Below are 922,746 nucleotides of genomic sequence, written 5' to 3'. Positions count from 1 at the left end.
TGGTTATCGTATTGAGCGCTTGGCTGAAATCACGACCAAAAGCCGTCAGCCACCACAGAATGATCGTATCGCCAGTTTTAACAATATTGAGTAGCTTCTGAAAGGCTTCTCGTTCTTCAGGTGCTACGCAGCCATGTAATTGATCTTCAAAATGTTGAGCGTCTGGATCTATTACTTGCAACGCGTTTAGTTGTTCTTGATAAGCTCTATTTTTGGGAGAGTGCCGAGTGTAGAGGTAAGTGGTCATTTTTGGAGACTTCTATGGCGATGGTTCATTTGAAGTTATAGCTCATAAATATACAGTGATTAATGAGTAACCACAATGGCGATGGATAAATAAACTGATTGAGGGCATGGAATCAATGTGATGTGTGGGGCGAGGACGATGGATTACGATAGTTGCTGAGGGAGCAGGTGAGTGGGAGATAGTGGGAAAGATTAGGAAAGCGGTGAGTAGGCAAAAGAAAGGGCCAGATTGCTGTTCATTCTGGCCCGAGATTTGAGTTTTAAATTGGTGTGGAACGTTGAGGCTACTCAGCGCAACAAACGCGATTTTTTCCGAGTCGTTTTGCCTGCATCATGGCTTTATCTATTTGAGCAACAGTATGATGATAATTGTTTTCTAAGCCCGTCACACCGATGCTGACTGTGAATTTGATGTTGCCATCTCCCATCGAAATCCAGTCATTTTTTAGCTCATCTTTAAAGTGTTCGAGTTGCTTTTGAGCTTCACTAAGGCTGCCTGCTTTAAAGAGTAAGGTAAACTCATCACCTCCGGTTCGGGCAACGCAAATTCCCATTGGTTTAGGGAAGCTATCTCGCAGTACATTCGCGGTTTGCTTAATGATGAGATCACCCACAGGATAGCCATAAATTTCGTTAATACGGCTAAAGTTGTCGATATCAACGGTTGCGACAAAACGTTCATTCTCCCCGAGTTCACGAGCGATATGTGTTGCCAAGCCGGTTTTGTTTTCAAGTTGGGTAACGGGATCTTGGTGACGTAAGCGCTCGCGAAGACGAAGATTCACTAAGGTCGTTTGAGCATAACTCTGGATCAGGTTTAATACATATTTGTTTGGCGGTGTTTGATAGCTAATGTAAAGCACGGCCATCAGATCGCTACCATCAAACAATGGCATACTGTAGTTTTTGCGGCTGATTTTGAGCTTTTGAACGAGGTCATCTTGACTCAAAACTTGGCTTTTAGCAGGGTTACTCGGATCAAAGCGAGACGGATAGGATTTATCAACCAGAGCCAGTCGTCGATTGCCATGATAGTCGAGTGTGTAAATCCCGTGATTCATGCCATCGTATAAGCAAAGTTGAATGCCATTGTGGTAGCAAAAGCGGTTGAGGATACGTTTAATTTGATCTCTAAATTCACCCACGTTGTTGACATTATTAAGCCTCGATAGTGATCGATGCAGTTGGTCCGTCAGGTAATGTACACCAGAAGAAAGCGCGAGCAGTGACATAATTAAAGCGGCAATTAAACCAAGAGGATAATTATTGTTAATGATATCCGCTCGGTCTGTGCCCGAAACATAGACCCAATGCATTCTATTTTCAGCGTCGAATACGGAAACTTTGTAATCACCTTGGTAATAGTACTCGTGTTTACCCACTTGTTGCCCGTTCGTCACTTTGTCACTGATACCACCGTGATAGCTGACCGAGGTATCCCCTACTCGGCTAGGATCCGGATGGAAAACTAAGCGTCCGGTATCTCTGTCGACGACAAATATGTAGCCATCATTGAGTGTTTTCAAATCACGAAGTTGCTGTGTGGTATGAAGAAGATCAAATTCCAACCATAGGTGTGTTGAGACAGATGGGTCAACATACTTTAAGGCAAATACCCAGCGTTTATCGGTATTTTGATACAAAGAAGAAAGGTAAAAACGTTCGCTAATAGTATTGAGCTTATGCCAATGCAACTTCGACGTATCTTGAAGCGCAATGCCGCCATCAGGAAAGTATGCTTTCTCTTGGTTATCCGTTGAGTAGAGCACTGCAGAATATTGAGGGGAGAATTCGACGATACTATCACTGACTTCGGTAAAGGCTTTTGTATTTGGATTTTCGTTACTGGATTTTAGTGCTGCTTCCAATAAAAAAAGCTTGGCGTATGCGGCTTCAACTTGTGATTTAACAAGCCGCTTTGCGGTAATAATATTGGTTTGAGATTGTCGGTAAACCACCGCTTCTGAGTCGCCAATTTGCTCATAAGAAGAGTAGAGAATGAAGCCACCGAGAAGTAATAGGTAAGGTCGCGTATAGCGGATTAAGAATCTAGGGAAAGCCATGTACCAATTCGTTTTTTAGATATTATATTTTTAGCGGGCAATAGTAGATGAGTTTCATTGTTACATCAATGCGAATGGTGTGCTACACAAGTGAGCTATCTCACCTTGTTGCACAAGCCTTTGAGCTAGCTAGGCTTGTGCAACAAATTTTCAGAGGAACATGTTTTCAGGTAAATATGTTTTCAAAGTTCCATATTCCAACATTATGCAATTGTGAGATTAGCCCAAGGCAATCAATGTATGGTCACGGTTGGTAGTGAAGGATGGCCATGGATGTCGGTGACAGCAACACTTCCCCTTTGGCATGGCCTGGGTTTAAGTTGCGTACATTGGTATCACATATCGTTACCCATTGCTGTTCTCGGTCATTTGGTAATTTGAAGCGTGCAGGTGCGTTTGTTTGGTTAATCAAGTAAACCAGTTCTTGTCCGTCTTTACCAATACCGAGATGCAGTGCAACGGAACTTAAACGGTTCCAATCGTCATGTTCAATGAGTGTGCCATCGATACGATGCCAAAATATGCGGTTATTGTTCCGATATTCCCCACTGAATGCACGAATGAATGGCACCATGTATTGATTACGATTGGCGACCATCTGTGACATCCACGTTCTAAAGTGCTGCTTACGCTCGGTATCAGACCAGTTTAGCCAGCTGGTTTCGTTATCTTGGCAGTAAGCATTGTTATTGCCACCTTGGCTATGAGAAAGAATATCAGCCGTAAGGATGTGCGGAATTCCGAAAGCAAATAATAGACTCGCCATTAAGTTGCGTTTCTGCTTTTCTCGCGTGGCGATGACCATCAAATTCTCTGTTTCGCCCTCTACGCCATAGTTTTCAGAGCGATTGTCACCGTGACCATCGCGATTTTGTTCGCCATTGGCTTCATTGTGTTTGTTTTTGTAAGACACTAAGTCTTGCAGTGTGAAACCATCATGATAGGTAATGTAATTGACGGTCAGCTTGTAAGGCCAATTTGCAGCGCTGTAGATGTCACGAGAGCCCATGAGTCGGGTCGCGAACTCTTTTAGATACCCTTGGTCTCCTCGCCAAAAACTGCGTGAAATATCGCGTAATTTGTCATTACATTCATTCCAACCAAAAGGGAAGTTTCCGACTTGATAGCCATTCGGTCCAATGTCCCAAGGTTCAGCAATCAGCTTGGTTTCTTTTAGAACTGGATCTTGTGCGACAGCTTTGAAAAACGCCGCTTCAGGGTTGTAATCATCACCTTGGCGGCCAAGTGTTGCGGCTAAATCAAAGCGGAAACCATCGACTTTAAACTCACTCACCCAATAGCGTAGTGTATCCATCACGAGATTGAGCGCTGGTTGATAGGTAAGGTCCACTGTATTGCCACAGCCGGTAAAGTTCGCAAAATGCTGCCCATGCATGATGTAGTAGCGGGGATCGAGCGCTTTTAAGTTGAATGTTGTTGGGCCATCTCCCCCCTCCGCAGTGTGGTTGTACACCACATCGAGAATAACTTCGATACCATTTCTGTGCAGTTCTCGAATCGTCGTTTTCAGCTCAGTAACTGCGTCATTTTCTGCATAACGAGGGTCCGGTACCATAAACAAGTATGGGTTATAGCCCCAGTAATTGACCTTATCCATTTTTAGGAGATGAGGCTCATGCATACACGCTGCGACAGGCAATAATTGAAGTGTGTTGATGTTCTGCTGTTTGTAAAAGGCCAGCATTTGAGAGGACACAAGGCCAAGGTAGCGTCCTTTGATGGCTTCTTCAACTTCAGGGTTCTGCTGAGTCAAGCCTTTAACATGGGTTTCAAAAAGCACCATTTCTTCGCGTGGGATACGAGGGTGTTCCGTTTCTTGCCAGTCGAAGCTGCCGTTTATCACAACACATTTTGGCATGTCGAAGCTTTTAGTTGGAGAGAAAGGAGGATGATAATGGAGTGCTTTGTTGATGGATTTGGCGTAAGGGTCAGAGATGAGAAGTGGTTCGTCATGATGGCTGATCACATAGCCATATTCTTGTCCCGGTTGGATGTCTGGGATAAACGTGTGACGGATACCTGCATCGTCTCCTGGCAAGTCGTGCAGCGAATAACTGCCATTGTCAGAAAACAGTGCAAGCTGAATATCTTTCGTGCTCGGCGCGTGGATAGCGAAATTGCAGCCATCCTTAGTTAATGTGGCCCCGAGAGGATATGGGCGAGAGCCGTGTCGTGTCATCAGAGTACTTTTTTAATATTTATTGTTCGAATTAAGAAACTATAAGTAAAAAACTTTGTCTTACTAAGGTCAACCACCTTAATTCAAAAAATGTGAATGTAATTTAATTTCTTTAAGTGACCATTTTGAGTCAGAAATATGAAATATATATCACTTTGTAGCGATTGAAACTTGAATAAACTTACTAATTCCTCCCCTTATTAGTGATCTGACTCGAAAAAACGCCATGCGGTAATTTTTCTCATCCCTTCTCATCCCCCTTAAATTAGTTTAGGGCGGAGGAAGTCATACTTATACGCCTCGGGTAATCTCAAAACCGTTGAAACAAACGGGGACTTGTTCCCATCTTACCTCTCTTTCTTTAGGCGCGTTTTTACTGCCTATATTCGCCTAAAGCAGCGAGCAGGGAAGACAGAATTATAAATACCCTTAATGGAGTTAAGAATGAAAAAAGTAAGTGTAATTGCTGCTGCTGTTGCTGCAACTTTGGCTGCTGGTTCTGCTTTCGCAGTGGACTTTAATGGTTACTTCCGTGCTGGTACTGGTATTAGTGGTAACGGCAATGGCGATATGTCGGTTAATAAAAATGGTGTTGGTCGTCTAGGTAACGAAAACGACAACTACTACGAGATCGGTCTGGCTGAAGATCTAAAAACGGGCGACCAGACTTGGCGCATCGAATCAATGATTGCTCAAGGCAACAATGGTTCTGTGGGTTGGGAAGATGGTGACTTCAACGTTGCTCAATTTGCAGTGAAAGCAAAAGGCCTGATTGCTTCTGACAAAGATGCAACAATGTGGGCAGGTAAAACCTACTACCAACGTAAAGATATTCACATTTCAGACTTTTACTTCCTAAACACTTCTGGTACTGGTGGTGGTATCGAAAACCTATCAATTGGTGACCAAAAACTGTCTCTTGCTCTTATCCAAGATGGTGACTACAAAGTTCAAGATGCTGACGGTAAAGATACAAAAGTCGATTCTTCAACAGGTTACATCTTTGATGCGCGTCTGGCGAATATTGGTCTTTGGGAAGATGCAGCGTTAGAATTAGCTCTTGCGTACAACTTTGCGACTGAGTCGAATGATCAAAAAGAAAAAGCTGATGATGGTGTGTTGGTAACAGCGATCGTTCAGCAAGGCTTAAGCAACGGCTTTAACCAAACTGTACTTCAGTACGGTACAAAGGGTTACGGTGTACAAGCGGCGAACTTCTGGGGCGCTGGTGCATACTACGCACGTGGTACAGAAGCGTTTAACGATGCATCGGGTTTCCGTTTACTAAACTGGGGTGTTGTTAATCTAGCTCAAGATTGGGAAATGGGTCACCAATTGGCTTACCTATCTGGTAGCGACATCGGTGGTCAAAAATCAGGTTCTTCGCTATACACAGGTAAGCAATTTGATATCGACCAATACTCTGTAGTTGTTCGTCCAATGTACAAGTGGAACGACACAATGCGCACAGTATTTGAAGCGGGTTACAACGCAGGTGAGCGCATTGCTGACGGCGGTGTAGCGAAAGAAGATTTCGGTAATGCTAAATTTACAGTTGCTCAAGCATGGGCGATGGGTGACAGCTGGTGGGCTCGTCCTGAACTACGTGTGTACGGTACATACCACTTAGACACTGAAAATGACAAAGTGTTTGACGGTGACGATACTGAATTTGTATTCGGTATTCAAGCAGAAGCTTGGTGGTAATAGGTTAAGTCCAAAATCATTAGCTGTCCTGTATTAATAGCCGACATCTGTCGGCTATTTTTCTAAGAGTTTTCGAAAAGTTAGACGTTTAGTAAAACTCAAACTAATATGCTTCAATGCCTCAAAACCTTTAGAAAAATAATTAGAAGGAAAAAGAATGTATTTTCGTGCCCTCATGTTAAGTGGATGTGTTGCATTAGCTGGCTGCCAATCTACAGAAATAATTGAACAAGTTCCCGTTGCTCAGCATGCACAGCAAGTGAGCGTGATTTCAGATCTACAAGCGGTAAAAATGAAGCTGCCTAGTTCAGTGATCGTGGATATTACCTCTCAAAGCCAAGTTCTTAGTTTTGGCAATATTGATAGCCCGGTGGCGGTATTTGAATTGCCTGCCGATCGTGGTGAGTTTGCCCTTACTATCACAAGCATGATTGATGATACAGCTTTTGTTCCACGAGCCATCATTGTTGATAAAAATGGTAAAGAAATAGAAAACTACGGCAAAGAAAACTTCGAATACACCAAGCCTCGCTTAAACTTAGGCAACCGCTTAGTTGCGGAAAATGACTTCTTCCCACCAGTCGGTTTAGACTCGGTTTATTTGATTGTTTACACTGATAAATCAGAGTTGGGCGGTTTTACGGATGTGATTCACCCTGCACGTCTTGACGCTGAGGGAAGAGGAAACTACCTACCTGAAGTGAAAGACATTCCTATTCCAAACGGTATGACCGGAAAAATCGAAGTTTCGATTGACCGTGTAGGCTTCTTCTCTATTGGTGCTTCAAACAGTGAGCCAGCAGCAGTGCCTGCGGCAGCTAAAGCTGTGGAGTCAGTACAGCCAGAGACACAAACTTACTATCACAATGCCATTAAAGCTGCGGTAAAAGCTGACGATATACCAAAGGCCTTGAGTTTGCTTGATGAAGCGAAAGCACTTGGTATCAAAGGCGCACAAGAAGTGTTTGTTAAAGCGGTGAATAGTAAGTAGAACAAAGTTTCTAAATTTAGCCGGCCATTTAGCGCCGGCTTTTTCGTATCCATATCTACCAATCTCAATTCGTTCCTCATCTCAATGCTTTTTCCACCTCAGACGTCCCCCATCTTAAGGTATTTCCCATAGGGCTTGATACGCCGCTTCTCTTAACCGTAAGGTGTAATAAGAATGTGGGATAACTCATATAGAGCACTGTGACCTCGACTTATGCATCGTTTTAGCTGTGCAGGCTGGATTTACGTACTTAACCTCAATTTAGTGTCAGGGGTTATTAAACCACGACAGAAAATCCACATTGCTTAATTTGTCAGTGATTTAAGCCAATATAGACGTCAGTAAGGCTGTTTTAGATGAATAACAAGACAAAATGACAACTCAATAGTTAGCCTATTGTGGTTATTTTAAGGACGTTAGGCGCTAAAAGTGCGGCACTGAATGGTGAAGGGTAATGGATGGCTTAGAGTATTGGGAGTTAAGGTTATTTGCGGTACTTACGGATAAAAAAGGATGACTTACCGAAGTAAATCATCCTGTAAATTTAAACAATCGCCTTGTCTTAAGTAATCGCCTTGTCTTAAACAACGACACGTTGATGTAAGAGGGAATTTAGCGTTTGATTAATATTTGGACTTTGATTGGTGCTAATTCACCTTCGTCACGGAAACCACGGGTTTTTGATTATCCCCATCCAACTCGTGACTTGCATTGAACATAAAGGAAAACTTCCCTTTTTCAGTCACAGTTAGCTTACAGTTTTCGTCGTTGCCAATATCTAAAGATCCATTTGCAAGTTCTACGCTATTGCATCCAAAGTTTGGCGTTCCCCAACTATCATCTGCGAACTTGAAGCCGTACTCACCAGCATCCAGTTCACCCGTCACGGAGTAGATGCCTTTGGTCATAAATGTCATTTCCCATTCTTCGTTCGGACTCCAACCATTCATGTCACCTCGGACATAAACTTTGGTTTTTCCGTAAGGAGGAATGTTTGAAATATCCTTGCTCTCGGTATCGACTGGCAGCCCCATACCTTGTGCTCCATTTTGAGGTTGGACAAATACAGCGGTAGTGAGTGCTGGTACGGTGAATGTTGAACCAGAGAACGTTGCTTCTTTTACAATATTGTCGACGGAGTTTTGTTGCACACTATGCAGCTCAAAGCCCGTTGCGCCATCAATCTTGAACGATTGTGATGTTGCGGTGGAGTTGATGATTACTACGATCGCGTCAAAGTGCTTATCGAGGTCGCCACCCGCTAATGTACCATCGTCGATTGACATTACGATCAAGCTTTCCACTTGGTCTTGACCGACGTTGTGGAAGTCAACACGGTTTATTACTTCTTGCGCGGTGTCTAAACGGAACAGTTCGCTGGAACTACGGATAGTCAATAGATCGAGGAATTGCTGCTTAGTGAGTTCGATATCACTCATGTTTGGTTTTGCGGTGCCATCCGCCACGATAGTTTTGATTAACTCCCAGTTTGCGCCGTCTTTATCTTCACGAGGTAGACCAACATTCCAGTTGTTGTCGCTACCATTGAAGTAAACGCGGTTGAACCAGTCACCAGAATCATAAGAGTCGCGCTGCATAGACTTAGAGCGCAGCAGCTCAGAACCCATGTGGATGAACGGAATACCTTGGCCTAACATGACGGTTGATAACGATACGGTTTGCATACGTGCGCGTTCAGCAGAAGAAATGCCCGTTGCGATTTTGTAAGCGTTGTTGTCCCAAAGCGTTTGGTTATCGTGCTTAGAAACGTAAGAGATGTTCTCAGACGGCATCTTAGTGTAGCCTGCAGGAGCACCATTGTAGTCTACTTTTTTACCGAGTTTAGGTTCTCCGGTGTAATCAACAATAATGTATTCAGCAAGGTTTCCGGCCATGCCAAGGCGAACAAGATCTTGGTTATGTAAACGCCCGTTTATTGCGTCTGCATCTGTCTTTGTTTCTTCATTGGCATAAGCTGCGTTACCAAAACCTTGGTTGAATCGAAGTGGGTGCTTACCTTCCGTATCTTTGCCACCATCGAATGGGCTACCCCCACGAACGGCATCACGCAGACGATCAGAGAAAGTCCCAATTTCTGTACCTGCCATGTTTAGCTGTGTTGCTTGATCGAAGCGTGCGTTGTTCGCCACTTCTCCAAAGTCCCACCCCTCTCCATAAAACAATGTATTCGGGTCAACTTTACGAACTTGCTCTAGCGCGTAAACCATCACGTCTTTTGGCTGGTGGCCCATCAAGTCAAAGCGGAAACCATCGACTTTGTAGTCGTCTGCCCACACAAGCAATGAGTCAACCATCAGTTTACCCATCATCAAGTTCTCAGTTGCGGTGTTGTCACAGCAGGTTGAGTTTTCTACGCCACCCGTATTGACGTTCAGACGGTGGTAGTATCCTGGGACGATCTTATCCAGAACCGATTTGTCATTTACGCCTGATGCGTTGGTGTGGTTGTACACCACGTCCATGACAAGTTTCAGCTCCATTTTGTGCGTTGCTTGAACCATTTCTCGGAATTCAAGAATTCGCTTAGAGCCGTTTGGATCGGTTGCGTAACTGCCCTCAGGTACGGTGTAGTGGAATGGGTCGTAACCCCAGTTAAAGCTGTCTAGCATGCGCAGATCGTTCATCAGTGCTTGAGCAGCACCAGTGGCTGGATCGTAGCTGTTTAGGACCTCTTCGATCACTTTCGCATCGTCTTCGGTATCACAAACGGATGCATCAGGTTTGATGCCACATAGCTTACCGACGGTGTCTGTGATATCGACGCGTTTGTCTGTATTTTCATCCACAGTTGCGATATCGAAAGCTGGCAGAATGTGAAGCGTTGTTAGACCTGCGTCTTTCAATGCTTGAAGGTGAGAGACAGACTCACGCCCAGCTTCTGTTAATGCGAGGTATTTGCCGTTTAATGATTCTGTACCTTTGGTGTCACTAAAGCTGAAATCACGTAGGTGTGATTCATAAAGGACATGGTCTTCGTCTTTTTTTACCGTTGGACGATCGTAATCATTCCAACCTTGTGGTTGCAGACTTGGGCTGTCTAGATCCACAACTTGGGAGTACATTGAGTTTTCAGAAAGGCTTAATGAATATGGGTCCGTCACAAGACGCGTTTCTACAACACCAGTGGTTGGATGATAAACGGTGACTTTGTAGTGGTAGTATTGGTTAAGAACATTGCCCTGCGCCTCTGATGCCCAAATACCGGTTTCGGGATTTTCCGTCATCTCAATTGTCGAGACTTCTTTTAAATTCTCATCGTAGATGATCAGATCGACGTTTTGTGCAGTTGGCGCCCAAAGTTTAAATGTTGCTGCATTACCTTCAACAATCGCCCCAAGTTCTTGACCGATTGCGTTACCAGCATCCGCATCTGCAAATACTGCATCAAGCACACCTGGTTTTTGGACTTCAGTCGCAGAGATAACGTCGCCATTCGCGTTGTAAGCCACCATCACGATTTGCGACTTCAGGATAGAACGTAATGTGTTGACATCCACATCAATCCCAGCAGTTTGTAGGCTAGCAAGGTGGCGGAAACGAGATTTCAATTCTTCAGACAGGTCACCCTTTTTAGTCAACTCAACCGCTGTACCGCCAGTGATTTGCTTGTCGTCATCCATCTTGATGTCGTTGGTTAAGCTGTAGAAAAGCTTCATAGAATCGGCACTTGCCGCCGCTTCCCAAGCGATAGTATCTGCATCTAACCAATGCGCTTTTTGACCATCAATGTCGACAGGGCGATCTGCAATTGGCTCGTAGTAAAGCTCGCTGCTGCCATGGAAGCCGAATAGACCTTGTGATTCACCTAGCTTGGTCAGTTCCACTTTAGAGTTTGCGCTGCCGAAGGCTTTTTCGTCGCCTTTATGCAGGATAAAGTTCATACAGTTATGTGGGTCAGACGCATCTGGATCTACTTTAAGCACGTAGTACGCACCGTAAGTGTCGCTGATGCCATCAAATGGGAGTGGTGCTGCCCAATCCGTGCCGCCGTCAGCGATTCCCATAGCTTCTAGGTCAGTACTGGTACAGCCTTCACCATTCCAAAGGTGCAGGCCCCAACCGTCGTAATCACTGGTTGTTGAAGCCGAAGCAACATCACGTTTGTAATAGATGACAACTTCGTTCTCACCCGCTGGGTGTAGGCCTGAGCCCGGCGCGATGCCATCATCATTAGAGCTGTCACTACCACAACCATTGATTGCTGCAATAGAAAGAATTGGCAATATGGTTTTGGCGATTGTCGATAATTTAAATGTTTTATTGTCCACGTTTACACATCCATTGTTATTGAATATAGAGGTAGATACCAAAAGAAGATGTTCAACTAGATGCTAATACACAGCGTCATCAGCAAAGTGTGAGGCAGGATGGTTTAGTTTTTTGCAAACGATAATTTTCTATTTGAATTGATTTTGTTCACAAATAAATCGGATAAATGTGTACATAGTGAGATATTCAGCCCAGTAAATGGTGTGAGATTTTATTAGGAGTAGAGAGAGGGGAGGATGCTCGGGGTGGAAAGCTCATCCTATAAACTGTGATACGTATCTATAAAATTTTCCTGCATAATTATCATGAAAAATTAAGTTGGCCATAAACACAATAATCTTTGATTCGAAACGTCAACCTTTGGTTCGAAACTTCAGATTTTATAGTATTGGTCGTTATATAATAGAGCGTTGGCTTTGGGTGTTATCGAACAATTAACAAAGCAAAGCATTGATTAGAATTTTAAGGCTTCCTCACAAGGGAAGCTTTTATGGGCCCTGACCTAAAAAGAGGAAATTTATGAGTAGTATGGGCATTGCCATTGCGGCAACTGGCCTTTCACTCGTCCTGATATTTGTTTGGATGATCTCGTTATCGATGCGTAAGCAACGTATTGAGGCTGAGAGGAAAGCTCGAGAACAGGCGTATCGCAGAGCGATGCAAAAAGCGCGAGAGCAGGAGAGACAGGATCGTTTGTTTAAAGCAGAAACAGGACATATTCCGACCATTTTGTTTTTGGCGAAAGAGGCGGAGCGAGAGAATGCTAAACAAGCGCTGTACTGGTATGACAAAGCGGCGAAACTGGACAATGTGACTGGTATGTATGGTGTTGTCCGAATGAGTGAGCGAATGCGAGAAGACGTCGTGTTAAAAGAGCAGGCAAACTTTTGGCGGACAGCGATTTCTGGCATGGAGGGGGATGTTGAAGCCAAATTTGCCACCGGAAAAGCGCTTGTGTTTGGTCGAGGTACAGAGCAAAACTTAACGAAAGGAATACAGCTGATTGAATCGGCAGCCAACGAGGGGTGTATCGCTGCTATGTTGTATATGGGCGAATGGCAATTGTCACCTGACAACATGTCAGGCCATAGTGCCGATGCTTTGTATTGGTTTATGAAAGCGGCAGAGCAAGACAGTGCTGATGGTAAAATCCAAGTTGGTCTATGTCATTTAAATGGTGTAGGGACTGAGATGAGCATGGTGAAAGGCTGTTACTGGTTAGAGCGAGCAGCAGAAAGTGGAAACGCAGAAGCGATGTGCCGTGCTGGAGAAGCTTGGAAAGATACCAGCAAAACAGGAAATGCTATTGCTTATATTTGGCTATTTTTGTCTGCAAATCTAGGCTATGAACCAGCCCGAGCGTTACGAGATGAAGTAGCTGGAAACATTGGTGTTGATGTGGTTGTCGGTTTGCAATCTATCGCGAAGCCATTGCAAAGGAAGCTGGCGTCCGGAATGGTAAAGAAACACTCTATCATCCGAGCGCTCAACAAAGTCTATAAGCGTGATTCTTACTTTCCTAGTACAGAAGAGTTGAGTGAGTTTTCGCTGGATGCCCACCCTCAAGGTGAAAACACCTTAGAGTTTGAGCCGGAATCAAATATGATGGACTCATTCGAGCAAACAGATTCGCCGAGGCAGCCATCAAAAGAAGCGCTCGATTTTACTCAGAACTTTTTATCGCCCCAACACACGCCTAAATAACGTAAAGCCTCATTCGTTTACATACCGTAAAGAATGGGGCTTTTTGCTATCGAGTTGCGCTAATTCTAGCGTATCTCACCTGAGCTTCCTTTTTTTAAGGTATCCATGTTCATTCTCACTGGACCAAACAGTTTGAGGTTGGTGGGAATCATTTACTACGCAAGAAGAGCGGGGCCATTTTGTCGGGAAGTTAGGCGGGAAATGATAACGTAATGGATGAATTTTATAAAAAAGTGATCTTGACTCGGTTTTCAACATAAGTAAGAACGAATTGAATTCTATATGATTGAATGATACTAAAAGGAGGGAAATCTCCCCTTGGCGTTGAATGAAAAATATGTTCAAGAAAAAATATTTATTTCACTATTTTGATTATTAAGTCAAATATTATGATTTGAGTGTTAATTGTATCTTCTAGCAATACAATATCTAATGAATTGGATTAACTATAATATTGTTAAATCTTATTTTCTATTTTTGAAACGAAAAATCTCAGTTGATTTATATTCTATTTAATTGCAGTATTGCCAAAAATTAAAGTTAGATGAATTTTTAAATATGGTCTAAAAGCCGGTTTATCTTTTTGAACATAAATTTTCGAATTAGTGCAAAATTTATGTCTATTAGAGATTTGTGTATGTTGAGAATCATTAGTGCAGATAAGTTCATCTCTTCAAGGTTTATCTTGGAATACAGCAAAGTGGAATTTGCATCGTTGTTGGGTGTTTCCGTTGCTAAGATAACCAATATAGAGAATGGAAAAACATCGATTCCCCCGGTGTACGATTACGCCATTAACCATTTGCTCAGTGAACATCCCTTTAAAGACAGTGCAGTAGAGGCTTTGAGCTCTCACGAGACGCTGAATTTTGCTCGCCGTGTTGATGTTAACAGTAAGGTTCAACGCTTGTCCTGTAAGCGCTGTGATAGTAGGCACTTACATGTCATGGCAGGAATGAGTGGTCTCTACTTTGTGGAATGTATGGATTGTAAACACACCATGTATTCATCCGGCATTGCGGTAAAACGGTATCAGCAATGGTCGAACAATGGCGTTAAGCTCGACAGTCACCAATTTGACTAGTGAGTATTACTTTATATTTACGTAAAAGCCATCAGCAGAAATGTTGATGGCTTTTTGTTTGTGGTTGATAAGTTATTAGCTGAGGTTTATATATTGTTAAGTCAGGTTTGTATATTGTTAATTTCAGTCTCCATAAAACAAGGTGGATAAATATTGAGTGATTGAAATCACAAAATCTTACTTCACAATAATTTAAATATAAATAACCAATAGTGTCGTCACATAATTTCTTTGTGTTTTAAATGTTAATCTAGTTCGATATCATCGGATTGTTGAAAGGAAAGTGATGAAGATCGCGAAATTTTATTTCGAGAAAATTCAGTTTTAAATTGTGAACGTATAGTCACGAAATTTGTTTTATGAATTTAAATTAAAAATCCAGTTTGTAATATCTGTCCCTGTCGTTTTTATGGAACAAATAAGAGATATTCAAATGAAACGTTTAATTATTGGTGTTAGTAATTATATGCCAGAAGATTTCAGTTTATTATCTGAATCTTTAGATGAACAATTTAACCGCACTCTAAAGCCACTAGAACACGTAGAATTAACGGACGTTGGTGCTGCAATTATTACCTCTGCAGATATTAAAGTTGGTCTGCATAAAATGATTTCAGAAACGGGTTACGGCATTCCAGTTTTTCTCGTGACCGACGAAAATCCGGTATCAGCAGAAGACTATGTCTGGTTAACCGGCGTTATTGATTTGGAAAGACAGTCGATTGAGTATTACGGTCGCCAAATCAATGAAGCTGCAACCAAATACGAGTGCCGCTTACTTCCTCCTTTCTTCAAGCAATTAACGCATTATGTGGAGATGGGTAACTCTGCGTTCGACTGTCCAGGGCACCAAGGTGGTCAATTCTTCAAAAAACACCCTGCAGGTAAACAGTTCTACGATTTCTTCGGTGAAAACCTATTCCGTAGTGACTTGTGTAACGCGGACGTTGATTTAGGTGACTTACTGATCCACGAAGGTTCTGCACACCAAGCTCAAGCGCACGCAGCAAAAGTGTTCAACTCAGACAAAACCTACTTCGTACTAAACGGCACTTCTGCTTCAAACAAAGTGGTTTGTAACGCGTTAGTGACCGAGGGTGACTTGGTGATGTTTGACCGTAACAACCACAAATCAAATCACCACGGCGCATTGATCCAAGCCGGCGGTATGCCCGTTTACCTAGAAACGGCACGTAACCCTTGGGGCTTTATCGGTGGTATGGATGAGCACTGTTTTGATGAAGAATACATCCGTGCTCAAATCGCGAAAGTGTCACCAGAGCGCGCACGTGATGAACGTCCATTCCGTCTTGCGATCATCCAATTAGGTACTTACGACGGTACGATCTACAACGCACGTTATGTGATGGATAAGATTGGCCACCTTTGTGACTACATCCTATTTGACTCGGCATGGGTGGGCTACGAACAGTTCATTCCTATGATGAAAGATTGCTCTCCACTCTTGTTGGATCTGAAACCAGAAGATGCAGGTGTGATCGTGACGCAGTCTGTTCACAAGCAACAAGCTGGCTTCTCTCAAACTTCGCAAATCCACAAAAAAGACCACCATATCAAAGGTCAGGCTCGTTACTGTAACCACAAACGCTTTAATAACGCGTTTATGATGCACGCATCTACATCGCCATTCTACGCGTTGTTCTCAGCATTGGATGTGAACGCGAAGATCCACGATGGCGAAGCAGGTCTGCGCTTATGGCGTGATGCGGTTAAGACGGGTATTGAAGCACGTAAAGAAATCCTGAAAAGCTGTGAGTTGATCCGTCCGTTCATTCCAGATCAAGTCGATGGTCAACCATGGGGCAGCTACGACACCGATCTTATCGCAAGTAACAAGAAGTTCTTCATGTTTGAGCCGAACGCAAGCTGGCACAAATTCGAAGGTTACGGGGAAGGCCAGTACTTTGTTGACCCTTGTAAATTGCTACTCACCACAGCAGGTATTGCTGAAGATGGCAGCTATGCAGACTTCGGCATTCCTGCAACGTTGTTGGCTAACTTCCTACGTGAAAACGGCATCATCCCAGAGAAGTGTGACTTGAACTCTATCTTGTTCTTGCTCACGCCAGCAGAGGACATGGGTAAGATCCGTCACCTTGTCGCGCAAATTAACCGCTTCGAGAAGTTCATTCGTGATGATGCGCCGTTAAACATCGTGCTACCTCGCGTTTATGAAGCGAATAAAGAACGCTACCGCGGCTACACCATTCGTCAGCTATGTCAGGAAATGCATGACATGTACAAAGAGCTGAACGTGAAACAGCTACAAAAAGCGATGTTCCGAAGCGAATACTTCCCAACGATGGTCCATAAGCCAGACGTTGCGACACGCAAATACTTCCGCGGTGAGTGTGATTACTTACCACTTAAAGAAGCGGTAGGCCGTGTCGCAGCAGAAGGCGCACTTCCTTACCCTCCAGGCATCATCTGTGTGATCACTGGTGAAGTATGGACACAACATGTTGTCGATTACTTCTTGTCGTTAGAAGAGGGTATCAACCGATTCCCAGGCTTTGCACCAGAGATCCAAGGTGTGTACCTAGAAGACGTCAATGGCCGCACCACAGCCCATTGTTATGCCCTAAAAGATTAATCTACCCGTTCGCGCTGTGACTGATTGTTGCAGTGCGAACCGTTTATTCGTGGAGAATAATTTATGAGTACTGAAACCAAAAAAATGTCGGTGGTGCAGCTAACTATTTTGACATTCATTAACATGGCTGGCTCGGGCATCATCATGCTGCCAAGTAAGTTAGCGCAAGTGGGCACAATTTCGATTTTGTCTTGGCTGATTACCGCGATGGGGTCGTTGGCTCTTGCCTATGTATTCGCAAAGTGTGGTCGCTTTAGTAAACGTGACGGTGGTATGAATGGTTATGCGTCATACGCGTTTGGTAACTCGGGTGCATTTATGGCGGGTTGGACGTATGGTTTGTCATTGTTGATAGCCAACATTGCGATTGCGATTACCTGTGTTGGCTATGGCTCGGCTTTCTTTGAAGTGACCTTAACGCCAGTAGAAACCTGTTTGTACACCATCGCTATCCTTTGGATTTGTACATTCGCTAACTTTGGTGGTGCGAAGATCACAGGTCAAATCGGTTCGTTCACGGTTTGGGGCGTCATCCTACCGGTCTGTTCTTTGGGTATTGTTGGTTGGTTCTACTTTAGCCCAACGATGTACATCGACGCTTGGAACCCACACCACTTACCATTTGGTGAAGCGGTGAGTGCATCTATCGCGATGACGCTATGGGCATTCCTAGGTTTAGAGTCGGCATGTGCGAACTCAGAAGCCGTAGAAAACCCAGAGAAAAACGTACCAATCGCCGTTTTGGGTGGTACGTTGATTGCGGCAGTGGTTTACATTGTTTCAACCAATATCTGTTCTGGTATCGTAGCGAACTCTGAACTTGCTGCATCGACAGCGCCATTCTCAACCGTATGGACAGTGATGCTAGGTTCTACCGCTGGTAAAGTCGTTGCGGGTATGGCAGTTCTTGCTTGTGCAGGCTCACTACTGGGTTGGCAGTTCACTATCGCATCCGTATTCAAATCATCTTCAGATGCAGGCTTCTTCCCTAAATTGTTCTCACAAGTTGATAAACGTGGCACGCCAATCAAGGGTATGGTCGCCATTACCGTTATCCAGTCGGTGCTGTCTTTGATGACCATCTCACCAACATTGAATGAGCAATTTGAATCACTGGTTAACCTAGCGGTTGTGACGAACGTGATTCCTTACATCCTATGTATGGGGGCAATCTTTATCATGCAGCAAGTGGCGCACGTGCCTGAGCGCGAAATGAAAACGACGAACATCATCGCTCTGGTTGGCTCTCTTTACAGCTTCTATGCACTGTATGGTTCAGGCTATGAAGCCATGATGTGGGGATCGATCGTGACGTTCCTAGGATGGAGTGCTTATGGTCTTATCGCTTCCAAGCATGAGCCTTTAGCAAACTAGTAATAATAAATGAGCCTTCCCATACGCAGTGCGGAAGGCTTTTTTGTTTAACCTTTGATGCCAAAAGGAGAAAAACACGTAACCCACAACGTGAAAACTCATTTTCGATAATTGGAGGACAAAGATGATAAGCCAACCTGTTAAAATCGGTGACGATACCGTCGTAGTCATTCCAAGCGTGATTTTGAATGAACTAGGGATAAAAGATGGAGACTCCTTAGAAATTGCGCTTAATAAAGACAAAATGGAAGTAAAAAAAATGGTGCTGAAAACCAGTGAACCGGACGATTCGAGTAAAGAAAGCTAGAATTGAGTTAGAGAATCTTGGTTTGTCAGATACACTACTGGTTTCGCAAATCTGGCGCTCGCCGCTGTCTTTGAACTATTGATAACAACAAGAAGAGGTCTGGTACTATGCAAGGTATCCTCTCTATACAATCGCATGTTTCTTTTGGTCACGCTGGTAACAGTAGTGCCGTTTTCCCAATGCAACGCATGGGCTTCGAAGTGTGGCCAATTCACACCGTTCAATTTTCTAACCACACTCAGTACCAAGAGGGATGGACCGGACGTGCGTTCTCTGCTGATGACATCAGCGATCTCGTTTGTGGTTTAAATAACATTGGTGCGTTAGAAAAGTGCCAAGCTGTGTTGACGGGTTATCAAGGCAGCGCAGAACAATGCCTTGCTGTTGTTGATACGGTCACCAAGGTAAAACAAGCGAATCCAGAAGCGCTTTACGTGTGTGATCCTGTGATGGGTGCGCCAGATAAAGGTTGTATCGTGGCTCCGGGCATTGCAGAAAATTTGCTAACGCGTTTGATGCCAATGGCTGATGTTATTGTGCCGAACCAGTTTGAGTTGAGCCAATTTGCTGAGATGGAAATTCATACGTTAGACGATGCAATTACAGCATGTCAGCGTGCATTAGCAAAAGGTCCGAAAGTGGTGCTTGTTAAACACCTTTACTGCCTATCTGATACCAGTTTTAACATGTTATTGGCAACGCAAGAAGGTACGTATTTAGCGAAACGTCCTCATTTTGAATTTGCCAAAGCACCTGTGGGCGTTGGTGATTTGATCTCGGCGATCTTTACCGCCGGTCTATTGAAAGGCTGGTCAGCAAAAGAAGCATTCCAGCACTGTCATGATGCTTGTTACGGTGTGTTAAACACGACTTATCAAGCTGGCGAGTGGGAGCTGCAAACCATTAAGGCTCAGCAAGAGTTTGTTGAACCAAGTGAGCATTTCCCGTTGGAAGAAGTGACACTCAGCCAAGCCTAGTTTTTTCCGTGCAATGCTCGGATGACTGTTAATCTGGCTATCACAACAAATTGCATAAAAAAGGGGGAGCCGATGATTGGCTCCCCCTTTTTGTTTAATCGCTGTTAGCGTCTAATGCTGTTAGTGACTAATTCTATAATTATTAGTTTATGCCTGTGTTTTTTGCTGTTCTGCTTGGCATACCGCTGCAGTAAAGATAACGTCAGTGGAACTGTTCAGAGCCGTTTCTGCAGAATCTTGAATTACGCCGATAATAAAGCCAACCGCTACCACTTGCATTGCTACGTCATTTGAAATACCAAATAGACCACATGCAAGAGGAATAAGCAGCAAAGAGCCACCTGCCACACCTGATGCACCACATGCCGATACCGCGGCTACAATGCTGAGTAGCAATGCGGTCATTAGGTCAACTTCGATGCCCATCGTATGCACAGCCGCAAGTGTTAGAGTAGTAATTGTGATTGCTGCACCAGCCATGTTGATTGTTGCACCAAGTGGAATCGATACAGAGTACGTATCTTCATCAAGGTTCAGTTTTTCACATAGCGTCATGTTTACTGGGATATTTGCTGCACTTGAGCGTGTGAAAAATGCCGTTACACCACTTTCACGTAGGCATTGGAAAACCAGTGGGTAAGGGTTTTGTTTCGTTTTGTAGAAGACAATCGCTGGGTTGACAACTAGCGCAATAATCGCCATTGCACCGAGCAGTACGGCTAACAGGTGAGCGTAGCTTGCTAGTGCACCAAAACCCGTTGTTGCAAATGTAGAGGCAACAAGGCCAAAAATACCAAATGGTGCCAAGCGAATAATAAAGCGAACAATGTGTGACACACTGTGGCTCAAATCTTCGAATACCGCTTTTGTTGTTGCAGACGCGTGGTGCAGTGCTAAGCCTAGACCAACACCCCAAGCAAGAATACCAATGTAGTTAGCTTGTACTAGAGCATTAACCGGGTTATCAACCAGTTGGAATAACAAGGTATGAATGACTTCAGCAATGCCTTGTGGTGGCGTTGCACCCTCTGCACCGGTGACTAGCGTTAAATGGGTCGGGAAAAGGAAACTTAGTACTACTGCGGTTAGTGCCGCGAAGAAAGTACCCGCTAGGTATAGCACCACGATTGGACGCATGTAGGTGTGTTGGTTTTTCTTTTGATTCGCGATAGACGCTGCGACCAAGATAAAAACTAGGATAGGAGCGATCGCTTTCAGTGCGCCAACAAATAGGCTACCAAGCATACCAACGCTTTCTGCATGGCTTGGTGAGACCGTGGCAAGTAAGATACCTAAAGCGATACCGACGAGGATTTGGATAACGAGGTTGCCACGAGCATATCGGGCAACGAGACTGTTGTGTTGCATACTTCATTCCTGCAATTTATGTCTAAGCAACGGCACATCGTCAGTTATTACCGGGAGGTAATGTTCCTTGAACGAAAAGGATCTGAATATGGGTTCTGCGTTGCCAAGAGAACGGACTATCAATTTCCTATTTATACTTAAGTGACTCGCCAATGAGGCTCAACTTTATAACATTAGGTTTTGGTTTACGGACCCTATCAATGATAACCGAGTGAGTGCCACTGGTTAACTAAGTGGTTGTTGTCTCTTAAACCAAATTATTTTCGCTGAGCTAAGCATTTCACGACAACTTGGGTATATTTATCCAGCAGATTCACCTGTTGAATATCACACATCTTAGCTTGGTAATATTTTGTGTCTAGTTTTTGTTTGTTCTAAGGACGATTGTTTACAGAATGTTGTTTTGGGTAAGGGTGGTGTTGTTATGTGTAACTAGGTATTAATGAGCAGCAATTTAGAGTGAAAAAAGGAGACTTTCGCCTCCTTCGTTTTATCGATAATTGAAAGACAACAGGCTAGAAACCTTGCTGGCGCTTACGTTTTCCATCAATCGTACTGCGCACCATCTTGCCAAACTGTTTGTTCTGCGCTCTCTGCTCTGCGAGACTGGCTCCATTGTGGGCTTGTTCACGCAATAACTTTTGATAGTTAGTAAAGCGGCGCATTTCTAAAGAGCCATCTTCAATTGCAATTTGAACTGCGCAACCCGGCTCCGTTTGATGCTGACAATCACTGAATCGACAGTTTTCCGCTAGTGCTTCAATATCCGCAAAGGTCTCACTCACGCCTGCTTCGCAATCCGCCAATTGGATCTCTCGCATTCCAGGGGTATCCATCAAGATCCCACCAGAAGCTAGAAGATGGATTGAGCGTGAAGTGGTTGTGTGCCGACCCTTGCTGTCATCTTCACGAATACCACCAGTAGCTTGCTCTTGCTCGCCAAGTAGAGTGTTCACTAAAGTGGATTTCCCAACCCCAGAAGAGCCGATAAACGCGACGGTTTGACCTTCACCACACCAACTCATTAACTTGGCGACGTCTGACTCATTGAGACCATTAACGCTTTCTACCATAAGCAGTGGGTCGAGCTTTTGTACCTGAGCTTTGAGTTCGTCAGCATCATCACATAAGTCAGCTTTTGTTAGCACAATAACGGGCTCGACGTCGGCGTCATTAACGAGTGTTAAGTAACGCTCAATGCGGCTGAGGTTAAAGTCGTGATTTAGTGAACAAACGATGAAGACAGTATCCACGTTGGCGGCGATAAGTTGCTCGGCGACTTTACTGCCTGCTGCTTTACGACTGAATAAGCTGCGGCGCTCGAGTAAACGAGAAAACTGTTGTTGGTGGTCTAGTATCACCCAGTCGCCAACCGTCATGCTAGGTAACGAAGCATGAATAGGCAAATGGGTTTCACCTTGTTCACTTACCACAACATAGCCACTGCGATGGTGAGCAATCACTCGCGCGAAAAGCGTGTCTTCGTAATCGTCTAACGTCAGTTGTTGTTGAAAAAAGGGTTTCCAACCTAATAGCTTTAATGGGTTAGGTTGAGTAAGTAGTGTTTCACAAAAAGAATGTGTTTTATTCATTATTGAATTATCCCAGACGCAACAAAGCGCCTTAATACTAATCGCATAAGGGTCTAATTCGCATAGAGCTGACCCCGGTGAAAACCGGGCAAAGAAAGGAGGGGTGTGGCTTAACCACGAGAAAAAGTTGGACGTTTACCCTTTCACTGCCCAGTTAGTGTTATTTAATACAATCATCATATTTCCTCTTGGTTGGGTGATTAACGAGCGGAGTATAACGGCTGTTATTTGATTGATACAACTCATTTGCGTTTTGATATGTGTTTTATTCGACGTTCTTCCATCTCTTGTGAGTAGGTATTGGCTTTTACGCCGTAAATGATTTGGATATGGCGATCATCGATGGCTACCACTCCATACGCTCCATGCTGTTTCAACGCGCTTCTATCCACGATTGCAGTATCTTTTAGTGTTAGGCGTAACCTTGTGGCGCAAGCCCCTGTTTCGACCAAATTTTGCAAACCACCAATGGCTTGTATGATGGTGTCGACATCTTGCTCAAGATTGGGATTTACTTGGGTCAGCATTTTAAAAAGACGAGAAAGGGCTTTTAACATGGTGAGAAGCTCGTTTGGCAACAGGGCTTTGTTTATAGCGTAGGCGCAGCGCTTTAGCTCTGATTTAGAACAAAAAACTCCTCACGTTTGAGGAGCTTTGAATTGATTTGTCGAGCAAGCATTAATGGTGGTGTTCGTGCTTTTTCATTCCGGCCATGACTTTCTTCACGGGCGCGGTAAAGCTTTGTTTTTGGCCGTTATCATAAGTGACTGTAACATCGATTTCATCCCCATCATTAAGCGGCTTTTTAAGGTCGAATAGCATAATGTGGAGGCTACCTGGTTTTAGCTCTGTGGTTTCTTTTGCGGTTAGTGTGATGCGTTCAATTTGGCGCATTTTCATCACGTCACCATCGGTAATGACATCATGCAATTCCACTTTACCTGCCGCCGGTGTTTCTGCTGCGATAATATTGATGTCTTCTGGGCTACGATTGGCAAACGTGACAAATACGGCGCTGGTGGTTGCGCCAGGCGCCATTGCACGAGCATAGGGTTCATGTGGCATGACTTTTAAGTCCGCTTGAGCAAATGGGCTTAGAAGAATGGCACTAAGAGCCAGAGTTTTGAGTGCATTATTTGCTTTCATTATTCGTTCCTTCGGCAGTCAATTGCGAGATCGCATTTACGATCGGCGCAGGCGTTAATGTATGTGGCACTTTTGTTATGAGCGTGCCATCGGGCTTCAAAAAGTAGAAATAAGAACTGTGGTCCAGTGTGTACTTAAGTTCTGAACCTTCAAGTTCTGTTTTACGAAAAATAACGCCGTACTTATGAGCGAGAGGTGTCGTCACGTCGAGTGGGGCAGAGAGCCCCTCAATCATTGGGTGAAAGTAGTGGGCGTATTTGGCTGAGGAATCGGCTTCGTCACGCTCTGGGTCAAGAGAAACAAACATTGGTCGAAGCTGCGCTTTTTGCGAGTCGTCAATTTGGTTGAGTGCGCCTGCAAGCATGGCTAATGATGTTGGACAGACATCAGGGCAACGCGTAAAGCCAAAATAGACAATGCGAATGCGGTCATCGTTGGTATCGAAAATATCGACAGGTTTATTGCCCTCACCGAACAACACACTTTGCGTAGCAGCGGTTTCTTGTCGGTTTTCTACTTCCTTTCGGCTATCGAGGTAAGTTTTGGTTCCGAAGCCGAATACAAATGCGACGACCAAAAACAGAGACCAGTTGCGGCTCATATTGACTCCTTATCTTTGCATTTTTATGGCTGGGTTAAGGGTGTTGGTGCCATCAGAAAGTTCACCTAACCACGTCATTGAGCCATGTGTACAAACGGGAAGCGTGATGTCGCCAACGAATTTACCCGAAGATACTCTTTTTAGTATGAATGTGGGTTTTCCCATGTCCATTTCACGGCCCACTAAACTGAGAACCAGTTGGTCGGCACCATTGTCTTTCCAGCTGACTTCGATTTGGGCTGGAATGAGAGGTTGAGCGGTGTCCACGCTTAGCGTCATTGAGACATCATCTTGCACACATGCTTGTGTTGAAAGGAGGCAATATCCATCTAGTGAGGTCAATTCTGATGGTGAAGAAAAATGTTTGATAAGGGTAGGCGCATAAAAACCCGCTACGAGCGCGACTGCGACCCCTGCAATTTTTAACACTTTCATTAAGATTCAGTACGTAACACTTAACATTGCTGCATCCTAGCACAGATACAATGGGTGAAAACTTTCCATATTGATAAATTGTGCGCTGAATCCTGCCTAGTGTGATTATTTGGACATAAAAAAAGCGGAGCTCTTGGCTCCGCTTTAGATTGAATATCATCGTATCTATTTGTTTGAATCTGCGAACTTTTCTAGGCCAAGCACTAACGCAATGGCAGCAAACATCATAATAACGGCGATCACTAATTGTGATGGTTGAGAGGTGATGTGTTCAAATTCAAACGGCGACAGGTTTTGTTGCAGCAACGGTACTTGCTCACCTTTCGAGTTTGTACGCCATGTTAATGTTTCTTTCCAAGGCCAGATCTTCGGCAGAGTGCCAATCATCAATCCCGTAAGGAACATTAATGTGAGATCACGAAACTTACGGAGTAACCAGGATAACAGATGAGAGAATGACAATAAGCCACCGACACAGCCAATTAAAAACAGCGCAAGGATATCAATTTCAAAGCCTTTTACGGCGCCTAAAACAGGCGTGTACATGCCAATAAGCAGCAAAATAAAGCTGCCTGAGATACCCGGTAGAATCATTGCACAAATTGCGATAGCACCAGCAAGAACCGTGTTAATTGCTGTTGGCTCCATGTGCAGTGGCTTTAGTACCGTGATGCTGTAGGCAAAACCAATACCAATTAATAATGCGATAAAGCGAACGGCATCGCGCTTTTCTACTTGGCGAATGATGTGGTACACAGAGACCAAAATCAGACCAAAGAAGAATGACCAAATTGGAATTGGGTGGGTGTCTAGAAGCCAGGTAATTAACTTGGCTAATGTCGCGATACTGGTAAAAATGCCAGCAAACAGTGAAATTAGAAAGAAACCATTAATGTGGTTAAACGCCGCTTTAAAGCCGTCCTTTCTCCAGATTCCGAAAAGAGAGGGGTTAATGCGTCGAATACTCTCTAGCAGTGTATCGTAAATACCTGTGATGAATGCGATGGTGCCGCCAGATACACCAGGGACAACATCGGCTGCTCCCATGGCTATCCCTTTTAAAAAAGTGGTTAGATAGTTCATTTCTTAGTTACTAAGTCATATGGATGGGAGTGAGTATACAAACATTGCTGTCAAAAAAGTATGAAATCGTTATTTCTAAATCAAAGAGCAAGGCCTTTGCGAGTAAAGTCATTCTCGTGGCTCATAAATTACTCATAATGAAATTATTTCATTATGAGTAATTTATCATTTACCAAGTTAATTTTCGTATTGCAATTGCGATTTGCATTCTGTTTTTGCATATTGCAATTTTTGCCTTGTGCAGCGTCACTGATATGAGATCTAGTGCCCAAAAATAATACTTCCAATATTGGCATGGTTAATGCATAATTCTTGTCGACCCTTCTTAAGCCGAGGGTCACCTAGCCAACTGACGTTGTTAGTGAATATACATTGTTCACATCATACATAAGCCAATCGCGATTGTTGCGATTGGCTATTTTTTTGCCTTTTGTATATTCATGTTAGATTAAAATAGTGCTTTCAAAGCGTATTTAGGCTTTTGGCACACAGTTATGATTTGAATAATGACGTGTCGAAAATAAAAGTGAAACATATGTAAAATGTTTTTTACCAGTTTTGCAATTTGCACTCTTTTATAAAAAAGGGCCGACGCATAACGCCAACCCTTATCTAAAGGCCATATTACAAGTAAGGCTACTTGCTTAAGTTAATGATGATTTCATCGCGTTTAATAACCCATTAATTGCAATAAATTCTCCGCTGTAACGATCGCTTCTTTACGATTTGCGATATTCAGTTTTTGATACAGATTGCGAATATGCGTTTTGATCGTGGTTCCCGCGACATCAAGCTCTTGAGCTATCTGCTCGTTGCTAAAGCCAGAGTAAATCAATCCAAGGACTTGCCATTCACGTTGAGTCAATGGGCTCGTGCGCACGAGCTCTGGCACATTCGGGTGGTTAACCAATTTCTCGATGAAGTCTTCATCAAAGTGAATAGAGCGGCTGCGTTGGTTCGATGAGATGTCTTTCATCAATTGCTGTGCACGGTGACGTTCAAGATCGCCGAGCTCATGACGCAGGCTGAGTTTTTCTAATAAGCTACCAATCGTTGCTCCATCAATTAAGAAGTTGCCGACCATTCCGGTTTGGTTCGTCATCACTAATGCTTCTTTTAGTAGCGCTTTGGCTTGCTCTTCATCTTTTTGACGGGCTGCAAATACCGCTTCTACGACAAGGTTTCGGTTGGTATCGGTAATCAAACTGGTTCGGTGCGCTTCACTTTTCAAGAATGTAAGTGCTTGACGAGCTTCATCGTACTGACCCAAGTTGATGTGAGCGCGCACAATATTGCGCCATTGCAATTGTTGAAAGTGGTTGCAAGCGGATTCGGGGCGAACAGCAGTGTCTAACCATTCTTGAATGGCTTCAGTATTTCCGCGTGCTTGCCAGAACAATATCAATGAAAGGGATGCGTTTGCTGTCCAATCGACGTGGTAAATGGACTGCTTCATCAAATGTTGGATATGTTCGATAAACTTACCCGCTTTGTCCAACTCTCCTCGACCAATTGCAATGCGTGCAAGCATTGAGTAACTGTGTAAATGCTTACTAGGAGAGTGGTTTTCAAGAATTTGTAACCCTTTGTATGCACATTCTTCCGCTTCATCCAAACGATTCCAGCACCAGAGCACTTGTGCACGAATACGCAGTAAGAACTCATGAAGAGGAACATGTTGTAATTGCTGATCTTCGATAAGGCGGAATGCAGAATCTTGCAGTTCGTATGCTGCTTGAACGTAACCTTGTGCAATCATGATTTCGCTTTGTTGCAGAATTGCCCACAGAGCTTGATGGTAAACTTGGTATTGACGAGCAAGTTTTTCTGTTTGCTGCATCATTGGCAGGGCGCGATCGAGTTTTCCGAGTACGTGGTTTACTTCTCCCACAACAGAGGTCGCGACAATGCGGCTACGATATACGGTGGGATCCAATTGGCTGAGTGCCAGTTCGGCCAATTCCAACGCGCGCTCTGGTTGGTTACTGTTGATAGCAACCTGAGCGAGTAGCGCATTCGCTTGACCTTGATAACCTGAATCGAGTTCAATATTACGTTTTTGATGCTCTTCTTCTGCCTCCGCTAGTAGCTCTCCAACTTGATTGTAGCGGTGTTGGCTTTGCGCCAACCATGCACGTAACATGGACAGCTTAGGGTGGCTGAATAACAGTTCTCTATCCAGTTGATTGATCGCTTCTTCGAGGGTGGTTAGCTCACCTTGGTTAAACATCTTCCAACCAAATTCGTTTAGAATTTCCACGATCAAATCGGTATCGCTCGACTTTTGCGCATGGTGAATAGCTTGGTGGGGTGATTTTTGTTTTAGCCAAGCGACCGCAGCATTGCGGTGTAAATCTTTTTCTTGTTGTGGAATGCGGGCTAAACGTTCGTGTGATAAGAACTCACCAAACAAATTGTGGAAGCGGAACCAGTTCTGCTCTCCCTCTAGAGGATAGATAAACAAACCATAACGGTTTAGCGACTCAATCATTCCTAGCGCATCTTCGCGTTGAGTCAAAGCGAATACGAGTTCGTCATTAAAGTGATCGAGAACAGACACTTGCATTAAAAAGTGGCGCGTTTCGTTGTCGAGTAAATCAAAGACTTCTTCGACCAAGTAATCCCATAAATGCGCGTGATTAAATTGAGAAACTGATTCGACGGTTTGCGCTAAGGTGCGATTTTGATGTTGTGCTTGAAGTGCTATCAACTGTAACGCAGACGGCCAACCCTCGACATAGGTGCGTAGATTGTTTGCCATGTCTTCATCGATACCATCGGCGATGCGCTGATTAAAAAAGCGCGTCGTTTCTTCTGTATCGAATGCCAACATTTCATTGCCGATTTCGATCATTAAATCACGGACACGCAAGTTTGCAGTGCCAAGTGGTGGCGCCGCACGACTTGTTACTACCACCGTTAGGTTATCGGGCATGTGCTTTAAGAAAAATCGCATGGACTCATGAATTTCGTCGTTGGTGACCAAATGGTAATCATCCAATACAACATAACACTCGTGTTGAAAGTCGGACATTTCAGCGAAAACTTCGCTAAATAATGATCGTAATGAAGAGAACTGACGCTTTTCAGCAAGCTTTTGCGCATTTGAGCAGTTGTAGTTTGTGGCTTTATTCAATGCTTGCAGTAGGTAGTTTACGAAGCGAAAACCGTCGTTATCACTGTCGTCAATGCTATACCAGCCCACATTGGGCTTATCTGATAACCACTGAGCTGCCATGGTGGTTTTTCCGTAACCAGCAGGCGAGCGGAATAGTACTAATTTGTAGTAAGGCGCTTGTTGTAGTAAGTCCAATACTCGCGGTCGTACGATTGCATTATGTAGGCGACCTGGACGAGTCAGTTTAGATGGAATCCACATTATTTATTCTGTCCTTAATTTTTTGAGCTAGCGAAACTTAAAAGAGACTCACAAGATTAAATTTGTTCTGTGTGAAAATTGTACAGCGTCTTGAGTCGCTTTGGATGTTACGACATCAGAATTGCCTCTGACTTTGATCCACTTCCTAATTCTCAAGAGTTGCTGAAAATGCCACCAACTACGCCCTGTATTTGTGATATTGGTCACTTTAACATCGCAAGTATTGATTTGATGTAGAATGAGTTGCACATCTATGACGAAAAATTTATGGATGTTAGAAATTGAAATGTGATCAATGAGACACTTTTTACACAAGATTAAAAAAGGAAAATAAAAAACGTCATGAACAAAATTTAGTCTTTCTCTGAGTTCACTGTGATCCGAATCACTAAGAAATGTGCTCAGAGGAGTCTTGTTGAGATTTGGATCACTAACTTTACAGGCTTTTCCCCTCTACGCCCTCCGTCCTCCTCCCACAAAGGATGAGAAATAGGAGGATGTTTATTCACAGTGGGAAATGCACGATGTATGGCAGATGAATTACTAAATGACGTGAGAATTTCTTAATGAAACCTACTCAACAAAAACAATTTGATAAGAAGTCGTTCCAAGAGAGTGTGAAGAAGCATCTATCGGTAACTTATGCACACACGATTGAAAATGCAGACAGCCGCGCATGGTACCTAGCAATGGGTCGCGCACTGGCAGAATTCACGACTTGTGACTTGCTTGCTACAGAAGAAGATCCTCGCATCAAGAATGCGAAAAGTGTTAACTACCTTTCTCTAGAATTCCTAATCGGTCGTTTGACGGGTAACAACCTAATCAGCATGGGTCTTTATGAAGAGATCACTGAAGCAATGGCTGAACTTGGCTACAACCTAACAGACCTTCTAGAAGAAGAGCGTGACCCATCATTGGGTAACGGTGGTCTAGGTCGTCTAGCGGCGTGTTTCATGGATTCATGTGCAGCGCAAGAATTCCCAACAGTCGGTTACGGCCTGCATTACGAATACGGTCTATTTAAGCAGTCTTTCAAAGATGGTCGCCAACAAGAAGCACCAGACGCGTGGCGCGGTGTTGAGGGTTACCCTTGGGAAATTGCTCGTCCAGAACTAGCACAAGAAATCGGTTTCTACGGTCACGTTGAAGTGGTCAACGAGAACGGTAAAGAAGTTCGTAAATGGGTTCCTGGCATGTCTGTAAAAGCAATGCCTTGGGATCTACCTATCGTCGGTTACGAATCAGATACGGTTTACCCTCTGCGTCTTTGGGAATGTCAGGCAATTGCACCATTCTCACTAGCGAGCTTTAACAATGGTGATTACTTCGAAGCGCAACACGCGTTGATCGATGCAGGTAACATCACGAAAGTGCTTTACCCGAACGATAACCACGAAAAAGGTAAAACACTGCGTCTAATGCAACAGTACTTCCACTCAGCAGCATCGGTACGCGATATCCTACGTCGCCACGAAGCGGCAGGCTACTCGCTAGCGGATCTACCGAAGCAAGAGACTATCCAGCTTAACGATACGCACCCAACAATTGCTATCCCTGAGCTAATGCGCATCCTAATGGATGAAAAAGGTCTGACTTGGGAAGCAGCATGGGAAATCAGCTCTCAGACATTTGCGTACACCAACCACACGCTACTTCCAGAAGCACTAGAGACATGGCCAGAGTCGCTAATCCAGCGTCTACTTCCACGTCACATGGAAATCATCTTTGAAATCAACCACCGCTTCCTACAAGATGTTCGTAAGATGTGGCCTGGTGACGGCGAGAAGCAAGCGAAGCTTTCTATCATCCAAGAAGGTTTCAACCGCATGGTTCGCATGGCAAACCTATGTGTAATCGGCTCTTACGCAGTAAACGGCGTAGCAGCACTTCACTCTGAATTGGTTAAGAAAGACCTATTCCCAGAGTTCCACGAAATGTACCCAACTCGTCTACACAACGTAACGAACGGTATCACGCCACGTCGTTGGTTGAAGTTCTGTAACCCAGGTCTTTCTCAGCTAATCACTGACAAGATCGGTTCTGAGTGGCCAGCAAAACTTGAGCAATTAGAGGGCATTGCTAAATACGCAACAGACGCGAAATTCCAAAAAGAATTCATGGCTGTTAAGAAAGAAAACAAACAGCGTCTTGCTGATTGGGTTCTAGATAACATGGGTATCGAGCTAGATACTAATGCTATCTTCGATGTTCAAATCAAGCGTCTGCACGAGTACAAGCGTCAGCACCTAGATCTGCTGCACATTCTGTCTCTATACCACCGCATCCTGAACGAACCTGGTTTCGAGTGTGAGCCACGCGTATGTTTCTTCGCAGCGAAAGCTGCGCCGGGTTACCACCTAGCGAAAGAAATTATGTTCGCAGTAAACAAGGTTGCAGAGAAGATCAACAACGATCCTCGCATCGGTAACAAACTGAAAGTGGTATTCATCCCTGACTACCGCGTGAGCATGGCTGAGATCATCATCCCAGCGGCAGACGTTTCACAGCAAATCTCGCTAGCGGGTAAAGAAGCATCGGGTACAGGTAACATGAAGATGGCGCTGAACGGTGCTCTTACTATCGGCACGATGGATGGTGCGAACGTTGAGATTCGTGAAGAAGTGGGCGACGAGAACATCTACATCTTCGGTCTTGATGTAGAGGGTGTGAAAGCGGTTAAAGCAGCTGGCTACAACCCTTACGACTACTACAACGCCGATCACCTACTGAAAGCGTCTCTAGACCTACTAACAGGTGACGAGTTTACGCCAGGTCAACCAGGTCTACTGCGCGCAACATTCGATAGCTTACTAGATGGCGGTGACCCATACCTATGTCTTGCTGACTTCGCATCTTATGTGAAAGCGCATGAAGAAATGGGCAAACAATACAAAGACCAAGCAGGCTGGGCTAAGAAAGCAATTCTTAACACTGCCCTAGTTGGTAAGTTCACATCAGACCGCTCGATTCGAGACTATGTGAACAACATCTGGAAACTTGAAGCGGTGAAACGCTAAAACCAGAGTTAAGACCAAGGTAGCCGAGCGCTACCTTTGGTCATTTCAAAGATCAGTTATTGATAACAATAAAACCCTACATGGAAGGTGTTGGTATTACCTTCGGAGAAAGCGATGAAACAACAAACAGCATTAAAGAAAGTCGCAGACATGGCACGTTTAGCTGATAGCTACGTCAGCGCGTGGGGAGACGAGGCAAAAGTTTCAGAAGAGACACTGCGCCGCTTGCTCACTTCACTTGGCTACGATACGAGCAGCGATGAGAAGCTATTGGCTTCAGCAGAGAAAAAGCATAAAAAAGATGTACTAGCCCCTGTTCTTGTTTTGCGCGATGGCGATGCTATTGAAGTAGAACTAAACCTAGGCATGAGTGCTCGTGAGAGCGAATTTAACTGGCGTTTAGAAACAGAACAAGGAGAGGTACTTGAAGGCTACCTTCAGTCTCAAATTGTTCGTGATGAGCGAGCAGAGGGTGGCCCTCTAGTGTTTGAATTGCCAAAGAACTTGGCATGGGGTTACCACAAACTGATCATCAGCCGTAAGCGCCGCAAAACGCCGTACGAAATGTCATTGATCATCACACCGAAAGCGTGTTTCAAACAAGATGCGCTAGAGAACCATAAAAAACTATGGGGTCCTAGTATTCAGCTTTATACGCTGCGCACTCAGCACAACTGGGGTATCGGTGACTTTGGCGACCTTAAACAGTTGGTAAGCGACATCGCATCTCGTGGTGGTGACTTCATCGGTTTGAACCCAATTCACTCATTGTTCCCTGCGAATCCAGAAGGTGCGAGCCCATACAGCCCGTCTTCTCGTCGTTGGTTGAATATCATGTACATCGACGTCAGTTCTGTGCCTGAATTCGCACTAAGTGCGGAAGCTCAGCAACGTGTTGGCAGCGCTGAGTTCCAACAACGTCTACAAAAAGCTCGTGAATCACACTGGGTAAATTACACCGAAGTGTCTGAGCTCAAGATGAGCATTCTGCCACTGCTATTTAGTGAGTTTAAAGCGCGTCATCTAGACAAGAACACGGATCGTGCTCGTGCATTCCTAGAATTCGTTGAGCTCGGCGGTGATAGCCTACTTCACCAAGCAGCATTTGATGCGCTGCATGGTGAGTTGCATGCTGAAGACTCAAGCATGTGGGGTTGGCCAGTATTCCCAGAGAAATTCCGTACATTCGACTCTTCGGCTACTCAGAAATACATCAAAGATAATCAAGAGCGTGTGCACCTGTACATGTACTTGCAGTGGATTGCTGACGATCAAATCAAAGAAGCGCAAGCGCTAGCGGAAGAAAAAGGCATGTCGGTTGGTTTATACCGTGACCTTGCCGTTGGTGTCGCCGATTCGGGCAGTGAAACGTGGGCCGATGAGGGTAACCTTGTGATGGATGCAAGCATTGGTGCGCCACCAGATGTTCTTGGTCCACTTGGTCAAAACTGGGGTTTACCTCCGCTTAACCCACAAGTGCTGCAAGCTACGGGTTACGATGCATACGTTAAGCTACTTCGCGCTAACATGAAGCATTGCGGTGCGCTGCGTATTGACCACGTGCTTGGCCTTTTACGCCTATGGTGGATTCCAAAAGGTGAGAAAGCGACAGAAGGCGCATACCTGTACTACCCAGTAGAGGACATGCTAGCGATCCTTGCTCTTGAATCGCACCGTCATCAGTGTTCTGTTATCGGCGAAGATTTGGGGACGGTGCCAGATGAGATCGTAGATATCCTACGTGATGCTGGCGTGCATTCTTACAAGGTATTCTTCTTCGAAACATCGAAAGACGACGGCGGTTTTATTTCTCCGAAGCATTACGCTGAGCAGTCTATGTCGGCACTGTGTACACATGACATGCCGACCCTACGTGGCTTCTGGCACTGTGATGACTTAAAAATGGGGCGAGAGATCGGTCTGTACCCAGATGAGCAGCAACTGGAAGGTCTGTTTAATGACCGCCTTAAGTGCAAGCAAGGCATACTAGACAGCGTTCGTTGGCACGGTTACCTGCCAGAGAATATTGGTCATGACGCTCAATATGTTCCGATGGACTCTTTCTTGAGTGAAGCACTTCAACTGCACGTTGCTGCTGGCGATTCTGCTCTGCTTAGCGTTCAGTTAGAAGACTGGCTAGAAATGGAGCAACCAGTCAACATTCCAGGTACTGTTGATGAGTATCCAAACTGGCGTCGTAAACTGTCGATGAACCTAGATGAAATCTTCAGCCGTGAAGACGTCAATCGTATTTCAAAACGTTTAACGGAAGTGCGAGCGCAAGCGAGCAAATAAGATGGATTGAGTGACTGAGTATTGGTAAAAATAATGATACCGAGGTGGCAAAGTACAGCCTAGGTCACTCAAAAAATCGGCACAATCCGTTAGGATGGAGTACCGTTATTATGCCCGCAACAATAGCGGGCATTTTTGTTTTTTGACGCGGTTTTATTTATAGAAAGAATAAAACTCAGTCTTTTATGTGAGTTCACAACGTTTGGCTGTGGAAATCCGATGTTCAAAATCCATAAGGAGAATATCGGTGCTAGGGAGAAAGATTTGAAAACTAAGGTAAAGAAGAACCACAAACGCGCCTATGAACTACTCGCTGAGGCGGCTTACTCAGATCCGTTCGCAACATTAGGTCCTTTTGCAAATGATGACACTGGCTCATTGAGAGTTTGGATGCCAGGTGCGGATAAAGTTGAGTTGGTTATTGATGGAGAGCCTCGCGTCGAATTAAATTGCGATGGTGACAGTAGTTTTGTTTTAAAAGAAAAGCGTGATTTACACCTCACCCATTACCAATTAGCGGTGGATTGGAATGGCGTAGAACAGCTTGTTGATGACCCTTATCAATACCACAATATTTATCAAGAATACGAGCACCTGCATACGCCAAAAGATATGTACCGCTACATGGGTTCGCAATTTGTGACCCTAGAGCGTGGTGGTGAAAACATCTCTGGTATTCGTTTCCTTGTTTACGCCCCTCATGCATCTGCTATCAGCCTAGTGGGTAGCTTTAACCAGTGGGATGGTCGTCGCCATCCAATGCAGCGTCTAGATTACGGTATCTGGGGCTTGTTTATTCCTGGTTTGGAAGAGGGCGTACAATACAAATTCGAACTTAAAGGTCCGAATGGGGAAGGGCTTCCTCACAAACAAGATCCTTGGGGCTTCTATTCTGAGCAATACCCGTCATTTGCGTCGATCACCTACGATCACAATCGTTACCAATGGCAAGATGCGAAATGGCAAAACCGTCCAGTGACACAAAAGCGTGATGAAGCTTTGTCTTTCTACGAACTGCACGCCGGCTCTTGGAAGCGCAATCAAGATGGCGATTTCCTAAACTACCGAGAATTGGCCGCTGAGTTAGTCCCTTACCTTGTAGACATGGGCTACACCCACGTTGAGCTTATGCCCGTTTCAGAACATCCGTTCTTTGGCTCTTGGGGTTACCAACCGGTAGGCTTGTTTGCGCCGACGAGTCGTTATGGCTCACCTGATGATTTTAAATTCTTCGTTGATGCGTGTCACCAAGCTGGCTTGGGTGTGGTGTTGGATTGGGTACCTGCGCACTTCCCGTCGGATGATCATGGCTTAGCGAACTTTGATGGTACGCCTCTGTTCCACGATCCAGATCCTCGTCGCGGTTGGCACCAAGACTGGAACTCTTACATCTACGATCTAGGTCGTGAACATGTCCGCCGTTTCCTAGTGTCTAACGCACTGTATTGGTTCGAGCAATTCCATATTGATGGCATCCGCGTTGATGCTGTGGCTTCGATGCTTTACCTTGATTACTCGCGTAGCCACGATCAATGGATCCCGAACGTGGACGGCGGTAACGAGAACTATGATGCGATCGCAACACTGAAGTGGATGAACGAAGAAGTGTATAAGCACTTCCCGAATGCGATGACGATTGCAGAAGAATCGACGGCATTCCCGGGTGTCTCTGCCCCGACATTTATGGGTGGTTTAGGATTTGGCTTTAAGTGGAATATGGGTTGGATGCACGACAGTCTTTCTTACATCCAAGAAGATCCTGTTCACCGCAAATACCACCACAATACCATCACTTTCCCGCTTGTTTACGCACACAGCGAAAACTACGTATTGTCGCTATCACATGATGAAGTGGTGTACGGCAAAGGCTCTATCCATAATAAAATGCCGGGTGATGAGTGGCAGCAAACGGCGAACCTGCGTGCTTACTTCGGTTACATGTACGGCCAACCGGGTAAGAAGCTGAACTTTATGGGTGCAGAGCTAGGGCAAACTGCTGAATGGAACCATGATGACCAGCTACAATGGTTCTTGTTGGAGTTCGGTCGTCATAACGGTGTGCAAACATTAATTCGTGACTTGAACCATTTGTACCGTGATGAAGCGGCGATGCACGATCAAGATTGCTTACCAGCTGGCTTTGAGTGGCGTCTACAGGATGAAGCGGATGCGAGCATTCTAGCGCATGAACGTATTAGCCAAAACGGTGAACGTGTACTGGTGATAAGCAACTTCACACCGGTACCGCATGAGCATTTCCGTTTGGGTGTTCCAATGGAAGGCGAGTATGAACTTCTTCTGAACACCGATGATGCAAAATACGGCGGAAGTGATTTTGAAGTGCTGACTACCGTAGCAACGGAAGAAGTGGAGAGTGAATCTCTGCCTCAATCTATTGAATTACGCCTACCGCCACTTTCTACAGTTTTTTATAAATTACTGAAATAAAAATACTTAGTGCAGTTTTAGTTAATATCGAGCCCGCTTTACATTGTAAATCGGGCTTTTTTTGACCAATATATCCTAACTATTAACAAGCGGCATACTCTATACTGCACATATTACTTTATGACATCAGGTTAGTTCGGACTTTGAGAAAGATAAAATCCCTTTTATTCAATGTTTTATTAGTGCTACTACTCTTGCCCGTCATGCTCGTCGGCGTCGTCAAATTCATTGACCCGCCTATTTGGGGTTGGAAGATCAGTCGATGGATTTCACCTCCTGAAAGTTACCCTGAAAGTAGTCAGCACGAATGGGTACCGTTGAGCAATATTTCTAAAAACATGCAACTTGCCGTCATTGCGACGGAAGATCAGACATTCCCGACGCATTATGGTGTTGATTTTGATTCTTTATTTAAGGTGATCTCCGAAGCTGGAGACAACGGCCCATCAAGAGGTGCAAGCACCATTACGCAGCAAACGGCGAAGAATGTGTTCCTATTCCCATCTCATTCCTATATTCGTAAAGCTTATGAACTCTACTTTGCGTTGCTAATGGAAGCGATGTGGGGGAAAGAACGTATTTTAGAAGTGTATTTAAACGTAGTGGAGTTTGGACCAGGAATTTATGGGGCAGAAGCAGCGGCCCAAAATTACTTCGGTATTCCGGCTAAGCGATTATCTGCTCGTCAAGCGGCGCGTTTAGCGGTGGTGTTGCCAAACCCCTATCGAATCAAGGTGTACCCACAAACCTCTTACACGGTAAATCGTGTCAATTGGGCGATGAAACAGATGCGTAACCTCGGTCCTGTACAACTTTAAGTTTCTAAGTCTCTAAGTTTCTAAGTCTCTAAGTTTCTAAGTTACTAAGTTTCTAGGTTACTAAGCTTCTAAGTTTTGAGCTTTAAACTTTAAAAATCAGATTTTTGTAAATAGAACTACGCCCCAATAAACGCAAATTGTGAAGCATCACAAGCTTTAGGGCGTAGCCTTTCAGAATGATGTGCTCAGTTTTTAATCCATTTAGTATTAGCGTGAATAAAACTAATAATTTAGCGCAGTAAACATGCGCAACCAATGGACTGAATGATGAAACTGAATCTGATAACTACGACTTTATTGCTTGCATCGGCAAGTGCCATCGCTGAGCCAAATATCACCATATCTACCACGACCAACAGCCGTGATTTTCCTTTAAGTGCAGAGCAACCTCTGGTTGTGCCTTTAACCAAAGACGGTTATACACTCAAAATTACGGGTGTTAAGGGTGACTGTATTGCGCCCGATGGCCAGAAAGTCAAATTCAACAAACCCATCGAACTGAACTGCGGTAAACCCACTGAGCTGCCGTTAAAAATCCGCTTTACCGGCGATTACTCCTTTGCTTTTGATGCGGAAGCGAAAACACTGCGTTTTAAGCGTGAACCGAAGAAAGCTGCCAAGACAGAATTCAGACGCCCAATTCCACAGGTGCAATGTGAGGTGTACCAAGGCGGCGAAGTCACTATTGTGCTAGGTACTAGTTTCCCTGATGGCACTAAGTTGCGTGATGCTTATTCTGGGCAAATGGTCGAAGTAAAAGACCAGCAAGTAACGTTGACACCAAGTAAAGAATCCGGCGGTTTAGTGCTGCTAGAGCCAATGAAGAAAACCAAAGAAGCGGTACCGTTCGATTACCGCAATGCCAACATCTATTTTGTGATGGTCGATCGTTTCAATAATGCAGATACCAGTAACGATAACAGCTACGGTCGTAAAAAAGACGGTAAAGAGGAAATCGGTACGTTCCATGGTGGTGACCTAAAAGGTGTGATCGAGAAATTGGATTACATCAAAAGTTTAGGCACAGACGCCATTTGGCTATCGCCAATCGTCGAGCAAGTGCACGGTTTTGTGGGTGGCGGCGATAGCGGTTCATTCCCATTTTACGCTTACCACGGTTACTGGACGCGTGATTTCACCAAGATTGATGAAAACTTCGGCAACGAAAACGATCTAAAAATGCTGGTGGAAGAGGCGCACAAACGTGGTCTTAAAGTCCTGATGGATGCGGTTGTTAACCACACCGGTTACGCAACCTTGGCGGATTTACAGTTTGACGGCATTGAAGTATTAAAGCCAAGCGCTGACTTGCCTAAGCAATGGCGCGACTGGCAACCCAAAACAGGTGAGAACTGGCATAGCTACCACCAGAATATCGATTACCAAAGTCCAAACTGGGTCAAATGGTGGGGCGGTGACTGGGTAAGAACCGGTTTACCGGGCTACCCTGCACCTGGCAGCAGCGACATCACCACGTCATTGGCGGGTTTACCTGACTTTATCACTGAATCAGACAAAGCCGTAAAACCAGCGCAATGGCTCTTGGATAACCCGGGCACTCGCGTAGAAGCCCGTGACAATTACACCGTCTCCGATTACTTAATTGAGTGGCAAACAGACTGGGTAAAACGCTTTGGTATTGATGGCTATCGTGTTGATACAGTGAAGCACGTTGAAAGTGATGTCTGGAAGCGTTTAAAAGAAGAGGCATCAAACAGTCTTGAGCAGTGGCGTAAAGAGAACGGCAAATCGGGTCAGCCATTCTGGATGATGGGCGAAGTATGGGGACATACCGCTTATCGTAGCCCATATTTTGACGACGGCTTTGACGCCTTGATTAACTTCGACATGCAGAAAAAGTTAGACAAAGGCGCGGCGTGTTTCAGCCAAATGGCAGACACCTATGAAAGCTACGCAAACACAATTGCTAACGAGAAAGACTTTAACCCAGTGAGTTACATGTCTTCCCACGACACTGAGCTGTTCTTCTCTCGTTTCAAAGATTACGGCATGCAGCGTAACGCCGCTAACGCACTGCTTCTAAGCCCTGGTGCTGTTCAGGTTTACTACGGTGATGAGGTGGGACGTAATATTGGTCCTTACGCGGATGATTTTCACCAAGGCACGCGATCTGACATGGTTTGGACTTTGTCCGATGAGAAGCAAGCATTGCTCAAGCATTGGCAGACATTAGGTCAATTCCGCCAAGCGCACCCAGCGATCGGTGCAGGGACACATCAAGTCATTGAACAAGAGAATGCGTATGTGTTCTCACGTTCGTTAGGGAACGACAAAGTGGTGATCGCGTTTGTAGGGCGGGACAAATAACGCCGCGTAAGCGTTTATATTTTGATTAAAAACCGCTCATGAGCCTTTCTTTGGTCCTCCCTGGAAAGGCTCTTTTATTTTTAGGCTATTTCACGAAATAAACGATGTTCACTAAATAAACGATGGTGGTGAGGTTTTGAGCAAAATACAGTCGTTTAAAAATTTTCATTCATCCATTAAAAGAGCGTTTAAACAATAAGATATACGTATATGTTTTGTTTTTATCTTGGAGTAAATAATGTGCTTCAGTTATATTTTACCAACAATTGATGGTGTAATTTAACGTATTGAATGGTGCATTCGTTTTAGATAAATGCGCTTTGTTGTCGTAATAAATATTTATTATCTTTTAAATGTGATTCAAATCATAAAATAAAACTTCATAACTGAGTAAGGGAGTTGTTCGGCAAACGGATTGATTTCGATCATCTCTCTAGCACGTACTTCAAGGGATCATCTATGTGTTCTGTTCCACATATATAGGTGAATTTATGACAAATCCTGTTCAATCTGAACGCAAGGTGACGATCGGGTGCTACATTGCACTTGCGTTTGCTGTTGTGTTCTTCTCTGGTCTTATGCAATCGAACGAATGGTACGGTGTATTTGACTTTACGACTCTTAATGGCTCTTTTGGTAAAGTTGCGTACGGCGTAACGGAAGGTGCGGATGGTGCAGTACAAGCGGCGACGACGTCATTCCGTGGTACTGGTGGTAGCGGTGCTCGTGACGGTTTCATTTTTGCGCTTACTTTGATCCCAACCGTTATGTTCGCGCTAGGTATGATCAACGTTCTTGAGCACTACGGTGCGCTTGAAGCGGCTCGTAAGCTTCTTACTCCTCTTCTACGTCCTCTAATGGGTATCCCTGGTAACTCTGGTCTGGCTCTGATTGCTTCTCTACAAAGTACCGATGCAGGTGCGGCAATGACGCGTCAGCTAAAAGATGAAGGTCACCTAACTAAGCGTGAAACGGACGTATTTACCATGTTCCAGTTCACTGCAGGTGCAACTATCGTGAACTTCTTCTCATCGGGTGCTGTGTTGTTCACATTGACGATGGCAGACGGCTCTCTAGCGGTAACGTCTTCTATTGGTTTGGCGGTTGTGGTGATGTTCGCATTTAAGATCATCGGTGCGAACCTATTCCGTATCTACCTAAACATCACAGAAGGTAAAGAAGATAAACAAGACCAAAACAAATCTGAGAACCTAAAAGAGGAGACGGCATAATGGGTGACGTAAAAGCGAAAAAACCAATGGTGACGGATATCTTCGTCGAGGGTGCTAAGAAAGGTTGGGTGATTGCGACTACCTCTACGGTTCCTAACGTATTGATGGCGTTCGTTATCATCAAAGCGCTGCAAATCACAGGCGCGTTGGATCTGATGGGCACGGTGTTTTCTCCAATCATGGCGGTGTTTGGTCTTCCGGGTGAAGCAGCTGCGGTATTGATCGGTGCTTGGATGTCGATGGGCGGCGCGGTGGGCGTAGTGATCACGCTATTTGACCAAGGTATCCTAAACGGCACGCACATTGCGATTTTAGCGCCTGCTATCTACCTAATGGGTTCTCAAGTTCAGTACATGGGCCGGATCATGGGTCCTATCGGAACGGAAGGTCGTTACATCCCAATCATGATTGCAATCTCAGTATTGAACGCGTTTGGTGCAATGCTAGTCATGAACCTGTTTGTCTAGGAGTGAGCCATGCAATTCTCTCTAAATGACTATCTTGAAGAGCTGCGCCCACTCATTAACGTTGATTGTGGTACTTACACAACGGACGGTATTGAGTTTATTGCTTCTCAATTTGAAGAGAAGTATGAAGCGATGTCTGGTTGGAGCGTAAAGCGCATCGACTGTGGCAAAGCGGGTGTCGGTCTTGAAGTTCGTAACAAGCCGGAAGCCGAGCACATCGACGTAATGCTGATCGGTCACATGGATACGGTCTTCCCTGTCGGTACCGCTGAGCTGCGTCCAATGTCTCAAGACGCTGAGAAAGCGTACGGTCCGGGTGTATCGGATATGAAGTCTGGCTTGCTTAACATCGTGTATGCGATGCGCAATCTAGACCAATCGGTGTTAGATAAGCTGTCTATTGCTGTCTGTATGAACCCAGATGAAGAGACAGGATCTTTGGATTCTGTTGACTGGATTCAATCGGTAGCAAAAGACGCGAAGAACGTGTTGGTTTGTGAAGCGGCGCGCGCGGACGGCGGTCTAGTGAAAGCACGCAAAGGCATGGCGTGTTACAAAATCACTTTTAATGGTGTTGCTGCACACGCAGGTAACGAACCAGAGAATGGTCGCAGTGCGATCACAGAGATGGCGAACTGGATTTTGGCAATCAATGCGATGACCAATTTTGAATCTGGTACAACACTCAATGTTGGTGTCGTTTCTGGCGGCAATGGCGCAAATATTGTTCCTGAACAGGCGGAAGCGATTGTTGATGTGCGCTTTTGGAGCAATGAAGAGTACGATGATGTCGACAGTAAGCTAAATGGTTTGGTTACTACGCCGTTTGTTGATGGTGTCAGTATCAGTTTGACTCGCGAAGCGTATAAGCCATCTATGATCCCTAGCTCAAAAACAGACAGTTTGATGGCTTTGGTAGAAGAAACCGCTCAAGAGCTTGCGATTGACATCAAATGGCATGAAGTTGGCGGTGGTTCAGATGCAAACAACACGGCGATTCTAGGCGTACCAACGCTAGATGGTTTAGGTCCAATTGGCGCAGGTTTCCACAGTGACCAAGAGTACTTGTTGCTTGAATCCATTGAACCGCGCATCAAAATGCTGATGCGTGTGCTAGAGAAGATGGCTCAATAAGCTTATTAGTTAAAACTATAGATTATTAGTCAAAACTAGATAAGCGGTTTAGCTCAAAACTAGGCTCTCTAAAAGGTAATCCCCAGACTTCGGTTTGGGGATTTTTCTTTTTAGCCTATTAAATTTTTTTCGTTATCAGCGTTCATTATTAATCTTACGTTCAGATTTACTTATATAATATGTGTGCCACAGTCATAAATTTCGGAGACAACAATGACAACCAATGTGTCTTTACCGTCGACGCCTAATGACGCCATTGACCAAACAATGAAAGCGCCAGATGAGAAGATGTTCTGGCGTAAAATGAAAAATTCCGTTAAGAAAGCCGGTGAAGAAATTGCCGTGATGGGTATTAAATCTTGGCTTGCAATGACGGACTCTAAAACGGCGACGCGACACAAAGCCATTCTCGGTGGAGCTTTGGCTTACTTTGTGTTACCAACCGATATGGTTCCAGATATGCTAGCGGGCGTTGGCTTTACCGATGATATGGCCGCCCTGACTTTAGCTGCGAATTCGGTTGGAAATGCGATCACTGAAGAGCATGAAGAACAAGCGAGAGAAAAGCTGACTTCGATGACGGAGTAGGGTTGTTATCTATTTTAAAGCGTCCCCAACCCCCAATGTTTCAAATAACTAATGTCTCCAAACACTAATGTATCCAAACACCAATGTTTCAAAAAACACGGTCTCAAAAACCAAGGTGTCAAAAAATCAAAGTGTACCGAGACACAAAAACAACAAAAGCCCCGATGTTTCCATTGGGGCTTTCATTTAGACAGGATATTTGAGTCGCTTAACTTTGAGCTTGAGCCCGTTTCCAGTGCACCTCTTCTTCAGCGACACCTGCCGCAGGGTCGTTAAAGCGCGCTTCATCCAATGCGCCCTCCGATTTAGCAACAATGATGGTCACCGCGCTATCACCTGTGATGTTCACCGCAGTACGAATCATATCAAGTAGACGGTCCACACCCATGATAAGGGCAATGCCTTCAAGCGGTAGGCCTACTTGGTTCAATACCATTGCTAACATGACGAGACCAACACCAGGAACACCTGCGGTACCGATAGACGCCAATGTTGCCGTCATGATAACCATTAGGTAGTCACCCATAGTTAGGTCGATGTTGAATGCCTGTGCGATGAACGCTGTCGCCACACCTTGCATGATCGCCGTGCCGTCCATGTTCACCGTTGCACCTAGGGGGATGGTGAACGATGATACGCGGTTCTCAACACCCATGCGGTATTTTGCTGTTTCCATGGTCACTGGAATGGTTGCGTTCGATGATGCGGTAGAGAAAGCAAACATAATAGCGTCTTCCATCTTGCGTAGGAATTTCATCGGACTGAGCCCAGTAAACCCTTTTAGCATCAAGCTATAAGTGACGAGACCATGCAGCAATAGTGTGCCTGCTAACACCACGAAGTATTCAGCGAGGTTCAAAATTGCGCCAAGTCCCAAGCCCGTGAAGAGTTTTGCCATTAGGAAAAACACGCCGTATGGAGCAAGGTGCATTAAGATGGCAACCAGTTTCATGATCACTTCATTTAGATCGGCAAAGAACGCTGCGATACGCTCGCCAGGTTTTCCGGCAGCACTGATCGCGATACCGAATAGAACGGCGAACACAATAACTTGCAGGGTTTTACCTTCTGCCATTGCGCTGATTGGGTTAGTTGGGAACATATTAATGATCACTTGACCCAAAGACGGCGCTTCTGCTGATTTGAATGAGCTTGCAGCGGTTAGATCGGCACCAGCACCTGGCTGGAACAACGTACCCATGGTTAGAGCAAGAGTGATTGCGATAGCGGTAGTCGCTACGTAGAAAGCGAGGGTTTTACCACCCATACGACCCAATGTAGACAGGTCTTTTAGAGAGCTAGTACCACAAACAAGCGAAACAAACACTAGCGGTACAACAAGCATTTTTAAGCTGGCAACGAAGATCTGTCCACCAACTTCGAATAATCCATTAACAATGTATGCGTCGACAAATCCGTTGTCGGCGAAAAGTGTGCGTATTGCAAATCCTGTCAAGATACCCGCGACCATACCCAAAATTACGCGGCTGGTGAGCGACATCGGTTTCTTGGTATTCATGAGAACACTCCTTATAGTTATGCACCTTAAGTTCACTTCAAGGCGGCGAGCAGGTTAGCAGCGGAGTGAAAAAATACGAAAGAATAATCCTCTGAATGATCTTTAGATGTGAGAGCGGTCACTTTTTGACTTGGTAATTTAACGGCCTGTTAACGTATTTGGCGGAATTAATGTCTAGGTGATAACAATTTGGTGGAATATACAACTAGTAGAAATGTTTTCTTACATTTGTGATGAATAGCCAATGTATTGCATAGCTCAACAAATGACGATGCCTAGTGCATAAATAGGCATCGTTTATTCAATGTTGAAGCTGGTTATTTTAGCGTTGGGCGTGCTTTATCATCCATTGAACGGGCGAAATCAGCCAATGTTTGAAAATCATCTGGAGTCCAAATGGTTTGAGATCTCATTGGTTTAGGTAATGAAGAAAACGCCTTTTCTTGTCGATTGGCAACAAACTCTACGTTCATCCACTGATCAATGAGTTGCTGATCATCAAAGTACGCTGATAATGACAACGTATGATCGGCACCTGGGTAATTCGGGGTTAAGTTGAGCGCTAAATGATAATCACGGAATCGTACCACCCATTTATCAGGTAAACGCCTAGAACTGTCCCACCATGTTCCATCGAGCTGCTGGATTTTTTCTTTGGTCGTGCTTCTCGGTTGTGCTTTTAGATCGTTAAGCGCACGCTGAAATGCCGTATCCATCGCTTTAGAAAATGCTTTTTGATTAAGGTCTGGATTCTTTATTAAAACTTGCTTTGCGAGTGTCGCGCCTAGCATGTTTGAATAGAGATCTTCCGAAGAGAACGCCGATGCCAGTTCTTTAAAACCACTAACAGAAACCATACCAAACCACTGGGCAATCTCATGCCATTGTGCCAAACGAAACGCAGTCAGCGCCGCAGCTTGAGCGCTGCGCTTAATTTGTTCTTGCTCTGGCAATTTGACGTTTTGTTGATACCAATGAATTCTGCGCACGCGCAATTCTGCGGGTAAATCTAAGTGTGCAGCGCGACCTAAATAATGTCGATTCAACTGAAACAGGTAGTAGGTGTAATCGGCCGTATCACGCACATGTGCGGTATCAATAAAACCACCGAGCTCGGTAAAGATAATACCATTGGCCTCTTCGTTAAAGCCAAGAAAGCTACCAGATACGGAGGCGCTACCATCGTTGTAGTGGTGAGTGCCCACTTCATTGCTTGATAATACATTCTCAAGTGAGAAAAATGGGACAGGCACGCTTCCTAGTTGGGCTTTGAGATCAACACCGAAAGCACAACATGGCCTAACACCGATAGGCGCTTTTAATTCTTGTGCTTGGACGAATCCACTACAAAGGCTTAGTAGTAATAGTGCTGTTTTTTTCAAACCCTACTCCTAGAATGCTTCATTAATTTGAAAATAAAAACCAGTGCTGTCTTTGCCGACACCTAAATCTACGCGTACGTTAATGCGCGCTTTAAAGGCAAAGCGATAACCCACGCCTACGGTTGGCAGCCAGCCACTCTCGAATAAATCGTGATAGGTTGGGGCAATGTTGCCTGCACCAACCCAAGCGACAATGCCGTGCCTACCAGACAGGGTATGGCGCAGCTCGACTTGAGTAGAAAGTTGATGTTTATCGCGATATTGTCCTTGGTAGTAGCCACGCATGCGTTGGTCATCACCGAGTTGGGCATAGTCAAACCAAGGCGCATCGCCAAAAATCGATTGCGAATATACCTCCATTGCGATGATGGTAGTGTCAGACCACTGTTGGTATAGACGGTAGTTGGCGACGAGGTTATCGTAGCTTTCATCACTGCCAAGTGAATCGCGATTGGCTATCCATTCAATATCAAGAAATTGGCCGCGCATTGGATTTGGTTCAAAGTCGCGCGTGTCGTATTCCATTCCAAGTAACACACCGCTGCTGGTGGCATTGGTCACCTCGGATGGAAGAATATCGCCATCAACCCCCTCGACTTTGCTAAACGACTGCCATTGCCAGCCAAGTTTTGCATAGGTATTTGGGGCAATTTCTACCGCGATTTTGGGGCTCAGATGCAAACGCTGGCCTTCGTATTGCACTTTATTACTATTATTTTCTGCTGCTTGACTGCCAAGGCCCCAATAGTATCCGGGTGTATGGCTGATCCACGCCTCCCCAAGAAGACGAATCTTGTCGCCTTTTAAGTAAGTGCGATTGTTTATCCCTAAGCCATAAGAGCCTGAGCTCGAACCGTAAGATGATACAGTGACCGTGGAATAAGGATCGCCTTTTTGCCAATCATAAGGGGTGTACAAGCCAACGGCTGCCACGCCAATACCAAAGCCTTGCTCTGGATTCACGAATGGTCCTGGCAATACGCCCCAGTCAATCAGCTTAGATTCGTCTACGCTTTCGCTAGAGCCTAGCTTAGTCAAGATATCGTCCATTAAGCTTGGCTCAGCTTGCTCTGCAAGTGCATACGGAGTACAGAGTAGCGCTGTAATCGCGATGTGGTGCGATGCTTTCATCTTGTCTTTGCCTTAGAATCGACGATCAATAGAGAAGAAAATACTTTTACGATCGCCAAAGCCAGCTTCACCCAAGAGATACCAATCTTCATTGAATTGGTATTGCATACCCGCGATGGTATTCCACTCTGAGGTCAGTTGTTGTTTGACTTCAAATCGACCGGGTAGATTAATACCCGCTTGCTTGAGCGTTCCTGCTAGCTCTTGCTCGACATTTTGGTACATCGCACCGACCCAAAAACGCACCGGTACACCATGGTTATTGAAGTCATAACCAATTCGAGGAGATACCACAATAGCGTCAATTGCGCCATCGATGACATTCAGGTTGGTTTGGGTATAACTTGCATCGACAAGTGCAAATAGCTGTTTGTAACCGCCAGCAAGAACAAAGCCGCCGCCATAGGTATAGCCATCCAGATCTAGGCGGAAAGGCGTTTCAAGTAACGTATGACCAAAAGCTTTTAGTTTAACGGTGGTTTCAGAGTAGCCGTCTAACGTTCCAACTAATCCATAAAGGTTTAAAAAAGGGAATAGCCACACATCAGCACGCAGGGTCATAACATCTGTTGCTTGTTTACCGGCCCCTGCCTCTAAAGGAAGTCCGTCTAAGTTTAAAGACCCCCACTTGACGTTTTTCAATGCGATGGAATTGACATTGATACCTTGCTCCATACTCATGTAGCTAAGGTTTAGACCAAAGGGTTTTGGCAGGTTGTAGCCGAGTGCTTCTGCTTCTTCTTTCCAGATAGGCAGAGAGATGGAGTCGGCATTGGCTATTCCGGTGAATAGACACGAGCAAGCTAAGAATAAGGAACGTAATTTCATAGTGAACTTCATTGAGCGTGACAAGCAAAAAAACGCCGTAGGTAAAAAATTACCTGCGGTATTGGTATCACAGAAAATTATTACTTCGTCAGGAAGACAAAGCGCCAAAGCTTGAGTTAAGCGTTATGAATTTTATAAGGTGCTTTAACATCGGCGAGCGCATGTTACTTGAAAAAATACAAAAGTAAACTTTAAAGTGTACATTTTATTTGTGTGCGTTATACTCCTGCCCCACTTTTAGCGGGCAGTAAATCGAGAAAAATGAAACTTTCAGAAAAAAAACGCCTAGCGCTTATCGAAGCTGCTCAACGAGAGTTTATCGAGCATGGCTTTAGTTGCGCTAACATGGATAAAGTATGCGAGCGTGCGGCCACATCGAAACGGACTTTATATCGCCACTTTGAGAGTAAAGATCAGCTGTTTATTGAATCGATACAAGCGGTCCTAGACAAACAGAGAGCAAAGTTACAATTGCAGTATTGTCCAATGGTAGATCTGGATGCTCAGCTCAGGAAATACTTGCATGCTAAGCTCGATTCGATGTATGAAGATTTTGGGCTGCCATTAGCAAGAATGGTCATCAGCGAGTTTATTCGCACCCCTGAGTTTGCTGGCAGCTATTTACATCAACTTCAACGGCAAGATCAGCAGTTAGAATTATGGTTTGCCCAAGCGATTGATGATAAAAGGATCAAGCCCCACGACCCTGTCATAATGAGTAATATGCTGATGTGTCTGTTGAAAGGAAACTTCTTGTGGCCACAGTTGGTTACCAATCAAGATGAACCGACTTTAGAACAACGCAAGAAAACGGTTGATGATATTCTGACGCTATTTTTGGATGGCTATCGAGGATCATCGCCAACCGGTTAGGCATCGCAGACTTGCTCGTATTGAGTGAAGAGCACTGGAAATCATAATCTTTTTGAGTGTTAAAACCGGTAAGCGATTCAAGCTCATTCAACCGAGTGCCCTGTGACTTTTCACGGGGCACTTGTCTTTTAACGCTTAGTTAAGCCTTTGCTATTTAAGTAAGGTAAAATGTGTGGGCGTGACTCACCAGAGAGTTTAGTGCATACATCTTGAGACCAAGTGCTCTGTTTTTGGTTACTCGTACGATTTGCGTAATAACTCTGCATCGCTTGGTCGTAGTGCTGAATATCATCTAAGTTAAGCGGTTCATATTGATTTTCATGTACGATGACATGAGTTGGTAAACGGGGTTTGATTTCAGGGCTTTGATCAGGATGGCCTAAACACATGCCAAATAGCACGGCAGAGCCTTGAGGCAATTTGAGCAGCTCATCCACTTTTTCTGCGTTATTTCTTAAACCGCCGATGTAGACGCCCCCCAATCCCATAGACTCCGCGGCAAGCAAACAGTTTTGCGCCATAATGCCTGAATCAACCGCACCAATGAGCGTCAATTCAGTAAAGTCTGCTTGGACATTTGGGTTGATGCTGATGTGGCGTTGGTAGTCGATACAAAACACCAAAAACTCCGCGGCACTTTCGACATAAGCCTGATTGCCTGCGTATTGTGCGAGCCGTTTACGCTTTTCAAGATCGGTGACTCGAACAATAGACACGACTTGCAACATACTTGATGACGATGCGGCTAATCCGGCTTGGATAATGGTTTGTAGTTGTTCACTCGAAATTGCTTCAGAGCGGAACTTTCGAATTGAACGGTGGTTTAAGATGGTTTGAATGGTACTGTTCACGAGGTAGCGTCCTTGTTTTTCTAATGCGTTTTTTTACCTTTGTTTGTACAACATAAACATTTTTATCGTCATGGTAAATAATCAGAATAGTAAAGCGAGAGTAGAGAGCTAGACTTGCGCTTTTTCTTTGAAACGGCGATTCATCATGCGATGTGAATTCTTTGCTCAGCAGCGTTGTGCTTCTTGTAAAAACAGCGACATCCCATACTCACTTCAAGTAGAGCAGAAAGACGCTCGACTGAGGGCGATGTTTGCCCCATTTTCTCCAAAAGAGTGGTTACCGCCAGTGCTGAGTGAGAAAACACAGTTTCGCAATAAGGCAAAGATGATCGCACTTGGGGCGGCGCATCAACCCACGCTAGGCATTGAAAACGTGCAAGATGGTTCACCATTATCGTTAGTTAATTGTCCTCTTTATCCTGATGAGACGCAGCAGTTCTTAAGCTATTTGCAAGACTGGATTCGCGTAGCTGGTATACCGCCTTACAACAAAGTTAAAAAGAAAGGTGAATTGAAATTCGTGTTGCTGACGCGAGCGCAAAATAGTGGTGAATTCATGCTGCGATTTGTGATGCGCAGTGACTTGGCTTTGGAACGGGTACGAGCGAATTTACCTCGCTTGCAGCAAGCCTTTCCTAATGTAACGGTTGTGACGGTGAATATTCAGCCTGTCCATATGGCGCGTCTTGAAGGGGAAGAAGAAATATTTCTCACTCAGCAGCAGAGTTTACTTGAGCGCTTTAATCATGTTCCTTTGGTGATAAGACCTAAGAGCTTTTTTCAAACCAATCCACAGGTGGCCGAAAAACTCTATGCCACTGCACAGCAATGGGTGGCAGAGATTAAACCTAAGACCATGTGGGATCTTTTCTGTGGTGTTGGCGGTTTTGGTTTGCATTGTGCATCAGAGCATACCTCAGTCACGGGAATTGAAATTGAAGCCGAGGCGATCGCAAGTGCAAAGCGTTCAGCCGCAATGATGGGTATTGATAATCTCGACTTTGCCGCATTGGATTCGGGAAGTTTCTCCCAATCACAAGAGAAAATGCCAGAGTTGATATTGGTGAATCCTCCTCGAAGAGGATTGGGGGTGTCATTGGCTGAACAATTGGAACTGTCTGGGCCGAAATACGTGATTTACTCAAGCTGCAATCCAGAGACGATGGTCAAAGATCTGTTGGTGATGTCGAGCTACAAGATATTACGCTGTCAGTGGTTTGACATGTTTCCTCATACGGATCACACAGAAGCAATGATGCTGCTAGAAAGACGCTAGTCGATAGTATTTTTGCTTGTGATGTGTACGATTAGATTGAAATTTAGTCCGTGAGTGAGTGGGGAATTTGGTTATACTGGGTATCAGAATCAATAGTTTATAGAAGTGACCTGCATGAAAGAACTGATCCTGCATACCGTTACGGTGTTTATGGGCTTTTTTGCCATTATGAATCCGATAGCCAATATTCCCATTTTTTTGAGCTTGACGGCGGATGAAGAGAAAGAGACGGTGCGTTCGATCGCGCTTCGCTCGGTGTTTTTTGCTTTTTTGATTGTGACGGTATTTGCAGTCGCCGGAAAACTCATTTTTGATCTGTTTGGTATTACTTTATATGCCTTACGTATTACTGGAGGCATCTTAGTTTTCATGATCGGTTTCCGCATGTTACAAGGTGAATCGACACATCAAAAAACCAAAGAAAAGGCCTATTCTCCTGCTCAACAACAAGCCGCTTTGAGTATTGCAGTTTCGCCTCTAGCAATGCCTATTTTGGCTGGGCCAGGAACGATAGCGACCGCCATGAACTTTGCCACGGCGGGCGGGTTTGATCAGACGATCATCACCATAGTGTCGTTTGCGGTCTTATGTTTGATCACCTATGTATTGTTTTTATTTGGTGACCGTTTAGTCAAAGCGGTCGGCCCAAGCGCTCTAAACGTGATTACTAAGATGATGGGCTTGATCCTTGCGGTGATTGGTACTCAGATGTTTATCGACGGAGCAGCAGAAGCGTACAAGACCGTATTTTCATAATTGACTGTGTTATTTAAATGATGCCCGAACTTGACCGTTTGGGCTTTTTTTTGACTTGAATTCGCCTTTCGTGCCCGTTTCTCACATCAAATGCCCGTTTTTTTGTGTGGGTATTCACCTTTTCGGTCAAAAGTGGGCAGGCAGAAGTTGCTTGTGATGAGCATCGCAGTATTTACCTCCATTTAAATTAATATCGCAGTCATTGAAAGTTATCGAGTTCGTTATTAATGCAAGCAGCCACAAGAGCAAGTTATATACTCAAAATTATCGCGAAAGTGGGACAAGTATCTGTTGTTGACTTATCGGAAGAGTTAAAAGTATCCGTCGAGACAATAAGAAGGGATCTAAAGTTACTTGATAAGAAAGGCGAACTTGTTCGAGTTCATGGCGGAGCGGTTGGAAAACAGTATCAAGATGAGGGAACCTCATTTAATAACCGTGCTTGCAGTAACATTGATGATAAAAAGTACTTGGTCGATCAAGTGATATCGAATATATACGAGGGCTCAGTTATTGGCTTAGATGCAAGTTCATCAAGTTGGTTAGTTGCTCAATCAATGCCAAATATAAGATGTACCGTAGTCACGAATTCGATTAATAACATCAATGTGTTATGTGGAAAACAAAATATTAGTATTATTAGTTTAGGTGGGTATTTTTCTGAAAAATATAAAGCATTCTATGGAATGATTGCGAGGAATACCTTGTCTGAAATGGCGCTAGACTTATGTGTAATCTCTTGTGTTGGCTTCGATGAGCACTCAGGAGTATGGGACTCGAACGAATACAACTATGAGATAAAGAAAACGTTTATAGACGTTTCTGATAAAGTAATTTTGTTAGCCGATAAAAGCAAATATAAAAAGAAAGGCTTACTAAGAATTTGTGGCTTAGATGAAATAAATTTAGTGATATCTAATGCCTCAATAAGTAAATAAAAAGTAAATATAAATATAATCCAATAACGTGAAACTCATTCCTATAAAAATAATGAGGGGAATGACTGTACCTAAAGGAATTTAAAATGACTGACATTTTATCATCCGCACCACAACCAGAAATAAAGAAAGGGAATGACGAAGTTATTCCAAAGTCTGTACTAATACCTTTTATTTTGCTTACCTCTTGCTTTGCTTTATGGGGGTTGGCAAATAATATGACTGATGTATTGATTGCACAGTTTAGAAAGGTATTTACGTTAACCGACATGCAATCTGGCTTAGTACAGACGGCATTCTACGGAGCTTATTTTGTTCTAGCATTACCAGCTGCTCTGTTTATTCAGCGCTACAGCTATAAAGCGGGCGTGTTACTTGGTTTAGGCCTCTTCGCATCTGGTGCATTGCTGTTCTATCCAGCGGCTCAAGCGATGGAATACTTACCGTTTCTAATGGCTTTGTTTGTTTTGGCTGGTGGTCTCTCTATTCTCGAGACCAGTGCTAACCCTTACATTATTGCAATGGGGCCGCAAGAAACCGCTACTCGCCGACTAAATATTGCGCAAGCATTTAACCCTGTGGGTTCAATTACCGGTGTCTTGATTGGTAAGTTCTACATTCTTTCTCAACTTCATCCCGCTTCTGATGCAGAACGTGCCGCAATGTCTCCAGAGCAGTTAAGTACGATTCAAACCGCAGAACTTGACGCAGTAATGATGCCATATCTTGCGGTTGCTGCTGTCATCGTAGTCGTTTGGTTAGCCATTGCGTTCACGAAAATGCCAAAAGCGAAAGAAGTCATGGTGAGTGATGGTGCCGATCACTCAATGAGAGCGACATTTGCCCGTCTAGCACAAAAGAAACATTTTGTACGCGGTGTCATTGGGCAGTTTTTCTACGTGGGTTGTCAGATAGGCTGTTGGTCTTGGACCATTCGCTATGTAATGACACAAGTGGGTGGAACAGAGGCCGACGCATCAAACTTCTTACTTGCTTCTATCGTTGTGTTTAGCGCATTCCGCTTTATCTGTGTGGGCCTGATGAAGTACATCGCGCCTGAAAAATTACTTGCGGCACTTGCTTTGGTTGCTTCTCTACTTGTGCTTGTGTTGATGACCGTCGGTGGTGTTACAGGCGCCTATGCATTGGTTGGTATCTCTGCATGTATGTCTCTGATGTTCCCAACAATTTTTGGTCTATCTCTACAAGACCTAGGTGGTGACTCCAAATTCGGAGGTAGCTGCTTAATCATGGCAATCCTTGGTGGTGCTGTACTAACAGCAATCATGGGACAACTTTCAGACTCAATGGGTATTCAAGCCGCTTTCGTTATCCCACTTATAGGCTTTGCTTACCTCGTTTACTTTGGCCTTAAAGGCTACCAAATCGAAAAATAATTAGATTAATGTGAAATAAGAGAATTTAAAAATGAACAACTTAGTCAAAATCGGTATCCGCCCTACAATTGATGGTCGTCGTCTTGGTGTACGTGAATCGCTAGAAGAGCAAACGATGAACATGGCAAAGAACCTTGCCAACTTCATTGCAGAAAATGTTCGTCATGTAAGTGGTGAAGTCGTTGAGTGTGTTATTGCAGATTCTACGATTGGTGGTGTAGCGGAAGCCGCAGCTTGTGCAGATAAATTTAGACGCGAAAACGTTGGCTTAAGTATTACTGTGACGCCTTGCTGGTGTTATGGCACGGAAACCATCGATATGGATCCGCATATGCCTAAAGCGATTTGGGGCTTTAATGGTACAGAGCGTCCTGGGGCAGTATATCTTGCAGCAGCAATGGCAGGACATTCTCAAGTTGGTTTGCCAGCGTTCTCAATCTATGGTGAAGAAGTTCAAGACAAAGACGACACCTCTATTCCATCGGATGTACAAGACAAAATCTTACGCTTCTGTCGCGCGGGTTTAACGGTGGCAAGTATTCGCGGTAAGTCTTACCTGTCGATGGGTTCTGTTTCGATGGGTATTGCAGGTTCAATTGTCGACCAGCCATTCTTCCAGCACTACTTGGGTATGCGTAATGAGTATGTCGACATGACAGAAATTAAACGCCGCCTAGACCGTGAAATCTTTGATAAAGAAGAGTTTGAACTTGCATTGGCGTGGACCAAAGAGCACTGCCAAGAGGGCAAAGATTACAACCGCATTGCAATGGATGAAGAGCGTAAGAAAGAAGACTGGGAAACTGTGGTTAAGATGACCATGATTATGCGTGACCTAATGGAAGGCAACCCAAAATTGGCCAAAATGGGCTTTGGCGAAGAAGCGCTTGGTCACAATGCCGTGGTTGGTGGTTTCCAAGGTCAGCGTCACTGGACCGATCATTTGCCGAATGGTGACTTTAGTGAAGCTATCCTCAACTCATCCTTTGACTGGAATGGCATCCGTGAACCGTTTGTTATCGCCACAGAGAATGACAGTCTAAATGGTGTCAACATGTTGTTTGGCAAAATGCTAACTGGTCAAGCACAAGTGTTCTGTGATGTGCGTACATACTGGTCTCAGGATTCTGTTGAACGTGTCAGCGGCTATCGACCTGAAGCAGGTTTCATTCACTTAGTTAACTCAGGTTCTGCTGCGCTAGATGGTTCTGGTGAAGCAAAAGATCAACACGGTGAAGCGGTCATTAAGCCTCATTGGGATATGAGCGCAGAAGACGCAGAGGCATGTTTGAGTGCAACTCGTTGGCCACCAGCAGATGTTGAATACTTCCGTGGAGGCGGTTTCTCGTCAAACTTCCTAACTCATGGTGGCATGCCATTTACGATGCACCGAATTAACATCATTAAAGGCATTGGTCCTGTGTTGCAAATCGCAGAAGGTCATTCCATCACATTACCGAAAGAAGTGCATGAAACATTGAATGAACGCACGAACCCAACTTGGCCAACAACTTGGTTTGTACCACGCATCAATGGTGAGGGCGCATTTAAAGATGTTTACTCGGTCATGGCAAACTGGGGCGCAAACCACTGTGTGATCACGTATGGACATGTTGGTGCAGACTTAATTACGTTGGCGTCCATGTTGCGTATTCCGGTTGCGATGCACAACGTCGAAGACAAAGATGTATTCCGACCACATACATGGAGTGCATTTGGCCAGGATAAAGAAGGTCAAGACTACCGTGCTTGTGCCAACTTCGGTCCTCTTTACAAGTAACTACGGTGGGCGGGGGAAACTCCGCCCCAATAGGAGTTTCTATGTCAGTAGTGGTTGTTTTGGACTGTGGTGCAACGAACTTACGTGCAATCGCCATTGATCCAAAAGGCAATATTGTTGCTTCACACTTCATTAAAAATTCGACGAAAAACGATGCGAATAACTCAGACTTTCATGTTTGGGATTTTGAAGACATTTGGCAGAAATTAGTTGAGTGCGGCCGCCATGTTGTCTCTCAAGTTGGCGCTGACAATGTTCTGGCTTTCACGGTGACCACATTTGGTGTTGATGGTGCGCCATTCGATAGCCAAGGAAAACAGATTTACCCGATTATTTCTTGGAAATGCCCACGTACTTTAACGGCCATGAAGCAGGTTGAATCTGAATTGGACCGTCTTGAACTCTATCAGAACAATGGTATCGGGGACTACAGTTTTAACACTTTGTACAAGCTGCGTTGGTTAAAAGAGCATGAGCCACAAGTTTTCAGTGATATGGATAAATTTGTGTTCATTTCGTCGATGATTACGCACCGATTGACAGGTGTTATGACAACCGATTACACCATGGCTGGCACATCGATGATGACGGATCTAGACCGTTGTGGGTGGAGTAGCTCAGTTCTGAATTACTTAGGTTTATCAGAGGCGAACTTCCCTCCTTTAGTGATGGCGGGAGATGTGGTTGGTAAGGTTAATCAGAGTGTTGCAGAGAGCTTTGGTATTAAGAGTGACATTCCGGTTATCTCTGCCGGTCACGATACTCAATTTGCATTAATTGGTTCTGGCGCCGAAGAGAATCAGGCATTTTTAAGTTCCGGTACATGGGAAATATTGATGGCTCGTAGCCAACGACCTCAACTTGATTCCATGGCATTAAAAAATGGCGTGACCGTCGAACTTGATTCCGTTCAAGGTTTCTACAACCCAGCAACACAATGGTTATCCAGTGCGGTTGTTGAGTGGGTTGCCAATCAGTTTTTTACTGCGGAGCAAAGCACGGGCGAGCTATACACCACCATGATCCAAGAGGCGAATGAGGCGGGAGCCGGGGCTGGAGGCGTGATCTTTACTCCGAACTTTACAACCAGCGTTGATGGGGTAGGGCAAGGTTCTATTGAGGGACTCTCTATTCATACCTCGCGAGGCCAGATCGTTCGAGCCGTTTTTGAGGGATTAAGTCATCAGCTTAAGCAGCGTTTTGATTATCTCAATCAGCTTTGCAATCTGAATGATGGTCCCGTGGTTGTTGTCGGTGGTGGAACCAAGAACGCACTGTGGAACCAATTGAGAGCTAATGCATTGCAAAGGCCACTACATATTGTTGAGCAAGCTGAAGCAACGGTAATTGGTGCGGCGATGTTTGCGTTTTCTGGCGCAGGTTATTACCCAAATATTCAAACAGCCCAATGCAAAATGAAACCGAGTTTACGAGTAGTGAATCCGATTTTAATAACGGACACAGACAAGGAGTATAGCCATGCTTAAAGGTATTCATCCAGCGATTTCACCAAAGCTTTTAGCGACCCTATCTGAAATGGGGCATGGCGATGAAATCCTTTTCGCTGACGCGCACTTTCCTGCTCATACCTTCGGCCAACATGTGATCCGTTGTGACGGTGTTGGCGTGGATACCTTGTTAACCGGGGTCGTGGCGTTATTTGAGCTCGATCAGTATGTGGATCAACCCGTTGTGATGATGCAAGCCGTACCTGGGGATGAGCTCGATCCTAATGTGGAAAAAAAATACCTAGAGGCAATGACGGTTGCCAACGTGAAACAAGAACAAATTGAAAGAGTAGAGCGCTTTGCTTTTTATGAGCGAGTTAAACAGTGCTACGCAGTGGTGCTGACTGGGGAGACGGCCAAATATGGCAACATCATCCTCAAAAAAGGCGTGACAACTTTTTAAGAATAAAAAAGATTAAGGAATATAGAAATGAACCGAGTAGAACTGTCCCAACAAATTATTGATACCTGCTTAGAAATGACGCGTCTAGGATTAAACCAAGGCACAGCAGGCAATGTGAGTGTGCGCTTTGATAATGGTATGTTGATTACCCCAACTGGCATTCCTTATGACAAGTTGACGCCAGACCATATTGTGTATGTTGCCGAGGATGGTAGCTTTGAAGATGGGAAATTGCCATCTTCTGAGTGGTTATTCCACCTGACTTGCTATCAACAGCGTGATGATGTGAATGCGGTTGTGCACAACCATGCGATTAACTGTGCCGCTGTCTCTATTTTGAATAAGCCTATCCCAGCGATTCATTACATGGTGGCTGCATCAGGCACAACAGAAATTCCTTGTGTTCCGTATGCCACATTTGGTAGCGCAAAATTGGCGCAATATGTTGAAGAGGGGATTTCGAAGAGCAAGGCGATTTTGCTTCAACATCATGGCTTAATTGCGGGTGAAGCGAATTTAGAAAAAGCGTTGTGGTTAGCACATGAAGTAGAAGTCTTGGCCGATCTGTATTTGAAAACACTTGCGGTGACGCCAGATGTTCCAGTTTTAGATGATGTTTCGATGCAAGTGGTGCTTGAGAAGTTCAAGTCTTACGGTTTACGTATTGAGAAATAAAGGAGCATTCAGTCATGGCATTTGCATTAAATCTTCCTAAGTTAAGTTATTCAGGCGTTGGCGCAGTTGATGATGCTATTGCGACATTGAGTCAGCAACCAGTGAAGCGCGCAATGGTCGTTACGGATAAAAACTTAGTCGAGTTGGGTATTCTCGATCATCTGCTTGAGTTACTTGATCAAGCCTCAATTGATTATGAATTGTTTGATAAAGTCACCCCGAACCCAACCGCGACGTTGGTACGAGAAGGTCGTTCGGTGTACGTTGAGAATGAATGTGATTGTTTTATTGCTGTAGGCGGTGGCAGTCCTGTGGATTGTGCCAAAGCGATTCGAATTGTTGCGGCTAACCCTGGGGATATTGTGGATTACGATGGTGTTGGCAAGGTGTCAAACGCTGGGGATTTTTTCATCGCGATCAATACGACAGCGGGTACGGCGGCAGAAATGACATCGAATTCGGTGATTACTGATGAAGCTCGCCAAGTTAAAATGGTGATTATTGATGCCAAGCAGATCCCGGATATTGCGGTCAACGATCCAATGTTGATGATCAATCTGCCTGCTCATGTTACGGCGGCAACGGGAATGGATGCTCTGACACATGCAGTTGAAGCTTATGTAACACCGGGCGCGCATACGTTAACCAAACCAACAGCGCTAGAGGCGATCAAACTCATCGCACAGTGGCTTCCTGTTGCAGTTGAAGATGGCAAGAACATTGAAGCTCGTGAGCAGTTAGCTAACGCGCAGTTCTTAGCAGGAATGGCATTTAATAGTGCGGGGTTAGGTTTAGTTCATGCAATGGCTCACCAACCTGGAGCAACGCATAACCTGCCTCATGGTGTATGCAACGCGATTTTGCTGCCACAAGTTTGTGCATTTAATGCTGAGCGTTGTCCTGAGCGATTCCGTGATATCGCTCAAGTGATGGGAGGAGACATTACAGGCTTAACGAATGAGCAAGGTGCCGAGTTAGCGATTACGTTGATTCGTAATTTATCGAAGCGAGTCGATATACCAACAGGATTCAAGGCATTGGGTATTAGCAAAGACGATTGCCACAATTGGATAGATAAAGTGCTTGCTGACCCTTGTTTGGGAGGAAACCCAAGACAGCCTACGCCGAAAGAAATTGAAGATTTGTATCTTGCTTGTTTGTAATTCTTTCAGATAAACAGCATCCACTATCAAGCCTCGTGCAAACTATGTTCGAGGCTTTTGCACATTTAGTTTTCATTTTAAACGTCAGATATAAATAGACATCATCTATCTCAATAATAAGAATAACCGATTGTTGCTGTAGCACGAATTTCAGTAATCTTTGAAGCGTATTTATTGGGGGGAAACATGGCAACAAAAGCAATCGTCGTCGAGGGTGGCGCAATGCGTGGCGTTTTTGCTAGCGGCGTTTTAGATGCCTTTTTAGAACAAGACTACAAACCGTTTGATTTTGCGATTGGCGTATCAGCAGGCGCATCAAATCTCATTGGATATTTGACCGATTATCCGCACCGCAGTATCAATGTGATCACAAAATTAGCAACCAGTAAGCGTTTTTTTGATCCTCGTCGATTTTTAAAAGGCGGCGACTTAATTGATGTTAAATGGTTATTTGAAGAATCCAATCGTTTGTATCCGGTCGATGAAGCGAAGCTTTTTGATGGCATTCCTTTTTTAGCAGCAACGACGAATGTAGATACGGGCAAAGCGGATTACTATCGCGTAAATAGAGCGAATTTTGGTAACGCGATTGAGGCGACAACGGCATTGCCGATTGCATATAAACGAACTCCTTGCTTTTCAGGTGGTTGTTATACGGATGGTGGTGTGGCCGATTCGATTCCGGTTCGTGAAGCCTACCGCAGAGGTGCAAGAGACATTACCGTGGTGTTGTCACACCCACTAAATTACGAGAAAAAACCAGTAAAAACGCCGTGGTTGATGAAAAAACTCTTTGCAGAGCACCCACAAATGGCAGAGGCCATGCTGCATCGCTCAGAGAACTATAACGAATCATTGGCGTTTATTCGTAACCCTCCAGAGGGGACTCGGATTCGGGTGATCGCGCCGCCAGATGAATTTCATGTCCAGCGTCTTTCTATGCGTCAATCTGTTTTGTTAGAGGGATATGAAATGGGACTGGCAGCGGGCCGTGATCACCTAATCAATTTGTCTGGTGTTCATGGTTTAGATCGAGAAAACTGCCACTTTTGCGTGTAATGAAATTGGCTGTATCGGTCTGATACAGCCATAAAGCGGTGTTAAGATAACTGAAACTTAGTCATGTGCGTATTGATGTCATCTCTACACTGGGAAAGCTGACGTGCTGTTTTTTCAAGTACGTTAGCAGTATTTGAAGAGGTTCTCGTGATATCAACAATAACATGCATACTATCGTTGAATGATTCTGCGGTTACATTTTGTTCAATTGAAGCAGAGGACAAGTTAATCGCCTGATCGGCAACATTTTGTACTAAGTGCTGGACATCGTTAAGATTTACGCCGATATCATTAACTTGCTGTTGTGAAGTTAACATTGCTTTTCTACTTTGCCCCATGACACTGACGGCTTGTGATGCATCATGACGCAGAGAATCGATAATGGTATTGATTTCTTTCGTCGAGTCTTGCGTTCTGTGCGCTAACATACGAACCTCATCCGCTACCACTGCGAATCCTCTACCTTGTTCTCCGGCTCGTGCCGCTTCAATCGCAGCATTAAGCGCAAGAAGGTTGGTCTGATCTGAAATGCTGTTGATCACTTCGAGCATCGAGCTGATGTTCTCTGTCCCTTGTGCCAGCTTTTCAACGACAGTTGATGCGCCCATGATCTCCGAATCAAGCTTAGAAAAATCGTCAATCGCTTTATCCGTAATTTCGTTACAATGCGCGATCAGCTGTTGGCTTTGCTTGGCACTGTCAGCAACATCAGAGACACTATTCGTGATTTCTCCCATGGTCGTGGTCAATTGAGTCATTGCTGTTGCGACCGACTCGGACTCCATGAGTTGTTTTTTCGAACCTTCATTGTTGTCTTTAGCCATAGATGCGACTTCGGTCGTCATATTGTTAAGAAGCGCAAGATTGTGGCTGATATCGCTAACCATGTGATGAAGTGAATTTGTCATGTGATTGATAGCAATCGCTAGGCTTGCCATTTCGTCTTTGCCTTGTTCTGGTAGACGATGATGCAGCTCACCATCTGCGAGTCGCTTGACGATTTCGATCGTGGCTTTGATTGGGTTTACAACCGAGCGTGTAAGCACTAACCCGATAAAGAAACTGATCACAAGAGCCAATAAACACACGACGATGCTTACAATCGCACTAAAGCGCTTTTCTTTGAGCATTGCTGCTTCAATATTTGCAGCTAGAGCTTTTGCGCTGTCTCGAACTTCTGTAGCGTCTTTTATCATAGCTTCACGTGTCGCTATGGACTTTTCTACCAATCCCGTTAGCTTATTTAACCCACGTTGGTAATTCGTTACATCACTTTTCTCGATGCTAGGTTGGACAGCCAGTTGTTCAAGTTGGTGTTGCCATTGTTTTGTCAGCGTTGGATCTAGTGTGAGCTCGATTTCAGTACGAGCTTGACGGAGTTTCACCAGCATGAGTTGAGCAGCATCGGAAGAAAACTGAGTGCTCCATTTTTGTTCAAGGCTTTCTAATGACGAGGCCAATGTTTGAATAGAGAGCATTTGTTGATGAAAGCGTTCGAACTCTTGTCCATATAAGGTTCCCGCGTTTGCAAAGGTATCAACAAGAAGGCGGTCGGATTGGTTGGTAAATAACTCACGGTTGGCAATAAAGTTGTTTAGGTTAATACCGTGCCATTTTTTGAATCGTTCAGCATAAATAGGATCACGAGTATTTAGGTAACTGTTCTCAAGAACTTGTAGGCCAAATACTTCACGTACACCAACGTTGGCAGCGTTGAGCTGGTCTATTTGATTTTCTGTTACCCAACGGGCACGAAGTCCCTCTCCGAAAACAATGAGTAACATCAAAATAATAAACGCAAACCCAGCCCCGAGCCGTTTACCAAAACTAAACTGGTCCAAGTGAAACATCTTGTCTCCTAATCAATCACAAAAGTCCATGGAGAAAGTAGCCAACCTAGAAAATGAATTTATAAAATGCGGATGACTTCCTTTCGTTTTGTTTTATTTTAGTGTTGGTTGATAAAATTGCTGTGAGTAAACACACGGTTTGAAAGTTATCGAAAGTGTATATTGGAATTTATGTCGCTTTACTGAAATGCGATGCTGCTCAAATGTTACTTGGAATAGTTAATGCTGAAACAAGTATCGGTGTGGCAAATGTAATGCATTTCATTGATATGGAAAGCAACGCTAGCCACTAGAATTGGTCAAGAAACTTCTAGAGGCTAACCATGAAAATCAATTAACCCGAATTGAGCGCATTACATGGAAATGGTTATGCAATATTATCCAAATCAACACATCATATCTGAACAGCGGTTTGGTTTTGGGCCGCTTTATGGCCAACAGACGTTGTCGTTAGAGAGGCAGCTTAGCAGCGAAACGTATTGGCATGAATCCGTGACTAAGTTGCTAAGTTCTGATGATGTGCTTTTGGAACTCAGCGTGTTTAACGAAACTAAGCGAAAGCTTAAGCAGTCACCTAAAAAGAAACGGGAAGTTCAGCAACGACTTGGTTCGTTTTTCAAACAACAGTATTTGCTTCAGGCAGAGGCCAGAAATTTACAAACGCTGAATACACCACATGGCTTTCAAGAGCGATTGATTCAGTTTTGGAGCAATCACTTTGCCATCTCCGCTGATACGAGAAAAGTTCAGCCAATAGTGGCAAGTGTAGAAAACGAAGTCGTTCGTAAACATTGGAATGGCAATTTTGTTGATATGCTTTTAGCCGTCAGTCAGCACCCTGCGATGTTGATGTTTCTTGATAATAATTTGTCGGTCGGTCCTAATTCAAAGCAAGGTACTCTGAGGGGCAAAGGCTTAAATGAGAACCTTGCCCGAGAGATCATGGAGTTACACACGCTTGGTGTTGATAGCCAATATACACAACAAGATGTGATTGAACTTTCTAAAGCGATCACAGGATGGAGTGTCGGGTTTAAAGCCCCGAGAATTGGGTTTCAGTTTAACGCCGCTGCTCATGAACCAGGTAGCATCACATTACTTGGGAAGCGCTATTCGCAAAAGGGGATTGAGCAGGGGAAAGCGTGTTTGCAGGATTTAGCTCTGCACCCAGATACTGCAAACCATTTGGCCAGAAAATTAGCTCGACATTTCTGTGGTTCGTCCGGTGAATCACTTATTGAACCGTTGAGTCAGACTTACTTAAAGTCGAAAGGTGATTTACTTCCGGTTTATCGTCAACTGATTCAAAGTGCACAAAGCCTCTCAGCACAACCGCTTCGTTTTCGTACTTCTCAAGAGTGGTTATTTGCGGTGTTACGCAGTACCGATATGGTGCATTTGGAGCGAGAGGAAAAGCGTGGTGATAACGTTGAAAATCGGATCTTAGGTGCTTTAAGAAACTTAGGACAACCGCCTTTTTTATCAGGATCTCCTGCTGGGTGGCCTGATAACGACGCGGATTACAACAGTCCATCTGCCCTTACTCAGCGGTGGCAACTATCTAATCAAATAGCTCAACTAGTCATGAACAATGCGAAAGAGCGAGGTGTTAGCGCCGATGAGCTAGTAGAAAAAATCGGTGAACATTTGTATGGCGATGCGCTAAATGAACATACAAATTTAGTCATGCAAAAAGCACCGAGTGCAGAGATGAAACTATCACTGCTTTGGCTTAGCCCCCAGTTTCAATATCGTTGAGGTCAGTGATGAAGTCTACGCAAGAAAACCGCATGAACTGTAATCGTCGTCAGTTTTTAAAATCCGCTTTGGCGGTTGGGGCAAGTAGCTTATTTCCTAGCGTCACTTTTGCACAAACATCGTCGCCGAATATCTTGGTGTGGGTAACACTACGAGGAGCAATGGATGGGCTAAACGCCGTTGTTCCGTATGGCGATCAACAGTATTTGAGTTTACGTCCTAATATTGGGATTAAGACTGAAAAACTATACAAGCTCGACCATTTTTATGGTTTGCACCCAGCGATGAAAACCTGTTTTGAGTGGTATCAGCACAAAGAGTTCGCCATGGTGCATGCTTGTGCGACGTCATATCGTGATAGATCGCATTTTGATGGCCAAAAAATATTGGAAAATGGCACAACCAACCCGCACCATCGTGATGGTTGGTTGAATCGACTACTCCAATTAGACACGAAGTCAAAAGGGTTAGCGATCGATTTTGGATTGCCTCTGATTGTTCAAGGCGATAAGGCGGTAAGTAGTTGGTATCCAAATAAATTGCATACTCGAGATCGTCAAATTGAGCTATTAGAAGAGTTGTTTCAATGTGATGATAGACTTGCGAGCAACTTCGAAGAGGCCCTTAATATTGAAATGATGTCTGACCGAAATCAATCAGGTAAACAATTCTCTGTTCTGGCATCTCAAGCTGGGATGTTTCTTTCTTCCAGAGGTGGTCCTAATATTGCCGCATTAGAACTGGGAGGCTGGGATACTCATGCAGGACAAGGGGCAGAAACGGGGAGACTTGCCGCACAATTGCGTAAACTTGATTTAGGATTAGCGAGCCTGAAACAATCACTGCGCAATGAATGGTCAAGAACGGTCGTTATTGCAGCCAGTGAGTTTGGCCGGACAGCGGCGGAGAATGGCACGAAAGGTACGGACCATGGAACGGCGAACGTCATGTTTATCGCTGGAGGTGCGGTCAATGGTGGCAAAGTGCTTGGGGAGTTCCCTGGCTTGTCAAAAGCGCAGTTATACCAAGGGCGAGACTTGGCGCCAGTTAATGATATGCGCGCAGTTATTAAATCGGTTTTGACACAACATATGGGAATACAAACAAGCGCTCTTGAAACGATTTTTCCTAGCAGTGGAATGGAACAAGATTTTGCGGACTTGATAAAACGAGTGTAACTGTTCTCCTACCCGGTTTGAGAAAGCATTATCGGCATGACTGATATAGAAAACCCCGCATCATGCGGGGTTTTGTTTATTAACTAGATGATTAGTTAAGCTTATCCCAAGCCATTTCCCAGTGAGAACCCGTCGCAGGCTGGTACTGTGTCGCAGTTTCTTTCCATTGCGCACAGTAGCCTGAGTATGGGAAAGGTTTACATTGGTAAACTTGACCATCGCTTGCGAGTACTTTGGTACCAGCAGTGTAGGTTGATAGACCCTCAGGGAATACGAAATCGTAATCACCGGCTGGTGGTGTTACGGTTTCTTCAGCCAGATGGAAATCGAGCGTTTGCTGATCAACGAGGTTGCCGTCTTTGTCTTTAATGCGAGTCACTAACATGTGGTGACCAGCTTCTGCTTTATTTAGTGTGAGTGAAACAGCTTCATTTTCACCATCTACCATGTTACCAGTCCAGCTTGCTAGAGGTTCACGGTGGTGGTTGTAAACCGTCAGCTCAGCGGATACATCACCTTGTGCAGTAAGAGTAAGATCTAACGTCGTAGGCTCGTTGGTAATGGTATATTCTGTTTCTAAACCATCAACGGTTAGTGAGTACTCAGGCTCAGTCGTTTCGATATTGTAACCAACCTCCACACGCTCTAGGCCGCTACCGGCCTTTAGGTACACTGGGTTTGTACCATATACTGGTGTGAACTTATCCTGAGCAAACTGGCCAGCCTTTAGCTTGCTTTGTTCTTGGTTGATTTTATTTGCTAAAGCGTAAGACCAGTTTTTTGCCTGGCCCATTGTCGCATCAGTGATCACAAGTTCAGTTTGGTATGATTCGTTTTCACCTGATTTGTCAAACACGCGAGTGTAAACCGAATCACCAACATTTAAATCCATTGTTGGAATGATTTGGCCACCTTGAGCCCAGTCAGGAACAACAGGACCTTCACCGTTAAATTTTACGTCGATAACGTTGTAGAATGACGCAGCAGTATCACCCACATCCCAAACGGCAAGGATAACGTGGTAACCCTCACGTGCAGGGACGTTACACTTATGGCTGACTTGTTTAGGTGGTTGAACCATATTGCCCTCAACCACACAGAAAGGCGTTAGATCGAATGAATCACGAGACAGTGATGCATTTGCGTTCCAATTTGGCTTAGTGATGTAGTATTTCCAATCGTGCGTGACGTGGTTTGCCGTGAATGTCCACTCAAACGTTTGAGCGCCAGCTTGGATTGGGCGTTTTACCCAACGATCCGCAGTTTGTTCGTCTAGTGCGGTTGCTAACGCTGATTGCGCGCTCGCAATTTTACCATCTCGTGGGCCGGTTTCTGGGAAGCCATCTGGACCTTCAACACTTTGTGGTTCGTATTGGATGGCACCACAGTTGGTGTTTTTCTCGTTTGTGTCTGACGTAGGGAATTTACACAACGCTACACGACTGGCAGCCACGCCATCGTTGTATGCCGATACGTAACCATGCGCCATAACGCCTGAACTGATGCTTGCTAGAGCCAAAGCTACTAGAGATTTATTTGGGAATGATTTCATCACATGTCCTTTATACGGGCTAACAATAAAAGCCACACCTCGGCGCACGTGTATCACTTCGTCGTTGGACAAGTTTGCGGCGATGCAAACCCTCAGCATGCGCTGATGACTAAGTGGCAACCCCGCTATCATAGGTACGTTTATTATTGAGTTATGGACGTACCGACAGACCGGAAGCTTTGCGTCCCATTTTTTCAAATGGTTTGCCGAAATGTGATTGAGCAAGCGGAATTTACCCTAAGAATTTGTTTATGAAAAGAAGTTAATTCGTGGAGGGAATTATTTTGCTCAGTTTGTGTATGCCCAAGGCAACGTGCACTCTGGAAATGTCACTTTTACGTCACCGGGGAACCCGTTAACGAAATAAAGTCGGTGAGTGCAACAAATGTGGGAGGGCGAGTAAACCATGATGACTTTTAGTCAATGTCTACTTTTAATGCGCCCCAAGAGGAGGGCTCTCCCTCGCGGGTTAACGGAAACAGTGTTTTGTCCGTTTTTGCATAGCTTAAGCGATGCAGTCGTTGAGTGACGTGATAACTGTCTAATCCCGAAATGGTCACTAGATCCAGCAGTTCTATATCTAAGTATCCATCTGGCATCATAGCAGGTTCTGGGATGCGAACCACGATGACCTCGCCAATGAGCATTTCGGTCTGGTTACTTTCAATGTGAATGTGTTCTTTTAATGCTAAGCCAATCGTCAAACTGCTTTCCATGACGAATGGCGCGGGAAAATCCTTTTCATAGTAAGCGGTGAGTCCAACTGCTTCGAACTCCGATTTTTCTTTAGGGTAACGAGCTGAAGTTTGATGTGCCTTTTGGACGAAATCCATACCAACTGCATTGATAGTAAAGTGCTTGGTATTGAGAATATTCTCCAAAGTGTGACGTCTACCTTTGCGTGGACGAACAATGAAAGCTAAAAGAGGAGGGTGAGACCCTAGGTGAATAACAGAGCTTACAATCGCAAGGTTCTCGCGTCCCTCTTTGTCGATAGAGCCGATAAGATTTGCACTCTTAAATCCAACGATTGAATTTATCAAACGAGTTCTCTTACGCTTGTCCATTGTCGTGAGGTCGTGATTTGAAAATTTAAGGTTATCCATAGTTAAAGCGGGCGGAATGACACCGCCCTCCCTTAGTCCATTGTTTGTCGAAATTAAACGATGTATCGACGTTAAATTGATATTTCAACTTCAAACGGCTGTTTCATCTTCAAACGGTTATTTCGGCATTAAAACAGTATCAATCACATGAATGACGCCATTTTTGGCTTTCACATCGACAGAAGTGACAGTCGCATTGTTAACCATGACTCTGTCATCTTCTGTTGTTATTAACACATCTTGACCGTTGACCGTCGTTGCTTTGTCTAATTTTACGACATCCTGTGCCATCACTTTTCCTGGAACAACATGATATGTGAGTATCGCGATAAGCTTGTCTTTGTTTTCCGGTAATAGTAGCGACTCAACCGTACCCTTTGGAAGCTTAGCAAACGCGTCATCAGTAGGTGCAAAAACGGTAAATGGTCCCTCACCTTTCAAAGTACCAACAAGGTCGGCTGCTTTAATGGCCGCCACCAACGTGTTAAAAGATCCATTTGAAGCGGCAACATCAACAATGTCACCTTTCATCATGCCGTGCTCATGTGAGTTCACGGGCAGGGCGAGTGATAAGGTGGCAAGAAAGACAGAAGTCATCGTTAGCATTCGTTTTAGCATAGTGCATTCCTTTTAATTTGGGGACCGCTTACTCCCTGATTGATTTCCACGATCGTACGCATTGAGCCAAAGTATCGATCAGCGGGGATTGGTTGTCTTAGCACTAGAGTCAGCTGTGACTTGACGGTTTGTCGCTTGGCGTTTTGTACCTTGGTTGCAGGAGCGCCAAATAGCTAGAGATTAGGTCAACATGCTGTGGTAGTTAGTTGTAGCTAGTAGCTCGTTGTTAGTTGGTAATGGGTTGGTAATCAGCAATGAGTTGTTAGTAATAAGTCGTCAGAAATAGGTTTGCTGGTAGAGGCTTAAACGTTGTTGGCGTTCAAATTATCAACAAAAATTTTAAGGAATAAGGGAAATTGCCTCGACATAACTGTTTGAAATTCGTACTTTGTTGCGCATTTAATATTCGTTTTTAACACAGTGCAGTAATGCCCCGATGTTACATTGCAGCGATATTTCGCTGAGGAGCGTTGGTAAAGGAATAGACCATCATGCAGCAATTTCACATTAGACGACTACGAGAAGAGGATGTTCCTCTATTAGAAAAACTGTTAGTTGAGCTTGATACCTCTCATTATGAAGCGGAGCCAAACCATTACCGTTCTCCGCAGGACATGGTAAAAATCCGCGAAGAACGTAGTGTGTTCGATAAATATTTCGATGGCACAATGATCGCCTATATTGCGTGCTCTAATCGCCAAGTCGTTGGCTTTATCTCTGGTATTGTTCGTGATGTTGGCTCGATCATTTCACCTGAAAAGCGAATCGGCTTTATCAATGAGCTTGTGGTTTCTGAAAGTCATCGCAACTTAGGCATTGGCTTGTCGTTGATGGATAAAATAGAAAGCGAGTTGTGTAGCCAAGGTATTGAAGAGATTGGATTGACCGTCGCTTCATTTAATCATGAGGGCGAAGATTTCTATCATAAAATGGGTTATCGAGTCGTCACTAAGGCGATGATAAAGCAAGTGAAAGATTGATGTTTCACTAAAAACAAAAAATGCCTTATCAGCCAGTCGCTTTCTTATTTGAGACGCAACCATTGAAAAGGCATTTTATGTTTCTACTTGCGGACAATTGAACGTTTATTGCAACGTGACGGCGGTTTGTTTACCCATTTCAATCAGTTTATTGAGAATGCGTTCACCATCAGCACGAAGACCATTGTGCTCGTATTCATTGGTGATCCATGCTTTCGAGTTGGGCATTGCGGCGAGCGTTTCGCGGCTGATGTCCATTTCTACAAACATATCGTCTGCGTAGACAGCGCAACTCACAGGTACTTTGTTATTTGCTAGTTGCTCAGCATTATAAAGTGGCGTCCAATCGGATTTTTCTGCTAACAGCTCTGCCGCTGCTTTGAGCGGTTTAAGATTTACATATTGGTCGAACATCCACGGGAAGACCATCTCACCAGTAAAGTAGAATGGCTTACCTTGTTCATAATTAAATGCCGTGTGCGTCTGACGGACTCGATGCGCGCTCCAGTTAGAAGCAAAACCCTGACAGTAAATCGATTCATGCAAGATGGCGTAAATTGGATTGGTCTGGAAGTTTTGTTGCGCCAGCATGTCATTTAAAAACTCATAACGAAGTTGAGGCTTGCCGCTCACTTCAATTAAGGCGCTTTCTAACCAGTAGTAGGTTGGTAAGAACGTATCACTGACGCCAAAATTAATCCCAATCTGTTGGAACTGCTCAACGGTGAAACGTTGTCCATTAGGCAAATATTCTTCATTTTCTAACAAGTGATTCGCAATGTTTTGGCATAACTGCTGAGCTTGTGGAAACTGTTGGAAGAATGCTTGGTTTTTTTCCATCGTGCGTTTGAATGTGGCTTGGTAAACATCATCAGCATGACGAGAGATCGATGGAACACCGCCGGTGATATAACTTTGAAGTAAACTATTTGGAAACAGTGATAAATACGTTAATGAGCAGAACCCACCAAAGCTTTGACCTAAAATTGCCCATTTCTCAACGCCAAATTGTGTACGAATAAACTCGGCATCACGCACAATGTTGTCTGCGCGGAAATAGCTTAAGTAGTCGACCTGTTGCTCTGGCGTTAGATTCGCTAACGTTTGATGATTCACTACGCTGCTGTTGCCAGTACCGCGTTGGTCGAGCAGCAACACGCGGTATTCATTGAGTGCACGTTTGATCCAACCATTATTGCCATTTGGGCGAGGAGACGGAAATCCTGGTCCACCTTGGAAATACACAAGCCAAGGCTTGTTCGATTCTAGCTCTCCCACGAGACAAACCGAGCGAGCGAAAACCTCAAGTGTGCCTTTACTGGCATCTTGGTAGTCAAGCGGAACAGTGAAAGTATGGGGAGTGTATTGCAATCCAGCATCGATAAATGATTGAGCGTTCATTGTTATTGTCTTTCCTTGTGATTTGTCGCGTAACGATATCGGATTCTGCTTTAGAAATATACCCAAGTAATTGGGCGGTAACAGGTGACTTGGGTATATGCACTGAGTGAACTATGATCTGATAAGCAAAGCTTGGATATTGCTACCAAAGTACGATTTAGTTTATCCCGACGGAAACAAAACATTTGGCGGTCGTTGACCATGGAGGATGCTTAATGAAACCATCTCTAATTCGAATCACGCTCGCTTGTTTGTTGCTTCAGGCGATTAGCGCACCGGCGGTGTTCGCTGTTGTCACTCCCAACCCGCCGCAGTTGCAAGCCAAAGGTTACGTGTTGATGGATTTTCAGTCCGGAGCCATTATTGCCGAACAAAATGCACGGATGGGTTTAGCCCCAGCAAGTTTGACCAAGTTAATGACCGCTTATGTGGTGGGGCAAGAGATTAAATCGGGGCGATTGGGTTGGGAAGATACCGTTACAATTAGTGAGAATGCATGGTCAGCGAAGTTTCCAGACTCTTCAAAAATGTTTATCCAACCAAAAGATGAAATTACCATTTCGAACTTAATGCGTGGTGTCATTGTACAGTCAGGCAATGATGCGTGTGTTGCGCTCGCTGAACATGTCGCTGGGAGTGAAAGTGCCTTTGTTGCCTTGATGAATGGTTGGGCAGAAAAGCTGAATTTGCAAGATACCTATTTTGTGAACTCACATGGGCTAGACAGTGATGGCATTCAAACGTCCCCAACGGACATGGCGGTACTGATGCAATCGATCATCAATGATGTACCAGATGTCTACGCCATATACAGTGAAAAAGTATTTAAATGGAATAAGATCACCCAGTACAACCGCAACAAGCTACTGTGGGACAATTCAATTGATGTCGATGGTGGGAAAACGGGATATACCAGCAAGGCAGGTTATAGTTTAGTGAGTTCTGCTAAAGAGGGACAAATGCGGCTGATTTCGGTGGTGATGGGCGCACCAAGTAAGCGCTCTCGTATCAGCCAATCTAAGAATCTGCTGAGTTATGGCTTCCGTTTTTATGATACTAAACAAGTTGCGACACAGGGGGAGGTGGAATCAACCGCTAAAGTCTGGAAAGGCGACGTGAGCGAGATTGAGTTGGGGTTTGCAGAAGATGCGTATTTAACGTTACCGCGTTCACTCAGTGCAGGGTTGGATAAAACCATTGTGGTTAATGAGCCGATAATTGCTCCCATCGAGAAAGGACAAGTAGTCGGTAAAGTCGTATGGAAGCACGATGACAAAACCGTAGCAAGTTACCCTTTGGTGAGCAATCAAGCGGTAGCAGAGGGTTCGTGGATTGGAAAATTATGGGACAGTTTAGTGCTTTGGGTTAAGTCTTTGCTTGCTTAATTTAGTGAGTGAAATCGTACAACAAAGCCACTCTAGATGAGCGGCTTTGTTGCTTTAAGGGTTCGATAAGCTCTGTTACTGTAGATGTGATGACTTTTATTTTTACCTATCTATGTCGGTTTGTTTTTTGTGCCAGTTTGTTTTATTTGGCGATTGAACTCACGATCGGCAAGTTCTTGTTCATCGTACAGTTCTTCTAGCACCACTTGCTCCATTGCCATTACATCATAGAACTGATCTTTACAGTAATCGTCATTCCATTTAGGCAACATACTGTCATCTTGCGCGATGCTATTTACATGCTCAGCGGCAAAGTGCACGTAGTGTTCAAATAGTTCCTCATCGGTACCGTTTGCAGCCCATGCTAATTTTTTGAACCATATTGCCGACTGCTCTTCGCTAATGTGGTTATTCACTTTACAAACCGACATCGCGACTAAAGACTCCGTGTAGTTTTCATAGTGTGGCAGAGTGTTATGAACGTGTGCTCCGCAGGCTATCACAAACCCAGGGAAAAGCACCGCGGCAGTCAGTATGATTTTTTTCATAGAGTTTTCTCCTGTTGTGGTTGAGTGCAAATTTTATCGAGGTGACCATTTTGCTCCGCATCAGAGATCAGTTGTTTTCCCATGGAGACACCCTCCTGATATAAGGCATTATCTTCACTGAATTGGAATGCTTCTCCCAATACTTCTAAAGAGAGCCCTTCGATGGTTTGGCGTATGACGAGTGATTGCTTTTGGCTATATTCATGTGTCATGACTCCCAATTCGACGCAGTAGTCGTTGACCGTTTCTACTGCTGCTGCCGCCATGATGGCGTTATCTTTACTAAATAGCGTGTCGTGGTCATGCTGTGCTGCAATCGCACTTTGAGGTGCAATAATCATGAAAACAAGAGATAGAAATAGAGACTTTTTCATGTTGAATTCCTGAATTAGGTTTGGAATATGAGGGGCATCAAAGTTTGCCCCTAACGGATGCTGCTATTGCTCTAGGTTACCCTCGCGACTGTCACGGTATGGATCAGAAGATCGTTTGCGATGTACCGATCTTGGCTCCAAACCATGGGCTTCTCGCATCTCATCAACCATGCGTTGTTTTTCTCCCATGCCTTTTTTCATGCTCTCAGGTAGTGCCTCTGTAGGAATGATTAAATCTCTATCAAGTGGCCACTCTTTTAGAAGCTGCGGATGATACCCCTCTGGGTAGTAAAGTGACTCATCAATTTCTAGGTCTCGAATCTCTTGCTCTTGAATATCGGCACGAGAGTTTTTTGGCATTGGAACTCGGAAAACTTCACCATCATTTAAGTTAAACTGAGGTGCACGGTTGTTTGGGAAGTCAGGAATAACACCCTCACGCACCCATGCTTTGTCAGGAGTAATGTTTGCCACAATCATATCTGGTGCACCGAAATGATAAGGGCCTTTCCAATGCTCACGGACTTGTGCAACGGTTTCGTTGTTGTAATACGGGTCAAACTCCATGTGGGTCGTCATAAATAGGCGTGGTTTAACTTGGTCTGCTAACCAACCGGCGGCATAGCCAGAAGTATGATGCGTATCGATGGTGTAGCGCGTTAAGAAGGCGGGAACACCTTGGACGATGGAAGCAATGCCGACCAGTTCAGTCTGTACTTCTGTGACGAAAAGGTCACACCCTGAACCATATTGGATGTCTAGCTCTGTCGGTCTGCCATCACCAGTCCAGATGAAACATAAATTTTCATCATCATTGATTTGCCAATCTAAGCGATAAGCCGATGCACCATCTTTAGCATGCGAGCGCCGCCAGTGTGATACTTGTACACCATCAACGTCGTAGATCACCCCTCCGTCGTCTTTAAAGTCAAATTCAATGACTTCTATGTCGTTTCCGGAAGGGAAGACATCAAATGCATCTTGGTGCCATGAAAGCATCTGTAACATTCCCTCAACCATGTGACGGGTGCCGTCTTCAGGGTTGCGACCGGATGGGCCATAAATCGTCAGTGGTTTTTCCCAGCGACCATTCCACCCCCCAAATTGATAGAGATATGGTAACGAACCGAAGTGATCAACATGCAGGTGAGTGATAAACACTTTATCAAGCTCATTGAGTGCAACACCTGCTCCAATGTAGTTCGCGATAGAGGCTTCACCTAGGTCGAAGACAAAATTATCGCCATTGCCTAGCTCAACATATATCGAGGTGTTTGCTTGTCCAGGACGAATCATTGGCGATGTGCCCATGAATGTGACACGCATTTCGTTATGTAATAGTTCTTCTGTTCTTGGAAACCAGTTTGCAGCCGTGACCATGTGATCCATTGGTTCTATCCCGTCGAACATTAACCCCTCTTTCCAAAGCTCCTCACCTGTTTGAATGTCGTGTTTTAAACCGCCTTGTAAAATGGCGTGGATCTCTTCTGGTGATGAGTAAATTTTTCCGCCTTGTTTGAGCAATTCTTCAGTGCTGACATTTTGTTCATAATTAAAGTGTTTATAGCCACTGAAACTTGCAGAATTCTCTGATTGATAGTGCTCAAATGGGTTGTTAGCTATTGCTGAAGTCGACAGTAACGCTGCGCCAGCAATAACAGTCAATTTGCTATATTTTTTCATGTGTTCTCCTCCCCCTTTTTGTTAGGGGCCGAATAAAAAGTTGCTGGTATAAATACCGTAACTGGATGTCAGGGTCGGTTTGCCCCTAGAAATGAGTTGCTGCTAGTATCGCGACCGTTGAAAGGGTCAAGATTGAAATGATTCGTGTCGTTGTCATATGTGAGTCCCAGTGTTTTTGAAAAGGAATTCACATCCTTGTGGTACGTGCTGTTTTGCGTTTTAAGCGATGGGTTGAGTCCGTGTTTCGCTTGATGGAAGTATTATGCTGAACAAAGGGATAACAATGGAGAATGCTTACTTTGGTTGAAACATAAATAAAATTTATGTATTCGTAAAAATGCGCAAAGGTACTGGCTATGTTGGGAAAGGTAGCAATTGGTCGCTCTCTTTTGTTCGATTTTTGTAGTAAAAAGCTCGTCTATGTTTGGTGGGCGAGAGACATCTATGTAGAGGGTGCCAATAGTCAGTAATAATAAGAGTAAAGACGAGGACGTGATCACGTGAAGCACGCATAGGCGAGAGGGAATGGCTGAAAAAGATGAGTTTCCCTAGTGGTACTTATATTTATCTATCTATCGATGTTTGGAGTGCGATGAGTCAGAGATAGGAAATGGGCAAATCCGTCTGCCAAAAGTTGGAGTGGTTAGTTGTAAAAATTAGAAATCGTAGGACAAGCCAATAGTCCAAATACTGTCATTTTCAACGATGTTGCTCATGGCGCTGGACGTCGATAATTCACCCTCATTGGTATTGAAATAGGTGTACTTAACGTAAGGTGTCCAGTTATCGATTTGTGTCGACAACACGAGCTCGTGCTCATTGGTACGATAGGCATCTTGGCTGAAGTAAAAGTCACCTCCCACGTGTGTAAAGCCTCCGTTAGAACCATCTCGATTTTCATGGGTGTATTGATAATCTAATGCCCAGTTCCCCATAGTGAGCCCTGTACCTAGAATGAGTTGGTTGGTGTTAATGGCGGTATCACTAAGTTGCTCGAGTGTTTGACCAGATCGATTATATCCGTAACCAGCAAAAAGATTGAAGTTGTCGGTTACTTGATAATCGATGGTCGCTTCTAACAGCATCTCTTCACCAGTTTCCCATTTCCCCAATTCACCGTATAAGTTAAGAGTGAGTGATTCACTAAGTGGAAAATCATGTCCATAACCTGCAGCGAGCCAACCTTGATCATCAAAGCCAATGTATACCTGACCGTTTTCTGATGTGCTGATCGTGGCTCCAGCTTCTGTTGTGTAAGTGCCTTGGTCGGCTGCGTTAGAAGCGATGTTTTGTTCAATATAGACTTGTGCATTACTAGCGAAAACAGAAGTGCTCAAACACGCTAAAGTGAGGGGTAACAGACGAAGTTTATTCATGGATATCTCCAGTACATTTATAGGATAAACAAGTGCTGGAGATTATTTCTGAAACTGTTTTGCCGAAAAATAAAGTGAACTTAGGTTAAGGAATAAATTTGGTTAATCAATTCTGTTTCGGGACTGAACTTCTGATCGATTCTCGAATTTTGATGTGTTGCTGATCATCTTTGTAGCGACGATGGTAGAGCATACGGAAGCGGATAGGTCGTAATTCAAGGGGAAATGGATGAATATTGAGGTCAAGCTTAGGGGCAAGTTTTTCGGCTAATGAACGGGTTGAAGAGGCGATGTAATCCGTTGTGCTGGCGAGCATCAACATACTAGAAATTGAGCTGGTCTCAATAATCACATTCCGTGGTTCAATGGGCTTATCTGATAAGAAATCAATCGTATTCATCTGTGAACGTCTGACTTTTAATGCGATGTGTGCTTCAGAAAAATATTGATCGTAGCTAATGGTGTCTTTGATTCTCGGATGTCCTAGTCTCGTCAAACAAACGGCTTCGTCTTCGAACAATACTTCTTCAATTAATGAATGGCGTTTGTTGGATATTACATCGATAACCAGATCGACTTTTTGTGTGGTCAGTGCGTCAAACAGTTGCTCCTCATCTAAAGGAGCCTCAATAAAACGCACGTCAGGTGTCTCTGCCATGAAAGGAATTAGGCTCTCCGTACAATAGACATTGAGCGTTTGCTTTTTTTGTTCGATGCCGCTTAATACGGTAAGTGGGTCCTCGATCTTATGTGCAAGTGATACAGCGGCTCCTGTCGGTGCAATGCCTCGGCCTTCACGTACAAATAAGTTCTTTCCAATAACGCTCTCTAGCCTTTTAATGGCGGAGCTTACAGCAGGCTGGGTGAGGTCTAGCTCCTCAGAAGCAATCGTAATTGAGCGGTGCTTGTAGACCGCTAGGAATGTCGTTAGTAGATTCAAATCCATATGTTTTCCTACTTTAAATCACCGCAGCGCGAAATCACATCTGTCTTGTATATGTCAATGTACCTTAATTATGGCAGGGGATTTTTGAACGATTCTAGCTTTGGGAATGTGGTCACAATCGAGAGGAGACTCAAAGTGTTTGAATCTCTATTTTCAAATTTATTTTGAAGATGTTTTTAACTAAGGGCGATTTTTCTCTATCCCCTGAGGGTTTAAATTGTTGTGATACCAAAACCTTGTAGATAGAGAGTGAGCGATGATCCATTTAGTTGCAGAAATTAAAGCGTACCCAAATAACATTGAGCAAGTGACGGCTTTATTGACCGGTTTATTAGAGCCAACACGTGAAGAAGAGGGGTGCTGCCAGTATGAGTTGTTCTTGGATGAACAAATCGAAGGCTTGTTCATGTTTCAAGAAATTTGGGCATCTCAAGAGGCACTGGAGAAACACTTACAAAGCCCACATATCGTTCATTTTATCTCTGCTTTAGAAGAAAATGATTGGGTCGAATATTCTCATATTCGCCCAATCAAGTTTGTCGGTTAGTGCTGTTAATGACGTATGCTTTGAAAAACTATAGCTAAATCGTTCTTTTAAGGGTTAGCCATTTCAAATGGTTAGCCTTTTGAGCGGAACGTTTTCAGGACTTTTTCTCTCTGCTGGCAACACTTGTCATGAATGAATTCTCGGAAAGTGCGAATGGTGGGTGTTAACAGGCGACGGTCTGCACATACCATATAAAGAGGCACAGGGCCGCAATCCCATTCAGGCAAAACTCGCACAAGCCTACCGTCAATTAAGTCCTGGCTGATGTCCATCAATGACTTGTTGGCAATTCCTTTTCCTTTGATTGCTAAGCGGTGTGACAAATCACTGTCATTACTTAACAGGTTACCACTTACGACGACTTGCTCAGTTTCCCCGTCACGAGTTAGCGTCCATTTGTTGTATGCCGAATCTGCCACCATGTAACACAAGCAGTTGTGTTGATTGAGATCGTCAGGTCTGGATAGTGGTGGACGTTCCGCGACGTATTCGGGTGAGGCACATAAGATCCGCTCGTTTGCGCCACATAGAGCCAAGATGACAAGGTTAGAGTCGGCCGGCTCTCCGTAGCGAATCGCAATGTCGACGGGTTGGGTATACATATCGGTGAGGCTGTCAGAAAGTTCAAGTTTGATCGTCACGTTAGGGTAGATATCGATGAATTCATCGACCCAATCAAGCAACATATTACGCCCAAAGTCTGATGGGGCTGTGATGTGCAACTGACCAGAGAGCTCGCCTCGTGCACTCGAGATTTGGTCTAACCCCTCTTGGAGCATAGCAAGCGCTTGAGTGGTTTTGTCTAAAAACAGCTCGCCCTCCGATGTTAATCGTAGACTGCGTGTGGAGCGAACAAACAGCGGAAACCCAATTTGACTTTCAAGGCGTTTAATTGACGCACTGATGGCTGCAGGCGTCATATCCATACTGTTTGCGGCTTTAGAAAAACTGCCTTGGCGTGCGGTTTCGACAAATATATTCAGATCATTGAGCGCTTTCATGATGAAAAGGGTTTTTAGGAAATTTGAGCTACTATAGGGGAGATAAGAGAGGAAGTTCAAGGCTAAAACATTAGGTTGTAGCACCAGTTTGAGTTAGATTAGCCGCCATTAATTTTACTACCGGATCAAAATCATGAGCCACGACCAACCGAACAATCCACTGCATGGGTTGAGTTTAGAGAAAATCCTTACCCGCTTAGTTGAGCATTTTGGCTGGCGAGAATTGCATGAACGCGTTCGTGTTAACTGTTTTCAAAAAGATCCATCTATCAAATCTTCATTAAAGTTTTTGCGTAAAACTCAATGGGCACGAGACAAAGTAGAAGCGCTTTACGTCGAGACATTTTGCTAATTGGTTTTGGTGGACGTCTAAATGAGACATTCCGGATGGCTAGCTTTGGCTCGTCCGGAATGACTTCTGAGCTCTTTTGTAGGGCCGAGTACCCAAACGAGAACCGTCATTCTGAACGGCGAGGGACGAGCGTGATTCAGAATCTACTCTCAGAATATATTGAGGTAATTCATCGCTCTACGGTTTGCAGCGAGCGGTAAGTAGATTCTTAGTCTCGCCTTGGCTCGCTAGAATGACACAACTTTTCTCATTGTATAGGTTGGAAGAATTCCTCTGCGTCATTCCCGATAGCGACGAAGGAGCACAGTCGGGAATCTCGATTCTAATCTCTCGCTTCCCGTCTCTTTTTTATTCCAAATGATGCGTACTGCCCACGGTGTTTTCTAAGTCTAAAATTGACTGGCGAACGTGGTCAGGAATTGCGGTTTTCACGTTGTTCTTGAAATCAAACATTACGCCAGTTGCTGTTGCGATCGTTGCAATTTTACCCCATTTTTTACTAAGCAACTGATATTCCATCGTAATACGATCTTCCTGCATATCGATCACGCGGGAGCCGATCAAAAGTGTATCTGGGTATGTAACCGGCAGTTTATAACGGCATTGTGTTTCACTGAGAACGGGGCCTATCTGTGAGGTTTGTATATCAACCAATAGGTTAATTTTTTTGAAGTACTCCAATCTCGCGGTTTCGAAATAACGAAAGTACACCGCGTTGTTCACGTGTTGCAGCGCATCCATTTCTCCCCAAGCAACGTTAATCTCGGTAATGACCGGGAAGTCTCTTAATAATGTATCCACTGTTTAGTCCCTCTTTTATTTCGGAATCCACTTCTCATGTCGAGTATTTATTCTAGTCTGAAAGATTTTAAATGTAACTAAGTTGTGATTTATTTGTGAAACAAGTGCGAGTGTGATTTCGTAAGCATAAAACTTTACATAATGGTTAGTGAGGCGTAGGTTTAAGTCATCGCAACCAAAAGGAGATGTCGATGACAGAACTGAAAGGTTTCAATCTTGCTAGAGTTGAAAAGCGAGTGGATTGGACGGGAGAGTTATTTAGTTTGCGGCTTTCAGGCGCGCCGCTCTCGTTTAAAGCCGGACAATTTACCAAGCTTGCCTTGCTAGATGATGATGGTACAACCATTAGCCGTGCTTACTCTGTTGTCAATGCACCAAGTGAGCAATTTGGCTGGCTAGAGTTTTTGATAGTGGCCAATCCACAAGGTCAACTGACGCCAAAACTACAAAAACTCAATACCGGTGATGCGGTTTATGTAGGCCAAAGTGCACACGGCGACTTGACTCACGATACCATTCCCAAACAAGCCAATGATCTGTGGTTGCTTTCCACTGGTACGGGTATTGGTCCATTCCTTTCTCTATTAGATGACATTAATTTACTGCCACATAGTGATAATATCGTGCTGGCACACGGGGTTCGATATGAAAAAGACCTAGTGTATCAATATTTGATTGAACAGCTTCAAAACCGTTATGAAGGGCGTTTACGTTATTTGCCTATTGTGAGTCGTGAAACCTTAAACGGGAAATTGAATGGACGCATTCCTGCGTTAATTTCTTCCGGAGAGTTAGTGGAGCGCGCTGGTTTGCCATTCTCCCAAGACAGCAGTTTTGTCATGATGTGTGGGAATCCAGAAATGATCAAAGACACCTCACCAGTTCTTCAGCAACTTGGGTTGGAAAAGTACCGAGCACGAACCGGTGGGAACATCATTTACGAGCGATATTGGTAATCGGTATCAGCCAGTTGTGTTTCTGAAGAGGGGGAGGAAAGTTTTGACGTTATGCGTTAGGCTTTTCTTCTGTTCACACAGTGTGTCATTCATACAAGTAGCATTTCACATAAGTAGCAATTGACACAAGTGGTAATTAGGCATGCTTCGGCTTTGATTTCGATATTCATGCGGTTTCTGCAAGAGTTGCGATCCATTTCCATTCCCTTATGTCATTGCAATAGATACACTTCTTAAGTCATAAATTCAATAGTTTAGGATTAAGGATGATGAATAAATCTCATTGGATGGCGTGTTTTGCAGTCGTATTTTCATGTTCTTCTTTTGCCGGCGCATGGGAAATTGAAGTAGGCGGATTTTTTTCTCGTACGGACACCAAATTGAACGCTTATGATCCCTACCTTGATAAGATTCGCACCATTGATTTTGAATCCGATTTGGATTTAAAAGAGTTTACCGTGTTGCCGTATGTCGAGTTAGAGTATTACTTTAACCAAAAGCACAGCCTCTATGCGGATTGGCGTAGTCTGCATCGAGAAGCGACGAGAACAACGGTCACAAAGCCATTTGAAATTACGAATGATGGTGTGACGTATGTGGTCCAAGCGGGTTCTAAGCTCACTACAGATTTAGATATCGACATCGCGCGTGTGGGGTATGGCTACCAGTTTTATACGAGCGAGAAATGGGCGGTTGATGTATTGGCTGGGCTGCATGTGATGTGGTTATCTTTAGGGTTAGAGGGCAAGCTAGGAGCGAAAGCGAGCGGTGTCGATGAGTTTCCCGTAATGTTTGTGGATGACGCGGTTATTAATGATGTGACGGCTCCGTTGCCTGATATCGGCATTCGAGCTGAGTACGCACTGACACCAGATTGGATAATTAAAAGTCACGCTCAAGTTTTTTATCTTTCCGTTGATGATATCGATGGCTATTTATTAGAAATGGACATTGGCGCAAAGTATCTCTTCACCGATCAATTCAGTATGGCAGGCTCATTCAATTATTATGAAGTGGGTGTGGATTATGAAAGTGATCGTTCGTCATTGGATGTGACCTATCGTTTTTATGGTCCAATGCTGACGTTAGCTTATCAGTTCTAACTAAAAAGCCACACAGATGTGTGGCTTAGTGAACGAGTCTTTATATTGACCAAAAGCAAACAAGCCGATGTAAACAGGTTAATGTTTATCGCGAGTTAGAGTTTATTGCGATCTCAAGTCTGTCAGGAGCTCAAGTCTGTCACGCGCTTATGTTTACTGCTGACTGATATATTCTTTAAAGCGTGCTTTCGTTTCTGCGTCCGCTTTTTGGTACCAAAAGTGTAGCATCTCTTCTGCGGTTGAATCCGCTTTCATGCTTGCAGGTTTGGTTTGCTTCATGTCTGCAGGAATTTTAGCTGGAAGCGTGACGGGTTGAACGGCAACCGCACTTGCGATACCAATTGCAGCCGCGCCACCTGCTCGGTTGTAATCTTCTACTTCACGGATGTAGTCTCGACCGATCTGCATACCTGGCTTGATCAACTTGTCTTGTTCAACGGCAATCGCTTTGCCAGATTCGTCAATCAGTTTCCAATTCATGTCTTTGATTTTTGCTTCAGCTTCGCGAAGATCACGGTATTTAGGCAATTCAAAAGTCAGCGCGGCATCTTCTGCATTGAATCGAGTCACGATTACGTCACTTTCAACGTTAATACGGTCGTTACCTTGGCTGAAAAACGGAGAATAGCGGAAGACCACCTGATTGACGCCATCAGGTAGGGTTAGTGATTTTTCCGAAGCGAAGAAGCTACCAGAAAGTTTCACTTTCTCACCATTTGCAGCCAAAATCGAAACGTCGTCAGGAACCGTCACCGTTACGTCGGCAAACGCCATGCCACTCATAGCAAGAGCGAGAGCACAAGTTAAAGGCTTGATCAATTTCATTGTTTTTATCCTAAGCACTGTAGTAGTGGTCAAAGAGAGTGCATCGTTAAGTGCTTGATTGCAACTCTCGAATGTAAGAAGTATGAAAAATTAACAAGAACGTCATATTTAGATGGTTACTATCAGAAAAAGTGTGAGCTAACACAAGCACTCTTAAAGAACCTAAGCTGAAACCGCTACGAGTGCAGCGGTTTGCTTGAAATAACGTTTGAGTAAGAAAAATAACGCTTAAGCACGACAAAAAGTAGGCTTAGATCCCAGCGCCGTGACCAGAATCTGTTTGTGATTCCTCCTCGTGCTCTACCTGCGCTTCTTCTTGTTGCTGTGCTTTCTCGATGCTGATCCACCACAGGAATAGTTCATACCAAATCGCTAGAATCACCGCACCCAAGAATAAACCAACAATACCGTAGAACAACATACCACCAATGGCACCAAGCAAAATGATAGGCATAGGCACGTCGACGCCACGGCCCATTAGCATTGGTTTAAATAAGTTCTCAGACAGCGCTGCAACCACCACCCAAACAGTAAACATGGTTGCCGTTGTGGTGTCATTGGTCATGTACATGTAGCCAATGACGGGTAACACCGCGAGTAGTGCAGGAAGCTGAGCAATACAAAGAATTAATAAGATCAGAGTGAGCAGACCTGCTGCTGGTACCCCAAAGATGAAAAAGCCGGCACCAATGAGTAAGGCTTGAATTGCGGCTACACCGACCACCCCAAGTAGAACGCTCTTAATCGTCGCGGCGATAAGCGTAGTCCAACTTTTGGCATTGTCACCCGCTGTGCGTATTGCGACGGTTTTTAAACCAGAGGCGATAGACTCTGAATACGTCATAAAGCCTGCTGCGATCGCAAGAGAAAGAATAGACAAGAGTAAGCTACCTAAAGCTCCCCCAACCATGCCAAGCAAAGAGGTGAGGCCTGCTTTAATTTGTGGCATAAAGGTTTGAATGGCTTTTTCTAAGTTTGTAGCAAAGAGCGTCCATACTTCGTACAGTTTGTCACCGACAAGTGGCCAATCGGCTACCGATGGATTTGGACCAGGGATTTTGATTTCACCGTTTTGTAAAACCTCTAGAGCATGCGTTGCACCATCAACAATGGAACCCGAAACCATCACTAATGGCGTAACCAGAAGCGCGATACCTAAAATGGCAATGGTTGTTGCAGCAAGGCCACGTTTGCCGCCGTATACTTTTTCGAGCTTTTTACACAGTGGCATCAAGGCGACAGCAATGATAGCCCCCCAGATAACGGGAAGAATGAATGGTTTGATGATGTCATACGTAAACATTAGCAAGATTAATATCAAGCCGATACGTATGGCGGATTCCACCATGTTACTGATGAAAATCTTACTTTCGATTTTTACCGATTGTTTATCCATTTTTATTTTCCTGATGTTCAATGTTGGAACTGACGAGACTTGAAACAACAATCGCCATATAAAACACACCTACAATGGCCTCTAGATACACGATGACCTGCGCTAAAGGCGTCACTGGGCTGATGTCGCCATAACCAAGTGTGGTTAGGGTGACGAAACTAAAATACGCGGCATTGGAGAAGTTCTGTCCCCAAGAAATAGCCTCCATTCCGGTAAAAGAGTTTGGAGAAAACTCCAGTAGAATGAGATAGGCAATGGCCCACATAAGTCCGAGCAACAAGAAAAGCGCAACGGAACCAATTACCTTGTTGGTGTTGACGTGGCCAGTGAAGAGAATTTGTCTTGCAATAGATTTAAACGTTCCGAAGAAAAAGGCAAACGTGAGGACCAGCATTACCACATCCATCTCTTTGATATTGAGAATGGCTTTGATCACTATGACGGCGATCCAAGTCCCAAGTAAGCTATAAAGAAATCGTGACCAGTTCTTGTCAAAGCGCAGACTCGCCATACAAACAATGAAAGTGAGAATCGTAAATCCTTGGAGAAGATGCTCCATGGTTCCCTCTCCAACCACTTGGACAAAAGCGCCACCAATTAGCAATCCGATGAGTGCGAGCGTCAAATAGAAGAAATTATTTTCTTCATTGATTTTTTTGAGTTTTTTCCCTATTACCATGATTAATTCCGTATCTATTCGTTCTCGGATGAGTTGTCTTGCATCACCATGATCGATGCCGAAAGGCCGAATCTAAGGTGCACCCCCTCTGGTAGTTCCTCTAATGACACGCGTACAGGAATACGCTGTGCCAAGCGTATCCATTGGAATACTGGGTTTACGTTCGGTAGGAGGTTGTAACCAACGGTGCCGTCTTTGGGGGCGATACCCCAACCAATAGAGTCCACTGTTGCATCGATTGGCGTATCTGGGTGTGACATCAAGGTCACGCGCGCATCGCTACCCGGAGCAATTTGCGCCAATTGGTTTTCACGGAAGAAACCAAAGACCCAAAAGCTGTGTTTGTCGATCAATGCAACTAATGGTTGGTTGGCAACCGCTTGAGTACCGTCTCGGATATCTAGGTTGGAAACAAAACCGTCAACAGAAGCATATACTTTGGTAAAACCAAGGTTCAATTGGGCAGACTTGAGTTGCTCTTCCGCGGACTTAATTTGAAGAAGTGATTCTTGATAAGTGATTTCACGGCGGATCAGATCTTTGTGCGAGACCGCTCCTTTGTCTTTTGCTCGAATATCTTTTAATCGATCGTATTCAATCTTTTTACCGCGAGAGCTGACTACGGCTTTTTCTAATGCCACCTCGGCCTGCGAAAGAGCGACTTGATAAGTGGTTGGGTCGATTTCGAACAGCAGATCGCCTTTTTTCACTTCTTGGTTGTCTTGAATCGCAACGTGAACTATTGGGCCAGAAACACGAGGTGCGACCTTAATGACGTTAGCTCGAACTTGTCCATCGCGAGTCCAAGGGTTATTAAAATACTCTTCAAACTTTTGATAGCCCAGCCATGCTGCGCCGCCAAGAATGACAATATTGAGTGCGATAACGAGGAGTTTTTTCATCTTGTTTGGCACCTAAAACGGAATATAAAAATTGTCGATGGCCACCACGTAAAAGATCATGATGGCAATGAATGTCAAAGACGGAAACGCAATGAAACGAGACAAGCGAGTCTTGTTCAAAATGATCACCGTGACCCATGTGGCGGTGACCGCGAAAATCAGCACCAGCAAGAATGGTGAGAAGTACACATCACCCCAAGAGAGTTCGTGTGGCATCACGGTTCCTCCTTGTTTTTCTGAGCGTCATCTACTTGCATGTTGTCTGATGGATAATCGATACGAAGTGGTGGTAGGACGCGTTCTTTCTCGTTGAGTAAATCATCCCAATCGCTGCGTTCTTGCATCTGTTTTGCGATGGTTTCTGATAAGAAAGGTTTACCCGTTTGGGTTTCCCAACCGCCACCGAGTGCTTTGTAGAGGGCGACCACTTGGTTCGCGACGTTACCTTTGATGGTGGCGTAGCTGTCTTCAGCGCGTGTCATCTTTTCAACGGAGTTCAACAGTCGCTCAAAGGATATTTGACCGTTTTCGTACTGGGTCATGGAGATATTGAATGCGCGAATTGACGAATTCACGGATTGAAGACGCAGCGTTTTTTGTTCCAAGTAAAGGTCATAAGCTTCGAGTGCATTGGTGACTTCGTTAACGGCTTGTAGCACTTTCTTGTTGTAGTTGGTGAGTGTTTCTTGAAAGCGGGCATCTTCGAAGCGAATGTTATTCTTCACCCGACCGTATTGAAAAATGTTCCAGCTAAAGCTAGGCCCAATAACCATGGTTAGTGAATCACTGAAGCTAAAGCTGCTGCCATCTGGTACAGTGCTGTTTATGCCAATGGAGCCAAAGAGAGAAAAACTAGGGTAAAGCGCAGTCTCTGCAACGCCAATTTGGGCACTTTGGGCTCGGGCCTGCATTTCCGATACTTGTAGATCTGGGCGTCGCATTACTAAGTTTGCATCGACCTTATTATCTACGAACGGCGGGCGAGGTACGATTGAACGTTCGTCCTGACCAGATAATGCGGGTTTTCTTCCCGTCGATTTAAATTGCTGTTCATAAGCGATGATTTGTTGATTAAAACCATCCGATTTTAACAAGGCTTCGACTTCTTGTGGCAATACACCCAGCAATAGCGCTAACGCCGTGCGGGATTGTTTCATCGCAATTTCTAAGGCTGGCTGGGCGGCCTTGGTGTTGAATAGCTGGTTCTTGGCTTGTTGAACATCAAGCTCGGTCACATTGCCGGAATCAAACTGTACCTGTGTGATACGGACAACGCGCTCTTGAATTTCGATATTTCGACGAGACAACAAGATACGTTCTTGAAATGTTCGGTAGTTGATGTAATTACGAGCGACCTCTGCCGTAATGGTGACCATGATATCGTGATAAGAGGCGATGGATGCGTAGTAGCCCGCTTCGGCTGATTCAATTCCGCGTGCATATTTGCCCCAGATGTCCATTTCCCAACCCGCATCAAACGACAGCGCTGCGTTATTGACACCTTGGTCGTTCACATAAGCTCGAGCCACATTGCCCGATACGCTTTGCACTTGTGGATATTGCAGTCCTGTTGAAATACCCAATAGCGAACGTGCTTGAATGATACGCAAACCTGCCGCCTCAAGATCGAGGTTTTGTTGGCTCGCCATCTCAACCAGTTGGTTCAGTGTGGGATCGTTGAACTGCTGCCACCACTGCTGCAGTTTTTGCTCGGATTGTTGTGTGTCTTGTACCGCTTTTTCTACCGACCAATCACTTGGCAAGGCGGTTTGCTCTGGGTGGACGTAATCCGGACCCAAAGTCGTACACGCACTCAATCCGAGTACAGAGAGTATGGCGAGGCTTGGTTTAGTTAGTTTTAGAAGCATCATTCCCTCACCTTTAAAACCGCTTCTGACGTAAGTTCACCCAATCGATATCCTCATAGGTTTGCTTGCATTGATTGATGGCTTCGAACACGTTCCGTTTTAAATTCAGTAAGATATAAAAACCCGCTATCTCTGAATAAGCGTAGTCAGATAACTCCAACTCGCGAAAGAAATCTTCCAGTTTATTTTCAAAGGATTGGTAATCGAGGCTGTACTGTTCGAACACGGAATCGAGTTCATGAGTGCCCTGATGGTTGGCAAGTGCTCCTGCCATCAGAGGTAATATGGAATCAGTGTGTTTTGCTCGTAGCTGTTTAATTAGGGGATTGCTGAGTAACTTTTGTTCAGTGGCCATTAAAATATTAATGTGGTTGCTCAGTGCATCACACGATTTGGTGAATGCCCCAATGGCTTCCGGAGGCGTCTTGTCAAACAGCTTATGATTGATCTTTGAACCCCAAACCATGATTTTTTTGGACGAGACATTGAGCGTCACAAGGTGCAATGAGCGCTTCACTTTTCGAAAACTTGATTCCGATTGTTCTTGGTAGCTGGTAAACAACGCCCCAACATGCCGGAAATAGCGCTCTTTTAAAGTTAAGAATAAGTGTTCTGGGCGAGAACTAAACGGGAAGTAATGAGCAAAAATGATCATGAATACCACCATATAAAACAGAGTCATGATGGTCATGAGAATGCCAAAGTGATAGGTCATGTCGTTATTGAGCCCAAGAACGAACAAGCCAATCATATAGAAAATGGTCACAGGGCCTTTGAACAGATAAAAGCCCACAAAAGTATAGATAAAAATGAATAACCCGAGTTCTGCCCCTAACTCTAGCCCCGGTAATATGAAGACGTAAGATGGCACCGCAAATAGAAAGCCAAACGTAAACAGAATGAGCAGAACAAAGGGGTGAACGGGCACAAATGACAGTAATGACATGAATATGGTTGAGAAAGTGACGAATGAGTAACCGCCTGGAGGGTTAAAGTAGATCCAAATAAGCCCTGCAATCCAATAGGTGGTGAACGTTTTTATGGCCGTCTTGAAGTTTTCTGCATCCCACCATAGAAATTTACTCTTTTGTTGCGGGAGTGCTTGCTCGAATGACACGTTGTTCGTCACAGAATCGATGCAGCTGATACTCTCTGCTAGCCGAGATAAGCTTTGGTGCATCAACTTTAGTAGGTGGCCAAGTGTCAGCGCTGAGCCTTTTACTAGATGCGTTGCATCCGATAGAGCTTGCTGGCTGTAATCGACGTTAAATTCTTGAGCACGGTAAGCCGGCCCGTTGTTGTCCCACATATCTTGACAGGTTTTGAAGAGAGTTTGGATTTCTTCGATGGCTTGTTCGAAGTTGTTGATGCAGCTTCGGTCTTGCTGGTGGCTAAAGTGACTGTGTGCAGCAACACTGAGCTCTTGAGTGATTTGCTTATTAAAGTGGACTGTTAACTGCCACTCTTTGATGTAAGCAGAAACATCGCTGCATTCGGCACTGACCATGGCAAAACGTTGTTCAAGCGCATTTTGTGCAGCAAATACGTTCGCGAGTAAGGTATCGATGGATGGTGATGCCTTGTCGTCTTGGTCGATGCTTTCCTCATCATCATTTGTGCTTTCTTTTGTCTCCGAATGAGGGGAGATAGCCACAGGGTCCGTTCTTTGGTCAAAGGTTAGCAATATGGCATTGAATAATGCGTGTTGCGCTTGGTTAAGTTGCTCAACCATTTGACGAAGGTTTTGCTCTGTTTTTGTCGGCCACAGAAATGTACCCACCAAGGTATAAAGCACCACCCCAAAGATGGTCATATATGCTCGATCGACACCGTAAAGAAATGCGCCCTCTGCATCGCCGCCGTTGGACATCATTAAAACCATGACGCCTGTTAATGCAAGTAACGTAGGGTCTTTTTGGTAAGCATTGCGAAAATAAAAGATAAATGAAATGACAATAGAAACGCTGAGCATGTACAACAGGCGGTCTTGCGCAAACATCCCAACCAACAATAATCCAATGACCGCGCCAACGACGGTGCCAAGTACACGCAATGTCCCCTTAGCGAGTGACTCTCGGCGACTGCCAGTGGATGCAATCAACATGACAGTTGTTGCTGCGGTAGATGCTTGAGGCCAACCCAGAGCAAAAGGGATCAAATATGCCAGAGTTAGGCTAAGCGCTACTTTTATGGCGAATTTGACTTTGTCGTTCATAGTATCAACGTTTGCTCTGTTTTATGGTGGTAAGTGGATGAATTTACGTAATCAATAATCAGAAATTCATTCTGAAAGAATTTCGGAGGCGGAATATAACGGCCAAAAAACAGTGATTTGTGAATCCTTTGTCAAAATCAAGTTGGGTCAAAATACTCAAATCACTGTTCAACCCCCATAGCCTTTAGCGTGAGGGAGAAATGACCAAGAAAAAGTTGCACTATAAGTCTCATTACTGATACAGATTTACAGGCATAACCAAACCGATTTTTATTCAAAGCCCATCGCCAGCGTGTTAGTTATTACTCGTCCTCAAAGTACTGCGCAAACAAGTGCCTAACAAAAAGCATAGATGATGGGAGATAAGTTGAGAGGAAAGTTTTTATTTTTTATTGGCTTGCTGGTATTTTTGTTAGTTTTTGGGATCGAGATAAAAATACTAAAGCGATACCCCCAAGGATGATGGCACTGGTTATGATTGAATGGATGGTGAGCGACTCACTTAACAACACTCTTCCTAAGACTAACGCAATTACAGGGACAGAAAGTTGAGTCACTCTTGTTTGTTGCGAGGTTGAACTCATGCATGATCATTTATAGCAGAGCCATACAGCGATTTGATGGTGTTTCTCAACCACACCAGTTTGGGATTGTACGCATTACGTTTGTGCCAAATCATGGTGAATGGGATCAGCAGCTTCTCTTGCTGTGGCTGTTCTAAAGGAATGGGTAAGCACACCAAATCTGGATGCAGCTTCTTGGTGTAACTTTTACAGTATTGCGGCGCAGTGGTCAGCATATTGTGGTGTGGTTGCGCGGCCATAAACAGAGACTGTTCGAAGCTCGACATGGTTAAGCCAATAGAGCGCTGTAAACCAAGTTCACTCAATACTTCGTCCAGTGCCCACGTCTCACTCTTTTCCCAAACTATATTGATGTGTTGGTAACTCAAAAAGGTTTCAAGGTTCCATTCCTGCTCCAAAGCGGGGTGATCTTTGTGTAGGTACACCATAGGTAAATCTGAGAACAGTACTTCGAAATCAAGAAAGTAAGGAAGCAGGTCGAGTGACTCTTTTGAGCGGGGATGACTCTCTCTGCCAGTAAAGCCGATGTCTGCCTCGCCCCGCACAATCGCATCGAGTGAATCGTAATCCCAGTTACTGGTTTTGACTTTCGCATCTGGGTAGCGTTGGTGGATTGCGATAAGAAGCTCATCAAGAATCGTCAGTACTAACGGGGATTCAATGGTCAGATCAAAGCGCACGCCTTTTGGTGCTATATCGCTGCGTTTCTCCGCAATTTGGCTGCCAATTTGTAGCCATTCCGCCAGATCTTGCTCCATGCTTTGCGCTAATGGAGTGGGTGCTAATCCTTTTGGTGTTTTCACAAACAGAGGATCATCAAACCAGTCACGAAGCTTATTAAGCGATTTACTTACCGTTGACGGCGTGACGTTTAACTTCTTCGACGCTTTGGAAACACTCTGCTCTTGCAGCAGCAATTGCAGAGTGAACAGCAGGTTGAGATCAAGACGGGCTAGTGATTTCTTCATAGTGGCTTTCATGAGCAGGCTTAGGAATAAATAGTATTAGAGCCAAGCTGATTGCGCCACCTATAGCTAACACAAACACCAACATATTCAGCGCATTAATGCCGATTAACCCCATAAACCAGATGTAGAGGGCAGAGCAACACACTTGAGCGATGCCCAACAGTGAGCTTGCTACACCAGCACGCAGAGAGAAAGGGCTGAGCGCTTGACTCATGGCCACGCCAAAGCCAATCGAGAAGCCAGCGCAAATCAGCCCAAATCCGAATAAGTAAAATGGGATTCCCCATTGGTTTAGATGAGCAAAACCAATCACCATCGCCGCACTGACAAGCAAGGTTTGCGAAGTCAGCATCAGAGTACGTTGCTTAAAGTAAGACAAAGCCAATGGCGCAGAGAAAGAAGTGATCATACTGACTAATGCAGTGCCTGCCATGACAGAAGAATATCCACCACGATCAAAACCAAGTTCGCCCATCACCAGCATTGGAGAGACATTCACGTAGGTAAGAATGGTGGTCACGCCGATGGCCGTAATGATGAGTCGGCTGATGAAAAAGCGCTCCGCGAACGTTTCTTGGGTAGAAGCTGAAGTGGTGTTTTGTTGTGGCAATGCACTAGGCTTTGATTCTTTCAGCACCAAGGTCGAAAGCAAACAAACCACCACACCCATGCCAGCCATTGTGGTGAATAGGCTTGGCCAAGGGAATTTGAGCATAATGAGATGGCCAACAACGGGGGCGATGACAGGAATGATGCAGGTAATGCCGTTAAGCATCGACAGCACCTTAGCGCGGCGTTTGTCATCCAATGTGTCGCGTAAAATAGCAAAAGCAACCACATAGCAAGATCCAGCCCCAATACCTTGTGCAAAACGTGCGATTAAAAACGTATTGGATTGTTCTGCCATTCCGCCAAGCAATGATGCTGCAATAAAAATGGCTGCACCTACTATCGCTACGGGTTTACGGCCAACGGAGTCGGCGATTTTTCCTGCAAACAGCATGGTGGTTGCCATACCTGCAAGATAAATAGAAAACGCGATGTGTAATTGTGATTCACTGGCGTTTAAATCCGCGGCAATTTGAGGCAAACCTACAAGATAAAGATCAATGGCGGTAGGATAGAGTAAAACAAGAGAGAAACTACAAAGCAGAAAACGAAACATGACAACCTCACTAACAGTTGATGAGGATAATAGTTTGCTAAACGTTTGCCTGCGAGTGGGAATTGCGACCGTAGGTATTTCCATTTACGACATACCCTGTATAAATCGAACGTAATTCAAACAAAGATGACGATGATTACTATTGAAGTCGATAACCTAGAAAAGGCCGAATCGTTTGGGGATGATGAATTTGTATTGAATGTGCATAGGCTGGGGTAATTTTTCGCCCAGTTACCATTTGCTTCTGAATAAGTACTAAAGCTCAAACGCCATTTTGATTGCCAATCTGTCAGCTTTTGCACAAACTCATCCGTTTCAGAAGTCAGGTGAATATCAACCAAATCTCGTGGAAGATGCGTCGCCTCAGCTAAACCTTTGATCGTAAACGACTGAGTGCCATCAACACTTGCGTATTTCACGCCATCTTTAAACGCGTGTAACGTTGTGTAACTAGCAAACGGTTCTAGCTGATCAATGGAACCTAATTTGATCCATTGCCCTTCATCACCAAAGCGCGCTTCTACGGTAAGATCGTAAGCGGTTGGAGCCGCATAACTGATAATGTCCAACTCATCAAGACGCTGTATGCCCGACAATAGGCGATCGATACGCACTTCGTGGTTAGACGTTAAGCTCTCCCCGCTTTCACCATCAAACAATAGCGGCGTCTTCGCCACTTCAGACGCAAGCAAACCAAATACTTGATCGTTTGTCGCTGGAGTGTTGTCTTGGTGAACACGCAGTTCATCCATATTGGCAACCACTACCGTATACAGTCTTGCAGCATCGCTAGAGATTTATCTTCAACCAACTCATCACCAGCTTGTACTGATGCAAGGTCTAATACGTAGGTTAAGGTGTTATCAAAGCTCACCACCAATTCATTGTTCACTACTTCCATCTTCACATTACGGTAGATAAGTATGGTTACAGCCAGTGCGATATTGCATTCGTCCACAACGATCCAGAAATGTATTTGGAGATAAAATTCTGAAGCATTCTTAATGTGACCTATATCACCTTAACGGTGAATCATATAGAATGGCGGCCACATTCAATATGACCTTTTTTAACAGTATCTCGTAAGTAAATTAAGAGCTTGTTATTAAAAGAAATTTACTGCGAGGACGCCGCTATCATAAGTACAAATAACATCACCATGCAATTTGGTGCTGAACCTCTATTTGAAAACATTTCAGCTAAGTTTGGTAACGGTAACCGTTACGGCCTAATTGGTGCAAACGGCTGTGGTAAGTCAACGTTCATGAAAATTCTGAGTGGTGCGTTAATGCCAAGCTCAGGTAACGTATCGATTACTCCAGGGTTAAAACTGGGCGTATTGAGCCAAGATCAGTTTGCGTTTGAGCAATACACCGTGATTGATGCCGTGATTATGGGTGACCGTAAATTGTGGGAAGTGAAGCAAGAACGTGATCGTATCTATTCATTACCTGAAATGAGCGAAGAAGACGGCATGAAAGTCGCTGAGCTTGAAAGCGAATTTGCTGAAATGGATGGTTACACCGCAGAAAGCCGTGCTGGTGATATTTTGCTTCAAGCGGGTATCGAGGAAGAGTTGCACTTTGGTTTGATGCAACAAGTTGCCCCGGGCTGGAAACTGCGCGTGCTGTTGGCGCAAGCCTTGTTCGCTAACCCAGATATTCTGCTACTTGACGAACCAACCAACAACTTGGACATCCACACCATCAACTGGTTGGCGGAAGAGTTAAACCAACGTAAGTGCACGATGATCATCATCTCGCACGACCGCCATTTTCTAAACTCTGTGTGTACGCACATGGCAGATATCGATTACGGTGAGTTACGCATTTACCCTGGCAACTACGAGTACTTCCTCGAAGCCTCGGGTCTACGTCGTGAACAGCTATTGGCTTCTAACGCGAAGAAAACAGCTGAAATCAACGAACTGCAAGATTTCGTAAACCGCTTTGGTGCAAATGCATCTAAGGCGAAACAAGCCAGCTCTCGCGCTAAAAAGATGGATAAAATCCAACTCGACGAAGTGAAAGCAAGTAGCCGTGTGAGCCCATCGATTGATTTCGGTGAGGGTAAAAAACTGCATCGTTTAGCATTGGAACTGCAAGACCTTGGTCACTCGTTTGGTGATGAGCTGTTGTTTGAAAAAGGCAACTTGTTACTTGAAGCGGGCACTCGCCTTGCGATCATCGGTGAAAACGGTGTGGGTAAAACAACCTTGCTACGTTGTCTAGTGAACGAACTAGAGCAAACTCAGGGTGTAGTAAAGTGGTCTGAAAACGCTTCGATCGGTTACTGCCCTCAAGACAGCACCGCAGATTTTGACAATGACCTTACGATCTTTGAGTGGATCTCCCAGTGGCGTACCGTTAAACACAATGACTTAATGGTGCGTGGCATCTTAGGACGTCTATTATTCACGGCTGACGACGCGAATAAAAAGGCGAAAAATTGCTCAGGTGGTGAGAAGAACCGCCTACTATTTGGTAAGCTAATGATGCAAGACATCAATGTGCTGGTTATGGATGAGCCAACCAACCACATGGATATGGAAGCGATTGAAGCACTCAACAGCGCACTAAAAGTGTATACAGGCACGTTGATCTTTGTGAGCCACGACCGCGAGTTTGTATCATCGCTTGCGACATCAATTATTGATGTAAGAGACAAAAAATTGGTGAGTTTCCAAGGTACGTTTGAAGAGTACATGGCGCATCAAGAAAAAGTACTAAGCGCTGCGTAACGAAACTATTTAATCAGTAGTTATTAACCTGTAGATAGTTATTAGCCTGTAGATAGCGAATAGCCTTAAACCTTGAATAAACGAAAATAGGCGCAGGTTATTCGCCGCTATGATTTTATTTTACCCTTATTAAAAGGGCACGGTGGTAAGCCAATAAGCGCCACTCATCAGCAAGGAGTCGTTCATGAGCCATGAATTTATGACCGAAGAAGAACGTATTGAACTGCAGAAGAACAACCCATTGCATGGTCTTAAAATTGAAGACATGTTGCAGCAGCTTGTAGATTTTTATGGTTGGGAAATTCTTGATACTGCAATGCGTATGAACTGTTTCAATACTAAACCAAGCATTGCAAGCAGCGTGAAATACCTGAAGAAAACGGAATGGGCTCGCGAGCGAGTAGAGAACTTTTACCTATACCGCTACAAGCGCATGCCAAAGGCGTCTGAATACGAGTACAACTTGCCACCACGTGCACGTACTTTCCGTCATGGATTGGAACCACGTGAGCCAATGGAATTAACCGTAGAATCGATTCTGGCTTCACAAGCAAAGGCTGCGTCTGCGCACAAAGAGCGTTCAGCAAAGCAACGCTCAGACCGTGCTCGCTTTAATAATCGTCGCCGATAAACTTTCAATTCTCTTGTTCTTGTAGGCTTGATCTCTAAGAGCAGGATGATTTTGATGAAAAGCCAAACTACCCAGTTTGGCTTTTTTATTATCTTTTCTTCAGCTAAACCTTGTTATCAAGACCCTAGCTTAATAATCGAAGCGTACATCTGCTGCGGATCTGACTGACGGCTGAATCGCGCTTGGAAGCTCTCCACCACATAATCAATAAAGGCTCGTAACTTTTGCGATTGCTCTTTGTGGTAAGGGTAGACGATATACAGCGCGTGCTTTTCCATCTGCCATTCAGGAGTAATCTCAACCAATTCACCTGAAGCTAATTGAGGCTCAACAAAGAAGTCTGGCAACAACGCAACCCCATGTCCGGCACATGCCGCTTGGGTGAGCGCCAAACCACTGTTGACAGTGTAAACACTCGCAGGCAGATCAACTTCCAGTACCTCGCTGCCATTTTGAAATGTCCAGCGGCGAGACGTTGAAGAGAGGCTATAGCTAAGTAGGCGATGGTTTATAACGTCACGTGGAGATTTAAACGGCTGCGACTCTTCAAGGTATTGAGGGGAAGCGCAAAGTACACGGCGGATATCCAATAGTTTACGCGAGCGTAGGCTAGAGTTACCCAATTCGCCTCCCCCACGAATGGCAATATCGACCCCTTGCTCAATCAAATCAATATGTTCATCACTCATCACCACTTCGATGGAAAGCTCTGGATGCAATTTCATAAACTCGCAGATGATGGGGTTTAGCTCAATCAACCCTAATGACATAGGCATGCTGATTTTTAGCGTGCCCTTTAATGTGTGGGAAGACTCAATCACCGAGCGGTCTGCGTTGTTGAGTGCATCGAGAACCTGACACACTTGCTGATAATAGAGCTGACCATTATCGGTAATGTGCAAGTTACGCGTCGTGCGGTTAATTAGAGGACTTTTTAAATAGCTCTCTAACTCATTGATGTTTTTACTGATGGCGGCTTTTGAGAGATTTAAATCTTCTGCTGCCGCGACGAAGCTACCTAGCTCCACCACTCGACGAAATACGGTTAATGCTCTGATCTTATCCACGCATTAGTTTCCTCATGTTTTTATTGTTCACTGTTGGTGAACTATATGGCCACTATTATAGTGTTTATTCACTGTTGGGAGTTAATTAATATCACCTCATTCACTGAGTGCCCGACATAAGTAGGGGCAAACGTAATTAGGATTCCACTATGAAAAAGATCGTCGCATTTACTGGTAGCAACAACAGCCAATCAATCCACAGCCTTTTAGTTCAAGCGTTGGCAAACCAGGCTAAACAAACAGAAGTAAACACCATCGACCTAAACGACTTTGAACTACCAATGTACGGCTTGGACGTTGAAGGTCAGGGCATCCCAGAAAACGCACACAAACTGCGTGCAACGTTAAACGAATACGATGCGATCATCATTGCATCACCAGAGCACAACGGCTCAATGCCAGCATTCCTGAAAAATGCGATTGATTGGCTATCGCGTGTTGCACCCCAAGGTACGTCTTTCTTTGGTGACACTAAGAAACCAGTTCTGCTAGTGAGCACATCTCCGGGTGCAAACGGCGGCGCAACTAACATCAAAACCATGGCTGAGTTGATGCCTTGGTGGGGTGGCGATGTAAAAGGCACATACAGCCTAGGCGGCTTCTACGACAAATTCCAAGATGGCGAATTTGATGTTGCGACCTTAGCGGAACTGAGTGAGCTAATGGTGTCTTTCGAGAAGTCTCTTTAAGTTATCTATACTCGCATGAGTAGTGATTCATCAGGGTAGCGAATCAAGAAAGGTAGGTAAGATATGGCGGTATTAGAACAAGGCGTTTGGTATCCAAACAAAGACGCAAGTGAGCTGACAGCAGAAGATCAATTCGCGTTACCAAGTCAGATCGAAGCGGGTCGCCATCACTTGTACATGTCGTTGGCTTGTCCATTTGCCCATCGCCCTTACTTAGTGATCAAGTATCTTGGTTTGGATGAGGTTATTTCCGTCTCTTCCGTTGCTGCAAAGCGTTACAGCAATGGTTGGGAGTTTGATAGTGCACATCCTGATCCTCTATACCGCGCGGATAATCTAGCGGAGTTGTATGTAAAAGCGAAAAGCGACTACACCGGACGCGTAACCGTCCCTTTACTGTGGGATAAGCAAAACCATGCGATTGTGGGTAATGATTCCGCAGCAATGGCAATGGACCTCGCTACGCGTTGGCTACCTTTGGCAAAACATCCGGTGGAGTTGGTACCAGCCGCATTGCGTGAAGAGATCGAAAGCCTAAATCGATGGCTTCACAGCAATGTGAATGGCAAGGTGTATCAAGTCGGCTTTGCAACCACGCAAGCGCAATATGACCAAGCGAGCGAAACCTTGTTTGATGCGTTAGCGCAACTGGATCAGCGTTTGGGTCAGTCGCGCTACTTGCATGGCGAAGACGTTACCTTATCAGACGTGTTCTTGCTGCCAACATTGGTCCGTTTCGAGGCGGTGTACGAAGTGCACTTCAAAGCCAACAAAAAGCCCCTAAGGGCGCACCAAAACTTGTATCGTTACATGCTGGATTTGGTTGCCGATGAGCGCATTCGCAGCACCATCAATATTGATTACATGAAGCTGCATTATTTCTTCTCGCACAAGCACATCAACCCAAATGGGATTGTGCCCGCAGGCCCTAAGATTGAGTGGCTGTAAACAAGATAAAAATGAAGCGTGGACCGAGAATAGGCTTGGTTCACCAATCACCATCGATTAATAATGAGCACAATGTCATCAGAAACGTATCGAGATACGGCTGATGACGTTTAAATGCACTCGCAATATTGAGCAGTTAACTCTCCGTTCTCCGGGCTATTACTCGGGCTGCACGCTAGGATAAAAATCCAAACAACGCTCAGTAAGCCACTGCAGCACAGGACCTGCTTCCTTTGCTTTGCTCGTCACACGGTCAATTTGTAAAAGCCAATCTTTCTCTTCCCCTTGTAGCTTAAGAGGAACGATATCTGAGTGCTTTTGAAACAGGTGGTCAGGTATCAAGCTCCAGTTATTATTCAGTTTAATCAACTCTACTAAGGTTTCTAAATCATTCACTTTGGTCAGTGAATTAGATAAGTTTGCGTTGTAGTGAGCAGGGTAGTCTTTTAATACGATTTGTCGATACGCCTTAAGCGCTTCAAAAGAAACGGAGTCTTCAGTCAATAGTGGATGTGATTGATGTATAGCGATAGAAAACGGCACATAGCCAATCGAACCTAAAAGCACGTTCTTAGGCTGTGTGCTGCCCCACAACATAAAACCGATATCCACTTCATTACTCGCGACAGCATCAGCAATGTCATTGTTTTTCAAGACATTGAGATTGAGCTCGGTGTGCGGGAATTGCTGATAAAACTCATCAATGACGCCAAAAAACTGCGGTGTTAGTAAAAGCGCATTGATTCCTATCGAGATCCTATCTTCTACTCCCACATTGAACGTTTGCAGCATATTTTGTACGTGTTGCGCATGTTCTAACAAAGAGATGGCTTGAGCATGCAGTCGCTCGCCTTGTGCCGTTAAGGTAGGCAATCGAGAAGTACGATCAAAGATGGTCAGTCCTGTGTCTATTTCCAAGTTTGAAATCGTAGTACTGACCGCAGACTGTACTTTCCCAAGCTTTCTTGCCGCCGCAGAAAACGAACCACACTCCACGCACATGACTAACGTTTCAAGTTGTTGAAGATTGAACATAACGATGTATCTAATTTTTAGATGGTAGCTAACTATATCTTATAAAAATTTTAGATGACAATCGCTCTATTAATCGTTAAGTACAAGTAGAGAATAAGATGAGTAACCACCAATCTGTGGAATTATCGGATACACAAAAGGAACTTGAAGCATTGCGTGAGCGTCTGCGCCAAAATTCACAGGTTATGCAGAGCTCTTCGAAGAAAGTTGACGCTAATGCCATGATGGCGGGCGTGATTAAGACCGTTGCGACGTTCGAAAAAGACTAATAAGCTCCTTGCTAGAAAGTAGAAAGGCACCAATTAATGGTAATGCCAGTCAGCTTAACTGGCTGGCATTACCGACATCGCGGTGCTTTTGTTTGAGTGCGAAATGGCACTCAGTATTTTGTCCGTGACTAGAACTTCGCCATAAATGACTTAGTCAGTGGCAGGCGGAAATCTTTGCCCATCATTTCATAAACGTTGAATTTCACCGTGTTCCAGTTTTCTTCAAAGTTGTACTCGAACACGCTATCACCAGTATCCAAGCTTTGTGTCATGGTCCATTCTGTCGCGTAGCTAGACATACCATTGCCGTTGCCAAAGTCTTTGTATGGCGCGTCCGCAGGTACACGGTAAGGAACTGTCGACAGCTTCATCATACCGTTGGTGATGCTGGTCGGCTCAGTGAGTTTGTTCATAAAGTAGCTAGCATGAACAAAGCGGCTGTGTGAGTTGCCGTTACCAATAGAGCCAAAGTCGGTATCACGGCTCGCGGCTTCCCACGTTGGTTGAACCTTGTTGCGCATTTCGATGTGTTCTTTCATCGAAGGGTCGTTAGTCATTACCATCGCTTCTTCGCCACGGTAGGTCTTCAAGCCATCATCATCCATTTCAATCACTAGGCGGTCACCGCTCTTATCCGTGACAGACCAGTGCAGTTTGATTTCAACGGGCATACCTTCCATAGGAATTGATGCGAAGTCTAGTGTTGGCAGAGCTTTAACAACCTCATCGACATTCGCATAATTCGCAAGTAAGTATTCAGCGATAGTAAATTGCGTGACTTCTGACCCCGTTTCTGACTTTTTCATGGTCATGCCTGGATAGAACAGAGCGTTGACTTGCATGCCTTCGTTGTTTACGCCGTCGGCCACCAACTCACCATAAGCCAATACAGCAACCATGTCATATTTCACCGTGTAGGTATTGCCTAGACCATTACCTTGAAGTGAACGAACGTCACCTTTGTTAATGGTACCTAGCACAGGTGAGGTTGATTCCATCCAATCCATCGTTCTAGAAGTGAAAGTGCCCAAGTCGGTATTCCATGCGACTGAGGTACAAGCGTGCGCTACACCAGTAGTAAGAGTGCCAGCAAGAAGAGCTAGGGTGATTGCTTTCAATTTCATAGTAACTCCGATTCATGTTTAGGAACGATTTGGAGTGTACGGTGGAAAACTAAAAAGCTTAAATCACATCATGAGCATTCAATCCTCACTTTGAATGCTATGAGCATGACTGTGTTCTTTAAACAGTCGAATCATTTCTCGCGTGACAGGACCGGCTAAGCGGTTGTGTTGCCAAAGGTTGATGGGGAACTGAAGTACGGCATGTAGTTCGTCTATCTCAATGGTCTGTAATTGCTGGGTGGCTAAAAGCTCCTCCACGCAATGGGTCGGGATAATTGCCCAACCATCACCTGCGACTAACAGGTTTTTGAGCACATTCACACTTTCGATTTGTTGTGCGAGATTCGATATCGTCAGTGTCTGCGCGATGCCAGTATGGTGAAAATCCGCCATCAACAGTTGCCTTGCTCGCTTTAGAGAAGTGAGGTCAACAATCTGATGTTGCTTAATAAATTCGCTGGTGGCACATACAACAAAAGGAAGATTGAGTAGATAGGTGTAGCTGAATGCTGTCGTGGCATTGCCCGTCGGAACAAGCATGACACCAAGGTCTGCAGCATCTTGCTCGAACAAAGCTTTTGTTTCGTTATTGTTTTTATGAAGCCAGTTCACTTTGACCAACGGGAATTTTTTGCGAATCCCAATCATCACATCTTGAATCAGTTTTCCTGGCACCAATTCACTATGGCAGATCGTAATTTGGCTCTCGTTCCCTTGTTCGGTGCTCTGGCAAAGACGCTCAAAAGACTTGGTCGTTTCCGCGAGGTTTTTAGCATGTTGATACAGTGCTAAGCCTTCTTCCGTCAATTGAGGATAGCGCGTCGAACGATCAAACAAGGTCATGTTGATCTCAATTTCGAGGTTGGTGATCACCTGCCCAAGTGTAGTGCGATGCTTATTTAATTGTTTTGCTGCGGCGCTAAAGGAGCCACATTCCGCAACAGCGACAAAGGAGGTGACTTGCTCATAACTTATGTGCATGATGGTTTGGTCCTACAAAAGTGTCTTATTCAAACCTAATGTAAGACCCAAACAGAGTCCAGACAGAGAAGAGCAAGTTGTGATGAGTTGAGAGTTCTATGCGATTCAACGATTTAGAATCTGAATGTTGAGTGCTTTGTTTTTTCTTTAAAATCAATTTATTAATTGATTTCTGTGATGATTTATAAGTTTGTGTCATTCGTTGTGTCATCACTTTTGCTCGAGCTAGGTTTTAACAAAGGACTGCTTAGGTTGTTTTTTGCCCATGATTGAAGTGGTGTTCTCAAATAATCCGTACCATTCGGGTTATGGCGAGACCAAAGCACCAGCATTAATGCGCTCTGTTGCCAAGTTATTGGCTGACAACAAATAGATGATGAGGATACAAAAAGCACACGTGAGGTGTGCTTTTTCATTCGATTAGCTCGGTCACTGGCATTACTTAACTTGCAGTATCTCAGCCAATCCGCCGGCGTTATGAATGTTTGTGAAGCCTTGTGACTGCAAGTATTGATAGGCTTGCCCTGAGCGATTGCCGCTGCGGCAGTAAAGGACGATATGTACGTCTTTATCAACGTTGGCTAAATATGTGTCTAACTCTGACAGTGGGTAATTGACCGCGTTGTCTAAATGACCATCCGCAAACTCTTGTGGCGTACGAACATCAACTATCATTGCGCCTTGTTCAATAAGCTGCCAACCCTGCTCCGCCCGCTCGGAAGCCAGTGCAGTTGAGTGAAGTAATCCAGTACACATTAGCATTAAAGCAAGAGTAAATAGTCGCATTAAAAATTGCCCTCGAACGACATAGTTATGTAGCTGTTTTATATAGCATAATGTTGAGTATTAAGACGAACTACTTTTCTTGAGCGTGCTGAGATATCACCGATTCATTTTCGCCGTCGTGTTCGTCGTCACGTTTTTGTTTCTCGTGCATAGCCTCAATCAATTGGCGATCCAGTTCAGCAAAGAATCTGTCTTCTTCTGCCTTACCTCGAAGACGGAGTTTTTCAGTAAAATCCATGAGTAGGTCTCCTACTTGGTATACCACTTTAAGTATAGACACTGAGTTTTTTAAGGCAGGCTGAATCAAATAAAAAGAGCCCTCTAGGGGGAGAGGGCTCAGGGGAGGAGCTTAATCAGGTTTAAGCTCGAATTAGATTGGTTGCATTTTTCATTGCTTCTTTCGTTGAGCATTCCACAACATTCGCATTTGCAAATCGGTGTGCGTCTTTCACTTGAATATCGTGAGCAAGAATCACCAATTTCGCGTTTGCTACATCTAGGTCCGTGATGCGATTCTGGATGCCGTTTTGACCTTGCGTTTCCACTTTGATCTTGATGCCAGCCGCTGCGCCTGCTTTTTCAAGTGCTTTTGCCGCCATGAATGTGTGTGCTACGCCTGATGGGCAACAGGTTACTGCTACGATGTCGTACTCGCCTTCGCCTGCTGTTGGAGCCGCTTGAGTTTGTACAGGTGCTGCTTCTGCGATTTCGTCTTCTGCTTCTTCTTCAGCGACTGGTTTCCAGAAGCCAACGATAACTGCTGTGGTGAGTGAGCCTAGCGCGATACCAACTACGTACATCGGAATGTTGCTTGATACTGGTGCCGTGATCAGGCCACCCCATGGTGCGTGTAGCAGGATGTCCGTTAGGAAACCAAACACACAGCCAACAATACCACCAGCAACGATTGATGGAAGAACGCGCATTGGGTCGTTTGCTGCGAATGGGATAGCGCCTTCAGAGATACCGATAGAACCCATGATTGCAGCTGCTTTACCAGCTTCTTGCTCTTGCTTAGTGAATTTCTTCTTGAATAGGAATGTGGCTAGTGCCATGCCTAGAGGAGGCGTACAGATAGCGATACCAACACCACCCATTAGCCATGGTTGAGTGTCAACTTGAGTTTGAGCGAATAGCGTCGCTACTTTGTTGATTGGACCACCCATGTCGAACGCTGTCATACCGCCAAGAATAGCACCTAGAACCACTTTAGAAGCGCCAGCCATAGAAGCTAGGAATTCGTTCATAGAAGCCATGAAGATCTTGATTGGCTCACCGATACCCCAAAGCACGATACCTGCAGAAATGAGAGTACCAATTAGTGGGTAAATGAAGTACGCGCCAAGAGCCGTCATGTTGGTAGAAAGAGGGATCTTCTTAAGTTGGAATACCACACCACCGGCGATGAAACCTGCAACGATACAGCCAAGGAAGCCACCGCCCATGTCTGCCATGATGCCAGAAGAAATCATGGCTGGAGCAAGTGCTGGTTTGTCTGCAATTGAGTAACCGATAAAGCCACCCAGAATAATTGGAAACAGTACCAGACCTTTAATACCGATATTAGAAATATCAGCCAATAAACCATCGGCAGGTACCGCACCTTTACCAGATGCCATTACCGCTAAAGCCAATAGAACACCACCGGCAACGATAAACGGCAACATGTGAGAAGTACCAAATAAAAGGTGACCTTTCATGGTGCTTAAGAGTTTTTTAAAATCGCTATTATTAGTAGCTTGAGCTGTTAGGGTACTCATAATTCTACGCCTTATGAATTAATTAAAATATTTAGTATTTGATGTTCGTCTTTTGCGTTATGGATATCTTCAATAAACTCTTCGCTAAATTTTCCGAATAATTCTTGAAGAACATAAATATGGTGATCCGCGCCATTGTCTGGAGACGCAATCATGAAAAATACGGTTGGTTTGATGCCGTCTTCATCGTTGTATTCGATCCCATCACGCTTTACGCCAACAGCGATGGCAGGCTCTGTGACCGCTTTGCTTTTTGCGTGTGGGTAAGCGATACCGTCCATTGACGTGACGCTTAGCGCTTCACGGATTTCAATGTCGTTTAAAAATGCTTCTTTGCTATTGATGCGATTATTCTCAAATAGCATTTGTGCTAGTTCTTCAAACACTTCTTTTTTATTTGTTGCTTGAAGGTTGTTATTAATTAGGCTGACGTTTGTTAGTTCGGTAATCATTTTTAACTCGTTGGTACTGAAGTAATGAGTTAAATTTAGTGAATATGGTTAATTTCGGAAATAGTAAAAAAAATCCAATAACTATATTTTTGTATCACTCGATATTAAGTGTGATAGACGTCATCAATATCCCTAACCAGCTAAGAGAGATGTTATGTGATGAATATCTCGGATAGTTAAAGATTTAGGATAAAGGGTACAAATTTAATTGGCTTAGAAAACCAGAAGTCTGAAAACAAGAAAACAAGAAAACAAAAGACAGATAGAGATATCAGTAAAGTGATGATGGTCTGTTTGGATACCGTTCCCCTGTGCCTAGTCGTATTTGAAGAGGTACCGACAAAGGGAAACCTGTAGTCAGAAGTGCGAAGAGTTGAGACGAATGAGACTGTTAGGGTTTATTTGGGTTTTTATACTTGTGCAACAAATCGAGTGGGATATGACAGTAGTCACCCGGAAAGCGCGTCAGTCGATCTTGATGTTCATTGTCACTCGGTACATAGTTTTTCAGTGGCAGTACCTCTACGACAATTTTATCGGCATCTTGTCTTTCGGCAATGAACGCCTTGGCAAACGCGAGATGTTGTTGATTTTGGCTGTAAACGCCTGTTCGGTATTTTTCACCGATGTCATCACCTTGCTTATTGATGCTGTAAGGATCAATGATTTCAAAAAAGTAGCTCATTAATGTACTTACGGATACCTGATTTGGGTCAAAGCAAGTCAGTACACACTCAGCGTAACCATCATATGCTGAGGACGTTGAGCTTGTTGTACCATTTGCCCGTCCGGCTTCAGTTTTCATTACCCCCGGTAGATGACGCATAAACTCTTGAACTCCCCAAAGGCAACCGCCCGCAAAGTAAATTTTTTCCATCGAACTGTCCTGTTAATATTTTTCTCATTATGTCAATTGTAGCGACCTCAACACAACTCCAACCATAAAACCGGAACAACTCATGAGCAATCTGCTCTCTGTTTTACCCCGCTTTTTCTCGGTACATTGAGTGCCATACGAAACAAAGGATACTGATATGAAAATTGAACATATAGCGATTTGGACAGAGCGGTTAGAAGAACTCAAAGCATTTTATGTAAACTATTTTAATGCTGTGTCTAATGACAAATACCATAATCCAACAAAGCAGTTCTCTTCTTATTTTCTTTCGTTTGAAAGTGGATGTCGGCTTGAACTTATGTCAATGGACAGTGTAAAGGCTTGTGAGAAATCTCATGCAATGCAAGTGACGGGACTCGCTCATTTTGCTTTTTCGTTAGGTTCAGAACAAGCGGTTGATCAGCTGACGAAAACTCTGATTGAAGATGGCTACCAGTGGGTAGATGGCCCAAGAAAAACCGGGGATGGGTACTATGAAAGCTGCATCTTAGATCCAGATGGAAATCGGATTGAATTGACGGTTTAGGGGACTTTCTGCTCGGACTTTGTTAGTAATCGTGAGGGTGAAAATCCGGTGACTAACATTGTCCCTGTAAGCACGAGTATCGTACCTAGTATCGTATTTAACCCGACAGGTTCATCTAAAATTAAGTTACCCCACAAAATTCCAAACACAGGAACCAAAAACGTAACGGATAAGGCCGATGCAGGCCCTACTTCAGAAACCAGCTTAAAATACAGTAAGTATGCCAACCCAGTACAGACAACGCCAAGCAGGACAACCGTGCTCCATTCAAAGGCAGAAGGTTCTGCACGCATAGGAATGAGTGGTAACAGCGGAAGCACCCAAATGGTTGCAGCCCACATACTGCCATGTGCGTTATTGAAAGCGGGGACTTGAGGGGCATTCTTTGTGTAGTTGGTCGCAATGCCATAACTGCACGCCGCCATTAAACTCGCGGTAATCGGCAGGATAGATTCTTTGCCTATTTTCGCAGCATCCCAACCAACTAAGACGGCAACGCCAAGAATTCCTAAGATCATGCCGAGTATGGCATGTGAATTGAGTGGGCTGCGATACCAAATAAATCCAATGAGAGCCCCCCAAATCGGAGCGGTTGAGTTAAGAATCGATAAAGTTGATGCATTTAAAGTTTGAGCTGCATAAGCAAAAAACAGAAATGGGATTGCTGAATTGAACAATCCAATGATGAGATAGTGTTTGGCGTGGCGAAGAAAAGAGAGTCTCTTTTTTAGATAAAAAGCGATCAGTAACAATGCTATTGCTGCAAAACCAACTCGAAATTCTATGAGGTAGGCTGGACCAAAAGTGTTGGCAGCGACACGCATAAACAAAAAAGACCCACCCCAAATGGCAGCAAGGCAAAGTAAGCGAACGAAACTGGCGGCGGTCATGATATATCCTTGTTTGAAGTCTCTAGCATTAATTATTTTTTTGATGTGTTTAGCGTGAAGCAAACAGAGGGAATGAGCAATATCAAATATAGCACCAGTTCCGAAAGTGACTGATGGTTTACGAGGTTGAATAGAAAGAATAGATGTAGAGTAATTACTCTAGTAAGAGTAAAGTGCTAATCACTCAAATTGTTGAACTCAGAGGAAAGACTCGATGAGGGTTAGATTGACGTCTCAACTTAGTAGACTTGCTTTGTTGATAGTGACTGCTTTTCAAGCACATGCTGCTGTTGTTTTACCGCTTTCTCCAGAACAAAATGCACATCCTTACCCAGTGGAACGAGTTACGCAGCTAAGATCAGCAGACCAGTTGATTCAAACATTTGAACAAGATGATTATTGCTTAAAGACCGTATTGAAAGATAACACGTTACCTCGCTACTTTGTCGAAAACTTACCGAGAGACCTTAATCACCTTCCGGTTGAACAAAAAGTATCCGGTTTTATTCGTTTGCTGTTACCGACTATTGTTGCAGTTAATGAGCAGTTACTTGAGGTACGAAAAGAACTCAATCAATTATCCCAAAAGCCCTCTACGAACTGGTCGGTCGAAGAGCAGCACTGGGTGGATAATATGAGAGCTTCTTATGGAATCAAGTCTCAAGATATGGAACAGTTATTGTTGCAAGTGGATGTGGTTCCAATAGGAATGGTACTGGCTCAGGCCATCGATGAAAGTGGTTGGGGTACGAGTTATTTTGCGACAATCGGGAATAATTTATACGGTGAGCATCTTTCATCCCGCGGTGGTAAGTACCTGACAACACCAGGGGGACATGTAAAAGTGTCTGCTTTTGATAATCTTTACGCGGGTACAGCCAGCTACATGCACAACTTAAATAGTACGAGAGCTTATAAGAAGCTTTGGGAAATGCGTAGAGCTTTGCGCCAAAAGCATGAATTAACGGGATATCAACTCGTGGGTAGCTTGGTTGATTACTCAACTCGTGGAGAGGCTTATGTGGAAAATTTAAGAGCCTTAATTAAACATCACGACTTAGACCGATTTGATCACGTCGTCTTAGATGAACGTCGATCCAAACTATTTCACTTTGCTTCGAAGTAATATTTAGTTCCCGTCACATTAATAAAGGCTATGCGTAGGAAGCTAAAGTTAAGGTAGGGAACTAAAGTTATGTGTGGAAAATTAAAAGCAAGTAATATCAAAAATTTGGTTTTAATGCATGTGTCGAATAATTTGTTGGATAACGTGCATATCAAAATGTACCCACTGATTAAATAAGTGCATTGTGTTGGTTATGAGGCGCAAGATTTTAAACTCAAGCTAAACTCAAAACTAACACAAACAACAGGGACTTATTTTATGAAGCTAGGTACATTAATTGCTACTTGTGTTGTTTTCTCAGGCGGAGCCATCGCGGACGAATTAACGGTCGAAATGATGGATTTGGGAACAGACCAATCAACGGGTACCGTCACGATTGCTTCCAGTGAGTATGGCACGGTATTTACGCCGAATCTCAAAGGCTTACCTGCGGGTGCTCATGGTTTTCATATACACGCCAATGGGTCTTGTGAAAGCAGTGAGAAAGCGGGAAAAACGGTGTTAGGTGGCGCAGCGGGTGGTCATTACGATCCGGAAAATACGGGTAAACATGGTTTTCCTTGGACAAATGACAACCACTTAGGCGATCTACCAGCGCTGTATGTCAATGCCGAAGGAATGGCCCAGCAACCCGTGTTAGCACCAAGAGTGGCATTGGACGATGTCAAAGGACGAGCTTTGATGATTCATGCTGGTGGCGATAATCATTCTGACCATCCAGCAAAACTTGGTGGTGGTGGGGCACGCATTGTGTGCGGTGTGATTAAGTAAATCAGCCTCTAATTTTTATAGATTAAAAAACGGTCCACATAAGTTGGACCGTTTTTGTTAGCAATAGAGCAAATGACAATAAGCCACACTACGCGAGATTTTCTACGACGATTTCGTCTGCATTGTCGACAAATATTGCCCCTTTGCTTTTTAACTCAGTAATGACGGCATCGACATTGTTTGGCAATACCGCACGACTTGAAGCAAGGTTTACGATAACGTCAAAGCCAAGATCAAGAGCCTGTTCAACGGATTTCTTTACGCAAAAATCTAGAGCTAGGCCACCAATAACAAGAGTGTCGATTTGGTTGATCTTAAGGAACTCATTGGCACCAGTGGTTTTGGTATCTGCCACATCATGAAAGAAGATTCCGTAAGGGTGTGCGTCTGGGTCCATTCCTTTATTTACTTGAAAGTCGTATTCCAGTACTGGAGGTAAACCATCGAGTAATTCAGAACCGGTTGTGCCGAGTACGCAGTGTCGATTCCATTTGATATCAACATTTGGCAACCCAACCGGTTCGAGCATGTTTGCAGGCGTTTCAGCATCCCACGCGGCTTTAGGCGGGTGTAAATCGCGACTCACCAGCTTTAAACGACCCTTTGTATGGTTATTTAGCAGTTCTGGCACGATGTCTAGTGCGCCGGCAACTGGCAACTCATTTGGGCACAACTCGGTAAAGCCTTTTTCAGGGTCTACATCAATAACGGCGGTGGTTTGGTAGTTAACTTGAACTGTCATGGCAGGTTCCTTATCTGTCGTTTAGCTTGCGTTAACCACGCAAACAGTTTTGGAAAAAGGTCACTTCATTATTCGTCAATGTGTACACCATAGCGGGTTTGCCGCCTTTTCCTTTGTTGGTGGACGCGACTTTGTTGGTGGCTTTAAGCACGCCTGAATCAACCAGACGACGCTTGATCGTCATACGGCTAATATCGATACCAAATTCTTGATATGCAGAGATGATGTCCGCGACTAAGAATTCTTTATCTAAAGCAAACAGCAAAACCGAAGTGTACTCAATGGAGGCTCGCAGCTTTTGCCAAGCCTTTTCAATGGTGTTTTGGTGATCAAACGCGAGGGTTTCTTTCCCCTCTAGTACGTCTTGTAACTTAAACCATTTGAGCTGAGACTCTGAGACGCCTGCATTGTTGATTTGTTCGACGTTGTTACGGTCAACTAAAGCGTAATGGGTGATATTTAAGCTCCAGTCTTCCGGGTCTCGTTTTGGATCGCCGTCGATAAAGGCTTCACTAAAATGTCGAGGATAGGTGTGGATTTTTTCGCGGCAAATACGACGTCTAGCGGCCTCAAAGTTTTCATCGGCAGGGCGTCCACCCTCGTGGGTCATGTCTTTATCAAATACGAATCCCCCCGGTAATGCCCATACTCCATGATAAGGGCGTTCAGGGTTGGAACGTTTGATCAGCAACACTTCCAAACCTGTATCGGCGTTGCCTGATAGTCTGAATGGAATAATGTCGACAGTCACGATCATGATGAGGTCCTGAGAATAATTTGTAAGTAATCTAGCGCATAACAACGGAGGGTTCAATGGGTAAGTAACTAATAGTTAGAAACGTCACCGAAACAAAAAACAGATCTACCGGTAGATTGACCATTAGTCTCTGATTATCTTATCCACAATGTCTGTGGAAAAAGTGAACGAAAAAACCTTATAAAAATGAGTGGTTAGTAACAAAAGTTGACAAACTGTCTGCACGTGTTTATTGTTTACGCAATTAAGTTAGTAACAATAAGTTATATACCAAAGTTAGCCTTGTGAAGAACCATTCTTAATCAGGAGTGGAAAAACAATAAGATACGGTTTGATTCGTACAGAGGGCATTGGGGTATAAACGAAAAAGGGCGTGTAGAAGGGCTCCGAATGAACACCAATTTATTTTCGTCTCGCATCATTCAAAGTGCGTTAGATTTCGACGTATACAAAGTGAACATGATGAGCGCTGTTGCGGCGTTGTATCCCGATGCGATGGTGTCATACAAATTTATCGTACGTAGTGAAGAGGATCTTTCTGAATTGCTACCAGAGGTAAAAGCGGAAGTTCTGAAACTGCAAGATATTCGGTTTTCTGCTGACGAAATTGAGTACATGAAAGGCGTCGCGCCTTATTTAAACTCGGCATTTGTTGATGGTCTGCGCGCATTTCGGTTTAACCCTCAACGTGATGTTTCTTTCAACATTAAAACGATGGCGGATGGTTCTAGCCAGTTGCGCATCACTATCAATGGCCTGTGGAAAGAAACCATTCTTTACGAAACCATCATCATGAGCATTGTATCGGAAGTTCGTAGCCGCTCTCGTTGGTCAGATATCCCTGTAGAACAGTTCCAGTCGGTACTAGAAGACAAAGTTCGTCATTTAAAAGCAGAATTGAAACGTCGTAACATCACTAACTTTAAGTTTGCCGATATGTCGACTCGTCGTCGCTTTTCCTTCCAAGCGCAGCGGTCAATGCTCGAATTTTTAAGCCAAGCCTTACCGAATAACCTAACTGGCACGAGTAACTACCACTTAGCCCGTGAACTCGGACTAACGCCAATTGGTACGGTGGCTCATGAATGGTTCATGGGGCATCAGGCGCTCGTTAATGTGCGTGATTCACAGAAAGTCGCATTACAACGTTGGCAGAAGATGTTTAATGGTGCGTTAGGTATAGCGCTGACGGATACCATAGGTATTGATGCATTTCTTAAAGACTTTGATGAAGAGTTGAGCCATGCGTATGCAGGTGTGCGCCATGACAGCGGATGCCCTTATGCATGGGGTGAGAAGATGATTGAGCACTATCAGTCGCTTGGTATTGACCCGATGACGAAGACTTTAGTCTTTACCGATGGTTTGAACTTTGAGCAAGCATTGGATATTTGTGAGCATTTCCAAGATCGCGTGCAAGTGAGCTTTGGTATTGGCACGTCTCTGGCGAACGACATGGGTGAGTACACGAATGCGAATGGCACGAAATATAAGCCTTTATCTATCGTGATTAAAATGGTGACGTGCAATGGCTCTCCAGTGGCAAAAATCAGCGATGAACCTGAAAAAGCCATGTGTGAAGATATCTTTTTCTTGATGAATCTAAAGCGACGTTTTGAGCAACCTTTAGATCTAGAAGAATGTCGACAGTTGATAGATCGCCTTGAAAATGAGGGTGATAATTACCTGATTGACGCATAAATTAAGCCGAATTAATGCACAGACTGAGCTGGATTAATGGATAGACAAAAGCATCTATCTCAGTACGAACTTAATCATCACCCTCTATGGTTTCGATAAATTTATATCGGCAATCTTAGAGGGTGATTTGGTTATAGTACAACCAAAGACAAATCAGGAATGAATGATGAATTTGGTTGTCCACTTGCAGAAAAAAACGATAAGAAAGCACGGATACGAGCTCGCAACGCGTCAAGCGTGGAAATGTGGCATCAAAGCGAATCTTGTTAAGCGTGTAATTGGTATTTATAAAGGCCAGATCGTCTGTACGGTGGAGGGATGCCGTGCTGAACTTTCCTCACCACTCAACAATCCATTGCACGATGATGAAAAGCAGGGGCGATACGTCTTTGTCGGGGGAATTTTCTGGGAGCCAAATAACATCATCGCACCGGGATTTCCTGATTTTATGTTTATGCATTTGCGAAATTTAACGCATCGTCATAAATACTTGACCGATGATGAACTGTTTTTGAGTTTGGCATAATTCGATGACCAGTCTGTTTCTTAAATCATTGCTCGGCGCCGCTGCAGTGATGATCATTGCACTGCTTTCAAAGTCGAAGAGTTTCTATATTGCGGGTTTAATTCCGTTGTTTCCGACGTTTTCATTGATCGCCCACTTTATCGTCGGAACAGAACGAGATATGCAAGCCCTGCGTGATACCGCATTGTTTGGTATTTATTCCTTGATTCCCTATAGTGCTTATCTGATTTCCGTTTTCTATTTTAGCTATCGCTTAAGTCTAGTGGGCACCTTAACTGCCGCAACACTCGTTTGGGTTGTCTGTGCTTCGATCCTGCTTGTCTTTTGGACGCGTTGGATGGTTCCTGCTTAGTTTTCTTCAGCCTAACTTTCTTTTTAAGCCTAACGCCAATTTGGCTTTCTCAGTCGGCGTTGTGTCAATTGACGTCGCTCCTATCGAGAATTGACTTATTTCTTATAATACATCGTTTTTTAACCTCAGAATGACATAAGATTTATGATTCGCTGATGTTTGTTTTTTCTCTCGATTTACCATTGGTCCAAGCAAAGTAAAATTTACTGGAACTAAATTATGAATATAAAATCGATTGCAATAGCAACGGCAGTGGTAGCAGTATTAGCGGGTTGTAAAGATAAGACGCCGCCACCACCAACAGAAGCAAACATCACTTTGGTCGAGGCGGTAACAGAAACGGTGAAAAACCCTCACCAAGTCTGTAAAGACGTCGTCGTGACTCACCGTGTGCAACCAAAAGACGAGAATAAATTGCTTGGTACGGTTGGCGGTGCAGCAGCAGGAGCGGCATTAGGAAACCAAATTGGTGGCGGGTCAGGAAAAGTGATCGCTACTGCGGCGGGGACGATTGCAGGCGCATTAGCGGGCCGAGAGATCCAAGATAATGTGCAAAAAGGCGACGTAGTAACAACGACGGAAAAGCAGTGTCACACAGAATACACCACATCAGAAAAAGTAACAGGTTACAACGTAACGTACAATGTGGCTGGCGTGCCATCAACCGTTCGTTTAAAAAGTAAACCTGTAGGTACTACATTCCCTATTCAAGATGGAAAAGTCATACTACCACAATAATCAGCCGTGATTTTTCAATGGATTAACACAGAGCAAAGCGCCCTTTAGCCTGACTTTCGAACTAAAGGGTGCCTATTTAGGGTGAGAACGCTCTGATTTGTTATTTATCAGCAAAATAGTCGACCAGTGTTTTTCGCCATTTTCGCGACTCTCTGATCTGGAGAAGTGCTCGATTTATCTCTTCTTCATAAGTATTGTTTTCAGTGAGAATAAACCCGTAGTTTTGTTTCTCAAGTTGGTAGGGTAGCACTTCTAAATCAAGGTATTGGCCAGAAGTTCTACCATTCCCGATCATATACTTTAGCACCACATCATCTGCCACAATGGCTTCCACTTCGCCTCGATCCAATGCCTCAAGTAAAGATGACATATCGGTATAGTTTTCATGACGAATACCAAAACTGGTGAGCAGTATTGAAGAAGTCGTTGCGGTTTTGGTTCCGACCTTTACATTGGCAAGATCGTTAATGCCTCTGATCTGGGAATGTCCCTGACTGAGCGTAAGCTTACTTGCTAGAACTGCAGTGATACTGGCAATAAACAATGTACTAAAAACGGCAATGAAAACCGTAATGACTCGGCCAGTCAGTGTTTTGAACTCGAAATAATTGAAGGGGCCGCGAGTGATGAACAGTAGCCCTAAGATAAAGCTCTCAACCCAACGTCCTAATCGACTTTGCATTGAGTAGAGCTTGTCATTATTCCCTTGCTCTAAGTTGTAAAAGAAAGCGCCAAGTAACCCTGCTATTAGTAATATTCCGCCGACAAGTAACCATAATCCCCCGTTAGAAAATATTGAAAGGAAAGTATGGAGATAGCCTTGATTTTTAATGGCAATAGCAAGGTGTGTCTCGTAAAACGAGTGTGAAAAGTCTGCGAAAAGTTCTCTATCAGGGGTGATCGAAATACAAGATACGCCGATGTCAATTTGTTCTTTTTCGATAGCGTCGAGCAGTTCATTGAGCGGGTAATGCTGGACTGAAAACTCAACATTCATTTCGTCAGCGATGTGTTCCCAAAGTTCAATGCTTAAGCCATTTAACTTGTTGTCGAGTGAACTAATCACAAAAGGTGGACAAGGGTAGGTGCCAACTTTTATCGAAGAGGCAAAAGTGGTGGTACTCACAAAGCTAAAGAGAAAGAGTAATAGGCAAATCCAGACTTGGCGCATCGACTGTAATACGTTTGGCATGCACAGTACCTCTCTGATAAGAGGCAGCGAAGAATCGTGTTGAGGGAAACGAGTCTCCCAAAGTTTAAAGACGTTCAGTTGTTAGGAAATGATAACGAATTCAATACTGCCCTAGTGTTGTTATTTACTTTCTTAACTATAGCAGTTGATAGGGGCAGTCATTGCCCCCTCGCTTTTCTATCTCTATTTCTATTCCCGGTGCTTTGGTCTTGCTGCTTATGCCACAGGGGCATGATTGTGTTTGTGCTCTTTTGCTGCTTGTTCTCGTTTCTGCTTTTTGCGTTCCCGTTTGGATAGCCAAATAAGCGGCACAACAATCATTACGGTCCCAATTGCCATAAACACATCTGGCACTTCTCCAAACCAAAGAAACCCAACGATCACTGCACCTATTAGCCCGCTGTACTCAGCACTTGCAATTTTATTGCTTTCGATAGAACGATAAGCGAGTACACACGTAGCAGCATACATCATAATAAATAAGCTCGATCCTGCGGCAACGGGGAATGAGCTCCAGTCCCACGTTTCACCCTCTATAAAAACCAGCAAGAGTGAGACAGGAATACCGGCTAGGTTGGTCATCAACAGTGTGTGTGTTACGGATTGATTCTTTGGGAGCTTGCGGATCAACAAGTTGTTGATAGCGAGTGTGATAGCAACCACTAACGCAGACAACGCAGCCCAATCAATCTGATTCGGGCGAATAATGACAAGTACGCCAGCGAAGCCCATAACAGCCGCGATAATTGATTGTGCGGAGAGTTTTTCCCCAAAGAAGATTGCAGCCAGTGGCAACATAAGCAAAGGGGCGGCATAGAAAATTGCGTTGGCAGTCGCAAGCGGCAAAGATGAAATGGCGATCACCATGAAAGTCGCACCAGTTAACCATACATGTGCGCGGACAGCATGCCACTTAAAGCCCTCCATTAAAGGACTCTGTTTTGTTAACAGGTATACGGGCAGTAGTATCATGACGGCAGAAAGCTGTCGGTAAAAGACAAACTGAAAAATAGGTACTTCGTTGCCCACACTTTTGATCAAAGCGTCTGAGAGTACCGCAATAAGATTACCAACAATTAATAGCAGCATAGCTGCGCCGACAGATGTGACTTTCACTTTTTCTTCTCCTGTAACTTTGCCAAAGAGTAGGTGATGACATAGGATGAAGTGAAGTGATATTTATTAGTTAAAGTATGAGATTTTTAGATAATGAAGTTGCCGCCATTAAGATCCGTGCATTGCTTTGAATCGGTTGCTCGTAATTTGAGCTTTTCCCTCGCGGCACAAGAGCTCAATGTGACCCAAAGTGCAGTCAGTCATCAGATTCGTTTGTTGGAAGATTACCTTGGCGAGGCGCTGTTTATCCGTCAGGGGCGGAAACTGTCTTTGTCGGATGTTGGTACTCGTTATCTAGAGGATATTAGCCCTGCCATCAGTGCAATTGCGATCGCGAGCCAGAAAGTACGAGAGGGTGAGAAAGGCAGTCTACGACTCGCTATTTATAGCTCTTTGGCTGTAAAGTGGCTGATCCCGAGGTTGGCGGACTTCAAACGTTTGCACCCTGATATTGACCTCACGCTGAACATGGTCGCCGGTGACCCTGACCAAACAGACAGTGTTGGGGATTGTTTTATAACCGTGCAAAAGCCAAAGCGCAATTACATGGCAGTGCGTCTGTACGATGAAACGCTTTATCCTGTTTGCAGCCTTAACCTTTGGAAAGAGATACAAGAGCAACCCATACCAGACGTATTTTGGCGATACCCGATTTTGTCTACCGATTCAATTTATAGAGAACGAGGAAAAGACTGGTCCCAGTGGTGCAAAGTAGGTGGCTATGAATTACCAAAGGATGTGGACATGCAGCATTTTAGTCATATGTTATTGGCAATCGAGGCTGCGAGATACGATCAGGGTATTACGTTTGCAAATGACTTTATGTTGAATGAGCGCGATAAAGCGCAAGACTTGGTTTACATTCCATCTCACGGTTTAGAAACCGGAGATAGCTTTTACTTTGTTCATAAAAAGAATCGAGTAAGGCAACCCGAGATCATCAAGTTGACTAACTGGCTGAAGCAGCAGTGCTTGTAAGCAAAAGGCTTAGAATCTCATTTATATCTTTAAGTAAGGATTTTTATAAGACAAGCTGGGTTGCAAATAAAATCCGAGCTAGGGGATGCTCGGATTTTTCGTTACCAGAAGACGGGGGCTTATTAGTTATTAGCTGTTAGTTATTACTTATTGGCTATTGGCTATTGCTGTTTGCTCAAGTTATAGAACGATGCTAAATCACCCGTGGCCTTTTCTCCATTCATATCAAGTTTCATCAGAATGTTTTCGCCAACAAAGTACTGGTTGGGTGCCGACTCATCAACAAGCGTAATGGTGCTTCCTGCCGCGTTCCAAGTAAATTGGCCGTTTGATGAAAATTCACCATCTTCTTTGCCTTTATAAACTTGTTTAAGTGTGTAACTGCCATCTGTGTTTAATGTCAGGGTCGTTTCAATTCCCTCACAATCAGCACAAGGTAACAGGCCTTGATAAGTGCCATTCCAATCGAGAGCATTCTTTGAATTATGTGCCGTATCCACAAACGTTTCTGTTGTGATCACTTGCTCATCTTCTATCGGAGTGACATCCACACTTTCTTGTGTTTCAGTAGCTTGAGGAGCATCAATTACAGTGGTGTCAGTTGGTTTTTCGTCCTGACAGCCAGCCAAAATAAATACAGCACTGGTCAATGCTAACAATGTCTTTTTCATTTCAGTCCTCTTTGAATAAACGGTGTACATGCTCTGCCACCTAGGGATGCTTGGTTTAGCAAATATTATTAAAATAATAGATCGCTATTACGAAACTGAGTCAATATTACGTAAGTCATTATCGCTTTTTTGTCAGAGATTTGCGTGAACCGTCAGTAAGCGGCAAAGTCATGGATGCGCATTTGTTTCTCAGAGCTAGAATCGCAGGGAGGGGCGGACATAAGAAAGGCTCATCCCTATGAGCCTTTTCGGTACATCCGGAGAGGTTATGAAGCCTTATCCATTATCGGGGGCTTTTTTGTTGCTTTCTCAGCGGCGCTATCTACTGAATCATCAGAGAAGATTTCAGCAACAGCACTTCGCTCGAGTTCCCCTTGTAAGTTGCCATCATCGTCTACGACTGGTAATGAGTAATCACAAGACATGGTGTCAGGAAGTACATGCTCAATCACTGAATCAGGCGAAATCACCGGCACCTCTTCATAGATCTCTTTGTCGAAAGTTTGCGTAGAGCTGTCTTTGGCTGCGTCAAGGAGGCTTTCTCGTGTTAGTACGCCTTGGAAGCCATCATCGGTGACATGATAAGCGTAGTCTTGTTTCACTCGCTTCATTTCTACCAACGCTTCTTCAATCGTGGTGGCTGTTATTCGATATGCCGGTGGCTTCATCACAGTTTCAACGGTTAATGCTCGCGCACGATTGACGTCTTTAACAAAGGCTTCCACGTAGTCATCAGCAGGGTGGAGCAAGATTTCATCAGGTGTCCCTTGCTGTACTAATTCTCCATCTTTCAAAATTGCAATTTGATCGCCCAAGCGCAGCGCTTCATCTAAATCGTGAGTAATGAAGATAATGGTTTTATGCAGCTTTTCTTGTAGCTCAATCAGTTGATCTTGCATTTCACTGCGTATCAGTGGATCAAGAGCTGAAAACGCTTCGTCCATAAGCAGAATTTCCGCATCAGTAGCGAGTGCTCGAGCAAGGCCGACACGTTGTTGTTGCCCTCCAGAAAGCTGCGCTGGATATTGATTTCCGTAACCAGTTAGGCCAACAGTATCCAACCATTCATTCGCTTTGATTAAGCGGTCTTCTTTCTTGATTCCCTGAATTTCTAAACCATAAGCCACGTTGTCTATCACCGTACGATGAGGCAATAGACCAAAGCGCTGAAACACCATTGACATTTTATGACGACGGAATTGTTCTAGCTCATTGGTCGAAAGTTTCATGACATCAATGCCCTCGACCAAAATCTGGCCCATTGTAGGGTCGATGAGGCGGTTGAAGTGTCGGATCATTGTGGACTTTCCTGAACCGGACAACCCCATGATGACGAAAATCTCCCCTTTATTTATCTTAAGGTTGATGTCTTTTAAACCGACGGTGTGCCCTGTTTCAGCCAAGATTTCATCTTTGCTCTGACCTGATTTTACTTTGTCTATCACTGAGGTTGGTTTAGGACCGAAGATCTTGTATAGGCCACTGATTTCAATAAGAGGCTTAGTCATGCTTTAGATCTCCTAAGTGAGCTTGAGTGCGTTTTGCGTAGGCTTGCGATGCTCGATCAAACAAAATCGCAAGGGCGACAATAGCCAAACCATTTAATAGGCCAAGAGTGAAGTATTGATTGGTGATGGATTTGAGAACCGGTTGGCCTAAGCCTTTTACACCAATCATGGAGGCGATAACGACCATAGAAAGAGCCATCATAATGGTTTGGTTAATACCGGCCATAATGGTTGGCATCGCCAAAGGTAATTGTACTCCTAGTAGACGTTGTTTTTTGCTCGCACCAAAAGCGGTTGCCGCTTCCAGCACTTCTTTATCAACTAGGCGAATACCAAGGTTGGTGAGACGAATGACGGGTGGAATGGCGTAGATTACAACGGCGATCAAGCCTGGAATTTTACCAATGCCAAGCAACATAACGACGGGAATAAGATAAACAAACGCAGGCATGGTTTGCATCACGTCGAGCAGCGGCGTAACAATCGACTGAATGCGATTAGAGCGAGCCATGGCGATGCCAATCGGGATACCGAGTACGATGGCCAGCATGGTACAAACAGTAATAATACTGAGAGTCCGCATCGTATCTTCCCACATGCCAAAGTAGCCGATTAATATCAACGATCCGAAACAGGCGACAGCAAGCTTCCAAGAACGACTCGCTGCGTAGACTAAAGCGGTACAAACGCCGAGAATAATGACCCAAGGAGTGGAAATGAGGAGCTTTTCGAACCAAACAAGAAAGGTGAGAAGAGGGTCGAAGAATGATTCAATTAAGTCGCCATACTCACGAGAGAAATCGCGGTAGGCACCATCAAGAGTTTTACGGATGGTTCTGAGGTCTGAGCGATCCATTTCTGGGAATTCGCTGAGCCAAGTCGAGTCAGACATGTTTACTTCCTTTTTTTACCGAGGCTGAGATCAGCCTCGGCATACTGCAAATAAGGCATTCCTATGCCATTGATGTGTCTTTGCTATTACAGTGCACCTTGCACTTTTGTCGCGACATCTTGTGGAACCCATGTCGTCCAGATTTGCGGGTAGTTTTCTAAGAAGTGGAACATGGTTTCTTCACCATCCGCTTGGTTGTCTTCCATCCAAGCTAATAATTGGTTCATATCCGCGTTTGTGAAACCACGTTTCGTGAAGTAGTCGTATGCTGCTGGGGAGCGTGATGCAAATTCTTCAGTGGTGATGGTGTGTACTGGTGATGGTGGATACATAGTGACTTTAGGGGCATCACACTCGGCTTGAGTGGTACAATTGACGAATTCATCGACATTAACGCCACTACCAAAATCGACTTTTACCATGTCGTATTTACCAAGTACCGCCGTTGGAGCCCAGTAGTAACCAAACCAAGCTTGTTCACGCTCATACGCTTTTGCGATAGAGCCTGATAAACCTGCGCTAGAACCTGGGTCGATGACGTCAAAGCCCGCAGCTTCAAGATTCATTGCTCTGAAAAGGTTACCTGCACTGATTTGACAGTTCCAACCCGCAGGGCAGCTGTAGAATGCCGATTTGCTGTCATCTTCAGGGTGAGAAAACAGCTTCGCGTGCTTTTTAATGCCCTCAATGGTTTTGATTTCTGGGTATTGTTTCACGAGGTAAGCCGGAACCCAAAAGCCCTCTTCACCACCGTCTACTAATGCTTTGCCTGCGTAGCGTAGGCGTTTTTCCTCAACCCCTTTGTCTAACGCATCCTTAAGGCTATTACTCCAAAGCTCTGGTGCAACATCAGGTTGGCCTTTTTCGATCATTGATGTACCTGTCGGCATGGTGTCACCCGGTATAAGCTCGGCGTCACATCCATAACCGTGCTCAAGAATAAAGCGGTCCACGTTAGCAATCAGCGTGGCTGAGTTCCAGTTCATATCTGCAATTGTGACCGATCCACACTCGCTTGCATTTGCATTGGTCGCCAGCGCACCAATCGCGAATAGTAACGGTGTTTTGTAATTCATGTTGAGTTTCCTTTCTCTAATTGTCTCAATAATGTTAACCAAATAATCATTAGTGTTCAAACTAATAAGGTAACCATACGGTGAAATTATTTGTTAATTTTTATTATTGCTAGTTGAAAAGCTCTACGTTAATCGCTTAATAAACAAAGTTTTTTATTTGATGATAGTTTTGTATTGGTATGGAATTTGGTTTATCTGCCAATGCTTTTGTTAGATGTCTAATCAACATTTGCACTCTGTCATTGGTCAAAAAAGTAGCGTTCGATTGGATGCCATTTTGCAAACTAGGTTATTTGTACAAACTAAGTAATTTTGCAAACTAAGTTATTGGCATATGACAGAAACCTTTATTGGCATATGCCAATTATGAGCGTACTCTGAACAAGTTAGCCAAAGGAGGAGTTGTGGCGAGACCAAAAATAGAACGACGTATTTGTGGACGGGCGGCACATCATTGTTTTAAGCCCAACGGGATTCCATTTAACCAGCTGGATAAAATAGACATATTACCTGAAGAGCTAGAAGCGTTGCGTTTGGCTGATTTAGATCGATTGAGTCAACAAGAAGCTGCGGATCAAATGGGGATTTCTCGCCAAACTTTTGGTAATACGGTGAAGAGGGCGCGGTACAAAGTCGCAAAGAGTCTAGTTGAGGGTTGTGCATTGGTTTTTCCAGACGAGGAGTCAAACTCATGATTTATGCTATTCCAAATGATGGTGAGCGAGTCGCTAACCATTTTGTTAAAGCGCCATACATTGCTATTTTTTCCGATACCAAAGGTATGCTCAAGAACTTAGCGAACATTGCGGCGATGCCTCAAGCTGGCTGTAATGCGAAATCACAGCTAATTCAGTCGCTAAAAGAGTATCAAGTGGATGCAGTTTTAGTGAGAAACATTGGCGAGCGAGCATTAAATAAACTGTTGAAAAGCGGTAAACAGGTATTCAAACTATCAACGCGCAGTTCATTGGATGACGTGCTTGCTGTTCCCCGTATTGCTCTTGTTGAAGCGAGTCAAGGTCGGCCCTCTACTCATCACATGAAGAAAGGTGGTTGTGGTGGCTGTGGTAGTAAATCCTCGGCACCATCATTACTGCTTAATCCAAGAGCGAATAAGGAAAAGGCTTCTGGTTCCATTCGGCCAACTATACTGATAAAACACATCTCTAAGTAAGGAATGACGATGGTTTGGTTATTTACGTTCTTAGGCTTTTTAGCGGTGATATTGTTGATGTCTCTTGGTGTCATCTTCCATAACAAACGAATTCAGGGCAGCTGTGGTGGATTGAACAATGTAGGCGTTGATAAGGTCTGCAATTGTGAAACAACGTGTGCGGAAAGTGAACGTCGACTTTATCAAATTCAGGAGCCTAACTCAGGCAATTTATCGTCTTCTTAAGTGTTGTAGATAGTTTGTCAAACTGTCGATTCCGTCTGATTTCTTTATAAGTACTTTTGCATATTGGTGGTTGAGTTCTACGCTTATGATTCGTCTTTACATAGGAGAATCAAGATGGCTTTGATGAAACAGGATATTCCAAATCGAGTAACGGTTTATCATGATAATGCTGAGCAAGAAGTTGAGCTAAAAAACGCGATGCTTCCAGAGAAACCGCGTTACTTTAATGGCTCACCAACGTATAAAGCCGAGAGTATTGCTGCCTTTGAAGACAAACTCGATCAGATTGGACTTTCGTTAGACAAATAATTTGTATGCCAATAAAAACGCCCTCTTGTTTGAGGGCGTTTTGGTTGATATTTATCAGAAAGTGAGTGCTAATTTTGTTGGGCGTCGCTTTGGCAAACTTGCTTTTGTACCGCTGGAGGAGCGGGCTCGTAATGGCTTAGAGTCATATTAAAACTGCCCTCACCACCAGTGATTGAGCGCAGACGCCGTGAGTAATCTTGAAGTTCATTCACTGGGGATTTTGCTCTTAATATGGTGAAGTGACTGTCAATGGGTTCTGTGCCCTCGATTAATCCTCGATTGCCTGAAAGATCTCCTGATACGTCACCGACGTTGGCTGTAGGGATGTGCAACTCCATCTGTACAATCGGTTCTAACACGATTGGATCGGCATTGTTAATGGCATCTAAGAACGCTTTTTTGCCCGCAATGACGAACGCAATTTCTTTCGAGTCTACCGAGTGATATTTACCATCGTATACGGTGACTTCGACATCTTTAATTGGGTTCCCAGAAATCGCGCCTTCTTCTAAGGCTTGAACAATTCCTTTTTCTACCGCAGGAATCAGCGCGGTAGGAATGGACCCGCCAACAACTTTGTTGATGAACTGAAAGCCAGCGCCACGCTCAAGAGGCCGAACTCTTAGTTGAACTTCACCAAATTGACCTGCACCACCACTTTGTTTCTTATGACGATAGTGCCCCTCAGCAGGCTTAGTAATGGTTTCGAAGTATTCGACGCTTGGCTGACAGGTTTCAACATCGAGTTTGTAAACACTCGACATTTTCTCAAGTGCGACTTTTAGATGAAATTCTCCCTGGCCACTGATAATGGTTTCATTGGTTCTGGCACGATGTTCTACCCGGAGTGATGGATCTTCGCTTGAAATTTTATTGAGGACGTCGCCAAGTTTTTGTTCATCTCCTCGTTTTACCGGCTTCAAGCATAAAGAATACATAGAGTCAGGGAAATTGAGTGTTTTAAGTTGCACACCATCTTCTTGATGCGAATCATGCACGATCGAGTCGAATACGAGATCATCTACTTTCGCTAGTACACAGAAATCTCCCGCCAGTGCTCGTGGTATTTCTGTTCGATCTTTACCCTGTAGTTGATACAAATGACCCACTTTAAATGCTTTATTATTTTCTCCGACAAAGAGTTGGCTACCGGCAGTAATTTCACCTTGATAGACACGTAAATAGGCGAGTTTTCCCATGTAGGGATCGACGCTCACTTTATATACGTGTGCCACGGTATGCTCTAACGTTTCACAGTTGACTTTAACCCTCTTACCGTTCTTTTCAAGCATTGGAGGGTTGCCCTCATTCGGCATTGGCATGATTTCCGCTAGGGTTCTTAATAGCAGCTCTATACCTGCACCGGTTTCCGATGATACGAAACAGATAGGGATAACATGGCCCGTCCGTAATGCTTCTTCAAAGGGATCATGAAGTTGTTCTGCCGTGAGCTCTGAGCCTTGCTCTAAGTAGAGCTCCATCAGTTCTTCATCGACTTCGATGACTTGGTCTATCAAGGTTTCGTGCGTATCTTCAACATTAGATATGAGGGTTTCGATAGACGTATTCGGCTCAAAATAACAATCGACGACAGATTTTCCATCGGAAGACGGTAAGTTGATTGGCAAGCAGTTGTCGCCAAAATGCTCAAAAATGTTATCAAGAACGGCTTCGAGTTGATTGCCGTGATCATCCAATTTATTGATGATGATCATTTGGCACTTTTTCTGCTCTTTCGCAAAAGCAAAGAGTCGGTCTGAGGTTTGGTTGATTGGTGCCTGAGGATCAATGACGAGCGCGGATGTTTCGACAGCAGGAAAGATGCTGATGGTTCGCCCAAGCAACTCGCTTTGTCCTGGGGTGTCAATGATATTCAGTCGATGGTTATTCCAACTCAAACTGACGGGTGTCGCCTCAATGCTGTGCTGATATTGGATGGATTGGGAATCGAAATCGGTAACGGTATCGCCTTTTTCTACACACCCGAGATGGCTGGTGGCTTGGCAGGTATAAAGCAGTTTTTCAATCAACGTAGTTTTGCCAGTCCCCGTTTGGCCGACAAAGGCGATGTTGCGGATCTTGTTGATAGGCATAGAGCCTCCTTGCAAATGACGTGAAGAACCGTGAAGTCCTTGGACTAACCTGAAGTTAGGTTATGAACTGCATTAGAGTCGGCGGGTTTACCGCCACCTCGTCTTCCACGTCATTTTTCGGATGACTCGAAACATATAATCACCTTGCATAGAGGTCATAGTCATAAGCATGGCCCAATATCCACAAAAAATATGTGATTTATTTCATGATGAAAGCGATTGAATTTTAATCTAGGTCATGAATTCATAATCAATGAACGTGAGTGCTCCAATGCTGGACATACCTAAGTGTGTAAAACCGTACCTTTACTCTATGCTCGTTATCGTGTTAAACCTCAAGTATTCTTGAGGTTAAGTAGGAAACAAGAAACAAGGAGTAAGTAATGGAAATTAGCGTTGGGGAGGTCGCAAGACGCTCTGGAGTAAAAGTGTCAGCGCTACACTTTTATGAGCAAAAAGGATTGATATCGAGTTGGCGCAATACAGGCAATCAACGCCGTTATCACCGCAGTGTATTACGTCGTGTGGCGGTGATAAAAGCCGCGCAGCAAGTCGGACTATCTTTGGAAGAAATCAAGCAAGCATTGGATGAACTGCCACAACATGGGGCTCCCAATAAAGCGCAGTGGGAAAGTATGGCTAGCCATTGGCATCAGCAACTCGATCTGAAAATCCAAAAGCTTAAAGCATTACAAAATGACTTGGGCGGTTGCATTGGCTGTGGGTGTCTTTCTCTTGAAAGTTGCGCATTGAGAAATCCTGATGATGTACTAGGTAAAGAGCACGCAGGGTCCAACTTATCACAGGATGAAAAGGGCTAGATTGCCCTTTTCGTAATGTGTATCTTGTGTTTTTATTGATCGGCGGCGGAATAAAGTAAGCGCTCAAATCGCTCATGACCGTGTAGAAGTTCAAGATCTTGTTCATCAGCCAACAAATCTCGAATGGACGGACTGGTGTCGATTGCACGTTCTAAATCTTCGATAGCTTGTTCTTCGATACCCAATCGAGAATAAGCACAGGCTCGCTGATACAGTGCAGGGCCATTTGTATCGTCCACTTCCAGGACACGATTACATAGACTGAGTGCCCAGTGGTACTCTTTTATCTCCATCGCGGCATCGGCTTTGTAGGTGAGCGCTTCTAAATCACCCGGACGAACCAGCAAAATCTCATCGTAAATATCAATGCGCTGCTCTGGGGTTTGAGAGCTTTGCGCGCGTAACCACAAGTTATGGATTTCGTTGATCTTTTCGATTTCTTTGTTGTTTTCACTAATGATGCGTGTCTTGCGTTTTAAATCACGCTCAAGCGCCACGAATTTTTTCTCGTATTCTTGTGCGATTTTTTCTAGGCGTTTGTCGGCCATCTCTGTCGTGTTGTTTTTGAATTCTCTCAATGACTGCCAGCCGACGAACGCAATCAAAGATGCAACACCGGCGATGATGTAAAAGAAATACGTCACGGTGACGTTCGCATAGTTCAAGGATTTATCGGCGACGGTTAACTCGCGGTCAGTGATTTCGACAATCATTCTGCGTTCTAAATCTTGCTGCTCTTGTCGCAGTGATTTTAACTCATCGAGTATGTAACGCTCCATGAGTGGGCGGTCTAATAATTCAGATTCGGAGTATTTCTCTTCTGACGCGAAAGTTTGGAAAGAGAGGAGGGCGGCGAAAAAAATGGCGATAGCTGTGCGCATAAAACGTCCTTTTGCGTCGATTTTTGGGATGGATCCATGAAACCATAGCAAATAGAGATGTGGTTTAGCAAAAATAGTACGAAAAATGGTTGTTTTATAAAGTGTTTAACGACAAAACCGTACTGGTATTTTTATAATGAATGGAAGTCGCGAGGGAGGGCTTTACTGGTTTATCTATAGGTTGGTTTTGATTATTGATTTTAACGATTAGGTGTTAATACAACTAAGCCCTTTCCATATATAGGGATAGGATAAAGGGCTTAGCGAGCACTTAAATTGGTGAACCTATGGCACACCAAACTCTGTTAAATTGGTGGTGAAAAATAAGGTATTGACTACCCGTAGCGTTGATTCATCTGGCTTCATTGAATATGCGCGCTTGTATGACGTTGCCGCTTGATAATCCTTTCCCTCAGCTTGAGATATTTTCCCGGCAAGGATATTACTGGTCCATGACTCTCTCACTGAAAGCGCTCGAGATAGGTGCTCTTTTGCTTGCTTTGGATCATCGAGTGAAAAAGAGTGAATCGCTAGCGCTTCATAATAAATTGGGGCGTGAAGCTCATCATCGATATCCATTAAGCTATTGAACAAGACGTCCATTTCCGTTGTTGAAATGGTGTTTGGCTGAATGGAGTTGAGAATGGACGCTGAAATAAAACGTTCGGCAGCCGCAATCTCTAATGTTGGGTCAATGGCTAACACCTGATCATAAAGTTTAATGGCCGAATAGAGTGAGCGCACGGTGATAATATTGGACGCATAATGCGCTTTATGTATTAAGTTAAAGGTAGCGGCATCTTTCGGGTATTGTCGGTCTAGTTTACTGATAATTTCATGGTCAAAAGGCGCTTCTAGTGCTGCTTCTATATCAGAAAGAATGATTTTAGGGACGGTTGAAATCACATTGTCGTCTAACGAGTATTGTTTTTCGAACACTTTGTTATTCGACAAGTTGTCATAGATGTAGAAAGTTAAAACGGGTAGGTTGTCTTGTTCTTCAATAAATCCTGACATGACGAGAGCGGCGCGTTCCGAAAGCTCACTACTTTGTTCATATAATAATGATGAACGGTAGCGACCTTGTTGGTTGACTCGATAATTGATGAGATCACTTAGACTGAACGCAAAGTGTTGATATTTAGGTTCGGACTCAAAAGTGACAAAAACCATATTGTAGGGGTCGATCGTGACATTTGGCGTTGAAAGGCCTTTGGGTAGTGACCAAACCGCGATAGAAATGGCGGAGATTAACGTCATCACTAAGAGGCCAAGCATGATTTTTGACTGTTTGAGGATGTGCGTTTTTGCCGTTGGTAAGTCATTACTTACTGATGAGGTAACGTCACATAATTCGACATCGGCCTCTAATACATAACCTGCTTTTGGCCGGGTGATGATGACTTTTTTGTGTTCAGAGCTGAGTTCCGATAAGGCTTTTCTTAAGTCGCTTACCGCTTGTGTTAGTGAGTGATCGCTTACAAAATCACGGCTCCAAACCGAGGTTAAAATTTCTTCTCTTGAGAGTGTTTTGTTTGGGTTTTGCGCCATAAACAGTAATAACTGATTGGCTTTAGGATTCAGTAGAATACTTTTTTCATTAAAGCTGATTGTCTGTTCTGCACTGTTAAAACAGATGCCATTAATCATGTACACGTGCTATTCCTTACTGCAACTCGTGTATTGCTTGAATGTCTAGCTTCCCCCTAGAACCAGCTAAATCCCTTTTTCAAACAATGTGCCGAATGCGTATTCTTTTCCTAGATCAAATACAAAGAAAACTTGGTGCTCATTTTTCTTTACTAACGTTGCAGAGAGAAAATGCCCAATGACGGGGATATCCAATTTTTCTTGCGAACGAATTTGCTCTAGCCAAGTTGTTGTGCGATCTCTGACGGTAAACAGATACTCACTTCCTGTGTGTTCCACGTATTTGAGATCCAGTCGAAATGCAAATTTGGCGTTATCCTGTGCCTGCGCTACGAGCGATAGGGTGATAGATTCTGCCTGAATAAGAGCATTGACTTCGTAATTTATCGGACCTGTTTTTGTTTCTAATTTTGAATGTCCGGTCCAAACACCAGCGATACTTCGCAATGGTGAATTCATTTTATTATGTAGCTCATACCCAGCCCAGAAAAATACGAATGCAATGATAAATAATGTGATGCTCGTAATTACATGATGTTTTTGCATAACATTACTCCCTGATTTATTTCACAAAGTCTATATCCCAGCTCGGTTCTTTCAATAAATGCTTCTTTATCTGAATGGGTTGAATTAAATCGAGCAAGTTCTATGTTGTCGGGCTCAAAAAGGTAATGAGTTTGATTGTTATTTGCTGTAATTCCGACGACTTCAGGTGTGCCAAATTGATAACCAACAACAAGAAAAAATAAACCTAAGATCAGTCCAAAAATAAAAGTGGGCAAATATTGGGTATGAGTCCCCTTTTGTTTAGAGATGGCCCCCATTTGGTATCGAACAAATTTAGGACTAGCACCCAATATGTATCCTGTTTTGGGAATAGTTCTTATTAACGTGCGATCGCTGTCGATGAGATCGTCTCTTAATGTTTTTATGGCTTGGTTAATGGTTGAGTCGGTTGCATAGGAGTTGCTCCATAGTGCTTGTTGAATGGCATCCCGTGTTGCTGGTAATGGGTGTTGTTTAATTAAAATGTGCAGCAATTCGTTTTCACGAGCTTTTAAGATGATTCTTTTGTCTTTGGTTACTATCACGCCCTCTGTCGGAGAATAACAAAAGCCGTCAAATTGATAATGATCGCTGTGCAGAACTAAACTCATTCGTTGCCCAACCTATCTAATTTACGTATCCCGCCATTCTAAGAGCTAACGGATTTGGTTATGTTGTTAAACTTCACAATAACTTTTGGCTTGAGGTATTTTTGATAAAAAACAGAATTTATACCTTTCTCATCTAGATATATTCACCAATATGATGGCATTTGAAAGAATAAAAACATCAAATTGAGGTTTTTTTGAGGTCTATTATTCACTGAAATCGCATTCTATCTCCATCGGCTTGATGCCATTTACATCGTTGAGTTGCTGCATGTACCCAACGACCTTGTTGTTTTCGGAGATAGAAAATGAAAACAAATCGCTTTTTGCTTACTGCTAGTGCTTTCTTGTTAGCTTCTCCTGCGATAGCTATTGAGATAGCCAAACATGATACGGCAACACTGGAATTTGGTGGCTGGATTGCTGCTGAATACAGTCACAATTTTGATGATAGTCCTTATGATTTAGGTTTTAACTCTAATGCCTCTCGCTTGTTCTTTGCGGGTGAGAACAAAATCAATGACGACATCACCGCATTTGGCAAATTGGAATATGCCTTAGCGTTTAGTGATGTGACCGATAACGAGTTTAATACGCGTCTTGGTTACATCGGCATGCGAACAAAATATGGTTCGATTGAAGCGGGTAAAGTCTGGTCTCCTTTTTATGACATCGCTATGTATTCAGACACCGTATTCAGCAATAAAGATACCGCCACGGGAGCATTCTTTGCCCCAGCATCAGAAGTAGGCGGCTTTGGTCGAGCTGACAATTCGGTTAAGTACTATAACCAATTTGGCGTTGGCGACGGCAAGATACTCGTTGGTTTGATTGCGGGCGATCAAAGTGACCAAGCGATTACTGATACGGTCACCGTCGGTACGACTTATGGTGGTTCTCTACGTTATGCGCAAGGTGGTTTTCAATTTGGTGTCGCTCACCAAGTCGCGAATGCGGATGGGTTAGCAAAGGGCGAAGATGCCATCAGTGCGACCATTGTTGGAGCATTCTACAACAATGAAAAATGGATGCTTGGTGGAAACTATACATTTGGCAATAACAATCAAAAGGAATTTGGTGCTGCACCAGTGGCTTCAGAACTGGTTGATTCTGATGGCATCGAATTTTTCGGACACTACCGCTTCTCTGATAGCTGGAAAGCCTTTGTTGGCTATAACCGTTTAACGACTGAAACGGACGCATACACGACAGAATTCTCTAATGTTGGCGTAGTGAAAAACTTTGATAAAAAACTCGCCCTCTACTCTGAATATCGAATTGATCATGACTCAACAAAGAACAGCCTGTTCCATGGCGATGCTTGGTCGATCGGCATTATCTACTTCTTCTCTGAATACCCTCAATATTTCTAGATTGCTAGAAGGAAAAAATTATGGATGTAGCAATTAAAAACCAAAATAAATCGGGAATGGCCATGTGGTTCCCTTTGCTTGTGGTCTGTGTCGCACAGGTCGGAACATCGGGTGATAACTCGGTGCTTTCAATGTCAACCAATGAGTTTATCTCGCAACTGAATGCAACGATGAACCAAGTTCAGTTGGCGAATATCGTGTACAGCCTGCTTGCTGGTGCGTTGATGGTATTTGGTGGCATGCTTGGTATAGCTAAAGGTTTTAAACAAGTGTTTATGGCAGGCGCAGCGTTGTGTGCGGCTGGTGAAGCGCTAGCGGTTGTTTCACCAAATATGGATGTACTTATTTGGGGTGCACGCTCTCTAACGGGCTTTGGTGCTGCGTTAATGATTCCATCGGTATTGGGCATCATTGTCTCTCTCTATGAGGGTAAAGAACGAGCAGTGGCGTTTGGCGGTGTAGGTGCTGCAACGGGTGTCGCTGCGGTTGTCATGCCAATTGGTGCTGGCATCATCATGGATGCGTCGGGTTATCAAGCTGCGTTTTCTACCATGTCCGGTTGGTTTGTGTTGGTATTCTTAGCCGCTTGGAAAATTATCCCAGACATCAAGCCTGCTCAAATGCGTGTTGACTATGTGGGCACGGTAATGGCGTCGTTAGGTTTGCTTGCTTTCATCATTGGTTGTTCAAAAGTGTCTGAATGGGGCCTAATTGAACCAATGTCGGCACCGTTTACGGTCATGGGTATTTCTCCAGCATTACCACTTGCTATCTTGGGTATCGCGATCATGATTGTGACCATGATGGTAGAAAAACAAATTGAGCAAAAACATGGCGCAGCGCTTATTCCAGAATCGTTTATCAAAACTCGCCAAGTTCGTAATGGTTTGTATGTAACGGGCCTTATCTTTGCGGTGTTTGGCGCAGCATTTTTCGTGACGCTGTCGTGGATCATGGTGGTTGCAGGCCTTGGTGGCGCCGCAACGGGTGTCGCAATGGCAACCATGGCTGCACCAATGATTATTTTCTCTCTTGGTATTCCTAAAAAATACAGCCATTGGTCTCCTCGTATGGTGGTACTGGCGTCATCAGCAGCGGTTTGCCTTGGCGCACTTTCAATGGCGTACTCGCTTCAAGCAGATGGTTTCAACCCAATGTTTATGTATGCCGGCTTGCTACTGCTTGGCTGTGGTCAAGGTGGTTACGCTTCTCAATCAGCAATGATCGTGGCTTCAGCACTTAACCCACGTGATGCTGCGCAGTCGGGTGGTATTCAGTGTTCAACTCGTAACGTTTGGCAGGCTGCGGGTGTTGCGATTATTGGTGCAGTGCTGTTATTCAGCTCGACGTCACTATACAAATCCGACATTGAACAAAGTGACGTTGCACCAGTGGTGAAAGCCTATGTTGCAGAGACTCCGGTTCATGGCTTTATGTCCAACCAAGTGCTTCTCGATAAGCTAACACAAGCTGGTGCAGATATGCCTCAAGCAGAAGCTGCACTATCCATCTACAAAGAAGTACGTATCGAATCGGCACAGTATGCGTTCTGGGCTCTAACACTATTCGTTCTGCTCCACATTCCAGGTTTTATGGGTATCCCGACCCAAGGTTGGACCCAAAAACCATAAAACGAAATTCAAATGAAATGTCCTGCACTTACTTGCTATTCCACTTCTCAAAGTGAGCGCAGGACGCACCCTACAAATTAATAAGAAGAGACATTTTTATGAATTATCAAGCTCTATGCATGCGCCTAATTGATGCTAAACAACCAGTGACCGTATTTACAGCACAGAAAGTGATTACGATGAACCCTGAACAACCAGAAGCAGAAGCAGTTGCGGTTCAAAATGGTGTGATTGTCGGTGTCGGTGAAATTGAAACGATTCGTTCATTGCTAACTGCCCATCGTATCGAAGCAAAATCCAACGATACGTTTGAGCAAAACTACATTTATGCAGGCTTTGCAGAACATCATATGCATCCACATGTATTAGGTGCATACCTCAAAGATTCGCACTACGTGGGTTATGTGGATCGTAAAGCGGCAGATGGCTCAGTCATGAAAGGTATTCAATCGGTTGAGCAGCTGACAGAACACCTAAAAACGTTGATTGAAAAAGACCGTGCCCGTTTGGAATCAGATAGTGAACAGTGGTTAAACTGTTGGGGCTTTGACCCATTGTTGCTTGCTGGCGCTGACGTGACTCGCAATGTGTTGGATGAAGTGAGCAAAGAGTTTCCAATCTGTTTAGGGCATGCGTCTGGTCATGTCATCAATATTAACTCTGTCGCGATTGAACTATGTGGCTACGAGAATATGGAAGAAGATCCAAACCTATTCCGTTATGAAAATGGCCAAGTGAACGGCACGGTTGCAGAGCCTGCGATGATGCAGTTTGCGTTTGCCAAAGGCGCAGCAAGAATGGACTTCTCTGAAGAGGGCATCATTCATGCGGGTGAGTTAGCAACTAAAGTCGCGCGCATCAACGGTTGCACCAGCGTGACAGATAAAGGCACGAACTTCCCGTTGACTCCAGGCAATGTGGCAGCCGAGGGGTGGCTAAAAGCACAAGAGCAAGGCCGTTTGTATACTCGCGTCAATATGGAACCTTGGTTTGCTTCAATTGATCGCTGGGTTTACGGTGACAAACAAGGCTGGGATGCGGTGCATGCAATCCGTGATGAGAAAAACCCGTACCTATCCGTTGGCAACTTTAAAATGTTAACCGATGGCTCAATCCAAGGGTTTACCGCGCACTTACTTCCTGGACAAAATTACGTCACAGAGGGTAAGCCAAATGGCCACCTATTGATGTCCAAAGAGAAGTTAATTGAACAGATTTCTATTGGTGAATCACATGGTATGTCTTGTTCTATTCATACCAACGGTAACGGTGCCACGGAAGTTGCGATTCAAGCCATTGAAGAAATTCGTAAAACCAAGCCAAATCTTGGATTCCGTCACTCATTAGAGCACTGCCAGCTAGCGACAGAAAATCAGTTTTACCGCATGAAGCAAGTGGGTATTACACCAAACCTATTTACTAACCACTTGTACTACTGGGGTGATGTGCACGCGAAATACACTGTCGGTGAACATGGCGTGAGACGTATGGATGCATGCCGTTCTGCAACCAATCATGGCTTAATGCATGGTGTGCATTCGGATGACATGGTGACGGAAGTGAGCCCATTGTTCTCGGCTTGGTGTGCGGTCAACCGTCGCTCTCTTAGCGGCAAAGTATACGGCGAAGATCAATGTTTGACAGTTGCGGAAGCAATGCGAGTTATCACCTACAACCACGCGTGGCTTGCACACCAAGAGGACGTTCGTGGCTCAATCGAAGTAGGTAAGTGGGCCGATTTCACCGTCTTGGCAGAAGAAGCAACAGAAGAGAAACGTGAAACCCTGAAAGATATTCGTATTGTCGGAACCGTCATTGGTGGTGATGACATTTTCTTGAACTAATGTAGGGGGCGGGAAGGCGAAATGCCTTCCCGTTTTACGTTATGGATACATTACGAGCATCATGGCGACAGATTGAACCTTGGTATCTTTTTATGGTGGTTCTTGGCGCATTTAACGTCGGGTTCTGCATTATGTTGGTTCCACAATTTGTTGTGGCCTCTTTCGACTCTGGGCTGGCTAAGATTGGTTTGATCATGTCCGCTTGGACTGCTGGGCCTTTGATTGGTCCTTGGTTTTCAAAATACATTGATAAATGGGGCACGCCTAAAATTTGGCTGTCGGGTTTATTTCTTATTAATGCCTGCTTAGCGTTTGTTGTTCAGTACTCACAAAGTGTCATGAGCTTGTTCATCAATATGTTCGTGCAGGGGCTTATCTATGCGATAGGGTACTCTATTCTCAATTTGCTGATTGTTCGACGCTATGAAGAAAAGGAATGGCATGGACGAACAGGCATGTTGATTGCTGCTTTTATCATTGGAGAAGTGATCGGTTTTGGTATCGCCGGAAGAATCGATGCTCCTGCGGTCGGTTTTGTGGGGGCAAGCGTGGTGATGATCGTCACCAGTCTACTTGCCTTGGTATTGGTACCAGACTTTAACAAATGTTTTATTCGAAAACGCAGTCCGGAGCAGCAATCGCAACAAGTGAGAAAGCTGGTGTTATCTCCTTTTGGCATCATGGCACTTGGCTGGGGGCTGCTCTGTTTTGCTGCCCAAATTTTATTTTTGCCGTTCCCTGTGTTGATGCGAGAAGTATTTCAAATTGCCCCAGAGCACTCAAGTTCCGTGGTCAGTATCAGCGGCATTATCGCGCTTAGCTTCTATCCTATAGTAGGAAAGCTCACTGAGCGATTTGGTGCGGACAACGTGCTCATTTCTTCGAGCGCAGTCAAAGCGATGGTGTTCATTGTACTAGCATATTGTGCGTTTTATTACCAACCAGAGTTGATGTTTGTTGTGCTCTGCATGGTTTTCGTTAATCGCTGTACTTGGCCGTTTATGATGGCCAGCTCTCAAATTCAAGCAGCGCAACTTTCTGGTGAGTGCTCCAAATCAATGGCGCTGACGATTTTTATGGCTATTGCTGGAATCGGTAACTTTCTCTCAGGCGTGGTTAACTCGTTAGTAACGGCGTCTCTAGGCATGAATCATATCCCTTTAGTGGCGGCGATGACGGCTTCGGTAGGTGTTGTTTTACTGTTTGGCAACAAGTACCGCGAGCTTAGGCATGACCAACACATTGACCAACCTAAACATTACCCTTAAGGAAACATTATGAAGACTATGGATAAAGCAGTCCTTTTAGGAGTGCTGGCTTTTCTTAGCCCATTTTTTATTTTTGACTCTGTTTATCAGGCTTTTATTACCATTACCGATCAGCATGGTTTTGCGATGTCGGGGGTTAAATTTGCCATTTTAGCAACCTTTGGCGAGGTGCTAGGGCAGCGAATTCGCACTGGTTCATGGTCAATAAAAGGCTTTGGCGTAATCCCGAAGATGATCGTCTGGTACGTATTAGGTGTTGTAATCAAAGCGGCGTTTGTCGTGTTTGCGGTTGGCGATCCTGTTGTGTTGAACAAATTCTTACCTGAGGCAGGTCCTGTGCTGACCGCGCTGTCTATCAGCCTTGGTCTTAACTTAATTTTTGCACCAATTTTTATGACCTTGCATAAAATCACGGACTTACACATTGCTGATTATAACGGTTCCATTTCAGCACTGATTAAACCCATCAATATGGCTCAAAAGTTCAGCCAAATTGATTGGAATGTGCAATATGGTTTTGTGTTTAAAAAGACCATTCCGCTATTTTGGATTCCGGCTCATACGATTACTTTCTTATTGCCGCCTGCATTTCAAGTTGTGTTTGCGGCCAGTCTAGGTGTTGCGCTAGGGGTTATTTTAGCGCTCGCAAGTGGAAAACCTAAAGTAACGCCGACGGAGCAAGCTGCATAAAAACAAGGCCTCACTTAACGAGGCCTTATCATCAATGGCTATTTAGCAACACTCAATGGACGAGTGTCATCATGCTGACAGGTTATAGCTGATCTTCGATGGGTAGGATTCCGGAAAACCATGCGCCAAGTCGTCGCCAAATACTGGCTTCGGGCTCTGAATCGAAGGTTTCGCCCGTTGTAGCATCAATCCAGGCTATATCACCATCACGAATAACAACTTGGTAAGCGTTTTGTTTGAGTTGTGCTGGTAATCTCGCCAAAGATTCTTGTACGTATTCTGGTTGCTCTATCACAACGGCCATTTCAGTATTGAGTTCGGCAGAGCGAGGATCCCAGTTCATCGAACCAACAAATAAGGTCGTACCATCAATCATCATTGCTTTGGCGTGTAAACTAGAGCGACTGCTGCCTGTTAAACTCCATTTGCTTTTTACCTCAGCGCTGGCTTTTATTTCCCAAAGCTTGATTCCCGCTTTCACTAAGTCCTGACGATATTTTGCGTACCAACCGTGCACGGCAAACACATCGTTGGATGCTAGGCTGTTGGTAATAATCGTGATATCCACGCCACGTTTGGTTGCGTCGACTAACGCTTGAGTACCGGACTCCGTCGGAACAAAATACGGTGAAATCAAAACAAAGGAAGACTCTACGCTTGCAAGTAGCTCACTTAAGTTGTGGATCAATTGGCTCTCTTGCGTGGCGATTTTATCCGGAAGGTCAAACCAAACTTGGGCTGGGCCCCAATAGAGGTTGAGTGTGCCTTGCTCCAGATCTTCATATAGGTCGAGTTTTCGAAAGTTATAATTACCGGTAGAGAACTTTTCCTCCAAGCGTAGTTTTTTCACTTCAGTTTGAATAACTTCATCAGCGACTTTGTCTGATTCAGGGATGATCCATTCCATTGGCACGGAATAGAGGCTGTTCCAATAGAGATCAAATTGATCCGCCGTTTGAGTGACGGCTTCACCAAAAAGTATGACATCGAAGTCACCAAATTCGACATTGGATTCAAAAGAGAAATACTCATTTCCGATGTTTCTACCGCCAACGATCGCCGAAACACTGTCAGCAATAAGGGACTTATTGTGCATTCGTCGATTTAGGCGGGTGAAGTCACTCGCCAATGCTAAGACGCGAGCATCACGATATTGATGAGGGTTGAACAGACGTATTTCGATATTAGGGTGTGCATTGAGCTCTGCCATACCTAAATCATTGCGTTTTTGCATATCATCGAGCAAAAGGCGAACTCGAACGCCCCGTTGTGCCGCTTCATACAAACGCCATGTCATCAGTTGACTGGTCTCATCACTTCGATAGATGTAGTACTGTAAATCGAGGCTTTTTTCGGCAGATTCGATTAAGGCAATTCTTGCTAACAGGGCGTCATCACCTTGGTGTAAAGGAACAAAAGCGGTGGTCGAATCTTGTTCATAGTCTTCGAAAAGTACCGCTAAAGGCGAGCCTTCTTGGTAACCAAAGTGAAAACTGGTCGACTTTTCACTTGGGTCTCGAGGCTGAATAGATGAGCAAGCTGCAAGCAATATTAGAATCGAACTCAAAAGTATTTTAGAGAGAGAATGGGGCAATGCACACTTCCTTGTTTGCAATAACGTTATCTTTTTTGAATGATTATCAAACACAACGCTGTGAATTCCATTTACTGAGATTACTTCGATTATATATCAAGGAGTAACAGCAGGTAATCTGTCGAAGTGTCATTGAGTCGCAGTTTTGCTTTTTCCTCTCTACTTTCCAGGCGGACAATATTATGTTTTTTCATTATGTTTCGTACTCAAATGGTTAATATCACTAATAATTGGCGGTAATTGCCAATACTGCGCTAATGAAAATCCCCCAAACAATCTAAGTTATTGAATATTAATAAGTAAACTTTTGGCATATGGATTGCGTATAAAGAGTAGGCGTAATGGAGCATGACTTGCACAAGTGGTTAACTTTTTGTTAATTTTATTAACTTTCTATGGAAAGTGATTTTGTGGCGGAAGAACATAACCTATGTGCTCGCTACCTCATTACAAAGTTGTCTATTTCAGATGCGAATATCTCACCATTTACCCTTGGGGAGTGAAAACCTAAGTTATTGATCAATATGATTTTAACATAGTGGAAAGACGAGAGTCTTAGGGGTGAATCGGTGATTACTACAATAAAAAAGGATTTTTGATGTTAGCAAAACCAATCTTCCGTTGGCTACTGCCGTTCGTTGTCGTGGGTGGCTCTTATGCGGGCTATGCCGCTATTGCCGCAACGGCCCCCGAAAAAGAACCAACAAAGACAGCGGTCGGTGATCCGACCGTCCATACCTCTTCCCTGTTCCCTACAGACCATAAAGTGGTGATCACAAGTCACGGCGAAATGGTTCCGTTTGAGAAAACCCACTTAGCGGCTCAAGTGAGTGGTGAGGTGGTCAGTTGGCACCCTAATTTTGTCACAGGAGGCATAGTAAAACGCGGAGAAGTGCTGTTTACGATAGAAAGCGATAACTATGAAGCGGCCGTTTTACAAGCAGAAGCCGGGTTAGCAAGTGCGCGCGCCACCTTGATTGAAGAAGAAGCAAAAGCCGAAGTGGCGAAGCGACAAGCAAGAAAGCTCAGCGATAAGCAAGTCACGGATTTGTACTTGCGTAAGCCTCATGTGTTGAGCGCCCAAGCTCAAGTTAAATCGGCGCAAGCGGCGTTGAAGCGTGCTAAGCGTGATCTGGAAAACTGCAAAGTTGTTGCACCATACGATGCGCTAGTGGTTGAACGTGAAATTGGCGTAGGTCAGTTTGTATCGTCAGGGTCACGAGTGGCAACATTAAACAATATTGAAGTTGCAGAAATTCATGTCCCAATTGCTGGGTTTGACAGTGCATTTCTTCCTGAGTCTGTTTCTGAGTTAAGAGCAACCGTCACGCAGCAAGGTATCTTGTCTACGACTCGAGAGGGGGTCGTGGTTCGCGATCTTGGTATGATCGATAGTGCAACTCGCATGATCAACATGGTTATACAGGTCCGAGACCCATATGGCTTAGATAATAAACAGCCACCAATCAAATTTGGTTCTTACGTGGAAGTGAGCTTCACCGGTAAAGAGTTGAAGCATATTTATCGTCTTCCTCAAGAATTGGTAAAAAACCGCACAGTTTGGGTGGTGAATGAAGAAAATGAACTGCAGCCACGTACCGTGAATGTTTTGCGTGCCGAAGGTGAATTTTTGCTTGTGGGTGAGGGCTTAGAGCAATCAGATAAGCTGGTGTTAACACTGCCAGAATATCCGCAAAAAGGCATGGCAGTCCAAGTGGCAAAAAAGAATAACGACTCCGAAACCGTCGTGCAGTAAGTAGGAGTCCATCATGGAAGAGAAACAACAAAAAGGCTTAATTGCCTATTTTGCCAATAATTCTGTCGCCGCGAATCTAATGATGATGTTTATTATCATTATGGGGATCGTGAGCTTCATGTTTATCCAACGCCAGATGTTCCCGAACGTTGAAGTGAACTACATCAATATTCGTGCGGCTTACCCTGGGGCCTCTCCACAAGAAATTGAAGAGAGTATCCTTGTTAAAATTGAGGAGTCGGTCAAGGACGTTACTGGCATCAAGAAAACCGTTGCGCGGGCGTCTAGAGGCAGTGCGCATGTCTCGATTGAAGTGGATGTAAACGCAGATATTAAGCGCGTTTTGGATGATGTAAAGCAGCGGACTGATACTTTATCTAATCTACCGGCAGGCATGGAACCCATCAACGTTTATCAGGTTGAATGGCGGCAAGAAGTGATAGAAATGGGCTTGGTAGGGGACCGTCCTCTTGAAGAGCTTAAACCTATTGCAAAGCAAGTTGAAGATGAACTTCTACAACTGAAAAACATCATGTTGGTTGATCTCAGTGCTCCAGAAGAAGAGATCGCCATTGAAGTTGACCCTCTGGTTCTACGCAAATATGACCTCACCTTGAATGATGTGAGTAACGCGATTCGTCGTTATTCCGCTAACTTTTCGGCCGGTGAAGTAAAGACAAACGCAGGCATGATCGCGGTACGTATTGAAAACCAATACTATCATGGCGATGAGTTTCGCAATATTCCGGTAAAATTAGGCGCAAATGGTGCAAAAGTGTTGCTGCAAGATATTGCGACCATTAAAGATGGCTTTACCGAAGAAGACCGTTATTTCGAATATTCTGGTCAAAATGCCGTTTATATGGCGGTGCAAGCGACTCGTGACCAAAACATCATTCCTGTAGCGGAGTCGGTTCGTAAGTACATAGAGGCTAAGAATAAAACGTTGCCTGATGATGTTCAGTTAAAAGTGCTTGTCGATATGACGTACTATCTGAATGGTCGATTAGACATGATGTTGAAAAACCTACTTCAAGGTGCCGCTTTGGTCGCCATCATGTTGTCGATTTTCTTACGTTTCCGGCTCGCGATGTGGGTTATGGTTGGCTTACCCGTTTGTTTCTTAGGGGCGGTAATGCTGATGCCGATGTTTGGTATCACGGTAAACGTCATTTCATTGTTTGCTTTTATTATGGTACTCGGGATTGTCGTTGATGATGCCATAGTCACTGGAGAAAGCGCCTATAGTGAAATTGAAGAAAAAGGTGGGGGTGTAGATAACGTTGTTCGTGGCGTTAAACGTGTGGCAACGCCTGCGACGTTTGGGGTTCTGACGACAATTGCCGTCTTCGCTCCATTCTTATTATCAAGCGGAATAGACAGTGCTTTCTTCTACGGTATCGCCGGTGTCGTAATCTTGTGTTTGATTTTTAGTTTGATTGAATCAAAGCTCATCCTGCCAGCGCACTTAGCACATACCAATTTCACTCCGATTAAGCCAGGGAGTTGGCGAGATCGCTTTAACCAACGCTTTTTCGGTTTCGTGAACGGGCCTTATCGACGCTTTGTTTCTACTTGTACACATTGGCGTTGGACGGTGTTTGCAGTTTTCTGTGGTTTACTTGTTATCAGCGCAGCGCTCGTCAATTCAAATTATGTTCGAGTGATTCCAAACCCTAAAGTACCGACAGATTACCCTGCAGTGACGATCGAAATGAATGATACCGTTTCGAGTGAACAAACCATCAATGCGCTGAAAACCATTGAAGGGGTGATGCAGAAAATTGAGAATCAAACCATTGATGAATACGGACAAGGGATGATTCGAGACGTACTGTCTTACAATCGAAGTCGCACCGAGGGGCGTATTTTAGTGCCGCTTGTGGATGAAGAACTGCGTCCTTTCAATACGTTTGAATTAGCACGACGTTGGCGAGAAGCTATGCCAACAATTCCTGGTATGAAGAGCTTTAAGATTCGTGAGCAAAGTGCTGGTGGTGGTGATCGTGATGAATTCGGCTATTTGCTGTTTGGTTCAGATATCAATGAGCTTAACGAAGCGGGCCGTTATCTGATTGGTCGTCTACAGCAAGAAGAGGGGCTGTACGATGTATCATCATCCATTGATTCAGGCAGTAAAGAAGTCCTGCTGTCTTTAGCGCCGGTGGCTTATGACCTTGGGTTAGATCTGACAATGGTTGCTGAGCAAGTTGGTGGGAGCTTCTATGGTGGTGAAGCACAGCGCATCATTCGTGATGGTGAAGAGATCAAAGTCATGGTCCGTTACCCTCAGTTGACTCGTGAAGCATTCTCATCATTGCGTTATGCTGTGATCACAACACCAGCAGGTAAAAAAGTGATGTTGGGTGACGTGGTGAATATCAGTGAGCAACCAGGTGTGAGTACGATTCGACGTGAGGGCGGATACCAAACGGTTTATGTCTACGGCTCAATCGATGAAGAGCTGGTGGAGCCACAAGAAGTGGTGAAGATCATTGACGACACCATTTTGCCAGACTTACAGAGTGAGTTTCCAAGTGTTAAAACTGAGCTTGGTGGTGACATCGAAGAGCAAGCCGCGCAACGTAATGAACAGATCATGTTCTTTATCGCTGGTATGATCATTGTTTACATCCTGCTTGCTGTGCCATTAAAGAGTTATACCCAACCACTGATTGTGATGTCAGTGATTCCGTTTAGCTTAACAGGGGCTATCTGGGGACATTTCTGGTTGGATATGGACATAAGCATGATGTCTACCTTTGGATTGATTGCGGCGGCTGGTGTTGTAATCAATGATTCTCTGGTGATGACCGATTACGTCAACCAAGTGCGTGAGAAAGGGATGAGCATTAAGCAAGCGGTTGTTGAAGCGGGGTGCGCGCGTTTTCGTGCTATTACACTGACGTCTATCACGACCTTTGCGGGTGTACTGCCAATTATGTTTGAAACGAGCCTACAGGCACGCTTTGTCATCCCAATGGCGGTCGCGCTTGGCTTTGCCGTTCTATTTGCAACCGTTCTGACGCTCATTTTGGTGCCGTGTTTGTACCTCATGTTAGAGGATATTAAAGATATCTTCCGAGCGGTTAAGCGATTTTTTGGGCGCATATTTGGTCGATTTAGAAAAGATAAGCAACCCCCACTCGGCGATCAAAGTACGCAAAGTTAATTCATCGTCCGCAAACTCTAACTAAAGCAGCTCTCGAGCTGCTTTTTTTGTGCATCGCTTTTTTGGATGTAACCGCATCTTAACTCGACTATGCCTATAATATAGATTGTGTGAATGGTTAGTTATTCAAAAATACTGTTGGTTAATTTAACCCTCTGTGTGTGAATTTCGCCATTCAGTAAAAGTGGAAATTATTTCATTTAATCTAAGTTGTTGATATTAAGGCTTTAAAAAGTTGGCATCCTATGTGCAATGTATAAATTGCAAACCAATGAACTGCTAATCCTAAAGGAGCTTATTATGCAAAGCGTATTTCTTTCTACTCTAGGTCTTATTGCTGTAATGTCATCGCCAATCACTGCTGCTAACACTTTAGATAAAGAAGAGTGGAGTGCAGATTTACGTCAAGAATTTACAACGATGAAGCATGAAGCCGTCGCCGACATCGAACAAATGAATATGGACGCCATTGATGAACGCGACGAGCGTATCGTTAAACATATCAAAGAACAACAAGCCCAATTGGTTAAAATCAAATGCCAGAAAACGGAAGCGAGTAAGTCTTAGTTTCTGACCGACGGCTTGTCACAGAATGAGTGATAGCCAAGAGTGATTCTCATACGAGCTCAATGTTAGTTAGCAGTCGACATTGAACTTGTTGCTCTGTTTGCCAAGCTTTATCGCTTGGCTTTTTTGTGTGTACACCTAAGCCCTCTCGAGTCAATAATAAAGCTGTGGATTCAGTGCCTTGAAGTCACTTAGGTATAGGGATGCAATAGATAGAAAAAAGCCCGCAAAGAAAACTTTCACGGGCGAAAAAGGGCACCAACTTAGGTGTCTATTCATTTTGGAGATGGTCGAACGTCCATATCAAACTGATAATAGGCTTGGTGAGGGGCATACCACCAGTGCGACCAATGAGGCTAAAGTTAACATTGTTGAAATCATTGTTGAAATGTTAATTATCGAATCAATGATTTCATTTTCGTTGGGTGTGATTAAAAATGTGTTGATTAGGTGTGTTTTTACTGCTCAAAAACAGGCATTTAATTCGATAGGTTGAATGATTTCTATCCTGGCATCCAGTTTGATTATAAAATCCTCCATGGTGCCATTAATAAAATTTCATACTTAAGTTTAATTTGACGCGAGTTGCTATTAAATGTTGCTGGTTTGTGTGTTTTTATGAGTGAAAACTAAATAACCTCAACTTGGGATAAGCAAGTCTAGATTATCCCTAGCTGAGACTAACGAAAAAGAGAGTGACGTTTGCAACTCTCTTCACATTTCGATTATCCAATTATTTAAGGCAGAATTCTGCGGATAAATTAAATGGTTTCATGTTTATGAACTAAGCCAAAATCTGCCAAAATGGCATAGGCTGCTGGGATCATAAATAACACGAGCAATGTTGATGCAAAAATACCGAACACAATGGAAATAACCAGCGGCTGAATAACTTGAGCTTGTAAGCTTGTTTCCGTCAGCAGAGGCAACAAGCCAGCTGCAGTCGTCATGGAAGTAAGGAATACTGCTCTAAAGCGCTCGCGGCTGGCTTTAACTACCGAGTTATGAACGCTGTCTCCCTCATCTACGTGATGACGAATATATTGTACTAAGAGAATGGAGTCATTCACGACGATTCCCGCCAATGAAACAAAGCCCATCATGCTTGGCATACTGAGTGAGTGACCAAGCAAAATATGCCCCCATACCACCCCAATAAAAGCAAGTGGGATAGCAAGCATGACCACAAAGGGTTCCAGATAACTGCGGAATTGATAACTTAAAATGGCAAATACACCAAACAATCCAAGTAAGAATCCTTTACCCATCGATGCCCCTGTTTCTGCGGTATCTTTGGCTTCACCTTCAAAGTCAAAACGCAGCCCAGGATATTTCTGGATAAGTTTTGGCGCCTCATCTTTTTGAAATTGACGAATGATGGAAGTGGAGTTCGCTTTGGTATTATCGATATCCCCAAATACACTGATTGTGCGGAGTCCATCAATGCGTTGAATACGAACGTAGTTACGTTGGAAGTCGAGAGTCGCAACCGTTGCAAGGGGAATTTGGCTCCCATCGGACAAAATGATTGGGAAATTTGCCAATTGTTGTAAATCCCCGGCTTGTACTTTGTTGAGACGCACTTCAATTGAAATGTTCTCTACCCCGACTTGAATTTCATCAGCTGTTTGACCAAAGAACGCCGCGCGAAGTTGGTTAGCGATCAGTTGGCCGTTGATACCATAGGCTTCTGCTCCGGGACGTAGTTTGACCAACACTTCTTCTTTACCCATGCGCATGTCATCTAATACGCCGTGAACGCCATCAAATTCATTAAGATATTGTTGAATATCGATGGATGCGGCTTTCAGTGCATCAAGATCGTCATGTTTAGCACGGATCTCAATTGCTCGGCCTCCTGGCCCCATGGTTGGTTGTTTAAAGACTAAGGATATAGGGTCCGCCAATTCCCCAACATCATCACGCCATGCTGCAATAAAATCATCAATTAGCGTATTACGGCTTTCAGCGCCTAATAAATCTAGGCGAACTGTGGCAATGTGTGGGCCTGATTCATTCGCATCTGCATTCGCGTTAAACTGGCTGGTGATGTGGTGTATGAGTGGCTGCCCATTTTCTTCACTCTCAGACCATGCTTTATCAAGCTTTTGCGCTGAAGCAACAATTTTGTCGACCACGGCTTCGGTTTGAGACAAAGAAGAACCGGGTGGAAGAATGATCCTCGCCTCGGCAATGTCGCCATCTAATTCAGGGAAAGGCTGGAATTTGAGCACTCCCCCAACAAGCGTTGCCGCTGAAATGAGCAGTAGCGCGATCACTCCACCGATAAACGCGTAACGATATTCTACAACTTTGTCGACCGCATTCACCAACGTGGTATTGCGAAAGTTCTCGAATGAATCTAATAATTTTTGTTTAAATTTGGCGGTCGGTTTATCTTGTTTTTGCTTGTGTAAAGAGTGCGAGAGGTGGTTGGGTAAGATCAAAAACGCCTCGACCAAACTTAGGGTAAGCACCAAAATCAGTACTTGGGGTACCGCTTTAAGCACCGCGCCCATTTCACCTTGTAGAAATAGTAAACTACCAAAAATACAGACGGTGGTAAGAAAGGAAGAAATGACCCCCGGCAGCACTTTCTTCACGCCTTTAACGACGGCATCATCGATTTCTTCGCCGCGGTCTAGATGTGAAGCGATGGATTCTGCAATCACGATCGCGTCGTCCATCATAATACCGATAGCCATGAGCAAGCCAACGAGTGACATAATGTTGATCGAAAGCCCTAGTTGAGCCATCAGAAATAAGCCGCCTAAAAATGCGACAGGGAGGCCAGCTGCAACCCAGAATGAATACCGAAAACTGAAGAATAGCCACATGGTTGCAAAGACGAGAATGATACCTTGCCAACCATTTTTAACCATCATGGTGAGGCGATCCCAGAGAACGGAGGATAGGTCATTTGTCATTTGCAGCATCACACCATCTGGAGCGATGGCTTGCTGATCTTGCACAAATTGGCTGACACGTTCTTTTATACGTAGGGCATCATCTTCTTTGTTTTTGCTCACTTTCAATAAAGCGGATGGGTGACCGTCGAATAAGACTTTTTGCTCGTCGAGTTCAAAGCGGTCGGTAATAGTTGCAATGTCACGCAACCGAATAATCGAGCCATTCGGGCCAGAACCGACAACAATGGTCTCCAATTCTTCTGGTGTGATTCGACGCTCATCAAATCGAATTAAGAAGTTTTTATCCGGTGTTTCTACGTTACCGCTCGGCAGTTTTACGTTTTGACGCCCAATTTGCTCTGCGATATCACCAACGCTAAGCCCTAATTGCCGAATAGCTTGGGTATCCAGTTCTACGCGGTATTGGTGATCAGAAAAACCAGCAACGTCGACCAATGACACGCCGTAATCTAACTTTAACGTTCGCTTAAGCTGCTCTGCATATGCTTTGAGTTCTGGCCAAGTGGTATCAGCGGTAATGGCGACATCAACCACGGGTTCGTTCCAATCAAGCTCTTGCACCATTGGTGATTCGATTTCTTGAGGAAAGTCGTTGATGGCATTAATTTGGGTTTGAACATCGACCAACATCCGGCCAATATCGGCGTCTTCATTGAGTTTTAGTATTAGTCGGGCTGACCCCTCGATTGCCTCACATTGTGTTTCCACGATGTTTGCTAGACCATCGACAGCATCTTCCATGCGCACACAAATGCTTTCTTCAACTTCTTGTGGTGAGGCGCCCGGATAAACGACCCCCGCTAAAATATAAGGAGGATCAAATTCGGGAAATGTCTCACGCTTAATCGTCGACAGCGACGATATGCCTAAAATAAGCAAAGTCAGCATGAGCAAATTGGCTGCAGTAGGGTGCTTTGCAAAGAATCGAATCATGATTCAGACCCCTCGTCAGATTTGTCCATGTCTGGAGACGCTTCTTTTAATAACATGCCATTGATTGCGGGCAGTAAATCGTTAAGGATCAACTTTTGCCCTTGCTCGAGTTCGCCATCAACGACCACTTGGTTATCACGTCGATAGAGTACTTCAACCTTGATCACGCTGAGTCGATTATCTTCTCCCATTAAGTAGATCTTGTCACCATGCAACGCGCGCTCAGGGATAACCCAACTTGGATTCGCTTGGCCCTCAATGCGTGCACGAACAAACATGCCATTAACCAATGGGGGGTTAGAGGTTGGGTTTAACATTCGATAGTCTTGTTCTATTTCTAGAATGACCCCTGCGGTAGCTTGGCTAGGGTCGACAGTTTCACTGATGCGCGCTAATTTGGCAGGCCAGCGAGCAGATAAATTACCACTGTTTAGCTCGATGCTAGCGTGAATAGCGTTCATATCTGGCTGTGGGATGCCTGATTCATCCCGAGCAAACTCACCAATGCTTGCCGCGAGAGTTTGCATGTCGTGGATAGACAATTGTGCTTCAACTTCCATGACATCGATGCCATGTGCGGTGATCATGGTTTGCTGTAGATTGACCACTTGGTTTTGCTCAATATCGACCTCGGATATGCGCAAGTCATACGGCAATGTGATGATGGTTTTGGCGAGTGAACGCTTAGCTTCATCGACTTTAGATGCGTTGACTTTGACGAGAGCTTCCGCAACGCGTTTTTCATCGGGCATTAAACCAATTTGGTTTTCGATATCCAGTACCAACTTTTGCTGAGAAAGGGCACTTTGTTCTTGTTGATCCACATCGGATTGGGAAGTTAAGCCTTTTTTACGTAGATTCTGTTTACGCGCCAACTCTTTATTGGCAATCACCAAGCGGTTAGCTTCAATCTTGAGAGTACTTTTTAAGTTGGTTTCTTCTTGGGTTAGCTTAGCCAAAGAGGTTTGAGCAGATTTTAAGTCGGCTTGCGCTTGCACCAGTTTCAGTTCGTAATCGAGAGGATCAATTCGTAAGATTTCACTCCCTGCTTGAAGCACTTGACCTTTTTCTAGTTGAGGGTGACGAAAGACGACTTTACCAGTGACTTCGGCAATGGCTTTCCATTCTACTTTTGGCGTGATTTTTCCAAATCCGATCGCTTCAGGTGCAATGGCTTTTAGTTCTAACGGAATGGTTTCGACTAAACGCGCACGATCGCCTGCGGGTTTGGTCGGCAAGTCGGGCTTTAGCGTTATTGCTAAGAATAGAGTGACGACCCCGACCGCGAGGGCAGGGAAGAACAGCAGTTTTTTATTCATTTTCATATTGATTGCCCGAGTCTAGAAATCCATGTTTCATCAGTTGTATGTTGTGTTCGAATAAGCGGTTTAAAAAATCTTCATTGAGCTCAATACCATGCATCGAAAGTAGAGCAGGTGGTGCCATAAATGGAAATACCATCAAGCTGATATATGAAACTCGGCAAAGTTTAGGGTCTGCCCCTTTTCGTAATACACCGCTATCAACCAACTTATCGAAAATAATGCCTTGCATTGGTTTGCTGATATCGGCAAAGACTTTTTCTAGCAGCTTGCGTTGAGTTTTGGATGGGGGCATATGCATGACTTGAGAAATCAAGCGCGGGAATTGGGGGACTTTGATCATCTCACGATAGTAGGTTCGCATTAGATCGAGAAAATTTTTCTCTGAGCTGTCTGCAACCAATGCTTGCATCTGCTTTTGCATGGGAGAGAGTGTTTCTCTCAACATGGTTTCAAATAGTCCCTCTTTATTGCCAAAGTAGTAGCGAATCATCGCGACATTAACGCCGGCTTTTTGTGCGACCAAACGTGTCGAGACCTTGTCATAAGCCAGAATGGTGAAAAGTTCTCGTGCTTGGAAAATTAGGCTTTCTCGCGCATCGATTTTTTGGGTTGGCCTGCCTGCTCGCCGATTCACTTCCGTCACTACAGCCTCACTAAATATTAAACATTTGATTAATTATAAGGCGCTGATTTCTTATGCGACATGTGAAAAATTAATCAATATTTAATCAAGTGATTAATTTGTGATGAAGAGAAGAAAAAGAGCAGCAAGCGCCGCTCTATAAAGAAGTGAATGTTCGCAACCAATAAGCGGTTTTAACCCCAGCTTAATACTGTCCAATTGGGTTTGTTCGCGTGTGCTTTCAAGCGAGGGCAAGGATTAACCAGATACGCATAATCTGCGAATTCACAAAGAGGTAAATCATTGATGGAATCAGAATAAAAATGGATTTCTGAGTATGTATCAGTCTGAGCATCTAACCAATGCTTTAAGCGTGTGACTTTACCTTCTCGATAGCTTGGTATACCCGAAATTTTAGCGGTATAGCGGTTATCAGTTTCAATCAAATCTATGCCCAATGCAGTCGAAATGCCAAGGCGACGCCCAACGGCTTCAACCAAAAAAGTCACGCTAGCAGAGATGATCACCATATCGATGCCATCTTGAGACAGTTGCTCAATTAAGATTTTTGCTTGGGTAAACTGTTTCGGCAGGATGTGTGTTTCGGCACACTCCTCAACCAGTTTATTCACCTGCACCATAGATAGGTTCGCGAGTGGTGCCATGGAAAATTGCAGATAATCTTCCATGTTCATCTCTCCCTTAGCGTATAACGCCATTAAACGTTGGTCTTCTTCAATGAAGTTAGGTTGGGTAGCGATGCCTTTCTCGACCATAAATGCATTCCAAATCATTGCACAATCCCCATTGATTAGGGTTTCATCCATATCAAATACATACAAGGGTTTAGGCATGTTTGGCTCTCACAGGTTGAATTTCGTTTAGGTTAAATAAGCAGATCTAGTTGACTGTTATTTACTAACAATCGCTCAGATGAGCGGTTAAGTAAATAGACGGTCAGTTCGTTTGTATCCTAGGGGCGAAATGTGACGATTTGGCGTAACTAACTTGACAGTTTGAATGAAATTCGATGGCAGTTATGTTTCAGGTATTCCCTATCTAATCCGCTCGAACAAAAGTGTAAGATGAATCAATAGAATTACCGAATAAGAGCCCAATCAAGGGCTCTTATGGATATTGAAAAGGGCCTTAAATCAACCCTTGCTCTTTCGCCATGTGGTTAGCGATGCTTGGCGCTTTCCAAATGCTTGGCAATAGAATAAATGAGACAGGAACCGCCGTGATCACAATGAAAGATTGTAAGGCTGAAATTCCGCCGGACCCCATTGATATCAATGTGATTGCGACCGCCCCCATGATCACACCCCAAAAGGCACGAATAATCGCTTTTGGCTCGGTTGAACCCGTCATCACGACGCTGATGGTGTAGGTCATGGAATCACCAGTAGTGACAATAAATGTCGTGGTAAGGATCAAGAACAGAATTGAGATCACCATGGGGAATGGCAACTCTGATGTAATCGCTAACAAAACGGCGGGTAAATTGAAGCCCTCAAAAGCCGAAGAAATTAAGCCTGGGTTCTCTAATTCGAACGCAAGGCCACTGCCGCCAACGATGCTAAACCAGAAGCAGGTGATCAGTGGCGCGGCAACGCTAATAGAGAGAATCAATTGACGAATAGTGCGACCACGTGAGATACGCGCAATGAAAATCGCCATCATTGGACCATAGCCGATAAACCATCCCCAGAAGAAGACGGTCCACCAACTTAGCCATTCGGTGTCACCACGATATAAGGCCATCGGGAAAAAGTTGTCCACCATTCGTCCAACGCCTTGTACGTAACCATCAACAATAAAGCTCGTTGGGCCAAAGAGCAAAATGTAGCCAATAAGCGCCGCAGATAGCACGATGTTATAGCGGCTAATAATTTGAATCCCTTTGCTCACGCCACTTAGCGCAGATAAGGTATACATGAGAATAGCGGCAACAATCACCAACGTTTGTGTCACAAAGGTATCGGGTAAACCAAACAGTGAATTCAACGCATAACTGATTTGAAGACCTAAGAAGCCAATAGGGCCAATTGTGCCTGCAGCAACCGCAATAATGCTACAAGCATCGGCGACATCGCCAATCCAACCATTGATGGCTTTGTCGCCAAATACAGGATAGAGCAGAGTGCGCGGTTTAAGAGGTAACCCTTTATCGTAATGCAGGTGCATTAAAACCACAGAAGAAAGGCAACCTAGAATTGCCCAAGCAAGAAAACCCCAATGCATAAAAGACTGAGAGAGCGCATTAATGGCAGAAGCTTTAGGAGAGGCTTCGCCATACAGAGGCGGAGCAGAAACAAAGTGGGCGATAGGTTCAGCGGCAGCCCAGAAAACGCCGCCCCCAGCAAGTAGGGTACAAAGAACAATCGACAGCCATTTGAATGTGTCGATTTCAGGCCTCGCGATGCCACCTAAGCGTACGTAACCAGTACGGCCAAGAGCAATGGCCAAGCCAATAAGAAAATTGAGGAGCAGCAATACTTGCCAAAAGGCTCCGAAGTATTGAGTGGCAAGGCCAAAGCCTGCATTGACCATGTGAGTCAGTGATTTTGCATCTGTCAGAGCAAGTAGAACGAAAACAGAAAGGAAGCTTCCACTTAACCAAAAGACTGGGTTAGTGAGTTCAAGACGCTTGATCAGGGACGGGGGATGGATGGCGGAATAGTCTGCCTCCTGAATGGGTGCATGGGAGGCGGCATTCGTCATATTCGACATAATTACTTCGCTTTTTAGGGCTCGGAAGCCGTGTATTTCCCTCAACACAATTGAGTATAAAAGTGTGAGGATGATCAAAAAGCCGCTAATACTAGCACGTTGAGCCGAGCAATATAACCGCAGATCGGGATTAATTGTGATGACTTAAAATGACGCGTTGATTCTAAATGTGAAAACTATTGCGTGAAGTACGCCGCATTTATTGTGTAAATTACATTCCCCTTATTCTTGTAGGGACACCTCAAGATTACATTGAGCCAACCTGTTCTAATAAAAACTAAAGGTCTTACCCTATGGCTCATTTTGAACTCAATGGATTGTGGCAACTTACCTCGCCGCAACGCCCAGACATCGATATTGTAATGACACTGCCCGGTGATAACGTTTCCGCGTTATTGCAGGCAGAGCTCATTCCCAACCCATACTTTGCGGATAATGAAGCGAAAGTTCGTTGGATTGAACAATGTGATTGGCACATTTCTCGCCAATTTGAAGTGGAAGCCTCGGTGTTGTCCGCCAAGCAAGTGTGGATGACATTAACGCGCGTCGACACTCTTGCCACTTTCTTCATTAACGATGAGCAAGTACTGACTTGCAGTAACATGTTTGCCCAGCAACGAGTCGACATTAAACCGTATTTAACACAAGGGACGAATACAATTCGTGTTGAATTCACAAGGGTTGATTTGGAGGGTGAGGAGCGTGCGAAAAATCTACCGTTTCCGATACCATCCGCGATGGGGAACAACCAAATTCCTCATATGAACTTGATTCGTAAAACGCAATGTCACTCTGGTTGGGATTGGGGTATTTGTTTGATGGTGTCGGGTATTTATGACCCAATCCAAATCGATGTCGTCAATGAGTTGTGGCTAAAAGACTTTTCAACGGAGCAAAACTGGCAAGCAGATGGCAGTGTTATTGTCGATGTGCTGGTGGAGGTAGAAACCGATAACCAGAGCCATGAAGTCTTCGTTGATCTAGATGGTATGACTCAATCGATTCATACAGAGGGAAGTGGTCACTATCACTTTCAATGCCATGTCCTCGAGCCTCTGCGTTGGTGGCCTGCAGGCTATGGTGAAGCTAACCTGTACAAGATATCGGTTTCATGTGGTGAACAGAAACTGTCTCGTAAGCTTGGTTTGCGTCAATTGAGTTTGAATAATCAGGCCGATGAGCACGGCTCTGCGATGGAATTTGTTGTGAATGGCGTTCCCATTAATGCCAAAGGGGCGAACTGGATCCCGGTTGATGCGATGCCAGGACGTGAGTGTGATGGTCGTTATCGTAACCTGTTACAAAGTGCTGTCGATGCCAACATGAACATGATCCGTGTTTGGGGTGGTGGTCAATATGAAAGCGAAACTTTCTATAACCTGTGTGACGAGTTAGGTCTGCTTGTGTGGCAGGACATGATGTTCGCGTGTTCGCTCTACCCATCCGATGACGCGTTTCTCAAAGATGTGGAGCAAGAACTGCGTTTTCAGATCCCTCGCTTGAAAGAGCACCCGTCGATTGCCTTGTGGTGTGGTGATAATGAGGTCATTGGTGCGATTGGTTGGTATGACGAATCTAAACACAACAAAGTAAAATACACGGTGAACTACGATCGCTTGAATCGGATGGTAGAACAAGTGATTGGTCAGCAAGATGATTCACGTCGTTTTTGGCCGAGTTCTCCTTGTAATGGCGAGCTAGACTTTGGCGACGCATGGCATGACGATAGCAAAGGTGACATGCATTTTTGGGATGTGTGGCACTCAGGAAAGTCCTTTAATGCTTATTTAAACATTAATCCGCGTTTTTGTTCCGAATTCGGTTTTCAATCCTGGCCTTCATTTGCAGAGACGAAACAGTTTGTGCCAGAGCAAGATTGGAACGTTACCTCTCCAACGTTTGAACAGCATCAGAAGAACCCACGAGGTAATAGTATTATCACCGAGATGTTCACTCGTTACTTCCGTTTCCCATCTGGTTTTGAACAGATGCTATACCTCAGCCAAGTGCAGCAGGCTGTGGCCATAAAAACGGCTTGTGATCATTGGCGTGCAATCTCTCCGGTATGCAGAGGCATGCTGTATTGGCAACTCAACGATAACTGGCCAGTAAGTTCTTGGTCGAGTCTCGAATACAGCGGTCGTTGGAAGCAATTGCATTACCATGCTAAGCGCTTCTTTGCGCCTCAGTACTTGGTGTTCTCGGAGCATACTGGCAAGCTGAGCCTGCATTTACTTAATGACGCCAGAGATTCAGTTGATGTAAGCGCACAATTGCATTGGGTGAATTGGCAGGGTGAAGTGAAGCAGACTTGGTCACTAGAACACTCGGTTTCTAGTGACAGTAATACCGTCATCTGGCAGTTGGATGAATCATTTGATTCTTCTGAATTGAAATCGGGGTTCTTCTATGTAGAAGCGCAAGTGGCTCAAGATAAAATCACTAACACTTGGTTTAGTTCTCATGAACTAAAAACGTTGCCAATGGAAAGAACGAAGATTGAAGTAACAATTGAAGCCAACAAAGTCACGCTCGTTGCAGATAAGCCTGCGTTCTTTGTTCACTTGGAGTGCGATACAGATGGTAAGTTTAGTGATTCTAGTTTGACGTTGTTGGCCAATAAACCGGTAACAATTGAGTTTTTAGGTAGTGATTTGAACGCGATGGCAACGTCGTTGAGAGTCTACCATTTGATGCAGTCATAATATGCCCAGTAACCTCGATATGCTAGGTTCAGCCCGCCCTTTGGGAGCGTGTCATTAACTTGATTACTGCGTTAAACAACTTGGAAAGAGCTAGCTATTACGCTGCGTTGTTTTCCTTGACCTCGAATCAATGACAACGCTCTGAATCCGGCACCTTGAAGTCTCTTGGGTATATGGTTTTAAATCCATAAAAAAGGAGCGAACCATCGCTCCTTTTTTGCTTTCAATAATTTAAGCTTGTTTTAGCGCCTAAGCTTATGATGGATTCGATACCCAAAAACATAACCGAGGTAGAACAACGCAATTAATGTAACAAACGCAGCGACATAAGCAAGAATGTGATTTAGACCAAGACCAAAAGCGAGCGTAAAAGCAATACCATTTACGGCTTCAAGTGGAATCTTGTACCAAGCAGAATGAACGGTAGAACCAAATAGAACTAACGTACTAATTAAAAAGATTGTGCCGACGAACATACCTGCCCATCTGCTGTTATTCATGCTTCTTCTCAAAGGTTACCAACTACGTAACAAAATATTTCAGGAAGCACATTATACTACTGAGAGTGGTACAAAGTGTTAGCACTATTTTAATAAATTATAGAGAGGCTAACATATGGCCTCTCTATCTATGAGCATCAGTAAAGTCACGGTATTCGCCGTTTCTGGCAAACCGTATTTTTCTGAGTAAGGCTAACTTATCCAGCCAATAAAATATGGAATGATCAACGCGTTAGCTAAATCGATAAAGAAAGCGCACACTAACGGCACAATGATAAATGCTTGGTGTGAATTCCCGTATTTTTGTGCAACGGCAGACATGTTTGCCATCGCGGTTGGGGTTGAGCCCAATGAGATACCACCAAAACCAGAACACACCACCGCAGCGTCATAGTTTTTGCCCATGAGTGGAAATACAACAAAGACCGCGATACACACTGCCACCAAAAATTGTGCCCCAAGGATGATGAAGATAGGGCCAGCTAAATCGACTAACGCCCATAACTGCATACTCATCAAAGACATGGCGAGAAAAGCACCTAATGCCATGTCAGCAATCAGCGCGATCGCGGGTTTTCTTGCAGGCCAGCGTGTCCCTGTTAAACGAGGATAAGACGCAGGAATCAGGTTTGAAATGAGAATACCCGCAAAAAGACATGTCACAAATAGAGGCAGTTCTAGACCAAGGCTACTGACTCCCTCGTTTAGCACTGCACCAAGAATGATACAAACATGAATAGCCAACATCGCATCCAAGAAATCATAAGCGTTGATAGAGGGTTGCGGTTCATCTTGGGCTGTACCGACGTCCATTTCTTCCACTGTCGCTGGCTTGAGGTTGTGCTTGTTGATCAGGTATTTCGCGATTGGCCCCCCCATTAGACTGGCGAGAATTAAACCAAACGTCGCACTGGCGATTCCGATTTCCATTGCGGTATCGAGATCAAATATTTCAGCGATTCTTGGCGACCAAGCAATTGCGGTTCCATGACCACCAATTAAAGAGACGGTGCCACTAAGTAAGCCTACCGCTTCTGGTTGACCAAGCATGGTCGCAATGCCAATTCCGGTTAGGTTTTGTATCAGCATGTAGCCGATGGTGATCGAGAGTAGAATGATGAGAGGTTTCCCTCCTTTGAATAGATCTTGCAGGCTGGCATTGATACCAATTGTGGTAAAAAAATACACCAACAGTAGATCGCGAGTCGCGAGATTAAACTGAACATCAATGTGGGTCACATAGTGAATCACAGCAAAAAGAATAGACACTAATATGCCACCTGAAACCGGTTCGGGAATGCTGAACTCTCTCAAAAAGTGACTGGCCTGGGTAAGGCGTTTTCCTAAAAACAGCACGACGATGCCTAGGGTGACGGCCAAAAATGATTCGATGTGCAATACACCGTCAATGAAATCCATAACTACTCCTGTTGTGTCTTGTTCTGCCTACTTGTGTTCATCTGTGTCCTGTTGAAGTAATGTGAGGCAATGTCCTTTGTAATGCGCATAAACCGTATGCTGAATGAGTAACCATACTGACTTGTCTAAATAACATCCAGTTTCATATTGGTGAATTTGAACTAAGTCCGGTTGTTGTTCAAAGGTTAGGCGTAATTGAAAATGAGCCGCTAGATTCGTGTACCCATGAATATAACGGCTCGAATACCAAGATATCTCGTTATCAATATCTTGAGCTTATATGGTTATATGGTTATATGGCTTTAGGTATAGGTAACAAGCTCATATGTTTTCTATTTTGGGATTTACTTCTTGCGCCCAATTTCCACCAAGTGATTTGTACAATGCCACCGTAACTTGGGCCGTTTGTAATTTGGCTGCAAGCTGACGGTCTTGCATCATGCGTTGTTGACGTTGTGCGTCCAGGACTGATAAGTGGTCGATCAAGCCTGCCCGATAGAGTGACTTCGCTTTACTGACGGCTTCGTCCGTTGCCAAAAGTGCTTCTTCAATCCTACGCTGATTCTCTTGGCTTCTGCCATAAGCAAATAAGGTGGAATCTACTTCAGCAAAAGCCGAATCTACGGCGTGTTGGTAAGTCAGCGTTGCTGCGTCAAAACGAGCTTGGTTGATGTCCTCTAAAGCATCGCCACGACCACCATCGAAGACATTCCAACTGATGCCAGCCGCGCCAACCCAGCCGAAAGAGTCACTGCTAAACAGATCATCAAAGCTAGAAGCGGATACGCCCGGAGCGCCGGTTAAGAAGAACTTCGGATATTGATTGGCGATACTTGCCGCAAGTTCTTCATTGATGGCTGCCATTTCTCGCTCTGCTAAGCGGATATCAGGGCGACGTTGCAGTAATTCTGAAGGTAATCCGATTGGCACGACATTTTGCATTGCTGGTACACCTTGAGTCTCTGCAAGTCGCACTTCGACTTTCGACAAAGGCTCACCAAGCAGTACCGCGATACGATGTTTGTGTACTTGCTGCGCGATTTCCAACTGAGGAATGATTGACTCCATCGCTGCAAGCGTCGCTTTGGCTTGCGCTAAATCGAGATCCGAGCCATAACCGCTACGAACCACTTTCTCAACCAAGTCCATGGTTTTGCGTTGGTCTTCAAGGTTTGATTTGGCTAAGTCGAGACGCTCGCTTGCCCCTTGATACTGCAAGTAGTTATGAATCAAATCTGCAGTAAGCAAAGTCGTCAGCCCGCTTTGATAAATTTCTGCTTGCTCAACACGTATTTGCGCCGCATTGGATTGACGATCAATGCGACCAAACAAATCCAATTCCCAAGCAATACTTGCGCCGGCAAATACACCATCATGCTGGTTGTCCAACAAGGTTGTATTGCCAATTTGTGGTGGCAGGCCTGCGGCGGAATCACCAATCGGGTTCAGCGCCGGGCCAAGCAGTGAGTCGTTCTTACTCAGCTGATAATTGACGTATCCGGCACCAACATTGATGGTCGGCACTTTGAATGACTCAACAACGGTCTTATAGCTGTCTGCCATTTTGATGCGTTCTGCCGCGACCTTAAGAGGGATGTTTTGGCTTTGCATATCAAGCACCAAATCGTTCAACATAGGGTCGTTAAACTCTGTCCACCAAAACGCTTCTCTCTCAGCATTGCGGCTGACGCCATTTTGGTCGGCATACAAATAAGTCTCTGCCATGCTGGTGGTTGGTGTTTGATAGTCTGGCCCAACGGCACAACCGGATAGGCTCATTGCCAATACCAGTGGCGCGATAACGAACTTTCTCATGATTACGCCTCCTTCAATTCAGCGTCAGTTTGCGTGGTTGGTGATGTTTCTTTGTATGCCAAGCGATACAGTGCCGGCATGATGAACAGTGACAACACGGTCGCCGCTGCCAGACCACCGATGATGGTGGCTGCCATTTGGTCGAACAAAAGATCCGAAAGCAGCGGGATCATGCCGAGTGCGGTTGTCAGTGCACCCATTGAAATCGCCATGGTGCGGTTAACGGTGGCTTCTTTGATGGCATCCGATAATGGGCGGCCGTTCGCACGTTCCAACTCAATTTGGTCCATCAGTACAATGCCGTTTTTAATGATCATGCCCGTCAGGGTGATGGCACCAATCAACGCCATAAAACCGAATGGTTTGTCAAAACCAAGCAGAGCAAAGGTGGCACCAGTAGCCGCCAAAGGCAGTGTGGCTAGAATGATGATTGGTTGCTTAAAGCCGTTAAACATCGCGACCAGAATGATCACCATGATCAGCATGGCTTTTGGTAGCTGTTTAAAGATGTCAGTAACCGCTTTGTGTTCATCGTAGTATTCGCCGCCCCATTCCAAGCTGTAGCCGGCTGGCAGAGGAATCGCTTCGATTTGATCTTTCACCGCGTTGCGCACTCTTGCTGGTGTGGTTGAACGCTCAACACCTGCTTGTGCTGTGATGGTTTTGACGCGATTGCGACGCCAGATCATGCTCTCTTCTGGTACTAGCTCAAAGCCATCAACCACTTGACCTAGAGGCACACTGTGCATGCCAAGTAGCGAACGCACGGGCAATGTTTCTAGTGACGCCATGTTTTGCGAAGTGCCACGCAGCTGAATTGGAATCAACTCGTCATTAAGGTTCATCTGACCTAAAGGCATGCCATCAGAAGCGCGTTTCAGAGCAAAGGCGATGTCTGCTCGGTTGATGCCAGCTTGGCGCATCTTGTCTTGATTGATGATGGGTTTCAGCACCTTGCTTTCTTGACGCCAGTCATCACGAACGTATTTGGCATCCGGGTGAGTAGCAAAGATGGCTTTTGCTTGATCCGCCAGTTGGTGCAACACTGCTTCATCAGGGCCAGAGAAGCGCGCTTCTACCGCATACTTGTCTGAAGTCGCCAGTTTTAGTGCTCTAAAGCGAGGTTCTGCGTCTGGGAAAGTGTTCTGCAACCATTTATCACCTCGTTCAACAAGTTGGCTGATGCTTTCGTAATCCTTGGTGTTAATCAATATCTGTCCGTATGCAGGATCAAGCGGCTCTGGTTCTACGGTCACCGAGAAGCGCGGTGCACTTGCGCCCATGTAGCTAGAGATGCTTTCGACTTCTGGCTGTTTGAGTAGCCACTGTTCGACTTTGCGCATGTCTGCTGAGGTTTGCTCGATCTTGGCGCCATTCGGTAGCCAGTAATCAAGGAACACGATAGGGCGATCCGATTGCGGGATAAAGTTCACCGCCACGTAAGGCACAGCAACAGCAGTCACTAAAAGTAGGGGAATCAATGCTGTCAGTGCTTTCATTGGGTTATCAACCGTCCAAAACACCAACTGCTTGTAGCGGCTTGGCTTTGCGTCTTCATCGACAGGTGTTGGTTTGATGAACATCCAACACATCAGCACGGTAAAGGTCATCGCGACCAACCAAGACAGAAGAAGCGAAGATGCTACGATGTAGAACACTGAACCCGCAAACTCGGCTGAGTCAGTGTTGGAGAACAGAACTGGACTTGCCCCCATGATGGCAATGACGGTCGCACCAAGAAGAGGGACTGCGGTTTCCTTAACTGAATCAATAGCAGCACGTGTGCGTTCGATACCTTTGCCCAGTTTTACGATCATCATGTCAGTGATTACGATGGCGTTGTCTACCAACATACCTAGAGCAAGAATGAAGGTACCTAACGAGACTCGATGCAAATCAATGCCTGCAATGTTCATGTAGATCAGCGTGAGCAGGATAGTCAGCAACAAGCTCGAACCAACAATTGTCGCGCTCTTAAAGCCCATGAAGACTAACAGCACCACAAACACAATGCCGACACTTTCGAGCAGGTTACCGACGAAGTCATCAATCGCTTTTTGCACTTCTTCAGGTTGGTAAGCCACAGTAGAAATATCAACGCCAAGCGGCAGTGTTTGTTGGTAGTTTTGGATGATGTCGCGAATCGTGTCGCCGAGCGAGACCACATTAATACCTTCAACAGGGCTGACTGCTAGCGTCACCGCAGGCTCACCATTAAATCGGCTTTCTGTTAGCGCTGGTGTTTGGTAGTCCATGGATACATCGGCGATGTCACCTAAGCGAATCAAGCCTGTACCTAGCTCACTCACGCCACCTTTGATGACCAAGTTACGAATATCATCTAATGATTGAAATTCACTGGTTTGAGTGATGCGAATGCGCTCGGTGCCAGCATCGAACTTGCCTGCTTCAAAGGTCATGTTCTGTGTGCTGAGTTGATTCCACACCTGCGCGACAGATAAGCCATATTGAGCCAGACGTTCGTCAGGCATATCAATGTAAACCACTCGCGGTTGCACGCCGTGTAGCTCAATCTTTTTGATGCCTTTTACCGCTTTGATTTGGCGTTGTAATTCTTCTGCATAGCGGCGTAACTCTTCTGGTGCGGCGTCTTGGCTATGGATAGAGAAAAGCATGCCATACACTTCAGAGAACTCATCCTGAACAATGCTGATTTGCGCGGTAGACGGTAGTTGCAGTTTTACGTCGTCGACTTTGCGGCGCAGTAAATCCCATTGCTGCGGAAGTGCTTTGGAATTGAGGCTCTCTTTCAAATCGACAAATACCATCGACATGCCCGGACGAGACAAAGAACGCAGGCGATTCAACTCAGCCATTTCTTGCAGCTTGGTCTCAATGGTATCGGTGACTTGTTGTTCCACTTCTTGTGCTGAGGCGCCCGGATACAAGGTGACAACGACGGCGGTTTTCACCGTGAAGCTTGGGTCTTCTAACTTGCCTAAATCGAAGTAAGAATACAGCCCCGCCACTACACTCAAGGCGATAAAGAACAACACGAAAGTGCGCTGTCTTATCGCAAATTCAGCTAAATTGATCATGATTCGAGCCTATAGCGTTTTGATGGTTAAATTCGGCGTGTTGTCGCCAGCTTGAAGATAATGAGTGCCGCTGATGACCACATAGTCGCCTTGGTGGAAAGCGCCAGAGACACAAGCTTGATGAGAGTCGATGGATTGCAAGCTCACTGGCTCGGTGTGCACGATAGCGTCACGAACGACATTGACGTGTAGTGTTTTCTTTTCACCTAAAATCGCAGAATAGGGGAAGCAATGACTGGATTGATCTGGCTGAAATGAGGTTGTTACCGTAACGGCTTTGCCATTGAACAGCTCGCTAGAAATCGAATCGATAGTTAGAGTGACAGGGTAAGTTTGTTTGATGAGATGCTTTTTAGGCGCGATTTCAGCGACGTTCGCACGATATGTTTGCTCTGAACCATACCAAGACAGTGCCGCTGTTTGCCCAAGATTAAACTGACGAATCATGTTCTCAGGCACGTCGATATCCACTTCCCACTGACCGTCTTGTTGAAGAGTGGCGACACTAACGCCCGGCAATGTCTGCTCGAATGCGTCGATTCGTACTTCACCAATGCTGCCGGAAAATGGCGCACGCAGCGTAGTGTAAGCCAAGGCATCTTCCGCGCGTTGGATATTCTTCTCTACCACTTTAACCGCAGACAAACTACGCTCATAACCGCTGATGGCTCGATCCAAATTCACACTAGCAATCGCGTCATCATCGGTGGCTTGCTTAACGCGTTTTAGCTCAGCCTTTGCCAGTTTATGTGCCGACTTTGCTTCTAGCATGCGCGCTTGAAGTTCTTCCAAAGAAACTTGGTAATCGTGAGGATCAAGCGTAGCAATGATCTGTCCTTTCTCGACATGATCGCCTTTCTTCACCAAAACGCGGTCAACGGTGCCTGGAACGCGAAAAGAAAGGGATGCGGTCTCTTTTGCTTGAACAATGCCACTAAACGATTTGTTCAATGCCGTGTTTTCACCCGTGACTTCAACAACTTGAATTGGGCGAGGGGACTCTGGTTCGGTGAACGTGGTTTGGCTTTGATTACAGCCAAACAGTGCCAATGTCGCGGCACCTAATGCAGTAGTTTTGAATAGACGATTCATACGATGGCTCCATGATTTTGGTGCCATCATACAATTGCACAGTGTTCAGATAATCACTCGTGCTTGTGACTCACTGTCTCAAAAAATGAGACAATGTTTTAAACTCAAACGAGCTTTGGGATTTCCCTGATCAAATGGTCAATAAGTAAACGACTCGCCTGACTCAATGTTTTGGGTTGAGGGTAAAGCAACCACCCCGATTCTTCAGTGACTGAATACTGTGACAATAGTTGTACCAAACTACCCGATTCCAATTCACGCTTTACGAGTAGCTTGGGCATAAAGGTGATACCGCGATCTAAAATGGTCGCGTTCTTAATAAAGCCAATGTTATTGGAGATAAGCTTGGGGCTGAGTTGCACGCTTTGTTCTTGGAAGTGCCATACGTTATCCACATCGCCATTGGGCCAGCGAAAACAGACACACTGATGGGCGTTGAGTTGTTCGAGAGTCTCTGGCGTACCGTGGGCTTGCAGGTAACTTGGAGAGGCGACTAAACAACGATCGAGGGTTAACAACCTGCGCGCTACGATATCTGAATCGAATAAAGCGCCACCATGAAACGCGATGTCCAAACCTTGTTGGAACATGTCACTAAAGCCGTTGTTTATGTTACGGATATCTAGTTCAACATGAGGGTATTGATCGTGAAAATCGAACAGTATCGGACGCACTAACTCATCGGTTTCTGGTAATAAACCAAGCTTGATTCGCCCACGTACTTCGTTGGTATCATTGCTGACTTGTTCATTGGCGGTATCAAGCATAGTGAGTGCTTTTTTTAGGTTCTCGTAGTACATTTCGCCGCTATTAGTGAGTGATAAACTGCGCGTTGTGCGGTGGAACAGTTGCGCTCCTAGAGAGTGTTCTAACTCTCCAATTCGTCGACTCACATTTGCGCGAGGTAAATCTAATGCGTTTGCTGCTGCGGTAAAACTACCAAGTTCTACCACTTTCATAAACAGTTTGAGATCGTCGATTTTCACTCTGGTGCCCCATGCTTATTGAACACTGTACTAAACCGTGACACTCTAAAGCATCACACCGTTATGCACAAAACATAACGTCACTTTTGATAACAGACACTTTTCAAGAAAGATAAGTAGGGAATGAATGTGCTGAGAGTTATCCAACGTCGTCGAGTCAAAAAGGTTATTAAGTTACTTTCTGCAAGGCTAATAAGAGGATATGGAAGCCGTGAATTTTTCTCTGTCGGGCAAGTGCAAAGTAGTACAAGTGGGCTGAGCAAGCGTCAGCAACAAATTGCCTTGGCACTTTATGCCAACCCTCAGGATCTGAACTTAGAAAAACATACTCAACTTGACTCTCTGCGCGCTGATGTCTCGAATGACTTCTTTGGTGGCAATGAGTACACCGCACAAGATGTGCTAAATCTATTAGGTTCTGGTGGTTGGAAAGGCGGACGAATGGATGATGATATGTCGCATCGACTTGGTATGAATAGTCGATATTAGCGGTACTTTAATTATGAAAGTTATAAACAAGCAAAAAGCGAGGTCTTTGATGGCCTCGCTTTTTCGTTAGGTTTCTTTACGCTATTTTTCCAGACGCTTGACTAAGCAGAAGTGCTTTTTACCGCGTTGCAATAACCAGTATTGGTCGAACAGTGGGAAGTTCAAACTCGGATTTTCGGCATCAACTTTTTCACCGTTTACGCTAATGGCATTGTTGCCAATCAGTTCGCGGGCAATGCGTTTTGAGTTTGCCAAGTTTGATTCAATCAGCAGTTCAACCAAATCTTGCTCAGCACTTTGCATGCTTGGCAAGCCATCGAGCTCTAACTGTTTTAGTTCGCTCAAACTGAGTTGCTGCACATTGCCACTAAATACTGCTTGAGTGATTCGCTCTGCACTTGCTAAGCCCTCGTCACCGTGTACAAAACGCGTCATTTGCTCTGCTAGGATACGCTGTGCTTGCGGTTTGCCTTTGCTCTCTTTGTCTTGTGCCTCAATGGTTGAGATCTCATCACAGCTCAAGAACGTGTAGTAGCGTAGAAAGTGGTAAACATCCGCATCTTCTGCTGATAACCAGAATTGGTAGAACGCATAAGGCGAAGTTTTTGTTGGGTCAAGCCACACTGCACCGCCTTCCGTTTTACCAAATTTGGTGCCGTCGGATTTCGTGATCAAAGGCAGTGTTAGACCAAATACTTGCTCACCGTTTTGGCGGCGAGTGAGATCAATACCACTGACGATGTTGCCCCATTGGTCGTTACCACCGATTTGCAAACGACAGCCGTATTGGCGGTTCAGTTCAGCAAAGTCGTAAGATTGAAGTAATGCGTAACTGAACTCGGTAAACGAGATGCCTTGGTCTGGGCGTTGCAAGCGTTGCTTTACTGATTCACGGCTGATCATGGTATTCACAGAGAAATGCTTACCTACGTCACGGAAGAAGTCGATCACGTTAATCTGTTTCACCCAATCTGCGTTGTTCACCATGATCATTGGCTTGCTGACTTGGTTATTCATCAGATGTTGGATTTGATTGGAAAGGTCTTGCACCCAACCTGTGACAACGTCTTCTGAGTTTAAGCTGCGCTCCGTCGCTTTAAAGCTTGGATCACCAATCATGCCGGTTGCGCCGCCAATCAAAGCGATGGCTTGGTGCCCTGCATCTTGAAAGCGTTTTAGCATAATAAGTGGTACAAGGTGACCAATATGCAGGCTGCCAGCCGTTGGATCGAAGCCACAGTAAAGCGTTTGTGGCTCGGATAGCAGTTGTTGAACTTGTTCTAAATCACTCGCTTGAGCAATTAGACCGCGAGCTTGTAAATCTTCAATCAGTGTCATCGCTTTATCTTCAATGTCATTTCAATGCATTTAGAGTAAGGGCCGATGCACAATCTAGATATATCCCTAAAGGGATGGTTTGTTATCTTGATTGTGTGATGAGGTGATTGAGAAACAGTTGGAAAAGTTCACTCAGTGATGCGACTTTTAATTGAGCGTAGATCCGTTTTCGGTGGTTTTTGACGGTGCCTTCCGTGACTTTGAGCTTTATTGCTATCTCTTTACTATCAAAACCTTGGGTGATTAAAGAGGCAATTTCTTGTTCTCGTTTGGTCAATATGGTTTGACCGAATGAGGCCAATGCTTTCTCAATGGCGTCACGCATTTGCCCGGAGTGCAAGGTTGGGTTGAAGACCGGCTCAGAAAGTGTGAATTCGGTTTGCTTCCAGTGTTGTTGGCACAAGGACTGAATGATGGAAAAATAAGACGTTAGCTTTGCAATTTGCGGTTTGGTGAAGCGTTTGTCGTCTTGCATAAAGCCGAAATAGAGCATGACCCAACGTGTAGGTTCTATTTCAATGAGTATGCTCAGTTCGTCTTTCCAACCCGTTTGATTATAAAACTGTTCGCAATAGGCTTGGTAGTCGAGATCTTTGCTTGCAACGTTTTTACCTACCATGTCTTTAAGCGTGAAGATACCTTGCTCTTTGTTTGCGTTAAGTTTTTGATAAAACGGGTCATTTTGGAATGACGTGGTCAGATAACGCTGGAACAAAAGTTCACGTTCATTCTCAAGCGAATCATAAAGATAGATGGGGTGCTTGCCCTCGCGATAGCCAAGGATCACCGCGCAATCAAAACTCAATAATGAACTAATTACACGCATCAGTTTGGGCGTGAAACTTGGAGAGTTTAGTGCAGAAATTGTTTCTGCAAGTTGTGTATTGAATGCGTCGTTTGGCATGTTGATTAGACAGTTTGATATGAATAGAAACAAGCATAACGCAATAGGGTGTTATCCCAAAGTCATCAGCGAAACCCTGACTCTTAACCGTGAGGGGTTAACTCTTTTCCATCAGTGTGATTGCGCCAATATAACAGCTAGATAGGCACTCACCACAACCATTGCAGTTCTCATTTAGGGCAGGTGTAGCGTCATCGGGCAGCGTTAGAGCTTGCTTAGGACAATCATCGACACACTCTTGGCAGTTACCAAACAGACGAGCGTTGCAGCTCTGGCTGAATGTTGGTCGCCAACCGGTATCTGTCGTATTGAGTATGTTTAGAGCTTGCGTTGGGCAAACTGTAATACACTGATGGCAGAAGTTACAGTGGTTGAGGCTGAGATCCATGCAAGGCCCATTAGCTTGCATGCTTAATACACTTTGCGGGCAAGCAGTGACGCAGTCACCACATTGAGTACATAAGCGATTAAACAACTCTTCCTCAACAGCACCGAGAGGTCGAGAAGCGTTAATGACCGCCACTGGTTCTTCAATAGACTGGGTCACGCCTCTTGAGACAGCACGAAAGAAGCCACGACGACTGCTGTTCATTTCATTAAGCTCAATCGCTAATTCGATACTGTCTGGTTTCATTACTCTGCCTCTTGCCAGTAGTTACGGCGCGCAACGATTTGCAATTGATGCTCTTCGCAGTAGAAGTTAAGCCAAGCAAGGACAAAAGCGGCAAGTTGGCGATAGAACTCGGTTTCAGCGTGTTGCTGCATGCTTTCAAGCATGATTGGGGCGAATGGCATTAAATGTTGGCTGATAAGTTGCTTGGCTTGCTCGACGTTGTCTTGCTCAAGCAGTAATGAAACCAACATCAGCATTAAGCCAATATGATCTTCCGGTTCACGCAGTCCGGTATCGCATTCCATTCCAAGTTGGCGCGTAAATTCACGATATTCAATCGTAGAAGATCCGAATAGAGCATTTTCTCTGTCTAAATAAACCGAGCCCCAAGGTGGGCATGGCATATCTCCGCTGCCTTGCAGTAAATTGAAGTAGTCGGCTTCGAGAATATCACTTTCGATGCTTTGCGCCAGAGTCGAGAGGTTTGTTAACAATTCGTCATCTTGTGTCGCAAATGCACTTAAGATCTGTTGACCACTTTCAGAATTTGGAGAGTAGTAGCATAGGCCGCCCAATAGGCGAAACAGCGTAATTTCGTATTGCATAAGTAAAACTGCGTTATGTTTTTGCCGAGCATACCCGCTTCAAGGGTTGAAATAAATGCGTTTGGTCAAAAATTAAATGCAATAGTGCACACTCAATAATGCGAACTATTTCGATTAATTATTTTAAATTATGTTAACTAGTTCAAAAATATGAACGAGATCTCATTTATGAAATTTGATAGGTGAGTTCTTGAGTAGCACGGAAAAAACATTGATTAAGCGCAATATTAACCTTACTCCTAAAGGGGTAAAAGGAGGGCTGCAAAGACCACAGAGTCTTTTCTCACAACCATTGAGAAGTTGTCCTATGAAAAAAACACTGAAAGCATTAATGACCGGTGGCTTTACGAGACGAGATTTTATCAAGTCTTCAAGTGCCGTCGGTGGACTGGCTGCCACTGCCAGCGCAATTTCACTCCCTTTTAAGTCAAGCCCTGTTGCTGCTGCCACTAATGAAGCGATTGAAGAAAAAGTAGTGTGGAGTGCGTGTACCGTAAACTGCGGTAGCCGTTGTCCGCTGCGCATGCATGTTGTTGATGGTGAGATCAAATGGGTCGAAACTGATAACACCGGCGATGACGTATACGGTAATCACCAAGTGCGCGCTTGTTTGCGTGGTCGCTCTATGCGCCGTCGCGTTTACAACCCAGATCGTTTGAAGTACCCAATGAAGCGCGTAGGTAAGCGTGGTGAAGGTAAATTCAAGCGCATTACTTGGGAAGAAGCGTACGATGAAATCGCGAACAATATGAAGCGAATCATCAAAGATCATGGTAACGAAGCGATTTACCTAAACTACGGTACAGGTACGCTAGGCGGTACAGTAACCAAATCTTGGCCTCCAGGCAGTTCATTGATCGCCCGTATGATGAACCTAAGTGGCGGTTACCTAAATCACTACGGTGACTACTCAACGGCACAAATTACAGTAGGCCTGGATTACACCTACGGTGGTGGTTGGGCTTACGGTAACTCATTCTCTGATTTAGAGAACACTAAGCTTATCGTTCAGTTTGGTAATAACCCAGCAGAAACGCGTATGTCGGGTGGTGGTCTTATTCACCATTTGATGGAGTCTAAAGAGCGTTCAAAAGCTCGCATGATCATGATTGACCCACGTTACACCGATACTGCGGGTGGTCGTGAAGATGAGTGGATTCCAATTCGTCCGGGTACCGATGCGGCATTTATTGCGGCGATGGCTTACGTGATGATCACGGAAGACTTAGTCGATCAGCCTTTCCTAGATAAATACTGTGTTGGTTACGATGAGAAAACGCTACCAGCGTCAGCACCAGCGAAAAGCGATTACAAGTCGTACATCTTAGGTGAAGGTCCTGATGGTACTGCTAAGACACCGGAGTGGGCGGCGAAAATCACAGGTATCCCAGTTGATACAATCATTAAGACTGCACGTGAAATTGGTTCAACCAAGCCTTGTGCGGTACTTCAAGGTTGGGGCCTACAGCGTACTGCTAACGGCGAAATCGCGGCACGTGCGATCGCTATGCTCGCACTACTGACCGGTAACGTAGGTATCAACGGTGGTGGTACCGGTGCTCGTGAATCGGATTACAACATCCCATTTGTGCGTTTCCCAACGCTTAAGAACCCAGTGAAAGCGTCGATTCCAATGTTCCTTTGGACAGACGCTATCGTTCGCGGTCCTGAAATGACGGCAACTCGCGATGGTATTCGTGGCGTCGAACAATTAAGCGTACCAATCAAGATGATTTGGAACTACGCAGGCAACTGCATCATCAACCAGCACTCAGATATCAACAAGACGCATGAGATCCTGCAAGATGATAAAGCGTGTGAGTTGATTGTGGTGATTGATAACCATATGACGTCATCGGCGAAATACGCTGACATTGTACTGCCTGACTTAACCACATCAGAGCAAGCTGACTTCTGTATGGATACGAAAGCTGCGAACATGCCTTACTTTATCTTTGCTGATAAAGCGATTGAGCCTCAGTTTGAAGCGAAAGGTATCTACGAGATCTGTTCTGAGATTTCAAAACGCATGGGTGTCGGCGAGCAGTTTACCGAAGGTCGTGACCAAGAAGGTTGGCTACGTCATCTTTACGCGTTAACTCGTGAGCAAGACCCAACACTGCCTGATTTTGAAACCATGCGTAAGCTTGGCATCTACAAACGTCGCGATCCAAATGGTCACTTTGTTGCTTACAAAGCGTTCCGTGAAGATCCAGAAAATAACCCATTGGGTACACCATCAGGCAAGATTGAGATCTATTCAGAGCGTCTAGCGAACATCGCGTCGACTTGGGAATTACAAGAAGACGAAGTGATCCACCCACTGCCAATCTATGTATCGACTTTTGATGGTTGGGACTCGAAGAAGCGTGATCAATTCCCGCTGCAGTTGACAGGTTTCCACTACAAGGCACGTTGTCACTCAACCTACGGTAACGTTGACATCATCAAGGAAGCGGCGCGCCAAGAAATGTGGATCAATCCACTAGATGCGCAGCAGCGTGGCATCGAAAACGGCGATTTGATCCGTATCTTCAATGACCGTGGTGAAGTGCATATTCCAGCGAAAGTGACACCACGTATGATGCCAGGCGTGGTAGCGCTAGGCGAGGGTGCATGGTACGCACCAGATAAGAACAAAGTGGATAAAGGCGGCTGTATTAACGTGTTGACGACTCATCGTCCAAGTCCGCTGGCTAAGGGTAACCCTCAGCATACCAACTTAGTAGAAGTTCAACTGGTGAAGAAGGCATAAGGTTAAACCATGAAACAATACGGCTTTTATATTGATTCAAGTAAGTGCACCGGTTGTAAAACGTGTCAGCTTTCTTGCAAAGACAACAAAGACCTAGATGTGGGTCGTAACTACCGTCGTGTTTACGAATACGCAGGCGGTAATTGGGTAGAAGACAACGGCACGTGGCGTCAAGACGTGTTTGCCTACTACGTATCAATGGCTTGTAACCACTGTAGCAACCCTGCGTGTACCAAGGTATGCCCAAGCGGTGCGATGCATAAGCGTGAAGATGGCTTTGTAGTCGTGGATACTGATAAGTGTATCGGTTGTCAGTACTGTTCTATGGCGTGTCCTTACGGCGCACCTCAGTACAACAAAGAAAAAGGTCACATGACGAAGTGTGACGGCTGTTATGAACGCGTGGCTGAAGGTCTTAACCCTGTGTGTGTGGACTCTTGTCCACTGCGTGCGCTGGAGTTTGGTCCTATCGATGAGTTACGTGTGAAATATGGCACAAATGCCGAGGTTGCGCCGCTGCCACCTGCATCATTGACGCTACCAAATATTGTTATCAAACCGAACCGCCATGCGCGCCCTTGTGGAGACACCACGGGCTACTTGGCTAATCCGAAGGAGGTCTAATATGGCATGGCATGAATGGCCGCTTATCGTTTTTACGGTATTGGCACAAACGTCAGTAGGTGCGTTCTTGGTCTTAGCGACAATGCTTTTGACTAAGCAGCTTTCATCGGGTGCTGAAGAACGTCTGCACAAAGTGATGTTCGGTCTTTGGGCGGTGATGGGGCTGGGTTTCCTTGCTTCAATCATGCACCTAGGTAGTCCACTGCGCGCAATGAATGCACTGAATATGGTTGGCAGTTCTTGGCTATCGAATGAGATTGCGTCAGGCAGCGTATTCTTTGCTCTAGGTGGGCTGTTTTGGCTACTATCTGTGTTGGATAAAGGCAGTGAAGCGATTCGTAAAGCGCTAATGATTGGTGCAATGGTGGTTGGCATTGTGTTTATGTACGCAATGGCGATGGTATACATGATTGATACCGTACCAACTTGGTATACGTCACTAACACCAGCAGCATTTGTGGTAACCATGCTAGTTAGCGGTACCGCACTGGCCCAGTTACTGTTATCTCTTGCGAACCATGACAACGCAGCAGCGGATAAAGTGCTACCAGTGATGGGCTTAGTCGGTTTGTTTGCGGTTGCTATCGTAGTGATGCAATTGACTGCTCACCTAGGCTCTATTGAAACCAGCGTGACGGCTGCACTGTCTGTTGTTCCTGATTTCAGTTCGCTACAGACAACACGCTTAGTGCTATTGTCTGCGGGTATTGCTTTGTGGCTAATGCCAGTCATTCGACGCACGCCAGTAACAGCGGCACCGATGGCAATCGCGTTTGCATTGATCGTTGTATCTGAACTGATTGGTCGTGGCGTGTTTTACGGCATGCACATGACAGCCGGCATGTAGAAATGTGTTGTTGAGCGATCAAAGAGCTTAGCGACTGAATTTGTTTCGATTGTAAATTGTTTAGCGAGCAAATTGCTTCACTAACCAATATTTTTGCAATCAAGGCTAATATGATATCAAGCCCCGCTACAGTGAGTGGGGCTTTTTCATATAGGCTATTGTCGTGTCGTTATTTGAGCGACATTACTGTGAATTGGTCAGCTCTTTGTTGACCCAGTATTTTGAGCCAGAGACGTTTGCATCAACCAATAAACCAGTGGTGTTGAGTTGATACACTGCCACGCCGCTGTTGAACTGTGCGCTCATCTCTTCACCGTCTTCACCCGCAACGAAAGAGGCTTCACTTGAGGCTTCCCACCCCTCTTCGACAAAGGTGTTGAAGTCTTTTTCCTGTTCAAACAATACGACTTGCTGATAGAACTTACCCCCTACGCCAAGTGCGACGCCCGCACCGAACATGTTCATGTAAGTGTGTTTGTCTGTCGACTTGTTGACCGCGACGCCGGAGCCTGAGTTGGTATGAAACATTAAAGAGAGCTTGCGTGAATCAAACACCGCATAACCATAAGCGTTGTCGTAAAGATCCTTGGCTTCAGGCTTTTCGTTGAATAGCTTGAGGAGAGTACTGTCTGCCATCAAATCAATGGCTTGTCGCGCTTCTTCTGGGGTATCACCTTCCATCAGTTCATCAATTTTCTTGTCTGCCGTGTCTATCCATTCTTTGCTGGTTTCGATGCTAGCATCGGTCCATTCACCTGCGGTATTAATCGCTTCTTCAGACCAATTGGTGAAATCTTGCCAAGCTTGTTTTGAGAATTCCTTGGTGCTATCCCAAGTTTCTTTGGCGGTTTCAGAGACGGCGTCTCCTAGATCTGAAAGGCTGTTTGAAATATCGTCCCAATCGGCATAAGCAGGAGAGGCGAGTAAAGTTAAAGTAGTGATGAGAGCAAGAGGCTTTTTCATTGGTCCATTCTTTTATGAAATCATATTGTTTTATTCTAGGTGAAAATTTAGGCAGGGAGAATTGATGCCCTTGTTGGGCTGGGATGACTGTCACGAACCCATGTAGATATAACCTGATTGAGAAACAAAAAGCCCTCAAATTCCAAAACTTGAGGGCTAATTTCGTGAGAGTTATATTCTTGGGACAATATGGTGACTAGGGTAGCGTCGTCTACTTACTCACTTTACCTAGCTTTAACCAAGTATCGATAACCGTGTCTGGGTTAAGTGAAACGGAGCTGATGCCTTGTTCCATTAGCCATTCTGCAAGGTCATCGTGATCGGATGGACCTTGACCACAGATACCAACGTATTTGCCCGCTTTGGTGGCAGCATCAATCGCCATTTTCAGCATGGCTTTCACCGCTGGGTTGCGCTCGTCGAATAGGTGAGCGACATCACCGGAATCGCGGTCAAGACCAAGAGTTAGCTGAGTCATGTCGTTTGAGCCAATCGAGAAGCCATCGAAGTACTTCAAGAATTCTTCTGCAAGTACTGCGTTGGACGGCAGTTCACACATCATGATCACTTTCAGGCCCTGATCGCCACGGCGCAGATCAAATTTCGCAAGCAAGTCGATAACGGATGCCGCTTCGCTTGGAGTGCGCACGAATGGGATCATGATTTCAACGTTCTTCAGCCCCATCTCATTACGAACGCGTTTGATCGCTTGGGTTTCTAGTTCAAAACAGTCTTCAAACACTGGAGAAATGTAACGAGAAGCCCCACGGAAGCCCAGCATTGGGTTCTCTTCATGTGGCTCATAACCTTGACCGCCAACCAAGTTACTGTATTCGTTCGATTTAAAATCAGACATACGTACGATCACACGCTTTGGCCAGAATGCAGACGCAATGGTTGCGATGCCTTCTGTTAGCTTGCTGACGTAAAAATCAATCGGGTTTTTGTAACCACGGATGCGCTCAGTGATTTCTGCTTTTAGTTCGTCGCTTTGTGCATCGAAGTTCAGCAGAGCTTTCGGGTGAATACCTATCATCTTGTTAATGATAAATTCAAGGCGCGCTAAGCCGACGCCTTCGTTTGGAATCTGAGCAAAGTCGAATGCACGATCTGGGTTACCTACGTTCATCATTACTTTAGTTGGCAGCAACGGCAGCTCATCAACAGCAGAGCGTTTGATCTCAAAGTCTAGATCGCCTTGGTAAACATAGCCCGTTTCCCCTTCAGCACAAGACACAGTCACCGTCTCTCCATCAGTTAACTTGCTGGTGGCGTCACCACAACCAACGATAGCTGGAATACCAAGTTCACGTGCGATGATCGCGGCGTGGCAAGTGCGGCCACCGCGGTTGGTAACGATGGCAGAGGCTTTCTTCATCACAGGTTCCCAATCTGGGTCAGTCATATCTGTGACGAGCACATCGCCATTTTGCACCAGTGACATTTGGTCTAGCGAATCAACCAAGCGAACAGGACCTTTTCCAATGCGTTGGCCAATAGCGCGCCCCTCAACCAATACCTCTGCTTTATTGTTGAGTTCATAACGTTCAATCACGCTTTGTTCAGTTTGAGAGCACACGGTTTCTGGGCGGGCTTGCACTATGTATAGTTTGCCATCGATACCATCTTTCGCCCACTCAATATCCATCGGACGTTGATAGTGCTTTTCGATGATCATCGCTTGCTTTGCTAGCTCGTTGATCTCATCGTCGTTTAAAGAAAAAGTATTGCGTTCTTCCGCCGACGTATCGATGATCTCAACTTGTTTACCAATTTCTTGACTGTTGGCGTAGATCATTTTGATCTGTTTCGATCCAAAAGTTTTCTTTACGATAGGGTGCTGACCCGCTTCAAGCATTGGCTTGTGAACATAAAACTCATCTGGGTTTACTGCGCCTTGCACCACCATTTCACCCAAGCCCCAAGAAGAGGTGATGAACACAACTTGATCGAAGCCAGATTCGGTATCTAGGGTGAACATGACGCCGGAAGAGGCTTTGTCTGAGCGCACCATACGCTGAATACCCGCTGATAACGAAATACCACGGTGATTAAAGCCTTGGTGAACACGGTAAGAAATAGCGCGATCGTTGAACAGCGATGCGTATACATGCTTGGTTGCTTCTAAAACAGCATTAATGCCTTTTACGTTTAGGAATGTCTCTTGCTGACCGGCAAAAGAGGCATCAGGGAGATCCTCTGCCGTTGCTGAGGAGCGAACCGCAACCGAAATCTCCGGGTGATTGTCTGTGAGTTCTTGATAGTTCTCGCGAATTTCTTGTTCTAATTCCGCAGGGAAAGGGGCGTCTAATACCCATTGACGGATGGTAGCACCAGTCTTGCGCAGGGCTTCAACATCTTCAACATTCAGTTCATCGAGTAGTTGGTGGATCCGTTCATCCAAACCATCATGATCAAGGAATTGGTTAAACGCGAACGAGGTAGTCGCAAAACCGTTGGGAACAGAAACACCGACATTAGCTAGGTTAGAAACCATTTCGCCAAGTGACGCGTTTTTACCGCCGACTTTGTCGACATCATCCATGGATAGACCATTGAACCAGAGGGTGTTCTTTTGCATGTTTTTTCTCCAGAAACATTGCAGCTTTTGTAGGGGGACTTAAAGGCAATCGTTTACGCTCGGATTGAAAAAAAAGCGAAATAAATTTCAACCTTGTGGTGAACATAACTGAAAGCCAAACTTATTTGTTAGTATTATGTTGCTAATCCTAATCAAATGATTTTGAAAATCTAAACAGAAATGCAAATTAATAACCAAAGTCGTGATGTGTTCTATGTTTCTGACGGTACGGCGATCACATGCGAAACATTAGGGCACGTTGTTTTAGGGCAATTTCCATTCATCCCTAATGAAAAAGCCTTTCCTTTTGTCGAAACGCCAGACAAAGTGGCCGACGTTGTCAAAGAAATTGAAACTTCCTACCAGCGTAACGGTGTCAAACCACTCGTGTTTTTTTCCATCGTTCTGCCCGATGTTCGTGAGTTACTGCTTAAAGCCCCCGCATTTTCTTATGATGTATTGGCAAGCATCGTACAGAGAGTTAAAGACGATACTCAAATGGAGCCCCAACCCAAACTGCAACGCTCACGTAGCGTTGGGAAAGATTCTGATACCTACTTTGATCGTATTGCTGCAATTGAATATACCTTGGCTCACGATGATGGGATTACTCTAAAAGGATTAGAAGAGGCCGATATTATTTTGCTTGGGGTGTCACGCAGCGGGAAGACGCCTACTAGTTTGTACATGGCAATGCAGTTTGGTTTACGTGTGGTGAACTACCCATTTATTGCTGAAGACATTAGCTTAATGCGCTTACTACCTGAGTTTGAAATCCACCGTCATAAGTTGTTTGGTTTGACGATTAACCCAGAGCGTTTAACGGAAATACGAGAGAACCGTTTATCGGGCAGTGAATATGCAAGTACTGAGCAATGCAAATTAGAGCTTGATACGGTAGAAGCGTTGTTTAGAAGAGAGGCGATTCCTTATATCAATACATCATCTTTATCGGTAGAAGAAATTACCACTCGCATTATGGAAAAAGCCGGTATGAAGCGCCGTTTGTTTTAGAGTCTTGGATAGTTTGCGTCTACGTTATTGTTTAGCGGGGTATAGCGGAGCAGAGCAGAGTATCGAAAAGCCAAGGTGCCACATTTTGATTTGTTCAAATGAGGCACCTTGATGTATCGGCCAAGCTAATAAGCAGTCGTCACTTGGATTAGAGTGTTGCTTTGAACTGTTCTAGCAGGTCTTTTTGTTTGTCAGTGAGGTTTGTCGGGGTATCAACATGCAGCGTGACGATAAGATCTCCAGTGACACCTTTACGGTTTTTCACGCCTTTGCCCGTCATTTTAAATTTACGACCACTTTGAGAACCGGCGGGGACTTTGAGTTTGTAGCGGCTATCTAAAACTTGGACTTCTACCTCTCCACCTAGTGCAGCATTGGCAATGTCAATATGAGCGGTGTACAGCAGGTTGTCTTGCTCCCGTTTTAGAAAAGCATGAGCACGAGTATTGATCACCAATAGTAGGTCACCATTTGGACCGCCATTGATACCAGGGGCTCCTTTGTTCGAGAAACGGATTTTTTCACCGTCTCGAATGCCTGGTGGGATCTTCACATTGATTTTTTTCTGTTCGCCATTGACTGGTAGCTCAACGACTTTCTCTGCACCTTGAATGGCATCGACAAAATCAACGGTTAAGGTGAATTCATGATCTTGGCCTTTGCTTGGCTGAGATCGCCCACCTCTGGCTTGAGAGAAAATATCATCAAACCCACCAAAGCCACCACTTGAGCTTCTTCCAAAACCACCAAACCCTTGACGGCCAAACGCGCCACCAAAGATATCTTCAAATCCACCAGACTGATAATGCCCACGACCATCGTGGTGACCATTGCCACTCGCCCCTTGAAAAGCAGCATGGCCAAATCGATCATATTGCTGACGTTTTTCGTCATCAGTTAAGATTTCGTAGGCTTCTTTTATCTCTTTGAATTTTTCTTCTGCAGTTTTATCTCCCGGATTTCTATCGGGATGGTATTTCATTGCGAGTTTTTTATAGGCTTTCTTGATGTCTTTGGTTGACGTATCTTTAGGAATACCCAAAACCTCGTAGTAATCTCGTTTGGACATATTCACCGCTTATTTTTATTTTGTTTTAATCGAAAAGAGGGCGTAAGAGTCACCCCAAACGCCCGCGCACAAAAGTTTTTAGACACTAGGCGACCATAAATCGCCTAGTTAGAAATATTATTTCTTGTCGTCTTTAACTTCTTCGAATTCCGCATCAACTACGTCGTCTTCTTTAGACTGTTGAGCATCAGCGTCAGCACCTTGTGCTTGTTGCGCTTGAGCTTGTTGTTGAGCGATTTCCATTAGCTTTTGAGCTGCCGTCATTAGCGCTTGAACTTTAGCGTCGATCGCTTCTTTGTCATCGCCTTTACGTGCAGTTTCTAGCTCAGAGATAGCTGCTTCAATCTTCTCTTTCTCTTCAGCAGGTAGTGCTTCACCCGCTTCTTCTACTTGCTTACGAGTACCGTGAATCATTTGGTCAGCTTGGTTACGTGCAGCAGCTAGCTCTTCGAACTTCTTGTCCGCTTCTTTGTTCGCTTCTGCTTCTTGAACCATTTTCTCGATGTCTTCGTCGCTTAGACCGCCAGAAGCTTGGATAGTGATCTTCTGCTCTTTGCCAGTCTGCTTGTCTTTCGCTGAAACGTGTAGGATACCATCCGCATCTAGGTCGAAAGTCACTTCGATTTGTGGCATACCACGTGGTGCAGCTTGGATACCTTCTAGGTTGAATTGACCTAGAGATTTGTTGAAAGACGCTTGCTTACGCTCACCTTGAAGAACGTGGATAGTTACCGCGCTCTGGTTGTCTTCTGCTGTAGAGAAAACTTGGTTCGCTTTCGTTGGGATAGTCGTATTTTTCTCAACTAACTTAGTCATTACGCCGCCCATTGTCTCGATACCTAGAGACAGTGGAGTAACGTCTAGTAGAAGTACGTCTTTCACGTCACCCGCAAGAACACCACCTTGAACTGCAGCACCCATTGCTACTGCTTCATCAGGGTTTACGTCGCGGCGAGCTTCTTTACCAAAGAACTCAGCAACCTTCGCCTGAACCATAGGCATACGAGTCTGACCACCCACTAGGATTACGTCAGTGATGTCGTTTACAGATAGGTCAGCGTCAGCTAGAGCAACTTTTAGTGGCTCAAGAGAACGTTGTACTAGGTCTTCAACTAGAGATTCTAGTTTCGCACGCGTCACTTTCACGTTCATGTGCTTAGGGCCCGTCGCGTCTGCAGTCACGTAAGGTAGGTTTACGTCAGTTTGAGAAGTAGAAGAAAGCTCGATTTTCGCTTTTTCTGCTGCTTCTTTAACACGTTGCATTGCGAGTGGATCGTTCTTAAGGTTGATGCCTTGCTCTTTTTGGAACTCGTCTACTAGGTAGTTGATTAGACGTGTATCAAAGTCTTCACCACCAAGGTGAGTGTCACCGTTCGTTGCTAGAACTTCGAATGTTTTCTCGCCTTCAACTTCATCGATTTCGATGATAGAGATATCGAATGTACCACCACCGAGGTCGTATACCGCGATAGTGCGGTCGCCGCCTTTCTTGTCTAGACCGTATGCTAGAGCAGCCGCTGTTGGTTCGTTGATGATACGTTTAACTTCTAGACCTGCGATACGGCCAGCGTCTTTTGTTGCTTGACGCTGTGCATCGTTAAAGTAAGCAGGAACGGTGATAACAGCACCAGTTACTTCCTCACCTAGGAAGTCTTCAGCCGTTTTCTTCATTTTTTTCAGGATTTCAGCTGAAACTTGAGGAGCCGCCATTTTTTGGCCTTGTGCTTCTACCCAAGCGTCACCATTGTCAGCCTTAACGATTTTGTAAGGCATGATTTCGATATCACGCTGAACTTCTTCGTCTTCAAAACGACGACCAATAAGACGCTTAATTGCAAATAGCGTGTTCGTTGGGTTAGTTACTGCTTGGCGTTTTGCAGGTTGACCTACTAGCGTTTCACCGTCGGTGTATGCAACAACCGATGCAGTGGTGCGCTCACCCTCTGCGTTTTCAATGACACGTGGTTTGTCGCCGTCTAGCACTGCTACACAAGAGTTAGTTGTACCTAAGTCGATACCAATGATTTTACCCATAATAATTACCTCTGTACTTTGCATTAGTTATTTTAATGCAAAGTCTTTAAAATTCGATGTTGTTTTCTAAGAACATAACATGCATTTTTGTCGCTGTTATGCTTTGCCTCAATCAAATAAATGAGTTCAGTGTTTGCCGCTAAACAGGTGATGTTATGGTTTTGCACCGTAGTGTGAACTTTAACCATCTTATTTTTATCTGGGTTAAAGTCGCATCTCTTTACCACATCGTGTGGTTAGCTAGGTTTAACGGCAAATTGAAACTATTTGCTTCTTGAAACTAACGGTTACTTGAAACTAATAGTTACTTGAAGCTATTTGCTGATGGAAATCTTACGCGCTTGCATTGCTTCCGGAACTTCTCGGATGAGATCAATGTGCAGCAATCCATTTTCCAAACTTGCTGCAGTGACAGTCACGTAATCAGCCAGTTGGAACTTGCGTTCAAAGTTGCGCTCAGCAATACCTTGATAAACGTAAGTTGGTTTGGTTTCAGAGGCTTGAATTTCGCCTGAAACGATCAGCATGTTTTCATTTTGAGTGAGCGTTAGTGCATCTTCAGAAAAGCCGGCAACTGCCATAGTGATTCGGTAGTTGTTCTCGTCTTTTTGTTCGATGTTGTATGGTGGGTAACCATTTGTTGATGATTTTTTTGCGTTGCTTTCTACAAGATTTAGCAGACGATCAAAACCAATGGCATGACGGTATAGGGGAGAAATATCTACATTACGCATAATACTATCCTTTCAATAAGCAATAGTTCTCAACACATAAGATGCTGAGATCGAACTCATACTCTTTAAACCCCCTAGGGTTAGATTAGACATACGGTTCAACGGTTAATAATCGGAATGAAAAGCACAAAACATCATAGAGATGAGGTTGTGAGGCATTCCTGTTTGATCACTGTGATATTCCCTATATAAGGCGAATACAGTCATCAACGAACTCCATTTGGCAGTTCGTGTAATCAATATATTCTTCCGAAATTTCCTTGTCAATAGCTCCATTAGAAAAAATAACATGAAATTACGTTTAATGATCGCTGAACAGGACCAATTTTTTCATCGAAGTTGTGGTTCCTTTTTGAGTTATCGGCGTATTAGGGACCACAAAACATCTTAATGACTCCACTAGGTATCATGAATCCAAAACGGTAGGCGAAATCAGCGGAACGGACAGTCGCTTCTAATGAAACTAAGCAACGTTCCGATTTCTTTTCGCAAACAAGTGTGACGATTATCCCTATTTTCAACTCATAGGTATCGAATTAGAGAAAAATGAAGTTTGAAATTAGTCACGATAAATATGGCGTCAATGGCCTTAATGTGATCAAGATTTCATTTTTAGTATTTATGAAAATGTCCGATTAGGTGCTGACGTTCAAGTTATACCTATTGACATGTTGCTGAAAGAAAATTTGTTGCTAACTTTCTTTGTCTATTTTTGAGCTACGTTCATTAAAACAAATTGACAGCCATTTAATTGTGATTTGTTGCACAAAAGAGGCGTGCTTGCGCGGTTCTACGACTCTTATTGATAATTAACCCATCGATACCGAACTGTTGATAGGGTTTAAAAATGCTGTATGAATTAATCGACCACGAACTAGTAGATGTTATTAATGACCGCGCTTACCAATGGCAAGACGCAGTTAAAAAGACAACGCAATACCTAGAAGACAAAGGTTACGTTTCTCAGCAATACGCGGATGCCATCATCCAATCGACCGAAGAAAATGGTCCTTACTATGTGTTGTGCCCTGGACTGGCGATGCCACATGCTCGCCCTGAAACCGGTGTCCTAAAAACGGGCTTGGGCATTCATATTTTCCCTTCACCAGTTGATTTTGGTTCGGACCTTGGTCCTGCCAACATTCTAATTACCCTAGCTGCAAAAGACTCTGATACCCACATTGAGGTGATTCAAGCGCTGAGCGAGATGTTTGTGGACGAAGAGAACATTGGAAAACTGGCACAAGCTTCATCTAAGGAACAAGTGCTAGACATAATAAAAGCATACTAAAAGGAACATAACGTGAAAGCAAACATGCGAGCCAATGTGCAAGCCTTCGGGGGTCATTTGACCGCCATGGTGCTGCCAAATATCGGAGCCTTCATCGCTTGGGGCTTTATTACTGCACTCTTTATCCCAACAGGTTGGATGCCAAACGAAGCGTTTGGAGAACTCGTTGGCCCAATGATCACTTACTTATTACCACTGTTGATCGGTTATACCGGCGGTCAGATTGTTGGTGATAAACGCGGCGCGGTAGCCGGTGCCATCGGTACCATGGGTGTTATCGTTGGTGCGGACATCCCAATGTTCGTCGGCGCGATGATCATGGGCCCACTCAGCGCTTGGGTTGTGGTGCAAATGGATAAGCGAATCCAACACCGTATTCCTTCTGGTTTTGAGATGGTGGTGAACAACTTCTCACTGGGTATTGTGGGCATGATTCTGTGTCTGTTCGCCTACGAGATTGTTGGTCCTGCGGTAACGGCGGCAAACTTGTTTGTTAAATCAGGCATCGAAGCTTTGGTTGCAACGGGATTCCTTCCTCTACTTGCGATCATCAACGAACCTGCGAAAGTGCTGTTCCTCAACAACGCCATCGACCAAGGGATTTATTACCCATTAGGTCTGCAGGCGGCCGCTGAAACAGGCAAATCCATCTTCTTTATGGTGGCATCTAACCCAGGTCCAGGTCTTGGTATGCTGCTGGCTTACGCGAAGTTTGGTCAAGGTCTGTCTAAACGCTCTGCACCAAGTGCCATCATTATTCACTTCTTCGGCGGTATTCATGAACTGTACTTCCCGTACGTGTTAATGAAACCAATCATGATCGTGGCAATGATTGCAGGCGCGGCGACAGGTATCGCAACGTTCAACCTATTAGATGCTGGTTTGGTGGCAGGTCCAAGTCCTGGCTCAATCTTCTCTTACCTAGCACTCACACCGAAAGGCAGTTTCCTAGCGACCATCGCAGGTGTCACAACAGCAACGATTGTCTCTTTCCTTGTCGCAAGTGCGATTCTGAAGATGAGCAAAACAGAGGACAAAGAAGACGAGTTTGAACAATCTGTTTCTGATATGAAAGACATGAAAGCAGAAGGTGTAATCAAACCAGTTGCTGCTGCAACGCAAGAAGTCAACAAACCAATTGCATTTATCGCATTCGCTTGTGATGCGGGTATGGGCTCAAGTGCGATGGGGGCTTCAACTTTCAAACGCAAGTTAGTTCAAGCCGGAATTGATATTGAAGTGAAGAACTTTGCTATCGAAAAAGTCCCAAGTGACGCCGACATTGTCGTGACACACGAAAGCTTAGAAAGTCGAGCCATTAAAGCAACAGGCTTGCCAGTGGTAACGATTAAGAACTTCCTCAATGACCCAGCGCTCAATGAGCTAATGGATACGATTAAGCAACAAGCGGTCGCGACTGAGCAACCAGCCTAACAATGCAGTATGGGGTGGTACTCACCACCCCATTTAGGAGAGAAATCATGGTACAAACAACGGCAGCGGTTATCTGTGGCGAGAAAGACGTTCAACTAAGAACTTTCGATTTGCCTAGCATTTCAGCCGATGAACTTCTGGTTAAAAACATTTCAAACAGCATTTGCCTGTCCACTTACAAAGCGGCATTGTTAGGTAGCAAACACAAACGCGTGCCTGAGAACATTGATGAAGTGCCAGTGATGACGGGTCATGAATATGCAGGTGTGATTGTTGAAGTCGGTGAGAACCTAAAAGATCAATACAAAGTAGGTGATTACTTTGTATTGCAACCTGCAATGGGTTTATCCACTGGTTACTCGGCGGGTTACAGCTACGAAACCTTTGGCGGTAACGCAACGTATTCCATCATTCCGAAAATCGCTATCGACTTAGGCTGTGTGCTGCCTTACCACGGTGATTACTTTGCCGATGCGTCTTTGGCTGAACCAATGTCATGCATCATCGGAGCTTACCATGCTAGTTACCACACTACGCAATACGTGTACGAGCACGATATGGGCATCAAAGAGGGCGGAGCGTTAGCGCTGCTAGCTTGTGCTGGCCCAATGGGGATTGGGGCGATTGACTACGCGATTAACGGCCCGGTGAAGCCAAAACTGATTGTGGTCACAGACATTGACGCTGCACGCTTAGACCGAGCAGAGTGTTTAATTCCGGTTGAGAAAGCAAAAGAGCAGGGCGTTGAACTGCACTACGTGAATACCGCTCAAGTGGATGATCCTGTGACTTACCTGAAAGCGCTGAATGATGGCAAAGGCTACGACGATGTGATGGTGTATGCAGCAGTATCGCAAGTGCTAGAACAAGCCGATGAATTGCTAGGTAATGATGGTTGCCTAAACTTCTTCGCAGGCCCTACCGATAAGAACTTCAAAGTACCGTTTAACTTTTACAACGTGCATTATGAATCAACGCACATTGTGGGCACGTCTGGCGGCTCGACCGGTGACATGGTGGAATCCATCGACTTGTCTTCACAAGGTAAGATCAACCCATCTTTCATGATCACCCACGTTGGTGGTCTACAAGCTGCGCCCCATACGATTTTGAATCAGTTGGATATTCCGGGGGGTAAGAAGTTGATTTACCCACACATTGACCTGCCATTGACCGCGATTGATGATTTCTTATCGTTGGCAGACCAAGACCCGTTCTTCGCCGAATTAGACGCAATTTTGAACGCTAATAACTATGTGTGGAACGCACATGCAGAAAAAGCGTTACTTGAGTTTTATGACGTGAGCTTAACGGTTTAGTTGCAACGAATTTGTGTGGTAGCCTTTGCGCTGCCACATAATGGAGAGGTCATAATACGTTGTCACGTGAAGACGAATTACTGGAGAAACTGGACGAGTGCGAAAATGCCACTGCGTTTCTTCAGGTTTCTAACAAAATAATTAACCTCAAGTTAAAAGCATTACTTCCGAGCGTGTTCGTCCAAGACGATCTAGTGAAGGAGTATGCTGTGGATCCTTTATTGAAAGACGATGGTCCGTTGGTGACGACCGATGTGGTATCAAAGCTGATGTTTGCGATGGGCAAAATCTCTTTGGAAACATATGCCGATATCGGATTGTACGATCAGGTGTTGGAGTACGTGGTTACTCAGCCGGAGAAAGTTGAATTCGTGGATGACGTGATCTACGACTTCATCAAGAACCAAGCGGCACTCTCTTCTCAGCAAGACTGCTTTTATCTTGAGTCGATCAATCAGCTTAAATTCTCTTCGTTTGAGTCCTTTTCGCAGATGAGATACGAATCTCTTATCAAAACAGTGTTGAAGCTGTCGTGTGAAATGTTGCTAGAAAGAATCGAAGGGGAGATCAATCAATAAGGGTTCACCATGAAAGTGAATTTAAACGTCAGTGGTTTTGAAACCGAAGCTACCTTTCCTGAAGCCGACGTAAAACGTATCCATCAACCTCTTATCGAAAAATTTACCCGTCTGTATCATGAGAAACAGGAGCGCATTGTGGTGTTCTTGTGTGCCCCTCCAGGCAGCGGAAAGTCTACGCTAGCAGCCTTTTGGGAATATTTATCAGAACAAGATGAAAACCAAGAGCCACTTCAGGTTCTGCCTTTTGATGGTTTCCACTATCCGAACGAAATCCTCGACAGCAACACCATTGAACGTAATGGCGAAATTGTCCCGCTGCGCAGCATTAAAGGCTCATACGAGACGTTCAATCTCACTGAGCTTATCGACAAGCTGAAACAACTTAAAGTGAAAGATAGCAAATGGCCTTACTACGATCGCAATTTGCATGATCCGGTTGATGATGCCATTCAAGTGAACCGCAACATTGTCGTCGTCGAGGGCAACTGGTTGTTACTTGATGAACCGGTATGGAAAGAACTGCATCGCTTGGCCGATTTTACGGTGTTTATTGATACCCAAGCGGAGTATCTACAAGAGCGCTTGGTTAATCGAAAAATCCGTGGCGGTACAGATCCAGATGCCGCATTGGAGTTCTACTTGCGCTCTGATGCCGTCAATGTTGATAAAGTGCTGAATCATTCGATTCCCGCTGACTTATCCCTGTTTCTCAATCAAAACGGTTCGTTCGAAATTCGATAGTTCGTCCACAATCCCAGGAGGCCACCATGGATATCGTGATTGATAGCCACACCCATACTATTGCCAGTGGACACGCTTACAGCACCATTGTTGAAAATGCATTAGCAGCGAAGAATAAGGGGCTAAAACTTCTTTGTACTACCGATCATGCTCCCGAGATGCCAGGAGCCCCTCACTACTGGTATTTCAACAATCAAAGAATTTTGCCCCGCTTTTTACACGATGTAGGTATTCTCCGTGGCGTCGAAGCCAATACGCTGAATGTAAGAGGAGAGATTGACTTACCGCCATCTTCGGATCAACACCTTGACTGGGTTATTGCGAGCTTTCACGAGCCAGTTTTCAAGCCTGCAACCGAAGCTGAGCATACTGCTGCCCTGATAAATGCGATTAAAAGCGGCAGAGTGGATGTTCTGGGCCACTTGGGCAATCCGAACTATCCATTCGATATGGAGCAGGTGTTGCGCTGTGCAAAAGATCACAATGTTGCAATTGAAGTTAACAATACATCTTTGACAGGCAAAAGCCGCAAGGGCAGTGATTCCCGTTGTGATCGCATTATCGAGCTCGGCAAAGAGATTGGCGTTTACTTCAGTACAGGGTCGGATGCTCACTTCTGTGAAGAGATCTCCAAGTTAGATTTGGCGATTGCTTTGCTGGAAAAACATGGTGTTGAAGAAGAGAAGATACTCACTACGTCGACGAGCCGATTCTTGAACTTCTTATTGCTGAGAGGTAAGGGGAGAATCTCGGAGTTTGACGCTCTCTACTGAGAGATGGGAGGGGGAGTTTACGTTTTCTTGATTAAAATACAAAAAAAGCGGCTTTACCCCGGAAAAGATAAAAGCCGCTTGCTAATATAACCAAGCACTTACTGTAACTTGGATATAGACGTGTTACTCCACGTCTTAGCGCATAATCATTTGTTCACGACCAGGACCAACCGATACCATTTTCACTGGTACACCCATTAGTTCTTCAATACGCAGAACGTATTTTTGTGCCGCAACTGGTAGCTCTTCGAATTTACGACAACCAGTAATGTCTTCGCTCCAGCTTTCCATCTTCTCGTAGATTGGTGCTAGTGCAGCCGTTTGAGGCCAAATTGGGTTTTCGCTGTGCTCGCCTTCGTAACCAACACAGATTTTTAGATCTTTAAGACCCGTTAGACAGTCCACTTTGGTCAGTGCGATTTCAGTCGCTGCTTGAAGCTCTACGCCGTTCTTCGTTGCTACTGCATCAAAGTAACCCATGTCACGTGGGCGACCTGTTGTTGCGCCGAATTCACCTGCTAGTTCACGGAATGCATCTTGCTCTTCCATTGCAGTGATTAGCGTACCAGTACCTACTGATGAGCTGAACGCTTTTGCTACTGCAATAACACGCTCTGGACGCAGAGCAGGAAGACCACTACCGATACCAGCGTACATAGACACAACGTTTGAAGAGGTTGTCCATGGGTACTCACCGTAAACAAGGTCACGGCCCGCACCTAACTGTGCTTCGAACAGTAGAGTTTGGTCTTTTGCTTGCAGCTCTTTTAGTGGAAGCGTTACGTTGCAGATAGCATCACGCCAAGGTGCAGATACTTCTAGCAACCAGTTCGCCATTTCTTCAGCGGTTTGTTCGAATTCGAACGTTGGGTAAAGGGCACGTAGCTGTGGAAGTTTCCAGTCCATCCAGAACTTGATGCGTTCTACTAGAACTTCTGGTTGTTTCAACCAACCAACTAGGATGCCTTTTTTCATCACACGGTCGCCGTATGCAGGTGCAATACCTTGACGAGTTGAACCGTATGCTTTGTCGCCTAAGCGTTGTTCTTCTAGCGTATCTTCTAGTGCGTGTAGAGGTAGACACAGTGTTGCGCGATCAGAGATGCACATCTTCACTTTAACGCCCGCTTCTTCAACTTCCGCAATCTCCTGAGACAGCGACGCAGGGCTGATAACCATACCCGGACCTAAAACTGCCAAACAGTCAGGGTTGAAAACGCCACTTGGTAGCTGGTGTAGCTTAAACGTACCTAGGTCGTTAACTACGGTGTGACCCGCGTTGTTACCACCTTGGAAACGAATGCTTGCAGAAGCTTGCTCTGCCAAAAAGTCAACGATGCGGCCTTTGCCTTCATCACCCCAGTTTGCACCCACAACAACGATAGACGACATAATTCATTCTCCAATAACAGACCGGAAAATCTTAGGATGCTCGCATTAATAAGAGAAATTAATTATACTCATTAACTTGATAAGAAAGTCATATCGGGTAATTTTCTATGTTGGATTTGAACTGGTTACGTACGTTTGTCACCTTGGCAGAGGTAAAACATTTCGGAAAAACAGCGATTGAACTGCACATGACACAGCCAAATGTCAGTCTTCACATCAAGCAGTTAGAACAAGCCACTCGTACCAAGTTGATTGAAAGGAACCCAGTACAATTGACTCAGGCCGGTAAGCGATTATTAGACACTGCCGAGCACATGCTGAATGAGCTGCAAATCTGCCAATCTGATCTCAATGCGATTAATGAACTGACGCAAGGTACGCTCTCGATTGCGGCGAGCGATATTGTGTCACGCCTACTACTTATCAAACCTTTTCAGCATTTTAAAAGTGAATATCCAGGCATTGACTTAGCACTGTTCAACACCACTTCATCGCAAGCGGTGGATTTGGTAAAAAGTGCTCGTGCTGACATCGGCTTTGTGATTGCGCAGAAAGAGAGTCAACCGTTGCACTTTACGTCGCTAACCCAAATTCATTGGTGTGCTTTCGGTGATAACATCTTCGATTGGCGAGATAACAGCAAGGAGAACCAAACACTGATCTTGCTCGGTCACGATACCCGAACGCGTGAGTTGATTGACGCGTCTCTGCCAGAGCTCAATCTTCCTAAATATAGAGTGATGGAAGTCGGAAGTGTGGAAGCACAAATTGACTGGGCGGAGGCCGGTTTTGGAACCGCGATTGTGCCTGACTTCTCCCTCGACCCAAGGCTCAAACTCTCACGAGAAGTGACGCCATTACCCAGCTTCCCCAACACCGATTTTGGCTACATCGTGCGCCAAAATCAGGTGTTGTCTAAAGCGGCCAAACAGCTTTTAAAATGGGTTGCAGAGAACGTGTCGGTGGTAGAGGTTTAACTTATGGGCGATACGTTTATCACCATCCCATTGCCATCTTTGATTCACCGAATCGGTGGTGAACAGGCTAAGCGAGCCAAAACAATCGCCGCTGAAAAAAAGTGCGGACTGAAGCGCATTCGACGTTCGCGAAACTGGCAAATTGCAGGTGAGGCATTGGATTTGAAAGCATTTCTCGATCATATCAAAGCTCAAGAGTCAGAGCCGATGCGTTTTATGATCACCAAACTAGAAAGTGGTCTCGCCAAACACAGCGATAAGCTTGAACCTTTGGAGGCTAAGCTTATTCGATTAGTCATGGAGAATCCTAACATTACTTTGGCGGAGTTGATGTCGGAAACAAACTGCACTATTTCACAAGCGCGAACCGCACGCTTTGAGGCAGAGATGTTTTAGTCTGAAAGTTTCTTTTAAATTTACCTTTCTATACTGGTAGCGATTGATTATTCGAATCAAGTGACACTGAGAGGGAAACGTTATGAAGTTGATATTGAAACTGTGTAGTGCATTTTTCATTTGGGGAAGTTTGATGCTTCCTGCTTTTGCCCTTGACCCGGTGTACAGTGATTTTTTCGGCAAAGCGATTCGTGGTTACGACCCTGTTGCTTACTTCACTCAATCAAAACCAGTCAAAGGTGATAGCGATTTCACTTACCGTTGGAATGATGCCAAATGGTACTTTTCATCGGTTGAAAACCGAGATGCGTTTGAGAAAAATCCTGAAAAATTCGCACCTCAATATGGAGGTTATTGTGCTTGGGCGGTCAGTAAAGGTTACACGGCGAAGATCGATCCTAACGCTTGGTCAATTGAGGGCGGTAAACTCTATCTCAACTACAGCAAATCTGTGCAAGCAACGTGGGAGGAAGACATTCCTGGTAATATTGCTAGCGCTGATAAAAATTGGCCGAACTTGCTGATTGAATAGTTCGGTTTACTGCTAACAAAAAAACCGCGATGTTGCGGTTTTTTCAATTCGTTTTTTCCTAAGTGGATCCTTACCACATCAAATCGTCTGGTACGACGAAATCTGCGTATGGGTCATCTTCAGCTGGAATGTCTGCTTCTGGTTCTTTTTGATCAATGATCATTGATTCGTCACGCTGCGCAATTTTGCTCGCGACAGGGCGTGGAATCACAACGTAGCTCTCGCCCATAATAGCAATCGCTAAGATACCTTTGATCAACTGCTCACGAGTCATTGAATCGACATATAGCGACTTAACTAACGTACCGTGTGTAAAGTTGTATTTAATGTCGCCATCTTTCAAATCGATCTTATTGTTTTCAATCAATTGAATGATCTGTGCTTTGATCTCTTTATTCAAGCGCTCAGCGTTTTGCTGCTCACTTAACTGCTTGTCACGCTCCAACTGCTGGCGTTTGTTTTCTTCTACCGCCGCTTTTACTTCGCGTGCTTGAACACGTGATTTCTTAGAGCCTTTCTTGGCTTTCTTTAGTTTCTTCTCGTTAACCAAGCCAGCTTTTAGCATCTGTTCTTGAAGGGTTAGTTTTGCCATGATTTATCCAGTTTATGCGCAATTTCCTGCATTTTAACCAGTCACACGCGGCAAAGAAAGAGGCATCGCGTATCCCGGTGCTAGACTTATACTCATATACACCCAACGAACCTTAAGATGCTTGGTTCAGTTGGGCAGATTTGAGCAAAGACATAACGTAGGAACAATCAAAGTCGGTGAACAAAACAAAGGAGAGCGCAATGAGTTACAAACACATTTTGGTGGCGGTTGACTTGTCACAGTCTAGCCGACAGGTGATTGATAGAGCAATTGCCATTGCCAAAGGAACAGACTGCACGATGTCGTTGGCCTTTGTTGACGTTGATCGAGTGATATTAGAGCCAAAAGAAGAACGGACATTGAATACACAGCTCACAACCTTAGCCGAGCAGAGCGATTACCCAATTACTAATGCGATGGTTATGGTGGGCGATCTTCACATAAAGCTCGCTGGCATCGTCAAAGAGAAAGGCATTGATCTTGTTGTTTGTGGGCATCATCACAAAGTGTTTAGTCGGATGTTTTCTCCCGTGCCGAAACTCGCTAATGCAATAGAGGCCGATTTACTCGTGGTATATTTGCCTTGAAGTGAGTTACCTTGAAGCGAGTTACTTTGAAGCGAGTTACTTTGAAGCAAATAACCTTGAGGCAATTTACTTTCGAGCCATTTACCTAAAAGCCATTTACCTTGGAGTCATTTAGAAATTATTCCGGAATAAAAATAAATTTCGTCGTCTTTTGGAAAGTTCGTTCGTCTGATGTAGATTACAGCAAACTTTAAAGTAGTTAACGTATGAAAACTTCAGAAAATCGAATCATTCCTCAACAGGTTGTAGAAGACATTTGTGAATGGGCCATCATGCACGGCGTCGCATTCCGTCAACCTGATAATACGGCGAAGCACTGCCCTTTTAGCATTGCACCGATGAGCATTGAACGCTCTGTGTTTGAACATCTAAAAAACGTCACACCGCTCATCGCTAAACTGATTAGTCATGTCTCTGAAGACCATGATTTCTTGCAGCAGTCATTAGCGCATATGGAAAAGTCCGAACCTCTATTCGAGCGCTTGATGGCATTGCACAGAGAGGTGCACGGCGATTCAAAAAACCGAGTGACTCCGGCGAGACAGCCTTTGTTATTAATGCGAACAGACTTTATGGACGATCGTGAACTTGGTGCAAAAGTGATCGAGTTCAATGGTATCGCGGCGGGTATGGCTCCGTTTGGTCAGCGTGCGGCAGAGTTGCATCAGTTCATGCAAACTCAATGGAATCATGTGTACCAAGCTTGGTTAGAAGACAAAACCGCGACGCCTTTAGAAAACGCCGGTATGGAACAACTGGCGTTGGGCATTGCGACGGCGGCGAAAAGCGTTAAGGCCCATTTTAATGACGGTGGAAAACCGACGTTCTTGATGGTCGTTCAGAAAAATGAAGATAACGTGTATGACCAACATCTGCTAGAAGTCGAACTGCAAAAGCTTGGTGTCCGCACAGTAAGACGTACCTTTGAGCAACTGAGCACGCAGCTCTATTCTGGTGAGCATCAACGTTTAATGCTCGATAATATCGGTGGACTTGATGTGGTGTATTTACGTGCCGGTTATCAGTTCATGGACTACTTCTCTCCAGAATTGAACGAGCCGATTTGCTGTCATACCTTAAGTCAAACTCGATTATTTATGGAGCAGCATTATGTTGCGATGAATGCGACCATCAGTCAGCAATTGGCGACCAGTAAATCGATGCAGATGTTGTTGACTATGATGCCCGCAGAGGAATATGAGCGTTGGGGCTTGAACCTTGAAGAAGCGTTAGCCGTGAAAAGCGTACTTGCCGAGATGAAGCCTGTAAATGCAGATACAATTGCGTGGTTTGGGACATCAGCAAATATTGATCATTGGGTGCTAAAAAACCAAGGTGAGGGCGGTGGCCATTGTGTGTTTGGTAAGGACATTAGCAAACAACTGAGTCAGTTGTCCGAAGAGGAGTACAATGCGTGGGCACTTATGCAGCGTCTCTATCCTCATGAGCGCGATGTTCCAACCATTGCAATTCGAGATGCACAGCAAACGCTAGTGTCAGATTTAGTGAGTGAAATAGGCTTATTTACGGCGCACTATCAAGGAAAACCCGTCACAGAATTGGATGGGTATGCTGGCTATCTAATTCGCAGTAAGCCTGCAAGTGAAAATGAGGGCGGGATCCACAGCGGAAAAGGGATTTTAGACTCCTTAGTGTTGGTGGATGGGTAGTACAAAGCGCCGAGTTTTAGTTTGGGTTCGGAATCTATACCCGAATAACATCAGTGTATAGAAGTTGGCGCGGCGAGAGCTCTATTATCGCCGCGTTGCAAGCTAAGTCACTTTCCCTGTCATAGCTTAGGTTATCCCAAGTGGACGTTATTTATCGCTTGGGTTCTAATTCGATATCAATGCCCAACTCTTGCCGTTTACGCTTACTGAGTCCAAGAGCAACCAATCGGTAAGATTCTGATAAATAGTATTTTAAATCGTCATCTAACTTGCCCGTTGTGTCTGTTTGCTGAATCCATTTCATCCCGCGACTCGCAAAATAGGGGGCTGGAATATATCCCTCATGGTCACTGAGAAAATCAAAATTCAAAGGTGACGTTTTAAAAGTAAAAGCAGGCTGTTTATCTTTACTCCAACCCCCAATCGCAAAGACCTTACCGCCAACTTTCCATACGTGTGCATCTCCCCATTGCACGACATGGGAGGTCGCAGCAAACGAACCACAAAATTGATTAAACTCTTCATATCTCATAGATGACCCTCGGCGATGGCTCATTGTTAAAGTGATTATTGTTAAACTCAAAAGGCGAATCTGGTTATACACACGTTTGCCAACGATACTCCATTTGATGAGCGACCCGCTCTGCGAGGTTTTGGCTATGCAGCTGTGATACCAAAAACAAACTCATATCTATACCAGCAGAGATGCCTCCAGATGTAGTGTACTTTCCGGAGGTGACCCAGCGTTCGTTATCAACGACATGTAAGTCACGAAAACACTCTGTTAAATCAGGAATATCCTCCCAATGGGTTGTGACCGTCAACCCTTTGAGTAAGCCCGCACTGGCTAGGATAAAAGCTCCAGTACACACAGATGCAACACGTGCTGCTGTCGGTTCAACGGACTGTATCCAGTTTAGTACTCTTGTATTGTGCATTTGTTCAGTGTGTACTCCTCCAACAATGATCAGGAGATCAATGTGAGGGTGATTGAAGATGGAGTAGTGAGGTAGAACACGAAAGTCCCCCCTCGCTGTAACGGGGTTTAACGTTTCTGATACAAAAAACACATTCCAGTCGTTTTGACTGATACGTTTTGCCGTGCTGAAAACTTCAAAGGGGCCAGAAAAATCGAGCACTTCCGCCTGATCATAGATATAGATTCCAATGTTCATAACACTTCCTTGTTGTCATTCACTGCTGGCATAACAATATTCACAGCTGCCAAAGCAATACTCACCGATCATATAGACATGAGACGTCCAATCATCTTGAAGTGAACCAAGTGTAGTATCAAGCTGTAAAGATGGCCTTAATGTCACTGCTCGCATTTTTGTGAGCGGCTGAACGGTTGGGTGAGTCTTTGAGTTTTTAGTCTCTAGGTATTTAAGCATTTAAGTATTTGAGAGTGCTTAGAGCATAAAAAAACCGCCGAAGCTGTCGGCGGTTCTATTTAACGATTTAGCTTAGCCAACGTTGGCTAATTAGTTTGCAGCTTGTGGACGTGGCTTACGACGCTGTCCTGACGGCTTATTACCTGCTGGCTTACCGCTATTAGGTTTACGGTTGCCAGACGGCTTCCCGTTAGCGGCTGGCTTGCCGCTATTTGGTTTATTACCGTTACTTGGCTTACTGCCATTAGTCGGCCTATTGCCGCTAGGTTTGCCATTTGAGCGAGCTTGACCATCGCGGCTTGCTTTTGGTTTGCTTGCGCCACCTTGATTCGCACCCGCTTTATTGCCTTTGTTTTCACCGTTGAAGCGGCGTTTAGGTTTGTTTGAATCGTTAGACGCTTTTTTCTCTGAGTGCTGAGCGTTATCACCTTGCGCTTTTGGCTTCTTAGGTTTTTTGGGTTTCTTCGGCTTGATAGGGCGAGTATCTAGCTTCGATTCAGGCAATACGTTTGTTGGTAGGTATCCTGCTAGTTCTTTACGAGGCAGTACTTGTTGAATCAAACGTTCGATCGCAAACAACTCTGATGCTTCAAGTGCACACACTAATGAAATTGCTTGGCCTACTTCGCCAGCACGACCAGTACGACCGATACGGTGAACGTAGTCTTCTGCGACTTTTGGCAGTTCATAGTTTACAACCTGTGGAAGTTGAGGAATATCGATACCACGAGCCGCAATGTCTGTCGCAACTAGAACGCGGATTTCACCTGATTTGAAATCCGCCAATGCTTTGGTACGTGCGCCTTGGCTCTTGTTGCCATGAATCGCAGCTGCGGTGATTTTCTCATCAATCAGGAACTTCGCTAAGCGGTTTGCGCCATGCTTAGTTTTGGTGAATACCAGAACTTGCTTCCAGTCACCGTCTTTGATCAGTTTTACTAACATCGGCGCTTTTTTCTTCACGTCTGATGGATAGATCGACTGTTCAACCGTTCTTGCTGTTGAGTTGGCAGGGTTAACCGAAATCTCTACCGGGTTGTTCACTAAGCCTTTCGCAAGGTCACGGATCTCGTTTGAGAATGTCGCTGAGAACAGTAGGTTTTGACGTTGCTTTGGCAGCAAATCTAAGATTTTACGAATGTCACGGATAAAGCCCATATCTAGCATACGGTCCGCTTCATCAAGAACCAGCACTTCCAGTTGGTCAAATTTAACCGCGTTCTGGTTATAAAGGTCCATCAAACGGCCTGGTGTCGCAACCAGTACGTCAGCACCTTTGCGAAGACGCAACATCTGTGGGTTGATTTTCACACCACCAAACACAACAGCACTGTTTATGTCTAGGTGACGGCTGTACATGAATACGTTCTCTTGAACCTGCGCAGCAAGCTCACGAGTTGGAGTTAGGATCAATGCACGAATGTGATTGCTACGAACGCGAGGGCCATTTGACAGGCGTTCAAGAATCGGTAGCGTGAAGCCCGCAGTTTTACCCGTACCCGTCTGCGCTGCTGCCATGACGTCTTTCCCTTCCAATACTGCTGGAATCGCTTGAGCCTGAATTGGCGAAGGGGTGTCGTAGCCTTTTTCCTGAATAGCTTTAAGGATTGGAGCAGATAGACCTAACGAGGTAAAACCCATATGTTTGATTCTCAATTGTCGAGTTAGATAACAAAGGCGTCGATTTTATGAACGACGCGAAAAGTGCGACATTCTGAGGCTTTTGGCCGTCGGCTTCAACTATTTCTGTCACTGATGAATATTTGATGTGGATCTCATTTCTTATCAACGTAAAAAAATTGGCTCTTTACCTCAAGTTAACTTGAGGTTTTAGAATGTTTAGCAAGCAAAAGGAAAAACACAACGAACAGTGAAATTAACAAGGAATACCGTTATGAAAAATTATGTTGAACACGCCAATATTTCCGTCGTCGATGCACGCAAAACCATTGAATTCTTAGTGACAGCAATCCCTGATTGGAAAGTGAGAGGCGAGGGCAAAGTGGATGACTGGTTTGGACGCCCAATTGAATGGTTCCATGTGGGTGATGAACATTCCTATATTGCTATTTCGGATGGTGGCGAGGGCAATGCAAACCATTGGACAACACATTTTACCGGGGTGAAACACTTGGGTATTGTCGTTCCAGATGTCGAAAGAGTGATATCACGCTTGGCGGAGATTGGCTACCATTTGGATCATCGAGGACCAGAGCACCCACATCGCAAGAATGTATACTATCTCGAAGATCATGGGATGCAGTTCGAATTCATTGAGTATTTCTCAGAAGATAACCGTAAGCGTAACGATTACACCCAGTAGTTGAGCGTGATAGTGAAGAGCAAAAAGACATCTTGCTCTTCATTATCAAGTTATCATGTTACGTGATCTAAAAATGCTTGGGTTAATTGCTGGAACAAGGCGTCCACAGTTGGCCTTTCTTTTATATGATCAAATAAGGGCGTATGAACCTCGCCACGGATGTCAGTATCATGGTTAGACAGGCGATTGCAGAGTTGAACCGGCTGGACGATTTCTTCCACATTGGCATCTATCAAAATACAAGCTTGTGCAAGAATCACTTTCTCTCCACCTTTTTTGAGCAATACACGCTGGGCTGTACCGACCACCTTTTGCCCATTGATGTTAAGGTTATAGTCACCGTCACAGTAAGAGTTTGCTGTGGCATGCACATCAACATCGACACCAAGCTGTTTAAAAAATGTGGTTAATACAGAACACAAACTCAGATAGGCTTTTTTAATGTCATACGCTTGGCCCTCTGGCCAAAGGTAAATGTGTGAAAGATTTACAATCCCCGGTACTTGAGGCACCGGTGCGCCGCCTGTTTTACGAGAAAATAATTTCCAATTTGCACGTTCAAGCGCTTGTTTTAGTTCTTCGCTTTCCGGCCATTTTTTCCCTGCTGGAAGAACCAGTGTCGGACTTTTTACTTGCCATAATAATAGGGCCTGAGAAAGTTGATCAGTTTGGACAAGCTTGATCAGTTCGTCTTCTTTATTAAATACATCAGCCACTTCTGTTGCTTGATAGCGAATCAGTTTGTTTTTAGAAACCAAATTCCGTCCCTCTTTTCAGCGTACTGTTTAGTTTTACCCTAATTCGCAAACAAATACCTATCTAAACAATTAAAATAATTTGTTGGTCATTGCCGGTGCGATAAATAGAATCCGCAAACACTTTAATTCTAAGGCGATGAAATTATGAAAAAGTTAATGACTGGTGCAGCATTAGCAATGTTATTAACTGGCTGTGTGACGTTCCCAACACAAGAATCTGAACAAGTAAAAGTGATTTGGGATGACGTAAACACTATCGCAAACTGTCAGCATTTAGGTACCGTAATGGGATCAGAGGGTCACTTTTATGATTACTGGTTACACGCAGACAAAGATATGGTTTGGGGTACATTAAACCAAATGCGTATTAAAGCGGCAGATTTAGGTGCAGATACTTTGTACTTGTATGAGCCTCTAGGGTTCTCTAGTTCAGTGACTATGTTCGCAAACGCGTATAAGTGTCAGAACTAACTAATAACTAATAAAAAAGCAGACGATAAAAAGTCTGCTTTTTTATGTCCAAAGCGCCGACACCGCAGTTCAAGCTTCTAGTTTACGCTAGCGGTGGCCATTGCGACGTTATCGGTAAATGAAAGTGTAAATGCATCGTCAGTGCTCAACGCTTTTGCTGGAAATTTTAAGCTAAGCTCTGATTCTGGTGAAACTTCAGATCGGATGCTGGTGATGAATTGACGAGATTCTCCAGGTGCAATGGTCAATGTAGATCCATTGCCAGAACCAATTTCAGCAATGCCTACAGTGATCAAATCATTTCCTTTATCATCGACTAAGTTCAATAGTGACTCCGATTTATAGACCAGTTTCCCTTGTTGAGTCTGATAGGCTCTAAAGGTATTAAAATTGGGCTGAAGTTCTCCCTCTGTACCTAGATTCGTTACTGAGAATGTGACGTTAGCGCCGTCGAATTTTTCGATTTTAACTAGCACATTTGGATCTTGATATCGTGCCGCAGCGGCAGCAACAGCCAGCTCCTCTTGCCTTTGTTGTTCGCGTATTGCTTCCTCTTCTTTTACTTTTTCTTCCGCTGCACGAGTTTTCGCCATGTTGTAAGATTCATCAGCCATAGCGAGTAGGGCTGGAATAGAGAAAGCAGCGAGCCCCTCTAAGTGGTCAAAGTCGATTTTGGCATGGGTCGTTAAGGTATTGGTAGAAAATTGGCAATGACCGTCGATTAAACTGACAAATGCAATTTCAAATGTGCCTTGCAGTTTACTCACCTCAAGCCCAGCTTTTTCAAGGTTAGCGCGTACCTGTGCTATTTCCTCGGGTGTTTTATTGGGTAATGGACCATTGGGTGATACGTCGTTTGCGACAGAGACCAGAGCTTCGGTCACAAATGGATTGTCTTCGGTTGGGACAACGGTGGTGACCAAATTGGATATTGTAATGTCTTCACCTAGAAGAACCGTCATTTTTTGAGACACCGCCGTTTTGTTACCAGCGAGGACATCGCTACAATTGGGCGTCTTGCCTGCATGGGCAGAAGTGACAGCAACGAGTGAAAGAATGGAGGACAAGCCAGAGATGACGAGTCCTTTCGATGTGCGGTTGTTCATCTTGATAACCCCTCTGTAAAAGTTTGCGTGTCAGCCAACGTCTAGTCATAAACCAAAGATTGGATCAATAGCATTCAGAATGGTTGTATCTGTCCTCGCAACGTTCATCTCTTCAAAACCGTTTGCCAATATTCCACTTTCTACTTTCATTCGTGTTAAGCCCTCACGAGCAAAAGTATTTGAATTCACAGATGAAGCGTCAAGGTTGATGCCTTTTTCTGAAAGATAGTCATAACTTTTCTAAGCTTCAAATTTGTGATTGAGATCTATTTTTCATGAAAGGCGAAGGTTTAAGAAAAAACAGTGACTTAACCTAGAGAGTTGATTTAGAGAGAAAAAAATAAATTTTTGGGGAACTTTTTTGACACGCTGCCTTTGATACTTAATTTGTGTCTCAAAGGCAGGTTATTGGAAAGACTGAACTTTATTATAGTGCGTTTAATACATCGGCTAAGCGAGTAACCGCGGTGGTGAGTTCTTCGGTGGTGGCATTAGTGAAGTTTAAACGCAAGGCGGCTTTTGCTTTCGAACCCTCAGGGTAGAAAACGGGACTTGGGACCACCGCAACGCCATTGGCTAACAGTGATTTGGCCAATTCGAACGTGTCGCACTCTGGGATCTCGACCCAAACGAACATGCCACCATTCACGGGCTTTAATAGGCAGCTTGCTGGTAGCTGTTTTTGAAGCTCTGTGAACATCACATCATAGCGCGACTTGTACAGTTCACAAATGGTCGTGATGTGAGTAGAAAAGTTATCGTGCTGAAGCAGACCGAACAACAGCGCTTGCATCGGTACGCTAGAGTGTAAATCCGCGCCTTGTTTAATTTTGATGAGTGGTTCTAGGTAGCTGCATTTCCCTGTGACCACCCCAATACGTAAACCTGGTGAGGCAATCTTAGAAAAAGAGCGCAATACTATCGAGTGTTGTGGGCAGAAATCAGAGACCAACGGCAGCGCTTTACCTGAAAATCGCAGTTCACGGTAAGGTGCATCTTCAATCAGTGCCACATCATATTGAATGCAAAGCTCTGCGACTTTCTGACGCGTTTCTAGTGCCCAACAGACGCCCGTAGGATTATGGAAATCAGGCACAGCGTAGAACATTTTAGGTTTCTGTGTTGCAAAGCATTGCTCTAGCTCTTCAAGGTTTGGGCCGAACTCGGTTTGAGATACGGTCACAATCTCTGCTTGAACCAATCCAAAGACTTGCATTGCACCTAGATAGCTTGGCGCCTCCATGACGACTTTATCACCCGGGTTCACATAGGCGCGGGCAATTAAGTCCAGACCTTGTTGTGAGCCTGTTGTGATCATCGCGATATGCGAATCTGGCAGTTGATAGTATTGGCCGAGAAACTCAAGAAGTGGGGCATACCCCGCCGTTGAGCCGTATTGGAAAACCTCTGGCATGTTGGCAAGGTTTTCTAGCGTTGGCTTCATCAGTTCGATTGGGAAGGTTTTTTCGTCCGGTAAGCCGCCAGCAAGCGAGATGACATTCTTATCGCTCGCGGCCGCAAGGATTTCTCGGATATAAGAGGATTTTACTTGCTGTAGTGACTTTGCAATTTCCATGTGCTGTGTTTCTCGTATTTTATCATTTTGATTTTTATTCGTTTGATAGTACATGGTGATTGCTTAGTTTTGTGTGTCCATTTATGCTGTTAAATATGTCCATTTATGCTATTTAGGTGTCATATCACGCCATGAGCCAGCAGCAAGTATCCAGAATTAATGATGTTTTGTTTTATATTCACCAAGATATTAGTCGTGAATTGTCGGCAAAAGAGTTAGCTGAGGTCGCCGCGTATTCTGAACAGCACTTCCATCGGATATTTAAGGAAGTCGTGGGAGAGTCGATTCATCAATATATTCGTCGAACTCGCATGGAGTATGCTGCGAACCAGCTAATGTTTGATACTAAATCGTCGGTGCTAGATATCGCGAATAAGTGTGGCTTTAGTTCGGTGTCTTCATTCAGTCGAGCTTTTAAAGCCACTTTTGAACTCTCACCGGGGGCATGGCGAAAACACGATTTACATGTGGCGGAAAAACCCTATCTGAAAGACCCAGAAGTGGCCGCTGGGTATCATCGAGTTGCAAAGCGAACGTTACCAGAACCTAAAATTATCGAAGTCCCTCAGCGATTTGCGGCATATGTAAGGCATGAGGGTTATAACCGTTCAATTCGAAATGCGTGGCTGGTACTGAAAGCCTGGGCCAGTGCTGAAAACCGCGATTTTTCTGTGCAATTTGGGCTTCATCATTCCAATCCGGCATGGGTAGAGCTCGATAAATGCAGATACGTTGCTTGTATGGCGATCGATAAACCTCTCAAATATCGAGGTGTGGTGAATCAAATGACCATTCCTGGAGGGCTTCATGCCGTGTTCCATTTAACAGGTGTGTATGGAGAACTGCTGCCACAGATCAGCATGGTGCTTGAAAAGTGGTTACCGAATTCGGGTTTTAAGCAGCGTTCAACGCCAGCATACGTTCATTACCAACAAAATCACTTTTTAAATCATGAAGAAAGGTTTGAATTAGACTTTTACCTGCCTATCAGTTTCTTTTAAATCATTTTGCTTTGGTGGTGATTATTTACTATGTTCTCAGATTAAAATGCCCAGCAATGGCGTGATATTTTATAGATTGAGTTGAAAATAAATGAACATAGAACATCTAAAGCTTTTCGTCCGCTTGGCATCGACCCACAACATTAGTATGGCAGGGCAAGAGCTAGGTTTATCTCCTGCTGTTGCCAGTGCACACATTAATAAACTCGAAGAGGGGTTAGGTGTACGTTTAGTTCATCGAACCACGCGTAAAGTGTCATTGACGGAAGAGGGGCAGGCATTCTTGCCGCATGCTGAAGAAGTATTAGCGACTGTAGAGGCAGCTCGAGGTGCTGTCGGCGTTGGCCACAATTCACCAACAGGAACACTCAGAGTGACGGCTCCTGCTTCATTTGGTCGTCTTCATCTTGTTCCGGCATTGAAAGGGTTTATGGAAGCTTACCCAGAGTTGACAGTGGATTTTCGTTTTTCTGATTCGATCATTGATATGGTGGAAGGCGGCTTTGATGTCGCAATTCGCTTAGCGGAATTAAAGGACTCAACCTTGGTAGCACGGAAACTTGCTCCAGATCGCCGTATTATGGTGGCTTCACCGAAATATTTGGAAGAACATGGCACGCCGCAGACACCTCAAGATCTCGCCAAGCATAAATGTGTGACACTCATGGGGTTAGATAATTGGGTGTTTGAAACGCCGGAGGGACAATATGCGCTCCGAGCTTCAGGGCGTTTTCGAACGGATAACGGTGATGCTATGCGTGATGCTTGTATTGATGGGCTTGGTGTCACGATCAACTCGATTTGGAGCGTCTATAAACAGTTGCAAAAAGGGGAGTTGGTCGAAATATTAGAAGATTACCCATTGGTGATGAATGCCAGTATTTGGGCGGTGTACCCGAGTTCACGCTTAATCGCCCCTAAAGTTCGTGCTTTTATCGATTACTTTGCGGAGTATTACGGCCAACCGCCTTATTGGGAAAGAGAGCTAGCAGCATCTGGAAAATAAACAAGAGCGCTTTCCAAACAGAAAGGGCTCTTAAGTTAGTGTGTTTATCTTAGTGACCAGGTATGCCTACCAAGAGAAAGTCTGAATGACGTTATCTTTTGCCATTGGGTTTGACGCTATCGCATGATTGATATTTTTCAAGAAATCTTCTCGCGAATCTAATAACCAACCTTTCTGTGGGACGAGGTTGTTGCCATGATCACCCCAATAGAACGTATCTATATTCAGATTTTCGAGTAGGTATTTTTCTTCCTCAAGAACCTGCAATTGTGTTGGCATGATGAACTCTCCATTTTTCACTTCTTGCTCCATCACGGTTCCAGGCTGAATGGCCAATGCCATCGGGGCAATTTGCTCTGGATTGATTTGGTTTAAGATGTCCGTTGTAGCAATGATGTGTTCACGCGAACGCTCTCGGCCACCTAAACCAAATATGAAAGACAACAAAACTTCAATGCCAGCTTCTTTTGCCATCGCCATTCCCTCAATCGCTTGCTCAGGAGACATACGCTTTTTGATGCGCTCTAATACAAGACGATCACCGGATTCAAGACCAGAGTAGGCCATATCGAGACCCGCATGTTTCAACTCTTTTAGTTCGGTAACGGTTTTACGGCGAAAATCGTTCAACCCACTGTAAAGGGAGATTTTTTTGCACTCTGGAAAAGTGGAGCGCAATTTGTCGAAGATCTTAAGCAAATAGTCAGTGCGCGCTGCCATTACATTCCCATCAATCAGGAAAATGGATTCGACATGCGGATAGATAACACGTGCTTCTTCAATATCCTTAATTACATCTTCAATTGGGCGCACTTTAAATCGTTTATCATCAAACATACTGCAAAATGTGCAGGTGTTAATGCTACAACCTAATGTGGTTTGGATAAGAATGCTACGGTATTCCGGCCATGGTCGGTAAACTTTGCCTTCAAAGTTCATAAATGGATCTCCAGTTGGATGCGGGATGAGTCGTTGTCATCATTCGCGAAAATTGGATAGGAAGTGGCCGCTCAATTTGCAGAACTTTCCGGTTACTGAAGAATATCAAGAGAACTATTTGTTGATAATTAGGCTCAATATCGAATGAGTTTTTAGTTTTTGTTGATAATTGATGTTGGTGAGGGTTACGAAAGGGAACAAACAAAAACACCCAGCCGAAGCTAGGTGTTTAAGGTGAGTCTATGATGGGGGTTAAGCCAGTCTGTTAATGATGGCCTCAATCGCATCAACGACTTGCTGTGATTTTGTGTCATTCATTGCATCACGATGAGGCTCAGCAAAGGCTTCAATGTCATTGTCAAAGTAAGCGCCGTGAGCTTGAGAGAATTCCTCGGATAATGCGGCTCGAATAAGAATGTCTGCACCTAAACCAATATCGTTTCCTGCAATGCCGTATGCATCTTTGACCATTTTGCTGCCAAGGAAAGATTTAGGGTTTACCGAGACGATCATTGGGCCAACATTCTTCAGTTGTAGCCCTAATAAGCGAGACCACATTGTGAGTGCCAATTTGCTTTGCGCATAGGCTTCACCATCGTTAAGGGATTTATTCCCCATTAATGCGTCAAGATTCACCGGAGCTTGTGCTGCTGAAGACAAGTTTACAATGCGTCCAGTATTATCTAACAATGGCAACAGTTCTTTAGTTAGCATATATGGTGCAATCGTGTTTACCGCGAAACGAACATCTAAACCGTCCTCTGTATCTGCATGTTCGGTGGAAAAGATGCCTGCGTTATTAATGATGACATCGAGTTTGCCAAAACGCTCCGCTACTTCAACGACCATTTGCTTAACCGCGCTCAGTGAAGACAGATCCGCGACAATGCTCTCCACTTTACCGCTGTTCATTTCGACTAAACGTTGCTCAACATTGTGAACTTTCGTTGGGTTACGACCATGTATAATTACATGATGCCCATCAGCAACCAAAGCCTTTGCTGTTTCTAAGCCAATACCGTCAGTCGAGCCCGTAATCAGAATGATTTTTTGCATGGTTAAGATTCCTCGTGAAGTTGTTACGAACAATCATAGTTGGGTAAGAGCCTCTAGACTATTGAGCGGCTTAGGAAAACACTTTATAGAAAAAATTGAAAATCAGTGAGTTGGTTTTTTTGTGGGCAATTCCACGAATTAGTCTTAGATGAAATGCTACAGTTATTGCAGTGTTGCTCATAATTTGAGCGGCGATACATCGATATAACTCAAGTAAAGAGGTCTTTATGTTAGGCGAAAATCACTCATTAACTCATGAATTCCCAGAACACTTAGACACCATTAATCAATTAACCGCAAATGACACATCATTCGCAGAGACAGCAAAAAATTATAACTCGTTAGATAAGGAGATTCGAGAACTTGAACTGCGCGGAAACCCTATTGATGACAATGAAATGAATGCCCTAAAACACAATCGAGCAGAACTTAAAGATTGGCTGTACTCCAAAATAATGAGTGCGTAGCAGAGCCCTAAATATCGGATTAGCGGCTCGGCCATCGAGCCGTTTGCCTCAGATCTGTGTCATTTTTTCTGCTTGTCTATCTTCTCAATCTTTCCTGAAATCGGCCCATCTTAGATATTGAATTTTTCTAGCTCGTTTCAACGGTAAGTCTATCCCTATCACTGGTCCGTGTTTGTATTTGTTTTTGGTGAGGTATTTAATCCATGAATAGGTGCCCCGTCTTCACCCAGATGATGGTGTCTGTAGTGACAAATGGAAAGTGTTCGCTATTGTGAGGGTTACGCATCCATGTATGTTTCGGGTAATGACCGAATTCATCTTTAAACTCACCAGATAAGACAAAGATCTCTTCACCACCGAAATGACGATGTGGCTGGAAGCGTTCTCCTTTTGGCCATTTCACCAATGCAACGTGCTCATGTTCAAATTCATGTAATGGCATGACTTGCAACCCGCCAATACCAGGTAACCACTTGGCGGTAGTTGTATCGATTCGAATTGTGGCGTGATCGTTGAGATTAAATTGATTCAGCTTCACTAAAATGACACACCCTTCTTTACTGTAGGGGGCATGGTGACTGCCTGGGGGATTACGTAAATAAGTACCAGCAGGGTAATGGCCATTTTCATCTGAAAACACGCCCTCAAGTACAAATATTTCTTCACCGATGGGGTGATTGTGTGTCGCAAAAGCGGAATTTGGCTCGTATTTTACGATGCTGGTGGTATGGCCTGATTCTTTTGCTTCTCTCTCTAAAGGCTTGCGCCAAACACCTTTCGCGGGGCTACTTTGCCAAGATGCATTTGCAGTGTGAATGACCAGTCGCTGAGAGAAATCCATGTTTAGCATACTCAAAACTCCCTATTTTATCGCTTATGTTATTACCCCTTCCGCCTTAATTGATATGAGTAATGCGTTCAAGGTTTAGGTGTCAAATGCTAGTGCTGGTACCAATTACTAAAGTATGACACCTAAATTTAATAATCAGGGGGTAACGTGATAACAGTAACATATCAAGAATATTTGCAGAAATATCATTGGGCCAACTTGATTAGTTGTACTGAGACTTCCAGACTGTTTTCTATATTGATATGAAAACCCATACGTATGTGAATAAAAACTCACTCAATGTCGCATTTTAATTCTCAAAGTAACCAAAGCAGTATGGGGCACACGAATTTGTAATCTCAACATTTAAGGAAGACCAAAATGAAACCTGAAAAAGTAGCAGTCGTAACTGGTGCCGCTCGTGGTATTGGGCAGGCTATTTGTGAGCAATTACTTGAAGATGGATTCCATGTTGTCGGGTTGGATATCTCTTCTGTCGACTGGACACAGTCAGAGCGGTTATCGAGTTATCAATTGAACCTCTGTGATGCGAAAGCCGTCAGTGAAGTGGTGAATACGATCGCGAATCAACATGGGCGAATTGATGTTTTGGTGAACAATGCTGGTATTACGCGAGATGCTTTGCTCCAAGATATGCTGGAACAAGATTGGGACAGTGTTATTGATGTCAATCTGAAAGCGGTGTTTTTGTTGACGCAATGCGTAGCGCCGACAATGCTGGAACAAGGTACAGGCAGTGTAATCAACATTGCATCCATAGTGGGGACTGATGGCAACATTGGTCAAAGTAATTACGGCGCAAGCAAAGGCGGAGTAATAGCGATGAGTAAAGGTTGGGCCAAGGAGTTAGCCCGCAAAGGCGATCAAATCCGAGTCAATTGTGTTGCTCCCGGATTTATCGCGACGGACATGACCAAAAATTTGCCGGAAAAGGTGATCCAGATGATGGAGAGCAAAACCCCGTTAGGTCGAATGGGTTCCGTGCAGGACATTGCCAATGGCGTGTCGTTTTTAGCTTCAGACAAGAGTGCCTATATCACAGGGCAAGTGATCAAGATTGATGGTGGTTTGGTGCTTTAAACCGCAAGCGACCCTAAAAACAGCAAATGCCCTTTACTTATGTTTAGGGCGTTTGTTGGATTCCTAGGATACTTTTCCTCTAAAGCCCCCCTGATTTCCTGTTATGTTCATGTTTAATCTTTTTGGTTTACAGTAAAATGTTCGCTTTTGGATAGGAAAAACCAATGAGCGAAAGTCATTTTCAAGGAAAATACGAGGTAGAGTTGAAGTATGCTATTGAATCAAAGACTAATTTTTTAGCTACGTTGAAGAGCATCCCTCATGAAATCATGCTTGAGAATAATATTGAATCTGACCGCTTCTTTGATACTCCCACTAAATTATTATCCGCACAGAATAAGAGTCTCTGTATTCGTACTATGGAGCCATCTGGCATTAAACTCTGGATTGTGAAAGGACCAGAGGAAGACCGATGTCAAGCAACGAATATCGCGGATGATCTTAGTGCGATGAGTATGTTAGAAACGATGGGTTATGAAATTACATTAAAAACAATGAAAATCAGAAGCATTTATTTTGTCGGAAAATTTCATATCACTGTCGATTCTTTAGAGGGTATTGGTGATTTTGCTGAATTTGCCATAATGACAGATGACGAATCAATGCTTGCAACATATCGGCTAGAACTTGAGGCCCTAGCAAGGAAATTCGGCCTAACCAGATCAGAACTGCAAAATAAATCTTATAAGCAAATGTTTGCTGAGAAATACGCATAGGCTTAGTTTTTCAGAGCATGTTTGACTAACCTAGTTTAAAGGCTATTCAGCTTTCACTAAAACTTAAGTCCTCAAGCAATAGACCAAGCTACCTTTCACGCACATAAGTCGTTTGTACTAACGTATCCAAAACAACTTCGCTCTTGGTCACTTTAAAATTGAGTGGTTGCTCCAAATCACCAAACAGAGGCGCGCCTCCACCAAGAAGGATAGGGAAACAAGTGATCACCATTTCATCAATAAGATCCTCTTTGAGGAAGTTTTGAATGGTCACGCCGCCGTCGATGTAAAGCTCGTTAAAGCCTTTTGCATTCAGGTCAGTAAGCACATCTTTTAGCTCGCCTTTTACTAAAAAGATTTTGTCTTCGTAGCCTTGTGGCACTTTCTTCATGGTATTGCTGAGTACGAACACGGGTTTACTGTAGGGCCAATCGCAATCAAAACTCAGCACAACATCTAAGGTATTACGCCCCATCACTAAGCCATCAATACGCTCCATCAGTGAGAAGAAGCCAGTATCAATGTTGTCTGGATTTGGTACGGATTGTAGCCAGTCGAGTTTGCCTTGTTTATCTGCGATGTAACCGTCCAGACTGGTTGCAATAAATACGATATTTGCCATGAGTACCTCATCAAAATGGTGATGCTTGAGCCAAGCTAAAGTATGGTTTAAAATTAATTCTACAATGTAGAATAATTATGATTTTATCGGGAATAACAAATGTCTGTCAACGAAAAGAAACGCGGGAGACCAGCCGCCAAGCAGTCGCAGTTAAGCGCAGAAAACATCCTAGATACAGCTAAGTCATTGATGAAAAAGGATGGCAAGGTACCAAGCATTCGCTCGTTAGCGACGCAATTAAATATCGATCCTATGGCGATCTATCACTACTTCAAAAACAAGAATGCCTTGCTTGAAGCGTTGACCACATCGCTGGTGGAGGAAATTTATCAACCGAAAGTGAATGACGATTGGCAAGGCGAACTCAAAAACTTGTGTGTTAGCTACATTGAACTGCTGCATGAGTACAACGGGTTATTGCAAACCATGCTGAACATGACATCTCATGGCCCTGCTCAAGTGTTTACCGAGCGTTATCAAATCATTGTTCAGCCTTTGGCATTGTCTCCGCAAGTGGAGAAAGACAGTTTGGATCTATTGGCAGATTACCTACACGGGTTCGCGTTCTCGATCAGTTGTTGCCACGATGCGAGCTTGATTAAGACGGAGATGATGGATGGGCCGTTGAATCTCATCTGTTCTTCGTTACTAGCATCTCGAACCTAGTTCACATTAACGTGTACTTTTTACTTATAGCATGAAAGAAATTCCCATAACCAAAGGTTCTAACTAAAAGAGATTGCAGGACTTTTATTTGGCGAATTCGACCTAATATCTTGAGTATGCCCAATCGCAGTTGGCGAAGTGGTGATTTTAATAATACTTGCTGGCGCGCAAAAGCCGTCAGTTTGAAGATGCATTCAAACACAATAAGGGATAACAATGACTAACGAATACATTCCACCAAAAGTTTGGACAAACGATAATGAAAACGGCGGTCAGTGGGCGAGCATCAACCGTCCGGATTCTGGCGCACGTCATGAGCAAGCGCTTCCAATTGGTGAGCACCCATTCCAACTTTACTCAATGGGTACACCAAACGGTCAGAAAGTGACGATCATGTTTGAAGAGCTTTTGGCGGCAGGCGTAACAGCAGCAGAATACGATGCGTACCTAATTAAGATTGGCGATGGCGACCAGTTTGGTTCTGGCTTTGTATCAGTTAACCCGAACTCAAAGATTCCTGCGTTGGTAGACCGTTCAGGTGCTGAGCCAGTGAACGTGTTTGAATCTGGTAACATCTTGTTTTACCTAGCAGAGAAGTTTGGTCACTTCCTACCAACAGAAGGTGCGAAACGTGCTGAGGTAATGAACTGGTTGTTCTGGCTACAAGGTTCTGCGCCATACCTAGGCGGTGGTTTTGGTCACTTCTACGCGTACGCACCAGAGAAGTTCGAATACCCAATCAACCGCTTCACGATGGAAACAAAACGTCAGCTAGACGTACTCGATAAGCGTCTTGCGAACAATGAATTCCTAGGTGGCGATGAGTACAGCATTGCTGATATTGCAACTTGGCCTTGGTACGGCAACCTTGTATTGGGTCGTGCTTACGATGCAGCTGAATTTTTAGACGTAGCAAGCTACAAAAACGTTGTGCGTTGGGCGAAAGCGATTGATGATCGAGAAGCAGTGAAACGTGGCCGCATTGTTAACCGCGCATGGGGCGAAGAGTGGGATCAATTGGCAGAGCGACATAGTGCAGCTGACATTGATGCGGTATTGGCACAGAAACCTGAGTAGTTCCTCCTCCCGAATAAACAAAAAAGGAATGCATCGTCGCATTCCTTTTTTGTTGTATTAAAGCTCAGCTTTCTCGAGTAAGAAATCAATGAGTACACGAACGCGTTTGGCTTTTTGCGTGTTTTTGTGGAAATAAACATACAAACCTGAATAAGGCTGCCAGAACTCTTCTAGCACTGGCACAATCAAACCTTGCGCAAAGTCGTCTTCAACGATTGGAGTTACGATGCGACCAATCCCCAAGCCATTAATTGCAGCGTCGACCATGAGGTCAGTGTCATTTACAATCAGCGCAATTGGCATATTGACGGTCACTGTCTCACTTTTTTGGTTTAGGGTAAGCGGTGCGATTTGGTTAGAAGAGATAAAACGATACTGGATCAGTTTGTGTTGCTGTAGATCTTTAGGTGTTTTTGGTACCCCATACTGCTCAAGATAAGAGGGTGATGCGAACAACGCTTCTTTTACCGGTGGGGTAAGTTGCCGTGCGATCATGCCATCTTCCACTTTGTCGCCAAAGCGAATACCCATATCAAACCCTTCTCGAATAATATCGACGGCTTTGTCTGACACCGAGATTTCCAATTGAATATCTGGATAGCGTTGGCAAAACTCTATGTAGATGGGTTTGAGAAGCGATTGGTATACAAAGCGGGGTAAGGTGATACGAACTTTGCCAGATGGTACTCGCCTTAAGTCGCTGATGCTTTCTATTGCAAGACTCAAATCAGACATTGAAGGACGAGTACGCTCGTAGAGCTGCTGGCCGGCTTCTGTCAGCTCAATCCGACGAGTTGTACGTGTAAATAAGGGTAAACCGAGTTGTTCTTCCAACATCTTGAGAGCTTGGCTTACTGAGGGGGGCGCGATTTCCAACTTACGTGCCGCAGCGGTGATACTGCCTTCTTGCGCTATCGTATGGAACATCATTAACTGGTTGTAGGTACTGCCGTTCATATGTCATTCCTAAATCAAAGATATTATTAGTTTCTGCCTAATAATGATTTAAGTAAAGAGCGTCTAAAACTAAGGATTGTTTCAGCGTATTCTCTATGCATCGGTTAACGTTTTGAAGCAGAGGAATTACGATGAGTAAAGTACTGGTTATTTCAGGTCACCCAAACTTAGATGCGTCATATACAAACACAGTTATTCTAGACGAGATAAAAGCAGGGCTTAATGATGTGGAAGTTCGCCGTCTAGATACTCTGTACCCGAATTATCAAATTGACGTGGAAGCAGAGCAAGCGGCGCTTTTAAGTGCGGATGTCGTGGTGCTTCAATTCCCATTTTATTGGTACTCATCACCAGCGCTATTGAAGAAGTGGGTTGATGATGTATTCAGCTTTAACTTCGCGTATGGTCCAGAGGGCGACAAGCTCAAAGGCAAGGATTTCATGTTGTCATTTACGATTGGTGGTCCTGCGGAGTCTTACGACCCTCTAGGCTACAACCACTTTACGATTGAGCAGTTTGTTTACCCATTTCAGCAAACGGCTTACTTGGCTGGCATGAACTACCAAAAACCCGTATATACACATCGTATGGTTTACATTCCAAACGTGTACAACAAGTTAGAGGAAGTACAAGCACGCGCAAAAGATCATGCGAATCGTTTGATAGCGCAAATTGAAGCGTTAACGTCTTCGCCAGAAAGCCGTATTCAAAAGTTTGTAGGTCAATGGTTTGCGAAGTTTGATTTGCTAGACGGGGAGACTGACTTTTTTACTGAGAAGTTAGCTGAAGATGTCAAATGGCTGATGCCTGAGGGGGAGTTTTTCGGTCATGATGGTTTCCGCGATTGGTATGCGATCGTACGCAACACCTTTAAACCTAATTGCGATCACGATGTTCAGCAGATTGAAGTGACGCCGAATGACGACGGCTTCCAAGTAGAACTGCGTATTTTGTTGTCAGCTGAAAGCGTTGAAAATAATACGATGAACGGTGAAGCTGTTCATTTAACGGTGAATGAAACGTGGCAGGTCACTATCCAAGAGTCGGGTGATATTACTGTTCATGAATACAGAGTAGTACCTGTAAATCACTAAGTGTTACACAAACACAAATGGCAAAAATGAGCGCGAATATGCGCTCATTTTTATTGTTTTTCTTATTTTTGGCTTTTCTGATTTTGTTATCGTTTCTATAGCCTTACAAGCCTCACATACTTATCGAGCGGTTGCTGGCAAGATAGCGTCACCTTTGTAGGCTGGTAACTCAGAGCGCAGACCTTTAATTAAGCTGACACACATAACAAGCAACACTAAGGTAAAGGGTAATCCGGTTGCAACAACACCGGACTGCAAGGCTTGCAGCGCTTCTTTACCGCCAATCCAAAGCATAACCGCTGCAATAGATCCTTCAATACATGCCCAAAAAATACGTTGAGGTACAGGAGCATCAATCTTACCGCCAGCCGTAATGCTATCGATAACCAATGAACCAGAGTCTGATGAGGTAATGAAGAACACCAAAATCAGAACAATAGACAGTACTGAAATGATTGAACTAAATGGCATCGCATCGTAAACGTGGAACAGAGTTAGCGAGATATCAGTCAGTCCATTTGCGCCTAGTTCACCGACGTTGTTCACCACTTGATCAAGTGCAATACCGCCGAATACAGCCATCCAAATGAGTGTTACTGTGGTTGGAATGACGATAACCGCGAACAGGAACTCACGAACGGTACGGCCTTTCGATACGCGTGCGATAAACATGCCGACAAATGGGGACCAAGATACCCACCAAGCCCAATAAAAGACCGTCCAACCATGCATCCAGCCGGAGTCTTCTCGACCATGAGGGTTACTAAGGGCGAAGATGTTTTGGGCATAAGCGACGGCACTATCCCAAATAGAGCTGCTCGCTATATCAAAGCTAATAAACATGACAAACGCCAACAATGCAAAGGCAACCGCCATGTTGATGTTGCTGAGTAGTTTCACGCCTCCGTCGATACCACGGATGACCGACAACACAGCAATAAAAGTGACGAACGCAATCACGATCATTTGCATGCCGATGCCTCCATCAAGGCCAAACACATGATTGATGCCGCTGGTTGCTTGTTGTGCACCGAGGCCGAGAGAGGTTGCCAAGCCGAATAATGTCGATAGAACGGCAAGAATGTCGATAACGTGACCCAACCAACCCCAAGCTCTGTCACCAACCAAAGGGTAAAACGCCGAACGTAAAGACAGCGGTAGGCCTTTGTTAAACGCGAAGAAAGCGAGAGAGAGTGCAACGATGGCGTAGATTGCCCAACCATGAATACCCCAGTGGAACATGGTTGCACCCATGGCAAGAGATTTGGCTTCTTCAGAATAGGCTTCGACGTTTAATGGTGTGCCATACCAGTCTGTGAAGTAAGCCGTTGGCTCTGATACGCTCCAGAACAATAGGCCGATCCCCATCCCCGCAGCAAAAAGCATAGACAGCCATGAAATTGTCGAGTGTTCTGTTCGAGCATCTTTGCCGCCAATTCGGATCTTGCCAAGTGGTGATAGCAGCAGAGCAATCGCAAATAAGATAAAGAAGTTTGTTGACCACATAAAGAACAGGTCAAAATCGGAAATGATGCTGTTTTTTAGTCCGTTTAGAGCATCCCGAGCGGTGGCGGGTTCAACAATGAGAAGAGAAGCGAGGCAAAGAATGACAAGGCCGGCGCTAATTCCAAAAACAGGATTGTGTATATCAAAGCCCCATTTTTGAACGTTGTCTTGACCCACCTGATAATCGGTCGTTTCGATACTATATTTTTTTAGTGCGTTATCCATAAATACAACATATACGCTTTTTAATGTGCTTATCTTTATCTAAGAAAAGCACTAAAACCGCCCTCCATTTATTTTGAGTTCAAATTAAAAATTGCGACGAGATGATAATGTTTTGTGTAAAACTATGCAAATTTAACTTTGTTTGTGTGATTTTATGAGAACTTAAGCCGGTTTTGATTGGGTTGGTAAGTGATTTTGTAAGAGGTGTAATATTTTGAAGTGTAATCTTTTTATCATTGAGTATGGCTAGCAATTAGAGGCCTATAGAGTCGTATAAGCGATAAGCTAACGAGCTAAATACACGGGCATAGGACATTGGCGACATTCATTGATAGACCAGCCTTATCAATGTGGTCGGTATTAGTCAGAACATTCTCTTATTGCTGTGATACATAGTCTGAGTGAATGCCTAGGGTCTATAAGCCTTATAAGATTTGAATTATTTTTGTACAAATTCCAACTGGCATCGCATTCTTTTCGACAAATATCGAGTAAACGTAACCAATCGTAACAGAGTTGCTGTAACTGAACAGCGTTTCAATATACTCGACTAAGTTTGTAAGCCCAAAGAATGCTGATATGAAAAATAACACTTTATTCACTGCTACGTTAGCAACCACACTGACGGCAGTCTCCTCCTTTAGTTTTGCTGCGCCGACCGTTGTACCTAATGCTCCAGAATTGAGCTCTCGCGGTTATGTTTTGATGGACTACCACACAGGAACGGTATTGGTAGAACGTGATGCGGATAAACGTTTGAATCCTGCAAGCCTGACAAAGCTAATGACAGCCTATGTGGCAGGTCAAGAAGTGAAATCTGGCAATATTAGCCTTGATGATGATGTGGTGATTAGCCGCAATGCTTGGGCCAAGAACTTTCCTGATTCTTCTAAGATGTTTATCGAGGTCGGAACTTCGGTTTCTTTATCGGACCTTTACCGTGGCTTGATTGTTCAATCAGGCAATGATGCGAGCGTTGCGATTGCTGAGCATGTGGCGGGCAGTGAAGCTGGTTTTGTTGGCTTGATGAATAGCTGGGCAAACCAACTTGGTTTAGATAACTCGGCGTTTACCAACCCACATGGTTTAGACAGTGACGGCTTGTATTCAACGCCTCGAGATATCGCCACTCTCGGTCGCGCGATTATTCGAGACTTGCCAGATATTTACCCACTCTATAGTGAAACCTCATTCACTTACAACGGCATCACACAATACAACCGTAACGGTTTGCTGCGTGATCGCAGCATGAACGTGGATGGGATGAAAACAGGTTACACTAGCGGCGCGGGTTATAGCCTTGCCACTTCTGCCACAAGTGGCGACATGCGTTTGGTCGCGGTTGTGATGGGGGCGAAAAGTCCGAGTATCCGCGAGTCGGAAAGTAAACAGTTGTTGAGCTACGGTTTCCGTTTCTTTGATACTGTGGTGCCAACAGCGGCAGGTAAAGACATGGCCTCTGCTCGTGTGTGGATGGGGGATAAAGATGAGATTCGTGTAGGTGTTGAACACGATGTTTACCTCACTTTACCGAAAGGGGATGTCAATAAGCTGGAAGCTGACTTGGTTTACCATGGTGATTTGATGGCACCAATTCAAAAAGATCAAGTGGTCGGAAAAGTACTGTATAAAGTGGATGGCGATATCGTGAAAGAAACCAACCTTGTCGCGCTAGAGCCTGTCGATGAAGGTGGTATCTTTAAACGTCTCATGGATTGGTTCAAACGTTTGGTGTCGAGCTGGTTTTAATTCCAAGCAGATTTAATTTACTTAGGCGGCCAAGTTGGTCGCCTTTTTGTTGGGAGAAATCATCAGAGATACAATAACGGAGTGACAAGTGCATAAGACGCTACCTTTGATATTCACCTTTCTAGTTACTGGCTGTACCGTTCCATCCTATACAACAGGCACGCCTGAGCAGTGTGTGGGGGTGATGTCAACGCAAGATGCCTATGGCTACCTCAATCCAAACCATTACACCATGCAGGTACTTGCGCTTAAGCAGGAGAGGGACGTAAAAGAATACATTCGCTATATTGATCCTCAATACCCGGTATGGGTTAACTGGAAGAATAGTCGAGGTACGCGTTGGTATACAGTGACGGTTGGGGACTTCAAAACGAAGCAAGATGCTTACAATGCGCGTTCGTCTTTGCCAAGCCGCGTGAAACAGTCTGCTCCTTTTGTTTTGACGTTTGCAGAAATGCAGCGTAAACAAGAAACGAACGTAGTCAGAATGCGTTAGAAATGTGATGACACAAAACGGAATCGAATGCCTTTCCGTTTTGTGTATTACGGTAAATTGATTATAGCAGGCTGAGAATAGTTTCTGCTTTGCTGGCTTCAAACGTTTTTGGCTCTTCGATGTTGAGTGTAGTGACCACGCCATTTTCAACGATCATTGCATAGCGTTGAGAGCGTACACCACCAAAACCGCCAGTATCCATTTCGAGCCCTAATGATTTAGTAAAGCTTCCGTCCCCATCGCCAAGCATTGTTAGCTCTGAAGCGTTTTGTGCTTCGCCCCAAGCTTGCATAACAAATGCATCATTCACCGACACACATGCAATCAGATCGACGCCTTTCGCTTTAATTTGGTCAGCGAGAACAACGTATCCAGGTAAATGCGCTTCTGAACAGGTTGGTGTAAATGCACCAGGAACCGCAAATAAGACTACTTTCTTGTTGGCAAAAAGTTCGGACACTTGGTGGTTTACCATTCCATCAGCTGTCAGTTCACTGAGTGTTGCACTCGGGAGCGTTTGGCCTTGTTGAATCATGATTCTCTTCCTTTTGTGTATGCTTTGCTTAGTTTACTCAGTCTAGCGCCAAAACAGTCGTCTAACCACAGATGGATAGTAAGGTCTTAGTGGGATCTTATTAAGATTGTTAGTGACAGATAGAGCTCGTCTAAAGGAATAAGAGTGTAGAGATTAAGAGTTCGGAGAATGAAAACTGGAATAATAGAGTTAGCAAGTCACTCATATAGGATTGATTTCAACGTATGATGTTTTATTTCTAGCACACACCGGCTAAAAATCGAATACTCAGAGGCTAAACCTGAGTGACACCATACGAGAAAATGGGGATTACCGACTATTACGTGCTCTTCTCATTGTGAACTGAGGAGGGGTGGCGATACCTTGCACTTCGATATGGAATAGAGAGGAATAATATAGAAAGGAAATAAGCGTAAGTGTTATAGATCAAACAATTTATCAAATTCTCTTTGCGCCATGATGTCTTCAATACGGCGGCGAGTTTGTTGCTTCAATGCTGTAGCATTTAGCTCCGCTTCTTTCTTTTCTTTCTCAATTTGCTTTTTGTTCTTCTTGCTCATTATATATTTCCTGCTCGTTGTTATATCTTATTAATGCACAGAATGGATTTATTTAATAATAAAACTTCCTAGCTTTGAACCTGAGTCACACAGTATGTCACCTGAGCTGCTCTTTTCACAGTATTTAAAATCAATGAGATAACAAGTTGATTTAAGTTTCGGCAATATGTGACGTCGTAGAACATCACCATTTAGTTGATGTATGTTAGCACGCCAAGAAATGTCGGGTTGTTTTAAATGAAATTCAATTTCTATCATTTATTCTCCTGTTTGTTAGTGATCTTTTCTTTGCTTGATAATTGGTACCAGTGTCGTTGGCGACCTGTTCTTTTAGACATAGATTTTTCCTAATTTAATTAATAATATCTGCATGATAAATTTTGGCCGCAGAAAGCCAGGCAATAAAAAATTGCTGAAAGAGATTTGTAAATGAATGGAGAGAAATTGGCGCAGCAAGGACTTACCGCACCAAGAAAAGCTATCTTATAGAGGAGTAACTTCAGTCGCTTGAGGACCTTTTTTACCATCTTCTACATTGAAGCTTACTTTCTGACCTTCAGTCAAAGTTTTGAAACCATCTGCAACGATAGCGTTGAAGTGTACAAACACATCTTGGCCGCCGTTGTCTTGAGATAAGAAACCGAAACCTTTAGTTTCGTTAAACCATTTTACTGAACCAGTTACTTTACCAGACATAAAAACCTCTGAATTATAGACAAATTTTAGATGGATCTTTTTTAAGCTATTGAATGTGCAATGAAGAGGAAGTTTTACGCAGGTGTCTGAATTGAGGGATTCAAGAAATTACTGAGAGGGAACTTAAACTAAATGTAGCATTAACAGCTCTATTTTAGAGCCAGCCGCCACTATACAGAGTGTTTAAAAAATAGCTAGATAAATTTTCAATTAAATTTTGTTCAAAAAATCTGATGAAGTAGAGCAAATCCATCCACTCATGATTCTACAAGGGTTCCCTAGAATGGAGTTATACCCAAAAGGAGAAAAGATTATGAGTACAGTTCGAGATATTCGTCAGATCATTCCATCACATGCCACCGCCGATGGTGACGGTGTTAAAATTCGCCGTGTTGCTGGGTTTAACAATGCGCACTTTTCGCCATTTTTAATGGTGGATGAGATGAAATCTGACCGACGTTCAGATTACGTTGGTGGTTTTCCTCCACACCCACACCGTGGTATTGAAACCTTGACTTATATGTTAACAGGGCACTTTCAACATCGTGATCACATGGATAATGTTGGTGAACTTCGTTCTGGTGGTGCTCAATGGATGGCAGCAGGACGAGGTGTTATACACAGTGAAATGCCAATAATGGAAGAGGGTGAGTTGCACGGATTCCAGATTTGGATCAATCAACCTGCACGCAATAAAATGCTCCCAGCGCAGTATCAAGATTTTCAACCTGAAACTATTACAGAGTATCAAGCCAGTGAGTTTGGCTTAGTTCGGGTGATCTCGGGACAATTAAATGTTAATGGTGACGTGGTTCAAGGCCCATTGAATAAAACAGGTGTGTCAGTGACGGTTGCTGATTGGCGCACTCATCCAGATGCATTACTTAAACTCGATACGCCTAAAGAACAAAATATGATGATTTATGTGTATAAGGGCAGTATCAGCATAGGAAGTAGAGAGATAAAGCAAAATGAACTGGCATTATTAACAAACGCTGAGACAGTTGAGCTAACAAGCTCAGATGAAAGTGGTATGTTATTGTTTATGGGACAGCCGATTGATGAACCCGTAGTGCATTATGGACCATTTGTGATGAACAGCATCGAAGAAATTGAACAGGCGATTCAAGATTATAATTCAGGTGTGTTTGATACCTATTAATTGAATCTGTTTAAGTTTTTCTTGGCTACAGATAGACAGATAGACAGATAGACAGATAGATAGACACAAGGTTAGCCCGTTTATTACTGATAAACTCACGATAGTCACACTGGCTATTTACTTTCCCAGCGTTTGATCGCTTGTTTTCCACACTCAAGCCCAAGGTCGTAGGCTTTGCGAAGAGGTTCCGGTGAGCGACTTAGTCGCTTTAATTTGAAGTTATTGGGAGGGCAAACCTGAATAATCTCAACATTAGCCGGAGGGTTTTCGATCAGATGTAATGCTTGGTTATATCGTTCATGACGAGTCAGCATGGGTTGGATTAAGGCGGGTGTATCTTTTAATAAATGAGCCGTAAGCGAATTGAGTGTAGGGGTGGATTTGCGGTAATGGGCTGGACGACTGCGAAGAACCATGATTTTGCGTGCTCCACGCTTTATTGCTTCGGCTACTGGAATGGCATCGGCTACGCCACCGTCAACATATGTCACGCCATTTAAGCGAACACCGCGACGGTACAAAATCGGTAATGCACTGCTGGCTTTCATTGTTTCGGCTAGCATCTCAACCGATGGTGTTAAGTACTCGGGCTGTCCATTGTCTTGCCTTGTAACACCAAGGAAGAAAGGGCGTTCATCCGCTCGTAGTACATTCTTATCTATACCTAACTCTTTGAGCGTAATATTCCACATCCAGTCAAGGTTCATGATATCGCCACCTCGTACGATTTGGCTCGGTGAGATGAATTCTTGACGCAAACTGTAATCGAGGTAAATCTTTCGATTTCTTCCTGGCATTTTGGCAAGGTATGCTGCCAAATTGCTTGCACCTGCAGATACCCCCCAAAAACTATCAAAAGGGGAGAAGTTTTCGGCTAAAAAGTGGTCAAGTATCCCGCAGGAAAATATTCCACGCATTGCGCCACCCTCTACAATCAATGCACGAGATCCAACTTGTTCCATCCTAGTTCCCATTTCTGTCACGCTCTATCCAGCAGTCTAGAGTAACGGATCTAATTGCGGTTGGGGAATAATTTATTAAAAGATTGAAGCTACAAGATGTTAGCGATAAGGGATACATTGCTAGATGCGTGCCACCCGATGATCAGCATAAAAAGTTATGTAGATAATAGATAGAAAAAAAGCAGAGCACCAAGATGCTCTGCTTTTGTTAAAATCTGCTTTGCTTAGACTGCCTTTGTTTAAATAAACGTGGCTATAGGCTAGACAAAATTTGCTCGATTGGTAGCTTGGTAAATGCGTAGGTCACGCCTACACAAAATGCCGAACCGGTGATACCGATAGCAACCGTCGTTGCTAATAAAAGAAGTGTAATTTTAGGCATTAGATCTCGACCCATGTTTGAAAGATTGGCGCAGGATGCCGAATCGCTTCGTGTTGGTGTTTTGGCAAACGTATGTCGATATCTTGATGACAATTGCCGCGACAGGTGTATCTTTCATCCCAAACTCTCACTTGTTTTGATGCTACCAATTCCATGAGATTCTTATTCAATTAATTTAGTAAAAAATCTAATAGAGTTGGTATTCGACAACATGTTCATTTTTTGCTAATAACATTATTTGTCAACTTGTTATCGCAGCAATCTGACTATTGTGTAAAGCACACAAATAGTACCCACATGGTTGTTAAAGCAAGCAGTGGAGTGAACACTTTTTGGATTGATGCGCCATCAGTCAAGTCATAGATTTTGATCGACTCGTTATAGAACGCACGTTTGAATGCACCGAAGCTGATTTCATTTTTTACATTTGACTGTTCGTAACGCTGATGAGCAGAATCTGCCATTTGAGATTCAAGATCTTGGATATCGTATTCTTTGTTAAAAAATGCATCCCACGCAGAAATACGAGCAACGTTTTTTGGCGATTGCTTGCTTTTAAGTTTTTCTAGACGTTTTGCGTATGCAGCTTGATATTTATCCACGGTAAGTTCCTACATGAATAGATTATTATGCAGAACACAAATTAAAGTGCTCTACTGTTTGGTGTTTGGTTGTAAAAAGCAAAAAACTGGGGAAAAAAGGAGTGCTTTTACAGCTGCAAGGATTGAACTGCTTGGGTGAGCGGCATTGTTTTTTAAAGAGCAAATAGAGAGGGTGTTCTCTTTGGTTGCGGATAATATTGGCTGCTCTTGGATGCGACAAACAAAATAAATTAGTCAAATTAATAACGAATACGAATCGTCTTGCTAGGAGGTTTGTGTTAGCAGTAGTGACTGTGATGATGCGACTTAAGTGCTTTTTGGTAGTTTAACGTATTGATTTTAATTGTTAAATTTTGTTTTTCTTTCCTGGGTTAACAAAAAATCTTTATTAGTGTTAGTAAGCAATGAAGATTAGAATGAGCGTTTTTTGAATCGGATATTTCAATGAAAAATAAGCTACTTACAATAATAAACAGTGGTAAAAAATCGGATAAAGAGTTGATTACTTTGTATCAGCGCGTCCAAAAGAGTTCAGATAAGCTCTCTGGGGAAGAGATTAAAGAGCTGATTTGGGCTATCGAGTTTCAATTGCGAGATCGGTTTCCTCGGGCAGCAAACCGCATTTTTGGGGCAAGAGATCGCGAGGCTATTGCACTGTTGGAGCAAATTGTCGGTGATACAACCGCTTATCTAGCGAATAATAAAGTGGGTAGTCATGTAAAAACTGGTGGTGGACGAATTCGTGGTGATGTTTATATCCAGACGTATATTTCCTACAAAAATGCCGTCGGACAGAAAGCAGAGTTGTGTCTGGAGCAGCAGACGTTTGATAGCGAATTGGTGGCAATCGTATATGACAAGCCTTCAAAGGTAGAACAACGAACGGATACCATGTTTGACTTTGGTCAGTTTGAAAACGCGAAACAGGCGTATATCACATTACTTCAGCAGTACTCATCTTAATGGGTTGTGCTGTCGTGATTTTTTAAACGCATGATAAATGCCTAGGTCTTTCCGCTATTCATTGAGGGGGCGCATTTTAGCCAAAACGCCGGCGCTACTGGCTCATCACAATACTGCTTAGGGTGTGTTTGGACAGCTGTGCGTCATGGAAAGGCAAGCGATGTTTCATGCGAAAGCGTGATAATTAAATCAACGCCCATGAAGACAGAAAGTCGCCTTATTGTTAGGTGACTTTCTGTTGATATTTAGTTGAATGCAAGATCGTGATTGTCAATGCTGACCGGAATGTACTGAGACAGCATTTTTACCAGCATGATTGAACGTTTTTCACCATCCCATTCTTGGAATATGGCTTCAACATCGGCAAATTTTCCGGACTTAACGTAAATTCGATCACCTTTGGATGGCAAAGATGAACGCCCCACATTGCTCATATCAAGTGATCTCATCTCATCGATTAAGCTACTGGGCACTTCTTTTGGTTGTGCGCCAACACGGACGAAATCAACCACGCCTCGAGTGGAACGAATACTCGTGAAACTAGGACCTTGTAGATAGTCAAAGTTGACAAACATGTACGAAGGAAACACTGGCTCTTCAATATTTTGTAACTTGGAACGCACTACTTTCTCCACTTTAATGGTTGGATAAAAGCACTCAAGGTTTTGGTTCGTCAGGTGCTGGTGGGCGCGTTTTTGTTCATTTCGCTTGCAGTAGAGTAGGTACCAAGCTTTCATTTTGAATCTTGGCTAGCCTTAGGTGTTGATAAATGAGAAGGCACTGTTCCTTTTTGCTGTGAGCAATCAGCAATGCTCATCCAACCGAGAAAGGTGTCATTTTTATCGAAACAGACCACTTTAGGTGAAAATGTCTCTGCAAGCAGGGATGGTGAAAAAACAAGAATAGTTGAAAGTAAAATAGACCTAGCCATTATTTATAATTCCCTATGGGTATAATTTTGGCGCGCATTATATGCGTCAAGTGTCTATTAATCCACGCTTATATGTTCTCTCAAGAGGAAATGAACCGATAGTTATATAAAAAGAGATAAGAATACCAATGGGAAGTAACGTTGTAATGAGTAAAAGTTCTTTATTAACATTATGTTGCGCTGCTGAGTTGGAATGGGGGGATACACGGTGATCAAGAATTATATAAAATATAAGCCGCCATTTATAAGACAATGGCGGCCCAAAAGTTTGCTATTCGTCAGAGATTAGTCCCGAATCGGTACCACTAAGATGTCCACGGGACACTTATTGATTAGATGTCTTGAATAAGAAATGATTTTGCTCCAGAAGTCTTGATGGTGACCACAGATCAATAAATCGACTTCTTCCTCTTTGATGGTGACATCGAGTTTGTCAGCAAGATCACCCGTACCAACGAAAAATCGTTTGAGTGGATGATCGATATAGTCACCAAAACTTCTCAAGCTCTCCATGGAATGTTCATTCAATGGCCGGCTGCTTGGTTCTTTGACTAGGTCAACGAGCTCAGGATAGATTTCGCCATGAGTGCCGTCGATGTGTATAAAAGAAATCTCCGAACCGAGATAATTTGCCATTGAAACCGCTCTATCGATTAGCACTGTGCTTTCATCAGATAGTTCTAGTGCGACAAGGATATGTTTGTATTTCATAACCACGCTCTCATGTCTGTTATTGTTACTGTAAGCATAGTATGAGAGCTCTAAAAAAGTTGCCGATAAGATCCCGAAACCGTTCAAAGTTTTGGCAATTTTCTATCTGAACTTATGCAGAAAGGCAGATGCAGTAGCTAAAAAACGCCCTAGTACCAGCTCAATTCAATCTCTAAGGGCATGTCACAACGTATTCTTTCGCCACACATTTCATCGGTAGCATTGAGGTGAACTAACTTAGCCGAAGAATAACCCTCTCCACGGAAATGGTCTCTTGCTTCACAAAGGCTAGCGAATGTCAGCGGACTTTTATGTTCATTCAATATCAGTGATTTTGCTTGATTTTCTACATTGTACGCGAGGTAGATACCACCCTCGACCGATTCAATCAAAAGATTCATAGCCATTTCCCATTAGTGTTTTCATTATTTGGCTATTACGGCGAGCGATGGATTTTAGTTCACTTTCAAAACAACATTGTGCGGAGCGAAATGAGATAATTAGATTCACGGAGCGGATATAGGTAAGATACTTGGTGCATTACATAACATAAAAGCAGATAAGGAAGTCTATGAAAAAGAAAACCTTAGCATTGGTAACTGCGTTTGCAATGACAGGTGCGTTACCGGGTGCTTATGCCGAAAGCTCAACACAGGAGTTGGTTGAACACGTACACAAAATGGCGTTGAAGTACCCAACGACAAAGAAAGTCGATGTGGTGGACGAGTATTTCGGTACTAAAGTCAGTGATCCATATCGCTGGTTAGAAGACGACCGCAGTAAAGAAACCGCAGATTGGGTGAAAGCGCAGAACCAAGTGACGTTCGATTACTTGGCGCAAATTCCATATCGTCACCAGATTGAAGAACGCTTAACTCAGTTGATGGATTACGAGAAGTTAGGGCGTCCGTTCAAAGAAGGCAAATACACCTATTTCTACAAGAACGACGGTTTGCAAAATCAAGATGTGCTTTATCGCCAACTTGACGATGGCGAGCCTGAAGTCTTCCTCGATCCAAATACCTTTAGCGAAGATGGCACAACCTCGTTGGCGAATGTGAGCTTCACCAAAGATGGTGCTTTAGTCGCTTACAGCATTTCAGAGGGCGGTAGCGACTGGCGCAAAGTGATTGTGCTTGATGCCGAAACCAAAAAGCCTGTTGGTGAGACGCTAGTGGATATTAAGTTCAGCGGCGTAAATTGGCTGGGGAACAAAGGTTTCTACTACTCAAGTTACGACAAGCCAGAAGGCAGCGAGCTTTCGGCAAAAACCGACCAACACAAGCTTTACTACCACGAGCTAGGCACTAAGCAGAGTGAAGACAAGCTTATCTTCGGTGGTACAGAGGCAGAGAAGCACCGATACGTTCGTGGTTACACTTCCGATGACCAACGTTATCTGTTTATTTCGGCAAGCACTTCAACGTCTGGCAATAAGCTGTTCTTCAAAGATTTGACCAAGCCAGACAGTCCACTGCAAACCATTTTGGATGATACCAATTCTGATACTTGGGTGATTGATAGCAAAGGCACCAAGCTGTATTTGGTCACTAACTTAGATGCACCAAATAAACGAGTGGTGACGGTGGATGCGAGCAACCCTGAGCCGAAGAATTGGAAAGATTTAGTTCCTGAAACTGACAACGTGCTTAGTCCATCAACCGCGGGCGGCTACCTGTTCGCAAGCTACATTGTTGATGCCCTTTCGATGGTCAAACAATACGACATGGACGGTAAGTTCATTCGTGAAATCAAGCTGCCAGACATCGGCAGTGCTTACGGCTTTTGGGGTAAGAAAGAAGATGTTGAAGTCTACTACTCTTTCACCAACTACAAGACGCCAAGCACGACCTATCGCCTAGACATCAAAGAGGGTGACAGCGAGGTTTACCACAAATCGAACGCACCATTCGATCCAGAATTATTTGAATCTCGTCAGGTATTCTACAAGTCGAAAGACGGCACTAAGATTCCAATGATCATTACCTACAAAAAAGGCACGCCGATGGACGGCACAGCGCCAACGATCTTGTATGGTTATGGTGGTTTCAATATCAGCCTAACGCCTTACTTCAGTCCAAGTCGAGCGGCATGGTTGGAAATGGGCGGTATCTACGCTGTCGCGAACATCCGTGGTGGTGGTGAATACGGCAAAGAGTGGCACAATGCTGGCACCAAGTTAGAGAAGCAAAATTCGTTTGATGACTTTATTGCCGGAGCTGAGTTCCTTATCGATAAAGACTACACCTCGTCAGATAAGCTTGCGATTAACGGTGGCTCTAACGGTGGTTTACTTGTTGGTGCAGTGATGACGCAGCGCCCAGAGCTGTTCAAAGTGGCACTGCCAGCAGTGGGTGTATTGGATATGCTTCGCTACCACACCTTTACGGCAGGAGCGGGCTGGGCTTATGACTATGGTACAGCAGAGCAAAGTAAAGAGATGTTCAATTACCTCAAAGGTTACTCGCCAGTACACAACGTCAAAGCCGGCGTTAAGTATCCAGCAACTATGGTCACAACCGGGGATCATGATGACCGCGTGGTACCAGCGCACTCTTACAAATTTGCGGCTGAGTTACAGTCTAAACAAGCGGGTACAAACCCAACTTTGATTCGAATCGAAACCAACGCTGGCCATGGTGCTGGCACACCAACCAGCAAGGTCATCGAGAAAAACGCGGATATTTACAGCTTTACCCTCTTTAATATGGGTATTGAAAAACTATAAATCGTGAATTTTCCTTTAATTGAATGCAGCTTATCGGGCTGCGTTCTTATTTTGAAATGTCAGGAATTTGAGAGATTGGTTCGCAGAGTTATTTCGCGACATTTTTAGCCTTGATAGTAGCAAGATGGATCTGGCGGCAAATAGATAGTTTCTAGCTTCTAGTTTTTTGATCACTTACTGATCAAACGAGCTAATAGGGGATTGGTTTTCCTGTTTTTCAGGATCATAATCGCGATCTGAAATTGAGCTCAATAAAAAGAATGAAAAATGAAGATCGTTGTTAGAAATGCACAAAAACAAGATGGTAAAGGTATCACTGAAGTTCTCAACCCGATTATTGAAGAGGGGTTGTATACAGTCTTAGATATGACGTTTACGCCAAAAGAAGAAGAGGTGTTCATTGAGCAATTCCCTATAGGAGGTGTGTTTAATGTGGCTCTTGATAATGAAAATAATACGATTCTCGGTTTTCAAAACGTGGAGCCATTTGCCAGTTACACCAAAGCGTTTGCTCATGTAGGTATTATTGGTACGTTTGTTGATTCAAAATATCGTCGTAGGGGGATCGCTTCTGCTTTGTTTACCGCGACGTTTAAAGATGCAAAAGCAAAAGGTTATGAAAAACTTTTTGCTTATGTTCGTGAGGATAACCCTAATGCACTTAAGACATACGTGAACCAAGGTTTTGAAGTCGTTGGTATTGCAAAGAATCATGCCAAAGTGAATGGCCGATACATTAATGAAGTCTTAATTGAAAAATTTTTATAACCATGAACGAGATCGTAAAGATGCATAAATCAGCGGGAATTATTGTTAAAGATGGCGCGCTATTAGTATTGCGCTCGAAAGGCAAAGACACATTCTACGCACCAGGAGGGAAGTTGGACAGTGTCGAAACTCCTGAGCAAGCGTTATGCCGCGAGTTATTGGAAGAAGTGGGTATTCAAGTAACGCTCAATGATCTTACGTTATTTGGCCGATTTGAAGCACCCGCTCACGACAAAGTTGATGTAACTCTGATCATGGACGTATTTTTTGTCAACGCTTATGCCGGCGAGGTGGTTGCCAGCAATGAAATCGAAGAGTGTCAATGGGTGGATTCTTCAAACGTAGACAACATCTCGATTAGCACGATTTTCCGTAATAATGTGTTCCCTCAGTTGGTTAAACAAGGTCTAGTGAATTAGTTCTTTTCTAAATCGCTGACAAAATATAAAACGCCCGTAATACGTAAGTATTGTGGGCGTTTTGTTTTGAACCTTTTTCAAATTAAAGTTGACCTGTCTATAGCTCTACAGTTTAAGATGCTTTCATCAGCGCTGAGGAAACAAACATGTATCGGATATCGGAACTGGCAGAGATGCTAGGCTTGTCTCGCACTACACTGCTCTATTACGAGAAGATTGAACTCATTAAAGGGCAGCGGTTAAGCAATGGTTACCGCGCTTATAGCGATGCAGACTTACAACGCTTACGCTTGATCCAGCAATTGCAGGGCGGCGGACTGACACTCAAGGAGTGTAAAGCTTGCCTAGAAGCTAAAGTAGACCGTGAATTGATGTTGGAACGGCTCAAGCAACTTGACGAAGAGATTGAACAAAAGCAGAAGTCTCGTCAGTTGTTGGCTGCGTTGTTGGGTGAAACTCCATTAACCGAATGGCATGAATCATTGGATGAAGTCGCACCGGATGCGCACTTAAATTGGCTGATGACGCAAGGTTTTAGCGAGAAAGAAGCCCTTCACTTACGTTGGTTATCAAAAGACATGAATACTCACGACGACTACATGGCGGATTTCTTCCGCGTATTTGAAGCCCTAGAGTTTTGGGGCCCAGGTTCAGAGCAAGATACGTTGAAAGCGTTGAGCCTATTACCAACTCAACCTGATGAAATATTGGAAATCGGTTGCGGGCAGGGCATTGCGACTCGCTCCCTAGCTAAACATGCACACGTGATTGCTGTGGATAATGATGAGCCATCTTTGCAGCGTTTAAAAGACAAAGCTCAAGTGCTTGGGGTAAGTGACAATATCACCACCGTTTGCACGAGTATGACCGAATTGCCGTTTGAAGTAGGAGCGAGCAAGTTGATTTGGGCAGAGGGCAGCGCTTACATCATGGGCGTTGAGAATGCATTCAAAGCGTGGCGACCATTACTGGCAGACGACGGTATTTTGGTTGTCAGTGATTTGATTTGGAACACTGACGCACCAAACGAAGATACGGTGGCATTTTGGCAGAAAGAGTACCCAGATATTGGCAGTGTCGAGAAGCGGATTGCGCAGGCAAAAGCGGCGGGTTACCGAGTTCTAGAGACGTTTCCAATTAGCCAACAGGCATGGGATAACTACTACGTCCCGCTAGATGAACGTGTGCAAAGCTTGAAAGCTGAGATGCCAGAATCACAAGCATTAAAAGACATACAAGTAGAATTAGATATCGTTAAACGTCGTGGTAATGAAGTGGCGTATCAGATGTATATATTACAAAAAGATTAATAGAAAAATGAACGAAACAACCAATCAAAATATTCAAAAATCGAATTACACACTTTCTCAATATGAGAGAGGCATGAGTAGCGAGATGATCGCTTTGTTTACTCAAACCTTTTCTGATTCTGAAGGCGAAGCAGAAGGCAAAACCATTGGCGCACTGGTCGGTGATTTGTTGAGCACGACACCCGAGCAAGAACTGAAAGGCTTTGTTGCGAAACAAGGTGAACGCTTGATTGCAGGCGTGTTGTTTACGCCGTTACGCTTCGAAAATGGTGAATTAGGCTACCTATTGTCACCGATGGCAACGCTAACAGAGTGTCAAGGCAAAGGCGTAGGCCAAGCCCTGATCCACTTTGGCCTTGAACATTTGAAACAACAAGGCATCGAGTTGGTGTTTACCTACGGCGATCCTAACTTCTACTCGCGCGTTGGTTTCCAACAAGTGACGGAGGCGCAGTTCAAAGCCCCTCATACTCTAAGCTATCCACATGGTTGGTTAGCACAACCACTGACGGGTGAATTGACGTCAATCCAAGGTTCATCCTCTTGCGTACAAGGTTTGGATAATCCTGCTTATTGGTAACGCAGGAATATCCGGTCATTGGTTGGTCTAACATGAACGAAAAGCCCCGCTGCGATGAACTTGCAGAGGGGCTTTTTAATACGTTCTATAAGGGTCAACAGACCCTAATGTAGAGATAGGAATTACTTCACGGTAAGGACCATTTTGCCTACGTGCCCCTTCTCTTGGAATGCCGCTTGCGCTTGGTTGATGTCTTCAAGTGGGAACGTCTGTGCGACCAATGGCTTGATGTTGCCTTGTTCAATATGATGAACCAAGTTTCCGAACACTTCTGGTTCCAGAACCGTACAGCCAAAGAAGCTGAGATCTTTGAGGTACAGAGTGCGGACGTCCAACTCAACCATTGCGCCGCCAATCGCCCCCGATACTGCGTAACGGCCTTTCGGGCGTAATACCTCAAGAAACTGTGGCCACTGGTCGCCAGCGACCAAATCAATCACCACATCAACGCTGTTCTCACCTAGTGTTTCGATAAGATTGGCATTTCGTGGCACTACTTCATCTGCGCCCAACTTCAGTACTTGTCCATTTTTGCTAGGACTTGTGATCGCAATAACCGTAGCACCGCGTGCTTTGGCAAGTTGAATTGCTGCGGAGCCGACACCGCCAGAAGCACCAGAGATCAATACACGATCGCCTGTAGTAACGCGAGAGCGAGTCAGCATGTTTTCTGCCGTTGAGTACGAACATGGGAAAGACGCCAGTTCAACGTCAGTCAAATCCGTATTTAGCGAATATGCGTGTTTAGCTGAGACCACGGTGTATTCAGCAAAGCCACCATCGCATTCTGAGCCGTAGTACCAAGGTGGATTGATGGTCTCGCCATTCACATTGCTTAGACATGGTTCAATCAGCACGCGCTCGCCAATGCGGTTTTCATCCACCATACGACCGACAGCGACAATTTCTCCACAGACGTCAGCGCCTTGAATTCGTGGAAGTTTTAAAGCGTTACCACCCCAACTTGCATCTTCGCTGTTGTTGTTGCCTTTTGAGTACCAACCAATACGAGTGTTGATGTCGGTGTTGTTCACGCCGGCTGCAGATACTCGAATCAGCACTTCATGGTTTCTTGGGGTAGGGACGGGAATATCTTGGCGATACTCTAACATCTCAGGCCCGCCGTGCCCCATCAAAAGAACACCTTTCATTGTAGTAGGTAGCGTTGTCATGATTAATCTTCCTTTAGCAATCTTAAAACCGCTTGTTGTGCAGAGCTAAGAGCCTCTTTGCCAAGTACAGGCCATGCACTGGACACACCTTCGTGTAGTAAAAACAGTTGCGTGGCTAGGTCTTCACGTAGGCTCTGTTTGCCCAAAAATTGTCGAACATCTTCTTTGTGTGCTTTCACGGTTTTGTTAATGATGTCGTGTTCAGGAAACGCGGCAACGGCGTTCATCGACATACAACCATGCGGAGCATAATCCTCCATCCATTGCTTAAGCTTGTTGAAGATGTGTAGAGTCGCGTCCAATCCGGCTTTAGGTGAATTATCCAAAAGGAAATTTAGGTAGCGCTGGTGGCGATGCTCCAGTGCAGCCACGATCATATCTTCCTTAGATGGATAATGCTTGTATAAGGTGCGCAGGCTAACACCACAGACTGTTTTTAGCTGTGCGACACTCGGCTCTGCAAAGCCGAGCTCACTAAAGGCTTGCTCTAAACTGGCGGCGATCTGCTCTTTCAACATAGCGTCTTCTCAAGTGTAGAATGAATGTTCTACCTCTAGGGTAGAGCGTTCGTTCTACTTGTGTCAATCAAGATCGCAGACATAAAAAAACGGAGCGAGAAAGCTCCTTTTAAAATCATGAGGTTAGCATTACATGTTTTTGTATTCGTCTAGCACCAACTGACTAATATGTGCAATCGCTTGATCACGAGCCTGTAGCGACAAGTCGGTCTCAGTGATGTAAATACTTATATAGATTGGTTTGTAATTGTCTTTCCAAATTATTGCCGTAATACCACGCGAACCGAACCCTCCGGCACCTGAACGATCTGCGATCGACCAACCATTCGGTAACACTGAACGCATCAATGGGTCGGAGACTTTGTTGTCTTGCATCCAAATTTTTAGTTGAACTCGTGATTCATAAGACAGCGCATCGGTTTCTAGCAGAGCATGTAAGGTGTTTACCATGGCGTTAGGTGTTGTGGTGTCTTGACTATCGCCTGGTTTGGCTTCATTTACTCGTGGCTCAAAACGGTCCAGTCGCGTTGCTTTGTCACCGATAGAACGCAAGAAAAGCGTGACATTTTTAGGTCCGCCAACACTTCTTAAAACAATATTGGCCGCCGTATTATCACTCATCAACATGGTTGCTTCACATGCATGCTCGATACGCGTTGTTTGTCCCACCATTCGATCCATCACTGGAGACCACACCACCACATTGCGCTCTTCAACTTTGGCGGTAGCGTTTCTATCTAATTTGTCGTTATCCATGGCATGTAACATCGTCGCACAAGCGAGAGTTTTAAAGGTGCTCATCATCGGAAAACGTTCGTCACCACGGTAATCCCAACGTTGGTCCGTCTGCGTATCCCAAACTGATACTCCAATGCGGCCAGAGATATGTTGTTCAATTGAGGCGAGGTCTTCATTCAACTTTGTGGCATAAGTTGCGCTTGAGCACACGATGAGCCCGATCATCAGCAATAGCTTTTTCATGCTTATTATTCTTAGTGTTATTTAATCAGCTCGCACTTTGGCGAATTTAGCCAGAACTATAACGAGTTAATACTCTAACGACTGTTAGTTTTTTGTCTTTTTTCTGTAGGAATCCATGTATATGCCCAGCTTTACTTGGTTTTACTGATCTTGACGTTGCTTTACGTATGGAAAGCTAAACTAAACTTGTCGATTAACCGAGTAACCAATCATGAAAACAATCCGCAATAGCATTTGGGCAATAATTGCCGTGATGTCCATATTATGGTTTGCGATGGAACCGCAGCTTTTATCTTCTACTAATGTGTTTGAATGGCGATCTGCCATGATCCAATATTCAGGCATTCTGTCTTTGATGATGATGTCTATCACCATGGTATTGGCAATGCGTCTTCCAGTGGTTGAAAACTGGCTGCACGGCATGGACAAAGCGTATCGAGTGCACAAATGGCTCGGTATTGGTGGCGTTGCATTAGGTTTAACACACTGGCTTTGGTATCAAGTACCGAAATGGCTAGTCATGTCTGGTGTACTAGCAAGACCGGAGAAACACACTGGTGCAGGGCCGGAGGGTAACCTCTCTGGAATCGAAGCTTGGATTCATGGCTTGCGTGACTTTGCTCAAGGCATGGGTGAGTGGGGCTTTTACATGCTATTGGTTTTGCTGGTGGTTTCTCTATGGGGCGCAGTGAAATACAAACCCTTTAAACTATCGCACCGCTTTATGTCGGTGGCGTATCTACTGATTGCGATTCACTCCGTACTGCTGCTCAAACGCGCGTATTGGGGCGAGCCTGTTTACTATCTTACTGTTGGGTTTGCAGTCGTCGGTTCGATTGCCGCACTTTACAGTTTGTTTGGCTTCGTTGGTCGTCGTAATAAACATTCTGCGGTTGTGGCGTCGACACGTTACTTTCCACAAGCTGAAGTGATGGAATTGGTTTTAGCTCCGGAAGCTTCTTGGCAAGGCCACAAAGCGGGTCAATTTGCCTATTTGCGCTTTGGAGACGAAGATGCTCATCCGTTCACTATTGTATCTGGCAGTGAAAGTGATGAATTGCGCTTCTTAATCAAAGAGCTAGGCGATTTTACTACCGGCTTGTATGAGCGCGTAAAAGCGGGCGATGCTGTGATGGTCGAGGGGCCTTACGGACGTTTGGAATTTGATTTAGAGAAACCTCAAATCTGGATTGCTGGTGGGGTAGGGATTGCTTCTTTCTTTGCCGCTTTGGAAGCATTGAAAGTGCAAGCGCAACCTAGCGATGTTCATCTGTTTTACTGCAGTCGTGGTATCGACGGTCAGTTGGTCGACGAACTTTGGCACTTAGCGCACCAAGCAAGCGTCAAATTACACATAATTGATACGCTGAAATCGCCGCGTTTAAATGCTGAACGTATTGCCGCTCAGTGTGGTGATTTGAACCAGTATGAAATGTATTTCTGTGGACCAGAAATGTTTTCAAAAACACTGAAAAAAGAGCTAGATGCATTTCAATTTGATATTGAGAAGAGTTATCACGAAGAGCTGTTTGTGATGAGATAATGCGAAATAGAATCAAATAGGAGCTGAATTTTTAGCTCCTATTTTTTTGTGTCTTAAATCGATATTTTACAGGGTCATAGCCTTGGTCATTCCGGCTTCTGCGTGACCTTTAAAGTTGCACGCAAACTCGATCTTATTGTCGCCATGGAAATGCCATAGGAACTGACGTGCTTTCTTCGGTTCAACAATGATTGAGTTGACTGTGTCGTGTTCCATACCAGCCATAGCAGCCATCATTTTACGGTGTTCAAGTTGTTCTTTAGCCGACCCAATGGAAAACTCATGTGCTTGTTCTCCGGTATTCATCACAACAAACTGCACCACCTCGTTTGGTTCAATCTTAACGTCTTTCTTGAACTTGATCGTCATGTCATCAGCTAAGATAACGTGTACCACCTTGTCTGGCTTTGCGCCTTTTGCTGGCATACCTACTGCCGACATGCCCGGCATATCCATCATGTTTGAATGGTCCATTTTACTGTGATCCATCTTCATGCTGCCGTGGTCCATGTTTTCATGCTTCATGTTGCTATGATCCATGTTCGAATGATCCATTTGTGCAAAAGCGGTCGTTGTTGTTAGAGCCAGAGCAAGAGTGATTAGTGTCTTTTTCATCATTTATATCCTTGTTTTAATTCATTAATAATTTGGTTGCTTCCCCTCAAAACTGAGGGGTTGGGGGAAGATAGGGCTTAAGCGTTGTGGTTTACATCACTAGCTTGTGTGCTAGCTTGGTGATTAGTCGCATTGCTTTGGCGCAACTCGCGTTGTTTCCACAGCTTGAAGATGGCTGGAAGCACCAACAGCGTCAGCAGCAGTGCCGATGCCATGCCACCAATCATTGGTGCAGCGATACGTTGCATCACTTCTGACCCTGTACCTTCGCCGTACATGATCGGAATCAGACCAATAATGACCGTTAGTACCGTCATCATTACTGGGCGAACACGCAGGCCTGCACCTTCACGAATGGCATCGGTTAGGTCTTTCACCTCAAGCTTCTGTTGGCTCTCTTCCGCATCCAGCTTTTTGTAGTGCCACGCTTGGTTGAGGTAGACGAGCATGATGACCCCAATTTCAACCGCGACGCCTGCTAGGGCAATAAAGCCGACCCCAACGGCAATCGAGAAGTTGTAGTTGAGGATATGCATGAGCCATAAACCACCGACCATAGCGAGTGGTAGCGTAAGCATGATGATCATCACTTCACCGACACGACGAAAGCTGAGGTAAAGCAGTAGCATAATGATGGCGATGGTGATTGGTACCACGACGCTCAAGCGGTCTTTTGCGCGCTCCATGTATTCGTATTGACCAGACCAAGCCAGCGAGTAACCCGCAGGAAGCTCCAGTTGATCGGCCACGACCTGTTGCGCTTCTACGACGTAAGAGCCAAGGTCACGACTATCGATATCGACAAACACCCAGCCGTTTGGACGCGCGTTTTCCGTCTTGATCATCGGAGGGCCGTCTTCGTAACGAATGTCCGCCACGTCAGCCAATGCAATACGAGCGCCATTTGGTGTCACTAACGGTAAGTTTTGCAGTTTTACCACCGAGTCACGGTAGTCTTGTGGGTAACGAACATTGATTGGGTAACGCTCCAAGCCTTCAATGGTTTCACCGACATTCATGCCGCCCACCGCAGTCGAGATCACCTGTTGAACGTCTTTGATGCTCAAGCCATAACGCGCTGCGGCACGACGTTTAATGTCGATCGTGACATAACGACCACCTGCTACACGTTCTGCGTAAACCGATGCGGTGCCTTGTACGCCATTAAGAATTGGCTCCAGCTGGGAACCGATCTTCTCAATCACTTTCAGATCAGGACCCGCGATTTTAATGCCGATAGGGGTTTTGATGCCCGTTGCCAGCATGTCGATACGCGTTTTGATCGGCATTACCCAAGCATTAGTAAGACCAGGGAACTGAACCAGTTTGTCGAACTCTTTGCGTAGTGACTCGGTTGTTACCCCCTCACGCCATTGGTCGCGTGGCTTCAACTGAATCACGGTTTCAATCATGGTGAGTGGCGCTGGATCGGTTGCGGTCTCAGCTCGGCCAATCTTGCCCCATACGGTTTTCACTTCAGGAATGGTTTTGATCAGCTTGTTGGTTTGTTGTAGCAGCTCGCGCGCTTTACCAATCGAGATACCCGGATAGGTCGTTGGCATGTACATCAAGTCGCCTTCATCCAGCGGAGGGATGAACTCGCTACCCAGTTTACTGGTTGGGTAGTAAGCCGATGCCATTAGACCTAATGCAATAACAATCATGGTCTTAGGGTATTTTAAGCTGGTGTTCAACAGCGGACGGTACAACGCGACCAACCCACGGTTAACTGGGTTTTTGTGCTCCGGTAACACCTTACCTCGAATGAAGTAGCCCATAAGCACAGGCACGAGCGTGATTGCCAAACCTGCTGCCGCTGCCATGGCGTAAGTCTTAGTGAACGCAAGTGGCGAGAACATCTTGCCTTCTTGACCTTCCAAGGCGAACACAGGTACGAAGCTAAGAGTGATGATCAGCAACGAGAAGAACAGCGGTGCGCCGACCTCTTCTGCGGCTTTGCCAATTACTTGCCAGCGGTTTTTATCGGTCAGTGGCGTTCGTTCAATGTGCTTATGAACATTTTCAATCATCACGATTGCACCATCCACCATGGCACCGATGGCAATCGCAATACCACCCAAGGACATGATGTTGGCGTTGATGCCTTGCCAATGCATTACGATAAACGCAGTGAGAATGCCAACCGGTAGACTCAGAGCGATAACCAATGAAGAACGAATGTGGAACAGGAACAACGCACATACAATCGCAACGACGATGAACTCTTCTGCAAGCTTCTTCCATAGGTTTTCTACCGCTGAATCGATAAGGGTAGAGCGGTCGTAGGTTGCCACAATTTCTACGCCTTCTGGTAGGCTGCGTTGTAGGTCTGCAAGTTTGTCTTTGACTTTCGCAATCACTTCACTGGCGTTTTCACCAAAACGCATCACGATAACCCCACCCACAGCTTCACCTTCGCCATTTAGTTCTGAGATTCCACGACGCATCTGTGGACCAAGGTTAATGTCTGCGATGTCGCCTAGTAGCAAAGGCGTGCCTTTCTCAGTGACTTTTAGAGGCAGTGATTTGATGTCTTCAATGCTGGTTAGGTAACCCGTAGTACGAACCATGTGTTCGGCTTCCGCCACTTCGATAACGGACGCGCCGGTTTCTTGGTTACCGTTTTGGATTGCCATGTTCACTTGTTGCAGAGTGAGGTTGTAAGCACGCAGCTTGGCAGGATCAATCTGCACTTGATACTGCTTCACCATACCGCCCACGGTAGCGACTTCAGAAACGCCATCAACGGTTTGTAATTCGTACTTCAAGAACCAGTCTTGCAGGCTGCGAAGATCCGCCAAATCATGCTTGCCGGTTTTGTCTTGTAATACGTAGCTGTAAACCCAGCCCACACCCGTTGCATCAGGACCTAGGGTTGGTTTTGCGTTTGGTGGTAGCTTTGGTGCTACTTGGCTTAAGTACTCCAATACGCGTGAACGTGCCCAGTACATGTCGGTATCATCGTTGAAAATGATATAAACGTAAGAGTCACCAAAGAATGAGTAGCCACGAACTGTCTCAGCACCCGGCACGGCAAGCATGGCGGTGGTGAGTGGGTAAGTAACTTGATCCTCAACGACTTGAGGAGCTTGACCCGGATAGCTTGTCTTGATGATCACTTGCACATCAGAAAGATCCGGAATCGCATCAACAGGCGTATTCTTTACACTGTAAAGTCCGCCTAATACAAGGGCTAAGGTCGCGACCAACACTAGGAATCGGTTGCTCAGTGACCAACGAATAATAGCATTGATCATAATTAACCCTCGACGGCTGTTGTTGCAGGAACTAGCTGTTTAAGAACGTAGTCAGATCCTTGTTTTTCAACTAGAAACCGAACTTTTTGCCCTTCTTCAAAACCCGATAGATCAACGTCTTCACCCACAGAGAAGTTCATCTCGCCAGCATCCCAGTTCCATTCTGCAACCGGTAGGTGGTTTAAGGTGATCATGCCAAAGTCGGCCATTAGCATGGTGATGTCGCCAGTCAGCCAAACTTCTGCGGCAATGACGCTGTTGTCTGCCTTATAGTTGACGATTTGGTACTGACCGGACTCCGTCTTTTGCATCTCAAATTCGATAGCCTGACCTTTTTTCAAGTCACCCATCTCAACGCCATCTGCGAAAGTGAAGTTCATTACCATGCCCGGCCAATCCCATTCAGGTACGGGCTGGTGGTTGATGGTCAGCATACGGTGATCTTTCATCACATCCGTGATCTCACCTTTGGCCCACGCCGTTTCTGCCGTAGGCTCTACGCCGTTGATGCGAGACAGATCCGCCGATTGACTGGATTCAGAGTCGAGCATGAAGTGTGCTGAGGTAACGATCTTATTTCCTTGTTTAAGTCCTTGTAATACTTCAATTTGTTCGCCCGCTTCACGACCAACTTCAATTCGAGCTGAGCGATATTTACCCTCGCCTTCAGCCAGAACGACGCGAGTCATACCTCCTGAACGGATAACAGATGATTTAGGAACCGTTAATACTGCGTCGTCAGTGACAGGCTGAAGGGCAATGTTGGCAAACATGTTTGGCTTCAATGTGCCATCCGGGTTAGGAAATTTAAGACGTACACGCAACGTACGTGTTTTCGGATCGAGAATTGGGTACACGTAATCCACCACGCCTTGCCATTCGTTGCCTGGAATCGCATCAAGGGTCATTGTGGCTTTTGTTTGTGAAGCGTGGCCGGCTTTCATCCAATGTGCTTGACGCTCAAAGACTTCCGCATCAACCCAAACATTGTCCAAAGGACCTGCACTGATCACCGCTTGAGCTGGAGACAAATAGCCACCTTCACGCACGTTTAAGCTCGCGATAACACCATCAGCAGGTGCTTTAATTTCAATGGTTTGCGATGCTTTACCACGACGAGTAATGGATTTGATTTGAGCACGGTCAACACCAAGCGTTACCAAGCGTTCGGTCGCGCCTTTTACAAGACCTTTGCGGCCAGTGCGGTACGCATTCAGCAATTCTTCTTGTGCTTTAACCAGTTCTGGAGAGTAGAGCGTGAACAGCACATCGCCTTTCTTCACTTTCTCACCTACGGCATTGATGTAGAGTTTTTCTACCCAACCCGCCACACGAACGTTGGTTTGCCATAACAGACTTTCATCAAAGGCAATATAACCAACGGTTTCGATACGTGGTGATAACTGCTGTAGTGTCGCGTTTGCAGTTTTAACCCCGAGGTTATTTTCTACGGAAGGGTCAATAGTCACCGTACCGGGCGCATCTTGTTCACCGGATAGGTCTTCTGCGTAAACCGGGATCAAATCCATGCCCATTGGGGATTTACCCGGCTTGTCGCGTTTGTAATTCGGATCCATTGGGGCAACCCAGTAAAGCGGGTCATTAGAGCTTGCAGCAGATTCGCCACCCATCGCACTCATGTCGTGAGCCGATCCCGCAAGAAAATGATTAGCACCAAACCCTAAAGCACCACCAATAATCAGCGCGATGGTTGCAACTTGTAATGTTTTCATTCTTATACCTTATTTTCCCGTTTGCGCATGACGCTACAACGTTGTTGACTGCTCTATATCCGTCACATACCTGTAGCCCCAACGCTTTTGGGGAATCACAAATTAATATGTCGAGATAGAGCGAGCTTCTGGAGAAGCTACTTGATAATCGAAACCACCGAGTAGGGTGGCTAAATTGCTGTTTGCGATGTTGAGATCGGTCAACAGACGTTGTTGCTCTAATTGCAGAGCTAATTCGTCAGTCGTGGCAGAAATCACATCGTTAAACTGCGCTGTATTATTTTGATAACCTCGTTCAACGGCTTGAATGCGCGCTTTCGCTTGAGGCAATAAGGTGGATTGATAACGTTCTAAACGCAGGGTTAAGTTATCGCGATCAACCAGCAAAGTGTTCACCTTGGCATTCATCTGCGTTAGTAAGGTGTCTTTTTGCGATTGTGCCGCGCCAACTTGGTATTGAGCGGCCGCGAGATTGCGATCTTGGCGGTCACCAGTGAACAGTGGAATGTCCATGGTGAGGTAAGCGCTGACCAAATCGGAGGCGGGCTCACCCATCATGTTGTCGGCTTGTCGGTAGGCATACATCACTTCAACGCCAAATTGTGGGTTGTAGGCTTGCTCAGCAATTTCGACCTGAGTTTTATTGGCAGAAATGCTGACGTCGGCCATCTTAACCATCGGGTGTTGGCTGAGTTGCTGATAATGCTTGATGGAACCCTGACTGGCAGCCAGTTTGCTGTTTAGAGTGCTCCAGTTAAGTTGATTGCTTGCGTGCAGAGCCTGCTCGTTCCTTTGCAAATAAGAGTTGAGCCAATCAGAACCTAACCACTCCGATAGCTGAGAGATAAGGCGTTGCTGCATTTGCGCATTGGCTTGCAATTTCTCGTCTAGCTTGCTGACTTGAAGTTGGGCGTTGAGTAGGTCTTGCGCTTCACTCTTACCAATCGAATAGTTGGTTTGAATAAAGCTTTCCATCTCCTTCATCAACTTGCGATTCTCAAGCATGATTTGTTCAGCTTTTTGTTGGTAACCAAGCTCTAACCAAAGTTGAGTCATGCTATTGGCCACCTCAAGCTCACGAGCATGAACTTGAAGCCCAAGGCCATCGGCTTGTTGATTGGCTTTCTTCTGTTGCAAATCGAGCGTGGAGCCACGCTCAAACTGCTGCATTAAACCAACAGAGATGTTGGTCATTGGGTCTTCATCGAACTTGAAGCTGTCGACAGGCAAGCCACCAAAACCGACTTTCAGTTTTGGGTCCATTAAGGTCGCACTCGCGATGCCTGTTTCACGCATGGCAGCAGATTGCGCTGAGTATTGCTTACGATTGCCATCATTACTCAAAGCGATATTGATCAGTTGGGCAAGCTTATTGGTTGAAGCTCGCTCACTTGATGCGGAATGTTGCGCTGCGTGCGTCTCTTTATCTGCGGCGTTAACCAAGGTTGGTGCAGCGACCAGAGCCACCATAAAAATAGGTGCAGCTAAGCGGTATGGTTTGATATCCATAATCTAAATCCAGTGTTCGCCGGATCGATGGAGGTGCGGATTTTATTGCGGGAACAGCAAAGCCTTGTTACCTCATCGTTCAGGCGCATTAAAACAACCTGCGATACACACGCAGGGTCGAATGCTAGGAAGGATTTAGGCTATTGGTGGTCGGTACAGGTCGCGGCTGACGTGTACGACAGGGGAAGCAACTTCAGGAGTAATGGTTGCGCGATAAGCGACAGGCATTGGGCTATTGATAGGAATCGGCAGGGGGATGAAAACTATCGTACATGCGGCGGTGCAACAGGTATGAACCATGCCGGAGCCACCATTGCAGTTCATTTTTGAACTATTTTTATCGGCAGGGGACGGCATGATGTGGTTTTTCATTTCTGGCATGTCGCAATCTTGTTCATCATTCATTGATGGATGGTGATTCATCTGATTGTTCGACATCATTTGCATGTTCATCATTGGGGCGCTATTCACCACACTCGATACTAACAGTACCAGTGATGTGAAAAGGGTTAACCAAATTGTATGCATCGTTTTTAGGCGCACACTTGTTCCCATGGATGATGAAAAATGAAATTAGAACAATTTTAAACGTTACCCTAAGGGGAAGGTCAATATTTAATTTTCTCGGTTGACCATCGAGTAAAGTGAACACGTTTTGCCACTTTGAGAGCAGTTAAACGTTTGTTGAATACTGACTCTGGATACTTCGTGAAAAATTGGATTTGTTTTTATAACACGAAAAAAATGTGGTTTATAAGTTTTGCATCACACCTCCTTGTCTTAGAAATGATTATCCTTATAGAATGCATGGTTTTGTTTGTGCAAATGTGGATTTGCTTTGCTGCGGAGGTTGTATGATAGAGATTGTCATCGATGGAAAATATAGAATAGTAGAAGAGGGATTAACCCTTTTAGAAGCAGCAAAAGTGTGTGGGGTAGAGATCCCATCACTGTGCGGAATGAACAAAAGTAATGAAAAAGTACCGTGTGACTTATGCGTTGTCGAAATCGAAAGCGGCGGTACTAAACGCGCGTGTGAGCTGGAGGTTTATCGCGGCCTGAATGTGGTTACGCAATCAGAACAATTAAGCGAGCACCGCAGAAAAGCACTTAACCGCATCATGACGGACCATTACGCCGATTGTGAAGCGCCATGTAAAACCGCGTGTCCAGCGGGCGTAGACATCCAATCGTACCTTTATCACATCGCACAGAACGATCATCAAAAAGCGATTGAAGTGATTAAGCGTACGCTCCCTATGCCCCTATCGATTGGCCGTGTGTGCCCAGCATTTTGTGAGAGTGAATGTCGCCGCTCGCTAGTCGATGAACCAATCGCAATTCGTCAGCTCAAACGTCACGCCGCAGATGCAGATTTGTCCGCGCATGAAGCTTACGTGCCGGAAAAGAAACCAAGCAAAGGTTTGAACATTGCGGTAGTCGGCAGTGGTCCTGGTGGTCTTACGGCTGGTTACTACCTATCCAACGAAGGCTACGACGTTACCGTATATGAATCCATGCCCAAAGCGGGCGGTTGGTTGCGTTATGGCATTCCAGAATACCGTTTGCCAAAAGACATTCTTGATAAAGAAATCGAACTGATGTGCCGCAACGGTATGCAAGTTCACACCAATCAAAAGCTGGGCGTGGATTTCAAGCTTTCTCAATTGAGCGAAGAATACGACGCAGTATGTTTGGCGGTCGGCGCGTCTCAAGCGGTCGAAATGCATTACACAGGCAGCGATCTTGAAGGTTGCTACTTAGGCGTTGATTACCTAAAAGATTACGTGACAGATCAAAACTACGTCACGGGTCAGAAAGTCGCGGTAATCGGTGGCGGTAACACGGCAATTGACTGTGCGCGTACTGCGCGTCGTGCTGGTGCAGACACTACATTGATTTACCGTCGTACTCGTGACGAAATGCCGGCAGAAGACTATGAGATTGTCGAAGCGGAGCATGAGGGGGTGAAATTCCACTTCTTGACCAACCCTGCAGAAAATCTTGCCGATGAAACCGGACGCGTGAATGCGATTCGTCTAGAGCGCATGGCGTTGGGTGAGCCGGATGCATCTGGTCGTCGAAGCCCTAAACCAACCGGTGAGTTCTTTACCGAAGAGTTCGACACCGTGATTGCGGCAGTCTCGCAAAAGCCAGATCTGAGCTTCCTCGAAGGTGAAGATTTGTCGATTCCACTTACGCGCTGGAACACCTCTGATGCAGATGAAAAGACCATGCACACCGGCACGGGCAACATCTTCAGTATTGGTGATTTCCGCCGTGGTCCGGCAACGGCAGTTGAAGCCGTGGGTGATGGTCGCGTTGCGGCAAAAGCCATTGATCTGTTTTTGAATGGCGATATGGCAGACATGCCAAAGGCGGCGTTCAACTCACGCAAAGAGAAGAAACTCTCGCAAGTCGATCCGCTTCACTTCGAGAACATCCAGAAAGTCGCTCGCTCTATCATGCCTGAACTGACTCCAACACAACGCGAGCAAAGCTTCGCTGAAGTGGAGTTGGGCTTTGATAACGAAGAAGCGATGAAGGAAGCGGCGCGCTGTCTTGAATGTGGCTGTCAGGCAAATACCGATTGTGCGCTGCGTGATTACTCCACCGAATATGAAGCTGAGCAAAGTTTTGACTTTTCTTTGCAGATTAAATCGCATCAAGATTGGTTAGATCTTCGTGCGAAAGACTTGCGTCATAAATACGAAGTTGACCGCAGTTCTGAGTTTATTGAGTTTGATGCTAACCGCTGTATTAGCTGTGGTCAGTGCATCCAAGCGTGTCGCGACAGAGCCGTGCACGGTGTACTGAATTTTGTGTGCGATAAACAAGGTCGTCCGGCATTACGTCCTGACGATCGCCCACATTTTGGAAGTAACAAGAATGGTTTAACTCTGATGGGCGATTCGAACTGCGTGCAATGTGGTGCGTGTGTTCAAGTGTGTCCAACGGGCGCGATGGTCGATAGTCGTGACCGTTCGCAAGGTCGTACTGAAGCTCTGAAAGCGGTCGACACTATTTGTACATACTGTGGTGTGGGTTGTAAGTTGACCATGTTCGTGGACGAGACAACCAATACGATTCGTTACGTGAAAGGCGGTGACTCGCCGGTGAACCAAGGCATGCTGTGTGTGAAAGGTCGCTTTGGTTTTGACTTCATTGGCAGTGAAGAGCGTCTTACCACGCCATTGATTCGTAAAGACGGTTGGTTGCAGCCTGCAAGTTGGGAAGAGGCGATTCAACTCGTCGCGCGCAAGTTCTCTGGCATCAAGCAAGATTTTGGCAGCAACGCATTGGCGGGCTTCTCTTCAGCGAAAACCACCAATGAAGACAACTACGCATTCCAAAAATTTGTCCGCCGTGAACTGGGCACCAATAACGTCGATCACTGTGCGCGCTTGTGTCACGCATCGAGTGTAACGGGTCTTGAGGCGTCACTGGGTAGTGGTGCAATGACCAATGACATTCCAAGCATTAAGCACTCTGATGTGATCTTTATTATTGGCTCAGATACCACCTCTGCACACCCGATCATCGCTTCACACATCAAGCAGGCGATTCGTCACCACGGCGCACGTTTGATTGTGGCTGACCCGAAACGTGTCGATATGGCAGATCATGCAGAGCTTTACATGGCGCACCGTCCGGGTACGGATGTGATGTTCCTAAACGGTGTCATGCAGCAGATCATCAAGAACGGTTGGTACGATCAAGAGTATATCGAAGAGCGTGTCGACGGCTTTGATACCTTGCTGCAAGAAGTGATGTCGCCAGCCTACAACCTCGATAAAGTGGAACTGGTCACAGGCGTTAAAGCCGAAGATATTCAAGCAATGGCGCGCATGATCGGTACGGCAGATCGTACGGCGGTGTACTACTCGATGGGTATCACTCAGCACACAACAGGTCACGATAACGTACGCTCGATCGCTAACCTGCAATTGCTGTGTGGCAACATCGGTATTGAAGGTGGTGGTATTAACCCGCTGCGTGGTCAATCAAACGTGCAAGGCGCGTGCGATATGGGGGCTTTACCAAATTGCTACCCGGGCTATCAAAAGGTGTACAACCCTATTGTGCGTCAGAAGTTCGCGATTGAATGGAATGCGCCAAATCTGCCGTCTGAGCATGGGTTAACGTTGACTGAAATTATCGATGCCGCTTGCCATCGTGACGTTCGCGGTCTTTACATCATGGGGGAAAACCCAGTGTTGAGTGATCCGAACCAAGCACACGTCATTGAAGGTTTGGAAACGCTCGATTTCTTGGTGGTTCAAGACATCTTCTTAACCGAAACTGCGCAATACGCGGATGTGGTTCTGCCTTCATGCTCTTTTGCTGAGAAAGCGGGTCACTTCACTAACACAGAACGACGTGTTCAGCGTGTGAACCCTGTGGTTAGCGCACCAGGTGAAGCGAAAGAAGATTGGTGGATTATCCAAGAGATCGCCAATGCCATGGGCAGTGATTGGGACTACCATTGCGTGTCTGATATCACTAACGAAATCGCACGAGTGACACCTCAATACGCAGGCCTTCGTTGGGAGGCGATCACGCCAAATGGCGTGCAATGGCCGAGCAACAAGAACAACCCTGCGGGTACTCGTATCATGCACCAAACCCAGTTTACTCGTGGTAAAGGGCAAATGGTGGGGGTACCGTTCCGTTATGCGGCTGAGCTGCCAGATGAAGAGTTCCCGCTTGTGTTAACGACGGGTCGTGTACTTGAACAGTTCCACACAGGAACCATGACGCGCAAAACCAAAGGGTTGGATAACTTAGCTGGCCCTCGTGCGATGGTGAGTGTGGAAGACGCCGAGGCGCTAGGCATCAGTAATGGTCAGCGCCTTAAAGTGTCAACACGTCGTGGTAGCATCGAAATTGATGCGTTTGTGACTAAGCGTATTCAAAAAGGGGTGGTGTTTATACCATTCCACTTTGTTGAATCGCCAGTCAACCGTTTAACCACCACCGCTACGGATCCGCATGCAAAGATCCCTGAGTTCAAAGTCGCTGCGGTGAAATTGGAAGTGCTTTCAGCGGTGGAAACGAATGGTTTTGTAGCGGACTGTTTGCCCGTTAATTAGGCTGGCTGTTAATGTGATTCTTGCGCATAACATGGCGTTCTCGTATTTTGCTTAGTGCTTAGTGCTTAGTGCTTAGTGCTTAGTGCTTAGTGCTTAGTGCTTAGTATTAAAGGCTAAAGGCGAAAATCTTATTTAGGTTTTCGCCTTTTTTTATGTTTCATAGTTAAGACTGTGAGATAAATCCGCCCGTCTCTGACAAAAGCGATCTTTACTTTATTGAATATGCCTACAGGAACATAGGCATGTTTTTCATGTAATTCAAAAATATAATCAAACAGGTAAAGAAATGAATCCATTTAAACGAACGTTATTGGCAGGAGCTGTGCTTGGCTTAGTTGGAACTATCACAGCGTGTGGTCCTGCAGAAGAGGCGGCATCCACGCAAGCAGAAGTGAAAGCAGAACAGAGTCAATCTGGCTCAGTATCACAGGAAAGTGCTGCGACAGAATCATCGAAAGCGATCGAGCAAGCCGCGAGTGGAGAAACAATCTACCTTGCCAATACCATTATTACCATGGATGAAAATCAACCTCGCGTCGAAGCGGTGGTCGCCGATGATGATGGCACTATTGTTTTTGTCGGAAAAGAGAACCAAGCGCTTAAGCAGTTCCCAAGTGCAGAAAAGGTCGATTTACAAGATAAGGTGATCATGCCCGGCTTTATTGAGCAACATCTTCATCCAATTCTTGGCGCGCTTACGCTCAGCATGCCCGTCATTGCGCCAGAAGAGTGGCAACTTCCTGGACGTACATGGCCAGCGGTTAATGGTCATGAAGCCTATATTCAAGCGCTCACTGCTATAGAAAAAGAGATGCAAGACCCAAATGAGGTGCTTTGGACGTGGGGTTACAACAACTTCTTTCATGGAGAGTTAACGCGAGCAGATTTGGATAAAATATCTAAAACACGTCCGATTGGTGTGTGGCACCGTTCTGCTCATGAGTTCTTTGTGAACTCTGCGTTTATCGATAAATTTGGCCTCAACCAATCCGACATTGATAAATTGGGTAAAGATGTAGCGGCACAATCGGATTTGGAAAATGGTCATTTTTGGGAAGGTGGGGCAATTATTTATTTGTCACCGAGGATCTATAGCGATCTCGTTAGTGAGCAGCGATTACGCTTTGGCTTGGAACAGATGGTAGAAATGTTGCACGAAAAGGGAGTGACCGCCTATAACGAACCTGGCGCATTTGTGCCTGAAACGATGGTTGGCTTGTACCAAGAAATTTTGGGCTCAGATGAGACGCCAATGTACTCATTTTTTACGCCGGAAAGTAAAACACCATACTTTGCAAAAGGTAAAGAGGGGGTCGTCCAAGCCGTTGAAGACATTACTAAGACATTTCCGGATGAGGGTAAGCTTCGCTTCTTCAAGAAGCAAGTTAAGCTACTGTTTGACGGCGCGATCATTTCGCAATTGATGATGATGAAAGACGGTTACTTGGATGGTCATCATGGCGAGTGGATTCAAACGCCACAAGAAGTGGAAGAAATCACCAAATTGTTCTGGGAAAGAGATTATCAAATTCTAGTGCATGTCAACGGTGATGAGGGTGTTGAGCAACTGATTGAAATCCTCACACGTCGCCAAGCAGAATATCCACGCGAAGATCATCGTTTTACCATTGTTCATTTTGCCAACTCTACGGATAAGCAAGTGAAACAACTTAAAGAGCTTGGCGCGATTATCAGTGTTAACCCATATTATGTTACCGGTTTTGGCGAACGCTTCGGAGAGGTAGGTTTAGGCGAGGAGCGCGCACATGCCATGGTACGTTTGGCTACGATAGAGAAAGAAAACATTCCAGTATCATTGCATTCAGATATGCCAATGGCGCCAGCCGATCCACTATTTTTAGCTTGGAGTGCTGCGACCCGTCAGACCAACTCTGGCAAAGTTTTGCGTGAGGATCTTGCGTTATCTCGAGAGGCAGCACTTAAAGGTATCACCATTGAGGCGGCGTACTCTTGGGGGATGGAAGACACGTTAGGCAGTATTGAAGTGGGTAAAATTGCGAACTTTACGGTTTTAGAACAAGACCCTTATCAAGTTGATATCAACAAACTCAAAGATATTCCAATTTATGCGACGGTGTTTGAAAGTAAGCTCTTTCCTATCGATCAGTAGTGGCATCAAAAGCACTGATTAAATTTAGGTGAGATCAAGCGGCGGATTGTCATGGAATTGACGGACGCTGACCGTCGCTTGTTATTTGTGTTAACTCTATAACCTAAACTTCACTACTTTGATGCCATTGATGGTCTTTGAGCGATTTTCTTTGATAAAGCATTAAAGCGTTAAAGCATTAAAGCAGAGCAATACATTCATAACGATAAGAGGCGACTTGCATGACAAGAACTACCTCAGCAGTGTTAATCCTTATTTTAATCAGTGCCTATTTTTCCTATAACCACTTTTATGTTTATCCACATAAGCTCGAAACTCAGGCTGAATCTATGTTGATTCAAATGGCGAACCGAGAAGAGTGGCTTAATGTGCCAGAAATGATGGTCTTGGTTGAGGCGCACAAGGCTCATTTGGAACTGAACGCGGACATAAAGTCGACCGACGGGCAACGAGCTTATAGCGAGGGCTATATTACGTTTAGTAATCGTGGGCGTAATGTGTGTAAAGAAGTGATATTTAATTTCCAAATCAACTCATTACGCAATTATCGAATCTCTGACTTGCACGACTGCTCGTTAGGTGAATATTACTAGGTTTGCAGACCTTAAAACTCAACGATTCAAACTGGATTGTGAGTCCGCAGTAGGTACTCAATCAAGAACGCCTCCCATTTTGGAGGCGTTTTGCTATCGAGTAGTCACTTAATCAAGTGATTTTTTAAAGCGTAGAAACGCCACCACTAAACCGAACAACCATTACATAATTCAATTTCACGCAGTAAGTTTGGTGACATTGTCACGTTTCGGGCTTAAGAGGTTTAGGAATCGTGTTTTGAATATAACGCGCACCTTAACACCTTGAGGTTACCTATCTATTCGGTTCTTTACTGTGATTTAGACAGCTTCGTATAAAAAAGCTCGATGCATAACATCGAGCTTACGAAATAGAGTATGGAAAGATGATAGGATAAATAAGTTACACGACTTGTTTACCTTGCACCCAAACACGTTTGATGTTTTCTTTCTGCGCCAAACAGATGATTTTTTCAAGAATGTCTTTTGGTGTGTCAAAGTCTGGCCATATACGTAGGTTACCAACGTCTTTATTGGCTTCTAGGACAATGGCATCAAAGTGAAAATGCTTAGCAAATACCCCTGTTTTCGAATCCAATACTTGTGCTCCACCAGTGGTCGCCATCCAAAATGCCTCAACGAAGCTAACTCGTGAACCCGCCGTACCACGGTCACTTGCACTTAATTTTACATCCACACCTTCTTCGCGCACACGAGAGTGGCTGACTGCATCAAAAGCCGCACGGAAAATTGATGGCGATGGTGCTCCCGCGATATCGCTTCCTAGTCCAATTTGAACGCCGTAATCAAGCAATTCACGAGTCTGCATGGCGGCATTAGCAAAAAACATATTTGATAATGGGCAATGACCAATACCTGCGTTGTAGCGCTTGATCATCTCGACGTCTTTCTCCGTTAGGAAGATCGAATGTGCAAGAACGGTTTTGTTATTGAGAAGTCCAGCATCGGCATAGATTTCAATGTCTGTTTTACCGAATTGGGCTTGGCTATAGTCTCTCGCCCAGTCGCTTTCAGAGCAGTGCGTTTGCATGTGTAAATCGTATTTTTGTACCAGTTCACCTAACTTGTTCAGCATGGTTGGTGTACAAGACGGTACAAAACGAGGGGTGATGACAGGTGATACAAGACCAGAATCGTTGCCTTTCAAACGGAACACATTGTTGACGAACAATTCGGTTTCATAGAGCGCTTGTTCAATACTGGCTTCACGGTAGTAGTCTGGACACTGTTCTGCGTTGTCCATGTTCACTTTGCCCACAAACGCACGTTGACCAACGTCTAAACAGGTCTGTGCAAGTAACTCGGTTGGCTCACGATGGATGGACGCAAAATACACCGCACTGGTGGTGCCATTTGCTAATAGCGTCTTAGTCACATCGCTATAAACGTCTTTCGCAAAGTCTAAATCGATGTAGCGGTTTTCTAACGGAAAGGTGTAGTTTTGTAGCCAATCATACAGTGGTAAATCTAATCCTTTTCCAGCTTGAGGCCATTGTGGTGCATGACAATGCAAGTCAACCAGTCCAGGTAATAGATATTGGCCTTTTGTCAGCTCAGTAAGTTTACCTGCCAGTTTTAACTCGTCGCGCGCGAGGGCGTATTCGGCATCGCACGGTTGGTAAGTTGCTGAAATATTGCCATTATGATCAATTAGGATCAGTGCATCTGATAAGTACTCAAACTCCCCTTTGATTGGGCAGTGAAACATATCCCCTTGAAGCGCAAATTGAATAGCGTTGGTTGCGATCATGATTGCATTGCCTTTTCTTGGTTTGGTTGTCCGTTCTGTTGACCAGTTTCTACGCTGTTTGACGTTGCATTATTTAGCTCAGTATTGTTTAACGTTGTATTGTCATTGGCCTGTGACACGTTTTGAGGTGCTTTATCCATAGGCAGAATAAAGTTCAAGACAACCGCTGCTAGGGCGCCAATTGCGATGCCTGAGTTAACGAGATACCCCACTAGTTCTGGTAATCCGTACACGAGCTCTCTTGGCATCAGAACCGCGCCAAGTGACAGCATAATAGGAAGACCAACAACCAACATATTACGCTCTGAAAGCTGAATGTGCTGGATAACACGGAAGCCGTTCATGGCAATGACCACACAGATAACCGTAAAGATGCCAGAGATAACCGCATGTGGAATGGAAGCAATGATGCTAGTCAATTTTGGCATTAAACCAAGTAAAAGCAGGATAAAACCACCGGCAATAATTGCACGACGTGATGCAACACCTGTTACCGCGATGATGCCTGCATTGGTTGAGTAACCAGTAACAGGGCTGCCACCAAGTAAGGAACAGATAAAATGCCCCGCTGCTTCGCCAGTAGCCCCTCGGTTTAAACGCTCGTCTTCCAGTTTTACACCCGTCACTGCGCTTACCGCACACCAAGTTCCCGTGGTTTCGACGAGCACAATCACAGAGATGAATAGCATGGTGAGAATTGCCACAGGGTCGAACACAAGTTCACCGAATGGTAAGAGGCTTGGTAATTGAACCCATGCCGCTTGTGCTACCGAAGAGAAGTCTGTCATGCCATAAAAAGAAGCGGCAATCGTGCCCAGAACGATAGCACCCAAAACAGACGTTAAGCGTAACCAGTGCAGTTTATGACACATGCAGCCCAGCAGAATAAAACTACATAATGAAACAATACTGACGAGCGCAATCACAATGTTTTGGCTTGCATTTTCACTGCTATAAATCCCATTAAAAGCAATCGGCAATAGAGAGATACCAACCACAATAATAACCGTGCCACCCACGATTGGCGGTACGAATTTCTTCACGACTTTGCTGAATAAGTTAAGCGGCTTACCCAAGAGAGCAACAAACAATGCGACCGGAATAAGCGCACCATAAACGGCACCCATTCCCATCGTTTTACCGATGGCGGCGATGGCACCAATCGGAATGTAGGAAGGGCCTTGCATTACTGGCAGTTTTAACATGAAGCGAGATTGGAATATGGTCGCTAGGCCTGCAACAACAAATGTCATTTGGATAAGAGAAGAAGTATCCGCGACCGTTAAAGACAGCAAACTCGCCAGTATAATCGGCACGATATACAGGTCCATTGCGAGAACGTGTTGAGCGCCCAAAGAGAGCGAGCGAGGGATTGAAATCGGTTCATCAATGTTGTGTGTTTGGTTTGTATTCATTAGACAATCAGCAAATAGTCTTGCCGCTATTGGGTTGGAATAGCGGTTTTTAGGTTGCAAAAAGCCTGCGCTGATTTTCAGGGAATCAGTGCATAGCAAACGTTAACTTGTCGAAATTGATGACGAAATAGCCGTTGTAGAATAACGGTGTTTTGTCATCGAGTAGAAAGTGCGGGAATTCTACATTAACAACTACGAAAAGCAAACGTTTGCTTTTGCGGTTTTTCTGTTTGCCTTTTTGATATGCAAGTGAATTAATTTGCTGATTTATATTGGTTAATTTAGCGGGCAGAGTCTTTGGCTTGTGTTCAATAAAAACTTTCTATGCTTTTGACAATAAATTCTGTGTCTAATTGGTTATTCATTCAAAGTGATTTGTGTGGGAGAATCCCGCGCCCTGGTGACCCAGAGCAGGTAAACAGTCCAATTGCACCATTCGTGTGAGTGGAATTTTTAAACTTTTGACCTGACACCAAACAAGAGGGACTTTTGTCCTCTCGTTCTGATTGAGTCAACGTTATGCTTGGCTCAAATTCTTAATAAACAAAAGAGATGTGCTTTTCTTTTCTGTCTTCCCTTAACGGAAAGTTCGCTTTCGGAACAGGGGATGGTGAAATGTAAGAAAGAGGTAAAAGCGCAATCGATAAAGGTTAATACCATGAACGTACTTGTTATCAATGGTCATCCAAACTTGGATAAATCTTTTGCTAATGCGGAGATCCTTCGTCTGCTTGGACAACACACGGATTGGCAAATTACCCATGCGGCAGATTTTACCAACGATATTAAAGCAGAGCAGGCGCGGCTCCTAAAAGCAGACGTCGTTGTTGTGCAGTTCCCTCTTTACTGGAGTACTTTTCCATCGGTCATGAAAGAATGGATCGATCAAGTCTTCACTTACGGTTTCGCTTTTGGTCCCGACGGTAGTCAATTAAAAGGCAAAAAGTTGCTGTTTTCAATTACAGCGGGAGCGACGGCTGAGTCTTACTCAGAAACAGGCTTCAACTTTATGCCTTTAGAAAACTACCAACGCTCTTTTGAGCACGCTTTTAAAGCGGCAGAGATGGATATTCTCGATACGATTGTCACGTTCGAGATGAATGCCATTCCTGAAGAGGGTGGGGATGTAGAAAAGACCATTAAATTGGCTCATGAGCACACTGTAAAAGTCATTATTGCTGTAAACGATAACATCGGATAATCATTATGTTTCAATCTTTAATTGGTATCGCCGTTCTTCTTGGCGTTGGCTTCCTATGCTCTGAAAACAGAAGCAAAATTAGCTGGCGTGCAGTTGCAGGTGCGTTTGGCATTATTCTTATTGTCGCAGGTTTCGTGTTGGCGACCGATATCGGTGCTGACGTTCTGCTCGCGATTTCTAACGGTGTAGGTAAAGTCTTTAGCTACGGTACTGAGGGTATTAAGTTTGCTTTCGGTAGCCTGGTAAACTTTAGTGTAGATGGCATTGGATTTATCTGGGCATTGCAAGTTTTGCCACAAATCATCTTTACCGCGTCACTGACGTCATTGCTGTACTACTTGGGTATCATGCAATGGTTTGTGCGCATTATCGGTGGCGGTTTGCAGCGCGTATTGGGCACCTCTCGTGCGGAATCAATGAACGCAGCGGGCAACATTGTTTTGGGTCAGACAGAAGCGCCTTTACTTGTTAAGCCATACCACCGAGTACTTACTCGTGCACAAATCTTTGCCATTATGGTGGGTGGTTTGTCTTCGATCGCAGGTTCAATTCTAGCGGGTCTTGCTGGCATGGGGGTGGATCTAAACTACCTTATCATGGCGTGTTTCATGTCAGCGCCTGCTGGATTGATGTTTGCAAAACTGATCATTCCAGAAACGGAAGAGACTATCGACGAAGTGCCAGAACTTCCAGATAACGAAAAACCAACGAGCTTTATTGATGCAGTTGCGAAAGGTGCTATTGCTGGTACTTCTATTGCGGCTATCGTGGGCGCGGTTATCATTTCATGTATTGGTTTGATGGCGATGCTTAATGGTGCTCTTGGCGCTATTGGCGGCTATTTTGGCTTTGAGGGTATCACGGTAGACGTGATTTTAGGCTTCTTCTTTGCACCTGTTGCATGGCTAATTGGTGTGCCTTGGAATGAAGCGATGAATGCAGGTGCGTTCCTAGGCCAGAAAATTGCGCTAAACGAGTTTGTGGCTTTTGCGAGCATGGGTGCAGTTGAACTAAGCGATCGCACTACGGCGATCATGACGATTGCGCTATGTGGCTTTGCGAACATTGGTTCTGTAGCGATGGTGTGTGGTGCTCTAAGTAGCATGATCCCTGAACGCGCTGGAGTGATCGGTAAACTCGGTATGAAAGTACTGCTTGCGGCAACATTAGCGAACCTAATGAACGCTGCTATCGTAGGCCTGTTCGTTTAATTAAAAGGTTAGACAAGACGGCTCTAGTCTAATCCTGATAATAAAAACGCCACCTTGCTTTTGCTGGTGGCGTTTTGCTTTTAAGTGGCTTTGGTAGCCTTAGCCCTTAGCCCTTACTTTGTTATTCGTAAGTATCAAGAAATAGCTTGAGCGCTTGCTCATCGACGATTTCTAATCCCAGTTCTCCTTTTCGGATCAGATCTTTTTCCATCAATGTTTTCACTGCGCGGCGGTAAACTCGGCCAGACGTTCCAAAACGTTCCGCTTCTTGGTTTACCTTGTCGAACCCACTGAGCGAGGGGGTAGCTTGCTGCCTCTCCAATAGATCATACGCAATGTTATACGCGATTGGATGTAACAAGCGGTTGGTATAAATATCTAAAGAGTCTTGATAATCATCCGCTAATGCAGAAGCAAAGAAAAACAGCATTTCAGGCTGAGCGTGAAGCAACTCCGTAAGCTTTTTAATGCAAATGATGTCAACTTGCATATGTTCATCTGCCACCACACTCCATTGGCAAGGTGTTTCTGTGAAATACTCCATCTCACCAAAAATATGATCATCACAGTTGGCTTCACCTAACTGAAAGCGTCGACCATTGGCGGCCAAAATACTCATCGAAACCCGTCCGGCAGGCACCACATAAATGTAATCTAAAGGTTCCCCTTGCTTTAGGATCGCATCACCTGAATTGAAGTAGCGGCTGCCTATTTGGCATTGATAAATGAATGCCCGAAAGTCCGCTGCCTTTTGGGCCAATAAGGTGCTGAAGCGACCTTTCGGATACGGTTTGATTCTCATAGTGTTCTCGAATGAATGAAACGGTGATTTTTCTTTATGTCACGGTTTATGGGAGGTCAAAGGACAAATGTCCTCTCGTTTTAGTCTGAGTCCCATTAAGATTGGCGTAGTTTAAACACATTGCTGACGGACTTCGAACTTTCTTGAACGAAATTGGATACCTATTTATGCGTTCAATATTTGAGAAAGAACCCAAGTCTATGAAAAAAATAAGAATTAGAGGATTATCCCATGCTTAAACAGCCTCATATTGGTGTTGATGAAACGCAAGTCGCACCCCTTGTGATTGTTTGTGGTGAACCTGATCGAGCAAATCGTATTGCGACCCTATTAGATAGCGCAGAGATGGTTTCAGAAAACCGTGAATACCGTTTATTTTCTGGACAATACAAAGGGGTACCCGTATCAGTGTGTAGTACAGGTATTGGTGCTCCATCCATGATCATTGCAGTAGAAGAGCTTAAACAATGTGGCGTCACTCATATTGTTCGTGTGGGATCGGCTGGGGCCATGCAAAGTGGCATCCAACTTGGCGATCTCATTGTTGCTGAGGGGGCAGTGCGTGATGAGGGGGGCTCGAAAGCGTATGTGGAAGCCTCTTACCCTGCGTATGCGAGTTTTTCATTATTGAAATCATTGGAGCATTTCTTATCTGGTCAAGCAACGCCGTATTATTTTGGTGTTGTTCGCTCTCACGATAGTTTCTACACAGATGATGAAGATAGCATCTGTGAATATTGGAATAAGAAAGGCATTCTTGGTGCGGATATGGAAACGTCAGCCCTTTTTGCTGTTGGACGTTTACGTGGCCTGAACGTTGCCGCTATTTTGAATAATGTGGTGCTTTACCAACAAGATGTAAAAGAGGGTGTCGATCAATACGTCAATGAAGCCGAAGTGATGATGCAGGGTGAAAAGACTGCGTCGTTAGCGGCACTTGAAGCGCTAATTAACGTCGATTAAGTCGGTTTTTATCTGTATAACAACGCCACAATCGATTGGTTACACGGTTTTTGGCGTTGATGCTCCCTCTTTGGCTTGTTTTTTATCTAGCGATGTTGTGCACTCTCGACTAGAATTCCCCGCTTCGCTTCCACTCCAACCTAAACAAGTAGAACACAAGCAATGACAACACAGTCAACGGTGATTATTGGCCTGCACAATCCTAAAAATCCAACCAATGTTGGGGCAGTAATGCGTGCAGCAGGCTGTTATGACGCAACACAAGTACGTTACAACGGTACGCGTTATAATCGTGCGGCAAAATTTCAAACAGACACTAAGAATATGCATGAACGCATTGGTTTGGTTGAGATGGATGATCTTACTGCTGAGCTTGAAAGTGATGTAGAAATTGTGTGCGTTGAACTGGCGGTGGGTGCTACGGCACTTCCTCACTTTTCCCATCCAAAGAAAGCGGTGTATGTGTTTGGTCCTGAAGATGGATCCTTACCGCAAGAGGTTGTCGATAAAGCGCACCATGTGGTTTATGTTCCGACAACCGGATGCATGAACCTTGCTGCGACGGTAAATGTGGTTTTGTATGATCGTTTAGCAAAAACGTTAGATGCTATTGATGATCACCAACAAGTCATTGCAAATCGTGACAATAAAAACCGCCTTAAAGTGAAAACTTGCGCTTAAACGCTGCATCCAGCGTCATCGAAATCATTTCATAGCAGCCAGAGGATGTTTTCCATCACTGGCTCCTGCCACCTTACATTCATATTCATCGTTATTGGACTTTGAACGCGCCATCTCTGCTCGTGCGAGCTTGCGATACTTTTGGGGAGAAACCCCAACATACCGTTGAAACGTATCGTAAAAACGGCTATTCGAGTTAAAGCCCACCGTTAGCGAAATGTCTAGTGTGCTTTTGTCTGTATCCGACAGTAGCGCTCTTGCATGGTTAATACGCATCGTTGTTACATACTGTTTGATAGTCATTTGCATCACGCGTTGAAAAATTTCCGATGCGTAGTTCTGATTAAGCGTGACTTGCTCGGCGACTTGCTTGACGGTGAGCTGGGAGTCGTAATTTCGCGCGATGAACTCTAGCATCTGGCTGACGTACTGTTGAGCGTGTTTTGATACGCCTGCTTGATGAGCTGTCTTGATTTGACCGACGTTGATCTTCTCCCACCCGACTAATCCTAATCGTTTGAGCATCATGCTTATCTCATCGGTAGCAAGCTGTTGGACATTAGAGGCTGGATGAACAAGTTCAGCACACCATCGCTTGAGCTCAAACTCACAGACTAAATCCCGATGATCCGATTGTAAGACCAGACCATGGGTAATTTGATTCACCATCTCTTTATTTAATGGCCATGTAAGAAACAGATGAATTGGGATATTTAGAATACCCATATTATGCGCTTGGTTTGGGTTGAGTAACCGATGAGGTACCGTCGCCCAAAATAGGCCAACATGTCCCGCTTTAATCGTAACAAGCTCGCCATTGATAACGTAATCCACGTCATCACCAAAGGGAATATTGATTTCTACCTGCCCATGCCAATGGTTACTCGACATCGCATGAGGCGCTCTCAGTTCGGCATCGACTTGCTGAGATTGCGAATAAAGGGATAGGGGACTGACGCATTGCGTTGCATCGCCATAATGATCAAGCGTGGCGAGTGTATAGCTGCTGTTTTCTGCTCTGGTCACGATGATCTCCTTTTAGACGGCATGTACATCAACCTAACAAAGTAGGAATTGCAGTAATGATAGCTGGTGCATGATTTCCAAAAATTCATCGCTTAATTAGTGCAGAAATGTGCATTGGAGCAAACAGTCGTTGGGATTCCTATAAAGGCGTGAATTATTCCCATTTTCTCAGATCAATGATGTTAGGTGTTTATATCTGTGAAAATGGGATTTTTACTCGCAGATATGGGACGCAAAAACCGTTGTACAAATGACATTCTGTATTCAACAAATCGCAAAGCAAAGGATACAGAAATGAATTCGCCAAAAATTACCTTTATCGGTGCAGGGTCCACCATCTTTGTAAAAAATATCCTCGGTGATGTTTTTCACAGAGAAGCACTAAAAGATGCACATATTGCCTTGATGGATATTGATGAAGTGCGTTTAGAAGAATCACACTTTGTGATCTCAAAATTGATGGAGAGCGCAGGCGCAACAGGACAAATTACCTGTCATTTAGATCAGAAAGAAGCACTCGAAAATGCAGACTTTGTTGTGGTGGCATTTCAAATTGGTGGATATGAACCTTGTACTGTCATCGATTTTGATGTGTGTAAACGTTATGGGTTAGAGCAAACCATCGCGGATACGTTAGGCGTGGGTGGAATCATGCGTTCTTTGCGTACTATTCCTCATCTTTGGAAGTTGTGTGAAGACATGACGGAAGTGTGTCCAGAAGCAACCATGCTGAACTACGTGAACCCAATGGCCATGAATACGTGGGCGATGTATGAAAAATTCCCGCATATTAAACAGGTGGGGTTGTGCCACTCGGTACAAGGTACCGCTGAGGAGTTGGCTCGAGATCTCGACATTGATTACGCAGATTTGCGTTATACCTGCGCGGGCATCAACCATATGGCTTACTACCTCACACTAGAAAAAAGGGACGAGCAAGGCGGATATCACAGTATCTATCCCGATTTATTGGCGGCGTATGAGGCCGGCTCTGTACCTAAGCCAAATATTCATGGTAATCCTCGTTGTGAAAACATTGTTCGCTATGAAATGTTTAAGAAGCTTGGCTATTTCGTCACAGAATCTTCGGAACATTTCGCCGAATATACGCCTTACTTCATTAAACCGAATCGTCCCGACTTGATTGAGCGTTATAAAGTGCCGTTGGATGAATACCCAAAACGTTGTGTAGAACAAATTGCGAACTGGAAGAAAGATCTTGAGGCTTTCAAACAAGCCGACAAGATCGAGATAAAAGAATCTCATGAGTATGCCAGTACGATCATGAATTCTATTTGGACAGGCACACCAAGTGTTATTTATGGCAACGTGAAAAACGAGGGCGTCATTACTAACTTGCCTCAAGACTGTTGTGTCGAGGTCGCATGTTTAGTTGACAGAAATGGTATTCAGCCAACCAAAGTCGGGGCAATTCCTAATCATTTAGCCGCGCTTATGCAAACCAATATAAATGTGCAAACACTGCTCACAGAGGCCATTTTGACCGAAAACCGAGAGCGCATTTACCATGCTGCATTGCTCGACCCTCATACAGCAGCAGTACTAGGCATTGAGGAAATTTATGCTCTGGTCGATGAACTGATAGAAGCCCATGGTGATTGGTTACCAACGTGGGTACATCAAAATCAGTAAAACAAAATAGCGAATACAAAGAATAACTAAAACAGGGTGTTATATCGCCTTAAGTAACACCCTCCAATAACGAATGAATAAACGCAGCATTACGCTGTAAGGAATGCACATGAGCGTCTCTTTTAAAACCAAGCTCAGTTATGGATTGGGCGCATACGGTAAAGATTTTGCTATCGGCATCGTTTATATGTATCTAATGTACTATTACACAGACGTCGTTGGGATATCGGCGGGTATAGTCGGAACTATTTTCCTCGTGGCTCGAATTTGGGATGCGGTGAATGACCCGATCATGGGGTGGATTGTGAATAACACCCGTTCACGGTGGGGTAAGTTTAAACCGTGGATCTTTATTGGCACGATTGCTAACTCAATAGCGCTTGTGTTGGTATTTAGTGCTCATCATATTGAAGGACCATGGCTGATCCCCTACATTGCGGTCACTTACATTTTATGGGGTATGACTTACACCCTAATGGATATCCCTTTTTGGTCATTGGTGCCGACGTTAACGCTAGATAAGCGCGAACGTGAAGAACTAGTGCCTTTTCCTCGCTTCTTTGCGAGCCTTGCGTGGATTGTAACGGCTGCTGTCGTCATGCCGTTTGTGGATTATGTTGGCGGGGATGACAAAGGTTTTGGCTTCCAAATGTTTACTTGGGTGTTAGTGGCATTCTTTGTAATTTCGACCGCTATTACGCTCACCAATGTGCATGAGCGTTACTCTTCGGCTCAAAGTGATGAACAAGCTAACGAAAGAATGTCGATTAAGCAATTGCTCGGCATGATCTATAAAAATGATCAGTTATCCAGCTTGCTTTGTATGTCACTGTGCTACAACTTAGCGACCAATATCATTACTGGTTTTGCCGTTTACTACTTCACTTATGTTTTGGGCCGAGAGGACTTGTTCCCTTACTACATGGCATACGCGGGTATTGCTAATCTGATTACTTTGGCTATCTTCCCTAAATTGGCTCGATTTGTTTCGCGTCGTGTGCTTTGGGCGGGCGCATCCATCATGCCGCTATTGGGCAGTGTCGTCTTAATGTTTATTGGTATTACCGGTTCTGTTACGGTGCCGCTGATTGTTCTAGCGGGTGTATGTTTGAATATTGGCACGGCATTCTTCTGGGTGCTTCAAGTCATCATGGTTGCTGATACGGTGGATTACGGTGAATGTAAACTAGGAGTGCGTTGTGAAAGTGTGGCTTACTCAGTGCAAACATTGGTGGTGAAAGGGGGCTCTGCCTTTGCAGCATTCTTTATTGGTTTAAGTTTATCCTTAGTCAATTATGTGCCAAATGTTGTGCAATCGGCTGAGACGATTCAAGGTATGCAGTATGTGATGGTCGCGCTACCAAGTATCTTCTTTGCGATTACTCTGTTCATTTACTTTAAGTTCTACAAGTTAAATGGTGAGTTCCAGCAAAAGATCCAAGATCAATTGATGGACAAATACGGTGATAGAACAGAAGAGACCATTCCCGCGGTCACTACACCCATCGCATCAAGCAACGGTTAAACGTTAAATCACGACAGACTTAATAGTCTCTATCACGTTAAAAACAATGCCTCGCAGTTGCGGGGCATTGTTTTATCAAAAAGACTAAGAATCAACGACTAACTGTAAGCGCGAGCAACTCGGCCTTGGCAGTCTAAGGTGTAGCGTTTGCTGTATGCGGGAATAAAAACTGACTGGCCTTTTTCGACGATACAAGTTTCGCCATTTTCGTGAGTGAGCACTAACGTACTGTCTAATGGTAACAAGATCTCAGCAGTGAGAACCTCAAGGTCCCGTTTATCTGATTTCGGAATAATCGCAAATTTAAAATCATCAACAGGGATTGGGTATTCTAACATGCCGTTGTTTACGTTTGGTTCTAGCAACAAACGGTCAAATGGCATTTCATTAAAGCGTGTACATGCCACCAGTTCTTCCACGTCCATGTACTTTGGTGTTAAGCCTGCTCGTAGTACGTTGTCGGAGTTTGCCATGATCTCCAACCCCGTTCCGTGAATGTATGCGTGAGGTGTTTCTGCATCTAAGTACATCGCCTGTCCAGGTTCCAACGTGATCACATTCAGTAGCAGGGGACCAAATAAACCGATGTCATCAGGGTATTGTTTTTCTAGCTCTAAGATCAGATTAAACAAAGGTAGGTCAGTGATCCGCGCTTGCGCGAGAAGTACCGTCAGGGCCATTTCTTTTTGTTCACCCTCAAGAGAGAGTAATCCAGAGAAGAAGTGAGCTAAACCTGTAGGCGTTTGCTCGGCAATAAGATCGTCAACCAAACCTTGCAGTTCCGGAATTGCCATTTCAGAGAAGAAACTGATGATCTCAGAAATTGGGCGAAAGCCATTCATTGCTTTGTATTGCGTCAGTGCGTAAACCAACTCAGGTTTGTGGTTTGGATCTTTGTAGTTACGATTGGCAGCGGTTAGAGGAATGCTGCTTTGCTCCTCTCGTGCAAAACCTGCTTCCGCTTGCTGTTTGTTAGGGTGAACTTGAATAGACAGCGCGTTTTCTGCGGCCAGTATTTTAAATAGGTATGGAAGCTCTCCAAAACGCGTTGCGATTGGTTCACTGAGAATCGCACTCATGTCTTGATTGATTAAGGTAGAGAGTTTGGTTTCCTCTCCGTTTAGCATCACGGTTGAACAACCATTGCAGTGCGCTCCCATCCAAACTTCAGCTTGTGGTTCGCCAGTTGGGTTTTCAATACCAAACAGTTGGTTGACCGAGGTTTTGCTGCCCCATGCGTAATTTTGAATAGCATTGTTCATAAGGTAGAACATTGAGCGAGCAGTATGCGGTTGATGGGTTTCAGTTTCAAATATCGTTAATGCAGACATCTTTGGTCACCATAAAAGAATCATGACTTGGGCTGAATAGCCCAAGTCATGGCAGTTATTGAGAGGAGGATTAAGCGGCCGCTTGGACCATTTTTGCTTTGCGAACTTTTTTCAGCGTGACGCACGTAACGGCAGTGACCGTTGCACCCGTTGCCATACAAAGTAGTGCCAGTACTGGGAAATTCATTGCACCAAGGAGTGCGACCACAGGGCCACCGTGTGCGACGCTATTTGTGATGCCGAATGAGAATGCCATGACGGCAGCGACCATTGAGCCAAGAACGTTGGCAGGGATAACTGACATTGGATCTTGTGCCGCAAACGGGATTGCGCCCTCAGAGATACCAACCAGACCCATTGCACCGGCTGCTTTACCTGCTTCGGTTTCTGAAGCCTCGAACAAATCGAACTTACGACCCAGCGCCGTTGCCAGAGCCATACCTAGAGGTGCAACTGGAATGGCACACGCCATCGCACCCATAAACTGAGTTTGACCGCTTGCAATCATGCCCACAGAGAATAGGAACGCGACTTTGTTGAATGGGCCACCCATATCGAAGCCAGCCATACCGCCGAGTACGATGCCAAGAAGTACAACGTTACCGGTACTCATGCTGGTTAGAAGAGCTGTTAGACCGTCCATTAGGCTTGCGATTGGCGCGCCAATAACGAAGATGAACAGACCTGCGATAAACAACGAACCAGTGATTGGTGCAATCATGATAGGCACCAAAGGTTGGATGAATTTGTGGTAGTTAATCGACGTAATCCACTTCACGAAGTAACCCACAAGCAGACCAGCGATGATGGCACCGATAAAGCCTGTTCCTGCTTCTGCGCCGTAGAACGAGCCGTTGTTTGCAATCCAACCACCAATCAAGCCAGGAGCTAGAGCAGGGCGGTCAGCAATCGCGTAAGCAATGTAACCCGCGAGAATTGGGATCATTAGCGTAAAGGCAACCACACCAACGTTGAGGATCTGGTTCCACATACTGCCGTCTGGAATCGCCATGCCCGCTTCTGTGGGTTGGCCACCAACCGCTAATGCGAGGGCGATCAATAAACCACCCGTCACGACGAATGGGATCATGTGGGATACGCCATTCATCAGGTATCGATACAGATCAGAGCGTGCTTGTGATGCTTTATCTGCCACAGAAGCTTGTGAAGTGCTGTTTGCATCGCCTTGAAATTCTGGTGCAGTTAACGCTTGATTAATCAGTCCTTGCGCATCGCGGATTGGGGCTTTGACGTTGGTTTTTACCACACGTTTTCCCGCAAAGCGGTTCATGTCGACTTGTTTGTCACATGCGACGATGATTGCGTCAGCACGCTCGATTTCTTCTGCGGTTGGGCTGTTTTTCACGCCAATGGAACCGTTGGTTTCGACTTTGATTTGGTAACCCATAGCCGCTGCGCCTTTCTCCAAGGCTTCTGCCGCGAGGTAAGTGTGTGCAACGCCAGCCGGACAACCCGTAACACCAATGATGAAACCTTGGTTTGCTGGTGCATCTGCCACTGGGTTAGGCTCGTCTTTCGCAAGAAGAAGTGCCAGCGCATCTTTGTTGTCTGTGGTGCTTAGGAATGCGTCAATAAAGCCGTCTTCGATCAGCTTTGAAGACAATTCTGCAAGCACTTCAATGTGGTGGTTATCGCCGCCATCAGGGGACGCGATCATGAAGAAAAGTTTTGATGGCAGACCATCTTCTGCACCATATTCGATGCCTGATTTGCTTACACCGATCACAACCGCAGGTTCAATGACGGCAGAACTTTTGGCGTGTGGGATCGCCACACCCTCTTCAAAGCCAGTATTTCCTAGTTCTTCGCGTGCTTTAATATCCGCAAGGAATTGCTCTTGATCAGAAATACGACCTTGAGCGTGAAGAACCGCTACCAATTCTTTAAATACGTCTTCTTTTGATGTTGCTTGAAGATCAAGCTTAATTAAATTTTCGTTTATTAGTTTGGTGATCATTGTAGAACCCCTATAAATATATTTTTTATTTCAGAGGTATTGTGAAATTAGACGTGAATAGACTGTAGTGAATAAAAAATGCATTCACTGGAGGATTGTAACTGTCTAGCTAGAGTGTGATTTAGATCGTCAACTGGACAAAATTGACTGAATATCTGTAGCAATCTGATGGATGGTTGTAATTTGTTCGTTTGTGCCTTTTGGCTATGTTATATATGGCTTTATGCTTGTGCTAATCTTGTTTGTAACTGGAAAAATGATTCGTTAACTGGATTTTTGTAACATTAAATTTGAACTGTGATTTCGCTCAATAGCACAAAAATCCAGTTCAGTGTATATCTATGGTCATAGCATCATGGTTGCGTAATTAAGAGTTCGTATAATGGTTTTTCATGATTTGATTTCATCAGTATTAAGTGAGCGAGAACCCTTTCATAATATTTGGTTTGCTGGTGATTTTCATACGCCACCTGAATTTAGCTATCAGGTTAATTTCCCTAGATTGGAATTGGTGCTCTCTGGTGAATATATCAATGAAATGGAAAGTCATGACCGTAAAGTATCGCATATTGTCGCTAAAGCAGGAGATGCGATATTTATACCACCAAACTGTTGGAATAAGCCGGACTGGGATTCTGACTGCTCAGTATTAAGCATTCTGTTTGGCCGCCGTCAGTTGGGGTTAAGTTTTGTCAGTAAACGCAAAGGCGAAGCGAGCTTTTACGATATTCAAAAGCACAGTATTCAAACACGCTCTGGATTTGCTATCGACAACATTTTGGAAGCGTTGAGTTCATTGGCGCGTGAATGCAATAAAAATCCAATGGATGAGTTGTTGTTGCAAGCTTTATTGCAATACGCGAATTCGATGCTTGAAGCGCCGATTGAGCAGCAGTCGAACAACCGTGTGCAAGATCTTTATCAAGGTATCTGTATATACATTCAAGAGAACTTTCATCGTCCAATTACTCGCGACAGCATTGCGTCCCGATTTAGTATTTCTGCCAATCATTTGTCTCGCTTGTTCCGCCAACAAGGGCATATGACGCTAGCAGATTACATTACTTGGGTGCGAGTAGACCGCGCGAAGTTCATGCTCAAAAAGTATAACTTCAAGTTGAATGACGTTTCGTTACGTTGTGGATTTAAGGATGTGAATTACTTCTGTCGCGTATTTAAGAACCGTACAGGCCGAACGCCAACAGAGTATCGAGGTTCAATTTAAAACGGAAAAACGGTAAAGGTTAAGCGAGCAGTCTCGACATGGCGTACATAAGGAGAGCCTGTAAGTCGACGCTGCTTTTGGTTGATAGTAGCCGAGTTGCCATTTGGTCCGTCAGCAAGTTGCGGGTTAAGTTCGTTGCGGTGATGATTTGCTCTCGAGTGGGCTTTGCCGGTATTACCAGTGCTATAGCCAGATGAACGTTACCCATTTTTGAAGCCCAATCCATAGGTTTTTCGTTCGCAATTACGGCGACAGAAATATGCTCCACACCATCGAACATGACATGTGGCAGCGCAATGCCTGGTGTGACACAAGTCGACGATCGCTCTTCTCGTTTCACAAAAGCGAGAATCAATTCATCTGGGTGAATGGGATGGATCAGTTGAGCAAGCCCTTTTAAACACTCAAATTTGGTTAATTCTGTATGTGCTTTGGCATAGTGCCACTGAATCTCACTGGGTGGGCAAATTTGTGGCAGGCGGGTGGCGAGTTGGCTGGAAAATTCATAATTAATCTGAGAGCCCACAACGGTAAAGTGCTCCGCGACGATGTCTTTAATGACAAAGCAAGCCAGTTCCGCATCGATGCCAATCGCGGTAATTTGACAAAGATCGCCTTGTTGCAAACCAACTTGAAGCACCGCGAGAGAGCGAGTCAGTTCTGCGGTGCGATTTTGCGTGATATTAATGATGCGTAAGGTGCTTTTGAATTTTTTTGCCACGCGATAAAGCGGCTGTGCTACATGGGCACTGGCGTTTGTATCATCAACAAAGAAAGTAATTTGATATTCGTTCATCAGCGTGAATTATCGACAGTGTACAAGAAACACTTTATCGACGTTGAGCAACACATCTTCAATCGGGATTTGAATTTTGTTTGTGCCCTCAAAGCGGCCTGGCTGTTCGATCTCAATATCGGATACGATAAGCACACGATCGGCTTGGGCAATATCATGCGGCGTGAGTTGGTTCTCGATCCCCATTGCGCCTTGTGTTTCGACTTTAATTTGTAGGTTATGCTTTGGCGCCGCTTTCATCAATGCATCTGCTGCCATATAAGTATGAGCGATGCCGGTAGGGCATGCTGTCACCGCTACGATTTTCATGTTCTATCCGTATTATTTTTTTGTGGATATTAGCACAGAGGTCCACGAAAGAACGGATTTAAAGCGGGTAAACGCAAGAGCTCTATCACAATTTAAATTTCATGTTACATTAATCCAGTTAATGCACTTTTTGTCCTGTATCTCAGGGAGTGCTAGGTGGTTAATCTATGTTCGAGCGTGAACATTGCAAGGTACAAACAATGGACATTACAAACCTTATTGAGCCGGAAACGATTTGCTTAAACTTGAAGGCTCAAACGAAAGATGAAGCGCTCAAAGAGCTCGTCGACATGTTGGACGCGGCGGGCAAGCTCACTAGCAAAAGTCAGTTCTTGGCGGATATTTGGAAGCGAGAAGAGATTGGCAATACCGGCTTTGATGAGGGTATTGCCATTCCTCATGCCAAGAGTTATGCCGTCGCGAAACCTGCTGTAGCGGTTGGGATCAGTCGTGATGGCATTGACTATGGTGCTGACGATGGTGAGTTATCCCATGTTTTTTTTATGCTGGCCTCGCCTGATGGTCATGATCATCACCACATCGAGGTGTTGGCACAAATCTCCACCAAAATCATTGAAGACGGTTTTGTTTGTCAGTTAAAACAAGCTGAAACGGTCGAGCAAGCTCGCGCCTTACTTACCGACATTCAGACGAATACTCCTGAATCAGACATCCATTCTTTAGCGTTTGACCCCGAGCCGCTAAGTCCTTGGGCGCAAAGTCTGGGCCGCATGAAAGAACATCTTCTGTATGGCACATCACACATGATCCCATTTATTGTGGCTGGTGGCGTTTTGTTATCGTTGTCGGTCATGATCACCGGACAAGGCGCGGTTCCAGAAAACGGTATTTTGGCCGATATTGCTCAAATGGGCATCGCAGGTTTAACGCTATTTACGCTCGTCCTTGGTGGGTATATTGCCTATTCCATAGCAGATAAACCCGGTCTCGCACCTGGCATGATAGGAACCTGGATTGCAGTCAGTCATTATAATACGGGCTTTTTAGGGGCGATAGTTGTCGGTTTTTTCGCCGGCTACGTCGTCTGGTTGCTGAAGAAGATACAATTACCAGACAGCATGAGCTCCCTCGGTTCTATCTTCATTTACCCATTGGTAGGTACGTTCTTAACCTGTGGCGCTGTGATGTGGGTGATAGGTGCGCCAATCGCGAATGCCATGACAACGATGAACGAAGTCCTCACTGGCATGGCAGGCTCAGGAAAAATCATGCTAGGTACTGTACTTGGTGCGATGACGGCATTTGATATGGGTGGGCCAATCAACAAAGTGGCGACCTTATTTGCCCAAACACAAGTCAATACACAGCCTTGGCTTATGGGTGGCGTCGGCATCGCAATTTGTACGCCACCACTTGGTATGGCGTTAGCGACGTTTCTATCGCCGAAGAAATTTAAACGTGATGAACGTGAAGCGGGTAAAGCGGCGGGCATCATGGGAATGATAGGTATCAGCGAGGGTGCGATTCCATTTGCGGCTGGTGACCCTGCTCGAGTGCTGCCTGCGATTGTTGCGGGTGGTATTGTTGGTAATGTGATCGGGTTTATGTTCCATGTGATTAACCACGCACCATGGGGTGGTTGGATTGTGCTTCCCGTCGTTGATGGAAAGCTCGGTTACATCATCGGCACGATGGTTGGCTCACTGACGACCGCGCTGATTGTGATCGCATTGAAGAAAACCGTGACAGAAGATGACAACATGCTGGGAGGTCGCCAAACCTCGACGTCGGTAACGGGAGAGGGAGAAGCGGATATTCTTGCCGTAACATCTTGTCCATCAGGTGTGGCGCACACTTTCTTGGCGGCGAAGTCTCTTGAAAAGGCGGCTTGTGCTCTGGGTATTAAGATTAAAGTCGAAACGCAAGGTGCAAACGGCATTATCAATCGAATTACTGAAAAAGATATCGTAAGAGCAAAGTTCGTTATTTTTGCCCATGACGTCGCGATTAAAAAACCAGAGCGTTTTCGCAATATGAAAGTGATCGACGTCAGTACTAAGGACGCAATGCTTAATGCCACGGCACTGTTACAAGCGAGGAGAACCTCTTAAATGCTAAGCGTGTTTGTCTGACTATTGAACATGAGATGAGATTGCTCCATCAACACGATGGAGCATTTTTATTTTTGAACAAAGTATTGAACTAAGAAATCGATAAAAGCACGAATGCGCTGTGGTTGATGCTCACTATCTTTATACACGAGATACATAGGTAACTTAATGGTTTGATAGTGCTCTAGAATTTGCGTTAACTTGCCGTCTTTGATTTCTTTCTCCACCATCCATTTTGGCATCGCCGCAATCCCTTGTCCTAACTTGGCCATTTGAACCAACATTTCAGGACTGTCACTCTTTACCTGCTCTTTTACTTTGACTTTTATTGAGTCGGTACCATTGTGAAAACGCCATAGATTTGATGGCGTTGATAGTGAGTAGGTTAGGCAAGAATGCTCAGTTAAATCTCTTGCTGATAATATTGGGTCATGACGCTCGAGATAGTCTGGTGATGCAAAATACACCAATTCATTATCCATTAACCAGCGTGCCTTTAACCCCGAGTCTTTTAAAGAGGCGGCGCGAATTGCAATGTCGACATTTCCCTCAACTAAATCGACGAACTTATCGGATACGGAAACATCCACCGACACATCAGGGTGCTGACCAAGAAAGTTGCTTAAAGGTTCAGACAGTAGACGCACACTGAACGCACTTGGAACCGAGAGCTTTAATTCACCAGAGACGGATGCTTGTTCCTGTCTGAGTTGAGATTCAAAGGAATCGATTCGTTCGGTGAGTTCTTGTGCAATAGCGAGGTATTGCTTGCCGTTTGGCGTTAGGCTGATAGCACGTGCATGCCGATGAAAAAGGGTAATCCCGACCTCTTTCTCAAGCCAAGCGATCTTCTTGCTAATGGCACTTTGGGTTGTATTAAGTTCATTCGCTGCTGCTGTAAATGAGCCGAGTTGAGACACGCGACAAAAGACTTTCAAACACGCAAATTTATCCATAATGCATTCCTATTTGGAATGGTAATAAGCTGAATACTAGCCTAGTTAAGTTATAAGTGGAATGCTTTAATGCTTCCATCATTTGCTTGGAGTTAAAATTATGTCTTTTGTTCAAGGGTTGTTAATCGCGTTTTTCTTGTTTGCTAGTTCGATCAAAGTTATCGGTTGGGTAAAGCCTATTTTTGAAACTCAACTTGCTTTTTTCCATAAGTATGGCCTCAATCGAGCAGCCATGTTTTTGGTGGGATTAGTCGAAGCAACAGGTGCGATTTTGATGTTAATCGGATTGATATTTGCCAATAACGAGCTCAGTGCAATGGGTGCGGGGTTGATCGCATTTACATCTATTGGTGCTATGTTCTTCCATTTTCGCTTTGATACATGGAAAGATGCCATACCATCATTAGTTACATTGGCCCTCTCAGTGAGCGTTGTTTTACCTGTGCTAATGCCATTTATTATGCATATCTAGTTGATACTTATTACAAGTAATGTTCTGACTAATTTAGTAAGATGCGGGAATAGTAACATGCAGAAAACACAATGAGTTTGAATTCAAGGAGGCTTGCAATGGAAAAACAAAAAGTCGCATTTATTGGTTTGGGTGTAATGGGATACCCAATGGCGGGTTACTTAAGCAAGGCTGGCTTTGAAACCAAAGTTTATAACCGTACCAAAGTGAAAGCTGAAAAGTGGGCGTCAGAGTATCAAGGAGTGGTGTGTGAGACGCCACGTGAAGCCGCAGAGGGCTGTGATATCGTTTTCATGTGTGTAGGCAATGATGATGACGTGCGCAGCGTTGTATACGGTGAAGAGGGCATTTTGGTTGGCTTAAAAGCGGACGCAGTGTTGGTTGATCACACGACGACATCGGCAGATCTCGCGGTCGAGCTTGCTGATGCATGTGCGAAATACGGTAATCATTTTGTCGATGCCCCTGTTTCCGGCGGCCAGGCTGGCGCAGAAAATGGCGTGTTGACCATCATGTGTGGTGGCGAGCAGAGTGCTTTTGACCGCGTTTCTCCGGTAATGGATGTGTACGCGAAGCAAATGACGCTACTAGGAGAAAATGGCCAAGGTCAACGCTGTAAAATGGTAAACCAAATCTGTATCGGTGGTGTACTGCAAGGTTTGAGTGAGGCACTGCTGCTGGCGCAAAAATCAGGCCTAGACATTGCTCAAGTCGTGGAGACGCTAAAGCACGGCGCGGCAGGTTCATGGCAGATGGAAAATCGCGCAAATACCATGGCGCAAGATAAGTTTGATTTTGGTTTTGCTATCGATTGGATGCGTAAAGATTTAGGCTTTTGTCTGCAAGAAGCAGAGCGAGTGGGCTTAGAGTTACCGCTGACAAAGAAAGTGGATGAGCAATACGCTGATCTCCAGCGTGATGGTTTGGGTCGTATGGATACGTCAGTATTGATTAAAGCCGTCGCTAAAAATCAGTAATAATTTGAAAATCAGTATCAGTAATAGATAAACAGTTCTTTGGTATCAAAGAGCTTAAAGAAACGTAAGTTGATCATAATGAATCTCCTTGAGCATTGCTTGTGATTAGTGATTTGAAATAAGGAGGTGCATTCGAGCTCCTCCTTTTTTATGTCTATTCGTCACGCAGTGTGATGATTACAGCGTTAGCTTACTTGTTTAAGCCTAGTGCAACCTCAAGGCCTTTACCGTAGGCTTCGTCCGCTTGGTAAGCGTGTTGAACGTGACGCTCTTTGATGAACTCTGGCACACCATCCATTGCACGAGCAGTGTTATCGAACAGAACTTGACGTTGCTCTTCGCTCATTAGGCGGAATAGGTCACCCGCTTGGCTGAAGTAGTCTTCATCTACACGGTGATCAAAGTGGTCAGCGTTGCCGTTGATGCGCAGTGGTGGCTCAGAGTAATCTGGTTGCTCAGCCCATTCTTGCTTGTAGTTTGGCTCGTAACCAATAGTAGAACCAAAGTTGTTATCGACACGCATTGCACCGTCGCGGTGGTAGCTATGTACAGGGCAACGAGGTGCGTTCACTGGGATTTGGTGATGGTTCACACCCAGACGGTAACGCTGAGCATCGCCGTATGCGAACAAACGACCTTGTAGCATCTTGTCTGGAGAGAAACCGATGCCTGGTACGACTGCTGCTGGGTTGAACGCTGATTGTTCAACTTCTGCGTAGAAGTTTTCTGGGTTACGGTTCAGTTCGAACTCACCAACAGGGATCAGTGGGTAATCTTTTTGAGACCATACTTTTGTTAGGTCGAATGGGTTGAAGTTGACTTCATCCGCTTCTAGTTCAGGCATGATCTGTACGTACATCTTCCATTTAGGGAAGTCTTGACGCTCAATTGCCTCGTAAAGGTCACGGTGGTGGCTTTCGCGGTCTTTACCTACGATCGCTTCAGCTTCTTGGTCAGTTAGGTTTTTGATGCCTTGTTGAGTTTTGAAGTGGAATTTCACCCAGTAACGCTCGTTTTCTGCGTTGATGAAGCTGAATGTGTGGCTACCAAAACCATGCATATGACGGTAAGAAGCAGGGATACCACGATCACTCATTACGATGGTCACTTGGTGGAACGCTTCTGGTAGTGATGTCCAGAAATCCCAGTTATTTGTTGAGCTGCGCATGTTAGTGCGAGGGTCGCGTTTTACCGCGTGGTTTAGATCTGGGAATTTTAGAGGATCACGTAGAAAGAATACTGGTGTGTTGTTACCAACTAAATCCCAGTTACCCTCTTCAGTGTAAAATTTCAATGCAAAACCACGAATGTCGCGCTCTGCATCAGCCGCACCACGTTCACCCGCTACTGTCGTAAAACGAGCGAATAGGTCAGTTTTTTTGCCGATCTCTGAGAAGATTTTTGCACGAGAGTATTGAGTGATGTCGTGAGTCACAGTAAATGTACCGTAAGCTCCAGAACCTTTTGCGTGCATACGACGCTCTGGGATCACTTCACGATCAAAATGTGCTAGTTTTTCAAGGAACCAAACATCTTGTAGTAGTTGAGGGCCACGAGGGCCTGCAGTCATAACATTTTGGTTATGGGCAACAGGGCAGCCAGCTGCAGTGGTCAGTTTCTTGCTCATTCGAGTTTCCTTGCAATAGTGATATTAAATCTGAGTTTTCAGTGGTTGCTGAAATTTATGCGAGGAGAATAACGCCATAAATGAGAATAAAAAAACAGTTATTAACAATCAATGTGATAGGTATCACCTATCCTTTAACGTGTTGTTAAATATCATGTTTTGCTTAATTAACAATATTAATCGTGTGGATTAATTTGTCATTTCAATCATCTGTCGTGGAAATGATTTCTGCCCAATTCAGTGATCACAAAAATAGACAGAAATCAGTTATCTACTGAGTTAGAGATTACCCATATTTAACTTCAAGCGCTTCGGCTTTGAGTAAACTTGGATGTGATGCGAGTTGAGCGCCGTAGCGTTGAATGTTTGGGAAGCGTTCGATAACACCAAATTTATTTAACACATCGACAATAAATGACATCATAAAGTCCGCGCCAGTGAGGCGATCTTCAACAAGGTATTGTTTACCCTCGAGGCACTCATCAACGTAACCCATTACTTTCATGGTTTCGGCATCTGCATAGTCTGCAAGAAAGTTGGTCGGTGTACCGTCTTTAGCGACAAACATTTTTAGTAACAGTGGCACCATTGCCGAGCTTTCTGCAAAGTGCATCCACTGAAGGTACTGGGTGTAAGCTTTTGTGCCTCGTTGTGGTACAAAACGACCATCGCCGTATTTGTCTATTAGGTATTCAGTGATCGCACCGGATTCTATTACGACCTCATCGTCATCCTCTAAAACAGGTGACTTACCCAAAGGATGGATACTCTTTAGCTCTGGTGGGGCTAAAAAGCTGACATTATCACGGAGGTAAGGGACCACTTCATAATCGACGCCGAGTTCTTCCAGTAGCCATATGATTCGCTTTGAACGAGATTGGTTTAAATGATGTAACTTGATCATTGAAAATTCCTTTTATTTACAGTGGTTGATTGGTTTGGATAACCAACTTGCCAAAATTTTTGCCTTCCAGAAGACCAATGAAAGCTTCTGGCGCATTTTCCAACCCTTGAACTAAGTGCTCACGGTAGTGAATTTTTCCCTCTGCGAGCCATTGGCTCACGTCTTTAACAAAATTGGTGTAGCTGTGCTCATCGTGATCGAAAATGATGAATCCTTGCATCTTGATGCGTTTTACCAGAATGTTACCCATCAGCATCGACATACGATCTGGGCCGTCAGGTAGAGACGTGGCATTGTATTGAGAGATCAAGCCACATAGCGGTACACGAGCGCCGACATTAAGAAGAGGTAGTACCGCATCAAAGACTTTTCCGCCTACGTTTTCAAAGTAGATATCGATGCCTTTGTCGCATATTGCTGCGAGCTGCTCTGCAAAGTCTTCTGCGGTGTGATCAAGACAATCATCGAACCCTAAGGTGTCTTTTGCGTACTGGCACTTCTCTGCGCCGCCTGCAACACCAATCACTCGGCAGCCTTTTAGTTTACCGATTTGACCCACCATAGAGCCAACCGCGCCTGTTGCCGCTGCGACAACGAGCGTATCACCAACCTTAGGTTGTCCGATTTCCAGTAGACCCACATAAGCGGTAAAGCCGGGCATGCCTAAAACACCTAACGCGTAAGACGGGTGAGTTGGCTCGCTGCCTAACTTGAACAAGCCATCGCCGTTAGATAGGGCGTAATCTTGCCAACCGGTATAAGCGACCACCCACTCACCTTCTTCATAATCAGAACGGCGAGAAGCTACAACCTGACACACTGTCCCTCCAACCATTACATCGTTGATTTCAACGGGATCAGCGTAAGATTTCGCGTCACTCATACGTCCACGCATGTAGGGATCTAGTGATAGATACACGCTGCGCAGAAGCACTTCGCCCTCGTTTGGTGTAGGGATAGCCGTTTGCTCTAATCGAAAGTTACTTTGAACTGGAGAGCCCACTGGGCGATTGGCGAGAACGATTTGACGGTTATGTGTTGGAGTCATGTTGTTTCCTTATTTATTATTAGACCAGTCGTCTAGTTATGGTTCCTAAAAAATCCGCCGTACTTTTTATGAAAAGATTAAGGCGGATTAAGTGTAGCTGTTTAGTGAGAGGCGTCTTTGCTTCGTTTGGTTGTTTTCAGTTCATGATCAGAATGTTTTCTAAGCATGCTCTGAGTGCTTTCAAAGCTGCGCATTAAACCAGAACGATCTTGATAGAGCTTATTAAGTAAACTTGCACCGATCCATTGGTGATAGACTAAATGGGCCGTTTGTTCGGCAGAGGTAACTTGAATCGAGCCATCTTCAATACCCATTTGAATACACTCTTCAATGGCTTTCACAACCTGACTCGCGCCGCTGGCGAGTTTGATTCGCATCGCATCAGACAGATCGGATACTTCAGCACTCAGCTTGACGACTAGGCATTTGTTGGCGTTGCATTGGCCATTTTCGATAGCCATCCAACGTTCAAAGTAACTGAGGATGCGATCACAACCAGATCCATCACTTTCTGAAAAGTGAGCCTTTATCATTTTAAGATAACGCGTGAAGTAATCTTCAATTAAAGCCTCACCAAATTGTTCTTTTGACTTAAAGTAGTGATAGAAAGATCCCTTGGGTACATCCGCTACTTTGAGCAATTCGGATAACCCTACGCTAGTAAAGCCTTTGGCGACGACCAATTGGTAGCCGACATCTAAGATGTGTTGACGAGTATCGTTCGTTTTTGCGTTCATGAATCTACCATAAACAAAATTAGACCAGTCGTCTAGTGGTTCCTGGGTGTTATTTGATCAACTCGTATTCAATCACATAGAGCTCATCGATATTTGGGTAAATTTCACGAATAAGTTCTTTTAGTTTTGGCAGTTCAATGGCTTCTTGCTCGGCGTGAAATTCATTGATGTCCTCAAATTTGAGCGGAGCGACTGATAAGATTTTGATGTTACAAACTTTGCGGTCTGTCTCTAGAGTAAACACTTCCACTTCGGTATTGGGTACATAGTGGCTTTCTGATTCGTCACGGATGGTGATGGTCTTTTTGCCCGCCGTGATAAGCGGAGTTAGGAATTCAAAAAAAGTAATTTTCGTTGGATGAGATGACATGATGGATGCTCTTAATTGGGGGGATAAGCAGACATTATACGGTTCAGTTTGCCGCGTTCATAACGAAATTGCATGGATAAATACTTATCGAGTTTTAGATAAAAAAAATCCCTCTCGATTGAGAGGGATTGGCAGCATGCAAAGGTGTATATTAAGCTTCTACGCCCATTTCTTGGAATAGACGACGGCAAGCACGGCCATCACTATGGAATAAGTGGCAGCGGTGAGCTGGAATGCCGATTTCTAGTTTATCGCCAGTATCAACATCTAATGTGTCTGGTTGACGGAAAATAACGTCAGCGTCAGCGCCTTCTAGGTTCAAGTAAACTTGTGTTTCATTACCAAGTTTCTCAACAATCATCACTTCACCGTGGATCGATGCCTCTGCCTCTGACGCAGAAAGTAGGTGCTCAGGGCGAACACCTAGAGACATGCGGTCGCCGCGGTTAACTGTCGTTCCATCCACAGGGATCCAGAAAGAAGTGCCGTTTGATAGCTGAACTTTCACGCGTTCTGCTTCGACTTCATCAATGAATACGCTCATGAAGTTCATTTTTGGAGAACCAATGAAGCCTGCAACGAAACGGTTTTGTGGGTAGTGGTATAGCTCCAATGGCTTACCTACTTGTGATACAAAACCGCCGTCTAGAACCACAATTTTATCTGCCATCGTCATCGCTTCTACCTGATCGTGCGTTACGTAGATCATGGTACAGCCTAGCTGGCGTTGTAGCTTAGTGATCTGAGCGCGCATGTTTACACGTAAAGCCGCATCAAGGTTTGATAATGGCTCATCCAGTAGGAAAACATTCGGCTGTGAAACAAGAGTACGACCGATAGCAACACGTTGACGTTGACCACCTGACAGCGCTTTAGGCTGACGTTCCAGCAAGTGACCTAATTGAAGAATTTCAGCGGCGTGTTCAACGCGCTTGTCGATTTCTGCTTTGTCTGCTTTAGCCAGTTTCAGACCAAATGACATGTTGTCGTATAAATTTAGGTGAGGGTAAAGCGCGTAAGACTGGAACACCATACCAACACCACGTTTGGATGGTTCTACGTCGTTCATGCGCTCGTCACCAATATACAAATCACCAGAAGTAATGTCTTCAAGACCGGCAATACAACGTAGAAGAGTAGATTTACCACAGCCTGATGGGCCAACGAAAACAACGAATTCACCTTCGTTAATTTCTAGATCTACGTTTTTAGAAATCAGTACGTCGCCATACGCTTTACAAACATTTTTTAACGTGACACTCGCCATGTAGCTCGTCCTCGATCAATTTTTATTTTTCACCGCTCATCATTATATGAATTTTATCGCGAGCAGTAACAGTAGGAATTGGTAAGTTATCGGTTGGTAAGAAAAACTGGGTAGTGCTCCAAATGTCCTGAAATAGGAGCACTACCCATCATAGCCAAATACGAGTTTCTCTCCCCCACATTATTCGCATCGTCTCCCCCGTGAATCATTTACCACTAACAATACAAACAATGACATTCCACTCGTATGGCAATGTAAAACCAGCAAACAATGACCTATAGGGTAGGTACTGCTGGAAAAGGGTTCTTACCATCCACTCTTGGATGACTGCAGTTTCTAAGATTGTGTTCACTGCTACATCCTCCTAATAGAAATTATTGTGGGGGGAGTAGGTAGGGAGGAGTCCAAAAGGAGGAGGAATCACGCAGTTGGGCGGAAATCACATAATTGCGTGGCGTAAAGTTGAAATCGATCACAGCTCGTATCCATTTTGTGATTTGAGTCGCTAACCCTGGGAGATGAAGATCACGAAAATACGTCATAATTGCAAGGGCGTAGGGATTAGGAGGATGAGACATAGTGGATTATTACAGATGATATATGTCGAAATATGGCTGAACCTCAATGGACTAGCCCTACATCAAAAATATAAAAAGGATACGAACATGAAAAAATTAAGCGCTGTAGCACTGGGTACTCTGGTTGCTTTAGGTTCTTTTGGTGCAAATGCTGCTATCGAGGAAGGACAACTCACTATCTGGATCAACGGTGATAAAGGTTACAACGGCCTTGCGGAAGTTGGTAAGAAGTTTGAGGAAGACACGGGTATCAAAGTAACAGTTGCTCACCCAGATGGCCTACAAGACAAGTTCCCACAAACAGCGGCAACGGGTGATGGTCCTGATATCGTATTCTGGGCTCACGACCGTTTCGGTGGTTACGCAGAAGCGGGTCTTCTAGCAGAAATCAAACCATCTAAAGAAGTAAAAGATGGCATCGTTGATTTCGCATGGGATGCAGTGAGCTACAACGGCAAACTGATTGGCTACCCAGTTGCGGTTGAATCTCTATCTCTAATCTACAACAAAGACTTGGTTCCAAACCCACCAAAAACATGGGAAGAAGTTGCAGAGCTAGACGCAAAACTTAAGAAAGACGGCAAATCTGCAATTATGTGGAACCTAAAAGAACCGTACTTCACATGGCCACTAATGGCGGCTGATGGTGGCTACGCGTTTAAATACACAGGCAACGGCTACAATGTAGAAGATGCTGGTATCGCGAACGAGGGCGTGAAAGACGCAATGAACTTCGTGAAAGGTCTTGTTGATAAGGGCGTTATCTCAGCAGATATGGACTACTCAGTATCTGAGTCTGCGTTTAACCAAGGCAACACGGCGATGACGATCAACGGTCCATGGTCTTGGGGCAACATCGAGAAGTCTGGTATCAACTACGGTGTGGCAACACTACCTAAATTCCAAGGTCAATCTTCTAAGCCATTCGTAGGCGTACTGACTGCGGGTATCAGCACTGCATCACCTAACAAAGATCTAGCTGTCGAGTTCATTGAGAACTACCTATTGACTAACGATGGTCTACGTATGGTTAACAATGACAAGCCACTAGGTGCGGTTGCGCTTAACTCGTTCCAAAAAGAGCTAGATGCGGATACTCGTATCGCTGCGACAATGGACAACGCAATGAACGGCGAAATCATGCCAAACATCCCACAAATGAACGCATTCTGGGGTGCAGCTAAGAACGCAATCATCAACGTTGTAGATGGTCGTCAAACTGTAGATGCAGCACTTGCTGACGCAGAAAAACAAATGACTAAATAATTCAGCAACACCTTTTAAGGAGGGGGCAACTCCTCCTTACTTTTCTATATTTATTCAATATTCGCTAGCAGGTTCCCTATGCAGTCAGTTCAAGGTACAAATGCTATGACAGCACCAGAAGCCAACCTTCCGAGCAGCAAAAAAGTGTTTATCAAATGGGCACTATTAGGCACAGTCGGCATTATCAATGGCTACGCTACTATCCTAATGTATTCTCGCGGTGAGATCGCTTTTGCGTTACTGACGCTTATTCTTACCGGTTTAGCGCTGTATATTTTCGGTAGTAAAAAGACTTACGCACATCGTTATATTTACCCAGGTATCGCCGGGATGATTCTGTTCATCCTTTTCCCATTGGCGTACACCATAGGATTGGCGTTTACTAACTACAGTGCAAAAAACCAATTATCGTTCGATCGTGCACAAACCGTACTGCTGGATAGAACCTATCAAAGTGGTGAAAGTTACCCGTTTACCTTGTACAAAACTGAACAAGGCCACCAAATTGTGGTGAAGAAAAACGGTGAGCTTCTTGCGACACCAAACTTCACACTTAACGGACTTTCAGCGACCGATTTCGATTTAACGCCAATCACTCAAGAGCCAACAGGCGAAAAAGAGCCGATCAAAACGATTGTTAAAAATCGTAGTGCGTTGAGTGGGGTCGATCTTCACCTGCCAAACGGTGATGATATTCGTATGAGCGGTCTGCGTAAGTTTGCAGCGGTTGTACCATTGTATACATTACAAGAAGACGGTGAGTCACTTTACAACAACCGCACGGAAGAACTGCTGCGCCCTAATATGGAAGTCGGTTACTACCAACCAGTTGATGCAAATGGTCAATTTGTTGGTGACACAGTTTCACCTGGTTTTGTGGTTAGCATTGGTACTCACAACTTTGAACGTGTGTGGAAAGACGACGGCATCAAAGAACCATTTATTAGTATTTTCATTTGGACCATTGTGTTCTCAGCATTGACGGTACTGTTTACGTTAGTGATTGGCCTTGTATTGGCAAGTGTTGTGCAATGGGAAGCGTTGAAAGGACGTTCTGTCTACCGTTTATTGCTTATCTTACCTTATGCGGTACCAGCGTTTATCTCTATCTTGATTTTTAAAGGTCTATTTAACCAAAGCTTTGGTGAGATCAATATGTTGTTAGAGGGGCTGTTTGGTATAAGCCCTGCGTGGTTCTCTGACCCGTTCCTAGCGAAGACAATGATCCTGATTGTGAACACTTGGTTAGGCTTCCCTTACATGATGATTCTGTGTATGGGCTTGTTGAAGGCGATTCCAGAAGACTTATATGAAGCGTCTGCGATTGATGGTGCGAACTTTATTACCAACTTCACACGTATCACGCTACCAATGATGCTTAAGCCATTAACGCCACTATTGATTGCGAGCTTTGCTTTTAACTTCAACAACTTTGTTTTAATTCAATTGTTGACAGGTGGTGGCCCGAACATGATCGGCACGTCAGAGCCTGCAGGTTACACAGACCTATTGGTTAGCTACACGTACCGTATCGCGTTTGAGGGTGCTGGTGGCCAAGACTTTGGTCTAGCAAGTGCAGTAGCAACACTGATCTTCCTGTTGGTTGGCGCGTTAGCTCTACTCAACCTACGTGTAACGAAAGTAGCTCAAGATTAAGGAGACATCATAATGGCAATGGTACAAGGCAAGTCATTAAAATATCGAGTTTGGGCTACGCATGCAGCAATGTGGGCATTCTTAGCTCTGATTATCTTCCCACTGTTGATGATCATCGCAATTTCATTCCGTGAGGGTAACTTCGCGACGGGTAGCTTGATTCCGGATAACCCAACATTGGATCACTGGAAACTGGCTCTGGGTATGTCTGTTACGAATGCTGATGGTTCGGTGACACCACCGCCATTCCCAGTAATGACATGGCTGTGGAACTCAGTAAAAGTAGGCGGTATTTCTGCAATTTTGATTGTGGCACTGTCAACAACATCTGCTTATGCGTTTGCTCGTATGAAGTTCAAAGGCAAGAACACCATCCTTAAAGCGATGATGATCTTCCAGATGTTCCCTGCAGTATTGGCACTGGTTGCGCTTTACGCTCTGTTTGATAAGTTGGGTCAGTACATTCCGTTCTTAGGATTGAATACCCACGGTGGTTTGATCTTCGCTTACTTGGGTGGTATTGCACTGCACGTATGGACGATTAAAGGTTACTTCGAGAGTATCGACTCTTCTCTAGAAGAAGCGGCAGCGCTAGATGGTGCAACACCATGGCAAGCATTCCGTTTGGTACTGTTGCCACTTTCTGTGCCAATCCTAGCAGTAGTGTTTATTCTGTCATTTATCATGGTGATCGGTGAAGTTCCTGTAGCGTCACTGCTGCTATCTGATGTAAACTCGTACACGTTAGCAGTTGGTATGCAACAGTATCTTTACCCACAAAACTACCTATGGGGTGACTTTGCAGCGGCTGCGGTACTTTCAGCAGTACCAATTACAGCGGTATTCTTACTTGCTCAACGCTGGCTTGTTGGTGGTCTAACAGCTGGTGGTGTGAAAGGTTAATTCTTAATTGGTCATTAAGTCTTAACGTAAACCGAATAATAAGAAATAGGGCGACCAACAGGTCGCCCTTTTAAATAGCGTTGATATTACAATTTTGGTTTGGCCGCCGATCAGTAATATCCGCTTTTTGTTGGCGTTACGCATAGCTGGCTGTTAGCTTAGTTCCTTACGCTTTAATCACTAACAGTTTTTGTAACCATAACCTGAGTCTAGACTCAGGTTTTTTTATGTCTGTCTTTTAAACAGATATATGTTGTTATGTTTTGATTAGAGATTAGCGATTTTGTAATGGATTACACAGATGCTCAAAACTGCGTTGCGTAGCACATCACATAAATATCTTAAAAAGTAGGGGCATACGAAAGGGTAAGCGGGCGTAAGTTAAAACTCTCGGCTTGAGGGAGCACAGCCAACGTATTGCAGTAAGGTATAGAGGCTTTCTTGTTGCAGAGCGACCCGACGAAACAAGTTCGCGAACGTGGAATCACCACCAAAGCACGCTTGAATGTAGTGGTTAATTTCAGCTTCGTTATAACCCTCGACATACATGGTGCGTACCCATTGGTATTCCACTGCTTTCAAGTTGGTTAGTGTGCTCTCACTTAAAGTTGTGCTTTGTAATTTCAAGATCCTAACTCTATACAACGCCGAACAAGTCAGAGAATTTAAGCAGATCTTGGTGAAATATTTATGACAATACGAAGCAAATGATGACAACAACCTTGAAAAACGTCGTAATCATGATATTGCTTCGTACTGTGATTTTGCATGATGGGGTTGGAGAGAGTAGAAACCCGCAGTTGTCAGTTGTCAGTTGTCAGTTGTCAGTTACTAATAGGGCGATTTCAAATACTTGACGTGAGCTTCCATTTCTTCGCCAATCTCTTTACGCATGTTCATAAGGCGGATAGCCGATTGCTCTAACGCTTTATCTTCGTCTGATTCCGGAACCCACTTTGGCACATCTGTTGGTTTGCCATTCTCATCCACCGCGACCATGATAACAATGCAGTGCGTTGTCAGACGATTTTTTAGCACTTTTGGGTCGCTTGCTTGGACATCAATCGCAATGTGCATTGAAGTGCGTCCGGTGTAGATGACTTTTGCACTGACTTCGACCAAGTTACCCACATGAATGGGAGCAACAAAACGAATGCCGCCAGCATACGCGGTGATACAGTATTTGCCACTCCACGCAGCGCTACAAGCATAAGCGGCTAAATCGATCCACTTCATTACCGCACCACCATGGACTTTCCCGCCGAAGTTCACATCCCCCGGTTCAGCGAGAAAACGGAGGGTAATATCTCTTTGACCACTGCTCATCTGTCATTCCTTTTTGATTTATCGCACTTGTTAAATTTAATGTAACAGCATGCGCTTGGTTCGGGAATAGCAGGTGCAACAAATTGTTAACTTTGCTTTGTCTTAAAGTTTGATAGTCAAGAGTCAAGAGTCAAGACTTAAGGTGTTGCTGGTGGTAAATCTGCATTGGCAATGGGTGGTTTACGACGTAGTTTGATTTGCGAAAGGATAACGCCAGAGATCACCAACATACCGCCGATGATATGGTAGGTATGAATCTTCTCGCCAAGTAATGTGGATGCAAGTGCCACGGACACAACAGGCATTAAGTTCATAAACATCGCGCTTGAGTCGGCCCCAATTAAATCGATCGCTTTTACCCACATCAGCGGGGCAAAAATGGATGCAGCGATGCCCGCGTAAGCGATCAGAGGTAGTGCGCTTTGGCTTGGTAGCAAGTGTTCGCTACGAAGCCATAAAGGCATTAGCATGATCAGAGTGAATGCGCCTTGCATGTAAACTAGAGTCATGCTGTTGAACGGCATTTTCCAACGCTTAAGCAGCACGCAGTAAACCGCGTAGCAAAGGGATGCCAAAATCATCAAGCTGTCCCCTTGAGTCATGTCTTGATGAAAAAAGTAGCGAATATCGCCATGGCCAAGCATGAACGCAAGCCCTGACAATGAGAGTACCCCACCGACAATACTCAGCATGGAAATGGATTTACCTAAAAGAGGCACACTTAAGAACACACTCATCAGTGGCACAAGGGAGGTGATCAGCGCCATATTGGAAGCAGATGTCGTTAGACCCGCGTAGTAACCAAGTGATTGGTTAAGAACCATGCCCAAAAGTGCGAGTACCGCTAACTTGGTCAGGTGAGGCTTTATGATATGACGTTGTCTGAGCACAGCTGGAAGACAAAATGGGGTTAAAATTACCATCGCCAATAGCCATCGGTAAAAACTCATCGCGCTCGGCTCTATTGTGCTTGAGGCCATTTTATTCACAATGGCATTACCGCCCCAAATCATAACAGTGAAAAACGGAAGCAAGTAAACCATGAGAACCTCATCGCACAATAATTAATGGCGCTAGTCTGACAGGTCTTTATAATGGAAAGTATCTCTAGAAAGACATCGTAAGCGATAGGAAGACAATTTTGAGAAAGAGTACAAGGAATCTTCACCCATCATTATCAATTGATATAGCGCCATCCGATGTATTTATGAATTTCGAGGCTTTCCTTTCGAACACTGAAACGCGAATTCATAGCCACCCTTGGGGGCAAGTTCAGTTGATAAGCGGCGGCATTTTAGAAATGGATGCCGAAGATACCCGTTTTTTAGCTCCGCCTCACCTTGCTATTTGGGTCCCTGCTGGAGTCCGGCACACAAGCTATAACCGAAAACCTTTGGAATATTGTTCTCTCAATATTGCCCCAGAATTAACCCCACATTTTCCAACCAAAACCAGCTTGATCAAGGTAACGCCAATTGTGTCGGCGATTGTGGAAGACTTTCGCCAGCGAAAAATCAACGTTGCGCAGAGTGATGAAGACAAGCGTATTGTTCAAGTTTTGCTAGATCAGCTTGCGAAGCAAGAAGTCGAGCATCACTTTTTACCAACGACTAATAATAAGTACCTTGAACCCATTTTGAAAGCTGTTGAAGAGGCGCCGACAGACGATGTTAGCCTAGGAGAATGGGCAGAAAAAGTGCACACAACGGAGCGCACTTTGGCGCGCCACTGCCAGAGTGAATTAGGGATGAGCTTTACAGAATGGCGATTGAGAGTGCGCTATTTGCATTCAATGGAGCTGTTAAGAAAAGGGCAAACCGTGAAAGAAGTGGCGCTCACTTTAGGTTACAACCAAGCCAGTCCATTCATTGCTATGTTTAAGAAATACTCCGGCATTACACCGGAGCAATATAAGAATCGCTTGTTATAGTTGAGTTGGTTATCAACCTAAGCAGCTTCTGAATTAGAAGCTGCAGTCATCTAACACTTAAACCCAAAATCAGCGTAATACAACGCCAGTTTTTACCATAAACTCGCGTGATTCTTTCGGCGCTAAGTAGAGTAGGGTTCCGCTGTTCTTAGCCGCCGAGAATCCTTCAGGCCGGCATGTAGCAGGTAATACATACGCTCCTACAGATTGGTCGGCATTGTACAAAATCCAACGAGTTGCGTAGTTAAACTGTGCAGTATTGAACTCAGTGACTAGCTTATGGTGTTCTGACACTGCCATTTCGAACTTAGCTTGTTGTGTATGCTCGGAGAGCTTGTCCATAAAGTAGACGATTTCAGGATCGTACATCTCTGGATGTTCAAGAACTTCAATGGCAGGGGAGGCTTTTAATGTCTCATTGTAGTCAAGCCATTGCGGTGTTGGTTTAACGTGATTTGGAATGGATTCGCGTAGTTTAATCACCTCGTTAGGAATGTTTTGAGCGAATGTAGCATTATCAAAGTAGGCGGCATTCATATGGCACATGTATTGTAGTGGCATAGGTTGCGCACCTAGGTTAGTGACATTCATTTTAATTTCAAACGTGCTTTCATTTGCCTTTAGGCTGAGGCTAGGTTTCGCTAGATAATGATCGCCAAAGCCCATCACGTATTCGTAGCTTCCCCATAGAGTGATACCATCTTCACTAACGTCAAGCCACGCGCTATCCATTTTTGCGCACGCCATTTCCCCATGCAGAGGGTGATCATCTTCTGGTCCTGGGCAGCCATTGCGAAGCAATCCTGAATGGAAAGAAAAACATCCGTAAGTTTCAACAATACTTTTAGCAAATTTTGGTTCAGAGAACATGTTCTTCATACACATGTCGACGCCTAAAAACTCTGCATCCCAAATCATTTGGCCCATAAATGGCAACACCACAAGTTTGCCTTTGTTGTTTTTTATTTCTAGTGCTTGTACACCAGAGTTATAAGTAAAGCTGGCAACTTCAAATTGCTCAGAATGGAGAATGGTGGTTTTAGAAGACTTAAATTGTTCTTTGTATAATGGAATAGTGAACATAGCTTTATCTCGCAAAAGACCGCCCAATTGGGCGGCCGAATAATTTAGACAGTGGCAGTAACAACAGGTTTGTCTTGTGCTTTGAATTTCATTTCACTTACGAAGTAGTACGCTACGACGCCAAAACAAACGAAGTTAACCATGAACGACATTTGTAAGCCGACCATATCCGCAACTAAACCTTGAATTGCAGGTACACATGCAGCACCCACGATTGCCATTACAATCACAGCGCCAGCCGTTTCTGTGTATTTGTTGTCGACGGTTTGAAGCGTTGCTGCGTAAATCGTTGCCCAGCAAGGACCAAACAGCAGTGATACAACGATTGCCATCCATACCGCAGAGAAGTTTGGTACAAACGATACGTACACTAGGCAGATCATGCCAAGTAGTGAATATGCAATCAGTACTTTTTCTTGGGCAAACTTGGTCATCAATACGTTGGCAATAAATTTACCGATAAAGAAGCCGATAAATGAGAAGACCAAGTAAGTTGAGGCATCACGTTCGTTGAGGTTACCCATTTCTAGCGCAAGACGAATAGTGAAGCTCCATACCGCCACTTGCATGCCGACGTAGAACCATTGTGCAATAATGCCTTTTTTGAAGCGTGCATTAGTTGATAGGTACTTTAGCGTTTCGCCAACCGATGGTGCTTGTTTGGTATTCTCGGTTTTTACCTTACATTTCGGGAATGCAGTCAGTGCAAAGAGTGATGCAACACCAAGCAAAACAAAGATCATGTATTTGTACGGCTTAAGTGTATGTTGAAGCATTTCTAGTTTGAAAACATGCAATTGTTCAGCATTCATCATTGCCATTTGCTCTTCCAAACTGGCGCCATCTTGGAAGACCAAGTATTTACCTAGAAGAATGCCTGCAATAGCACCAATAGGGTAGAAAGTTTGTGAAATGTTAAGGCGCAGAGTGGCTTTAGAAGGCTCGCCAATCATTGAAGAATAGGTATTTGCCGCCGTTTCTAGGAATGACAGACCTATTGCAATTGAGAATATTGCAGCCAAGAACATGGTGTAGGTAGCCATGGTGGAAGCAGGGTAGAATAATGAACAACCGACAATATACAACGATAGACCGGCTAAAATGGTCATCTTGTATGACGTCTTCTTAATCACGAGTGACGCAGGGATCGCGATCAAGAAGTAACCACCGTAAAAGGCAGACTGCACTAGTGCACTGGCAAAGTTAGATAGTTCAAACACCGATTTGAACTGGGTAATTAGGATATCGTTTAGGGATGCCGCAGCCCCCCATAAAGGAAATAAACACGATAAAAGGATAAATTGGAAATAAGGAGTTTTATCTAAATATCCATCATCGCGCTGTGTAGTATTATGTTTTATCAGCATTTTAGATCACTCTTGTAGGGTCGAGGTTTGAATTAATTTGCGAGTTTCTCAGCAAATTCGTTAAATTGCTCAATGCTTGGGTATGAGAATTGCGTTCCTTTCTCGGTTACGCTCATCGCAGCAAACATAGAGGCTTTTTTCATAGAGAATTCGACATCACCGCTTTGTACAAAGTAGTGAGAGAAGCAACCAATGAAAGCATCACCCGCACCAGATGTGTCCACGGCATCTACTTTGATTGGATCAACGAGCAGCTCAAAGCCATCCTTGGTTAGCCATAGAGAACCACGACTGCCTAGAGTCACGATGATGTTGCTTAGGCCTTTATCAAGCAGCACTTTTGCAGCACTTCGAATGTCATCGATAGTCTCAACAGGCTTACCAACTAGAATTTCTAATTCGGTTTCGTTTGGAATGAAGAAATCACAGCGACATGCGTATTCGATATCTAGCTCAGGTACAGCAGGGGCTGGGTTTAGGAGAACTTTGATATTGTGTTTGTTGGCAAACTCAATTGCGTAGTAAACGGTTTCTAGTGGTACTTCAAGTTGCAATACGATGAGTTCAACTTTCTTAAGCGTTTCTGCAGCTTTATCGATATCGACAGGTTTTAGGAACTCATTGGCACCTTTAATGATTAAAATAGAGTTCTGAGAAGATGGGTTAACAAAAATCGGCGCAACACCGCTTGAGGTGTGCAGTACTTTTTGTACGTATTTTGTATCAATACCGTAAGACTGGAAGTTACGAATAGTGTTGTCGGCAAACATGTCATCCCCGACTTTACTTACCATCACAACGCTGGAGCCAAGTTTGGCTGCTGCCACTGCTTGGTTAGCACCTTTACCTCCACATCCCATACGAAATGATGGTGCTTCGAGCGTTTCCCCTTCCTTTGGCATGCGATGAGTGTAAGAGATTAGATCGACCATGTTTGAGCCGATAACAGCAATAGATTTCATAATGCACCTTGTTATAATCACAACATCAAGTGTTTCCTTGATGTCTTTTCGTTAGCTTGTGAACATATAATACCCACAATTAGCGAATTTGGTGCGATGAAAATCACATATCAATGTTATTATAATCACAAAATTGGTGAATTATTGTTTTGATCACAAATATTGATGTTAGGATTATAACAAATGTAATCACTTGAACTTGAGGTATAACAACATGATTCACTCATTAATTGACCACACTTTGCTAATGCCGACAGCAACTGAAAAGCAAATTACCACCTTGTGCAATGAGGCGATCGAGCATTCATTTTTCTCAGTATGTGTAAACCCAACTTATATTGCGACTTGTGCGGCACTGCTAAAGAATAGTGGCGTTAAAGTGTGCACCGTGATTGGCTTTCCACTGGGGGCAAATACAACGGCAGTTAAAGTTTTTGAAACAGAAAATGCGGTTGAAAATGGTGCTGACGAGATTGATATGGTTATCAATATTGGTCATGCATTGGATGGAAAGTGGAGTGAGATCGAAAAAGAAATCGCTGCAATTAAAACAGCTTGCCAAGGGCGCTTACTAAAAGTTATTTTTGAAACATGTTTGTTAGCTGATGAACAAATTGCTAAGTTATGTGAGATCAGCAAACAGGCTGGCGCAGATTTTGTGAAAACATCGACAGGTTTTAGTACTGGCGGTGCAACAGAAGAACACATTCGTCTAATGCGTACTTGTGTGGGGAACGAGATGGGGGTGAAAGCCTCAGGAGGGGTAAGAACCCAAGTTATCGCGCAAACGATGATTGATGCAGGAGCATCTCGTATAGGTACTAGTGCAGGAGTTTCGATTGTAAACGGCACTGAAGCGAAAAGTGGTTACTAACGAATAAGGAATGCCCGTCAGTCGGGCATTATTAATATGGTCTCAAAACAATTAGAGCGTTTACGACGCATTTCATCTTGCCTTGATCATGTGGATAAAATTCATCTTCGAGAAATTGCTCGATTGCTTGAAGTCTCAGAGATGACAATTCGCAGGGATATTAACTCAACCGCCGCTGCTAAATTCAATCTTGAGTCTTATGGTGGCTTTGTGCGCAAATCGATTGAAGAGACCTGTTCTGATGTGGTTTTAAAACCGGTTAAACAAAACAATGAGCCTGAAGAAATCTCGTTGTGTCATATCGCTGCGAAGCAGGTAAATTCAGATGATATGGTATTCTTTGATAACAGTGATTATAGTAACGAGATTATTTCCTCTATAGATAAAAGCGTGACATTTACTGGTGTTACCTTTTCACTGACCACTTTCCTCGAACTAAAAACCAAACCTAATTGCAACGCAGTGCTGCTCGGCGGTAACTATGATCCAACCGCTGATATATTTAAATCAGAGACTCTGCCAAGTTGGTTTGAATCAATGGTCTTTACCAAATTATTCATTACTCCTGATGGTGTGCATCAAGACTTAGGTGTAACGTTTAAAGATAGTTATTGCTCTTCGATGTTTAATGAAGTGATGAAGCGTTCAATTGCTAAATACCTAATATGCCCTAAGACAATCGTGGGGAATGTTGCTTCTTATAGCATTAGCTTCACACATTTTGACTACGTGATTACATCAGAATCGCCATCACAACTTGTTGATGCTCTCGCATTAAATAAGGTTGCATTGATCTTGGAACAGGATTGATCTGCACTAACGAAAATTAGAGAGCTAACATCAGATGGTTTGATTTTTATAACCGCTAAAAATGCTTGGTTTATGCTCTATGCTTAGCTCTAACTAATAGTAAACTGGTTAACATCAAGCCGAAAAGTATTGCCATATGGGGTTCAGAAACTTTTACCTTTGAAACCGCCACGTTTGTGAATGTACCAAGTTCAATAATGTTGTTTCTGTTATCGAAAATAACTTGATTGATGATAACGCTTTGCAAGCCTCCCGTTTGAAAGCCTAGGAACAAAAGGCCGTCACTGTTTTCAAAAACAATCGACATATCTTGGAAAGTATCATCAATCGGTGACGTTAACCAAAGCTCTGATGTTAGACCACCAAAGCTTAATGCAGGTTCGTTAAAATCTGCTCTAATGTCAGACTCTGACCAAACTAAGCTCCCCAGAGGGGCAACATCAATAGACACATCGGCAGATAAAACATCGTAGCTGTACCAAGGGCCATCAACTAAGCCTGTTGGAAGATTTGGATGTGCGCCAAACAACTCGAGCTGTAAATCATCAGAATCAACCATGATGCTAAATGAGCCAGTGAAAGAGTTGTTCACATCGGGTGTAATATCGCCAGATATTTCATAAATCATTCCTGCACCAGCTTTGAATGTGACACTGGCAGAAACAATTAAAAACAGCATTAAGCCCTTAATATTCATATTCTTCATGACGTCCTGTTAGCAATAGTTTTCTGCTTTAAAGCAATTATCACTCCAAAATTAATTTCTCTATATAACAATTGGTTAGGTGTTGGGCGTGAGCTGGTTGTAAATATTTCTGACAGTTGGGCTCGAAGTTTACTGTCAATTTAGCTAAAGAAAGATGGGCAATAAATACCGAGTTTAGTTCTCTTCAGTTTAAAATAATCAGCAACTGGAAGGAACATAGCGTTTTTGATAGGTGCTTTAGTAGCATTTGTTGGCATCGAGAAGAGTTGGGTTTTCTCTTGTTTGATCATTCCACTGATAACGAGCGGTATAGCAAATCGAGTTCCCTTTGTCTTCCACTTTGCCATCGGAGATGTAATCTGCTCCTACCTTGTCAATGATTACGGAAGTAACAGTAAACTGGCCTCGGTTGATGGCTCTTAGCTGGTCGGTTTGTTCAATCCATTTTTGATTGTGCGCCAAGTAACTGAGCGCCATATCCGAGTTTACCGTTTTCTGTTTTTCACTACTGATGTAACTCGAGTAGGTGAAGTAGCTGGCAGCAAAGGTGATGCATATAAAACCGATGGTTACTTTGCTCATGATTAGCCAAAGATGTAAGCGACTGTTAGAACCGACTGGTTGTTTTGATTGATTAAGTAAACAAGAGTTGGGTTTAGAACTTCTTCATCACCGGCTTGCTCGAGCTTCCATTCTTCAATCGCTACTGGTACAGCAACTTCTTTAATCCAGCGGAACATACTCAGTGGCCCACCTTTAATTGCATAGCCTGCCGATTTCTCTACGAAGGTAGTCCACAGTGTTAACAGCTTCGAACCTTCCAAAGCGTTGTCATACATGTAGTAGTAGGTATTTGAAACCTCTTCATTATACTGATAGCCAGATGGTGGAGTGAACACTGTACAGTTATTACCGTAGATGTTGCGATTGCCGACTAAACGGAATCGAGCCATGAGCTCCAAGAACGACTCTTCGGTTTCGACAGGAGTAGGTTCTTCTGAGCGGCCAAGTTCGTTGTATTTGTTTGCAACCAAGTCAAAAATTTCTCCTTCACCGCAGCTCATCACCTCTTCAATTGTGAGATTCGTTAAACCAAATGCTTTTGTCATATGGTCAAAGGATTGTTGTTTAAGTTTGGCTTCCATAGCTTCTAAAATTTCCGAAGTAACCAGAGCTTTATCACGAATATGTACGATATTCATAAATCACCTTTGTATCATTTATTAAGTCAGTAGTTACTTTGTGATTATAAGTATGATTGATGAGCAACTAAGTGATATGCATCATGAATGACAATCAAACCGATCTGTCATCTATCGAAATTGTATTCTTAATCGTTGGCGCTTTCTTTTTTTACTGCGACAATACCGCTTGTGTCCTTGCCTCAAGTATCTATATAGCTTACAACCTAAGCGCTGGTCTGTACGAGTGAAGTTGAACACTTCATTAAGTGACTTTCCCATACCAAAAGTTACCCGTAACTTTCTAATTTAAGTTATTGCTCTAAGAAGCTTATGTCCAACTCCGTGCGACGGGGTAGATCATCGTAACGCAGATCTGCCCCAAAGTTTGCTACGCTTCGAAATACGTTACAGATAGCCAGCTAGTTTTGATATATAAAAAGTAATGCGTGACAAAACACAAGACCTGACCCCGCCACTACCTCTTTCATAGCCAGTCCCGTTAGTAACCTCTCAATCAATATGTGACCGAAATCAAGCTAAACATCATGTCATATGTGATAAATTTCATAAAAATTATTAGTTTAGTGGAAATTGAATGCGCTTGTACGAACACGGTTCAGAATGGAGGCGATGGGACCTTCACGTTCACACCCCAGATTCAGTATTAGAAACACAATTTAAAGGCGACTGGGACGGTTACATTTCAGCTATAGAGCAGTCAGATTCTGGTGTTGCTGTAATTGGTATCACGGATTATTGCTCTATATCTGGTTATGAAAAGGTTGTGGAGTATCGCCGCCAAGGGCGAATGAAAAATATCGAAACAGTTATCCCCAATATTGAGTTTAGGGTTACCCCCAATACCGAAAAAAATAAAGGGATAAATATCCACATACTCGTTAATCCTGATTCCACACATCATATAGCTGAAATCAAGAACGCTCTTAGTCGTTTGTGCATAGACCATCATGGTCAAAACTATGCCTGCTCTGAAGACCAGTTAATGAGCTATGGTCGAGCATTGTATCCAGAGACAGCCAATTGTAATAAAACGTCATTAAAAGAAGGTATTAATAACTTTAAACCGTCTTACGATGTGCTCAAAAAATGGTACAGCGGAGAGAAGTGGTTAAAAGAAAACTCCATCGTTGTTGCGGCAAATGGTTCTAATGATGGTGTATCTGGTATTAAAGATGGTGGGTTTGCAGGCTTAAAGAAAGACATCTACCAGTTTATTGATATGGTATTTTCAGCCACACCAAGCGACATTAAATACTTTACTGGTCAAGGAACTAAAAGCAGAGAAGATATTGTAAGTGAACTTGGTCGTCTCGTGCCTTGTGTTCATGGCTCGGATGCACATTCTATCGAAAAGCTGTTTAAACCAGACCATGAGAGATACTGTTGGATTAAGGCTGACCCTACGTTCAATGGTCTAAAACAGGTTGTTTTTGAGCCTGACCGTGCATTTATTGGTGAACTTTCCCCAGAAACGAAAGCTGAATATCAGACCATTAAACGGGTGAGATACATTGATAATTCAGGTTCGAATAAATTTTCGAAGAAGTGGATACCGCTTAACAAAGACCTGAACACAATCATTGGTGGTAAGTCGTCCGGTAAATCAATGCTTCTATACCATATAGCGAAGGCTATCAACCCTAGCGAAGTCTCAACCAGAGTAGAGCTATCAAAGTCATCAACCTACAGCGACATTCCTAATTTAGATTTCGAGGTTGAATGGTCGAATAATGAAGTGTCTAGGCTGTCTGATGCTGACAACCAAGCAAAGGCTATCACCTATATACCTCAACTTTACATCAACCAATTGGCTGATAAAGATGGTCGAGAAGATTTAAACGAGTTGGTATCTAAAACTCTACTTCAAGATGATCAATACAAAGACTTCGTTAATGCCCTTGAGAATAGAGTACGCACAGTCAACTCATCCATTAATGACAAGATTGATACTCGATTCTTACTGATTAGTGAATACCAAAAGCTGTTCAATGAGCTGAACGAAATTGGTAACGAAAAGTCTGTTAAGAATGAGATTGCAGCACTTGAAGCTAGAGCAAAAGAGGTTCGAGAAAAGTCTAAATGGACAGAAGAACAAGAGAAGCATTACGCCTACCTAGTTCATAGAAGACAGTGCGTTATCAGGGCAAAAGATAGGCTCACGTATATTCAGTCGGGCTTACAAAGATTTACTGAGAGTATTGATAACAGGCAAGACCAATGGATTGATACGATTCGAGGTCAACTACAGCAAGACTCAGGACTAATTGCACTATCAACTGTCCTCAAAGGCTTACTAAATTCGATGCAAGAAGACTTGGTAGTAGGGTTTAGTACAACCAAGGATACGGCGAATAAAAAGCTACAGTCGATCCCCGATAGATTGACAGCTTTAAACGAGAAGCTAGAGGGAATAGAGCGTGAGCTGAAACCCCTTGAAGAAGACGTGAAAGACAAAGCTGCACTTGAACAACTGAACAAGCAACTCAAGGCTGAGCGAGAGAAGCTAGCAAGAATCAATGTCAAAATAAAAGAGCTTGAGGCAATCACTAAGAAAGGTGAAGAGTGTATCAAGGAACTAAATGAGCAGTTTAGTTCACTAATCAATCTATACAAGTCTCACTGCTCCATAGTCAGCGATCATCAAATGGATGACGACATAAAGATTGAGGCAAAGGTTGTTGTCGATGCTCCCAAGTTTGATTCGTTCGTTAGTTGCTACCACAAATCAGGGGCAATTCGCACAGTCGTTAACGATGTTCTGGACGATAACGGTGATTACCATTTTGACGTGGATACTCACGCAGCCTTTGTAGAGAAGACCGCCAATACAATTAGAGGCAGTCAATCGCCTACCTTGCGTAAGAATCACAGCCTGAAAGATGCATACAAACTACTTTACGCTGACTACTTTGGGATCGACTTCCTTGTTACTTACAAGAACGACAGCATTGTACATATGTCGCCGGGCAAACGTGGTTTGGTCTTACTCAGTTTGATGCTTGAGCTTAGTAACTCAACGCACCCAATATTGATTGACCAGCCAGAAGATAACTTGGATAACAGAACGATTTACTCAGAGCTTAAAGATTTTGTTCGTAAGTGTAAGAGTAAGCGCCAGATTATTATGGTGACACACAACGCTAACTTAGTGGTGGCAGCCGATGCAGAGTGTGTTGTTGTGGCAGACCAGCGAGGGCAATCAGGTACAGCAGGAGCACACCAGTTTGAATATCTTGGTGGTAGCTTAGAGCATAGCTTGAAGTCTGATAATAGCTACGACTATCAATCACTTGATGAGCTAGGTATTCGACAGCATGTATGTCATATCCTTGAGGGGGGTATTAGTGCCTTTAAGGAGCGAGAGCAGAAATATAATCTTCTTTGATTCTACAGTCACAGGTAATCATTTGAAGTAAGAATTGAAAATCGACATATTGGTTAGAATTTCATGACTTATTGCAGTTTAAATAGCGTTATATCTAATAGAGGAAGTTATGGCACAAGAAGCAGCAGATATAGAGAATAGACCAGAAGAGTTATTCAAGCTTCCTAACTATGGTTGTTTGCCATCTGGTCGTTTCCAAATAGATTTAAATGGTGCTCTCGGTGATTTTTTGGGTCACGACCTATTTGATCTTGACGGTAATCAGCCGATAGAAGGCAATATCCTGAAACTGACTGGCGGTCTGATTAATGTAAATCCATCTGATGAAGCCATTGAGTTTTATCGTGAGCGCGGTGATGATTTTCAAATGATCAATGTAGTAGTTTGTTGCTATGCATTTGAAGAAAGAGATGGTCAACTTTTTGGACTTCCATACCATGTATCGTTAAGACCTGCGCAAAAAAGAGGACTACCATCATCCGTCGGAGTTGATTGGATCGATAAAATCGACTTGGAGCGCATTTTAGATGGCAACCCACATTATATGGGGTTCAATCCGTTTTCAAATGCGTTTGGTTTGTATTGTGTTGGTGACGGAATGCCAGTTAACGAGCAAATGTGTTCAGATGTAATAGGGTTTGTTTATAACACCTATTTTCTTGCATCAAAATACGATAAGTCAGACGTTTTAGATCCCGGTTTGTGCACATCATTACTCGGTGAAAGTAAGGCTTTGCTCAATGATTACCGAAAATTTAGGTTCTCTCGATACTTTAAACCATTTGATAACATCGAACCGGTAAAAATCTGGGGGTGCGACTCTCCTATAGAGCTTTTCTTGCTTCAAGCTATGCACAGTTTCGGGCTAAAGCCTACAATTCAAACCCACATCCTAACAGACGGAACTATTTTCCCAACTTTGCAAACAATGTGGGAAGGTGGTGTTAGAACTAAAGCTTTGAGCAAGACAATCACAGAGGCTGATTTTTACTTTGCTAAACAGCGTGTGGCGATTTTTGTTGATTCTGTAGCTCATCACTCTTCTGAAGAAGCCATTGCTAAAGATAAAGCAATAGATGAAAAGCTAGAAGCTATAGGAATACGCAGTATTAGAATTTCGGGCCCCGATATCATGAACTCGCCAATAGCTTGTGCTCAGCATGTTTTCGATATCATCGAAAATTAGGTGTAACAAACGTCTAAAGCATCAACATACTTTTCCTAATCTGACAGAAACGCAATAGAGCACCAGTTCTAACGCGTTTCTGTCCAATTCTGAGTTAGCGCGTTCTGCGCTAACTCAACAGTACCAAATCACATCAATGGTGGCTGACTGCTTACTTAAATCATGCGCGCTTGGCTAGCAAGAAATCCAACCCACCTACAACCGCTGCCACTTGAGCATCATTGCACTCTTCGTCCGTCACTTTAGGGCTGTCTGGGTAAACTTCCGTCGTGGTGCCGTAAATACAGTTGGTGACACCGCCACACAGACCTAGCTTCACCATCGGGTAGTTGATCACACCAAATTGAACCACAGGAGAGCCGATGATTTCACCTTTATCATCAGCAGGGGCGATGTGAGTGACTTTAGCGACAGATTCAATAATGGCTTTTTGAAACTCTGGTTGAGGGTTTTCTGTATCACCTACTGTGTAGAAACCATCTGGAATCATACCCTCTATGTACTCAATGCCATCACGGGCAGCGAGCGCTGGTCGAAATTCGGTTTCGTCAGAATCCGTCGTTTCATGGAGGTCAATGTGCATTAACACATCACCTAATGTTGCTACTAATTTAATGAGGTTCGCCGATTCTTCTGCTGGGCTGTCTGCGTAGAAAGAGCGGTTTGGATCAATCGCATTTGGATTCCAGCGGTTAATCACTTCGTAACCCCAAGGACTAACGCAAGGTGCGACGACAATGTTGAAGTGCTCAGCGTAACGTTCTGCTTGCGTATCAACAAACTTAAGTGCGCCATGCACGCCGCTCGTTTCGTAACCATGAACCCCACCTGTTACTAAAACAACAGGTTTGTTTGCATCCCAGTTGCGAGTTTTGATGCAAAATAGTGGGAAGCGAGATTCGTCGTAAGAAAGGGCACCGTATTGCTCCACATCGAAACGGTCACGAAGCGCGTCAATCTTAGACACCACTTCTTGCTGGTAGCTGCGTTTTACGTCACGTTGCTCAAACCATGCTTTGCGTTCTGCTTCACCCCAAGGTTCGCCTTGGGTACCGATTGGGTAAGTGTATCCGCTTTTCATCTATACTTTTTCTTTTGTGTGCTTGAAAGGTAAGACAAGACTAGTCCTGTCTCCAAGCCACGGCAACAGAAAACACAATTTGTGACCTTATTCTTTGCAGAATCATCACTTTGCTGAGTGAATCAATGGTGTTACATTTTGTTACTTATTCAATTCCATATAAGAGAAAATAAAATGGCTGGAGCAAGTTTACTCACACTTTTGGATGACATTGCCGCTGTATTGGATGATGTCGCGTTAATGTCGAAAGTGGCGGCAAAAAAAACAGCCGGGGTTTTGGGCGATGATCTGGCTCTAAATGCACAACAAGTATCCGGTGTTGCTGCTGAACGCGAAATCCCAGTGGTATGGGCGGTCGCGAAAGGCTCATTTAAAAATAAGCTGATACTGGTGCCAGCTGCGCTGCTCATTAGTGCGTTTATTCCGTGGCTTATCATGCCATTACTCTTAATTGGTGGTTTGTTTCTCTGTTTTGAAGGTGCAGAGAAGATTTTAGAAAAACTCTTTCCTCATGCTCATCAACATGAAGATAAAGCGGAGGAGTCCTCTGATACGGGTGAGTCTGTGGAAGAGTACGAGAAAAGAAAAGTGGCGGGGGCGATTCGTACGGACTTTATTTTGTCTGCTGAAATCATCGTGATTGCGTTAGGTACGGTAACTGGGACAAGTATCGTGACGCAGATCCTCGTGGTAAGCCTAATTGCGGTCTTGATGACTATTGGTGTGTACGGTTTGGTTGCTGGCATCGTTAAGCTTGATGATTTGGGTTTCTACCTAGAACGCACTTCTAACGGTGAGGGTTTTAAGGCCAAACTCGGTGGTGCTTTAGTGGCGTTCGCGCCAAAATTGATGAAGATGCTTGCGATTGTTGGTACGGCGGCGATGTTCTTGGTTGGTGGTGGTATTGTTGTTCATAACGTACCTGCGATACATCACTTGATTGAACCTATCATCATGGATTTTCGCGGTCATACTATTGCAACGGCCATTGTGCCTACACTGCTTAACGGTTTGATTGGTGTGTTAGCGGGGTTAGCGGTTGTCGCAGTTTGGACGGTGGTTGAGAAAGTTCGAGGCAAATAAGCACTAAATATATTACTTAGCAGCAAAAAGAAAAAGGTCATGCTTTTCCATATCGAATATGGCGGCATGACCTTTTTTATTTAATGGGGTTGATTACTTCACTTCCCACTCAATATTTTCGTTTGCACGAATTGGCACCACGATGTCGTTACCAAACGGCATGGTTTCTGGTACCGCCCATGCTGATTTCTCTAGTGTAACGGTATCGGTATTACGAGGCATACCGTAGAAATCTGGGCCATTCAAACTAGCGAATGCTTCTAGGTTTTCCAGCTTACCCTCTTTATCAAACACTTCTGCGTAAAGCTCTAACGCTGCGTGTGCGGTGTATGAACCTGCACAACCACATGCCGACTCTTTTGCGCCTTTTGCGTGTGGTGCTGAGTCTGTGCCTAGGAAGAACTTCTTGCTGCCACTGGTTGCTGCTTCGATAAGCGCTTGTTGGTGGGTATTGCGCTTAAGAATTGGTAGACAGTAGAAGTGTGGTTTAATGCCGCCCACAAGCATGTGGTTACGGTTAAAGAGCAGGTGGTGAGCGGTAATCGTTGCTGCAACATTGTCAGAAGCGTTGTTGACGAAGTTCGCTGCGTCAGCTGTGGTGATGTGCTCAAGAACGATTTTTAGGTTAGGGAAGTCGTTGACGATAGGAGCAAGAACCGTGTCTAGGAATTCTTTTTCACGGTCGAAAATATCAACGTGGTTATGAGTCACTTCACCATGAACCAAAAGTAGCATGCCCACTTCTTCCATCGCCTCTAATACGTGGTAGATGTTCTTTGCATCGGTTACGCCAGAATCAGAGTTGGTGGTTGCGCCTGCTGGGTAGAGTTTCGCCGCAACAACGTGGCCACTCGCTTTTGCTTTACGGATTTCGTCAGGCGTTGTGTTGTCTGTCAGGTAAAGCGTCATAAGCGGTACGAATTGCTCGCCGTGTTGCTCAGCAAGGATTCGGTCACGGTAGGCTAGCGCCATTTCAGTATCGGTAACAGGTGGGACGGTGTTTGGCATGATCAGCGCACGGCCGTTGTAACGGCTAATATCGCGAACGGTATCTTTTAATACCTCTCCATCGCGTAAGTGAACGTGCCAATCGTCAGGACGAGTAATAGTCAGTGTTGTCATTAATTGCTCCCACCATTTAAAAGTTATGTTTGGAGCCTAAAACGCTGCATTTACCTCAAGAGCAAACGCTTGCGCTTAGGCGACAGGATGATAGTGGAATTACACTAGTATTGCATCCCATTTTTCATATTTCTTAAAGGTGAGAGCCGAACTGGTTATTTCATCGTCAACCAAAGCGCATGAATTGTACCTGGAAGAAAGAAGAAAAACGTTAAAATCAAGTTGATGAAGAAGTCTTTCTCTAATCCTTTTTCCATGTAAACCGCGACAGGTGGAAGGAAAATACAAAGAAGAATTAGGATCAGTTTATTAGTATCCATGAATTATGCTCCGGATAGGTGGAATTATCGTCAAAAAACTGACGCAGTATGTGTCTAATGTCACATTTTGGCAATAGTCACTCGGTCAGAATGATGCAAATTTTAAAAGGATTTCACTCTTAAATGGTGGAGAGCATCTTATCTTGGGCGTTGTTTCTCTTTTGCTGCTGTCGCTTCCTTGTGCTATGTAGAATCTAGCAAAAATAACGGCTTGTGTTTACTTGGGCAAGGATGAAGATAAGGATATGATAGTCGCACAATTAAAATACACCAGCAGGTAGAAGCTATGTCGCATTCCGTTTTATCTCAGATTAATGTTTTCCCCGTAAAATCCGTTGGCGGTGTGGCATTGTCTTCAGCGTGGGTAGAAAAGCAAGGCTTGAGTTTTGACCGTCGTTTTATGATTGCGACCTCAGATGGCTCAATGGTGACAGCTCGAAAATTTCCGCAAATGGTGACCATAAAGTCGGCATTGTTGCCTGATGGTGTGGTGTTTACCAGCCTTGGTGAAGCGCCTTTAAAGATCCGCTATCAAGATTTCAAAATGCAGGAAGCACCTGCAACGGTTTGGAAAGACAGTTTTACGGCATATACGACCACCGATGAAGCGGATGATTGGTTTAGTAAAGTCGTGGGTCTGCGAGTCGAGTTGCTTTTTACCGGCGAACAATCCAATCGTATCAGAGAGAAATTGGGTCACAATGTGAGCTTTGCCGATGGTTACCCAGTACTTGTGATCAGCGAAGCGTCGCTAGAAGAGTTGAATCGCAGAAGCTCTGAACAGCACTCAATGGATCAGTTTCGCACCAACCTTGTCGTTGCAGACGCGAAACCATTTGAAGAAGATTCATGGAAACGCATTCGCATTGGCGAAGTTGAATTTGAATCAGTCAAACCTTGCGAACGATGCATTCTAACGACCGTGAACACTCAACGCGGCACATTCCGTGAAAGTAAAGAGCCGCTAAGAACATTGCAAGAATTCCGAGCGAATGAGCGTGGTGGCGTTTTCTTTGGACAAAATCTGGTTGCACGCAATGAAGGCATTATCCGACAAGGCGATAAAGTTGAGGTTTTGGAATATAAAGAGCCAGAGTTTTATCCAGATAATTCCCCTAATCGAATGACGCTGACCTGTGTCGAACGAGAAGAAATCGCCCGTGATTTTGTGACATTCTGGCTAGAGCCAAGCAAAGGTTCACTGCCTGTGTATCTACCAGGTCAACACCTACCTATTGATGTGGACATTGATGGCAAGAAAGTGGGGCGTCGTTACACGCTTTCTTCGAGTCCATCACGATTAGGTCGTTATGCCATTTCAGTTAAGCGCGTTTCTGGTGGACGCGTGTCCAATGCACTGCTTGATAACTTGCAAGTGGGCGATGTGCTTGAAGCTGAAACACCAGATGGTCAATTTCATCTCAAAGAGCATCAAGCTCAGCCATTATTATTGCTTTCTGCAGGCAGTGGTGTAACGCCAATGTTGTCTATGGTTCGCTACCTAGCAGATCATAACCAACTCGATGATGTGGTGTTCTACCATCAATGCAGCAGTGAGATTGATATTCCATGTAAAGATGAGCTCGATGAACTAAAACGCCAACACCCAGGTTTGGATGTGAAGATTTGCTTAACCCAGCCTGCGATAGATTGGTTTGGTCTGAAAGGACGCATCAGTTTATCTCATATCAAACAGATTAAAGATGTTGAACAGCGTCAAGTGTTCGTCTGTGGACCAGATGGCTTTATGCAAAAAGCGAAAAATCTATTGCTTAAGAAAGGGCTGCCGGAAGAACACTACCACCAAGAAGCGTTTGGTGTCGCTGTAGCAACAACGAAGCCTGAAAAGAGTGTAGAAATCGAGTTCAACGGATTTAAGCTCATTGGTAATAACCAACAAACGTTGTTAGAACAAGTTGAAAATGCAGGGCGGAGTATTGCCAATAGCTGCCGTGCGGGCTTGTGCGGAGCGTGTAAGGTTCAATTGGAGTCAGGGCAGGTTGACCACCCAGAGGTTCCTGCAATCACTGAAGAAGAGCGCAGTATGGGCAAGGTGTTGGCGTGTTGCGCTATTCCACAAACAGACGTGACTTTGACAGACTAACGCTCTTATATAATAAATGTTGCTTATAATTAGTAACGAAAACGCCGCTAACTGAACTTAGCGGCGTTTTTTTATTTACTTTAGAGCGACTTGAAAAGCGGGTCTCTCATGAGCACCATCGATGCTAATCGTAGATTGTTGGGATCGGTTGACGCTTGTGTTGAGTCGCTTTGTAGATTGCAACGAGACGATCACTGACTTCTTGGGATACTGGCTTACCCTCAAGGAAATCATCGATTTGTTCGTAAGTAAGGCTCAAAGCATCTTCGTCTGCTTTTTGCGGAGCAAGTTCTTCTAGGTCCGCCGTTGGGACTTTCTTCACGAGTAATTCTGGTGCGCCTAGTATTGCCGCAACTTCACGCACTTGACGTTTGTTGAGACCAAACAGCGGTGCCATATCACATGCCCCATCCCCAAATTTGGTGTAGAAACCCGTAATGTTCTCTGCGGAATGATCCGTACCAATCACTAAGCCGCCTACATAACCAGCGATTTCATATTGGGCAATCATGCGAGCGCGTGCTTTAACGTTGCCTTTCACGAAGTCTACTTTTGCCGCGTCCGTTGGTAGAAGACCTGTACCCTCCAATGCCACGTGCGACGCCGTATGAAGCCCATCTACACCGTCTTTAATATTCACAGACACGGAGTGGGTCGGTTGAATGAAAGAAAGGGCAAGTTGCGCTTCATCTTCGTCTTTTTGCTCGCCATATGGTAGGCGAACCGCGATAAATTGATAGCTATTGTTGCCCGATTCTTCGTTGAGTTGGTTGACAGCGAGTTGAGCCAAACGGCCACACGTTGTCGAGTCCACACCGCCGCTAATACCCAGCACAAGGGATTTGCATCCAGAGTCTTGTAACTTACGTTTAATGAAAGCGATGCGGCGTTCAATTTCGAAATGCGGATCAATCGATGGGAGTACTCGCATTTCATCGCGGATGGATTGTTCCATTTAAGGTTCCTTTTCCTGCAAATAGGTTTGACACAAAACGAGGGTGAAGTGATTCATCCATGCGCCGACGTATATGACATTGCTGGTGGTGATAAACTACTCAGTTGATGTTCATAAATGTCGCTTTAGTGTCAAAAAGCTTTAAAGATTAGTAGTATCATACCGAATTCATCGGATTAGAAAACTCCTTCAACCAGGTAATTACCGGATATGAAAAAAATCGCCGTTTTTGGTAGTGCATTTAACCCACCTAGTTTAGGTCACAAGAGTGTGATCGAATCACTAAGTCACTTTGATCTTGTGCTTCTAGAACCAAGCATTGCACATGCTTGGGGAAAAAATATGCTGGATTACCCAATACGGTGCAAATTGGTCGATGCCTTTATCACGGATCTCGGGCTTTCTAATGTCCAACGCTCAGAGCAAGAGCAAGCTTTATACCAACCTGAACAAAGTGTGACGACTTTTGCGTTATTAGAAAAAATTCAAGAAATTTACCCCCAAGCCGATATAACGTTTGTTATTGGCCCGGATAATTTCTTTAATTTTGCTAAATTTTATAAGGCACAAGAGATTACTCAGCGATGGACGGTCATGGCGTGCCCTGAAAGAGTGAAAGTGAGAAGCACGGACATTCGAGAAGCATTGGTGAAAGGCCAAGATATCAGTACTTTCACGACACCAAGCGTTAATGAAATATTGGTAAGCGAGGGTTTATACCAAGATTCATTTTCTGGTAACTAATTCTGGTAACTTAAGAGGTTAAATTTTAAATGGTCAGAGTCGCCGTATTTAGTACATGTGCATTGCTTGTCGCAACACAAGCGAGTTTTGCATGTAACTATTTATCTGATCGTTCGGTCGTTTTTGCAGATAACATCGTTCCTCTATGTGAAGATGTGATGGACAGCATCGGAGTGCTGAGCACGGAAACACTAAATTGGTACCAGTCCGAAAAAACCTATGATGAGCCACCAGAAAATTATTGGGATGAGTGGGCGATCAAACAAGAAGATACGCCATTCTTAACGCAAAACCTTGAGAATAATTATTTTGGCTTAGGGGTTTGGATGCCGGAAGAGCTCAAAGACGAAGAGAACAAAATGAGCACAGAAGAGTGGCTACGTAGCCATGGCCTGATGTTTAGTATTGGTCTTGGAGAGAAAAACGGTGATCAACCAAGAATGCGATTTGATTATCGATGGCATGACTACTACGACGCCGATTGGATGATGCAAATTGAAGTGCCTTTTTAATGAGGCGCCTTGCATCGTGTTAGGCTTCCATCGCTCACGATCTGTCGTCAACTCCCAACGCGAAATCCGCACTAAGGGTCAGTCTTCCCTCATTTAGATACTCAGGCGTCCGAAGACAAACATGTCGATCGGACGTTTTTTCCCCGTTACCTTTTTACGGTGTTTGTTCCCTTTTCATGTTCTGTTTTTGCCCGCTTTTCCGAACACAAAAAGTCGATGTGTGACAGAAAACTGTCTGACAATCGGCGTTATACTGATTAACAGTAAACGAAAAATGACTTTAGTCACAATTTTGTGAGACAATTGTCGCTAAGAACGAAGCATAACCGTTAATGAGTCGGGAAATGAAAATAAATAAGCAAAGCTTGGAAGAGCAAGCGACAGAATACATCAGGGAAATGATCACTGACGGTCAGTTGGAACAAGGTACAAAAATTGTTGAAAGTACATTGTCGAAAGAGTTAGAGCTTTCGCGCAGTACTGTTCGTATGGCTCTGAACTCATTATCACATGAGGGACTCGTTGTTCAAAAACCTTATGTCGGTTGGCATGTTTTTACGCTCGATGATGAAGAGCTGTGGGAACTGTACAATATGAGGGTTGCAATTGAGAGCCAAGCCGCTGCAATGGCAGCTGAACGCGCAACGGAACAAGACAAAGAAGAGTTAATTGAGCTTCTTAATGAATTTTGTCGTGTGTGTGATAACGGCGAAGACTCGTTAGCGATTTATAAGATGGATTTTGACTTCCACCAAAAAGTGGTCGAACTCAGTCACAGTCCACGATTTGCTAAGATATACGCTCAAATCGCCAATCAACTGAAAAGCTATATCGAGATGACTCATATCGAGTACGATTTGTCTCAAAGTGGTTTAAGCCACAAGCCGTTGGTTGATGCAATTTGTGCTGGTGATGCGGAAAAAGCTTGGAAAGAAGCGAAAGAGAATATTACCAGTTTTGCTGAACTTGCCGGAAAGAGTGCCAAATAAACTCGATTCCAACTCAACAATAGAAAAGGCAGCCTCAAATGGCTGCCTTTTCTATTTGAATTTGACGCTCTGTGACGGAATCACGTACGGAGAGGCGTAATGCGCGGTCTTATCCAGTGATAAGATTAGAGTGCATCGCCAAAGACTAAAAAGCACAGTTGCTCAAATTCTTCTGAATTTCCCGCAAATAGTCGCTCTACGATATCTTGCTGTTTTTTGCCGGATAGCTTCATTTTTCTTGCTTCTCTTAAGGTGAGAACTAGGCACAATTCACGAGAAATGCGCTCTTCACAGCCTGGCTGCCATTGATTGATCGAGTTTGTGAGAGGCGAGTTGTTTAAGCTTGGTCTCAGAGCTAATACTTCATGTTTCACAACCGCAAGTAAATCCAATTGGTATTGGTCACGTTGTTGTGTGATAGATAGCTTTTGAACCAGTGCTTTAAGCAAATTTGATGGTTTAAAGAATCCCGCTTGCTGGGGAAACTCGTCAGTCAGGCGGACTGAAAAGTCGCAACGATTCAATCTGGTATTAGGTAAAAAAGTGAGGGAACTCAAACAATCTTGCGGAATCCAAAAGTATTGACCTGGTTCAATGGCATACTCTTGCTTACCCAATTTGATGATCACGAGCCCTTCTACGACAGACAGTAAACTGTGCTTAAGCGCTTTTTTGCGCGCTGTGACATGCAGAAATGGGAAATGTGTATCGTGAAATTCAATTGCGTAGTTCATTATGATTACCGGAGTTTTTGGGCCGATAAGGTTACCGCTAAAGCTTTTGAATGCCAACCGGTTAACCGAGTTTTTTGCCAAGATTGTAATGCTACTGGTATGACCATGTTAAAAGTATGGTTTGAGTTGCTGCGAGTTGGCAAAACTATGCGTAAAATGTGCCAGCTTTTTAAAGAATGAATTGAAAGATGACAACCAATAACGATCCTTATATTGAAATTCGTCCATATAACGACGATGAAATTCCTGCTGCTTTGGATCGATTGATCCAAGATGATGAGTTCATTAGTGCAATTATAAACCATCGCTTTAATAACAGAGCGAGCTGGTTTAAAGCATTGATGGCCCCAGTGCTTCGTATTTACTTGAAAGCGAAGTGGAGCAAATTGAACTCTGTTGAGGCGATTCAACTGGAGGTAAAGAAATACCTTCGAGATACGCTAAACTCGACGACAGACGGCGTCACATTTTCTGGTTTAGATAAGCTAGATAAGAATACTTCATATCTCTTTGTCTCCAATCACCGCGACATCGCTATGGATCCCGCTTTAGTGAATTTTGGTTTGCACCAAAGTGGACACCGAACGGTGCGCATTGCGATTGGCGATAACTTATTGAAAAAACCATGTGCAACAGAGCTTATGAAGCTCAACAAAAGCTTTATCGTTAAGCGCTCAGTAAAAGCGCCTCGTGAAATGATGAAAGCGCTAGGGCAATTGTCAGGCTACATTAAGCACTCATTAGAGACGGGCAATTCTATCTGGATTGCACAGAAAGAGGGCCGAGCGAAAGATGGCAATGATTTTACCGACCCTGCCATTTTGAAAATGTTCCACGTAGAGGGACGTAAGCAAAAGGTCAGTTTTGGTGAGTACACGCGTTCATTAAAAATCGTACCGGTATCAATTTCATATCAAAATGATCCGTGTGACATTGCGAAAGCAAAAGAACTGTATGAAAAAGCAGAAAATGGTCGCTATGAAAAAGGTGAATTTGAGGATATCGAGAGCATCATTCAAGGCATTATCGGTTACAAAGGTAAAGTTCATGTCGCGTTTGGCGAAGTGATTGACCAAGAGTTTGAAACTCCAGACGCGTTAGCTAATGAAATCGACCGCCAAATTCATAACAACTACCGAGTGTTCCCGATCAATCTGCTTGCGGCGGGACGAGAGGATGAAAGCATCACGGATTCTGTAAAGTCTCAACTAGCAGAGAAATTGCAGCAGCTGCCAACGGGGGCTCAAACTTATTTAGTTGCAAGTTATGCCAACCCGGTTAATAACCAAGAGGTTTAATTCCGGTCTTATTGGCCAACACATAATGTGAGGAATGCGGGCTTTGCTGCCTCATTCCTCACTTAGTCTAGTCGTTATTTACGTGCTTATAGCTTACGTGCTCATAGCTTACGTACTCATAGCTTAAGCGCTCATTTATTCAGTAACGGGTTAGAGGCTTGTAAGGTCATTACTCAGTAGATCGAATGAGCTTATGCGGTACTCGCTGATATAGTAGGGCGGTGGCAAATTCGTTATGGTACTGCAACCATTATGCTGTCGCCTCTATGGTGCAACCGCTCCTCCCAAAGTGAGCTGGCTTGGCCATTTGGAAATCTGGTTTCCCCCCAAAAAGATATTGCCTCGTACCGTCATTGTTTCAGGAAACGTTGTAATAGCAGATCCGCCAATGTAAAGGTTACCATCGACGACTAATCCCTCTGGTAGTTGAGTTAATGGCGTTCTAATGACGCTTAAGTCTCCTTTCACATTAAGCCTTGCTGGCAAGCTTACGAGTGGCGTATCGGCTAAGTTTAAGTACCCACCAAGTTTCACACCTCTTGGCCAACGTTCGACTTGGCTTCCTAATAGGTTTGCATAACCTTTTATTTTGATTCTTGGTCTAATCGTTTTCAGTGCGCTGTTTTTGGCAGTGAGGCTTCCTCCGACATCCAACCCTCTAGGGAGTTTAGTGATAGGGGATTGTGATAGGTCTAAATTACCTTTTACGATGAGGCCGTCAGGAAGCGACGTGTAAGGCTTGTTGCGTAGGTCAAGATTGCCGTAGTTGTCGGTATGGTTCAGTTTTGTGTAGTAGTCTAGGTCATGAGCCATCGACGTGCCGGACAAAGCCACAAAGCTAACTAGTAAAGTGAATAAATGACGTAGCAAAGAGAAAAAGCGAGACACAAAAGGGAAAAAGCACATAACGAGAATACTGGTGATTAGGAGTCAGAAAAAGCATAACGTAAAGTCTAATGAGCTTCTAGCATCAAGAACATGAGATGCTGCCAAGAACGTGAAATCCATCCCTGATAGTATGATTACCTTATAAAGGGGGGAGTTATGAACCTAAAATCGAGATCTTTCATCGTCGCGAGTATGGTAAGCGCACTGTTTTCAAGTGCTGCGATGGCTAAATCTTATAGCACGCCAGATGCCAAGGCCCTTATCGTGGCTGATAGCAAGTTAGGACAACGAGTTTGTTACTACGATGACAAAGCTTATACAGCAGGGGCGATATTAAACGTTGAGGGCGTATTGCTACTGTGTAGCGATGAGAATGAGTTTGAAACCAATGGGGCATTGAAGTGGGTGGTGTTTCAACAAGACAAGAGTTAGACAGGTTGACAAACGATCAAAAAAGCGAGCTGATTGCTCGCTTTTACGTCTCTATCGATTAAATATCGATGATTAACGCATTAGAGAGCGAGTTTTTAGTTCGAAGATTAGCTTTTCTGCACTTACTTCAAATTTAAAGCGTGCCTTTAGTTCTTTAGACTCTTCAGTTAGGGCAGAGACATTGTATTCAACGTTTGCACATACTGTTTTTGCTAATTCAACGTATTTTGCTAATTCTGCTTCTAGTGTGGCTTTAGAGTCTGCGAAAATCGTTACTTCAGCAACGTCGTCGCCTTCTTTGATGATAAAGCCCATTTCACCAGCACAACCGCAAGCTTCACAAACTTGGTTCTGTTCTAATTCGATACTCATAACGAATCCTCTTGTAAATACTGCGGGTATTCTATCAGGTATTTGATCTGTATCTACAAAAATGAATGATTTCGGACAAAAAAGAGCCGGTATGTTATGTTGTTAACGATAGGTTACGTACATCTTTTGCGTCAGTTGTAGAAAATTATTGTGATATCTGTCAATGTTTTGCGCCAATCGAGCGAGATCTCTATGAGATTTTCGTCAGGTGAGTTGAACTAGGAATCAATTTATAAGACTATTTCTCGATTGACCATTTTCACAAAGTTATCATTCTTGGCTTTAGGATAATTTTTATGAATGTTATCGGCATAAATTTATAATGGAATGGATTTTTTGCCGATTTTTGAGTCACATGTATTGATGGAAGTATCACTGTAAAGTGCACGTTACGCTGCGTTTTGTACAAGTGATTTGATACCTAATATAAATTTGGGTAACGACAGTACATAATATTGAGGATGAATTTCATTTTAAACTCATAAGATAATGGGTTAGATGGATTTAAGAAGAGAAGAGCTTAGAATATGCCAAAGCGTAGTAAAGAAGATACTGAAATCACGATCCAAAAGATTATGGATGCCGTTGTCGATCAACTTCTAAGACTTGGTTACGACAAAATGTCTTATACCACATTAAGCCAACAGACAGGGGTATCGCGTACGGGCATTAGCCACCATTTCCCGAAGAAAACAGATTTTACTGCTGCATTAGATGGTCGTATTTTCAAGATGTTCGTAGAGCATTTGGAATTTGATAATGGATTAGATGCATTCTCTGATAGTTGGATTAAAGCGCTTGAGGACCCTGAGTTCTTAGCGATTTTACGTTTGTTATTCCACCACATTGTGACTTCTGAAAGTGCTCATGAATTTGCTGCAAACGGTATAGACCGTCTTTACAAAGTCGTTGAAAGCCAATTTGGGGAAAACAGTGCAAAAGAGCTAGAGTGGCTGATTGGACGCTCCTTAATCCAGATGAGCAAATAGGCTCTATATTTATAGTATTACAAAGAAGCCCTGCTAACTATTTAGTTAGCAGGGCTTCTTTTGTTTGAGCGGGGTATAAGTTCTACGTTAGTGCAGTGGCATTCGTACAAGACAAGACGTGAGTTAGTTTATCCAGCCTTAAACAAATACTAAGCCGCTGCGTGGACTTGTGGAAAGTTAAGCGTAGGATGTTTCGTGACAATGGAGCGATAGCCATAAACGTGTTCAATGCGTTCAGGCGTTAGCGCATTCCATGGGGTATCATCACAAACCAATTTTCCATTATGAAGCAGCACAAGGCGGTCTGAGTACTGTGAGGCTAAATTGAGATCGTGTAACACGACGACCACGGCAGCGTTGTGTTGTTTTGCCGCTTCGCGAGCGATCTTTAATGTGTTGTGCTGGTGGGCAAGATCCAAAGCCGACGTTGGTTCATCCAGCATGAGTATTTTCCTTTCTCCTGATTGATGAAGTTGGGTGAGCACTCGAGCAAGATGTAAGCGTTGTTTCTCCCCTCCAGAAAGGGCGGGGTAAAGGCGATCTGCAAGGTGTAACACATCCGTCTGTTCCATATAGTGCAGAGCCAGTTGTGTTGTTTCTTTATTGGTGATTGAAAGTGGAATAGCACCTAACTCGACCACTTCTTTGGCTAAAAATGGAAATGTTAATGTGCTGTGTTGTGGCAGCATCGCAATGTGTTTAGCACTTTCAGACGGGGCCCAGTCACTCTTCTGTTTACCAAAATATTCGATGTCATTCTGCGATGGTATTTCGCCACACAGAAGCTTGAGAAGCGTACTTTTCCCTGCACCATTTGGTCCCAATAAGGCAGTGACCTCACCAGCGCGAATATCAATACTGATGTCATCGAGAACAATTCGATTGCCGTACTGCATAGAGATATTTTTGCCTGATAAAGCGGTGTGATTCATTACAGGATCTTTCCTTTTTGTTGGAACAGTAGATAGATAAAGAATGGCGCACCAATCAACGCAGTAACGATACCAACGGGTAGCTCGGCTGGTGCAACCGCGACACGGGCAAACATATCAGCAGCGGTTAATAGCAAAGCTCCCATTAACGCCGAGATAGGCAAAAGCGTTCGGTGGTCTGGCCCCGAGATCATGCGGCCAAGGTGAGGGATAACAAGCCCAATAAAACCGATCGCACCGCATATACTAACCGTCACACCGACACCTACCGCAGAGAGCAAAATCAGCTGGCGTTTAAGTTTTTGTACCGGTACTCCTAAGTGACGGGCTTCAGATTCCCCTAACAAAAGCGCATTTAATGCCATTGACTTCTTCTGGAACCAATAGAAAAGAATCAATAGTGTAACAGCCGCTAGGCCAATACCAGACCAGTTTGCACCAGCTAATGACCCCATTGACCAAAGCGCTAAATCTCTTAGCATTTGGTCATCGGCCACAAAATTCATAAAGCCGATAGCTGCCCCTGAGAGCGCACTGATAGCAACACCAGCAAGTAGCATGATGGTAACGGATGTGCCAAATTTATTGGTGCCTAACCAATAGACTAAAATCGTGGTGATTGCGCCGCCAAGAAAGGCAAAAAGTGGCAGAGCGGCTAAGTTCATTAGTTGTGGGTAGTGCTGGCTAAAGTCGGCAAAAACCACAATTGCAAACGCACCACCAAGTGCGGCACCAGCAGAAACCCCAATGATGCCTGGCTCCGCAAGCGGGTTGCGAAATAACCCCTGCATCACCACGCCACAAATTGCAAGAATGGCACCGATAAATATACACAAGATCGTTCGTGGTAAGCGGATTTCATTAATGACAAGTTGAATATGTGGCGCAAGATCAGAGCTTGCGCCAATCAAGCTTCGCAGACTGTCTGCAAAACTAATATTCATTGGACCAACAGTAATCGAAGCCACTGCAATAAAAGCGAGAAACCCCGAGAGCGTAACTAGAGTCGTTGAGAGTGGAAGTCGTTTTAACAGCATTGGGGTTCTCTATGGGTACAACAAGCGATTAAGACGCTTAGCTTCAGTAAGGCTCTTAAGGCCTAAACCTCCCACCAGAGCATGGCCATCGATTGTCACGAACTTCTTGTTCATACCAGCAGGCGTTGCCGCCAATAGAGGCATTGCTTTCAAAATCGCGTCCGCCCCCCCCATTGTTTGGTAGCTACGACCACTGACGAGAATAACGTCGGGCTGCATTTCTACCATTGCTTCTGTCGAAAGCGGTTTGTATGACGTGAGCTTATCCGCGGCAGGGTTTTCACCGCCTGCTAGTTTGATGATGGCGTCTGGTGTGGTATCTAAGCCTGCAACATTCGCTGCACGTCCTTCATGAATAAGAAGAAACAGAACTTTTTTCTTATCGGCTTTTTCTGGTTGATTATGCTCAAGAGCCGAAACTTGTTGTGATACCTTTTGCTTCAGTTTTACTGCTTGAGGCTGACGATCCACAAGGTTGGCGATTTGATCAATACGCTGTAATAAGCCATCAACGTCGGCTTTTGTATTGACGATTTCGATGTCAACGCCAGCAGATTGCAGTTGTTCCAAGGTTGTACTTGGCCCCATTTCATCTGAGCCGATCACTTTGGTTGGGGCGAGAGCTAGCAGCCCCTCAGCAGAGAGTCGACGATGGTATCCGACTTTAGGAAGCGCCATTTCTTGAGGGAGTTCACTGGTGACATCTACGGCAACAAGGTTTTCTTTGGCATCAAGAGCAAACAAAAGCTCAGTGACCGCACTGCCAGCACTGACGATACGCTCCGAAGTTGGAGCTTCGTTGGCAAAAAGATTCGAGCTGGTTATTAGCGTTATTGCGGTTGTGAATGTTGCCACTGCGGCAGTTAATTTTTTACGAACTGGCAGTACTAAATTTTTCATGGATGAGTTCTCTATTGTATGTTCTTTTACTGCGACTCTTCAGTAAGAAGTTGCGTCGCCTGAATTCCGTTTTCTTGTAAAAAGCCAAGTAACTTAACGAGGTATTGAATGTCTGCGGTTTTTTCTGCGCCAATGACAATGGGTTTATCACTTGATTTGCTTTCTTCTAAAAGAGCAAGCGTGAAGTTTTCCCAGTCAATATAGGTTTTGCCATTGATCGCCCAGTACGGCGCCTCATTTAAGATATTTACGGTGATTGATTGTTTATCAACCTCTGCCACGGCTTTTGAATCCGTACTTGGCAAATTAACATCGAGCGAGTCGAGTTTTACAGCAGCAGTCAGCATTAAGAACACCATGACGATGAATATGATGTCGAGTAACGGCGTTAAATCTGGTGTTAGGCTATGGTTATTTTCACGGGGCGCTTTGATCATGACACGCTCGCTTCAACATGGCTGGCCACCGTCACGATGGTTTTCTTGTTATCTGGAGACACATGTTGAAGTGAAATCCCCTCTAGCCAAAGGTTGACGTAGTTGAGTGTATGTTCCAGCTTGGCAATAACACGATCTGCCCAAAGTCCAATTAGCTGTGCGCCTGAAATTGCAGGTAAGGCGATAAGAAGACCCGCAGCGGTTGTGTACATTGCAACACCTAAACCATCCGCGAGATCACTAGGTTTTACATTTCCAGTTGAAAGAGCAATGCTATCAAACATATCGATCAAGCCTAATACGGTACCTAAAAGACCAATTAGCGGACTAATGACACCAATCAACGTGAGTAGACGCAGGCCAGAGTGCAATTGATGGCGTTTCTCTTGTAACCAAATCCCAGCCGCATCTTCACGAAGTGATTTGGAGAATGAGTGATGCGCAAGTAACATCGCCACGCCGCGGTACAGTAGTGGGCGTTTTCCGGATAGCTCATTAGCCAGTGCTTCGATGTCTTTGCCATTTGTTGGGTCAAGCGAGGTCAATTTTTTTCGTATTGCTTTTTTACCTATGCCGAGGCTTATCAACACATGAAATAAGCGTTCTGCGATGATCATCACCGTTATTGCAGAACAAATGATTAAAGGCCATGTCATAAGACCTAACTGGGTTTGCAATTGTTGTAGCTGTTCCATTATCCATCCAACTTAAAACGAACTGGGATTTGAACTCGATGAGCGACTTGCTGCCCACCAGAAATATGTGGAGAAAAGTGCCATTGTTTAATGGCTCGCAGTGCTGATGTGTCGAGCATTTCTGCTCCTGATGATTCAATCAACACTTGTCTAATTTGATGACCATTTTCATCTAACCAAACTTCATAAATGGCCACGCCCTCGATCCCACGTTTTCGAGCTGAACGGGGGTAGCGTGGTTGTACTGGTTGAGAGACAAATGTGGGTTGATCAACTAAAACTGGTTCAGATGCAGCTCCTTTTGATTGCACTGTCGGTGCCGATTTTTGCTGTGAAATTTCTTCCTTTGCCGCATTCTTTTGTTCTTGCTTAGTCTGCTGTTTGGTTACTGGCTTTGACTGCGGCGCTTTGTTTACCTGAGCCGTCTTTTTTGTTTTCTTAACGGGTGTAGGTTTCTTTTCTATTGGTTTTTTTTCTATCCGTTTCTGTTTTACCGCTTCTTTTTTGACAATCGGTTTTTCAACGTTCTTTTTGTGCGGCGGAGCTTCAGGTGTTTTCGGCTCTGGCTGTTTTTGAGGTTCTGGTTCAGTTTGGTGAATTACCTCTTGTGGTGTAGGCACAGGTTTAGGGGCTGACACGAGATTCAGACTAACAGTACTAGCAGGATTACCAGCAGGCATGGCAAATACCTTTGTCTCTTGAGAGGCAAAAAGTAGAGTTGCATGAATGGCGAGTGATGCGCCTCCGGCGATCGCATATCGTTTTAGGTTCACAATAAATCTCGGTGTTACACGTTGTGCTTAAGTTGGAATTGATTATCACTTACATTCGAAATAAGATCAATTATCAATTGCATTATCATTACGCCCAAATTATGATCGCTTCAGTTTTTTTGAAATTAGTCTCAACCTTTTGTTTGTTGGGCTTTAAGTGAGTATCTATGAGCGTCGATATTTATAAATTTGACGAATCTATTCTTGGGAGTGATAGTCCTGATCCCTTGCGTTTTGCATTTGTGAAAAAGCATTCTGCACATGCAGGGGGGAGCAGCATGCCCGTTCCTCCACCACAACAAAGTGCCATTTTATCGAGGATTACGTCTGAAGCGGCGACGAGTAATAAGCGTTGTCTTTACATTCACGTCCCTTTTTGTCGTGTGCGTTGTACATTCTGTAACTTCTTCCAAAATGCAGCCAGTCGAACACTCGTTGATGAGTACTTTTCAGCGTTGATGAAAGAGCTAAAAGAAAAAGCCGCACTGCCTTGGACACAAAGTGGGATTTTTCATGCGGTTTACATTGGTGGTGGTACGCCAACTGATCTGTCACCAGAACAGGTTAGGGCGTTAGGGCAAGCTATTCACGATTATTTCCCGTTGGCTGCTGATTGCGAAATTACCCTTGAAGGTCGGATCAATCGATTTTCTGATGAGTTGTATTTAGGTGCATTAGATGGCGGCTTTAACCGTTTTTCGTTTGGTGTGCAAAGTTTTAATACTCAAGTTCGCCGTAGTGCAAAGCGTCTTGATGGCCGTGAAGATGTATTAAGGCGTGTATCAGAACTGGCGAAAGAAGACAAAATTCCAGTCATCATCGATTTGCTTTATGGCTTACCGTATCAAACTAAAGACGTACTACAGCAAGATCTCACCGATTTCATGTCTACCGGTGCTCACGGATTAGACCTCTATCAGCTTGTGGTTGGCGGTAGTGCTCCGATGTTGAATTTGGTTGAAAAAGGCAAGATACCTCCACCAGCGACAACCCCTGAAAAAGCAGGAATGTACGAGCTAGGGGTTAAGTTCATGGCTGATCATCATATGAAACAGCTTAGCGTTAATCATTGGGCAATCGATAACCGAGAACGCAGTCTATATAACAGCTTGGCGAAAACCTATGCGGAAGTTTTACCTGTAGGGTGTGGTGCAGGAGGCAACATCGGCGGTTACGGCATGATGCAACACAGAACCTTAGCAACCTATATGAGTGCAGTGAATGAGGGGCAAAGCACCATTGCAATGATGATGAAGCAAAGCCCACTAGAACCGCTTTTTGCATCACTCAAATCTGGTTTTGATCGAGGCATTATTCAAGCAAGTAAACTGCCAGTATTTATGGGGGAGGATACGTTTAACTTCCTTATGCCTCTGTTTAAAGTTTGGCATGACAAGGACTTAGTGGAACTGCAAGAGCGTAGCGTTGTGTTGACGCTAGCGGGTAGTTTCTGGTCTGTGTCTTTGGCTCAAGCTTGTATTCAAGTACTGACATCAGAAATGAACATTGCGGTGCCTCAGGCATCTAATCACTAGCCGAAAAGAAATAGTCATTAATTAAAAAGAAATGGAAACAATAATGGAATCAATTAAACAACAGGTTGAAACCCTACTAGAACAAGAGCCGCAACTACTTCCAGCAGCAATGGCTGAGCGTTTTGGTGTTTCAGAATTTGATGTCGTGGCTGCGCTACCAAAAGACATGGTGGCTGTTGCTTCAGGTGAGCATGCTCAAAGTATTCTTGAAGGATTGGTTGGTTTTGGCCCTGTCACTACCATTGTTCATTCTTTTGGCTCAATTTTTGAAGTTAAGGCCCCATTTCCAAAAGGCAAGATGGCACGTGGTTACTACAATTTAATGGGGAAAGAGGGCGAACTTCATGGGCATCTTAAGTTAGACAATATTACGAATATCGCTTTAGTCAGTAAGCCGTTTATGGGTCGTGAGAGCCATTACTTTGGTTTCTTCTCTGAGTGCGGCAGTAACATATTTAAGATTTACCTAGGTCGCAACGAGAAGCGTGAGCTAATCGAAGATCAAGTAACGGCATTCCTTGCAATGCAAGCAGAGTTTAACAAGTAGTCTCGAATGAGCATGACACTGCGACTAGCGCTAATACGTTAGGGCAGTGTCGTTTTATTAAAGAATAACCGAGTTAAAACTCGGAACAACAAACAAGTAAAGTTAGGTATCAAAATGGATCAGCAAGTTAAACAAGAGCGTTTACAAGGTCGTCTAGGACCAGAGATTAAGGAATTTCGTCAGGAGCGTCGTACCATTCAATTGGCAACCGTTGATGCGGAAGGCCGTCCAAACGTAAGTTACGCACCATATGTTCAAAACCAGGAAGGTTACTTCGTTCTTATTTCTCAGATTGCTCGTCACGCACGCAACTTACTAGAGAATCCAAACGTATCTTTGATGATGATTGAAGACGAGGATTCGTCGAAGCAGTTGTTCGCTCGTAAACGTTTGACGTTTGATGCGGTTGCAACCGTTGTTGAGCGTGATACTGAAATGTGGCAACAAGTTGTTGGTCAAATGAAAGACCGTTTTGGTGAGATCATTGATGGTCTGAGCCAACTAGAAGACTTCGTTCTGTTCAACCTAAAAGCAGAACAAGGTCTATTCGTGAAAGGATTTGGTCAAGCTTACCAAGTATCAGGTGATGATCTGGTTGATTTCGTTCACCTTCAAGAAGGTCACAAGAAAATCGAAAACGCTTAATCGTGAATTGATTTCTAAAATGACGGAAGGGAGTTAGGTTATACTGACTCCCTTTTTTATTAGAACAAAAAGCACAGAGAATCAGCATGAGACCAGTAAGTAAGGAACTAGGCGAAATTTGTTATCCATTCATTTATGAAGACAGCCCTGTGTGTGATTTTGAGATCACCGCTGATGAGCTATGCAGCCGAATTGGCCTTGTGCTATCGATGGAGTTGGATGATTTTAGCCGTGATATCCTCACTCGAATGCAGCCGAATGTGTATCACGTGAATGGCTCTATACGAGGTAAGTTAGCCATTACAGAAACGGAAGTGGATGAGCTTAAAGCTGACTACGAAGTCATTAAGGCGAAACTGGACGGCGGTTTTAAAGGCTTCGTGTTGCCGGGAGGGCACCCAACGTCGAGTCAATTGCATTTATGTCGCTGCCAAGCAAAAAAGGTAGTACGTGCCCTTGTTGCGGTTGAGCACTCAGGCAAAAAACAACCGGATCCGATATTGTTCCGATACGCAAACTTGCTTGCAAATGTGCTCTACAGCTTAGCTTCTTACCTTAATCACATTTATCAAGTTGAAGAAACCGAATTTGTATCTCGCAGCTATTCTATGCCAAGCAAGATTGAGACTAAGTAGGATTGGTTGATGCTAGGCAAGATTGATACCGACTAAGTGATCAATCACATCACTAAGACGGCAGATCACTAAGAGGCTATTGCGTTAGCTTCGAGCTCTTTAGCGCCGCGGAGCATGGCTTCAATCAGTTCTCCGGCGTTAAACTTTTCTAATGCTTCATGAGCGCCTACTTGGTGCGCGCGATCGACACATATTTCACTAGAGAGAGAGGTGTGAAGAATACGATAGGAATGGTTTAGCGCTGCGTCGTTTTGCACTTCAAATGCCAGTTCGTATCCATCCAATCCCGGCATTTCTATATCGCTGACAAGCAAATCTACTGGGCGATGTTCTTCGGCATTTTGCTTCATTAGGTCCAAAGCATCTGAGCCATTCTTACAAATTTGATATGGGATATTAATGCTGTCGAGCGCATCACAAAGTTGTTTTCGGGCAATAGAAGAATCGTCCACTAAAAGAATATTCAGTGCTTTTAGACGCTCGCGTTCAATGTCTGTCAGCATCGGTATTTTGGTGTTTTCATATTGCGGATAGATTTTGGAAAGCAGTAATTCGACATCCAGCATTTGAACAATCTTTTCTTCATAGCGAGTAATGCCCGTGACAAAGATGTTATGTCCAGCGCTTGCTGGTGGTGTCTCAATAGATTTCCAGTCACATTCGATGATTTTTTCAATATTTCGTACCATGAATGCTACTACCGTGCGCAGACAATCTGTCACGATCAAATAGCAATTCTTATATTCACTTTCTTGAATAGGACGAAATCCAATCGCAGCTGCCATATCAATGACGGGAACAGTGAGGTCACGAATGGTGACAGTACCAATAACATGATGATGAGAATAAGGAATCTTAGTGGTTGGTAAGTAAGGCACAATCTCACGGACTTTGAGCGTTCCAATAGCAAAATTCTGTTGTAAGGTGAGTTTAAAGGCCAACATACCCTGCGATTGGTTTGCCTTGCTTGCGACTTTTACCATGAAGATAACCTTATCAATATCACTGATTTATGCCACTAATCTAATCTTATAAGACGAGCGCTTCAACCGTTGCGCTTGGAAAAGTGAGCTTTTTAATAAATATTGCGGCTTAGGATCGTCAAGGTGTTGTGTTATATCCCAAGGTGCTGTGTTATATCCAAGTAACTTCAAGATGCTAGGTTCTTCGGGAATGACTTGGTTTGAAAGCAAGGCTACCATTTGAAGATCACGTCATGTGCAAGAAAATACTGGCGATATTAGGTTGTTTCGGTACACTTGCGCTACCAGAATAGTGAGAGACAAACACATGGCAAATACCGCAGCCGCTTTGCATATTCTTGTAAAGCATAAAGAACAAGCTGAAGACATCATTTCGCAACTTAAGAAAGGCGCGAAGTTCCAGACATTGGCAAAGAAATATTCAACTTGTCCATCTGGTAAACGTGGGGGTGACCTAGGTGAGTTTCGCCGCGGTCAAATGGTGCCACAGTTCGATAAAGTTTGTTTTTCTGGCGAAGTACTTACTCCGCATTTAGTGAAAACCAAGTTTGGTTGGCACGTAGTAAAAGTGCTGTACCGTACTTAGTCTTGTGGTACTGAATTGATACCGAATTAGGCCCAAATAGCGCGTTCATCGCGCTATTTTTGTATCTTGTTTCCTTTCTTTTTTCCATTCTCATCATACTTTACCCACCGTCCTGATATTTCTAGCTTGTCCGCTGTGTACCAAATGTGATTTGCACGGCAATTTTATTTTCTTAAATATTTGTTACATATCGATTTAATACGGTCAATCCATTAATAGGTGTGCCTGTTCGAAAACAAACCGTTTGCTTAGGGATGACGTTCTATTTTTGAATATTTATATTAATAACAAAGGCTTGAATGCGATTGATGGGTTAATGTATCGGCAATATGATAAAGGAATATCGCTATTTCTTGGCATCCACCAATGAGATGACTGAGCTACGCCTTGGCGTTCCCCCTAGTAGAAAAGTACAAAGGGGTGAGGGCGATACGCCAATAGTTCTTATAATTCGAAGTATTGAATTTACTCACCTTAGAGACAAGAAATAGTGAGTGAACGCGACTAGGAGAGAAACATGAGTGGTCTACAGGAATTGCAATCAACGGGTGCAAACGTGATTTTGCATGCCTTTGATTGGAAGTATGCTGACATTGCTCAACGCGCAGCGGAGATTAGCGAGCTCGGTTATGGCTCGGTTTTGGTTTCACCACCTATGAAAAGCGCGCAAGATGAACGCTGGTGGCAACGCTATCAGCCACAAGATTATCGAGTCATTGAAAACGCGCTCGGTAATACCATCGATTTTAGGAACATGGTCGAAGCCCTCGCCCAAGTTGGCGTATTGGTTTATGCCGATGTGGTATTCAACCATATGGCGAATGAAGCGCACCTTAGACGAGATTTACAATACCCACGTCAAGACGTCATGGACGCATACCAAGAACAAGCTGCAAAGTATCAAGATCTTCTTTTATTCGGTGATTTATCAAAGCCTCTATTTGATGAAACTGATTTCGTCGAGCCGTTTGGTATTAAAGATTGGAAAGACAAATGGGAAGTGCAAAATGGTCGAATTACTGGAGGACCTAAAGATCCTGGTTTGCCGACTTTACGAGTTTGCCCCAATGTGATTGAGCAGCAACGAGCGTACCTAAATGCACTAAAAGCACTGGGCGTAAAAGGATTTCGAATTGATGCAGCAAAGCACATGACGCTTGAGCATTTAAAGCAAGTATGGACGGATGAAATTACTCGAGATGTGCATATATTCGGAGAGATTATTACCGATGGCGGCGCAACGGTAGAAGAGTATGAACTTTTTCTTGAGCCATATCTGAAAGAGACGCGCTTGGGAGCTTACGATTTCCCACTGTTCTCAACCATATTCAAAGCGTTCTCAAAGAGAGGCAGCTTTAAATCGTTGATTGACCCTTATTGTTTTGGTCAGGCGCTGTCTAATGGTCGTGCAATCACATTCGCTATTACTCATGATATTCCCAATAACGATGTGTTTCTCGATTTGGTCATGGATGAGGAAAGTGAGTGGTTGGCTTACGCATATATTCTTGGTCGTGACGGTGGGGTACCATTAATTTATACCGACCTAGATACAAGTGGTATAAAAGGCAAAGAGGGTAAGCCAAGATGGAAAAATGCGTGGAAAGACGAGCGCATGGCGAAGATGATTGCTTTCCATAATTTGGTGCATGGTGAGCCAATGACGGTGCTTGAGGGTAACGATGATATGCTGGCACTTCAACGAGGCGATAAAGGGATTTTAGTATTGAATAAATCGTCCCGTGCTCAATCGTTATCGTTGAAACTCGCTCAGACCTATGTTGACTTGATATCTGGCATTGAAATGTCCTCAGATGAGGAGGTGAAAATTCCCGCCAAGTCAGCGATGCTGCTTGTCACTCAATAAATATTTACCACCGGTAATTTAGGTCTACTTAATATTCTATAGAAGTGCGTGTTCAACGTTGTGCCCGCGCTTCTCTTTCTGCTTTTCTATTCCATTCGCTGAGATTCCAGTAAATCTATCACTTGCATCGAGGGAAAATACTAAGCCGTTTGGAGGGAACAGGGGGGGAGTGAGCTCATAGATAGGCGACTTTTCTTCGCATCTTGTGTTAACGTTAGTCGCCTGATTCTACAGAAGCGGGGCATTTTTTCAGAGATTTAGCATCTATCGCAACCCGCGTCCTTTTGGTGATAATCCGTCACCCGCCCTTGCTGATCAAAAGAAAAGTGACAGCATTCTTCAAACAGCTTTTTCAATTCGACACGTCCTTTTTGTACGCGTGATTTGAGGGTTGAGTAACTGATGCCTCGTTCTTCCGCCAGTGTCTTTTGACTCATGCCCTCAAGTTCAATATAAGCGAGCAGTTGGGATTGTTCTTCAGGCAGAACTTGAATAAAAGGTGCAATGCATTTTGACAGTTCTTGTTTCAGGTTCGCTTCTTGGCTTTCAAACCAAAGATCGTCAGCAATGAGGTGATTATCTCGTTGGTTTCGTGCACGCTTGCGGTAGAAATCGATAATGGTGTTATTGGCGATCTGGAACAGCCAAGACTTAACACTTGAATCATCTCGAATCGCCTTAAGATTCTGATATGTCTTAAGTAAGATTTCTTGTTTCAAGTCTTCAACGTCATCTTCATTATTCACTTTAGAGCGTAAGAACGCGTGGATTGTGTGCTCGTATTCGTTCCAAATAGTTTCTAAATTAGCATTTTTCATCGATGCAGCACTCATCGCGCAGAAACCCAATAACAGTATCGAGGCATTCAAATTCCGCAACGCAGAACAGAGTGCGCCCTTCACGACGTTGGCTAATTAAGCCAGCAGAGGCAAGGCTAGATATATGATGAGAAAGCGTTGAACCAGGAATACCGAGCTTGTCTTGGACGCCGCCGACAGCGATGCCTTGGTAACCAGCTTTAACCACTTCTTTATAGATACATAAGCGAGTAGGGTGCCCTAGCTCTTTCAGCGCTTTTGCTACTGCTTCGAGTTCCATGTTGACCTCTGAGATGAATGATAATACGTTTATTTCGATATTAGTGAAAATATTGCTGAATAGCAAATAACATAATATTTATATCTAACTTACTGATAAAGATTGCTTTTAAAAATATTTCGACAAATATCGAAATATAATGGTTGACGCGATGCTTTTTACTTCTATAATTCGAGAAAAATAGAAATGAAGAAAAGCTTCGTTTTGCAAATTTACAGTTACTGATGAGAGATCAGTAGGAGAAATAATATGAACCCAGAAATTATGACCATGGCGAAAGAAGCGCTTGATATGTTTGCGTTTCTAGCAGCAGAGCTAATCATTCTGTTCTTAGCTATTAGCTATATTGTTGGTGTGTTACAAGACTTCCTTACACCAGAAAAAATTCAATCGATTCTAAGTTCGAAGAAAGGTAAAGGTTACTTTATCGCGGCACTACTAGGTTCGATTACACCATTCTGTTCTTGTTCTACCATTCCTTTCCTAAAAGGTTTGCTTCGTGCGAGAGCCGGTTTTGGCCCGATGATGGTGTTCCTATTTGCAAGTCCACTGCTTAACCCAGTGATCATTGGTTTGTTTGTGGTGACTTTTGGTTGGAAAGTGGCAGTGTTCTACTTTGCTATCGCAATGACGGTGTCAGTAGTAGCAGGCTATGTACTTGAAAAACTGGGTTTTGAGCGTTATGTAAAACCAGAGGCATATGAAGCGGCTGGCGCATCATCATGTGGTACCTCTTGTGGTGACTCAAGTAATAAAAAAGCTGAAGAAAAGCCAGCGTCGAGCTGTGGCACTAGCTCTTGTGGTGAACCAGTAGTAGCGAAAACATCTTGTTGTGAGCCTGCGCCACTAGTTGCGAAAACCTCAGCGGCCAAAACCTCTTGTTGTGGTGATAGCGCAGCAAAAGCAGAGCCTAAAGTGGAAGTGTCTTGTTGTTCATCTGACGGTGCAGCAACGGCGACAATCGTAGAAGAAAAACAACCAAGCCGTTGGATGCGTATTTGGCACTCAACGTGGAAAGACTTTAAACAAGTGTTCCCTTATCTAATGATGGGTATTGCGATTGGTTCATTCATCTACGGCTTTATCCCTACTGACTTGATTGCAGAGTACGCAGGTGAAGCGAAGTGGTACGCGATTCCAGTTGCAGCAATCATTGGTATTCCATTGTACATTCGTGCTGAAGCTGTAATTCCACTAAGTGCGGCACTAGTACAAAAAGGGATGGCGCTAGGCTCAGTAATGGCGTTGATCATTGGTAGTGCGGGTGCAAGTCTTACAGAAGTGATTTTGCTTAAATCTATCTTTAAGAACCAAATGATTGCAGCGTTTCTATTCGTGATTCTAAGTATGGCGATGGCAGCGGGTTACCTATACACCTTTATCTTCGCTTAATAAAATTAAGTAATTATTGAAACAGAGATACCCAAGCCAAGGCTTGGGTATTTTTTTATTGGTATTATTTGAGCAACTTAGCGCTCACCAAGCACTTCAAATTCGTCGTAAGTTAAGCGCGATAGACCGTCTTTTTGGATTTCCCACAGCTCTTTGTGTACAACACCGAACGCTTTGTTCATTGTCCACTCAGCCGTCAGAATATAACCTTGTTCGCTATCTTGCTCCCATTGGATGTTGGTGTAATCCACACTATGGAAACCTTGATTCATGATGTTCTGCCAAAACGCTTGAATGGCTTCTCGGCCTTCAAACGTACCAAATGGCTTAGCCACCATGATTGCATCTTCTGCATATTGAGCGGCACAGCCAGCCGCATCTTGACTGTTGAAAGCCACTTGCCATGCTGAGATACCGGCTTGAGCACGTTCTAAAGCTGATTGAGTCATTTTGATTTTCCATCGTTAATGTTTGTTTACGGACTAATCATAGAGGTATTATTAGTTTTAAAAAATAAAGCAAACGGAAAGTAATGTTCTGTTTGGTCGAACAATTGAGGTGAGATTAAATGAACAAGTTACGCTTAATGTCCTTGTTTGTTCATGTCGTAGAGTGCGGTTCGATCTCTAGAGCGGCCGATAAACTTGAGTTGTCAAAATCGGTTGTCAGCTCAGCGCTGAAGCAATTGGAACAGGAGCTCGAAACCTGTTTGCTGAAACGAACAACAAGAAAGCAGACGTTAACCTCGGCAGGAGAGCGTTTTTATCTCCAATGCGCCAAGATGACTAAGCAAGCAGAAATGGCGTGGTTGGAGGCTTCCGAATTTAAACAGGTTCCAGCGGGCCTCCTAACGGTGACCGCTCCCCATGCATTAATGCGAACAATCATTTTGCCAGCATTAACGACAGCGTTTTCTGACTTCCCGGATGTGCATTTAAATCTGATTAGTGATGATAAGCATGTTGATATTGTTCAGCAGGATATTGATGTTGCAGTGCGAGTCGGAGCTTCGAGAGATTCGAATCTCAAGCAGCGTAAAGTGGGGCAATTTTGTGACCTCCTGTGCCGCGCACGAAATCTATCTTCGGATTTGACCTCAACACCTTATATTGCTCAACATTGGCAAACTGGGCCTATCCATCACTTGGTTTCTCATGGTCAAGATATGGTGGAAGTCCCATTTGTTGTAAAGCATCGCTCTAATACGGTTTTTGACGTGGTATCACTATTAGAAATGGGGATGGGGGTCGGTGTCGTCCCTGATTTCATCTTGAAAGAAAACAGCAAGCTTGAAGCCGTGCCAGATGCGGAACCATCAAAAGTGAATCCTATTTATATTTTGCATCCATACCATACACATTTACCAGTGGCTGCAAAAATCGCGATTGAGGCAATTGAGAAGTGTATTCATGACACCATGTTGTGCTCTGTTGAATGAGCGTATCAATAGGTAAGAGCAGTTTTATTAGCGGTTGAATTAATCAAGATCAATCTTCATCGTAATTTAATCTAAGTGTCAAAATGCCTCATCTACACTTTCAAAAGATAGTGAGTGAATGGAGCAAGAGGATTGAGGAGGCCGCCATGATTACCGTGCATCGAGAATACAGTTTACAAAATTGTTTGGGACTACACGCGAATGTAGAGATTAACCCTATTGGTAAGCTAGACGTTAATATTGTGGAATTAGACGAGCATCATTCTACCGACTTTTGTGACTTATCTTTTGAAAGCCATGGTGGTGAAACTAGTGTTTGCGGCAAAGAGGGAACCGCACCATGGCAAGTAAACTTAGCCAGAAAAGACGCTTTAGAATTGTCACATCTTGTTGATGAGGCAAATGAGGAATATGAGATTCTAATGAGCGACTTAATGTAATAACTGGCTTAATGAAATTAGAGTCTGCGCTTGGTTTGAATAGTAAAAACCTCCCGAGTGGGAGGTTTTAGGCTTTTATTGTGGTTTTTCTTTACATGGATGTAGCTCTTGAACGTTTTCCTCGTTGAAGTCATCCGCGTAACCTTTTGGCGGTGGCGTCCAACCACGTTCTGAGCGAGAGAGCTTGTCGTGACGATCTTTTTGCATTTCTTCGGCCATTTTCTCTTCGAGATGGATAAAGAGCTGACGGAAATTATTGTCGTATCGTTCTCCCTCAGAGTCGTCTTCCCACGCCTCATAGAGCATGTCCGACTTACGAGCTTCAACTCGCTTGTAAGTGCCTTTTTGTTGTTCCACAAAGAATGGGTGAATACCCAATGACTTCATCACGTGTCCGCCCATTTCGAGTGCAGAATGATAGGTTTCGGATTCGATAATGTCTGCACCTGCTTGACGCAGTAAATAGCCATGGCCGCGGTCGAAAGCCCTAGCAATGATGGTGACTTGCGGATAGGTGTGCTTAACATATTTCACAAGTTCGACACTGGCTTCTTGGTTGTCGATTGCCACAACAATTGCAGCGGCATGCTCTATACCTGCGGTGTGGAGCATATCAGGACGAGTTGCATCACCAAAATAAGCACGTGTACCAATTTGGCGCATATTATCAACTTGGGTGGTTTGGTGGTCTAATACAACGGTTTTGACGCCGTTAGACACCAACAGACGATTGACGATTTGTCCGAACCGGCCGATACCGGCAATGATAACCGTTCCTTGTTCTTCAATGGTGTCACTTTCACGTTCATTCGACTCACTCTCATAGCGAGGGAGAATCACCTTATCGAATAGAATGAATAACCCTGGTGTTAGGAACATTGATATCGCTACAACCAGTGCAAGCGTTTGTGATATTTCAAATGGAATGACGTGGTTTTGCACAGAGAAGCTTAATAGTACGAAGCCAAATTCCCCTGCTTGAGCCAAACTGAGTGTGAACAACCAACGATTACTGCCTTTCACTCGGAAAATGAACGCAAGGATGAACAAAATAGTGGCTTTTAGCAGCATTACACCCAGTGTAAGGCCAATAATTAAGAAGAAATCATTGAACAGAACTGTGAAGTCGATACCCGCACCAACGGTGATAAAAAACAGACCAAGCAGTAAGCCTTTGAATGGCTCAATGTTCGATTCTAACTCATGACGAAACTCACTGTTCGCTAATACGACGCCCGCTAAGAAGGTTCCTAACGCAGGAGACAAGCCCACTAAGCTCATTAGTGCAGCGATGCCGATCACGAGCATTAAGGCCGTTGCAGTAAAAATTTCACGTAAGCCAGAACTTGCCACATAACGGAATAGAGGTCGGCTTAGGAAGTGACCACCGACAACGACAATGGCAATGGAAGCCGTTATGACAATTCCGTACGCCCAGCCGGGTAGACCTGCTACTAAGCTTAATTCCTCGTGGTGTTCTGCTGCGGATTGAGCCGCAGACTGCGCTTGTGCAACGAGTTCAGGTAGCGCTAGCAAGGGTATAAACGCGAGCATTGGAATGACGGCAATGTCTTGAAATAGCAGCACTGAAAAGGCATTTTGACCGCCCTCAGTTTTGGTTAACCCTTTTTCGCTAAAGGTTTGGAGAACAATTGCCGTTGATGACAATGCGAAGATCAAACCAATGGCCAGAGCAATGGTCCATGGTTGTCCGAAGTAAAGCGCAATGCCCATTATTAGAGCTGCCGTTCCTCCAACTTGGAGACCGCCAAGGCCCATTAAGCGGTTACGCATTGCCCATAGCATTTTGGGTTCTAGTTCTAAACCGACGAGGAACAACATCATTACTACGCCAAACTCGGCAAAGTGCTGAATCGTCGTTGTCTCTTCACCGACTAAACCGATGATTGGCCCAATAACTACCCCCGCGATCAGATAGCCAAGTACCGAACCTAGCCCTAGACGTTTGGCTAACGGAACTGCAATTACGGCTGCAATCAGGTAAATAAAGGCTTGCAAGAATATTCCGGTCATGACACATCCTTGATCAGTTGTGGCAATGCACTGTTTAGCTTAATTAAAGAAGCAGCGGCATTCAGGTCGAGTTTATCTTCCACTAATGCAGTGAGTAGATTTTTATAGCGCTCAATATGGTGTGAAATCCGGTCTTCCTCCAGTGCGGTACGAGAACCAAATAAGGCAAATGGTGCAATGTAATGCATTCCTGTTAGGGCTGACATTTGTTCTATTGGGGCGAGCAGCTCTCGAATGGTGAAGTGATTGTAACCCTCGGCTTTATACGCTTCTTCTTTGCCACCTGCCGAGAGCACGCATAACAAGGTTTTGCCATGCAGTTCAGTTCCGTCAGAGCCGTAGGCAAAGCCGTACTCCAACACCAGATCTTGCCACTCTTTTAAAATCGCGGGCGTTGAATACCAGTACAACGGAAATTGGAAAATGATGACATCATGGTCGCGCAGACGTTGTTGTTCTTGATCGATGTTAATGCTGAAGTTTGGATACTCAGCATAGAGGTCAACACACGTGACACCCTCAATGGCTTGGGCGGCTTTAAAAAGAGGAGCATTGACTTCAGATCGATGCTGTGAAGGATGAGCAAAGAGAATCAGTACTTTTTTATTTATCATAGGAATCCTTGCTAAGCGTCAAAATCACTTTTTAGTATAAGAATGAAAGACTTCTGGTATCTGTAACAAACTGTAACCCAAAAGAGACGTCCTATCTACTCTATCGGCGATATGATCAAGCCAATATAGATGAATCTAGCGCAAAGATTTGAAATAGAAAGATTGAAATGTATACACATCTATTCTTATGCTGACTAATAACCTCTAGTTATTAGCGAGTGAGCATGGCAAAAGATCTCTTCTCTACCCTCGATTTAAACTTGTTAAGGACATTTATTATTCTTCATCAAGAACGAAACATGCGCCGTGCCTCTGAGCGTTTGTTTGTGTCGCAACCTGCGGTAAGTAAAGCGCTGCAAAGGCTGCGGGATCACTTCGAAGATGAGCTGTTCGTGAAAACGCATCATGGTTTGCGAGCGACGGAATATGCCAATGAGTTGGCGGAGGGCTTAGCCCCTTTACTTAATGAAATATCAATTGCAATTAATGGCTCTAAAGACTTTGACCCCAAAGAGTTAGATGGGACGCTAAAAGTGGCTTTGGCTCCTTTTATTCTTAGCTCTTACGCGAGCGAGATATTTCAAGCGATCAGATCGCAAGCGCCAAACGTTCAAATACACCTTTTAAACTGGTCGCGTTCTACGATGGAGGAGATCATTAAAGGTGAAGTCACGTTAGGTGTGAACTACGAAATTGCTCACGGACCAAAAGAGTTGTTAACCAAATTAATTGCTCAAGATACGTTCTGTGCGTATGTAAGAAAAGATCATCCATTAAAAGGTAATCGTCTGAGAATTAATGACTGTCACGATCTTGAATTCGCTACCATCATTGCTTCGGACTGGAACTCCAACATTTCTTTCTCAGAAAAACTGATGAAAATTAAAGGTGTTGAACCAAAAATTGGGTTTCGATCTGAGCTTCCATCTGCAATTGTGGATGTCGTTGCGAATTCAGACATGGTTTTTCCTGCATCAAAAACGGTTAATGAAAAGAAACTGTCGCAACTACGTCGGCTTGATATTGAGTATGATGGTTTGGTCGTCGAGCCTTGTTTGCATGCTTATTATCACCATAAGAATCGACGTAACGAAACCGTACATTGGTTACGTAAAATTATTACCGACATCATTGTCTCAAATTTAGAGAAAAGAGATTTACCGGAGTGAGTTTCAAAGGTTGCAATGCTTACAAGGTAAGTCATTCCCCAAGACGTCGGGTATAAGGTGATTTAGTTGTATTCGATGTTTGGTCATATTCGACACTAACGCTTGGGTTCAATAATAACCCCTGGTTATCGAGCCAAATACCGTGATTCATTAATAACCCGCCGTTAATGGCGGGTTTCTTATAGGCGATTAGAGCCAGAACGCACCATTCCATATACTTCTCTTCATCGGGCAGGGAGTCCTCCGAATCTGCAAGAAGCAGCCCTGAATTTCGACAAATTAAGAGAGTAAATCATGAAAGCTAAATTATTGAGCACCATCATCGCCGCGTCTTTTCTTGCAGGTTGTTCATCATCAGGTTCCTCTGACTCCCCAAGTGAACCTGCGGGTGTTGCATCTGTTCAAACTTTCCAAGGCGAAAACTTCGATGGTATGGCGATTCAAGGTGATAACGGTGAGTACAACACCGTAGCTATTCGTGGCTCAGAAGGTCGAACGGTATTCAATGTCGGTGGTGAGTTATATTACACCGATGGTGACGTTGTCTTTAACAGCAAAAATGAGCCTGTTGGTAATATTGAAGTAAGAAATAACGAACTCGTTTTTGTTTATGATAAAGGTATTGTTCATCTTTCTGTTCAAGATGGACGCTTGATTGTTGAAGACATTCACCCTGCTGAAAAACCAGACCACCCTATTATGGAAGATCCTGAATATGATGGTGGTGTCGTTCCTACTTATGGTGATGTCATTGACCTTGGTGGTGCTCTACTGATTGTGGGTGACAACGGGACTAAAATGATCGTGAGTAAAGACTCCGATGATGTTGTACATGTTGCCGTTGGGGATTCTGGAAATATGTACACAGTTACGGATGGTGCGATTCGAAATTCGGATGGCGAGGTCATTGGCCACGCATCCAAAGAGGGTGACAACTACATTGTTCGTCTAGACAACGGAACAGAAGTGGTATTTCGTAATGAAGATGGTCGTTTGTTCGCTGGTGTAACGAACCGTCCGGATATTGCTCATCCTATAATGGGAGTACCAACATTACCAATTGAGGGGCAACCAGCAAATCCAATCGAGGGAGAGCCTGTCAATCCAATTGAACAGCCAGTGAACTTACCAGAAAATGGATTAACAAAAGAACAACGTGCGGAGCTAAAACAAAAAGTCCAATCTTTATCGCAAGAGCAACGTCAGCAAATAAAAAGAGCGATTCGCGACCGAGTAGAGCGCTCGTAAGTTATTCGCATCGCGTAAAACCCGTCTTATAAAGTGAGTTTTATAAAATAAGAGTTACAAAGCAATTCTTATAAAGCGAGTGTTATAAGACAAATGTTCTAACCCTAAGTAGCAAGGAGCCGCTTGATTCAAGCGGCTCTTTTTTATTTTTACGTTCTCTCTATTAGGTCCTCACCATGAATAAATCCATGATGCTGTTGTGCGCGCTGTTTGCTGCTCCGTGCTTTTCTGCTAACGAAAAGGTGCCAGAGTTTGGATTAGACGCATCTCGCACCGATGATGAATGGATTGTTACTGCAAGTGGTTATTTACAAGCAACGGAAGAATGGAATATTTCTGCGGAAATTGACTCCACAGGCTACCTTGAACTGGGGGCTGGATACGGCATTATGCTCGGGCAGTTTTACACAGAAGCATTTGTGAGTTACGGACGTGCTGACTTATTCGATGTTTATGATGCGGGTGTATTTACGGGAACGGCATTAGGTGACGATTGGATGATTTACGCCAACAGTTCTCATGAATGGCGAAAGAGTGCGGTTGGTAAAGTGTTTCCTGCACTTGAAAATACGGCAAGAGAGTGGAAAAACACAGTCGGGACGACGTACACACCGATAGATCTTATCAGTCTTGGCTATGCTTATAACTACGATAAAAAACTGACCGAGGGAGGGCATCGTACTAACCATGAGGTGCGCATTACATTCAAACCTAAGTGGGTAGAACCTTATGTGAAATACACCTTTGGTGAACATAGAGTATCGCCGGGTTCGACCAAGGTCAGTGAAGAAAACAGCGTCGAGCTAGGCATTAACTTTAATTTTTAAGATGAAAGCATGAACACACAACCAACGATGATTGAATATGTAATGGCGATTGTCGGCTTACTTATGACTGGAATTACCCTCTAAGGTAGTTCCTTAGAGGGTATAGAGAATTAACGATTGATATTATAGCGAGCCATTGTTGCTTCTTCTGTGGTGACAACCGTTTTACCGATTGGCGCGAGGGAGATAACCGCCAGTTTCAGGTGTTGAAGTGCAAACGGAATACCGATGATGGTGACAAAACATGCCACGGCAGAAAGTACATGACCGATTGCTAACCAAATACCTGCAAACACAAACCAAATGACGTTACCAATCACACCTAATGGACTGGTGCCTATGTCCATCTCATTGGTTAATTCATCTCTAGAAATGGCTTCTTTACCGAATGGGAAGAACGAGAAGTTACCCATCACGAAACAAGCACGTCCCCATGGAATGCCGATGATACTGATGAACGCCAACAGTCCGAAAAACCACCATAACAATCCCATGAATACGCCACCGAATACAAACCAGATGATGTTGCCAAGTGTTCTCATTTAAAAACCTTTTTGATTTATAGCTTGTGTTAAGTATGTCACATCAATCTTAACAGAGGATGAATGGATGCGGTTTATCTTAAATAAGAAATTATGTTTCATGAAAAGAGACAGGGGCTCATAAACAAAAAGGCTCCCAATGAAAAACATTGAGAGCCAATACAGATTGAAATAGCGCGCGGAAGTTATGCTGTCGCCGTGCTTAAGCGAGGCACGGGTTTATCGTTGATTGGTAAGTGGATCAGGGCTGCAATGAACGCTAATGCAACAGTCGACCACCAGATTGGCTCATATGAACCATAGTAATCGTAGATTCGACCACCAACCCATGCGCCTAGGAAGCTACCTACTTGGTGCGTAAAGAACACCAGTCCGTAAAGTGTTGATAAGTAACGTGCACCAAAGATCTGGCGAACCAAGCCGGATGTGAGAGGGACGGTCCCTAACCAACAAAATCCGATTGCACCGCCGAAGATGGCTGCAGTGTGCTCTGTAACGGGTAACGTCACAAAAGCACCGATCACGACCGTACGCATTAAATACAGAGCAGACATGACATGACGTTTGTTAAAGCGATCCCCCATTACACCCCAGAAATACGATCCGAAGATATTGAAAATGCCTACGTATGCCAGTGCCATCGCCGCAGTTGAAGCGGGTAAGTGCTTATCTGCCAAATAACTCGGTAAATGCGTGGCGATGAACATGACATGGAAACCACACACGAAAAAACCAGCATGAATGAGCCAATAACCTTTGTGTGAAAATGCTTCTTTTAGGGCTTCTTTTAGCGTCTGGTTATCTTCTTGAGTGCCCCCTGATGCGCCTGATTTTGGCTTAGCGGTTTTCATGAAGAGCGCAAACACGACCATGAAGCTACATAACAAAGCAAATGCTTGCATCGCCCCTTGCCAGCCAAAATCGTTCAATAATGTTTGTGCACCCGGGATCATTGCGAACATACCGAATGAACCCGCGGCCGTGGTTAAACCAAAGGCTTTTGCTGCGTGTTGTGCTGGCACGACTTTCGCGACCGCCCCCAGTACGATGACATAACTGGTGGCGCTAAGACCAAGGCCAACCAATACACCTAATGACAAGTACAGCGTGCTTGGTTCAACTGCGATCGAGGTGAGGTATAACCCTAAAGCGTAAGAAATGGCACCTAAAATGATAATACGCTTCGCACCCCAGCGGTCAGCAGCCATACCAATAAATGGCTGGAACACGCCAAACAATAAGTTTTGTAATGCGATAGCAAAACTGAAAAACTCGCGACCAGTATGAAAGTAATCTGAAATGGGCATCATAAAAATGCCGAACGATTGTCTTATCCCTAGACAGATAATCAAAATCCCTATTCCCAGCCAAACGAGAACAGGAAATCGGAAAATACTCATAAATTGCTCTTATTAATGATGGTGGTGATGAGAATGATCTTGCTGTTCGCCGTCGCCCGTCGTTTGATGACAGCCACTATTCATGGCTTGTTCTGCCAACATTTCCAATAAGTTAGGTGAGTTGTGAACAATAACTAATGACAAAATTAGCATGACAGACATTCTCAGCACCTGAGCGAAAATGGATTGAGAAAAAAGCATACATTGTGCGCTCAAGTAGAAAAAAGAGCGCGAAGTGTAGAGAGAAGTACGCCATGAGGCAAATGATAAAATGTGAATCAAGGTATGCACATCATGCATACCTCGTTCAAAGATGAAAAAGCGAACGACCGATTTAAAACGTAGGGGATAGCACGGAAAGAATGCGACAATCGCCTCTTGAATCGAATACAACCATGATCGCGCGTTCTTGTGTAGATATATTGCACGAGGCAATCACAGTATTGGTTCCCGTCTCTATAAGCTCTACGGGAATATCTGAGGAGTTAACGTTTAAAATAATTTGATCGGAAAGTGTTCGTTTACTCAGGTTGAATGAACGTTGTGAACCGTCAACCCAAACATCAATATTACTACCTCCAGTTAATTGCCTTGCATCCATGACGAAAACAGAGACTTGTTGGCTGATAGGATTGATGGTGTCAGGCGTGTCTTGAAATACGAGCTGATAAATGTCACGACGAGCATCTCCCAACGCAAAAATGATTTGTGGATTCGATGGAGTAATCGTTTTGGTTTTAGTTGAAAGTACCTGTTGAGAGTTAGTTTCAATCAAATCAAAAGTAACATCAAAGCTATTGGCTTTTTCTTGAATGAGCATGACACCGCTTTCTGATGAACCATATAGGGGAAGATTAGAATACAGAACTTCTTGTTTTTCTTTATATTTTGCGTTGACGCTTATATCGGACACGCCACTACTGCCTTGATCAACCAAATTAACCGTTTGAAAATTGAGGGCTCTCACTGAAACGCCTGAATCGGAAGAATCTCCACCACAACCAACGACTATTGCGGATAGGGAAAGCAGTGAGACTATCGACATCCACTTCATGTTCTTATCCTTATTGAATTAACTGAGCTCGTTTTCACAATATGGCCTGAAACGATGAGTTCAGGTCACGTATGAGAACAGTATAGTGGATGTGAGGTAACTATCTTGGGTACAAATTTTCTATGTATTGCTAAAGTACCTCAGTAAGCTGGTGGCTAGTGATATTTCATGCTTTCGATAAAGAAAAATGCCCGACTTGGACAGGCAAGTCAGGCATTTTAGGGTGGTTACACTAAGATGTGCGACACGTTTTAAAGATGTCTAGTGCACCATCGTAGGCACTGGTTTCTACATCCATAATGCCCAATAGAGAGTGGAACACATTGTCGTGTGAATGCGTCGCACGCTTTTGTGCTTCTTGATTCAAGCAGTCGGTATTGATGTGTTTTGCTTGCTTGAAGCCCGGTGACATCCAAAGTATTAATGGCACACGTTTTTGGTAGTCTGGGGCTAGGCTATAAGGCATGCCGTGTAGAAACATACCGTTTCCACCCAATGACTCGCCATGGTCTGAAATGTAAATGAGGGCGGTGTTGTAACGATCTTCTAGTGATTTTAATTTCGCAATCGTTTCAGCCAGTACGAAGTCCGTGTAGCGAATGGTATTGTCATAAGTATTGACGATTTGTTCTACACTGCAGTTTTCTATGTCGGCTTGTTGGCAATCTGGTTGGAAATAGGCTTTATCTTTCGGGTAACGCTGGAAATATGTCGGTCCGTGGCTACCAATAAGGTGCATGGCAATCACTCGATTTCCTTGCATGTCTGAAACTTGCTGGTCAAAGTTCTTTAGCAAGGCCATATCGTAACAAGTTTGCCCGTCGCAAAGTGCATTGTGCTGCGCTCTGTCTATCACTATTTTCTTCACGTTGTGCGCGACATGTTTGTCGCCGCCGTCATTGTCTTCCCAAACAATATCAACACCAGCGCGTTGCATGATATCAAGCGCGTTATCTTGGTTATCGGCCTGCTGGCGATCAAAGTTGCTGTGGGTAAGTTGGGAAAACATGCAAGGCACAGAAACGGCCGTAGCAGTGCCACAAGAGGCAACGTCTTGGAATGAAATGACGTCCAATTTGCTTGTGTACGGATTGGTTTCTCGGTTGTAACCGTTTAGCTGATAGTTTTGACTGCGTGCGGTTTCACCAACAACGAATACTAAGAGTGTCGGTTTCTCGGCAGCCTGTACTTGTGCACCTTCGGATTGCTTAGCATCTACACCAATTTCACGGTAGGGCTCTGGTGTGGTTAGGTAGTTCTCTTTTACATAACTTGCTGAGCTGTATACATATTGAGTGGGAATGATGATCTTTTTAAGGTAGCTGTTGTTTCGTCCAACTGACGCGTAGTCTTGGTAGTAAAGCGCCGCGATGACCGCAATCACAATCAAAGAAATTAACATTGAGACTATTTTCGTCAGGATGAAGCGGATCCAGTGTCCTTTTTGTGGTTGTAATTTCACTTTAAACACAAGCAGGGCAGGAATCACGCCCATAATCGCCGTCCACAAAAAGGAATAGGTGCTAAGGTATGAACTAGCCTCGCTGGTGTCCGTTTCGATGATGTTGGCAATCATGTTGGTGTCAAACAAAGTGCCATAGTTATAGCTCGCATAGCTAACCATACTTGATGTGATGAGCAGTAGAATAAAGAAAGGCTTACTGAATAAGGGCCAGCTGAACAAGTTGAATAGAAAATTGAGCGCAGCAAAAAAGAAGATTGGAATGGTAATGATGAAACCAATTTTTACTTGTTCGAGAGATGAGAGAATGTGAACCAGTTCTTTATAGATAGGAACGTTTACTACAATCGCAAAATAAAGCGCTAAAAGAAGAGTAAAAGTAACGTATGAGATACCTTTAGATGGAGAGTTTATTATTTTCATAAATGGCAGTCTGAAATAGTACTAAAACACAACGTACAAACAGATAGAACGAGGATCCTTACCGGCTCTTATCTGACAACAACGTAACACCAGAGTAGCTTCATGCCTGAGGTGACACGCTCACGTTATAAATCAAGCGAAAGCCTGTTTATCTTGGTTTTCAAATATGGCGTTATATCGCCAAAAGAAATGGGGAAGTTGATATTGATACTTCCCCGAAAAGAAAAGGCATTAAATTCAGAGACAGAATAAGGACTAGAGCGTGAAACAATTGTGAAATTTCCCCAGTCTTGAACAAAAATCTCGCTCTGCATGAATCGGTTATGGTTAAGAGTCGAGGTCGTAAACGGTGTAACCTTTTTTTGCAAGACATTGACGCAGAACTAAAGATTGGGTTTTCGTGGAATCTGTCGCACCACCAAGCGCGCCAGCCCCTGCACCTACTGCGGTTCCGGCAACAGCACCAACCGCTGCACCTCCGAGTCCATTTTCTAAAGCGCCGGCGACAGCACCCACGAGCGCCCCAGTGACCGCGTTGTTTTATGCGCCTACTTTTGCGGCTTCACCTTTATTGACTTTTTCTGCGTAGCCTTGGCAGTAGGCAAAGTCTTGTTCGTATTTTGCTTGGTCAACATTGGTCATATCTACAACGGGTTCTTGATTGTAGGCACAGGCTGCAAGTGTAGAAGAGAGGGCGATAAGAATAAGAGGTTTGTACATTTGAGCGTTCCATTGTTGCTGTGAAATTGTGCTTTAAATGTACGCTGTTTTATTGTTAACCTCTGTCACTCAATTGTATTGAATTGTCGGTTTATGTAATGGCTTAGATTTCCCCGATATAAGATGACTGAGAATTGAAATATTTTACGCTTACTGCGTTACTAGTTAGGGTAATGACAAATCAGTTTTCGGTAGGCAGATGGTAAAACATGCCCCGCCTAAATGGCTATGTGCAACGGACACTGAACCTTTTTGTAATTCTACAATTTGCTTCACGATAGCGAGTCCTAGGCCGAAGCCGCTGCTGTTTTTATTGCGAGATTTATGCGCACTATAGAAAGCATCGAACAAATGAGGCCAATCTGTTTCATCAATGCCACAGCCATCATCATGAACGTCGATGCACAATGATTCATGATGATCGCGTATTTTTAAAGTGATTTCGCGTTGAGCATAACGCATGGCATTGCGCAGTAGATTATCTAGCGCTCTCTGTAGAAGTTTAGGGTCGATGAGAATTGTCGTGTCGCTGATTTCCGACTCAAGCAAAGAAATGGTGATAGGGGTTTCTCGTTGCCACCTTGGTAGTAAAGACTGGATGAACGAATTTATACTGATCTGTGAGGACTGAATTTCAGCATCCGGTTGCTCCATTTTTGCGTAATACAGCAGTTCATCCACCATATTTTCCATTTCATCAATATCTTCAACAATGCTCGTCACATACTTGTTCTGCTCTTTGCTGAGGGAGGTGTCGGCTAACAAATCAGCTTGCCATTGTAAGCGAAATATTGGCGTACGAAGTTCATGGGCAACTGCATTGGTCAACATTTTGTTACTGGTGATTAAACGAGATACTTTTTCGGCCATTTCGTTAAAACGTCGATTCAATGAACCGACCGATTTGGCACTTGTCGTTTCAGCGCGTGCTTGGAAGTTGCCAGAGGCGAAATCAATGGTCACTTTTTCGAGATCGCGAATACGTCTACTCAAAAACCAAATCAATAGGACACAGTAGAGGGCGAAGCCTGCGATAAAAAATACCCAGACAACGTTATCATCAAAGTGAATGGCTTGAATAATTGGGCTGTTAGGGTTCTCACTCAGTTTAAAAACCGGTGAGTCCGGTTCAAAACGAAACCATAAGTTTCGGTCTTGGTCAAAAGCGGTGTTTAGGGTAGGGGCTCTTTCAAATACCATTCGTACCTCAGGAGGGAGATGCGTCATCTCCTGAGCAACCAATAGCATATGACTAGACGTAGCTAATTTTTCAAGTTGTTTAACGGTATATTCTTCCCCTTTCTCTTGATAGATAGGGTAAATAAATTCGTGGAATGCTTGGGCTTCGTGCTCTTCTAGTAGATAGTCGTAATCGGTATTTAATTGGTAAACGATCACTTCGTAACCAATTAAGCTAGCAACAAATAGAATGATGAGGCCCAAAAAGCTTTCCAGATAGATGCGCTTCATTTTTACTCCCACGCATCAGGGATAAACAAGTACCCTTTGCCGCGTATGGTGACGATTTTCTGTGGAGGCGTGGATGTATCATTAAGCTTTTTACGTAGCGTTACAATTCGATTGTCGATGGTTCTATCCGTGCCGTCGTAATCAATACCACGTAAGGTTTTTGTTAGCCACTCGCGAGAAAGGGGGTGTTCAGGATGGCTTGCGAGTACCCACAGAAGATCAAATTCGCCGTCAGTAAGTAAAACGGGCTTTTCATGCAATGTGCAGACTTTCCGCAGACGGTTGAGCTCGAGTTCACCGACTTTGAGCATATTTTCGGTCTCAGCCTCTATTGGTTGGCGACGCAGTAACATTCGAATTCTCGCCAGTAGCACTCTTGGTTTGATTGGTTTAGTGACAAAATCATCCGCCCCAATTTCTAGCGCAGCAACGTGGTCAAAATCGTCATCACTTGCGGTAAGCATCAGGACTTTGCCTTTATAACCCTCTCTAATCTGTCGACAGACGCTGAGTCCATCTTGGCCCGGTAGCATTAAATCCAGTAACACAAGATCGGGTTGTGAAATGAGAATTGCGTCAGGTGCGTCGGTCCCATTATCAATACATGTGACTTGAAACCCTTGAGTGACAAAGTAATCACAGAGCATGCTGCGAAGTTTGAAGTCATCCTCAATGATAAAAAGAGAGGGCTTAGCATGATGAGTATTCATAGTAGTGACAGGACAGCTGAAAAGGTCACTGAAACTTATACAACTTTGTTTGGAATTTCAATCGACAGAAATAAGCACTTAGATTGAGCGTGAGAGGGGCTGCGATAAGAATAATTGCGATAGAACACTTGTGCTAAAAACAAATGTGCTAAAAACGCTGACGATAAAACAATAGATAGAAAAAAACCGATCACAGGATCGGTTTTTTGTTATTCGGTAAAAATTAAGGCTGCTGTTTTGTTGGAGCAAGTGCAATTTCACGAATACAAACGTTTTGAGGCTGTTGGTAAGCAAATACGACAGCGCGAGCGATATCATCTGCGGCAAGTACGCCACCCATATCCACTTTCCAAGCGTCATAACCATCTTTGATATCTTGAGAAGTGGTATGAGACAATAATTCAGTTTCAACGGCGCCCGGAGCTATGGTTGTTACGCGTACATTAGACGCAGCAACTTCTTCGCGCACGTTTTCTGAGATAGCGTGTACGGCGAATTTAGTACCACAGTATGCGGCATGGTCAGGGAATGTTTTCTTACCTGCAATTGAGCTGATGTTAATAATGGTACCGCTGTTGCGTGCTTTCATTGGCGCTAGAACCGATTGCATACCGTTTAGTAGACCAAGAACATTCACATCAAACATGCGTTTCCACTCAGAAGCATCTTGAACGTCAATTTGACCAAGCAACATCACACCGGCGTTGTTCACTAGCGCATCTGCTGGACCAAACTTCTCTTCTGCTTTTGCGATAGCGGCTTCAAAAGAAGATTTGTCTGTAACGTCTACTTTCTCACATAGTGTGTTTGGTAAGTTTAATGCTTCCAAACGTTCTACGCGGCGAGCCAGAAGAAGAAGAGGGTGACCTTCATCGCTTAAGCGACGAGCGATGGCTTCACCAATACCTGAGCTTGCACCAGTAATTACGATCAGTTTTTTCATCTTTTGTTTCCTTTTTATTCTTGCTTGAAAATAGCGTTGTTTGAGAGCAGTTGTCTCACTGCGATGGCGATATATTAAGGAAATGCCTTTTGTTGATATATATCACTTTAGGTAAAACACTGTTGTCACATGACAACAATGGCGTATCTAGTCGTGATACCTATCTGGTAATAACATGTTACTTGGCAATAATGTGTGAGTGATCACTGTTCATAATCGTAGATGAAAAAAGGCGCATGAGTGCGCCTTGAGTTAAATCGATACTCTAAAAGAGGAGTAGAGATATTTACGCGGATTGGGTTTGTGTACTTACTACACTATTGTCGCTACCGAAATCATTTGGCACGTAAGCGTCTGCTTGTGGGTCGTTTTCCCATTCAACATCATCGAATAGGTAGCGAAACTGAATATTTTTTTCCTTTGGCAAGCGCGTTTTAAATTTAAACTGGCCACTTTTTTTAACGAGCTTCATTGGTTCTGGTTGCCAGTTGTTAAAATCGCCTGCAATTTGAATCGATTCCCACTGGTTTTTATCTAGCTCGAACGTGACTTCAACTTCATCTTTGGTTTTAAAAAATCTCTTTTTAAGCATTAAGGTTTCCTTGTTTGTACAAAAACTGATCTAACTATTACTCAGGTTTCATAGCAATTTCAAGTGTTATCGGGATTGTAGTCGGTATCGTATATTGAATTTTCTTTTTTGTGGGGGTAACGGGGCTGACTGGCTTGTGTGCAAAGCGGGATTATGTATGATGAGGGTTCACCATATTTTGAAGATGTTTTATGTTGAGTTTTAACCGTACATGGATGACGACGATGCTCTGCTTGTTAGCAATGTTGCTGACGAGTATGGCTTCAAGTGCGCGTGCCGCCGCCGTTCCAATTGAAAGTGGGTTAAATTACGATCTTCAATTCGCATTTCAAAAGCAGATGTCTGTAGAGAATACAGACTGTGATGAATCCCATCACGTTGCTCATCAAGTTGATAAAGGGCAACAAGCCCATACAAGTTGTAGCTCCTCATGCATTGTCAAAATGCCAACGAATTTATCACAAGACGATTTGATGTTATTGCCACATCGGCTTGCCTTGATTGACAAGCTACCAACGCCAAAAGCGGTAGTGGTGATTTATCAGCCGTACCGTCCTCCAATTGTTTGACCTTTATATTCATCATCTGCCAGTTGTCTGGCAGCGTATTAACAAACTTCAACTCGGAATCATCTACGCCTTTCACAAATGAGCAATGTAGATTTTCTGATTCATCGTTGAGGCTTAACGAATTAATTTTGGCTATCAAATGCCTAAAAGGATCAAACATGAAAAAATTATTCGCATTTTGCAGCACACTGTTATTCGCATTTACCGCGCATGCGGCACAATTTGAGCAAGGTAAGCACTACAAAGTACTGGATGTAGAGAAAGCCACTAAACCAACAGTGACTGAATACTTTTCTTTCTATTGCCCACATTGTTATAAGTTTGAAGCCGTCATTGACAACTTGAAACCGGCGTTACCGAAGAATGCAAATTTTGAGAAAGTGCATGTTGCGTTTATGGGGAGTGATATGGCGGTGCCAATGGCGAAGTCTTATGCGACCATGGTGTCTTTGGGCGTAGAGGAAAAAATGGTGCCTGCAATGTTCGCTCAAATTCATCAGAAACATCAAGCGCCTAAGAATGAAGCTGAATTAAAACAGATTTTTGTCGATAACGGCGTAGACGGGAAGAAGTTTGATGCGGCTTACAACAGTTTTGCTGTGAACTCGATGCAAAAGGGTTTTGATAAGCAGTTTAAACAAAGCACCTTAACTGGCGTTCCAGGTGTGGTTGTCAACAATAAGTACATCGTCCTACCAAATGAAATCCGTAGCTACGATGAATACAACGATCTTGTGAACTACTTGCTTACGCTTTAATTTTTAAAGTAAAAGTGGCGGCGATTTACGTCGCCACTTTTAAGCAATGAGGCATGAAAGGTGGGTTAGTTCATACGAGTAATTTTATGCAAATACCTTGATGCAAATACCTTTATGCAAGTAGCACAAGCCCATGCATGAATACGACACCTGAGGTGAGCTTACCACGCATTAACTGATAGCCTTTTGGTTCCGCTTCTTTTTCAACTTTCCTGATAATTTTCTCTGCATACCATACCGCGATGTAGCCCGCCGCGAGAAGAACCGTAGCTATGGCATAGTGTTTGTTCCCTTGAAGCAATGCTCCCCAAGCGAGCAAGACAAACAAGTTACTCAAAATAAGCGCATTTCGGCTAAGGCGGTGATAGTAGTGGTCAATGGCATTTCCCCAAAGTACCCCGGATAGAAAGCTCAGAATCACGGCGCTATAAGCGATAAAGAACTGTTGACCTGTTAGGTTGAATAAAGTCCTTTCAGAGAGAATTAGGATCAAACTAAATAAAAAAGGTAGCAGTCCTAAGTACCCCAATTGCAGCATGGTAGATCGTGTTGTTGTCATTTTGATTTCCCTAAAGCTGTTGTTCAATGATAGAGGTAAGCGTAGTACTCATTGGCGAGGTTGAACTAGGGAAAGTAGCAATGACCTTACCGTTTTTATCGATTAAGAACTTATAGAAATTCCATTTTGGTGTAATACCAGCTTGCGAACTGATCGTGGCGAAAATTGGGTTTGCGTTATCACCAAGTACCGATGTTCGAGCCATCATTGGAAAAGTGACGCCATAGTCTAGGTAGCATATTTTTGCGGTGTTTTCTTCACTTCCTCTGTCTTGGCGAAAGTCATTACTTGGAAAGCCAATCACTGAAAAGTTGTTATCTTTGTAGGTTTGATGCAGGGTTTCTAGTTGTTCAAGTTGAGGTGTGAAGCCGCATTGACTGGCTGTGTTGACGACAAGGAGCGTTTTTCCTTTGAATTCTTCACATAGGTCGACTTCATCTGTTGAGTTGAGTAGTCGTTGTTTGCCTTGAAGTATCTCTGGACAGCTTGCACTTAATGCCCAAGAACTAAATAGAAGCAAAGTAACGCATAATGCATGGCCTAAAATTGGTTTCATTTTGATCATTCCATTCAATTTGTAGGTAAGTTAATCCAAGTATAACTACTCATCTCGGAACGAAATCGATCAAAAAAGCCGCTTGAATCAGCGGCTTTATCATAAGTATGTTCGTATTGATTACGCGAGTTTTAAATCAAACTGCATGCGGTAGGCGACCATATCTTCAATAGTCAGTACAGGCATGTTGTGAAGGCGGCCAAATGCCACGATCTCCGGTGCCTTTGCCATGGTACCGTCTGGGTTGGTCACTTCACACAGAACACCAGCAGGTTGCAGCCCAGCCATTTGCATTAAGTCGATTGTTCCCTCAGTATGACCGCGACGAGTCATTACGCCACCAGGTCGAGCACGAAGAGGGAAGACGTGACCAGGTCGAGCAAGGTCATCTGCTTTTGCATTTGGGTTTGCTGCTGTTTTGATTGTAGTCACACGATCTGCAGCAGAGACACCTGTGGTGACACCTTGCTTAGCTTCAATAGATACTGTAAATGCGGTTTGGTTTGCACTGTTGTTGTTGACGACCATTGGTGGTAGTTCAAGTTTGTCTGCTTGTGCATCTGTTAGACAAAGGCAAACAATACCACTGCATTCACGGATCATCAGGGCCATCTGTTCATTGGTAAGATGCTCAACTGAATAAATGATGTCGCCTTCGTTCTCGCGATCTTCATCATCAAGCAGCAGCACACCACGGCCTTCTTTAAGTGCAATAAGTGCGTTTTCAACGCGAGTAATTGGATTACCGAATTCGGCAAGTAGTGATGACTGATTCATGGTTAACTCCTAAATATCACCAGAATCAGGGCGGTATGAGGGATCGCTGTTTATAACACGCAATCACGAGCTGTTATCCAACAGGTGGAATAACTACTCGCGACAGATAAACGCGATCCAAAAAGAAGCGCACTGAGCTTATCCACATAACAGCGTATAAAACTAACAAGGTGTTAAGTAAATACGATGTCGAAGAAGTACTCGAATGCTTTCTTATTCTCTTTCATCCGGACTATAACCGTCGGCTCTGGCATCTCACCAGATCTGCTGACCTCGACGAATCGAGCGCTCGCGGGCTCACTCTAAAGAGTATACCGCCGGTGGGGAATTTCGCCCCGCCCTGAGAACATAAAACCTGACCTTTAAGATCAGACATAATGACTCCGACACTTCCCAATGAGGTGTCGGAGTAACGATATTACTGTTTAGATTAGAAATTTAAAAGCCGTATACGACTAAATGGTGGAAATTTGTGCTATCGGTTGAAACGATCAGTGCGGATAAAATGATCAATTTGAGCAGGAACGAACGTGTTGTAGATCAAACTGGTATGCGTTTGTTTGGTTTCAATGTGATCTTGCATGCCATCCAAACGTGTTTCCTCGACGGTGACTGTGCCATCAGAAAGAGTATGGTCTCGATGCATTAGAATCGGCCTTGCTCCAATCGCCATTGTCCCTGCGATGCTGCCAAGCTTTTGCGGGAAGCGCCATACGTCTTCATGTTTATTGAGGCCATGGTAGGGTGAGTTTCCCAAAATTGCACCTAAGCCTAGATCTTGAATGCGTGACACGATGGATGCCCCTTTTAGTGGTGAACCTATCGCAATCACATGGGAGACTAGGCTGGTAGTAGGCTGTCGACTTGCAAGATAACGCTTGATCATTAAGCCCCCTAAACTGTGTCCAACTAATACATTCGCCGTCAAAGGATTGAGCGCCTGATCGATCGAATCGAACAATGATGGTTCGTGGATCGATACCGTGTTGTAGCTAATAACCCGAGTTTCATACCCAAGTTTTTTGAGTTTTTGACTAAGAGGCTGCATGACCAGCCCATGCATATAAAGACCATGTAAGATAATGATTCGCATAATACCTCCTAGATTTATGACGTTATTATACCCAAGACGCTAAGTCTAGATAACACGGCTCGGATATAGAGATAGCCTACTAAATTAGATACTTAACGTATGTCAGTAAATTCGCAAATCAAGCACTCTTTTTGTAACAAGTGGCGTTTCTATTCAACTCACGGACAGTTCATTGATGATTTATATCCTGGCGTTTTGTCTGATCAACTTTGTGTTTCATCACGCGATTCGATTTCATCCGCTAATTGTTCTAAATAGGTAAGCATGAATGTTTTGCGCTTTAGCGCCTCTTCATGAGCGGATCGTGTATTCATGGTATCGACAATTTTAAACAGCTTGGTTTGAAAATGGTCGATAGTAAATTGCTTGTCGTTTAATGCTCGCTGCTTGGCAAACATGTCTTCGTCGCAATAAAGTTTGGCATTAAACAGAGTGCTAACTTGAATGCAGCGTGTGACCCCAATTGCGCCAAGTGCATCAAGTCGGTCTGCGTCTTGCACTATCTGAGCTTCTAATGTGGTTGGTGTTATATTGGCGCTAAAACTGTGTGCTTCGATCGCATGAGCAATCGCGTCGTAATATTGGGTTGGATAACCAATGCTTTTTAAAAACGATAGGGCTTTTTTGGCCGCGAGAGAAGCGCTTTGTTTACGATTGGGATGATCTTTAGGGTACGTGAAGCAATCATGTAGATACGCGGCTGGTAATACAATCGCAAGGTTCGCCGACTCTTGGCTTGTAAGTTGCTTTGCTGTTTTGACGACACGAAGGACATGGCTAAGATCGTGCGCCGCATCGGTTTGCATTTCTTGCTTCATGAACTGCAACAACAGCGGTTCAAATTTATTGAGATCTAATGGGGCAGATTGGGTCATAAATTGGCCAGAAAAATAAAGGCTTAGACAATGTGGAGTACAGGGTACTCAGTATGCCTAAGCCTTTCTAAAATTGCCAAAAGAGACGTTGTTATTGTGAGGTTGTGATACGACGAAAAATGAATTATTGAGTTCGGGTAAAACGGAACGTTTGCACTTTTTGCTCTGAACCATCTAAGTAAGCATAACTGTCGATAGTCCAAACATTAGGACCAGCAAAACCAAGCTCAACACGGACATCGCCTGTTGGGATGCCTTGATAAATGACATCGTTAATATTCACAGGGTAGAAGTTGTAACGACTGGTCTGCGTTTGTTGCTCACCCGCGAATGCGACAGAGACGTTCTTTGCTTCATTGGTCAGTGTTAGTTGGTAGCCTGACTGCGAATCGAATGTGAATGCGGCATTTAAGTCGACACCTTGTGTATTCGTCACTTTGACATTTGCTTCGGTTGTTTTTGCGAGCGAGCCCTGTGCAGACAAACCAGTTAAGCCTTTAAAATCTCGGTTGTGGTTTTGAATGTTCACATTCCAATTGCCGACAAAATTGTCGATTTCTTGCCATTGTTGAGGTGTATTCGTGGTGTTTTGCGTACCGCCAATTGCACCAATCGCGTCATTACGGCTATCGTGACGAATGTTGTCGCGGTTGTTATGGATATCAGCACTCGCACCAGCGACACCACCAGTAACGCCACCCGCAATAGCACCTTTTACAGCGAGATCGGCATCACCCGTTAGTGCACCCATCGTTAACCCCAATAGTGCGCCACCCGCAGCCCCCTGTTTGGTTAATGCATTTGGATCGTCTTCTCCCGGAGTCACGCATCCTGCAAGTAGGGGAAGAGATAACGCAGCGACCAAAGTAGTTTTGTTAAAAGTGTTCATGTATTTACTCCGAGATGTTTGGTTCGGGGGTATTATTGAACAGTGTTTGATTGTAATCCACTTATCTCGCTGATAACCGCTAGTTATCAGCTTGAGTCCTTGTGAGGTGGGAAGATAAAAATGGTTGGTAGAACTTACATTTACACGATGATTGGTTCTTGACCAACTTGGGTGCGTTCGAGTCAACAATCGATGAATTTAAAAGTAAAGGATAAAAATTTTATGATCTCTATCAAGATTTATACCTCATTAGAGGGATAGCATGCGCACGTAAAGAAAAATTATAAAATGAGTCCAAATTATGCAGGATTTATATGAACTAGAGCGTAAGTTGGTAGAGGGTGGCGCAGATATGAAAGGCTTAAAAGTTGTACCTGCGATCATTGATAAACAAGGCAACGTTGTTTACCTCGGAAGTACAACGTCTATGTTGAGAAACGTATTGAGTTGTCTTGGGCAACTTACGCAAAAAATCAAAAAATAAAAAAAGGGTCTGATTAGTCGGACCCTTTTTTCGTTTTAAGTGTGAGCCATTGAAACGTTGGTTCAATTAACGTTTGTAAGTCACTTGCTCTTGTTCATCAAGGTGGATATGCGTGGTTGCTGGCTGTGTTTCTGCAATGACTTTACCGTGACGTACTGAGTAACGCACTGGTACTTGGCGACGCACTGCATCAAAGCCATTTTCAGCCGGAAGAATCAACAGGCTACCAGGTTTACCCGCTTCAATACCGTGTTTGTCTTGAATATTCAGTGTGCGCGCTGAGTTTGTACTGATCAGATCAAGCGAATTGTTGATTTGGTCGTAACCCATTACTTGGCACACATGTAGGCCCATATGCAACACTTGAAGCATGTTTGCTGTGCCGAGTGGGTACCAAGGGTCAAATACATCATCGTGACCGAAACACACGTTGATGTTTGCATTCAGCATTTCTTTCACACGAGTCACACCACGACGTTTCGGGTAATCATCGAAGCGCCCTTGTAGGTGAATGTTCACTAGCGGGTTTGCAACGAAGTTGATCCCTGACATGCGAAGCAAGCGGAATAGGCGAGATGCGTATGCACCGTTGTATGAGCCCATTGCCGTTGTGTGACTAGCGGTTACTTTGTGACCCATGTTGAACTTGTGCGCTAGCGCAGCCAGTGTTTCAACAAAGCGCGATTGCTCATCATCGATTTCGTCACAGTGAACATCAATCAGGCGATCGTATTTCTGTGCCAATTCGAACACATAATGCAGAGATTCGATGCCGTACTCGCGAGTGAATTCGAAGTGAGGAATTGCACCGATAACATCTGCACCAAGCTGAACGGCTTCTTCTAGTAGCTCTTTACCGTTTGGATAAGAGAGAATGCCCTCTTGCGGGAAAGCAACGATTTGAATGTCTACCCACTCTTTCATCTCTTCACGCACTTCAACCATCGCTTTTAGCGCGATAAGAGTCGGGTCAGAAACGTCAACGTGAGTGCGAACGTGTTGCACACCGTTAGCAATTTGCCATTTTAGGGTTTGCTTTGCGCGTGTTTTTACGTCTTCAATCGACAGCATTTCTTTGCGCTCAGCCCAACGTTCGATGCCCTCAAAAAGGGTACCTGAAATGTTCCAGCTTGGTTCACCTGCTGTTTGTGTTGTATCTAGGTGAATATGCGGTTCACAGAAAGGGGCAACAGCCATGCCGCCCTCTGCATCAAGAACGTCACCTGTGTAATTAAGCTCTACATTATTGTCTTCAATACGCTTGAATTGACCATCCTCAATCAGAATTTGCTGGAGACCTTCCTGTCCCTTTAGCGTTACGTTCTTGATCAATAGTGTTGTCATGATGGTTCCTTACGCTGGCTGCTGTGCCAGTGTTTTTTTATTTAGAATAGGATTGAGAATCAGGTAGCTGATTGCGCCGCCTAGTACAGCGTTAACCGGAACCACTCCAGGTAGGAAGTGACCCGCTGCGACACCAATTGCTACTGCGATAATGCCAGCCCAGTTCACGGTTTGGAACTGCGCAGCTTCGAAATTTTTGTATTGTTTACGGTTCATGAAGAAATCCGCAATGATAACCCCGCCGATTGGTGGAATAGCAACCGATAGGAATGTTAACCAGCCAACAAAGTTATTATAAAGCCAGAGTGCACACAAAGTACCGACTAAGCCATTCACCATTGAGATGTATTTGCTAGGTAGACCAGTAATGTTTGAGAAACCAAGGCCAGATGCGTATAGCGCGTTGTCATTGGTTGTCCAAATGTTCAAGCCAAGAACGATGATAGCTGGAATAAGAAGACCTTGTGCGATCATCACTTCTGAAATATCAGATTGACCAGTCACTGAAGCGCCTGCCGCGCCAAAGATGAACATGAGTGAGTTGCCGATAAAGAATGCCACCATTGTCACGATTACGGCACCTTTTGGCTTTTTACCAAATCGCACGAAATCGGCGGTCAACGTACCTGCGCTAACGAATGAACCTACTACCATCGCTAATGCAACAGAGAAGTCGATTGGTTCAGCAGGTTGTACTTTTTGTAGCTCTGCTACGCCACCGATGCTGTTTATCGCTTCTACTACTGAGTAACCACCTAGCAATGCAATGGCTGGAACGGCGATAGCAGACAAAACCATAAGCGCAGAGATGCCAAAGTAAACCGTCGCGGTCATTAGCAGACCCGAGATAATGATGAGTGTATTGGTGTCAATGCCTGTTGCTTTGTGTACTGGAATGGCAAACATGGCGACGCCGACACCAAACCAACCAACTTGCGTTCCACCAAGAAGTGCGGAAGGAAGCCAAGAGCCTTTAGAGCCAAAAGAGAAACGAGCGAGGAGGTGAGTAGAAAGACCAGTAGAAGCGCCGATGTAACCGAGGAAAGAAGTGTAAATGCCGAGGATGAGGTTACCAATGAGAACAGCGAGGAAGAAATCATTAAAAGAGAGGCCAGTACCGAGCGAGCCACCCGTCCACATACTTGCGGAGAAAAACGTGAGTCCCAACATAACCATGGTTAATGAAGCAACACCCTTTCTAGCGGTGTTAGGAACCGGTCCAAGACTGTAGTTATTGTCTGCAGCCATTTTTACCTCCACAAAAATAAAAAAATAAGTTATTGCCCACAAAATCTGGGTAAACGGCGCGTATTATCGTGATGTAAATCTCATAGTCAATGAGTTTTTTGTCATTAAACCGTTTGCTTTGAAGTTTTTGTTTTTAAAGTTTAATTAAAACAACGGTTTATTTTTTAATTTTTGATTTAAAAAAGTTTCATATAATTGTTCCAGCTGCTAGAAACTTTAAATCAGAGGTTCAATTTTCTTATTTTGTTTGGAAACTGATTTAATCATCATGTTTGTATTTCTATATGTAATTTTTTCTATTCTATGCGCATGAGGCAAACGGTTACTTTGGGTGTTAGTTTGGTTTGGTTGTCTTTTGAACAAAAAAAACGAAATTTACTTGTTCTTATGAGTGTTATCTACTGCTTTTTGCATTAAGTGGCTATTTGCTGTGGTTTTATTTGGGGAAATTATCTTGTAATCGGTTGCAAAGTGTTGCCAGAGAAGCTGGCTATCCTTAGTTGGTGCAAAACAGTTAAGGAGGAAAGTAGGTCGTAAAGTGCTCTGAGGAACTGAGCGCAAAAAAAAAGTGCCAATCGAATGAGCGCGATTGGCACAGAGGTTCGTTCAATGTTGTATCGTATTTTTACAGCATGACGAGGCTTGCGGTACCTAAAAATGCGAAAAAGCCGACCACATCTGTGACCGTTGTTAAGATAACCGAGCCCGCTAGTGCAGGATCCAGATCCAGTTTGTCCAGTACGATAGGAATTAACACACCAAACAACGCGGCTGTAATAATATTAACAATGATCGCCAGCGCTATTGTCCCGCCCAATATTGGCGATTGGAACCAAAGCCCAGCTAAACCACCAATGATCAGTGCCCAAAGTAGGCCGTTAAGTGAACCAATACCAAGTTCATTTTTGAGTAATGCAAATCGGTTACCCGGCGTGATCTGATTGAGAGCCATTGCTCGGACCATCAGTGTCAGTGTTTGGCTGCCTGCAATGCCCCCCATTGAGGCAACAATTGGCATCAATACGGCAAGCGCAACGACTTGCGTAATCACATCCTCAAACATGCCAATGGTAACGGATGCGAGTATTGCGGTGAGCAAATTGATGCCGAGCCATACGCCACGTTTTTGTGAGCTTTTTAGTACGGGAGCGAATAAGTCATCGCCTTCATCCATACCGGTACCCGCCATTAAGCGTGCTTCGTAAATTTCGCGTTGTGTACTTAAAGCAAACTGCCAATCTACTTCTCCGATCAAAGTTTGATCGGCATCGGTAACGGGTAAGGCGGGTAACGAGCTGTGCTCAAGTGCCTCGACTGCTTCAGGTAGCTCCATTTTACTATCGAGAGTGGTGACATTTTCGATGGCGAGAGCTTTTAGACGAGTATCAGACTCACTACGCAAGATTTCGTAATAGTTCACAGCTCCGCGAAACTGTTTCTTACGGTTGATTAAGTAAACCTGTTGTGGCGTATCGTAACTGTAACGTTCCATCAAACGGCGCGCTTTATCTACGGTGATGTTAAATGGAAGTGTGATGATTTTACGTTCAGCCCAGCGGCCTAACTCTTCGTCTTCGTATTCGTTTGCTTGATCGTAGAGCTCAAGTTCATCTTTTTCGATAAGCTCTAAGGCTTCATTGATGAACTCTTCTGGTAGCGAATCTGCCCATTCGATCAACGACAAGTTGTCGAGTTTTGCTAATGTGAGTTTCAGCTCAACTTCTGATAGTGCATCAATGATGGAAAGGCGCACTTCTGCACGCATTTCTGTTAAAACATCAATATGAAGCTCAAGAGGTAGGGCACGCCATAAACGCACACGCTCTTCAATTGGGAACGCTTCTAGAATCAATGCGACCGAACCTGGCTCTAGGCCGAATTCGATAGAATCGTTTAAAGCGGTAACTCGATCTGCTTCTTCTGCTTTTACAATTTGTTCAATTAGAGTGGAGAGGTCTTGAAACTTACTCACCGAGTACCCCGACAGTCTGGTTATTCTTTTGACAGTTGTCCAAGGTACTTGAAAGCCACAGAAAAACAATAGCCTGCCCGTCAGAATGTACGGAATTTAGGTGGAAGTGATGCTTTTATACCCAACCTTTAATTGACGGGTAAATTCTTGTGCATAGCGTTGACGCTCTTGTGCACATTCCTGCAATTAGGGAGTGCTTAAAGGCCATTTTTTGAAGCATCTAAATCAAGGTAAGGCATAACCAATTGTTGAATGTTGACTCTAGCGCCAATACGGGCAGCCAGCAAATACATGCCGCCAATTTTCCTGTGAAGAAAGAGTGCGTCGACGGGCGGAGTATGCCAGTAGTCCTGCTCCATGCTCAATATGGTGCCAGCTTCACGTAACTTCTGCGCTAGACCACTGGCTTTGAAGTCATAAGGTTCATCAACCAGCATTGGTTCACATGCCATATTCACTAAATCAAGAATTGCCTTTCGTTGTGCAGGCATGATGGTTTGACTAAAGAATCCAATTTGTTCCAATGCATCATTCAAGCCTTGTTCGTCATGGTTTACGACCGATAAAAACACGTGGCGGTATCCCGTACTAAATCGCTCACTGTATTCACGCGTTGCTCCAAAATCTAATAAACCTATTTGGCGAGTATTTTCATTAAACACATAGTTGGCGAAATTCGGATCGGTTTGTACCATCTTGAACTCGAACAATTCTCTAAACAGCAACTCAAGCAAGCTGTACATGACAAAATCACGCGTGCTTTGGTCATAGTGCTCGATTCTTTCGATAGGGCAACCGTCTATAAACGCCATGGCCAGCACGGAATCTGAGCAACTTTCGGTATGGATCTTTGGCACAACAAAGTGAGGGTGATCTTTCAATACATCATAATAGCGAGTGGCAAATTGCGCTTCGCGCACATAATCGGCTTCATCGTGAAGTTGTTTTTTTGCTTCTTCAAGCAGGCCTTTGTAATCGACAGACTCAGGGATTAATCCTACGATCTTGAGCAGTGTGCCGACATTGTCAACGTCACTGTCAATACTCTTGCGGATGCCTGGATACTGTACCTTGACGGCGAGATTGTCGCCAGCATCGCTGTAGGCTTGATGTACTTGTCCGATCGATGCACTCGCAATGGGCTTGAAGTTAAATGAGAGAAACTCCGCTTTCCAATTTGAACCTAAAGCGTTTTCCATGACGTTGTTCAATTGTTTTGCTGGCATAGGATCAGCATCAGAGCGAAGACGGGAGAGAATATCAGCGAGTTCTGGCTCAAGCATGTCACCCGCATCCATGGAAAGCATTTGTCCCAGTTTCATGGCTGCGCCACGCAGGTGGGCGAGTTGTTCGGTTAAGCGGGTGATATTTTTCGGTGTCAGCAACAGATCTTTTGTATTGGGTTTGTTGCCTTTGGCGATTTGTTTTGTACCCTCAGCAATCACATTACCAGCCACACGCGTCGCTAACGATGCGAACTTTCCAAATCTTGAAATTCGATGGGTAGGTAGGCTTCTTTCCTTTGCCGACATGAATCTTCTCCGTTGTATACTCACGACTGGTTATACGTTACTTACGACTGGTTATACGTTACTTACGACTAGTTGTACGTTACTTAATATCAGTTATACATTACTTGCTATCAGTTATACGGAAAAATACGTGCACGGATACAAATCAAAAGAAAACCGCCAGCATAACTGGCGGTTAGTGAAGTTAGATAGAGTAGAAGAAGTACAGTTGGGACTTCATTCGAATGATGATACCTCGGATTGCATCTAAGAAGGATAAGAAACCAATAGGCTTTTCACCGCTTACCCATGCAAGGCCGACCGAGCCCACGGGAATGTCGTAGTCTTCTGGCTCATCAATTTTTAAACGTACAAAGTGATGTTTGTTCTGCAAGTTCTTGCCAGTTGTCATGCGTACTGAATCGTCTAAGCCAAGCAGGTTTCCTTGTGACTCACCTGTTGCTTCGACAATGCCTTCAACGGTCGCTGAGAATATTTTCCCTGGGTAAACTGACGATGCGAACTCGGCAGGCTGACCTGGTTTGATGTTGCGAATCGCTTGGTGGTTGACGCGCATCAGGACATACTTTTCGTTGGTGTACATGTTAATACGAGGCATTGTTGAAACGCGTTGTCCCTCACGCAGGATAAAGTTCGTAACAAAACCATCGCTCGGCGCGTACACTTTGGTGCTGTTCAAATCCCATTGCGCTTTTGCGATCTGCTCTTTCGCTTGACGCAGTTCGGCTTGTTTTGTCTCCACGGCGAGCTCTGCTTTGTGAATGGACAGTTTTGCACGTGAGATATCCACTTGTTTCTTTTTCATTTGAGATTCAAGTGTCAGAACATGATGGTGAGCCATATCCACCGCACTGGTTTGTTTGTCGATATCACTTTCTGTAATGGTATTTTGTACTACACGGTTTTGCTCTACGTAGCGGTCCAACATCTTTTTCTGCAATGTGTAGTCAATTTTGGCTGCTTCTAATTGGCTCTTTGACGTTTCTAGATCTTGTACAAGCGCTTCGTGATTGGCTTCTTCAATTTCGATATCGCCACGAGCGGTTTCTAATGCCACTTGCGCAGCATCCGCTGAAACTGTTGCCTGATTTAATGCAATTTCATATTGGGTTGGGTCAAGTTCATAAATTAACTGACCTTTTTCTACTTGTTGATTTGGCTCAATATGAATATGGTCGACTTTACCTCTTACGGTGGTGGAGTCGGGACGTAATTGAATATGCGGTGACTGCACAACGGAACCACCTGATAAGTCCATTGGCGTAAAGTTGATCAAACCAACCCAAACGAACATTAACCAACCGACACCACCAAGGTAAGAGAATGCCTTAGTGCCTTTGTTCCAAGGCATGCCGACTAAACGAAGCAAATAAATAAAGAGTGCCCAAACCGCTAAACCTTCTAACATTACGCCTCCTCTTGTGGTTGTGCGTCTGCTTGCGGCTTACTTTTCCATGTATCACGCAGGTTGATGATGGCTTTTTCCATATCAACGAATGCAAAAATCACGGCTAACACCCATACCCAGTGCCAGACAAAACCTATCCATGTGAGGGCGGTGATGAGTCCAATTTGGTGGTGATCTTTGCTGTGTGCCTTATTGATTGGTAGTTCATGGATTTTCCAAAAGCCGTAACATGCGCCAGCGACACTAGCAATTAAAACAACAGCCGCAACCACATGCAAAGCGGTGTCTGCGCCTGTTCCGACAAATGGGACACTCAGTAAACTCATTTAATGCTCCTCTATAAAACTGAATGTGTATTGTGTTTTGTAATTGAAATAAGTGATGTTTTGTGACAAATTCAGTCATAATTAAGTTCTATTTGATGTAATTGGTCATGAAAACAGTTCGATTTATTCGCGCAATGGGAGTGCTTAATCTGCATACTCACGCGCTATCAGAGTACAAATTGACGCCTAAAGAGCTTGGTATTCCAGATACGGTCTTCCACAATCCGATGACGTTGATTCCCCTCAAGGTGATCAATGAGTGGTATCGGCGCATCGAGCAATTGAGTGGTGATCCTGATTTGGTGCTGAACTTGTTACGTGACGTCGACATATTAAAACTTGGGCCAGTTGGGCGTTGGTTGTTTTCTGGCAATGACCTTGCAAGTGCGATTCGTCGTGTCAATTATGGTGTGAGCAATTTGCAGTCAGGAGCATTTTTTGCCGGGGCTCAGTCAGGAAATATCTTAAAATGGACGTATCACAACCCTTTTATTGATGCTGATATCAAGGTACATGAAAGCGTTCGTAGTGCTGTTTTTATGGTGAAGATCCTAAGAGAATTTTTAGGAAAAGATTACAAGCCATTGCGAGTGAAACTGTCGGGTTCTAGGCAGAATAATGAACTCTACAAAGCGTATTTTGGTTGTGATGTGGAGTGGAATCAGCCGAAAACGGAGGTGTGGTTGCAGAGCCACGATAGGCTTGCCACTAGACAAGTTCTTTACCGTGAAGAACGCAGACTTGCCATGAGCTTTTCGGACTTGGATGATTTGCTTAATATGCCTGATCCGGAAGATGAGTTGAAAGTTATATACGAAGTCGTGAATTACAGCCGACATTATGGGCTGCCAACCCTAGAACGAGTCTCGCACATTCTCGGGTTGTCTGAGCAGCAATTTCAGCGCCGTTTACAAAAGTTGGGACTTAATTTTTCGACCATTTCAGGGTATGTGCTTAGCAATGTTGCCGTAGAGTGGTTAAACAAAGGAGTGGCGGTAAGCGACGTTGCCACTCGTTTGGGGTATACCAATGTCACCAGCTTTAATAGGATGTTTAAAAAGCACCGAGGGGTTACCCCTAAACAGTTTTTGCTGAGGGCTGAAAACTGACAGATGTTTGTAGGCAACTAAAGGTTTTTTATGTATTTTTTAAAAGCTTGTTCTCGTAGCATACTCACTCTTGCCAGCGGTTAAAGTAAGCGCTGCGATAGTCTGGTTGCTCAATACCATCGTATAAATCTTCGCATGCTTGTAGAGGGCCGACTACGGTCCTGTAGGGCAGCACCCCTGCCCAAATTGGCTTGTCTACGTCTTCCGCATCATCATTCACGCCAAAGTTACTTATTTTTACCGAGGCTTCCGTTAGTGGCATGCGCAGGAGCATAGTGGCTGCAAGTTCTTTTTCATTGCTCAAACGTATGTCTTGTGTTCGTCCTGGCGCGATTTGTTCAATAAAGTGATTGAGTAATCGGTTTTTCTCATGATTGTCTTCGACTTTTTCAAACTGCCCAAAAACAACAGCGCTGCGATAATGAGCACTGTGATGAAAAGCGCTTCTAGCCAGTACCCAACCATCGAATAGGGTGAATGTTAAGCAAGTTTGCATGCCATCTTTAAGTGAGCGTAATAAGCGGCTGTTGTTGGCGCCGTGGATGTAGATATGCTCTTTGACGCGCCAAGCTAACATTGGAATCACGATAGGGCCCGATTCGTTAATAATCGCAATGTGAGCGATAAGACTCTCATCAATGATGGCATGCAAATGCTCCATATCCAATACCGCTTTGTGGGCGGCTTTTTTAACTTCTGTCCGACTTGTATTTGATAGCATTTTTTCTCCTTACGCGTTTGAGTCGAGGTTGATGTGCCTCAATCTTTGATTGCAATGTATCGCGTAACTGGTAGCGTAAGGAGTGCCACTTTTAACTCATGGATGGATCCAGTTTTGCATTTGATTGATATCGGTGATCTGTGCTTAAAACACGATGATGGTACACGTCAGCAGGCATTATTTTCTGCGATACGAGAGAAAATTGTAAAAGGTTTGTGGGCGAAAAACGGCAAGTTGCCCTCAACACGTAAACTCTCACAAGAATTAAATATAAGCCGGAATACGGTGATAGCCGCTTATGAGCAGTTAGTGGCAGAGGGTTATCTAATCAGTAAGAAAGGATCCGGCTTTTATGTAGCGGTAGAGCTGCCAGACTTATACTTGTCAGACCGACGTTCGCTAGAACCTCAGCAAACTCAATCGGTATTCGCACTCAAGCTTGATCCTGATGTTAATCGAGCATTCGCGCCAGGTGTGCCTGATCTGGCCATGTCCCCTAGCTCTCTGTGGCAGAAGTACCTTTCGCGGCATTTATCCCGGCCTTGCTTATTAGGGAATCAAGATATCCAAGGTAGCAAGGCGCTTCGACGTGCGTTGGCAGACTATCTTGCGTCAAGTCGTTCCGTTAATTGTACGCCAGAGCGTATTATTATTACTTCTGGTGCGCAGCAGGCGCTGTCTATTGCGAGTATGGTTGTGCTCAAACAAGGTGATAAAGTGCTGATGGAGCAGCCGGGTTACGCGCAAATGCGAAAGCTAATCCAGTTTCAGAATTATCAATTTGAGCCATTGCTCGTGCAAGAAAAAGTGGGTTTTGATGTCGATGATGTGACTTCTAGTGATGCGGATGCTTTATACATCACCCCTAGTAATCAATACCCGATGGGAACCACACTCAACACAGAGCAAAGAGGGTGTATTATCAATTGGGCAGTTAAGCAATCGCGTTGGATCATTGAAGATGATTACGATAGTGAGTTTCAATTTGCGCATCGGCCCCACACCAGTTTACAAGGCTTGGCGGCTCAGATGGGACGAGATGACCGAGTACTATATGTGGGTTCGTTTAGCAAGATTATGTTTAATGGGTTGAGGCTAGGTTATCTCGTCGTTCCAGAAAGTTTAGTGAACGATTGTTTGGTGGTTAAGGATGCATTAAGTGGTGATTCTCCAACTCATACCCAAGAAGCATTGGCGGATTTCATTGTTGAAGGAGCGTTGCTTCGTCATATTCGCAAGATGCGTCGGTTATATAAGATGAAACATGAACAAATGTGCAAATCCATTGAAAAGCACTTTGCCGGCAAAGTAAGAGTGATTAGCCAAGCTGCAGGATTGCATATTACGTTGAAATGGCAAAGTGGGCTCGACGAACATGAATGGGCGCTACGTGCTAAGGCTGAGGGTATCATTCTCAGACCAATAAGCTACTATGAACATGCTGATTTTCGTACACGAGATTGGCAAGGTGCTGTGTTGGGTTATGGCAATGTCGCGTTAGAGGATATAGATAGCCTAATTAAGCGGCTATCTAATTTATTTCGTTGATGCCAATTTGTTTCGATGATCCCAAAGCACTTATTCATTGTACGTCAGATTTGGGTTAGTGTTGGCCGCTTCGCAAGTGCTGGTAATAACGAACACCAAATGTTCCACTTTTTGTTCAATCTCGGTTTCGGTTGGCAGCTCTTGCATATTGAAGACTGATGGCCACAAGAACAACCCATTGAAAATGCTTGAATAGGTGTCAGAAAGCAAACTGATATTGATGTGCTTAATTGCCCCTGATTGCTGAGCCTGTTCAAACCATACCGTCAACGCTTTAGAGCGGTAAAGCTTAGCGATTATTTGTTGCGCCAATTCTGGTTGGCGTAAAAATTCGAACATGATGACACGTGTGAAAGGAATACCATAAGTATGGTAAAGAATTTCAACTTCATTGCGTGTGATGCTAACGAGTTGATCGTAAATACTTATTTGACGATCAAACGGGTAGCTCTGTCTTTCATTAATCGATGATTTAATGATGCCAAGTATGGACTCAAATAACACGTCTTTACTTTTAAAATGGCGGTACAGAGTGCGTTTCGAAACTTCGGCTGATGTACAAACTCGATCCATGTTTGCCCCAGTAAAACCGTGCTCAATAAACTCTTCTTTTGCCGCTGCGATGATCGCTAGCCGCTTTTCTTCTAATAGTGCCACGGGTTCCCTCCTGAGTATTTATATGAAATCTAACGGTTCTATGCGCAATCTAACAAATTGACACAAATTGGTAAACTTATAAGTTTACCCGTCCAAAAAGAGACTCTAGAATAAACTCATAAGTTTACCCTCAAGTATCATTGTTAATTATCTGTGCGCCACAAAAACAAGTGGTCACGTATTTGGAGTGAAATTCCTATGGTCGTTATTGAAGTTGGCCAAAAAGCTCTTAAATTGAGTGCGATATCAGCACTTTTAATATCCTCTCTTAGCCTTAGCGGGTGTGGTAATGAAGCACAACAAGCTCCCATTTTACCAGTGGTTAAACCGGCGCTTGTCGAAGTTGTTACAACGCAACGAACGGCGGATTTAAGCTTTAATGGTATCGTGCGCGCAGCGGAACGTGCCGACTTAGCGTTTCAGGTGTCAGGAAAACTGACCAATATTCCAGTTAAGGAAGGGGATGAGGTAACCAAAGGCCAGCTGTTGGCTTCTTTAGATGCTCGTGATGCGAAAAATTCGCTGATTTCTGCGCAGCTAGAGTTTGAGAATGTTTCGCTTGAATACGAACGCGCACAAGCGGTGTATAAGAAAAGCCAAGCCATTTCTAAAGCTGATCTTGATGCAATTACAACACGTTACAACCTTGCTCGTACCCGCGTTGAAGATGCGACTCGCCGTTTAGAATATACCCAGATTTTTGCACCTTTTGACGGTATTGTTGGTCGCAAACTCGTTGATAACTATGTGCAAGTACAAGCGAATGCACCGATATTGACCGTGCATGATCTTAATGATCTAGAGGTTGTCATTCATATCCCTCACAAAGTCATGCTTTCGGGTAAGGATGAGACTCGTGCTATTGCTGAGATATCGTCCATTCCGGGGCAATCTTTTCCTTTGAGTTTGCGTACCTTTGCAACTGTCGCGGATCCGATTTCTCAAGCGTATCCAGTCGTACTTGGCTTTGAGAATCTAAATGGCTTCCATGTATTGCCGGGAATGGCGGTAAAAGTATTACCCGTTACCAGTGCTAACACCGAACAAGATCAGCAAATTACGCTGCCGTTGACTTCGATTGTGCCGGACAACCAAGGCAAGCAATTTGTTTGGGTGGTGGGCAGTGACAACAAAGCACAAAAACGTTACGTCGAGATTGGTGCATTGAACAAAGATCGCATCATTGTGACCGATCATCTATTGGCCGGAGAAAAGGTGATCATTGCTGGTGTATCCAGTGTGAAAGAGGGCATGGAAGTGCGCCCTTACACCGATGACCGCACTGGAGCGTAATGATGGACATTGCACGTTATACCATTGCTAAGCGCACCAGTGTTTGGGTGCTGATCGCGCTTACCTTGTTAGGTGGCTATATCAGCTACCTGAAACTTGGTCGCTTTGAAGACCCTGAGTTTGTGATCCGTCAGGCCGTTATTGTGACACCGTACTCAGGTGCAACCGCACAGGAAGTGTCCGATGAAGTGACGGATGTTATTGAGGGTGCGGTTCAGGCTTTGCAAGAAGTCAAAGAAGTGAAATCGGTCTCGATGCAGGGAATGTCTGAGGTCACCGTAGAGATCAAACTCGAGTTTGCTGGCAGCGCTGCTGAACTTCAACAGGTTTGGGACAAACTTCGCCGGAAAGTCGCCGATGCGCAACGTATGCTTCCGCCAGGTTCTGGGCCGTCTATCGTGAATGATGACTTTGCTGATGTATATGCACTGTTCTTTGCTGTCACGGGGGAGGGATTCAGCGATAAGCAACTGCAAGATTATGTCGATACACTGCGCCGCGAGATTGTTTTGGTGCCAGGTGTTGCAAAAACCGCGACACTGGCAGAGCAGCAAGAAACGATTTTTGTTGAAATATCGAGTGAGCGTTTAGCTAAGTTCGGTGTATCGGCGGAAAAAGTGTTTCAGGTATTGCAAAAGCAAAACGTAGTGACAGTCGCTGGAAGTATTGAAACCAATGAAATGCGTATTCCAGTGATCCCAAGTTCGAATATTGATTCTGTTGCGGATCTGAAAAACCTACAAATTGGTTTAGGGAATAACAACACCGTTCTTCGTTTAGGTGATATTGCTGAAATTACTCGCGGCTATAAAACACCCGCAACCATGCTGATGCGTTACAACGGCGAGCGAGCAGTGGGCTTTGGTATTTCCAATGTCTCTGGCGGCAACGTGGTTGATATGGGTGATGCAGTAAAGGCACGCTTGGCTGAATTAGACAACCAACGTCCTTTAGGTATGGAGTTGAACATTATCTCTATGCAGTCGGATTCTGTTCGGGCATCGGTGGCGAACTTTATCGACAACTTGATTGCCGCGGTTGGGATTGTGTTTGTCGTATTGCTACTGTTCATGGGAGTTCGATCTGGCGTCATTATCGGTTTTGTACTTCTGCTAACGGTGGCAGGGACGCTGTGCATCATGCTGATAGAAGACATCGCCATGCAGCGCATTTCATTAGGGGCCCTGATCATTGCGCTGGGTATGCTAGTGGATAACGCGATTGTGGTAACTGACGGTATCTTAGTTCGTTTGCAGCAAGATCCTGAGGCCGACCGTAAAGCGGTGGTGTCTGAAGTCGTCGATGCAACTAAATGGCCGCTTTTGGGTGGAACCATTGTCGGTATTTGTGCGTTTAGTGCCATTGGTTTATCGCCATCGGACATGGGGGAGTACGCAGGTTCGCTATTTTGGGTAATTTTATACTCGATGCTATTGAGTTGGGTATTTGCCGTGACGATTACGCCAATGCTTTGCCATGATTTCCTTAAAGTGAAAGCAATAAGTGGAGATAAAAAGCCGAGCCGAATCGTGAGCGGCTATAAAGCGTTGCTAGCATGGGTTTTGAAATACCGCATTATTAGCTGCGTATTATTGTTAGGAATGATGGTTGCCGCTATTTGGGGCGTAAAGTTTGTACCGCCAGGTTTTATGCCTGAGTCTCAACGCCCTCAGTTTGTGGTCGATGTGTACTTACCACAAGGGTCAGACATTAAACGCACTGAATCTGTGATAGCAAGTATTGAACAAGACGTTAAAGCTAAAGAGGGCATCACGAATATTACCAGCTTCATCGGTGGTGGTGGTTTACGTTTTATGTTGACCTACGCACCAGAAGCTCGTAACCCTAGTTATGGCCAGTTGCTCATTGATATCGACGACTACACCAAAATCGCGCCTTTATTAGGTGAGCTACAAAGCGAGCTTGAAGCGAAATATCCAGACGCATCAATTAAAGTTTGGAAATTCATGCTAGGTCGTGGCGGCGGTAAAAAAATAGAAGCGGGATTCAAAGGCCCAGACAGTGCGGTATTACGTCAGCTGGCAGAGCAAGCGAAAGCAATTATGCTCGCGGACTCAAATTTGATCGCGGTTCAGGATGACTGGCGTCAACAAGTTCCGGTGCTTCAACCAGAATACTCTGCAGAGGAAGCGCAGCGCTATGGTCTGACAACGATGGAAATTAACCAAGCGATTGCTCAAACGTTGACGGGGCGTAATGTTGGTGTGTATCGCGAGGGTGACGATCTCATTCCTATTGTGGTCCGAGCTCCAGAAAGCGAGCGTAATCATCAACGTGCAATCGAAAACACGGAAGTTTTCAGCCCAACAGTAGGCGCTTTCATTCCGGTTAGCCAAGTGGTCGGCTCTGTTGATGTCGTTTACCAAGATGCTATTCTCCGTCGAATTGACCGAATGCCGACTATTCTCGTGCAAGCGGATCCTGCGCCAGGCGTATTGACAGCAGATGCATTCAATCAAGTTCGAAGCCAAATTGAAGCGATTGATCTGCCATCTGGCTATGAACTGAAATGGTATGGGGAATATAAAGCCTCAAAAGATGCTAATGAGGGCCTTGTTATTTCTGCACCATACGGGTTCGCAGCGATGATTTTGTCGGTTATCTTTATGTTTAACGCCATTCGTCAGCCGTTGGTGATTTGGTTGACTGCACCATTAGCCATTGTCGGCGTGACAGTCGGCTTGGTGATTTTCCAGACGCCGTTTGAGTTTATGGCGATTCTCGGATTTTTGAGCCTAATCGGCATGATGGTGAAGAACGCGATTGTATTGGTGGATCAGGCTGATGTGGAGATTCGCGATGGGAAAATACCTTATCAGGCAATCATCGACGCAGCGCTGAGTCGTGCTCGTCCAGTGTTGCTTGGTGCGTTTACCACGATTCTTGGTGTCGCCCCATTGTTGATTGATCCATTTTTCAAGAGCATGGCGGTGACAATCATGTTTGGTTTATTGTTTGCAACGATTCTGACGCTGGTGGTCATCCCACTGTTTTATGCGATGTTCTTCCGCGTAAAAGTACAAACAGCGTAAGTAGGCATGGTTAATCAAATAATAATCGTGTAAGCAATAAGCAATAAGTAATAAGTAATAAGCAATAAGTAATAAGCAATAAGTAATGCCAGTCCGTTGATCTGACTGGCATTATTTTTACTCAAATTTTCTTAGGATTGAAAATCTACGTTATGCTCCCTTTCATAGGCTAGAGAGAAAAGACGGAGTTATACCTAAGTGGCCGCTGATGTCACTTACAGCGTTTGAAGTATCAAGGAGAGAGTGATCTCAATGACAGAGAAAGAAGTTGTCTTAAATTTTTGGAAAGCGATGGAAAGTAATAACTTCTATGCAGCAGCGGAGTACCTTACCCCAGATTGTGATGTGATTTGGCCGCTCACGAAAGAAGTGATACGCGGCAGAAAGAACTTTGCTGAATTGAACTCTGCTTATCCCTCAAATGGGAAGTGGTGCTTTAAGGTAGAGCGTATTGTCGGTGAGGGGGAGCAAGTGGTCACCGATGTGATTGTGAGTGATGGTGTTCGTTCAGATCGTGCGATTACATTTCATACAGTTCGAAATGGACTGATTTGTAAACAAGTTGAGTACTGGCCAGACGAGTATCAAGCGGCAGATTGGCGTACAAAATGGGTAGAACGTGCTGAATAATATTAACCTAAATTTGTTACGCTCTTTGCATGTGTTGCTTGAAGAGTGTCACGTGAGTAAAACGGCCGAGCGACTACACATAACACAATCCGCAGTAAGTCGTCAGTTAGCTCAGTTACGTGTATTATGTGGTGATCCTTTATTGGTTCGGCACGGAAACCAATTGATTCCGACGCCAAGAGCTTTGCTTTTAAAACAAAAGCTGGATGCACTGCTTTCTGAGTTCGATCATCTATTGGATGACAAGTCGTTTGAACCCTCTGATTGGCAAGGAGAGTTGGTGTTTGCGTCGAGTGACTATGTGGCTCAATACGTATTGCCCGATATCGCCTTTCACTTGAGCGATCTTACTCCTCAATTGGATATGGCTTATCGACTGTGGCAACCCGATTTTTTGGATAAATTGCATGAGACCGGCATCCATATTGCGTCTTCCATGTATCCAGAAAAACCACAAGGCGTATCAAGCATTCATATTGGTTCCGACTCATCGGTGTGTCTTATGAAAGCTACTCATCCTTTGGCTGCTAAATGCATGATGAGCCTTGAGGATCTTACGGCTTACTCGCACATTAAGGTGACTGGCGGTGGGGATAAAGACTCCAGTACGGACTTAGCGTTAAAAGCACGTGGTTATGCGCGTCATATTACTTTCAAGGTGCCTTTCTTTTCAGTTGCAGTTCAACGCTTGGTATCGAGTGAGCATTTGATGGTGGTGCCCGAGCATATTGCGGTTAATCTCGCGAAACATTGGGATTTAGTTCATAAGGCATTGCCTATAGAGACACCTGTACATCAATATTGGTTGATGTGGCATCCTAAATATGACAACGATCCTGCACATAGATGGGTACGAGAAGAGATTCGTGCCGTTATGCAAATTTCTGAGTATTCGATTCACTAAGCTATGTTCATTAAGCTATGTCCATTAAGCTATGTTCACTAAAGCATGTTCGTTCAGCCATGTTCGTTCAACCATGTTCACTAAAGATATGATTTTAAATCATGGCAATTATGAATAACTTTGATTTCTATTTATACCGTCTTTGTTGTTAGATTAGCGCAAAGAGGGAGAGATTATTATGACACTGACCGTTTGGTTATCACTTTTTACTGTGTGTTTATTAGGCGCAATGTCGCCGGGACCTAGTTTAGCGATTGTTGCCAAGCATTCACTTGCTGGTGGGCGTATTAATGGTTTAGCCACGGCTTGGGCGCACGCTTTCGGTATTGGTATATATGCGTTCATCACTTTGGTTGGTTTAGCGGTTGTGCTTCAACAAAGTCCACTGCTTTTTAAAGGCATTAGCCTAGCAGGTGCGACTTATTTGGCATACTTGGGGTTCAATGCGTTACGTTCAAAAGGTGGTGTAGCCGCTAAGTTGGCATCGGGTGAGGAAACAACGGTGCTCCAATCTGCGCGAGAGGGATTTTTAATTTCCATTTTAAGTCCGAAAATCGCACTGTTTTTTATTGCACTATTTAGTCAATTTGTCGCGCTTGGCAATGATTTAAGCAATCAGATGATCATTGTCGCTACACCTTTTGTTGTTGATGGCTTATGGTATACGTTCATAACGTTGATACTCTCTAATTCACGAGTCGTTGAACGCATTCGCTCTAAAGCGGTATTGATTGATCGACTTTCGGGAGTTGTGCTTATGTTACTAGCGGTTCGCGTTGTCGTGACGATTTAGTGATTCTCAAAGAGAATACCAATTCCAATAACTGCATTACTCAAAAGGCGACCGCATTGGTCGCCTTTTGAGTATGAGTGATAACTTGTTGACTGACGGATAGCTTACTGTGCTTGATAAAAAAACACCCTATCTGGAATCATAAGATAGGGCGTTAGCAAGGATTTGTGCTCAGGAACATAGGGAGTGGTTTACGATCAGCGACGCACTTCTTCAAACTCGCCTTCAATCGCATCGGCTTTTCCTGTATTGAATTCATATTCTTGATGCACTTCTTGTTGCATCTGTTTCATGCGTTTTTCAATACGTTTGCCAGTAATTAGTGCAGCGATGGTCAATGGAATCGCCATGATTAGGCTAAATACCAAGGTAAAAAAGCCAGTAACCAATGCTAATGCTGTAACAATAATTCGATTCATATCTATATGACCTCTCTTTCAATCTATGTGCTTAGATTAGCGTCTCGAACATGAACGAAACATGAATATATCGTTCAATTTAGTTGGTTAATGTCGAACTAATGTCAGGTTCTGGTGAAAACATTTGTACGCGGATTAATCACATTGCTGAGATTTGAATCCATCATTGAGACTAAAAGTTGAGTTAGGATGTCCAACCTGCTTTAAAAACAGTGTTTTAAACTACAAATGAATCAAAAATGAAATTCCAAGCTCAAATTAATTTCAAAAAAGGTATTGCATTAATCATAATTGATTGCTAACATCGCTTTTGTGGTTTCAAGAGTGGTGAGTTAAGTTTTAGTTGTGACTCGATGTTCACTGATTGATACCAGTAGCGAACTTAAATTTACTTAAAGGTAATCAAACATGAAAAAATTAATCATCGCATCAATTCTAGCTACTTCTGCAATCGCTGGCACTGTACAAGCTAATCCGGGTATTGGTCATATTGCTGCAAGCGTTGATAGTTTCGTCACTTCTTCTGCATTTGATATGTCGGAAAGAGTTGAACATAAAGCTTCAAACGGACTTGAAATCAACATCCATGCATCCCGTGATAACGATAACCGTGTTTTAGTAATGGACACTGCGTGGTCACCATTTGCATTTCTTACAACGAATATTACTGAAGAAAATGCAGAAGAAGCAGCGATGGAGTATGCCCAAAAAGAAGGGATAAACGTTAAGCTGACTGACGCAAAAAGCTATTACTACGACGGGTCTTATGGTTATGCATTTAATGTAGAGCAAGTTAAGTGAGCGAGCTTTATTGCTAACGATAGGCCGTTACGAGTTTAGGGAGGCTCTGTGAGAGTTTTGGTGTCAGTTTCATTAATGATAATAATGCTAGCGATCTGGGGAATGACAGATAAGAGCAACTATGTTGAGAGCTCTTGTCCAAATGTGAAACAAAGCAACGTCCAGACCGGAGTGATTTCTATCCATAATGATTGAGCGACATAGAGAGCGTGAGCCTTTGCCTAATCTGTTACGTTATGATTTAGATTTGTCATATAAATCATTGGTTTAATTTGTGATTATTCGTATTGTAGAGAGAGAACATGATTTTTGATATTTGGGGAAAGCTAAACGATTTAGAACGCTCAGAAAAGACAGTGCTTGGTTGGCTTGCGAGCAATGCGAGTTCAGGTTCTTGGTTGTGCAGCTTTAAACAAAAACAAGTCATGGAAGAGCTCGGTTATACACAAGCAACGGTAAGCCGAGCAGTAACTAAGTTACGTGAACTTGGATACGTACAAGGTAAAACTCGTATAAGTACTTTGTTTGTCGATTTTGATAGGTTGGAGGCATTGCGCAATGATGAATAATCACTTTATGTCACGCATTGTATGGTGGTGTTATTGCGGGCCATACGGCTTAGGAAATTTATATAAAGCCCATTAATTCAATATTTTAATTGACTGTTTATGAGTAAATCAACTTGATGACGATAACATGATTGGCCGCCTTGTGCGGCTTTTTTTTTGCTTAAATCTAGCTAAGTAAACTTCTCGCTATTAAGCGAAGAGAGCACGGGCACTCATTATCGTCATTTAAAGTGAGAAGACCGTTAATGATGGTGATAAAGCTTATACCAACACTTGCTGTTTTGTATCACAAGTGACCATGTTCTCGCCTAACGTTTCAAATGTGAAACCACATATCACTAAAATACCATCTAATTAAGGTTTTAAGTTTTGAATTTGATATTGGAGGTTTTAATTGTGATTCTTAATTGGTATGATTTACACCATAATGATTCAACGTTGAATTTTTGATTATTTTCAGTTTCAAAGTTAAGGGGTGTACCCATGAAAAGTACCATTATTGCAACCACAATTGCTCTTTCGACTACATTTGGAGCGCAGGCAGCGACGCTAGTGAAACCAGATAGAGACTTCATCGATACAGCCGCAACAGTGGGTGTTACATTGGATAATTGGGATTCAGGCAAAGCAGCAAAACTCACCATGAAAAATGCTTATCGTTTTACGCATAGTATGAAAATGGAAAAAGGCACGTTTGTTCATGACCTTGGCGATGCGAAAGGGTTTGACTTAGATAGTTTTTCGGCTCGTGATGTTGATGGTGTTCATCCTTTATCTGTGATTATCCGAGATCGCTTAAATCAAGAATCTCTGGTCATTTTAAAAAACGGGCAATTAGTTGATGAGTACTATTGGTCAGGTATGGATAAAGATCAAACACACCTAATGATGAGCATTACTAAGTCGTTTACATCGATGACACTTTCAATTTTGGTTGAAAAAGGACTAGTCGATATGAACGCTCCAATCACTCGCTACTTGCCAGAATTAAAGTCATCACCGGCTTATGCAAAGGCATCTGTTCAAGAAGTTGCTGATATGCGTTCGGGAATCAAAATTGAGTTTTCTGAGGGCAAGCTTTGGGATGATCGAATGACAAATGTCCAAGAATGGAATGGGCCTAATAAGTACCCTCAATTAAAGTCAGTTGTCGATTTTGGAGCACTGGTAGGCTCTCGTGATGATGTAACAACAGGACAGGCTTATGACTATCAGTGCATTAATACCGAAATGCTAGGCATGGTAGTGCAGTCGGTCACGGGTAAGAAACTTGCTGATGTGATGGAGGAGCTGATTTGGAAGCGTGCTGGTTTTGCTAGCGATGCATATCTACAGTCTAACTCTAATGGTGAAGCGGTTGGCTCTGGAGGTCTGAATGCAACGACGCGAGATGTAGCCGTGATGATGGATATACTTGTCAATGATGGTAAGAATCGTAATGGTGAACAGATCATTCCTCAGAAATTTGTCAATAGCTTGATTGAGGGGAATGAAGAAGTCCGCAGTGCATGGAAGTACAGCAAGGAATCAAAGTTGGCACCAGATGCCTGGTACAAAGACCAAATCAGAACATTCAATGTAGGTAGCCATAAGTTTTTAGCGTTTATTGGCATTCATGGACAAGTTGTTGTTGGGGAGCCTGCTACAGGCATCGTGCTGGCATTTAATGGCGCCCAGGATGAAATGGAGTCCCCTCGAACGGTCGTAATGACATTTCTAGAAGTGATACCAACGCTTTTAACTCAAGTTAATGGCTAGTTAAACAGTGCGCATCGGTTATTAAGTAGCGCTCTTTACTTACGTATTTATGTTGAGTGTATCTCTACACTCCCTTTCCTTGATTTCTTTAGAGGTAAACAGATGAAACCATCAATCTTAGCGGCATTAATATCAGCATCTACTGCATTTGGAGCGCAAGCGGTAACCTACCACGAGCCAGTTCAAGAAGTAGAGGCTGGCCTAAATACGTTTGGTGCAGGTATTGATAACTGGGAGGAGCAGCACTTAGGCGCATTCACATACCCTGATGCACACCTCTATCATAAACACGCTTACATTATGAACGATACCAGCAGCATTGCGCCAATGAAGAAATCACCAGAACAACTCGATATCAAAAAGGTGAGTGTTTTTAATGGTACAAAGATGATGGATTTATACTCGTTTATGCGTGATCGTGCCAATATCCATAATTTTGTACTGATGGATAAGCATGGGCGTATTATGGCTGAAGATTATTGGAACGGTACGGATGAGAAAACGGCAAATCACGCAATGAGCGCAGGAAAATCGTTTACTTCGATGACTTCTTCTATAGCTGTGGAAAAAGGTTACTTCAAAATGAGTGACCCAATAGAGAAATGGATTCCGGAATTTAAGAGCACGCCATTGGAAGGGGCTTCTGTTCAAGAATTTGCCGATATGAGAGCAGGCGTGCGTACTATTGATGCGAATTACGATGATGAGAACGGCTATCACTGGTCAATGGGGGAGTGGTCAACTTGGGATTGGGCTATGCCTTTAGCTGCGGGCTATAACGGGTTTGATAAAGATGAAAATGGCAATTTAATAAATAAACAAGGGGCTCATGGCCGCCTTGATGGTATTGATGATTTTCTTAAGGTTCTGGGACAGAACGTAAAGCTAGGTAACAGCCATGGAGAGGGCTACAACTATAAGTGTGTTAACACGGAGATTCTTGGCGTTGTTACGGAGCGTGCTGTTAAAGCGGCGACGGGACTTTCTTTTAACGAATTTATGGAAAAAGAACTGTGGTCAAGAGGTGGTTTTCAGATGCCGCTTGCGGTTTATTCGGATCTTAATCATGGTCGAATGCCGTACAGTGGAGGAGTGAACCCAACCGTGCGCGATTTTGCCCTCATGGCTCAACTTATGGCAAACGATGGTGTTAGCTACAAAGGAGAACAGCTGATTCCTAAATGGTTTGTAGAACAAGTACGTAACGGAAATGAAGATGTTAGAGCTGCGTGGAAATACAAAGATAATCAAGAACAAATTGCAGATGCAGATGGATTTTACATTAATCAGTTTCGAACGGTGCATATCAACGGACGAAAGATTTCCGCCATGGTCGGTGTAAATGGCCAATTTAACGTTATTGATTGGAAAACAGGTAATACATTATCAATCTTTTCTAGTTTTGGTAAGCCGAGTGGCCCGTCCATGATCGCCACTTTCTTCAACGTTATTGATGGCGTTTTTAGTGCAGCGGAAGAAGCACAATCTAAGTAATGCTATCGGATTAAACATACTTTAAGGCAAGGAGAAAACCTTGCCTTTTTAGTGGTCTATAAGCAGAAGTCATGAACAGAATGTTGAGGTTTAAGCTCAATATTGTTCCTGTAGGTAGGCTCACATTATATGAACTAAAAATCATCCTTACTTAAAGTCCTAAAGGTCGCTATATGCGACCTTTTTTGGTGTTGTGAAATCAAAACTGGGCGTTCGGTTTGTTTTTATCATCATAATTGAAATTATTTTTAGTCATTTTTGATTAAAAATAGTTTCAATTATGATTTTTTGATGTTACCTTTAGTCTCAAGTTGGTTCACAAGTGAGCCTTTCAGATTTAGTTAGTTTTATTTTAGAGGGTAAAGTTATGAAAAAATCATTTTTGGCAGTATCAATTTCAATGATGGCGACATTTGGTGTACAGGCTGACCTGATTCAACACACTGACCAAATTGCAGAGATTAAATTCACAGGTTCTACTTATGAGCTTGGTAAGCACGTTGGTGAAGTGGGTAAGGAGCAAATCCTAGATGGTATTCAACGCTTCGACGATACATTGGGTGTAATGCTACCGGGTTTGAACGTTAAAGGTCTTTCTGCAACATTCGCTAAAAATGACGTGTTCAATAAGCTAGTTAAGAGCTCACCAGACGCAGGGCGTTACATTCAAGGCCTATCTGAGTCGCTAGATCTAGACCCTAACTATCTACTGGCTGTCGGTATGTCTGACGAGGCAATCCTAGAATCACAGCGTAATGGTGGCGTTGGCTTCCTACAAGCTGAGAAACCAGCTCATGATCCAAGCGCACCGGCTAAATGTACGGCTATGGCAGTTAAGAGCAAAGATGGTAAATCGTGGGTTGCACATAACTTTGATTACATGGGTGTGAACTACGATGGTTTGATGATGCTTAACCATACTGACGTAGACGGTAAGACTCGTATTATCCAAACGTGGATTGGTCTTATTCCTTACGGTGGTGTAACAAAAGGCGCTCAAGCATTTTCTGTAAACACAATGGCCGATTCTGGCTTGTTACGTCAAAACGCCGGTGGTGAAATTCTTGATAAGAATGCTATCCCATCTTTCTATCTATCGTGGGACGCTTATAACGCACAAAGCTATGACGATGTGGTGGATGTATTTACGAAATACCCTAAGTACACGGCGTTCTTTACTTACACATTAGCAGCAGCAGATCAGCCGGCAATGAACATTGAAAACGTCTACGGCGGTAAAGTGAACGTTACTAAAGGCGATTGGGTAGCTCACTCTAATCACACTATCAAAGGTGAGGCAGAAGATTTTGTTGATGAAAACTTTGCCGCTAACTCAATGGCGCGTCTTGCTAAGGCTCAAGAGTTCGTTAGTCAGGCAGATGCCAACACACCAAAAAATGAAATCCGTCAGGTCTTAGAAAGCAAACCTCTTTGGAAAGGTCGCGGTGAAATGATGGGTACAGTGACTTCGACTGTATTCAAAATCAATGGTGAGCAAGTCGATATGTTCATCAAGACTGATGAAGCCCATCCAGAAGTTCACATCAAAAACTACTAATCACCAATTCATTTAAGGCTAGGGGAAGCTCTGGCCTTTTAATTCTTAGAGGTAAGTAAAACATGAACAAAGCAGTATTAGCGTTAGCGTTAGCCGCAACATTTGGCGCACAAGCCGCATATTTAGCTGAAGAAACAAATGAAGTCGTTATTACGGCAGAAGAGGGACTTCTTGGCAGTGCGGATAGCGCGCCAAACCCAAGTGACCTAACTCAGGTTAATTCATTTGTGTTTGGCACCATTGATAACGATGGGACACTAAAAGGAATGGTAGGGCTTGCCGGTCAATACAGTGAGGGCAATAACTTTATGGGCCTTATCGAGCATGGCACCGCTACCAAGAACAATTCCGTTGGTAAAAAGGACCAGAACTCACGTCTTCGTTACTTCCAAGTATTAGATACGGATATGTCAGGCGTTCCTCAAGTTGGTTTTTCAGTGGATTACATGAAAGGTTGGGAGAAAACAAATGGATTCGGTTCGGACCTCGTGGCACTTGGCGGTATTGCTAAGGTTACGACTCCTTGGGATGCGCTTTCTATTTTCCCTAATGTAGCCTACGTAACCGGTGAGGGTAAAACCAAGGAAAGCGGCAGCAAAGGCAAGATTGACGTATCAGGGTACCAGTTAAATATCTTCGGTTCCCTGGCGCTTGGTGAATCTGGCGAATACATAGTCGTACAACCTCAATTTATGCACCTTGACGGTAAGAGCAAGGTCAACGGCCAGAAGCTAGACGGCAAGCTCGATGCAAACGTGTTTAAAGTCAAAACCGGCTACGGTCAGCCAATCTCTACAGACGGTAAGTGGTGGGTGGAAGTCTCTCACACTTACACACGCACCAATATGGAAGTGAAACAGACGCAATTCTCTGAAAAAGATAACGACCATAAATTCGAATTTGGGGTTTCATATTATTTTTGATGATATTTCCCAAGAAAAAAGACCGCACTCGCGGTCTTTTTTTTTAATGTTTTCTGTAAGTTCCAGGATGCATCCTTGCATTTCATTATTGTATATACCAGTCATCATAAGATATCGATAAATGAAATTCATCCTGTTAACAATGGTTTTTTAATCATATATGATTACCGCACTAATCGAATGTGATTTAAATATGGCGCTTCAATGAGTCGCTATGGAAATTGTTTATCTAAATTATTCGGAGTTAACTTGTGAAAAAGACAATTCTTTCAGTATTCGTTCTTTCTGCTGTTTCTGCTAGCGCAGCGGCTGATCTTAAAGTTGATCTTTATAACGAATCAGAGACTTCTGGCGATCGCTCTTCAAAACAAGGCGTTATTATCGGCTATGGCCAGGATACCCTCATTGGTTCGGTATTTGGTGAAGTTGAGGTGACGACAAATACAGATATAGAACTAACAGGCGGTATGAAATTTGACCTTACAGATAACTTTTATTTAAAGCCTAATATTGCGTATGTCTTTAATGGCGAAAATAACAAGAAGAGTTCGGCTTGGAATACAAGTGATAGTTTTGAAGATCAAAAATTAGAAGCTGGCTATAAGTTAGAAGCAACAGGGTTAGCATCGGATATTGTGAAAGTTGCTCTAGAAGCTGGTATGCAGTTCGAAAGTGGATTCTATGCATCAGCGAGATATCGTATCGAACAACAAATAGAGTCTACAAAAGTTAAAGAAAGCGGCTTTGTTCGTTATACCTCTGGAGGAATGGACCCTGAGTTTAATGATGTAAACGAGTCTTTTTCTAAAACAGTTTTTAAAGGTGAAAAATCACGTACTGGCCGAACGGATCTAACCGCTGGCTTTGCTTTTGATTATGTCACAATCCAAGGAAAAGCGATTCATAAGTACGAACTTAATAAACATCATTTCAATAGAAAAGTGTACGGTACTAGTGGTCGTTGGGGATCGGAACTTAAAGCAACGCTTACTACATTCGATGGCATCGCACCCTACCTACAATTGTCATCAGACCACACATATCGAAAGGGTTTTGATGATAACAAGGTCAAATTAGGTATGGAATTCGTGTTCTAAAACCATTTATCCAAATGTTTTAATTAATTCTTAGAGAGTGAATGATTCATTCTCCCCTATTTAGAAAAGGATTTCGATTACTTATCTAATATATTAAATTTAAGATAATACAAAATGAAAAAAACGTTTATAGCTTTATCAATAACATCAATTTTTTCTGCAACTGCTAGTGGAGCTTCAAATGATGCTATTAATGATTTAAAGGAAAGAGTTAATGTTCATCAAGAAACCATTAATGGGATTATTGATGTTTCTTCTGAAAACACAAATGATATAACAAAAGCAAAAATTGATATCAAATCTAATACGCAAGCAGTTAACAAAGTAAAAGAAGATATTGTGAATAGTCGTAATGAAATTATGCACAATACTAATGATATTACTAAAAACATGAATGATATTATCAAGGTGAACGAGCGTGTTGATCTCCATCAAGAAACCATTGATGGAATTATCGATGTCTCTGCTGGCAATACACAAGATATAACCAAAAACAAATTTGAAATTAAAGCTAATACACAATCAATAAAGCAAGCGGAAGAAACTGGCGCCCGTGAAGTGGCAAAACTGGAATCTTCGCTTGAGGGTGTAAACAAAGGTATCCGTCTTGATGGTGAGAAAGCGTACAACAGTCTGCGAGCGGAAGGTGGCCGTGAAGTAGCGAAGCTTGAATCGGTAACAAATGCGTTAGATAAAAAGATGAATCTAATGGAAAAAGATGGAACCAAATACGTTGAAGAAAAAGCGGATGCCGCAGTCGCCAAATCAGCAACACAACTTTATGACGCAGGCGCCCGTGAAGTGGCAAAACTGGAATCTTCGCTTGAGGGTGTAAACAAAGGTATCCGTCTTGATGGTGAGAAAGCGTACAACAGTCTGCGAGCGGAAGGTGGCCGTGAAGTAGCGAAGCTTGAATCGGTAACAAATGCGTTAGATAAAAAGATGAATCTAATGGAAAAAGATGGAACTAAATACGTTGAAGAAAAAGCGGATGCCGCAGTCGCCAAATCAGCAACACAACTTTATGACGCAGGCGCCCGTGAAGTGGCAAAACTGGAATCTTCGCTTGAGGGTGTAAACAAAGGTATCCGTCTTGATGGTGAGAAAGCGTACAACAGTCTGCGAGCGGAAGGTGGCCGTGAAGTAGCGAAGCTTGAATCGGTAACAAATGCGTTAGATAAAAAGATGAATCTAATGGAAAAAGATGGAACCAAATACGTTGAAGAAAAAGCGGATGCCGCAGTCGCCAAATCAGCAACACAACTTTATGACGCAGGCGCCCGTGAAGTGGCAAAACTGGAATCTTCGCTTGAGGGTGTAAACAAAGGTATCCGTCTTGATGGTGAGAAAGCGTACAACAGTCTGCGAGCGGAAGGTGGCCGTGAAGTATCGAAGCTTGAATCGGTAACAAATGCGTTAGATAAAAAGATGAATCTAATGGAAAAAGATGGAACTAAATATGTTGAAGAAAAAGCGGATGCCGCAGTCGCCAAATCAGCAACACAACTTTATGACGCAGGCGCCCGTGAAGTGGCAAAACTGGAATCTTCGCTTGAGGGTGTAAACAAAGGTATCCGTCTTGATGGTGAGAAAGCGTACAACAGTCTGCGAGCGGAAGGTGGCCGTGAAGTATCGAAGCTTGAATCGGTAACAAATGCGTTAGATAAAAAGATGAATCTAATGGAAAAAGATGGAACTAAATATGTTGAAGAAAAAGCGGATGCCGCAGTCGCCAAATCAGCAACACAACTTTATGACGCAGGCGCCCGTGAAGTGGCAAAACTGGAATCTTCGCTTGAGGGTGTAAACAAAGGTATCCGTCTTGATGGTGAGAAAGCGTACAACAGTCTGCGAGCGGAAGGTGGCCGTGAAGTAGCGAAGCTTGAATCGGTAACAAATGCGTTAGATAAAAAGATGAATCTAATGGAAAAAGATGGAACCAAATACGTTGAAGAAAAAGCGGATGCCGCAGTCGCCAAATCAGCAACACAACTTTATGACGCAGGCGCCCGTGAAGTGGCAAAACTGGAATCTTCGCTTGAGGGTGTAAACAAAGGTATCCGCCTTGATGCTGAGAAAGCGTATAACGATGCAAGCAAGAATATCGTTACGGAAGCCACCAAGGCTGAATCTGCGATAAAGAGCGAATTTGCCAAAGTTCGTGACGAAATTAAGCAATCAAGTGCCGATGGTGGTATCGCCGCAGATTCGATCAAGAAAGAACTACGTGCAGAAGCAACTAAAGAATATAGCAAGGTTGAGAAATCTGTAACTGCAGCGGCCAATGATATTGAAAAGACTTATAACCAAGATAAAGCTGATATGTCTTCTCAAATTGCTAGTTTACAAGCCCAAATTGATGATCTGCGCAACAATGGTGGTGACAGCAATAGCCGTACTAGTGAAGAAAGCGATCGAAACAAAGCGAAGATTGACGACGTTCATAATCGTATTGACCACGAAATTGCAAACATCGATAAAGCTAGCCGTGAAGCAATTAACGAATTTTACAAAGATGGTAAAGAATACATCGATGGCCGCATGGACAAGCAAGACGAAAGAATTTCTGGTCTTGAAGAAAGCATGAAGAAGATGGGCAATAAAATGCTACAGCTAGAAGAGCGCATGGATGGTGTTGTTGCGACTTCTCATGCAGTCACTAACGCTCGTCCGGTTCTATCTGCTGTAGGTGAATACGGTGTGGGTGTTGGTATCGGGGCTGCAGGCTCTAAGCAAGCTCTAGCATTTGGTGGTGCAATGCAGATGACTGAGAACTGGTCAGCATCAACCACAGTGAACTACGAAACAAAGGGCAAACACAGCAAGGGACAATTCTCTGCAGGTGTTGGTGCTCAATACAAATTCTAATTAGTGGTTAGTTAGGAATCGGACCTTAGGTCCAACAATACACTTCAACATTATCGACCAAAGGACTATGGACGAGAACATAGTCCTTTTTCTTGAGCGTAAAAAATGATTCGTAAGAAACTCCAAAAATGTTATCAGGTTAGTGCTGGTGGTTTAGGCATCTGCATCGATTTTGATTTAGCCAAATTAATGGAAGAAGTCGGGGATCTCGCGGTTGAAGTTCAAGTTATGAACGGTCGGATCCCAAAACATAAAGGCAGCACTGACGGAGTCGTAGGTGAAGCCGTCGATGTTGCACTAACGGCTTTGGGCATTGCTTATTCAGCAATGCTAGCAAGCGGAACAATGAACCTAGACGACATGGAAAGGTGCATTAACTCAGTCGCGATGAGAAAGATGAAGGCATCGGATGCCCAAGATAAGAAAATATTTTAAGAGGCATCCTAAATGAAAAAAGCAATCCTATTACTCGCAACATTAGTTATGAGTTTTTCAATTCAAGCAAAATCAAAAACGGAATCGGCAGGTGATTACCTCCAGTTTGCGGTACCTCTAGCGGGTTTTGGTGTTGCGTGGCACAAGAATGACACAGAAGGGATGTGGCAGTTGGGTAAAGGAATGTTGATCACTGCGGCAATTACCCATGCGACCAAATGGGCGGTAGAAGCTGAAAGACCAAACGGTAAAAGTTTTAATTCTTTTCCAAGTGGTCACACATCAGCGGCCTTTAGTGGCGCTTCGTTTCTTCATCATCGCTACGGTATTGAGTATGGACTCCCTGCTTATTTGGCAGCAACGTATGTTGGTTACTCTCGTGTTTATGCTTCTAAGCACTGGGATATCGATGTGTTAGCAGGAGCAGCATTAGCCTATACCGTCAGTCATTTCGTCACAACTGAATTTAATGACCCAAATTTGAGTGTCGCCCCTGCACGATTTGGAAAAACAGATGCACAAGGAATCATACTCAATTATTCATTTTGATAAAGAGATGATGGGTTATTACTCCTTTATTTCGGAAATAATGGTAACGCCAACAGTGTGCGGGGCTATTACGACAATAACGTTATTAATTACTGTTTACTGGGTTTTATTGATGAAAACTAAGAAGAATGAACAGAACGGGTACTATACAGGTAGCCAGAAAATTTTTAGTCCTTTGGTGATCACATACTTTGTCGCGATTACATTTTTTTGGTCTGTGGTGATCACAAATGTCTAATCGTCCAAAACTAACAGTGAGACTTGTTGCTGTTGCACTGATGCTTAGTGCTATGCTTGGTGGTCTTATCGTCGGATTGCTCTTCATAGGCGGATATAATCAAAATATTCGTGAGCATTCATTAGAACTTCAAGAACAGATTGATGAGATTCGAAAAGACGTTGACAACATGCATCCGCACTATTTTCGACGTGATTCATCAGTTGGGCAACAAAGTTATCACTTAGAATTATGTTGAGCTGTAGAAGTAAGCAAAGTCCGTTTTTTGTAGAAATAATACCAATGGCAATATTATCTTTTGGATAGCTTAGTTTATGTTAGGTCGATCTGATTCATTACAGTATGGCGCCAAATGTTAGCCACTTAAGCTCATCACAATCATAGTTTTTGGTTACTTTAAGCGATAGGGTTATATCTTATATGATTGTTTGTGCATTCATATTTGGAGCTTTTTCTTTTCAAGGGGTTTCATTTCAAATACACTTGATCTCATATTTGAATGTTGTGGTATGTGTTTTAGGGTATATAAGAATATGAATGACCAAAATTATCAAGAACGAATCATGATGGTTATGCGAGAAAAGCACCTGACTAAGCAAAGTCTCGCAGAACTATCAGGCAAAGGTAAAGCGACGATCAGTCGTTACCTATCTAATGGTGACAATCGAACTACCCCAAACCTAGATGACATGGAAAGTTTAGCGAAAGCACTTGGCGTATCTGCGCATTGGTTGTGTTTTGGTATTGGTGAAAGAACTGGTAGCGCTGAGCAACTCAACAAGATGAGTGACGTCGGTGGGGCTCGTATTAAGGTATATTCTCGAGCTGAGGCTGGTCATTATATTGCAGGCGAGGAGGCAAAAGCGATTGATGAAATTTTAGTGGATAGCCAATATGCACAATGCTTTGGTGTGGAGTATCCGGTTCATCAAAGCCATGGTTCTCGATGGGATTGTTACGCCGTTGTGGAAAGTGGGCAGTATTGGTACAACGAAGATATGGTACTAGCGAGATTGGGCTCGAGTCCAACACCTGATTTTTATACGCTCATTCGAGCGGCAGATAGAATCATCGTCTATTACCAAGAAGATACAGCAAGAGACCCTATTCACCAAGGCAAAGAAGAAGACCTAGATATTATCGGTGTTGTTCGTTGGGGTACTTGGAAACGTCGCTAGGAAAAAACGCCTGAGTGAATCAGGCGTATAAGCGGGGGAAATTATATTAGTACTGCGCGAAGCGCTTATTATCTTAAATGATGTTGTTGTGCTCGTTACCCGTGGTGGTTAACGTTGTGGAGCAAAGTCACCTACTTTTTTGGGAAAGTTTGGTAACGAACACCCATCATTTGTTCCATACAGTGTACAACTTGGCAGCTGTAACCGAATTCGTTGTCATACCAGATGTACAGCACGCAGCGCTTCTCTTGAGCGATAGTCGCTTGTCCATCAACGACACCTGCATGACGTGAACCGACCAAGTCACTTGATACGATTTCAGTGGAATCCGTGTAATCAATTTGTGCAGACAATTCTGAATTCAGAGCTATGTCACGTAGGTATTCGTTGAGTGAATCACGATCCACATCCTCACCTAGGTTTAGGTTTGCAACTGCCATTGATACGTTCGGTGTAGGGACACGTATTGCATTACCAGTCAGCTTTCCTGCTAGTTCTGGTAGTGCTTTTGCTACTGCTTTTGCCGCACCCGTTGAGGTCAGCACCATGTTCAATGATGCGCTTCGACCACGACGATCACCAGAGTGGAAGTTATCGATTAGGTTTTGATCGTTTGTGTACGAATGAACCGTTTCGATATGCCCAGAAAGCACGCCGTATTTGTCGTTCAATGCTTTTAGCACTGGCGTGATTGCGTTCGTGGTGCAACTTGCCGCAGAAATGATGGTGTCACTGTCTTGAATGACGGATTCATTAACGCCAAACACGACGTTCTTGATATCACCTTTACCTGGGGCAGTCAGAAGTACTTTCTCTGCGCCATTACATGCCACGTGTTGACTTAAGCCCTCGGCATCACGCCAAACTCCCGTGTTATCGACTACCAGTGCGTTATTAATGCCGTACATTGTGTAATCAACGTCACTTGGGTTATTAGCATAGATGATCTGAATGTAGTTACCATTAATGATCAGGGCTTTACGCTCTTCATCAATGATGATGCTGCCGTTGAACTGCCCATGAACGGAGTCGCGTCGTAGCAAACTAGCACGTTTTTCCAAATCGCCTTTTTTGCCACCACGAACGACGATTGCTCGCAGGCGCAGTGGATAACCAGGCCCACTTTTTTCAATTAACAAGCGCGTAAGTAGGCGACCAATGCGACCAAATCCATAAAGAACGACATCACGTGCGGCAATGGAAGAGTCAGCATCACGAGCGCCGTGCAGAGCGGTGTGTAAGAAATCATTTAACGCAGAAGCATCATCGTGATCTTTCCAGTACATACCCGCAAGTTGACCAACATCAACACGGCAAGAAGAGATACTCATTTCGCAAAGCGCTTCGACAAACGGCATGGTTTGCTCAAGAGAAAGAGGGCTTCCAGTGTAACGTCTTGCGATACGGTGAGTTTTGAGAATGTCGATGGTGGTTGCGTTAATAAGTGTTTTACCAAATAGGACGACTTCGATTCCTTTTTGACGGTATAGCTTACCAATAAGAGGGGAGATAGATTCAGCAATTGTTTGGCTTGTTTGCCAGTCTTGGAGATATTTCTCTGGACTCATTGTTGTATTGGACCTTTCACGTTTGGGGGGCTGACCTTAATTTCGACCGATACCGTAACGTATAATTTCACCACAGCAGTAGAGTACGAAATAAGGATTGTAATTGGTTTGTAATAATTATGTGTGCGGATTGTACGGGTGGGACGCTTATTCTGCTAGGAAAAATAAATACAGCACTAGCTGATGCTTTTATCGTGATTGAGTTCGATTTACGTGATTAGTGTAACACCTTTATCCTATTGACTTTAAAAATTCTAATAACTTAATTTTTGATGATAATGTTTGAGTTCAATTAATTAGGTGCAAATATGAGATGTCGAATTGGCATATTTTAGTTCTGATCACAAAATGAGAGAGGTTGATGCAGAATTGCCCGCTATGGTGTCAATCATCTTACGTCTAAGCCCATTGAGGGCGTAATGGGCCTAATTTAAAAATGATTCAAATACAAAATTTTGTAACATGTCACAGTTTAAAACAGGGTTGAGGTTTGCTTTGCATCTGCGCGTAGGTGTTCAATTGGTCATCTTGACTGAGAAAAGATGAATTATGAGCAACTCGAACTATGATTGGTTGAGTTCATAAGCAAAGCTTGTTTTAATTTCGCTACAAAACCACATTATCTGTGGCTTACAGAGTGAGAATAAAAAGGATGTAAGATGTTCAAACTTGCTGTGATTGGAACAAACTGGATTTCCCAACAATTTGTTGAGGCCGCGATTCAAACCAAAGAATTCACTCTTCAGGCGGTCTATTCCCGAGAGTTAGAAAAAGCACGCACATTCGGCGAACCCTATAAAGCAAAATCTTATTACGATAATCTTGAAGCGCTAGGAAAAGATGCGGACATTGATGCTGTTTATATCGCGAGTCCTAACTCATTTCATGCTCCTCAAGCAATCCAGATGCTAAATGCAGGAAAACATGTCATTTGCGAAAAGCCCATGGCGTCAAATTACTCATTGGCAAAAGCGATGTTTAAGTGTGCAGAAGAAAACAACGTCGTACTCTTTGAGGCGTTTATGTCACCTTACACGTTGAATTTCCAAGTATTGCGAGACAGCTTGCCAAGCATTGCACCTTTGCGCCATGCGACCATCAGTTATTGTCAGTATTCGTCACGATATCAAAAATACCTAAATGGTGAGAACCCAAATACGTTTAACCCTGAGTTTTCAAATGGGTCAATCATGGATATTGGTTACTACTGCGTGGGTGCCGCGATTGAACTTTTTGGGGAACCAAATAGCGTTCAAGCAAGTGCTCATGTTTTACCATCGGGCGTAGATGGTTGTGGCAGTGTTACGTTGGCATACGATGGCTTTAACGTGAATTTACTCCACTCAAAAGTGAGCGACTCTCTTATTCCGAGTGAGTTTCAAGGAGAGCAGGGCAGTGTGTTGGTGGATATGATTGCCACAGGACGTGGCGTAGAACGTGTTTTGCGGGGTAGAGAAAAAGAAGTACTCACGTTACCTCAAACAGACAACCACATGTTTTATGAAGCGCAAGCATTTGCGCATCAGCTAAAACTGGGCTTGATTGATGAACAAACAAAGCAACGATCTTTGACGGTAGCGAAAGTACTGTCTGAAATTCGAATGCAAACCGGCGTTCTTTTTCCTACAGATAATGGTTTTTCCTGCGGATAAATGTCTCCTAGTAGATAAATGTTTCCCAGCAGATAAAACAGTGCTTGCTTTGTGCGACAATGCCGTGGTGGAGCAATCAACCTTAGTCGTTATGAATGCCATTCAGCCCTCGGAAGTTGGGCTGAATGGGAAGTTGGGTTGAATGGTTTAACGTTTATATACGTGCTAACACTGATTTAGGTGTTAACGAAATGACTTACTGTGATTGGCACAAGGTTAACTTATTAATCGTCTTACGATACGTCAGGTAAGCGGCAATCCCCGCGAATAGATTACCGATACAGGCTCCCATGAGCAGGCCTTGAATACCACCTAGCTGCGCGCCAATCCACAAGCAAGGTAGGAAGAATAAGAACAGACGCAACGCAGAAATGGTCAACGCTGTATAGGATTTGCCAAGAGCATTGCAAATGGACACCATCAACATGCACACGCCGAGAGAACCTAAACTGATTGGGACAATCATTAAGTGCATGTCGAGTACGTGTTTGACTTGATCGTCACTGGTCATCAACAAAGAGAGCGGGTCTGCCGCAACAAAAGTAACAACTGCAATAAGAAACTGGAATCCGAGGATGAATTTTACTGCAATGGTGACGAGCGCTTGAATGTCGGTATAGTTTTTTGCGCCTAATAGACGGCCAACCATTGGCGGCATCGACATGGTTAGAGCCAGCACGGAAACAATTGCAAAAAACTCATAGCGTGAACCGAGTGCCCAAGCTGCAACAGCTGCGGTACCAAAGCTGGCCAAGAGCTTAGTGGCTAGCATCGACGATAAAGGTGGCAATAATTGGCTTATCATTGCTGGCCCCATAATGTTTCCAATTGAAGCGACGCTCTTCATAATGTTTAAATCGTGCCATTGGAATGTTGCCCAATGATTCCGTTGTACACGAGGTGCAACGACTAAAATACCAAACCCAAATGCGAGAATGGTTGCAATTGCAGCGCCATTGATACCGAGATCAAAGGTAAAAATAAACAGTGGATCGAGGATCAAATTCACCACACTGGTTACCATCATCATGGTCCCTGGCAACATCGTGTTTCCGTTCGCGCGACAAATACTGTAATAGAAGTATAGTACGGCACCTACCCATGAACTGACTAACCACCAAGGCCAATAAGTGTCGATGATTGGCATCACGGTTTCCGGTGCACTCAGTAGCGAGAGTATTGGGTAGCGAAGTAACCAGATAATTACTCCAAATATCGCAACACCAATAGAACCGATCATAAGAACCAAACCACCAAGCTGTTTAGCATAGCGAGAATCGTTGGCCCCTAGCGCTTTCGAAATAACTGCCGTTGTCGCGATGCCTAAGCCTACTTGGATGCCAATGATCACCATCTGAAGAGGAAGGGTAAAGCCTTGCGCGGCTAGTGGTAAAATACCAAGTTGTCCAATGAAAGCACTGTCGACAAGCTGAAAACTCATCAAAGACAACACCCCAAATAGCATGGGCCATGTCATAGTAAACAGTTGTTTTGCAAGAGAGGGCTGTGCAGGTTCAGAAAGAGAAGACATAGCGTCCTAGGGTATTGTATGAGTAGATAGTATTCGTATTGTACATGCCGTATGGCGAAGAAACAAAAAGAAACCCCGAGCAAGTCGTCCTTGCTCGGGGTTGAATACTTAAACTATTCGGGCTTACTTTTTGCCGCTAGTTTGCTTGTCTTCTTCAGTCAATTCGCGGATACGGCGGCTGATGTCACGACGTGCTTTAGAGATTTCTGCACTCTTGATGATGTGATCATCCACGCGATCTTCGTAGTCAGCTTTCATATTCTTGATGATTGCTAGAATTTCATCGTGCGTCATTTCTGGCTTGATGTAGTCTAGTAGGTTTTCTAATAGGTCTACACGTTTGCGGTTGTCACGAACTTTTTTCTCGTTATCAAGTAGCTCACGTTTTAGTTTGTTTTTACGGCGAGCTTGGTTAACGATTTCAAATACGCTACTCATGGTTCCCTTTCCTAATTTGTGAAATATCTGACTCGATTAAAGCACAACATGTCCTTTCATAACAGTCTTTAGATCAAACCAAATGTCGAGTTGAGCATTTATCCATCAATTCTATTTGGCTGAAAATGTTCGTTACTTAAAAGCGTGTGCAATCTGAGATTCAAGCACTGTGACTCATTGTCATAGGCGTTTCTTCACTATATTATCGGTCTCATTCAATACAGAAAAATGAAGCTCGAAATGAACGCTGAGATTATTGCGGAGCAAATCGAAAGCCAAGAAAACGAGAACAGCAGAGACTCTTTGGCTGATAGACTCAAGGCAGCATACGTTGCAGCGAGAACGCAACTTGAAATCATCGAAGTTGAACTGAACCGTTCAAAGATCATGATGATAGATGAGAACGGAAAGATGACCAAAGTGTCCATTCTGTCAGAGCACTAAGACTTACCCCGATTCGCAAAGGGTGTCAGGTCTATGCGCTATGCTTTAGCCTGATACCCAAATTCAAATGCAAAAATAATAAGGAAATGCATTATGAAAGTTGAGCTAACGGCAATTGAAGCGCGCGTTATTGGTTGCTTAATTGAAAAAGAAGTGACTACCCCTGACCAATACCCTTTAAGCCTTAACGCACTGACGAATGCGTGTAATCAAAAAAGTAACCGCGAACCGGTTATGTCATTGTCTGAAGCGGATGTCCTTGATGCTATCGACGCCTTGATTGAGCGTCGACTTGTCAGTGATGAAAGCAGTTTTAATAGCCGTGTAAGCAAATATCAACATCGTTTCTGCAATACGGAATTTGGTGACTTACAACTGACAGAACAAGAGAAAGGCATCGTTTGCTGTATGTTACTTCGTGGTGCGCAAACACCCGGTGAAATCCGCACACGTACCAATCGTCTAGCGACATTCAGTGACGTAAAAGAAGTCGAAAATGTCCTTGAGCATTTAGCAAGCGATGAGAGAGGTCCACTAGTGGTTAAGTTGCCACGTGAGGCTGGCAAGCGTGAATCTCGTTACATGCACCTGTTTTGTGGCGAAGTGGACATGAGCGAACTTGCTGCTGCGGTCACGGCACCATCTTCTGCAAGCGCTGAGCGTATTACACAGCTTGAACAAGAAGTGGCACAATTAAAAGAAGAATTAGAAGCGTTAAAAGAGCAGGTTGAATCGCTACTTTCATGAGCGAACTCATCGAACACCGTTGGAGTGTGTATTTGATTCGTAATAACCGCAATGCATTGTATTGCGGTGTTACCAATGATGTAGAGCGTCGCTTCAAACAGCATCAATGTGGCAAAGGTGCAAAAGCATTGAAAGGGAAAGGGCCTCTGACATTAGAATGGTTCTCGCCTTTTGAAAGCAAAAGCACTGCGATGAAAGTCGAATATTTCATTAAACAACTATCTAAAAATAACAAAGAAGCACTGGTTTCATTGGGGACCAAGATAGTTGTCGATGATGAGCAGAAAATCAGAGTTGTGGACTGTTAAGAACCACAGCTTCTTGTTTTAAATAAACCGCTTTAAATGGCGGTTTAATTTTGTTTGCCTTTCATTAAACAAATGCGGTTTGGATATATCATTTTTTAACGCGCTAACAGATAATATTGAATGTGCCAACTAGGCTTATATACATATACCCAAGCATCTTGAAGTTACTTGGGAATAATAATGGCACATGAAATGAGTGAATCGAGTACAGGGATGACTCGGCTAGGTAGTAGAAGAGAGCGAGAATCGCTCAATATAAAGAGAAAAGAGCAACAAATGAGAAAATCGTTACTACTTTCCCTGATGTCGATAGCAGGCTTTTCGCCAGTAGCACAAGCCACTCAAGTATTGAATGGTTACTGGGCCTATCAAGATTTTTTAGAACAATTTCCGGAACAAAAACAGTTAACCGAACAGTTGTCTAAAGCCGTTAGAGATCGCCCAACACCGCTATCGGTTTCACAAAAGCGTCCTCTTCGAATTTCAGTCGTTTATCCCGGTCAGCAGGTATCGGATTATTGGGTAAGAAATATTGATGCTTTTGAGCAACGTCTCGACAAGCTTAATATTAATTATCAAATCAATCAGGTATTTACGCGTCCAAACTCAGATGTTAAGCAACAAAGCTTATCACTAATGGAAGCACTTAAGAATAAAACGGATTATTTGGTTTTTACACTCGATACAACAAGGCATCGCAAATTCATTGAGCACGTCCTTGATTCATCAAAAACAAAACTCATTTTGCAAAATATCACCACGCCAGTAAGAGACTGGGATGAACACCAACCTTTTTTGTATGTAGGTTTTGACCATGCAGAGGGAAGCCGAAAGCTCGCTGAGGAATTTGGTAAGCGTTTTCCTAGGCACAGCAATTACAGCGTGCTCTATTTTTCTGAGGGGTACATCAGTGATATTCGCGGTGACACGTTCATAGAGCAAGTCACTCGCAACAATCAGTTTGAGTTACAGTCAGCCTATTATACCAAAGCGACGAAAGCTTCGGGATATGATGCCACTAAAGCGAGTTTATCGAAGTACCCAGATGTGGAGTTTATCTACGCTTGTTCAACCGATGTGGCTTTGGGGGCTGTGGATGCATTGAAAGAGCTTGGTCGTGATGATGTGATGATTAATGGCTGGGGAGGCGGTTCTGCTGAGCTAAAAGCGATTGAAAACGGTGACTTGGATATTACTGTAATGCGAATGAATGACGACACCGGTATCGCAATGGCAGAAGCAATAAAGTGGGACCTAGAGGGCAAGTCGGTTCCGACCGTATACTCTGGGGACTTTGAAGTTGTGACTCAATCAGACTCGGCAGAGCGAATCAATGCTCTGAAAAAACGAGCATTTCGATACTCAGATAACTGATGACGAATATCCTAAACTCAAAAAAGCGTCGGTCACTCGCGACGCTTATTACCAAGATAATTATTCTTGTTCTTGCTCCTATCATTCTTGGGATATTTGTTCAAAGTTACTATTTTTCTAAACAAATCATCGGGCAGGAAGTCGCACGCACCAAACAACAGACCTCTGCGTTGGTTCATAGCATCTTTGATAGTCAGTTTGCTGCACTTCAAATTCATCACGACAGTAACTCTAAGAGTGAAGTAGTTCGCCAGTTTTATGCCGATAGAAATGAAGAAATCCTCAATTATTACTATTTGAGCGTGGATCAAAGTGACCCATCGCATACCCCAGAATTTCGCTTTTTAACCAATCATCAGGGAATCATTTGGGATGATGGGAATGCACAGTTCTATGGCATTAATGACCTTGCACTGGACAACCTTGCTGGCGAGATCGCCTTTAGTAACAATTGGTACTACATCAACGTAATGACATCGTTAGGCTCTAGGCACATGTTGGTTCGCCGAGTGCCAGTATTAGCAGCTTTAAATGGTGAAGTGCTTGGGTTCTCATACAATGCCGTTGTGTTGGATAACAACTTTGCTCTGATGGAGAAGCTCAAACGTGAGGGAAACGTCGACAATGTTGTGCTTGTTGCCAATGAGATTCCACTTGCAAGTTCAACGACCGGAAATGAAAGTTATACATTAGGCGATGTCGTTAAAAATAAAGGTAAGCAACGAACACTCGAAAATCTGCTGATCATTGATACGCCAATCAAAGTAAATTCGGTTGAGACAGATCTGTGTTTGCTTTCGGTTCAAGATAATCAAAGTGTTGTGACGTTGCAGATCCAGCACATATTGGCAATGTTTGCATCGATCATCGGTATGATCATGATTGCATTGCTTACGAAAGAGTGGATAGAGAGTAAAGTTTCTGAACAGCTTGAATCGCTAATGTCATACACGCGGTCTGCCAGAGAGGAAAAAGGGTTCGAACGTTTTAATGGTTCAGATATCGAGGAATTTGATGATATTGGTTCGACTCTCGAAAATACATTTGAAGAGCTAGAAGCTCAGAAAAAATCATTTCGAGACCTGTTTAAATTTGCGTTATCCCCGATTATGGTTTGGTCTGCTGACGGTGTACTTATTCAAATTAACCCAGCGGCGGGAAAAGAGCTATCGATTGATGATCATCAGCGAGTCATTCTTCCAGTCTTCACCGAGTTTAAGGAGAAGTTAGCTCCGCACCTTCGAATGGCGGCTCAAGGGGCGACTCTAACCGGGGTTAACGTGCCGATTGACGATAAAGTGTATCGTTGGAATTTGTCTCCAATCCGCGTGGAAGATGACATCAGCGGGATTATCGTACAAGGACTGGATATCACGACGCTGATTGAAGCAGAAAAACAGAGTAATTTAGCGCGTCGAGAAGCCGAAAAGTCAGCACAATCTCGGGCAGACTTTTTAGCTAAAATGAGTCATGAAATCCGTACTCCAATCAACGGCATACTTGGTGCTGCGCAGTTGATGCGAGATTCACTGGAAACGCCAGAACAGAAAAGCCAAATTGATGTTTTAAGTCACAGTGGTGAACACCTTCTTGCGGTACTGAATGATATTTTAGATTTCTCAAAAATTGAGCAAGGGAAATTCAATATTCAAAAGCACACTTTTGCCTTTGCTGACACGGTACGAACCTTAGAAAATATTTATCGCCCGATTTGTGTTAACAAGGGGGTCGAGTTTGTGATTGAGAATCAACTTGATCCAAGCGTTGAGATTTTTACTGACCAAATTCGGTTGAATCAGATTTTGTTTAATCTGGTGAGTAACGCCGTTAAATTTACCCCTTCAGGGCAAATACGCTTAACGGCCAAGTTAGGACAGTATTACGCCAAAGAAAGCGGAGCCTTAGTCGTTGAAGTGGAAGATACCGGAATCGGCATCGAGGCGAGTAAGCTTGAGCAAATGTTTGAACCTTTTGTTCAGGAAGAAGCCTCGACAACAAGAGAATATGGCGGCAGTGGTTTGGGACTAACCATAGTGAAAAACTTGGTTGATATGCTGGATGGTGATGTTCAGGTTCGCAGTCGCAAAGGATACGGCACAACATTCCTCGTGAAGTTACCGGTCAAGGAGCGAGAGAGAGTATTTGATGCACAAGACGCTGATCATAGAATGCCTGCAGGCCAGTTATTTGATGAATCTCTGAAAGTGTTATTAGTTGAAGATAACCATACTAACGCCTTCATTTTAAAAGCCTTTTGCCAAAAGTATAAGATGAATGTCGATTGGGCCAAAGATGGCTTAGAAGCGATCGAAAACTTACAAGAATACAGCTATGATCTGATTCTGATGGATAATCAGTTGCCTCATTTAGGGGGGATTGAGACAACCAAGGAAATCAGACTCAATTTACGGTTAGGTACCCCTATTTATGCATGTACTGCCGATACCGCAAAAGAAACCGGAGATGCATTTATGGCTGCTGGCGCAAATTATGTGTTATTAAAGCCGATTAAAGAAAAAGCTCTTCATGAAGCTTTTGTCGACTTCAAGCAGCGATTTTTTATGGAAAAAGCTTAGTTTCATGAAAAAAGATTAGTCTCATGAAAACAACATAACAATGCTTGTTTACCTGCTTGTATTTAGTCAACGGTGTTTGTTTAGTTAACGACTTGTGTTCAGTTAGCTATGTTCAGTTAACTATGTTCAGTTAGCTACTTGTGTTTAGGTGGGCAATATTGTTGGTTAATAGGTTCTCTATTAAAGAGGTTACTGGCGGCAATGCCCCCAAAAGTAATGAAAGTGAGCGCTATCCATGTTGAAGTGTTTGGAGTCTCATTAAAAATGGGAATCGCAAGTAATGTGGCAACCATTGGCGTGAGAGAACCAAATGCGGCACTTGCTTCCGCCCCAATTGTTCGAACCGCATAAAGAAAAGTATAAGAAGCGATTAATCCCGCTCCAATCCCTTGGAGTAGTATATGTCCGAGTAATGTTTCCCACGGCCATTCGCTCAAAGGGATTTGTGCGAGGTAACTCTCTAGCCACCCCATACTGACGCTAATGATGAGTAAGCCCAAGGAAATCAGTGCGACGAATCCAGCGGCCACATGGGCGCTAAGATTCGCCACCCGTGCACTGATGGTGAATAGTGCCCACATTAAACTGCCTAGTAATAGCAAAGAGTGCCCATAGAGTTGCTTCCAATGGTATTGAGAACCAAGATTCGATAGTAAAAAAACGATAATGCCAATCAATAACATAGTTAGCCCCAATTTTCTGATTGTACTCAAGGGTTGCTGATAACAAACAATGGCAATACAAGAGACAAACAACGGTAAGGTTCCTGGGATTAGCGCACTGCCGTGTGAGACTGGTGCATACTGCATTGCAGTGCTCGCAATTAAGAGGTAGGGAAAGCCGCTCCCCACGACCATGCCGAACAAGTAACGTAGAGGAATGACCGTGATACGGCATTTATGCTTGATGACGAAAGGCAGCATGACGAGAGCTGGCAATAAGAAACGTGTCAGTGCAATATCTGCGGGTTGTAAGGCTGATATTGCACCACCTTTGAGCGACAGAAAAAAACCTGACCACAGCAGTACTGTCGTGATGATTGCAGCGTATCCCATTGCCATTTTCCTATTCATGCTTTTGGTGTAAACGATATGTTAATTATGACGTGAATGTTCGGCTCATTGGTGGCAAAATAGCGCTCAATATCAAGGTCTTTTAGTTAACTCTAGCGCGAGATGGTGAAATTTTGATGAAATTTGGCAGGAGGCCGAATGGATAAGATAGATAAGATGCTGCTTCATTTAGTTCAAAACAATGCAACATTAACGACTTCAGAGTTGGCCGATATGGTCGGACTGTCAGCCTCTCCTTGTGCTAGACGTATCAAACGTTTAGAGCAAACAGGGGTCATCTCTGGCTACCAAGCTGTACTTTCACGGAGTAAGATTGGCATCTCAATGACGGTATTTGTTGAAGTCAGTTTGAACAATCACCAAGCATCATCCATTGATGATTTTGAGTCAGAGATCACTCAAATTGAAGAGATCATATCGTGTCATGTCGTATCCGGTGCATACGACTATTTACTTGAAGTGGTGACTAACGATCTGAAAGGCTATGAAGCGTTTATGCGAAAAATTCAGCGACTTAGCAATGTCAAAGATATCCATTCACATCTTGCAATACGGCAAGTAAAAGGAAACGGAAGTTTACCTATTTACTGATCAGCTTATCCATTTAGTCATCAGTTTATCCGTTTGTTGAGCCCGGAAAGTTATCGGGTCGAGGGATATTCTGAGCACGGCTTCACTGTTGTAGTGCTGAAATCTATAGAGATATAGAAGAAAAACAATAAAAAACGGAGCCAGTTTCCTGTCTCCGTTTAAAGAATTTGTTTTAAGCCTTATTGGTATTTGTATTTTGAAATTTCACAGTTACCTGTGTTTCTATCAACCTTAAACGAGAAAGCGGCTGAATGGTATTCCCGTCCATCATTCCAAATAGTTTCTCCAAAGATTTTACACAACTCCAAATCACTGATGGAACCGAACTGTTTAACGTGCCTAACTACTGACAAGAACTTGGCTTTAGTAGCATTAGGACATTCCCTGTTACTTAATCGATTGATAACCATATGAGTATCATCATCTCCGGCCAAATATGACTTTTTATTAAATTTTGTTAATGAGTAAAGTATCCAAATTCTGGTCGAAAGTAAAGCATTATTGTGACGCACGTCTCTTAAATGGTGGTTATTTGAACGTTTTGACATCGGGTAAAATCGCAGATGTTGTAATTGTTAACAGATTCAGTGAGATGCGTTTTTTGCTTTTTGAAGAGTACTGGCTTCTGAATAGTATAATTCGGCTAACTTACGCAATTGTGTGGAAAGTTGCATATAGTCATTCCCAAGTTGTTTGGCATGCCGATGATAGTGCGTAGAGTTCGTCGCGTTTTCAGACGAGCCAGATGTTTCGCAAGTGTCGCTGAGGCGTTGCCATTGCGTTGCTATACGTTGTGATTGAATAGACAGGCTTTGCAAATGATTGGAACGTACTATGAGTTCATCACCGAATTTAATGGCGGCGTCTATTTGCCCAAGTAATATTTCTCGATTTGACGGTGTTTGCCAAAATAGGTTTAGCTCAGACAATGAGAAGTGATGAGATATCAGTTTACGTTGTTGGTGCTGCTTGAGTAGAAGATTGTACGAGTCAACATGTATATTGTAGATGGACTCTAATTGATTGAATTGGGTAAGATTGTGATGCCACGATATGTGGTTGCATTCGATCGCAGAGTTGACCGAACTTGAGAGCAACGTTATTACCAATATCCATTTGGGTTTAATCATAGGTTCGAAAACTCCCTTACTTCTCATGAGTATAGTTACATAAGGATCAAAAGAACATGAAGAAAGCACTCGTCGCATTAGGAATATTGCTCCTGTTTGGAGGCATCGGCGCTGGCTACTATTTCTTTGTGATGCAGCAAGACCAATCAGAAGACACGAGTGAGACAGTAGCATCAACGCCGGTGCTTGACTTAAAAGAAAGTGAGCAGGTGCCAACCTTGGCCGAGCCCGTGTTACAAGAGCCAAGTGAATACTATGTGATAGAGCGTCGGATTGATGTTTACAATCACCCCAAAGAGACCGCATTGGTTGTCGATACCCTTTACAAAGGTGAAAAGGTTGCCGTACTAGAACAAAACGATGGTTGGTTTCGTCTATCTGATTATATTGTGTATGAAGAGGGTGGAGAAGAGACCGCTGAATGGGTCAATTCAAAAGGTCTGTCTGATGCACAACCGGTGATCAAAGAGCAAGAACGTCTGGAAATATTAGACGGTTACTTGCACAAATCAGACGACTTGAAAGTACATTTGGACGTGTTCCGAAATAAGACGCAGCTGTTATTAGACGATGAAACATGCAGACCGAGTGATTTTGATGAGTTAGGAGGGTGGGTTCGTTCGGTGACATACAAGCCTCGTAACGTGTATTTCATCTACTGTGGCGGTCTTGAGCAAGAGAACAAAATTTATTTGGATGTCGATAAAGGTGAGATATTCTATCGCTAACCGATTTTGCTGTTCTTTTTCCGAAGTGTTTAGGACAGATAGGTAAACGCATATTGATACCCATGCACTTAGGATAATCAGCCACTTAACTTAGAAGTAAGAGTAGAATTAGTACAATTGATAACTGAGCATCGAGAGATTGCTTGGGTATTGCGACACTGAAATAGTATTTGATAATTTTTTAGTTGTGAACAATAACCATTAGGAATACTATCAGTAGGCTGAGTGTAAGTACTCGGCTTGTTTTGTTTTAAGTGAGCTTTTATGCCTTGGATTTACGTTAGAAAACTGTTTTTGCTGCTTCTTGCAATGGCGTTGTCGCCAATGCAGGCGACGGCTGCGCAAACAGAACAGAAATCCTATTTGCCTCACTTTTCTAAGCTGCAGCCTTTTACTGTCAGTCACGTTGCAGCGAACGCGTTGGTTGACTTCACTGAGTTTAGTGAAGAAAGCACACAAGCTCCGGTTTCGGAAAGTCACGCGTTTCAAGATTCACTCGCCATTTTTAATTCTCAACGTTGGGTTACCCATTTACGCGAGAACGTCGATGACGAACATATAGAGTTCATTGGCGACTTAACCACCCCTTTCTATGCTGATGCGGGCTATGCCTATAGCTTAATGGACATCAGTTGGCGTCAAAACCAATCCGTTTTTAACCACTTTACAAGTGATCACCGACTGTCTGGTTGGAAAGAAACCAATGCCATGTACGTTGCGCTCAACAGTCAATACTCTGCGTAAACACCATCAATCTGCACGTCTAGTGCTTTCTTAACACGACGATTTTCTACAGAGCAAATAAAGATCTCTGTGCATTCAATGCCTGTTTATTCTGCAGGTGGGTACTTTGTCGTGTCTTGAATCAATTAATTGAAACTTCACTGATGAGTGAAGGGATGATGTTTACATGAAGAAAACACCAAAACCTCAAAAGAATCGAAAAGTGCTGAATCATTATTCAGCATGGAAGTATGTCGTGCTCATTACGACAATCATTGTTTTAACGCTGAGTGCTATCCCAACATGGTTTGGTGAGCAGCCATCCATTCAGGTATCGTTTGCTGATAATAGCAATAGCGCGATGTCTGTCGTTCAGCTTGACCAGTTACTAAAGACGCACCACATTCCAGCCTCTAAGATCATTGAGAAAGATGGCAAAACGACCATCGTTTTTGATGGTGAAGATGCGCAAAGTAAAGCTCGTGCATTGTTAAACGACCAGTTGGACGATGATGACAGCATCACATTTTCTTATGTGTCAGTGGCCCCTGAATGGCTCAATGAGATGGGTTTTAGCCCAATTAAGCTTGGTCTTGACCTTCGCGGCGGCGTGCAATTCTTACTGAACGTCGATGTAAACAAAGCTTTTGAAGAGCAACGCGATGCTTTAGTCGATGAAATTAAAGCGAGTTTGCGAGAGCAGCGTATTCGTGGTGTTCAAGTTCGAGCAGAAGCGCACAATCATATTGCCGTAAACAGTGATAACGAAGATGGCTTGAAAGCCGCAAGTCAGTTCATTCGTCAAAACTACCCAGGTTGGCAAATGACAAGCTCTGACCGTGGTTTTGAACTTCAACCTAGCGAACAGAATATTCAAGAGTTCCAAACGACGACACTTCAACAAAACTTGAAGATCATGCGCGGCCGTATCGAAGAGTTGGGTATTACAGAAGCATTGGTTCAGCGCCAAGGTAAAGAGAGCATTCGTATCGAATTACCGGGCGTTCAGGATCCAGCGCAAGCGAAAAACGTGATAGGCGCAACCGCAAGCCTTGCGTTCTATGAAGTAAAAGATGCGGGTCAAGCACGCAGTAGCCAAGATCTTGTTCTTCAAGATAATGATGGCCGCACCGTCATTCTAGCGAAACGACCTGTATTGACTGGTGAGCACATTGTGAATGCGCGTGCTGGTATCGATCAGATGGGAATGTCCGAAGTTAACATTTCTCTTGACCACGCTGGTGGTAAGAAAATGAGCGACTTCTCTGCGACACACATTGGCAAGCCAATGGCGACGGTTTACCGCGAATACAAAACAAATGAACGTGGTATGACGGAACGCAGCGAACGAGTGATCAGTGTTGCTACGATTCAATCTCAATTAGGCAGTCAGTTCCGCATTACTGGTGCGGGTAGCATGGATGAAGCGCAAGAGCTTGCTCTATTGCTTCGTGCTGGCTCATTAACTGCGCCAGTCACTATTGTTGAAGAAAGAACGATTGGTGCTTCATTAGGCGCAGAAAACATTCAAAATGGTTTCGCTGCTCTAGCGCTTGGTATGGGCCTGACTCTATTGTTTATGGCGGTTTGGTACCGACGCCTAGGTTGGGTTGCAAACGTAGCACTATGTGCAAACATGCTTTGCTTACTTGGTCTAATCGCCTTGCTTCCTGGCGCGGTTTTAACGCTTCCTGGTATTGCTGGTTTGGTACTGACCGTAGGTATGGCGGTTGATACAAACGTCATTATTTTTGAACGTATTAAGGACAAGATGCGTGAAGGTCGTAGCTTCGCACAGGCGATTGATCTCGGCTTTGACAGCGCATTTGCGACCATCCTTGATGCCAACATCACAACCATGATCACGGCCGTGATTCTTTATGCCATTGGTAACGGCCCAATTCAGGGTTTTGCACTCACACTGGGCTTGGGTCTGATGACCAGTATGTTCACTGGTGTGTTTGCTTCTCGTGCAATGATCAATTTAGTTTGGGGCCGCGATGGCCGTCGTGATGTGAGGGTTTAATCATGGTCGAAATGTTAAAGCATAATATTCGTAAAATTCGTTATTTCACTACTTTTGTCTCAGTAGTACTGACAATCATTGCTTTGGTTGCTTTAGGAGTAAAAGGGCTGAACCTTGGTCTAGACTTTACCGGTGGTATGGTTACCGAAGTAAAAGTCGATAAGCAATTGACCAATCATGATTTATTGAATGCTTTGCAACCAAAGCTAGGTGAGTCTACGTCGGTGACGCGTTCAGGAGAAGATGGCCGTTGGTTGATCCGTTACTCTGCTCCAACGGATGGTCAGTCAGTACCCAATGTTGCAGACGTTCTAAAGCCAATTTCTCATCAAGTTGAGGTGGTGAGCAACAGTATTGTTGGGGCACAAGTAGGGCAAGATCTGTTTGAACAAGGTGGTTTAGCACTGCTTGTTTCAGTCCTGACAATTCTGGGTTATTTGTGTTTCCGTTTTGAATGGCGCTTAGCGAGCGGTTCACTGTTTGCATTGGCTCACGATGTGATCCTTGTACTTGGCTTCTTCGCAATAACGCAGATGGAGTTTAACTTAACCGTATTCGCGGCAATTCTGGCTATCCTTGGTTACTCATTGAATGACTCAATCATCATTGCAGACCGAATTCGTGAGTTGTTAGTCGCTAAACAGAATTGGAAAACCGAGCAGATTAATGATGAAGCGGTCCTAGCAACGTTTTCTCGTACTATGGTGACATCTGGTACAACGTTAATCACCGTCGGCGCGTTATGGATTATGGGTGGCTCTGCGTTAGCGGGCTTTTCTACTGCGATGTTTATCGGTGTGCTTTCGGGTACGTGGTCATCAATATCAATTGGTACGGTTTTACCTGAATGGCTAAAATTAGAACCAAAGCATTACTTGCCGGTGGAAATTGATACCGCACCATAGCGGTGAAAGTATAAGGTAAAAGTGCATGCGCCACTCATCTGAGTGGCGTTTTTTTTGCCTTATTGCTGTGCGTTATGCACTAAATTAAAGCAAAACAAAAAGCTATATTTCATGGATATAGTCCAAATGGAAGATGCAAATAAGGATGTATGAATTTAATTTTAAATATAATTGAGCTAACTTTTATTAGGAATTTATTCCAAGTTTTGCATCATAAACATTGCACTGAAAAATGGATATTAAAGTAGTTATAACCCGGAGGAGAATAGAGCAAACAGCCAAATAATCATCGACAAAGATCCTTAATCAATAATGAATGTAACAGCGATGGTTTTCTACGTAACTGCATGATTAATAGGTTTTTTTACAAACGGATGTAGACATGGTTCGTTTTTGTTTTTTGTTATTAAACAATATCTTATGCTGAATTAACATGAATATAACATTTCAGTGTTAGTGAGATCTAAATCAATCTTATGCAAATGAATTAGATTTTTATTTGAAATGTAATAATTCTTCGTTAATTTAAAATAAAGGCAGCAATGGAATTGTTGTTGAAATAATAAATAACACGTTAGTTGGCAAAAAAATTGCCTTAGTCTTAGTTCGCTATCATTAAAGCCGTAAAGAATGGAGTCTTCTATGAAGAAAGTTGCGTTGATCACGGGATCAAAAGGTGGAATTGGCTCAGCCATTACTTCTCAATTAGTCGATGATGGTTTCCGAGTAGTCGCTACATACTCGACAGGAAATTATGAATCAGCACAAAAATGGTTTCACGAAAAAGCATTTGATAAAGATCAGGTTCGTTTATTTGAGTTAGATGTGACGGATACTGAGGAATGTGCAGATAAATTAATTCAACTACTTCAGGAAGAAGGGACGATTGATGTCGTTGTAAATAACGCAGGTATCACACGTGATGGTGTGTTTAAAAAAATGACGGCACAAGCATGGAATGATGTCATAAACACCAACCTAAACAGCTTGTTTAATGTGACCCAACCAGTCTTCTCTGCGATGTGTGAGAAAGGTGGTGGTCGTATCATTAATATATCGTCAGTGAATGGATTGAAAGGGCAGTTTGGTCAAACCAATTACTCTGCGGCAAAAGCGGGGATGATCGGCTTCTCGAAAGCTCTGGCTTATGAGGGAGCGCGTTCGGGGGTGACCGTAAATGTGATTGCACCGGGTTACACAGGTACGCCGATGGTTGAAAAAATGAACCCAGAAGTGTTGGAGTCGATTACCAGTCAAATACCTATGAAGCGACTGGCTTCGCCTGAAGAAATTGCAGCATCGGTTAGCTTCTTAGTAAGTGATGCGGGCGCTTATATCACTGGCGAGACATTGTCAGTGAACGGCGGCCTACACATGAACTAAGGAGAAATAACATGGAAAAAGTGTATATCGTTTCGGCAAAACGCACGCCAATTGGTGCATTTGGTGGCAGTTTAAAAAAGAAATCCGCAGGTGAACTAGCTGCGGTTGCGATTAAAGGCGCATTAGAGGCAGGTGCGGTCCCTGTGAATCACGTAGATGAAGTTATTGTCGGTAATGTGATTGGTGCAGGACAAGGAATGGGAATCGGACGTCAAGCGGCATTGCTTGCAGGCGTCCCAGAATCTGTACCTGCTTATGGTGTCAATATGGTTTGCGGAAGTGGCATGAAAACCGTTATGGATGCGGTGACTCACATTCGAAGTGGCGATGCGCAAGTGGTCGTGGCAGCAGGCGTTGAAGTCATGTCGCAAATTCCATTCATTGTGCCAAGCAATATCCGAGATGGTAACCGTATGGGTAATATGGAGCTTAAAGATCTTCTTATTAGCGACGGATTGACAGACGTATATAACCAATACCACATGGGGGTTACCGCTGAAAATGTAGCGAAAGAGGTCGGTTTATCGCGTCAGAAACAAGATGAGTTTGCGCTTTCTAGTCAACAAAAAGCGGTAGCGGCTATTGAAGCAGGCAAATTTAAAGATGAAATTGTTCCCGTCGAAGTAAAGCAGCGCCGAGAAACCGTGTTGTTTGATACCGATGAGTACCCTAAAGCAAACGCCACGTTAGAGGGCTTAAGTAAGCTTCGTCCCGCTTTCGATAAAGAGGGGACGGTGACGGCGGGAAATGCGTCTGGCATCAATGACGGCGCAAGTGCGATGGTTGTTGCCTCTGAAAGTGCAGTACAAGCGTTAGGTTTAACCCCAATTGCAGAGATTGTGAGTTATGCACAATCGGGTTTGGATCCAAAAGTGATGGGGTTAGGGCCTGTCGAATCGGTCAATAAGGCACTCAACAAAGCAGAACTCACGACGGCAGATATTGATATCTACGAATTAAATGAAGCGTTCGCAGCTCAGGCGCTTGGCGTGATTCATCAACTTGCAGCAACGAATAACGTTTCAGTGAACTCTATTCAAGACAAAGCAAATCCTAATGGTGGCGCGATTGCTTTAGGCCATCCTTTAGGTGCATCGGGTAATCGCATTTTGGTTACGTTAGTACACGAACTTCAAAAACAGAACGGTCAGTACGGTGTTGCCTCACTTTGTGTAGGTGGCGGTATGGGCACTGCAATGATTGTAAGAGCAGTTAAGTAATTATTTAAACGGACATTTAAATTTTATTAGGAGATAAACTATGTACACTGATTTCTTCAAGACATTTAGCGATCAAACAGAAAAAAATCTAGAACCATACCTAAAGTTCAATAAGTTGGTGACTAAGAACGTCGAAGTGTTGACAGAGCTTCAATTGAACGCCATTCGTACCTACAGTGAGGTAGGCTTAAACCAGATGAAAGCGGCATCTGAAATCAAAGATGTCACTTCATTGACGGCATTCAATAGCCAGCAGTTGGGTGTGCTAACAAAGCTCTCTCAACAAATGATGGACGATAGCAACAAGCTGCAAGCGATCGCAAAAGAGTTTAAAGATGATGTTGAAAAAATGACTTCGGACAATCTAAAGACGGTTACTCCTGCGTAATTGTTCATTTTACGCCGCCCGAGTATGAGGCGGCGTTTTTTTATCCGAATATAGGAGTAAGACTATGTTTCAACACTTCTTTTCGGACTATCTTGTTAAGCTTCAAGAAACCAATCAACAGTGGTGGCATGATCTCGAAGTCAACAAGGCAGTCGTGAATTCTCCTTTGAACAAGGCAATGCAAGAAGTGAATCTCGAGGACACTGCTAAACTGTTTGAACAGATCGCAAATCAGCCAGCTGCTATCTTGAAGTTACAAGCACAATGGTGGGAGCAGCAACTTCAAATCTGGCAAAATGTGGCTTTAGCAGGTAATCAATCACAAATTATCGAAGCTGAAAAAGGCGACAAACGTTTTTCAAATGAAGCTTGGCAAAATGAGATCATGTATAGCTTCATCAAGCAATCTTACCTTTTGTTTAGCAAGACTTATCTAGAAACGATAGAGTCTTTAGATGGGTTGGATGAAAAAACCAAAGAACGTATCGTTTTCTTCTCTCGTCAGGCCATTAATGCGCTTTCCCCATCCAATTTTATCGCCACTAACCCTGAGCTGCTTAAGTTGACGTTAGAGCAAAATGGTGAAAATTTATTGAGTGGTTTAGAGCAGTTGCGTGAAGACATTGAATCAAGCGCAGATATTTTGAAAGTGCGCATGACAAACAACAACGCGTTTCGACTTGGTGAAGATGTTGCGACCACTGAGGGCGACATTGTCTTCCAAAATGATTTGTTTGAGCTCATTCAGTACCGTCCTCTCACCGAAAAAGTGAATGCGACGCCACTTCTTATCGTTCCTCCATTTATCAACAAATACTACATCCTTGATCTAACGGCTAAGAACTCTATGGTTCGCTGGTTGCTAGAGCAAGGACACAGTGTATTCATGATGTCTTGGCGAAACCCGGGCAAAATGCAGGCAAACGTAGAGTTTGGTGATTATGTCACAGAGGGGGTTGTAAAGGCTGTTACAGCAATTGAAGACATCACAGGGCAAGAACAAATCAATGCTGCGGGATACTGCATAGGTGGTACAGTGCTTGCGAGCACAGTGGCATACTACGCAGCTAAACGAATGAAGAAGCGGATTAAGTCAGCAACTTTCTTTACCACGCTACTGGATTTCTCACAGCCAGGGGAAGTGGGGGCGTATATCAATGACACCATTATCAGTGCTATTGAAGCGCAAAATAATGCCAAAGGATATATGGATGGACGTTCGTTGAGTGTCACCTTTAGCTTGCTGCGAGAAAACAGCTTGTATTGGAACTATTACGTTGATAACTACCTGAAAGGCAGCAGCCCAGTCGATTTTGACTTATTGTACTGGAATAGTGATAGCACCAACGTGAGTGCTGCCAGCCACAACTTTTTGCTAAGAGAGTTGTATCTTGAAAACAAACTGGTTCAAGAAAAAGGGGTTAAAATTGGTGGGGTGTGGATTGATCTAAACAAGATCAAGATCCCAAGCTACTTTATTTCAACGAAAGAAGACCATATTGCCCTTTGGCAAGGAACATATCGAGGCGCATTAAACACCGGAGGCAACAAGACGTTTGTGCTTGGTCAATCTGGGCACATCGCAGGTATCGTTAATCCACCAGCTAAGAATAAGTATGGTTACTGGCTAAATGATACTCTTGATGACTCTGCCGATGAATGGTTTGGTAATGCTGAATATCAAGAGGGCTCTTGGTGGACACATTGGAACGAGTGGCTTCAGCAATTTAATCCGAAAGAGCAGGTTGAGCAATTTCCCGTGGGATCAGAGAACAACCCTGTTATTGGTCAAGCGCCAGGCAATTACGTCAAACAGACGTTACCACTGGAAGATTCGTAACCTGTTTTATAGTGAAAGTTCCCTACACCTTAAGTAGTTATTGCGGTCTATAAATGGCCGCTTTTTTATTGTCTGCGCTAGCGTTTATCTCTTATCTTGTTTACTGTGTAATGGGTATGATTAGGCTTTGTCGCTAAAGAAATAAAGAAATAAAGAAATAAAGAAACAAAAAAAACGCCGAGCGAGTGCTCGGCGTTGTTCGTCAACAAAATAGGCAAAAGTGTTGACTGAGTTGAGGTGTTTAGACCTCTTTATCCTTACCTAGAGAGAGTAGCCATAGAGAGATTGCTGCTACTCCCACAAAGCCGGAAAGAATAATGAAAGGCATTGCACTGTAACCAAGGAAATGCCAGATAAAGGATTCAAGATTGCTCATTGTCTGTATTTCTCCTTATTGCCAACCTTCAACGCCGTGCATGTCTGGCAGTTTGTGTGCGATACCTTTATGGCAATCTACACACGTTTTATCACCTGAAGCCAAAGCGGTTGAGTGTTGAGCCGCAGCTCGTTTACCTTGTTGTGAATAGTCCATGTAATCAAACTGGTGACAGTTACGACATTCAAGAGAGTCGTTTTTCTTCATACGTGCCCATTCACGTTCTGCTAAGTGCTCACGACGCGCTTGGAATTTCTCTGGCGTATCAATGGTCTTTGTTACGTAATGTGCAAACAACTCTTTAGATGCTTGAACTTTTCGAACGATTTTATCTGTCCATTCATGTGGTACGTGGCAATCTGAACAAATGGCACGAACACCAGAACGGTTCGAGTAGTGAATCGTTTCTTGAATTTCAGCGACGATCGGAGCATGACAGCCAGAACAGAATTCTTCTGTGTTGGTTGCTTCCATACCCGTGTTGAATGCGCCCCAAAATAGAAGACCACCAGCAAAGCCTAAGAATAAAACCACACCAGCGGCAGCTTTACTCGGGCTCGACAGTCTCTTCCAAAACGCTTTAAGTATTTTCATAAGTAACCTCTTAGTACTCGCGTTTCAATTACTGAAGCGAATCGACTGCCTTAAACTCGTTTTCTACTAGCGGCGTAGCACTTGTTTGTGGAACGTGGCATTGCAAACAGAAGTAACGACGTGGTGACATATCTGCCAGTACCGCGTCTTCACGGTTAACGTAGTGCGTAACACTGATCTTAGTCGCGCCTGCGTCTTTAGCATTTTTCCAGCTATGACACGCTAGACATTTGTTTGCGTTTAAAGACACTTCGTAGTTACGGATGCTATGTGGGATCAGTGGCGGCTGATATACAAAGCTGTCTGCAACGATTTGGTCTTTTGGAAAGTCTTTGAAATCATCGGCAGGACGCGTGTCTTCAAGTTGCGTCGCGCCTCGCAGTGAATCCAGACCACCAGTGCCTCCTGGATTATCCAGTTCAGCCTGTGCAACGCCGGTCAATAAAGCACCTACAGATAAAAGTGCGATAAGGTATTTTTTCATCATTTCATCTCCGCCTTATGGCTTTAATTCTTTTTAGGCCGTCGAGCAGACGGCCTTTGCGTTCGTTATTTGACGGTTAAGCGACTTTGGTGATTTTGACTGGACACTTCTTAAAGTCTGTCTGTTTAGACAGAGGGTCCGTCGCATCAAGGATCAACTTGTTAATCAAAATACGGGCATCAAAGAATGGTACGAATACCAAGCCTTCAGGTGGGCGGTTACGGCCGCGAGTTTCAACGCGAACACGTACTTCACCACGCTTGTTAGCAAGCAGAACTTCTTCACCACGACGTACATTACGTTTTTTCGCGTCAGCAGGGTGCATGTATACCACGGCATCCGGTACGGCTTTGTAAAGTTCTGGTACACGACGAGTCATCGTGCCAGTGTGCCAGTGCTCTAGAACACGGCCTGTACATAACCACATATCGAATTCTTCGTTTGGCACTTCTGGTGGCGCTTCGTATGGGGCAGAGATGATCTTCGCTTTACCATCAGCATTGCCGTAGAAGTCCCAGCCAGAACCAGCTTTCGCGTACGGGTCTGAGCCTTCTTTAAATCGCCACTGCGTTTCTTTACCATCAACCACTGGCCAACGTAGGCCACGTACAGTGTGGTAAACATCGTAAGGTGCCAAATCGTGACCGTGACCACGACCAAACGTCGCGTATTCTTCGAATAGGCCTTTCTGTACGTAGTAGCCGAAGTGGTGAGCGTCATCGTTCATCTCACGCGCTTCTTCGATAGGGAACTTGTCGACTTGACCGTTTTTGAACAGCATGTCGTACATAGTCTTACCACGGTACTCTGGCGCTTTAGCAAGTAGTTCTTCTGGCCACACTTCTTCCATCTTGAAGCGTTTCGAGAACTCCATTACCTGCCATAGATCTGACTTTGCATCACCAATAGTGCCAACTTGTTGGTACCAAGCTTGAGTACGGCGTTCAGCGTTACCGTAAGCACCTTCTTTCTCAATCCACATTGCGGTAGGGAGGATAAGGTCAGCCGCTTGAGCGGTTGCGGTTGGGTATGGGTCAGACACAACAATGAAGTTTTCTGGGTTACGGTAACCAGGAAGACGTTCAGCGTTGATGTTCGGACCAGCTTGCATGTTGTTGTTACATTGAACCCAGTAACAGTTCAGCACGCCGTCATGCAGCATACGGTCTTGCAGTACCGCGTGGAAACCAGGTTTTGGTGGGATAGTCCCCTCCGGTAGCTTCCAGATGTCTTCTGCGATCTTACGGTGTTTAGGATTAGCAACTACCATGTCTGCTGGTAAACGGTGAGCAAACGTACCAACCTCACGAGCCGTACCACACGCTGATGGCTGACCAGTTAGTGAGAATGGGCTGTTGCCCGGAGTTGCAATTTTACCGGTTAGTAGGTGGATGTTGTAAACCAAGTTGTTCATCCATACACCACGAGTATGTTGGTTCATACCCATCGTCCATAGAGACATCACTTTCGTATTTGGATCGGCATATTGCTTCGCAAGCTCAATTAGCTTCTCTTTTTCAACACCGGAGATTTCAGATGCTTTCTCCACTGTGTATGGCGCAACTGACTTTTTGTATTCTTCGAATGAAATAGAAGTCAGCTTGCCAGAGTTCGGGTTCTTCGCCGCTTTTTGTAGCGGGTCATCGTCACGTAGCCCGTAGCCGATGTCAGTGTCTGCTTGAGTGAAGTTGGTGTGCTTGTTCACGAAATCCCAGTTCACGGCATCGTTTTCGATGATGTAGTTCGCGATGAAGTTAGCAATCGCAAGGTCAGACTGAGGGGTGAAAATGTAGCCGTGATCTGCCAACTCAAATGAACGATGGTAATAAGTAGAAAGCACATTTACTTTAACGTGAGGGTGGCTTAAACGGCGGTCAGTAATACGAGTCCAAAGCACAGGGTGCATTTCTGCCATGTTTGAACCCCAAAGAACAAATGCATCTGCGTTCTCGAAGTCGTCGTAACAGCCCATTGGCTCATCGATACCAAATGCACGCATGAAGCCAACAACCGCAGACGCCATGCAGTGACGCGCGTTCGGGTCAATGTTGTTAGAACGGAAACCTGCTTTCATCATTTTAGCCGCAGCGTAACCTTCCATTACTGTCCATTGACCAGAACCAAACATACCAATGCTTGTTGGGCCTTTTTTCTCTAGAGAAGCTTTCCATTTTTCAGCCATGATGTCGAAAGCGGCATCCCAAGATACAGGAGCGAAGTCGCCATCTTTGTTGTATTTGCCATCTTTCATTCGTAGAAGAGGCTGAGTCAGACGGTCTTGACCGTACATGATCTTAGAAAGGAAGTAACCTTTGATACAGTTTAGGCCTTTGTTTACTGGTGCTTCAGGGTCACCCTGAGTCGCAACCACTTTGCCGTTTTGTGTACCAACAAGAACAGAACAGCCTGTACCACAGAAACGACAAGGCGCTTTGTCCCACGTGATTTTGGTTTGATCAGAGCTTGCAATCAGATTGGTTGCAGAAGCTGGTAGTGTAATACCTGCGACAGCAGCAGCTGATGCAGCCGCGTTTGCTTTCACAAACGCACGTCTTGTCATTTTCATACTTCACCCTCGATTTGGGAATGTTGTGTTCCAGTGTCTTTTTCGTCCGTTTCTTCTAGCCCAGTTTCGATTTGGTGATAAACCAGTACTGTGCTCAAGACATTCGGTAAATTATTAATCGCATCGATAGTGTCGGTGATGAAACCTTGGTTCTCGGTTTCTAGCACCACCACAATTTTGCCTTCTGGGCTGTCACCGTAGATTTCTGCGTTTTCGTACGCTTCAATCTGGGTTTTGACCTCGGCCAGATGTTCAGGCAGAACATGGACTACCAGACTTGAAATGTGCACTTCGTTTAGTGACATACATCTCTCTCGTTTTATTGCCTTTTGCGCCGACCACTGACGACTAGGCTGTTATATTGCTCACATTGATGGATGAAGTAGGGCACACTGAAACACAGGCGCCGCAGCCGTTACACTCATCAAGGTCTAAATTTGGTTGTGCAACTTTGCCAAGTTCTAACTTGAACTGGATTGCCATCGGGTCGCACATATCCCCACAACTTCGGCATTCGACATTTTGTTTTGCTAAACAGCTATCATTGATGTTCGCTTTTGCTTGCCAAGGTTGCTCAGCCTCTGCAAGAAATAGTGGCTCTGGACAAGCTTCTGCACATTGGTAACAAAAGGTGCATTCATCAATAGAAAAATCGACAGCAGGAAACCCACCATCGCTTTTGGTTATAATCTTAGTTTCACAAGCCTCAATGCATTTACCACACCGCGTGCAGTCATCAGTGAATTGAGAAGATTTTGCTAACCAAGGAAGACGAACGGGATTCTCGGTTCGCAATTTTCGTGCAAAGAGTCTTCGTCTAGAAAGGTCTACCACTTACACACCTCAACAATTGAAACCCAAACTAAGCATAGACCACAATATCATTAACAATCTGTCATTTACGCTCATGAAATTGTAGTTTTTGACATATATCTATAAATACCTCTTAGGAGGTAATTAGGATGCTATCTTGTTTTGGATCAATAAATTCCGACGCAGGTGATCACATATTGATAAAGTTGAAAGATAATGTGTTCGGGATATCCCCCAAACATGGTTATCAAAAGAGCGGAGTTCAGAGTTGTTTAAAAATGTGAAAAAGTCAGTAACGCGTACGATCGCGTCAGCCATGATGTTAATTTTGCTTCTTTCCGTGGCAACAACTGGCTTTGCAATTTTTACCCTAGCCTCGAGTTTGAATGACGCAGAAGCGGTGAATGTCTCAGGATCGATGCGCATGCAGAGTTATCGTTTAGCGCATGATATTCAGAGTGAGTCTGTTGATTATTCTGGACATATTGACTTATTTGAAGAATCTATCTATTCACACTCGATGCGTGCACTTCAACATTGGTCTGTACCTGATGACATAACCCAAGACTATTACCGACTGATTCTTCGTTGGCATGAACTTAAGTCGGTACTTAAGAGTCAAGACAGGGAGCAATATTTGGTACTTGTTGCTGGCTTTGTAAAGCAAATCGATGGGTTTGTATTTAAGCTGCAGAATTATTCTGAGCAAAAGCTGATCAATTTGGCGTGGATTGGCGGCCTAGGTCTTGGGGGGATTTTGTGTGCAAGCATCTTTGTCGTACATTTTGTGAGATTAGAAGTTGTAAGGCCACTACGTGCTTTAGTCTTCGCCAGTGAGCAGATAAAGAATCGTTCATTTGATGTGTCGCTGAATGTGTCTAGTGATAATGAGATGGGGATATTGACCCGAACGTTTAACCGAATGGCCAGTGATTTAGGAAAGTTGTACCGGGGTTTAGAGCAAGCGGTTGATGAGAAAACGCGAAAATTGCAGCATGCGAATCAATCACTTCAAGTGCTTTATGACTCATCGAAAGAACTGACGGCGTCACGAATAAATCAAGACAACTTTCAAGCAATATTGCAACATATTGCCAGTATTGAAGGCATTCGTGCAGTTAAGCTCGAAATTGACCAAATCGACGAACCGAACTGGATTTTGACTGAAGGGGACAGTTGCTGTCACGAATGTGATAGTGAATGCCACAGTAAAGTGCTCACGCTTGACGGCCAACATCTTGGTTATCTGCATTGGAAAGCAGGGTTACCTTGCCCCAATGAATCGCTTATTGATAATTTTGTTCAAATCTTATCTCGTGCGGTATATTACAATCGAGCTCAACGACAAGCCGAGCAGTTATTGTTGATGGAAGAGCGCGCAACCATTGCCCGCGAGTTGCATGACTCATTGGCACAAGCTTTATCTTACCTGAAGATACAAGTGTCTTTACTTAAGCGGAGCGTGAGAAATATTCCCGATGAAAAAGCGATCGAACAAACCAATCAAGTGATCGCTGAACTCGATACGGGCCTTTCGGCTGCGTACACTCAATTGCGTGAGCTTTTGACGACGTTCCGACTTACAATCAAAGAAGGCAGTTTTGGCCAAGCGTTAAAAGAAATGGTTTCTACGTTAGATGACCAAACAGAAGCGAATATTTCGCTGAACAACAAGCTCTCTTCAACAGAGTTAGACGCTCATCAACAGGTGCACTTGCTACAGCTGATCAGAGAAGCGACAATTAATGCGATCAAGCACGCTAAAGCGAAGAATATTGAGATTCAATGTCTTGATTTTGATGGGAAAGTGACAGTGACCGTTGTAGACGATGGCATAGGCTTTGATCAGCAAGACGAAAAATTAAATCATTATGGTATGAGCATTATGCAAGAGCGAGCAGCAAGGCTGCACGCTAACCTCCAAATTGAGGCTGCAACAAATAGTGGTTGTACGGTAAGACTAGAATTCCAACATAGTAAGGAAGTAAACATTGACAGTGTGTAAAGTTATGCTGGTGGATGATCACCCACTCATGAGACGTGGTATTCAGCAGCTTCTCAGTTTTGAGCCAGAATTTGAAGTTATCGCAGAAGCAAGCAGCGGTGCAGATGCGGTCGCAAAAGCGCACGAACTTGAGCTGGATTTGGTGCTTCTTGATCTTAATATGAAAGGCATGTCTGGTTTAGACACGCTTAAAGCTTTGCGCGCAGATGGCTGTGAGGCTCGAATTGTGATTTTAACGGTATCTGATAGCCCGTCAGATATCGAAGCTATTGTGCGCAGCGGGGCGGATGGTTATCTGTTAAAAGATACCGAGCCAGATGAACTCGTTGAGTTGCTTAAGCAAGCGCATGAGGGAGATAAAGCGTATAGCCGAGCCGTGGCAAAGTATTTGGATGAACGAACTGGACAAGAGGATGTGTTTGATACGTTGACTGATCGTGAAACACAGATTCTCCAAGAAGTGGCGCGTGGTTTCCGCAATAAACAGATTGCCGATCGTCTGTTTATCTCCGAGTCGACGGTGAAAGTACATATGAAAAGCTTGCTTAAGAAACTAAAAGTACCGTCACGCACAGCGGCGACTGTGCTCTATTTAGAGCGATTTGGTGAGTTGAAATAGTATAAGAATAAAAAAACCGCCAATCGGCGGTTTTTTTAATTGTCAGGGCGGATTGAATACAAATCACTGTTGTATTTGCCACACGCCAAATAGTATTGATGTGCCGCTTTTTTGTTTTCCGCGACGACTTTCATACTGTGCATTTTTCCCTGTTCGAAATAGAGAATCTCGTATTCCACACTGGTATCTAGTTGCTCAGCAGCAGCCATGCTACGCCTCCATAAACTATCCTGATGTCAAATATGCAATTTTCATACCATTTATGGAATGGTGTTTTGTTCGATTTGTCGTCAAAAAATGCGTTGTTACTCACTTTTTTGCGAATAGTTGTGATCAAAAAGTTAATTTAAGACTCTATATACTATAAGGGCGGCAACCGGACATTGCCAGCTAGGCGTAAGTTTGCCGCAATAATTGGGTAATGAGTTGAGTAAAGTGGCAAATCAACCTATCTAAAGCAATCAAAGCAATAAGTGTGAGTCATTGTTAGTAAGGCGAATGAATGGTTAGCCTTGCAAATTGTTAGCCAGGTAAATTGTCAGTAAGCCAAATTGCGGGCAGGCAATGAGAGTAAAGTGAAATCTGTAACATGGAGTATGACGAGTCATGAAGTTTAAAATGGGCACAAACAGAGTATTTCGTCTCAGTTTTTTGGTTCTGATACTCATACTTCTTGGCGGTTGCGCGAAGAAGCTGCTTTACAGCAATATTGATTGGGTTGTGATTGAGTATTTGGATAATTATGTATCTCTTGATGGTGAGCAAGAGTCGCTATTAGAAGAGCGTGTGTTGCTGTTGGCGGATTGGCACAAAAGCGAAGAGCTACCTAACTACATCAGCCACTTGAAAGAGCTAGAAAACTTACAAGAGAAAGACATCACGTTAGAAGCACTCGAACAAAATCGGGAAAAGATGAGAGCGCATTATGAGCGGCTAGTTGCTAAAGCGGCTCCGGAGTTGTTTTCGTTAAGTATGTTGCTTACGGAAAAGCAGGAGAAAGAGTTCCTCGATAATGTACAGGAGCGCTACCAAGAACGTAATGAGAAATACTTAGGTAAGTCTGACGAAGAAATTAGAGGGATGATCTTCGAAAACACCGAAGAATGGATGGAAGATTGGATTGGCAGCATTACAAAAGAGCAAAAAGCACGGGCAAAATTGCTAGCGGGGCAAGTGGTTATCAATAGTGAGTATTGGCGAGACTATCGCTCTACCATTCATCAAGAATTGGTCGTCCTTTTTGACAATAAGTCAAATAATATGCTGTACCAACAATCATTTATGCAGCTTCTTTTTGAGCCGGACAGCTATTATAGCGACCAACTTAGTAAAAATATTGAGCAGAATATGCGACTTACCGATCAATTTACCGTCGAGATAGCACAATCTATGTCTGATAAACAGTGGCGTCACTTCCGACATAAAGTGAGAGAGTGGCGAGTGTTGGCGGAAGAGCTCGCAAATTGAAAGGGAGATCATCCTTTCTTTGCTTTTCAATGAAAAAATGATTCAAAGCAAATTCTTATTGCTCTAGGAGCGTAACATGATTCGTCGAACCATGTTGGATAGGCGACTCGCGATCTAAACTAAGAGGCGCGTTTACGCTTTCACCCAAAGCAATGAGAATAATTATGAAGCATTTAGTAGAACGATTTCTTCGCTATGTCACGTTCGACACTCAATCTAATCCCCATGAAATGGCATGTCCTAGTAGCAAAGGACAGCGTGTATTTGCAGAGTTCTTAAAAAAGGAAATGATTGAACTAGGCTTAAGCCAGGTAACGTTGAGCGACAATGGATACCTGATGGCGAAATTACCGTCTAATGTCGATAATGCGGTGCCTGCTATTGGCTTTATTGCGCACATGGATACCGCACCAGATGCCTCCGGCAAGGATGTAAACCCGCAGTTTATTGAAGACTATCAAGGTGGTGATATCGCCTTAGGGTTAGGTGATGAAGTGCTATCTCCTGTTCAATACCCAGATTTGCATGAGCTTCACGGGCACAACCTTATCACTACAGATGGCACAACACTTCTTGGTGCGGATAACAAGGCCGGCATTGCTGAGATTCTCTCTGCTGTAGCGATGTTAATTGAAAACCCAGAGATACCGCATGGAGATATTTGCATTGGGTTTACGCCAGATGAAGAGATTGGCCGTGGTGCAGATCTGTTCGATGTAGAGAAATTTGGTGCGCAGTGGGCCTATACCGTTGACGGTGGTCCGCAGGGTGAACTTGAGTACGAAAACTTCAATGCGGCAAGCGCTGATGTTATTTTCCATGGCGTTAGTGTTCATCCAGGAACGGCGAAAGGGAAGCTCGTAAATGCGATGAATTTAGCAGCAAAATTCCAAGTACAAATGCCTCAAGACCAAACACCAGAAACCACAGAGGGCTACGAGGGCTTTTTCCATCTCAAATCTGGTGAGTTAGGCGTGGCTTACAGTGAGCTTGGTTACATCATTCGTGACTTTGACCGCGAGGGTTTAGAGAGTCGTAAAGCATTCATGCAGAAGTTGGTTGATGAGATGAATGCAGATCTTAAGCACGGCTCGGTAGAGTTGAAGCTGAGTGACAGTTACTACAATATGCGCGAAATGGTCGAGCCATATCCCCATATTATCGACTTGGCGAAATGTGCGATGGAGCAGTGTGATGTTGAGCCGATTATCAAGCCAATTCGCGGAGGTACGGATGGGGCTCGATTGTCGTTTATGGGCTTACCTTGCCCTAATATCTTTACTGGTGGCTACAATTTCCATGGGATTCATGAATTTATCTCTGTTGAAATGATGGAAAAGTCAGTCCAAGTTATTGTTAAAATTGCAGAGTTGACGGCACATAAATACCGTTAATCCATCATTCAATCTAAACATAAATAGCCCTTTTTAGGGCTATTTTCTTACTTGCTGTTATCGGCTTGTGAAGACCACAAAGCGAATGCTAGCGAGCGTTTTGATCTTTCAATTCATCAATTGGTAGCCAATCGACTTCAACGCCTGCTTGATCAAACATATCTTGGCTCACTTGAATTTTGTCACCCCAACGAGATAAAAAATCCTCACTTTGCTCTGGGCAATGGACTCTTGATATTCCCGTTTGAATGATTTTGGCTGCACAGTTTGGGCATGGAAAATGTGTTACCCAAATATCACATCCATCTAAATCACGTTTCGAGAACAAAATCGCGTTCTCTTCCGCATGCAGTGTTTTTAGGTACTTGAGTTCGCGCTCATCTGTATCGACACTGTCTGATACGCCATGTGGATAACCGTTAAAACCAACAGATACAATACGGTTTTGCTTGGTAATTACCGCGCCAACTTGAGTTGATGGGTCCTTGCTCCAAGACGCAACCAATTCTGCCATTTGGTTAAAACGTTTCGCCCATTTAGAAGTCATATTTTCCTCTCGGTCGAAAGCTGTAAATGATCTGCATCATAACGTATTTTTTTTAAAAGAATAGGCAAATTGTTTATTCACGTGTTTGAGCGAGAGTTTTAATCTGTTTTAGCTAAATTAACGCAGAATAATTACAGAGATAAAAGAGTTTTTATTGACCAATATCGGTTCCATCAATCTCTTAAAAAAGCATTCACAGTAATGATGATTTTTATGTTTTCATTATTAATTTTTCGGTCAATCATCATTAATTCATCTGTATTTACGTCATATTTGCGAGTGGTTTCATCATATTACACTTTGAAACACTTTCCTTTGTTTACCTTGAAGTTTTCGGACAAAGCACACGGTAAGGTTAGGGTATTTTTTAATAAATCCTGTTCTATAAAGACGGTATATACATGCAAAAGAAACCACTTGTCGCATTCATGGCGGCTACGGCTATCCTCGCAGGATGCGGAGAAGCAACCAATGCTAAAAAGGGAGGCCAAGCGCCTCTTGTTGTGACTCAGGACGTCGCAATTATCGATTATCAACCTAGTAAGTCATACATTGGTCGTATTGGCGCAGTAGAAGACACCAATATTACTGCACAAATCTCTGGCTATCTTGAAGCTCGCCATTTTGAAGAGGGGCAAATGGTTGAAGAGGGACAACTATTGTACTCAATAGAGCCCTCGTCTTTTCAAGCGCAAGTGGCAAGTGCTAAAGCAGCGTTAGCCCAAGCAAAAGCCGCATTGAAGAAAGCAGAACTTGACCATGAGCGAGGGAAGAATCTATTACCACGTGGTAGTATTTCTCAATCTGAATTTGACGCACTTACCGCAACGCTATTAGGTGGACGCGCGGAGCTCGAGGCTGCAAATGCTCAATTGAAACTTGCCGAAGTCAACCTTTCTTATACGCAAATTCGAGCGCCATTTAGTGGGCGAATTAGTGATAGTAAAGTGAGTACTGGTGATCTTGTTTCACCGTCTTCTGGTGTGTTAACCACATTGGTGAGTTTGGACCCTGTTCATACATCATTTAGTGTCAGTGAACGCGAACGCCTTTCACTCGGAATGGATCGCATAAAGGGCGATGGAAGTACCGAGTCCAATGGTGTCGAAGTTCAGTTAGAGCTTGAAAATGGTGAATATTACCAACATCTTGGCAAGTTGGATTTTTTAGGAAATCGAATCAATACCCAAACCGGTACGATAGCGATGCGTGCATTGGTGCCTAATCCTGAGCAGCAGCTTTTACCGGGTCAGCATATCAAAGTCAATCTGCGTGATAAAAATGCACAAGATGTGACAGTGGTTCCCCGCCGTGCAGTACAAACCGACCTTGAGGGTAACTTTGTTATGATCATGACGGAGGGTAATATCGCAGAGCGAAGAAATGTGTCACTTGGTGCACAAGTAGAGCAGGGCATCATTATCACGGAAGGTTTAGAGCCGGGTGATACCGTTATTACACAAGGTTTGCAACGTGTAAGAAATGGTGTAGAAGTGCGTGTTCAAGCGCCTGCTGAAGATAAACAGTAGGGGGCGGAATGTTAAGTCGTTTCTTTATCCAAAGACCAAAGTTTGCTCTGGTTATCTCGATCATTTTGACGTTGGCTGGTGCCATCTCTCTCGCGATCTTGCCAGTGGCAGAATATCCAAAAATCAGTCCTCCATCAGTGAGTGTGACGGCGTTCTATACGGGCGCAAGTGCAGAGGTCGTTGAGCAGGCGATAGCGGACCCCATCGAAACTTCTGTGAACGGCGTAGAAAACATGATCTACATGTCTTCTAAAAGTGCTAATGACGGCTCTTACAGCCTAAATGTGACCTTTGATGTTGGTACAGATCCTGATATGGCTCAGGTGAACGTACAAAACCGAGTATCGCAGATTGAGTCAAAACTGCCTCAAGAAGTGCGCATGGTCGGTGTCACGGTGAAAAAGCGCTCGCCAGATTTGTTGATGGTACTGAACTTTTATTCGCCAGATGGCAAATACGATGACAAGTTCTTGATTAACTACATCAACTTGAATGTGAAAGATCAGCTTGCGCGTGTTAAAGGCATCAGTGAAGTTAACGTTATCGGCGGTGGTGAATACGCAATGCGTGTTTGGTTGGACCCAGAAAAAATGGCCAACTTAAACTTAACGACAACAGATGTCTATGCGGCATTGGCTGAGCAAAACGTTCAGGTTGCGGCGGGCCGTGTTGGTGCGGCACCATACAATAATCCACAAGAAGTTCAGTTCAACTTGGTGACTAAAGGTCGTCTAGAGAGTGTCAGTGAGTTCGAAGATGTCGTTCTTCGTGCGAATTCAGATGGCTCCACGGTGTACCTGAAAGATGTGGCTCGTGTCGAGCTTGGTAAGAAGTTCTACGACGGCAACGGTAAGTTCCGTGGTCAAGATGCTTCAATTGTAGCGCTCTCACTTCAATCTGATGCGAACGCACTAGAAAGTGGCCAAGCGGTGATGGATTTACTTGATCGCTTGAGCGTCAACTTCCCTGAGGGAATGGCCTACGAAACCAGTTACGATACAACGGTCTTCGTTGCTGAGTCGATTAAGGGGGTTGTGAAGACGCTTATTGAGGCGATTTTACTGGTTATTGCCGTGACGTATCTGTTCCTTGGTAGCGCGCGTGCCACCTTGATCCCAGTGGTTGCGATTCCGGTGTCTTTGATTGGTACGTTTGCGATCATGCAGGCAACCGGATTTACCATAAACACGGTGACTTTGTTTGGCTTGATCCTGGCCATCGGTATTGTCGTAGATGATGCAATTTTGGTTATCGAAAACGTCGATACCACAATGGCAAAAGATCCGACGATTTCACCGCGAAAAGCGACGTTGTTGGCGATGAAGGAAGTAACCGGTCCAATCATTACGTCGACCTTGGTTCTCCTCGCGGTATTCTTGCCAGTTGCCATGCTTCCGGGTATTACGGGGATTATGTATCGTCAGTTCGCATTGACGATCTGTATCTCGGTCGTGATCTCGTCGATTAACGCGTTAACGCTTTCTCCTGCCTTATGTTCACTGGTGTTGAAGCAAGGTGGTGGTAATACTGCGAACTGGTTCCAAGCGTTTAACCGTGGCCTTGAGCGTGTGACAACTCGCTATGGTCAAATCGCGGGTTTCTTGGTGAAGAAGTCGTTACTGCTGATCACGTTCTTCTTTGTTGCGGTGGCAGCCGTTGCGTTTTTTGCAAAGACCACGTCAACGGCATTTGTACCTCAAGAAGATAAAGGCATTCTGTTAGTTAACGTTCAACTTCCAGACTCTGCATCGCTTTCTCGTACAGAGGAAGTGACGAATGACTTGATGAAGATGGTTGAGCAAGAGCCGGGTGTCGATGGCGTTACAGTTGCGAATGGTTACTCATTCATGACAGGTGCAGCGGCATCCAATGGCGCGTCTTTGTTTATTAAGCTTCATGACTGGGACACGCGTAATGGTTTATCGGGGGAGCACTCTGCTAACTCAATTGCGAACCGTATCAATGGTCGTGCTGCAATGGAGTTGCCACAAGCAATCGTCTTTGCGATGGGACCACCTGCAGTTCCGGGTATGGGGGCAGCATCTGGCTTTGAATTTGTATTAGAAGATACGCTAGGTCGCAGCCGTACTGATCTGTCTATGGTGATGGGCGAGATGATTCAGGCTGCCAACCAAGCACCGGAAATCGCCTATACATTCAGTACGTTCCGTGCAAATGTGCCTCACTACTATGTCGACATCGATCGTGAAAAAGCACAACAACTTGGTATTCCATTGTCGTCGATCTTCCAAACGCTACAGGGTAACCTTGGTTCACTGTATGTGAATGACTTCACTATGTTTGGTAAGAACTTCCGCGTAACGATGCAAGCAGACAGTGAGCACCGTAGTAGCATGGAAGACCTTGAGCGTTTCCACGTTCGTTCTTCAAGCGGTGATATGGTGCCCCTAAGCACGCTTGTGAGTTATGAACAAGTATTCGAACCGGATGTCGCGTGGCGTTACAACATGTACCGCAGCGCAATCATCCAAGGTCAGCCAGCTCCGGGATATTCAAGTGGTGATGCGATTGCTGCAATGGAACGCGTTGCCGCAGAAGTGCTACCACAGGGTTACACCTATGAGTGGACAGGCATGGCTTATCAAGAAGTGTTAGCAGGTAACCAAGCCATTTATGCGTTTGCATTAGCGCTGATCTTCATCTACCTGTTTATGGTCGCGCAGTATGAGAGTTGGAGTATTCCTCTCGCGATTATTCTTGTTGTACCAGTGGCAACGTTAGGCTCATTCCTCGCACTGAACCTAACAGGTACTCCGCTTAACTTGTATGCGCAGATAGGTCTCGTGCTGCTCATAGCGCTCGCGGCGAAAAACGCAATCCTAATTGTGGAATTCGCCAAACAAGAGCGTGAAGAGAAAGAGGTTGATATTGATAGTGCGGCAGTGCAGGGCGGTAGACTTCGTTTCCGTGCAGTGAACATGACTTCTTGGTCATTCATATTGGGTATCTTCCCATTGATTTTTGCTGCCGGTGCTGGTCACGTAAGTCAAAACTCATTAGGTATCTCTTTGATTGGCGGCTTATTGTGTGTGCTTTTAGCGGGTACTTTCTTGATACCAGGCTTCTATGCATTGGTTCAAAGACAGCGTGAAAAAATTCATGGTGGAAGTACGAAACTGATTCCTCTCGATGACGAATAACTGCCAGTCTACTGGTGTTATATCGCTTTTTAGATAGGTACTGTTTTTTAGAGATAAATACTGCTTGTTAGTGATAAATATTGGTTAAGCAAAGGTATTGCCTAAGATAAAGGAAAGCCCGAAGCATAATAGCTTCGGGCTTTTTATTTACTTGGGCTCAGAAATCTGTATTTAGCGTTGAATGGCAGTGAAAGTTTGCGTTAAACGTCGCGCGTTTTGAACTCCGCGACCGCATCATCCATTTGATGAGCCTGCGCAGAGACCGCATTCACCTCTTGCAAACACTCTTGAGCAGAGTGCATGTTGCTTTCTGAAATGACGTTCAACTCAGTAATAGAATCGCTCACTTGATTCATCACAATGCCTTGTTCTTCAATTGCAGAGGCGATGCGTTCAGAATTGCCTTGAATGGTCTGCATGTCAGCTATGATTTGTTGCAAGCTCGCATCTAACTTTTCAGACGCGTCTAACGTCTGTTGGCCTTGATCGTTGCACTGGTCGATATCAGACACGACCATCGACATTTGTGATTGAATGTCGGACACCACGCGAGTGATCTCTTCTGTTGATTGGTGGGTTCTGCTTGCGAGTGCGCGAACTTCATCAGCCACTACGGCAAAACCTCGACCTTGCTCACCAGCCCGAGCGGCTTCGATGGCCGCATTTAAAGCAAGTAGGTTGGTTTGTTCAGCAATCTCTTGGATGATGTTTACCGCACCACCAATCTTGTCGACATGCTCGTTCAAAGAACCAATGGATTGCTGGCTGTTTGATAGAATGCCAGTTAACTGACTCACATTACTTACCGTGGTTTCTACAACCGCACGGCCTTGTTCTGCATTATTCGCCGCTTGGTGTACCCCCTCAACTGCGACGGAGGTACTTTCAGATATCTCGCCAATGGTGGCCACCATTTGTTGAACGGCTGTCGCCATTGATGACGTGTGATCCGCTTGCGTGTGAAATTGCACCATCACACCTTCAAGTTCGCGATGCATGTTATCTGTACTAGTGGAAAGTTGTGCTGATTTCTCTTGAGTATCGTGAATAAGGTGTTCAAGCTTATCCAATAGGTCATTTAAGTGGTGACCGATATCGACCAGTTCATCTTTACCCTCAAGCTCCGCACGTAGCCCCATATTGTTACTCACGCTGATCGTCTTAATGGTGATCAGCAAACTCGTCACTCTTTGGTTAATTGAACGAGAGATCTGTGTGATGAGAGCAAAGATAATGAGCAATACGGCTCCGGTAATGCCTTGCTTAATAAGTGTGTTTTGACTGTCGCGCGCGGCAGTAGCGGTGCCTAGTGCATCAGAAAACGACTTAAACTGTTGTTCAACCGTGTGAGAAAGTGAACGAGTCTCACCTAATAACCCTTTTTTGTATGAAGTGCCAATCAGTTGTTTCTGCGCAGCAAGCTGTTTACTATGCGCTATCAAAGCGGGTGCATTCACGCTCTCAATTAAACTCTCATCCGCATAACCCGCTTTTGTTTGCTCATCAAACTGATCCAATGCCAGTAGTTGCTGCTGGTTGGCATTGTCTATCGCATCCGATAGGGCTTGCTCATAATCTCGTTGAAGGCCACTTTTACTATCGAGGCCATAATGCTGATAGGCCGCCACAAGGTTTTGAAAACCTACTTGGTAGGTAATGAGGTCTTGCTTGAATTGACGGCTAGAAGGAAGTTCATAATGATCGAGTATGCCGGCTAGTTCATTTTCAATGGTGAGAAACTTGTCGACATTGTCATCAAATTTTCCAAGGTATTTATCGTCACCGCGCAACAAAAAGTCTTTTTCATTGCGGCGTAAATTTAAGAGACGAATTTCTAAATCACCAACGAGCTTGATGGCATGGTTTAGCTCTTGGCTTTGATTGGCAAAATGTGAGGATGTACCCAACAGGGCGACGATGCCAAAGATAGCGATCGCTCCCAAGAAGTAGAGCTTTTTCCTAATAGTCATAAGTGCGTCCTGAATAATTGACTAAAATGAGATCCCAATAAAGAATCCAATGGCTAGCTCTGACGTTTGCTAATACAACGGCTTTTGGCGTTGCTGTTTTTTTGTCGCGTGCTTAGTTTTACTATCAAGTCTGCGACGTTGTGAAGCGCGCGTTGGTTTTGTTTTTATGCGTGCTTTTTCTTGTCGGATGGCAAATTGGATTAGCGCTTGTAAGCGAATGAGCGCGTCTTCCTTGTTTTGCTCTTGTGTCCTGAACTGTTGTGCTTTAATGATGATCACGCCATCTTTGGTAATTCTGCTATCAGAAAGCGCAAGTAGACGCTCTTTATAGAATTCCGGCAGTGTGGAATGATGTATGTCAAAGCGCAAATGTATCGCAGACGATACCTTATTAACGTTTTGTCCACCATTTCCTTGAGCTCGGATAGGCGTTAATTGTATTTCCCAATCTTGAATTGTGACGGAGTTCGAGATTTTGAGCATAGGTACTAAGTGCCAATAAGGATTGTTGCGATGGCTGCTAAATTACCATCAGAACTGAATAAATAGAAGAATAGACATGAATACGATAGATTTTAGTCCCTATAAAGGCCTGATTTTTGATATGGATGGGACGTTAATTGATACCATGCCTGCACATTTGGCTGCATGGCATGCAACAGCAGAGCGTTTCAATTTTCCTTTTAATCAAAATTGGCTGCATAGTCTTGGCGGTATGCCAAGCTTTAGAATTGTTACCGAAGTCAATCGTGAACATGGACTGTCTCTTGATCCGAAAACGGTGTCACGTTACAAAATGGACACGTTCTCTGAAATGGAGCACCACGGAGAGATCATTCCTTGTACTGGCAATGTGTTAAATGAGTTTCTTGGCAGTAAAAAGATTGCAGTAGGTACGGGAAGCCAAAGAGATACGGCATTGCGTTTACTTGCTAAGGCTGGACTTTTACGTAAATTAGATGCTCTAGTGACAGCCAGTGATGTAGAAAACCATAAACCATCTCCTGATACCTTTTTAATGGCTGCTGAACAAATAGGCTTGAGTGCAGAGCAATGCGTCGTATTTGAAGATACTGAATTAGGTAAACAAGCGGCTCATGCAGCGGGTATGGACTGTATTATGGTTGAAGATGGAAAATTAGTTCACTATCCACTATAAAAGTGCTCATTATAATATCGTGAATTTTAAAATTATCAATAAAGTGCTGTGTGAATAATACGGCACTTTTTTTAATTTTATATTTACCGGTTGTTATATGTTCTTAAGAGGAAAGAAAGGCATATAAAAAGGTAAAGAACCTGATATAAGAAGTTGACTTAATTTCAGTCTAGGATGGTTCTCTTTACGCGTAAGACAATCTTGATCACACTATTGTAAATAAATTTAAAAAAATCCGATAGTAGTAAAGTATTAATAACTTTGGTTCGTTATAGTCTGTATTCCTTTGTTCTTTCAAATTACAAGGAAGGTTGATGGTTACGAATAAAGTTTATGTTGTATCCACAGACACGGAGTGGTCGAATCTTGTTATTGCGGGTTTATCGCATTCATTTAAGCAGTACTCATTTGTTATTAATAATAACGTAAATAGCTTATGGAGTCTTCATAGTGATGACATCGTTATCTATGATAGACAAACGCTTGGAAATCCATCTATTCATTTAGTGTCACCCATGTCTCGCAACGGTGGGTGGATTCTCGCTAATGCAACGAAAATCGATTCTGAAGGTGCTCAGGCCTTGATATCTCTAGGCTGGTGCGGAATTCTGGAATCAGATTTTACTTTGGAACGATTACACAAAGCGGTAAGAATGGTTGCTTCCGGTCAGTTGTGGTTTAGTCGAGAAGACATGTCTCACTCTTTGAGAAATATTGTTCGTAATCAAATTCAAGGTTCATGCTCGATGGAAGTATTAGGCTTGAAGTACGAACTTTCTAGTAAAGAACAAAAAGTCTTTATGTACTTAGTACAGGGATTTTCTAATAAAGAAATTGCTGAGCAGCTTAATGTTAGCCTCAGTACAGTAAAAACACATGTATCACATATTTTATCAAAAACAGGAAAACAGAGTCGGGCACAACTTAGTTCACTCATGATTGAGTAATATTTTTGATCTAGTTCAAACTTACTATTTAGATGTTCTTTCCTCATCCTTTTTTCCTCGCTTCTTTAGTCACCTGACTGATGGGCAAAAATGAAAATTCGCTTAAATTTAAAGCGTAGATTTTATTTAAGCTTTGGCTGAAGCCGATGGAACGAATGTAAAGGAGAACAATTATGAAACGTTTAGCAAGTATCGCAGCAATGGCAGTGCTATTTTCAGCAGGTGCAGTAGCAGATAATTGGGATGCTAATCCTGGAGAAGGTCGCGCAGATTTTTTAGTAAAATTCAAAGGTGAAGTACCAAAACGCTGTGAAATGGTTGCAGATAGTAGCCTAAAAGAGATTGACTTTGATTTGACTCAAAAGTCAGATAAGAAGACGTTTGCTTTCAAGACTTGGTGCAATTCTTACGGTACGAAAGGCATCGTTTTGATTGACCCATATGGTTTTAAAAATAGCAATGGCAATGAGATTCCAATGCATTATTCTTTTGCAGATGGCTCATCAGTGAAAGATGGTAATACCCCTGTAATGGAAGCACGTATTGTTCAAAAAGTTGACATTAGTAACGATATTGATAAAAAAATGTCAGCTAAACACAAGTTAACAATCCAGTCTAAACCACAAAAAGGCGCAGCTTGGGGCGAGTACAGCGGTTCAATGTATGTATCGCTTTTCCATATGTAATACAAAATATGTTGGGGGGAACACTCCCCCCAACCGAGGTGCAGTATGAAAACGCTCGGATTACTATTATCGTTTATTTTGATGCCAATCCAAGTGTTGGCTTTTGAACTTTTTCCAATGGTCCAATCGCTAGAAGATCTTGGAAAAGGTACAACCGCTTTTTTCAAAGTGACCAATACCTCTTTAGTGCCTTTACCTGTAGAAATCACAACGGGTAAACGTAGTGTAAAGCTTAATAATCAAGAGATGCTCTTAGATACAGAGGATCTGATGGTATTTCCACCACAAATTATGATTCCTCCAGGCAAGTCTCAAACGGTCAAGGTACAGTATATTGGTGCGCCAAAGCAATCTGCTGAATCTTACCGCATCATCGTTAGCCAATTGCCGCTCAAATCTGAAGCCGAAAAAGATGCGATTCAAATGCTGTTTCGTATCGGAGCTTTGGTGTTTGTCTCACCTCAAAGTGCAAAAGATGACTATACCAGTGCGGTAAACACGAATAGCGACAATACGCCAGAATTAGTAATCAGCAATACCGGAACAAGTATTCTTGAGTTGAGCAGACACAGTTACTCGGTTGAATGGAATGGTCAAAAGAAAGTTTGGAATTGGGAACAATTAGAATCTTTGCTTCCAATGCAGTATCTGGTTCCAAACCAGCAAGTGAAAGTCAACGCAGAGTCTCTTTTTACTCAATAACGTCACACCTTTCAATAACGTAGGTCGATTATGTGGCGGTCAGTATTTATTGTCATTACGATTTTATTCTCCATTTCGGCTTGGGGGAGTGTTTATAGACTCTCTCTTCCTTTGGTCTATGGAGAGACACAACTTGGAGACTTGCCAGTTGAAATTAATGGCATGTCACTGGTTGGCGTTTCTATCTCTGGATTGAATAGCGTATTAGGTGAACGAATCACCGCGAAGTGGTGGCAGGAAAATACGCCAAAAAATGGGGCGGACTTTGTCACTGTTGAAGCATTGAAGACGAAAGGGGTAGATATATCACTTAACCCTGAGTTATTGATCCTGCAAGCGATCTTAGACTCTGAAATTATCAATGAAAGAAATATCAATTTATCATCAGGTTACCCGCTTTTTAAACCAACTGAAAGTGGCTATGTAAGTTGGTTAAATAGCTTTAATCTCACCTACAATCACTATTGGGAAGATGACAGTGAAAGTTGGAACTCCTCTTTAGATTGGCTATCTCAAGCAAATATCGGCGGAGCCGAGGGCGTAAATTTCCTTTTAGCGAATTACCTTGAAGCAACAGAAGAAAGTACAGAGTTTTATCGAGGTGAGTGGGTCGCTTTTCATGATCGACCAAATGTCCCGGTGCGTTTCTCAGCAGGTGATGTGCAGAGTGGTGAATCCGGTCACTTGTATAGTTTGTCACTTGGCGGGATCTCAATAGGTAGTCACTATTCTGACTTGCAACCCGATAGAGAGATTAGTCCTCAAAGTAGCCAACAATTGGTATTACTCGAGTCTGCGGAAGTTGAACTGTATGTCAACGGTGAAAGAGTTTCGGGAGGACGCTTAGATCCAGGGCGTTATAACTTACAAAACTTAATTTTAGACAATGGTGCCAATGACATTACTGTCGTGATCAACTATGTCTCTGGTAAACAAGAAGTATTGCAGTTTACCCAATTTTATAACGCCACACTGTTAGCAAAAGGGCTTGTTGACTATTCTATCTCATTCGGTCGCCCTATTGAATACGGTGATCGAGCGGTTGGTTATGAAGATGCTTGGGTTGGAACAGGGTATCTTGAGTACGGCTTGACGGACTGGTTAACCATTGGCAGCAACGGATTGGCTGCGGATGATGGTGCGGTGCTAGGCGTGTTGTCAACCGTTAGAACGCCAATCGGAAACGTGACCGGCAGGTACTCGTGGAGTGGTGGTTCTGATTATGGCGATGGATGGATTGCCTCACTAGATTATGAGAATAGTGTGATAGGCAGTGGTGACAGTCAGGCCCCTAATTTGAGACTTGCCATCGAGCGATCTGACAATTTTAATAGTAAGCCTTGGGGGGATTCCTTACCCAACAGTGATTCTACACAGTTTCTTGTCAACTATTTTTGGCAAATGACCAGTGAACTCGACTTGTCTTTATCAGGGCGTTATGGGGTAACAGAAGAAGACAGTAGCGAAAAGCGTGGAACGGGACTATTCAATTGGCGTCGTGGGGGAATCACTATCGGTGTGGGTTCTGAATATGAAGAGTCTCCTCAATATGAGGATGGCGACACGCGGTTTTTGTTTACGTTTGAATATAACTGGTACTCAACAGACAGTTCAAATCGCTTAGGTTTATCTTACAACAGCAAGGATGAACGTAGTCGAGCTTATTTCAGCAATGAGGCAAATAACTACGTTGGGGATGTCGGTGTTCGAGTCGATGCAGAAAGGGACAAGAACATTGATAATCAACAAGCGCAAATGAGTTATACCGCGAGCCGATTGAGAACCGAAGTCGAAGTTTCTCGAAACAAACTCCGCTCGAGTGATGATGAACAGTATCAAGGGTCGGTACGATTAGCGACAGCCGTTGGAATGGTTGATGGCCAATGGGGATGGGGAAGAGTGACTTCGGGCCCATTTGTTTTGGCAAATGTGCACCCAAGCTTGGAGGGAGGCACTGCGAACCTTGACGTAAACTCGGAGGGTAAAGCAACAGCTAATGCCACATCGCAGTTCAATGGTATTGTTTCCGTCTCTCAACCGTTTGTTCGTAACGCGATGGATTATAACGTTGACGATGCGCCTTTGGGGTACGACTGGGGTAACGGTAAGATTGAGGTGTCACCAGGATCAGCGACAGGGCATATCCTAAATATTGGTTCTGATGCCTTTTATACTGCAACAGGATTTATTGAAGATGGCGATGGCGAGCCTTTGGCTTATGTTCAAGGTCGAATGATTCTTGAAGAATTGGACGTTGCTTTCTTTACGAATAAGCAAGGACGTTTCTATATTCAAGGTGTTCGTCCTGGCACGTATCGAATGGAAATTTCTCAGAGTGGAATACCAGCAATCAGCGTGACGATTCCTGCTTCCAAAGAGAGTTTGATTAATCTCGGAAAGTTATCTGTATTCGCTAAATAGCAAGGTGAAAGTTCGAGCTTTGTTTAGGAATATAGATGGGGGAGATATGATGAAAAGTAGAATGAACACTTATGCTATTGCTACGGCGATTTCAGCAATTGCATTGAGCTTTTCTGGCATTGTGAATGCCGAACCAAATCATGATGCGAGTTGTGATGGAACGTATAGCGTTGAGATCGACAATATGCCTCAAAAGCCACTAGCGAGTAAGCCTAATGCTCTTTGGTTCCAAGGACATGTAACGTTAGATAGAGATCTCATCACGTGTGTTCGTCATGTTGAGATCAGTGCGAAAAGCGGCTGGCAGCATGTACTCAATGGGCCAAACGGAAAAGTCACTTCGACCGTGCTTAATGAACAAAAGAAAAGCTTAAATCGAAATGCGAGCGGTAACTTTGTTTTACCAGTAGGTGGTTCGCAAAGAGTGCCATTTTGGATTCATGTGCCGCAAGGAAAAGTTATGGATCCAGGTTTCTACAAAGGCGATTTTGAATTCATTGCTAATGGTGACCTCACCTCTGAACGAAATCATTTTCAATCGTTAGATTACACTTTACCTGCATTTGTTCGAGCGCGTATCGAAGCGCCAAATAATGCTTGGATTTCGGTCGCGGGAACAAGCGTGTCGGTTGATATGGGCAATCTAACAAAACAAAATACACGTAAATTAGACGTTTATGTGCTGAGTAACGCGACAGTGCGATTGGAAGTGGAATCAATAAACAATGGGCACTTGGTGAACACTCAAAAAGCAAGTCATAAAATTCCGTACACCACGTTCTTGCAAGGCCGAAAACTAGAGCTAGATACACCGACGATATTAAATACACGAAAAGGTAAACAGACTCGATTCAATATGGCCTTTCAAAACCAAGCAGTACCTGGTGCTGCTGCTGGTCAGTATGAAGATGAGATGACGATAAGTTTGATCGCCTACTAGGACCTGTACAACGGCAGTAAATCATTGCGCTATATAAGCTGACAACAAAAAACGCCGCAATTGAAGCGGCGTTTTTTTAGACTTCTCAAAGTTTATTGGATATCCAATAATTCCACATCAAAGATCAGTACACTTGCTGGTGGGATAGGGCCCGTACCGTTTTTACCGTAACCAAGTGTGCTTGGTACGAACAGGCGGATTTTCTCACCCACAACCATGTACTGCAGGCCTTCTTGCCAACCTTTAATCACTTGGTTTAAGCCAAAAGTGATTGGTTCACCGCGATTGACAGAGCTATCGAAAACCGTGCCATCGATCAGTGTGCCGTGGTAATGAACTTTTACTTTGCTTGTCGCAGTAGGGTGCACGTCACCTGTGCCTTTTTCTAACACTAGGTATTGGAGACCGCTTTCTGTCGTTACAACGCCCTCATTTTTACCGTTTTCTAGTAAGAATTGTTGGCCTTTTGAAAAGTTTTCATCTGCGACTTTATGATTTGTCCAAGTACGGTAAATGAAAAAGCCCGCAAGAATAAAAATAATGATAGGAAACAAAAATTTAGACACAATTACTCCTTGTCTTATTTTGGTTGTGTTAGCAGATAATTAATAGTGTCTGCCATTGCTTCTACAGTCTCATGGCCACCTGTAATCACTTGGTATTTACCGTTTACGATGAAAGCAGGTACCGAGTTGATCTGGCCTTTAGTCGTGATTTGTTCCGCTTTGTCGAGGTAATCGAATAACTTCGCTTGTTGATCTTTCTCTAACTGGTATGGGCTTTTAAGATTACGTGAACTAAATGCGTTGTTCACTGCGGCCAAACGCTCTTCTTCTGTTGCATCAGCCCCCATTTGAACTGCGGCAAATAAGTCGGCCATAAATGCTTTATCTGGTGTGCCATCAAGCTGCATGACTGCCGTGTAAAAAATAATCGCGCTAACTTGAGCGCTTTCATTGAAGGTTACGTGCAGTTTCTCTACTTTTTGGTCAGTTAAAGATTCGATTTTAGGTACAAATTCTTCCATTGAACGACAATGGCCACAATTAAGTGAGAAAGCTTCTGTTAGGGGAGCAACGTTGTACTCTTGAAGAGAAACAGGCAATACCTCGTATTGTTTACCTTGTTGTGGCTGAGAATTGCCGTTGTCACAGGCAGACAGGGCGATTGTAGCGGCAACAATTGCACAACCTTTTAAAATGGATTTGAACATAAATAACGCTCTGAATATAAAGTTTATGCCTAGTTTATCGGTTAACGAACCTAACGAAAACCTTTAAAAAGGCTTGTTACATTTAAGTAAGTAAATAGAAGAAAGTTTAGACAACATATTAAGACTTTAGATTGATATTTCACCTAAGCTGACTTAGCGATGCTTAACTCACAGGCAGTATGCTTTACATTAATTGGCATGATTAGTGCTAAATCAGTACTTAAGTGACATTGTGTTGGCCGTTAGATCTAAAGTAATCACATCAGCGGCCGATACTTGTTTAGAGATTTAAGTAGTAGTTTGGCTTACGTTGGTATTCTTATGAAGCATTGGTTATTGGTGATATGTGGTATTTTAGCGGGCTGTAGCAGCGTTCCCTCAGATATGGTTCCAGTAGGGGATATGTTAGACACCGCGCCACGTTCTAGCTCAGAGTTGAGACACCCTGAATGGGGTTACGTAACCACGCCATATGTTCCATCGACAAAGCGAGTCGTAAATAGGCAAACCGCATCATCGGAGTCGACTCAAGGCATCACTTCGCTAGAAATGTTTTTAAGCAGAAATAACATTGCTTATGAATCGGTAAGTGGTGAGCATTTAATGGTTCGCTTAAAAGAACAAATGCACTTTCAAACGGGATCGGCTCAATTGTCTCCTCAATCTCAAGGTTGGCTAAGAAGCCTTGGCCATTATCTAGCTGGGCGAACCGATGTTGATGTGGTTATTGATGGGCATGCAGATAATACGGGTGATGCTAATTTTAACGATAACCTCTCAGAATATCGGGCAAAAGAGGTTGAAAAACAGCTTTTAGCAACGAACCTGCCGAAACAACGAATTTTTTCTCGAGGATTTGGTGAGCATATGCCGCAGTGCACGAATGCAACATCCACGGGTAAAGCCTGCAACCGCCGGGTGGAACTAACCTTGATAGTGGGTCAATAAGATTTAAAAAGAGGCACATTATGTGCCTCTTTACGTTTCATTGCTTTAATTGACAAGCGAATAGAGTAATGAACAAGCAACTAGAGTGGTGAAAAAATAAACATAGCGATGGATTAAGCAAATTCTTTTTCGATGTAACCAATGATATCTGCTGATTCATACATCCACTGAACTTCACCGTCTTTTTCAATACGTAAACAAGGGACTTTGATCCGACCACCGCCTTGTTCTAGTGCTTCACGGTGGGTTGGGTCATTCTTAGCGTCTCGCAGCTCAATATTTACAGATTGTCGTTTCATAGCACGACGTACTTTGACACAGAAAGGGCAGGCTTCGAATTGGTAAAGTGAATAGTGCTCAGCTTTTTTATCAATAAATCTTTGCGCTTCTTCGGTGCGTTTGATGCCACGAGGTGAAAAAATGGCGTTGAGAAGTAATATAATCTTTCCCAAAGTCCAACGGATAAACTTCATAATGATCCCTTGATGTACTGTATGTTTTCAGTGTGTCCTCAACTTGTAACGACTAGTGCTAGTCGCTACCTTATTGCTTCAGTCTATCAGTAGTTGTGTGTGAACAAAACCCTGGTTTTTATAAGGAAAATAAGCGTTTAAACCAGCCAAATAGGCTGACTTTCTTTGTTGGGTTTGCTTCTTTGCCCATATAAAAACTTTGCATCAATTCAGTTCTGAATGCATCGACATCCATGCGCTTAATGATGAGCTCATGATTCAATGTGGATTGAGTTTGCTCTGCATGATCATGCGCCAAACTATAATCCATGTGCAGGTAGCCCTGCGTGAACAACCATAAGTGTGTAATGAAAATTAAATCTTCAGCAGACTGGTTAGTAAACTTATCGGCATGTTCATTACCCAACGTTTCATTCAAGACTTGCTGCATCTGCTGAGTAGAAGATGCACTCTGCTCGTAGTTCGCGGTTGCTTCAATATGAGATTTGGTCAGTAAGCCCAATAAATGTAGAGCAGGGGCTTTGTCTGGCTTGTTTTCACACACACGGACAAATAACGGAGCATGTTCTTTTGTCCAACGACGCCTTGCTGCTTGATGTTTCTTAACAAAAGCAATGTCCTTAACCCCCATTTGTTGGATAAGTTCACTAAGCGAGGTCATGACTTTTAAGCTCCTTAACGTTGATTTCAATATGTTGATCGTTAACATCAACAAACAGTGATGTCCCGGTTATCATCACGGACAAACTCGTGCCGCGATCGATGTGGTTTGAAATTTCATCAATCGCATCATAGTCAAAGCTTGAAACCGAAACAGGAAGTCCCGCGAATTTGGTCGAAAATTTATCCCACCAAACGGTTGCTTTGCTGTTGTATGCGTACACATGAACGTTTTTCGCAAGACGTGTGGCTTTTTTTACTCGCTCCGGGTCTGGTTCACCAATTTCAATCCAATCGCGAATGCTCTGATCGTGTTCGATGTGCCAAAGGTCAGGTTCTTCTATCGTCGAGAGACCTTTAGTGAATTCCAAATCACGTTGAGCATTAAGGCAAAATGCAAAAATACGCGCCAGCATACGTTGCAGTTTTTCGGATGGATGCTGAGCGATGGTTAGATTTTTAGAATCGTAGTAATCGTTGTTCATATCGGATATAGCAATCCGAAACTTATATATTGTTGGTTTAAGGGCCATAGAAATATCAGTAAATTGTAGGCAAAAAAATAGCCAGCTAGTAAGCCGGCTATCATATCAAATTCTTTAAAAATTAAAGTACTTTGATTTGCTCTGCTTGAGGACCTTTTTGGCCTTGAGAGATCACGAATTCTACTTTCTGACCTTCAACAAGCGTACGGAAGCCGTCACCAGTGATTGCAGAGAAGTGAGCGAATACGTCAGGACCGTTTTCTTGTTGGATGAAACCGAAGCCTTTAGTTTCGTTGAACCACTTAACTGTACCAGTAGCTGTGTTAGACATGTCTAATATCCTAAATATCTAATGTTTGTGTAATCTTTCGCCTTTATCGGCGCTTATAGCGTGGAAAAATAAATTGCTATTGCGTACCACAGGACGGCGGAATCACAAGTAATCCAACGAAATGTGCAAACAAAGAACTTTCTTTCTAGCCGAGATTGAGTCTAGGTTAAATACTGTCAGAGTCAACAGATATTGCCAGCCAAAGAACAAATATTTGTATATTGTCACTTTTTAAGCAGCGTGCTTTAGATGAAATTGCAATTAAATGACGAGTTTGTGAATTATTAAAGTAAAAACTGTCGGTTTTTCAATGATTTTGACTAGCGTTTTCAGTTTAGTAGCTTGCTGGTAAGACCATTGTATAGAGCGAGAGAATAAGTAGATATCGTCTCTTTATTTACGTGAACTAAGTAAATGTTGAATGGATTTACTTTTAGTGAAACGCAGAATTTAGTGACTATTAAACGCCCAGTTTTAATTCTTATGACATAAATATACGAGAGGAATTATTATTTTTTGATGTATCAACAAGTCGCATCATAAATGTGAATTAATACAATTAAGAATGAATAATTCAATTTTGGTTTTAAGAAAATGGAAAGTTCCCTAAGGGCAAGTAGTCTTTCTTCGCATGCATTGTTGGCGATTATTTGACTTAGAATCGCTAGAACTTCAAATCGCTGCCGCATCTTGTAAATCAAAATACTCTTGCAGAGCCAAGCTGAGGTTGCTTGGGTGTTCAATTTTAACTTGGTCAAAAGTTGACCGAGCCCCCATCGCTTTGTTGCTCTATTGCTATACTCACATGAACTTGATGTTTTTGTTGTTGTTTTCACGAGTCAATGGCGCCAAGCCTAAGGAAAACCATGCGAAATCCAATGGTATTTTTACTGTGTGCACTGTTCTCCTGTTCGTCAATTGCAGAGAGTGCATTCGATATTGTGAAAAAATCGGACCTCGCGATGAGAGGCGAATCCAGTTATAGCGAATCAACCATGGAGATTGTGCGACCTAGTTGGACGCGTTCAATGAGCATGAAAAGTTGGACCAAAGGGACAGAATTGTCGTTAGTTTTGGTTACTGCACCGGCCAAAGATAAAGGGTCGGCTTCACTGAAACGCCACAGAGAAATGTGGAATTGGGTGCCTAGCATCGAGCGGGTGATAAAAATTGCACCATCCATGCTCAGCCAATCTTGGATGGGCTCTGACTTCACCAATGATGACTTGATCAATCAGTCCTCTATTGTTGTGGATTATCAGCACTCGCTTATCGGTGAAGAGCCGTTTGATGGAAGTAGTATGTGGGTAATTGAAGCCGTAGCGAAGCCAGATGCCCCTGTTGTTTGGAGTAAGGTGACGCTTTGGATTTCGAAGTCTAATTATCTGCAAAGGAAAGTGCATTTTTATGATGAGTTCGATGAGCTCGTTAATGAACTGACGACATACGACGTAAAAATACTGGGTGGCAGGGCATTGGCAACTCGGATGGAGATGCACCCAGTGGATGAGCCAGGAAATAAAACGGTACTAACAACGCATGAGGCAGAGTTTGATTTTGATATTGAGGACCGTTTTTTTTCGCAGCAGCAAATGCAGGCACTACGCGATTAAACTCAGTTTTTCAGTTTGCCAACAGCAGGGCTGATAGGAGGAATAACGATGCTGATGACATTGGCTTGGCGGAATTTATGGCGTCAGAAACGTCGTACGTTGCTGACCGCTTCTGCTTTGGCATTGGTCTTGTTCCTCTCTTTGGTTACTCGCTCTTTTCAAGAGGGCAGTTATACGGCCAACATAAAAAACGCAGCCAAGTTTTATAGTGGACTAATCCAACTTCAGCATCCTGATTTTGATGAATCTTCAAGTATTGATGACGTATTACCGCAAAGTGATGCGTTTATATCCCATGCGCGAAGTAACGCCAATATTGATAATGTTCTGCCGCGGATAGAGTCATTCGCGTTGGCGGCAAAAAGTGAGCGTTCAAAAGGCGTCATGGTGCTGGGTGTCGATCCTAGCGCAGAAGACCATTACTCCCAAATCAGCAGTAAAATCATTAAAGGCAACTTTATTGTTAGGGGAAAGCCATCCGTAGTCATAGGAAGTGGTTTAGCTCAATATTTGCAACTCGATGTGGGTGATGAACTGATACTTTATGGGGTTGGATATCGCGGGCAAACTGCGGCAGGCTTGTATCGTGTCGCAGGCGTTATGAAATTTCCATTGCAGCAGCTCGATGCTCAACTGGTGTACATGCCAATTGATATCGCCCAACAGCTATACTCTCTCGATAATCAAGTGACCGCGTGGGTACTCAATGCGGAGAGTTTACGAGCACTGCCAGAAACGGTATATCAATTGCAGCGCAGTTATGGGGAGGGTGTTGCGGTTAGAGATTGGCAAGATTTGTCTCCGGAAATGGCGCAGCAAATCGCCTTAGATAAAGCGGGCGGTATTTTCCTAATATATATTTTGTATGGCATGGTCGGTTTTGGTTTGTTTGCGACCATTCTTATGACGACGCTGGAGCGCCAAAGAGAATTTGCCGTTATGTTGGCAACAGGCATGTTGAGATCGAAATTGGTCACGTTATTGGCGATTGAATCTCTGTTGATATCCATCATTGGAATCGTGTTAGGCGTCGCATTAAGTATTCCTGTCTTAAGTTACTTCTATTTCCATCCTATCGAGATCACGGGGGATGCGGCAAAATTGATGCTGGAGAGTGGTTTTGATCCTATCGTTCCGGTCTCTGTTGACCCAGTGCTATTGTTGGATCAAATACTCGTCGTTTTATTCATTATGATGCTGTGTCTGCTTTACCCTATTTCACGGCTGCTTCGTTTGCCTATCGTTGATGGGTTAAAAGGAGGAATGCATGCTGGTTAAACTCGCTTGGCGAAACTTATGGCGAAATAAATTGCGCACGTCAATCATGCTTGGGGCGATGGTCTTTGGTTTGGTTGGGGTGGTTGTAATGATGGGTTTCATGAACGGCCTAGTTGACAGCATGATTAAAAATGCCATTGCATGGCAAACCAGTCATTTACAAGTTCATCAAAAAACGTTTTTGGTTAACCCGGAGATAAAAGCGGTGATTCCAAACGCAAGTGAATTATCTGATGATCTTATTGCTCAGCCAGGCGTCGCCTCGGTGTCGGCACGGTTTTTAGCTGACGGAATGATTGCATCGGCGCGAAGTTCGAGGGGGGTACGAATTAATGGTATTAACCTTTCTCAAGAGCAACAAATTACACCGTTAGTTGATCATATTACGGATGGTGAATGGCTAGATGAAGAGGGGCGCAATCCCATTTTAGTCTCTCAAAAAATCATGGACCGCCTTAAGCTAAAAGTAGGGTCAAAAGTGGTGATCACCTTATCTGATATTCATGGTGACGTAACGGGCGCAGCATTTCGAGTTCGCGGTGTATTCAGTACCCCATCAACGGTTTTTGATGAGGGAAATGTGTATGTTCGAAAAGGAGATTTGGAAAAACTTGCGGGTATCAAAGGGGCACATGAAATCGCGATACTTCTCACTACAAACGATAGTGATTCCCTAGATATAGCGAAAGTCTTTGTTGAAGACGCGCTCCCATCTCAGCACTCCAATACTCTTATTGTAAGAACATGGCCAGAAATACAACCCTTGCTATCCACCATGATGGATGCCATGAAAGTGTCAAACCAGATCACGCTAGTGGTTTTTGTCCTCGCGATGACGTTGGGCATCATCAATATTATGTTGATGTCAGTGTTCGAGCGTACTCGTGAATTTGGCGTTTTAATGGCTGTCGGAATGCAAAAGCACAAAATAAGGATGTTGATTGTTTTAGAAACGTTGCTGCTGGGACTCACCGGTTGTGCGTTAGGGTTACTTTGCAGTGTTGTGTTACTCAACGTGTTAGGCGTTACGGGGCTGTCATTAGGTGGTCTTGCTGATGGTCTTGGTATGTATGGTGTGGATACGTTACTTTACCCCCGAGTCTCTCTTTCAGAATATCAGATGATTTTTCTGGCGATCATCGTGGCGAGCCTGCTCGCGGCATTGTACCCAGCGCAACAAATATTAAAGCATCAACCCGTAGACGCCATGGCGGAGAAAATCTGATGACAATAAAGTTAGAAAAATTAACCAAAACCTATAATCCAGACAGTGATTTTCCCGTTCATGCTGTTAAGTCCGTCGATCTAGAAATCAAACAAGGGGAATTTGTCGCTATTATGGGACCATCAGGTTCAGGCAAAACGACCTTACTCAATATGATTGGTGGCATTGATGTTCCAAGCTCTGGAAGTGTAGAGATAGATGGCTGCCTTGTTTCTGATATGTCAGAGAAAGAACTCATAGCCTACCGGCGTGACAACATCGGCTTTATCTTTCAAGACTACAGCTTGTTGCCTGTATTGACGGCATTAGAGAACGTTGAGTTTGTCATGCAGTTACAGGGCAAAACGGAAAGAGAGTGTTACGATCGTGCTAGTTCATTATTGGAGCAAGTTGGCCTTTCTGCGCAGATGAATAAAGTGCCAGGAAAAATGTCCGGAGGGCAACAACAAAGAGTCGCTGTTGCTCGGGCTCTTGCACCAAAGCCTCGCTTTGTCATGGCGGATGAGCCGACGGCAAACTTGGATGCTAAAAGTACGACAGAGCTACTCGATATTATGGAGCGCCTCAGTGAACAAGAGGGGACGACTTTCATTTTCTCTACTCATGATACGAGAGTGATAAAGCGCGCTCATCGCATTATCGTTTTCGAGGATGGACGATTAGTGAGGGACTTCGCGAATATCGACAGCACTTTTGAGAAAAACCATGCCTAGCCCAACGGGTACGTACAATATGTTGAGAATACTTAGGCTGTTTAGGACAGCGTTAGTGTTGTTATTTTTCGTGATTCTCTCTTTAAATGTACGTTCTGCTGTGCCGGGATTAGAGCCTAAAAAAAGTTGGCAACTCGATGGATACGTTAAATACATGGCGACGTATGCGATGCCAAAAACTCAGTCCAATACGCTTGATCATCTGCTTCACAATCGCATGAATTTTGAATATCGCTTTTCTGATGAATGGCGAGTCAATGTAGGAATGCGCAATCGAGCACTATGGGGAGATGCTTTAGATTTGCCGGGGTATGCAGAGCTTGTAGCGTTGGATAATGGATATTTCGACTTGAGCAAAAATTGGCGAGAAGGTGATGTGATTTTCAACACGCAACTCGATCGATTGAATGTGACGTGGAACAAAGATACATGGAGGGTGAGAGCAGGGCGCTTTCGTGTCAATTGGTCCATGAATACGATTTGGAACCCCAACGATATTTATAACGCTTATTCCATATATGATTTCGATTATGAAGAGCGAGCAGGGACAGATGCCGTTTCCATCTCGAAATCGCTTGGTTTTGCCGATGGAGTTGATGTGATTTTTGCTCCTGCTAAGGATTCCGGACAAGACAGTACAGCACTGCGTTATTTGGCGAATCAGGCAGGATGGGATTATCAATTGCTAGTAGGGCGTTCACGCTTGGATTACGTAATTGGAGCGGGATTTTCGACGGATTTATATGAAGCTGGTGTTCGAGGGGAAGTGAGTTGGTTTGACCCTGTTAACGCAACTTATCAAGGAAAAAGCGTTATGCAGACTAAAAGTACTATTCAAAACCAAAGCACCCTGCAAACCAGAAGCCTCCCGCAAACTAGAAGCTCCCCACAAACCAAAAGCACCAAGCAAACGACAGTGGCAAGTCTTGAAATGGATTACAGCTTTGGTGGAGAGCGGAATTGGTTAGGCAGAACGGCATGGTTGTATATTTCTGCACCTCAAGATGTGAATAGTGCGTTGGCATATTTAAATCTCCCATTAGATGCAAAAACCTTAAGCTTCACACGTCATACTTGGTATGGTGATGTGAGTTTTGACCTTACTTCATTAAATCGGCTAACGTTATCCGCGAGCTATTATGATGATCATTCTTACTTTTTAGGCGCATCGAGTACGTACTCTTTGGCGAATGACTGGCAACTCCTTACGGTTATTCAAGCGTTTGGTGGCGGTGACGATAGCTTATTTGGTGAGGATCCAACCACTTTAGTTTTTGCCAATATTAAATACAGCTTCTAACTCAACATGACTTTCATACCAATCGAAGCAAAGTTTTCAAGCTTTTCTCTGTCTTAAGTCTGTTCGCTTAGTGACTGTGACTGTGACTGTGACTGTGATTGGGATCAGGCATTACGAGGTCGAGCATTACACAAAAGAGCGCTGACTAAGTGAGTAATTCGTTGTTTTTAAACATTACATGCTACATACCCTTAACATTTGTTCAGATGTCGTTATATTAGAAGCTCATCGTTGTTAGGAGTTTATGGATGAACCTTACGATATCAGGGAAGTTGCAGCTCAGTTTTGTGCTGCTAGCCGTACTTTTTATGGCATCAGCGGTATTCACGTATCGCAACGTCGCGTCCGTTGAGCAATACGCCTCTTCGTTACTTAAATCTGATCTACCGACAGTGGATACCAGTCGAGGTATTCAACAGTCCGTTCAAGCCTCGCTTTCTTCTATTCGAGCCTACATGCTGTTAGGAGGCGATGAAGAGGCAAATGCTCGTCTAAGTGAAGATGTACGTAATATTATGGCATCAACGGACGAATCTCTTCCTACGTTAAAGACTTTGATCTCAGAACAGGATTTTCAAACGACTCAAAGCCAATGGAATGCGGTGAAAGAGTCGTTAAATCAGTTGCTTGAGTTTAGCCACAGTGACGAGAATTTACCCGCGCACAATTTATTCATAAACGAAGCGGCTCCGATTGCTGAGGTGGCGTTGGATCAGCTGCAAAGTTTGATCAATGAGGAGTCAGGGAACCCATTTGGTGGTGACAGAAAGCGACTTTTTAAAGTTTATGCTGACAGCTATACCTCGCTAGCAAATGCGCTTTCTGCATTGCGCGATTTTTTACTGTATGGGCAGCAAGAGCATTTAGAAAAGTACCAAGACTTTATCAAATACCATAATCAATCTGTAGCGGAAATCGACAGTAAACTGGATAGGCTTTCGGACAACGATAAATCGTTGTGGTCACTGTTTAAAGAGATGCAACAGCTATACTTTCCCCTCGCTGAGCAGGTGATTGCATTGCGACAGTCACCAGAATGGAACACATCGAACGTGTTAATGGCCAATGAGTTGCTGCCAGCAGCAAGTTTGCTGGAGCAGAGTTTAGAAACCATAGTCGTGACGCAGCAACATCGCGCGGACCTAAGCGGTCAGGGGATCAATCAGTCGATTAAGAACGTGCTCACAACCATGTTGATTGCAGCAGGCTTGGTACTTTTATCTGCGATTGTGATTTCAAAATACATGGGTAATACCATTGGTCGACGTGTGAAGAATTTATCTGAGCGAGCAAGCACGATCGCTTCAGGTGATGTATCTCAATCGCCTTTAGCTGTCGTTGGAACTGATGAATTGGCCGATCTGACCGATTCTATTAATCGCATGAACGAGTCATTGGCAAACATTGTCTCCGGAGTAAGCGATAAAGCACACCAAGTGGATGCCAGCATGGGTGAGTTGCTCGACTCTGCCCAAGCGACTACAGCGAACGTTGAACACCAACAAGCGCGCATCGTGCAAATGGGTGAGCAGTTGGATGAGATTGCTATGGCTGCACGAAACACATTGGATCAAGCGCATCAATCGGTCAAGAAGTTGTCGGACTCTAAAGAGGAACTTGAACACGGAAGAAATGCGCTGGAGCAAAACAAAGTTACGATGGAAGATTTGCATGGACGAATAGAATCAGCCAATACACAAGTTTCACAGTTAAGTCGGGAAAGCGAAGCCATCGGCCGAGTAACAGAGGTCATTGAGGGGCTTGCAGAACAAACGAATCTATTGGCTTTGAATGCGGCCATAGAAGCTGCAAGGGCTGGAGAGCAAGGTCGTGGTTTCTCTGTTGTGGCTGACGAAGTACGTATGCTTGCGACCAGAACGACAGAATCAACCACTGAGATTAACGGTATTGTTCATGCCATTCAGCGTTCAACAAACTCTGTGGTTCAAGAAATAGAGCAGAGCCAATTATTGGCTGAGCAAGGCTCGGATCACATTGAGAAAGCCGTAACACGTTTGGTGTCTACCACAGAAGAGATCGGCTCACTGAATGGGCAAATGTCTGAACTTGCCGCCGCCGCCGAGCAGCAATCTCATGCCACAAACTCGATCACAGATTTGATGTCTGACATTACTCAATCCGTTGATGAAGTGTCTAACAACAGTCAACATGCCTCTGATACATCGTTACAGGTGAAGCAACAAGTGACAGAACTCAATCAACAAATGGCGACGTTTAAAACCACATAAATGCACGAATAATAGCAAAAGCCCAGCACAGTTGAGACAAAGTGCTGGGCTTTTTGCTGGATTGTACTCCTATATTCTACATTTTGCTCATTGTATTTAGCTATTTTAATCATAGATAAAACCAAATTTTCATCATTCTCGCTGAGTCGTAATATCACTTCATCGGCAGCAAACACTGCAAAAGAATTCTAACTTTATTCTCTTAGGAGCAAGATCATGAGTAAACAAGCAAGCCTAATTGGTTTAGACAGCCAACAATCAGAACAACTTGTACAACAACTGAATCAACTTCTTGCGCATTACCAAGTGTTTTATATGAATACACGCGGTTATCACTGGAACATTAAAGGCAAACAGTTCTTTGAACTTCATGTGAAATTTGAAGAAATTTATACCGATCTACAATTAAAAATTGATGAACTTGCTGAACGTATTTTGACGCTGGGTTACACCCCTGCGCATGCATTCAGTCATTACTTAGAATCGAGTGAAATCAAAGAACATCAAAATGCAACTTCCGGTCAGGAATGTGTGCAAGGCTTAGTCGATGGCTTTAGCGTACTGCTCATTAAGCAGCGTGACATTTTACAAAATGCGGGTGATGCGGGTGATGAGGGTACGGCGGCATTGATGAGTGATTACATCCGTGAGCAAGAAAAACTAATGTGGATGCTGAACGCTTACCTACAGAGTTAAGTTGAAAGTAAGAGGCGCGTTTGGGAAAGCGCGAATCAATCGGGAATAAGTCAGAGGGGCACGTTGGTGCCCCTTTTAGTATGTCTGCTATGTGCGCTCTAACGAGAGAAAATAACCGAGCAAATCGCTTAACTCCCCAAGCGATAAAGAAGCTGAGTTGTTGAATGCCAAATCGTGACCATGATGAATGAGACAAGAGGGCATTTGTGCGTTATACGCGGTCTGCAAGTCGTATAAGTAGTCTCCCACATAAAGAACCTCATGTGGTAGTAAGCGCCACTCTTTAGCCAGTACTTGTAGCGATAATGGGTTGGGCTTTGGAGGGAAACATTCTCGAGTGATAACTCGCTCTACGGTGATTTGGTTGTGTTCAAGTTTTCGTTGCGTTGCGATTTGACAATTACGGGTAACGATGGCGGTCTTGAACGCTTTTTGATGTAAATGCGCCAAGAGTTCATGGCATCCAATCATAGGGGAGGAGTGTTCGGCATCAGAGATTTCATGGTCAAAAATGACGTTATGTGCATGCTCCCTGAGATGTGGATGATCGAGTGCATCGACAAAATTCAATAAGTCTTCGCTTGGGGGGCAACCGAGTTGGCGGCGTAAATCGGTGAAGTTCATATCAGAGCTCACCAAGGTGTTGTCTAAATCAAACACGACAGCTTTAATTTTTTTGAGCTGCAAACGGAATGGAACCATAATGACCTCGTACAACATAATCGGAACGGTAATCAATTTAGCTTCTAACCTAACTGAACTATCTTTTTAAAAACAAAAAGTTAATTAAATTTAGTTTAGAACTCCTTGGTTGCTTTGTACGAAAATAAATCAATCACGTATCACAAAGTTTGAAAGCGGTTTAAGTCACGATGTTTTGTCAGGAGTGCTTTCAATGACCTCAAGCTGAAAGATCTTTCCGCTATCTGTGGAAAAATAAATGTAACCATCAGGACTCACCGTAATATCTCTGACACGCTCCCCGAGGTTTTCCATCAAGCGTTTCGATTCAGTGAGTTTTCCATTCTTAATCGAGACCACATTAATGTGCGCAAGCTTCAGTGCGCCAGCCAAGATCTTCCCATCCAGTTCTGGGTATTTATCACCTCGGTATAAAATCATGTTACTAGGTGCGATAGAGGGGATATACACCAGTTTTGGATCGATCATTCCTGGTAAAGATTTTGCTTCTCCTACATCAAGTGGCCCCCAGTATTCTTTGCCGTGGGAGGCTTTTGCCCAGCCGTAGTTTGCGCCTTTCTTAATCAGGTTAATCTCATCGCCACCGCGCGGTCCATGCTCAATAGACCAAAGTTGGTTGGTTGTTTGATCATAGAACATCCCTTGTGGATTTCGATGCCCATAGCTCCAAATTTCAGGGCGGGCTTGCGAGTCTTTGAATGGGTTATCTGTTGGTACAGAGCCATCAAGGTTAAGACGAAGAATGCTACCGGCATGGGTTTGGGTGTCTTGGCCATTGTCGCGCTCTCCGCGATCACCAATAGAGAAGTAGACTTTGTCGTCAACAAATGCAATACGGCTGCCGTAGTGACGACCTGTGTCCGTGATCGCGTCTGCAACAAATAAGTCTTTCCAACCCACGAGCTGATTGTTTTGTAATTGCGCCGTCGCTAACACAACAGTGTTGCCTTTATTGGTGCGCTTACTGTAGGTAAAGAAGAGTTGTGGTTTTTGCTTGTCGGAATTGGGAGCGAGCGCAACATCCAATAAGCCCGCTTGACCGCTGGTGTTTACATCGGGGACGTTAAACAGCTTTTGAGGTTTGCCGGATGTGATATCAAGTAACGAAACCGTACCGTTCTTTTCATTGACGATAATGCGTTGGTTATCTAAGAACTCGATTCCCCAAGGTATTTGAAATCCGTTTGCCACTTCATTTGCTCGGTATTCGGCGGCATTAGCAGAAAGGGACAAACAAGTGAGTAGGGCACTAGCAATCGTTCTCATGGATCCTTCCAATATGAATCGTGTCAATGCTTAAAAACTAACACTAAAAGAGGACGTTTGGCAGAGCATTACTTGTATAACAATGTAAAAAATCCCCGATACGAGATCGGGGATTGAATTTAAGCAATAGAGAAGTATTGGCTCAGTGAGCTTACATCGCTTCTTCGAAGATCTTAGAGATTTCTTCGTGCGTTGCTTGTTTAGGGTTAGTGAAACCACAAGCATCTTTTAGTGCGTTGTCTGCAAGTGTTGGGATGTCTTCTAGCTTCGCACCAAGCTCTTTGATGCCTGATGGGATACCTACATCTTTTGCTAGTGCAACAATAGCGTCGATAGCCGCAGCTGCGCCTTCTTCCGCTGACATACCCTCAACGTTTACGCCCATCGCTTTCGCTACGTCGCGTAGACGCTCAGGACATACTTGTGCGTTGTAACGTTGCACGTGAGGTAGAAGAATCGCGTTACAAACACCGTGTGGCAGGTCGTAGAAACCGCCTAGTTGGTGCGCCATTGCGTGTACGTAACCTAGAGATGCGTTGTTGAACGCCATACCTGCCATGAACTGCGCGTATGCCATTTGCTCACGAGCTTCTAGATCTTCACCGTTTTTCACTGCTGTGCGCAGGTATGCTTGAATCAACTCGATCGCTTTTATTGCTACAGCGTCAGTGATTGGCGTTGCCGCGATAGATACGTAAGCTTCCACAGCGTGCGTCAGTGCATCCATACCTGTTGCCGCGGTTAGCGAAGCAGGTTTCGCAAGCATTAGCTCAGGGTCATTTACAGAGATAAGTGGCGTTGTGTGCTTATCAACGATAGCCATCTTAATGTGACGCTCTTCGTCAGTGATGATGCAGAAACGAGTCATTTCAGATGCTGTACCTGCAGTCGTGTTGATTGCAATAAGTGGCATCATTGGTTTTGCAGACTGATCTACGCCCTCGTAATCACCGATTTTACCGCCGTTAGAAGCAACAAGCGCGATGCCTTTTGCACAGTCGTGTGGAGAGCCGCCACCTAGCGAGATCACGAAGTCACAGTCGTTATCTTTAAGCAGTGCTAAACCGTCATTTACGTTACTGATCGTTGGGTTTGGTTGAGTGCCATCGAACACAACGGTTGCTACGCCGCGTTCTGTGAGTAGATCTTGAACCTGTTTTACTACGCCGATTTGGTTAAGAATCTTATCCGTAACAATCAAACCTTTTTTAAAGCCTTGAGATTGGATGCTGTCTGTTGCGTCTTTCAAACAACCAGCGCCCATTAGGTTTACAGTAGGGATAAAAAATGCACTTGTCATATTGGATTGCTCCGTCGTTATTTTTAATAATCTTTCTTAATCTGTCATTAACTCTCGCATACCCTGTTCTTGATTTAGTTTGATCTAGAACAAGTTTACCCCCTAAGGAGTATCTTTAAGCCGGAAAGTGTGATGGCAGTCTTGTTGCACAATGAGTTGGTGCAACACCTAATTAACTTAGCGCAAATAATTTATTTAACACGTAAACGATTGCAGAAATTGGCGGAACTTGTGAGGTTTTTGTCTCAGTTATACTAAAGTATAAAAAATCCCCATTAATATGTTATCTATCAATGGGGATGGGTATAATGTGTTGTAAGCAAACGTTTCCTTTTTATGCTATTTCGACCAACTTATTGACCAATTTATCGATGCCTGACGCTGCTTGTGAGATATTTTCCGCTAACATATAAGCTGGAGTGGAAAGGACCTTATGATTCTCATCAAAATGGACTTCATCAACTTGGCAATCAATGTGTTCACCACCCATTCGATCAAATGCCGCGGCCGTGGCTTCATCGTTGCCTATGGTGCCTTTTACGCCTTGGTCATAAATCATAGGGATAATGGTCGGTGCAATACACAAATAGCCAGCCGGTTTGTTTGCTTTTGCAAATGCGCGGCATGCCTGGGCCACGTGAGTATTGATTGAACACTCTGCGCCTGCGATGGCAAAGTCGGTAAGGTTTTTGGCTACCCCAAAGCCGCCAGGAAGAAGCAGAGCATCGTATTCGTCGACATTCAATTTCGCAACATCGTCAATGTTACCGCGAGCAATACGTGCCGATTCGACTAAAACGTTACGTGTTTCATCCATTTCTTCGCCGGTTTTATGGTTGATAACGTGGAGTTGGTTTATGTTAGGAGCAAAGCAGTGCCATGTTGCTCCTGCTCTTTCAATGGCATATAGGGCGAGTACGGCTTCGTGAATTTCAGTGCCGTCATAAACGCCAGAGCCACTTAGTATAACTGCGATTTTTTTCATGATTGAATCCCTTACTCAGAGCTGCCCTTAGATTGACCATCATTATCTAAGTCTTGTTTTTCCGAATGTGTTTCAACGTTTTCACTTTCGTTGTCTTCATCATAGTAGCGTACAACAAAAGGTGTCAGCATGACGCTCGATGGTAGAAAATGCTTCATATTCAACTCCAACCGCTCAATAGAATCTTCTTTATACCGAATTTGGAAAAACACTTCGTTGAAGCTGATCATTTTTGAGGTAAGCTTGCTCTTTCGATCGTATCCCTGAGTAGTAGGTCACATAGATAAAATGCAATCCGTACAGTTTCGTTTCACTCTTTATGGCTGTGTAGCCATCCTTTTCTGGAGCTGTTTACTTGGTATCGCAAGGCTCGTTACAGAAAGTTTAGGGCCTGTTGGTGGGGCCGCTTTACTTTACTCGCTTAGCGCTCTGTTCTTGTTGATTGTTGTGGGTATTCCAAAGCTCTCTTATTTTTCGCCTAAGTACTTATTACTTGGTGGAGCGATGTTTGCCTGTTACGAAATTTTTCTCGCACTTGCATTAGGCTATTCCCACTCGCGATCTCAAGCGATAGAAGTTTCAATCGTCAATTATCTGTGGCCTGCCTTGACGGTATTGTTTGCCGTGTTAGGAAGTAACAAGAAACCTCATTGGTTACTTTATCCAGCCGTTACGCTCGCGTTCGTCGGGGTCGCTTGGACAGTGAGTGGCGATAGTGGTTTATCACCTAGCCAGTTAATAGATAACGTTAGCAGCAATCCTTTGGTGTACTTTATGGCTTTTTCTGGTGCAGTCATTTGGGCCGTATATTGTAATTTGACGCAAAGGCAACAATCCAAACACAACGCGATTACTTTGTTCTTTATTGCTACCGCGGTTTCTCTATGGGTCAAGTATGCATTTGCCGATGAGCCTCCGATGACGTTTAGTTGGGCTGCAATGGGTTACTTGTTTTCTGCTGCAGTATTAATGGCAGGCGGCTATGGCTTGTGGAATATCGCGATTGTCGGGGGGAATATGGTGTTTCTTGCCACCTTGTCGTACTTCACACCTATTTTTTCTGCGCTGTTTTCTTCAATCATTCTTGGTGTGACGTTAAGCCACAGTTTTTGGCAAGGGGTGGTCATGGTGACGCTTGGCTCTCTTATATGTTGGTTAGTCACGAGAGAAAAACGTCAACCATCGAAGTAATGATTTTATGGCTTTCTGATATAAAAAAGCGCCAAGCTGAAGTGATGCTTGGCGCTTTTTTGAGTTCTCATTTATGCTCGTTGTTTCTTTGTTGTTTGCGGAGCTTGTAGATTCTCGCTGAGCGTGAGGTTTTCGTTGATCTTGAGGTTTTTCTGAGCTTCGGGTTCTTACTGTTCTTGTGGTTCTTACTGCTTTTGAGCTTCTTACGGCTCTTAAACATCCCACTGCGCTTGATGGTACTCTAGTAAGCGACGTTTAAGTTTAGTTGAAGTTTGAACCTGTGCTTCGATAGACGTTTAGTTAGCTGTTTACGAGTTTGTTCGAGTGTATCTAATTGAAGCGTATCGTCATCCACATGAACATCGACATTCACTCGAAGCTCTTGACCAACTTTAGTGACACCTGCCAACTTTAATTGGTGTTCTGTCACTTTTTCTATTTCAAGTACATCGTTACCTACGCTCTGACAAAGCTCTTTGCTTGGCGTCATCATCAGTAGCTCACGTAGCGCACTCACAAGCATATCAAACGGTACTTTTAGAAAGTAGAAGCCCATCAATAGCATCATCATTGGGTCAGCGTAAACTGCGTAGTGCGCATAAGGCGTAAGTGATATTAACCATGCAGCGACAAAACCTACGGTAACCGCAACACTAAGCAGCGTATCCATTAGCCATTGTTTTTTCTCAGCTTCAATAAGACCAGATGAAAAACGACGGCTTTTCTGGGCCATAAACCACCAAGCATAACCACAACCAACGACGTTTACGATACCAAAAATGGTTGCGATAGAAGCATTCACCTCTCGGCCACCGGACATCAATGCCGTTACTGCTGAATACAATGAAAAGCTCACAACAACTAAAATCACAGCGGCTTTAATTGCAATCACAACAGGTTCTAGTACAGCTTTACCGAAAGGAAAAATAGATTTTGATGGTTTGCTGATGTAGTACGACGCGGCCAGTGACAATAAAGTTAACAGCAGACTGACGAGAGAATAAACACCATCAAACACAATGACAATAGAGCCAACAAGCAAGCCTAGCACCATGCCTCCAATCGCAAACCCAGAAGCTAAAAGGGCTGAGAAAGTTAAGATGCGGTTTTCGTTTTTGCTTGTCCTGTCACACATAAAAATTGCCTTCGTTTATTACGTCCTTACATTCTTCTCTTGCAGACGAATTTAAGCAAATAGAAACTGTGTAACTTTTAAACGAAGCAATAGGGAGTTATAAGTAATATGTTTTAATACAATGACTTATTGTGATAACTTACTGTCAATAATATTGACGCTCACTGATGGATGACTCGATACACGATGTATTCAGAAGTCGAATAGATACTTAGAAGTCAAATAAATAGTCACTTAACTTATCGGCTAGCCAACTCATTGCTGGGTGTTCGGTTTGGCCATTTGGAATGAACATGCAGTAATCTTCTTGTGTTAAACCATAGGTGTGTTTGATGACTGCGAGCTTTTGATGGCGCAAGTAGTGTCTGATCAAAGGTTCTGGCAGTACACCCCAAGCGTCTTCTTCTAAAATGGTATTAAGCATGTAATCGAAGCTGGAGAAACCGATATATCGTGTTGAGAATGGTTGAAGCTCTGGATTATCTTTTTCGTTAAGGTAAACCATCAAAGCTTGCATTTGATTTCTTAAATCTTCATCGGTAACACGGCGCATTTTTCTTAATGGATGCTCGTAGCTACAAACCGACATCATGCGGATTTTACCCAAAGGGTTGTAAACAATGTGTGGATCGTCGACGCGTTCGTAATCGACCCCAAAAGCAAAATCGACTTGTTGCGTACTGACAAGGTTTGCTAAATCACCACTTGACGCCAAAATCAGGTTAAACGTCGTAGAGGGGAAGCGATTGTTGAGCGTATGGGATAATTCTTGCCATAACTCATCTGGCAGCGAATCATCTCGAGCGACCCATATTTCGGCGTTGAAACCATCAGAGACTTGGGCGCAGGTCTTTTTTATGCGTTGCGCGGTAACTAACAAGCTTTCGCAATCTTTGTAAATCGCTTTACCCGCTTCAGAAAGAGTGAGCTGATTACCGGTACGGTTGAATAGCTCGACGCTCAAGTCTTTCTCAAGTGCCTTGATAGACATACTGAGTTTGGTTCGGTTGCAGTCGAGCAGTCGAGCGGCCTCAGAAACCGATCCACTATCCGCAATTGTACAAAACGCTTCAACTTGAGCTAAGTTCATGATTCAGCAAGACCTAAACAGAAATGATGGTAAAACAGCAATGGGAAAACAACACGTGTTGGAATGGATGCCCAATGCTTAGAGAGATTAACGAAAAAAACGCGCTTCTGCCAGATAACTCTATGGTGTTTTGATGTTTTTGCGGTACTCTATGAGGGTTACAAGAAGTGAACATGGAGGCCAAGATGGCACAAGATTGGGACGGCTTAGCAAAGAACTGGGAATCAAACCCAGCAACAGAACAATTTGCTCAGTCGGTGTTTGCACAGTTACAACAGCTTACTCAGCTTGATGGCATTAAAATATTGGATTTTGGATGTGGGACCGGGCAACTAAGCCAATTGTTGTCTCCACTTGCGAAAGACATCGTTGCACTGGATGCATCAGAAGCGATGATTGAAGAGCTAGATAAAAAAGAGTTGCTCAATGTTGAACCCGTTGTCGATGCGTTGTCACGTGGTTTAGCTGCCCAGCACCCAGCTTTTCGTGGTCAGTTTGACCTTGTTGTTGCTTCCTCTGTATTGGCGTTTGTCGAAGATGCTGACGCATCGTTAGAAATATCGCGCTCGTTACTTAATAAAGATGGCTATTTTGTTCACTTTGATTGGATTGCAGAATCCGAAAAAGAGGGCTTTACACTAGCAAAATCAGAGGCTGCATTAGTGAATGCGGGCTTTAAAGATGTGGAATCAAAGAAAGTATTTGAAATCACGTCAGATGGACAAACGATGTCTGTTTTAATGGGTATTGGACGTCGTTAAACGAGATAAAGATTTTGATAAAAGCGAGCGGTGTTGCTCGCTTTTTTGTTCGGTTTTTTTGTTCGTAAGTAGCTAACTTTGGTTGCCAGTCATATCGTTTTCTAGTGAGTCACTAGGGTTAGCATTTGCTCATCGTCATCTTTTTGATCTCTTGCAAGATGTCAGGGTTAGCAATGGCCCCCATGTTCTCGACGGGCTTACCATTAATGATTTGTTTCACCGCAAGCTCGACCAGTTTTCCCGATCGAGTTTTGGGAATATCACTGATTGCAAAAATTTCGCTAGGCACATGTCGCGGTGAACAAGCCGCCCGCAAGGTAGTGTTGATTTCTGCGATTAGGCTTTCAGTCAGTTCGTCACCTTGCTTGAGTTGCACAAATAACCAAATTTGCTCATTACGCTCAATTTCTTTTCCGACAGCTATTGAATCGACAACGCTTTCAAGCGCGTTAACTTGCTGATAAATCTCCGCAGTGCCGATTCGGACACCACCAGGATTGAGTGTCGTGTCGCTGCGACCAAAGAAGATAAAACCACCCGTTTTCGTTCGCATGACATCATCACCATGATGCCAAATGTTCTCAAACTTATCCCAATACGCATGGTGGTAACGCGCTCCCGAGTCGTGCCAGAATCCTGCGGGGAAATTGGGGATAGAATTACCACAAACGAGTTCACCACGTTCTTCTGTTACCGTCACACCGTTCTCGTCAACTGCTCTAGCATCGATGCCGAGCCCCGCATTTTGACATTCTCCCCTATAGACGGGCGAAATGGGGTTTCCTAATACAAAGCAGCCGCAAATATCCGTCCCACCAGAGATTGAAGCTAAATGCACATCGTGCTTGATGTGTTGGTATACATAATCAAACTGTTCGGGATAAAGGACAGAGCCGGTTGAGCATAGTGTTTTAAGTGACGGTAGTTCAAAATGATCAATGGGCGAGAGGCCTGTTTTCTCTATGGCTTCTAAATATTTAGCAGATGTTCCGAATAGACAGATCTCTGCGCGCTGTGCGAGACTCCACAGCACGTCGGTGTGTGGGAAAACTGGGCTACCTTCGTAGATCACTAGACACGCACCACTAGCCAGTGCTGAAACATGCCAGTTCCACATCATCCACCCGCAAGTTGTATAATAAAAAACACGATCTTTTGGCTGAATATCGCAGTGAAGTTGATGTTCTTTGAGGTGATTGAGCATGGTGCCACCTACGGAGTGAACAATGCACTTCGGTTTTCCTGTGGTTCCAGAAGAATACAGAACAAACAAAGGATCATTAAACTTAACGCGATGGAAGCTCAATGACTGGGGAGCGTATTGACTTAACAGGCTGTCCCAATCTTGGGTGCAAACGTCGCACTCAAAAACATGAGGCTTGAGGTAGCCAATTTGACAGACTTGTTTAATGCCGGGTAATTGGTCTGCAATTTCTTGGTTCTTTTCCGCCATATCAAACATTTTGCCATTAAACGTATAACCGTCGCAGGTGAACAGCACTTTGGGCTTTACTTGGCCGAAGCGTTCAATCACACTCTCAACCCCGAAATCGGGTGAGGTCGATGTCCATATTGCGCCTAAGCTTGTGGCTGCGAGCATCGCAATGATCGTTTGTGGAATATGCGGTAAATAGCCGGCCACGACATCACCGCTTTCGACACCACATTCTTGCAACCATTGCTGCACACTAGAGACTTCATCGCAGAGCGCTTGCCATGTGTAAGTTTCACGATGTTCCCGTTCGTTCTCAAACCAGATCGCGAGTTCATTTGGGTTTTGAAATGCTAAACTCAGTAAGTTTTCCGCATAATTCACTTGTGCATCGGGAAACCATAACCGATCTCTATTTGTGATCGGAGCTTGCCAATGGCTTGTTCCCAACACACTGACATCATCGCCTTGGCTACCGATTAAGTCACAAAACAACCAGACTTCTTGCCAGAATTTTTCATCTTGCTCAATCGACCATTGATGGAGGTCATCGTAGTTTTTAAGCGCATGCCCTTGACGATTAATGTGGTCAATAAACTGGGTAATGTTCGCCTGGTGAATTCGATCATCCGTTGGCTGCCAAACTTTGCTGTCCTTATGCATTTGCGTCCCCAATAACAAACTTTTAACAGGTTTAGTCTGGAGTGAAGCAGGGGTATTGTCAAACCTGTTTAAAAATCAATCAGCTCATATAAATCATATTGTTACGAGTGAATGTAAATAAAACGTTACACGCCGAATAAGTGAACAAAACCAAGCAGATATTGGAAGCGTAAATCAGAATGGATAGGCTTGATGTAAAGGGATTGTTAACGGAGGCGTGTGATGACTCAATACCATTCTAAGCCCGTCAGTGAAGATGGCATAGTAAATTGGAGTACTGAAGAGAACGCAATTTGGCATGATTTGGTGGCGAGGCAAATGAGCGTGATTCAAGGGAGAGCTTGCGATGCTTACTTACATGGTTTGAAGTTGCTCGATCTACCGAGAGATCGTGTTCCACAGTTACCAGAGATCAATCGCGTTTTGATGGAAACCACCGGTTGGCAAGTGGAGCCAGTTCCAGCGTTGATTGATTTTGATCGATTTTTTAATTTGTTGGGAAATAAGCGTTTTCCTGTCGCCACGTTCCTGCGATCACGTGATGAGTTTGATTACCTACAAGAGCCTGATTTTTTCCATGAAATTTTTGGGCATTGCGCAATGTTGACCAATCCAGATTTCGCCGCTTATACCGAACATTACGGTCAGTTAGGTCAGGCCGCGACGCCAAAACAGCGAGCATACTTGGCACGTTTGTATTGGTTTACGGTTGAGTTTGGGTTGGTTAGAGAGGGGAAACAAACCAAAATCTATGGGGGTGGGATTCTTTCATCGCCAGGCGAGACGCTCTATTCATTGGAAAGTGATGTGCCGATTCGTGATGATTTTGATCTGCAAACCGTGTTAAGAACGCCTTATCGTATTGACATCATGCAGCCTAAATATTTTGTGATAGATGATCTGTCGCAGCTTTTCCAAATCAGCCAACTGAATTTATTGAAACAAGCGGATCTGGCGATTGAAGCCGGATTGCTTCCGCCACTATTTGAACCAAAGGAACCTGCTCATGTTGAATGAACAAAAATGCGAAGCTTGCAGTATCGATGCAATTGCCCTGAGTAAAGAGGAGCAACAATCTTTGCTGCTTCAATTGTCCGATTGGCAGATCATGGAGAGAGAGGAGATTCCACAATTAGAAAAGGTCTATAAATTTAAGAACTTCAAACAAGCGTGGGCATTCAGTAACAAGATTGCGGAGCTCGCAGAAGAGGAATTCCACCACCCATCTATTTTGCTAGAGTGGGGAAAAGTGACCGTTACGTGGTGGAGCCACTCAATCAAAGGGTTACATAAGAATGATTTCATCTGTGCGTCGAAGTGCGATGCGTTAGCTGTGGTAGATCAATAGATGAAGAACAGAGACTCGAGATTTGACATCGCGTGGAATTAAACTTTACAAAAAGCGCCCGAATTTAGATTCGGGTGCTTTGCTTTCAAATGTCTCGTCGTGAAAGATGAGCACTAAAGCTCAATTCGGAATACGGACGTGGTACCTGATACTTCGTTACCGACAGCAATAAAATGTTGCCCATTGCGTGTAAAGTAATTGATTGACTCTGGCCCTAAATCTCCCGCTTTAGGGTTGTAGATATCAGTCTTACAGTCTCCGTCTTCCACTTGGGTACAAACAGGTTGATGGTAATCACGACGATTAACGTAATGAACAAACGTGGCTTGCATTGGATTTGAGATGTCGTAGACCATAATGCCGCCTTGGCGCTCTAGACCAATAAATGCGTAATGGCGGCCGTTGATGTACGCGACTTCAATGGCTTCTGGTTCAATGCCTTTATCGTCACTACGGTCGTCTCCGCTTTCGTTGTTATCATTGGTGCTGTTGAAGTTTTGGCCCTGGTTCATAAACGCAATCTTCGCGAAATCATCCCCACTGTCGAAAATGAGCTTGGCATTTTCATCCCAAATCGAGAATGAACGCGCGCCAAACGCTTGCACGTTCTCTTGTGCTGTCAGCGTTTGCTCAGGCTTGATCACTTTTAGGCGCGCGAGTTGTTTGTTGTCTTTTAGTGTTTCTGCCAGTGGGTGGTCTGACGCCACTTTCAGTTTCTTTCCGCGTACTTCGTCTACATGACTAAGGCAAGCCCCTTGCTCTGAAGTGTACTTATCAGTTCCGAGGTAATTGTCTTCATCCCATTTAAAGCCAGCTTGGTCACAAAGTGCTTGGGTTGTTGTGAAACCATACTCGCGACCATCCCCCTCGTTAGCTGAAACAATGTAGGTTTTGCCATTAACGGAGTAACTGTCGAGTGTATCGGGCATGTATAAGCCGACAAGCTGAGGGTAGTGCTTGAAGTTGCCAATGATCTTGTCTTTGTTGGAGGCATCCAGTGTCGAGTCAGACCAAGATTTCTCGCCTAGACCTACAATCTTCTCTACAGATTTGCTTGCAGGGTCCACGATTGCCATGGCGTTGTTTTCCTGCAGTGCTACGTAAATTTTGCCGTTGTCTGCAAAGGTGAGGTATTCCGGCTCTAGATCTTGTGCGACAGCCGCATTGGGGGCGGATATACGTACGCCAGCAGGCAGTTCAGATTTACGCTCGCCATCAAATTCGTTGAACCCAATTTGCGTGACTTCGGCATTGTTCACGCCTTGGCTTAAGTCGATTAGCGTTATGCTGCCCTCAGGATCAACACTGTAATCACCATTTGGTTCGCCTTCGTTGGCAGTCGCAATGTATCGACCGTCTTTGGAGAATCCAACCATATCCGGAAGTGCGCCAGTTGGGTAGATGGCGATCAATGACAAATCGTCAGAGCGATATAAACTCACAATACCGTTTGCTTGTTTGTCGCTATTTTCTATTGCAACCGCGACCAACCCATTAAATACCGCAACGCTGTTTGCCGCGCCTATGGCGATCCCTGCCGCTTTTCCGGCACTTTCTAAATCCATGGTTGCGGTCTGAGAGGGTGTGCCAGCGTCATTCATTGACAAAACATCGATACGCTTGGCTTGCGCGTTAACAACATACAGTTTGTCAGTACATGCATCGTATTGGACAATCTCTGCTGCTGAGGTATCGAAAGGTGCATTGGCAATGGACGTCCCCATGAAAGTTAAGCCTTGAATTGCGGTATCACCAACGCTAGGTGCCTGAGTGGTTTTGCATTGCTCGCTGAAAGAAGAAAGCGAGCTTACTGGCTGTGATGCGCATGCAATGGCGAGCGATGATAATGTCAAAACACCTATTGCCTTAAATGGGGTGGTCATGTTATTTCCTTATAAATGGTCTATGTGATCAGTCAACGCCAGTGCTCTGAGGACCAATGTTTGGGCATCAATTCAGAGTGTTGAGTATTAATTGGCGTGTCATTTAATAAGGTTATGAATATATGTATGATTTATGACTCTTATATTGGCTTTTTATGAAACAAATATGTCATTACGCAATGACTTTAGGATTTGGGAATAATGGAATTAAAACAATTTTTGGATGCGCTAATGGCATCACCGGAGACCGTCGAGTTTGAAACAACAATGGCGGCGATTGAGGCAAACTACGAGTTTACGCCCACCGCTTTTGCGAATGGTGAAACATACAATAACGCAGATGAAAACAATGGATCGTGTAAGATCTTCGCATTCGGTTTACTGAATCACTTAGATAAAGACGCGACACTTGCGTGTTTTGGACGTTTTTATCGCGAAGATGTATTGGCGAACCCAGAGAACAATGACCACCAAAACATACGTAACTTTATGGTGACAGGTTGGAATGGCGTGAAGTTTGAATCCGACGCGTTAGTTCTGAAATAGATCGCAAACAACCGTAATTTCGATGGCAAGTCAGTTCGCTAGGTAATATGAACAATTTATATAAACAATCAATATAAACAAGTATTACGAACTAGGCGACTGGCTTTTTCTCCAAACATTGACGACACAAACAAAGTTGTCCCGCCTCTGGCTTGGGTAAATCTCTAGTCTCAATATCAAAGCACCAGCACGTTTCTTTCCCAGCTGTAATATCGCAGTGTGCATTCGTACCGCATTCAGGACACGAGTGAGTTGAATCATTGCCAAGCAGTTGCTCGATGATGGCATCTCTCTGCATGTCGGATTTGTCTTTCCACTGTACTATTTCTTCCATGGTTCGGTGACAGCCAGAACAGATTCCGCCATTGTTTTTACAGGCCGCGCGGCAAGGTGACTTCATTATTTCTCTCGTTATGCTTTCCAGTAAACGGCGTACTTTAACACGAAACGATGCTTCGGGAATCTCTATCCTCCACTCAATAAAATATCTGTTTAGTGAATAAATACTGGTCAATATTATATGGAATGATAGACTGTATTTTTCAGATAAGGAGTAGATATGTTGAAGTTATTGATCAAATGTGTGTCTGTTGGTTTGTTGGGGGCAGTGTTAACCGGTTGTGCTGGTGGTCCTATTGTCAGTGGCACTACATTCACTTCTTATGAGGATTTTCGTGCGGGACCAGAGGGTGGTGTGGATCTCGTTTGGGCGCGAGTTGGGTTGCGTGATGCGACTCGATTGAAAACCAAACTCGATGAATACGATAGCGTAGTTATCGACCGAGTCATGGTTGTAGTGAAAGAGTCCGAACTGGATGATGATGAAATTAGTGAGTTAACTACCTACATGGTTGATAAGCTAAAAATGCGCATCTCGCCAGTAAAAAAGATGGTTGAACAGCCCGGAGAGAAAACACTTCGCTTGAGTATCGCAATCAGTAACGTTGAAACGCCAAATCCAGTACTGGCTGTCACATCAAGCATTCTTCCTGTCGGCTTAGGGATTTCTACCATCTCGAAAATCACAACAGGCGAGCACACCAATGTAGGCTCGGCAACGGTAGAGTTACTGGTTAGCGATTCCCAAACCGATACACCTCTTTTTGCCGCAATAGACCGTCAAGCGGGAAATAAAGACTTCTCGACCATGATTGATTCTTTGGATGATGCTAAAGATGCAATTAACTGGTGGGTCGATCGCTTGGGTGTTACCCTTAGCCAAGACTTATCACAAACCACGCTGTAATCCATGTTAGAAAAAGAAAACCTATTAAAGCTCGCTCGTATGCAAATGCCATTTGGTAAGTACGCAGGACGTGTGCTGATTGATTTACCAGAAGAATACTTACTCTGGTTCGACAAAAAAGGTTTCCCAGATGGGGAGCTAGGTGATTTGTTGAAGCTTTGCCTTGCACTGAAAATTGAAGGTTTAGACAGTGTGGTAAAACCTTTAAAGCGCATGTAACCTGCCACAGAAATCCTCATTTTAATTAAAAGACTTATTATGAATTTTGATATCGATGCTCTGAAACACCACCAATTGGTCGAAGATGGTCAACTAGAAGGGTGTTATATTCATCAGCCTGCTCAAGGTAGTCAGCAAGGTGATAAAGCGGTTTTGGCTGAACGCCAAGCGTTAGAAAAGATGGGATATAAGGTAATACAGGTTAAAGCTAAAGGCAGGACAACAACGTTTGCTGAGGCGATGCAACAGTTTGCGAACAAGACGGGTTACCTGCTCAAGGAGTAAGCGAGTGTAACCTGCCACAGGCCCTAAGTTTTTCCACGATGCCATGTGTTTTCATTCAAAAGAGTCCGTCTTCACAAAGAGCCAACCGTTAGGCCGACTCTTTTTTGCCCCATTCATTGCCAGTAACGTTTAACTTCGCCAGTTAGTTCGAATAGGCCGTCTTATTTCCATTTTTTAACCTACCGAAGAAACGTGTTCTCTGTTAGAGTCACCGTCAACTACGCTATTGAATAAAGACACCCACAGATCGCATGTAATTGATGGATTTTTATTCACCCTTAGAACTCATTTTAGGAATCCCTAGTGACTAACAACGAAATTTTACGTCGTATCCAACACGCGTTAAACCTTAAAAACGCACAGATAATGAAAGCTTTCGAGCAGGCCGAAGTCACTGTGGCTCACGATAAAGTCGCAAACTGGTTAAAAGATGAAAGCGACAAATCTTGCGTTAAGATGAAGGATCAAGAGTTGGCGGTATTCTTAAATGGCTTTATTAACCTCAAGCGAGGCAAAAAAGACGGCGAGCAACCTAAGCCAGAAGTCGCGTTGACCAACAACATGATTCTCATGAAGCTGCGCATTGCGCTAGACATGAAAGCAGAAGATGTGTTGGACGTATTAGAAGTGGTTGGCATTAGTTTAAGTAAATACGAAATTGGTGCATATTTCCGCAAGCCAAACAACAAAAACTACAAACAGTGTGAAGACCAACTGCTTTGCGACTTCTTAAATGGTGTGCAGTTTACCAATCGTCCAGATTCTGAAGAGTTTACTGGGTAGTTTTTATCTCGAATCAAACGTGGTAATTGATTAAAAAGCGAGAACCATTTCATTTGGTTACTCGTTTTTATCATGTTAAAGACCGATATTAGAGCTTCATAATCACGTCAACTCTTTGTCTTTCTTCAGTAGATTCCTATCAGACCACGCTGAAATTTGGTCGGCTTTTAGAATCAAGCCCCCCTCGATGACCCCACCAAGATAAACCTAAGCTAAAACCTTAAGCCAGTTAGGGGCCTCATCACTGAGAATGATGAATGGTACACTCCACGCCAGCGTAGTTAAGATCATTTGTACGATCATAGAACGTCCCCCCTTTTTTGTTCGCTCTTTACTACGCTATCACCACTTCAAAACTTGGCTCGCAGGCATTGTCCAAATGTGATTTACAGCGCCTAGTAAAATACTATTGCTAGCTCTAAAAATTGAAGGTTAGACTCATTTGTGAAGCCACTTAAGTACGGCCATTATCCTAAGTAGGAGAGATTGTCGTAGTGATCCCAAGCTTTGGGTATAAATATAAGAGAATGTAAATTTGCAATATAAGTTTGTCTTGCGATCAACGTAGGGGAATCGGCGTATTGTGCGGCTATCTAATTCCTATTTCTCGTCACTAAGCGAGGATATTTATGACCCCACAAGAACAAGAACTTATCCAGAAGTTAGCCGAAAAAATGCGTGTTAATCAAAACAACGTAAAAGATACAGCCGCCGCTCAGCTCATCCAAGAACAGATCACCTCTCAACCCGACATTGTTTATCGTCTGACACAAGTTGCTCTTGCTCAGGAAGTCGCGCTCAAAGAGTTAAAAGAACGAAACGAGTATTTGCAACGCAATGCCGAGTTTTATAAACAAGAATCGAGCAGAAGTAGTCTAAATCGAATGTTTGGTGGGGATAAAACGCCGCCGCCACCACCTCAGCCAGCTTACCGACCAAGTGCTTTTAGCGGATTTATGCAAACGGCAGCTGGGGTTGCGGCTGGTATGGTCGCAGGAAATGCACTGAGCCATTTATTTTTCGGAGGTGAGCATACTTCACCAATGGTTGACGATATCACCAATAACACCATCATAGAACAGTCTGAAGAGAGCGCGAATGACCACGTTGATCCCGCGCAGGATGCCAATAATCAATCAACAGATACGACTGACAGCAGCAGTGGTTTTCTAGATGGTACTGATAATTATACGCAAGATTATACTGGCGGAGGCTGGAGCCAAAACTCAGGCTTTGATGATAATTCAGGCTTTCAATCGTCAGGGTTCGATGATGGGAATACGTTTAACGATGACTCATTTACGAGCAATGATGCCGATAGCTTTGGTGGAGGCGATGGCTTCTTTAGCGGCGATGACCAAGACTTTGGTGGTTTTGGCGATGATGACAGCTTGTTTTGAGATACGTCATTAATATCAGACGCTAAGTAACACAACCCAACATAAAAAAGCTCGCAAATTCGCGAGCTTATCAAATGAGACGGTTTTTAGTGTTTACGTTGAGGGCCGTTACGAACGATCTCTTTACCATTGTCGTAAACATGTTGGGATACCCAACGGCCTAAAAGTAGCTGATGTTTGTCGCCAAGCACAGCGACAAAAGGGCGACCATCGGTATTGGATGTTGCCAGTGCCACACCTGTTACACCATCAAGACCCAATGCACCGCTTTCAATTAGGTGAAGAAACGCCTCTAACTCTTCTAATGTTTCGATAACTTGATTATCAATATTCATCGTATTCAATCTCTTGAAGATACTTCATCGCTGCGTACTCTAACGAAGTTAGGCGAATAAACCAAGATCTCACTGGTAAATTCCAGCTTATCAAAATTAATAGACTATGACGGAATTGGTCTCTCTAGCATAAATCTAGTCTCAAGAGCTCCGATCTCTATCGTAAACATGAAAATAATCTTGTTGGACATCACAAAAATGTTTGATTGAAGCACGTCTTTTTTGGCACTTATACTCGTGTGGTCATCGCAGAAATACAAAGCGTTGAAAAATAAAGTTAAGTAATGGGTATGAAGTCATATTGGTGTGAACCATGGGTTAATGTCTGTCGGTGCATCAGTTGCCAATAGATTTCAAACCCCTTGTTTAAGTTTAACAATAATAAATAAACCTAGATGGCGATGAGATGTTCAGAGCTGAACATGCGCAAAACGTTTAGGAATACAGGCAGTGCAGAGTGATTTTATGATTGATTTATGGCCATTGATTGGCATTGTGATTATTACAGTGGGGCTAGCGTTAAAGCAGAACACATTGCTAGTTATTTTGGTTGCAGGTGTAGCAACAGGCTTGGTTGCTGATATTGCGGTGATGGATATTTTATCTACTTTGGGGCAATCTTTTACTCAAAACCGCTATATGTCTTTGTTTATTCTTATCCTCCCTATGATTGGCATTCTTGAGCGTTATGGTCTGCGTCAACGTGCAGAAGACCTGATCGGTTCAATGAAAAAAGCATCGGTCGGTAAAATCTTGATGACTTACTTGCTTCTGCGCAAAGTGACCAATGGTATGGGGCTAAACATCGGTGGCCACCCATCAATGATTCGTCCATTGATTGCGCCAATGTCAGAGGCCGCAGCGGAAAAGTCTTCTCCAAATCTAGCTGAAGAAAAACGTCAAACCATTCGTGCTTTGTCTGCCGCGAGTGAGAACTTTGGTAACTTCTTTAGCCAATTACTTTTCATTGGTACGGGCGGTTTGCTGCTTATTAAAGGCGTAATGAGTGATAACCAACTGGATGTTGCGTTGGAAACGATGGCGTTGTGGGCATTGCCTACTGCGATTGTGTCGTTCGTGATATTTGGCATTTACACCAAGTTTATCAGTGCGCGACTGAATACATCGCCATCGATAGAGCAAGTTACTGCGCAAGAAGAGGGGAAATAAGCCATGCTTGAGTACGTATATCAGGCCACGGGCCTATTGTTGTTGGCATTTTCTCTACAAACGTTTTTAGATAAGAACAATCCAAAAAGGGTAGGAACAGGCCTATTTTGGTTGATCTACGGTATTACCTTTATCTTTGGTGCGATGATCCCTCATTGGGTAACGGGTGCAATGGTTCTGGCTTTGACAGCGCTTGCCGCTGGTGGCTTCATGGGGACAGGTAATTACGGCACGACCACTGATGAAGAGCGTAAAGAGACGGCCTCTGTACTTAAGAACAAGTTGTTCATCCCTGCGATCGTTGTGCCAGTTGGTACCGTACTGATTAGTCAATTCACCTCATTGGGCGCATTGGTTGGTCTTGGATTCAGCTCTATTGCTGCCATTGTGGTTGCATTAATGATTACTCGCAGCCAACCGATGCACAGTCTGAACGAGGGTCGACGTCTGATTGACTCTATTGGGTGGGCGGCAATTTTATCTCAGTTCCTTGCCGCATTGGGTTATCTATTTAACCAAGCTGGCGTGGGTGATACGGTGGCTGCCATCGTTAAGATGATGATCCCAGAAAACATGTTACTGGTTAAGGTGATTGCGTACTGTGTTGGTATGATGCTGTTTACCGTTGTTATGGGTAATGCATTTGCCGCTTTTGCGGTGATCACGACCGGTATCGGCATTCCATTGCTGATTGTAGAGAACGGCGGAAATGCAGCCATTATTGGTGTATTAGGGATGCTATCAGGCTATTGCGGTACATTGATGACTCCGATGGCGGCAAACTTCAACATTGTGCCAGCAGCACTGCTTGAACTAAAAAATAAACACCATGTCATTTTGATGCAGGTTGTGCCAGGTTTGGCGATTCTTGTCTTCAATATCTTTGTTATGTATACCTTTGCGTTTTGAGAATAACTATGAAAAAAGTACTAATTACCGGTTTTGAACCATTTGGTGGTGCGTCTATCAACCCGGCACTAGAAGCGGTTAAGCAGTTAGCGAACGCAAAACTGGATGGTGGCGAGATCGTTACGTGTGAAGTGCCCGTTACGCGTTATGAAGCGTTAGATGCGATCATCACCGCAATTGAAGTACATCAACCGGATTATGTGATCACGGTAGGCCAAGCCGCCGGTCGTGCAGGCATTACTCCAGAGCGTGTGGCTATTAATGTGGATGATTTCCGTATTCCAGATAATGGTGGTAATCAACCTATTGATGAGCCAGTTATCGTTGATGGCCCTGATGCGTATTTCACGACGTTACCGATTAAAGCGATCACTCGTACTCTGCAAGAGAAAGGCATTCCTTGTCAGGTTTCTAATACTGCGGGAACGTTTGTTTGTAACCATGTGTTCTATGGCATTCAACATTACCTACGCGATAAAGAAGTAGGGCATGGCTTTGTTCATATTCCACTACTGCCAGAACAAGATACGTCGGGGAACCAACCGACGATGTCTCTAGAGGTGATTGTAGAAGGGCTGCGTTTGGTTGCCCAAGCAACACTCGATAACGAGAGTGATGTAGCGATCACCGCAGGGCAAATTTGCTAACGTTTATTGCATTTTAGATATTGCAATTTGAGTTTACACCGAGCCTTTGCTCGGTGTTTTTATATCTGTTAAGTCGCTCAAAAACTCGATTTCATGAAAGGAGTAGCATCAATAGCGTCCATTTCAAAAGGTGAACAATCATGAAAGACAATAGAAGTAAGTTCCTTGCGCTTTCTTCTGCCGTTGTTTTTGCTTTGGCGATTGCAGCGCTTAAGTTTGAAAGTACCTTAGGCTTAATGCCAATACTCGTCGCCATCGCGGCATTTTTCGTTTGTGTGATAAACACCAGCATGCATTTATCTGGCGTGAAGAGAGATGAGTCTTAGCGCATTTTACTTTCTTAATCTTGCACAATGCAGCGCCGATAAGTTACTCGGGTATAAAAGCGTTGAAGCAGTCGACATTCTCCGTATACTTCGCAGTAGCATTAAAGCGCGTATGTGTCGGAGAAAAGCATGTCAAATCGAGTACCTACCAATATACTGACCGGATTCCTTGGCGTTGGTAAAACCACGACTATCCTTAATTTACTAAAAAATAAGCCAGAAAATGAAAATTGGGCAGTGTTGGTCAATGAGTTTGGTGAAATTGGTATCGACGGCGCATTGATGAGCGATCAAGGTGCGATGATCAAAGAAGTGCCAGGCGGTTGTATGTGCTGTACTGCCGGTGTTCCAATGTCGGTCGGGATTACTGCATTATTGCGTCAAAAGCCGGATCGCTTGTTGATTGAACCGACAGGATTGGGTCATCCAAAAGAAGTGATTGCCACTTTGACGTCTGAGCAATATCAACCTTATGTCGATTTAAAGGCGACGATTGCACTTGTGGATCCGCGCAATCTAAGTGATGAAAAGTACCTATCCAATAAAAACTTTGTAGATCAACTGGATAGTGCCGATGTCGTCATTGGTAGCAAAGTGGACTTGTGTTCAAGTCACGATATTGATGTGTTTAATGATTGGGTAACAGACCAAACACCAGCGAAAGTCTTCAGCAAGCTGATTCACGATGGTGACTTAGCGATCGAAGTATTAGATATTCAACGTGTACATGGCAGTGCGTCATCCCACATCGAATCGCATCATCATGATCATGCGCATCAAGAGCCTCAGTTCCAACTGCCACCAGGCGAAGCGTTTATCCGTAAAGAGAACAAGGGCCAAGGTTACTTTAGCTGTGGTTGGTTATTTGGTGCGGAATACACGTTCAACTTTGATTTGTTGTTTTCCATGCTCTCAGACCTGACTGCCGAGCGTGTAAAGGCGGTCGTCAATACGGATCAAGGTTGTTACGCCTTTAACGTGGCGAATGGTATTGTGTCAGTGAACCAAATGAGTTTAGAGGGTTTTGAATCTCGTCTTGAAGTGATCGACTCTCAATTAATGCCGTGGGATCAGTTAGAAAGCATCCTTTTGCATCTATGCGGATTAGATCAATAGTGATTTCAGGACTTACGCAAGAAAAGTGAGATAAATCACTCAAATTCGGGTATAGTTCACGGCTAAAATTTTTATAGCTATCTATGTGGTTTGTTTAAGGAATACGCTCAATGTCATTTTCATCTCAAGGTTTTGCGCCAGAAGTGGTTAAAGCACTGGCAGAATGTGGTTATGAAAAGTTAACACCAATTCAACAGAAAGCGATTCCAATGGCTCGCAAAGGCCATGACATCTTCGCTACAGCGCAAACGGGTACCGGTAAAACGGCGGCGTTTTCATTGCCAATGATTCAACGTTTATTGGACAGTGGTCGCAGTGCTTCTCGTAAAACAGCGCGCGCGCTGATCATGGCTCCAACTCGCGAGCTAGCAGAACAAATTGCTGACAATATTAAGACCTACACCAAATATACGGATCTCTCTGTTGTGGCCATTTTTGGTGGTCGTAAAATGTCTTCTCAGGTTACGGCACTAGAAAGTGGCGTAGACATCCTAGTGGCAACGCCGGGTCGTCTAGAAGAGCACATCGAGCAGGGCAACGTGTCAGTCGCTAACCTTGAGTTTCTTGTGTTTGATGAAGCCGACCGCATTTTGGATATGGGCTTCATCCACGCTGTGCGCAAAATCATGCTAGATGTCGACACTGACCCTCAAATCATGATGTTCTCAGCAACAACATCAAGCCAGCTGAATTTGTTAGCTAACGATATTCTGCGTAAGCCAAAGCGTATTGAAGTAGAACGTGCGAACACCACAGCACAGACCGTTGCTCACGTGTTGTACCCAGTTGATCAAGAACGTAAGACAGAGCTTCTTTCTGAACTGATTGGTCGCAAAAACTGGAAACAGGTGCTGGTCTTTGTGAACTACAAAGAAACGGCAAATGATGTCGTTAAAGAACTTAAGCTTGATGGCATTAAAGCCGTAGTTTGTCATGGTGACCGTGCACAGAGTGCTCGTCGTCGTGCGCTAGAAGAGTTTAAAACAGGCAAAGCGCGTGTCATGGTCGCAACGGATGTTGCTGCTCGTGGTCTGGATATTGAAGACCTACCGCACGTTGTAAACTACGACATGCCATTCTTAGCAGAAGACTACGTTCATCGTATTGGCCGTACAGGTCGCGCGGGCAAGCAAGGTCATGCGGTGTCTTTCGTTAACCGCGAAGAAGAGTTGACGGTAGTACAAGTTGAAAATTTGATTCAACAACATATTCGCCGTATTGAACTTGCGGGTTATGAACCAAAACAACGCGAGTCGTACATTGAGAAATTAAACTCAAAGCCTGCGTTTAAAAATCGCCAAGGTCGCCGTAATAACCCGAATCAATCGGCAACAGACCAAGGTTCAGCTGAACGCCGTTTAGCTATGGTGAAGCGCCTTAAAGAGCGTCGCTCGACCAAGTAATCTGAACGTCAGTTTTAATTATCAGTATTTGCTTTTAACTAGCTGACACTAAAGAATCGCTTTCAAATAAAACGCCCCTTATCGAAAGGGGCGTTTTTCTATATCGCTAGTTTATGCCTATCATATTGGCCTCTCCGCGGTAAATAACGCGATCGTTGCCTCGATGAATACCAAACGTGACCACTGCTGGTGGGTTTTCTTCATCGGAATCCGCTTTATCCCAGTTGTATTGGAGCCAAGGCAAATTGTTCCCAGCCTTGCTCAAATCGAGTTGGAATCGTACTTGTTCTCGAGCAGAATCCTTTTGGCTTGCAACAATGGCTGTAGAACGCCCAGCTAACATTTTCCCACTTCCTGATAACTGAGTATTGTCAGGCGCTGAATTGGACCAGACTGCAGCCCTGTCATGATGTTCGCCATCGGTGGTGGTTGAACTGTCACTAAAATGGGTGACAAATCGACCGCCCTCCCAAACTTCAACATCCAGCGGGACTCGAATCGTCATTCCTTGATTACCACCGACGTCTTTGAAGTTCAGTCGGCCGAAGCGCACGTCAGGTTGCGTTGAAAAAATATGCGTAGCATCGAGAAAGTGTACCTCATCAACAACATTACCCAGCTCATAAGTTAAGCCGATTTTACTGGTAGCGGCGCTGTTGGTTTTGTTAAACGGACCGTCTGGATATTGTCCATCGGTTTCGTCTTTTTCCCAGCATGGGCTGTTTAAGCACGTCGCTCCAGATGCCGCTTTAATAATGGTGAATCTACCAACGCTGGCATTGCCGATTTTGCTCCATTCACCTTGTGAAGAGCGTGGTGGAATAAATCGGTCGCTGTAACTACTCAGCTCACCCAGATTAAAGTGCTGTCTATAGTTAGGCGCAAAATGAACATAGTTAAGAACGTTCTGTTTATCCGCATTTAATGCAATGACGTCGTAAGTGATGCTATCCATCGGTTGATTCATGTAGACAAAGCTCTGCCCAGACGGGTATGCCCACTCGACATCTCGTGCTTTAAAATATTTCGGATAGAAACGACCGATGTTGCGAAACCCCTCGTTTACAGTTTGGTCAAGATAATCTCCACTCAGGTTAGTTTTCACGCGTAAACTGCCCACTTCCTGCCAAGATAACTGTGAAAATACGTACCCATCGCCAGAATGTTCTTTATTCGCTTTGGTTAATCCCAAAGGGCTCTCTAATAGTTTAGTTTGACCAGAAGAGGTAGTTTCTGGCGTCGCTTGTGTACTTGACAGAACAACGCTTGCAGCAGGGGCATCATCAAGCATGAAGTTACGAGTGACGGCAGCATTACAGTAATTTCGCGTATTCACGGGGTTTGATAGTGAACCGCCAGATTGCCAAACAATGGGTTTGACGGTAACGGAAAAGTCTTCGCCAGAAGCGATGAATCCATTACCAGATGAGGATGTGCCAGATCGCAGAGGTTGCCCTGCATCACAAATCGCCAGTGTCCATGGGCGAGATTTCACATCAAAGCTACCACGTACCGTGACAGTCCCATTCGTAGGGCAGTTCTCATACCCTTTACAATCAAACGAGTCGTTCAATCTGACGTTAAATAGTCCTGACTCATTGGTGATAAGTCCATGACTAGAAAGACCATCGGTAAAATCTGCAGAGTATGCGAAATTCCCTTTGCTGCCTTGCGCTGGTTTTATGATGCTGTGGTTCACTTTAGGTAAACCATCATAATTGGTTGCAACAATTTGCTCTCCGGTTGCCGAGCAAGCCAGAAGACGTGTGTTAACGATCTGAGATTTGCCGGCCACAACGCTGATTTCATCAACTGAAGTACCTGGATCTTTTGAATAGGCTTCAAACATGAATGGTTCAAACATGAACTTAACGGCTTGAGCTTTGTCGGCATCGTCAGCAACTGTGAATGTCAGCCGATAGTTTACTCCAAGTTCGAGTTGGTCAATGTCCTTTGGTATGATTTCCAACTCCAATTGCCCCTCATCGGTAGAGAGGTAGTCGCTACCATTTTTTGCGCCCTTTATTACTTTTAGGGTGAAGAGGCTAGGGTGGGACAGAGTTACAGTGACTTTTGTACTTGTTGGTTCACCATTGTTGGTTGTCGTCGCTAAAAACTGCGGAAGAGATTCGCCACACATTAAGGCAATGTCGTCATGTGGGGTGACGACAAGCTCAAAATCGTCTTCTGATGGCGGCTTTATTTCACATTGAGGAATAGATTCTGGCATCGGACAAACAGAAGGTTGCTGATTACTATAATCGCAATTAGGGTCATCAAAGCCACAGTAGTTATTTACATAATCGGTAATGGCTACTGCTGATTTTATAGAACCGCAAACATTGGCGTTTAGAACATTCGCTTTTTGGAACGAGTCGATAGCCAATTTAGCCGCAAACATTTGAGTATTCGCATCAATAGAAACTTGGTTTCCTTTCACACTAGGTGTTGATACGAGTTGATTAAATAATGCAGTGTTTTTGATGCCGATTTTTTGAAACGCTTTAACGTGACCAACAATGAGGTTGTTGGTCCCCTCGGTGAAAATATGCTGACCCGTTGAATCAAGATTGCCACAAACTTGAGACTGATTTAAACGTATTGTGCCTAAGCTATCGAGATTGCCATCAATAACACTATTTACTGCCAGTAGCGCAGAATCACTCGTACCAGAACTTGATGATCCAGCATACACATCCCCCTTAATTTGCGCGTTCTCTAGCTCTACTTTACGCAGTGCTTCGACCGAGCCAAACACATAGTTTTGGTTGCCTTTTAAATGAACGCTTCCTCCTTTGCTTTCAATATTGCCAAGGACATGAGTATTTCTCATTGTTAAGAGACCATGAGATTGAAGGTTACCGTAAATGGTACTTATCCTTTCATTTTCTTGGACATGAATCTCTAGCCCGGAACCTTGAGTTTTAATATTGATGGGGTTGCTTGGTTCTCCAACAGTATTATTGCCAAGTAGCGTAATATCTCCGTAAGCGACGATAGTAGGACCTGGGATAGAGTTTGCCCCATTTTTTATCGTTGCCCCAGTTGGGATAGAGACCGTACTCGCACATATGTAGTCATTTCCTTGTACGGTAAATACGCTGTCATCACAAATTTGATTGAGCGTAGATAGGTCGTCAAGATTGTAGTCTTTTGCAAATGCCGCACCATGAAGAAGCGACAAACTAACAAGTAAAATCCGTTTTAGCATTACCAAATGTCCTTATCAAAAGGTACTAAATGGCAACAAGCATTTGAGCAATGGCTCGAAGAAAGTAACATCAGCGGGTTAATTATTGTGTTGGCTCCGCTTACTTCGTCTTGAACTCAATTTATCTATATTGGTATCAAGTACTTATTGGAAAGTATTAGAGCTTAAATGTGACATTAGTTCAATAGTTTATGTTGAACCATGTCGCACTTATTGTTAAGAATCTTTTGGTTAAGATTTATTGTTAGAACACTTGTTGTCGGTAATTCAGTCTCTATGGGGAGCTGAATTACCGAGGTTGAGTAGTTTGCAAGGTTCTTTAAGCTGCGTGATCAACCAGTGGGGACATTTGGTACAACTCTTCGAGAATGGCTTTTGTCTGTTTAGAATAAATGAGCCTATCACGGTCACCCACCAATTGAATGGCTTTGACTTTTCCGGATACGAGCCCATGACGGATTGTGCGCAGCACCATTTGAATATCGAGAGATGATGCGGAATCCAGATTGTTTTTCACAAGCAGAGAAGACAAATCAATAGAGATGATAACTTGGTCGCAATGGTCTAAATAGTTACCAATCTGCTGTTTTAAATGTTTGCGATAGCGAAACGTGAATTCACGATCAGTGACCCAGTCACAGCCTTGATCTTCAGCGTATTCCCAAATTTCTGGCTTTGTCTCTTCTTGACTGGCTCCGGCAAAAAACAAACGCACGTTTCTATAGCGAGAAAGAGCAAAGTGAAACGCTGAACCTATGCGCGGTTCTAGTGTTGGTTTTAGATTCATTTTATGGCTAAGGTGAATAATACCCACTTCATCGCTATCACGCACGACCACAGGCAGAATCGACAAAACGGCTTCTGTGCAGTTAGACAAAATCACGGGAATGGAGTGTCGAGATAAAGCCAAACTCAATGACTCTTGAAATTCACCGCTCTGGATTTGCTCGTGAGAAAAATGGCCAAGATTCGCGGCAGAGTTTTTATTGTGTTGCTGATATAACCAGTCACTTGCGTTTTCTAGGCTCTGGTTAGCTAGTTCAAACGTCCCTGATGTCATCGGAGCTAAATGTTCACATACCGTCATAAATGAAAATGGGTAATGATGAACGTGTTTCTTATCTCGATGAAGTCTGTAACGTTTGAAAAAGCTTAACATTGTGAATTACCTTTCTGGTGGCAACGCCCTTGCTGCCTGCAACACATGCAAAATGATACGCTGCTTGTCTTTCTCCACGCGGTGAGCCGGAGCCATGACCGATACCGCGCCAATCAATTTACTTCCTTTCATGACTGGCGCACTGATACCGGAGACTCCAGGATCAATTTCTGATGTACTGACAGCGTATCCGTTTTTACGGATGGTGCTGAGCTCTTGTTCCCATTCATTGAGACGATGATCTTCGCCAAAATGACGTAAGATTTTCTCACAACGATTCTGAGGCATAAAAGCCAGCATCACTTTAGATGAGGCACCACGAAGCAGTGGTTGACTTTGACCCTGGACGTAGCTGCATCGAAGCGCCTGCATACTTTCTTTTTGTCTGACACAAAGCGCACGATAACCAGCTGGTACCATGTATGCGGCCATTTCGCCGGTTTGCTGAACTAAGCGAGCCAATATGGTTTCCACCATATCCAAACCATGTTGCGAGGTTTCATAGCTGTGCATAAGCAGCAGAGCGGCTGGGCCTACGACGAATGTCTTGTCATGAACACTTTCTTCTATCAAGTTCCATTCTTTTAGCAGCTTCAAATGTCGATAGAGGCTACTCAATGGAACGTGTAATTGTTCACTGAGAGTTTTCGCAGATACTGGGAATGGGCTAACCGCAACTTGCATTAGTAATTGCAGCGCTTTTTCGTTTACCTGATTCGCGTTGGCTTTGTTTGTCGTCATGAGTCTGTTGTAACGTGTTAGTGGCAGTGCAACAACTATAATTCTTAGTTGCTGAGAAAAGGAAAATAATTAGAATGAGATATTCTCACAAAATGAGAAAGTGGCATATTAATACAAATCCTACTCAGGATCTAAGAACTCGTTTGCTCAAAAAGACGAGCTAAAGCGATTTCTCGATTTCGGCCCTATAACAATCGTTACTGTCGCAATAGACGAATTCCAAGTAGTTTTGAATGCTCTCTAAGCCATCTTCTTGATAATGTGAAACATACAGCAATTGGCTTAAATTCTCTTTTGCGATTAACTCTAGCGTGTTCTTAACCAAAATGCGGCCAAGATAATCAAGGCCTTGATAAGGCTCATCGAGAATCAACAATGTTGGCTGTTTTACAATGGCTCGTGCAATCAATAACAGGCGTTGCTGGCCGTATTCAAGTTGCTTGAAAGGCGTTTTCTCGTATTGCTCCATGTGTAAGATAGCCAACCACTCTTTTGCTACTGTGATTTCCTTTTTTGTCGGTTGTGAGTAGAGGCCGATTGAGTCATAGAACCCGGAGATTATCACTTCCAAAGCGCTGCAATTGACACGATATTGTAGATGTAATGCCGATGACACCATGCCGATGTGTTGTTTGATTTCCCATATTGACTCACCTGTACCGCGTTTTTTACCAAAGATGTGAATGTCATTGCTATAACACTGGGGATGATCGCCAAATATCAAGCCGAGTAGGGTGCTCTTACCGCAGCCATTTGGGCCCTTTACTTGCCAATGGTGCCCCTTGTCTATGCGCCAGTTTAAATCGGTGAAAATGGTTTTGTCGGTGTATTCGACACGACCATTTTTGATTTCGAAAATCGGATTGTCGAAGTGAGTCGAATGCTGATGTTGGCGAATCAACGTCATTACTTCTTCCGTTTGCTTGTTCGATTGAGATTGGATTTGAGCAATAATAGGGTGAGTATCCCAACGTTTTCTATCCATTACGCTTTCTAACTTACCCGTACTGAATAATGCGATGTTTTCAATCCAATCTGGCATGTCAGTTTCGCGTGAAAAAGTCACGAGCATTTGCACTGATTTGGATAATTTGTGCAGATAGGCCGCGAGTGATGCTCGATGATGAATATCGAGCCCGGTAAAAGGGTTGTCTAACAGTATCAAGTCTGGCTTTAAAGCAAGGGCGCGAGCCAGCATAACTCGGCGCGTTTCTCCGGTAGATAATACGCGAAATCCACTGTTCACAAGATGAGAGAGGTTGAGATCATGAATCAATTCGTCAGTTAAGGTGTCATCTTGGCATACTTCCATGATCAGTTTATGAACACTGCTTCCTTGATCGATACGATCTAAAAAATCTGTCTCATCATTTTCGATTTCTCTTTCTAAAAGACGCTGCTGCTCAGAAAGCGATACCTGGGCTACTTGATAACCACTCAGTTTGATTTCACCTGAAATAGGCTTTAGTTCACCACAAAGTAGATCGCCGAGTATAGAACCGATCTCTCCATCAGCGCTGAATATGGCCCAAGATTGTTCAGGCTCGATATCCCAGTTGTCTATAGAAAGGGTCGCGGTATTTTGTGTTGCTGCAAGCTGCTGAAATTGAATAAGCATTCAGAGTATCGTCCTTGATTTTATTCTAATTTGAGTGAAATTGGATAAAGTTTAACCGTGTTAGGGCGAAAGGCTCAAGAGAAAGGTCAAAAGTCCATTATCGAATTGTATATTTGGCGCACATCAAGTTGGCACCATTTTAAATTCATTTGAGAAGCAAAAGGCGACCGTTTGCGCAAACGATAAAATTATTTGTTTTCGAGGTGAGAAAAGAGTATTGTCACGCCCCAATTGAAGTAACGGTTAGCGCGCATCGTTTTACGCGACGTTACTTACGCTATTCACGAAGGATATGTGATCCTCAAATCTGTCAATTTAGGGCAATTTAGAGCGACAATTTAGGAATTCAGTTGCTCATAAACTTAAGCATGTAAATAGGTAAAACAATGTCCGAGAACATTTCAACTCCTCAACAACAGACCGAAAATGGTTCAACTCAAACCGTAGATAAAGGTTGGATTGACCGTTACTTTTTGATTTCTGAACGTGGTAGTACGATTCGCAGAGAATTATTAGCGGGCGCAACAACGTTCTTAGCGATGGTTTATTCGGTCATTGTTGTGCCAAACATGCTTGGTGCCGCAGGTTTTGACCAAAGCGCTGTCTTTATTGCAACCTGTTTGGTAGCCGCATTTGGTTCGCTTCTTATGGGTATGTGGGCAAAGCTACCAATGGCGATTGGCTGTGCGATTTCGCTGACCGCATTTACCGCGTTTAGTTTGGTGCTAGGCCAAGGTGTTTCGATTCCAGTCGCGCTGGGTGCGGTGTTCTTGATGGGTGTTGTCTTTACGGCAATTACCGTCACAGGCCTGCGTCAGTGGATCCTAACGAACTTACCATCAGGCATCGCACATGGTACCGGCATTGGTATCGGTTTGTTCTTACTGCTGATTGCCGCAAATGGCGTAGGCCTTGTTGTACAAAACCCTCACGCAGGTCTTCCAGTTGCACTTGGTGACTTTACTTCTTTCCCTGTGATGATGTCTGTCCTAGGTTTGGCTGCGATCATTGGTCTTGAGAAGAAACAAGTGACTGGTGGTATCTTGCTTGTGATTATCGCGATTTCTATCCTTGGTTTGATCTTTGATCCAGCAGTGACTTACCACGGCTTGTTTGCAGTGCCGAGCTTCGGTGGTGAAAACTCGCTCATTGCATCAATGGATATTATGGGGGCGATGAGCCCACTGGTATTGCCGAGTGTTTTAGCATTGGTGATGACGGCAATTTTTGATGCAACAGGTACAATACGCGCAGTTGCAGGACAGGCCAACTTACTGGATGACAAAGGCAATATTATCAATGGCGGCAAAGCGCTAACAGCCGATTCAGTGAGTAGTATTTTTTCTGGTTTTGTTGGTGGTTCTCCTGCTGCGGTTTACATCGAATCAGCAACGGGTACGGCAGCAGGTGGTAAAACAGGCTTAACGGCGGTTGTCGTTGGTTTGGCATTCCTACTGTTGTTGTTCCTTTCACCAATCAGCTACTTGGTGCCAAGTTATGCTACAGCGCCTGCATTGATGTACGTTGGTCTACTTATGCTAAGCAACGTAAGCAAATTGGATTTTAGCGACTTGGTCGGTGCGCTAGCTGGATTAGTCTGTGCGGTGTTTATCGTTCTTACTTCGAATATCGTAACGGGTATTATGTTGGGCTTTGTTTGCCTTGTTGGTGGTCGTGTGATTGCTGGTGAATGGAAACAGCTGAACATGGGTACTGTGATTATTACCATCGCGCTTGTTGCGTTTTACGCAGGCGGTTGGGCAATCTAACGATTTTACCCAAGACATTGTTCACCCAAGACAGTGTTCTAAATATTTATACAAAAAGAGTCAGTGATGTTGTCACTGACTCTTTTTTTTGGCTAACGCTGGGCCGGTAGGATGGTACTTTGATTCCGACCATTTTGCTTAGATTCGTACAGCGCCTTGTCCGCAAGTTTAAACGCTTTTGTAAAGTTACTGCGTTGTAGATGTACACCACCGATAGAGATGGTCACATCAAGGCCTGCAATTGGGTCGTTAGCAATGTGTCGACGGATTGTTTCTGCTTTTTCTTTGAGCTTAGACTCATCCATGTTTCGCATGACTAACAAAAATTCCTCACCACCCCAACGAATAGCAACATCGCTTGCTCGAATTTGGCTCGAGATGCGTTTTGTCACTTCGGTAATGACATCGTCACCTTTTTTATGCCCATGCGTGTCATTGATGGATTTAAAAGAGTCGATATCAATGAGAAGAAGAGAAAACGTGTTTAGACGTTTTAATCTCTTTTCATAAAAGTCTCTACGATAGAAGCCTGTCATTCGGTCTTGGTGTAATAGCTTCTGGTAACGTTTGAAAGCGGTACGTAAAAACTGGATAAATAACGCCATTAATATTGACGGGATCAGAATACGCTCAAAGATCTCCCACGCGCCAAAGCCAATATAAACTGGCTCCGCATCAGTACAGGCAATCTGCACGGGAACACGGAGTGAGAACCAATGAGTTTCTGTATCTATTGCCGTCAAAAAGTCATCGTTGAACTCGGTTACTTTGTCATCCACGAGGCTGTTATTTATATCGATGACTAGCAGCGCATCCAACTCTCGATGGTTGTATACAGGGTAATAGAGTGTACGGAGTAACGCATTTGAGCCATCTTCAACATAGGGCTCGGAAAGCTTGATATTGCAGCCATAGAACTGATCGAACGTATTTTCAAGCCGTTCAAGTTCTAGGATACGAGTCATAATTTCGTTAGCCTTATAAATGCTATAACGTTTTGAGTACTCTTCTCTAAGAGGATCAAAGTGGCCGTAAGTCGACGGGTTTTCAAAGATTGCTACGGTCCAAATATGATCAGGTGCGATGGTTTCAAGTTGGTTTCGAAGCTTATTCACACCCTCAGACAGAATTTTTGCGTTGGTATCTTCCCAAACCATGATACTGACATCGTTTCGGACGTGGGTACCTTTAGTCAAAAAAGTGGTCCCTGTATTGTTGTAATACTGAGCAAATCGACGGCTAATTGAATATACTTGATTAAAATCCGTAACAATGGATTTAGAAAGCTTAGTTAACAGCGCCGCGTTGTATAACGTATATGATGATCCAACGACAATGACCATTAGCGTAGCCAGTTTCATTACTGGCAATAAATGACGGGCAAATGTCCGAGATAAATTTGGGGTCATGGTGTTCCATCGGTAAAGGGCGAGGCCGTAGTGTAGTGATCGAGGATATTTACTCAATTAACACTATTTATCGTGACGGAAAATAATTTAATAACTTATACCGCGGAACGTATAACACCCTTATAACTAAAAACGAGAATAGGTACATGGCGTGCTTTGAGGGAATGTCGAGAGGTCATTCATAAAGCTAACGAAGAGCACGAGATGCTTACGCTAAGCGCTTTTGAAATACATTGGATGGCGAATTAACGAACACTAGCGTTTATCAAGCACACCTCGCTTAACGCAGCAAAGAATGATGATGCTAAACAGAACAGGCGCAATCGCAATTCCAATCCATAGATACATACTATTCATGAAGTCTCCTTAGCAAGTACGATTAGTAATCAGTATGTCGGATTGACCAAAGATTGCAAGGAGGTTGGTTTTTGAACGGACATAAACGGTCTTGCTAGTGTTGCTGTGGGGTATAGGATATAAGAACGTTAAGATTAAAACGTTGTTCAACCACCTGATGAGAAACCATGATGAAAATTGTGAAAGTCGATGACAGTAATGCGCACGTGTATGCCAATCTCTATCAAGGATATGCGGCAGAGTTTTCGAGAATTATTGACGATAAACCGGATGAAAACGGCGTGTTTGAAATTTACCCGAAGCTAGAGGGTAACGTGACTGGTTACTTACTATACATCGATGATGTACCTGCTGCTCTCGCGGCAATTGAAGACAAATCTCTCAAAGAATACGAAATCTGTGATTTTTACGTCGTGCCATATTTTCGTAAAAATAAAGTTGGTAAGCGATTCATCACAAATCTGTTCGAAAAGCTAGGCGGCTCATGGGAAATTAAACAGGTCGCAGGTGCTGACCATGCCATTAACTTTTGGAGAGAGGTGGTAGGTGATTACACATCAAACCACTTTGTCGAAGATAAGTACGAAGACAAAAAGTGGGGACTCGTGACACGGCAACGATTTGGTCATAGTGATTAGACGACTGAATAATAAATCAATCGAGCAAGCACTAGAATACGAAAAAGGCCGCTAATTTCTTAGCGGCCTTTTTACTGAATGTGGCGGAGTGCCGGGGTTGCGCTCAACTAGGGATTTGAACACCATCCCCAGCTCATAAACCTACATTAAGCTGATTTATATCAATGAGTTAAAACTACAGCATTGAGAGATCTTTGTCCAATTGAAAATGCTGATTGGAAACTTGAGAGTCAAGCGGCTTTGGATCAAGGTTATCGAGCCAGATATGCGCCAGTGAGGCTCTTCAGTACCGTTCAGGAGTGAGTATCTTAAATAAATTAACTAAACCATTGAAAAAAATTAAAAAAATTGCATTGACATTAACTTATTGCCGTTGTAAAACTAGTTACATGAGCTGATTCAGTGAACTCATTCGGGAGCACGTCAGCATTCTTAACAAGCTTTAGCAACAAAGTGTCTGCTTTGTGTATAGCTGGAAGCCTTAATTAATTAATAAATAAATTGTAAACACGAAGGTGTCTGAGTTTTCTCAGGCAATGATTTTATTTATTTGATTAGTTGAGGTTCTTCATGAAGAAATATTACTCCTGTTTTAAACGAAAACACTCCAAAGAAACACTGTATTCTCTGGTGACCCCCTTATTTTCGGCTAGCGAAAAGTCTGTTTCCAATACCGCAAAAATTACCTTTAATGCACTTTTTCAACAGCATGAAGTAAGAGTCTTATTACTCAGCAGAGTATCGTTTAGGACACTATTTGCATATTAGCATTCCGTTATCAACTTTCGTAACGGGTGCTCAAACCAACATTCGTTACGATAATTCAACTCATAAACCTACATTTAAGGTGATAGATATGAATGTATTGTATTTTCCTAACAATAACCGTCTACCAAGTTACCATGACTTCAAAGATGTAAAATCAATCGCATTTTCTGAGATAATAAAAACAACCATACAGATTCATGGTCAGATTCCGAATGAAGATGCTGTATTAAAACAAGTCAATACTCAAGCTGAAGCTTTCAAAAATGATTTTCTTAACAGTCAACTTGATAAAGCAGAGTTCATCGAAAGAATCATTCAAAGCGTTATGAACAGGATCAACTCCGAAGCGCTTGGGTTGAGTGATTTTTAGCGATCCCCCCCTTACAACCTAAGCAATTAGGGCTTTCAAAGCTTCTAATGTCATGCCATGCTCTCGATGAATCATGGCATGACAATTAGCACAAAGTGGTAGTAAATTTGCAACAGGATCTACCACATATTCAACACATATTTGGTGAATTGGCTTTAAATGATGTACTTCAATAAACCCTTCCCCAAGTGCTCCATATTTCTTACCAAAGTCAAACCCGCACGCTTGGCAAGTATGACCATAGTGTTTAATGCATGCACTCCTTGCTTTTCGATCCCTTTCATACTTATTGACCGTAATTGTAGTCACGGAACCTTATAAAAAACTTACTTCGTTTTCTTCCTTCGCATTCAATGAATGTGTTACAAACTCTGAATTTTGTCAAAGGTAAGTAATTTTGATGGTTTGTTGTGGTGATGTTAGTTTTAAGTTCGTGTATTGAGTGATTGACAGAAGGTTGATTTTGCCATATAAACGCCATCCTTTTTATTTATATCATTTAGATTATGAACGATTCTCGCAATTTAAACACTAGTAAAACACATTTAAAGAAAGTGCTAGGATGGCTTGCTATTGGTACATTTTGTGTAGTCATTACTTCAATTTATGGTGGCGGCTTAAAAAATAACATCAGTTTATTTTTACTCATCGGTGTTTCAACAGTAATTTCGTTATTATTACCACTCCCAATAATTATAATATCTTGGCTATTTCAATCGAAACGAAACATCATAAGCACTGCAAAGACTTTTTGCAGAGTACAAATGGTAATTCTTACGTTGGTGACCGTTGGTTCAAGTTCTATTATGATTAACAAATATAACAGATCTCAAGCCGAAAGCTTACTGCTGCAAACACATAAAACTCAGTCAACTCCTGAAGCCAAAAAAGCTATCGAGAATGATGTAACGGTAATTCATTCAAAAGAACTAGACGAAGAACTACATGGAGTTGAAGTCGATATGAATATTGTGGATGCGTTGGAGAAATCCTATCATGATAGCGTTAACAAAATACTTGAGGCACAATTCAAGAATGATGGCTATTCTACAAAAGCACTTCCTCAATTAACTGGTCGCAAAGTGTCAATGTTCAATCTATATGAAATTCCAGTTGGTGCGGTTACTGTGACTGAAAAGTCTTTAAGTTCTGACGGATATGTTCATACAAAAAGGATTTATGCTGTAGGAATTATTGATAGTGCATTACATACTGTTGTATGCCAAACTACAGGTGACATAGAAATATCTTTATTTCAGAATCCGAAGTGTAGAGAAAAACTAGACTCGGTTTTTGGGGCTCTGTAGTATATACCAGGCTGACTTAAAGATTGCTTTTATCTTCATTAAATCCTATATAGTTAGCCCCTCCTATATCTGAGGGGCTTTTAGTTATTTACTTTTAAATTCAATCCAGGCTTGATTAAAGTTCTTGGTTGAAATCAACTTATTATTAATAAGCAAATCATTTTCTTTTTCTAGTAACTCATATACACTTTTATTAGTTTCATCATTATTAGGCTTAATGATTTTTAAATTGGTTTTAGGATCGCAATATATAAAAGAACTGTATAACGACCCATTAATAGGAACCATACCAATAACAGGAGCATCTTGTTCACTCTCGCAAGATTGTCTAAATACAAATATAACATCATCATACCCAGTAACAACCGCAGAATAGTTACTTTCCTTATCTAGAATAGCAATACCATCTTTCGTTGATTGCCACTCTGCAGCAAGTGCAGAATTGGAAAATAAAATCAAAAAAGCTAGAAAATAATTATTCACATTTAAACCTTATATTGTCTAATTACCAAACCTTTCTTTTACACAAAATAGTTCCTGACAGTGTAGCAGCATGGTAAAAATCGTTCACTAAATAAAACACAAAACACTAATAATACTTTTTTCAAAGATATATTAAGTAGACTAACCTTTCTATCAACAAAATTACATAAATATAATTTTGGGAAGTTGACACTCCTTATCACGATTTTCAGGATAGCTAAATTATATTCTTCCTTTAATTACATGTAAATTACTGTTTTTTTCTAATTAAAAGTAATGCTATTTAGAAAGTTATTGCTGTTTAATTTTTTAATGATGAACTATGGATGATTTTAGACTAGCGAGTATTAGGTCGCTAAACCAGAGTGTGAGCATGCTAACTTTTTTGATCTAATAATGAGCAAAATGCTCTATTTTTAGTCTGGAAACATTGCGTTTCTAGATATCTGACTTAGATTTCGAATATACTCATCTGTTGAGTGAATTTTAGACAAAGTATACTTCCATCTTGGATAGTTAAACTGCAAATTAATGAACGGTACATATTAAATGGGTATGTCAAAAATTAGATTTCTGATGTTATTTTTAGAAAATTGGTGTAAAGTTAACGGGAAAGATATTTTCAATATAGAGTATTAGTAATGATGTATGCAGCAGCAACATTCGGCGCATTTGGTATTATTTGGGTAATTATTGCAGTATGTGTCGCAGACACCAATGCAATTACTCGTTTACCTCTAACATTAACTATTTTAACGATCATGATTCCACTAATGGTTGTTATGTATCCTGTGGCTTTATTATCTCGTTACTACGGTGACAATGAGAAAGCTAATACAACATTCATTAGGTGGACTACTGAATATTTTGTTGGTATTGGTGAGTTAGCAGGTATGGCTAAAGATGCTCAATCTAAAGGTTGGTTTAAGTAACCCATAAGTATGAAAGGGAACTAATAACTGGTTCCTCAGGTAACGTGTCGACCACGAGGAAACTAGTGGATACGGGACCAACTATGCATAGTTTTGAATTGAGAAGTGAAAGATTGTATCCTGACTTATCCAAACAAACATCAAAGAGTGCGCACGCTATTTTGCAAACTTGCTACCATTCACTCTTAACAACATCATGCTCGTAATACTCTTCCATTTTGAGCATTGGTAGAAGGTGTAACTCCAACTTATAAGCTTGAGCCAAGAGCAGTACAGAGTTGATTGAACAGTTAGTTGGGTTATTCTCTATTTTTGAGATTGTAGCCTGTCTCAAGCCACTCAACTCTGATGCTTGCTTCTGGGTTAAACCTAAAGTCTCGCGAGCCTCTCGCATACAATTGGCTAACGCCCTTGGATAATTAGCTAGCATACATATTTCCCTCAAAGTGATACTTAGAGGTTAAGCTACAACCTCATCTTGTTTCAACGGCTTTTCTAAATGACTGATCCTTTCAGACAGAACGGCAGCCAACGTTTGTGATTCTGTTAACTGCGCTGCTAGTGTATTTAGTTGCGCCAGTGATTTGCTTTCTGCCTGAACAGCACTTTCATATTTTGTTGATAAGATCGTGAGTTGCTGTCTCACGAGGTCTAAATCAGCCTGTAGTAGACCGTTTGCTTCGCATTGTTTTACTGCTTCCGTTCGACAGTTGTCTAACTGCGTTTCAAGCACCGTATTTTGTCTAGTAAGCGCCTGTATCTGTTCGTTTTGCAGTGATTCATTTTGTTGATAGGTTTCTAAATCGCTCAGTAAAGAAGCATTCTCGTTCGTCATTGACTCTAACGCAGCAAGATGTTCATCACCGTGGAGTCTTGCTATAGCTAGTTGTTCCTCTAACGCAGTACAATCTTGTTCAAATTGCTCATTTAGTTCAACCTGAAGTCTGACACGCTCCTCTGTAACAGCAAGTTTCTCCTCGGCGCATTGCTGTTTGTTGAGCGCTTCATCTACCAGTGCTTTTGATTCAAGTAGCCGAGTACGAGTTAGATGTTCGTAGTGAGCATCTGTCAACGCATTGAGTTGAGTGACAAGACTCGTAAGTGATGATGATAGCTGGCCTTCAATAAGTTTAAGCGCTTCTTGTATCTCAACAGGCAGCGGTAAGATTACCGTTGGTTCAGCTTGTATGACTGACTGTTGAGATTCTACGCTAGATTTATCCTCTATAGTTATTTGACCTTGTTCAATCAATTGCCTTAAATCTCGATCCAAAGTTTCACGTCGTCCACGCCCAATGAGTTCGCGCAGTCTCCAGCCAACAGGTTCAACTCCTTGCTCAATCAACTGATTCGCCGCTCTAATAACATCTTCGTTTGTATAAGATTTTGGTCTCGCCATTTTTTCACCGTTATTGCTTTTATGATTTCAGTATGGGGATTTGTTTGTTCATAAGATTTGTTCCGAACAAACCTTATGAACAAACAAATAAACGCTACTCGTATACCCTGTAGCGTATATTCTGGTTTTATACGCTTGAGCGTATATGGCGGGACATTAACGCTCGTTTGTATTCTGTTGAGAGCGTTCATGGCGACCATCTATACTTTGAGACGATAAGTGGTTAACTAACGCTTTAGCCTTTAGTCTCAGCGGCTCAGGAAGACTCCAGAGGGTATTGATGGTCTGTTCAAGAAAACGTCTTGCTTTATCTTGATAACCTAAGTCATTCGTATGCACAGCCATAAAGAAATTGCTACAGAATGCGGTTAGTTTTGAGAGCAATTCATCGTTGAAAGTGCGCAGCGTCATCAAGAGCGTTTGTTTTTCAGCGCGCAATTCCTGCACCTGATTAGATAAAACGACATGTTCCTTTTTGGCTTCACGTTGCTTATCTTCCAACATCATTAACTCACCAAGCATAATGTTGAGCTTCAAGCTGCTCTCTACTAATTTTTGCTCCGAATTCATAACTTGATGCTCTAACTCAACCAATTGCTCTTGTTGCTTTTTGAGCCTCAGATTATGGAAATTGAACTCTCGCTGAGATTTGGGCAGTTTGGCTTCTTGGTTCATTTTTTGTCGTTGCTTTGAGCGACGTTCTGTCTCGGGTGCTAATTCAGCAATCAACCCCTTGTGTTTAAAAAGATGCTGGTTAGCGAACTCAAACACCATTTTCTGAAACATCTCACCAAAGAGCTTTCGCTGCTCTACGGACAGATTTTCGTCGACAGGGATAACCTTATCTTTTAAGCCTAGTTTTTCTATGTATTGATTAACGACGATCTTCTGGCTTCTTAATAGGTCAAATTCACCAGTAATCTTATTCCTAGCTGATAAAAAGTAATGAGTATGCGCTCCAGTGTTCTCTTCGGCATCGCGCTCGTCATCATGTCCAATCACCATTTTGATCGGATAGTCAGGAAAGTGGTGAGTTAAAAACTTAACAGTAAAGTCCATATACTCATGCAATGAGATCTGTTTATTGCTCACTTTCCATTGGTGGGGGATCTTAAAGATACCCTCCTGGATAAATGTGCAGTTAAGATTAGGTCGACTCTGAGTCTGGTTATGTGCATTAAGATAAGTCTCTAGCATTTTGACTCGTTGGTTTTTCCGCGACATTTCCATCGTTTTGAACTTTTCAATTTTGCTGTAGGAGACATGACCTGATGAATCAAGTATCTCTTCTAGAAACTTCGCCGCAGCATCATTACCATTTTTGTATTCAGCGGTGATCGTTGTTTTCATTTTCTTACGGTATTGCCGATGACGGGTTTGTAGCCTAGTATGATCACGGACTAACGGAGCGGGTGCGGCGGTAAAAAGTAGCTGTTCTTTATGTTCATCACTAAGCGAGTTTAATGGCAAAGTTTCATCATTTCGCCATATGAGATTTGAGTCTGATAAATTCTCATCCCATTCAAATTGCTTAGCCGCATTTGCCTCTGTTACGATACGTAGAGAGTGCATCAGAGACCGCTCACAACGCGAGCGGTCTTTCTGATTTGAAGTGAAATTGTATCGGCGGTGGAAGAATCGAATCGATTTCATGCTAGCTCCCATGGGGAGCTAGTTAGGGAGTCAAGAGGTACTCCTCTTGCCCGCAGCTTGCGTGCATCTTTTTGGAACAAAAAGTGTGACGCAAGCGCAGCGGGTTGCGTTGTCGTCACATTAACCAAATGCACGACTCTTGAGTTGTTCTCAAGCGAGAAGACTCCCATCATGCATCCTCCAGCATCGCTTGTATCAACTGCATTAGTTGCGGCTTTTTAGTCAGCTTGCCGAGCATATTGGAAGCTGCATCAGGCACCGCTGGTAGAGAAACAGTGCGCTTTACTTCAGGCATTCCAAATGCATCTTGTAGATGCTGAGAGGCAAGTAAAGCACAATCTGGTGCATCTTCACGAAGCCACTTTCCATAATGCATGTCGATCATGTGAGTGCCAGTGTGCCCCATTTGCTGGCTGATCCACTCTTTGCTGATACCAGCGGTCAAACATTGCGAAGCAAACGTATGGCGCAGTTGACCAACACCTCGATGTGCGATACCAGCAGTTTCTAAAAATGGAGTGAAAAAGGCTTTACCGAACTGCTTGGCGTTGAGAAAAGGTTGACGTGTTTTGCTATTGATAAAAATAAATGCAATCGACTCTTTCTGAATGGTCTTATTGTCTCGCTGTAAAACAACAATAGTCTTGCGACGACGCTTACCTGTGATGGCTACCTGTTTTTTTAGGATATCCACAGCTAACGGATTCAAATCAACCGCACGCACAGAACCTGGTGTTTTAGGCACTTTATAATCGTTCAGTACACGAGCACGACGAACGTAAAGTACATTGCGTTGCCAGTCGACATCATCCCAAGAAGCTGCAATCAGTTCGCTAATCCTCAGCCCTGTTAGTGCGTCAAACAACGCTGCATTCTTCCCTTGTTCACATACGTTCTTGCACTCAAACATGAGTGTTAAATCTGATTTAATAAATGGATTCGGTTCATTTTTCGCGTTTTTAGATTTTCTAGACCTGTCATCGGATTACGTTTAATGATGCCGTCTAGCGTCGCACGCTTAAAAATGGCACGCAGAATAGTTAAGTGCCCATTGATGGTTTTATTCGAAAAGCGTTTATGCCACTTGAAGATAAGCTCGTGAAGGTCGCTATGCAGTACAGAGTCGATCGCACGTTTGCCGATTGCTTTTCTAATGTTGTTCGCCTTACTTGCTTCAGAGCGTTGTGTTGAAGGAGAAACACTGAATCGCCTTTCAGCAAGGTAAGAATCTAGATAATCGTTGATTGTTTTTATTTTCATAATTCACTCATTTCGCAGCCCAAATGCTGCGTTTCGAATGGAAATTACGATGAAGATGAAAATACGTCAAACGCCTAAGCTTATGATAATTAACACATAAATCATGACTAGTAATCGTGAGTTATGTATAACAGAACAAAAAATAAATGAAATTCCCCCTAATTTATCAACCGAGTTCATTTTAGAGTTTTTGGCTCATTGGTGGGTAATCTGAACGGGAAAAAGAATTTTTGAGAGTTTTACGTTTTGGAATCTTGATCACACTTGCGTACAGTGGAAACTGCCGTGAAATCAGAAAAATGATGCAGAGCCAAAACTCTACAGAGAGTGCGCTGAATTAGCTAAGTGGACAGTTATACTAACTATATGGCGTATTAATGATGACTTGGAATGAAACAGAGCGAAGCAATCAAAAGATTACATGAGTGGGATATAAAGGGACGGTATGTTTATCAGCATCGTGATCTAAGAAAAGTGTTCCATGAAGATGCAGATAGAGTATTCAATGAAAGCCTTTAACACTTCAGTGTATAATTACATCTGTTTAGAATCCACTCTATCCTAGTGCAGGATTGAGAGTGTTTATTAAGAAAGTACATGACAATTATCCACCTTTGGTTACCTTAGAACTACGTACTACCGCCATTTAAGAAGACCTAAGAGAGTATCATGTACTTTTAGATTGGAAATTATTTTGTTACGAATGCACTAGTGAAAAACGCATTCAACTGTTTAGTTACTGGATCCAAATATTTGGGGTTGTCGTAAAGGTCAAAGTGCGTTGCTCCTTCAACCTTGAAGAGATTTTTCTTACCCTCTGCACGCTCTACTGCCGCAACACTAAATGGGTAAGTAAACGCCTCTGTTCCTGCAACCGCCAGGAAAGGTGTTCCGAGATCATTTAGTTGAGGCAACATAAATGATGTGTTTACCGATAGTCTTGCTTCAATTGAAATTGCTGAACGCTTATTTTCCCAGCCATCAATAAAACCTCGTTCAGTACGATAATAGTCATAGCCCTGCTTCCAGAAATCGCTTGTACTTGAAGTTAAATCTGGAACTAATTGCGTATAATCCATAATACCAGTTTCAACATATTTCTGACGTGCCTCTGCTGACTTATTCATCAATGTTTGAAAACGCTCTTTCTGCATTTCGCTAGGGGGATTTATACCATCTAGACCAGCCTCTCGCTCTCTAAAGTCAAATACACCGCTTACTGTCGCAAATGCATCAATTCTAGAATCATTCACCGCAGCTAATACACCGTAACCAGCGCCTGAGCAAAGAGCTAGAAGACCCACTTTGCTATCAGCTAGATTGGGAAGTGTTAACAAATAGTCTACAGCACCTTTGATATCTTCAGCTTTCCAGTACGGATTTTCTGTTTGCCTAGGTTCTCCGCCACTTTGACCATAAGTCCTGTGATCAAAGGCAATAGCAATGAACCCTTGTTCTGCAAGCTTTTTAGCATATATACCTGCGGTTTGTTCTTTTAGACCTCCCTGTGGAGCAACCACTACAACAGCAGAATAGCGTTTCCTGCTATCATAACTTGCTGGTAGGTAAAGATTAGCTGCTATTTTTTCCCCATGAACATTAAAGCTAACTGATTGACCCCCAAGTGATTTTTTAGCTGCTGGACTAGACGCTGGGTTAGGCATGACAAAATCTACCGCGACCGCTTTTGAGATAAAGCCTGTAGGTAAAATTGTGGACATGGTAATAGCCATGGTAACCGCCATAGCTAAACTTTTTTTGGTTGTGCGCATTATGCAATCTCCTAAACTAAGTATTCCAAAGTAACTTCAAGGTGATTGCTTCAGAAACAGTTCTTTAGTTTGTTGATCAGACAACGACTTGAAGCTCGTAGTTCTAAATCAACATCCATTGACGAAATATGTTTGCCAATGACGACGTTCTAAACGCCTGGCTCTTGAAGTTACTTGGTATAGTGTGAGTTTAAAGACTTGAATTCCCCGTTACCATCGTATTAATTTATTAGGCATTATAGAAAAAAATTATACTCAAGAAATGATTTGGTATAATGTTCAATGATAGTTTTCCTCTATCAGGGTTCACAATGAAAACTCGTTTGCTAAAGACTTTTGTTGCAGTGTATGAAGAAAAGCATATAACTCTTGCGGCAGAGCGGTGTCATGTGACACAACCATCAATCTCCTCAAATCTAAAAATGCTGGAAGAACAGTTAGGTTACAAGCTGTTTACACGAGGCAGCAAGGGCGTAGAACCGACACCTGCCGCAGAACAATTGTATCCCCGAGCTGTAAAGCTTTTAGCGGAGATAAATGATCTATCTTCTTTGTTGGATAAGCAAAAAACAACATTAACGCTTGGACTACCATTGGATTTAAGTCCTTCAAGAACAAGCTTATTATTAAAAGAGATAAAGCTAAAATTACCAAATATTTCTCTGCACCTAAAAGCTTGGAATGACCAGTGTGATGCACGAATTACACTAGATTTTCATAAAAAAGACAGTGAAGTATTTATTCCGTTATGGGAGGAGGATTACTTACTCTGTCTACCTAAGGAGCACGAGTTAACTAAATTTGACATCGTGCCACCAATCGCTCTTGAAGAGCAGGTTTTTATGGAATGCCCGACTTGTGAATCTCATGCTCAGATGGCAAAGATGAAAACAGGTAATCGCCGCTCAATTGTTATAGAAGCAAAAGCTGATACAAAATTGCAAGTTTTACAATTGGTAAAAGCTGGATATGGCATCTCATTTTTACCAGAAGGTTTGATGGAAAATGAGACTAAAGTCGTGTCAAGAGCGTTGAAAGCACCGAGAGTCTTTCGACGCATAGGAATGGCTGTCGAGGCAAAAAATATCGAGGACGATGTTATATCTCAATTGATCGATGTTATATCTGCTATTGAATTTTAATTCAAAAGTTCAAGTCTGAAATATTGTAATCCTTGTTTGAGCAACCTATCACTTCATTCTTATTTTCGTGTAATGGCGGGTTGCTTAAAGGATAAATATTGAGATTCAATCCCTTTGAATCACGATCTTTTAAATGAGGAGGGCGGTAATAAGTTGAGTAACGATATCTTCTATTACCAAAGACAACTTCTGAATGGGATATTTCTTCCCATAGCGACCAAATGTCATACTTGAATGAGTATGACCGACTAGTTGTGCAACCATCGACTCTTCAACACCAGCCTGTTTCAACTCATCTATAAATGTATGGCGGAAACTATACGCCGTTGGGCGGGCTTTTGCTGGCATGCCGATTTCTGTTTGTAAGCGGTCAAACTGGCGACAATAGCGTTTTGATCAGTCTCACTATTCACTTACTGATTTGTATCTAAGTAACTGAATAAATTGCAGATTTTAGATTGTCGAGAGAGTTAATAAAACAATGTATTAGTTTATAAAGTCGATAAGGTTACTTGTACTGCGTGGTAATTGTCTCATCTTAGTCAGGCACAATCATTGGCGTATATCAAAGCTTAGATGAACATGAGGTCACGGTTGGGAATCTTCAGACTTAGCAAGTGAAAAACTACCATCGTCGTTTTGAGTCCAAACAACGATGTCGCCAGCACTCCAGCCTAGTTCCTCTAAATATTGGTCTGGAATTTCAAAGTAATGCTCGCCTTCATCAGTGATCTTAATTGGGACTATCATCAGTTTGACCTCATTGGTAAACAATAAATCGATAATCAGCAATATAGTCCCATTATGAAAATGTAGTCAAACAAAGTCTTTTTGCTAGCAGTATTCTTACCTTACAGCTTATGAAACTGCACATTTTCTATCACTGATGCCAACATCCGAACAGGATATTTTTTACCATAACGACCAAATGTCATGCTTTGATGAGTATGACCGACTAGCTGTGCAACCAGCGACTCTTCAACACCAGCCTGTTTTAACTCATCAACAAATGTGTGGCGGAAACTATACGCCGTCGGGCGAGCTTTTGCTGGCATGCCGATTTCCGTTTGTAAGCGTCCAAATTGCTGACAATAGCGTTTAGACCAGTCTTCCCACTTACCGTCAGGTTTATAGCTAAAAAGCTGAATACATCGCGCTGATTTACGCTTAGCCACGTAGTCAAGAAAACCACTATCAATTAGATTGCTATGGATAGGTACATACCGAACACTGCTCGCTGTCTTCACATGTTGATTTTCACCATCCTCAGACACTACAAAGCAATGATAACCATCTTTAGTCCTAACATCAGCTACTCGTAACTGACAAGCTTCAGTAGGCCTTAAGCCATGATAAAGCATGATGTTAGTGACCCACTTGAACTCTTCTGGTTTTGACTGATATTCAGAAGACTTAAAGAGCTTGGTTAAGTCCTTAATTGACCAACGTTCACGTTCTTCATCTTGAGTTCTCTTCTTCATTTGGTCTTGAACAGCAATTTCTTGAAATGGATTTTCCGAGATGTAATTCATTTGCTTACACCATTTGAAGAACTGACGGCAGGATGCTATGTAATCTTTATTGGTTTTGTAGCTTCTTCCTTCCTTGTACAAACGGTCACGAAAGCGCACTGCATCAGCACTTGTTATTCTGGATACACAAGCAATTGCCAAAGGAGTCAGAAAATGAGCAGTACGTTGATTTAGTTGCTCGATGGTAAGGGGGCGTACTTTGCCGTGCTGCTTAGAAACGATAAATTCTTCTAACGCATTTTCAGGGGTGATGACGATATTTGGTTTTATAGTTGTTGGTTCTACAACGTTCACTGCTGCCAGTGAAGGAAGCGAACTTGCAGTTCGCACTTGTCGAATTGGTAGACGCACCGTATCACGCAATGGAAATCCATCTCGCACATTGTTAACGAGTTCGTCTACTTTAAGACGAAAAGAAGCAGCATCGAATTCTTGGAAAGCTTCGTCTATGAGCTTTTTAAGTGGGGGAGCAAGGATAAAATTACGCTCTACAGCTTCATCACGTCGCTTGGTAAGTAGCGAAATTTTTAAGTCAAAAGGAAAGCCATTATCTTTTAAAGGTTTAGGCAAACAGATGCGAGTGTAGTAGGTCGAGTTTGGGGCGCGAAAAAGGTACATTGTCTCAGTCAATCCTAAGTGGTGACTTAATGCAGTGCCAAAAACGCGAAAAGCCCCTGATAAATCAGGGGCTTGAATGTGGCGGAGAGATAGGGATTTGAACCCTAGGTACGCTATTAACGTACGCCGGTTTTCAAGACCGGTGCTTTCAACCACTCAGCCATCTCTCCGTTGTTGCGGCGCATGATAGGGGGTGTTCGGTTCGTTGTAAAGTACTGATTTGCACAAAAAGTTTCGTTTGCTTGTTTTATGCGCAAGCTCAGCGTGCTTGTAATGCTATAAGTTACGAAGTTAATAGGTAGAGAGTACAAATTGGTAGAGTTTTTACTTTATATTGTACATAGTTAATAAAATGGCGTTTTATTTCTATGTGTTTGAAAATATAAAGTTTATACCCTTTGAGGATACACATGTACGCCCGAAAGTGTTTGCAACATAGTGTGAACTAATTCAAAATTAACTGGTATAGCCAGTTGTGCTTAATTCTTTTAAGGGTACATATGAAAGTCACGAATCTATTTAAAGACAAAGTTGGTGCGATCTCAACACATCAATCAGAGTTTATGAATTGGATGTCTCCAACGTTACGCGACTATTGGAGTGATTTTCTAGGTAAAGCTCAAGGTAGCTTTCTGTTCTCTAAAGTGCGTGATCACCAACAGCCAGCTGTTAATGAAGAAGTGATCCCACAACCTGAACCTATTGTCCTAAAGCCAGAAGCTCAAGTGCTTTTCGATGAGTTAAACGAAAAAATTGGTGAAGTCATTCACGTAGGTGAGTGGGTACACGTATCTCAGGAACGTATCAACCAGTTTGGTGCCGTTACGGAAGATATGCAGTGGATCCATACTGATCCTGAGCGAGCGGCGACAGAATCCCCATTTAAAACAACGATTGCTCATGGCTTCTTGACGCTAGCATTGTTGCCTAAATTGACGGATTCAGTGGATGCAGAAAAGCCAATGTTCCCAACGGCTAAGCTTGTGGTGAACTTAGGATTGAACCAAGTGCGTTTTCCATACCCAGTAAAAGCGGGTAACAACGTTCGTGCATCAAGTACGCTAACTAAAATTACTCCAATTAAGAAAGGGTTGGAGATTGAGCGTGAAATCAAAGTGGAAATCGAAGGCATTCGTCGCCCAGGCGCGGTAGTTGTATCGGTGATTCAATTACACTTTTAAGTAAAAGTTTCGATAAAAAAGAGAGCCTAATTTGGCTCTCTTTTTTATGCGTTCTATTTACTGGTTAAAATTTTTGGCGGGAGTATAACCGTAATCCGCAATGGCTTTTTGACCACTTTCCGATTTAAGGAATTTAACGAAGTCTTTGCCTGCCGCATCGAGCCCATCAACTTTGTATAAAATGAGGAAAGGTCTTGCCAACTTGTATTTGTGGTTTGCGATATTATTAGCAGATGGCTCAATACCTTCAAACTGAACGGCTTTTACTGAACGATCCACTGAACCCACAGAAATAAAGCCAATGGCATGAGGGTTATGGTTTACGATGGTTTTCACCATACTGTTGCTATTCACCACTAGATTGTTCGGGTTAATGTCAGAAACTAATCGATCATTAACGATGGTAGTCAGGCCAAGCAAGCTTTCAAAACTGTAGCGTGAGCCCGAAGAGGCTTCTCGAGTCACAACGGCGATAGGTTGCTCATCTCCACCAACTTGTTTCCAGTTAGTGACTTTGCCTTTATAAATATCATAAAGTTGTTGTTCTGTTAGGTTTGTTACCACATTCGTACGATTAACCACAACGGCAAGGCCATCAAAAGCGATAGGGAAGACATTCAAATTCTCGCCTTTTTCACTTTCTGTCAAATATCGTGAGCTCATGCCCAACTCGACGATGCCTTTGTTTACCATCATGATACCTGCACTGGAGCCAATACCTTGTACGGCAATGTAATCATCAGGATGGGACTTGTTGTACTCTTCTGCCAATACATCCATCACACGTGCAACGGAAGTCGAGCCAGAGATATTGACTTCTTTTGCTACTGCGGTTGGGAGAGTGAGGGCCATGGCTAAGATTGATGCCATAGTAATGCGTAACATATTGAACTCCATATACGGTAATTTGCAGCGCTCATCATATTTCGTTCAAGTTACACTTTTGTGAATGTTTGCAATGCGATTTTAAATTGGTACATCTAACAAGCGATGAGCAAATGTAAAGAGGTGACGCAGTTAGCTTTTCGGCTACAAATGGAATGGTATTCTACGAAAGAGTGACAAGATACAGTGATTTTCTCTCACAAGGTTGGGTGTATTGCTTTATATGCTTTTAGGTTTTAGTGATTTGATATCAATAAATTATAAATCGCTTACGTAGTACGGAAGCTAAGCTGCTTTTGCGGAAACACACACGCTGAGGTGACTTGGGTATATACTAAGAACAGTATAGGAGTAGGTAAATGTCGGTATCACAAATGGCAATGAGCCGTCTGCATAAGTTGGTCGAGTCGCTATGTTCGAGACGTAATGTTAACTTACCCATCGAGCAGGGGAAGTGCTTATACACTCCTATTGAGGGAGGGGTTGAGCTGTTCCATGCTCATTTTCTTCTTGATTCCCAGCACAGTGAATACACATCTCCCATTGCTAAGATTTTATTCGATATAGAAAAGCAGATTTGGTGCTTCTATGTACCCACAGAGTTTGGTGAAGAAATTCACTGGATACCTTATAAAACCCTTCCATTTAGCTCATCATTAGAGACGCTTTTAAATGAGTTAGAAAGCGATCCACACGCCTGTTTTTGGCAATAGTGCGCTTTATTGTTTGCTAATCTGACTCCGAAATTCTTTTGGAGTGATGCTATAGATGGATTTAAATGCAGTACTAAAATGTGCAGCGCTCTTAAATCCGGATTCAAATGCAATTTGTGTAATGGATTTTGGTGAAACCCGAAGTTGCGTAGCGGCGTGATTGATGCGTTTCACTTTTAGTATGTGGGAAAAAGAGAGGTTTTCTGCAGCAAGCCTACGTTTTAGTGTCGCAATCGACATGGTCATGTACGTCGCTAAACTTTCCAACGTGATGTCTTTTTCTATGTTCGCTTCTATGTATTGTATTGCTTTTTGGGAAGCGGTCAGAGTGCAGGCATCACTGATGATCGATAGTATGTTTGGTTCTACCCTTACCATTAGTGACAGTAAAGCGAGTGCGATGTGTGCCTGAGCATATTGAGGGTCTTGATTGTCAGAAAGTGCAATGAGCGTATCTTTCAACTCTGCAATTTGACTATGTTCAGAGGCTGAAAATGGATAGAAGCGTCGCTCAGTCGATTCGAGTACGAGATCGGGGTGGGCTGCTTTAAATTGGCTAAAAAGATTGATATCAAACACGATGGCGAGCGCTTTGAATGGACCAGGTTGAGCTTCTGCGCTATTGAGATCGGATGAGTTATAAAGCGTGAAATCGCCAGATGTTAGTTCAAACTGTTCGCCGTTAGGTTGGTTTACGGTGAGTGCACCAGTTTCGACCACGTAAATTCCGTAATGAGTGGATGGGTAGCGCTCACTTTTACGAGCGGAGAAATGATTAAAGTGAATGATCTCAATGTTCAGCATAGTTATTCTTATTTCTGATTACGTATAAAAAAGGCGCTCATTTGAGCGCCTTTTCACCTTAATCGGTATTATTCACTAACAGGTTCTTCTGTTTGTGTTGCTGCTACATCAGCAAATACCTCGGTAGGCTTTGCAACTAAACTGCGGTTTTCTTGGTTCACATCTGTTAAAACGATCTCCAGCGTGTCACCCAGTTTGTATACCACTTCTTTATCGATAGAGATGGTACCGTTGTCGCCGTTACACTCAATTCTTTCTTTATTATCAAGGATTAGGCTGCCCGGAATAAAGGCTGCAGCACCATTTTCGAGAAGTCGAACACGTGCACCTGCTCGATTAATATCAAAAATCTCACCTGTGAAACAAGTTTGCTTTGCTGGTTCCTCGGCTAATGTGCGAGCGTATAGCCAATCAGACACGTTTCGTTCGGCAATTTTGTGGTGCTTACGGTGTAGAGCAAGTTCTTCACCCACTTGGTCATCGGGTTTTTGAATTGGCTCTTTGCCAAGAATGACCGCTTTTAGCATACGGTGGTTGATCATATCGCCGTATTTACGAATTGGCGAAGTCCAGGTAGCGTAAATATCTAAGCCCATAGCATAGTGAGGTAGAGGTTGATTTCCAACTTCACTGTACGTTTGGAATTTGCGAATGCGGTTGTCTAGGTAAGCCGTTTCTTGTTCGCCTAACCAACGACGCAATGCTGCAAAACCCTCTAATGTAGAGATCGACTCAACTGTAAAGTCAGTTGCACCCGATTGAGTTACGAGCTCTACGACTTCTTCAAGTTTTTCTGCTTTGATGCCTGCATGGGTGTTAAACACGCCAGTGTCGAAATTGTCACGCAGAGTGCGGCCTGCACAGATGTTAGCGGTGATCATTGATTCTTCAACCAGACGGTTTGCACAACGACGCATGTCCGCGTGAATAGCAACAACATCGTTGTCTTCGCTTAGTTCAAAACGGTAGTCTGGTCGATCTGGGAATACCACTGCGTTCTTTTCACGCCAATCTGCGCGCGCAAGAGAGAAGTCGTATAGATCACGAACAATCACCGCGATTTCTTCGCTTGGTTGCCATGCATCACAATGGCCATTTTCAAGCCAATCTGAAACATTGTTGTACGCAAGACGCGCATGTGACTTAATGTTTGCCGCAAAGAATTTGATATCGTCACCAATGACGCCATCTTTGCTCACCGTTACGGTACAACAGATAGCTGGTCGAATCTCACCTTCAATCAGCGAACACAGGTTATCGGCAAGGTCACGCGGTAGCATAGGGATGTTGCGGCCAGGAAGATAAATCGTGTAGCCACGTTCACGCGCCACTTTATCCATCTCATCTTCTGGTGTGATGTATGCGGTTGGATCCGCAATCGCAATGGTAAGTTCAAAGTCACCAGATTCTGTTTTCTTCGCGAAAAGCGCATCGTCCATGTCTTTGGTTGATTCACCATCGATGGTCACGAAAGGCACGTGAGTCATGTCAACACGTTCTAAATCTGCATCGTCTTTCAGTTCCCAGTTCTCTAGGCCAGCAGGTTCAGAGTTAGGAAGATCATTTTGCGCAAGTGTCACCCACCAAGGTGCGATTTTGTCGTTCGCATCGGTGATTTTTTCAGAGATCTCAACAAAGAATCCGTTATCATCTTTTAATGGATGGCGAATAAGATGTGCAACAACCCAATCACCCTCAGCAAAATTGTCAGGTTTGAGGCCTTTCTTTAGTTTTGCTTTTAAAGAGAGCTTTTTAAGCTGCGGATGGTCAGGAGCAACATTTAGTTTGCCTTTGAACATTTTTACTCGACCAATGAAGCGAGTAATAGATTGTTCTAGTAGTTCTTGAGGTTCAGCAACTTCGCGTTCTTTTTCTGTACGGATAATGGCAACCACTTTATCTCCGTGCATGCATTTTTTCATGTACGCAGGCGGAATGAAGAAGCTAGTTTTGCTGTCTACTTCCAGAAAGCCAAAGCCTTTGTCTGTTGCTTTGATCGAACCTTCTTTTTTAGGCAGGTTTTCTTGAATTTGTTGCTTAAGCTGAGCTAATAGTGGGTTATCTTGAAACATCTTTTTTAACTTACCAATGGAATTGCGCCCACTATAATCATTGCGAGCTATTATTACTACCTATAGCGCACAATTTCGATGTGAATTATTGATGAATTGATATCCTGTTAAGGTGCGTTTCTCTCTGAGAATGGGGGGAGAGGTGGAAAATTATGCATTTTATACCGTTTATGAAATAAATTGTGATGTAATTCAATTTTTTCTGGCTTTTTTTATGCATTTAGGGAATAATCCGCCTCCCTTAGTCGTCCCTAATGGCTTATCGCGGTTGTGTACTGTGCTAATTCCTATCTGAATGGATTTAGTATCTGGATGGATCAGTATCGAATTAGAAGAGCATATGGGACTGTTTTTTTGTTAATTAAGTAGGATCCCAATGCAAGATTCTGTTATTCAATTCAGCGATTTATCTCTGAATGATTCTATCCTTTCTGCTCTAGACGGAATGGGTTTCGTGTCACCAACTCCAATTCAGGCTGCGGCAATCCCACACCTATTGGAAGGTGCTGACGCGCTGGGCAAGGCACAAACGGGTACAGGTAAAACGGCAGCGTTCTCACTGCCTCTTCTAAACAAACTAGATCTTGATCAACGTAAACCTCAAGCTATCGTTCTTGCTCCAACTCGTGAGCTAGCGATTCAGGTTGCGGCTGAAATGAAAAACCTTGGTAAGAATATCAATGGTCTTAAAGTTCTAGAAATCTACGGTGGTGCATCTATCGTAGACCAAATGCGTGCACTTAAAAATGGTGCTCACGTTATTGTTGGTACGCCTGGCCGTGTTCAAGACCTTATCAACCGTGAACGTCTACACCTAGACGAAGTACACACATTCGTACTAGATGAAGCTGACGAAATGCTAAACATGGGTTTCGTTGACGACGTAACTAATATCATGGAACACGCTCCATCTTCAGCACAACGTGTATTGTTCTCTGCAACAATGCCACCGATGCTGAAAAACATTGTAGAGCGCTTCCTACGCGATCCTGTGACTGTTGACGTAGCTGGTAAGAACCACACTGTAGACAAAGTTCAACAGCAGTTCTGGGTAGTAAAAGGTGTAGAGAAAGATGAAGCAATGTCTCGTCTTCTTGAAACTGAAGAAACTGACGCGTCAATCGTATTCGTACGTACTCGTCAAGATACTGAGCGCCTAGCTGATTGGCTATCTGCACGTGGCTTTAAAGCTGCTGCACTTCACGGTGATATTCCTCAGTCTCTACGTGAGCGTACTGTTGATCACATCAAACAAGGTGTTATCGATATCCTAGTTGCAACTGACGTTGTTGCACGTGGTCTTGACGTTCCACGTATTACTCACGTATTTAACTACGATATCCCATTCGATGTTGAGTCATACATCCACCGTATTGGTCGTACTGGCCGTGCTGGACGTAAAGGTAAAGCGATTCTTCTAGTTCGCACTAACCAAATCCGCATGCTACGTACAATCGAGCGTGTAACTAAGTCATCTATGGAAGAAATCCAACTTCCTCTACGTGACCAAGTTGCTGAATCGCGTCTAAGCAAACTAGCGGCTGAGCTAGAAGCTGAGAAAGAGCACAAAGCACTAGACAAGTTTGCTGAGCTTGTAGAGAAACTACAAACTTCTCTAGAAATCGAACCAGCAATGCTAGCAGCTATGCTTCTTAAGCGTCAGCAAGGCAAGCGCCCACTATTCTACATTGGCGAAGACCCAATGGTAGAAGCGATTGAACGCGACAAGCAACGTCGTAAAGATCGCCGTGAGGGTGGTCGTGAAGGCGGCCGCGAGGGTGGTCGTAGCTTCAACAACCAAGAGTGGGATACATACCAACTACAAGTTGGCCGTGAGCAAGGTGTTCAAGTTAAAGACATCGTTGGTGCTCTAGCGAACGAACTAGGTCTTGGTAAAGGCTCTATCGGTGCAATCAAGCTAGCACAGGGTCACACTTTTGTTCAGCTACCAAAAGCAATGACTTCTGATGCAGCGAGCAAACTAAGCAAGCTACGCATTCGTCAACAAGATGTTGGTGCTGTAGTGTGTGACTTCGATGATTTCCGCGAGTCTCGTGGTGGTCGCCGTGACGGTGGTCGTCGTGATGGCGGTCGTCGTGAAGGTGGCTTCCGTGGTAACCGCGAAGGTGGCAACCGTGAAGGCGGCGGTTACCGTGGTAATCGTGAGGGTGGCAACCGTGAAGGTGGCGCTCGTCGTGAAGGTGGCTTCCGTGGCAACCGTGACGGTAATCGCGATGCTAATCGTGAGGGCAACCGCGAAGGTGGCGAACGTCGTTTCGATCGTAACCGTGGTGGTGATCACCGTGGCGCACATCGTGGTGAACGTGGTCACGGCCGTACTCGTCGCCCTCAAGACGCATAATATTTGCGCACTAAAAAATAGTTGAATTTGAAAGCCGAGCGAACAGCTCGGCTTTTTTGTCTCTGGTCTTCTATACTTTATCCATTCAAAAATATTTGTAATTTCTCAGCATTCTTAGTCATAAATTGATGATTTTATGTACTTGATTCTACTTGAGTTGAATTTATGACATATATTTCATGCTTCAAATAAATTTTAAACTTGTCGTAGATCAACAAAGTTCGCGCAAACGAGTAACTAATACTAAAAGATAGTTGAAAGATTAAAAAATTATTGAATAATAGAGTACACAAACAAGAAGTACTCGGCGCGTCAGCGCAATTACAACCTTTGCTCCACAACAGGAAATTATTTCATGTCTAATTCGTTTGTACTGGTGATCAACTCTGGTAGCTCATCACTAAAATTTGCAGTTATCGATTCAACTTCTGGCGATGCTGTATTAAGTGGTTTGGGCGAATGCTTTGGTCTGTCAGACGCTCGCATGAGCTGGAAATTCAACGGCGAGAAAACGGAAATCGCAATCGAAGGTGACGATAGCCATCACAAAATCGCTATCGGCAAACTGGTAGGTTTAACCGAAGAATATGGTCTAGCTAAAGACATCGTAGCGGTAGGTCACCGTATCGTACACGGCGGTGAAAAATTCACGAAAACAGTACGCATTACTGAAGAAGTAACGGCAGAAATCGAAAAGCTTGCAGATCTTGCTCCACTACATAACCCTGCAGGTGCTATCGGTATTCGTGCTGCAATCGAAGCATTCCCAACGCTTCCTCAGTTTGCTGTATTCGATACTGCATTCCACCAATCTATGCCTCAGCGCGCATACACAGGTGCGATTGCAAAAGAACTTTACACTGATTTCGGTATTCGTCGTTACGGTTTCCACGGTACTAGCCACTACTTCGTTAGCCGCGAAGCTGCGAAAATGTTGAACAAGCCAGTTGAAGAATCAAGCTTCATTTCAGTTCACTTAGGCAACGGTGCTTCTGTTTGTGCTATTAACAATGGTGAGTCTGTAGACACTTCTATGGGCTTTACACCGCTATCAGGTCTGATGATGGGCACACGCTGTGGTGACCTTGACCCAGGTATCATTGAGTACCTACTTAAGAAAGGTTGGTCTCAAGAGCAAGTGTTTACATCTTTGAATAAGGCTTCTGGCTTCTTAGGTGTATCCGGCCTGACAAGTGATGCTCGCGGTATTTTGGATGCGATGGAGCAAGGCCATGAAGGCGCTAAGCTTGCATTTGAAGTCTTTACATACCGTGTATCAAAATACATTGCGTCTTACCTTGCTGCTCTGGATTCATTTGACGGCATTATCTTTACAGGCGGCATTGGCGAGAACTCTCTACCAATCCGACGTCAGATTCTTAAAAACCTAAAACTACTAGGTTTTGTTGAAGATGAGAAAGGTAACGAAGACGCACGATTCGGTAACGCAGGTGTGGTTGCTACATCTGAGTTGCTTGGTGCGAAAGCACTGGTTATTCCTACCAATGAAGAGTGGGTTATCGCTCAACAGTCGGTGGAACTGCTGTAATACAGCAAAAATTTTTGGGAACTAAGTCAAAGGCCCTCTCCAATTGGAGAGGGCTTTTTTTATGTTTAAAGGGAACAATGGCAAAGGTAACGAGCATTAAACATACTTGATATTGAGCTACTTAATGTTGATGTTGTTATCTCGTCGGTCATACATGTCTGGTGTGGTATGTAGCCCTCCTGCGTAACCCGCTTCTTCGAGCGTTTCCCTTACTGCACGAACATCGGTAGCGGTGACAGGCTCCTGCTGATCACCAAGGTGTTTGCGCACAAATGTGATTAACTCGGCTAAGCGTGCATCAGACAATATATCCTCGAAGCTTGCCATCGGCATGAAGTTCTTCTCTGGATCGATGTAAGTTGGCTGCAACCCACGCACAGTAACGGCAATGGTATTGAAAGGGTCGCTGTGCATGATAATGCCGTTATTAAGCAACGTGGGTGCGATAGGGTCACGACCTTTACCGTCGTTTCCATGACAAGCCCCACAGGTTTGTTTGTAGGTCGCATATATTGGGTCTTGGTATGCGCTTTCATCAAACCCTTTTGGATCGAGCGGTACAGCATCAGAGGCAATGAAATTGTTCACATCACCATTGAGTAGGTAGTACGACATGGATGAAACATCGTCACGCGTCATTTGACTCAAGCTATTTTTCACTACATCTGCCATCCCAGCGAACGCGGTGCCTTTGTCAGAATGACCAGTGTGCAAAAAGTCGGTCAGTGATTTTTCATCCCATCCGCCGACATACAGTTCGGTCGCGGTGATGTCAGGTGCATTCCAACCATCAATCAAATTACCTTGGAAGATTCGCTCCGGGATTAATGCCTGAGCAATGTTACGCGGTGTGTGACACTCAGAGCAGTGGCCGAGACCTGCAACCCAATATTTTCCTTTTTGCCACTTTTCGATGTCATCTACGGTATTTTCTAACTCGGATGGTAAGTCGTAATTAATGGGATCGGTATCCATGAATACGATATTCCAACCGAGCAAACCAAGTCGGATGTTGGATGGGAACATCATACTGTTCTCATCATTTCGCCTTGCGACAGCGGGAATGGATTGCATGTACTCCCACAAGTCTTTCATATCTTTTTCCGTCAGGTATTGATATGAAGTGTACGGCATGGCGGGGTATAGATAGCCGTGTTTACCTTTGCCGTTGACCAAAGCATTACGGAAGTCTTCGTAGTTGTACTCACCAATGCCTTCGCTGGCATGTGGCGTAATGTTAGTCGAATAAACCGTACCAAATGGCGTAACAAATGGTAGGCCGCCAGCGAATGGCTCACCACCCTCTGCACTATGGCAAGCGATACAATCACCGGCGTGGGCAATATATTCGCCCCGTGTTACAGATTGAGCATTTAACGCGGCGAGTTTTTCCATTTGCACGTTACCCGCGTGTCGAATATACGCTCCAATTGCGAGGATCTCGTTGTGGGTTAGCTGGTTTTCAAATGCAGGCATGAGGTTATTGAGCCCATAGTTGATGGTGTGTTGTATCTCTTCAATACTGCCACCATGTAGCCAGGTGCTATCTGATAAGCTAGGGACTCCGGTTTGCTGGTTCGCGATTGAACCATCGCCATGACAAGATGCACAATATTGAACAAATAAATCTTTTCCTAATTGGATTTTGACTTCTGGCACATCACTGTGGCGTTGGTTGAGTGAGGCAAGGTAGTAAGAAATTTTGTCGACTTCATCTTTTCTGAGAACTTCTACCCAGCCAGGCATGGCTCCGTTTCGCCCTTTGGCGATGGAGTGGATAACGGAATCGTCGTCTCCACCATACAACCACTCATTGTCGATAAGGTTTGGAAAGTGTTTTTGACCTTGTGCGTTGTCACGATGGCATGCTGCACAGTGAGTTTGAAATAGCATACTGCCAGTACGAACGATGTCACCATTTTGCGCGAGTACTGCCAGAGACGTGTCACTCACTTGGTTAAATTGATCATCGAGAGTCATGGTGGGATTACTCAATTTGTCATCGCTTTGCTGCCAGTCGACGAGGCCTTTCCATTCTCCTAATCCGGGGTACAAGACGAGGTAGCCTAATGAAAGCAAAAACGCGACCGCGTAACTTATAAACAGTAATTTTGGTGGTGGGGCATCTTTTTCGTCGATACCATCAAAACTTGCGATAGTATGGTTCTGGTCCGCTTTATGATTGCTGCGCCAGTATTTGACAATCACACTCACCATTAATGCAAAAAAAACAAGGGTAAAGACAACTGCCCACCCATTCCAGAATGTGCTCATGGTGACACCTCCTGTGCAGTATCTTGACCAAGGCTTTGAAGATAACGAATCAGAGCTTCTCCTTTGGTTCGCCCCCTCACTTGTAAACGTGCATCGGAAATCTCTTGATCGGTATAGGGAACGCCCAAAAAGCGCAGTGTTTCCATTTTATCCCCGATGGCGTCACCAGAAAGGGTTTGCTCGAATAGCCAAGGGTAGGCTGGCATAATGGAAGTCGGAATCACCTGTCTTGGGTCGACAAGATGCAAGACATGCCATTGGTCAGAATACTTACGCCCCAGATTGGTGAGATCTGGTCCGGTACGTTTAGAACCCCACAAATTTGGAAATTCATAAATATCATCAGATTCTAAGTTGGGGCGACCATTACGTTTTACCTCTGGATCGAGAGGCCGTACCATTTGCGTATGGCAAACATGACACCCCTCACTGATGTATATGTCACGGCCAGCAAGCTCGATAGCCGTTAGCGGTTTGGCTAAGCTGCCTTTGGCGATGTCATCAGTGCGTAGGATATTGGGAACAACCCACACTGCCAGCGAGAACGACGCAACAGCCACCGTTGTGATGATCAAAATGACGACGGAATGTGTGAAGTCTTTACTCATGATGACACCTCCTTAGCGACTAATACTGAAGGAGAGCGGACGGTTTTGTACAAGTTGAACGCCATTAAAAATAAGCCAAGTACAAACAGTGCGCCGCCAAAGAAGCGCATGAACAACCAAGGTGCCTTGAAGTTCATCGCCTCGATAAAGCTGTAAACTAACTCGCCATTTTCATTTTGTGTTAGCCACATGTAGCCCTCACCAATTCCCGCAACCCAAAGTGCAATGGCATAGAGTGCCACGCCTGCGTGAGCAAGCCAGAAATGCCACTTAATTAATCGAGGTGACCACAACTCGGTCTTATTCCAAAGACGAGGTATAAAGTAATAGAAAACCGCGATCCCCGACATCCCAACCCATCCAAGGGCACCCGAGTGAACATGGCCGATTACCCACTCGGTGTTATGGGCCACCATATTAAACCAACGAATGGCAAGCAAAGGTCCCTCAAAAGTGGCTAAGCAGTAGTAAAGAATGGCGGAAAAAAAGAACAGGCAGATATAGTCAGATTTGAGTTTTTGCTTGTTCTGCAACAGTGTCATGGCGCTGTTGAATGCCCCAGCCCAAGAGGGAAGCCAAAGGATCAGCGACATCACGATACCAATGTTTTGCACCCATGTTGGAACGGAAGAGTAGATTAAGTGGTGTGTTCCAGCCCAAGTATAAAACCCGACGAGCCCCCAAAAGTGAATCACGGATAAGCGGTAAGAATATATAGGGCGGTCGGCCGCTTTCGGAATGAAGTAGTAGTTCATCCCAATCACGCCGGCAGTGAGTAAGAAGCCCACAGCATTGTGCCCCCACCACCATTGAACGATGGCATCTTGAGCCCCTGCAAATACGGAATAGGATTTCATCAAAGAAACTGGCATGGCCAAATTATTCACGATGAAGATCATCGCGATGACGATAATGAAGGCCGTGAAAAACCAGTTGGCGACGAAGATGTGTTCAACTGTGCGCTTGGCTAATGTGCCGAAGAAGAGTACCGCATAAAGGACCCAAACTAACACGATCAGAAGATCGATCGGCCATTCGAGTTCCGCATACTCTTTTGATGTTGTGTAACCTGCGGGAAGAGTCAGCAAAGCAAGGAACAGTACCAATTGCCAACCCCAGAAAACCATCCAAGATAGACTTTGATTAAACAGCTCGCAGCGCCCCGTGCGTTGAGCAATGTAGAGCGACGTTCCCATGAGAATATTGACCACAAAACCATATATGACTCCAGACGTGTGCAACGGTCTGAGTCGACCAAATTGGAAGTATTGAGAATCAAAATTAAGCACTGGCCAATACAGTTGAGCGGCTAAAATGACGCCAATAATCATACCCGCAATAGCCCAAACCAAAGAGGCGAGTACGAAAAACTTCACAACCTTAATGTTGTACTGTGTCGTTACTTGTTCCATTAGAACGCTCCTCGATTAAGGCTGAGAGCCAGCACCTAGTGTGGATTCAGCATCTAGCTGAGGCTCAGTACCAAGACTGGAGTAATAGTGGGCAATGTCTTCCATGTCTTGTTCAGAAAGCGCATCGGCTTGCTGTTGCATCAATACCGCGAGGCCACTCGTTCTTTCCCGTGCCTTATAGTCTTTAAGCGAAGATATTAGGTAACTTTTTTTCTGACCGCGTAGATTAGGATAGGCATCGATAGTGGAAATACCATCAGCACCATGGCAGGTCATGCATACTTTTGCTTTCTCGCGACCGATTTTGAACTGTTCATCCTCTTGAGAGGCGAAAGTTTGTGGGGTAATGCATACCGCGGCGCTGAGTGCGATTTTCAAGGCGGTTTGCTTCCAATAGTTGTCTTTTATTCTCATCACTGGTTCCCTAGTAATATGAACGTGCTCTTAAACTAAGCGTCAGAAACTCGGGCGTTAAATGACCAACGATTCACGGTTATCTGTCGGGTGAATGAGTTGGTTTAAAAGTGTTATTGTCGTTTTAAAGCGTATTGTTGTCGGTTTAAAACCTATTGTTATCAGTTCAAAACGTATTGCTATAGCTTAAAGAGTAAGCAGGTACTGGCGTTCTCGCTATGTACAGGCGTATTTTGTTGTCATTTTTATGGTTAGTACGTAGTGAACTGGCGAAAAGAGCAAAAATAGGAGAGACAAAATGATCGAAAAATGAGGTGGTTACTCTGTGGTTTAGATGAGCTTTAACCGGGCTGTTATGTGCTATTCAAACGAGAAAAATAATCGGCACAATTGCAGGGAATTGTCTCGATGAGAGCTACGTCTCAATGTATACTTGCCGCGATCTGCACTTATTTCATGACATGTTCTGTCAGCATTTGCGATCTAAATGTAATCCGCTATCACGCATTCCAATTAATAATATATAACGCCCTGATTAACCTCTGGCAGGGTACTTTTGTGAGTCATTATGCTTAACTCAGAACGCAAAGCTGCACTCGTGCTCGTCGCGACAACCATGATCGCTGCACTTGGGTGGATTTTCTCGAAAGAAACGATCCAAGGGATGCCACCTTTTGGTTTTATCGGACTCAGATTCACCATCGCCTCTGTTTGTTTACTACCTTTGTGTTTTCGACCTTTACTTGCTGCAAACTTGAAAGATGTGCTGTCTGCTGGTGGTGTGGGCTTGTTGCTTGGAAGCGCAGTCATGACTTGGATATCTGCGATTTCGATCAGTGACACATTGGGCGAGGGCGCATTCATCATGAGCTTGTCGATGTTATTCGTACCGATCGTTGCTTGGGTGATGTTTCGTCAGCGACCTCAACGGATTTTCTGGGTATCGTTGCCAATTGCCGTTGCTGGCCTAGCGTGTTTGTCTCTTGTGGGTGGCTGGAAACAATCAGCGAGCCAATTATGGTTTCTTATCGCGGCTTTGATATTAGCGCTGCATTTCAACGTTAACAGTAAGTACTCCAAAAAATTACCAGTGCTGGTATTGACCTGTGTTCAGCTGTTTACTGCAGGATGTTTAGGCCTGATCGTTTCTTTCTTTGTGGAATCTCGACCAACAGAGATTGATTCGACCATTTGGATGTGGTTCGCGTTAAGTACATTGCTTGCTACGAGTTTGCGGTACGTTATGCAAACCATGGGGCAAAAGTTTGTTCAAGCAGGCAATGCGGCACTGATTATGATCTTAGAACCGGTTTGGACTGTGGTACTCAGTGTGCTTTGGTATGGCGAAATACTTACAGCTAACAAATTGATAGGCTGTACATTGATTTTGTTTTCACTGGTGATATACCGAACAGGTGGTAAGTTCTGTCTTCCCAAGCGGGGATAACGAGAGTAGAGCCAACATCACTTGATATGTTGGTTCTATATTTCTGAGCGATGTTTTAGCGCGAGAGAGACTTTTGAAGTCGGTTGACGATTGAGTTCTTCACTGATCATCCATCCGGCTTTCGCTAACAATTCTAAATCGACCCCAGTTTCTATACCGAGCCCTTGGCAGAGGTAAAGAACATCTTCTGTCGCAACATTGCCCGATGCCCCGGGAGCATAAGGGCAACCTCCAAGTCCTGCGACACTGCTATCAATGGTTTTGATGCCCATCGTGAGCGCTTGGTAGATATTGGCCAAAGCTTGGCCCCATGTATCATGAAAGTGAACCGCGAGTTTGTCGGTCGGTACTTTTTGTTGCACCGCTTCTAGCATGTTTGCAATACGAATGGGAGTGCCAGTTCCAATGGTGTCACCAAGAGAAACTTCATAGCAACCAAGTTCCATTAACAAATGCGCGATTCTCCCAACTTGGGTGGGGTTTATTGCGCCGTCGTAAGGGCAGTCTGCAACGCAAGAAAGATAGCCGCGTACGGGGATGTTGTGCTCATTCGCTAATGCCATTACCGGTTCAAACCGAGTTAAACTCTCTGCAATAGAGCAATTGATGTTGTGTTGGCAAAAACGCTCCGATGAAGAGGTAAATATCGACACTTGAGTGGCTCCGGCATCCAGAGCTTGTTCCAAACCTTGCAAGTTAGGTGTGAGAGCGGAATAAGTAATGTTTTTTCGGCGAGTAATACGGCGCATTACTTCTCGTGAGTCCGCCATTTGAGGTACCCACTTGGGAGAAACAAATGCTCCGGTTTCGATATGAGTAAGTCCAGTATCTGAGAGTAAATCGATCAATCGGACTTTGGCTTCCGTCGAGACGCGGGATTCATTTTGCAAGCCATCACGCGCCCCCACTTCTACAATGTTCACATGGTTTGGTAATGTCATTTTTTATCCTTATCGGATTTGTTGATCCAGCATGGCGATCGCTTTTCGAGAAAAGCTTGCAAACCATCTTGTCCTTGAGGCGAGACTCGAATATCGGCAATTAATTGGCTAGTGTACTGAATGAGTTGCTCATCAATGGGGTTTTGATGGCATTGCTGACACAGTGCTTTGGCTTTTCGCATCGCATCTGGACTATTGAGTAGTAAGGTGTCGATTAAGTTTTCAAGCACATGATCAATGTGTTTGTGAGGGTGAACCTCATGCACAATGCCATAGTTTTTGGCGTCGGCGGCATCGATAACTTCTGCACTTAGGATAAATCGGCGTGCCTGACGGTTACCCATAGCACGCATTACATAAGGAGAAATGGTTGCAGGCACTAAACCCAACTTGACCTCACTTAAACAGAACTTGGCATCGTTGGCAGCAATAGCGATGTCACAACAGCAAACCAATCCTAAAGCACCGCCGAATGCTGAGCCTTGTACAATACCTATTGTCGGTTGAGGGAAAGCATCCAAGGTACGCATAAGTCGAGCTAAATTCTGTGCATCTTCTAAGTTCTGCTTACGGGTGCTATTGGCCATGGATTTCATCCAGTTTAAATCGGCACCAGAAGAAAAATGTTTGCCATTGCCCCTTAAAATTAAACATCGCACATCGGTTCTCAATGCCAAGTAGTCAAGCCGATGAATCAGCAAGTCAATCATGCAGGCATCGAATGCGTTGTGCTTTTCTGTACGATTTAAAGTGAGAGTCGCAACACCAAACTCGTTGACGCTCCAAAGAACCTCATCTTGTCGATTTGGATTCGGGGTTATGCTCGGTTGATGATCCTGCATATGACATCCTTTTACTTTTTTGTTTTTACATTCTGAAAACACCAAAGTTGCTGTCAGAAATTGGCGCATTAAGGGCGGCAGCTAAGGCTTGAGCCAATATCTGCCTCGTCTCTTTTGGGTCGATGATGCCGTCATCCCACAAGCGCGCACTGGCATAGTAGGGATGCCCCTGAGACTCATACAAGTCTAAGATAGATTCTCGAAATGTCCTTTCTTCTTGCTCGGGCCACGGCTCACCTTGACGTTTTTTGACTTCTCGGCGCACTTGAGTGAGCACGCCTGCCGCTTGTTCGCCCCCCATGACGGAGATTCGAGCATTAGGCCACATCCACATCATAGTTGGATCGTAAGCACGCCCACACATGCCATAGTTCCCTGCGCCATATGAACCACCAATGATTACCGTAAACTTGGGTACATCCGCACAGGCGACTGCCATCACCAGTTTTGCACCATGTTTGGCGATACCCTCAGCTTCTAGCTTTTTGCCGACCATAAAACCGGTGATGTTTTGCAAAAACAGTAGGGGGATTTTTCGTTTGGCACACAATTGAATAAACTGTGCCCCTTTTTGTGATGATTCTGAAAACAAAATGCCGTTGTTAGCCACAATGCCAATCAAATTATCGTGAAGTCGAGCAAATCCACATACCAGTGTTTTGCCATAAAGTGCTTTGAATTCATCAAAATCCGAGTCGTCTACAAGACGGGCAATGATTTCTCGAACGTCAAAAGAGAGACGCAGATTCGCGTTGACGATGCCGTATATCTCCTCAGCCTCGTAACGCGGGGGTAACACGGTTTTTTCTGTATCAGTCGGCATTGATTGGTTTGTGTTGGCAATGGCTTCACGAGCCAATTGGAGGGCATGTTTGTCACTCTCGGCATAATAATCGGCCACGCCTGATTTTCGACAGTGTACGTCTGCACCACCGAGTTCTTCATCGGTGACAACTTCACCTGTCGCGGCTTTGACTAATGGAGGCCCAGCAAGAAAAATGGTGCCTTGCTCTTTTACCATAATCGAGACATCTGCCATCGCAGGTACATAAGCGCCACCGGCAGTACATAACCCCATTACGACTGCGACCTGAGCGATGCCCTGTGCAGACATGCGCGCTTGATTGAAGAAGATTCGGCCGAAGTGTTCTTTATCAGGGAAGACTTCGGCTTGATGAGGAAGGTTTGCACCGCCAGAGTCAACCAGATAGACACAAGGTAAGCGACAGCGTTGGGCGATCTCTTGGGCTCGCAGGTGCTTTTTCACCGTGAGCGGATAATAGGTACCGCCTTTTACCGATGGATCATTGGCGATGACCATGCATTGAATCCTGCTTATTGTGCCTATTCCTGCTACGACGCCTGCACACGGGATAGCTTCATCGTACACATTCCATGCGGCAAATTGCCCAACTTCAAGAAACGCACTGTCTTCATCGAGCAAATGTAATACGCGTTCTCGTACCGAAAGTTTACCTTTGAGCCTTTGACGATCAATAGCTTTTGGACCGCCACCTTGCTTTATCACTTTGATGTTAGCCTCGAGGTTGTGTACTAAATCCGTCATGACGGCTTTGTTATTTTGAAATAGCTCGTCAGTTGGCTTAATTTTACTTTTAATGATGGCCATGATGACTTCCTTGTCAGTGGGTTAGCGGGATTCTTCAAACAGTTCTCGCCCAATCAACATGCGACGAATTTCCGAGGTACCCGCACCAATCTCGTATAGCTTTGCGTCACGCAATAAACGCCCTGTAGCATATTCATTGATGTAACCATTGCCGCCCAGTAATTGAATCGCATCTAAGGCCATTTTTGTTGCCAATTCGGCGCTGTAGAGGATCACGCCAGCGGCGTCTTTACGAGTACATTCACCTCGGTCACACGCCGCCGCAACCGTATAAACGTAGGCTTTCGCGGCATTCATTCGAGAATACATGTCTGCAAGTTTGCCTTGTACTAATTGGAATTCACCAATTGATTTCCCAAACTGTTTTCGGTCGTGTACATAAGGAACGACTTCATCCATACAAGCTTGCATAATTCCCAGCGGACCTGCGGCGAGTACGACACGCTCGTAGTCGAGTCCACTCATTAATACTTCGATGCCATGATTAAGCTTGCCTAATACGCTTTCTTTCGGGACGAGGCAGTTTTTGAATACCAATTCACAGGTGTTGGAACCTCGCATGCCCAGTTTGTCGAGTTTCTGTGCGTGGCTAAACCCCTCAAAATCTCGTTCGATAATAAATGCGGTGATGCCATGGGAAGCGGCGCTTGGATCGGTTTTGGCGTAGACCACGAGCGTGTCAGCGTCGGGGCCGTTGGTGATCCACATTTTGTTGCCATTGAGTTCAAAGTGGTCGCCTTTGTCCTCAGCTCGTAATTGCATACTGACCACGTCAGAGCCGGAGTTGGGCTCACTCATGGCAAGTGCGCCAACGTGAGAACCATCAATCAGTTTAGGGAGGTACTTTTCACGTTGGCTTTGGGTGCCATTTCGAAAAATTTGGTTTACACAAAGATTGGAATGCGCGCCATAACTGAGTGCCACAGACGCAGAAGCACGGCTGATCTCTTCCATCGCGATAACGTGGGCGAGATACCCCATACCCGCACCGCCATACTCTTCGTCGACGGTTACACCAAGCAACCCCATTTCACCAAATAGAGGCCAAAGGTGATTTGGAAACTGATTGTTGTGGTCTATTTCTGCGGCAATAGGAGCGATGTGCTTAGTGGCGAATGCATTGACGTGTTCTCGGAGCATATCAAGGGTTTCACCAAGCCCAAAATTAAGTGGGGTATAACTCGTTTTCATAACGTTTCCTTGTAAAAGTTCAGTCGTGAAAAAGCCGGTTTACACTGCTTGGGCTAAACGTGTGTTGCTATTGTTTGTGGTGATTTTTATATGTTTATTTAGAAACTGACTACTGACTACTGACTACTGACCGCTGCGGAGCGCCTGCTCACAACGTATTTTTGCCGCATCCAATTCGCCCATAACGGCGCCAATGTCGTCCAACTGTTGTTGTAATTGGGCTTGTTTTTCGTCAATGATAGTGAGCATCTTAATTAACTGACCATCGGTTTGTTGAGTATCATAAAGCTCAAAGAGCTCGCGGATCTCTGCGAGAGAAAACCCCAAACGTTTACCCCTTAAAATCAGCTTTAAGCGAATTTTATCTCTGCGTTGATAGACACGAATGTTGCCTTTTCGCTCCGGCTCAATCAGACCTACGTCCTCATAAAACCGAATGCTTCGCGTGGTAATGTCGAACTCCTTAGCGAGTTCACTAATCTTAAATCTTTCCACTTGGCGATTCCCTTTCACTAAAATTTTGGCTTCATAACGGTTTTCATTCCCTTTGGACGACTTTCTAAACGATGTCGACACAAGGCAAGAGAGTAGATTTGTTTTGTTATTAATGTGTTTCTTTACGTTAACGTAAATGTTAGTGCTATGCTTACGTAAACGTCAAGAAATCACAGTGCGAAAATTCGTCGCTTTATTAGAGGCTGGTGGTTGTGCATTGAACATGTTCAACCTCCGTGGTAGCAGGTGTGAGGAATGGATTAGTGAGCTGTGATTCATCGTCAGTAAGGACGACATCATGGAAAACGACATCTGGATTGTCAGTGCGAAAAGAACGCCAATAGGTGCATTTCAAGGTCTGCTTGAAAGCTATTCTGCACCTCAGTTAGGGGGGGTGGCGATTGATGCTGCTTTGGACTCGGTCGGCATTGCTCAAGTCGATGAGGTCTTTATGGGTTGCGTGTTACCTGCAGGATGCGGTCAAGCACCGGCTAGACAAGCAGCATTAGCCGCAAACTTACCCTTTACGACAGGTTGCACGACCATTAATAAAGTCTGTGGTTCCGGCATGAAGAGCGTAATGCTGGCACATGATTTGATCAAAGCGGGGACGATTCGCTCTGCCGTCGCCGGGGGGATGGAAAGTATGACCAATGCCCCGTATTTGCTTACAAACGCACGAAATGGCATGCGCATAGGGCATCACTCCACTTACGACCATATGTTCCTTGACGGTTTGCAGGATGCTTATGATGGACACTTAATGGGTGTGTATGCACAAAAGACCGCAGATAGCTCGAAATTTACTCGCGAGGAAATGGACGAGTGGGCAACAATGTCTGCGACCCGAGCGCTAGAAGCGCAGCAAAAAAGCCTCTTTTCCGATGAAATCACCCCAATAGACGTTGATACGCGTCGCCACAAATTAACACTGGATTACGATGAACATCCTCGTTCAATTCAGCTAGAAAAAATCCCGAAACTCAAACCCGCATTTGATAAACAAGGCTCTATAACGGCGGCGAATTCAAGTGCGATCTCTGATGGTGCTGCGGCATTGGTATTAATGGATTCGGAAACGGCTCGTCATCAAGGTTTAACACCACTGGCGGTCATTAAAGGCCACACCACTCATGCTCGAAAACCGCCAGAATTTACGCTTGCCCCCGTGTTTGCTATTGAGCAATTGTTGTCTCAATTGGACTGGTCCGTGGATGAAGTCGATCTTTGGGAGATCAACGAGGCATTCGCCGTTGTCACCCAAATCGCAGTACAGCATTTAGGGTTAGATAAAGACAGCGTCAATATTAAAGGCGGCGCATGTGCGCTAGGCCATCCGATTGGAGCAAGCGGAGCGCGTATATTAGTCACGCTCATTTACGGTTTACGTCAGCTACAAGCTTTGGGTGTGGATGGCAATTCGGAGAATAAAAGAGTGATGCGAGGTGTTGCATCACTGTGTATTGGCGGCGGTGAAGCCACCGCGATTGGTATCGAAATACCGCTAAACTAAAAGGACTTGATTATGACTCGTTTGGTTCCCTCATTTATTGATGGTGAATTTGTTGAATCGCTCAGTTCGGAGTGGTTAGAAGTCACCAATCCAGCCTCGAATGAGGTCATTGCATACGTACCGTGCTCAACGAATGCGGAGATGCATGCGGCTATTGAGAGTGCGAAAACGGCGTTTAATGATTGGAAAAATGTTGCGGTGTCTGAACGGGCAAGATTAATGCTTCGCTATCAGCACTTGCTTAAAGAACATCATGATGAGCTTGCCAATCTGTTGTCCCATGAGACAGGAAAAATATTTGCTGACGCAAAAGGCGATGTTTGGCGGGGAATCGAAGTCGTAGAGCAGGCTGCAAATATCGCCAGTAATTTGATGGGAGAAACCGTAGAAAATGTCGCAACAGACATCGACAGTTACTCGTTGATTCAACCCCTAGGTGTGTGCTGCGGGATCACGCCATTTAACTTCCCCGCGATGATTCCACTTTGGATGTTTCCAATTGCGATTGCAAGTGGCAATGCCTTTGTTCTTAAACCATCAGAACAAGTGCCATTAACGTCAATTCGACTGGCAGAATTATTTGAGCAAGCAGGCGCGCCAAAAGGCATTCTTCAAATTGTCCACGGTCGTAAAGAGCAGGTCGATTTTTTACTGAAACATCAAGACATTCAGACGGTCTCTTTCGTTGGTTCTGTGCCAGTCGCGCAATATATCTATACGACAGCTACACAACACTTTAAACGAGTGCAAGCGTTTGCTGGAGCAAAAAATCATATGGTTGTGATGCCAGACGCGAACAAAGAGCAAGTGGTGAATAATCTTGTAGGGTCATCTGTTGGGGCCGCTGGACAGCGTTGCATGGCCATTTCTGTTGCAGTGTTCGTTGGTAGTTCAAAAGCGTGGGTCGCAGATTTAAAGCAAGAAATGGCGAAAGTGCACCCTGGTGCGTGGGATGATGACGCTGCCGCTTATGGCCCGCTTATTAGTGCACAAGCCAAGCAACGTGTATTGAGTTTGATTGAAGAGGGGAAAAAACAGGGTGCTGCATGTGAACTCGACGGCAGTCAATGTCAAGTCGAGGGCTTTCCTGATGGTAACTGGGTTGGTCCGACGCTATTTAGTGGAGTGACGACGGATATGTCGATCTACACGCAAGAAATTTTTGGTCCGGTGCTTGTGTGTATTGAGGTAGAGACGTTGCAAGAAGCCATTGATCTTGTTAATCGAAATCCTTATGGCAATGGCACTTCCATCTTTACGGCGAATGGTGCTGCGGCAAGAAAGTATCAGCATGAGATCCTTGTAGGACAAGTGGGGATCAATGTTCCAATTCCTGTGCCCTTGCCATTTTTCTCGTTTACGGGGTGGCGAGGCAGTTTTTATGGCGATCTTCACGCCTATGGGAAACAAGCGGTGCGTTTTTATACCGAGACAAAAACCGTGATGGCTCGATGGTTTGATGACGACATTCCAACCGGCCCGAATCTCACTATCAATTTACGCTAGCAGTTCGCAACGAGCAGCCAGTAAATCTTTAGGAGGGCGAATGGATTTCGAACTTAATGAAGAGCAGCGTATGTTTGCAGACACGGCTCGGCAATTTGCGCTTGAACGTTTATCCCCTATGGCGGCTAAGTGGGATGAAAATCAGATTTTCCCTAAGGCGATCTTACGTGAAGCGGGGGATCTGGGTTTCCTGAGCCTTTACACGCCAGAAGATCAAGGGGGCCTCGGTTTAAGTCGCTTAGATGCTTCTATTGTGTTTGAGCAACTTGCAATGGGGTGTACATCCACGACAGCATTCATGACCATTCACAATATGGTGACTTGGATGATTGCCACTTTCGCAACGGATACGGTGAAAAATCAATTTTGCTCAAAACTAATGACGGGTGAATACCTTGGTTCATACTGTTTGACTGAGCCAAATGCAGGCTCGGATGCGGCTTCTCTCACCACATCGGCCACAAAACGAGGCGACCATTACGTGTTGAATGGAGGCAAAGCCTTTATCTCTGGTGCGGGAGATACAGACGTGTTGGTCGTGATGGCAAGAACGGGGCAATCCGGCGCAAAAGGTGTGTCTGCGTTTATAGTGCCCGCCGACTTGGATGGGATCAGTTATGGCCGCAAAGAGCCGAAAATGGGATGGAATAGCCAACCGACACGAGCAGTGACATTCGATAATGTTTCGATTCCTGAAGTCTTTTTACTGGGTATAGAAGGGCAAGGGTTTACCTTTGCAATGAAAGGGCTCGATGGTGGCCGTATTAATATTGCGACTTGCTCTATTGGCACGGCTCAGCAAGCCTTGAACCAAGCGACTCAATATATGCAAGAGCGAAAACAGTTCGGTCAACCTCTTGCTCAATTCCAAGCGTTGCAATTCAAACTTGCAGATATGGCGACAGAGCTGATTGCTGCTCGTCAGTTGGTGCGTTATGCCGCGAGTAAGCTCGATCGTGAGGATCCAGATGCCAGTACGTATTGTGCGATGGCAAAACGTTTCGCGACGGATGTGGGCTTTCAGGTATGTGACCAAGCGCTGCAACTCTATGGTGGTTATGGTTATATCAAAGAATACCCAATGGAGCGCTATTTCCGAGATGTTCGAGTACACCAAATTTTAGAGGGCACGAATGAAATTATGCGTGTCATTATCGCTCGGCGATTACTTGCTCAAGAATCGGCGTTACTTTAATTCCCACTTGGATGAAAAGGACTTAGAACTATGTCATTGACAGATCAGCAAGCGATTCAGCACTCAATTCAAAATCATGTTGCGGTAGTGACGATGAATAATCCACCTGCTAATACATGGACAGCAGAGAGCTTAACTGCACTAAAAGAGTTGGTGCTCATGCTTAACGAGGATAAAGAAGTATACGCGCTTGTTTTAACCGGAAGCGGTGACAAGTTTTTTTCTGCTGGAGCGGATCTCAAACTCTTTGCTAGCGGTGATAAAGCGGTTGCACTAGAAATGGCGCGAGTATTTGGAGAGGCCTTTGAAACGCTCTCGGCATTTCGTGGCGTATCGATTGCCGCTATCAATGGCTATGCGATGGGAGGAGGGTTAGAGGTCGCATTGGCGTGTGATATTCGAGTCGTAGAAGCGCAGGCCACTCTAGCTTTACCGGAAGCAAAAGTAGGGTTGCTCCCCTGTGCTGGTGGGACTCAGAATCTTACGGCTTTGGTTGGTGAGGGATGGGCAAAACGCATGATTTTATGTGGGGAACAAGTTGGTGCAGCGAAAGCTTTGGAACTCGGCCTAGTGGAAGAGGTTGTCGCAACGGGTGATGCATTGAGTAAAGCCATTGAACTTGCGGAGTCGGTAGCCAACCAATCGCCATCTTCCGTTTCCGCATGTAAAACACTGATTCAAAACATGCGCTCTGCGCCACTTAAGCATGGGCTGATCAAAGAGCGCGAGCTGTTCCTGAATTTGTTTGATACCGAAGACCAAACGGAAGGCGTTCAGGCATTCTTAGAAAAACGCAAACCGAATTGGAAAAATCAATAGGAGGCCTCATGGCAGGGATGGTTACCATAAGTGAGTTGCAATGTTTGGATGGTATTCATCGCATTGGCATTGCGACATTGGACAATACCTCATCACTCAATGCGCTTACATTTGACATGCTTGTACAACTTAATGACCAGTTACTGAAATGGCAAGATGATCCCCATTTGGTTTGCGTGGTTCTAAGCGGAGCCGGAGAAAAAGCCTTTTGCGCCGGCGGGGATGTACGCACCATGTATCACGTTATGCATGACAAGAGCAAAGAAGAAACCGCAACGTTTTGTACCGACTATTTTTCACTCGAATATGAATGTGATTATCTCATCCACACCTACAAAAAACCGATTATTGGCTGGGGTGAGGGCATTGTGATGGGCGGTGGGATGGGACTCTTTATGGGCACCAGTCATCGAGTCGTCACCCCGACATCACGCCTTGCCATGCCAGAAATAAATATCGGCTTATACCCTGATGTTGGTGGTACTTGGTTTCTCAGTGAAATTGATCCTGAAGTGGGTTTGTTTCTCGGTTTAACAGGCGCAATGGTGAATTCGAGTGACGCTGTCACTATTGGTTTGGCCGAGTGGCTGCTGCTTGAACAGCAGTACCCAACGTTACTGGAAGAACTCAAACAAATTGATTGGCAATCTGCGAATGCTCAGTCCATTGTCAGTGCTTTATTGCAACTACTTGAAGAGCAGGTTATTGATAGCAAGCCTACCACACAAATTGTTCCTTACCTTGACCAAATTAAAGCAGCGTGCAAAGGGCAGGACATCAATCAAATTGCACAACGCATCATGGCGATAGAGGGGCATAGTCAGTGGTTAGATAATGCTAAGCACACCTTTGTTACTGGCAGTCCCATTACGGCCCATATCTGTTATCGCCAAGTAAAGCAGTACCATAACCTTTCGCTAGAGGATTGTTTTCGCCTAGAGCTGACCTTATCGGTAAAAAGTGCGTTGCTCGGTGAATTTAAAGAGGGGGTTCGGTCTCGCCTGATTGACAAAGACAATGCGCCAAAATGGCAGTTTGATAGCGTTAGCAGTGTTGACGAAAAGATGATTGATGATTTGTTTACCTCACTTTGGAGCGATGACGCACACCCACTCGCACAGTTAGGAAAATAAGGAGAACAACATGAGTACCATAGCATTTATTGGCTTAGGGAACATGGGCAGTCCGATGGCACAAAACTTACTTGCATCGGGGTTTAATGTGCAAGTGTTCGATCTTGATATTGAAGCGGCAAAACAACTTCAAACCTTTGGTGCCCAAGTTGCGAGCTCATTGGAAGAAGCGATAGATGGTGCCAATATCGTCATCACTATGTTACCCGCTGGCGAACATGTCCGTGCCGTATATTTAGGGGACTTACATGGCAGCGTTGGGTTGATTCACCTTGTGGCTGAAAATACCTTGCTCATTGATTGCTCTACGATTGACCCAGAATCGGCACGGTTAGTCGCAAATGAAGCCAATAATCGAGGCCTGATGTTCGTTGATTCTCCGGTGTCGGGGGGCGTAGCTGGTGCTAAAGCCGCCACTTTGACTTTTATCGTAGGAGGAACGGATCAAGCGTTCTCTAAAGCGAACGCTATCTTGCGTTACATGGGTAAAAATGTGTTTCATGCGGGCAGAGCCGGTGATGGTCAAATGGCAAAAATCTGCAATAACCTTATGTTAGGCATTCTGATGTCTGGGACGTGTGAGGCGTTAAATCTAGGAATTGATCACGGTCTTGATCCTAAAGTGCTTTCAAACATCATGTTGCAAAGTTCAGGTCGAAACTGGGCCTTGGAGCTCTACAATCCTTGCCCAGGCGTCATGGATTCCTCACCGGCAAGTAATCAGTATCAACCGGGTTTTATGAGCAAATTGATGCTAAAAGATCTTGGTCTTGGTTTGGATGCGGCATTGCAAACGCATTCTGCTACACCAATGGGAGCACTTGCTCGTAATTTGTATGCATTTCATAACGCAAACGGTAATGAAGAGCTCGATTTCTCTAGCTTGTTTGAGTTCTATAAACATCAACGTTAGGGGGTCGCATGGAGCTTAAAGAGAGTGTTATTGCGATTACAGGGGCAGGTCAGGGCCTTGGACAAATGATGGCTATTCGGCTTGCTCAAGCGGGGGCTGATCTTGCTCTGCTGGATGTGAATGAAACCGGATTGCTTAAGACACAAGAACAGTGCCGAATGCTCAGTGCGAAAGCGCTTATTTATCGTTTAGATGTGACAAATGAATCCGAAGTTGAAAGCACCTTTGACGAAATACTCCAAGATTTTGGTCAATTAAATGGCTTAATTAATAACGCAGGAGTATTGCGTGACGGATTATTGGTTAAATCAAAAGAGGGCGTGATCACTAAGATGTCTCTAGAGCAGTTTAACTTAGTGATGAACGTAAACGTCACTGGTACGTTTCTATGCGGGCGAGAAGCAGCGGTCAAAATGATAGAAAGTGGTAGCCAAGGTGTGATTATCAATATTTCCAGTGTTGCAAGAGCCGGAAATATTGGACAAACCAACTATTCAGCATCAAAAGCCGCGGTTGCGACGATGGCGACAACGTGGGCCCGGGAACTGGCTCGATATGGTATTCGCGCGGCAGCCATTGCGCCAGGCGTTGTCAAAACTGCCATGGCTGAGCAAATGAAACCGGAAGCCATTGAACGCTTACATCAAATGATCCCATTAGGACGAATGGGTGACGCCAGTGAGATTGCCCATGCAGTCAGATACATTCTTGAAAATGACTATTTTACTGGGAGGGTACTGGAAATCGATGGCGGAATTCGGATGTAAAAATAACAAACGCACGAAAGCTTAATCCAGATTAAGGAAACGCACTCTTTTCAGCGCTATGTTGCGCGAAGCTTATTGGACGTAACGCGAATTCAGAAAAGGAACAGTCACACATACACCTTATATCAAGGTGGTGTGTGACTGTTCCTTTTTCGTTACGCCGCTAAAACAAAAAACAGTATATGAGGACTCGATTTGAGCATTTTGTTTTCACAAGCCCGCATTGGCAATATGACATTAAAAAACCGCTTCGTGCGCAGCGCTACGTGGGAAAATATGGCAACAGAAGACGGCCATATGACAGACAAGTTGTATGATGTCTACGAAGAACTTGCCAAAGGTGACGTTGGTCTAATCGTAACCGGTTACGCTAATATCGTTGAAGAAGAAAAGCCTAATGCCGGTATGATGGGGATCTACAATGATTCATTTATTGATGAATACAAAAAGCTGACTGATCTTGTTCACCAACATGATTCTAAAATCATCATGCAAATTGCTTATGGCGGCACAAAAACGACTTACAACGTCGGTGAGCGAGTGATCTTTGCTCCAAGTAATGTACCTGAACGAGGTACAAAAACGGAAGGCAAGGCGATGAGCCAAGATGAGATTGATTACATCGTTAAGGCGTTCGCATTAGCAAGCAAGCGCGCACAAGAATCTGGCTTTGATGGTGTTGAGATCCATGCCGCGCATACTTACCTGATCAACCAATTCTTGAGCCCATATTACAACCGTCGAGATGATGAATACGGCGGTAGCTTAGAAAATCGTATGCGTTTCTTAATGGAAATTTATTCGGAAACCCGTAAGTTGGTGGGGGATGACTTCCCAATTTTAGTGAAACTTACCGCGACTGAATTCTTCGAGGGTGGTTTAACATTTGATGAAACTCGCATCGTATGTAAGAAGCTTGAAGAAGTGGGTGTGGATGCGATCATCGTGTCGGGTAACATTCACGGCAACGCAAGTACGATGGTTGGTGAGTCTTTTGATGGCTACACACTGCAACAAGAGGGTTACTTTCACGAGTACGGCCAAGTAATCAGTCAAGATATTAATATTCCAGTGATTACTGTTGGCGGTTTGAACGATTTTGCCGCGATTGAAGACTTGGCAGAAAACACTAACATTCAGTTTTTTGCATTGTCTCGTCCATTATTAGCAGAACCACAACTTATCACTCGCTGGAAAGAGGGTAATCGAGCCGAAGTGGACTGCGAGCGTTGTTCTAAATGCCGAACGAAACGAGGCAACTTCTGTGTGGTCTATAAGCGCAGAAAGTAGTAATGCCGTTACTATGAACATTTGATTCAAGTGTCAGTATAAAAATTGAACCTCCGTTGACTTATCGCTGCGGAGGTTTTTTTATATTCAATATACTCAAGAGCCTCGAGGTTACTTGGGTATAGTCATAAAATTGAGACAATACACACAGCGTCGACCAACTAGGATAGGTTCTAAGCTCTAAGCTCTAAGCTCTAAGTTCTAAGCTCTAGGTTTAGATTTCATAAGGAAATGAGGAATCACCATGTTATTTATCACTAACCGCACACCCAAGCAGTCAGCACGTTCGAAACGCGGGCGTCATATCAGTTTTGACTCTAATAATGTCTCTGTTTCCCAAAATCTCTATTTCTGTGAGCGAAATGGGCAAGATGATTACGTTGAAATCATGAGTGAGCACTTTTTTGGCAGGTTAAAGTCCTTACCGGATGACACTCAGCTTCTGTTTTATATCCATGGTTTTAATAACAACATGGAGGGGGACATATTTGAGAATGCGGAAAAACTGCAACAGCTCATGGATGATGAATCACCCTCTCTTGTACAGGTCATTCCTTTAATTTGGCCGTGTGATGATGACCATGCTGTCGCCATCATTGATGACTATTGGGACGATCAAGAAGCCGCCGATTTTAGTGGTCCTGCCTTTGCTCGCTTATTGGGTAAGTTTGATACATGGCGCAGAGATGAGTTGCAGCAAAAGGAGCCATGTTATAAGCGCATTAATGTATTAGCACATTCTATGGGCAATCGAGTGATGAAAAACGCGTTGCAAGAATGGGCGAGAAAGTATGCGGCAGGGAATATGCCACAGCTTTTTCGTAACGTGTTTATGATTGCGGCTGATGTGGAAAATGAAGTTCTAGAAAAAAAAGAAGACGGGCGATTTATTGTTGATTCGGGACGGAACATACTGGTTTATTTCGCGAACGATGATTTTGCAATGCCTGCATCCAAGATTGCTAATATTAAGAATAAAACCTTATCCCGTCGATTGGGCATGACAGGGCCGGAAGATCTGTCTAAGTTACCCAGTAAAGTGTATGAAGTAGACTGTGATGATTTCAATAATCAGTTTGATATCAAGGGCCACACATACTTTTTGGAAAACAGTAAAGGTGAAGTAAGCCCAATCATTAAGCACATGGCGAGTGCAATGAAAACCGGTCGAGTAACACCTAAGGACAGGAGTACCGTTCTGAAATAACCGTCTCGCCATTTTAGCCTGAGTTGATGTATTCGACTTGGGCTGCCTTAGCAGGGACCGATACAGGAGAGAACAATGAACACGATGCAAATAGACACGGAAGAGAACAAACGTAACGCTATCGCATTTTATGAGATGGCTTACCGAGGTAATCCCCGTAAAGCCGTTGAGCTGTTTGTTGGTGATGAGTATATTCAACACAATCCGCTGGTGGGTAATGGCACTGAGCCATTCATTGATTACTTTGAGCGAATGCAAGAAGAGTATCCCGAGAAAGATATCACGTTTGTTCGGTCTGTTGCTGAGGGCAACTTAGTGGCATTGCACACCCATCAAACGTGGCCTGATAATGTGGAATACGTAACGATGGATTTTTTCCGTTTCGATCTCAATGGCAAAATTGTCGAGCACTGGGATTCACTTCAAGAAATCCCGAAAGAAACGCTAAACGGCAATACGATGTATTGATTGACTCTCGCTATTCTCTGAAGGGAATAACATTAAAAATGGACACGAATTTACCGTGTCCATTTTTTATACTCAGCATCGTCAGGCTGTTAAATATAGGTTGGTCATAGCGGTTCAGAAAGAGGTCTTTTTTCCGCTCGATACGTTTTGTTTTCTTGATCTCAAAATATAAATACCACTTAACCCCATCAACAGCATGCCCAAGTTTTCTGGTTCAGGAACTTGTCCTATGATCTCTTGTGTAAGCTTATCGTTGAGTGTGTTACCGAATTCATTAAATGTGGATGCTGTTAAATAGAAACCAGTGGGGGAATCATTAGTGTAAAGGTCGAGGTTATTTAAGCCGACTAAATCAGTCAAAAAATCAGTGCCGATATTGTTGCCAACACCAATGGTATTAGTGGTGATACCGAGTGAACGAGATGTATCAGCAGCACTGACAGCACCATTTTGTCCTCCCCCTCGGTTTGGGCGACCATCAGTTGAAATATCGATGATCATGTTGTCATCTATCCCCCCACCAAACCCATTGCCGAGCATAGAAGTGCTTGCGGCATTAATTGCAGCACTGGTGTTTGTAAAGCCCCCAAGTTGGGGCATGTCAATGACGTTAAACTGGTTACCAAAAGTGTTTGCAATACTATTAGAAGTGATGTTTGTCCAACCGATTTCGGATGTCACGCCAGTCGCAAATTGCCATGCGGCCAAGTGAACTTCATCATAAATGCTGTTGGATATGAAATCGTCAAAAAAACTGCCGCTTGCAATAATATCTCTATAACCTTGCAGCTGAAGGTTGTATTCGCTTGAAGATATGCTCCCTGAACCATCAAGAACTAAAGCAAGCTCCAAAATGGCGGCTTGCGACTGCATTGTCATTGAAAGGCCAAGTGCTGCAACTGTTAATTTCAGTTTAAACATTCTTTAGTCTCCTTTCTGTCGTGAGTTCGACAAAGGGGCGCTGCAAATTAGGTGCCAGAGGATTTGCACGAACAATCATGCTGTGTAGGAATGGCGTTGAACGTTAATATTGAATTTCGACGTAGTGTCATCGATGTGTATTGCAAATAGCAAATAGCAAATAGCAAATAGCAAGTCAAAGTGACAATCGTTCACTTTAATACTCGCTAGAGGATAGCGTCATATACCAAAAATAGTCGGTACATACGGGTTTATAGTTAAACCATTTTTTATTTTATTAAACTAAGGCGAATCACGCTCTTCACACCAGTCATAAACTCTGTTCGACTGATTGTTTTTCATACAATAAATTAACAATTCAAATTTTTATACATTTTTATTGCATAAAATTTCTTTCTTGCTAGTATAAGCTCAAAGTGACAATTAATGCAGTATGTCAGCATGAGTATTCAAGTTAAAAGCATCAATAAATCCTACGGAAACACACAAGTTCTTCACGATGTTAGTTTTAATTGTGAAAGTGGTGAAACGCTTGTGTTACTCGGCCCTAGTGGTGCAGGGAAGAGCTCTCTTCTTCGTGTTCTAAACCTATTAGAGAACGCCGATAGCGGCTGTTTAAACATCGCAAGTGATGAGTTCGACTTTTCGAAAGAAATTAAAGAAAAGCAAGGGTTAGTACTTCGCCGTAAAGTCGGCATGGTATTTCAACAGTATAATTTATGGCCTCACATGACCGTGATTGAGAACCTTATTGAGGCGCCAGTAAAAGTCTCGGGTATGGGCAAAGACGAAGCCAAAAAGCAGGCGATGCAAATTCTAGCAACGTTACATTTGGCAGATAAGGCAGATGCATGGCCAATGCAGCTTTCTGGTGGTCAACAGCAACGTGTTGCCATCGCACGCGCATTGATGATGAAGCCAGAGGTGTTGTTGTTTGATGAGCCAACCGCAGCACTTGATCCTGAGATTACCAATCAAGTCGTTAAAATAATTAAAGATTTAAGCGAAACTGGCATTACACAAGTTGTGGTCACTCACGAAGTCGATTTTGCTAAGAAGATTGCCAGTCATGTCCTCTACCTTGAAAAAGGACATATTGTGGAACACGGCACACATGACGCATTTACCCATCCACAAACGACTCAGTTTGCGGATTATCTAAACCACTAAAAATAAATAAAACTCAGTTCAGTCAATTTATACAGATAAGCTCGGCTGTCATTGCGAGTGTCAGCCCAAGATGTACACACGGAGTATTGCAATGAAAAAGATTTTACTAGCTTCACTAATCGGCCTTTCTTCTGCAACCATGGCAGCAAACGCAGCAGCACAAGAAGAGATTAAATTCGCGATGGAAGCGACATACGCACCATTTGAATACATGGATGAAAACAACCAAATCCAAGGCTTCGATGTGGATCTGGCAAACGCATTATGTAAAGAAATGGATGCAAAATGCAGTTTCCATAACCAAGCATTTGATAGCTTGATTCCTGCATTAAAATTCAAACGCTACGATGCGGCTATCTCTGCAATGGATATTACGGAAGCGCGTCTTGAGCAAGTCAACTTCTCAAATGCGTATTATGACAACTCTGCGGCATTTGTTTCTATCCAAGATAAAGTGGCCGACCAAAAAGCATTAGAGGGCAAGCGCGTGGGTGTGCAAAACGGCTCGACTCACCAAAGTTACTTGATTGATCAAATGCCGGGTGTAACGCCAGTGCCATACTCGAGCTACCAAGATGCATTCATCGATATGAAGAATGGGCGTATTGATTCTGTATTCGGTGACACAGCCGTTGTCGCAGAATGGTTCAAGAAAGAAGACAACCTAGCGTATGTTGGTGAGCACGTAACCAACCCTAAATACTTCGGTAATGGTTTCGGTATTGCAGTAAACAAAGGTAACGACGAGCTAGTGAATAAGCTAAACACTGCGTTGAAAACAGTGAAAGCGAACGGCGAATACGACGTAATCTACAACAAGTACTTCGGTAAGTAATATGGCACTAACGGGTTACTCTCTATCACTTGTGCAAGCTAGCTGGATGACTGTCCAGCTAGCATTTACAAGCCTTTTAGTCGGTTTGATTCTGGCAGTGGTTTTCGCCAGCGGTGAAATGTCTCGTCGTGTAATCGTAAAATGGCCAATGACGGCGTTTGTGACGATTGTACGTGGCTTGCCAGAAATCCTTGTCGTGTTGTTCATTTATTTTGGTTCGACGCAGGTTCTGTTTTTAATCACCGGAGACTTTATAGAGGTTAGCCCGTTCTTGTCTGGTGTTGTGGCGTTGTCGTTGATCTTCGCTTCTTACGCTTCTCAAACCTTACGTGGCGCGTTGAAAGCCGTTGGGAGAGGGCAGAGAGAAGCGGCAAGTGCTCTTGGTATCAACCAATCTCACGCTTTTATTCGTATTGTTTTGCCACAAGCGGTAAGACATGCGTTACCAGGTTTAACTAACCAATGGTTGGTTCTGTTGAAAGACACTGCGCTAGTATCGCTGATCGGCGTAACGGACTTATTGAAACAAGCGCAGCTCACGTCAGCCGCTACGCACGAAGCGTTCACTTGGTACGCGACCGCAGCAGCGATTTATTTAATGATCACGATCGTAACGCAACGTGCAGTAAAAGTGATTGATAAGAAGTTTTCGATTCAAGGCATGAGCATGGGACAGGAGGCAACCGCATGAACGAACAGCACGTTTGGCAAATGCTGGATGGTTTAGGCACCAGTTTGCAATTAACAGCGGCTTCTTTGGTGGTGGGTTGTATTCTTGCTCTTTTGATGACGTTGACCTTGATTCTGCGAACACCGGGTTTGAATTGGATTAGCCGTGGAATCATCACCTTGTTCACCGGTACGCCTTTGTTGGTTCAGATCTTTTTGGTGTACTACGGTCCTGGTCAGTTTGATGCAGTAAGAGAAAGCGTTTTTTGGACGTGGCTAAGCCAGCCTTGGTTTTGTGCCATGTTAGCTTTGGCGCTTAATACGGCTGCATACAGTACGCAATTGTTTAAAGGGGCGTTCAATGCGATCCCATCGGGTCAGTGGCATGCGTGTCGAGCACTCGGAATGGACAAGGTTGCCACGCTAAAAGTATTGCTGCCTTATGCGATTCGCCGAGCAGTGCCAGCGTATTCAAACGAAGTCATCTTGGTGTTCAAAGGGACTTCACTCGCGAGCACTATCACGATTATGGATTTGATGGGTTATGCACAACGCATCAACGCACAAACCTATGATACGTTGACGGTATTCGGTATTGCAGGCGCGTTCTATTTAACGGTGAATGGCCTGCTTACTTTGATATTCCGTCAGGTAGAGAAGAAAGCGTTGGCGTTTGAAGTCGTGTAATCTCCAACTCAAAACTCAATTTACGATGCCTCTGCTTACTGACTCTCAAGCTGGGGCATTTTTATTTTGGAATAAGGTTCAAGAAATTGCTTCTTTAAGCAATTTAGCAGTCGATTGTAAGGGCTTTCTGAATTGATAAGCGCTAGTACAACTTTATAATGGCGCACCTTTTTTTCGATAGATTCACTTCTGATGACAAACAAAGTTATCATTGCATTGCTCATTTCTGCCGCACTGACAGGGTGTAACGAAGACAACAGCAATCAGTCCTCTTTAAATCAAGTGCCGAATTGGCTTCCTAAAGATGCGCCCGTTTCTTTAAACGAACAGCAATTGGTGAGCTTTTCCACTCGAGCTGCTTCTGGTTTGACTCCGGCTCAAATTGACGAGATCAACCGTATTGGTTATGTCAAATGGCTAGATAACCAATTTGAATCACCGGTTAGACTTCATCTACAGAAGTTTGAGGTCGCGAAAGATACAATTGGAAATAGAGTGCCAGTTGATGGCTGTAAGCATGTTCACTATGGCACACACGATATTCGTGAGGGAATCTGGTGGGATGCTCTGCTTTACGGTAATGATCAACTGCGCCACCGTGCAGCATTTGCATTGAGCCAAATTCTCGTGGTCAGCCAAAAAGATAACCCGATAAATGGTAGGAATCCGCAGTCACTTGTTGCGTTCTACGATATTTTGCAAAAGCATGCATTTGGCAACTATCGAGATTTACTGGAAGAAGTGACACTTAGTCCATCGATGGGCGCGTTTCTGAGCATGGCAAACAGTAAGAAGCACGATCCTAAAAGAGGGACGTACCCAGACGAGAACTATGCCCGTGAAGTAATGCAACTGTTTACGATTGGTTTATATGAACTGAACCAAGATGGTACAGCCAAGGCGGATAAGGATGGCAACCCAATCAGTTCTTATACTCAAGATGATGTACAGGAAGTGGCTCGAGCATTCAGTGGTTGGACGTATTCAGACAAAATGACGAACCCTGATGGTTCTGCGCTACATGGAGAGGGCTACATTAAGCCAATGATTCCACTAGAAGATAAACGTGGAACGTATCATGATGAGGGTGAAAAGCGCGTTATAAACAACGTGATTGCAGCTGGGCAAACGCCACTAGAAGACATCCAATCCGTGCTCGATATTTTGTTTGCGCATTCTAATACTGCGCCATTTGTATCGCGTCAACTGATTCAACGCATGGTTACGTCAAACCCATCACCTGAATATGTTGAACGTGTTGCGGCAGTTTTTACTGATAACGGCAATGGTGTTCGTGGGGATCTCAAGAGCGTATTTGCCGCCATTCTTCTTGACCCAGAAGCTCTTAACCCAGAAGTACGAAATGGTGTGTCTGAGCCTGAATCTTACCCTGTTGCCAAGATGAAAGAGCCGATTTTGGCGGTAGCAGAAGTGCTGCGCATACTGGGTGCGAAAACTCAGGGTAATTATGAACAAGATGCGTACAGCATCATTAACAACGTAAATCAAGGTTTGCATTCGGCAAACTCTGTGTTCAACTTCTATTCTCCTGACTTTATGCCAAGCGGCCCCTTAATGGACAGCCAGCTTTATGCTCCGGAATTTGAAATTTTACCGTGGGCTGGATTCATCGGATATCAAAATACCATTCGTACTTATATCGTTCGTTCAATGCAAGAAAATCGATGTGACAACGCGGTTTACATTGATGTAAGTGAGTATCAAGCTGCAGCAAAGTCAGACGATGTGGACGCGTTGCCTGATTTGATTAACCAGAGGTTTTTAGCAGGAAAAATGAGTGCAGAACTGCAGGCCTCAATTGCTAATGCAGCCGCAGTTGAAAGACACCCAAATAATAAAGTAATGGTTAGTTTGCTTCTCGTCACAGCAAGTCCAGAGTTTTTGATTCAGAGATAACATCATGGTTTCACGTCGTAATTTCTTAAAAGGCGCAGCAATAGGTTCAATTGCAATGCCGACACTGCTTGCGTCACCACTGAGTTTTGCAAGCAATAATAGTCAGTTTAAAGCCTTGGTGTATGTTTTGCTCGATGGCGGTAACGATGCGGCTCAGATGGTGGTTCCTACCTCAACAGCGAACTATCAAGAGTATCAATCAATCCGCCCTGAAATTGCGTTGGCGCAAGATGCTTTACTTACGATTCCGACAACAGGTTTGGATCGTGAAGGCCGCCAGGTAACGCTAGGCTTACACCCTAAAATGACGGCACTTGCACAAGTGTTTAATCACTTGGAAGCAACCGTTGTTGTAAACAGTGGTATTTTGCGTGAGCCTGTGACCAAGGAGCAAGCAGAAACGGAAGGATTTCGTCTTCCACCATTTCTCTTTTCACATAACTCACAGCGAAGCGAGTGGGCAAAAGGTGCCGTCGGACACAGTTTGACGACGGGTTGGGCAGGCCGAATGATGGACGTAATGGGGGCGAAATCAGGAACCACGATTAGTCCGCTGTTTAGTCATTCCGGTGATGCGCATTTGCTGCGAGCAAAAGAGCATAACCAAAACATCATTCGTGGCGAGAATATTGCTAAGCTCAATGCCAGTCCAACGATGCAAGCGTCAATGGATGAATACTTTGATACAGTAACGGATGATCCTTTTGACAATACCCTACTTGGCATAGGAAAAGACTCGATCCATGTTGCGAGCAGTTTGATCGACACAATCAACAGTATTGATGACGCGGAAGATGTCTCGCTCTACCCAGAAACAGCATTGGGTACTCAGTTCCGTATTACCTCTCGTTTACTCCGTAAAAGTGCGGATCTTGGGCATGGTAAGCAAGTGTTCTTCTTACGCTTAGGTGGGTTTGATACGCATGCGAATCAAGAAGAAGTACTGGATGAAAAGTATTTGGAGTTGAGTGAGGCTATGGCTGCGTTTAATGATCATTTGAAAGCACTTGGCTTGCACGATGATGTCATTACGGTGACCATGTCCGACTTTGGGCGTTGTTTGCACTCAAATGGCACCGGAACCGATCATGGTTGGGGCGGACACCAGATTTTAATGGGTGGGGCGATCGATGGCGGGAAGTTTATCGGTACATTCCCAGAATACAAAATTGATGGTAAAGATGTCTATCAACGAGGACGTTTACTACCGACAACAGCAGCAGATCAAGTCAATATCAGTCTAGCTAAATGGTTTGGTATGACAAGCGAATCTGCGCTTCGTTATGTGTTCCCAAATTATGATAACTTTACTCCGTTATCTGTCACTAAAACCGCTTAACTTGCTGGATCTGACTCTTAAAGCGTATTGGATGTAGAAATTTAAGTTTGTAAAAAAGCACCAAAGGACGTTTATTCTTAGGTGCTTTCTTTATATTGCTAAGTACAGATAGAGAGACACAGGTAGAGAGGGGGCTATCGGTTTATTAACGCTGTATTTGGCATGAGTTCAACCAACTTTGTTAAGCAATCTCTATCTAGAATGGGATGTGGATTTATGCCTGTTAGTAGCACAATATCAACGCTAGGTAAGGGAGGCATGTTATCGAGGATCTTAAGATCGTCGGTCACACTGACTTTACCCATCGCACCGATGGCGAGTTTTGAACGCACAATTGCGCGTTGCGCAGAAGCGGTGTTGCAACAAGCGAGCAACTGATAAGCCGTGCCTTGTTTGGTTAAACCATCAATGGCTGCAGCGTGGTATTTGCAATCGGTTTGAAACAAGGCAAGGGGCAGAGGTTGAGTCTTATCGATTTTAAAATCTGGATGGGCGATCCACACTCCTTTATCGCTTGCGAGCCAATAACCCTCTTCGCTATCAGGGGCTCGAGTGACAATCGCCGCGTCCAGTTTCCCGCTATCAAGTAGTGCTCTTAACCGAATGCTTGGTTCACTAAATACTTGTATCGAACAAGTTGGTTGGGTTTGCTGCAATACACGAATGACTTTAGGCAGGATATTGTCGTTGTAATCTTCGGGGCAACCTAAGTGAAGAGGGCGCTTGTTTTCATAACGTTTCACTTGTTTCAGCGCTTGATTGTGCAAGCTGACCAATTGCTCGGCGTGAGAGCGTAGTGCTAATCCTGCTTCACTCAATACTAGGTTGCGACCTTCTTTTTCAAACAAGCTGACGCTGAGTTCGTCTTCTAACTTACGCATTTGTGCACTGAACGCTGATTGGGTGCGATTGATCTGCTTGGCCGCACGAGTGAAACTGCCCGTTTCGACAAAAGCTAGAAAGCTGCGTAACGCATCGATATCCATATCTAAAACTCATCCATCGTTTTTGTTGAAGTGTTCCATCAAAACTATCCGTTAGTCCCCTTAAATACAATCAGATATTGTGAATGGGTAATCAAAACACGAACCGCATGGAGGCGTCATGAAACTGTTTATTGCTAATCAAAACTACTCAAGCTGGTCACTGCGCGCATGGCTGATCTTTTCTCAATTCAAATTGGATGTGGAAGTCACCAAGCTCAAATTATTCACGGAAGATTTTTACAAGGCCTTGGAAGGCATTACACCAACGGCGAAAGTACCTACCTTGGTGGATGGTGACGTAACTGTGTGGGATTCATTGGCGATCTTAGAGTACGTCAACGAACAATATCTGCAGGGTAAAGCTTGGCCAAGTAGCACTGTGGAAAAAGCTAAAGCACGAGCCATCGCAGCAGAAATGCATTCGGGATTCTTTGACTTAAGAAATGAGCTACCCATGAACATTCGCGCTCTCAGAAAGGTGGAACTTAGTGATGGTGCACGAAAGGATATCGCACGCATTGATGCGATTTGGTCTGAACAGGCAGAACAATTCCCACAAGGATGGTTGTTCGGTGAATGGTCAATTGCCGACGCCATGTATGCGCCCGTTGCGCTGCGCTTTAAAACCTACGGGATTGAATTATCCGACGATGCAGCGGCCTATCAAAAGAAGGTGCTAGCAAGTACATCACTTCAACAGTGGTTAGAAGACGCTAGTAAAGAGACCGATATTGTTGAAGAAGATGAAGCTGGAGATGAAATAGGCTGAATGTCCAATCCTAAGTCATTATATTCTATTTAAAAAATGAAGCTGACTTTGATTTTTGTGGAGTTGGCTTTTTTATTACACCTTACCATCCTTTTATCTGTTTAATCAGCTTGCATTTCTTAATGGTAATTCTTGCTACATCAAGATGTTAATGCAGAAAAGTCATATTTAAAATGCAAACCATTCATTTTACTCATGAGCATAAATCAATAATATTCCTGTGGTTATCAACGGGATGTTGGTTTTCATATCAAAAACACTTGTGGTGCGTTGGTCGAACTGGAGGTGCCTTTGATATGAGAATTAATCTGTTAAAGGAAACTATTTATGGCTCAGTTAGTCGATGAAATTGCATTTCAATCAGGGGTCAAACTGCATAATCGTATCGTGATGGCACCGATGACGATTCAGTCTGCATTCTTTGATGGCGGCGTAACGCAAGAGATGATCAACTACTACGCGGCTCGCTCTGGTGATGCAGGGGCGATCATTGTCGAGAGTGCGTTTGTAGAGAATTACGGTCGTGCTTTCCCGGGTGCGCTCGGTATTGATACCGACAGCAAAATTGCTGGTTTAACTAAGCTTGCCGATGCGATTAAAGCAAAAGGCTCTAAAGCCATTCTGCAGATCTACCATGCGGGTCGTATGGCAAACCCTGAGTTCAATGGTGGGCACCAACCGATTTCTGCAAGCCCTGTCGCTGCGCTACGTGACAATGCTGAAACGCCACTTGAGATGACCAAAGAGCAGATTGAAGACATGATCGAGCGCTTTGGTGATGCAGTAAACCGTGCAATTCTTGCTGGCTTCGATGGCGTTGAAATTCACGGCGCAAACACATACCTGATTCAGCAATTCTTTTCACCACACTCAAACCGTCGTAACGACAAATGGGGTGGCAACATTGAAAGACGTACTTCTTTCCCACTGGCTGTACTTGCTAAAACTAAGCAAGTGGCTGAGCAGCACAGCAAATCTGATTTCATCATCGGTTACCGCTTCTCTCCTGAAGAGATTGAACAGCCGGGCATCCGTTTTGATGACACCATGTTCCTGCTAGATAAGCTTGCGACTCAGGGCTTGGATTATTTCCATTTCTCAATGGGTAGCTGGTTACGTAACTCAATCGTCACGCCCGAGGATCAAGAGCCGCTAATCAATAAATACCGTAAGCTTCAATCTGAAAGTGTGGCGAAAGTACCAGTGATTGGTGTTGGTGGTATTGCTCAGCGCAAAGATGCAGAAAACGCACTTGAGCAAGGTTACGACATGGTTAGTGTCGGTAAAGGTTATTTAGTTGAACCTACTTGGGCAAACAAAGCGCTTAACGATGAAACTTGTGCCGAGTTCGCGGACATCGCGCAACAAGAAGCGCTGCAAATTCCAACGCCACTTTGGGAAATCATGGATTACATGATTGTGGACAGCGCAGCTGAAGCATTGAAGCACCAGCGCATCAAAGAGCTACAGAACGTTCCAATCAAATTTAACTCCGGTGAATACACGGCGTATGGTCGTGGTCACAATGGTGATTTGCCGGTTACGGTAACGTTCTCTGAAGATAAAATCCTCGACATTATGGTGGACTCTTCAAAAGAATCCGACGGCATCGCAAACCCAGCATTTGAACGTATTCCTCAACAAATTCTTGATGGTCAAACACTGAACATCGACGTAATTTCAGGTGCGACAGTCAGCAGCCAAGCAGTACTGGACGGGGTATCGAACGCGGTTGATCTGGCGGGCGGTAACTCAGAAGCACTGCGCTGCAAAGCCAAAGAAGCGGTGGCATGGTCATCGAAAACCATTGAAGAAACCGTGGATATCGTGGTGGTTGGTGGCGGCGGTGCTGGTTTGAGTGCAACCTTGACGGCGCTAGATAAAGGCAAGTCGGTTATTTTGCTTGAGAAGTTCCCTGCAATCGGTGGTAACACGGTGCGTACTGGCGGTTGGGTGAACGCGGCAGAACCAAAATGGCAAGGTGATTTCCCAGCACTTCCTGGCGAAAAAGAAACCTTGATGCTGCTAGCGAAAACAGCGGAATCCGAGTTTGCGGGTGAGTACCTTGAAGACTTTAAAGTACTTAAAGCGCAACTGGACGGTTACTTTACAGACCTTGAGAACGGCAAGCAGTACTTGTTTGATTCTGTCGAATTACACCGCATTCAAACCTACCTTGGCGGTAAACGTACCGACCTGAACGGTGAATCGATTTATGGTCAATACGATTTGGTTGAAACCCTAACGTCTCGCTCTATGGAATCCATTGATTGGCTGAGTGAAAAGGGCATTGATTTTGACCGTAGCGTCGTTGAGATCCCTGTTGGTGCCTTGTGGCGTCGTGCACACAAACCTAAACGTCCAAAAGGCGTGGAGTTTGTCGACAAACTATCAAAACGCATCCAAGAGCAAAATGGTCGTATCATTACAGATACACGCGCAACGGACTTGATGGTTGATAACGGTAAAGTGGTCGGGATCAAAGCGGTTCAAGCGGACGGTACTGAGCTTATTCTTCATGTGAATCATGGTGTGGTGATGGCTTCGGGTGGTTTTGGCGCAAACACTCAGATGATCAAAAAGTACAACACATACTGGAAAGAAATCGCGGATGATATCAAGACCACAAACTCACCAGCACTGGTTGGTGACGGCATTGAAATTGGTGAAAAAGCGGGCGCAGAATTAGTTGGCATGGGCTTTGTGCAATTAATGCCAGTTGGTGACCCTAAATCGGGTGCGTTGCTAACCGGTCTGATTGTGCCACCAGAGAACTTTGTCTTCGTGAACAAGCAAGGTAAGCGCTTTATAGATGAGTGTGGTAGCCGTGATGTGCTTTCTGATGCGTTTTTCGATAATGGTGGTCTGATTTACATGATCGCGGATGAAAATATTCGTCAAACCGCAGCGAATACGTCAGTTGAAACCATCGAGCGCGAAATTAAAGAAGGCATCATTATTCAAGCTGACACGCTAGAAGAGTTAGCTGAGAAAATTGGCGTTCCGACGCAAGAGCTAACTAATACCATCGCACAATACAACGCTTGTGTGGATGCAGGACACGATCCTGAGTTCCATAAGAGCGCGTTCGGTTTGAAAGTGGAAAAAGCACCGTTCTACGCGACGCCACGTCAACCTTCGGTTCACCACACAATGGGCGGTTTGAAGATTGATACTAAAGCACGAGTAATCGGTAAAGATGGCGAAGTTATTCAAGGTCTGTACGCAGCAGGCGAAGTAACGGGTGGTATCCATGCTGGTAATCGCCTCGGTGGTAACGCACTGATCGATATCTTCACTTATGGTCGCATCGCCGGTGAGAGTGCGTCTGATCTTGTTTAAGCACTCATTCAAGAGCGAAACAGAGCAAGATAAGTAATCAATAAGAGGGGAGTGATGCTTCCCTCTTTTTCCGTATTTAGTGTTTGGAGAAATCGATGAGCACCAATAAATACAGCGCCAGATTTCAGATGATGGGCACCTTTATCGATGTGGTGGTGTATCACTCGAATGGTGAGCAACTGATCAGAGAAGCCTACGCACAACTCGCTGATTACGCAGAGCGATTTACGGTCAATCAATCCGATTCTGAGTTGATGCGTGTAAACCAAAATGCGGGTATTGCACCTGTTGGGGTAGCGCAGGACCTATTTGAACTGATTAAGCTTGCTAAACAGCACAGTGAAGGCACAAGAAACCCTTTTAACGTTGCAGTCGGTCCACTTGTAAAAGCTTGGCGCATCGGTTTTAAGGATGCCAAAGTGCCGTCTCATGATGTGATTACCGACAAGTTATCTTTGGTCGATCCTACTAAGATCATTTTGAACGAAGATGACTATTCGGTGTTCTTAAGTCAAAAGGGGATGGAGATTGATTTGGGGGCGATTGCTAAAGGTTACTTCGCCGATCAGGTAAAGTACAAACTGGTTGAAGCAGGCGTGCAAAGCGGGTTTATCAGTTTGGGTGGGAACGTACTGACCATCGGTCATTCGCCGGATAACAGCAACAAAGCATGGAATGTGGGCATTCAGAACCCATTATCAGAGCGTGGTGATGTTGTTCGTATTGTGCCTTTGCAAGGGCAATCAATGGTGACATCTGGCATCAACGAGCGATTTTTTGAGTTAAACGGACAGCGTTATCATCACTTGTTGGATGCAAACACAGGTAAGCCGATTTCGACAGATATAGCCAGTTTGACCATCATTTCAGAGCACTCCGTTGATGGTGAAATTTGGAGCACAGCGGGTTTTCTTTCTTCCGTTGCAGAATCCATTACCTATTTAAATAGTCAGAGCGGTATTGAGGCGGTAATAGTGTCAAAGCGAGGGAATGTGCACTGCACGAATGGTCTCGTTGACTATCGCGGATGTATATTACCAATAACATCTCTTTAAAGCCCACAGCTAATAACCAAAAAGCCCTTACATATTCTGATAATTTGGGCCATCGCCACCCTCCGGTGTACGCCAGCTGATATTTTGAGATGGGTCTTTAATATCGCAGGTCTTACAGTGTAAGCAGTTTGCAGCATTGATTTGGAATGTGAGCTTTCCATCGGTTTTAATTACTTCATATACCCCAGCTGGGCAGTAGCGTTGACTCGGCTCATCGAATTTTTCGAGATGTATGTCAATGGGTATATGTGGGTATTCTAGGTGGAGGTGACAAGGTTGGTTTTCCTCATGTTGGGTGCCTGATAGAAAAACAGAAGAGGGCTTGTCAAAGCTAAGAATGCCGTCTGGTTTTAGATAGGCGATAGGTGAACACTCGCGAGCTGGCTTTAATTGTTCATGATCCACTGATGAGTCTTTGATTGTCCATGGCAATGGCTTTTTAATCAGCGGTAACCATATGTTGTGTTCGAACGTTGAAAGTGCTCCGCCAAGTAAACTACCAAATTTATGAATATTTGCCCCAAAATTGCGCGTTTCACAGAGTTCTTCATAAAGCCATGAGCTTTTAAAATGGCTGTGATAATCGGGCTCCGATCTTTCTAGAGTCATTGCTTCGACAATCGCCTCGGCTGCTAATAAACCTGATTTCATCGCGGTATGGCTGCCTTTAATTTTAGCGACATTCAGTGTGCCAGCATCACAGCCAATGAGCAGGCCTCCTGAGAATTGTTGTTTTGGTAGTGAAGAGAGTCCTCCTTTGGCAATGGCTCTTGCTCCGTAGGCGATCCGATGCGCGCCAGTTAAGTGTTTTGCAATGGCTGGGTGATGTTTAAAGCGTTGAAACTCGTCAAAAGGGCTGAGATAGGGATTGCTGTAATTTAGATCAATGATCAAACCTACGGCGACCTGATTGTTTTCCATGTGATAAAGAAAGCCGCCACCCGTCGTATCGGATTGGTTTAATGGCCATCCGGTCGAGTGAATGACATTGCCGGTCTGATTTTCAGCATCTTGTGGTAATTCCCAAATTTCTTTCAAGCCGAGGGCATAATGTTGTGGTTGTTTATCATGATCCAAACTGAATTGGTAGATAAGTTCTTTCCCTAGGTGACCTCTACACCCCTCTGCAAAGACGGTATACCTGGCTTTGAGCTCGATACCCGATTCGTAATTCGTTTTTTTCGCACTTTGTTTGTCTAATCCCATATCACAGGTATTAACACCCGTAACTGAGCCGTAAGAATCATAGTTAATGCTTGATGCCGCAAACCCAGGGTAAACCTCAACGCCAAGAGATTCTGCTTGTTTAGCTAACCAGCGACACAAATTCCCTAAGCTAATGACATAGTTATTATCATCGTTGTGCATTGGGTTGGGTGTTAGAAAATGCGGTACTTGAATGTGGTTAAGGTCAGTGGTTAAGTATAACAACGCATCTTGTTGTACAGAGGCAGAAAGTGGCGCATTCATGTTTTGCCAATCAGGAAAAAGTTCATCGAGCGCACGTGTTTCAAATACCGCACCAGACAAAATGTGTGCACCCACCTCAGAGCCTTTTTCGATGACACAGATGGAGAGAGGGCCTTGCTCTCGCTCTTGGCTTAATTGCGCTAGTCGACACGCGGCACTAAGGCCGGCGGGACCCGCTCCAACGATGACCACGTCAAACTCCATGCATTCTCGTTCCATGTTCTGCTTCCTATAGGTTCAGCGCTTTACCTTTACTTATACCTTTACTTATACCTTTAGATAAAACGTTCATTCTCATGTGCACGACCTGTATAGATAACTATAGTCCAGTTGACGTAAACGTAAACTAAACTAAGCTCAATGGTAGAAAGCCGTTTTGCGTTTTCTGGCACTCTTTTTTGATGCTATCTATTGATATTGATGCCGCTTGCTTATTTTTAGTGACAATGTCACATCTATGAGTGCCATTAGCTAGTTGTCAAAAATCATCAATATCGAAAACCATTAATATCCAACGAATGGATTCGTTTTGGTGAACAGTTTGGAGGGAACATGAAAGTACTGGTTGCGATTAAACGTGTCATTGATCCCTACGTGAAAGTTCGGGTGAAATCGGACGGTTCTGGCGTAGAAACGAATAACGTTAAAATGGCGATGAATCCGTTTTGTGAAATCGCAGTGGAAGAATCGGTTCGGCTCAAAGAAGCGGGCGTCGCTGATGAGGTCATTGCCGTTTCAATAGGGGAATCAAGTTGTCAGGAGCAGCTACGGTCGGCGTTAGCTTTAGGTGCTGACCGTGCGATTCATATTGATGTAGAACATGTTCCTGAACCGCTTGCCGTCGCGAAGTTGCTTAAAGCAGTGATGGAACAAGAGCAAGCAAAACTGGTGCTGCTAGGTAAACAGTCTATTGATACGGACAACAACCAAGTCGCCCAAATGCTGGCGGCGCTAACACAGCGTCCGCAAGGAACATTTGCGTCAGAAATCCGCGTTGAAGGAGATACAGTACTTGTCACTCGAGAAATTGATGGAGGCCTTGAAACCTTAAAACTCGATCTTCCGGCGATTGTCAGTACCGACTTACGATTAAATGTTCCACGCTATGCTTCACTTCCAAATATCATGAAAGCCAAGAAAAAAACGCTGTTAGTTGTCACTCCCGATCATTTTGGTGTGAAGTTAGAAAATCGCCAACAAGTATTAGAAGTGATGCCACCGCCTGAGCGTAAAGCCGGAGAAATGGTCGCAAATGTCAATGAGCTGGTGGATAAACTTAAGAACGAAGCGAAAGTGATATAAGGGGACGACGATGGATAACATACAGCGAGCGACCTTAGTGATTGCTGAGCACGACAATCAGTCTGTGTCGGTGGACACATTACGTACCGTAAACGCGGCGTCTCAAATCCAACATGAGGGTACATCACTACCCGTCACCGTGTTATTGGTTGGCTATCAAAGCGGCGCGGTGTTAGAGCAGATAAAATGCGCGCACGGCGTCTCGAATATCATCGCGATCGATGCCAAAGAATACCAACACGCATTAGCAGAAAACCTAGCGGAACTCATTGCAGAAATCGGCAAAAACTATTCGCACATACTGACCCCATCTACGACGTTTGGCAAAAACCTTATGCCTCGTGTCGCCGCACTTTTGGATGTCGGTCAACTGTCTGATGTTATTGCCATAGAGTCTTTAGATACGGTAGTACGACCAATTTACGCGGGAAACGCGTTAGCCAGAGTGCGCTCCAACGATACGATCAAAGTAATGACGATTCGGAGTTCTGCTTTCGATGCGGTAGCGGTGTCTGATGCACCTATCGTCGAGCATGTTACGATGGCTGAGAAGATTATTGCAGCAGCGCACAGTATGTTTGTATCACAGCAAAAAGTAGAGAGCGAGCGCCCAGAACTGCCAGCCGCGAGTGTCGTGGTATCGGGTGGTCGAGGGTTAGGTAGCAAAGAGAATTTTGCGTTAGTGGAGCAATTGGCGGATAAACTGGGTGGTGCCATTGGGGCATCGCGTGCGGCGGTAGATGCGGGCTTTGTTTCAAATGACTTACAAGTTGGACAGACGGGTAAAATCGTAGCACCACAGTTATACATTGCCGTTGGGATCTCCGGTGCAATTCAACATTTAGCAGGGATGAAAGATTCAAAAGTCATCGTTGCGATAAATAACGATCCTGACGCACCGATTTTTCAAGTAGCAGACTATGGGCTAGTCGGCGACTTGTTTGAAATCATGCCAGAGTTACTAGACAAGATTTGAAGACTGTTCTAGTAAAGCTGTAATACTAAATAGGGCTTCCAATCGGAAGCCCTGATTTTATAAGTTAATTGTTGCGATTTCAGGCAACGCTTGGCTTTCTTAAGTGTTCTGCCAAGAGCTTGGTGAATCGTGCTGCCTCCCCGCCAGTACAGGCTCGATGGTCGAATGTGATAGACAGAGGCATTGCTTTGACCGTCATCGCTTGTCCGTCACGAATCACCACTTTCTCAATGATGCGACCAGCCCCAACGATTGCAACTTGAGGTGGTGTGACAACCGGTGTGGCATAAATGCCTGCAATTGCCCCAAAATTAGAAAGCGTTATGGTTGCGTGCTGAAGTTGCTCTCGACCTATCTTTCGTTCCCTGATCCCTTTTACCGTTTGATCTAACCATTGGCGAACTTCTTGCGGTTCATATTCGTCAGCATGACGTAGGACTGGCACATAAAGTCCGTGACGACTGTCCACCGCAACCCCAATGTTGACGGTACTGTGGACGCAACGTGTCATGGTTTCAGCATCGAACCATGCGTTCATTGCGGGTTCTTCTAAACACGCGTGAACAATCGCTTGTACGAGACGAATACTGATGTCTTCGTTGGGTTTCCATCCGTCTAATACCGCTTCTTCTGTAATAGTGACGGCCGCCACATTGTGATGGGACTCGGCCATCGTGGTCACCATAATACGGCGAGCACCTTTCAGCACTTCTGTTCCGGGCCGCTGCTTGCCCGCTTCGTCGTAGATATCGGCATCAACAATGAGCCCGCTTGGGCCACTGCCTTTGACAAGGGTTAGATCAACACCGAGCTTTTTCGCTAATAACCGAGCGGATGGTAGAGCAGTGATCAGGTTGTTCGATGAAAGATTATGTTCACCACCAATCCAAAAATCATCGACATTCACACTATGTGCATGTTGAGAGACATTGCCGACAACGGTCGCCGCATCTGCATTTTTTTTGCTTTCAGATGCTATCTGCTCACCTGTTTCATCAATTTCAAGCAACAGCGCACCGATGTTAATGACATCACCTTCCTCACCGTGGCGACTGACAATTCGACCGCTATACGGCGCAGGCACGTCGACGGTGGCTTTTGCGGTTTCGACCGTGAGTACAATTTGGTCTAGCTTAACGCTATCGCCAACATTAATATGCCATTTTACTATTTCGGACTCAGCGAGGCCCTCTCCAAGATCGGGTAAGTTAAAGGTTTTCATTTCCAATCCTCCATGAGCTCTCGGGCTGCGATGACGATGTCTTCTTCCTGAATCATGTAATAGTCCTCATTGCGGTAATAAGGCATGATGGTATCCATACCGGTAACGCGTTTGGGTGGAGCCTTGAGTAGACACATCGCATGTTCCGCAGTGCGGGCCAGTAATTCGGCGCCGACACCACAGGTTTTGCTTGCTTCATGAACCACAAGTAAACGTCCGGTTTTTTCCAATGAACGGAAGATAGTCGCGGTATCAATGGGTTTGATGCTCGCTAAATCAATAACCTCAACTTCAATACCTTGGCGGGACAAGGATTGGGCTGCTTGAAGAGATTCCACAACGCACGCGCCCCAGGTAACCAACGTCACGTCACGGCCCTTGCGTAGTGTAAAACACGTATCTAAAGGCAGCGCTTCACCGTTATCGATCACGTCCGACTTCACAGTGCGGTAGATTCGCTTGGGTTCAAAAAACATGACCGGATCGTTACTTCGGATTGCGGCAAGCAACAACCCATAAGCGCGCTGTGGGGAAGAGGGAATCACCACTTTAAAACCTGCGGTATGAGCGAACAGCGCTTCAACACTCTCGGAATGGTGTTCAGGAGCGTGGATTCCGCCACCGAAAGGTGCACGAAAGACAGCAGGGCAGGTGAGGCGACCACGAGTACGGTTGCGCATTCGAGCAGCATGACACATGAGATGCTCTAACGCAGGGAAGACGAAACCTTGAAACTGGAATTCAGCAATAGGGCGCAAGCCTTGCGTTGCCATTCCGACCGTAACGCCGCCAATTAACGCTTCCGCGAGTGGCGTATCGATCACTCGTCTTAAGCCAAACTTCTGTTTTAGACCAACGGTTGCACGAAATACCCCACCGTTATCACCGACGTCTTCACCCAACAAAACCACACTTGGGTCACGTTCCATTTCGTGGTGCAGTGCGAGGTTTATTGCTTCAACTAACGTGAGTTCAGCCATGTTTTCCTCCCTGCATGCGCATTGCTTTATTGATCAGTGCGTCTCTTTGAGCATGAAGCTCCTGAGGTAAAGACTCGTAAAGGAAATCAAAGCCAGTTTCTGGCGATTGATGTTGCATGTTGAGGTAGTTTTGGACGGCCTCTTCAACTCGTTGTTTACAATGTTCTTGCCATGCTTGCTCTTTTTCATTACTCCAAAGGCCTTGCAGAGTTAGGAACTTTTTCAAGCGATGAATCGGCTCATATCGCCATGCGGTTTGGACTTCATCTTCATTTCGGTAACGACTCGCGTCGTCAGCGGTAGTGTGGTCACTCAAGCGGTAACTGATTGCTTCTATGAGCGTGGCACCTTTGCCTTTTCTGGCTCTTTCTAGTGCGCTTTGGGTTGCGTCATACACCGCGACGATATCATTTCCATCCACGGTTATTCCGGGAATACCGGCACCGTTTGCTTTCTCGGATAAAAATTCCGCCGCGCATTGGAGGCGACGAGGAACCGAGATCGCCCACTGGTTATTGTTAACAACAAACACTAACGGGATATTCCAAGCGCCAGCGCAGTTGATGGATTCAAGAAAATCGCCTTTAGAGGTTGCACCATCACCACACATCACGAGTGCTGCTTCATGATTCCCTTGTATTTTTAAAGCAGATGCAACGCCCACAGCGTGTGTACATTGAGTAGCAATGGGGACACAGAATGGTAAATCACGACTAGGAATAGGGCTATTTTCAGGTGAAAAATCACTGCCGCGTTCATCGCCACCCCAATATTGCAGGTTTTTTTCCATTCCAATCCCCCGACACCACATTGCGGGCATGTCTCTATAATAGGGTATGAATACATCACGGGATTTCAACGCTCGACCAACCGCAATGCCGATGGCTTCAGCGCCTAGGTGTGAGGGGTAGGTGCCCAATTTACCAGTCCGTTGCAGAGCAACGGCTTTATTGTCGTAAGTTCGAGTGAGTACCATATCGCGGTAAAACCCAACTAACGTTTCTAAGTCAGCCCAATAGGGCAGTTGGCTGACAAGGTTTCCATCATGGTCGATAAACCGATGCATGGATAATGCCTGAACGTTCATCTCAAGCTCCTTTTGACACTGCAGATCTTATGGACCGCAGCTGATCATTGTTAATGCAAAGCCTGCGTGGTAATCAGGCTTTGATATCAGCGCAAAAGGTCATACCTAGGATTGCCGTTATATTGAAAGTCACCTCTCATTCGTCTTTCTAGCAAAACTGTGTTCTGGTAAAACGCCAGGCGTTGTTCGTAATGACTGTCTACACCGCCCAATCCAGTGATGAATCTTGGTATAACCAGATACATTAAGTGTAAACAAAATGTTAAATCATGCTGCAAGTAGTGTTTTAATATGTAGTAAAGTTTTGCTTACACCCTAACTTTGCAGGATAAACGTCTACTTATAGCCGTTCTTAGTTTTTAAAGTTGAATGGTTTCACTGGGTTTGACAAGAAATTTGCAACAAAATCAGGTGAAAAATTCATCGTATCAATGTGAATTCTATTCATATTGCGGTGTCAGGTTCCTTGAAGTTAGCAAGGTATGCAGGTAGTGTGGCGACATAGTGATACTCATGGAGAAATTATGTACCACGTTCACGTTTATTTTCCTCTTCAGCAGAAAGAAAAAGCACAGTCTTTAAATGATCTGATTCGCCAACAACGTCAAGATGTGACTCAAGTATTCCCATTGGTGTGTAAGTTGGTAGGCCCACACAAGATGCCAATGTTTGAACTGCATGTGCAATCCGTCGGTGATGAATTGGTCGCATGGCTTGATTCCGTTCGCGGCGAATTTTCCGTACTTATCCATCCTGTCACAGAGCAAGAACTTCGTGATCATACTGAGAGCGCGATTTGGCTAGGTCGTGAATTGGGCGTTTTCGAAGAAAAGCTTGATGTGTAATATCATCCAAACGGTTCTAAATCCTGCCATATCGCTTTAGCTAAAGTCATGTCACTTGAACTAAAGTCATATCACTCGAACTAAAGTCAAATAGCTTCAACCCAAGTGACGTAACTGCGCATAAACGCTCTTTTATATATCATATTTCACATATATAGAGGCTACAGTAGAAAGAAATCTATATTGTGAGCGTATAGGTCACTTGGGTGTGCGCTCTTTTCTTTAAAGCCGTTTAGATACGCAACTTTTCCCATCCTGTGCTAAAACTTAATGGTACTTATTCGAGATAAATGAGTTGAATATTCGTTGTAAAAATGAGTGTTCAACTATGCATTACAGTGATTCAGCCTAGGTGGAAAGGGCTTAATGATATCGGGTATAACATAACAACGAGCAGTAAAAACGAATAAGTCTATCAGGGAAGTGCAGTTTACGACCCCTAACACGGTTGGCAGTGGAAACGTAAATTTTGAGGGGGAGAGTATGTTAACACTACTCTTAGTCGCACTGTCTTTGTACATATTTTGGTTGCTGTTTCGTAATGGCCCCGCTTTTTCCGAGCGTGCGCCAAATAAGAAACGTAACTGGGTGGGCCCTACGGCGAATCAAGAAGAGTGGCAAGGCTATTGTTCTGAGGTCTTTCAGCCATTCAGTTCTCAAACCACTTTTTATGCTATCGCGTATTTTGCCAACTTTGTTGCTGCCGCTAATGCGATTTCTTGGTCGATTGTTTATGAGGGTGATTACCCCATTATTATGAGTCGTTTTGGGAGTTATTTTATTTTAAATACCCATGATGCCTTGTTGATTGCCGGTTTTGTTGCCTTGGCTTGCTTTATTATTAATTGGCAACTGGCGGTACACTGTGCCGGTATTTTAAGCCAATATTTGGTACGAGTTCTTATCATCAGCCGGACTCGATTCGTCGCGATCAGTTTGGTGTTTTGTAGCTATTTTGCCTATTTGTTGACGGTCGGGATTTTTTGGCTTTTCCACGATGGCTATTCCATTTGGCAGGGCTTAAAGTTCACGCCAGTCTTCTTGCTATTGGCTTTGCTGCTCGCGTTTGTGCTCCCATCTATGAAGAAAGAATCTACCGATAAAGGCTAAAGTAAATATGCGGTCAAGGCTTATTTATGAGAGGCTTTCTTATGAAGAGACTTGCTTATTAAGAGGCTTACTTATAAATAAGGCGCCCTGACACAATAAAGGTGCACTGCCGTTGTAGTAATTCCTCTGAGGTTGAGGTAGCATTGCCGACCTTTTTTGTCAGTGGGAGGACTTATGTATATTGGCTTTGACTACGGCACCGCAAACTGTTCGGTGGCGAAAATGGAACAAGGTGAGCCACAACTGCTCAACCTAGAGGGTAAAAGCCCTTACATACCTTCCACCTTAGCGGCACCAACGCGCGAATCTGTTTCCGAGCACTTATTTCGTCACCGCAGCATCAAGCCTTTTGATCAGGTGGGTGAGCAAGTGTTGCGCCGTGCAATTAACTTTAACCAAGAAGAGAGCATAGAACTCGAACCTGAAGACATCGCCTTTGGGCAAGCGGCTTTGAATCAATACTTGGCTGACCCGCGTGATATTTATTACGTGAAATCGCCAAAATCATTCTTAGGGGCCTCAGGTTTACGTGATGTTCAGCTGAGTTTCTTTGAAGATCTGGTCTGTGCGATGATGGACAACATCAAATCGCAAGCTGAAAATCATGCGCAACAAGTAATTTCTGATGCGGTGATTGGGCGTCCAATTAACTTTCATGGTCGTGGTGGTGATGCAGCCAATATTCAAGCGGAAAATATTCTGTTAAGAGCGGCAAAGCGTGCTGGCTTTAAGAATATCGAATTCCAATTCGAGCCCGTTGCAGCGGGTCTTGAGTACGAAGCTACGCTTTTAGAAGATAAAACCATTCTGGTCGTGGATATCGGCGGTGGTACAACAGACTGTTCGTTGATTCAAATGGGGCCCTCTTGGCGTGGGAAAGCGGATCGTACGGCAAGTTTGCTAGCGCATAGCGGTCAACGTGTTGGTGGTAACGATCTGGATATCGCACTGGCATTTAAACAGCTCATGTTTCCATTTGGTATGGAGAGCAAAATGGAGTCGGGCATTATGATGCCAACGACTCAATTTTGGAATCCAATAGCCATCAATAACGTTGAAGCGCAGAGTGATTTCTATTCTCGTGAAAACTTAGCTGCCTTGAAGCTTTTACAAAAACAAGCGCAGGAACCTGAAAAGCTCACTCGTTTGCTTGAGGTCTATCACGAATCATTGGGTTACAACATTGTTCGTCGTGCTGAAGAGGCGAAGGTTGCCCTGTCTGATCAAGCGTCATACCGAGCTGGCATCAATTTGTTATCAGAGTTGATTGAAGTCGATGTTCAGCGTGATGAAATGATTGAAGCGATTGAAGCACCAAAAAACAAGATGACGGCATTGGTGACAGAAGCCGTTGAGCAAGCAGGAATAAAACCTGATGCCATCTTTATGACCGGCGGTTCTGCGCGTTCTCCTATTTTGCGTGATGCAGTACAAACGGTATTGCCAAATATTCCCGTTGTCAGTGGAAACTACTTTGGCTCAGTAACGGCAGGATTGGCTCGTTGGGCTGAAGTGTGTTTTAAATAATTCAAGCGTGCGATTTGCAAAGCCCTGTTCTTAAACGAGCAGGGCTTTTTTGTCGGTGATTTTACGTGCTACTTTTGTGGGTTATTGCCACAAAGTGATTATCTATTCCGCATTCGTTTTAGGTTAACGCAATTATGACAGTAATCTTAGCAAGGATACGGTATTCTCTCGCACCTTTATCATTGCCTGAAGTGCCGAATTGACGGGGCTTTAAGGAAAATCAAGAAATTCCAAGAATGAAATACGAACAACAAGTCGGATATCGATACCCGAAAGGTCGATTCGCTATGGTGAGTGTCTATGCATTCACTGGCGCTGCAATTTTAGCATCGACGATTTTTTCTCTTTTACTGTTTTTGTCGATTGATGACAACCCAATGATGCAAACGCTATTTGGTGGTTTGGCTATCATTTTCGAAGCCGGTAAGTTTTACGCGTGGTATGAATACGGAGAGCGTCGTGCTCATCGAAATTATACTGGTGCCATCACTGCACTCGTGTTCTATTTGGTTCTTGCGGCTATCTCCATCGGTGGCAGTATTGGTGGTATCAATAGTGCAACGAATACGGCCCAAAGCCACATTTCGGTAGAGCAGGCGAAAGTCGAATCGTATAACCGTCAAATAGCTGCGATCGACAATCAAATCGAGCTAAACAACATGGCGGCGCAAAAGTACATTGAAATGGAGCGTATTGCGACGGGTGTAACGCGAATTCAAGAGCAAAACAAAACGCTACGTGAAGAGCAGCAACGTCTTGCAATGGAACGCGACAGTTTGCCTCCCGTGGCTCAAGGTTCGGTCATTGGCTTGATTGATAGCTTAGCAAAAGCATTCGGCACAACCTCATCTCAAGCTCAATTGGGGTTGGTTGTGTTCCTTTCAATATTACTGGACTTCTTTGCCGCTTTCTTTGTTGGTTTGATTGGTGAAGAGCAACGTTTCCGTCATTATTACCGTCGTCACGGTGGCATTACGTTAGCAACGGTACGTGATATTGAGATGGAGCCAGCAGGTTATTTGCCCCACATTAAAGAGGACGAAACCTCTGACTTGCAACACGAAAGCGTTGAGCCAGAAGCGCCCAAAACCTTGTTCGAACAAGTGAGCGATGCACTAAAAAACCACCAAGTGACGTGCACCAAAAAAGCGGTAGCCAAACAGTTCCGACTTTCTTCAGAAGAGGTCGATAAGATATTTGAAGAGTTAACCGAACTGGGTTTAGTTGGTAAGAAAGCGAATAATCATTATCACTGGATTGGTCAAGCGGAAGCAGCTTAACGGCAAGATATTAAAAAGAGCATCACTTCATAAAGTGGTGCTCTTTTTTTATCTTAAATATGTTCGATCTTAAGTCGCTTAGTCGTCAGATAGTTCTATTTCTTTTGCAAGATTTTTACCACCACTCACTACGCCTTCAACTTCGACCGTCGCACCATCTAAGTTTGATTCTTGAATGCCGGTGATTTGTGTATCGTCATCGATCATTACGGTTTTTGTTTGAAAATCTGGTACATGCTCTGCTTGGCATGAAAGCACAAAGCTGCGAGTATCGGCATCATAACTGTTTACTAGACCAGCGCACTCAAAAGATTCAAGTTGTTCTGGAGTAGTATCCGTTTGAGTTGCCGCAAAGCTAGTTGAAGAAACACAAGCGCCGAAAAGTAAGAATAGTGGCAGTGTGATTTTACGCATCATTTAATCCTTCATTTGGTTGTACGTATTTAAAATAAGGTAGTTGAGAAAGTGTTAATGCGCACAAATGAAAAAAGCACCACGCGTGTGGTGCTTTGATGGGGATATTAATCGTCAGCTTCCCAAGCTTCTACTTCAAGGGCAATTTTGCTTTTGTTGATGATGTGGCCTTCCACTTCAACTAGTGAACCGTCAATGTTCATCTTATCGATATTTTCGAAGCGAGTTTGTGCATCGATGAAGACTTTATTGTCTGCAAGAATTTGTTCTGCGTCATTTTCACAACGAGATACTATAAACGATACTAGTTCATTAGTATCTGCGCTGTAAATGGCGTTAGAAACTCGACCTTCACACTCGAATTCTTTGCCTTGCCAGTTACCTTGGTTGTCATCCCAATCTGGTTGTTCAAATTCGATGATAGACGCAATACGTTGACCTGCTACGTACTTAGACGTCACTTCAACTTCCACACCTTGTTTTAGGTTTTTCATCAGGTTTAAATCACAGCGGTAGCTATCATCTAAGCGGTAACACGTTGATGAATCGGTCGCGAATGAGCCACGGTAGTTTAGGCTGAAACTTGGTTCACCTGTATGTAAGTTCTCAACTGAAGTGACAATACCTTCGATATCACTGTCTTCAAATGCATCATCAATGTCATAACCGTCTAGCTCAACTTCTGTCGCAGCAAAATGATCCACCGCGTTACGGCCTTCAACTTCTACCCATTGGCCTACTTTCAAGCCTTTAGCCGGTAGAGAAACTGCATCTCCGTAGTAAACGTCAATGTTTGAGCCTAGGACAAACATTTGAGTACCTTGTTCTATGCTTGCAATTCGACCCTCAATTTCATAGTGATCTTCTAATTCCGGATACTCATGCTCTACATCGATCTCCACAACAGAAAGCACTTTGTAACCCGCATTTGCTGTTGGTAGCGAAGACACAAACACCCAATCACCAACGTCGATATCATCTGAAAGCGCTGCAAAATCAAGCGTAATGCCGTTTACCGCAAATGAAGTGCCTTTGCGGTAAGTAACGAGACCTGCCATTGTTGGCTCTAGTGTCACAGTTGCTGAGCTTGCTTTTTCTGCAGTATTCACTTGAACCATCATATTGGTCATATTTTGTTTGAAAGTGAAGTTAGGAAGAGTAGTGTTATTGAACTTCACACTTTCAACGGTGAATGAACGGCCGTTTACCGTGATTTCGTTTCCGTTAATCTTTTCAATCGACCCCGTCACTGACGCAACCGCTGGTTCAGTTACAGGAGGCGTCACTGAACCACCATTGTTGTCATTATTGCCACCACCAGAACCGCCGCCACAACCAGACAACGCAAGACCTACAGCAGAGACAAGTAACAGTTTTTTCATGATATCGACCTAAATTTGAAAGCTTATTTATTAATTTGGATGTATCTTATGTTTCATATCGTGAAGTGTTCGTGAAGAAACGTGAGCCCTATGAAAATTTTAATTGTTGATGATAACCACAATGTTTCCGAAACCATTGCGGATTATCTAGAGCTCGAAGGAATGACAATTGATTGCGCTTATCATGGAGAGGCTGCGCTAAATTTAGTTAAAGAAAACCATTACGATGTCATTATTATGGACATCATGATGCCAAAACTCGATGGCATCAGTACTGTACAAAAACTACGCCAAGAGCAGCTGTGCGGTACGCCGATTCTATTCTTAACCGCTAAAGATACGTTGGATGACAAAATTGCTGCTTTTCATGCGGGTGGTGATGATTACCTAATGAAACCATTTGCGATGCAAGAGCTCAGTTTACGAGTGCATGCACTGGCGAACCGTGGTCCAAGACAGGATATCGGAACACTGAAGTTTGCGGATATTCAGTTAGATGCTCGCACCGACCAAGTGACCAGAATGGGGCAGATGATTAAATTGAGCCGCATTCAAACTAAAATTCTCAAGTTACTCATCAAGCGAGCGCCTGCAACCGTTTCTCGTAATGAAGTGATTGATAATGTTTGGGGTGATGAACCTCCTGGTAGCGATGCTCTACGTAGTCACATTTATGGCTTGAGAACCGCCTTAGACAAAGGCTTTGATGAATCCCGATTAGAGACTATTCATGGACAAGGTTACCGACTCAAAGCATGACGAATACCCAAGTATTTATCGCAAAATACGTTGGGGTTTTGGTCTGATGACTTTTGTCATGTTCACGCTATTTTGGTCGTTGATCTACGTAGCAGAAAACAAGTTAGAAATTCTGAGTTTGCATCACTGGCTGGATACCGAAGCAGCGCTCTATCAAGAAAATTACAAAGAACTTGGTTGGGATGCGCCATTGCCGAATGTGCTGGAGTTTGACTCGTACTGGAGTGAGGCTCCAACGCCAAGTTGGATGTTATCATTTAAGAAACCAGGGTTTTATGAATACCTCTTAGGTTCTGAGGATAAGCATTTCGTTGTATTTGATCACCCTTCAGGTGAGGGGGTGATGTACATCGTTTTCCAAGATGACTCCGATGATTATTTGGATGAATACGAGAGCTCGTTGCACCAAGTGACGTTTGTGTTAGGTGGCATGTTTTTGCTCATTATTATGGCGTACAGTATTTATATGGTGCGCAGTTTGTCTCGTCCATTATCCCAAATTGAAGATAAGATTGGCAAAATGCCGCCAGATCAGCCAGTGTTCCAAATTGATACCAAATTCAGTGAAACGCGCCATATCGAACAAACGCTATTGAGTAGCAAAGTTGATATCGCGGCTTTCTTTCGTCGCGAACAAGAATTTAGTCGATTTGCCTCTCATGAACTGCGCACGCCAATTATGATCATTCAAGGCTCTACTGACATCTTAGCCAAAGTGCCAGATCAGCCAAGAGTCGCGCAAAAAGCGATTGCTCGTATGCAAAGTGCATGTGAAGACATGCGTATACTGACAGAAGCGTTCTTATTACTTGGTAAAGAGAAAGTTGAGCCACAACATTATGGTGAGCATGCTTTGATCCATTGTTTACGTCACCAATTGAATGAACTGGCGCCATTGTTTGCAAGGCAAGATTCCTCCTATGTATTGTCGGAAGTGCAGAGTGGCGTTGTGTATGCACCAGAGAGTTTCGTGACGATAGTCATTAATAACCTGATAAAGAATGCATTTAGCTATAGTATCGGGGATATAGAAATTGACTTGAATGGTACACGACTAACCATCGCAAACCGACACGATGGCAATGAAACTTACAATGCAGGTTATGGTTGTGGGTTGGTGATTGTGCAGCGCATATGTGAAAGAATGAATTGGTCATTTTTACTGGAAGACGATGGCATCAAATTTACTGCGATTGTGGATTTTACTAAACAGTCATAACGGTATCTCGACTAACTATCTCTCGACTAACTATCCGTTTTAAACTAAGCCAGAGCATCGTCTCTGGCTTTTTCGTCGAGTGCTCGCGTTGAGGTATGTTTTCATATTGAGGATTTACGGAAAGATACTCTAGGAATGATGTGCGTTGTAAAATTATGAGCGAACACCAAGTTTCATCTTAACTGCATGATAATATTCGTTAATGCGCTACATGGATTAATTTTTCGTTAGCGCCACGCGACGAATGTATAAAAAGCAATATCATGGACGAGAAATGAAACTGAAATACTCTTTAATTACAGCATGCTTGTTTTCAAGCTCTGCGTTTTCTAGTGACGGGCCCAAAAATATCATCTATATGATTGGTGATGGAATGGGACCTGCTTTTACTACTGCCTATCGTTATTATCATGATAATCCAGATACCAAAGAAATTGAGTCGACGATTTTTGATTCTATTTTAGTGGGTATGGCAAAAACCTATCCAGAAGACGATACCGTAGTCACAGATAGTGCAGCAAGTGCAACGGCGCTAAGCAGCGGCATCAAAAGCTATAATGGAGCGGTCGCCGTCGATGTGGAGAAAAAACCTGTCAAAACCATGCTAGAAATGGCAAAAGAGCAAGGAATGGTGACCGGCTTAGTAGCAACGTCACAAATTAACCATGCAACGCCAGCAAGTTTTGCCGCACATAATGAGTCGAGAAAGAACTACGATGAAATTGCGGATGACTATATTGATAATAAAGTGAGCGACCAACTTCCGGTTGATCTTCTACTTGGTGGCGGCGTGCGTTATTTTGAACGTGAAGACCGGAATCTAGTGGAAGAATTTCAACTGCAAGGGTATCAGTATGTTTCTGATTTTGATGCATTGCCATCTTTGCAAACGCTTCCGGCTATAGGGTTGTTTGCAGATAAAGCATTTCCTTTTGCGTTGGATGAAAACCCCAATCGCCTAGAGGTCATGACTAATAAGGCACTTTCACTGTTGCAGCGCCAAGATGCTGGATTTTTCGTGATGATTGAGGGCAGCCAAATCGATTGGTGTGGGCATGCAAACGACATTGCATGTGCGATGGCTGAAATGGATGATTTTGCTAAGTCAATTGCACTGGCGAAAGCTTACGTAGATGCCCATCCAGATACATTGCTCGTCGTTACCGCTGATCATTCGACGGGGGGCTTAACGATTGGTGCAAACGGAAAATATAAATGGAATACGGACGTCATTAAAGGTGTTCGCCAAACCGCATGGCCCCTAGCAATGTCTCTTGCTAAAGCGAATGATATGCAAAAAACATGGCGTGAGTCCGTAGATTGGGCGTTGACCGAGGAACAAATTCAGCAGTTGGTGACCGCTAAAAAAAGTGAAGAGCCAGCTGTCGCGCTTTACCGCCAAGTTAAAGCGATCATCAACCAACAGAGCTATACAGGTTGGACAACGAAAGGGCATACGGCGGTAGATGTGCAAGTGTTTAGCTATGGTAAAGGTGCTGACGTTTTTGTTGGTTCGCAAAATAATACCGATATCGCTAAGAAGTTAATCGGATTCATTCAATAGGGGGAAAGAAGAGAGTTATCATCTTGTTAGTTGATAGGAAAATCTCGTCTTTCAATCAGCGTCAGTGGTCAAGTTGAACAAAAAAAGCGCCTCAGCAATGACTGAGGCGCTCTTATTTGGTGGATTAGCCAACGTCTTTTGTTAGAGACTTATTGAGCACGGAATTTCCCGCTATTAAGTTCAATTTTCGACGCTTTTACTCGGCTGTCTGCGTTTAAGTAATCGCTGATAGCAAGAAGATCTTGGCCGTCAGAGGCGCGGAACACCGCGGATTCACCTTGTGCGAAAACCACTTCGAGTTTAAGTGCTTTGGCGACTGATTTAGCGTCTGTAGGGTTACTAACGGTCACAAAGATAAGGCCAGTGGCTTTAGATACGTTACTAAACGCATTCTTAAACACCTCATCTCCGGCGTGCAGTTCTGCCGCTTCAGACAAATTGTTTACTGATAATTTGCGATAGTCTTGTCCATTGATCTCAACGGCATCAGAGGCAACAAACAGATCTGGTGACGGCTGCTGTGCTAATTGCTGCTCGGCGCTTGCTGTTGCCGCAACCGTAGACAGAGCCAGAATAGAAAATGTCATAAATTTCATGCGAATGACTCCTTAGTGACCAAAGATACGCATTGACCAGTTTTTGATAACACCCGGTTTTGCGTTGTTTGCCATCGGTACATCGTAGATAGCAGAAGAGTTAAAGTAGGCAATGAATGAGAATACTTCATCACCGTTGGTGTCGATAGCACGCAGTGTCCATTCACCTTTTGCATTCTCACCATAAAATTGGTTGGAGAGCATCAGTTGATCTTCATAGCCTCCGATGCTCGGATCGAGTGATTGACCGACTAAGCCGTTGCGTGGCGTTTGCAAGACCGAGCGTGTCCCTGATGGAGAAATCAACTCGATCGCAAGATCAGGTAAGCGTGAATGCTCAAGAGTGAGCTTAACTTGCACAGATTCAACCGTAAGATCATCGGTCAGCGAAATAGAAGAAGAACCTCCCTCTAGACTCGCATCAGGAACACTGACTTGAGCAGTATTGCTTGCCCAAGGTGTGATAATTTGTGCAGGTAGAACGTTATTTGTCATTCGAGCACGTTTCATTGCCTCGTCTAGATTCACCGCACCAAAGCCATAGAATGCGTGGAAGTCGACACCAGCCGCGTTCTTCTGCCATGGAGAGATGGCTTCATAGCTAACTAATTCGCCTTGGTTATTCACGAACTCTAGTTGGACACCAGGGTGCTCTGCATCCGTTACGCTCGCGGTTTCAGCTAACAAGGCACGGACATCGCGTGCCGTTAGCGCGTGGTTTGTTGACATAATGGCTGCAATCGCACCAGAGGTATTCGGTGCCGCGGATGAGGTTCCGTTCATGGTACTGGTGTAATTACAGTTTGGATCTTGTTCGGTACCACCATGAAGCCCATTTATACCGAGACCTGCGCTCGTATTTTGCCCCTCGTCACAACCCATTAGGTCAGTCGTAACCATTGCGGGGAAATCTTGGCCATATTCTCCCGCTGGAGCGGCCACCCAAACATTAGATCCAACCGATGAGTAGCTTGCACGCGTACCATCTGCACGCAGTGCGCTCGTAACAAGGTTGTAGTAACTCGAGTTGTCATAAGACTGAGCAGAGTTGTGCATTGGTAGCCCTTGGTTAGCGCCACCAGCAAAAAAGTCCCCAGGCAATACAAAATATCGACCCGTATTGAAATAACGATAGCCGTTGCCTGCAGACTTAACAAAGAGTGCACCACGGCCCCAAGCATTGCCTTCGCTGACGTTTTTCATCACGTCCATTTCAAGTTTGAACTGAGGATCATTCTCGTCGAATGAAATGGGATTTATTGGGCTGAAGCCATAACTCTGGTTGAAGACGCGAACATCGTTAGTTGATGGATCTGCGCCATGGGAAATCAACCACCCTTCAAGTGTTTGACTAGATAACCAGTTGAAGCCCATCAGTGAAGAACGTGAAGCAACACCACGTCCACCTTCACCGTTATTCCCAACGGCGCTAATCAAACCCGCAACAGCAGTACCATGCCCATTAGTATCAACAGGGTAGTGATCAGGGAATGGGGAGTCTTCAATAAAGTTTCGACTCCCAGGGACGACGTTACCGGCAAGATCTGGGTGATCAATTTGAACACCAGAGTCAATGACAGCGACTTTGATCCCTACACCGGCGATACCCATTGCTTGAGTTAGCTGAGTGTTTAAATCGTTACCAGCTAAGCCTGGGTTAGCTGCAAAGGCGGTCTGTCCGATGTTGTTTAGATGCCATTGCTCAGAATAGAGCGGATCGTATGCCGAAACGGCAGGAGAAAGGCCTATCGCTAGCATTGCTGCAAATAGGCGATTTATACGTGTTTCCATTTGTGACCTCATGTCTTTGTTTGGAATTTTTATTCCTGTTTGATACTCCTTTAAACAGGCCTAAACAAAGCTAGTGGGTAACGATAAAGATGAAAACCGCTTACATTCTGTTTACGTCTAATTTTCGACGCATGGCATTAAACTAACGATAACTGCTTGAATAGAAGTTGGAATCTAGATAACTGAGAAAATTGTTAATCTGAAAAAACACAGCAAACTTAGCGAGATTTGCTGTTTCTTATGATAAGAGGGCTCTTATATGGCAGGTTGTATAGTTGCCTCAGAGTTTGTAGGGACTTGTTCTTTTTTTCTGAAAACACTGTTTACGACTTTTTCTACATAGAGTTGCTTATATTCTGAATCACACCAACGCTTGTTAAGTCCACGGCGATTGAACTCCGCACCAATGGCAACACGAGTTTGGTTTGATGGTCGCTTGTAATAAAGGGTTTCACACAATTGCATGTTGCTCATTTGCTGCGCATAGACATTAACACTGCTGCCTCTCATACCAAGTTGAGCGGCCTGTTGGTTACTACAGGCGGTAGAAAACAGTGATGCAATGGCCACAACAATGAGAGATTTATTCATGGTTTTTCCAAGGCTTTGTTAGGACTTAATGTATATGTTTTTCAAGGATACATTTTGAGATATGGGCGGTGCAACTAACAAAATGCAATTAGGAAGATGGCACGACGTTAGTTGTTGCTAATGTGATGTGTCGCAAAGAGAGTGGTTATCAGCAGAGAATCTTACTCTTAAGGGTGTTTAGAAAGGGGAGATGCATTGGGAAATTTTCAGTGTTCTGCAAAAGATCATCTTACTGTCATAAAAGTTTCATTTTATTGTGGTTGTGAAAAAATGCGTTTTTATACATAGTGATAGTAAGCCAAAATAAATTGGCTGTTTTCATAAGAATGGAGTTTGCCTATGCACAATGAAATGATTCAACCATCCCACTTCGGTATTATTGGCCGCACTTGTATTGCTTCAATCATAATGATGGCGGGTACTTTCATCTTATTCTAACCGAGTTACCCACTGAGTTAGAACAGTCTAAAAATAACAAGAAAAATTCAGGGAATTACCAATAAATGTTAAGGTATTCCCCTGAAAATCCATCTTACGTTATCACAACTAGCTCAATAAGCTAAAAATTAGCGCACTTACCGCAACAACGCCCGTTAGCATTACAAAGTAGGTGGATACTTTTCCACGGTATTGATGCAACGCTTTCACTTTGTATACAGCCAGCATTGGCATAATGAACAGAATCATGGCAATCACGGGGCCAGATAATGCTTCCATCATACCTAAAATGCTTGGGTTCATAATTGCCGCCACCCAAATCGACACAAAAAGTATCACCACACTGATTTTATCAATGCGCACTGTTGGCATAGACGAATGTTTGCTGATCAGGCCGTTTAGGCTCTCTCGAGCACCTAGAAAGTGACCGAGAAATGATGAAGTGATCGCGACAAACGCAACCAACGGCCCAAGTGTTGCAATAAACGGATTCTCGGTTGCGTTAGCTAAGTACGACAATACTGAAACATTTTGCGCTTTTGCTTCTGCTAGTTGCTCTGGTGACAGTGCAAGTACGCATGAGAAGACGAACAGCAAAACAAAGGCGATAAGCATGACGCTTGTACGACGTAGGATTAGCTCGGATTTCGCATCGGCATCTGCACCATAATGACGGCGTTGAACATTCGAAAAGCTTGAAATCGCTGCTGCATGACTAAAAGAAAAAATAACAACTGGAATGGCAAGCCACATCGTGCTCGCAAATGAAGACCATTCTGGTGCATCAAGAACCGGTGCTTGCCAGTTTGGAATAAGATAGAGAGAAAGAAATGCGAGGATCGCGACCAGCGGATAAACCATCATGGCAAAAGCACGCAGCATGACTTTTTCGCCAGCCATCATGATTGAGATTAAGCTAAAAACCAACACACCAGATAGTAGTGCGCGTGGTAAAGGCTCAATTCCTGCCTGATTGACCATAAAGCTATCGACAGTGTTGGTGATGCCTACGCCATAGATAAGAAGAATTGGAAAGATCGATAGGAAGTACAGCAGTGAAATCATACGACCTGCTTTCGCACCAAAGTGCTCTTCTACCACATCAGTAAAATCGGCATTTTGAATTTTTGAAGACAATACAAAACGTGCCAATCCACGGTGTGCCCAGTAGGTCATTGGATAAGCAAGAATTGCCATAACGACTAATGGCCAAAAACCACCAATTCCCAAGTTAATCGGTAAGAATAAAATGCCAGCACCAACGGCTGTGCCAAATAAGCTCAATAACCAGTGTGTATCGTGCTTAGTCCATGTGTTTGTTGTGTTTACGTCACTAACAGATAGTGTTTCTTGAGATTCTTTCACTTAAGAGTCGCTTGTATAGAAATAATAATCGCGCGGATGTTATCTCCTTTAGTGATTGATATCACATGCGTTAGGTGGTGAATCGTGCTAGTGAATCGCTACGGATGTAAACTATCGAACCATGAATTTTTAATAAATGCGATATTTAACTCCAAGACTTCCCTTTTAAATTGAAGTTATATCATGAATTTTTACTATTTTTTAGTAGTTGATGTTGTGGCTAATGTTTGCTCAGCTTGGTGTTTATTAACATCGTAAGGCGATGTTCTTAATATCAAACTTGGCGCAGTGTGTATGCTCTTTATACTCGAACGCGCTTTGGGTATATTGTCGAAAATTATGATTCAGGAAGTTTAACATGAAAATATCATGTGCAGAGAAAACGGATCTCGATGCAGTATACCAATTGGAACACCAGCTTTTTGGTGATCATTCATACCCACAGTTTTTCATTCGACAAGCTTATGACTGTTGGAGTCGTGGCTTGATGGTGGCAAAACAGGCGCAAGATGTAGCAGGTTATGTTCTTTTAACGCCAAGTTTAGAACAACGTACTTACTGGATTTTGTCGTTAGCGGTAGCAACGAAATATCGCGGCCAAGGGATCGCTCGTTTACTGGTTGAGGATGCGATCAGTCAAGTCGAAGTTGGGTCTTCAGTGAAACTCACGGTTGATCCGAACAATGCTCCTGCTTATCAACTCTATTGCTCTATGGGCTTTTCGGTCATTGAAGAAGAAGACAATTACTTCGGCGATGGAGAACCTAGGCTTGTGATGCAACTGACCCGTTAACGCTGCACTTCTGTGATTCAACCTCGCACCTTATCAGTGCATACCTAAAAGCTTAATCAAAGATAATTAATTTTAAATTATTGATATAATTGATTATTTTATTTTGGCATCGGGTTTGCAACTTAGAATGTGTTCATCGTTAACTCGATGCGCCGCTTTTCCTTAGCAGGCGGTTAAGCGGATAGGGTATTACTTGTTAAGCTTTATTGGCAATGCAGCCTCTCTCATTTCGAGAGAGGTTTTTTTGTCGCTTAAAGCCCGTCATTCTAAGAAAAGAGTCAGGGGGCGTAATGTCGAAAGGATGCAAGAAAACCACTTGTCCCTATTGTGGAGTTGGATGTGGTGTCGAGGTCAATACTAAAGGAATTGTTGGGGATGCACATCATCCGGCAAATCAAGGGTCACTGTGCGTAAAAGGTGTGGCGCTTGCAGAGAGTCTCAATATGCCATCGCGGTTGTTGTATCCAAAACTCGTCAGCGAGGAGCGTCCGAAAGGTAAAGAAGTGCAATGGCAACAGGCTACGGATCTGATTGCAAACAAGATCCATCAAGCCAAAGCGGAGTTTGGACCAGATTCCGTCGCGATGTATGTGTCAGGTCAGTTATTAACCGAAGACTATTACGTCGCCAACAAATTCATGAAAGGCTATGTTGGCAGCGCTAACATCGATACCAACTCTCGCTTATGCATGTCTTCGGCGGTTGCAGCTCACATGCGTGCTTTTGGTGAAGATGTGGTGCCTGTCAATTACGATGACATTGATAATTCCGAGCTGTTGATCATTTGCGGAGCCAATACCGCATGGACACATCCAGTGTTATTCCGCCGAATCCAACAAGCGAGAGAAAAGAACCCTAATTTAAAGTTGGTGGTTATTGATCCGCGCGAAACGGTTACAGCACAGCAAGCGGATTTGCATTTACCGATTAAAAGCGATGGGGATGTGTCACTCTTCAATGGGCTGCTCAAGTTTCTCATAGAGCAGCAATGCCTTGATTCTCAATACATTCAAACTCATACCGAGGGTTTTGATGAATTAGCTAAAGAGGTATCGGATTTACGTTACGATGTCACTAATTTAACTGCATCTATTGGTATTTCTGAAGAAAAACTCACTACATTCTTCCAATGGTTTGCGCAAAGCCCAACGGCAATCACTCTGTTTTGCCAAGGGGTTAACCAAGCCGAAAATGGTGTCGATAAAGGCAATGCCATTATTAATGCACATTTGGCGTCAGGCAAGATTGGTAAAACAGGTTGCGGGCCGTTTTCTATCACAGGTCAGCCGAATGCGATGGGCGGGCGAGAAGTCGGAGGGTTGGCAAATCAATTAGCGGTTCATCGTACTTTTGATGCTAAATCTACCAAACAAGTGCAAACATTTTGGGACTCTCCAGAGATTGCCACTAAGCCCGGATTTAAAGCTGTTGAATTGTTTGAGGCGGTAGAGCGTGGTGAGATTAAAGTTCTGTGGATCATGGCAACCAATCCTGTTGTTTCTTTGCCAGATAACCAACTGGTAAAGCGTGCACTAGAGATTTGCCCGTTTGTGATTGTTTCAGATATTACTGCTGATTCGGATGTGGCGCATTACGCTGACTTGTTATTGCCCGCCGCTGGTTGGGGAGAAAAGCAGGGCATGGTGACGAACTCGGAGCGTCGGATCTCAAGACAACGTCAGTTTCAAAACCCTCCCGGTGAAGCAAAATCAGATTGGTGGGCGATCAGTCAAGTTGGACAAGCATTTTGTGCTTTGGAAAGTGCGCAGAATGGCTTTGCGTTTACTTCTGAACGAGCCGTGTTTAATGAATATGCAGCGATGACGGGCATAAATGCGAAGTCACCTTTGAAGTTAGACCTGTCTCACTACGCTAATTTAACAGAGCAAGAATACGAAGAGTGGATGCCGACCCAATGGGGAGGAGAGCGTCCTTTTGCTGATGGAATCTATTCGCACTCAGATGGTAAAGCGCGTTTTGTCGTGACCAGTGAATCTCCAACGCGTTTAGAGAGAACAAAAGGCTGGTGGCTCAATACGGGCAGACAACGTGACCAATGGCACACCATGACGCGAACAGGGCACATCGCACACCTTGCTGCCTCTGAGTTAGAACCAACCGTGTACATGAATACACTTTCCGCCACTCAAAATCGTTTAAAAGCAGGGCAACTCGCCAAACTGTTCCAGCCTGCTTCAAACACCAGTATTTATGCCAAAGTTGCTATTGATGACGGTTTAGGTTTTCAGGAGCTATTTATGTCAATGCATTGGGCAGGTCGATATGGCGGAAAAAGCAGCGTTAACGCAATAGTAAACAGCGCGAAAGACCCTATTTCTGGTCAACCTGCGTTTAAGTCGTCTTATGTTGAAGTGCAAGACGCAGCGGTAAAAACCTACGGTATGTTCATCGGTACACAGTTTGATTCCGGCAAATTTCTCTACAGCGCATTTCAAGCAGAAAACAATTTGGGCATTTGGCGCTTTGCACACGATAAGCGACCAAAGAAGCAGAGTTTTTGTCGAACGGAAAAGAGCCGGAGAATTACGATAGATATTGCCCAAGGTTGGCTAGCGGTGGATTACGACCTTGTTGGAGACGTTCGTATCATTCGTTCTGTTTTGGTGGTGTCTAGCGAACCGATTCAAACTGACTACACCAACTTTATCGGCTTGATTGGCAAACCGATGGAGCTATCGCAACTGCTTACCATCACTCAATCGCAAAGCAGTGCCAAGCTGGTTTGTAGTTGTTTCCGCGTCACCGATAAACAAATACATGACGCGATGGAGAAACAAGATTGCACTTCATTGACCCAACTACAAAACAAACTCAAATGCGGTACTAATTGTGGTTCGTGCGTCTCTCAAATCAAACAAATGGTCGACAGCCATCAGCATCAAAAGGGCAAACAGCACGCGAGCCAGCAAAGTCTGGCGATTCAAATAAAGTAAGTCATTAAAGAGGATAAGCACATGGAAGCGCCTTATCAAAAGTCTTGGTTTAAGAAAGGACAAGCGAGTCAGAAACAAGAACGCTCGTCTCGCTTTTATAAGCATGATCAAGCAAGCAAACTGAACCAACTTTTAGAAAATAACTCCGCAGATCTAGATGCAAACCACCAAGGTTTTGTCTCGATTGTTGGAGCTGGGCCGCACGATCCTGACTTGTTAACGGTAAAGGCTGTGAAAGCGATTATGGGGGCAGAGGTGTTGCTTTACGACCGTCTGGTTGACAAAGATATTTTGGAGTTGGCTTCGCCACAAGCCGATTGGATTTACGTGGGCAAACGATGCGGACAACCTAGTATTGGTCAGGAAGAAATTTGTGATTTGATGGTGTCGCTCGCCCTGCAAGGAAAGCGAGTTGTACGCTTAAAAGGGGGAGATCCTTTCGTATTTGGCCGTGGAGGGGAAGAAGCATTAGCACTCGTCAAACACTCAATCGCTTATGAAGTCATCCCCGGTATTACTGCTGCGATTGGGTGTTCAGCAAACAGCTTGATTCCGCTTACTCATCGAGGTGTTGCTCGCAGCGTTACCTTTGTTACGGGGCAAGTGGTGACAGGCGCATTTGAGGCATGGAGCCAACTGATGCAAAGCGGACAAACGTTGGTCTTTTATATGGGGTTAGAAAAGTCATCGCAAATACAAACAGGTTTAATTAGCTCAGGTTTGAGAGAAGATTTCCCTGTCGCGGTCATCACTCATGGTTGCAGCCCTCAACAACAAGTGCACGTTACCCAACTCAATCAGCTCAATGATTTATCGATTACACTTAAAGGCATGAGCCCAGCATTGATTGTGATGGGAGAAGTTGTCAAACTGCGCGAACAACTAATAGAAACCGTACAGTCAGTGACGGAATACGAGGGAATATGAGCAGCATTTTGGAATGTATTAGAACAGTCGGTCGCGGTGAACGTGGTAGAAAACCACTGAACTTTGACCAAGCGTTTCGAGTTATGGATGAATACCTAAACGGTGAGTGCGACGACGATCAGATGGCAATGTTATTGATGCTGATCCGCGTACAGAACGAGACTCAACAAGAAATCGCTGGCTTTGTGAAAGCATTCCAATCCCGCATGCCAGCCATTGGTGCAGACATTGATTGGCCATGTTATGCAGGCAAACGTGAAGCGGCAGGTCAGCCTTGGCACCTGTTGGCGGCGAAGATCCTTGCCGACAATGGTCATAAAGTGCTGATGCACGGCTATCACGATCGTCAATCTGGTCGTTTACACGCCGAAGACTATCTCGACGAGTTTGCTATCAAGAAAGCGGAATCAGCAGAAGAAGCAAAGCGTGTCTTAGAAACACAAAACATCGTGTATCTACCGTTGAGTGCGTTTGCTCCTCAAGCAGAAACCATGATCGGTTGGAAGAATCGTTATGGGCTTAGAACGCCGATTAATACCGTGGTTCGAGCATTGAATCCAGGGCAAGCAACGGTTGGTATTCGTGGTAGCTTCCATCCTGGATTCCAACAACTTCATGCTGAAGTCGAATATGAAATTGGTCAAACCGCTCACGCTGTTGTGTCATTCAAAGGGCAATCGGGTGAGTCCGAATACAATCCGAAAGTAAGCCAAACGGTATGGCTAAGCCAAACAACTGGCGTGACATCGCACTACTGGACGGAGCAGATGCTGTCTGAGGTGCCAACGCCTGCGAACTGCCCGTTTGGAACATCAGAAGATGACATGAACCAAATGGCGAATACGGTTTTGGCTACGATGACAGTGGTCTTGTTTGCGCAAATGCACGACAGAGAAAAAGCATTCGAACGTGCCTTTTCTTACTGGCAAGGATATTGCCGCCTACAATAACGCACTACTGTCAATTAATGTAAAACCAACAACGCAAAGTTGTTGAATCTGAATCCATTATCTATTGTTTGAAGAAAGGAAAAGATCCTAGCTCACCAATGATATATTTCACCACTCTGTTTCGTATGAGAGTGGTGAAATTGCAGTTCTAGCCTCAATCGCCTTGGTTTTTATGTTCGATTGAGAATTTGAAATCCGCTTATGGTAAGACACAGAGGACATGGATAATGGTTCTAAAGCATACCACTACGAGTAAAAAGGCTTCTCATCCCATCCCGCAAGAAGCCTTCGATTGGTACGATGAATATGCACACGGAAAGATCTCTCGCCGTGAGTTTATTAATAGGCTGGGTGGCCTAGCGGTGCTTGGGTTTAGCATGACAGCGCTTGTCGATGCTTTAACTCCGAATTATGCACTGGCAGAACAAGTTTCCTTTAATGATCCGGAAATCAAAGCAACTTACGAAACCTTTTCATCCCCAAATGGGCATGGAGAAGGGCGTGGTTATTTGGTCATGCCGCAAAAGAAAACTCTCAAATCACCAACCGTATTGGTTATTCATGAAAACCGAGGCTTAAACCCTTACATTAAAGATGTCGCAAGACGACTCGCGAAAGACGGCTTTATTGCTTTCGCTCCAGATGCGCTTTATCCACTTGGTGGCTATCCGGGGAACGATGATGAAGGTCGCGCCATGCAGAAAGATATGGACAGAGCCAAGATAGAGCAAGATTTTATTGCGGCGGCTAATTTCATCAAACAGCATGAGGATGGGAACGGTAAGTTGGGGGCGGTCGGGTTCTGCTTCGGTGGCTACATTGTCAATATGCTTGCGGCGGTAATGCCAGAAGAGTTAGACGCTGGTGTGCCTTTCTACGGAACGCCAGCGGCGCAAGAAATTCAAAAGCAGGTCAAAGGCCCCTTGATGATTCACTTTGCAGGGCTCGATAAGCGTGTTAATGACACTTGGCCTGCTTATGAACAGCAATTGATCGCGACCGACGCGCAATACCAAGCTTTGATGTATGAAAATGTAAACCATGGCTTCCATAACGATTCAACAGCACGCTACGCACCAGAAGAAGCGGCACTCGCTTGGGAACGTACACTCGGCTTCTTCAAAGAACATCTCGCCTCTAGTTAAAACGCTTCAACTTTAGTTGGCACAGTCCTTGTTATGTCTTTCTTAGTGAGAGAGATATAAACAAGGAATGTGCATGACTCGATTAACATCAAAAACACCCATCATTGTGTGCTGTGATAGTCTCCAAGAGCAGGCTAGACTTTCTGGCTTATTGAGTAAAGATTACGACAACATTATCGGTTGCCAATTGGCACAACTTGAAACGCTTATGCCGCGAGAACCGTCAGCAAGCGTTGTGGTTGGTTGGCAGCAACCTACGGCGGAACTGCGTTTGATCGTCGATTTCTGCCGCAGAAAATCGGCACCACTTCTTATCGTCTTAAAACAGTTATCATCGAATGATATCAATCGGTTACCTGAGAAAATTGACTATGTTCTCATGCCGCACGATAGTGAGTTTTCACTTCAACCTTGGATTGAACATGCGACATTAGTGAGAACGAAATTCGAAAGTATGCAATCGGAAATTGAATCGCTGACCCACAAGATTGAAGAGCGCAAGCTGGTGGAAAAAGCCAAAGGTCTGCTGATGAAGATGCACAGCGTTGATGAAGAACAGGCTTACAAAGCGTTAAGAAACTCCGCCATGCAATCGAGCCAAACGCTCGCACAAGTTGCCAAGAACTTGATAACCACCTTGGAGGTGCTGGATTAGTTTTCTACCACTTTGGGGTTAGGGTGCATTTTCTAACGTGGTGCGTGTTGCACTATCAGCAAGCAATAACGGGGAATAGTTAATAGTAGCATTCCGTAAGTCATTGTATTTAACATAAAAATAAGTTGGCACAGTAATTGGATTGCCATAAATGTAATAGATAGTTTGGGTTTATTGTTGAATCGCTTATCTCAATTATCAACGGCGGTAATTGTAGACTTAGCAACGGCGCTACTGCTCTTCGGAGTAGTGGCGCTTTTTTTATGGGAGCAAACCAATGAAATGGAGTTCGATGCTGAAAGTGTCAGCGATTTCGTTATCGGTATTCACCACGGTCAGCGTAAAGGCAGAGTTGGGTGAGCCAGAAATTGAAGACCTGAAGTTTGGTTTTATTAAGTTGACCGATATGGCACCGCTGGCGGTCGCGTATGAGAAAGGATTTTTTGAAGATGAGGGTTTGTACGTCACATTAGAGGCGCAAGCAAACTGGAAAGTGCTGTTAGACCGAGTCATCGATGGTGAGCTTGCCGGTGCGCACATGCTTGCTGGTCAGCCATTGGGCGCGACGATTGGTGTCGGCACAAAAGCAGAAGTGATTACCGCGTTCAGCATGGATTTGAACGGCAACGCAATCACGGTTTCCAATGATACTTGGGAGCAGATGAAGCAATACATTCCAAAGCAACCGGATGGCAAACCTGTTCACCCAATCAAAGCGGATGCACTAAAGCCCGTCGTTGAGAGTTATCTGGATAAAGGTAAGCCGTTCAACATGGGCATGGTGTTCCCTGTATCGACGCACAACTATGAGTTGCGTTACTGGTTAGCGGCAGGGGGGATTCATCCAGGTTTTTACGCACCAGACTCAGGCGATAACAGTGGTCAATTGGATGCTGACGTTCTCTTGAGTGTTACACCGCCACCACAAATGCCAGCCACAATGGAAGCGGGTACGATCAAAGGCTACTGCGTAGGCGAACCATGGAACCAACAAGCCGTATTCAAAGGCATTGGTACGCCAGTCGTGACCGATTACGAGATTTGGAAGAACAACCCAGAGAAAGTATTTGGTGTTTCTAAAGCTTGGGCAAAAAAGTATCCAAACACGCACATTCGCGTAGTGAAAGCTTTGATTCGAGCGGCACATTGGCTGGATGAAAATGACAATGCCAACCGCCAAGAAGCAGTGAAGATGCTATCAAAAAGCGAGTATGTGGGAGCCGATGCCGAAGTTATCGCGAACTCAATGACCGGGACGTTTGAATACGAGAAAGGCGACAAGCGAGACGTGCCAGACTTCAACGTGTTCTTCCGTCATAACGCCACTTATCCGTATTACAGCGATGCGATTTGGTACCTGACTCAAATGCGTCGCTGGGGACAGATCTCAAGCGAGAAATCCGATGATTGGTACATGGATGTCGCAAAAGAGGTTTACCGTCCGGACATTTACCAACAAGCGGCTCAAGCACTGATTGACGATGGTGTGTTGAGCAAAAAAGACTTCCCAGATTTTAGTGCTGAAGATGGTTTCCGTGCGCCACAAACACACTTTATCGACAACATCGTTTATGACGGTCGCGAGCCAAATAAATATCTAGAGAAATTCTCTATCGGGCTTAAAGGAAAAGACAAAGTTTAGGATGAGCTGTCCTACAAAAAATACAGCGGGCAAGTGAGTCTGCCCGCAATAACAAGGATGTAAATTTCTTAGGAGTGAGTATGTCTAGTAATGTCATTTCCCTTTTTCCTGCTAAGCAGGTAGTGAACCGAAGTCGGTTGGTGCTTTTGCCCGTCATTGGTTTGCTGATCTTTTTGGCAATGTGGCACTTAACGGCGAGAGAAGTGCAAACCTCATTAGGTACGCTACCGGGACCAGTGCAAACTTTTCAGCAGTTCAGCAACCTTGTCGATGACCATTGGCAAGAGCGAGAAAAGGAACAAGCGTTTATCGAGCGTCAGGAAAAACGTAATGCTGCGAAGTTAGCCAAGAATCCGGACGCGGAGGTGAAGATTCGTCCCTACACAGGTAAGCCGACGTTCTTCGATCAAATCGTAACAAGCTTAGTTACTGTGACTGCGGGTTTTTTGCTGGCGACGGTTATTGCGATTCCGCTTGGCATCGTGCTTGGTCTGAATCAAGGGCTGTATCAAGCGTTCAACCCAATCATTCAATTGCTCAAGCCTGTATCACCTTTGGCTTGGCTGCCTATCGTTACTATGGTGGTGAGTGCTACTTATGTGAGTGATGACCCGATGTTTGCTAAGTCGTTCATTAACTCTCTGATCACTGTGGCGCTGTGTAGCTTATGGCCGACGCTGATTAACACCGCTGTGGGTGTAACAAGCGTTGATAAAGACTTAATCAACGTGAGTAAAGTGCTTCAACTTTCGTGGTGGCAGCACATCCGCACCATCGTATTACCTTCTGCCATTCCAATGATCTTCACAGGTTTACGTCTCTCTTTAGGTATCGCTTGGATGGTGTTGATTGCGGCAGAAATGCTCGCGCAGAACCCTGGGTTAGGAAAGTTCGTTTGGGATGAATTCCAGAACGGCAGTTCAGCGTCATTGGGTCGCATCATGGTGGCAGTCATTACCATTGGTTTTATCGGTTTGATGCTCGATAGAGGCATGCTGCAACTTCAAAAGTGGCTGTCTTGGAATAAACAACAAGCGTTGAGATAAGGGAAACGATCATGGAAAAAGCATTATTAGATCTAACGCGTTTAGGGATGCGATTCCCAACGCCAAATGGCGAGTTCATCGCGCTTAAGAACGTCGATTTACAAATCAATAAAGGTGAGTTTGTATCCCTGATTGGCCACTCTGGCTGCGGTAAATCAACGGTATTGAACTTAGTTGCGGGTCTGCACATGCCAACAGACGGCGGCGTGATCGTCGATGGACGAGAAGTAGCAGGACCGGGACCCGACCGCGCAGTGGTGTTCCAAAACCATTCATTATTGCCATGGCTCACCGTATATCAAAACGTTGAGCTCGCAGTAAAGCAAATTGCCGGTAAAAAGGGCAAAGCGTGGATTCAGGAACAAGTGAATCACTATTTGGAGTTGATTCAAATGCAGCATGCTGCGCACAAAAAGCCCGATGAAATCTCGGGCGGTATGAAGCAGCGAGTCGGCATTGCCAGAGCACTGGCACTTCAACCGAAGGTTCTACTGATGGATGAACCATTTGGCGCGTTGGATGCGTTAACACGTGCACACCTACAGGATGCGTTGATGAAGATCCAAGCCGAGTTAAACAACACCGTCATCATGATTACCCACGATGTGGATGAAGCGGTGTTGCTATCTGACAAAATCGTGATGATGACCAACGGACCGGCAGCGACCATTGGTGAAGTGTTGGAAGTAAATCTACCGCGTCCTCGCGAGCGTGTCGCACTGGCGGATGATGCGCAGTATCAGAAGTGTCGACAAGCGGTGCTGAAGTTCCTTTACGAGAAGCAATCCAAAGTCGAGATTCCCGCTTCGAAAGAAGAAAAAAACAAAACCGCAGCACAAACGGCGTAAGGAGGCAGCGATGAACAGTCCTTTAACGATTCCAGTAAAGAATGCATTGAGCCACATCGTTGTGGTAGGTAACGGTATGGTCGGGCAGCACCTTGTCGAGCAATTAGTGCAGAAAAACGCGCATATGGAGCACGGAATTACCGTGATTGGTGCAGAGCGTTTTATCGCGTATGACCGTGTACAACTCTCTTCTTTGTTTGCAGGTAAGTCTCATGATGATTTGATGTTGAGTAACCAAGAATGGTACGACATGCATGGCATCCAACTCGTACTTGGCAGCCAAGTAACAGGCATCGACAGAGAACAAAAGCGTATTCAGCTTGATGGTGAAGATGTGCTGGGTTACGACCAACTCGTGCTCGCGACTGGCTCGTCCCCAGTTGTGCCGCCAATTGAAGGTAAAGACCGCGACAACGTGTTTGTCTACCGCACGCTTGATGATCTTTCACAAATCAAAAAGGCATGTGAAGGCGCAAGAACAGGCGCAGTGATTGGCGGTGGCTTGTTGGGTTTAGAAGCAGCAAATGCACTCAAACTATTGGGGCTAGAAACTCACGTCATTGAATTTGCGCCTCGCCTGATGCCCGTGCAGTTAGACGATGGTGCTGGCTTAGTGCTAAAAGAGAAGATTGAAGCGCTAGGGCTAACAGTACATACCTCAACGGGTACGGAACGAATCTGCGATGGTGAAACGGCTAAGCATCGTATGGTGTTTAAAGACAAAGATCCTCTCGAAGTGGATGTGATTGTCTTTTCCGCAGGCATTCGTCCTCAAGATGAGTTGGCAAGGCTGGCAGAGCTAGAAGTAGGCGAGCGAGGCGGTATTGTGATTAACAACCAATGCCAAACCAGCGATGAGAACATTTATGCGATTGGTGAATGTGCCCTTTGGGAGCAGAAGATCTTTGGTTTAGTCGCACCCGGTTACACCATGGCGAGAACCACCGCCGATGTCTTGACTGGTATGCCGAGCGAGGGTTTTAAAGGTGCAGACATGAGCACCAAACTCAAGCTACTTGGGGTGGATGTGGCGTCTATCGGCGATGCACAAATGCAAACCGAAGGCGCACAGGAAATGGTGTTGCAAGATGCGGTTGCAGGCATCTACAAAAAGCTGGTGGTTGATGCGAGTGGTACCCAATTGCTTGGTGCAATTCTCGTTGGTGACAACAGTGACTACGATGCACTCTTACAGTGTTATTTGAACAAAACGGTTCTGCCAGACCACGCGGCGAACCTGCTGTTTGATACCGGAATGCTGGATGGAGAGATGCCAGACAGCGCCATCATCTGTTCTTGTCACAACGTCACAAAAGGCGACTTAGTTGCCGAGATTCAAGCTGGCACCACCAACCTGACGGACCTTAAAGCCAACACCAAAGCCGGTACTGGCTGTGGTGGGTGTAGCAATATGGTCAAATCGGTATTGGATACTCAACTGGCAGCTATGGGGGTAGAGGTTAACAACCACCTTTGTGAGCACTTTGAGCTTAGTCGCCAAGAGATGTTCCATATTTGCCAAGTGGAACAAATCAAAGACTTCGACACCTTAATTGCACTGCATGGCAAAGGGCATGGGTGTGATATCTGTAAGCCGACAGCGGCATCTGTGTTTGCTTCTTTGTGGAATGAACACATCATGGAGCCGCAGCATCAGTCTCTGCAAGATTCTAACGATGCCTTTATGGCAAACCTACAAAAAGATGGCTCTTACTCGATTGTGCCTCGTGTTCCGGGTGGCGAAATCACACCAGATAAACTCATCGTGCTAGGCGAAGTCGCTCAGCAATACGATCTATATACCAAGATCACTGGCGGTCAGCGCGTGGATTTATTTGGTGCGCAGTTAGAGCAACTTCCTGAAATTTGGCAAACCTTAATTAATGCCGGTTTTGAAACAGGGCACGCCTACGGCAAATCGGTACGCACTGTGAAATCTTGCGTGGGTTCTACTTGGTGTCGTTATGGTGTTGATGATTCGGTTGGATTAGCCATTGAGTTGGAGAACCGTTACAAAGGATTGCGAGCGCCCCATAAGCTTAAGTTTGCCGTATCGGGATGTACTCGCGAGTGTGCAGAAGCGCAAAGTAAAGACATTGGGGTGATCGCCACTGAAAACGGCTGGAACTTATATGTGTGTGGTAATGGTGGCATGAGACCACGACACGCTGATTTGTTTGCCTCCGACTTATCCAAAACAGAGTTGATCACCATGATCGACCGAGTATTGATGTTCTACGTCAGCACCGCTGATCGCTTGCAGCGTACGTCAGTGTGGATGGAGAACATGGACGGGGGCTTAGATTACCTTAAGCAAGTGATTTTGGATGACTCTCTGAATCTATGTGACTCTTTGGATGAACAAATGGCACGAGTCGTAGATACCTATCAATGTGAGTGGAAGAGTACGTTGGATAATCCGCAAAAATTGCAACGCTTCCGTCCTTTCTTGAACAGCACGTCGGGCAGCAAAGCCTTACCGTACCAACGTGTGCGCGGTCAGCGTATTCCCGTGAAACAGGAGGTGTAAATGGCAGCTTTAACCAAAGTGAAATTGTGTCAGCTTGATGACTTAATGCCGTTTATCGGTGCCACTGTATTGATTGAAGGCGAGCACGTTGCGTTATTCTACATTCCTGATAACGGTGTTTACGCTGTTCAGGATTGGGACCCAATAGGTAAGGCTTATGTAATGAGTCGAGGGATTGTCGGTGATATCGATGGTGAGATGTGTGTTGCGTCACCACTGTACAAACAGCATTTCAGCTTAAAGAGCGGGCATTGTTTGGAAGACGATGCGCACTGTCTAAAAACGTGGCAAGTAACGGTCGACGATAATCAGGTTTGTCATATAGTCGAAGAATGATCCTCGAAATTAGCTTGCTCGATATGAGTAAATTCTTAGCGTAAGAGGCAAGCGAATAAAGCTCCAGAGACAGCACAGTATGGCTCTGGAGCTTTACTATTTGGAAGGATTCACTTGAAGTTCGGTATAGCCAGTCGAGTCGTCCATCGCTCTGGTAAACTCAAGATCTGAGTAGGAGTGAATGATCAACTCAGCCGTAGTATCTATGATGGTGCCATCCAGTAAATGTCCACCCCAGACTCGTCCCTCACGATCAGACACCGAGATATGAACGTGTTGATGCTCAGGCGTTAGGGTTCCCATTACAGAGACGATTTCAAATGCTTCTTGCTTAATTAATGTACTCTGCGCACCAGCCAAGCGAAGTGTGAGGTCAGACACACAGCCAACGCATGAAGCAATCGAGCCAGCTTTGATACCGTGCTGCTCGACCAATTTCGCTAAGCTCAGTTTTAAGTCCATGCCTTTGGTAAGACGTACTGCTATCACTTCAATCGACATGTTATTTCCGGATCAAGACAAGCAAGCAAGATAATGCGATATCCAAATCTTCAAAGCGCTTTGCTTTGCCTAGCACACGCATGCCTTGCATGTTTGTAAGGATAAATCTCGCCAGTTGCTCAGGCTTGAGCGTTTTTGGAATCAGTGTTTCTTTTTGAGCGGTTTTGACGGCTTCAGTGATGATGCCTATCAGGTGATCAAACAAGAAGTGTCCTTTGCGTAACACATCATCATCTTCGCCAGCATGTTCAACCAACGCATTTTGGATGAAACAACCGTAACTGCGTTTACGTTGAAGTGTCGCGAACGATCGCAAAAAACGCTCAAGTTGTGGCAGTGAAGCTCCGTCTTTATCAAGCGCATCAATTGCCGGAAGCGACACTGTTTTTAAATAGGCGTTGAGCGCTTCGTAATAAAGTTGCTGCTTATCACCGTAAGTATTGTAAAGACTGAAACGGTTGATGTTCATTGCATCAGTGAGATCCGAGATGGAAGTATTAGAAAACCCTTTGCGCCAGAATAGATCCATAGCAACAAGAAGTTTTTCATCACGATCGAAGTTGGCTTTTCTCGCCATAAATTACCTGCCTGGATCTGTTTTGTATTGATTGAGTATATGGAAGTGCTAGCAGCGTCAATTCCCAAATGGTCAATATGCGCTAAAACAATTCCAAGTTCATATGAACCCACAGACGACATCTAAATATTGGTACGGCAAACAGACCCAAAGCCGATAAAAATTTAGCAGTGAAGTTCTTGACTGATCGTTTATAAACTTACTACAGTATAACCTAACCATTCAGTTAGAAAAAGACAAAAGGATGTGTAATGAAGCTCTATGAAACAGCAATAACGCCAAGTTGTAAGCGAGTTGGCATTTTTCTTAAGGAAATAGGTGGCGATGTCGATCGAATTTCGTTAAATGTGCGAGAGGGCGACAATCTATTGGAAGCGTTTAAAGCAAAAAGTGTGAACGGAAAAGTACCGGTATTGGAACTCGAGGATGGAACCACACTGTGTGAAAGTGTCGCCATTTGTCGATATTTAGATGATGTGTTTGAAAATGACCTTGCTCTGTTTGGTAACGGAGCACTGGAAATAGCTCAAGTAGAAATGTGGCATCGCATCGTAGAGTTTCAAGGGCTGTATACGGCATTTCAAGCACTAAGAAATATCACTGCCATTTATCAAGATCGTGAAAATTGCGTCTCTGCGTGGGGTGAAGAATCCAAGGCGCGTGTCGAGATGTTTTTGCCTACTTTGGATAAGCGTTTAGGTGAGAGTGACTATATTGCAGTAGACCGCTTTACCATTGTTGATATCACTGGGCACATCTTTGTCGCTTTTGCTATTAACGGCCTGAAATTGGATGTGCTAGAGAACTACCCAAATATCGCTCGTTGGTTCAAATTGGTCTCGGCGAGAGAATCATTTAACCTTTGAGAATACGCAAGTAGCCAATGCTAAATCGTTGGTTGCTTGCATTCTTTAGTACAGTTTAACTTATGTATTGAAATCCGATAACGCATGACACTTTCTCTTTTTTTTGTTTATTAACCTATAATTAGGTTTACAAGTTAATCAACCTCAAGCGACTTTAAAGACGTTTTAGAGTGCTGCACTCTTAGTCGGTAAACGTCCCAATCATCGTTGGCTTTGATAGAAATGAAAGCCACCCAATGACAAGGAGAGGTTATGCGAGTGAAAAGTCATACCATTAATGGCGTACTATCTGTGTTGCTCTTTGCTGCTGTGTGCGGTTTGATAGCCATGTATCAGAGCTACAGCCAGCAGCATCAACAAATTGAAACGCTTCGTGGGCAGTTAATAGAAAAAGAAAGCCAGATTGTTGTATCGAATGAGGCACTCTCTTACCGACGTTATCAGCATCAATTATTAGTTGAAGATTATGATCGATTTAGAAGTCAGCAGTCATCAAACAGCATGATTCGATAGCTTTGGTGTCGTTAACAATGCGCTCCGTAATCATTGTCTGGATAGGTGAAAGGAACACGAATCAAAGATGAATACGATAGATATCAAACTTGAACGCCCTCGCGTTGAATTTCTGTTTGCCAAATATAAAGAGCAGATAGGGGATGATTTCCCTGGTTATCGTAATCATGTTTATCGCGCCATTACCTATGCGATGCATTTTCTTGATAACGATGAGCAATTTGAACAGCTTGTCGAGACCGCGTTTGTCTATCATGACATTGGACTATGGACTGACCATCAACTGGCGTACCTTGAACCATCAGAAGCAACCGCGCTTGCTGATAACGACCATTTCCAATGGGGGCTTGATCAAGACGCACTTCGTGGAGCGATACATTGGCATCATAAAATTACGCCTTATAAAGGACCTCACCAAAAAGTGATTGAAGCTTGTCGAAAAGCCGACTGGATTGATGCATCTAAAGGAAAAGTACGTAAGGGGCTAAGTAAGGAAATGATTAAGCAAGTAGAGGCGGCATTTCCAAATTTAGGTTTTCATGACACCTTACTGCGGCTCGCGAAAGATTACGGTGGGTCAACCCTTGTTGGTGGGGTAAAAGTGACGCTTGGAATCGTCAAATGGTGAAATAAAAATGAAAGCGGCCAACGTTACAATATGTTGGCCATTGTCTTGTGAACCATGTTGTGAATCATCTACCCAAGCATCTTAAGGTTACTTGGGTATAGAGTGAAAAATGGCTTAGAGTGAAAGCATTAAGGCGTGATGTGGCTATAGGTGACAGATTCAATCACTCCTGTTTCAGTTTTATTTACGTCATTGATCTGCCCTTGGAAGTAATACGGAGTCAGCGTTGGTTGGTTAGCGTCCTTGATCGCGTAATACAGAGTGACCGGTGTTTTATTGAGTGAGCCAGATGCAATCGTTCCGACCAGAGCATGCTCAAATTGGTGGTAACCATTTCCCCAGTGAAATGCTTTGGTTGTTTTCGGGTTAAGCCCAACTCCGCCATATTGATGGTCGACCCAAACATCCATAAAAGTACGAGTCGTATAGGGCAATATGTTCCCAGCTACACCAGTATTCATCGCTAAAGTCATCGCCGCTTGGTCTAGCTCTGCCCATTCCCAAGAGGAGCTTCTATTCTTATTTGGTCTGCTCTGCCATCCTGGGATCGTGCCCCTTGCCATTGAGTCTGTAATGTTGAACTGAAAAATGGGCTTACTTGTGCAAATGGGACTTCATATTTCGCACGTTTCAAGGTGATCTTCATGCCTTGTTCTGCAAACGACTGCCAGTCTTGATTGTTAAGTAATTTGGCTGTCAGGTAGGTCATCCAATAAGCTTTGATCGTGTGTCCGAAATCATTATGCTTCGCATCGGGCTGCATCACCGCTTTATGGTGAATGGCGCCGTAGAATCGTTGCTCCGACTCCGAATGATAATGCTCAACTAATACCTTTGTTAACCAATTTAAATCCGCTAACCATTGCGCTTTGTGTGGTTCCGGTAATAAAGGGGCGACTAACAATAAGTACCCGTTGATTTGGTCTAACTGGGCGACGAGTTCGTGTTGCTTGGCACTTTGTTCATCACCATCCTGAAGCACCCATGCAAGTCCTACTTTGTCATCAATTTTGTAATGTTCAAAAATAAAGCGCTGTTGTTCAATCAGCGCATTTTCAACAACTGGATCGCGAGTGAGGTAGTAGTACATCGCCAAGCCTACTAGTGCGTAAGCTTGGTCCTGTGATGTACGTTGTGTCCATTTAAGTCCGGGATTGCCCTGTTTTGTGAATGAGACAAATCCCCCGTGTTCAGTATCACGCAGGTGTTCGATAAGGTAATACGCGCCTTGCTTAGCCAGTGCTAATGCTTTGGTATCGCCGGTTAAATGAAACAGCACACCATAGGCGTAGGTTTGGCGAGACTTCATGCGTGTATATTCACGGTCGAAGTGTGGCGTAATCCAACTGTGATTAAGTTCAGGACAAACATTATTTACGTCAAGCAAACTGCCATCATCACATCGAAAAGTCGGAAAGTTCCCAATAGGTACACCAAGGGCTTGTGTTTGCATCCAGTAGGGTGCCAATCCGCTTGAAGCATGAGTTAGCCAATCCTCAGTGATAGGAAAGCGAGCCTCTTGCTCAGCGAATGATGGAGAGGCAAAACACACAGACAAAGAACAAGCCAGCAGTAATGAACGAGCGGACAGGTGCATATGATAATCCATAAAAATTAAAGGGTTACTATATCGCGTTGTTATATGTACATACTGTGGATTCGGTTGGCTTTTTGTTGAGAGGGTAAGCAAAATCACGTGAAATTTAAAACTAGGTTCGTGAGCTAGAATGGAACATAGGTACAAAATGGGTGTGATTGCAAGCATCATTGTGAAGTTTGTCAGCACGCGACCAAGTATTCAAATAAAGTGATAGAAAAGTTAAGTAACTTATTGAATATATGCCGATATGTACTATTTTTAATATCGTGATTTGATAAAGGTTATGTTTAGTTACCGCGTGTCGTGGTACATCGTCTAATACTGTGTTGGATATAAACCAAAAGGATAAGCAGTTGAATAATTCAAATGAACATTTAGAGAAAATACTGTCAAAAGCGTTTACGGCTTCTCTGATCCGATTCTCGGTTATTACGTTTATTGTGATTGTCTGTTGTTGGGCGTTTTTACCATTTCTTCCAATCTTACTTTGGGCCTTGGTGCTAGCCATTGCGCTTTATCCTCTTAGTGAATTTATTCAAGCTAAATTGGGATGGACATCGGCGCGTTCAGCAACCGTGATTGCGCTTGTAGGGGTATTAATATTAGGTACACCAACCGCAATGGTCGGTAACTCTTTAGCTTCTAAAACACTTGGTGCATTCGATGCGTATAAAGAGGGGACATTGGTTATCAAGTCTCCAACTCAGGGCGTTAAAGAGTGGCCCGTCGTAGGAGAGAAACTGCATGCGGTATGGTTTGAAGCATCGAATGATTTGCCGCAGTTTATTGAAAAACGTCAACCACAGATGAAAGGCGCGTTGAGCTGGTTTGTGGATGCGGCAAGTGGCGCTGCAAAGAATGTATTCTTGCTGATTGGAGCAATAATTATCGCCGGTATCATGTTGGCGTGGGCAGAACCAGCGGCCAAATCCATTCGCAAAATCTTTATCAGCTTCTCGGATGAAGCCAAGGGCCCTGAGCTACACGAGCTGACCACCGCTACCATCAGACAAGTCGCAGTGGGCATTATTGGTATCGCATTTTTAACCGCGATGATATTTGGTGCTGTTGTTGCCTTGTCTGGTGTGCCAGCCGCTGCGTTATTTACCGTTGTAGCATTGGTATTCGCGATTGTTCAATTACCCGTCACTATCATTGCGCTAGTTGCAGTTGGCTTATTATGGTCTGGTGATGGTGGTACAGTGCACAATGCGATTTTTTCCATATTATTGATTGTTGCGAGTTTAGTGGACAACTTTTTAAAACCAATGATCTTAGGCCGAGGATTGGAAGTGCCGATGCCAATTGTTCTTATCGGTGCTATTGGCGGTATGATGTCGGGCGGTATTTTGGGTATGTTTATTGGTGCTGCGTTCTTGGCAGCGGGATACCAAGTATTCATGAAATGGGTAGACGCAGAGACGCAAGAAGTCGCTGACGTTATTGAACGTGAGAAGTTAGAAGCCGATAAAAACCAACGTAAGCAATGATGCCATTTAACGTCCAAAAGACGGCCATAACTCGCCGTCTTTTGGTTTTTCTTCGATGATTGTGTTTGCAACCGCCCCTAACCATTAGATTCCAAGAGAAATAAACGCATTGATGATCAGCGCGTTGGCGATATCAATAAAGAAACCACAAACGAGAGGCACAATGATAAAGGCTTTATGTGCGGCACCATATTGCTGCGTCACGGCGGTCATATTGACGATAGCTGTCGCGGTTGAGCCGAGAGTAATGCCACCAAAGCCTGAGCCTATCACTGCTGCTTCGTAGTCTTTCCCCATAAAACGGAATACCACCCAAATCGTAAATACGATGGAGAGCATGACCTGGAAAAACATCACTGTCGCCAAAAATACAATCGTACTCTGGAGTTGCCATAACTGCAGTCCCATCAACGCCATGGTTAAGAACATACCTAAACATATGTCTGAGATAAGCGCATGACCCTGCTGGGCATTTTTACTTTTTTCTTTACGTAATAGGAGTGACTTACCATTCCCAATGATGATACCCGCAACTAAACATGCGACGAACATTGGTAGCTGTAAACCAACGGCTTCAAATCCAATATTGATGAAATAGCCAAATATTAAACTCAGGTTGAGCATTAACCACGCGTACAAGTATCCAAAGTGGTCGAGCTTCGTGGTTTCGGTGTGGCACACACCAATATCTAAGTTGTGATCGTCGTTAGGTGTCAGTTTATGTCGTTTTATTAAGTAGTTTGCAATTGGGCCCCCAACCAAACATGCAGAAATTAGCCCTAGCGTATTTGCGGCAAGGCCGACTTCAGCAGCACTATCTAGACCCATTTCAGCAAAGGTTGGTGACCAAGCCATGGTGGTGCCGACGCCCCCAATTAATGAGATGGAACCAGCCATTAATCCTAATAAAGGCTCTAAACCAAAGAGTGATGCGACGCTAATACCAATCACGTTTTGCAGTACGATATAGATAATAGCCAGTAGGGTGAGAATAAGCAGCGGTTTGCCACCAGAAATAAGTGTTTTGAAGCTCGCACTTAAGCCGATACCAGCGAAGAAATAGAGTAACAATGTATCTCGAATCGCGAGGTCGAATTCTATAGTGACATCAAACAGTGAATAGGCAACGGCAACAACCGCAGCACAAATAAAGCCACCAATAACAGGCTCTGGAATACTGTATTTTTGTAAAACCTTGTATCGCATCGTTGCGAACTTACCAATGAACAACAATACGATAGCAAGCGTGAAAGATATAAAACTGTCAATTTGTATTGCTTGCATGATTTATTTACCGAGTCGGAAGTGAATGGAATAAGAGAATTATGCTAACTGGCGTATGAGTGCGATAAAGAACATTAAGTAGGTGATAAATATTATGAGGGCAGGGAAATAACCTTTCATGTTGTTCTCCAGTTGTTATGCTGGAGATAGTTTGTCGTAAGTATGGGTGAATTTATACGAATAGGAGTTATTCAAATTTGATGGATAACGAGTCGGATGCGCCAAATATGAATATCTCTAACCCATAGTCATACCGTAAGTTATTCATTTATTGTAGACCTGACCTTAGATTTATTAACGAAAAGGAGTGGCACATGAAATACATAAAGAACCTTGTCTCCACTTTAGCATCATTGAATTATTACAGTAGCAGCAGTGATTTACTCGATGATCATTCAACACCCAGCTATCTAAAATACGTTTCCGAACATGCCTCAATACCACCTATACTTGATGATGACTTATTAAAAGACGGTGTCGACAACCATTTATGTAATGAATTGAAGGTGCAGAATTCTGATAGTGCAAAAATGAATAACTCTTACCCGTCGAGATAAATTTTGAGTTCGGTAGACTAATTAGTAGAAGGAAAATCAATAGGGATGGATAGCGTGGAACAACACGCAATATATCGATGATTCAGTTAATTTGGAGATGGTTGTGAAAAACTCGAACACTTTAAACTTGCAGAAATTACGCCCAATGGCAATGGCGCTAGCAATGTCAGCATCAGTCTTGTTAGCAGGGTGTAAATCTGAAGATGTAAAGATGGTTTCTGAGCCCGTTATTCGTCCTGTGTTGGTTGAAGTTACTTCCGATAACGGAGTGGCTGATTTGTCATTCAATGGTACGGTTTATTCGTCAAACCGTGTTGATCTTTCTTTTCGAACCAGTGGCCGTATTGTAGAGATGTTGGTGAAAGAGGGCGATGTTGTTGAACAGGATCAATTGATCGCTCGATTAGATTCAGTGGATGCAGAGCTTGCACTTACCGCTGCAAAAGTGGAGCGAGACAATGCGAGATCAGAATATCAACGCGGCAAGACACTGTTTGAAAATCGCCAGTCAATTTCTAAAAGCCAATTTGAAGAACTGACTTTACGCTTCAATCTTGCGCAGAATCGATATGAAGAAGCCATTCGACGTTTAGAAGATACCCATTTAAAGGCCCCTTTTTCTGGGGTGGTGAGCCGTACTTTTATTGACAATCATGTATTGGTTCAGAGTAACGAAGTCGTTTTATCTATGCATGATCTGAACCAATTGGAAGCGGTTATTCACGTTCCAGACAGTTTGATGACGCGCGATAGTGAAGAGAGTGAGGTGCTCGCTCAGTCAACCGTTGCACCGTATGAAACATTTACACTGACACTTAAAAAATACGAAACTGAGCCTGATGCTGTGACTGGTACTTACGCAGTGACCTTTGCTATTCACACGACAGAGGGGAGCCGTTTATTGCCGGGCATGAATGTGCATGTTTACTCTAACGGTGTGCAAAGTGGATCAAAATCCATACAGATCCCCCTGTCAGCTGTGAACCCTGACAACATGGGCAATCAATACGTTTGGGTGGTCGATCAGCAAAATAAGCTCCACAAACGTATCGTCGCGACAGGCAGTCTCAACGGTGAGCGTGTTCAAATAACATCGAACTTAAAACTAGGGGAGAAAGTGGTGGTTTCTGGGACGCAAAGTTTGAAAGAGGGTCTCGAAGTACGCCCTGAACTAGCAGAGGGTTACTAATATGAATATTGCGAAGTACACCATTGCAAAGAGAACCAGTGTTTGGGTGATGGTCGCACTAATGCTTATTGGCGGATACATTAGTTATCTAAAACTGGGACGATTTGAAGATCCAGAGTTTGTCATTCGCCAATCAGTGATAGTAACCCCTTATCCGGGAGCAACCGCTCAAGAAGTCGCGGATGAAGTGACTGATGTCATTGAGGGAGCGGCTCAATCATTACAAGAAGTGCTCGAAATTACCTCTGTTTCTAAGCAAGGCATTTCAGAAGTTACCGTTGAGATTAAGCGTGAGTTTTCTAAGACAGAAGCTGAGTTGCAACAGGTGTGGGATAAATTAAGAAGAAAGATAAGCGATGCTCAACGCTCGTTACCCCCGGGAGCCTCTTCTTCTATTGTTAACGATGATTTTGCCGACGTTTATGCCCAATTTTATGCGGTAACAGGTGATGGTTATACTGACAAGCAACTGCAAGACTATGTAGACACCTTGAGAAGAGAGCTTGTCCTTGTACCTGGCGTTGCGAAGACAGCAACATTTGCAGAGAAACAAGAAACCATTTTTGTTGAAATTTCAAATGAGCGTTTAGCTCAATTTGGAATGTCAGCACAACACGTTTATCAAGTACTTGAAAAGCAAAATGTTGTGACCGTTGCGGGGGCATTAGATACTGATGGTATGCGAGTTTCTGTAACACCAAGTGCAAACATCAGCTCTTTTGAACAGTTAAAATCACTTCAAATTGGCCTTGGCGACAATAACACCGTAATGCGTCTGCAAGACATCGCCAATGTCACTCGAGGTTACGAAGAGCCAGCATCGACATTGATGCGTTACAACGGCATGCGAGCGGTCGGTTTGGGTATTTCAAATGTGGCTGGTGGTAACGTTGTTGAAATGGGCGATGCAGTGAAAGCGCGTATTGCTGAACTGGAAGGGCAACGTCCACATGGGATTGAATTGCACGAAATCTCGATTCAATCAGATTCCGTTCGTGATTCCGTTTCTGACTTCATTAATAATCTAATCGCCGCAATTGTGATTGTTTTTGTGGTTCTACTTCTTTTCATGGGCGTAAGATCGGGTATTGTCATTGGTTTCGTACTTGCACTGACAGTGGCTGGTACTCTGATTGTCATGCTCATTGATGATATAGCCATGCAGCGGATTTCACTCGGCGCACTCATCATTGCTCTGGGCATGTTAGTGGATAACGCAATAGTCGTGACAGATGGCGTTATTACAAGGCTTCAAAAAAATCCAAATGCTGATAAGCAAACCGTAGTTAATGATATTGTCAACGAAACCAAGTGGCCTTTGCTTGGTGGCACGATTGTTGGTATCTGCGCTTTCAGTGCGATTGGTTTGTCACCATCAAATATGGGGGAATATGCGGGCTCGTTATTTTGGGTAATTTTGTATTCAATGTTTCTAAGTTGGGTGCTTGCCATTACCGTAACACCGTTACTTTGCCACGATTTTCTAAAAGTAAGCCAACACAAGAAAGATGAAGCACCAAGCAAACTGAGCCTAGGGTATAAATCGACGCTAGAGTGGGTATTGAATAACCAAAAGAAAGGTCTGGTGATAGTGGTCGTCGTCTTTATTGCTGGCGTGAAAATGTTCAGTTATGTTCCTCCTGGATTTATGCCAGAATCTCAAAGAGAACAGTTTGCGATTGATGTGTTTTTGCCGCAAGGAACGGACATTCGTACTACCGAACAAGTAATGCTCGAAATCGAACAAGACGTAAAAGCAAAGCAGGGCGTGAAAGACACGGTCAGCTTTATTGGCTCAGGTGGGCTGCGCTTTATGCTAACGTACTCCCCACAAGCGCAAAATACCAGCTATGCACAAATGTTGGTGGATGTAGATGATTTTAATCAGATTGAACCTTTGGTTGCAGAGTTACAAGAAGAACTCAGTGCTCAATATGAGCAAGCATCTATTAATGTTTGGAAGTTTATGTTGGGCCCTGGAGGGGGGAAAAAAATTGAAGTCGCGTTTAGCGGCCCAGACAGTGCGGTATTAAGACAGTTGGCTGAGCAAGCGAAACAATTGATGATAGAAACGCCGGAGTTGGTGGCTATTCAAGATGACTGGAGACAGCAAGTTCCGGTAGTAAAACCGATTTACGCATCTGAGAGAGCACAGCAATTTGGTTTAACAACACAAGAGCTTAATCAGGCGCTAGAACAATCCCTAGTAGGACAACGAGTAGGAATGTACCGTGAGGGCAATGATCTGGTTCCTATTGTTGTTAGAGCCCCAGAAAACGAGCGTACACATCAAAGAACGATTGAAAATACGCAAGTTTTTAGTTCGACTGCAGGACAATACTTACAAATAGCTCAGTTCGTTGACCGTGTTGATTTGGAGTGGCAAGACTCGATGCTTCGCCGTATTGACCGAGTGCCTACGATTATGGCACAAGCTGATCCGCGTTCTGGAATATTAACATCGGAAGCATTAGAGGCGGTGAAAGAAAAAATCGAAAGTATGCCTTTGCCTGTCGGTTACCAACTAGAATGGCACGGAGAATATAAAGATGCCAAAGAGGCGGATGAGGGCTTAATGATATCTGCACCTTATGGCTTTGCTGCAATGGTGTTGGCGGTTGTGTTCATGTTTAATGGTATCCGCCAAGCGCTCGTGATTTGGTGTACCGTACCTCTTGCTGTTCTTGGTGTTGCAATTGGTTTGGTGGTTTTCCAGACACCATTTGAGTTTATGGCAACCTTAGGGTTTCTGAGCTTAATCGGCATGATGGTCAAAAATGCCATTGTTCTGGTAGATCAGGCGGAGAAAGAAGTTCACAACGGGAAAATGCCTTATGATGCCATCATTGATGCCGCGATGAGTCGAGCTCGCCCTGTGATTTTGGGAGCAACAACGACGATTTTAGGTGTAGCGCCACTGCTAATTGACCCATTCTTTAAGAGTATGGCGGTGACAATTATGTTTGGTTTGCTCTTTGCTACGGTATTGACCTTGGTCGTCATTCCACTTAACTATGCGCTGTTTTTTAGAGTGAAACCTAAAGCGGTTGGAAGTACGCAAGCGGCATAATTATTTAACCACCGCGCTTGTTAAGCCTAAATAAACGAAAATGAAGCTCATCATTGATGGGCTTTTTTCGTATTTGCTTCTTTTTAAAAACACCTTATATACCCAAGCATCTTTAGGCGACTGGGTATTGTATTCTTACTAAAGGTGGATTGGTTATATAAATAGCGAGTACGTACATTTCGAGAAATAGAACAATGAATATTGGGATGAATTTTCAGAATTGAATATCTGTAATACATGTTGATAAGTTGGAGTGATGAATACAATAGAATGCGAAAGGACACAATAAGCCATGTCAGTGACATCGGCGGACATGTCAGGAGGGTAGAGGATTATCAATCGTGGTAAATAACTGGTCATTTTAGCTTGTGATAACGCTAATTCTGATCGCTTAACCGCTGTGATTGCACAATTGAAAAGAATGAAAGATGAAGCAAAAGTTAATATTACCTTTACTGTTTATTATGCCGTTATCTGTAGCGAGTGAGTTTGATTATTACGGTACTGAGCGAGAGGCGAATTGGGGTGTTGGTATTGGTGTGAGAAGTACTAACATGCCTTATAAAACCGATGGTCATACCGTTAATGATGTCATGCCTTTGCTTTTCTATAGCGGTGAGAATTTCTATCTTGATGGTGTAGCAGGGGGGTATCATCTCTTTCAAAGTGATCAATTCAGTTTCGATCTTGCTGCGCAGCTTCGTTTATTTGATATTCCACGTTACGCTCAAAACGCTATTCAAGCTTCACAGATTGACTTTGGTGGAAAGGCCACATGGCACTACTCTCCAGACATTGATATTAGTTTAGCGGCACTCAGCGATAATGATGGGCGTTGGTACTCCACCCTGACTGGGGATTACAAATTAGAAGGCAACAGCTGGGATGGTTCACTGTATGCGTCTTTACGAGCCAAATCTTCTCGATTTAATGATACGTACTATGGGCTGCAAATCGAAGACATCGGCTCCGGGTTTGATAGCCAAATCGGTGTTAAAGGTCGAGTTCAACTGTATCAAAACCTCTATGCTGTTGGTCATTTCGGTGCTACGTTTTTTGACCATGACACATACTCTAGTCAAACGATCGATTCTCATACTCAGTGGGAGGGGTATCTAGGGTTAGCGATGTTTGGCCGTGCATCTTCTTCACAGCCTAGTCTGCCTGATGGTGCGTATCTAAGGTTGGCGAGCGGGTTAGCTACGCAGTCCGGCCCTACCGACATCATTATGCTAGATAATGAAACGGATCCAGATAGGAACACGATGACATCGCTATTTTATGGTCATCCGTTGGCGGGAAGTGTGTTTGGTTTACCGTTGGATTTTTATCTAACGCCGGGTTATGTCTACCATCACAATTCAGATACACAGAATGCCTTTGATGAATACGTTCTTGCAATTAAAGCGTATTACACATTCGATTGGGCGGTGAGAACGCGACTAGGTTTTGCAGAGGGCATTTCTTACAGCACCAAGATCAGTCATATTGAAAGCAAAAATTTAACTGAAAAAGGCTATGAACCAAGTAAGTTGATGAACTATCTCGACTTTAGTGTTGATGTAAACATGGGTGACTTGCTGAGCAGAAATTCATTAAATAACTTGTGGTTAGGCTACAGCTTGCACCACCGATCCGGAATTTTTACCAGCAGCTCGGCTTTTGGCCGCATCAAGGGAGGGAGTGATTACAATTCTCTATACCTGCAATGGCATTTCTAATTTACCACTACGGTCATTGATATATAAATTTGTAGCCGCCAATCGGCGGCTTTCTTGTATGTTCTATTTGAGTTTGTATGTTTCCCATACAGTTCAGCATTGTTTTTTATGTTATGTTTATAAAAGAAGATGTTATGGAAAATGGGTAAAGTCATTTATGGAAAAAAATCTCGAGAGCTTGGATTTAAACTTGCTACGGTTATTGAAAATTGTTGTTGAAACACGCAATACGTCACTAGCTGCAGAAAAATTGGGCATTTCTCAAACCAGTGTGAGTCGAGGTATGGCCAAGCTTCGAGAAACATTTGGCGATCAATTGTTTATTCGCAAAGCGCATGGGGTAGAGCCGTCAGAGTTGGCTGAAAAACTCGCAGAAGCGGCAGAGCATATGTTAACCCCCTTCAATCAAGTTCTTGAGGCATACCAAGAATTCGACTCCCAAGAGTACACTGGCACGATAGTCATTGCGGTTGAACTGACATTGCTTGATGTATTTGGTAAAGGCCTGTTTAACGTATTGTCTGAGGCCCTGCCCAAAGCGAAGTTCAAAATAACCTATTGGCAGCATAACTCGTTACAAGAATTGTTAGACCGAGAGATTGACTACATTATTCATTATACTCTTTTCCCACTACCTCAAGATGTCTACACTCACCACCTGTCTGATATTGTTGTTAATCTTGTCGCGAGAAAAGATCATCCTATTCTGAGCAGAACTTCCGATTGGGATGAAGTGAAACACATTCCACGAGTAAAATATGCGACGGATTCGTCGCTCGCTAAGCACGATATGTATGATGAGCAAATTCTGGCAAGAGGCGTGGAGCCTAACATCGCTTTGGTCAGTCACAGTGTTCCTATTATGGTCGACAAATTGGTGCGGTCGGATGCTATGGCTTTTAGCAGCAGTTATCTATTGAAACATGATGATCGGTTGGCATGTTATCCATTGCCAGAGATGCCAGAACGAATTAAAACCATTGGTGTATCGGGAGGGTACTTGCAATCTAAGCGCGGTTATCCATTGAACCAGTGCTTGCATCAAGCGGTACAGAACTTTTTTAACTCAATTGTTCAGCCGGAACATTAAGTTTCTAAATCGACGAATCAAAAAAGCCTCTTTGCATCGGGGGAATACAAAAGAGGCTTTAAAAAGTGAATGAATTTTAAATTGCGGAATATATTTATTTGAACACGACTAATTAAAATTTGTAACTCACACCTACGGTTGCTAAATATTCTTCGTTTTTATAGAAGTTAATATTGGAATCGTTATAGTTCACACCAGCAAAGGAGACAAGGTTCCAGTTATCAAAACCAGCGATGTTCGCATATTCATACGCAACAAATAATTTGTGTCGATTATCTGAACGCGTTTTTCCATAAAGGGTGTTATAACCATCGTAATCACGATACGCATAGCTGCCCGTCACTGCCAAGGTATGAGCCTGATGCGTTAAGAAGTAAGTCATCTCAACTTCGTATTGGTCATAAGTTTCTGCTTTACCATCAGCATCATTGTGTAAGTAACCGATGCTAGTGCTTAATCCCATGTTCGGTGCAAAGTGAGTCAAATAACTGCCTTTTACATAATACATATCGCTATCACGTAGAAGCTCAGAGGCTTGAATACGCTCTTGGTCAACCTCTGTTGTTGCGTAAGCTGTATCGATTGAAAATCCAGAACCCGCGATGTTACTCACTTTTAGACGGTATGCATGGCCGTCAATATCGGTTTTGCTACGGCGCCCCTCTAAGTATGGGTTCTGCCATACTTCACCAGATAAGATGGTTGGTAAGTAAGCGACGTCAATTTGTGTGCCGTTACGCATGTCATATTGATAGCCGAGTTCAAAGGCAAGATCGCCAACCGCTAAATCGTCACGAGAAGTACCAATGTAAACACGGTGGTTACGGTCTTCACCTAAATCATAAGCAAGACTGCCGAGTGGGATGGCGACAACATCATCATTATGTGAGCCTTTCTTTGTGCGGTCTTTAAGTAGCGCATCACTCTCGGTACTTAAGTTGGAATTTGTCGACATGTATCCAGTTGCAAAAATAATTTCACCACTAAAGCGTGACGCGTCTAAAGCGAAAGCGCTTGCTGTGAATGAAGATAGGATTGCTGCGGTTAAAATGCTTTTCTTGTTCATGTTCGTATATCTCTCTGAATAATCATTATCCTTGTGTTTGACTTCATCCCTTTGACGAAAACTATATTAAATTTATTTTTAGATAATTATATGGGTAACAGTTATGCAGAATTGATTGCTGTGTTTTTTATTAAATGAATATCTCTTATTCATATCCATTTTTATGACGACAATATAACGTGAGTTCATGAGGCGTATATTGGAGAAAATCATGAATATTAGTGTAATGTTGACCGAAGAAAGATATCAAAGAACCATTTACCTTAATGATAGGCCGTACGATGTGCTCGATATTGGAGAGGGTAAGTGCTCAATCGTGATTGTTTTAGATTTACCGGAATACGTTGCAAATAATGAAGCGCCACATGTAAATCAAAGAACGATCATTGTCGATGTCTCTAAAATTCAGAATCATGAATCGTTAAAAAAATGGACAACGGAAGAGATACTGATGGAAGATTTACGTTTGTTGTTTGACGTATTTTGGTTAGATGATGTGGAGGTGAGATCTGAAGTTGATAGCATCAATATCAGTAAGGTTCAAAATGTAGTGAAAGCCCGAAATCATTTTCGAACCCTATTGAATTTTGAACACAAAGCTTAGACTGAAAATGTATATCATTCGCTCAAGCTCTGGTCATAGAATCGATGGCTTTTGCGTTGCATGTTTAATCTTAACGATAAGTAATGGCAATGGTGCTGCGAGAACCTCAAACGCTTGCTATAGTTGGTTTTTACATTCATAAACCAAGGATGGCATAGAATGAAGCTGGCGCAGTTAAACATCGCCCTTGCAAAATACCCTTTAGATGCACCAGAAATTAAAGAGTTTGTTGATAATCTGGAGCTGGTAAATGGCATTGCTGAAAACAGTGAGGGTTTTATCTGGCGGTTACAGGATGAATCGGGCGATGCAACCAGTATTCAGTTGTTTGATGACCCAAACATGATCGTTAATATGTCGGTTTGGGAGTCTGTTGATTCACTGAAAAACTTCATGTTTCGAACTCACCATCGCGACTTTATGCGAAGAAAAGGCGAGTGGTTCCATCGTCTTGCAGAAGATACTTACGTGCTTTGGTGGATTGAAGATGATCATACCCCAACATCGGAGGAAGCCTTAGCACGCCTCAATCACTTGAAACAACATGGTGATACACCTTACGCATTCACCTTTAAAACCAATTTCACGGCATCAGAAGTGCAAGAGCTAAAAGAGTTGTAGTGATGCTATTAAAAAACGCCGCCTTAAACATAAGGCGGCATATTTGCGGTAAGTCTATATAAGATAAGACAATCAGGTGAACAGATGATCAGCTTACAGGTGCAATCTGCGAAGCTCTTTTTTATCCACTTTACCAACACTGGTTTTCGCAATTTCGTCAACTAACATTACTTTCAGTAGTAGGGCTTCTCTGGCAAGAATGCCTTTGTTAATAAACTCTTTAGCGAAGCTGACCAGTTCTTTTTCGGTCACTTGCGTATCGGCTTTTAGCGTCACTAATGCAAGTGGAACTTCACCCCATTTGTTATGAGGCATGCCAATCACTGCGACTTCTGATACGGCTTGATGTTGGTGAAGAATATCTTCAAGTTCTAGTGAGCTGACCCATTCGCCGGATATCTTGATCATATCTTTCACGCGATCTGTGATTTTAATAAAGCCCTCGTTATCAATCGTGGCTACATCGCCAGTATGTAAATAACCGCCGCGCCAAAGCGCTTTTGAGTTCTTATTGTCTTTGTAGTAGCTCGGCGTTAGCCATGGCGCACGAACCACAATCTCACCGCTTGTTTCGCCATCGTGTGCGAGTTTTTGCATCTCTTCGTCGACAATGTGAGCTTCAACCAGTGCGACTTTTTTACCTGTTTTAGAGCGGTATTCCGCTTGTTGGTCGATATCGAGCTCCAACTGTTCTGGAGAGAGTTGAACGATAGAAAGAATTGGCCCACTTTCACTCATACCGTAACCAGCAAACACATCGATATTGCGTTCAAGTGCCGATTTACACAATGCTTTTGGCAGGGCAGCGCCGCCGATCACCACTTTCCAACCGGAAAAGTCGATGCTTTGAGATTTTGGTGAGCTTAGTAGCAAATGCAAAATAGTTGGTACGCAGTGAGAGAACGTTACCTTTTCTTGCTCAATCAAATTAAGCAGAACATCTGGTATGTACTTACCTGGGTAAACTTGTTTTACACCAAGCATCGTTGCCATATACGGAAGTCCCCAAGCATGAACGTGGAACATCGGGGTGATTGGCATGTAGATATCGCCTTGGTGCAAACGTCCTTGAACTGAGTTTGTCCCGATAGTGCTTAGGATGCCCAGCGTGTGAAGAACTAACTGACGGTGAGTGAAGTAAACGCCTTTCGGTAGGCCCGTTGTACCCGTGGTGTAAAAGGTCGTTGCAACGGTGTTTTCATCAAAGTCTGGAAAATTGAACTGCGCTTCTTCCTGCTCAAGAAGACGTTCGTACTCACATTCTTCGTTGTCACGCAGCACAACATAACGAGTCACCGTATCAATGCGGCCTTTAATTTGGTCCAGAATCGGCAAAAACTCTTCGTGGATCAATACAATGTCGTCTTCTGCATGATCAATAGTATAGAGGATCTGCTCAGGAGAAAGACGCACGTTAATCATGTGAAGCTTTGCGCCAATCATCGGGATCGCAAAGTAACATTCCAAATAACGGTGTGAGTCATAATCCATCACCGCGACAGTGTCACCTTTCTTAACGCCCATTTTTGTCAGAGCATTCGCAAACTGCTTCACACGGTCATGAAACGTTTTGTAGCTGTGGCGTCGATGATTGGCGTAGACAATTTCTTGTTCAGGGTTAAAAGCAACAGGTGAGAAAAGCAGATTCTTTATCAGTAGCTGATAGTTGGATGGATCATTAACGTATTGGTTCATGTTGGTTATTCGTTTATTTTGTGAATCTTCAAGCGCGCGTGACGTTAGGCGAGCTTATTAAAAGAACAGACGCGAGGCATCACGTGTTCTGATTGTTACAAATAGGATAGTGCTCAACCTGTACGTGGGTAAAGCTTTTCATCATAAAAGTGATAAGAAAGCAGTACATCTGAGATTGATTCTCGTGACTCAAATGGGCTTGCAAAGCGAAATGAAACATAATCTTTTACACTAGTAGATAGGCGCTTGTTTTTAATCGAGTTACCAAATGGCCTTTCTTAACCCAAATACGGATGATTTGAGGTAGAGAGTGTTCCGGTTTTTACTTTTAGCGTCTGGTAAGTGCCACTCATTGTTCTGAGAGCGTAAATTATGGATCCAATCACGCAAGGCTTAGTCGGTGCAACGCTGCCACAAGCGGTAGGGAAAAAACAGCATGTGCTGGTTGCTGGCGTTTTAGGCCTGCTTGCTGGCATGGCTCCAGATTTGGATGTATTCATCCGCTCATCGACGGATCCATTGCTTTTTTTAGAGTTCCATCGGCAATTTAGCCATTCACTCTTTTTCATTCCTATCGGTAGCCTCATTTGTGCGTTGGTCTTGCATCTCTTGTTCGCAAAAAAACGGGGACTGTCTTTCAAACAAACCTGGTTTTATTGCGCGCTTGGTTATAGCACACATGGCTTGTTGGATGCGTGTACCAGTTATGGGACTCAACTGTTTTGGCCATTAAACGATGTTCGTTATGCATGGAATACAGTCTCAGTGGTTGATCCTGCATTCTCTCTGCCAATTTTGGTGCTTATCATCGGAGGAACGTTGATGCGAAACCCTTGGCTGCCTCGGGTTGCATTAATGTGGGCATTGATCTACCTGGTGTTGGGAGCAAGCCAGAGAGACAAGGGTGAATCTGTAGGTTGGCAGTTAGCGAAAGCTCGTCAGCACTCGCCGGTTCGGTTAGAGGCAAAGCCCACGTTTGGTAATATCTTAGTTTGGAAAGTCATCTATGAAACGCCGGAGAATTACTATGTGGATGCAGTAAGAGTAGGGGCCTCCATCAAAACTTATTCAGGTGATACCATTCCAAAATTGGCGGTTGGAAGAGATTTTCCGTGGCTTGACCCTACATCCCAACAAGCGAAAGATATCGAACGGTTTCGTCACTTCTCAAACGACTATCTAGCCCAAGATCCTAACCACAAACTTCGCATTATCGACGTCCGTTACTCGATGATCCCAAATCGGATTGATGCATTATGGAGCATCCAACTTTCTCCGAATGTGACGGAAGACACCCACGTGAAGTATGCCACGCATCGAGATAACCGTGCAGAGTCCAGACAGATCTTCATCGATATGATTTTCGATTCTGATTGAGAAGCGTAATATCAAGCCGATTGAAAGTGCTTTATCAATGTTGGTTTCTTGGAAAAGAAGCGTTTGCTAAACCATGATTTGTATTGCCAACCGCGAGAAATAAGTCGTTTGGCCAAGTGTGCATTTTCGATAATTGCTACCTCAACACCTTGGTAATGGTGGGGATGAGCGTTAACGTAATCTATAAACGCTGTCAGAACGCCTTGTCCACGTACCGAGGGATCAAAGTGAACGGATACAATTGAAAAGCGTTGGCTACCAACAGGGCAACGGACATAGCAATACCCTAATGGGTGAGTGATGGTTTGCGAAAACTCCGGAAAAGGTCGACACTCGAAATCTTTTGAGAGCTCGTCATATTGGCAGCACAGATGACGAAGAAGATGTTTCGCTTTGTTGTTCATTCGAGCACCACCTCATATTCGATAACGTCTTTGATTTACCGAATATTTTAACCATAGGTAATCGCATAAAACGTGGTGAACTTAGGCAGCAGATATTTCCCTATTTAATGGCACAAATATATGTAACGTAAGAGTGTGAACTGAGGAGGGTTTTGATAGATAAGTAGTGTTAGCGTTCAGAAAAGTCCGCCACTATTGGTGTAGTCTTAATGTGAACGTTAATGTTTGATGGAGTTTAGATGGAAGACCATTTGTTGCCCATTCTATATTCACTGCACAATTGCCCTTATGCCATCCGAGCGAGATTTGCTGTGCTTAAGGGGCATCAAAAAGTTCGGATCCGCTCAATCAAGCTCGACAACAAGCCAAAAGAGATGTTAGACGCCTCGCCAAAGGGCAGTGTCCCGGTTTTAGTTTTCACTTCACAGGAGCAGCAAAACAGCCAAGACGAAAAGGAAACTCACGTCCTGGGAGAAAGTCTCGAGATCATGATTTGGGCATTGTCGATAAGTGACCCTGACAACCTATTGAGAGCGGATACCCCGCAAGCGCTGCCAACCATGCTTACGATAATAGAAGAGTTTGAGAATCACTTTGTTCCAGCACTCAATGCCTTTGGGTGTGCCAAACGCTATCATGAAAAAAACGCTTGTGAACTTCGCAATGCGTGCGAAATTGAACTTGCCAAGCTCGAAGTAAAGCTAAATGAGCACACGTTCTTGTTTTCGGCAGAAGAGAGTTTAGTCGACATCGCGCTGCTGCCATTTTTGCGTAAGTACGCTCGAATTGACAAACAGTGGTTTCGCAATAGCCCTTATCCTAAGTTAAAAGCGTGGTTGAACCGATATATCCAAAGCCCTCAGTTTTCCAAAGTAATGAAAAACTACAACTTGTGGTTAGATGAAAGAAAAGATCAATACTTTGGGGTGTGAGTTATTTTCGTCTTCGTAAGGCTTAGCGCCCGTTTATCCCAAATGTGCAACATTAGCTTACGGTCCTCTGGCGTCTGGTCGTATTGACCCTCACGCTTATCAAGCGCATCCTTTAACACTCACTCAGGGCATTATTTGCTTGTATTAAAGGCCGCGATTGATAACGGTAAGTTTTGTCAGCGCGTAAAGTTGAATGGTAGGTCGTATGAATAAAATTGTTATGTTGGTGATGGGGCTACTATTTACTAGCCGATTGTTTGCCAGCATTGTCCCACATGCTAGTCAACTTGAGCACGATGCACCAATTCTCATTCGTTCTATTCTGATCGTTGGTGTTGCAGGGGTTGTTATCTGGAAAGTGTGCCAGTATTTTCAGAAAAACAAATCCTCTGATTAAGGTAGCGTTAAGTTGACACACTGCTATTGATTAGAAGCTCAAACCCAACAACTTGAGCGCTTGTTCACATTGTTCTGAGTCACTGAACTGGATGGCAGACATTCCGACAGATTGTGCGCCCTCAACGTTGTAGGGCATGTCGTCAATAAACACAGTTTCTGAAGCCAAAAGATCAAAGCTGTTTAACAAGGTTTGATATATTTCTGGCTGAGGTTTTAATAGTCCAACTTCCGCAGATACGGTTACACCATCAAATAATGGCCAAAATTCATAAGTTGACTTCAAATAGGATACGATTTCATGAACGTTGTCTGTTAGCGCGTAAACATTGTAGCCAGCAGCTTTAATACGTTGAATCAACTCAATGGTACCGAAAATCAAAATTTGCGATTGTTTGACATAATAAAACAGCTTTTCGCATTCTAACTCTGATAATCCTAGCTCTTTTTGGTATTGAGATTTCGCTTCGTACTCCGTGATAAAGCCTTTGTTAAGCGCGAGCCAAGTTTCAGAATGAAAAATTGCTTTAGCCCGTTGTTCAGGTGACTCGCTATCCCCAAAGCTTAGTTTGATGATTTCTAGTGGAGCCCATCGAACGATAACGTTACCTACATCGAAAACGACATTTTTAATTTTATTTTTTTCCATTTCGTTATACCTGAGTTTTGTTTATCTATACCGTATTTAGCAGAATTCTAGGTCAATTAAAACTTACCGCTTCTGTCTATCAACAAATACTAATTCAGTGCCGTTGTAAAACCGGTTTTTGAGTTGTTGTGCTCAATCACATACACAGAAATACGCGATGTGAGATAAAAATGAAAGACGTTCGGTGGGAGTTTCGCAAAACGAATCACAATAAACAGTGGTAATTGAAGCCCCAATGCTTAGAATGCGCACACAGAAACTTATAACAGATGTAGAGTGATTTTATGCTTCGTGATTACACTTTCGATTGCCTTGTAACCATGCCTCGCCATGAGCTGGAAGAGTTTAGCGCTCGTATGATCAGTAAAATGGTTCCAGAAGATGTCATGAATGAGCTGTTTACTTTTGAACAAGAAGAAGTCGATAGCGAAGAACGTATGTTGACAGCACGACTTGATGCGATGCTGCGTATGACGGCAATCGCACTGAGTGAAATTCAGCAAGCGTTTGATGACTCAGAAAACGCAAAACAAAACAGCGAGAGAATGACCCGTCTAGTGCTTTGGCATTTCTATGCGATTTCATTCAATTTAGAAGAAGCAATCACGCTTGAAACCCACTGTGCGCAAGTAGAAAAGCTATTAGAAAACACACCAACAGACGTATTTTCTTGGGTGAAAACGTTGACAGAACTTCTGCACACTTACGCAGACATCAACGCAAAACAAAACCCATAAGACTCATCGTTTTCATGGGTGATTTAGTTTTGAGCGCTTAACTGCTGGTCAAAACGTGATAAAAAATAGAGGCGAGCCCATTGGGTTCGCCTTTGTTTGTTTGGTTATAACAACTTTGTTTTTTTGGTTATAACAATCTAGAAAGATCGGTTATTCATAGCACATTAGCCAAGGTGTTTAAATTGCAACGCGACCAGTCGCTGATACAGCTCACAGCTTTGCATTAAAGATTGATGGTTTCCGATATCGACAAGCTCGCCACCGTCTAATACCGCGATTTTATCCGCATGCTGAATGGTGGATAAGCGATGCGCAATGATCAAAGTTGTGCGTCCTTTCATTAAGGTTTCAAGTGCTTGTTGAACATGGTACTCACTTTCACTGTCTAGTGCGCTGGTGGCCTCATCAAGTAATAGAATTTTCGGATCTTTTAAGATCGCACGAGCGATCGCGATTCGTTGTTTTTGACCGCCGGAAAGCCTCACACCGCGCTCACCTAAAAAGCTGTGATAACCCTCAGGCAGTTTTTCGATAAACTCATGGGCATGGGCTTTTTTCGCCGCTTCAATCACTTGCTCGTCGGTGGCATCTGGATTGCCGTAACGGATATTGTGGAATACATCGTGGCTGAATAGAGCAGGTTGCTGTGGCACTAATGCCATTTGGCGACGAAGATCGTTAGGATCGAACTGACGAATATCTTCTCCTCCAAATAGTACTTGCCCTTGCTGCGGGTCGTAAAAACGTTGCAGCAATTCGAATAGTGTCGTTTTCCCCGCACCTGACGGGCCAACCAATGCCAACACTTTTCCTTGCTCTGCTGTAAGATTTAACCCTTTGATGGCAGGTTGGTCAGGGCGAGAGGGGTAGTTGAAGTTTACCGAGTCAAATCTCACTTCAGCAGGCATATCTTCGCTGATTGGCAAGAAATTGTCTGGTGCGCTGATATCGCTTTCTACTTGTAGAATTTCAATCAATCTTTCGGTTGCGCCTGCTGCTCTTTGTAATTCACCCAGCACTTCTGAAATGGTCGCAGTAGAAGAGGCAACCATAATGGCGTAAAACACAAACGCCGCCAGATCGCCCGCCGACATCTTACCTTGAATGACGTCACTGCCACCTACCCAAAGCATGCCTGCAATGGCGCTGAATACAATAACAATCACACCGGAAATCAGAATCGCACGTTGTTTCACTCGCTGCCTACCGACCTCGTAGGCCTTTTCTACCTCGATAGCAAACGCTGCTCTTTCATGTTGTTCTGAGCTAAAACTTTGTACGGTTTTAATGTGTTCAATGGCTTCGCCTGCGTAGCTGCCGACATCGGCCATGGTGTCTTGGCTTTGGCGAGATAGGGCACGTACGCGTCGACCGTAAACCAAAATAGGCACCAAAACAAAAGGCACAGAGGTAAGCACGATTAAGGTGAGCTTAAAATTGGTGGCGAATAACATAATGATGGCACCAATACACATTAACGCGCTGCGCATCGCCATAGAAAACGATGAACCAATGATGCTTTGCAGCAAGGTCGTGTCGGTGGTGAGGCGAGACATAATATCGCCGCTGCTGTTGGTCTCAAAGTAGCTAGGATGCAGGGTAATCACATGGTTAAACACCGCAAGACGAATGTCTGCGCTGACACGTTCGCCAACCGATGAAACAAGATAAAACCGAAAGAAAGTCCCGACGGCAATACACAGTGTCACACCGACAATAAACTGAATGGCACTAGTGAGTTCTTGCAACGATTGCTGAGCAAACCCTTGGTCAATCAGAATACGAACGCCATAACCCACCGACAACGTTAAGCTCGCTGTCGCAACCAGAGCCACTAAGGCGGCCGTTACTCGCCATTTATAAGGCGCAACAAAGGTGCTGAGTTTAAGGAGAATACCAAGGTTTTTGTTATTTTTACTGCTCATGAGCTACTCACCAAGCTTTTCAGATACTTAGCATAGTAAGCGAGTTTGGAGGGGGAGGCCAGTAACGGGGGATGATTGAGAGTGTGGGAAGTGGGACTTCTATGAAATCTAAGAATTAGGCCACTTATGCAGTGGCCTAATTGATACGGTTTAGAAAAGAGTCAAGAACCCGACTGGTGTAATGTGGCCGTGATGTTTCTTGGTGTAATAGTTAGCCTGTTTTACGTTAATGTAATGCTCTGTGATGTTACCATTATCGTTGATGTAGAACATAACTTCTTCATTGGATACTGGAATCACACCATAGTTTGCGCCACTAGGTGGTAGCTGGATGCCAGTATCGAACTCAAACGCTTCTTTCGTTTCAGTATTAAAAGCGAATGCGGTTATAGTCTTCCCACCAGAGAAAGCGATTTGGTAATCAACACAATACATCGTTTCTTGTGCCGTCACTACCTGGCCGTTGTAAGGTCTATACCCTGAATCAGCAAGGGAGTCACTAGTGACAAAAACCCATTCATTATTTTCGTTTAGCTTGTTTACGATGCAGCTATCATTCATCTCGTAACCGCTACGAATTGGCGCTGTCGTATTTGTAGCAGTCAGAGCTAAATAACCACCATTAGTGTATTCGGAAGGCTCTTGAATAAATTTTGAGCCATTCCAATTCATATAATTGTATGGTTTGTCACTACTGCCTTGATTATCAAATGCAAGCAAGCGGCCATCTTGGAGGTGCCAATGAGAATAGTAAGAGTAGTACTCTCGGCCAACTTTAACTTCATTCCCGTTGGCTTCGATAACCGAATACATTGAAGTTTCAGTTTCTTCACCTCGTCTATCTTCATAACCTACATATATAAGGCCTTCAGCATTTACGTGTAGATCACTCTCATAAACACTGACGCTGTTTGGCAGAAGCTGCTTACCTACAAATGCACTGCCATCGAAATCAAATTGGTACAAACCTTCGCCTAAACTGAAGCGATTGTTTAGAGGATCTTGAATTGAATATAGGCTGTCTTGCGGTGCCACTTTTGGAGACGTAGCGCTACCAACAAAAGGTCTTTGATGGTTTAGATTCGAATCATATTCAACAGGCTTGTCTGCGTAGACGATAGGATAAAGTTCCCCATCTATTTTATTTAAGATCATTGGATAGTTGCCAGTATAAATCTGGTCTCTCCATTTGACCGTAGAATTAGACATGTTGATCATGGCGTAGCGATCATTAATATCAAAGATGCGTGTTATAGACGGTGTGATTGGCTGTTCAATCTGTGGGTCATCGCAGTTGTGGCACTCATACAAAAAACTAATATCAATATAGTCGCCAGTAATTTTGTCTTTGTAGATAAAACCGCTGTTACTGGCACTTTTATTAGAAGCCTCTGATTGTTGCATTGTTTGATAATTAACAACAGGATTCGTCATTGTGGATAGAACCTGTTTGGATGATGAAGCTTGCTTGGAATCAGAGCCACTATTGCAGGCAGTGAGCAAGATTGCCATTGATAAAACTGCGAATTTATTCAAGGGAATGTCCGTACTATTGGATTATTGGCGCGGATAGTACGGCGACTTTATTAATTTATCTCACAGTTAGTTGTAACAATATGTAAATTGATATTACCCAACCTTTAAGTAGCATGTAAGAGAAGAACCGTTCAGTATAGAAAGTGAATGATTAAGTTCATTTTTCAATCAGTTAACGGATTGTGGGGCGTAATATCATCAATATGAGAGCTGACTAACACGCCATTTGTGACACTTACTGTATGCTTAGCCAAAGCGAAGAAGAGGATTTTATCAATGTCAAAAAGTTCCAAGCTTCATAATGAAGATAAACTGGTAAAAAAGGCACTTGAGATTGCCGGGAAGATGGCAAAGATGCAAGGTTTTGACCTCCCTCAATCACCGCAGCCTTTGAGAGTAAAAGCGATTTATCTATTCTTGGTTGATGCTAAACAGATCACGCCATTACCTGATAGCAAACTTGACGGCGCAAACATCAAACACAGACTGGCACTATGGATTCATAGTGCGTTGCCAGACAATGACCCGCTAAAGTAAAAATCATCGTGAGTAATAACAAGGCGAATCGAACGGTTCGCCTTGTTTGATCTTGGCGTAATACGATGCCGTTGTTCTAGAGCATTAGTGACACAAAGAATCTCAGAAAGCTCTTGTCCTAGCGTTTTCGGTATTATTGATTTACAAAACAGAATCAAAAATACTAAAGATCAGCCCTGAGAAGCGATATAATACTCGCGTTGCAAGCGTGCAACTAAGAATACTCATTCACAGAAACCTTAAAGTAACCGTACATGTCTAAAGATTTCGATTTCACCACAGAATACACGCTCGACAAGCCTTTCTTTGCGGAGTGTTATGATCAAACGAGCCTGCCGGTTAAGTTCCCACAAGCTTATTGGAAAGGGATACTCTTTCTAATCTTTGGTGTGGTTTTATTAGAGTTTGAGCTGTTACCTAACGGTTATGTCGGTTGGTTCTTTATTGTATTGAGTGTGATTGAAGCGTTCAGTGTTTATTGCAAACGTACCTGGTGGCTATGGCGACAAAACATCAGCTCGAGCCGTGGAAGTAAAGTAGTGTTTGAAGTTAACGCAAACGGTGTGAGATACAAAAGCGGTAAAATCGATCGTAGTATCGCTTGGAATGAAATCGACCAACTTGAGCAAACCGATTTAGGCTTCATCATTCATCTTGGTAAACAACGTCAATACGTCAGTAAATCTTGCTTAAATGCAGAAGTCATCGCGTTCATGGTAGAGCAGCACGCGGCATCAAAAGCGAATTAATATTGCTGAACGCAACAAGACTTAGGCCAAAACTGAGTCATCAAATTTCATTAAACAAGGCGAGCCAATTGGTTCGCCTTGTTTTTTGGGTCATTCCGGCGAGTCTAAGCGAGATTAGGAATCTTAAAAGATGCGCTTCTAAGCTAATGGCTAAACTGACCGATACTCAGCAATTAAGGTATGACAGAATCGCTTGGTGCTCACAGACAATGTTTGTACTTACAGCTCATTTTTGGACAAAACTGAGTCAGTGACTTCACTAAATTAGTAATTCATAAATTAATTTAAGTGAGCAAAACCCTTACACGAAAAAGGTTAGACCTGTCCCCGTCGGTTTTTAGAACCGACTGTTCTTTAATCTTCACTCTGTTCATTGCTTTCCAATAAATCATTAATAACGGAAGCCACGACATCATTAAGCCACTGAGTATAAGGAGAATTGCGCGTTCGGTGAGAATAAAAACAACCAATGGAATACTCTGGAATACCGTCCAAATGAGATAAAGGTAAAATGGTAAGATCGCTGGGTAAAATATGTTCAACAATTTCAGTTACGGGAAGAAGCCCATTATGATTTCTCACCGCATCAAAACACAACTCCATCTTATCGGAGCGCAACAATATTTTGGGTGTTAACCCTCTGCTTTTTAAATAGATGGCGGCGTAATTTTCTCCAGGATTATAATCTGGCATGAGCATTAAAACGAGGGGATGCTGAACAACGTCTTCTGCAGTAAATTTAGCTTGAGTAGTCAGTATGTGGTCCTTACGGCAACACATCCTAATTCTAGAGATACGCACTGGCTTTTGAATGATTTCTTTCGATAGAGCAATGGGTTCAAAGTTGATCCCTAAATCGACTTGGTTGTTTTTGATCTTGTGCTCAGTCTCGCCTGACCAGTTTTCAAATCGAATCGTGGCATTGGGGGCAAGCGTTGTAAGTTGATTGAATAGAGCACCCATAAGAGGATGATAAAGCACCGTATTAAGGTGAATACTGATTTCTCCCGTATAGGTGAATGGATCAAAGCTCTTTCCTTGCTCGAACAAAAACTCTAGCCTAGAGAGAATATCAGGAAGTTGAGCAAGCAGTTCTTCACACTTTTGGGTGGGCTCCAATCCATGTAGTCGACGCGTAAACAAGGGATCATTAAATTGCTCTCGTAACTTCTTGAGTGACTTACTCACCGCTGGCTGGCTAATAAAAAGCCGCTCTGCCGCGCGCTTGGTGTTTTTTTCTTCACCAAGAATTTTTAGTAACTTCAAGCTATTAAAATCAAGCCTCAGCATTTCAATATCTTTCATGAGTGATTCCTATTGCGCAAGTTCGAATAGGTTATCACAGTTCGATTCGGAGTGAATAACAAAGGTAAACTCACGGCTTACCAGTCGAAAATAAAGAAGCCATCACCATTGGAATGCAAAAAATGGCACTACTGGTGATGGCTTAATCGCAGTCAGTTTATTTTAAAATGAAGCCTTTGGCGCAAAGATAGCTTCTAGCGGCGTGCCTTCGTACATAATACTTGCTGCTGTTTTTCCCTGTAGACCTTCACGTGGCCCGTAGTAACGTGCGACAAAGTAATACTGCTCTCCTTCGATCACTGGCATCCAGTAAGTACCATTTTGTGGGTCATCTGCACTGAAGGTGATGGTTACCATACCGTTCTCGTCTGGCATCGTATTGTGCAGTGCAAATGCCTGACGGTTACTGCCATCAATAGTGGCTGGATCTAACGGTAAGCGTGTAGCCGAGCTGTAGCGAGTGACAGACCAGAAGTAATCAAGATCTAAGTTGTGCTCCATCGTCAACACAAACGGCTCAGATCCGTTCAAAGGCTTACCCTCTGGAGACATTGGAATGTTTTCATAGTAAGCATGGTATGCAGGGAAACCTAGGTGACCGATATGCGTAATGGCGGCGCGAGTTATGTTGTCACCATTAGCGTCAGGGTGCGTTGGTGGCTCAAATCCGTGTTCATTATTGACTAATACACCGTTGGCAATTTGTGACGTAATGTAGTCTACGGTTTTCTCATAACGCTCATACGTGTAAGCAGTAGATGCATTCAGCATGTAAGGTTCTGTTTCTTCCCAGCCATCGTTTAATGACATCGCAAAATTGATCACTTCGCGTGGATCTTGTGTGCTAGGGAGTGTTATAGGCTCTGCTGCAACCACTGGAGTTAGTTTAAGTTGACGGCGATTTTGGTCTGCGTAGCCGTCGTCGCGATACATTTTAGTTTCAGTACGGATGAACAAAAATGGCAGATCGTCATTCACTTCGATGATTTCAGTGAAGTCCCCTTCTGGTATGCCGTAATCTGCACCTTGACGAGTAATCAGGTATTTGCCGCCCTCTTGAGGTGACGCCTCAGCGTATAGAGTAAAATGCTCTGAATCGATAATTTGAACCGAAGCGTAACGGTTGTCGCGTGGCGGGGTTTCTAAGATGACAGGGCCATTGCGTACATCTAGCACAGCCTTTGAGTACAAATGATCAAGCGCAGGGGTGATAACAAAGAATGTATGGTCCGCTATGTCTGGGTGCTCAAACTCATTAATGCCGTTAGCCTTAATATGTTCAACCATGTTTTCCATATGATGGTATACGCGTAATCCAGTAAAATCTGTATCGTCTAGAGTAGTGCTAGCATTAGTAACCGTTGTTGTTAGTAGTGCTAGAGATGCCGCTAGTAAAGTCTTTTTCATAATTTGCCTCTGTTGTTTAGAAGGAGTTAATCAACTGGGGCAATAATAGGGAAGTCAGTGAGCCTAACTGAAATGATTTAGTGCACATTAAAATATTCCAAATAGTTATATTTAGGCTTTCTGTTCTAGGTAACAATGCGATCAAGTCATGGTCATCAACTACAATTCAATGGATTGCCTGGCTATGTGATAGCTAGCATTTATGTTTTGGTATTCCATTACGAAAAACACAAAGGTATAAAATAACCAACAGTAATTTATTAACGCTAATCTAGTTATTTCATTCCTCGCCTGAGACTCATTAACATTTGTAACCAGTTTGATGTTTTGGATAAGCATCACAAATAGAAAATGTGTTGACCGCTCAATGACGAGTAGTAAACATAAAAAGGCATAGAAATGAAATCACAATTGCTCATGGCATTAATTGCTGTACTACCCAATACTATTGCTCTTGCTTCTGATTCAACTGGTTCAGACGGCCTTCAAGACATGAGTGATCCTATGGCCGTTTACACGCAAGTAGGCAGCGGGATCACCAACAAAGGGCTCAATTTAAAACTTGGTAGCGCATACGACACCATGGACCCAGAAACAATCGCAATGCATGTTCTAGAGCTTAAAGGGGCGTTGGGTGATTCTTTAAGTTTAGAGGGCAATGATTCCATTAACGAAGGGCGGTACCGTCACTTTAAAGTCAACACCTCAAATGGTATGGGTAGTCAAATTGATTTTAACTGGAACTTTGAGCAGCAAAGTGGGCTCGCATCATACTCTTTTCTCCAAGCGCTTCCCGCATTTGGACCACTAGAGCTATACCCTTTAGCGGGAGCAGGCATTGTTCTTCAAGACAATGAAGGTTATGAAATACCAGCCAGCTATGCCACTGTTGGGCTCTATTCTAAGCTTGCCATCAGTGATGATGTCTGGATGAACTACAACCCTACCTATTCTTCCCAATTAGGGGGAGATAATCAGCTGAAATCAATGTTTGGTTTTTTACATGAAGCTACAGTCAGTTATCAAATTGACTCTAAGCAAAACGTGCGTTTTTTTGTTAACTGGGGAAAATCATTAGATAGTACAAATGTTCGCTTGGAATACAATTACCAGCTATAAATATAATTTTTACAATGACTTAGTTACGATTCCAGGCGGGAGAAAGCGGTGACTTCAGCAATCAAAAATCAAACGGGTAAATGGATCCATCATGCATTTACCGCCACAAGTATGGCATTTTATTTTGCGATTGTCGGGGATGCCGCCCTAATCCAAGACTCATTGGCCCTCAAAGTCGCGTCGATTGGCTTTACTCTTTCAATCATTTTTAATGGGATTTGGGCATTTTCATATTTTGAATCAGAAGCAAGGTCTAACCTCATTCATCGACTCTTACAAATAAGTATCTTCGCCAAACTAAGTCATTGGATTGCGATTCTTTCGTTCATAATCTCTGCGGCTTGTATCATAATTTATGTGTTACAGACTGGGCACGTTTTGGTTCAACCGTATTGTATCTAATAACTCTTAACGTTGGCAGAGTAGGACTTCCGTTCTTTTGAACCGCAGTATTACATGTAATCTACTTTGTAAAATAATGAGGTAAACCTTAATCCACTCTATGTTAGCTGATTACACCGCCTTTGAAATCATGTGAACTTACCACTCTATGAGCTTTATTAGTGTTCACATGGACAGCTTGAGCTAGCAGTCCGTGAAAGAGTGCTTGCACTAACAAGGAAAGGGGCAGAAACGAGTTAGGCAGTAAGTGCTTTGAATTGAAATCTTAGTCACTAACGTTAAGACAGAATTTTATAATAAGGTTCGATGTTTCATAAAACTCAGTGGTGTTTGTCCAGTTTGTTTTTTAAAGAACGCAATGAATGCGCTGTCGGATGAAAACATCAAACAATGGGCCACATCACTGACTTGTCGTTCTTCACACAACAGTTCTATCGCTTTGAATAAACGCCATTGCTGGCGCCAATCCTGATAGGACATGCCGGTTTCTGCTTTAAATAATCGGGTAATAGTTTTGCTGCTTGCTCCAATCGTGAGTGACAATTGGATTAATTCTGGGGCGATAAACTCATCTTTCATGACAGACTTGCGAAATGAAGATAAGCGTCTGTCTGAGGGCAATGGTAAGTTAAACTCAAATTGCTTAGCTTGCTGGAACTCCTCCCAAAAAAGTGCGGTTGTTGCCTGCGTTTTTGTTGCTTCAATATCCCAATCCCACAATGCCATTTTATCTATAAGCGCTTTAAGCAGATCGTTCACTTCAATCGTTACAAACTCAGTAGGGCACGGATACTCAGAACAATTGAAATAGATCGAACGATACGCGACTACATTCGTCATGATAGCTCTATGGAAAGTATGAGGCGGAATCCACACCGCTTTAGTCGGCGGCAAAATAGAAATTGAATTATCAAGCGCAAGCGTCATGCATCCTTGAGGTGCATAGAGTAGCTGTCCTTTTTTGTGGTCATGCATGCCTGAGTCGTGCTTACCAACATCGGCGGCAATACCAACCACGTTTGCCACCAACGTATCTGCGTTGAACTGAGTATTGTCGTCAATAATGGCCATTTGTCCGAATCTTGATGTTTTTGGTCTTAATGTTGTTAATAGGTAAAGCATAACCTTATCTATACTGCTCGCCAAGTTAAGTTTGTTATCCACAAAAGCCGTGTTTAAACGGTGGAGCGTGGAGTAAAGAGGTAAAAATGAAAACGAAACCGTCTATTGGTTTGATGGTGGTTATGCTGATGTTTCCGCAAATTGTAGAAACCATCTATAGCCCAACACTTGGTGATATCGCACAATCATTTTCAGTGACGTATTCACAAGCAGCACAAACCTTGTCTATCTATTTTTCGGCGTTCGCCATTGGTGTCGTGATATGGGGAATATTGGCGGACAAGTGGGGCAGACGGCCAACCATGCTGTCAGGGTTATTGGTTTACGGTGTATCAACATTGATTGCGATGCAAACGCAGCGCTTTGAGGTGGTTATGCTTGCTCGAGCGATGAGTGCATTTGGTATCGCTGTTGGCTCTGTGATTACTCAAACCATACTGCGTGATTGCTTTTCTGGTGAGGAGCTAGGAAAAGTCTTTAGTATTATGGGGGTGGGGATTTCAGTTAGTCCTGTTGTTGGTATGTTGCTTGGTGGTCAACTAACGGCATTTGGTGGTTATCAAACGGTGTTTTTGGCGTTGTGTATCATGGCAATAGTCTTGCTGAGTTATAACGCAATCAATCTGCCAGAAACACAAACACAAACGCAAAAGCAGCCTTTAAATATCGGTTTGCTGTTTGCAAGAATGGTAAAAGATGGGCAAATATGGCGTTCAGCGATGCTGGTGGCTTTATACAACATTGCTCTGTTCTCATACTACCAATTAGGGGCATTTGCGTTTGAACAGTTGGGGTTTAGCTCACAACAATTTGGGTACAGCGGCGTTGTACTTGGTGTTGGGACATTAATCGGCAGTTTGATGAATAAAGCGCTGCTTGCTAAAGGGCGCTCACAATCAAATCTTCTTTGGTTTGCTTCTGCACTTTTATTCGTCGGCAGTTTTGGTGTGTTTCTGATGCAAGAAGCTATTTGGTTCTTAGTTCCAATGTTGTTCGTTGTGATGGCATTTGGCATTGCAATCCCAAACGTGTTGAGCTCTGCCTTAGTGGGCTATAAACAACAAGCGGGTAGTGCAGGCGCGCTATTAGGGTTGATGTATTATCTCATGATTGGCACAGGGTTAGGTTTGGCAGGAATGCTACAAAATCTTGGGATCGTTTTGTTGGTGTGTGCATTGCTTGTGTGTTTGGTGACGATGTCACACAAAATGAAATAAACCAGAAATAAAAAGCCCTACCAAATTGGTAGGGCTAAAAAATATTCACCGCAAAAATAACTATTTAATTAGTCGAACCACTAAAGAGCCTGGCGCACGAATCGATTCGATGTTGTGACTTAATACAGTACCACTTGTTGGTGCGGTATAGCGTTGGATCTCATCGCCAAAGCTGTCGTATTGAATAGCAAGCAATTGGTCTTGTTCAACCACATCCATCATTTTAACCTGAGGGAGAACAAAGCCACCCAGTTCCGCTCGGATGCTCACAACGTCTTGACCCTCAATGCATGGAATAAGTTCGTTCGGTTGCCCAGAAATGACATCGTGGCGTTTTAGTACGTTAAAGATACCAACAACGGTGCGATCAATCAGTTCTTGTTCCGTGTAACGACCCATGCCCACTTCAATGGTGATGCTTGGAATGCCGCTGTTGTTCCATACGGTTTCAAGTACACCTGCATCACCTGGATCATTCAAGATAGCGTCAGGGTTGATCAGGCGAGCCATTTCTAATGATTGCTCAATACGGAAATCAGCAAACACGTAGAGTGGGTAAACCGTGCCGCTCGTTTGAGTGTGTAAGTCGATCGCAAGCTCTGCGTTCGGCTTGAGTAAATGGTTCCAAAGCGCATGCAGAAAACGGTTTGCTTCGTTGCCGTTCGCATCACCAGGGAAGAAACGGTTTAAGTTCGCTGGAGAGGCATCAGGATCGGCAGAGAAGAAATCACGACTATGATTCAACATACCCGTTAAGTTGATCATCGGGACAATGGTCACTGTACCCGCTAAATCCGCACCGATCAGTTCACGTGCCGTTTGTTGTGCAGCGAGAACACCATTGTATTCGTCACCATGAACACCGGCTGTGATCATGATTTTCTTGCCAGGCTTGTTGCCTTTGAAAACTGACACAGGCAAATGCTGCCACTGAGAAATTGCATTGGTCGCGACGCGGAACCAAAACTTATGCTCACCCGCAGGTAAGTCTGTTACATCAAGAGATTGAATGACTTGATGACCTTGAATTACGTCATCCAAAAATTGTGTTGCCATTAAAGCGGATACTCCAAAAAACATCGATGTTGATGTCTATACCCAAGTAACGTCAAACGACAAAATACGGAGCATTCTCGTAGAACGGCACATTTTGTAGCTACTTCGGTACATACCAATTGGCTTGAAATAAAAAAGGCGAGAACCCGTCTCGCCTTTTGACTAAATAGTATTCAGTTTACGCAAAACCCATCATGTGAGCTACGATAACGACGATGCTCGATAGGGTAAAGAGTAATAGCATAAAGCGCCAGCAGAATTTCGCCCAGTCACCCCAGTCAATACGACACACACCTAGCGTTGCCATTAGAGATGCTGAAGTCGGTACGATGATGTTTGTTAAACCATCGCCAAGCTGGAATGCAAGTACCGCAACTTGACGAGTAATACCTGCGATGTCTGCCAGAGGAGAAAGCAGTGGCATGGTTAGCGCTGCTTGGCCTGAGCCTGACGTCACAAAGAAGTTAAATACCGATTGGAATACGTACATCAACCATGCTGCTGCCACATCAGGAAGACCACTGATTGCGCTACCCGCACTGTTTAGAATCGAGTTAAGTACGCTTGCTTCGTCTGTTGTGCCACCACCAAGGATCAATAGTACGCCTTTTGCACAGCCCACAAGTAGAGCAGGGGCAAGCATGATCGCAGCGCCTTCTTTAAATGCATCAGCAGCGCCGTTTAAAGTCATGCCGTTAAGGCGGAAGATAGTACCAATGATTGCAACCACAAAGCCCATCGTAAAGAACTGAGAGGCGATTTCAGGAATGTACCATGCGTTTGCGACTACGCCCCATACAACCCAAATCGTGGTTGCGGTTACCGTTAGGATCACAAGTGTGTCGCCAAGGTTCCAACGAGAATCGTGGTTACTTAGCTCTTGTTGACGGAAGTATTTGTCTGTACGGCGGCTGTAAGAAAACTCAGGGTTTGCCTTAATGCGCGCAGCGTAAAGCATAGTGAAAGCGATACCGATCAGAGTAAAGCCAGCCCATAGAGCCATACGAACCGTCATACCAGATAAAACAGGGATACCGGCAATACCTTGTGCAATTGCGACAGAGAATGGGTTCATCCAAGAGGTCGCAAAACCAATTTGCGTTGCAACGTACGTCACCATCACAGTGGTGATACCATCGTAACCAAGGCGAACCATTAGCGGAGCAATGATGATTGCGAATGCCACCGCTTCTTCACCCATACCAAATACAGCACCACCTAGAGAAAATAGGAGGAACAATACAGGAATGAATAGTGCTTCGTTGCCTTTAGTTTTGTCGATAAGACGTAGGATACCGTTGTCGATAGTACCAGTGCGCATAACCACACCGAATGCACCACCGATAACCAGCATGAACATAATAACGCCAACTGCGCTACCCCATTTAGAGCCAGATACAAGCCCCTCGAATGGGAAGTTCATCAAACCGATGCCACCGCCAGAAGCGAAAAGGCTAACCGTGTTGTATACCAACTCGCCGTTTTCATCGGTTGCATAAGCGAAAGACGTTGGGTCGATAACAGTACGTGTTTTTTCTGCACCGTCGACCATGTAAGTCACTTGTTGGCTATCGAAATGGCCAGCAGGGATTAAGTAGGTAAGAATCGCAGCAAGAATACCAACAATGAAAATCAAAATGAGGGTATCAGGCATCTGCCATGATTTTGGGGTTGCCGCCGATTCCGATGGCTGAGCGTGTGTGTGAGACATAACCTATTTCACGTCGAAATTTAGAAAGCATGAAATATCGATAAAACGGAATAAAAAGTCAATATTAAGTGAATTGGCGAACTATAAATTCATCAATAATTTGATCTGAGGTGGGCTGAGTTATATATCAATGTTTTATTGGTTAAAAATATTGGTGGAATGTTGTTTTTTAGTGCGGATAACTAAGCTCACCTTTGCGAGCCTAGTTGGGCCACTATCTTTCAATGTTCAGTCTTTTGCTTGCGGTGACTGCTGTGCATAAAAAGCAGCGACATCGCGTAGATCATCATCGTTTAACATTCTTAGCTGTGCCGCCATCATGTCCGCTAATGGACCACGACGTAAACCGTCTTTATACGCTTTCATTGAATCATACAGGTATTTCGCATTTTGACCGGCAAGGTGCGGGTATGAATCATTATTCGAAATCCCGGTTGCACCGTGACAATAAATGCAGCTAGGTGATTTATGTTTGCCTTTATCTGCATCACCAAAAGGTGTTGCGATTACGGCCGAAGAAGAAAGAAGAACAGACGCAAATAGCGCGTGTTTAAGCATGGAATGCATGGAAGTTCTCGAAATAAATAATAACGATTTGGCCAAGTACTGTTTAGTTTTTGGAAGTGCTATCTAGCTTACCAATGTGAGTATCTAGCTTCCCAATGTGAGAAGCTAGATACTCAAACTATGTTGGCAAAACCAAGCAGGCCAAGATAAAAATATCAAAACGCTAAAACATCAAACCGCTTAAAGCACAAAATTTAAACTAAGGCTTTTAGGCTTAAGAGAAGCGTATCGATGTCTTGCACGGAAATGTCTTTATGCGTCACAAAGCGAACCGGATTTCCTGGTGTGATGGTGATGCCTTGCTGTTTCAATTTTTCAGCAATGCCAGCAATATCGACTTGCGAATCCAGTTTGGCAAAGACGATGTTGGTTTGCACTAAATCAGGATTTACCGAAAATCCAGGAAGTTGCGCTAAGCCTACGGCTAATGTTTTCGCGTTGATGTGGTCTTGTTTTAATTGTTCGACTTGCTCTGTCAGTGCCAGTTTACCTGCTGCCGCAAGAATGCCGGCTTGACGCATCCCACCACCGACCATTTTTCTTAGACGGCGTGCTTTTGCAATGTACTCTTTGCTACCAAGCAATAGTGAACCAACCGGTGCTGCTAGACCTTTTGATAAACAGATCGTCATAGAGTCAAAGTACTGACCAATTTCTTTTACAGGTACATCTAATGCAACGGCTGCGTTAAACACACGAGCGCCATCGAGGTGCATTTGTAAGTTGTGTTTGTTTACGAACTCGCGAGCTTGTGCAAGGTAAGAAAGAGGAAGCACTTTACCGTTGATGGTGTTTTCAAGGCTCAGTAGGCGGGTGCGAGCAAAGTGCGCATCATCTGGTTTGATTGCCGCTTCTAATTTATCAAACGGCAATGTACCGTCAGGGTTGTTTTCAATAGGCTGAGGTTGAATTGACCCCAAAACTGCGGCGCCGCCAGCTTCATACTTATAGTTGTGAGCCTGTTGCCCACACAGGTACTCATCGCCGCGCTCACAATGCGCCATTAAACCGAGTAGGTTAGCTTGTGTGCCTGATGTGGTGAACATCGCCGCTTCAAATCCGGCAAGCTCTGCGGCAAATTGCTCTAAGTCGTTTACCGTTGGGTCATCGCCGTAAACATCATCGCCAACCGGAGCGGTAAACATGGCTTCACGCATGGCTTGTGTTGGTTGGGTAACGGTATCTGATCGAAAGTCCATAATTCTCTCCTCGGTCGAAATGACCTAAATATAACCACAAAGACGAGCTTTGCTTAGGCAAGCAATAGTTTTGGCATCAGTAATAATGCCTTGAATAATTTGTTGTTCGAGTGCTTCTAGTGACAGCGTCACTACTTCAATCACTTCGTCATCGTCACATTCATATCGATTGGTTTTGTTAAGCTGTTCAGCAACAAATAAATACTGAATCTCATCACAAAATCCAGCTAATGGCGTGACTTGACCAAGCGAGGTAAATTTTTCTGCGCTGTACCCAGTTTCTTCCTCTAACTCTCTTTGGGCGCAATGCAAAGGCTCTTCATCGCCTTCACGCGTACCGGCCGGTAATTCGAGCAGCCATTTGTTTAGAGAGGGACGAAACTGATTCACCAGCACAATTTCCCCGTCCGAAGTAATGGGTAAGATAACGGCAGCACCGGGGTGTTGGATAGTGGTGTGGGTAATTGTCCGACCAGTTGGAAGTTTGATTTGTTCTTCAACTAAAGAAATTTGCTTCCATGTATGAATAGTATTGCTCATTGCAGTTCAAACCTTGACTGTCACTGCGTATCGATGTGTTTTGAACATTAACCATAAACACACAGAAACAAAAGAGAAAAGTGTCCTCATACCCTAATAAGCCCCCGGCTTTCAGTGATTTATCTCCCATAAATGAAAACTTTGGTTGCTCGTGCACTCGCGCGAAGCGCATCTGGTATAAACGAGACTCACTAAAAAATACACTTGTAACAAAGTTATAACAAATGTATAAAATTATATATACAGCATCAGTTCAACAGCCGGAGCCGTTATGATACAACCATCTTTCGCATCAAATGCCGAAAAAGCGCTTCTCTCAGAGCGTATCAATAAGCTGGCTAAAGCCTTAACTGATGGCGTTTATGAGCGTGAACACACGATCAAACTTTGTTTACTTGCCGCTTTATCGGGTGAAAGTGTGTTTCTTTTGGGGCCTCCTGGTATTGCCAAAAGCTTAATCGCTAAACGTCTGATCCAAGCATTCGATAACAGCAGTTATTTTGAGTACTTGATGACGCGATTTTCAACCCCTGAAGAAGTTTTTGGCCCATTAAGCATTCAAGAATTAAAAGACAACGGGCGCTACGTTCGTCTTACAAAAGGTTACCTGCCAACCGCACAAGTGGTCTTCTTAGATGAAATATGGAAAGCCGGACCTGCGATTCTTAATACATTGTTAACGGTAGTGAACGAAAAGACGTTTAAAAATGGCAGTGATATTGAACGCGTTCCTATGCGCTTATTGGTATCTGCATCGAATGAACTGCCAGATGAAGATAGCGGCTTAGACGCGCTCTATGACCGGATGCTTGTGCGCGTGTTTGTAAATCGCATTCAAGATAAACAGAATTTTAAATCGATGCTGACGGTGGGGACGGCTCAGGAAGCGCAAATACCAGAGGGGTTGGCAATCACTGATGAAGAGTATCATCGTTGGCAGCAGCAGCTGGATAAACTGACGCTCACTGATAATGCTTTCGAAAAACTGTACCAGTTAAAATCCATGCTAGAGAGTAAAGTTGAAGCTGAGTTTGGCGATGCTTCTCTTACCGAGATGTATGTGTCAGATCGCCGTTGGAAGAAAGCCGTAAAACTGCTCAAGGCAAGCGCATTCTTTAATGGCCGTGATGAAATCAACCCGCTCGACCTCTTGCTTCTTCAAGACTGTCTTTGGAATAGCCCAGAATCGCGTGACGTTGTGCGCGCTGTTATTCAGGACTTTGCATTAAAATTTGCCTTTGATCAGCAAGAGGCAGAGCAAGAGATTGAATACTGTCGAGAATCTTTAGTGGACGTTCAGCATGAACTAGAAGATGCCTACCGCATGACATTGAATACCGAAACGGCGACTGGGTTACTGCGCAAAGAGACCATGAGTTTTGATACGTCAAAAGCAAAATCGTACAAAGTGGGTGCGGCGGTTAATCTTGTGAAGCTTGTGATCTTGCAAAGCAACATGTCGGTTTCTGAAGCTGAAAAAGGCGATAGTCGTTGGGTTTACGTGCCAAAAGATGAATTAGATCGTGTCATTAAAGAGGGGCACGGTGATGTTTATGGTTACGTTAACCAAAATACCAAAATGTGTCGTATTCGATTTGATATCGATGCTGCGAACAACTTGGTGATCCGAGATATCGCTAATCGCGGCGTTTTAGTGAGCTTAGTGACTCAGCAAGGGTTAGATGTTGAGCTTTATCAAAAATGGTTGTCGCAGAGTGAAAAAGCGGTCAGCCAACTCGCGGACGCTGAGCATCATATGCGTAAAGTTAAAGCCAACTTTCATGGCGCATTACCACATAGTTTCGTGGATCCAGAATTACCACGTCTTATGGAGTCGAGTCTGCAGCAGGTCACTCAACGACTTGAGTCTATCCAAGGTGAAAGCGAGAAGATCATTCAACGCTTTAAGAACTTACATCAGTTTTTCTCTTAAGGAGACAACATGTTAGGTGCAGACGGACTCAATTTAGCGCTCATGGTAGCGGATTCTGGCATTATCGATGGGGCAGTGAACGATCTCATGGCGCGCTCTCAAGTCATAATGATGTCCGAGAACCGAGGAATGAAATCTTCGGTCAAAAACCATCTTCTCAAGTGGCGTGGCAACGTTAAAAAGCGCATGACGAAAGTCTGTGAAACCGAGCGTTTTCAGCAAGAACTTGCACTGTATCAAGAAGTCATCTACTGGGACGAAGAAGAATTCTTTGAACGTATTGATGATGTGATCAAAAAGCTGGAGTGGCACTCTGCGTTTTACATGCAGGCTCGTCGAATGTTGGAGAAGAACAAGGGTGTTGATAATCCTATGTTCCCACATTATTTTTGTGACCAGTGGTATCAGAGCCTTGCCGATGCGATAAAACAAGCGCAGTTGACTGAGCTCGAGGCCAACAAAGAGAAAGTCCTTGAGGATTTGTACCAGCGTATGGAAACGATGCGCAGTATGGACAAAGTGACAGAATCTGGTGATGAGCAAAGCGTTGGGCGTCTTTGGGACATGGCATCGGCCAAGCTGAGTAAAACGGACTTAACGGTCATGAAGCGTCATGCGGAGTTTTTGAAAAAGCACAAAGGCTTACAAGACATCGCTGAACAGCTTGGACGTATGGCGGGCCAAGTGAATGATCCTGATCTTAACCGTGCTCCCGCTGAAGAGTTGCAAATGGTCGAGGAAAAGAGCGACGAAGCAACGGATGATATCGTCGGTATCCATGAGAGTGACGATCTTAACAAGCTGCTGCCTAATGAGACCATGTTTCTGGCTTATCCAGAGCTAGAAGTCGTGTTTTACAAACATCTCGTTGATAAACGCTTGATGAACTATCGTACGCAAGGTAAGTCTCGCACTTTGCGTAAAGTAAAAGCCCATAAACCAGATCACAAAGCCGTTGATGTAGAGAAAGGGCCATTTATTGTCTGTGTGGACGCGTCGGGGTCTATGAGTGGTTTCCCGGAACAATGTGCGAAAGGGATGGCTTATGCATTGATGCAAATAGCGTTAGCAGAGCAACGTGATTGTTACGTTATCATCTTTTCAACAGAACACATTACTTATGAGCTTACTCGCCAAGATGGATTACGCGAAGCGGCGGACTTTCTGACGTACAGCTTTCATGGTGGTACAGATTTAGAGCCCACACTGATCAAATCAATAGACCTCATGAGCAGTGATAAATATAAAAATGCAGATTTAGTGGTCATTTCTGACTTTATTGCGCCGAAGCAGCAGGATGAGTTGATTGCCAAAGTTGACGCATTAAAAGCCAAGAAAAACCGTTTCCATGCGATCAGCTTGTCCAAATATGGAAATCCTGCATTGATGTCGATGTTTGATCATACTTGGTCTTATCATCCCAATGTGGTGGGGCGTTTGTTTCAACGAGTGTCAAATGGCTAAACAAGAAATGTGCAATTAGATCGAATAATGATCCATTTGATTTAAAACGAAGCAAACAAACTTAAAAAGATAGGTTTTTGTTTGACTCTATTTTCGGAATCCGTAAAGTAGCAACCAACGCAGCGGGGCACAGTCTTCAAAGCGTTGAAAATAAAGGCGCCTTGGCAGAGTGGCTATGCAGCGGATTGCAAATCCGTGGACCTCGGTTCGACTCCGGGAGGCGCCTCCATTTTACGACACGAGTTCAGTCGTGACATTACGATGTATAAACATCGAACAGTAGCCAGCGAAAGCTGGTTTTTTTGTGTCTGTTTTTTGCGGCTGTTGTTTTGCGCCTGTTGTTTTGCGTGAGCAACCTGACAGTCCAGTTATACCCACTTTCTCACTTTCTCACTTTCCCTTTTCCCTATATTTTCTTTTCTTTCCTACGATCCCTTTTGAGCAATCTTTCTCACATTTGTTTTGAAACAGAACAGCGGCATACACCTTTTGGTTTCCTCGATTTGGCGCACATTTGTTAACAAAAAGCTTTGCTATTGTTTCACGAATGAAATGAATTGAATCGTTAATAAACAACGTCAGCCTGACAGCGATACAAGATTTGGGGATTAGAGCGAAGGATATGAAACAAGAGCAGTTAATTGAGACACTGAAAGCCGTTGTCGGAGAAGAAAACGTTCTGACTGATCAGATTAAAACAAAGTACTACCGTACAGGCTTTCGCTCAGGTGGCGGTAAAGCACTTGCCGTGGTATTCCCCAATACGCTTTTAGAGCAATGGAATGTAATAAAGCAATGTGTGGAAAACAATTGCATCGTGATCATGCAAGCAGCCAAAACAGGGTTAACCGAGGGGTCTGCGCCAAGTGGTAGTGATTATGATCGTGATGTAGTGGTGATTAATATCACCAAGATGAAGCAAATATATTTGCTAGATGGGGGTAAGCAAGCGGTATGTTTACCTGGTGCAAGCTTACATTCTCTAGAGAAAGCACTAAAAGCGGTTAACCGTGCGCCGCATTCTGTGATCGGTTCATCCACATTAGGTGCGACTGTGGTTGGTGGTATTGCTAATAACTCTGGTGGGGCGCTAGTGAAACGTGGCCCCGCTTATACAGAACTTGCCGTATTTGCTCAGGTGGATAAACAAGGCAAATTGAATCTGGTTAATCATTTAGGTATTGAGGGGCTAGGCTCTTCACCAGAAGAAATTTTGCAAAACATCCAAGACGGCAATTTTGACCCAGATAAGGTACTTCATGATTCGCGCATGGCATCAGATAAAGAATATGATGACCGTGTCCGTGACGTCACCTCTGATATTCCGTCCCGCTTCAATGCTGATGAACGTCGATTATTTGAGGCGAGTGGTTGTGCTGGCAAATTGGGGGTGTTTGCAGTTCGTGTCGACAGTTATCCAATCCCAGACAAAGAACAGGTTTTTTATCTCGGAACCAATGACCCAAATAAACTAACTCAGTTAAGAAAAGACTTTCTGACTCAATTTAATCACTTGCCAGAAATGGGGGAGTATCTTCACCGTGATATTTTCAACATGGCAGAAAATTACGGCAAAGACGTGTTTTTATCGATTGATCGTTTGGGAACGGATAATTTGCCAACGTTGTTTTCACTCAAAGCAAAAGTTGAGAATATTTTAGATCGCTTGCCCCTCGTGAACAAATATCTTCCCGATACCATGCTGTACTACGTGAGTAAGTTGTTTCCCCAACATTTGCCACCACGTATGTTGGCGTTTCGTGACAAATATGAACACCATCTTGTACTTAAAATGAGTGATGGGGGCATCGAAGAAGCGCAGAAGTATTTAAGAACCGTGTGGAATGCTCATGACGACTGTGACTATTTTGAATGTACGCCGGAAGAGGGTAAAAAAGCTTACTTACATCGTTTTGCCGCAGCGGGGGCCGCTATTCGTTATGAAACTATCCATCGTAAAGAGGTTGAGGACATTGTCGCGCTAGACATTGCGTTACGTCGTAACGATGATGAATGGCTAGAGACGTTACCAGAAGAAGTGAGTAAGAATCTGGTTAAGTCGCTCTATTACGGACACTTTATGTGTTACGTCTTCCATCAAGACTACATATTTAAGAAAGGCACCGACACCAAGTTAATGAAGAAGCTTATGTTGGAGCACTTAAACCGCCGCGGTGCGAAATACCCAGCCGAACACAATGTTGGTCATCTGTATGAAGCAGAAAGTAGTTTGCAGAAGTTTTACCATGAGTTGGACCCAACGAATACGTTCAACCCAGGAATAGGGATGATGGACCGCTACAAGCGCAATTGTAATTGTTGCGCTTAATATTGTGATTTTTTTCCTGTGTGGTGATACTCAAGTTATATATCCATATGATGAAATTTGAGTTTGATATTTATATCATAAATGCTTAACTTGTAATGACTTGGATGCAGATAACATAAAAGGAATGAGACGTTATGGAAGACGTATTGATAGTATTTATAGTATTTGGGGCAATATTTGGTGGTGGTATCGTCAATATGGTCTTAAAGCATCGTAAAGATGTGAAAGCGTTAGAGGTATCTGAACGTAATCAGCTTTCAACGCAAGAGCGTGATGCGCTTAAAAAACAGGTAGCCGCTCTAACTGAAAGAGTCGAAGTACTGGAGCGCATTGTTACTGATCGTAAGTATCAACTGGATCGAGAAATAGCCTCTTTATAACGCCTTTGCAAATTACAGTGAGAAATTGATTCCATTGTGTGACTTTCATAAAGCCGAAACGCTTGCTGCTTTTCGGCTTTTTTCGTTTCATTAATTCAGGTTTGACTCGTATTTTGAGCTATCAGGTGTTTATATCTCTGGATTATCGCTCGTCGAAAAAATCTTTATTGCGGATGTATTTGCTCATTAAGTGATAAGAAAAAGGGCGAATAAGCCAACTCACAATAGAGCGAGCTAAGCGGATCAAAGTAGGGGTGTTTTCGTAAATCCTGCCGTTATATAACCACAGCATTTTTCCAACATGCCAGTAGAGAAAGGGTAGCGGAGGCATAAAGGTCACGATGTCGATATCGCAACAGATGCGATAGGTTTTATGACCCAGTCGATAGTGCTTTTTGAACGCCCAGTCTCCAATTGCAGGTTGACCAAAAGTGACAACACGCTTGATACATTTGGGGTATTTCTTTTCAAGGTAATCAGCAAACACGCAACCAATCGCCCCGCCTGACGAATGCCCAGTGACAGTAATGCGTTTCCCTTGCAAGATCAGTGGAACAACAGTGGCTTCGAGCCTTTCTAGAACGCTCAGGCCCAAACGGTCTTGATTTCTGCTCGGTGTACTTTCTTGGAATAGTAGATGATAGAAGCCACTATGGATTCGGTAACGCAGGCCTAAGTGGTGACAACGACGTGGCCAGATGAAAAAATTCAGTAACCAATCCGAGAGATTGTGGGAGCCTTTTATCACGACCACCACTTCTGTGCGTTTCTTGCTCCAAAGTACACGGATCATGGTTTTGCCGAACTGGTTTTTGATGACCCGCTGTCCATCTGGATCAAACCCATATCGAGTCTGCTTAAAGATTCTAGGGTAGGCTAAGCTACAGAGAACTGCGTAACGTTCGTATTGGTATCGTTTTAATGGTTTCACATAACGGTAAGGTGAGTTGCCCAAGTTTTAACCTTAAGATGGGATTATTAAGGAAAAATGAAAAGCAGACCTTTAATATGTCGTCATTTAATTGGTGTAAAATGCAGGTTCGGAAGAAAAACGTTTTCTGGTAACACGTATTTTCCAGAATGAAATGGTGTGAGTTTGAGCAAAGTGATTGAGTTGTAATCTCTGGTGTTTCTGTTTTAACCACTTGAATAAAAAAGCTAAAAATTTTGTTGACCCAGAATCTAAATGCGTTAAAGTACGCCTCGTTCTCACGGCGAAAGTCGTTGGAGCAGATGGTGTTACCATCGCATGATTGCGTTGCCCTGGTGGTGAAATTGGTAGACACAAGGGATTTAAAATCCCTCGACTTTCGAGTCGTGCCGGTTCAAGTCCGGCCCGGGGCACCATCAATCATTATGTCAGTAGACATGAATGCGACACTAGCTCAGTTGGTAGAGCGCAACCTTGCCAAGGTTGAGGTCACGAGTTCGAACCTCGTGTGTCGCTCCAATATTCATCTTAGGGTATTGGTATCATTAAGGCGCCTTGGCAGAGTGGCTATGCAGCGGATTGCAAATCCGTGGACCTCGGTTCGACTCCGGGAGGCGCCTCCATTCGATAACGATTATCGAGAAAGAACATTGAAAACCTCGTCCGTGTGACGGGGTTTTTTCGTTTCTAGATCAGTCCGTTTATGCCCCTTCTAGTCCGCTTATAGCGATCAAAGTCGTTTCTAGCGATCATAGCCGCTTATACCAATCAGTAGTTTGGTTTCTATATCAACCAGTAGTAACTGAGGCCAATCGTAGTATATAACTCGGCATGTTTCTCATGATAACGGACTATCAATAATTTTCGTTCCTTATCGGGCGAGGTCTTATGTGAACTTTGAGCTATTACTTGGATCACCGACTTTGCTTACTTGTTCTGATTGGGTTTTACCTAGCTGAATCTTAACGTGCCTTGAATACGTGATTACCGTTGTTAAAACTTAACCAAATTGCATGTTTTATAATTGATTTGTCTGTATGTTAAGCGATTGAATGCTCAAAACTAATTTTTTTGTTGACCGAAAATTTAATTGGGTTAAAGTACGCCTCGTTCTCACGGCGAAAGTCGTTGAAACAGATGGTGTTACCATCGCATGATTGCGTTGCCCTGGTGGTGAAATTGGTAGACACAAGGGATTTAAAATCCCTCGACTTTCGAGTCGTGCCGGTTCAAGTCCGGCCCGGGGCACCATCTACTTCAAATACAAGTTTATTAGAGAACACTATCGGTAAGGCGCCTTGGCAGAGTGGCTATGCAGCGGATTGCAAATCCGTGGACCTCGGTTCGACTCCGGGAGGCGCCTCCATTCGATAACGATTATCGCGAAAGAATTTTGAAAGCCCCGTCCATGTGACGGGGCTTTTCCGTTTCAGAGTTTTAAAGAATGAATTTTTAAAGAATGGAAGTAGGGCGTTTGTTTATTTTCGGCTTATATTCTAGTGCTTAGTGCTTAGTAAGGTAGCCGATAACTCTATTTGGTTTTGAACTGAATACGCGTAAACTTACAATATTCGGTGCCAATAAAAGCTAAGAATAATAGGCGATAGGGCAGTATTAGGATGTTAAGTCGGCAATGTGTTGCTTTTTTTATCGAACAAACCAAAAGAGTGTTTTTTTCTTTGACTCTTTAGAATAAATCATTAAAGTACGCCCCATCGGAACGGCAGTTGTCGTGCTGATACTTCAAACAGCTTCATTCAGAAGCAACAAGATGGCGCCTTGGCAGAGTGGCTATGCAGCGGATTGCAAATCCGTGGACCTCGGTTCGACTCCGGGAGGCGCCTCCATCTCATAAATATGTCTCAATACTACCCCTTTAGTCTTTCCTGATTGTCATCCTAATCCCTTAGTCATCCATTCGTTACATCCAATTATCGTTCGCCTGCTAATTTATTACTTTCGTATTTTCAATTGTTTGATTTTTTGTACCCATCATTCGTTCAATAATAAACACGAGCTTCTGAACTATTGGATTGAATCTAAGTATGTTTGTGTTCGCACACTCTTCTTAACGTTTTTGCTTGAGCTGGTAGAAAATGTTTACACGTATTAGATTTTGTTGCAGGGAAACTAGATGCATTTAATGCGTCTAATTGATACCATCATCTATTCAAGCGGTTGTTCATATTATGGATATATGAGAATTCGCGCCTAATATTGCCGATCACGTCCAAGGAGGGTAACAGATGCTAGATCGTAGGCGAGCTGGAGTTACAGCTTTATTGCTAAGTGTTGTATCGATGGGGGCATTCGCGGCATCTATGGCGAGCTATCCGGATGGGTGGCAAGATTGGCCAGTCGTGAAAGAATCACAAAACCTACCTGCTGATACGGTTCTTCCGCCTGATACTTCCTTGTTTATACAAGAATCTGTCCGAGCTTACAGCTGGATAAACAATGGGCAAGGTTCGCCACTGACTATTCGCGTCAATCCATCTAAATTGGAACAATATAAAACGCATGGCCCTTATACGGATGGACCAACAGCCGTTGCAATCTCAGAAGTGGATGGCATTGTTTGGGTAACGGAACATATTGGTGGGTTAGCGATTTACGGCAGTTACGATCGCGAGGGTAAAGACGTCAGTCATACACACCCAAGTTTAGAGCCAAGTTTTTGTCAAAGTTGCCATACCACTTATCAAGATATCTGTATCAATGGCACTTGCGCTGAACCGGTGCTTGGTGTTTACAAAGATAAGTAATCACTCCGTTGAGTAAGCGTTTATTTGGCTTATTAACGATAAATCAGATGCTTTTTGTATCGCATCTGTTTTTAGTCCTGTCTATCATTTTGGGCATGTCATTTGCTCGCTATCAAAGCGAGTGGGAAATGCGAATCGAGCACGCTGCTGCCATTACGAAATCTCACCTCTCTGCTCAAATGACGTTCTTTTCTTCTTCTATCGCCGGCCGTAATTACGCCAATTTAATGATGCCGTCTACTAAAGAAGATCTCCGTGCGATTGATAAGTTGCTATTTCTCGAAATTTCGGGCGTTTCTGATTACACCAAGCAACCTGTTTCCGTACGTTATTTGTCTCAAGATCATCAAGTCTGGCGAACGGATGTGTCTGACCAAGAAGTCAATGAACTCAAGCAGCGCAAGGCACTGTTAGAGCAAATGTTATCGAAAACAGGCGCAGAAGATACGCTTAAGCAGAAAAAGTTGGGCTACCTCGTCAATAAAACCAGCATTGACCTTGATGCTTTGATTTCAAGTCAGAAACTTAGTGCGACTATTGAACTACCTTGGAGCAAAGCATCTTTAGGACAGTTGGACTATTTCTACGATTCACTCCATTCGGTATTACATGTGTGTGTTCCATTGCGCAATATCAATGGGGGATACATTTGGGTAGTTTTGGATGCAAGTGATTTGGATGCATTCAAGTTGCAGCTTATTACAGAGCTTGTTTATGAGGCGATTATTGCCGCGCTTATATCGATGGTGCTTATCTATATGGTGACGATATGGATTGTCAGTCCACTAACTCGCTTGTCGCTGTCAATGAAAAAGGACATTGAAACGATCGATCAAACACATATTCCAGAAATTACACGCTCAGATGAAATTGGTGATTTGGCACGAGCGTATTCAAGCCTTATTACCAAAATTAAAAATCAGTTACGAGTACTGCGTATGCAGACGGATACGGACACTTTAACTGGGATAGGCTCTCGCTTTCGATACAACCGTATGGGACCGACGCTTGTACTTAACGGGCTTCAGCAGCATAAATACGTGTGTTTTGTGTTGTGTGATATCGACAATTTCAAGAAGTTTAATGATACCTACGGGCATACCGAGGGGGACAATGCGCTATGTGAGGTCGCCAAGGTGTTTAATGAGCATTTAGGGGAGTCTCAACCAGCGTTTCGCTTAGGTGGTGAAGAATTCGCCTTACTTATTTATGGCGATACCATAGATGAAATACATACCAAAGTACAAGGCGTCAGACGTGCTGTAGAACAGATGGCTATTCCTCATGTTAAAAATGAACCGTCCGGTGTTGTGACCATTTCTGTGGGTGCCGTTCCTATAACTACATCAGATAACGCAATAACTCTAGAAGCTTGCCAAACTGGCTTAGAACAAGCTTTTGAAGATGCTGATAAGAACCTGTATGCAGCAAAAGACAAAGGCCGAAACATCGTAATTATGGCGGATACGCTCAATATCAATTAACGATGTTTCTATGTGTAAAAATGTGGCAAAAGTGCCGTTAGGATAGTTTGACTTTCTTTGATTTTGTTTAAATTACGAAAGAATAGATAAAATTATACGAAGTTAGTCACACCTACCCCTTTAGGGTAGTTTTATTTCGTAATTGATTTACATCATGTATTAATTTTCTTTCACAATTAACAATGCGCTCAGTAATAAGAACCTAACCCTTAGGAATTAGAATGAGCAAGTTGAAGCTAGTTGTCATCGGTAACGGCATGGTAGGCCACCGTTACATCGAAGACTTAGTCGATAAAACCGATGTTTCTAATATGGACATTACGGTTTTCTGTGAAGAACCTCGTGTCGCATATGATCGTGTACACCTTTCCTCTTACTTTTCTCACCATACTGCAGACGAGCTTTCCTTAGTAAAAGAAGGTTTCTACGACAAGCACGGAATCAAGATGCTGATCGGCGAACGCGCGATCAACATTAACCGTGAAAATCGCATTGTGTATTCAAGCACTGGACGCGAAGTTCGATACGATAAGCTGATTCTTGCTACTGGCTCATTCCCATTTGTCCCACCAATTAAAGGTCACGAAAGCAAAGACTGTTTTGTTTACCGTACTATCGAAGATCTAAAGGCGATCGAAGCATGTGCGAAAAAGAGCAAATCCGGCGTTGTTATCGGTGGTGGTCTGCTCGGTCTTGAAGCAGCTGGCGCACTGAAAGCACTAGGTGTAGAAACTCACGTTGTTGAATTTGCACCAAAGCTGATGGCAGAACAACTTGACCTTGCTGGTGGTAACCAACTGCGTCAAAAGATCGAGCGTATGGGCGTGAACGTTCACACCAGCAAAAACACGCTTGAGATTGCTGCAGAGGGCACTAACGCTCGCAACGTTATGCGCTTCGCAGACGGCACTGAGCTAGAAACAGACTTCATCGTATTTTCTGCAGGCATTCGTCCACAAGACAAGCTAGCTCGCCAGATGGAGCTAGAAGTGGCCCCTCGTGGTGGTGTTGTAATCAACGACCATTGTCAGACTTCTGATGAGAACATCTATGCGATCGGTGAATGTGCGTCTTGGAATGAAATGTTCTACGGTCTTGTTGCTCCTGGTTACAAGATGGCGACCGTTGCGGTTGATCACTTGCTAGGTAATACAGAAAGCAAATTTGAAGGCGCAGACATGTCTGCGAAGCTGAAATTGCTTGGCGTGAAAGTCGGTTCTATCGGTGACGCAAATGGCCGAACTGAGGGTTGTAAGAGTTACGTTTACCAAAACGAAGAGCAAGAAGTTTACAAGCGTCTTATCGTTTCAGCAGACAACAAGAAATTGCTTGGCGCGGTAATGGTTGGCGATACGTCTGACTACGGCGATCTGCTTCAACTTATGTTGAACGAAATCGACCTACCTGAACACCCAGATGCGTTGATTCTTCCTGCACACGCAGGCGCAGAGAAACCATCACTCGGTGTAGACGCTCTGCCAGAAAGCGCAGTGATCTGTTCATGTTTTGACGTGACAAAAGGCAAGATCGCGCAAGCGGTGGCTGATGGTCATCACACATTGGGTGATATCAAAGCCGTGACAGGCGCAGGTACGGGCTGTGGTGGCTGTATTCCTCTAGTGACGTCAGTACTGAACGCAGAACTTGCGAAATCGGGTATTGAAGTGAAGAGCGACGTGTGTGAGCACTTTGCTTACTCGCGCCAAGAGTTGTTCCACCTTATTCGTATCGAAGAGATCAAAACGTTTGATGAACTTCTAGCAAAATACGGCAAGGGTTACGGCTGCGAAGTGTGTAAACCACTGGCTGGTTCTATCTTGGCATCTTGCTGGGGTGAGCACATTCTTAAGCCACAACTGGTTAAGCTGCACGACACCAACGATAACTTCCTTGGTAACATCCAAAAAGACGGTACGTATTCTGTTATCCCACGTATGGCGGGCGGTGAAGTAACACCTCAAGCACTTGGTGCGCTAGCTAACGTTGCAGCAGAATACAACCTATATACCAAAGTAACCGGTGCTCAGCGTATTGGTCTGTTTGGTGCTCAAAAAGACGATCTTCCAGAGATCTGGCGCAAGCTTATCGACGCTGGTTTCGAAACGGGTCAAGCGTACGCAAAAGCACTTCGTATGGCGAAGACATGTGTGGGCTCAACGTGGTGTCGTTACGGTGTTCAAGATTCTGTTGGTTTGGGCTCTTACATCGAGAACCGTTACAAAGGCATCCGTACTCCACATAAGATGAAGTTTGGCGTCTCTGGCTGTACTCGTGAGTGTGCGGAAGCACAAGGTAAAGACCTTGGCATCATCGCGACTGATGCGGGTTGGAACATGTACGTATGTGGTAACGGCGGCATGAAACCTCGTCACGCAGACCTACTAGCAAGTGATCTAGATAAAGAAACGCTAATTAAGTACATCGACCGCTTCATGATGTTCTACATCCGTACGGCTGCGCCACTACAGCGCACATCGGTTTGGATGGAAAACATGGAAGGTGGCGTGGACTACCTACGCGAAGTGATCGTCAACGATAAACTTGGCATTAACGCTCAGCTTGAAGCCGATGTAGCGAAGCTCGTCGATGAGTTTGAGTGTGAGTGGACGGCGACCGTCAACGATGAATCACAATTGAAACGTTTTGCACACTTCATCAACTCAGACAAGCGCGATGACAACGTTGTGTTTGTTCAAGAGCGTGAGCAACACCGCCCAGCAACGTTCACGGAGAAACACCCTGAAGCGAAAGGCGACATCCTACACGTAGCGATTACAGAAGCATAAGGAAGAGTTGATATGTCATTTGAAAAGATTTGCCAAATCAGCGACATCGTACCGGGCACAGGTGTTTGTGCACTGATTGATGGGAAGCAAGTTGCCGTATTTCGTCCGACGGAAGCAGAAGAAGTCATGGCGATCAGCAACACAGACCCGTTTTTCCAATCAAACGTGCTTTCTCGCGGCTTGATCTGTGAGCACCAAGGTGAGCTTTGGGTGGCAAGTCCACTCAAGAAGCAACGCTTTAACCTGACAACAGGTGCGTGTATGGAAGATGAGCGTTTTAGCGTGAAAGCGTACAAAGCGCGCGTGACCAACGGCGAAGTAGAAATTTCTGCATAAGCTCGATTTGAATTCCCTCCTCTCAGGGGGAGGGAATGCAAAGAACATTAGATTCAATAGACAAAGGCTTTCCCTTGGTCATCTGCGGGGGACAAGGAAGCGAGATGTTACTGAGTTAACGGGAAGCCTTTCTCTATTCAATCTTTAATTTTTAACTTTCACATTTTTGAATAAGGACACATTCATGTCTACTGACTTTAAACCTGCAGAATTCGTGCAAACCATGATCAACGTGGGTGAAGCGAAAACCAACACCAGTACTCGCGATCTTCTTCTTCGCGGCACGATGGCTGGTATTATTCTTTCTCTGGCGGTTGTGGTAGCAATTACGGCGATGGTACAAACAGGCATTGGCCTTGTAGGGGCACTTGTATTCCCTGTTGGCTTTGTGATTCTCAGCGTCATGGGCTATGACTTAGTGACCGGCGTTTTCGGCCTTGCACCATTAGCGAAGTTCGCCAATCGTCCTGGCATCACGTGGAATCGCATCTTCCGTTGTTGGGGACTTGTTGGTTTGGGTAACCTAATCGGTTCTCTGATCGTTGCTTACCTAGTGGCTATCTCTTTGACTGGTAACTTCTCTCTAGAATTAAATGCAGTAGCGAAGAAATTTGTCGCGGTTTCTACCGCACGTAGCCTTGGTTTCGAGAATATGGGTATGGACGGATGGATCACGTGTTTCGTACGCGGCATCTTCTGTAACCTAATGGTGTGTCTAGGCGTTATTGGCAACATGACCGCTCGTTCAGTGTCTGGTCGTGTGGCAATGATGTGGTTCCCAATCTTCATCTTCTTCGCGTTAGTATTTGAGCACACAGTCGTAAACATGTTCCTATTCCCACTAGGTATGATTCTAGGTGCGGATTTTGGCATTGCGACATGGTTGAACTTCAATCTAATCCCAACCATTTTGGGTAACATTGTTGGTGGTCTAGTGATGACATGTATTCCACTGTACCTAACTCACGCAAAAACTGCGCCTTCTATCAATGCGCAGGACGAAGTAAAAGCAGATCCTGCAATGGCTAAATAACCATTAACTGGTAATTCGCTTAAGGGTAATTCGCTTAATATGGTCCCGCTTCTGGATGGGCGGGACTGTTCTCTAACTTGGATTTCAATTTTTAACTTTCACTTTCGCGACATATTTTATTGGTTTAGCTATAAAAAGTAATAACTCCTTAGAGTGGTTTTAGCCCTAAGTGAATAATGCGAGTGTTACTCTTTATATCTAAATTTTTCGATAGGCGTTGATATGACTACTGCTCACTCATCTTTAAACAGCGGCTTTGTTTCTCTTGTTGGTGCAGGTCCAGGTGATCCTGATTTGCTCACAGTAAAAGGCTTAAAAGCAATTCAAGCGGCTGAAGTGGTTGTGTATGACCGTTTAGTGTCGAAAGACATTCTCGAACTAGCGCACGCATCAGCAGAGATGATTTATGTAGGTAAGAAGTTAGACTTTCATTGCGTACCACAAGATCAAATCAATCAAATATTGGTACAAAAAGCACAAGAGGGTAAGCGTGTAGTACGCCTAAAAGGTGGCGATTCGTTTATTTTTGGTCGTGGTGGTGAAGAGCTAGAACAGTTAGCCGAGTTTGGCATCAAATACGAAGTGGTTCCGGGTATTACGGCCGCTGCTGGCGCGACAGCTTATGCAGGTATTCCTTTGACGCATCGCGATCACGCACAGAGCGTTCAATTTATTACAGGACATGTACAAAAAGATGGCCGTGAGATTGAATGGCACTCATTAGCACAGTCAAATAACACGCTTGTGTTCTATATGGGACTCAAACAAAGTGGTCATATCATGGATAAACTGATCACGCATGGGTTAGCCCCTGAAATGTCGTGCGCTATTATCGAAAATGGTACGCGACCAGAGCAACGAGTGTTTCAAGGAAAGTTGAGTGAATTGGCGAATATGGCTGAGAAAGCAGTAAGCCCGGCATTGATTGTAGTTGGTAGCGTTACTCAGCTGCACAACAAACTGGATTGGTTTGGCAAACGCTAACTTTCCAAAAGCAAATTTCCTAACAGCTAGGTCTCATAATAGCCAAGTTTCATAATAGCTAATCCTCATAAAAACTAATTCTCATAATAAATAAGCGTCATAGCAGCTAAGTTTCATCATAACTTGGCTGCACATGGCTAAACGTTAGATAGCACAAGGGCTGCGTTTCTGTTGCATTTCTCTTTTTCGCATTGGCATTTGATCAATGAGGTTATTGATGAATTGCCAATCGGTTTTTGCGCCCCAGCGGTGTTTTTCTTCACCGTCTTTGCCTAGTAGAATTGCAGTGTGTTGACCTTGCTTTACTTGGTAGAGCTTGGCAAGCATCTTCAAATCGAATTCTTCTTTTAACCACGCCGGCTGGGTAAACCCATCTTCAGCAATCACCAGTGTGACAATGTCACGGTCTTCGAGTTCGCATTCGTTCATCAAGGCTTCGAGCAAAAACTGCTTAACGTGGTCATCATTAGTCGGTGCAAAATACAGCACACTTCTATGTGGCCAGTATTGACCATGTGACGGATAGCCAAAAGCAGCAGTGGACACGAGGCACGAAACCAACAGAGCGAGTACTTTGTGTATCATGACATTACTCCTTTAAACGCGAACAACAAGTCTGGTCACGCTTGTAAACCAAGTCACTCTTGCTGAACTAAGTCTTTGACAAAGGCACCTTGAGATTACTTGTCTATATACGTAAGTTTAGTGGAAATCGCTCATTGTGCTTTTGGACAAAGTCGCTTAGGGTATGCAGCAAAAGATAAGGCGTATGAAATAGATGAGTTCGGAAAATAAACAAACAGTCGCAATTCTTGCTGATGTGCAGAATGTGTATTACACCTGCCGAGAAGCGTATCGCGCTAATTTTGACTACAACCAATTCTGGTATGTGGCGACACAGGACAAACATGTGGTCAGTGCTCGCGCTTATGCTATTGCTAGTAACGATCCTAAACAGCGTCAATTCCATCATATTTTACGTGGTGTAGGCTTTGAAGTGATGCTAAAACCTTTTATTCAGCGCAGAGATGGTAGCGCTAAAGGGGATTGGGATGTTGGCATCACGCTCGATGCGATAGAGATTGCTCCAGAGGTAGACGAAGTGATTCTGGTTTCTGGTGATGGTGATTTTACGATGTTAGTTGAGCGTATCCAGCAACGTTTTAATAAGAAAGTCACTGTTTATGGCGTACCGAAGCTCACGTCTCAGACTCTTATAGACGCGGCGGACAGTTTTATTGCAATAGAAGATGATTTTTTGCTGTAGAAAGTGATTTTTTGCTGCAGACGGTGATTGGCTGTAAAGAGTTATTCGTTGTAATTTCTTTTTTTTGTAATCGCTTATTTGTGGTGATGAATGTTAAGAACAGAGGTGAATTGATCGCACGATCAATTCACCGTTGTGATGCCGTAGAACTGATGAACGTCGACACTTGTTCAACTCTACGGATTAGCGAAAGTTATTAACTTTGCTCACCAACCTCACTTTCTACCGCGTTATCAGCACCTTGCTCAACTGCTTGGTTTTGCTCTTCTGCTTCCATTTTTGCACGTTCAGCTTTAGAGATGTAACGAGGCTTGTTGCTTTTGTGCAGTTTTGAATTCTGCTTCTTTAGCTTTGATTTTAAAATTTGGTTGATTTTCTTCTTGCGGTTCATGGTGTTGGTCCTTTAATTTAGCGGGGCAGAATAGTGATTTTTCCGCTAAGTTACAAGCCTAATGGATACCCTATGAGAACACTTTATACAGAGCGCCTAATACTACGTCTTGTTAGTGTAGAAGATGCGCCGTTTATTTTAGAGCTCTACAACCAACCAGACTTTTATCGTTTTGTTGGAGATAAGCAAATTCGCTCCCTTGAAGAAGCGGAACGTTATATTCAAGATAACATGCTACGCATGCAAGAACGGAAAGGTGTGAGTTTGTTGGTCGTTGAAACCAAAGCGAATAACCAGCCAATTGGGATTTGTGGTTTGGTGAAGCGTGATACTTTAACCGCGTTTGACATTGGTTACGGCTATTTGCCAGCTGCTTATGGTAAAGGCTATGCCATTGAGGCTGCGCAAGCGGTAATGCGTCATGCGCGAGATGGAATGCAAATAGAAAACTTGGTTGCCATCACCAATAATGACAATCTTCGTAGTATTTCGTTGTTAGGTAAGCTCGGCTTCCAGTTTGAACGTGTCGAGCAAACTTACGACAATGTTAGAACGTTACAGCTTTACACTATGGCATTGTAGTTCAACGTTGTAGTTTGACGTTGACTTAGATTTCGGTCGAGGCTGATTTAGTGTAAGGTTTATTTAGTTTAAGGCTGATGTATGAGCGACATTTTAATCGGTAAACTTGCCACTGAATTTAAAACCGTCAAGGCGATGGTAGAGGTTTATTGCAAAGATCACCATGGTACTCGTCATCATGACGGTGGTGGGCTTTGTGTAGAGTGTCGTGAATTATTGGAATACGCAGAAGTGCGACTAGATCGTTGCCCGTATGGGGAAGATAAGCCGACGTGCAATAAATGTCCAATTCACTGCTATAAACCAGAGCCAAAAGAGCAAATGCGGTTGGTTATGCGTTATTCGGGGCCAAGAATGTTACTCAAACATCCTATTTTGGCCATTCGTCACTTAGTGCATGAGAAACGGCGCGTTCCGGAAAAACCGATTGCCAATGCATCTAACCGACATCGAAGAATGAACAAATAAAAACGAGGACACTAGGTCCTCGTTTTTATTATCATGATTTGGTTAGGATTATAAGCCGGCAGCCATTTGGTGCTTTGATTTGGTCGCGGCAAGTAACATGTAGATGCACGTAGCAAGTAAAGCCGCGAACAAGTAACCCAACAAGCCGTGCATTTGACCCATGAATTTATCCGCAACGACAGGGCCAGCAACAGAACCAATGCTGTAGCTGAACAACATCACTTGAGCGGCTGATACGATAAAGCGCTCGTCTAAACCCTCACAACCTAAGTTAATCGCGATTGGGTAAAGGGCAAAAGTTGCCATGCCTAATAGGAACAGTGATGCCGCAAGCACTACCGCTGACGAAGAGATGAACGTCAGACCGATAGAGAAAATACCGAGAATACAGAAAAACGCCATTAGTACGGTGCGGCTCATGTACTTGTTTAATGCGGTAACCATAGGTTGAACTAACATACCGCCAAGAATGACAAGTGCCATCAGCGTACCAATGTCTTGGTGACTGATCTTGCGGTTCGCAAGTTCTACCGGCATTAGACCATAGATTGCACCAAGCGTTAGACCCGAAACCACACAACCAATAATAGCAGCATGGTTGAGTTTAGAAATTTGCTTAAACGATAGCGCCATTGATTCTTGGCTGTTTGGTTGTTCACAATCGATGAACATCAGCACAAGCATTGCGATTAAGATTAATGTCGTGATCGCAATGAAAGGTACGCCACCACTCACGCCAAGAATGCCAATACCAAATTGGCCTAGTGCTGAACCACCGTAAAGTGACAGCATGTAAAGACTTAAACGTTTTGCGCGAGAGGATTCGTCACCAGACATTAACCAAGATTCAACAATGACAAATACCCCCGCAACTGCAATACCAGCAATGAAACGTGCAAGTAGCCAAACCATACCATTCGGTATAAGTGGTAAGATTACGATAGTTAGCGAGAATGCCGCTAAACAGCCGATGAACGCTTTGCGATGGCCAACACTATGCACGATGCGCTCAAAGAAAATTGCACCGAACAGTAGGCCACCATAGAACACACTCGCCAACCAACTCGCGTAATCAGCAGAGATGTTGTATTCACCAAGCATAAGAGGGATCAAGCTCATCAAATAGCCTGATGCCACTGCATAAAGAGACAGTGCTACGACAGGAACTGTGACTCGTGGTGATGCTGAAGGAATGGCTGTGTTTTCCAATGTTTTGCGCCTATAAATTAAGTAAAAATCAGGGGTTATGCGGCGCGAATATGAGGCTAATTAATAGGCAAGTAAAACGATTATTTTCATCCGTGTCGATAAAATAAATTTATCGATATTCTATGAGGAATTCATGCATAAAAACGCCAGCTTGAGGGCCAAGCTGGCGTGTGAAATTACTTATTAAGTGCTTGATTTAACCATTGTTCAAATTGGTTTTTTGGCAGCGCTCCGTTGATCATGTCGACACGTTGTCCATCCTTGAAAACCATAATAGTCGGGATACTACGAATACCAAACTGTGCGGCGAGTTGTTGTTCTGTTTCTGTATCAATCTTGACAAAACGAACGTTTCCGGCCTGATCTTGTGCCACATCAGCGAAAACAGGGGCAAAACCGACGCAGGGATTACACCATGGCGCCCAAAAATCGACCACTACTGGTGTGTTACTTTGCAACAGTGCTGAAAAGTTATCGACAGTACCCTCAATCGGCGTACCGTCAAATAAAGCGCTCTTGCATTTGCCGCAGTTTGCTGACTCAGCAACACGTTCATTGGGAACACGATTTAAACCGCCGCAAGACGGGCAACGAGTTTTAAACGATGACATGACTTCTTCCTTTATGACAACTTGATGAAAACATGACTTATCAGCCTGCTTCATTATTTGTATACTTAATTTTTAGCCTGCTACAAAATAAAAGTAGCAAGTCTTTATTTGGACCTAAACAGGTTCTAAGAAATTTCATTAAAATACAACAATAAATAGGTCTGCGATGACAAATTACTATGCTGAAATTACTGGTTGGGGAAAATGCCTCCCGCCAGCTACGCTCTCAAACGATGACCTTAGTACTTTCCTTGAGACCTCTGACGAATGGATTCGGACTCGAACAGGCATTGAAAACCGTCGCATTAGCCATGTAAATACCTCGGATATGGCCACCGTAGCTGCGCAGCATGCAATGGCTCGGGCAGGGGTAGAAGCGAGCGATATAGATTTGATCATTGTGGCGACATGCTCGCCAGATTCACTCATTCCCAATATTGCTTCTAAGGTGCAACAAAACCTTGGTATCCGCTCTGCTGCGGCATTCGATTTAAACGCGGCATGTACAGGTTTTGTGTATGGCCTTGAAACCGGAACGCGTTTGATTCAGTCCGGCAATTACCGTAACGCAATCATCATTGGTGCAGAACGCCTTTCTTTTTACATTGATTGGGCAATGCGTGATACCGCTGTGTTGTTTGGTGATGGTGCCGGTGCTGTTGTACTGACACGCACAGAGCAAGAAACGGGCTTACTGCAATCACAAATTGGCTGTGATGCAAAAGGGCGCGATATTCTTTCTGTACCAAAGTTTGGTACTTGCATGGACCGTTTTGCTGAAGACAACGGTTACTGGGACTTCAATTTTGTTGGTCAAGAGATCTTTAAGCGTGCAGTAAAAGGCATGGGACTTGCTGCAAAAACGGTGTTGAAAGCATCTCAACTCTCTACGGACCAAATAGATGTGGTGATTCCGCACCAAGCAAACATTCGTATTATTCAAACCTTGTGTGATTTATCGGGTATCCCACAAGAAAAAGCGTTTGTGAACATCCAGAACTATGGCAATACATCGGCTGCCACAGTGCCAATCGCATTATGTGAAGCATTAGAGCAAGGTCGAGTAAAACCTGGCGACAACATGCTTCTTGCTGCATTTGGTGCAGGTCTTACTTGGGGCGCGGCTGTTTTAAAATGGGGTGACCGCGTAACGCCAATTTCAGAAAGTGACGCAGCTCTAGCAGAATCGGATAAGTCTGCGCTTGAGTTACTTGAGCGAGCGATCAAACTGTGCAACGAACGTCAGCGATAAATGCAGCTACTTATTAGCCTCAACTCATGATGGCCTAAAGCTGATACCAAGTTGAGATTAAATATAGAGAGGGAGCGATGACGCTCCCTTTTTGTATGGCACAAAATCGGAACTACTTTTTTCGTGCGAGCTTATGATGTGCTCGTGAGAAGTGGTCAGCACAGAATGCGCCGACAATAGAAAGTTCGCCTGCCAAGCATAACCCTGCGGCAACTTCTGCTAATGCTTTGGCTTTTCCGTTGCCGTGCAATCCAAGGATATCAAGACAGGCTTTTTGAGTTGGAAGTCCGGTACCACCGCCAACAGTTCCGACCATAATATTGGGAAGTGTCACTGAAGCGTAGAGATTCCCATGGGTATCGACGTCCATTCGAGTGATACCAACGGCAGACTCCGCGACACACGCCGCATCTTGACCGCAAGCGATGTATAACGCGGTAAGGGCATTAGCATAATGAGCATTAATGCCAATTGAGCCACTCAACAACCCACCAACCGTGTTCATTTCCCCAAACTTGACCATGCTTTCTGGCGTGGTATGTAAATACTTTTCCACCAAGTTGGCTGGAATGGTCACTTCGGCGGAGACTTTTTTCCCGCGTACAGAACGCAACGTGTGTGAGTTTGCTTTTTTATCGCCAGATAGATTGCCATCTAAGAATGCGTCAGTAGGAGTGACAGGGCTGTTCTGCAGAATGTAGTGGAACACTTTATGCGTGGCAATCGTGACCATGTTTTGTCCCGACGCATCACCAGTAACGTATTCGAATACCAAGTAAACATGATTTCCCTCAATACTCACATTGATGTCTTTTAATTTTCCGTGCGTAGTCGTGGATTCCGCTTCTTTACGAAATGCATCATATTGCGTCACGACCCAACTTACGAACTGGGCCGCTTCAGCGAGCGTTTGAAAACCAAATACTGGAGTACGGCTGACGCCCTCACTGATTAACAATGCACTCGCACCACCAGCGGCGGTGATTAGGTTTGCTCCACGATTGTAGGACGCCACTAAAGCCGCTTCCGTTGTCGCAAGTGGAACGAGGAAATCATCGTTGGCAAATGACCCATTGATGCGTAATGGCCCAGCTATGCCAACTGGCACGTTGACGGTTCCAATAAAGTGCTCAATATTATTGGCGTATGCTTGGCTGTGGGACTGAGTGAAAGGATCCAGCAAAAGATCTTTGTTCGTCAACGATTCAAGAACATGCCAACGACGCTTAAGATGTTTATCTGTGAGACCTGCACTTAGGCACAACTTTTTCGCTGCTGGGTGATATTTCGGTTCTAATGCCGATTGTAGTTTTTGACTGCTTTCCATATCAGAGAGTGCAGAGCGGTTCCTTGCGCTGTCTAAGTTTAGTTTCGGCATACAAACATTTCTTTATGAGTTTGGCTTGAAATTGTAGTGATACGAAGCTTGATTACAATGCTCTATATACGTTTTGCAACAAAACCATCCGGTGTCATGGGTTTGCGTGCTTTAGGAAAAACACTGGAGTGGTGGATTGGTCGTATTTGTCGATAATTATCGAGCTTACTATGGTCGTTAACTCTCTGAAATACGGTTACAAATTAGTTTCCTCATTGTAAGAGTTACTTTTGTGAGCGTGATAAATTGAGAAAATTTCATCATGTCAAATTTGTGTAAAGTGTTTGAGCTACTTTAATTCCGGTCAGAATTTCATGAGCTGAACGTCAACAGTGGCGTAAAATGGTAAATAACTTGGTGCGGACGACGGCATAATAGCCACACGTTTTCAATTGAGGGCAAGACATGATTGTTTATTTTCGAGTAAAAGATGTAGAAGTGCTTTGTGATGAAATCGACCTAGCAACGCTAATGCAAGCAAAACTCAAACAATTACCAAAAATGAAGCCTCAAGCGGACTGAGCATAGATAAACACTTAGCATAGATAAGCACTGAGCATAGATTAGCAATATCATGCACCTGAAGCATTCAGTGCGATGGATTGTTTATATACTTTAGGAGATAGCCCGGACACTCTTTTAAATGCACGTGAGAAGTGCGAAATACTCGTATAGCCAAGTTGATTGGAAATATATGTGAGAGAGTGTCCTTCTTCCATTAATTCACAAGAAACGGAAAACATTAAAGACTCTTTTACGTGACGAAAAGAGGTACTTTCATTCTGTAACTTCCTCTGAAAAGTGCGGACAGAATAATTGAGTATGTGGGCGGCATCGTCGATAGATAAATTTCGTTCTCGTACGTATGGTCGTAAAAGTTCAAACACACTATCGGTAAAACTGGTATGCCATTGGATTTTCCTAGGCTCCTCACTCAGTTGTGATTCGGTTATTTGAATTGGGGTATTTAGTACACTTTTGGGTAGCAGTACGCCTGTTTTTTCTTGACCGATGAAGATCTGGCATGAATTCGGGAGTGCACTTTTTACAACATCCCCACAATGACTCTGCAAGCGTATTTTTGTTGGTGTCCATGAAGAGTTTGTGAGTATGCGAATTAACTCAATAATGTAAATAACGGCAAAAGTTTCCGACCAATCTGAGACTTGAGTGTCTCTCTCTTCAGAGAATCGGCAAAACCAGGAATGATCATGAATGGTTTCAAAAGTAACGAGACTACCAGGAGAATCCAAACTAAAGATGTCATTGATATGCTGCATGGCATCGTTAATGGTCGGGAATTGCGTAAACTGATGCAAGACATTGGGTATGATTCTTCGGCGAAAAACAAACCCTAACAAATCTGTGAATTTGGTAACACCGAATTGCGTTGAGGTGAGATGTATTAATCGTTTGATGGATTTAGATGGGATGAAGTCACTGTCAGTTTGAAACAAGTCAGCAGGTAACCCCGAATCGTGAAGCAGTTTGTGTTTGTCTAAGCCGTAATCTGCAAATACCTCGACGAGAATTCGTGCGTAGTTAGTTTGGACAACGGGTAAATGAAACGTTTGATTCGGCATTAATGGGAACTCCTTTTCCATCCGAATAACTTTGAAGAACTCCGGTATATCAAGTTTTTATGTTAGTTCAAAATGAACCATTTTAGATATAGCTCTCTAATTTCATTTGAAAATATTGAACCTTCATCAGGACGGTATATTCTTAAAATTGTTCGATCTATTCAATGGCAGAGGAAAGTATGTCCGAGAACGAAAAAGATAACAAGCCAACGGAAGTGGCAGAAGATACAAATACGAATAAGAAAGATAAAGTCAAAACGATCACCAATTATCTGATTCTATTTATTGTCTTTATGTTGGGGTTTAGCATTATATCAGATCGCATTATCCCGATTACGGACAATGCACGAGTAAAAGGCTATATCGTTCCCATCAAACCTCAGGTTTCCGGCAATGTGCAGGATATTCGAGTTCAGCCTAACCAACTTGTTGAAGAGGGCGATGAGTTGGCCATTATCGACAAATCTGACTATGAGATAGCGGTTCAGCAAGCGGAAGAAAACTTAGAAATTGCTGGGCAAAATGTCGGAGCACAGACGGCGAATATTGCCTCTGCGCAAGCTCGATTGACTTCTGCAATAGTAGAACGTCAAAACACGGAAGCCCAAGCAAATCGAATCTTAGCTATGGCTGAAAAGGGCGTGGTATCAAAGTCTGATGCTGATGAAGCAAGAGCCGCTTTAGCAACAGCGAGAGCTAACGTGGTGAATGCGCAAGCTGATTTAGAAAAAGCAAAACAGCAGCTAGGTGAAGAGGGTGAAGAAAACAGCCAAGTGAAAGCGGCATTACTGGCTTTAGAGCAAGCGCAGTTGAACTTAGAGCGCACGGTTATTCGAGCTCCGACGCAAGGTGGTGTTTCTAACTTTAGTTTGACAGAGGGATTTTACGCTTCTGTTGGTCAGCCGATTATGACGTTTGTTTCTACCGAAGATATTTGGATAGAAGCCTACTTCCGTGAGAATAGCCTAGGGAACATCACGATTGGTGATGAAGTAGAAATCGCACTTGATTTTGTTCCAGGAAAAGTCATCAAAGGCAAAGTGAGCAGTATCGATTGGGGTGTTGATTGGGGGCAGAATCAGCAAGCAGGTAAATTGGCACAAGCGAATCAACAAACGGGTTGGTTACGTCAAACACAAATGTTGCCTATTGCGATTGAGTTTGATCGTGAGGAAGTCAGTGGAATGCTGCGCGTCGGCGGTCAAGCGGATGTGATTGTCTATAGTGGGAACAACTTTGTTTTCAACGCAATAGGCAAGCTATGGATTCGCATAAAGAGTGTGTTGTCTTATGTCCGATAAAGATCGCATAGATAATGCCACTCAGCGTCGCATATTGCGCTTTACGATAGGGGTGAGTCTGGCCGTGTTTCTTGCGGCATGGATTAATTGGTCACTGGCGTTTGTTGCGCCAGTGTTCACCGCAAAGTTTTTGGTCGATAAACCTAAGGCGCATAAAGAAACCGTCTATGAATTGTTATTGGCAATGATTGCAACAATGGGGCTAGGGTTGCTTCTTTCAGGAGGCATTACGCAATACCCCATCATATTGTTGCTGGCTGTCGGCTTGATGATGATTTGGGGCTACTACCTATTCACAGATCCTAAGTGGAACTTATTTGCGACTATCTTATTGATAGCGGTATTGATGCTGCCGTTTATGGCAATCGGAAACCCAGCGATGTCGGTGATTCTCGCGGGAGGGTTGGCCACATCGGGTGCGGTTGCCGTTTTGATTTTTACTCTAATGCACATCTACTTACCGGAACCAGAAAGTCAGTTTGAGGGATATGCAAAGCCACCAATTGGTGCTCAGCAGCGCTGGCATGCTTCTTTTAGAGCGATGTTGATTTCGTTTCCACTGGTTTGCTTCTTTTTTATCTTTCAGATATCGGAAGCTTTACTCACGATGATGTTCGTTGCGTTGCTCTCTTTAATGATTACCGCCGAAAAATCGGTCAAGTTGAGTGCGTTTTTGATCATCAGTAACGGTATTGGTGGATTACTAGCAATTGCCGCGTTCTCGATACTGGCGATTGTACCCAATATCTGGTTTTACACCGCGTTTATTGCGTTGTTAGCAATAATCATTGGCAAAAAAATATACACAATACCGGAAAAAGCCCCCGTATATGCGACGGCATTCAGTACATTACTTGTTCTTATTGGCAGTACGTTAATGAGTTCCGGCGATATCGACAGCAATACATTTGTCCGAATCTTCCAATTAGTGATGGTCGGGACATACATGATTGTCGCATCGCTATTTTTGGAAACCCGACAATGGAAGTTCTTGCAAACATAACCGTTTAAAGAGTTAAAAGGTAACGCTATGAAAGCTTCAAATGATTTCTCGAAACAGGCGATAGACGCTGCAATTAAGATCGGAGCCGTAGCGTTACTGATCTGGTGGTGTTTTTCGATCTTGAGCCCTTTCATTATGCTGGTGGTTTGGGGGGGAATTATTGCGATTGCTCTTTATCCTGTCGCGATGTCATTGCATAAACGTTTAGGCGTTTCAAAAGGCAAGGCGAGCGCATTAATTAGTACGGTAGGGGTGTTACTACTTTTGATCCCACTTATTGCACTCTCATCAGGGATTTACACGAGCGCAACTGAAGTGGTGACTGGTCTTCAAGACGGCACGCTTGTCGTTCCTAAACCACAAGACAATTTGAAACAAATCCCATTTGTTGGGGATCAGGTATATGCTGCGGTTAACTATGCTTCGACCAATATGGAAGGATTTCTCGTTAAGTACGGTGAGCAAGTGAAAGGCTTCTTGTCACAAACAGCCTCAATCGTTGGATCTGTCAGTGGTGGTTTTGTCCAATTTATCATTTCAACCATGATTGCGGGAGCATTCATGAGTAACGCTGACGTTTGCCAAAAAGGTTTTACCAAATTGGCAGACCGCCTTACCAACAAGAAAGGTGAAAGGCTAGTCAATCTCTCAAAATCAACGGTTCGCAGTGTTGTACAAGGTGTTATCGGCGTTGCATTGATTCAATCGGTCATGGCAGGTGTGGGCATGGTCGTTGTTGGCGTACCCGCTGCGGCATTATGGATGGTTGCCGTGATTTTAGTTGCCATTGTTCAATTGCCGCCAATCTTGGCTCTAATTCCTGCCATTATCTATGTATTCAGCGTCGAATCTGCGTTAGTTGCAGGGCTATTTTTAGTGTGGTGTATTTTAGTCAGCGCGAGTGACGCTGTACTTAAGCCTGTACTTTTAAGCCGTGGTTCAGATACGCCGATGCTTGTAACACTGTTGGGGGCACTTGGTGGTATGGCGATGTCTGGTATCGTAGGTCTGTTCGTCGGTGCGGTTGTGTTGAGCCTGACTTATCAGTTAATGGTGAATTGGTTGGATGAAGATACTAGTGATGTAAATCATGGTATCGAGCGCAAGGAGGAAATAATCGATGAGGAGGCATCGTGAAACCAGTAACGGGACAAGATAATTTCTATTTTCTATTTTTTGCTTTGATAGCACTGTTCTTTGGCTGTGCTGCGATGCATCAATTCTATCCGGACGGGCAAGAAACCGTCCTTGCATTGCTTATTGTGACATTGGGCGCATCAATCGCTGGCGTTAATCGCGCTCACAAGGGCAATCGTACATGGTATGGTGTATTGCTCATTGTTACCGTGATTTCGTATGGGATGTCCTTTTTAGAGCATTTGGATTTATCCATTTTGACATTGGGTGCATTGCTCATATTTCTGTTCTCCCACATATACTCTGCGTTAAAGCAAGTCGTCCTGACTACATCGGTAACAACGAACCACATTATTGGCTCTATCTGTATCTACTTATTGTTGGGGTTGGCGTGGGCGGTGATTTATCTCTTAGTATTGGAGCTCTTCCCAAGTTCATTTACAGGGTTAGAAGCAAAGCCTTGGTTATCAAATCTGTTTAATGCGTTGTACTTCAGCTTTATAACGTTAACGACAGTCGGGTACGGGGACATATCACCGACGGTGCCAGTTGCTCAGTTTTTTGTATTCTTTGAGGCAATAGTCGGCAGTTTTTATTTGGCTATTATGGTTGCGAGTTTGGTGAGCATTCGGTTAACTCAGAATCAGAATCAGAATCAGAATCAGAGTTAGCGGTTATCGGCCAGCCGTAGATCATCATTTATAACAATACATTGAGAGAGCAGCCAGTTGGCTGCTTTTTTGTTGTGGATTTTTGCTATAGGAAAAGCAATGGGAATTATTTTATGGCGTAAAATGGTAAGAACTAGGCGTGTAAGCACAATAATATAAGTGAAACATTTCCTAAAGGTAACAATAATGATACGCAAAGCCATAATATTGACGATGCTAATATCTAGCAGTTCATCTGCAAATTTACATATATGGAATAAAAGGGATTATAAATCTTACACTGATATGTCAGATGTTGAGTTTGTTTTAAAAAATAAATATCACAAGAAAGCTGATTATTATTTGAGAATTGATGATAAAAGATTTGATAATAAAATCACATTAGAACCGGAACAAGAAATCGCTCTTAATGTTCGTGTCAAAACTCCACCCGGCGAAACAACGAAAAAGAAAATTTGTACGCGTATGGTTACTGGCACTCCACATAGCTATGAGGTCTGCTCAAATATTACTTTAATAAGGTATTAAATAATGAACTTACAAGCGTTATTACGTAACGCTGTTCTTGGTTTTATATTGTTAATAAGTAGTTTTGTTAACGCAAATCCGATTCCTAGTGTATCGAATCCCTCAGGGACAGACCGTATTCGAACCTCAGAGGGGGCAACGTGTGAACAAGCGGTATCAACGGGTAGAACATTTCAGATTGGTACTTATGGGGCGTCAGGCCAAGAAGACAGCGATAACTATTATGACAATTACTATGAACAGAACCAGGATGAGGCGGGAGTATACGCCGCACTGACTTTTCAGTTTGGTGGTGAGGACCGGGTAGATTGTACTCGTCTTTATGAGTTTGAATTGAGAGAACGTAAGCGACAGGAAGAGCTCGCACAGGCAGAGCATGAATTAAAACTGATGCAGATTGAAGCTGAGAAGCAGAGATTGATGCAAATGAAACAAACCCAAACTACTTTTTCGGAGTAATTATGAATATCAAAAACGCTAAGTTATCTAAAGCTGTCTTACTGGCTTTATTCGTAACCGCAGGCGTACACGCGCAACCACCAGGACATGAAGACGCAACGAGTGAAGATGTCACGTTTAGCGCGACGGTTGAAGAACAATGCGGTATTGATGTGACGGTAGCAAATGCTAATCTTGCATTTGGAGATGCCTATAATGATTCTAAAGCGCAGGTGAAGCTTATTAATAATGAGGAGGATGGTTCAATTAAGTTAAAGCTTGAACCTATAAAACCCCATGAAATAGGAGATGACATTAAAAAAGAGGATGTTTGGTTTCAATCAGGCGGTGTGCATCAAGCAAATATGAATGCGAGTGATTGGGAAGATGGAATAGATTATTCTAGAGATGATATAAGAAGTAATAATCTCGTTGATCTATCTGCAAGAATTAATATCGATGAAAGCAATATGGATGCTGATGACTATGCCTTGGTTACAAATTGGGTCATTGAGTGCGATTAGTGAATCTTAGTTTAATTTTGGCCCTTTAATTAGGGCTTATTTATTATGAAAAAACACCTTTTTACTTTATTTATATTATCAATAAGTAGTGTCAGTTTTGATACTGAATCTGCAAATGTTCGTTTTCATAAACGAATAGACGAATCGTGCGGGATTGAAGTTATTAAAGATCATGGCGAGATAAGCTTTGGGCATCGTTACGGGCATGATTCTCTATCTTTAAAGTTACTGGCTAATCAGCGAGATAAACGCCTTGTCTTTCGTTTGTCATACATCAATGTAGAGATGGGGGCGGAAACGATCAGTCATGACAAAATTCATTTTAAAGTAGAAACACCGGATCGATTTGTCGGTAATGTCGATTATTGGCGACAAGGCATTGAAATCAATCAAGAACAACTCGACTCTAGTAAGCAAATTCGGATCAGTGCGCGAGTAGACCTTAACGAATATCAAATGCCTGCAGGAGAGGTTACTCTCAATATGGAATGGCATTTAGATTGCTATTGATGACAATCAACAGACTAATGCTTAAACTTGAAAAATTATCGGTAATTTGAAAATGATAGATCGTATGGCAAATCCTGACATTCCTTTAGTGCATTCAGAAGAAGTGAAACTATTTGCGACCTTGCTCAAACAGCTAGATGGCGACCTTCACTTGCTGCTTGAATCTGCCAGAATGCCGCAGGACATTTTATCTAACCACTCTTTGGATGCATTTGTACCAGAAAGTGCATTAAAGTCGGTGTTTCAGATCTTAGGTGAGCAAGCCTCGCAAGATAAATTTTCTCTGCTGACATGGACACTGTGCCACGATATCTATGTTCCACGTTTTGCCAATCAAATTACTCAAACGCAATCGCTACGAGCTGCACTGACAGAAGTTGCTGAGTTACTCAATAGTGTTTCGGATAATGTAAAATTAACCATCGAATCACATGGTGGAAAATTTTGGCTCGTTCGAGAAAAAGAACATGTAGAAAAAGATTGGTTTCGTTATGCAGAAATGTTTTCCGCAATGTTTATGAATGAGCTGATTAAAAAACTGGTTGGGCACCAATGTAAATTGAATGAAGTGGGGGTTCAAGACCTTGAATCTGAGCCATTTCGTCAGTTACCAGGATTTAAACATGCACAATTTTATACAGGTAGATCGGTTACCGCTATCTCATTGCCTAGCGACAGGCTTGATAAGCCGATCAATTTTATACCGAATCGAGAGCAATTTTTATCACATAAAGAAATTTTTAAACCCAATCAAACGAGCTGTAATCAATTTAGTGCTGCATTGGCAAAAGCACTAACCCCATATCTATCGATGGGTAAGGTCTCAATACAGTTTGCAGCAGAACTTCTAGATATGAATGCTCGGACAATACAACGTCGTTTAGCGAACGATAAGACAACATATCGCGAAGTGATAGAGCGTTTAGTATTGAATCAGACTTTAGAACTGCTCGCAGACAACGATCTAAGTATTACACATATTGCACTGAAAACGGGCTATTCTGATTCTGCTCATTTTACTCGTGCGTTTAAACGTATGATGAACACCACACCAAAAGCGTATCGCCAATCTTTGATATAAGCGATCTTAGTAAACAACTTGTGGTGGTTATATTTATTTTACAATTAATCCAAGCGCTTAACCTATGTCGCATTTTATACGAAACTGGTTTGACCTACCTTATACCTTTACCTATCTTTGATGTGAACAATTTGTTTCATATGTAATTTTTTAAATTTTCATTGAGACGTTTGCTCCATAGTACTTACATCATAACAAGTGTCGTTATGGGGAATGGACTCTAAATTAAGATAGGTGTGATAATGGAAATCTCAAAGGCGAAACTCTCTCTCGTTGCGTTGTCATGTTCGCTTGCTTTTAATGTGAATGCGGCTTCAACCTTGTTCACAAATGTCGATGTGTTCAATGGCACTGAGGACAAAATACATAAAAATCAGAATGTACTTGTTGTTGACAACCTGATCAAAGAAATCTCATCAAAACCGATTAAAGCTGATAAACAAACCACAACGATCAATGGAGAGGGAATGACAATGATTCCTGGCCTGATCGATATGCACTCTCATATGTGTATTCAAGAGGGGATGCTAGTTGGCCGTGATGGTTATGATCAAATGGCAATGGGTGCGCGCGCACACGTATCGATGATGCAGTATCTCGATCAAGGCTTTACTACTGCCCGAGATGCAGGGTGTAACATTCTAGGAATGGCAAAAGCGGTCAACAATGGTTTGATTGATGGACCGCGACTATTCCCTGCTGGTGGATTTTTAAGTCAAACTGGTGGTCATGCTGATACCGGTAGTTTTAATGATGTCCCGGGACGTGTTGATGATCTAGAGCGTCATGGCTTTGGCTACATCGTTGATGGTGTTACTGAGGCTCGTCGTGCGGCCCGTCAAAATCTACGCTCTGGTGCCACACAAATTAAAATCATGGCTGGTGGTGGTGTCGCGAGTGAATTTGATCCGATCCACATGACTCAGTTCTCGAAAGAAGAGATGGAAGCCATTGTTGGTGTGGCAGAAGATTATGGCACTTACGTTATGGCCCATGCCTATCATGATCGCTCCGTAAACCGAGCAATTGATGCTGGCGTTAAAGTGATTGAGCACAATTTCTTGGTATCTGAAGATACGATCAAACGAATGAAAGAAGAGGGCGTCGCGCTTTCTGCTCAAGCGGTGATGTCTTTAGAAGCATTTGCTGAACCAGAAAAAATTACGTTCTTTAGTCCTGATCAAAAATCCAAAGCGGCCAAAGTTAATGCTGGTGCTAAACAGATGTTTGAATGGGCTCGCAAGCATGATGTACTTGTTGTGACTGGCGGAGATATGTTTGGTCCGGCGTACAATACACGCCAAGCAGATAACATGGTTTGGATGGAAAAAGTAGGCTTTACCCCTTATCAAATTATGAAAATGGGTACGTCAAATGCGGCTGAGGTATTAAGTTGGTCTGGCGGTATGAATCCATACAAATACGGTAAACTAGGCGTTGTAGAGCCGGGCGCTTATGCCGATGTTGTGCTAGTGGATGGTAACCCTCTGGAAGATATCTCTATTCTTAATGATTACCAAGACAAGTTTAAAGTCATTATGAAAGACGGCAAGATTCATAAGAATACCCTGTAATAAATAATGGGGGGCGCAAAAGTCCCCCAATTTTTAAATTTCCATTGTTTAGTATTTGGGTAAAGTATGAAGAAGTATGTATTAGCAGGTTTATTATTCGCTGCCTCATCGATTGCCGTTGCAGAGCAAATCAGCTGGGAACAATTACGTCCAGCGATCACACCAATTGAAGATCCGTTTCTTGCGTTAAGTGATGAGCAACTATTTGAGTTAGGTACACTCGCTAAGTATCGCCAATCCAAAGCGTTGAACGAATCACAGCTTCAAACGAAAAAAGAGATTGAATCGAAACTTCATGAAGAAGGGGTTGATGTTGATTGGTTGTTTTCGAAGAGACAAGAGATCACCGATTATCGCCGACAGATTGCGACACAACCTAATACTGATCTCACCGCCGACAGTTATGAAATTCCAGGCTTTATTACGCCCGTAGAATTTAATGATGACGTTGTCACAAAATTCTTTCTTGTTCCTACCTCTGGAGCTTGTGTCCACACGCCACCGCCACCTGCCAATCAAATCGTGTTAGTCAGTTACCCGAAAGGTTTGAAGCTCACGTCTCTTTATGAGCCTGTTTGGGTAAAAGGCGAACTAGAAATTGAAAAAGTGAAAGCCGACGTTACCTACGTAGACGGAGCTATGGATGTTGAGACGGTATACCAAATGGATGCCGATTCTATTCGAGCTTATCAATAAACCGCTTAATCAATTCATGACAGTTAAAATGATCGAAATGTACAATTGTCGTTTAATGGCAATTATCAGCTTCGTGAATCGTTAAGATTGTTATCTATCAACTTAATGAGGCCCTTTAATGAACGCATCAATCCCTAGGCTCAGTTTACTTGCACTTTCCATTGTCACTTCATCGTCTCTGTATGCTGCCAATTTTGGTAGTCCCAATACGGTTGGTAATACTTTGGCAGAGACAAAACATGAAAAAGAAAGCTGGCGCGAGTCATTGGAACAAGAGCATAACCTTACGTTTGGCCTCGATTATCAAGCATTAGGTTTATCAGCTACAGATCCTGTGACAGGAGGCAATGACTCAGCCAGTTCTGGGGTTGCTCGATTTTACGGTACTTGGAACTTGGTTGGCTTAGAGTCGGGCAACGTAGGCGGATTAGTTTGGAAAGTTGAACATCGTCATTCATACAGTGAGTTAGCCCCAAAAGAATTTGCTTTTATTGGTGATGGCTTAGGTTATGCCGGCATGATCGGTTCGGCGTACAGTGATCAAGGGATGCGTTTAACTAACTTGTATTGGAAGCAGAGTCTCAACGGTGGTAAGACAACGTTTATTGCTGGTTTTTTAGATACCTCGGATTATGTTGATGCTTATGCACTAGCAAGTCCTTGGACGGGTTTTACAAATTTGGCATTCAGTACGGGTGGTGGATCCATTGGTTTGCCGGATGATGGAATTTTAGGATTGGCTGTTGGTCATATGCTAACGGACAACATCTACATGATTGCGGGTGTCGCCGATGGTAAGGGACGCTCTGATAAGCCATTTGATGGTTTTGATACTTTGTTTAATGATCATAAGCTATTTACTTCGTTTGAACTTGGTTGGGCAGCATCACAGGATCAGATCTATACCGATAATGTACATATCACTGCGTGGCACCTTGATGGTGGAACTCAACACAACTTAACCAACCAAGAAAGCGGACAAGGGATTAATTTCTCAGCAAGCTATTTTGCGACAGAGCAATTGATGCCATTCGTTCGTGGTGGTTTCTCTGAGGGGGATGTCGCACTTTATGATCGTTCGTTAACGATGGGGATTGGCTACTTTGGTTTGGGTAAACCAACCAACAATCTTGGCTTTGCAGTGAACTGGAGTCATGTAAACGACAACCTAGAGCAAGCTTATGGCGTTGGAGACTCTGAACAGTTTACGGCTGAACTTTATTACAACATGCAGTTGAATGAATATATTCAGATCACTCCGGATATTCAGTACATCAAAGACCCTGCATTCTCCAATAAAAGCAGTACTTGGGTGATGGGCTTACGCGCAAGAATATTCATCTAGTTGATTATTGTTTTTCGCTGCCTTATTAATTGCTGTATATATAAACAGTATTTGTGTTTCTGGCTATTTTTGCCACAAAAAAGATAACACTGGTCTATTGAGGAAAGCGGCGACTTGGTGGATTTAAACTCAACAGCATGAGTACTTTGAAAGTCAGCCAAGATCATCAATGGATTGAATCTAATATATAAAAAGGGGGACGTAATGTGCCCCTTTTTCGATTAAGAATCAGAGATTAGGCTTTTGCGAACTTGTAAGTACGGTAACCACCAAGCAGGTTACGAGCTTTAAAGCCTGAATTCACTAATTGACGGTATGCAACGTTTCCGCGTAAACCCACCTGACAGTAAATCACGATCTCTTTGTCTTTAGGCAGTTCATCCATACGTTGACGGAGTTGGTCTACAGGAATGTTAATCGCGCCTTCAATAAACCCAACAGACTCCAATTCACCAGGATTGCGTACATCAAGCAACACCTGATCTTCTGACAAGTTATCAATTTCATCAAAATGGATCGCTGTAGCATCGCCTTTGATGATGTTGTTGGCAACGAAAGCTGCTTGGTTAATGACGTCTTTTGCAGAGCCATACGGTGGTGCATAAGTCAATTCAAGGTGTTGAAGCTGTTCAACCGTCATACCTGCACGCTGAGCTACTGCCATTACGTCAATGCGTTTGTCGACACCATCTTTACCTACCGCTTGCGCACCTAAAATCTGACCGGTTTTTGGATCAAACAACATTTTGAACGACACGGTTTCAGAGCCAGGGTAGTAACTTGCATGGCTCGCCGCATGAACATACACTTTTTCATAAGTGATGTTGTCACGTTTAAGCTGCTTCTCGTTCTTGCCTGTAGAAGCGACTGCCAAATCAAAGATCTTACAGATAGCAGTACCTTGCGTACCTCGGTAAGTTTCTTGACGACCTAGCATGTTGTCTGCCGCCATGCGACCTTGACGGTTAGCAGGGCCTGCTAATGGAACAAGTGTTTGTTCGCCCGTAATAAAGTCTTTTTCCTCAACGGCATCCCCAACGGCATAAATTGAAGGATCGCTAGTTTGCATGTATTCATTGGTATAAATACCACCCAGAGCACCAATTTGAAGCCCTGCTTCTTGCGCAAGTTTTGTCTCAGGACGAACACCAATCGCCATGATCAGAATATCGGTGTCCAACACATCGCCATTATTGAGTGACAGAGTTAGCTTACCTTGAAAGTGTTGATGTTCATCATTTTCACCTGCTTCTGTGTTGGCGATAGATTGATTGGCAACGTATTCAACAGAAGAGAGGGCGACACCTAAACGTAAATCGATGCCTTTCTCGCGGATCTCTGCATGTGCAAAGCCTGCCATTTCACGATCGACAGGTGTCATTACTTGATCGGCCATTTCTATTAATGTGGTTTTCACTCCTAGCTGGTGGAATGCTTCCATCATTTCTAAGCCAATAAAACCGCCACCAACAACCGTTGCATGTTCAACCTTGTTTGTCTCCATCGTTTTGATGATGCGATCCATATCTGGAATGTTACGCAGAGAATGGGTAAGCGGGTTATCAATGCCCGGAATAGGTGGTACAACAGGCCCAGCGCCAGGACTCAATAGAAGAAAATCGTAGCTTTCTTGGTATTCAGAGCCGTCAATTAGGTTTTTTACCGTGACAGTTTTGTCCTGACGGTTAATAGAAACGACTTCGTTCATGACACGAACGTCGACATTAAAACGCGCTAAAAAGCTTTCTGGGGTTTGAAGTAGCAGTTTGCTGCGTTCTTGAATATCGCCACCAATGTGATAAGGCAAGCCACAGTTGGCAAAAGAAACAAAAGGACCTCGTTCAAACATAATAATTTGTGCGTCTTCACTGAGACGACGAGCGCGAGCTGCTGCAGATGCACCGCCAGCAACACCACCAATAATCACGATTTTGCTCATGGATTTCTCCTACTGAATGATCGAAAACGCTTACACCTTACTTAATAATATTAGCATTGTCTAATTTTATTTTATCTATATTAGGGTTGACTTAATAATGTTAATTAGTAATATCTAATAAAAGTTAACGTATTGAAGAAGAGGCATAAGAATGGGCGACAGTATGCTACAAAGCGCGACTGAAGCGAGTGAGCTACTTAAAATTATGGCTCATCCAGAACGATTAATTGTGATGTGCAAGTTGATAGAGGGCGAAAAAGGGGTGGGTGAACTGTTCGAAGGGTCATCATTAAGTCAGTCGGCTTTTTCGCAACACCTCACCGTATTGAGAAAACATGACATCATCAAAGCACGTAAGGTTTCTCAGCAAGTGTTTTATTCCATTTCTGATAAAAGAGTGGGGCCGCTCATCGAAGCGTTTAATCACGTTTTTTGTAAACAGTAATTCAAACTTTTATTTTGGGGGTACTTATGTTCGAAGTTCCTTGGATGTCGCTCATTGGCGGCGTAATGGTTGGCGCATCAGCCGTGATATTGATGCTATTCACTGGTAAGACTGCAGGGATAAGCGGGATCTTAAATGGCGCGGTAGAAAATACTGATCGCATTTGGCGAATCGTGTTTTTGCTTGCCATGGCATTGGGTGGACTTTTCGCATTCTATGTTATGCGTGGCCATGTTCCAGAACAATACAGTGATTCGTTGCTTCTGGTCGTACTGGCGGGTCTATTTGTTGGTGTCGGTACGCGCATCGGTAATGGTTGTACAAGTGGTCATGGTATTTGTGGGATGGGGCGTTTCTCTGTCCGATCTTTGGTCGCAACATGTACTTTTATGGCGACAGCCATGCTAACAGTTTTGGTGGTGTCGTAATGAAAAATGCAAAACAAATCGCAATCGTCATGTTCTCTGGTGTGCTGTTTGGCATCGGAATGGTGATTTCTGGCATGGCGGATCCTGAAAAAGTGATTGGCTTTCTTGATATCACAGGTGCATGGGACCCAAGTTTGGCATTTGTCATGGGGGGAGCGCTCGCCGTTTTCATTCCTGCTTATGTTTTATTAATAAAACCAAGAAGCAAATCAGTGTTTGGTGACGAGATCATTTGCCCAACGTCAAAAGTCATCGATAAAAGATTAGTTGGTGGTGCGGCGTTGTTTGGTATTGGTTGGGGCTTGTTAGGCGTGTGTCCTGGTCCTGCAGTTGCCAGCATTTTAACTGGCAACGCACAGGTCTTGCTATTTATCGCAGCGATGTTAGTTGGTTCGTTTACTGCGAAGAAAGTGTTGCAGCGTTAGAAAGTCGTGCTCGCTAAAAAGAAAGTATCGTTGATACTGGGCAATGGTCACTCAGTTTATAGTCGAGCACATCCTGTGGTTTGAAAACAGTCTGAATACCAGGCGACGTTTTTAGATCGCCGCTTGCGATGATATGATCAATCACCGAGCGGAATTGGTGAGTTTTATTCGGATTCCGGTTAGAGCGCACTTTACATTCTGCTTTGGTGTTTTTGGTCACCAGTCTTGCATCAGTATTGTTCGATAGCACTTCCCATAGCCAATCCCCTCGATAACCTAAGTTATGGTTAAAGTCACCGAGAACCACATAGTGTTGTTTGTTATCCTCGCGCGCTTTTATCCACTTCGCCAGCACCTGACCTTGTTGTTTCACTATCTTACAGTCACGATTATTGCGATACGCACCGCTGCATCCTGCTTTTAGGTGTACAGAGAGTAGGTGAGTTTCGTTATCTTTATTAGGATTTAATACGATGTAGCTAGCGAAGCGTAATTTACTATTACCTTGGGTGATTGAGAAATCGGGTCTGTCATCCACATCTATTCCTTTACGAACCGCGAAACCAGTATATTGATTTGTGTCGTTGAACTGCAGATGACGATGAGAGGGCTGAGCGCGGTCTGATAAGTAAATGGTGTATTCACTTCCTACGACTTTGCTTATCGCCCCATGGCTTTCTACTTCTTGAAATGCTAGAACGTCAATGTCAGTTTTATCCACATAGTGGTTCAATTTTATAAAGTCTTGCGGAGTACGAGATACCTTTCCGCCATTTATGGATAGCCACTCAATATTCCAACTGGTGAGTTTGATTGAATCCTGAGCAAACGAAAAAGAACTAAATAATAATATTGCCGTAACAAAAAGTGATCGCATACTGGTCCATTGCACTCCCAAATTTAGGTGAAATCCTTTGCAACCTTTATCCTACAAGACCTCTCTAAAAAGCAAGTGAAATCACCTCCAATTTTGCAATTTTCACAGTTTTATTTTCATCTGAGATCAGCTGCAATAAGATCGATTTGTTCTTATCCTCTAGCTATGTTTTGTTGATCAAGATCAATGTTTTCAAATGGTGCTTCTCGTTAAATACGCCACAATATATTGTGTCAGCAGAATAATAAATCGCCCTATATAGTGTATTTGTGGATAACTCTGTGAGTATTCTTGGGTAAGGAGAAAAAGTGAAACCAATCGTAATCAAACGTGACGGCTCAAGGGCTCCGTTTAATAGGGATCGAATCCAAGCAGCAGTGGAAGCAGCAGCGGATAACCATGAAAAAGAAGTCGCCATTTATGCACTAAATGTGGCGCTTTCTGTTGAGTTGCAACTACAAGATCACGATGAAGTTCACATCCATGAGATTCAAGACTTAGTTGAAAATGAACTCATGCAAGGTCCTTACAAATCACTTGCGCGTTCTTACATCGAATACCGCCATGATCGTGACATTGCACGTGAAAAGCAAAGCACACTAACGCGTGAAATCGAGGGCTTGATTGAAGAAAGCAACCTTGATCTAATCAACGAAAATGCGAACAAAGACGGTAAAGTGATTCCGACTCAGCGTGATTTATTGGCGGGTATTGTTGCTAAGCACTACGCAAAAACTCACATTCTTCCGCGTGATGTGGTTCAAGCGCACGATGTCGGTGACATTCACTACCACGATTTAGATTACGCACCGTTCTTCCCGATGTTTAACTGTATGCTGATTGATTTAAAAGGCATGCTGACACACGGTTTTAAAATGGGTAATGCGGAAATTGATACACCGAAATCAATTTCAACGGCTACCGCGGTTACGGCGCAGATCATCGCACAAGTTGCTAGCCACATTTACGGTGGTACAACGATCAACCGTATTGATGAAGTGCTAGAGCCTTATGTCAATACGAGTTACGAGAAACATCTAGCTATCGCTAAAGAGTGGGATATTGCAGAGCCTGAAGCGTTTGCTAAATCACGCACTGAAAAAGAGTGTTATGACGCATTCCAATCTCTCGAATACGAAGTAAACACGCTGCATACTGCCAATGGTCAAACACCATTCGTGACGTTTGGTTTCGGCCTTGGTACAAGCTGGGCATCACGCCTGATTCAGAAGTCGATTCTGAAAAACCGTATCGCGGGTCTTGGTAAAAACCGTAAAACAGCCGTGTTCCCTAAACTGGTTTTCGGTATTAAAGATGGCTTGAACCACAAAGCAGAAGATCCAAACTACGACATTAAGAAACTGGCGCTAGAATGTGCTTCTAAACGCATGTACCCAGATATTCTTAACTACGACAAAGTTGTGGAAATTACGGGTTCATTTAAAACGCCGATGGGCTGTCGCAGCTTCTTAGGTACTTATGAAGAGAACGGTGAGCTTATTCACGAGGGTCGTAACAACCTTGGTGTCGTGAGCTTAAACTTGCCACGTATCGCTATTCGTGCAAACGGCAGTGAAGCTAAATTCTACGAATTGCTTGATGATCGTCTACGTCTTGCTCGTAAAGCACTGGAAACTCGAATTTCACGTTTAGAGAACGTAAAAGCACGCGTTGCACCGATTCTATACATGGAAGGGGCTTGTGGTGTTCGACTAAAAGCGGACGACTCCGTTGCTGAAATCTTCAAAAATGGCCGTGCTTCGATTTCTCTAGGCTACATTGGTGTTCACGAGACAATTAACGCGCTGTTTGGTACGGAAGCACACTTGTATGACGATGCCGTATTGCGCGAAAAAGCAGTCGCGATCATCAAACACATGAAAGACGCGGTAAACCAATGGACAGACGAAACTGGCTATGGTTTCAGCCTTTACGGCACACCAAGCGAAAACCTTTGTAGCCGTTTCTGCCGTATTGATGCGAAAGAATTCGGTGTTATCGAAGGCGTGACTGATAAAGGTTACTACACCAACAGCTTCCACTTAGATGTTGAGAAAACGGTAAACCCTTACGATAAGATCGATTTTGAGATGCCTTATCCAGAAATCTCAAGTGGTGGCTTTATTTGTTATGGCGAGTTCCCGAACATGCAACGTAACATTGAAGCGCTAGAAAACGTGTGGGACTACAGTTACACGCGCGTGCCTTACTACGGTACGAATACACCAATCGATGAGTGTTACGAGTGTGGTTACAACGGTGAGTTTGACTGTACAAGTAAAGGCTTTACGTGCCCAAGTTGTGGCAACCATGACTCAACAAAAGTATCAGTAACACGCCGCGTTTGTGGCTACCTAGGCAGTCCAGATGCTCGCCCGTTTAACTTCGGTAAGCAAGAAGAAGTTAAGCGTCGAGTGAAGCACCTTTAAGGTTGACTTAAGCTCAAACCCAATAATGAAAATCAACCTGTCATGGGTTGATTTTCTTTTCTAGCCAGAACAAAAGGCATGACTATGAATTACCACCAATATTATCCGATCGATGTTGTAAACGGACCAGGTACACGCTGCACGTTATTTGTGTCGGGCTGTGTACACCAGTGTCGTGGCTGTTATAACCAGTCGACGCAACGTTTGGATTCTGGTGTGTTTTTCACTCAAGAAGCTGAAGATAAAATCATCGCAGATTTGAACGACACACGCATTAAACGCCGTGGTTTATCTCTGTCTGGTGGTGATCCTCTGCATCCGGCGAACGTGCCGCACATTCTCAAGCTAGTAAAGCGTGTAAGAGAAGAGTGCCCAGGTAAAGATATTTGGGTTTGGACGGGGTACACACTGGAAGAACTCGATGATGCCCAACGAGAAGTGACGCAATACATCGATACATTGATCGATGGGAAATTTGAGCAAGACAAGAAAGATCTGAATCTAGAATGGCGGGGAAGTTCGAACCAAATCATTCATCGTTTCACAGACATCTAATCGTCTTTGCCTCGAATAAGATAAGAATATGAAAAGGGCACATTCGTACATTTCGGATGTGCCCTTTTGGTGTGAGTTCTTTAATGAGAGCGCTCTTTAACGAGAGTCTCTTGAGTGCCTGTCAATTTACAATGAACGTTAGTTTACTATGTAATTTTGAGATCACATGTTACGCCGTCACTCTATGTTCATCATCGACCATGTTATTGATCCATCGTTTGGATTGAATGCGATGTGTCGTCAAAATACCTTTTACTAACTCTTCGGCTAACAGTGACATCAATACCCAATGTAAAGGTAAGCCTAGCACCATCCCAGTGTAGTAGGTTAATGGGATACCAATAGCCCATTGGCCAAATGTATCAATGAAAATGCTATAGCGAATATCCGCACCGCTTTTTAGTACACCACCAATTCCTACCATATTAAACACGCGTAGAATCATTCCTAACGCAAGCACGAGACATACATTTAGTGCCATATGTGCATCTGTCAGTGGGCTAAATTCGAGAAGCTTTAGGATAATAGGCGAACACAACCAAACCATGATGAACAGCACTGTAGCAAGTACGGCACTTGTTAATACATACCACCATGCCGTTTTTTCAACACGGTCATATTGTTCTGCTCCAATCTCGTTACCAAGTAATACAGAAGCAGCGACGGCAAAACCCATAAAGGTCGATATCAATACGCCCTCTATTGGCGAAAGGAAAGAGATGATCGCAAGCTCCGTAACACCGAGTTGTCCGTAGATGATGCTGTAAACGATCAAGCCTCCAGTCCATAACGAGTCATGAATAAGCATCGGCATCGAAACTTTAAAATACTTGTTTCTATGTTGCTTTACTGCGCCCTCATGCCAGTCTGAACGAGTAGGGAGCAGATACGAATAGCGACGACAAAAGAAATATACCAGCACAGCAGTTTGGAAAAAACGCGAGATAAACGTCCCCACTGCCGCGCCAAATACCCCCCACTGTGGGAAGCCAAATAAACCAAAGATCAACACCGCATTGAGGAAGATATTTACAACTATGGCGGCCATACTGACGTAAGTCGGCATCTTCGCTTCACCGACGGATCTGAGTACGGATTCAATAGGCACGACAATGGCAGTGCCCACGAGACTTAATCCCGTTACCACCAAATACTCGCGAGCATAGCTGACGTATTGTGGGTCGTCTGCCATAAATGAGACGATCTCTTTGTCGAATATCGTATAGAGCACAATAAACGGCAGCGTGACAATTATTGAAATAAACCAAGATTGAGCAAGTGTTCGCCGAATGCCTGCAACATTACCAGAGCCGAAATATTGCGAAGCCAGAACGGTGACAGCCCCGCATAAACCGAATACAACAGCAAGGTTAAAGAAAAAGATACGGTTACCGACACCAACAGCTGCAGTCGCCGATTCCCCTAATTGGCTTACCATGAAAATATCGATGGCACCAAGTAATGAAAATAACATTGATTGAAGAGATACGGGGACGCCGATCGCGATCAATCGTTGCCAGAATGTCTTGTCTATGTATTGACGTGTTAAGAGCATCGCATTTCTCCGCTAAGATTTATGCGAGTAGTTTATCCTCATGATTGTCCAGTGTATTTTTCAGATACATCTAAAAGTTTTGCCAAACTATCCATTCTTAGACGTCGTTCGATTAAATCGTCCAATGACATTGTTGTGAGCTACAAAATCGTGGAAGAAAAACAAGAACGCTACGCCATTTCAGACAAAACCTATCAAGAGTTTATTGACCATACCAAGGTTATCGCTTTAGAAGAGCGTGGGATTGTGCAATGTGGCATTGCAACGTGTCGCGATTTCTTTTCTGTGTATCGAAAAAACCAGAAAAAGCATATGTTACTTTATACGGTAAGGGGTAAAGGGTGGCTTGAGAGTGGTCCTTGTCGTTATTCGTTAGAACAAGGGTCATTAGTGATTGTCCCTGCTGGTATTGAAAACGGCTTCGGTATGGAAGATCAAACCTGGCAAATTGCGTGGGTCTTTCTTGCCCAAGGAAAAGAGTGGCCTATGGTGGGAGATGAGATTGAATATCAACTGACGACTGCACCAGAAGTGATGTATTCCTGTATTCAAACACTACTTAGAAGCATTAACCTCCCGATTGACTATGGCGGTGAAGTGGGGGCACACAGTGTTGCACAACTCGAACTGATGCTTAATATGCCGCATTCCGATTCCCTTTCTCGGAATCAACTTAGGTTACATCGAGTGTTCGATCTTGTTCAAAGGCAATTACATAAAGAATGGACAGTAGAACAACTTGCTGCACTCTATCCTTGTTCAGAGCCTCATCTACATAGACTCTCGCAACAATACTTTGGGCGCAGTCCTATGGCTCATTTAACGCGGATGAGAATGGAATATGCGGCAAGGCTGCTACGTTCGACCGAGTGGTCAATTCAGCACATCGGTGAGATTGTAGGCTATCCCACAGGCGCGAATTTCAGTACCCGCTTTAAGGTGTGGTCGACAATGACGCCGCGAGAATTTAGACGAAATGGTCGTTTAGATCGCCATCACGGTGAGTGAATCGTTCTTTTTATGAACAATGGCGTTCATGAAACGCAGTACTTGCTAGAATTTTGTCCTCAAATTGGTGAAATCGACAAAAAACACTTTCGCCATTGTTAATGAAAGTGTTACCGTGAGGTTCGATACTTGAATTTCAAAGGGTTATGACTTTCATGTTTTCTAATCTACCAACGCCTGTATTAGATCCTATTTTATCTCTTTCCGTCGCATACCGCGGCGATGCACGCCCAAACAAGGTTGACCTTGGTATTGGCGTTTATAAAAACAGCTTAGGTGAAACTCCGATCATGAAAGCCATTCAAATGGCACAAGACGTGGTCGTGGAAAACCAAAAAACCAAATCTTACGTTGGCTTAGCAGGTTGCGAAGAATTCAATCAAAGTATGATTGATCTACTTTTGACCGGAACGTCAGCCATGGATCGTGTCTCGGCTATTCAAACGCCAGGGGCGAGTGGTGCACTGCGTATGCTGGGTGACTTAATGAAAGTTGCCCAACCTGACACAACCGTTTGGATTTCTAATCCAAGCTACGTGAACCACAAGCCAGTAATGGAAGCCGCAGGCCTTAAGGTTCGTTTTTATCATTACTTCTCTCCTCAAACTAAACAAGTTGATACCGAAAAAATGCTAGAGGACTTGTCAAAAGCAGGCCCTTCTGACGTGGTTCTTCTTCATGGTTGTTGTCACAATCCAACTGGCGCAGATATTGACTTTTCGGCTTGGCAGGCCATCACTGAACTGTCTCAGAAGAATGGTTTTACACCATTTGTTGACGTCGCTTACCAAGGCTTTGGTGACGGATTAGAACAAGACGTGAAAGGTCTTCGTTTTATGGCCAATAATGTCGACGAAATGCTGATCACCACCTCATGCTCAAAGAACTTTGGTTTATACCGTGAGCGTACAGGTGCTGCGATTGTCGTGGGTAAGAACCTGCAAGATGTTTCCAATGCAAAAGGTAAACTGCTGACGCTTGCTCGTGCGACTTATACTATGCCACCCGATCATGGTGCTGCACTTGTGAAAACAATTTTGCAAGATGCCAATCTGACGGCGATCTGGAAGCAAGAGCTGAGTGAAATGCAACAGCGCTTGGTCAGCTTGCGTCATAGTTTGTGTAACGAGTTGAGAACTAACCATAATACAGATCAATTTGATTTCATACTAAATCACAAAGGCATGTTTACTGTGCTAGGCTTTAGTGAAAATCAGATGGCGCAACTGCGTGAAGATTATGGCATTTATGGCGTAGGTGATGGACGAATCAACATCGCTGGCCTAACGGAAACGCATATTCCTTATGTAGCGGACGCCATTCAAAAAGTATCTCAACGTTAATTGGGAGAGTTGATGAAGAATTGGAAACTGATTCTGCCGCTAATGATGAGCGGTGGTCTTATTGCATGTACGTCGACACCAACGACCACACAACCTGCGGAACCAGAAACTCCGGCGATAGAGCAACCAATTGAAGTGCCGGAAGTTAAACCAGAGGTAGAACCACAGCCGTATGTCAAACCAGCAGAAAAACCGGAAACGAAACCTGAGAAAAAACCTCAGCCAAAGCCAGAACAGCCACCGAAAGTACAGAAAACACCAGACGGTATGTTAATTCTGGGATCGGAGGAATGGGTTTATGTTCCTGCGATCAAACAAACGTTTAAAGCTCGGATTGATACTGGTGCGACAACGTCTTCTATCAGTGCGACAGAAGTGGTTCCTTTTGAGCGTGATGGTAAAGATTGGGTTCAATTTAAAATTGATATTAATGGCAAAGCGAGTAAAGAGTTCAAGTTGCCAGTAGAGCGTTGGGCAAAAGTGCGTCAATCTTCTTCGGAAGAAGTGGACAAACGCGCGGTGGTTGTCGCTTATATCCAAGTGGGTGACTTAAAAGAGCAAACGGAGTTTACGTTAGCCGAACGTGGTCATATGAAGTTCCCGATCCTGCTTGGACGTAGCTTCTTCCGTGATATTGCTGTTATTGATGTCTCTAAAAAATACGTTCAGAACAAACCTAAAGTGGGAAAATAGTTACGTAGTTAACGTGCACTTTAGACGTTAATTGAACCACAAACCAAAAGCCTCTCCATCGAGAGGCTTTTATTATGGTCTACCGAACACTCTCAGTAAAACTCTCAGTTTCGTGGATAAATCACTTTCGTAGATATTAGCCACGTCTAAGGGGATTACATGATACGAAATGCCCTAGATTAAAATGCGAAGCGCGCAGACATTACCAATTGTGTTCCATACACACCGGTATTTTTAAAATCCGCACCAAGAGACAATTGTTGAGTTGAGTGGAAGCGTGCACCTACGTTGTATACGGAGTTGTTCCCCTCATTATCAATCAATTGCCCAATGCGCCCGTGAATCTCCATGTTTTGCATTAACCAAATACGAGTGCCGATGTTGACTTCGGTTTTCCATACATCGCCAATTTTGTCGCCGCCGCTTTCTTTAATGTTGTGGACGAGCATTTGGCCAAAAATATCAGCAAACTGGCCTGCAGGACCGTTAAAACCGATACCACCAGCGATGTCCCAGTCACCACTGAATTCACTGTCTGCACGGGCAATAAAGTGCGTGTTTTCTGTAAAGTATGTCGTCACTTCGCCACCGAATGTACCTGGGCTTGTACCCATACGAAATTCCATCACGTTGTAGTTGAAATTGTTAGCGTGTGCAGAAAGTGGCAAAACAGCGCATAAACCAAAGGCTGCAACCTTTAGAGCTTTACCTAGCATGGGTATCTCCGGGCAAGAATAAAATACGAATTAAAAAAATGGCCTGCAAGAAGCAGACCAAAATGTAAAACGCATGGTATTTAAGGTGTTCCGTTATACCTAGCACACTAGGACAAGGCGCTGATGCGTGTAGTTATATTGCCTAAAGAAGAGGCAAAATAGCAGTTAGATGACAACCAAAGCTGCTAGGTAGTAATCGTTACAGAACAACAATTTGTTCAACTTCGATTTCTGGTTTACTCCCGCCCTCAAACTCTCCAAATAGACGAACTTTTGTCGTGTGATCGATAGGTGATGCTAAGTGAATATCATCATCTAGCTCTACAACAATCTCGCCAGAACCGTCACTAAAGATGAATTTATCAGCGCGAGTTTGTCGGAGTAAATTCCCCTCAACCACAACGTTCTTTTCAGTAAACATATTGGAGTCTTTGATCAGGGCATCTACTTTCTCTACGGTTACTGGTCCGTTAAATTGAACGCTTGATTGAGCATGATGGTGGTCTTTAGCCATAGCGAAAGTAGGAGCGATAGCCAGTGCAGCGATTGTAGCGATAACCGTTTTGTTCATGATTTGATTCTCTAAATAGGTGTTCGTTTTTGATGGTGTTATTAAAACAAACCATATTTGAACCTTTGCTGATATGTGCATTCATATTCGATTCATTTTCTTGAGTCTCATGCAAAGATAACGTTATGATTGCACAACTTCTTTTTCTCATTAAAAGCGCTCATGAAATCAGCAATCCCTTCGTTAATGGTTCAAGGCACCACTTCAGATGCCGGAAAAAGTGTCCTTGTGGCAGGTTTATGCCGGGTTCTCGCTCGGAGAGGGATAAAGGTTGCCCCATTTAAACCACAAAATATGGCATTGAATAGCGCGGTGACCAAAGATGGTGGCGAGATAGGTAGAGCACAGGCGGTACAGGCACAAGCGAGCAATATAGAGCCAACGGTTCATATGAATCCTGTGTTGATTAAACCCAATAGTGACACCGGGGCTCAAATCATCCTTCAAGGTAAAGCGTTATCAAATATGGATGCAGTTGGTTTCCATGATTACAAGAAAGTCGCCATGGGGACGGTTCTTGATTCATTTGAACGTCTGACTGAAGAATTTGACTCTGTGATGATTGAAGGGGCAGGTAGCCCCGCTGAAATTAATTTAAGAGAAAACGATATCGCTAACATGGGGTTTGCTGAAGAAGCGGATGTGCCCGTGATTATCATTGCCGATATTGACCGAGGCGGCGTTTTTGCGCACCTATATGGCACGTTGGCGTTGTTATCGGAGTCTGAACAGGCACGGGTAAAAGGTTTTGTTATTAATCGATTCCGCGGTGACATTAGCTTACTTCAATCTGGTCTAGATTGGCTTGAAGAAAAAACAGGTAAGCCAGTGCTCGGCGTGTTGCCATATTTGCATGGATTGAATCTAGAAGCAGAAGACGCCATTACTTCACAACAAGAATTGGCGAATGAAGTAAAACTTAACGTTGTTGTTCCTGTGGTTACTCGAATCAGTAATCATACGGATTTTGATGCGTTGCGCTTAAATCCAGATATTAATCTACGATATGTCGGCAAAGGCGAAAAAATTGATAAGGCCGATCTTGTCATACTCCCAGGCTCTAAATCGGTAAGAGATGATTTAGATTATCTACGTAGCCAAGGGTGGGACAAAGATATCCAACGCCATATCCGCTTAGGTGGTAAAGTGATTGGGATATGCGGTGGCTATCAAATGCTAGGCAAGATCATCGATGATCCGCTCGGTGTAGAGGGTGAGCCAGGGCAAAGCCAAGGTCTTGGTTTACTGAATGTGAATACAGTACTCACCGATAGCAAGAAGCTCACTCATACCGAAGCTCAATTAAACCTCGATGGTCAAGTTGCGGTGGTGAAAGGATATGAAATTCATGTTGGGAAGACGATAGTACAAGAGAAACAACCTTTCATTCTTTCATCAGGAGAGTTCGAGGGCGCGATAAGTGAGTGTGGGCAGGTCATGGGCACCTATTTACATGGTCTCTTTGATGAGGCTGAAGCTTTGAGCTTGATAAGTGGTTGGGTAAACGGTAGTCAAATAAAACAACAAAACTTCGAACAACTTAAAGAACAAGGCATCAATCGTATTGCGGATGCGATAGAACAACATATGACGCTTGATTTCTTGTTTAAATAAACCATTTATTACCATTTGAAGCCTAAACAAAAGGGGATTTATCCCAATTTTCTGTTTACCACTTGTTTAGCAGCGGAGTCATTTTATGAAAGCATGGACAGTTCATGCTTGCTTAACGGCAATATTGAGTGTTTCATCATCAGCGTACGCGGCGACTGATCTCAAAATATACGCAGCGTCTTCTATGACCAATGCCATTGATGAGATTGTGCAAAAATTTGAACATAAATACGATGTATCCGTCACCTCTGTTTATGGTGGTTCATCGTCGATTGCCCGACAAATTACCAATGGTGCACCTGCGGATATTTTTATATCGGCAAACACTCAATGGATGGATTACTTGGTGGATTCAGGGGTAACTCCTCGTGACGGCGTCACTAATTTGGTTCACAATCGCCTTGTCGTGATTGCACCTAAGTCTTCCGACACTGTCAGTTTTAACTTTTCAGATTCGAATGCTTGGCATCAAGTATTAGAGGGACAGCGTCTTGCGTTAGGGAATCCAATGTCTGTCCCTGCGGGTATGTATGCCAAAGAGTCATTAACCCATCTTGGAATATGGAAAGCCTTAGAAAGACAGATTGCACCCGCCAAGAATGTACGTATGGCACTCGCACTGGTTGAAAGGGGGAAGCACCCTTAGGGATTGTTTATCAAACGGATGCTCAACTGTCGAACAAGGTGAAAATTGTCGGAGAATTAGCCGATGACTCTCATACCGCTATTATTTATCCAGCAGCTATTGTTAAAGATTCAACTGAGTCCAAACAGCTTTTTGAATATTTGCAGTCATCCGATGCGCAACAAGTATTTGCTCAGTATGGTTTCGAGTAATCAAAGTCAATGATAAGTAATCTAAGTCGGTTCTAAGTAGCCTTGCATGGTTATCAGTAATAAGGGGATAGAGTGACAGAACTTGAATACCAAGCCTTGATGTTGAGCCTTAAAGTCGGTGGATATGCGGTTATCTGGTTGATACCGCTTGGCGTAGCACTAGCTTGGATCCTTTCACGTAAATCGTTTGTTGGAAAATCAGTTTTAGACAGCTTGATTCATTTACCATTAGTCTTACCGCCAGTGGTGATTGGCTATTTGCTCTTGATTGCGCTCGGTCGACAAGGATTTCTGGGTAGTTGGCTTTATGAGCACTTTGGGCTGGTGTTTAGCTTTAATTGGAAAGGGGCTGTTGTCGCCTGTATTGTCGTCGCATTGCCATTGATGGTTCGCTCAGTACGATTGAGCCTAGATAATGTCGATCCGAAGCTAGAGCATGCAGCCTCGACGTTAGGGGCATCACCAATCAAAGTTTTTTTTACGATCACATTACCGTTAACGATACCGGGTATTATCACAGGAACAATGCTTTCGTTTGCACGCAGCCTCGGTGAGTTCGGCGCGACGATCAGCTTTGTCTCTAATATCCCGGGCGAGACTCAAACCATTCCGTTAGCGATGTACAACTTTATTGAAACGCCAGGAGCCGAAATGGAAGCGGCGCGCTTGTGTATTATTTCAATTGCACTGGCATTATCGACTTTGATGATTTCGGAATGGTTACATCGTAAAGCGACGGTAAGATTGGGAACCAAGTAATGAGTATAAAAATTGAATTTAAACAAATGCTTGGCGACACCCATTTTGATGTTGACTTGTCGTTACCGGGTAACGAAATTAGTGCGCTATTTGGCCGTTCAGGAGCAGGAAAGACGACGCTGATCAACGTTATCAGTGGTTTAGTTACCCCACACTATGGCAAAGTTATCGTTGGAGACCATGTACTTTTCGATAGCGAGAAAGGCATCAATTTACCAACCCATCAACGTAAAATTGGGTATGTGTTTCAAGAGTCTCGGTTGTTCCCACATTATTCCGTGCAGGGGAATTTACTGTACGGTGTGACAGAAAAAGACGATTCGTATTTCGATAAAGTCACAGAATTACTGGCTATTAAACCGTTGTTAAAGCGTTTTCCAATCTCGCTATCTGGCGGTGAGAAACAACGCGTTGCTATTGCAAGAGCACTTCTCTCAAAACCCAATCTACTGTTGATGGATGAACCGCTCGCTTCACTGGATATGCCACGTAAGCGAGAGGTCATGCCATTTTTGGAAGAACTCTCTGAACAAGTGAACATTCCCATTATTTATGTTACCCACAGCTTACAAGAGATCTTGCGGCTTGCGCAGCATCTAGCGATTCTTGATAGAGGTAGAATCATGACGTCTGGCAAATTGGAAGAGGTGTGGGCATCACACGCTATGCGCCCATGGCAGTCATTTTCTGACCACAGTAGCTTGTTTGAGGGTAAGATCGCTCATCATCACGATAAATATGCATTGACGTGTGTGAAGCTCGCATCGAGCGTTTGCTTATGGGTGCAGAAAATCGATGGTGAAGCTGAACAACCGATACGCCTTCAAGTTCGTGCAAATGATGTATCTATTGCATTAGAAAAACCGGTATCGACCTCAATTCGAAATGTTCTACCCGCAACGGTCGCATCCATTGAAGAGTTTAATGCAGGTGACGACAAGCAAAGTATTACAGTTTCACTTAAACTCGCTGACGAGTGCCATTTGTGGGCAACGATCACGCCATGGGCTCTCGATGATCTTAATTTAAATGTTGGTGATTCTGTTTACGCGCAAGTTAAGGGTGTTAGTGTTACGCAACGAGATATGGCTCTAGCGCATCATTAACTCAATCTTAATGATAATAAAAAGGCTGCAACTGCAGCCTTTTCGTTTTTGAGTAGTGTAAAAGTATTCCGCGAACGAATTACTTCACAAATACCTCTTTGAATTCACGCTTAAGAATAGGATCGCGACGTGCTTTCTTCATTTGCTTAACCATGTCTTTCACACAGTTGTGAAGAACATTGTCAAGAAGTTGAGAGCGGTACTCTTCCTTGTCTTGATCTGTCATGCTTTCTGGCAGATTTAGCGTAGGGAACTCTTCCATTACATTTAGACCTGCGAATGCTTGGCCTACTGATACTAAAGCGTGGAATTGCTCAAAGTTGTCCAGAATGTTTTGTGCACTTGCTGGCATTTCGTCCCAAGACGCACGAACTGCTTCTTCAGACACTTCATGGATAGAGGTAACCATCTCGAACATTTCTTCTGGAACTCCGTCAAATTCGATAACTTTACGTAGTTCAGGAGAAATGGTTTCTAGATCGATTTTTTTGATTTCGTTGTTAGTTGCTTCTGACATGGTGTGTCTCTCGTTACAAAAGGCGGGAATATTAATACCAAATGCATCAAATAGCTACCATAAGAACCATTTGAATACGTGACCATTAAACAAAAAATATAGCACGAAAATTGATATCTTCGATTTAAGGTTATTTGTTAGACATGAAAGGCACTTGTTAATGGTAAGAATAGAGCAATAACAATAGAGCAATTGTTCTTTATCGGTTTAGAGTTCACGAGTACAAGTCATTGTTCCTTGCTGGACATTAGAGAAATGATATATCTTTGAAAGATACCGATAAGAAGAAAGGATTCTTTATGCAACTGACCGGAACATCAATGCGCATTCTATTGGTGGATGACATTCAGATTGAACGCATGCAGCTAGCGATACGTCTGAAACAGCAGGGACATGAAGTTAAAGCCGTTGGCAGCGGTATTGAAGCGCTTGGTGTCTATAAAGACTTTGACCCTGAGTTAGTCTTGTTGGACATATCAATGCCCGATATGGATGGCTTTGAGTTAGCATTTCATATTCGTGAGTCATTCCCAGAATGGATACCTATAATCTTTCTTAGCGGACACGAAGAGCCTGAGATGATTGCTAAGGCCATTGATGTTGGTGGGGACGATTATCTAATAAAGCCAGTCGATAAGTTGGTTTTAACGTCAAAGTTGATGGCGATGCAGCGTATTGCACAAATGAGGCGAGAGCTAAAACAAGCAACCGCTCAACTAGAAAAAGTGAACCAATGGCTAAAAAATCAAGCCAATGAAGATGGCCTTACCGGATTGTACAACCGGCGCTACATGGATAAAAAACTCCAATCTATGCTTGCCTGGCATGGTCGTCAAAATGCGCCAATGACGGTGATATTATTAGATGTTGATTACTTCAAACCGTTCAATGACAACTATGGACACTTAGAGGGAGACCGATGTCTACAAGCTCTAGCAGATCAGCTAAGAACGACCTTTAATCGAGCAGAAGAATACGTGGGCCGTTATGGCGGTGAAGAATTCGTTGTTTTATTGAGCAACACTAATGAAATTCAAGCAGAACAAGAAGCGAAGCGTGTAAAACAAGCGGTTGATAATCTTAACTACCCACATGAGTATTCTTATACATCAACAAGAGTGACGGTGTCACAAGGTGTATTTTCGTTTGTTCCTTTTGGTAAGGAAAAGCTCGAAGATATTTATTCGGAAGCGGATATTGCCATGTACCAATCGAAATCAGATGGCAGAAATACATACACCTTGAGAAGTTCAATAAAATCTGAAAGTTAACGCGACTTAATGTTGAACAATATTAAAGCATATTGATTGGTATTTCTGTTTATGCTTAGTATTTTTGTTTATTCCTAGCACTGTCAGTTACATTGTCACATGCAGGCCGTTGTTTGTGCAAATTTGAAGCACCTTTCACGAGTGGTGCATACTGGTGACAACGTGCTTGTTCTGTCGCAAACGTTTCACTTGTGATAGTCATCCTTTCTCTAGTTTTATATCGGTTAAATGACCAATAAAGCGTTTGCAATTCTTCTATATTGGCGCCAAAATCGCGCGCCCTTGGTTCATAGGAAGATGAACACATAACCTAGGTCATGGAACGACGTTTACTCGTTTAAATGAGATATGCGTAAGTTGGTTTGTTTGGCGATGTGCTTCGCCTCTTCAGCATCGTATGCCGGTACGGTCGGAAAACAATTAGAAAAAGAATTCGATTATAATTTTGCATCCAGCATTGTTCTTTCCGATAGCGATGTGTTTACTGTCGGTTTCTCCGACTTTGATCCGAATGAATATTTGAATTTAGATGATGAGTCACTTGGCGATGAGGAATCGGTAGATCTAAGGAAAAAGATCACTGTCATGTCACTTCCTTTTAGTGTTCCCGTAAGAAATTATCGTTATTCGCCTTACCAAACAAAGGTCAATGGGCGAGGCTATTTGTTGTCTAGCCAACAGAAAGTGCATGCTTTAGATTCTGCGATGGCAGATGACTTAGATGAATTGATCTTGGGTGGATACCTAGAGATGGAGCATGAGGCCTATTTGTCGCGCAGTGTATCGCTAAGCGGTGCTGCAGGTACGCATCTTATGTATTATCAGAATGATTACGCTTACCGAAGTGATGCACTTCTTGATTACAAAGATCAGATCGATGGTGTCTATGTAAATACCAATTCACTTGCGATGGTAGGGGAAATTAACGCGACACTTAAGTACTCACAAAACGGCCATTTCGGAAATTGGTATTTCTGGTCCTCACCACACTACTTTAATGGCGTAGGCGTCAATTTAGGGGACGGAAATAACACGGTTAATCCAGAGGGTTGGTATTGGGTAAACGGCATAAAAGTCTTTTATCGGCTTGCGATTTGGCAAAACATGGTTCAGTCGTTTTACACCAGCTTTAACCGCGTTGACGTTGGCGGCGATACAGAAAAGCCACTCAACACGGACCATTACTACGAGGCAAGCATGGGGTGGTTAATGACACCGCCATTCAATATTCCATTGGTGACAAACGTTGGGGTTGGATTAAGTTTAAATTACGGAAGTGCATTTAAAGGTGGCAGCCTAGTATTCTTCTTTAACCAAATGTAATGATACCAATCGTCGAAAGTAACACGTTATTCTCGCTGGGAACGGCATTATTAGGCTTCGAGTAAAGATCAAGCACGGCTGAACTTCACGCAGTTTCGGCCGGCTTTTTTGGCTTTATATAAAGCATCATCTGCTAATTTAATTGTCTCAAGCGGGTTTCGTGCACTGCGACTGTCTGCCACACCAAAGCTAGCGGTGACAGATACCGTTTTGTTCTTAGAACTGGCAGTACCACGTTGTTTTTTACCTTGCTTATTGTCATCTGGGCGAGAATCTTGATCTCTGAGCGTCATTTTATACTGGGCAATGGCTTCACGTGTTTCTTCTAAATATTCTTCACACTCTTCGGAGTGTTTCCCTTTAAACACAATGGTAAATTCTTCACCACCAAATCGATAAACTTTTGCTCCTCCTTGAGTTTTCATAATACGTGCGGCTACCATTCTCAGGACATCGTCACCGGTATCATGCCCATAAGTGTCATTAAATTTTTTAAAGTGATCGACGTCGAGCATGGCGATCGTAAACTTTCTGCCCATATGTTTAAGATCGAGGTCCAAAGCGCGTCGACTAGGGATTAAAGTGAGGCTATCGGTGAAAGCAAGTTGGTGACTCGCTGACGTTGAATAAACGATGATCAATAGACCCGTTAAGGTAAACATTGTACTTGAGATATATTGAACGTCGAAGAAGATGAAAGTCGCGCTTGCTAAGACCATCGCAGAGTAAGTCATCGCATGGATAATCTTGTTTTTCTTAAGAACAAGTATGCCAAGAAAACAAACAATACCAATGCAATAGAGCACAAGCACCAGCGGCAATTTGGACACGGCGGGTACAATAAAAAGAATACTGTCAGTCCATTCATCAAATCCACCAACCACGTAATATGTTAAGGTCACGTAAGACCAAAAAATAAACATAAGCAGTAAAGCAACGTAGGTCAGTGTGGCTTTTGAATCGAAGCCTTCTTTGTTGAATAAGAATACCGCGAGAAAGGAGACGGGTAATAGCGTTGCTAATATAGTGAGTTCGAGGAGTGTTGTGCCCGTTTGCAAGGGTGTCTGAAGTCGATTTTGGATGACGAAGTATGCAAACAACATGGCGATACACACCATCGATTCTCGCCCTTGCTTAAAGGAGTAGCATAGAATTAATGCACAACCGAGCAAAATATACGGCATATTCGCAGCGATGCCCCAGTTAGACTGGGTCATTTGAACAATGTGGTCCATTCCTAGGCCGATTGCTCCCATTAATACAATGGGGAAAGCAAACCTAAAGCCGGGTGAGGTCATTAAAGATGATGCCATCTACAACAAATTACCTACTTAATTTATCGACAGTTCCTGTATGAAGCGAATAAATGAGTTGTAGCCAAATGCACATTATTAACACTTCCGAAACTAACAAGAATACGTGTATTTACGAAATTGCCAAGTATTTTGCAGTAAGTGAGGATAAAAAGAGAGAGGTTGATTAAATTTAAATCAATCAACAAGTTGCACTGTGTTATTGACTGCTATACTTTCGTTGTAATCAAAAGCTAGGGTAAGACAAAGGAGAGAGAACGATGCAAATTAGTTCAGATGTTCACAATTATATGGAAACCTTAGTCGGGCAAGTACTGAGTACAGATACTTACATTCAACAGTTCACGAATGAGCAACTCGCAGATATTGCTTGTTTGGCCTTAACCCAACTCAAACCGATTTACATTCGCCATGATATCGATTTTCTTTCTGCCCTTCCGGAAGATAAGTTAACACGGTTTAAAAATAGCGTTGATATTGCTCTAGAAAACGCAACGAATATGATTCAACAAGATAGAAGAACGAATCGTAACAATGATGTGCCTGTAATTTTCTCTCATAAAAGTTATGATGAGGACAAAGAACTGGAGTGGTTTGAACAACCAATCTTAAACATCAATTCAAAGTAGTTTGTGCATTTTTTTGCTAAATTGCACACCCCTAGGAGGAACCGTGGGATTTTTTTCGCGCTTGTTTGGTGGCGGTAAAAGTACTGCCGAAGTAAAAAACATCGAGCCTATCGAGTATAAAGGCTTTTTGATCTACCAAGATAGCATTTCTGAAAATGGGCAATATCGTATTGCTGGTCGAATTGAAAAAGAATTTGATGGAGAGGTGAAAAGTCACCGCTTCATTCGATCTGACCTGCTTGGTTCAGAACAAGATGCGAATGAACTGATGTTAAAAAAATCGCAGATGTTCATTGATCAAATGGGTGAAAAAATCTTCGATTGAGATCTGACGGTAACTTGATTCCAATCATCTATGAAAGAGCCATTAGTGTATATGCTGATGGCTCTTTTTGTTTTTAAGCTCAAATTATTTGTAAATTAAGCACTTAGTTAGCTTCTGGTTGGACCACACTGTAGTCCGAATGGTCGTGGTTATTTTTCAATCCTGAGAGGAAGATTCACCATGACTAGGCGTTATATGTAATGAATTTTTGTATTTTTGTTACAAAATGCTTGAAGTCACTGTGTACGTTAGATACAAAAGAATGAGTGACGCTTTGCTTTTCTCAAACGACTTATGGGCAGTTTTGTCAAAGTTTGTTTGGCATGGGGAATAGAAATTACTAATAGATATGTATACAAGGAGTATGCGTTTTGCAAATCGGTGTACCTAGAGAAATACTCGCAGGAGAATCGCGAGTAGCTGCATCACCTAATTCGGTTGCGCAGTTAATTAAATTGGGATTCGATGTTGTGATCGAATCACAAGCGGGGGTGCTAGCCAGTTTCGACGATGCGGCTTATGAAGCGGCAGGAGCGACAATTGTATCTAGTGAAGAAGTTTGGAATTCTGGTCTCATTCTAAAAGTGAATGCGCCTATTGTTGATGCCGAAAAAGGCCTTGATGAAATCGCTTTACTTCAAGATGGGGCAACACTTGTTAGCTTCATTTGGCCGGCTCAAAATGCGAAGTTAATGGAACAACTCTCTAGCAAGAACATTAACGTTCTCGCTATGGATGCTGTTCCTCGTATTTCACGTGCTCAAGCGCTCGATGCACTCTCTTCTATGGCTAATATCGCTGGTTATCGTGCCGTCGTTGAAGCTGCTCATGAGTTTGGTCGTTTCTTCACTGGTCAAATCACTGCCGCAGGTAAAGTTCCGCCGGCTAAAGTATTGGTTGCGGGCGCTGGTGTTGCAGGTCTTGCTGCAATCGGTGCTGCAGGTAGCCTTGGTGCTATCGTTCGCTCTTTTGACGTTCGTCCTGAAGTAAAAGAGCAAGTTGAATCGATGGGTGCAGAGTTCCTAACCGTAGACTTCAAAGAAGATTCCGGTTCAGGTGACGGCTACGCAAAAGAAATGTCGGATGAATTCAACAAGAAAGCAGCGGAGCTATACGCAGAACAAGCAAAAGACGTTGATATCATTATCACCACCGCTCTAATTCCAGGCAAACCTGCGCCTACGCTCATCACCAAAGAAATGGTCGATAGCATGAAAGCCGGTAGCGTGATCGTTGATCTTGCTGCCGCAAATGGTGGTAACTGTGAATACACAGTAAAAGATCAAGTGATTACAACGGCGAACGGCGTGAAGATCGTTGGTTACACCGATATGGTAGGTCGCCTGCCAACGCAATCTTCTCAGCTTTATGCAACCAACCTTGTAAACCTTATAAAACTGCTGTGCAAAGAGAAAGACGGCAACATCAACATTGATTTTGAAGATGTTGTACTTCGCGGCGTCACAGTGGTGAAAGCGGGCGAGATCACTTGGCCAGCGCCACCGATTCAGGTTTCTGCGCAGCCACAAGTTAAACCGCAAGAGCCGATTAAAAGAGAACCTAAAGTTGAAGAGCCAACGTCACCAGTTAAGAAGTTTGGTGCATTAGCCGTTGGTTTGGGCGCATTTGCTTGGGTTGCTTCTGTAGCGCCGGCAGCGTTCCTATCTCACTTCACCGTATTCGTTCTGGCCTGTGTGGTTGGTTACTACGTAGTTTGGAACGTAACACACGCACTGCATACACCGCTTATGTCTGTAACCAACGCGATTTCAGGTATCATCGTAGTAGGTGCGTTGCTACAAATTGGTCAGGGTAATGGTGTCGTTACCTTCCTATCATTCATTGCTGTACTCATTGCAAGCATAAACATCTTTGGTGGCTTTACTGTGACCAAACGTATGCTCGAAATGTTCCGCAAAGATAAATAATAGGAGTAACCAATGTCTGCAGGATTAGTACAAGCGGCATATATAATTGCTGCGTTATTTTTCATTTTAAGTCTCGCGGGACTGTCTAAACAAGAATCGGCAAGAAAGGGGAACTACTACGGTATTGCGGGTATGGCGATTGCGCTTATTGCGACAATCTTTAGCCCGAATGCGGAGGGGTTTGTTTGGGTCATCATCGCTATGGTTATTGGTGGTAGCATCGGTATCCACTATGCAAAAAAAGTAGAAATGACTCAAATGCCAGAACTGGTTGCTATTCTACACAGCTTTGTAGGTATGGCAGCAGTATTGGTAGGTTACAACAGCTACTTAGAGCCGCCTGCGCCAGTATCAACGGACCTCGCTGGTATGCACGCTGAGCACGTGATCCACCTTGTGGAAGTCTTCCTTGGTGTGTTCATCGGTGCGGTAACCTTTACTGGTTCAGTGGTTGCGTTTGGTAAGCTACGCGGAACGATTTCTTCTTCGCCACTTAACTTGCCTCACAAGCACAAAATGAACCTAGCGGCGATCGTCGTTTCTACGCTTCTTATGATTTACTTCGTAAAAGCGGATGGCAGTATGTTCGCACTGATCGTAATGACGCTGATCGCATTCGCATTCGGTTACCACTTAGTGGCGTCTATCGGTGGTGCAGATATGCCAGTTGTGGTTTCAATGTTGAACTCATACTCAGGTTGGGCAGCGGCAGCAGCAGGTTTTATGCTTGCAAACGACCTACTGATCGTAACGGGTGCACTAGTTGGTTCTTCGGGTGCGATCCTTTCTTACATCATGTGTAAAGCTATGAACCGTTCGTTTGTTAGTGTTATTGCAGGAGGCTTTGGACAAGAAGTTGTGATTTCAAGTGATGAAGAGCAGGGCGAACACCGCGAAACTTCTGCTGAAGAAGTCGCAGAAATGCTGAAGAACTCAAAATCAGTGATCATCACTCCGGGATACGGTATGGCAGTAGCTCAAGCACAATACCCAGTGCATGAGATCACAGAGAAGCTTCGAGCTCAAGGCATTGACGTTCGCTTTGGTATTCACCCTGTAGCGGGCCGTCTACCTGGCCACATGAACGTTCTACTGGCAGAAGCAAAAGTCCCTTACGATATCGTACTAGAGATGGACGAGATCAACGATGACTTCCCACAAACAGATACCGTTTTGGTTATCGGCGCGAACGACACAGTAAACCCAGCTGCACTTGAAGATCCAAACAGCCCAATTGCAGGTATGCCAGTATTGGAAGTTTGGAATGCGCAAAATGTGGTTGTATTCAAACGTTCAATGAATACGGGCTATGCTGGCGTTCAGAACCCATTGTTCTTCAAAGAAAACACATCAATGTTGTTCGGTGATGCAAAAGAAAGCGTAGAGGCAATCTTTAAAGCGTTATAGCGACAAACGAATAAAAAAACATTGTTAATTGTTGGGTCAGCAATATGCTGGCCCTTTTTTTATCGATTCGTTTGTATTTTTACCTATTCGTTTCTTTTTTATCCAATTGTTATAGTACTGCAAATCCTTGATCCTCCTAATGTCTTTTGTTTGATGATTGATGTATAGTTCTGGTTAATGTGAATAGTAACGGTAACAGTTTGATTAAAAAGTTTTTGCTCCGTTCTGCCTTAATGCTACCTCTTATATCGGTAAGTGCATTTGCAGATTCATTACCAGAACGAATAGATACGTTTACAGAGCTTTTTAATTATGAACAAGCCCTTAAATCGTACGATATACGCATACTTCAATCTAACTACCCAACCAAACTTCTTTCACCGGATTCAATGCTCCCTCAAACAGCTGATTATCCGTTGAAAGACATACAGCAGTTGTACCGATTGGCAAATACTTGTCGCGGGAAATTGCCACTCAGCCCTTTAATTACCGAACCTCTCGTTTTTACGCGTGCCTTATGCAAAGGAACGAAATTAACACCTAGATGGTTCTCACGTAGTGGGTTGATTCATCCAGGAGGCGGGAGTTACGCAGCCAGATATGCAGAAAAATACCCGGAGCTCCGCAGTGTGCTCGCTCAGTATATGCATATCAAAGAGCGTAATAACGAAGAGGGTGATGAACTGCTTGCTAGCCTTCAGCATATGGATGATGATGCCATAAATGCGCTTATTGGTGGTGCAAGTATGTTTATTGAAGACCAAGAGTTATGGCTGAGAAGAGGCGATCACTACTTTGTATTCAGTAAAGATGTTTGGAAAGAAAACGTAGATATCGCAGGCTTGTCGTTTGGATTAGCCTCGGAGAGCAGAAGTTGTTTCGTAAAACGCGGCAACGTTTGCTGGGATGTGGAAGATCACTCCCAAGTGTTGAGGATCAGCATGATCGTCCTTGTTATTGCGAACATATTGCTCGTGATTGGCTGGGCGGTCTACCGTTGGAACAGTAAGCGAGAAGAAATGCGCAGCCGGATGCTGGTTCTTCAGATTCTGACCCATGAGTTAAGAACACCAATTGCGTCTTTGTCTCTAACGGTAGAAGGATTTCGGCGTGAGTTTGAACACTTACCTGAGAGTGTATACGATGAGTTTCGTCGCTTATGTGAAGACACTCGTCGTTTAAGACAGCTTGCTGAAGCAAGTAAAGATTACCTTCAGTCAGATAATCAAATGCTTGCCACAGATTGGGTTCCATCTGTAGCAGAGTGGCTTGAATATAAGATTGAAGAAGAGTTTGAAAACGCGGTACAGTTCAGTATTAATGAAGATATCGCGGCCAAACTTAACGTATACTGGCTAGGCACCTGTATCGATAATTTATTACGCAATGCACTCAAGTATGGCGTAGCACCGGTCGAATTAAATGTAATGACCAGTGAAGAAAAAATAGTTATCCAAGTCCAAGATGCTGGCGATTTGACGGCTAAAGATTGGTCAAACTTAAGAAAGCCATTCGTAAGTAAGAGTGGGTTAGGGCTTGGATTAACAATTGTTGAATCTATGGTAGGCCGCATGGGCGGAAAAATGTCCTTAATGGGACCACCTACAACCTTTATATTGGAGATACCTTGTGAAACAGACACTGCTACTCGTTGAGGACGATAAAAACTTGGCTGACGGCCTGTTAGTAAGCCTGGAACAAGCAGGATACGAGTGTTTGCATGTGGAGCGTATTTCAGACGTAGAACCACAGTGGAAAAAGGCTGATTTAGTCATTTTAGACCGCCAGTTACCAGATGGTGACTCTGTAAATCATCTTCCTGAATGGAAAAAAACCAAGGATATTCCAGTTATTTTGCTTACTGCACTTGTAACGGTTAAAGACAAAGTAGCAGGCTTAGACTCGGGTGCAAACGACTACCTAACGAAACCATTTGCTGAAGCAGAACTGTTTGCGCGTATCCGTGCTCAACTTCGTGCTCCAGATTCTGCCGATCAAGACAATGCAGATAAAGTAACAGCAAAAGATCTTGAAATTGATCGTGCGACTCGCGAAGTAGTATTCAAAGGTGACATGATCACGCTAACTCGCACAGAATTTGATCTTCTGCTGTTTTTAGCATCAAATCTTGGTCGTGTATTTACACGAGATGAGTTACTTGACCACGTTTGGGGTTATAACCATTTCCCAACGACTCGTACTGTGGATACGCATGTCCTTCAGCTACGTCAAAAGCTCCCAGGTCTTGAGATCGAAACGCTTCGTGGCGTTGGTTACAAAATGAAAGCGTAATATCGATAATGAAAACACTACTTCCTGTAGTCCTATCATTAATGATCATAAAACCAGTCCAAGCAATGGACTGGTTTCAATCTAATACTCCTTTAACCCAAGCGCACCAACATCTTCTTGAAGATGACCTCGGTGCAATGTTCAACTCACTGGTTGAGCTTTGGCAAAGTGAACCCAACAAACGCGTTACGCCTTATCTCAATGACCTATTAGGGCAATCGTTGTCCAAAGACTGTGGTAAATCTTTAAGTAGTATTGCTTTGCCTGAGTGGATAAGCGGTGTTAACGTCATCCGACAAACCATTCAAAGTCCCGGTCGTGACACTTATCGATTGGTTGTAAAGCTTCGCTCAACAACGGATATCGATGAAATTTCATTTCGACGCTGGGTCGACACGACCATTTCCGCAGACAGCTCTTTCAGTCACGAGCAACCAATACCAGGTACGGAGTTACTTAATGAGCGCAATTATTTAAAGCGATATAACTTAACAGGCAAAGTTGAAGCCGGTTTATATCATTTATCTATTGTAGCTAAAGATGGACGTTCCTACCGTACGTGGGTAATTCTTGGCGATTCCAGCTCTTCACAATATGTTCGTTGGACATCAAAAGAAAACTGGAAAGTAGAGAAAAGTGCGTTAAGAAACCCACACTGCCCATTGCCTCAATTAGAAGTAGGACTCTTTGACTATGTTGATGGACAGTACGATCAAGTCTGGAATAAAACCTATGAATCTAACTACCCAAACGCGTTGGAGTTAGATGGGATCCCAAATGATCGTTATGTTTTAGCGGTAAGTATCAATAGTCGACGTTGGCAAGGGGAGATAATTGTTGAGCAAGCTCAAACTATTAGTCGAACTTATGATGTTTCTCAAGAAGAATAGTTAAAGAAACTGCACTTGTGCCGATATAAGTTCAGGACGAACTAAAGTACAAGTGTAGTATGAAAACCCAATTAAAAATTTTAGCTGCCATGATATCTTCCGCTGCTTTTAGCGGCGTTGCTTTTGCTGGAACTTATGCCGTCGAAGCAAGGAGTGATGCGATGGGTGGTGTCGGCACAGTGGCTGCTTCTTATCTTACCGCGCCATTTTTCAATCCAGCTCTCACTGCAATTTATCGACGTAATGATGATGCAGGTATGATCGTACCAAGCTTTGGTATTAACTATAATGACCAAGATAACATCATCGATACCATTGATAGAATTGGGAAAATGAACCCGAGTGATCCTAACTTGGGCACAGAATTAAAAAATCTGGGCAATAGTACGATGAATTTCGATCTTGGGGGCGTGGTGGCTGTCGGGATTCCAAACCGGTTTTTATCTGCCACGGCTTACGGAAAGCTTTATACCGAATCTTTTGTCCAACCAGAAATCACGGACCTTACCGATATAAATAAAAACTACGTGCGTGGGGTATCAATCGGTGTAGCAGAAGCGGGGATCTCGCTGGCGAAGTACACCAACTTCATGAACCAGCACATGTCATTCGGTATTACTCCTAAGCTTCAGCGAATTTATACTTATTCATACGCAACAAGCTTTGCGGCCTTTGATACCAAAAACCTCCGTGAGAATGAAACTGCAGAGACAATGTTTAATCTCGATGCTGGTGCTCTGTGGTTTTTCGGTCCATATCGCTTAGGTATTTCAGCCAAAAACCTAATGGGTCGAGACATTAGCACTAAAGCATTCATCTATAATGGAACCACAACAATCGCATCTGAAGATTACAGTATGCGCCCGGTCTATACCGTGGGGGCGGGTTACGTTGCGGATTACTTTTCAGCAAGTGTTGATTATGATTTGAATGAAGAGAAAAAATTCTCGTCGTTTGATGATAACACTCAGATGTTAAGAGTAGGTGTGGAAGTAGACTTGCTTCGTCAACTTGCCCTTCGTGCAGGCTATAAGAAAAATCTTGCTTACTCAGACAACGAGGGGACCATTACGGCGGGTATAGGGCTCACACCACTGAATCTCATTGAGTTAGACATTGCAGCGCAATATACAAATGAAAATGCAATGGGTGCATCGATTAATTTCCTTGCGACGTATTAAGCGAATCGTTATAGTCAGCTCCTTATATTGAGGAGCTTTTTTATGTTTGACGATTTACCACCTCTGTCTCATCAAGAACAACAACGAGCTGTAGAGCAAATTCAAGAATTGATGGCAAAGGGCACCAGCACCGCAGAAGCCATTAAAATAGTTGCTCAGCAAATCCGAGCGGAATACGCCGCCAAACAGCAAGACTGATCAATCACAAAGAGCAGGGTACAGACCCTGCTTTTTTACGCCTGCCTTATACCTTACTTACCCAAGCTCATTCTCTAAACTTTAACGATCGTCCGCGATAAACAACGGATTACGTTACAGTGTATCGTTTGTTCCTTTCAGGCCTATAAATATCTGAGCAGGTAAAGTTAATAAAATTTTACTTATCGACTTTTACCCACCAAAGGTTAACTAAGTAACCAGGCTTAGATATTTCATGCTTACTGGTTATAAGCCATATAAAACAGTAAGTTACAGTAGAACTTTAATCTTATGAGTAAATAGGGTGAATAGTTAGATGTAATTAAATTACAAAAAGAAAACCTGACGAACTGTTAGCTAGTGAATTGTTCTGCGAGCAGCAAAAAGAGACATTGTCACGTATATCTCACTAAAAATATCTAATGATAATGGTAGCTGTGCAAACAGTGAGTACTTGCAGTCTCTTACTTTGCTAAATATGAATTGAGACTAAGGAATGTTGAAATCAGCAACAAAGCCGATAAATGGGATAGGTAAGAGGCGATTTATAACACCACATTTTGATCAGTTTCAAACGCAAGTTTTTACGATCTCTAAGGTACGGATTTGTTTTTGCGTGACACTGTAGCGTATCAGCTAAGCAAATTCTCTTGCCGTGATTTAGCGTTACCGCTTGGCAGTTGCCACGCTAAGTCTTCATTATAGGTATAGCTTCAAGTTACGCTGTCACTATAGTTTGGCTGGTGAGTATTGTGAAAGTAATGGGGAAATAGGTAGGTTTTTGTGGAATGGTAAATAGTTAAAAACCGAGTACACATGGTGTACTCGGCTTGTATTTTTTGATGATATTACTTGTCCGCGAGGTCGAGTTTCAGCTCGCCGTGCTCTGAGTAATGGGATATGACTTCTTGACTACACTTGGTCCCTTCACATGTGTTAATGGCGATCAGTTGATTCTTTTTATTGTAGTATCGCGTAATGTGTTTTTGACCTTGAATCTCACGAACGCCTGTCCAATCATTGCCGTTTTTATCGACGCCATCAAGAAACGACTTCCCATCGACAACAATTGTTTTCTTTTTCCAAATTGCATCACCATTTTGACTTTGACAGTACTCATAGTGCGCGTTCCCAGAAGCTGTATCTTGGCAGTTTTTTGCATGAGAAACAGTGGGTAACATTAAAGACAGAATCGGTAATATTATTCGAAATGTGTTGTTCATTTTTCTAGCTTTTTGACGCAGATATTTCAACGCGAATTATCAACATTTTGAAATATAAAAACGTGATCTCGTTCAATTGTTTGCACGAAAGAACGTCGCACCTATGAATTTAGCGTCTCATATGCAAAGAAATTATAGCTCTCGAGACGCGCTATTCACGGATTTTTGCTCTTTAGGATAGGTCGTTCAGTAATTGTTATTCTTTGCCTGTTTTAACCTTAAACTCTTTGCTGTGTCCTGGCTAAGTCCCTAACACAAACTGAGACTCGAGCATCATTTTTGAATGCTGGATATGCCACGATGCGCACTTGTAAAGTGTATGTCGAGTATTCAAAAATGATTGAAATAATTGCAATGTAATTCGTTCTGCGACACAGTTCTGCTAATGCCAAAAATCAAAGTGATTTAACAATTTACAAATGAGGCTCGATAATTTTGTTGTCGCTGCAGCGTCGACTTGTCGTAAGCATTTTTCACAAACATCTGGGATACTGGGATAGTACCAAGTTTTAAAATCTCTTTGTCATTCATAGTTACTAACATACCAAATACCTCCAAGCAAACATAGGACAGATTCACTTGTAAATATTAGGATATTATCGCTTTGGGCTTACAGATTCAGTGCGCATTATGTATATTATGTTAAATATAGCATGGTTGTATTCGTAATCTACAATACTTTGGGCTCCTATTCCTCTCAGATTTTAAAATCCGACGGATTTTATCAGCATCATTAAACATAATCGTTATTTACCATCTCTATGATGAGTACCTTGTACATGGTTGGTTATACTCTACAAAATGGCTTTAAATCAATTGGTTAATATCATTTTGCTTCCTATGCCTCAACCACCTGTACATGTACATGCCTCATTTCGCACTATATTGATGCTATTTTACCAACGGTGTACATGTACATATCGCCACTCATGTACAATTAAACATAATGGCTATTGAACATAAATACCTTAATATCGATTTAAATCATCTAGCGATTATTTAAATCGATATTAAGGTCAGAACACGGTGTTTTTAGGCGCCCAAGGGATTGAACAAAAATGGTAAACGCTGCGTCAGTTTTTAACGGCGAAGTCACTACACGCTGGGCGGATTTGCACACAGCTCAGTGTGAGGGATTTTTGTTAGCATAGGATGGAAATTACAACGAGACAACTGAGAATGCTTCAATTACTCGTTGTTTAAAGGTTCTTAGTATAATTTCATCGTACGTGTTCGGCGAATCGTGTGAATTAGGATAATGGAGTGATGACTGGCTCCACTTCAACTTATGCTCTTTCACCGCTTGTTCTTCATTGAGATCTGTTTTATTTGAACTACTGAAGCGGCAGTCTGATTCAAAGTCTTCTTTACTATTCATTTTGGCTAGCATGCACGACTCAGGAATGTCTTGCTCAACCCTTTCTGAAAAGTTAATCAGACTCTGTTCTGCAAACGTATACAACCAAGCTTATTGGTTTTTCGATTCATTTACTCGAAGAATACGCCCCAGAACCTGCCTAAAATACAATTCTGTTTTTATCGAGCTCATATGGCAACACACTTGTAAGCGCGGAATATCTGTTCCCTCACTAATCATTCCTACGCTAACAATCCACTGTGAATCATTCTGACGGTAACGTTCAATTTCAGCCAAGGGCTCTTCGTGGCGGTAAGTGACAATTGATACTGTTTGAGCATATGTTTGGGAGAGTATCTTTTTTATGGCCTGAGCATGCTGAACTGAAGCTGCGACAACCAAGCCTCCTGCATTTGGAGAATCAATTCGAATCTCTGAAAGCTTTTTGCAGCCGAGTCTAAGCAGATACTCCATAGCTTCTTGATTATGAATAACGCTTTGATACGAAGTATTGGTCTGCTTTATCATTTCTAGAATCGAAGAAAATGTCTCGACTTTCTTTTCACTAGTGATAGATAATTCTTCACTATCAACCAATACAATTTTTGGTGCTCTACAGACTTTATCTGATATCTGAATAGCCACCAAATCAGTAGACACTCTTTAACTTGATTTCATATTGCTTTTCATACTCTACTGGCGACAACTGATTATTGGAACCATGTCGGCGTTTAATGTTGTAGAACATCTCAATATATTCGAAGATGTCCATACGAGCTTCTTCTCTAGTGGTGTAGCACTTCCGCTTAATTCTTTCTCTTTTGAGTAACTGGAAAAAACTCTCGGCAACCGCATTGTCGTGACAATTACCACGGCGACTCATACTTGATTCAAGACCATGCTGTTTCAAAAAACAGTCCCAGTCGTGACTGGTATACTGGCTACCTTGATCTGAGTGGACGAGCACTTTTCCTATAGGCGAACGGCGCCAAACCGCCATTAGCAAAGCATCTAGGACAAGTTCTTTAGTTATTCTACTTTTCATTGACCAACCAATTACTCGCCGAGAGAATAGATCTACAACTACCGCCAAATACAGCCAACCTTCGTGCGTTTTGATATAGGTAATATCAGTTACCCACGATTGATTGGGCGCGATCGGGTTGAACTCTCTTGAGAGTTTGTTAGGAACAATGATGTTTTCGGCACCACCCTTGGGGCGTGGCTTTCGATAGCCTCTTTGCGACTGAATACCTTCTCGCTTCATTAGGCTATGAACTTGGTTAATTCCACAGATTTCCCCTTCATCTCGCAGGTCACTGTAGATTTTTCGATAACCATACACACAGCCTGACTCCAGCCAAAATTGCTTTATCAGTCCGAGAAGGTATTTTCGCCGCTTTTCTTGTCTACTATCTGGATTTTTTAGCCAAGAATAATAACCACTTGGGTGAATTCCAAAGACTTTACACATGCGTCGAACAGACCAGATGGTCTGATTCGCTTTAATAAAGGCATACCTCAGTCGGACTGGCTTGCGAAGTACACCGCGGCTTTTTTTAGTATGTCTCGCTCTTCTGTTACCCGCTGCAATTCCTTTTTAAGTCGACGAATTTCAGCACTTTCATCAGATTGAGCTTGGTATTGTGAAGAGTTGGGGCCGTAGCGTTTAACCCACGCATACAAACTATGGCTCGTTGTTCCTAGTCGCGCAGCAACATCAGCCACGCTATGACCTTTTTCAGTTACTTGTTTGACTGCTTCAATTTTAAATTCTTCTGGATATCTTTTGCTGCTCATAAGCACCTCTCTATTAGTCATTTTGTCTAACTAAAAGGTGTCTATCAAGTCGGTGGCTATTCATTATTCAGGATCCTAGGGTCATCTGGTGATACAGATGGTTCACTCTTATCGTGGTGAACAACGCTTCATACGACTTCAGGTCGCACGGACATTTCCGAGTTACGATTCTTAGCACACTCTAGCCTTTCTGATTACTTTTCATCTTGCAACCATGGTGCTAGCTAAACTCCCTCATCAGCTACAACTGGACGCTTTTGCGAAATCAGGTGGGTACTTCCAACAACGCAGTTAACAAGGAACAGGGCTATGTATACAAGTACCGAAATAAGCAGTTTCAAAATTTATAATTGATTCATAAACATTACTAAACACTTATCTTGGCGTAAAAAATAGACAAACTTCAGTTTGTCTATTTTTTAAGGTAATGCATTGGTCTAGTACTATCTGATCAAAGGCAAAATTTCGACACAATCACCAACTAACTCTTGATTCCAAGCATTTGGAAGGAAGTATGACTTCACTTTATTGAACGGATTACCCAAATCTAGAAATGTAGCTTGGGATGTATTTTGTCCAACAACTACAATTAAAGACCATGTAGGGTCAATTAGCGCTAGTTCAACTTGAGTTCTACTTAACTTCACACCTCGCTCTCCCCAACCAGCAGGAAGAGTTTTTACTTCAATTTTTCTGACAGCAGCATCATTCACATCAATCTCTAGCAAATCATACCCGGGGTTGTTTTTCGGCGCTTTTACTATTTTATGGCCCGAAGGTAAGCTCTTCTCGATAGCATTCAACACATTGTTCTCTCCATCATCACCTAGAAGTGTTGTTTGATTACCTGTGAATGCTGTCCCCATACCACTTTTCCTGTTGTGACTTACATAGTCTCGATGTCCAACATCTAGTTTACGTATCTCTAATTTCTCAGCTGGACTTCGTGATTTAGAACGAGAAGCACTTGGCGCATTGTAAGTTAAGTCGCCCAAATTACCCTTTTCTATTTGCTCACTAGATGTTCGCACCTTAGATGAGTCTTGCGTTTTCCCTTGGTTGCTAGAAATACCAGATTTAACGGTTCTCTCTTTGTGCTCACTTTTATAAAGATGGGCATCTAACCTTCGAGTTTGCTCCCATGGGTCTTGAACTTCGTCCTTTATTTTTGAGGGTTTTAGCCCAACATCTCCAATTTCACCGACATTGTTATTAACGCCTACAGGAATCGTACGCGGCTCATCTGATACGGCACTATCTTCCGTGTGATAATCCTCTTCATCTAAATCTGCTTCAATCAAATCTACAACATCAGACTCGACAGTAGCGAAGTCATGAGAAAATACTCGTTGATTGAACTTCGTTTCATTAGGGAGCTCAGGTATTCCCTTCTCCTCCCCTAGATATTCGTTTGCTTCTTCTTCAGACTCGATATCCTTTACCAAAGTCGCAATCATGATGGATGATTCAGTGTTTAGAGAAAACTCGTTACTTACATAACTAGCCAAAGCTTCACAAAGTACCCTCGTTGAGCCAAGGACAACATACAATTCACCGTCTCTATTAAACACTTTCTGTCTGTTTGTATCATAGATCCATTGAAGACCGATGTTGCAAGATAAAGTGAGAGATTTACACATGGTAATTCGGTCTGGTATCAATCGATCTTTATAGCTCTGTTCAACTTCGCTACGTGGTGATTTTAAGTTATGAAAGGCTAACCTTCGTACTGCATTTTCAAACCAATTCGTTTTCAACTTCCTACTAAATTTTGCAATATCATCTGGAACCTGTCTCGGCGATAGAAACTCAGTCTCGTCATTCTTAATACTCATCTCAGAGTCATACTTGATAGACTTAGCGTTCGTTTTCGCTGCTAACTTCGTAAATTCACCGACACAAACTCGAAGGTATTCATTCTTAGAGCTAGCTGAAACAAGATCATCTCCCTCATCTAAAAAGACTTTGGAACTTATGCAAAGTTTGCCATTCGTTGTCAAAAGAGGCACTTCATCCCATTTGTTTATCACTTGTAAATGTTCTTTTTGTAGCAAAGAAAGGGCAGATTTAGCTACGAGAACCTGATCAGAATTTAACACCCGATCTAGCCCTAAATTTAACGTTAAGTAATCGATAAGAAACTCTTTGCTCGGTCCAGTCCTGACCCCTAATTTTTCAAGCCCTTTTGTTACATCAGTTTGATCGTGTTTCAAGACTCCAAGAAAATCTTCGACAGAATGTAAGCCAGGTAAGCCAGATACTCTCCTAAAGAATACGTTTTTGGGTTGAACCCATTCCCTATTAATCAGTATTTTTTCTGGCTTATCTTCATACCTGAGTTCCTTTTCCCTTCCGCACACAGCATAAAAACGTGTCGATGCATTAAACAAAAACCGTTCGTTACTGTGGTTAATTGGCGTCCCAATTAGTTTCTGATAATTCCTAATTTGATCTCTTGTCTGGGCAAAAGTTTCCAAACCTAAGAACTTGTAGAGAGAGCTTAAAGAGTCTCGACCAGATGTCCTTTCTTTTTGATTTTCATGCTCAATTTTTGGTGCAAGAAGATTAAAGCTCGGGCACAGTTTGTATTTGTGTGTTTGCAGCGTGATTGACTTAGGACTACCTAATTGCAAATCAGCATTTTCTTTTCCATCAACGACATTTTTACCCTGTACACATGGGATCCATGGAATCCCTGAGAAATCTTTGTGAACAGTCGCGCATTGTTTAGCTGCATTTTCAAACTCAGGAAGGTGGCGCTTAATAAAGCTTACTAGATTAAAGGCCTCTTCCACGTCCCTCCTTTGTGAGATGTATATCGCACCTTGATGTAGAGCTTTAATAGAAACCGTCTTTTGTGCCCCACACAACTCAAGTAACTTATTCCAATTCTCATTCTGGAATGGGCGTAACTTTTTTGCAGTCGCTTTAATCGATTCAGGTAGTGTCCCGAAGAAGTTTGGAGCGTAAACCTCAGTTGCTCTTAGAAAAGAACCATTCGCGGCAGGTACAAAACTAGCGGATGTTAGTAATTTTATGACGTTTGGATCGTTTCGAACGGATTCAAGTTCGTTACACAGCCATTCCAAAAGTCGGATCTTTGACTCAATATCACTAGACCCATTCAAATGCTTCACAACAACATTTTCGATGTAGTCAGAAAACGACATCGAAGAAACATCCAGTTTTTCGAATACATCAAAGAACTTTTGCTCCCCAGAATGTACAAGGTCATATAGGTCACTAATCTGCGCTAACGACTTATCGACTTTAAACCCACCAGGTAGATATAAACTCGCTTTTCTCCCGTTAATGCTTGTTAGAGAACCATTCTGCGTTAATGCTAAGGGGATATGATTTTTGATTTTATGTATCAGAGATTTATAATCACTATGGGATTTATTCGCCCTGCCAATTGACTTCAAGACAAAATGTCTAAAGTCCTGATCTTCCAAAGATAGCCTGACCGACTGATTCATGTTAGCAATCTCAACCAAAATCACTTCGTTAGTAATAATACTTAGAGGGCTTACACTAGGTCCTAAAAGGTCGTGTAATCTTTGATAACTTTGCACCCAGTGTTTATCGAAGAGACAGACACCAAGCATTTCATAATATTCCCTATTTTCCGATTTTAACTCAAGATAAGTACTTTTCCCCACAGACCTCAACTCATTAAGCGTAGTTGGTTTAGATGCACTATTTTTATAAACTGGAAGCGACACCAAAAGTCGTCTAACCCTGTCGGTTTGCCTCTCTGATTCACCAGATCTGCGTATTAACTCAACCAGCTCATCGAACCAATCTAAATCAACAAGCACTAATGACATCATTTGTGATAAGATCTTTAGCTTGTTTTCTAACGTTGGACTTAACCACGTTATAGGCATTTCTCTTAGATCAAGGTCATAAATGCTTTGGTCAACAAACTTAGATTTGTCATTTTTGAAAAGTGATAGGTCGTGCCCAGTAGAAAACAATGAGAGATCTTGAATTCTATGTAATTTTCCATCGAGGCAATACTGTAACGGGAGGCCATCAACACCTGATACCCCTAACGTCCCTAGCAACGAATATTTAAGAACATGAGAAACACTTTGTTTACTAGCGAAAAAAAGATCAGAAAGTAAGTACTCTTCCTGAGGGAAAATTAAATCTCGGGATCTTTCTAAAACTGCATCAATCAAAACATCAGGCGTGAACTCTGAAATAATTCCACCAAATGCTCTCAAATTTGATATAACGAAACTAGGCGGCTCTGGGAAGATTAATTTTAGTTCATTCTGAACTATTTTTTTGAGCTCTTTGGTGGGAGCCGCAACTTTACCCTGACGCGAACAATAGAAGTGTTCAATAGAGGGCTTAGCCCAATAGTAACTATCTTTATGCCAAACTTTCAAACATTCAGCTTTCGCCATTCGTGTGTAAAAGCCTTTCTGTATATATGATGTAATTTCATCTGAATCTTTTGAAAAATTCGGCCAAAACTCATAGTAATCAGTCTCTGAAAGGTTGTGTTTATACTCAAGCAATAATTCTGCCCACGCTTTGCCTATTGCGTGTTCAGCTAACATGAGATTCCATTTTACCAAAGGCGTTTGATCGTCATTCCCCGCTTTCAATACTATTGAAGTTCGTTTATCATCAAGTTCAAACCACCCTTGCATGTGAGCTTTGCTTTTGGTTCTAATACCTAATGGTAAGAAGGTAAAGAACTGCCCCATATCATCGTTCTTAGGAATCTGTTGACCTATAGGTATAGCTACTCCAGCCCAAGGTAAAACTTTTCTGAAGTTTGGTCCCAACCCCAAAAACTTTAGAGCCTGTTTTAGAAGTAAACTATCTGTTCCTTTGAATAGCCCATTGACTACAGCCCATTTATAGTTAACAGACTCCGTACGCGACGCACTACGATCAAAATAATTGCACTGAAATTCATGTTCGTAGGTCACAGTTGGAAGATCAATATTATTCGATAGCCAAGATTGACAAATCTCTTGGGGAGACATCGTTGTTGGTATAGTTTTGTTAAGCTTTTGCTTTACTGATTTAATCTCTTCTATGTTTTTAGTTTCGATTTTCAATAGTTCTTGCGTCTTTCCATTCTCATGAACTATGCACAAAATTAACGTGTGGACATTCCTTAGAAAAAGTAAATTATCTGAGCTTTTTCTCCATTCATCACACCAATTGTAGAAGCGCTGCTCGGTGAAAATTTGACGTGATATCTCGCTAGTTTTCGCTGTTTCGGAAGTCCTCAAAGGTAAGCGAAAAACTGTTCGGCCAACAGTATCTTCCTCACCAGGTAAAAGAAAAGTCCGCAACCATGGCTCTAAACGTTCATAGGTACTACTGTTTACCTCATCATGCTTCCAGGTTGCAACTTCGTCATCTAGTTCCTTACAAACGGCCGATTTATGTGCATCGAACCATTTAGAAGTACCATGCCTCATACCACCAGAAATTAAGCTAGGATGATCGCTGATACTAAAACTAGATGTAAAACCTTGTCCAAACCTACCAGTGGATTGAGCTTTGTCGACCTTACCACCATCCATAATCTGATCAATTGCCTTGAAGTCCTGATCATTGAAAAGCGCGTCATTCGAAATGACTAGAGCAGGTCCAGTAGCAATATTTAGCGCTTGTTGTTTAAAGGAGCCATGGTTTCTGAGATCAAGTGCGACTGTGAGTCGCGAAGCTTTCGCATCATCTGCATTTTGTAAAAACTCTTTGAGTAAGGAGTCCGCATTGTACTTTTCGATCATTTGCCGAATTTGCTTCGTAACAGATGAGCGATAACTACTTGTAGAAGAAACTTCGAATTCCATTGTATAACACCTTAATTAACAGATTTAATAGCACTTTATGCGGTATTAATTTTGGCGCATATAATAACGTTGAAGTGAACCGGTGTGAACTCAATTCTATGCAAGACGATCTAAACAAAAATAGGAAACAAAGAAGTTGGAACCCCACAATCTAACTATCGAAACAGGACTTATAGGCTCCAAATCGAGAATGGTACTAATGACCTCTTACCCTATCTATCTCATGGTTGTAGTGCCATTGTTGTGGCATAGTATATTCGCAGCCTTTGACGCAACTCTTAGATTGAAGCTAAGTACATAGGAATTTTGCTCACATTTCTACTAAAAACTCCACGAAACCACCCATTAGCCATCCGCTGTCAATTGGGTATAAAAAATCCTGCCGCTTAGTAGTGTCAAATTATAGGGTCAGGTCTTGCCTTTTGCCCCCATGCATCAGTTGTACTTATGCAATTATGATGCGAGAGCAGTTTTGGCTCTGTCGAACTCAGGTCATATATTGGGGCAAAACCGAGCTAGAGTAAATTTGTTAGATCTGATTGCATCTTATCTTTGTTAGATAAATGGCGGATCACTTCCTGACTAATCCTCTATATCTAGTGACTAAAAGGACTAAGAGGACTCATAGCCAAAATATTCAGCTCCATGCATGAACAAACAACCATTCATAGATTTGGCTTTTATGAACAATATTAGATAGCGAGATTTATAATTATCAAACTATTTTTTATTAAGGTAAGTAATTGATTTAAGAGTGCTGTATAAGATAGGTGTACAAGTAAGAGATCCAAAAAACTTTACCATAAAATAGCTAATATCGATCTATCAATCTGCGATTGCTTGATCTTCCATTAGCCAATGTCTATTCAGAGATTGGCTTGTGCGTTTATAAATATGGCTCTTTAAGTTATCTCGGTTCGTTTTTTTGCTTTGTAGTCACAAATGCACTTTTTTCTATGTCGCACTCAGTTCATCAACTCGCGTGAAGAAAAGATTAAGACGTAAAAAAGCGCCAAACTATGGCGCTCTTATAAACGTTGGTCATCTTGCTTGGTTTAACCGCCGGCAAGTTTTACCGTCATTCCTTTTTTCTCTAAGTGTGCTTTGATCTTGTCACGAGCATCACCTTGAATCTCGATAGTGCCATCTTTAACTGAACCACCACAACCACAAACTTTCTTAAGCTCGGCGGCCAGTAATTTTAAAGGCGCATCATCAAGATCTAATCCAGTGACAATACAAACCCCTTTACCTTTACGGCCTTTGGTTTGGCGTTGGATTCGGACAATGCCGTCGCCTTTAGGACGTTCGACTTTCTCTTCTTCTGGTTTGATTCGACCAGTTTCTGTTGAATATACGAGTGTCATAGATTTACTTCTTTTGCTGCTGTGCTTGAGCTTGCATCGCTTTTTGCTTTGCAATCAAATAAGCTTCGATATGGCGTTGAATAGCAGTTTTCCCACCTTTTATCAACTTGCCATTGAACATGCAGTACCAAGCGTTTGGTTCGCCAGTATCGTTCTTTATCGTGTAGCCATTAAAAACTTCAGACAGTGGATTTGCGGCACTTTGCTTTCGTTGCCCTAAAGATGAAAACTCTTTTGGATCAATAATCGATGCCGTGTCACACCACCAATCTATACTCTTTTTTACCGCCGCTAAACTACCTTGTAAAACGTGGTTTTTGATTTTAACTCTCCAAACGCTGCCGTCGGAACCGCTAGATTGGAGGTTATAGCCTCTATAATTAGAAATTGCCATACCACTGAACTTTCTTTCAATACGTTGTTTAAATAATAATCGTAGCTAAGCATTATTCAAATCGCGCATTCGATGTAAGCGAAAGAATAATGCTCAGTTGAGTTTATATTTACCACAAAATGTATGAAGCTAACGTTAGCTAGATTGCACTCTTAATACAACTTTCCAAGAACTCATGGAATTTGTGGCCATTGTTTTGAAGCATCTTAGGAAACATCGAGATTGGCGTCATTCCTGGGAATGTGTTCACCTCATTTAAATAGATTTCACCATCTTCAGTCAGGAAGAAATCAATTCGTGAAAGATGACGCAGATTCATCTGAGTAAATACAGTTTTTGATGCGTTCAAAATTGCTTGAGATTGAGCCTCAGTGAGGTCTTTTGCTTCAACTTCCGTTAATGAATGGCTTGAACTACTGTATTTTTCATCGTATGAGTAAAATGCTCCGTCTGGCGCGATGACTTCACCAGGCTTGGTAATGTGAAGTTGGCCATCCATTTCATAGGCTGCGACTTCTAGTTCACGTGGTTTTACTGCTTTTTCTACAAGCACTTGCTCTGAATAACCAAATGCATCGTTCACCGCACGAGAAATATCGCTCTTTTCAGTTACACTGTAACACCCAACGGATGAACCTTGTCTTGCCGCTTTGATGAACACTTTACCCCATTTATCAAATGCTGCTAATGCTTGTTGATGTGATTGGTCATCATTACGAGTTAAGAAGAGATATGGTGTATTGGGAATACCGATTGCATCATACCAAAGCTTAGAGGTGATTTTGTTGAAACTATTACTGCTTGCTTCAGGCCCACAGCCTAGGTAAGGAATACCTGCAATCTCAAACATCGATTGGATATCACCAGTCTCACCAGGAAAACCGTGAATGCACGGTACGATGAAATCAATCGTCAGATTTAAGTTGTCAGAGCACAATTGCTTGGAGTTTAAATCTAGGTAAACCAATTCACCTTGGTTAGTCACCCAACCTTCATTTTTGATTTCGACGCGTGTAACATTGATATTCTCAATGAGGTTTAATTGCTGCTCTACAAAGTTCGCTGATAGCAGTGAGATCTCGTGTTCTGATGAGCCGCCGCCACAAAGTAGAAGAATATTTTTAATCATGAATCAATCTTTCCGTGATTTCCAAAAGATACTGTTCAGTATGATAAACTTTTGCGTGATAACGTACAGTAATTTTACTGTTAGAAACACTGTTCGGGTAGGAAGTGAACAAAAAATAAGGGAGCCATTTCAGCTCCCTTTTTTGAATTCTAATTCAGTTTGTTAAGTGTTGGATACGCTGAATTTTTAATGGCATCGATGCTCTTCACAAATGGCTTGAGCTGTTGGAATTGCTCTGGTAAACGCATGATTGCCTGTTTTGCTTCTGCGCTCGTAGCGTAGTCTCCATAAAGAACAGAGAACCATTTAGTCCCATTAACAATTTTGTAGTTTTCCCAAATTGGTTGGTCATTTTGTGGCAACTGACGTGCAAATTGGTCAACTTTTGCTTGGCTACCCACGGCAACAACTTGGATTGTATAACCAAAACGTTGGACTGCTGCTTGCTGTTCGCTTGGTGGCACAATCTGTACTGGTTTTGCTTGCTCTTTTGGAGGCTGTACCGCTGCATTACTTTGTTCAGGCTTTGGCGTCGTCTCAACATAAGTTGGCTTGACGTCTTCTTCTACTACATTATCGGTCGACATGACTGGTTTTGAGATGGCTTGAGATTGGTAATCTTCTCGGTAGCTTTCTGTGCTAACGTCTGTGATGTAAGTTTCCGATGCACAAGCCGAAAGCAGTACCGTTAAACCAATGATTGAGATTTTTTTCATGAAGTAACAAAAGCTCTGAGTAAATATTACAATAAATCATGCCGATAGCCGGCTATTTTATCAAGCACCAAAGACAATAATCTTCAATTTTGATGTGATGAGTGGCACAAACTCCACATGGTTGGTTTAGATTTGCGCAATTGTCTGAGCCAACCATATTTAAAGAGCAACATATTCCGTTATCATGGCGTAAACGACAGTCCAAAAAATGAGCATTTCGTCGGCAAGGAGTCACTATGAATAAACTGCAAAAACTGTTCAAACCTAACTCTGTTGCCGTTATTGGCGCCTCACCTAAAGCGCTCCGTGCCGGTCATATCGTCATGCGGAATTTACTTCAATCCGGGTTTGGTGGCGCGATTATGCCAGTGACACCAAAATATAAAACCGTATCTGGCGTTATCGCCTATCCGAGCATTGATGCTCTGCCCTACACGCCTGATATTGCGATTCTCTGTACAAATGTTTCTCGAAATCAACAATTACTAAAAGAGTTAGATGAAAGAGGCACTGAATTTGCAATCGTAATATCCGATGATGTTGAGCATCTTGATCTCTCTTCCCTATCAATTCGTGTTTTGGGGCCTAATAGTTTAGGCATTATTTTACCGTGGCAACAATTCAATTGCTCTTTTTCTCCTGTGGCGGCTAAACCAGGCAAAATTGCGTTCGTTTCACAATCCTCTTCTGTATGTACAACGGTTCTCGATTGGGCTAACGATAAAAATATCGGATTTTCTGCTTTTATCTCTATTGGACAAGGGCAAGATATTGATTTCGCCGAACTGCTTGATTACTTGAGCATGGATGGAAAAACAGAATCAATCTTGTTGTATGTTGAATCGATAAAAGACGCACGTAGATTTATGTCTGCTGCTCGTGCTGCATCTCGTAATCGCCGGATTTTAGTATTAAAAGCGGGTCGCTCGCCTGAAGCTCAAGTACTTGGAAGCCCAGAGATAGATACGCTTGATATCATCTATGATTCCGCCATTCGTCGAACTGGCATGTTAAGAGTAAAAAATACTCATGAACTGTTTGCCGCCGTTGAAACACTCACTCACTCTGTCCCACTTCGGGGAGAGCGTCTTGCCATTGTGACAAATGGTGGCGGACCTGCTCTCATGGCGATAGACGCTCTACTAGAACGAGGCGGAAAGTTGGCTGTTTTGGATGACGAAGCGATTGAACAATTAAAAGCAGCCCTACCAGCTAATTGGCAAGGTGTAAATCCGATTGACTTAGGCGGAGATGCAACAAAAGAACGCTATGTTCGAGCCATTACCACCTTGATGAATAATGACTGTGCGGATGCCATTTTGATTATGCATAGTCCATCAGCAGTATCCGATTCAACGGACACTGCAAACGCCGTGATTGAAGCCATCAAAGCTCATCCGAGACACAAGCATTTTAACATTCTGAGTAATTGGTCTGGTGAACAAACATCGCGGGATGCTCGACTCGCGTTTACTCTGTCTGGTATACCAACTTATCGAACCCCTGAAAGCGCTGCGGTTGCCTACATGCACTTAGTTGAGTACCGGAGAAACCAAAAGCAATTAATGCAGACTCCAACCACGGCAGAACCGCTTCATACCGCAAGTGTTGATAGCGCTAAAAATTGGATTAAAGAACAATTACTGGATAAAAAAACAGTGTCGTTAGATACCCATCAAAATAGTCCGTTATTTGAACAGTTTGGCTTTAATATCCTCCCTACTTGGATTGCTTCAGAAGTATCCGAAGTTGTTCATATGGCTGAAAACATTGGTTATCCTGTCGCTGTTAAATTGCGTTCACCTGACATTCCACATAAATCGGATGTTCATGGTGTTGCGCTTAACCTACGCAATAGCCAAGAGGTCTCGAGTGCCGCTCAAGCCATTCTTGATACGGCGAAGCTAAGCTACCCCCAGGCCAATTTGCAAGGCCTACTCGTTCAAGGTATGGCTAAGCTAGGCAGTGCCGAAGAACTGCGAGTTAGTATTAAAGTCGACAAGGTGTTTGGCCCAGTCATACTAATAGGACAAGGCGGTTCCGATTGGAATATCATGCAAGATGCCGTTGCGGCATTACCGCCTTTAAACATGGCACTTGCACGTTATTTGATTGTGATTGCACTTAAGTCTGGAAAGATCCGTCTACAAAGAAACAAAGAGACGTTTAATATTGATGAGTTTTCTAAGTTTCTTGTACGTATTTCACAAATGGCGGTAGAGTTACCAGAAATACAGAGACTGGATATCCATCCAGTGCTTGTGTCAGGCAGTGATTTAAGTATTGTCGATGCAGATATTACCTTGTCTGAGTATGATGGTGATGCACAACAGCGCCTTGCGATACGTCCATTTCCGGCAGAGTTTGTTGAAACGGTTACCTTACGTGATGGCCAGCCTATTCTACTGCGACCGATTCTCCCAGAAGATGAGCCTATTCACGCTCAATTTATCAATAGCGTATCAAAAGAAGATCTGTATAACCGATTTTTTTCGGATGTTGGCGAGTTTAATCATGAAGCCTTGGCCAACTTAACACAGATTGATTATGACCGCGAAATGGCATTTGTTGCGGTGGCCTTTGATGATAATGGCCCATCCATTATTGGTGTTTCGCGTGCATTAATTACTCCGGATAACAGCGACGCGGAATTTGCGATATTGGTTCGTTCGGATCTAAAAGGTAAAGGCCTGGGTAAAGTTCTGATGCAAAAAATCATCAGCTACTGCAAAATTAAAGGTACTGCGCAGATGTCCGGGATGACGATGCCAACGAATCGGGGGATGCTGTCATTAGCTCAAAGTTTGGGTTTTGAACTGGATGTACAATTTAGTGACGGGACCGCAGATATGGTGTTACCACTGAATTAAACGTCATCGCCCTGCCTCTTATGAACGAATATTGGCAAGCGAGCTGAAGTTGATAAGTTGATAGTTTCCTATCTTTTAAGTCTTTGAATGCTCAGCAATGGACGCCTTAGAAGCGTCCATTGGTTTAGCTTGGCGCGTGCTTTTAGCTTATGGCGTGGCTAATGCGTGTTGAGAAAGTGACGCCGTCACTTTAGTGCCCAGTTTTTCTTTAAATACTGTACACACCAAGATTTCGCCTCACCCATGGTGTTTCTTCGCCAAGCCATAATAATATCCAATGAATGCTCTTCTGTACCATCAATTCGCTTTAATTCTCCCCGCTCAATGAATTCCTGTGCCACTTGGCTAGGTAAAGTGCCAATACCAAGGCCTGATACCAGCGCTTCGACCTTTGCATGGAAGTTCGTTACAGTAAGCCTCGGCTGTTTTTGAGTGATGTTCATGGTGAGTGCAGGTTGTTCCCTCGCAGTATCAGCGATAGCGATCACACGGTATTTCTCTCGTGCCGCTTCATCGAACTCACCGTTGCGTTTGTGAACATAATGATTGTTGGCCGCAACCCAAATCATGGACATTTTTCCAATTCGTTCTGCTTTTACATCCTGCGGTAACGCATCTAAAGCAGGACAAATGAGTAAATCTGCACGTCCACTATTTAGCGACTCCCAACTCCCCGCTAGGATTTCTTCTTGTAATCGAACCCGCGTTGTACTGACGTCTGATAAGGCTTCTACCATAGGAAAGAAGTTATTAATTGGAATGATGCCATCAAACGCAACGGTAAGATCTAGCTCCCAGCCATTAGCAAGCAATGTCGCATCGGCGACCAGTTTTTCACTTGCTTGCAATATGGCTCTACCGCGTTCAAGAATGAGTTTTCCTGCTTTTGTAAAATGCGCCTTGTGCCCTGAACGATCGAAAATCATGATATCCAGATCTTGCTCGAGCTTTTGAATTTGATAGCTAAGAGAAGATGGGGCTCTATCTAACTCATTGGCGGCGGAGGCAAAACTGCCCCGTCGATCAATCGCATCTAAGATATGAAGTGCTTCTAAAGTAATCGGGCTCTGCATGTAACCCCCTCCATGCTGTGATGTATGTCACGATACAAAATTTTTGTGAACATATGAAAAAATCATTAAAAACAATATAACAGATTGATAAATAAAGACTACCACATCATTTAGGTTACATTGCCAATGATAATTTGAGTGATAATGATAGCAATTATCATTCAACTAAATTAAACTCACCGCGTTTGTGTTTACCTACCATGGATCTAAGGTATTGAAATCAATGTATAATAAATCCGTATTAACCACTTCTATTTTGTTAGCCATCTCACAAGGCGCATACGCAGAGGAACATTCCACGTTTAACGAAGTGGTCGTCTCTGCCACTCGTACTAATCAAACAATGGATACTGTTGCTGCATCTGTTGCTGTTATCTCAGAAAAAGACCTTGAAGATAACATGGCTAAAGATCTTAATGATGTATTTGAATACACACCCGGCGTGACAGTTAATGGTACTCAACGACAAGGTGTTCAGAGTATCAATATTCGAGGCATGGAAGGAAAACGCGTCAAGATTCTCGTGGACGGCGCTTCCCAACCTGGTGTTTTTGACGGTGGTCCCTACTCTTTCATTAATTCAAGTGCCGTTACGGTAGATCCTGACATGCTAAAAAGTGTTGAGATCGTAAAAGGTGCTGCATCCAGTCTTCACGGAAGCGATGCTATCGGCGGTGTCGTAGCATTTGAAACCAAAGACCCTAGCGACTTTTTGAAAGACGGTAAAGACTTTGGCGGCCAAGCAAAACTTTCCTACTCTTCTGAAGACAATTCTTTTAGTGAACATATTGCTGTCGCAAAGCGCTTTGACAGTCTAGAAGCGCTTGTAGCGTATACCCGCCGTGATGGCTCTGAACTGCAAAACTTTTCAAAAGCACCGTACGACAACTATTCGGTTGAGTCACAAGATTATTACAAGAACGACCTTTTGATTAAACTGCAATCCCAGTTAAATGAGGATCACCGCCTAGAGTTCCTGGGTGAAGTCATTTATAACCAAACTGATTCAGACATAGCGAGTACATCATACAAAAACTTTAATGCTGAAGATTCAACCAAGCAAAATCGTCTTGGTCTTAAACACATTTGGTTTGCGGATCAGGTTTTTGCCGACAGCATCTCGTCTAATTTAACGTGGACGAGTAAAGAAGAAAATGGGGTAACTCATCGATTCAAAGAAGCAAGCCCAGGTTTCCCTCCTTATGTTCCGCCTAGTGGTGATAACCAACAGAAGAAAGACTACGAATATACTGAAGATAAAATCGAATTTGAAACTCAGCTTGATAAAGAGATTCAAAATCATTACTTAGTCTATGGTCTGTCTTACAAACACAGTGACATCAGCAATACGAATCGCGAGTTTAACTCAGATCCTAGTACGCCAGATAGAGTTTACGTATACACACCAGACGCAAATGAAGAAAGCTTTGGGCTATTCTTGCAAGACGAGATAGCCTTGCTTGACGATAAGCTAATTTTGACTCCGGGGATTCGTTACGATTACTTCTCTACTGATCCATCAGATACATCTGACGAAGCATTTGAAAAGTTCAGTGATTCCGCTTTTACTGGTCGACTAGGGGCGACGTATAAGCTGTCTCAACCTGGTACAATATTTGCTCAAGTTAGCCAAGGTTTTCGTGCGCCATCATTTGATGAACTTTACTATACCTATGATAACCCGGGACACGGTTACACTAACCGACCTAACCCAGACTTGGAGTCTGAGAAGAGTTTATCGTATGAGTTAGGTTACCGCCATAATACGGCAGTATCTGCAACGGAAGTGGCGTTCTACTACAGTGATTACACGGATTTTATTGAGCAAACGTCTTCGGATAATGGTGGTTTAACAGAATACACATTCATCAACATTAGCGAAGCAACAATTAAAGGTGTTGAGCTTTCCAATAGCCTAGATTTGCATGCTATTGCTAGTTTGCCTAAAGGTATGACTACGCGCCTAGCGGCAGCATATACTGAAGGTGAAGATGGCGATGGTAACCCACTAAACAGTGTTAATCCTTGGAATGCCGTTGCCGCTGTCAACTACGACTCACCAAATGATCTGTGGGGAACGAGCCTAAAAGTAAACTACACGGCGAAGAAGTCGAGCAGCGACATTAATTCGGATAGTGATAACGGCGGTATCAAGGATCAAGCAGCATTGCCATCGGCAACCGTTGTTGATTTAACGGCGTATTACAAACCAATGAAAGATTTGACCGTTCGTGCAGGTGTGATGAACGTAACCAACGAAGAATACCATTTGTGGAACGATGTTCGTGGTGAGACTGAGCTAAGCCGAGATAAAACGCAGGCAGAGCGCAACTACAACATTAGTGTCAAATACGAATTTTAAGTGTTACAAATACTAAAAAGCCAGCTTAATGCTGGCTTTTTTTGTGCGCTTTCATTTCAAAAATGTTAAGAAAAGTATGGAAAATGAAAGTTTATTGTTTTGCCATCTCTTTTTTCACCATAACTGCTGCTGCAACGATGAAAGCGATGATTAAACCAAGCTCCATGAACGACCCCAATAGCTGAAAGTAAATTTACGACTCGAATTATAAGTCGCCTGTAGTCTAGCAGTTCTATTGATAGACGCTACCTTTTAACCAGAACTTTACTTATTTTTCCGATTTAGATCAAAAAAGGCGCTAATACGCGCCTTTTGTAATGATTTTGTAAAACCTAAAGTTTTAAGCGTTTGGATAGCCTTGAGGGTTATTTGACTGCCAGCGCCAAGTATCACTTGTCATTTCTTCCAGCGTACGTGTCGCTTTCCACTCCAGCTCATTCATCGCTTTCGATGGATCCGCCCAACATTCAGCGATATCACCAGGGCGACGTTCCACCAGCTGATAAGGCACAGGTTGGCCGCATGCTTGCTCAAACGCTTTAACCATTTCTAATACGCTGTAGCCGTTACCAGTCCCTAGATTGAAGATGTGTAGACCTGTTTTCGTTCCAACTTTGTCTAGTGCGGCAACATGACCATCAGATAAATCCATGACATGAATGTAATCACGTACACCAGTTCCATCTTTGGTTGCATAATCACTGCCGAACACCGATAAAAACTCACGACGTCCCACCGCAACTTGAGAGATAAATGGCATCAAGTTATTTGGAATACCTTGCGGGTCTTCACCTAATTCACCCGTTGGATGTGAACCTACAGGGTTAAAATAGCGAAGTAATGTAATACTCCAGTCAGGATTTGCTTTTTGGAAATCCGTTAGACACTCTTCCACCATAAGTTTACTGCGACCATAAGGATTGGTTGCACTCGTCGGAAAATCCTCAGTAATTGGCACTGACGCGGGATCGCCATAAACGGTTGCTGAAGAACTAAATACCATTGATTTAACCCCAGCCTCTCGCATAGCATCGACTAATACAAGCGTACCGTTTACGTTATTATCATAGTATTCAAGAGGCTTAGCGACTGACTCTCCTACCGCTTTTAGACCAGCAAAGTGGATAACAGCGTCAATGCCGTGTGTTTTCATCGCTTCAACGAGTGCCGCTTTATCACGAATGTCTGCCTGAATAAACTCTGGCTTGGTGCCACACACTTTTTTTATACGTTCTAGGACGGTCGGTTTACTGTTATACAGGTTATCTAAAATCACTGGCGTCATTCCAGCTTCAATCATTTGAATGCATGTATGGCTGCCGATATAGCCCATACCACCTGTAACAAGTACTTTCATTTATTTATTCCTTTTGATCGAATCAAAATAGTGTATCGGTTTAACGTCGATTTTTAAACTGTCTGATCGGATTCACATCCGATCACGATAATTTGGCCTTTTCCGGCTTTCTTTGCTTGATACATCGCGGTATCGGCGTTTTTTAATATTGCCGTTGGGTCTCTTTCATCAATGCTGACAAGTTTTGCTCCAATACTCACACCAACAGCCATTGAAGCACCTCGATATGAGATAGGTTGGCAAATGACATCAAGCAAACGTTTAGCGATGCGAGTGACTTCTTCCGAATTGATGGATTTTACGATCATCACAAATTCATCACCTGCCAACCTTGCGCTTAAATCACCGTAGCGTGACACGTCATTCATACGACTTGCGACCTGCTTTAACACTTCATCGCCAGCATCATGACCGTAACTGTCATTGATTCCTTTAAAACCATCAAGATCTAAATAAAGAACTGCAAACTCATCTCGCAAGTAAGACGACATCGTTACCAACTTATCAAGTTCCAAGTGAAATTTGGTTCGATTAGCAAGTCCAGTTAACTCATCATGATGAGTGAGATATTCTAATCGTTCCATTTCTTTCGCATTCGATAAGTCGGTAAGAATAATCACAAGATCGTATGCATGCTTATCTTCACTTCTTGCGATACGGTTTACTTTGACAAACATGGGGATTAGCACGCCATTGTGATTTTTTTCAATCATTTCGCCTTGCCACATACCGTAATTATCGATGGATTCCACAATGGTCGGCATGATGAATTCGAGTCGTTTCCATGGAATCATTTTCATGAAAGATCGACCAACCAGCTGGTCCGCTTCTCCAATAAACTTGGTGACGGCCGGATTTGCCATTGTAATAATGCCTTTATTATTAAGCACAATGAGTCCATCTTGGCTGTGCTCAAAAACACGCCCAGCAACACGTTGACGATTAATGGCTTCTTCGACCTCTGTGATGTCTTGAATAGTAAACAGCAAATACCCCTGTTTTGTTAAACGTCGACTCGAGAGGCTAAGTTGCTGTTCTGTATTCTCACTTTCAATATGAATGTCATCGTATTCCAACCCTCTAGATAAAAGAAGGCTCATCTGAATCGGCGGCTTTAATTTGATGAAGTGACAGATATTCTGCTCGCCTAGATTATTTCTATCAATATCAAACAATTTCTGTGCTAACCAGTTACAACGAATGATACGGCCACTATTATCAGTGATGACCAGTGCGTTAGGAATAGTGTCAAACAAATCGAGTGCAAATAGGCTTTGCTGCTCTAATGTTTCTAATCGTGCTTGTAAGTGTTTTTCTTTGTTTTGTCGTTTACCAGCCGTCAAATTAAACAGCGATAAAGTACGACTGAGCTCATCGCTGCCCTTAGGTTCCGGCTTATTTTTAATGTCGAAACCATCAGAAAAATCTTGTAATGACCGATCCAACCGAGCAATTGGTCGCATGATTTTTCTTTCAATACAAAAACATAGCGTCACACTAACTGTAATTAACAAGATCGCAAAGAGCGGTATTTTAGACCCGATATCAATTATCGCGTGCATTACTAGATCTTTAGATAAAGTGAGATGAACTGTGCCTAGTCGTTCTTCTTGGTAAATAATCGGTTCAAATATGGACCAGTACTGCTGTGTGACTTTGTCAATGTATTGGTGAATTCTTGTCGAGGTTTCGTTGAATGTATCAGACGACTCAACGCTCTCATGTGCCAAAGAGACAATGGGATGATTTCCCTTGTTATACAGTTTAACGCTCGATACATTAGGCTGTGTAAGGAAAGGCTTAAACAGACGATGAACTTCTTGCTTGTCGTTAGATACGAGTGCCGATGTGATAGATTGCGCGTGTTCATTTATGTGTGATTGAACGTGCGCAGACAATGAGTTTTTGATTGACTCATTGTTAGCGTGGAATGTGTAAGCTTGATTAGCAACAAAGACGAACGCCATTGAAACGAAGATTGGCCATATTAGCTTTGCTCTTAAAGACATATGTTTCCTTGTTGCACAGTGACCATACAAAAAGTATTGCTATGCAAGCTATCTCATTGGTAAGGGGTTAGATTAACATGAGACAGAGTGAAATGAAGCTTAAATTCTCATTAATGGGAATGTAATTGCATGATTTTGTATAATTTTCGTCACATATCAAACTTGCAAATGCGTATTCATTTTGATGGAGGCGACATACACCAGTTAGCCAGTACAAATAATGAGCTTTGTCACTGAAATGCATCTCCTTTTCTTGCATGTTAATTATGGGATCAACAGCAGAACTAATTTATGCCACTGAATAAACAACAACTAACATTGAATTGCGATATGGGCGAAAGCTTTGGTGCTTGGAAAATGGGCGCGGACGACAAGGTCATACCATATATCGACATGGCCAACATTGCATGTGGATTTCATGCATCCGATCCTCGTGTTATGCACGATACGATTGCGTTAGCAAACCAAAATGACGTCGAAATTGGTGCTCACCCTAGCTACCCTGATTTACAAGGATTCGGGCGTCGAAGCATTAAGATGAACAACGATGACATAACCAATATGATCATCTATCAAGTTGGGGCTTTACAGGCACTTTGTCGCGCTCAATATACCGATATTGGCTATGTAAAACCTCATGGTGCGTTGTACAACGACATGATGATGAATGACTCGGTTTTTCGTGCGGTGGTTAAAGCGGTTGCTCTGTTTAAAGTTCCGTTAATGATTCTTGCTTCTCAAGAAAACGATAAATATTTAGAAATCGCAGATGACTTTGATGTCCCTCTGTTATTTGAAGCATTCGCAGATCGTCTGTATCAGGATAATGGCTTATTAACGCCTAGAAGCCAGCCTAATGCTGTACTAAGCAGTGAACATGCTATTTTGGAGCAAGTAAAAATGCTTGCTGAATCTGGGCGAGTCAAAACAGCCTCTGGTAAGTACATTCTTCTAGAAGCTGATACTATTTGTGTGCACGGAGATAATGATGACGCAATTGCGCTAATTCAAAGTATTCGTAGGAACTTATATACCGGGGGAAGTTAATGAAACAAGGGCAGTTTTCTATCTCACTTATCTCTGAATGCAGTATTTTCGTTCGGTTTGATGAAAGTGTATCGATTGAGCATGTTGGTGAGCTTGCGCATCAGATAAACGACACGTTCAATACGTGCATCATGAATGTAACCCCTGCTTATCGGACCGTATTAATAGATTACCTGCCTTTCAGAGTTTCTGAACATCAACTTCTTACCCAACTGCAACAATTACTCCAAGCGTTTGATGTTCAGTCTTTAGACAACAAACAACCTAATTATGTCTCAATTCCTGTTTACTATTCGGAAGAAACGGCTCTAGACATCAAGCGCTATATCGATAAAGGGATAACTCTCGATTTACTTATTGAAGCTCATACCAAGCCAGTTTACACCGTTTCCGCGATTGGGTTCTCACCTGGTTTTGCTTTTCTTTCTAACGTCGAGGCTGAGCTACAAATGCCTCGACGTAAAACGCCCAGAACACATGTCCCCGCTGGCAGCGTTGGCATAGCTGATGCCAAAACCGCAGTCTACCCATCAGAAAGTCCTGGGGGGTGGAATATCATTGGCCGAAGCCCAATTCATTTTTTTTCTGATAGCCCTCCTTTTATCCCCTTCGAGGTAGGTGACAAGGTCACGTTTGGTGCAATATCCAAACAAGAATTTATCAATCTGGGGGGAGAGTTATGAAGCGAGGCACATTGTTGGTTAAAAAGCCCGGCCCTCTGTCGTTAGTTCAGGACTTTGGGCGGTTTGGTTTGTCTCATATTGGCGTCACACAAGGTGGCCCCGTTGACGATTACGCTTACAGTTGGTCGAATCATTTACTTTCAAACCCTGTAGGCAGTGCCGTGATTGAAATAACATTCGGTAATACGAGCTTTCAGGCATTGGAAGATTGCCATTTAGCAGTTTGTGGTGGTGACTTAAACGCATCAGTGAATGGCAAGGTGATACCAAATTGGTCTGATTTTACCTTGTTACGGGGCCAAACATTGCAATTTGGTTCACCAAAGAACGGATTACGAGCGTACCTCGCGGTCAAAGGTGGCTTTATTGTTCATTCCCATTTAGGTAGCGTTTCTACCGTGGTACGTGAATCATTAGGTGGTTTAACTCAAAATGGCCAGCCTCTACAAACTGGAGATAGGCTTTCTTTTCCGGCCCATTCTTTGCCGCGGTCGAAATCGCGGCAAATGACATTTCGTTTTAAGCCTGACTATAATTTACCGATCACGTTACGTGTTATTGAAAGTTACCAATGTGATGACTTTGACGACGCCGCGAAACACACCTTTTACTCCTCTTGTTTTGATGTTTCAGTAAATTCTGATCGAATGGGATATCGACTAGAGGGAACGCCTATTGCAGTCCCCTACACTCGCATGTTATCTGAGGGGGTCGCATTAGGTGCTATTCAACTTCCAAGCGATGGTAATCCGATCATTTTACTCAATGATCATCAAACCATTGGAGGCTACCCTAAATTGGGCTGCGTTGCGCGTATCGATTTACCAAGGCTAGCACAAGCAAAACCCGGTCAAAAGGTGCGTTTTGTGAAAGGTGATCGAAAAGGCTTACAAGATGTGTGGTGCCAGTGGGCTCAGTTTTTTGGCTATTGAGCCCATTTAGGTAAACCACATCATCGTGGTTTACACGGCTATTGGTTCGGTTCGCTTATGGTGAAGTCATTACATACCGTAACGTATCGCAAGGGCGCTAGGATAGCCGCGCTCGTGCGCTAATGACTTAGCGTACTCCTCAATTTGTGCATCACTCCAATGAACAGTGATAGGATGCTGGTCTTCAACGTTGTGGTTTGGTTCAATATTAAACCAACACTTTGCCATCTTCTGAGCGGCTAACAAGGTCGATGAGGCTTTAACGACTTCAATACGAGCGTAATGATTATCTTCAAACGTAACATCAGCCGCACGTAACACGGGATCGATCCCTGGTATTTGCTGCGCCCCAAACAGTGCTTTGCCGCCTTTCACGGCAGTGTGGTAATTAGGAACAAACTGTGACATATGATGAATGGCGTTGTAGGTGCGTTCTTCTAAGATTTCTTCTCGCCAGCCTTGACGAATTTTAGCGAGTAATCTTGTTGGCAACTGTGGCTGAGCAGAGACCTTAGTGCTACCGACTAAACCATCATCAAACAGCGTAATACCCTTAGTCATCCCGTGTAGCTGGAAATAGCCATCACCATAAGGCGTTAACTGTGCCATTCCTTTATCCGTACCACGAGGGCCATGGAAAATCACTTCAGGCCATTTTTGATGACACTCTTGCCAGCGAGTAACGTAAGCCGCTTTAAATTCTACAAGGCGATCACGCGAAACCCCTACGGAGTCATCCATATAGCCCGTTTCAAAACCACATGCGTTCACTAGGTAATCACAAGCTAACTTGCACTCCTGATCATCATGTTGATAACTCAGCTGCCAAGAAGAACCATCCCAAAATGCTTTTTTAAGCTCAGCTTGTGTGATGACTTCGACATTCGGGAGTGATGCTAAGGTCATGTTTGCGATGGCGGCTAAACGAAAAACACTCCATCCATATTCTTGAACGGCTACCACCGGGTACTTCAGCGTGTTTAGATCCGCATGCTGAGCGAAAGGAATGCACCACTCATCGATGCTCTGCGGAAACTCAGGTTGGGTTTTTGTCGCTAACTCTTCAAGCTCCTCTTGCGAATACAACTTAAAGTAGTGTTCTGGTTCGCCAAGAACTTTGTTTCGCTCGTCACTCTTTACCAGTGATTGATAAGCAGATTTGATCACCTCAAGGCGTGGTAATAACGCCATTGGGTCTCCTCCATCAGAATGAGGAACGGCAATAATAGTCGGACGAATATTCAATGAATTTGGATACAAACGAATTGTATCAATCGATTGAGTAAGTAAATCTAAGCATTGTTGCTCAGAAATTTCACGATATAGGTTGCCACCCGCATGCAAATGACAAATTGGCGGCCCATTAACCAACGAAACGCCTTTCTCAATAACAGACACGCTAAAGCCTAGCTCTGCAAAGTGAATAGCGGCGGTTGAACCTGCAACACCCCCACCTATGATGGCAATGTGTTTATCTTTACGATTTTGAAACTCAGACTTCATGGCTTCACTGAAAGTTTTATAAGGGAAAATCTTTATATTTCCGAATTCTACTCGGGTTTTATCATGATTAAAATCACAAAAAGTTCATGGGATTACATGAGGTACACTCCAGCCCTAATATTCTCAATTTGGAACTCAAATTTTCGAAAAAAATGCTTGACGAGGCTATTGGTGAGACGCGTTTTTTAACTTGTGTGAATAACATCTTTCCGCTATCACCCACGGCACAAAGCCTGCGGAAATCCCCCTCATTTGAACCCATCCAGTTATCCATAAAGTTATCCACCGTTTTTGTGGATAACTGGAATAAAACTGTCATGAGGGGGTGTGCTACGTGCTGAATAGCTTTTCGTTTAAGTGCTTACTGGCGTTAACAATCTTTTCAGAAGACTCATTACAACGAGTGCAAGTACCGCAAACGTTGCCGTTGGTAAAGCTATCCACAATTCCGGATGAATTTGCGGTTTAAGATCGAAGCCATACGTCATCACCGCGGCCACACACAACTCAGCGGCCAATGCAGCAACGCCACTGGCAACAAACGCCATAATGCCGTATTCCGCCCACAATGTGGTATTGATTCGTTTTTTGCTCGAACCTAATGTTCGATATAGACGAATTTCTTGCTGACGTTGAGAAAGGCTTAAACGTAGCAGTGTGAATATTAATAAAAGCCCTGCTACCACCCCCAACAGAGCAAGAATGGTAATGGCAGACACAATCTGTTGGATAAGCGCTTGGATTTTGTCACCCATTGTGCGGATATCGAGCACTGAAACGGTCGGATGCGCGCGCGACATTGAGGTAAGTAATGCTTCATTATCTTCATTGATTCGATAACTGATCAAATAAGACCCCGGTAGACTTGCCATGACATCGGATGAAAAGATGAAATAGAAGTTCGGTTTCATATCACGCCATTCCACATGGCGAATACTGTCAACGATAGCATCAAAGTTTTGGCTATTAATAACAAATCGCAGCGTGTCGCCGAGTTGGATATCTAAATCAGAGGCAACTTGCGCTTCCACGGAAACACTCACCTTATTGGTCCAATCCCCCTCGAGTATGTCATTGTACTCGGGTAACGTATCACCCCAAGTGAGGTTCAGTTCTCTTCGAATGGCATCTGATCCATCACCAGCAAACTCCATCTCTTTGACGTTTTGACCGTTAATTTCCGCGAGTCGACCTCTAATGATTGGAAATGCTTGTGACCTTGTCACGCCATTAGCATCAAGTGTTTCTAAATAGCTTGCCAATTCATAGTCAGCAATGTTTAACGCAAAAACATTAGGCGCATCGGCAGGAAGTGTTCTTGACCAATCCGCCAAGATATCGCTACGAACCAACCAGATGATTGACAGTAACATAAGTGAAAGTGACAGAGCACCAAACTGCAATCCACTGGTTACCGGTGTTCTATTTATTCGACTGAGCGCCAATTTCATAGCTGGACGAGTTGAGATATTTGCGAGAAACTTGGTTATCAACACACTGACAACAGCAAGCAAAACAAATAATGCAGCAATCGCAGCAAGGACAATCCAGACCAAGGTGTTGTTCGCGTATAACACGAGAAGTGGTATCAACGGAACCAACACCAATACCATGTGCTTCCAAGAGCGATGACTACTACCTTGTTGCAGTACTTCCAATGCTGGCGTCTTGATAAGACCGAGTAATGGAATCCCTAGCGCTGGCACAGTAATTAACAATGCTGAAACCACCGACGTTAAAAATGGAGTGACGCCGTAACTAGGTAGCGGATTAGGTAATAAATCTGATAAAGGAATCCTCAACAAATACTCAAGCCCGCTACCTAACAGAAGCCCAACTGCACTGGCACTAACTAGAAGAATAGACACTTGAATTACAAGCCATTTTTCTATCCAACGACGACTGGCTCCGAGACTTTTTAACATAGCAATGGTTTGTGTACGGCTGTTCACATAATTCTGACAAGTCAAAACCAGTGTCGTTGCAGCCATAATAATCACAATCGCGACCGTTAAAGACAGATATTGAGTCGTACGCTCAAATACTTCATTGCTACGGCTTGCTGTATCTTGAGTTCTCCAACGATCACTGGGTGATAGCTCTGTACTTTCTTGAAGTTGGCTTATCGCCCCATCGTCCCCTTTAAGAAAAAGGCGATATTGTACTCGGCTACCAACTTGAATCGCGCCGGTTTTTGCCACGTCGCTTTGGTGAATATATGCCGATGGCATTTGTTGGAAAGGATTAAAGCTTAGGCCTGGTTCCATCAGAACCGCCCCCGACACAGTAAAGTCAGCATCACCAATGGTGACAACGTCACCCCTTTCCACATCAAGTTGAGCCATGATGCGCTCATCCAACCAAAGTTGAGACGCTTGAATTGGTCCGGATTCACTGTTTTCTAATACCAATTCCCCCATCAATGGATATTGTTCATCCACTGCTCGAACGGAAATCAGTTGCATCCCCGTATCGCTAAATGCCATCGTAGCAAAGCGCGTCATGGTCGCACGCTCTAATTTGTCTGTTGCTGACAACAACGACTCTGGAATTGGATTCGCGGAGACAAACACCGCGTCGGCCGTCAGTGCATCTTTACCTTGCTTAACGATGACTTGCTCCATGCGCTCTGCGAGTGCTGATAGCGCAAAGATACTGGCAATCACCAAGATCAAAGCAACACTGATAGGCCAAAGGTTTCCTTGACGTATTTCACCAAAGCTCCAACGGACCAAGCTCTTATTTGGTGAGTGATTCTGTGTAGGGTCGGCTGAGCGGGAATTCGTTTCACTTGAAGAGATCACGGACATGTTACCTCCTCATGGATCTCCCCTGCTTCCATCCGATATACCCGATCACAGCGACTGGCTAAGTGGCGGTCATGTGTTACTAAGATCAAGGTTGTTCCGTGTTCTTCATTTAGCTCGAACAACAATTCTATGACCTTGTCAGCCGTCTGGTGATCTAAGTTGCCTGTTGGCTCATCTGCAAAAAGCAGTTCTGGTTGCGTCATAAATGCTCGGGCAAGTGCTACTCGCTGCTGTTCTCCCCCAGAGAGCTGGCTGGGTAAGTGATCCAACCGGTTTTCTAACCCTACGGCCGTCAATAATTGTGTCGCTCTTGCATCATTTTCAGCTTCCCCCCTTAATAGGCAAGGAAGAGTGACATTTCGTAAAGCGCTTAAACTCGGGATAAGGAGGAAGCTTTGAAAAACAAATCCAAGAGATTCAGCTCGAATCTTTGCTCTCGCTTCGTCGTCCAATTTAGAAAGCTCATGGCCTAGCAACGTAATTTCGCCGGAGGTCGGTACGTCTAAACCTGCGAGCAAGGTCATTAATGTTGATTTACCGGCACCTGACGTGCCAACAATGGCAATTTTTTCACCCTTTCTTATGTCAACATTTACATTTTTTAGGATTGTTAATTGCTCTTGATTAGTAGAGACTTGTTTTGAAACCACATTAGCTTGAACAATGGGTGCATTAAGTACAGGTGTTTGCATGATTCGTTTACTTTCCTTAGTTCTTTTTCTTTGTCTTTCCGTTACCGCGCATGCGAACGAAAAGTTACTTGTTTTAGGCGACAGCTTAAGCGCTGGTTATCAAATGCCAATTGAGGAGAGTTGGCCTAGCTTACTCCCTGATGCGTTATTAGAACATGGCCAAGATGTAAAAGTTGTAAACGGAAGCATCTCTGGCGACACAACAGGAAATGGGCTAGCTCGTCTTCCACAACTGCTAGAGCAACATACGCCTGATATGGTTTTAATCGAGCTCGGTGCAAATGACGGCTTGCGAGGCTTCCCTCCAACACTTATTACGTCGAATCTTTCAAAAATGATTACTATGATCAAAGATTCTGGTGCCGAAGTCGTCATGATGCAAATTCGTGTTCCACCCAATTACGGCAAACGCTATAGCGACATGTTCTATGATATTTATCCTAAACTGGCTGAGCATCAACAAGTCGCGCTGATGCCATTCTTTCTTGAACATATCATCATAAAACCGGAATGGATGATGGATGATGGCCTACATCCAAAGCCAGAAGCCCAACCATACATCGCTGACTTTATTGCTCAAGAATTGCTTAAACATCTCTAATTTTACTGGTCTAGCTCAATAAGTTTTACCAAACTTTACGTTAACCTTATCTGAATCTTATTCACCAAGGTTAGATAATAAAAATGCAAATAGAACCGTTAATTCAAGGTGTTGTCGCTCGTTCAGCACATCCGTATGGGTGCCGAGCTTCCATTAAAGAGCAAATTGACTACGTTAAACAGGCGCCACAGATTAAACAAGGCCCAAAACGAGTGTTGATTATTGGAGCTTCCTCCGGTTTTGGCTTAGCCGCTCGTATTGCCCTTACATTTGGTGGAGCAGAAGCTGACACAATTGGTGTTTCGTTTGAAAGAGGGCCATCAGATAAAGGCGTTGGCAGTGCTGGTTGGTACAACAACATTTATTTTAAGGATGAAGCGACTCACCACGGACGAACCGCGATTAATATCGTCGGCGATGCTTTTTCGAATACTGTACGTACCCAAGTTATCGAAGCCATTGAAACCTACTTTGAGGGTGAAGTAGATTTAGTGATTTATAGCTTAGCGACGGGCGTTCGTCCTAATCCTGATTCTGAAGAGCTTTGGCGTAGTGTTATCAAACCGATTGGTGAATCCGTTACCGGTGCATCCATCATGCTTGAAAACGACCAATGGGTTGAATCAACGCTTGAGCCTGCCAATGAAAACGAAGCCGATGCGACAATTAAAGTAATGGGCGGCGGTGATTGGGAAAGTTGGATTGATACCTTAATTAACGCTGAGTCTTTAGCTGAGGGATGTAAGACGATTGCTTTTTCTTATATGGGACCAGAAGTCACCCATCCTATCTACCTAGATGGCACTCTTGGTCGTGCTAAGGTTGATTTGCACCAAACCAGCCATGCGCTTAACCTCAAACTAGCAAACTTTAATGGTGGTGCTTACGCTACCGTTTGTAAGGCGCTAGTCACCAAAGCAAGTGTGTTTATCCCTACATTGAGCCCATACTTAATCGCTCTCTATCGCGTTATGAAAGAGAAAGGTACTCATGAGCGATGCATCGAACAAATGCAGCGTTTGTTTACGACTAAACTATACGGCCAAAGCAAAGTCCCCGTGGATGGTGAACGCCTGATTCGTATTGACGACTTAGAATTAGATCCTGAAGCACAACAAAAGGTCTCTGAATTACTAGAGCAAATGAACGCGGGTAACTTTAAAGAACTGGGTGACTACGCTGGTTTTAAAGATGAGTTTATGAAACTAAACGGTTTCAACTTTGCAGATGTCGATTACGCACAAGACATCTCGTTAAAAGCACTAAAAAGACTGAAACCTTAATAAAAGTAAACTGTGCTAAACATGATTCGAAGTTATATAGTGTGAAGTGTGGCGTCTCATCTTAGAGAACATGTTAAATAAATGTAAGTCCAGAGCGGTTTTCTGGGCTTTTTTTTTATCTCAGAATTCCCTAACTCTATAATTACTTAAGTTACGTACAAGTAATGGTGAGCATTTATCGTCCCTGTTTTTATGTCTTCACCAGGGTGAATCACAGGATGTGAAATGAAGGGAAAGGAAAATTTAAAATGGCAGCGTTTCAAACATTAGACTATGAGATACCCGCATCTATGCAGAAGAATTGGCAGAACATCGTCAATTTGATTGCACAAATCGCCGATGTCCCTACCAGTTTAATTATGCGCGTACATCAAAATCATATTGAAGTTAGCACATCCAGTGAAACAAATAACAACCCCTATCACGTTGGAGACAAAGAAGCACTCGGTCACGGGTTGTATTGTGAGCACGTCATTGAAAACAAACGCGAACTCATCGTAGTGAATGCACTGCCTGACAAAGTTTGGTGCAAGAATCCAGACATCAAATATGGCATGATTTCTTATTGTGGGTTGCCGCTTTATTGGCCGAATGGTGAAACATTTGGCACAATCTGCATGCTTGACTCTAAAGAAAATCATTATACGGATACCTATCGCCAATTGCTCAATACATTTAAAGATGCGATTGAGGCACAACTAGCCGTAGTCTTTCAACAACATAAACTCCTTCGGCTCAATAGCGAGCTTAAAAACCGGGTAGAAACTCGTACAACAGATCTCGCCCAGTTAAGCTATTCGTTAGATAAAGAAATTGATCGAAGAAAAGCGGCAGAACGCCAAGTCAGCTATCAAAAAACGCACGACCAAGGAACAGGGTTCTTGAATCGAGCAGCGTTAGAAAACGTCTTAGATGAAACGCTTGAATCGTTTGATCACAACACAGAAACGTTAGTCGTTATTGATGTAGGTTTTACTAATGCACGCAGCATTCAAACCAAATATGGTTTTGAGGCATTTGACCAAGTATTAAAAGAGTTTCGTTTTCGCTTAGGCCATAACGAATCGAATTATTTCGTAACGGGAAGACCGAGTTCTAACGATCTCGTTATTCTTATGTGGGGAGAAGAATTAGAATTAAAAGTCCAACATCTGATTGACGATATCTCACATGTGAGCCTTGGCAGCTTCCCGATAGATAATACCGAAGTACATTTGCATTCGTATATTGGGGTCGTGCAAGCCAAGCAAGGCTATCATGCAAAACAGCTGCTCCAAAATGCCTGTCATGCCATGCTACTTTGTAAAGAATCAGGTGAAACGAGCTGCTTTTTTAGTGACAACCATATTCACGATCTACATCATCACAATCAATTAGAAAGCTACCTGCTCCAAGCCGTTCGCAATGATGACTTAATGCTTTATTTCCAACCCAAGGTGTTACCTCACACGCACAAATGGATTGGCGCTGAAGCACTATTACGTTGGCGTCACCCAGTGCTCGGTGATATTTCTAATGAAGCTCTCATTCATATGGCGGAACAAAATGGATTGATTTTCGAAGTCGGTTCATTTGTTTTACGTACTGCGATAGATAAAGCAAAACAATGGTCTGAGATCATTGATAACTTTAGAATTGCCGTCAACGTATCTCCGATTCAATTACAAAACGTAAACTTTGCAGAACAAATTGAGCATCTGCTCGATAGCTTCCATTTACCCGCTAAGTTTCTTGAGTTGGAAGTCACGGAGAGCGCACTGATAGCAGACGAAGTTGTTGCTCGAAATACTTTGAATAAATTACACGACCTTGGCGTGACGTTGTCACTTGATGATTTTGGAACTGGCTATGCGTCATTTAGCTACTTGAAAAAGTACCCTTTTGACGCCATCAAAATTGATAAGAGTTTTGTGCATCAAATGGAAAAGTCTGACGATGACCGAGCTATCATCTGTTCCATTATTCACATCGCTAAGAAGTTGGACTTGCAAGTTGTTATAGAGGGCATTGAATCAACCCAACAAGAGCAATTTTTAATTGGTGAGGGATGTGACATTGGACAAGGTTTCTTATATGGAAAACCGATGTCCAGCAATGAATTTGAACAAAGTTTGTATAATCAAAACCTCTTAGGTGGTCAATACACCTATTCTTCATAAGCAATTTCTTTACTCTGCTTGCGGTGGTTTCTATAATCGCGACCCGCTTCTAATAAAAAGGCCAATATCTTCATGGATCAGTTGACTGCCACGCTAAAAAAAATCGAAAAGCAGAACTATCGTGCTTACCAACAAATCAAAGGTCAGTTCGACTTCGGTGATTTCAACCTGCATATCGATCACGTTCAAGGTGACCCGTACGCTTCACCTTCTCGTTTGCGTGCCACTCGAGCATGGTCATTAACCGGCCTTGAATGGTTAAAAGATGAATCTCCAGCATATCAACGTGCTGCGCGTGACTTTATTGCACGTAGTTTTGAACAGTTTGCGAAACAAGAAAACTCTGTATCTATCGCACTGAGCGGTCAAACGGTATTGGATAATACTGCGGTCGTATTTACTGAAGAAGGTATCGAACTGCGTTTTCGTGTGAATTTGCCAGCAGATGGTCGATCTGTTCTTGGTAAAAAGACCATCAATATCCTTACTTTCCATTTACCAAAGTTCATTCGCCGCGCGACACTTGAGCGTGAGTTGGATAAACAAGCAATGATTGAACACTGTCAGGTAATCGAAGACCAAGCGGCACTTCGAGAACAGTTAGAAGTGAATGGTTTAGTTGCGTTTGTAGCAAATGGCTGTGTTTTACCACGTATCGCAGGTAACTGTGATCTACCAATGAAAGATGCCGTTGAATTCAAGGCACCAGAGGCACTACAAGTAACACTGCACGCACCAAACAAAGGCCACATTACGGGTTTAGGCATTCCTAAAGGTATCACGTTGATTGTTGGCGGCGGTTTCCATGGTAAATCGACGCTTTTAAATGCCATTGAACGTTCGATTTATGACCACATTCCTGGTGATGGCCGTGAGTACATCGTTACAGACCATAATGCGATGAAGATCCGTGCGGAAGATGGTCGCTGCGTACACCATTTGAATCTGTCTAATTACATCAACCACTTACCAATGGGTAAAGATACGGCAGATTTCTCGACTCAAGACGCGTCGGGTTCTACCTCTCAGGCCGCATGGCTGCAAGAGTCTATCGAGGCAGGAGCAAGCTCTCTGCTGATCGATGAAGATACATCGGCAACCAACTTTATGATTCGCGATGAACGCATGCAAGCATTGGTTGCAAAAGGAGATGAGCCAATCACCCCGCTGGTTGATCGCATTGGACAATTACGAGACGAACTGGAGATTTCAACCATTATCGTTATGGGCGGCTCAGGTGATTACCTGGACGTTGCAAATACCGTTATCCAAATGCATGATTACCAAGCGGTTGATGTAACAGAAAAGGCAAAACAGGTCATTGCACAGCACCCTACTCAACGTCACAATGAATCGGAAGAAAGCCTAAAAACGTTCCGTCCACGCGCTCTAAACCGAGTTGCTCTGATGAACATTTTACTTGATGGAAAATTCCGAGTTAGCGCCAAAGGCAAAGATTCTCTACGTTTTGGTAAGGAGTTCGCTGATTTAAGTGCACTTGAGCAATTAGAGTCTGCGAGTGAAGTGAATACCATTGGCTGGTTATGGTTCCAATTAGCGCAGCTACCAGGATGGTGTGACAACCCAGCGAAAGAGATTGAGGAAATGCTGACGGGCGAATGGTACGCAAATCTACCTAAACAAGGTGATCTTGCGAAACCTCGTACGTTGGATGTGATGGCGGCACTAAACCGTATGCGTAAATCTCAGTTTAAACCAACCAACTGATTCCATCGTTCAAGAACCTAGACAATAAAGTAAGGCAGCGTTTCAGCGCTGCCTTTTTATTTTCAATCGCTTTCTACTTGAATTGTTTTCTACTTAGCTACCCGTTTCTTAATACGTTCCACGCATCACACAGCACACGAAAGCGTTCTGCATTGCCGTTTTCTCTATCTGGATGCCAACGTAGCGCTAATTTTCGCCATTGCTTACGAACCTCCACTCTTGTGGCATCACGCCCTAACTCAAACAAACTCAACGCTTTGGCTCTATCAAGACGAGAACTGGATGAGCCACCAATGAAGTTCTGATAGCGATTCCAAAAATCATTAAGCAATCGGCGTACTTCTGATTCATTGGCTTCATAATTACGCCAATCGAGGTAGTATTCTCGTAAAGGGTTTATCGTATCGATAGTATCGCAAGTAGCTTCCAATGAAGACATTAACACGATGTCCATTGCTTTAACTTGTAACCAACCGTCTGGATATAGAGTTTCTTGTAGTTGATAGAGCGCATTCATCAACAAGAAGTTACGCTTGAAGAGATCTTTATCCGGAGATGGATCTAATGGAGTAATGTAACCATGCTCACTCAATTCATGGGCCAGAGTATGCACCTTCCAACCTGAGGGTTTCTTTTTGAGAATGTCGAGAATCGGCCATAACAATGGGTTTTCCATATCATGATTACCGCGTTGGCAAATGTCATGTTGTTCGTCCATGCATCCTCTTTGTTTTCACGGTGTATTCTCTCTAGGCTGCCAATTTGTACAATAAACTAAATTTATACGATACACCTAAAAGACTGACAGTCATAAACCATCAGCTTTTCCTGTTTAAACTCGTTCCGTCAAATAACGCCTAGCTCTCTCAAACGTTCCATCAGATAACTGTGTGCGGTATAACGTTCAGAAAGTACGGTATCGGGTTTTGGATGTAGGAAGAGAGGGAGAGAAATGCGTGAATTTTCCTGACGACCACCGGTTGGGTTGATAACTCGATGTGTCGTAGATGGGAAGTAACCCCCAGAGGCTTCTTGCAACATATCACCAATATTAATGATTAAATTACCAAAATCACACGGTACGTCTAACCAATCCCCCTCTTTACTCTTAACTTGTAAGCCGGGCTCATTAGCTGCTGGAAGAACCGTCAGCAAATTGATGTCTTCATGAGCCGCAGCTCGAATCGCGCCTGGCTCTTCTTCTCCGGTCATTGGTGGGTAATGAAGAACACGAAGTAGCGTTTTATCGCTGTTATTGATCATTTCCGATAACGCCACTGAGAATTTTTCTTGAACCTCTTTGGGCGCATACGCCTCAACCCAGCCTAAGAGTTCTTGAGCAAAAGTATTTGCACGCTCGTAATATTCGAAGATCTCCGCTTCTAAATGATTAGGGATCTGCCCCCATGGGTATACATGAAAATACTCTTTGATGTCTTTAACCGTATGCCCCTTTGCGACCTCGGAAACTGATGGTGGAAAGTAACCGTCTTGAGTTTCAACATTAAATTGGAAATCATGCTTTTGCTCGGAGCAGAAAAATGCATACCAGTTTTTGTAAATGGATTCGACAAGCTCTTGAGGGATTGGATGGTTCTTTAACACACCAAATCCGGTTTCGCGCAATGAGGTGACGAACTGTTGAGCAGCATCGTCAGCAAGATAATCGACAGTTTCCAGTTTCATGACTTTACTTCTTATTTATTCTACTGAGTCAAAAATTCTATGGATAGCCAAGTTGTAAATCAAACTTTAATGAAATGTTTGTGTTCAAACGTTTTATTGTTGAGCTATTCGACGACATATCAACATAAATAGTAATCATCACTTTTGCGAAACAAACAATTGCACAGCGTTCAATTAAGTGTAATATATCGTCAGGATTTAATTGAAGGATCAAAAACTCTATGAGAAGTGTTTCTACTTTATTGGGTTTAACCATTTTCTACGCTGTCATATTTCTATTTTCAGCACTCGATCCAAGCTCACGTGCAGTATGGTTTGCAGAAATAGTCCCAGCCATTGGTATTCTTATCGTTATTTGGGCGATATCCTTACGTTATCAGTTTAGCAATACCGCATACGTTTTGATGTTTATTTGGCTCTGCTTGCACACCATCGGAGCGAAATACACGTTTGCAGATGTGCCATTTGATTGGTTTAACAATTTGATTGGTTCTGAACGTAACAATTTTGACCGAGTTGCTCATTTCTCCATCGGATTATATGCCTATCCGATTGCTGAATTCTTAATCAACAAAAAGAAAGTCAGTGCGAGCTTCGCCTCGTGGTTCGCTTTGTTTGCGATTATGTCTTTGGCCGCCGGTTATGAGATCATCGAGTGGTGGTATGCTGCACTCGCGGGTGGCGATGAGGGAATTGCCTTTCTAGGCTCACAAGGTGATATTTGGGACGCCCAGAAAGACATGCTATGCGACACCATGGGAGCTATTGTGTCGTTGATTCTATTGACAACTCAACGTCGATTGGCGAAGCCATTCTAAATAAGGGTTAAATCCCTCTACAATTGGAACCTGTACGATTTGAGCTACTTCGTATTCGTGCAGGTTTTTGATTTTATCTTCCACTAATGCGTATAGATCACGCCGAGTCTTTATCACCATTAACCATTCGTTATCACTGCAAATTTCCCCTTTCCACACATAGTGGCTCTCTATTGGCATGGTTTGGATACAAGCGGCCAACTTTGACTCGAGCAGACCTTTTACAATCTCATCACGGTTCTGTTGTGTACCTGCCGTGCTCAGTACAATGCAGTATTCATGTTGTTCACTCATCATGACCTCTTATTTCATCGTCACTTTGCCGCCAATCATTTTATAGGCCGGCGTTCCACGAACTAGTGTGTCTCTAGCAAACTCTTGTCCACAATTAGGGCAAAGACAAGGTAACTGGGTAAAATCTTCTACAATACGTTCTTTGAAGCACTTTACCAACGTCCCCTTGCCTCCTTTTCGATACTTGAATAACTGAGCTTTGCACTTAGCGCAGTATATTTCGACCGTTTTTGTCGGCTGTTTTTTATTCGGTTTTGCCATTTTTCTCTATTTCTGGTTTTACCCATACGTTACTAAAGTCAAACCAACCAAGTGCATTACACTTCGCGTTTTGAAGGGCGCCACTATGGTCTTTGTTCACACCAAGCCAACAATGGAACATAGGGATCACTTGGCAGCTTTTTACTAACTGCTTACCCAATTCTCGAGCCGGAAAATCGTTATGTTGTCCTGCTCTCCATTGGTCCACCAGCGTTGACCAACCTGAAAAATCGTAGCCCGCACTAAACTTATCAATGTCACTGTAGTCAAGTAGCCAACCAGCCAATGCGTCATTACGGTTAGTCGCTATGCCCATCGCTTTGATCCAAACGTCCACCTCTTCTGGCTCTGGTGGTTGCGTGTCATAACGAATAAACACAACGTCAATTCCATGAGGTTTAAGTAGTGTTTTGATTGCTTTGGCTATTACCGGAAACATTGGATGTTTCTTTTGGTAAGCAACCCTGATGCTTTTATCCGATTGGGGTGCCTCGCTTGTCATTGATGGTCTGAGATCAATCCATCCTGGTTTCAAACCAAAAGCTTGGAGTACACCTAACTCAATGACAGTATCTTGTGGGACATGAGAATAAACTTGATAGCTGTTCAATGTTTGACTTAAAAACTCCGCCCAACGAGGATCTTTGGCGATCCCGTTGTTTTTGTTGAGCAGCAAAAAGGTACAGCCCGGATCAAGTTCGACTTCATCTGTAGAGGCTTGCTTGTCCATTTGAGGCTTAGATAAGCTGGGATAAACCATTGAAGAGTAGGCTTCATCGATAACCCACACTTCTACTTGATCAAGTAAAGATCGATAACCAAAATAACCATCAAACGCGGTCAGAATTAGGCGTTTCTCATCATTAACTTTAACTTGGAAAGGCCCTGTACCGATTGGTCTTCTATCAAACTCCTCAGAACGAAGTGCTTTAGGCAAAAGAACTTTCGCTTGAGATTCACTAAGTGCGAGTGGTAAATATTTATCTGGACGCACGAGGTGGATATCGACAGTCCATGGCTCTAAAGAAACGACTTTTTCGATATGAGAGAACAGGTTCAAGCCACTTAAAGCGACGATGCTTTCAATAACGCAATTCGTCGTCAGAAGCTCCCCGTTATGGAAACGAACCCCACGGCGTAAATAGAATCGCCAATGATTGTCAGACAGCGCTTCCCAATAGTGAGCGAGATCCGGTTGAAGTTGTTCGTTTTCATCAAGCTTAGTCAAACCGCTAAAAACCTGACGAGCAATATGTTGTTCCGATCGGCGCATTGGCTTTTGAGGGTTCAACATCGCCAATGGACGATAGTAAGGCAATCGAACAACTTGCTCACCTTGACGGTGTTGTAAGCCTAAATACCCTTGAATAACCTGAGTAAGTTTTGCGGCGTCGTTATCAAGCGCGTCTAATGCTTGCCCAATTTTACCTTCATCAAGATAGCGACGAGCAAGATTTTCACTAACATCGTTGCGGTTACGTTTAAAAACAAGCGTTGATAATTTGCCTCGTCCTGCAGCAGGATGCCATTCAATCCATCCCTCCTCTTCAAGTTTATTTAAAACAATCCGAGCGTTACGGCGAGTACAAAAGAGTGCATCGGTAATGTCTTCAAGTTGAACTTCTGAGTCATTACCAGAGAATTTTTCAAACAGTGTTTCAAATTGAACACGTAAACGAGGGCTGCTCATAAAGAGGAAATTTTAGTTTTCATAACGATAAACTTAGTTTCCTCATTTTTTGCAAAAAGTGCAAATACCGACGTACCATTTATTGGACGTCGATACCAATTTCTTGTGCCAATTGACGAATTTGCTCATCATTATCAAGTTTTATCGACCACTTTGTCTCAGCGCCATGGGCCAATACGACATTTGCTCCTCGACCTAGTAACTGAATCGCGTCCGTCTGTGCTTGTAAAGTGACCATGCTAGCCCCCGTTAGTTTGATAACCACTTCTCTTTGAGTTGCAATGATCTTGCCTAATGAAAATTCAATAACCATCAAATCTTTTTCCTATTCACTTTCTTTTCTATGAACGCTCTTCCCTATTCAATTTCTTCCCTGTCAATTTGTTAGTCGCGGGCCGACTTTTCTTTGTGATGTTTTACCGCAATAGTTAAACGACTCGTACAAACCAAACGCTCGCGTTCATCGGTAATATTGATTTGCCACACCTGAGTTGATACACCTAGGTGGACAGGTTCTGCGGTTCCAATTACATGGCCACTGCGCACTGCTCGCACATGATTCGCGTTAATATCAAGCCCGACACAATAGCTTCCCTCGCCTACACAAAAGTTTGCCGCTAGCGAACCTAACGTCTCAGCAAGTACGACGGATGCACCACCATGAAGCATCCCCAATGGTTGATGAGTAAAATTGCACACAGGCATAGAGGCGCTAAGAGAATTATCAGTAAAGTCGGTATAGACAATTTGTAAGTGCTCCATCATGGTATTTTTGGAGGTCTCATTAAGAATGTCTAAATTGATTGGCTTTTTCCAGATGCTCATTTGGGGGCTCTTTTTCAATGAATTCTGGCCGTGAAACGGCGAAAAGTGTCGCCTAGGATAGTCTCTTATCCATGTTAACTTCAAGCAGCAAGAATACATTTATCACAACTATGAAAAGCCCTTAACTTCTTCATTGATGGCGCTATACTATTGGCACATAACAAAAAACAGATGGAGTTTATAATGAGGACATGGATTAAAGCCTCGATGCTTTTCACAATCGCAGGTTTAACTGCTTGTAGCTCTTCTCCTACCGGTCGAAATCAAATTCTGATGTTTTCTGATTCTGAGATGTCATCGCTTGGAGCAAAATCATTCGAGCAGATGAAGAAAGAAATTCCCATCAGTAAAAATAAAAAAACCAATGCCTATGTCCAATGTGTAGCGAAACATATTACCGACACGATTCCACCTCAACCTGGTTTTACAAAGTGGGAAGTTGTCGTATTTGATAGCGACCAAGTCAACGCGTTTGCCTTACCGGGCGGTAAAATCGGCGTATATACTGGTTTATTGAAAGTGGCTAAAAACCAAGATCAACTCGCGACGGTTATCGGTCATGAAGTGGCCCACGTCCTGGCCGATCACAGTAATGAGAGGCTATCTCAAAGCCAATTAGCCAATGCTGGGTTGTCGCTCGCAAACGTCGCGCTTGGGGCTTCGGAATATAAAGAATATCAGCAAGTCACCATGTCTGCGCTTGGCCTTGGCGTTCAGTATGGCGTGATCTTACCTTATGGTCGTACTCAAGAATCAGAGGCGGATATTGTTGGTCTTGAGTACATGGCGAAAGCGGGCTTTAACCCAAATCAAAGCGTCGACCTTTGGAAAAACATGGGCAAAGCATCTGGCGGTTCTCAACCACCGGAGTTTTTCTCCACTCACCCATCGCATAGTACTCGAATTAAAGACCTTCAAGCTACGATCAATACACTCCCAGCTTACAATGTGAAAGCACCAAAGTGTGGATAAAAAATATAGATGCAGAAAGTGTGATAATCCCCGCGACACACCCAAACCATCAAAAGAGATAAAGCTCCAAAATCGGAGCTTTTTCTTTGCCTGTTACTTCTGAAATCAAGCTAAATTGAATGAATATGAATAAGATTTCATCCGATTGGCTACAGCCTATCACGTGCCGAGAATTTGTAACGGTAAACCAAGTAGACTGTCCCCAAGGCCAGCAAAATACCAAATAATGGCGATAAAGCCACCGACTGAGACAAGATACCAAACCAAAGAGAATGCTTGACCATAACGTGTTAATGGCAATAAGTGACTATGATGCCTTGTTCGCCATTCCATGACCACTTCCAACATACCCATCATCAGCAAGAATCCCAACAAGGTTAAGCCAAAGGTATAACTGATATAAATTCCCAGAAACGCCGCTAGAATACTCCCGACTAGACCAATCCAACTGTTCATTGAAAAAGTGATACTCTTCAATACATGTCCACCATCCAAAGGCAAGATCGGTAGAAGATTGAAAAGGTTTAACAAGGCATTAAACACAGCCAGACCAGCGAACACTACCTCACCAGTCATCCAGTAAACTATTGTTAATACGATACTCAACACCAGACCAAAGAATGGCCCCATGATTGAAATCACCACATCTTGCCAACGAGTGTTAATTTTCTCATCACTAAGCGCTAAACCACCAAGAAAAGGAATGAGATAAATACCTTTGGTTTTCATTCCAAAGTATTTCATGGCTCGAATATGACCGTATTCGTGAAAAACCAAACAAGCTACCAGCGCTAGTGCAAATTCAATAGAAAATAACCACGAATACGCGGCTAAACTAGCAGAAGCCAACGCGACCTTAATCACTTTGGCACTTTTTAGGGCTTTCATTCCTAGCGAAACCAAGCCAATAATACTAAAACGCTTCTCTGCTGGTGGTGCTTCAACAGGTACTTGTCGTTCAATGTCTTTTTCGGTTCTGACGCCTTCGGCCACTAGATCATCATTCACCAACGCTTGATAGGTAAAATGGAATGGTTGCCAATTAAGCTCACATTTAACCTGACAATGCAGAACATCTTCACCAGATGTTAATTTAAAATGATGGCTAGATCTTCCTGAATCATCATCGCTGGCATCAATTTGCGATACCAATGTATTGTCCCAAAATAGTTGTTGCCATCCGGCCATAGAACCTTCAACTCTAAGTGGTTTCCCTAAAAATTCAATGTGTAGTAATTCCAACGCAAACTCTACTGACAAAACATGAAACCGCGATTATGCCTGCTATTGGGATTAACGGAAAGTGTCTATCCAATGGGATTAGATTCATATTTAACGTGAAATAAGCAAAATATTTCTGGTCTTACCATTCTTGTTAAAAATACAACGCTAATACAAGGCATTACCGCACCGTGTTTGACCTATGCATCAAATTTAAAACGTAATTTGGTCTCAAACTTTGACAAGATGACCAACATGCAATTAACATAATTGTTACATTAGAGTTATAGGTCTATCTCATAACAACGGATGTAAACGCTACATAACAATTACAAAGACTTCGGTCTAGCATAATGACACCCTAGGAGGGTCAAGGATGAACAAGAAGCACTGCTCTCTGCTTACGATTTCGATATTGTTTGCGTGTAATGCCCAATCTGCGGGCTTTCAGGTTGCTGAGCACTCAGCATCTGGTCTTGGTAGAGCATTCTCAGGTGAAGGTGCGGTTGCCGACAATGCCAGCGTATTGGCTCGCAACCCTGCCGCTATGACACTTTTCAAAGAAGCTCAATTCTCAGGCGCACTGTCTATTATTGACCCGGAAGTCAACGTCTATGACACGCTCCATAAAGAGCACGCCGATGATGTTGCCCCTCTTCAGGTTGTTCCAGCAGGCTATTACATCAGCCCAATTAATGACCAATGGGCATGGGGTATTGGCATGTTTACGACGTATGGTGTTGCGACAGACTACCCAGATGATATCTCTGCAGGTGACATGGCCGGTGACACCTCTCTACTCTCTGTAAACATCAACCCTAACATTGCGTACCGAATCAATGAACAATTCAGTGTCGGTGGTGGTATTAACTTGGTCTACGCTCAAGCTGAGCTGACGCGACACAAAGGTGTGCTTGCGGGTGTCCTAGGCGGAAATAAGTCAGACAAACTTATTGGTATGGAGGGCGATACATTCGCTTGGGGTTGGAATATTGGTGGCCTATTCGAACTTAATGAGAACAACCGATTTGGCTTTGGTTATCGTTCAAAAGTAGACCTTGATTTCGATAATGGTGAGTTCAGTAGCTATGACTCTGGGATCGCCTCTGCACCAAAAGTTGATGGTCGACTACAAATTTCTCTTCCGTCGATTATCGAACTTTCAGCATTCCATCAACTGAATGACCAATGGGCAATTCACTACGGTTGGCAACAGACCGATTGGAGCACATTCAAAGAGCTAAAAGCGACAAGCCCAGATTGTGCGGGTGGCGTTTGCTTCTACAAACCGGAGAAGTACGAAGATAACAACCGTTACTCATTTGGTGGCACCTATACATTGAACAGCGAATGGACGCTTCGTGCTGGTATCGCGTTCGATGAACAAGCCGGTAAAGCAACCCTAAGTATTCCAGACAGCGATCGTTTCTGGTACAGCGCAGGTGTGACTTATGCCATGCGTGAAAACCTAACCTTTGACGCAGGCTTTGCATTCGTTAAAAGTAAATCAGGCTCATTTACCGAGACTAACGCTCTAGATCAAGAGATTACTTTTGACTCAGAGGGTTCAGCATACATCAGTGCTGTACAAATGAACTACACATTCAAGTAATGGGATTAACGGAGTAAACCAATGAAACATACGTTCAAACTATCGCTGCTTTGTTCTGCAATCCTACTTGCTGGTTGTGGAGATAATACATCGAGCTCTGGGACTTCTGATTCGCCACAATTTGAAGAGAGTATCCAAACATTACTAGAGCGAAATACAAATATCGATTTCACGCTACAAGGTACGAATGCTAACGTACCACTGCCCTCGTTTCTTTTAATGGATTCATCCGATGGCACATTAGGTTTGCCGACAGGTGGAGATGAGTCATTAATGAACCCTCTGGCTGCGATGAATACCATGGACGGTTGGTCCACCTCTATGCCAATCGTGCTTAATTTTAAAGGCAATGGCTTCAAAGATGGTTTGGTCACTTCTGGCGTTAGTGTCATTAAACTGACTCAACCTTTGACAAGTATCGACGGAACAACTGAACCGATTGAAAAAGTGTTAACGATGCAAGATGGGATGACACCCGACGCCGATTTCCAAGTCGTCTCAAGTGGCAACAGCTTGTACATTCAATTTGCTGATGCGCTTGATGAGTCCAGTGAATATATTTTTGCTGTTTCGGGCGAAATTCTAGACAAAAATGATGAGAAAATTGGCACGTCAAGCAGCTATGCAACGGTTAAGCAGTCTGACACTATTTACACTGTGGGCGATTTAGCTTCAGTTCAAGGTGCAACCCACGCCATAGAGCAATTATTTACGGCTGCAGCGCCACTTACTGGTGTTGACCCAACCAACATCGTGTATTCATCTTGGTTTAGCACCCAATCCGTCGGAGATACATTGACAGCCGTGAAAGGCATCACGGGCTTATCAATGGCGGATCCTGATAAAACTCTGAACGATTATTACAAGATTCCAGAAGATTCTACTCTTGATTTGACCACGGCTTATCTTGCAATGCTTGGTGAACCTCAAGATTTTGTCCTTTCCTTAAACGAGAATGACGCGTTTTCCAAATACATTAGTGATGACCAAAACGTGAAAAATGCCATCATTGGTGGATACAGTCAACGCATTGCCCAAGGAGCACCGCATGTCGAGGTGACGAAAGGCAAGATTGATCTCCCGCATTACTTAGAGACAGGTGAAAACTGGAACCAGACACCGATGCAATCAGCAATGCCTAGTCTTGCAAAAGTTGTCGCGGCTCTCAACGACCCAGCAGAAGCTGAGGGAATTATCGCTCAACTTGTCGGGTTTGGTATTGATCCATCGAAATTGGCTACCGATATTCGAGAGCAAATGAAACTTGTTGGTACAACGTTGTCCCTTTCCAATGGTTCGCAACTTGATACCGAGCGTGTCATCACTCGTTATGCGCCTGTACCACAAGTTAAATCGCTAGAGTCGGTTAACATCTTGGTGTTCACGCCTAAGGACATCAAACCAACCAATGCCGTGATTTATCAACACGGTATTACGTCTGCAAAAGAAAATGCTTACGCGTTTGCTTATAACCTTGCACAAGCTGGGGTTGCCGTTATCGCCATTGATTTACCTTTGCACGGTGAACGAAGCCTTGATGAACAACGTTCAGCTAACGCCAACATTTTGGCCTACCTAAATCTTGAATATTTGCCAGTTGCACGAGACAACGTCCGTCAGAGTGAACTTGATATGATGGGGTTAAGAGCTGGGTTATCAGTGTCTTTAGGCGCCGGACTATTTAATGAAAAGCCATTAGCAAGTATGGCACAAGTGAAAGCCCTCGGTCATTCGCTTGGTGGTATCGTAGCAACCACAGCGGTTGCCGCCGCTAACAAGCCAATCCCTGGACTAACCGAACAAGAACAGGCAGCATTGACTGGCCTTTACGGTATTAGTGGGATGTCGATTCACAACTCCGGTGGACAGATTGCTCATCTATTGTTGAATTCGCCGTCTTACGGGAACATGATTAAGCACAGTATCGCCTACTCTGGATCAAGTGAATATCAGCAAACATTTGAATCTTTGGTCGCTCAAGGACAATGCTCAGCCGATATTTCAATGGTCGGCGCTTGTTTTGCAGCAATATATGCCGGTATGTCCGAGTCTCAGCAAGCAAGTGTTGATGGTGCTGTATCTCAATTCGGTTATGCGACTCAAACGGTGTTAGATACGATTGACCCATTTACGAATGCAGCCGACGTTAGTGCCGAATTACCAGTATTTATGTCTCAGGTTCAAAATGACCAAACCGTTCCAAATAGTGCACCCAATACATTTGCTGGAACCGAACCACTAGCGGCGAAACTTGGCCTGGCGTCAATTAATGGCTCAACCTCTGCACCAGCTACAGGTGGTAATCTCTTCAAATACCAAGGCAATACCATTGACGAAAGTGGCATGGTGGTTAATACCGTGGCTACTCACTCAACTTTTGTCGCGCCACAGCTTGAAGCGAGCTCAGATTTGCCATATCACGCCGATATGCAGGCACGTAACATTGAGTTCCTAACGACGAACGCACTAAATGCCCCTGTGAATACCAATTTAATGGAGATCGCTGAGTAAACAAAAGCGAATAATCAGTGTCAATTCAAAGCCCATACCGCGATAGTAATATCATTGCCGTATGGGCTTTTTGTCTTTGCGCATGTTCCTCCTCCTATTCTCATCGTCTGCTATATTTAAATCGTTACTCTCACGTAACTCATTTTTTTAAAAGGAAATACTTATGAGACTATTGATTGTTCTAGGGACGGTATTACTACTCACCGCATGTGGAAGTAGCCAATATTTGATGTCGACTAACGAGGGGAAAATCATCACCTCTTACGGAAAGCCAGATTTAAATGAAGATACAGGTATGTATGAGTATGAAGATGTCGATGGCAAAGATATGAGCATATCTAAGGATGAAATCGTCCAAATCATCGAACGTTAACAAGTAATACCAATCTGGATGTGTGTTCATGTTTGTTCACTCATACAACAGGAAGAGTAGAAAACGTGTAAATTCAGATTGGTATTATTAACGGTATTGTTAGCGGTGGTGTTAAACGGCATTGATGATTTCTCAGTTCTCAAAAATGATCGAGCTGCGCAACTGATTCATCACTCAAAACAATCAACCCCTCCATTTATATTCTAGATATTATTTGTTTAGCCAATATTTTACATCTTACCCCTTTTCAGGTTGGAATATTGTAAAATCTGGCCTTAAATTCTCTAACACCCTTTTATTTATCAAGATAAAGTGGATAATACCGCCACGAAATAACATTACTAAGGTGAGTCCTTATGTCTATCGAATCTACTCTACTTGCACGCTGCGAGTCAAAATGTGAACTGTGTGCTTCTGAATCTCAATTGTCTGCTTACGCTGTACCACCACACAGCCACGTAACGGTTGATACGGCTATCATGGTTTGTGATAAGTGTCATGGTGAGATCGAAGATCCTAAAGACATTAACCACTGGCGCTGTTTAAGCGACAGCATGTGGAGTCAGGTTCCTGCAGTACAAGTAACTGCATGGCGCCAACTTACTCGCCTAAACACAGAAAGCTGGGCTCAAGATGCTCTTGACATGATGTACATGGAAGAAGAGCAAATGAACTGGGCAATGAAAGGTATGTCTGCTGACGATAAAACTGTTGACTGCAACGGCACTGAACTTAAGAAAGGTGACGACGTAACAGTAATCAAAGACCTACCAGTTAAAGGTACAAACCAAGTAATCAAGCAAGGTACGGTTATTCGCGGTATCAGCCTTGGTGATGATCCTAAGCTTGTTTCAGGCAAGGCAAACGGTGGTCAGTCAATGTACGTGATCGCTGAATACTGCCGTAAGAAGTAATTTATAGTTACTTTCGATACTAAGCGGGGCTCCAGTTTTGGAGCCCCGTTTTTGTTGATGCTCGTTATTATTTGTCTAAACACCGCGTCTTAGTATAAACACCGAGTCACAAAAAATTTATAATGGTCTTATCAGATACAAAAATGCCGACATAACGTCGGCATTTTTAATTCTTTTGCTTCAAGCTTAGCGGTACATACCGATATCTTTTTGCATGTGAGCTGACAAATCTTCTGCGTAGTAACTACGTGGCGTGTTATCTACGAACAAAATGTCTAGTAGGTGAGCAATCAATCCTTTGAAGTTAACCGTATAGGTTTTCTTATCCATAGAGGTTGGTAAAGCTACATTTGTCATTTGCATTGCTTGTTCCATGATTGCCTCTCTTGTAAGCGCTAAATTATGTTGTTGGTTGTATATTAGTCATATTTTTAGGGTGTAAAAAATGACTAAATTTTCCCATTCGAATTACTTTTTCTAATGAAACATGTTATTTACAACCAGCTAGAATATCAACTCACAATAGAAGAATAACTATTCACTTAAGCGGGTTTTGTATTGAATAACTTGAGGTTACTAATGTAATCCCAAGTTGGTTTGCAACAGTTTATTAACTAAATTTCTTTTTTGATTTTGTCATTTCTAAACAAGAGCAAAACGTTTTAATTAGTAATTTTAACGCTAACCTTATCGTTCGCTCTGTTTTTATAAATCGACGCAATAACAGCTAATGTCATCACTGTGATCAGAAAAGTCAAAGACCACACCGTTGGGATAGCATATTCAGTACCAACAAGCAGCATCTTCACACCGATAAACATCATGATGACTGACAACGCAGGTTTTAGGTAAACAAACTTGTCTAGCATTGCTTGAAGTACAAAATACAACGAACGAAGACCCAACAGTGCAAACACGTTAGCAGCTAAGACTAAGAATGGCTCACGAGTAACCGCAAAAATCGCAGGGATAGAATCCAAAGCGAACATCACGTCCATTACCGCGATAACACCAACAACAATCAGCATAGGTGTTGCAACCCATTTGCCTGCTTGTTTCAAGATCAGGTGGTTACCTTGATATTCATCTGTCACTGGCAAAAATTTGCGGATGAATTGTTCTGGGTATGGGTTAACTTCTTCCTCTTCACCTTTGTCACGAGCAAGTTTGATGCCCGTCCAAATTAGGAACGCTGCAAACACATACAGTACCCAATGGTATTGAGCTAACAATTGAGCACCAACTGCGATCATGATTGCACGAAGTACTAGAGCACCAATTACCCCCCACAGCAGAGCGCGTGGACGTAAATGTTCTGGAACCTTGTACTGAGTAAAGATAATCGCAAACACAAACAAGTTATCAACACTTAACGACTTCTCGAGTAAGTAACCGGTTAAGAATGACACGGTTGCTTTGTCGTGCGTGTATGAACTGTGTGGTGCGTAATAATCCCAAAAGAAATAGATAGAGCCTGCAAAAACAAACGCTAAAAGGAACCAAAACACGCTCCAAGTGATCGCCTTTTTCATGGTAATAACGCCGCCACGAGTTTGATAAATATCAAGGGCAACTAAAACCAATGTCAATAGACCGAATACACCGTACATTGTCAGTGATTCTTGTAGTGGAACGGATTGGCTTAATTGGGTGGTATTTTCGATAAGAGACATGCTTCCTCCCGCGCGGAAGGTCATGGTATGGCCGACCTTCCGCATACAATACAAACCAGTGGTCACATTACCCATGTGTCCACTGATCAATGAATGCGTTGGTCTCGTTGAAGTGATCACTTGATGAATCAGGTGACACCTTTATTTACCGGATAAGCTGTTGCTTAACGAGATGACGATAAATAAACTTGCGCTAACTACTCCCCAAACGCGGCAATCATACGCCTGAGTGCCTCGATCTCCAACAAAAATTATTTATCGTCATCTGGAGTTATTACTAATGGCGACAAATATTTAGCTCGCTTATTTATTCTGAGTAATTAGCGATAAAAAAATTACTGGTTTGGCTATCATTTATTAACCAGCCTAATACAACAAAAGAGCACGGCTGTGCTCTTCCATTTATATCGCTATGTAGCGTATCACTTTAAAAACCGTTGATAGGCACAAAATAAACTAACGTAGACCAAACCGCGATCCAGGCAAGTACAACGACCGCATCTGCCCAATCTGATTTCCACATATCCAATCCCTTATATTCGCTCATCACCCTATTCACGATACCGAAGCATCTGAGTATGCTAAGGGCTCGCTATGTCGATGAAAGCAAAAAAGATACCAGCTATGACTAATTATGATTCTGGTCTAATTGTGGTCTAGACTAATTGTGGATTTGGCTATATACAGTGTTGGCTTGATTCAGGCACTCGGGTTCATCTGTAAGAAGTTCAACGAAACAATCCGCCATCGACAAATTACTCACGAACCCCTCACCTTTCATCGATAAAATCGCCTCATACCCCTCTTTACCTTTCATGGTATAAGCAGATGAAGCGCCTCTGTACCATTGTTTGTCTTGTACGCTATGCCAGCATTGACCATCGAACATTTCTAAGTTCGTAATTCGCTTTCCTTTTGGCGCGTTTGCATCATAACCAAAATTTAAATTGTGCGTATATGGGTAACTGCCTGAGCCAGTCCCCTCAACGCCATTGTTAAATGCATTGTTTATTGCGCCCTCAAGCGTAAGTCTAATAACCTCGCCTTGAACATCGTAACACCCAATTGGCACGGCAAAAGGCAACAATTTTCCGGCAACGTCTGCCACAGTAATATTTCCAGGATTTAGGGATGCTCTTACCCCTCCCGCGTTGTGGATCGCAAATTGAACCCCATGCCCCCTTTTATTTAAACAGTGCAAAAATGAACGAGCAACGGCCGGAGCAAGTTCACTCCCTCCAAATTCATCTGGAATTCTCACGTGACGCTTTTTCGTTGCCACATTTGCGATAACCTGAGATTGAAGCTTACGGACGCGAGGAATGTATTTGTCGTTTAATATCGCCTGCGTGTCTGGGTGTTTTTTACATACCACAACATTAGGCTGCCCATGGATAAAATCACATGCGGTTTCAAATACACCTTGATCCAACTGCTCATTCAATGATGAGTCCCAGAATATTCGTCGACCAAGTAACAGTTCATTTTGACCACTTAACATCGTTACTTTACCGTGTTCGTCAAACTCAAGAACGCAGTGCCCCATGGTCAAAGCATGGAAACCCGCTTGTACGATGTAGGTGTCATTCACCTTTCTTCCATATGGATCATCATTGCCGAGTCCAACTTGAGTAAAGTCACCCTGTAACCTATGACTGTGTCCACCAACAATGATACCGATACCATCCACTTTCGCAGCCAATTCTAAATCATTGTCATAACCTAAGTGACTCAAAAGGATGATGTTATTGATACCTGCTCGATGAATTTGTTCTACTGTCGCCTTGGCAGTATCCACAGCAGACACAAATGGAGTGTCGACGTCGGGGTTTGCAATGTCACTCATCTTATCGATAGACAAACCAAAGATAGCAAACTTCTCGCCATGGAACTCTTTGACTAAGTACTGAGCACTTTTTGTGTTTACATCAAAGCTCAATACATTATCGCAATCACTGACACGATGCGCTTTTTGACTCAGTTCATTAGATAAATCCCAGTTGCCGGCTAACAACGGGAAATGTGTTCGTTGGCAAAACATAGCAACGGGCTCGTTACCCATATCTAATTCGTGATTACCGAGCGCCATCGCATCAATGTGTAATGCGTTAAGCAGATCGGCATTTGCTTTGCCCTTAAATAATGAAAAATAAAGTGTACCTTGAAAGCAATCGCCAGCGTGAAGGAACAACATACCTTGACCTTGACGCAACGCATCGTCTCTCAGTTGTTCTACACGTGTTGCAATACGTGAAAAGCCGCCAGCACTTACATAAGGCTCTAGAGGCTGTGTGCTGTCGACATTTAGTTTTAGCTGTAATGACGTAGGCTCAAAATAGGAATGAGTGTCATTGATGTGTGCCAGTTTAATGCGTACTGGCTTATGATTTTTATTCATCGTCATCTTCTCTCGTTTCATTCCCTTTAATTATTAGAGTTGAATCATGACAGAATCATGAATGTTATGAAACAGAGAAATCTTAATTTCATATTAACGTGATCACGGTAGCTAATGATCTGACTGAAATGCACGCTGCTGTAAAACGGTCTTTATTGCTAATGCTGTGAGTACGTAGAGCGTTTGGATATGAATTTGTGAGCCGCAGTAAACTCAACCATGCCAAATTCGTATATGCTTAAAAAACAATGGAAATAACGATAACTCAAGCCATTACATAGGAGAACAGTGATGAGATTGGAACGTATCGAAATCTCAGGTTTCCGTGGAATCAAGCGTCTTGCCCTCTCTTTTGATGAGCTCACAACACTCATTGGTGAGAACACTTGGGGCAAATCATCATTACTTGATGCACTGTCTCTTGTTTTGCCAGCAGACGGCTCTCTGTATCAATTTCAAATGACAGACTTTCATGTAGATTACTCTGTATCACACCCCCAAACACAACATTTACAAATCATTTTGTGTTTTAAGGCACAAGACAAACAAGAAGCAAATGCAGGACGTTATCGACGCCTAAAACCAACTTGGTGCATCAACGACAATAACGACCACGTCATCTACTATCGCATCAGTGCGTCCCGTGATGGCGTAAACATCAAAACAAGCTATGATTTTCTTGATTGTGAGGGTGAACCAAAACGTCTTCATCATACAGAAAAATTGGCGATAGAATTGATGACATTACATCCCGTTATTCGTTTACGAGATGCCCGCCAATTTACTCACCCAAACCATGTTAATGGCGAGGGTAAAAATTCACGAATTGAAAAACGCATTAGTAACACATGCCGACGCCTGCTTGCGATGCCTGGTCATGTAAATAAAGGAGAAATCAGAAGCAGTCTTGATTCAATGCAGACGCTTGTCGACCACTATTTCTCTTTTCGTTCTACGTATCGTGGCGACCCAAGGAAACCTCGTGACGGCATGTTCTACGCTAGTCCATCATCAGAGATCGGCTTGCAGCAGTTTCTGAAAGCCACCAATAATAAGCAAACTCGACTATTGCTAATGGGGTTGCTCAATGCCTATTTACAGGCCAAAGGACCGACGGATTTACGAAGATGCGCTCGACCAATACTGATCGTCGAAGATCCTGAGGGCAGACTTCATCCTACCCATTTATCTCGCGCGTGGGGATTACTACAGCTATTACCAATGCAAAAGATACTCACAACAAACAGTGCACGTCTGCTTGGTTCCGTTCCTTTATCCTCAATACGAAGACTCGTCCGTTTATCAGAAAAAACCATTGCCACTTCACTAAATCCATCAAAGTTCAGTGTTGACCAACTTCGCCGTATTGGATTCCACATCCGATTCCATCGTGCGGGTGCCCTATTTGCTCGCTGTTGGTTATTGGTTGAGGGTGAAACCGAGGTTTGGCTATTTAATGAACTTGCGCGTCAATGTGGTTACGATCTCGCCGCTGAAGGGGTACAAATCGTTGAGTTTGCCCAATCAGGATTGAAATCATTAATTAAAGTCGCTAAAGAATTTGGCATCGATTGGCATGTAGTGACGGACGGCGACCCAGCAGGAAAAAAATACGCACATACTGTCAGAGCGCATTTAGGTAATGACCAAGAACGTCATCGATTAACCGAACTCCCGGATAGGGACATTGAGCACTTTTTGTATAACCATGGTTTTGAGATGTTCTTTAAGGACATCGTTAAGATTCCCCATGATCATCCAATACCGGCAAAAAAAGTTGTTAATCGTGTTCTGAAAAAGCAAGCAAAACCGGATCTAGCATTAGCAATCGTCTCGCATTGTGAAGAGAAAGGCATAGATTGCATCCCTGTTCTCTTACGTTGGACACTGAAACGGGTCGTTACGATGGCGAATGGTAATACTTGATGGTCTGTAGTAATAACTAGAGGTCTATCGCAATGACGAGGGGCCAGATAAAAAAAGCACACCAAATAGGTGTGCTCGTATCAAGCATCAATATTTTTGATTATTCGTATTAAGCGGGATAAGTCTTAATACCAAAAAGATACCAATAAGATCGGGGGAATATACTACTGTACTTGCTCTGCAAGCGAAGTAGTGGTCGCTGATTTCGCATGTAACCAAAGTCCGGTTGCTTTCATTAGATAGCCGAATACGCCACCTAAAATAAGGGACGGTACCACCAACTGCCAATTTCCATCAGCGGCAAATGTTGCGCATGAGCCAATAAAAGTACCTGGGATATAGGCTAACCAAGCTTGCTTAGCTTGAATACACATAAAAAATGCCACTACAGCCGTAATTACATAGCCGATAATCTCTAAACCGACATAAGTAGAGCCATATATAATTACCATTGCCCAAAATACGCCTGTCATATTAGTGAGTAAACTTTCTGCAAGGCCTTTCAAACCACTGGTTGGGGATGCAAAGTAACTCGTACAGCCAAGAAAGCCTGCCCAAGATAGTAAGCCAAGGGAAATAGCAATCCAGCCCCAAACGCCAGAGAGAATACCAGTTGTAATAGAAATCGCTAAAAGTGTCGTCATGGAATTCTTACCTGCTTTGCCTGCTTCGCACCATTTTGGTTTGAAAGCTGCTTTCATACATTGAAATCAGGCTTCTAATACTAGAGGTATCCCCTACGTAATTCGGTGATCGGCATCACATGAAAAACTGCAACATCACAATAATTTCACCCAAAACTTGACGCAAACGATAAATCAACAGATTTAGAAAATAACTAGAGGACGAAGATAGGACAAGAAAAATGACAACTATTCAAGTTTTGGAGTGGTAACTGAACAATAAAAGGCTCTGCAACGCAGAGCCTTGTAATCATCGTGACTATAAAACCGAGCGCTTACCTTTCATCATTCGCAAGCCCTCTCGTTTAATACAGTCGACAAGCGGGTTCTCAGCCATGTCTGCTCGCCAAATAAAGGACAACGTACGATCCATTTTTAAATCTGGCACGTTCAAAGCGACAAGCTCACCTGCTTCGATATACCTCTCTACGTCTAAATATGGCAAACACGTCAAGTACTGGCCGTTGGCAACAAGGCTACGCAAAACTGGCACGTGTTCGTATTCACGCCAAACGTCCAAATCTTCAATAAGATGATGAATAGAGCTATCAAAAATTTTGCGTGTGCCAGAGCCATGCTCACGTAGAACCCATTTAGCGTGTTCAAGTTGCGCCAAACTTACGGAATCATTCTTAGCAAATGGGTGGTGAGACGCTGCAACTACAGTAAGGTGGTCACGACACCAAATTTCTTGGTGTAAACGGTTATCGTCACAACGTCCTTCAATCACGCCCAAATCGTATTTGTAATCTAAAACACCATCAATAACGGCTTGCGTACTTTGCACGCCAAGTGAAATTCGCATTTCTGGAAAATCATTATCAATGATACTGATAAGGTCTGGAACTAAGTGTTCTGCTGGGGTTTGACTTGCTCCCAGTCGAATATGTCCACTCAACAAATGCTGCTCGTAAAAACCCATTTCAATTTGCAAGGCATCTTGTAATAGACGTTTCGCTTTTGGCCTTAACCACATCCCCCAATGCGTTAATGCCATTTGCTTACCCTGCCTTTCAAACAAAGGCCTTCCAAGCATTTTTTCCAATTGCGCAAGCGACATACTCGTCGCTGATTGTGTCAGAGCCAGTTTATCTGCGGCCTGGCTTACACTGCCGGTGTCGGCAACTGCGTCAAATACCGCTAATTGCTTAAGTGAGTAGCGCAAAGTGTCCTCCCAAATCGGTGAGTATTCCAAATACTCTGGAGCCCAGAAATTTATGCGTCGATACGCAATAAAGTTCATTTTACCTACCCTGAAAAACTTATCAAATAATTTGATGAGGATTCTAAATATTATCAATTTTACCTGTACGTCCCAGACGCCTAATCTGGATATGCGGTTCGGGAACACCGCAATACAAAAACAAGTAACACATTCATTTTCGGGCACTAACTGTTTCGATTTATTCACTAAGGAGTTTCTATGGAACCACAAACTAAGGAGTCAATATGGCGGTGACCAACTCTCAAAATCACCAGTATTTCTCACCAAAAGAAATGATGGCTGAAGCTGAGAAGTTTGCCCTTAGCAAAGCAAACAAAACCAGTGGTATGACGCTAGGTTTAGCAATAATGGCAGGCGCATTTATCGGTTTGGCATTCTTGTTTTACATCACAGTGACAACAGGCAGCGCTGACGCAGGTTGGGGCCTTAGCCGACTTGCAGGTGGTTTGGCATTCAGTATGGGTTTGATACTCATCGTTATTTGCGGTGGTGAGTTGTTTACCAGTTCAGTGCTCTCAAGCATCTCATGGGCAAACAAACAAATCTCTTTTGGCAAGATGCTGTCGATTTGGGGCAAGGTTTATGTCGGTAACTTTATCGGTGCGATGTTCTTACTTGCATTGGTAAGCGCTGCAGGCTTGTACCAAATGGATGCCGGTCAATGGGGTTTAAACGCACTGAACATTGCGCAACACAAGCTTCACCACACGTTAGTACAAGCGTTTGCACTGGGCATTCTATGTAACTTGTTGGTTTGTCTTGCAATCTGGTTAACGTTTAGTTCAGCAAACGCAATGACAAAAGCAGCGATGACCATCCTACCCGTTGCAATGTTCGTAAGCAGTGGCTTTGAGCACTGTGTAGCAAACATGTTTATGGTACCGCTTGGCATCGTAATCGCGAACTTCGCACCAGAGTCATTCTGGACTTCAGTCGGCGTATCGGCTTCTCAATACGCAGATCTAAGTGTTGGCCACTTTATCACAGCAAACTTGATTCCAGTGACACTTGGCAACATTGTCGGCGGCGCAGTATTGGTTGGCTTGGCCAACTGGTGTATCTATCGCCGACCAGAACTTAAAGCAGCAAACGTTTCATCAATCACAAACACTACAAAACTCACGTCAGTTAAGGAAAGCATTATGAAAAACGCATCAATTGTAAAAGAGATCATGAACCCGAGCCCAGTTACTCTGAGCGTAGAAATGCCAGTTTCAACTGCACTAGATACCCTATTGGACAACAATCTAATCAGTGCTCCTGTTGTTGACATCGAAAACCGTTTGGTTGGTTTCTTATCTGCTCATGACGTAATGGTTGAATTGTGGTGCCAAGATTACATCCCAGCACAAGAACAAAAAGTGGTCGACTTGATGAGCCGTGACGTTGTAGCTATTGACGCTAGTGACCGTTTAGTGGACGTGGTTGAGTTTCTATGTATCGATAAAGAGCAACTATACCCAACAACAAGCATGGGCATGGCAACTCGCTTTACTTCTCTTTCATTAGAAGAGCGTGCAAAAAGCATGAAAGTAAGCAAGCCTCAAGTATTACCAGTCCTCGAGAACGGCATCATGGTTGGTGTGGTAACGCGTAACGAAGTTCTAAAAGCATTACGCCCTGTTTACGGTGAGCGTCTAAATCTTGTGGAAGATAAAGTTCTAGAAACAGCATAAAACAATTACAACGAATAACTATCAACTAACAAGAAAAGTTGGCACCAATAAAAAAGCGCTCTTATTTCAGAGCGCTTTCTTCATTTATGTTGTTAAGAACGAGGTATATCGTTAGGAAGTAGAAGTTACTTCTTCACACCTTCAATGTGCAGTTCCATATCAACGTAGCTAGAAGAGCCCATCACAGGAATTTCAAAATCAGCAAGTTCTAGACGTGTTTGGCCAATGAAACCAGCACGCTCACCGCCCCAAGGATCATTACCTGCACCAACAAACTCCGCTTCAATCGTGATTGGTTTCGTTACACCATGAAGAGTAAGGTCACCCGTTACGTCTAGTTTACCGTCACCTTTATCTACAACTTTTGTACTCTTGAACGTCGCTTCGCTGTATTTGCTTGCATCAATAAAATCGCCGCTGCGGATGTGCTTGTCACGTTCAGCATGGTTTGAGTCAAGGCTTGTGGTATCTACCACTACGTTTACTTTAGAGTCAGCGATGTTGTTTTCATCAAAAGAAAAGTCACCAGAAAATGTATTGAAACGGCCTTTGATGAAACTGTAACCTAGGTGACTTACTTTAAAGTTGATCGATGCGTGTGCACCTTTGGTGTCGATAACGTAATCTGCAGCGTTTGCGCCGAAAGGCAGTGCCATTGCGATTGCTAATCCTGTAGCGAAAAGTGACTTTTTCATTTTGAAGCTCCTAACATTTTTCTTAATGTGTTGTCTTTATCGATAAAGTGATGTTTGAGTGCGGCAGCAGCATGCAAGCCTGCCATAAGGATCACAGCCCAGGCTGCATAAAAGTGAACTTCACCGGCAATATCGGATTGATTCGGGAACAATTCCCCTGCACCAGGTACCGTAAACCAGTTGAAAACTTCGATTCCTCGACCATCCGAAGTAGAGATTAAGTATCCAGAAATAAAGATAGTGATAAGTAACAAATACATCATGCTGTGTGCCGCTTTTGCCGCAAGCACTTCAAAAGGCTTACCCTCTACGCTTGGTGAAGTCGTAACCTGCTTCCATATGATACGAAGCAAAGTGAGAGCTGCTAATAACAGACCAACTGAACGATGGTAATGCGGTGCTGTACGATACCATTCGCTGTAGTAACCAAGATCAACCATCCACAACCCAACAGCAAACAAACCAATGATGCATAACGCGGAAAGCCAGTGCATGACTCTAGCGAATAAGTTGTAGTTCTTTACTTGTGTATCCATCTCACGATCCTAGATTTCTTCCTAAGTATATGTTGTGCAAGAAACACAACATTAACCGATTTACTTTGTGTGAAACAGATTATTTACCATCATTTACATCTAACCAACAACACTCATTCAAACAACATGTTCGAAATTTTAGAATGAGCCACAAAATGTGTGCCTATAATTGGACTTCTTGCTCTATTTCATACAACTCATCCGTCATTTCTAACATCCGCTTTTCAATCACAGACTTGGCATCTTCAATACCTTTGTTGTAATAAAGAGGTCCAAGTTTTTCAGTGACAAAGTCAATTAAGAACTCACTATCAAACTGACCAATCTCTATACTCAGTTCATCTTGCATGTAATCTTGAATCGCGTTTGCTAATGCCTCTTTTTGAGAACGCTCTAATTTAATCATTTCATTCCTCTCACTTTGCCATTCATAAATTTGATGTTTAGATCAAGAAGTTGCTTATCTTCGTTAGTCTATCTTTAAAAGACTATGCTAACCTTTCTCCGCCTAATTTGTTAACCGTTAAGGGATATTCTTTGCTACTCGACTTAGTCATTCAAAGTGTCAATGATTTTCAGGACGACTGTCTCAAGCTCTGTGAAAAGCATTACCCTGCGGTGCACAACCAAGGCATGAGTGAACACCACCTCGGACTCGCATTTGCAAGACGAATGGAACACACTTTCCGTCACTTTGGATACAGCAGTATTATCAAACCCATTGAAGTACTCGAATCACCAGACCTCCCTCATCACTATCGTATTTCTTCAGAAATTGGCACGGTATGGGTATTAAGCCATCATCTGGTAAGTGCTGGACACTCTTGTCGTGAAAATTTGTTGGCGACGATCACCGAATGGCAATGTGAGTATGGTTACGCACTGCAACCCAATGATCTGTTGTTTTTAGTGAGTGACCATTGGATGAGCCGAAGTAAAACGAGTCGCGAATTGTTGCACTGGTGGATGGGTGCATTGCCTGACCCAATCAATGAATACACAGAGCAAGGTATTACCTTGTACACCAGTGAATCGCAGCTGACGCAATCGTTAGAAAAACGATTTAATATTAGCCCATGCTACATCAAATTTGGTCACCCGTTACGTCGTTCTAATAAGCAACAGTTGGTAAGGAAATATTTGCAACTGTACGCGGTCTTACAATGGTAATACGCTTAACGAGCTAACACCGTCATTACTGAGCCAGCACCCTTGTACAGAAGCGAACATTCAAAGACGCAGTATTTGACAAACTGAAACCCAATATCAGCAACATTGAATGAGCCGAAACCCTCTTTCATTAAGGTCGTTGAATGCAACCATCTTGAATGTAACCATAGGCATTATGTCAACTTGCGCGGTTCCGAAATTTATAAAACGACTGGCATTAATGCTGCTTGTCATTCGCCAAGTATCTCAAAGCGCTTGTCTCAGCGAGAGTAACTTGGCTTTTAAAGGCATCGCCGATTAGAAAAGAATAAAAAAATACCCAAGTGACATGACGTGACTTGGGTATCTCTAAATAAGGTCTGAATTAGTACAGGTAATTGAATCAATCAAAGCATTTGATAACGAACATCACCTTTTATTTTCGGCTTTTTCCGCGGTTTTTGTGAATCGCTAATTTTGCTTTCATCTTACGCTTTTCAGCAGAACGGCTCTTACTGCGTCCACCATGATTACGCTCTGGTTCAACCTCTTCAATCAGACTCGGCTCAAAGCCCGCTAACCATTCTTGAGGAAGACGCTTGTCCAACAGATTCTCGATCGCATGAAGCAAGTATTCTTCGTCACGACTCATTAAAGAGACCGCTAAGCCCGATTTACCCGCACGGCCAGTACGGCCAATTCGATGCACATAATCTTCCGCTTTGAATGGCATATCAAAATTAACCACTTGCTCAAGCTCTTGAATATCAAGACCGCGAGCAGCAACATCAGTGGCAATCAAAGCGCGAACTTTACCGCTCTTAAACTCATCTAACGCACGTTGACGAGCTCCTTGAGATTTGTCTCCGTTAATCGAAACCGCTTTAATACCATCCAATTTGAGCTCTTTAGCCAGTTCGTCACTGCCCTGCTTGGTTTTGGTAAACACCAACACCTGCTGCCAGTTACGAGAGCCAATTAAGTAAGCAAGTAACTCGCGCTTACGCTTTTTATCAACGGGATAGACCATTTGCTTCACGGTTTCTGCCGTGGTATTCGCTGGAGAAACTTCGACTTCAACCGGCGAGTCCATGAGCTTGTAAGCGATGGTTTTAATGCGTTTTTCAAATGTCGCAGAGAACAACATAATTTGACGAGTTTGCGGTAGACGACGCAAGATTCTTTGTAAATCTGGCCAAAACCCCATATCAAGCATTCGATCTGCTTCATCCAATACAAGCGTTGTTGTTTTTGAGATGTTTACATTGCCGTTAAATAGATGATCAAGTAAACGACCAGGTGTCGCAATCAATATATCTGCGCCGTCATTTAACTTACTCTTCTGAACCCCAATGCTAGTGCCACCATACACACACACAATTTTAAGATCGGTGTTGGCTGCGTATTGGGTTAGATTATCAAACACCTGTTGAGCAAGCTCACGAGTCGGAACCAAAATCAAAGCTTGAGGCGTGCCATTTCGCTGTTTTTGCTGAACCGACTGAATAATTGGTAAACCAAAGGCTGCCGTCTTACCCGTACCGGTTTGCGCTGCAGCTAGCAGATCTTTCCCTGCCAATACATGAGGAATTGACATTTCCTGTACTGGTGTTGGTGACACGATATTCAAACCGCTTAGGGTATCAACAAGCTGTTGTTCAATGCCAAGATCAGCGAAATTAACGGACATGATAAACCTCATAATTTTTGGAGCGCAGAGTTTACCAGAGCGATATTGTTCATACTACCTTTAGCGTTATCCAAGCTAAGAATTCATCAGTTGTTGATGATATTGATAAGCTTGCGCTAATACGTCTTGATAAAGTGGTGAAAACTTGGACTCTAATTCTGTATATTCGTTATCTAACACTTCAAAGGTTGTGGTCAGGTCTGCCATTCTTGGGCTTCGTTGAGACATTCTGTGAAGCGCAAATTCAATGTTTTGCAACTCGCGGTAGGATTGAAGCCAACCTCCCTGCCACATTCGGCTATGAAGCAATAAAAATCGCGATGGTAGGTCTTCAGATATTTGTTCGTTCACTTGCGAATAAGCATAACGAACAAAAGTATCTAAAGGTTGATCGCTAAACGATTGCCAATGCTTGGCCAAGCAGTGATCCCAAAACATATCTAGAGCAATGGGCGCGAATCTTCGAGCCACTCCGGTAAAGAGTGGCTTGCATTCGTTAACGATGGAATGATGATCGGTGATGCGATCAACAAAGCGATGCAATTTGATGCCATTGGAAATCTCTGTTCGATATTGCTTGCTTGGATCTCCTTTTACGAAGTCTCCAAGCAAGTTTCCCATCAAATGGCTATGACATTGTTCTGCGATATGCAGGTGGGCTAAAAAGTTCATTAGACGCGGTAAATGGCCTTTGGGCTCGTCTTACATGAACTTAGTATAACGTCTGTAGTGACGCGGTGAGAGTACTAATTGTACTTATTCGGCTTCATCATCTGAGCCAAGGTAATCCGACAGGTTAATACCAATTTCAAGTGCATCAAGCATCTCTAGGCATTCGTCGTTATGGTATTGGTCGCTCATGTGACCTCCTTATTTACAACTCATGAAGCAAACTTGCTTCGATATTACTGCCATCCAATTTTATTCGATGACAGTTACTCCTTTTATAGCCTTTATATGACACATTCATGACAGCGAGAAGTAAAGATTTAGAAAGCTATGACAGAAATCATAAGTAAACGATTGCAATTGGTCGAATAACGAGTTTGAGTGGTAATAAAAATACGCTGCTAGAAGCGTTCTATTTATAAAAATTGGAGATAACATAGAGAAAAAAGGCATTAAATTTGAAGTGTATCGAATTATCACCTCGTATTTCATGAAAGCGTGTTTTACCACCCTAACATTCGGCTATTCTTATTCTCGCCAAACATTTTTGCTGCTGGTGATAAAAAATATGAATAACTACAAAGACCCTACAAATAATACTGAAAACATTCAGTGCCCACTTTGCCAATGTGATGAATATATGATTTCGTCCGATGGTGAAAAATTTACTTGTGCCTCTTGCGGGTTCCACACGAAAAACTTCTCATCGATAAGGTGCTTACACTACACACCTTACTTACAGACTAAATTTAAACATATCCATGCTTTAAGTAAGGTGTGCCACTAAACAAAATAGTAAGTGAATAAAGTGAATCAGTAAATGCAAAGGGCGTCTCTGCAATGAGCTAGCCCTCGAAATGAACTAGCCCCGCGCTAAACAGAGCAGCCTACTAGCTGCTCTTTTAGTTCGCTTAAATGTCCTATTTGGGACACACGACTATCTTGCACTAAGGTGATCGGCATGCCATTGTAAAGCTGAACGGTTCTTACTCCAGCATTTAACCCCGCCTCTACGCCCTTTGGGGTGTCATCTACATATAAGCAGTCACTCGGCAAAAAACCCATGCTCATTGCGCTATACATAATTAGATCGGGTTCTGGTTTCCAGCTATTGGTGTCAAATGCTGAGAAGATCTTACCTTTGAAAAACCTCAAGAGCCCAGTCAATTCCAGAGAATATTCAATTTTATCTTTAGGGCCGTTTGACGCGACGCAATACTCAATTTGATGAAAATCTAAAAACTTAATCAATTCATGCGCGCCATCCATTGGCATTAGGTGACGCACGAAAAGGGCTTGCAGCACATCTCGATATTGAGGTTCTAAAACATCAATTGAAACATCAATATTCATCAATTCTTTAGCATCTGACAAAATATCCGCGAGTTTACCTCCCTTAAAATGAGCCACACACTCATCTAAAGGAATATCAGCCCCATACTGACTAAATACATCAACTAAGGCTTGGCAACACAACCGCTCGCTATCAACCAACGTACCGTCACAATCAAATATGACACATTTTATATTGTCCATAGCATGCCCCTCTGACGTCTAACAATGCTTCATTCTTCTAATTATTCCATCATATTAAACTTTAAAGCGCTTTAAACGTGAGAGTTGGCATTTCACAAAAGTAACATCGTAGAATTCGTATTTTTTCACACAAGATCACCTATTAGAGCGTAAAGTGCCGAAAATCTGTGACATAAAACACAGCACAATTCGCGTCCTTAGTTGTTATCCGGAAATGCAACACGAACTTCCATAAAATCATCAAGGTTATCAAGTACTAATTGACACAGCTCAGGGTCAAAATGATGGCCTTTTTCTGAATCAAGATATTCAGACACCTTCGCGATAGACCAAGCAGGCTTGTAACAGCGTTCATTGAGCAATGCATCAAATACATCCACAATAGACACAATTCGTGCAAAAATATGGATGTCATTGCCAGCTAAACCACTCGGGTAACCCGTCCCATCCCAGCGTTCATGGTGCTGGTGTGCAACAATGGCAGCAAGTTGAGTGACATCACCAGAGCGCAAATTCAAAAGTTCATACCCTTTTACAGTATGCTGCTTCATTATTTCCCACTCTTCTGCTGTCAATTTTCCCGGTTTCTCAAGAATTGACTCTGGAATAGATATCTTACCAACATCATGCATTGGACTAATAATCTCGATAAGCTCAATTTCGCGGTGGCTCAATCCGTAGAGTTTCGCAAGTAAAGAAGACAGTCTTGCAACACGTTTAACATGCTGCCCCGTCTCTCCGGATCGCGACTCTATAGCCTCACCTAATACGGTAATCATTTCTTTTTGGACCGTTAATGTTCGTTTTTGTAGCGAAACAATTTTGCGATTTTTTCTATCAATTTCTTTTCGATGACGAATAACAGCAAACTGGGCAACAATAATCAGTGACAAAATCACGATCATGGCACAAGCCGCCAGTAACAACTTTAAGTTAACTTTCATCGTTGGAGGGGGCGTATTGATAATATGAGCCGACTCCGGAATATCATATCGATTGATGTCATAACGCTGTAACGCCGCATAGTCGAGTACCGCTTCTGACATCTTCTCATCAGTCGGGAGCTGCATGGTAACGCCAAGCTTAAACGACATTAATTCGGCTGCTTTCTGGCCAATCTCTTTAGACCGATTAACAAAGCCCCCTAAAATGCCCTCTTCATTCAAATACATTTCCCAAAGTACAAATACAGGCGCTGCACTATTTAATCCAATATCGTGGGCAATATCTTGATAGGAGTGATAGATCCCTTTATCTAGTTCAGTATTGAAGTGTGTTAATAAAACGGCATCATTGGCGTCGATTTGCGATAACTTAGACGATGCTTGTGCTAATGTTTCATCTCTTAACGCGATCAAGTTGATTCTTGGGTATTTAGCCATTTCGGCCTTGACCCTTTGATAAATTAATTCGGAAGTTAAACTTCGGTCGGCAAGGTAATAAAGATTCTTTATTTTTGGTCGCAGACGATTAATTAGCGTCACATTTTCTTTGACACGATCATACTCGTAAAGAATGTCACCATTGGTGCTTAAACTATCAAGAGAAGCTTTGGTATTGTTTATGCCCACCGCCACCAAAGGTGTTTCACGTCTTGAGTTTGGCAGGTAATGTTCAGCAAACAACAGCGCAGCATCATCAGAAATGATAATGCCATCAAATTGATAATCTTGGTATTTTGCTTCTAGATAATTGGCCATCTTTTGGAAATAGCCATCCGAATGCACTCGTTTCGCATCCAGATATTCAATGGATAATTTTACATGACTATTTGTGTATTGAAATCCGTCTTCAATACCACTTTGAATATCACTCGTCCATTGATAGGATGGCTCATAAGAATGCAGAACCAGAATTTTTTTGATTTCCCAATCAGAATCATGTGCATTGACTGCGGCCGTCCCTAGGCACAAAGATAGAGCCAATAAACGCGTCAAACGCTTGTGCATGTTTTACCTAGCCGAAAGATTAAATTGTAGAGTTCGGGTCGAGTCCAAAAGGACTCTCCGCTACCCTTAACAATCACCAAGTATTTGATTTGTTAAAGCCAAGAGAGAATATTATGAACTCAATCACATTTCGAGCACGATTGTCTCACACAATTTTTTCTCATCATGAAGTTTTTTTGCTAAATCCACGGCAAACTGGCGCTTGTCTAAACTTTGAGACGATGCAATATCTGAAATAAGTGTGTTTCCCTCGTAGTGGCTCACAATAGCAGCACCCACTGGTTCTCCATCATTAAAACCAACATACAATTCAAAGTCTGGGTCTAAGATAATCTGGCTCAAGTATTCCACAATCATATCTTGATCATGTTGAGTCGACCAACGTTGGGACTGAAGCACTGAGAACATCACCGTCAAACGATGGAAATCAACCAAGAAAATGTCGTCGTTTTGTAATGCACGAGCACTTTCAATGAATAGTTCATCAGGAAGCACATCGTATTCCGCTTCTTCCAATGAAAGGAAGTATGCTTGACGCCCCTCAAGACTCTCTTTGGTAGGGAACTCCACTTCGACAAGTTCATGAAGCCATGCGTTTTTGCGTTTGATGATTTCTAATTGCTGTTCGTTCATTTTATTACCTTAACTGCCACATGATTGGAGGTCTGCAGCGAGTATAGACGGGATGTTGGCTACGATAATGAGCGCTCCCCGATATGCGACGGTACATTATCATGAAGACTCTTACAAACCTAGCTAAACTCTTGAGTGAACGCCAAATTTTGTTTTAACTGCATCTGTCTGATAAATTGTTCCAATATATTTGCCTATTTAAGGGATGAAAACATGAAAAAACGCTTGCTTGCTTTAAGTCTGCTTACTGTTCTTGCCGGGTGTGGCAACAATGAAGTCGGTGACGTATCGCTTGGTATGTTTACGATGAAAGACATCAAAATCGGACACCTACAAGATGAAGTTGTCACTGGCGTCACTTGTCACATTGCATCTATTGAGGCGAACTTAAGCCTTTCCGATCCGAGCGACAGTTCTATCTCCTGCCGCCAAACTGGTGATATTACGCCTGAAATGATTGCTAAGATCGACAAAAGTAAGTCTGGTGAAGTGGTCTTCAAAAAATCTAAAAGTATCTTCTTCAAAACAATGAAAGTAAGACGCATCTATGATCCAGAGAGCCAAACTCTACTGTATTTGTCCTACACAACCAAAGAAACCGAAGGTAGCTTTAAACACAGTTTGTCTACTGTGCCACTTTGGGGAACGAAAGCTTACACCCAACCGGCTGAATTAACATCAAACTAGGTCTTATTTGTTCATAAAAGCATCAGCTCGCTGAAAATTTCAGCGAGCAAATTTCTTTGCAAATAGGACAACGAATTTCATTTTTTTGTGATACAATCCCGCCTCTTTTTTTTCTCAATCAAGAACAAGCATGAAGTTTCCTGGACAGCGTAAATCAAAACACTACTTCCCAACTCACGCTCGAGATCCATTAGTTAACCAAATTCGACAAACGCCTAAACTGTATCGTCCAACGATTGTCGGTGTTGGCCAAACCATCGTAGATATTGAAGCGCGCGTAGACGACGACTTTCTAGCGAAATACAACCTAAGCAAAGGTCATTCTCTTGTTCTTGAAGAGAGCAAAGCAGATGCACTGTACGAAGAGTTAGTTGAAAAAGGGCTGATTACACATCAATACCCTGGTGACACTATCGGAAACACATTACACAACTATTCAGTACTAGCAGACAGCAAATCTGTGCTGCTGGGTGTCATGTCGAAAAACATTCAAGTCGGCTCGTTTGCATACCGCTACCTATGCCGCACCTCTTCTCGCATGAACCTAAACCACCTACAAACAGTAGACGGCCCTATTGGTCGCTGTTACACGCTCATCACTCAAGACGGTGAACGTACTTTCGCGATTAACGAAGGTCACATGAACAAACTGTCTCCTGAAAGTATTCCTGAAGAAGTCTTCCAGAAAGCGTCTGCGCTTGTTGTATCGTCTTACTTAATGCGTGGCAAAGAAGAAGATCAGATGCCTCAAGCAGTGCAGCGTGCGATTGAGTTTGCTAAAAAGCATGACGTGCCAGTTGTCCTTACTCTAGGCACCAAATACGTTATCGAAGGTAACGCTAAGTGGTGGCAAGAGTACATTCGAGACAATGTATCCGTTGTTGCAATGAATGAAGAAGAAGGCGCTGCGCTTACTGGTGAAACGGATCCACTCGCGGCGGCAGACAAAGCACTTGAATGGGTTGATCTTGTATTGTGTACCGCTGGACCAAATGGTCTTTACATGGCAGGTTACACTGATGAAAAAGTGAAACGTGAAACCATGCACGACATTCTTGAGGGCTCAATCGACGAATTTAACAAATTCGAATTTAGCCGTGCGATGCGTAAAGACGATTGCCAAGATCCAATGAAAGTATATTCACACATTGGTCCTTACCTTGGCGGTCCACTAGAAATCAAAAACACGAACGGTGCTGGTGATGCCGCACTCTCTGCGCTTTTGCATGATATGGCTGCCAATTCTTTCCACCAGAAAGAAGTACCAAACTCAGAAAAACACGAAGTTCGTTGTTTGACGTATTCATCTCTTTCTCAAATTTGTAAATACGCAAACCGTGTAAGCTATGAAGTACTCACTCAGCACTCTCCTCGCCTATCACGTGCCTTACCAGAAAGAGAAGACAGTCTTGAAGAGACTTATTGGGATCGCTGATATTTAAGCATTTCTAGGTATATCTGTTTGAAGGTCACCATTTGGTGGCCTTTTTGTTTTGATCTAGCGCAGTGTTTGGTGTTTTTTGTTATCATGTAGCACGCTAAGGCGCATGAACTGCTTTACAGCTCACATTTTACCAGTATTATTCTCGCGCAAACGTTTGCGCAACAGCTTGCCATCAAATTTTTTCTCTTCCGGTGGCGATTGTTGATTGCTACGTGTTAGCCATTTTTTTGGAGTATCCATGCTGTCTGATATTGAAATTTGCCGAAACACACCGTTGTCTTCGATTGAAACTGTTGCCGCAAATGCCGGCCTTTTACCACACGAATTCGATACACACGGAAAACACAAAGCTAAAGTTCATCCCCAATGCCTTGAGCGCCTTAATGACAATCAAGATGGGAAATTAGTACTGGTCACTGCCATTACCCCTACCCCACTAGGTGAGGGAAAAACGGTAACAACCATTGGTCTTTCGCAAGGCCTCGCTAAAATCAATCAATCGGTCATGGCCTGCATACGCCAACCTTCAATGGGACCTGTATTCGGTGTCAAAGGAGGCGCCGCTGGCGGTGGTTATTCTCAAGTCGCGCCAATGGATGAATTGAATCTGCATCTAACTGGCGACATTCATGCTGTCACTGCGGCCCATAACCTTGCTTCTGCAGCAATAGATGCACGCGTCTATCATGAGCTGCGTGAGGGGTTTGAAGCATTTGAAGCAAGAACAGGGCTGAAAGCGCTAAAAATCGATGTAGAGCGTATTACATGGAAACGTGTAATGGACCACAATGATCGTGCACTCCGTATGGTTAAAATCGGTTTGAACGAAGATGGTAAAACCATTAACGGCTTTGAACGCGAAGAAGGGTTTGATATCTCGGCGGCATCCGAGTTAATGGCAATCCTTGCCTTAGCAAAAGATTTAAAAGATCTTCGTCAACGAATTGGACGCATTGTTGTCGCTTACAACCTTGATGGCATTCCAGTAACCACAGAAGATCTCCAAGTTGCAGGTGCAATGGCGGTAACGTTGAAAGAAACCATCGCCCCAACACTCATGCAAACACTCGAGGGCGTTCCGACCCTGATCCATGCTGGACCATTTGCGAACATTGCTCATGGAAACTCATCCATCATTGCTGACGAAATTGCACTAAAACTTTCCAGTTACGTTGTCACTGAGGGTGGTTTTGGTTCAGATATGGGGTTTGAAAAGGCATGTAACATTAAAGCTGCAGCTGCAAAAAGAGCACCAGATTGCGTAGTTATTGTTGCGACGCTACGAGGACTAAAAGCAAACTCAGGCCTCTATGACCTCCGCCCAGGAATGGCAATTCCAGATTCAATCTTTGCGTCGAATCATGAGGCCTTAAAAGCGGGATTTGAAAACCTAAAATGGCATATCAATAATGTTCATAAGTATGGTCTTCCTGCTGTCGTCGCGATTAACCAGTTCCCACAAGACTCTGTCGATGAATTACTCGAATTGAAATCGCTTATTCACACTTTCAATCCCGATGTTAAAGTGGCTGTAAGTACCGCTTTTGCTAATGGCGGAGAAGGTGCTGTTGAGCTTGCGCAGTACGTGGTAGAGACATGTGAGACATCATCAAATTTCCTTCCGCTTTATCAAAAAGAGCAATCTTTAATAGAGAAACTCATGGCGGTGTGTGAAGTCGGCTATGGTGCATCAAATATTGAAATGAGTGAATTAGCCAAAGCTCAACTGGCTCATTTTGAACAACTTGGATTTGATGATCTCGCGGTTTGTATCGCTAAAACACCACTCTCGATTACCACCGATTCCGCTGTAAAAGGCGCTCCGACAGGTTTTAGTGTTCCAATTCGTGAATTACGTTTGTGTGCAGGAGCCGGTTTCGTTTATGCACTATCTGGCAGTGTCATGACCATGCCAGGCTTACCGGACAAACCGGCATTCATGAATTTAGACCTTGATGATTTCGGAAATATCATTGGCTTATCGTAGATTGCGCCGATAGTGGTCATTTGAGACGAGTTCACCATTCAATACCACCCTTTTTCCGACACCTCCATTCAAAAAAATAGGAGCCATCAGCTCCTATTTCTCCCAAAAAAGTCAAAACCTATATTTAATAATTCATTGTTTATAAAACACTTTACATTGTAAATTTAAGAGCGCTTATGTTGCGCTCCTCTGATCTCCCCAACATGGTGCATCAAAATTGCACTCTCGCTCTAACATAGTGCAAAAGAACAATCCATAAACCTTAAAACTATTGAATTTATTGACTAAATTCGCTGGCTCGATTCTTGTACTAATGTTTATAAACGTCATGGACATTTAACAGCGTCAGTCGTAGGCAGGCAGTTGGCTACTCCTCAAGCTATTTAGCTTCTTAGAAAGGCGCACGAAAAATAAAAGGGAATATTATGCAAGATGCACTCGCTGTAATTTTAGCAGGAGGGATGGGCTCGAGACTTAGCCCTCTGACTGATGACCGCGCAAAACCTGCAGTACCGTTTGGCGGGAAGTATCGTATTATTGATTTCACACTAACGAATTGTCTTCATTCAGGTTTAAGGAAAATCTTAGTTCTTACTCAATACAAGTCACATTCGTTGCAAAAACACCTAAGAGACGGTTGGTCAATTTTCAATCCCGAACTTGGTGAATACATTACCGCTGTCCCACCCCAAATGCGCAAAGGTGGTGCATGGTACGAAGGCACGGCAGATGCGATTTATCACAACATGTGGCTACTCACTCGCAATGAAGCAAAGTACGTTGTTGTTCTTTCTGGCGATCATATCTATCGAATGGATTATGCGGCGATGCTTGAAGAGCATAAAGAAAATGGTGCCAAGCTCACCGTCGCCTGCATGGATGTGCCTGTTGAAGACGCTTCTGCATTCGGTGTTATGGGTGCTCACGAAAATGGATTAGTTTATTCATTCATCGAAAAGCCTAGCCAACCACCAACGCTTGCTGATGACCCATCAAAGAGTTTGGCTTCAATGGGTATCTACATTTTTGATATGGAAGCACTAAAACAAGCACTTGAAGAAGATTCGAAATTAGAAGATTCTAGCCACGACTTTGGTAAAGACATTATTCCGAAACTCATCGACACGGAATCCGTGTACGCATACAAGTTTTGCGGCAGCAAAGGACGAGTTGATAAAGACTGTTATTGGCGAGATGTGGGAACCATTGATTCTTTTTATGAAGCAAATATGGATTTGTTAGAGCCGGTCCCCCCTATGAATCTTTATCAACCAAATTGGGGCATTAGAACATATGAAGCGCAATTTCCACCAGCGAGAACCGTATCATCCGCAACCGGAAATGAGGGCATATTCATTAACTCTATCATCGCGAATGGCGTCATCAATTCCGGAGGTTCCGTACAACACTCTATCATCGCAGCAAATGTGCGTATTCAAGACAGTGCGACAATAGTCAACAGTATCTTGTTTGACAATGTTGAGGTTGGTGAAAACTGTCAACTGGTCGATTGTATCATCGACAAGCATGTACGGATTCCACCACATACTAAAATTGGTCTCAATAAAGTTGACGATGCGAAACGATTTCATGTGTCAGAAAAAGGAATTGTTGTTATCCCTGAGGGGTATGAGTTTTGATCCTCGCTTCCAGATAACGGCTTAACGTCATCAGCAATCCACAAGAAACTAAATCGCGCGATTTCGATTGCGCGCTTTCATGCGCAATTGTGGCAACGGGCTCTCTACCTCCCTTTCGCCACAAACACAAAATACACGCTTTACAGTCTACGGTTCATAACTTTGCAGCGCGCGGCGTCTCATTAAAATGTCGTTTATATTCGCGACTAAATTGAGAAGGGCTGCTATAACCAACAAGACGCGCGGCATCGTTAACTCTTCTACCCTCGATCTGAATCAGTTCTCGCGCTTTGTTTAATCTTACTTTTTTTATGTACTGCAAAGGAGATTCAAGTGTGACATTGCGAAAAGCTTGATGGAAAGCGGAAATACTCATATTGGCTTCTTCGGCAAGTTCTTGCACGTTTAGTTGCTCATGATATTCCTGATGAACTCGGTTTAATGCTTTCGCAACTCTAGCATAAGCGCCCTCTTGATACGCCAACTCAAACAATACATGACCTGAGTCACTGACAAGCGCTCGATAGACGATCTCTTCGAGTAATAGTTCACCAAGCATTACAACATCAAGCTCATTACACAATGCGATCATTAAGCGCTTACAGGCATCAAGCATGGCATCATTCATTTTCACCGACTTCAAACCACATTGAGAGGCCTCCTCACACACGTTTTTAAATCGGCTTGCTTCTAATTTTTTTACGAGTTTGTGTAACAATGCTGGGGAAATATCAATCGAAATACCAAGCAATGGCTCATTATTCGTCGCGATGGCTTCGCACTCTAGAGGCATTGGGACACCAACCACTAAATAGTCATCTGGCCCATAACGAACGGGCGTTTGCCCTATATGAATATTCTTGTTGCCCTGGCCTAACACAATGATGCCGGATTGATAAACAAATGGCTGTCTACGATTCCCTTGGCTGCTGCGGTAAAACCAAACCCCTTCAATGGCCGTTTCTCTTATTCCCTCTAAATCGTTCATCTTCGCTTTTATCGCGTATTGCTGCATCAATTCTGCAAGTGTCATCGGTGTCGCTCTCTTTTTATCAATACGATTTATCAATGCGTCCTTGCGCACTATACTTCTATATTCGGCTACTGTTCCAGCACCTCCACCCCAAACTTGTAGAAATAGGCAATAAAATTACAGAAATCGACCTACTAAAGGCCATAAATGCATACTAATATGCATGTATTCACAATCCTCACAACGGAAGCAAGAGGTCTAATAATGAACTTTTCATACGTCAACCCAACTCAAATTTTCTTCGGCCAAGGCCAAATCGCGGCAATTAAAGACGCAATCCCAGCCGATCAAAAAGTCCTAGTCATCTATGGCGGTGGTTCTATCAAGAGCAACGGTGTTTATGATCAAGTGACTCAAGCGCTCGAAGGTCGTGACTGGCTTGAGTTTTCAGGTGTAGAGCCAAACCCAACAAAAGAGACACTAGATAAAGCGGTTGCTATCGTAAAAGAGCAAAACGTTGACTTTATCCTAGCTGTTGGTGGTGGTTCAGTTATCGATGGTTCTAAGTACGTTGCAGCATCTGCAAAATACGACGGTGACGGTTGGGATATCATGGTAGGCAAACATCAAGTAACAGTAGCAACGCCGCTTGCTGCGATTCTTACTTTGCCTGCCACAGGTTCTGAATCCAACATGGGCGCAGTTATCACTAAGAAAGAAACCCAAGACAAATTGGCATTTCTAGCGCCTGCTGTTCAGCCGAAATTTGCCGTACTTGATCCAGACGTAATGAAAACGCTACCTGAGCGTCAGCTTATCAACGGTCTGGTTGATGCGTGGGTACACGTATGTGAGCAATACCTAACGCTGCCAACTGGCGCAATGGTTCAAGACGGTTACGCAGAAGCGCTACTTAAAAACCTAAAAGTATTGGGTGATCAGTTCGCGGAGCGCGATAATGACCAATGGCGTGCGAACCTAATGTGGACAGCAAACCAAGCATTGAACGGTCTAATCGGTAGCGGCGTTCCTCAAGACTGGGCGACGCACATGATTGGCCACGAACTGACTGCACTATGGCACGTAGACCACGCACGTTCACTAGCCATCATTCAACCATCACTACTTCGTAATCAAATGCAGTTCAAGCGACCAAAACTTGAACAAATGGGCCGCAACGTATTTGGCTTAGCCGAGGGAGAAGATTTGGCGGAACGCACAATTGAAGCGATTGAAGCGTTCTACCATCAACTTGGGGTTGCAACACAACTTGAGAACTACGGCGATGATCGTGAAACTGCGATCAATGCAGTGATTGACCAATTAAATAAACATGGCATGACGGTTCTGGGTGAAAATCAAGCGATCGATCTGGATAACAGCCGTAAGATTTTGGACTTAGCGGTCGCTTAATACTGACAAGCTTTGTACCAGCAGCATCGTGTATCATTTATACGGTGCTGCCTTATACCGATAGCGTTCAAATCCACGTATTTGGTTAACTTATTATCAATAAACGCTTTTTTTAAGCCACTCGCTATATTAGAGGTGCAATACGGTAATTTAGTTGTTATTGTTAGAAGAAAGTTATTATAAAAGTTGTCAGTTTTGAAAGAAAAAAATACGGTTGTAGAATTTAGCAACGTGAACAAGTGGTACGGTGAATACCACGCTCTAAAAGACATCAATTTTTCCGTACACGCTGGTGAAATCGTGGTGGTTTGTGGCCCATCGGGTTCTGGGAAGTCCACTCTAATTCGTTGTATCAACCACCTTGAATCTATCCAAGAGGGTGAACTCTGCGTCTTCGAACAACCGGCCAATGCTAAAGCTCAAAAACCAGGTAAGATTGGCATGGTGTTTCAACACTTTCATTTGTTTCCACACCTCACTGTATTAGAGAACCTCACTCTCGCTCCCATACGCACATTAAAACTTTCGAAAGCAGAAGCCGAAAAAAGAGCAATGCATTATCTCAAACGCGTCAATATTGAGGAGCAAGCTAACAAGTACCCTATTCAACTTTCAGGTGGTCAGCAGCAACGTGTCGCGATTGCTCGTTCACTTTGTATGGAACCCGACCTCCTGCTGTTCGATGAGCCAACTTCAGCACTTGACCCAGAAATGATCAACGAAGTGCTCGATGTCATGGTTGAGCTTGCACAAAGTGGAATGACGATGATTTGTGTCACACACGAGATGGGATTTGCAAAAAAAGTCGCAAACCGAGTCGTGTTTATGGATGAGGGGGAAATCATTGAAATGAACTCGCCAATCGCGCTGTTTGAGACACCACAACATCCGCGGACACAAGCATTTCTTAACCAAATTTTGAGTTACTAACCTATGGTAATTCGAATCATCAAACCCGTCCTACAAGCAATGTTACAAATTGCCATCCTCTTGGTTGCTATTGTGTGGGTGCTCGATTCTGGTGCTCAAGCTATGGGGTATCAATGGCAATGGGAGCGAGTACCAGACTACATTGCTTTTTATGAAGATGGCGAATGGTGGCCCGCTGAATTGATTGACGGATTAATCGTCACCTTAAAAATCTCTGCGATAAGCCTCTTGTTCACCTTAGTCATCGGTCTAGTGACGGCGCTTTTACGACTAAGCGACTCAAAAGTAGGTAACGCAATTGGCACCGCCTATGTTGAACTCATTCGTAATACCCCACTGCTTGTACAAATCTATTTGCTTTATTTTGTATTTGGCCCTGTGATCGGTTTAGACCGCTTCAGCACCGCCGTGTTGGCGCTATCATTATTTCAAGGCGCATATACGGCCGAAATTTTACGCGCGGGTTTAAATAGCATCCCTAAAGGTCAGCTCGAAGCAGCAAAGACTTTGGGATTATCTCCTTTTTATGCCTACAAAGATGTGATTCTTCCTCAAGTGTTGCAACGCACCTTGCCACCACTGACAAACGAAGTCGTGTCACTAATTAAAAACTCTTCTATCGTCAGCGTGATGGCAATTTTCGACCTGACGACAGAAGCGAGAAACATTGTATCTGAGACGGCGATGCCGTTTGAAATTTGGTTTAGCGTGGCAGCAATCTATCTTGCTCTCACATTATCACTATCTGGTTTATCCGCTTGGCTGGAACATAAACTAGGAGCCAGTTGGCGCAAATTATAAGGAGATAACATGAAGTTATTCAAAGCGACCATCACCGCATTATTAGGGTTAGCGATTGCGTTACCCTCGCTTGCACAAGAAGACGCAACAACCCCAAATGTGGACCAAATTAAAGAGCGCGGCACGCTTCGCGTTGGTATGTCGACATTCGTACCTTGGGCCATGCGTAACAAACAAGGTGAATTGATTGGATTTGAAATCGATGTAGCAAAACGTCTCGCTGCGGATACGGGCTTAAAGGTCGAGTTCGTACCAACTGCATGGGACGGTATCATCCCTGCGCTACTTGCTAAGAAGTTTGATGTCATCATCGGTGGTATGTCAATCACACCTGAGCGTTCCAAAAGCGTGCTGTTTACAGAGCCGTATTCACACTCCGGTGTTCAAGTAGCAGCAAACAAAGAACTGGCAGCTGGCTTTAGCGAGTTTTCAGACTTTGATTCTCGCCGTGTGAAAATTGCCGCTCGCCGCGGTGCGTTCACAGTGCAAGTCGCACGTGAGACATTCCCTAAAGCGAAAATCCTTCAATTTGATGACGACGCTCAAGCATTCCAAGAAGTTCTGAACGGCAATGCTCACGCGGTCATTGCATCCAGCCCTAAACCAGAACATGAGGCGATCAAGCACGCAGACAAACTGTTTATTCCGTTCACTGAGCGCCTATCAAAAGGCAACGAAGCGTTTGCAGTTCGCTTAGGAGAGGAAGACAAAAAAGCCTTCTTTAATAAGTGGATTGAAGCTCGCACCCAAGACGGTTGGCTAGATGAGCGTTACGAGTACTGGTTCTCAACACTCGATTGGCAAGACCAAGTTGCACAAGGTCAATAACCTTTACAGTCACACTAGCTAACGGTGTCGTAATAATTAAAACATCCGACTCGTATTGCGGGTCGGCTATCTTTTTTATAAGTCGCCATAATTAAAATTCCGGAGTTAAACCTTGAGCGGACAAACCACCACTCGCGTTGCACCAACCAAAGCAAAATCAGGCTTTTTCTTAAGTCGTTTTAACCTACTCGATTGGGTATTGCTCGCCATCTGTGCGTTAGTTGGGGTTTGGCTCTATCATCGTTCTACCGTTGGCGTAAACTACATCTGGCACTGGAAAGACGCCATCGATTTGCTGTTTACACCAAGAGCGGACGGCGGGTTACCTTACTTTTTCCAAGGCTTGATATCGACATTACGCTTAAGCCTTTGGGGCATCACCTTTGCTTTGGTATTGGGTACGTTGCTTGGGTTAGCGCGTTTTTCTGATTCTGCTTGGTTACGCACACCAGCTAACGCATTTATCCAATTGGTGAGAAACATCCCACCGTTGGTGTTTGTGTTCATTTTCTATTTCTTTATTTCCAACCAATTAATACCCCTGCTTGGATTAGAAGATCTGTTACGTAACTATCGTGGCGAGCCTAACACCGTTCAACTGTTCTTATTTGGTCCTGCTAACCTTTGGGAAAACCTCGCATCCGGCGTGTTATGTGTCGGTTTACTCTCTTCTGCTTACATTGCAGAAGTTGTGCGTGCGGGCTTGCAGAGTATCGACAAAGGTCAGTGGGAAGCGGCAGACTCGTTAGGTTTATCACGTTGGGTTAAATACCGCTTTGTCATTGCGCCACAAGTCCTAAAAGCGATCACTCCGGCACTCGCAGGTCAAACCATCTCGTTAGTCAAAGATACCTCTATCGTATCGCTAATATCTATTCAAGAGATGACTTTTGTTGGCACAGAAATGGCGAACTCATCAGGTTACATTTTCGAGATCTGGTTGATTGTCGGCTTTATTTACTTCTTGATTTGCTTTGGTTTATCCATGTTTTTCAGGTTGATAGAGAAAAAGTCCGCATCCTATTCTAATTAGCCATTATTACGCATTTAAACTGCTTAGTTTTCGAAAATAAAACTTATTGAACAGGCTGTTATTTAGGTATTCATTGTTGTTTTCAGTAACTACTTTTACCTCATCAAGCCAATAAACATCGGCGAGTAATTGAATATCTTTGGCCAATAATTCACATTCTGCCGTAGTCAGTTCTTCTAGCCTCTTGCCCCAACAGTATGAAACATCCACCACCAGTACTCGCTCCAAATCTAAGTACAAATGGCTATAGCTATAAAACAATGATTCGACATCATCAGAATAGGTAACGATCAAAGTGCATTCCCCTTCCCCGATATCACAAATTCGGTATTTTCTATCATTTAAGTAAATGGCACGTTCCATGGTTATTTCCTCAGTAAGTGTTGTTTTACCCCTTTATTATTGAGTTTTTGTGTTTCAATGATACGAATTTGAGAAATTCATAATTGTTGATGCAGATATGAATTTCTCTAAACCATTTCAACATAATTTCATAGCCTTTATCGTTACCACATTGTTTTACCGCAGAGGAATTGCAGTATTCATCCGATACTTCCTCGTTAAAGGAATATAACGAGCCTTCGGCAACGTAATAAAGGCTCTATATGCTCAACTTACTCAAACAAGAATACAAATTGCCTTTGGGTATCCTCGCCGTATTGTTTTTTAAGCTCATTGGCGACAACCTACTGACTGGTGGTTTAGCGCCAATTTCCTACGTCCTGACAACCGGTGTTCTGTTCTACGTGGTGATGGTCGCAATCTTCTCTGTTGTGCGCCACTCTGATGCTCTTGCCATCAAACTAGGGGACCCTTACGGAACACTCATTCTTACGCTCTCCGTTGTATTGCTGGAAGTTATTATGGTTTCATCCGTTATGCTGACCGGTGATTCAAACCCTTACCTCGCTAGAGACACAATGTTTGCGGTTGTCATGGCGGTCCTCAATGGCTTTGTAGGTATCACATTATTGATTGGTGGATTGAAGTATCACACTCAAACCTACAATTTAGATGGCATCAAGGCCTACTTGGTGGCAATTATTCCATTGGCTCTACTTTGTTTGGTGCTGCCTAACTTCACCAGTACAGATGCTTTCGGAAACATGTCGACTAGCTTAACGTGGACATTGGTGCTCGCTTCGATTGCGCTCTATGCCGTGTTCCTCTTTGTGCAGACACGAAGCCATACCAGTTACTTTATCGATGCGGATAACGAGGACAGTCACGATCACCATGGACCACTTCATAGCAATGCGTTCCACACCATCATGCTGGTCAGCTATCTCGTCGTGGTCATATTACTTGCAAAAAGCCTTGCGATTCCAATCAATGATGGCATCACTGTCATGGGCGCTCCAGCGGCATTAGGTGGACTTGTCGTAGCGTTAATCATTCTTGCTCCAGAGGCCGTGGGCGCAGTTAAAGCAGCCGTAACCAATCAACTTCAGCGAGCAATGAACCTCTTTTTTGGTTCGGTACTTGCGACGATCGCACTGACTGTTCCAGCGGTTCTCTTAATATCTGGTGTAATGAACGAGCCAATTCGTTTAGGCCTTGCTCCTGCCGAAATGGTTTTGCTTGGCGCGACACTTCTCATGACCAGTGTGAGTTTCAGTAACGGCAGAACCAACTCACTGAATGGCGCAACGCACCTAATTCTATTCTTCGCTTACATCATTTTAATGTTTGATTAAGCATCAAAAAGGGCTTTGGCGCTCGCACGCCAAGGCCCAGATAAATTGGAGAACGTTATGCAAGATATTCTTAGCGCAATTTGGTCACAGGATTTCGATGCACTTCTGGAAATCAATTCCCTGTACATTTTACTGCTGCTACTCGGCGTAGTTCTATTCTTGGAGTCAAGCTTTGTCTTTTTGCCGTTGCCGGGAGACGGCTTGGTGCTGTTTGTTGGTGGTCTTGTAGGGTTAGGTGCACTCGAGTTTTCAAGTGCATTGGCAGTCCTCTCCCTTTGCGCATTTGTAGGTAGCGTGATTGCGTATCTCCAAGGGCGTTGGCTACACAATTCAAAATTCATGCACAAAGCCGAACAGACACTGCCAAAAGATGCACTTCCGAAAACACGTTTACTACTGAATAAATACGGTTTCTTGTCGCTGTTTATCTCGAGATTCGTTCCTTTCGTTCGGGTACTCACACCAATGTTGATGGGCGTCGCTCAACTCAGCTTTTGGCGAACGGTAGTGATCAGCTTTACAAGCTCTCTAACCTGGGTAATCACGTTGCTCTTCGTTGGTAGATGGGTAATGAGACATCCTGTTGTCGAACAGTATCAAGAATTACTAACAAAATGGTTTTTAGTGGGGAGTTTGCTTTTGATGATCACCGCGACGATCGCTCTCTTTATCCGTTTAGCCATAAATAAAAGTGACTTAAATACTCAAGAATAACACTCTGGTATCAAGCCATAACTGAATTGTAAGGCCAATATTATGACCTTTATAAGCGTACCTTTTCCGGATCACATGACTCAAAGCTTGTATTTCCAAATTTGTGAAAGTCTTTCAAACGATAGTTCAAAGAAACTACACAAGCTGATTAGTCAGGCTGAGTCTCAACAACTTGCCTCCATTTTCCACAAACTCACAAATGAAGAACGTATTACACTGTGGGAAATGCTGACGGATATAGACTCAAGTTTGGCGGCGAACTTACTCGACCATTTTTCCAACTCAGAGCTGGTCAGTTTGATGAGCCAACTCGCGACGAATACAACCGTCTGCTTGTTTCAATACATACATTCGGCAGACCGTCGATTGCTTATCAAAGAGTTACCAAACGATTTACAAGCACAGTTAAGATTATCACTACCCGAAGCATGGGAGAACGAAGAACGGGCCGCACTGAACTACGCCGCTTACTCAGCTGGAGGGATTTGTAAAAATGAAGTACTGAAAGTCGGTGCTAATGCAACGATCGATACGTTGTGTACGATGCTAAACACTGAAGAAAGAAATCTAGACAGAATAGAATGGCGTTACGTTTATGTTCAGGATGATAACGGCCACCTGATCGGTGGATTAAAGATCCGTGACGTCCTGACTCTGCCAACTGCCGTCCCTCTCATTGACCATATTGATAAGAGCATACCGACTATCTTGGCGAATTCCGATCTAAACACGGTGAAAAGTGCGCTGGATACAACATTGCACTCGGTTATACCAGTAATCGATAAACTTGGGTTTCAGATTGGCGTCGTCGGTTTTAAGCATCTTAATGAAGCATTGTATCAACGATCAAAACAGCAGCTATTAGAACAGGCAGGCGTGTTCGGTGGAGATGAATTTCGGTCCATGGCAACCATTAAACGTAATCTGCGCAGACTTGCATTCCTGTTGCCATCTGTTGCGTTAAGCTATGCCGCTGTATCGATTATTGCCGTCTATGAGCCGATCATCGAGCAGATTGCCGTCCTAGCTGCCATATTACCCTTAGTCGCAAACCTATCCGGAGCAGCAGGCAATCAGGCTGTCGCAGTTTCTATTCGAGAGCTATCTACTGGCCAGATATCAGCGAAGAATCTCGTTTATGTCGTGTTGAAAGAGTTACCGATTGGCGCTATCAACGGCCTGCTAATAGGTGCTGTGCTTGCGCTTCTCATATTCCTTACGCATGGCAATGAATATACACAACTGCCGATATACATCGGGTTAGCTTACGCGTTGTCATCGACACTTGCCGTGATGATTGGTGGCGCTTTACCGTTGCTTTTAAAGCGATACAAGCTTGATCCTGCCATGCTCTCTAGCCCGGTGTTAACCACATTAACCGATGCTATTTCGTTCTTTTGCGTTCTTTATCTTGCTCAAACATTTCTCTTATAACCTTAACAACAGGTGACACTATGCATATAGAAACTTTCGTGACTTACATGACGCTGACTGTGTTAGGTTTGTTACCCATTATGAACCCACCCTCCGCTGCCACGATTTTATTGGGGCTGAGTAAAGGTCGGGACAGAAGTTACATGATATCGCAGGCAAAGTCCGCCGGTGTCTACTTGTTTATCGCCCTTTGTATCACCTTTTTTATTGGCGCGTCTGTCTTAGAGTTATTCAGTATCTCTATACCGAGCTTACGTTTGGGCGGCGGCATTATTATTTTGGTGATTGGCTTTAACATGCTATTTCCGAAAACACAAAGTGAGTCAAACAGCCCAGGGCAAGATTCAATCGCCTTAGTCCCTCTTACTATTCCCTCGCTTTGTGGTCCAGGTTCCATGGCAATGATCATCAGTTTGGCCGCTCAAATCGCAACCTACGAAAGTCATGATAGTATCATGAGCGTTTATGGTGGCGTCGTTGCTGGGCTTGCTGTGGTTACATTAATTGCGACCTTTACATTAACCATGGCTTACCCTTTGCTCAAAGCACTCGGCCAAAACGGAATCGACGCATTTACACGTATCATGGGTTTTCTTCTTATTTGTATGGGCGTACAGTTCTTCACTTTGGGCATTGAAGAAATTGTCCTAGAAATAAATCAGCTACTATAAGTCAGCAAACTAGGTAATTTAAATAAACCCTGACGATAAGAACAACCCAATCCTAATTTTAATACCTCACCGAACCGTCGTTGAGGTATTTTTTTAATATTATAAAAATTACGAAACAACTTCATGATTAATGCAAATTTGAATCACTGCAATTCATAGATTATCAAGTTACATACAAATAAAATAACCCCATCATAAAACGAAAGATGAGGTTTTATTTATGAGATTAAATAAATCAACCATATTACTAGTATCACTTATTACCACACCTGTTGTTTTTGCTAACAGCAATATTGATTTCTCTGATTCATCACAACATTACACCGGTTTTAACTTGGGGTATGGCAGCAATGATTTCGATGTTGGTGTCCAATACGCTAAACCTATTAATGCAGATTGGAGTTTTATGGGGAGCTATGGCGGCAGTAATAATTTTGACACTCATGAACTAGGCATTGACCTGAAACACAACAACCAGCTTGGTTTCAGCTTTGAATACCTGTACGACACGGCCTATGATTCTACAGACTTACGCGCTAATGACTTTGCATTCAGCGCTTATAAAGTCAAAGAGATGAATAAACATGTCACGTTTACTCCTAAACTGTCGGTCGGTAACTTTAAACATCAACAAATGAGCAGTAGCGTTTATTACACCACCGCAGAACTTGATATGACTTATAAAGTTAACAACAATATTTGGCTTGGTGTTACCCCTGAATACACTTATAGCTTTAGCCACATAAATGAGAAAAATGGCGATCGTTCTAAATGGAGAGACTGGGATTACAGTGCTGAAGTTGGATATCAAATTGATAATTCGAGCGCGTTTGTCTACAGTTACCATTACGACGATGGCGATAACTTATCCTTGTTTTCATTTAAACATACTTTCTAACTATTTCGAGCTGCCTTATTGGCAGCTCGATTAATTTTATCACTATCCATTTGTCATCATTTAATCCAAACAAATAGCCCCTCACTCCTTACATAGTGCTCCCAATCTAGTTTCAGTGACTACCTTATCGATATATCACCAACTTTTATTATTCATTGCTTACAAAATGAATCATTGAGTTTGTCTACGATTCGCATATGCTAATAAGCACGATTTCTATTTATTGCAGTGAGGGGTTATGCTTGATTTAAAAGATTTGGATCTCAATCTTCTTAAAATACTGAAAGCTGTCGTCGAAACTCAAAATACTCATGCTGCGGCAGATATGCTCGGCATCTCTCAAACAAGCGTGAGTCGTGGATTAGCAAAACTAAGAGAAACATTTGGGGACCAGCTTTTTATCCGTAAAGCGCATGGTGTTGAACCATCAGAACTGGCAGAGAAGCTTGCCGAAGCATCTGATGAAATGCTCAATCCCCTTATGAAAGTCGTCGAATCTTACCATCACTTTGAGCCATTAGAATTTACAGGCGAAGTGACCATTGCAATGAACGTTTTTTTACTCGAACAATTTGGTGACGGGGTATTTAGCGCACTTAGAGAAGCGCTTCCTAAAGCAAACTTTAAGATGCTGTACTGGCAAGAACAAAGTTTACTAGACATCCTTAGTGGAAATATTGATTACCTCATTCATTTTGAAGGTATGCCAATGCCACAAGATATCTATCTACATAAACTTCAAGACATCAAAGTTAGCCTTGTCGCACGCAAAGACCACCCAATATTAAGCCACGGTCAAGACTGGGAAGATATTCATGATATCCCTGTCGCTCGAATACTCCTAGATGGTATTAATACCAAGCGTTCACCAATTGAAGACCTATATCTCTCTAAAGGATACCAAGCAAAAGTCACACTAGCGACACACAGTGTTTCTGTCTTAATTGATAAAATCAAAAGCTCTGATGCCTTGTGTTTTGGTAGCACCTTTATGACCGTGAATGAACCTGAATTGCAATGCTACCCTCTTCCAACGCTCCCCAAAGAAATGCACCAAGTTCAACTTAACGGCGGTTACTTGCAATCTAAGCGCGGCTTTCCGCTTAACCAGCACCTACACCAAACAATACAAAGCTATTTTGATTCCATTGAGCAACCTGATTGCCGCCATGGGTAATATAGTAAATATAGCTAACAAGGCTAACAAGGCTAACAAGGCTAACAAGGCTAACAAGGCCATTTGGCATTAAGATTTATCTAAACAAAAAAAAGAGTAGCGAAACACAATCACTACTCTTTTTAAGATAACAAGCCAGAAGCTTATCGAACTGAAGAGGTTTTTGAGGGGTATAAGATAGTGTCTTTGATTTCATGTTTGTATTCATAGCTGAAATCAGGAAACGGAAACGCCCTTTCTTCATGCCATTTTTCTACAACCTGAGAGGCTTTTTTCTTTTGCTCCTCATCATCAGAGTCCTGCTTCGTCACCAACTGGTATTGGGTGGAGTGTGCGATTTTCGCCCCAACACTTTCTACCTGCGCTAATGCGGCAAACAGAATGTCTTCCTGAACCGCCATAAACTCTTCGTTATCTCGACATCGAATATACGCCATGATGTTAATATTTATTGAGTACTCCCCAATACCAATTAACCTCACACGAATAGGTTCTGCTTCGGTCATTGGATGTTGGAGTAATAAACGACGAATATTTACGATCAATACTCGTAACTGCTCTAAGCTGATTTCAGAACGTAACCTAAGTACGTGGTCCATACGGCGTTTATCGCGTCTTTCTAAGTTATCAATTTCCATATTGGCGAACTCTGAGTTCGGTATCGTAATTAAAGACCGCTCTAAAGTTCGGATACGTGTCGACCTCAACCCGATACTTTCGATTGTTCCAAGCTTTTCACCATAACGACAAAGCTCACCAATTTTGATCCCTCCATCAGCGTACAACGTCAATCCGTTAATTACATTCTCCAACACAGGACGAATTGCAAGCGCTACAGCCAAACCACCAACACCTAAACCTGCAAGTATTGGCGAAATCGAGAATCCCATGTATTCAATGACGTATATGCCTAAAACCGCAATCGTCAATCCACCAACTATCCGAGCAAGAACAGTAATGAGAGAAGAGTCAACGTGCTTCCCATTGTGTTTATTAAATACGTATATCTCGGCAAAATAGTTAAAAATCGCCATGATTAACCAAGATACGGAAACAAACTGTGCGACTAAGAAAGAGGTAGCAAAGAACTGATAAATGCCCCCTGTTAACCAAACACCGTCATCAATAACTTTCCGGGTAACTAACAATAGAATCACAACCGACACTAACGACACCAATCTGCCTATTCGCCACTTTAATCCTTTGCTTTCCCACTTTTCGTTCCAACGATCGCCAAACAGAAAACTAAGCCTGATCATTACCTTACATAAAGAGAGAACGGCCACCAGCGCTAGCCATTGCCACAATGGCAACGCCCCATACATCTGATTAAATGAAGATGGCAATGCCTGTATGTACTGCTTAGATATTAATGGACCTGGGCTCACCAAAAACTCTTGATAGTAATCACTTCTCGGTTCCACAGTGTAATCATTCGAAGATAAAGTACGATACCAACGTGGTAAGCTCTGAACTGTCGCAGCTGAAAACAAAAACTGATCGACACTATCCCCAGTCAACTGCTTTGAAATAACAATATCTGAGTTACCAAGACGCCAGTAAGACAAATCATTCTCTCTGACTTGAGTGATGCTTGGGGCAGATTCAAGAGCCTCTAAACTAAATCGATCGATAAGTTCCCGTAATAAAATGATTCTTTCCATTGTCACGACGGTACGACTTCGGTTAGGTAACAAAGAAAGATCCATCGTTCTCAGAGCTTGTGCATAAGCGTATTGTGCATCAGGTTGTTGCAGCGTTTCATCTTGCCAATGTTTAATGACAAGGTCAGACGCAACCATAAAACTCGTTATGGTATCAAAAGGGCTTGATGTGTCCGCTAATTTGATCGAATCGTTCGCGCTCAGAGTCGGTGCGCCTAAAAATAGCAAGGAAATTAACACAGTGTTGATAAAACGATGTAGCACGAATTATTTCTCCTCACATACTGAATACCGTTGCTCGTCACTTAGAGCATCGTCATTTTTTATTAGTGATTGGGTTACCGGTAAGTGAGCATCTACCTGTTCTATCGGTGTAATTGAATAACCATGGTCATTCAAAGATTGGTGCGCGGAATAATGGCTGACTGCTTTTATTAAAGTCGATGTACAAAAGGAAAATAGTTTACGTACTTGTTTCATGGCTGCCTCCATCAAACGAGTCACGTCCTTGTGATATTAAAATCTTTTAGTCCGAACTGAAAACTGGAGCTATCGCGAGTTAATGTGCTGATCGAAGAATATACCAAGTTCTTTTAGTGCATCATCTGACTCTGGCATATCGACAAGAAGGCCATTCATATAGTCACCATGTGCTTGACCATCGTAAACATGCAAGTGAGTCTCGACGTCTGCGCTACGTAATAATCGGTGCATACGAACGGTGTCGCTAAGCAGTAGGTCACGAGTGCCTGAGATAAAAATAGTTGGTGGGAAAGACTCGATCTCTGCATTAATTGGTGACAAAAGTGGATTATCCAAAGGCTCCCCATTTGCGTACAGTTCAAATGTCCCTTGAATCAACCCTTCACGTTGCCCGAGAGGATCAAGCCCTTTCAATGTGTGCCATGTGTCTGACGTCTCTTTTAAGTCAACTGCTGGCGTTCCTGCAAACAGTGCCCCCGGCGTAGGCAAGCCAAGCTGTTGGAGTTTCAGCGTCGAAGCCAAGGTTAAATTGCCTCCAGCAGATGTGCCAAACATGGCCGTTGCCTCTGGGGCTTGGGTCTTAATTAGCTCTTTCCATACCGCGACGACATCATCGATTGCAGCCGGGAATGCATGCAACGGCGGTTGACGGTAATCAATTGAAATAACTTGAGCTCCTAAACCGTTTGCAACCCAAATCGCCTCGCGCATTGCAGACTCACCACCGCCAAAGACAAATGCACCACCGTGGATGTGGACAAGCCACTTATCCTTATATTCCGGTGCGATCTCTTTTGGCGTAACAAGGAATGTATCGACACCTGCAATCTGCTTCGTTTCAAAAGTTGCACCGCTACGTTCTAACGCTTGTTGAGAGATTTCGACACCGGCTTGATCAAACATCGTTTGAAATTTAAGCCACTCTTCGTTTGTTGTAGGTACTGCAGCGTCTAAAGGAAATTGAGTTCCTCGTTGTTCAATTAAGCTAGAGAACTCAACTGATACTCCGACTGGCAAAGGGATTGTGCGTTTATCTAGAACGGTGTTGGCAAAAACGGTTGAACTCGATAATCCGATCAAAAGAGTTGGGATGATGGCTGCTAGTTTAGATTTCATGGTCGCTCCAGTTGTTTTGGTTAACTGGGGCTATTATTTATTCAACAAACCATAAAACCTATGAATTAGAGAAATTCAAATTTGTTCATTAAATAACAGCAATAATGAATTTGTCTAATTCATTAAATTTAGGAAAACCTTGTGAGATAACTAACACATCACTTATGAGGAGGCCCTATGAGAAAATATCTACCCGTTATCACCATCTTTTCTGCCTACTTAGTGTTTTTCTTTTTACTTGTGATGAGGCTAAGTAGTTAGCGCTATAGATTAAATAACTAAATCTTAAAAATAGATAATTTCGTAACATAACGATTAATTACCCTTTACCATTGATTTCTTGGTAGCAATTCCATTCAAAAAAAAGCGCCGAACTCATGTCGGCGCTTTAACATCATTCATGTCATTAATTCGTTTATCCAACGCGACTTAGAAGAAGTCGATGGAGTTACGTCCGCTGTTTGGATCGCGCGTCGCTTGTGGCTTGTCGGCTTTTTTGCCTTTTTTTGCAGATTGAGACAGCGCCTCTTTCTGAGCTTTACGTTCTTTATGCGCCGCTTTACGACCTGTCGATTTCGGGCCAGTACCTTTTACATTAGGTTGTTTTTCGTTACGTGGCTTCTCTTTGCGTGGCTTTTGTTTACGAGCGGTTTGCGCTTCTTTCTTCGCTTTCTTTTCCGCTTTTTGTTCCGCTGTTTCTGGCTCAGTTACTGGTGCATCACACACCACTACGTAATATTCTTGGTTGAATTCAAAGAAGTCGCCATCGTACATCTTGCGGCGCTTGCGTGTTTCTAACTCACCATTCACCGCAACATAGCCCTCTTCGATGATGTGCTTTGCTTCACCACCGCCACTGACCAAGTTTGCGATTTTGAAAAGCTTGTACAGCTCAATTGGGTGTGCGTCGACATCGATACCAATCGCTTCGATCTCAATCTCTTCGCCGTCTAAATACTCTTCTTGTTCGTAATCTTGGGTCATGTTCGTTACTCATTTTTAGCAATTCACGGAGTTTAAACGGAATACGATCAAATAGGAACGTGATATTGACTGAAACTCGCACCTCTTCGTTAGTTGGGTATATACTGACCCAATAACTGTTTGAAAGAGCGTAAATTTTGTCCAAAAGCCATCGTATTACTTTTGTTACCGCAAATCTTTTCAATTTCATTGCGCCTCCTGACGCATTCTATGACTTTGAGAACATCTACTCTCAGGATCAGTGGCAAGACAAACTTGCGTGGACAAAATCACAATTGGCACAACTCAATCCGGACATCGTCGGGCTACAAGAAGTCTTTAGCATCGAAGAGACCAAGACGTTTTTCAATCAAATCGGTTATGAACACTTTGCCACCGTAGACACTCCCCACGTTGAGGGTGACTACATATATTCGCGCCCCGTCGTTGCGGTTGCTTCACGCTTTCCAATTGATCACATTGAAGCGGTGAGTTTTGACCGTCAATCACTACAAGCATTTGGCGATATTCAAGCACCAGACTTCAGTCGTAAACCAATTTGCGCCCATGTCATCCACCCAATTGTTGGGCACATCGCCATTTTTGTGACCCACCTGAAATCGCAACGACCGGCAGACAGTGACAGTACCGATGAAACCAGTCGCCCCATTGCTCGCTGGTTATCGACTCAGCAACGCGGTTGGGAAGCGGCCATGCTGCGCGATGCGATGAATAAGCAGTATGCTAATAAGCCCATGCCGATGGTCCTTATGGGAGACATGAATCAGCCGATAACGGATACGAGCGTAAACAGTGCGCTGGTTGAGAAATATCGAGATGATGTATCTGGTTTAAGGCTAACGGATGGGTGGGATTTACAAATCGTCCCCCCCCTGACCTCAAGACCAGCAACCCACTATCATTTCGCCAAGGGGAACGTGCTGGATTACATTTTATTGTCGCAAGAATTTGACGCACACGAAGATGTGTCGATTGCAGAAGTGACGGATTATCAAGTTCTTGATCAGCACTTAATTAATCCGTCCTTTGAAAGGGACAAAAACGCCAGCGACCACGCATTTGTGGCGCTGACGGTAGAGATTAAGCTTTAAATCGTTGCTTTGTGTCGCTTATACATTTGAGTCGTTTAAACATTTACGATGTATAAACATTTGCGTTGTATAAACAAAAGAGGTCGCGCTTTATCCTAGTAGCGTTTGTTGATTTTACGAGGGATCAATTCTATCCCAGCTTTATAACGTTTTGCTGATGCGTTAAGGGCTAGCTCCATCGCACTATCCGCAATCAGTTCAAACTGCTGGGGTAATGAATTAATTTTGATGGGTAAGAAATCCAACAAACGGTTGTCACCAAACGTCGCCAAACGCACTTTTCCCATTAACTCAGGTTTTTCTAGCATGACATCTAGCACCCCCTCTAACAGGGTGTAAGACATAGTGACGACCGCATCCGGCAACTTACCCTCAGCGATCCAACCATCTAGGATAGTCTTGCCCTCTTCACGAGAGAAGTGTTGACCATAACCAACCTGAGCGCGCTTGCCTTGTTGTTGGCAAGCCGATTGAAAACCTAGCTCTCGCTCTTTAGAAACTTGCAGTTCTTCTAGTGCGCCTATCAAACCGATGGTGTCAATTTCTGATGATAAAACAGATTCTGTCAATTCAAATGCCGCATCAAAATCTTCACTAATGACACAGCAAAAGTGTTCATCATCCATAGGTCGGTCAAGCGCGATGACTGGCGTACCCGAATTTTGTAGTTTCAAATAGTATTCGCTTGCTGATTGCATACTGCTCGCGACAAACAGCGCATCAATGCGTCGACTCACTAACGCTTCCGCCACCTTTTCTTCGGTTTGAGGATCGTCATCAGAGCAACCAATCAAGATTTGATACCCTGCTTTACGGGAGTTTTGCTCAATCAGTTTCGCTAGGCGTGCATAACTGGTGTTTTCTAAGTCCGGAATAATCAAACCAAACGAACGCGAGTTACCGGCGCGTAAAGAAGAAGCCGCATGATCGGGTTTAAAATTATATTGCTCAACGACCGCCATCACTTTCTTTTGCGTTTTTTCGCTGATGCGGTATTTCTGCGCTTTTCCATTAATCACATAGCTTGCGGTAGTCTTAGAAACCCCTGCCAGCTTTGCTATTTCATCCAGTGTCATATCCTAAACCTTATTCTGTGCGCCGGATCATATTAATACAACAATGATCCTACGATAAGTTGAATTATATGCTGAACCGATTCAGTATTAAAGCTGAAAGGATTCAGCAAAACTTAAAAATTGACGAAAGTCACTAAATTCGAAGTGTTACTCGCCCCATTTGCTAAGCTGGAAAGCACACATTAAGCAATTGGCCGTCACTGTGTTATCCGGTTACGGGATATCGAAAGTTTTGCTGAGTGTTTTTTATATTTAAACTCTTGCTGAATCGATTCAGTTGTTAGCAAGTAACCATACTGCAAAACTGATACAACGACGATTAGACAAAAACACGAACGTTACGCCCCACGATCACTCAACGGCGTAACGAGTATGAACTAAAAGAATAGACACCTTAAGGCTGGAGAAGCACCATGCTTAAGCTAAGTAAGAACGACATTACTCTTTCACAATCTGCAACAGACAAGTTTGCCGCGATCAAAAGCATCGCCCAGAGCCTGACAGACAAGGGCCTCGTAGAACAAGGTTACGTTGAGGGTATGATCAATCGCGAAAACCAAAACTCCACATTTTTGGGTAACGGTATCGCCATCCCTCATGGCACCACGGATACTCGTGAGATGGTGAAAACCACTGGCGTAGCCGTTCACCACTTTCCTGAGGGTGTTGAATGGGGTGACGGAAACAAAGTCTTCGTTGCGATCGGCATTGCCGCGAAATCAGACGAGCACTTGGGCATTCTAAAGCAACTGACCAAAGTGTTGGGTGCTGATGGTGTTGAAGAACGCCTACGTAACGCAAAAAACGAAGACGAAATCATCGCCCTACTTCACGGTGACGTGCAGCTAGAAGCCGATTTTGATGCATCTTTGATCCAACTGCTATTTCCTGCAAGCGATATGGTTCAAATGAGCGCAGTCGCTGGCGGCCTATTGAAAAACACCGGTTGTGCAGACAAAGAGTTCGTTGCAGATCTGGTTACAAAAACACCGACTCACCTAGGCCAAGGTTTATGGTTAGTGGGTAGCGACAAGCAAGTGAGCCGCACAGCAGTATCGTTCGTTTCTACCGCGAACGATTGTGAATTAGAAGGCGAGAAAGTACGTGCGCTGATTGCATTTGCCGCTTGTAACAATGCTCACCTATCTATTCTTAAAACCATCTCTAACCTTGTGTTCAACAACGAACACAACAAACTATTGGATGCGACTGCAGAACAAGTTTTGTCGCTATTCAAAGGTGAAGAGATTGCAGCTCCGGCTGAAGACGGCAACACCGCAACATTCAAGATCAAAAACGCACACGGCTTGCATGCTCGTCCAGGCGCAATGTTAGTAGCAGAAGCGAAGAAATTCGAATCGAATATCCGCGTAGCTAACCTTGATGGTGATGGTAAAGCAGTCAACGCAAAAAGCTTGATGAAAGTGATTGCACTTGGTGTAAAACACGGCCACCAACTGCAATTCTCTGCGGAAGGTCCGGATGCATCACAAGCACTTGAAGCTATCGGTAAAGCGATCGCATCTGGTCTTGGTGAAGGTTAAGGAGTGAAGTCATGACAGCATCAATTTCATCTTTAATGGCAACAAACAAAGTTGTAACCATCACGCTTAATCCTGCTCTTGACCTGACGGGTTCGCTAGAAGCACTTAAAGTGGGTTCAGTAAGCTTAGTCCAAAATAGCGATCTTCACGCAGCGGGTAAAGGCGTCAACGTAGCAAAAGTTCTGAGCGATCTGGGCGCGGATGTCACGGTAACGGGCTTCTTAGGTAAAGATAACCCTGAACTGTTTCAGCAACTATTCGCAGAGATTGGCGTTCACAACGAATTCGTTGAAGTCGACGGCGCAACACGCATCAACGTGAAATTGGTAGAAGCAGACGGCCAAGTAAGCGACATCAATTTCCCAGGTGTACAAGTTTCCGCTGAAGATATTGCTCGATTTGAAGAAACACTATTCCGCTTGGCAGAAACACACGATTACTTTGTGCTTGCAGGCAGTCTACCTGGCGGCGTAACAGCAGAACAGTGTGCCGCGTGGATTGAGAAGCTACACCAGCAAGGTAAAAAAGTACTTTTCGATAGCAGTAAGGCTGCTCTACGTGCTGGTATCGACGCGCATCCTTGGCTCATTAAACCCAATGATGAAGAGCTCAGTGATTTTGTCGGTGAGCACCTAACCACGCCGGAACAGTGCCAACAAGCTGCACAGACACTGAGCGACAAAGGCATTGAGAACATCGTCGTTTCCATGGGCGCTGATGGCGTAATGTGGTTAAACCAGGGCGAATGGCTACGAGCACAACCACCGCGCATGAACGTGGTAAGCACCGTTGGTGCGGGTGATACGCTGGTTGCTGGCCTATGTTGGGGTCACATGCAAGTCATGCCAAAACAAGATCTATTACGCTTCGCAACCGCGCTCTCTGCACTTGCTGTGAGCCAAGTTGGTGTGGGCCTAACCAGTCATGAAGAACTGGAAAACATTAAGCGACAAACTCAAGTTGCTGAGCTTAACGCAAATACAAACCTAGAAAATAACGACTTAGAAAATAACTAAGGAAGAGAAGGTTATCATTATGAATATTGCCATTATTACAGCTTGTCCAAGCGGTGTTGCAAACAGCATCATTGCAGCTGGGCTACTAGAACAAGCAGCGGCGAAGCTAAACTGGAATGCAAAAATTGAATGTCAATCAAGTGTGGTAGAAGCAACGCCACTTTCTAGTGCTGACATCGAACAAGCAGACGCTATTATCATCGCAGCGAATACCACGGTTGATACTTCTCGTTTCTTAGGTAAAAAAGTTTATCAAGCAGAAATCAGCAATGTAGCAAAAGATGCGACCGCGTTTCTTCAAACCGCTATTGAAAATGCAACGACGCTTGAGCAAATAACCACGCTAGTGCAAGCAACATCTGCTCCGGTTGATAGTGCTGCTACGATCAAAAAGATTGTTGCAATTACAGCTTGCCCTACTGGCGTGGCGCATACATTTATGGCAGCAGAAGCGCTAGAAGACGAAGGTAAACGTCGTGGTCACCAAATCAAAGTGGAAACTCGCGGCTCGGTTGGTGCGAAAAACCAACTAACAGACCAAGAAATTGCAGACGCAGATTTAGTCATCATCGCCGCGGATATCGAAGTACCACTTGATCGCTTCAACGGCAAAAAGATGTACCGCACCAAGACGGGGCCTGCGCTAAAGAAAACCGCAGAAGAAATGGATAAAGCGTTTGAACAAGCGACGGTTTACCAGCACTCTGGTTCTGCAAGTGCATCATCTGCTTCAGACGAGAAAAAAGGCGCATACAAACACCTAATGACTGGTGTGTCTCACATGCTTCCTGTCGTGGTTGCTGGTGGTTTGATCATCGCCCTGTCGTTTGTATTTGGTATCGAAGCGTTTAAAGAAGAAGGCACACTTGCTGCTGCTCTGATGAACATCGGTGGTGGTTCGGCATTTGCGCTTATGATTCCTGTCCTTGCAGGTTACATCGCATTCTCGATTGCTGACCGTCCGGGTCTGGCTCCGGGTCTTGTGGGTGGTATGCTAGCAAGCTCAACGGGTGCGGGTTTCCTTGGTGGTATCGCGGCAGGTTTCATTGCGGGTTATGCGGCTAAGTTCCTTGCAGACAAAGTGAAACTTCCACAATCAATGGAAGCACTTAAACCAATTCTGATCATCCCATTTGTTGCCACGCTATTTACAGGCCTCGTGATGATCTACATCGTGGGTGGTCCAGTTTCTGGCATCATGAATGGTCTGACTGACTTCCTAAACAACATGGGTTCAGACAGTGCGGTTCTGCTTGGCATTATCCTAGGCGCAATGATGTGTTTCGACTTGGGTGGTCCGGTAAACAAGGCAGCTTACGCATTCGGTGTTGGTCTATTAGCATCACACACTTACGCACCGATGGCAGCAATCATGGCAGCAGGTATGGTTCCAGCACTTGGTATGGGTCTGGCAACATTCATTGCTAAAAACAAATTTGAGCAAAGCGAGCGTGAAGCTGGTAAAGCATCATTCGTTCTTGGTCTGTGCTTTATCTCTGAGGGTGCTATCCCATTCGCGGCGAAAGACCCAATGCGCGTAATCCCATCATGTATGGCGGGTGGCGCACTAACAGGTGCGCTATCAATGCTGTTTGGTGCAAAACTGATGGCACCACACGGTGGTTTGTTCGTACTGCTTATCCCTAACGCAATCTCACCAGTGCTAATGTACTTGGTAGCAATCGCAGCAGGTACAGCGGTAACGGGTTTCACTTACGCATTCTTAAAGAATAAAGCGGATGCGAAACAACAAGCTGCTGCATAATCGAGTGTAATCGCTAATACAAAAACACCTCCCTATAACGCAAGTTAAGGGAGGTGTTTTGCTTTCTATTCTTTCTATTCTTTCTATTCTTTCAATTCTTTCAAAACAGTCTAGCTAGGCGGATTACTGTGCCATCGGCACAGATTCAATGTCTACTTCCCCAGTGTTGATATCCACTGTTGCTTGGTAAAGACGATGCGGATCACCATAATGCTTGAATGTTAGGTGATAAACATTCGCAGGCGTCCACAACTGTTGCGCTTCTCCTGGCATAATGTCATACCCATCTTGTTGATAAAGCTCTGACGCCATCACATTCGCGATCGCGGTTTGCATTCCTGCATCACGATCAATCTTAGGCTCTAATGATGGATTACTTGGGTAGGCTTGCCCGTTATAGCTCATCAAACGATAGGCACCATTACTCCATACGATGAAATCTTGCCAGCCATTGCTGTAACTGTCTGCCAGTACAATTGGCGTTCGCGTTACCGTCATTCGATTAATGACTTTTCCTCCGTCATTAAGCATATACGCCGTACAACCACCACTGCCACAAAAATAGCGATCTTGAACGAGAACAATATATTCTGACTTACCATCGCTGTTGAGATCCGCCGAGCCCGTGAGGTATTGGATGTTGTCATTCTGAAGCGATAAACCTTCCGGCGCGAGGATACTGGTATCCACCCATTGCGCTATCATTTGGACATCAACCGTTTTACTTGGTACTGGCTGCTCTGCTTCTGACTTAGCGCTGGATTGTTTGGTAAAACTTGGTTCGTCCCCTATTGATGAAACATCATCGGTGCTACTACAACCAATAAGAGAAATAGACCCAAGAAGAAAAAGCCCTTGTAATACCCGATTGTTCATGTTCGCTCACTCAACTCATCGTTGTTATTCATTACTATTCATAGTATACGCACGAATTCACTTTGGTTTCTTAGAAGATGATTAAAATCAGACAAGTGCAATCAAATCGGTTTGTGTACCCAATAGGTTGGCGTACCCAATAGGTTGATGTACTAAATCTGTTGGCGTACCGAATCTATTAACGTAAAAGTAAAAAAAGCCCCGAGGAAAAACCTCAGGGCTTGGCAGGAATGGAACAATTGTCCCCTATGCAGTGGTCGGTTTAATTTTAAACAGAATTGCAAACATCACTGGCACAACGATCAGCGTCAGTACTGTAGCAAATCCAAGGCCTGCCATAATTGTTATTGCCATTGAGCCGAAGAAAGCATCGAATACCAGCGGTATCATCCCCAGTATTGTCGTTAATGCAGCCATACTTACCGGACGAACGCGACTGATTGCACTGTCGATGATCGCAAGGTAAGGATCTTTACCAGAGTCCAGCTCAAGGTTAATTTGGTCTAGCAAAACAATGCCGTTTTTCAAAATCATGCCGCTCAAACTTAATAAGCCAAGAAACGCGGTGAAGCTGAAAGGCATGTTTGTAGTTAACAAACCAAACGCGACACCGATGATCGAAAGTGGCACCGTAAACCAAATTACCAATGGTTTTTTAAGCGAGTTAAACAACAACATCGTGATGATGAACATCAACAAGTAACCCATCGGTAATGAACCAAACAGCCCCTCTTGTGCATCTTTCGAAGATTCGTACTCACCACCCCAGGTGATTTCATACCCTTCAGGAATATGCAGCGCCATCACTTTTGGTTGTACTCGTGCGAACAAGCTTGCTGCGGTGTCATCACTCAATACATCATGGTCTGCTAAGACAGTTAACGTACGTTTACGGTCACGACGCTGAATAAGTGGCTCTTCCCAATCAAGCTTCACACCATCAATCACCTGATCAACAGGAATATATGACTGTAAAGAAGGGCTCCAAATGTTCACGTTTTGCAGTGATTCAAAATCTACACGCTCTGCTTCTGGCAAACGCGTCATGATAGGAAGAATATGCGTGCCATCACGTAAGAACCCTAGAGTGCTACCACCAAAGGCCATCTGTAACGTGCTCGATAAGTCTTCTTTCGAGATCCCTAAGCGACGAGCTTTAGATTCATTAAATACCGGAACAAGCTCTTTAGTACGCTCACGCCAATCATGACGAATATTACGCGCACCTGGATCGGTATGCAGAATGTCTTCAACTTGGACAGCCAATTCACGCAACACTTGAGGATCTGGGCCAGTAATACGCGCTTCAATCTTAGATGCAGGTGACGGGCCAAACTCCATCAGTTTGAATTGGAATGTCGGCTTATCAAACGTCTTCGCCAAATCCGCATCGAGTTTGTTAAGCAATACAAACATGTTCTCACGATCGGTCGTACGTACTTGGAACTGCGCGTACGCTTCGTAGCTCTTTTCTGGTTGGTAAGTCAGTGAAAAACGCTGCAATCCTTGACCAATAGACGCCGATACAAAGTCGATGTCATCTTGCGTGCGAATATAGCTTTCTACTTGTTCCGCTTTCTTAATGGTCTCACGAATATCGGTCCCCTCAGGCATCCACATATCAACGTAGAACATTGGCGTATTTGATGGTGGGAAGAACTGTTGCTTCACTTGACCGAATGCGACAACCGCCCCTACGAGCATCGCTATCATTGCAGCAACCGTTAACCAACGAAAACGTAGCGCTAATTTTAGTGATGCGCCAAACGCAACAAACAACCAACCTTTGTATGGGTCTTCGTCTTCTGCATTCTCACCTTTCTCTTCTTCTTTTAAGAGAAGATCAGCAAGGAATGGGGTCAGAGTAATTGCCGTAACCCAACTCAAGAAGAGAGAGAAACACAATACCCAGAATAATGAGCCCATAAACTCACCCGTCGCATCTTGTGAAAGACCGATAGGAGCGAATGCCGTAATAGCAATAACCGTGGCACCAAGCAAAGGCCATTGAGTCTGTTTTACAATATCCGTTGCGGCTTGCACTTTGGTGCGCCCTTTTTTAAGGCCAACCAATATGCCCTCTACCACCACAATGGCATTATCTACGAGCATACCGAGGGCGATAATCAAGGCACCCAGCGAGATACGGTGCAATTCGATATTGTTGTAGTTCATCAAAATGAACGTACCAAACACCGTCAATAACAGCACCAAACCGATGATCACACCACTGCGAAGACCCATGGTGAACAGTAGTACGATAATCACGATCGCAACGGCTTCCGCCAAACTAATAACGAACGCTTTTACTGAGTCATCCACTTCTTGCGACTGGTTGTAGAAGTAGCTCATATCAAGACCTGCAGGCTTGATCGTCTCAAGGCTTGCTAGCTCTGCTTGGATACGCTGACCGACTTCCACTACGTTTACACCTGAAGCAAACGAGATACCGATGTTGATCGCTTTTTTGCCATTAAACAAAATCACGTTGCCCGGCTTTTCTTGAATACCACGGCTGATCGTCGCGACATCTTTCAAACGGATAAGATTCCCCGTATCTCGCCCATGAATGATCAGATTTTCCAATGCTTCTACGGTGTTTAAGGTGCCACTAGGTCGAATAACCAGGCTTTCCCCGTTAACCATTACCTCACCTGCAGAGACCACATTGTTCTGCTGGTTGAGTAATCCAGAAATCACATTCATGTCTAGGTTGAGCGCAGCAAGGCGATCGAGCGAGATTTCAACAAATAGCATCTCTTGCTGGTCGCCAGCAATGTCGACTTTGCCCACGCCATCAATAAGTTCTAGCTCGCGTGTCAGTTGATCGGCGTAACGCTTGAGTTCGATGTAATCGTAATCATCGCCCGTTAGCATCAACATCACACCGTAAACATCACCGAAATCATCAATGATTTGCAAAGATTGAACGCCTTGCGGCAAAGTTGGCTGCAGATCATTAATTTTACGACGCATTTCATCCCAGATTTTCGGCAATTCATCCGGACCGTAATCCATCTTCATGCTCACCATTATCTGTGACATACCACTGGATGACGTCGACGTAATCTTATCAATATAAGGTAGCTTACGAATTTCTTTCTCTAACGGATAGGTCAGTTCCTCTTCAACCTCTTTCGACGTTGCACCCGGATAGGTCGCAATCACCATCGCATCTTTGATCGTAAATGCAGGGTCTTCCAAGCGCCCCAACTCTAGGAACGACGTTACCCCACCAACAGCAAGGATAACGATGAACAGCCAGCTGATGACTTTGTTCTTAATTGAGTATTCAGCAATGCTCATTATTGTTCTTTCTCCACCACATCTACATGCTTCCCTTCACGCAATTTGCGTAAGCTGGAATTGACTAATACATCGTCTTGAGCAACACCTGATGACACAATCGCGCCCCCACCGTTGATCTGGTCGATAGTGACCGCAACTTTAGTTACCACGTCACCGTTGAGTTTCCACACGAAAAACTCACCCTCTTGATTGCCTGCTTGCAGCGCCGTCATTGGAATGCTGTAACCATCAATTGATGTAATGCCCGCCGCAACCATATCGACAGAAACACTCACACTGGTACCCGGAAGAATCTCATTCTTAGGCTGAGGCATGGTCAAGTACATCTGATAGGTTTGCGTCTGTGCATTCGGTTCACTGGTGTGCTCCAAATATTGCAGTGCGTATTTTTTATCGACACCAGAAAACGTTGCTTGTGGTTGATAACTCATACTTTGCGTATTTGGATTCACCATGGCTAATACGTTATCTGACAGCTCAATACGAACGTACACTTTGTCACTTTGATAAAGGTTTAAGACCGGTTCACCAATGGCGACACGCTCAAAGCGCTCTTTAAACACGTCCGATACCTTGCCAGTAAATGGGGCAAACAAACGGGTGTAGTTCAATTGGTTTGTTGCGTTGTAGAAGTTCGCTTCCGCAAGCTCTTTATTCGCCGTGAGTTCATCAAGTTCCGCTTTCGAGATCATCGCTCGGCTATGGAGTTCTTCCCCACGTTTGAGCTGGCGAATCGCAAGGCTATACTGAGCTTCTGCATCATTCATCGCTTGCTTTTCTTTGCTGTCATCAAGCTTGGCAATCATCTGCCCTGCTTTGACCATATCGCCAGCTTTAACAAGAACGTGTTGAACTTCACCAGCGCGACGAAATGCAATCGGCGTTTGCTCTGCTGGCACAACTTGACCTTTAAAGGTGCGGTACTGGCTTTTCACCGGCACATCAACAGAAACCGTAGAGACATACAACGGTTGCTCGCTAATCACTTCATCGGTGCTATTACACCCCGTCAAAACGGCTAGTGCGATAGCAGACATTACAAATAATGAACGTTTCATTAAATACCATCCTCGCGAACCCACGCTTTCACAACTTGCCCCTCGACAAGACGTTCCACGCCAGCGGTGACGACATAATCATTTCGATCAAGGCCAGATTCGACCGCGCCGCTTTCGTTAAGTGATACTGTCACTTTATTCACTTGTTGCGTATCGCTGTCCATTACCCAAACTTGCCCTGCGGTCGAATCTTTGGTAACCCATGCGCTACTAGGCAGTTGCATTGCGGTAGACACATCCTGCTTCGCGATGTGAACTTGTCCTGTCATACCCGTCAGCAAATTACGATCGGATGGGCGTGTGATAGTGACGATTGCTTCATAGCTGTTCGTATCGGAGTTCGGCTGCGTTGAGATTTCTTTGAATGTGCCCTGAATACGTTTATTCGGCTCACTGTCCATCGTTACCCACATTTCCGCATTTTTAAGCCCAGAAAGTGATACTTCTTCCGCGAACTTAACTGGTAGCGTAAAAGAAACATCCAGCGCGGAATTATCAATCAGGTTTAAAATTTCTTGTTTAGCACCCACCACTTGATAAGGTTTCACATAGGTGTAGGACACCACACCATCAAACGGAGCATGAATTTCTGTGTAGCTTAAATCCGTTTTGGCCTGTTCGAGATTCGCCAGAGCGGCTTTGTATTGGGTCTCTTGGCGATCGTAACTGTCTGTACTGATCAGCTTTTTGCTAAATAGACTTTTCGAACGTTCCCATTGCGTTTTTGCCAATGCGTATTGCGCTTGGGCTGCATCTAATGCCAGTTGCAAATCTTTCGGATCAAGCGTCGCTAACACATCACCTTTACTGACTTCTTGGCCCATACGCACATTAAGGGTTTCCACTTCGCCCCCAACTTGGAATGAAAGCTGCGCACGATAAGTTGCATCAATTCTGGCAAGAAAGGCATCAGAATCCGCGACAGCGAGATCGTTCACCGCAAGTAATTTGACTGGCTTAATCAACGGAGCAGATGGTTCTGACACGGCTTGATTACACCCAGTCAGCATGGTTGAAAGGCTCAACGCCACTGCAACTCCGATAAATGTGCGCTTTAGGTATTGTTTTCGCACTAGGTTTCTCCATAGACTTTTAACTTACTACACAGTCGTGCAGTATATTGATTATGATGAAATGATCAACATATTTTACGGGTGGACAATAAAATAATTAGTCAAAGCGTCCGGTTTCTGGTAAAAATAAGCGCGTTGATTGATATTCGGGAAAAATCGAGTGATGACAGTGAGAAAGCAAGGCCGAAGAAGCGCCGAAGCCGCAGAGCAAACGAAATGTCTGATCCTTAAAGTGGCAGCCGATATGTTCTGTGAACTGGGCTATGAACGAGTCTCGCTGCGTAACATCAGTGAAAAAGCGGGTGTATCACATAGTTTGATTCGTCATCATTTCGGTAGCAAAGAAAAGATATGGCAGGCTGTCAGTGATGCCTTGGATGAGTTCATGAAAAATTACATGGCAGAACTCATTGAAGAAATGCCAAGCGATATGCCCTACAATCACAAAATCTACCGATTTATGGTACGGATGCTCGCGTTTGCACTCCGTAATCCTCACCCAGTCCAAATGATCGCAGACGCGATTCGTCAAAATGACGATGCTTTATTGCAATACTTCTTGCGTTCAAAAGATGAGTTTGAAGCGATATTCATCAATTTATTTGGTGATTATAACGATGCCCACCCTGATGCAAAAATTGACCCTTGGGAATCGAAATGGCAAATGTTGGTATTTGCACACGGTGCGATTAGCCTCGCGCCAATGATGCAAGAGACATGGCCTGAAGATGCTGAGAACCGCGACAAGCTTTTGATCAACCACTGGCGCATTTTTAATAACGTGATGGCGACGCAGTTCAATATTGATAAAAAAGATATGCTCCAACCAGATAGCATAAGCGAGATCGTCATTGATATTTGCTGTCCGATTGAAGATCTGACCGCATAATCACCGCCTTTCAAAAGAACATAAAAAATGCCGAGCACTGAGCTCGGCATTTTGTTTGTAATTGTTGTTTCAGAGAGAAAACTAATTGGAACCTAGGTTCTGATGGTTAGATTGCTAGTCTCACTTGGGCTAGCTTGGGACGGAAATGACGAGCCTTATTTAACCATCCACATCAATAAATTAACTATCTAAATCAATAGCTTTAACCATCCACGTCAATAACTCTAACTATCTAAATCAATAAACTTAACTGTCTAAATCAATAAATTAAGCTAATTAACCACGGTAGTAGCGTTGCGGTACAAATGGCATTTTCTCTACCGTCATTGGAAGCATTTTGCCACGCACTTCTGCAAATAGTTCTGTGCCAATAGCCGCGAGATCGGCACGAACATAACCCATAGAAACTGGCTTACCTGCGTTTGGTCCCGCTGTACCACTGGTTACGATACCAATCTTGTTACCATCAGCATCGAACAACTCTGCGCCCTCACGAACTGGCGCTTTCGTTTGACCAACCAATCCAATACGCTTACGAGCCACGTCTTTCGTTTCAATCTGCTTAAGAATGATATCTGCGCCAGGGAAGCCCCCCGCACGCTCACCATCTGTGCGGCGCACTTTTTGAATGCCCCATAGCAAACTTGCTTCAACAGGGGTTGTTGTCGTGTCTAAGTCATGACCATATAAACACAGCCCACACTCTAGGCGGAGTGAATCACGTGCGCCAAGGCCGATCCACTCGACTTCTTCTTCGCCCGTCAGTTTACGTGCAAGTTCTTCTGCTTTATCTGCTGGTACAGAGATTTCGTAACCATCTTCACCTGTGTAACCGCTACGAGAGACAATGCACTCTGTGCCAAGCAGTTCAACTTTACGCACATCCATGAACAGCATCTCTGCTACTTCTGGTGCAAAACGCGCCAGCACTTGTGCCGCTTTAGGGCCTTGAATTGCGAGTAGAGCGCGGTCATCAATGATTTCCAGCTCAATATCTGACGGGAGGTGTGCTTTAAGATGCGCGATATCTTGTTCTTTACATGCTGCATTTACAACAACAAACAGATGATCACCAAGATTAGCCACCATCAAGTCGTCCATGATGCCGCCCTTTTCATTGGTAAAGAACGCGTAACGTTGTTTACCCGCACCTAGGTCAACGATATCCACAGGAACCAAGGTTTCTAGGAATGCCGCTGCACCATCACCAATCAAACGAAGTTGACCCATGTGAGAAACATCGAACAGACCTGCCGCGTCACGCGTGTGTAAGTGCTCTTTCTTTACGCCCAGTGGGTATTGAACCGGCATGTCGTAACCCGCGAACGGGACCATCTTTGCGCCTACTTCAACGTGAAGGGTATGCAGTGGTGTTTTCAGAAGTTCTTGAGTCATTTTCGTCTCCATTTAGATAGACCCGATGATGCTGTCGGCATTCGTTGTGTTTCCAATAATAAACACGGCTGATTCCATTTTGCACGAACAAGGCATCACTCGACTTTCAAAAGTGTGACTTTTAACATTTTAATCACATCAAAACGCATAAAAAAGACGCTACGTATTAAGTCATGAGATCCACATAGCGCCATAAATCAAGTTAAAATCAATATGCAAACGTTTGCTTTCACTATAGGAAATTTACATATCGTTATCACTACTTAGCCGTCACCCATAAAATTTGAGCATCTTCTTCACTCAAACTGGTGAGCATATGGCCCATGTTTGCATCATAGTAAACACTGTCGCCTTCGCTGAGTGCGACTGGTTCATAAAACTCAGAATAGAACATGACCTCACCCGACAAGATAAGCAGAAACTCTTCACCATCGTGACGAACCCAATCTTTATATTCATCAAAACTGCGTGCTCGAATCTGACTTTTAAACGGCATCATTTTCTTATTGGAAAGTTGAGTCGCCAGAAGTTCATGCTCGTAGGTTTGCGTCGGGTGCGGTTTACCCTCGTTGTTTTTTGTCACATCCCTACGGCCTGTTGCCACTTTTTTTCTTGGTGGTTCAAAGAGTTGTGGCATATCTATTTGTAACCCAAGCGCCAGTTTTTGCATGGCTTGGAACGTTGGCGAAATCTGTTCATTCTCTATTTTGCTCAACGTAGAACGCGCAAGGCCAGTACGTTGGCTTGCCTCTTCTAACGTAATACCGAGTTTTGAACGAACATCTTTTATGCGCTGACCAAGCTTAAGTGGCTCAATATTCTGCTCATTTTTGTCTTTTGCCAACGTCATTGATGGGTATTCGTCGTAAATGCTTTCTGCCATAAAATCCCTCTACAAAACCCGTATATTCTTCCCTATTTCCATTGTGCATGAAGCCTATAGTGGATAAAAGTCCACCAGGTTAATTAAAGCGTGCTCTTGTTAACAAAACCAGAAATCTAGTTTCCTATAGGAAATTTTTGGTTGATTGTTCATCTCTCAAGCGCTATGTTACCAACTTGTTAGATGTAGAGATGCACATTTCCGTGAGTGATTGAGAAGAGAAAACACAATCCGACGGCGTTTTGCCCACTTGTTTAGGGCTAATAGTTCGCTCTGTTCTGCTATGCAGTTCAGCTGTTTTGAAGACAAATGAACCACCATCGCACTCCAACAACTATTTCTACTGCGGGTTCATTTTCAGATTTGGAAGGTCAACTACCATGAACAAGAGTTACCCTAACCACAGCCTAGAAAACTTTTTCTCTACCAACCTTTCTGCGACAGATGACGCTGTCTTTGCCGGTATTCAGGCAGAATTCGCTCGCCAAAATGAACAAATCGAGCTTATCGCTTCTGAGAACATCGTTTCTAAAGCGGTCATGCAAGCACAAGGCACATGCCTAACCAATAAATACGCTGAGGGTTACCCGGGTCGCCGTTACTATGGTGGTTGTGAACACGTCGATACTGTGGAAGCCATTGCTATCGAACGTGCGAAGAAACTTTTTAATTGCGAATACGCAAACGTTCAACCTCACTCTGGGGCGCAAGCGAACGGCGCGGTAAAACTGGCGCTACTTCAGCCAGGCGATACCATTATGGGTATGTCTCTTGACGCTGGCGGTCACCTCACCCACGGTGCTCGCCCTGCGCTTTCTGGTAAGTGGTTTAATGCGGTTCAATACGGCGTTGACCGTGAAACACTAGAAATCGACTACGACGCGGTGCGTCAAATCGCCATTGAGCACCAACCAAAAATGATCATCGCTGGGGGGAGTGCGATTCCACGTACTATCGATTTCGCAAAATTCCGTGCCATCGCAGATGAAGTTAACGCCATTCTTATGGTCGACATGGCGCACATCGCCGGCCTTATCGCTACAGGCGCGCACCCTAGCCCGCTTCCTCACGCACACGTTGTCACGACTACAACGCATAAAACACTGCGTGGCCCTCGCGGCGGCATGATTTTGACCAATCACGAAGACATCATTAAGAAAATCAACTCAGCAGTATTCCCTGGCCTTCAAGGTGGCCCTCTGATGCACGTGATTGCTTCTAAAGCAGTGGCGTTCGGCGAGGCGCTTGGTCCTGAATTTAAAACTTATATTGATTCAGTGATCAATAACGCAAAAGTTCTAGCTGAAGTATTGCAAACTCGCGGGTGCGACATCGTAACTGGTGGTACTGACACGCACCTCATGCTGGTTGATCTTCGCCCTAAAGGCTTGAAAGGCAACAAAGCAGAAGAGGCGCTAGAGCGTGCCGGCATCACATGTAACAAAAATGGCATCCCTTTTGATACAGAGAAGCCTATGATTACATCGGGCATCCGTTTAGGAACGCCTGCGGGGACAAGCCGCGGCTTTGGCGCTGAAGAATTCAAACTCATTGGTAACTGGATTGGTGACGTACTGGATGGTTTGGTTGACAACCCTGAAGGTGACGCAACCGTTGAAAAACGCGTTCGCAAACAAGTAAAAGAACTTTGCAACCGTTACCCTCTTTACCAATAAAACGATTTATTAGATCAGATTAATTCCTGACAAGTTATTTGGAGATTAAGCAATGGACAAAACACTGAAGTTTACAGATAGCCACGAGTGGGTACGTGACAACGGTGACGGCACAGTAACTATCGGTATTTCTGAGCACGCTCAAGAGATGCTTGGTGATGTGGTATTCGTTGACCTACCTGACGTGGAAGATGAAGTCGAAGCAGGCGAAAGCTTTTCTTTGGTGGAATCTGTAAAAGCCGCTTCAGACATCTACTCGCCAATCACTGGTGAAGTAGTTGAAATCAACGAAGAACTAGAAGACAGCCCAGAGCTAATCAACGAAGAACCATACGAAGGTGGTTGGATTGTGAAAGTGAAACTTTCAGACCCATCTGAGTTGGATGACTTAAAAGATGCGGAAGAATACCTAAGCTCTATCGAAGAAGAGTAATTAGGACAATACGAAAGCTGTCCCCTAACACCAAGTGGGCAGTTTTTTTTCTAGGTTCGGACGTATAATTAAATGTGTCATATGACCATTTCCGTTACCCGAACCAAGGAGTAGGTAAAGGACAATGACTGAATTACTTCAAAGCCTCAGCACACAAAATGAGTTCGTTGCTCGCCACAATGGACCAAACAAATCTGACCAACAAAAAATGTTGGAAGCAATCAACGCCGTTAGCCTAGATTCGCTTATCGACGAAACGGTACCAGCACAAATTCGCCTAGAGCAGCCAATGAGCTTAGCAGAAGCAAAAAGCGAAGCCGATATGCTGGTAGCGATGCGCAAATTTGCTGATCAGAACCAAGTTAAACGTACATTCATCGGTCAGGGTTATTACAACACTTTCACACCGAACGTGATCCTACGTAACGTGATGGAAAACCCGGGCTGGTACACCGCTTATACCCCTTACCAACCAGAGATCTCCCAAGGTCGTTTAGAAGCGCTTCTAAACTACCAACAAATGGTGATGGACCTTACTGGTATGGAAATCGCGAACGCGTCTTTGCTAGATGAAGCAACGGCAGCCGCAGAAGCGATGACACTGTGTAAGCGCGCGGGTAAGAGCAAGAGTAACGTGTTCTTCGTTGCTGACGACGTTCACCCACAAACCATCGAAGTAGTAAAAACTCGTGCGAAATTCATCGGCTTTGAAGTGCTAGTCGGTTCTTTAGAATCACTACCAGAGCAAGACGTATTCGGCGCACTCGTTCAATACCCTGGCACAACGGGTGAAGTTCGTGACCTAACGGACATCATTGCCAAAGCGCAAGCGAACAAAACGCTGGTAACGGTAGCGACTGACCTATTGGCTTCTGCCCTACTGAAACCCGCGGGTGAAATGGGCGCAGACGTCGCAATCGGCTCTGCACAACGTTTCGGCGTTCCTATGGGTTACGGTGGTCCACACGCAGCATTCATGGCAACGCGTGACAAGCACAAACGTACCATGCCGGGTCGTGTTATCGGTGTTTCTATCGATACTAACGGTAACCCAGCGCTACGCATGGCAATGCAAACGCGTGAACAGCACATCCGCCGCGAAAAAGCGACATCAAACATTTGTACCGCTCAAGCACTACTCGCGAATATGGCGTCTTTCTACGCGGTTTACCACGGCGCAGAAGGTCTACGCACCATTGCACGTCGTACACACCACATGACAGCCATCCTCGCTGCTGGCCTAACAAAAGGCGGCTTCGAGCTTGCTCACAACAGCTTCTTCGACACCATCACAATCAACACAGGTGCACAGACTGAAGACCTATACGCAAAAGCACTAGCCGCAGACATCAACCTGCGTAAGTTGGGTGCTCAGCTAGGTGTAAGCTTCGACGAAACCACAACCGTGGCAGACGTAGAAGCCCTATTCACTGTATTCGGTGTGAAAGAAGAAGTCGCAGCACTATCAACGGAAATCGCAGGCAACGAGTTTGCAGCGATACCAGAAGCACTGCGCCGCACAACAGAATACCTAACGCACCCTGTGTTTAACACGCACCATAGCGAAACACAGATGATGCGTTACCTAAAACAGCTTGAGAACAAAGACTTCTCACTCACGCACGGCATGATCCCACTGGGCAGCTGTACGATGAAGCTGAACGCAGCCGCAGAGATGATTCCGGTAACTTGGCCTGAGTTTGGTTCGATCCACCCGTTCGCACCAGCAGAGCAAGCCGCCGGTTACGCTGCACTCGCAAAAGATCTGAAAGAGAAGCTATGTGAAATCACAGGCTACGACGCATTCTCACTGCAACCAAACTCTGGTGCATCGGGTGAGTACGCAGGTCTTATCGCGATTCAACGCTACCACGAAAGCCGTGGTGAGGGTCACCGCAACGTATGTTTGATCCCAAGCTCTGCGCACGGTACTAACCCTGCGACAGCGTCTATGGTGTCAATGAAGGTGGTGGTGGTTAAGTGTGATGAAGAAGGCAACATCGACATCGACGATCTCGCAGCGAAAATCGAGAAACACAAAGACAACCTATCCAGCATCATGATCACTTACCCATCGACACACGGCGTGTACGAAGAGCAAGTGAAAGAAGTGTGTGAAATGGTTCATGCTGCGGGCGGTCAAGTTTACCTAGACGGCGCAAACATGAATGCACAGGTTGGGTTAACCACGCCGGGCTTCATCGGCTCAGACGTTTCTCACCTAAACCTACACAAAACGTTCTGTATCCCACACGGTGGTGGCGGTCCGGGTATGGGCCCTATCGGTGTGAAATCGCACCTAGCGCCGTTCCTACCGGGTCACATTGAAAACGGTGCAGACGGTGAAAACTTTGCCGTATCCGCAGCGGATATGGGCAGTGCTTCTATCCTACCAATCTCTTGGGCATACATTGCGATGATGGGTGAAGCTGGCCTTACTGATGCAACGAAAGTCGCGATTCTGAACGCGAACTACGTAATGGAGCAACTTCGTACCCACTACCCTGTTCTTTACCGTGGTTCAAACGGGCGCGTGGCGCACGAATGTATCATCGACATTCGTCCACTAAAAGAAGAAACGGGCATCAGTGAGGAAGACATCGCCAAGCGTCTAATGGACTACGGTTTCCATGCTCCAACAATGTCGTTCCCTGTTGCAGGTACGCTAATGGTTGAGCCAACAGAATCTGAAGATTTAGAAGAGCTAGACCGCTTCTGTGATGCGATGATCGCAATCCGTGAAGAAATGGCAATGGTGAAAAACGGTGAATGGCCGCTCGATAATAACCCACTTGTAAATGCACCACACACTCAAGTGGACTTAGCATCGGATAATTGGGATCGCCCGTACTCTCGTGAACTTGGCTGCTTCCCATCAAAAGCAACCAAAACTTGGAAGTACTGGCCAACCGTTAACCGCGTAGATAACGTCTACGGTGACCGTAACCTTATTTGCTCGTGCCCTACGATTGATGTCTACGAAGACTGATTTTGTAGTTGATGAGGATGGCTAATTAAGTTGGTTAACTCCTAATAATTCAAAAGCGAACCCCTACAAGGTTCGCTTTTTTCTTTGTGGACTAAGCTATCTAGCGTTAATCAAATTAGAGGCTCACTAAATCGAAAATTTACGGTTAGCCCATAACACACAAACTCATTAGCACAAATATATCTAAAGCGAACTAACACTGTGCTTTCGAGCAAAAAAATGGACATCAAACAGATGTTCAATGTCCACTCCTATAGCTATCCTGCTAAATTAGCTCTTACTTGATCTGGTATTCAATATCAAGTTCGGTCTCATTAATACAGGCTTCATCAAACTTAGGATCTTCACCCTGCTTGTAATATTGACAAAAATCAACTTGTCCTAAATCATCAAAGTATTTTCGCTTCAAGATATCACCTGTTTCAGCGTACCAATAGATATCTTTTTGTTGGTATTCACCATTTGAACCGTAATCATAGTTAATGATGTCAGGGCCAGCATCACGTCCGTATACCCACTCACCTTGAGCGTTGGTCTTCATCCAAGACTGATACTGTATATCACCATTAATGTAGTATTTAATTATTGATGGTTGGTCATCAACAATAACGTAAAGCCCATCTTCAATTTTGGATTCCATCTCAAGCAAGGGCTCATCATTGCTATCTAAACGGTCATAATAAGCAAATGAAGTATAGCCATCAGGGTTGGTATTCAAACCTTGGCGGAATGTCCATGCATGCTCTGGGTTACCTGAAGCATAAAAACGCGTCATAGCTGGCTTACATTGGTTATGGTAGGTATATTGCCCATCCTTATAATAACCAGTAGTAGCATACCCTGAACTGCTAATCTGTGACTGAATAGGGTAAACCGCACCATCAGCATCGATAAAATGAGTACATTCATTAACAGGTTCAATGATTGGATCGTCGTTAGTATCAATACCGTACTGTCTATCTAAATCAGCTTCGGTTTTAACTACTTGACCATGCTCATCGGTGATTTGGCAATTGGTGTAATGCATTTCTGCATTAGTTAACGGATCAATATATTTACACCATTGAACGGTGCCATCATCGTTAAATACAGACTGTTTTTCACGATTTTGCTCAGCATCGTGCCATATCATACTGCTGTAGTGGCCATTATTGTCATAACCTATAGAATCAGGACCAAACTTGCGAGCATAAATTCCATTTTCACCTTCATTCCAAATTTTATATTTGATTCTACCATTAGGGTAGTATTCATATACTGATGGCTCATCATTTTGGATGACATAATTCCCTTTCTGATCATGTCTGTATTCTAAGCTCTTAATTGGATTTCCTAAATCATTTACAGCATCAAGATAATGAACAGAGGAGATCTCACCATTATTATGATTTACGCCATGTAAATAGTGACTTTCAAGTTCAAGTCTACCTGATGGGTAGTATTGAACATAAGCCGCTTGACAGTCGTGGTGACGAGTAAATTGTCTATCTTTTGTGTAACCCCAAACATGAAGAATCGTTCCATCACTATCGGCGCTTTCTCTTTTCGTTATCGGATAAATATTGCCCTTATCATCCACATAGTTTTCACAACGGTCTATTGGCACTGTAACAATGTTTTCAGGCTCTACTGCTTGTTGCTGTATTGCGAGAGGTTTTGTTTCACCCTCAGCTAAAAGTAGCTCTTGAGATTGCTGATAGATTTCTTGACCCGCAAAATCTAAACTATGCGTCGTTAAGTTAATTGGAATGCCTGCGGGTATTTGTTGCAGTGTTCCTTTCCAAACTCCATCAACTTTATTTAACTCCGCAATGCGCTCTTCATCACCAAAAATAGCTCTAGCATAAGTAGTAAAGCTCGTGTCTTTATCTTCACTCATTGTTGGAATATCAAAGCGAGAGTAAGTGCTAGCTTTGTTAGTTACTTCAACAGGAATATCAAGATACACGGTCGTATCTTCAGCATCTCCAATAACCAGAGAAATCTCATCACTTAATGCTGGTAGTAAACCTAGCGCGGCCTGCGTGACCTGAATTGTTACTTGACCTGGGCTTAAGGGTGTAAGTACCCCATTAGCGTCAATTGTTGCGATCTCGCTGTCTGAGCTACTAAAGTGCAGGGCATTGTCGTTACCTCCTGAAATCATTATCTGAACTTGATCACCAAGTGCAGTTATTGGCATATCGATTGGAGTGATGGTAAGAGGTGAATAAACAGCAATCTTAGTCGTCTCAGAGCGTTCACTATGTTCAGAGGTTAGTGCTAAATGAAAGACCAATTCTTGTGCCTCGACAATATTGACTGGCACTACGAAATTGACCTCTTGTAAATCAGGGGCTTGAATTGATACAGGTATGCCTGAAACTTGAGTCCACAAGTAGGAAATCGAGTGTGCATCTTCTTCACCATAACTAACCTTCAACGTCACTGGTGAATTAGCCACATAGGCCTTGTCTGCGCCAATAATGGTAAAGTCTGGAATTGTAGGTAGGTTTGGGTTGGTAAATCCATCATCGTCTAAACAACTACCATCTGGACAACTTGTTGTTGGCGGTGTAGTTGGCGGTTCAACCGGAATCATAGGCAAACTAGGATTGGTAAACCCATCATCTTCTAGACAACTACCGTCTGGACAACTTGTTGTGGGCGGAATTGAGGGTAGTTGCGATGAACTATCGGAGTCACCACCGCCACAACCTGAAAGTAGAATCGACAGAGTTACCACTAGACAAGAACGTTGAAAAATCATTTTTTATTTTCTTTGCTTTTGTTAAAGCAGAAATTATAAAAGTCACAGTACTACATACGATATCAACTTTTTTTTATCGATACGATAGTAAGTATCATTTTAATATAACCAAAAGACATGTGTTGATTCTTTCCCGAAAACGCTCAGGCTCATTTAGGCAACTACTTGCCCAAATGAATTTTATTCTGCATTTCTGATATCTAAGCTCATTTCGGGGCAACTTCCGAGTTACGAAGTGCCAACTATGAATGTGATCACCAAGCGATTCTGTCGTATCTTAACTACCAACTGATTTTGTCGGTGAACTAATTACCAAGTGTTGATTGGGTTTGATCAACCAGAATTAGCTCGTCTAGTTTAAAGCCTTTTGACTTCGCCACTTGTTTAAAGCGTTCGATGGTGTCTGCGTCTATCGTTGGCGTTCTTGAAAGTAGCCACAGGTAATCATGATTCAAGCCAGAAACAAATGCGTAGTCATAGTTTTGCCCTAGTTCGAACACAATATAAGATGAGTAAAATGGACCAAAGAACGAGACTTTTAAGTGTCCGGTGTTCTCATCTCCAACGAAATACGCTTTGCCATCGGCTTGATTCCACGCTTGTTCTTCGTCCGAATATCCACGGTTTATCACCGTAACACCACCGTCTTTTCGCAACTCGTACTCTGCGGTTACGTTTGAGAGACCACGCTCAAAAGAATGGTCTAGCCGTGCCACTTCATACCATTTACCTAAATACGGTTTCAGCTCGAAATTATTGACAGGCTCTACGCCATCCGGTTTAGAAGTACAACCAAATAGCGTAGTAAGAGATACAAGGAAAAGTAATTTAAGAGATTTCATACAACAACCCAACATTTAATTAGCATTTGATTTTACTATAGAAAGCAAAAAATCGATCACCAATAAATTACCCTGAACTCCCCGCAAGACAGAGCCTCGTGTTGAAAGCCTTGCAGGGCTTCAAACACATTAAAATGACTCACCACAATCACTTTCTTATACTGTTTAAATTGAGTCAGTACTGCCTCTACGCGCGCTTTTAGTTCATCGACATGCTCATAGCGTTCATCCGTCATCGGCAACTCCGCTTTCAATAACGCTCGATATTCATGCCAACGTTGGTCGCGTTCTTTTAATGGAATATAACCGCCATGCCGATCCGCCCGCCACTCCCTTAAGTCATGTTCAACGAAAAGCTCTAACCCGCGATGACGATTAATCAATTCCGCCGTTTGCAGTGCTCGTGTATAAGGGGAACTGACAATGATATCCGCATCGTCAAAAATAGGATGCATGAGCTGCTCTTTGAGTGTCGAGACGTGCTCTCGACTTAGTGGTGCATAATCTTTTTCAAGCTGCGTCATTTCACGCGCATCCGCTAACGAAAAATCGGGCACACCATGACGAACAAAAACGATTTCCATATCGAGTGTTCTTCCTACAATCAATATTTATTGGGAAATGGCCGCAAATTTTAGGTAAGAATGAACCTGGCCATTTTTGTATTCTATCGCCGAATGAATCGCAGGATTTCTATTGCCAACAATCGACATTTGGTAAGTATTTTCGCCTTTGTGTATTGTAAGGTGGAGTACACCCTCTACGAGGTCCCAAACGCCATTGGTATGCAGGCGATCAAACAAAGTGTACTCGTCTAACGTTCCATCGGCGTGCATATAAACTTCAGTGATGTAGCCAGCGGTACACGTTTTGATCCAACAGCGGTCGACGACTTCATCCAATCTAATCTCTCGCTTAGACGCTTTCCAATCATTAAACTGCGTGCTTTGTTTCAAGGCAGGATCAAGATCGCTGAGTTCTTGAATCGGTGCTCCATCTGATTCACGAAGATAGAGCTGAAGCCAATTTGCTATTTGCATGTGCATCCTTTGGTCATTGGTGTGCTAATCATAATACTGAATAACCTGATTGCTTTTGTTGGAGCACCTCGCAAATGTCGTGCGAAAAGGCAGAAACTGTCACTGATAGAGCTTAGCCAATGAGAGAAACTCATCCGCCATTTTAGGCGATGTGATGTGTATGAATTTGATCGGTGAATCCTTTAACTGAACTTTTAACCTCAGATACCTTTCTCGTCGACTTTTATAGTTCTGTATTGACCAGAGAATCACCGAGTCTTTATTTAAAAACGCCTTACGAAAACTTTCTCGATTCCCTGTACCACTCCAAAGTTCTTGCTTAGTCCAAGCTCGCTTTATCGAACGAGTGATAGAACGATACATGGTCAATGATCTGGAGTAATCAAGCCAAATGATCGTATCAACTCGCTCCCATTTGTACGCCTGCGTTCGGGTATAATTGCCATCCAGCACCCAACTGTCTCGTTGCGTTTCGTTTTTTAATTGCTCAAAAAACGATTCATCATCACGTTGTTCCCAGTTAGGTAGCCAAAATAGCTCATCCATTTCAATGTAAGTCACATCTAACGTGTCTGCGAGTTTTTGAGAGAATGTCGATTTACCACTGCCACTACTGCCTACAACATTAATGCGTCTCATATAAAATCCTTTTCGATGGAATGAAGTGGATGCTATTGTTCTAGAGTAATCAGATAGTCTTTAAAGCAATCCTTTAGTCTTTAAATAATCAAATAGTTAACTCAAACAATCAAATAGTTAACTAAATCACGGGATGTTAACAAATGAACATTTAACGTCGAGTGGAGGAGCGGCAATATGCGAAACTGTACGCATAAAAAAGCCTCCAGATAACTGAAGGCTATGATCATCTTTTCTAAATAAATCACGCGGAATGACTACGTTAACCTCAACTCGGGATAACCTAAGCCATTCAACACGGCACTTTTAGCGCCTAACGTCATCAAGACATCCGCAATAGGTTTTACAGCTTGTCCCATGCATCTGACCAATAAACCGTTTCACCTGGTGCATAAGAAGGGTTTGAACACCACCCTGTGTATGGCCAAGGTTTACACTGATAAATCTGACCATCTACGCCTGTTACAATGTCACCCTCTGCGTAGTTTTTGCCGGCTTCGTATTGTGGGTAGTTACCCGGTGGTGGTGTAACCGCACTTTCAACAACACTAAATTGACGAGTAACAGTTTCCGCTTCACCATCATCTGGCGTCGCAATCGCTTCAAATGTAAAGAGACCGGCTTCGATGTTGTTAAGAGCAATACGAAGTGGCGAATCACCATTCACTTGTACGACTTTATCAAATACGACAACATTGACACTATTTTCTACGGTTACTGCAACTGAAGAGGCATCAGAGGAAGCCAGTGTCACAACGAGCTCAACACCCGAATTATTCAATGTATATTCGTTATTAATGCCCGAAACCGAGAAATCAAAGTCAGGAGACGGCGTACCACATCCCTCATCATTGACTTTACGCCAAACACCCCACTCTCCCGTTGTGCCTGGTTCTTCACCGCGAGTCCACCACTCTGCACGCCAAGTCGCACCTTGATGAGAAACCTGATCGCCACCGTTGTAAACGGTATCTTTATCCCATGCATTTGCACATGAAGTGCCATCACTTACCGTAACTTTGCGCACTTTTGTGCTCGTTTGGTTTGCACTGTCAGTCACTTGGTATGTCAGGGTATATTGGCCAACCGCATTTACATCAACACGGCCATCCACACGCACTTGTGAAGTAAGATCTCCGTCTTCTGCATCAATCGCTTTTACACCCATCATTGGATCAAATGCACTACCAAGTTTGATGGTAACGTCCATGACTCCCTCGAATTCTGGTGCGAGACTGTACACTTCAACGTTACGGCTTTGCTTGGTTTCATTGTTGTCGCTGTCTTTTACACTGTAAACCAAAATATATTTTCCGATGGTGTTCGTATCAACAGAACCATCAACCACAATGCTGCTTGTTACATCACCGTCTTCTTTGTCCGATGCTTTCACGCCCGCGTAAGGATCAAACGCATTGCCATGGCGCACTCGTACATCGTTCAAGCCACTGAACACCGGTTCCCCCTCGCTTGGTGGCGGTGGCGTTTGACCATGGATGAATGGGCCGTAATCTCTGATGAACTGTTCACCATACGACTGGCCAGATGCGTTCGTGCCCATATCCCAGTTCACTGACCAAGTCATCACACCACGTAACGGCTGACCTTGCGCTTTAAGTTGATTGAATGCTCCGTAGAGCTTTTGAGGATCTTTAACAAAACCCGTTGCAGCCGCATCGATGTTGGTTGGAATGCCGAACACTAATTTGTCATGCGGGATCTTATGAAAACCGCGCGTACCATTCACCAACGAGTCAGAGATGTAATAGATAAATTCTTGTTTAAGTGCGTCATTGTTTTGTGCAATCCAACCCTCACCTTCAACCCAAATACCATCACCACCTTGGTTGTAGAATTGCGGGTTAATCCAATCGTAATATCCCTCTAAAGCCGTAATGTATGGTACGTATTTTCCCCCCTCAGTTAAGTATGGAAACTCAGGGGCCATTGTGATCAGGAAGTTTTTACCCTGCTGCTGGTAATGATCTTTTACTATACGAAGTGCCGCAGGAATGACCGTTTGGTTATCTGATGCCGTAACCGCCGCCTGCTCTAAGTCTATATCTAGACCGTCAAAGCCATACTTATCTGTCACGCGAATGATTTCTTGTGCGAATGCGTGTTCGTCGCCAGCTTTCAGTTCTACGTGTGCATCTGCACCACCAAGCGCAATGAGAACCGAACGGCCTTGCTGGTTCAATGTCTCGATTTGGTCAATGAATTGCTGTTCCGAAAGGCCAATAGTAGGATCGAGCTTAAAAGTTGGAATGCGGCCCTCATTGGTGTTAAACACTTTCATGAATGAAACATTGACCACGTTATACATTGGGTCAACCTCTTCCAATGTTACACAGGGAGCATTACCACCTTTGTAGCCGCTGCCGTCGCACCAGTTATGCCAATATCCAACAACAACGCCCGCGTCTGGGTTGACCATTTCATTCGCAGAAACCACATTTGTTAGACCACTTAACCCTAATGCAACCGCAAGATACAGCGTATTTTTATTCATTATTATTCCTATTTGTTTCACCGTATGAATCAATCCAACCGCCCTACATGGGAGCGATGAATTTTTCCGGATTATATTGCTCGCTTTAGAGAATAAGCACGCGTTTAAATGTCATGGTTTTGTAATGCTGTATATAACTGTGATCTTAATTCACGGAACGAATCAATTACTCAAGTGGTTTCAAATTATCTTGGGATAATCTCTCACCCAAATCATGGGTTTTAACTCGCTTCATATCAAAAGTTTGCATAAATCAGACATTGGTGGAGATAGGCAGGTTTTATAATGCACGCATGCAAAATAGAGGTTCTTTTATGAAATTGAAAACAGTGTCAGCTTGTACACTCCTAGTTCTACTGGTTGGATGCCACCAACAACAGGATGCAGCGACACAACAAACAACCTCGGCAGATGTATGTAATACACAAGGAAATATGCCAGGTGGGTGGAACAAATTTGATGCTACCCCTGACGTTCAAAAGGCAATGGCCTTCGTCCTTAACAAAATGGAAAATCCCTCTTCATTCAAGCAGATCCTCTCGGTTCATGCTCAGATCGTAAGTGGTGTGAATTACGCAATCGAGTTTGAATTAACGGATGGTTCCGCTTGGAATACGGTTGTTTATAGAAACCTTGATGGTGACTATGCTATTACGCAATCGCCAAAACAAGGACGCTTTTGCGAGCAATAATACTCATAGACTCGTATTTCCATATACTCATCGCTGCAACCAAGCATTTTGAGGCTGAATAACAAAAAAAACCGCTAATTTACATGCCGTAATCTAGCGGTTTTTTTGTTTACCTACTTTACCGGTACCAATTAAAAATCCAATACCATCTGAGACTTCACTGAAACGGTAGAACCTAAACGTGATGGTGCTACATCAATGCGTTGCGCCATCTGTTCTTTAAGTTCTGACACATGGGATATGACGCCTATCATTCGACCACTTTGCTGCAAATCAACCAACGTTTGAATCGCAAGATCCAACGATTCCGGATCTAGGCTGCCGAAGCCCTCATCAATAAACAGGGTATCTAAACGAATACCGCCGCTGTATGACTGAACCACATCGGACAGACCAAGGGCCAAGGCTAGCGCGGCCATGAATGATTCACCGCCAGACAATGTAGCAACATCACGTGTTTTCCCGGTATATCCGTCTTCAACCACCAGATCCAAACCTCGACCTGCTGCCCCCTTAAAACCATCGGTTTTACGAGCTAAGATATAACGACCTTTACTCATCAGGCTTAATCGCTGCGAGGCTTGTATCAAAACATCGTCTAATAAAACACCAAGAACAAATCGGTGTAGGCTGACGCGGCTTCCCGTCTTACCACTGGCGACATCATACAGGGTACCAAACACTTTATACTCATCTTCAAGCTTGGCATTTTTTTCATGCAAGCTGGTAATGTCTTTTCTTACTTTCTCTAAACGCTCAAAGAGCGAGCGATGATTATCAAGCTGATTTCTTGCTACAAGGTACGCCCCAGAAATCGTGGTTAAGTTAGCGTTAAGCGCCTCCATATCAGGCTTTTCAGCATCTTTTAAGGCTTGCTCGAGGTCGGAAAGCGTTTGTTCCAGCTTGATTTTTGATTGTATGAATGCATCGATTTCTTGTTGCCAAGTCAGCAACACCTGTTCATCTGCCTTATTTTGAAGGAACTGCGCTTCATCCGAAAAAGGACTCGTCTTTAACGCGGTTTCCCAATCAGTTTTCGCTGCATCCAATTGTTCTGTGGCTTCTTTGAGCCATTGTTGATGCGTGGTCAATTGACTTTCGATGTTCGCCTTGGCCAATATCGCCTGCTGCAATTGGTTTTGTGCGTCTTCTAAACCACGGTTCAACTCGATTATTTGTGCCTTAACCATCGCAATGTCTTGTTCTAGAACTTCAAGAGACGCGTATTTCTCATCGAATGTAGAGACAAGCTTCGTAAGTTGTTCTTGATTCGCTTTAACCGTCGATTCATTCGCAGCCATTTGGTTTTGAAGATCATTGATCTTACTTTCACCGACTACACAACGCTGATTTAGCTCATTAACGTTCTGCTCAAGCTGAACCAAGTTGATCGACGACAACTGCTGTAAACGCGCATTGAGCGGTTGCATTGAAGCTTGTAAACCGCCCAAATCCATTGTTGCATGTGGTCCAAGTTCTTCTGTTATTTGTTCTATTTGCTGCTTGTATTGCGCGATCGCAATATTGTGCTGATCCAATTGATTACTCAGTTGGTTAAGAGCAACTTGCCCCTCTCGTTCTCGATTTCGCGCCTGTTGCACTTGCTCTTTTGTCACTTCCTCACCAACAAACTGTGCGGGGTGAGGGTGATCGAGACTGCCGCACACTGGGCACATTTCACCAGCTTGTAGGCGCTGAGCCAATACGGCGGCTTGAGCATTGTGCCAGTTCAATTCAAGCGAGTCTGCCGAACGCTGAAGCGCCTCGTATCGAGATTTGGCTTCATTAACGGATGCCTGTTTATTTGGAGTAAAGGCCTCCAACTTTGTGAGCTCTTGGTTCAAACCACTCAACTTCTGGAGATCTTGCATCAAACGTTGCTGCTGCTTTATCTCTGCTTCAACACTGCCGATACTCGCCACATCCACTCGAGCTTGATCCAGCGCTTGCTGACCTTGAAGCGCTTCTTGCGAGAGCTTTTCTTTTAACGCGACATATTTCTTCAGTGTTTCTTCAAACTCTGACTTTTGCACAATGCCAGTTGCTATTGCTTTGTCCAGCGCCTCTTTTTCAACCAACTTTCCTTTTAGACTTTCGAGTTGGTATTGATGCTCTGTTAGCTTGGGTAATTGATTCGCTTGTTCTTTTGCGGTTTTAAGTGCTGCATCTTTTGCTTTGGCAGCGTCATCTGCCAAAGTCACGTCTTGAGAAAGCTTCGCCACCTTTTGCTGTAACTCATGTACTTGTTTGTTCGAGTTTTGCAGCGTGACGTAAGGCAACTCGATCTTGCTCGCTTTCTTCGCATTGTCTAACTGTAACTGACGAGTTGAAATCGCTTCACTTTGCTGAGCGTGTTGTTTCAAAGCAAGTTCAGCTTGCTCTCGTTTTTTGAACTCACTATTGAGCGTTTCTGCTTTCTGAATGTCAGACTTGACCGTATTAAGCTGAGCTAATGATTCTTGCTCTTGACGTTGAGCTTTCTCTAACTCTGAAAACGTTTCTTCTTGTCGTTCGAACAACTCTTGCTCTGTGCTGACTTCCGCCACTTGTAACGCACCACGAATTTGGTTATCAAACTCGCCTTTCGCTTTACTAATTGAGCTTGCCTTATCCTTAAGCGCGTATTCAATCTTTTTGTAGATATCCGTTTGGAACAGTTGACCAAAGATCTCTTCTCGCTCTTTCGATGTCGCTAATAGCAACTCTCGAAACTTACCCTGAGGGAGCACCATCACTTGGCGGAACTGAGTTTCGTTCAAACCGATAATGTTGGTAATCTCTGTTTTTACTTGAGTTGTTTTGCTGGTGATGAGCTTTTCTTCACTCGTTATTTCATACAATGCAGCCGTATGTTTGCGCGTTGTCATGCCCTCCCCGCGGGCTTTTGGTGCTTCCTGTTCTGGAGAACGAATGACACGATAACCTTTGCCATTCAGGGAAAATTCAAGCGTCACTTCTGTCGGCAACGTTGGGGATGCCATATCACAACGCATTTGAATGCCTTGGCGTTCGTTGCCTGTCGTTTCGCCGTAAAGCGCAAAGCAGATTGCATCAAGAATCGACGTTTTTCCCGATCCAGTAGGCCCATTAATCAAAAACAACGGGTTAGTGCCAAGCTTATCGAACTCGATGGTCTCCGTTTGAGCAAACGGACCAAAAGCCTGCATCGTCAGTTTAATTGGTTTCATCTTTGGTCCTTACTGAGATTGCTGGGAAAGTTGCTTGATGATGTCGCTGATCGCCTGATCTTGCTCTTGCGACAAATGACTGTCTTGCGCTTCAATAAAGAAGTCTCGGAACATATCAATTTCACTTCTCGCCAGTTTCGCTTGAGCCATCTCTTGCTCTACGCCAATCAGCATTCCTGGCTTTTCCAGATGCAAAACATTGGGGTACACCGCACGTAGCTTTTCCATTGGATTTAAAATCGCGTGCTTATCCATTAAACGCACCAGCAAGTAATCCTCGTGCTTAGGATCCGTCTTGCCTTGCTCAATGACTTGCTCAAGCTCGCCTTCGATGATTCGCATTTCATGAGGCGCAATGAGATCAATATGTTCAGCAGAAACAAACCCATTCTGATCGAGCTCCACCAGCGTGAAACCTTTCTTCTGGTTTTGCTCACCAAAGCTGTATTTCATCAATGAACCAGAATAACGAATGTACTCTTCACCTTTTTTCTGTGGCTGATGCAAATGCCCTAGTGCCACATAATCGAAGTTAAGGAAGTGCTCGTGGCTGACACGATCAGAACCACCGATCGATAGCGGACGCTCAGATTCGGATTCAATCGCGCCATCAACAAAGCAGTGACTGACTAATACATTTCTCTGCCCTGCTTGGAACTGTTCGGTAATTTTCCCGGCCAATAGTTTGTGCGCTTCATCGTGCGTTGAAACCGCCTCTTTGTAAGCGAAGCGAACTTGTTCAGGATCGTTATAAGGCATGCCATAAAAAGCAACAAGCCCTGCTGTTTTGGTTTGGATAACGACAGGATTAAGCATGTCTTCGAAGTTGCTAATGATGTGTAGACCCGCATTTTTCATCTGTTCAGAGCCAAACCCCAAACGCTCTGCACCGTCGTGGTTACCAGAAATCAAAATCATTGGGGTATTTAATTCACCGCAAATGCGCTTAACTACACGGTTAAGCAGTTCGATAGCCACTGTCGGCGGCACGGAGCGATCGTAGATATCACCCGCAACAACAACTGCATCAACGGGGTTGTTTTGAATATATTGAATTAACTGTTCTAGAACCGCTTGCTGATCTTCCAGCAATGAGACGTTATGAAATTGGCGGCCAAGGTGCCAATCAGAGGTATGGATAAACTTCATTCGAATTCACTTTCTACCATAAACATGGCGTTATCTTATTATTTCGCTAGGATATCCTGACTTCATAAGCTTTTCATGTGGTTTGTTAAGCTTGAACTAAAAAGACGATTCTAAGCCACAAACTCATCAACATTTCCTCATAAGCAAACTCACGAAAGTTCACTAAATATTCATGTTTCTCGCTTGCTTTTATGCAATCGGATTACTATCTTTATTCTGATATAGGTTCTTTAATTGTTAATCGTTAGATTGCTGCTGTCTTAAATTGCTATTTTATAGAGGTACAAGAGTGTGAGAAACCATCGATTTAAACACTTGTTGGGCGCGCTCAAAGAGTTAACTCCCGAACAAAAGAGGCAGTTGATTGATCAGGCTCGACAATCCCTTGCTCATAGCCCTCATTCATCCACTATCCATGATATTCTAACCAAGGAAGAGCTCGACGCACTTTTACAGCCAATGCCAGTGCTCAACGAAAAATGATCACAAACGCCAATCTATTGCTCTGATTTCTTGGTCTTGTTTACCAGGAAAATGCTCACATTCGTCACGCAGACTATTAGCCTCTCTGTTATTGCTTCGCTTTTCATCACCCAGAACCGTTTCCATAAAGAACTGTTGCCATAAAGAACAGTTACCATAAAGTTAGCAAGAAGAAATTACCTGCCTCTTCATAACATAAAATTATAATAAGCATAACTATTGATAATTTCATGTTTCCCTGAATTTTATTTATCTTACGTTCAACCCGCAGAATATTGGACTTAGCTTTGTTTAAGGTAAGCCCGCATTTGTGAAATAAGGATAAATATGAAATTTCTTCACACTATGGTCCGTGTCGCCGACCTTGATAAGTCCATTGAGTTCTACACCAACGTTCTTGGCATGAGCGTGCTTGAACGATTCGAAAACACAGAATATCGTTATACTCTGGTGTTTGTTGGTAATGCCGATCAACCTGATAGCGCGACAATCGAACTCACTTACAACTGGGACACTCACAGCTATGACCTAGGTAACGCATTTGGTCATTTTGCTCTGGGCTGTGAAGACATTTATGCCGCATGCGACAAGATCAAAGCACTGGGCGGCAACGTAACCCGCGAACCAGGCCCAATGAAAGGTGGTGAGACGCACATCGCTTTCATCAAAGACCCTGACGGTTACCAAATCGAATTGATCCAAACAAGCAAATAACGAGGTTTATCATGACAAATGCATTGTTCCAACCTATCCAACTAGGTTCTCTCACGCTTGAAAACCGTATCGTTATGCCACCAATGACTCGCTCTCGCGCAAGCCAACCTGGTAACGTTGCAAACGATATGATGGCGGAATACTACGCACAGCGTGCATCTGCTGGTTTAATTGTTGCAGAAGGCACTCAGATTTCACCTATGGGTCAAGGTTACGCTTGGACACCGGGTATTTACAGCCAAGAGCAAATCGCAGGCTGGAAAAAAACAACCGATGCGGTACATGCAAAAGGCGGCGCTATCTTTGCTCAGCTTTGGCATGTTGGTCGTGTGACTCATCCTGATAACATTGGCGGCGAACAGCCTATTTCGTCTTCAGCATTAAAAGCTGAAAACGTGAAAGTGTTTATCGATAACGGCACAGATGAACCAGGTTTTGTTGAGGTGGTTGAGCCACGAGAAATGACCAAAGAAGACATCAAAATGGTTATCGAACAATACCGACAAGCTGCGCTAAATGCGATTGAAGCTGGGTTTGACGGCATCGAACTTCACGCAGCGAACGGTTACCTTGTTAACCAATTCATTGATTCTGAAGCAAACAATCGTACAGATGAATACGGCGGCTCGATTGAAAACCGCTTACGCTTCCTTGGCGAAGTAGTTGAAGCAATGACTCAAGCGATTGGTGCTGAGCGTGTTGGTGTTCGTCTTGCTCCGTTTACGTCGCTAAACGGCACTGTAGATAAAACACCAGTAGAAACTTATACCGCTGCTGCTGCGCTTCTTGACAAGCTGAACGTCGTTTACATGCACATTGCAGAAGTAGACTGGGATGACGCGCCAGACACACCAGCTGAATTCAAAACAGCCGTTCGCGAAGCATACAAAGGCACGATCATCTATGCTGGTCGCTACAACACAGAGAAAGCTGCTCAAGCACTAGAAAGCGGCTTGGCAGATATGGTTGGCTTTGGTCGCCCATTCATCGCGAACCCTGATCTACCTAACCGAATCAGAAATGATTACCCATTAACAGCGCACGATCCTGCCACACTATTTGGTGGCAATGAAAAAGGCCTATTGGACTACCCTGCTTACCAAGCAAATTAAGCGTCCAAGCTGATAATCGTATCGGCAAGATTTAAGCGATTAACAAGAGACCCTGCTACGTTCATTTACAGAGTAACGCAGCGGGGTTTTGTTTTTTGAAATTAACAATTACAAACTAGAAACTAGAAACTAGAAACTAGAAACTAGAAACTAGAAAATTAAATACAGAGCCTAGCGACGCTGGCAAGAAGTGCAGCCGCGGCATGCTGAGCGTGTGGTTTTATCCAACAAACTACGCTGAACTTTGCAATAAGCGTTCTTCAATGCACGTCGACCAGAAAACCAATCATCAGGTTTAGTGAGATTCAAATAGCCATTAAAGCGTTTTACGAGTTCCACTCTGTTCGTGTCTATAAAGCGGCGGTCAAAGCTTATCTCAAAGTAATCCAGAGCTTCTTCAATACAAGTAAAGCTGGCAATTTTGGCTTGAATATCGTTTTGACTCATAGCTTTCTTTTCTGGATGCATCAACGGAGCGGTAAGTATACATTCTCCCACAAACCTGATCTTTGATTTAACTCCATTAGCATCCAATCTCCGTTAGGGCCTATCTACACCTGCGTATTTCACACCAGAGAGTACCGCCATTTCACGATTCAAAGTAACAAGATCGCCTTAGTTTAACTGACTAAGATCATCATCCCGCACGCTCTTGCCATTACTTGTACTCATTCAAACAAGCTTTACAGACAAATGATTTGCTCATTTCCTTAAATTTATCATGGCCATACTGTGTGGTTGATTTTCTGTAAGCGTAGAACCGCTCAAGTACTGCATCAGGGGATTAAAGTTTTCCTATACTTTATGTGGGTCTTAACGCTGTGGAGGCTAACATGACCATTTCAACCCGGCTCGACCACTATTTGACTGAACATAATATCCACTTTCAAACCGTGGATCACAGTCATAGTAATAGTTCGCTGCAAAGCGGTGTTTCAGCGGGCATTCCTCTCCATAATTTGGCAAAAGGTGTTATTTTAGAAGATCACCAAGGCCATCATATGATGGCGGTATTGCCAGCAAATAATAAGATCAGCTTGTCAAGATTGAATGACGAGCTCAATGCTTCTTTTCATTTGATCAAAGAACGCGAAGTCTATCGATTATTTACCGATTGCGACAACGGGGCAATACCTCCCGTAGGCGGTGCCTATCACATGACGACCATCTGTGACGAAGTTCTCGCCAACTTAGATCATGTGTATTTAGAAGCGGGCGACCATAAAACACTGATTAAGCTAGATAAAGAAGCTTTTCGTGAGCTAATGGGTACAAGTCGTTTTATACGATTTAGTAGCGAAGTGTTCCACTAGTTTATATTGAAACGCTTAGACGCCCAGAGCAGACTTATCCGAAGCTTATTCAACCTAAGCTTATCCAACTTAATTCGGCGGGTCATTTCAAAAATGTCGCATTCTTTGCCCTCTACTGGCTAGAATCGACGAGCATATGCACTGAGATGACTCGTTTTTTTGTAGAGCTCCACAAACCCCACCACACGCATGAATTCTATTTCGCCCATCGGCACGCAACGTACACTGAATTGAACTGAGTTTATTCCGCCTGGTGTTTGTTCCGACTGATGTGTTTAGTTCGATCGATGTGTTTAGTCCGACCGAAAAAACGAACAAATGCGTGCCTAGCACCTTACGTAAAAGCTCTAATTCCAAAATAATTTTAATATTCGTTCTCCAATCAAACACGCCATTCCGGCCTAACGCCAGTATAAAGCCCGTCCAACATTCAAACGATCGTTTAAAACTGCCGTCCCAAATGTATAGCTATAAGAAACACTTTTACTGTTAGAACTACGGTAAGTGATTTTCCAAGTTCTCAAACAACATCGCTATTTTTCTGAATCTGAACTTCAAACTAGAAAAGCGATAAACATAATATTTACATATGGTTGCGACTTAAAAATAAACATTTTTGCATATGAGATGGGCGTAACATTTTAAAAAAGTCAGTGTTACAGATTTGTTAAACTAAATTATGTTTTGATTGATGATTTACTCATTATTTAGTTTCAACCACCTAGATTCGTTGATTTTAAATCTAGGTAGCATGCCCAAGCAATCTCGACTAAGTAACCAAAAATACTAAGTTCAGCGAGAATCGCTTGGGTATCTCAGTAAAATACATGGAGTTTTAGAGTGATATGAAGACAAGGAATGTAAACATCGCTCTTGCGATATCGATAACCCTAGGATCGCCTAATCTATTTGCCGCTGGATTTCAGCTATCTGAACACTCTGCCGCTGGGTTGGGTCGAGCCAATGCCGGAGAAGCTGCCATTGCTGATGGCGCCTCTGTGGTCGCTCATAACCCTGCCGCCATTACCATGTTTGGTTCTTATGAACTTTCCATTGGTGCAGCATACATCATGCCAGAAGTCCGTGTAACGGGTAATGGTGTATCAGACTCATTTAATAACCGGCTCACCAACAATGATGTTGTCGATAACGTGATTGTCCCCTCTTTTTATCTTGCTGCCCCTATTAATGACCAATGGTCATGGGGCCTAGGTATATTCACTGATTTCGGGCTTGCCACTGAATACCCAGATGACTATCTCGCGGGGCCGATAGGCGGCGAAACCAGTCTAGAAACCGTCAACTTTAACCCAACGATCGCCTACCGAATCAACGAAGCGTTCAGCGTGGGGGCTGGTGCAAGTATTGTTTATGGTCAAGCGACCCTAACAAGAACACTTGGCATTCTTGCCGATGCAATAAACGCGGGTAACGGTACGGACTTTGCGCGAAGCGATATCGCAAAGTCACTGGATGGTGATGGTTGGGGCTATGGCTTCAATATTGGCGGGCTATGGGAAATCAATCCGAACCACCGCTTGGGTTTAAGTTACCGTTCAAAAGTCGATGTGGAATTCGAGGGCGACTATTATTCCGATATTCCAAGCAACACCACGATGCCCGGACAACAAGTAACGGGAGACCTCACTCTTAATCTTCCGAGTATTACTGAGTTCTCAGGGTATCATCAAATCTCGACGCCTTTTGCCGTTCACTACAGCATCATGATGACAGGTTGGGATGTATTTGAAGAAATTCGAGCCACAGTAGATGGTCAAGAAGTACTGCAGAAAGACGAGAATTTTGAAAATTCGTTCAAGTACGCACTGGGGGCCACCTATCAATTTAGCCCTGCTTTCACCTTTCGTGCAGGTATTGCTTATGACGAAACACCAAACGTTAACGACAGAAGCATTAGTTTGCCTGATTCCGACCGAATCAACTACAGCTTAGGTGCGACGTACGCATTCAACCAGCACAGCCGGATCGACGTTGGCTTCACCTTTATCGATGCAGAAGAAGTTACGTTTAAAGAGCCGCTAGAACCGGATGCTTTACCAGGTGTCGATCTCGCATATCGTTCTGAGGGGGATGCTTACGTTTATGGCATTCAATACAACCACTCTTTCTAGTGACTGAATCACAACAATAAATTACAGGGAAGCAAACCATGTACGGAATCAACAAAACGGTTGTCGCTACGCTGATAAGTACCACTCTTTTGATTGGTTGTAACAGTGAAGATTATGACGAACCACAAACCACCAGTGGGTATACACTGTCTGAATATGGCACACCTGAGCTGTGTGGAAATGGACAAGAATGGGCCAGTGCAGAACAAGTCACAGCAATAGAGAACTTGGTTGAATTAGCCGAGGATAACAGCATTGTTACTCTGCCCGCCGGTTGTTTCAAGATGAACAACCAATTGACGGTCGATTCAAAAAATAACTTAATATTGCGTGGCGCTGGTATTGACCAAACCTATCTCGATTTTAGCGACGTTGATGGTAAAGACGGCATCGCAATCAGTGGCGGCTCTAATATTACTGTCTCCGACCTACAAATTGCCGAAGCCTCAAAAAATGGTCTAAAAGCCGACGGTGTCGAGGGAATTATTATTCGCGACGTTGCGGCGGTATGGTTAGAAGTGCCCCGAGCCCGCGATGAAGACGGTAACTTACGTGGTACTTACGGGATCTACCCTGTTAAATCACAAAACGTACTCATCGAAGATACATGGAGTTACGGCAGTGCAGATGCGGGGATTTATGTCGGCCAAACCATCGGTGCGGTCATTCGTGATAATGTAGCGGAGAAGAACATTGCCGGTATTGAAATCGAGAACAGTTCAAACGTCGATGTCTACAACAACCTCGCACTAGGCAATACTGGTGGCGTTCTGCTGTTTGATCTACCTGGTGCAACAAGCATTGGTCGTTTGATCGACGATGTGCGTATCTTTGACAATGTCATTCGTGACAACAATCTTGTGAATTACGTTGATACCACCTGTCAAAATGGACCAGGCGGCTGTGGCGTTGTTGGGATTGTCCCTCCTGGTACAGGTGTGGTCATTCTATCTGGCCGAAATAGTGAATTCTTCAATAACACCATTACCAACCACGATTCAATGGCCTTAGCGATGACCAGTTACTTATTAGTCAATGGCGATCCTAACGCATACAGCCTACTGAATGGCACCTCTGAGGGCAACGCTATCATGCAAGGTTGGAATCCGGTTCCAACAGGGATGTATTTTCATGACAACGCCATTACCAATACGGGCGCTAACCCAAATGGCTCGCTGATTGAAGAAATGGTGTTAGCCTATAACTTGAATCATCAAGCTTTCCCTGCTCTCTTCTATGATGGCGCGGGAGAATCGTTGATCCGTTCCCAAATGTTCACACCGATCCGCGATGCATTGAACGGCATGACGGGAACAACAAATTGGAACTATCTTACTGAGTTTCCAGAATCAGCGAACAACTGTCTGATAAATAACGGTGCGAGTGTCGGTGTATTAGTCGATAATACGGATCCAACCGCAATTGCACGTTATGCCGAAGACCCTGCCAATGCAGACTTTCTGTTCGAAAATGAGCAAGCGACATTGCTCACTGCTGGCTGTGATTCCAAACAACCATTAGATATCAACACCGTGACCATCGACGGTGTGGTATATGGGTACAACCAAACAGAAGACGGCGCGACTGACCCAGATAATCCTGATACACCAAACGGTATCGTAGGCAATGCCACTTGTTCGATTGAGAATTTAGCGGGCATCAACTGGGATGCTATCACTCGGGAAAGTGACGCCTATGGTGAAAACTGCATGAGTTTGTCTCAATACAATCTCTTTGAAGATGCCAAAGACCCAACCCAAAACCTCAACTTGGCGACTTCTGCAAAAGGTACATTGTATGAAATGAACGTTGAACTCTTTACCGATTACGCACGCAAATACCGCTTTGTTGTCATGCCGAATGAAGTCGCAGCAAGCTATCGTGAGCAGGAGGTATTCGATTTCCCAGTGGGTACCGTATTGATTAAAACGTTCGCACTTCCTTCGAGCACAGAAAATGCGCGTGGAGAAAACGAAGAACTGATTGAAACTCGCCTACTTATTCGTCGTGACAGTGGTTGGATTGCACTTCCATACGTATGGAATGAAGACAAAACCGATGCATACCTAACTGCCGTATCGGTGCCATTCGAACGCAGCCTAATGCACAACGGTAAAACATTAGATTTCACCTATGAAGTCCCAAGTCGAAACGAATGTACGCTTTGTCATAAGGTCGAGGATGATGTTGCAGACCCAACGGGCAACACACAACCAAAAGGCTTCTCTCCAATTGGCCCTAAGGCTCGCAATTTGAATAGCGTGAAAGATGTCACTAACGGCTCACCAGTGAACCAACTTGTGCATTGGGAAACGCTTGGCCTATTCTCTCAACCGTTGCCTGATACGCCAGAAAACTTGCCGAAGACACCAATCTTCGATTCAGAACTGGGCGCAGCTAACCTCACTGATGCCGAGCTATTAGATTACGCAAAAGCCTATCTCGACGTTAACTGTGCACACTGTCACCGAACTGAAGGTAAAGCAGCAAGTAATCCATTTAAATTTGAATACTGGCGTGAAGGTATTGGTGAAATGGGCATTTGTGCACGAGGCATTACGTTCCACAAAGGGCCATCTCCTTATGTAATTGTACCGGGTGATCCTGCTAATTCTGTGCTTCACTATCGCATCAATGTGGACAATGGCAATATGATGCCTGAATTAGGTCGTCACGTTGTGCATGATGAGGGCGTACAACTCATTGCCGATTGGATAAATTCGATTGATACAACTGGCTGGAGCTGCGTAGAGTAACTCTACTTAACGCAAAAGTGTCAATGGCCACAGACCGTTTAAGTGGCCATTAAGAATCAATTATTATTCTTAAAACCAGAAAATAAAAAGAGCGATGGATAGATACCAATCGCTCTTTTTATTTGGCTGTTTAACTTGTTGGACTATCGCACTGCTTTGCCTATTGCAATACTTGTTAGCTATCGCAGTACGCTGATTGTCAGTGTAGCTCGCTAGCGTAGAAACAGTCTTTTCAATGCCTTAATAGCTGTACCACGTCGCTCTAGCAATAAACTGACACGAGGCAGCCATGTTGGTGTGTGTAGGACGGTTTTAGCATGACTAAAGGTTCTAAAGCCCTCTTCGCCATGATAATGCCCAATACCAGACTCACCGATACCACCAAATGGTGCATCTTCTGCGCCTACATGCAAAATCGTATCGTTGATACCTACGCCACCACTGTGCGTATTTCTTGTTATGTGTTCGATCATGCTTTTGTCGTTAGACATAATGTACAGCGCTAGTGGTCGTTGATTCTGATTAATGTAAGCAAGCACCTCTTCAATGTTCGAATAAGGTTTGATTGGCATAAGAGGGCCAAAAATTTCTTCTTTCATGATGGTCATGTCTTCTGAAACATGAGTGACCAAATGTGGGTACAAGCATCGCCCGTCTGTTTGAGCGTTGGCTACGGTATGGACCTCTGCGCCTTTTGCTTTTGCATCTTCAAGCACCGCTTTTAAGCGTTCAAACTGACGCTGGTTGATAATATGAGTAAGCCCCTGCTCTTGTTTGCCATTAACATACAAGCTTTCAAAACGTTTGAGAAAGAGAGCGATAAATTCGTCGACTTTACGCTCTGGGACAAAGGCGTAGTCAGGCGCAACACATATTTGTCCGGCATTAATGCACTTACCAAACAGAATGGTATCCACCGCTTTATTCAAATCCGCATCATCAGCCACAATAACCGGAGATTTGCCACCAAGCTCCAACGTAACGGGGGTTAAATTTTCGGCCGCGGCTTTCGCCACCGCACGCCCTACATTGGTTGATCCTGTAAAAAGCAAATGATCAAATGGCAATTTACTGAACGCCTGCGCCACATCCGCCTCTCCCTCTACAACCACCACATCCTCTGGCAATGCACGGCAGATATCAGTAATCACTTTATTGGTCTGGGGCGTAAACTCACTCAACTTGATCATGACTCGGTTGCCAGCAGCCAGCGCTGTCACTAGCGGTGACAAACTCAAAATGACAGGAAAGTTCCAAGGAGAAATGATACCAACGACACCGACTGGTTGATATTCAACAGATACTGATGATGGGGTCAGTAATAAACCGGCATGACGTCGACTCGGCTTACACCACTTATTAAGGCGCTTCACGGTATAATTGATTTGTGCGACCGTCGGCAATACATCCGTCATCGCGCTATCAAATTCAGAACGATAGCCAAAATCTGTACTTAACGCCGTAACAAGCGCCTGTTGATGCTCCAAAATCGTTTTCTTAAGGAGGTTTAGTTTCTGCTTTCTGACTTCTAAACTTGGATAAGGCTCTGAAAGGTAAGACGCTTTCAGTCGATCTAATGTTTGTGGTAATGCGTGACCAACTTCAATATCTACAATGGCATTCATGGGTTTTCTCCTTAAGCACTCGGATATTCTCCTAATGCGGCCTGATCTCAGGTTATTCTCGTTTCCAAATTAACAGCCTTTCCAGATTAACATATGAGCAACATTGTGACGAATGTAAGGCAAGAGAACTTAGAGTTTGAACTCAGATTTTATGGCTTTTACACATCTGCAATATTGATACGCGTAAACTGACTCGGAGCCTGTTCTATATAATGAGCCCATACATGCTCGTACAGTCGATGTTGATTAGCAAAAGGGGCTAAGTGTTTGGCTTCCTCTAACGAACACCATCGGAAATCGGTATGTTCATGGTTAAGAATGACATTCTGATTCGGCTTACAAAAAATCACAAAACAAGGGACCACCATTATTCGATTTTTCTTGGCTTCATAAAACTGTTCTAAGAAATCCGCACTATGAAGCGCTAACGCGTCAATTTGAGTTTCCTCTTTCAGCTCTCTTAGAATGGTTTGCCATCCCTCTTCACCAGATTCAACGCCACCTGCAACATGACACCAATATCCACCTTTTACCCTATTGAGTAATAGCATTTTATAAGTACCATCAAATTCAGAGAGCACCACGGCAGATACATGCGTCGCTTGAATTGGAATCATATTCCCTCCTTTTTACTCTGTTTTTTAACCATTCTGCATAATAACCCTTTACCTACAACCATAAGCCCCTGCGCTGACATACTGAAGCACAAAGCTTTGATTCATTGCGCCATTTAGTATGCTAAAGTGCGATCTCCAACAAAAAAAGAGCCACAAGATGCCTAATACTCTCAATTCTATGATTCCTATCGGCGTACGCTTCATGGTGCTGTCTGCCTTCGGCTTCGCACTCATGTCTGCGACGGTGAAACACGTTAGTTTGTATGGTATTCCAGTGTTTGAAATTGTGGCTGCAAGGGCTCTCGTTTCTTTAATCATCAGCTATGCCGATGTAAAGCGTAAAGGCATTTCCGTATGGGGGAACAACAAACCATTGCTGTTTGCGCGCGGGGCGGTTGGAACCATGGCATTAATGTGCGTGTACTACTCTGTCACAACCTTACCTTTAGCTGAAGCAACCATTTTTCAGTACATCCACCCTGTTTTTACTGCACTGCTCGCTGTATTTTTTCTTAAAGAACGCATTCATTTTTCTACGCTCCTTTGCATCGTACTCTGCTTACTTGGCGTCTACGTGATGGTAAGCGGTGATACGGGTCCAAATGCTCAGCAAACATTACCCATGTTCAGCGTTATGATCGCAATATTAGGCGCGTTTGGAAGCTCCATCGCGTATGTCATTGTCAGAAAGCTGAGTCAAACAGAAGACAGTTCGGTGATCATTTTTTACTTCCCTTTAGTCGCACTTCCTGCCTCGATCTTGCTGATTGGCGATCAATTCGTTATGCCTGATGCGTACCTTACTATGATGCTCGTCTTGGTTGGCGTGTTCACTCAGATTGGGCAACTCGGTTTAACCAAAGCCATGCAAACTCAAGAAGCAGGAAAAGCCTCCGCATACTCTTATGTGCAGATTATCTTCTCGGTTATTCTTGGGATTATTTTCTTCGGTGAACTGCCATCCATCTGGACTTACTTAGGCGGAGCATTGATCGTCACAGGGGCGTTAATCAATGTCTTTGGACAGCATTTAAAACTGCCGTTATTGAAACGTTAAATGTCTATTAAAAAGCAAAATAAAAGCCAACGGTGGTGACCGTTGGCTTCAAACGAGATATTTAAACTTAACAAACTTATTTCAGTTAATTGAGTTAACGTGAGGCTCTTAGTCTAAACGCTCTAATCGATAGAAAAGTTCAGGGAAAAAGTTGGTTTCCTTGATGGTGTAAACATAGCCACGATCTGAAAGGAAGACAAAAATTGGCTCTTCATCAAATTCATGCTCACTGCCCCCTGCGTCACCATTCATATTACGCGTCGTTTTAGGGTAGGTTTTATCAACCGACATGGTATCGTTGTTGAGTTTTCGAATCGTATAACTTGGGTACGAATCGGCCAGTAACGTGATGCTTTCATTTTGAGCGACTGAGCTGATATTGCTTTCAACAGGCGCCAACGGTAATGCACCTGCATAAACCATATCTGCGTCTGGATTATTAGACGTGGTAAAAATGTTACCGCTTGATGTATAGAGTTGAGTTCCATCGTAAGAGAACCAAAAATCCTCTCCTATCGCATAGTCTCCGTGATATGGAGAACCCACGTCATAATCTAACTCAAGTGCCTCATTGATGTTTGTTCGCCCTATATCCTGTGGAGAAAAAGCATTAGATGTGAAATAAATACCATGTCCGCTTGGGTGGACTTCAAACACTGACATCTGACGCAAAGATGGGCCTTGCATAAAGATTTCTTGCGAACGAGGTAAGTTTAAACGTGTATATTCACTAAACCCATCAAATCGTTCAACCAAATAAACCCAATCATTTTTTACAATCGTCATCGGGTTTTCAACACTGGTTTCGTGGGTTATTTGCAGCGGAGTTTCTGGATAGTCGGGATTATAGTCAATTTGCGTCACTTTATATTCATGACCCACCACAATTCGCCCTTGGGTTGATGAGAGATCAACGCTCAAGCTTTCAGGCCTATCTGAAAGCGGATAAGTATATGTCTTATTCGACGCGATATCGTAGACATAAACAGCGTTGATTGGAGAATCCGACGACATCACGATAATATCCAACCCTGGCAGGTGTTTCGCATCATTCACATGAAACGGCAGTTCTTGGGACTCATTCACCGCAGCGGGCGTATCTGCCTCAAACATCGCGGCCGTCACCTGATAGTTCATCGGGATAACAAGCGGGCTGCCTTTAATTGGATAGCGACATTCAGTATCGTAGCAAGCGTCAATTTTCAAACTGCTTGAATGTTCTCCGACTTTCAATGACGTTGGTAAGCGAACATCAGCCGTTAATTGATAAATGCTATTGCCCCGATCTTCAAAAGCGACATGGCTTGCGACTTTATAATCATGCTGGTGGCGCACTGTAATTCTGTCAGCATTATTTCCCGCCACATAAGCCGTAAAGACAATGGGGTCATTATCTAATCCTGCTTCATTAAGCGCTGCCGTTTTATTTATGTTTTGAGGAGAGGTAGAGCCCAGTGCAATTTCTTCTCGCAAATCATTTGAATAATCAACATTTACATTGATTGGGGAGCCGTCTACGTGCTGTTTGCAGTATTCGTCATAGCAGAAAGCTAAACTCACCAAGCTATTATTTTTGCCATCTTGCAATAAATACCCTGGCTTAAACTCTAAGATATAATCACCAGATTGCTCTGTTATGAATCGCATTTCAGCTCCGTTCAACAGCTTTCCTGTATCCTCGAGCACACCGATATAAACACTAGCATCGTCCGCAACACCACCTGTCGAATCAATATCTACTGTTGCGTAGGTATAATCCATGCTGTTTCCGGTAACGTTTAGCGATGACGTCGTCGAATAAACGCGTAATGTACTGCCACCTCCAGAGTCGGAACCACCTCCGCCCCCACCACCACAACCTACAAGCGTTAAAGCAACCGCTGCCGCCCATGTCATTCTATACATAACCTGCTGATCCTTTTGCATTTAATTGATTGACATTCTATTTACACACTTACGCTAAGTGGAAAATCATCTTACAAAATACGATCAGCTTAAAAATAATTGCATATAAAATATGACTAACGAATGGTGCGCTTTATTTTTACATTTTTCTTAATCTCAACTCGGGATAAGAAAGTCTACATTGCTTAATTGATGCGCCACTGAAGCCAATATGAAAGTTCAGTGCGGTTATTTTAACGACGTTAAGCGCTAAACGTGCCGCTAAATAGCTTAGATTATCTCGAGTTGAGGTTATTTAATATGAAACTTGATCCATCTAATACCAAGAAAAATGTGAATTAATGAAAATTTGGTAGCCATGAGAAAATAAAACGACCCATGCCATACATATTTCCTGAAAATGGGATCGTCCCCAAAAATACTCAGAGCGGTAAGGTCGTCCTTACTTCTGTAACGGGTACCAATTATACGCAAGCGGATATAAAGTTCTTAGACCTAATTTACCAACGATAGGTGATCGATACACCAACGTCTTCACTCGTCACCCATGGTACAAGCTGGACATTTTCATCATACGCATCCGTAAATACATAAGCACTTAACGTCCCTAATGCGGCTCCCGCTAACACATCACGCCAATAATGCTTCTTGGCTTCTACTCGCCCAACACCAACTAACGCTGCGACACCATAAGCAGGTAACCCCGCTTCCCAGCCATAACGCAAATACAAGTTTGTCGCAGACGCAAAAGCGTTTGCTGTATGGTTCGATGGGAAACTGTCGTTACCGCTTTTGTCTGGTCTCTCTGCATCAATGGTGACTTTTCCGAGTAAACCGATTCCCGATGCGGTACCAATACTAAAACCCGCTTGCCAAAAGCCCTCCCAATCCCCTTTATATACAGGAACTGCAGCGGCCGTTGCAACCAATCCATAAGCGCCAATATCGGTTAAAACATCCCAATCTTTTTCACTCATCGCATAGACAGATTGTGAACAGGTGACAGAAGCTATCCCTAGCAAACTTAGTGTTTTCTTCATCAATACAACCAATTAGAAAATAAATACACGCGAAAGCTACCACAGCCTCCAGCTTTATTCGAATGGGAACTGTAACAATTTGAATGTGAAATGAGCGTGAATAGGTTCTATTCTCAAGCACATTGCGATGCTCAGTCGTAGATTGAAAGGTTAAGGTTTTCTCGCTAAATCACGCGCCAGAATAAGCGCCAACCCAAAGACTTGAAGGAACAATGCGATGCTTTTATACCATGACATCTTATCTGCCAAACGAAGCATTTCTTCCGCAAGATCAAGATTGTTCAGATAGTGGTTGTCAATTTGCTCTCGCAGCGTCGACTGAGCTTGGTTGATTTGCCCCATTAGCTCTGGCAACTGCTCTGGTGTTATTGGGCCAATCTCTTGCCCAGTCCAGGATGACAAGTGACCTCGCATTGCGTCTTCAATTAAGAGAGGTAACGAACTGGATTGATTTAAGTGAACATGTAAGAGCAACATTTCTCGCTTTCGCTCTAACACTTCGACGCTATCCCAAGCGCGTTGAATAGAATATAAATTGTCGGCTTTTTGTTCTGCAATACTCGCGTTTGCTTGACTAAGTTTATCCAACACAACGCTGGTTAACAAAATAGCGGCAATATTGAGTACGAGTCCAATGAGTACAAGGAGCCAAGGCGGGGGTAAATAACTGCGCGTTTTCACCATAAGTTTCCATATGGCAAATAAAACAGATTCAAAATAACGAGCATAAACATACTAGCAAACGTCAGCTTCATGCCCGTCACGCGCCCTTTCAATTGATTAGACAATATAGCTCGTGCATGAAGCACCCGCCCAACCACGAATAACAATCCCGTTATATGTACCCACCAAACTGACGCGCCGTTATACTCTAAAAGGCACATCAAAATAAGCGTGATAGGAATGTATTCTGCGGCATTACTTTGGGCACTTCTTGCAATCTGTAAGGGCTCTACCCCGCCATCCGCATAGGCTACTTTGTTAATTCGTCGTTGTTTGATGACTTGAAAGGCAAGCCAAATGAGGAGCAGTGCTAAGAAACAAGCATAGAGTGCGGTAATCATAAACGAGCCTTCTTTAGGACCTACTGTTATTCAGTATACCCAAACACCCTAAAGATGCTTGGGTAGTTCCTAGAGGTCGTTTATTTTATACTGGATGCGCTGGCATTTTTCCACGCTTGGCACGTGAAAAAATTCCCTCAACAACCGTAAGCAGTAGGCCTACCCAGATAAATGCAAATGTCACTGCCTTTACGCTATCAAACAATTCTCCGAAGAACAGAACGGCAAGAATGAATTGTAGGCTAGGCTCAATGTATTGCATGAGACCGACAGATGATAAGCTCGTGATGCGAATTGCTATTGAGTAGAAAATCAAAGGCAGAATAGTCACTGGTGCACTGCCGAGGTACAACAAAAAGGTACCCAGATCGACGGTTGACGATAAGTTTCCGACGGTGACTTGCTTAAACAATAAATACCCACACGCGATCGGTGTCAGTAATAATGCCTCAACAAATAGTGTGGTACTCCAATTGTAATTTATCTTTTTCTTAAACAGGCCATAAAGAGAAAAGAACAATCCCATCGTAAGCGCTACCATTGGCAACTGCCCATATTGAACGACTTGGTATATAACACCTATCGCCGCTAAAAGGATGGCAACGAACTTGCCTTTGGATAATTTGTCACCCAAAACAAACACGCCAAGCGCAACTGAAATCAGCGGACCAATAAAAAAGCCTAGGCTTGCATCAATCACACGGTTGTTAGTTAGAGCCCAAATAAAAGCAACCCATGAGATACACATTAAACTGCTGGCTAAAAATGCATAACCTAGGGACTTTTGATCTTGCCAAATTTCTGCCCAGTTTGGCCAACGACGCGTCATTGCAAAGACCAATAGAATCCCTACCGGTACTGAACCGATAATTCTTAAGGCTAACAGCTCATCCATTGCCGCATTAGGTAAATAACGATAGTAAATTGGCAACAATCCCCAAATAACAAAAGAGAGTGCGGCCATAACGTTTCCGTAACGACTGTTGTTCATATCTAACTCAACATACAAAAAGTGACGCGATTTTATAGAGCGATTTAGTTTTGTAAAGCGCTTTTCATCAAAGTAAAAGCACGCGGCTCTCAGCAAAATTCCCTATAACGCAACGCCTTGAATTACGGCCGTTAAACCACTGACAAAACACAGTGTTAACGCACCAAAACGAATTTTTTCTTTTGGTAAAGACTGTGTTGTTTTGATCGCTAGCCAATAGCCAAGTGCTGCGCTCGGCAACAGAGGAATAGTGATCATCAAGTGATGCAAAGTAAAAAAACCTGCCGGAATTTGGATCACTAACGATATGAGTGAACTGAAGACAAAAAAGGCCGACAGGTTACCGCGTAACTTATTCGCATCTTGATGCTGAAGCAGTAGCGCCATTGGAGGGCCACCGATGGCTGAACTGGTCCCAAATAGCCCAGAGAAAAAGCCAGCAACAGACATTCGACCTGGTGTCGGCTCTATACGAAACGGCAGTGCGCTCACCACGACAGCAAACAACACCAACAGTCCGATCCAAAGTGTCAGCGCTTCTGTGGAAACAAAAAACAACAAGGCCCCACCAGCTATCGAACCCGGCACTCGGCCAATTAAGGCCATTTTTAATCCACCAATTTCAACACTGCTTCTGTGTTTCATGGCATTCATCAATGAGATAAACAATGCAACTAAACAGATCGGTGCAGGCACGTATTCCGGTGCTAGAATGATAAGAAGCGGCGCCGCCACAATTGCTAGGCCAAAACCGATAGCTGTTTGAACATAAGAGCCGAGAAAGATCAGCCCCATCGCAAGCAAATTAGTAGAATCGAATTCCATCGATGTGATTCTTATTGTTAATGTAAAAAAGAAGTGCCCCAATCAGCAAGCATTGAGAGGTAGGCCCTACGTGTGAAATACTCGTAAAATAGAACCACTCACGACAATTGGGAATTTAGTCGATAAGACAAGAGGATATCAGGTCTTTAATCGGCGCATAGGATCAACCAAGCTCACAAAAAACACAATCAAAATGTACTAATAAATGAACCCATCGAGTTCATATTATGAAACTTTCAATTTTAGTTAACATTAGATTGGAAAATTTAACGCACGACCACTACCCCAACCTAGATCTCCGTATTATAATTCTAGTTAAATGTAGAAATTCGCGATGAATAACTCATTAAAAACCACACAATCAGTTTGACAAACCAAAAACAAGAAATATGTCAGACTAAAACACTAGAAAACTAAGAGATTGTATGAAAAAAGAATCTGGTTTTACTTTAATTGAGCTTGTTGTTGTTATTGTCATACTCGGTATTTTAGCGGTGACCGCAGCACCTCGTTTTTTGAACATTCAAGATGACGCCCGCGAAGCCCGCCTAGAGGGCATGAAAGCCGCCATTCAATCAGGCCTTGCGTTGGGTTACAGTAAAATGGCGATAGCGGGGTTGGAAGATCTTCCTTACGTATCAAACAAAAATAGCTACCCTGATAGCGATGGCAGTATCATTGTTCCAAAACAATCGTTACCATTTGATGACTGTGAAAAAGATAGCCCTAAGCAAGAGTGTGTTTTCCGTTGGGGTTACCCGGATACCTATGAGCAAGGGCTGGGAATTCTGATCCCTGACCTAGAACATCAATACTCTGATAGTACTTGGCAAATCAAACTAACAACAGATAAAAAGTACATGGCAATAACCGCCCGCGAAGACAATAATCAAGATGAGAACAAATGCAGCATTTTTTATGCCGCCCCAGAAGACGAAGACTCAAGCTACACCTTAATACTCAATCCATGTAATTAAACAAAAATGGCTGCCAATTGGCAGCCATTTTTGTATCTAATTTTGGATAAAGTGTTAAGTAAAATTAAACACGTACTTGTCCATCATGTTCACCATTCGACCAATCTCTGGCTTAGTAATGGTGTCATTCGCCCCTAATGCCAACGCTTTCGCTCGGTTATCTTCACTCATCAGTGATGAGAACATCAAAATCGGCATCTGACTGTAGGCTTCTGTATCTCGCAATCGCTTAACAAGGTGCATGCCATCCATACGAGGCATTTCTACGTCTGTAACCACAGCATCAAGCAGTTCCTTAATCGGGAGATTCTCTTCCTTGGCAACGTCTATCAAGTTCATTAACTTCTCGTACGCTTCCCCACCATCTTTACAAGTGATCACGTTGTAACCTGCTGATGCCAACGTATCTTGAATCAAAGAGCGGATAAATGCCGAGTCATCCACAACCATGACGGTTTTTGCATTACGCTTACTGACCATACGTTGGTTTAGGTCTACCGATTTATCCCCTTTCACATCGTATTTTTCCATGCTCAACTCAGGGTTGATGTCAGCAATGATCTTTTCAAAGTCGAGGATCATGATTAAGTTGCCATCCTTACGAACCACCGCCACCACACAGTCTTGTTCTCCCGCTTCTAGAAACTGGCTTGGCGATTCCACATCATTCCAAGAAATACGGTGAATACGTGAAATGCTATCGATCAAGAAACCATTGGTCATCTTGTTAAAGTCCGTGACGATAACAAACTTTCGATCTAGATCGCGTCGCGTCGGTACACCTAACCAACCCGCAAGATCCACCAAAGGAGTTAAGACTTCACGAGAAGAAAATACACCAATCATGTGCGGTTGAGCATTGGGATAATCAGTAGTTTCTGGTACACGGATCACCTCGCGGACTTTAGCCACGTTAATGCCGTAATAACATGTTTTTGTACTACCATCTGGTAGTTGTTTTTCTAAATGGAACTCAATGATTTCTAACTCATTTGTGCCACTTTCAGTCAAAATACTACTGGTTACGTTGTTCATAAACCCAATTATCCAAAATACGCATCAATAACGACTGATGCACGCCCGCGGTAAGCAATCCAAAGGCAAAAAATCTAAGTGTCTTGTTGTAATGGCTGTAATGAAATTTGTAAATAAACCAATCGATACGTATCTCACATTTTTATAACAAACGCTAAATTCTTCTGATTTATGAACAAATAATATTCACCAATCCACTAATACTATTCGTCGTGCCTAGGTTAGCGACCACAAGAACAAAAAGTTTAGGAGAATTTAATGGCTTTTAATCACCGTCTCTTGCTGCACACGATGACGCTCTCCATACACGCCCTCTTCTGTTCTCACGCCACAACTGATAATCATCGTTATTTGGTCGCTGTCTCGCAGATCTAATAGTGCTTTTACGCGTTTAGAGTCAAAGCCCTCCATAGGGCATGTGTCGTAGCCTTTATCTCGCATCGCGTACATAAATGTCATCGCCGCCAGTGAAACGCTTTTATGTAGGCACACTCGTACATCCGATTTGCTCACCTCACGTACCATAGGTTTATTGCGCCCTAGCCACTCACTGTAGGCTTTTCGAAACAACCCACGCAAACCAAACTTATCGTTGTTGTAAACCAACGGGATAAGTTTCTCGTAATACTTTAGAGCGCGTTTCGCCGCAGCGTCGTCACGGCCCTCAAAAGCCTGACGCACAGTCTCTGCGTTGCGCTTAGCGCGCTCTTTCCAGTTATGCGTTGTTGCCACAAATACGACCAGCTCATTGGCTGTTTTTGCCGCATTCTGACCCATGCAATATTCTGCAAGCTTGCTTCGCTTCTCAGGTGAAATCACACGATGAAATTCCCACATTTGCATGTTACTGCTGTTTGGGCTGAGCGTCGTTAACTCAAGAGCGTGAGCGACATCATCATGATTAAAATCCGCATTCTCATCATATTTGCGAATGGAGCGACGAGACTGAACGATAGACTCAAAAGAAGACATCATAACTTACCTAAACTATTCAAATAGGCACGATCTTTACTTATTGAAAAGCGTGGCGCAAGCGGTTCCAGCCACGTAGAGCCATTATCGACCGCTATTTCTGCCCAGAATCATTTAATTTGAACACCGTCACTTATAGAAAAGTGATAAACTAATGACAATACACAGTTTCACTCTTTGGGCACACCATCTAGAACAACCCAAAGATCACAGATTGAAGCGAGTCAATGTGTGCAACAGCACAGGCAAGTATAAGCACTTCAATCAATGAATTAAGGTAAACACGTAAAAATGATTAACAACTCAATCCAGTGGTTCCCTGGTCACATGCATAAAGCACAAAAGGAGATTGCCGAAGCGATCCCGCAAATCGATGTGATCATCGAGGTACTTGATGCACGTATTCCATTCAGTAGCGAAAACCCTATGATTTCGAAACTACGTGGTGATAAACCCGTCGTAAAAGTACTGAATAAACGAGACCTAGCTGATCCTGAGCTCACCCAAGTATGGATTGAGCACCTTGAAAAAGAGCAGAATGTAAAAGCAATGGCGATCACAACGTCAGAAACGAGTGAAGTTCACAAAATTATGGAGCTTTGCCGTAAACTCGCACCCCACCGTGAAGAAGTTGGTAAAAACATTCGCACCATGATCATGGGTATTCCAAACGTAGGTAAATCCACGATCATCAATACACTTGCGGGTCGCACTATCGCAGTTACGGGTAACCAACCTGCGGTGACACGTCGTCAGCAACGTATCAATCTACAAAACGGCATTGTTTTATCTGATACTCCAGGGATTTTGTGGCCAAAAGTTGAAAACCCGCACAGTGGCTTCCGCTTGGCAGCGACAGGGGCAGTAAAAGACACGGCAATGGAATACGACGAAGTTGCGTTTTATACAATTGAATACTTAGCGGCTCATTACCCTGAGAAGCTAAAAGCACGCTACCAAATGGAAGAACTTCCTGAATCAGACATCGAAATTATGGAAGAGATCGGTCGTCGTCGTGGCGCATTGCGTGCTGGTGGCCGCGTGGACTTGCACAAAGTATCAGAAATTCTTCTACACGAACTGCGTCAAGGTACGCTTGGTCAAATCACACTAGAATTACCTGATATGGTTTCTCAAGAACTCATTGAAGTAGAGCTCGAAACCGCTCGTAAAGAAGAAGAAAAAGCAAAACGTAAAGAAGAACGTCGTAAGCGTTACCTACGTAATAAACGATAAATTTTGTTTTCTATCTTCCCTGAAGGCGCAGACTATGCGCCTTTTTTATATGCTTAATCCTCATAAATCTTACCTCAACATTTTATAAAAACGCGTGATTATTAGTGGTTTCCTGAAAAATTCGTTTGAGTTTCGCATCACATAGACCTACACATGGTAAGACTCTAAAGACGATATCCAACTCACAAATTCTGAGTTTGCAGGCACGTGCAAAGTTATGCAACGTGACTAATGAAAGCTCTCTCATATCCGGCAATATATACCTGTCAGCGCTGGCGTTTTTCTATATTAACGAAGAGAGTTTATTATGAGTCAACAATTGAAATCGAAACCCCTTCCTTCCTTTATCGAGGAACGCCTAGAATTTTACTTTCAAGATTTAATCGAACCAAATACAAACCAGAAGCACTTGGTTTTAGGACAGCGACCTCAGGCTGACGCAATAGTCATGCAGAGTAATGACTACCTGTCTCTATCTCATAACCAAGATATTCAGCGAGCGCATCGTGATGCCATTTCAAGCCATGATGACAATGTTGTTATGTCCGCAATTTTCCTTCAAGACGAAACCACTAAACCCGCATTTGAACATCAACTTGCCGAGTATGTTGGTATGGAAAGTTGCCTACTTTCTCAATCAGGTTGGGCCGCAAATATTGGTTTGCTACAGACTATCTGCGCTCCTAACAGCCCAGTCTATATTGATTTTTTTGCTCATATGTCTTTATGGGAAGGTATCCGAGCTGCAGGCGCACAAGCCTTTCCTTTCATGCATAACAATATGAACCACTTACGCAAGCAAGTTGAGCGCCATGGACCGGGCGTCATTGTTGTCGACTCGGTATACAGCACAATAGGCACCATCGCCCCTCTTCGCGACATCTACGAAATGGCGCAAGCGTACGATTGTGCAGTCGTTGTTGATGAATCGCATTCTTTAGGGACTCACGGGCCAAATGGGGAGGGATTGGTAAAAGCATTAGGGCTGACAGAGCACGTGGATTTCATTACTGTCAGTTTAGCGAAGACATTTGCTTATCGCGCCGGAGCGATCCTCGGGCCAAAAAAGTTGGCACAAACACTCCCTTTTGTCGCATACCCAGCAATATTCAGTTCAACTGTACTTCCTCAAGAAATCGTACGTCTTGAGAAAACTCTCGAAGTTATTAAAAAATCTGACGATAAACGAAATCAATTGTTTAACCATGCTAAAGCACTTACGACAGGCTTAAAGCAGATAGGTTTTCATATTCGTAGTGAATCCCAGATAGTTGCGTTGGAATGTGGTAATGAACGAAATACAGAGCGTGTTCGAGATTTTCTTGAAGATAATAACGTATTTGGAGCAGTATTCTGCAGACCAGCCACGGGGCGTAATAAAAATATTATCCGTTTTTCACTGAATGCAGACATGACTCCACAAGATATTGATCATGTTCTAACGGTGTGTCAAAAAGCATTTGATCATCCAGAACTCGAATTCGTTTAAGTCATTCTGAACGTATAAATAGAATCAAAAGAACAAAAGAGCTCCGCAAAATGCAGAGCTCTTTAATGATTGTACTCATTCAGACCTGATCTTACGGTTAGATCCAGTTTGCTATCTTGTCGAAGAGCCTATTCTTATCGGCAGGTTTAACGATAAAGTCTGACATGCCGGATGAACCAATTTTGTCTAATGTAATAGATGAACTGTCTCCCGTATGAGCAATAATCGGGATAGTAGAGTAAGCCTTATTGGCACTTCTAATTCGCCTTGACGTTTCGACTCCATCCATAACGGGCATCTCAATATCCATTAAAATCAGGTCTATTTCATTATTGTCGAGAGCATTTAGTGCCTGTTGACCGTCTTCTTTTTGAATAACCTCAAACCCCTGTTTTTCTAACAAAATTGAAGTGAATTTACGTAGGGATTCATTATCATCAACCACCATAATCGTTCTTTTATTTAGAACGTCTAGAGGTTTCGCTGACATTGCCGGTACAACATAATGCGCGTCAAATAGAAGGCGTTCCAGCGTTGTTCGTGTGTTTAATAACCATGCCTGTGTTTCCATCCAAATTGGCTGAAATTCCGTGTTTTGAGAACGTCGTATTGGATGCCTCTCAAATAAAAACGTTAACCTTGCTTCTGTAAACGACAAAAGCGATTCAATCTTATCAAATTGATTTGCTCTAAAGTCGAGACTTTCCATATCAACAAGGACTAAATCAAATTCAAACTCATACTCTTTTTTCTTGAGAACTGAGTTTACGTCGAGAACCTCCAATCCAAAGCCCATTAAACGAGCAGTTTCAGACACTTTGTTTATCAGTATGTCTTGGTCACTGACAAACAACACGGATTTTAACTTCATCAACTCACGTTTAATTTCTTTCACTTCTATCGAAGCGATCGCTGGAAACGTCATGGTAAATTGTGACCATTCTCCAAGCTCAGAAACACATTTGATGTCTCCGCCAAATGAGCGCATCACTTTTTTACAAAAAGGTAGCCCTAATCCGTAGCTGCCCGATTTACCGGTCGTATAAAAGTCTTGGAATATGCTTTGTAATACATCACGAGCGATTCCCGCGCCGTTATCTGTGACCACAATTTGGTTAGTTTCATCATCACTATACATCGAAACATGAATATGAAAATCTTCCGAATTACGGTGATAAAACGCATTTTTGAACAAATTGTAAATCACGTATTTCAATAAAGTATCACTACCAAAAAAATTGAAATCACTGCGTACATCTAATGAAATAGCTAAGCGATCGTTACTCCGTTTGTAACTGAAGCTCTCTATGGCACTTTCCACCACAGCTTGTGCAGAATGCTTTTGAAAAGTGGAACGAGAAACTCTGTTTTCATCAATCGATGTAAGAAGCAAATCAATGGTTTCATTTCCAGAATGAATAATGGCCATTGCGTCATCACTCACTTCTCGCAATAACCGGACATCCTCTTCACTCAGTGTATATTGTTCTTTTCTCTCTTCTTTTAGACTTGGTAAAATCGAACGAATTACGTCAATTGACGTTAATAAACCACTTAGCGGATTTCGCATTTCATGTGCGATTCCAGCACCAAATGACTTCGCGAGTGACACTTTCGCTTCGTGCTCTACCTGATTGCGGAAATAGAATAAATTGCCAAAAAGATAGATGAACAAAAAGATAGGTACGTGCGTCCAATCCATCGTGAGTTCAAGATGGAATCCTTGTGCTATCCAAGCGAAGAATGTTGCAAGTCCAATACCTGCAAACGTCTGAGCGAACATAACCCAAGTAATATGAACGAGCAGAATGTGAAGGAAAATCGCAGACATAAACGACATCACCCATACATTCGACCAGTTGTTCATCAACAACATATAGAAGAAGAAACAAGGCAAGCAGAGCGTGATGGCAACTTGATAATAAGCAGGCAAAAACTTGCGCCATTCAAACGGCACACGGCTACGATAAATAATACCAAAAAACAACATCGAGCAGAGCAAGCGAAGTGGTAGATTTTCGTAGGGTTGAGGGAACATGAATGCCCAAACCACATAGTAAATCGGAAAACCTACAAAGCCCATCCACCCCACGAGAGAGAGGTTCGGTTCTGCATACTGATAAACCTTACGAATCGCTTCCATATATTTGATCTACTAAGCCTAGCTTTAACTGAACGGGTACTTTCTGTACTTATGCTATTTAAATAATTTTTGCTATTTAAATAATTTTGCCATCTAAGTAACCTTAAGTTAGATGGGGTTTTCTAATTATATATTACTAAAAGCGTTTAAGAGTGAGAAAAAAATGAAAACAACTTCGTTATCATTAACATAAAACCAACCAATGCCTTTACGATACCGTTCACCATCGCTGCACGTTCATATACTGACATCACACGCCTCAACTTTTCGTACTGCGACTACGGTTTCTTTTTACAACTTATCAGACGATAGCACATATGCAAACAATAGCATTGCATAATGTCGTGTTTGAGAGATAACGGAAAACTGGTAGGAGGTATGAGCAGATTCTTTAGCTTGTAACTGGCCTAAGGAGAGCACAGATAAAGAGCAACAAACAAGCTGCTCTTTTTGAAAGGGACTATTTGAGACTTTGTTTATGTGTACTAATACAGTTTATGAATAGATAGTGCTTTCTTCAATGCCACTAACCAGTGACTGCGCATTTGACCAACGAAAAACCTTTTCTATTGCTTCTCGACCTTCAGGGGTTTTCCAATGTCGTTCAATGCATTCCTGTCCGCCAATGTGTTTATAGAACTCAATCGCTTGATCGTTCTTTGCCACGACTTCCAGATAAAGTCCCAAATCTTTAAAATACTGTTGTTGCCACTCAGCGACCGCGAGTAATAGCTGCTTACCTATGCCTCGGCCACGATAACTGTCATCGACATGCAGCGCTTCGATGAAGCTCCCTCGCTCAAAATCATGATTGCCAAATACACAAACAAAACCGAGAAGAAGCCCGCCCTCTTCCGCTAATACGATATTTTGATTAAATGGCGGATTGGTCAAACGCGTCTGCCAAATAAGTAGTTTGTCATCGAACGCCTCACTTTCGAGATAAGCATCGCTTAGAATTTCTCGGTAATGACGCTTCCAACTTTCTGCATGTAGGCATGCAATGCGTTCATAATCCTTATATTCCGCTTGTCGTAATTCCATTACGTATTCCTATATTCTTCTATTTATCCTTTTCGCAAGCAACAGCAACATTAATCTCTATATTTAATCAAATTAATGGTAGATATCTTACACATCAAACTGCACTTCACCGTTTAATACTACTCACTTATCAATTAAAAGCAAAATATCCGTCTCACATTCCTTATCTGAAAATGCCTAAATTGTAACAGTTTGCCAACTCGAGTTTGACTTACACGTGTGCGCTGATATTCTGGCGAACAGTTGTTAGCTCAAATTTGGATGCATATTGTGAATCAAACGAAACCACCTCTCATCTGGTTGAATATCTTTATCTTTTCATCCAGTTTTATCCTTACTTTTGTTGTCTTACCTTGGTATGCCTATCACTATGGGTTGGGCTGGGAACACCTAATTTGGGGTGTCATCGCTTTTAGCTTTACCAATCTCTGTATCACTGCGGGGTATCACCGTCTTTGGAGCCATAAAACCTATGAAGCTCATCCTGCTTTACGTCTTATTTTTGCTATCGGCGGGGCATTCTCTCTACAAAACAGCGCAATACACTGGTCGTCTGATCACCGCGTTCACCATAAGCATGTTGATGATAATGACAAAGACCCTTATTCAGCCAAACGTGGGTTCTGGTATTCTCATATTGGTTGGATGCTTCGTGATTACAACAAATCAAGCGAGAATGAATACACCAACTGCCGAGACTTAAAGCGTGACAACATTGCCATGTGGCAGCACAAATATTATGTACCTTTGGCGATCGTAACCAATATTGGTTTTCCTCTTGGGCTTGGCCTGATTTACGGGGATATATTGGGTATGTTCCTTATTGTTGGTGCTGCACGCCTATTCTTAAGCCACCACACAACTTTCTTCATTAACTCACTGGCACATGTTTGGGGTAAGCAAACCTTTACTGACAAAAATACAGCACGTGATAATGGCATTCTGGCTTTCTTTACGTTTGGTGAGGGCTATCATAACTTCCATCACATTTTTGAGAATGACTACCGCAACGGTGTCTATTGGTGGCATTACGATCCAACCAAATGGTTGATCAAAGGTTGTTCATGGTTTGGCTTGACCTCAAAACTGCGCACCACCTCAACGTTTCGTATAGAAAAAGCCCGTGCGACACAACTATTGAAAAAAGCAAAAGAAAAGCTGGAAACCAAGCCAAATAGTCAATCTATCCGTGACCAGTTACAGAGTGAGTTTGATGCGCTCGTGCACCATATGCAAGAGTATTACGAAGCTCGAAAAGAGATCCTAGGGGTGAAAACAGCGACCGTCGTGAAAAAATACGAAAAGTCCATCTCTACGATTAGGTATCAACAAATCAAAGAAGAGTTTGAGCGACAACAACGTAGTTGGAATCTTTTAGTACGCCGCTACGCGTAACGCATAACTTGCGCTTCAATACAAGTTGATCAAAACAAAGGCTCCGTAATTCGGAGCTTTTTTGTACAACAACACCTCTTTAGCGTGATCCAGCTCGAACTATTATTTTTCTCACTTTTTAATCATTTTGCATGATTTTTATTCAGTCAATTGTTCGTATTTTCGTTTCTTTAAACTCAATAAAACCAATACTTAACAGCTAAAAAACGTAATTTACACAATATAATTCAGCACATTTATTTATTAATCTATTATTTGTTTTAGATCATGCTAGTCCTAATTTAGTCTCGTGCCACAGGCAATAATTATGTAAATTCCATGAAACAAACTGACACAGTTTATTTCATTTTTTCATAATTTCGGAGACAACCCTATGTTAGAGCTCTTAATTGGCTTGGTCGTAACCATTGCTGTGGGTTATTTCATCGTCAAAGGCTACAAAGCTGCTGGCGTGTTATTAACCGCAGGTATTGGCTTACTTCTTATGACTGGTATTCTTGGCCATGACGTTCTGCCATCAAAAATAACCTCAACGGGTAATATGGTGACGGACGCGCTAGAGTACGTAAAATACATGCTTCAATACCGCGGCGGTGGTCTAGGTATGCAAATCATGCTGCTTTGTGGCTTTGCGTCTTATATGACACACATTGGCGCAAACAACGTGGTAGTAAAACAGTTCTCTAAACCGCTTTCTGTTATCAAGTCTCCTTATGTCCTTTTGGTAGCGGCTTACATTGTGGCATGTTTGATGTCTCTTGCAGTGAGTTCAGCAACGGGTCTGGGTGTGTTATTGATGGCAACCCTATTCCCTATGATGACCGCGATGGGTATCTCTCGCCCTGCAGCGGTAGCAGTATGTGCATCACCAGCAGCAATCATTCTTTCACCAACTTCTGGCGACGTGGTTATCGCCGCAGAAAAATCAGGCCTTGCATTAGATGTATTCGCAGTTCAAACCGTACTACCAGTTTCCATCAGTGCAATCATCGTGATGGCAGCAGCGGCTTTCTTTTGGAACAAATACCTAGATAAGAAAGACAACACGCCAATGGAAAAAATTGATGTCTCTGAAATCAAAGCCGATGCGCCTGCGTTTTACGCGGTTCTTCCTTTTCTACCAATCATCGGTGTATTCCTATTCAACGGTCGTACCATTCCGGGCCTAACTCTGGATATCTACACGATTGTAGTTGGCTCTATTTTCTTAGGCGCGTTAATTAACTATGTCGTACACAAATTCGACGGTAAGAAAGCGCTTGAGGATCTCGACTCTTGTTATGCAGGTATGGCAGATGCTTTTAAAGGCGTAGTAATGCTACTGGTTGCGGCTGGTGTGTTTGCACAAGGCTTAATGTCTATTGGTGCTATCGACAACCTACTTCACCTAGCGGATAACGCAGGTGCGGGTGGTGTAGCTCTTATGCTTATTCTCACTGGCCTAACTGTTGCAGCGGCTATCGCGACGGGTTCTGGTAACGCACCATTCTATGCGTTCGTAGAACTCGCACCTTCATTAGCAGCTAAGATGGGCCTCAACCCTGCATTTCTTATCATCCCAATGCTACAAGCATCTAACCTAGGTCGTACTATCTCACCAGTATCTGGCGTAATCGTCGCGACTTCTGGTATGGCAAATATCAGCCCGTTTGAAGTAGTGAAACGTACGTCAGTACCAGTACTAGCCGGTCTGATTACCGTGATCGTCGGGACGATGATTCTTGTGCCTATGTCTGCTTAGGGCTTATGTCAGATTAGTTCCTGTGGCAGCTTAGTACACAGATGAAACTCAAAAAAAACGCCAGCGATCATCGCTGGCGTTTCTGTATCCGCTCAAAAACAAACTGTATTAATAACTACGCAGCCGCAGTTTTAAAACGCTCTGGAACTTTGGTAATACTTTGACGGTATGTGAACCACAAGTAGGTTACGGCTAGTGAGAAGAACATGTAAGACAAAGCAAACACAATTGGAGATGTAATCAACTCCGCAGACATTCCCCACATAACGCCCACAACCGTAATCGTCAGTTTAGACAACATGCCACAAATCAATAAAAACAAAGCAAGTTGTGGAAAACGCGAACTACGGAATGCGAAGAAGTAGCAACTACCTACTGCAAGTGAGGCAATAGAAAGGCCGAGCATGAATGAATGGATGTGATCTGCTGACGCGACACCTGCAGAAACAGAAGCCATAAGTAATAGGAACAATTTCATAAATCACCTCACTAGAACTAAAGAAAAGCATCCTTTCATTAATGAAAACTCATTTTGCGCCCTATTTTGCTTATCTATTTAGCAAATACAAGCACAATTTTTGCTCGTTCCCTGTCTGTTTTTCATTTCTGATTTGAGTTATTACAAGCGGTTAACATTATCAAATTTATAAACCCTTTATATCCTGCACTTACAAAAAACGAACTCTATTTCCGTTAGTTTCGTTACAAGAAATTAACACTCAAACATTTTGAAACTTTTTATTTAAACTGTGAACCAGACACTCACATCAATCTATCCACCTTGTTTCGTTTAGATTCTCATTACCAAACCAACGCTTCTTTACGTCAGATCAACATTTTGCGCACACCAAACACAAGACGATTACAATTGTTTTTAATATTTCAAATTAATTTTGGATTTAGGGGTAAAAAGAGATTCCAATCACACATTTATTGGTTATAATCCGCGCTCATTACGTTATGTGTTGAAAAACGCAAACTTATTTTGAGCAAACCCTATCTTTAAACCGAACCCTCTTTGCTAATCGCCAAGAGGTATTACTGAGAACAAAAATGAGCAAGATTGATAAAGCTATGCGCATCCTGCTAGCAGGATTCTGTATCAACCTTTGTCTTGGCATCCTGTATGCTTGGAGTGTATTCAACAAAGCACTAGTGACTGAATCAGGCTGGAGCGCGGCAGAAGCATCTGCACCTTACGCGACTGCAACGATTACTTTCTCTATCTGTCTTCTTGTTGCGGGTATCCTTCAAGACCGTATGGGTCCACGTTTGATCCTTATCCTAGGTACCGTTCTAACTGGTCTAGGCATGATCGCGTCTGGTTTTGTTAACTCACCACTAATGCTGAACATCACTTTCGGTGTGATCACTGGTGCAGGTATCGGTTTTGGTTACGCGTGTCTTTCTCCATCAGCAATGAAGTGGTTCCACGCATCTAAGAAAGGTATGGTTAACGGCATTATCGCAGCGGGTTTTGGTCTAGCAGCGATCTACCTAGCTCCGGTAACTTCTGCTCTTATTAACAGCATGGGCATCCAAACTAGCTTCATGATTCTTGGTGTTGGTATCCTTGTAATCGCTGTACCGCTAGCGGCAACGATTAACAACCCACCTGCGGGTTACACGCCGGAAGAACCTAAAGTTAAAGAAGGCCAAGCACCTAAAGTTGTTAAAAAGTCTGACGACCTTTCTTGGAAAGCAATGCTAAAAACGCCACAGTTCTACTCACTATGGATCATGTACGCGTTCGCTGCTTCTGTTGGTCTAATGATCATCGGTAACATCACAACTATCGCAAGTGTTCAAGCGAACCTACCAAACGCAGTTTACCTAGCGTCTCTACTTGCGATCTTCAACTCAGGTGGTCGTGTTGCTGCAGGTATGCTTGCTGACAAAATCGGTGGTGTACGTACTCTTCTTCTAGCGTTTGTTCTTCAGGGCATCAACATGGTTCTGTTCGCAACGTTCAACACTGAGTTCACGCTAATCATCGGTACAGCAATCGCAGCTGTAGGTTACGGTACGCTTCTAGCGGTATTCCCTACTCTAACGGCTGAATTCTACGGTCTTAAGAACTACGGTACAAACTACGGCGTGCTTTACACGGCATGGGGTATCGGTGGCGCAATCGGCGCGGCAGTGGTTGGTTTCTCAATGACAAACGGTGAAGGCTACACACTAGCTTACACTATCTCTGCAGCAATGATGGCAGTGTGTATCGTACTAGCGTTCATCACTAAGCCGCTAACTGAAGCGAAAGTAGCGCAACTGAAAAACGCTTAATCGCCAGTCCAGTTCTATTTCTCTAATAGATCTGCAGAAATTGATTCGAAAAAGGCTTAACCTATGGGTTAAGCCTTTTTTATTGTTAGTTGGTTATGGAAAACACCGTCGAACTCGCGCCTGATTACTATCTCGATAACTTCGTTAAGCTCACACAGCACGCTACCCTGTGGTACAGCGATTTACTTAGCCCAGATGAACACCAATGGCTGTCCGTGTTTGAGAGCTTAAGTAAACCTGCACAGTGCCTTCTTGTGCGTCTATACAGCCGTAAAGGGTGCTGGTTTCGCAGCGACAAACTCAACTATCAAGAAATCGAGAACATCCAGTCTGCGTTAGATGAATTAGCAGTTCATGGCTTTGTCTCGCTCTCCCCTAACCTAACAGTACAAGAATTAGCAGTAAACTTACTGACAAAACCGGAGATCTTAACGCTCTACCCTCAGCACCCTAAATCTCTCAAGAAAGAGGCATTAGTAGCATGCCTGATTGAAGAGAGCTTTGAGCTATTTGAGGCTCTGGATTTCACGGTGATTAAGCTTAACTCCGCACACATGATTGATGTTTTGCTGACGCTGTTTTTCGCCAATACCCATCAAGATCTCAGCCAGTTCGTGCTCGACGATTTAGGCTTACACCAATTCGAACAATACCAGTTAAGTAAAGCCCGTCGATTCTTTGAGTGCAGAGAACAAATCGATCGCCTTATTGAACTCAGCCAACTCTCCAACCTCTATTGGCAGTGCGACAGAAAGCAAAAGGCCAACCTCGATATGCTAATCAAAGCGATGCCCGATCGCGTCGAGCATGATTACGTCGACCGTAAACGCGAACACATGATTAACGACATTGCCCGTGATTACGAACGCATAAACGAACTTGAGATGGCAATTGCGCTGTTTGAGACGACCACACTCGCGCCAAGCCGAGAGCGTCGTGCTCGCATATACGACAAGCTAGAACAAAACGATTCATTTGGTGACATTGTCACGGAGATGCTCACCCACCCTATTGATGTCTCTGAGTTTGAGGTGGCACAGAAGCTCGAACAACGCGTTAAACGTAAACAAGGCTTGAAAGTCCCGAGAGCCACCAAGCCCGAGTGCAACGAATACCACATCGAATTGGATCTATCCCAGCAACGTGTTGAGCTGGTAACCAAAGCGCATTTCGAAAGTTTAGGTTGGACCGTTTTCTATTCCGAAAATACCCTGCTCAATAACTTATTAGGTTTAGCCTTGTGGGATGCGATATTTGCACCAATAGAAGGCGCATTCATTAACGCTTATCAGCATCGACCATTGGATTTGTATCACGCCGATTTTGCCGATAAAAGAAAGCAGCTTATCGACAATGCGCTTGAGCAGATTCGACAAGGAAATACGCAAGCACTGCTTGATACATACAGAGATAAAGTTGGGATCAGTAATCCCTTCGTCAGTTGGACATACGTAAACGAAGAGTTATTAACCCTAGCACTTAAACTCATCCCTAATAAACTACTGGTAGAGCTGTTTAATGTGCAGTTAAATGACCTAAAGCTCTACCGGAACGGCATGCCGGATTTGATCGCATTTAAAGATGAGAAGTTTGAATGGATAGAAGTGAAAGGCCCAGGCGATAAAATCCAAGATAACCAATGGCGTTGGATCAAGGAGTTCAATCGCCTCAATATTCCATTTTCGGTGTGTTACGTTAAAGCAAAAGATTCAAAATAAGGTTAGCGATTTACTTTGGCGTTCTTCTGCCCTTTTTTCTCTCTCAATTGTTCAATTACGTAACTTGGGGCGACTTTCTCTAGTTCGCCCAAGCACTCATCTGTTTTCGGATTGTCGTAACGAACATAAATGTCGCAAACCGCATAAAGCTGTTCCGGCGCACCAGAGATTAGATACGCTTGCTCAAAAGACTTCACCGACTTGTCTAAGTTGTGGTCTTCTTGCAGTACACCATTAAGATACCAGTAATAGCTGTTATCTTTCGCTATGTTGGCTGCTTTTTCGATTTCTGTTGCGGCATTCTTTTTATCATCTAAACGCACCAACGTCAGCGCTTTCGAATAATACAGAGACGCATTATCAGGATGAAGTTGAAGTGCAGAATCCAATGTATTCACTGCATCTGCATCGCGTTGCTGCGCGCGGTAGTTGTCTGCCAAGCTTAACCAGATTTGTGGATTTTCAGGTTGATTGGTCACCAACGTTTGATAGATTTTATCCGCTTTATCCCATTCATGATGCCAACGATACACATCTGCCAATAGCAGTTTAGAGCCGTTACCCTTCTTGTTGTCTAGATAGCTGATCAGTTCAGCAACCGGGGCTTCAAGCGTTTGTTGTTGATTGCTGCTGATATTAGAAAAATCACGCACTAAGTTGGTTGCTGCGGTAAAGCGAACCATGGCTTCTGGGTCACTCAATAATGGTTCAATCATGCGCCAGCGATGCTCAATCGTGTAAGGTTCTGCACCAACAATGGCCGCTTCACGAATCGCGGGGTCTTGATCTTGTAGACTGCGCGCAACCGCCACCAATGCGTTTTGACTTGGGTAATTCGTCAGTTCACGTAGTGCTTCAATGCGCTTTTCTACTGGCAGTTTCACATCTTGGGCTTGATAAGACCATTTTGCCACCAGTTGCTGTGGCGTCATTTGTGCAGTGTTAACTTCTTGACCACTCGTTACGCTCGCTGAAGAGACTTGGTCTGGTGCAAGCAAAGTTTCATCCTGTGCAACAACAGATTGGCTTGCAGTTACGCTTAATGCGATGGCTAACAGTGTTTTTGAGAATGCCATATCAACCCCTTTAAAATTTGGTTTCGAATACAGAACGCTTCGTCGCTTGTTGGCGTAACACTGCATCACTGTATTTGCCATGTGCGACAGGGTTACCCGTTGCACGAAGAATGTATGCCATTGCCTTATCAGCATGAGAGAAGAACTTTTTCCAACCTGCGCAAAGGTAGTTCAAACCTGGTTCACCATCTTTGGTGCGAATGAAACGATTTTTCGGACACTCACCGTAACAAGCAAATTGGTAATCACACTGTTGGCATTGCTTGGTTAACGAACGGGTCTTGGCAAAGCCAAACTTTTGCTGCTCAGGACCATAGGCCAATGTACCCAATTTTTCGTGGTGAATATTGCCAATTTTGTATTCTGGGTAAACGTAGTGATCACACGTGAAGACATCACCGTTTGGTTCCATTGCCAAGCCTTTGCCGCAAATCTCGCCTAGTGTGCAAAGTGGGTTTTTACGCCCCATCCAAGTCTCAACACTCGCTTCGAAGTACTGAACAAACACCTTGCCAATGTCATGCTGAATCCACTCATCAAAAATCGCAATAAGGAAGTTACCCCACGCCTCGTCTGCCACACACCATGGCTCAACTACTGAGTCCTTGTGACCAGGAATAAGGCGCTTGTCGCCTTGTTTTAGCTGCTCTTGCGGCTCCCATGTTTGAGGTGCGGTAGTACGGAACGTTTTCTGTTCCACGATGGGAATAAACTGCATTTGTGGAGAACGCACTTCATCGCGCAGGAATCGGTAGACCTCAAGAGGATTGCGGCTGGTTAAGTTGTTTACACAAGTCAGCGTTGCGAACTTCACTTCGTGTTTGTGCAGCAGTTCAACAGCCTTCATCACCTGATTAAACGTACCACGACCTGCGCGGTTGGTTCGGTAACCGTTGTGCATCATTTCTGGCCCGTCGATACTCAAACCGACCAAGAAATTGTTGGCTTTCAGAAACGTACACCAATCATCGTTCAGCAACGTACCATTGGTTTGTAAATCGTTAGAAATAACCACGCCTTCGGGTTTGTACTTAGATTGGAACTCGACGATCTGTTTAAAGTAATCCAAGCCCAACATCGTTGGTTCCCCCCCCTGCCAAGAGAAGATGATTTCCGGCGTGTTCTGTCCTTCAATGTATTGACGAATGTAGGTCTCTAAGGTCTCTTCATCCATCACTGGCGTGCAGCCTTTTTTGTACTCAAGTAAGTCCTGTTTGCTGAGATAGTAACAGTAAGTGCAATCGATATTACAGGCCGCCCCAATAGGCTTTGCCATGACATGTAAACGCTTAGAGGCTTTACCGTTGAACTGAGGACCTTGAGTAATGTGCATACGTCACCTTTTTCGTTATGAAATGCAGATGAGAACACGAACAAGCACGGTATTCTCACTTTGATGACTTAATCATAAATCTCATTAATACAAGAGGCTTGTTATACCGTGTATAACCTTTTTTCATAGCGTTTATTGCTAATCTTTATCGTGAATTTTTTGGCGAGAAACCATCGATGAAATCATTTAAAAGCAAATCGTTATCCGTACTTTCCATTCTATCATTCAGCGTATTAATGAGTGGTTGTGCGACTCAAGCTCCTCATCCAATCGCGCTGAATATTGACCAAGATATGGTGTTGGTTGAAGGCGGTTCATTTGTCATGGGATCAGACAGCCCCTCCGCCAAGAAAGCTGAAACTCCAGCACGCAAAGTGACTGTCGATGGCTTTTACATTTCTAAATTCGAAGTCACTCAAGCGTTGTTTGAATCGGTTATGGGATCATCAATGAGCTACTTCCAAGGCGCAGAGATTCCGGTTAATAACTTGAGTTGGCAACAGGCGAATTACTTCATCGAGAAGCTAAACGAGCTGACAAGTGAACAATATCGCCTGCCAACTGAAGCTGAATGGGAGTTTGCAGCCAAAGGCGGTAACAAGAGCCAAGGCTTTACTTACGCAGGCTCAGACGATATTGCAGACGTTGCTTGGTTCGCCGATAACTCAAAAAATCGCGCACATCCAGTGGGACAAAAGCAACCTAACGAGCTTGGCCTTTATGATATGACAGGCAACGTTGGCGAGTTTGTGATTGATTCGTTCGATGACACTTTCTATCGCTATGGGCCAACTGATAACCCAAACAACGCAAAAAATGAACAATCTGGCTTAGCACATAAGGCCGTTCGCGGTGGCAGTTTTGCCTATGATTCTGATGAATCAGAGAATTTCCGTCGAGACTTTGCAAGCCAGTCTATAATTATGTCGGACATGGGTCTTCGCCTTGCGAAAGATGCGGATTAAACGACATTTACGCATGAGAAGCGACATTAACGTTATTGCCCCTTTGCGTATTCTTAACAAATAACACGTCTCTGGCTAGGAGAATGGTTAGGGAAAGAGGCCTAAACTGCGTTGTTCTCATTAATATTTAACCTCACATGCATTCAAGTAATGCATACATGCTAAGGTAAATAACAACATGAAAAAACACATCTGTGCCATTGCAGTCTTATCAGGTCTATCGTTTTCAGCGATGGCTTTAGATTGCGACCCTAATTTGCTGCCATCTTGGAAAGACGGCACGAGTAAAACCGCAATAATGAATTATGTCGAGCAGTCAACGGACACGTCAAAAAATACGTTTATACCTGAACCCGACCGTATCGCCGTATTTGATAATGACGGCACCTTATGGTCTGAAAAGCCTTATTACTACCAGCTTGCCTACGCGCTAGATGAAATCAAAGTCTTAGCAAAAGATCATCCTGAATGGAAAACCACCGAACCGTTTAAATCTGTTCTAAACGATGATATAGAGAATATATTTAAAGGCGGTGACGAAGCGCTGCTAGAAATTGTAACAGCAACGCATAGCGGCATGACCGTTGAAGAATACCAAAACATGGTTGCAGAATGGCTAAAAGCCGCAAAAGACCCACGCTTTGGAAAAGCTTATACAGAGCTGACCTACAAACCAATGCGTGAAATGCTTAGCTATCTACAAGCTCACGGGTTCAAAACTTACATTGTCTCTGGTGGTGGTGTGGACTTTATGCGTGTATGGGCTCCTGATGTCTACAACATTCCTGAAGAGCAAATCATAGGTAGCGCACTAAAGTACAAATACTACTATAACGATGGCAAGCCAACAGTCACCAAACTTGGTGAAATCCTAACCATTGATGATAAAGCAGGTAAAGTTGAGAACATTCAACACATCATTGGCAAGAAGCCAGTGTTAGCGGTGGGTAACTCCGATGGGGACCACGCAATGATGCAATGGGCCACAAGCCAACCTAACTCGATGGCGATGATTGTTCATCATACTGACGCAGAGCGTGAATGGAAATATGACCGAGAATCCAGCGTCGGCCGCTTAGACAAAGCGATGGATGAAGCCAAACAACGCGATAATTGGCACCTGATTGACATGAAAGACGAGTGGTGCACCATTTACTAGTCGGTATTCATTCGATCTTTATCTTCATGAATTTACGCCTCATCTAATAAACTCCCCTCTTTTGGGGAGTTTTTCCTATACTCACCAATTTCTTCACGATCACTTCACACCTCTTCACACACAATGCCCACATCAAAACGAAGAGGTAAAAACAAAAATGAAAAAAACACTCCTAACGATTATTGCTGCTACTTCATTTTCTGCTGCGGCTGCGCCATATGTTGGCTTGGAATACGGTTTCGGCACTACTGACCACGATTTTGAAACAACCTTTAAATCGGATGGTGTCAATCTTAATCCAGAATTGGAAGACGGTATTTTTGGCGGTTTCATTGGCTATCAACTGAATGATGTTTGGGGCATTGAATTGGGTTACAGCCAATTTGATCTAGATGACAGTCGTTCACGATTTGAAAGCTTTGACCCTGCAACCGGAATCAAAAAAGAAATGGAGTGGGATTCATCAATCAAGGCAAAACAAATTACTCTAGCGCCAGTGTTTAACTACGCACTAAACCAAAAATGGTCTGCAAAAGTAAAAGCTGGTTTGACTTACACACAATACGAAGCTCATGCAGGTAAATACTTAGAAACAGAAAATGAGCTAACCGACCATGAAAGCTCAGTTGCACAAGGCCCTGCAATCAAACATGACTCTAACGAACTGGGCGCGATGGTTTCTGTAGGTGCAGAGTACCGAATTTTCCCACAACTCACCATTGGTGCAAATGCAAAATACCAATTGGATAGTTACGCAAATACTGCTTCTATCAATCTAGGTTCTACCTACTACTTCTAAATTAGGAAACCATTGAAATGAAAAAACTGATCGTTATGTCAATGCTAGCACTTGTTTCAGGTTCAGCGCTGGCAGCCTTTAACGGCCCTGACACTGCTGCAATTAGCACAGTTAAAGATGCACAAAATGCCGCAGATGACAGTTACGTATTGCTAACGGGTAACATTGTGCAAGCCTTAGGTGATGAGACATACCTATTCAAAGACGAAACAGGCCAAATTGAAGTCGAGATCGATAATGAAGACTGGCGTGGCCAAGATGTTTCCCCACAAGACAAAGTCGCAATACGTGGTGAAGTCGATTCTGAGTGGACGACAACCCAGATTGATGTGGACACCATTCAAAAACTGTAATGTATGATTTAAGAATGCATTAAGCATCTCTTGATACAGATAGAGCGCCCAAAACTTGAGCGCTCTGTCTGTGTACTCTATCTAAAACTCACTGAGAGTTAACTCACAACTTCCGTAGTGGGTCAGTTTATTCTTTGCGTCACTAGAGCGCTTTCCCTGCTTGCTTGAGTTGAGTTCTCAACCATTGGTGTGCACTTTCATTATGGCGGCTGGAGTGCCAAATAGCGCAAAGGTCATGAACTTTGTCATTAAAAGGCAGTGGAACCGCTTTGATGTTATACGTGTTAGAAAAATGCTGAATGGTCGATAACGGCAACATACCAATGTATTCACTACCATCAATAACCGGCAGCATTTCCATTGCACCAGAGGCACGATACACAATTTTCCGCTGCGCTAAGTCTGCAATATCTTCTTCATTCATCAAGCTTTTACGTGCATGCCAGCGTGACACCACGACATGCTCTTCTTCCAAGAACTGCTCTACCGAACAAGAATCATGAATACGCGGATGATCCATACTGCACACCACCATCAAACGCTCAGAAAACACAGGTTCTAATTTTAAGACTGTTCGACCACGCGGTGGCATATCGATAATCAAATCATATCGTTGTAAGCGCAGGTCACTTTCATAATCTTCCGTAAACAAAGGGTGTACTTCCAGACCTACATTCGGCGCATTTTTTCGGATTTGACGCATCAGTTGAGGCATCAACTCGTAGCTAGCAACCGAGACGCAAGCAATCGAAAAAATACGGTTAGAAACTTTAGGATCGAAACTGCTTGAGGCAGAGAGCGTCGACGTAAAGTTTTTCAGCGCGGCTCCCATGGCTGGATAAATGTCCATCGCGAAACTGGTTGGTTCAACCCCTGAAGTGCTGCGATGAAATAGTGGCTCATCGTCGATATCACGTAGACGTGCCAAAGCTTTGCTGACAGCTGGTTGGCTTATATCTAATCGAGCAGCGGCTTTTGATAAGTTTTGCTCTTCATAGATTGCCACAAAAATAGGAATAAGATTTAAATCGGTGCTCTTCATCTTGTACACATCAAACAGGACATTAGTTTCATTTTAGCTAACAGTTTGATCTTTAACGACTCGGAGCACCGGATTTGAGCGCCGATGCATGTTTTAAGTATTTTTGACCTCGCACTGACGGCGTATTGGACTGATATCTCAGGATTTACCTAAATAAGGTGTCAAAAAGGCGCTGACTTCTTGACCACACAAGCCCACCTCCACTTCAACGCCACCCGCTTTAAGGATATCGATACCGGTACCCGCATTACGTGGGTCTGGATCAAGCATAGCAACCACGACTTTTTTGATGCCGCTCGCCACTAGAGTTTTGGCACAAGCCGGCGTGCGTCCCACAAAAGAACATGGTTCTAACGTAACGTAAGCCGTCACATCAGATACGTCACCTTGATAAGCATTGAGCGCTTCTACTTCAGCATGATTGCCACCAATCGCTTGGGTAAATCCCTCTGATACAATTTGGCCATCTTTCACTAAAACACAACCCACTGGCGGATTTGGTTGGCAATCAGGAAGCGCATTGCGCGACACTTCTAAGGCGCGCTGCATAAATTGTTGGCTCATTAAAAATCCACTACATCAATAAACTGAGCGTCCATATTAACGCTGACGTCTTTGCATTAGCAAATGAACCCACATAAATATGGTGGACCTGAACATATTGACGTTATTTGCTCAACTCTTTCGTTTGGTCAACGTCATCCAGTTTAGGTAATGCTTTAGGGAGCCTAAACTGAAAACGTTTCGACTTCATATTTTTAATGGTTCTCCAAACCGAGTGCATTAATCCTCGATTTTCTTCACCACTCTGTAACTGTCTCGAGCGTTGCTGCCAATCTTTTGAATCATTGGCTTTATTCATTTCTAATAGCCCCGTATTCGCTCTGAGTTGTTGATACAAAATGGCTCTGACTGCTCCCCATTGCTGCGCTTTTATCATTCGATGGAACATCAACCACGGTGGGGTTGGTCGAGTTTGATAATATCGATGAGCGATAAATACAGCGCCGACTATGACAAACAAAGTAACAAACGAACCCACAAGCCATCCAGAATACATTCGGATAAATGAATTCAACGTGTGCTTAGCTTTGAACGTTTTACCTTCCACAATGACCGTTTCAAGTTGCTGATTCTTGCTATTCCACCACTGAAACTGATACTCAGGTAATGCAAACTCACCACCTTGTTGGATAACATACACACTTTCCTCAATACGACTTGATTGATAGTCGCCACGCGTTTGTGTGTCATCCAAACGATTAGGCTGCGGGTACGCTTGATAACTGGCTGTCGATTCACTTGACAAAAGATCTGGCAATAATACCGAAAGACTGTCTTGTGCATTAATCGTGATAGTACGTGTGATGGCATCTCCTACTTTTAAATCATCATTTGACGTTTGCCATTTCTGGTCCACTTCCACGTTAGTTGCAGCAAACCACTGAGATTCCTGATTAAGTAAACCCGACGGCATTGACGCTTCAAACTTGATCGGTTGTGTATAAAGCGTTCCCGATGCCTTTGAGCCATCGGGTGCGGAGACTTCCACGCTCACCGCAATTGGAGGAACGACATACTCGCCAGAAGCTTGAGGATACAACGTAATTTCCCACCGTTGATGCGACCAGGTTTGACCGTCCTTTCGCTCGGTATAATTGGTCGCTAATTGATTGCGCTGCTTCGCAATCACGTTAGGAATTTCTACGCTACCAATACGTGTGCCGCGAGTAAACCAGCGTGGAGTGGCCACATCAATGTACAAGATCACCTGCTCATTCACGCTGAACTTAGCCGCTTCTTTATTATCAGATGTTACGCCTGCTTTCCCAACCCAAGCCAATAATTCAACATCGTTTTCTTGCTTCAAAAACGCTTGGGGATCTTGAGCATTAGCCACACCCCAAAATACCAGCGTACAAACCACTAGAATTGGACTAATAAACTTAGCCAAAGCGTGCTTGCCAAGTTTTATTGCATTCATCATTGTGCTTGGCCCTCTTGTTTTTGATGCGATTCGGTTTGAACAGGCTCTCGCAGCTGTATTTGAAACTTGGCACGTAAGAAATACTTAGGATCGGCTTCGACACGTTTTAGCCATTTATCCGCCAATTCCTGACTACCTAATATTTCATTTGCGTTTAACGTTTCTTTAAGCATTAGCTCTGCAACGGTTTTTTCATCCGCACCATCTGCCGTCCGTGGTTTATCTTGATCCAGTTCAAACGACTCTTCTGGGCCATCCGTCGATCCTGCTTGACTCTCACTGGTACGATTGATCTCTTCAACGATTCCGCCGATCACTTTAAGGTTATGTTCCACATCTGGTCGCAACTTGTCACTTAATGCGTCCTTGTTCGCTAGAGATTGCAATAAGTCACGAGCAGCCAGATATTCGCGTTGGCGAGCAAGTGCACTCGCTGCATTATACAAACCAAAATCTTTTGCCTCTGGCGAAGCGTCGTTTTGCAACGCCAAAAATGCGCCATGCGCTAATTTGTACTCGCCCGCATAATAGTAAGCCACCCCTTTTCTTAGCGGATCGGTATAGTGCTTGGCTGCCTCTAAGTATTCATTTTTATTAAATAGACGTTGCCCCTGCTGGTTGGGAGTTAGCCAAAGATCCCACCACCATTGTGCGGCTTTGTCCCAAGCGGTGACTTCTTGTATTACTTCCGGCTTTTCTGCTTTAAGAGAAATGTTCTCAGCCATTGCTTTTGGCGTCATAAACATCGACGTAGATACCATTACGACCACACACCATTGCACTAACCAACCTTTACGGAACCAAAGCAGCATAATGATGGCAATAGGCAGCAACAGTAGGTATCCCATATCTTTCCATGGCATGGACGACTCTCCGTTTAATTGCATATTGCGTTCAACTAAACGATTCAGTGTTTCAATATCACGATTATCGACGGTCACCTCAACAAGACGTCCCCCCGTTGCGCTGGCTAGATTGTTCAACGAATCCAAATCCACGGGGTTATTAGAAACCATGTCCGAGTTGCCCGCTGCAAGTATCAAAAGCTGATACGGTTTATTTTCAAAGTAACCTTTATACGCCGTGATGGTTGCAGGGTTAACGCCATCTGTGACTAAAAGTACGGTTGAACCTGGCAGACCTTGCAATTGCTGATCAATCAGTGGTAATGCTTTTTCAGCCAACTTACCTTCGACGGGCATAATTTCCGGCGTTATTGCCGCAAGGAAAGGTTCGAATACTTTACTATCTTGCGTGATTGGCATCGCAACGTGCGCTGACCCCGCATAAACCACTAACCCTGTGCTGCCGCCTTTTCTTGCGTCTAACAAATCACGAATTTTCTGCTTAGAGCGTTCAAGTCGGCTAGGTGGTAAATCTTTTTGCAGCATCGAATCATTATTATCCAGAATAACTAACATCGATGCTTTGTCTTCACCAAATGGTGATGCTTGACGTTGCCAGGTTGGCCCTGCACAGATAATGATGGCAATCGACACAATCACCATCAGCAGTTTAAGTGGCAATTGCTTACGCCAGCCGTACTCACCGATCGTCAGTGCTTGGCGTAAATGCTCTGGAAGAATGTCTTTCCAACTTGGTTTGCTTTCTTCTCGCCATCTTAACCACAATAAAAGGAGCATAGGAATAAAAGCGATGAGCCACAGCGGGCGAATAAAGTGGAACTGAGTAAAAAACTGCTCTGCTCCAACCCCAAATAAAGGAGAATCAAACATGGCGCCCTCCTTTTACACTTTCCGTTTGAGCAGAATTACCACTGTTTACCGAAAGGCGACGACGCTTAAATGTCGCCAAGGTGAACGCAGTTAAATACATCGCAACCACCAAAGCCATGAGGTAATGATGCAAACTCTGTTTTGGTCGATATGTTGTGCTTTCATATAACTGCGGCTCTAACTGACCAATTTCATCATAGGCTTTCGCTAATTCATCACGATTGAGGGCTTGAAACGCTTCACCTCCTGATTCTTTTGCTATTCGTTTGATGGTCTCCATATCTAACGCGGTTTCACCCACGGTTTGTGGATCACCCATGGCAATCACGTGGATACGTACGTCTTTGGCTTTCGCTACTTTTGCTGCATCAATCGGCTCGACGAAGCTTCCTGTATCATTTCCATCAGTCAGAACAATCGCGACTTTCTCTTTGCTCTTTTCAACATCAGTACGTGACTTTTCGCTTTGTTCAAACACCTTAATAGCCAAACCTATGGCATCGCCTAAATGAGTGCTCTGCCCTGCCATTGCCACATCCGTTTGGTTAAGGAGCTCTAACCACACTTTTTGATCGGGTGTGAACGGAGTTTGCACAAATGCTGCGTCGCCGAACAAAATCAGACCTAAACGGTCGCCTTTACGCGTTTTGGCAAAGTCGCTCAACACCTCTTTGGCGGCATCAAGACGAGTGATTTTTTCTCCGGTTTTTGATGTGAAATCTTGCTCTGCCATTGAACCTGACAAATCGACCACAACCATGACATCACGCCCCAAACTTTCACGCACCTGTGGCTCGCCAAGTACCGTCGGCTTTGCCATTGCGGTCACAACTAAGAGCCAAGAAATGATAAGCGTCGCGCGTTGCCACCAGCTTGGGGTGAGTTGGCTTGCCCCTTCTGAGGGTGTTTCACCAATGGCATCCACAAGCTGGCGAAAAAACGGCACTTTAATCGCCATTTGTTTGGTTCGATACGCAGGGACAACGTAATACACCACCAAAGGTAACGGTAGAATAATGAACCAAAGTGGATGCTCAAATTCAAAACTGCTCATGCCCAGCCATGAAGTAAGAAGATCACCCATGGCGACCTCCTTTTAATGCACGCGCTTTGTAAGCAAGCGTACGCTTTTCAATATTGTGAGCGTTCTCATCGTGCTCTTTCACCCACTCAGTTGCGTGTTCAAGAAGTTGTAAACGCTCTGTTTTTCCCAGTTCAATACTTGGGTCAACGATACTTTGCAGCCATCGTTTGGAGAGCTCGTCATCAAACATTTTATGCTTGGGGTTAAGCTCATCTAACTGGCGCAGAAACGCGGTATCAAACAAACGAGCATGACGGCTATCGAGATGAATCAATACAATTTTCAAAATCGAGAACAGCGCTTTGGGCATACTCGCGTCATCTGGATTCACGCGAGAAATGGCTTCAATAGCTTCTTTACGATAACGGTTATCCCACCAATGGTGCGCAAGTCGGTAGCCCAGATACATAAGTACAATCGCACCAACGACGGCAAGGATTTTCCAACCTATGGTTTGTGGCACCCAACTGACACTTTCCGGCACGGTAACATCATGAAGTTCGCGCAAAATATAAGTACTTGGAGGCGTATGCAGTTCCGTCATTTATCGACCTCCAATTCGCTTCTGAAATTGAGTAATGTGCTCACCTGTTGTATCGAGTTCAATATGCGGGAGATTTTTGATTGCCATTAGCTGTGCGAGTGACTGACGTTGTAATTGCGCTTTCTCATTAAGGCTTGCGCTCGCCGCGTCAACTTTTGCTTTGCTGTCTAAATTGAGTTGATAACGGCCGTCACCAATCACCCATTTCACTTTCGCCAAATCTTGAGGGAGCGACTGCTCTAGTGGATCGCTCACCATCACCGCGAGAACGTCATTGTGTTGTTGAAGCTGCTTAAGCTGATCAAGGTGGTGCTCTTCGCAATCGCGCCAATCACTGATGAAAATCAGCGTTGATTGTTTTAACTTCATGCGTTTGATTAACTCAATCCATTTGCTGAACGTCACTCTATCTGAATCTAACGAATCCACATTCAAGCGCTGGTTGGCTTGAGAGAGTCGTTTCAGTTGAGCGAGTAGATCGTTTTGCGAACGCTGGGCTTTACTGTGATATAAAGCTGAATCAGATGCGATAACGAAACCCACGCGATCGCCATCTTTTAATACTCGCCAACCACACATAGCAGCGACTTCAGCAGCGACCACAGATTTCATGACCTCGGTCGAGGCAAAAAACATTGCACTGCGTTGGTCTACACAGACAAGCACATTGCGATCTTTTTCTTCGGTGTAACTGCGAACATGAGGTTTGCCGGTACGCATGGTGACTTTCCAATCTAGGTTTCGGATGTCGTCCCCTAGCTGGTAGTGACGCAGTTCTTCAAAGTTCAAACCTCGTCCGCGGAATAATGAGTTATGACGACCTGAAAGCACACTCCCCGCTTTTAAGTGTGGCAGTAGGCTGAACGATTCGGCTTGCGCTTGTAAACGTACTAAGCGGGAGTAGTCACAATACAAACGAGGGTCGAGCCCTTGGGATTGAGGAGCAAGCGTTGGCTTTGCCATAGTCCCTCCTGCTTATCCAATTTCTACGCAATCAAGTAGCTCTTGCACCACACGTTGATGATCAACACCATCTGCAAGTGCATCATATGAGAGTGAAAAGCGGTGACCGAGTACAGATGGCACCATCGCACGGACGTCATCCGGTATGACGTAGTCACGACCTTGTAACCAAGCATAAGCACGTGCGCATTTGTCTAAAGAGATTGAAGCACGAGGGCTTGAACCAATTTCAATCCATTGCTGCAATTGTGAATCTGGGTAACGCTCCGGTTTGCGAGTCGCCATGACTAAAGCCACAATATAGCGTTCAACAAGATCAGAAACCGCGATTGATGGCAACTGACGGCGGGCTTCAAGAACCAGATCGGAAGAAATGTGTTTCGGTGTCACCAATTCACTGCTGATTTCCGACCCCAACTCCTCGCTACGTACAAGACGAATAATGTCTCGCTCTGCATCATCCTCAGGATAATCGACGGTCACTTTCATGATGAAACGGTCCATCTGCGCTTCAGGTAATGGGTAGGTCCCCTCTTGCTCGACTGGATTTTGCGTTGCTAGCACCATAAAAAGATCTGGTAGCACGTGCGTTTTATCACCAACTGTAATCGTTCCCTCTGCCATCGCTTCTAACAGTGCTGCTTGAACTTTCGCTGGCGCACGGTTGACCTCATCAGCCAAAACAATGCTGTTAAAAATAGGGCCTGGTTGAAAATGCAGTTGCGGCTTTCCATCCAGTTCTTGATACACCTCCGTGCCAGTCACATCCGATGGCAACAAATCTGGCGTAAACTGAATTCGACCAAAACTGGTATCAAGCAGATTCGCTAAAGATTTCACTGATCGTGTTTTTGCTGTTCCCGGCAGACCCTCCAGTAACACATGGCCGTTGGTTAATAGTCCAATCACCAAAGCCTGAACCACATGACTTTGTCCGATAACGCTTTTTTCTGTTTGTTCGATTAATTCAATAATAGCTTGTTGTGCGTGGTTCATAACTTTTCCTCGAATATTCAATCTTTTGCTGTATACATCCTACTCACAAGCGTCATAACTATTGGTTATAAACTTCATACCTACTTATTTTGTAACTAGCCAGTTCTTTTCCTTGCCAAGTTCTTTATCTTGCGTTCGTTATTACTGCCCTTAACTGCTCAATAACTTCTGGCGGTGCAAACTCACTAAGCTGCTTAACACATTGCTCAAACGCAAAAGCAATTGAGCCCTGCTTATAATTCCTCGCTAGCACTTCACACTCAGCATAAAGATGTTGTGGATTGCCTCCGACTCGATACGCCGTATTCAAAGCTTTACTTGCCGCCAGTGCATCACTCTTTTCTAACGCGAGTCCATAGACATACCAGTATTGTGGGTTTTCTTGGGCGGTTTCAGCTGCTTGTTTCAAGTATTGGTTTGCTTGAACGCCATCTCCAATACGAAGCCAAGCCAAGCCAGCACTATAAGGTAACGCGCTCGATTTAGGCTGCGCTTCAATCCCTGCTATCAAGGTTTCCAATGCTTTTTTGTCGTTACCTTGTGCACGGTACAAATCCGCTAAGTTAGCGTAGCTGTTTTCAAAATAAGGCTCTATTTCAATGGCTTTGCGGTAAGACATGATGGCTTTGTCTATCTCACCAAGATCTCGATATACATTGGCAAGATTCGTTCGTCCGAAACCGCGATCGGCATTAAAACGTTGGATTTCTATATAATCTTCTAACGGTTCTCTCAGCTTATCGCGTTGAAGTGGATTCATTTCTGAATAATGACGGACTAACGCGCCTGCGGTTTCTGCCCGTACAGATAGCACTGGGTCATCCAAGAGCGATTCAAGGATTTGCCAACGATCGCTAAACTCGTAACCAGACGATCCCTCTATTGCGCCTAAACGAATCATATCGTTTTCATGCTTTACCGCTCTTGCCAACGCGACCAAGGTGTTTTTACCATTATTCCCCCCCATACGTTCCAATGCAGAGGCGCGAATAATGTCACTCAATGAGGCATCTTGTGCTGAATAAGCTAATGCATCCGGCGCGCCACGGTGCCCTATCGAATCCGCGTAAAAGGCAACAGAAAAGTGCTGCTGATTACGGTAGTTGGAATTTGGAAACCACTCGCTGAGTTTTTGGCTCGCCCACTGATTGGTTTCATCTTCGTGGCATGACGTACACACATTGGGAGTATTAATATGCTGACTCAAATCCGGGCGCGGAACATGCCAACTGTGGTCTCGACGGGGATCCACCTGCATATACGTTGTTTCTGGCATGTGGCACGTTGTGCATTTAGATGCTTCGGTATTCGCCTCATGGAAAGTGTGATTCTCGGGCATATACTCAGATCCAATATGACACTGCAGACACACTGCCTCTTCTGGAATCTTCAGTTCTGCTGTATGTGGTTCATGGCAGTTAGTGCAAGTGACCCCTTTCTTTGCCATAGATGATTGTAAGAACGACCCAAAAACGTAATCCTCATCGTAAATTTGCCCGTCGTGATGATAGAGTTCTGGCGTGATTAAGCTCAGGCGATACTTATCAAAAAAAGAACCTTTGATATGATTAGCCGTCTCGTTTAATTGCGTTCGACGACTATGACATTGAGCACATGTATTAACCTGATGGGTTATAGCGATTTCTTTTGGCTGCAGAGTATTATGCCCCTCCTTGTACACCCACTCTTTTACTGCTGTACCTAAATCACGATCAAACCCATAGTGGTTGGTAGAAGCGATCGATTTGCCAGACTGTTCTGCAAGTTTTGCTAACGCTACGTGTTCACTGGCAGGCCCATGGCACGCTTCGCAGCCGACATTAATCTCTGACCAAGTCGTCGAATAGGTATTCGTTTGCGCATCGTAGTTCTTTTCTAAGTTGGTAGAGTGACAATCGGCACACATGAAGTTCCAGTTTTGTCCAGTATTCGTCCAATAGAATTCATCTTGAGGGGTTGTGTCGGGGTATAGATGGAACCAACGCTGACCGCCCTCTTCTTTGCTTCTCGAGTCCCATGCAAAAGGGATCAATTGAACCCGCCCATCGTCGAATTCAACCATATATTGTTGAAGAGGATCCCACCCAAAGGTGTAGCTGATTTTATAGTCATGCCTCTTACCATCTGGGCCTTGAATGTTTACCCAATACTCTTGTCCTTTTCGGTAAAACCGATTCGGTCGGTTTTCAAACGCAAAAGTATGATCATCAAAGTCACCAAGCACTGATTCTGAGTCAGCATGCCTCATTGCCATGTCATGATGGGAACCTTTCCATGCTTCCACTTCTTTTTGGTGACAATCAATACACCCCTCGCTACCGACATAACGCTGGGTTGATACTTCGCCATTGTTTGAGGTGCTTAACGTAGCTTCCTGTGCAAACAGAGAAAAACTGACGAGCGCAGCAAGGCCGATTACCGCCTGCTTCCAACTTGCCCACTGAGTCATAACTGTCCTTGTTTCGTGATCGTGTTATCTCTAATAAAAGGTAGAAGTATTTCTTCTTATTAGACAAGCAATTACATGCCTTTTAAGGAAAACTAAAACAGAGCGCAAAAAAAGAGGCTCCGAAGAGCCCCACGTTTAGTTGCAATCAATCTATTTATTATGGCTTTCCTGAAGTTTCTCCATCACTTGATCCAGTGAGAAGCTCGCCGCTTTCTGTCTTGGCGGGAATTCTTCAAACGTCGCTAGGAACTTACCAACATAAGCCTGTGCAGGTACTAGCATGTATGCATGATCAATCAGCCAATCATAGTACGTGTTCGATGTAATATCTGCGACTTCATAAGGGTCCATACGTAGGTTAAAGATCTTAGGTACACGCAGCGGGGTGAATGGTTCTGCCCATATACGCAGTGTTCCTTGTGCGCGCTGCTCTAAGAACACGATTTTCCAATTGCGGAAACGAAGAGAACTCAAATCACCGTCATCCGTGAAATAGAAAATTTCTTCACGTGGGCCTTTCTCTTCTTCACCCGTTAAGTAAGGTAAGAAGTTATAACCATCAAGATGATTTTTGAAAGTCTTATCGCCCGCTTTATAGCCTTTTAACAGTTTTTCTTTAATTTGATCATCACCAGCGGCGGCAACTAACGTTGGCATCCAATCCATATGGTGCATGATTTCATTAGAGACACTGCCCGGTTCAATTTTACCCGGCCAGCGAACCATCGCTGGCACGCGGAAAGCCCCTTCCCAGTTTGTGTTCTTCTCTCCACGGAAAGGCGTTGTACCCGCATCCGGCCACGAGTTCATATGTGGTCCGTTGTCGGTAGAATAAAATACGATCGTATTATCTTTAATGCCAAGATCATCCACTTTTTTTAGCAACTCGCCAACTTGGTTATCATGCTCTACCATACCATCCGCATAGAAGCTAATGCCCGTTTTACCCAAGTTTTCTTCTTTCACGTGGGTGCGGAAGTGCATACGCGTTGCATTCCACCAAACAAAGAAAGGCTTATCAGCTTTAACTGCTCGATCCATAAAATCAAGCGCCGCATCTAACGTTTCTTCATCGACGGTCTCCATACGCTTACGAGTAAGTGGACCCGTATCTTCGATTTTTCCATCGGCATAAGATTTAATGACGCCTCGAGGGCCAAATTTCTTACGAAACTCTGGGTCTTTCGGGTAATCTACATTCTCAGGCTCTTCCTCGGCGTTCAAATGATAAAGGTTGCCAAAAAATTCGTCGAAGCCGTGGTTAGTCGGAAGATGTTCATCTTTATCACCAAGGTGGTTCTTACCAAACTGTCCTGTCATATATCCAAGCGGTTTAAGCATTTCAGCAATAGTGGCATCTTCTGCTTGCAGACCTAAATCCGCTCCAGGAAGTCCAACTTTACTTAGTCCTGTTCTTAATACTGATTGCCCTGTAATGAAAGTAGAGCGCCCCGCAGTACATGACTGTTCACCATAATAATCAGTAAACATCATGCCTTCTTTTGCAATGCTATCAATATTTGGCGTTTTATATCCCATTAGTCCAAATGTGTAGGCACTGATATTTGACTGACCAATATCATCCCCCCAAATGACCAGAATATTCGGTTTCTCTGCTGCGATACTGCTACTTGTCGCGCCAATTAAAGCAGCGGCAAGAATCGCTAATCGGCGTTTAACGCCATATTTCGCTGTCATATAAACCTCTGTCTGTATTAAAAATGTGCTTCCTGCACACAAACATATAGCTCACAAAACGAACGAATGCGAATCGTGTAGCATAGAAATTATTCATTTAAGACTAAGGTCGTTGTCATGTTTTCAGAAGCCATCAACGTGACCAAAGTCTCGCTTCAATTTTCGTCACGACAGCCCATAAATCAACAATACATATAATATTCAATACCTTACATAAAGGCATAACCTATAGTTATAACCACTATAAAGCGACATTCTTCAACAACATCATTAACTTAAATGCCAACGAATTAAGAGCTTATTCTTTCTTCTTTTCCAACTTTCAACCGATTTGGAGTTATTATGGCTAACCAAATGAGCAAGCTAGCTGTCGGTATCGGCGTACTGGCAACCTCTAGCGCAGCAATTGCAGCAGACAAACCGAACATCCTGGCGATATTTGGTGATGATGTGGGTTACTGGAATATCAGTGCATATAACCAAGGTATGATGGGATACGAAACCCCAAACATCGACCGTATTGCTAATGAGGGTGCCTTATTTACCGATCACTATGGTCAGCAATCTTGTACTGCCGGACGTGCTGCATTTATTACTGGCCAAGAGCCATTCCGCACTGGTTTGCTTACCATTGGTATGCCGGGATCAACGCATGGTATCCCTGATTGGGCGCCAACAATTGCTGACTTGCTAAAAGAACAAGGTTACATGACCGCCCAGTTTGGTAAGAATCACTTAGGCGACCAAGACCAACATTTACCAACCAACCACGGTTTCGATGAATTTTTTGGTAACCTTTACCACCTCAATGCAGAAGAAGAACCAGAAACCTACTACTATCCGAAAGATCCAGAATTCCGTAAAAACTACGGTCCTCGCGGAGTCATTAAGTCGTTTGCTGACGGTAAGATTGAAGATACCGGCCCTATGACGCGTAAACGTATGGAGCACGCAGACGAAGAGTTCCTAGAAACGTCACTGGCCTTTATGGAAAAAGCGGTGAAAGCAGATAAGCCATTCTTTATTTGGCACAACACCACTCGAATGCACGTCTGGACACGCTTACAAGAAAAATACCAAGGCGCATCTGGCATCAGTATCTACGCCGATGGCATGCTGGAGCATGATGACCACGTTGGCGTTTTGCTAGATAAACTTGACGAGCTAGGTGTTGCTGATAACACCATCGTTATCTACTCAACCGATAACGGCGCGGAGACAGCAACATGGCCTGATGGCGGCGCAACGCCATTCCACGGAGAGAAAGGCACCACTTGGGAAGGCGGTATGCGCGTTCCTCAATTAGTTCGTTGGCCTGCTGTGATCGAACCAGGAACCAAAATCAATGAGATGATGGCACACCAAGATTGGCTACCAACACTGATGTCGGCGGCTGGCGTTCCAGATGTAAAAGAGAAACTGGCTGAGGGCTATAAAGCAAACGGTAAAGATTGGCGCGTTCACATTGATGGTTACAACTTTATGCCTTACTTCCAAGGTAAAGAAGAAAAAGCCCCACGCGAGTCACTCCTTTACTTCACTGCAAATGGGGAGCTAAATGCGGTACGCTGGCATGATTGGAAACTGAACTTTGCGGTTCTTGAGGGTGATATCTCTAACGCGATTCGCTTCTCACCAAACTGGCCGCAGATCATTCATCTACGCGCAGACCCATTTGAAAAAGCACCACATGAGTCTGGCATGTATCTACGCTGGATGGCGGACAACATGTGGTTATTCGTACCAATTCAAGACGTACTTGGTGAATTCTTCCAGACTCTACCTGACTACCCAATGCAGCAGGGCCAGTTGATGAATCCAGCCGCTATCGACTATCAGTCTCTTGGTCTACAAGGGAAGATGAAGCAACTTGACCAACTTCAGCAAGAAGTTCAGAAAATGAAATAATTTCTTTTGCTACTACCGAAAAAACCCACCAGCCTTGGTGGGTTTCAGATTGATGACGAACCCCGCTTTTTAAGCGGGGTTCTTTTTTGGAAGCGACCGTAGGTCGCGATCGCGATATTTTTTGTTATATCGTGCGCAGAAGTTTCCATTCATTACATAGGCATACAGAAGCAAGTATTTGCCTTATTTCTGCCATGTTTAAGCCCATTTTTCGTAGATAACTCATCACCAACGCTATCTTCTTGATGTTTTGAGCTGCTGCTGCCAACCAACATTGCATTTGCACATTGGCTAGACCTCGAAAGCGAGCATAACGATGACCATGATGTTGCTTGGCGTCTGCGAAGCTCCGTTCTACGGTTTCACTTCGACGTCGATAAGTCTTTTTTCCGTAGGAAGAGAGCCGCATTTGATTTGCTCTCTCTACTGCATCGCTATAGATATGCCGAGCAATCACTTTCTTCATGTTTTTGCTTTGAGTGCAGTCATTCCTCATTGGACAGAACGCACACTCTTTGGGGTCTGAATGGTATTCTCGGTAGGCATCACGTGATGTGGTTTTATAAAGCAACTCCTGACCATTCGGGCATTGGTAGCTGTCTCTTTGTGCGTCGTAAGTAAAGTGTTTCTTTTTGAATGTATTTTTCGTTCTCGATGGGCGTCGATAACCGAACACGCCAAGAATACCTCGACGTTCAAGTGACTCCGCCACTGGGGCGGTAAAGTAGCCTGCATCCAGTCCAACAGCTATCGGGTTCAATTGGAATGTGGCAAGCGTGTAATCTAAGCGTTGAACGTAAGGTTGTGAGTCATTGATGTTACCTGCAGTGGTATAGGTATCGAGGATAATTCCGTGTTGACCATCAACGGTTCTATGGTCGAGATAGAAGAAGCCTTGTGGCTTATTATCACGAGTCATGAAGCCACTCTCTGGGTCAGTAGTACTGGTTTTAGTATTCTTTGTTTTTGACTCTGATCCGCGAGCCTTAAGCGGCTTCTTGCCCGCTATTTCTCGGTCTAACGTGACGTCTTCATCCAGCATATCAAGATAGGCACTCGCGCGAACCGCCGTGACTTTATTGGTGTGTTTATTCTTGTTGGCGTTCGCTTTGAGATGAGTACTGTCCGTAAAGAGCTCTTGACCCGCGACCAAACCTTTCGATATGGCTTGCTCTACGATATTAATAAAAATACGTTCGAATACATCCGTGCCATTAAAGCGACGAATGCGGTTTTGGCTGAGAGTAGATGCGTGAATGACTTTCTCTGTTAATGACATCCGTAAGAACCAACGGTAAGCGACATTCACTTCAATTTCTTTAACGAGCTGACGCTCACTTTTTATGCCAAAGATGTAGCCAAGTAAGATGATTTTGAAGAGACGAACAGGGTCAACAGGTGGACGCCCATTATCTTTACAATAAAGATGAGCGACTTCATCACGAATGAATTCAAAGTCGATAGCATTATCGATTTTACGCACTAAATGGTCTTTAGGAACCAACTGTTCCATCGTTACCATTTCCAGTTCGTATTGTTGCGGAGTCGGTTCTTGAAGCATGTCGGAGTATCCATATTTCGATACCCCTATTAGATCAAAGGTCTAGCTTGAAAGCTAGACCTTTGTCAGCAGTCTGAAACCCACCAGCCTTGGTGGGTTTTCTTTTAGTTTTCGTGCTTAATCTGGTTGTTTTTTGGTATTTAGCGGCGTAATTTGCTTTAATTAACGGAAATTCAATTAACTCAAAATAAATCAATGAATTTGCGCTTAATTTTTACATTATTGTTCGCCACTCTATTCGCTGGTTGTGCCACCTATGCAGGATTAAACTACGATCACTTGTTTGGTCCCGAACAAGTTCGTGAGCGTACTGTTGCTCTTAATACGCCCCCTGCCGACTTCTTTCAACATGACGTTAAACCCATCATCGACAATCGCTGCGTCGTGTGTCACGCCTGTTATGATGCACCATGCCAACTCAAACTTTCATCAGTAGAAGGCATTGATCGTGGAGCGAGTAAAGCGCTGGTTTACGAAGGAACTCGACTGACTGCGGCGGCACCAACACGTTTATTTGAAGATGCGCAAACCACACAAGAATGGCGAGATGCTGGCTTTCACCCGGTGCTTAATGAACGAGAGCAAAGTATGGCTGCCAATATGGATGCTGGTTTAATCGCGCGTATGCTGCTACAGAAAGAGCGCCACTCCTTACCTGACCAAGTACAACTCGAAGGGTTTGATTTTTCTATTGACCGTGAACAAACCTGTCCAACCATTGAAGAGTACGATCAATACGAACACGACAACCCAACTTGGGGTATGCCTTTTGGGATGCCTAACCTCACTAGCAAAGAACATCAAACATTAATGAATTGGTTAGAGAACGGTGCAGTAATGAATGCACATGTTCCGCTTACTGATCAACAGAAAGCCGAAATTGAAAAGTACGAAACATTATTGAATAAGAGTTCACGCAAAAACCAACTTGCCGCTCGTTATATTTACGAACACTTATTCCTATCCCACCTATATTTTTCAGACCTTAACGACGAGCCTCGATTTTTCGTACTCGTGCGCTCTGCTACGCCACCGGGAGAGCCAGTAAAACGTATTACGACGCGTCGTCCCTACGACAATCCAGGCGTTGAGCGCGTTTACTACCGCATCATTCCAGAACAAGGGACGATTGTGGATAAAACCCACATGCCATTTGCGTTAAACACGCAACGCATCGAAAACTGGAAAGCGTGGTTCATAGATACTGATTACGACGTCGCAAAACTTCCTAGCTACGACCCTGACATTGCGGCAAACCCAATGACTGCGTTTATTGATCTTCCGGTAAAATCACGCTTTAAGTTCATGCTAGACAATGCGCAAAATACCATCATGGCATACATAAAAGGCCCGGTGTGTCGTGGGCAACTTGCGCTCAATGTCATTAACGATCGTTTTTGGGTCTTCTTCCTTGACCCGGATAAGGCGGATATTCCTGAGGTCAATGAATTTTATCGTTCTCAAGCTGAGAACCTTAAGCTACCAAGCGAACTGGAAAGCAATACTCTACCGGTCACAAACTGGGTTAAATACTCGCGTCAGCAAGCGCGCTATCTTCAAGCCAAATCCGACTTTTTAAACCAATGGTTCAAGAACGGAGAGCATCTTTCTACAGATGTCATTTGGAATGGGGGCGGTACAAACCCAAATGCAGCGCTCACAGTATTTCGTCATTTTGACAGTGCATCTGTAGTTCAAGGCTTAGTCGGTGAACAGCCTAAAACGGCTTGGGTACTGGACTACGCTTTATTGGAGCGCATACACTACCTCCTAGTTGCTGGATTTGATGTATATGGTAACTTCGGCCACCAGCTCATCACGCGAATGTTCATGGATTTTCTCCGTCTTGAGGGCGAAAGTAACTTCATCACTTTGCTGCCTGCTGATATGCGCCATCAAGAGCATTCAAGTTGGTATAAAAACCAACCTCGTCAGCTGAGTGATTTTCTACAACGCAACGTAGCGCCATTTAGCCAACCAACCAGTGTTGTTTATCATACTGACGATCCTAAATCCGAACTGTTGGATATTTTGCGCAAACAAGTCTCGCCTATTCTCTTACCCCGCTACGATATTGTAGACACAGCTTTGACTGTTGAAAGCGAGCAACAACTCGCTAGCATCAATCAGGTTCGAGGTGAGGGACTAAAAAATGTTCCGCAAATTACGATGTTGATGATACGCAGCAAATCCGGTGAAGATGAACTCTTCACTCTTCTGCACAATAACGCCCATATCAACATTTCTAGCTTGTTTGATGAAGAAAGCAATCGTGATTTCGAAAACGACGACATGACGATTGTTCGTGGTGTCGTCGGTAGCTATCCTGCCGCATTTTTTGCCATCGAAGAAGATCAGGTAAAAGAATTTGTCGATCAATTTAGCTCACTAAAATCCGAGTCAGATTACGTTAAGTTACTGGATAATTTTGCGATTCGCCGAAGCTCTGAAAAGTTCTGGCCATTTAGCGATCGTATCCACGATTGGTATCGTACAAAACAACCGATCGAATTTGGATTACTTGACTATAATCGTTTTGAGAATCGATGAAGATTTAAAGGGGGTTCTCATGGGTATCCGAGACAACATTGCCGCTCTTGAACAGCAAATCTATGTTGCTTGCTCAGAGGGAGACTACGATACGGTTAATATGCTTGAGCACCAACTCGAATACTTACGTGGCAGAGTGGAACATCCATTAGACGATGACCCTTATGCTCTAGACACTCGGTTTGAGTGGGATGATGATATGACCCGTTAGAAAAAACCTCCGGCTTTCACCGGAGGTTTTTTGTTTGATCTGTTTATGATTTGAACAACTTTTATTTAAACAGTTTCTATTTAAACAACAAGATAGAACCTCGCCCTATACCGCCGCTATAGGGCACAGCAAATTTACTGCGACATCAGTTGGTCTAGTGCATTCACCGAGTCATTAACCTGCTTTCGAATTACGCTTTGTTGTTGGGTATAAACGTTTAACGAGTCTGATGCTATTTCAATTTGTTGGCATGTGTCCATCAGTGCATTTAAACCTAAACTACCTGCGCTACCTTTCAGCTTATGAGCCAGGTTTTTGATATCTCGATTCTCGCCCTGTTCGGCAGAAGTTTCCATCTGTTGAAGCACATCAGCACTGGTTTGTCTAAACAAATCAATAATGTGCAGCATTTTTTCTCTGCCCAATATTTTCATGTCTGACTGAATCACATTTGGATTGATGATAACCATTGCTGGCTCCTCTGTTAATTGGTCGCTATTGACCGGTGTTTTTATAGTATTTGTTGTAACATCAGTATTTGTCGTAACATCAGTTTTCTTTGTCACATCCCCGTCCTGGGTACACGACTTATCAACCTGTGGTAACAACAGCTGTTTACCATCCAACATTTCTCGAATGATCGCCGCTAATGCCTCTTTTTCCATTGGTTTTGGCAAATATCCATCAAAACCAGCGGCAAGATAGCTTTCCACTTCCTCTGCAAATACATGCGCAGAGACGGCCACCATTGGTGTTGCAATCGGTGCTTTATGTGTCGATTTATTTTGCTCGATCTGTTTAAGTCGATGGATCAAGTCGGTGCCATTGCAATCCGGTAAGTTGATGTCGACCAGCGCGATATCAAAATCTTGCGCCCTAAACATCGCCTCAGCTTGTTGACCATCTTCGGCCATAACAACTTCATGCCCCATGCTTTGCAAGAAGCCCTCTGCAACAACACGGTTTACTGGATTATCCTCAACCAAAAGGGCGCGCACTCGAATTTTACATCTTGAACTCGCGATCGAAACCGTTTCAACGGGGTCACTCACTTCAAGAGGAATGGAGAACCAAAAGCGGCTGCCAAGTCCCTCTTCAGAATCGACGTCCAATTGACCACCCATTGCATGAATGATTCGGCGGCTGATCGCTAACCCTAACCCTGTGCCACCCATTTGGTTCAATCCACCCTCCGCTTGAGTAAAGGCATCAAATAAAGTTTTTAGATCTTTTTTCGCGATACCGATACCACTGTCTGTAACTTCAAACAACACTTGAGACTCATCTTCGGGGTTCAAACTCACGTATATGTCTACTTCACCTTGATCCGTAAACTTAATCGCGTTGCCAACTAAGTTATTTAGCACTTGGCTGATACGAATAACATCGCCTTTCCAGTAACGACCCACATCGCTTTCAATGTGGTATGAGAACATCAATTTTTTCTCTTGTGCTTTGCCATTCATCAATTGGAATGTATCTTCAATCATTTGGTGAATATCAAAACCTAGACTTCGAATCTCTAAATGCCCTGCTTCAATTTTCGAATAATCCAATACATCGTTCAAAATCGCGAGCAATGTTTTACCACTGCGATTGATGATCTCAGCATAACGCTTTTGCATTGGGTTTAAGCCAGAATCAATCAATAAACGAGCCGTTCCTAATACACCGTTCATAGGCGTACGAATTTCGTGACTCATCGTCGCAAGAAATGCAGATTTAGCACGACTCGCCTGCTCCGCTTGTTTTCTCGCCTCGGTATGATTGAGCACTTCTTCATTTAAGCGGCGGTTTGCCTGTTTCAACTGAGACGTTCTCTCTTCGATCAGCTCCTCTAAGTGCTCTTTATGCTCTTCGAGATCTTGTTTGGCTTTGGCTTCCCCCTCGGCAACCACTTTTAACGCTTGGGCCGTATTTCTTGCGGTGATAATCGCTTGCCCCATATGAGCAAGTTCATCTTTTCCTTTCACCTCAAGCTCTACCGCTAAATTACCCTGAGCGACAGACAATAGCGCGGCGGAATACTCGCCTAAGCGTTTGACAACGGACACATAGACCACTCGCCATAGAATGATCACGACCACCGCTAAACCCACGATTGAAATAAGCGCAAGCGACCACTGAGCAAACTTCAGCGTGCTTGTAAGTTCATCCACTGCGACTCGTGTGGTTTGATTTGAGTCATCCACCAGCCGATTCACGGTATTGTTAAGCTCTGAGAACATTTCCAATGTTTTGTGCATCAACTGCTGCGATTGTTGATTGTTCTCATATTGTTGAATCAATATGGAGAACACAACTTGTCGTTTTCCAAGATCTTGCAACAACTGGCTCATCTGCGCGGAACGTGTCGGGTCTTCTACCGCCAAGACGCGACGTTTCATTATTTTAAGGTTTTCGTCAAATGCATCATGGACTTGATGAATCCTCTCAAGGTTAGTTAATGTTCTTGCTTCCTCAATTTGATTAAGCATTTTAAACGCTAATAAATGCAGCTCATGAAGGCGCTCATTTAGGTCAAGATCTACTTCTACCAACGCATCCAAAGCTTGAAATGCCTGTTCCTTTTTATTTGATTCAAGAAGATCATAAATATGAGTCACGTTCGCTACTGCAATCGTACTGGTATTCTGTACTTGAGTACGAGTCAACTGCTCCAACTCTTCACTCAACAATCGCATCTCTTCAGCACGCGTAGTGATCTCTTTAGCAAGCCATAGTTTCCGCTCCACGGTCACACCAAGCTCTGCTAGATTGTCGATCACATTCTGAACGTTGTTTTCTAGCGTATCTAGAAGTTCTGAATCAAATGAATCCCCACCTAAGTCTTTAATGTGCGTGAGCAGCGATTCCAGTTGATCAAATAACACCTTACCAGCGTCTTTGCGCTCGCCCTCATTTTGCGCGTTTGTCAGCATTTGCACGGATGAAATAATACGCGTGCTTAATTCTGAAACTTGGCGAGCTTCAATCATTGCTGGAATAGCAGCATTAACAACATTTCGCTCCGTTTTTGCTACCAGAGAGAAACCTGATACACCAATCAACGTCGATAACATGACCAACATTGCCATGGCGATGAAAGACAATAGAAGTTTACGTCCGATGCTTGCGGTAGCTAGCAACATATTTTCCTAACCTTAATGTTCGTGTTCCGCGACATATTACGTTATATTTTGCAGTGTTTACTTAATCTATGCCAACGAACTTCATTTCATGGTTAAAAATCAGCACTCACTTCGTACAGTTTTTACACACTCAGCGCTAGCTTTGGCTTTTTTCGCATCAATGCCGTCAAACGCAGCGGAAAAAATCTGTGCTATCTACCCTCACTTAAAAGATTCATACTGGCTGTCAGTAAACTATGGAATGGTTTCCGAAGCGGAAAAATTGGGCGTCGAACTGCGAGTATTAGAAGCAGGTGGATACCCAAACAAAGCCCGCCAAGAACAGCAACTCGCTCTGTGTACCCAATGGGGAGCCGATGCTATCGTACTCGGTACTGTTGACCCACAAGCCTACGAGCACAACCTGAACAACTGGGTTGGCCGCACACCGGTTTTTGCCACCGTGAACGAGCTTGTACTTGATAAAAGTCAATCAAGTATACTCAAAGGTACGGTGGGTGTTGACTGGTACTGGATGGGTTACGAAGCAGGTAAATACCTTGCAGAAAAACACCCAAAAGGCTCAGGACAAACCAATATCGCACTGTTATTAGGCCCTAGAACTCGTGGTGGAACAAAACCCGTCACAACCGGCTTTTACGATGCTATCAAAAACAGTGATATAAAGATCGTTGATGCTTATTGGGCAGACAACGACAAGGAGTTACAGCGTAACCTTGTTCAACGCGTTATTGATAAAGGGAATGTAGATTACATTGTAGGGAGTGCCGTAGCGATAGAGGCCGCCATCAGTGAATTACGCAGCGCACACAAAACCGATGATATTGGCCTAGTTTCTATCTACCTAAGTCATGGGGTTTACCGAGGCCTTTTGCGCAATAAAGTTCTGTTTGCACCGACGGACAAAATGGTCGAGCAAGGCCGCCTATCTATCGAGCAAGCAACGCGCTACTTACGCAATCAACCGTACGAAAAGCAAGCAACGCCCGTTATCAAACCTCTGACACCGGAGACGCTTCATAACGACACGATTGAAGAATCGTTATCTCCGTCAGAGTATCGACCAACATTCCGTGTAAAACCTATTGATTGAAACATAAAAAACGTATTCTATGCCCAAATCACGCTCGCTAAATCAAGTCTCTTAACGTGACTTGGGTATAACTAAACAGCAATAAACTTAGAATCATAAAAACGGAAATAACTTGATGCAAAAAACCACTCGTACCATGCCAGCACATAAACACATCGCGTTGGTTGCCCACGACCATTACAAGCCAGAACTGCTCCGTTGGGTAACAGAGAACAAAGAAAAGTTGCAAAGCCATTTCTTGTACGCAACAGGCACCACAGGCCACATGTTAAGTAAAGAAACAGGATTGGCAATTAAGAGTATGATCAGCGGCCCAATGGGTGGCGACCAACAACTAGGTGCATTGATTTCAGAGGGTAAAATCGACGTATTAGTCTTCTTTTGGGATCCTCTTAACGCCGTACCACATGATCCAGATGTAAAAGCATTACTTCGCATTGCAAGCGTGTGGAATATTCCTGTTGCGACAAACCGAGCAACTGCTAACTTCTTGTTTAACTCACCATTATTGAGTCAAGAAGTCGACATCGAAATACCTGATTACGATGCCTACCTTGCAGAACGCACTTAATCACGTCGTTTAACGATTTGATTGCTGAATAAGCAAAAACGATAAAGGCGATACTGAATATCGCCTTTAACTTTATCTTGAGTTAGAGATAGGATAGTCACCGTTTACCAATTCTTGCACAAAAGCTGATCCCGCACCGGTATGTGTGACCCACACTTTTTCTTTTGCACGCGTCAAAGCAACATAAAATAAGCGACGTTCTTCCGCATAAGGGAATTTGTCAGAAGAATCTGTTAACGCACCGTCTAAGTGCGCTTGTTTTTTCTTGCTCGGAAATTGCCCCTCGTCAACAGATAAAACAATAACGAAGTCCGCTTCCCTCCCCTTACTTGCATGACAAGTCATAAAACGAATGTCCAGATTTGGAAAACGTTTCAGCCAATCATCATACAGATCCGGCTTGTGATAATGGTTGCGACCTAACAACAGTACGGACTTAGTTTTCTTCGCCTGTTGGTTCAATTGATCTAGGATCTTCTCAACTTGGTTACTCGGCACCGCATGAACACATTTCTGTTTGCGTTGTTTGTGGCTGTTTAGGGTCTTAGGTAGTTGCGTCGGATTCTGTTGGATAAAGGTATTTGCAACATCACCTATCTGATTGTTGAAACGGTACGTCGTATCAAGTTGGTGTACAGTCGAATACTTAAAACGCTCTTTAAAACCCGTCGTTAAATCAACGTTTGCTCCGGCAAATTGATAGATCGCTTGCCAATCATCCCCTACAGCAAACAAGGTTGCGCCAGTTTGCTTATCATTCTGTTCGCAAAGCGCCTCAATTAACGCTAATCGATCCGGAGAAATGTCTTGATACTCATCGACCATAATAAAACGCCAAGGAGAGGTAAATTTTCCTTTAGCGACATGGTCTGTTGCACGGCTGATCATCGTCGGAAAATCAACTTGATTCGATTCTTTCAGCATTTTTTGCCAAGCACTAAAACATGGCCAACATAGAGAAAGCTCACTGTTTAAACGCGTGTAATCTTGGTGATTGACCAATTTTTCTTGAACTTGTTTTTTCGATAATCCAACGGCCGCCAACTGGGCAAGTTGTGAATCTAGCCAAGCAATCAGTTTCGGGTTTTCTGAATGACTGCCAAGTTCATCGTCCCCTTTTAGATAGGCAATTGGCCATTTATCAAGATGTTTCTGCCAACGCTTGAAATTGGTGGGTGTCATCCAGTGTTTCTTCAACCAATCAATGCACCACGCCGCTCTTTGCTTTTCATCAATCGCAAGTGGGGATATTTCTACCGATTGAGGTTCCACTTGGTTAAGAATATACAAACCCAGTTGATGAAATGTATTAACTCGCACATTTTCTGCCGCCAAGCCTACTTTATCAACCAAACGCTCTTTCATTTCTTTCGCAGCGTCTCGGCCAAAAGCCAGCATGAGTATTTCTTCTGCTTGCGCCTGATGACTTTGCATCAGGTAGGCAACTCGAGCAGTAAGAACACTGGTTTTTCCTGAGCCTGCACCCGCCAACACAAGGTTGTGGTCATCATTGATCAACACAGCATGTTGCTGAGACAGGTTTAATGGTGAAGACTCAATGCTATTAAATAGCACCTCCCAATTTTGGCGCTCATTTTCCAGCCACTCATGATTACGGTCACTTAATGTTTGTGATGTGCCGATTAGCCACGGTTCAATTTCTGCGATGCGATTTGGCATACGCATCTTTGCTTCAGACAAACTGGTTTTGATTTCTGCCAAATCGTCATTTAATTGATCAACCCAACGTTGAGTCTGAGAGTGTGAAAGATAAGCGGGTAAATGCTTAAGCTGATATAACTCATCTTCCCATTTCGGCAAATAATCCGCGAGTTTACGACACTGATTGTTGTGCCAATCTTGATATTGTCTAACGGCTTCTTGCGCAAACTTTCGACACTGAGGCCAAGGCAAACCTTGTACTAGCCAACTCTGCTGCATTCCGTCTTGCTCATGCGCAAAAAACTGTAGTGAGCTCCATAAAAGGCCTCTTTTTACACCTATTTTGCCATTCCAAAATGTAAATGGGATGTGCTCTTCACTTCCCACGGAACTTAATAAAACACTGTTTTCTTTAATTTCGACTTGGTAATATTCATTTTGGATAAAAAACTGAGCTTTATTGGAGGCAGTAAGCTGCATGTAAAGATTGCCTTTTAGTTATAGATGCTTTGATTATCAGTGCAACCGCACTCAACACTCCGAATTTATATCATTTTAAAAGCTCAAGTTGTAGCGGAGGATAGGTTTGAAATCCTCTTCTTTCCCTATTCTTTATAAAACCTCACATAACTGTAGAATTAGTGTACAAGGTTTAACGCACTCCACCTCATCATTAAATCGTAAGTCAATGACATGTCTGTTGATTTAGTGTGCAAATGACAGTTTTTATTAAATTAAGTCATAAACGCGCTATAGTGTGTTTGTTACTATATACCCAAGTAACCTCAAGCTGCAGATTTCTACCTTGAGGCTAATTGGAAATCCCGTTTTTCATCAGCAACGAAAGGCGCAACGTGCAAGCTGCTTCAAAACTTCGCCTCTATTGGGCAAACAAAACGATTAACTATAGTATTCTGATTTTGATCACTTTATTAGGCGTCGTGATTCCTGCTTGGTATTTCAATCAAAATACATTGATCACCCCACTTATCTTGGGCGTCATTGCAGCAGCTTTGGCCGAGAGTGATGACAGTTTCACAGGCCGAATAAAAGCACTCATTCTCACATTTATCTGTTTTGCCGTTGCGGCATTTTCTATAGAAATTCTATTTGATACGCCATGGGTATTCGCCATTGGTTTGTTCGTTTCTACCTTTGGATTTATCATGCTCGGAGCCATTGGCCCGAAGTACGCAAGTATCGCGTTCGGGTCACTGCTTATTGCTATATATGCGATGCTCGGTGCCCATGAAAGTATCAATCTTTGGTTCCAGCCATTATTACTGCTCACTGGCGCGGCTTGGTTTTACTTTATGTCTATGCTCTGGCAGATTTTTTGGCCAATGCAGCCCGTACAACAAAGCCTCTCCAATGTCTTTCTGCAAATCGCAAACTACCTCGATGCCAAAGCAAGACTGTTTCATCCCGTGACCAACTTGACACCACAACCGATGAGAATTGAAGCAGCCAAGTTAAATGCCGCTACCGTTAATGCCCTAAACGCATGTAAAGCTACACTGCTAAGCCGCTCTAAACGAGGCCATATTGATGGGCCTAGCGACCGCTTTCTGAATATCTATTTTATTGCGCAAGATATCCACGAACGTGTCAGCTCAAGCCATTACCGATATCAAGATCTGGCCACTGAGTTTGAACGTTCTGATGTCCTATTTCGCTTTAAATATTTGTTAGAATCCCAAGCACAAGCTTGCCGTGATATTGGGCATGCCATCCGTTTGGGTAATGAATATACGCATACCGACCAGTCCATTTTGGCGTTAGCAGAGCTGCAAAACTCATTAGGCTATTTGGAAGAACAACAACAAGGCCATTGGAAACGTCTGCTCGCCCAACTTAATTACCTATTTAATAACTTAGCGACCGTAGAAAAACAGCTAAGTAATATTAATAATCCAGATGCAGAACGATTGGAAGAAGACATCCTTGACGATACTAACCCTCATACGCTCAAAGCGATGTGGCAACGAATCTCAGCGAACTTCAATCAAGACTCAATGCTATTTCGCCATGCATTTCGAATGTCTATCGCCTTAACCGCCGGATATGGCATCATTCAAGCGTTTGATATTGATCGCGGTTATTGGATTCTTCTCACCACACTCTTTGTATGTCAACCAAACTACAGTGCAACCCGACAAAAACTGACGGCTCGCGTTATTGGCACATTAGCTGGCCTATTGATTGGCGTGCCATTACTGACTTTCTTCCCATCTCAGGAAAGTCAGTTGGTATTTATTGTGTTGTCCGGAGTCATGTTCTTTGCATTCCGTATTAACAACTATGGCTATGCAACAGGCTTTATAACGCTACTAGTGTTGTTTTTATTCAACCAACTTGGAGAGGGTTATGCTGTCGTACTGCCTCGCTTAGCAGATACCTTGATAGGCTGTGCTCTTGCCGTTGGTGCAGTCATGGTGATACTACCGGATTGGCAATCAAAACGACTTCATAAAGTCATGTCTGACGCCATTGATGCAAACAAACAGTATCTCGGGCAGATCATTGGTCAATACCGAATTGGTAAGAAAGACAATTTGAGCTATCGTGTTGCTCGCCGCCAAGCGCACAACAATGATGCTAACCTTTCTTCCGCAATCAGTACGATGCTTGCAGAACCCGGTAAGTATCGAACGGCCGTCGATGAAAGTTTTCGTTTTCTCACCTTAAACCATGCGATGCTGAGCTACATCTCTGCATTAGGTGCACATCGAACTCGAATTGAAGATGAAACCATTCACCAATTGGTGTTAGATGCCCATCGCTGCATTCATCAGCATTTGGATGTTCTTCACCAACAGTTGCATCATCATAGTGAAGATTGTGACCTTTCTTCAATCCAAGATGCCAACTTAGAACAGAGATTAAATGAATGGCGTGAAGAGGATGACAGCTCTGCTCGTTTAGTACTTCAGCAGCTGCATCTTATCTATCGAATGCTGCCTGAACTGCACTCTTTGGCTTCAAAATTTGCTGTAAGGGTCAACTAATCATCTCAACAGTTCCAACTATCACGGCAATTCTAATCATCGCAGCAATTGAGAAACTAAACTGATGACTGCTTAGCGATACAATGACGACGATGATTAGAGCCATAAACACACATTGTCTTTGATAGGAACTGACATTACTCGGACAAAAAAGCACCAATCAAAATCTATTCTAGCATTATAGCGTTTCAGCCATGACGGCTGTTTTGGTGGGTTGATAAAGGATAAACCCAATCAACATGCGGAGGTAGACATGACTGCTCAGCAATTTAACGAGTTAAAGAAAAAAATTAACGACATGACTGCTAGTCAACTTCGTTCTCTACAAGGCGAGATTAACAACACGTTAAACAAAAAGACTGCGCCTGTGTTATCAAATGAAGAACGAGAGATGTTATCCAAACTGTTTGCATGATCAAACCGTTAGACATTCATTGTGCAAGAATGTTTATCACTATTGCATAGCATCCAGCTAAGATACATAGCGTTTAACACACGTAAGTCATTATGCCAACCGTTGTAAAAACAAAAACATTGATAGCCCCAAGCATCTTTCGTTGCTTGGGGCTAAATTTTATTGTTGGCTATATATTATTGTTGCCCAAAAATTAATGTGAGTTAAGTGACTGTTGATGGAGAAATTGCTAGTGATGGATTTCACCATCACTAGTGCTATTTCTATTTCTATTTCTATTTCTATTACTTAGCCATTATTAATCACGTTATTGTTCAATAGTGATTCAACAATATCACTTGAGCTCATCCCGCTGAAATCCAAAGAATCACCAAGGTGTTCAATCACTATGGTTTGCTGAACGTTAGCATCCGTGGTGATATTTAGTGATACAGCTTGAGTCGATGAGTCATAATCAGCATGAATATGGTCAAGCAGATCTTCCATTTGGATGTCTGTGTTATTTAACTCCGAAATCACATCACGCAGATCGACGGTATCTTCATTGACGGTAAAATCTGTGATGGTATCTACCGCGCCCGAATCTACGGAGTCCTGAGTCCATTTAAAGGTGTCATTCCCATCACCGCCAGTGAGAATATCTGAACCCAAACCGCCAATAAGAATATCATCACCATCACCACCAGTGATGACATCATCCCCTGCTCCTCCCAGCAAACTGATACCAGAATCGTCACCAAGTAAGTAACTGTCTTCTGACTCACTAGATTGATCGATGTTATCCCCATCTAGCGTCACCTCTAGGCTAATATTCAGTGGCGTGGATTCGGCTTCATCTCCGTTTGATTCTGTGGATACTGCAGTAAGAGTGATATCGTGCGTTCCGACATCTGCACCCTCGATACGCAGTGAATCAATTTCATCCGCAGGCACGATCCATTTAGTCCCATCAAAACTAATATTGGATGTTGGTTCACTGCTCGTCACCGTAGCGCCATCCGGAACCCCTGTTAACTCTAAAGACAATACTTCACTACTATCGGTTAGTGCCGCCATGATGCCAACGATCGCTAAACCTTGGTTGCTTGCAGTTTGGCTTGCCGTGATTTGGCGAATAAAATTAAACTTAGGATCAATCATCAACGTAGGTGCATCCGCAACTGGCGTAACATTGATAACAAAGTCTTGATCAGCCTCTAGTTTTGTTCCAGAAGCGTTCTCATAATACACACCATTGTCTTCTGCTCTGACAGATAGCGTAATCGAGTCACTACCGACATCTCCTGCGTCTATAAACAGCCCTTGAGCGCTATCTGTAGCATTTAACACGCTATTAATCGCATCAGGTGTACCCATTAAAATAACTTGTCCCGGTACTCCTGGTCCAACCGTTACGCCAATACCTGTTGGTATTTCAACTCGAATATCACCATCACTCACACTTAAGCTAACCGTCATGCTGTCATTCGCTTGTGCCCCTGAAAAATCAACGTCACTGACACTAATACCAGTAATCTTTTGTCCGTCACTTTCATCAATGACATCCGTCACCGAATTTGCGGAAATCTCTGGTGCATCATTCGTTGCTTCAACAACAAAAGACGCACTTCCACTAACACTTTTAGGATCAGATGACCCGTCCGTCTCACCGTCATCAGTAATGACGTACGTTAGTTCAACCGGACCAAAATAGTTTTCTGCCGGTGTAAACTCCCACAAGCCGGTTGCACTATTGAAGTCTAAACTACCGATTGTTGGATCCGCTAACTTAACGTCACTCACCACAAGATTGTCGCTTTCCACATCCGTTGCATTCTTCAACAAATCGGATTGAGATATTTCTAAAACACCACGATCTTCTTCAATACTAGGCAGTGTAACTGGTGTTGTTTCTGGTGCATCATTTTCTGAAGTGACTTCAACGATAAAGCGTCCATTGTTCGTATTTAACGTATCATCAACGCCTGTAATCACGAGTCCTTTGTTTCCTTGGTCGTCGACGGATATATCGACAGGCACATCACCAAAGAAATTAGCTTCCGGCTTAAACTCAATGACACCATTGGCAATCGCGTCATTCAGATTAGTCAATGTACCTTCCAATTGCACAGAGTCCGTGCCATTACCTTGAACAGTCAAACCATAAGTGGAAAGTACCGTCGCGTCGACATTCAAAATCCCATGAGTCACACTCACATCAATTGTGTATTCTGCCGTTGGGTCGTCTAACTCTGCATCAACGTCCGCGATTTTGAAATTATTAAGAACGACTGATTCATCTTCTTTCGTTTTAATATCAATAATATCAGTGAACTCAGGTCGGTCATTCACCGCCGCTACATCAACATTGACCGTAAACTTCTGTTCTGGGCCCACACTTTGCGAACCATCCAGGCCCGTGTCAATGGTATGAACTTTAAACTCTAAGTTACCACTCCAAGAGTTGTCATTTCGGTCACCAGAGTTAAACACCACTTTATCAATATCTTGAGCCGCAATGTCTAAAACAAAAATGCCGTTACCTTGATCGACAAATGCGGTTCCATCCGTCAGAGATAACCCCGCACCTTCTGGCACATTAGAGACTTCTATTCTCAGCGTTTCAGGTTCGTTTTCTTGATAATCTGCACCATCACCAATGGACTCACGGTTATCCACCACTACGCCATTGATGTTAATGTCGATATTGTCACCCTCGTTACCAGAAACCTGTGTATCAGGATTCACATCCACGATATCGCCAATAGGATTGACAACGATCGTCAGGTCACTTGTATGCATGGTAGGGACTTTCAACAATTCTTCTTGTGTAAAGACCGTAATACCAATTTTGGCTTCGCCACTAAAGTTTTTCGGTGGTTGAATTTCAATCGCACTGAGGTCAATCGAAGTTTGGCTAGGATCTTTTAGCTGTATACTCCACTCCCCACCGCCATTATTTTTAACCGTATAATCGGATGAGTTCGATTGCACGATAAAATCCGGTGGAATATCAGTCAGTTTAAGAGAGACAAATTCTTCAGAGCCGTCATTGTCATTTAAGCTAATGGTCACACCTTTACCCGACTCAACCAAGGAAATCAGGCTATCCTCATCACCTGTTACGACAATAGGTTTGGTAATATCTGCGCCACTTACAGTAATAGAATCCACTACTGGCGTTATTTCAAACGTGACGTCATCGGTAAATGTACGTACATCTTTATTATCAACACCCGGAGCCAATGTCGTTTGATTAATAACCGCAGTATCGGTAATTTCACCCTCGACATTAATCGTGACCGTGTTTTGCCCGCCCCCTATCGGATAGTTTTCTTTTGGCTTAAACAGCACATTATCAAGCGCACCCGCGGCAATTTCGGCTGCCGTAAACTCGATACTTGTGCCAATTGTCGTGCCGTCTGGATGAACAAATTCTCCTAATGCGGTATCTGCAAGCGTCAGTTTAATGCTGGTTAACGTCTCACGCCCTGCTCCTGAACTGTTTCGCACATCAGCAAAATCGACACTTAAATCTAATTGAATGAGTCCATCTTCGTAACCAATACCATCGTCAGTAGGAACATCATTGTTGAGATCATTCACAGGTTGTTTATCTGAATCGAGACCAAGTGTTCCTTTAATATCAAGCGTGACATTTGGCGTAACGTTATTATCAAGAGGCTGATCCGGTGAGGAATCAGGAACGTCCGCTACCGGTAGAATTTGGACAGGGATATTCTCTTTAAAAGACTTCTCATCACCCGATAAAGTATCTGTCGTTACAAATAAAACGGGAAGTTCGAAATCGCCCGCCCAATCTTGCGCGACTTTTAGTGTCAATCCATCCAGCCCGGTAATGTTTCCGCTTGCGTCTATTTTCGCCTGAAAAACGTAAACACCATCGACGAAATCAACGTTTGCACCACTAATAGTCAGGCCTGGAGGCAATCCCGCGTCACTTGGTTTAATGACAACCGTCAGTACATCTTCTACACCATCCGAATTGAATGTTGATGCCTTAGAAGCAAGTTGAGAACCAAAACTGATCGCATTATCTTCATGCCCATCAATTTGGACATCAGGATCAATTTTAATTTCGGCCGCAACGCTGTCTTTGGGTTCGATTTTTGTTGGGAATTCGAGCGTAATTTCGGTTTCTCGCCTTTGTGTGGCGTCTTTCTCAACAGTATCTTCACCAAGATCATTTACTTGCGCGTAAATTGTTAAACCAATCTGAGAATACCCCGTATCGTCAGTGTCAACGTCAGGAGTGAGATCAAGCCCCGCAGGAGCGAGAATCGTAAAATTATTCTCATCAGTTATCGTCCAACGCCCATTCCCCTCATTCGATGCTCCAATTATGATCAACTGATCTAAAATATCAGGATCTACATTGTTAAATTGAACCACCAATTGGGTGACAACCTCTTTTGAAGACAAATCAAACTCTTGATATTTAATGATATTAGCACCAGTATGCCCACCGTCAGACGTATTAATGGTAAAATCAATGTTACCTAAGTCCGTCGATCGAATGACATTCGTTACAGTACCATCGGCCTCTTCAACCAGAAGTCGAGTTTGGGTAGAAACATCACCACTAAGATTCTCATTTTCTACAACTGGATTAACTTGGACTTTAACCGTTCCATTAATAACGCTTGAAACTATCCCCTCTCCAGGATTCAGTGCATCAACATATTCTGCATCGACTTCTTTTACCGTTACCTGCGTGAATAAATCAAAATCAGTACTAGAGTTTTCTTCTAGTTGGACTTGAATGTAACCAGTTTGAGTAACACGTGCAGAGAAATCTTGCTCCGATTCATTTGGCAAAGGTGTCAAAGTAAGGCTAGTTCCGGTAAGAACCTGGGCACTACCATCAACATAAACCGTGCTGCCTGGAGGAAAGCCAGAAATCGTTAACGCAGCATAAAACTCATCCGCATCCGGACTTTGTGTCGCAGAAGGTTCCCAATCGATGTTGATTCGAGTGTCTTCATTACCCTCTGAAGTAACCACATAGTTGTCTTGTGCATCTATCACTGGTTCTACTTTAATGCGAATTTCTCTATCCACAATTCGCGTATGGCCATCATTTTCAGTGACAATCAGCGTACCCGTGATATGAATATTCTCAGTGGATGATTCCGTCGGAATGATCTGAATCCCTGAATTAAAGTTGCGCCCTGTGATGTTTGCCTCATAGATGGGTTCACCTTTGCTATCGTAACCAACAAAAGTTAAATCGACGCTATCTCCATCTGCATCTACTACATTCACACCATTAGGAATGTTCGATAAAATAACCGTTAATGATTCCGAACCATCAAGTGGAGCATCTTTAAACTCGCCGGAAACAACGGAGAAGCTTAATGTGGCCGCACCATTTTCAGGAATGGTAGTTTCGATGCCAGCACCTGTTGCATCAGAAAAAATTTGCCAATCATTATTTTGATCAATGAGGATGATATCCGGAATATCCGCTACCCCTTTCACCGCAACATTCACAGTTTTAGTGCCTAGAGAAAGCACATCTTGGTCAGGCCCAGATGAAAGCATGGCATTGTCTTTTATGATTCCCTCTACGTCGAACGTAAAGTCCTCATTACTATGTAACGAAGGGAGTACCTCTACATCGGCTAAATGGGATTCTGGAATTTCATAATATAGAACATTACCGCTACTATCAGTTACGGTGTTAATTTGACTTGGATTCGCGGTATCTAACCAAACTAAAGTCACGCCATCATCTGAAAAATTAGAGATTCGAACAAACAAAGTTTCGGAACCATCCACATCGGATGATGGCTTCATGTTAATCACTTCATTGAGCAACAACGGGTCATGATCACTTACTGGATCTATCGTGTTTTGGGTTCGTGCGTTATCTTCAAAGATGTTAATACGATTGACGCTAAATGCGCCCTTATCCGCGACAGGTTGGACATCAATGACTATCTCTTGGGTCTCAGAACGAGCCGTTTGCTTACCAGAAAGCGCATTTTCTCGCTCAGTTGTGATAGCCGTAATATTGAGAGTAATTGAACCTGAAAAGTTATCTATCGGATCCACCTCTACATCACCAATACGGTTTGCATCAACGAAGTACTTTCCATTTTCTTGCTGCAGTGGTGTCCCATCAGAATAAACTAACGAGGCATTCGATTCGCCTCCGGTAAACACCAACTCATAAACTATAGTTTCTGGATCACTTGTGTCTTGAGTTTCAGCTTCAATGCTCAAAGAAACATTCTGATCATCTTCGTCCACAACGTAATCAAATGTGCTCGTTGTTTTCCATGTTGCAATATCAGCAATGCTGTCTACTTGAATGTTCAGTCGACCGCCAATAACATGATCCACTGTGCCATTGTTCAGGATTTCAACTTGTATTCTTGGGCTAAACCCGTCTTCGTCGGTAGAGAAGTGTCGATCTGGAATGAAAAACAAATTGTTTAATGTGACGAGCTCACCATTTACAGTTTGGTCCACATTGCTCGCATCCAATACGATCTTATTATTTGTCGGTACGAGTTCGACAAATTTCCCATCGCCATCACGATAATAGAACGTACCATTATGAGTATTGGCTTTTAGAATAGTGATGTCGCCCAGCGTTTCATTACGATCAACGTCGTTTAAGTCCACAACTAAATTGACGTTTGAAGGCCTCACATCCAGCGTTGAAAGATTATCTTCTGGATTCGCAGCATCTATACCAGCAATAACACCATCTCGACCTCGGTCTTCAAACGTCAAGACATTCGCCGTTTGAATTTTCCCATCGCGGTCAGTAATCGAAATATCGACATCTGAAGAACTGGTGTCTTGATCCCCATCTATCGCGGTCACTTTAAGCGTAAAGTTGATCGGATCAGCTTCGCTATGGTCAAGATCATCGTTCGCACGAAAACGAACACTACCATCTGTGTTTACGGTTAAACGGCCAATCTCAGTATCGACACCGTCGAGAGTTTTATGAACCGACACCACTTTGTCTGAACCATTAAGCTCGACTTCAGCAACGTTAACGCCATTGACAACGAAGTACACATCCGAAGGTTCGGCAGTGAACGAGGTAATTTCTGCACCATCTGCTCCATAGTCCAGATCGTTGTCTGTCGGATCAAGGAAGAGTTGAATGGTGGAACTCCCCTTACCCTCAACAACGTTGATGGCGTGGTTATGAATCGTTGGAACATCATCGGTGATGACCACTGGAAGCGTAATAGTTGAAACATCGCCATCAACGTCCGTCGCAAATACTGGTAAATTAACCGTTAACTCATCTTCTCCTTGGGTACCGTGATCAAGTACGCCGTTAAGCGTAAATTTGTAGGAACCGTCCGAGTTGAGCAACACGGTAAATACGGCTTTACCATCAGGGGTTTTGCCCTGATAGGTATAATTGTTGTTGGTAACATCCGTTTGAACCAAAGTGACAGACTGGCCCTCAGAGGTAATACCTGGCATTGGCTGAGAAGATAAAGTCAGCTGATAAGATGCGACGGTATCTGCCCCTTGTTCTGTATCGAAGTTTCCTGTCGCTTCAAGACTGTCTTTGAGCACTTCAGAACCATTGGGAAGATCATCTTCATCCAGAAATAACGTATCTGCGCTTTTTATCTCAGGAACATCATCCACAATGGTTATCGGCAAATCAACGGATGTGGTTGTATCACCGTCATAATCGGTGGCTGAAATTGGGATATCGATCGTCAAACGATTTTGTTCACCGCCAGATGCGTGATCAACCGGGCGTATCAAATCAAATCGATAGGTGTCGTTATTGGCATCGAGCGTTAGAGTAAATACCTGCGTTGAAGTACCGACAATAACCGCCTCGTAAATGGTCACTCCGCCATTCGACGAAACTTCTTTTAATTCAATATCTTGTTTGTTTGATTGCAAGCCAGCAACCGCGGCATCAAGATCTGCAACTTGATAATGGGTAATTTGGTCTGCACCATCAATGACGTCAAATGAGCCAGAAATAAAACGAGGACCGGTCGTATCTGAACCTACTTTGAGATCATCTTCATCAATAATGGTTGTACTGCTGTCATCCACTTTTATTAAGGCAGGCAAATCATCCACCACCGTGATCGGCAGTGTTTGAACGTTTGACACATCACCATCATAGTCAGTTGCTTGGATTGGCAAATTAATGACGAGTTCATTTTCACCATCGGCTATAGCATGATCTAGTGGCGCGAATAAATCAAATTGATAGCTGTCGTCAGAAGCATCCAACGTAATGCGGAAAACGGGCGTGGTGGTGCCATCAATTCTCGCTTCATAAACTGATACGCCATTAGAATTTGATACTTCAACGAGCACCAAATCTTGCCCACCTGACGTGAGATCTTTCACTGGTGAATCTAAATCGGTGACTTGATACTCAACAATGCCATCAGAGCCATCTATCGCATTGAAGTTGCCTTTTATGCTGTTGAGTTGACTACTGCCCTCGGAGCCAATAGTTTGAATATCGTCTTCATCAATCTTGGTCACGCTGCCGTCAATCAAACCATCAAGAGCAGGTTTATCATCGGCGATCTTCACCGGTAAGGTTGCGGTGATCGCATCTTTATCGCCGTCTGTGATGATGATTGGCAAGTTTAGGAGTATTTCATCGGAGCCAGCCGCATGGTCAAGAGGACCTGACAGTTCAAAATCATAACGGCCATCTTGGTGTAAGGTGAGCGTAAAGATGGTTTCTCCGCCCGCGGTTTCGCCAACGTACACCAAGGATGTTGCACTCGAGGCACTGGTATCAAGCGTAATCGACACCTCGTCCCCACCGGACGTAAGCGTTGGAATTTTACCTGGCGTTAAGTCCAATTCGAACGAATCAATGCCATCGGCACTGGTGACGTCAAATTGTCCCGAGTCTACACGTGGCTCTTTAGACGGATCAGAACCTTGGGATAGGTCATCTTCGTTCACTTCTAAAGTATCAATTGACGTAACGACCGGAATGTCGTCTACCACCTTAATGGCGAGTGAATATTCTGGCGACTCATCCCCGTCTTTATCCGTTGCTGTCACTGGCAATTCGAGAGTGATTTGATTCTCAGTATCACCATCGGGATGATCGAGCGGCTCTTTAAGGTCAAATTGATAAGAGTTATCTCTGGCATCGAACGTAAGTTCAAAAACGACTTGTTGTGGGGTTCCTGCGACACCTTGATAAACGTTCACGCCACCTGAACTCGAAGTTAAGATAAGCGCTATCGCATCCCCACCAGAAGTCAGTCCTTTCACTGGGGATTCAAGGTTATTAAGTTGGATAGAGACTACTTGGTCTGCCCCTTCGGTGATGTCTAAGGTGCCACCAATGAGAGTATCTTGAGGGCTGGCCTCGTCCGACCCTTTTGGTAAATCATCTTCATCCACCGTCAGCTCACTGCTTGGTGTCACGCCGCCTATGGTTGGAACGTCATCCACTACGGTGATAGGCAGCGTTTGAACGTTTGACACATCGCCATCAAAGTCGGTTGCTTGGATTGGCAAATTAATGACGAGTTCGTTTTCACCATCGGCTATTGCATGGTCTAGTGGCGCTAATAAATCAAATTGATAGCTGTCGTCAGAAGCATCCAATGTAATGCGGAAAACGGGCGTGGTGGTGCCATCAATTATCGCTTCATAAACAGCAACACCGTTTGAATTTGATACTTCAACGAGCACCAAATCTTGCCCACCTGACGTGAGATCTTTCACTGGTGAATCTAAATCAGTGACTTGATACTCAACAATGCCATCAGAGCCATCTATTGCGTTGAAGTTGCCTTTTACGCTGTTGAGCTGGCTACTGCCCTCAGAGCCAATAGTTTGAATGTCGTCTTCATCAATCTTGGTCACGCTGCCGTCAATCAAACCATCAAGAGCAGGTTTATCATCGGCGATCTTCACCGGTAAGGTTGCGGTGATCGCGTCTTTATCGCCGTCTGTGATGATGATTGGCAAGTTTAGGAGTATTTCATCGGAGCCAGCCGCATGGTCAAGAGGACCTGACAGTTCAAAATCATAACGGCCATCTTGGTGTAAGGTGAGCGTAAAGATAGTTTCTCCGCCCGCGGTTTCACCAACGTACACCAAGGATGTTGCACTCGAGGCACTGGTATCAAGCGTAATCGACACCTCGTCCCCACCGGACGTAAGCGTTGGAATTTTACCTGGCGTTAAGTCCAATTCGAACGAATCAATGCCATCAGCACTGGTGACTTCAAATTGTCCCGAGTCTACACGCGGCTCTTTAGACGGATCAGAACCTTGGGATAGGTCATCTTCATTCACTTCTAAAGTATCAACTGCCGTAACGACCGGAACGTCATCAACCACGGTGATCGGCAGCGTTTGAACGTTTGACACATCACCATCATAGTCGGTTGCTTGGATTGGCAAATTAATAACGAGTTCATTTTCACCATCGGCTATTGCATGATCTAATGGAGCTAATAAATCAAATTGATAGCTGTCGTCAGAAGCATCCAACGTAATGCGGAAAACGGGCGTGGTAGTGCCATCAATTCTCGCTTCATAAACAGCAACACCGTTTGAATTTGACACTTCAACGAGCACCAAATCTTGCCCACCTGATGTGAGATCTTTCACTGGCGAATCTAAATCGGTGACTTGATACTCAACAATGCCATCAGAGCCATCTATCGCGTTGAAATTGCCTTTGACGCTGTTGAGCTGACTACTGCCCTCGGAGCCAATGGTTTGAATATCGTCTTCATCAATCTTGGTCACGCTGCCGTCAATCAAACCATCAAGAGCAGGTTTATCATCGGCGATCTTCACCGGTAAGGTTGCGGTGATCGCATCTTTATCGCCGTCTGTGATGATGATTGGCAAGTTTAGAAGTATTTCATCGGAGCCAACCGCATGGTCAAGAGGACCTGACAGTTCAAAATCATAACGGCCATCTTGGTGTAAGGTGAGCGTAAAGATAGTTTCTCCGCCCGCGGTTTCACCAACGTACACCAAGGATGTTGCACTCGAGGCACTGGTATCAAGCGTAATCGACACCTCGTCCCCACCGGACGTAAGCGTTGGAATTTTACCTGGCGTTAAGTCCAATTCGAACGAATCAATGCCATCAGCACTGGTGACGTCAAATTGTCCCGAGTCTACACGCGGCTCTTTAGACGGATCAGAACCTTGGGATAGGTCATCTTCATTCACTTCTAAAGTATCAATTGACGTAACGACCGGAATGTCGTCTACCACCTTAATGGCGAGTGAATATTCTGGCGACTCATCCCCGTCTTTATCCGTTGCTGTCACTGGCAATTCGAGGATGATTTGATTTTCAGTATCACCATCAGGATGATCGAGCGGTTTTTTAAGATCAAATTGATAAGAGTTATCTCGAGCATCGAGCGTAAGTTCAAAAACGACTTGTTGTTGGGTTCCTGCGACACCTTGATAAACGTTCACGCCACCTGAACTCGAAGCTAAAATCAGCGTTATCGCGTCCCCGCCAGAAGTCAGTCCTTTCACTGGGGATTCAAGGTTATTAAGTTGGATAGAGACTACTTGGTCTGCCCCTTCGGTGATGTCTAAGGTGCCACCAATGAGCGTATCTTGAGGGCTGGCCTCGTCCGACCCTTTTGGTAAATCATCTTCATCCACCGTCACCTCACTGCTTGGTGTCACGCCGCTTATGGTTGGAACATCATCCACCACCGTGATCGGCAGCGTTTGAACGTTTGACACATCACCATCATAGTCAGTCGCTTGGATTGGCAAATTAATAACGAGTTCGTTTTCACCATCGGCCGTGGCATGGTCTAGTGGCGCTAATAAATCAAATTGATAGCTGTCGTCAGAAGCATCCAACGTAATGCGAAAAACGGGCGTGGTAGTGCCATCAATTCTCGCTTCATAAACTGATACGCCATTAGAATTTGACACTTCAACGAGCACCAAATCTTGCCCACCTGATGTGAGATCGTTCACTGGTGAATCTAAATCGGTGACCTGATATTCAACGATGCCATCAGAGCCATCTATCGCGTTGAAGTTACCTTTAACGCTGTTGATTTGGCTACTGCCCTCAGAGCCGATAGTTTGGATATCATCTTCATCAATCTTGGTCACGCTACCGTCGATCAAGCCATCAAGAGCGGGTTTATCATCGGCAATCTTCACCGGTAAAGTTGCAGTGATGGCATCTTTATCGCCGTCTGTGATGATGATGGGCAAGTTTAGAAGTATTTCATCGGAGCCAACCGCATGGTCCAGAGGACCTGACAGTTCAAAATCATAACGGCCATTTTGATGTAAGGTGAGCGTAAAGATGGTTTCTCCACCTGCAGTTTCACCAACGTACACCAAGGAGGTGGTACTCGAGGCACTGGTATCAAGCGTAATCGACACCTCGTCCCCACCAGACGTCAGCGTTGGAATTTTACCTGGCGTTAAGTCTAATTCGAACGAATCAATGCCATCAGCACTGGTGACATCAAATTGGCCCGAGTCTACACGCGGCTCTTTAGACGGATCAGAACCTTGGGATAGGTCATCTTCATTCACTTCTAAAGTATCGACTGCCGTAACGACCGGAATGTCGTCTACCACCTTAATGGCGAGTGAATATTCTGGCGACTCATCCCCGTCTTTATCCGTTGCTGTTACTGGCAATTCGAGGATGATTTGATTTTCAGTGTCACCATCGGGATGATCGAGCGGCTTTTTAAGATCAAATTGATAAGAGTTATCTCGGGCATCGAACGTAAGTTCAAAAACGACTTGTTGTGGGGTTCCTGCAACACCTTGATAAACGTTCACGCCACCTGAACTCGACGTTAAAATAAGCGCTATCACGTCACCGCCAGAAGTCAGCCCGTTCACTGGCGATTCAAGATTATTCAGTTGGATAGAGACAACTTGGTCTGCCCCTTCGGTGATGTCTAAGGTGCCACCAATGAGCGTATCTTGAGGGCTGGCCTCGTCCGACCCTTTTGGTAAATCATCTTCATCCACCGTCAGCGCACTGTTTGGTGTCACGCCGCTTATGGTTGGAACATCATCCACCACGGTGATAGGCAATGTCTGAACATTTGACTCATCACCATCATAGTCAGTCGCTTGGATTGGCAAATTAATAACGAGTTCGTTTTCACCATCGGCCGTGGCATGGTCTAGTGGCGCTAATAAATCAAATTGATAGCTGTCGTCAGAAGCATCCAACGTAATGCGAAAAACGGGCATGGGGGTGCCATCAATTCTCGCTTCATAAACAGCAACACCGTTTGAATTTGATACTTCAACGAGCACCAAATCTTGCCCACCTGACGTGAGATCGTTCACTGGTGAATCTAAATCGGTGACTTGATACTCAACAATGCCATCAGAACCATCTATCGCATTGAAGTTGCCTTTGACGCTGTTGAGTTGGCTACTGCCCTCGGAGCCAATGGCTTGAATGTCGTCTTCATCAACCTTGGTCACGCTACCGTCAATCAAACCATCAAGAGCAGGTTTATCGTCAGAAATTGTGACCGGAATGGTTGCCGTTGTTGTATCACCATCAAAATCGGTTGCAATGATAGAGAAGTCTAACGTAAGGCTATCGCTGCCTGATGGATGATCAATCGGACCTTCAAGCTTAAAATCATACGAGCCGTCTACATTGACGTTCATAGTGAAGACTGGATTTCCATCTGCAGTTGCAATATAGGTGAAGCTACCATCTTGGTTTTCACTTTCTTGCAGTGTTACCACATTTCCTTGAGAGGTAAGACCATCAACAGGATTCGTTGATGAATCAAGCTGATAACTGACCACCTGATCGGCCCCTTGGTCAGTCGTAAAGCGTCCCTCAACATAAACACTCTCATTTTCATCTGAGCCAATATTAGGAAGGTCATCCTCATTAACATTGAGTGGAATCACGTCATCTATGATTGGGGCATCATCAATAATTTGAACAGGAATTATTGCTGTTGTTGTATCACCATCAAAGTCCATTGCGACAATAGGGAACTCAATCGTCAAACGCCCGCTGTTCGGCTCATGATCAATTTGGCTTTCCAGTTTGAAGTTATAAGAACCATCAGGACTGACATTTAGCGTAAACACCTGATTGCCATTCGCCGTTGCGATATAAGTGAAGCTACCGTCACTGTTGGAAACTTCAGTCAACGTGATCGGTTGGCCTTGTGATGTTAACCCACTTACCGGATCAGAACCGACTTCTAGTTGGTAACTGATCACCTTATCGGAACCTTGAGTGGTGGTAAATTTTCCCTCTGCGATTAGCGTATTAGAAGAGGCAGTATTTAACCCATCTTCATCCACTTCTAATGCAACTACACTCGTAATTGAGGGTTTATCATCCACTATGGTGACAGGAATCGTTGAAGTTGTGGTATCCCCATCGAAATCCGTCGCTACAATTGGAAAATTGAGCTGCAAACTATCACTACCTTCGGCATGGTCAATTGGCCCTTGCAAAGTGAATGTGTATTCGCCGTTCACCTGTAGTGTTAATTCAAAAACGGAGGCTCCATTTGCGGTTGCCGAATAGGTATAGCTTCCGTCTGCGTTAAGCGAACCCTCCAATGTGACAGCGTCACCTTGAGAAGTTAGCCCTTGTACTGGACTCACCGCATCCGATAACTCATAACTAGCAACTCCATCTGAGCCCGCTACAGTGGTAAACTTACCTTGAACCGTCGCACTGTCATTCTGTTCAGAGCCAATAAGTGAAATATCATCTTCATCGACTAGCAGTGCTTCTACGCCGCTAATGGTTGGGGCATCGTCATCAATAGTAACAGGTATCGTCGCAACCGCCGTATCACCATCAAAATCAGTCACAACAACGGGAAAGTTGATCGTCAATTCATCGCTGTTAATGGCATGATCAATGGGACCTTGCAAAGTGAAATTGTAAGTGCCATCTCGGTTGACGACGAACGTGAAGACAGTTTCACCGTTCGCCGTTGCGCTATACGTAAAGCCACCATCAGGATTATCACTTTCCAGTAGAGCAATAACCGCCCCATGAGAAGTAAGACCATCGACAGGATTACTAGAACCATCTAAGCGATACTGAGCAGCGCCATCGCTATCTTGTGAGGTCGTAATTTGCCCCATAGCGAAAGCTGGTGCATCTTGTTCTGAACCAACGTTTGCGATGTCATTTTCATCAACACGGAGAGCATCGACATCCACGATGTCTAACTGGTCATCAATAATCTTAATCGTAAACGTGCTGGTTTCGGCGTCCTGGTCAAAATCGACAGTCGTGGTTGGTAAAGTCAGTAAGATTTCTTCCGTTTGCCCATCATGCTGTAACGGCTTAAATTGCTCGAATTGGTACGTTCCATCGGTGTTCAAACTGATGGTCAACACAACGTCATTCGTATCTGCGATTGAAAGAGTAATGCGGCTTCCATCGTCTGATAACGATGCAATCGTCGTTAAGCTGTCACTAAGCAACCCATCGAATTGCGCTAGGCTCTCTTGGTCAAACGTTGCAGTGGCAATCTGATCGCTACCGATGTCGATGAATCGTCCTTCGATAAGGGCACTTGATGATTCAACATTCTCTATCGTGATGTTTTGAACAGAGGGATTATCTCCATCGGCAATCGTTGTCACTATATCAATAGGAGACAAAATACTATTGCCGCCAATATCTGAACCGGTAATATCAAAGGCAATTTGTATTTGATCGTTATCAAAAGACACTAAACCATCAGCGACAGACGGGACATGATCAATGCCTTGACTGATCGTCGTCACCACTTCTAATTGAACATCACGACCAGCTGATATTGCCTCAATGTCGATTCTAATTACATCCTGACCGTCTTGAGTACCGATAATGGCATTTTGTTCTGCGTTGAAGACAAATGAGACGGATTCTCCACCGGAGGTGATGTCAGTGTTTAGCTCTTCAAGTAACAAGGCTAATGATGTGGGCTCAGGTACAAAACTGTTCGGTTCGAGAGGCAAATCGGCAGCATCAACGATGACTTGAGAAGTAATGGACTTTGGATAGCTAGAAAGTGAGATCGAGCCTTCTGTAAGCTCTGAAGAGAGAGACTGGCCACCATCAGCCAGAATAGTGATATCAAACCCGTTTAGATCATCATTAAGATCAGTATTATCAAACGAAGCCGTGGTCTCAAAAAAGGTGGAAGCCAAAACCTCAGGGTTATTATATTCAATAGTAACAAAACCTGCGTTAGCCGATCCTGACGCACCACCAGCCGCTGCGGGGCCAGCAGCTGTTGCTTCAAGTATGGCAGTTGGGTCAGCGCCTTCTAAAATGGCTTGTTGAATAGCGGCAACATCGTCAGCATCAAAGTTCGTTGCGACAGTAGGGTCTACTGACACCTTGCCTTCAATCTCAGCCGTGACGACGTCAAGGTCCTCTTGGCCTAATTTGGGCTCGGGAATACAGGCAAAGCAATTCTCATCCACCAAGAATAGTGAGCCGTTCGCAATAACATCTATCGATGCACCATTAATCGTTATTATTACTTCTCCCGGCAGCAATGTTTCGCCGCGATCAACGATTCTGACATTACCATCTTGGTCTATTGCGTAAACTTCTCCTTTGACAGCATCTACGACCACTTCTTGCGGCAAAGTTTGTGTACTCATCTGACCCCCAGCTAAAACAGTCTATGTTCTCGACTTTATCAATGATTCTAGTTTGCTCTTCTGCAACCCCGAATCTGTGCAATCCTTAGCTAGCGAAAACAATAATTCAGCGATCATGGCTGAAAATTATAAATTTCAGCCACATTAATAAAAAATGTTTGTCGTCACAACATTCCATTGCTAATTTTTGCACCGGTGGGTGTACATTAAATAAGAATGTTCACCGTTATTATGGTCTTATGATTAGAGATAACCTCCAAACACTCAACTACCTATTACTTAAAGCTTAGTCTTTATAATTGGAAATAGTCAGAATCAGTCCACTCATCGCGTTAATGCAAACCCAATAATCGCCACGAAACATGGTAACGTAGCAAACAATACGCCGTATGCCTTTCGATGCTTCGTGCACCGGATCTGAACTGGAGACGAAAAAAACATCACTATCAAGTAATGAATGACATAGTCAGGTTGCAAAAGAGCCATCATTATCAAATGCAATAACACGTGAACGCTTAATGCGACTATATTTGGCTTGGTACGATATATCATCGCAAACAAAAAGATGAAACTAACAACAACAGGCATAACACTTTAAATGGTAATGATTATTATTTAATAATATGCTTTCATGAACATTTACTCAACGTTGTTTCACCTATCTCTTTAATCGTTACTATCCATCAAACTTATCAATGATTTTAAATGAATTCCTTTACAAAACGTTTGCGTAATCGCTAACCTTCTCTTAACCTTGATTTGAGGCTTTCATCACGATTTTCGCATTGCTATAGTTCACCCATCAAAACAAAAAAGACCATTCGAGGCATGGAGCTTCCTCGTTAATCTCAAGATGAGAAGAATAGGTACCGACAAAATTCGGCAGATTTAAGAGGGTCAAATAATGGAAATGAATATGGTTGAAATTCTAGGCTATGCTGCATCTATCATGGTCGCGATTTCATTAACTATGAAAGACATCGTTAAACTTCGCATTCTGAACTTTATCGGTTGTGCACTTTTTACCGCATACGGTTTGATGATTGACTCATGGCCAGTAGTGCTAACCAATGGCTTCATCGCCTGTGTAAACGTGTATTTCCTCGCGAAAATGCAGCGTGAAAAAAAAAGCCTAGCGCCTGAAAATGCCTAACAAAAAATAATGCGCCCGTAAGTTCATATACTTGCGGGCTTTTTGTTTTGACATTGTGCAAGTAACATCCATTTAGCATCCATTCACAATCATTTTTGCATGTTATCCCATTTTTGTCTTAATCCTAAATACCACATAAAATCAAATAGATAAGAAACCACAACACTTCACAATAACGACTCCTGCTTTACCACATAACCATCTCAGTTTAGCGACATCGCCACTGAGCAATCAGCAATCAGCAATCAGCAATCAGCAATATAATAATTCGATCAGCTTTTATGTGCTTCGAGTATATACTCGTGATAAACACAACATTGAACACAAAGGCTTACCATGAACATTGGTGCAATTGCTAAACTGACTGGGCTATCTTCTAAATCTATTCGCATGTATGAAGAGAAAGGCATTATTTCTCCGCCCAACCGAAGTGAATCCGGCTATCGGGAGTACTCTGACAAACATATTCAAGAACTTAATCTGGTATCACGAGCCAAAAATGCCGGTTTTTCTCTTCAAGAATGCAAAGAGTTCGTTCATTTGGCAGGAAATCCAAACAGGAAAAGTAGTGAAGTTAAAGCGCGTGCAATGGATAAACTGGAAGAGGTAGAGCAAAAGATTGCCCACCTTTTGGAAATCAAAAAACAGCTTGAAAGCTGGGTTTCCGCGTGCCCGGGAAATGCAAAAAGTCACTGCCCTATTATTGATGATTTAACCAAGTAAGTGGTACTGCGTTTAAGAAGATCATCTCTGAACATGACTTACGCCTCAAAATTGACATTTACAATAACAATCATAAACTTAGTACTTATACTCTCACTTTAAGCATTCATCAAAAGGATTGAGTAATGAAAAAGCTAGCTCTTATTGTTTTTGTCTCAGCGCAACTAATGGCTTGTACAGAAGTCGGCAGTGAAGCGTGGTGTAAAGATATGAAAGAAAAACCAAAAGGCGAATGGACAGCAAACGAAGCTTCTGACTTTGCAAAACACTGTGTATTCTAGACGACTTGAACTCGGGGGAATCTAAGCCCGAGATAAACTCGCACCTTACAACAGCAAAGATACCGAATAAAAATGAGACTGGCTTACCAAACAAAGCCAGTTTCTGTTACAAACATTCCCCTAAAGATACACGTTGGGGGTTCGTAATGATCACGCTTTATAACGATTTGACGCTCTTACGTTCGACCAGTGTTGGCTCTAATTGCACAACTTGAGTTTCTTGCGTTTTCTCATTCAATTTGCGTAAAAGTGTTTCTACAGCCGCTTGGCCTAGGCTGTGTTTTGGTTGGTGGATAGTCGTTAAAGACGGTGACATGTATTTCGCGATGTGAATATCATCGTATCCGATGATTGAGAGTCGTTCAGGTACTTCAATGCCCAATTCATTGGCAGCGTTAAGCACACCCATCGCCATCATATCATTCGAGACAAAAATTGAACTTGGTAATGGTCCTCGTTCAACCATTTTCTTAAATGCCTGATACCCACCCTCACATTCGAAATTAGATTCAACGATCCAATTCGCATTAAAACTTAAGCCTGCTTCAACCACCGCTCGTTTGTAACCTTCATAACGCATTTGTGCTTGGTGCTTGATTAGTGGGCCGGTAATACACCCTACTTCTTTGTGACCACAATCTATCAAATACTTCGCAGCTAAATAGCCACCGCGTAGTGAGTTATCTTGGATCTTATCACTCGCAAATAGCATTGGGCCCCAATCCATCACAACCACCGGGATATCAGGGTAGCGTTCGAATACCTCTATCCGCTCCCCCTCTAATGACGAGCACATTAAAATTAAGCCATCAACACGCTTTTGCAATAGCGTATTAATAGAATCTCGCATGCGCTCATTATCGCCCTCGGTATTGCAGAGGATCAGGCTATAACCTTTCTGGTAACAACAGCGTTCTACCCCTTTCACCACTTCACCGAAAAATGGGTTAGTTGATGTGGTTACCAGCATACCAAATGTTTTGGTTCGATTGACCTTAAGACTACGCGCCAAAGCTGATGGCGCGTAATAGTTCAGTTCTCTTGCTGCGTTATTTACTCGTTCTGATATTTCTTCACTGACAAAACGAGTTTTGTTAATAACATGGCTTACGGTTGAGGTAGAAACCCCTGCGAGTTTCGCGATGTCTTTCATCGTTGCCATGTCATTACTCCTTTTAACTAACGGTTGTTTAGCAAGTACTCGTTTTTAGCAAGAAATGCTTCAACCTCATCACGGCTTGGAATAGAAGTTTGCGCACCAAAGCGCGTAACAGAAATTGCCGCGGCTGCATGTGCAAACTTAATCGCTGATTCTAAAGGTAATGACTCCAATAAACCAGTCACGAATGCGCCATTAAAGGTGTCACCAGCAGCAGTGGTATCTGTCGCTTCCACTCTGAATCCAGGAATAATTTTACCTTGATCTTTCTGGCTCAACCAAACACCACGAGCACCTAGGGTGATCATCACCGTTTTGATGCCTTTCTCATGCAAAATCTTTGCGGCTTTGTGTGCGCTTTCATCGTCCGTCACCGTGACGCCAGTTAACACTTCTGCTTCGGTTTCATTTGGCGTAATCACATCAACACAAGACAACAAGCTATCCGGCAATTCACGCGCTGGCGCTGGGTTTAGAATTACCGTTGTACCCGCTGATTTAGCAACAATCGCTGCTTTTTCAATGCCACACATTGGTGTTTCAAGTTGCATCAGTAAGTAATCTGCCTGACGGATTCGTTCTAAATCTGATTCAATGGCTTCAGCCGTTAATTTCGCATTTGCCTCCGCTGATAGACAAATACTGTTCTCACCACTGTCAGAAACTTGGATCATCGCGATACCCGTTGGACAGTTCGGCTGCATTTTTACACCTGTGATATCAATGCCATCCATTTTGAAATTTTCACGAATGTTAATACCAAAAGAGTCGTCACCAACACAGGCGATAAAACCGATATCCGCGTTTAAACGCGCTGCTGCTACCGCTTGGTTTGCCCCCTTACCACCAGGGATAACTTGGTAGTTACGTCCATGCAACGTCTCGCCCGGGCGAGGGAAAGAAGGCACTTGAAGAACATGGTCGGCATTCACACTACCCAATACAACTAACTTATTCATACGGTTATCCTCGGTTCAAAGTGAACCTATTTAATTAGAACAGAAGAAAAATAGATGGCTTTTACTTTTCTGCTTATCAGCTTTGTTCATGTAAAAAGCCAAAGGCATCTATTTTTTGCTCTCTCATCACTAATTTATCTGTAACAAGAGAGCAAATAAGCACTTAATCACTTAGCTTTAGCTTTAGCTTTAGCCTAAGGTCTCAATGCCAGTTCGAACAGAGAAACAACGTTCTTCCCCTGACTCTAAATAGATCAGCGTTTCATTACGCTTAGCGGCAAGAAATCCTTCAGGTCGACATGTTGCGGGAATCGCATAAGCCGCTACCTGCTGATCACCGTTACACAAAATCCATCGAGTCGTACTGTTAAATTCACGGGTGCTAAATTCAGTGATAAGACGTTTGCCACCAATCTCCATTCTGAACTCTGCACGATCAGTGAACGTCGAAATATCATCTAGAAAATAAACAATTTCAGGATCATGCATTTCCGGTTTATCCAATGCAGCAAAAGGCGGCGAATTTTTTAAACTTTCATTATATGCGAGCCATTGCTCTGTCGGCTGGACATGCGCCGGAATACTTTCACGCAATGTAAATGCTTCATCCGGCAAGTTTTGAGTCATGTTCGCATTCTCAAAATACGCCGCATTGATATGGCACATATACTGCAAAGGCATGTCAACAGACGCAAGATTCTTAACTGCCATGTTGATGTCAAATACACTTGCGTCTTTCTCTAAATGTACAGATGGCGTAGCTAGGTAATGATCACCAAAGCCCATCACATACTCATACGTACCTTTAATCACGATTTTATCTTCACAGACCTCTAACCAAGCACTGTCCATCGATGCACAAGGCATTTCACCATGGAGAGTATGATCATCTTGAGGTGTTGGGCAGCCCATGCGAATCATGCCAGCATGGAAAGCAAAACAGCCGTAGGTTTCTACAATAGTTTTTGCTGGTTTTGGCTCAGAAAACATATTCTTCATACATAAATCAGTATCAAGAAACTTAGCATCCCAAATCATTTGTCCCATAAAAGGCAAAACCACCAAGTGCCCTTTGCTATTTTTAATCTCTACCGCTTCTACGCCTGAGTTATATTTGAATGTATTCACCTCAAAGTCTTCAGACTTCAGGATAAGCATTCTTTCTTTTGCAAATTGTTCTTTGTATAGAGGAATCGTAAACATCATCAATCTCTCACTAGAAATGGCTGCCCTATATTGAGCAGCCATCTATTAAAATTAAGCTTCAGCAACCTTGTAGCTAAATGCTTGCTTGTATTTTTTCTCACTCATGAAGTAGAAGAATACAATCGCGAAACAAAGTGCACTTACTAAGAAAGAAGCTTGCATGCCTACTGAATCCGCTAGCAAACCTTGGATAACTGGAATCGCAGCGCCACCAATGATAGACATAACGACAAAACCACCCGCAGTTTCTGTGTAACGAGTATCAACAGATTGAAGCGTTGATGCGAAAATTGTCGCCCAGCAAGGCGCGAACAATGCTGATGTACCTACAGCGACCCAAACCGCACTGAAGTTAGGAACAAACGTCACGTAAATCAAACATACGAAACCTATCGCTGAATAACCCATCAATACATTTTCTTGAGAGGTTTTAGTAAACAAGTAGTTCGCTAATAGTTTGCCTAAGAAGTACATGATAAATGCATACAGCAAGTAGTTTGCAGCGTCATGTTCTACCATGGTTGAGTCCATTTCTAATGCTAGACGAATCGTAAATGACCACACCGCTACTTGCATACCTACGTAAGCAAATTGGGTCACGATACCTTTGAAGAAACGAGCATTGCCAGCTAGGTAAGATAGCGTTTCACCAAAAGAAGGCTGTTCTTCTTTCTTGTCGGCAACCGCTTTACAATTTGGATACTCAGTAATCGCAATAAGCGTAGCAACCGTCGCAATAATACCCACTAGCCATTTATATGGTTCTAGCGTTTGCTGCAGAACTTGTTCTTTAAACATGGCAAGTTCCGCACCTGTCAGCGTAGACATCATATGTTCCACGTCAACACCCTCTTGGAAAATCAAATGCTTACCAAGCAGCAAACCAATAATGTAACCCATCGCATTGATTGTATGAGAGACGTTGAGGCGCAAAGTCGCACGTTCAGGCTCACCGATCATCGCAGAGTAAGTATTACAAGAGGTCTCAAGGAATGATAAACCAATCGCAATACAGAAAATCGCGGCTAAGAACATGGTGTAGGTGCCCGCATGCGATGCAGGGAAGAACATCAAACAACCGAAGATGTACAAAGCAAGACCAAGTAAAATCGCCAGCTTGTAAGAAGTTTTCTTCACAACCATAGACGCAGGAATCGCGACTAGAAAGTATGCTCCGTAGAATGCTGATTGAACTAATGCCGAAGCGAAGTTTGAAAGATCAAAGATCGATTTAAACTGAGTGATCAGAACGTCATTTAGTGCCGCGGCTGCTGACCAAAGCGCAAACACAGAAGAAAGTAGTAAGAACTGGAACAACGGCGTTTTGTTTAAGTAACCATCCGCGTGCTGAACTGTTGTATTTTTTATAAACATAAATTACCTTCCATTTCAGGAAAACTTGGAATCGACAACGTTATTTAGAACGTGACACCCGCTTGAAAAATGACATTTGCGTATGGTGTACACTCTCCTGTTCTTACAACCGCACGGCTTTGCTCTGTACGAGATTTAAAAGCTTCGTGGGACATGTAAACAACATCAATTGTCTTGCCGCTTTGTTCACTGTCTCTTTGTAACTCAGCAATCAGGGCATCATGGTGAGTAGGACTAACCTGAGCAAACTCTTCCGCGATAATTGCGCGCTCTACTTGAGATTCAGACAAAATCACGCGAACAGTTTCTATAAAACTAGGAACCCCATGCGTCAGTGCTAAGTCAATGCGCTGCACATGTTCAGGGATCGGCAAACCTGCATCACAAATCGTGATCTCATCGGTATGGCCTAGCGTCGAGACCAAGTAAGAAATTTCGGAATTTAATAGGGTACTTTTTTTCATTTCATCGACCTTTCGGTTACACGTTTAAACAACTGTGAGCGCCAGTTTTTAATACTTCTTATTGACATAAAACTCATCGAAACGTTTCGATGACAATAATAGAGCGGCCATAAAATTTGACTAGTAGAGGATTCGCAAGGTGTGAGAATGATCGGGAAATTTCAGGTGCAGTCCGAACAAAAGTCTACTTATGTCACACCGAAACCATCGAAACGTTTCGATGACTGCTAAAGACGACCCAAATCAAGCTGCTATCGTAGAGTACCCTATCTCGATAGTTACTTGGATATTCAATATAAAAGCCATCAAATCAATGACTACATTTTGCAACAATTCGCACTAAAACTATTTACATCATCACAAATACAATAAGGGGGCCTGAAATTCAAAAATAGTGTGCTTACAATTGGCAACAAACCATGATTATCATTCTCACTCGTTCAGTACCGCAAGGGAAGCAACGTTTGTAGTTTGTAAAGACACAAACGGAATAAAATACCGCGATGAAATTAAGTCACAGAGTGGTGTTGCTCGTTGCGCCGATCATTCTATTGAGTGCTGTCGTATCAAGTTACATCATTTACAGCATCCAAAAAGTCACCCTCGTTAAACGTGAAGATAGCTATATCCAACTGCAAATGGAAAAACTCGCGGGGCAATTTCGTCAAGCCAACATTTTCCTGAATAGCTATGCGTACACATTAAGCAAGAGTGATGTCTTGCAGGACTATTTTATTAATCATGACAATCGGTATCGAGAAAGACAGCTATTTAAACGCCTCGATGAAACGGTAGATGTGCTCAGTTATGGATATGGCGGCGACGCGAACATGGCAATCCTCGATGGAGCACAAAATGTCATCTACTACACAGAAAACCAATACTACGAAGCGAACGACCGTGTTGACCCAAACATACTCGACTATGTCTCAACCAGTTATGAAAAATACGGAGAGACAAACCACACTGGATTCATCTATAACTCTAGCGGCCAAAGCATTCTTCTCCAATATGAACTTTTTGATAAGCGAACAGGTAACGCACCGCTAAGTTTTGATCCTCAAAATGTCTTTTTTGTGGTGGTTTCCGTTTCACTAGAAGCCTTTAATCAGATTAAACATCAAATCGAGTTTGATACACACAGTGTCATTACATTCTCAAGCAAAGCGATTGTGCTTGATGTCCCACTTGCCCAAACCATCGAGTTATTGCCTCATTTTTATGCCGTATTATCACCGGCAGAATATCTGATGTGGAACAAAGTCGATCGCGTATGGCTAGAACTTGCATTCTCGTTTGGTATTGCAGCTTTCATTACTATCACAATCATTGTTTCTATCATTTATCGTTATGTACTGCGCCCAGTTTCTCGGCTGGATAAGCAACTTCAGGAAATGGAATCTAATCAAAGAAAGAAAATTGACGTTCTAGATACTAATGACGAAATTGGTCGCCTTTCCTCTCGATTTTTCGATATGTATGAAGAGCTAAACGTCGTCTATCGTGAGACAAAACACCTTGCCGAAACCGACCATTTAACTCAGCTAGCCAATCGGCATTATTTTCACCAATTAGCGATGAATACACTGGCGTCACCGGGAAAACAACTATGGGTTATTTATATCGACTTGGATAACTTCAAATACGTCAACGATAAGTATGGCCATGAAGTTGGCGACGAGTTATTAAAAGAGTTTTCATCACATTTAACTAGGCTATGTAACAAGCATTCTAAGCTTGGGATTGGCACTTGTTTTGGATCTCGTCTTTCTGGCGATGAGTTCGCAATATTGCTTTCAACAAATGAGAAAAAAGAAAACATCTCGAGCCTATTTGCAACTGAGTTATTAAAGCCGATGCAAAGCTCAGAGAATGAGTTTTCACTCTCCTACCCCATCACCGCAAGTATTGGCATTGCGCAATATCCACAAGATGGTCAGGAAATCACTCGTCTGCTTTCCAACGCCGATGCGGCGATGTATCAAGCTAAACGTGCGGGGAAAAATCAATTTGCTTATTACTCAGCATCGCTAAATGTTGAAGCGAAACGAAGAAGCCAAATTGAGCGAGCGTTAAGAAAATCAAACGTTGAGGATGAGTTTTACCTTGTCTACCAACCCTATATGGACAGCGCTCAACAACATGTTGAGGGACTAGAAGTACTGCTTAGATGGGAAGCGGAGGGAATTGGACTTGTTTCTCCCCAAGAATTTATACCTATCGCTGAACAGACAGGGATGTTCGAAAAAATTGACCGTTGGGTTTTCTCTCATGCCACCGCTGAATACCATCACCTTAAGGATATATTTGGTAAAGAGATTATCTTATCCATTAACTTGTCTTCCGCCGAATTAAATTCATTGGAGATGGCAGGTTTTATTCACAAGCATACACTCAAAAACGGCATCCCAACAAAGAATATAGAACTAGAAATCACAGAGACGTATGCCTCTGACCATCAGGGAACCGCCTTACTCGATAAACTATCAGAACTTGGCTATCGCCTTGCTATCGACGATTTTGGTTCTGGTTACACATCATTGACGCAATTGGTTCAATACCCAGTACAGAAAATTAAATTTGACCGTCAGTTTTTGTTAACTCTTATGCAGACTAACAATGGTCACGTGATAAAACCCATCATTGAGCTTTGTCATGCCCAAAACAAAACGGTGACTGCGGAGGGAATTGAACATCATGTGATGTACGATTGGCTATCTACCTATCACTGTGATTTTATGCAAGGTTATCTGTTTGGCAAACCGATGACAAAAGATCAGCTAATCACTTGGTGGAGAAGTGGGAAAATACATCAGCCAATTGAATCTCCGACTCTCTCCTGAATTAGCCTCACGCTAGAACCAGAGTCAGAGTCAGAGTCAGAGTCAGAGTAATCATACGCCAAACGCGAACATAGCTTGGATGTATCGAATAATGGCAATATCTATTGCATGCGCTTTAACATGTTAAGCGTAATATTTGCCGAATTATCTGCGGTTGCTTTCTTCAAATCTGAATAAACCATTTCAGCAGAACCATCCGCTTTATCAGAAATAGTGCGAATTACAACGTAAGGCACTTTAAAAGCATCAGCAACTTGACCAAGTGCTGCTCCTTCCATTTCTACCGCCATCGCGTTGTATTCTTGGTAAATCCCAGTCACTTTTACTTTACTTGCAATAAACTGATCACCGGATGCGATAATGCCTCGATAAACACTCTCTTTTCCAAGCGTGTCAACGGCCGCATCGAAAGCATATTTTTGCAGTGCTTTATCTGCGTAGAAGTAACGTTCCTGGTAGTCAGGCAAAAGGCCTTTTGGCATATTAAATGCGGTTAGATCGACATCATGCTGGACAAGGCGAGTTGAAACAACCACATCCAATGGGTCCAATTTAGGATCACTCGCACCTGCAATGCCCGTAAAAATAAGTTGCTCTACACCAAACGACTCAATCAGTAAGGTCGTTGTCATCGCTGCATTAACCTTACCAACACCAGACTTCGTCACAACGACTGATTTTCCCTCTAACTCACCAGTATAAAAACGATGACTACCAATTCTTTTGACTTGTTGATTTTGAATTTTTGGCAATAACGCTTCAACTTCTACATCCATCGCACCAACAATACCGATAGTAGAACCTGCAACAGATGGAAGCGAGTAAGCGGTAAGCAAAAGAGCAAGAGATTTCTTTAACATGAGGATCCTGATATGTAATACGCGACACCAATTCGTGACGCAGCGCAGATTATACTACATATCAAATCTAGGCAAACGTTTGCCTTATGTATAAAAAACTGTTTGCCTAAAGAAGCATCACACTACGCTGCTTTTTTAGTCAATCTCATATTTTAAAGGAAGTTTAACTTGTTCTATCTTAGAAATCATGGGCATAAAGTAACCACAGGCTTGTTTTTTCGCAAAGGTTGGCTGGCCCCAAGCAGAGCAAAAATCTGCGCTTCCTTTTTTCCGAGTAAATTGACGGCACTGTCCACAATAATGGCTCATATCTCTTCCTTAAGTTTCGCCGAACACATCACATACCTTTCAGAGCTTCAACTACCGCCGCTTTCGCATGAATTTCTGTCGTATCGTATAGTTTTATGTCTGTATATTGAGGGCCGACTAACATAGCGATTTCTGTACACCCTAAAATCACGGCTTCAGCCCCCATTTCAACAAGTTGGTTCATGATAGCTAAGTATTTTTCACGCGACGGGGCACTTATCTCACCTTTGCACAACTCATTGTAAATAATGTCATGAATGGTAGTTTGATCTTCAGTGCTCGGTACGACAACATCAATTCCAAATTTCTGAGTAAGACGCTGCTTATAGAAGTCCTGTTCCATAGTAAAGCGAGTTCCGAGTAGGCCGACTTTCTTAATATTATCCGATACAAGTTGCGTTGCCGTAGCATCAGCAATGTGCAATAGAGGGACATTAACCGACGCCTGAATTTGATCAGCCACTTTGTGCATCGTATTCGTACAGATCAAAATAAAATCTGCGCCACCAGCGACCACTGACTGAGCAGCCGCAGATAGAATTGTTGCGGTGTCCGCCCAACGACCTTGATGTTGAAGCGCTTCAATCTCAGCAAAGTCCACACTGTACAAACACAACTTTGCTGAATGCAACCCACCAAGCTGCCCTTTTACTTCACGATTGATAATTTGATAATAGTTAGAGGTAGACTCCCATGACATCCCTCCAATAAGCCCTATCGTTTTCATTCACACTCCTAATTTCACTCGAAACTCATCTAATTAAAAAATGTAATCGCTAAACCACCTCGAACGACCTACACAAGCGATCTATCTATTGTGAAGTCTCTGTGCTTTGATTTTTATCATTTACGTAAGTCACTAATTGACAAAAAACTTTCTTAAACTTACCACATCATCACCAATAAAAAAGTTATCCGCAATCAACTTTCTATCGTATTTATATGTTCGTGAATTTGCCTACATTAACAATCATTGATAACACTCATAAAATGCCATTTACGAAATAAATAAGGGTATCTATTATTGACACGACCTTAATAACAAGTCATTTTTCTATAAAATAATTAATTGACAATTTAATATTACCCTACCGAAACGTAGGATAAAAACGCCCTAAAATTCACGTTCCACATATATTCACAATTATACAAAACCACTCTTAGTCACCAGAATAGCCGCTATCATGACTGTCGTTATGGATCCGATTTTTATCTCATTGAATCACACATTTGGTAATGTAATTTAATGACCGCAATGGTTCACAAAGAGGCCCTTTCCTATTTAACGGCAGGAACCGCCATAAATTACGGCTTCACCTTGTGCGTCAAAAACCAGAAAAAAGGGGGGCAGAGGTCGAAACGCTCACATCATCACTAGTGCGGTACGCTTTAGGCCGCCTGTAACTATCGTGAGCACTCAGTGTTCACCATTAATGAATGCAACACTGTACATAAGATTCCCTAAATTTATTAAGAAATACTTTGTTACGACCCACTTCACAGTATTCATTTTCTATGCGATCTTTTCTTGAGTAAAGAAAACCTTGAATTAAAAAGACATTTTAGGGTTACATTTAAAAGAACACTGTTTTAATAATTCATTAGTAAAGTAAATCCACGTAAACATAGTTTTATTAATAACTCAAATAGGCTAATATTCAGACTGAATGATTTAAAGTCATCAATTAGTATCTCAATGTATTTATATTTCAATCATTTAGGTGATTGGGTTTTACTTCTTACTTTTATTTTTCGAAAAGTAGGCCATAAGACTCATATTAAGAAACATAGAGAATAGAATGAGTTTGATGTGCATGCTGTATTACTGAGTGCATGAAGCAATCAACCAGCTTGCAATATTTAGAGTTATATTAGTAAAAATGAAAAAGCTATTTTTATTGTTGATATGGACATCCCTATCATTTTCTCCTCTCGCTTTTGCGCACCATTCAGGGAAAAATTCGGGTAACAAAGTCAACCAACAACTTATTGAAAAAACATATAAAGAAGCCAATTTGGAGGGTGTTCTAGATTACCAATTATTTAGTGATGCATACCAAGCATACAATCAAACAGCAAATCGGAAAAAGCCCGTATTGACGATCATCGATTACAGCAAACCTTCGACAGAAAAAAGGTTTTATGTCGTTGATTTGAAAAAGAAAAAATTAATTTTTAATACTTACGTTTCCCACGGTGTAAACAGTGGAAAAAAAACAGCAACGAAGTTTTCAAACATCATAAACTCTCGCAAGACGTCATTGGGCACATTTCTAACAGATACAACCTATTATGGTTCGAATGGCTATTCACTACGTCTTGACGGCTTGACCTCTGGCGTTAACGATAAAGCAAGAGAAAGATATATTGTTGTCCACGGTGCAAATTACGCTAACCCATCTTTTATCAAGAAAAATGGCTACTTAGGCCGCAGTTGGGGATGCCCTGCACTACCACAAAAGTTATCCCGTCAGATCATTGATACGATAAAAGGTGGTAGTGTCATTTACGCAAGTGCCTGATCATCCCAATACAAACAAAAGAGGCGCAAAAAATGCGCCTCTTTTGTTTTAGATGTGAAACCTAAATAATCCTCATTACTGAGGCAGTTCCGGTGTCGTTTTCGACTTGTTCCAAGCCTTACGTACTTTAACTAAGATGAAGCTCGCTACCGCAATAGTCAATGTGATCACTGGTGCAGCCATCAAACCCATCGTTACGATTTTATTAATTTTTTCCGGCAGTAACGGCAGTAACAATCCGAATCCACATAATAGTAACGTCCAAAGAATAGCGCTCAACCAAGCAAAATAGTGGAATTTTCCTACGCGGTTAACACGAAGTCCCATCATTAAAGGTAGAAGAGAGCGCACGACCGGAATAAAACGTGCACAGAATAGCGCAATCAATCCATGTTTGCCTAATAGCACATCGACTTGATCCAACCGTTTTTTAGGTACAGCATTTACCCAGCTTTGAACTTTCGGTAAACGATTAAGCCATTTACCCTGTAAATATGCGGCCCAACTCCCCATTGCCGCACTAATGACGATCACCAACATGATAATGACCGGATCGAGTACGCCTACCGCCGCCAGCGTGCCAGATAACACAACAACGCTATCACATGGGAATGGTGCAGCTGGTATAAAACCACTTTCTAAAAAGATAAGTGCTGCAACTACAAAATAAATAAGACCAGCACTACCTGGCGCCATCAAGGCTGTAAAGTCTTGATGCCATAACGCAAGTAAGACTTGAATAATTGAATCAAACATGAAGAACTCCTAAACATCATTGCAAAGTACCGAAACAAGAGTGCTATAAGTTACTTGGCATGCATAAAACGGTAGATAAGATTGGACTCTTTACCGCCAACCACTCTATAGCGAGACTGACGAAAAGATTCATACCGAAATGACAACATGGCTTGAGCAACAAACCACTTAGCAATCTCGGTAGGTCTGACAACACCATACGTCTCGAACGCAGTAGCTTTATCAAAATAATGGCCGTTGTTTTTATGATTCACTCGTAATGCATTGCGACTAAGCAGACTTGCTTTCATCTTACGTTTTGGCAATGCAGGTTGCTCCTCGATTGAGGGCTCATTTACAAGGGATGGGGCGATACTGGCAGTGTGCAGAGAATTTGAAGATAGACGCGCCTGACTTAACTCAAAAGCCATTAGTGCAACCAATAGTACTAGCACACCAGCGAGATAAGAACGCACAACATTCACCTAAAACACAACGATGTGCTGTTGTAACTCCAAGTGCAGTATTTTGCAATTTAAATTCTCAATCGAGAATAAAAAAGTCTTTATTGAAAGCAGATATACCCTCAAATGCCGGATATTTATCCAGATTTAAGGGTATATCAAATTGATTGGTATTTCGTATTTCTGTCTATACCCAAATTACCTCAAGATGCTTTGTTTAGTGAGACTAACTTGGTTGAACGAGACTGACTGGGTATATCACTATTTATTGCCGTATGGATAATTAGTGAACATTTTAGTCACTTCTTCCGAGATAAGTTCTTCACGTTTTTGTGTACTCATGGATTCGGTCAGCTTTTTCTTAGATATCCCTTTCCACACAACTTGATTTGCTTTTGTGTCAACTAACTCAATCACCAACTTTCCGTATTTACGCTCACGGTATCGCTCAGGGCTAGATGTCGCGACCGCAAAGCTATTCCAACCATAACCAACACTAAACGTTGAACCTGTTGAAACAAGTTCGGTTTCTTTAATGATGTCATGATGAACATAGAGATCACCACCAATCTTTACTCTTGATAAGCCATTTGCTTCGAGTTGAGCAGCGATACCCTGTTCTATACGTCTTGCATCTAGACTTGTAGGCACGTCACTTTGGGGACCAAAATCAAACGTTTTATAGGCTGAGAAGTCTGCTTGTTTATCAACATCCGTTGTGACTGTCGTACAAGCACCGACAATCATCACTAAGCTTGCTGCCAAAAAATTTTTCCACATACTATTATCCTTATTAGTTTCATCGATTGATTCTACGTGCGACAAGCGATGTTAAAGCGAAAAAAATCAAATTATTTACAGATTTAGTTTCGCCTATGAATGCTTTGTGTTCAACAAAACGACCAAAGCAAACTAAAAATCACCGATTGAATAATAGAAAAATGTGATCAAAGACAAGTAATCCTCAACAATTCTCCATAAACGAACACTAATTAACCGATTGATCAAAAAAGACTTTTCTTTTTCACGATATGTGGCATAGTGACGTTGTCCTATCGATGCGCGGGCATCGTATAATGGCTATTACCTCAGCCTTCCAAGCTGATGATGCGGGTTCGATTCCCGCTGCCCGCTCCAACTCTCTAACTCTCTAACTCTCTAACTCTCTAACTCTCTAACACATTTTCCGATAATTTGTTTTATAAACAAAAACCTAAAGATCTTCTTTCTTATCTGACTTAACCTAAATCAGCGTAAACATACACAGCTAAACTATGGCATAGCACATCTGCCCCCTCTTTTTTCCCTAGTTCTGAGCACACCTCTAACTGAACAATCTGAGGTGTAACCCAAGCATCACGCAATTATCTCGAATCTTTAATACTTCTCAACTTCTGAAATGCCGAACTGGGTGTCATAGATACCGCATAGATACCAATTGAATAACACGCCCGTCACACTCGTCCTTACTTTGCTTACTTGCAATAGAATTGCCTCGAACAGAAGCGACTGAACTCGCTTTCACACTGATGAATTACTTTCGCTATTAAGCTTCCTATCAGATAGAGCTGTAAAATATTTACCCTGTAAAATTGGCCTGGAATTCTCAAAAATATGTCAGATCTAAATATTAGATTCGAGTCATATCACATAAATTAAATATAAAACCCTAAGTAAAATAAGTAACAGCAATCAGGGGTAATTAATATTTAATAATCATTAAAAATTTAATCACCATCAAAACGAACAATTATCTATTTCTATCATCGCATTCTCATAAATGATTGCCCTATATATATCAACATAAAAAATCATAGAACGTAAAAGTTATCAAAAGTAAGACAAGTTAATTAACCATTTGGACAGGAAAACAATCAATGCATTTTTAAAAAATTTAATATTCATTGAATTAAAATGTCATTTACTCTGTTTAATGTAATGAGATGCAAGAATATCTCACATATAAGAATGAGTGATTTGCGTCGAGTATTTATTATGAAATAAAACAACTCAACGAAATTCACTATTGAATATACGCATTTTGAAAGTAGACTAAAAATCCAATTTTGCAATCAGACTTTGGTTTTAGGAAAAGAGTAATATCTAATACCTAAACATAAGCCTATAGCACTTAAATATTAAAAAACTCAGCAGCAAGGATGACTGGATAAACTCGATGGCAGTTTGGGGGCCGAAACTCAAGGGCGGTAGCGTAAGAAAAATGAGCTAACCAACAGTCACTGGCATACTATCTCGGGCTTAAAATATGGACACCTCTCTTAAATTACATAGTAACTATGGTGCTTTACATGTTCTCTACAGGAGCATTGACTCTCTCGTAATACTACTAACTCTTTATTTAGTATCTACCTTATACACACACACGTTTGACCAAAAAAGCCTTTTATCTGCCAGCTATGCGATTCTGTTTTACTTGTTAATCGCTGAAAGTAATGAACTTTATCGCTCATGGAGAGTTTACAGATTCAAAGACGAAGCCATTACCATAGGCAAAGCTTGGTTATTTACTTTTATGGTTCTTGTCTTGCTCGCCTTTTTTACTAAGACAAGCGAGAATTACTCTAGAGTGGTATCAACATCATGGTTACTTTTAACGCCAATCATGTTAATTACTTGGCGATATTTTGCGAAGCAAACCCTAAAAACGCTGCGTGACTACGGATATAACCGCAAAGATGCCGTTATTGTTGGAGTCACAGAAAATGGTATTAAACTCGCAAATGAACTTAATAACCACCCAGAGTTAGGAGTTAAAGTGGTTGGTTTTTATGACGATAGAGATAAAGAAAGGTTAGATCTAGATAATTTACCTGTACCTTACAGAGGAAAAGTACCATCAGCACTAAAACTTGCTAAACGAGGCACCGTTCAACATATTTATATCTCCATGCCAATGAAAGCGAGTGAACGAATAAAACAATACCTAGACTGCTTTTCTGACACCACAGCGAATACTTATTTGATCCCAGACTTTTTCATTTATAACCTTATGCAGTCTAGGTTGAGTACAATTGGAAATGTTCCAACTGTTAGTATCCACGACACTCCATTTTATGGCACAAACAGTTGGATAAAAAGAATACAAGACATTTTACTTTCTAGCTTAATTATTCTTTTGATTAGCCCAATCCTTATTGGTGTAGCGATCGGTGTTAAACTATCTTCACCTGGTCCGGTTATATTCAAGCAATACCGTTACGGACTAGATGGACGCCGAATCAAAGTTTGGAAATTCCGTTCTATGAGTGCAATGGATAACGGAAAAGTAGTAAAGCAGGCAACGAAAAATGATCCAAGAATAACGCCTTTTGGTGCGTTTATACGTCGAACGTCTCTTGATGAGCTACCGCAGTTCTTTAACGTTCTTCAAGGTCGAATGTCTATTGTCGGTCCTCGTCCTCATGCGGTTGCACACAATGAAGAGTATCGCAGTCTCGTAGAACGCTACATGCTGCGCCATAAAGTGAAGCCAGGTATCACAGGACTCGCTCAAGTTAATGGCTACCGCGGTGAAACCGACACTTTAGATAAAATGCAAAAACGTGTTGAGTTTGATTTGAAGTACATACAGTCATGGTCAACCTGGCTAGACATAAAGATCATTTTCATGACGGTTTTCAAAGGCTTTACCGGAAAAACGGCGTACTGAAGGAGTAGTAGTGTCCCCTCTCAACAAGACGCTAATTACATTAGCGATAATTGGTACAAGCAGTGCCGTGATTGCGAGTGAAAGTCACGGATACATCACAGAGTCCGGAATAAAGATCACCCCACTCTTTGATATAAAACTTGAACGTAACGACAACGTTGGTCGCTATTCAAAAGCCGAGCAACCTCTCACATCAAATGTGCTCGTTATCAAGCCTGGTATAGTTTTAGATTCAGATCGCAATGGCAATCAATATAAAGTCGCCTATCAACTTATTTCAGGAACCTACAGTGACAGTGACGATGATGATTATTTAGATCATAGATTCACAACAAACAACTTCGTGAAAATCAACAGACGCTCTGGTATTAGATTTAACTATTCGTACTTAAACTTACACGAGGAGCGAGGAACGGGCATTTTAGCTGGCGACACTCTCTCTACCATTGCTAAAGAGCCCGTTGAGTACGATCTCCACAACGTTAACACCACTTACATTTATGGTGCAGAAGAAGCAAAGGGACGCCTTGAAACCACACTAAAGTACCAAAGCAAGACTTACAATAACTATCGAAATATCGCATCACCTGAATTTTCAACTTTAAGCACAAAGTACAAAGATTACCGAGACTTCGGCGGCGCTATCGCCTTTTATTATGATTTAAGACCAGCTACAGAATTGCTTTTCGACATTAACCTTACTGATCGTAGATACAAACTTGGTGACCCAAAAACCGGACAATCACAAGATAACGTAGACGCCTACTACTTGATCGGTTCTAAATGGAATGTCACAGGCAAAACAACCGGAATGTTACGTTTAGGCTTGCAAAACAAAGACTATGATTATTCGGGAAAAAAAGACTTCACCGGTTTTAGCTGGGATCTCAACTTCAACTGGAAACCTCTGAGCTATTCAGCCGTTTATGTGTCAGCCTCTCAGCGTGCCGAAGACCCACAGCAAGGAACAAACTACATTGATAAAACTCGCTTTGATATTGCGTGGCAGCATTATTGGATGACTCATTTCTATAGCAGGATTGGCTTAAACTTTATCAAAGAAGACTATTCCGAAAGCAAACGCACCGACGACTTACTGGAGAGCACACTTGTCTTTGGATATCAGCTAAGAGACTACGCAGAAATCCAAGCTGGCTGGCAGTACGAAGACAATAGCTCCTCATTTGAGTCAAATACTTACACACAAAACGTTTGGTACTTGTCGACCAATTTTATTTTTTAACCTAGTAAGAACTGGATTTCTCAATGGCTCAAATTTTCACTTTCGGTACATTTTTACTCTTGCTCTTAACCGTCCCTTTTAACGCCTTGGCTTTGGAAAATAATTACACCATCGGCGCAGGAGATAAAATTCAAATTGTTGTTTACGGAGAAGAAGACCTCTCAATCGATGAGCTCTATATCGATAACGGCGGTAAATTCGATTATCCATATTTAGGGCAATTGTCCGCGATTAACAAAACAACAGAACAACTCAAAGCTGAAATTACTCGTGGACTTATCGGAGATTATCTCATCTCGCCAAAAGTGCGCGTCAGCATCGTTGGTTTTAGAAGCATTTATGTCAATGGTGAAGTAAAAAAACCGGGCGGATATGAGTATCAACCGGGACTAACGGTTGATAAAGCCATCGCTCTTGCCGGAGGTTTTACTGACCGAGCATCGAGAAGCAAAGTCTACATCGCGCAAGCAGGCAAAGACGAATTGAAAAACAAAGTAAAACTCTCATCGACTGTTTCCCCTGGAGACATCATCGTTATCGAGCAAAGCTTTTTCTAACCCCGTAGACCTCGCAATAACAACGGATTGAATGATGTTGGAAACCCCAAAGAAAAACACTATACAACAAGATCAGCTAATTGATTTTGGATACTATGTACACCTAATTAAAAAGCGCTGGTTATCTATTTCCCTATTCACGCTGCTATGTTCAACTATTGCGGTTTTAGTTGCACTATCCATTACGCCCACTTATAAAGCAACTGCCACACTGCTGATTGAATCCTCCCAGCAAAATGCAATTTCTATTGAAGAAGTTGTGGGAATCGACACTCGAGCAAAAGAATACTACCTCACACAATTTGAAATACTAAAATCCAACCAAGTAGCTCAACGAGTCATTGATAAATTACAACTCAGTGAAGTAGCAGAGTTTAATCCAAGACTAATCGTCACACAGCCTAGCCCAATTGAGAAGCTAAAAAGTGAACTGCTTGCTCACCCGCTAGTCGCACCTTACTTCATTAATGATCAAGAACCTGAACGCGACCTTGCGTCTGAACAAAAGAAAATAAACCTAGGGGTGCTAAAAGCATTTAAGTCTCGTTTGACGATCTCCCCGATAAGAAAAACACAATTGGTGCACATCTCTTTTGTGTCCGAAGACCCAAAACTCGCGGCAGAGATAGCAAATGCAGTTGGCTTAGCGTTTATCGAAAACAATTTAGAATCTAAATTGATTGCTACAGAGCAAGCGACTGGCTGGATAAACCATAGACTTACCGAACTAAAACAAAAACTCGATGCATCGGAACAAGCGCTACTCAGTTTCTTACAACAGCAAGAACTTATCGATGATAGTGGGATCGTAGCTTTGACAAGCTCAGAACTATCAAACTTGACGAACCGCATCGCAGAGGCAACTGAAAGACGTATCGAAGCGCAAGCACTTTTCAACGCATTACAGAGCAATAAAAACTTGACGTCTCTTGGCTCTAATTCATTGATATCCAATCATCCTCAAATTCGAGATATTCGCTTAGCCGAATCAAGGGCGGAAAAAGAAGTCAGTGAGCTATCCAAGCGTTATGGTCCTAAGCACGACAAAATGATCCAAGCTCATGCGCAATTGGAATCTATTCAAAACCGAGCAAATCGCTTGATACACAAGCTTATTAATGGTGTAGAAAAAGAACTGGCTAGTGCTAGAGAACAAGAACAGTTACTCCAAGCAGAACTTGTTAACAAAAAAGAAGAGTTCCAAGCGCTTAGTGTTGTAAAAAGTGAATATGACTCACTCAAGCGTGAAGTCGATAGCAATGCCAAACTTTATGACCTATTTTTAACACGACAAAAAGAAACCTCTGCAACAGGTGATTTTAGCTCTGCTAACGCGCGTTTTAGTGATTATGCATTAATTCCAGAGAATCCAAATAAGCCAAATCGAAAGCTCATTGTAGTGCTCGCATTCTTAGCTAGCCTTAGTTTTGCTATTGTGGCCGTTATTTGCTTAGACGCATTTAACAACACCCTTTCAACTGCTCGTGACTTTGAAAATAAACTTGGATTATTACCAACGGGCACGATCCCTATCATTACTGATAAACGCTATAAAAAGACCCCTATTGATTCAAATGTGTTTCGTGATAGCAAATTTTCTGGTTTTCAGGAATGCGTCGACTCTATCCGTACCTCGTTATACTTAAGTTTACCAAGAGCTCAGCGTAAGTTACTTGCGATCTCTTCTGCAGTGCCGGGAGAAGGCAAAACAACAACCGTAATTAGCCTTGCCCAGTCTTTCGCGCGTCTAGAAAAAGTATTGATTATCGATTGTGATTTAAGACGTCCATCGATAGGTGAGCGTTTCGGTCTCTCGAATAGCCAACCTGGCTTAACCAATGCATTACTTATGAACACGCCACTCCAAGACTGCATTACTAACATGGAAGACTCAAACCTAGATGTCTTAAGTTCGGGAATGCTTGCGCCTAATCCACAAGAACTTTTAAGCAGTAAGGCATTTGAAAAACTCATTACCTACTTAGAAACTAAATACGACCGAATAATCTTGGATACTCCCCCTATTCTGCCAGTAAAAGATGCATTCATTGTCGGAAAATCGACCAAAGGAATCTTATTGGTTGTTAAAGCAAACAGTACGACCAAATCAGTCTATAAGCACACCATGACTCTGTTTACTAAACACGAAATCACGATTGATGGTGTTGTGCTCAATCAAGTATCACCGCCTAAGAAAGGTGCGCACACTTATTCAGAATATTCTCAATACGCATATGGAAATCAAAAAGGTTAAAGGCAATCAATGAACACTCCTATCAAAGTACTTTCCGTTTTTGGCACTCGTCCAGAAGCGATTAAAATGGCGCCTTTGGTTCACAAATTGGCAAAAGCGGACGGTATTGAGGCTAAAGTCTGTGTCACTGCTCAACATAGAGAAATGCTTGATCAAGTTTTAAACTTGTTTGAAATTAATCCTGATTTCGACCTAAACATAATGAAACCAGGCCAATCTCTACATGATGTTACCACTCACATTATTAACGGATTGAAAGAAGTATTGGAAGCATTCCAACCGGATATCGTTCTTGTCCATGGAGATACTGCAACAACCCTATCTGCTAGTTTAGCCGCTTACTACCAACAAATCGCCGTGGGTCATGTAGAAGCGGGGCTGCGCACTGGAAATATCTATTCTCCATGGCCAGAAGAAGGTAACCGAAAACTAACAGGTTCCATTGCAACCCTTCACTTTGCGCCAACCGACACTTCTGCAAATAACTTAATAAGTGAGGGAGTCGCTGAAAGTCAGATTTCAATCACTGGTAACACGGTTATCGATGCGCTGTTTTTGGTTAAGAATAAGCTTGAACAGAATCGAGATCTCAAAGATACCCTAGCCGCTATTTTTCCTGAAATTGATGTAGAAAAAAAACTGATTCTAGTAACAGGCCATCGCCGAGAGAGCTTTGGCGGAGGTTTTGAAAGGATCTGTGAAGCGTTAGTCGACATCGCAAATAAATACCCTCAGGCACAAGTACTCTACCCTGTACACCTAAACCCGAATGTTCGTGAACCTGTCAACCGAATCCTAAAGAGCGTAAACAATGTGCACCTGATCGAACCGCAGGATTACTTGCCATTTGTTTACTTAATGAATCAAGCTCACATCATTTTAACGGACTCAGGGGGCATTCAAGAAGAAGCACCTTCACTTGGAAAACCTGTACTTGTTATGCGCGATACCACTGAACGCCCAGAAGCCGTAGAAGCAGGGACAGTAAAACTCGTCGGCACCGACAAAAACAACATTTTTAATGCTGTAGAACGTTTACTAAACGATCAAGATGAATACGAAAAAATGAGTCATGCCCATAACCCTTATGGAGACGGAAATGCCTGTGAACGAATCATTGAGAAAATCAAACAGCACTTTGCTTGATCTGGCTCTTTTTTCAACATTATTACCGTTCTAAAAAATAAGCACACCCAAACTATCGAATATTACCCTATTAATTATTGCCCTATTAACGAATGGAGTTTCTAAACTCCAAACGCAGAATCAAATTCAAAATATATAGGTGTCTTCAGCACCATCATAGTTAAGGAACAACCATGTCATTTAAGAAAGTTTCCGTTATTGGTTTAGGTTACATCGGATTACCTACCGCCGCCGTCGTTGCGTCTCGTGGTATCGAGGTTGTGGGTGTCGATGTAAACCAACAAGCCGTCGATACCATCAACCAAGGTAACATCCATATTGTAGAACCAGATCTAGATATTGTCGTTCGTGGCGTGGTCAGCACAGGCAACTTGCGAGCGACAACGATACCAGAACCCGCAGAAGCGTTTATGATTGCCGTTCCAACACCATTCAAAGAGGGCAATGCACCCGACCTTACTTATATCGAAGCGGCCGCCAATGCTATTGCTCCCGTTCTTGAGAAAGGTAACCTGGTCATTCTGGAATCCACATCGCCTGTTGGCGCTACAGAAAAACTATCAGCATGGCTTAAACAAGCTCGACCAGACCTCACCTTTCCACAAGACGTTGGGGATAACGCAGACATAAAAGTAGCACACTGCCCAGAACGAGTACTACCTGGCTATGTATTGCAAGAGCTTGTCGCAAATGACCGAGTAATTGGCGGAATGTCAAAAGCCTGTAGTGAAAAAGCGGTTGAGTTGTACAGCACATTTGTTCGTGGAGAATGCATTATCACAAACGCCCGTACAGCAGAAATGGCAAAACTAACAGAGAACTCATTTCGTGATGTGAACATCGCGTTTGCCAATGAGCTATCCGTTATCAGTGACAAGTTAAAAATCAACGTATGGGAACTAATTAAACTGGCAAACCGCCACCCAAGGGTAAATATTCTTAACCCGGGCCCAGGCGTAGGCGGCCACTGTATTGCCGTTGACCCTTGGTTTATCGTCGACAGTTGCCCAGACGAAGCAAAAATTATACGCCAAGCACGATTAACGAATGACGCAAAACCGCACTATGTGATTGATCAAATCGAAAAAGCCGCTGACGAATTCAAACGTCCTATCATTGCTTGTCTCGGTTTAGCATTTAAAGCGGATATCGATGATTTACGAGAAAGCCCTGCCCTACAAATTGTGGAAGAACTAGCCGCTAAAAACATAGGCCAGGTTTTTGCGGTAGAGCCGAACGTTCACTCTTTACCAGAGAAGTTAGTCCATGCAGGCGTAGAGCAAATGACATTAGAAACCGCTCTGGAACGAGCCAATATTGTAGTCGTATTGGTTGACCACAAACAATTCAAAGCGACAGATAAGACACAGTTCGCAACTAAGGTTGTTATTGATACGCGTGGGATTATTTAAACAATTCCTCATGAGGTGTAAATACACCTCATGATCTGCTCTAAATATATAGTTCACCAAAATGATGTGACCATGAAAAAAATACTTTTGATCGTTCCTCTTTCTACATTAGATCTAGGCTCTAGCACGAAAGGTGGCGTTGATTCCGTCTGCCAAATGTTAATAAAAGATCTAATGGAAAGAGGATATATTGACTACCAAATTCGTATATTAGCTTTTGATCAGGCCTCTAAAGCAAGCAATAACTCACCACTAGTAAACCTTTCGCCTTATGTTGAGATTTTACATGTACCAATTAGCGAGAAAACAAAAGGCATAAAACTACCTAGTATAATCAGCAACTTAAATCGAATCCGGAAAGAAATATCCACCTTTAAGCCTGATCTTGTTCATTCCCACTTAGCCCCTTGGCTTCTCGGAGTTCGTGGACCTAAAAGAGTCGTAACATTACATAGCTATAAAAAAATAGGCCGTAAACCCGTATCATTCGCTAATGATCTTGTTTACGAAAAGTTTTTACCTTGGCTTTCCAATTTTTACATTGAACAATACACCAGTGTAGGGAAACTGTTAGCATCCGAACTTAAAAAGGATGTTGAAAAGCCGAATAGCATTATTGGTAATCCTTTAAATCCTATTTATTTTGATTCAGATATAGTCAAAGCAAACACCAAAAAAATAAAGTTCATTACATGTGCATTATTGAGCCGAAAAAAAAGAATTGACTCAATCATAAAATTAATTATTCGGTTGTATCAAACCGGTATTGATATTGAGTTAACAATCATTGGTCCTAATGTAGATAACCAATACTGGCAAGAACTTCATGACTTGATAGAGAAAGAAAATGCCTCTAAATACATAACATTTGTAGGCAGCAAAAACACCATTGAGATAAAAGAGCTATATGAGCATTCTAATATCGGGATATTTCTTTCATCTGAAGAAACCTTTGGCCTTGCGCCTCTAGAAATGCTTGCTAGCGGACTACCTACAATCTCTAGTAGTGTGGGGATCATTGAAGAGCGTAGTGAGTTTTTCGAACATATCGGCACCTGTATTATTGATCCTACACAGGAAGAGGAGGCTTTAGCTAAAGTCATCGCCTTTGCCAGTCAACCACCAGTGATCGATCGTGATGCATTAAAAAATGAGTTTTCTGTCAACGCTGTTAACAATCAATATTTCAACATTTATAAGACACTGTTAAATGCTTAAAACCCTACTTCGCTATGCCCCTGTACAGGTAGCTTCAGCTCTTAGTGTATTTGTCTTAATTGCATTACAAACACGTTATCTAGGTGTTGAAGATTATGGTGTACTGTCTGTTTATTTAGTAGTTGTTGAACTAACACGAGCCGCCTACTCTCAGTGGTTAAATACAACACTAATACGGCACTACCCTGCTGCAGATGAATCTGAAAAACGTACTTATAGTAGTATTGTTTTCTCAGGGATTGTTGGAATGTTTGTTCCTGTTAGCATTATATTTACGCTGATTTTATTTGCTTTATTTGATCATGCTTCATTTTCAGTTCTCTTTGCACTGCTTGGATTACTTATTGTGAAATCTTTCTTTTTCTTCTTTCAAGAAATGGCAAGACTCAATGAACATGCTAGCAAATATCGTAAAACAACAGCAACACAGTCTATATTATCAATGGCATTAACATGGCTAACTCTCGAGTATTCACCATCAGTAGTAGCCGCAATATTAGGCCTCTCTTTCAGCTATCTTATTTCGCTTCCATTTGTATGGTTTCGAGTACCTTTAACATCACTATCCCTTAAAAACCCAGGGGTATCGAAGCTAGTTACCTATGGTTGGCCTCTGATGCTTTCTGGACTGATTGGCATCGCAGCCTCTCGTATTGATCGCTTTTTTATCGCAGAACAGCTTACCTATGCAGATGCGGGTATTTATTCAGCACTTTCAAATATGCTGTTGGGCTTAATGGCACTAATCTTTATGGTTGTCGCTTTACCTCTATATCCAACTTTAGCCCGTAAAGCTGACGAAAAGACTAAACTTTTTAAGGCACATAAACGCTATCAATTAATGATGCTAACCATATCTTTACCAGCGCTTGTTGGTTTGTGCTTTATTGCAGAACCTCTAATCACGGTATTTTTAGGTATAGATTTTTTATCTGCTGGCATACCTCTTTTTTGGATTTTAGCGGCATCTGCGTTTATTTCTAACTTACGAATGCACTATATCGACCATGGGTTACAGTTTGCCTCCCGCACTAAGATTTTACCATTTATATTAACAAGTTCGCTTATCTTGAACATCACTATGCTTTTAGTCTTGCTACCCCCTTTTGGACTATATGGAGCTGCTTATACATCACTCACGTGTAATCTCATTACCTTACTCTTGTCTTATCACTATGCTAAAAAAGCCGGTCATGAATATTGGATGGACTGTGACGTGATTAAAATCATCATCGCATCATTAAGCATGGCCCTTTCGCTATACCTGAGTCAAAACGCCATTTTTTGGCCAAGCGCTGATGCTATACAAATCGCACTTTCCGTCACAATAGGCATTCCTGTATTTGTACTATCTACATTAGCAATGAATCTTATGGGTTCCAGGGATATCATTATAAATAAGCTAAGGGACCACTATGCCTAAAGCCTACATAATTTGCTCTAGCGTAATAACACTCGCCTTTTTCCTTGGTGGGTACATGCTTGAGGGCATGGGGGTGAAGTATGTGTCAGAAGGAGGTACCCCACTATTAAAAATACATGCCTATTCATACATCATATTATTAGCCACTGTATTTTGCACATTAAAAGAGGGAGTGAAAGTCCAACTTCAACGGTTAGATACACTAAAAGCCTCTTGGATGTTGTCCGTTATCTTGGTCAGCTTTGTGATTGTCTATGGGCTAGCCCGCTACGGCACGTCAGGCATGGCTTACATAATCGATACTTTTCTTACACCTTTATTATTTTTATTATTACTCACTCGATTAAATGCGGATGAATGCCTGCGATTGGTCTCATTAATCGCTTTTCTCCTGCTATTTAACTCGACGATTGCTATAGTTGAATTTATATCTAGCACTAGATTAGTTGATGTGGAATTTTCGTCATTCGGTTACTTTCGATCTTCTGCACTATTAACTCATCCTTTGAACAATGCGTTAATCACAGCAGGTCTAACCCTATTAGTTTTTAATAAATCTAGAATTCCAAGCATCATATATTTAGCGATAACATTATTAGCGATGTTTGCATTTGGTGGACGAGCAGCACTCGGCATTTTATTAGCATTCTCTCTAATAGCAAGCATTCCTTACATTTTTGGTTTTTTTACATATGGTATTGACATTAGCAAGCAGCGCTTTGCAGTAATGTTATGTATTCTCTACTTTTCAATAATTATCGTTGGGTTTGTTCTTATCGAAAGTGGCATTACTGAAAGAATTATAAGTAAACTGCACATTGATGGCAGTGCATCGGCAAGGTTTACGGTATTCTACTTACTAGACCAACTATCGCCTAACGAATGGCTGCTTGGCGCTTCTGACAATTTACAAAGTGCTATTGAACTATATTTAGGTATATCCGTCATTGAAAACTTTATAATTGCGTGGATATATAAGTTTGGGCTATTAGGCATGATTCCTTTACTCACTATGGTTTTGTTAACCTTGTACTCTCTATCCCTTAAATCTCGCGGTCTTGCTTATTTTTCCGTTCTAATTTTTTTAATAGTTTCAACCTCAAATAACTCTCTTTCAACTAAAACACCTGCCTTACTCTTAATGTTTTCCTCATTGTATCTGTGTTTTAGGGTCAATCAAAAGTCAAATAATTAAACATAAACTTATTTAGTAGATTAAGAGGTACATATGCCAAATGCTATTAATTTATATTTTATATCCAGATGGCTACATCTAAAGAAAATCCCGATATTACCAAGAATTATTCAACTTTTTATTTTCCTGATATATAACTCAAAAATCCCACCGACTGCAGACATTGGAAAGGATTCATTTCTAGTAGTTAAAGGAATAGGTGTCGTTATTATTGACAATGCAAAAATTGGCAAACGATGCAGAATCGGGATTGGGTGCAAAGTTGTAGGTAAAGGTCCTTATAAAAAAGTGCCAAACATTGGAGATGATGTTTTTATTGGTCCGGGGGCTGTTATCGTAGGCCCTGTTGAAATTGGTGACAAGGTTATCATCGCCCCCAACTCAGTTGTGACAAAAAGCGTCAAGAGTGGTTATATTGTTGGTGGTATACCAGCCAAAATAATAGGTCGTACCGACAAGCTTGAGTACAACATATTTAAAAATGAAAGTTATCTCGATGATGTCGCAGAATACATGACAGAAAAGGAAATCGTATAATGTTTACTTCGACATTGTATCGTACAGCCCCAATATTTATACAGTCTTATCTCCTATCATTTCGAGCACTAATTCGAAAAACACTGAGGGAGGGGAAAGAACAAATTAATGTACTAAATGAAATAGAAAAAAATGACTTTAATCACAATCAACTTACGGCCTATTCATCTAAAAGACTGAGTTACATTCTTAATCAAGCATCAAATAACGTACCTTTCTATAAGCATATTGCCAAAAGTAAAAACGACTGGTTAAACAACTTCCCTTTTATAAGTAAGTCAGATTTTAGGCAGCACGGCGAGCAGTTTATGAATGAATGTCCTCCTAAGTTTATCGTTTCTGGTGCTACGAGCGGCACAACAGGTGCACCTCTCGTCATTAAGCAAAACATGGAATCAGTAATACGTGAACAGGCTTTTGTCGCACGTCACCTAAAGTGGGCAGGATTCGTTCAAGGTGATAAACGTGCTTGGATTAGAGGAGATATGATCGTCCCGCTAGAACAAAAGGATGGACCGTTCTGGCGCTATTCATGGTTTGAGAACATGATTATGCTTTCATCTTTCCATATGTCGCCTAACAATCTGCAAAGTTACATTGATGCGATGGTGGAGTATGGCGTGCAAGTGATACAAGCATACCCTTCATCGATTTTGACTCTCGCAAAACATCTCGAAACCAACGACCTTTACTACCCTAGTGACTTAAAATCAATTGTGACCTCTTCTGAGTCACTCAGTTTAGAAGACAAACAGCTCATCGAAAGACGCTTTGGATGTACAGTGTATGATTGGTATGGGCTATTTGAACGCGTAGCAGCCATAGGGAGTTGTGAACACGGACGCTACCATATTTTGACTGATTATTCTCACGTCGAGCTTGAGGACGTCGGTGATGGGCGACATGAAATCATAGGCACCAATTTTAATAACGATCTCCAACCTCTCATACGCTATAGAACCGGCGACCATGTGTATTTATCAGATGAAACCTCTTGCCCTTGCGGACGAGTTTTTCCAATTATAGATCGCATTGATGGCCGCATTGGAGACTACTTAATCGGTGAAGATGGACAAAAAGTTCATATCTTAAATCATATTCCAAAAGGCGTTAAAGGCCTCATTGCAACACAATTTAAGCAAGATCATCCAAACCAAATCGAAGTTCAAGCTGTCGTCAACGCCCAAGTTTTTGATAAACAGCAAGAAAGAATACTTATAGACAATACAAAAGCGCGTCTAGGTAGATCTATGGATGTATTTATCACTATTGTCGACAAAATTCAAAAAACAAAAAATGGTAAAACTCGCCAGGCTATTTGTACAATCAAGGACATGTAATGAGGAAAAAGATCAATATAACAGTCGCGACAGGCATGCAAGAGATGGGAGGCATAGCGACTGTTCTTAATGTTCTCAGCCGCGGTTTTAATGACAACTGGAATATGCGTCATATAACTACACATACAAACCATACATATTGGTTCGGGTTAAATAAGATTTTCCTATTTTTATTTTCCATTATTAAAATTTCTTACTATCTAACCTTTTTTAACGTTGGCATTGTCCACATTCACATGGCTTCACGAGGAAGTTATAAGCGTAAGTCTGTAATTATACGCATAGCTAAATTATTTCGGGCCAAAACCATTCTTCATCTCCATGGTGCTGAATTCCAAGAGTTTTACAATAACGAATGTTCTTTTAAAAAACAGGCGCATATTCGCAAGACTTTCGATCTCGCCGATGCTGTCATTGTATTGTCTACGCAATGGCATTCGTGGATGAAAACGATCGTTGGTGACCCAACTAAAGTCCATGTTATCTATAACGCAGTTGATACCCTAGATCTCAACCGAAGTAATATTGACCAAGGACGTATTCTATTTCTCGGACGACTAGGGGAACGCAAGGGGGTAAAAGATCTTATTGATGCATTTGCAATCGTCTTAACAGAATACCCTGATTCTCGTCTTACCCTAGGTGGTGACGGCGATGTAACGACTTTCAAACAACAAGTAAAAAATTTAGGTATTTCTAATAGTGTTGACTTCCTGGGCTGGGTTGCTGGCGAGCAAAAAAAGATTTGGCTAAGTAAAGCGGATGTCTACTGTTTGCCGAGCTATAACGAAGGGTTCCCAATGGGCGTACTTGAGGCTATGTCCGCAAATATCCCCGTCGTAGCTTCAACCGCCGGCGGTATTCCAGATGCAATTGAAGACAGTGTTGATGGCCTATTAATCGAGGCAGGTGATATTGAAATGTTAGCGACTCACTTAAAAACTATGATCAGCAATCGTGACTTAAATGCTGCCTATTCTGCCAGCGCAAAAAAAAAATTTATTAATAACTTTAGCAAGCAAGCAGTGTTTCCTGAGTTAGATAAGATTTACACGGAGTTAATGAGTAAGTAATGGAATTTTATGATCAGGTCCAGGCGATTTCAAAAAGTACGCTCGAATCCGCTAAGCAAAATAATTTTGCTGGTTATGACCCTTTTGATAGTTTGAATAGTAATTTATTCAAACTATTCCCTAGCCTAAAAAAAGGTATCTTCGGCTTAGCATGGATTCAATTTAACAAGCGCTCAATCATTAATATTAGGCCCTTACTTGGTGTACCAAAAAAACGCAACCCGAAAGGTGTGGCTCTTTTTTTAATGGGTTTACTTGAGGATTACCAACACAAAAATGATGACAACTATCTAAATCAAGCCCTAGAGTTAGGTGATTGGCTGCTCACACAGCAAAGTGACAGGGATGTATGGAAACACGCTTGTTGGGGCTATCATTTTGACTGGAAAGCTCGCGCTTTTTTTGTACCAAAAGGCAAGCCGAATGTTATCACCACTATTTATGTAGCGCAGGCATTATATGCACTGAGTAAGGTCACCGGCGAAAACAAGTATCGGGAACCCGCTCTTGATAGCGCCAACTTTATCGTGAAAAATTTATATACCGAATTGGAAGGCCGGCGATACTTCGCTTATATTCCTGGTGAAGATGCCTTTGTTCATAACGCAAGTTTATGGGGAGCAGCTTGGGTAGCTCATGTTGCTAGCCTTACAAATAATGATACATATCGCAATTTGGCTATTGAAGTTGCTCATCAATCAGTAAAAGAGCAGCTACCTAACGGGTCATGGGTTTATGGCGCTCGCCATCATCATCAATTTATTGATGGATTTCACACAGGCTACAACTTAGAAGCTTTACATCTATTAAGTGAGTCACTACAAATAAGAGATTTTTCTGAGGCTATTAATAAAGGATTAAGGTACTACAAAGAACATTTGTTTGAAGCCGACGGCACTGCTAAATATTACAATACCAATAAGTACCCACTTGATATGCACTGCGTATCTCAAGCGATTTTTACCTTAATAAAAGTAGGACAATCTGACGAAGATCTCTCGTTTACTAAGAAAGTAGTAAAAAAATCTATCGAGAACTTATATATTCCTGAAAAAAAACACTTCGCATACCAAAAGCATCATCACTTTAGCAATAACATTAACTATATAAGATGGACCCAAGCGTGGGTTTACTATTCATTTTCATTTCTAAATAACTATGGTTCCTCACATGAAAAGGATTGATTTTCTCGGCTCACCAATGGATGTGGCCACAATGTCAGATACAGTATCCCACATTGAAAACAACGTAGCGCAAGGTAATTTCTTACAACATGTTGTCGTCAATGTAGCAAAAATCGTCAACATGCAAAAAGACGCAACCTTGGCTGAATCTGTCAAAGCCTGCGATGTGATAAACATTGATGGTATGGGCGTTGTTTTTGGCGCACGCTTTTTAGGTCACGATATCCCAGAAAGAGTTGCAGGTGTCGATCTCTTTCATGAACTCCTAAAAATGAGTCAAAAGCGCGAGTTTCCAATCTTTCTACTCGGTGCAACAGAAGAAGTGGTTACTCAAACAAATAATAAAGTGAAAGCGCTTTACCCTAACTTAACCGTCGCAGGATACAACAACGGCTATTTCTGGGATGATGAAGAAGCCGTTGTCGCCAAAATCAGAGAATCAGGCGCAAAATTACTCTTCGTAGCCATCACCTCCCCTAAGAAAGAAAACTTCATTAATAAGTGGAAAGATCAACTGGGTGTCGATTTTGTCATGGGTGTCGGTGGCACTTTTGACGTTGTTGCAGGAAAAGTAAATCGTGCTCCCTTATGGATGCAAAATTCTGGTTTAGAGTGGCTTTATCGTGTCATTCAAGAGCCTAGAAGAATGTGGAAGCGTTACTTAGTCACAAACTCCAAATTTGCTTGGTTATTAATTAAAAACAAACTCTCAAACAACTAATATTTAAATCACAAACATTACCTCCCAATATATAAAAATATTTATTCCAATGGTCGTTGGCAAACTACTTACGCGATTATTTTAAGGATTGAAATGAACAAATTAATTAGTACAAGCCTTGTGCTTTTTAGTGCACACGCATCAGCAATACCAACTCAATACAGTGCTTTGGTATTCGACAATTTTAACTCTCCTCATTCTGCTAGTATGGGCGCGTTAGCTGTAGGCAATCATGCCAATTTTAATGGCTACAGCATTATGTATGACAATGTGGAATTTCCATCGAATAGTTATTCGCTTATTGTTGGTGGCGATCTTTCTTTCAAAGATGGCAGAATCTACCAAGGAAGTGTTGCTGTCAAAGGTGACATATCGAAAGTATCAGACTCAATTTATTTGGGCTTAGCCAGTGGAAGCAACATCGAAAATATGGCTAACTTACCCATTAATTTTGATAAGTTGCAAAATAGTAGTTTGGAATCTTCGTCGAAGCTTAGCCAATTAGAAAACATCGGAACAGTCAAATTTCAATGGGGTGGATTATATTTGAACGGAGATTGTCAAAGCGATGTTCAAGTTTTCAACCTTGACGGTTACGTTTTAGAGAAAGCACACACTCTTGCCCTTAACTGTGTACCAGAAGATGCGACCATTGTTGTAAACATAAGTGGCGATAAACCTAACTTTAAACCCTTAAGCAACATTGGCTTAACTGACTTCACTCCCCACAGACAACGAACTGTATTCAATTTATTTGAAGCAACCTCTTTAAGCATTTCAGGTGTGGCTCTCGAAGGGCTCATTCTCGCCCCTAAAGCTGATATCCTTGCTCCATCTGGTTCTTCTAATGTGGGTATCATAGCCAACAGCTGGTCAGGATCCATGTACCTAGGCTATCAACCATTCGAGGGCGAACTCCCAATCGACAAAACACCTGAACCGATCGATGCTCAACTCAAATGGCACTGGCAAGGTGGTGAATTCATGCCAGACTATAACCAAGTCATGGGAACCCCTCTAGTTGCACAACTCAATGACGATAATAAAGACGGAAATATCGATAGTCTTGATACTGCCGATGTTATCGTTGTCACTTTCAAAGGAAGTCAATACACCAAACCAGGACTCGTAAGAGCACTTAGCGGAGTTGATGGGACAGAACTTTGGGACTACAAAAATGGACCGGTATTCTCCGATCCTCGCTTTACTCCTGCGTTGGCTGATCTTGACGAGGATGGCATCGTTGAAATCGTCGTTTCAGACAAATCTATCGATGAAATTCGAATCGCAAGTCACGAGGGAGACATTCAAAAAACGCTACCAAAGATTGATAACAACGTCGGGAATATTAGCATTGCCGATCTCGATGGTGACGGTGTAGCAGAAATCCTTGCAGGTACCTCTGTATACAATTACTCATCAGGATTACTTTACACACTCGATGGCTGGAAGCCAGACTATACCGTATTTGATGCTGATGGCGACGGTATGCAAAACTTTGTTGCAAACGGTAGCCTTTACGATGCCCACGGCAATATTCTTTGGTCATACCAAGGGCATGATATGGCGTGGTTCTCATCAGTGGCCAATTTTGACCAAGATGAATATCCTGAAATCGTTGTCTCTATTCCGGGGCTATTCTCAACCTCTCATACAATTGCAATGCTAGAACACGATGGAAGCATTAAATGGGAAAAACGTAACATCCCAAACAATGGTGGTGGCGCACAGGCGATTGGCGAGTTCTTAGGTCCTAACAAGCTTGGCATTGCATATGCGGGATATGAAAAATTAGTCATGCTAAACCCACTAGGCGAACAAGTCTGGGAAGTCACTGTCGATGATTTTGGCAGTGGCAAGATTGGCGTGACAGCTTTTGATTTCAACAGAAATGGCCGTGATGAGGTAATTTACCAAGATCACAACGAAGTCGCGATTTTAGATTCACTCTCAGGCAATGTTCTCTTTAAAACTGCCAACTCCACTGGAACACTCTGGGAGTACCCAGTGGTCGCAGACTTAGAGGGTGATAACAATGCAGAGCTGATCGTTGTTTCCAATGACTACTCTCCTAAGTGGAATACACATAAAGGAGTAAGAGTATTTGGGGCAGGTCCAAACTCTCAACCTTGGCAAGGGGCCACTCGTATTTGGAACCAACATTCTTATCATCAAACGAATATCGAGCAAAATGGAACATTACCGAAAGCATTGAAAAATAGCTGGGAGCTTAATAATTCCTATCGAAACAGTACTCTAAAGTAAATCGATAACAATCTTGTTTTCATAGGCGGCTTAGTCCGCCTTTTTTGAATGTAAAATGTACTTGACCTCCTTCAGTTATTTTCGAGCCATTGCCATCATATTCATTGTTGCGGGACACTTATATAAAGCAGACATTCAGTTCGAGCACTTCGCTACCATATTTTCGAAAAATAGTTTTGTTGCATAATTCGATGAGACTAATCCAGGAACTTGTGATCCATTCGAGTAGGGACTTCACTCATCTTAGCCCTATGCAGAAACCTCGTTGCAAAACAAAAATTTGGACACAATACAACATTTGGCCATTGGTAGTAGTGTTCGCAAAGTTTGTGGTGAAGGCAAATTGTAGGTCAAGAAACATATTAACAACGGTAAGTTCAGGGGCTGGCTTAAGCTACATATCGCAGTGAATATCTGCTCCCGTTAAATCATCACATTAGAACTGACTTTATCTAACATCCCTGATACGGGAGTGCTCTCCAATTGACTTAAGCAGACAAGTCGTAAAATCATTGAAATATCATGAGATGGAATCTATGACACAAAGAGTTGCCATGATGCCATCGAATTAAATGAGCGGTTCCTCTAATCCCACCAAGAGAAGAGATAGACTTCTGTAAGCAAGGACACCCTCACAATTTAGCAGTAGGTTGCCAGAAACTTCTACAGG

At 43.7% G+C, this 922,746-nt stretch carries 797 protein-coding genes, 9 tRNA genes, 10 pseudogenes and 2 riboswitches (2 of these 818 only partly in view); of the genes and pseudogenes, 425 read left to right on the top strand and 391 right to left on the bottom strand.

Annotated elements, in window-relative coordinates; translation table 11 throughout:
* The 3 genes from VA249_RS20710 to glgX form a co-directional block, all read right to left on the bottom strand.
* On the bottom strand, positions 1-247 hold the beginning of the coding sequence (locus tag VA249_RS20710; RefSeq protein ID WP_221070878.1) for a recombinase family protein. It extends 383 nt beyond the left edge of the window; the window shows 247 of its 630 coding nt (coding positions 1-247); it begins with the start codon at positions 245-247; its stop codon lies off the left edge, out of view.
* A 283-nt stretch (positions 248-530) separates the two neighbouring features.
* Positions 531-2,309, bottom strand: a complete 1,779-nt coding sequence (locus tag VA249_RS20705; RefSeq protein ID WP_221070877.1) for a sensor domain-containing diguanylate cyclase — start codon at positions 2,307-2,309, stop codon at positions 531-533.
* A gap of 244 nt (positions 2,310-2,553) precedes the next feature.
* A complete protein-coding gene (glgX, locus tag VA249_RS20700) occupies positions 2,554-4,509 on the bottom strand; it encodes a glycogen debranching protein GlgX (protein WP_221070869.1) in 1,956 nt (651 codons plus the stop codon).
* A gap of 444 nt (positions 4,510-4,953) precedes the next feature.
* On the opposite strand from glgX, the gene lamB reads away from it, so the two are divergent.
* Together lamB and VA249_RS20690 are read left to right on the top strand one after the other, a co-directional pair.
* On the top strand, positions 4,954-6,216 hold the full coding sequence (gene lamB, locus VA249_RS20695; RefSeq protein ID WP_221070867.1) for a maltoporin LamB: 1,263 nt from the start codon (positions 4,954-4,956) through the stop codon (positions 6,214-6,216).
* Between the two features lie 157 nt (positions 6,217-6,373).
* Positions 6,374-7,207: a MalM family protein gene (locus VA249_RS20690; RefSeq protein WP_221070866.1), complete on the top strand. Its 834-nt coding sequence runs from the start codon at positions 6,374-6,376 to the stop codon at positions 7,205-7,207.
* Positions 7,208-7,854: 647 nt separating this feature from the next.
* Here the strand turns inward: VA249_RS20690 and pulA are convergent.
* Positions 7,855-11,496: a pullulanase-type alpha-1,6-glucosidase gene (gene pulA / locus VA249_RS20685; RefSeq protein ID WP_221070865.1), complete on the bottom strand. Its 3,642-nt coding sequence runs from the start codon at positions 11,494-11,496 to the stop codon at positions 7,855-7,857.
* 520 nt (positions 11,497-12,016) lie between these two features.
* Between pulA and VA249_RS20680 the strand changes: the two genes are divergently transcribed.
* From VA249_RS20680 to pdxY, 6 genes are all read left to right on the top strand, one after another.
* Positions 12,017-13,201: a tetratricopeptide repeat protein gene (locus VA249_RS20680; protein WP_221070864.1), complete on the top strand. Its 1,185-nt coding sequence runs from the start codon at positions 12,017-12,019 to the stop codon at positions 13,199-13,201.
* Positions 13,202-13,838: 637 nt separating this feature from the next.
* Positions 13,839-14,285, top strand: coding sequence for a helix-turn-helix domain-containing protein (locus VA249_RS20675; protein WP_128813399.1), 447 nt, complete (start codon positions 13,839-13,841; stop codon positions 14,283-14,285).
* A gap of 433 nt (positions 14,286-14,718) precedes the next feature.
* Entirely contained in the window at positions 14,719-16,899 is a 2,181-nt protein-coding gene (gene speF / locus VA249_RS20670; RefSeq protein WP_211918446.1) for an ornithine decarboxylase SpeF, read from the top strand.
* A gap of 63 nt (positions 16,900-16,962) precedes the next feature.
* Positions 16,963-18,273: a putrescine-ornithine antiporter gene (gene potE / locus VA249_RS20665; protein ID WP_221070863.1), complete on the top strand. Its 1,311-nt coding sequence runs from the start codon at positions 16,963-16,965 to the stop codon at positions 18,271-18,273.
* 124 nt (positions 18,274-18,397) lie between these two features.
* Positions 18,398-18,580 (top strand): AbrB/MazE/SpoVT family DNA-binding domain-containing protein, encoded by a 183-nt coding sequence (locus VA249_RS20660; protein WP_221070862.1) that lies wholly within the window; start codon positions 18,398-18,400, stop codon positions 18,578-18,580.
* Positions 18,581-18,687: 107 nt separating this feature from the next.
* Complete coding sequence (gene pdxY, locus VA249_RS20655; RefSeq protein ID WP_221070861.1) at positions 18,688-19,557, top strand: pyridoxal kinase PdxY; 870 nt, start codon at positions 18,688-18,690, stop codon at positions 19,555-19,557.
* 147 nt (positions 19,558-19,704) lie between these two features.
* Here pdxY and sstT read toward each other — a convergent pair whose 3' ends face one another.
* The 8 genes from sstT to malT form a co-directional block, all read right to left on the bottom strand.
* The gene (sstT, locus tag VA249_RS20650; RefSeq protein WP_221070860.1) at positions 19,705-20,925 is read right to left on the bottom strand and encodes a serine/threonine transporter SstT; all 1,221 of its coding nucleotides are present in this window, start codon (positions 20,923-20,925) and stop codon (positions 19,705-19,707) included.
* 515 nt (positions 20,926-21,440) lie between these two features.
* Positions 21,441-22,517 (bottom strand): ribosome small subunit-dependent GTPase A, encoded by a 1,077-nt coding sequence (gene rsgA, locus VA249_RS20645; RefSeq protein ID WP_221070858.1) that lies wholly within the window; start codon positions 22,515-22,517, stop codon positions 21,441-21,443.
* A 242-nt stretch (positions 22,518-22,759) separates the two neighbouring features.
* On the bottom strand, positions 22,760-23,074 hold the full coding sequence (locus VA249_RS20640) for a PTS sugar transporter subunit IIB (RefSeq protein ID WP_128813392.1): 315 nt from the start codon (positions 23,072-23,074) through the stop codon (positions 22,760-22,762).
* A 121-nt stretch (positions 23,075-23,195) separates the two neighbouring features.
* A complete protein-coding gene (locus VA249_RS20635) occupies positions 23,196-23,663 on the bottom strand; it encodes a copper chaperone PCu(A)C (protein ID WP_221070855.1) in 468 nt (155 codons plus the stop codon).
* A complete protein-coding gene (locus VA249_RS20630; RefSeq protein WP_221070853.1) occupies positions 23,650-24,264 on the bottom strand; it encodes an SCO family protein in 615 nt (204 codons plus the stop codon). The genes VA249_RS20635 and VA249_RS20630 overlap by 14 nt, the downstream gene beginning before the upstream one ends.
* A gap of 9 nt (positions 24,265-24,273) precedes the next feature.
* Positions 24,274-24,699 carry a hypothetical protein gene (locus VA249_RS20625; protein ID WP_221070851.1) on the bottom strand — a complete coding sequence of 142 codons (426 nt, stop codon included), beginning with the start codon at positions 24,697-24,699 and terminating at the stop codon, positions 24,274-24,276.
* A 165-nt stretch (positions 24,700-24,864) separates the two neighbouring features.
* Complete coding sequence (locus VA249_RS20620; protein WP_221070849.1) at positions 24,865-25,782, bottom strand: polyprenyl-phosphate transporter; 918 nt, start codon at positions 25,780-25,782, stop codon at positions 24,865-24,867.
* Positions 25,783-26,452: 670 nt separating this feature from the next.
* Positions 26,453-29,161: an HTH-type transcriptional regulator MalT gene (gene malT / locus VA249_RS20615; protein WP_221070847.1), complete on the bottom strand. Its 2,709-nt coding sequence runs from the start codon at positions 29,159-29,161 to the stop codon at positions 26,453-26,455.
* 566 nt (positions 29,162-29,727) lie between these two features.
* On the opposite strand from malT, the gene VA249_RS20610 reads away from it, so the two are divergent.
* The 9 genes from VA249_RS20610 (at position 29,728) to VA249_RS20570 (ending at position 43,491) form a co-directional block, all read left to right on the top strand.
* A complete protein-coding gene (locus VA249_RS20610) occupies positions 29,728-32,181 on the top strand; it encodes a glycogen/starch/alpha-glucan phosphorylase (RefSeq protein WP_221070845.1) in 2,454 nt (817 codons plus the stop codon).
* Between the two features lie 114 nt (positions 32,182-32,295).
* A complete protein-coding gene (malQ, locus tag VA249_RS20605; RefSeq protein WP_128813387.1) occupies positions 32,296-34,476 on the top strand; it encodes a 4-alpha-glucanotransferase in 2,181 nt (726 codons plus the stop codon).
* A gap of 219 nt (positions 34,477-34,695) precedes the next feature.
* A complete protein-coding gene (glgB, locus tag VA249_RS20600) occupies positions 34,696-36,924 on the top strand; it encodes a 1,4-alpha-glucan branching protein GlgB (protein WP_221070843.1) in 2,229 nt (742 codons plus the stop codon).
* A 203-nt stretch (positions 36,925-37,127) separates the two neighbouring features.
* Positions 37,128-37,742: a monofunctional biosynthetic peptidoglycan transglycosylase gene (gene mtgA / locus VA249_RS20595; RefSeq protein ID WP_242598086.1), complete on the top strand. Its 615-nt coding sequence runs from the start codon at positions 37,128-37,130 to the stop codon at positions 37,740-37,742.
* Between the two features lie 267 nt (positions 37,743-38,009).
* Positions 38,010-40,070: an alpha-amylase gene (locus tag VA249_RS20590; protein ID WP_221072266.1), complete on the top strand. Its 2,061-nt coding sequence runs from the start codon at positions 38,010-38,012 to the stop codon at positions 40,068-40,070.
* 491 nt (positions 40,071-40,561) lie between these two features.
* Positions 40,562-41,302: a nucleoside recognition domain-containing protein gene (locus VA249_RS20585; RefSeq protein WP_128813384.1), complete on the top strand. Its 741-nt coding sequence runs from the start codon at positions 40,562-40,564 to the stop codon at positions 41,300-41,302.
* Positions 41,302-41,769, top strand: a complete 468-nt coding sequence (locus VA249_RS20580) for a YjiG family protein (RefSeq protein WP_053303905.1) — start codon at positions 41,302-41,304, stop codon at positions 41,767-41,769. Before VA249_RS20585 ends, VA249_RS20580 begins: the two co-directional genes overlap by 1 nt.
* 9 nt (positions 41,770-41,778) lie before the next feature.
* Entirely contained in the window at positions 41,779-42,903 is a 1,125-nt protein-coding gene (locus VA249_RS20575) for a M20 family metallopeptidase (RefSeq protein WP_221070839.1), read from the top strand.
* Between the two features lie 213 nt (positions 42,904-43,116).
* A complete protein-coding gene (locus VA249_RS20570; protein ID WP_221070836.1) occupies positions 43,117-43,491 on the top strand; it encodes a YkvA family protein in 375 nt (124 codons plus the stop codon).
* A gap of 208 nt (positions 43,492-43,699) precedes the next feature.
* Here VA249_RS20570 and VA249_RS20565 read toward each other — a convergent pair whose 3' ends face one another.
* The 4 genes from VA249_RS20565 to VA249_RS20550 all read right to left on the bottom strand — a co-directional run bounded on the left by VA249_RS20565 (position 43,700) and on the right by VA249_RS20550 (position 48,351).
* Positions 43,700-45,010 carry a dicarboxylate/amino acid:cation symporter gene (locus tag VA249_RS20565; RefSeq protein ID WP_221070834.1) on the bottom strand — a complete coding sequence of 437 codons (1,311 nt, stop codon included), beginning with the start codon at positions 45,008-45,010 and terminating at the stop codon, positions 43,700-43,702.
* Positions 45,011-45,327: 317 nt separating this feature from the next.
* The gene (locus VA249_RS20560) at positions 45,328-46,392 is read right to left on the bottom strand and encodes a DUF4056 domain-containing protein (RefSeq protein ID WP_221070832.1); all 1,065 of its coding nucleotides are present in this window, start codon (positions 46,390-46,392) and stop codon (positions 45,328-45,330) included.
* A 9-nt stretch (positions 46,393-46,401) separates the two neighbouring features.
* Entirely contained in the window at positions 46,402-47,523 is a 1,122-nt protein-coding gene (locus VA249_RS20555) for a BamA/TamA family outer membrane protein (protein ID WP_221070830.1), read from the bottom strand.
* A 12-nt stretch (positions 47,524-47,535) separates the two neighbouring features.
* Positions 47,536-48,351 carry a TonB-dependent receptor gene (locus tag VA249_RS20550; RefSeq protein ID WP_221070828.1) on the bottom strand — a complete coding sequence of 272 codons (816 nt, stop codon included), beginning with the start codon at positions 48,349-48,351 and terminating at the stop codon, positions 47,536-47,538.
* A 261-nt stretch (positions 48,352-48,612) separates the two neighbouring features.
* Between VA249_RS20550 and VA249_RS20545 the strand changes: the two genes are divergently transcribed.
* Positions 48,613-49,224 carry a TetR/AcrR family transcriptional regulator gene (locus VA249_RS20545; protein ID WP_221070826.1) on the top strand — a complete coding sequence of 204 codons (612 nt, stop codon included), beginning with the start codon at positions 48,613-48,615 and terminating at the stop codon, positions 49,222-49,224.
* Between the two features lie 128 nt (positions 49,225-49,352).
* Here VA249_RS20545 and nfsA read toward each other — a convergent pair whose 3' ends face one another.
* Positions 49,353-50,075: an oxygen-insensitive NADPH nitroreductase gene (gene nfsA / locus VA249_RS20540; RefSeq protein WP_221070824.1), complete on the bottom strand. Its 723-nt coding sequence runs from the start codon at positions 50,073-50,075 to the stop codon at positions 49,353-49,355.
* Positions 50,076-50,220: 145 nt separating this feature from the next.
* On the opposite strand from nfsA, the gene rlmC reads away from it, so the two are divergent.
* From rlmC to VA249_RS20490, 10 genes are all read left to right on the top strand, one after another.
* The gene (gene rlmC / locus VA249_RS20535) at positions 50,221-51,351 is read left to right on the top strand and encodes a 23S rRNA (uracil(747)-C(5))-methyltransferase RlmC (protein ID WP_221070822.1); all 1,131 of its coding nucleotides are present in this window, start codon (positions 50,221-50,223) and stop codon (positions 51,349-51,351) included.
* A gap of 114 nt (positions 51,352-51,465) precedes the next feature.
* Positions 51,466-52,107 carry a MarC family protein gene (locus VA249_RS20530; protein WP_221070819.1) on the top strand — a complete coding sequence of 214 codons (642 nt, stop codon included), beginning with the start codon at positions 51,466-51,468 and terminating at the stop codon, positions 52,105-52,107.
* A gap of 227 nt (positions 52,108-52,334) precedes the next feature.
* Positions 52,335-53,045, top strand: a complete 711-nt coding sequence (locus tag VA249_RS20525; protein ID WP_221070816.1) for a DeoR/GlpR family DNA-binding transcription regulator — start codon at positions 52,335-52,337, stop codon at positions 53,043-53,045.
* An 86-nt stretch (positions 53,046-53,131) separates the two neighbouring features.
* Positions 53,132-54,442 carry an L-fucose:H+ symporter permease gene (gene fucP / locus VA249_RS20520; RefSeq protein ID WP_221070814.1) on the top strand — a complete coding sequence of 437 codons (1,311 nt, stop codon included), beginning with the start codon at positions 53,132-53,134 and terminating at the stop codon, positions 54,440-54,442.
* Between the two features lie 31 nt (positions 54,443-54,473).
* Positions 54,474-56,222: an L-fucose isomerase gene (gene fucI, locus VA249_RS20515; RefSeq protein WP_221070813.1), complete on the top strand. Its 1,749-nt coding sequence runs from the start codon at positions 54,474-54,476 to the stop codon at positions 56,220-56,222.
* A 41-nt stretch (positions 56,223-56,263) separates the two neighbouring features.
* The gene (fucK, locus tag VA249_RS20510) at positions 56,264-57,709 is read left to right on the top strand and encodes an L-fuculokinase (RefSeq protein ID WP_221070811.1); all 1,446 of its coding nucleotides are present in this window, start codon (positions 56,264-56,266) and stop codon (positions 57,707-57,709) included.
* On the top strand, positions 57,702-58,133 hold the full coding sequence (fucU, locus tag VA249_RS20505) for an L-fucose mutarotase (RefSeq protein ID WP_221070809.1): 432 nt from the start codon (positions 57,702-57,704) through the stop codon (positions 58,131-58,133). The genes fucK and fucU overlap by 8 nt, the downstream gene beginning before the upstream one ends.
* A 27-nt stretch (positions 58,134-58,160) precedes the next feature.
* A complete protein-coding gene (fucA, locus tag VA249_RS20500; protein ID WP_221070807.1) occupies positions 58,161-58,808 on the top strand; it encodes an L-fuculose-phosphate aldolase in 648 nt (215 codons plus the stop codon).
* Between the two features lie 14 nt (positions 58,809-58,822).
* Positions 58,823-59,971 (top strand): lactaldehyde reductase, encoded by a 1,149-nt coding sequence (fucO, locus tag VA249_RS20495; RefSeq protein ID WP_211918551.1) that lies wholly within the window; start codon positions 58,823-58,825, stop codon positions 59,969-59,971.
* 186 nt (positions 59,972-60,157) lie between these two features.
* Positions 60,158-61,030: a patatin-like phospholipase family protein gene (locus VA249_RS20490; RefSeq protein ID WP_221070802.1), complete on the top strand. Its 873-nt coding sequence runs from the start codon at positions 60,158-60,160 to the stop codon at positions 61,028-61,030.
* A gap of 41 nt (positions 61,031-61,071) precedes the next feature.
* On the opposite strand, the gene VA249_RS20485 is transcribed toward VA249_RS20490, so the two are convergent.
* Complete coding sequence (locus VA249_RS20485; protein WP_221070800.1) at positions 61,072-62,880, bottom strand: methyl-accepting chemotaxis protein; 1,809 nt, start codon at positions 62,878-62,880, stop codon at positions 61,072-61,074.
* Between the two features lie 369 nt (positions 62,881-63,249).
* Between VA249_RS20485 and VA249_RS20480 the strand changes: the two genes are divergently transcribed.
* Both VA249_RS20480 and VA249_RS20475 read left to right on the top strand, forming a co-directional pair.
* Positions 63,250-64,638: a DUF1800 domain-containing protein gene (locus VA249_RS20480; protein ID WP_221070798.1), complete on the top strand. Its 1,389-nt coding sequence runs from the start codon at positions 63,250-63,252 to the stop codon at positions 64,636-64,638.
* A gap of 8 nt (positions 64,639-64,646) precedes the next feature.
* Positions 64,647-65,816, top strand: coding sequence for a DUF1501 domain-containing protein (locus VA249_RS20475; protein ID WP_221070796.1), 1,170 nt, complete (start codon positions 64,647-64,649; stop codon positions 65,814-65,816).
* 91 nt (positions 65,817-65,907) lie between these two features.
* On the opposite strand, the gene gbpA is transcribed toward VA249_RS20475, so the two are convergent.
* From gbpA to VA249_RS20460, 3 genes are all read right to left on the bottom strand, one after another.
* Entirely contained in the window at positions 65,908-67,368 is a 1,461-nt protein-coding gene (gbpA, locus tag VA249_RS20470) for an N-acetylglucosamine-binding protein GbpA (protein WP_221070795.1), read from the bottom strand.
* A 112-nt stretch (positions 67,369-67,480) separates the two neighbouring features.
* A riboswitch (cyclic di-GMP riboswitch) is annotated at positions 67,481-67,586 on the bottom strand.
* Between the two features lie 198 nt (positions 67,587-67,784).
* The gene (locus tag VA249_RS20465; protein ID WP_221070792.1) at positions 67,785-68,474 is read right to left on the bottom strand and encodes a flavin reductase family protein; all 690 of its coding nucleotides are present in this window, start codon (positions 68,472-68,474) and stop codon (positions 67,785-67,787) included.
* A gap of 117 nt (positions 68,475-68,591) precedes the next feature.
* A complete protein-coding gene (locus VA249_RS20460; protein ID WP_128813364.1) occupies positions 68,592-69,092 on the bottom strand; it encodes a fasciclin domain-containing protein in 501 nt (166 codons plus the stop codon).
* Positions 69,093-69,583: 491 nt separating this feature from the next.
* On the opposite strand from VA249_RS20460, the gene VA249_RS20455 reads away from it, so the two are divergent.
* On the top strand, positions 69,584-70,072 hold the full coding sequence (locus VA249_RS20455; protein ID WP_221070790.1) for a GNAT family N-acetyltransferase: 489 nt from the start codon (positions 69,584-69,586) through the stop codon (positions 70,070-70,072).
* A 105-nt stretch (positions 70,073-70,177) separates the two neighbouring features.
* Here VA249_RS20455 and VA249_RS20450 read toward each other — a convergent pair whose 3' ends face one another.
* Positions 70,178-71,473: an alpha/beta fold hydrolase gene (locus VA249_RS20450; protein WP_221070789.1), complete on the bottom strand. Its 1,296-nt coding sequence runs from the start codon at positions 71,471-71,473 to the stop codon at positions 70,178-70,180.
* 215 nt (positions 71,474-71,688) lie between these two features.
* On the opposite strand from VA249_RS20450, the gene VA249_RS20445 reads away from it, so the two are divergent.
* Positions 71,689-72,858 carry a D-alanyl-D-alanine carboxypeptidase family protein gene (locus tag VA249_RS20445; protein WP_221070787.1) on the top strand — a complete coding sequence of 390 codons (1,170 nt, stop codon included), beginning with the start codon at positions 71,689-71,691 and terminating at the stop codon, positions 72,856-72,858.
* A gap of 110 nt (positions 72,859-72,968) precedes the next feature.
* On the opposite strand, the gene VA249_RS20440 is transcribed toward VA249_RS20445, so the two are convergent.
* From VA249_RS20440 to VA249_RS20420, 5 genes are all read right to left on the bottom strand, one after another.
* The gene (locus VA249_RS20440) at positions 72,969-73,406 is read right to left on the bottom strand and encodes a hypothetical protein (protein ID WP_221070785.1); all 438 of its coding nucleotides are present in this window, start codon (positions 73,404-73,406) and stop codon (positions 72,969-72,971) included.
* On the bottom strand, positions 73,403-73,780 hold the full coding sequence (locus tag VA249_RS20435; protein ID WP_221070783.1) for a hypothetical protein: 378 nt from the start codon (positions 73,778-73,780) through the stop codon (positions 73,403-73,405). Before VA249_RS20435 ends, VA249_RS20440 begins: the two co-directional genes overlap by 4 nt.
* A gap of 63 nt (positions 73,781-73,843) precedes the next feature.
* Positions 73,844-75,463, bottom strand: coding sequence for a guanitoxin biosynthesis MBL fold metallo-hydrolase GntH (gntH, locus tag VA249_RS20430; RefSeq protein ID WP_221070781.1), 1,620 nt, complete (start codon positions 75,461-75,463; stop codon positions 73,844-73,846).
* A 656-nt stretch (positions 75,464-76,119) separates the two neighbouring features.
* Complete coding sequence (locus VA249_RS20425) at positions 76,120-76,839, bottom strand: hypothetical protein (RefSeq protein ID WP_128813357.1); 720 nt, start codon at positions 76,837-76,839, stop codon at positions 76,120-76,122.
* 106 nt (positions 76,840-76,945) lie between these two features.
* The gene (locus VA249_RS20420; RefSeq protein WP_221070780.1) at positions 76,946-77,785 is read right to left on the bottom strand and encodes a LysR family transcriptional regulator; all 840 of its coding nucleotides are present in this window, start codon (positions 77,783-77,785) and stop codon (positions 76,946-76,948) included.
* A gap of 256 nt (positions 77,786-78,041) precedes the next feature.
* Here VA249_RS20420 and VA249_RS20415 point away from each other — a divergent pair, with 256 nt between their 5' ends.
* Positions 78,042-78,332, top strand: a complete 291-nt coding sequence (locus tag VA249_RS20415) for a putative quinol monooxygenase (RefSeq protein ID WP_128813355.1) — start codon at positions 78,042-78,044, stop codon at positions 78,330-78,332.
* Between the two features lie 71 nt (positions 78,333-78,403).
* On the opposite strand, the gene VA249_RS20410 is transcribed toward VA249_RS20415, so the two are convergent.
* Positions 78,404-79,333, bottom strand: coding sequence for a LysR family transcriptional regulator (locus tag VA249_RS20410; RefSeq protein ID WP_221070777.1), 930 nt, complete (start codon positions 79,331-79,333; stop codon positions 78,404-78,406).
* A 133-nt stretch (positions 79,334-79,466) separates the two neighbouring features.
* Between VA249_RS20410 and VA249_RS20405 the strand changes: the two genes are divergently transcribed.
* On the top strand, positions 79,467-79,685 hold the full coding sequence (locus tag VA249_RS20405; protein WP_128813353.1) for a VF530 family protein: 219 nt from the start codon (positions 79,467-79,469) through the stop codon (positions 79,683-79,685).
* 348 nt (positions 79,686-80,033) lie between these two features.
* Here the strand turns inward: VA249_RS20405 and VA249_RS20400 are convergent, their stop codons facing one another.
* On the bottom strand, positions 80,034-80,486 hold the full coding sequence (locus VA249_RS20400) for an acyl-CoA thioesterase (protein ID WP_221070775.1): 453 nt from the start codon (positions 80,484-80,486) through the stop codon (positions 80,034-80,036).
* Between the two features lie 191 nt (positions 80,487-80,677).
* On the opposite strand from VA249_RS20400, the gene VA249_RS20395 reads away from it, so the two are divergent.
* Entirely contained in the window at positions 80,678-81,442 is a 765-nt protein-coding gene (locus tag VA249_RS20395) for a ferredoxin--NADP reductase (protein WP_221070773.1), read from the top strand.
* A gap of 266 nt (positions 81,443-81,708) precedes the next feature.
* Positions 81,709-82,545, top strand: a complete 837-nt coding sequence (locus tag VA249_RS20390; RefSeq protein ID WP_221070771.1) for a DUF481 domain-containing protein — start codon at positions 81,709-81,711, stop codon at positions 82,543-82,545.
* Positions 82,546-82,698: 153 nt separating this feature from the next.
* On the opposite strand, the gene VA249_RS20385 is transcribed toward VA249_RS20390, so the two are convergent.
* The 12 genes and pseudogenes from VA249_RS20385 to VA249_RS20335 all read right to left on the bottom strand — a co-directional run bounded on the left by VA249_RS20385 (position 82,699) and on the right by VA249_RS20335 (position 94,105).
* Positions 82,699-83,370, bottom strand: coding sequence for a DUF2057 domain-containing protein (locus VA249_RS20385; protein ID WP_128813350.1), 672 nt, complete (start codon positions 83,368-83,370; stop codon positions 82,699-82,701).
* Between the two features lie 250 nt (positions 83,371-83,620).
* Positions 83,621-84,766 (bottom strand): AI-2E family transporter, encoded by a 1,146-nt coding sequence (locus tag VA249_RS20380; protein ID WP_128813349.1) that lies wholly within the window; start codon positions 84,764-84,766, stop codon positions 83,621-83,623.
* A complete protein-coding gene (locus tag VA249_RS20375; RefSeq protein WP_221070769.1) occupies positions 84,759-85,445 on the bottom strand; it encodes a potassium channel family protein in 687 nt (228 codons plus the stop codon). Before VA249_RS20375 ends, VA249_RS20380 begins: the two co-directional genes overlap by 8 nt.
* Positions 85,446-85,459: 14 nt before the next feature.
* A complete protein-coding gene (locus tag VA249_RS20370; protein WP_221070767.1) occupies positions 85,460-86,347 on the bottom strand; it encodes an HlyD family secretion protein in 888 nt (295 codons plus the stop codon).
* Positions 86,348-86,359: 12 nt separating this feature from the next.
* The gene (locus tag VA249_RS20365; protein WP_221070765.1) at positions 86,360-86,563 is read right to left on the bottom strand and encodes a DUF1656 domain-containing protein; all 204 of its coding nucleotides are present in this window, start codon (positions 86,561-86,563) and stop codon (positions 86,360-86,362) included.
* A complete protein-coding gene (locus tag VA249_RS20360; RefSeq protein ID WP_221070763.1) occupies positions 86,563-88,218 on the bottom strand; it encodes a TolC family protein in 1,656 nt (551 codons plus the stop codon). Before VA249_RS20360 ends, VA249_RS20365 begins: the two co-directional genes overlap by 1 nt.
* Positions 88,219-88,228: 10 nt before the next feature.
* Positions 88,229-90,430 (bottom strand): FUSC family protein, encoded by a 2,202-nt coding sequence (locus VA249_RS20355; protein ID WP_221070761.1) that lies wholly within the window; start codon positions 90,428-90,430, stop codon positions 88,229-88,231.
* A gap of 389 nt (positions 90,431-90,819) precedes the next feature.
* Positions 90,820-90,996: pseudogene (locus VA249_RS24150) on the bottom strand (DMT family transporter); the annotation flags it as partial.
* A 14-nt stretch (positions 90,997-91,010) separates the two neighbouring features.
* On the bottom strand, positions 91,011-91,982 hold the full coding sequence (gene yidZ, locus VA249_RS20350; RefSeq protein ID WP_221070759.1) for an HTH-type transcriptional regulator YidZ: 972 nt from the start codon (positions 91,980-91,982) through the stop codon (positions 91,011-91,013).
* A complete protein-coding gene (locus VA249_RS20345) occupies positions 91,957-93,147 on the bottom strand; it encodes an MFS transporter (RefSeq protein ID WP_221070755.1) in 1,191 nt (396 codons plus the stop codon). The genes yidZ and VA249_RS20345 overlap by 26 nt, the downstream gene beginning before the upstream one ends.
* A 116-nt stretch (positions 93,148-93,263) precedes the next feature.
* Entirely contained in the window at positions 93,264-93,899 is a 636-nt protein-coding gene (locus VA249_RS20340) for a hypothetical protein (protein ID WP_221070753.1), read from the bottom strand.
* Positions 93,900-93,910: 11 nt separating this feature from the next.
* Positions 93,911-94,105, bottom strand: a complete 195-nt coding sequence (locus VA249_RS20335; RefSeq protein WP_221070750.1) for a hypothetical protein — start codon at positions 94,103-94,105, stop codon at positions 93,911-93,913.
* A gap of 177 nt (positions 94,106-94,282) precedes the next feature.
* Between VA249_RS20335 and VA249_RS20330 the strand changes: the two genes are divergently transcribed.
* The gene (locus VA249_RS20330) at positions 94,283-95,887 is read left to right on the top strand and encodes an ABC-F family ATPase (protein WP_221072264.1); all 1,605 of its coding nucleotides are present in this window, start codon (positions 94,283-94,285) and stop codon (positions 95,885-95,887) included.
* 199 nt (positions 95,888-96,086) lie between these two features.
* The gene (locus VA249_RS20325; protein ID WP_221072262.1) at positions 96,087-96,518 is read left to right on the top strand and encodes a VF530 family protein; all 432 of its coding nucleotides are present in this window, start codon (positions 96,087-96,089) and stop codon (positions 96,516-96,518) included.
* 116 nt (positions 96,519-96,634) lie between these two features.
* On the opposite strand, the gene VA249_RS20320 is transcribed toward VA249_RS20325, so the two are convergent.
* Positions 96,635-97,585, bottom strand: coding sequence for a LysR family transcriptional regulator (locus VA249_RS20320; protein ID WP_221070748.1), 951 nt, complete (start codon positions 97,583-97,585; stop codon positions 96,635-96,637).
* A gap of 149 nt (positions 97,586-97,734) precedes the next feature.
* On the opposite strand from VA249_RS20320, the gene VA249_RS20315 reads away from it, so the two are divergent.
* Both VA249_RS20315 and VA249_RS20310 read left to right on the top strand, forming a co-directional pair.
* On the top strand, positions 97,735-98,274 hold the full coding sequence (locus tag VA249_RS20315; RefSeq protein ID WP_010646864.1) for an NADPH-dependent FMN reductase: 540 nt from the start codon (positions 97,735-97,737) through the stop codon (positions 98,272-98,274).
* A gap of 63 nt (positions 98,275-98,337) precedes the next feature.
* Positions 98,338-99,222 (top strand): glutathione S-transferase C-terminal domain-containing protein, encoded by an 885-nt coding sequence (locus VA249_RS20310; RefSeq protein ID WP_221070746.1) that lies wholly within the window; start codon positions 98,338-98,340, stop codon positions 99,220-99,222.
* 159 nt (positions 99,223-99,381) lie between these two features.
* Here VA249_RS20310 and VA249_RS20305 read toward each other — a convergent pair whose 3' ends face one another.
* On the bottom strand, positions 99,382-100,257 hold the full coding sequence (locus tag VA249_RS20305; protein ID WP_221070744.1) for a LysR family transcriptional regulator: 876 nt from the start codon (positions 100,255-100,257) through the stop codon (positions 99,382-99,384).
* 98 nt (positions 100,258-100,355) lie between these two features.
* Between VA249_RS20305 and VA249_RS20300 the strand changes: the two genes are divergently transcribed.
* Positions 100,356-100,526, top strand: coding sequence for a hypothetical protein (locus VA249_RS20300; protein WP_221070742.1), 171 nt, complete (start codon positions 100,356-100,358; stop codon positions 100,524-100,526).
* 128 nt (positions 100,527-100,654) lie between these two features.
* Here VA249_RS20300 and VA249_RS20295 read toward each other — a convergent pair whose 3' ends face one another.
* From VA249_RS20295 to VA249_RS20265, 7 genes are all read right to left on the bottom strand, one after another.
* Entirely contained in the window at positions 100,655-101,650 is a 996-nt protein-coding gene (locus VA249_RS20295) for a linear amide C-N hydrolase (RefSeq protein WP_221070740.1), read from the bottom strand.
* A 78-nt stretch (positions 101,651-101,728) separates the two neighbouring features.
* A complete protein-coding gene (locus VA249_RS20290) occupies positions 101,729-102,631 on the bottom strand; it encodes a LysR family transcriptional regulator (RefSeq protein ID WP_221070737.1) in 903 nt (300 codons plus the stop codon).
* Between the two features lie 438 nt (positions 102,632-103,069).
* A complete protein-coding gene (locus tag VA249_RS20285) occupies positions 103,070-103,417 on the bottom strand; it encodes a rhodanese-like domain-containing protein (protein ID WP_221070735.1) in 348 nt (115 codons plus the stop codon).
* Positions 103,418-103,487: 70 nt separating this feature from the next.
* The gene (locus tag VA249_RS20280; RefSeq protein WP_211918620.1) at positions 103,488-103,655 is read right to left on the bottom strand and encodes a hypothetical protein; all 168 of its coding nucleotides are present in this window, start codon (positions 103,653-103,655) and stop codon (positions 103,488-103,490) included.
* 121 nt (positions 103,656-103,776) lie between these two features.
* The gene (locus VA249_RS20275; RefSeq protein ID WP_221070733.1) at positions 103,777-105,177 is read right to left on the bottom strand and encodes a PTS fructose transporter subunit IIBC; all 1,401 of its coding nucleotides are present in this window, start codon (positions 105,175-105,177) and stop codon (positions 103,777-103,779) included.
* Between the two features lie 11 nt (positions 105,178-105,188).
* Positions 105,189-105,629: a PTS sugar transporter subunit IIA gene (locus VA249_RS20270; protein ID WP_221070731.1), complete on the bottom strand. Its 441-nt coding sequence runs from the start codon at positions 105,627-105,629 to the stop codon at positions 105,189-105,191.
* A 391-nt stretch (positions 105,630-106,020) separates the two neighbouring features.
* Complete coding sequence (locus VA249_RS20265) at positions 106,021-106,506, bottom strand: peptide-methionine (S)-S-oxide reductase (protein ID WP_221070729.1); 486 nt, start codon at positions 106,504-106,506, stop codon at positions 106,021-106,023.
* 157 nt (positions 106,507-106,663) lie between these two features.
* On the opposite strand from VA249_RS20265, the gene VA249_RS20260 reads away from it, so the two are divergent.
* Positions 106,664-107,053, top strand: a complete 390-nt coding sequence (locus VA249_RS20260; protein ID WP_221070727.1) for a VOC family protein — start codon at positions 106,664-106,666, stop codon at positions 107,051-107,053.
* Here VA249_RS20260 and VA249_RS20255 read toward each other — a convergent pair.
* Positions 107,050-107,943, bottom strand: a complete 894-nt coding sequence (locus tag VA249_RS20255) for a DMT family transporter (protein ID WP_221070725.1) — start codon at positions 107,941-107,943, stop codon at positions 107,050-107,052. The two genes, VA249_RS20260 and VA249_RS20255, sit on opposite strands and share 4 nt — an antisense overlap.
* Before the next feature lie 214 nt (positions 107,944-108,157).
* Between VA249_RS20255 and VA249_RS20250 the strand changes: the two genes are divergently transcribed.
* Together VA249_RS20250 and sodC are read left to right on the top strand one after the other, a co-directional pair.
* Positions 108,158-109,069, top strand: a complete 912-nt coding sequence (locus VA249_RS20250) for a glucosaminidase domain-containing protein (protein ID WP_221070723.1) — start codon at positions 108,158-108,160, stop codon at positions 109,067-109,069.
* A 258-nt stretch (positions 109,070-109,327) separates the two neighbouring features.
* On the top strand, positions 109,328-109,840 hold the full coding sequence (sodC, locus tag VA249_RS20245; protein WP_221070721.1) for a superoxide dismutase family protein: 513 nt from the start codon (positions 109,328-109,330) through the stop codon (positions 109,838-109,840).
* Positions 109,841-109,928: 88 nt separating this feature from the next.
* Here sodC and VA249_RS20235 read toward each other — a convergent pair whose 3' ends face one another.
* The gene (locus VA249_RS20235) at positions 109,929-110,582 is read right to left on the bottom strand and encodes an isochorismatase family protein (protein ID WP_221070719.1); all 654 of its coding nucleotides are present in this window, start codon (positions 110,580-110,582) and stop codon (positions 109,929-109,931) included.
* 31 nt (positions 110,583-110,613) lie between these two features.
* Complete coding sequence (locus VA249_RS20230) at positions 110,614-111,339, bottom strand: NUDIX domain-containing protein (protein ID WP_221070718.1); 726 nt, start codon at positions 111,337-111,339, stop codon at positions 110,614-110,616.
* 390 nt (positions 111,340-111,729) lie between these two features.
* On the opposite strand from VA249_RS20230, the gene pncB reads away from it, so the two are divergent.
* The 4 genes from pncB (at position 111,730) to VA249_RS20210 (ending at position 114,656) form a co-directional block, all read left to right on the top strand.
* Positions 111,730-113,040: a nicotinate phosphoribosyltransferase gene (pncB, locus tag VA249_RS20225; RefSeq protein ID WP_221070716.1), complete on the top strand. Its 1,311-nt coding sequence runs from the start codon at positions 111,730-111,732 to the stop codon at positions 113,038-113,040.
* 166 nt (positions 113,041-113,206) lie between these two features.
* Positions 113,207-113,566 (top strand): acyl-CoA synthetase, encoded by a 360-nt coding sequence (locus tag VA249_RS20220; protein WP_221072259.1) that lies wholly within the window; start codon positions 113,207-113,209, stop codon positions 113,564-113,566.
* A 4-nt stretch (positions 113,567-113,570) separates the two neighbouring features.
* Entirely contained in the window at positions 113,571-113,918 is a 348-nt protein-coding gene (locus VA249_RS20215; RefSeq protein ID WP_211918642.1) for a GlpM family protein, read from the top strand.
* Between the two features lie 219 nt (positions 113,919-114,137).
* Positions 114,138-114,656 (top strand): glycine zipper 2TM domain-containing protein, encoded by a 519-nt coding sequence (locus VA249_RS20210; protein WP_221070714.1) that lies wholly within the window; start codon positions 114,138-114,140, stop codon positions 114,654-114,656.
* A gap of 100 nt (positions 114,657-114,756) precedes the next feature.
* Here VA249_RS20210 and VA249_RS20205 read toward each other — a convergent pair whose 3' ends face one another.
* Both VA249_RS20205 and VA249_RS20200 read right to left on the bottom strand, forming a co-directional pair.
* Positions 114,757-115,848 (bottom strand): transporter substrate-binding domain-containing protein, encoded by a 1,092-nt coding sequence (locus VA249_RS20205; RefSeq protein WP_221070712.1) that lies wholly within the window; start codon positions 115,846-115,848, stop codon positions 114,757-114,759.
* 216 nt (positions 115,849-116,064) lie between these two features.
* Entirely contained in the window at positions 116,065-116,964 is a 900-nt protein-coding gene (locus VA249_RS20200) for a DMT family transporter (RefSeq protein ID WP_221070709.1), read from the bottom strand.
* Positions 116,965-117,057: 93 nt separating this feature from the next.
* On the opposite strand from VA249_RS20200, the gene VA249_RS20195 reads away from it, so the two are divergent.
* The gene (locus tag VA249_RS20195) at positions 117,058-117,942 is read left to right on the top strand and encodes a LysR family transcriptional regulator (protein ID WP_221070707.1); all 885 of its coding nucleotides are present in this window, start codon (positions 117,058-117,060) and stop codon (positions 117,940-117,942) included.
* A 161-nt stretch (positions 117,943-118,103) separates the two neighbouring features.
* Here the strand turns inward: VA249_RS20195 and VA249_RS20190 are convergent, their stop codons facing one another.
* The 4 genes from VA249_RS20190 to VA249_RS20175 form a co-directional block, all read right to left on the bottom strand.
* Positions 118,104-118,613, bottom strand: coding sequence for a copper resistance protein NlpE (locus VA249_RS20190; RefSeq protein ID WP_221070705.1), 510 nt, complete (start codon positions 118,611-118,613; stop codon positions 118,104-118,106).
* Positions 118,614-118,879: 266 nt separating this feature from the next.
* The gene (locus VA249_RS20185) at positions 118,880-120,121 is read right to left on the bottom strand and encodes a quaternary amine ABC transporter ATP-binding protein (RefSeq protein WP_221070703.1); all 1,242 of its coding nucleotides are present in this window, start codon (positions 120,119-120,121) and stop codon (positions 118,880-118,882) included.
* Positions 120,114-121,013: an ABC transporter permease gene (locus VA249_RS20180; protein ID WP_128813327.1), complete on the bottom strand. Its 900-nt coding sequence runs from the start codon at positions 121,011-121,013 to the stop codon at positions 120,114-120,116. The genes VA249_RS20185 and VA249_RS20180 overlap by 8 nt, the downstream gene beginning before the upstream one ends.
* 86 nt (positions 121,014-121,099) lie before the next feature.
* Entirely contained in the window at positions 121,100-122,089 is a 990-nt protein-coding gene (locus VA249_RS20175) for an ABC transporter substrate-binding protein (RefSeq protein WP_221070701.1), read from the bottom strand.
* A gap of 404 nt (positions 122,090-122,493) precedes the next feature.
* On the opposite strand from VA249_RS20175, the gene VA249_RS20170 reads away from it, so the two are divergent.
* The 4 genes from VA249_RS20170 (at position 122,494) to VA249_RS20155 (ending at position 123,797) form a co-directional block, all read left to right on the top strand.
* The gene (locus VA249_RS20170; protein ID WP_221070699.1) at positions 122,494-122,784 is read left to right on the top strand and encodes a DUF134 domain-containing protein; all 291 of its coding nucleotides are present in this window, start codon (positions 122,494-122,496) and stop codon (positions 122,782-122,784) included.
* Entirely contained in the window at positions 122,781-123,263 is a 483-nt protein-coding gene (locus tag VA249_RS20165) for a NifB/NifX family molybdenum-iron cluster-binding protein (RefSeq protein ID WP_221070697.1), read from the top strand. Before VA249_RS20170 ends, VA249_RS20165 begins: the two co-directional genes overlap by 4 nt.
* A 9-nt stretch (positions 123,264-123,272) precedes the next feature.
* Entirely contained in the window at positions 123,273-123,488 is a 216-nt protein-coding gene (gene nqrM / locus VA249_RS20160; protein ID WP_128813324.1) for a (Na+)-NQR maturation NqrM, read from the top strand.
* 114 nt (positions 123,489-123,602) lie between these two features.
* Positions 123,603-123,797, top strand: coding sequence for a hypothetical protein (locus tag VA249_RS20155; RefSeq protein WP_128813323.1), 195 nt, complete (start codon positions 123,603-123,605; stop codon positions 123,795-123,797).
* Between the two features lie 68 nt (positions 123,798-123,865).
* On the opposite strand, the gene fusA is transcribed toward VA249_RS20155, so the two are convergent.
* Positions 123,866-125,890 carry an elongation factor G gene (fusA, locus tag VA249_RS20150; protein ID WP_221070695.1) on the bottom strand — a complete coding sequence of 675 codons (2,025 nt, stop codon included), beginning with the start codon at positions 125,888-125,890 and terminating at the stop codon, positions 123,866-123,868.
* Between the two features lie 383 nt (positions 125,891-126,273).
* Between fusA and soxR the strand changes: the two genes are divergently transcribed.
* The gene (gene soxR, locus VA249_RS20145; protein ID WP_128813321.1) at positions 126,274-126,711 is read left to right on the top strand and encodes a redox-sensitive transcriptional activator SoxR; all 438 of its coding nucleotides are present in this window, start codon (positions 126,274-126,276) and stop codon (positions 126,709-126,711) included.
* 32 nt (positions 126,712-126,743) lie between these two features.
* On the opposite strand, the gene VA249_RS20140 is transcribed toward soxR, so the two are convergent.
* The 4 genes from VA249_RS20140 to VA249_RS20125 form a co-directional block, all read right to left on the bottom strand.
* Entirely contained in the window at positions 126,744-127,592 is an 849-nt protein-coding gene (locus tag VA249_RS20140) for a tetratricopeptide repeat protein (RefSeq protein WP_221070692.1), read from the bottom strand.
* 285 nt (positions 127,593-127,877) lie between these two features.
* The gene (locus VA249_RS20135; protein ID WP_225927156.1) at positions 127,878-129,242 is read right to left on the bottom strand and encodes a winged helix-turn-helix domain-containing protein; all 1,365 of its coding nucleotides are present in this window, start codon (positions 129,240-129,242) and stop codon (positions 127,878-127,880) included.
* Between the two features lie 66 nt (positions 129,243-129,308).
* Positions 129,309-129,788 carry a hypothetical protein gene (locus VA249_RS20130; RefSeq protein WP_221070688.1) on the bottom strand — a complete coding sequence of 160 codons (480 nt, stop codon included), beginning with the start codon at positions 129,786-129,788 and terminating at the stop codon, positions 129,309-129,311.
* Entirely contained in the window at positions 129,770-130,399 is a 630-nt protein-coding gene (locus VA249_RS20125; protein ID WP_221070677.1) for a winged helix-turn-helix domain-containing protein, read from the bottom strand. The genes VA249_RS20130 and VA249_RS20125 overlap by 19 nt, the downstream gene beginning before the upstream one ends.
* Positions 130,400-130,704: 305 nt before the next feature.
* Between VA249_RS20125 and VA249_RS20120 the strand changes: the two genes are divergently transcribed.
* The 5 genes from VA249_RS20120 (at position 130,705) to VA249_RS20100 (ending at position 137,202) form a co-directional block, all read left to right on the top strand.
* Entirely contained in the window at positions 130,705-131,769 is a 1,065-nt protein-coding gene (locus VA249_RS20120) for a porin (protein ID WP_221070675.1), read from the top strand.
* Between the two features lie 20 nt (positions 131,770-131,789).
* Complete coding sequence (locus tag VA249_RS20115) at positions 131,790-133,400, top strand: MFS transporter (protein ID WP_221070672.1); 1,611 nt, start codon at positions 131,790-131,792, stop codon at positions 133,398-133,400.
* Between the two features lie 98 nt (positions 133,401-133,498).
* The gene (locus VA249_RS20110; RefSeq protein WP_221070670.1) at positions 133,499-135,244 is read left to right on the top strand and encodes an amidohydrolase; all 1,746 of its coding nucleotides are present in this window, start codon (positions 133,499-133,501) and stop codon (positions 135,242-135,244) included.
* Between the two features lie 41 nt (positions 135,245-135,285).
* A complete protein-coding gene (locus tag VA249_RS20105; protein WP_221070668.1) occupies positions 135,286-136,512 on the top strand; it encodes an MFS transporter in 1,227 nt (408 codons plus the stop codon).
* Between the two features lie 9 nt (positions 136,513-136,521).
* Entirely contained in the window at positions 136,522-137,202 is a 681-nt protein-coding gene (locus VA249_RS20100) for a hypothetical protein (RefSeq protein WP_221070666.1), read from the top strand.
* A gap of 82 nt (positions 137,203-137,284) precedes the next feature.
* Here VA249_RS20100 and VA249_RS20095 read toward each other — a convergent pair whose 3' ends face one another.
* Complete coding sequence (locus VA249_RS20095; RefSeq protein WP_221070664.1) at positions 137,285-138,796, bottom strand: phospholipase D family protein; 1,512 nt, start codon at positions 138,794-138,796, stop codon at positions 137,285-137,287.
* A gap of 598 nt (positions 138,797-139,394) precedes the next feature.
* Between VA249_RS20095 and VA249_RS20090 the strand changes: the two genes are divergently transcribed.
* The 3 genes from VA249_RS20090 (at position 139,395) to VA249_RS20080 (ending at position 144,291) form a co-directional block, all read left to right on the top strand.
* A complete protein-coding gene (locus VA249_RS20090; RefSeq protein WP_221070662.1) occupies positions 139,395-140,552 on the top strand; it encodes an efflux RND transporter periplasmic adaptor subunit in 1,158 nt (385 codons plus the stop codon).
* 13 nt (positions 140,553-140,565) lie between these two features.
* The gene (locus VA249_RS20085) at positions 140,566-143,724 is read left to right on the top strand and encodes an efflux RND transporter permease subunit (protein WP_221070660.1); all 3,159 of its coding nucleotides are present in this window, start codon (positions 140,566-140,568) and stop codon (positions 143,722-143,724) included.
* Positions 143,725-144,024: 300 nt separating this feature from the next.
* The gene (locus VA249_RS20080; RefSeq protein WP_128813308.1) at positions 144,025-144,291 is read left to right on the top strand and encodes a hypothetical protein; all 267 of its coding nucleotides are present in this window, start codon (positions 144,025-144,027) and stop codon (positions 144,289-144,291) included.
* A gap of 761 nt (positions 144,292-145,052) precedes the next feature.
* On the opposite strand, the gene VA249_RS20075 is transcribed toward VA249_RS20080, so the two are convergent.
* The 6 genes and pseudogenes from VA249_RS20075 to VA249_RS20055 all read right to left on the bottom strand — a co-directional run bounded on the left by VA249_RS20075 (position 145,053) and on the right by VA249_RS20055 (position 152,834).
* Positions 145,053-148,154 carry an efflux RND transporter permease subunit gene (locus VA249_RS20075; RefSeq protein WP_221070658.1) on the bottom strand — a complete coding sequence of 1,034 codons (3,102 nt, stop codon included), beginning with the start codon at positions 148,152-148,154 and terminating at the stop codon, positions 145,053-145,055.
* Positions 148,151-149,479 carry an efflux RND transporter periplasmic adaptor subunit gene (locus tag VA249_RS20070; RefSeq protein WP_221070646.1) on the bottom strand — a complete coding sequence of 443 codons (1,329 nt, stop codon included), beginning with the start codon at positions 149,477-149,479 and terminating at the stop codon, positions 148,151-148,153. The genes VA249_RS20075 and VA249_RS20070 overlap by 4 nt, the downstream gene beginning before the upstream one ends.
* Entirely contained in the window at positions 149,466-150,122 is a 657-nt protein-coding gene (locus VA249_RS20065) for a TetR/AcrR family transcriptional regulator (RefSeq protein WP_221070644.1), read from the bottom strand. The genes VA249_RS20070 and VA249_RS20065 overlap by 14 nt, the downstream gene beginning before the upstream one ends.
* 173 nt (positions 150,123-150,295) lie before the next feature.
* Positions 150,296-150,955: an HAD family hydrolase gene (locus VA249_RS20060; protein ID WP_221070642.1), complete on the bottom strand. Its 660-nt coding sequence runs from the start codon at positions 150,953-150,955 to the stop codon at positions 150,296-150,298.
* Positions 150,948-151,065 (bottom strand): annotated as a pseudogene (locus tag VA249_RS24350) (ABC transporter ATP-binding protein); the annotation flags it as partial. The pseudogene VA249_RS24350 and the gene VA249_RS20060, both read right to left, overlap by 8 nt.
* Positions 151,066-151,250: 185 nt before the next feature.
* Positions 151,251-152,834, bottom strand: a complete 1,584-nt coding sequence (locus VA249_RS20055; protein ID WP_221070640.1) for a BCCT family transporter — start codon at positions 152,832-152,834, stop codon at positions 151,251-151,253.
* Between the two features lie 293 nt (positions 152,835-153,127).
* Here VA249_RS20055 and VA249_RS20050 point away from each other — a divergent pair, with 293 nt between their 5' ends.
* Positions 153,128-155,539, top strand: a complete 2,412-nt coding sequence (locus tag VA249_RS20050) for a beta-mannosidase (protein ID WP_221070638.1) — start codon at positions 153,128-153,130, stop codon at positions 155,537-155,539.
* Positions 155,540-155,781: 242 nt separating this feature from the next.
* Here VA249_RS20050 and VA249_RS20045 read toward each other — a convergent pair whose 3' ends face one another.
* From VA249_RS20045 to VA249_RS20020, 6 genes are all read right to left on the bottom strand, one after another.
* Entirely contained in the window at positions 155,782-156,039 is a 258-nt protein-coding gene (locus VA249_RS20045; RefSeq protein WP_128813305.1) for a hypothetical protein, read from the bottom strand.
* A gap of 192 nt (positions 156,040-156,231) precedes the next feature.
* Complete coding sequence (gene gltS, locus VA249_RS20040) at positions 156,232-157,458, bottom strand: sodium/glutamate symporter (RefSeq protein ID WP_221070636.1); 1,227 nt, start codon at positions 157,456-157,458, stop codon at positions 156,232-156,234.
* A 321-nt stretch (positions 157,459-157,779) separates the two neighbouring features.
* Complete coding sequence (locus VA249_RS20035; RefSeq protein ID WP_221070634.1) at positions 157,780-159,273, bottom strand: efflux transporter outer membrane subunit; 1,494 nt, start codon at positions 159,271-159,273, stop codon at positions 157,780-157,782.
* A 2-nt stretch (positions 159,274-159,275) separates the two neighbouring features.
* Entirely contained in the window at positions 159,276-162,332 is a 3,057-nt protein-coding gene (locus VA249_RS20030; RefSeq protein WP_221070631.1) for an efflux RND transporter permease subunit, read from the bottom strand.
* Between the two features lie 9 nt (positions 162,333-162,341).
* Positions 162,342-163,424: an efflux RND transporter periplasmic adaptor subunit gene (locus VA249_RS20025; protein WP_221070629.1), complete on the bottom strand. Its 1,083-nt coding sequence runs from the start codon at positions 163,422-163,424 to the stop codon at positions 162,342-162,344.
* Between the two features lie 104 nt (positions 163,425-163,528).
* A complete protein-coding gene (locus VA249_RS20020) occupies positions 163,529-164,410 on the bottom strand; it encodes a LysR family transcriptional regulator (RefSeq protein ID WP_221070627.1) in 882 nt (293 codons plus the stop codon).
* 129 nt (positions 164,411-164,539) lie between these two features.
* Between VA249_RS20020 and VA249_RS20015 the strand changes: the two genes are divergently transcribed.
* Entirely contained in the window at positions 164,540-164,899 is a 360-nt protein-coding gene (locus VA249_RS20015) for a DUF6559 family protein (RefSeq protein WP_221072257.1), read from the top strand.
* An 81-nt stretch (positions 164,900-164,980) separates the two neighbouring features.
* Here VA249_RS20015 and tyrS read toward each other — a convergent pair whose 3' ends face one another.
* From tyrS to VA249_RS19995, 4 genes are all read right to left on the bottom strand, one after another.
* Complete coding sequence (gene tyrS / locus VA249_RS20010) at positions 164,981-166,237, bottom strand: tyrosine--tRNA ligase (protein ID WP_221070626.1); 1,257 nt, start codon at positions 166,235-166,237, stop codon at positions 164,981-164,983.
* A gap of 82 nt (positions 166,238-166,319) precedes the next feature.
* A complete protein-coding gene (locus VA249_RS20005) occupies positions 166,320-167,141 on the bottom strand; it encodes a response regulator transcription factor (RefSeq protein WP_221070624.1) in 822 nt (273 codons plus the stop codon).
* A 97-nt stretch (positions 167,142-167,238) separates the two neighbouring features.
* Positions 167,239-167,775, bottom strand: coding sequence for a 4Fe-4S binding protein (locus tag VA249_RS20000; RefSeq protein ID WP_221070622.1), 537 nt, complete (start codon positions 167,773-167,775; stop codon positions 167,239-167,241).
* Positions 167,775-168,359 carry a molecular chaperone TorD family protein gene (locus VA249_RS19995; protein ID WP_221070619.1) on the bottom strand — a complete coding sequence of 195 codons (585 nt, stop codon included), beginning with the start codon at positions 168,357-168,359 and terminating at the stop codon, positions 167,775-167,777. The genes VA249_RS20000 and VA249_RS19995 overlap by 1 nt, the downstream gene beginning before the upstream one ends.
* 307 nt (positions 168,360-168,666) lie before the next feature.
* On the opposite strand from VA249_RS19995, the gene VA249_RS19990 reads away from it, so the two are divergent.
* From VA249_RS19990 to VA249_RS19980, 3 genes are read left to right on the top strand one after another with little or no spacing between them, the layout of a single operon-like run.
* Entirely contained in the window at positions 168,667-171,114 is a 2,448-nt protein-coding gene (locus VA249_RS19990; RefSeq protein ID WP_221070617.1) for a DmsA/YnfE/YnfF family dimethyl sulfoxide reductase, read from the top strand.
* Positions 171,115-171,123: 9 nt separating this feature from the next.
* Complete coding sequence (locus VA249_RS19985) at positions 171,124-171,738, top strand: DMSO/selenate family reductase complex B subunit (RefSeq protein ID WP_128813297.1); 615 nt, start codon at positions 171,124-171,126, stop codon at positions 171,736-171,738.
* 1 nt (position 171,739) lies between these two features.
* On the top strand, positions 171,740-172,585 hold the full coding sequence (locus VA249_RS19980; protein ID WP_221070614.1) for a DmsC/YnfH family molybdoenzyme membrane anchor subunit: 846 nt from the start codon (positions 171,740-171,742) through the stop codon (positions 172,583-172,585).
* A 183-nt stretch (positions 172,586-172,768) separates the two neighbouring features.
* Here the strand turns inward: VA249_RS19980 and VA249_RS19975 are convergent, their stop codons facing one another.
* Both VA249_RS19975 and ppsA read right to left on the bottom strand, forming a co-directional pair.
* Positions 172,769-173,548: a lipid-binding SYLF domain-containing protein gene (locus tag VA249_RS19975; RefSeq protein ID WP_221070613.1), complete on the bottom strand. Its 780-nt coding sequence runs from the start codon at positions 173,546-173,548 to the stop codon at positions 172,769-172,771.
* A 211-nt stretch (positions 173,549-173,759) separates the two neighbouring features.
* Positions 173,760-176,129, bottom strand: coding sequence for a phosphoenolpyruvate synthase (gene ppsA / locus VA249_RS19970; protein ID WP_221070612.1), 2,370 nt, complete (start codon positions 176,127-176,129; stop codon positions 173,760-173,762).
* 180 nt (positions 176,130-176,309) lie between these two features.
* Between ppsA and ppsR the strand changes: the two genes are divergently transcribed.
* Entirely contained in the window at positions 176,310-177,143 is an 834-nt protein-coding gene (gene ppsR / locus VA249_RS19965; protein ID WP_128813293.1) for a posphoenolpyruvate synthetase regulatory kinase/phosphorylase PpsR, read from the top strand.
* Positions 177,144-177,291: 148 nt separating this feature from the next.
* Here ppsR and VA249_RS19960 read toward each other — a convergent pair whose 3' ends face one another.
* The 3 genes from VA249_RS19960 to VA249_RS19950 form a co-directional block, all read right to left on the bottom strand.
* On the bottom strand, positions 177,292-178,212 hold the full coding sequence (locus tag VA249_RS19960) for a DnaJ C-terminal domain-containing protein (protein WP_221070610.1): 921 nt from the start codon (positions 178,210-178,212) through the stop codon (positions 177,292-177,294).
* Positions 178,213-178,329: 117 nt separating this feature from the next.
* Positions 178,330-180,246: a molecular chaperone DnaK gene (gene dnaK / locus VA249_RS19955; RefSeq protein ID WP_221070608.1), complete on the bottom strand. Its 1,917-nt coding sequence runs from the start codon at positions 180,244-180,246 to the stop codon at positions 178,330-178,332.
* Positions 180,247-180,560: 314 nt separating this feature from the next.
* Entirely contained in the window at positions 180,561-180,980 is a 420-nt protein-coding gene (locus VA249_RS19950; protein WP_221070606.1) for an Hsp20 family protein, read from the bottom strand.
* Between the two features lie 847 nt (positions 180,981-181,827).
* Here VA249_RS19950 and VA249_RS19945 point away from each other — a divergent pair.
* Genes VA249_RS19945 through VA249_RS19920 form a run of 6 tightly spaced genes read left to right on the top strand, consistent with a single transcriptional unit; the run spans position 181,828 to position 187,119 of the window.
* A complete protein-coding gene (locus tag VA249_RS19945) occupies positions 181,828-182,271 on the top strand; it encodes a PTS sugar transporter subunit IIA (RefSeq protein ID WP_221070604.1) in 444 nt (147 codons plus the stop codon).
* 12 nt (positions 182,272-182,283) lie between these two features.
* Positions 182,284-183,705 carry a PTS mannitol transporter subunit IIBC gene (locus VA249_RS19940; RefSeq protein WP_275946578.1) on the top strand — a complete coding sequence of 474 codons (1,422 nt, stop codon included), beginning with the start codon at positions 182,284-182,286 and terminating at the stop codon, positions 183,703-183,705.
* Between the two features lie 47 nt (positions 183,706-183,752).
* The gene (locus VA249_RS19935) at positions 183,753-185,024 is read left to right on the top strand and encodes a zinc-binding dehydrogenase (RefSeq protein ID WP_221070602.1); all 1,272 of its coding nucleotides are present in this window, start codon (positions 183,753-183,755) and stop codon (positions 185,022-185,024) included.
* Between the two features lie 59 nt (positions 185,025-185,083).
* Positions 185,084-185,602, top strand: coding sequence for an MltR family transcriptional regulator (locus VA249_RS19930; RefSeq protein WP_221070600.1), 519 nt, complete (start codon positions 185,084-185,086; stop codon positions 185,600-185,602).
* Positions 185,603-185,611: 9 nt separating this feature from the next.
* The gene (locus tag VA249_RS19925) at positions 185,612-186,346 is read left to right on the top strand and encodes a nucleoside/nucleotide kinase family protein (protein WP_221070598.1); all 735 of its coding nucleotides are present in this window, start codon (positions 185,612-185,614) and stop codon (positions 186,344-186,346) included.
* 26 nt (positions 186,347-186,372) lie between these two features.
* The gene (locus VA249_RS19920) at positions 186,373-187,119 is read left to right on the top strand and encodes a phosphatase (protein WP_221070597.1); all 747 of its coding nucleotides are present in this window, start codon (positions 186,373-186,375) and stop codon (positions 187,117-187,119) included.
* A 135-nt stretch (positions 187,120-187,254) separates the two neighbouring features.
* On the opposite strand, the gene VA249_RS19915 is transcribed toward VA249_RS19920, so the two are convergent.
* Positions 187,255-188,511, bottom strand: a complete 1,257-nt coding sequence (locus VA249_RS19915; protein WP_171305454.1) for an adenylosuccinate synthase — start codon at positions 188,509-188,511, stop codon at positions 187,255-187,257.
* A 107-nt stretch (positions 188,512-188,618) separates the two neighbouring features.
* Between VA249_RS19915 and VA249_RS19910 the strand changes: the two genes are divergently transcribed.
* From VA249_RS19910 to VA249_RS19900, 3 genes are all read left to right on the top strand, one after another.
* Positions 188,619-189,488 (top strand): LysR family transcriptional regulator, encoded by an 870-nt coding sequence (locus tag VA249_RS19910; protein ID WP_221070595.1) that lies wholly within the window; start codon positions 188,619-188,621, stop codon positions 189,486-189,488.
* Between the two features lie 3 nt (positions 189,489-189,491).
* Complete coding sequence (locus VA249_RS19905) at positions 189,492-189,884, top strand: ribosome recycling factor family protein (protein WP_221070593.1); 393 nt, start codon at positions 189,492-189,494, stop codon at positions 189,882-189,884.
* Positions 189,885-189,966: 82 nt separating this feature from the next.
* Positions 189,967-190,416, top strand: coding sequence for a YHS domain-containing (seleno)protein (locus VA249_RS19900; protein ID WP_221070591.1), 450 nt, complete (start codon positions 189,967-189,969; stop codon positions 190,414-190,416).
* Between the two features lie 70 nt (positions 190,417-190,486).
* Here the strand turns inward: VA249_RS19900 and VA249_RS19895 are convergent, their stop codons facing one another.
* Positions 190,487-191,008, bottom strand: a complete 522-nt coding sequence (locus VA249_RS19895; protein WP_221070589.1) for a DUF2058 domain-containing protein — start codon at positions 191,006-191,008, stop codon at positions 190,487-190,489.
* Positions 191,009-191,208: 200 nt separating this feature from the next.
* On the opposite strand from VA249_RS19895, the gene VA249_RS19890 reads away from it, so the two are divergent.
* Positions 191,209-191,595 (top strand): universal stress protein, encoded by a 387-nt coding sequence (locus tag VA249_RS19890; RefSeq protein WP_221070587.1) that lies wholly within the window; start codon positions 191,209-191,211, stop codon positions 191,593-191,595.
* A 206-nt stretch (positions 191,596-191,801) separates the two neighbouring features.
* On the top strand, positions 191,802-193,265 hold the full coding sequence (locus VA249_RS19885) for a glutathione synthase (RefSeq protein WP_221070585.1): 1,464 nt from the start codon (positions 191,802-191,804) through the stop codon (positions 193,263-193,265).
* 151 nt (positions 193,266-193,416) lie between these two features.
* Here VA249_RS19885 and VA249_RS19880 read toward each other — a convergent pair whose 3' ends face one another.
* The 3 genes from VA249_RS19880 to VA249_RS19870 all read right to left on the bottom strand — a co-directional run bounded on the left by VA249_RS19880 (position 193,417) and on the right by VA249_RS19870 (position 196,300).
* Positions 193,417-193,797 carry an MmcQ/YjbR family DNA-binding protein gene (locus VA249_RS19880; RefSeq protein WP_221070583.1) on the bottom strand — a complete coding sequence of 127 codons (381 nt, stop codon included), beginning with the start codon at positions 193,795-193,797 and terminating at the stop codon, positions 193,417-193,419.
* 64 nt (positions 193,798-193,861) lie between these two features.
* Complete coding sequence (locus tag VA249_RS19875; RefSeq protein WP_221070581.1) at positions 193,862-194,440, bottom strand: DJ-1/PfpI family protein; 579 nt, start codon at positions 194,438-194,440, stop codon at positions 193,862-193,864.
* A gap of 309 nt (positions 194,441-194,749) precedes the next feature.
* The gene (locus VA249_RS19870; RefSeq protein ID WP_221070578.1) at positions 194,750-196,300 is read right to left on the bottom strand and encodes a DEAD/DEAH box helicase; all 1,551 of its coding nucleotides are present in this window, start codon (positions 196,298-196,300) and stop codon (positions 194,750-194,752) included.
* A gap of 253 nt (positions 196,301-196,553) precedes the next feature.
* Here VA249_RS19870 and VA249_RS19865 point away from each other — a divergent pair, with 253 nt between their 5' ends.
* The gene (locus tag VA249_RS19865) at positions 196,554-196,982 is read left to right on the top strand and encodes a VOC family protein (protein ID WP_128813279.1); all 429 of its coding nucleotides are present in this window, start codon (positions 196,554-196,556) and stop codon (positions 196,980-196,982) included.
* 53 nt (positions 196,983-197,035) lie between these two features.
* On the opposite strand, the gene VA249_RS19860 is transcribed toward VA249_RS19865, so the two are convergent.
* Entirely contained in the window at positions 197,036-197,740 is a 705-nt protein-coding gene (locus VA249_RS19860) for a lipoate--protein ligase family protein (RefSeq protein WP_221070576.1), read from the bottom strand.
* Between the two features lie 144 nt (positions 197,741-197,884).
* On the opposite strand from VA249_RS19860, the gene VA249_RS19855 reads away from it, so the two are divergent.
* Positions 197,885-198,211: a DUF4156 domain-containing protein gene (locus VA249_RS19855; RefSeq protein WP_128813277.1), complete on the top strand. Its 327-nt coding sequence runs from the start codon at positions 197,885-197,887 to the stop codon at positions 198,209-198,211.
* A gap of 77 nt (positions 198,212-198,288) precedes the next feature.
* Here VA249_RS19855 and VA249_RS19850 read toward each other — a convergent pair whose 3' ends face one another.
* The 3 genes from VA249_RS19850 to VA249_RS19840 form a co-directional block, all read right to left on the bottom strand.
* On the bottom strand, positions 198,289-199,317 hold the full coding sequence (locus VA249_RS19850) for a hypothetical protein (RefSeq protein ID WP_221070574.1): 1,029 nt from the start codon (positions 199,315-199,317) through the stop codon (positions 198,289-198,291).
* Between the two features lie 45 nt (positions 199,318-199,362).
* Positions 199,363-199,506 carry a hypothetical protein gene (locus tag VA249_RS19845; RefSeq protein ID WP_221070573.1) on the bottom strand — a complete coding sequence of 48 codons (144 nt, stop codon included), beginning with the start codon at positions 199,504-199,506 and terminating at the stop codon, positions 199,363-199,365.
* 238 nt (positions 199,507-199,744) lie between these two features.
* Positions 199,745-200,893, bottom strand: coding sequence for an aminotransferase-like domain-containing protein (locus VA249_RS19840; protein WP_221070571.1), 1,149 nt, complete (start codon positions 200,891-200,893; stop codon positions 199,745-199,747).
* A gap of 131 nt (positions 200,894-201,024) precedes the next feature.
* Between VA249_RS19840 and VA249_RS19835 the strand changes: the two genes are divergently transcribed.
* Entirely contained in the window at positions 201,025-201,894 is an 870-nt protein-coding gene (locus tag VA249_RS19835) for an AraC family transcriptional regulator (protein ID WP_221070569.1), read from the top strand.
* Positions 201,895-201,985: 91 nt separating this feature from the next.
* Entirely contained in the window at positions 201,986-202,900 is a 915-nt protein-coding gene (locus VA249_RS19830; protein WP_221070567.1) for a LysR family transcriptional regulator, read from the top strand.
* A gap of 66 nt (positions 202,901-202,966) precedes the next feature.
* On the opposite strand, the gene VA249_RS19825 is transcribed toward VA249_RS19830, so the two are convergent.
* Together VA249_RS19825 and VA249_RS19820 are read right to left on the bottom strand one after the other, a co-directional pair.
* Positions 202,967-203,839, bottom strand: coding sequence for a B12-binding domain-containing radical SAM protein (locus tag VA249_RS19825; protein ID WP_221070565.1), 873 nt, complete (start codon positions 203,837-203,839; stop codon positions 202,967-202,969).
* Positions 203,840-204,091: 252 nt separating this feature from the next.
* On the bottom strand, positions 204,092-204,895 hold the full coding sequence (locus VA249_RS19820; RefSeq protein ID WP_221070563.1) for an SDR family NAD(P)-dependent oxidoreductase: 804 nt from the start codon (positions 204,893-204,895) through the stop codon (positions 204,092-204,094).
* Between the two features lie 227 nt (positions 204,896-205,122).
* Here VA249_RS19820 and VA249_RS19815 point away from each other — a divergent pair, with 227 nt between their 5' ends.
* Positions 205,123-205,362 carry an HP1242/YdcH family protein gene (locus VA249_RS19815; RefSeq protein WP_128813270.1) on the top strand — a complete coding sequence of 80 codons (240 nt, stop codon included), beginning with the start codon at positions 205,123-205,125 and terminating at the stop codon, positions 205,360-205,362.
* A gap of 196 nt (positions 205,363-205,558) precedes the next feature.
* Here the strand turns inward: VA249_RS19815 and VA249_RS19810 are convergent, their stop codons facing one another.
* Entirely contained in the window at positions 205,559-206,212 is a 654-nt protein-coding gene (locus VA249_RS19810; protein WP_221070561.1) for a cupin domain-containing protein, read from the bottom strand.
* A 360-nt stretch (positions 206,213-206,572) separates the two neighbouring features.
* Between VA249_RS19810 and VA249_RS19805 the strand changes: the two genes are divergently transcribed.
* Entirely contained in the window at positions 206,573-207,292 is a 720-nt protein-coding gene (locus VA249_RS19805) for a beta-ketoacyl-ACP reductase (RefSeq protein ID WP_221070560.1), read from the top strand.
* A gap of 164 nt (positions 207,293-207,456) precedes the next feature.
* A complete protein-coding gene (locus VA249_RS19800) occupies positions 207,457-208,008 on the top strand; it encodes a class IV adenylate cyclase (protein ID WP_221070557.1) in 552 nt (183 codons plus the stop codon).
* Positions 208,009-208,096: 88 nt separating this feature from the next.
* Here the strand turns inward: VA249_RS19800 and VA249_RS19795 are convergent, their stop codons facing one another.
* A complete protein-coding gene (locus VA249_RS19795) occupies positions 208,097-208,630 on the bottom strand; it encodes a dihydrofolate reductase family protein (RefSeq protein ID WP_221070555.1) in 534 nt (177 codons plus the stop codon).
* A 99-nt stretch (positions 208,631-208,729) separates the two neighbouring features.
* Between VA249_RS19795 and VA249_RS19790 the strand changes: the two genes are divergently transcribed.
* Positions 208,730-209,296 carry a TetR/AcrR family transcriptional regulator gene (locus tag VA249_RS19790; RefSeq protein ID WP_221070553.1) on the top strand — a complete coding sequence of 189 codons (567 nt, stop codon included), beginning with the start codon at positions 208,730-208,732 and terminating at the stop codon, positions 209,294-209,296.
* 216 nt (positions 209,297-209,512) lie between these two features.
* Positions 209,513-210,373 carry a glutathione-dependent disulfide-bond oxidoreductase gene (gene yghU, locus VA249_RS19785; RefSeq protein ID WP_221070552.1) on the top strand — a complete coding sequence of 287 codons (861 nt, stop codon included), beginning with the start codon at positions 209,513-209,515 and terminating at the stop codon, positions 210,371-210,373.
* A 57-nt stretch (positions 210,374-210,430) separates the two neighbouring features.
* Here yghU and VA249_RS19780 read toward each other — a convergent pair whose 3' ends face one another.
* A complete protein-coding gene (locus VA249_RS19780) occupies positions 210,431-211,330 on the bottom strand; it encodes a LysR family transcriptional regulator (RefSeq protein ID WP_221070551.1) in 900 nt (299 codons plus the stop codon).
* A 131-nt stretch (positions 211,331-211,461) separates the two neighbouring features.
* Between VA249_RS19780 and VA249_RS19775 the strand changes: the two genes are divergently transcribed.
* Positions 211,462-212,424, top strand: a complete 963-nt coding sequence (locus tag VA249_RS19775) for an NAD(P)H-dependent oxidoreductase (protein WP_221070550.1) — start codon at positions 211,462-211,464, stop codon at positions 212,422-212,424.
* Positions 212,425-212,544: 120 nt separating this feature from the next.
* On the opposite strand, the gene VA249_RS19770 is transcribed toward VA249_RS19775, so the two are convergent.
* Positions 212,545-214,155, bottom strand: coding sequence for a BCCT family transporter (locus tag VA249_RS19770; protein ID WP_221070549.1), 1,611 nt, complete (start codon positions 214,153-214,155; stop codon positions 212,545-212,547).
* Positions 214,156-214,734: 579 nt separating this feature from the next.
* Between VA249_RS19770 and VA249_RS19765 the strand changes: the two genes are divergently transcribed.
* Together VA249_RS19765 and VA249_RS19760 are read left to right on the top strand one after the other, a co-directional pair.
* Entirely contained in the window at positions 214,735-215,904 is a 1,170-nt protein-coding gene (locus VA249_RS19765) for a D-alanyl-D-alanine carboxypeptidase family protein (protein ID WP_221070548.1), read from the top strand.
* 184 nt (positions 215,905-216,088) lie between these two features.
* On the top strand, positions 216,089-216,400 hold the full coding sequence (locus tag VA249_RS19760; protein WP_164837330.1) for an SPOR domain-containing protein: 312 nt from the start codon (positions 216,089-216,091) through the stop codon (positions 216,398-216,400).
* A gap of 61 nt (positions 216,401-216,461) precedes the next feature.
* Here VA249_RS19760 and VA249_RS19755 read toward each other — a convergent pair whose 3' ends face one another.
* The 3 genes from VA249_RS19755 to cspE all read right to left on the bottom strand — a co-directional run bounded on the left by VA249_RS19755 (position 216,462) and on the right by cspE (position 218,191).
* Positions 216,462-216,935, bottom strand: a complete 474-nt coding sequence (locus VA249_RS19755) for a peroxiredoxin (protein WP_221070547.1) — start codon at positions 216,933-216,935, stop codon at positions 216,462-216,464.
* 419 nt (positions 216,936-217,354) lie between these two features.
* Positions 217,355-217,495, bottom strand: coding sequence for an adenosine deaminase (locus tag VA249_RS19750; protein WP_128813260.1), 141 nt, complete (start codon positions 217,493-217,495; stop codon positions 217,355-217,357).
* A gap of 483 nt (positions 217,496-217,978) precedes the next feature.
* The gene (gene cspE / locus VA249_RS19745; protein ID WP_099080410.1) at positions 217,979-218,191 is read right to left on the bottom strand and encodes a transcription antiterminator/RNA stability regulator CspE; all 213 of its coding nucleotides are present in this window, start codon (positions 218,189-218,191) and stop codon (positions 217,979-217,981) included.
* A 313-nt stretch (positions 218,192-218,504) separates the two neighbouring features.
* Between cspE and VA249_RS19740 the strand changes: the two genes are divergently transcribed.
* A complete protein-coding gene (locus VA249_RS19740; protein WP_221070546.1) occupies positions 218,505-219,353 on the top strand; it encodes a pirin family protein in 849 nt (282 codons plus the stop codon).
* A 113-nt stretch (positions 219,354-219,466) separates the two neighbouring features.
* Here VA249_RS19740 and VA249_RS19735 read toward each other — a convergent pair whose 3' ends face one another.
* The 3 genes from VA249_RS19735 to VA249_RS19730 all read right to left on the bottom strand — a co-directional run bounded on the left by VA249_RS19735 (position 219,467) and on the right by VA249_RS19730 (position 221,299).
* A complete protein-coding gene (locus VA249_RS19735) occupies positions 219,467-220,315 on the bottom strand; it encodes a patatin-like phospholipase family protein (RefSeq protein WP_221070544.1) in 849 nt (282 codons plus the stop codon).
* Between the two features lie 253 nt (positions 220,316-220,568).
* Positions 220,569-220,697 carry a hypothetical protein gene (locus VA249_RS24230; protein WP_256997335.1) on the bottom strand — a complete coding sequence of 43 codons (129 nt, stop codon included), beginning with the start codon at positions 220,695-220,697 and terminating at the stop codon, positions 220,569-220,571.
* Between the two features lie 266 nt (positions 220,698-220,963).
* Complete coding sequence (locus tag VA249_RS19730; RefSeq protein WP_221070542.1) at positions 220,964-221,299, bottom strand: hypothetical protein; 336 nt, start codon at positions 221,297-221,299, stop codon at positions 220,964-220,966.
* Between the two features lie 444 nt (positions 221,300-221,743).
* Here VA249_RS19730 and VA249_RS19725 point away from each other — a divergent pair, with 444 nt between their 5' ends.
* Positions 221,744-222,262 (top strand): hypothetical protein, encoded by a 519-nt coding sequence (locus VA249_RS19725; protein ID WP_221070540.1) that lies wholly within the window; start codon positions 221,744-221,746, stop codon positions 222,260-222,262.
* Positions 222,263-222,507: 245 nt separating this feature from the next.
* Here the strand turns inward: VA249_RS19725 and rfaH are convergent, their stop codons facing one another.
* From rfaH to VA249_RS19710, 3 genes are all read right to left on the bottom strand, one after another.
* Positions 222,508-222,999 carry a transcription/translation regulatory transformer protein RfaH gene (gene rfaH, locus VA249_RS19720; RefSeq protein WP_221070538.1) on the bottom strand — a complete coding sequence of 164 codons (492 nt, stop codon included), beginning with the start codon at positions 222,997-222,999 and terminating at the stop codon, positions 222,508-222,510.
* A 479-nt stretch (positions 223,000-223,478) separates the two neighbouring features.
* On the bottom strand, positions 223,479-223,904 hold the full coding sequence (locus VA249_RS19715; RefSeq protein ID WP_128813250.1) for a universal stress protein: 426 nt from the start codon (positions 223,902-223,904) through the stop codon (positions 223,479-223,481).
* Between the two features lie 149 nt (positions 223,905-224,053).
* Complete coding sequence (locus tag VA249_RS19710) at positions 224,054-224,305, bottom strand: DUF6482 family protein (RefSeq protein ID WP_221070536.1); 252 nt, start codon at positions 224,303-224,305, stop codon at positions 224,054-224,056.
* A 170-nt stretch (positions 224,306-224,475) separates the two neighbouring features.
* Between VA249_RS19710 and VA249_RS19705 the strand changes: the two genes are divergently transcribed.
* The 5 genes from VA249_RS19705 to VA249_RS19685 all read left to right on the top strand — a co-directional run bounded on the left by VA249_RS19705 (position 224,476) and on the right by VA249_RS19685 (position 229,709).
* Positions 224,476-226,632 carry a prolyl oligopeptidase family serine peptidase gene (locus VA249_RS19705; protein WP_221070533.1) on the top strand — a complete coding sequence of 719 codons (2,157 nt, stop codon included), beginning with the start codon at positions 224,476-224,478 and terminating at the stop codon, positions 226,630-226,632.
* A gap of 267 nt (positions 226,633-226,899) precedes the next feature.
* Positions 226,900-227,400, top strand: coding sequence for a GNAT family N-acetyltransferase (locus VA249_RS19700; protein WP_221070531.1), 501 nt, complete (start codon positions 226,900-226,902; stop codon positions 227,398-227,400).
* Positions 227,401-227,420: 20 nt separating this feature from the next.
* Complete coding sequence (locus VA249_RS19695) at positions 227,421-227,819, top strand: NUDIX hydrolase (protein WP_221070530.1); 399 nt, start codon at positions 227,421-227,423, stop codon at positions 227,817-227,819.
* A 146-nt stretch (positions 227,820-227,965) separates the two neighbouring features.
* Positions 227,966-229,129 (top strand): MerR family transcriptional regulator, encoded by a 1,164-nt coding sequence (locus VA249_RS19690; RefSeq protein WP_221070527.1) that lies wholly within the window; start codon positions 227,966-227,968, stop codon positions 229,127-229,129.
* Positions 229,130-229,136: 7 nt separating this feature from the next.
* On the top strand, positions 229,137-229,709 hold the full coding sequence (locus VA249_RS19685; RefSeq protein ID WP_221070526.1) for a GNAT family N-acetyltransferase: 573 nt from the start codon (positions 229,137-229,139) through the stop codon (positions 229,707-229,709).
* 122 nt (positions 229,710-229,831) lie between these two features.
* Here VA249_RS19685 and VA249_RS19680 read toward each other — a convergent pair whose 3' ends face one another.
* The 3 genes from VA249_RS19680 to blaCARB all read right to left on the bottom strand — a co-directional run bounded on the left by VA249_RS19680 (position 229,832) and on the right by blaCARB (position 232,380).
* Entirely contained in the window at positions 229,832-230,881 is a 1,050-nt protein-coding gene (locus VA249_RS19680; protein ID WP_420864279.1) for an alcohol dehydrogenase family protein, read from the bottom strand.
* Between the two features lie 2 nt (positions 230,882-230,883).
* Entirely contained in the window at positions 230,884-231,399 is a 516-nt protein-coding gene (locus VA249_RS19675) for a TetR/AcrR family transcriptional regulator (protein WP_221070525.1), read from the bottom strand.
* Positions 231,400-231,528: 129 nt separating this feature from the next.
* Positions 231,529-232,380 carry a CARB/PSE/RTG family carbenicillin-hydrolyzing class A beta-lactamase gene (blaCARB, locus tag VA249_RS19670; protein WP_221070524.1) on the bottom strand — a complete coding sequence of 284 codons (852 nt, stop codon included), beginning with the start codon at positions 232,378-232,380 and terminating at the stop codon, positions 231,529-231,531.
* A gap of 211 nt (positions 232,381-232,591) precedes the next feature.
* Between blaCARB and VA249_RS19665 the strand changes: the two genes are divergently transcribed.
* On the top strand, positions 232,592-233,923 hold the full coding sequence (locus tag VA249_RS19665) for a ferredoxin reductase family protein (protein WP_221070523.1): 1,332 nt from the start codon (positions 232,592-232,594) through the stop codon (positions 233,921-233,923).
* 66 nt (positions 233,924-233,989) lie between these two features.
* Here the strand turns inward: VA249_RS19665 and copI are convergent, their stop codons facing one another.
* The 5 genes from copI to VA249_RS19640 form a co-directional block, all read right to left on the bottom strand.
* Positions 233,990-234,538 (bottom strand): copper-resistant cuproprotein CopI, encoded by a 549-nt coding sequence (copI, locus tag VA249_RS19660; RefSeq protein ID WP_221072251.1) that lies wholly within the window; start codon positions 234,536-234,538, stop codon positions 233,990-233,992.
* 77 nt (positions 234,539-234,615) lie between these two features.
* On the bottom strand, positions 234,616-237,795 hold the full coding sequence (locus VA249_RS19655; protein WP_221070522.1) for an efflux RND transporter permease subunit: 3,180 nt from the start codon (positions 237,793-237,795) through the stop codon (positions 234,616-234,618).
* 2 nt (positions 237,796-237,797) lie between these two features.
* On the bottom strand, positions 237,798-239,528 hold the full coding sequence (locus VA249_RS19650; protein ID WP_221070521.1) for an efflux RND transporter periplasmic adaptor subunit: 1,731 nt from the start codon (positions 239,526-239,528) through the stop codon (positions 237,798-237,800).
* A gap of 102 nt (positions 239,529-239,630) precedes the next feature.
* Entirely contained in the window at positions 239,631-241,037 is a 1,407-nt protein-coding gene (locus VA249_RS19645) for a TolC family protein (RefSeq protein WP_221070520.1), read from the bottom strand.
* 135 nt (positions 241,038-241,172) lie between these two features.
* The gene (locus VA249_RS19640) at positions 241,173-241,580 is read right to left on the bottom strand and encodes a hypothetical protein (RefSeq protein ID WP_221070518.1); all 408 of its coding nucleotides are present in this window, start codon (positions 241,578-241,580) and stop codon (positions 241,173-241,175) included.
* A gap of 311 nt (positions 241,581-241,891) precedes the next feature.
* Here VA249_RS19640 and fdhF point away from each other — a divergent pair, with 311 nt between their 5' ends.
* The 3 genes from fdhF (at position 241,892) to VA249_RS19625 (ending at position 248,854) form a co-directional block, all read left to right on the top strand.
* Entirely contained in the window at positions 241,892-246,130 is a 4,239-nt protein-coding gene (fdhF, locus tag VA249_RS19635) for a formate dehydrogenase subunit alpha (RefSeq protein WP_221070515.1), read from the top strand.
* Between the two features lie 286 nt (positions 246,131-246,416).
* Positions 246,417-248,261 carry an amidohydrolase gene (locus VA249_RS19630; protein WP_221070513.1) on the top strand — a complete coding sequence of 615 codons (1,845 nt, stop codon included), beginning with the start codon at positions 246,417-246,419 and terminating at the stop codon, positions 248,259-248,261.
* A gap of 221 nt (positions 248,262-248,482) precedes the next feature.
* Positions 248,483-248,854: a hypothetical protein gene (locus tag VA249_RS19625; RefSeq protein WP_221070511.1), complete on the top strand. Its 372-nt coding sequence runs from the start codon at positions 248,483-248,485 to the stop codon at positions 248,852-248,854.
* A 382-nt stretch (positions 248,855-249,236) separates the two neighbouring features.
* Here the strand turns inward: VA249_RS19625 and guaD are convergent, their stop codons facing one another.
* Both guaD and VA249_RS19615 read right to left on the bottom strand, forming a co-directional pair.
* Positions 249,237-250,604 carry a guanine deaminase gene (guaD, locus tag VA249_RS19620; RefSeq protein ID WP_221070509.1) on the bottom strand — a complete coding sequence of 456 codons (1,368 nt, stop codon included), beginning with the start codon at positions 250,602-250,604 and terminating at the stop codon, positions 249,237-249,239.
* Entirely contained in the window at positions 250,601-252,019 is a 1,419-nt protein-coding gene (locus tag VA249_RS19615) for a solute carrier family 23 protein (protein ID WP_225923944.1), read from the bottom strand. The genes guaD and VA249_RS19615 overlap by 4 nt, the downstream gene beginning before the upstream one ends.
* Before the next feature lie 658 nt (positions 252,020-252,677).
* Here VA249_RS19615 and VA249_RS19610 point away from each other — a divergent pair.
* The gene (locus VA249_RS19610) at positions 252,678-253,220 is read left to right on the top strand and encodes an NAD(P)H-dependent oxidoreductase (RefSeq protein WP_211916612.1); all 543 of its coding nucleotides are present in this window, start codon (positions 252,678-252,680) and stop codon (positions 253,218-253,220) included.
* Positions 253,221-253,225: 5 nt separating this feature from the next.
* The gene (locus VA249_RS19605; protein WP_411912353.1) at positions 253,226-254,431 is read left to right on the top strand and encodes a NupC/NupG family nucleoside CNT transporter; all 1,206 of its coding nucleotides are present in this window, start codon (positions 253,226-253,228) and stop codon (positions 254,429-254,431) included.
* A gap of 121 nt (positions 254,432-254,552) precedes the next feature.
* Here VA249_RS19605 and VA249_RS19600 read toward each other — a convergent pair whose 3' ends face one another.
* The gene (locus VA249_RS19600) at positions 254,553-255,233 is read right to left on the bottom strand and encodes a Crp/Fnr family transcriptional regulator (protein ID WP_221070500.1); all 681 of its coding nucleotides are present in this window, start codon (positions 255,231-255,233) and stop codon (positions 254,553-254,555) included.
* Positions 255,234-255,464: 231 nt separating this feature from the next.
* Here VA249_RS19600 and VA249_RS19595 point away from each other — a divergent pair, with 231 nt between their 5' ends.
* Together VA249_RS19595 and VA249_RS19590 are read left to right on the top strand one after the other, a co-directional pair.
* On the top strand, positions 255,465-256,196 hold the full coding sequence (locus VA249_RS19595) for a nucleoside phosphorylase (protein ID WP_221070498.1): 732 nt from the start codon (positions 255,465-255,467) through the stop codon (positions 256,194-256,196).
* Between the two features lie 162 nt (positions 256,197-256,358).
* Entirely contained in the window at positions 256,359-256,877 is a 519-nt protein-coding gene (locus tag VA249_RS19590) for an RNA methyltransferase (RefSeq protein ID WP_221070495.1), read from the top strand.
* Between the two features lie 24 nt (positions 256,878-256,901).
* On the opposite strand, the gene melR is transcribed toward VA249_RS19590, so the two are convergent.
* The gene (gene melR / locus VA249_RS19585; protein ID WP_221070494.1) at positions 256,902-257,903 is read right to left on the bottom strand and encodes a transcriptional regulator MelR; all 1,002 of its coding nucleotides are present in this window, start codon (positions 257,901-257,903) and stop codon (positions 256,902-256,904) included.
* Positions 257,904-258,197: 294 nt separating this feature from the next.
* Here melR and melA point away from each other — a divergent pair, with 294 nt between their 5' ends.
* Together melA and melB are read left to right on the top strand one after the other, a co-directional pair.
* Positions 258,198-259,556: an alpha-glucosidase/alpha-galactosidase gene (gene melA, locus VA249_RS19580; RefSeq protein ID WP_221070492.1), complete on the top strand. Its 1,359-nt coding sequence runs from the start codon at positions 258,198-258,200 to the stop codon at positions 259,554-259,556.
* Between the two features lie 109 nt (positions 259,557-259,665).
* On the top strand, positions 259,666-261,081 hold the full coding sequence (gene melB, locus VA249_RS19575; protein ID WP_221070490.1) for a melibiose:sodium transporter MelB: 1,416 nt from the start codon (positions 259,666-259,668) through the stop codon (positions 261,079-261,081).
* 98 nt (positions 261,082-261,179) lie between these two features.
* On the opposite strand, the gene manA is transcribed toward melB, so the two are convergent.
* Both manA and VA249_RS19565 read right to left on the bottom strand, forming a co-directional pair.
* Positions 261,180-262,412: a mannose-6-phosphate isomerase, class I gene (gene manA, locus VA249_RS19570; protein ID WP_221070488.1), complete on the bottom strand. Its 1,233-nt coding sequence runs from the start codon at positions 262,410-262,412 to the stop codon at positions 261,180-261,182.
* Positions 262,413-262,482: 70 nt separating this feature from the next.
* Positions 262,483-264,390 (bottom strand): PTS fructose transporter subunit IIABC, encoded by a 1,908-nt coding sequence (locus VA249_RS19565; RefSeq protein WP_221070486.1) that lies wholly within the window; start codon positions 264,388-264,390, stop codon positions 262,483-262,485.
* A 382-nt stretch (positions 264,391-264,772) separates the two neighbouring features.
* Between VA249_RS19565 and VA249_RS19560 the strand changes: the two genes are divergently transcribed.
* Positions 264,773-265,615, top strand: a complete 843-nt coding sequence (locus VA249_RS19560) for a helix-turn-helix domain-containing protein (RefSeq protein WP_221070485.1) — start codon at positions 264,773-264,775, stop codon at positions 265,613-265,615.
* Positions 265,616-265,634: 19 nt separating this feature from the next.
* On the opposite strand, the gene VA249_RS19555 is transcribed toward VA249_RS19560, so the two are convergent.
* Positions 265,635-266,411: a PTS sugar transporter subunit IIA gene (locus VA249_RS19555; RefSeq protein ID WP_221070484.1), complete on the bottom strand. Its 777-nt coding sequence runs from the start codon at positions 266,409-266,411 to the stop codon at positions 265,635-265,637.
* A 9-nt stretch (positions 266,412-266,420) separates the two neighbouring features.
* Complete coding sequence (locus tag VA249_RS19550) at positions 266,421-266,720, bottom strand: PTS fructose transporter subunit IIB (RefSeq protein WP_128813225.1); 300 nt, start codon at positions 266,718-266,720, stop codon at positions 266,421-266,423.
* A gap of 200 nt (positions 266,721-266,920) precedes the next feature.
* On the opposite strand from VA249_RS19550, the gene VA249_RS19545 reads away from it, so the two are divergent.
* Positions 266,921-268,792: a fructose-specific PTS transporter subunit EIIC gene (locus VA249_RS19545; RefSeq protein ID WP_221070483.1), complete on the top strand. Its 1,872-nt coding sequence runs from the start codon at positions 266,921-266,923 to the stop codon at positions 268,790-268,792.
* Between the two features lie 68 nt (positions 268,793-268,860).
* Here the strand turns inward: VA249_RS19545 and VA249_RS19540 are convergent, their stop codons facing one another.
* Positions 268,861-269,748, bottom strand: coding sequence for a LysR family transcriptional regulator (locus tag VA249_RS19540; RefSeq protein ID WP_221070482.1), 888 nt, complete (start codon positions 269,746-269,748; stop codon positions 268,861-268,863).
* Between the two features lie 100 nt (positions 269,749-269,848).
* Here VA249_RS19540 and VA249_RS19535 point away from each other — a divergent pair, with 100 nt between their 5' ends.
* Both VA249_RS19535 and VA249_RS19530 read left to right on the top strand, forming a co-directional pair.
* Positions 269,849-270,220, top strand: coding sequence for a DoxX family protein (locus tag VA249_RS19535; RefSeq protein ID WP_221070481.1), 372 nt, complete (start codon positions 269,849-269,851; stop codon positions 270,218-270,220).
* A gap of 98 nt (positions 270,221-270,318) precedes the next feature.
* Positions 270,319-271,197 carry an NAD(P)-dependent oxidoreductase gene (locus tag VA249_RS19530; RefSeq protein WP_221070480.1) on the top strand — a complete coding sequence of 293 codons (879 nt, stop codon included), beginning with the start codon at positions 270,319-270,321 and terminating at the stop codon, positions 271,195-271,197.
* 190 nt (positions 271,198-271,387) lie between these two features.
* Here the strand turns inward: VA249_RS19530 and katE2 are convergent, their stop codons facing one another.
* The 7 genes from katE2 to VA249_RS19495 form a co-directional block, all read right to left on the bottom strand.
* On the bottom strand, positions 271,388-272,824 hold the full coding sequence (katE2, locus tag VA249_RS19525) for a catalase KatE2 (RefSeq protein ID WP_221070479.1): 1,437 nt from the start codon (positions 272,822-272,824) through the stop codon (positions 271,388-271,390).
* Positions 272,825-273,110: 286 nt separating this feature from the next.
* Positions 273,111-273,728 carry a glutathione S-transferase family protein gene (locus VA249_RS19520; RefSeq protein WP_128813219.1) on the bottom strand — a complete coding sequence of 206 codons (618 nt, stop codon included), beginning with the start codon at positions 273,726-273,728 and terminating at the stop codon, positions 273,111-273,113.
* Between the two features lie 16 nt (positions 273,729-273,744).
* Positions 273,745-274,776: an NADP-dependent oxidoreductase gene (locus VA249_RS19515; protein ID WP_221070478.1), complete on the bottom strand. Its 1,032-nt coding sequence runs from the start codon at positions 274,774-274,776 to the stop codon at positions 273,745-273,747.
* 101 nt (positions 274,777-274,877) lie between these two features.
* Positions 274,878-275,513 carry a TetR/AcrR family transcriptional regulator gene (locus tag VA249_RS19510; protein ID WP_221070476.1) on the bottom strand — a complete coding sequence of 212 codons (636 nt, stop codon included), beginning with the start codon at positions 275,511-275,513 and terminating at the stop codon, positions 274,878-274,880.
* Between the two features lie 49 nt (positions 275,514-275,562).
* Positions 275,563-275,883 carry a N(4)-acetylcytidine aminohydrolase gene (gene yqfB, locus VA249_RS19505; protein ID WP_128813216.1) on the bottom strand — a complete coding sequence of 107 codons (321 nt, stop codon included), beginning with the start codon at positions 275,881-275,883 and terminating at the stop codon, positions 275,563-275,565.
* Positions 275,884-276,034: 151 nt separating this feature from the next.
* Positions 276,035-277,150, bottom strand: a complete 1,116-nt coding sequence (gene malK / locus VA249_RS19500; RefSeq protein WP_128813215.1) for a maltose/maltodextrin ABC transporter ATP-binding protein MalK — start codon at positions 277,148-277,150, stop codon at positions 276,035-276,037.
* Between the two features lie 205 nt (positions 277,151-277,355).
* Positions 277,356-277,502, bottom strand: coding sequence for a hypothetical protein (locus VA249_RS19495; protein ID WP_164837309.1), 147 nt, complete (start codon positions 277,500-277,502; stop codon positions 277,356-277,358).
* A gap of 313 nt (positions 277,503-277,815) precedes the next feature.
* On the opposite strand from VA249_RS19495, the gene malE reads away from it, so the two are divergent.
* From malE to malG, 3 genes are all read left to right on the top strand, one after another.
* On the top strand, positions 277,816-278,994 hold the full coding sequence (gene malE, locus VA249_RS19490) for a maltose/maltodextrin ABC transporter substrate-binding protein MalE (protein WP_128813214.1): 1,179 nt from the start codon (positions 277,816-277,818) through the stop codon (positions 278,992-278,994).
* 78 nt (positions 278,995-279,072) lie between these two features.
* Entirely contained in the window at positions 279,073-280,650 is a 1,578-nt protein-coding gene (gene malF, locus VA249_RS19485; RefSeq protein ID WP_211916643.1) for a maltose ABC transporter permease MalF, read from the top strand.
* A 12-nt stretch (positions 280,651-280,662) separates the two neighbouring features.
* Positions 280,663-281,553, top strand: a complete 891-nt coding sequence (gene malG, locus VA249_RS19480) for a maltose ABC transporter permease MalG (RefSeq protein ID WP_221070474.1) — start codon at positions 280,663-280,665, stop codon at positions 281,551-281,553.
* Between the two features lie 381 nt (positions 281,554-281,934).
* Here malG and VA249_RS19475 read toward each other — a convergent pair whose 3' ends face one another.
* The 3 genes from VA249_RS19475 to VA249_RS19465 form a co-directional block, all read right to left on the bottom strand.
* Complete coding sequence (locus VA249_RS19475) at positions 281,935-282,180, bottom strand: hypothetical protein (RefSeq protein WP_128813211.1); 246 nt, start codon at positions 282,178-282,180, stop codon at positions 281,935-281,937.
* 204 nt (positions 282,181-282,384) lie between these two features.
* Positions 282,385-282,879: an acyl-CoA thioesterase gene (locus VA249_RS19470; RefSeq protein WP_128813210.1), complete on the bottom strand. Its 495-nt coding sequence runs from the start codon at positions 282,877-282,879 to the stop codon at positions 282,385-282,387.
* A 137-nt stretch (positions 282,880-283,016) separates the two neighbouring features.
* Positions 283,017-283,922, bottom strand: a complete 906-nt coding sequence (locus VA249_RS19465; protein ID WP_221070472.1) for a DMT family transporter — start codon at positions 283,920-283,922, stop codon at positions 283,017-283,019.
* 98 nt (positions 283,923-284,020) lie between these two features.
* On the opposite strand from VA249_RS19465, the gene VA249_RS19460 reads away from it, so the two are divergent.
* The gene (locus VA249_RS19460; protein ID WP_211916651.1) at positions 284,021-284,809 is read left to right on the top strand and encodes an AraC family transcriptional regulator; all 789 of its coding nucleotides are present in this window, start codon (positions 284,021-284,023) and stop codon (positions 284,807-284,809) included.
* A 69-nt stretch (positions 284,810-284,878) separates the two neighbouring features.
* Here VA249_RS19460 and VA249_RS19455 read toward each other — a convergent pair whose 3' ends face one another.
* From VA249_RS19455 to rbsK (VA249_RS19445), 3 genes are read right to left on the bottom strand one after another with little or no spacing between them, the layout of a single operon-like run.
* Positions 284,879-285,892 (bottom strand): aldose 1-epimerase family protein, encoded by a 1,014-nt coding sequence (locus tag VA249_RS19455; protein WP_221070470.1) that lies wholly within the window; start codon positions 285,890-285,892, stop codon positions 284,879-284,881.
* A 44-nt stretch (positions 285,893-285,936) separates the two neighbouring features.
* Positions 285,937-287,259, bottom strand: coding sequence for an L-fucose:H+ symporter permease (gene fucP, locus VA249_RS19450; RefSeq protein WP_221070468.1), 1,323 nt, complete (start codon positions 287,257-287,259; stop codon positions 285,937-285,939).
* 32 nt (positions 287,260-287,291) lie between these two features.
* On the bottom strand, positions 287,292-288,221 hold the full coding sequence (rbsK, locus tag VA249_RS19445) for a ribokinase (RefSeq protein WP_221070466.1): 930 nt from the start codon (positions 288,219-288,221) through the stop codon (positions 287,292-287,294).
* Between the two features lie 214 nt (positions 288,222-288,435).
* On the opposite strand from rbsK (VA249_RS19445), the gene deoC reads away from it, so the two are divergent.
* Together deoC and VA249_RS19435 are read left to right on the top strand one after the other, a co-directional pair.
* Positions 288,436-289,095: a deoxyribose-phosphate aldolase gene (gene deoC, locus VA249_RS19440; protein WP_225927134.1), complete on the top strand. Its 660-nt coding sequence runs from the start codon at positions 288,436-288,438 to the stop codon at positions 289,093-289,095.
* 36 nt (positions 289,096-289,131) lie between these two features.
* Positions 289,132-289,905, top strand: coding sequence for a DeoR family transcriptional regulator (locus VA249_RS19435; RefSeq protein WP_221070464.1), 774 nt, complete (start codon positions 289,132-289,134; stop codon positions 289,903-289,905).
* A gap of 70 nt (positions 289,906-289,975) precedes the next feature.
* On the opposite strand, the gene VA249_RS19430 is transcribed toward VA249_RS19435, so the two are convergent.
* The 4 genes and pseudogenes from VA249_RS19430 to VA249_RS19415 all read right to left on the bottom strand — a co-directional run.
* Complete coding sequence (locus tag VA249_RS19430; protein WP_221070462.1) at positions 289,976-290,611, bottom strand: hypothetical protein; 636 nt, start codon at positions 290,609-290,611, stop codon at positions 289,976-289,978.
* A 237-nt stretch (positions 290,612-290,848) separates the two neighbouring features.
* Positions 290,849-291,193: a hypothetical protein gene (locus VA249_RS19425; RefSeq protein WP_221070460.1), complete on the bottom strand. Its 345-nt coding sequence runs from the start codon at positions 291,191-291,193 to the stop codon at positions 290,849-290,851.
* Positions 291,194-291,195: 2 nt separating this feature from the next.
* On the bottom strand, positions 291,196-291,813 hold the full coding sequence (locus VA249_RS19420) for a hypothetical protein (RefSeq protein WP_221070459.1): 618 nt from the start codon (positions 291,811-291,813) through the stop codon (positions 291,196-291,198).
* A 103-nt stretch (positions 291,814-291,916) separates the two neighbouring features.
* A pseudogene (locus VA249_RS19415) lies at positions 291,917-292,026 on the bottom strand (IS30 family transposase); the annotation flags it as partial.
* A 364-nt stretch (positions 292,027-292,390) separates the two neighbouring features.
* Between VA249_RS19415 and VA249_RS19410 the strand changes: the two are divergent.
* On the top strand, positions 292,391-295,201 hold the full coding sequence (locus VA249_RS19410) for a TrlF family AAA-like ATPase (RefSeq protein WP_221070457.1): 2,811 nt from the start codon (positions 292,391-292,393) through the stop codon (positions 295,199-295,201).
* A 109-nt stretch (positions 295,202-295,310) separates the two neighbouring features.
* Positions 295,311-296,387, top strand: a complete 1,077-nt coding sequence (locus tag VA249_RS19405; protein WP_221070455.1) for an endonuclease domain-containing protein — start codon at positions 295,311-295,313, stop codon at positions 296,385-296,387.
* A gap of 160 nt (positions 296,388-296,547) precedes the next feature.
* On the opposite strand, the gene VA249_RS19400 is transcribed toward VA249_RS19405, so the two are convergent.
* Positions 296,548-297,468, bottom strand: a complete 921-nt coding sequence (locus VA249_RS19400) for a M14 family metallopeptidase (RefSeq protein ID WP_221070452.1) — start codon at positions 297,466-297,468, stop codon at positions 296,548-296,550.
* A gap of 174 nt (positions 297,469-297,642) precedes the next feature.
* Between VA249_RS19400 and VA249_RS19395 the strand changes: the two genes are divergently transcribed.
* Positions 297,643-298,551: a DUF808 domain-containing protein gene (locus VA249_RS19395; RefSeq protein ID WP_211916659.1), complete on the top strand. Its 909-nt coding sequence runs from the start codon at positions 297,643-297,645 to the stop codon at positions 298,549-298,551.
* A 93-nt stretch (positions 298,552-298,644) separates the two neighbouring features.
* On the opposite strand, the gene pyrC is transcribed toward VA249_RS19395, so the two are convergent.
* Both pyrC and VA249_RS19385 read right to left on the bottom strand, forming a co-directional pair.
* Complete coding sequence (gene pyrC / locus VA249_RS19390; protein ID WP_221070450.1) at positions 298,645-299,673, bottom strand: dihydroorotase; 1,029 nt, start codon at positions 299,671-299,673, stop codon at positions 298,645-298,647.
* A 155-nt stretch (positions 299,674-299,828) separates the two neighbouring features.
* Positions 299,829-299,993 carry a YqaE/Pmp3 family membrane protein gene (locus tag VA249_RS19385; protein WP_005453437.1) on the bottom strand — a complete coding sequence of 55 codons (165 nt, stop codon included), beginning with the start codon at positions 299,991-299,993 and terminating at the stop codon, positions 299,829-299,831.
* 286 nt (positions 299,994-300,279) lie between these two features.
* Between VA249_RS19385 and VA249_RS19380 the strand changes: the two genes are divergently transcribed.
* Positions 300,280-302,097 carry a hybrid-cluster NAD(P)-dependent oxidoreductase gene (locus VA249_RS19380; protein ID WP_221070448.1) on the top strand — a complete coding sequence of 606 codons (1,818 nt, stop codon included), beginning with the start codon at positions 300,280-300,282 and terminating at the stop codon, positions 302,095-302,097.
* A 124-nt stretch (positions 302,098-302,221) separates the two neighbouring features.
* Here VA249_RS19380 and nadE read toward each other — a convergent pair whose 3' ends face one another.
* Positions 302,222-303,052, bottom strand: coding sequence for an ammonia-dependent NAD(+) synthetase (gene nadE, locus VA249_RS19375; RefSeq protein ID WP_221070446.1), 831 nt, complete (start codon positions 303,050-303,052; stop codon positions 302,222-302,224).
* 210 nt (positions 303,053-303,262) lie between these two features.
* Here nadE and VA249_RS19370 point away from each other — a divergent pair, with 210 nt between their 5' ends.
* The 3 genes from VA249_RS19370 (at position 303,263) to VA249_RS19360 (ending at position 305,297) form a co-directional block, all read left to right on the top strand.
* Positions 303,263-303,796, top strand: coding sequence for a nicotinate-nicotinamide nucleotide adenylyltransferase (locus VA249_RS19370; RefSeq protein ID WP_211916666.1), 534 nt, complete (start codon positions 303,263-303,265; stop codon positions 303,794-303,796).
* A 29-nt stretch (positions 303,797-303,825) separates the two neighbouring features.
* Positions 303,826-304,308 (top strand): hypothetical protein, encoded by a 483-nt coding sequence (locus VA249_RS19365; protein ID WP_128813191.1) that lies wholly within the window; start codon positions 303,826-303,828, stop codon positions 304,306-304,308.
* Positions 304,309-304,652: 344 nt separating this feature from the next.
* On the top strand, positions 304,653-305,297 hold the full coding sequence (locus VA249_RS19360) for a GntR family transcriptional regulator (RefSeq protein ID WP_221070444.1): 645 nt from the start codon (positions 304,653-304,655) through the stop codon (positions 305,295-305,297).
* A gap of 125 nt (positions 305,298-305,422) precedes the next feature.
* Here the strand turns inward: VA249_RS19360 and VA249_RS19355 are convergent, their stop codons facing one another.
* The gene (locus VA249_RS19355; protein ID WP_221070443.1) at positions 305,423-306,031 is read right to left on the bottom strand and encodes an AraC family transcriptional regulator; all 609 of its coding nucleotides are present in this window, start codon (positions 306,029-306,031) and stop codon (positions 305,423-305,425) included.
* A 188-nt stretch (positions 306,032-306,219) separates the two neighbouring features.
* On the opposite strand from VA249_RS19355, the gene VA249_RS19350 reads away from it, so the two are divergent.
* The gene (locus VA249_RS19350) at positions 306,220-307,329 is read left to right on the top strand and encodes a 1-acyl-sn-glycerol-3-phosphate acyltransferase (protein WP_221070442.1); all 1,110 of its coding nucleotides are present in this window, start codon (positions 306,220-306,222) and stop codon (positions 307,327-307,329) included.
* Positions 307,330-307,593: 264 nt separating this feature from the next.
* Here VA249_RS19350 and VA249_RS19345 read toward each other — a convergent pair whose 3' ends face one another.
* Positions 307,594-308,142, bottom strand: a complete 549-nt coding sequence (locus tag VA249_RS19345) for a hypothetical protein (protein ID WP_221070441.1) — start codon at positions 308,140-308,142, stop codon at positions 307,594-307,596.
* Between the two features lie 231 nt (positions 308,143-308,373).
* On the opposite strand from VA249_RS19345, the gene VA249_RS19340 reads away from it, so the two are divergent.
* The gene (locus tag VA249_RS19340) at positions 308,374-308,649 is read left to right on the top strand and encodes a YnjH family protein (RefSeq protein ID WP_221070440.1); all 276 of its coding nucleotides are present in this window, start codon (positions 308,374-308,376) and stop codon (positions 308,647-308,649) included.
* Positions 308,650-308,721: 72 nt separating this feature from the next.
* Here VA249_RS19340 and VA249_RS19335 read toward each other — a convergent pair whose 3' ends face one another.
* A complete protein-coding gene (locus tag VA249_RS19335) occupies positions 308,722-309,021 on the bottom strand; it encodes a YfcZ/YiiS family protein (protein WP_128813184.1) in 300 nt (99 codons plus the stop codon).
* A 527-nt stretch (positions 309,022-309,548) separates the two neighbouring features.
* On the opposite strand from VA249_RS19335, the gene VA249_RS19330 reads away from it, so the two are divergent.
* A complete protein-coding gene (locus VA249_RS19330) occupies positions 309,549-310,010 on the top strand; it encodes a TetR/AcrR family transcriptional regulator (RefSeq protein ID WP_128813183.1) in 462 nt (153 codons plus the stop codon).
* Between the two features lie 149 nt (positions 310,011-310,159).
* Here VA249_RS19330 and VA249_RS19325 read toward each other — a convergent pair whose 3' ends face one another.
* From VA249_RS19325 to VA249_RS19300, 6 genes are read right to left on the bottom strand one after another with little or no spacing between them, the layout of a single operon-like run.
* Positions 310,160-310,942: a heme ABC transporter ATP-binding protein gene (locus tag VA249_RS19325; RefSeq protein WP_221070439.1), complete on the bottom strand. Its 783-nt coding sequence runs from the start codon at positions 310,940-310,942 to the stop codon at positions 310,160-310,162.
* Positions 310,942-311,979 carry a FecCD family ABC transporter permease gene (locus VA249_RS19320; RefSeq protein ID WP_221070438.1) on the bottom strand — a complete coding sequence of 346 codons (1,038 nt, stop codon included), beginning with the start codon at positions 311,977-311,979 and terminating at the stop codon, positions 310,942-310,944. Before VA249_RS19320 ends, VA249_RS19325 begins: the two co-directional genes overlap by 1 nt.
* A 9-nt stretch (positions 311,980-311,988) precedes the next feature.
* Positions 311,989-312,879 (bottom strand): heme/hemin ABC transporter substrate-binding protein, encoded by an 891-nt coding sequence (locus VA249_RS19315; protein ID WP_221070437.1) that lies wholly within the window; start codon positions 312,877-312,879, stop codon positions 311,989-311,991.
* A 26-nt stretch (positions 312,880-312,905) separates the two neighbouring features.
* Positions 312,906-313,316 (bottom strand): ExbD/TolR family protein, encoded by a 411-nt coding sequence (locus VA249_RS19310; RefSeq protein ID WP_221070436.1) that lies wholly within the window; start codon positions 313,314-313,316, stop codon positions 312,906-312,908.
* A complete protein-coding gene (locus tag VA249_RS19305; RefSeq protein ID WP_221070435.1) occupies positions 313,313-314,011 on the bottom strand; it encodes a MotA/TolQ/ExbB proton channel family protein in 699 nt (232 codons plus the stop codon). The genes VA249_RS19310 and VA249_RS19305 overlap by 4 nt, the downstream gene beginning before the upstream one ends.
* Complete coding sequence (locus VA249_RS19300; RefSeq protein ID WP_221070433.1) at positions 314,011-314,784, bottom strand: energy transducer TonB; 774 nt, start codon at positions 314,782-314,784, stop codon at positions 314,011-314,013. The genes VA249_RS19305 and VA249_RS19300 overlap by 1 nt, the downstream gene beginning before the upstream one ends.
* 167 nt (positions 314,785-314,951) lie before the next feature.
* Between VA249_RS19300 and hutW the strand changes: the two genes are divergently transcribed.
* From hutW to VA249_RS19280, 4 genes are all read left to right on the top strand, one after another.
* A complete protein-coding gene (gene hutW / locus VA249_RS19295; protein WP_221070431.1) occupies positions 314,952-316,319 on the top strand; it encodes a heme anaerobic degradation radical SAM methyltransferase ChuW/HutW in 1,368 nt (455 codons plus the stop codon).
* Between the two features lie 43 nt (positions 316,320-316,362).
* On the top strand, positions 316,363-316,866 hold the full coding sequence (gene hutX, locus VA249_RS19290) for a heme utilization cystosolic carrier protein HutX (RefSeq protein ID WP_221070428.1): 504 nt from the start codon (positions 316,363-316,365) through the stop codon (positions 316,864-316,866).
* 114 nt (positions 316,867-316,980) lie between these two features.
* Positions 316,981-317,511, top strand: a complete 531-nt coding sequence (hutZ, locus tag VA249_RS19285; protein ID WP_005441121.1) for a heme utilization protein HutZ — start codon at positions 316,981-316,983, stop codon at positions 317,509-317,511.
* A gap of 86 nt (positions 317,512-317,597) precedes the next feature.
* On the top strand, positions 317,598-318,146 hold the full coding sequence (locus VA249_RS19280) for an ATP:cob(I)alamin adenosyltransferase (protein WP_221070426.1): 549 nt from the start codon (positions 317,598-317,600) through the stop codon (positions 318,144-318,146).
* Positions 318,147-318,214: 68 nt separating this feature from the next.
* Here VA249_RS19280 and VA249_RS19275 read toward each other — a convergent pair whose 3' ends face one another.
* Positions 318,215-319,129, bottom strand: a complete 915-nt coding sequence (locus tag VA249_RS19275) for a chemotaxis protein (RefSeq protein WP_221070424.1) — start codon at positions 319,127-319,129, stop codon at positions 318,215-318,217.
* 307 nt (positions 319,130-319,436) lie between these two features.
* On the opposite strand from VA249_RS19275, the gene ppiC reads away from it, so the two are divergent.
* A complete protein-coding gene (gene ppiC, locus VA249_RS19270) occupies positions 319,437-319,715 on the top strand; it encodes a peptidylprolyl isomerase PpiC (protein ID WP_128813174.1) in 279 nt (92 codons plus the stop codon).
* 517 nt (positions 319,716-320,232) lie between these two features.
* Positions 320,233-321,582: an alpha-amylase family protein gene (locus VA249_RS19265; RefSeq protein WP_221070422.1), complete on the top strand. Its 1,350-nt coding sequence runs from the start codon at positions 320,233-320,235 to the stop codon at positions 321,580-321,582.
* A gap of 257 nt (positions 321,583-321,839) precedes the next feature.
* Here VA249_RS19265 and sigZ read toward each other — a convergent pair whose 3' ends face one another.
* The gene (gene sigZ / locus VA249_RS19260) at positions 321,840-322,400 is read right to left on the bottom strand and encodes an RNA polymerase sigma factor SigZ (protein WP_221070420.1); all 561 of its coding nucleotides are present in this window, start codon (positions 322,398-322,400) and stop codon (positions 321,840-321,842) included.
* Entirely contained in the window at positions 322,387-322,680 is a 294-nt protein-coding gene (locus VA249_RS19255) for an ArsR/SmtB family transcription factor (RefSeq protein WP_128813171.1), read from the bottom strand. Before VA249_RS19255 ends, sigZ begins: the two co-directional genes overlap by 14 nt.
* 249 nt (positions 322,681-322,929) lie before the next feature.
* Between VA249_RS19255 and VA249_RS19250 the strand changes: the two genes are divergently transcribed.
* Positions 322,930-324,072, top strand: coding sequence for a permease (locus VA249_RS19250; RefSeq protein WP_221070418.1), 1,143 nt, complete (start codon positions 322,930-322,932; stop codon positions 324,070-324,072).
* Positions 324,073-324,149: 77 nt separating this feature from the next.
* On the opposite strand, the gene VA249_RS19245 is transcribed toward VA249_RS19250, so the two are convergent.
* Positions 324,150-324,521, bottom strand: coding sequence for a YybH family protein (locus tag VA249_RS19245; RefSeq protein WP_128813170.1), 372 nt, complete (start codon positions 324,519-324,521; stop codon positions 324,150-324,152).
* Positions 324,522-324,640: 119 nt separating this feature from the next.
* Here VA249_RS19245 and VA249_RS19240 point away from each other — a divergent pair, with 119 nt between their 5' ends.
* Both VA249_RS19240 and VA249_RS19235 read left to right on the top strand, forming a co-directional pair.
* Positions 324,641-325,510 (top strand): LysR family transcriptional regulator, encoded by an 870-nt coding sequence (locus VA249_RS19240; RefSeq protein WP_221070416.1) that lies wholly within the window; start codon positions 324,641-324,643, stop codon positions 325,508-325,510.
* A gap of 146 nt (positions 325,511-325,656) precedes the next feature.
* Positions 325,657-325,950 (top strand): hypothetical protein, encoded by a 294-nt coding sequence (locus VA249_RS19235; protein ID WP_221070414.1) that lies wholly within the window; start codon positions 325,657-325,659, stop codon positions 325,948-325,950.
* A 75-nt stretch (positions 325,951-326,025) separates the two neighbouring features.
* Here the strand turns inward: VA249_RS19235 and VA249_RS19230 are convergent, their stop codons facing one another.
* Positions 326,026-327,984, bottom strand: a complete 1,959-nt coding sequence (locus VA249_RS19230) for a monovalent cation:proton antiporter-2 (CPA2) family protein (RefSeq protein ID WP_221070411.1) — start codon at positions 327,982-327,984, stop codon at positions 326,026-326,028.
* Entirely contained in the window at positions 327,981-328,598 is a 618-nt protein-coding gene (locus tag VA249_RS19225) for an NAD(P)H-dependent oxidoreductase (protein WP_221070409.1), read from the bottom strand. Before VA249_RS19225 ends, VA249_RS19230 begins: the two co-directional genes overlap by 4 nt.
* A 224-nt stretch (positions 328,599-328,822) precedes the next feature.
* On the opposite strand from VA249_RS19225, the gene VA249_RS19220 reads away from it, so the two are divergent.
* Entirely contained in the window at positions 328,823-329,767 is a 945-nt protein-coding gene (locus VA249_RS19220; protein WP_221070407.1) for a LysR family transcriptional regulator, read from the top strand.
* Between the two features lie 31 nt (positions 329,768-329,798).
* Here the strand turns inward: VA249_RS19220 and VA249_RS19215 are convergent, their stop codons facing one another.
* Entirely contained in the window at positions 329,799-329,981 is a 183-nt protein-coding gene (locus tag VA249_RS19215) for a hypothetical protein (RefSeq protein ID WP_221070405.1), read from the bottom strand.
* An 80-nt stretch (positions 329,982-330,061) separates the two neighbouring features.
* Here VA249_RS19215 and VA249_RS19210 point away from each other — a divergent pair, with 80 nt between their 5' ends.
* Complete coding sequence (locus VA249_RS19210) at positions 330,062-331,015, top strand: hypothetical protein (protein ID WP_221070403.1); 954 nt, start codon at positions 330,062-330,064, stop codon at positions 331,013-331,015.
* Between the two features lie 176 nt (positions 331,016-331,191).
* The gene (locus tag VA249_RS19205) at positions 331,192-331,842 is read left to right on the top strand and encodes a hypothetical protein (RefSeq protein WP_221070401.1); all 651 of its coding nucleotides are present in this window, start codon (positions 331,192-331,194) and stop codon (positions 331,840-331,842) included.
* 110 nt (positions 331,843-331,952) lie between these two features.
* On the opposite strand, the gene VA249_RS19200 is transcribed toward VA249_RS19205, so the two are convergent.
* The 10 genes and pseudogenes from VA249_RS19200 to VA249_RS19155 form a co-directional block, all read right to left on the bottom strand.
* Entirely contained in the window at positions 331,953-332,384 is a 432-nt protein-coding gene (locus VA249_RS19200; protein ID WP_211916720.1) for a YccF domain-containing protein, read from the bottom strand.
* A 185-nt stretch (positions 332,385-332,569) separates the two neighbouring features.
* Positions 332,570-333,784: an MFS transporter gene (locus VA249_RS19195; RefSeq protein WP_221070399.1), complete on the bottom strand. Its 1,215-nt coding sequence runs from the start codon at positions 333,782-333,784 to the stop codon at positions 332,570-332,572.
* Between the two features lie 12 nt (positions 333,785-333,796).
* Positions 333,797-333,946, bottom strand: coding sequence for a hypothetical protein (locus VA249_RS19190; RefSeq protein ID WP_211916724.1), 150 nt, complete (start codon positions 333,944-333,946; stop codon positions 333,797-333,799).
* Positions 333,947-334,118: 172 nt separating this feature from the next.
* Complete coding sequence (locus VA249_RS19185; protein ID WP_221070388.1) at positions 334,119-334,838, bottom strand: hypothetical protein; 720 nt, start codon at positions 334,836-334,838, stop codon at positions 334,119-334,121.
* A 232-nt stretch (positions 334,839-335,070) separates the two neighbouring features.
* Positions 335,071-336,723 (bottom strand): phosphoethanolamine transferase, encoded by a 1,653-nt coding sequence (locus VA249_RS19180; protein ID WP_221070385.1) that lies wholly within the window; start codon positions 336,721-336,723, stop codon positions 335,071-335,073.
* Positions 336,724-337,050: 327 nt separating this feature from the next.
* A pseudogene (locus VA249_RS19175) lies at positions 337,051-337,443 on the bottom strand (glycine zipper family protein).
* 165 nt (positions 337,444-337,608) lie between these two features.
* Positions 337,609-338,913 (bottom strand): ATP-binding protein, encoded by a 1,305-nt coding sequence (locus VA249_RS19170; RefSeq protein ID WP_221070383.1) that lies wholly within the window; start codon positions 338,911-338,913, stop codon positions 337,609-337,611.
* A gap of 2 nt (positions 338,914-338,915) precedes the next feature.
* The gene (locus VA249_RS19165; RefSeq protein WP_221070381.1) at positions 338,916-339,623 is read right to left on the bottom strand and encodes a response regulator; all 708 of its coding nucleotides are present in this window, start codon (positions 339,621-339,623) and stop codon (positions 338,916-338,918) included.
* Positions 339,624-339,846: 223 nt separating this feature from the next.
* Positions 339,847-340,566 (bottom strand): SDR family oxidoreductase, encoded by a 720-nt coding sequence (locus tag VA249_RS19160; RefSeq protein ID WP_221070379.1) that lies wholly within the window; start codon positions 340,564-340,566, stop codon positions 339,847-339,849.
* A 286-nt stretch (positions 340,567-340,852) separates the two neighbouring features.
* Positions 340,853-341,158, bottom strand: coding sequence for an isoamylase early set domain-containing protein (locus VA249_RS19155; protein WP_211916739.1), 306 nt, complete (start codon positions 341,156-341,158; stop codon positions 340,853-340,855).
* A 191-nt stretch (positions 341,159-341,349) separates the two neighbouring features.
* On the opposite strand from VA249_RS19155, the gene VA249_RS19150 reads away from it, so the two are divergent.
* Together VA249_RS19150 and VA249_RS19145 are read left to right on the top strand one after the other, a co-directional pair.
* Positions 341,350-341,727, top strand: coding sequence for a hypothetical protein (locus VA249_RS19150; protein ID WP_221070377.1), 378 nt, complete (start codon positions 341,350-341,352; stop codon positions 341,725-341,727).
* A gap of 158 nt (positions 341,728-341,885) precedes the next feature.
* Positions 341,886-342,485 carry a thiol:disulfide interchange protein DsbA/DsbL gene (locus VA249_RS19145; RefSeq protein ID WP_211916743.1) on the top strand — a complete coding sequence of 200 codons (600 nt, stop codon included), beginning with the start codon at positions 341,886-341,888 and terminating at the stop codon, positions 342,483-342,485.
* A 112-nt stretch (positions 342,486-342,597) separates the two neighbouring features.
* On the opposite strand, the gene VA249_RS19140 is transcribed toward VA249_RS19145, so the two are convergent.
* From VA249_RS19140 to VA249_RS19115, 6 genes are all read right to left on the bottom strand, one after another.
* Positions 342,598-343,044 (bottom strand): DUF3429 domain-containing protein, encoded by a 447-nt coding sequence (locus VA249_RS19140; protein ID WP_221070375.1) that lies wholly within the window; start codon positions 343,042-343,044, stop codon positions 342,598-342,600.
* Between the two features lie 10 nt (positions 343,045-343,054).
* A complete protein-coding gene (locus VA249_RS19135; protein ID WP_221070373.1) occupies positions 343,055-343,600 on the bottom strand; it encodes a glutathione peroxidase in 546 nt (181 codons plus the stop codon).
* Between the two features lie 120 nt (positions 343,601-343,720).
* Positions 343,721-344,377: a 3,4-dihydroxy-2-butanone-4-phosphate synthase gene (ribB, locus tag VA249_RS19130; protein ID WP_221070362.1), complete on the bottom strand. Its 657-nt coding sequence runs from the start codon at positions 344,375-344,377 to the stop codon at positions 343,721-343,723.
* Positions 344,378-344,588: 211 nt separating this feature from the next.
* Positions 344,589-344,729: riboswitch (FMN riboswitch) on the bottom strand.
* A 123-nt stretch (positions 344,730-344,852) separates the two neighbouring features.
* Positions 344,853-345,470, bottom strand: coding sequence for a lipase family protein (locus VA249_RS19125; protein WP_221070360.1), 618 nt, complete (start codon positions 345,468-345,470; stop codon positions 344,853-344,855).
* Positions 345,471-345,673: 203 nt separating this feature from the next.
* Positions 345,674-346,345 (bottom strand): HD domain-containing protein, encoded by a 672-nt coding sequence (locus VA249_RS19120; protein ID WP_221070357.1) that lies wholly within the window; start codon positions 346,343-346,345, stop codon positions 345,674-345,676.
* A 124-nt stretch (positions 346,346-346,469) separates the two neighbouring features.
* Positions 346,470-347,234 (bottom strand): hypothetical protein, encoded by a 765-nt coding sequence (locus tag VA249_RS19115; RefSeq protein WP_221070355.1) that lies wholly within the window; start codon positions 347,232-347,234, stop codon positions 346,470-346,472.
* Between the two features lie 301 nt (positions 347,235-347,535).
* Here VA249_RS19115 and VA249_RS19110 point away from each other — a divergent pair, with 301 nt between their 5' ends.
* Positions 347,536-347,718, top strand: coding sequence for a hypothetical protein (locus VA249_RS19110; protein WP_221070354.1), 183 nt, complete (start codon positions 347,536-347,538; stop codon positions 347,716-347,718).
* Positions 347,719-347,784: 66 nt separating this feature from the next.
* Here VA249_RS19110 and VA249_RS19105 read toward each other — a convergent pair whose 3' ends face one another.
* From VA249_RS19105 to VA249_RS19080, 6 genes are all read right to left on the bottom strand, one after another.
* Positions 347,785-349,062, bottom strand: a complete 1,278-nt coding sequence (locus tag VA249_RS19105) for a cytosine deaminase (RefSeq protein WP_221070351.1) — start codon at positions 349,060-349,062, stop codon at positions 347,785-347,787.
* Between the two features lie 9 nt (positions 349,063-349,071).
* Positions 349,072-350,310: a cytosine permease gene (gene codB, locus VA249_RS19100; RefSeq protein ID WP_221070350.1), complete on the bottom strand. Its 1,239-nt coding sequence runs from the start codon at positions 350,308-350,310 to the stop codon at positions 349,072-349,074.
* Positions 350,311-350,935: 625 nt separating this feature from the next.
* Positions 350,936-352,282, bottom strand: a complete 1,347-nt coding sequence (locus VA249_RS19095; RefSeq protein WP_221070347.1) for a magnesium transporter — start codon at positions 352,280-352,282, stop codon at positions 350,936-350,938.
* 197 nt (positions 352,283-352,479) lie between these two features.
* Positions 352,480-353,814: an ABC1 kinase family protein gene (locus tag VA249_RS19090; protein ID WP_221070345.1), complete on the bottom strand. Its 1,335-nt coding sequence runs from the start codon at positions 353,812-353,814 to the stop codon at positions 352,480-352,482.
* A gap of 184 nt (positions 353,815-353,998) precedes the next feature.
* On the bottom strand, positions 353,999-355,222 hold the full coding sequence (locus VA249_RS19085) for an HlyD family secretion protein (RefSeq protein ID WP_221070342.1): 1,224 nt from the start codon (positions 355,220-355,222) through the stop codon (positions 353,999-354,001).
* Complete coding sequence (locus VA249_RS19080) at positions 355,222-355,548, bottom strand: MFS transporter (RefSeq protein ID WP_221070341.1); 327 nt, start codon at positions 355,546-355,548, stop codon at positions 355,222-355,224. Before VA249_RS19080 ends, VA249_RS19085 begins: the two co-directional genes overlap by 1 nt.
* Before the next feature lie 107 nt (positions 355,549-355,655).
* Here VA249_RS19080 and VA249_RS19075 point away from each other — a divergent pair, with 107 nt between their 5' ends.
* Positions 355,656-356,657, top strand: coding sequence for an AraC family transcriptional regulator ligand-binding domain-containing protein (locus VA249_RS19075; protein ID WP_221070340.1), 1,002 nt, complete (start codon positions 355,656-355,658; stop codon positions 356,655-356,657).
* Positions 356,658-356,721: 64 nt separating this feature from the next.
* Here the strand turns inward: VA249_RS19075 and VA249_RS19070 are convergent, their stop codons facing one another.
* Positions 356,722-357,378: a pyridoxamine 5'-phosphate oxidase family protein gene (locus VA249_RS19070; RefSeq protein ID WP_221070339.1), complete on the bottom strand. Its 657-nt coding sequence runs from the start codon at positions 357,376-357,378 to the stop codon at positions 356,722-356,724.
* Between the two features lie 98 nt (positions 357,379-357,476).
* Between VA249_RS19070 and pdxR the strand changes: the two are divergent.
* A pseudogene (gene pdxR / locus VA249_RS19065) lies at positions 357,477-358,926 on the top strand (MocR-like pyridoxine biosynthesis transcription factor PdxR).
* A 30-nt stretch (positions 358,927-358,956) separates the two neighbouring features.
* Here the strand turns inward: pdxR and VA249_RS19060 are convergent.
* A complete protein-coding gene (locus tag VA249_RS19060) occupies positions 358,957-359,583 on the bottom strand; it encodes a TetR/AcrR family transcriptional regulator (protein WP_221070338.1) in 627 nt (208 codons plus the stop codon).
* A 198-nt stretch (positions 359,584-359,781) separates the two neighbouring features.
* On the opposite strand from VA249_RS19060, the gene VA249_RS19055 reads away from it, so the two are divergent.
* The 5 genes from VA249_RS19055 to VA249_RS19035 all read left to right on the top strand — a co-directional run bounded on the left by VA249_RS19055 (position 359,782) and on the right by VA249_RS19035 (position 366,256).
* Positions 359,782-360,876, top strand: coding sequence for an efflux RND transporter periplasmic adaptor subunit (locus VA249_RS19055; protein WP_221070337.1), 1,095 nt, complete (start codon positions 359,782-359,784; stop codon positions 360,874-360,876).
* Between the two features lie 2 nt (positions 360,877-360,878).
* A complete protein-coding gene (locus tag VA249_RS19050; protein ID WP_221072240.1) occupies positions 360,879-363,929 on the top strand; it encodes an efflux RND transporter permease subunit in 3,051 nt (1,016 codons plus the stop codon).
* 252 nt (positions 363,930-364,181) lie between these two features.
* Complete coding sequence (locus tag VA249_RS19045) at positions 364,182-364,559, top strand: nuclear transport factor 2 family protein (RefSeq protein ID WP_221070336.1); 378 nt, start codon at positions 364,182-364,184, stop codon at positions 364,557-364,559.
* Positions 364,549-365,463: a LysR family transcriptional regulator gene (locus VA249_RS19040; protein WP_221070335.1), complete on the top strand. Its 915-nt coding sequence runs from the start codon at positions 364,549-364,551 to the stop codon at positions 365,461-365,463. Before VA249_RS19045 ends, VA249_RS19040 begins: the two co-directional genes overlap by 11 nt.
* 178 nt (positions 365,464-365,641) lie before the next feature.
* Positions 365,642-366,256 carry a LysE family translocator gene (locus VA249_RS19035; protein WP_221070334.1) on the top strand — a complete coding sequence of 205 codons (615 nt, stop codon included), beginning with the start codon at positions 365,642-365,644 and terminating at the stop codon, positions 366,254-366,256.
* A gap of 197 nt (positions 366,257-366,453) precedes the next feature.
* On the opposite strand, the gene VA249_RS19030 is transcribed toward VA249_RS19035, so the two are convergent.
* On the bottom strand, positions 366,454-366,675 hold the full coding sequence (locus VA249_RS19030; protein ID WP_221070333.1) for a hypothetical protein: 222 nt from the start codon (positions 366,673-366,675) through the stop codon (positions 366,454-366,456).
* 408 nt (positions 366,676-367,083) lie between these two features.
* Between VA249_RS19030 and VA249_RS19025 the strand changes: the two genes are divergently transcribed.
* The 12 genes from VA249_RS19025 to VA249_RS18970 all read left to right on the top strand — a co-directional run bounded on the left by VA249_RS19025 (position 367,084) and on the right by VA249_RS18970 (position 380,143).
* The gene (locus VA249_RS19025; RefSeq protein WP_221070332.1) at positions 367,084-367,476 is read left to right on the top strand and encodes a hypothetical protein; all 393 of its coding nucleotides are present in this window, start codon (positions 367,084-367,086) and stop codon (positions 367,474-367,476) included.
* Positions 367,477-367,778: 302 nt separating this feature from the next.
* Positions 367,779-368,045, top strand: coding sequence for a MarR family transcriptional regulator (locus VA249_RS19020; RefSeq protein WP_221070331.1), 267 nt, complete (start codon positions 367,779-367,781; stop codon positions 368,043-368,045).
* Positions 368,046-368,528: 483 nt separating this feature from the next.
* The gene (locus VA249_RS19015) at positions 368,529-369,803 is read left to right on the top strand and encodes a serine hydrolase domain-containing protein (protein WP_221070330.1); all 1,275 of its coding nucleotides are present in this window, start codon (positions 368,529-368,531) and stop codon (positions 369,801-369,803) included.
* Between the two features lie 102 nt (positions 369,804-369,905).
* Complete coding sequence (locus VA249_RS19010; protein WP_221070329.1) at positions 369,906-371,297, top strand: serine hydrolase domain-containing protein; 1,392 nt, start codon at positions 369,906-369,908, stop codon at positions 371,295-371,297.
* Between the two features lie 367 nt (positions 371,298-371,664).
* On the top strand, positions 371,665-372,855 hold the full coding sequence (locus VA249_RS19005) for a C45 family autoproteolytic acyltransferase/hydrolase (RefSeq protein ID WP_221070328.1): 1,191 nt from the start codon (positions 371,665-371,667) through the stop codon (positions 372,853-372,855).
* A gap of 62 nt (positions 372,856-372,917) precedes the next feature.
* Complete coding sequence (locus VA249_RS19000) at positions 372,918-373,778, top strand: autotransporter domain-containing protein (RefSeq protein WP_221070327.1); 861 nt, start codon at positions 372,918-372,920, stop codon at positions 373,776-373,778.
* A 251-nt stretch (positions 373,779-374,029) separates the two neighbouring features.
* Complete coding sequence (locus VA249_RS18995) at positions 374,030-374,875, top strand: hypothetical protein (RefSeq protein WP_221070325.1); 846 nt, start codon at positions 374,030-374,032, stop codon at positions 374,873-374,875.
* Between the two features lie 114 nt (positions 374,876-374,989).
* Entirely contained in the window at positions 374,990-377,743 is a 2,754-nt protein-coding gene (locus tag VA249_RS18990) for a YadA-like family protein (protein ID WP_221070323.1), read from the top strand.
* Between the two features lie 105 nt (positions 377,744-377,848).
* On the top strand, positions 377,849-378,178 hold the full coding sequence (locus VA249_RS18985; RefSeq protein ID WP_221070321.1) for a nucleoside triphosphate pyrophosphohydrolase family protein: 330 nt from the start codon (positions 377,849-377,851) through the stop codon (positions 378,176-378,178).
* A 12-nt stretch (positions 378,179-378,190) separates the two neighbouring features.
* Positions 378,191-378,727 (top strand): phosphatase PAP2 family protein, encoded by a 537-nt coding sequence (locus tag VA249_RS18980; RefSeq protein ID WP_221070319.1) that lies wholly within the window; start codon positions 378,191-378,193, stop codon positions 378,725-378,727.
* 230 nt (positions 378,728-378,957) lie between these two features.
* The gene (locus VA249_RS18975; protein WP_221070317.1) at positions 378,958-379,203 is read left to right on the top strand and encodes a hypothetical protein; all 246 of its coding nucleotides are present in this window, start codon (positions 378,958-378,960) and stop codon (positions 379,201-379,203) included.
* A gap of 295 nt (positions 379,204-379,498) precedes the next feature.
* A complete protein-coding gene (locus VA249_RS18970) occupies positions 379,499-380,143 on the top strand; it encodes a helix-turn-helix domain-containing protein (RefSeq protein WP_221070315.1) in 645 nt (214 codons plus the stop codon).
* A 131-nt stretch (positions 380,144-380,274) separates the two neighbouring features.
* Here the strand turns inward: VA249_RS18970 and VA249_RS18965 are convergent, their stop codons facing one another.
* Positions 380,275-381,711, bottom strand: a complete 1,437-nt coding sequence (locus VA249_RS18965) for a glyceraldehyde-3-phosphate dehydrogenase (RefSeq protein ID WP_221070313.1) — start codon at positions 381,709-381,711, stop codon at positions 380,275-380,277.
* Positions 381,712-382,370: 659 nt separating this feature from the next.
* Between VA249_RS18965 and VA249_RS18960 the strand changes: the two genes are divergently transcribed.
* Positions 382,371-383,363, top strand: coding sequence for a Gfo/Idh/MocA family protein (locus VA249_RS18960; RefSeq protein WP_221070312.1), 993 nt, complete (start codon positions 382,371-382,373; stop codon positions 383,361-383,363).
* A 196-nt stretch (positions 383,364-383,559) separates the two neighbouring features.
* On the opposite strand, the gene VA249_RS18955 is transcribed toward VA249_RS18960, so the two are convergent.
* Positions 383,560-384,894 (bottom strand): MATE family efflux transporter, encoded by a 1,335-nt coding sequence (locus tag VA249_RS18955; protein ID WP_221070310.1) that lies wholly within the window; start codon positions 384,892-384,894, stop codon positions 383,560-383,562.
* Positions 384,895-385,017: 123 nt separating this feature from the next.
* Complete coding sequence (locus VA249_RS18950) at positions 385,018-385,332, bottom strand: DUF496 family protein (RefSeq protein ID WP_005442423.1); 315 nt, start codon at positions 385,330-385,332, stop codon at positions 385,018-385,020.
* Between the two features lie 240 nt (positions 385,333-385,572).
* Here VA249_RS18950 and VA249_RS18945 point away from each other — a divergent pair, with 240 nt between their 5' ends.
* The 5 genes from VA249_RS18945 to luxQ all read left to right on the top strand — a co-directional run bounded on the left by VA249_RS18945 (position 385,573) and on the right by luxQ (position 390,781).
* Positions 385,573-385,776, top strand: a complete 204-nt coding sequence (locus VA249_RS18945; RefSeq protein ID WP_223917805.1) for a hypothetical protein — start codon at positions 385,573-385,575, stop codon at positions 385,774-385,776.
* A 93-nt stretch (positions 385,777-385,869) separates the two neighbouring features.
* Positions 385,870-386,523 carry a YceH family protein gene (locus VA249_RS18940; RefSeq protein ID WP_128813131.1) on the top strand — a complete coding sequence of 218 codons (654 nt, stop codon included), beginning with the start codon at positions 385,870-385,872 and terminating at the stop codon, positions 386,521-386,523.
* Positions 386,520-386,831 (top strand): GIY-YIG nuclease family protein, encoded by a 312-nt coding sequence (locus VA249_RS18935; RefSeq protein WP_221070308.1) that lies wholly within the window; start codon positions 386,520-386,522, stop codon positions 386,829-386,831. The genes VA249_RS18940 and VA249_RS18935 overlap by 4 nt, the downstream gene beginning before the upstream one ends.
* Before the next feature lie 276 nt (positions 386,832-387,107).
* Positions 387,108-388,205, top strand: a complete 1,098-nt coding sequence (locus tag VA249_RS18930; RefSeq protein ID WP_221070306.1) for an autoinducer 2-binding periplasmic protein LuxP — start codon at positions 387,108-387,110, stop codon at positions 388,203-388,205.
* Positions 388,205-390,781 (top strand): quorum-sensing autoinducer 2 sensor kinase/phosphatase LuxQ, encoded by a 2,577-nt coding sequence (luxQ, locus tag VA249_RS18925; protein WP_221070303.1) that lies wholly within the window; start codon positions 388,205-388,207, stop codon positions 390,779-390,781. The genes VA249_RS18930 and luxQ overlap by 1 nt, the downstream gene beginning before the upstream one ends.
* A gap of 134 nt (positions 390,782-390,915) precedes the next feature.
* Here the strand turns inward: luxQ and VA249_RS18920 are convergent, their stop codons facing one another.
* Positions 390,916-391,842, bottom strand: a complete 927-nt coding sequence (locus tag VA249_RS18920) for a DMT family transporter (protein WP_221070301.1) — start codon at positions 391,840-391,842, stop codon at positions 390,916-390,918.
* A 150-nt stretch (positions 391,843-391,992) separates the two neighbouring features.
* On the opposite strand from VA249_RS18920, the gene VA249_RS18915 reads away from it, so the two are divergent.
* The gene (locus VA249_RS18915; protein WP_221070299.1) at positions 391,993-392,445 is read left to right on the top strand and encodes an Lrp/AsnC family transcriptional regulator; all 453 of its coding nucleotides are present in this window, start codon (positions 391,993-391,995) and stop codon (positions 392,443-392,445) included.
* A gap of 179 nt (positions 392,446-392,624) precedes the next feature.
* Here VA249_RS18915 and VA249_RS24275 read toward each other — a convergent pair whose 3' ends face one another.
* Positions 392,625-392,855 (bottom strand): hypothetical protein, encoded by a 231-nt coding sequence (locus VA249_RS24275; RefSeq protein WP_322805179.1) that lies wholly within the window; start codon positions 392,853-392,855, stop codon positions 392,625-392,627.
* 776 nt (positions 392,856-393,631) lie between these two features.
* On the opposite strand from VA249_RS24275, the gene VA249_RS18910 reads away from it, so the two are divergent.
* The 8 genes from VA249_RS18910 to phaC all read left to right on the top strand — a co-directional run bounded on the left by VA249_RS18910 (position 393,632) and on the right by phaC (position 402,788).
* Positions 393,632-394,303, top strand: a complete 672-nt coding sequence (locus VA249_RS18910) for an SH3 domain-containing protein (protein WP_221070297.1) — start codon at positions 393,632-393,634, stop codon at positions 394,301-394,303.
* A 264-nt stretch (positions 394,304-394,567) separates the two neighbouring features.
* The gene (locus VA249_RS18905; protein WP_221070294.1) at positions 394,568-395,047 is read left to right on the top strand and encodes a hypothetical protein; all 480 of its coding nucleotides are present in this window, start codon (positions 394,568-394,570) and stop codon (positions 395,045-395,047) included.
* A 166-nt stretch (positions 395,048-395,213) separates the two neighbouring features.
* On the top strand, positions 395,214-397,052 hold the full coding sequence (gene secD, locus VA249_RS18900) for a protein translocase subunit SecD (protein ID WP_221070292.1): 1,839 nt from the start codon (positions 395,214-395,216) through the stop codon (positions 397,050-397,052).
* Positions 397,053-397,054: 2 nt separating this feature from the next.
* Positions 397,055-397,957 carry a protein translocase subunit SecF gene (gene secF / locus VA249_RS18895; RefSeq protein ID WP_221070290.1) on the top strand — a complete coding sequence of 301 codons (903 nt, stop codon included), beginning with the start codon at positions 397,055-397,057 and terminating at the stop codon, positions 397,955-397,957.
* A gap of 642 nt (positions 397,958-398,599) precedes the next feature.
* The gene (locus VA249_RS18890; RefSeq protein WP_221070288.1) at positions 398,600-399,340 is read left to right on the top strand and encodes an SDR family oxidoreductase; all 741 of its coding nucleotides are present in this window, start codon (positions 398,600-398,602) and stop codon (positions 399,338-399,340) included.
* A gap of 11 nt (positions 399,341-399,351) precedes the next feature.
* Complete coding sequence (locus VA249_RS18885) at positions 399,352-400,560, top strand: acetyl-CoA C-acetyltransferase (RefSeq protein WP_221070287.1); 1,209 nt, start codon at positions 399,352-399,354, stop codon at positions 400,558-400,560.
* 40 nt (positions 400,561-400,600) lie between these two features.
* Positions 400,601-400,948, top strand: a complete 348-nt coding sequence (locus tag VA249_RS18880) for a phasin family protein (protein WP_128813122.1) — start codon at positions 400,601-400,603, stop codon at positions 400,946-400,948.
* Between the two features lie 64 nt (positions 400,949-401,012).
* Complete coding sequence (gene phaC / locus VA249_RS18875; RefSeq protein WP_221070284.1) at positions 401,013-402,788, top strand: class I poly(R)-hydroxyalkanoic acid synthase; 1,776 nt, start codon at positions 401,013-401,015, stop codon at positions 402,786-402,788.
* A 241-nt stretch (positions 402,789-403,029) separates the two neighbouring features.
* On the opposite strand, the gene VA249_RS18870 is transcribed toward phaC, so the two are convergent.
* From VA249_RS18870 to napF, 6 genes are all read right to left on the bottom strand, one after another.
* Entirely contained in the window at positions 403,030-403,164 is a 135-nt protein-coding gene (locus tag VA249_RS18870) for a TIGR02808 family protein (protein WP_082038710.1), read from the bottom strand.
* A 15-nt stretch (positions 403,165-403,179) separates the two neighbouring features.
* Positions 403,180-403,758, bottom strand: coding sequence for a NapC/NirT family cytochrome c (locus VA249_RS18865; protein ID WP_221070281.1), 579 nt, complete (start codon positions 403,756-403,758; stop codon positions 403,180-403,182).
* Between the two features lie 28 nt (positions 403,759-403,786).
* A complete protein-coding gene (locus VA249_RS18860) occupies positions 403,787-404,242 on the bottom strand; it encodes a nitrate reductase cytochrome c-type subunit (protein WP_221072238.1) in 456 nt (151 codons plus the stop codon).
* Positions 404,243-404,318: 76 nt separating this feature from the next.
* On the bottom strand, positions 404,319-406,808 hold the full coding sequence (gene napA, locus VA249_RS18855; protein WP_221070279.1) for a periplasmic nitrate reductase subunit alpha: 2,490 nt from the start codon (positions 406,806-406,808) through the stop codon (positions 404,319-404,321).
* Positions 406,805-407,113 carry a chaperone NapD gene (locus tag VA249_RS18850; RefSeq protein ID WP_128813117.1) on the bottom strand — a complete coding sequence of 103 codons (309 nt, stop codon included), beginning with the start codon at positions 407,111-407,113 and terminating at the stop codon, positions 406,805-406,807. The genes napA and VA249_RS18850 overlap by 4 nt, the downstream gene beginning before the upstream one ends.
* Before the next feature lie 43 nt (positions 407,114-407,156).
* Positions 407,157-407,642 carry a ferredoxin-type protein NapF gene (gene napF, locus VA249_RS18845; RefSeq protein WP_221070277.1) on the bottom strand — a complete coding sequence of 162 codons (486 nt, stop codon included), beginning with the start codon at positions 407,640-407,642 and terminating at the stop codon, positions 407,157-407,159.
* 247 nt (positions 407,643-407,889) lie between these two features.
* Here napF and narQ point away from each other — a divergent pair, with 247 nt between their 5' ends.
* Both narQ and VA249_RS18835 read left to right on the top strand, forming a co-directional pair.
* Positions 407,890-409,626, top strand: a complete 1,737-nt coding sequence (narQ, locus tag VA249_RS18840; protein WP_221070275.1) for a nitrate/nitrite two-component system sensor histidine kinase NarQ — start codon at positions 407,890-407,892, stop codon at positions 409,624-409,626.
* On the top strand, positions 409,613-410,245 hold the full coding sequence (locus VA249_RS18835; RefSeq protein WP_225923941.1) for a response regulator: 633 nt from the start codon (positions 409,613-409,615) through the stop codon (positions 410,243-410,245). The genes narQ and VA249_RS18835 overlap by 14 nt, the downstream gene beginning before the upstream one ends.
* A 35-nt stretch (positions 410,246-410,280) precedes the next feature.
* Here the strand turns inward: VA249_RS18835 and VA249_RS18830 are convergent, their stop codons facing one another.
* Positions 410,281-410,454 (bottom strand): RNA helicase, encoded by a 174-nt coding sequence (locus VA249_RS18830; RefSeq protein ID WP_221070273.1) that lies wholly within the window; start codon positions 410,452-410,454, stop codon positions 410,281-410,283.
* Positions 410,455-410,851: 397 nt separating this feature from the next.
* Between VA249_RS18830 and VA249_RS18825 the strand changes: the two genes are divergently transcribed.
* Together VA249_RS18825 and pepT are read left to right on the top strand one after the other, a co-directional pair.
* Complete coding sequence (locus tag VA249_RS18825; protein ID WP_221070272.1) at positions 410,852-411,712, top strand: DUF6279 family lipoprotein; 861 nt, start codon at positions 410,852-410,854, stop codon at positions 411,710-411,712.
* A gap of 164 nt (positions 411,713-411,876) precedes the next feature.
* Entirely contained in the window at positions 411,877-413,106 is a 1,230-nt protein-coding gene (pepT, locus tag VA249_RS18820; protein WP_221070270.1) for a peptidase T, read from the top strand.
* Positions 413,107-413,194: 88 nt separating this feature from the next.
* Here pepT and VA249_RS18815 read toward each other — a convergent pair whose 3' ends face one another.
* Positions 413,195-413,653 carry a dCMP deaminase family protein gene (locus tag VA249_RS18815; protein WP_128813112.1) on the bottom strand — a complete coding sequence of 153 codons (459 nt, stop codon included), beginning with the start codon at positions 413,651-413,653 and terminating at the stop codon, positions 413,195-413,197.
* A 401-nt stretch (positions 413,654-414,054) separates the two neighbouring features.
* On the opposite strand from VA249_RS18815, the gene vmeY reads away from it, so the two are divergent.
* Positions 414,055-415,182 carry an efflux RND transporter periplasmic adaptor subunit gene (gene vmeY / locus VA249_RS18810; protein WP_221070268.1) on the top strand — a complete coding sequence of 376 codons (1,128 nt, stop codon included), beginning with the start codon at positions 414,055-414,057 and terminating at the stop codon, positions 415,180-415,182.
* Between the two features lie 8 nt (positions 415,183-415,190).
* Positions 415,191-418,343 (top strand): multidrug efflux RND transporter permease subunit VmeZ, encoded by a 3,153-nt coding sequence (gene vmeZ, locus VA249_RS18805; protein WP_221070266.1) that lies wholly within the window; start codon positions 415,191-415,193, stop codon positions 418,341-418,343.
* A 200-nt stretch (positions 418,344-418,543) separates the two neighbouring features.
* Here vmeZ and VA249_RS18800 read toward each other — a convergent pair whose 3' ends face one another.
* The gene (locus VA249_RS18800; RefSeq protein WP_221070264.1) at positions 418,544-420,313 is read right to left on the bottom strand and encodes a methyl-accepting chemotaxis protein; all 1,770 of its coding nucleotides are present in this window, start codon (positions 420,311-420,313) and stop codon (positions 418,544-418,546) included.
* A 69-nt stretch (positions 420,314-420,382) separates the two neighbouring features.
* Complete coding sequence (gene arfB, locus VA249_RS18795; RefSeq protein WP_128813108.1) at positions 420,383-420,796, bottom strand: alternative ribosome rescue aminoacyl-tRNA hydrolase ArfB; 414 nt, start codon at positions 420,794-420,796, stop codon at positions 420,383-420,385.
* A gap of 76 nt (positions 420,797-420,872) precedes the next feature.
* Between arfB and VA249_RS18790 the strand changes: the two genes are divergently transcribed.
* From VA249_RS18790 to VA249_RS18765, 6 genes are all read left to right on the top strand, one after another.
* Complete coding sequence (locus VA249_RS18790; protein ID WP_221070262.1) at positions 420,873-421,472, top strand: beta-phosphoglucomutase family hydrolase; 600 nt, start codon at positions 420,873-420,875, stop codon at positions 421,470-421,472.
* A gap of 314 nt (positions 421,473-421,786) precedes the next feature.
* The gene (locus VA249_RS18785) at positions 421,787-422,419 is read left to right on the top strand and encodes a helix-turn-helix transcriptional regulator (protein WP_221070260.1); all 633 of its coding nucleotides are present in this window, start codon (positions 421,787-421,789) and stop codon (positions 422,417-422,419) included.
* Between the two features lie 173 nt (positions 422,420-422,592).
* Positions 422,593-423,105: a hypothetical protein gene (locus VA249_RS18780; protein WP_221070257.1), complete on the top strand. Its 513-nt coding sequence runs from the start codon at positions 422,593-422,595 to the stop codon at positions 423,103-423,105.
* Positions 423,106-423,150: 45 nt separating this feature from the next.
* Positions 423,151-423,807, top strand: coding sequence for a fimbria/pilus periplasmic chaperone (locus VA249_RS18775; RefSeq protein WP_221070255.1), 657 nt, complete (start codon positions 423,151-423,153; stop codon positions 423,805-423,807).
* Between the two features lie 30 nt (positions 423,808-423,837).
* Positions 423,838-426,228: a pilus assembly protein PapC gene (locus VA249_RS18770; RefSeq protein ID WP_221070253.1), complete on the top strand. Its 2,391-nt coding sequence runs from the start codon at positions 423,838-423,840 to the stop codon at positions 426,226-426,228.
* Between the two features lie 46 nt (positions 426,229-426,274).
* Positions 426,275-427,168 (top strand): hypothetical protein, encoded by an 894-nt coding sequence (locus tag VA249_RS18765; protein ID WP_221070251.1) that lies wholly within the window; start codon positions 426,275-426,277, stop codon positions 427,166-427,168.
* Between the two features lie 92 nt (positions 427,169-427,260).
* Here the strand turns inward: VA249_RS18765 and VA249_RS18760 are convergent, their stop codons facing one another.
* Positions 427,261-427,734 carry a BamJ family beta-barrel-assembly machinery protein gene (locus VA249_RS18760; RefSeq protein WP_221070249.1) on the bottom strand — a complete coding sequence of 158 codons (474 nt, stop codon included), beginning with the start codon at positions 427,732-427,734 and terminating at the stop codon, positions 427,261-427,263.
* Positions 427,735-427,748: 14 nt separating this feature from the next.
* On the bottom strand, positions 427,749-428,381 hold the full coding sequence (locus VA249_RS18755) for a thiol:disulfide interchange protein DsbA/DsbL (protein WP_221070246.1): 633 nt from the start codon (positions 428,379-428,381) through the stop codon (positions 427,749-427,751).
* Between the two features lie 321 nt (positions 428,382-428,702).
* Here VA249_RS18755 and VA249_RS18750 point away from each other — a divergent pair, with 321 nt between their 5' ends.
* Positions 428,703-429,329: an OmpA family protein gene (locus VA249_RS18750; protein WP_221070244.1), complete on the top strand. Its 627-nt coding sequence runs from the start codon at positions 428,703-428,705 to the stop codon at positions 429,327-429,329.
* Between the two features lie 113 nt (positions 429,330-429,442).
* Here VA249_RS18750 and VA249_RS18745 read toward each other — a convergent pair whose 3' ends face one another.
* The 4 genes from VA249_RS18745 to VA249_RS18730 form a co-directional block, all read right to left on the bottom strand.
* Positions 429,443-429,802 (bottom strand): glutaredoxin family protein, encoded by a 360-nt coding sequence (locus VA249_RS18745; RefSeq protein WP_221070242.1) that lies wholly within the window; start codon positions 429,800-429,802, stop codon positions 429,443-429,445.
* Between the two features lie 118 nt (positions 429,803-429,920).
* The gene (locus VA249_RS18740) at positions 429,921-430,463 is read right to left on the bottom strand and encodes a hypothetical protein (RefSeq protein WP_221070240.1); all 543 of its coding nucleotides are present in this window, start codon (positions 430,461-430,463) and stop codon (positions 429,921-429,923) included.
* Positions 430,450-430,995 carry a YaeQ family protein gene (locus tag VA249_RS18735; protein ID WP_221070238.1) on the bottom strand — a complete coding sequence of 182 codons (546 nt, stop codon included), beginning with the start codon at positions 430,993-430,995 and terminating at the stop codon, positions 430,450-430,452. Before VA249_RS18735 ends, VA249_RS18740 begins: the two co-directional genes overlap by 14 nt.
* Before the next feature lie 73 nt (positions 430,996-431,068).
* Positions 431,069-431,278: a cold-shock protein gene (locus tag VA249_RS18730; RefSeq protein ID WP_005375625.1), complete on the bottom strand. Its 210-nt coding sequence runs from the start codon at positions 431,276-431,278 to the stop codon at positions 431,069-431,071.
* Positions 431,279-432,144: 866 nt separating this feature from the next.
* Between VA249_RS18730 and VA249_RS18725 the strand changes: the two genes are divergently transcribed.
* The 7 genes from VA249_RS18725 to VA249_RS18695 all read left to right on the top strand — a co-directional run bounded on the left by VA249_RS18725 (position 432,145) and on the right by VA249_RS18695 (position 440,352).
* A complete protein-coding gene (locus tag VA249_RS18725; protein ID WP_221070236.1) occupies positions 432,145-432,891 on the top strand; it encodes an outer membrane lipoprotein-sorting protein in 747 nt (248 codons plus the stop codon).
* A 48-nt stretch (positions 432,892-432,939) separates the two neighbouring features.
* Positions 432,940-434,169, top strand: a complete 1,230-nt coding sequence (locus VA249_RS18720) for an ABC transporter permease (protein ID WP_221070233.1) — start codon at positions 432,940-432,942, stop codon at positions 434,167-434,169.
* Positions 434,159-435,394 carry an ABC transporter permease gene (locus VA249_RS18715; protein WP_221070231.1) on the top strand — a complete coding sequence of 412 codons (1,236 nt, stop codon included), beginning with the start codon at positions 434,159-434,161 and terminating at the stop codon, positions 435,392-435,394. The genes VA249_RS18720 and VA249_RS18715 overlap by 11 nt, the downstream gene beginning before the upstream one ends.
* On the top strand, positions 435,394-436,107 hold the full coding sequence (locus VA249_RS18710; protein ID WP_128813093.1) for an ABC transporter ATP-binding protein: 714 nt from the start codon (positions 435,394-435,396) through the stop codon (positions 436,105-436,107). Before VA249_RS18715 ends, VA249_RS18710 begins: the two co-directional genes overlap by 1 nt.
* Before the next feature lie 37 nt (positions 436,108-436,144).
* A complete protein-coding gene (locus VA249_RS18705) occupies positions 436,145-437,407 on the top strand; it encodes a hypothetical protein (RefSeq protein WP_420864282.1) in 1,263 nt (420 codons plus the stop codon).
* 248 nt (positions 437,408-437,655) lie between these two features.
* Positions 437,656-439,656: a HAMP domain-containing methyl-accepting chemotaxis protein gene (locus VA249_RS18700; protein WP_221070230.1), complete on the top strand. Its 2,001-nt coding sequence runs from the start codon at positions 437,656-437,658 to the stop codon at positions 439,654-439,656.
* Positions 439,657-439,872: 216 nt separating this feature from the next.
* The gene (locus VA249_RS18695; protein ID WP_128813090.1) at positions 439,873-440,352 is read left to right on the top strand and encodes a Dps family protein; all 480 of its coding nucleotides are present in this window, start codon (positions 439,873-439,875) and stop codon (positions 440,350-440,352) included.
* Positions 440,353-440,439: 87 nt separating this feature from the next.
* On the opposite strand, the gene VA249_RS18690 is transcribed toward VA249_RS18695, so the two are convergent.
* The 5 genes from VA249_RS18690 to VA249_RS18670 all read right to left on the bottom strand — a co-directional run bounded on the left by VA249_RS18690 (position 440,440) and on the right by VA249_RS18670 (position 444,763).
* On the bottom strand, positions 440,440-441,054 hold the full coding sequence (locus VA249_RS18690) for an HAD family hydrolase (protein WP_221070228.1): 615 nt from the start codon (positions 441,052-441,054) through the stop codon (positions 440,440-440,442).
* A 165-nt stretch (positions 441,055-441,219) separates the two neighbouring features.
* On the bottom strand, positions 441,220-442,320 hold the full coding sequence (locus VA249_RS18685) for a PQQ-dependent sugar dehydrogenase (RefSeq protein ID WP_221070225.1): 1,101 nt from the start codon (positions 442,318-442,320) through the stop codon (positions 441,220-441,222).
* Between the two features lie 151 nt (positions 442,321-442,471).
* Entirely contained in the window at positions 442,472-443,620 is a 1,149-nt protein-coding gene (gene yiaY / locus VA249_RS18680) for an L-threonine dehydrogenase (protein WP_221070224.1), read from the bottom strand.
* 334 nt (positions 443,621-443,954) lie between these two features.
* Complete coding sequence (elbB, locus tag VA249_RS18675) at positions 443,955-444,605, bottom strand: isoprenoid biosynthesis glyoxalase ElbB (protein WP_221070222.1); 651 nt, start codon at positions 444,603-444,605, stop codon at positions 443,955-443,957.
* Between the two features lie 11 nt (positions 444,606-444,616).
* Positions 444,617-444,763 (bottom strand): hypothetical protein, encoded by a 147-nt coding sequence (locus VA249_RS18670; protein WP_221070220.1) that lies wholly within the window; start codon positions 444,761-444,763, stop codon positions 444,617-444,619.
* A 130-nt stretch (positions 444,764-444,893) separates the two neighbouring features.
* Between VA249_RS18670 and yddG the strand changes: the two genes are divergently transcribed.
* Complete coding sequence (gene yddG / locus VA249_RS18665; protein ID WP_221070218.1) at positions 444,894-445,796, top strand: aromatic amino acid DMT transporter YddG; 903 nt, start codon at positions 444,894-444,896, stop codon at positions 445,794-445,796.
* 241 nt (positions 445,797-446,037) lie between these two features.
* On the opposite strand, the gene VA249_RS18660 is transcribed toward yddG, so the two are convergent.
* Together VA249_RS18660 and VA249_RS18655 are read right to left on the bottom strand one after the other, a co-directional pair.
* The gene (locus VA249_RS18660; protein ID WP_211916870.1) at positions 446,038-446,931 is read right to left on the bottom strand and encodes a cation diffusion facilitator family transporter; all 894 of its coding nucleotides are present in this window, start codon (positions 446,929-446,931) and stop codon (positions 446,038-446,040) included.
* Between the two features lie 211 nt (positions 446,932-447,142).
* Positions 447,143-448,021 carry a LysR family transcriptional regulator gene (locus tag VA249_RS18655; RefSeq protein ID WP_128813084.1) on the bottom strand — a complete coding sequence of 293 codons (879 nt, stop codon included), beginning with the start codon at positions 448,019-448,021 and terminating at the stop codon, positions 447,143-447,145.
* Positions 448,022-448,206: 185 nt separating this feature from the next.
* Between VA249_RS18655 and VA249_RS18650 the strand changes: the two genes are divergently transcribed.
* Positions 448,207-448,782 carry a class I SAM-dependent DNA methyltransferase gene (locus VA249_RS18650; protein WP_164837306.1) on the top strand — a complete coding sequence of 192 codons (576 nt, stop codon included), beginning with the start codon at positions 448,207-448,209 and terminating at the stop codon, positions 448,780-448,782.
* 118 nt (positions 448,783-448,900) lie between these two features.
* Here VA249_RS18650 and VA249_RS18645 read toward each other — a convergent pair whose 3' ends face one another.
* Positions 448,901-450,877 carry an acetoacetate--CoA ligase gene (locus VA249_RS18645; RefSeq protein ID WP_221070216.1) on the bottom strand — a complete coding sequence of 659 codons (1,977 nt, stop codon included), beginning with the start codon at positions 450,875-450,877 and terminating at the stop codon, positions 448,901-448,903.
* Between the two features lie 222 nt (positions 450,878-451,099).
* Between VA249_RS18645 and phhA the strand changes: the two genes are divergently transcribed.
* Both phhA and VA249_RS18635 read left to right on the top strand, forming a co-directional pair.
* Entirely contained in the window at positions 451,100-451,894 is a 795-nt protein-coding gene (gene phhA, locus VA249_RS18640; RefSeq protein WP_221070214.1) for a phenylalanine 4-monooxygenase, read from the top strand.
* On the top strand, positions 451,884-452,225 hold the full coding sequence (locus VA249_RS18635) for a 4a-hydroxytetrahydrobiopterin dehydratase (protein WP_221070212.1): 342 nt from the start codon (positions 451,884-451,886) through the stop codon (positions 452,223-452,225). Before phhA ends, VA249_RS18635 begins: the two co-directional genes overlap by 11 nt.
* A 113-nt stretch (positions 452,226-452,338) precedes the next feature.
* Here VA249_RS18635 and VA249_RS18630 read toward each other — a convergent pair whose 3' ends face one another.
* Positions 452,339-454,108, bottom strand: a complete 1,770-nt coding sequence (locus VA249_RS18630; RefSeq protein WP_221070210.1) for a choice-of-anchor I family protein — start codon at positions 454,106-454,108, stop codon at positions 452,339-452,341.
* Between the two features lie 201 nt (positions 454,109-454,309).
* Between VA249_RS18630 and VA249_RS18625 the strand changes: the two genes are divergently transcribed.
* Positions 454,310-454,654, top strand: coding sequence for a HopJ type III effector protein (locus VA249_RS18625; protein ID WP_221070208.1), 345 nt, complete (start codon positions 454,310-454,312; stop codon positions 454,652-454,654).
* 91 nt (positions 454,655-454,745) lie between these two features.
* Here VA249_RS18625 and VA249_RS18620 read toward each other — a convergent pair whose 3' ends face one another.
* The gene (locus VA249_RS18620) at positions 454,746-455,054 is read right to left on the bottom strand and encodes a cysteine-rich CWC family protein (protein ID WP_221070206.1); all 309 of its coding nucleotides are present in this window, start codon (positions 455,052-455,054) and stop codon (positions 454,746-454,748) included.
* 159 nt (positions 455,055-455,213) lie between these two features.
* Here VA249_RS18620 and VA249_RS18615 point away from each other — a divergent pair, with 159 nt between their 5' ends.
* The 5 genes from VA249_RS18615 to VA249_RS18595 all read left to right on the top strand — a co-directional run bounded on the left by VA249_RS18615 (position 455,214) and on the right by VA249_RS18595 (position 458,587).
* On the top strand, positions 455,214-455,900 hold the full coding sequence (locus VA249_RS18615) for a DUF3313 domain-containing protein (protein WP_221070205.1): 687 nt from the start codon (positions 455,214-455,216) through the stop codon (positions 455,898-455,900).
* A gap of 3 nt (positions 455,901-455,903) precedes the next feature.
* Entirely contained in the window at positions 455,904-456,119 is a 216-nt protein-coding gene (locus VA249_RS18610; RefSeq protein WP_128813076.1) for a DUF3820 family protein, read from the top strand.
* A 39-nt stretch (positions 456,120-456,158) separates the two neighbouring features.
* The gene (locus tag VA249_RS18605) at positions 456,159-456,404 is read left to right on the top strand and encodes a hypothetical protein (RefSeq protein ID WP_221070202.1); all 246 of its coding nucleotides are present in this window, start codon (positions 456,159-456,161) and stop codon (positions 456,402-456,404) included.
* Between the two features lie 303 nt (positions 456,405-456,707).
* Positions 456,708-457,187 (top strand): YehS family protein, encoded by a 480-nt coding sequence (locus tag VA249_RS18600; protein ID WP_221070201.1) that lies wholly within the window; start codon positions 456,708-456,710, stop codon positions 457,185-457,187.
* 629 nt (positions 457,188-457,816) lie between these two features.
* Positions 457,817-458,587 carry a DUF2076 family protein gene (locus VA249_RS18595; RefSeq protein WP_221070199.1) on the top strand — a complete coding sequence of 257 codons (771 nt, stop codon included), beginning with the start codon at positions 457,817-457,819 and terminating at the stop codon, positions 458,585-458,587.
* Positions 458,588-458,673: 86 nt separating this feature from the next.
* Here the strand turns inward: VA249_RS18595 and VA249_RS18590 are convergent, their stop codons facing one another.
* Positions 458,674-458,922, bottom strand: coding sequence for a hypothetical protein (locus VA249_RS18590; protein ID WP_221070197.1), 249 nt, complete (start codon positions 458,920-458,922; stop codon positions 458,674-458,676).
* Between the two features lie 465 nt (positions 458,923-459,387).
* On the opposite strand from VA249_RS18590, the gene VA249_RS18585 reads away from it, so the two are divergent.
* From VA249_RS18585 to VA249_RS18560, 6 genes are all read left to right on the top strand, one after another.
* Positions 459,388-460,092 carry a DUF969 domain-containing protein gene (locus VA249_RS18585; RefSeq protein ID WP_221070195.1) on the top strand — a complete coding sequence of 235 codons (705 nt, stop codon included), beginning with the start codon at positions 459,388-459,390 and terminating at the stop codon, positions 460,090-460,092.
* Positions 460,093-460,095: 3 nt separating this feature from the next.
* The gene (locus VA249_RS18580) at positions 460,096-461,001 is read left to right on the top strand and encodes a DUF979 domain-containing protein (protein ID WP_221070193.1); all 906 of its coding nucleotides are present in this window, start codon (positions 460,096-460,098) and stop codon (positions 460,999-461,001) included.
* A gap of 8 nt (positions 461,002-461,009) precedes the next feature.
* Positions 461,010-461,648, top strand: coding sequence for a pyroglutamyl-peptidase I (gene pcp / locus VA249_RS18575; protein WP_221070192.1), 639 nt, complete (start codon positions 461,010-461,012; stop codon positions 461,646-461,648).
* 140 nt (positions 461,649-461,788) lie between these two features.
* On the top strand, positions 461,789-461,974 hold the full coding sequence (locus tag VA249_RS18570; protein WP_128813069.1) for a hypothetical protein: 186 nt from the start codon (positions 461,789-461,791) through the stop codon (positions 461,972-461,974).
* Between the two features lie 129 nt (positions 461,975-462,103).
* The gene (locus tag VA249_RS18565; RefSeq protein WP_221070190.1) at positions 462,104-463,090 is read left to right on the top strand and encodes a CobW family GTP-binding protein; all 987 of its coding nucleotides are present in this window, start codon (positions 462,104-462,106) and stop codon (positions 463,088-463,090) included.
* A 110-nt stretch (positions 463,091-463,200) separates the two neighbouring features.
* Positions 463,201-464,493 (top strand): DEAD/DEAH box helicase, encoded by a 1,293-nt coding sequence (locus VA249_RS18560; protein ID WP_128813068.1) that lies wholly within the window; start codon positions 463,201-463,203, stop codon positions 464,491-464,493.
* A 106-nt stretch (positions 464,494-464,599) separates the two neighbouring features.
* On the opposite strand, the gene VA249_RS18555 is transcribed toward VA249_RS18560, so the two are convergent.
* From VA249_RS18555 to modF, 4 genes are all read right to left on the bottom strand, one after another.
* Positions 464,600-467,704: a polymer-forming cytoskeletal protein gene (locus VA249_RS18555; RefSeq protein ID WP_221070188.1), complete on the bottom strand. Its 3,105-nt coding sequence runs from the start codon at positions 467,702-467,704 to the stop codon at positions 464,600-464,602.
* A 319-nt stretch (positions 467,705-468,023) separates the two neighbouring features.
* A complete protein-coding gene (locus VA249_RS18550) occupies positions 468,024-468,863 on the bottom strand; it encodes an arginase (RefSeq protein WP_221070186.1) in 840 nt (279 codons plus the stop codon).
* 6 nt (positions 468,864-468,869) lie between these two features.
* Positions 468,870-469,604 carry an IclR family transcriptional regulator gene (locus VA249_RS18545; RefSeq protein WP_128813065.1) on the bottom strand — a complete coding sequence of 245 codons (735 nt, stop codon included), beginning with the start codon at positions 469,602-469,604 and terminating at the stop codon, positions 468,870-468,872.
* 160 nt (positions 469,605-469,764) lie between these two features.
* Positions 469,765-471,222 carry a molybdate ABC transporter ATP-binding protein ModF gene (gene modF, locus VA249_RS18540; protein WP_221070183.1) on the bottom strand — a complete coding sequence of 486 codons (1,458 nt, stop codon included), beginning with the start codon at positions 471,220-471,222 and terminating at the stop codon, positions 469,765-469,767.
* A 386-nt stretch (positions 471,223-471,608) separates the two neighbouring features.
* On the opposite strand from modF, the gene VA249_RS18535 reads away from it, so the two are divergent.
* Positions 471,609-472,991 carry an NCS2 family permease gene (locus tag VA249_RS18535; RefSeq protein WP_221070181.1) on the top strand — a complete coding sequence of 461 codons (1,383 nt, stop codon included), beginning with the start codon at positions 471,609-471,611 and terminating at the stop codon, positions 472,989-472,991.
* A 92-nt stretch (positions 472,992-473,083) separates the two neighbouring features.
* On the opposite strand, the gene VA249_RS18530 is transcribed toward VA249_RS18535, so the two are convergent.
* Complete coding sequence (locus VA249_RS18530; RefSeq protein WP_221070179.1) at positions 473,084-474,400, bottom strand: GGDEF domain-containing protein; 1,317 nt, start codon at positions 474,398-474,400, stop codon at positions 473,084-473,086.
* Between the two features lie 527 nt (positions 474,401-474,927).
* Between VA249_RS18530 and VA249_RS18525 the strand changes: the two genes are divergently transcribed.
* A complete protein-coding gene (locus VA249_RS18525) occupies positions 474,928-475,395 on the top strand; it encodes a GNAT family N-acetyltransferase (protein ID WP_221072234.1) in 468 nt (155 codons plus the stop codon).
* Between the two features lie 757 nt (positions 475,396-476,152).
* The gene (locus VA249_RS18520; RefSeq protein WP_221070177.1) at positions 476,153-476,533 is read left to right on the top strand and encodes a hypothetical protein; all 381 of its coding nucleotides are present in this window, start codon (positions 476,153-476,155) and stop codon (positions 476,531-476,533) included.
* Between the two features lie 18 nt (positions 476,534-476,551).
* On the opposite strand, the gene VA249_RS18515 is transcribed toward VA249_RS18520, so the two are convergent.
* Positions 476,552-476,842 carry an HNH endonuclease gene (locus VA249_RS18515; RefSeq protein ID WP_225927131.1) on the bottom strand — a complete coding sequence of 97 codons (291 nt, stop codon included), beginning with the start codon at positions 476,840-476,842 and terminating at the stop codon, positions 476,552-476,554.
* A 197-nt stretch (positions 476,843-477,039) separates the two neighbouring features.
* On the opposite strand from VA249_RS18515, the gene VA249_RS18510 reads away from it, so the two are divergent.
* Positions 477,040-477,840 carry a hypothetical protein gene (locus tag VA249_RS18510; protein WP_221070175.1) on the top strand — a complete coding sequence of 267 codons (801 nt, stop codon included), beginning with the start codon at positions 477,040-477,042 and terminating at the stop codon, positions 477,838-477,840.
* Between the two features lie 84 nt (positions 477,841-477,924).
* Here VA249_RS18510 and VA249_RS18505 read toward each other — a convergent pair whose 3' ends face one another.
* Positions 477,925-478,323 (bottom strand): hypothetical protein, encoded by a 399-nt coding sequence (locus VA249_RS18505; RefSeq protein ID WP_221070173.1) that lies wholly within the window; start codon positions 478,321-478,323, stop codon positions 477,925-477,927.
* Positions 478,324-478,964: 641 nt separating this feature from the next.
* Here VA249_RS18505 and VA249_RS18500 point away from each other — a divergent pair.
* Positions 478,965-479,255 carry a hypothetical protein gene (locus VA249_RS18500; RefSeq protein WP_005596297.1) on the top strand — a complete coding sequence of 97 codons (291 nt, stop codon included), beginning with the start codon at positions 478,965-478,967 and terminating at the stop codon, positions 479,253-479,255.
* Between the two features lie 172 nt (positions 479,256-479,427).
* Here VA249_RS18500 and VA249_RS18495 read toward each other — a convergent pair whose 3' ends face one another.
* The 6 genes from VA249_RS18495 to VA249_RS18475 form a co-directional block, all read right to left on the bottom strand.
* Positions 479,428-479,685: a helix-turn-helix transcriptional regulator gene (locus VA249_RS18495; RefSeq protein WP_053050663.1), complete on the bottom strand. Its 258-nt coding sequence runs from the start codon at positions 479,683-479,685 to the stop codon at positions 479,428-479,430.
* Between the two features lie 30 nt (positions 479,686-479,715).
* Entirely contained in the window at positions 479,716-480,654 is a 939-nt protein-coding gene (locus tag VA249_RS18490) for a coiled-coil domain-containing protein (protein WP_221070171.1), read from the bottom strand.
* A gap of 156 nt (positions 480,655-480,810) precedes the next feature.
* Positions 480,811-482,307 (bottom strand): coiled-coil domain-containing protein, encoded by a 1,497-nt coding sequence (locus VA249_RS18485; RefSeq protein ID WP_221070169.1) that lies wholly within the window; start codon positions 482,305-482,307, stop codon positions 480,811-480,813.
* Positions 482,308-482,476: 169 nt separating this feature from the next.
* On the bottom strand, positions 482,477-483,217 hold the full coding sequence (locus VA249_RS18480) for a site-specific integrase (RefSeq protein ID WP_225927130.1): 741 nt from the start codon (positions 483,215-483,217) through the stop codon (positions 482,477-482,479).
* A gap of 5 nt (positions 483,218-483,222) precedes the next feature.
* Entirely contained in the window at positions 483,223-483,567 is a 345-nt protein-coding gene (locus VA249_RS24140) for a phage integrase central domain-containing protein (protein ID WP_225927129.1), read from the bottom strand.
* Between the two features lie 689 nt (positions 483,568-484,256).
* Entirely contained in the window at positions 484,257-485,339 is a 1,083-nt protein-coding gene (locus VA249_RS18475) for an alpha/beta hydrolase (RefSeq protein ID WP_221070167.1), read from the bottom strand.
* Positions 485,340-485,650: 311 nt separating this feature from the next.
* Between VA249_RS18475 and VA249_RS18470 the strand changes: the two genes are divergently transcribed.
* The gene (locus VA249_RS18470; protein ID WP_221070166.1) at positions 485,651-486,481 is read left to right on the top strand and encodes a LysR family transcriptional regulator; all 831 of its coding nucleotides are present in this window, start codon (positions 485,651-485,653) and stop codon (positions 486,479-486,481) included.
* Between the two features lie 129 nt (positions 486,482-486,610).
* Here the strand turns inward: VA249_RS18470 and VA249_RS18465 are convergent.
* The 4 genes and pseudogenes from VA249_RS18465 to VA249_RS18450 form a co-directional block, all read right to left on the bottom strand.
* Positions 486,611-486,847, bottom strand: a pseudogene (locus VA249_RS18465) (tyrosine-type recombinase/integrase); the annotation flags it as partial.
* A gap of 222 nt (positions 486,848-487,069) precedes the next feature.
* Positions 487,070-487,231 (bottom strand): hypothetical protein, encoded by a 162-nt coding sequence (locus VA249_RS18460; RefSeq protein ID WP_221070163.1) that lies wholly within the window; start codon positions 487,229-487,231, stop codon positions 487,070-487,072.
* Between the two features lie 101 nt (positions 487,232-487,332).
* Positions 487,333-488,631, bottom strand: coding sequence for a tyrosine-type recombinase/integrase (locus VA249_RS18455; RefSeq protein WP_221070161.1), 1,299 nt, complete (start codon positions 488,629-488,631; stop codon positions 487,333-487,335).
* A gap of 79 nt (positions 488,632-488,710) precedes the next feature.
* Positions 488,711-488,801: transfer RNA gene (locus VA249_RS18450), tRNA-Ser, on the bottom strand.
* A gap of 330 nt (positions 488,802-489,131) precedes the next feature.
* Between VA249_RS18450 and VA249_RS18445 the strand changes: the two genes are divergently transcribed.
* A complete protein-coding gene (locus tag VA249_RS18445) occupies positions 489,132-489,812 on the top strand; it encodes a MaoC family dehydratase (RefSeq protein ID WP_221070159.1) in 681 nt (226 codons plus the stop codon).
* A 57-nt stretch (positions 489,813-489,869) separates the two neighbouring features.
* Here VA249_RS18445 and VA249_RS18440 read toward each other — a convergent pair whose 3' ends face one another.
* A complete protein-coding gene (locus tag VA249_RS18440; protein ID WP_221070157.1) occupies positions 489,870-490,697 on the bottom strand; it encodes a phosphate ABC transporter substrate-binding protein in 828 nt (275 codons plus the stop codon).
* A gap of 359 nt (positions 490,698-491,056) precedes the next feature.
* On the opposite strand from VA249_RS18440, the gene VA249_RS18435 reads away from it, so the two are divergent.
* On the top strand, positions 491,057-491,410 hold the full coding sequence (locus VA249_RS18435; RefSeq protein WP_211916948.1) for a DUF3024 domain-containing protein: 354 nt from the start codon (positions 491,057-491,059) through the stop codon (positions 491,408-491,410).
* A 6-nt stretch (positions 491,411-491,416) separates the two neighbouring features.
* Here VA249_RS18435 and VA249_RS18430 read toward each other — a convergent pair whose 3' ends face one another.
* Positions 491,417-492,214, bottom strand: a complete 798-nt coding sequence (locus VA249_RS18430; RefSeq protein ID WP_211916950.1) for a helix-turn-helix transcriptional regulator — start codon at positions 492,212-492,214, stop codon at positions 491,417-491,419.
* A gap of 68 nt (positions 492,215-492,282) precedes the next feature.
* The gene (gene rnb, locus VA249_RS18425; protein WP_221070155.1) at positions 492,283-494,286 is read right to left on the bottom strand and encodes an exoribonuclease II; all 2,004 of its coding nucleotides are present in this window, start codon (positions 494,284-494,286) and stop codon (positions 492,283-492,285) included.
* A gap of 376 nt (positions 494,287-494,662) precedes the next feature.
* Between rnb and VA249_RS18420 the strand changes: the two genes are divergently transcribed.
* A complete protein-coding gene (locus VA249_RS18420; protein WP_221070153.1) occupies positions 494,663-496,648 on the top strand; it encodes a DEAD/DEAH box helicase in 1,986 nt (661 codons plus the stop codon).
* A gap of 355 nt (positions 496,649-497,003) precedes the next feature.
* Positions 497,004-498,197, top strand: coding sequence for an acetate/propionate family kinase (locus tag VA249_RS18415; protein WP_211916982.1), 1,194 nt, complete (start codon positions 497,004-497,006; stop codon positions 498,195-498,197).
* Positions 498,198-498,314: 117 nt separating this feature from the next.
* Here the strand turns inward: VA249_RS18415 and VA249_RS18410 are convergent, their stop codons facing one another.
* The 4 genes from VA249_RS18410 to VA249_RS18395 are packed head-to-tail and all read right to left on the bottom strand — an operon-like array spanning position 498,315 to position 502,905.
* Positions 498,315-500,471 (bottom strand): c-type cytochrome, encoded by a 2,157-nt coding sequence (locus tag VA249_RS18410; RefSeq protein ID WP_221070150.1) that lies wholly within the window; start codon positions 500,469-500,471, stop codon positions 498,315-498,317.
* Positions 500,468-501,082 carry a cbb3-type cytochrome c oxidase subunit II gene (locus VA249_RS18405; RefSeq protein WP_221072233.1) on the bottom strand — a complete coding sequence of 205 codons (615 nt, stop codon included), beginning with the start codon at positions 501,080-501,082 and terminating at the stop codon, positions 500,468-500,470. Before VA249_RS18405 ends, VA249_RS18410 begins: the two co-directional genes overlap by 4 nt.
* Positions 501,076-502,491, bottom strand: coding sequence for a cytochrome-c oxidase, cbb3-type subunit I (gene ccoN / locus VA249_RS18400; RefSeq protein ID WP_221070149.1), 1,416 nt, complete (start codon positions 502,489-502,491; stop codon positions 501,076-501,078). Before ccoN ends, VA249_RS18405 begins: the two co-directional genes overlap by 7 nt.
* 15 nt (positions 502,492-502,506) lie before the next feature.
* Complete coding sequence (locus VA249_RS18395; RefSeq protein WP_211916988.1) at positions 502,507-502,905, bottom strand: c-type cytochrome; 399 nt, start codon at positions 502,903-502,905, stop codon at positions 502,507-502,509.
* Positions 502,906-503,473: 568 nt separating this feature from the next.
* Here VA249_RS18395 and VA249_RS18390 point away from each other — a divergent pair.
* The gene (locus VA249_RS18390) at positions 503,474-504,352 is read left to right on the top strand and encodes a DMT family transporter (RefSeq protein WP_221070147.1); all 879 of its coding nucleotides are present in this window, start codon (positions 503,474-503,476) and stop codon (positions 504,350-504,352) included.
* Positions 504,353-504,387: 35 nt separating this feature from the next.
* On the opposite strand, the gene VA249_RS18385 is transcribed toward VA249_RS18390, so the two are convergent.
* The 5 genes from VA249_RS18385 to VA249_RS18365 all read right to left on the bottom strand — a co-directional run bounded on the left by VA249_RS18385 (position 504,388) and on the right by VA249_RS18365 (position 509,451).
* Positions 504,388-505,293, bottom strand: coding sequence for a hydroxymethylglutaryl-CoA lyase (locus VA249_RS18385; RefSeq protein WP_221070145.1), 906 nt, complete (start codon positions 505,291-505,293; stop codon positions 504,388-504,390).
* Positions 505,290-506,135, bottom strand: coding sequence for an enoyl-CoA hydratase-related protein (locus VA249_RS18380; RefSeq protein ID WP_221070143.1), 846 nt, complete (start codon positions 506,133-506,135; stop codon positions 505,290-505,292). Before VA249_RS18380 ends, VA249_RS18385 begins: the two co-directional genes overlap by 4 nt.
* A gap of 25 nt (positions 506,136-506,160) precedes the next feature.
* Positions 506,161-507,765, bottom strand: a complete 1,605-nt coding sequence (locus VA249_RS18375) for a carboxyl transferase domain-containing protein (RefSeq protein ID WP_221070141.1) — start codon at positions 507,763-507,765, stop codon at positions 506,161-506,163.
* 21 nt (positions 507,766-507,786) lie between these two features.
* The gene (locus VA249_RS18370) at positions 507,787-508,956 is read right to left on the bottom strand and encodes an isovaleryl-CoA dehydrogenase (protein ID WP_221070139.1); all 1,170 of its coding nucleotides are present in this window, start codon (positions 508,954-508,956) and stop codon (positions 507,787-507,789) included.
* Between the two features lie 123 nt (positions 508,957-509,079).
* Positions 509,080-509,451: a MerR family transcriptional regulator gene (locus VA249_RS18365; RefSeq protein WP_211916999.1), complete on the bottom strand. Its 372-nt coding sequence runs from the start codon at positions 509,449-509,451 to the stop codon at positions 509,080-509,082.
* 298 nt (positions 509,452-509,749) lie between these two features.
* Between VA249_RS18365 and VA249_RS18360 the strand changes: the two genes are divergently transcribed.
* The 10 genes from VA249_RS18360 to VA249_RS18315 all read left to right on the top strand — a co-directional run bounded on the left by VA249_RS18360 (position 509,750) and on the right by VA249_RS18315 (position 520,262).
* Positions 509,750-510,964, top strand: a complete 1,215-nt coding sequence (locus VA249_RS18360; RefSeq protein WP_221070137.1) for an acetyl-CoA C-acyltransferase — start codon at positions 509,750-509,752, stop codon at positions 510,962-510,964.
* Between the two features lie 12 nt (positions 510,965-510,976).
* A complete protein-coding gene (locus VA249_RS18355; protein WP_221070135.1) occupies positions 510,977-512,470 on the top strand; it encodes a CoA-acylating methylmalonate-semialdehyde dehydrogenase in 1,494 nt (497 codons plus the stop codon).
* 40 nt (positions 512,471-512,510) lie between these two features.
* Positions 512,511-513,665 carry an acyl-CoA dehydrogenase family protein gene (locus tag VA249_RS18350; protein WP_221070133.1) on the top strand — a complete coding sequence of 385 codons (1,155 nt, stop codon included), beginning with the start codon at positions 512,511-512,513 and terminating at the stop codon, positions 513,663-513,665.
* A gap of 30 nt (positions 513,666-513,695) precedes the next feature.
* Positions 513,696-514,484: an enoyl-CoA hydratase gene (locus VA249_RS18345; protein ID WP_221070131.1), complete on the top strand. Its 789-nt coding sequence runs from the start codon at positions 513,696-513,698 to the stop codon at positions 514,482-514,484.
* An 8-nt stretch (positions 514,485-514,492) separates the two neighbouring features.
* Positions 514,493-515,617, top strand: a complete 1,125-nt coding sequence (locus VA249_RS18340; protein WP_221070129.1) for an enoyl-CoA hydratase/isomerase family protein — start codon at positions 514,493-514,495, stop codon at positions 515,615-515,617.
* A 10-nt stretch (positions 515,618-515,627) separates the two neighbouring features.
* Entirely contained in the window at positions 515,628-516,530 is a 903-nt protein-coding gene (mmsB, locus tag VA249_RS18335) for a 3-hydroxyisobutyrate dehydrogenase (RefSeq protein ID WP_221070127.1), read from the top strand.
* Between the two features lie 8 nt (positions 516,531-516,538).
* Positions 516,539-517,297, top strand: a complete 759-nt coding sequence (locus VA249_RS18330; RefSeq protein WP_221070125.1) for an SDR family oxidoreductase — start codon at positions 516,539-516,541, stop codon at positions 517,295-517,297.
* Between the two features lie 195 nt (positions 517,298-517,492).
* On the top strand, positions 517,493-518,587 hold the full coding sequence (locus VA249_RS18325) for an NADH:flavin oxidoreductase (protein ID WP_221070122.1): 1,095 nt from the start codon (positions 517,493-517,495) through the stop codon (positions 518,585-518,587).
* A gap of 244 nt (positions 518,588-518,831) precedes the next feature.
* Positions 518,832-519,794, top strand: a complete 963-nt coding sequence (locus VA249_RS18320; RefSeq protein WP_221070120.1) for an alpha/beta hydrolase — start codon at positions 518,832-518,834, stop codon at positions 519,792-519,794.
* Between the two features lie 75 nt (positions 519,795-519,869).
* Positions 519,870-520,262: a nuclear transport factor 2 family protein gene (locus VA249_RS18315; RefSeq protein WP_221070118.1), complete on the top strand. Its 393-nt coding sequence runs from the start codon at positions 519,870-519,872 to the stop codon at positions 520,260-520,262.
* Positions 520,263-520,376: 114 nt separating this feature from the next.
* Here VA249_RS18315 and VA249_RS18310 read toward each other — a convergent pair whose 3' ends face one another.
* Positions 520,377-521,183, bottom strand: a complete 807-nt coding sequence (locus VA249_RS18310; RefSeq protein ID WP_221072232.1) for a DUF1194 domain-containing protein — start codon at positions 521,181-521,183, stop codon at positions 520,377-520,379.
* 441 nt (positions 521,184-521,624) lie between these two features.
* Between VA249_RS18310 and artP the strand changes: the two genes are divergently transcribed.
* The 6 genes from artP to VA249_RS18280 all read left to right on the top strand — a co-directional run bounded on the left by artP (position 521,625) and on the right by VA249_RS18280 (position 527,800).
* Complete coding sequence (artP, locus tag VA249_RS18305; RefSeq protein WP_317984254.1) at positions 521,625-522,353, top strand: arginine ABC transporter ATP-binding protein ArtP; 729 nt, start codon at positions 521,625-521,627, stop codon at positions 522,351-522,353.
* 91 nt (positions 522,354-522,444) lie between these two features.
* Positions 522,445-523,188, top strand: a complete 744-nt coding sequence (locus VA249_RS18300; RefSeq protein ID WP_128813031.1) for an arginine ABC transporter substrate-binding protein — start codon at positions 522,445-522,447, stop codon at positions 523,186-523,188.
* Between the two features lies 1 nt (position 523,189).
* The gene (artQ, locus tag VA249_RS18295; RefSeq protein WP_221070116.1) at positions 523,190-523,879 is read left to right on the top strand and encodes an arginine ABC transporter permease ArtQ; all 690 of its coding nucleotides are present in this window, start codon (positions 523,190-523,192) and stop codon (positions 523,877-523,879) included.
* A complete protein-coding gene (gene artM, locus VA249_RS18290) occupies positions 523,876-524,544 on the top strand; it encodes an arginine ABC transporter permease ArtM (RefSeq protein ID WP_221070114.1) in 669 nt (222 codons plus the stop codon). Before artQ ends, artM begins: the two co-directional genes overlap by 4 nt.
* 192 nt (positions 524,545-524,736) lie before the next feature.
* Positions 524,737-526,461, top strand: a complete 1,725-nt coding sequence (locus VA249_RS18285; RefSeq protein WP_221070112.1) for a DUF1800 domain-containing protein — start codon at positions 524,737-524,739, stop codon at positions 526,459-526,461.
* A 4-nt stretch (positions 526,462-526,465) separates the two neighbouring features.
* Complete coding sequence (locus VA249_RS18280; RefSeq protein ID WP_221072231.1) at positions 526,466-527,800, top strand: DUF1501 domain-containing protein; 1,335 nt, start codon at positions 526,466-526,468, stop codon at positions 527,798-527,800.
* A 134-nt stretch (positions 527,801-527,934) separates the two neighbouring features.
* Here VA249_RS18280 and VA249_RS18275 read toward each other — a convergent pair whose 3' ends face one another.
* Entirely contained in the window at positions 527,935-528,786 is an 852-nt protein-coding gene (locus tag VA249_RS18275) for a LysR family transcriptional regulator (RefSeq protein WP_221070109.1), read from the bottom strand.
* A gap of 118 nt (positions 528,787-528,904) precedes the next feature.
* Here VA249_RS18275 and VA249_RS18270 point away from each other — a divergent pair, with 118 nt between their 5' ends.
* The 3 genes from VA249_RS18270 (at position 528,905) to VA249_RS18260 (ending at position 533,952) form a co-directional block, all read left to right on the top strand.
* Positions 528,905-529,555 (top strand): glutathione S-transferase family protein, encoded by a 651-nt coding sequence (locus VA249_RS18270; RefSeq protein ID WP_221070107.1) that lies wholly within the window; start codon positions 528,905-528,907, stop codon positions 529,553-529,555.
* Positions 529,556-529,882: 327 nt separating this feature from the next.
* The gene (locus tag VA249_RS18265; RefSeq protein ID WP_221070105.1) at positions 529,883-532,897 is read left to right on the top strand and encodes a flavocytochrome c; all 3,015 of its coding nucleotides are present in this window, start codon (positions 529,883-529,885) and stop codon (positions 532,895-532,897) included.
* Positions 532,898-532,992: 95 nt separating this feature from the next.
* Positions 532,993-533,952, top strand: a complete 960-nt coding sequence (locus tag VA249_RS18260) for an FAD:protein FMN transferase (RefSeq protein ID WP_221070103.1) — start codon at positions 532,993-532,995, stop codon at positions 533,950-533,952.
* 27 nt (positions 533,953-533,979) lie between these two features.
* Here the strand turns inward: VA249_RS18260 and VA249_RS18255 are convergent, their stop codons facing one another.
* A complete protein-coding gene (locus VA249_RS18255; RefSeq protein WP_221070101.1) occupies positions 533,980-535,641 on the bottom strand; it encodes an electron transfer flavoprotein-ubiquinone oxidoreductase in 1,662 nt (553 codons plus the stop codon).
* 333 nt (positions 535,642-535,974) lie between these two features.
* Here VA249_RS18255 and VA249_RS18250 point away from each other — a divergent pair, with 333 nt between their 5' ends.
* Positions 535,975-536,724 (top strand): electron transfer flavoprotein subunit beta/FixA family protein, encoded by a 750-nt coding sequence (locus VA249_RS18250; protein ID WP_221070100.1) that lies wholly within the window; start codon positions 535,975-535,977, stop codon positions 536,722-536,724.
* A 10-nt stretch (positions 536,725-536,734) separates the two neighbouring features.
* Positions 536,735-537,700 carry an electron transfer flavoprotein subunit alpha/FixB family protein gene (locus VA249_RS18245; protein ID WP_221070098.1) on the top strand — a complete coding sequence of 322 codons (966 nt, stop codon included), beginning with the start codon at positions 536,735-536,737 and terminating at the stop codon, positions 537,698-537,700.
* 79 nt (positions 537,701-537,779) lie between these two features.
* Here the strand turns inward: VA249_RS18245 and VA249_RS18240 are convergent, their stop codons facing one another.
* From VA249_RS18240 to pdhA, 3 genes are read right to left on the bottom strand one after another with little or no spacing between them, the layout of a single operon-like run.
* The gene (locus VA249_RS18240) at positions 537,780-538,922 is read right to left on the bottom strand and encodes a dihydrolipoamide acetyltransferase family protein (protein ID WP_221070096.1); all 1,143 of its coding nucleotides are present in this window, start codon (positions 538,920-538,922) and stop codon (positions 537,780-537,782) included.
* Positions 538,919-539,902, bottom strand: a complete 984-nt coding sequence (locus VA249_RS18235; RefSeq protein WP_221070094.1) for an alpha-ketoacid dehydrogenase subunit beta — start codon at positions 539,900-539,902, stop codon at positions 538,919-538,921. Before VA249_RS18235 ends, VA249_RS18240 begins: the two co-directional genes overlap by 4 nt.
* Complete coding sequence (gene pdhA, locus VA249_RS18230; RefSeq protein WP_221070092.1) at positions 539,895-540,989, bottom strand: pyruvate dehydrogenase (acetyl-transferring) E1 component subunit alpha; 1,095 nt, start codon at positions 540,987-540,989, stop codon at positions 539,895-539,897. Before pdhA ends, VA249_RS18235 begins: the two co-directional genes overlap by 8 nt.
* Before the next feature lie 524 nt (positions 540,990-541,513).
* On the opposite strand from pdhA, the gene VA249_RS18225 reads away from it, so the two are divergent.
* The 4 genes from VA249_RS18225 to VA249_RS18210 all read left to right on the top strand — a co-directional run bounded on the left by VA249_RS18225 (position 541,514) and on the right by VA249_RS18210 (position 545,751).
* A complete protein-coding gene (locus VA249_RS18225) occupies positions 541,514-541,834 on the top strand; it encodes a DOPA 4,5-dioxygenase family protein (RefSeq protein ID WP_221070090.1) in 321 nt (106 codons plus the stop codon).
* A 483-nt stretch (positions 541,835-542,317) separates the two neighbouring features.
* Positions 542,318-542,944, top strand: coding sequence for a hypothetical protein (locus VA249_RS18220; protein WP_221070089.1), 627 nt, complete (start codon positions 542,318-542,320; stop codon positions 542,942-542,944).
* A 174-nt stretch (positions 542,945-543,118) separates the two neighbouring features.
* Positions 543,119-544,471 carry a molecular chaperone gene (yegD, locus tag VA249_RS18215; RefSeq protein ID WP_221070086.1) on the top strand — a complete coding sequence of 451 codons (1,353 nt, stop codon included), beginning with the start codon at positions 543,119-543,121 and terminating at the stop codon, positions 544,469-544,471.
* Between the two features lie 236 nt (positions 544,472-544,707).
* Positions 544,708-545,751 (top strand): Preprotein translocase subunit SecY, encoded by a 1,044-nt coding sequence (locus tag VA249_RS18210; RefSeq protein WP_128813014.1) that lies wholly within the window; start codon positions 544,708-544,710, stop codon positions 545,749-545,751.
* Between the two features lie 78 nt (positions 545,752-545,829).
* Here VA249_RS18210 and VA249_RS18205 read toward each other — a convergent pair whose 3' ends face one another.
* Both VA249_RS18205 and VA249_RS18200 read right to left on the bottom strand, forming a co-directional pair.
* A complete protein-coding gene (locus tag VA249_RS18205; RefSeq protein WP_225927128.1) occupies positions 545,830-546,168 on the bottom strand; it encodes a DUF5666 domain-containing protein in 339 nt (112 codons plus the stop codon).
* A gap of 104 nt (positions 546,169-546,272) precedes the next feature.
* Entirely contained in the window at positions 546,273-547,547 is a 1,275-nt protein-coding gene (locus tag VA249_RS18200; RefSeq protein WP_221070084.1) for a DUF5666 domain-containing protein, read from the bottom strand.
* 90 nt (positions 547,548-547,637) lie between these two features.
* Here VA249_RS18200 and VA249_RS18195 point away from each other — a divergent pair, with 90 nt between their 5' ends.
* From VA249_RS18195 to VA249_RS18185, 3 genes are all read left to right on the top strand, one after another.
* Positions 547,638-548,306 carry a response regulator transcription factor gene (locus VA249_RS18195; protein WP_128813012.1) on the top strand — a complete coding sequence of 223 codons (669 nt, stop codon included), beginning with the start codon at positions 547,638-547,640 and terminating at the stop codon, positions 548,304-548,306.
* Positions 548,278-549,525 (top strand): sensor histidine kinase, encoded by a 1,248-nt coding sequence (locus tag VA249_RS18190; RefSeq protein ID WP_221070082.1) that lies wholly within the window; start codon positions 548,278-548,280, stop codon positions 549,523-549,525. The genes VA249_RS18195 and VA249_RS18190 overlap by 29 nt, the downstream gene beginning before the upstream one ends.
* A 274-nt stretch (positions 549,526-549,799) precedes the next feature.
* Entirely contained in the window at positions 549,800-551,089 is a 1,290-nt protein-coding gene (locus tag VA249_RS18185) for an alkaline phosphatase (protein ID WP_221070080.1), read from the top strand.
* A 149-nt stretch (positions 551,090-551,238) separates the two neighbouring features.
* Here the strand turns inward: VA249_RS18185 and VA249_RS18180 are convergent, their stop codons facing one another.
* The 4 genes from VA249_RS18180 to VA249_RS18165 form a co-directional block, all read right to left on the bottom strand.
* Positions 551,239-551,685, bottom strand: a complete 447-nt coding sequence (locus VA249_RS18180) for a hypothetical protein (protein ID WP_221070078.1) — start codon at positions 551,683-551,685, stop codon at positions 551,239-551,241.
* Between the two features lie 12 nt (positions 551,686-551,697).
* On the bottom strand, positions 551,698-553,476 hold the full coding sequence (locus tag VA249_RS18175) for a S8 family peptidase (protein WP_221070076.1): 1,779 nt from the start codon (positions 553,474-553,476) through the stop codon (positions 551,698-551,700).
* Positions 553,477-553,731: 255 nt separating this feature from the next.
* On the bottom strand, positions 553,732-554,067 hold the full coding sequence (locus tag VA249_RS18170) for a hypothetical protein (RefSeq protein WP_221070074.1): 336 nt from the start codon (positions 554,065-554,067) through the stop codon (positions 553,732-553,734).
* Positions 554,068-554,613: 546 nt separating this feature from the next.
* Positions 554,614-555,870 (bottom strand): aromatic amino acid transport family protein, encoded by a 1,257-nt coding sequence (locus VA249_RS18165; RefSeq protein ID WP_221070073.1) that lies wholly within the window; start codon positions 555,868-555,870, stop codon positions 554,614-554,616.
* 358 nt (positions 555,871-556,228) lie between these two features.
* Between VA249_RS18165 and VA249_RS18160 the strand changes: the two genes are divergently transcribed.
* The 11 genes from VA249_RS18160 (at position 556,229) to nirD (VA249_RS18110) (ending at position 569,696) form a co-directional block, all read left to right on the top strand.
* On the top strand, positions 556,229-556,663 hold the full coding sequence (locus VA249_RS18160; RefSeq protein ID WP_221070070.1) for a GNAT family N-acetyltransferase: 435 nt from the start codon (positions 556,229-556,231) through the stop codon (positions 556,661-556,663).
* 290 nt (positions 556,664-556,953) lie between these two features.
* The gene (locus tag VA249_RS18155; protein WP_221070068.1) at positions 556,954-559,617 is read left to right on the top strand and encodes a nitrate reductase; all 2,664 of its coding nucleotides are present in this window, start codon (positions 556,954-556,956) and stop codon (positions 559,615-559,617) included.
* 21 nt (positions 559,618-559,638) lie between these two features.
* Positions 559,639-560,544, top strand: a complete 906-nt coding sequence (cobA, locus tag VA249_RS18150; protein WP_221070066.1) for a uroporphyrinogen-III C-methyltransferase — start codon at positions 559,639-559,641, stop codon at positions 560,542-560,544.
* The gene (locus VA249_RS18145) at positions 560,541-561,494 is read left to right on the top strand and encodes a glycosyl transferase family protein (protein ID WP_221070064.1); all 954 of its coding nucleotides are present in this window, start codon (positions 560,541-560,543) and stop codon (positions 561,492-561,494) included. Before cobA (VA249_RS18150) ends, VA249_RS18145 begins: the two co-directional genes overlap by 4 nt.
* Before the next feature lie 227 nt (positions 561,495-561,721).
* Positions 561,722-562,639 carry a dienelactone hydrolase family protein gene (locus tag VA249_RS18140; protein ID WP_221070062.1) on the top strand — a complete coding sequence of 306 codons (918 nt, stop codon included), beginning with the start codon at positions 561,722-561,724 and terminating at the stop codon, positions 562,637-562,639.
* Between the two features lie 73 nt (positions 562,640-562,712).
* Positions 562,713-563,294, top strand: a complete 582-nt coding sequence (locus VA249_RS18135) for an ANTAR domain-containing response regulator (protein ID WP_221070060.1) — start codon at positions 562,713-562,715, stop codon at positions 563,292-563,294.
* A 277-nt stretch (positions 563,295-563,571) separates the two neighbouring features.
* Complete coding sequence (locus VA249_RS18130; protein ID WP_221070059.1) at positions 563,572-564,936, top strand: CmpA/NrtA family ABC transporter substrate-binding protein; 1,365 nt, start codon at positions 563,572-563,574, stop codon at positions 564,934-564,936.
* Between the two features lie 80 nt (positions 564,937-565,016).
* Positions 565,017-565,982, top strand: a complete 966-nt coding sequence (locus VA249_RS18125; RefSeq protein WP_221070056.1) for an ABC transporter permease — start codon at positions 565,017-565,019, stop codon at positions 565,980-565,982.
* 11 nt (positions 565,983-565,993) lie between these two features.
* Positions 565,994-566,830, top strand: a complete 837-nt coding sequence (locus tag VA249_RS18120) for an ABC transporter ATP-binding protein (protein WP_221070054.1) — start codon at positions 565,994-565,996, stop codon at positions 566,828-566,830.
* Positions 566,831-566,840: 10 nt separating this feature from the next.
* Positions 566,841-569,360, top strand: a complete 2,520-nt coding sequence (gene nirB, locus VA249_RS18115; protein WP_221070052.1) for a nitrite reductase large subunit NirB — start codon at positions 566,841-566,843, stop codon at positions 569,358-569,360.
* Positions 569,361-569,696, top strand: a complete 336-nt coding sequence (gene nirD / locus VA249_RS18110) for a nitrite reductase small subunit NirD (protein ID WP_221070050.1) — start codon at positions 569,361-569,363, stop codon at positions 569,694-569,696.
* A gap of 96 nt (positions 569,697-569,792) precedes the next feature.
* Here the strand turns inward: nirD (VA249_RS18110) and VA249_RS18105 are convergent, their stop codons facing one another.
* Together VA249_RS18105 and VA249_RS18100 are read right to left on the bottom strand one after the other, a co-directional pair.
* Complete coding sequence (locus tag VA249_RS18105) at positions 569,793-570,197, bottom strand: PPC domain-containing DNA-binding protein (RefSeq protein ID WP_221070048.1); 405 nt, start codon at positions 570,195-570,197, stop codon at positions 569,793-569,795.
* Between the two features lies 1 nt (position 570,198).
* A complete protein-coding gene (locus tag VA249_RS18100; RefSeq protein ID WP_128812993.1) occupies positions 570,199-570,774 on the bottom strand; it encodes a TetR/AcrR family transcriptional regulator in 576 nt (191 codons plus the stop codon).
* Between the two features lie 251 nt (positions 570,775-571,025).
* On the opposite strand from VA249_RS18100, the gene VA249_RS18095 reads away from it, so the two are divergent.
* The 3 genes from VA249_RS18095 (at position 571,026) to VA249_RS18085 (ending at position 572,781) form a co-directional block, all read left to right on the top strand.
* On the top strand, positions 571,026-571,640 hold the full coding sequence (locus tag VA249_RS18095; RefSeq protein ID WP_221070046.1) for a glutathione S-transferase: 615 nt from the start codon (positions 571,026-571,028) through the stop codon (positions 571,638-571,640).
* Positions 571,641-571,892: 252 nt separating this feature from the next.
* Complete coding sequence (locus VA249_RS18090; protein WP_211917101.1) at positions 571,893-572,153, top strand: hypothetical protein; 261 nt, start codon at positions 571,893-571,895, stop codon at positions 572,151-572,153.
* A 67-nt stretch (positions 572,154-572,220) separates the two neighbouring features.
* Positions 572,221-572,781, top strand: a complete 561-nt coding sequence (locus VA249_RS18085) for a phosphohydrolase (protein ID WP_211917103.1) — start codon at positions 572,221-572,223, stop codon at positions 572,779-572,781.
* Positions 572,782-572,909: 128 nt separating this feature from the next.
* Here VA249_RS18085 and VA249_RS18080 read toward each other — a convergent pair.
* Positions 572,910-574,378 (bottom strand): annotated as a pseudogene (locus VA249_RS18080) (AGE family epimerase/isomerase).
* A 356-nt stretch (positions 574,379-574,734) separates the two neighbouring features.
* Here VA249_RS18080 and VA249_RS18075 point away from each other — a divergent pair.
* Entirely contained in the window at positions 574,735-575,871 is a 1,137-nt protein-coding gene (locus VA249_RS18075; protein WP_221070044.1) for an AI-2E family transporter, read from the top strand.
* 84 nt (positions 575,872-575,955) lie between these two features.
* On the opposite strand, the gene gltS (VA249_RS18070) is transcribed toward VA249_RS18075, so the two are convergent.
* Entirely contained in the window at positions 575,956-577,155 is a 1,200-nt protein-coding gene (gene gltS / locus VA249_RS18070) for a sodium/glutamate symporter (RefSeq protein ID WP_221070042.1), read from the bottom strand.
* A gap of 660 nt (positions 577,156-577,815) precedes the next feature.
* On the opposite strand from gltS (VA249_RS18070), the gene VA249_RS18065 reads away from it, so the two are divergent.
* The 4 genes from VA249_RS18065 to VA249_RS18050 all read left to right on the top strand — a co-directional run bounded on the left by VA249_RS18065 (position 577,816) and on the right by VA249_RS18050 (position 584,782).
* Complete coding sequence (locus VA249_RS18065; protein ID WP_221070040.1) at positions 577,816-578,901, top strand: efflux RND transporter periplasmic adaptor subunit; 1,086 nt, start codon at positions 577,816-577,818, stop codon at positions 578,899-578,901.
* Position 578,902: 1 nt separating this feature from the next.
* Positions 578,903-581,971 (top strand): efflux RND transporter permease subunit, encoded by a 3,069-nt coding sequence (locus VA249_RS18060; RefSeq protein WP_221070038.1) that lies wholly within the window; start codon positions 578,903-578,905, stop codon positions 581,969-581,971.
* Positions 581,972-582,399: 428 nt separating this feature from the next.
* Positions 582,400-583,692 carry a MipA/OmpV family protein gene (locus VA249_RS18055; protein WP_221070036.1) on the top strand — a complete coding sequence of 431 codons (1,293 nt, stop codon included), beginning with the start codon at positions 582,400-582,402 and terminating at the stop codon, positions 583,690-583,692.
* A gap of 157 nt (positions 583,693-583,849) precedes the next feature.
* Positions 583,850-584,782 carry a LysR family transcriptional regulator gene (locus VA249_RS18050; RefSeq protein WP_221070034.1) on the top strand — a complete coding sequence of 311 codons (933 nt, stop codon included), beginning with the start codon at positions 583,850-583,852 and terminating at the stop codon, positions 584,780-584,782.
* A gap of 112 nt (positions 584,783-584,894) precedes the next feature.
* On the opposite strand, the gene VA249_RS18045 is transcribed toward VA249_RS18050, so the two are convergent.
* A complete protein-coding gene (locus VA249_RS18045; RefSeq protein WP_221070032.1) occupies positions 584,895-585,848 on the bottom strand; it encodes a DUF2860 family protein in 954 nt (317 codons plus the stop codon).
* Positions 585,849-586,059: 211 nt separating this feature from the next.
* On the opposite strand from VA249_RS18045, the gene VA249_RS18040 reads away from it, so the two are divergent.
* Both VA249_RS18040 and VA249_RS18035 read left to right on the top strand, forming a co-directional pair.
* Positions 586,060-586,452, top strand: coding sequence for a hypothetical protein (locus VA249_RS18040; protein WP_221070031.1), 393 nt, complete (start codon positions 586,060-586,062; stop codon positions 586,450-586,452).
* Between the two features lie 159 nt (positions 586,453-586,611).
* Entirely contained in the window at positions 586,612-587,073 is a 462-nt protein-coding gene (locus VA249_RS18035) for a DUF3291 domain-containing protein (RefSeq protein ID WP_221070030.1), read from the top strand.
* Positions 587,074-587,166: 93 nt separating this feature from the next.
* Here VA249_RS18035 and VA249_RS18030 read toward each other — a convergent pair whose 3' ends face one another.
* Positions 587,167-588,768, bottom strand: a complete 1,602-nt coding sequence (locus tag VA249_RS18030; protein WP_221070028.1) for a long-chain fatty acid--CoA ligase — start codon at positions 588,766-588,768, stop codon at positions 587,167-587,169.
* 372 nt (positions 588,769-589,140) lie between these two features.
* Here VA249_RS18030 and VA249_RS18025 point away from each other — a divergent pair, with 372 nt between their 5' ends.
* Positions 589,141-590,145 (top strand): metal-dependent hydrolase, encoded by a 1,005-nt coding sequence (locus VA249_RS18025; protein WP_221070026.1) that lies wholly within the window; start codon positions 589,141-589,143, stop codon positions 590,143-590,145.
* 11 nt (positions 590,146-590,156) lie between these two features.
* Here VA249_RS18025 and VA249_RS18020 read toward each other — a convergent pair whose 3' ends face one another.
* On the bottom strand, positions 590,157-590,549 hold the full coding sequence (locus VA249_RS18020; protein ID WP_221070024.1) for a hypothetical protein: 393 nt from the start codon (positions 590,547-590,549) through the stop codon (positions 590,157-590,159).
* 239 nt (positions 590,550-590,788) lie between these two features.
* Here VA249_RS18020 and VA249_RS18015 point away from each other — a divergent pair, with 239 nt between their 5' ends.
* Complete coding sequence (locus VA249_RS18015; RefSeq protein ID WP_221070022.1) at positions 590,789-591,481, top strand: glutathione S-transferase; 693 nt, start codon at positions 590,789-590,791, stop codon at positions 591,479-591,481.
* 205 nt (positions 591,482-591,686) lie between these two features.
* Positions 591,687-591,878: a hypothetical protein gene (locus VA249_RS18010; protein WP_128812978.1), complete on the top strand. Its 192-nt coding sequence runs from the start codon at positions 591,687-591,689 to the stop codon at positions 591,876-591,878.
* A 30-nt stretch (positions 591,879-591,908) separates the two neighbouring features.
* Here VA249_RS18010 and VA249_RS18005 read toward each other — a convergent pair whose 3' ends face one another.
* Positions 591,909-592,526, bottom strand: coding sequence for an HAD family hydrolase (locus VA249_RS18005; protein ID WP_221070021.1), 618 nt, complete (start codon positions 592,524-592,526; stop codon positions 591,909-591,911).
* Positions 592,527-592,810: 284 nt separating this feature from the next.
* On the opposite strand from VA249_RS18005, the gene VA249_RS18000 reads away from it, so the two are divergent.
* Positions 592,811-593,263, top strand: a complete 453-nt coding sequence (locus tag VA249_RS18000; RefSeq protein WP_221070019.1) for an exoribonuclease R — start codon at positions 592,811-592,813, stop codon at positions 593,261-593,263.
* A 164-nt stretch (positions 593,264-593,427) separates the two neighbouring features.
* Here the strand turns inward: VA249_RS18000 and VA249_RS17995 are convergent, their stop codons facing one another.
* The gene (locus tag VA249_RS17995; RefSeq protein ID WP_221070017.1) at positions 593,428-595,188 is read right to left on the bottom strand and encodes an ABC transporter ATP-binding protein/permease; all 1,761 of its coding nucleotides are present in this window, start codon (positions 595,186-595,188) and stop codon (positions 593,428-593,430) included.
* Positions 595,189-595,338: 150 nt separating this feature from the next.
* Positions 595,339-596,724 carry a hypothetical protein gene (locus VA249_RS17990; protein ID WP_221070015.1) on the bottom strand — a complete coding sequence of 462 codons (1,386 nt, stop codon included), beginning with the start codon at positions 596,722-596,724 and terminating at the stop codon, positions 595,339-595,341.
* 276 nt (positions 596,725-597,000) lie between these two features.
* Here VA249_RS17990 and VA249_RS17985 point away from each other — a divergent pair, with 276 nt between their 5' ends.
* Complete coding sequence (locus VA249_RS17985) at positions 597,001-597,261, top strand: DUF5062 family protein (protein ID WP_128812975.1); 261 nt, start codon at positions 597,001-597,003, stop codon at positions 597,259-597,261.
* A 254-nt stretch (positions 597,262-597,515) separates the two neighbouring features.
* Entirely contained in the window at positions 597,516-598,010 is a 495-nt protein-coding gene (locus VA249_RS17980) for a YcxB family protein (protein WP_221070013.1), read from the top strand.
* A 354-nt stretch (positions 598,011-598,364) separates the two neighbouring features.
* Here the strand turns inward: VA249_RS17980 and VA249_RS17975 are convergent, their stop codons facing one another.
* Together VA249_RS17975 and VA249_RS17970 are read right to left on the bottom strand one after the other, a co-directional pair.
* Positions 598,365-599,315, bottom strand: coding sequence for a LysR family transcriptional regulator (locus tag VA249_RS17975; protein ID WP_221070011.1), 951 nt, complete (start codon positions 599,313-599,315; stop codon positions 598,365-598,367).
* 162 nt (positions 599,316-599,477) lie between these two features.
* On the bottom strand, positions 599,478-600,722 hold the full coding sequence (locus VA249_RS17970; RefSeq protein ID WP_221070009.1) for a DUF1254 domain-containing protein: 1,245 nt from the start codon (positions 600,720-600,722) through the stop codon (positions 599,478-599,480).
* Between the two features lie 399 nt (positions 600,723-601,121).
* On the opposite strand from VA249_RS17970, the gene VA249_RS17965 reads away from it, so the two are divergent.
* Positions 601,122-601,841 (top strand): hypothetical protein, encoded by a 720-nt coding sequence (locus tag VA249_RS17965; protein ID WP_225927127.1) that lies wholly within the window; start codon positions 601,122-601,124, stop codon positions 601,839-601,841.
* A gap of 693 nt (positions 601,842-602,534) precedes the next feature.
* Here VA249_RS17965 and VA249_RS17960 read toward each other — a convergent pair.
* On the bottom strand, positions 602,535-603,314 hold the full coding sequence (locus VA249_RS17960) for an AraC family transcriptional regulator (RefSeq protein ID WP_225927126.1): 780 nt from the start codon (positions 603,312-603,314) through the stop codon (positions 602,535-602,537).
* Between the two features lie 137 nt (positions 603,315-603,451).
* Here VA249_RS17960 and VA249_RS17955 point away from each other — a divergent pair, with 137 nt between their 5' ends.
* Positions 603,452-604,582: a multidrug effflux MFS transporter gene (locus tag VA249_RS17955; protein ID WP_221070005.1), complete on the top strand. Its 1,131-nt coding sequence runs from the start codon at positions 603,452-603,454 to the stop codon at positions 604,580-604,582.
* A 60-nt stretch (positions 604,583-604,642) separates the two neighbouring features.
* Here VA249_RS17955 and VA249_RS17950 read toward each other — a convergent pair whose 3' ends face one another.
* The 5 genes from VA249_RS17950 to VA249_RS17930 form a co-directional block, all read right to left on the bottom strand.
* A complete protein-coding gene (locus tag VA249_RS17950) occupies positions 604,643-605,638 on the bottom strand; it encodes a succinylglutamate desuccinylase/aspartoacylase family protein (RefSeq protein ID WP_221070003.1) in 996 nt (331 codons plus the stop codon).
* Between the two features lie 178 nt (positions 605,639-605,816).
* Positions 605,817-607,349, bottom strand: coding sequence for a putative basic amino acid antiporter YfcC (gene yfcC / locus VA249_RS17945; RefSeq protein WP_128812963.1), 1,533 nt, complete (start codon positions 607,347-607,349; stop codon positions 605,817-605,819).
* 228 nt (positions 607,350-607,577) lie between these two features.
* Complete coding sequence (locus VA249_RS17940) at positions 607,578-607,907, bottom strand: c-type cytochrome (RefSeq protein ID WP_128813513.1); 330 nt, start codon at positions 607,905-607,907, stop codon at positions 607,578-607,580.
* 203 nt (positions 607,908-608,110) lie between these two features.
* Positions 608,111-609,115 carry a low-specificity L-threonine aldolase gene (gene ltaE / locus VA249_RS17935; protein WP_128812962.1) on the bottom strand — a complete coding sequence of 335 codons (1,005 nt, stop codon included), beginning with the start codon at positions 609,113-609,115 and terminating at the stop codon, positions 608,111-608,113.
* Positions 609,116-609,139: 24 nt separating this feature from the next.
* On the bottom strand, positions 609,140-609,655 hold the full coding sequence (locus tag VA249_RS17930; protein ID WP_221072175.1) for an NUDIX hydrolase: 516 nt from the start codon (positions 609,653-609,655) through the stop codon (positions 609,140-609,142).
* Positions 609,656-609,926: 271 nt separating this feature from the next.
* Between VA249_RS17930 and VA249_RS17925 the strand changes: the two genes are divergently transcribed.
* The 5 genes from VA249_RS17925 to VA249_RS17905 all read left to right on the top strand — a co-directional run bounded on the left by VA249_RS17925 (position 609,927) and on the right by VA249_RS17905 (position 615,761).
* Positions 609,927-611,588 (top strand): ATPase RavA domain-containing protein, encoded by a 1,662-nt coding sequence (locus tag VA249_RS17925; protein WP_211917139.1) that lies wholly within the window; start codon positions 609,927-609,929, stop codon positions 611,586-611,588.
* A 9-nt stretch (positions 611,589-611,597) separates the two neighbouring features.
* Entirely contained in the window at positions 611,598-613,052 is a 1,455-nt protein-coding gene (gene viaA / locus VA249_RS17920) for an ATPase RavA stimulator ViaA (RefSeq protein ID WP_221071840.1), read from the top strand.
* A gap of 155 nt (positions 613,053-613,207) precedes the next feature.
* Positions 613,208-613,281, top strand: a tRNA-Cys gene (locus VA249_RS17915).
* A gap of 393 nt (positions 613,282-613,674) precedes the next feature.
* On the top strand, positions 613,675-615,381 hold the full coding sequence (gene dld / locus VA249_RS17910; protein ID WP_221072174.1) for a D-lactate dehydrogenase: 1,707 nt from the start codon (positions 613,675-613,677) through the stop codon (positions 615,379-615,381).
* A 134-nt stretch (positions 615,382-615,515) separates the two neighbouring features.
* The gene (locus VA249_RS17905; protein WP_128812957.1) at positions 615,516-615,761 is read left to right on the top strand and encodes a nitrite reductase; all 246 of its coding nucleotides are present in this window, start codon (positions 615,516-615,518) and stop codon (positions 615,759-615,761) included.
* A gap of 142 nt (positions 615,762-615,903) precedes the next feature.
* On the opposite strand, the gene VA249_RS17900 is transcribed toward VA249_RS17905, so the two are convergent.
* Positions 615,904-616,692 (bottom strand): lipase family protein, encoded by a 789-nt coding sequence (locus VA249_RS17900; protein ID WP_221072228.1) that lies wholly within the window; start codon positions 616,690-616,692, stop codon positions 615,904-615,906.
* A gap of 329 nt (positions 616,693-617,021) precedes the next feature.
* On the opposite strand from VA249_RS17900, the gene VA249_RS17895 reads away from it, so the two are divergent.
* The 12 genes from VA249_RS17895 to cobA (VA249_RS17840) all read left to right on the top strand — a co-directional run bounded on the left by VA249_RS17895 (position 617,022) and on the right by cobA (VA249_RS17840) (position 626,080).
* Positions 617,022-617,108: transfer RNA gene (locus VA249_RS17895), tRNA-Leu, on the top strand.
* 27 nt (positions 617,109-617,135) lie between these two features.
* Positions 617,136-617,211, top strand: a tRNA-Gly gene (locus VA249_RS17890).
* Between the two features lie 30 nt (positions 617,212-617,241).
* A tRNA-Cys gene (locus tag VA249_RS17885) sits at positions 617,242-617,315 on the top strand.
* Between the two features lie 541 nt (positions 617,316-617,856).
* Positions 617,857-617,943 (top strand) — tRNA-Leu (locus tag VA249_RS17880).
* 41 nt (positions 617,944-617,984) lie between these two features.
* Positions 617,985-618,058 (top strand) — tRNA-Cys (locus VA249_RS17875).
* A gap of 407 nt (positions 618,059-618,465) precedes the next feature.
* Positions 618,466-618,539 (top strand) — tRNA-Cys (locus VA249_RS17870).
* Positions 618,540-618,938: 399 nt separating this feature from the next.
* Entirely contained in the window at positions 618,939-619,457 is a 519-nt protein-coding gene (locus VA249_RS17865; RefSeq protein WP_128812956.1) for a hypothetical protein, read from the top strand.
* A 47-nt stretch (positions 619,458-619,504) separates the two neighbouring features.
* The gene (locus tag VA249_RS17860) at positions 619,505-620,941 is read left to right on the top strand and encodes a sensor domain-containing diguanylate cyclase (RefSeq protein WP_221072173.1); all 1,437 of its coding nucleotides are present in this window, start codon (positions 619,505-619,507) and stop codon (positions 620,939-620,941) included.
* Positions 620,942-621,162: 221 nt separating this feature from the next.
* Entirely contained in the window at positions 621,163-623,727 is a 2,565-nt protein-coding gene (nirB, locus tag VA249_RS17855) for a nitrite reductase large subunit NirB (protein ID WP_221072172.1), read from the top strand.
* Between the two features lie 12 nt (positions 623,728-623,739).
* Positions 623,740-624,063 carry a nitrite reductase small subunit NirD gene (nirD, locus tag VA249_RS17850; protein WP_221072171.1) on the top strand — a complete coding sequence of 108 codons (324 nt, stop codon included), beginning with the start codon at positions 623,740-623,742 and terminating at the stop codon, positions 624,061-624,063.
* Between the two features lie 184 nt (positions 624,064-624,247).
* Positions 624,248-625,096: a formate/nitrite transporter family protein gene (locus tag VA249_RS17845; RefSeq protein WP_221072170.1), complete on the top strand. Its 849-nt coding sequence runs from the start codon at positions 624,248-624,250 to the stop codon at positions 625,094-625,096.
* A gap of 222 nt (positions 625,097-625,318) precedes the next feature.
* A complete protein-coding gene (gene cobA / locus VA249_RS17840) occupies positions 625,319-626,080 on the top strand; it encodes a uroporphyrinogen-III C-methyltransferase (RefSeq protein WP_221072168.1) in 762 nt (253 codons plus the stop codon).
* A 144-nt stretch (positions 626,081-626,224) separates the two neighbouring features.
* Here the strand turns inward: cobA (VA249_RS17840) and VA249_RS17835 are convergent, their stop codons facing one another.
* Positions 626,225-626,665 carry a DUF4174 domain-containing protein gene (locus tag VA249_RS17835; protein WP_211917165.1) on the bottom strand — a complete coding sequence of 147 codons (441 nt, stop codon included), beginning with the start codon at positions 626,663-626,665 and terminating at the stop codon, positions 626,225-626,227.
* 193 nt (positions 626,666-626,858) lie between these two features.
* Between VA249_RS17835 and VA249_RS17830 the strand changes: the two genes are divergently transcribed.
* Entirely contained in the window at positions 626,859-627,347 is a 489-nt protein-coding gene (locus tag VA249_RS17830) for a LabA-like NYN domain-containing protein (protein WP_128812949.1), read from the top strand.
* A 196-nt stretch (positions 627,348-627,543) separates the two neighbouring features.
* Here VA249_RS17830 and VA249_RS17825 read toward each other — a convergent pair whose 3' ends face one another.
* The gene (locus VA249_RS17825) at positions 627,544-627,738 is read right to left on the bottom strand and encodes a DUF2986 domain-containing protein (protein ID WP_221072167.1); all 195 of its coding nucleotides are present in this window, start codon (positions 627,736-627,738) and stop codon (positions 627,544-627,546) included.
* A gap of 72 nt (positions 627,739-627,810) precedes the next feature.
* On the opposite strand from VA249_RS17825, the gene VA249_RS17820 reads away from it, so the two are divergent.
* Both VA249_RS17820 and VA249_RS17815 read left to right on the top strand, forming a co-directional pair.
* Positions 627,811-628,320 carry a GNAT family N-acetyltransferase gene (locus tag VA249_RS17820; protein WP_221072165.1) on the top strand — a complete coding sequence of 170 codons (510 nt, stop codon included), beginning with the start codon at positions 627,811-627,813 and terminating at the stop codon, positions 628,318-628,320.
* Positions 628,321-628,401: 81 nt separating this feature from the next.
* Complete coding sequence (locus VA249_RS17815; protein WP_221072163.1) at positions 628,402-628,788, top strand: nitrous oxide-stimulated promoter family protein; 387 nt, start codon at positions 628,402-628,404, stop codon at positions 628,786-628,788.
* 48 nt (positions 628,789-628,836) lie between these two features.
* On the opposite strand, the gene VA249_RS17810 is transcribed toward VA249_RS17815, so the two are convergent.
* Positions 628,837-629,997 carry an MFS transporter gene (locus tag VA249_RS17810; protein WP_221072161.1) on the bottom strand — a complete coding sequence of 387 codons (1,161 nt, stop codon included), beginning with the start codon at positions 629,995-629,997 and terminating at the stop codon, positions 628,837-628,839.
* A 176-nt stretch (positions 629,998-630,173) separates the two neighbouring features.
* Positions 630,174-630,608: a thioredoxin TrxC gene (gene trxC, locus VA249_RS17805; RefSeq protein ID WP_221072159.1), complete on the bottom strand. Its 435-nt coding sequence runs from the start codon at positions 630,606-630,608 to the stop codon at positions 630,174-630,176.
* 166 nt (positions 630,609-630,774) lie between these two features.
* Here trxC and VA249_RS17800 point away from each other — a divergent pair, with 166 nt between their 5' ends.
* Positions 630,775-631,860, top strand: a complete 1,086-nt coding sequence (locus VA249_RS17800; protein WP_221072157.1) for a ketoacyl-ACP synthase III — start codon at positions 630,775-630,777, stop codon at positions 631,858-631,860.
* 112 nt (positions 631,861-631,972) lie between these two features.
* Here VA249_RS17800 and VA249_RS17795 read toward each other — a convergent pair whose 3' ends face one another.
* Both VA249_RS17795 and VA249_RS17790 read right to left on the bottom strand, forming a co-directional pair.
* A complete protein-coding gene (locus tag VA249_RS17795; RefSeq protein ID WP_221072155.1) occupies positions 631,973-633,238 on the bottom strand; it encodes a hydroxymethylglutaryl-CoA reductase in 1,266 nt (421 codons plus the stop codon).
* Between the two features lie 572 nt (positions 633,239-633,810).
* Positions 633,811-634,821, bottom strand: coding sequence for a helix-turn-helix domain-containing protein (locus tag VA249_RS17790; RefSeq protein WP_221072154.1), 1,011 nt, complete (start codon positions 634,819-634,821; stop codon positions 633,811-633,813).
* A 179-nt stretch (positions 634,822-635,000) separates the two neighbouring features.
* Between VA249_RS17790 and VA249_RS17785 the strand changes: the two genes are divergently transcribed.
* From VA249_RS17785 to VA249_RS17730, 12 genes are all read left to right on the top strand, one after another.
* The gene (locus VA249_RS17785; RefSeq protein WP_221072153.1) at positions 635,001-636,122 is read left to right on the top strand and encodes an HlyD family secretion protein; all 1,122 of its coding nucleotides are present in this window, start codon (positions 635,001-635,003) and stop codon (positions 636,120-636,122) included.
* Positions 636,112-637,125 (top strand): DUF2955 domain-containing protein, encoded by a 1,014-nt coding sequence (locus VA249_RS17780; protein WP_221072149.1) that lies wholly within the window; start codon positions 636,112-636,114, stop codon positions 637,123-637,125. Before VA249_RS17785 ends, VA249_RS17780 begins: the two co-directional genes overlap by 11 nt.
* A 27-nt stretch (positions 637,126-637,152) precedes the next feature.
* On the top strand, positions 637,153-638,262 hold the full coding sequence (locus VA249_RS17775) for an AI-2E family transporter (RefSeq protein ID WP_221072138.1): 1,110 nt from the start codon (positions 637,153-637,155) through the stop codon (positions 638,260-638,262).
* Positions 638,259-638,933 carry a potassium channel family protein gene (locus VA249_RS17770; RefSeq protein WP_221072136.1) on the top strand — a complete coding sequence of 225 codons (675 nt, stop codon included), beginning with the start codon at positions 638,259-638,261 and terminating at the stop codon, positions 638,931-638,933. The genes VA249_RS17775 and VA249_RS17770 overlap by 4 nt, the downstream gene beginning before the upstream one ends.
* 186 nt (positions 638,934-639,119) lie before the next feature.
* Positions 639,120-639,461, top strand: a complete 342-nt coding sequence (locus VA249_RS17765) for a hypothetical protein (RefSeq protein ID WP_221072134.1) — start codon at positions 639,120-639,122, stop codon at positions 639,459-639,461.
* Positions 639,462-639,464: 3 nt separating this feature from the next.
* Complete coding sequence (locus tag VA249_RS17760; protein ID WP_221072132.1) at positions 639,465-639,920, top strand: hypothetical protein; 456 nt, start codon at positions 639,465-639,467, stop codon at positions 639,918-639,920.
* A gap of 2 nt (positions 639,921-639,922) precedes the next feature.
* On the top strand, positions 639,923-640,423 hold the full coding sequence (locus tag VA249_RS17755; RefSeq protein ID WP_225927152.1) for a hypothetical protein: 501 nt from the start codon (positions 639,923-639,925) through the stop codon (positions 640,421-640,423).
* Between the two features lie 45 nt (positions 640,424-640,468).
* On the top strand, positions 640,469-640,933 hold the full coding sequence (locus VA249_RS17750; protein ID WP_221072130.1) for a hypothetical protein: 465 nt from the start codon (positions 640,469-640,471) through the stop codon (positions 640,931-640,933).
* A 64-nt stretch (positions 640,934-640,997) separates the two neighbouring features.
* Positions 640,998-642,014 carry a helix-turn-helix transcriptional regulator gene (locus tag VA249_RS17745; protein ID WP_221072128.1) on the top strand — a complete coding sequence of 339 codons (1,017 nt, stop codon included), beginning with the start codon at positions 640,998-641,000 and terminating at the stop codon, positions 642,012-642,014.
* A gap of 242 nt (positions 642,015-642,256) precedes the next feature.
* Positions 642,257-643,588, top strand: coding sequence for a metal-dependent hydrolase family protein (locus VA249_RS17740; protein WP_221072126.1), 1,332 nt, complete (start codon positions 642,257-642,259; stop codon positions 643,586-643,588).
* 66 nt (positions 643,589-643,654) lie between these two features.
* Positions 643,655-644,284, top strand: a complete 630-nt coding sequence (locus tag VA249_RS17735; protein ID WP_221072125.1) for a DUF3299 domain-containing protein — start codon at positions 643,655-643,657, stop codon at positions 644,282-644,284.
* Positions 644,285-644,402: 118 nt separating this feature from the next.
* Positions 644,403-645,629 carry a carbohydrate porin gene (locus tag VA249_RS17730; protein ID WP_221072123.1) on the top strand — a complete coding sequence of 409 codons (1,227 nt, stop codon included), beginning with the start codon at positions 644,403-644,405 and terminating at the stop codon, positions 645,627-645,629.
* 235 nt (positions 645,630-645,864) lie between these two features.
* On the opposite strand, the gene VA249_RS17725 is transcribed toward VA249_RS17730, so the two are convergent.
* Positions 645,865-647,568 carry an FAD-dependent oxidoreductase gene (locus VA249_RS17725; RefSeq protein WP_221072122.1) on the bottom strand — a complete coding sequence of 568 codons (1,704 nt, stop codon included), beginning with the start codon at positions 647,566-647,568 and terminating at the stop codon, positions 645,865-645,867.
* Between the two features lie 151 nt (positions 647,569-647,719).
* Between VA249_RS17725 and VA249_RS17720 the strand changes: the two genes are divergently transcribed.
* Genes VA249_RS17720 through VA249_RS17710 form a run of 3 tightly spaced genes read left to right on the top strand, consistent with a single transcriptional unit; the run spans position 647,720 to position 648,866 of the window.
* On the top strand, positions 647,720-648,013 hold the full coding sequence (locus VA249_RS17720) for an ArsR/SmtB family transcription factor (RefSeq protein ID WP_211917202.1): 294 nt from the start codon (positions 647,720-647,722) through the stop codon (positions 648,011-648,013).
* A 26-nt stretch (positions 648,014-648,039) separates the two neighbouring features.
* Positions 648,040-648,441, top strand: a complete 402-nt coding sequence (locus VA249_RS17715) for a YeeE/YedE family protein (protein WP_221072113.1) — start codon at positions 648,040-648,042, stop codon at positions 648,439-648,441.
* Positions 648,441-648,866: a YeeE/YedE family protein gene (locus tag VA249_RS17710; RefSeq protein WP_164837299.1), complete on the top strand. Its 426-nt coding sequence runs from the start codon at positions 648,441-648,443 to the stop codon at positions 648,864-648,866. The genes VA249_RS17715 and VA249_RS17710 overlap by 1 nt, the downstream gene beginning before the upstream one ends.
* A 13-nt stretch (positions 648,867-648,879) precedes the next feature.
* On the opposite strand, the gene VA249_RS17705 is transcribed toward VA249_RS17710, so the two are convergent.
* The gene (locus VA249_RS17705; RefSeq protein ID WP_221072111.1) at positions 648,880-649,743 is read right to left on the bottom strand and encodes an endonuclease/exonuclease/phosphatase family protein; all 864 of its coding nucleotides are present in this window, start codon (positions 649,741-649,743) and stop codon (positions 648,880-648,882) included.
* Positions 649,744-650,051: 308 nt separating this feature from the next.
* On the opposite strand from VA249_RS17705, the gene nrdD reads away from it, so the two are divergent.
* Together nrdD and nrdG are read left to right on the top strand one after the other, a co-directional pair.
* Positions 650,052-652,172: an anaerobic ribonucleoside-triphosphate reductase gene (gene nrdD, locus VA249_RS17700; RefSeq protein WP_221072109.1), complete on the top strand. Its 2,121-nt coding sequence runs from the start codon at positions 650,052-650,054 to the stop codon at positions 652,170-652,172.
* A gap of 84 nt (positions 652,173-652,256) precedes the next feature.
* Complete coding sequence (gene nrdG, locus VA249_RS17695) at positions 652,257-652,727, top strand: anaerobic ribonucleoside-triphosphate reductase-activating protein (RefSeq protein ID WP_221072107.1); 471 nt, start codon at positions 652,257-652,259, stop codon at positions 652,725-652,727.
* A gap of 169 nt (positions 652,728-652,896) precedes the next feature.
* Here nrdG and VA249_RS17690 read toward each other — a convergent pair whose 3' ends face one another.
* Positions 652,897-654,282, bottom strand: coding sequence for an MATE family efflux transporter (locus VA249_RS17690; protein WP_221072106.1), 1,386 nt, complete (start codon positions 654,280-654,282; stop codon positions 652,897-652,899).
* A gap of 150 nt (positions 654,283-654,432) precedes the next feature.
* On the opposite strand from VA249_RS17690, the gene VA249_RS17685 reads away from it, so the two are divergent.
* From VA249_RS17685 to VA249_RS17675, 3 genes are all read left to right on the top strand, one after another.
* Entirely contained in the window at positions 654,433-655,290 is an 858-nt protein-coding gene (locus VA249_RS17685) for an AraC family transcriptional regulator (RefSeq protein WP_221072226.1), read from the top strand.
* 155 nt (positions 655,291-655,445) lie between these two features.
* Positions 655,446-656,633, top strand: a complete 1,188-nt coding sequence (locus VA249_RS17680) for an amino acid aminotransferase (RefSeq protein ID WP_221072104.1) — start codon at positions 655,446-655,448, stop codon at positions 656,631-656,633.
* 12 nt (positions 656,634-656,645) lie between these two features.
* Positions 656,646-657,326 (top strand): ATP-dependent zinc protease family protein, encoded by a 681-nt coding sequence (locus VA249_RS17675; RefSeq protein ID WP_221072102.1) that lies wholly within the window; start codon positions 656,646-656,648, stop codon positions 657,324-657,326.
* A gap of 179 nt (positions 657,327-657,505) precedes the next feature.
* Here the strand turns inward: VA249_RS17675 and VA249_RS17670 are convergent, their stop codons facing one another.
* A complete protein-coding gene (locus VA249_RS17670; protein WP_128812924.1) occupies positions 657,506-658,042 on the bottom strand; it encodes a hypothetical protein in 537 nt (178 codons plus the stop codon).
* Between the two features lie 199 nt (positions 658,043-658,241).
* A complete protein-coding gene (locus tag VA249_RS17665) occupies positions 658,242-658,613 on the bottom strand; it encodes a YgiW/YdeI family stress tolerance OB fold protein (RefSeq protein ID WP_128812923.1) in 372 nt (123 codons plus the stop codon).
* A 162-nt stretch (positions 658,614-658,775) separates the two neighbouring features.
* On the opposite strand from VA249_RS17665, the gene VA249_RS17660 reads away from it, so the two are divergent.
* From VA249_RS17660 to modC, 4 genes and pseudogenes are all read left to right on the top strand, one after another.
* Positions 658,776-660,227, top strand: coding sequence for a cobyric acid synthase (locus VA249_RS17660; protein ID WP_221072100.1), 1,452 nt, complete (start codon positions 658,776-658,778; stop codon positions 660,225-660,227).
* A gap of 85 nt (positions 660,228-660,312) precedes the next feature.
* Positions 660,313-661,064, top strand: a pseudogene (modA, locus tag VA249_RS17655) (molybdate ABC transporter substrate-binding protein).
* 72 nt (positions 661,065-661,136) lie between these two features.
* Positions 661,137-661,823: a molybdate ABC transporter permease subunit gene (gene modB / locus VA249_RS17650; RefSeq protein WP_221072098.1), complete on the top strand. Its 687-nt coding sequence runs from the start codon at positions 661,137-661,139 to the stop codon at positions 661,821-661,823.
* Positions 661,823-662,929 carry a molybdenum ABC transporter ATP-binding protein ModC gene (gene modC, locus VA249_RS17645; protein ID WP_221072096.1) on the top strand — a complete coding sequence of 369 codons (1,107 nt, stop codon included), beginning with the start codon at positions 661,823-661,825 and terminating at the stop codon, positions 662,927-662,929. Before modB ends, modC begins: the two co-directional genes overlap by 1 nt.
* Positions 662,930-663,008: 79 nt before the next feature.
* On the opposite strand, the gene VA249_RS17640 is transcribed toward modC, so the two are convergent.
* Positions 663,009-663,446: a DUF3069 domain-containing protein gene (locus VA249_RS17640; protein ID WP_221072094.1), complete on the bottom strand. Its 438-nt coding sequence runs from the start codon at positions 663,444-663,446 to the stop codon at positions 663,009-663,011.
* 299 nt (positions 663,447-663,745) lie between these two features.
* Between VA249_RS17640 and VA249_RS17635 the strand changes: the two genes are divergently transcribed.
* Entirely contained in the window at positions 663,746-664,717 is a 972-nt protein-coding gene (locus VA249_RS17635; protein ID WP_221072092.1) for a GGDEF domain-containing response regulator, read from the top strand.
* Positions 664,718-664,772: 55 nt separating this feature from the next.
* On the opposite strand, the gene VA249_RS17630 is transcribed toward VA249_RS17635, so the two are convergent.
* Positions 664,773-664,919, bottom strand: a complete 147-nt coding sequence (locus VA249_RS17630; RefSeq protein WP_221072090.1) for a hypothetical protein — start codon at positions 664,917-664,919, stop codon at positions 664,773-664,775.
* A 146-nt stretch (positions 664,920-665,065) separates the two neighbouring features.
* Here VA249_RS17630 and VA249_RS17625 point away from each other — a divergent pair, with 146 nt between their 5' ends.
* On the top strand, positions 665,066-666,040 hold the full coding sequence (locus VA249_RS17625) for a Solitary outer membrane autotransporter beta-barrel domain (protein WP_221072087.1): 975 nt from the start codon (positions 665,066-665,068) through the stop codon (positions 666,038-666,040).
* A 68-nt stretch (positions 666,041-666,108) separates the two neighbouring features.
* Here VA249_RS17625 and VA249_RS17620 read toward each other — a convergent pair whose 3' ends face one another.
* A complete protein-coding gene (locus VA249_RS17620) occupies positions 666,109-667,353 on the bottom strand; it encodes a GGDEF domain-containing protein (RefSeq protein ID WP_221072086.1) in 1,245 nt (414 codons plus the stop codon).
* 260 nt (positions 667,354-667,613) lie between these two features.
* On the opposite strand from VA249_RS17620, the gene VA249_RS17615 reads away from it, so the two are divergent.
* The 9 genes from VA249_RS17615 (at position 667,614) to VA249_RS17575 (ending at position 676,203) form a co-directional block, all read left to right on the top strand.
* Positions 667,614-667,982, top strand: a complete 369-nt coding sequence (locus tag VA249_RS17615; RefSeq protein WP_221072083.1) for a late competence development ComFB family protein — start codon at positions 667,614-667,616, stop codon at positions 667,980-667,982.
* Positions 667,983-668,025: 43 nt separating this feature from the next.
* Entirely contained in the window at positions 668,026-668,307 is a 282-nt protein-coding gene (locus tag VA249_RS17610) for an HlyU family transcriptional regulator (protein ID WP_221072081.1), read from the top strand.
* Positions 668,308-668,678: 371 nt separating this feature from the next.
* Positions 668,679-670,235 (top strand): Re/Si-specific NAD(P)(+) transhydrogenase subunit alpha, encoded by a 1,557-nt coding sequence (locus tag VA249_RS17605; protein WP_221072079.1) that lies wholly within the window; start codon positions 668,679-668,681, stop codon positions 670,233-670,235.
* Positions 670,236-670,247: 12 nt separating this feature from the next.
* Entirely contained in the window at positions 670,248-671,642 is a 1,395-nt protein-coding gene (pntB, locus tag VA249_RS17600) for a Re/Si-specific NAD(P)(+) transhydrogenase subunit beta (RefSeq protein ID WP_221072078.1), read from the top strand.
* Between the two features lie 233 nt (positions 671,643-671,875).
* Positions 671,876-673,297 carry a sensor histidine kinase VxrA gene (gene vxrA / locus VA249_RS17595; protein ID WP_322805174.1) on the top strand — a complete coding sequence of 474 codons (1,422 nt, stop codon included), beginning with the start codon at positions 671,876-671,878 and terminating at the stop codon, positions 673,295-673,297.
* Complete coding sequence (gene vxrB / locus VA249_RS17590; RefSeq protein ID WP_128812910.1) at positions 673,272-673,934, top strand: response regulator transcription factor VxrB; 663 nt, start codon at positions 673,272-673,274, stop codon at positions 673,932-673,934. Before vxrA ends, vxrB begins: the two co-directional genes overlap by 26 nt.
* Before the next feature lie 8 nt (positions 673,935-673,942).
* Entirely contained in the window at positions 673,943-674,824 is an 882-nt protein-coding gene (locus VA249_RS17585) for a DUF2861 family protein (RefSeq protein ID WP_128812909.1), read from the top strand.
* A 59-nt stretch (positions 674,825-674,883) separates the two neighbouring features.
* A complete protein-coding gene (locus VA249_RS17580; protein WP_221072074.1) occupies positions 674,884-676,005 on the top strand; it encodes a conjugal transfer protein TraF in 1,122 nt (373 codons plus the stop codon).
* A gap of 42 nt (positions 676,006-676,047) precedes the next feature.
* Positions 676,048-676,203, top strand: coding sequence for a YoaH family protein (locus tag VA249_RS17575; RefSeq protein WP_128812907.1), 156 nt, complete (start codon positions 676,048-676,050; stop codon positions 676,201-676,203).
* A gap of 848 nt (positions 676,204-677,051) precedes the next feature.
* Here the strand turns inward: VA249_RS17575 and VA249_RS17570 are convergent.
* The 8 genes and pseudogenes from VA249_RS17570 to VA249_RS17535 all read right to left on the bottom strand — a co-directional run bounded on the left by VA249_RS17570 (position 677,052) and on the right by VA249_RS17535 (position 690,020).
* Positions 677,052-677,426 (bottom strand): hypothetical protein, encoded by a 375-nt coding sequence (locus tag VA249_RS17570; protein WP_221072072.1) that lies wholly within the window; start codon positions 677,424-677,426, stop codon positions 677,052-677,054.
* A gap of 1,159 nt (positions 677,427-678,585) precedes the next feature.
* A pseudogene (locus VA249_RS24135) lies at positions 678,586-679,416 on the bottom strand (DEAD/DEAH box helicase); the annotation flags it as partial.
* Positions 679,417-679,432: 16 nt separating this feature from the next.
* Positions 679,433-680,583 (bottom strand): IS3 family transposase gene (locus VA249_RS17560; protein ID WP_221069358.1). Its coding sequence is split into 2 segments (ribosomal slippage): positions 679,433-680,346 and positions 680,346-680,583, totalling 1,152 coding nucleotides; the frame shifts between segments, so codons are not numbered across the junction.
* A 443-nt stretch (positions 680,584-681,026) separates the two neighbouring features.
* Complete coding sequence (locus tag VA249_RS17555; RefSeq protein ID WP_221072068.1) at positions 681,027-686,414, bottom strand: sacsin N-terminal ATP-binding-like domain-containing protein; 5,388 nt, start codon at positions 686,412-686,414, stop codon at positions 681,027-681,029.
* 1,055 nt (positions 686,415-687,469) lie between these two features.
* Positions 687,470-687,781, bottom strand: coding sequence for a stress response translation initiation inhibitor YciH (gene yciH / locus VA249_RS17550; RefSeq protein ID WP_211917266.1), 312 nt, complete (start codon positions 687,779-687,781; stop codon positions 687,470-687,472).
* Positions 687,782-687,785: 4 nt separating this feature from the next.
* Positions 687,786-688,175 carry a DUF3319 domain-containing protein gene (locus VA249_RS17545; protein WP_211917268.1) on the bottom strand — a complete coding sequence of 130 codons (390 nt, stop codon included), beginning with the start codon at positions 688,173-688,175 and terminating at the stop codon, positions 687,786-687,788.
* Between the two features lie 139 nt (positions 688,176-688,314).
* A complete protein-coding gene (locus VA249_RS17540) occupies positions 688,315-689,304 on the bottom strand; it encodes a D-alanine--D-alanine ligase (protein WP_221072066.1) in 990 nt (329 codons plus the stop codon).
* Between the two features lie 149 nt (positions 689,305-689,453).
* Positions 689,454-690,020 carry an SPOR domain-containing protein gene (locus VA249_RS17535; protein ID WP_221072064.1) on the bottom strand — a complete coding sequence of 189 codons (567 nt, stop codon included), beginning with the start codon at positions 690,018-690,020 and terminating at the stop codon, positions 689,454-689,456.
* A 236-nt stretch (positions 690,021-690,256) separates the two neighbouring features.
* Between VA249_RS17535 and VA249_RS17530 the strand changes: the two genes are divergently transcribed.
* Entirely contained in the window at positions 690,257-692,890 is a 2,634-nt protein-coding gene (locus tag VA249_RS17530; protein ID WP_221072062.1) for a bifunctional acetate--CoA ligase family protein/GNAT family N-acetyltransferase, read from the top strand.
* A 185-nt stretch (positions 692,891-693,075) separates the two neighbouring features.
* Here the strand turns inward: VA249_RS17530 and VA249_RS17525 are convergent, their stop codons facing one another.
* Entirely contained in the window at positions 693,076-693,963 is an 888-nt protein-coding gene (locus VA249_RS17525) for a LysR substrate-binding domain-containing protein (RefSeq protein ID WP_221072060.1), read from the bottom strand.
* A gap of 223 nt (positions 693,964-694,186) precedes the next feature.
* Between VA249_RS17525 and VA249_RS17520 the strand changes: the two genes are divergently transcribed.
* Positions 694,187-696,325, top strand: coding sequence for a TonB-dependent hemoglobin/transferrin/lactoferrin family receptor (locus tag VA249_RS17520; RefSeq protein WP_221072059.1), 2,139 nt, complete (start codon positions 694,187-694,189; stop codon positions 696,323-696,325).
* 340 nt (positions 696,326-696,665) lie between these two features.
* Here the strand turns inward: VA249_RS17520 and galE are convergent, their stop codons facing one another.
* Positions 696,666-697,682, bottom strand: coding sequence for a UDP-glucose 4-epimerase GalE (gene galE, locus VA249_RS17515; protein ID WP_221072050.1), 1,017 nt, complete (start codon positions 697,680-697,682; stop codon positions 696,666-696,668).
* A gap of 53 nt (positions 697,683-697,735) precedes the next feature.
* Positions 697,736-699,691 carry a diguanylate cyclase domain-containing protein gene (locus VA249_RS17510; protein WP_221072048.1) on the bottom strand — a complete coding sequence of 652 codons (1,956 nt, stop codon included), beginning with the start codon at positions 699,689-699,691 and terminating at the stop codon, positions 697,736-697,738.
* Positions 699,692-699,982: 291 nt separating this feature from the next.
* On the opposite strand from VA249_RS17510, the gene VA249_RS17505 reads away from it, so the two are divergent.
* The 3 genes from VA249_RS17505 to VA249_RS17495 are packed head-to-tail and all read left to right on the top strand — an operon-like array spanning position 699,983 to position 702,353.
* On the top strand, positions 699,983-700,738 hold the full coding sequence (locus tag VA249_RS17505) for a 5-oxoprolinase subunit PxpA (protein ID WP_221072036.1): 756 nt from the start codon (positions 699,983-699,985) through the stop codon (positions 700,736-700,738).
* Entirely contained in the window at positions 700,738-701,421 is a 684-nt protein-coding gene (locus VA249_RS17500; RefSeq protein ID WP_221072035.1) for a 5-oxoprolinase subunit B family protein, read from the top strand. The genes VA249_RS17505 and VA249_RS17500 overlap by 1 nt, the downstream gene beginning before the upstream one ends.
* Positions 701,418-702,353: a 5-oxoprolinase subunit C family protein gene (locus VA249_RS17495; RefSeq protein ID WP_221072033.1), complete on the top strand. Its 936-nt coding sequence runs from the start codon at positions 701,418-701,420 to the stop codon at positions 702,351-702,353. The genes VA249_RS17500 and VA249_RS17495 overlap by 4 nt, the downstream gene beginning before the upstream one ends.
* A 69-nt stretch (positions 702,354-702,422) precedes the next feature.
* Here VA249_RS17495 and VA249_RS17490 read toward each other — a convergent pair whose 3' ends face one another.
* From VA249_RS17490 to VA249_RS17480, 3 genes are all read right to left on the bottom strand, one after another.
* Entirely contained in the window at positions 702,423-703,856 is a 1,434-nt protein-coding gene (locus VA249_RS17490; protein ID WP_221072031.1) for an FAD-dependent oxidoreductase, read from the bottom strand.
* Positions 703,857-704,209: 353 nt separating this feature from the next.
* The gene (locus tag VA249_RS17485) at positions 704,210-706,666 is read right to left on the bottom strand and encodes an ABC transporter permease (protein WP_221072030.1); all 2,457 of its coding nucleotides are present in this window, start codon (positions 706,664-706,666) and stop codon (positions 704,210-704,212) included.
* Positions 706,657-707,358, bottom strand: a complete 702-nt coding sequence (locus tag VA249_RS17480; RefSeq protein ID WP_221072029.1) for an ABC transporter ATP-binding protein — start codon at positions 707,356-707,358, stop codon at positions 706,657-706,659. Before VA249_RS17480 ends, VA249_RS17485 begins: the two co-directional genes overlap by 10 nt.
* On the opposite strand from VA249_RS17480, the gene tesA reads away from it, so the two are divergent.
* The 4 genes from tesA (at position 707,357) to VA249_RS17460 (ending at position 713,129) form a co-directional block, all read left to right on the top strand.
* Positions 707,357-707,959: a multifunctional acyl-CoA thioesterase I/protease I/lysophospholipase L1 gene (gene tesA, locus VA249_RS17475; RefSeq protein ID WP_221072028.1), complete on the top strand. Its 603-nt coding sequence runs from the start codon at positions 707,357-707,359 to the stop codon at positions 707,957-707,959. The genes VA249_RS17480 and tesA overlap by 2 nt on opposite strands.
* A gap of 83 nt (positions 707,960-708,042) precedes the next feature.
* Positions 708,043-709,242, top strand: coding sequence for an enoyl-ACP reductase FabV (fabV, locus tag VA249_RS17470; protein WP_221072027.1), 1,200 nt, complete (start codon positions 708,043-708,045; stop codon positions 709,240-709,242).
* A 248-nt stretch (positions 709,243-709,490) separates the two neighbouring features.
* Positions 709,491-711,401, top strand: a complete 1,911-nt coding sequence (locus VA249_RS17465; protein ID WP_221072026.1) for a bifunctional diguanylate cyclase/phosphodiesterase — start codon at positions 709,491-709,493, stop codon at positions 711,399-711,401.
* A 72-nt stretch (positions 711,402-711,473) separates the two neighbouring features.
* Positions 711,474-713,129, top strand: a complete 1,656-nt coding sequence (locus tag VA249_RS17460) for an ABC-ATPase domain-containing protein (RefSeq protein ID WP_221072025.1) — start codon at positions 711,474-711,476, stop codon at positions 713,127-713,129.
* A 97-nt stretch (positions 713,130-713,226) separates the two neighbouring features.
* On the opposite strand, the gene VA249_RS17455 is transcribed toward VA249_RS17460, so the two are convergent.
* Both VA249_RS17455 and VA249_RS17450 read right to left on the bottom strand, forming a co-directional pair.
* Positions 713,227-713,847, bottom strand: coding sequence for a DNA-J related domain-containing protein (locus VA249_RS17455; protein WP_221072024.1), 621 nt, complete (start codon positions 713,845-713,847; stop codon positions 713,227-713,229).
* A 128-nt stretch (positions 713,848-713,975) separates the two neighbouring features.
* Positions 713,976-714,815: an isopenicillin N synthase family dioxygenase gene (locus VA249_RS17450; protein ID WP_221072023.1), complete on the bottom strand. Its 840-nt coding sequence runs from the start codon at positions 714,813-714,815 to the stop codon at positions 713,976-713,978.
* A gap of 221 nt (positions 714,816-715,036) precedes the next feature.
* On the opposite strand from VA249_RS17450, the gene VA249_RS17445 reads away from it, so the two are divergent.
* Complete coding sequence (locus tag VA249_RS17445; RefSeq protein ID WP_221072022.1) at positions 715,037-715,633, top strand: DUF2238 domain-containing protein; 597 nt, start codon at positions 715,037-715,039, stop codon at positions 715,631-715,633.
* On the opposite strand, the gene cutA is transcribed toward VA249_RS17445, so the two are convergent.
* The 5 genes from cutA to VA249_RS17420 all read right to left on the bottom strand — a co-directional run bounded on the left by cutA (position 715,595) and on the right by VA249_RS17420 (position 718,703).
* On the bottom strand, positions 715,595-715,927 hold the full coding sequence (cutA, locus tag VA249_RS17440) for a divalent-cation tolerance protein CutA (RefSeq protein WP_221072224.1): 333 nt from the start codon (positions 715,925-715,927) through the stop codon (positions 715,595-715,597). The two genes, VA249_RS17445 and cutA, sit on opposite strands and share 39 nt — an antisense overlap.
* Positions 715,928-715,936: 9 nt before the next feature.
* A complete protein-coding gene (locus tag VA249_RS17435; protein WP_221072020.1) occupies positions 715,937-716,188 on the bottom strand; it encodes a hypothetical protein in 252 nt (83 codons plus the stop codon).
* The gene (locus VA249_RS17430) at positions 716,172-717,878 is read right to left on the bottom strand and encodes an SgrR family transcriptional regulator (RefSeq protein WP_221072018.1); all 1,707 of its coding nucleotides are present in this window, start codon (positions 717,876-717,878) and stop codon (positions 716,172-716,174) included. The genes VA249_RS17435 and VA249_RS17430 overlap by 17 nt, the downstream gene beginning before the upstream one ends.
* 79 nt (positions 717,879-717,957) lie before the next feature.
* Entirely contained in the window at positions 717,958-718,191 is a 234-nt protein-coding gene (locus tag VA249_RS17425) for a DUF3389 domain-containing protein (protein WP_221072016.1), read from the bottom strand.
* Between the two features lie 71 nt (positions 718,192-718,262).
* Positions 718,263-718,703, bottom strand: coding sequence for a hotdog fold thioesterase (locus tag VA249_RS17420; protein WP_221072014.1), 441 nt, complete (start codon positions 718,701-718,703; stop codon positions 718,263-718,265).
* A 183-nt stretch (positions 718,704-718,886) separates the two neighbouring features.
* Here VA249_RS17420 and VA249_RS17415 point away from each other — a divergent pair, with 183 nt between their 5' ends.
* On the top strand, positions 718,887-719,675 hold the full coding sequence (locus tag VA249_RS17415) for a M48 family metallopeptidase (RefSeq protein ID WP_225927151.1): 789 nt from the start codon (positions 718,887-718,889) through the stop codon (positions 719,673-719,675).
* 159 nt (positions 719,676-719,834) lie between these two features.
* On the opposite strand, the gene VA249_RS17410 is transcribed toward VA249_RS17415, so the two are convergent.
* Positions 719,835-720,863 (bottom strand): site-2 protease family protein, encoded by a 1,029-nt coding sequence (locus tag VA249_RS17410; RefSeq protein ID WP_221072009.1) that lies wholly within the window; start codon positions 720,861-720,863, stop codon positions 719,835-719,837.
* Between the two features lie 409 nt (positions 720,864-721,272).
* On the opposite strand from VA249_RS17410, the gene VA249_RS17405 reads away from it, so the two are divergent.
* The 4 genes from VA249_RS17405 (at position 721,273) to VA249_RS17390 (ending at position 726,306) form a co-directional block, all read left to right on the top strand.
* Positions 721,273-722,508, top strand: a complete 1,236-nt coding sequence (locus VA249_RS17405; RefSeq protein ID WP_221072008.1) for an outer membrane protein transport protein — start codon at positions 721,273-721,275, stop codon at positions 722,506-722,508.
* A gap of 21 nt (positions 722,509-722,529) precedes the next feature.
* Positions 722,530-725,019, top strand: coding sequence for a VolA/Pla-1 family phospholipase (locus VA249_RS17400; RefSeq protein ID WP_221072006.1), 2,490 nt, complete (start codon positions 722,530-722,532; stop codon positions 725,017-725,019).
* A gap of 163 nt (positions 725,020-725,182) precedes the next feature.
* Positions 725,183-725,392, top strand: coding sequence for a YgdI/YgdR family lipoprotein (locus VA249_RS17395; RefSeq protein ID WP_211917325.1), 210 nt, complete (start codon positions 725,183-725,185; stop codon positions 725,390-725,392).
* 356 nt (positions 725,393-725,748) lie between these two features.
* A complete protein-coding gene (locus VA249_RS17390) occupies positions 725,749-726,306 on the top strand; it encodes a PhnA domain-containing protein (RefSeq protein ID WP_128812883.1) in 558 nt (185 codons plus the stop codon).
* Positions 726,307-726,492: 186 nt separating this feature from the next.
* Here VA249_RS17390 and VA249_RS17385 read toward each other — a convergent pair whose 3' ends face one another.
* The 3 genes from VA249_RS17385 to VA249_RS17375 form a co-directional block, all read right to left on the bottom strand.
* Positions 726,493-726,681, bottom strand: a complete 189-nt coding sequence (locus VA249_RS17385) for a hypothetical protein (protein ID WP_221072004.1) — start codon at positions 726,679-726,681, stop codon at positions 726,493-726,495.
* 287 nt (positions 726,682-726,968) lie between these two features.
* Entirely contained in the window at positions 726,969-727,979 is a 1,011-nt protein-coding gene (locus VA249_RS17380) for a TerC/Alx family metal homeostasis membrane protein (RefSeq protein WP_221072003.1), read from the bottom strand.
* A 661-nt stretch (positions 727,980-728,640) separates the two neighbouring features.
* Positions 728,641-730,383, bottom strand: a complete 1,743-nt coding sequence (locus tag VA249_RS17375) for a bifunctional metallophosphatase/5'-nucleotidase (protein WP_221071991.1) — start codon at positions 730,381-730,383, stop codon at positions 728,641-728,643.
* 285 nt (positions 730,384-730,668) lie between these two features.
* Between VA249_RS17375 and VA249_RS17370 the strand changes: the two genes are divergently transcribed.
* Complete coding sequence (locus VA249_RS17370) at positions 730,669-732,303, top strand: ATP-dependent endonuclease (RefSeq protein ID WP_221071989.1); 1,635 nt, start codon at positions 730,669-730,671, stop codon at positions 732,301-732,303.
* Positions 732,304-732,467: 164 nt separating this feature from the next.
* Here VA249_RS17370 and VA249_RS17365 read toward each other — a convergent pair whose 3' ends face one another.
* Entirely contained in the window at positions 732,468-732,947 is a 480-nt protein-coding gene (locus VA249_RS17365; RefSeq protein WP_221072222.1) for a DUF1097 domain-containing protein, read from the bottom strand.
* A 298-nt stretch (positions 732,948-733,245) separates the two neighbouring features.
* Complete coding sequence (locus VA249_RS17360) at positions 733,246-734,151, bottom strand: LysR substrate-binding domain-containing protein (RefSeq protein WP_128813509.1); 906 nt, start codon at positions 734,149-734,151, stop codon at positions 733,246-733,248.
* A gap of 284 nt (positions 734,152-734,435) precedes the next feature.
* On the opposite strand from VA249_RS17360, the gene focA reads away from it, so the two are divergent.
* Complete coding sequence (gene focA, locus VA249_RS17355) at positions 734,436-735,887, top strand: formate transporter FocA (protein ID WP_221071987.1); 1,452 nt, start codon at positions 734,436-734,438, stop codon at positions 735,885-735,887.
* A gap of 125 nt (positions 735,888-736,012) precedes the next feature.
* On the opposite strand, the gene VA249_RS17350 is transcribed toward focA, so the two are convergent.
* The 3 genes from VA249_RS17350 to VA249_RS17340 all read right to left on the bottom strand — a co-directional run bounded on the left by VA249_RS17350 (position 736,013) and on the right by VA249_RS17340 (position 737,524).
* A complete protein-coding gene (locus VA249_RS17350) occupies positions 736,013-736,582 on the bottom strand; it encodes a YceI family protein (protein WP_221071985.1) in 570 nt (189 codons plus the stop codon).
* Positions 736,579-737,118 carry a cytochrome b gene (locus tag VA249_RS17345; RefSeq protein WP_221071982.1) on the bottom strand — a complete coding sequence of 180 codons (540 nt, stop codon included), beginning with the start codon at positions 737,116-737,118 and terminating at the stop codon, positions 736,579-736,581. Before VA249_RS17345 ends, VA249_RS17350 begins: the two co-directional genes overlap by 4 nt.
* A gap of 163 nt (positions 737,119-737,281) precedes the next feature.
* The gene (locus tag VA249_RS17340; protein ID WP_128812875.1) at positions 737,282-737,524 is read right to left on the bottom strand and encodes a DUF2164 domain-containing protein; all 243 of its coding nucleotides are present in this window, start codon (positions 737,522-737,524) and stop codon (positions 737,282-737,284) included.
* A 131-nt stretch (positions 737,525-737,655) separates the two neighbouring features.
* Here VA249_RS17340 and VA249_RS17335 point away from each other — a divergent pair, with 131 nt between their 5' ends.
* Positions 737,656-738,288 (top strand): hypothetical protein, encoded by a 633-nt coding sequence (locus VA249_RS17335; protein ID WP_128812874.1) that lies wholly within the window; start codon positions 737,656-737,658, stop codon positions 738,286-738,288.
* A gap of 415 nt (positions 738,289-738,703) precedes the next feature.
* Here the strand turns inward: VA249_RS17335 and VA249_RS17330 are convergent, their stop codons facing one another.
* From VA249_RS17330 to VA249_RS17310, 5 genes are all read right to left on the bottom strand, one after another.
* Positions 738,704-739,957: a DEAD/DEAH box helicase gene (locus VA249_RS17330; RefSeq protein ID WP_221071980.1), complete on the bottom strand. Its 1,254-nt coding sequence runs from the start codon at positions 739,955-739,957 to the stop codon at positions 738,704-738,706.
* Positions 739,958-740,032: 75 nt separating this feature from the next.
* Positions 740,033-740,629: an acyl carrier protein phosphodiesterase gene (locus VA249_RS17325; protein ID WP_221071970.1), complete on the bottom strand. Its 597-nt coding sequence runs from the start codon at positions 740,627-740,629 to the stop codon at positions 740,033-740,035.
* Between the two features lie 870 nt (positions 740,630-741,499).
* Positions 741,500-742,162: an HAD-IA family hydrolase gene (locus VA249_RS17320; protein WP_221071968.1), complete on the bottom strand. Its 663-nt coding sequence runs from the start codon at positions 742,160-742,162 to the stop codon at positions 741,500-741,502.
* A gap of 197 nt (positions 742,163-742,359) precedes the next feature.
* Positions 742,360-744,111 carry an HD domain-containing phosphohydrolase gene (locus tag VA249_RS17315; protein WP_221071966.1) on the bottom strand — a complete coding sequence of 584 codons (1,752 nt, stop codon included), beginning with the start codon at positions 744,109-744,111 and terminating at the stop codon, positions 742,360-742,362.
* 123 nt (positions 744,112-744,234) lie between these two features.
* Positions 744,235-744,744, bottom strand: a complete 510-nt coding sequence (locus VA249_RS17310; protein WP_221071964.1) for a flavodoxin — start codon at positions 744,742-744,744, stop codon at positions 744,235-744,237.
* Positions 744,745-744,957: 213 nt separating this feature from the next.
* On the opposite strand from VA249_RS17310, the gene VA249_RS17305 reads away from it, so the two are divergent.
* The 4 genes from VA249_RS17305 (at position 744,958) to glgC (ending at position 750,502) form a co-directional block, all read left to right on the top strand.
* Entirely contained in the window at positions 744,958-745,431 is a 474-nt protein-coding gene (locus tag VA249_RS17305; RefSeq protein ID WP_221071962.1) for a CreA family protein, read from the top strand.
* Positions 745,432-745,561: 130 nt separating this feature from the next.
* A complete protein-coding gene (locus VA249_RS17300) occupies positions 745,562-746,866 on the top strand; it encodes an inosine/guanosine kinase (RefSeq protein WP_211917355.1) in 1,305 nt (434 codons plus the stop codon).
* 247 nt (positions 746,867-747,113) lie between these two features.
* Positions 747,114-748,862 carry a formate--tetrahydrofolate ligase gene (locus VA249_RS17295; RefSeq protein ID WP_221071960.1) on the top strand — a complete coding sequence of 583 codons (1,749 nt, stop codon included), beginning with the start codon at positions 747,114-747,116 and terminating at the stop codon, positions 748,860-748,862.
* Positions 748,863-749,287: 425 nt separating this feature from the next.
* Positions 749,288-750,502: a glucose-1-phosphate adenylyltransferase gene (gene glgC / locus VA249_RS17290; RefSeq protein WP_221071957.1), complete on the top strand. Its 1,215-nt coding sequence runs from the start codon at positions 749,288-749,290 to the stop codon at positions 750,500-750,502.
* A 154-nt stretch (positions 750,503-750,656) separates the two neighbouring features.
* Here the strand turns inward: glgC and VA249_RS17285 are convergent, their stop codons facing one another.
* The gene (locus VA249_RS17285; RefSeq protein WP_221071955.1) at positions 750,657-751,535 is read right to left on the bottom strand and encodes an AraC family transcriptional regulator; all 879 of its coding nucleotides are present in this window, start codon (positions 751,533-751,535) and stop codon (positions 750,657-750,659) included.
* A 204-nt stretch (positions 751,536-751,739) separates the two neighbouring features.
* Between VA249_RS17285 and VA249_RS17280 the strand changes: the two genes are divergently transcribed.
* The 5 genes from VA249_RS17280 to VA249_RS17260 all read left to right on the top strand — a co-directional run bounded on the left by VA249_RS17280 (position 751,740) and on the right by VA249_RS17260 (position 756,480).
* Positions 751,740-752,888: an iron-containing alcohol dehydrogenase gene (locus VA249_RS17280; protein ID WP_221071953.1), complete on the top strand. Its 1,149-nt coding sequence runs from the start codon at positions 751,740-751,742 to the stop codon at positions 752,886-752,888.
* Positions 752,889-753,083: 195 nt separating this feature from the next.
* Positions 753,084-753,818, top strand: coding sequence for an amino acid ABC transporter ATP-binding protein (locus tag VA249_RS17275; RefSeq protein WP_128812867.1), 735 nt, complete (start codon positions 753,084-753,086; stop codon positions 753,816-753,818).
* A gap of 3 nt (positions 753,819-753,821) precedes the next feature.
* On the top strand, positions 753,822-754,619 hold the full coding sequence (locus tag VA249_RS17270) for an amino acid ABC transporter permease (protein ID WP_221071952.1): 798 nt from the start codon (positions 753,822-753,824) through the stop codon (positions 754,617-754,619).
* 9 nt (positions 754,620-754,628) lie between these two features.
* Positions 754,629-755,447, top strand: a complete 819-nt coding sequence (locus VA249_RS17265; RefSeq protein WP_128812865.1) for a transporter substrate-binding domain-containing protein — start codon at positions 754,629-754,631, stop codon at positions 755,445-755,447.
* A 112-nt stretch (positions 755,448-755,559) separates the two neighbouring features.
* Entirely contained in the window at positions 755,560-756,480 is a 921-nt protein-coding gene (locus tag VA249_RS17260) for an amino acid ABC transporter permease (protein WP_221071949.1), read from the top strand.
* Positions 756,481-756,486: 6 nt separating this feature from the next.
* Here the strand turns inward: VA249_RS17260 and VA249_RS17255 are convergent, their stop codons facing one another.
* Positions 756,487-756,843, bottom strand: coding sequence for a hypothetical protein (locus VA249_RS17255; RefSeq protein ID WP_221071947.1), 357 nt, complete (start codon positions 756,841-756,843; stop codon positions 756,487-756,489).
* A gap of 242 nt (positions 756,844-757,085) precedes the next feature.
* Here VA249_RS17255 and VA249_RS17250 point away from each other — a divergent pair, with 242 nt between their 5' ends.
* From VA249_RS17250 to VA249_RS17225, 6 genes are all read left to right on the top strand, one after another.
* Positions 757,086-758,177, top strand: coding sequence for a calcium:cation antiporter (locus tag VA249_RS17250; protein ID WP_221071945.1), 1,092 nt, complete (start codon positions 757,086-757,088; stop codon positions 758,175-758,177).
* A gap of 57 nt (positions 758,178-758,234) precedes the next feature.
* Positions 758,235-758,891, top strand: a complete 657-nt coding sequence (locus VA249_RS17245) for a DedA family protein (protein WP_221071942.1) — start codon at positions 758,235-758,237, stop codon at positions 758,889-758,891.
* A gap of 42 nt (positions 758,892-758,933) precedes the next feature.
* The gene (locus tag VA249_RS17240) at positions 758,934-760,325 is read left to right on the top strand and encodes a magnesium transporter (RefSeq protein ID WP_221071941.1); all 1,392 of its coding nucleotides are present in this window, start codon (positions 758,934-758,936) and stop codon (positions 760,323-760,325) included.
* 20 nt (positions 760,326-760,345) lie between these two features.
* Entirely contained in the window at positions 760,346-760,996 is a 651-nt protein-coding gene (locus VA249_RS17235; protein ID WP_211917382.1) for a MarC family NAAT transporter, read from the top strand.
* A 220-nt stretch (positions 760,997-761,216) separates the two neighbouring features.
* Positions 761,217-761,894, top strand: a complete 678-nt coding sequence (locus VA249_RS17230; RefSeq protein WP_221071940.1) for a hypothetical protein — start codon at positions 761,217-761,219, stop codon at positions 761,892-761,894.
* A gap of 238 nt (positions 761,895-762,132) precedes the next feature.
* Positions 762,133-763,071: a LysR family transcriptional regulator gene (locus tag VA249_RS17225; RefSeq protein ID WP_221071939.1), complete on the top strand. Its 939-nt coding sequence runs from the start codon at positions 762,133-762,135 to the stop codon at positions 763,069-763,071.
* A 143-nt stretch (positions 763,072-763,214) separates the two neighbouring features.
* Here VA249_RS17225 and VA249_RS17220 read toward each other — a convergent pair whose 3' ends face one another.
* The 3 genes from VA249_RS17220 to VA249_RS17210 all read right to left on the bottom strand — a co-directional run bounded on the left by VA249_RS17220 (position 763,215) and on the right by VA249_RS17210 (position 767,318).
* Positions 763,215-764,999 (bottom strand): mechanosensitive ion channel family protein, encoded by a 1,785-nt coding sequence (locus VA249_RS17220; protein WP_225927150.1) that lies wholly within the window; start codon positions 764,997-764,999, stop codon positions 763,215-763,217.
* A 285-nt stretch (positions 765,000-765,284) separates the two neighbouring features.
* Complete coding sequence (locus VA249_RS17215) at positions 765,285-766,334, bottom strand: alpha/beta hydrolase (RefSeq protein ID WP_221071938.1); 1,050 nt, start codon at positions 766,332-766,334, stop codon at positions 765,285-765,287.
* A 429-nt stretch (positions 766,335-766,763) separates the two neighbouring features.
* Positions 766,764-767,318 (bottom strand): RNA-binding S4 domain-containing protein, encoded by a 555-nt coding sequence (locus VA249_RS17210; protein ID WP_221071937.1) that lies wholly within the window; start codon positions 767,316-767,318, stop codon positions 766,764-766,766.
* A gap of 137 nt (positions 767,319-767,455) precedes the next feature.
* On the opposite strand from VA249_RS17210, the gene VA249_RS17205 reads away from it, so the two are divergent.
* A complete protein-coding gene (locus VA249_RS17205; protein WP_221071936.1) occupies positions 767,456-768,409 on the top strand; it encodes an endonuclease/exonuclease/phosphatase family protein in 954 nt (317 codons plus the stop codon).
* A 95-nt stretch (positions 768,410-768,504) separates the two neighbouring features.
* Here VA249_RS17205 and cra read toward each other — a convergent pair whose 3' ends face one another.
* Positions 768,505-769,485, bottom strand: a complete 981-nt coding sequence (gene cra, locus VA249_RS17200) for a catabolite repressor/activator (RefSeq protein ID WP_221071935.1) — start codon at positions 769,483-769,485, stop codon at positions 768,505-768,507.
* A gap of 413 nt (positions 769,486-769,898) precedes the next feature.
* On the opposite strand from cra, the gene fruB reads away from it, so the two are divergent.
* From fruB to fruA, 3 genes are read left to right on the top strand one after another with little or no spacing between them, the layout of a single operon-like run.
* Positions 769,899-771,029, top strand: coding sequence for a fused PTS fructose transporter subunit IIA/HPr protein (gene fruB / locus VA249_RS17195; RefSeq protein ID WP_221071933.1), 1,131 nt, complete (start codon positions 769,899-769,901; stop codon positions 771,027-771,029).
* An 11-nt stretch (positions 771,030-771,040) separates the two neighbouring features.
* Complete coding sequence (pfkB, locus tag VA249_RS17190) at positions 771,041-772,045, top strand: 1-phosphofructokinase (protein ID WP_221071931.1); 1,005 nt, start codon at positions 771,041-771,043, stop codon at positions 772,043-772,045.
* A gap of 19 nt (positions 772,046-772,064) precedes the next feature.
* Positions 772,065-773,810, top strand: a complete 1,746-nt coding sequence (gene fruA / locus VA249_RS17185) for a PTS fructose transporter subunit IIBC (protein WP_221071929.1) — start codon at positions 772,065-772,067, stop codon at positions 773,808-773,810.
* Between the two features lie 123 nt (positions 773,811-773,933).
* Here fruA and VA249_RS17180 read toward each other — a convergent pair whose 3' ends face one another.
* From VA249_RS17180 to VA249_RS17165, 4 genes are all read right to left on the bottom strand, one after another.
* Positions 773,934-774,686 (bottom strand): hypothetical protein, encoded by a 753-nt coding sequence (locus VA249_RS17180; protein ID WP_221071927.1) that lies wholly within the window; start codon positions 774,684-774,686, stop codon positions 773,934-773,936.
* A gap of 246 nt (positions 774,687-774,932) precedes the next feature.
* Positions 774,933-777,992, bottom strand: coding sequence for an efflux RND transporter permease subunit (locus VA249_RS17175; protein WP_221071925.1), 3,060 nt, complete (start codon positions 777,990-777,992; stop codon positions 774,933-774,935).
* Entirely contained in the window at positions 777,992-779,053 is a 1,062-nt protein-coding gene (locus VA249_RS17170) for an efflux RND transporter periplasmic adaptor subunit (protein WP_221071922.1), read from the bottom strand. Before VA249_RS17170 ends, VA249_RS17175 begins: the two co-directional genes overlap by 1 nt.
* Positions 779,053-780,126 (bottom strand): efflux RND transporter periplasmic adaptor subunit, encoded by a 1,074-nt coding sequence (locus VA249_RS17165; RefSeq protein WP_221071920.1) that lies wholly within the window; start codon positions 780,124-780,126, stop codon positions 779,053-779,055. Before VA249_RS17165 ends, VA249_RS17170 begins: the two co-directional genes overlap by 1 nt.
* Before the next feature lie 163 nt (positions 780,127-780,289).
* Between VA249_RS17165 and VA249_RS17160 the strand changes: the two genes are divergently transcribed.
* Positions 780,290-781,015 carry a TetR/AcrR family transcriptional regulator gene (locus tag VA249_RS17160; protein ID WP_221072218.1) on the top strand — a complete coding sequence of 242 codons (726 nt, stop codon included), beginning with the start codon at positions 780,290-780,292 and terminating at the stop codon, positions 781,013-781,015.
* 276 nt (positions 781,016-781,291) lie between these two features.
* On the opposite strand, the gene gcvT is transcribed toward VA249_RS17160, so the two are convergent.
* Positions 781,292-782,410: a glycine cleavage system aminomethyltransferase GcvT gene (gene gcvT / locus VA249_RS17155; protein WP_221071918.1), complete on the bottom strand. Its 1,119-nt coding sequence runs from the start codon at positions 782,408-782,410 to the stop codon at positions 781,292-781,294.
* A gap of 259 nt (positions 782,411-782,669) precedes the next feature.
* Positions 782,670-783,293, bottom strand: coding sequence for a helix-turn-helix domain-containing protein (locus VA249_RS17150; RefSeq protein WP_128812854.1), 624 nt, complete (start codon positions 783,291-783,293; stop codon positions 782,670-782,672).
* A gap of 380 nt (positions 783,294-783,673) precedes the next feature.
* On the opposite strand from VA249_RS17150, the gene VA249_RS17145 reads away from it, so the two are divergent.
* From VA249_RS17145 to gcvP, 3 genes are all read left to right on the top strand, one after another.
* Positions 783,674-784,969: a serine hydroxymethyltransferase gene (locus VA249_RS17145; RefSeq protein WP_221071916.1), complete on the top strand. Its 1,296-nt coding sequence runs from the start codon at positions 783,674-783,676 to the stop codon at positions 784,967-784,969.
* A gap of 52 nt (positions 784,970-785,021) precedes the next feature.
* Positions 785,022-785,402, top strand: a complete 381-nt coding sequence (gcvH, locus tag VA249_RS17140) for a glycine cleavage system protein GcvH (RefSeq protein WP_009704500.1) — start codon at positions 785,022-785,024, stop codon at positions 785,400-785,402.
* A gap of 124 nt (positions 785,403-785,526) precedes the next feature.
* Complete coding sequence (gcvP, locus tag VA249_RS17135) at positions 785,527-788,391, top strand: aminomethyl-transferring glycine dehydrogenase (protein WP_221071914.1); 2,865 nt, start codon at positions 785,527-785,529, stop codon at positions 788,389-788,391.
* Positions 788,392-788,668: 277 nt separating this feature from the next.
* Here gcvP and VA249_RS17130 read toward each other — a convergent pair whose 3' ends face one another.
* The 6 genes from VA249_RS17130 to VA249_RS17105 all read right to left on the bottom strand — a co-directional run bounded on the left by VA249_RS17130 (position 788,669) and on the right by VA249_RS17105 (position 796,176).
* Positions 788,669-791,140 carry an Ig-like domain-containing protein gene (locus VA249_RS17130; RefSeq protein WP_221071912.1) on the bottom strand — a complete coding sequence of 824 codons (2,472 nt, stop codon included), beginning with the start codon at positions 791,138-791,140 and terminating at the stop codon, positions 788,669-788,671.
* 305 nt (positions 791,141-791,445) lie between these two features.
* A complete protein-coding gene (locus VA249_RS17125) occupies positions 791,446-791,982 on the bottom strand; it encodes a lipocalin family protein (RefSeq protein WP_221071910.1) in 537 nt (178 codons plus the stop codon).
* 56 nt (positions 791,983-792,038) lie between these two features.
* A complete protein-coding gene (locus tag VA249_RS17120) occupies positions 792,039-792,566 on the bottom strand; it encodes a histidine phosphatase family protein (protein WP_221071908.1) in 528 nt (175 codons plus the stop codon).
* Positions 792,567-792,593: 27 nt separating this feature from the next.
* Positions 792,594-793,022: a hypothetical protein gene (locus VA249_RS17115; RefSeq protein ID WP_221071906.1), complete on the bottom strand. Its 429-nt coding sequence runs from the start codon at positions 793,020-793,022 to the stop codon at positions 792,594-792,596.
* Between the two features lie 99 nt (positions 793,023-793,121).
* On the bottom strand, positions 793,122-793,661 hold the full coding sequence (locus VA249_RS17110; RefSeq protein ID WP_221071904.1) for a P-loop NTPase family protein: 540 nt from the start codon (positions 793,659-793,661) through the stop codon (positions 793,122-793,124).
* Positions 793,662-794,004: 343 nt separating this feature from the next.
* A complete protein-coding gene (locus VA249_RS17105) occupies positions 794,005-796,176 on the bottom strand; it encodes an immunoglobulin-like domain-containing protein (protein ID WP_225927155.1) in 2,172 nt (723 codons plus the stop codon).
* Between the two features lie 311 nt (positions 796,177-796,487).
* On the opposite strand from VA249_RS17105, the gene VA249_RS17100 reads away from it, so the two are divergent.
* Positions 796,488-796,865: a cystatin domain-containing protein gene (locus VA249_RS17100; RefSeq protein WP_128812834.1), complete on the top strand. Its 378-nt coding sequence runs from the start codon at positions 796,488-796,490 to the stop codon at positions 796,863-796,865.
* A 131-nt stretch (positions 796,866-796,996) separates the two neighbouring features.
* On the opposite strand, the gene VA249_RS17095 is transcribed toward VA249_RS17100, so the two are convergent.
* Together VA249_RS17095 and VA249_RS17090 are read right to left on the bottom strand one after the other, a co-directional pair.
* Positions 796,997-800,053 carry an AAA family ATPase gene (locus tag VA249_RS17095; protein WP_221071900.1) on the bottom strand — a complete coding sequence of 1,019 codons (3,057 nt, stop codon included), beginning with the start codon at positions 800,051-800,053 and terminating at the stop codon, positions 796,997-796,999.
* 9 nt (positions 800,054-800,062) lie between these two features.
* Positions 800,063-801,202 carry an exonuclease SbcCD subunit D gene (locus tag VA249_RS17090; RefSeq protein WP_221071898.1) on the bottom strand — a complete coding sequence of 380 codons (1,140 nt, stop codon included), beginning with the start codon at positions 801,200-801,202 and terminating at the stop codon, positions 800,063-800,065.
* Between the two features lie 810 nt (positions 801,203-802,012).
* Between VA249_RS17090 and gloA the strand changes: the two genes are divergently transcribed.
* Both gloA and VA249_RS17080 read left to right on the top strand, forming a co-directional pair.
* Positions 802,013-802,399: a lactoylglutathione lyase gene (gene gloA, locus VA249_RS17085; RefSeq protein WP_221071896.1), complete on the top strand. Its 387-nt coding sequence runs from the start codon at positions 802,013-802,015 to the stop codon at positions 802,397-802,399.
* 11 nt (positions 802,400-802,410) lie between these two features.
* Positions 802,411-803,511 (top strand): alkene reductase, encoded by a 1,101-nt coding sequence (locus tag VA249_RS17080; RefSeq protein ID WP_221071894.1) that lies wholly within the window; start codon positions 802,411-802,413, stop codon positions 803,509-803,511.
* A gap of 171 nt (positions 803,512-803,682) precedes the next feature.
* On the opposite strand, the gene VA249_RS17075 is transcribed toward VA249_RS17080, so the two are convergent.
* Entirely contained in the window at positions 803,683-803,958 is a 276-nt protein-coding gene (locus tag VA249_RS17075) for a nitrogenase-stabilizing/protective protein NifW (protein ID WP_221071892.1), read from the bottom strand.
* A 386-nt stretch (positions 803,959-804,344) separates the two neighbouring features.
* Between VA249_RS17075 and VA249_RS17070 the strand changes: the two genes are divergently transcribed.
* The 3 genes from VA249_RS17070 to VA249_RS17060 all read left to right on the top strand — a co-directional run bounded on the left by VA249_RS17070 (position 804,345) and on the right by VA249_RS17060 (position 809,712).
* Positions 804,345-804,824, top strand: coding sequence for an aminoacyl-tRNA deacylase (locus tag VA249_RS17070; RefSeq protein ID WP_221071890.1), 480 nt, complete (start codon positions 804,345-804,347; stop codon positions 804,822-804,824).
* Positions 804,825-805,669: 845 nt separating this feature from the next.
* Positions 805,670-806,956, top strand: coding sequence for an outer membrane protein transport protein (locus VA249_RS17065; protein WP_221071888.1), 1,287 nt, complete (start codon positions 805,670-805,672; stop codon positions 806,954-806,956).
* Between the two features lie 38 nt (positions 806,957-806,994).
* Entirely contained in the window at positions 806,995-809,712 is a 2,718-nt protein-coding gene (locus VA249_RS17060; protein WP_221071885.1) for an SO2930 family diheme c-type cytochrome, read from the top strand.
* Between the two features lie 212 nt (positions 809,713-809,924).
* Here VA249_RS17060 and VA249_RS17055 read toward each other — a convergent pair whose 3' ends face one another.
* Together VA249_RS17055 and VA249_RS17050 are read right to left on the bottom strand one after the other, a co-directional pair.
* The gene (locus tag VA249_RS17055; RefSeq protein WP_221071883.1) at positions 809,925-811,337 is read right to left on the bottom strand and encodes a coniferyl aldehyde dehydrogenase; all 1,413 of its coding nucleotides are present in this window, start codon (positions 811,335-811,337) and stop codon (positions 809,925-809,927) included.
* 158 nt (positions 811,338-811,495) lie between these two features.
* Entirely contained in the window at positions 811,496-811,954 is a 459-nt protein-coding gene (locus tag VA249_RS17050) for an NUDIX hydrolase (RefSeq protein ID WP_221071882.1), read from the bottom strand.
* Positions 811,955-812,111: 157 nt separating this feature from the next.
* Here VA249_RS17050 and VA249_RS17045 point away from each other — a divergent pair, with 157 nt between their 5' ends.
* Positions 812,112-813,011, top strand: coding sequence for a DMT family transporter (locus VA249_RS17045; protein ID WP_221071879.1), 900 nt, complete (start codon positions 812,112-812,114; stop codon positions 813,009-813,011).
* Between the two features lie 108 nt (positions 813,012-813,119).
* On the opposite strand, the gene VA249_RS17040 is transcribed toward VA249_RS17045, so the two are convergent.
* From VA249_RS17040 to VA249_RS17015, 6 genes are all read right to left on the bottom strand, one after another.
* Positions 813,120-814,916, bottom strand: coding sequence for a PKD domain-containing protein (locus VA249_RS17040; RefSeq protein ID WP_221071877.1), 1,797 nt, complete (start codon positions 814,914-814,916; stop codon positions 813,120-813,122).
* Between the two features lie 500 nt (positions 814,917-815,416).
* Positions 815,417-815,956, bottom strand: coding sequence for a phosphatase PAP2 family protein (locus VA249_RS17035; protein WP_221071875.1), 540 nt, complete (start codon positions 815,954-815,956; stop codon positions 815,417-815,419).
* Between the two features lie 150 nt (positions 815,957-816,106).
* Positions 816,107-816,640 carry a DNA mismatch repair protein gene (locus VA249_RS17030; protein WP_221071873.1) on the bottom strand — a complete coding sequence of 178 codons (534 nt, stop codon included), beginning with the start codon at positions 816,638-816,640 and terminating at the stop codon, positions 816,107-816,109.
* Positions 816,634-817,020 (bottom strand): MAPEG family protein, encoded by a 387-nt coding sequence (locus VA249_RS17025; protein ID WP_221071871.1) that lies wholly within the window; start codon positions 817,018-817,020, stop codon positions 816,634-816,636. Before VA249_RS17025 ends, VA249_RS17030 begins: the two co-directional genes overlap by 7 nt.
* An 85-nt stretch (positions 817,021-817,105) precedes the next feature.
* Positions 817,106-818,011 (bottom strand): EamA family transporter RarD, encoded by a 906-nt coding sequence (gene rarD, locus VA249_RS17020; RefSeq protein WP_221071869.1) that lies wholly within the window; start codon positions 818,009-818,011, stop codon positions 817,106-817,108.
* A gap of 102 nt (positions 818,012-818,113) precedes the next feature.
* Entirely contained in the window at positions 818,114-818,836 is a 723-nt protein-coding gene (locus tag VA249_RS17015) for a sulfite exporter TauE/SafE family protein (RefSeq protein WP_221071866.1), read from the bottom strand.
* Positions 818,837-819,261: 425 nt separating this feature from the next.
* On the opposite strand from VA249_RS17015, the gene VA249_RS17010 reads away from it, so the two are divergent.
* Positions 819,262-819,813: a type II secretion system protein gene (locus VA249_RS17010; protein WP_221071864.1), complete on the top strand. Its 552-nt coding sequence runs from the start codon at positions 819,262-819,264 to the stop codon at positions 819,811-819,813.
* Between the two features lie 54 nt (positions 819,814-819,867).
* Here the strand turns inward: VA249_RS17010 and VA249_RS17005 are convergent, their stop codons facing one another.
* Together VA249_RS17005 and VA249_RS17000 are read right to left on the bottom strand one after the other, a co-directional pair.
* Positions 819,868-820,848 (bottom strand): chemotaxis protein, encoded by a 981-nt coding sequence (locus VA249_RS17005; protein ID WP_221071862.1) that lies wholly within the window; start codon positions 820,846-820,848, stop codon positions 819,868-819,870.
* A 255-nt stretch (positions 820,849-821,103) separates the two neighbouring features.
* Positions 821,104-821,823 carry a nitroreductase family protein gene (locus tag VA249_RS17000; RefSeq protein WP_221071860.1) on the bottom strand — a complete coding sequence of 240 codons (720 nt, stop codon included), beginning with the start codon at positions 821,821-821,823 and terminating at the stop codon, positions 821,104-821,106.
* 288 nt (positions 821,824-822,111) lie between these two features.
* Between VA249_RS17000 and ylqF the strand changes: the two genes are divergently transcribed.
* Both ylqF and cqsA read left to right on the top strand, forming a co-directional pair.
* Positions 822,112-823,056 (top strand): ribosome biogenesis GTPase YlqF, encoded by a 945-nt coding sequence (gene ylqF / locus VA249_RS16995; RefSeq protein WP_221071858.1) that lies wholly within the window; start codon positions 822,112-822,114, stop codon positions 823,054-823,056.
* A 307-nt stretch (positions 823,057-823,363) separates the two neighbouring features.
* The gene (gene cqsA / locus VA249_RS16990) at positions 823,364-824,545 is read left to right on the top strand and encodes an alpha-hydroxyketone-type quorum-sensing autoinducer synthase (RefSeq protein ID WP_221071847.1); all 1,182 of its coding nucleotides are present in this window, start codon (positions 823,364-823,366) and stop codon (positions 824,543-824,545) included.
* 97 nt (positions 824,546-824,642) lie between these two features.
* Here cqsA and VA249_RS16985 read toward each other — a convergent pair whose 3' ends face one another.
* Together VA249_RS16985 and VA249_RS16980 are read right to left on the bottom strand one after the other, a co-directional pair.
* Positions 824,643-826,688 carry a hybrid sensor histidine kinase/response regulator gene (locus VA249_RS16985; protein ID WP_221071845.1) on the bottom strand — a complete coding sequence of 682 codons (2,046 nt, stop codon included), beginning with the start codon at positions 826,686-826,688 and terminating at the stop codon, positions 824,643-824,645.
* Between the two features lie 495 nt (positions 826,689-827,183).
* Positions 827,184-827,732: a GNAT family N-acetyltransferase gene (locus tag VA249_RS16980; RefSeq protein WP_128812810.1), complete on the bottom strand. Its 549-nt coding sequence runs from the start codon at positions 827,730-827,732 to the stop codon at positions 827,184-827,186.
* Positions 827,733-828,002: 270 nt separating this feature from the next.
* On the opposite strand from VA249_RS16980, the gene VA249_RS16975 reads away from it, so the two are divergent.
* Together VA249_RS16975 and dcuC are read left to right on the top strand one after the other, a co-directional pair.
* Positions 828,003-829,127 (top strand): acyl-CoA desaturase, encoded by a 1,125-nt coding sequence (locus tag VA249_RS16975; RefSeq protein WP_221071843.1) that lies wholly within the window; start codon positions 828,003-828,005, stop codon positions 829,125-829,127.
* Between the two features lie 373 nt (positions 829,128-829,500).
* Positions 829,501-830,868: an anaerobic C4-dicarboxylate transporter DcuC gene (gene dcuC / locus VA249_RS16970; protein WP_128812808.1), complete on the top strand. Its 1,368-nt coding sequence runs from the start codon at positions 829,501-829,503 to the stop codon at positions 830,866-830,868.
* Positions 830,869-830,983: 115 nt separating this feature from the next.
* Here dcuC and VA249_RS16965 read toward each other — a convergent pair whose 3' ends face one another.
* Positions 830,984-831,346 (bottom strand): NADH:ubiquinone oxidoreductase, encoded by a 363-nt coding sequence (locus VA249_RS16965; RefSeq protein WP_211917476.1) that lies wholly within the window; start codon positions 831,344-831,346, stop codon positions 830,984-830,986.
* 575 nt (positions 831,347-831,921) lie between these two features.
* Here VA249_RS16965 and VA249_RS16960 point away from each other — a divergent pair.
* Both VA249_RS16960 and VA249_RS16955 read left to right on the top strand, forming a co-directional pair.
* Positions 831,922-833,154: an L-lactate MFS transporter gene (locus VA249_RS16960; protein ID WP_221071841.1), complete on the top strand. Its 1,233-nt coding sequence runs from the start codon at positions 831,922-831,924 to the stop codon at positions 833,152-833,154.
* Between the two features lie 95 nt (positions 833,155-833,249).
* The gene (locus tag VA249_RS16955) at positions 833,250-834,872 is read left to right on the top strand and encodes a VRR-NUC domain-containing protein (protein ID WP_221071834.1); all 1,623 of its coding nucleotides are present in this window, start codon (positions 833,250-833,252) and stop codon (positions 834,870-834,872) included.
* 2 nt (positions 834,873-834,874) lie between these two features.
* Here VA249_RS16955 and VA249_RS16950 read toward each other — a convergent pair whose 3' ends face one another.
* Both VA249_RS16950 and VA249_RS16945 read right to left on the bottom strand, forming a co-directional pair.
* On the bottom strand, positions 834,875-835,948 hold the full coding sequence (locus VA249_RS16950) for a tetratricopeptide repeat protein (RefSeq protein ID WP_221071833.1): 1,074 nt from the start codon (positions 835,946-835,948) through the stop codon (positions 834,875-834,877).
* Between the two features lie 10 nt (positions 835,949-835,958).
* Complete coding sequence (locus VA249_RS16945; RefSeq protein ID WP_221071832.1) at positions 835,959-837,281, bottom strand: anaerobic sulfatase maturase; 1,323 nt, start codon at positions 837,279-837,281, stop codon at positions 835,959-835,961.
* Positions 837,282-837,457: 176 nt separating this feature from the next.
* On the opposite strand from VA249_RS16945, the gene VA249_RS16940 reads away from it, so the two are divergent.
* The 4 genes from VA249_RS16940 to VA249_RS16925 all read left to right on the top strand — a co-directional run bounded on the left by VA249_RS16940 (position 837,458) and on the right by VA249_RS16925 (position 840,557).
* Entirely contained in the window at positions 837,458-838,246 is a 789-nt protein-coding gene (locus VA249_RS16940; RefSeq protein WP_221071831.1) for a formylglycine-generating enzyme family protein, read from the top strand.
* A 178-nt stretch (positions 838,247-838,424) separates the two neighbouring features.
* Positions 838,425-839,405, top strand: coding sequence for an HAD family hydrolase (locus tag VA249_RS16935; RefSeq protein WP_221071830.1), 981 nt, complete (start codon positions 838,425-838,427; stop codon positions 839,403-839,405).
* Between the two features lie 157 nt (positions 839,406-839,562).
* Entirely contained in the window at positions 839,563-840,204 is a 642-nt protein-coding gene (locus VA249_RS16930; RefSeq protein ID WP_221071829.1) for an AcfA family outer membrane beta-barrel protein, read from the top strand.
* Between the two features lie 17 nt (positions 840,205-840,221).
* Positions 840,222-840,557, top strand: a complete 336-nt coding sequence (locus VA249_RS16925) for a YgiW/YdeI family stress tolerance OB fold protein (RefSeq protein ID WP_221071828.1) — start codon at positions 840,222-840,224, stop codon at positions 840,555-840,557.
* A 142-nt stretch (positions 840,558-840,699) separates the two neighbouring features.
* On the opposite strand, the gene VA249_RS16920 is transcribed toward VA249_RS16925, so the two are convergent.
* The 10 genes from VA249_RS16920 to VA249_RS16875 form a co-directional block, all read right to left on the bottom strand.
* Positions 840,700-841,599 carry a LysR family transcriptional regulator gene (locus tag VA249_RS16920; RefSeq protein WP_221071827.1) on the bottom strand — a complete coding sequence of 300 codons (900 nt, stop codon included), beginning with the start codon at positions 841,597-841,599 and terminating at the stop codon, positions 840,700-840,702.
* Positions 841,600-841,737: 138 nt separating this feature from the next.
* Entirely contained in the window at positions 841,738-842,163 is a 426-nt protein-coding gene (locus tag VA249_RS16915) for a bifunctional diaminohydroxyphosphoribosylaminopyrimidine deaminase/5-amino-6-(5-phosphoribosylamino)uracil reductase RibD (RefSeq protein WP_221071826.1), read from the bottom strand.
* A gap of 103 nt (positions 842,164-842,266) precedes the next feature.
* The gene (locus VA249_RS16910; protein WP_221071825.1) at positions 842,267-843,586 is read right to left on the bottom strand and encodes a BatD family protein; all 1,320 of its coding nucleotides are present in this window, start codon (positions 843,584-843,586) and stop codon (positions 842,267-842,269) included.
* Positions 843,583-845,322, bottom strand: coding sequence for a vWA domain-containing protein (locus tag VA249_RS16905; protein WP_221071824.1), 1,740 nt, complete (start codon positions 845,320-845,322; stop codon positions 843,583-843,585). Before VA249_RS16905 ends, VA249_RS16910 begins: the two co-directional genes overlap by 4 nt.
* Entirely contained in the window at positions 845,315-846,406 is a 1,092-nt protein-coding gene (locus tag VA249_RS16900; protein ID WP_221071823.1) for a vWA domain-containing protein, read from the bottom strand. Before VA249_RS16900 ends, VA249_RS16905 begins: the two co-directional genes overlap by 8 nt.
* Positions 846,399-846,950, bottom strand: a complete 552-nt coding sequence (locus VA249_RS16895) for a DUF4381 domain-containing protein (protein WP_221071822.1) — start codon at positions 846,948-846,950, stop codon at positions 846,399-846,401. Before VA249_RS16895 ends, VA249_RS16900 begins: the two co-directional genes overlap by 8 nt.
* Positions 846,951-847,913, bottom strand: coding sequence for a DUF58 domain-containing protein (locus tag VA249_RS16890; RefSeq protein WP_221071821.1), 963 nt, complete (start codon positions 847,911-847,913; stop codon positions 846,951-846,953).
* 12 nt (positions 847,914-847,925) lie between these two features.
* Positions 847,926-848,909 carry an AAA family ATPase gene (locus tag VA249_RS16885; RefSeq protein WP_221071820.1) on the bottom strand — a complete coding sequence of 328 codons (984 nt, stop codon included), beginning with the start codon at positions 848,907-848,909 and terminating at the stop codon, positions 847,926-847,928.
* Between the two features lie 124 nt (positions 848,910-849,033).
* Complete coding sequence (locus VA249_RS16880; RefSeq protein ID WP_221071819.1) at positions 849,034-851,358, bottom strand: multiheme c-type cytochrome; 2,325 nt, start codon at positions 851,356-851,358, stop codon at positions 849,034-849,036.
* A 150-nt stretch (positions 851,359-851,508) separates the two neighbouring features.
* On the bottom strand, positions 851,509-853,056 hold the full coding sequence (locus VA249_RS16875) for an arylsulfatase (protein WP_221071818.1): 1,548 nt from the start codon (positions 853,054-853,056) through the stop codon (positions 851,509-851,511).
* Positions 853,057-853,398: 342 nt separating this feature from the next.
* Here VA249_RS16875 and VA249_RS16870 point away from each other — a divergent pair, with 342 nt between their 5' ends.
* Complete coding sequence (locus tag VA249_RS16870; protein ID WP_221071817.1) at positions 853,399-854,964, top strand: arylsulfatase; 1,566 nt, start codon at positions 853,399-853,401, stop codon at positions 854,962-854,964.
* A 124-nt stretch (positions 854,965-855,088) separates the two neighbouring features.
* Here the strand turns inward: VA249_RS16870 and VA249_RS16865 are convergent, their stop codons facing one another.
* Positions 855,089-856,525 carry an IS1182 family transposase gene (locus VA249_RS16865; RefSeq protein ID WP_221067583.1) on the bottom strand — a complete coding sequence of 479 codons (1,437 nt, stop codon included), beginning with the start codon at positions 856,523-856,525 and terminating at the stop codon, positions 855,089-855,091.
* Between the two features lie 195 nt (positions 856,526-856,720).
* Between VA249_RS16865 and VA249_RS16860 the strand changes: the two genes are divergently transcribed.
* Entirely contained in the window at positions 856,721-859,075 is a 2,355-nt protein-coding gene (locus VA249_RS16860) for a fatty acid cis/trans isomerase (protein WP_221071815.1), read from the top strand.
* Between the two features lie 19 nt (positions 859,076-859,094).
* Positions 859,095-859,286: a hypothetical protein gene (locus VA249_RS16855; protein WP_128812788.1), complete on the top strand. Its 192-nt coding sequence runs from the start codon at positions 859,095-859,097 to the stop codon at positions 859,284-859,286.
* Between the two features lie 134 nt (positions 859,287-859,420).
* Here VA249_RS16855 and torS read toward each other — a convergent pair whose 3' ends face one another.
* Positions 859,421-862,417: a TMAO reductase system sensor histidine kinase/response regulator TorS gene (gene torS / locus VA249_RS16850; protein WP_221071813.1), complete on the bottom strand. Its 2,997-nt coding sequence runs from the start codon at positions 862,415-862,417 to the stop codon at positions 859,421-859,423.
* An 88-nt stretch (positions 862,418-862,505) separates the two neighbouring features.
* Here torS and torT point away from each other — a divergent pair, with 88 nt between their 5' ends.
* Positions 862,506-863,510 carry a TMAO reductase system periplasmic protein TorT gene (gene torT / locus VA249_RS16845; RefSeq protein WP_211917513.1) on the top strand — a complete coding sequence of 335 codons (1,005 nt, stop codon included), beginning with the start codon at positions 862,506-862,508 and terminating at the stop codon, positions 863,508-863,510.
* Positions 863,511-863,625: 115 nt separating this feature from the next.
* A complete protein-coding gene (locus VA249_RS16840) occupies positions 863,626-864,081 on the top strand; it encodes a methylglyoxal synthase (RefSeq protein ID WP_128812785.1) in 456 nt (151 codons plus the stop codon).
* Positions 864,082-864,153: 72 nt separating this feature from the next.
* On the opposite strand, the gene helD is transcribed toward VA249_RS16840, so the two are convergent.
* The gene (gene helD / locus VA249_RS16835) at positions 864,154-866,223 is read right to left on the bottom strand and encodes a DNA helicase IV (RefSeq protein WP_221071811.1); all 2,070 of its coding nucleotides are present in this window, start codon (positions 866,221-866,223) and stop codon (positions 864,154-864,156) included.
* Positions 866,224-866,597: 374 nt separating this feature from the next.
* On the opposite strand from helD, the gene yccS reads away from it, so the two are divergent.
* On the top strand, positions 866,598-868,751 hold the full coding sequence (gene yccS, locus VA249_RS16830) for a YccS family putative transporter (protein WP_221072217.1): 2,154 nt from the start codon (positions 866,598-866,600) through the stop codon (positions 868,749-868,751).
* Positions 868,752-869,004: 253 nt separating this feature from the next.
* Positions 869,005-869,166 (top strand): hypothetical protein, encoded by a 162-nt coding sequence (locus VA249_RS16825; protein ID WP_221071810.1) that lies wholly within the window; start codon positions 869,005-869,007, stop codon positions 869,164-869,166.
* 288 nt (positions 869,167-869,454) lie between these two features.
* On the opposite strand, the gene VA249_RS16820 is transcribed toward VA249_RS16825, so the two are convergent.
* Positions 869,455-885,786 carry a retention module-containing protein gene (locus VA249_RS16820; protein ID WP_221071809.1) on the bottom strand — a complete coding sequence of 5,444 codons (16,332 nt, stop codon included), beginning with the start codon at positions 885,784-885,786 and terminating at the stop codon, positions 869,455-869,457.
* Between the two features lie 904 nt (positions 885,787-886,690).
* Between VA249_RS16820 and VA249_RS16815 the strand changes: the two genes are divergently transcribed.
* From VA249_RS16815 to VA249_RS16805, 3 genes are all read left to right on the top strand, one after another.
* Complete coding sequence (locus tag VA249_RS16815) at positions 886,691-886,939, top strand: YgjV family protein (protein ID WP_128812783.1); 249 nt, start codon at positions 886,691-886,693, stop codon at positions 886,937-886,939.
* 336 nt (positions 886,940-887,275) lie between these two features.
* A complete protein-coding gene (cueR, locus tag VA249_RS16810; protein ID WP_128812782.1) occupies positions 887,276-887,662 on the top strand; it encodes a Cu(I)-responsive transcriptional regulator in 387 nt (128 codons plus the stop codon).
* A 125-nt stretch (positions 887,663-887,787) separates the two neighbouring features.
* A complete protein-coding gene (locus VA249_RS16805) occupies positions 887,788-887,943 on the top strand; it encodes a DUF3012 domain-containing protein (protein ID WP_128812781.1) in 156 nt (51 codons plus the stop codon).
* 157 nt (positions 887,944-888,100) lie between these two features.
* On the opposite strand, the gene VA249_RS16800 is transcribed toward VA249_RS16805, so the two are convergent.
* The 5 genes from VA249_RS16800 to rbsD form a co-directional block, all read right to left on the bottom strand.
* Positions 888,101-889,105, bottom strand: coding sequence for a substrate-binding domain-containing protein (locus tag VA249_RS16800; RefSeq protein ID WP_221071806.1), 1,005 nt, complete (start codon positions 889,103-889,105; stop codon positions 888,101-888,103).
* A 17-nt stretch (positions 889,106-889,122) separates the two neighbouring features.
* Positions 889,123-890,061 (bottom strand): ribokinase, encoded by a 939-nt coding sequence (rbsK, locus tag VA249_RS16795; RefSeq protein ID WP_221071804.1) that lies wholly within the window; start codon positions 890,059-890,061, stop codon positions 889,123-889,125.
* 189 nt (positions 890,062-890,250) lie between these two features.
* The gene (locus VA249_RS16790) at positions 890,251-891,267 is read right to left on the bottom strand and encodes an aldose 1-epimerase family protein (RefSeq protein WP_225927149.1); all 1,017 of its coding nucleotides are present in this window, start codon (positions 891,265-891,267) and stop codon (positions 890,251-890,253) included.
* A gap of 51 nt (positions 891,268-891,318) precedes the next feature.
* A complete protein-coding gene (gene fucP, locus VA249_RS16785) occupies positions 891,319-892,641 on the bottom strand; it encodes an L-fucose:H+ symporter permease (protein ID WP_221071802.1) in 1,323 nt (440 codons plus the stop codon).
* Between the two features lie 44 nt (positions 892,642-892,685).
* Positions 892,686-893,105 carry a D-ribose pyranase gene (rbsD, locus tag VA249_RS16780; protein WP_221071801.1) on the bottom strand — a complete coding sequence of 140 codons (420 nt, stop codon included), beginning with the start codon at positions 893,103-893,105 and terminating at the stop codon, positions 892,686-892,688.
* Between the two features lie 503 nt (positions 893,106-893,608).
* On the opposite strand from rbsD, the gene VA249_RS16775 reads away from it, so the two are divergent.
* Positions 893,609-895,948 carry a bifunctional diguanylate cyclase/phosphodiesterase gene (locus tag VA249_RS16775; RefSeq protein WP_221071798.1) on the top strand — a complete coding sequence of 780 codons (2,340 nt, stop codon included), beginning with the start codon at positions 893,609-893,611 and terminating at the stop codon, positions 895,946-895,948.
* A gap of 101 nt (positions 895,949-896,049) precedes the next feature.
* On the opposite strand, the gene VA249_RS16770 is transcribed toward VA249_RS16775, so the two are convergent.
* From VA249_RS16770 to VA249_RS16760, 3 genes are all read right to left on the bottom strand, one after another.
* Complete coding sequence (locus VA249_RS16770) at positions 896,050-896,808, bottom strand: 5'-methylthioadenosine/adenosylhomocysteine nucleosidase (RefSeq protein ID WP_221071796.1); 759 nt, start codon at positions 896,806-896,808, stop codon at positions 896,050-896,052.
* Positions 896,809-896,943: 135 nt separating this feature from the next.
* Positions 896,944-897,117: a hypothetical protein gene (locus VA249_RS16765; protein ID WP_221071794.1), complete on the bottom strand. Its 174-nt coding sequence runs from the start codon at positions 897,115-897,117 to the stop codon at positions 896,944-896,946.
* A gap of 28 nt (positions 897,118-897,145) precedes the next feature.
* On the bottom strand, positions 897,146-897,844 hold the full coding sequence (locus VA249_RS16760) for an aspartate/glutamate racemase family protein (RefSeq protein ID WP_221071793.1): 699 nt from the start codon (positions 897,842-897,844) through the stop codon (positions 897,146-897,148).
* 1,153 nt (positions 897,845-898,997) lie between these two features.
* Between VA249_RS16760 and VA249_RS16755 the strand changes: the two genes are divergently transcribed.
* Entirely contained in the window at positions 898,998-899,639 is a 642-nt protein-coding gene (locus tag VA249_RS16755) for a murein L,D-transpeptidase catalytic domain family protein (protein ID WP_221072213.1), read from the top strand.
* A 75-nt stretch (positions 899,640-899,714) separates the two neighbouring features.
* On the opposite strand, the gene VA249_RS16750 is transcribed toward VA249_RS16755, so the two are convergent.
* The 3 genes from VA249_RS16750 to VA249_RS16740 form a co-directional block, all read right to left on the bottom strand.
* On the bottom strand, positions 899,715-900,395 hold the full coding sequence (locus VA249_RS16750; RefSeq protein ID WP_211917539.1) for a DedA family protein: 681 nt from the start codon (positions 900,393-900,395) through the stop codon (positions 899,715-899,717).
* 50 nt (positions 900,396-900,445) lie between these two features.
* A complete protein-coding gene (locus VA249_RS16745; protein ID WP_221071791.1) occupies positions 900,446-900,850 on the bottom strand; it encodes a hypothetical protein in 405 nt (134 codons plus the stop codon).
* Between the two features lie 249 nt (positions 900,851-901,099).
* On the bottom strand, positions 901,100-901,618 hold the full coding sequence (locus VA249_RS16740) for a DUF4136 domain-containing protein (RefSeq protein WP_221071789.1): 519 nt from the start codon (positions 901,616-901,618) through the stop codon (positions 901,100-901,102).
* 282 nt (positions 901,619-901,900) lie between these two features.
* On the opposite strand from VA249_RS16740, the gene VA249_RS16735 reads away from it, so the two are divergent.
* The 17 genes and pseudogenes from VA249_RS16735 to VA249_RS24130 form a co-directional block, all read left to right on the top strand.
* Positions 901,901-901,975, top strand: a tRNA-Gly gene (locus tag VA249_RS16735).
* Positions 901,976-903,104: 1,129 nt separating this feature from the next.
* On the top strand, positions 903,105-904,508 hold the full coding sequence (locus VA249_RS16730; protein ID WP_221071787.1) for an undecaprenyl-phosphate glucose phosphotransferase: 1,404 nt from the start codon (positions 903,105-903,107) through the stop codon (positions 904,506-904,508).
* Between the two features lie 10 nt (positions 904,509-904,518).
* Entirely contained in the window at positions 904,519-905,751 is a 1,233-nt protein-coding gene (locus VA249_RS16725; protein WP_221071785.1) for an outer membrane beta-barrel protein, read from the top strand.
* Positions 905,752-905,774: 23 nt separating this feature from the next.
* On the top strand, positions 905,775-906,308 hold the full coding sequence (locus VA249_RS16720) for a polysaccharide biosynthesis/export family protein (protein WP_221071782.1): 534 nt from the start codon (positions 905,775-905,777) through the stop codon (positions 906,306-906,308).
* 31 nt (positions 906,309-906,339) lie between these two features.
* Positions 906,340-908,562, top strand: coding sequence for a GumC family protein (locus VA249_RS16715; protein ID WP_225927148.1), 2,223 nt, complete (start codon positions 906,340-906,342; stop codon positions 908,560-908,562).
* A gap of 9 nt (positions 908,563-908,571) precedes the next feature.
* Positions 908,572-909,708 carry a non-hydrolyzing UDP-N-acetylglucosamine 2-epimerase gene (gene wecB, locus VA249_RS16710; RefSeq protein ID WP_221071781.1) on the top strand — a complete coding sequence of 379 codons (1,137 nt, stop codon included), beginning with the start codon at positions 908,572-908,574 and terminating at the stop codon, positions 909,706-909,708.
* Between the two features lie 173 nt (positions 909,709-909,881).
* A complete protein-coding gene (wecC, locus tag VA249_RS16705; protein WP_221071779.1) occupies positions 909,882-911,120 on the top strand; it encodes a UDP-N-acetyl-D-mannosamine dehydrogenase in 1,239 nt (412 codons plus the stop codon).
* Between the two features lie 72 nt (positions 911,121-911,192).
* On the top strand, positions 911,193-912,338 hold the full coding sequence (locus tag VA249_RS16700; protein WP_221071777.1) for a VpsD family glycosyltransferase: 1,146 nt from the start codon (positions 911,193-911,195) through the stop codon (positions 912,336-912,338).
* Positions 912,331-913,761, top strand: a complete 1,431-nt coding sequence (locus VA249_RS16695; protein WP_221071775.1) for an oligosaccharide flippase family protein — start codon at positions 912,331-912,333, stop codon at positions 913,759-913,761. Before VA249_RS16700 ends, VA249_RS16695 begins: the two co-directional genes overlap by 8 nt.
* Positions 913,754-914,956 (top strand): VpsF family polysaccharide biosynthesis protein, encoded by a 1,203-nt coding sequence (locus tag VA249_RS16690; protein WP_221071773.1) that lies wholly within the window; start codon positions 913,754-913,756, stop codon positions 914,954-914,956. The genes VA249_RS16695 and VA249_RS16690 overlap by 8 nt, the downstream gene beginning before the upstream one ends.
* Positions 914,957-914,989: 33 nt before the next feature.
* A complete protein-coding gene (locus VA249_RS16685) occupies positions 914,990-915,493 on the top strand; it encodes a serine O-acetyltransferase (RefSeq protein ID WP_221071771.1) in 504 nt (167 codons plus the stop codon).
* On the top strand, positions 915,493-916,833 hold the full coding sequence (locus VA249_RS16680; RefSeq protein ID WP_221071769.1) for a phenylacetate--CoA ligase family protein: 1,341 nt from the start codon (positions 915,493-915,495) through the stop codon (positions 916,831-916,833). The genes VA249_RS16685 and VA249_RS16680 overlap by 1 nt, the downstream gene beginning before the upstream one ends.
* The gene (locus VA249_RS16675) at positions 916,833-917,906 is read left to right on the top strand and encodes a glycosyltransferase family 4 protein (RefSeq protein WP_221071768.1); all 1,074 of its coding nucleotides are present in this window, start codon (positions 916,833-916,835) and stop codon (positions 917,904-917,906) included. The genes VA249_RS16680 and VA249_RS16675 overlap by 1 nt, the downstream gene beginning before the upstream one ends.
* A complete protein-coding gene (locus VA249_RS16670; protein ID WP_221071767.1) occupies positions 917,906-919,090 on the top strand; it encodes a glycoside hydrolase family protein in 1,185 nt (394 codons plus the stop codon). Before VA249_RS16675 ends, VA249_RS16670 begins: the two co-directional genes overlap by 1 nt.
* Positions 919,077-919,811 (top strand): WecB/TagA/CpsF family glycosyltransferase, encoded by a 735-nt coding sequence (locus VA249_RS16665; RefSeq protein WP_211917570.1) that lies wholly within the window; start codon positions 919,077-919,079, stop codon positions 919,809-919,811. The genes VA249_RS16670 and VA249_RS16665 overlap by 14 nt, the downstream gene beginning before the upstream one ends.
* Positions 919,812-919,904: 93 nt before the next feature.
* Positions 919,905-922,076 carry a choice-of-anchor A family protein gene (locus VA249_RS16660; protein ID WP_221071766.1) on the top strand — a complete coding sequence of 724 codons (2,172 nt, stop codon included), beginning with the start codon at positions 919,905-919,907 and terminating at the stop codon, positions 922,074-922,076.
* 256 nt (positions 922,077-922,332) lie between these two features.
* Positions 922,333-922,746: pseudogene (locus VA249_RS24130) on the top strand (IS5 family transposase); its annotated part runs 195 nt beyond the window's last position; the annotation flags it as partial.

This window comes from Vibrio alfacsensis (assembly GCF_019670485.1).
GTDB lineage: Bacteria > Pseudomonadota > Gammaproteobacteria > Enterobacterales > Vibrionaceae > Vibrio > Vibrio alfacsensis.
This window is presented reverse-complemented; position numbering and strand designations above follow the sequence as displayed.

Bases quoted from the DNA above. Each gene is read 5' to 3' on its own strand.
- VA249_RS16730 (WP_221071787.1), top strand. From the start codon at position 903,105: ATGGACACCTCTCTTAAATTACATAGTAACTATGGTGCTTTACATGTT.
- VA249_RS17860 (WP_221072173.1), top strand. From the start codon at position 619,505: ATGCTTTTTGTATCGCATCTGTTTTTAGTCCTGTCTATCATTTTGGGC.
- VA249_RS19750 (WP_128813260.1), bottom strand. From the start codon at position 217,495: ATGAGCAAGAAGAACAAAAAGCAAATTGAGAAAGAAAAGAAAGAAGCG.
- VA249_RS17775 (WP_221072138.1), top strand. From the start codon at position 637,153: ATGAAAGCTTCAAATGATTTCTCGAAACAGGCGATAGACGCTGCAATT.
- VA249_RS18460 (WP_221070163.1), bottom strand. From the start codon at position 487,231: ATGATAGTCCCAATTAAGATCACTGATGAAGGCGAGCATTACTTTGAA.
- VA249_RS20455 (WP_221070790.1), top strand. From the start codon at position 69,584: ATGCAGCAATTTCACATTAGACGACTACGAGAAGAGGATGTTCCTCTA.
- VA249_RS16880 (WP_221071819.1), bottom strand. From the start codon at position 851,358: ATGACTCAGTGGGCAAGTTGGAAGCAGGCGGTAATCGGCCTTGCTGCG.
- VA249_RS18585 (WP_221070195.1), top strand. From the start codon at position 459,388: ATGATTGATTTATGGCCATTGATTGGCATTGTGATTATTACAGTGGGG.
- cra (WP_221071935.1), bottom strand. From the start codon at position 769,485: ATGACACTGGATGAAATAGCAAAGCTGGCAGGGGTTTCTAAGACTACC.
- VA249_RS20290 (WP_221070737.1), bottom strand. From the start codon at position 102,631: ATGCACATAAGTTATGAGCAAGTCACCTCCTTTGTCGCTGTTGCGGAA.
- VA249_RS16920 (WP_221071827.1), bottom strand. From the start codon at position 841,599: ATGAAGAGCACCGATTTAAATCTTATTCCTATTTTTGTGGCAATCTAT.
- VA249_RS18340 (WP_221070129.1), top strand. From the start codon at position 514,493: ATGGCAGGGATGGTTACCATAAGTGAGTTGCAATGTTTGGATGGTATT.
- VA249_RS20130 (WP_221070688.1), bottom strand. From the start codon at position 129,788: ATGCAAAAACATCATGTAATTACGAGCATCACATTATTTATCATTGCA.
- fucI (WP_221070813.1), top strand. From the start codon at position 54,474: ATGAACAACTTAGTCAAAATCGGTATCCGCCCTACAATTGATGGTCGT.
- VA249_RS17420 (WP_221072014.1), bottom strand. From the start codon at position 718,703: ATGAGCATCTGGAAAAAGCCAATCAATTTAGACATTCTTAATGAGACC.
- malQ (WP_128813387.1), top strand. From the start codon at position 32,296: ATGAAACAACAAACAGCATTAAAGAAAGTCGCAGACATGGCACGTTTA.
- VA249_RS19610 (WP_211916612.1), top strand. From the start codon at position 252,678: ATGAACGTACTTGTTATCAATGGTCATCCAAACTTGGATAAATCTTTT.
- VA249_RS20315 (WP_010646864.1), top strand. From the start codon at position 97,735: ATGAAAAAGATCGTCGCATTTACTGGTAGCAACAACAGCCAATCAATC.
- VA249_RS19055 (WP_221070337.1), top strand. From the start codon at position 359,782: ATGGTCGTTATTGAAGTTGGCCAAAAAGCTCTTAAATTGAGTGCGATA.
- VA249_RS17210 (WP_221071937.1), bottom strand. From the start codon at position 767,318: ATGACCCAAGATTACGAACAAGAAGAGTATTTAGACGGCGAAGAGATT.
- VA249_RS17120 (WP_221071908.1), bottom strand. From the start codon at position 792,566: ATGGAAATCGTTTTTGTTCGTCATGGTGTGCCCGATTTTTCGTTAGCG.
- VA249_RS20125 (WP_221070677.1), bottom strand. From the start codon at position 130,399: ATGAGTTTAGTTCTGCACAGCGATCATTATCAATTTGACGGCTTTTGT.
- VA249_RS20525 (WP_221070816.1), top strand. From the start codon at position 52,335: ATGCAAGCAGCCACAAGAGCAAGTTATATACTCAAAATTATCGCGAAA.
- VA249_RS18530 (WP_221070179.1), bottom strand. From the start codon at position 474,400: ATGACCCCAAATTTATCTCGGACATTTGCCCGTCATTTATTGCCAGTA.
- VA249_RS16900 (WP_221071823.1), bottom strand. From the start codon at position 846,406: ATGGGTGATCTTCTTACTTCATGGCTGGGCATGAGCAGTTTTGAATTT.
- phhA (WP_221070214.1), top strand. From the start codon at position 451,100: ATGACTCAATACCATTCTAAGCCCGTCAGTGAAGATGGCATAGTAAAT.
- VA249_RS16940 (WP_221071831.1), top strand. From the start codon at position 837,458: ATGAAATCATTTAAAAGCAAATCGTTATCCGTACTTTCCATTCTATCA.
- VA249_RS19920 (WP_221070597.1), top strand. From the start codon at position 186,373: ATGGATATCGTGATTGATAGCCACACCCATACTATTGCCAGTGGACAC.
- VA249_RS16950 (WP_221071833.1), bottom strand. From the start codon at position 835,948: ATGGCATTCTCAAAAACACTGTTAGCCATCGCATTAAGCGTAACTGCA.
- VA249_RS18510 (WP_221070175.1), top strand. From the start codon at position 477,040: ATGAACGATTCTCGCAATTTAAACACTAGTAAAACACATTTAAAGAAA.
- VA249_RS16890 (WP_221071821.1), bottom strand. From the start codon at position 847,913: ATGGCAAAGCCAACGCTTGCTCCTCAATCCCAAGGGCTCGACCCTCGT.
- VA249_RS17050 (WP_221071882.1), bottom strand. From the start codon at position 811,954: ATGATTCCAATTCAAGCGACGCATGTATCTGCCGTGGTGCTCTCTGAA.
- ppiC (WP_128813174.1), top strand. From the start codon at position 319,437: ATGGCAAATACCGCAGCCGCTTTGCATATTCTTGTAAAGCATAAAGAA.
- nirD (WP_221070050.1), top strand. From the start codon at position 569,361: ATGGCAGCTTTAACCAAAGTGAAATTGTGTCAGCTTGATGACTTAATG.
- VA249_RS17230 (WP_221071940.1), top strand. From the start codon at position 761,217: ATGAGATTAAATAAATCAACCATATTACTAGTATCACTTATTACCACA.
- VA249_RS19280 (WP_221070426.1), top strand. From the start codon at position 317,598: ATGAGACCAGTAAGTAAGGAACTAGGCGAAATTTGTTATCCATTCATT.
- VA249_RS18050 (WP_221070034.1), top strand. From the start codon at position 583,850: ATGGAAAAAAATCTCGAGAGCTTGGATTTAAACTTGCTACGGTTATTG.
- VA249_RS17010 (WP_221071864.1), top strand. From the start codon at position 819,262: ATGAAAAAAGAATCTGGTTTTACTTTAATTGAGCTTGTTGTTGTTATT.
- VA249_RS16680 (WP_221071769.1), top strand. From the start codon at position 915,493: ATGTTTACTTCGACATTGTATCGTACAGCCCCAATATTTATACAGTCT.
- VA249_RS19010 (WP_221070329.1), top strand. From the start codon at position 369,906: ATGAAACCATCAATCTTAGCGGCATTAATATCAGCATCTACTGCATTT.
- VA249_RS17835 (WP_211917165.1), bottom strand. From the start codon at position 626,665: ATGATACACAAAGTACTCGCTCTGTTGGTTTCGTGCCTCGTGTCCACT.
- VA249_RS19345 (WP_221070441.1), bottom strand. From the start codon at position 308,142: ATGGCTCATGACCTAGACTACTACACAAAACTGAACCATACCGACAAC.
- melA (WP_221070492.1), top strand. From the start codon at position 258,198: ATGAATTCGCCAAAAATTACCTTTATCGGTGCAGGGTCCACCATCTTT.
- VA249_RS18030 (WP_221070028.1), bottom strand. From the start codon at position 588,768: ATGAACCAATACGTTAATGATCCATCCAACTATCAGCTACTGATAAAG.
- VA249_RS17035 (WP_221071875.1), bottom strand. From the start codon at position 815,956: ATGAAGAAAACACTAAGTTTGCTAGGGATAGCTTCTGTCACCTGTTCA.
- VA249_RS18260 (WP_221070103.1), top strand. From the start codon at position 532,993: ATGAGCACCAATAAATACAGCGCCAGATTTCAGATGATGGGCACCTTT.
- VA249_RS17485 (WP_221072030.1), bottom strand. From the start codon at position 706,666: ATGTCCGTGATCTCTTCAAGTGAAACGAATTCCCGCTCAGCCGACCCT.
- VA249_RS16980 (WP_128812810.1), bottom strand. From the start codon at position 827,732: ATGGAATTACGACAAGCGGAATATAAGGATTATGAACGCATTGCATGC.
- VA249_RS18270 (WP_221070107.1), top strand. From the start codon at position 528,905: ATGAAACTGTTTATTGCTAATCAAAACTACTCAAGCTGGTCACTGCGC.
- VA249_RS20055 (WP_221070640.1), bottom strand. From the start codon at position 152,834: ATGTCGAATATGACGAATGCCGCCTCCCATGCACCCATTCAGGAGGCA.
- blaCARB (WP_221070524.1), bottom strand. From the start codon at position 232,380: ATGAAAAAGCTATTGCTGATGATCGGGCTCATCGTGTGCTCAAGCGCA.
- VA249_RS18490 (WP_221070171.1), bottom strand. From the start codon at position 480,654: ATGGCGAGACCAAAATCTTATACAAACGAAGATGTTATTAGAGCGGCG.
- cobA (WP_221070066.1), top strand. From the start codon at position 559,639: ATGGAAGCGCCTTATCAAAAGTCTTGGTTTAAGAAAGGACAAGCGAGT.
- VA249_RS20415 (WP_128813355.1), top strand. From the start codon at position 78,042: ATGATCCATTTAGTTGCAGAAATTAAAGCGTACCCAAATAACATTGAG.
- VA249_RS17750 (WP_221072130.1), top strand. From the start codon at position 640,469: ATGAAAAAACACCTTTTTACTTTATTTATATTATCAATAAGTAGTGTC.
- VA249_RS18970 (WP_221070315.1), top strand. From the start codon at position 379,499: ATGAATGACCAAAATTATCAAGAACGAATCATGATGGTTATGCGAGAA.
- VA249_RS19960 (WP_221070610.1), bottom strand. From the start codon at position 178,212: ATGTCCAAACGAGATTACTACGAGGTTTTGGGTATTCCTAAAGATACG.
- VA249_RS18700 (WP_221070230.1), top strand. From the start codon at position 437,656: ATGAACCTTACGATATCAGGGAAGTTGCAGCTCAGTTTTGTGCTGCTA.
- VA249_RS18815 (WP_128813112.1), bottom strand. From the start codon at position 413,653: ATGACTTCTAAATGGGCGAAACGTTTTAACCAAATGGCAGAATTGGTT.
- VA249_RS18285 (WP_221070112.1), top strand. From the start codon at position 524,737: ATGACAAACAAAGTTATCATTGCATTGCTCATTTCTGCCGCACTGACA.
- VA249_RS18915 (WP_221070299.1), top strand. From the start codon at position 391,993: ATGGATAAGATAGATAAGATGCTGCTTCATTTAGTTCAAAACAATGCA.
- VA249_RS17670 (WP_128812924.1), bottom strand. From the start codon at position 658,042: ATGCTAGGTAAAGCTCTAAAGGTTGCAGCCTTTGGTTTATGCGCTGTT.
- VA249_RS19820 (WP_221070563.1), bottom strand. From the start codon at position 204,895: ATGCAAAAAATCATTCTGATTACGGGCTCGACTGACGGTATTGGCTTA.
- VA249_RS18560 (WP_128813068.1), top strand. From the start codon at position 463,201: ATGTCATTTTCATCTCAAGGTTTTGCGCCAGAAGTGGTTAAAGCACTG.
- VA249_RS20250 (WP_221070723.1), top strand. From the start codon at position 108,158: ATGAGGGTTAGATTGACGTCTCAACTTAGTAGACTTGCTTTGTTGATA.
- VA249_RS18320 (WP_221070120.1), top strand. From the start codon at position 518,832: ATGTTATTTATCACTAACCGCACACCCAAGCAGTCAGCACGTTCGAAA.
- VA249_RS20705 (WP_221070877.1), bottom strand. From the start codon at position 2,309: ATGGCTTTCCCTAGATTCTTAATCCGCTATACGCGACCTTACCTATTA.
- VA249_RS17235 (WP_211917382.1), top strand. From the start codon at position 760,346: ATGCATATAGAAACTTTCGTGACTTACATGACGCTGACTGTGTTAGGT.
- fabV (WP_221072027.1), top strand. From the start codon at position 708,043: ATGCAAATAGAACCGTTAATTCAAGGTGTTGTCGCTCGTTCAGCACAT.
- VA249_RS17970 (WP_221070009.1), bottom strand. From the start codon at position 600,722: ATGAAAAAGACTTTACTAGCGGCATCTCTAGCACTACTAACAACAACG.
- VA249_RS19550 (WP_128813225.1), bottom strand. From the start codon at position 266,720: ATGAAAATCGTAGCGGTGACAGCATGCCCTACCGGCATCGCTCATACT.
- VA249_RS20530 (WP_221070819.1), top strand. From the start codon at position 51,466: ATGAAAGAACTGATCCTGCATACCGTTACGGTGTTTATGGGCTTTTTT.
- VA249_RS19790 (WP_221070553.1), top strand. From the start codon at position 208,730: ATGTCTGTCAACGAAAAGAAACGCGGGAGACCAGCCGCCAAGCAGTCG.
- VA249_RS18155 (WP_221070068.1), top strand. From the start codon at position 556,954: ATGTCGAAAGGATGCAAGAAAACCACTTGTCCCTATTGTGGAGTTGGA.
- VA249_RS18975 (WP_221070317.1), top strand. From the start codon at position 378,958: ATGTCTAATCGTCCAAAACTAACAGTGAGACTTGTTGCTGTTGCACTG.
- VA249_RS19715 (WP_128813250.1), bottom strand. From the start codon at position 223,904: ATGAAATACAAACATATCCTTGTCGCACTAGAACTATCTGATGAAAGC.
- VA249_RS18720 (WP_221070233.1), top strand. From the start codon at position 432,940: ATGCTGATGACATTGGCTTGGCGGAATTTATGGCGTCAGAAACGTCGT.
- VA249_RS19455 (WP_221070470.1), bottom strand. From the start codon at position 285,892: ATGTTCACTATTCCATTATACAAAGAACAATTTAAGTCTTCTAAAACC.
- VA249_RS20480 (WP_221070798.1), top strand. From the start codon at position 63,250: ATGCAATATTATCCAAATCAACACATCATATCTGAACAGCGGTTTGGT.
- rarD (WP_221071869.1), bottom strand. From the start codon at position 818,011: ATGAACAACAGTCGTTACGGAAACGTTATGGCCGCACTCTCTTTTGTT.
- rbsK (WP_221071804.1), bottom strand. From the start codon at position 890,061: ATGAATAAGTTAGTTGTATTGGGTAGTGTGAATGCCGACCATGTTCTT.
- VA249_RS19510 (WP_221070476.1), bottom strand. From the start codon at position 275,513: ATGAACGCAAAAACGAACGATACTCGTCAACACATCTTAGATGTCGGC.
- VA249_RS19385 (WP_005453437.1), bottom strand. From the start codon at position 299,993: ATGGATACTAATAAACTGATCCTAATTCTTCTTTGTATTTTCCTTCCA.
- VA249_RS17445 (WP_221072022.1), top strand. From the start codon at position 715,037: ATGAGAAGTGTTTCTACTTTATTGGGTTTAACCATTTTCTACGCTGTC.
- VA249_RS18830 (WP_221070273.1), bottom strand. From the start codon at position 410,454: ATGGCTGCTGCTGAGCAACTAGATACCAGTGTGGAATACGAGATTCTC.
- VA249_RS18025 (WP_221070026.1), top strand. From the start codon at position 589,141: ATGGATCCAATCACGCAAGGCTTAGTCGGTGCAACGCTGCCACAAGCG.
- VA249_RS20485 (WP_221070800.1), bottom strand. From the start codon at position 62,880: ATGTTTCACTTGGACCAGTTTAGTTTTGGTAAACGGCTCGGGGCTGGG.
- rbsK (WP_221070466.1), bottom strand. From the start codon at position 288,221: ATGAAATCTATTGCTGTTATCGGCTCAAACATGGTCGATCTAATCTCT.
- VA249_RS16770 (WP_221071796.1), bottom strand. From the start codon at position 896,808: ATGTTAAAGAAATCTCTTGCTCTTTTGCTTACCGCTTACTCGCTTCCA.
- VA249_RS17150 (WP_128812854.1), bottom strand. From the start codon at position 783,293: ATGGCAGAAAGCATTTACGACGAATACCCATCAATGACGTTGGCAAAA.
- VA249_RS19275 (WP_221070424.1), bottom strand. From the start codon at position 319,129: ATGGTAAAAGTCGCAAGCAAGGCAAACCAATCGCAGGGTATGTTGGCC.
- VA249_RS20100 (WP_221070666.1), top strand. From the start codon at position 136,522: ATGAAGACTATGGATAAAGCAGTCCTTTTAGGAGTGCTGGCTTTTCTT.
- VA249_RS17830 (WP_128812949.1), top strand. From the start codon at position 626,859: ATGAGTTCGGAAAATAAACAAACAGTCGCAATTCTTGCTGATGTGCAG.
- VA249_RS20255 (WP_221070725.1), bottom strand. From the start codon at position 107,943: ATGACCGCCGCCAGTTTCGTTCGCTTACTTTGCCTTGCTGCCATTTGG.
- VA249_RS17350 (WP_221071985.1), bottom strand. From the start codon at position 736,582: ATGAAAAAGTCACTTTTCGCTACAGGATTAGCAATCGCAATGGCACTG.
- VA249_RS19075 (WP_221070340.1), top strand. From the start codon at position 355,656: ATGAAAACAGTTCGATTTATTCGCGCAATGGGAGTGCTTAATCTGCAT.
- VA249_RS18620 (WP_221070206.1), bottom strand. From the start codon at position 455,054: ATGAAGTCACCTTGCCGCGCGGCCTGTAAAAACAATGGCGGAATCTGT.
- VA249_RS19560 (WP_221070485.1), top strand. From the start codon at position 264,773: ATGGTTTTTCATGATTTGATTTCATCAGTATTAAGTGAGCGAGAACCC.
- VA249_RS17030 (WP_221071873.1), bottom strand. From the start codon at position 816,640: ATGGTGAAAACGCGCAGTTATTTACCCCCGCCTTGGCTCCTTGTACTC.
- VA249_RS17665 (WP_128812923.1), bottom strand. From the start codon at position 658,613: ATGAACAAAACGGTTATCGCTACAATCGCTGCACTGGCTATCGCTCCT.
- VA249_RS18580 (WP_221070193.1), top strand. From the start codon at position 460,096: ATGCTTGAGTACGTATATCAGGCCACGGGCCTATTGTTGTTGGCATTT.
- VA249_RS20410 (WP_221070777.1), bottom strand. From the start codon at position 79,333: ATGAAAGCGCTCAATGATCTGAATATATTTGTCGAAACCGCACGCCAA.
- VA249_RS18415 (WP_211916982.1), top strand. From the start codon at position 497,004: ATGTCTAATTCGTTTGTACTGGTGATCAACTCTGGTAGCTCATCACTA.
- VA249_RS19015 (WP_221070330.1), top strand. From the start codon at position 368,529: ATGAAAAGTACCATTATTGCAACCACAATTGCTCTTTCGACTACATTT.
- VA249_RS16800 (WP_221071806.1), bottom strand. From the start codon at position 889,105: ATGGCAACGATGAAAGACATCGCGAAACTCGCAGGGGTTTCTACCTCA.
- VA249_RS18210 (WP_128813014.1), top strand. From the start codon at position 544,708: ATGAAATACGAACAACAAGTCGGATATCGATACCCGAAAGGTCGATTC.
- VA249_RS16775 (WP_221071798.1), top strand. From the start codon at position 893,609: ATGAAATTAAGTCACAGAGTGGTGTTGCTCGTTGCGCCGATCATTCTA.
- VA249_RS20295 (WP_221070740.1), bottom strand. From the start codon at position 101,650: ATGAAATTGAAAGCAATCACCCTAGCTCTTCTTGCTGGCACTCTTACT.
- VA249_RS19205 (WP_221070401.1), top strand. From the start codon at position 331,192: ATGAATAAATCCATGATGCTGTTGTGCGCGCTGTTTGCTGCTCCGTGC.
- ppsR (WP_128813293.1), top strand. From the start codon at position 176,310: ATGCAAATTAATAACCAAAGTCGTGATGTGTTCTATGTTTCTGACGGT.
- VA249_RS18625 (WP_221070208.1), top strand. From the start codon at position 454,310: ATGGAATTAAAACAATTTTTGGATGCGCTAATGGCATCACCGGAGACC.
- fucP (WP_221070468.1), bottom strand. From the start codon at position 287,259: ATGCTGATAAAACATAATACTACACAGCGCGATGATGGATATTTAGAT.
- VA249_RS19995 (WP_221070619.1), bottom strand. From the start codon at position 168,359: ATGCAATACGAAATTACGCTGTTTCGCCTATTGGGCGGCCTATGCTAC.
- guaD (WP_221070509.1), bottom strand. From the start codon at position 250,604: ATGATCGCAACCAACGCTATTCAATTTGCGCTTCAAGGGGATATGTTT.
- VA249_RS18765 (WP_221070251.1), top strand. From the start codon at position 426,275: ATGATGAAAAGTAGAATGAACACTTATGCTATTGCTACGGCGATTTCA.
- VA249_RS19420 (WP_221070459.1), bottom strand. From the start codon at position 291,813: ATGAATATCGTACATATTCGTGATAAAGCTCTGGTTACTTCGGAAATT.
- VA249_RS18175 (WP_221070076.1), bottom strand. From the start codon at position 553,476: ATGGAAACACGTATAAATCGCCTATTTGCAGCAATGCTAGCGATAGGC.
- VA249_RS19880 (WP_221070583.1), bottom strand. From the start codon at position 193,797: ATGAGATATGAAGAGTTTAATCAATTTTGTGGTTCGTTTGCTGCGACC.
- VA249_RS19195 (WP_221070399.1), bottom strand. From the start codon at position 333,784: ATGAGTATTTTCCGATTTCCTGTTCTCGTTTGGCTGGGAATAGGGATT.
- VA249_RS20625 (WP_221070851.1), bottom strand. From the start codon at position 24,699: ATGAAAGTGTTAAAAATTGCAGGGGTCGCAGTCGCGCTCGTAGCGGGT.
- VA249_RS18005 (WP_221070021.1), bottom strand. From the start codon at position 592,526: ATGGAAAAAAATAAAATTAAAAATGTCGTTTTCGATGTAGGTAACGTT.
- VA249_RS19925 (WP_221070598.1), top strand. From the start codon at position 185,612: ATGAAAGTGAATTTAAACGTCAGTGGTTTTGAAACCGAAGCTACCTTT.
- VA249_RS20215 (WP_211918642.1), top strand. From the start codon at position 113,571: ATGACCAGTCTGTTTCTTAAATCATTGCTCGGCGCCGCTGCAGTGATG.
- secD (WP_221070292.1), top strand. From the start codon at position 395,214: ATGAAGAAAACACCAAAACCTCAAAAGAATCGAAAAGTGCTGAATCAT.
- VA249_RS17905 (WP_128812957.1), top strand. From the start codon at position 615,516: ATGGAAGACGTATTGATAGTATTTATAGTATTTGGGGCAATATTTGGT.
- VA249_RS20555 (WP_221070830.1), bottom strand. From the start codon at position 47,523: ATGAAAGCATCGCACCACATCGCGATTACAGCGCTACTCTGTACTCCG.
- VA249_RS20305 (WP_221070744.1), bottom strand. From the start codon at position 100,257: ATGTTCAATCTTCAACAACTTGAAACGTTAGTCATGTGCGTGGAGTGT.
- VA249_RS18435 (WP_211916948.1), top strand. From the start codon at position 491,057: ATGTCGGTATCACAAATGGCAATGAGCCGTCTGCATAAGTTGGTCGAG.
- VA249_RS18145 (WP_221070064.1), top strand. From the start codon at position 560,541: ATGAGCAGCATTTTGGAATGTATTAGAACAGTCGGTCGCGGTGAACGT.
- VA249_RS17330 (WP_221071980.1), bottom strand. From the start codon at position 739,957: ATGTCCGTTAATTTCGCTGATCTTGGCATTGAACAACAGCTTGTTGAT.
- VA249_RS19740 (WP_221070546.1), top strand. From the start codon at position 218,505: ATGAGTACAGTTCGAGATATTCGTCAGATCATTCCATCACATGCCACC.
- VA249_RS16945 (WP_221071832.1), bottom strand. From the start codon at position 837,281: ATGCACATTACTCAAGGTCCTCAGTTCAACGGTAAAGCCTCTAAGCGT.
- rnb (WP_221070155.1), bottom strand. From the start codon at position 494,286: ATGTTTCAAGATAACCCACTATTAGCTCAGCTTAAGCAACAAATTCAA.
- VA249_RS18255 (WP_221070101.1), bottom strand. From the start codon at position 535,641: ATGGAACGAGAATGCATGGAGTTTGACGTGGTCATCGTTGGAGCGGGT.
- VA249_RS17340 (WP_128812875.1), bottom strand. From the start codon at position 737,524: ATGATTAAATTAGAGCGTTCTCAAAAAGAGGCATTAGCAAACGCGATT.
- VA249_RS18950 (WP_005442423.1), bottom strand. From the start codon at position 385,332: ATGAGTAGCGTATTTGAAATCGTTAACCAAGCTCGCCGTAAAAACAAA.
- VA249_RS18130 (WP_221070059.1), top strand. From the start codon at position 563,572: ATGAAATGGAGTTCGATGCTGAAAGTGTCAGCGATTTCGTTATCGGTA.
- VA249_RS20610 (WP_221070845.1), top strand. From the start codon at position 29,728: ATGAAACCTACTCAACAAAAACAATTTGATAAGAAGTCGTTCCAAGAG.
- VA249_RS20425 (WP_128813357.1), bottom strand. From the start codon at position 76,839: ATGAATAAACTTCGTCTGTTACCCCTCACTTTAGCGTGTTTGAGCACT.
- VA249_RS16930 (WP_221071829.1), top strand. From the start codon at position 839,563: ATGAAAAAAACACTCCTAACGATTATTGCTGCTACTTCATTTTCTGCT.
- cqsA (WP_221071847.1), top strand. From the start codon at position 823,364: ATGAGTCAACAATTGAAATCGAAACCCCTTCCTTCCTTTATCGAGGAA.
- VA249_RS18865 (WP_221070281.1), bottom strand. From the start codon at position 403,758: ATGAAAATACTTAAAGCGTTTTGGAAGAGACTGTCGAGCCCGAGTAAA.
- VA249_RS17660 (WP_221072100.1), top strand. From the start codon at position 658,776: ATGAAATCAGCAATCCCTTCGTTAATGGTTCAAGGCACCACTTCAGAT.
- VA249_RS18370 (WP_221070139.1), bottom strand. From the start codon at position 508,956: ATGAAAACGAGTTATACCCCACTTAATTTTGGGCTTGGTGAAACCCTT.
- arfB (WP_128813108.1), bottom strand. From the start codon at position 420,796: ATGCTCAAAATCTCGAACTCCGTCACAATTCAAGATTGGGAAATACAA.
- VA249_RS19470 (WP_128813210.1), bottom strand. From the start codon at position 282,879: ATGAGCAGTGGTCAAAGAGATATTACCCTCCGTTTTCTCGCTGAACCG.
- VA249_RS20280 (WP_211918620.1), bottom strand. From the start codon at position 103,655: ATGGATTTTACTGAAAAACTCCGTCTTCGAGGTAAGGCAGAAGAAGAC.
- VA249_RS17095 (WP_221071900.1), bottom strand. From the start codon at position 800,053: ATGAAACCAATTAAACTGACGATGCAGGCTTTTGGTCCGTTTGCTCAA.
- elbB (WP_221070222.1), bottom strand. From the start codon at position 444,605: ATGAAAAAAATCGCAGTTATACTAAGTGGCTCTGGCGTTTATGACGGC.
- VA249_RS18380 (WP_221070143.1), bottom strand. From the start codon at position 506,135: ATGCAGGATCATCAACCGAGCATAACCCCGAATCCAAATCGACAAGAT.
- hutX (WP_221070428.1), top strand. From the start codon at position 316,363: ATGGAATCAATTAAACAACAGGTTGAAACCCTACTAGAACAAGAGCCG.
- VA249_RS18905 (WP_221070294.1), top strand. From the start codon at position 394,568: ATGCCTTGGATTTACGTTAGAAAACTGTTTTTGCTGCTTCTTGCAATG.
- VA249_RS19900 (WP_221070591.1), top strand. From the start codon at position 189,967: ATGAAGTTGATATTGAAACTGTGTAGTGCATTTTTCATTTGGGGAAGT.
- VA249_RS17015 (WP_221071866.1), bottom strand. From the start codon at position 818,836: ATGGAATTCGATTCTACTAATTTGCTTGCGATGGGGCTGATCTTTCTC.
- VA249_RS19325 (WP_221070439.1), bottom strand. From the start codon at position 310,942: ATGAATCACACCGCTTTATCAGGCAAAAATATCTCTATGCAGTACGGC.
- fucP (WP_221071802.1), bottom strand. From the start codon at position 892,641: ATGTTTATAAAAAATACAACAGTTCAGCACGCGGATGGTTACTTAAAC.
- VA249_RS17265 (WP_128812865.1), top strand. From the start codon at position 754,629: ATGAAGTTATTCAAAGCGACCATCACCGCATTATTAGGGTTAGCGATT.
- VA249_RS17825 (WP_221072167.1), bottom strand. From the start codon at position 627,738: ATGAACCGCAAGAAGAAAATCAACCAAATTTTAAAATCAAAGCTAAAG.
- VA249_RS17745 (WP_221072128.1), top strand. From the start codon at position 640,998: ATGGCAAATCCTGACATTCCTTTAGTGCATTCAGAAGAAGTGAAACTA.
- VA249_RS20580 (WP_053303905.1), top strand. From the start codon at position 41,302: ATGGGTGACGTAAAAGCGAAAAAACCAATGGTGACGGATATCTTCGTC.
- VA249_RS17540 (WP_221072066.1), bottom strand. From the start codon at position 689,304: ATGATTAAAAATATTCTTCTACTTTGTGGCGGCGGCTCATCAGAACAC.
- VA249_RS19145 (WP_211916743.1), top strand. From the start codon at position 341,886: ATGAAAAAATTATTCGCATTTTGCAGCACACTGTTATTCGCATTTACC.
- VA249_RS20050 (WP_221070638.1), top strand. From the start codon at position 153,128: ATGGCTCATTTTGAACTCAATGGATTGTGGCAACTTACCTCGCCGCAA.
- VA249_RS19005 (WP_221070328.1), top strand. From the start codon at position 371,665: ATGAAAAAATCATTTTTGGCAGTATCAATTTCAATGATGGCGACATTT.
- VA249_RS18045 (WP_221070032.1), bottom strand. From the start codon at position 585,848: ATGAACAAGAAAAGCATTTTAACCGCAGCAATCCTATCTTCATTCACA.
- pncB (WP_221070716.1), top strand. From the start codon at position 111,730: ATGAACACCAATTTATTTTCGTCTCGCATCATTCAAAGTGCGTTAGAT.
- VA249_RS20690 (WP_221070866.1), top strand. From the start codon at position 6,374: ATGTATTTTCGTGCCCTCATGTTAAGTGGATGTGTTGCATTAGCTGGC.
- VA249_RS18430 (WP_211916950.1), bottom strand. From the start codon at position 492,214: ATGCTGAACATTGAGATCATTCACTTTAATCATTTCTCCGCTCGTAAA.
- VA249_RS17405 (WP_221072008.1), top strand. From the start codon at position 721,273: ATGAACAAGAAGCACTGCTCTCTGCTTACGATTTCGATATTGTTTGCG.
- VA249_RS18935 (WP_221070308.1), top strand. From the start codon at position 386,520: ATGAGCGAACTCATCGAACACCGTTGGAGTGTGTATTTGATTCGTAAT.
- VA249_RS20660 (WP_221070862.1), top strand. From the start codon at position 18,398: ATGATAAGCCAACCTGTTAAAATCGGTGACGATACCGTCGTAGTCATT.
- VA249_RS18015 (WP_221070022.1), top strand. From the start codon at position 590,789: ATGGAAGACCATTTGTTGCCCATTCTATATTCACTGCACAATTGCCCT.
- VA249_RS19700 (WP_221070531.1), top strand. From the start codon at position 226,900: ATGAAGATCGTTGTTAGAAATGCACAAAAACAAGATGGTAAAGGTATC.
- VA249_RS19050 (WP_221072240.1), top strand. From the start codon at position 360,879: ATGGACATTGCACGTTATACCATTGCTAAGCGCACCAGTGTTTGGGTG.
- VA249_RS18570 (WP_128813069.1), top strand. From the start codon at position 461,789: ATGAAAGACAATAGAAGTAAGTTCCTTGCGCTTTCTTCTGCCGTTGTT.
- VA249_RS17425 (WP_221072016.1), bottom strand. From the start codon at position 718,191: ATGGTTATTGAATTTTCATTAGGCAAGATCATTGCAACTCAAAGAGAA.
- VA249_RS19340 (WP_221070440.1), top strand. From the start codon at position 308,374: ATGAACCTAAAATCGAGATCTTTCATCGTCGCGAGTATGGTAAGCGCA.
- hutW (WP_221070431.1), top strand. From the start codon at position 314,952: ATGAGCGTCGATATTTATAAATTTGACGAATCTATTCTTGGGAGTGAT.
- VA249_RS17215 (WP_221071938.1), bottom strand. From the start codon at position 766,334: ATGAAATCTAAACTAGCAGCCATCATCCCAACTCTTTTGATCGGATTA.
- malG (WP_221070474.1), top strand. From the start codon at position 280,663: ATGGCAATGGTACAAGGCAAGTCATTAAAATATCGAGTTTGGGCTACG.
- VA249_RS19335 (WP_128813184.1), bottom strand. From the start codon at position 309,021: ATGAGTATCGAATTAGAACAGAACCAAGTTTGTGAAGCTTGCGGTTGT.
- VA249_RS20460 (WP_128813364.1), bottom strand. From the start codon at position 69,092: ATGCTAAAACGAATGCTAACGATGACTTCTGTCTTTCTTGCCACCTTA.
- VA249_RS16760 (WP_221071793.1), bottom strand. From the start codon at position 897,844: ATGAAAACGATAGGGCTTATTGGAGGGATGTCATGGGAGTCTACCTCT.
- gcvT (WP_221071918.1), bottom strand. From the start codon at position 782,410: ATGACTCAAGAACTTCTGAAAACACCACTGCATACCCTTCACGTTGAA.
- VA249_RS18555 (WP_221070188.1), bottom strand. From the start codon at position 467,704: ATGCTAAAACGGATTTTACTTGTTAGTTTGTCGCTTCTTCATGGTGCG.
- VA249_RS20450 (WP_221070789.1), bottom strand. From the start codon at position 71,473: ATGAACGCTCAATCATTTATCGATGCTGGATTGCAATACACTCCCCAT.
- VA249_RS18055 (WP_221070036.1), top strand. From the start codon at position 582,400: ATGAAGCAAAAGTTAATATTACCTTTACTGTTTATTATGCCGTTATCT.
- VA249_RS20260 (WP_221070727.1), top strand. From the start codon at position 106,664: ATGAAAATTGAACATATAGCGATTTGGACAGAGCGGTTAGAAGAACTC.
- VA249_RS19330 (WP_128813183.1), top strand. From the start codon at position 309,549: ATGCCAAAGCGTAGTAAAGAAGATACTGAAATCACGATCCAAAAGATT.
- VA249_RS18645 (WP_221070216.1), bottom strand. From the start codon at position 450,877: ATGCATAAGGACAGCAAAGTTTGGCAGCCAACGGATGATCGAATTCAC.
- VA249_RS18880 (WP_128813122.1), top strand. From the start codon at position 400,601: ATGTACACTGATTTCTTCAAGACATTTAGCGATCAAACAGAAAAAAAT.
- mtgA (WP_242598086.1), top strand. From the start codon at position 37,128: ATGCTCGTCGGCGTCGTCAAATTCATTGACCCGCCTATTTGGGGTTGG.
- deoC (WP_225927134.1), top strand. From the start codon at position 288,436: ATGATTCACTCATTAATTGACCACACTTTGCTAATGCCGACAGCAACT.
- VA249_RS20640 (WP_128813392.1), bottom strand. From the start codon at position 23,074: ATGTTAAAAGCCCTTTCTCGTCTTTTTAAAATGCTGACCCAAGTAAAT.
- VA249_RS19355 (WP_221070443.1), bottom strand. From the start codon at position 306,031: ATGAACTACGCAATTGAATTTCACGATACACATTTCCCATTTCTGCAT.
- VA249_RS19400 (WP_221070452.1), bottom strand. From the start codon at position 297,468: ATGAAAAGCGGATACACTTACCCAATCGGTACCCAAGGCGAACCTTGG.
- VA249_RS17575 (WP_128812907.1), top strand. From the start codon at position 676,048: ATGTTTGACGATTTACCACCTCTGTCTCATCAAGAACAACAACGAGCT.
- artP (WP_317984254.1), top strand. From the start codon at position 521,625: ATGAGTATTCAAGTTAAAAGCATCAATAAATCCTACGGAAACACACAA.
- VA249_RS18100 (WP_128812993.1), bottom strand. From the start codon at position 570,774: ATGGCGAGAAAAGCCAACTTCGATCGTGATGAAAAACTTCTTGTTGCT.
- VA249_RS24230 (WP_256997335.1), bottom strand. From the start codon at position 220,697: ATGCCTAAAATTACACTTCTTTTATTAGCAACGACGGTTGCTATCGGT.
- VA249_RS18590 (WP_221070197.1), bottom strand. From the start codon at position 458,922: ATGAATATTGATAATCAAGTTATCGAAACATTAGAAGAGTTAGAGGCG.
- VA249_RS17640 (WP_221072094.1), bottom strand. From the start codon at position 663,446: ATGTCAGAAGCAACTAACAACGAAATCAAAAAAATCGATCTAGAAACC.
- fdhF (WP_221070515.1), top strand. From the start codon at position 241,892: ATGATAGAGATTGTCATCGATGGAAAATATAGAATAGTAGAAGAGGGA.
- VA249_RS18750 (WP_221070244.1), top strand. From the start codon at position 428,703: ATGAAGCATTGGTTATTGGTGATATGTGGTATTTTAGCGGGCTGTAGC.
- VA249_RS17755 (WP_225927152.1), top strand. From the start codon at position 639,923: ATGAATATCAAAAACGCTAAGTTATCTAAAGCTGTCTTACTGGCTTTA.
- VA249_RS24275 (WP_322805179.1), bottom strand. From the start codon at position 392,855: ATGGTTATCAATCGATTAAGTAACAGGGAATGTCCTAATGCTACTAAA.
- VA249_RS18040 (WP_221070031.1), top strand. From the start codon at position 586,060: ATGAATATTAGTGTAATGTTGACCGAAGAAAGATATCAAAGAACCATT.
- VA249_RS17375 (WP_221071991.1), bottom strand. From the start codon at position 730,383: ATGACGATGAATAAAAATCATAAGCCAGTACGCATTAAACTGGCACAC.
- VA249_RS19555 (WP_221070484.1), bottom strand. From the start codon at position 266,411: ATGAACGAATATCAAATTACTTTCTTTGTTGATGATACAAACGCCAGT.
- VA249_RS16765 (WP_221071794.1), bottom strand. From the start codon at position 897,117: ATGAGCCATTATTGTGGACAGTGCCGTCAATTTACTCGGAAAAAAGGA.
- VA249_RS17070 (WP_221071890.1), top strand. From the start codon at position 804,345: ATGACCATTTCAACCCGGCTCGACCACTATTTGACTGAACATAATATC.
- VA249_RS17390 (WP_128812883.1), top strand. From the start codon at position 725,749: ATGTCTATCGAATCTACTCTACTTGCACGCTGCGAGTCAAAATGTGAA.
- VA249_RS19320 (WP_221070438.1), bottom strand. From the start codon at position 311,979: ATGCTGTTAAAACGACTTCCACTCTCAACGACTCTAGTTACGCTCTCG.
- VA249_RS19980 (WP_221070614.1), top strand. From the start codon at position 171,740: ATGGCATGGCATGAATGGCCGCTTATCGTTTTTACGGTATTGGCACAA.
- speF (WP_211918446.1), top strand. From the start codon at position 14,719: ATGAAACGTTTAATTATTGGTGTTAGTAATTATATGCCAGAAGATTTC.
- VA249_RS19615 (WP_225923944.1), bottom strand. From the start codon at position 252,019: ATGAATACAAACCAAACACACAACATTGATGAACCGATTTCAATCCCT.
- VA249_RS19110 (WP_221070354.1), top strand. From the start codon at position 347,536: ATGCAGGATTTATATGAACTAGAGCGTAAGTTGGTAGAGGGTGGCGCA.
- VA249_RS19380 (WP_221070448.1), top strand. From the start codon at position 300,280: ATGTCGCATTCCGTTTTATCTCAGATTAATGTTTTCCCCGTAAAATCC.
- VA249_RS18395 (WP_211916988.1), bottom strand. From the start codon at position 502,905: ATGAGAATAAAAGACAACTATTGGAAGCAAACCGCCTTGAAAATCGCA.
- gcvH (WP_009704500.1), top strand. From the start codon at position 785,022: ATGGACAAAACACTGAAGTTTACAGATAGCCACGAGTGGGTACGTGAC.
- VA249_RS17300 (WP_211917355.1), top strand. From the start codon at position 745,562: ATGAAGTTTCCTGGACAGCGTAAATCAAAACACTACTTCCCAACTCAC.
- VA249_RS17285 (WP_221071955.1), bottom strand. From the start codon at position 751,535: ATGACACTTGCAGAATTGATGCAGCAATACGCGATAAAAGCGAAGATG.
- dcuC (WP_128812808.1), top strand. From the start codon at position 829,501: ATGTTAGAGCTCTTAATTGGCTTGGTCGTAACCATTGCTGTGGGTTAT.
- VA249_RS17380 (WP_221072003.1), bottom strand. From the start codon at position 727,979: ATGTCTCTTATCGAAAATACCACCCAATTAAGCCAATCCGTTCCACTA.
- VA249_RS18660 (WP_211916870.1), bottom strand. From the start codon at position 446,931: ATGTGTGACAGGACAAGCAAAAACGAAAACCGCATCTTAACTTTCTCA.
- nirD (WP_221072171.1), top strand. From the start codon at position 623,740: ATGTCATTTGAAAAGATTTGCCAAATCAGCGACATCGTACCGGGCACA.
- VA249_RS17180 (WP_221071927.1), bottom strand. From the start codon at position 774,686: ATGAACAATCGGGTATTACAAGGGCTTTTTCTTCTTGGGTCTATTTCT.
- VA249_RS19725 (WP_221070540.1), top strand. From the start codon at position 221,744: ATGAAAAATAAGCTACTTACAATAATAAACAGTGGTAAAAAATCGGAT.
- VA249_RS17785 (WP_221072153.1), top strand. From the start codon at position 635,001: ATGTCCGAGAACGAAAAAGATAACAAGCCAACGGAAGTGGCAGAAGAT.
- VA249_RS17175 (WP_221071925.1), bottom strand. From the start codon at position 777,992: ATGAGCATTGCTGAATACTCAATTAAGAACAAAGTCATCAGCTGGCTG.
- VA249_RS20385 (WP_128813350.1), bottom strand. From the start codon at position 83,370: ATGAAATTGATCAAGCCTTTAACTTGTGCTCTCGCTCTTGCTATGAGT.
- VA249_RS18300 (WP_128813031.1), top strand. From the start codon at position 522,445: ATGAAAAAGATTTTACTAGCTTCACTAATCGGCCTTTCTTCTGCAACC.
- VA249_RS19120 (WP_221070357.1), bottom strand. From the start codon at position 346,345: ATGACCCAATCTGCCCCATTAGATCTCAATAAATTTGAACCGCTGTTG.
- ribB (WP_221070362.1), bottom strand. From the start codon at position 344,377: ATGAATCAGTCATCACTACTTGCCGAATTCGGTAATCCAATTACTCGC.
- VA249_RS18125 (WP_221070056.1), top strand. From the start codon at position 565,017: ATGTCTAGTAATGTCATTTCCCTTTTTCCTGCTAAGCAGGTAGTGAAC.
- VA249_RS19905 (WP_221070593.1), top strand. From the start codon at position 189,492: ATGGGCGATACGTTTATCACCATCCCATTGCCATCTTTGATTCACCGA.
- gltS (WP_221070042.1), bottom strand. From the start codon at position 577,155: ATGCAAGCAATACAAATTGACAGTTTTATATCTTTCACGCTTGCTATC.
- VA249_RS19690 (WP_221070527.1), top strand. From the start codon at position 227,966: ATGTATCGGATATCGGAACTGGCAGAGATGCTAGGCTTGTCTCGCACT.
- lamB (WP_221070867.1), top strand. From the start codon at position 4,954: ATGAAAAAAGTAAGTGTAATTGCTGCTGCTGTTGCTGCAACTTTGGCT.
- VA249_RS20205 (WP_221070712.1), bottom strand. From the start codon at position 115,848: ATGCCAAACGTATTACAGTCGATGCGCCAAGTCTGGATTTGCCTATTA.
- VA249_RS17725 (WP_221072122.1), bottom strand. From the start codon at position 647,568: ATGAGCAAAATCGTGATTATTGGTGGTGTTGCTGGCGGTGCATCTGCA.
- VA249_RS17130 (WP_221071912.1), bottom strand. From the start codon at position 791,140: ATGATTTTTCAACGTTCTTGTCTAGTGGTAACTCTGTCGATTCTACTT.
- fusA (WP_221070695.1), bottom strand. From the start codon at position 125,890: ATGCCTATCAACAAGATCCGCAACATCGCCTTTGTCGGCCAAACGGGG.
- VA249_RS17255 (WP_221071947.1), bottom strand. From the start codon at position 756,843: ATGGAACGTGCCATTTACTTAAATGATAGAAAATACCGAATTTGTGAT.
- VA249_RS19735 (WP_221070544.1), bottom strand. From the start codon at position 220,315: ATGGAACAAGTTGGATCTCGTGCATTGATTGTAGAGGGTGGCGCAATG.
- VA249_RS18735 (WP_221070238.1), bottom strand. From the start codon at position 430,995: ATGGCCCTTAAACCAACAATATATAAGTTTCGGATTGCTATATCCGAT.
- VA249_RS18715 (WP_221070231.1), top strand. From the start codon at position 434,159: ATGCTGGTTAAACTCGCTTGGCGAAACTTATGGCGAAATAAATTGCGC.
- nirB (WP_221072172.1), top strand. From the start codon at position 621,163: ATGAGCAAGTTGAAGCTAGTTGTCATCGGTAACGGCATGGTAGGCCAC.
- VA249_RS19800 (WP_221070557.1), top strand. From the start codon at position 207,457: ATGAGCGAAAGTCATTTTCAAGGAAAATACGAGGTAGAGTTGAAGTAT.
- VA249_RS18910 (WP_221070297.1), top strand. From the start codon at position 393,632: ATGAAGAAAGCACTCGTCGCATTAGGAATATTGCTCCTGTTTGGAGGC.
- VA249_RS17315 (WP_221071966.1), bottom strand. From the start codon at position 744,111: ATGCACAAGCGTTTGACGCGTTTATTGGCTCTATCTTTGTGCCTAGGG.
- VA249_RS18310 (WP_221072232.1), bottom strand. From the start codon at position 521,183: ATGTTTAAACTGAAATTAACAGTTGCAGCACTTGGCCTTTCAATGACA.
- VA249_RS19240 (WP_221070416.1), top strand. From the start codon at position 324,641: ATGAACAAGTTACGCTTAATGTCCTTGTTTGTTCATGTCGTAGAGTGC.
- VA249_RS20380 (WP_128813349.1), bottom strand. From the start codon at position 84,766: ATGGATAAACAATCGGTAAAAATCGAAAGTAAGATTTTCATCAGTAAC.
- fruB (WP_221071933.1), top strand. From the start codon at position 769,899: ATGCTTAAGCTAAGTAAGAACGACATTACTCTTTCACAATCTGCAACA.
- VA249_RS19985 (WP_128813297.1), top strand. From the start codon at position 171,124: ATGAAACAATACGGCTTTTATATTGATTCAAGTAAGTGCACCGGTTGT.
- VA249_RS20435 (WP_221070783.1), bottom strand. From the start codon at position 73,780: ATGAAAAAGTCTCTATTTCTATCTCTTGTTTTCATGATTATTGCACCT.
- VA249_RS17295 (WP_221071960.1), top strand. From the start codon at position 747,114: ATGCTGTCTGATATTGAAATTTGCCGAAACACACCGTTGTCTTCGATT.
- modC (WP_221072096.1), top strand. From the start codon at position 661,823: ATGAGTATAAAAATTGAATTTAAACAAATGCTTGGCGACACCCATTTT.
- VA249_RS17955 (WP_221070005.1), top strand. From the start codon at position 603,452: ATGAAAACGAAACCGTCTATTGGTTTGATGGTGGTTATGCTGATGTTT.
- VA249_RS18250 (WP_221070100.1), top strand. From the start codon at position 535,975: ATGAAAGTACTGGTTGCGATTAAACGTGTCATTGATCCCTACGTGAAA.
- VA249_RS18455 (WP_221070161.1), bottom strand. From the start codon at position 488,631: ATGTACCTTTTTCGCGCCCCAAACTCGACCTACTACACTCGCATCTGT.
- VA249_RS19150 (WP_221070377.1), top strand. From the start codon at position 341,350: ATGTTGAGTTTTAACCGTACATGGATGACGACGATGCTCTGCTTGTTA.
- VA249_RS19315 (WP_221070437.1), bottom strand. From the start codon at position 312,879: ATGAAAAATTTAGTACTGCCAGTTCGTAAAAAATTAACTGCCGCAGTG.
- malT (WP_221070847.1), bottom strand. From the start codon at position 29,161: ATGTGGATTCCATCTAAACTGACTCGTCCAGGTCGCCTACATAATGCA.
- VA249_RS19915 (WP_171305454.1), bottom strand. From the start codon at position 188,511: ATGTCGTCTATCGTTGTTGTGGGTGCAAACTGGGGTGATGAAGGCAAA.
- VA249_RS19685 (WP_221070526.1), top strand. From the start codon at position 229,137: ATGAACGAAACAACCAATCAAAATATTCAAAAATCGAATTACACACTT.
- dnaK (WP_221070608.1), bottom strand. From the start codon at position 180,246: ATGGGTAAAATCATTGGTATCGACTTAGGTACAACTAACTCTTGTGTA.
- VA249_RS16895 (WP_221071822.1), bottom strand. From the start codon at position 846,950: ATGACGGAACTGCATACGCCTCCAAGTACTTATATTTTGCGCGAACTT.
- VA249_RS20395 (WP_221070773.1), top strand. From the start codon at position 80,678: ATGACAGAACTGAAAGGTTTCAATCTTGCTAGAGTTGAAAAGCGAGTG.
- VA249_RS20465 (WP_221070792.1), bottom strand. From the start codon at position 68,474: ATGGATAACCTTAAATTTTCAAATCACGACCTCACGACAATGGACAAG.
- VA249_RS18685 (WP_221070225.1), bottom strand. From the start codon at position 442,320: ATGAGAACGATTGCTAGTGCCCTACTCACTTGTTTGTCCCTTTCTGCT.
- VA249_RS19235 (WP_221070414.1), top strand. From the start codon at position 325,657: ATGATTACCGTGCATCGAGAATACAGTTTACAAAATTGTTTGGGACTA.
- luxQ (WP_221070303.1), top strand. From the start codon at position 388,205: ATGACGAATATCCTAAACTCAAAAAAGCGTCGGTCACTCGCGACGCTT.
- VA249_RS20155 (WP_128813323.1), top strand. From the start codon at position 123,603: ATGGCTTTGATGAAACAGGATATTCCAAATCGAGTAACGGTTTATCAT.
- VA249_RS19770 (WP_221070549.1), bottom strand. From the start codon at position 214,155: ATGGATAACGCACTAAAAAAATATAGTATCGAAACGACCGATTATCAG.
- VA249_RS17545 (WP_211917268.1), bottom strand. From the start codon at position 688,175: ATGGCAATTTCTAATTATAGAGGCTATAACCTCCAATCTAGCGGTTCC.
- VA249_RS19025 (WP_221070332.1), top strand. From the start codon at position 367,084: ATGAAAAAATTAATCATCGCATCAATTCTAGCTACTTCTGCAATCGCT.
- VA249_RS19350 (WP_221070442.1), top strand. From the start codon at position 306,220: ATGACAACCAATAACGATCCTTATATTGAAATTCGTCCATATAACGAC.
- VA249_RS16910 (WP_221071825.1), bottom strand. From the start codon at position 843,586: ATGATGAATGCAATAAAACTTGGCAAGCACGCTTTGGCTAAGTTTATT.
- VA249_RS19230 (WP_221070411.1), bottom strand. From the start codon at position 327,984: ATGACCGGAATATTCTTGCAAGCCTTTATTTACCTGATTGCAGCCGTA.
- VA249_RS17305 (WP_221071962.1), top strand. From the start codon at position 744,958: ATGAAAAAACGCTTGCTTGCTTTAAGTCTGCTTACTGTTCTTGCCGGG.
- VA249_RS18730 (WP_005375625.1), bottom strand. From the start codon at position 431,278: ATGTCTAACACAGCTACTGGTACAGTTAAGTGGTTCAACGAAACTAAA.
- vmeY (WP_221070268.1), top strand. From the start codon at position 414,055: ATGCAAAAGAAACCACTTGTCGCATTCATGGCGGCTACGGCTATCCTC.
- VA249_RS17505 (WP_221072036.1), top strand. From the start codon at position 699,983: ATGCCACTGAATAAACAACAACTAACATTGAATTGCGATATGGGCGAA.
- VA249_RS18695 (WP_128813090.1), top strand. From the start codon at position 439,873: ATGAGTAAACAAGCAAGCCTAATTGGTTTAGACAGCCAACAATCAGAA.
- VA249_RS19265 (WP_221070422.1), top strand. From the start codon at position 320,233: ATGAGTGGTCTACAGGAATTGCAATCAACGGGTGCAAACGTGATTTTG.
- VA249_RS16865 (WP_221067583.1), bottom strand. From the start codon at position 856,525: ATGCTTCAAGAACCGACTCCGCAACAATACGAACTGGAAATGGTAACG.
- VA249_RS18885 (WP_221070287.1), top strand. From the start codon at position 399,352: ATGGAAAAAGTGTATATCGTTTCGGCAAAACGCACGCCAATTGGTGCA.
- VA249_RS20265 (WP_221070729.1), bottom strand. From the start codon at position 106,506: ATGGAAAAAATTTACTTTGCGGGCGGTTGCCTTTGGGGAGTTCAAGAG.
- VA249_RS19030 (WP_221070333.1), bottom strand. From the start codon at position 366,675: ATGAATCGAATTATTGTTACAGCATTAGCATTGGTTACTGGCTTTTTT.
- galE (WP_221072050.1), bottom strand. From the start codon at position 697,682: ATGAAAGTACTTGTTACAGGTGGTATGGGCTATATCGGCAGCCATACA.
- VA249_RS18475 (WP_221070167.1), bottom strand. From the start codon at position 485,339: ATGCGCACAACCAAAAAAAGTTTAGCTATGGCGGTTACCATGGCTATT.
- VA249_RS17570 (WP_221072072.1), bottom strand. From the start codon at position 677,426: ATGAACAACACATTTCGAATAATATTACCGATTCTGTCTTTAATGTTA.
- VA249_RS17455 (WP_221072024.1), bottom strand. From the start codon at position 713,847: ATGGACGAACAACATGACATTTGCCAACGCGGTAATCATGATATGGAA.
- vxrA (WP_322805174.1), top strand. From the start codon at position 671,876: ATGCTACCTCTTATATCGGTAAGTGCATTTGCAGATTCATTACCAGAA.
- malK (WP_128813215.1), bottom strand. From the start codon at position 277,150: ATGGCGAGTGTCACGTTAAAAAATGTTTGTAAAGCGTATGGCGACGTA.
- rbsD (WP_221071801.1), bottom strand. From the start codon at position 893,105: ATGAAAAAAAGTACCCTATTAAATTCCGAAATTTCTTACTTGGTCTCG.
- VA249_RS20390 (WP_221070771.1), top strand. From the start codon at position 81,709: ATGATGAATAAATCTCATTGGATGGCGTGTTTTGCAGTCGTATTTTCA.
- VA249_RS19810 (WP_221070561.1), bottom strand. From the start codon at position 206,212: ATGCTAAACATGGATTTCTCTCAGCGACTGGTCATTCACACTGCAAAT.
- VA249_RS17310 (WP_221071964.1), bottom strand. From the start codon at position 744,744: ATGAACGAACAGCAATTAGAAATCATCAAACGCAAAAACGCATGGCTT.
- cspE (WP_099080410.1), bottom strand. From the start codon at position 218,191: ATGTCTGGTAAAGTAACTGGTTCAGTAAAATGGTTTAACGAAACTAAA.
- VA249_RS18525 (WP_221072234.1), top strand. From the start codon at position 474,928: ATGAAAATTGTGAAAGTCGATGACAGTAATGCGCACGTGTATGCCAAT.
- VA249_RS18670 (WP_221070220.1), bottom strand. From the start codon at position 444,763: ATGAAGCATTTTCTACCATCGAGCGTCATGCTGACACCTTTTGTTGTA.
- VA249_RS19650 (WP_221070521.1), bottom strand. From the start codon at position 239,528: ATGAAAACATTACAAGTTGCAACCATCGCGCTGATTATTGGTGGTGCT.
- VA249_RS19625 (WP_221070511.1), top strand. From the start codon at position 248,483: ATGACAAGAACTACCTCAGCAGTGTTAATCCTTATTTTAATCAGTGCC.
- VA249_RS18220 (WP_221070089.1), top strand. From the start codon at position 542,318: ATGTTAACACTACTCTTAGTCGCACTGTCTTTGTACATATTTTGGTTG.
- napA (WP_221070279.1), bottom strand. From the start codon at position 406,808: ATGAAAATGACAAGACGTGCGTTTGTGAAAGCAAACGCGGCTGCATCA.
- VA249_RS17705 (WP_221072111.1), bottom strand. From the start codon at position 649,743: ATGCGATCACTTTTTGTTACGGCAATATTATTATTTAGTTCTTTTTCG.
- ppsA (WP_221070612.1), bottom strand. From the start codon at position 176,129: ATGCAAAAGAACACCCTCTGGTTCAATGGTCTATCCATGGATGATGTC.
- VA249_RS18330 (WP_221070125.1), top strand. From the start codon at position 516,539: ATGGAGCTTAAAGAGAGTGTTATTGCGATTACAGGGGCAGGTCAGGGC.
- yidZ (WP_221070759.1), bottom strand. From the start codon at position 91,982: ATGAAGAAATCACTAGCCCGTCTTGATCTCAACCTGCTGTTCACTCTG.
- VA249_RS19825 (WP_221070565.1), bottom strand. From the start codon at position 203,839: ATGAACTTTGAAGGCAAAGTTTACCGACCATGGCCGGAATACCGTAGC.
- VA249_RS19775 (WP_221070550.1), top strand. From the start codon at position 211,462: ATGAGTAAAGTACTGGTTATTTCAGGTCACCCAAACTTAGATGCGTCA.
- nrdG (WP_221072107.1), top strand. From the start codon at position 652,257: ATGAATTACCACCAATATTATCCGATCGATGTTGTAAACGGACCAGGT.
- VA249_RS17995 (WP_221070017.1), bottom strand. From the start codon at position 595,188: ATGAGCAGTAAAAATAACAAAAACCTTGGTATTCTCCTTAAACTCAGC.
- VA249_RS20025 (WP_221070629.1), bottom strand. From the start codon at position 163,424: ATGAATCGTCTATTCAAAACTACTGCATTAGGTGCCGCGACATTGGCA.
- VA249_RS17125 (WP_221071910.1), bottom strand. From the start codon at position 791,982: ATGAAATCTCTTAAATTACTTTTCCTTGTATCTCTTACTACGCTATTT.
- VA249_RS19600 (WP_221070500.1), bottom strand. From the start codon at position 255,233: ATGAGAATCAAACCGTATCCGAAAGGTCGCTTCAGCACCTTATTGGCC.
- VA249_RS16690 (WP_221071773.1), top strand. From the start codon at position 913,754: ATGCCTAAAGCCTACATAATTTGCTCTAGCGTAATAACACTCGCCTTT.
- VA249_RS17100 (WP_128812834.1), top strand. From the start codon at position 796,488: ATGAAATTGAAAACAGTGTCAGCTTGTACACTCCTAGTTCTACTGGTT.
- VA249_RS19370 (WP_211916666.1), top strand. From the start codon at position 303,263: ATGAAAAAAATCGCCGTTTTTGGTAGTGCATTTAACCCACCTAGTTTA.
- VA249_RS19035 (WP_221070334.1), top strand. From the start codon at position 365,642: ATGACACTGACCGTTTGGTTATCACTTTTTACTGTGTGTTTATTAGGC.
- rfaH (WP_221070538.1), bottom strand. From the start codon at position 222,999: ATGAAAGCTTGGTACCTACTCTACTGCAAGCGAAATGAACAAAAACGC.
- VA249_RS18385 (WP_221070145.1), bottom strand. From the start codon at position 505,293: ATGACATTACCAAACCATGTGAACATTGTAGAAGTGGGGGCGCGTGAT.
- VA249_RS24140 (WP_225927129.1), bottom strand. From the start codon at position 483,567: ATGAAAATAAAAACAATCAACGATTATCTAGATTCTTACCTTGCTGAA.
- VA249_RS19520 (WP_128813219.1), bottom strand. From the start codon at position 273,728: ATGATCAAGTTACATCATTTAAACCAATCTCGTTCAAAGCGAATCATA.
- VA249_RS20045 (WP_128813305.1), bottom strand. From the start codon at position 156,039: ATGAATAACAGCAGATGGGCAGGTATGTTCGTCGGCACAATCTTTTTA.
- VA249_RS17580 (WP_221072074.1), top strand. From the start codon at position 674,884: ATGAAAACCCAATTAAAAATTTTAGCTGCCATGATATCTTCCGCTGCT.
- sodC (WP_221070721.1), top strand. From the start codon at position 109,328: ATGAAGCTAGGTACATTAATTGCTACTTGTGTTGTTTTCTCAGGCGGA.
- VA249_RS19855 (WP_128813277.1), top strand. From the start codon at position 197,885: ATGAAAAAGTTAATGACTGGTGCAGCATTAGCAATGTTATTAACTGGC.
- pntB (WP_221072078.1), top strand. From the start codon at position 670,248: ATGTCTGCAGGATTAGTACAAGCGGCATATATAATTGCTGCGTTATTT.
- VA249_RS19160 (WP_221070379.1), bottom strand. From the start codon at position 340,566: ATGAAAAAACTGATCGTAATTACTGGTGCAAGCTCAGGTATTGGTGAA.
- malF (WP_211916643.1), top strand. From the start codon at position 279,073: ATGCAGTCAGTTCAAGGTACAAATGCTATGACAGCACCAGAAGCCAAC.
- VA249_RS19935 (WP_221070602.1), top strand. From the start codon at position 183,753: ATGGTACAAACAACGGCAGCGGTTATCTGTGGCGAGAAAGACGTTCAA.
- VA249_RS19695 (WP_221070530.1), top strand. From the start codon at position 227,421: ATGCATAAATCAGCGGGAATTATTGTTAAAGATGGCGCGCTATTAGTA.
- VA249_RS19865 (WP_128813279.1), top strand. From the start codon at position 196,554: ATGAAAAATTATGTTGAACACGCCAATATTTCCGTCGTCGATGCACGC.
- VA249_RS17680 (WP_221072104.1), top strand. From the start codon at position 655,446: ATGTTTTCTAATCTACCAACGCCTGTATTAGATCCTATTTTATCTCTT.
- VA249_RS20175 (WP_221070701.1), bottom strand. From the start codon at position 122,089: ATGAATTACAAAACACCGTTACTATTCGCGATTGGTGCGCTGGCGACC.
- nirB (WP_221070052.1), top strand. From the start codon at position 566,841: ATGAACAGTCCTTTAACGATTCCAGTAAAGAATGCATTGAGCCACATC.
- cueR (WP_128812782.1), top strand. From the start codon at position 887,276: ATGAACATTGGTGCAATTGCTAAACTGACTGGGCTATCTTCTAAATCT.
- VA249_RS17320 (WP_221071968.1), bottom strand. From the start codon at position 742,162: ATGGACAATATAAAATGTGTCATATTTGATTGTGACGGTACGTTGGTT.
- VA249_RS18120 (WP_221070054.1), top strand. From the start codon at position 565,994: ATGGAAAAAGCATTATTAGATCTAACGCGTTTAGGGATGCGATTCCCA.
- VA249_RS19950 (WP_221070606.1), bottom strand. From the start codon at position 180,980: ATGCGTAATGTAGATATTTCTCCCCTATACCGTCATGCCATTGGTTTT.
- VA249_RS17450 (WP_221072023.1), bottom strand. From the start codon at position 714,815: ATGAAACTGGAAACTGTCGATTATCTTGCTGACGATGCTGCTCAACAG.
- VA249_RS18775 (WP_221070255.1), top strand. From the start codon at position 423,151: ATGAAAACGCTCGGATTACTATTATCGTTTATTTTGATGCCAATCCAA.
- VA249_RS20195 (WP_221070707.1), top strand. From the start codon at position 117,058: ATGAAGTTGCCGCCATTAAGATCCGTGCATTGCTTTGAATCGGTTGCT.
- VA249_RS16820 (WP_221071809.1), bottom strand. From the start codon at position 885,786: ATGAGTACACAAACTTTGCCGCAAGAAGTGGTCGTAGATGCTGTCAAA.
- VA249_RS18650 (WP_164837306.1), top strand. From the start codon at position 448,207: ATGGCACAAGATTGGGACGGCTTAGCAAAGAACTGGGAATCAAACCCA.
- VA249_RS20635 (WP_221070855.1), bottom strand. From the start codon at position 23,663: ATGAAAGCAAATAATGCACTCAAAACTCTGGCTCTTAGTGCCATTCTT.
- VA249_RS17245 (WP_221071942.1), top strand. From the start codon at position 758,235: ATGCAAGATATTCTTAGCGCAATTTGGTCACAGGATTTCGATGCACTT.
- VA249_RS18500 (WP_005596297.1), top strand. From the start codon at position 478,965: ATGATGTATGCAGCAGCAACATTCGGCGCATTTGGTATTATTTGGGTA.
- VA249_RS16750 (WP_211917539.1), bottom strand. From the start codon at position 900,395: ATGTTTGATTCAATTATTCAAGTCTTACTTGCGTTATGGCATCAAGAC.
- VA249_RS18020 (WP_221070024.1), bottom strand. From the start codon at position 590,549: ATGAACAACAAAGCGAAACATCTTCTTCGTCATCTGTGCTGCCAATAT.
- VA249_RS20345 (WP_221070755.1), bottom strand. From the start codon at position 93,147: ATGTTTCGTTTTCTGCTTTGTAGTTTCTCTCTTGTTTTACTCTATCCT.
- VA249_RS17000 (WP_221071860.1), bottom strand. From the start codon at position 821,823: ATGATGTCTTCTTTTGAGTCTATCGTTCAGTCTCGTCGCTCCATTCGC.
- VA249_RS19000 (WP_221070327.1), top strand. From the start codon at position 372,918: ATGAACAAAGCAGTATTAGCGTTAGCGTTAGCCGCAACATTTGGCGCA.
- VA249_RS18315 (WP_221070118.1), top strand. From the start codon at position 519,870: ATGAACACGATGCAAATAGACACGGAAGAGAACAAACGTAACGCTATC.
- VA249_RS19765 (WP_221070548.1), top strand. From the start codon at position 214,735: ATGAAAAATAACACTTTATTCACTGCTACGTTAGCAACCACACTGACG.
- VA249_RS17410 (WP_221072009.1), bottom strand. From the start codon at position 720,863: ATGGCCGGATGGCAACAACTATTTTGGGACAATACATTGGTATCGCAA.
- VA249_RS16805 (WP_128812781.1), top strand. From the start codon at position 887,788: ATGAAAAAGCTAGCTCTTATTGTTTTTGTCTCAGCGCAACTAATGGCT.
- VA249_RS19180 (WP_221070385.1), bottom strand. From the start codon at position 336,723: ATGAAAATAATAAACTCTCCATCTAAAGGTATCTCATACGTTACTTTT.
- VA249_RS20325 (WP_221072262.1), top strand. From the start codon at position 96,087: ATGACCGAAGAAGAACGTATTGAACTGCAGAAGAACAACCCATTGCAT.
- VA249_RS20490 (WP_221070802.1), top strand. From the start codon at position 60,158: ATGGCAACAAAAGCAATCGTCGTCGAGGGTGGCGCAATGCGTGGCGTT.
- VA249_RS20090 (WP_221070662.1), top strand. From the start codon at position 139,395: ATGTTAGCAAAACCAATCTTCCGTTGGCTACTGCCGTTCGTTGTCGTG.
- VA249_RS16670 (WP_221071767.1), top strand. From the start codon at position 917,906: ATGGAATTTTATGATCAGGTCCAGGCGATTTCAAAAAGTACGCTCGAA.
- VA249_RS20005 (WP_221070624.1), bottom strand. From the start codon at position 167,141: ATGCCAAACGACGCATTCAATACACAACTTGCAGAAACAATTTCTGCA.
- sstT (WP_221070860.1), bottom strand. From the start codon at position 20,925: ATGCAACACAACAGTCTCGTTGCCCGATATGCTCGTGGCAACCTCGTT.
- VA249_RS20570 (WP_221070836.1), top strand. From the start codon at position 43,117: ATGACAACCAATGTGTCTTTACCGTCGACGCCTAATGACGCCATTGAC.
- VA249_RS19410 (WP_221070457.1), top strand. From the start codon at position 292,391: ATGCGCTTGTACGAACACGGTTCAGAATGGAGGCGATGGGACCTTCAC.
- VA249_RS20270 (WP_221070731.1), bottom strand. From the start codon at position 105,629: ATGATTACCGAACTAACAAACGTCAGCCTAATTAATAACAACCTTCAA.
- VA249_RS18035 (WP_221070030.1), top strand. From the start codon at position 586,612: ATGAAGCTGGCGCAGTTAAACATCGCCCTTGCAAAATACCCTTTAGAT.
- VA249_RS19890 (WP_221070587.1), top strand. From the start codon at position 191,209: ATGAGTTACAAACACATTTTGGTGGCGGTTGACTTGTCACAGTCTAGC.
- VA249_RS18190 (WP_221070082.1), top strand. From the start codon at position 548,278: ATGGACAAGGTTACCGACTCAAAGCATGACGAATACCCAAGTATTTAT.
- VA249_RS20475 (WP_221070796.1), top strand. From the start codon at position 64,647: ATGAAGTCTACGCAAGAAAACCGCATGAACTGTAATCGTCGTCAGTTT.
- VA249_RS19655 (WP_221070522.1), bottom strand. From the start codon at position 237,795: ATGATCAATGCTATTATTCGTTGGTCACTGAGCAACCGATTCCTAGTG.
- VA249_RS17160 (WP_221072218.1), top strand. From the start codon at position 780,290: ATGACAGTGAGAAAGCAAGGCCGAAGAAGCGCCGAAGCCGCAGAGCAA.
- VA249_RS20185 (WP_221070703.1), bottom strand. From the start codon at position 120,121: ATGACTAAGCCTCTTATTGAAATCAGTGGCCTATACAAGATCTTCGGT.
- VA249_RS20220 (WP_221072259.1), top strand. From the start codon at position 113,207: ATGAATTTGGTTGTCCACTTGCAGAAAAAAACGATAAGAAAGCACGGA.
- VA249_RS20365 (WP_221070765.1), bottom strand. From the start codon at position 86,563: ATGCCACACGAACTCTCTTGGGGTGATGTGTACTTCTCACCATTCTTG.
- VA249_RS18990 (WP_221070323.1), top strand. From the start codon at position 374,990: ATGAAAAAAACGTTTATAGCTTTATCAATAACATCAATTTTTTCTGCA.
- VA249_RS16660 (WP_221071766.1), top strand. From the start codon at position 919,905: ATGAACAAATTAATTAGTACAAGCCTTGTGCTTTTTAGTGCACACGCA.
- VA249_RS19540 (WP_221070482.1), bottom strand. From the start codon at position 269,748: ATGGATAAATTTGCGTGTTTGAAAGTCTTTTGTCGCGTGTCTCAACTC.
- VA249_RS17530 (WP_221072062.1), top strand. From the start codon at position 690,257: ATGAATAAACTGCAAAAACTGTTCAAACCTAACTCTGTTGCCGTTATT.
- pdxY (WP_221070861.1), top strand. From the start codon at position 18,688: ATGCAAGGTATCCTCTCTATACAATCGCATGTTTCTTTTGGTCACGCT.
- VA249_RS17430 (WP_221072018.1), bottom strand. From the start codon at position 717,878: ATGAGCAGCCCTCGTTTACGTGTTCAATTTGAAACACTGTTTGAAAAA.
- VA249_RS18790 (WP_221070262.1), top strand. From the start codon at position 420,873: ATGAATACGATAGATTTTAGTCCCTATAAAGGCCTGATTTTTGATATG.
- codB (WP_221070350.1), bottom strand. From the start codon at position 350,310: ATGGCTGCAGACAATAACTACAGTCTTGGACCGGTTCCTAACACCGCT.
- VA249_RS20550 (WP_221070828.1), bottom strand. From the start codon at position 48,351: ATGAAATTACGTTCCTTATTCTTAGCTTGCTCGTGTCTATTCACCGGA.
- VA249_RS18280 (WP_221072231.1), top strand. From the start codon at position 526,466: ATGGTTTCACGTCGTAATTTCTTAAAAGGCGCAGCAATAGGTTCAATT.
- VA249_RS18870 (WP_082038710.1), bottom strand. From the start codon at position 403,164: ATGAGCAATCTTGAATCCTTTATCTGGCATTTCCTTGGTTACAGTGCA.
- VA249_RS20445 (WP_221070787.1), top strand. From the start codon at position 71,689: ATGAAACCATCTCTAATTCGAATCACGCTCGCTTGTTTGTTGCTTCAG.
- fucA (WP_221070807.1), top strand. From the start codon at position 58,161: ATGAACCGAGTAGAACTGTCCCAACAAATTATTGATACCTGCTTAGAA.
- VA249_RS18755 (WP_221070246.1), bottom strand. From the start codon at position 428,381: ATGTTCAAATCCATTTTAAAAGGTTGTGCAATTGTTGCCGCTACAATC.
- potE (WP_221070863.1), top strand. From the start codon at position 16,963: ATGAGTACTGAAACCAAAAAAATGTCGGTGGTGCAGCTAACTATTTTG.
- VA249_RS17625 (WP_221072087.1), top strand. From the start codon at position 665,066: ATGCGTAAGTTGGTTTGTTTGGCGATGTGCTTCGCCTCTTCAGCATCG.
- VA249_RS17400 (WP_221072006.1), top strand. From the start codon at position 722,530: ATGAAACATACGTTCAAACTATCGCTGCTTTGTTCTGCAATCCTACTT.
- VA249_RS17620 (WP_221072086.1), bottom strand. From the start codon at position 667,353: ATGGCATCATCTTTAATGACCTCACCCGGCTTTAGGTTTGCTTTCCCC.
- VA249_RS17025 (WP_221071871.1), bottom strand. From the start codon at position 817,020: ATGATTACCGCACTCTATGCTTGTTTCTTAGCACTGCTCCTCATTTGG.
- VA249_RS17225 (WP_221071939.1), top strand. From the start codon at position 762,133: ATGCTTGATTTAAAAGATTTGGATCTCAATCTTCTTAAAATACTGAAA.
- rsgA (WP_221070858.1), bottom strand. From the start codon at position 22,517: ATGAATAAAACACATTCTTTTTGTGAAACACTACTTACTCAACCTAAC.
- VA249_RS19830 (WP_221070567.1), top strand. From the start codon at position 201,986: ATGAACATAGAACATCTAAAGCTTTTCGTCCGCTTGGCATCGACCCAC.
- glgC (WP_221071957.1), top strand. From the start codon at position 749,288: ATGCAAGATGCACTCGCTGTAATTTTAGCAGGAGGGATGGGCTCGAGA.
- VA249_RS17845 (WP_221072170.1), top strand. From the start codon at position 624,248: ATGTCTACTGACTTTAAACCTGCAGAATTCGTGCAAACCATGATCAAC.
- VA249_RS19595 (WP_221070498.1), top strand. From the start codon at position 255,465: ATGCTTAAACAGCCTCATATTGGTGTTGATGAAACGCAAGTCGCACCC.
- VA249_RS18780 (WP_221070257.1), top strand. From the start codon at position 422,593: ATGAAACGTTTAGCAAGTATCGCAGCAATGGCAGTGCTATTTTCAGCA.
- VA249_RS17065 (WP_221071888.1), top strand. From the start codon at position 805,670: ATGAAGACAAGGAATGTAAACATCGCTCTTGCGATATCGATAACCCTA.
- ccoN (WP_221070149.1), bottom strand. From the start codon at position 502,491: ATGGAACAAGTAACGACACAGTACAACATTAAGGTTGTGAAGTTTTTC.
- fucP (WP_221070814.1), top strand. From the start codon at position 53,132: ATGACTGACATTTTATCATCCGCACCACAACCAGAAATAAAGAAAGGG.
- VA249_RS16790 (WP_225927149.1), bottom strand. From the start codon at position 891,267: ATGATGTTTACGATTCCTCTATACAAAGAACAATTTGCAAAAGAAAGA.
- VA249_RS17740 (WP_221072126.1), top strand. From the start codon at position 642,257: ATGGAAATCTCAAAGGCGAAACTCTCTCTCGTTGCGTTGTCATGTTCG.
- VA249_RS19990 (WP_221070617.1), top strand. From the start codon at position 168,667: ATGAAAAAAACACTGAAAGCATTAATGACCGGTGGCTTTACGAGACGA.
- VA249_RS18595 (WP_221070199.1), top strand. From the start codon at position 457,817: ATGACCCCACAAGAACAAGAACTTATCCAGAAGTTAGCCGAAAAAATG.
- VA249_RS18000 (WP_221070019.1), top strand. From the start codon at position 592,811: ATGCTTCGTGATTACACTTTCGATTGCCTTGTAACCATGCCTCGCCAT.
- VA249_RS17690 (WP_221072106.1), bottom strand. From the start codon at position 654,282: ATGCTCTTAACACGTCAATACATAGACAAGACATTCTGGCAACGATTG.
- katE2 (WP_221070479.1), bottom strand. From the start codon at position 272,824: ATGAGCAAGAAACTGACCACTGCAGCTGGCTGCCCTGTTGCCCATAAC.
- VA249_RS17930 (WP_221072175.1), bottom strand. From the start codon at position 609,655: ATGAGCAATACTATTCATACATGGAAGCAAATTTCTTTAGTTGAAGAA.
- VA249_RS20620 (WP_221070849.1), bottom strand. From the start codon at position 25,782: ATGAACTATCTAACCACTTTTTTAAAAGGGATAGCCATGGGAGCAGCC.
- VA249_RS17585 (WP_128812909.1), top strand. From the start codon at position 673,943: ATGAAAACACTACTTCCTGTAGTCCTATCATTAATGATCATAAAACCA.
- VA249_RS20585 (WP_128813384.1), top strand. From the start codon at position 40,562: ATGACAAATCCTGTTCAATCTGAACGCAAGGTGACGATCGGGTGCTAC.
- VA249_RS16860 (WP_221071815.1), top strand. From the start codon at position 856,721: ATGAATTTGCGCTTAATTTTTACATTATTGTTCGCCACTCTATTCGCT.
- VA249_RS18200 (WP_221070084.1), bottom strand. From the start codon at position 547,547: ATGAAAAAACTGTTACTTGTCTCTGCTGTAGGTCTTGCGTTGTCTGGT.
- VA249_RS17765 (WP_221072134.1), top strand. From the start codon at position 639,120: ATGATACGCAAAGCCATAATATTGACGATGCTAATATCTAGCAGTTCA.
- VA249_RS17925 (WP_211917139.1), top strand. From the start codon at position 609,927: ATGATACAACCATCTTTCGCATCAAATGCCGAAAAAGCGCTTCTCTCA.
- VA249_RS20075 (WP_221070658.1), bottom strand. From the start codon at position 148,154: ATGATTCGATTCTTTGCAAAGCACCCTACTGCAGCCAATTTGCTCATG.
- VA249_RS19840 (WP_221070571.1), bottom strand. From the start codon at position 200,893: ATGGAAATTGCAAAGTCACTACAGCAAGTAAAATCCTCTTATATCCGA.
- nqrM (WP_128813324.1), top strand. From the start codon at position 123,273: ATGGTTTGGTTATTTACGTTCTTAGGCTTTTTAGCGGTGATATTGTTG.
- VA249_RS18890 (WP_221070288.1), top strand. From the start codon at position 398,600: ATGAAGAAAGTTGCGTTGATCACGGGATCAAAAGGTGGAATTGGCTCA.
- VA249_RS19760 (WP_164837330.1), top strand. From the start codon at position 216,089: ATGTCAACGCAAGATGCCTATGGCTACCTCAATCCAAACCATTACACC.
- melB (WP_221070490.1), top strand. From the start codon at position 259,666: ATGAGCGTCTCTTTTAAAACCAAGCTCAGTTATGGATTGGGCGCATAC.
- VA249_RS16665 (WP_211917570.1), top strand. From the start codon at position 919,077: ATGAAAAGGATTGATTTTCTCGGCTCACCAATGGATGTGGCCACAATG.
- VA249_RS19105 (WP_221070351.1), bottom strand. From the start codon at position 349,062: ATGACAACACTATTGATCAAGAACGTAACGCTAAAGGGACAGGAAGGT.
- VA249_RS17325 (WP_221071970.1), bottom strand. From the start codon at position 740,629: ATGAACTTTTTAGCCCACCTGCATATCGCAGAACAATGTCATAGCCAT.
- VA249_RS18160 (WP_221070070.1), top strand. From the start codon at position 556,229: ATGAAAATATCATGTGCAGAGAAAACGGATCTCGATGCAGTATACCAA.
- VA249_RS16755 (WP_221072213.1), top strand. From the start codon at position 898,998: ATGAAAAAGCTATTTTTATTGTTGATATGGACATCCCTATCATTTTCT.
- VA249_RS16885 (WP_221071820.1), bottom strand. From the start codon at position 848,909: ATGAACCACGCACAACAAGCTATTATTGAATTAATCGAACAAACAGAA.
- VA249_RS19605 (WP_411912353.1), top strand. From the start codon at position 253,226: ATGTTTCAATCTTTAATTGGTATCGCCGTTCTTCTTGGCGTTGGCTTC.
- VA249_RS18420 (WP_221070153.1), top strand. From the start codon at position 494,663: ATGCAAGATTCTGTTATTCAATTCAGCGATTTATCTCTGAATGATTCT.
- VA249_RS18240 (WP_221070096.1), bottom strand. From the start codon at position 538,922: ATGAAAACCTTTAACTTACCCGATCTTGGAGAGGGCCTCGCTGAGTCC.
- VA249_RS20340 (WP_221070753.1), bottom strand. From the start codon at position 93,899: ATGGATGAACTGCGTGTTCACCAAGACAACACTCCAGCGACAAACGAT.
- VA249_RS19910 (WP_221070595.1), top strand. From the start codon at position 188,619: ATGTTGGATTTGAACTGGTTACGTACGTTTGTCACCTTGGCAGAGGTA.
- VA249_RS17960 (WP_225927126.1), bottom strand. From the start codon at position 603,314: ATGGCCATTATTGACGACAATACTCAGTTCAACGCAGATACGTTGGTG.
- VA249_RS19090 (WP_221070345.1), bottom strand. From the start codon at position 353,814: ATGTCGGCAAAGGAAAGAAGCCTACCTACCCATCGAATTTCAAGATTT.
- VA249_RS16955 (WP_221071834.1), top strand. From the start codon at position 833,250: ATGGAAAACACCGTCGAACTCGCGCCTGATTACTATCTCGATAACTTC.
- VA249_RS19875 (WP_221070581.1), bottom strand. From the start codon at position 194,440: ATGAACATTGGAATCTATATCTATGATCAGGCGGAAGTGCTCGATTTT.
- VA249_RS19200 (WP_211916720.1), bottom strand. From the start codon at position 332,384: ATGAGAACACTTGGCAACATCATCTGGTTTGTATTCGGTGGCGTATTC.
- VA249_RS18170 (WP_221070074.1), bottom strand. From the start codon at position 554,067: ATGAATAAATCTCTCATTGTTGTGGCCATTGCATCACTGTTTTCTACC.
- pfkB (WP_221071931.1), top strand. From the start codon at position 771,041: ATGACAGCATCAATTTCATCTTTAATGGCAACAAACAAAGTTGTAACC.
- VA249_RS20060 (WP_221070642.1), bottom strand. From the start codon at position 150,955: ATGCCTAAACCCTTGTATGTATTTGATATGGATGAAACCCTAATCAAT.
- VA249_RS17735 (WP_221072125.1), top strand. From the start codon at position 643,655: ATGAAGAAGTATGTATTAGCAGGTTTATTATTCGCTGCCTCATCGATT.
- VA249_RS18930 (WP_221070306.1), top strand. From the start codon at position 387,108: ATGAGAAAATCGTTACTACTTTCCCTGATGTCGATAGCAGGCTTTTCG.
- VA249_RS17435 (WP_221072020.1), bottom strand. From the start codon at position 716,188: ATGGCAAAACCGAATAAAAAACAGCCGACAAAAACGGTCGAAATATAC.
- VA249_RS16740 (WP_221071789.1), bottom strand. From the start codon at position 901,618: ATGTGGAAAAATTTTTTGGCAGCAAGCTTAGTGATGATTGTCGGTGCT.
- VA249_RS17535 (WP_221072064.1), bottom strand. From the start codon at position 690,020: ATGAAAAAAATCTCAATCATTGGTTTAACGGTACTGCTTTCGGCTTGT.
- VA249_RS17145 (WP_221071916.1), top strand. From the start codon at position 783,674: ATGAACAAGAGTTACCCTAACCACAGCCTAGAAAACTTTTTCTCTACC.
- glgB (WP_221070843.1), top strand. From the start codon at position 34,696: ATGTTCAAAATCCATAAGGAGAATATCGGTGCTAGGGAGAAAGATTTG.
- VA249_RS20085 (WP_221070660.1), top strand. From the start codon at position 140,566: ATGGAAGAGAAACAACAAAAAGGCTTAATTGCCTATTTTGCCAATAAT.
- VA249_RS16965 (WP_211917476.1), bottom strand. From the start codon at position 831,346: ATGAAATTGTTCCTATTACTTATGGCTTCTGTTTCTGCAGGTGTCGCG.
- VA249_RS20630 (WP_221070853.1), bottom strand. From the start codon at position 24,264: ATGAGCCGCAACTGGTCTCTGTTTTTGGTCGTCGCATTTGTATTCGGC.
- VA249_RS18095 (WP_221070046.1), top strand. From the start codon at position 571,026: ATGAAGCTCTATGAAACAGCAATAACGCCAAGTTGTAAGCGAGTTGGC.
- VA249_RS20310 (WP_221070746.1), top strand. From the start codon at position 98,338: ATGGCGGTATTAGAACAAGGCGTTTGGTATCCAAACAAAGACGCAAGT.
- VA249_RS18535 (WP_221070181.1), top strand. From the start codon at position 471,609: ATGTCCGAGAACATTTCAACTCCTCAACAACAGACCGAAAATGGTTCA.
- VA249_RS17555 (WP_221072068.1), bottom strand. From the start codon at position 686,414: ATGGAATTCGAAGTTTCTTCTACAAGTAGTTATCGCTCATCTGTTACG.
- VA249_RS19250 (WP_221070418.1), top strand. From the start codon at position 322,930: ATGAACCCAGAAATTATGACCATGGCGAAAGAAGCGCTTGATATGTTT.
- modF (WP_221070183.1), bottom strand. From the start codon at position 471,222: ATGCTTATTCAATTTCAGCAGCTTGCAGCAACACAAAATACCGCGACC.
- VA249_RS19220 (WP_221070407.1), top strand. From the start codon at position 328,823: ATGGCAAAAGATCTCTTCTCTACCCTCGATTTAAACTTGTTAAGGACA.
- torT (WP_211917513.1), top strand. From the start codon at position 862,506: ATGGTTAAAAATCAGCACTCACTTCGTACAGTTTTTACACACTCAGCG.
- secF (WP_221070290.1), top strand. From the start codon at position 397,055: ATGGTCGAAATGTTAAAGCATAATATTCGTAAAATTCGTTATTTCACT.
- VA249_RS18205 (WP_225927128.1), bottom strand. From the start codon at position 546,168: ATGATGCGTAAAATCACACTGCCACTATTCTTACTTTTCGGCGCTTGT.
- VA249_RS19125 (WP_221070360.1), bottom strand. From the start codon at position 345,470: ATGCGAATCATTATCTTACATGGTCTTTATATGCATGGGCTGGTCATG.
- VA249_RS20405 (WP_128813353.1), top strand. From the start codon at position 79,467: ATGAGCCACGACCAACCGAACAATCCACTGCATGGGTTGAGTTTAGAG.
- VA249_RS20680 (WP_221070864.1), top strand. From the start codon at position 12,017: ATGAGTAGTATGGGCATTGCCATTGCGGCAACTGGCCTTTCACTCGTC.
- VA249_RS20105 (WP_221070668.1), top strand. From the start codon at position 135,286: ATGGATACATTACGAGCATCATGGCGACAGATTGAACCTTGGTATCTT.
- VA249_RS19515 (WP_221070478.1), bottom strand. From the start codon at position 274,776: ATGACTCCAACACATAACCGTCAAATCGTTCTCGCCAATCGCCCAGTG.
- VA249_RS18135 (WP_221070060.1), top strand. From the start codon at position 562,713: ATGACTCGATTAACATCAAAAACACCCATCATTGTGTGCTGTGATAGT.
- VA249_RS20300 (WP_221070742.1), top strand. From the start codon at position 100,356: ATGAGTAACCACCAATCTGTGGAATTATCGGATACACAAAAGGAACTT.
- VA249_RS18770 (WP_221070253.1), top strand. From the start codon at position 423,838: ATGTGGCGGTCAGTATTTATTGTCATTACGATTTTATTCTCCATTTCG.
- VA249_RS20360 (WP_221070763.1), bottom strand. From the start codon at position 88,218: ATGATGCTTCTAAAACTAACTAAACCAAGCCTCGCCATACTCTCTGTA.
- fucO (WP_211918551.1), top strand. From the start codon at position 58,823: ATGGCATTTGCATTAAATCTTCCTAAGTTAAGTTATTCAGGCGTTGGC.
- VA249_RS17940 (WP_128813513.1), bottom strand. From the start codon at position 607,907: ATGCTTAAACACGCGCTATTTGCGTCTGTTCTTCTTTCTTCTTCGGCC.
- VA249_RS20110 (WP_221070670.1), top strand. From the start codon at position 133,499: ATGAATTATCAAGCTCTATGCATGCGCCTAATTGATGCTAAACAACCA.
- VA249_RS16985 (WP_221071845.1), bottom strand. From the start codon at position 826,688: ATGGAAGCGATTCGTAAGGTTTATCAGTATGCAGAACCGAACCTCTCT.
- VA249_RS16855 (WP_128812788.1), top strand. From the start codon at position 859,095: ATGGGTATCCGAGACAACATTGCCGCTCTTGAACAGCAAATCTATGTT.
- VA249_RS20230 (WP_221070718.1), bottom strand. From the start codon at position 111,339: ATGATCGTGACTGTCGACATTATTCCATTCAGACTATCAGGCAACGCC.
- VA249_RS17365 (WP_221072222.1), bottom strand. From the start codon at position 732,947: ATGACGACACTTTTAGCGATTTCTATTACAACTGGTATTCTCTCTGGC.
- VA249_RS17720 (WP_211917202.1), top strand. From the start codon at position 647,720: ATGGGCGACAGTATGCTACAAAGCGCGACTGAAGCGAGTGAGCTACTT.
- VA249_RS18960 (WP_221070312.1), top strand. From the start codon at position 382,371: ATGTTCAAACTTGCTGTGATTGGAACAAACTGGATTTCCCAACAATTT.
- pepT (WP_221070270.1), top strand. From the start codon at position 411,877: ATGAAGCATTTAGTAGAACGATTTCTTCGCTATGTCACGTTCGACACT.
- VA249_RS17815 (WP_221072163.1), top strand. From the start codon at position 628,402: ATGAGCGACATTTTAATCGGTAAACTTGCCACTGAATTTAAAACCGTC.
- VA249_RS18390 (WP_221070147.1), top strand. From the start codon at position 503,474: ATGCTTAACTCAGAACGCAAAGCTGCACTCGTGCTCGTCGCGACAACC.
- ylqF (WP_221071858.1), top strand. From the start codon at position 822,112: ATGATTAACAACTCAATCCAGTGGTTCCCTGGTCACATGCATAAAGCA.
- VA249_RS17110 (WP_221071904.1), bottom strand. From the start codon at position 793,661: ATGAGACGCATTAATGTTGTAGGCAGTAGTGGCAGTGGTAAATCGACA.
- VA249_RS19710 (WP_221070536.1), bottom strand. From the start codon at position 224,305: ATGAATCTTTTGATTGAATCGGTCGAGGGTGGTATCTACCTCGCGTAC.
- VA249_RS19210 (WP_221070403.1), top strand. From the start codon at position 330,062: ATGAAAGCTAAATTATTGAGCACCATCATCGCCGCGTCTTTTCTTGCA.
- pdhA (WP_221070092.1), bottom strand. From the start codon at position 540,989: ATGAACGTTCAGGCATTATCCATGCATCGGTTTATCGACCATGATGGA.
- mmsB (WP_221070127.1), top strand. From the start codon at position 515,628: ATGAGTACCATAGCATTTATTGGCTTAGGGAACATGGGCAGTCCGATG.
- VA249_RS18985 (WP_221070321.1), top strand. From the start codon at position 377,849: ATGATTCGTAAGAAACTCCAAAAATGTTATCAGGTTAGTGCTGGTGGT.
- nadE (WP_221070446.1), bottom strand. From the start codon at position 303,052: ATGGAACAATCCATCCGCGATGAAATGCGAGTACTCCCATCGATTGAT.
- VA249_RS18635 (WP_221070212.1), top strand. From the start codon at position 451,884: ATGTTGAATGAACAAAAATGCGAAGCTTGCAGTATCGATGCAATTGCC.
- VA249_RS18360 (WP_221070137.1), top strand. From the start codon at position 509,750: ATGGAAAACGACATCTGGATTGTCAGTGCGAAAAGAACGCCAATAGGT.
- VA249_RS19360 (WP_221070444.1), top strand. From the start codon at position 304,653: ATGAAAATAAATAAGCAAAGCTTGGAAGAGCAAGCGACAGAATACATC.
- VA249_RS19870 (WP_221070578.1), bottom strand. From the start codon at position 196,300: ATGGGTTTTACCTCGTTAGGTCTATCTGCTCCAATCCTTAAAGCTATT.
- VA249_RS17490 (WP_221072031.1), bottom strand. From the start codon at position 703,856: ATGAAGTCTGAGTTTCAAAATCGTAAAGATAAACACATTGCCATCATA.
- gbpA (WP_221070795.1), bottom strand. From the start codon at position 67,368: ATGAAATCATTCCCAAATAAATCTCTAGTAGCTTTGGCTCTAGCAAGC.
- VA249_RS17385 (WP_221072004.1), bottom strand. From the start codon at position 726,681: ATGGAACAAGCAATGCAAATGACAAATGTAGCTTTACCAACCTCTATG.
- VA249_RS19590 (WP_221070495.1), top strand. From the start codon at position 256,359: ATGACAACACAGTCAACGGTGATTATTGGCCTGCACAATCCTAAAAAT.
- VA249_RS17675 (WP_221072102.1), top strand. From the start codon at position 656,646: ATGAAGAATTGGAAACTGATTCTGCCGCTAATGATGAGCGGTGGTCTT.
- VA249_RS18480 (WP_225927130.1), bottom strand. From the start codon at position 483,217: ATGTTTGAGTGCAAGAACGTATGTGAACAAGGGAAGAATGCAGCGTTG.
- VA249_RS17795 (WP_221072155.1), bottom strand. From the start codon at position 633,238: ATGCCGAAACTAAACTTAGACAGCGCAAGGAACCGCTCTGCACTCTCT.
- vmeZ (WP_221070266.1), top strand. From the start codon at position 415,191: ATGTTAAGTCGTTTCTTTATCCAAAGACCAAAGTTTGCTCTGGTTATC.
- VA249_RS17415 (WP_225927151.1), top strand. From the start codon at position 718,887: ATGAGGACATGGATTAAAGCCTCGATGCTTTTCACAATCGCAGGTTTA.
- yfcC (WP_128812963.1), bottom strand. From the start codon at position 607,349: ATGTCTCACACACACGCTCAGCCATCGGAATCGGCGGCAACCCCAAAA.
- viaA (WP_221071840.1), top strand. From the start codon at position 611,598: ATGTTAGGTGCAGACGGACTCAATTTAGCGCTCATGGTAGCGGATTCT.
- VA249_RS17075 (WP_221071892.1), bottom strand. From the start codon at position 803,958: ATGAGTCAAAACGATATTCAAGCCAAAATTGCCAGCTTTACTTGTATT.
- VA249_RS17800 (WP_221072157.1), top strand. From the start codon at position 630,775: ATGACAAATTACTATGCTGAAATTACTGGTTGGGGAAAATGCCTCCCG.
- VA249_RS18825 (WP_221070272.1), top strand. From the start codon at position 410,852: ATGAAGTTTAAAATGGGCACAAACAGAGTATTTCGTCTCAGTTTTTTG.
- VA249_RS17790 (WP_221072154.1), bottom strand. From the start codon at position 634,821: ATGCCGAATCAAACGTTTCATTTACCCGTTGTCCAAACTAACTACGCA.
- VA249_RS17500 (WP_221072035.1), top strand. From the start codon at position 700,738: ATGAAACAAGGGCAGTTTTCTATCTCACTTATCTCTGAATGCAGTATT.
- VA249_RS20080 (WP_128813308.1), top strand. From the start codon at position 144,025: ATGCAAAGCGTATTTCTTTCTACTCTAGGTCTTATTGCTGTAATGTCA.
- pcp (WP_221070192.1), top strand. From the start codon at position 461,010: ATGAAAAAAGTACTAATTACCGGTTTTGAACCATTTGGTGGTGCGTCT.
- VA249_RS17865 (WP_128812956.1), top strand. From the start codon at position 618,939: ATGCTAGATCGTAGGCGAGCTGGAGTTACAGCTTTATTGCTAAGTGTT.
- VA249_RS17950 (WP_221070003.1), bottom strand. From the start codon at position 605,638: ATGGCAACACAATTTTTGGATGACGTAATTCAAGGTCATCAAGTCATT.
- VA249_RS17510 (WP_221072048.1), bottom strand. From the start codon at position 699,691: ATGTCTTTAAGAGCAAAGCTAATATGGCCAATCTTCGTTTCAATGGCG.
- VA249_RS20285 (WP_221070735.1), bottom strand. From the start codon at position 103,417: ATGCGACTATTTACTCTTGCTTTAATGCTAATGTGTACTGGATTACTT.
- VA249_RS19085 (WP_221070342.1), bottom strand. From the start codon at position 355,222: ATGTTAGAAGGTTTAGCGGTTTGGGCACTCTTTATTTATTTGCTTCGT.
- VA249_RS17975 (WP_221070011.1), bottom strand. From the start codon at position 599,315: ATGAAAGATATTGAAATGCTGAGGCTTGATTTTAATAGCTTGAAGTTA.
- VA249_RS19805 (WP_221070560.1), top strand. From the start codon at position 206,573: ATGAAACCTGAAAAAGTAGCAGTCGTAACTGGTGCCGCTCGTGGTATT.
- VA249_RS20165 (WP_221070697.1), top strand. From the start codon at position 122,781: ATGATTTATGCTATTCCAAATGATGGTGAGCGAGTCGCTAACCATTTT.
- VA249_RS19155 (WP_211916739.1), bottom strand. From the start codon at position 341,158: ATGCTTAAAAAGAGATTTTTTAAAACCAAAGATGAAGTTGAAGTCACG.
- VA249_RS20235 (WP_221070719.1), bottom strand. From the start codon at position 110,582: ATGACAGTTCAAGTTAACTACCAAACCACCGCCGTTATTGATGTAGAC.
- VA249_RS19215 (WP_221070405.1), bottom strand. From the start codon at position 329,981: ATGGAATGGTGCGTTCTGGCTCTAATCGCCTATAAGAAACCCGCCATT.
- VA249_RS18860 (WP_221072238.1), bottom strand. From the start codon at position 404,242: ATGAAAAAATACCTTATCGCACTTTTATCTGTAGGTGCTTTATTGACC.
- VA249_RS17820 (WP_221072165.1), top strand. From the start codon at position 627,811: ATGAGAACACTTTATACAGAGCGCCTAATACTACGTCTTGTTAGTGTA.
- VA249_RS19185 (WP_221070388.1), bottom strand. From the start codon at position 334,838: ATGAAGTGGATGTCGATAGTCTCACTGCTTTCCCTATCCGCAATAGTC.
- VA249_RS18225 (WP_221070090.1), top strand. From the start codon at position 541,514: ATGTACCACGTTCACGTTTATTTTCCTCTTCAGCAGAAAGAAAAAGCA.
- VA249_RS19310 (WP_221070436.1), bottom strand. From the start codon at position 313,316: ATGATCAAAGCGCCCCGTGAAAATAACCATAGCCTAACACCAGATTTA.
- VA249_RS19245 (WP_128813170.1), bottom strand. From the start codon at position 324,521: ATGACTCAATCAGCTTTAGAACGTGCTCAAGCCGGTATCTCAGCATGG.
- VA249_RS18725 (WP_221070236.1), top strand. From the start codon at position 432,145: ATGCGAAATCCAATGGTATTTTTACTGTGTGCACTGTTCTCCTGTTCG.
- fucU (WP_221070809.1), top strand. From the start codon at position 57,702: ATGCTTAAAGGTATTCATCCAGCGATTTCACCAAAGCTTTTAGCGACC.
- VA249_RS18140 (WP_221070062.1), top strand. From the start codon at position 561,722: ATGGTTCTAAAGCATACCACTACGAGTAAAAAGGCTTCTCATCCCATC.
- VA249_RS18605 (WP_221070202.1), top strand. From the start codon at position 456,159: ATGAATTTTGATATCGATGCTCTGAAACACCACCAATTGGTCGAAGAT.
- wecC (WP_221071779.1), top strand. From the start codon at position 909,882: ATGTCATTTAAGAAAGTTTCCGTTATTGGTTTAGGTTACATCGGATTA.
- VA249_RS19425 (WP_221070460.1), bottom strand. From the start codon at position 291,193: ATGAGCAAAGTAACCATCGGTTTTATATGCATCACCTTTGCTGCCAGC.
- VA249_RS20355 (WP_221070761.1), bottom strand. From the start codon at position 90,430: ATGAACGACAAAGTCAAATTCGCCATAAAAGTAGCGCTTAGCCTAACT.
- VA249_RS20070 (WP_221070646.1), bottom strand. From the start codon at position 149,479: ATGAAAATGAATAAAAAACTGCTGTTCTTCCCTGCCCTCGCGGTCGGG.
- VA249_RS18185 (WP_221070080.1), top strand. From the start codon at position 549,800: ATGAAACTGAAATACTCTTTAATTACAGCATGCTTGTTTTCAAGCTCT.
- VA249_RS19755 (WP_221070547.1), bottom strand. From the start codon at position 216,935: ATGATTCAACAAGGCCAAACGCTCCCGAGTGCAACACTCAGTGAACTG.
- VA249_RS18940 (WP_128813131.1), top strand. From the start codon at position 385,870: ATGAAAGTTGAGCTAACGGCAATTGAAGCGCGCGTTATTGGTTGCTTA.
- yghU (WP_221070552.1), top strand. From the start codon at position 209,513: ATGACTAACGAATACATTCCACCAAAAGTTTGGACAAACGATAATGAA.
- VA249_RS17460 (WP_221072025.1), top strand. From the start codon at position 711,474: ATGGATCAGTTGACTGCCACGCTAAAAAAAATCGAAAAGCAGAACTAT.
- gntH (WP_221070781.1), bottom strand. From the start codon at position 75,463: ATGAAAAAATATAGCAAATTGACTGTTATTGCTGGCGCAGCGTTACTG.
- VA249_RS18655 (WP_128813084.1), bottom strand. From the start codon at position 448,021: ATGAACTTAGCTCAAGTTGAAGCGTTTTGTACAATTGCGGATAGTGGA.
- VA249_RS16720 (WP_221071782.1), top strand. From the start codon at position 905,775: ATGGCTCAAATTTTCACTTTCGGTACATTTTTACTCTTGCTCTTAACC.
- VA249_RS19535 (WP_221070481.1), top strand. From the start codon at position 269,849: ATGTCTTTTGTTCAAGGGTTGTTAATCGCGTTTTTCTTGTTTGCTAGT.
- VA249_RS20545 (WP_221070826.1), top strand. From the start codon at position 48,613: ATGAAACTTTCAGAAAAAAAACGCCTAGCGCTTATCGAAGCTGCTCAA.
- VA249_RS17525 (WP_221072060.1), bottom strand. From the start codon at position 693,963: ATGCAGAGCCCGATTACTTTAGAAGCACTTCATATCTTAGATGCGATT.
- VA249_RS16960 (WP_221071841.1), top strand. From the start codon at position 831,922: ATGAGCAAGATTGATAAAGCTATGCGCATCCTGCTAGCAGGATTCTGT.
- VA249_RS18085 (WP_211917103.1), top strand. From the start codon at position 572,221: ATGAATACGATAGATATCAAACTTGAACGCCCTCGCGTTGAATTTCTG.
- VA249_RS19565 (WP_221070486.1), bottom strand. From the start codon at position 264,390: ATGATCACCAAACTAATAAACGAAAATTTAATTAAGCTTGATCTTCAA.
- VA249_RS17345 (WP_221071982.1), bottom strand. From the start codon at position 737,118: ATGGATACACAAGTAAAGAACTACAACTTATTCGCTAGAGTCATGCAC.
- VA249_RS16905 (WP_221071824.1), bottom strand. From the start codon at position 845,322: ATGTTTGATTCTCCTTTATTTGGGGTTGGAGCAGAGCAGTTTTTTACT.
- VA249_RS17005 (WP_221071862.1), bottom strand. From the start codon at position 820,848: ATGAACAACGTAACCAGTAGTATTTTGACTGAAAGTGGCACAAATGAG.
- VA249_RS19020 (WP_221070331.1), top strand. From the start codon at position 367,779: ATGATTTTTGATATTTGGGGAAAGCTAAACGATTTAGAACGCTCAGAA.
- VA249_RS20370 (WP_221070767.1), bottom strand. From the start codon at position 86,347: ATGAAAAAACTCCTCGTTATCGCACTCAATATTGTCATTCTTGGCGGC.
- VA249_RS20140 (WP_221070692.1), bottom strand. From the start codon at position 127,592: ATGCGCACAGCTATCGCCATTTTTTTCGCCGCCCTCCTCTCTTTCCAA.
- glgX (WP_221070869.1), bottom strand. From the start codon at position 4,509: ATGACACGACACGGCTCTCGCCCATATCCTCTCGGGGCCACATTAACT.
- VA249_RS18195 (WP_128813012.1), top strand. From the start codon at position 547,638: ATGAAAATTTTAATTGTTGATGATAACCACAATGTTTCCGAAACCATT.
- VA249_RS18105 (WP_221070048.1), bottom strand. From the start codon at position 570,197: ATGTCGATTGAAGTGATAGCAGTACGTCTTACCAAAGGCATGGACTTA.
- VA249_RS18445 (WP_221070159.1), top strand. From the start codon at position 489,132: ATGAAAGTCACGAATCTATTTAAAGACAAAGTTGGTGCGATCTCAACA.
- VA249_RS17395 (WP_211917325.1), top strand. From the start codon at position 725,183: ATGAGACTATTGATTGTTCTAGGGACGGTATTACTACTCACCGCATGT.
- VA249_RS16685 (WP_221071771.1), top strand. From the start codon at position 914,990: ATGCCAAATGCTATTAATTTATATTTTATATCCAGATGGCTACATCTA.
- VA249_RS16870 (WP_221071817.1), top strand. From the start codon at position 853,399: ATGGCTAACCAAATGAGCAAGCTAGCTGTCGGTATCGGCGTACTGGCA.
- VA249_RS16915 (WP_221071826.1), bottom strand. From the start codon at position 842,163: ATGAGCCAACAATTTATGCAGCGCGCCTTAGAAGTGTCGCGCAATGCG.
- VA249_RS17715 (WP_221072113.1), top strand. From the start codon at position 648,040: ATGTTCGAAGTTCCTTGGATGTCGCTCATTGGCGGCGTAATGGTTGGC.
- VA249_RS18955 (WP_221070310.1), bottom strand. From the start codon at position 384,894: ATGTCTTCTCTTTCTGAACCTGCACAGCCCTCTCTTGCAAAACAACTG.
- VA249_RS20115 (WP_221070672.1), top strand. From the start codon at position 131,790: ATGGATGTAGCAATTAAAAACCAAAATAAATCGGGAATGGCCATGTGG.
- VA249_RS20575 (WP_221070839.1), top strand. From the start codon at position 41,779: ATGCAATTCTCTCTAAATGACTATCTTGAAGAGCTGCGCCCACTCATT.
- VA249_RS19895 (WP_221070589.1), bottom strand. From the start codon at position 191,008: ATGGCAAAACTAACCCTTCAAGAACAGATGCTAAAAGCTGGCTTGGTT.
- VA249_RS17780 (WP_221072149.1), top strand. From the start codon at position 636,112: ATGTCCGATAAAGATCGCATAGATAATGCCACTCAGCGTCGCATATTG.
- phaC (WP_221070284.1), top strand. From the start codon at position 401,013: ATGTTTCAACACTTCTTTTCGGACTATCTTGTTAAGCTTCAAGAAACC.
- VA249_RS19675 (WP_221070525.1), bottom strand. From the start codon at position 231,399: ATGTTGAAAGAGCAGATCGCCGCCAGTTTAGAGCAAGCCTTTAGTGAG.
- VA249_RS18945 (WP_223917805.1), top strand. From the start codon at position 385,573: ATGAACGCTGAGATTATTGCGGAGCAAATCGAAAGCCAAGAAAACGAG.
- VA249_RS18485 (WP_221070169.1), bottom strand. From the start codon at position 482,307: ATGAAATCGATTCGATTCTTCCACCGCCGATACAATTTCACTTCAAAT.
- VA249_RS19170 (WP_221070383.1), bottom strand. From the start codon at position 338,913: ATGAAGCGCATCTATCTGGAAAGCTTTTTGGGCCTCATCATTCTATTT.
- yciH (WP_211917266.1), bottom strand. From the start codon at position 687,781: ATGACACTCGTATATTCAACAGAAACTGGTCGAATCAAACCAGAAGAA.
- VA249_RS19225 (WP_221070409.1), bottom strand. From the start codon at position 328,598: ATGATAAATAAAAAAGTACTGATTCTCTTTGCTCATCCTTCACAGCAT.
- VA249_RS20035 (WP_221070634.1), bottom strand. From the start codon at position 159,273: ATGAGAAAGTTCGTTATCGCGCCACTGGTATTGGCAATGAGCCTATCC.
- VA249_RS19545 (WP_221070483.1), top strand. From the start codon at position 266,921: ATGGACATTACAAACCTTATTGAGCCGGAAACGATTTGCTTAAACTTG.
- VA249_RS19645 (WP_221070520.1), bottom strand. From the start codon at position 241,037: ATGGATATCAAACCATACCGCTTAGCTGCACCTATTTTTATGGTGGCT.
- artQ (WP_221070116.1), top strand. From the start codon at position 523,190: ATGGCACTAACGGGTTACTCTCTATCACTTGTGCAAGCTAGCTGGATG.
- VA249_RS19305 (WP_221070435.1), bottom strand. From the start codon at position 314,011: ATGGAACAGCTACAACAATTGCAAACCCAGTTAGGTCTTATGACATGG.
- VA249_RS19405 (WP_221070455.1), top strand. From the start codon at position 295,311: ATGGCACAAGAAGCAGCAGATATAGAGAATAGACCAGAAGAGTTATTC.
- VA249_RS20565 (WP_221070834.1), bottom strand. From the start codon at position 45,010: ATGAATACCAAGAAACCGATGTCGCTCACCAGCCGCGTAATTTTGGGT.
- VA249_RS18545 (WP_128813065.1), bottom strand. From the start codon at position 469,604: ATGACGACAAACAAAGCCAACGCGAATCAGGTAAACGAAAAAGCGCTG.
- VA249_RS18265 (WP_221070105.1), top strand. From the start codon at position 529,883: ATGGCTCAGTTAGTCGATGAAATTGCATTTCAATCAGGGGTCAAACTG.
- VA249_RS17980 (WP_221070013.1), top strand. From the start codon at position 597,516: ATGTCTAAAGATTTCGATTTCACCACAGAATACACGCTCGACAAGCCT.
- VA249_RS17965 (WP_225927127.1), top strand. From the start codon at position 601,122: ATGAAATCACAATTGCTCATGGCATTAATTGCTGTACTACCCAATACT.
- tyrS (WP_221070626.1), bottom strand. From the start codon at position 166,237: ATGACACTGATTGAAGATTTACAAGCTCGCGGTCTAATTGCTCAAGCG.
- VA249_RS18180 (WP_221070078.1), bottom strand. From the start codon at position 551,685: ATGAAATTTATGACATTTTCTATTCTGGCTCTGTCTACGGTTGCGGCA.
- VA249_RS20675 (WP_128813399.1), top strand. From the start codon at position 13,839: ATGTTGAGAATCATTAGTGCAGATAAGTTCATCTCTTCAAGGTTTATC.
- ltaE (WP_128812962.1), bottom strand. From the start codon at position 609,115: ATGGACTTTCGATCAGATACCGTTACCCAACCAACACAAGCCATGCGT.
- VA249_RS18740 (WP_221070240.1), bottom strand. From the start codon at position 430,463: ATGACCTCGCTTAGTGAACTTATCCAACAAATGGGGGTTAAGGACATT.
- VA249_RS19885 (WP_221070585.1), top strand. From the start codon at position 191,802: ATGAAAACTTCAGAAAATCGAATCATTCCTCAACAGGTTGTAGAAGAC.
- VA249_RS19945 (WP_221070604.1), top strand. From the start codon at position 181,828: ATGCTGTATGAATTAATCGACCACGAACTAGTAGATGTTATTAATGAC.
- VA249_RS18090 (WP_211917101.1), top strand. From the start codon at position 571,893: ATGCGAGTGAAAAGTCATACCATTAATGGCGTACTATCTGTGTTGCTC.
- VA249_RS19070 (WP_221070339.1), bottom strand. From the start codon at position 357,378: ATGCTATCAAATACAAGTCGGACAGAAGTTAAAAAAGCCGCCCACAAA.
- gloA (WP_221071896.1), top strand. From the start codon at position 802,013: ATGAAATTTCTTCACACTATGGTCCGTGTCGCCGACCTTGATAAGTCC.
- VA249_RS19165 (WP_221070381.1), bottom strand. From the start codon at position 339,623: ATGAATACTCATCATGCTAAGCCCTCTCTTTTTATCATTGAGGATGAC.
- VA249_RS19255 (WP_128813171.1), bottom strand. From the start codon at position 322,680: ATGGAACTCGAAGCAGTAGCAAAAGCGCTGAAAGAGCTAGGGCACCCT.
- VA249_RS18495 (WP_053050663.1), bottom strand. From the start codon at position 479,685: ATGCTAGCTAATTATCCAAGGGCGTTAGCCAATTGTATGCGAGAGGCT.
- VA249_RS20135 (WP_225927156.1), bottom strand. From the start codon at position 129,242: ATGATTAATGGCATCTGTTTTAACAGTGCAGAACAGACAATCAGCTTT.
- VA249_RS19115 (WP_221070355.1), bottom strand. From the start codon at position 347,234: ATGAACACTTTTAACAAAACTACTTTGGTCGCTGCGTTATCTCTTCCC.
- gcvP (WP_221071914.1), top strand. From the start codon at position 785,527: ATGACTGAATTACTTCAAAGCCTCAGCACACAAAATGAGTTCGTTGCT.
- VA249_RS18690 (WP_221070228.1), bottom strand. From the start codon at position 441,054: ATGGTTCCATTCCGTTTGCAGCTCAAAAAAATTAAAGCTGTCGTGTTT.
- VA249_RS18010 (WP_128812978.1), top strand. From the start codon at position 591,687: ATGAATAAAATTGTTATGTTGGTGATGGGGCTACTATTTACTAGCCGA.
- gltS (WP_221070636.1), bottom strand. From the start codon at position 157,458: ATGGATTTCATTGACGGTGTATTGCACATCGAATCATTTTTGGCCGTC.
- cobA (WP_221072168.1), top strand. From the start codon at position 625,319: ATGACTACTGCTCACTCATCTTTAAACAGCGGCTTTGTTTCTCTTGTT.
- VA249_RS20375 (WP_221070769.1), bottom strand. From the start codon at position 85,445: ATGGTAATAGGGAAAAAACTCAAAAAAATCAATGAAGAAAATAATTTC.
- VA249_RS16825 (WP_221071810.1), top strand. From the start codon at position 869,005: ATGACTGCTCAGCAATTTAACGAGTTAAAGAAAAAAATTAACGACATG.
- dld (WP_221072174.1), top strand. From the start codon at position 613,675: ATGAAACAAGAGCAGTTAATTGAGACACTGAAAGCCGTTGTCGGAGAA.
- trxC (WP_221072159.1), bottom strand. From the start codon at position 630,608: ATGTCATCGTTTAAAACTCGTTGCCCGTCTTGCGGCGGTTTAAATCGT.
- VA249_RS16675 (WP_221071768.1), top strand. From the start codon at position 916,833: ATGAGGAAAAAGATCAATATAACAGTCGCGACAGGCATGCAAGAGATG.
- VA249_RS16700 (WP_221071777.1), top strand. From the start codon at position 911,193: ATGAAAAAAATACTTTTGATCGTTCCTCTTTCTACATTAGATCTAGGC.
- VA249_RS19435 (WP_221070464.1), top strand. From the start codon at position 289,132: ATGGTCTCAAAACAATTAGAGCGTTTACGACGCATTTCATCTTGCCTT.
- VA249_RS17465 (WP_221072026.1), top strand. From the start codon at position 709,491: ATGGCAGCGTTTCAAACATTAGACTATGAGATACCCGCATCTATGCAG.
- VA249_RS18440 (WP_221070157.1), bottom strand. From the start codon at position 490,697: ATGTTACGCATTACTATGGCATCAATCTTAGCCATGGCCCTCACTCTC.
- VA249_RS20190 (WP_221070705.1), bottom strand. From the start codon at position 118,613: ATGAAAAAGACATTGTTAGCATTGACCAGTGCTGTATTTATTTTGGCT.
- VA249_RS18800 (WP_221070264.1), bottom strand. From the start codon at position 420,313: ATGACTATTAGGAAAAAGCTCTACTTCTTGGGAGCGATCGCTATCTTT.
- rlmC (WP_221070822.1), top strand. From the start codon at position 50,221: ATGCGATGTGAATTCTTTGCTCAGCAGCGTTGTGCTTCTTGTAAAAAC.
- VA249_RS18245 (WP_221070098.1), top strand. From the start codon at position 536,735: ATGGATAACATACAGCGAGCGACCTTAGTGATTGCTGAGCACGACAAT.
- VA249_RS17090 (WP_221071898.1), bottom strand. From the start codon at position 801,202: ATGAAGTTTATCCATACCTCTGATTGGCACCTTGGCCGCCAATTTCAT.
- VA249_RS18745 (WP_221070242.1), bottom strand. From the start codon at position 429,802: ATGAAGTTTATCCGTTGGACTTTGGGAAAGATTATATTACTTCTCAAC.
- VA249_RS18345 (WP_221070131.1), top strand. From the start codon at position 513,696: ATGTCATTGACAGATCAGCAAGCGATTCAGCACTCAATTCAAAATCAT.
- hutZ (WP_005441121.1), top strand. From the start codon at position 316,981: ATGGATCAGCAAGTTAAACAAGAGCGTTTACAAGGTCGTCTAGGACCA.
- VA249_RS18410 (WP_221070150.1), bottom strand. From the start codon at position 500,471: ATGAGCACATTCTGGAATGGGTGGGCAGTTGTCTTTACCCTTGTTTTT.
- VA249_RS19815 (WP_128813270.1), top strand. From the start codon at position 205,123: ATGTTAGGCGAAAATCACTCATTAACTCATGAATTCCCAGAACACTTA.
- VA249_RS17240 (WP_221071941.1), top strand. From the start codon at position 758,934: ATGACCTTTATAAGCGTACCTTTTCCGGATCACATGACTCAAAGCTTG.
- VA249_RS17270 (WP_221071952.1), top strand. From the start codon at position 753,822: ATGGTAATTCGAATCATCAAACCCGTCCTACAAGCAATGTTACAAATT.
- pyrC (WP_221070450.1), bottom strand. From the start codon at position 299,673: ATGACAACACTGACTATTACTCGTCCTGACGATTGGCACGTTCACTTA.
- VA249_RS19850 (WP_221070574.1), bottom strand. From the start codon at position 199,317: ATGAACAACCGCACATCGAAAGGACTCGTCATCTCTGGCTTGTCCTCC.
- VA249_RS18920 (WP_221070301.1), bottom strand. From the start codon at position 391,842: ATGGCAATGGGATACGCTGCAATCATCACGACAGTACTGCTGTGGTCA.
- VA249_RS17055 (WP_221071883.1), bottom strand. From the start codon at position 811,337: ATGAATGCCATTGTAGATATTGAAGTTGGTCACGCATTACCACAAACA.
- VA249_RS18630 (WP_221070210.1), bottom strand. From the start codon at position 454,108: ATGACCACCCCATTTAAGGCAATAGGTGTTTTGACATTATCATCGCTC.
- VA249_RS19140 (WP_221070375.1), bottom strand. From the start codon at position 343,044: ATGACAACAACACGATCTACCATGCTGCAATTGGGGTACTTAGGACTG.
- VA249_RS17040 (WP_221071877.1), bottom strand. From the start codon at position 814,916: ATGTATAGAATGACATGGGCGGCAGCGGTTGCTTTAACGCTTGTAGGT.
- VA249_RS18565 (WP_221070190.1), top strand. From the start codon at position 462,104: ATGTCAAATCGAGTACCTACCAATATACTGACCGGATTCCTTGGCGTT.
- VA249_RS17710 (WP_164837299.1), top strand. From the start codon at position 648,441: ATGAAAAATGCAAAACAAATCGCAATCGTCATGTTCTCTGGTGTGCTG.
- VA249_RS16840 (WP_128812785.1), top strand. From the start codon at position 863,626: ATGCAAAAAACCACTCGTACCATGCCAGCACATAAACACATCGCGTTG.
- torS (WP_221071813.1), bottom strand. From the start codon at position 862,417: ATGTTGCTAGCTACCGCAAGCATCGGACGTAAACTTCTATTGTCTTTC.
- VA249_RS18470 (WP_221070166.1), top strand. From the start codon at position 485,651: ATGAAAACTCGTTTGCTAAAGACTTTTGTTGCAGTGTATGAAGAAAAG.
- fruA (WP_221071929.1), top strand. From the start codon at position 772,065: ATGAATATTGCCATTATTACAGCTTGTCCAAGCGGTGTTGCAAACAGC.
- VA249_RS20180 (WP_128813327.1), bottom strand. From the start codon at position 121,013: ATGTCTGACTCGACTTGGCTCAGCGAATTCCCAGAAATGGATCGCTCA.
- VA249_RS16695 (WP_221071775.1), top strand. From the start codon at position 912,331: ATGCTTAAAACCCTACTTCGCTATGCCCCTGTACAGGTAGCTTCAGCT.
- sigZ (WP_221070420.1), bottom strand. From the start codon at position 322,400: ATGAAAAATGCTAATTTAGAAACTATTTGGAACGAATACGAGCACACA.
- VA249_RS19365 (WP_128813191.1), top strand. From the start codon at position 303,826: ATGGTCAGAGTCGCCGTATTTAGTACATGTGCATTGCTTGTCGCAACA.
- VA249_RS16715 (WP_225927148.1), top strand. From the start codon at position 906,340: ATGATGTTGGAAACCCCAAAGAAAAACACTATACAACAAGATCAGCTA.
- VA249_RS18275 (WP_221070109.1), bottom strand. From the start codon at position 528,786: ATGGATATCGATGCGTTACGCAGCTTTCTAGCTTTTGTCGAAACGGGC.
- VA249_RS20120 (WP_221070675.1), top strand. From the start codon at position 130,705: ATGAAAACAAATCGCTTTTTGCTTACTGCTAGTGCTTTCTTGTTAGCT.
- VA249_RS17615 (WP_221072083.1), top strand. From the start codon at position 667,614: ATGCAAATTAGTTCAGATGTTCACAATTATATGGAAACCTTAGTCGGG.
- VA249_RS20420 (WP_221070780.1), bottom strand. From the start codon at position 77,785: ATGGATTTGAATCTACTAACGACATTCCTAGCGGTCTACAAGCACCGC.
- wecB (WP_221071781.1), top strand. From the start codon at position 908,572: ATGAACACTCCTATCAAAGTACTTTCCGTTTTTGGCACTCGTCCAGAA.
- VA249_RS17370 (WP_221071989.1), top strand. From the start codon at position 730,669: ATGAGATTGGAACGTATCGAAATCTCAGGTTTCCGTGGAATCAAGCGT.
- soxR (WP_128813321.1), top strand. From the start codon at position 126,274: ATGGAAATTAGCGTTGGGGAGGTCGCAAGACGCTCTGGAGTAAAAGTG.
- VA249_RS17280 (WP_221071953.1), top strand. From the start codon at position 751,740: ATGAACTTTTCATACGTCAACCCAACTCAAATTTTCTTCGGCCAAGGC.
- VA249_RS19795 (WP_221070555.1), bottom strand. From the start codon at position 208,630: ATGGCAAATATCGTATTTATTGCAACCAGTCTGGACGGTTACATCGCA.
- VA249_RS18235 (WP_221070094.1), bottom strand. From the start codon at position 539,902: ATGGCTGAACTCACGTTAGTTGAAGCAATAAACCTCGCACTGCACCAC.
- VA249_RS17060 (WP_221071885.1), top strand. From the start codon at position 806,995: ATGTACGGAATCAACAAAACGGTTGTCGCTACGCTGATAAGTACCACT.
- VA249_RS16815 (WP_128812783.1), top strand. From the start codon at position 886,691: ATGGAAATGAATATGGTTGAAATTCTAGGCTATGCTGCATCTATCATG.
- VA249_RS17985 (WP_128812975.1), top strand. From the start codon at position 597,001: ATGTCAAAAAGTTCCAAGCTTCATAATGAAGATAAACTGGTAAAAAAG.
- VA249_RS17045 (WP_221071879.1), top strand. From the start codon at position 812,112: ATGCCTAATACTCTCAATTCTATGATTCCTATCGGCGTACGCTTCATG.
- VA249_RS19680 (WP_420864279.1), bottom strand. From the start codon at position 230,881: ATGACAACGCTACCTACTACAATGAAAGGTGTTCTTTTGATGGGGCAC.
- VA249_RS20440 (WP_221070785.1), bottom strand. From the start codon at position 73,406: ATGAAAAAAATCATACTGACTGCCGCGGTGCTTTTCCCTGGGTTTGTG.
- yddG (WP_221070218.1), top strand. From the start codon at position 444,894: ATGCAATCCGTACAGTTTCGTTTCACTCTTTATGGCTGTGTAGCCATC.
- artM (WP_221070114.1), top strand. From the start codon at position 523,876: ATGAACGAACAGCACGTTTGGCAAATGCTGGATGGTTTAGGCACCAGT.
- VA249_RS19045 (WP_221070336.1), top strand. From the start codon at position 364,182: ATGACAGAGAAAGAAGTTGTCTTAAATTTTTGGAAAGCGATGGAAAGT.
- VA249_RS18965 (WP_221070313.1), bottom strand. From the start codon at position 381,711: ATGAGTCCAGAGAAATATCTCCAAGACTGGCAAACAAGCCAAACAATT.
- malE (WP_128813214.1), top strand. From the start codon at position 277,816: ATGAAAAAATTAAGCGCTGTAGCACTGGGTACTCTGGTTGCTTTAGGT.
- tesA (WP_221072028.1), top strand. From the start codon at position 707,357: ATGATTCGTTTACTTTCCTTAGTTCTTTTTCTTTGTCTTTCCGTTACC.
- VA249_RS17250 (WP_221071945.1), top strand. From the start codon at position 757,086: ATGCTCAACTTACTCAAACAAGAATACAAATTGCCTTTGGGTATCCTC.
- VA249_RS19835 (WP_221070569.1), top strand. From the start codon at position 201,025: ATGAGCCAGCAGCAAGTATCCAGAATTAATGATGTTTTGTTTTATATT.
- VA249_RS17495 (WP_221072033.1), top strand. From the start codon at position 701,418: ATGAAGCGAGGCACATTGTTGGTTAAAAAGCCCGGCCCTCTGTCGTTA.
- VA249_RS18710 (WP_128813093.1), top strand. From the start codon at position 435,394: ATGACAATAAAGTTAGAAAAATTAACCAAAACCTATAATCCAGACAGT.
- VA249_RS18785 (WP_221070260.1), top strand. From the start codon at position 421,787: ATGGTTACGAATAAAGTTTATGTTGTATCCACAGACACGGAGTGGTCG.
- VA249_RS16935 (WP_221071830.1), top strand. From the start codon at position 838,425: ATGAAAAAACACATCTGTGCCATTGCAGTCTTATCAGGTCTATCGTTT.
- yiaY (WP_221070224.1), bottom strand. From the start codon at position 443,620: ATGACAAGTGCATTTTTTATCCCTACTGTAAACCTAATGGGCGCTGGT.
- manA (WP_221070488.1), bottom strand. From the start codon at position 262,412: ATGTCTGCATTAACGATATTTGAAACTGAAACCCATCAACCGCATACT.
- VA249_RS19135 (WP_221070373.1), bottom strand. From the start codon at position 343,600: ATGAAACCAATTTTAGGCCATGCATTATGCGTTACTTTGCTTCTATTT.
- VA249_RS18615 (WP_221070205.1), top strand. From the start codon at position 455,214: ATGTTGAAGTTATTGATCAAATGTGTGTCTGTTGGTTTGTTGGGGGCA.
- VA249_RS17080 (WP_221071894.1), top strand. From the start codon at position 802,411: ATGACAAATGCATTGTTCCAACCTATCCAACTAGGTTCTCTCACGCTT.
- VA249_RS20590 (WP_221072266.1), top strand. From the start codon at position 38,010: ATGAAACTGAATCTGATAACTACGACTTTATTGCTTGCATCGGCAAGT.
- VA249_RS18550 (WP_221070186.1), bottom strand. From the start codon at position 468,863: ATGTTAAGCTTTTTCAAACGTTACAGACTTCATCGAGATAAGAAACAC.
- VA249_RS16925 (WP_221071828.1), top strand. From the start codon at position 840,222: ATGAAAAAACTGATCGTTATGTCAATGCTAGCACTTGTTTCAGGTTCA.
- copI (WP_221072251.1), bottom strand. From the start codon at position 234,538: ATGAAAAAGACACTAATCACTCTTGCTCTGGCTCTAACAACAACGACC.
- VA249_RS20030 (WP_221070631.1), bottom strand. From the start codon at position 162,332: ATGATCAATTTAGCTGAATTTGCGATAAGACAGCGCACTTTCGTGTTG.
- VA249_RS17115 (WP_221071906.1), bottom strand. From the start codon at position 793,022: ATGCAAATAGCAAATTGGCTTCAGCTCTATCTTCGTGAATCAGATGGA.
- VA249_RS17170 (WP_221071922.1), bottom strand. From the start codon at position 779,053: ATGAAACGTTCATTATTTGTAATGTCTGCTATCGCACTAGCCGTTTTG.
- VA249_RS17520 (WP_221072059.1), top strand. From the start codon at position 694,187: ATGTATAATAAATCCGTATTAACCACTTCTATTTTGTTAGCCATCTCA.
- VA249_RS19665 (WP_221070523.1), top strand. From the start codon at position 232,592: ATGAAAACAATCCGCAATAGCATTTGGGCAATAATTGCCGTGATGTCC.
- VA249_RS18850 (WP_128813117.1), bottom strand. From the start codon at position 407,113: ATGTCACTAAACGAAGTGCACATTTCAAGTCTGGTAGTCCATGTTCTG.
- VA249_RS18355 (WP_221070135.1), top strand. From the start codon at position 510,977: ATGACTCGTTTGGTTCCCTCATTTATTGATGGTGAATTTGTTGAATCG.
- helD (WP_221071811.1), bottom strand. From the start codon at position 866,223: ATGCAGCTTACTGCCTCCAATAAAGCTCAGTTTTTTATCCAAAATGAA.
- yegD (WP_221070086.1), top strand. From the start codon at position 543,119: ATGTATATTGGCTTTGACTACGGCACCGCAAACTGTTCGGTGGCGAAA.
- VA249_RS19395 (WP_211916659.1), top strand. From the start codon at position 297,643: ATGGCTGGAGCAAGTTTACTCACACTTTTGGATGACATTGCCGCTGTA.
- VA249_RS16875 (WP_221071818.1), bottom strand. From the start codon at position 853,056: ATGACAGCGAAATATGGCGTTAAACGCCGATTAGCGATTCTTGCCGCT.
- VA249_RS17760 (WP_221072132.1), top strand. From the start codon at position 639,465: ATGAACTTACAAGCGTTATTACGTAACGCTGTTCTTGGTTTTATATTG.
- yqfB (WP_128813216.1), bottom strand. From the start codon at position 275,883: ATGTCATCTCATCCAACGAAAATTACTTTTTTTGAATTCCTAACTCCG.
- VA249_RS19190 (WP_211916724.1), bottom strand. From the start codon at position 333,946: ATGTCTGTCATGCTAATTTTGTCATTAGTTATTGTTCACAACTCACCT.
- VA249_RS17635 (WP_221072092.1), top strand. From the start codon at position 663,746: ATGCAACTGACCGGAACATCAATGCGCATTCTATTGGTGGATGACATT.
- VA249_RS18350 (WP_221070133.1), top strand. From the start codon at position 512,511: ATGGATTTCGAACTTAATGAAGAGCAGCGTATGTTTGCAGACACGGCT.
- VA249_RS17730 (WP_221072123.1), top strand. From the start codon at position 644,403: ATGAACGCATCAATCCCTAGGCTCAGTTTACTTGCACTTTCCATTGTC.
- VA249_RS17480 (WP_221072029.1), bottom strand. From the start codon at position 707,358: ATGCAAACACCTGTACTTAATGCACCCATTGTTCAAGCTAATGTGGTT.
- VA249_RS20210 (WP_221070714.1), top strand. From the start codon at position 114,138: ATGAATATAAAATCGATTGCAATAGCAACGGCAGTGGTAGCAGTATTA.
- VA249_RS19975 (WP_221070613.1), bottom strand. From the start codon at position 173,548: ATGAAAAAGCCTCTTGCTCTCATCACTACTTTAACTTTACTCGCCTCT.
- VA249_RS19630 (WP_221070513.1), top strand. From the start codon at position 246,417: ATGAATCCATTTAAACGAACGTTATTGGCAGGAGCTGTGCTTGGCTTA.
- VA249_RS18610 (WP_128813076.1), top strand. From the start codon at position 455,904: ATGTTAGAAAAAGAAAACCTATTAAAGCTCGCTCGTATGCAAATGCCA.
- VA249_RS19465 (WP_221070472.1), bottom strand. From the start codon at position 283,922: ATGGTTTACTTGCTTCCGTTTTTCACTGTTATGATTTGGGGCGGTAAT.
- fucK (WP_221070811.1), top strand. From the start codon at position 56,264: ATGTCAGTAGTGGTTGTTTTGGACTGTGGTGCAACGAACTTACGTGCA.
- VA249_RS19080 (WP_221070341.1), bottom strand. From the start codon at position 355,548: ATGAGTTTACTGAGTGTCCCATTTGTCGGAACAGGCGCAGACACCGCT.
- VA249_RS18375 (WP_221070141.1), bottom strand. From the start codon at position 507,765: ATGGCCATCATTAAAAGTAAAATTAAGCCAACTGACGAGCTATTTCAA.
- VA249_RS20000 (WP_221070622.1), bottom strand. From the start codon at position 167,775: ATGAAACCAGACAGTATCGAATTAGCGATTGAGCTTAATGAAATGAAC.
- focA (WP_221071987.1), top strand. From the start codon at position 734,436: ATGGCGGTGACCAACTCTCAAAATCACCAGTATTTCTCACCAAAAGAA.
- VA249_RS19780 (WP_221070551.1), bottom strand. From the start codon at position 211,330: ATGAACGGCAGTACCTACAACCAGTTAATGATGTTCCATACGATAGCG.
- VA249_RS18980 (WP_221070319.1), top strand. From the start codon at position 378,191: ATGAAAAAAGCAATCCTATTACTCGCAACATTAGTTATGAGTTTTTCA.
- VA249_RS17630 (WP_221072090.1), bottom strand. From the start codon at position 664,919: ATGACTATCACAAGTGAAACGTTTGCGACAGAACAAGCACGTTGTCAC.
- cutA (WP_221072224.1), bottom strand. From the start codon at position 715,927: ATGAGTGAACAACATGAATACTGCATTGTACTGAGCACGGCAGGTACA.
- VA249_RS19705 (WP_221070533.1), top strand. From the start codon at position 224,476: ATGAAAAAGAAAACCTTAGCATTGGTAACTGCGTTTGCAATGACAGGT.
- VA249_RS19530 (WP_221070480.1), top strand. From the start codon at position 270,319: ATGGAAAAACAAAAAGTCGCATTTATTGGTTTGGGTGTAATGGGATAC.
- VA249_RS18060 (WP_221070038.1), top strand. From the start codon at position 578,903: ATGAATATTGCGAAGTACACCATTGCAAAGAGAACCAGTGTTTGGGTG.
- VA249_RS20275 (WP_221070733.1), bottom strand. From the start codon at position 105,177: ATGAGTACCCTAACAGCTCAAGCTACTAATAATAGCGATTTTAAAAAA.
- VA249_RS19430 (WP_221070462.1), bottom strand. From the start codon at position 290,611: ATGAAGAATATGAATATTAAGGGCTTAATGCTGTTTTTAATTGTTTCT.